Source organism: Rhodopirellula baltica SH 1 (assembly GCF_000196115.1).
GTDB lineage: Bacteria > Planctomycetota > Planctomycetia > Pirellulales > Pirellulaceae > Rhodopirellula > Rhodopirellula baltica.
The window spans coordinates 6348775-7145576 of sequence record NC_005027.1 but is presented as its reverse complement, the minus strand read 5'-3'; the positions used below and the strand labels follow the sequence as shown (position 1 = coordinate 7145576).

The 796802-nt window shown below is 55.9% G+C and carries 599 protein-coding genes, 2 tRNA genes, 1 other RNA gene and 18 pseudogenes (1 of these 620 running past the window's edge); 350 read left to right on the top strand and 270 right to left on the bottom strand.

Annotation, left to right across the window (positions count from 1 at the left end):
• Positions 1–193 precede the first annotated feature (193 nt).
• The 5 genes from RB_RS27650 (at position 194) to RB_RS27620 (ending at position 8404) form a co-directional block, all read left to right on the top strand.
• The gene (locus RB_RS27650) at positions 194–1807 is read left to right on the top strand and encodes a tetratricopeptide repeat protein (protein ID WP_164922636.1); all 1614 of its coding nucleotides are present in this window, start codon (positions 194–196) and stop codon (positions 1805–1807) included.
• Positions 1808–1999: 192 nt separating this feature from the next.
• Positions 2000–3241, top strand: a complete 1242-nt coding sequence (locus RB_RS27645; RefSeq protein ID WP_164922635.1) for a DUF1559 domain-containing protein — start codon at positions 2000–2002, stop codon at positions 3239–3241.
• Positions 3242–4040: 799 nt separating this feature from the next.
• The gene (locus tag RB_RS27635; RefSeq protein WP_164922634.1) at positions 4041–5282 is read left to right on the top strand and encodes a DUF1559 domain-containing protein; all 1242 of its coding nucleotides are present in this window, start codon (positions 4041–4043) and stop codon (positions 5280–5282) included.
• Positions 5283–5442: 160 nt separating this feature from the next.
• Positions 5443–6672: an SGNH/GDSL hydrolase family protein gene (locus RB_RS27630; RefSeq protein ID WP_011124147.1), complete on the top strand. Its 1230-nt coding sequence runs from the start codon at positions 5443–5445 to the stop codon at positions 6670–6672.
• Positions 6673–7162: 490 nt separating this feature from the next.
• Positions 7163–8404 carry a DUF1559 domain-containing protein gene (locus RB_RS27620; protein WP_007329092.1) on the top strand — a complete coding sequence of 414 codons (1242 nt, stop codon included), beginning with the start codon at positions 7163–7165 and terminating at the stop codon, positions 8402–8404.
• Between the two features lie 297 nt (positions 8405–8701).
• Here the strand turns inward: RB_RS27620 and RB_RS27615 are convergent, their stop codons facing one another.
• The 11 genes from RB_RS27615 to RB_RS27560 all read right to left on the bottom strand — a co-directional run bounded on the left by RB_RS27615 (position 8702) and on the right by RB_RS27560 (position 23218).
• The gene (locus RB_RS27615) at positions 8702–10117 is read right to left on the bottom strand and encodes a multiheme c-type cytochrome (protein ID WP_011124143.1); all 1416 of its coding nucleotides are present in this window, start codon (positions 10115–10117) and stop codon (positions 8702–8704) included.
• 179 nt (positions 10118–10296) lie between these two features.
• Entirely contained in the window at positions 10297–11040 is a 744-nt protein-coding gene (locus tag RB_RS27610) for a cysteine hydrolase family protein (protein ID WP_007333956.1), read from the bottom strand.
• A gap of 18 nt (positions 11041–11058) precedes the next feature.
• The gene (locus RB_RS27605) at positions 11059–12297 is read right to left on the bottom strand and encodes a Zn-dependent hydrolase (protein WP_164922632.1); all 1239 of its coding nucleotides are present in this window, start codon (positions 12295–12297) and stop codon (positions 11059–11061) included.
• Positions 12298–12302: 5 nt separating this feature from the next.
• A complete protein-coding gene (gene asnB, locus RB_RS27600; RefSeq protein WP_011124141.1) occupies positions 12303–14222 on the bottom strand; it encodes an asparagine synthase (glutamine-hydrolyzing) in 1920 nt (639 codons plus the stop codon).
• A 68-nt stretch (positions 14223–14290) separates the two neighbouring features.
• Entirely contained in the window at positions 14291–15373 is a 1083-nt protein-coding gene (locus tag RB_RS27595) for an aspartate/ornithine carbamoyltransferase family protein (protein WP_007329097.1), read from the bottom strand.
• A 128-nt stretch (positions 15374–15501) separates the two neighbouring features.
• Positions 15502–16950: a sodium:solute symporter family protein gene (locus tag RB_RS27590; protein WP_011124139.1), complete on the bottom strand. Its 1449-nt coding sequence runs from the start codon at positions 16948–16950 to the stop codon at positions 15502–15504.
• A complete protein-coding gene (locus tag RB_RS27585) occupies positions 16947–17543 on the bottom strand; it encodes a hypothetical protein (protein WP_011124138.1) in 597 nt (198 codons plus the stop codon). The genes RB_RS27590 and RB_RS27585 overlap by 4 nt, the downstream gene beginning before the upstream one ends.
• Before the next feature lie 356 nt (positions 17544–17899).
• Positions 17900–18445 carry a hypothetical protein gene (locus RB_RS27575; protein WP_164922631.1) on the bottom strand — a complete coding sequence of 182 codons (546 nt, stop codon included), beginning with the start codon at positions 18443–18445 and terminating at the stop codon, positions 17900–17902.
• Positions 18445–20913, bottom strand: coding sequence for a type II secretion system protein GspD (locus tag RB_RS27570; RefSeq protein WP_011124136.1), 2469 nt, complete (start codon positions 20911–20913; stop codon positions 18445–18447). Before RB_RS27570 ends, RB_RS27575 begins: the two co-directional genes overlap by 1 nt.
• A 48-nt stretch (positions 20914–20961) precedes the next feature.
• The gene (locus tag RB_RS27565) at positions 20962–21609 is read right to left on the bottom strand and encodes a hypothetical protein (protein WP_011124135.1); all 648 of its coding nucleotides are present in this window, start codon (positions 21607–21609) and stop codon (positions 20962–20964) included.
• Positions 21602–23218, bottom strand: coding sequence for a hypothetical protein (locus RB_RS27560; protein ID WP_011124134.1), 1617 nt, complete (start codon positions 23216–23218; stop codon positions 21602–21604). Before RB_RS27560 ends, RB_RS27565 begins: the two co-directional genes overlap by 8 nt.
• A 317-nt stretch (positions 23219–23535) precedes the next feature.
• Here RB_RS27560 and RB_RS27550 point away from each other — a divergent pair, with 317 nt between their 5' ends.
• The 5 genes from RB_RS27550 (at position 23536) to RB_RS27530 (ending at position 28999) form a co-directional block, all read left to right on the top strand.
• Entirely contained in the window at positions 23536–24990 is a 1455-nt protein-coding gene (locus RB_RS27550) for a hypothetical protein (RefSeq protein ID WP_164923076.1), read from the top strand.
• A 58-nt stretch (positions 24991–25048) separates the two neighbouring features.
• On the top strand, positions 25049–25768 hold the full coding sequence (locus RB_RS27545) for a zinc ribbon domain-containing protein (RefSeq protein WP_011124131.1): 720 nt from the start codon (positions 25049–25051) through the stop codon (positions 25766–25768).
• A gap of 131 nt (positions 25769–25899) precedes the next feature.
• Entirely contained in the window at positions 25900–26961 is a 1062-nt protein-coding gene (locus tag RB_RS27540) for a putative zinc-binding metallopeptidase (protein WP_011124130.1), read from the top strand.
• 57 nt (positions 26962–27018) lie between these two features.
• Positions 27019–28044: a D-alanine--D-alanine ligase family protein gene (locus RB_RS27535; RefSeq protein WP_007327978.1), complete on the top strand. Its 1026-nt coding sequence runs from the start codon at positions 27019–27021 to the stop codon at positions 28042–28044.
• A 235-nt stretch (positions 28045–28279) separates the two neighbouring features.
• Complete coding sequence (locus RB_RS27530) at positions 28280–28999, top strand: hypothetical protein (protein ID WP_011124129.1); 720 nt, start codon at positions 28280–28282, stop codon at positions 28997–28999.
• Positions 29000–29130: 131 nt separating this feature from the next.
• Here the strand turns inward: RB_RS27530 and RB_RS27525 are convergent, their stop codons facing one another.
• Positions 29131–31446, bottom strand: a complete 2316-nt coding sequence (locus tag RB_RS27525) for a serine/threonine protein kinase (RefSeq protein ID WP_164922629.1) — start codon at positions 31444–31446, stop codon at positions 29131–29133.
• A 71-nt stretch (positions 31447–31517) separates the two neighbouring features.
• Complete coding sequence (gene acs / locus RB_RS27520; protein WP_011124127.1) at positions 31518–33533, bottom strand: acetate--CoA ligase; 2016 nt, start codon at positions 33531–33533, stop codon at positions 31518–31520.
• Positions 33534–33690: 157 nt separating this feature from the next.
• On the opposite strand from acs, the gene asnS reads away from it, so the two are divergent.
• Both asnS and gluQRS read left to right on the top strand, forming a co-directional pair.
• Positions 33691–35079 carry an asparagine--tRNA ligase gene (gene asnS, locus RB_RS27515; RefSeq protein ID WP_007337912.1) on the top strand — a complete coding sequence of 463 codons (1389 nt, stop codon included), beginning with the start codon at positions 33691–33693 and terminating at the stop codon, positions 35077–35079.
• Complete coding sequence (gene gluQRS / locus RB_RS27510; protein WP_164922628.1) at positions 35079–36065, top strand: tRNA glutamyl-Q(34) synthetase GluQRS; 987 nt, start codon at positions 35079–35081, stop codon at positions 36063–36065. The genes asnS and gluQRS overlap by 1 nt, the downstream gene beginning before the upstream one ends.
• Before the next feature lie 147 nt (positions 36066–36212).
• Here the strand turns inward: gluQRS and acuI are convergent, their stop codons facing one another.
• On the bottom strand, positions 36213–37193 hold the full coding sequence (gene acuI / locus RB_RS27505; RefSeq protein ID WP_011124125.1) for an acrylyl-CoA reductase (NADPH): 981 nt from the start codon (positions 37191–37193) through the stop codon (positions 36213–36215).
• A 321-nt stretch (positions 37194–37514) separates the two neighbouring features.
• On the opposite strand from acuI, the gene RB_RS27500 reads away from it, so the two are divergent.
• Positions 37515–39116, top strand: coding sequence for a DUF5060 domain-containing protein (locus tag RB_RS27500; RefSeq protein ID WP_164922627.1), 1602 nt, complete (start codon positions 37515–37517; stop codon positions 39114–39116).
• A 10-nt stretch (positions 39117–39126) separates the two neighbouring features.
• Here the strand turns inward: RB_RS27500 and RB_RS27495 are convergent, their stop codons facing one another.
• The 3 genes from RB_RS27495 to RB_RS27485 form a co-directional block, all read right to left on the bottom strand.
• Positions 39127–39987, bottom strand: coding sequence for an alpha/beta fold hydrolase (locus RB_RS27495; RefSeq protein ID WP_011124123.1), 861 nt, complete (start codon positions 39985–39987; stop codon positions 39127–39129).
• A gap of 110 nt (positions 39988–40097) precedes the next feature.
• Entirely contained in the window at positions 40098–40712 is a 615-nt protein-coding gene (locus RB_RS27490; RefSeq protein WP_011124122.1) for a TetR/AcrR family transcriptional regulator, read from the bottom strand.
• Positions 40713–41438: 726 nt separating this feature from the next.
• Entirely contained in the window at positions 41439–41819 is a 381-nt protein-coding gene (locus RB_RS27485) for a GxxExxY protein (RefSeq protein ID WP_231846053.1), read from the bottom strand.
• A 693-nt stretch (positions 41820–42512) separates the two neighbouring features.
• On the opposite strand from RB_RS27485, the gene RB_RS27480 reads away from it, so the two are divergent.
• Together RB_RS27480 and RB_RS27475 are read left to right on the top strand one after the other, a co-directional pair.
• Positions 42513–43016, top strand: a complete 504-nt coding sequence (locus tag RB_RS27480; RefSeq protein WP_011124116.1) for an RNA polymerase sigma factor — start codon at positions 42513–42515, stop codon at positions 43014–43016.
• A complete protein-coding gene (locus tag RB_RS27475) occupies positions 43006–43596 on the top strand; it encodes a hypothetical protein (RefSeq protein ID WP_011124115.1) in 591 nt (196 codons plus the stop codon). Before RB_RS27480 ends, RB_RS27475 begins: the two co-directional genes overlap by 11 nt.
• A 76-nt stretch (positions 43597–43672) precedes the next feature.
• On the opposite strand, the gene RB_RS27470 is transcribed toward RB_RS27475, so the two are convergent.
• The 6 genes from RB_RS27470 to RB_RS27445 all read right to left on the bottom strand — a co-directional run bounded on the left by RB_RS27470 (position 43673) and on the right by RB_RS27445 (position 49049).
• Positions 43673–44167, bottom strand: coding sequence for a TadE/TadG family type IV pilus assembly protein (locus RB_RS27470; protein WP_011124114.1), 495 nt, complete (start codon positions 44165–44167; stop codon positions 43673–43675).
• Between the two features lie 2 nt (positions 44168–44169).
• Positions 44170–45336 (bottom strand): vWA domain-containing protein, encoded by a 1167-nt coding sequence (locus RB_RS27465; RefSeq protein ID WP_011124113.1) that lies wholly within the window; start codon positions 45334–45336, stop codon positions 44170–44172.
• Positions 45337–45339: 3 nt separating this feature from the next.
• Complete coding sequence (locus RB_RS27460) at positions 45340–45744, bottom strand: TadE/TadG family type IV pilus assembly protein (RefSeq protein ID WP_164922624.1); 405 nt, start codon at positions 45742–45744, stop codon at positions 45340–45342.
• A 302-nt stretch (positions 45745–46046) separates the two neighbouring features.
• Positions 46047–47105, bottom strand: coding sequence for a zinc-binding metallopeptidase family protein (locus RB_RS27455; RefSeq protein ID WP_007331752.1), 1059 nt, complete (start codon positions 47103–47105; stop codon positions 46047–46049).
• Between the two features lie 169 nt (positions 47106–47274).
• Entirely contained in the window at positions 47275–47508 is a 234-nt protein-coding gene (locus RB_RS27450) for a hypothetical protein (protein WP_164922623.1), read from the bottom strand.
• Positions 47509–47594: 86 nt separating this feature from the next.
• Positions 47595–49049 (bottom strand): RecQ family ATP-dependent DNA helicase, encoded by a 1455-nt coding sequence (locus RB_RS27445; protein ID WP_164922622.1) that lies wholly within the window; start codon positions 49047–49049, stop codon positions 47595–47597.
• A gap of 257 nt (positions 49050–49306) precedes the next feature.
• On the opposite strand from RB_RS27445, the gene RB_RS27440 reads away from it, so the two are divergent.
• Together RB_RS27440 and RB_RS27435 are read left to right on the top strand one after the other, a co-directional pair.
• Positions 49307–50764 carry an SDR family oxidoreductase gene (locus RB_RS27440; protein ID WP_011124107.1) on the top strand — a complete coding sequence of 486 codons (1458 nt, stop codon included), beginning with the start codon at positions 49307–49309 and terminating at the stop codon, positions 50762–50764.
• A 98-nt stretch (positions 50765–50862) separates the two neighbouring features.
• Entirely contained in the window at positions 50863–51489 is a 627-nt protein-coding gene (locus RB_RS27435; RefSeq protein WP_011124106.1) for an SOUL family heme-binding protein, read from the top strand.
• 101 nt (positions 51490–51590) lie between these two features.
• Here the strand turns inward: RB_RS27435 and RB_RS27430 are convergent, their stop codons facing one another.
• Entirely contained in the window at positions 51591–52550 is a 960-nt protein-coding gene (locus tag RB_RS27430) for a hypothetical protein (protein WP_231846050.1), read from the bottom strand.
• A gap of 157 nt (positions 52551–52707) precedes the next feature.
• Here RB_RS27430 and RB_RS27425 point away from each other — a divergent pair, with 157 nt between their 5' ends.
• The 6 genes from RB_RS27425 to RB_RS27400 all read left to right on the top strand — a co-directional run bounded on the left by RB_RS27425 (position 52708) and on the right by RB_RS27400 (position 58992).
• Positions 52708–53604: a DUF1559 domain-containing protein gene (locus RB_RS27425; protein ID WP_231846049.1), complete on the top strand. Its 897-nt coding sequence runs from the start codon at positions 52708–52710 to the stop codon at positions 53602–53604.
• Positions 53605–53695: 91 nt separating this feature from the next.
• Positions 53696–54079 carry a BlaI/MecI/CopY family transcriptional regulator gene (locus RB_RS27420; RefSeq protein ID WP_007331759.1) on the top strand — a complete coding sequence of 128 codons (384 nt, stop codon included), beginning with the start codon at positions 53696–53698 and terminating at the stop codon, positions 54077–54079.
• Entirely contained in the window at positions 54079–55182 is a 1104-nt protein-coding gene (locus tag RB_RS27415) for a M56 family metallopeptidase (RefSeq protein ID WP_011124103.1), read from the top strand. The genes RB_RS27420 and RB_RS27415 overlap by 1 nt, the downstream gene beginning before the upstream one ends.
• A gap of 195 nt (positions 55183–55377) precedes the next feature.
• A complete protein-coding gene (locus RB_RS27410) occupies positions 55378–57870 on the top strand; it encodes a glycosyltransferase (RefSeq protein WP_011124101.1) in 2493 nt (830 codons plus the stop codon).
• A gap of 205 nt (positions 57871–58075) precedes the next feature.
• On the top strand, positions 58076–58513 hold the full coding sequence (locus RB_RS27405; RefSeq protein ID WP_011124099.1) for an EamA family transporter: 438 nt from the start codon (positions 58076–58078) through the stop codon (positions 58511–58513).
• A 281-nt stretch (positions 58514–58794) separates the two neighbouring features.
• Positions 58795–58992 carry a hypothetical protein gene (locus tag RB_RS27400; RefSeq protein ID WP_164921257.1) on the top strand — a complete coding sequence of 66 codons (198 nt, stop codon included), beginning with the start codon at positions 58795–58797 and terminating at the stop codon, positions 58990–58992.
• Positions 58993–60446: 1454 nt separating this feature from the next.
• Here the strand turns inward: RB_RS27400 and RB_RS27390 are convergent.
• Positions 60447–60608 (bottom strand): hypothetical protein, encoded by a 162-nt coding sequence (locus tag RB_RS27390; protein WP_164922620.1) that lies wholly within the window; start codon positions 60606–60608, stop codon positions 60447–60449.
• Between the two features lie 573 nt (positions 60609–61181).
• Between RB_RS27390 and RB_RS27385 the strand changes: the two genes are divergently transcribed.
• Positions 61182–61901: an AAA family ATPase gene (locus RB_RS27385; RefSeq protein WP_231846048.1), complete on the top strand. Its 720-nt coding sequence runs from the start codon at positions 61182–61184 to the stop codon at positions 61899–61901.
• A gap of 609 nt (positions 61902–62510) precedes the next feature.
• Here RB_RS27385 and RB_RS27380 read toward each other — a convergent pair.
• Complete coding sequence (locus RB_RS27380) at positions 62511–63791, bottom strand: IS701-like element ISRba4 family transposase (RefSeq protein ID WP_076611259.1); 1281 nt, start codon at positions 63789–63791, stop codon at positions 62511–62513.
• Between the two features lie 128 nt (positions 63792–63919).
• Between RB_RS27380 and RB_RS27375 the strand changes: the two genes are divergently transcribed.
• Entirely contained in the window at positions 63920–65935 is a 2016-nt protein-coding gene (locus tag RB_RS27375; protein WP_231846047.1) for a S8 family peptidase, read from the top strand.
• A gap of 408 nt (positions 65936–66343) precedes the next feature.
• Complete coding sequence (locus RB_RS27370; protein ID WP_164922618.1) at positions 66344–66886, top strand: thioredoxin family protein; 543 nt, start codon at positions 66344–66346, stop codon at positions 66884–66886.
• Between the two features lie 226 nt (positions 66887–67112).
• On the opposite strand, the gene RB_RS27365 is transcribed toward RB_RS27370, so the two are convergent.
• The 3 genes from RB_RS27365 to RB_RS27355 are packed head-to-tail and all read right to left on the bottom strand — an operon-like array spanning position 67113 to position 74858.
• A complete protein-coding gene (locus tag RB_RS27365) occupies positions 67113–69974 on the bottom strand; it encodes a PAS domain S-box protein (protein ID WP_011124086.1) in 2862 nt (953 codons plus the stop codon).
• On the bottom strand, positions 69974–71485 hold the full coding sequence (locus RB_RS27360) for an ATPase domain-containing protein (RefSeq protein WP_007334840.1): 1512 nt from the start codon (positions 71483–71485) through the stop codon (positions 69974–69976). Before RB_RS27360 ends, RB_RS27365 begins: the two co-directional genes overlap by 1 nt.
• Before the next feature lie 4 nt (positions 71486–71489).
• Entirely contained in the window at positions 71490–74858 is a 3369-nt protein-coding gene (locus RB_RS27355; RefSeq protein WP_011124084.1) for a PAS domain S-box protein, read from the bottom strand.
• A gap of 944 nt (positions 74859–75802) precedes the next feature.
• On the opposite strand from RB_RS27355, the pseudogene RB_RS27350 reads away from it, so the two are divergent.
• Both RB_RS27350 and RB_RS27345 read left to right on the top strand, forming a co-directional pair.
• Positions 75803–76990: pseudogene (locus tag RB_RS27350) on the top strand (DUF1559 family PulG-like putative transporter); the annotation flags it as partial.
• Positions 76991–77086: 96 nt separating this feature from the next.
• Entirely contained in the window at positions 77087–77272 is a 186-nt protein-coding gene (locus RB_RS27345) for a hypothetical protein (RefSeq protein WP_052028875.1), read from the top strand.
• 4 nt (positions 77273–77276) lie between these two features.
• Here the strand turns inward: RB_RS27345 and RB_RS27340 are convergent, their stop codons facing one another.
• The gene (locus RB_RS27340) at positions 77277–78488 is read right to left on the bottom strand and encodes an AraC family transcriptional regulator (protein WP_011124078.1); all 1212 of its coding nucleotides are present in this window, start codon (positions 78486–78488) and stop codon (positions 77277–77279) included.
• Positions 78489–78695: 207 nt separating this feature from the next.
• On the opposite strand from RB_RS27340, the gene RB_RS27335 reads away from it, so the two are divergent.
• The 10 genes from RB_RS27335 (at position 78696) to RB_RS27290 (ending at position 94339) form a co-directional block, all read left to right on the top strand.
• A complete protein-coding gene (locus RB_RS27335; protein ID WP_164922617.1) occupies positions 78696–80915 on the top strand; it encodes a right-handed parallel beta-helix repeat-containing protein in 2220 nt (739 codons plus the stop codon).
• An 8-nt stretch (positions 80916–80923) separates the two neighbouring features.
• Positions 80924–82456 carry a sulfatase family protein gene (locus tag RB_RS27330; protein ID WP_164922615.1) on the top strand — a complete coding sequence of 511 codons (1533 nt, stop codon included), beginning with the start codon at positions 80924–80926 and terminating at the stop codon, positions 82454–82456.
• A gap of 80 nt (positions 82457–82536) precedes the next feature.
• Positions 82537–83673, top strand: a complete 1137-nt coding sequence (locus RB_RS27325) for an alpha/beta hydrolase fold domain-containing protein (protein ID WP_164923074.1) — start codon at positions 82537–82539, stop codon at positions 83671–83673.
• A 10-nt stretch (positions 83674–83683) separates the two neighbouring features.
• A complete protein-coding gene (locus tag RB_RS27320) occupies positions 83684–85072 on the top strand; it encodes a sulfatase-like hydrolase/transferase (RefSeq protein WP_164922613.1) in 1389 nt (462 codons plus the stop codon).
• A 62-nt stretch (positions 85073–85134) separates the two neighbouring features.
• Positions 85135–86028, top strand: coding sequence for an alpha/beta hydrolase (locus RB_RS27315; RefSeq protein ID WP_011124073.1), 894 nt, complete (start codon positions 85135–85137; stop codon positions 86026–86028).
• The gene (locus RB_RS27310) at positions 86018–87574 is read left to right on the top strand and encodes a sialate O-acetylesterase (protein WP_164922611.1); all 1557 of its coding nucleotides are present in this window, start codon (positions 86018–86020) and stop codon (positions 87572–87574) included. The genes RB_RS27315 and RB_RS27310 overlap by 11 nt, the downstream gene beginning before the upstream one ends.
• The gene (locus RB_RS27305; protein ID WP_011124071.1) at positions 87571–90609 is read left to right on the top strand and encodes a sulfatase-like hydrolase/transferase; all 3039 of its coding nucleotides are present in this window, start codon (positions 87571–87573) and stop codon (positions 90607–90609) included. The genes RB_RS27310 and RB_RS27305 overlap by 4 nt, the downstream gene beginning before the upstream one ends.
• A 9-nt stretch (positions 90610–90618) precedes the next feature.
• The gene (locus RB_RS27300; protein ID WP_011124070.1) at positions 90619–92055 is read left to right on the top strand and encodes a sulfatase family protein; all 1437 of its coding nucleotides are present in this window, start codon (positions 90619–90621) and stop codon (positions 92053–92055) included.
• Between the two features lie 63 nt (positions 92056–92118).
• Complete coding sequence (locus RB_RS27295) at positions 92119–93096, top strand: family 43 glycosylhydrolase (RefSeq protein ID WP_231846045.1); 978 nt, start codon at positions 92119–92121, stop codon at positions 93094–93096.
• 1 nt (position 93097) lies between these two features.
• Positions 93098–94339, top strand: a complete 1242-nt coding sequence (locus RB_RS27290; protein ID WP_164922607.1) for a DUF6786 family protein — start codon at positions 93098–93100, stop codon at positions 94337–94339.
• A 346-nt stretch (positions 94340–94685) separates the two neighbouring features.
• Here the strand turns inward: RB_RS27290 and ltnD are convergent, their stop codons facing one another.
• Positions 94686–95669 carry an L-threonate dehydrogenase gene (gene ltnD, locus RB_RS27285; RefSeq protein WP_011124066.1) on the bottom strand — a complete coding sequence of 328 codons (984 nt, stop codon included), beginning with the start codon at positions 95667–95669 and terminating at the stop codon, positions 94686–94688.
• A 125-nt stretch (positions 95670–95794) separates the two neighbouring features.
• Here ltnD and RB_RS27280 point away from each other — a divergent pair, with 125 nt between their 5' ends.
• From RB_RS27280 to RB_RS27270, 3 genes are all read left to right on the top strand, one after another.
• Positions 95795–96952: an AraC family transcriptional regulator gene (locus RB_RS27280; protein WP_193427756.1), complete on the top strand. Its 1158-nt coding sequence runs from the start codon at positions 95795–95797 to the stop codon at positions 96950–96952.
• Positions 96953–97306: 354 nt separating this feature from the next.
• Positions 97307–99640 carry a DUF1553 domain-containing protein gene (locus RB_RS27275; protein ID WP_231846044.1) on the top strand — a complete coding sequence of 778 codons (2334 nt, stop codon included), beginning with the start codon at positions 97307–97309 and terminating at the stop codon, positions 99638–99640.
• Between the two features lie 99 nt (positions 99641–99739).
• Positions 99740–101179 carry a DUF1501 domain-containing protein gene (locus RB_RS27270; protein WP_011124063.1) on the top strand — a complete coding sequence of 480 codons (1440 nt, stop codon included), beginning with the start codon at positions 99740–99742 and terminating at the stop codon, positions 101177–101179.
• A gap of 161 nt (positions 101180–101340) precedes the next feature.
• Here RB_RS27270 and RB_RS27265 read toward each other — a convergent pair whose 3' ends face one another.
• The gene (locus tag RB_RS27265; protein ID WP_164922605.1) at positions 101341–103107 is read right to left on the bottom strand and encodes an FG-GAP repeat domain-containing protein; all 1767 of its coding nucleotides are present in this window, start codon (positions 103105–103107) and stop codon (positions 101341–101343) included.
• 418 nt (positions 103108–103525) lie between these two features.
• On the opposite strand from RB_RS27265, the gene RB_RS27260 reads away from it, so the two are divergent.
• From RB_RS27260 to RB_RS27250, 3 genes are all read left to right on the top strand, one after another.
• On the top strand, positions 103526–104935 hold the full coding sequence (locus tag RB_RS27260; RefSeq protein ID WP_231846043.1) for a DUF1501 domain-containing protein: 1410 nt from the start codon (positions 103526–103528) through the stop codon (positions 104933–104935).
• A complete protein-coding gene (locus RB_RS27255) occupies positions 104935–106869 on the top strand; it encodes a DUF1549 and DUF1553 domain-containing protein (protein ID WP_193427755.1) in 1935 nt (644 codons plus the stop codon). Before RB_RS27260 ends, RB_RS27255 begins: the two co-directional genes overlap by 1 nt.
• A 256-nt stretch (positions 106870–107125) precedes the next feature.
• Positions 107126–107833 (top strand): hypothetical protein, encoded by a 708-nt coding sequence (locus RB_RS27250; RefSeq protein WP_011124055.1) that lies wholly within the window; start codon positions 107126–107128, stop codon positions 107831–107833.
• 68 nt (positions 107834–107901) lie between these two features.
• Here the strand turns inward: RB_RS27250 and RB_RS27245 are convergent, their stop codons facing one another.
• Together RB_RS27245 and RB_RS27240 are read right to left on the bottom strand one after the other, a co-directional pair.
• Positions 107902–108519, bottom strand: a complete 618-nt coding sequence (locus RB_RS27245) for an ANTAR domain-containing response regulator (RefSeq protein ID WP_007329202.1) — start codon at positions 108517–108519, stop codon at positions 107902–107904.
• Positions 108512–108976: an ANTAR domain-containing response regulator gene (locus tag RB_RS27240; RefSeq protein WP_164922603.1), complete on the bottom strand. Its 465-nt coding sequence runs from the start codon at positions 108974–108976 to the stop codon at positions 108512–108514. The genes RB_RS27245 and RB_RS27240 overlap by 8 nt, the downstream gene beginning before the upstream one ends.
• A gap of 607 nt (positions 108977–109583) precedes the next feature.
• Between RB_RS27240 and RB_RS27235 the strand changes: the two genes are divergently transcribed.
• Positions 109584–111542, top strand: coding sequence for a PAS domain-containing hybrid sensor histidine kinase/response regulator (locus RB_RS27235; RefSeq protein ID WP_193427754.1), 1959 nt, complete (start codon positions 109584–109586; stop codon positions 111540–111542).
• An 85-nt stretch (positions 111543–111627) separates the two neighbouring features.
• On the opposite strand, the gene RB_RS27230 is transcribed toward RB_RS27235, so the two are convergent.
• From RB_RS27230 to RB_RS27200, 6 genes are all read right to left on the bottom strand, one after another.
• Positions 111628–112158 (bottom strand): NUDIX domain-containing protein, encoded by a 531-nt coding sequence (locus RB_RS27230; protein WP_011124048.1) that lies wholly within the window; start codon positions 112156–112158, stop codon positions 111628–111630.
• 3 nt (positions 112159–112161) lie between these two features.
• Positions 112162–113091 carry a metallophosphoesterase gene (locus RB_RS27225; RefSeq protein ID WP_011124047.1) on the bottom strand — a complete coding sequence of 310 codons (930 nt, stop codon included), beginning with the start codon at positions 113089–113091 and terminating at the stop codon, positions 112162–112164.
• 366 nt (positions 113092–113457) lie between these two features.
• A complete protein-coding gene (locus tag RB_RS27215; RefSeq protein WP_231846042.1) occupies positions 113458–114021 on the bottom strand; it encodes a tetratricopeptide repeat protein in 564 nt (187 codons plus the stop codon).
• 161 nt (positions 114022–114182) lie between these two features.
• Positions 114183–114761: a hypothetical protein gene (locus tag RB_RS27210; RefSeq protein WP_011124044.1), complete on the bottom strand. Its 579-nt coding sequence runs from the start codon at positions 114759–114761 to the stop codon at positions 114183–114185.
• The gene (locus RB_RS27205; protein WP_231846041.1) at positions 114751–116778 is read right to left on the bottom strand and encodes a type II and III secretion system protein family protein; all 2028 of its coding nucleotides are present in this window, start codon (positions 116776–116778) and stop codon (positions 114751–114753) included. The genes RB_RS27210 and RB_RS27205 overlap by 11 nt, the downstream gene beginning before the upstream one ends.
• Before the next feature lie 560 nt (positions 116779–117338).
• A complete protein-coding gene (locus RB_RS27200) occupies positions 117339–117770 on the bottom strand; it encodes a Fur family transcriptional regulator (RefSeq protein ID WP_011124041.1) in 432 nt (143 codons plus the stop codon).
• A 367-nt stretch (positions 117771–118137) separates the two neighbouring features.
• Here RB_RS27200 and RB_RS27195 point away from each other — a divergent pair.
• Positions 118138–118674: pseudogene (locus tag RB_RS27195) on the top strand (MerC domain-containing protein); the annotation flags it as partial.
• Positions 118675–118814: 140 nt separating this feature from the next.
• Here RB_RS27195 and RB_RS27190 read toward each other — a convergent pair.
• On the bottom strand, positions 118815–119822 hold the full coding sequence (locus RB_RS27190) for a CobW family GTP-binding protein (RefSeq protein ID WP_007334803.1): 1008 nt from the start codon (positions 119820–119822) through the stop codon (positions 118815–118817).
• A 177-nt stretch (positions 119823–119999) separates the two neighbouring features.
• Here RB_RS27190 and RB_RS27185 point away from each other — a divergent pair, with 177 nt between their 5' ends.
• The 5 genes from RB_RS27185 to RB_RS27165 all read left to right on the top strand — a co-directional run bounded on the left by RB_RS27185 (position 120000) and on the right by RB_RS27165 (position 123900).
• Positions 120000–120476, top strand: coding sequence for a hypothetical protein (locus RB_RS27185; RefSeq protein ID WP_011124036.1), 477 nt, complete (start codon positions 120000–120002; stop codon positions 120474–120476).
• A gap of 166 nt (positions 120477–120642) precedes the next feature.
• On the top strand, positions 120643–121938 hold the full coding sequence (gene zigA / locus RB_RS27180; protein WP_011124034.1) for a zinc metallochaperone GTPase ZigA: 1296 nt from the start codon (positions 120643–120645) through the stop codon (positions 121936–121938).
• On the top strand, positions 121935–123059 hold the full coding sequence (locus RB_RS27175; protein ID WP_011124033.1) for an NAD(P)/FAD-dependent oxidoreductase: 1125 nt from the start codon (positions 121935–121937) through the stop codon (positions 123057–123059). The genes zigA and RB_RS27175 overlap by 4 nt, the downstream gene beginning before the upstream one ends.
• The gene (locus RB_RS27170; RefSeq protein ID WP_231846040.1) at positions 123053–123268 is read left to right on the top strand and encodes a hypothetical protein; all 216 of its coding nucleotides are present in this window, start codon (positions 123053–123055) and stop codon (positions 123266–123268) included. The genes RB_RS27175 and RB_RS27170 overlap by 7 nt, the downstream gene beginning before the upstream one ends.
• Positions 123268–123900, top strand: a complete 633-nt coding sequence (locus RB_RS27165; RefSeq protein WP_011124032.1) for a hypothetical protein — start codon at positions 123268–123270, stop codon at positions 123898–123900. The genes RB_RS27170 and RB_RS27165 overlap by 1 nt, the downstream gene beginning before the upstream one ends.
• Before the next feature lie 303 nt (positions 123901–124203).
• Here RB_RS27165 and RB_RS27160 read toward each other — a convergent pair whose 3' ends face one another.
• The 14 genes from RB_RS27160 to RB_RS27095 form a co-directional block, all read right to left on the bottom strand.
• Entirely contained in the window at positions 124204–124743 is a 540-nt protein-coding gene (locus RB_RS27160) for a Uma2 family endonuclease (protein WP_011124030.1), read from the bottom strand.
• A gap of 178 nt (positions 124744–124921) precedes the next feature.
• A complete protein-coding gene (locus RB_RS27155; RefSeq protein WP_011124028.1) occupies positions 124922–125629 on the bottom strand; it encodes a HoxN/HupN/NixA family nickel/cobalt transporter in 708 nt (235 codons plus the stop codon).
• 11 nt (positions 125630–125640) lie between these two features.
• Positions 125641–126006, bottom strand: a complete 366-nt coding sequence (locus RB_RS27150) for a DUF192 domain-containing protein (RefSeq protein ID WP_164922600.1) — start codon at positions 126004–126006, stop codon at positions 125641–125643.
• Positions 126003–126923: a type II secretion system F family protein gene (locus tag RB_RS27145; protein ID WP_007334794.1), complete on the bottom strand. Its 921-nt coding sequence runs from the start codon at positions 126921–126923 to the stop codon at positions 126003–126005. Before RB_RS27145 ends, RB_RS27150 begins: the two co-directional genes overlap by 4 nt.
• A gap of 311 nt (positions 126924–127234) precedes the next feature.
• A complete protein-coding gene (locus tag RB_RS27140) occupies positions 127235–128128 on the bottom strand; it encodes a type II secretion system F family protein (protein WP_011124026.1) in 894 nt (297 codons plus the stop codon).
• Positions 128125–129525, bottom strand: coding sequence for a CpaF family protein (locus RB_RS27135; RefSeq protein WP_164922599.1), 1401 nt, complete (start codon positions 129523–129525; stop codon positions 128125–128127). The genes RB_RS27140 and RB_RS27135 overlap by 4 nt, the downstream gene beginning before the upstream one ends.
• Positions 129526–129530: 5 nt before the next feature.
• A complete protein-coding gene (locus RB_RS27130) occupies positions 129531–130739 on the bottom strand; it encodes an AAA family ATPase (protein ID WP_011124024.1) in 1209 nt (402 codons plus the stop codon).
• Positions 130736–131944, bottom strand: coding sequence for a TadE/TadG family type IV pilus assembly protein (locus RB_RS27125; protein WP_231846039.1), 1209 nt, complete (start codon positions 131942–131944; stop codon positions 130736–130738). Before RB_RS27125 ends, RB_RS27130 begins: the two co-directional genes overlap by 4 nt.
• A gap of 287 nt (positions 131945–132231) precedes the next feature.
• Positions 132232–134004: a CpaB family protein gene (locus RB_RS27120; RefSeq protein ID WP_011124022.1), complete on the bottom strand. Its 1773-nt coding sequence runs from the start codon at positions 134002–134004 to the stop codon at positions 132232–132234.
• 78 nt (positions 134005–134082) lie between these two features.
• Positions 134083–135168: a TadE/TadG family type IV pilus assembly protein gene (locus tag RB_RS27115; protein WP_164922598.1), complete on the bottom strand. Its 1086-nt coding sequence runs from the start codon at positions 135166–135168 to the stop codon at positions 134083–134085.
• A 39-nt stretch (positions 135169–135207) separates the two neighbouring features.
• Positions 135208–135633: an A24 family peptidase gene (locus RB_RS27110; protein ID WP_011124020.1), complete on the bottom strand. Its 426-nt coding sequence runs from the start codon at positions 135631–135633 to the stop codon at positions 135208–135210.
• Between the two features lie 147 nt (positions 135634–135780).
• Positions 135781–136125: a Flp family type IVb pilin gene (locus RB_RS27105; RefSeq protein WP_011124019.1), complete on the bottom strand. Its 345-nt coding sequence runs from the start codon at positions 136123–136125 to the stop codon at positions 135781–135783.
• A gap of 427 nt (positions 136126–136552) precedes the next feature.
• Positions 136553–136981: a DUF2946 domain-containing protein gene (locus RB_RS27100; protein WP_011124016.1), complete on the bottom strand. Its 429-nt coding sequence runs from the start codon at positions 136979–136981 to the stop codon at positions 136553–136555.
• A gap of 239 nt (positions 136982–137220) precedes the next feature.
• Positions 137221–138243 carry an outer membrane protein assembly factor BamB family protein gene (locus RB_RS27095; RefSeq protein WP_231846038.1) on the bottom strand — a complete coding sequence of 341 codons (1023 nt, stop codon included), beginning with the start codon at positions 138241–138243 and terminating at the stop codon, positions 137221–137223.
• Between the two features lie 1137 nt (positions 138244–139380).
• On the opposite strand from RB_RS27095, the gene RB_RS27090 reads away from it, so the two are divergent.
• From RB_RS27090 to RB_RS27055, 8 genes and pseudogenes are all read left to right on the top strand, one after another.
• Positions 139381–140580 (top strand): DUF58 domain-containing protein, encoded by a 1200-nt coding sequence (locus tag RB_RS27090; protein WP_164923067.1) that lies wholly within the window; start codon positions 139381–139383, stop codon positions 140578–140580.
• Positions 140561–142777 carry a transglutaminase domain-containing protein gene (locus RB_RS27085; protein WP_164922594.1) on the top strand — a complete coding sequence of 739 codons (2217 nt, stop codon included), beginning with the start codon at positions 140561–140563 and terminating at the stop codon, positions 142775–142777. Before RB_RS27090 ends, RB_RS27085 begins: the two co-directional genes overlap by 20 nt.
• On the top strand, positions 142774–143721 hold the full coding sequence (locus RB_RS27080; RefSeq protein ID WP_011124010.1) for an AAA family ATPase: 948 nt from the start codon (positions 142774–142776) through the stop codon (positions 143719–143721). The genes RB_RS27085 and RB_RS27080 overlap by 4 nt, the downstream gene beginning before the upstream one ends.
• A 626-nt stretch (positions 143722–144347) precedes the next feature.
• Complete coding sequence (locus RB_RS27075) at positions 144348–144683, top strand: hypothetical protein (RefSeq protein WP_231846037.1); 336 nt, start codon at positions 144348–144350, stop codon at positions 144681–144683.
• Positions 144680–146311, top strand: a complete 1632-nt coding sequence (locus RB_RS27070; protein ID WP_011124008.1) for a permease — start codon at positions 144680–144682, stop codon at positions 146309–146311. Before RB_RS27075 ends, RB_RS27070 begins: the two co-directional genes overlap by 4 nt.
• 79 nt (positions 146312–146390) lie before the next feature.
• Complete coding sequence (locus RB_RS27065) at positions 146391–147416, top strand: DUF1559 domain-containing protein (protein WP_011124007.1); 1026 nt, start codon at positions 146391–146393, stop codon at positions 147414–147416.
• Complete coding sequence (locus RB_RS27060; RefSeq protein WP_011124006.1) at positions 147413–147817, top strand: carboxypeptidase-like regulatory domain-containing protein; 405 nt, start codon at positions 147413–147415, stop codon at positions 147815–147817. Before RB_RS27065 ends, RB_RS27060 begins: the two co-directional genes overlap by 4 nt.
• 170 nt (positions 147818–147987) lie before the next feature.
• Positions 147988–149139, top strand: a pseudogene (locus RB_RS27055) (FAD-dependent oxidoreductase).
• A 155-nt stretch (positions 149140–149294) separates the two neighbouring features.
• Here RB_RS27055 and RB_RS27050 read toward each other — a convergent pair.
• The 8 genes from RB_RS27050 to RB_RS27010 all read right to left on the bottom strand — a co-directional run bounded on the left by RB_RS27050 (position 149295) and on the right by RB_RS27010 (position 156641).
• Positions 149295–149717, bottom strand: a complete 423-nt coding sequence (locus tag RB_RS27050) for a DUF3750 domain-containing protein (RefSeq protein WP_011124002.1) — start codon at positions 149715–149717, stop codon at positions 149295–149297.
• 21 nt (positions 149718–149738) lie between these two features.
• The gene (locus RB_RS27045; protein WP_231846036.1) at positions 149739–150458 is read right to left on the bottom strand and encodes a leucine-rich repeat domain-containing protein; all 720 of its coding nucleotides are present in this window, start codon (positions 150456–150458) and stop codon (positions 149739–149741) included.
• 180 nt (positions 150459–150638) lie between these two features.
• The gene (locus tag RB_RS27040) at positions 150639–151019 is read right to left on the bottom strand and encodes a hypothetical protein (RefSeq protein ID WP_231846035.1); all 381 of its coding nucleotides are present in this window, start codon (positions 151017–151019) and stop codon (positions 150639–150641) included.
• Between the two features lie 474 nt (positions 151020–151493).
• Positions 151494–152264, bottom strand: coding sequence for a hypothetical protein (locus RB_RS27035; RefSeq protein WP_011123997.1), 771 nt, complete (start codon positions 152262–152264; stop codon positions 151494–151496).
• Positions 152265–153087: 823 nt separating this feature from the next.
• Complete coding sequence (locus RB_RS27025; protein WP_011123994.1) at positions 153088–153567, bottom strand: hypothetical protein; 480 nt, start codon at positions 153565–153567, stop codon at positions 153088–153090.
• 201 nt (positions 153568–153768) lie between these two features.
• Positions 153769–155529, bottom strand: coding sequence for an SEL1-like repeat protein (locus tag RB_RS27020; protein ID WP_231846034.1), 1761 nt, complete (start codon positions 155527–155529; stop codon positions 153769–153771).
• A gap of 185 nt (positions 155530–155714) precedes the next feature.
• Positions 155715–155990 (bottom strand): hypothetical protein, encoded by a 276-nt coding sequence (locus RB_RS27015; RefSeq protein WP_164922591.1) that lies wholly within the window; start codon positions 155988–155990, stop codon positions 155715–155717.
• A gap of 576 nt (positions 155991–156566) precedes the next feature.
• Positions 156567–156641 (bottom strand) — tRNA-Pro (locus RB_RS27010).
• Positions 156642–156699: 58 nt separating this feature from the next.
• Here RB_RS27010 and RB_RS27005 point away from each other — a divergent pair.
• The 7 genes from RB_RS27005 (at position 156700) to RB_RS26975 (ending at position 165520) form a co-directional block, all read left to right on the top strand.
• Positions 156700–157869 (top strand): M20 family metallopeptidase, encoded by a 1170-nt coding sequence (locus tag RB_RS27005; RefSeq protein WP_011123991.1) that lies wholly within the window; start codon positions 156700–156702, stop codon positions 157867–157869.
• 607 nt (positions 157870–158476) lie between these two features.
• Positions 158477–158839 carry a hypothetical protein gene (locus RB_RS27000; protein ID WP_164922589.1) on the top strand — a complete coding sequence of 121 codons (363 nt, stop codon included), beginning with the start codon at positions 158477–158479 and terminating at the stop codon, positions 158837–158839.
• A gap of 134 nt (positions 158840–158973) precedes the next feature.
• Positions 158974–160836 (top strand): cyclic nucleotide-binding domain-containing protein, encoded by a 1863-nt coding sequence (locus RB_RS26995; RefSeq protein ID WP_011123986.1) that lies wholly within the window; start codon positions 158974–158976, stop codon positions 160834–160836.
• Positions 160833–161771: a hypothetical protein gene (locus RB_RS26990; protein ID WP_011123985.1), complete on the top strand. Its 939-nt coding sequence runs from the start codon at positions 160833–160835 to the stop codon at positions 161769–161771. The genes RB_RS26995 and RB_RS26990 overlap by 4 nt, the downstream gene beginning before the upstream one ends.
• 209 nt (positions 161772–161980) lie before the next feature.
• A complete protein-coding gene (locus RB_RS26985; protein WP_164923063.1) occupies positions 161981–164116 on the top strand; it encodes a hypothetical protein in 2136 nt (711 codons plus the stop codon).
• On the top strand, positions 164097–164870 hold the full coding sequence (locus RB_RS26980) for a P-loop NTPase family protein (RefSeq protein WP_011123983.1): 774 nt from the start codon (positions 164097–164099) through the stop codon (positions 164868–164870). The genes RB_RS26985 and RB_RS26980 overlap by 20 nt, the downstream gene beginning before the upstream one ends.
• A gap of 11 nt (positions 164871–164881) precedes the next feature.
• Positions 164882–165520, top strand: coding sequence for a hypothetical protein (locus RB_RS26975; RefSeq protein ID WP_164922587.1), 639 nt, complete (start codon positions 164882–164884; stop codon positions 165518–165520).
• Positions 165521–166438: 918 nt separating this feature from the next.
• On the opposite strand, the gene RB_RS26970 is transcribed toward RB_RS26975, so the two are convergent.
• Positions 166439–168370, bottom strand: a complete 1932-nt coding sequence (locus RB_RS26970; RefSeq protein ID WP_164922585.1) for a DUF3352 domain-containing protein — start codon at positions 168368–168370, stop codon at positions 166439–166441.
• Between the two features lie 159 nt (positions 168371–168529).
• Between RB_RS26970 and RB_RS26965 the strand changes: the two genes are divergently transcribed.
• From RB_RS26965 to RB_RS26945, 4 genes are all read left to right on the top strand, one after another.
• Entirely contained in the window at positions 168530–169201 is a 672-nt protein-coding gene (locus tag RB_RS26965; protein WP_011123976.1) for a BON domain-containing protein, read from the top strand.
• 157 nt (positions 169202–169358) lie between these two features.
• Entirely contained in the window at positions 169359–170456 is a 1098-nt protein-coding gene (gene rlmN, locus RB_RS26960; RefSeq protein ID WP_164922584.1) for a 23S rRNA (adenine(2503)-C(2))-methyltransferase RlmN, read from the top strand.
• Positions 170457–170670: 214 nt separating this feature from the next.
• Positions 170671–171303 carry a hypothetical protein gene (locus RB_RS26955; protein WP_231846030.1) on the top strand — a complete coding sequence of 211 codons (633 nt, stop codon included), beginning with the start codon at positions 170671–170673 and terminating at the stop codon, positions 171301–171303.
• A 675-nt stretch (positions 171304–171978) separates the two neighbouring features.
• Entirely contained in the window at positions 171979–172695 is a 717-nt protein-coding gene (locus RB_RS26945) for a hypothetical protein (protein WP_231846029.1), read from the top strand.
• A 214-nt stretch (positions 172696–172909) separates the two neighbouring features.
• On the opposite strand, the gene RB_RS26940 is transcribed toward RB_RS26945, so the two are convergent.
• The 4 genes from RB_RS26940 to arfB form a co-directional block, all read right to left on the bottom strand.
• Complete coding sequence (locus RB_RS26940) at positions 172910–173575, bottom strand: response regulator transcription factor (RefSeq protein ID WP_007329169.1); 666 nt, start codon at positions 173573–173575, stop codon at positions 172910–172912.
• Between the two features lie 171 nt (positions 173576–173746).
• Positions 173747–175159 (bottom strand): sensor histidine kinase, encoded by a 1413-nt coding sequence (locus tag RB_RS26935; RefSeq protein WP_007329168.1) that lies wholly within the window; start codon positions 175157–175159, stop codon positions 173747–173749.
• A gap of 15 nt (positions 175160–175174) precedes the next feature.
• Positions 175175–175909: a UvrB/UvrC motif-containing protein gene (locus RB_RS26930; protein ID WP_007329167.1), complete on the bottom strand. Its 735-nt coding sequence runs from the start codon at positions 175907–175909 to the stop codon at positions 175175–175177.
• Between the two features lie 107 nt (positions 175910–176016).
• Positions 176017–176445 carry an alternative ribosome rescue aminoacyl-tRNA hydrolase ArfB gene (gene arfB / locus RB_RS26925; protein ID WP_007329166.1) on the bottom strand — a complete coding sequence of 143 codons (429 nt, stop codon included), beginning with the start codon at positions 176443–176445 and terminating at the stop codon, positions 176017–176019.
• 146 nt (positions 176446–176591) lie between these two features.
• On the opposite strand from arfB, the gene RB_RS26920 reads away from it, so the two are divergent.
• Positions 176592–178070 (top strand): outer membrane protein assembly factor BamB family protein, encoded by a 1479-nt coding sequence (locus tag RB_RS26920; protein ID WP_164922581.1) that lies wholly within the window; start codon positions 176592–176594, stop codon positions 178068–178070.
• A gap of 89 nt (positions 178071–178159) precedes the next feature.
• Here RB_RS26920 and RB_RS26915 read toward each other — a convergent pair.
• Positions 178160–179331, bottom strand: a protein-coding gene (locus RB_RS26915; protein WP_164921275.1) for an IS3-like element ISRba6 family transposase whose coding sequence is annotated in 2 segments (ribosomal slippage) — positions 178160–179082 and positions 179082–179331 — 1173 coding nt in all. Because the reading frame shifts where the segments join, the coding sequence is not laid out codon by codon here.
• Between the two features lie 373 nt (positions 179332–179704).
• Between RB_RS26915 and RB_RS26910 the strand changes: the two genes are divergently transcribed.
• Both RB_RS26910 and RB_RS26905 read left to right on the top strand, forming a co-directional pair.
• A complete protein-coding gene (locus tag RB_RS26910) occupies positions 179705–181447 on the top strand; it encodes a vWA domain-containing protein (RefSeq protein ID WP_011123969.1) in 1743 nt (580 codons plus the stop codon).
• Between the two features lie 100 nt (positions 181448–181547).
• Positions 181548–182309, top strand: a complete 762-nt coding sequence (locus tag RB_RS26905; RefSeq protein ID WP_011123968.1) for a YggS family pyridoxal phosphate-dependent enzyme — start codon at positions 181548–181550, stop codon at positions 182307–182309.
• Positions 182310–182849: 540 nt separating this feature from the next.
• On the opposite strand, the gene RB_RS26900 is transcribed toward RB_RS26905, so the two are convergent.
• The gene (locus RB_RS26900; protein WP_231846026.1) at positions 182850–183977 is read right to left on the bottom strand and encodes a serine hydrolase domain-containing protein; all 1128 of its coding nucleotides are present in this window, start codon (positions 183975–183977) and stop codon (positions 182850–182852) included.
• Positions 183978–184043: 66 nt separating this feature from the next.
• Here RB_RS26900 and RB_RS26895 point away from each other — a divergent pair, with 66 nt between their 5' ends.
• Positions 184044–184535 carry a DUF3859 domain-containing protein gene (locus RB_RS26895; RefSeq protein WP_011123965.1) on the top strand — a complete coding sequence of 164 codons (492 nt, stop codon included), beginning with the start codon at positions 184044–184046 and terminating at the stop codon, positions 184533–184535.
• A 280-nt stretch (positions 184536–184815) separates the two neighbouring features.
• Here RB_RS26895 and RB_RS26885 read toward each other — a convergent pair whose 3' ends face one another.
• Complete coding sequence (locus tag RB_RS26885; RefSeq protein WP_007333174.1) at positions 184816–186129, bottom strand: adenylosuccinate synthase; 1314 nt, start codon at positions 186127–186129, stop codon at positions 184816–184818.
• Between the two features lie 200 nt (positions 186130–186329).
• Entirely contained in the window at positions 186330–188381 is a 2052-nt protein-coding gene (gene tkt, locus RB_RS26880; RefSeq protein ID WP_011123963.1) for a transketolase, read from the bottom strand.
• A gap of 193 nt (positions 188382–188574) precedes the next feature.
• On the opposite strand from tkt, the gene RB_RS26875 reads away from it, so the two are divergent.
• A complete protein-coding gene (locus RB_RS26875; RefSeq protein ID WP_164922579.1) occupies positions 188575–189903 on the top strand; it encodes an STN domain-containing protein in 1329 nt (442 codons plus the stop codon).
• 166 nt (positions 189904–190069) lie between these two features.
• Here RB_RS26875 and RB_RS26870 read toward each other — a convergent pair whose 3' ends face one another.
• From RB_RS26870 to RB_RS26860, 3 genes are read right to left on the bottom strand one after another with little or no spacing between them, the layout of a single operon-like run.
• A complete protein-coding gene (locus tag RB_RS26870) occupies positions 190070–191137 on the bottom strand; it encodes a hypothetical protein (RefSeq protein WP_231846023.1) in 1068 nt (355 codons plus the stop codon).
• 51 nt (positions 191138–191188) lie between these two features.
• On the bottom strand, positions 191189–194119 hold the full coding sequence (locus RB_RS26865; protein WP_164922576.1) for a sialidase family protein: 2931 nt from the start codon (positions 194117–194119) through the stop codon (positions 191189–191191).
• Positions 194116–194556 (bottom strand): fluoride efflux transporter FluC, encoded by a 441-nt coding sequence (locus RB_RS26860; protein ID WP_008662100.1) that lies wholly within the window; start codon positions 194554–194556, stop codon positions 194116–194118. Before RB_RS26860 ends, RB_RS26865 begins: the two co-directional genes overlap by 4 nt.
• A 147-nt stretch (positions 194557–194703) precedes the next feature.
• Here RB_RS26860 and ilvB point away from each other — a divergent pair, with 147 nt between their 5' ends.
• From ilvB to RB_RS26835, 5 genes are all read left to right on the top strand, one after another.
• On the top strand, positions 194704–196497 hold the full coding sequence (gene ilvB / locus RB_RS26855) for a biosynthetic-type acetolactate synthase large subunit (RefSeq protein ID WP_007327661.1): 1794 nt from the start codon (positions 194704–194706) through the stop codon (positions 196495–196497).
• Between the two features lie 8 nt (positions 196498–196505).
• Positions 196506–197444 (top strand): acetyl-CoA carboxylase, carboxyltransferase subunit beta, encoded by a 939-nt coding sequence (gene accD / locus RB_RS26850; RefSeq protein ID WP_007327662.1) that lies wholly within the window; start codon positions 196506–196508, stop codon positions 197442–197444.
• A gap of 3 nt (positions 197445–197447) precedes the next feature.
• On the top strand, positions 197448–198365 hold the full coding sequence (locus tag RB_RS26845) for a serine/threonine protein kinase (protein WP_007327663.1): 918 nt from the start codon (positions 197448–197450) through the stop codon (positions 198363–198365).
• Between the two features lie 183 nt (positions 198366–198548).
• The gene (locus RB_RS26840; RefSeq protein ID WP_011123957.1) at positions 198549–199460 is read left to right on the top strand and encodes a sugar phosphate isomerase/epimerase family protein; all 912 of its coding nucleotides are present in this window, start codon (positions 198549–198551) and stop codon (positions 199458–199460) included.
• A gap of 57 nt (positions 199461–199517) precedes the next feature.
• Positions 199518–199817: a hypothetical protein gene (locus RB_RS26835; protein ID WP_193427753.1), complete on the top strand. Its 300-nt coding sequence runs from the start codon at positions 199518–199520 to the stop codon at positions 199815–199817.
• A 572-nt stretch (positions 199818–200389) separates the two neighbouring features.
• Here the strand turns inward: RB_RS26835 and RB_RS26830 are convergent.
• From RB_RS26830 to RB_RS26810, 5 genes are all read right to left on the bottom strand, one after another.
• Positions 200390–201166 (bottom strand): PIG-L deacetylase family protein, encoded by a 777-nt coding sequence (locus tag RB_RS26830; protein ID WP_011123954.1) that lies wholly within the window; start codon positions 201164–201166, stop codon positions 200390–200392.
• Between the two features lie 9 nt (positions 201167–201175).
• A complete protein-coding gene (locus RB_RS26825) occupies positions 201176–201967 on the bottom strand; it encodes a hypothetical protein (RefSeq protein WP_164923062.1) in 792 nt (263 codons plus the stop codon).
• A gap of 226 nt (positions 201968–202193) precedes the next feature.
• Positions 202194–203000 (bottom strand): TerC family protein, encoded by an 807-nt coding sequence (locus tag RB_RS26820; protein ID WP_231846020.1) that lies wholly within the window; start codon positions 202998–203000, stop codon positions 202194–202196.
• 22 nt (positions 203001–203022) lie between these two features.
• Positions 203023–204024: an RluA family pseudouridine synthase gene (locus RB_RS26815; protein ID WP_007327669.1), complete on the bottom strand. Its 1002-nt coding sequence runs from the start codon at positions 204022–204024 to the stop codon at positions 203023–203025.
• Positions 204024–205028, bottom strand: a complete 1005-nt coding sequence (locus RB_RS26810) for a YfgM family protein (RefSeq protein WP_011123950.1) — start codon at positions 205026–205028, stop codon at positions 204024–204026. The genes RB_RS26815 and RB_RS26810 overlap by 1 nt, the downstream gene beginning before the upstream one ends.
• A 113-nt stretch (positions 205029–205141) precedes the next feature.
• Between RB_RS26810 and RB_RS26805 the strand changes: the two genes are divergently transcribed.
• From RB_RS26805 to RB_RS28730, 5 genes are all read left to right on the top strand, one after another.
• On the top strand, positions 205142–205540 hold the full coding sequence (locus RB_RS26805; protein WP_231846018.1) for a response regulator: 399 nt from the start codon (positions 205142–205144) through the stop codon (positions 205538–205540).
• 219 nt (positions 205541–205759) lie between these two features.
• Entirely contained in the window at positions 205760–206041 is a 282-nt protein-coding gene (locus RB_RS28735; RefSeq protein WP_011123947.1) for a DUF1589 domain-containing protein, read from the top strand.
• 16 nt (positions 206042–206057) lie between these two features.
• Positions 206058–206318: a prepilin-type N-terminal cleavage/methylation domain-containing protein gene (locus RB_RS28295; protein WP_231846017.1), complete on the top strand. Its 261-nt coding sequence runs from the start codon at positions 206058–206060 to the stop codon at positions 206316–206318.
• Complete coding sequence (locus tag RB_RS26795) at positions 206210–207226, top strand: DUF1559 domain-containing protein (protein ID WP_231846015.1); 1017 nt, start codon at positions 206210–206212, stop codon at positions 207224–207226. Before RB_RS28295 ends, RB_RS26795 begins: the two co-directional genes overlap by 109 nt.
• Positions 207227–207845: 619 nt before the next feature.
• Entirely contained in the window at positions 207846–208001 is a 156-nt protein-coding gene (locus RB_RS28730; protein WP_164922575.1) for a hypothetical protein, read from the top strand.
• 178 nt (positions 208002–208179) lie between these two features.
• Here RB_RS28730 and RB_RS26780 read toward each other — a convergent pair whose 3' ends face one another.
• A complete protein-coding gene (locus RB_RS26780; RefSeq protein ID WP_164922574.1) occupies positions 208180–209178 on the bottom strand; it encodes a zinc-dependent peptidase in 999 nt (332 codons plus the stop codon).
• Between the two features lie 167 nt (positions 209179–209345).
• On the opposite strand from RB_RS26780, the gene RB_RS26775 reads away from it, so the two are divergent.
• The 11 genes from RB_RS26775 (at position 209346) to RB_RS28725 (ending at position 220450) form a co-directional block, all read left to right on the top strand.
• Complete coding sequence (locus RB_RS26775) at positions 209346–210539, top strand: amino acid aminotransferase (RefSeq protein ID WP_007335565.1); 1194 nt, start codon at positions 209346–209348, stop codon at positions 210537–210539.
• A gap of 144 nt (positions 210540–210683) precedes the next feature.
• The gene (locus RB_RS26770) at positions 210684–212651 is read left to right on the top strand and encodes a peptide ABC transporter substrate-binding protein (protein ID WP_011123940.1); all 1968 of its coding nucleotides are present in this window, start codon (positions 210684–210686) and stop codon (positions 212649–212651) included.
• On the top strand, positions 212648–213577 hold the full coding sequence (locus RB_RS26765) for an ABC transporter permease (protein ID WP_007329701.1): 930 nt from the start codon (positions 212648–212650) through the stop codon (positions 213575–213577). Before RB_RS26770 ends, RB_RS26765 begins: the two co-directional genes overlap by 4 nt.
• Positions 213574–214809 carry an ABC transporter permease gene (locus RB_RS26760; protein WP_007329702.1) on the top strand — a complete coding sequence of 412 codons (1236 nt, stop codon included), beginning with the start codon at positions 213574–213576 and terminating at the stop codon, positions 214807–214809. The genes RB_RS26765 and RB_RS26760 overlap by 4 nt, the downstream gene beginning before the upstream one ends.
• Before the next feature lie 32 nt (positions 214810–214841).
• The gene (locus tag RB_RS26755; protein ID WP_164923061.1) at positions 214842–215891 is read left to right on the top strand and encodes an ABC transporter ATP-binding protein; all 1050 of its coding nucleotides are present in this window, start codon (positions 214842–214844) and stop codon (positions 215889–215891) included.
• Positions 215888–216928 (top strand): ABC transporter ATP-binding protein, encoded by a 1041-nt coding sequence (locus RB_RS26750; protein WP_164922572.1) that lies wholly within the window; start codon positions 215888–215890, stop codon positions 216926–216928. The genes RB_RS26755 and RB_RS26750 overlap by 4 nt, the downstream gene beginning before the upstream one ends.
• Before the next feature lie 56 nt (positions 216929–216984).
• Positions 216985–217590 carry a peptide deformylase gene (def, locus tag RB_RS26745; RefSeq protein ID WP_007324462.1) on the top strand — a complete coding sequence of 202 codons (606 nt, stop codon included), beginning with the start codon at positions 216985–216987 and terminating at the stop codon, positions 217588–217590.
• The gene (gene fmt / locus RB_RS26740) at positions 217568–218575 is read left to right on the top strand and encodes a methionyl-tRNA formyltransferase (RefSeq protein ID WP_011123937.1); all 1008 of its coding nucleotides are present in this window, start codon (positions 217568–217570) and stop codon (positions 218573–218575) included. The genes def and fmt overlap by 23 nt, the downstream gene beginning before the upstream one ends.
• A gap of 161 nt (positions 218576–218736) precedes the next feature.
• On the top strand, positions 218737–219009 hold the full coding sequence (locus RB_RS26735) for a hypothetical protein (RefSeq protein ID WP_164922214.1): 273 nt from the start codon (positions 218737–218739) through the stop codon (positions 219007–219009).
• A 14-nt stretch (positions 219010–219023) separates the two neighbouring features.
• A complete protein-coding gene (locus RB_RS26730) occupies positions 219024–219953 on the top strand; it encodes an ISAzo13 family transposase (protein ID WP_011119850.1) in 930 nt (309 codons plus the stop codon).
• Between the two features lie 107 nt (positions 219954–220060).
• Positions 220061–220450, top strand: coding sequence for a DUF1589 domain-containing protein (locus RB_RS28725; protein ID WP_011123935.1), 390 nt, complete (start codon positions 220061–220063; stop codon positions 220448–220450).
• Between the two features lie 2 nt (positions 220451–220452).
• On the opposite strand, the gene RB_RS26720 is transcribed toward RB_RS28725, so the two are convergent.
• From RB_RS26720 to rplA, 4 genes are all read right to left on the bottom strand, one after another.
• Positions 220453–221397 (bottom strand): sugar phosphate isomerase/epimerase family protein, encoded by a 945-nt coding sequence (locus RB_RS26720; protein WP_007335559.1) that lies wholly within the window; start codon positions 221395–221397, stop codon positions 220453–220455.
• A 356-nt stretch (positions 221398–221753) separates the two neighbouring features.
• Complete coding sequence (rplL, locus tag RB_RS26715) at positions 221754–222170, bottom strand: 50S ribosomal protein L7/L12 (protein ID WP_007324459.1); 417 nt, start codon at positions 222168–222170, stop codon at positions 221754–221756.
• Positions 222171–222267: 97 nt separating this feature from the next.
• Positions 222268–222792, bottom strand: a complete 525-nt coding sequence (gene rplJ, locus RB_RS26710) for a 50S ribosomal protein L10 (protein WP_007324458.1) — start codon at positions 222790–222792, stop codon at positions 222268–222270.
• 173 nt (positions 222793–222965) lie between these two features.
• Positions 222966–223643, bottom strand: a complete 678-nt coding sequence (gene rplA / locus RB_RS26705; protein WP_007324457.1) for a 50S ribosomal protein L1 — start codon at positions 223641–223643, stop codon at positions 222966–222968.
• A 607-nt stretch (positions 223644–224250) separates the two neighbouring features.
• On the opposite strand from rplA, the gene RB_RS26700 reads away from it, so the two are divergent.
• Positions 224251–225045 carry a glycosyltransferase family 2 protein gene (locus RB_RS26700; protein WP_011123928.1) on the top strand — a complete coding sequence of 265 codons (795 nt, stop codon included), beginning with the start codon at positions 224251–224253 and terminating at the stop codon, positions 225043–225045.
• Between the two features lie 239 nt (positions 225046–225284).
• Here RB_RS26700 and RB_RS26695 read toward each other — a convergent pair whose 3' ends face one another.
• Entirely contained in the window at positions 225285–225695 is a 411-nt protein-coding gene (locus RB_RS26695; protein WP_165447228.1) for a hypothetical protein, read from the bottom strand.
• Positions 225696–225847: 152 nt separating this feature from the next.
• Between RB_RS26695 and RB_RS26690 the strand changes: the two genes are divergently transcribed.
• From RB_RS26690 to rplS, 5 genes are all read left to right on the top strand, one after another.
• A complete protein-coding gene (locus tag RB_RS26690) occupies positions 225848–226216 on the top strand; it encodes a hypothetical protein (RefSeq protein ID WP_011123925.1) in 369 nt (122 codons plus the stop codon).
• 51 nt (positions 226217–226267) lie between these two features.
• Positions 226268–227743 carry a signal recognition particle protein gene (ffh, locus tag RB_RS26685; protein WP_007329358.1) on the top strand — a complete coding sequence of 492 codons (1476 nt, stop codon included), beginning with the start codon at positions 226268–226270 and terminating at the stop codon, positions 227741–227743.
• 108 nt (positions 227744–227851) lie between these two features.
• Positions 227852–228274 (top strand): 30S ribosomal protein S16, encoded by a 423-nt coding sequence (rpsP, locus tag RB_RS28370; RefSeq protein WP_315850120.1) that lies wholly within the window; start codon positions 227852–227854, stop codon positions 228272–228274.
• Positions 228271–228999, top strand: coding sequence for a tRNA (guanosine(37)-N1)-methyltransferase TrmD (gene trmD, locus RB_RS26675; RefSeq protein ID WP_011123923.1), 729 nt, complete (start codon positions 228271–228273; stop codon positions 228997–228999). The genes rpsP and trmD overlap by 4 nt, the downstream gene beginning before the upstream one ends.
• Before the next feature lie 19 nt (positions 229000–229018).
• A complete protein-coding gene (gene rplS / locus RB_RS26670) occupies positions 229019–229372 on the top strand; it encodes a 50S ribosomal protein L19 (RefSeq protein ID WP_007329361.1) in 354 nt (117 codons plus the stop codon).
• Between the two features lie 721 nt (positions 229373–230093).
• Here rplS and RB_RS26660 read toward each other — a convergent pair.
• Entirely contained in the window at positions 230094–230867 is a 774-nt protein-coding gene (locus RB_RS26660) for a gamma-glutamyl-gamma-aminobutyrate hydrolase family protein (RefSeq protein WP_007329364.1), read from the bottom strand.
• Between the two features lie 801 nt (positions 230868–231668).
• Here RB_RS26660 and RB_RS26655 point away from each other — a divergent pair.
• Together RB_RS26655 and RB_RS26645 are read left to right on the top strand one after the other, a co-directional pair.
• Positions 231669–232784, top strand: a complete 1116-nt coding sequence (locus RB_RS26655; protein ID WP_164922567.1) for a 3-oxoacyl-ACP synthase III — start codon at positions 231669–231671, stop codon at positions 232782–232784.
• Positions 232785–233304: 520 nt separating this feature from the next.
• A complete protein-coding gene (locus RB_RS26645) occupies positions 233305–234336 on the top strand; it encodes a hypothetical protein (RefSeq protein ID WP_164923059.1) in 1032 nt (343 codons plus the stop codon).
• 622 nt (positions 234337–234958) lie between these two features.
• Here RB_RS26645 and RB_RS26640 read toward each other — a convergent pair.
• Positions 234959–236440, bottom strand: a complete 1482-nt coding sequence (locus RB_RS26640) for a hypothetical protein (protein ID WP_007332518.1) — start codon at positions 236438–236440, stop codon at positions 234959–234961.
• A gap of 742 nt (positions 236441–237182) precedes the next feature.
• Between RB_RS26640 and polA the strand changes: the two genes are divergently transcribed.
• Positions 237183–240398 (top strand): DNA polymerase I, encoded by a 3216-nt coding sequence (gene polA, locus RB_RS26635; protein ID WP_164922564.1) that lies wholly within the window; start codon positions 237183–237185, stop codon positions 240396–240398.
• Positions 240399–240598: 200 nt separating this feature from the next.
• On the opposite strand, the gene RB_RS26630 is transcribed toward polA, so the two are convergent.
• The 14 genes from RB_RS26630 to RB_RS28365 all read right to left on the bottom strand — a co-directional run bounded on the left by RB_RS26630 (position 240599) and on the right by RB_RS28365 (position 269403).
• Complete coding sequence (locus RB_RS26630; RefSeq protein ID WP_007332515.1) at positions 240599–243025, bottom strand: PilW family protein; 2427 nt, start codon at positions 243023–243025, stop codon at positions 240599–240601.
• Between the two features lie 10 nt (positions 243026–243035).
• A complete protein-coding gene (locus RB_RS26625) occupies positions 243036–250151 on the bottom strand; it encodes a hypothetical protein (RefSeq protein ID WP_164922563.1) in 7116 nt (2371 codons plus the stop codon).
• Between the two features lie 71 nt (positions 250152–250222).
• Positions 250223–251740 (bottom strand): hypothetical protein, encoded by a 1518-nt coding sequence (locus tag RB_RS26620; protein ID WP_231846014.1) that lies wholly within the window; start codon positions 251738–251740, stop codon positions 250223–250225.
• A 44-nt stretch (positions 251741–251784) separates the two neighbouring features.
• The gene (locus tag RB_RS26615; RefSeq protein WP_011123905.1) at positions 251785–253026 is read right to left on the bottom strand and encodes a pilus assembly FimT family protein; all 1242 of its coding nucleotides are present in this window, start codon (positions 253024–253026) and stop codon (positions 251785–251787) included.
• Between the two features lie 2 nt (positions 253027–253028).
• A complete protein-coding gene (locus RB_RS26610; protein ID WP_007332511.1) occupies positions 253029–254252 on the bottom strand; it encodes a type II secretion system protein in 1224 nt (407 codons plus the stop codon).
• Between the two features lie 47 nt (positions 254253–254299).
• Positions 254300–255607: a type II secretion system protein gene (locus tag RB_RS26605; protein ID WP_007332510.1), complete on the bottom strand. Its 1308-nt coding sequence runs from the start codon at positions 255605–255607 to the stop codon at positions 254300–254302.
• 147 nt (positions 255608–255754) lie between these two features.
• Positions 255755–257194: a type II secretion system F family protein gene (locus RB_RS26600; RefSeq protein WP_007329380.1), complete on the bottom strand. Its 1440-nt coding sequence runs from the start codon at positions 257192–257194 to the stop codon at positions 255755–255757.
• Between the two features lie 151 nt (positions 257195–257345).
• Positions 257346–257705 carry a four helix bundle protein gene (locus RB_RS26595; protein WP_011123903.1) on the bottom strand — a complete coding sequence of 120 codons (360 nt, stop codon included), beginning with the start codon at positions 257703–257705 and terminating at the stop codon, positions 257346–257348.
• 108 nt (positions 257706–257813) lie between these two features.
• Complete coding sequence (locus tag RB_RS26590) at positions 257814–259529, bottom strand: GspE/PulE family protein (protein WP_007332509.1); 1716 nt, start codon at positions 259527–259529, stop codon at positions 257814–257816.
• Positions 259530–259644: 115 nt separating this feature from the next.
• On the bottom strand, positions 259645–260751 hold the full coding sequence (locus RB_RS26585) for a type IV pilus twitching motility protein PilT (RefSeq protein WP_007329383.1): 1107 nt from the start codon (positions 260749–260751) through the stop codon (positions 259645–259647).
• A gap of 489 nt (positions 260752–261240) precedes the next feature.
• The gene (locus RB_RS26580) at positions 261241–262998 is read right to left on the bottom strand and encodes a GspE/PulE family protein (RefSeq protein ID WP_164922562.1); all 1758 of its coding nucleotides are present in this window, start codon (positions 262996–262998) and stop codon (positions 261241–261243) included.
• A 523-nt stretch (positions 262999–263521) separates the two neighbouring features.
• The gene (locus RB_RS26575) at positions 263522–264637 is read right to left on the bottom strand and encodes an EAL domain-containing protein (RefSeq protein ID WP_007329385.1); all 1116 of its coding nucleotides are present in this window, start codon (positions 264635–264637) and stop codon (positions 263522–263524) included.
• A gap of 609 nt (positions 264638–265246) precedes the next feature.
• Positions 265247–268369, bottom strand: a complete 3123-nt coding sequence (locus RB_RS26570; RefSeq protein ID WP_011123898.1) for a vitamin B12-dependent ribonucleotide reductase — start codon at positions 268367–268369, stop codon at positions 265247–265249.
• Between the two features lie 911 nt (positions 268370–269280).
• A complete protein-coding gene (locus RB_RS28365; RefSeq protein ID WP_261340185.1) occupies positions 269281–269403 on the bottom strand; it encodes a hypothetical protein in 123 nt (40 codons plus the stop codon).
• 566 nt (positions 269404–269969) lie between these two features.
• On the opposite strand from RB_RS28365, the gene RB_RS26565 reads away from it, so the two are divergent.
• The gene (locus RB_RS26565; protein ID WP_164922561.1) at positions 269970–271580 is read left to right on the top strand and encodes a 2-isopropylmalate synthase; all 1611 of its coding nucleotides are present in this window, start codon (positions 269970–269972) and stop codon (positions 271578–271580) included.
• Between the two features lie 473 nt (positions 271581–272053).
• Here the strand turns inward: RB_RS26565 and RB_RS26560 are convergent, their stop codons facing one another.
• The 3 genes from RB_RS26560 to purM form a co-directional block, all read right to left on the bottom strand.
• Entirely contained in the window at positions 272054–273583 is a 1530-nt protein-coding gene (locus RB_RS26560) for a S1C family serine protease (RefSeq protein ID WP_011123891.1), read from the bottom strand.
• 1266 nt (positions 273584–274849) lie between these two features.
• Positions 274850–275635: an Fpg/Nei family DNA glycosylase gene (locus RB_RS26550; protein ID WP_164922560.1), complete on the bottom strand. Its 786-nt coding sequence runs from the start codon at positions 275633–275635 to the stop codon at positions 274850–274852.
• 267 nt (positions 275636–275902) lie between these two features.
• The gene (gene purM, locus RB_RS26540; RefSeq protein ID WP_164922559.1) at positions 275903–276982 is read right to left on the bottom strand and encodes a phosphoribosylformylglycinamidine cyclo-ligase; all 1080 of its coding nucleotides are present in this window, start codon (positions 276980–276982) and stop codon (positions 275903–275905) included.
• A 265-nt stretch (positions 276983–277247) separates the two neighbouring features.
• On the opposite strand from purM, the gene RB_RS26535 reads away from it, so the two are divergent.
• From RB_RS26535 to RB_RS26500, 8 genes are all read left to right on the top strand, one after another.
• A complete protein-coding gene (locus tag RB_RS26535) occupies positions 277248–279965 on the top strand; it encodes a hypothetical protein (RefSeq protein WP_011123883.1) in 2718 nt (905 codons plus the stop codon).
• Between the two features lie 213 nt (positions 279966–280178).
• Positions 280179–281213, top strand: a complete 1035-nt coding sequence (locus RB_RS26530; RefSeq protein ID WP_164922558.1) for an SMP-30/gluconolactonase/LRE family protein — start codon at positions 280179–280181, stop codon at positions 281211–281213.
• Between the two features lie 567 nt (positions 281214–281780).
• On the top strand, positions 281781–283391 hold the full coding sequence (locus RB_RS26525; protein ID WP_164923058.1) for a DUF1549 domain-containing protein: 1611 nt from the start codon (positions 281781–281783) through the stop codon (positions 283389–283391).
• A 117-nt stretch (positions 283392–283508) separates the two neighbouring features.
• On the top strand, positions 283509–284777 hold the full coding sequence (locus RB_RS26520; RefSeq protein ID WP_007340206.1) for a DUF1501 domain-containing protein: 1269 nt from the start codon (positions 283509–283511) through the stop codon (positions 284775–284777).
• A gap of 19 nt (positions 284778–284796) precedes the next feature.
• The gene (locus RB_RS26515; RefSeq protein WP_007328193.1) at positions 284797–285318 is read left to right on the top strand and encodes an RNA polymerase sigma factor; all 522 of its coding nucleotides are present in this window, start codon (positions 284797–284799) and stop codon (positions 285316–285318) included.
• Positions 285315–287318 carry a hypothetical protein gene (locus tag RB_RS26510; protein WP_164922557.1) on the top strand — a complete coding sequence of 668 codons (2004 nt, stop codon included), beginning with the start codon at positions 285315–285317 and terminating at the stop codon, positions 287316–287318. The genes RB_RS26515 and RB_RS26510 overlap by 4 nt, the downstream gene beginning before the upstream one ends.
• 32 nt (positions 287319–287350) lie before the next feature.
• A complete protein-coding gene (locus RB_RS26505; RefSeq protein ID WP_231846010.1) occupies positions 287351–289162 on the top strand; it encodes a DNA methyltransferase in 1812 nt (603 codons plus the stop codon).
• 257 nt (positions 289163–289419) lie between these two features.
• Positions 289420–294957 carry a pre-peptidase C-terminal domain-containing protein gene (locus tag RB_RS26500; protein ID WP_231846008.1) on the top strand — a complete coding sequence of 1846 codons (5538 nt, stop codon included), beginning with the start codon at positions 289420–289422 and terminating at the stop codon, positions 294955–294957.
• 42 nt (positions 294958–294999) lie between these two features.
• Here the strand turns inward: RB_RS26500 and RB_RS26495 are convergent, their stop codons facing one another.
• The 3 genes from RB_RS26495 to RB_RS26485 all read right to left on the bottom strand — a co-directional run bounded on the left by RB_RS26495 (position 295000) and on the right by RB_RS26485 (position 298770).
• Complete coding sequence (locus RB_RS26495; RefSeq protein WP_164922556.1) at positions 295000–296115, bottom strand: HD domain-containing protein; 1116 nt, start codon at positions 296113–296115, stop codon at positions 295000–295002.
• Positions 296116–296488: 373 nt separating this feature from the next.
• Entirely contained in the window at positions 296489–297511 is a 1023-nt protein-coding gene (locus RB_RS26490) for a UbiA family prenyltransferase (RefSeq protein ID WP_231846005.1), read from the bottom strand.
• Between the two features lie 44 nt (positions 297512–297555).
• Positions 297556–298770 carry a hypothetical protein gene (locus RB_RS26485; RefSeq protein WP_011123871.1) on the bottom strand — a complete coding sequence of 405 codons (1215 nt, stop codon included), beginning with the start codon at positions 298768–298770 and terminating at the stop codon, positions 297556–297558.
• Between the two features lie 306 nt (positions 298771–299076).
• Here RB_RS26485 and RB_RS26480 point away from each other — a divergent pair, with 306 nt between their 5' ends.
• The 3 genes from RB_RS26480 to RB_RS26470 all read left to right on the top strand — a co-directional run bounded on the left by RB_RS26480 (position 299077) and on the right by RB_RS26470 (position 302855).
• On the top strand, positions 299077–300432 hold the full coding sequence (locus RB_RS26480; protein ID WP_007328359.1) for a hypothetical protein: 1356 nt from the start codon (positions 299077–299079) through the stop codon (positions 300430–300432).
• Positions 300433–300708: 276 nt separating this feature from the next.
• Positions 300709–301494: a hypothetical protein gene (locus RB_RS26475; RefSeq protein WP_007340214.1), complete on the top strand. Its 786-nt coding sequence runs from the start codon at positions 300709–300711 to the stop codon at positions 301492–301494.
• Positions 301491–302855 (top strand): DUF11 domain-containing protein, encoded by a 1365-nt coding sequence (locus tag RB_RS26470; RefSeq protein WP_164922555.1) that lies wholly within the window; start codon positions 301491–301493, stop codon positions 302853–302855. Before RB_RS26475 ends, RB_RS26470 begins: the two co-directional genes overlap by 4 nt.
• Before the next feature lie 174 nt (positions 302856–303029).
• Here the strand turns inward: RB_RS26470 and RB_RS26465 are convergent, their stop codons facing one another.
• Positions 303030–308141 carry an Ig-like domain-containing protein gene (locus RB_RS26465; RefSeq protein ID WP_011123866.1) on the bottom strand — a complete coding sequence of 1704 codons (5112 nt, stop codon included), beginning with the start codon at positions 308139–308141 and terminating at the stop codon, positions 303030–303032.
• 407 nt (positions 308142–308548) lie between these two features.
• Between RB_RS26465 and RB_RS26460 the strand changes: the two genes are divergently transcribed.
• Positions 308549–309430: a protein kinase family protein gene (locus RB_RS26460; RefSeq protein WP_231846003.1), complete on the top strand. Its 882-nt coding sequence runs from the start codon at positions 308549–308551 to the stop codon at positions 309428–309430.
• 133 nt (positions 309431–309563) lie between these two features.
• Here the strand turns inward: RB_RS26460 and RB_RS26455 are convergent, their stop codons facing one another.
• Positions 309564–311195: a permease gene (locus RB_RS26455; protein ID WP_164923057.1), complete on the bottom strand. Its 1632-nt coding sequence runs from the start codon at positions 311193–311195 to the stop codon at positions 309564–309566.
• 293 nt (positions 311196–311488) lie between these two features.
• Between RB_RS26455 and kdsB the strand changes: the two genes are divergently transcribed.
• Complete coding sequence (kdsB, locus tag RB_RS26450) at positions 311489–312241, top strand: 3-deoxy-manno-octulosonate cytidylyltransferase (RefSeq protein WP_011123860.1); 753 nt, start codon at positions 311489–311491, stop codon at positions 312239–312241.
• An 11-nt stretch (positions 312242–312252) separates the two neighbouring features.
• On the opposite strand, the gene RB_RS26445 is transcribed toward kdsB, so the two are convergent.
• The 18 genes from RB_RS26445 to glmS form a co-directional block, all read right to left on the bottom strand.
• The gene (locus tag RB_RS26445; protein WP_007328368.1) at positions 312253–312564 is read right to left on the bottom strand and encodes a hypothetical protein; all 312 of its coding nucleotides are present in this window, start codon (positions 312562–312564) and stop codon (positions 312253–312255) included.
• A gap of 255 nt (positions 312565–312819) precedes the next feature.
• Positions 312820–313212 carry a cytochrome C oxidase subunit IV family protein gene (locus tag RB_RS26440; RefSeq protein WP_011123858.1) on the bottom strand — a complete coding sequence of 131 codons (393 nt, stop codon included), beginning with the start codon at positions 313210–313212 and terminating at the stop codon, positions 312820–312822.
• Between the two features lie 62 nt (positions 313213–313274).
• Positions 313275–314570, bottom strand: a complete 1296-nt coding sequence (locus tag RB_RS26435; protein WP_011123857.1) for a cytochrome c oxidase subunit 3 — start codon at positions 314568–314570, stop codon at positions 313275–313277.
• A gap of 135 nt (positions 314571–314705) precedes the next feature.
• Complete coding sequence (locus RB_RS26430; RefSeq protein WP_007328372.1) at positions 314706–316448, bottom strand: cytochrome c oxidase subunit I; 1743 nt, start codon at positions 316446–316448, stop codon at positions 314706–314708.
• Between the two features lie 100 nt (positions 316449–316548).
• Positions 316549–317730: a cytochrome c oxidase subunit II gene (locus tag RB_RS26425; protein WP_011123855.1), complete on the bottom strand. Its 1182-nt coding sequence runs from the start codon at positions 317728–317730 to the stop codon at positions 316549–316551.
• 67 nt (positions 317731–317797) lie between these two features.
• Positions 317798–318814 (bottom strand): SCO family protein, encoded by a 1017-nt coding sequence (locus RB_RS26420; protein ID WP_164922554.1) that lies wholly within the window; start codon positions 318812–318814, stop codon positions 317798–317800.
• Between the two features lie 40 nt (positions 318815–318854).
• Positions 318855–319151 carry a hypothetical protein gene (locus RB_RS26415; RefSeq protein WP_007330449.1) on the bottom strand — a complete coding sequence of 99 codons (297 nt, stop codon included), beginning with the start codon at positions 319149–319151 and terminating at the stop codon, positions 318855–318857.
• A gap of 72 nt (positions 319152–319223) precedes the next feature.
• On the bottom strand, positions 319224–320465 hold the full coding sequence (locus RB_RS26410; RefSeq protein WP_164922553.1) for a hypothetical protein: 1242 nt from the start codon (positions 320463–320465) through the stop codon (positions 319224–319226).
• A gap of 121 nt (positions 320466–320586) precedes the next feature.
• Entirely contained in the window at positions 320587–322119 is a 1533-nt protein-coding gene (locus RB_RS26405) for a quinol:electron acceptor oxidoreductase subunit ActD (RefSeq protein ID WP_011123851.1), read from the bottom strand.
• An 84-nt stretch (positions 322120–322203) separates the two neighbouring features.
• Entirely contained in the window at positions 322204–323625 is a 1422-nt protein-coding gene (gene nrfD / locus RB_RS26400; RefSeq protein WP_007328378.1) for an NrfD/PsrC family molybdoenzyme membrane anchor subunit, read from the bottom strand.
• Positions 323626–323686: 61 nt separating this feature from the next.
• Positions 323687–327094: a TAT-variant-translocated molybdopterin oxidoreductase gene (locus RB_RS26395; RefSeq protein ID WP_164922552.1), complete on the bottom strand. Its 3408-nt coding sequence runs from the start codon at positions 327092–327094 to the stop codon at positions 323687–323689.
• A 70-nt stretch (positions 327095–327164) separates the two neighbouring features.
• The gene (locus tag RB_RS26390; RefSeq protein ID WP_011123848.1) at positions 327165–327869 is read right to left on the bottom strand and encodes a cytochrome c3 family protein; all 705 of its coding nucleotides are present in this window, start codon (positions 327867–327869) and stop codon (positions 327165–327167) included.
• Positions 327870–328326: 457 nt separating this feature from the next.
• Entirely contained in the window at positions 328327–329232 is a 906-nt protein-coding gene (gene pyrF / locus RB_RS26385; RefSeq protein ID WP_164922551.1) for an orotidine-5'-phosphate decarboxylase, read from the bottom strand.
• A gap of 109 nt (positions 329233–329341) precedes the next feature.
• Complete coding sequence (locus RB_RS26380; RefSeq protein ID WP_011123844.1) at positions 329342–329947, bottom strand: hypothetical protein; 606 nt, start codon at positions 329945–329947, stop codon at positions 329342–329344.
• 188 nt (positions 329948–330135) lie between these two features.
• The gene (gene leuD / locus RB_RS26375) at positions 330136–330726 is read right to left on the bottom strand and encodes a 3-isopropylmalate dehydratase small subunit (protein ID WP_007330456.1); all 591 of its coding nucleotides are present in this window, start codon (positions 330724–330726) and stop codon (positions 330136–330138) included.
• Between the two features lie 172 nt (positions 330727–330898).
• Positions 330899–332356 (bottom strand): 3-isopropylmalate dehydratase large subunit, encoded by a 1458-nt coding sequence (leuC, locus tag RB_RS26370; RefSeq protein ID WP_007340234.1) that lies wholly within the window; start codon positions 332354–332356, stop codon positions 330899–330901.
• A gap of 204 nt (positions 332357–332560) precedes the next feature.
• Positions 332561–332758 carry a hypothetical protein gene (locus RB_RS26365; RefSeq protein ID WP_007328386.1) on the bottom strand — a complete coding sequence of 66 codons (198 nt, stop codon included), beginning with the start codon at positions 332756–332758 and terminating at the stop codon, positions 332561–332563.
• Positions 332759–332882: 124 nt separating this feature from the next.
• Positions 332883–334736 carry a glutamine--fructose-6-phosphate transaminase (isomerizing) gene (gene glmS / locus RB_RS26360; RefSeq protein WP_007328387.1) on the bottom strand — a complete coding sequence of 618 codons (1854 nt, stop codon included), beginning with the start codon at positions 334734–334736 and terminating at the stop codon, positions 332883–332885.
• Between the two features lie 501 nt (positions 334737–335237).
• Between glmS and RB_RS26350 the strand changes: the two genes are divergently transcribed.
• The 6 genes from RB_RS26350 (at position 335238) to RB_RS26325 (ending at position 342353) form a co-directional block, all read left to right on the top strand.
• Positions 335238–336731: a sensor histidine kinase gene (locus RB_RS26350; protein ID WP_011123838.1), complete on the top strand. Its 1494-nt coding sequence runs from the start codon at positions 335238–335240 to the stop codon at positions 336729–336731.
• Positions 336732–336869: 138 nt separating this feature from the next.
• Positions 336870–337241, top strand: a complete 372-nt coding sequence (locus RB_RS26345) for a DUF3127 domain-containing protein (RefSeq protein ID WP_007330460.1) — start codon at positions 336870–336872, stop codon at positions 337239–337241.
• A 357-nt stretch (positions 337242–337598) separates the two neighbouring features.
• On the top strand, positions 337599–339278 hold the full coding sequence (locus RB_RS26340) for a GH3 auxin-responsive promoter family protein (RefSeq protein WP_011123836.1): 1680 nt from the start codon (positions 337599–337601) through the stop codon (positions 339276–339278).
• Positions 339279–339446: 168 nt separating this feature from the next.
• Positions 339447–340493, top strand: a complete 1047-nt coding sequence (locus RB_RS26335; protein WP_007328393.1) for a ketopantoate reductase family protein — start codon at positions 339447–339449, stop codon at positions 340491–340493.
• Entirely contained in the window at positions 340490–341776 is a 1287-nt protein-coding gene (locus RB_RS26330; RefSeq protein WP_011123834.1) for a carboxylate--amine ligase, read from the top strand. The genes RB_RS26335 and RB_RS26330 overlap by 4 nt, the downstream gene beginning before the upstream one ends.
• Positions 341777–341894: 118 nt before the next feature.
• The gene (locus tag RB_RS26325) at positions 341895–342353 is read left to right on the top strand and encodes a superoxide dismutase, Ni (protein ID WP_231846000.1); all 459 of its coding nucleotides are present in this window, start codon (positions 341895–341897) and stop codon (positions 342351–342353) included.
• Positions 342354–342407: 54 nt separating this feature from the next.
• Here the strand turns inward: RB_RS26325 and RB_RS26320 are convergent, their stop codons facing one another.
• From RB_RS26320 to RB_RS26275, 10 genes are all read right to left on the bottom strand, one after another.
• Entirely contained in the window at positions 342408–343337 is a 930-nt protein-coding gene (locus RB_RS26320; protein ID WP_007340240.1) for a cupin-like domain-containing protein, read from the bottom strand.
• 17 nt (positions 343338–343354) lie between these two features.
• Positions 343355–344662, bottom strand: coding sequence for an amidohydrolase family protein (locus RB_RS26315; RefSeq protein WP_164922549.1), 1308 nt, complete (start codon positions 344660–344662; stop codon positions 343355–343357).
• A 202-nt stretch (positions 344663–344864) separates the two neighbouring features.
• Positions 344865–345890 carry a sialidase family protein gene (locus RB_RS26310; protein WP_231845998.1) on the bottom strand — a complete coding sequence of 342 codons (1026 nt, stop codon included), beginning with the start codon at positions 345888–345890 and terminating at the stop codon, positions 344865–344867.
• A gap of 176 nt (positions 345891–346066) precedes the next feature.
• Entirely contained in the window at positions 346067–346699 is a 633-nt protein-coding gene (locus tag RB_RS26305) for a bL17 family ribosomal protein (protein WP_011123829.1), read from the bottom strand.
• A gap of 85 nt (positions 346700–346784) precedes the next feature.
• Positions 346785–347780 carry a DNA-directed RNA polymerase subunit alpha gene (locus RB_RS26300; protein WP_007328400.1) on the bottom strand — a complete coding sequence of 332 codons (996 nt, stop codon included), beginning with the start codon at positions 347778–347780 and terminating at the stop codon, positions 346785–346787.
• Positions 347781–347839: 59 nt separating this feature from the next.
• Positions 347840–348223, bottom strand: coding sequence for a 30S ribosomal protein S11 (gene rpsK, locus RB_RS26295; protein ID WP_007328401.1), 384 nt, complete (start codon positions 348221–348223; stop codon positions 347840–347842).
• A 66-nt stretch (positions 348224–348289) separates the two neighbouring features.
• A complete protein-coding gene (gene rpsM, locus RB_RS26290; protein ID WP_007328402.1) occupies positions 348290–348661 on the bottom strand; it encodes a 30S ribosomal protein S13 in 372 nt (123 codons plus the stop codon).
• 491 nt (positions 348662–349152) lie between these two features.
• The gene (locus RB_RS26285) at positions 349153–349830 is read right to left on the bottom strand and encodes a dihydrofolate reductase (RefSeq protein ID WP_164922548.1); all 678 of its coding nucleotides are present in this window, start codon (positions 349828–349830) and stop codon (positions 349153–349155) included.
• A 7-nt stretch (positions 349831–349837) separates the two neighbouring features.
• The gene (locus RB_RS26280) at positions 349838–350632 is read right to left on the bottom strand and encodes a thymidylate synthase (protein ID WP_007330472.1); all 795 of its coding nucleotides are present in this window, start codon (positions 350630–350632) and stop codon (positions 349838–349840) included.
• A 153-nt stretch (positions 350633–350785) separates the two neighbouring features.
• Positions 350786–351541, bottom strand: a complete 756-nt coding sequence (locus RB_RS26275) for a class I SAM-dependent methyltransferase (protein WP_007330473.1) — start codon at positions 351539–351541, stop codon at positions 350786–350788.
• Between the two features lie 341 nt (positions 351542–351882).
• Here RB_RS26275 and RB_RS26270 point away from each other — a divergent pair, with 341 nt between their 5' ends.
• The 5 genes from RB_RS26270 to RB_RS26250 all read left to right on the top strand — a co-directional run bounded on the left by RB_RS26270 (position 351883) and on the right by RB_RS26250 (position 358220).
• On the top strand, positions 351883–353649 hold the full coding sequence (locus RB_RS26270; RefSeq protein WP_164922547.1) for a GumC family protein: 1767 nt from the start codon (positions 351883–351885) through the stop codon (positions 353647–353649).
• Between the two features lie 103 nt (positions 353650–353752).
• A complete protein-coding gene (locus RB_RS26265) occupies positions 353753–354997 on the top strand; it encodes a sugar transferase (protein ID WP_164922546.1) in 1245 nt (414 codons plus the stop codon).
• 9 nt (positions 354998–355006) lie between these two features.
• Complete coding sequence (locus tag RB_RS26260; RefSeq protein WP_011123820.1) at positions 355007–356413, top strand: glycosyltransferase family 4 protein; 1407 nt, start codon at positions 355007–355009, stop codon at positions 356411–356413.
• Positions 356410–357390: a polysaccharide deacetylase family protein gene (locus RB_RS26255; protein WP_011123819.1), complete on the top strand. Its 981-nt coding sequence runs from the start codon at positions 356410–356412 to the stop codon at positions 357388–357390. The genes RB_RS26260 and RB_RS26255 overlap by 4 nt, the downstream gene beginning before the upstream one ends.
• A gap of 8 nt (positions 357391–357398) precedes the next feature.
• Positions 357399–358220, top strand: a complete 822-nt coding sequence (locus tag RB_RS26250) for a WecB/TagA/CpsF family glycosyltransferase (protein WP_007340251.1) — start codon at positions 357399–357401, stop codon at positions 358218–358220.
• 155 nt (positions 358221–358375) lie between these two features.
• Here RB_RS26250 and RB_RS26240 read toward each other — a convergent pair whose 3' ends face one another.
• The 3 genes from RB_RS26240 to leuB all read right to left on the bottom strand — a co-directional run bounded on the left by RB_RS26240 (position 358376) and on the right by leuB (position 361101).
• Positions 358376–358909, bottom strand: a complete 534-nt coding sequence (locus RB_RS26240; RefSeq protein ID WP_007328411.1) for an NADPH-dependent FMN reductase — start codon at positions 358907–358909, stop codon at positions 358376–358378.
• A gap of 62 nt (positions 358910–358971) precedes the next feature.
• Positions 358972–359937 (bottom strand): phosphatidate cytidylyltransferase, encoded by a 966-nt coding sequence (locus RB_RS26235; RefSeq protein ID WP_007328412.1) that lies wholly within the window; start codon positions 359935–359937, stop codon positions 358972–358974.
• A gap of 84 nt (positions 359938–360021) precedes the next feature.
• The gene (leuB, locus tag RB_RS26230) at positions 360022–361101 is read right to left on the bottom strand and encodes a 3-isopropylmalate dehydrogenase (protein ID WP_007328413.1); all 1080 of its coding nucleotides are present in this window, start codon (positions 361099–361101) and stop codon (positions 360022–360024) included.
• A 333-nt stretch (positions 361102–361434) separates the two neighbouring features.
• Here leuB and RB_RS26225 point away from each other — a divergent pair, with 333 nt between their 5' ends.
• Together RB_RS26225 and RB_RS26220 are read left to right on the top strand one after the other, a co-directional pair.
• A complete protein-coding gene (locus tag RB_RS26225; RefSeq protein WP_164922545.1) occupies positions 361435–362733 on the top strand; it encodes a glycosyltransferase family 4 protein in 1299 nt (432 codons plus the stop codon).
• Between the two features lie 108 nt (positions 362734–362841).
• Positions 362842–364092, top strand: a complete 1251-nt coding sequence (locus tag RB_RS26220) for a hypothetical protein (RefSeq protein ID WP_011123814.1) — start codon at positions 362842–362844, stop codon at positions 364090–364092.
• Between the two features lie 18 nt (positions 364093–364110).
• Here RB_RS26220 and RB_RS26215 read toward each other — a convergent pair.
• Together RB_RS26215 and RB_RS28285 are read right to left on the bottom strand one after the other, a co-directional pair.
• Positions 364111–364773, bottom strand: a pseudogene (locus RB_RS26215) (DUF4437 domain-containing protein); the annotation flags it as partial.
• A 12-nt stretch (positions 364774–364785) separates the two neighbouring features.
• Entirely contained in the window at positions 364786–364986 is a 201-nt protein-coding gene (locus RB_RS28285; protein ID WP_011123812.1) for a hypothetical protein, read from the bottom strand.
• A 340-nt stretch (positions 364987–365326) separates the two neighbouring features.
• On the opposite strand from RB_RS28285, the gene RB_RS26210 reads away from it, so the two are divergent.
• Positions 365327–365647, top strand: coding sequence for a hypothetical protein (locus tag RB_RS26210; protein WP_164922544.1), 321 nt, complete (start codon positions 365327–365329; stop codon positions 365645–365647).
• A gap of 43 nt (positions 365648–365690) precedes the next feature.
• Here RB_RS26210 and RB_RS26205 read toward each other — a convergent pair whose 3' ends face one another.
• Positions 365691–366254: an elongation factor P gene (locus tag RB_RS26205; protein WP_007340258.1), complete on the bottom strand. Its 564-nt coding sequence runs from the start codon at positions 366252–366254 to the stop codon at positions 365691–365693.
• A gap of 412 nt (positions 366255–366666) precedes the next feature.
• Between RB_RS26205 and RB_RS26195 the strand changes: the two genes are divergently transcribed.
• Positions 366667–369105: a serine/threonine-protein kinase gene (locus RB_RS26195; RefSeq protein ID WP_011123807.1), complete on the top strand. Its 2439-nt coding sequence runs from the start codon at positions 366667–366669 to the stop codon at positions 369103–369105.
• A 41-nt stretch (positions 369106–369146) separates the two neighbouring features.
• Positions 369147–370142 carry a GGDEF domain-containing protein gene (locus RB_RS26190; RefSeq protein ID WP_164923054.1) on the top strand — a complete coding sequence of 332 codons (996 nt, stop codon included), beginning with the start codon at positions 369147–369149 and terminating at the stop codon, positions 370140–370142.
• Here RB_RS26190 and RB_RS26185 read toward each other — a convergent pair.
• On the bottom strand, positions 370127–370696 hold the full coding sequence (locus RB_RS26185; RefSeq protein ID WP_164922543.1) for a hypothetical protein: 570 nt from the start codon (positions 370694–370696) through the stop codon (positions 370127–370129). The two genes, RB_RS26190 and RB_RS26185, sit on opposite strands and share 16 nt — an antisense overlap.
• A gap of 100 nt (positions 370697–370796) precedes the next feature.
• On the opposite strand from RB_RS26185, the gene RB_RS26180 reads away from it, so the two are divergent.
• Together RB_RS26180 and RB_RS26175 are read left to right on the top strand one after the other, a co-directional pair.
• The gene (locus RB_RS26180) at positions 370797–373469 is read left to right on the top strand and encodes a DUF1553 domain-containing protein (protein ID WP_164922542.1); all 2673 of its coding nucleotides are present in this window, start codon (positions 370797–370799) and stop codon (positions 373467–373469) included.
• A 95-nt stretch (positions 373470–373564) separates the two neighbouring features.
• On the top strand, positions 373565–374953 hold the full coding sequence (locus RB_RS26175; RefSeq protein WP_231845996.1) for a DUF1501 domain-containing protein: 1389 nt from the start codon (positions 373565–373567) through the stop codon (positions 374951–374953).
• A gap of 11 nt (positions 374954–374964) precedes the next feature.
• Here the strand turns inward: RB_RS26175 and RB_RS26170 are convergent, their stop codons facing one another.
• Positions 374965–376257, bottom strand: coding sequence for a Gfo/Idh/MocA family protein (locus tag RB_RS26170; RefSeq protein WP_011123802.1), 1293 nt, complete (start codon positions 376255–376257; stop codon positions 374965–374967).
• Between the two features lie 87 nt (positions 376258–376344).
• Positions 376345–377586 (bottom strand): outer membrane protein assembly factor BamB family protein, encoded by a 1242-nt coding sequence (locus RB_RS26165; protein WP_231845995.1) that lies wholly within the window; start codon positions 377584–377586, stop codon positions 376345–376347.
• Between the two features lie 131 nt (positions 377587–377717).
• On the opposite strand from RB_RS26165, the gene nagA reads away from it, so the two are divergent.
• The gene (gene nagA / locus RB_RS26160; protein ID WP_164922541.1) at positions 377718–378917 is read left to right on the top strand and encodes an N-acetylglucosamine-6-phosphate deacetylase; all 1200 of its coding nucleotides are present in this window, start codon (positions 377718–377720) and stop codon (positions 378915–378917) included.
• 55 nt (positions 378918–378972) lie between these two features.
• Here the strand turns inward: nagA and RB_RS26155 are convergent, their stop codons facing one another.
• Positions 378973–379740 carry a hypothetical protein gene (locus RB_RS26155; RefSeq protein WP_011123799.1) on the bottom strand — a complete coding sequence of 256 codons (768 nt, stop codon included), beginning with the start codon at positions 379738–379740 and terminating at the stop codon, positions 378973–378975.
• A 192-nt stretch (positions 379741–379932) separates the two neighbouring features.
• Between RB_RS26155 and RB_RS26150 the strand changes: the two genes are divergently transcribed.
• On the top strand, positions 379933–381114 hold the full coding sequence (locus RB_RS26150; protein WP_011123797.1) for a DUF3500 domain-containing protein: 1182 nt from the start codon (positions 379933–379935) through the stop codon (positions 381112–381114).
• Between the two features lie 555 nt (positions 381115–381669).
• On the opposite strand, the gene RB_RS26145 is transcribed toward RB_RS26150, so the two are convergent.
• Entirely contained in the window at positions 381670–382860 is a 1191-nt protein-coding gene (locus RB_RS26145; RefSeq protein WP_011123795.1) for an acyl-CoA desaturase, read from the bottom strand.
• A gap of 211 nt (positions 382861–383071) precedes the next feature.
• On the opposite strand from RB_RS26145, the gene RB_RS26140 reads away from it, so the two are divergent.
• The 3 genes from RB_RS26140 to RB_RS26130 all read left to right on the top strand — a co-directional run bounded on the left by RB_RS26140 (position 383072) and on the right by RB_RS26130 (position 387058).
• A complete protein-coding gene (locus RB_RS26140; RefSeq protein WP_011123793.1) occupies positions 383072–384427 on the top strand; it encodes a THUMP domain-containing class I SAM-dependent RNA methyltransferase in 1356 nt (451 codons plus the stop codon).
• 187 nt (positions 384428–384614) lie between these two features.
• The gene (locus tag RB_RS26135; protein WP_231845993.1) at positions 384615–386066 is read left to right on the top strand and encodes a hypothetical protein; all 1452 of its coding nucleotides are present in this window, start codon (positions 384615–384617) and stop codon (positions 386064–386066) included.
• Positions 386063–387058, top strand: a complete 996-nt coding sequence (locus tag RB_RS26130) for a hypothetical protein (protein WP_011123791.1) — start codon at positions 386063–386065, stop codon at positions 387056–387058. Before RB_RS26135 ends, RB_RS26130 begins: the two co-directional genes overlap by 4 nt.
• A 104-nt stretch (positions 387059–387162) precedes the next feature.
• Here the strand turns inward: RB_RS26130 and RB_RS26125 are convergent, their stop codons facing one another.
• The 12 genes from RB_RS26125 to RB_RS26070 form a co-directional block, all read right to left on the bottom strand.
• Positions 387163–388638, bottom strand: a complete 1476-nt coding sequence (locus tag RB_RS26125; protein ID WP_011123790.1) for a TlpA family protein disulfide reductase — start codon at positions 388636–388638, stop codon at positions 387163–387165.
• Positions 388639–388818: 180 nt separating this feature from the next.
• Positions 388819–391224 carry an SHD1 domain-containing protein gene (locus RB_RS26120; protein ID WP_011123789.1) on the bottom strand — a complete coding sequence of 802 codons (2406 nt, stop codon included), beginning with the start codon at positions 391222–391224 and terminating at the stop codon, positions 388819–388821.
• A gap of 224 nt (positions 391225–391448) precedes the next feature.
• Positions 391449–393980, bottom strand: a complete 2532-nt coding sequence (locus RB_RS26115) for a DUF1592 domain-containing protein (protein WP_011123787.1) — start codon at positions 393978–393980, stop codon at positions 391449–391451.
• A gap of 2 nt (positions 393981–393982) precedes the next feature.
• A complete protein-coding gene (locus tag RB_RS26110) occupies positions 393983–395278 on the bottom strand; it encodes a DUF1552 domain-containing protein (RefSeq protein ID WP_011123786.1) in 1296 nt (431 codons plus the stop codon).
• A 50-nt stretch (positions 395279–395328) separates the two neighbouring features.
• Positions 395329–396492, bottom strand: coding sequence for a purple acid phosphatase family protein (locus RB_RS26105; protein ID WP_164923052.1), 1164 nt, complete (start codon positions 396490–396492; stop codon positions 395329–395331).
• Positions 396493–396631: 139 nt separating this feature from the next.
• Positions 396632–397546 (bottom strand): hypothetical protein, encoded by a 915-nt coding sequence (locus RB_RS26100; RefSeq protein WP_164922539.1) that lies wholly within the window; start codon positions 397544–397546, stop codon positions 396632–396634.
• 128 nt (positions 397547–397674) lie between these two features.
• On the bottom strand, positions 397675–398445 hold the full coding sequence (locus RB_RS26095) for a rhomboid family intramembrane serine protease (protein ID WP_007324393.1): 771 nt from the start codon (positions 398443–398445) through the stop codon (positions 397675–397677).
• 6 nt (positions 398446–398451) lie between these two features.
• Entirely contained in the window at positions 398452–399021 is a 570-nt protein-coding gene (locus tag RB_RS26090) for a peptide chain release factor family protein (protein ID WP_007340070.1), read from the bottom strand.
• Between the two features lie 96 nt (positions 399022–399117).
• A complete protein-coding gene (locus tag RB_RS26085; RefSeq protein ID WP_231845991.1) occupies positions 399118–401226 on the bottom strand; it encodes an efflux RND transporter periplasmic adaptor subunit in 2109 nt (702 codons plus the stop codon).
• A gap of 20 nt (positions 401227–401246) precedes the next feature.
• Positions 401247–402299 (bottom strand): HlyD family secretion protein, encoded by a 1053-nt coding sequence (locus RB_RS26080; RefSeq protein WP_164922537.1) that lies wholly within the window; start codon positions 402297–402299, stop codon positions 401247–401249.
• Between the two features lie 11 nt (positions 402300–402310).
• Positions 402311–404389, bottom strand: a complete 2079-nt coding sequence (locus tag RB_RS26075; RefSeq protein WP_164922536.1) for an HlyD family efflux transporter periplasmic adaptor subunit — start codon at positions 404387–404389, stop codon at positions 402311–402313.
• A gap of 132 nt (positions 404390–404521) precedes the next feature.
• Positions 404522–405769: a peptidase MA family metallohydrolase gene (locus RB_RS26070; protein WP_164922535.1), complete on the bottom strand. Its 1248-nt coding sequence runs from the start codon at positions 405767–405769 to the stop codon at positions 404522–404524.
• A gap of 223 nt (positions 405770–405992) precedes the next feature.
• Here RB_RS26070 and RB_RS26065 point away from each other — a divergent pair, with 223 nt between their 5' ends.
• The 4 genes from RB_RS26065 to RB_RS26050 all read left to right on the top strand — a co-directional run bounded on the left by RB_RS26065 (position 405993) and on the right by RB_RS26050 (position 411315).
• The gene (locus RB_RS26065) at positions 405993–406454 is read left to right on the top strand and encodes a flagellar hook assembly protein FlgD (RefSeq protein WP_007324399.1); all 462 of its coding nucleotides are present in this window, start codon (positions 405993–405995) and stop codon (positions 406452–406454) included.
• Between the two features lie 80 nt (positions 406455–406534).
• Entirely contained in the window at positions 406535–408970 is a 2436-nt protein-coding gene (locus tag RB_RS26060) for a flagellar hook-basal body complex protein (RefSeq protein WP_007324400.1), read from the top strand.
• Between the two features lie 145 nt (positions 408971–409115).
• Positions 409116–410117, top strand: a complete 1002-nt coding sequence (locus RB_RS26055; RefSeq protein WP_164923051.1) for an antibiotic resistance protein VanZ — start codon at positions 409116–409118, stop codon at positions 410115–410117.
• Between the two features lie 145 nt (positions 410118–410262).
• Positions 410263–411315, top strand: coding sequence for a 3-deoxy-7-phosphoheptulonate synthase (locus RB_RS26050; RefSeq protein WP_007324402.1), 1053 nt, complete (start codon positions 410263–410265; stop codon positions 411313–411315).
• 52 nt (positions 411316–411367) lie between these two features.
• Here RB_RS26050 and RB_RS26045 read toward each other — a convergent pair whose 3' ends face one another.
• Positions 411368–412075 carry a sensor histidine kinase gene (locus tag RB_RS26045; protein ID WP_011123776.1) on the bottom strand — a complete coding sequence of 236 codons (708 nt, stop codon included), beginning with the start codon at positions 412073–412075 and terminating at the stop codon, positions 411368–411370.
• Positions 412072–412446, bottom strand: coding sequence for an STAS domain-containing protein (locus tag RB_RS26040; protein WP_007324404.1), 375 nt, complete (start codon positions 412444–412446; stop codon positions 412072–412074). Before RB_RS26040 ends, RB_RS26045 begins: the two co-directional genes overlap by 4 nt.
• A 286-nt stretch (positions 412447–412732) precedes the next feature.
• Between RB_RS26040 and RB_RS26035 the strand changes: the two genes are divergently transcribed.
• Genes RB_RS26035 through RB_RS26010 form a run of 6 tightly spaced genes read left to right on the top strand, consistent with a single transcriptional unit; the run spans position 412733 to position 419216 of the window.
• Positions 412733–414040, top strand: coding sequence for a hypothetical protein (locus RB_RS26035; RefSeq protein ID WP_011123773.1), 1308 nt, complete (start codon positions 412733–412735; stop codon positions 414038–414040).
• A gap of 1 nt (position 414041) precedes the next feature.
• Positions 414042–414914: a FliH/SctL family protein gene (locus RB_RS26030; RefSeq protein ID WP_011123772.1), complete on the top strand. Its 873-nt coding sequence runs from the start codon at positions 414042–414044 to the stop codon at positions 414912–414914.
• Positions 414911–416314 carry a FliI/YscN family ATPase gene (locus tag RB_RS26025; protein WP_011123771.1) on the top strand — a complete coding sequence of 468 codons (1404 nt, stop codon included), beginning with the start codon at positions 414911–414913 and terminating at the stop codon, positions 416312–416314. The genes RB_RS26030 and RB_RS26025 overlap by 4 nt, the downstream gene beginning before the upstream one ends.
• Before the next feature lie 41 nt (positions 416315–416355).
• A complete protein-coding gene (gene fliJ, locus RB_RS26020; RefSeq protein ID WP_011123770.1) occupies positions 416356–416838 on the top strand; it encodes a flagellar export protein FliJ in 483 nt (160 codons plus the stop codon).
• Positions 416835–417485, top strand: a complete 651-nt coding sequence (locus RB_RS26015; protein WP_007324410.1) for a hypothetical protein — start codon at positions 416835–416837, stop codon at positions 417483–417485. Before fliJ ends, RB_RS26015 begins: the two co-directional genes overlap by 4 nt.
• A 54-nt stretch (positions 417486–417539) precedes the next feature.
• Positions 417540–419216: a flagellar hook-length control protein FliK gene (locus RB_RS26010; RefSeq protein ID WP_164922534.1), complete on the top strand. Its 1677-nt coding sequence runs from the start codon at positions 417540–417542 to the stop codon at positions 419214–419216.
• 432 nt (positions 419217–419648) lie between these two features.
• On the opposite strand, the gene RB_RS26005 is transcribed toward RB_RS26010, so the two are convergent.
• Positions 419649–420656, bottom strand: coding sequence for a DUF1573 domain-containing protein (locus RB_RS26005; RefSeq protein WP_007324413.1), 1008 nt, complete (start codon positions 420654–420656; stop codon positions 419649–419651).
• Positions 420657–421034: 378 nt separating this feature from the next.
• Here RB_RS26005 and RB_RS26000 point away from each other — a divergent pair, with 378 nt between their 5' ends.
• A complete protein-coding gene (locus tag RB_RS26000) occupies positions 421035–422834 on the top strand; it encodes a hypothetical protein (RefSeq protein ID WP_164922533.1) in 1800 nt (599 codons plus the stop codon).
• Here RB_RS26000 and RB_RS25995 read toward each other — a convergent pair.
• Positions 422824–424299 (bottom strand): serine/threonine-protein kinase, encoded by a 1476-nt coding sequence (locus RB_RS25995; protein WP_164922532.1) that lies wholly within the window; start codon positions 424297–424299, stop codon positions 422824–422826. The two genes, RB_RS26000 and RB_RS25995, sit on opposite strands and share 11 nt — an antisense overlap.
• A gap of 315 nt (positions 424300–424614) precedes the next feature.
• Between RB_RS25995 and RB_RS25990 the strand changes: the two genes are divergently transcribed.
• Positions 424615–425499 carry a DMT family transporter gene (locus RB_RS25990; protein ID WP_231845988.1) on the top strand — a complete coding sequence of 295 codons (885 nt, stop codon included), beginning with the start codon at positions 424615–424617 and terminating at the stop codon, positions 425497–425499.
• 41 nt (positions 425500–425540) lie between these two features.
• Here the strand turns inward: RB_RS25990 and RB_RS25985 are convergent, their stop codons facing one another.
• Positions 425541–426671: an alpha/beta hydrolase gene (locus RB_RS25985; protein ID WP_231845987.1), complete on the bottom strand. Its 1131-nt coding sequence runs from the start codon at positions 426669–426671 to the stop codon at positions 425541–425543.
• A 131-nt stretch (positions 426672–426802) separates the two neighbouring features.
• Here RB_RS25985 and ribA point away from each other — a divergent pair, with 131 nt between their 5' ends.
• Both ribA and RB_RS25975 read left to right on the top strand, forming a co-directional pair.
• Complete coding sequence (ribA, locus tag RB_RS25980) at positions 426803–428023, top strand: GTP cyclohydrolase II (RefSeq protein ID WP_011123761.1); 1221 nt, start codon at positions 426803–426805, stop codon at positions 428021–428023.
• A gap of 20 nt (positions 428024–428043) precedes the next feature.
• On the top strand, positions 428044–428592 hold the full coding sequence (locus tag RB_RS25975) for a hypothetical protein (protein ID WP_164922529.1): 549 nt from the start codon (positions 428044–428046) through the stop codon (positions 428590–428592).
• Here RB_RS25975 and RB_RS25970 read toward each other — a convergent pair.
• Both RB_RS25970 and RB_RS25965 read right to left on the bottom strand, forming a co-directional pair.
• Complete coding sequence (locus RB_RS25970) at positions 428505–429569, bottom strand: hypothetical protein (RefSeq protein ID WP_011123759.1); 1065 nt, start codon at positions 429567–429569, stop codon at positions 428505–428507. The genes RB_RS25975 and RB_RS25970 overlap by 88 nt on opposite strands.
• 41 nt (positions 429570–429610) lie before the next feature.
• On the bottom strand, positions 429611–432871 hold the full coding sequence (locus RB_RS25965) for a hypothetical protein (RefSeq protein ID WP_011123758.1): 3261 nt from the start codon (positions 432869–432871) through the stop codon (positions 429611–429613).
• 296 nt (positions 432872–433167) lie between these two features.
• On the opposite strand from RB_RS25965, the gene RB_RS25960 reads away from it, so the two are divergent.
• From RB_RS25960 to RB_RS25905, 11 genes are all read left to right on the top strand, one after another.
• The gene (locus RB_RS25960) at positions 433168–433392 is read left to right on the top strand and encodes a hypothetical protein (protein ID WP_007324422.1); all 225 of its coding nucleotides are present in this window, start codon (positions 433168–433170) and stop codon (positions 433390–433392) included.
• Positions 433393–433407: 15 nt separating this feature from the next.
• Positions 433408–435441 (top strand): DUF4129 domain-containing protein, encoded by a 2034-nt coding sequence (locus RB_RS25955; RefSeq protein ID WP_007334672.1) that lies wholly within the window; start codon positions 433408–433410, stop codon positions 435439–435441.
• Positions 435438–436496, top strand: coding sequence for a potassium channel protein (locus RB_RS25950; RefSeq protein ID WP_164922528.1), 1059 nt, complete (start codon positions 435438–435440; stop codon positions 436494–436496). The genes RB_RS25955 and RB_RS25950 overlap by 4 nt, the downstream gene beginning before the upstream one ends.
• Positions 436497–436583: 87 nt before the next feature.
• Positions 436584–438371 carry a hypothetical protein gene (locus tag RB_RS25945; protein ID WP_164922527.1) on the top strand — a complete coding sequence of 596 codons (1788 nt, stop codon included), beginning with the start codon at positions 436584–436586 and terminating at the stop codon, positions 438369–438371.
• Positions 438372–438502: 131 nt separating this feature from the next.
• Positions 438503–439474: a DUF1571 domain-containing protein gene (locus RB_RS25940; protein ID WP_164922526.1), complete on the top strand. Its 972-nt coding sequence runs from the start codon at positions 438503–438505 to the stop codon at positions 439472–439474.
• Between the two features lie 33 nt (positions 439475–439507).
• Positions 439508–440458, top strand: coding sequence for a mannitol operon repressor (locus tag RB_RS25935; RefSeq protein ID WP_011123752.1), 951 nt, complete (start codon positions 439508–439510; stop codon positions 440456–440458).
• Positions 440459–441338: 880 nt separating this feature from the next.
• Positions 441339–441833 carry a hypothetical protein gene (locus RB_RS25930; RefSeq protein WP_011123749.1) on the top strand — a complete coding sequence of 165 codons (495 nt, stop codon included), beginning with the start codon at positions 441339–441341 and terminating at the stop codon, positions 441831–441833.
• Positions 441834–441929: 96 nt separating this feature from the next.
• A complete protein-coding gene (locus RB_RS25925; protein WP_011123748.1) occupies positions 441930–442529 on the top strand; it encodes a leucine-rich repeat domain-containing protein in 600 nt (199 codons plus the stop codon).
• A 101-nt stretch (positions 442530–442630) separates the two neighbouring features.
• Positions 442631–443092: a DUF7684 family protein gene (locus RB_RS25920; protein ID WP_011123747.1), complete on the top strand. Its 462-nt coding sequence runs from the start codon at positions 442631–442633 to the stop codon at positions 443090–443092.
• Positions 443093–443669: 577 nt separating this feature from the next.
• Complete coding sequence (locus RB_RS28280; RefSeq protein ID WP_231845985.1) at positions 443670–443942, top strand: hypothetical protein; 273 nt, start codon at positions 443670–443672, stop codon at positions 443940–443942.
• A 646-nt stretch (positions 443943–444588) separates the two neighbouring features.
• Positions 444589–444888 carry a hypothetical protein gene (locus RB_RS25905; protein ID WP_231845984.1) on the top strand — a complete coding sequence of 100 codons (300 nt, stop codon included), beginning with the start codon at positions 444589–444591 and terminating at the stop codon, positions 444886–444888.
• Between the two features lie 465 nt (positions 444889–445353).
• Here RB_RS25905 and tmk read toward each other — a convergent pair whose 3' ends face one another.
• Positions 445354–446019 (bottom strand): dTMP kinase, encoded by a 666-nt coding sequence (tmk, locus tag RB_RS25900; protein ID WP_164922524.1) that lies wholly within the window; start codon positions 446017–446019, stop codon positions 445354–445356.
• Complete coding sequence (locus RB_RS25895; RefSeq protein ID WP_011123741.1) at positions 446019–446594, bottom strand: hypothetical protein; 576 nt, start codon at positions 446592–446594, stop codon at positions 446019–446021. Before RB_RS25895 ends, tmk begins: the two co-directional genes overlap by 1 nt.
• A 155-nt stretch (positions 446595–446749) precedes the next feature.
• Here RB_RS25895 and RB_RS25890 point away from each other — a divergent pair, with 155 nt between their 5' ends.
• From RB_RS25890 to RB_RS25845, 9 genes are all read left to right on the top strand, one after another.
• A complete protein-coding gene (locus RB_RS25890) occupies positions 446750–448135 on the top strand; it encodes a transcriptional regulator (protein ID WP_164922523.1) in 1386 nt (461 codons plus the stop codon).
• Complete coding sequence (locus tag RB_RS25885) at positions 448132–448911, top strand: NUDIX hydrolase (protein ID WP_011123739.1); 780 nt, start codon at positions 448132–448134, stop codon at positions 448909–448911. Before RB_RS25890 ends, RB_RS25885 begins: the two co-directional genes overlap by 4 nt.
• A complete protein-coding gene (locus RB_RS25880; protein WP_193427752.1) occupies positions 448908–449978 on the top strand; it encodes a metal ABC transporter solute-binding protein, Zn/Mn family in 1071 nt (356 codons plus the stop codon). Before RB_RS25885 ends, RB_RS25880 begins: the two co-directional genes overlap by 4 nt.
• 309 nt (positions 449979–450287) lie before the next feature.
• Positions 450288–451130 (top strand): metal ABC transporter ATP-binding protein, encoded by an 843-nt coding sequence (locus tag RB_RS25870; protein WP_007325374.1) that lies wholly within the window; start codon positions 450288–450290, stop codon positions 451128–451130.
• Complete coding sequence (locus RB_RS25865) at positions 451130–452464, top strand: metal ABC transporter permease (RefSeq protein WP_011123736.1); 1335 nt, start codon at positions 451130–451132, stop codon at positions 452462–452464. Before RB_RS25870 ends, RB_RS25865 begins: the two co-directional genes overlap by 1 nt.
• On the top strand, positions 452461–453909 hold the full coding sequence (locus tag RB_RS25860) for an iron chelate uptake ABC transporter family permease subunit (RefSeq protein ID WP_011123735.1): 1449 nt from the start codon (positions 452461–452463) through the stop codon (positions 453907–453909). The genes RB_RS25865 and RB_RS25860 overlap by 4 nt, the downstream gene beginning before the upstream one ends.
• Entirely contained in the window at positions 453906–455948 is a 2043-nt protein-coding gene (locus RB_RS25855) for a tetratricopeptide repeat protein (RefSeq protein ID WP_011123734.1), read from the top strand. The genes RB_RS25860 and RB_RS25855 overlap by 4 nt, the downstream gene beginning before the upstream one ends.
• A gap of 102 nt (positions 455949–456050) precedes the next feature.
• On the top strand, positions 456051–457715 hold the full coding sequence (locus tag RB_RS25850) for a sulfatase family protein (protein ID WP_011123733.1): 1665 nt from the start codon (positions 456051–456053) through the stop codon (positions 457713–457715).
• Positions 457716–457770: 55 nt separating this feature from the next.
• Entirely contained in the window at positions 457771–459294 is a 1524-nt protein-coding gene (locus tag RB_RS25845) for a sulfatase-like hydrolase/transferase (RefSeq protein WP_164922522.1), read from the top strand.
• 27 nt (positions 459295–459321) lie between these two features.
• Here the strand turns inward: RB_RS25845 and RB_RS25840 are convergent, their stop codons facing one another.
• Complete coding sequence (locus RB_RS25840) at positions 459322–459903, bottom strand: hypothetical protein (protein WP_007325368.1); 582 nt, start codon at positions 459901–459903, stop codon at positions 459322–459324.
• A 264-nt stretch (positions 459904–460167) separates the two neighbouring features.
• Here RB_RS25840 and RB_RS25835 point away from each other — a divergent pair, with 264 nt between their 5' ends.
• Positions 460168–460959: a tetratricopeptide repeat protein gene (locus RB_RS25835; RefSeq protein ID WP_164922521.1), complete on the top strand. Its 792-nt coding sequence runs from the start codon at positions 460168–460170 to the stop codon at positions 460957–460959.
• Positions 460960–461550: 591 nt separating this feature from the next.
• Here RB_RS25835 and RB_RS25825 read toward each other — a convergent pair.
• The 5 genes from RB_RS25825 to RB_RS25805 form a co-directional block, all read right to left on the bottom strand.
• Complete coding sequence (locus RB_RS25825) at positions 461551–462504, bottom strand: ion transporter (protein ID WP_007325365.1); 954 nt, start codon at positions 462502–462504, stop codon at positions 461551–461553.
• Positions 462501–463073: a DinB family protein gene (locus RB_RS25820; RefSeq protein ID WP_011123727.1), complete on the bottom strand. Its 573-nt coding sequence runs from the start codon at positions 463071–463073 to the stop codon at positions 462501–462503. The genes RB_RS25825 and RB_RS25820 overlap by 4 nt, the downstream gene beginning before the upstream one ends.
• Positions 463073–464401 (bottom strand): leucine-rich repeat domain-containing protein, encoded by a 1329-nt coding sequence (locus tag RB_RS25815; RefSeq protein ID WP_164922520.1) that lies wholly within the window; start codon positions 464399–464401, stop codon positions 463073–463075. Before RB_RS25815 ends, RB_RS25820 begins: the two co-directional genes overlap by 1 nt.
• A 243-nt stretch (positions 464402–464644) precedes the next feature.
• Positions 464645–465124: a tRNA adenosine(34) deaminase TadA gene (gene tadA, locus RB_RS25810; protein ID WP_007325362.1), complete on the bottom strand. Its 480-nt coding sequence runs from the start codon at positions 465122–465124 to the stop codon at positions 464645–464647.
• Positions 465121–465942, bottom strand: a complete 822-nt coding sequence (locus RB_RS25805) for a family 16 glycoside hydrolase (RefSeq protein ID WP_164922519.1) — start codon at positions 465940–465942, stop codon at positions 465121–465123. Before RB_RS25805 ends, tadA begins: the two co-directional genes overlap by 4 nt.
• A 62-nt stretch (positions 465943–466004) precedes the next feature.
• Here RB_RS25805 and RB_RS25800 point away from each other — a divergent pair, with 62 nt between their 5' ends.
• Positions 466005–466427, top strand: a complete 423-nt coding sequence (locus RB_RS25800) for a VanZ family protein (protein WP_007325360.1) — start codon at positions 466005–466007, stop codon at positions 466425–466427.
• Positions 466428–466527: 100 nt separating this feature from the next.
• Here the strand turns inward: RB_RS25800 and RB_RS25795 are convergent, their stop codons facing one another.
• From RB_RS25795 to RB_RS25785, 3 genes are all read right to left on the bottom strand, one after another.
• Positions 466528–466725, bottom strand: coding sequence for a hypothetical protein (locus RB_RS25795; RefSeq protein WP_007325359.1), 198 nt, complete (start codon positions 466723–466725; stop codon positions 466528–466530).
• Complete coding sequence (locus tag RB_RS25790; protein WP_164922518.1) at positions 466722–469766, bottom strand: VWA domain-containing protein; 3045 nt, start codon at positions 469764–469766, stop codon at positions 466722–466724. The genes RB_RS25795 and RB_RS25790 overlap by 4 nt, the downstream gene beginning before the upstream one ends.
• Positions 469767–469989: 223 nt before the next feature.
• Positions 469990–471528, bottom strand: coding sequence for a nucleoside permease (locus tag RB_RS25785; protein ID WP_007339839.1), 1539 nt, complete (start codon positions 471526–471528; stop codon positions 469990–469992).
• A 497-nt stretch (positions 471529–472025) separates the two neighbouring features.
• Here RB_RS25785 and RB_RS25770 point away from each other — a divergent pair, with 497 nt between their 5' ends.
• The 5 genes from RB_RS25770 to RB_RS25750 all read left to right on the top strand — a co-directional run bounded on the left by RB_RS25770 (position 472026) and on the right by RB_RS25750 (position 479672).
• Complete coding sequence (locus RB_RS25770; protein ID WP_011123718.1) at positions 472026–473381, top strand: rhomboid family intramembrane serine protease; 1356 nt, start codon at positions 472026–472028, stop codon at positions 473379–473381.
• Positions 473382–473749: 368 nt separating this feature from the next.
• Positions 473750–474649 carry a hypothetical protein gene (locus RB_RS25765; RefSeq protein WP_231845981.1) on the top strand — a complete coding sequence of 300 codons (900 nt, stop codon included), beginning with the start codon at positions 473750–473752 and terminating at the stop codon, positions 474647–474649.
• Between the two features lie 717 nt (positions 474650–475366).
• Positions 475367–477022, top strand: a complete 1656-nt coding sequence (locus RB_RS25760; protein WP_231845980.1) for a multiheme c-type cytochrome — start codon at positions 475367–475369, stop codon at positions 477020–477022.
• Positions 477023–477384: 362 nt separating this feature from the next.
• Entirely contained in the window at positions 477385–478233 is an 849-nt protein-coding gene (locus RB_RS25755; protein WP_164922516.1) for a hypothetical protein, read from the top strand.
• Positions 478234–478391: 158 nt separating this feature from the next.
• Positions 478392–479672, top strand: a complete 1281-nt coding sequence (locus RB_RS25750) for an IS701-like element ISRba4 family transposase (protein WP_076611259.1) — start codon at positions 478392–478394, stop codon at positions 479670–479672.
• Between the two features lie 234 nt (positions 479673–479906).
• Here RB_RS25750 and RB_RS25745 read toward each other — a convergent pair whose 3' ends face one another.
• Positions 479907–480677: a hypothetical protein gene (locus RB_RS25745; RefSeq protein ID WP_164922515.1), complete on the bottom strand. Its 771-nt coding sequence runs from the start codon at positions 480675–480677 to the stop codon at positions 479907–479909.
• A gap of 132 nt (positions 480678–480809) precedes the next feature.
• Between RB_RS25745 and RB_RS25740 the strand changes: the two genes are divergently transcribed.
• Positions 480810–481076 (top strand): Trm112 family protein, encoded by a 267-nt coding sequence (locus RB_RS25740; protein WP_011123708.1) that lies wholly within the window; start codon positions 480810–480812, stop codon positions 481074–481076.
• Between the two features lie 248 nt (positions 481077–481324).
• Here the strand turns inward: RB_RS25740 and eno are convergent, their stop codons facing one another.
• On the bottom strand, positions 481325–482611 hold the full coding sequence (gene eno / locus RB_RS25735) for a phosphopyruvate hydratase (RefSeq protein WP_011123706.1): 1287 nt from the start codon (positions 482609–482611) through the stop codon (positions 481325–481327).
• A gap of 205 nt (positions 482612–482816) precedes the next feature.
• On the opposite strand from eno, the gene RB_RS25725 reads away from it, so the two are divergent.
• Together RB_RS25725 and rsmA are read left to right on the top strand one after the other, a co-directional pair.
• The gene (locus RB_RS25725; RefSeq protein ID WP_011123705.1) at positions 482817–483491 is read left to right on the top strand and encodes a riboflavin synthase; all 675 of its coding nucleotides are present in this window, start codon (positions 482817–482819) and stop codon (positions 483489–483491) included.
• Entirely contained in the window at positions 483488–484468 is a 981-nt protein-coding gene (gene rsmA / locus RB_RS25720) for a 16S rRNA (adenine(1518)-N(6)/adenine(1519)-N(6))-dimethyltransferase RsmA (protein ID WP_164922514.1), read from the top strand. The genes RB_RS25725 and rsmA overlap by 4 nt, the downstream gene beginning before the upstream one ends.
• A 27-nt stretch (positions 484469–484495) precedes the next feature.
• Here the strand turns inward: rsmA and RB_RS25715 are convergent, their stop codons facing one another.
• Both RB_RS25715 and RB_RS25710 read right to left on the bottom strand, forming a co-directional pair.
• On the bottom strand, positions 484496–485701 hold the full coding sequence (locus RB_RS25715; protein WP_231845979.1) for a hypothetical protein: 1206 nt from the start codon (positions 485699–485701) through the stop codon (positions 484496–484498).
• Positions 485702–486146: 445 nt separating this feature from the next.
• Complete coding sequence (locus tag RB_RS25710) at positions 486147–486842, bottom strand: RNA polymerase sigma factor (protein ID WP_007325344.1); 696 nt, start codon at positions 486840–486842, stop codon at positions 486147–486149.
• A gap of 670 nt (positions 486843–487512) precedes the next feature.
• On the opposite strand from RB_RS25710, the gene RB_RS25705 reads away from it, so the two are divergent.
• The 3 genes from RB_RS25705 to RB_RS25695 all read left to right on the top strand — a co-directional run bounded on the left by RB_RS25705 (position 487513) and on the right by RB_RS25695 (position 492615).
• Complete coding sequence (locus RB_RS25705) at positions 487513–489255, top strand: hypothetical protein (RefSeq protein ID WP_231845978.1); 1743 nt, start codon at positions 487513–487515, stop codon at positions 489253–489255.
• Positions 489256–489374: 119 nt separating this feature from the next.
• Positions 489375–491738, top strand: coding sequence for an ATP-dependent helicase (locus RB_RS25700; protein WP_011123700.1), 2364 nt, complete (start codon positions 489375–489377; stop codon positions 491736–491738).
• Between the two features lie 184 nt (positions 491739–491922).
• Positions 491923–492615 carry a peroxiredoxin-like family protein gene (locus RB_RS25695; RefSeq protein ID WP_164922512.1) on the top strand — a complete coding sequence of 231 codons (693 nt, stop codon included), beginning with the start codon at positions 491923–491925 and terminating at the stop codon, positions 492613–492615.
• A 91-nt stretch (positions 492616–492706) separates the two neighbouring features.
• On the opposite strand, the gene RB_RS25690 is transcribed toward RB_RS25695, so the two are convergent.
• Entirely contained in the window at positions 492707–493702 is a 996-nt protein-coding gene (locus RB_RS25690; protein WP_007339822.1) for an adenosine kinase, read from the bottom strand.
• A gap of 169 nt (positions 493703–493871) precedes the next feature.
• Here RB_RS25690 and RB_RS25685 point away from each other — a divergent pair, with 169 nt between their 5' ends.
• The gene (locus RB_RS25685; RefSeq protein ID WP_164922511.1) at positions 493872–495314 is read left to right on the top strand and encodes a glycoside hydrolase family 32 protein; all 1443 of its coding nucleotides are present in this window, start codon (positions 493872–493874) and stop codon (positions 495312–495314) included.
• A gap of 184 nt (positions 495315–495498) precedes the next feature.
• On the opposite strand, the gene RB_RS25680 is transcribed toward RB_RS25685, so the two are convergent.
• On the bottom strand, positions 495499–495837 hold the full coding sequence (locus RB_RS25680; protein ID WP_007339820.1) for a hypothetical protein: 339 nt from the start codon (positions 495835–495837) through the stop codon (positions 495499–495501).
• Between the two features lie 44 nt (positions 495838–495881).
• Between RB_RS25680 and RB_RS25675 the strand changes: the two genes are divergently transcribed.
• On the top strand, positions 495882–496181 hold the full coding sequence (locus RB_RS25675) for a FliM/FliN family flagellar motor switch protein (protein ID WP_007325337.1): 300 nt from the start codon (positions 495882–495884) through the stop codon (positions 496179–496181).
• Positions 496182–496294: 113 nt separating this feature from the next.
• On the opposite strand, the gene RB_RS25670 is transcribed toward RB_RS25675, so the two are convergent.
• Positions 496295–499978, bottom strand: a complete 3684-nt coding sequence (locus RB_RS25670) for a PVC-type heme-binding CxxCH protein (RefSeq protein ID WP_231845977.1) — start codon at positions 499976–499978, stop codon at positions 496295–496297.
• A gap of 321 nt (positions 499979–500299) precedes the next feature.
• Here RB_RS25670 and RB_RS25665 point away from each other — a divergent pair, with 321 nt between their 5' ends.
• The 11 genes from RB_RS25665 to RB_RS25605 all read left to right on the top strand — a co-directional run bounded on the left by RB_RS25665 (position 500300) and on the right by RB_RS25605 (position 513719).
• A complete protein-coding gene (locus RB_RS25665) occupies positions 500300–500839 on the top strand; it encodes an FxsA family protein (RefSeq protein WP_007339818.1) in 540 nt (179 codons plus the stop codon).
• Positions 500836–501810: an HAD family hydrolase gene (locus RB_RS25660; RefSeq protein WP_007339817.1), complete on the top strand. Its 975-nt coding sequence runs from the start codon at positions 500836–500838 to the stop codon at positions 501808–501810. The genes RB_RS25665 and RB_RS25660 overlap by 4 nt, the downstream gene beginning before the upstream one ends.
• Positions 501811–501867: 57 nt before the next feature.
• Positions 501868–503133 carry a glycosyltransferase family 4 protein gene (locus RB_RS25655; RefSeq protein ID WP_037226281.1) on the top strand — a complete coding sequence of 422 codons (1266 nt, stop codon included), beginning with the start codon at positions 501868–501870 and terminating at the stop codon, positions 503131–503133.
• The gene (locus RB_RS25650) at positions 503130–504845 is read left to right on the top strand and encodes an alpha-amylase family glycosyl hydrolase (protein WP_011123692.1); all 1716 of its coding nucleotides are present in this window, start codon (positions 503130–503132) and stop codon (positions 504843–504845) included. The genes RB_RS25655 and RB_RS25650 overlap by 4 nt, the downstream gene beginning before the upstream one ends.
• Before the next feature lie 10 nt (positions 504846–504855).
• On the top strand, positions 504856–505524 hold the full coding sequence (locus tag RB_RS25645) for a MotA/TolQ/ExbB proton channel family protein (RefSeq protein ID WP_011123691.1): 669 nt from the start codon (positions 504856–504858) through the stop codon (positions 505522–505524).
• Positions 505521–506402 carry a hypothetical protein gene (locus RB_RS25640; protein ID WP_011123690.1) on the top strand — a complete coding sequence of 294 codons (882 nt, stop codon included), beginning with the start codon at positions 505521–505523 and terminating at the stop codon, positions 506400–506402. Before RB_RS25645 ends, RB_RS25640 begins: the two co-directional genes overlap by 4 nt.
• Positions 506395–506928 carry a hypothetical protein gene (locus RB_RS25635; protein WP_011123689.1) on the top strand — a complete coding sequence of 178 codons (534 nt, stop codon included), beginning with the start codon at positions 506395–506397 and terminating at the stop codon, positions 506926–506928. Before RB_RS25640 ends, RB_RS25635 begins: the two co-directional genes overlap by 8 nt.
• A gap of 81 nt (positions 506929–507009) precedes the next feature.
• Positions 507010–509268, top strand: a complete 2259-nt coding sequence (locus RB_RS25630; RefSeq protein ID WP_164922509.1) for a prolyl oligopeptidase family serine peptidase — start codon at positions 507010–507012, stop codon at positions 509266–509268.
• A 152-nt stretch (positions 509269–509420) separates the two neighbouring features.
• A complete protein-coding gene (locus RB_RS25625) occupies positions 509421–510221 on the top strand; it encodes a site-2 protease family protein (RefSeq protein WP_007325327.1) in 801 nt (266 codons plus the stop codon).
• An 822-nt stretch (positions 510222–511043) separates the two neighbouring features.
• Positions 511044–511304 carry a hypothetical protein gene (locus RB_RS25610; protein WP_007339808.1) on the top strand — a complete coding sequence of 87 codons (261 nt, stop codon included), beginning with the start codon at positions 511044–511046 and terminating at the stop codon, positions 511302–511304.
• Between the two features lie 357 nt (positions 511305–511661).
• Complete coding sequence (locus tag RB_RS25605) at positions 511662–513719, top strand: POT family MFS transporter (protein ID WP_164922508.1); 2058 nt, start codon at positions 511662–511664, stop codon at positions 513717–513719.
• Between the two features lie 83 nt (positions 513720–513802).
• Here RB_RS25605 and RB_RS25600 read toward each other — a convergent pair whose 3' ends face one another.
• From RB_RS25600 to RB_RS25580, 5 genes are all read right to left on the bottom strand, one after another.
• A complete protein-coding gene (locus tag RB_RS25600; RefSeq protein WP_011123683.1) occupies positions 513803–515959 on the bottom strand; it encodes a hybrid sensor histidine kinase/response regulator in 2157 nt (718 codons plus the stop codon).
• A gap of 88 nt (positions 515960–516047) precedes the next feature.
• The gene (locus RB_RS25595; protein WP_164922507.1) at positions 516048–517592 is read right to left on the bottom strand and encodes a sulfatase family protein; all 1545 of its coding nucleotides are present in this window, start codon (positions 517590–517592) and stop codon (positions 516048–516050) included.
• Between the two features lie 237 nt (positions 517593–517829).
• Positions 517830–518519 (bottom strand): PRC-barrel domain-containing protein, encoded by a 690-nt coding sequence (locus RB_RS25590; RefSeq protein WP_007333519.1) that lies wholly within the window; start codon positions 518517–518519, stop codon positions 517830–517832.
• Between the two features lie 83 nt (positions 518520–518602).
• Positions 518603–519508, bottom strand: a complete 906-nt coding sequence (locus RB_RS25585; protein WP_011123679.1) for a hypothetical protein — start codon at positions 519506–519508, stop codon at positions 518603–518605.
• A gap of 144 nt (positions 519509–519652) precedes the next feature.
• Positions 519653–520012 carry a hypothetical protein gene (locus RB_RS25580; protein WP_011123678.1) on the bottom strand — a complete coding sequence of 120 codons (360 nt, stop codon included), beginning with the start codon at positions 520010–520012 and terminating at the stop codon, positions 519653–519655.
• 372 nt (positions 520013–520384) lie between these two features.
• On the opposite strand from RB_RS25580, the gene RB_RS25575 reads away from it, so the two are divergent.
• Positions 520385–521218 (top strand): polysaccharide deacetylase family protein, encoded by an 834-nt coding sequence (locus RB_RS25575; protein ID WP_164922506.1) that lies wholly within the window; start codon positions 520385–520387, stop codon positions 521216–521218.
• A 151-nt stretch (positions 521219–521369) separates the two neighbouring features.
• Here RB_RS25575 and RB_RS25570 read toward each other — a convergent pair whose 3' ends face one another.
• Positions 521370–521924 (bottom strand): sugar O-acetyltransferase, encoded by a 555-nt coding sequence (locus tag RB_RS25570; RefSeq protein WP_011123673.1) that lies wholly within the window; start codon positions 521922–521924, stop codon positions 521370–521372.
• Positions 521925–522164: 240 nt separating this feature from the next.
• Between RB_RS25570 and RB_RS25565 the strand changes: the two genes are divergently transcribed.
• The 4 genes from RB_RS25565 (at position 522165) to RB_RS25550 (ending at position 528695) form a co-directional block, all read left to right on the top strand.
• Positions 522165–522731, top strand: coding sequence for an ECF-type sigma factor (locus tag RB_RS25565; RefSeq protein WP_011123671.1), 567 nt, complete (start codon positions 522165–522167; stop codon positions 522729–522731).
• Positions 522732–522858: 127 nt separating this feature from the next.
• Complete coding sequence (locus RB_RS25560) at positions 522859–525123, top strand: serine/threonine protein kinase (RefSeq protein WP_164923048.1); 2265 nt, start codon at positions 522859–522861, stop codon at positions 525121–525123.
• A gap of 206 nt (positions 525124–525329) precedes the next feature.
• Positions 525330–526721, top strand: a complete 1392-nt coding sequence (locus tag RB_RS25555) for a malectin (RefSeq protein ID WP_011123668.1) — start codon at positions 525330–525332, stop codon at positions 526719–526721.
• Positions 526722–526817: 96 nt separating this feature from the next.
• Complete coding sequence (locus RB_RS25550) at positions 526818–528695, top strand: outer membrane protein assembly factor BamB family protein (RefSeq protein WP_011123667.1); 1878 nt, start codon at positions 526818–526820, stop codon at positions 528693–528695.
• A gap of 116 nt (positions 528696–528811) precedes the next feature.
• Here the strand turns inward: RB_RS25550 and RB_RS25545 are convergent, their stop codons facing one another.
• The gene (locus tag RB_RS25545) at positions 528812–529363 is read right to left on the bottom strand and encodes a PRC-barrel domain-containing protein (protein ID WP_011123666.1); all 552 of its coding nucleotides are present in this window, start codon (positions 529361–529363) and stop codon (positions 528812–528814) included.
• A gap of 106 nt (positions 529364–529469) precedes the next feature.
• Positions 529470–529979: a hypothetical protein gene (locus RB_RS25540; RefSeq protein WP_007325306.1), complete on the bottom strand. Its 510-nt coding sequence runs from the start codon at positions 529977–529979 to the stop codon at positions 529470–529472.
• A 175-nt stretch (positions 529980–530154) separates the two neighbouring features.
• Between RB_RS25540 and RB_RS25535 the strand changes: the two genes are divergently transcribed.
• The 4 genes from RB_RS25535 (at position 530155) to RB_RS25520 (ending at position 534363) form a co-directional block, all read left to right on the top strand.
• A complete protein-coding gene (locus tag RB_RS25535; protein ID WP_011123665.1) occupies positions 530155–531174 on the top strand; it encodes an SDR family NAD(P)-dependent oxidoreductase in 1020 nt (339 codons plus the stop codon).
• 361 nt (positions 531175–531535) lie between these two features.
• Positions 531536–532672 (top strand): Re/Si-specific NAD(P)(+) transhydrogenase subunit alpha, encoded by a 1137-nt coding sequence (locus RB_RS25530; protein ID WP_011123663.1) that lies wholly within the window; start codon positions 531536–531538, stop codon positions 532670–532672.
• A gap of 33 nt (positions 532673–532705) precedes the next feature.
• Positions 532706–533005 carry an NAD(P) transhydrogenase subunit alpha gene (locus RB_RS25525; RefSeq protein ID WP_007325302.1) on the top strand — a complete coding sequence of 100 codons (300 nt, stop codon included), beginning with the start codon at positions 532706–532708 and terminating at the stop codon, positions 533003–533005.
• The gene (locus RB_RS25520) at positions 533002–534363 is read left to right on the top strand and encodes an NAD(P)(+) transhydrogenase (Re/Si-specific) subunit beta (RefSeq protein ID WP_007325301.1); all 1362 of its coding nucleotides are present in this window, start codon (positions 533002–533004) and stop codon (positions 534361–534363) included. Before RB_RS25525 ends, RB_RS25520 begins: the two co-directional genes overlap by 4 nt.
• Positions 534364–534466: 103 nt before the next feature.
• Here the strand turns inward: RB_RS25520 and RB_RS25515 are convergent, their stop codons facing one another.
• Positions 534467–535213: a hypothetical protein gene (locus tag RB_RS25515; protein ID WP_011123661.1), complete on the bottom strand. Its 747-nt coding sequence runs from the start codon at positions 535211–535213 to the stop codon at positions 534467–534469.
• A 298-nt stretch (positions 535214–535511) separates the two neighbouring features.
• Positions 535512–536186, bottom strand: a complete 675-nt coding sequence (locus RB_RS25510; RefSeq protein WP_011123659.1) for a class I SAM-dependent methyltransferase — start codon at positions 536184–536186, stop codon at positions 535512–535514.
• 199 nt (positions 536187–536385) lie between these two features.
• On the opposite strand from RB_RS25510, the gene RB_RS25505 reads away from it, so the two are divergent.
• The 4 genes from RB_RS25505 to RB_RS27900 all read left to right on the top strand — a co-directional run bounded on the left by RB_RS25505 (position 536386) and on the right by RB_RS27900 (position 540447).
• Positions 536386–537693 carry an AI-2E family transporter gene (locus tag RB_RS25505; RefSeq protein WP_007339788.1) on the top strand — a complete coding sequence of 436 codons (1308 nt, stop codon included), beginning with the start codon at positions 536386–536388 and terminating at the stop codon, positions 537691–537693.
• A gap of 201 nt (positions 537694–537894) precedes the next feature.
• Positions 537895–539058 carry a B3/4 domain-containing protein gene (locus RB_RS25500; RefSeq protein ID WP_164922505.1) on the top strand — a complete coding sequence of 388 codons (1164 nt, stop codon included), beginning with the start codon at positions 537895–537897 and terminating at the stop codon, positions 539056–539058.
• A 5-nt stretch (positions 539059–539063) separates the two neighbouring features.
• Positions 539064–540032 (top strand): mechanosensitive ion channel family protein, encoded by a 969-nt coding sequence (locus RB_RS25495; RefSeq protein WP_164922504.1) that lies wholly within the window; start codon positions 539064–539066, stop codon positions 540030–540032.
• A gap of 232 nt (positions 540033–540264) precedes the next feature.
• Positions 540265–540447: a hypothetical protein gene (locus tag RB_RS27900; protein WP_007333540.1), complete on the top strand. Its 183-nt coding sequence runs from the start codon at positions 540265–540267 to the stop codon at positions 540445–540447.
• 149 nt (positions 540448–540596) lie between these two features.
• Here RB_RS27900 and RB_RS25485 read toward each other — a convergent pair whose 3' ends face one another.
• The 4 genes from RB_RS25485 to hmpA form a co-directional block, all read right to left on the bottom strand.
• Entirely contained in the window at positions 540597–542336 is a 1740-nt protein-coding gene (locus tag RB_RS25485) for a hypothetical protein (protein ID WP_011123654.1), read from the bottom strand.
• A 289-nt stretch (positions 542337–542625) separates the two neighbouring features.
• Entirely contained in the window at positions 542626–542877 is a 252-nt protein-coding gene (locus RB_RS25480) for a DUF3565 domain-containing protein (RefSeq protein WP_164922503.1), read from the bottom strand.
• 294 nt (positions 542878–543171) lie between these two features.
• The gene (locus tag RB_RS25475; protein WP_011123648.1) at positions 543172–543507 is read right to left on the bottom strand and encodes a cupin domain-containing protein; all 336 of its coding nucleotides are present in this window, start codon (positions 543505–543507) and stop codon (positions 543172–543174) included.
• 106 nt (positions 543508–543613) lie between these two features.
• On the bottom strand, positions 543614–544840 hold the full coding sequence (hmpA, locus tag RB_RS25470; protein ID WP_164922502.1) for an NO-inducible flavohemoprotein: 1227 nt from the start codon (positions 544838–544840) through the stop codon (positions 543614–543616).
• A gap of 334 nt (positions 544841–545174) precedes the next feature.
• On the opposite strand from hmpA, the gene RB_RS25465 reads away from it, so the two are divergent.
• Positions 545175–545921: a phosphatase PAP2 family protein gene (locus tag RB_RS25465; protein ID WP_007333546.1), complete on the top strand. Its 747-nt coding sequence runs from the start codon at positions 545175–545177 to the stop codon at positions 545919–545921.
• Between the two features lie 393 nt (positions 545922–546314).
• Complete coding sequence (locus RB_RS25460) at positions 546315–548018, top strand: RNA polymerase sigma factor (RefSeq protein ID WP_011123644.1); 1704 nt, start codon at positions 546315–546317, stop codon at positions 548016–548018.
• Here RB_RS25460 and RB_RS25455 read toward each other — a convergent pair.
• Entirely contained in the window at positions 548015–548236 is a 222-nt protein-coding gene (locus RB_RS25455; RefSeq protein ID WP_231846523.1) for a TIGR03643 family protein, read from the bottom strand. The genes RB_RS25460 and RB_RS25455 overlap by 4 nt on opposite strands.
• Before the next feature lie 304 nt (positions 548237–548540).
• Here RB_RS25455 and RB_RS25450 point away from each other — a divergent pair, with 304 nt between their 5' ends.
• The 3 genes from RB_RS25450 (at position 548541) to RB_RS25440 (ending at position 550691) form a co-directional block, all read left to right on the top strand.
• Positions 548541–548753: a hypothetical protein gene (locus RB_RS25450; protein ID WP_164922501.1), complete on the top strand. Its 213-nt coding sequence runs from the start codon at positions 548541–548543 to the stop codon at positions 548751–548753.
• On the top strand, positions 548750–549085 hold the full coding sequence (locus tag RB_RS25445; protein ID WP_164922500.1) for a hypothetical protein: 336 nt from the start codon (positions 548750–548752) through the stop codon (positions 549083–549085). Before RB_RS25450 ends, RB_RS25445 begins: the two co-directional genes overlap by 4 nt.
• Positions 549086–549437: 352 nt before the next feature.
• Positions 549438–550691, top strand: coding sequence for a right-handed parallel beta-helix repeat-containing protein (locus RB_RS25440; RefSeq protein ID WP_011123639.1), 1254 nt, complete (start codon positions 549438–549440; stop codon positions 550689–550691).
• A 250-nt stretch (positions 550692–550941) separates the two neighbouring features.
• Here the strand turns inward: RB_RS25440 and RB_RS25435 are convergent, their stop codons facing one another.
• From RB_RS25435 to RB_RS25425, 3 genes are all read right to left on the bottom strand, one after another.
• Positions 550942–552222, bottom strand: coding sequence for an IS701-like element ISRba4 family transposase (locus RB_RS25435; RefSeq protein WP_076611259.1), 1281 nt, complete (start codon positions 552220–552222; stop codon positions 550942–550944).
• Between the two features lie 211 nt (positions 552223–552433).
• Positions 552434–553903 carry a BON domain-containing protein gene (locus tag RB_RS25430; protein WP_164922499.1) on the bottom strand — a complete coding sequence of 490 codons (1470 nt, stop codon included), beginning with the start codon at positions 553901–553903 and terminating at the stop codon, positions 552434–552436.
• Positions 553904–554030: 127 nt separating this feature from the next.
• Positions 554031–554717 (bottom strand): PH domain-containing protein, encoded by a 687-nt coding sequence (locus tag RB_RS25425; RefSeq protein ID WP_007339773.1) that lies wholly within the window; start codon positions 554715–554717, stop codon positions 554031–554033.
• A 1456-nt stretch (positions 554718–556173) separates the two neighbouring features.
• Between RB_RS25425 and RB_RS25420 the strand changes: the two genes are divergently transcribed.
• From RB_RS25420 to RB_RS28415, 14 genes and pseudogenes are all read left to right on the top strand, one after another.
• Entirely contained in the window at positions 556174–556737 is a 564-nt protein-coding gene (locus RB_RS25420; protein ID WP_011123632.1) for a DUF1579 domain-containing protein, read from the top strand.
• Between the two features lie 54 nt (positions 556738–556791).
• Positions 556792–557211: a DoxX family protein gene (locus tag RB_RS25415; RefSeq protein WP_164922498.1), complete on the top strand. Its 420-nt coding sequence runs from the start codon at positions 556792–556794 to the stop codon at positions 557209–557211.
• 208 nt (positions 557212–557419) lie between these two features.
• The gene (locus RB_RS28275) at positions 557420–557848 is read left to right on the top strand and encodes a hypothetical protein (RefSeq protein ID WP_231845975.1); all 429 of its coding nucleotides are present in this window, start codon (positions 557420–557422) and stop codon (positions 557846–557848) included.
• A gap of 701 nt (positions 557849–558549) precedes the next feature.
• Positions 558550–559065 (top strand): hypothetical protein, encoded by a 516-nt coding sequence (locus RB_RS25405; RefSeq protein ID WP_011123628.1) that lies wholly within the window; start codon positions 558550–558552, stop codon positions 559063–559065.
• A gap of 220 nt (positions 559066–559285) precedes the next feature.
• Positions 559286–560584 (top strand): hypothetical protein, encoded by a 1299-nt coding sequence (locus RB_RS25400; protein WP_164922497.1) that lies wholly within the window; start codon positions 559286–559288, stop codon positions 560582–560584.
• A gap of 229 nt (positions 560585–560813) precedes the next feature.
• Positions 560814–561008 (top strand): helix-turn-helix domain-containing protein, encoded by a 195-nt coding sequence (locus tag RB_RS28720; protein WP_390175325.1) that lies wholly within the window; start codon positions 560814–560816, stop codon positions 561006–561008.
• The gene (locus RB_RS25390; RefSeq protein WP_164922496.1) at positions 561005–561475 is read left to right on the top strand and encodes a hypothetical protein; all 471 of its coding nucleotides are present in this window, start codon (positions 561005–561007) and stop codon (positions 561473–561475) included. Before RB_RS28720 ends, RB_RS25390 begins: the two co-directional genes overlap by 4 nt.
• Entirely contained in the window at positions 561459–562034 is a 576-nt protein-coding gene (locus RB_RS25385; RefSeq protein WP_011123624.1) for a hypothetical protein, read from the top strand. The genes RB_RS25390 and RB_RS25385 overlap by 17 nt, the downstream gene beginning before the upstream one ends.
• On the top strand, positions 562034–563002 hold the full coding sequence (locus tag RB_RS25380) for a DNA primase small subunit domain-containing protein (RefSeq protein ID WP_011123623.1): 969 nt from the start codon (positions 562034–562036) through the stop codon (positions 563000–563002). Before RB_RS25385 ends, RB_RS25380 begins: the two co-directional genes overlap by 1 nt.
• Positions 562999–563919, top strand: a complete 921-nt coding sequence (locus RB_RS25375; protein WP_011123622.1) for a DnaB-like helicase C-terminal domain-containing protein — start codon at positions 562999–563001, stop codon at positions 563917–563919. Before RB_RS25380 ends, RB_RS25375 begins: the two co-directional genes overlap by 4 nt.
• On the top strand, positions 563916–564248 hold the full coding sequence (locus tag RB_RS25370) for an HTH domain-containing protein (RefSeq protein WP_011123621.1): 333 nt from the start codon (positions 563916–563918) through the stop codon (positions 564246–564248). The genes RB_RS25375 and RB_RS25370 overlap by 4 nt, the downstream gene beginning before the upstream one ends.
• A 453-nt stretch (positions 564249–564701) precedes the next feature.
• Positions 564702–565352, top strand: a complete 651-nt coding sequence (locus RB_RS25365; protein WP_011123618.1) for a helix-turn-helix domain-containing protein — start codon at positions 564702–564704, stop codon at positions 565350–565352.
• Positions 565353–565443: 91 nt separating this feature from the next.
• Positions 565444–565767, top strand: coding sequence for a hypothetical protein (locus RB_RS25360; RefSeq protein WP_164922495.1), 324 nt, complete (start codon positions 565444–565446; stop codon positions 565765–565767).
• A pseudogene (locus RB_RS28415) lies at positions 565767–567011 on the top strand (tyrosine-type recombinase/integrase); the annotation flags it as partial. The gene RB_RS25360 and the pseudogene RB_RS28415, both read left to right, overlap by 1 nt.
• A 313-nt stretch (positions 567012–567324) precedes the next feature.
• Here RB_RS28415 and RB_RS25350 read toward each other — a convergent pair.
• A tRNA-Val gene (locus RB_RS25350) sits at positions 567325–567398 on the bottom strand.
• A gap of 519 nt (positions 567399–567917) precedes the next feature.
• Between RB_RS25350 and infC the strand changes: the two genes are divergently transcribed.
• The 3 genes from infC (at position 567918) to RB_RS25330 (ending at position 571080) form a co-directional block, all read left to right on the top strand.
• Positions 567918–568448, top strand: coding sequence for a translation initiation factor IF-3 (infC, locus tag RB_RS25340; RefSeq protein WP_007329878.1), 531 nt, complete (start codon positions 567918–567920; stop codon positions 568446–568448).
• A gap of 192 nt (positions 568449–568640) precedes the next feature.
• The gene (locus RB_RS25335; RefSeq protein WP_164922494.1) at positions 568641–569603 is read left to right on the top strand and encodes a phosphoribosylaminoimidazolesuccinocarboxamide synthase; all 963 of its coding nucleotides are present in this window, start codon (positions 568641–568643) and stop codon (positions 569601–569603) included.
• Between the two features lie 103 nt (positions 569604–569706).
• Positions 569707–571080 carry an asparagine synthase-related protein gene (locus tag RB_RS25330; RefSeq protein ID WP_011123609.1) on the top strand — a complete coding sequence of 458 codons (1374 nt, stop codon included), beginning with the start codon at positions 569707–569709 and terminating at the stop codon, positions 571078–571080.
• A gap of 127 nt (positions 571081–571207) precedes the next feature.
• Here RB_RS25330 and RB_RS25325 read toward each other — a convergent pair whose 3' ends face one another.
• On the bottom strand, positions 571208–571507 hold the full coding sequence (locus tag RB_RS25325) for a BON domain-containing protein (RefSeq protein WP_007329884.1): 300 nt from the start codon (positions 571505–571507) through the stop codon (positions 571208–571210).
• Between the two features lie 513 nt (positions 571508–572020).
• Here RB_RS25325 and RB_RS25320 point away from each other — a divergent pair.
• The 11 genes from RB_RS25320 to trxA all read left to right on the top strand — a co-directional run bounded on the left by RB_RS25320 (position 572021) and on the right by trxA (position 582799).
• Positions 572021–573778: a GGDEF domain-containing protein gene (locus RB_RS25320; protein WP_011123605.1), complete on the top strand. Its 1758-nt coding sequence runs from the start codon at positions 572021–572023 to the stop codon at positions 573776–573778.
• Between the two features lie 369 nt (positions 573779–574147).
• Positions 574148–574969, top strand: coding sequence for a flagellar hook-basal body protein (locus RB_RS25315; protein ID WP_007329887.1), 822 nt, complete (start codon positions 574148–574150; stop codon positions 574967–574969).
• Positions 574970–575009: 40 nt separating this feature from the next.
• Entirely contained in the window at positions 575010–575816 is an 807-nt protein-coding gene (flgG, locus tag RB_RS25310) for a flagellar basal-body rod protein FlgG (RefSeq protein ID WP_007329888.1), read from the top strand.
• A gap of 96 nt (positions 575817–575912) precedes the next feature.
• Positions 575913–577253 (top strand): flagellar basal body P-ring formation chaperone FlgA, encoded by a 1341-nt coding sequence (flgA, locus tag RB_RS25305; protein ID WP_231845973.1) that lies wholly within the window; start codon positions 575913–575915, stop codon positions 577251–577253.
• Positions 577250–578140 carry a flagellar basal body L-ring protein FlgH gene (locus tag RB_RS25300; RefSeq protein WP_164923044.1) on the top strand — a complete coding sequence of 297 codons (891 nt, stop codon included), beginning with the start codon at positions 577250–577252 and terminating at the stop codon, positions 578138–578140. The genes flgA and RB_RS25300 overlap by 4 nt, the downstream gene beginning before the upstream one ends.
• Entirely contained in the window at positions 578140–579279 is a 1140-nt protein-coding gene (locus tag RB_RS25295; protein ID WP_011123602.1) for a flagellar basal body P-ring protein FlgI, read from the top strand. The genes RB_RS25300 and RB_RS25295 overlap by 1 nt, the downstream gene beginning before the upstream one ends.
• Before the next feature lie 103 nt (positions 579280–579382).
• Complete coding sequence (locus tag RB_RS25290; RefSeq protein WP_007331516.1) at positions 579383–579748, top strand: rod-binding protein; 366 nt, start codon at positions 579383–579385, stop codon at positions 579746–579748.
• Positions 579749–579852: 104 nt separating this feature from the next.
• The gene (locus RB_RS25285) at positions 579853–580356 is read left to right on the top strand and encodes a hypothetical protein (protein WP_007329893.1); all 504 of its coding nucleotides are present in this window, start codon (positions 579853–579855) and stop codon (positions 580354–580356) included.
• A gap of 139 nt (positions 580357–580495) precedes the next feature.
• Entirely contained in the window at positions 580496–581275 is a 780-nt protein-coding gene (locus RB_RS25280; protein ID WP_007340410.1) for a sugar phosphate isomerase/epimerase family protein, read from the top strand.
• A gap of 116 nt (positions 581276–581391) precedes the next feature.
• Complete coding sequence (locus RB_RS25275) at positions 581392–582225, top strand: NUDIX hydrolase (protein WP_011123600.1); 834 nt, start codon at positions 581392–581394, stop codon at positions 582223–582225.
• 247 nt (positions 582226–582472) lie between these two features.
• Positions 582473–582799 carry a thioredoxin gene (trxA, locus tag RB_RS25270; protein ID WP_007329897.1) on the top strand — a complete coding sequence of 109 codons (327 nt, stop codon included), beginning with the start codon at positions 582473–582475 and terminating at the stop codon, positions 582797–582799.
• Between the two features lie 114 nt (positions 582800–582913).
• On the opposite strand, the gene RB_RS25265 is transcribed toward trxA, so the two are convergent.
• Together RB_RS25265 and RB_RS25260 are read right to left on the bottom strand one after the other, a co-directional pair.
• The gene (locus tag RB_RS25265) at positions 582914–584401 is read right to left on the bottom strand and encodes a DUF1501 domain-containing protein (RefSeq protein ID WP_164922492.1); all 1488 of its coding nucleotides are present in this window, start codon (positions 584399–584401) and stop codon (positions 582914–582916) included.
• The gene (locus RB_RS25260; protein WP_164922491.1) at positions 584398–587580 is read right to left on the bottom strand and encodes a PSD1 and planctomycete cytochrome C domain-containing protein; all 3183 of its coding nucleotides are present in this window, start codon (positions 587578–587580) and stop codon (positions 584398–584400) included. The genes RB_RS25265 and RB_RS25260 overlap by 4 nt, the downstream gene beginning before the upstream one ends.
• Before the next feature lie 409 nt (positions 587581–587989).
• Here RB_RS25260 and RB_RS25250 point away from each other — a divergent pair, with 409 nt between their 5' ends.
• From RB_RS25250 to RB_RS25215, 11 genes and pseudogenes are all read left to right on the top strand, one after another.
• Positions 587990–588526 carry a gamma-glutamylcyclotransferase family protein gene (locus RB_RS25250; RefSeq protein ID WP_011123595.1) on the top strand — a complete coding sequence of 179 codons (537 nt, stop codon included), beginning with the start codon at positions 587990–587992 and terminating at the stop codon, positions 588524–588526.
• Positions 588527–588776: 250 nt separating this feature from the next.
• Positions 588777–590903, top strand: coding sequence for a carboxy terminal-processing peptidase (locus RB_RS25245; protein ID WP_007329904.1), 2127 nt, complete (start codon positions 588777–588779; stop codon positions 590901–590903).
• Positions 590904–590931: 28 nt separating this feature from the next.
• Positions 590932–591336: RNase P RNA component class A (gene rnpB, locus RB_RS25240), an RNA gene on the top strand.
• Between the two features lie 24 nt (positions 591337–591360).
• Positions 591361–592401 carry a ThiF family adenylyltransferase gene (locus RB_RS25235; RefSeq protein WP_164922490.1) on the top strand — a complete coding sequence of 347 codons (1041 nt, stop codon included), beginning with the start codon at positions 591361–591363 and terminating at the stop codon, positions 592399–592401.
• Between the two features lie 4 nt (positions 592402–592405).
• Positions 592406–592495, top strand: a pseudogene (locus tag RB_RS28715) (hypothetical protein); the annotation flags it as partial.
• Positions 592480–592611: pseudogene (locus RB_RS28710) on the top strand (hypothetical protein); the annotation flags it as partial. The pseudogenes RB_RS28715 and RB_RS28710, both read left to right, overlap by 16 nt.
• Positions 592557–592670 (top strand): annotated as a pseudogene (locus RB_RS28705) (hypothetical protein); the annotation flags it as partial. The pseudogenes RB_RS28710 and RB_RS28705, both read left to right, overlap by 55 nt.
• Positions 592655–592786: pseudogene (locus tag RB_RS28700) on the top strand (hypothetical protein); the annotation flags it as partial. The pseudogenes RB_RS28705 and RB_RS28700, both read left to right, overlap by 16 nt.
• Positions 592756–592854 (top strand): annotated as a pseudogene (locus tag RB_RS28695) (hypothetical protein); the annotation flags it as partial. The pseudogenes RB_RS28700 and RB_RS28695, both read left to right, overlap by 31 nt.
• Positions 592830–593033 (top strand): annotated as a pseudogene (locus RB_RS28690) (hypothetical protein); the annotation flags it as partial. The pseudogenes RB_RS28695 and RB_RS28690, both read left to right, overlap by 25 nt.
• A pseudogene (locus RB_RS25215) lies at positions 592966–593199 on the top strand (DUF1589 domain-containing protein); the annotation flags it as partial. The pseudogenes RB_RS28690 and RB_RS25215, both read left to right, overlap by 68 nt.
• A gap of 69 nt (positions 593200–593268) precedes the next feature.
• Here the strand turns inward: RB_RS25215 and RB_RS25210 are convergent.
• The 3 genes from RB_RS25210 to RB_RS25200 are packed head-to-tail and all read right to left on the bottom strand — an operon-like array spanning position 593269 to position 595289.
• Positions 593269–593622, bottom strand: a complete 354-nt coding sequence (locus RB_RS25210) for a nucleotide pyrophosphohydrolase (RefSeq protein ID WP_007329333.1) — start codon at positions 593620–593622, stop codon at positions 593269–593271.
• Positions 593619–594905, bottom strand: a complete 1287-nt coding sequence (gene mtaB / locus RB_RS25205; RefSeq protein ID WP_011123590.1) for a tRNA (N(6)-L-threonylcarbamoyladenosine(37)-C(2))-methylthiotransferase MtaB — start codon at positions 594903–594905, stop codon at positions 593619–593621. The genes RB_RS25210 and mtaB overlap by 4 nt, the downstream gene beginning before the upstream one ends.
• A 33-nt stretch (positions 594906–594938) precedes the next feature.
• Positions 594939–595289 (bottom strand): ATP-dependent Clp protease adaptor ClpS, encoded by a 351-nt coding sequence (locus RB_RS25200; protein ID WP_007329331.1) that lies wholly within the window; start codon positions 595287–595289, stop codon positions 594939–594941.
• Between the two features lie 182 nt (positions 595290–595471).
• On the opposite strand from RB_RS25200, the gene RB_RS25195 reads away from it, so the two are divergent.
• Positions 595472–596878 carry a dipeptidase gene (locus RB_RS25195; protein WP_011123589.1) on the top strand — a complete coding sequence of 469 codons (1407 nt, stop codon included), beginning with the start codon at positions 595472–595474 and terminating at the stop codon, positions 596876–596878.
• Positions 596879–597214: 336 nt separating this feature from the next.
• On the opposite strand, the gene thrS is transcribed toward RB_RS25195, so the two are convergent.
• Positions 597215–599446 carry a threonine--tRNA ligase gene (gene thrS / locus RB_RS25190; RefSeq protein ID WP_007329329.1) on the bottom strand — a complete coding sequence of 744 codons (2232 nt, stop codon included), beginning with the start codon at positions 599444–599446 and terminating at the stop codon, positions 597215–597217.
• Between the two features lie 312 nt (positions 599447–599758).
• Between thrS and RB_RS25185 the strand changes: the two genes are divergently transcribed.
• From RB_RS25185 to RB_RS28685, 8 genes are all read left to right on the top strand, one after another.
• Positions 599759–602263, top strand: a complete 2505-nt coding sequence (locus tag RB_RS25185) for a DUF1553 domain-containing protein (protein WP_164923041.1) — start codon at positions 599759–599761, stop codon at positions 602261–602263.
• A 60-nt stretch (positions 602264–602323) separates the two neighbouring features.
• The gene (locus RB_RS25180; protein WP_011123584.1) at positions 602324–603820 is read left to right on the top strand and encodes a DUF1501 domain-containing protein; all 1497 of its coding nucleotides are present in this window, start codon (positions 602324–602326) and stop codon (positions 603818–603820) included.
• A gap of 408 nt (positions 603821–604228) precedes the next feature.
• Entirely contained in the window at positions 604229–605296 is a 1068-nt protein-coding gene (locus RB_RS25175; protein ID WP_011123582.1) for an exonuclease domain-containing protein, read from the top strand.
• Between the two features lie 238 nt (positions 605297–605534).
• Positions 605535–608786, top strand: a complete 3252-nt coding sequence (carB, locus tag RB_RS25170) for a carbamoyl-phosphate synthase large subunit (protein WP_011123580.1) — start codon at positions 605535–605537, stop codon at positions 608784–608786.
• A gap of 117 nt (positions 608787–608903) precedes the next feature.
• Entirely contained in the window at positions 608904–610637 is a 1734-nt protein-coding gene (locus RB_RS25165) for an SHD1 domain-containing protein (RefSeq protein ID WP_164923040.1), read from the top strand.
• A gap of 433 nt (positions 610638–611070) precedes the next feature.
• On the top strand, positions 611071–612528 hold the full coding sequence (locus RB_RS25160; RefSeq protein WP_011123577.1) for a sigma-54-dependent transcriptional regulator: 1458 nt from the start codon (positions 611071–611073) through the stop codon (positions 612526–612528).
• A gap of 72 nt (positions 612529–612600) precedes the next feature.
• Positions 612601–614106 carry a leucyl aminopeptidase gene (locus RB_RS25155; protein WP_164922489.1) on the top strand — a complete coding sequence of 502 codons (1506 nt, stop codon included), beginning with the start codon at positions 612601–612603 and terminating at the stop codon, positions 614104–614106.
• A 74-nt stretch (positions 614107–614180) separates the two neighbouring features.
• Positions 614181–614621: a DUF1589 domain-containing protein gene (locus RB_RS28685; protein ID WP_390174939.1), complete on the top strand. Its 441-nt coding sequence runs from the start codon at positions 614181–614183 to the stop codon at positions 614619–614621.
• Here the strand turns inward: RB_RS28685 and RB_RS25145 are convergent.
• Entirely contained in the window at positions 614549–615982 is a 1434-nt protein-coding gene (locus tag RB_RS25145) for a DUF1501 domain-containing protein (protein ID WP_011123574.1), read from the bottom strand. The two genes, RB_RS28685 and RB_RS25145, sit on opposite strands and share 73 nt — an antisense overlap.
• 30 nt (positions 615983–616012) lie before the next feature.
• Positions 616013–618859, bottom strand: a complete 2847-nt coding sequence (locus tag RB_RS25140) for a PSD1 and planctomycete cytochrome C domain-containing protein (protein WP_011123573.1) — start codon at positions 618857–618859, stop codon at positions 616013–616015.
• A gap of 266 nt (positions 618860–619125) precedes the next feature.
• On the opposite strand from RB_RS25140, the gene RB_RS25135 reads away from it, so the two are divergent.
• Together RB_RS25135 and RB_RS25130 are read left to right on the top strand one after the other, a co-directional pair.
• Positions 619126–620946, top strand: coding sequence for an arylsulfatase (locus tag RB_RS25135; RefSeq protein ID WP_164923039.1), 1821 nt, complete (start codon positions 619126–619128; stop codon positions 620944–620946).
• Between the two features lie 273 nt (positions 620947–621219).
• Positions 621220–622680: a sulfatase gene (locus RB_RS25130; protein WP_164922487.1), complete on the top strand. Its 1461-nt coding sequence runs from the start codon at positions 621220–621222 to the stop codon at positions 622678–622680.
• Positions 622681–623255: 575 nt separating this feature from the next.
• On the opposite strand, the gene ilvD is transcribed toward RB_RS25130, so the two are convergent.
• Complete coding sequence (gene ilvD / locus RB_RS25125) at positions 623256–624959, bottom strand: dihydroxy-acid dehydratase (protein ID WP_164922486.1); 1704 nt, start codon at positions 624957–624959, stop codon at positions 623256–623258.
• Positions 624960–625147: 188 nt separating this feature from the next.
• On the opposite strand from ilvD, the gene RB_RS25120 reads away from it, so the two are divergent.
• The 6 genes from RB_RS25120 to RB_RS25095 all read left to right on the top strand — a co-directional run bounded on the left by RB_RS25120 (position 625148) and on the right by RB_RS25095 (position 632511).
• Positions 625148–626005, top strand: coding sequence for a 3-keto-disaccharide hydrolase (locus RB_RS25120; RefSeq protein ID WP_011123567.1), 858 nt, complete (start codon positions 625148–625150; stop codon positions 626003–626005).
• Complete coding sequence (locus tag RB_RS25115) at positions 626005–626703, top strand: HAD family hydrolase (RefSeq protein ID WP_164922484.1); 699 nt, start codon at positions 626005–626007, stop codon at positions 626701–626703. Before RB_RS25120 ends, RB_RS25115 begins: the two co-directional genes overlap by 1 nt.
• 17 nt (positions 626704–626720) lie before the next feature.
• Positions 626721–628349: a Ppx/GppA phosphatase family protein gene (locus tag RB_RS25110; protein ID WP_007329914.1), complete on the top strand. Its 1629-nt coding sequence runs from the start codon at positions 626721–626723 to the stop codon at positions 628347–628349.
• A complete protein-coding gene (locus tag RB_RS25105; RefSeq protein WP_390174938.1) occupies positions 628349–629824 on the top strand; it encodes a protein-L-isoaspartate(D-aspartate) O-methyltransferase in 1476 nt (491 codons plus the stop codon). The genes RB_RS25110 and RB_RS25105 overlap by 1 nt, the downstream gene beginning before the upstream one ends.
• Before the next feature lie 277 nt (positions 629825–630101).
• Positions 630102–631406: a TIGR03000 domain-containing protein gene (locus RB_RS25100; protein ID WP_164922483.1), complete on the top strand. Its 1305-nt coding sequence runs from the start codon at positions 630102–630104 to the stop codon at positions 631404–631406.
• Positions 631407–631602: 196 nt separating this feature from the next.
• Positions 631603–632511, top strand: a complete 909-nt coding sequence (locus RB_RS25095) for a hydroxypyruvate isomerase family protein (RefSeq protein ID WP_011123560.1) — start codon at positions 631603–631605, stop codon at positions 632509–632511.
• Between the two features lie 199 nt (positions 632512–632710).
• Here the strand turns inward: RB_RS25095 and RB_RS25090 are convergent, their stop codons facing one another.
• On the bottom strand, positions 632711–633292 hold the full coding sequence (locus tag RB_RS25090) for a hypothetical protein (protein WP_007326164.1): 582 nt from the start codon (positions 633290–633292) through the stop codon (positions 632711–632713).
• Positions 633293–633537: 245 nt separating this feature from the next.
• Here RB_RS25090 and RB_RS25085 point away from each other — a divergent pair, with 245 nt between their 5' ends.
• Entirely contained in the window at positions 633538–634983 is a 1446-nt protein-coding gene (locus RB_RS25085; protein WP_231845969.1) for an outer membrane protein assembly factor BamB family protein, read from the top strand.
• Between the two features lie 39 nt (positions 634984–635022).
• On the opposite strand, the gene RB_RS28265 is transcribed toward RB_RS25085, so the two are convergent.
• Positions 635023–635217 carry a hypothetical protein gene (locus RB_RS28265; protein ID WP_231845968.1) on the bottom strand — a complete coding sequence of 65 codons (195 nt, stop codon included), beginning with the start codon at positions 635215–635217 and terminating at the stop codon, positions 635023–635025.
• Between the two features lie 448 nt (positions 635218–635665).
• Between RB_RS28265 and RB_RS25075 the strand changes: the two genes are divergently transcribed.
• The 7 genes from RB_RS25075 (at position 635666) to RB_RS25045 (ending at position 646124) form a co-directional block, all read left to right on the top strand.
• Entirely contained in the window at positions 635666–636271 is a 606-nt protein-coding gene (locus tag RB_RS25075) for a hypothetical protein (RefSeq protein WP_007331557.1), read from the top strand.
• Between the two features lie 206 nt (positions 636272–636477).
• Positions 636478–638133, top strand: coding sequence for a CTP synthase (locus RB_RS25070; RefSeq protein ID WP_007326169.1), 1656 nt, complete (start codon positions 636478–636480; stop codon positions 638131–638133).
• 38 nt (positions 638134–638171) lie between these two features.
• The gene (locus tag RB_RS25065; protein WP_011123553.1) at positions 638172–638600 is read left to right on the top strand and encodes a DUF1844 domain-containing protein; all 429 of its coding nucleotides are present in this window, start codon (positions 638172–638174) and stop codon (positions 638598–638600) included.
• Positions 638601–638651: 51 nt separating this feature from the next.
• A complete protein-coding gene (locus RB_RS25060; protein ID WP_011123552.1) occupies positions 638652–641993 on the top strand; it encodes a tetratricopeptide repeat protein in 3342 nt (1113 codons plus the stop codon).
• A complete protein-coding gene (locus tag RB_RS25055; protein WP_011123551.1) occupies positions 641990–642949 on the top strand; it encodes a MotA/TolQ/ExbB proton channel family protein in 960 nt (319 codons plus the stop codon). Before RB_RS25060 ends, RB_RS25055 begins: the two co-directional genes overlap by 4 nt.
• Before the next feature lie 6 nt (positions 642950–642955).
• A complete protein-coding gene (locus RB_RS25050; RefSeq protein ID WP_007326173.1) occupies positions 642956–643378 on the top strand; it encodes an ExbD/TolR family protein in 423 nt (140 codons plus the stop codon).
• Positions 643362–646124, top strand: coding sequence for a hypothetical protein (locus RB_RS25045; protein WP_011123549.1), 2763 nt, complete (start codon positions 643362–643364; stop codon positions 646122–646124). Before RB_RS25050 ends, RB_RS25045 begins: the two co-directional genes overlap by 17 nt.
• A 2-nt stretch (positions 646125–646126) precedes the next feature.
• On the opposite strand, the gene RB_RS25040 is transcribed toward RB_RS25045, so the two are convergent.
• From RB_RS25040 to RB_RS25000, 9 genes are all read right to left on the bottom strand, one after another.
• A complete protein-coding gene (locus RB_RS25040; protein WP_164922481.1) occupies positions 646127–647596 on the bottom strand; it encodes a DEAD/DEAH box helicase in 1470 nt (489 codons plus the stop codon).
• Between the two features lie 299 nt (positions 647597–647895).
• Positions 647896–648297, bottom strand: a complete 402-nt coding sequence (locus RB_RS25035; RefSeq protein WP_007331564.1) for a hypothetical protein — start codon at positions 648295–648297, stop codon at positions 647896–647898.
• Between the two features lie 10 nt (positions 648298–648307).
• Complete coding sequence (locus RB_RS25030) at positions 648308–649642, bottom strand: (Fe-S)-binding protein (protein ID WP_011123545.1); 1335 nt, start codon at positions 649640–649642, stop codon at positions 648308–648310.
• The gene (locus tag RB_RS25025) at positions 649639–650871 is read right to left on the bottom strand and encodes an FAD-binding protein (RefSeq protein WP_011123544.1); all 1233 of its coding nucleotides are present in this window, start codon (positions 650869–650871) and stop codon (positions 649639–649641) included. The genes RB_RS25030 and RB_RS25025 overlap by 4 nt, the downstream gene beginning before the upstream one ends.
• Entirely contained in the window at positions 650864–652309 is a 1446-nt protein-coding gene (locus RB_RS25020) for an FAD-binding oxidoreductase (RefSeq protein ID WP_011123543.1), read from the bottom strand. Before RB_RS25020 ends, RB_RS25025 begins: the two co-directional genes overlap by 8 nt.
• Positions 652306–653439 (bottom strand): Gfo/Idh/MocA family protein, encoded by a 1134-nt coding sequence (locus RB_RS25015; RefSeq protein ID WP_007326180.1) that lies wholly within the window; start codon positions 653437–653439, stop codon positions 652306–652308. Before RB_RS25015 ends, RB_RS25020 begins: the two co-directional genes overlap by 4 nt.
• A gap of 116 nt (positions 653440–653555) precedes the next feature.
• Positions 653556–654611 (bottom strand): sugar phosphate isomerase/epimerase family protein, encoded by a 1056-nt coding sequence (locus tag RB_RS25010; RefSeq protein WP_011123542.1) that lies wholly within the window; start codon positions 654609–654611, stop codon positions 653556–653558.
• A gap of 325 nt (positions 654612–654936) precedes the next feature.
• Positions 654937–655206 carry a WXG100 family type VII secretion target gene (locus tag RB_RS25005; RefSeq protein ID WP_007326182.1) on the bottom strand — a complete coding sequence of 90 codons (270 nt, stop codon included), beginning with the start codon at positions 655204–655206 and terminating at the stop codon, positions 654937–654939.
• The gene (locus tag RB_RS25000; RefSeq protein WP_007331569.1) at positions 655203–655907 is read right to left on the bottom strand and encodes a tetratricopeptide repeat protein; all 705 of its coding nucleotides are present in this window, start codon (positions 655905–655907) and stop codon (positions 655203–655205) included. Before RB_RS25000 ends, RB_RS25005 begins: the two co-directional genes overlap by 4 nt.
• Before the next feature lie 240 nt (positions 655908–656147).
• Between RB_RS25000 and RB_RS24995 the strand changes: the two genes are divergently transcribed.
• Together RB_RS24995 and RB_RS24990 are read left to right on the top strand one after the other, a co-directional pair.
• Positions 656148–659243 (top strand): DUF1592 domain-containing protein, encoded by a 3096-nt coding sequence (locus RB_RS24995; protein WP_164923037.1) that lies wholly within the window; start codon positions 656148–656150, stop codon positions 659241–659243.
• Positions 659240–660562: a DUF1552 domain-containing protein gene (locus RB_RS24990; RefSeq protein WP_011123538.1), complete on the top strand. Its 1323-nt coding sequence runs from the start codon at positions 659240–659242 to the stop codon at positions 660560–660562. The genes RB_RS24995 and RB_RS24990 overlap by 4 nt, the downstream gene beginning before the upstream one ends.
• A gap of 416 nt (positions 660563–660978) precedes the next feature.
• Here the strand turns inward: RB_RS24990 and RB_RS24985 are convergent, their stop codons facing one another.
• Complete coding sequence (locus tag RB_RS24985) at positions 660979–661977, bottom strand: aldo/keto reductase (protein ID WP_011123535.1); 999 nt, start codon at positions 661975–661977, stop codon at positions 660979–660981.
• 226 nt (positions 661978–662203) lie between these two features.
• Here RB_RS24985 and RB_RS24975 point away from each other — a divergent pair, with 226 nt between their 5' ends.
• Positions 662204–663154: a glycosyltransferase family 2 protein gene (locus RB_RS24975; protein ID WP_164922480.1), complete on the top strand. Its 951-nt coding sequence runs from the start codon at positions 662204–662206 to the stop codon at positions 663152–663154.
• An 88-nt stretch (positions 663155–663242) separates the two neighbouring features.
• Here the strand turns inward: RB_RS24975 and proB are convergent, their stop codons facing one another.
• Positions 663243–664412 (bottom strand): glutamate 5-kinase, encoded by a 1170-nt coding sequence (gene proB / locus RB_RS24970; protein ID WP_007331575.1) that lies wholly within the window; start codon positions 664410–664412, stop codon positions 663243–663245.
• On the bottom strand, positions 664409–665938 hold the full coding sequence (xylB, locus tag RB_RS24965; protein ID WP_011123533.1) for a xylulokinase: 1530 nt from the start codon (positions 665936–665938) through the stop codon (positions 664409–664411). The genes proB and xylB overlap by 4 nt, the downstream gene beginning before the upstream one ends.
• A 143-nt stretch (positions 665939–666081) precedes the next feature.
• On the opposite strand from xylB, the gene RB_RS24960 reads away from it, so the two are divergent.
• Both RB_RS24960 and RB_RS24955 read left to right on the top strand, forming a co-directional pair.
• On the top strand, positions 666082–667626 hold the full coding sequence (locus tag RB_RS24960) for an ABC transporter substrate-binding protein (RefSeq protein ID WP_011123532.1): 1545 nt from the start codon (positions 666082–666084) through the stop codon (positions 667624–667626).
• Between the two features lie 17 nt (positions 667627–667643).
• A complete protein-coding gene (locus RB_RS24955; protein ID WP_164922479.1) occupies positions 667644–669110 on the top strand; it encodes a DASH family cryptochrome in 1467 nt (488 codons plus the stop codon).
• Positions 669111–669122: 12 nt separating this feature from the next.
• Here RB_RS24955 and RB_RS24950 read toward each other — a convergent pair whose 3' ends face one another.
• Positions 669123–670148, bottom strand: a complete 1026-nt coding sequence (locus tag RB_RS24950; protein WP_011123530.1) for a leucine-rich repeat domain-containing protein — start codon at positions 670146–670148, stop codon at positions 669123–669125.
• 50 nt (positions 670149–670198) lie between these two features.
• Between RB_RS24950 and RB_RS24945 the strand changes: the two genes are divergently transcribed.
• From RB_RS24945 to RB_RS24935, 3 genes are all read left to right on the top strand, one after another.
• Positions 670199–670564 carry a CPXCG motif-containing cysteine-rich protein gene (locus RB_RS24945; RefSeq protein WP_231845965.1) on the top strand — a complete coding sequence of 122 codons (366 nt, stop codon included), beginning with the start codon at positions 670199–670201 and terminating at the stop codon, positions 670562–670564.
• A gap of 53 nt (positions 670565–670617) precedes the next feature.
• A complete protein-coding gene (locus RB_RS24940; protein WP_011123529.1) occupies positions 670618–671424 on the top strand; it encodes a 2-phosphosulfolactate phosphatase in 807 nt (268 codons plus the stop codon).
• Positions 671425–671535: 111 nt separating this feature from the next.
• Complete coding sequence (locus tag RB_RS24935) at positions 671536–672774, top strand: formylglycine-generating enzyme family protein (protein ID WP_011123528.1); 1239 nt, start codon at positions 671536–671538, stop codon at positions 672772–672774.
• A gap of 142 nt (positions 672775–672916) precedes the next feature.
• On the opposite strand, the gene RB_RS24930 is transcribed toward RB_RS24935, so the two are convergent.
• Together RB_RS24930 and RB_RS24925 are read right to left on the bottom strand one after the other, a co-directional pair.
• Positions 672917–675118: an acetylxylan esterase gene (locus tag RB_RS24930; RefSeq protein WP_011123527.1), complete on the bottom strand. Its 2202-nt coding sequence runs from the start codon at positions 675116–675118 to the stop codon at positions 672917–672919.
• Positions 675119–675175: 57 nt separating this feature from the next.
• On the bottom strand, positions 675176–675754 hold the full coding sequence (locus RB_RS24925; protein ID WP_164922478.1) for a hypothetical protein: 579 nt from the start codon (positions 675752–675754) through the stop codon (positions 675176–675178).
• A 148-nt stretch (positions 675755–675902) separates the two neighbouring features.
• Here RB_RS24925 and RB_RS24920 point away from each other — a divergent pair, with 148 nt between their 5' ends.
• From RB_RS24920 to hisI, 6 genes are all read left to right on the top strand, one after another.
• Positions 675903–676760: a histone deacetylase family protein gene (locus RB_RS24920; protein ID WP_231845963.1), complete on the top strand. Its 858-nt coding sequence runs from the start codon at positions 675903–675905 to the stop codon at positions 676758–676760.
• 9 nt (positions 676761–676769) lie between these two features.
• A complete protein-coding gene (locus RB_RS24915; RefSeq protein WP_164922477.1) occupies positions 676770–677417 on the top strand; it encodes an ECF-type sigma factor in 648 nt (215 codons plus the stop codon).
• Positions 677414–680056, top strand: coding sequence for a serine/threonine-protein kinase (locus tag RB_RS24910; RefSeq protein WP_011123523.1), 2643 nt, complete (start codon positions 677414–677416; stop codon positions 680054–680056). Before RB_RS24915 ends, RB_RS24910 begins: the two co-directional genes overlap by 4 nt.
• Before the next feature lie 4 nt (positions 680057–680060).
• Positions 680061–683513 (top strand): hybrid sensor histidine kinase/response regulator, encoded by a 3453-nt coding sequence (locus RB_RS24905; RefSeq protein ID WP_164923036.1) that lies wholly within the window; start codon positions 680061–680063, stop codon positions 683511–683513.
• An 85-nt stretch (positions 683514–683598) separates the two neighbouring features.
• Positions 683599–684597: an NADPH:quinone reductase gene (locus tag RB_RS24900; protein ID WP_007326204.1), complete on the top strand. Its 999-nt coding sequence runs from the start codon at positions 683599–683601 to the stop codon at positions 684595–684597.
• An 8-nt stretch (positions 684598–684605) separates the two neighbouring features.
• Complete coding sequence (gene hisI / locus RB_RS24895; protein ID WP_011123520.1) at positions 684606–684986, top strand: phosphoribosyl-AMP cyclohydrolase; 381 nt, start codon at positions 684606–684608, stop codon at positions 684984–684986.
• A gap of 177 nt (positions 684987–685163) precedes the next feature.
• Here the strand turns inward: hisI and RB_RS24890 are convergent, their stop codons facing one another.
• On the bottom strand, positions 685164–686117 hold the full coding sequence (locus RB_RS24890) for a cobalamin-binding protein (RefSeq protein WP_011123518.1): 954 nt from the start codon (positions 686115–686117) through the stop codon (positions 685164–685166).
• A 271-nt stretch (positions 686118–686388) separates the two neighbouring features.
• On the opposite strand from RB_RS24890, the gene RB_RS24885 reads away from it, so the two are divergent.
• On the top strand, positions 686389–688950 hold the full coding sequence (locus tag RB_RS24885) for an alpha/beta hydrolase-fold protein (protein ID WP_164923035.1): 2562 nt from the start codon (positions 686389–686391) through the stop codon (positions 688948–688950).
• A gap of 78 nt (positions 688951–689028) precedes the next feature.
• On the opposite strand, the gene RB_RS24880 is transcribed toward RB_RS24885, so the two are convergent.
• On the bottom strand, positions 689029–689412 hold the full coding sequence (locus RB_RS24880; protein WP_037199045.1) for a hypothetical protein: 384 nt from the start codon (positions 689410–689412) through the stop codon (positions 689029–689031).
• Positions 689413–689613: 201 nt separating this feature from the next.
• Here RB_RS24880 and RB_RS24875 point away from each other — a divergent pair, with 201 nt between their 5' ends.
• Positions 689614–690294 carry a response regulator transcription factor gene (locus RB_RS24875; RefSeq protein ID WP_007331595.1) on the top strand — a complete coding sequence of 227 codons (681 nt, stop codon included), beginning with the start codon at positions 689614–689616 and terminating at the stop codon, positions 690292–690294.
• Between the two features lie 66 nt (positions 690295–690360).
• On the opposite strand, the gene RB_RS24870 is transcribed toward RB_RS24875, so the two are convergent.
• A complete protein-coding gene (locus tag RB_RS24870; protein ID WP_011123515.1) occupies positions 690361–697776 on the bottom strand; it encodes a type I polyketide synthase in 7416 nt (2471 codons plus the stop codon).
• A gap of 257 nt (positions 697777–698033) precedes the next feature.
• Between RB_RS24870 and RB_RS24865 the strand changes: the two genes are divergently transcribed.
• Positions 698034–698855, top strand: a complete 822-nt coding sequence (locus RB_RS24865; protein ID WP_007331597.1) for a hypothetical protein — start codon at positions 698034–698036, stop codon at positions 698853–698855.
• A 4-nt stretch (positions 698856–698859) separates the two neighbouring features.
• Here RB_RS24865 and RB_RS24860 read toward each other — a convergent pair whose 3' ends face one another.
• From RB_RS24860 to RB_RS24845, 4 genes are all read right to left on the bottom strand, one after another.
• Positions 698860–700005, bottom strand: coding sequence for an ATP-grasp domain-containing protein (locus RB_RS24860; RefSeq protein ID WP_011123514.1), 1146 nt, complete (start codon positions 700003–700005; stop codon positions 698860–698862).
• Between the two features lie 13 nt (positions 700006–700018).
• A complete protein-coding gene (locus tag RB_RS24855) occupies positions 700019–700411 on the bottom strand; it encodes an acyl-CoA thioesterase (RefSeq protein WP_007331599.1) in 393 nt (130 codons plus the stop codon).
• 5 nt (positions 700412–700416) lie between these two features.
• Positions 700417–700737 carry a metal-sulfur cluster assembly factor gene (locus RB_RS24850; RefSeq protein ID WP_007326213.1) on the bottom strand — a complete coding sequence of 107 codons (321 nt, stop codon included), beginning with the start codon at positions 700735–700737 and terminating at the stop codon, positions 700417–700419.
• 61 nt (positions 700738–700798) lie between these two features.
• Positions 700799–701389 carry a ComEA family DNA-binding protein gene (locus RB_RS24845; RefSeq protein WP_164922476.1) on the bottom strand — a complete coding sequence of 197 codons (591 nt, stop codon included), beginning with the start codon at positions 701387–701389 and terminating at the stop codon, positions 700799–700801.
• A gap of 248 nt (positions 701390–701637) precedes the next feature.
• Between RB_RS24845 and dapB the strand changes: the two genes are divergently transcribed.
• The 5 genes from dapB to RB_RS24820 all read left to right on the top strand — a co-directional run bounded on the left by dapB (position 701638) and on the right by RB_RS24820 (position 709825).
• Entirely contained in the window at positions 701638–702480 is an 843-nt protein-coding gene (dapB, locus tag RB_RS24840) for a 4-hydroxy-tetrahydrodipicolinate reductase (RefSeq protein ID WP_011123511.1), read from the top strand.
• A 78-nt stretch (positions 702481–702558) separates the two neighbouring features.
• Positions 702559–703467 carry a 1,4-dihydroxy-6-naphthoate synthase gene (locus tag RB_RS24835; protein WP_011123510.1) on the top strand — a complete coding sequence of 303 codons (909 nt, stop codon included), beginning with the start codon at positions 702559–702561 and terminating at the stop codon, positions 703465–703467.
• 93 nt (positions 703468–703560) lie between these two features.
• Complete coding sequence (locus tag RB_RS24830) at positions 703561–707064, top strand: serine/threonine protein kinase (RefSeq protein ID WP_011123509.1); 3504 nt, start codon at positions 703561–703563, stop codon at positions 707062–707064.
• Positions 707065–707138: 74 nt separating this feature from the next.
• Positions 707139–707534, top strand: coding sequence for a hypothetical protein (locus RB_RS24825; protein WP_007326218.1), 396 nt, complete (start codon positions 707139–707141; stop codon positions 707532–707534).
• A 146-nt stretch (positions 707535–707680) separates the two neighbouring features.
• Complete coding sequence (locus tag RB_RS24820; RefSeq protein ID WP_011123507.1) at positions 707681–709825, top strand: FAD-dependent oxidoreductase; 2145 nt, start codon at positions 707681–707683, stop codon at positions 709823–709825.
• A gap of 21 nt (positions 709826–709846) precedes the next feature.
• Here RB_RS24820 and RB_RS24815 read toward each other — a convergent pair whose 3' ends face one another.
• Together RB_RS24815 and RB_RS24810 are read right to left on the bottom strand one after the other, a co-directional pair.
• The gene (locus RB_RS24815) at positions 709847–710998 is read right to left on the bottom strand and encodes a sigma-54 interaction domain-containing protein (protein WP_164922475.1); all 1152 of its coding nucleotides are present in this window, start codon (positions 710996–710998) and stop codon (positions 709847–709849) included.
• Between the two features lie 4 nt (positions 710999–711002).
• Complete coding sequence (locus tag RB_RS24810) at positions 711003–711608, bottom strand: nitroreductase family protein (protein ID WP_007326221.1); 606 nt, start codon at positions 711606–711608, stop codon at positions 711003–711005.
• Between RB_RS24810 and RB_RS24805 the strand changes: the two genes are divergently transcribed.
• The 4 genes from RB_RS24805 to RB_RS24790 all read left to right on the top strand — a co-directional run bounded on the left by RB_RS24805 (position 711598) and on the right by RB_RS24790 (position 716885).
• A complete protein-coding gene (locus tag RB_RS24805) occupies positions 711598–713136 on the top strand; it encodes an aldehyde dehydrogenase family protein (RefSeq protein WP_164922474.1) in 1539 nt (512 codons plus the stop codon). The two genes, RB_RS24810 and RB_RS24805, sit on opposite strands and share 11 nt — an antisense overlap.
• Before the next feature lie 64 nt (positions 713137–713200).
• A complete protein-coding gene (locus RB_RS24800) occupies positions 713201–714805 on the top strand; it encodes a phytoene desaturase family protein (protein ID WP_011123504.1) in 1605 nt (534 codons plus the stop codon).
• Complete coding sequence (locus tag RB_RS24795) at positions 714802–715653, top strand: lysophospholipid acyltransferase family protein (protein WP_011123503.1); 852 nt, start codon at positions 714802–714804, stop codon at positions 715651–715653. The genes RB_RS24800 and RB_RS24795 overlap by 4 nt, the downstream gene beginning before the upstream one ends.
• The gene (locus RB_RS24790) at positions 715650–716885 is read left to right on the top strand and encodes a glycosyltransferase family 2 protein (RefSeq protein WP_164922473.1); all 1236 of its coding nucleotides are present in this window, start codon (positions 715650–715652) and stop codon (positions 716883–716885) included. The genes RB_RS24795 and RB_RS24790 overlap by 4 nt, the downstream gene beginning before the upstream one ends.
• A gap of 105 nt (positions 716886–716990) precedes the next feature.
• Here RB_RS24790 and RB_RS24785 read toward each other — a convergent pair whose 3' ends face one another.
• Complete coding sequence (locus tag RB_RS24785) at positions 716991–717221, bottom strand: hypothetical protein (protein WP_231845957.1); 231 nt, start codon at positions 717219–717221, stop codon at positions 716991–716993.
• 306 nt (positions 717222–717527) lie between these two features.
• Between RB_RS24785 and RB_RS24780 the strand changes: the two genes are divergently transcribed.
• The 7 genes from RB_RS24780 to RB_RS24755 all read left to right on the top strand — a co-directional run bounded on the left by RB_RS24780 (position 717528) and on the right by RB_RS24755 (position 724395).
• Positions 717528–718844 carry a cytochrome c gene (locus RB_RS24780; RefSeq protein WP_449314179.1) on the top strand — a complete coding sequence of 439 codons (1317 nt, stop codon included), beginning with the start codon at positions 717528–717530 and terminating at the stop codon, positions 718842–718844.
• Positions 718841–719017 (top strand): hypothetical protein, encoded by a 177-nt coding sequence (locus RB_RS27835; protein WP_007326228.1) that lies wholly within the window; start codon positions 718841–718843, stop codon positions 719015–719017. Before RB_RS24780 ends, RB_RS27835 begins: the two co-directional genes overlap by 4 nt.
• Complete coding sequence (locus tag RB_RS24775) at positions 719014–720084, top strand: COX15/CtaA family protein (RefSeq protein WP_011123498.1); 1071 nt, start codon at positions 719014–719016, stop codon at positions 720082–720084. Before RB_RS27835 ends, RB_RS24775 begins: the two co-directional genes overlap by 4 nt.
• Before the next feature lie 13 nt (positions 720085–720097).
• A complete protein-coding gene (gene cyoE / locus RB_RS24770) occupies positions 720098–721267 on the top strand; it encodes a heme o synthase (RefSeq protein WP_011123497.1) in 1170 nt (389 codons plus the stop codon).
• A 10-nt stretch (positions 721268–721277) separates the two neighbouring features.
• Entirely contained in the window at positions 721278–722252 is a 975-nt protein-coding gene (locus RB_RS24765; protein ID WP_011123496.1) for an ABC transporter ATP-binding protein, read from the top strand.
• A gap of 11 nt (positions 722253–722263) precedes the next feature.
• Positions 722264–723130, top strand: coding sequence for an ABC transporter permease (locus RB_RS24760; protein ID WP_164923033.1), 867 nt, complete (start codon positions 722264–722266; stop codon positions 723128–723130).
• A gap of 71 nt (positions 723131–723201) precedes the next feature.
• Positions 723202–724395, top strand: coding sequence for a DUF2786 domain-containing protein (locus RB_RS24755; protein WP_164922472.1), 1194 nt, complete (start codon positions 723202–723204; stop codon positions 724393–724395).
• Positions 724396–724406: 11 nt separating this feature from the next.
• Here the strand turns inward: RB_RS24755 and RB_RS24750 are convergent, their stop codons facing one another.
• Entirely contained in the window at positions 724407–725411 is a 1005-nt protein-coding gene (locus RB_RS24750) for an alpha/beta hydrolase (protein ID WP_164922471.1), read from the bottom strand.
• Between the two features lie 429 nt (positions 725412–725840).
• Here RB_RS24750 and RB_RS24745 point away from each other — a divergent pair, with 429 nt between their 5' ends.
• The 5 genes from RB_RS24745 to RB_RS24720 all read left to right on the top strand — a co-directional run bounded on the left by RB_RS24745 (position 725841) and on the right by RB_RS24720 (position 730280).
• Positions 725841–726536, top strand: coding sequence for an SCO family protein (locus RB_RS24745; RefSeq protein ID WP_011123491.1), 696 nt, complete (start codon positions 725841–725843; stop codon positions 726534–726536).
• Positions 726537–726539: 3 nt separating this feature from the next.
• Complete coding sequence (locus RB_RS24740; RefSeq protein WP_007326238.1) at positions 726540–726992, top strand: DUF420 domain-containing protein; 453 nt, start codon at positions 726540–726542, stop codon at positions 726990–726992.
• 216 nt (positions 726993–727208) lie between these two features.
• Positions 727209–727883 carry a zinc metallopeptidase gene (locus RB_RS24730; RefSeq protein WP_007331623.1) on the top strand — a complete coding sequence of 225 codons (675 nt, stop codon included), beginning with the start codon at positions 727209–727211 and terminating at the stop codon, positions 727881–727883.
• Entirely contained in the window at positions 727864–729879 is a 2016-nt protein-coding gene (locus RB_RS24725; protein ID WP_011123489.1) for a YjhG/YagF family D-xylonate dehydratase, read from the top strand. Before RB_RS24730 ends, RB_RS24725 begins: the two co-directional genes overlap by 20 nt.
• Positions 729876–730280, top strand: coding sequence for a DUF971 domain-containing protein (locus RB_RS24720; RefSeq protein ID WP_011123488.1), 405 nt, complete (start codon positions 729876–729878; stop codon positions 730278–730280). The genes RB_RS24725 and RB_RS24720 overlap by 4 nt, the downstream gene beginning before the upstream one ends.
• Here RB_RS24720 and RB_RS24715 read toward each other — a convergent pair.
• From RB_RS24715 to RB_RS24685, 7 genes are all read right to left on the bottom strand, one after another.
• Positions 730246–732504: a transglutaminase-like domain-containing protein gene (locus RB_RS24715; RefSeq protein WP_011123487.1), complete on the bottom strand. Its 2259-nt coding sequence runs from the start codon at positions 732502–732504 to the stop codon at positions 730246–730248. The genes RB_RS24720 and RB_RS24715 overlap by 35 nt on opposite strands.
• Positions 732501–733832 carry a DUF58 domain-containing protein gene (locus tag RB_RS24710; RefSeq protein WP_164922469.1) on the bottom strand — a complete coding sequence of 444 codons (1332 nt, stop codon included), beginning with the start codon at positions 733830–733832 and terminating at the stop codon, positions 732501–732503. The genes RB_RS24715 and RB_RS24710 overlap by 4 nt, the downstream gene beginning before the upstream one ends.
• Before the next feature lie 10 nt (positions 733833–733842).
• On the bottom strand, positions 733843–734838 hold the full coding sequence (locus RB_RS24705) for an AAA family ATPase (protein ID WP_007335663.1): 996 nt from the start codon (positions 734836–734838) through the stop codon (positions 733843–733845).
• A 75-nt stretch (positions 734839–734913) separates the two neighbouring features.
• Positions 734914–735324, bottom strand: coding sequence for a hypothetical protein (locus RB_RS24700; protein ID WP_007326244.1), 411 nt, complete (start codon positions 735322–735324; stop codon positions 734914–734916).
• A 52-nt stretch (positions 735325–735376) separates the two neighbouring features.
• Positions 735377–735853, bottom strand: a complete 477-nt coding sequence (locus RB_RS24695; RefSeq protein ID WP_007326245.1) for a PNPOx family protein — start codon at positions 735851–735853, stop codon at positions 735377–735379.
• Entirely contained in the window at positions 735840–736280 is a 441-nt protein-coding gene (locus RB_RS24690; protein ID WP_007331629.1) for a GNAT family N-acetyltransferase, read from the bottom strand. The genes RB_RS24695 and RB_RS24690 overlap by 14 nt, the downstream gene beginning before the upstream one ends.
• 121 nt (positions 736281–736401) lie before the next feature.
• Complete coding sequence (locus RB_RS24685; protein ID WP_007331630.1) at positions 736402–737229, bottom strand: hypothetical protein; 828 nt, start codon at positions 737227–737229, stop codon at positions 736402–736404.
• Positions 737230–737664: 435 nt separating this feature from the next.
• Between RB_RS24685 and RB_RS24680 the strand changes: the two genes are divergently transcribed.
• Positions 737665–738030, top strand: a complete 366-nt coding sequence (locus RB_RS24680) for a hypothetical protein (RefSeq protein WP_164922468.1) — start codon at positions 737665–737667, stop codon at positions 738028–738030.
• Here RB_RS24680 and RB_RS24675 read toward each other — a convergent pair.
• Positions 738015–738374 (bottom strand): LapA family protein, encoded by a 360-nt coding sequence (locus RB_RS24675; protein ID WP_007326249.1) that lies wholly within the window; start codon positions 738372–738374, stop codon positions 738015–738017. The genes RB_RS24680 and RB_RS24675 overlap by 16 nt on opposite strands.
• A gap of 98 nt (positions 738375–738472) precedes the next feature.
• Here RB_RS24675 and RB_RS24670 point away from each other — a divergent pair, with 98 nt between their 5' ends.
• The 4 genes from RB_RS24670 to RB_RS24655 all read left to right on the top strand — a co-directional run bounded on the left by RB_RS24670 (position 738473) and on the right by RB_RS24655 (position 746166).
• The gene (locus RB_RS24670) at positions 738473–739858 is read left to right on the top strand and encodes an ImuA family protein (protein WP_011123478.1); all 1386 of its coding nucleotides are present in this window, start codon (positions 738473–738475) and stop codon (positions 739856–739858) included.
• Positions 739859–740186: 328 nt separating this feature from the next.
• The gene (locus RB_RS24665) at positions 740187–741815 is read left to right on the top strand and encodes a Y-family DNA polymerase (protein WP_164923031.1); all 1629 of its coding nucleotides are present in this window, start codon (positions 740187–740189) and stop codon (positions 741813–741815) included.
• A gap of 151 nt (positions 741816–741966) precedes the next feature.
• Positions 741967–744696 (top strand): DUF1592 domain-containing protein, encoded by a 2730-nt coding sequence (locus RB_RS24660; protein WP_164922467.1) that lies wholly within the window; start codon positions 741967–741969, stop codon positions 744694–744696.
• A 66-nt stretch (positions 744697–744762) separates the two neighbouring features.
• A complete protein-coding gene (locus RB_RS24655) occupies positions 744763–746166 on the top strand; it encodes a DUF1552 domain-containing protein (RefSeq protein ID WP_007326881.1) in 1404 nt (467 codons plus the stop codon).
• 243 nt (positions 746167–746409) lie between these two features.
• Here the strand turns inward: RB_RS24655 and RB_RS24650 are convergent, their stop codons facing one another.
• On the bottom strand, positions 746410–746853 hold the full coding sequence (locus tag RB_RS24650; protein ID WP_007326882.1) for a cytidine deaminase: 444 nt from the start codon (positions 746851–746853) through the stop codon (positions 746410–746412).
• A gap of 268 nt (positions 746854–747121) precedes the next feature.
• Between RB_RS24650 and RB_RS24645 the strand changes: the two genes are divergently transcribed.
• Positions 747122–748381 carry a S1C family serine protease gene (locus tag RB_RS24645; protein WP_231845954.1) on the top strand — a complete coding sequence of 420 codons (1260 nt, stop codon included), beginning with the start codon at positions 747122–747124 and terminating at the stop codon, positions 748379–748381.
• Between the two features lie 91 nt (positions 748382–748472).
• Here RB_RS24645 and msrA (RB_RS24640) read toward each other — a convergent pair whose 3' ends face one another.
• The 5 genes from msrA (RB_RS24640) to RB_RS24620 form a co-directional block, all read right to left on the bottom strand.
• A complete protein-coding gene (msrA, locus tag RB_RS24640) occupies positions 748473–748979 on the bottom strand; it encodes a peptide-methionine (S)-S-oxide reductase MsrA (RefSeq protein WP_011123472.1) in 507 nt (168 codons plus the stop codon).
• Positions 748980–749066: 87 nt separating this feature from the next.
• On the bottom strand, positions 749067–750464 hold the full coding sequence (locus RB_RS24635) for a tRNA uridine-5-carboxymethylaminomethyl(34) synthesis GTPase MnmE (protein WP_011123471.1): 1398 nt from the start codon (positions 750462–750464) through the stop codon (positions 749067–749069).
• Complete coding sequence (locus RB_RS24630; protein WP_164923029.1) at positions 750461–753166, bottom strand: protein-disulfide reductase DsbD family protein; 2706 nt, start codon at positions 753164–753166, stop codon at positions 750461–750463. The genes RB_RS24635 and RB_RS24630 overlap by 4 nt, the downstream gene beginning before the upstream one ends.
• 72 nt (positions 753167–753238) lie before the next feature.
• On the bottom strand, positions 753239–754351 hold the full coding sequence (locus RB_RS24625) for a phosphotransferase (RefSeq protein WP_231845953.1): 1113 nt from the start codon (positions 754349–754351) through the stop codon (positions 753239–753241).
• Between the two features lie 183 nt (positions 754352–754534).
• Complete coding sequence (locus RB_RS24620; RefSeq protein ID WP_007326889.1) at positions 754535–755464, bottom strand: HDOD domain-containing protein; 930 nt, start codon at positions 755462–755464, stop codon at positions 754535–754537.
• Between the two features lie 450 nt (positions 755465–755914).
• Between RB_RS24620 and RB_RS24615 the strand changes: the two genes are divergently transcribed.
• The 10 genes and pseudogenes from RB_RS24615 to RB_RS28665 all read left to right on the top strand — a co-directional run bounded on the left by RB_RS24615 (position 755915) and on the right by RB_RS28665 (position 762406).
• Complete coding sequence (locus tag RB_RS24615) at positions 755915–756637, top strand: hypothetical protein (RefSeq protein WP_164922466.1); 723 nt, start codon at positions 755915–755917, stop codon at positions 756635–756637.
• A gap of 401 nt (positions 756638–757038) precedes the next feature.
• The gene (gene recA / locus RB_RS24610; RefSeq protein WP_011123464.1) at positions 757039–758166 is read left to right on the top strand and encodes a recombinase RecA; all 1128 of its coding nucleotides are present in this window, start codon (positions 757039–757041) and stop codon (positions 758164–758166) included.
• 250 nt (positions 758167–758416) lie between these two features.
• Entirely contained in the window at positions 758417–759268 is an 852-nt protein-coding gene (locus RB_RS24605) for an MBL fold metallo-hydrolase (RefSeq protein WP_011123462.1), read from the top strand.
• Positions 759269–759475: 207 nt separating this feature from the next.
• Positions 759476–759781, top strand: coding sequence for a DUF485 domain-containing protein (locus RB_RS24600; RefSeq protein WP_007331648.1), 306 nt, complete (start codon positions 759476–759478; stop codon positions 759779–759781).
• Positions 759778–761712, top strand: a complete 1935-nt coding sequence (locus RB_RS24595; protein ID WP_011123461.1) for a sodium/solute symporter — start codon at positions 759778–759780, stop codon at positions 761710–761712. Before RB_RS24600 ends, RB_RS24595 begins: the two co-directional genes overlap by 4 nt.
• Positions 761713–761716: 4 nt before the next feature.
• Positions 761717–761842 (top strand): annotated as a pseudogene (locus tag RB_RS28410) (DUF1589 domain-containing protein); the annotation flags it as partial.
• Positions 761817–761873: pseudogene (locus RB_RS28680) on the top strand (hypothetical protein); the annotation flags it as partial. The pseudogenes RB_RS28410 and RB_RS28680, both read left to right, overlap by 26 nt.
• Positions 761872–762117 (top strand): hypothetical protein, encoded by a 246-nt coding sequence (locus RB_RS28675; RefSeq protein WP_390175319.1) that lies wholly within the window; start codon positions 761872–761874, stop codon positions 762115–762117. The pseudogene RB_RS28680 and the gene RB_RS28675, both read left to right, overlap by 2 nt.
• Complete coding sequence (locus RB_RS28670; protein ID WP_390175317.1) at positions 762078–762290, top strand: DUF1589 domain-containing protein; 213 nt, start codon at positions 762078–762080, stop codon at positions 762288–762290. The genes RB_RS28675 and RB_RS28670 overlap by 40 nt, the downstream gene beginning before the upstream one ends.
• Positions 762233–762406, top strand: a complete 174-nt coding sequence (locus RB_RS28665; RefSeq protein WP_390175315.1) for a hypothetical protein — start codon at positions 762233–762235, stop codon at positions 762404–762406. The genes RB_RS28670 and RB_RS28665 overlap by 58 nt, the downstream gene beginning before the upstream one ends.
• Here RB_RS28665 and folE read toward each other — a convergent pair.
• The 4 genes from folE to msrA (RB_RS24560) form a co-directional block, all read right to left on the bottom strand.
• Positions 762387–763076, bottom strand: coding sequence for a GTP cyclohydrolase I FolE (gene folE / locus RB_RS24580; protein ID WP_007336701.1), 690 nt, complete (start codon positions 763074–763076; stop codon positions 762387–762389). The two genes, RB_RS28665 and folE, sit on opposite strands and share 20 nt — an antisense overlap.
• Before the next feature lie 45 nt (positions 763077–763121).
• On the bottom strand, positions 763122–764147 hold the full coding sequence (locus RB_RS24575) for a type II secretion system F family protein (protein WP_173401898.1): 1026 nt from the start codon (positions 764145–764147) through the stop codon (positions 763122–763124).
• An 11-nt stretch (positions 764148–764158) separates the two neighbouring features.
• A complete protein-coding gene (locus tag RB_RS24570; RefSeq protein ID WP_231846519.1) occupies positions 764159–765031 on the bottom strand; it encodes a hypothetical protein in 873 nt (290 codons plus the stop codon).
• A gap of 477 nt (positions 765032–765508) precedes the next feature.
• On the bottom strand, positions 765509–766240 hold the full coding sequence (msrA, locus tag RB_RS24560) for a peptide-methionine (S)-S-oxide reductase MsrA (protein WP_011123456.1): 732 nt from the start codon (positions 766238–766240) through the stop codon (positions 765509–765511).
• Positions 766241–766504: 264 nt separating this feature from the next.
• On the opposite strand from msrA (RB_RS24560), the pseudogene RB_RS28250 reads away from it, so the two are divergent.
• The 9 genes and pseudogenes from RB_RS28250 to RB_RS24530 all read left to right on the top strand — a co-directional run.
• A pseudogene (locus RB_RS28250) lies at positions 766505–766678 on the top strand (DUF1589 domain-containing protein); the annotation flags it as partial.
• Positions 766653–766709: pseudogene (locus RB_RS28660) on the top strand (hypothetical protein); the annotation flags it as partial. The pseudogenes RB_RS28250 and RB_RS28660, both read left to right, overlap by 26 nt.
• Positions 766708–766854, top strand: coding sequence for a hypothetical protein (locus tag RB_RS28655; protein WP_390175313.1), 147 nt, complete (start codon positions 766708–766710; stop codon positions 766852–766854). The pseudogene RB_RS28660 and the gene RB_RS28655, both read left to right, overlap by 2 nt.
• Before the next feature lie 157 nt (positions 766855–767011).
• Positions 767012–767068, top strand: a pseudogene (locus tag RB_RS28650) (hypothetical protein); the annotation flags it as partial.
• On the top strand, positions 767067–767309 hold the full coding sequence (locus RB_RS24550) for a hypothetical protein (protein ID WP_390175311.1): 243 nt from the start codon (positions 767067–767069) through the stop codon (positions 767307–767309). The pseudogene RB_RS28650 and the gene RB_RS24550, both read left to right, overlap by 2 nt.
• Positions 767310–767402: 93 nt before the next feature.
• Positions 767403–767855, top strand: coding sequence for an acyl-CoA thioesterase (locus RB_RS24545; RefSeq protein ID WP_164922464.1), 453 nt, complete (start codon positions 767403–767405; stop codon positions 767853–767855).
• Positions 767845–768282, top strand: a complete 438-nt coding sequence (locus RB_RS24540) for a hypothetical protein (protein ID WP_011123450.1) — start codon at positions 767845–767847, stop codon at positions 768280–768282. Before RB_RS24545 ends, RB_RS24540 begins: the two co-directional genes overlap by 11 nt.
• Before the next feature lie 76 nt (positions 768283–768358).
• Complete coding sequence (gene ndk, locus RB_RS24535) at positions 768359–768817, top strand: nucleoside-diphosphate kinase (protein ID WP_011123449.1); 459 nt, start codon at positions 768359–768361, stop codon at positions 768815–768817.
• A 39-nt stretch (positions 768818–768856) separates the two neighbouring features.
• Positions 768857–769729, top strand: a complete 873-nt coding sequence (locus RB_RS24530) for a hypothetical protein (RefSeq protein WP_011123448.1) — start codon at positions 768857–768859, stop codon at positions 769727–769729.
• Positions 769730–769809: 80 nt separating this feature from the next.
• Here the strand turns inward: RB_RS24530 and RB_RS24525 are convergent, their stop codons facing one another.
• From RB_RS24525 to guaB, 3 genes are all read right to left on the bottom strand, one after another.
• Complete coding sequence (locus RB_RS24525) at positions 769810–771750, bottom strand: membrane protein (protein ID WP_011123447.1); 1941 nt, start codon at positions 771748–771750, stop codon at positions 769810–769812.
• Positions 771751–772294: 544 nt separating this feature from the next.
• Positions 772295–774157, bottom strand: a complete 1863-nt coding sequence (locus RB_RS24520; RefSeq protein WP_164922463.1) for a hypothetical protein — start codon at positions 774155–774157, stop codon at positions 772295–772297.
• Complete coding sequence (gene guaB, locus RB_RS24515; RefSeq protein WP_007325011.1) at positions 774132–775616, bottom strand: IMP dehydrogenase; 1485 nt, start codon at positions 775614–775616, stop codon at positions 774132–774134. Before guaB ends, RB_RS24520 begins: the two co-directional genes overlap by 26 nt.
• Positions 775617–776049: 433 nt before the next feature.
• Here guaB and RB_RS24510 point away from each other — a divergent pair, with 433 nt between their 5' ends.
• The 3 genes and pseudogenes from RB_RS24510 (at position 776050) to RB_RS28245 (ending at position 779572) form a co-directional block, all read left to right on the top strand.
• Positions 776050–778863 carry an FtsK/SpoIIIE family DNA translocase gene (locus RB_RS24510; protein ID WP_011123442.1) on the top strand — a complete coding sequence of 938 codons (2814 nt, stop codon included), beginning with the start codon at positions 776050–776052 and terminating at the stop codon, positions 778861–778863.
• A 342-nt stretch (positions 778864–779205) separates the two neighbouring features.
• A pseudogene (locus RB_RS28645) lies at positions 779206–779325 on the top strand (DUF1589 domain-containing protein); the annotation flags it as partial.
• Entirely contained in the window at positions 779267–779572 is a 306-nt protein-coding gene (locus RB_RS28245; protein WP_231845951.1) for a DUF1589 domain-containing protein, read from the top strand. The pseudogene RB_RS28645 and the gene RB_RS28245, both read left to right, overlap by 59 nt.
• Before the next feature lie 121 nt (positions 779573–779693).
• Here RB_RS28245 and RB_RS24500 read toward each other — a convergent pair whose 3' ends face one another.
• The 6 genes from RB_RS24500 to RB_RS24475 form a co-directional block, all read right to left on the bottom strand.
• Positions 779694–780824, bottom strand: coding sequence for a formylglycine-generating enzyme family protein (locus RB_RS24500; protein ID WP_164922462.1), 1131 nt, complete (start codon positions 780822–780824; stop codon positions 779694–779696).
• A gap of 396 nt (positions 780825–781220) precedes the next feature.
• On the bottom strand, positions 781221–781925 hold the full coding sequence (locus RB_RS24495) for a PEP-CTERM sorting domain-containing protein (protein WP_011123436.1): 705 nt from the start codon (positions 781923–781925) through the stop codon (positions 781221–781223).
• Between the two features lie 530 nt (positions 781926–782455).
• Positions 782456–783627, bottom strand: a protein-coding gene (locus RB_RS24490) for an IS3-like element ISRba6 family transposase (RefSeq protein WP_164921275.1) whose coding sequence is annotated in 2 segments (ribosomal slippage) — positions 782456–783378 and positions 783378–783627 — 1173 coding nt in all. Because the reading frame shifts where the segments join, the coding sequence is not laid out codon by codon here.
• Between the two features lie 475 nt (positions 783628–784102).
• Positions 784103–784936: a PEP-CTERM sorting domain-containing protein gene (locus tag RB_RS24485; protein WP_011123432.1), complete on the bottom strand. Its 834-nt coding sequence runs from the start codon at positions 784934–784936 to the stop codon at positions 784103–784105.
• A gap of 384 nt (positions 784937–785320) precedes the next feature.
• Positions 785321–785911 carry a PEP-CTERM sorting domain-containing protein gene (locus RB_RS24480; RefSeq protein ID WP_164922461.1) on the bottom strand — a complete coding sequence of 197 codons (591 nt, stop codon included), beginning with the start codon at positions 785909–785911 and terminating at the stop codon, positions 785321–785323.
• A 138-nt stretch (positions 785912–786049) separates the two neighbouring features.
• Positions 786050–796802 carry the 3' end of a Calx-beta domain-containing protein gene (locus RB_RS24475; RefSeq protein WP_011123429.1) on the bottom strand. The gene runs 13769 nt beyond the window's last position, so 10753 of the gene's 24522 nt are visible here — the last part of the coding sequence; the start codon falls outside the window, past its right edge — the gene reads right to left on this strand; its stop codon occupies positions 786050–786052.

The following is a 796802-nucleotide window of genomic DNA, read 5'->3' as shown; positions in this document are numbered from 1 at the left end:
CGCCGTTTTTGATGGCAGCATGAAAGGCATGGCGTAAATTGTGGTTAGCCGCAAAAAACGAGCAAACTCAGTTGGCCAGACGCCTTCGAATCCTGAGAGTTCTTCTACGAACCCAGCACTGACGGATCGCGTTTCATACGCGATCCTTTTAGCGAGCATTTGTGGGCTCGCTTTTTTTCTGCGCCTCGTCAACGTGCTGCAGACGTTTGAAGTCCCAACGCTGATTCAATTGTTGGGCGATGCCAAAGGGTATTTCGACTGGGCAATCCGTATCAGCGACGGTGACTGGTACGGCTCCGAAACTTTCTACCAGGCGCCGCTGTACCCGTACTTCTTGGCGGTTCTGATCGCCGTTTTCGGCCCGAGCATCACGCTGATCCGAGTCGTTCAGATGCTGCTGGGCGTTGCCGGCGTGGCCTTGATCGGTCTGTCAGGTCGCAAGCTTTTTTCAGAGAAGGTCGGATTGGTTTCGGCACTCATGCTGGCGATCTACCCGCCAGCCATTTACTACGACGGCATCATACAGAAAGCTTCTCTGGCTACTTTCTTGCTGTGCGTGTTGGTTACCGCATGCGTTTACCTTCAATGTGAAATGCGCCGGCGATACGCTGTTTTGGCGGGGATTTCGCTTGGTTTGCTGGTGCTGACGCGAGAAAACTCATTGCTTTGGACGCCGCTCATCCCACTTTGGATTCTGTTTGGAATTGGCGAAACCAAATGGCGCGGATGGATCCTCGTCGCTTGTTTTGCATGCGGACTTGCATCAATCGTTGTGCCCGTCGCGGCGAGAAACGCGTCTCTGGGAGGTGAGTGGTCGCCAACGACATTCCAAGCGGGCCCCAATTTCTACATCGGTAACAACCTGCAAGCCAGCGGCATCTACGTGCCCTTGGTGGCTGGTCATGAAACGCCGATGCACGAACGCGCCGATGCGCAGCGTCTGGCAGAGCAAGCTGTTGGCCGCGAACTCTCCTCTCGCGAAGTTTCGCAATTTTGGATGTCGCGAGCGTGGGAAGAGACTCGGCAGGCGCCCGGTCGCTGGCTGCAATTGATGGTTGCGAAGACATTCATGGTCTTCAATCGCTATGAAGTTCCCGACGTTGAGAGCATGTACGTCTTTCGGGAATACTCTTTTCCGTTGCAACTGAGCCGAATCTGGCACTTTGGCATCCTGTGCCCCTTGGGGATTTGGGGCCTGATCGTCTCCCGAGGCGATTGGCGCAGGCTGTGGCTGCACTACCTGTTGTTGCTTTCGATGATTGCCGCGGTGGTGCTGTTCTTCATCCTGGGAAGATACCGCAATCCGGTGGCGATCCTGTTCGTCCCATTCGCGGCAGCAGGTGCGGTTGACCTGTATCAACGGCTGCGAGAACAACAGTGGCGATCGATCGGCGCTGCCGGGGTGGTTTTGGCGTTATCGGCGGCGTTTTGCAACATTACCGTATACGAAGAGCGGTCCCTCCAGGCCAGTTGCTACATGAACATGGGCATCGCAGCCAGCAAGGCAGGCGACCTTCCGACGGGAATCCGATTGCTGAAAAAAGCAATTGCAGAGTTCCCCGAGATGGCGGAGGGATACGTCAATCTGGGCCGAGCCTACATGATGAGCCAGCAGCCGGGGCGAGCGGCGCAGTGCTTCCAAAACGCCCTGATTCTCGATCCCAGGTTGGTAGGAGTTCACCTGCAGCTGGGGGAAGCTTTTGAGTTGTCCGGCATGCGACAGCAGGCAATCAAGCAATATCAGCGGGCATTGGCATTCGACCCGAATGACCTCCGAGCATCGGAAGCCCTCAACCGGCTTCGCTAAACCTCCACATTGAGCATCTCGCGGTTCGTTCAGAACACGCCTTCTAGAGCTCAACGGAAGTCTATACGCCCTTCAATGGGTAAATTGTGTTATTTCTCCTCCCAATTGTTAAGAACTCATGCTATTCTGAGTGCTCAATTTTAGGGGATCCGTTCCTCATTCGATAACTTGTTTTCTTTAGGAGAATCATCTATGCAAAGAACTCTTCGTTCGCGGTCAGGTTTCACCCTGGTGGAACTGTTGGTCGTCATCGCCATCATTGGCGTCCTCGTCGGCCTCCTCTTGCCGGCTGTTCAAGCCGCTCGTGAGGCAGCACGCCGTATGTCGTGCAGCAATAATTTCAAGCAGATCGGGCTTGCGATTCACAACTACCACAGTGCTTTCAACCAGATCCCAACCAACGGGACGGGTACGAAGCAAGCAACCAGCATGACCGACGCTACCAATCAGAGTAACCGTTTGTTCTTGAGCTGGTTGGTTCCTGTCCTGCCGTATATCGAGCAGCAAGGTTTGTGGGAACAGATCTCGAACCCAAGCACGGAAGTCACACGTGGACAAGCCTTGCCCGGAAGTGTGAATGGTGCATGGCCTGCGATGGGACCGTGCCCATGGCAAACAACGTATGTCCCTTGGGTCACCCAGATCCCAGCATACCGTTGCCCCAGCGACGCGGGAGCAGCCCAAGGCCCCGGTCAACTCGCACGTGCTAACTACGCGTGTTCGGTTGGCGACGCTGTCGACCGTGGCAACAACGGTGGCATCAACGACTACGGCTACTTCGGTAACCAAAACAACCGAGATGAAGACTGGGCTGTGACTCGTGCTCGCGCGGCACAGCGTGGATTCTTCTGGAACCGTAACAAGATCCAGTTCCGAGACGTGCTGGACGGTCTGTCCAACACCATCGCTGCAGGCGAAGTGGTCACGTCCGGTGGCAAGCGAGAAATCAATGCTGACTTCGTTCGGAACATCACCACGATGTTGAATCCAAACGAAACCGTCTTGATCCCCGCTCGCTGCAAAGAAGGCGCGCACATCGATCCAACACGTCCGCAGTTCTATGACCCAAGTGCGAACGTCAGCGGAAGCTTGTCACAAGCCAAGCATGCTCGCTGGGCTGACGCACGTCCTTATTACACCGCGTTCCACACGATCTTGGCACCAAACGGCGCTAACTGTGTGCATGACGGTGGTGACGGAAACCACTCCGGCGTGATCTCGACTGCCGGCAGTCGTCACGCTGGTGGTGCTCACGTGCTGATCGGCGACGGTGCCGTGAAGTTCATCACGGACAGCATCGACACGGGCAACCTTGAAGCGAGCACGGTTGGCCGCGACAGCCCAGCCCTGCCGCCAGGTTCGCAGAGTCCATACGGAGTCTGGGGTGCACTCGGCACACGTGACGTCAAAGAAGTCGTTGACTTCGAACTCTAAGAGTTAGACATCACTCCGACTTTTAATGATCGAAACCTCGTCCGCAATTCGCGGGCGAGGTTTTTTCGTTTCGAGCAAAGGATCAGTCGCCTTATCATCAGGCCATTCCTCATCGGCCCCGACCGTGACGGCTTGCTCCAGTCAGTCGTTCTTTGAAGAAACGACAGCAGGACGACATCAATGCAGCGGATTGGAAAAACAGTATTCAAAGGACTTGGCCAACGATCATTCGTTACTCGTCGCCAATGTCGAATCAATGATCGCTGTCATCTCAACGATTCTGGCCAAGTAGTCTGCATTAAGGACCGTGATCGCGCAGCTTCAAAAGTCATCAGAGCAATGAACAGTTTCTGGGTCACCGTGCCCAATTCGCCCTGGTGTTGTCAAGAATTTTGAACCACAAGATCCCCGCAGGCCGGCTGATTCAGATAGATCGCTACCCACCAATCCTCTGCGAGCCAGACGTCGCAGACAGGTATCTAGCACGGTAGCCACCAGCAGGTTTCATCACGCCATGTGTTAAGTCGCTCACTGATCACACCCCGGCGTCAACCATCGAGCACTGGGAATAACCAGTGCGGCGAATCGATGAGCGACAACTTTAAAACGCTCAGAATGAGCAACCAGACGCTACTTCTGATCAGCTCTGCCACCCTCAAGGGCTACATCAGCAACCTTAAATGGATGCAAATTGAACATAGGACTCCACTAAATAGCATTGAACGGTTATCCTTAGCACTCAATTTTCGGGGGGATATCTTCCCCATTCGTTTCTTTGGTTTCTTTAGGAGCATTATCAATGCAAAGAACTCAATGTTCGCGATCAGGTTTCACGTTGGTGGAACTGTTGGTCGTCATCGCCATCATTGGCGTCCTCGTCGGCCTCCTCTTGCCGGCTGTTCAAGCCGCTCGTGAGGCAGCACGCCGTATGTCGTGCAGCAATAATTTCAAGCAGATCGGGCTTGCAATCCACAACTACCACAGTGCCTTCAACCAGATCCCAACCAACGGAACGGGTACGAAGCGCGAAACCAGCATGACCGACGCTACCAACCAGAGTAACCGTTTGTTCTTGAGCTGGTTGGTTCCTGTCCTGCCGTATATCGAGCAGCAAGGTTTGTGGGAACAAATCTCGAATCCAAGCACGGAAGTCACGCGTGGGCAAACCTTGCCCGGAAGTGTGAATGGTGCTTGGCCTGCGATGGGACCGTGCCCATGGCAAACAACGTATGTCCCTTGGGTCACCCAGATCCCAGCATACCGTTGCCCCAGTGACGCGGGAGCAGCCCAAGGCCCCGGTCAACTCGCACGTGCTAACTACGCGTGTTCGGTTGGCGACGCTGTCGATCGTGGCAACAACGGTGGCGTCAACGACTACGGCTACTTCGGCAACTTCGACAACCGAGATGAAGACTGGGCTGTGACTCGTGCTCGTGCGGCACAGCGTGGATTCTTCTGGAACCGTAACAAGATCCAATTCCGCGACGTGCTGGACGGTCTGTCCAACACCATCGCTGCAGGCGAAGTGGTCACGTCCGGTGGCAAGCGAGAAATCAATGCTGACTTCGTTCGGAACATCACCACGATGTTGAATCCAAACGAAACCATCTTGATCCCCGCTCGCTGCAAAGAAGGCGCGCACATCGATCCAACACGTCCGCAGTTTTATGACCCAAGTGCGAACGTTAGCGGAAGCTTGTCGCAAGCCAAGCATGCTCGCTGGGCTGACTCGCGTCCTTACTACACCGCATTCCATACGATTCTGGCACCAAACGGTGCTAACTGTGTGCATGATGGTGGCGACGGAAACCACTCCGGTGTGATCTCGACTGCCGGCAGTCGTCACGCTGGTGGTGCTCACGTGCTGATGGGTGACGGTGCCGTGAAGTTCATCACCGACAGCATCGACACAGGCAACCTCGAGGCAAGCACCGTTTGCCGTAACGCTCCTGGACTGCCGCCTGGTTCGCAGAGTCCATACGGAGTCTGGGGTGCACTCGGCACACGTGACGTCAAAGAAGTCGTTGACTTCGAACTCTAAGAGTTAGACGTCACTCCGACTTTTCAACGATCGAAACCTCGTCCGCAATTCGCGGGCGAGGTTTTTTCGTTTCGAGCAGAGGTTAGTCGTCATACCGTGAGATTGTTCGTCGTCGGGCTCGTTCGCAACAATTCGCTACAATCAGTCCGTTGGTTCCCATGTGCATCATTGCCGTTCGCCTCACCCCTGTCTGCCATTGCATGCCACGCATGACAACAGCCAAATCATGAATCAAAATCGAGTCCGGCTCAGTCTCAAGAAGCGGATTGCGTTCAGCGCCTTCGTCACCCTGTCTTTCTTCTGCTTCGCTGAAATCGGCTTTCGTGCGATGGAGATTTTTTGGCCTCCGCGCCACGTCGATTTTGGACTTGGGTTCAACGACGACAGCCGTGTTTTTGTCGACTCGAAGCTTCATCCCGGCTACATGGAAACCGATCCGGCCAAGCGAGTCAGCTTTGTGCGACAACAGTTCCTGCGGGAAAAACCGGCGGACGTTTTTCGAATCGTGGCGTTGGGTGGGTCTTCAGTGAATTACCTTGAGCCCGAATTGAAGCAATTGGAGCGCCAACTCAGCAACGATTCCAAGCAGATCGAAATCATCAACTGCGGCGGGCTTGCTTACGGAAGTCATCGGTTGGTGTTGGTCATGCGTGAGATGCTGGAATACGACCCGGATTTGATCCTTCTTTACACCGGGCACAATGAATTCGAGGAGATTGAACAACTCTCTCTTTCCGGATTGGACAATCTGCCATTCGAACGAACAATCAGTCGCTCAGCAATCGTTCGATTTCTTCGCGACCGTCGAGCCGATTACGAAATCAATCGCCTTGAGAAAGAGCACAATCAACGATTGCTCGCCCGCGAAGAACCGGTGAGCGACTCCAACTTTGCCCGAGCTTGGTCACATGATTTTGGTGAGCAAGATGTACAGCAACGCATGCAGAGTTACGAACACAATCTGAGATTGATTCTGACAACAACGAAGAATCAGCAGATTCCTGTCATCATGGGCACCGTCTCATCCAATTTGCTTCAGCCTTACTTACCTCGCGAGGCGGCCGCACGATATCAACAGGTTTACGAACTCTGGAAGAATGGAAAAAAGGACGAAGGTCTTCAGCTTGCGAAACGCATCCTGGCTGAAACGACAGGCCGACATCAATGCAGCGAACTGGAAAACAACATCTTGAGGAAACTAGCTGACGAATACTCGCTGCCAATCGTCGACGTCGAATCAATGATTGCCAACGCCGAGCCCCATGGCATTCCTGGCGAAACCCTCTTTGATGATCACTGCCATCTCAATGATGCGGGCCGAGCTATCTGGATAGAGGGTTATGCTCCTGAAATTCAAAAAGCGATCCAATCGACGTTGGCCAAACCCTGAACCGCATTGTTACGCCAACATGATCCTTGCCACGCACTCCAATCGGAATGCGTTCGCCGTCGGTCTCATCATTTTGGACGTTTCACGTCGGTCGCTTCTTTGAATGCGACCGCTGATACTGCGTTGCTTTTGCATCAATTGCCAAATGCGGAATTCGATCTCTCATTGACAGCCGTCAACGAAGACTCGAAAAGCCGAGCGATGCGTGTCAGCAACCAACGAACAAACGTTGAAATCCTGTTCGTGCGGAACGTCGGCGAACTCGGGTGGCATCGACCCTGAGCCCTGATCGCAAACACGATCAAAACAAACCAACCGCCGCTCACATTGAAAATCTGCGCTTCATATCTAACGGATCGAAACGCAACCTTAAGCGGCTGTAAATTGAACTTCAGGCTCCACTAGCCCACATTCAAATGCTAACCTCAGCTCTCCATTTGGGGGTTTTCATTCCCCGTTCAAGTGCTTGTCTTCCTTAGGAGAGTCTTCCATGCAAAGAACTCATCGCACGCGATCAGGTTTCACACTGGTGGAATTGCTGGTCGTCATCGCCATCATTGGCGTTCTCGTCGGTCTCTTGTTACCCGCGGTTCAAGCCGCTCGAGAGGCAGCGCGACGCATGTCGTGCAGTAATAATTTCAAGCAAATCGGGCTTGCGATTCACAACTACCACAGTGCTTTCAACCAAATTCCGACCAACGGCACCGGATCAGCTCGCCAGATTGGTATGGCGGACGCGACTAACAACAGCAACCGACTGTTCCTCAGCTGGCTTGTTCCTACTTTGCCTTACATCGAACAACAAGGTTTGTGGGAGCAGATCTCAAACCCAAGCACAACCGTCACACCAGGGCAAACCTTGCCGGGCAGCGTGAATGGCGCTTGGCCTGCAATGGGACCTTGCCCATGGCAAACCCGATATGTTCCTTGGATCACTCAAGTGCCCGCGTATCGTTGCCCCAGTGACACCGGTGCGGCCCAAGGTCCTGGTCAACTCGCCCGATCGAACTACGCGTGTTCGGTTGGTGATGCTGTCGACCGAGGCCACAACGGTGGTATCAACGATTACGGCTACTTTGGCAATTTCGACAACCGGGACGAAAACTGGGCTGTGACTCGTGCTCGTGCGGCACAACGTGGTTTCTTTTGGAATCGCAACAAGATTCAATTCCGAGACGTCCTTGATGGTCTGTCGAACACGATCGCCGCCGGTGAAGTTGTCACTTCGGGTGGCAAGCGAGAGATCAATGCGGACTTCGTGCGAAACATCACCGCGATGGCGAATCCAAACAACACGATCCTGATTCCAGCTCGTTGTGCCTCTGGTGCACACATCGATCCGACGCGTCCTCAGTTCTACGATCCAACCGCCACTGTGAGCGGAAGCCTGTCTCAGGCCAAGCACGCTCGCTGGGCTGACTCGCGACCATACTACACGGCGTTCCACACCATCCTGCCACCAAACGGTGCCAACTGCGTTCACTCCAACAACGATGGTAACCACTCTGGTGTCATCTCATCGGCGGGCAGTCGTCACGCCGGGGGTGCTCACGTGCTGATGGGTGACGGTGCCGTGAAGTTCATCACCGACAGCATCGATACTGGCAACCTTGAAGCGAGCACTGTCTGCCGAAACGGACCTGGCCTACCACCGGGATCGCAAAGCCCATACGGAGTCTGGGGTGCACTCGGCACACGTGACGTTAAAGAAGTCGTTGACTTCGAGCTCTAAGAGCTAGACGTCGCACAGACTCATCAACGATCGAAACCTCGTCCGCAATCCGCGGGCGAGGTTTTTTTATGCATTTCCACACCCCAAATCCCCTGCAATTCGTGTTGCAAGCAGAACTTCGTGTCGCGAAGTCAAGCGCTCAACCATTTGACATACTCACCGCAGCGTTTCGGCCGATTGACGCAGCTGGCCCAACTGGATTTCACGCGAGGTACCGTCTGATCGTACCGCGACCAAGAACTCGAGAGGCAGCAAGGACACTACCAACGCCTGCACAATCGCTGTGCCATAGACGGCCTAGTCTTCATCGTCCGAGCCCGCCAGGAATCGCTCGGTCGCCGTTTCATCGACGCGAATGTAGTGGTCGCGAAGTGGAGGAAAGACATCGCCCTGGACGCTCTTCAATCGCAGATCTTCGGTCGCTCGCCGTGGCATGTGACAGTCGATGCAGTTCTCGGCAAAGTTCACACCTTCATGAGGAAAGTAGCCGCAATCGCTTTCGCTCTCGTGACACTTCATGCAACGACTCGAGAACAAGACCTCGTTGCCTCGCTCGTTGTGATGCGGGTCGTGGCAATCAATGCACGTCATCTGCGACTGCAAAAAACATTCGCTTTGAGACAATCGATTCAACTGATTGCTGGTATGGACGCTGTTCTTCGCATCGGCTTCTTCATCGGGCGGATAGTAATGATCCTCCAAAGGATCACCTGGTCGAAAACTGAGTGCGTCGCCCTTCAGTTCGCGAGAACCTCCATGACACTGCCCACAAATGTCCATTTGAAGCTGACGCTCTAGATCAGCAGGATTGGTGATACCGACCGCCTCACGAGCGTCTTGGTTCTCACGATGGAAATCCACATGGTCCTTCGCCGGTCCATGACACCGTTCACAGGTCACCCCCATGATCATCGAACCAGGCGTGTAGCGGTTGGTGTTGCCGCGAAAATCAAAGTACGTCATATGGCAATCAAGGCAACGCTGCGGAATTGGCCTAGCGTAAGCAGCATCCCCGTCAATGTAGCCGGGGCTATTGATCCATTGGTCGCCATCGGTGATGTGCGTCACATTGTGTTGATAAAGACCATCCTTGTGCCAATACAGATACGTCTGAGCCATTTTGGACGATCCCATGATGATTTCCATCGGGACCTCAAAGCTCCAATCAAAAAAGTGGGCTCGCTGCAAAAACTCATCGCCTCGCCGAATCATCTCGAAAGACACATTGGGATCGGATGTTTGAAAGCGATTCCCGCCGGGCTCAAAGATTCCGTCGATGGTTGACTCGTTGACCGGACGACACGTCTTGTAGTGTCCGGTCGAGAGGAACGACTGATATTTCTCGCGATGGCATTCCTGACACTGCTCGGGGCCGACAAACCCGGGATTCTCGTGATGGGGAGTGACGTCGTCCGTTTTCTGCGGAGACTCACCAGGACGAAAAGGAATTTCGACGCCGCCGCCATTCTCAAATTTCCCAACAAACCAAACGTTTCCGGGAATCAAATTCACCACCATGTCATTGGGCGGTGCGGTGACTTTGGTCGTTTCCAAAAGAGCGGATGATTCCGCTTCGCTGCTTTTGCGTTGCTGCTGACTTTTCACCAGGTCACGAAAAAGCTCATCGTCACGTTCTGATTGCGTCATGCTGTAACCGAACCAGCCGACGACCGCGACGATCACGATGAAAGCTAACCCGCGTTTGTAGTTCAAGGCTCATTTCCTGCGGCGAAGTTCTGTCAGCAAAACGCGATTGGATCAAACGAACCCGTGAACGACAAGCGTTCGCATCCATCTCGGTTTGCTACCAGCTTAACTCAGTTCAGATTCGCGTGAGGGCCTATTTCGCCGCGGTCCCAATCACTCGGTCGATCGCCCACAGACGCCAGCAGTCAGCTTTCGGTTTTTGCCGGAATCAGATTCACGACCGTCTGGATGACTTCGCCGATCGTCATGACTCGAGCGTATCGGTCGCGGAGAGTCGCCAATGTCGCGTTGTGCAGTTCCGGCGTCACCGTCGCACAGCAATCCTCGACCACGGTAACCAAATAACCCAAATCGCAAGCGTCGCGAACGGTGGTTTCGACGCATTCGTTGGTATAAACGCCAACCACGAACAAGGCTTCGATGCCCATGTTTTTCAAGACGTAGTGAAGGTTGGTTGAACTGAACACTCCGCTGGCGGTCTTGTTGATGACAATCTCATCGCGATCCGGCTGCGGTGCCACTTCGACCAAGAATTCTGCTTCGTGCGAACCAGGTGCGGCTAGCAAATTCAGCCGTTTGTGCCCTTTGCCACGATCGCGTCCGTCTTGCGTCAAAGACTGAATTCGGGTGTGAATGACTTCCAAATTGCGACGACGAAATGCCTCTTGCAACCGTCGCACGTTTGGCAGCACCGTGTTGCTCAGCCGATCGAAGTAGTACTTCTGACCCTCGGGGGACACGCCGTGGTTGTTTCCTTCCGCAAATACACCACACCCTGGCGCGGCGTCGAGGTATTGCAGATCGATGCACAACAACGCGGTGTGGCGGCCAACGAGGAACTCGCCGTGGGCGGGATTTTCAACAAACGATTCGTGATAAATTTCGCGAAGCGGATCCGGGTGTTCTTCGTGCGGTGCAAAATCGTTCATGGTGAGCCTTCGATGCGATCAATCTGGTTTGCTTGACATTTTGATGAGCGAGTGGAGCAACACGTTGGCTCCCGCCTCGATGTCCTGCCATGCGGTCCATTCCGCCGGCGAGTGACTTTGCCCAGACTTGCTGGGGACAAAGATCATACCGACCGGGATCATTCTTCCCATGATTTGCGCGTCATGGGCAGCCCCACTGGGCATGATTTCATAATCGAGCTGCAACTTTTCGGCTTGCTGCTGGATCGTCTTCACAATCTGGTCACCACACTCGACCGGACTGATCAAACTTTTCTGCTCAAACTCGAACATCAAACTTCGACGACGCGCGATCGCTGAGAGTGCTTTGCGAAACGCATCGGCCAAATCTTCCAGGACGTCCATCGAAGTGTCGCGAACGTCCAATGCAAACTCGACCAAACCAGGAACCGTGTTTGTTGCTCCCGGCAGAATTTGGGCTTTGCCAATGGTCGCACGACTTCGGTCGCTACCGTTCTCTTCCAAAATTCGCGGAACCTCATGAGCAAAATCGGCCAATCCCATGAACGCATCGTGCCGCATGTCCATCGGCGTTGTGCCGGCATGGTTGGCTTCGCCTTTGAGTCGCACCGACCAAGTGAACAACCCCGTGATTTGGTCCACGACCCCAACTGATTTGTGCAAACGGTCCAAGACGGGCCCCTGCTCGATGTGCATTTCCAAATAGCAATGAAGACTTTCAGGATCCCTCGCCGCGTCGAGCGCCGCAACTGGATCGTATCCGTGCCGAGACATTTCTTCCTGCAGTCGAACACCGTTCATGTCCGTCATCGTCGCAATCATCTCGGGATTGATTTGCCCACAGACTGATTGCGAGCCAAACATTCCGCCGAAACGACCTTCCTCATCGCTAAAGGCGACCAATTCGATTGTCCGATCGGGCTGGACTCCAGATTCCTTCAGGCAACGAAGGCATTCCAGTCCCGCGACCACACCAAGCGTTCCGTCGAGTGCACCGGCGCATGGCACCGTGTCGATATGCGATCCGACCAACACTCGAGGCAAATCAGATGTGCCGGTCAGGGTCGCCGAAATATTTGCCGCCCCGTCGATCGAACTGGGGAGACCAGCCGTTTCAATGCGGTCGATCAACCAGCGTTTGCCAGCGATATCCGCGTCGGTGAATGCCATCCGATAAATGCCATGGTCTTCCGAATTGCGGCCGATCTGCGAGAGCTCAAGAATGTCGGCCTTGATTCGTTCCAGATTCACTTGCATGGCAATCAATCCACTGCCGGCAACGGCAGCCCTTCGACGTACTGACCGTGCAGCATGTGCAATTGCAACACGTGGTTCATGACGATGTCGTTTCGACGAGCAATCGTTCCATCGGATTCTTTCCAAGCGTCATCGATGAACTGCATCAACTTATCGTGCTGAAAGAACCCTACCGATTCAACGCGTGATGGCGTCAACCAGTGATCGATCATCTCTTGCACGGCCGCTCGCTTGACCGGATCCGTGTGTGCGGGTGGAGCCATGAAAGCAAACTTTTTGCGTTCATACAGCTCACGCGGCAACACATTGACCATGGCTTCGCGAAGCACCCATTTCTCGACGCCGTTGCGAATGCGAATGTTCGGTGGAATGGTCGTCGCGTACTCGGCAACATGATGGTCGAGGAAAGCGGGACGGGCTTCCATGCTGTTGGCCATGTCCATCCGGTCACCACCCCACGTCAGGATCTGACCTTCCAACATTGTTTTGCTCCACGTGTACTGCGACACGTCCAAGCGATGGCGTCCGCGAACTTGAGCCGGATCGATCGCTCCGGCGACTTCACCAACCGGATCGTATTCTTGCAACAAATCTGTCAACGACGAAGACAAGATCGGTTCGAATCGTTTGAGCACCAACATCCATGGCTGAATCCACGAGGGCGTGAAGCCGCACAGGTCTTGCCAAGCACTGTGTTTCAAATCTTCCTCGGCCAAAATCGCACCGGCAAAGATCCCACCTTCATCATCACGACCGAGCCAATCGCGCTTAAAGAATGGATAACCGCCGAACAGCTCATCGCTGCCTTCACCAGTGATCACGGCTTTGTAATTGCACGCACGCACGCGACGACTCATGTGCCACTTCGCGACCGCGAGCGTGTTGTAGAACGTCCGCTCGGCATGCCAAGTTGCACGCTCGAACGCAGGTCCGTACAGTTCCTTCTCGGTCAGTCGCAGCAACTCCTGCTCGGCTCCGGTACGTTCGGCCATCCGTTTGGCAATGTTTGATTCGTCGTATTCATCACTATCAAACGCAATCGTGAACGCTTTGACCGGAGACTGCTGCAACGTGTTTGCCAGCCCGAGAATGGAACAACTGTCGATCCCGCCGGACAAGTAACAACCAACCGGAACGTCCGCTTCCAAACGTGCCGCGACCGCATCGATCAAGCGATCTTGGACACCTTGGATGAACGGTTCCGGGTCTGCATTCTCGTCGTGCGACTCAGGAAATTCGAAATCCCACCATCGCTTGGTTTGCACTTCCAACGAATCGCCATTTCGCTGGACGACCAACATGTGCCCCGGTAACAACGCATCGACACCTTCAAACGCAGTTGATCCGGGCACCATCACTTGCATCATTTGGTGAACTGCGGCTTTGGGACACAGTCGCGGCTCAACATCGGGATGCTGCAGGATCGATTTGACCTCAGATCCCCAAATGAAACCATTGTCATTGACCGCATAGTAGAGCGGTTTGACACCAAAGCGATCGCGAATCAAAACGAGACGTTCCTTGCGATCATCGTAAAGCACCACGGCGAATTCACCGCGAAGGTGATCAACCATCGCCAAGTCATGCTTCAAGTACAACGGCAGCGTGATCGCGCTGTCGCTCTTTCCGTTGCACTCGTAATTCTCGCAGGCCAATGCAGTGCGAATGCGTTTGTAATCGTACAACTCGCCGTTGACCGTGACCGCGTAGTCCCCGTCATCCGTTTCGATTGGTTGATGTCCACACGCCAGTCCAATGATCGACAATCGCGTGTGCCCCATCGCCAGCCCACGTTCCTGAAAGAAACGGCTGCCGCGTTCATCGGGACCGCGGTGGTCGAGAACATCGAGCATAGGATCGAGCGCAAATCGCAATTCGCGTTCGTTGGTACGAGATGGATTCCAAAATCCGGTGATGCCACACATAAAAGGTGTTGGTATTTCGTAGAAATGGATTGAGAGAGAGGATCAAACGCCGCAGTTAGATTCCGCGGTCAGATACCGCTGATTCGGTCGGTTCGATCCAAAACGGCTGCCAAGAGTGCTTGCCGAACAAATACCGCGCCAGCCGCCTGGGCGAAGTAGAGATTGTGTTCGGTTTCATCCAAGTCCTCGCTCAGCTCCGCATTGCGAGCGAGCGGATGCATGATCACCGCACCGTCTTTGAAAGGACTGCTCGCGTCGAGACTGTAACGCGAGTCCAAATTGCGATAACTGTCGCCTAGAAATGCGATCGAATTCACGTAGACGACATCCAGTTGCGGAAGAACTTCCTGCACATCGTTGGTGATTTCGATCGGAATCGGTGACTGTTCGATCGGTTCCGTCAAATCCAGTCCAACCGGATCAGCCATTTCGCTGACCAATGTGATTTTGCTGACCGCACCGGTGAACATCAGCGACAGACGCAGAAAGCTTTTCACAGCTCGCATCGAACCGGGAGTGCCGATGATTCCAAGATGCACACGTTTTTCAGGCGGGCATTGGTCCGAGTGCAATTCTGGACGCCATTTCAACAACGCGTACCAGTCGATCAATGCCTGGGTGGGGTGATGTCCCGAACCGTTGCCAGCATTGATCAACGGTCGCTGAAGATTCTTTTGAATCTCGTCCATACTGTCCGTGTCGGGGTGTCGCATGATCACGACGTCGCCGTAGGTGTTGAACATCTCCCCGATGTCCGCCAATGATTCGCCTTTGGCAATCCCGGTGACTTGCCCATCGGGCACTGACAGGACTTTTCCATCCAGTCGTTGCACGGCGCTTTCAAACGACAACCGGGTTCGAGTGCTGGGTTCGAAGAAAGCCGTGATGGCGATCTTTCCGTCCAGCGGTTTATCCATTTCGACGTTGCGTGACTCAAGAAGTGCAGCGAGCTGCGCAACAGCCAAAACGGTCCGGCGATCGAATTGCCGCGGGTTCAAGATCGACTGCCCCGCGAGCGCCTTCAGCGCGTCACGATCAATGTTGCCGCTAAATGCATCCAGCAACGACAAAGGAGACAACTTTTGTCCCTTGGAATTTGCCGCGGATGCACTCAACGCTTCCGACACCTGTTGATTGGAAAGTGAATTCATTGGACTACCAGATTTGTTTGTCTCGTAAGTCGATCCATAAAAATCCGATCAGCACCGCTACGCCGATGACACAAAGCACCAGACTGCCAATCACAAGAAATTGTAAGAAGAAAACGGAAAACATGGATTCAGTCGTCCGCTAAAGTTGCGAATTCAAAATCGTCCGGCCAGATTTGGCAACAAACGGCAAATGTGACACCCGAGACAGCTGCACCGATCAAAGATGCGGTGAACCAACCAATTTGGAAATAGGCAACCAAACCGAGAAGGCTCCCCAGAACCATTGAAGCACACGCGGCGATGGGGCTGGCACGTCGAAAGTACAGACCACAAAGAATTGGCCAAATACAGCTGCCGACCATCGGCCCAGCGAAGAAAAGCACCGTGGCCAGGGAGCCAACATTTGGGAACGCAGCGATCCATGCGATCGCTCCGAGGCCCACGATTGCCATCGCAGATAATTTTCGCTTGGACGAGTCACTTGAGTGTCGATTGGTCACGCGTTTCTGAATCGGCTCGGCAATGTCGTTGACAATCAAATCCGACGTCGCGGCAAGCAGACTATCGATGCTGGACGCCAAAGAGCAAAATACAACAACGAAAACCAACAATGCACCGCCGGTCCCCAGCAGGGTTGCGGCCACCAACGGGCCCGCCGTATCGGGCTCACTGATTCCGATACCAAGCGCCGGTGCGGCAAGTCCGAGGAAACCTGCCACGATCGGAACAGGCAACCACAGCACACCGCCCAGAGCATAAGCCTTTGGTCCGACGCCCTCCCGCATCGCAAATGCACGACTCCACCAAACGTTGCTGTGGAAGATTTCACCGAACCCAAACAGCATGTTATTGAACAGAGCCATCAATGCAGCGGGAAAAAATGCGGATAGCAACATCGGTCGCTCGTTCTGCAGTTTCTCGTGCACCTCTTGAATTTCAACCTGAGTCAGAACGGCGATCGCGACAACTACCAAACCCACCAAGATGATCAGACTTTGAATGAAGTCCGTCCCGATCACCGCGTACATTCCACCGAACAACGTGTATGCAACACAGACCAGCACGACCACCGTCATTCCGTACTCGTACGGAATGCCTGACAAGACGTTCAAAAGCTTTCCGCCCGCCATCGACATCGAAACCAACCACGTCACCGCGTAGAACAGTGAAATGATCAGGAACGGAACCGTCCCCAACCAACCGTAGCGGCGGCGAATGAACTCGACGGCGGTGTATCCCTTTGGCATCAACTGGCGAATTCGACCGCTCATCGGAGCGAATGCAAACAACCCAAAGCTCGCCGTAGAATACGCCAGTGCACCCCAAATCCCCAGTTGCAGTGCGTACTGAGGGGCCAACATGGTTGTGTTGGAAGTGATCCAAGTCGCCACAGCAGTCGCCGTGCCCATGGCCAGCCCAACGTTTCGACCGGCAACCGCAAAACCGTCGTACGATTTGGCCTGACGTCCCCACCACCATCCCAACGCAATCCACAAGATGCCGAAGATTGCCAGCAAGATGTATCCGGATTGAGGGCTGAGGATAGCCCCGGTCACAGCCAACAACTCACCACTCATGATCGGCTTCCTTCCGTTGGTTCCTCAGATGACCGATCGTTCGGTTCGACTTCTGCATTCACCAATCGGTGCATCCATGTTCCTCGCACTATCACGATGATGACCGCCAGAAACACGATCGCACCGATGGCTAGCAACAACGTTGCCTGCCACATCGGCCAATGCAGAACCTGAACGGTCGCGGGAACCTCCGACACGGCGATTACACGTCCGTTCGCATCCAATGCTTCCACGTGATAGCGATACGTTCCGTCAGAAAGCCCTGATACGAATGCGGTTGGAAGTGTGCCTTCATAGACCACACGTTCCGCTGCACCTTTCTCGGCTTCCTCCGCGGATGATCCCGTTGCCCGCTGACCATCCAATGAATCTTCGCCGTTGAAATCGATCAATTCCGCAACGCGAAATGATCCATTGAAATCTGGCGTTCCGACTAACTCCCAAGTCAGCTGAAAATACCCTTCGTGAGAGACGATGGGCTCTTTGAGAATCTCTGGTTGAAATGCAACCGACGCGATCGATTCAAAACCATCCGACGGTTCTTGACCGGCAACAGGCGATGCCTGAATCAGAAAGATCCACCCGATGCCCATGAAAAAGGCGGAGAAAAGCGGGCGAAAAAACGAACTGCCTCCAGGGCACCAGATATTTCAATTCCGTCGGGGTGATGCGAGCAGTCCCAAGATGACTCGGCCGGTTCGCGTTGGAATGATTTGCAAACCGAAAGCCTATCAGATGGCTAGAATCGAAGAAACCGCATTGGCGTCCAACTATGCAGTGCCCACAAAAGATTTCACATCAGCCGGCCGAAGTATTCACGTTGCATGCATCCAAGATTTTGAATCACAGCAAAATTTGTCAGCATGAGTCCCGTAAACAAAAAATGGCCCGCATGAATTGCTTCATGCGGGCCAAGGTCGTGACACCAGAGAATGCTCGATAAAAAAACTTATGGCGACTGGAACATGCTGGCCTCCCAAATGAAACTGCCATTCCTCAAACGAACGCGGGGCGGAATGACATCCAGCACCTCGGCGTCACCGATCGTGTCGCCCTTGGAAACAAATTGGGTCTCGTCGCCAAAGCGGATGATCGCGCGCGTTTTCCCCACATCCGCGAATCCGAGCACCAAGTACTCAGAGGCTTTCGTGGGACGCGTCACCGTCGACGGGGCCGCTTGGTCAATGTGAAACGGATCCCTGCGATCCGGAAAAGGTGGTTCGAAAACTCTTGGTGAACTCACCGCCACGGATCCATCTTCGCCGCCACCGATGTTCAAATCGGATTGAGTCTTCCGGTCCTGCATCGCAACACGGCGAATCGTCTCAATCGACTCTGGGTCCACGCCGCAACCTGGCAGCACCACTACTTTCACGAACAGCAACACGAACGCGGCAGTCCACTTCAACCGAGTCGTTGTCGATTTGCTGACACCCTTCGACATGGTTTTGTTGCCGTGATTTCGCGTCCGTCTTGTCAAACGTTGTTCGGACATCACGGTTGCTCCATCTTGCGAACATAGACCGGCGGGTAACCCGCGAATTCTTCCGCATCTCGATGGGACGAGACGTCATTGGACAGCAGGTCGGCTCGCAAAGGTTCGTTGATGAGCGATCGAAATGTTTCCACCTTTGCGGGCATCATCCTGGATGATGCTGGGATTGCCGAAACCGATTCGCTTCGCAACCGAGGCTGAACCTGCGGAGTCCCCTGACTTCGAAGACTGGACGCATTCACGATCGCACTGGATTGGCTTGGACTGGAGAGTCGCCCTTCCATTGCCCGAGAACTGTGGTTCAGCATCGGAGCCGGCAACACGCTGGATGAGCCGTTGGGAATTGGGGTTGGAGTTTCCAGCATCATTGGCTCAGAATCGAGCATGATTGAATCCGAGATCACTCGTTCCGATTCATACAACGGCGAAATTTGGCCTGGAACCACCGGGGCGGGATTCACCAAACCGGGAAACGACAATTCCATCGGTGCGATGCCTTCGCCACCCAGCATTTGCAACTCGTCGGTGCCGCCGTTGACCCGAGGCCTTGGATGGTGATTGGGACAATTTTTGTCGTAGCAATAAGGAGTTTGCGGACAAACCGACGCGTAAGGGATCTCATCAAGTTGCCGGTTTGCAACACACATTGCTTGTCGTGAACGTTCGTTGCCATGGTCATAAGGCGAGATGATCTCGGGTTTTAAAAACACGATCAGTTCGCTTTCGCGGACTTCGGTCGAGTGGCTTCGAAACAACTTCCCGACGTACTTCAGATCACGGAGGTATGGCACACCACTGGTGCCCTCGATGATCCGTTTCTGACGCAAACCACCCAGCGTGAACATATGGCCGTTGGCGACCCGAACTGTGGTCTCTGCCGTCCGACTATCGATCACCGGATTGTTTTCAATCTCGCCAACCTTAACGCTGTATTCGGGTTGAACCTGCAATTCGATGGTGTTGTCGTTGCTGATCCGCGGTGTCACCTTCAGGATGATCCCGGCGTCTTTGAATTCGACTTGAGCGAAAACGACGTTGCTGCCTTCCGCCGGTGATGCAGCGACGATCGGAATTTGCTGAACGATTTTGATCGAGGCTTCGCGACGATCGATTGCGGTGATCGAAGGGTCAGCCAACAACTTTGCTTCATCGCTGCTGTCCAACGCTCGAAGCAAGACACTTGTGTCGAACGTATCCGTCAAGGTGCGAATGCCAAACGAACTCGCCCCGCCCGAACCAAGCGTTCCGAAAGTCACCGCTTTCTCAACGTTGCCCGCCAAGTCAGCGAGAGCCGATTCATCGGTTGTGTCCAAACGGAACCCGCGTCCCCAGTTCACGCCCAACTCTTCGAGCTCTTCCAAGCTGACGTCATAAATCAACGCCGTGATGCGCACCTGAGCACGTGGGACATCAAGTTGTTTGAACGCCTGCGATGCCAACTCCAACTGAGCTCGATTGCCTTTGATCAGAATGCGATTCTCAGCTTCGTAGACGGACACGATCGTGCCTTCTCCCAGCGCACCTTCGAGCGACTCTCTCATTTCCGAGGCTTCGGTGAATTGAGGTGTCAGGTAGATGATCTCGGTCGCCATCGCGTCATAGACGTTTGGTGACGCCGGTCGCTGAAAACCGGGCGACGTGCCATCCGAAGGATTGCTGGTGCTTTGCAGGGTGGCTTCTGGTAGCATGGCGATCAACATTTGCTGAACGCGATCGATGTTGTCTTTGCTGTCGACCACCAAAATCGCGCCACGACCGATCGGTTGAATGCGTCCGCGGTCGGACAACAACAACTGAGCCGCTGCGATTGTCGAACTCATCTCCGCCTCGTCGGCCGCTCGAAACTGCAGCGTTCGCGATTCGAAATCGGGGCTTCCCGTCCCAACTTCGTCCAGCGGCAACACAACCAAACTGTTTCCCGCCGCGATGTAACCATAGCCGGAAGAAGTCAGGATCGCGGACAAGACATCTCGAAGCGGAGCTTCTTTGAAAACGCCGGATACGTTCCCGGTGATCTTCTCGCCCGCGACGATGTTGATGTTCCAAAGATCCGACAGCAAAAACACCACTTCTTGAAGCGATGTTTTGCGGAACGTGATGCTTCCCCGCTGTGAAAGCACTTCGTCGATGGAAAGCGGAGGTCCGTCCAATTGAACTTGTGACTCGGGCCCGACCGCCAACGATGCTCCCGCGGCAGCCTTGGTTTCGACTTCGCCTGGCTTTGAATCAACCGTGATGCTCTGCGAGTCGCTTGAAACTGTGTTCGATTCTGCAGCAACCACAGAGGAACCGCTCCACGTCGTCACAAACAATGCCAACGACACCCCCACTCCGAACGTAGCGGATTGAATCATGGCAGCGAGCGCACGCCGAGCTTTCGAACGACGCGACGTCATCGGACTCACGAGCGAATCGCTCGGAGTGGTTATGACGCGTTCAGCTAGTGACGCGGAGCCTTCCTTGGCCATGCGTTGATTCCTATTGGTGAAAAGTCAGTGACACGACTTGGCGTCGGATCACTTCAGTCGCGTCGATTCAATCGCGGCGACCAGATCATCATCCTCACGAACCGAACGCTGCAGTCCATACAGCGTGATTCGCAGTTCCAACCCAATCCATTTCTCGCTTGATCCTGCAGGCTCCAATCCCAAAGTCTCAACCGTCATCAACCATTGCTGGTTCTTGATTTTCTTCATCACTTCCATGATCGCATCCAATGTCCCATCAGCGACCAGTGTCAACGAGTGCGAATGCAACTCGAAGTCTGACTCTTCGTCCATCTCGGGCAATCGTCGACTGTGTGGATCATCGTTTTGAAATGCCCACCGTCGACGTTGTCCGTCTTCAATTTCCAAACTTCGCAACGTAGCACTGCTTTGCCGAACGATGCCAATCACCGTGTCACGAACTTGCTGAATTTTGTCCGGAGTGGTCGAACGTTCCAACAACTGTTTGCGTTCGTCCTTCAACGTCGTTTCGATTCTCTGCAATCGCACATCGCGGGATTGCAACATATCGAACTCTTCTTCGAGCTTCGATAATTCTCGATGTCCCGCACGTAGCTCGCTGTATTCATCGACCAGTGGTTTTCCGATCACTATCAACACAAGGAAACTTCCAGCGGCGACGATCACCCGGGTTAGCCGGTCATTCGGTTTATTCATGGGAACTGGCCTTTCCCGTTTGCAACTCTGGACGATCCGGACGCATGCCCAATCGAATCTGGAAAACCAAACCGTCGTCATCCGCGCTGGCGTTGGTACCCAACAAAGCGACTTGGTTGATCTCTGGCACACGACGGACGTAACTGATCACGTCGTAGATATCGTTCTCTTGCGCCGTCCAACCTTCCAAGTGGATTTGGTGCTCGGCATCCAACACCATGGATCGCAATCGAGTTTGAGCTGGCAAACACTGCGCCATTTGCGTGACGATCTGATTCACATGCGGTGTGAACGTTTTGGATTCGATGGTCTGCAAATGAGTGACAAACTCTCGCATTTCTTGCACGCCTGACATTCGCACCTGCGTCTGACGCATCTGTGTTTCGACGAAGTCGCGTTGTTGACGTTGTCGTTCCGCTCGCGATCGTTCATTGGCGACCATCGTGAATCCCAACGACAACAGAACCACGGCCGCCGCGGCGGGCCAGAACGTTCCGACCACTCGCCGCACAAACGACTTGCCACGATCACGTCGGATCTCTTGCAACAAGTCAGGCTTGGGCAATTCCGGATTGGCGATCAACGGCAACACAGCCGCCGCGATGGCTACCGTATCGCTTTCAGGAATCGGAACTTCGCAGAAGATTTCGTCAGCACCTTCAATGGCGGTCGACTTGTAACGATCAATCTTCCACGGTGCGGAGTCCAGAGTGATCGCCGAAACGGACAGTTTTGAATCGTTGGCAAAACGCTTGACGACCGGCATCACTTTGTCGGGACCGCCGCCGACAAACAATTGATCCAACTGGTGGTCTGACATCCCGCGGTGACGCTGGCAAAAACGTTGCAAACGTTCCAAGTGGTGATCGATCACATCCGCGAATTCACTGCCGTCTCGGGCCGCCGCCGGACGGTAGTCCAACAGCAAGCGTCCTTCGAACGAGATTCCAACTTCCCACGATCGACCAAACGAATCGGCGATCAACACAGGTGCGTGTCGGTCCAGCCCCAGCCAACCGATCAACCGAGACAGACTGACCAGCGAAGGTTCCACCCAAGCGATCTCGATGTCGCACATGCGGAAGACTTCATAGAGATTCTGCAGACGCACTCGGTTGCCAACCGCCGTCAACGCATGCTCCATCCCCGGCCCGATCGTCTCGCGAGTGTGACCGGTGACTTTACCGCCTGGTCCCAATTGCAAATAACGAGGGATGCGTCCCGCTAACGCAGACAAGTCGCGATCAACGTCTTCGACCGTTCCCACGGAAATGCGAGTGACACAGAAGTCACCACTCAGCGACACAGCAACGGGTGCATCACCAATTTGATGGCGCTGCTTCAACGTGGTCAACGCTTCGACCATTTCAGTCCAGCGCCCACTGTTGATCCAACCGTTTGGATCCGAGCATCGAACCTGATCGACGATCATCTCATCCGCCGGTTCGTTCAATTGAACCGCATCGGTCGACTTGTTCGCAATCGCAAGCAACAACCGGTCGTCTTCGATTCGCAACGCCACGCTGCGCTCGACCGTCGATGCGAACGACGAGCGACCAAGTGGCCACCGAGGGGAACGTTCGTTCATTTTGGTTGCAGAGCGATTCATATGCTCGTGGCAACGGCATTCTTCCCTTTGCTTCTGAGGTCAAAACCCGACCAGGTAGAAAGATTCCACCCACCTTTGGTGGGCTGCCTAGATCTTGGCGGCAATACCAAACGGAACGACGGCGCCGTGTTGGCAAACTGTTACGATGGCATCAATCAATCCAATTGCTCGGCGAGCGTCCTCCAGACAACGCCGAGCACATCTATGACCGGTAAACAGGCGGGCCCCACATGCTCACTTCTCTTCTTCGCGAGTCTGCGTCTCGCCATCGATCTGTCTCTTCACGTCACTCGCGCGTCGGCATCATCGCGATGCTAATGGCGGGAATGGCGTTGAGTTTGTTGACCGCGCCAACCGCCGTCGCACAAAACGGATCGTTTTTAGAAAGCCTGTTTCGTTCGATCGCGGAAAAGAAGCTGCAAGACGAACTTTCTAAACGAGAAACGGATCGTGGCGGTCGGCCGCCTGTGCCAGCACCACGTCCCGGTGATTTTCCCGCAGGTCCGCTCGGTCCGCCGGTTCCAGGCAGTCGTCCACCGATCCAACCGGACCGACCTCGCGACGATCGGCGTCCTGATCGACCTCAAACGATCCGCACAAATTCGCGAGAGGTCGGGCAATTCGCCGAACTGCTGATTCAAATGGACCGCGAACTGGCATCGCTCAAGGACGAACTGCAGGATCTGTCACGGCGTGACGCGGGTATCCGCGCGTTGTTGCCGGAGACCTATCAAGTCCAAGCACTCGCACGCACGGTGCTGCATCAATGCGATGGCGCCAATTCGCTTTCGCCGCTTCGCGATTCGTATCGCAGTTTGGATCAACGTTGGCGAGAGCTTTCGTTTCAAGTTCGATCGGTTCCCAATCGATCCGATAGGCTGCGTTCCATCGTCGCCAACTGTGATCAAACCGGCCGCAAACTTTCGCGTTTGATGAAGATTGAACCTCAATTCGATCGCCATGGTTTGCACGATCAGATGATCATTGCCGCGACTTATATGCAAGCGTTGCTCGACGATGTCGAGACCGCTCGTGTTCCATCCGATCAAGCCCGTGACTTGGTTCATCGAGGCCGGTTGCTGCGGGAGGTCATCTTGGAGGAAGCCGACCGGGTCGAATCAGTTCAGTACGACGAGATTGTCAGCCGCTTCACAGATTTTGTCGCACGTTGGCAAGCCTACGCGAGCGAACTGGCAACACTTCGCGATCCGGTTCTGGATCGTCGACTTGCTCGAATCGCCCAATGCGGTGACCAAACCTATGCGTTGTTGTGGATGCCTCCGCCACCTCGTCCAACGCCGCTTCCTGGTCCCGGCTATCCTTCGCCCGGTTTCCCCGGTCCCATCTATCCAGGCACTGGATTTCCCGGTGGCGGTTCGAATCAAGGTGAGTTGTCACCTCGAACGCGGCAAACGTTGATGTCCGACGCCGCGTCTTTGGAAGGCTCCGCCGAATACTTCCGAGCCGACCTGAAACGATACGCCCGCTACCTGACTCCCGATTCGTATGAACGCGACGTGCTTCGCGGAACCGACCGGTTGTATGAGCTCGCCAAAAAGCTGCACGAGGACCTGGATCGACGTCAGCCGCTGGATCGATTGCAACGCACCGCGGCGGAGTTGGCAGAGGTTTGGGAATCGCTTTCCGACGAGATCGGTCACATTGATTCGCATGGGTTGACCGGTCGCCGAGCAGATTCAATCCAACAACGCTTTGAGCAAATGCTGCCGATGGTGGGCTCCTTGTCCGCTTCGCTGCTACCCACTCGGTAAGTCGCCATCAACCAGCCTCGCCTCTTTCTATCTCGCCAAACAACAGCGCAACTCGCCCATGAGCAATCGTTCCGTCCGCTGCCCGCAGTGCAAAACGACCGCCAGTGTTCCGCCGTCGGTGGTGACCGCTCGATGCCCATCGTGCGGCCATGTTTTCAGTGTGGAGTCGGCTCAAGCCGTGGCGGAACCGCAGGCGACAACGGCGAAATCGCGGAAGAAAAAGTCTTCTTCGCCGGCTGGTGACATCAATGTGCCACTGCTCGCCGGGGTCCTAGTCGGAATTTTGGTTTTCGGGATGATCGGCGTGCTGGCAGTCATGTTCATGGGCGGATCTGATTCTTCCGCGTCATCGGACACCGGCGATGCACTGACATCCGACGTGGCATCTGCGGAAGACGACAAGCCCGTCCTCGTCGTGCTCAGCGAAGAGGAACTTGCGGCGCTGCCGATCGCAAGCGTTCCTGAAAACACGCGTCGTGCGATCTACGACCAAATTCGCGACTCGGCACGAACCACCGTCGAGGCCCCGCTGCTGGTTCCCGATGGCAATTCAATGCGTTCGTCACTGGAAAAAAGCCAGCAAGCCATTCATGACAACTCGATGCGTCAATTGGCGGCTTTACACGATATTTCGATGGACGACATCGCGTTGATCACCGCCGAAGGCGACGCGAAAAACTGGGACCCGAGCCCGCGGAGTCATGCCCGTCGCAATGGCGAGCGACTCTATCCTGAAGAACGCAGTCGCGGTTGGAAGGGCAAGAGCAAAGGCAACTGACAATCGCACCGCTCGTGTTTCACGACTTGTCTTTCACGCCTCTTTGAACTCGCATCTTAAAAGACCGTGAATACACTGAGCGTGGATCGACAGAACGTCATCAGGAAAACGTTTCGGCGGAACGTTCCTGGGTGGCCACTCCCTCAACGGATTCTCAGCACCACGGATTGATGGCCAAACGCAAACCGGATCTCGATTCTCTCTCCGACGAGCAATTGCTCGATCTTCGGATGTGTGACCTGGGTGTCACGATTGCGAATTCGCCGCTGAAGAAGCGCATCGAGCAACTCAATGCCGAGCTCGCCGACCGCGATCTGCGATTCACTCCGCACTGTTGGTTAAGTGAAGATTGGTTTTCACCCGATGAAATCCCTGGGATCGCCATTCCGTTTTATTTGGCACATCCCCGGCTCATGCGACTGGAACGAAAGCAGTTGCTGGAGGTCGAAGGTGGCACTCACGAATGGTGCATGAAGATTTTGCGGCACGAAGCCGGTCATGCAATCGATACCGCGTTTCGATTGCGACGCAAGGCGATCTATCGCAACACATTCGGCAAAACCTCGCTGCCTTACCCAGAATACTATCAGCCCAAGCCGTCCAGCCGCGACTACGTTTTGCACCTCGACATGTGGTACGCTCAAGTCCACCCGCTGGAGGATTTCGCCGAAACATTCGCGGTTTGGTTGCGGCCCGGTTCGCGTTGGCGAACTCGCTACAAAGATTGGCCAGCGATCGAGAAGTTGAAGATGGTGAACGAACTCATGACGTCGCTTCAGGGCAAAAAGCCTCGCGTGCAATGCCGAGCGACCCTGGATCCAATCAGTCGCATTCGCAAGACACTGCGAACGCACTACGAACGCAAACGCCAGCATTACGGGCTGGATCTACCCAGCGTCTACGACAACGATCTGCGTCGATTGTTCTCTTCCGATGACGCCCACCGCCGCAACGTTACCGCGGCCGCCTTCCTCAGCCGCATCCGCACGGAGTTGCGTGGATCAGTCGCCAAATGGACCGGCGAATACGCTTACACGATCGATCAGGTCATCCAGGAAATGATCGAACGTTGTCGCGAATTGCAGCTTCGCCTGGGTGCTTCCCCGGAAGAAACCAAACGCGATGCCATGATCCTGGTCGCCGTCCGCACGACCAACTTCCTTCACGAAGGAGGCCATCGTGCAGCGGTCTAAAGCAACGAACGGGCGACGTGCGACATCCGTTGGCGTCCACCGTGGAGGCAACCAGTCATGAGCAAATTGCGTGTGCTGGTTTTGGTCCGAGAAGGCAACGTTCCACCGGATACCCTGGAAGGATTCACCGACAAAGAATCTGACCCGTGGAAGGCGGAATATGATGTCTGTGAAACCCTTCGCGGACTCGGGCATGAGGTTCTACCGCTGGGGATCTTTGATGACCTGGCTCCCATTCGTGCGGCCCTGCAGAACTTTCAACCCAACATCACCTACATGTTGCTGGAAGAGTTCTACGGTGTGGTCACCTACGATTTCGCGGTGATCAGCTATCTCGAATTGATGCAGCAACCCTACAGCGGATGCAACCCGCGGGGATTGATGCTCAGCAAAGACAAGGCGTTGTCGAAAAAACTGCTGATGTATCACCGAATCGCCACGCCGCGTTTCGCAGTTTTTCCGAATGGCCGCGCGGTGCGTCGTCCGAAAAAACTCGAATTCCCGTTGTTTGTCAAATCAACCATCGAGGACGCTTCGTTCGGTATCGCTCAAGCCTCGATCGTTCACAACGACGAAGCACTCGCCGAACGAGTCACCTTCTTGCACGAGAAGACGGGCGGCGACGTGATTGTCGAGCAATACATCGAGGGTCGCGAATTGTATGTCGGCGTGATGGGCAACACTCGATTGGTGACCTTTCCCGCTTGGGAAATGGACTTTGGCAAAATGCCCGATGAGTCGGCTCGAATCGCGACCAGCCGAGTCAAATGGGACCGCAAATACCAAGAAAAACACGACATCACCTGTCATGCCGCCGAAGGTTTGACCGAGGTCCAGCAAAAGCACATCGCCAAGCTTTGCAAACGGGTGTACCGAGCGCTTCACATGAGTGGCTACGCTCGCATGGATTTGCGGATGACTGCCACGGGCGAAGTTTACGTGATCGAAGCCAATGCGAACCCCAACATCGAATACGGGGAAGACTTCGCTGAATCTGCCGAAGCCGCCGGGATTCCCTACGAATCGTTGATTCAACGCATTCTCAACCTTGGATTGAGCTACCGAGCCGCTTGGATGGGGTGAGCTTCTCAGCTCAATCCATGGGCAATGCGTTCATCAAGAATCGCCCCGAGGCAACCCATCCATCGCCGAACTGGCGATGAATAAATCCCCGGCGATTCTTTCCAATCTTGCCTAACCAGACTCTCGTTTGTGGTGATGAATTTCGGTGCCAATTGTTCCGATGGGAACCATTGGATGGATCGGTCACCGCCAACGCACGTCGCCAGACGAGCCAAGCTAGGAAGGGTCTCAGGCAATGCCTTTGAAGAAGCTGTGGAATTCGCTGCGTGGAGTCACTCCTCAATCAAAGGTGACTCCCGAGGCTGCCCCTGCGACCACGTCGCCGGGTGTTACCCAACCCGAGCCTGTTGCTCGAAAGAAATCGGCCGGCAAACCCGCCGCGAAGGCGACGGTGGCTGCTTCCAAACCAGCCGTCGCGCCGCAGACGAGCGTTCCTGCACCCGTTGCGAAAGCCAAACCGGCCGCACCGGCACGCGGCGTTTTGTCGATGCTGTCGCGAGGCGAGCACGATGCGTTGGTCAAAAGACTAACCAAGCTGCAGCCATCCAGCATCTTAGAAATTGGTGTCGGCGACGGATCGAGAACGCCGGCGGTCGTGCACGCATTGGCCGAAACCAATCCGGCACTCAAGTATGCCGTGATCGATCAATTCGAGATGGTTGGCGGCACAGTCAAACTGCGTGACTTCCACGGCCAATTGGCGGGACTCGCGATTCGTCCTTCCATCGTTCCCGAAACCGCCGCTCGCGGCGTCGTGACGGTGTTGCATCGCTTGGGCATGATGGACGCGATCATTCTCGATCCATCACTTGATGCCGAAACGTTGGCGGAACTCGATAGCGTGCTGAGCAAGGTCTCGTACGCCGACACGATGATCCTGCGTCAAACCAATGGCAAATGGCAATCCACTGCGTCGAACTCAACGACGCTTCGCGCCACTCGCCGAGCCGCCTGATCGGGCCCAGCCCAGGCATTTGACGCACTTCTTCCCCGTACGATGGACTTCCAAGTCCGTCGGCATGATCCCAAAGCGGCAACAACCGCTTTGGCAATGAACGCTGACGAATCGTCTTCACCACGAACCGGTCATCTCGTCAGCGCGGCATCGTCAACGGTTGGGTTCTTGGTCTGGCCTGGTTGCGTTCGAGCGGCCTGGTCAAATTCGTTGGCCCACCATTCGACCGATTTAGCCTGGGTCCATCGCCCCGCTTCTGGCAAGGACTCCAGTGCAGCGGTGCACTCGGCAACCGTTTGAAATCGCTTCGATGCGGAACGATCCAAGCACCGCATCAAGATGTCTTGCAATGCCGCCGGCAATCGCTGTTGCAACCGATCCTCCGGACGTGGTGGGTTTTGCTCGAGCTGTTTCAAACACAGATCGATCACCGAGTCGCCTTCGAAGATCGGGCGCCCCGTCAACAACGCGTATCCGACTGACCCGATCGAATAGATGTCTGCACGAGGTGAAGCGGCCGCGGGATCTCGAATGGTTTCGGGCGCCATGTAAAGCGGTGTTCCCGTCATCGAATCAGCACGCGTCACACCTTCTTGAAGCGTCAGATTCGAGTCACCACCGATGTCTTTGACCAACCCAAAGTCCAGCACCTTGATGTGGTCCCAAAGACCACCGTGGGCACTGACCAAGATGTTGGCCGGCTTGATATCCCGGTGAATCAAACCAGTGCTGTGGGCTTCCGAGATCGACCCGCAAATCTGCAACAAAAAGTGCACGGTACGCTCAGGCGTTTGAGGCCCGTAGTAGTCAATCAATTGCTGAAGCGAGACGCCATCGATGTATTCCATCACATAGTAGAACGTTTCTTCGGGATCCACTTCCTCGCCGAGTCGCGAATTGCCGACTTGCGATTCGCCGGTTGCCGCACTGCACTGACCAAAGTCATAAATTGCGATTGTGTTGGGATGTCTCAGCGTCGACGTCAATTGAACTTCGCGATGAAACCGTGCGACCGATCGTGTTGACAATCGCTCGCCCTCCAGCACCTTGATCGCGACGTCGCGACGCAAGTATTCATGCTGTCCGCGATAGACCGATCCCATTCCACCGACGCCCAGCAATTCCAAAATCCGATATTGGCCAATTCGGCGACCATCGCTTTCTTCTTCCGCCATCCGTTGTTTGCGAATTGCACGGTGTCGCGAATACGCGATCAAACTCAGCGCAATTCCGGATAAAGTCACAACACCGGCGAGAGTCGCAATGAGGACGCGGCGAAGAATGGTTGCCGGTTGATACGCTTCGGCAACGTCGATCTCGGTCGCGACGGCCATGTCGAAATCCGGCAACCACTTCCACGCTCCAACCACCATCGCACCGCGATAGTTGCGATACCCTTCCAACTCCATTCCGTCCGCACGGCGAATCGCCTGGTCGGCCATCCGAGTCAGAGGCAACTCCTGCGATGGAATCGCGATCACTTCATTGGCCAAAATATCGGACCCCGGATCACGCATCTGATAGTTCAGCACGCTGTGTTCGGGAAATCCCTTCTCGGCCAACTGAATCTCAAAACGACTGGTCGACAGCATCCGGCCACGACCATCAATCGCGTACGACTCATCCGTTTCGCCCGACTGCGTGATCTTCAACAAATCGCTGAATCGATCGTCGGCTTCCATCACCCAACCAAACGCGCCGAAGCATTGGTTGCGGTCCATCAAGGGTGTCATCGACACCATGATCACGGTCTCGTTTTCAGTGCCGCTGATACGTTGTGGCATTGCCAGGGTCGATTTTCCGCCGATCAACCGCTCGTGATTGAGTTTCGAATACTCGACCTTCAAACCGATGATCGAATCACGACTGCTGCCCAAGACGAGTCCGTCGCGATTCATGATCAACCACGGAACCGTCCCAATCAATTCGGGAATCATCGCGCGAAGTTCGTGCTGAATCGATTCACGTTCATACGGAGTCGGTTGGTCGTCACCACGCAACAACTGCAAACTGAGTTGTCGGACTCGTTCGTCCCGAGAGTAACGTTCTGATTCGCGTTGCAGATCAGAAAACATCATCTCCAACGAGTGCACGTTGGCCGCCAAAACAGACTGCAATGAATGAGCAACCAAGTTCTCGGTCGCACGTTGAATCGCGGACGCCAAAATTGCCCCCGCCATGCAGGCGGTCACCAAAACCACCAGGACGGAGATTCCTGTCGCCACACGCCGCCGCGTGAACCAGGGAACGGGCCGCATCGAATGCCGCAAACCAGTGTTGGAAAGTCCGCCAGACACGTCATCCGGATCGAGAACGGGAAACAGCCCATCGACTCCGATCGTTTGCGGGTGGCTCATTCTGTTGGCCAAGCGATCATCCGCGTGCCGATCGATCGACGACTTGCCAATCGAATTGGGCGTGTCGGCACGTTGCGGGTCACCTGGCATGGAGCATGCATCGGTTCGCCGGGGAACCGATCTCAACAGATCAAAGAACTAGGGGTCGGGAACCCACCACTCTAGTCTTCCTCACGCAGTTTCGCGAGCGAGGAAAGGTCTTCCAGCGTCGATGTGTCGCCCACCAATTCGCGTCCCGCGGCAACATCTCGCAGCAATCGCCGCATGATTTTGCCACTTCGGGTCTTGGGAAGCGCCGCCGTGAAGCGAATGTCATCGGGCTGAGCCAACGCGCCGATCTGCTTTCGCACGTGCTGCTTCAACTCGTTTCGGAATTCGTCGTCGTGCCCGCGGTCATTGGAAGTGACAAATGCCGCGATGGCTTGTCCCTTCAAATCATGCGGACGTCCCACAACGGCGGCTTCGCATACATCGGGGTGAGAAACCAACGCGGACTCCACCTCGATCGTGCTCAAGCGGTGGCCGGAAACATTGATCACATCGTCGATGCGTCCCATGATCCAGTAATAGCCATCGGTATCGCAGCGAGCGTTGTCACCCGTCAGATACTTGTCCGGCACGTCAGACCAATACTGTTCAACGAAGCGTTCTTCATCGCCGTAGATCCCACGTAACATTCCGGGCCAGGGTTGCGAAATACAAAGTTTTCCGCCGTGCTCACTGTCCACCGAGTTGCCAAGTTCGTCGACAATGCTGGGCACCACGCCAGGCAATGGACGGGTGCAAGATCCCGGTTTCGTAGGCGTGATCCCTGGCAGGGGACTCATCATGATGCCGCCCGTTTCGGTTTGCCACCACGTGTCGACGATCGGACATTTCTCGCCACCGATCTTTTTGTGGTACCACATCCAAGCTTCTGGATTGATGCCTTCGCCGACACTTCCTAGCAATCGCAGACTCGACAAATCATGCTTGTCGACATGTTCGTCGCCCCATTTGATGAACGCTCGAACGGCGGTCGGAGCGGTGTAAAGAATGCTGACCTTGTGACGCTCGACGATGTCCCAAAAACGATCTTCGGCGGGGAAGTTCGGCGCCCCTTCGTACATCAAACACGTCGCGCCAGCCGACAAAGGTCCGTACACAACATAGCTGTGACCGGTGATCCAACCGCAATCTGCCGTGCACCAATAAACATCGCCTTCGCGATGATCGAACACCCACTCAAAGGTCCGTTTAGCCCACAAGTTGTATCCCGCGGTGGTGTGCAGAATGCCCTTTGGTTTGCCGGTGCTGCCGGAGGTGTAGAGGATGAACAACGGCGTTTCACTGTCGAGTGGCTTGGCCGCCATCTCGCCAGGTTGGTTTTCAACGACATCATGCCACCAAACGTCGCGACCTTCCTGCATCGGTGCATCATCCCCGGTTCGGCGAAGCACCAAGCACTTTTCAACCGTTGGTGACTTTTCGAGTGCTTCGTCCACGGTCGCTTTCAACGGCAGCACTTTGCCGCGGCGATACAGACCGTCGGAAGTGATGACCAACTTGGCCGATGCGTCATTGTTCCGCTCCGCAATCGATTCTGCGCTGAATCCCGCGAAAATCACCGAGTGAATCGCACCGATTCGAGCACACGCCAGCATCGCGACGGCGAGTTCAGGTGTCATCGGCATGTAGATGCTCACGACGTCGCCGACACCAATGCCCAACTGCGTCAATCCTTCGGCACACTTGGCGACTTCGGTTTGCAATTCGGCATACGTCAACGTCCGCTGGTCGCGTGGCTGACCGTCTTCGACCGGTTCGCCTTCCCAAATAATCGCGGTCCGATCACCACGACCGGCTGCCACGTGAGCGTCGACGCTGTTGTAGCACGCGTTGGTTTTGCCGTTCACAAACCATTTCGCGTGAGGCGGCTGCCAATCGCATACGGTGCCAAACGGTTCGAACCAATGCAGATGTTCCAGAGCCTCCGCCCGCCAGAACTCATCTGGATTTTCGCGAGCTGCGGTGGCCAGCTTTTCGTACTGTTCTTCCGTCGAGATCACCGCCTTGGACGTAAACTCGGCCGACGGGTGAAACAGACGGTCTTCCACCAACACGTGATCGATTGATCCCGACGCATTTGAGGATTCGGGTTGGTTGGAACTGGATTCAGACGCGGACGCGGTGGGCATGGGTCAGGATGGGGGCAATCGAGGAGCGGGGAGGGAAACACGTCAGCCCTTAGCTTAATGGGAATCGCTTCCGTTGTGGTGGAGGCGATCCAGAACCAATTCGCTACGATACACAGTTCATCCTTTTGCTTCCCTTCAACGCTCGATGATTGCTCCCATGGACTGGACCACGATTGACGCCTGCCGCACCAGCACTGAGTTGCCTCGCCCAGTCGAAATTCGCGGGTGGATTCGAACACGACGTGACAGCAAAGGCGGTTTCAGCTTCCTAGAAGTCAACGACGGCACGTCACTGGGCAACCTGCAAGTGGTCGCCCCGGCAGAGCTGGAAAACTATGCCGAAGAAATTCAAAAATTGACGGCCGGATGCAGCGTCGTTGTTCAAGGCGAACTAGTTGAGTCCCCCGCCAAAGGTCAGTCCACCGAACTTCACGCCAGCTCCGTTCGCGTCATCGGCTGGTGCGATGGAGAAACTTACCCGCTGCAAAAGAAACGACACTCGTTCGAAAAACTTCGCGAATGGTCGCACCTGCGTGCCCGCACCAACACGCTGGGTGCGGTGATGCGAGTTCGCAACCGGATCAGCCAATCCATTCACCGCTTCTTCGACGACGAAGGCTTCAACTACCTGCACACACCGATCATCACGGCCAGTGACTGCGAAGGTGCCGGTGAAATGTTCCGCGTCACGACGCTGAACCTCGAAAAATTGGCGGGTTCGAATCGCCCCTTCGACACCAAACAGGATTTCTTCCAGAAACCAACCCATCTGACCGTCAGCGGTCAATTGGAAGCCGAAACCTATGCGACGGCGCTGTCTCGTGTTTACACCTTCGGGCCGACTTTCCGGGCCGAAAACAGCAACACGTCGCGGCACCTGGCCGAGTTTTGGATGGTTGAACCCGAAGCCGCGTTCTACGACCTCAACGACAACATGCAATTGGCGGAAAGATTCCTCAAACGAGTCTTCTCGGACTGCCTCTCGCATTGCGGTGAAGACATGGATTTCTTCAACGAGCGGATCGAAAAAGGAAAAATCGATCAACTGAAATCCGTGATCGAAAAACCGTTCGAACACATGACCTACACCGACGCGGTCGAGCGATTGCTCGCTTGCGATGAAAAGTTCGAATACCCAGTCAACTGGGGCACGGATCTGCAAGCCGAACACGAACGCTACTTGACCAGCGTCGTTGGCGGCCCAGTCATCCTGACTGACTACCCATCCTCGATCAAACCGTTCTATATGCGAGTCAGTGACGACGGCAAAACGGTCGCCGCGATGGACGTGTTGGTCCCCGGCGTCGGCGAAATCATTGGCGGGTCGCAACGTGAAGAACGCCTCGATGTGCTGCAACGCCGCATGGCCGAAGGCGGCTTGGACGAATCCGAATACTGGTGGTACGTCGACCTGCGTCGCTACGGCACCGTGCCCCACGCGGGATTCGGGTTGGGACTGGAACGAGCCGTCCAGTACGTCACCGGCATGGCCAACATTCGCGACGTGATCCCGTTCCCACGCACACCGGGCAACGCCGAATTTTGATGTCCAGTGCCGTTTGCCGCTTGGCACCTTCCCCGACGGGGGCACAACATCTTGGCAACGCGAGAACGTTTCTGATCGCGTACTGGAGTGCACGAGCACAAAACGCTCGTTTGATCTTGCGAATCGAGGACATCGATTCGCCTCGGATCAAACCTTGGGCGACCGAACAAGCCATCACGGATCTGAGATGGCTCGGCATGGACTGGGACGGTGATCCGATCGTTCAAACCGAACGTTCGCCGCTGTACGACGAAGCACGCAACCAATTGATGGACGCCGATCGCGTGTACCCATGCAGTTGCACGCGGCGTGACATCGAAGCCGCCGCCTCCGCGCCCCACGAAAGCGAAGCGTCCGGATGGACACCCGATGCGCCCGTCTACCCTGGCACCTGTGCAAGCTGGAAGAACGGCGATCCGCTGCCCGAAGACAAACCGTTCTGCTTTCGCTTTCGAATGCAAGCGACACCCGATCGTTTCTTCGATCGAGTTCACGGCGAAGTCGCTTGCAATCCCATCCAAGACATCGGTGACTTTCCCATCACGAGAAAAGCCGAATCAGCAGCAGACTGTTTGGCAGCGTATCAACTGGCGGTCGTCGTCGATGACATTGATGCGGGAGTCACGGAAGTGGTCCGCGGTGATGACTTGATTCTCAGCACCTTCCGGCAACTGCAACTCTACGAAGCCCTGGGACATTCGCCACCCAGCCACGCGCATGTGCCACTGGTCACGGGTACCGACGGACGTCGACTCGCCAAGCGTCACGGCGACACACGCCTCTCGCACTTTCGTGAACAAGGCATGCCGCCCGAAACAATTGTCCGCTGGGCAGCGAAGAGTTCGGGACTGTGCCCCGATTCGGATGCCGCGCTTTCAGAAAGGACGCTCGATCAAATCCACCAGCAAATGATCGATCGATTCGACTGGGTTCGCATCCATCGCCAACCAACCGTCGTCGACGACTTCGGCTCCACAACGGACTGACGAAACACCAGAGCATCTTCCACGATCAACTCACATTGCCCCCGTACGATGGACTTCCAAGTCCGTCGACCCCCGATGCTGCCCAAGCGGTTTTGTAATGGTGAAAACCGCGGCTAACGCCGTTCGGCTTATTTTGTCGGCGACCAACTAACCCTGAACCGACACCACAACTCGTCCACGGTGATCACTCTGCCCCCAATTCTTCGCCGTCTTGATCACATCGTCCAGTTGAATCTCGTTGGTCATCGTTTCCAATTTCGCCAGGTCCAAATCTTCAACCAATCGCTGCCAAGCTTCCGAGCGTCGAGGTTGCTTGCACTGAACACTGTCGATTCCAACCAACGTCACGCCTCGCAGAATGAACGGAGCCACAGTGGCGGGAAATTCCATTCCACCAGCCAACCCGCACGCGGTCACAACGCCGTCGTATTGGGTGGACGCACAAATGTTTGCAAGCGTGTGACTGCCGACCACATCCACCGCCCCCGCCCAACGCTCTTTGCCCAGCGGTTTGCCGGGCTCTGAAAAATCGGATCGCGGCAAGACTTCACGGGCACCAAGTTCTTTCAAATAGTCCTCAGCTTCCGGACGTCCCGAAACGGCTGCGACTTCGTACCCCAGCTTGGAGAGCAAACCGATCGCGACGCTACCGACGCCTCCGCCAGCCCCCGTCACCAAGACCGGGCCTTGCTCAGGCGTGACACCGCCACGTTCCAACGCCATCACACACAACATCGCAGTGAAACCGGCCGTCCCGATCGCCATTGATTGACGCAGCGTCAAACCCTCAGGCAATGGCACCAACCAATCGCCGGGCACACGAGCCAATTCCGCGTACCCGCCCCAGTGAGCCTCACCGATTCCGTAGCCCGTTACCAAAACCTCTTGACCGACTTGATAGCGTTCGTCGTCGCTCGATTCGACCACTCCAGCCAAATCGATTCCGGGCACCATCGGGAACGATCGAATCACCGGCATCTTTCCCGTGATCGCCAGCACGTCTTTGTAGTTGAAGCTCGACCAGTGCACCCGAATGGTGACGTTGCCCTCGGGCAATTGCTGCTCATCGAGTTCTCGTAGTTCAGCTCGAATACCCGAGTCGTCCTTTTCGACCAAGACGCCTTTCATCTGTTTGCTTCCTAAATTGTGGGGATTGGTCAGAGGTTTTCACAATGCATTTTGTTCACCAACATCCGCCGTGATTCCGCTCGATGCAACCAGTGGATGAAGCAAGCTGACGATCCGCCGGCACACGCGCCAGTCGCCTCGAAACGATGCAGCATTCGCCAAGCTTGCTCCATAGAGCCCCCCTGCATCGCTAACGCGATTCGCACTGCAAAACACGCTGTTTTTGAAATTCCTCGGCCATCCAAAATGGAAGCGTCCTGCGAGCTGGAATACGATGCGCTGCCTCTCCCTCCCCACTCCTTCCTCGCTCTGATCAATCTCATGCGTCAGCCAATTCTGCTCCAGTGTTTTCTCATCGGCTATTTGTGGTTCGGACACACCGCGGCTGGAGCGGAAGAAACGCCACAACAGTGGAAGGTTAGCGAGCTTCGATTCCAAGTCGAAACGTTGTCAGACAATCCGGTCGACACACCGTTCTCAGCGACCTTCACCAGCGAAGCCGGCCATTCCATCACAGCCCCCGGTTTCTACGACGGCGACCGAACCTATTGCATCCGCTTCACTCCGTCCGTGTCCGGTCAATGGAACTACACGACGACTTCGACCACCCACGAACTGAACAATCAATCGGGCAAACTGACCGTGTCGCCTGCCACTGATCAGCTTCGCGGCGGAATCGAGCTGGATCCAAACAACGATCGTCAGTTTCGATTTCAAAACGGCGATCGCTATTTCCCGATCGCCTTCGAATGCGATTGGTTGTTCGCACTCGACGCTGAGAACGCGGACGACATCCCCAAGACCCGAAAGTTCGTCGACACGCTGGCAGAAAATGGATTCAACCAAGTCGTCCTGAACGTGTTCGCCTACGACGTCAAATGGGCCAAAGCCGATCGCCTGGACGCCAAGTACGAATACGGCAGCCCCAAGGTCTATCCTTTCGCTGGCGACAACGAATCACCCGATCATTCGAAACTCAACATCGAGTACTTTCAACGCCTCGATCGCGTGATCGAATACCTTGATCAAAAGGGCATCGCCGCTCACCTGATGGTCTACGTTTGGAACAAACGTGTGAACTGGCCGGAAGCCAACTCAGTGGCCGACAACCGCTACTTCGATTACGTCGTCCGTCGCTACCAAGCCTACCCGAACCTGATCTGGGACATCTCCAAAGAAGCTCTCGGGTATGGCCACAACGATGTCAACTACATCCACGGCCGCATCGAACGTTTGCGGGATTTGGATGCCTACAAACGTTTGATCACCGTGCATGATTACAGTTATTGCCGACGCTTCGCTGACAAGATCGATTTTGTTTCGGTCCAGCTTTGGCAATCCGAGCTGTACCACGTGATGCGTGACGTCTGCAAAAACATCCCTGGCAAACCAATCCTCAACATCGAACATGGCGGCTACGAGAAAGGCCCGTACGTGGTCTTCAACGGCAACTACACCTCACCGGAGGTCTGCCTGGAACGAGCCTACCAGTGTGTTTTTGCCGGCACGTTCCCAACCCATTATTGGCAAGGCGCTGCATGGAACGTGATCGTTCCTGACGTCACCGAACTCGCCCCCGAAGACCGTCCGCGACTGGACTACTACCGCCACCTGCAAACCCTGGTCGAAAAGTACGACCTCGGCAATCTGATCGCCGGTGACAAACACAGCAACGCCGGCTTCAGCCTCCACAATGGCAAGGGACAAATTCTCTATTACGTCCCCAAAGAAAACGATTTCTTGGGATTGCGACTGCCCAGCGAAGTCCGTGGTCAAACGATGAGTTTGACTTGGTTCAATCCCTTCGACGGCACGTTCAGTGAAACGACCCAGCAGAAGATTGACCAGTGGCCCGCCGTGAAGGTGCCTGGCGAAGATGGATTCCGCATCCTCATTCTGGATCATCCCGACCCGAACCAGTGAAGCCGTGGCCTCACACCGCAACCGGGATTTTCTGCAGGAACTCCAGTGTCGCACTGGCAAACTCCTCTGGATTGTCTTGCGGCACCCAGTGAGAACAATTCTTCATCGGATGCAGTTCGGCGTTTGGCATGTCCTTGACCAACTGCTCCGCGGTGCTGATCGGTTGCCATTTGTCATCTTCGCCCCACAGCAACAACGTCGGCTGCTGCATCTGTCCCAGACGACTGGTCAGGGGAGTGGTGTGGTTGGTGTTCAAGCTCGCCGCGTTGCGAACCAAACTCACGATCCCGTCGCGTTCTTGATAAGGCGTCACGATGCCTTCCTTGAACTCTTCGGTGAGGCGTTCCGGACGCGACAAACCAAACTGAAAACTCTCGACCAACTTTTCGGTCATCTCTTCGGGTTTCATCTTCGCATTGCGGGGATGCCCCAACGCGAGCATCTCGTCGACGGGCCAACTGTCGTAAGCGACACTGTTGGACAACACCATCGACCGAACCAGTTCCGGTTTTCGGTCTGCCAAGATCAGTGCCACACCGCCACCAATGTCATGAGCGACAAAGTGGGCGCTGTCGACATCCAAGTGTTCGAGGAACCGCTCGACGAAGTCAGCCTGGAATTCAATCGAACGATCAAACTGGTCACGGCGATCAGAGTAGCCATAACCGATCATGTCCGGCGCAATCACTCGGTAATGCTGAGAGAGCGTGTCGATCACGTCATGAAACAAAAACGACCACGTTGGAATGCCATGCAACAACAGAAGTGGTTCGCCTTCGCCCACATCGGTGTAGGCGACATTCAGCGGTTCATTGATCACGCCGTCGAGCGAAAGCGTTTGTTGACGTTTACGAAAGTCTTGAATATTCATCGGAGTCTCCGTGGAAAGGAAATGCATGCAAGTTTTTGAATGCGTGTTCAAAAACAAAATGCACAGCGATGACTCAAGTCCGCCAGACCATCGATCCACTCGTTGCCGCCTCAGTGACGGCGAATCAATTCTGTCAGCGTCGTCAGCGTTTGCTTCGCGGCAACCGCGTCGCCACTGACTCGAGCCTGCAACAGTGCCCCATCGCCCAAGGCGACGGTGAGCCGAGCCAACGATTTCGCGGTTGGCTTGGTCGCGATCACACCTGACCTCATCGCTTGTTGATAAGTCTTTGCAAACTCGTTGACCAAACGTTGGGTCGAGTTTGCCATCCGATCCGCGATGGCCGCATTTTTCGGGCCAATCTCGCCGCCGGTGTTGACCAACAAGCATCCGCGATCATCGGGTGCCTTTGCATCCGCTTCCCACCGAGCCACCACTTTCGCGATTCGGTCCAGAGGCTCCCCTTCGCCACGAAGCAAATCGATCACTTCATTGACGCGGTGATCGATGTAGCACTGAATGGCTTTTTCAAAGATGGATTCCTTGTCCCCAAAGGCGTTCACCAAACTTTGGCGACCTTCCCCCGTGGCGGCTTCCAATTCACGAAAGCTGGTTTGATTGAATCCCAATCGCCAAAAAACATCAACGATCGCCAGCAAAGTCTGCTCACGGTCAAACCGACGAGGCCGCCCAATCCGTCGCGGCGATTCATTTTCAACAGGCATGGAATCGGTCTGACGAAGAGTCGAGCTGGACGCGCGAAGAACACACCATTCGTTCGCTACCTTAACCGAATGAAGCGTTCAACCAAAGAGTCACATGTCGCACAGCAATTCGACAAGCTCACGGGCGACGCAAAAACGTCTCAATTTCATATCGAATAGTACAATCGACACCGGCGAAAACGTATTGGAGCACTCTCCATGAAATTCGTCTGAAACGCGGAGAGGCGGAGGAGCGGAGCTTCGCGGAGAAAGGCCTGCGATCAACTTGGTTTGGGTCCGCAGCATCGCTTGTTTGGGCGATGCTGACCGTCAATCAACTTTGCTTCTTGAAATTAGTGAGCAACCAAACATTCAGATTCATCAGTAGCAGATGAGACGAAGTCGGCGATGAACTTCGATCGATGCACCAACAATCACGGCCGCTACTTGATTTGATTCCATCTCAATCACCACCAGCTCAGCACCCTCTTCCTCCAATCTCCGCGAAGCTCCGCTCCTCCGCCTCTCCGTGTTTCAATCTTCTCATCGATCAACCTCGCCCCGTCCCAATTGATCGGCTGTCAAAGCTTCCAACCCATTCTTCGGAAAGACGGCGATGTTTGAATCGAGGCGACTGGGCCGAAGCGTTATCAACTAACGGTCACGCAATGACCACTTTCCCAACCAGCAGGCAATATCAAACGCGGAGTGGCGGAGGAGCGGAGCTTCGCGGAGAGAGGTCAGCGGTCAACTTGGTTTGGGGCCTCCGTATCGGTTGACGATACGGTGCAGCCCGTCGATCAACTTTGCTTCGTGAAAATTGATGAGCAACCCAACATTCAGATTCATCAAACGCAGATACGACAGAGTCTGCGTTTTGTCGATGGGATGGATTTGAGTCTTCGCTTTCAATTCAACGACCACCAACTCTTCCACCAAGAGATCAGCACGAAAAGCACAAGGTTCGTGCAGATCGTCGTACTCAATCGCGACAGGCTTCTCCTCCACGACCGCCAAACCTCGCTTCCGAAGTTCGTATGCCAGACAACGTCGATAAACATGCTCCAAGAGCCCCGGACCGAGTCGGCGATGAACTTCGATCGCGGCACCAATGATTACATCAGTCACTTCATTCGGTTCCATCTCACTCTCCAACGGCTAAGAAAATTCTTCCCCCCAATCTCCGCGAAGCTCCGCTCCTCCGCCACTCCGCGTTTCAATCTTCGCATCAATCAATCACACCACGTTCCAAACGATTGGCCGTAAAAGATCCCAACCCGCCCGTCGGAAAGACGAAAATGTTTGGACCGGGGCGACTGGGTCCAAGCGTCATTCCCTGGCAGTCAAGCAATGACCACACTCCAAACCAGCGGGCTTTTTAAACGCGGAGAAACGGAGGAGCGGAGTTTCGCGGAGAGAGGTCGGCGATCAACTTGGTTTGGGGCCTCCGTATCGGTTGACGATGCGGTGTAGGCCGTCAATCAATTTCGCTTCGTAAGAATGAAGAGCATGCCAATATTCAAATTCATCAAACACAGGTGAGACGAAGTCGGCGATGAAATGCGATCACTGCACCAATGACCACATCAGTCAACTCCATTTGATTCCATCTCAATTACCACCAGCTCAGCCCCCTCTTCCCCCAACCTCCACGAAGCTCCGCTCCTCCGTCACTCCGCGTTTCAACATTCGCATCGCCGCTGATCTGCAATCCCAAAAACAAAAGCAAATAATCCTGCTCTTCCGTGTAAGAATCCCCGACTCAAAGGCGACTAGTTCATCAGAGTCACCGATTCTTTCACTCGCTTCCCATGATCTCTCATGAATCCACGCCAACAGGAACGACAGCTCCAGGTTTGGCTGGAGAAACATCAAGGCTTGTTGGTCAAAGTCGCTCGTTCTTTCGCTAGCAACCGCCATGATCAAGACGACCTGCTGCAAGAGATTGGACTGCAGCTTTGGCGTTCAATTCCAACCCTGAGCCCCAACGTCGCGGAGTCCACTTGGATCTACCGAGTCGCGTTGTACACGGCAATCAGTTGGACTCGCAAAGATTCCAAGCATCAAAACAAGCGACAAACGCTCGCCGAGGAACCGATCACGAAGCAGGCCACCCCGGACCCACGCGTGGATTGGTTGTACGAAAAGATTGCTGAACTGAATCCCATCGACCGTTCGCTCGCCCTGATGATGCTCGATGGCATCCGGCACCGTGAGATCGCCGAATCACTTGGTCTTTCAGAAAACAACGTTGGCGTTCGACTGCATCGCATCAAGAAGCACCTGTCCTCGCTCCTCCACCAGGAAACCACCGATGAACTTTGATGAAATTCAATCGATCTGGAATTCCCAAGCCACGACCAAAGAAACGGTCGAGCGGGAAAGCATTCTGCTTGCAGTCGTCGAGAAAGAACAATTGCTCCGACGCATCACCACCATCACCGACGGAATCATGATCGCAACGCTTTTGTTCGTCGCCGCCATGTTTTTTCGCGATCCTGTTTTGCAGGGCCATGATTTGATTTTGATACTGCCTGGCACCGTGTGCCTCGTCGCCGCCGGCTGGCTTTTGAAATGGCGAATGGATCGGCAACGTCGCCACCTTGGCTTTGAACAATCCTTGTTGGGATTGATCGACAAATCCATCGACGGTCTCGACGACCGCATCGCACACATGCGCAACTTCGTTTGGTGGTTCGCCGTTCCAAATGCACTAGGACTGGTCATCGCCTTGTTCATCATCGATCCCGCCCGGCGGCACTTGCTTTACCTCGTCTTTGGTCCCGCCTTTGTGATTTGCATGGGACTGGCCATTTGGCAGATCAACCGAGAAATCCGCTCGCGGCTCTTACCTGAAAAACAACGCTTCCAAGAACTGCGAACTCAGTTCACAAAAGAGCAATGAAACTGATTCGTGTTCAATCTCACGCATTCAACAATCACTTTGCGCACGAACGTCGAATCTTGACCGGATCGCTGGCTTAGATCTCAGGCTTCTCACCCTTGAGTTTCGATTTCTTGGCCTTCAACCCAGGAATGCCGGTTAAACGAACAATCGGAGATCTTTCCGTCAGGAGAGTCACCTCACTCGCCACAACAACATCGGTGAACTGGCTGCTCAACATCCAACTGTTGTCATTCGCGGGAACTTCGACTCGCACCGTGATGAAGGCTGTCTCTTCGGTTATCTCTGCGGGGGTAACAGTCACAGCAGTGTTTGTTAGACCCGCCGCTTCGATGAGAGCATAAGCTTCCCATTCGGCTTCGGTCACCGTCGCGCCAGGAACCATCGCGCATCGCGCCGCTTCATAGGCTGCAGTGTCAGCGGTGTGTTGCAGCATCAGAATCCGCGAGATTTCAACCATCGCCGTCAAAAACAACATAATGACAGGCAACACAACTGCGAACTCAACCAATGCAGCTCCCTGCCTTGGTACGCGCCGTTGTGCTTTGATTTGACGAGCCTGGGATGCCATGACTAAAACGTGATCAATGTGGGGAGGCTTTTGGCGATCTTACGAAACGCCTCTGTCAACTGTTGCGAATCCTTGGCGTGAAAATGCTGCCCTCCTCCTGAGACCGCGACCTTTTCCATTTCTTGGACATTCGCTTCATCAGAAAAGGTCACCGTGAAAATCATGATCTTTTCGTTAGCAACCTGCTGGGCAGCAGGAATGGGTTCAATTCCTGTGTTGTGAATCCCATCACTCATCACAATCAGGACCCGCGAAGCCCACGACCTCGCGAGCTTCTTGTCACCGAGCGTCGCTCCGCCCTCAAGAATTCCCGATCCAATATTGGTTGCCCCACCTTTGAATTTGGTGGAGTGTGCGTTCATAGCCGCTCTGATCTCTGTGTAGTCGCCCGTCAACTTCACGTCAGCTTTTGACTTGTCACTGTAGGTACTCAGCGACACTCGCTCGTCGTGGCTGGAATCTTCCATGATGTCTAGGAATCCGTTGACTGCCGCGACGGTGTCGAGCCATCTGGCATTCTCGGGGACCGCATGCCCCATCTTCCACCCGGGCGGCGCCGACGATGGTGAACCGTTCTTTGCCACCTCATCATGCGAAAACGCCATCGATCCGGAACGGTCAAGAACGATCGCGATGTCCAGTTCGACCTGGGTGGCGACCGCTTGCTTGATCGGCCGAAATTCGATCGGTACCCCCATGGTCGGAAACAGCATTGGAACATCATCCGCACCAAAAGCGCGAAGACTGACCGAGTTCACCTTTTTGTCAGGAGTGAACTCGTAACGTCTGTTTTCCTCTGTTCGGTTCGACTTTCCAAAGATGATATCGGCATCTCCAATCGACAACGTTCGATCGAGATAGGGGTTGGCTTCCAACAGTCGCTCTGCCGCTTCAATCGCCTCGGCTTTGTCACCCGTCACAGCGAGAACCCGGCCTGCGGCGCGTGTCGCAAGATCCGTTGAAATCTGCAGTTCCGTCCGCGCCATTTCCATGTAAACGACGTTAATGCAATAAGCCGCCACAGCTAGCATCACCGGCAACAAAATCACGAGCATGACGACCGTCGTGCCGCTTCGACTTCTCAATCTGGCTTTGTCAACAACGTTCAGGGTGAAGCGACCGCCCTGCGATTCATTGCAAGCTGAGTTAGCATCAATATTGGCAAGCATCGATCAATACTCCGCCATGATGGAAACGGATTCTGACAACGTCTTGCCCCGGTAAAACCAAGCTCCAACAATTGCGTTGGACTCTGCTTTCATGCTAACGTTCGTTGTGACCAACTCGCCATAGATTGCGTCTCTTGGATCGGCTGGAGTGCAAGTGAACGTGTAACCTCGGATGCCGCGGCCAAGCAAAAAGACATCGCATTGATCCTGAACCATCTGGCTGTCGACACCAGGAACGATGGCCAACCGTGCGCACTCGTAAGCTGCAAGCTTCAATGACTGACGCAGATAGATCATGCGACAAGTTTCCAACGTCCCCAGTGTGATCACCAGTAGAACTGGCAAGCACATCACGAACTCCATCAACGCGGCCCCGCGTTTGGCTCGAATGATCTGATCATGCTTCATGATGTGGTGCCCAACCAATCAGGAGTTGCTAAGTGCCCGCACAAAGTTGCGGGTTCCTTCGCCACTGAAAAGCTATGTCACGAAGCGATAAAAATGCGGAGAAAGCAGAGGACCAACACAGACACTTTCAAATCGCCACCCAGCTGTATCGATTGCAGCGTCTCCCAATCCCTGTCCGCTCAACATGAGCACGCCCAGTCACACTGAGCGGGTTCGTGTGATGCTCCGAACCCTTCGGTCAGCCGCAAGCAATGCGGTTAAACGCAAACTCGTTGCAACTGAAACTTGGAAACCGTTGCCGCTCAAACACTCGCACCGGTCAGTCGCGTCAAGACTTTGAGTACCGCTTCGACGCTCGACAAATTGGCCGTTTCAGTTTGGGTGTGATAGGACGACGTCGGCAACTGCAGCGTTGTTCCGGTCACGTCACCGCTGGTTGCGTCAATCAATCGTCCGAGTTCTGTTCGGCCGATGGAGCTTTGCTTCTCACGTGTCTTGTTCAGCTCGATCACGTACTCGTCTTTGAATCGATGCGTCACCTTCAATTGATCGCAGACCTCTCTGAGTTCGTCCGTGACGGTGGGTTCAAACTCGGCGACCGAATCGCGATTGCGAAGCACCACTTCTTGAGCGTTCAAATCCTCCTGCGTCGGGAACGGACTGGTGTCCAACACGATCAGTCGTTGTGTCTTCAAATCAAAACGCTGGAACCACTCCGCGACGTATCGATAGCTGCGGCCGCACTCTTCGCCCGCGGTGAAGAATGCCGTTCCGCGAAAACCTCGACGGATCATTTCGATCAAAATGGCGACTGACACGACGTTGTCGAGTTGAGCGGAAATCTGCCCGTCTTCTTCCCGCAGTCGATCCACAAACGAAATCGGTGTTCCCGGTTGCAAGAAGTCGAGCCCGTCGATGTCGAAGATCAAGTTCTTGCGACGCGGACAGATGAACGATTCCGTGATCGTCCCCTGTCCCAAATAGGATCCCGCGTACGGCGTGTGCGCTTGCACGCGTTGTCCACGAAAACGACCAGCGATCAATTCCATGAACTGTTCCGAGATCGAATCCCCGTTCAGCTCCCCACGGTTTCCAGCGATGAATGCCGCGTACTGAAACTCCCGTGGCCCCGTGCACAGCAACCCGTGACGATCGACGTGAGCGGACAGGTAATTGCTTTCTGGTTCGCTGCCTTGAGCGACCAGCAACCCGTGATAACGCGTGATCGTGACCGGGAATTCTTCCAACTCACGCCGCAAGACACGAAAAAAAGCATCTTCCACTCCGACAACCGACGGTTCACGAATGAGAGCCCGTAGCAGATGCAAGAAACCTTGAAGCGAGTCGTTGGAGCGTTTCATGAGGCGAGCTGGTTGGGTGGATGCAGGCCCGGTTCGAAAGCCTGCGAGAACAAGATGTGGGACGATTGGAGGAGGCTATAAGCCGATCCAGCCTGCCGCACAATGGCACCTTTCAAAAAAGAGAAACCGCCCCGCCGCATCCGCTTCGCACCGACTCCGCAAAGCAAGCTCAACGTGCCTCCCACCAATCCGCATAAGGGCTGTTTTGCACCAATTTTCGGTTGTGATCGATGTCATCGCCCCACCACGTCGGTCCTCGCTCACCCAGCTTGATCTTCGCCTTGTTCACTGCGTCGCGAGCCGTTCGCAGCGCGTCGTCATCGCCGGATGCCTTGGCCGCCTTCACGTCTCGCCGAGCTTTCATCAGTTCGCGGACGTGGCGTTGGCGTTCCAGCTCACTCAAGTTCGGATTGGTACATCGCCACAATCGTTGCTGGTGAACAAAGTATCGACCGTCGGGTGTTACTGGATACTTCACAGCGACACCACTCACGCACTCGCGACCACGGCGGCTCCACACTGGTCACACAGACAATCCGAGCTCGTCGTTTCGCTGACGCCAAAGTGCTCACGGAGCAACTCCCAACGACACTTCGATGACTCGGCAAACTCCACCATCTCGCGCAACGCCACCTGACGATCCTCCGATCTCACTCGAGTCGCTTCCTCCAACCGATCCGCGACACGGTGCTCGAGCTCGTCCGCAATCAAACGCCATCGCCCGCGTCCGGCTGGTGCAACGATGCCGCGAGACGACAACAACTGAAAACAGTTCTTCAACGTGACCCGGCCGAGCGGACTGATCGGTGCCAGCTTCGACAAAGCCACCTCGCCATCTTCGCCCAACTCGTGAACCCCGCGAACCAACGTGTGATGCGCCGTCATGATCTTGCTCGCAGCCATCATCCCGCCCGCAAACATCTTCCGCAGGTCCACATCGGACGGATCGTACAGCAGTGTGCAACGCGATCGCTTGCCGTCTCGCCCGGCTCGTCCCATCTCTTGGTAGTACGACTCCAACGATCCAGGCAACTCAACATGGATAACTTGTCGGAGGTCATGTTTGTCGATGCCCAACCCAAACGCATTGGTCGCAAACATCACGCTCGGACGGCCGTTCATGAACTCTTCTTGAGCGGCGGCTCGATCGGCCTTTCGCATTTTGCCGTGGTAGCACAACCCACCGAAGGACTTCGCCAACTGGTCAGCCGTCTTGGTCGTTCCGCAATAAACAATCGCCGGCTCGGTGCGTTCCAGCATGCCTTCGATCTCGAGAGCCCGGTGCAACTGTTTCAGTTTGTCTTCCGCCGAATAGCAACGAACAACTTCGATCCGGAGATTGGGTCGGTCGATTCCAGTTCGCACAATGGTTGGATCATTCAAACGCAGCGAGCATCGGACTTCATCCAAGGTTCGTTCCGATGCGGTTGCGGTGAGAGCAGCCAACGGCGGATTCCCCAAACGTTCGCGAATGGATGGCAGGCACAAATAATCCGGGCGAAAATCGTGCCCCCATTGGCTAACGCAGTGAGCCTCATCGACGACCATCAACCCGACTCCCACACCGGCCAGCAATTCGCAGATATCAGTTTTCTGCAATCGTTCGGGTGTCGTGAGAACGAACTTGACCTTTCCCGCGGCAATCTTCGACCGCGCGGACTCAATTTGCTTCTTTGTACGCGTGCTGTTGAGCACCACGGTTGGCTGACCAGCCTTCTTCAGATGTTCCGCTTGATCTTTGGCAAGCGAAATCAACGGGCTGACGACCAATGTCACTCCATCACGGAGGATGCCAGGCAGCTGATAGCACAGGCTCTTACCGGCCCCGGTTGGCATCAACACGATCGTGTCTTTGCCAGCCACGATCGACTCGCATGCCTCGCGTTGACCGTGACGAAAGGATTGGAACCCGAAGCAACGGTCCAGGTGAGCGAGTAGATCCATCGTAGAACAGTCGTGCGGCGGGCGGCGATTTGAACGCCGACGAGCGGCACGTGATGGGCCAGCATCGCAAAGCTCGTGCCAACCCAGCGGCAGCGGACCGTCCTTTTCTTTGGCTGAACCGCACCGCCGCCTGTTCCTCCCGCTAACCTTTCTGCAGAGCGTTGACGGCAGCGGTAGAACTGCGACGAGAAGAATCGCACGGCAATCGCACAAAACCACAACGCACAAACGACAGTCTCCCCAACCCGGCTCACTTCATGACCGAATCTTCTCCTCGCAGCGAACGCATCTTGGTTTGCGGTGCCACCGGCTATGTCGGCGGACGGCTGGCCAGACGGTTGCTGGAAGAGGGCTACCGGGTGACTTGCCTGGTTCGAAGTCCCGAAAAACTGACCAAGTTTTCGTGGGGTCAACACGAGCGTCTCACGGTTGTAAAAGGCGAACTGGAAGACACCGAGGCCACTCGGCGTGCTCTCGAAAACATCGACTTCGCGTACTACCTCGTGCATTCGATGCAGTCCGCCAAAGGCGAATACGCTCAGCGAGACCGTGAACTGGCGACCGGGTTCCGCGACACCGCCCAAACTTCTTCGTGTCGTCGAATCATCTATCTCGGTGGTCTGGGCGAGTTGGGTGCCGACCTTTCCGAACACCTCGACAGTCGACACGAAGTCGGCGAAATCCTGCAATCCGGCCGCGTCCCCACCACGGTGTTCCGAGCCGCGATGATCATCGGTTCCGGGTCCGCGTCCTTTGAAACGCTGCGTTACCTCGTCGAACGTTTGCCGATCATGGTCACTCCCAAATGGGTCAAAACAGAAACCCAGCCCGTCGCGATTCGAGATGTCTTGCGTTACCTCGTCGCTTGCTTAGGCGTGGAAGAGACCGCCGGCCGCACGTTGGACATTGGTGGCCCCGACGTCATGTCGTATCGCGATGTGATGCAGGTGATGGCAGAAAAACTGAAACTCCGTCGAAGAATCATTTTGCCGGTCCCCGTTCTGACTCCTTACCTCAGCAGTCTGTGGATTGGTTTGGTGACGCCGGTCAGCAGCAGCATCGCCCGACCGCTCTCAGAAGGATTGAAGAATCGCACCGTTTGCCGGAATGACGACGCCGTGCGATTGATGCCTGGTGACTGCCTCGGGATTGAAGCCGCCATCGAAGCAGCGTTGGGTAAAACACAGCAAGGCGATATCGAAACACGCTGGTCGACGGCGGGCAAAATCCCCGGCGATCCGGATTGGTCCGGGGGAACGACGCTGACCGACCGCCGCGAGATCACGGTCCAAGGATCGGTCGAGCAAACCTTCGCGGAAATTCGGTCGATCGGTGGAGCCAATGGTTATTGGGGCGCCGGGTTCCTCTGGCAAGTTCGCGGTTGGATGGATCAAGCAATCGGCGGGCCCGGTCTGCGACGTGGCCGCCGCCATCCGCGTGATTTGCACTACGGCGAAGCGGTCGACTTTTGGCGTGTCACCAAACTGGTTCCCAACGAACGTCTGACATTGCGAGCCGAAATGAAGCTGCCCGGCGAAGCAGAACTCGACTTCCAATTGGAACCGTCTTCTGCCGAAACAACGCAAGTGGTCATGACAGCCAGATTCCGCCCCAAAGGTTTGCTGGGACTGGCGTACTGGTACGCGGTGTTGCCGCTGCACGGTTTGGTCTTCCCCGTCATGCTCCGCGGAATCGCGAAGAACGTTCAGCGGTAGAGTCCTCGCTCCACCTAGCCGGCCATCTATGGTTCCTTGGCAGACAAATCGCTTTCCGATTTGTTGCCATCGATCAATCGCAGAGAAAAGGCTACCTGATGTCCCGTCGAAAAATCATGACTGTCGCGACCATTGCCGCTTTGGTCACCGGCGGAGTCTTCTTGCTGAGCCGAACCACACGAGCGGGTTACGAATCCGCGGAATACAAAGTGGTCGAATCCGACGGTGAGTTCGAAATTCGCGAGTATCCGGATCTGATGCTGGTCGCCACGAAGACCAAAATCGATGCTCAAGGCCGCGACGGTAGCTTCATGAAGCTGTTTCGTTACATCTCAGGAGCCAACGAAGCTGAGCAAAAGATCTCGATGACGACTCCCGTCTTCATGGAAAACGACAAGGCTGATTCGGAAGTCCAGATGGGGTTTGTGATGCCCAAAGAAGTCGCGGTGGAAGGCGTTCCCTCGCCGACCGGCCCCGATGTCGATGTCCGCAAACGAGCCGGTGGACGCTTCGCCGTGATTCGGTTCGCTGGCAAGTTGGACAAAAAGCTCGCGAAGGAATCCGAAGCCAAACTACGAGCCTGGATGGAAACCAAAGGCCTGACCGCCGCAGTCAGCGAAGACACCGAGTCAAGCCAAACCAGCGGAGTCGAAGCGGCATCCTACGATCCCCCCTTCACCCCCGCCCCCCTGCGTCGCAACGAAGTTCTGATTCGGTTGAAGTGAACCTCGTTTGTCTGACCGCGTCTCGATTCGATTGAACATCCGTGCAAGCGAACCTCGACGCAGCAATCGGATCGTTCCAACGCCTCAATCAATCCAAGCGGCTACAGCCGAATCTCAAACATTCCGCCGATGCCTCCGTTCGAATCCATGACCGGAAAGAATCGAACGTTGTGATCGGACGTTTCAGTTCGATCAATCGCCGATGCAGCCACGTACGCCAACCACCATCCAAGAGCAACCTGCGATGGATAGTGTGCCTCGTCGTTGACTCGCGAAAGAGGACCAAGCAGCGATCCCGCATAGAAGCTTGCCTTCAGCACAGGACGGTCTGTCATCTTTGCTGCGTTGATGAACGGAAGCGCTGACATGAATGCATGGCCGCTCACACCGTTGTTGTCTTGGAATGGCAGCCAGCGAGAACCACGGTCCAACTCTCCAGGTCGAGAACCACCGGTCAGTCGCTGAGCAACCATCAACGGTGGAGCACCAACCAGAAACGAACGCATCGATCGTTCTCCCCAACGACCAGTCGTAACCAGCAAGGGCGACTCATCAAAGAATTCGCCCGCTGCCCAAACACTGGCGAAGATCGGCAACGAATAAACACCGTTGCCGAGCTCTTTATCCGCGTGCAGAAACTCTGACCAGTCATCGCTGGTCGCTCCGCGAACGCTGCCTTGAAAGTGTCGATGCAATTCGTCATCGAGTTGCGTGTTGGCAACGGCAGCCCCCAGCAGGAAGCCGCCAGTCAGCAATCCAAACGATTCCAGATCATAAAAATGCTGGTGATCCATTTGGATTCTCTGCCACAACGACTCGCGTTGGAACTCGTCTGCTTCGAGGTGACCCGACCAATCTTCGGTGGCCCCGAACGCCGGATCATCCAACAACAGTGAATCGTCCCAGATCGCCGCGTGCGAAACCAATCGTGTTGGCGGAGATTGCCCGATGAAAAACGGCTCGTCCGCTTGAACCGAAAGCGATCCGAGGGCGGCGACCAGCAAGCTGATGCTCGCCGCAAAACACTTTGGGTTCAGAAGGTCAAAAATGGAACAAATCACCTGAAGCACCTTGAAGGGAAGCGTGTCACAACGCCTCCATTTACGAATCCTTTAGTTTTAAAAACAAGACGAATCCCAATGCGAAACGGGATTGCCAAAAAACTAATTCATTCGTATCTTGTTTCGAATCGCCCCCACACGGATGTGGCCAACCAACATGAATCAAACGACCTCACACCGCTACAAACGATCCACGACTGACCCTCGAGTTGGCTTCACGGTCCTCGAGTTACTTGTCGTCGTGGCGATCATTGGTGTCTTGATCGCTTTACTAATGCCCGCCATCGGCTCCGCTCGAGAGGCGGCTCGACGATTGCAATGCACCAATCATCTGCGTGAGATCGGGCTGGCGATGCAGAACCATCATTCCACCGAGAACAAGCTGCCCGTTGGTTGGAGTTTTTCGCCCGGCAACACATCTGCTTACGGTTGGGTCGTGCCACTGTTGCCGTATATCGAACAAGGTGCATTGGCGGAACAGATTGACAGAAAGCGACCGCTGAACGATCCGCGACATCAACTCGCCCGATCGACATCGTTGGACTGGATGCTCTGTCCGTCCGATATCACCGAACCGTTCTTCACGCTCTACCAAGACGACGAAGAGCACGACGAAGGGGAATCATTCAGCCCCATCGAAAGATCGGTTGCGTTGATGCAATTGCCAACCGCCAACTACGTCGGAATCTTTGGAACCATCGAAGCGGACGATTGCACTCCCGCACCTGTGGGTGACGGAGCCTTCCTGGAAAATCACGCGACGCGTTTCCGCGATTTCCAGCGTGGAACCTCTCACACAATCATCGTTGGTGAGCGAACGATGGCCCAGGTTCCATCCACATGGATCGGCGTCAACTTGGCGGGCGAGGACGCAGCGGCCCGTTTGGTCGGCTCTGCACTGGAAGGCATCAACAATCCCTTGGCCGACGAGTGTGATCACTCCAGCCGTCATCCGGGCGGAGCGAACTTCTTGTGGGGTGATGGTCATGTAACCTTCGTCACCGAAAACGTTGACCTGCACGAGTATCACCGCTGGGCCAAACTTCGAGAGTAGCCATGCATTTCGCTTTGCGACCGGATGTTTTGCCACCACAAGCTGAAAAAACAAAGTCTCCAATCCACGTTCCTCACTGAAATACCAACTGATGCCACGATCGAAAAAGCGAGTTGAGCTGACCAAGTGTGAAGCTGAAGTGATGGACGTTGTCTGGGACAAAGGCAGCGTTACCGTCAACGATGTCGTCGACACCATCGATCGCGAACTCGCCTACACAACGGTGCTGACGACGATGAAGATCTTGGAAGATAAAAAAATCGTCCGCCGAGGAAAGAAAATCGGCCGCGCGTTCACCTACACCCCAAAAGTTTCGCGAGAGCAAGTCCAAGAAGGCATGGTGAAATCGCTCGCCGACCAGTTGTTTGGTGGGTCCATCCGTTCGCTTGTCTTGAATCTACTTGAATCCGACGCCGTCTCGCCGGATGACATCGAAGCGGTCAAAAAAGCCGCCGCGAAACTCGGGGATTCGTGATGGATCTTCGATTTGCATTTGAAGTCGGAAGCACGTTGTGCGTCCAAATCACGATTGTCATTGCGTTGACTGCCGCATTGCAACGCTGGGTCGTGGACGCACGCTGGGGATGCCGACTCTGGACAACTTGCTTCCTTTGCATCATCGGATTGGTCGCCGCAGCACTGCTGCTTCCCCATCGCCGATTGTTTCACTTCCCCTTCACACCCTCGCGTGAAGCGATGCTTGAAATCGTAGTTTGGCAAACCCGAATCGCGATGGGGTTGTTGTTGGTGTGGACGGCGGGCGTCGCCTGGTCCCTCGCGCAGCGGTGCTGGCTATGCGTCCGCTTGCTGCATTTTCTAAATTTCGAATGCGATCGGATCGATGCAGCGGAACTACTCAAAGCAACTGAGGTCTCATCAGACGAGGATCGCGAACTGTCCATTTTTGTCTCTGACAAGATCCAAGGACCATTCTGCTGGCAATTGCACCGCCCCGTCGTTGTGCTGCCATCGTTCATGGTCAGCGAACATCAAACGGGAGACGCAACCCTTCGCCACGTTCTGCTTCACGAACTCGAACACCTCCGTACTCAGCACCCGATGCAGCATTTCCTGCAAGGCATTTGCTCGACGATCTTTTGGTTTCATCCAATGGTTCGGGCTGCGGCATACCATGCTGAATTGACACGCGAATTCCTGTGCGACGAAACTGCGGCCACCACGATCGGAAAGTTCAGTGTCTATCTGAGAACCCTGGCCAAAGTCGCCGAACAATGCCGCCGAGTCTCCTGCGATGGTGCTCCAATGGGAACACTCGCCTTTGGAAACAATGACAGCACTTTGATTCGCCGCAGCAAACGACTGGTGATGCTTGCGGAGAGCAAACCGCGTGAAGCTCATTGGCGGCCTGTCCTTTCACTCTGCATCATCTTGCTCTGCACGACGCTCGTGCAACAACTTTGGTTGCCAACCAACGTGATGGCGTCGCAACGAAGCGATTGGTCCCCGTGGCCAAGATGGACCGCGAAAGCATTGCATCAATTCAATCTGCAGGTCCGAGACTTCGAGTCATTCGAAGATCGCGTGCAGATGCACGAACTGCTGACGGAAGAAGACTGAACGAAAATCGCAACGTCGTGGAACGGTCCACCGACTTTCCTCCCTTCCAATCCCGCACGCTCACTGAGTCCACAACTCCCATGCTTCACAAACCTAACTACTAAACCCTTACGACTTCCGTCTGCAGTCATCGCCACCAAGCAATGACAACCACCTACCGTTAATTACTAAACCACAGTACAAAGGAGTGCACGGATGCACGCTATCGAAACCAGTCATGCGTCAACCGCTGACACAGCCAGGATGATCGCGAAGACTCGCCGGACGCCGTCCATCACCCTGATACTGCCGGCTTACAACGAAGCGGAAGTGATCGCCGACGCAATCATGGAAGCTGATTCGGCGCTTTCGTCAATCACGCATCGATACGAAATCATCGTTGTCGATGACGGAAGTTCTGACGCGACAGCCGAGATTGTTCGCGAGTTCGCAAAGTTCATTCACTCGTTGCGATTGATCCAGCACCCACGCAACCAAGGTTACGGGGCGGCGATTCGCTCCGGTTTCTCCGCGGCACAGTGTGACTTGGTTGCCTTCACCGATGCGGACTGTCAATTCGATCTGACCGAATTGGATCGTTTCGTCTTGCTATCGGAACGCTACGACGTCGTTTGTGGCTATCGCATCGACCGGAAAGATTCGTCGCTAAGGTGCCTTTACTCGAAAGTCTACAACCTGCTCGTTCGAGCGATGCTCAGCCCCGGGGTTCGTGACGTCGATTGCGCTCTCAAGATGTTTGATGTCAACGTCGCCAAGAAGTTGCGGATCACCGGGGACGGCTTCCTTGTCAATTCAGAAATGCTGACCCAGGCAAATCGCCTTGGTCACAGCGTCGTCGAGGTTGGCGTCTCGCACCGACCACGCACGCTTGGCCAAAGCACGGTCTCGATCAAGCACATTCCAAATGTACTCACGTCGCTGGTGCGTTACTGGTGGAACGAAGTCCAGTTCCCGACCCAAACCCTCATGGATCGCCGGAATTCAGAAACAAGATCCTCAGGCTGTTTTGGCCTGAACCCGAGCTGGTTGCAAATTGGACTGATCTTCATTGCGGCAGTGTTCATGTTTGCCAACCTCGAGTACCCGCTCATTGATCGCGACGAAACAAGGTACGCGGAGATCCCTCGGGAAATGATCGCAACCGGCAACTGGGTTTTGCCGCAACTCAATTTCGAGACCTACTACGACAAACCACCCCTGCTGTACTGGCTGTGCGCGATCAGCTTCCAGTTGTTCGGAATCAGTGAAGCATCCGCCCGCTTCGTTCCCGCTCTCGCGGCGATCTGCACTTTGGCCTCCACCATGTTCTTTGGATCGCGGCTCTTCGGACGAACGGTCGGACTATACGCTGGCGTCGTGCTGATGCTTTCGGTCGGTTTCGCATTCACCAGCCGCTACCTTTTGCTCGACGGCGTGTTGGCACTCTTTGTTTCGCTTTCGCTGTTCACCTCGCTGGAGGCGATTCGAAATCCGACTGCGACTGTTGGCAAGGGTTCATTGCACCTCGGGTGGTGGATCCTTTCAGGCGTTTGCATTGGCTTGACATTCTTGACCAAAGGACCGATCGCGATCGTGCTTTGGCTTCCACCCGTGCTGGCAATGACTTGGGTATCCGAAGCTCACGCACGCCCAAGGTGGTGGCACTACGGAGTTCTCGGTGGCGTCGCGTCCATGATCGCTGCACCTTGGTTTCTGATGGTGCACCTCGAAGACCCCGCATTTTTGAACGAGTTCTTCTACCGACACAACATCGCAAGGTTCGCCGGCGAGTTCCATCCCAAGCCCATTTGGTATTTCCTGCCTGTCCTGCTCATCGCCGGTCACCCATGGTCCTTTCTAACAATCCCCTATGCCAAGTTCTTGCTGAGCCGCGACGAAAGGTCTCGCCGCCAACGACCTCCTGCCGTCGGGTATCTGCTGCTGTGGAGTGGTTGGTGCTTCACGTTTTTTTCTCTGTCGAGTTGCAAATTGCCCACCTATCTTTTGCCCGCCGCTCCGGCACTGGCGTTGCTGGTCGGCCATTACCTTCACACCGTACTCGCCGATGCAAGTCATCCTGAACAGCACTTCTTTGCTCGATTCTGGTCCGCACGTTCGGCAACGGCGACCACTTGTTTTGCAGGCGTCGCATTTGTGATCTACGTGATGATCTACACCGACGACGCCACCGTCGTGCTGTTCGCTTGGGCGATGCTGTGGGCCGCTCTGTTGATTTCGTCCTTGGTGCTGATGGCGGATCGACATCAGGTCCGAATCGCTTGGGGAACTTCCTCCGTGGTCGCTTTCCTGTTTGCGGTCATGGTCATGCACCAGATGATTCCCGCGTACAGCCGATCCCAAACACTCTTCGGAGCATCCTCTCCAGTGGCGAAGCAACTCGGGGTCGACGAATCCACACCGATCGCAACCATCGAGCACGAATTCTCCGAAGTGCCCTTTTATCTCAACCGAGCGAACATCGCTCACTTCGCCCGCCTGAGAGACCAAGGCATCAAACGCTTCCTGCTTCGAAACTCGAACTGCATTTTGATTGTTGATTCGCACATCGCCATTGAATCGCTGCGAGATCAACTGCCCGCCAAAAGCAAAATCGTCCCGCTGCTTCAACGTGGCCCAGCAACGCTCTACCGAGTCAGCACCGTCCCGAACGTGGACCAACTCGCTCAACGAGAAACGCGTTCGAGATGAATCGCTTCTTGAAAATGCTCCAGCGCTGCCTTCGACTCAGGCCCATTCAGCCGTGCGCATTTGGCGCCAGCGATCGGTCAGACGTTGCATTGATCATTTCCATGGCAGAGCAACTGGAAGCACAACAACGATAAAACATTCCCAGATCCAGCAGAATCAGTAGGCTGTTAGTCAACGCACAGTCATCAGACACAAGGATCGAAGCATGCAGGTCATCACAACCAGTTGGCAGTTTTGGGCATTCATGTCAGCCTTGGCGGCAGCACTCACCGCCATCTTTGCCAAACTTGGCGTGAAGGGCATTCCACCTGACGTCGCGACCTTTGTGCGAACAATCGTGATCTTGTGTTTCGTTGCCATGATGTTGCTCGCAAGCGGCCAGATCGGCGAAGTGAAAACACTTTCTAAGCGTGCAGTCGGTTTCCTCATTTTGTCTGGGTTGGCGACCGGTTGCAGTTGGATTTGCTACTTCCGAGCGTTGGACATTGGCCAAGCCGCACAGGTCGCCTCCATCGACAAACTAAGTGTGGTCCTGGTCGCTGTGATCGCGGCATTGTTCCTCAGCGAACGCCTTTCATTTGTTGGCTGCTTGGGAGTGGGATTGATCACCGTGGGGGCCATCCTGATGGCAAGCGGCAAGTAAAAAGCACTTGCTTGAGTGAACCATCGCGACAACGCAATTTCTTGCAGGACGGGGCGAGATTTTGCAGTCGATTGGATTCGCCGAACGCGGGCGAGGCTTGGCCAAGTTTGATTCGAACAATTCGCGGGAGATCAAAAACGCCGCAGAAACCGTTGAATCGGAAGTCCCCTGAGAAACTTTGGCAGACCGTCTCGTCGGTTGGTACGACGCGTGCTTTTCCGGGTGCATCCAAGATCACTTCCGATCTTGTTCCGTGTTTCACTCTTACAAAGGAAAAGGCAATGTCCCCACTTGTCCGTCGCATGATTGCAATCGCTTCGCTGGTTGCCGTATTGACTGCAACCGGAGTCGCTTCCGCCAATCCGACCCATTCTGTTATCGACCGTCGCCAACATCCAAACGTTGGCTACTTCGAGCACACCACCACCCATCACCATCATCATGCGTCCGTGCCGTTGCTGCGACGCTTATTTCGTTGAGCTTACGTAGAGGCTTCGGTTTGACGCCCGAGCCATCCGGCGAAACGCTGGTCAAGATCATTGCGAAACGGAATCTTCCGTTTCGCAGCTCGCCTGGAGATCGGAGAATGGCGACTCATTCAATCCAAGCGATTCGAATGAACAACCATCTCACTGCAAGTCGTCCGCGACAATGGAAGCATGCCGTTCAACAATTGCCAGCAGTGTCGTCGTCTCTTTCATTTCCTGGAACCAACGCATCGCATTGAGTCCGCAGGAAATTGGCCGAGTGATTTGGACTCGCTTTGTCCAGAATGTCGACGGATGATCCTCCACAGCCAAGATGGCTCCAAAGCAGCCGAGGACAAACCAGTCGAAGGCCAGTCAGAAGATACAAAACGCTTTGACTGAGAAGAGTGAATAACCGGCCGTGGGTTTCCGCTTGCGATAGCGGTGCCGTACGGAACCGTTCGGAATCAAGTTCGGCTGTAGCGGAGCGGCGCGAACCGCCCGGTGTGTCACCGGAGGGCTCGCGCCCTTCCGCTACCTTTTGAATCCCGAAGTTGTTTCCGAATGGTTCCTAATCGGGAAGAGTTTGACGAATTGTTCGTCAGGTTGGTTCGCCTAACTTCCAGGCGGGAAGATCAGTCGGATCGGTCTGACAAAACAGTTCTTCCGAGGCCCCTTCTCTTCGGCAGCGACCGCGCGAACTGTTTGAGCAGTTCGGCAGGAACGATCGGGCATCACTATGTGATGCCGTTTGGGCGTTAGCTTGGACTGAGCACTGTTTGGTCCTGACAGCGTTTTAAGCTGCGGAGGGTTTGTTCCTCGACTTCGCCCCAACGGGGCAGCCCTACGCCAGCCCAGGGCAACGCCCTGGGTTGTGGCGGGACCAAGAATACAAAGCCCCAACGGGGGCGGTCCTAGCGGGTTTTGGGGAGTCTTTCTTAGGGCCGTCCCGTTGGGACTTGTGTCGGAATCTTCGTCACGAACCCCCAGGCGATGCCTGGGGCTATTTTAGAACTGCCCCGTTGGGGCGGAGGAAAGAGCAGAAACCAACAACGCTTCTTCCGCGTCAACACAAAACACTCAGCACTCCAGCGTTCGCCCCGGTTGGACGTGGAAGCAATCAAGCTTGCCAAGACATTTCAAATGCCGAAAGACTCATGCCGACCTGTTGCGGGTGAAGCAGGCACGCAGAAATGATTGGGTTTCACCTTTTGAGCCGTTTGTGCGTTAGCCCCGATTTTGCGTGGGAACCGCAGCGAACGCCAAACGGCTTACATACCTGATAACACCGGCGTACCTGCTTAAAATAAAATGGCTTTCACCAACATCGGCCATTCGCTCCATCCACCAATGAGTCAGTACCTTGCTAGACGACTCCGATCTTTTCGGCGATGTGAGCGGATCCGACAGTTCCATTGGCTGTGGAGGGCTCATATTCACATTCGTCCTCGCTGCATTCCTGTTCATCATCGTTTCGGTTTGGATGTCGTGAGAGCATTTTCTTCTTGCCAAGTTGCATCGCCCCAGGCGGATTCCAATTCGCCCAGATCCGCGTCGATCAAAAACACCTCCGCACCCAAACCCACGTGATCTCGCACGCAACCGGTGCCGGCCGCCGGAGCAGGCACGCCTGACATCCTAGATGGCTGAGAAAGCGTTCACACAACTTTTTCATTTCAATACGCTCGCCAATCTGCGGGAACTGCCGAATTCGCACCAGAGATCTTCGCCCTATTTGAAATGAGGCATGCCGATCGCAACGCTGTATCGCTGTCATCTCGCCGTTGGCCCGTGAACGGTGCGTTGACGTTGCCTGATCGGCACAAAATTGAGTATCTACCGTTCAGTTCGCGATAGACGCGTTTCCGGCCCAAATCGCACCAAGTAGACTGAAGGGGTCGATTTACTCTCTCTCTTCGTTTCCGTGTTGTTCAGTGGCTACTGCCCAGCAAATCAAATCGCTTGTACGCAGCTTTACCGCAGGTGACGAGGAACACTTCGTTACTGTTGCGTTGCAGATCGCTGCAAACTCGGCAAAGAAGGGCGATGGGAAACTAGCGAAGGAATTGCGGGATCTCGTTGACGAAGTCAAACGGCGTCAAAGTCATGATCGGCAATCGAGTCCCGTTCCGATCGCTCGTCCTTCGGGAGATCTCGCGGGTTTGTTGGCTACCAGCTTTCCCAAGACCCGATTGTCAGAAATGGTGCTGTCGAAGGAAACTGTTACCCCGCTCTCACGTGTCATCCATGAGTACCGCCATCAAGAAAAATTGCGCAGCCATGGGTTATCGGCTCGTAGAAAGTTGCTATTGGTCGGTCCACCGGGGTGTGGGAAAACGATGACCGCATCCGCCATTGCTGGCGAATTGCATCTGCCCTTGTTTTCAGTACAGCTTCACGGGCTGATCACGAAGTTCATGGGGGAAACCTCTGCTAAGTTGCATTTACTCTTCGAAGCGATGCATTGCACACGCGGTGTCTATTTTTTCGATGAATTCGATGCCATTGGAGGTCATCGCGGCGCATCAAACGATGTTGGCGAAGCTCGCCGCATTCTCAACTCCTATTTGCAGTTTTTAGAACAAGACGATTCAGATAGCTTGATTCTGGCGGCAACCAACTTTGCGGGCATGTTAGACGATGCGTTATTTCGCCGTTTCGATGACGTGGTCCGTTACTCGCGGCCATCACAGCAAGAAGCAGAGTCTTTGATCCGCAATCGCCTTCACGCGTTCCTCCCCTCTCGTGTGGGTTGGAACAAGATACAATCTGCGGCAGAGGGGCTTAGTCACGCCGAGATCGCTCGGGCCTGCGACGACGCCGCGAAGCAATGTGTGATCGACGATCGAACGAAAGTGACGACCAGTCAGTTAGCGGCGGTTCTGAACGAACGTCAGTTAGCTCGATCGCCGAATGAATAATCTTCTCGTTGATTGAGTGAGCTGGGGTCAATGGCATCGTTACCGCACCTGTTCCCTAGAGGAACGGTCAAGAGGGAAGACTACGTCTATCCACGCGAGGTTAAAGGTAGCCGCGCCTTCAACGGACCTCCGCGGGACCGCATTCCCCACTCCAAAGACTTGATCCGACAAATCAAATCCATTGAGGCGGCCGGCGAAGAAGTCAACGATAAGCAAAACGTCGACAGGACCGACGCAATCCGTGGGAAAGTTCTCGAGTTCTCCGGAGCTGTAGGATTCGATTTAAAATCGGATAGTCTTGGTTATCGTACGAGCCGCATCGAACTTCGATCCGTCCGACGCGATGAAGACGGAAGGATCCACGCAACGGTATTTGTCCCCGATGGACAAATGGGGTTCTTTATCAAGCGATGCGAACAATATGCGACAGAGTTAGTACTACAGCGCTAAGTTTTGGGCCATCGGCATCGTGTGATGCTTTCGGGGTCGATACCGAGTTCGGCGTATCTGTCGAGCTTCGTTTGCGTATGGCTGATGCGAGCCGCTACGTTGCGTGATTGATGGTAGTTGATCCGTGAGGCGACCTGATCAAGCAACATGCGACGACTCTCACGAGGGAGTGACCAGCTGACAACGATTGCGTCGACCGCGTCGCGAATTTGCTGAATTGTCCACTCCGGATTTTTTTTCCCGCTCCTGCTGGCAGGTTTGCGAAAGAAACAGATAGCTCAACGACGTGATGATCAAGTGGCGTTTCAGACCCAAATATCGGCGCCCCTCGTAACAGTCTAAGCCGACCTCTTGTTTCTGATCCTCGAAACAACGTTCCACTCGCCATCGCTGAAACGCAACCTGTAGCAGCATCGCCATCGAAGCGAACTCGCTCGCGTTGCTGACGAAGAATTTCAGTTCGCCGTCAAGCACGTTTCTCGCGACCACCAACCACAGAGACAGCCCCGGTAGTCCGTCGCTGCCTTTGAGTGTGACGCGAACCCGCTTGGCTTCCCAGATGATGGGACCTTTCTCGCCGTCTTTGACGCGGTAGCGTTTCCAGCGTTTCGCTTTCATCGCTTCGCCGTGCCAGAACACTGTTTCAACACTTCGCGGCGAACTTTCCCCGCTCTTGACGCGGGGTGTCTTGCGACCTCGGCCGCGGCCGCCCTTGCGATAGGGCTGCTCGGTCACTTCGGGATGCTTCTCCCAAACCGAAAACGTTCGCGGCACTTCAAGCACAAACTTCTGATCGCGGTCGGCAAGAGCTTCCAGGAATCCAGGTTTACCGCCGTAGCCTTCGTCAGCGGTTAGCCAAGGATATTCAATCCCCTCCTCCTTACTGCGATCAAGCAATTCCAACGCGATCTGCCACTTGGGGCGATAGACCATCTCATCGGGAATGCCGGCGGCGGCACAACGCTCGCGGTCGTTACTCCAGCTCTCGGGGAGGAACAGTTCACCATCGACCATGCAGTGAAAGTCTTCGTTCGCCGCAGCCAGATGAACCGTGACGATACAGTTCTCCTGCTTGCCGACTTTGCCGCACCACTGTCGTTGCACGCCAGGCGTTTTGTCGCCCTTCTTGACGTCGCTGGTTTCGTCAATGATCGCGACAGTGTTCTTGTTGACATGCTCATCACGGACGATGTGGATCAGCCTCCTGCGAAGTCCATCTTCGTCCCACCGATGCTGGGCGATAAATTCCTGCAAGGTTCGCACCGGTGTACCGGCTTGCAACGCAATCGGCTCCACACTCTTGGCGTCCAGGTCGGAAAGTTGACCACGGACATAGGTCGTCAAATGAGCCCTCGTGTCGCTTCGTCGAAAACAATCGCCAAAGCGAGCCAAGTAAGCATTTAACCGATCTTCGAGTTGTTCCAGTTCAGCGACATCCATGCCAAGCTCTCCGTGCAGCAAACAAAATCTCCAGCTGCTATTCTCAGCGAAAAGCCCGGCCCTCTACAACACCATTTAGCGCTGTAGTATTAGGGTCGGGCAAAAAACCGCGTCCAAGGCATCAAGACTTGATCGAAGGCATCAGCCAGATTCGCCTCGCGTCCTTAAAGTCGTTTTGGAGTGACGCAGGAAGCTTTCCTGCCGAGGAAGATATTGAGTATTGGTGGGAGTTATGGCTTAGCAGCGAGAACGAGCCCGAAGTCGCTAGTCTTTTTCAGGCCGACGCTCAATCCCTCGGGATAACGGTTGCGACCGAAAAGCTCCGTTTTCCCGAACGGATGGTGGTTCTTGCGAGGGCATCCGCCAATCAACTGAAGTCGATTCCGAATCTATTTGAACATCTGGCAGAAGTCCGGCTTGCGAAGCTGTTGTCCAGTGAGCTTCTCGAATTACCGGCAGTCGATCAGGCCGAATACATCGACGAAGCTCTAGAAAGAATCACCGTTGCAGTTCCTGCGTCGCCATCCGTTTGCCATCTAGATACGGGAGTCAATCGCGCGCATCCGCTATTGCAGCAATCGATCGACGAAAACCATGTCTTGACGGTCAATCCCAGTTGGTCGGCTTCTGATCGCGTGGGGCACGGAACGGAAATGGCGGGCATCGCTCTTTATGGCTGCCTAACAGAAGTCTTGAACCAAACACACGTGATCTCTCTTAGCCACCGTATTGAATCCGTTAAAATCATGGGATTGGGTACAACATCCGATCCAGCGTTGTGGGGCGCAATGACACAGCAGGCGGCTAATCGGATTGCCATTGCTTCGCCCGAGAACAACTGCCGTAGCTTCTGCCTAACGGTAACGGCGCAAGCCCGGGATGAGGGCTATCCATCATCGTGGTCCGCTGCGATCGACCAATCTGCTGCAGCGATGGATGAAGAGAGTAGTCATCGGCTCTTCATCATATCGGCAGGGAACTTGTCAATTGAGCAGCGTCGAGAATATCCCGATCGCAATTTTGTCGAGGGAATCGAAGATCCGGGACAAAGCTGGAACGCGATCACGGTCGGTGGCTACACCGAGAAACAGTCGATTCGCCAAAGCGGTCTCGAAGAATGGGAGCGTCTTGCCGTGGGCGGCTCGCTGAGTCCTGCCAGCCGAACGTCTCGAATCTGGGAGGACAAGAGTTGGCCGATCAAGCCTGAGATTGTGATGGAGGCAGGCAACATGCTTCGAAACCCAACCACCGGCGATGCCGACTTTGCCGACGATCTTTCGCTACTAACCACTCGACTTGATCATAACGGAAGCTTGCTAACCACGACGGGTGATACGAGTGCCGCCGCCGCTTTGGCGTCGCGGTTTGCCGCACGATTGTGGGCTGAGTACCCACGCTTATGGCCAGAAACGATTCGTGCGTTGATCGTCCATTCGGCAACTTGGACCGAAGCCATGCACCAGATGGTTCAAGGTACAAGTCGGGAAACGCTCTTGCGAACCTTCGGATACGGGGTTCCCAACTTCGATTCGGCTTCGCGAAGTGCCAATCATTCGGCGACAATGATCATCGAATCACAAATACAACCGTTCGTTAAGACGACCGCGAGGGTCAAAACGAAGGACATGCACTTTCATCGATTGCCATGGCCCAGCGAGGTTTTGGCAGACCTTGGCGAAGCAGAAGTTCGACTGAAGATCACCCTGTCTTATTTCATCCAACCGAGTCCCGGCCGTCGTGGCTGGACCAAGAAACATCGCTACCAATCCCACGGACTGCGTTTCGATGTGAAGCGGCCCGCCGACACTGACGAAGAATTCCGAAAGCGTCTAACAGCGTCCGCTCGCGAAGAGGATGAAGGCTACCAGTCAGATCGGGATGACCGGAAATGGGTGATGGGGCGAAACCTTCGATGCAAAGGCTCGGTGCACAGCGACACGTGGATCGGCACCGCCGCAGATCTCGCAGCCGCCAATCTTGTTGCCGTTGTGCCGGTCACAGGATGGTGGAAAGAACGTCCTCATCTGGGATATCATGACAGCGAGACGCGGTACGCGTTGATCATTTCGATTGAAACCGACGACGTCCAGACAGACCTCTACACGCCGATCGAAAACGCGATTGCCATCTCGACGATCATCTAAAAAAGCGTGACTGATGAGGCAGAGAAAAGTGTGCTGCTACCGAATTGGCAGCTTAGTCAGTTGCCGTGGATGGGCAAGTGTGTTGGGGAAGAAGCGAAAGAGGTGCAGTGAACTCGTCGCCTGCCATTCGAGATGTCAGACTGGCGTGCTCCGTTGGCCGACTTCGGTGTAGCGAGTTGGTGGCAGCCAAGACGGAACGATGCTTCAAGCCTCGTCGCCTGCTTCTGATTCGCCCGCGATTCTCCATCGAAAATGGGCGAGGAGCGGCGAAGCTTTGGTCGCTGAACGGCGGGTAGATCTGAATCAGCATTGCGCGAATGAATTATTTTGAAAATCGGTGTCGGGCAGCGTGGCGAAATGGCGGGTGTCAGGTTGAGGACTTACCCGACCGTCAATCGAGAACCACACATGAAAGATCAAGACTCCGAGCTTCCATCCGATGAGACGATGGATCCAAGCCCCACGCGAAAACCCCGGTTTCATTTCTGGCGCTGCTTCTGGCTGACGTTTCTTGTTGTTTCACTCGGCTATGCTTGGCATTGCTTCTACGTTCCCGCGAACGAGATCGCTTGGGCGAAAGACTACGCTTCGGCGAAGCGGCAAGCAGCTAAGGCCGACAAACCGATCCTTCTCTCTTTCACTGCCAACTGGTGCGTTCCCTGCCGCGTCATGAAGCGTCAAGTTTGGGCTGATCCCCAGGTGATGCAATTGGTCAATGCGGAGTTCGTTCCAGTAGCGATCGACGTGGGCGATCCCAAAAACGCAGAAGTCATGGACGCCTACAACATTCAAGGTCCGCCGGTCACCATCGTTTGCAACTCACAAGGGCAGGCGTTGGATTGGCGAGCAGGAGGCATCAGCCAACCGGTCATCCTCGAATTGCTTGATTCGTCGCATTCGCTGAGCGGTGGTTTCGAAGCCACTCAACATGTAGCCGACTCAGGCCCTTGAGTCGGCCCAACTCGTCGATTAACCAGAACCTCTGGTTCCAAGTCGAATGGGACGACCACGAAGAGGACCACGCCTCTTCTTTGTCGACTGAGGGCCTCAGTCGACCACGCGAGTCGCATCCTCTCGATCTCTGCTCGGAAAGATAGCAAAGCCCAAGCCATCGCGAGATTTTGTCTCTTGAGCAGAATTGGGTTTGGTCGAACCGCCCCGTTCAACGAAGCAGATGCTACGACTTCAGCAACCGATCGATCATCGCGATCAGTTTTTGGCTGTCGAGTGGCTTGGTAGTGTAGTCAGTGCAGCCGGCTGCCAAGCATTCATCACGATCACTCTTCATCGCATTCGCGGTCAACGCAATGACGGGCAGTTCACAACCTCGACGACGCAGCTCGGCCGTGGCATCGTACCCGTCTAAGACCGGCATCTGCATGTCCATCACGATCAAGTCGATCTCAGCCTTCGGCTCGGCAAAGATGGTGTCGATGGCTTCTTGACCATTGGTGGCTGTGACAACGGTCCCGCCGGCTTTCTCGATGAAGTGCTGAGCGAGATAGCGGATATCGCGACGGTCATCGACCACCAAGATATTGGCGGAGAGTCGAATTTCCTCTTTGATCTTTTCAGCCGAAACATCGATCAACAAGTTTGGTTCCACCAGCCGTCCCGACGATACCGCTTCGATCGTTAAAGTGAATTTGCTGCCCTTGCCATAGGTGCTTTCGACCGAGACATCCCCGCCCAACGCGTGTGCTAGACGGCGACAGATTGCCAGTCCCAATCCGGTCCCACCAAAGGATCGCGTCGATGTGCTGTCCGCTTGCACAAACGGTTCAAACAACGACGCTTGATCTTCTGGTTTGATTCCGATTCCGGTGTCGACAATTTGAAAGATCAATCGGCAAGTGCCCGCGACCGGCGATTGCAACTTCGATGGATCTGATTGATCAATCTCTGCAGCACGCTTCCCGGGGCCGTCATAGCCCACCAGAATTTTGACTTCACCTGAGTCCGTGAATTTGATCGCGTTGCCGACCAAGTTCAAAAGGATTTGCCGCAGTCGAACCGCATCGGTTTCGATCAGATCCGGGATCGGACCGTCAAATTCGATCTTCAGTGGCAGATGCTTTTCAGACGCTCGGACATCCATCAACGAGCGGACCTCCGCCAGCAAACCATCGGGCCGAACTCGATCGGTTTCCAGCTGCATCTTGCCCGAATCAATCTTGGACAGATCCAAGATGTCGTTGATGATGTTCAACAAGAAGTTCCCGTTCCGGCGGATCGTTTCGACCACCTGAATGTTGTCGGGATCCCTCAAGTGATCCTTCAGAATATCCGCGTGGCCGAGAATGGCCGCCATCGGAGTTCGAATCTCGTGCGACATGTTGGCCAGAAATTCGCCTCGCGATCGGTTCGCATTCTCCGCAATCACCTTGGCTTGTTCGAGCGACTGCTCAAACGCCTTTCGATCATCCACGTCGATGACGTATCCGGTGTAGCCGACAAAGACACCATCAGAATCGAATCGAGGCCGCCCCACATCGACAGCCCATCGGTAGGTCCCATCGGCCATTCGCAATCGGTACTCCGACAGGACCGCCTGGCGAGCGTTCGCGGCGGTCAAGAATTCCTCGCCGACACGTGCGTGGTCGTCGGGATGAGTCGCATTTGTCCACCCCAGTCCCATGCCCTCTTCTGGAGTCTGTCCGGTCGTGTCGTACCAGTTTTTGGACAGGAACGTGCACATGTGGTTCTCGTCGGTCACCCAAAGCATCGCGGGCGACGCATCCGCAATCTCACGAAAGTACCGCTCACTTTCGCGAAGCAGATCCACCGACAGCTGACGTTGCGTGTTGTTATAGAAATGACAAACCACACCATGACGGTTGTCCGGCAACACGATTCGCTCGATCGACCAATCGTAGGCTTCGGTCTCGTTGGTATCGACTCGCTGTTCCACCAACGGTGGCGCAACGTAGGGCTCGCCGGTTTCGAGCGTGTGACGAAACACTCGAATCGCTTCCTCGGCGAAATCATTGGGCCAAATCGTTCGCATGACATCTTCAAATGGTTTGCCAATCAATGGCTCCGCGTTGACAAACACGCTTCGTGCTCCGGCACTGACGTAACGCATACGAAAATCTGCATCGACAACGTACAAACCTTGCGGGTTGTCAGTGATCAATCGCTGAAACGTTTCATGTGACTGACGCAGTTCCATTTCGGCGGTTTTGCGTTCGGTGATGTCCCACTGCAATCCCGTGTAACGAAGCGTCTTGCCGGATTTCCCCTTGACGGGCTCTCCGACGGCCACCAACCATCGCTCGCCAAGTTTGGGGTGATTGATTCGAAACTCACTTCGGAAAGGAGCGTTCTGCTCGATCGCATCGGACCAGTGATTCGCGATCTGTTCGCGTTCCGATTCCACAATCGATCCGAACATGGCTGACTCACTCGGCTGGACGTTTTTTCCGAACCCATGCAAACGACGAAAAGCTTCGGACCAATAGACGTGCGTCTTGCTCCATTCCCAAGCCGCCATGCCGCCAGCCTGAATCGCCATGTCCAATCGGCGAGCTTCTCGGCGAAGACTCGTCTGAGCTCGATCTTTTTCCAGCAGCAAATCTCGCACTTCGAACTGCCGCATGCGGTCTCGCAATTTGGCCCGTACCGTGTTGATGAAGACCGCGATCCGCAACGGACGATTGATCAACGTGACGTGTTCCAGCGAGAGAACTCGTTTCAATAGTTTTGAATCGGGATCACCGGCTTGAAGAAGCACCAGAATCGGCACCTCGGACCACTTGGGTTGTCGATCAAGCGATGTTTTCAAATACGCGATGGCCGCATCGGTCAGGTGTTCCTGAGCGATCAATGCGATGCCGGCTCCTTCAAGGATTGTGTTGGCGAATCCCTCGATCGTTTCGCAGCAACAAACCGCAACGTCGTTCTCCGCCAGAATCTTGGCACACAGCTTGGCGTCCTGCTGCGTTGGCGCAAACGCGACGACTCGTTGATTGTTGCCGTCTTGATCAGGGTTTGGTTTCCCCAACTCATCCTCAATCGCTGCTTTTCGTAAAGACTCCATCAGCTCGGCCGACCTTCCCTGTCGATCAACGAATCGTTTTCGCCTTTGAACTCAGGAACCCCCGTCAGAATGCCACGGAACTTCGTCAGCGGAGGACCAATCTCGACACCCTGATCACTGAGTTTGAATTCGCGAATCGTGCGTTCATGCCGTCCGGTGCGTTTCTTGATGACCGAGATCGCTTGCCGAATTTGTCCCTCCGCTTCGAAATAGCGAAACAGCACCACGGAATCGGCCAAGTAACTGGTGTCGACCGGCGTTCCCATCGTTTGCCCCAGCATGCCGTGCTGAGCGACAACGACCAACGTGAGAATGCCACGTTTACCGAGGTACTGAAGCATTTCATGCATTTGGATGATGAGAAACTTCTCGTGAGGCATCGCATTCAAGTAACCATTGACGCTGTCAATCGCAACGATCCCGACTCGGCGGCCTTGTTCATCGGGTTGAACCGAGTCGCGTACCAAACAAGCAAACTCACTGGGGGTGATTTCGCCGGGAATCAAGTTGATGATTTGGATCAACCCCTCGTCGACACGCTGTTGCAGATTGAACCCGAGTCCTTTGGCACGAACAAACAACGACTGCGTGCTTTCCTCGAACTGAAACAACACCGCTCGTTCATTTCGATCGGCCGCCGCAATCGCGAATTGCAACGCCATGGATGATTTTCCAACGCCGGCAGGTCCTAGCAACAACGCACTGGTTCCCGCGTTCAATCCGCCACCGAGCAACTCATCAAATTCTTTGTTACCGCTATCCACCAAGTGCGTTTCGACAGTCTCGGTGGGTTGGTCGGATGCTTCTCGCGGAAAGACCTTCAATCCACCACGAACGATCCTTAGGTCATGGGCACCACCGATGAAGCTGGTGCCGCGATGTTTCAAGATCCGCAGCCGACGCCTTTCGCCACCGTAGTCCGACAACAGATGCTCCAGCCGAATGACCCCATGAGCGATGCTTTGCAAATGCTGATCGTCCAGCCCGGAATAGTCGTCCAGCAAAAGGACCGTGCAGCCTCGGCCAACAAAGAATTGCTTGAGGGCAAGAATTTGTCGGCGGTATCGCAATGAACCTTGCGATAACAAACGCATCTCGGACAGTGAGTCAAAAACGACCCGAGTGGGCTGCAACTCTTTGACGCGTTCCAAGACACCGTCGACCGTGGTGCTGAGTTCGATTTCAGATGGCTCGAACATCGTGTACTGCAAACGCGAATCTTCGGTCGCCTTGGTATCGATCAATTCGTAGATGTCAATGTTATCCAAAGACCAACCATGCGACGTCGCGACACCCTCGAGCTCCTGCTTGGTTTCCGAGAGCGTGACATACAGTCCGGTTTCTCCGTTGCGAATACCTTCCAGCAGAAACTGCAATGCAAGTGTCGTCTTGCCGGTGCCTGGCATCCCTTCGACAAGGTACAACCGATCCGCGGTCAGTCCGCCGTGCAGGATATCATCCAGTGGCGGGTTGCCGGTGCTGATTTTCGGTAACGGGTTGTGCATCGTCATGTCGTCAATTGCCTTTGCGTTCAACCGCGTCTGAATTCGACTGTGTGAATTGGGCGATCAATCCAATCATTCGATTCGCGTCGATCGGTTTTGAAAGATAGTCGTTGCATCCCGCTTCCAAGCATTCGTTCATGTCACCCTGCATGGCATCGGCGGTGAGCGCAATGATCCATCCTGAATAACCCATCCTACGAAGCGTCCGAGCGGTTTCGTATCCATCCAGGTTGGGCATTTGCATGTCCAGAAGGATCAAATCCGGACAGTCGTCATTGTTCAGCCGGTCCGTCATGTAATCAACCGCGAGTTGTCCGTCCTCGCACTCGTCAACCGTTGCCCCGGCTTTGGTCAGCAACGCTCGGCTGAGGAAACGGATGTCATGGCGGTCGTCGACAACCAGCACATGGCAACGTAACGGTTTCTCAACGCCCGCCAACCGGTTGACGCCAGTTCCCAGCGATCCATCGGCGTATTTGGACGATGTTTCGTCGTGATCGGCATCAAATGTGTGCGAATAGTCTACCATCGCGACATCGGCCAAATCACCGACCGCGACCGACACGGTGAATGTGCTGCCAACGCCTTCCGTGCTGCTGGCAATGATCGTTCCGCCAAGCATCTCGGTCAGCCGTTTGCTGATCGCCAACCCCAAACCGGTTCCTCCAAAGGTCCGCGTCACACTGGCATCGCCTTGCGAGAACGGTTTGAACAAACGTTTCTGTTGTTCGTCGCTCATCCCAATTCCAGTGTCGACGATGTCGATGTGCAACAACTTGTTGAATCGAACTCGGATTTGCACCCAGCCTTTCTGCGTGAACTTGATCGCATTGCCGACCAAGTTGATCAGGATCTGCTTCAATCGCTTCCCATCGGATTCGATCGTTTTGGGCAGCAAACCGATGTACTGAACGTCCAACGAAAGCCCACCTTCTTTCGCACGCACCTCCATGATGCTGCGGACGTCTTCGATCAAACGGGCGGGCTCGAACTTTTCGTGATTGACTTCTAATTTGCCGGCTTCGATCTTCGACAAATCCAATATGTCGTTGATGATTTCGAGAAGGTAGTCGCCGTTCCGCCGGATCGTCTCCAAATGCTCAATGGCTTGCGGGTCCTCGATCATGTCCCGAACCAAATCGGCATAACCCAAGATCGCCGTCATCGGTGTGCGAATCTCGTGCGACATGTTCGCGACGAATGCACTCTTGGATTGGCTCGCCGCTTCGGCAACCGCGCGGGCTTGTTCGAGTTCGAGCTGCGATTCAGCTCGCTCGATGCGCAGGTAAACCATCTCGGTCAGGTTGTCTAAGAAACGAACCTCATCGTCACGCCATCGATACGGTTTGTCTTTGGTGATGAACAACGTTCGATGCAAAACCTTCGTCGCTTCGAAGGAACCCTGGGTCACCGCCGCGATTCCCAAGTCCGCAAATTGCTGAACTTTTTCCGAGCTTCGACCTGATTGGCTGATGTCATCGATTCGGACCGGTTTGCCCGATTCGATTTCTCGCATCTCATGGTCGTTCAGAAAGTCTCTGATTTGATGAGTCCCGACGATTGGCGATAGATGTTCGTCGTGCGACTCGTGGAACACTTCCGTGGTCTGAGCGTCCAGTCGGATGTAAGCCAAGTAGCAACGTGATGCGGAAAAGTGTTTTCGAATCCGCTGCGTCGCCAGTTGCATGATCGCTTCCGGGTCTGTCAACTCGCTGAGTTGTTCCAACAACTCCGAACGAACTCGTGCTTTGACTTGCCGTCGCAGATCAGCAGTCACGTCCATCGTGACACCGAAGAAGTCCGCGATGCCGCCGTTCCCGTCGGCAACCACTTGTCCGATCGCGCGAATCCAGCGTTGATTCCCAGACGGCAAATCAATCGTGTACTCTTCCCGATAGCTCGAGAAGGTCTTCATCGCATTGGTGATCGATGCAACCACCCGATCGCGATGGTTCGGTGTGATTCGCTGGGCAAAGTCGTCCAGCGTGACATCCTGCTCATCGTCGAAACCCCACATCCGCCTGAGCGGCACGTCGAGAATCAAACGCTGTTCGCTATGGTCCCAACCCCACGCGGCAATGCCAGCGAACGCCAACGACTTGTCCAGCCGAGCAGCAGCACGTTTGAGTTCGACTTCGTGAGCCTTCTGAACCGTTGTGTCGCGAACCTCAATCACCGTCGAGACAGGTTTGCCGTCCTCAAAGATCGGACTCGCCGCACATACAACGGAAAACGAACTGCCATCTTTTCGAAAGAACAGATCTTCATGAGCGCGAACGGAAAAGTCCTCCGGAAGTGCCCGGTCGATCGGACACTCTGACATCGGATATGGACGCCCATCGGGATAGTGATGGTGAATCAAATCGTGAAGCGGCGCCGATCGGATCTCTTCTGAATCGAAACCAGTCATGTCAAGCAACGCCTGGTTGCAATAGATCACATGACCGGTGGCATCCATCATCACCAAACCCTGAGTCGAATTCTCAGCGATCGTGCGAACAAGTCGCTCGCTTTTGCGCAGCTCGACTTCCGCCCGATGACGGTCTCGGATGTCGGTCCCGGATGGGATCAGGAACTCGACTTCACCTTCGTCGTTGATCACCGGTGCGATCATGAAATCGATGCGAACACCTTCCTCGCCGTACGCAAACAACGACACGTCAAACCGAACCACTTCGCCGGCAAACGCTCGCTGCATCGCCTCTCTCACCCGGGCGGCAACCCTCGGGTCATACGTCCACCAAGGCGCTTCGGCAAAGTGTTTTCCAATCACATCTTGGCGAGCAACTTTGGCGATTTCCAAACTTCGGTCATCGACCTCAACAAGTATGCCATCGCGATCGATCACGCCAACCAAACCAAGTTGGTGATTGATGACGCGCCGCAGATGAGCTTCTCGCTCGGCGGCTTCCGATTGTCGAGCCGTTTTCGGCTGACCGGCCGATTCCGACAAACTGGCCTGCTTTGATTGATGCGTCCCGGGGTCATCGATGGCGGAGCTCATCAATACCCAGCAATCAATCGAGCCTTCCGGTTGACGCTGAGGCACACCCTGAACTTGCACACCAATGAACGCCCCATCATGCCGCCGCAGTCGAAACTCGACGGATACACCGCCATCACGACGCGAATCTTTCAGGGCGTCGGCCACTGATCGCTGATCCTCGGGATGCACGGTGTCGAGCCAACGCGTGCTCGCCAACTGGTCGATGGTTTGGCCTGTGAAAGCACGCCAACTGGGCGAATCTTCAATGAACTTGCCATCGCAATCAGCGATCCAAACAATTCGCGATGACGCTTCCGCCAACAACCTGAACGCTTCTTGGCCTGCCACAGACGCTCCCACGCCAACAATCAGAGGAGAATCCGGGTCCGTCATTCGTACAACGCTCGTTCATTTCCGACATTACGCCTGCATAACCGCCTATGCAAAACTTGTTCAGCGTCCATTCATGGTGCGTAAATTGAAGCCGCCCCTCGAGATGACGTCAATGCAATCGCTCGACGATTACGCGATATCCCTGTCGCATTGTAAAGAAACTTTCGCGACGAACGGCATCAGCACCCGCTACCGATGAGCAGACGCTGTTTGAGCGAGCACAATGGATTGCCTCAAAGCGAATCGATGCGTTCTGCGAGCGTACTCGACCAACCTCGGCAACGATTGAGCCGCGTACAAAAGCAAGCCAGCGAGCAGAACTGCGTGCATCCCGCCACTGTTGACGTTTCAGTTGGTGACGTTGGTTGCAATCGAGGTGGATCTCAACAAGTTTTGCCCGGTAATGCGGCTCTTTGTTCAATCGCCACATCAAAACAACAAGGTAACAACGAACGACGCGATGTCCAACTCTATCGGTCACAAGTCGCCCCATAACACCTCAACCATTCAATCTCCATGAGTGCGAATCAAAGAAGAGAGACCGCAACCAATTGGTGTTTTAAGTGTGCAATGTCGGAGATCGACGACGTCAAGTTGTCAGACCACCACAAACGCTCATTCTGAAACCTGCCCGGCAAGCATCGGCGGCCAAACCAACGCTACTTGCCCATACCGCGAAACAACCCACCGCAGCCAGTCGCAAAAGGACATAAGAGGGCCGCGGAACTTCATTGTTTGTCAGTTGGACTATCGATAGCTTTCATTAAGAGTCCTCAGTCATCGGCATCTGTCGAAGGTCATTCGACCTAACAATGGAAGACACGAAAGTTTGCACGGTCTTATCAAGCCCCTCGCTTTTTCCCCCATGCTTATTCGTCGTTCAGAAATTGGATGACTGCTATTCATTGAGCGTATTCAAACAGGGGATCGTTATGACGTACTAAAGGCAACGACGTGGTTTCACATTGGTTGAACTCCTCGTCGTCATCGCAATTATCGGCGTACTCGTCGGATTGCTTCTTCCCGCGGTGCAAGCTGCCCGCGAAGCCGCACGGCGAATGAGTTGCAGCAACAACTTCAAGCAAATGGGTTTGGCGATTCACAATTACCATTCCGCTTTCAACCAAATGCCCACTCATGGTGCTGGAACCAATCCGGAGCCGCCGGACGCCTGGTTCAGAACATCAACCACAGGCAACCGAGTGCGTTTGAGTGCTTTGGTTCCGATGTTGCCTTACATCGAACAGCAAGGTTTGTGGGAACAGATTTCGAACCCCAGCACGCAACGAACCGATGGTGGCGTTCAATCGCCACCGTGGCCAGCAATGGGACCAACCCCAGATCAAATTCAATACACGCCATGGGTCAATGAGATCCCAACCTTCCGTTGCCCGAGTGATCCCGGCCGTGGTTTACCCGCGCTGGGACGAACCAACTACGGTGCGTGCCTGGGTGATTCGATTTGGCAATTGCACTTCGGTCCTTACAACAACAACCGGACAGCAATCACCAACGGTCGCGCACGGCAAGCCCGCGCGGCACACCGTGGGTTCTTCATGCCTTTGCAAGACTCCAAGTTTCGCGACACGCTCGATGGTCTCTCCAATACCATCGCGATGGGCGAGATGATCACGGCTTTGCAAGATGGCGACAAACGAGGCAACAGCGTTGCAACCAATGGCGGCAACTCGGGTCCGTTTGGTTTGGCGGCACTGCGTCGCAATCCCAACATCTGCACGGACAATGGCTACGTCGATCCAGAGCGGCCGCAATTTTGGCTGCCGGAGTGGCAACAACAAAACCGCCGCAACTTTGCACGTGGCCATCGCTGGGCTGACTATTTGCCGCTCATGTCCGGGGTAACGACCATCCTTCCACCCAACCGGGAAGCATGTGGTCGCTTCAACGCCCTGGGAACGACGTTGGTCGCAACGGTCTCCAGCCGGCACCAAGGCGGTGCACATGTTCTGATGGGTGACGGAGCCGTTCGGTTTGTCACCGATTCGATCGAAGCCGGAAATTCCAACGCCGAAAACATTTGGCAAAACAATGTGCCGGGCTCGGCGAGTCCCTACGGGTTGTGGGGTGCTCTCGGAACACGTGCTTCCAAAGAAACAACGGAAGAGTTTTAACAACCGATCGATGTAAACTCGCTTCTGCCCATCAAGATTGAAGTGATGGGCGGAAACATCATTTCTAAAACAACAAACTCAGACGAGAAACCAACGATGACTTCAGTTTTAAAATGCTTTCTTGTGATGATGGTTGCTTGTGTCCTGTCAGGATGCGGCGGGTCGGACCAGAACGCACTCGCCACCGAAGGCGCCACCGCGGACGATCTGGCCAAGTACGAAGCCGAGCTGGCGGCGACCAATTCGGACGCGGGCTACGACGAATCCGTGCCCGCCGAATAGCGAGCTAAGGATCGAGATCATCGTCTGCGATTGATTCCAGACGATGTTTTCGGCGGTAGTGACCTGGAGGAACCCCGGTCAGTTTCTTAAAGAACTTCGCCATGTGCTCGTCATAGTTGAATCCGGTGAGCCTGGCGATTTTCTTCAGCGGTTGAGAAGTGGTCTCGAGCAACTCTTTGATTCGAGCCAAACGAATTGACGCGATCAGATCCGATGGCGATTGATCCAAATAGGTTCTCATCCGACGTTCGAGTGATCGTCTGGACATCGGCACCGCATCGGCAACATCCTGCACCGACACCCCACGGCAAGCGTTTTCGCGAATGAACCGGTAGGCCTTGATGAATTCGGCGTCATCCACCGGTATCGAATCAGTCGAACCACGCACGACGATTCGCCGAGCCGGAACCCAGGTGAGCTCGGCCGGAACGATCTCACCCGACATCATCCGGTCCAGCATCGCTGCCGCTTCGTACCCGATTTTCTGCGTATTAGGTTCGACGCTCGTCAGCGGTGGAGAGCACAAAGGACAAATCACATCGTCATTGTCGACTCCAACCACAGCGATTTCATCGGGAACATGAATATTGCATTCGTGGCACGCATTCAATAACTGCTGCGCTCGGATGTCGTTGCAAGCCAATACGCCAACGGGTTTGGCAAGTGATTTGAGCCATCGTCCCAAACCGACTTCGTCAAGCATCCCGCTTTGCTCGGCATCAAACGTCGTCGCATGAACGGGACCGGGTGACTCATAGGCAACAACATCATGCCCCAGTGAACGGACATACTTTCGCATTTCAGTGAGCCGACGGTCGGAGTAGTTTGCTCCCCCAAAACCGCAGAAACCAAATTGTGTGTACCCACGATCTCGCAGATGGTCGACGGCGAGCCTCACGACCGACGCTGGATCGGTATCAAAGCCAGGAATCTTTCCCGCTGATCGCCAACATCTGAGATCAATGACCGGAAGCCCCAAGTCCTGAATGGCTCGAATCATCTTTGGCGTCTCAGCCCGAACGAGCACACCGTCACCCTGCCACCGCGAAAGCCAAGAAGGTGGATCCGCGTTGATCGTCATTTCCTGGTGTCGGAGCGACCAATCACCCTGGTCCTGCGCGTAAGCAGCAATCCCACGCAAGAGTCCTCGACCATAGGCGCGAGAGGACTCGATGAGCAGTGCGACACACTTCGTATCCGATGCGCCTGTCGCCATGAGTGTCGCACATGTTCCAGTAAAAGACGCAAAGTGAAAGGTACAACGCCACTAACACAGCACTTCGGGCCACTATACTGCCTGTTTGCCGCTGTCGCAAACAATCAGGAGCCTCGAAACCGCTCCCAAAACCGAGATGCAAACCCAAACGATCACGAAGCGTTCCGACGAAGATGGCTTGTCAAAAGTCCAAGAGAAACTGATCCAGTGACCTGCAAAGCAAAGCTGAACTCGTTCCGATTCTGCCTCCTGATCCTGTTGGCGATCTCGATGACAGAGGGTGATTGTTGCGCCGCCGAACCTTCGGCCGATTTCTATGTCTCGCTCGAAGGTCGTGACAACTGGTCCGGCACGCTTGCGGAACCAAACGATTCCCAATCCGACGGACCATTCGCAACACTTACGAGAGCTCGCGACGCGATTCGAAGCTCGGGCGAGAACCGTGCTGGCGATGTCCTTGTCCTGATTCGCGGCGGCACGTATCGACTGGCGAAAACGGTGGACTTCGGACTGGAGGATTCCGGTCACCCTGGTTCGACCGTCACTTATGCGGCTTACCCGGGCGAGACCCCCGTGTTCAGTTCCGGACAAGCAATCACGGATTGGAAACCAGTCACAACGGCCCCACCCGGTCTGCCTGAAAAAGCCTTCGACAAGGTCAAGGTCGCGAATGTCTCCGGCCGATTCCACACACTCTTCGATGCGGAGGGCATGCTGCCGCGAGCCCGATCGCGAGGATTCATTCCTCTGAAAGGTGGCAGTCGCAACGAGCTGCACTTTCCGGCTGGTCGCCTGAAGAACTGGCCCAACGTCGAAGACATCGAAATCGTCGTTCGTCCGCATCATGCGTGGATTGTGAACATCCTGCCGCTGAAGTCAGTGGATGAACAAAAGCAGATCGCCCGAACGTCGATCGACGCGACCTATGCGATGAACCCGCTTCACTTCCTCAAAACAACCAATTCATGCTGGGTAGAAAATGCCCTGGAGGAACTCGATGAGCCAGGCGAATGGGCTCTGAACACCCAAACCGGCAAACTCTATCTTTGGCCGCGAAACGATTCGCCAATCTTGGCACCAACGCTAAAGGAATTAATCCGCATCGAAGGCAAGATTGACAAGGAAGGGCCTCGCGACATTCCAGTGACAAACCTCTGCTTGCGTGGTCTGACTTTCACGCACGGCGAAAGATTCAGCATCGCTCCCGACGACGCGGGATTGCAGCACGACTGGGACATGCACGACAAAGCCAACGCGCTGGTCCGGTTGCGGGGAACAGAACGTTGCACGATCCAGCAGTGCCACTTTGCTCACAGCGGTGGATCCGCGATTCGTGTCGACCTGCATGGGCGATACAACGTGATTGACAGCAACGTGATCGAGCACATGGGAGGTGCTGGCGTTCTATTGTGCGGTTACGGCCCGGGCACCAAAGATGTGAATGGTGGAAACGTCATCTTCAACAACCACATCCACCACACTGGTCGCATCCATTCGCACTCGCCGGGGATCATGCTTTGGCAGAGCAGCGAAAATCGTGTCGCGAACAACCTTGTCCACAACACTCCCTACACCGGAATCATTCTCTCCGGTTGCATGACGGATTTCTTCCGCCGTCAAGGCAGAGAACTCGGACGAACCATTCGCCGGCACGAGATCGGATCCCTGCCGAAGAACCCGAAACAGGAAGACGTGCTTCCCTACCTGCACACGCGCGGCAACCAGATCGAACGCAACGAGATCCACCACGCGATGGAGATGCTCGGCGACGGCAACGCGATCTACATTCGCGGAGCAGGTTCAGGGAACGTGATTCGCCGCAACTACATTCATCACCTCGTTGCTCCGATGATCATGCAAGCCGCGATTCGCACTGACGGCGGACAACGCGACACGCTGATTGCTGAGAACCTGATCTACAAGTGCACGTCCCAAGGCATCCTGATGAAGTTGAACACGCGTGTTGAGAACAACATCGTGGCCGACATCATCGCTCCGCCTCGAGGTTATTACCTCTCGGTTCGCGAAGGCCCGCTCACCGGAGCAACGATCCAGCGGAACATTTTCTACTCCTCGTCAGACGTCTGCACGTTCATCGATGAGTTGCCTCCTGGCAAAGGCAGAACCAGTGAGGATCGGCGAGGCAGGGCCTTGGCTCGATCCAAAGACGCCGACACCGATCACAACATCTACTATTGCGCCAGCGACCCTGCCTTGGGCGAGCAGATGTTAGAAAAGCAAAGGCGAGACGGGGTCGACACGCAAAGCTTGGCCGTCGATCCGTTGTTTGTGGATCCCGCCAATGGCGACTTCCGACTGAGCCTGGATTCCCCGGCACTACGTTTAGGCTTTGCGGGTTGGGACCATACAAAGGCCGGGCTGATCAAAGAAGACTCCTCCGAACATCTCCAAGAACCTCTTCAATGAACCCTCCTATGAATCACTACCTTGCTCTCATCCTCGGCGTCCTGTTCGCTTGCGGAACGTTTGGCATCCCCGCGTCCGCTCAACAAAACGAACGCACCGAGACGAACAACGCCAAAACATCACCCAACATCGTCTTCCTGTTCGCGGACGACCAATCCACCTACTCCGTTGGCTGCTATGGGAACCAAGACGTCCTGACACCCAGCATGGACCAACTCGCTCGCGATGGCGTGCTGTTTGACAAGCACTACAACACCACGGCAATCTGCATGGCCAGCCGGGCCAATGTGTTTACAGGCATGTACGAATACAAAACTGGCTGCAATTTCGAACACGGAAACATGCGTCAAGAAGTTTGGGCCAAGTCATATCCGGTTCTCCTGCGCGAGGCAGGTTATCTCACCGCATTCGCGGGCAAGTTTGGACTGGTCGTGGACGGCAAAGGTTTGTGCGAAGACGACTTTGATTTTTGGGGCGGCGGTCCGGGCCAAACGAACTACGCGACCGCCAAAAATGAGTCGATGCGGAAGTATGCCAAACAGTATCCCCACTCCACGCTTTCTTACGCAGCCTTCGGGAAAGACGTCATCCGCGAAGCGACGAAACAAGACCAACCGTTCTGTTTGTCGATCAGCTTCAAAGCACCCCACAAACCGGCGACGCCGGACCCACGCTTTGATCATGTTTACGCAGGAAAACAATTCACCAAACCGTTGAACTTTGGACGCGAATACAGCAAGCACCTGGCGCCGCAAAGCAAACTCGGTCGGCAATACCCTCGGTTCAGCGAGTGGAAATACGACACCGATTACGACGATGAAATGGCCAAGTACCACCAACAGGTTTACGCGATCGATGTCGCTCTCGGGATGATTCGCGACGAACTGAAAGCCCAAGGCATCTCCGACAACACCGTGGTGATCTACACCAGCGACAACGGGTACATCTGCGGGTCACATGGCTACGGCTCCAAGGTGTTGCCAATGGAAGAGTCGTCTCGCGTGCCGCTGATCATCTACGACCCTCGCAGTCCACTCAACGGCCAGCAACACCGCTGCAACGAGCTGACCGGCAACATCGATTTCGCGCCAACGATTTTGGAATTCGCGGGTCTGCCGGCCCCATCCAACATGGATGGCAAAAGCCTGATCAAACTGCTGCGTTCACCAGAGCAGGACGGACACGAACAAATGTCATTCATCAACGTGTTCGGCCCACTGCCGACTCACAGCCTGACATGTCTGACGAAACGCTACAAATACACGTACTGGTGGTACGGCGACGATCAGATGCAACCCACCGAAGAACTGTTTGACACGCAAAACGACCCACTGGAACTGGTCAATTTGGCCAGCGATTCGGAAAGCTCCGCTGTCTTAGAAACCATGCGGACGCGATACGACGAAGAGGTCGCGAAATGGAAGCAGCAAGCCGTCAATTACAACGACTACCAACGCTACGGCACGCTGTTCGATCGTACGATCTCGATGGATGACAAACAGCCGTTTCTCAAACGACAAGCGAAACGAAAGAGCAAATAGACAAACGTAGGCAGCCCGCTCTTCCCATCACCCCAATGAGATGCCACGCCGTGATTCGACACCAACCCCTTCTCCCGCTCTTGCTCATCGGCAGCTACCTGTTCGTGGCAACGCCGCCTGCAAGTGCCACAACACCGGACGCTGAACAAGCGACCGCATCCGAACCGGACCGCGATCGCGAATCACTTGGTCGTGCGACGCGTTTGCTGCAGAAGTTCGACGAGAACGACAACAGCGTTTGGGACCGAACCGAAAACACACGTGCGTGGAATCGTTATCGCAAACTCGACACGGACCAGAACGGCAAGCTGACGATCGACGAACTCCGGCGTGACCGAACCGGATACCTGGAGACCGGCGGAGAACGCAAACTCGATCTGGTGTACAAGACCGTCGACAAGAAGGAGTTGCTGCTCGACCTCTATTATCCCACTCAACACGATGCCAGTTTCCCTTGCCCATTGATCGTTTACACCCACGGTGGCGGATGGGCCGCGGGCAGCAAACAAGGTGCGGCCAATGGTTCATTCAAAGTTGTGTTCCAGCAACTGCTTGATCACGGGTTCGCCGTGGCTTCGGTGAACTATCGGCTTTGCAAACCAAACACCGGCGTCATGATGCGGGACTGCGTCATCGACTCAAAGGACGCGGCGCGTTATTTGGCCAAGCACAGCGAAACGCTTCGACTGGATGCAACGAAGTTCTTCGTCATGGGCGATTCGGCGGGCGGTCAGATCGCTCAGATGCTGTTGCTGACATCGCCCGAAACGCTGCCAGGCGACAAGGAATTGGCGGCCACGCCTTACACGATGCTGGCAGGGGTTTCGTGGTACGGCCCGAGTGATTTCGAGAAGACCGAACTGTTCAATCACGACGACCGAGCCGACTTCCGCGATCGATTTGGACCTCGCATTCTGGGTTCAAATTCGTCCCCCGCAAACAAACTGGAACTCTACCGAGAGATGAGCCCGGTCAATTACCTGCGAGCGGACAGTCATCCACTTCTGATGATCCAAGGTGACAAGGACACGACCATCCCAGTCAAACACGCTCACCACATGAAACAAAAAGCGGATGCGATCAAAGCCCCCGTCGAAGTCATGATCATTCGAAATGCGGGGCACAATTGGCGGCAAGTCGACGCCGAGATCGATCCATCACGAGATGCCATCGTCGACCGAACCGTGCAGTTTTTCCTCGACAACCTCCCGCACTGATTGCGCCAACATGAAGACGACCTCTGCGATTTCGATAGCTTCATTGTTCGTTTGCATGCTGGCCACGCAGCCATTTGCGATGGCGGATGCGAACGCTGCTGATGCGGCCCGTCCCAACTTTGTGGTGTTCGTCGCCGATGACATGGGCTGGGGTGACTCCCACACCTACGGCCACGAACTGATTCAAACGCCCAATCTGGATCGATTGGCGTCTCAGGGAGTGAAGTTCACCCAGTGTTATTCCGCCTGCGGTGTTTGCTCGCCTTCGCGTTCTGCGATTCTGACGGGACGAACTCCGTATCGAAACGGCGTCTACCGACACTTGTCGGGAAACCACGAAGCACATCTGCGTGCCAGCGAGATCACGTTTCCAGAGTTGTTGAAAGAAGTGGGGTATGAAACATGCCACGTTGGAAAATGGCATTTGCTCTCGAGGCAACAGTTCAACAATCCGGAGTTCCCTCATCCGGGCGAGCACGGATTCGATCACTGGATGTGCACGCAGAACAACGCCAGTCCAAGCCATCAAAACCCAGACAACTTTGTTCGCAACGGCGAACCCGTCGGGCAGCTCGAAGGCTACTCAGCTCAGTTGGTTGCCTCGGAAGCGGCACGCTGGTTGAAAGACATCCATGATCCGTCCAAACCGTTCGCGATGACGGTGTGGGTGCATGAGCCGCATTCACCCATCGCAACCGATTCGCGTTTTCAATCCTTGTACAACGGACACGAAAACAGCAAGTACATGGGCAACATCACCCAAATGGATCACGCGTTGGGCATGGTGATGGATGCCTTGGACGCTCAAGAGGTCACCGACAACACGCTGCTGTTCTTCACTTCCGACAACGGTCCCGTGCCAGCCTTCGGCGGATCGTCAGGCGGACTGCGAGGCAACAAACGCAGCGACCACGAAGGTGGCATCCGCGTCCCGGGTGTCGCTCGTTGGCCAGGGCACATTCAACCCGGAACGATCAGCGACACCCCGGTGATCGGCACCGACGTTTTCGCGACGGTGTTGGACATCGCCGGCATCCCGCTGCCAACGGATCGCACGATCGACGGCGTCAGCATGCTGCCTGCCTTCGAAGGCAAACCCGTTGAACGATCAACGCCGTTGTTTTGGAGAACTCACGTTTCACCTCCCGAGGACCGCGTCGCACTTCGCATCGGGGATTGGAAATTGGTCGGCGACGAAACGCTGACGAAGTTTCAACTGTACGAGATCCAGAAAGACTGGAAGGAAGAACACGACTTGGCAGCCGCCATGCCGGAAAAAACAAAAGAAATGAAAGACCAACTGATGAAGGTCTGGCGAGACATCGAAACTGAGGGTCCCGATCACTGGTGGAAGAACGAACGACAGAAACCGGCTCGCGGTGGAACAGTGAATTATTGAGTCGTCCGAAACATTTATCTCCACAGCCACGCAAGAACAACCACGCAACAAGAAACATCCCCATGAAAGACACACCGAAGTTACCGCTGTTGATCGCGTTCCTTTTGATGGCAACGCCCGCGATGGCAAAGACCGAACAAGTCGCCATGCCCGGCGCCACCGCGGAAATTTACAAGACCGCTTCCGACGACGACTTTTTCATTTACCGGTTTGACCCGGAAGGTCACGATCCAGCCAAAGACAAACGGCCGGCAGTCGTGTTCTTCTTCGGCGGCGGATGGAACGGAGGCAGTGTGGACCAACTGGCACCGCAAAGTCGCTACCTGGCCTCTCGCGGAATCGTCGCGTTCGTGGCTGACTACCGCGTCAAGAGTCGTCAAAAGGTCACGCCCAACGCTTGCGTGGAAGACGGCAAGTCAGCCATTCGCTGGGTTCGTCAAAACTCAAAGCGACTGGGGATCAATCCTGAGCAAATCATCGCGGGAGGCGGATCCGCGGGCGGGCACGTCGCAGCGGCGGCTGGTTTCTGCGAGGGATTTGAAGCCGAGGGAGAAGATCATTCCGTCTCTTCCAAACCGAACGCGTTGATCTTGTTCAACCCGGTTTACGACAACGCAAAAGAGGGTGGTTATGGCTACGACCGGATCAAAGAGTGGTTCCCCGCCATCTCACCCGCCCACAACATCACGCCGGATGATCCACCCGCGATCGTCTTCCTGGGAACAAAAGACCAACACATTCCAGTCGCCACCGCGGAAGCCTTTCGTGACAAGATGATCGCCGCGGGCATCCAAACAGAACTTCACTTGTACAAAGGCCAACCGCACGGGTTCTTCAATCCAAAGCGAGGCGGCTTCAGCGACACGCTGGCAAAGACAGATCAATTCCTGGTCAAACTGGGATACCTCACCGGACCAGTTGACCAGCAACGGATCGAGGCACTCAATGTCAAATGACCAACCCATGCGGCACCGTTCGCCCAGTCAACTGATCCGTCTCGCGTTCATCACTGGATGCGTTCTGGTGTCGTGCCCCGCAACTGCGATGGCCGCGTTGTCGGTCGCGTCGCCGTTCACCGACAACGCGGTGCTGCAACAAAAGACGAAGGTGCCGGTTTGGGGATCGGCTGATCCTGGGACCGCAATCACGGTCGAGTTCGCCGGACAGACGAAGGAAACCATCGCCAATGCGGATGGAAAATGGACGGTCGAGTTGACTCCAATGTCTGCCAGTGCAGACCCGAAAACGCTGCAGGTCTCAAGCCCCGACTCAACCGTTTCCTTCGCCAACGTTGTCGTTGGAGAGGTCTGGATTTGCTCCGGACAATCCAACATGCAGTTCTCAACCGCAGCGGTTCCTGAAATCCAATCCTTGACCGCCACCTCGGAAAACATTCGATGCTTCGAAGTGAAACGAACGGTCGCGATGACCCAACAAGATCGCTTGGAAGGCAAATGGACTGAGCAGCCTCCCAATAGCGCCGTGGCGTTTTCGTTCGCCCACTTCTTAGAACAAGCTGGCGATGTTCCAGTGGGAATCATCCTGACGTGCTGGGGAAGCTCATCGATCGAAGCGTGGATGCCGCGAGAGATGACTGAAACGGTGCCGCACTTCCAAACGATGATGGAGGAATTCGATGCGGACACCGCCACCCAAGACCGGATCGCTTCTATCCTGAATGGCAAAAAGCCGTGGAGCCGAACCGACGATATCTTCCTGCGTCGCCAATCGAACATTCTCTACAACGCGATGATCCATCCGTTGGTGCCTTACGCTTGCCGTGGGCTGGTTTGGTACCAAGGCGAACGGAACACTCAGTCGATGTTTGGCATGCTGAAGGATCCTTGGTTCTCGAGAAACTCGGGCATGCTCAAGTATGGGGACACGCTCGTGGAATGGATCAAGCGGTACCGAAAGGAATGGGGCAACGAGGACATGCACTTCCTGATTGTGATGTTGCCCGGATATTTCAAACCGCTGCCAACCGGTCCTCAAAAGGGAGCCGAACATCCAAGCACTCACTCATGGGCTTGGATGCGAGAGTCGCAGTTGCAATCGCTTGACCTGCCACACACTTCCGTCGTCAACACAATCGACTTGGGCGACATCAAAAACATTCATCCGAAAGACAAACTGCCGATCGGTCAGCGACTGGCATGGCTGGCTTCTCGCGAAACGTTGGGGCACGCCATCGAAGCGGAGGGTCCGAAGATGAAACGCGTCGACGTTTTGGACGACCGATTGGTGGTCCACTTCGAACATGCCGAAGGCCTGCAAACTCTCGATGGAAAAGCACCTTTGGGATTTTGGTTGGCGGATGCTTCCCAGAAATGGGTGCCCGCAGACGCCGAACTGCGTGGTCAAACCGTGATCCTGAGTTCATCTGAACTGCTACACCCTCTCTACGTTCGCTACGCATTCGCGGGAAAACCAAAGGTGAACTTGGTCAACGCTGCGAAACTTCCCGCCTACCCATTCCGCACCGACACCTTCCAACCATGACATCATCCCCGTCCATGCACATGCCTTTCATAAATTCTTCTGCGATGAAACTTTACGCCGTCGCATTGATGATGCTCCTTGGTTGTGGCACGTCCGTCGCGGCGGAACGACCACCCAATGTGGTTCTGATCTTTGTGGACGACCTCGGCTACGGAGACCTGGGTTGCTATGGAGCGACCAAACTTTCGACACCGAACATCGATCGCCTTGCCGCGGAAGGAAGACGGTTCACCGACGCCCACTCCGCCTCCGCCGTCTGCACACCTTCGCGTTATGGGTTGCTGACGGGCCAGTACCCGGTTCGCGCGATGGGCGGCCAGGGAATTTGGGGGCCGCTTCCGACGACCTCCGGTTTGATCATCGACACGAACACGAAAACGATCGGAAAGGTTTTCAAGAACAAAGGTTACGCGACCGCCTGTCTCGGGAAGTGGCATCTTGGATTCAAAGAGGAACCCTGCGACTGGCAGGTCCCGCTGAGGCCGGGACCACAAGACGTTGGGTTTGACCATTACTTTGGCGTGCCATTGGTCAACAGCGGCAGTCCGTACGTCTATGTCAACGATGACAGCATCTTCGGATACGACCCGAGCGATCCGCTGGTGTACGGCGGCAAACCGGTTTCACCCACACCCATGTTTCCGGAAGAGGCATCGGTCAAAAGTCCCAACCGATTCAGCGGTGCTCTCAAAGCACACGAAATCTACGACGACGAGAAAACGGGAACGCTTCTGACAGAGCGTGCAGTGAAGTGGATCACCGAAAAGAAGAACGAACCATTCTTTTTGTATTTTGCCACTCCCAACATTCACCACCCATTCACCCCAGCGCCGCGTTTCAAGGGGACAAGCCAGTGCGGCCTGTACGGCGATTTCGTCCATGAGTTGGATTGGATGGTCGGCGAGATCGTTCAGTCGCTCGAAGACAATGGATTGACGGACAACACGCTTGTCCTTTTCACCAGCGACAACGGCGCCATGCTCAACCGAGCAGGACGCGATGCGATCAAGGCTGGACATCAACCCAACGGCGAATTGCTTGGGTTCAAGTTCGGCGTGTGGGAAGGCGGACACCGCGTTCCCTTGATCGCCAAATGGCCTGGCAAAATCAAAGCGGGGACTCAGTCCGATCAATTGATCAGCCAAGTCGACCTGTTCGCCACGTTCTCTGCACTCACCGAGCAGGAGATGCCATCGTCCGAGCAGAAAGACAGCATCAACATGCTACCTGCATTGCTAGACGACCCGAACGAACCCTTGCGGACGGAGTTGGTCCTTGCCCCACGCCAGCCACGCAATTTGGCGATTCGCAAAGGCAAGTGGTTGTACATCGGAGCCCGTGGCAGCGGCGGATTCAACGGTTCCAAACCGCAGCACCATGCCTGGGGAGGCCCCGCCGCGGTTCAGTTCTCCGGTCAAAAAAACAGCGACATCGTCAACGGTCGCATCAAAAAGAATGCTCCTCCCGCGCAGCTCTACGATCTGGAAAACGACCGGTCACAGACCACCAATGTCTTTCGCGAACATCCCGAAGTCGTGGAAGAGATGAAAGCCATGTTGGAATCCTATCGTCCCAAACAAGGATCCCAAGGCCAGCCGTCAAAGAAACCGACGCCCAAAAAGAAACCACGAGCCGCAAACCAACCTTCATCCCCTACCGCGTCCGTATCGCCTGCCGGTCGCGAGAAAACGGCGGAAACGACCAAGCCCAACTTCATCGTCATTCTCACGGACGACCAAGGTTACGGTGACCTCAGTTGCTTTGGGGCAAAGCATGTCGACACTCCCCGCATCGACCAAATGGCGGCTGAAGGATCCCGGCTGACCAGCTTCTACGTGGCCGCTCCCGTTTGCACGCCATCGCGAGCGGGACTGATGACGGGTTGTTATCCAAAGCGGATCGACATGGCGATGGGATCCAATTTCGGAGTGCTGCTTGCCGGCGATCCGAAAGGTTTGCATCCCGATGAAATCACGATCGCGGAAGTCTTGAAAACAGCGGGCTATCGAACCGGCATGTTTGGCAAATGGCACCTCGGCGATCAACCGGAGTTCCTTCCCACCAAACAAGGCTTTGATGAGTTCTTTGGCATCCCCTACAGCCATGACATCCACCCGTTTCATCCGAGACAAAACCATTATCACTTCCCACCCCTGCCTCTCTTGCAGAATGACACCGTGATTGAGATGGATCCCGACGCGGACTTCCTGACCAAACGCTTGACTGAACAGGCCGTCTCTTTCATCGAGAGAAACAAAGACCAGCCATTCTTTTTGTATTTGCCCCATCCAATCCCCCACGCTCCCCTGCACGCTTCGCCTCCGTTCATGGAAGGCGTTGCCGATGACGTCATCGCTGCGATTGAGAAAGAAGACGGGAACATCGACTACGCGACGCGTGCGAATCTGTTCCGTCAAGCGATCGCCGAAATCGATTGGTCGGTCGGGCAAATCCTCGATGCACTTCGATCCAATGGTCTCGACGAAAAAACCATGGTGTTGTTCACATCCGACAACGGCCCGCCGAAGAACACGCTCTACGCCAGCCCCGGCGAACTGCGTGGCCACAAAGGAACCACATTCGAAGGCGGCATGCGTGAACCCACCGTTGTCCGCTGGCCAGGACAAATTCCCGCGGGACACCAAAACGACGAACTCATGACAGCCATGGATCTGCTCCCCACATTCGCGAAGCTCGCCGGAGCCGCCATCCCAACCGATCGAGTCATCGACGGCAAAGACATCTGGCCCACGCTGAAAGGCGAAACGCAAACACCGCACGATGCCTTCTTCTACCACCGCGGCAACCAATTGGCAGCGGTGAGGTCTGGCAAGTGGAAACTTCATGTGAACAACGGCGTCGCCAAACAGCTTTATGACTTGGAGAATGACCTCGGTGAAAAGGTGAACGTCATCGAAACGAATCCGGAAGTGGTCAAGAAACTGCAACACCAACTGAAAGACTTCGCCGCTGACATTGCCAGCAACAGTCGGCCCGCTGCTTTCAATGCCAACCCAAAGTCACTTTCAAACTGAGAATACACGATGCCCACCTTTGTCCGATCCGGTGTTCCGAACCAGCGGCGCCAAAGCTGTTTTTTGATCTGTCTGCTGATGACCTTTGTCATGTCTTGGCAGGTTGGTTCCTCCATCGCAGCCGCTGACAGACCACCCAACTTCGTCCTCATCTTCGCCGATGATCTCGGTTACGGTGACATCAGTTGCTACGATTCATCGGGCGTGAAAACACCGCACCTCGATCAATTGGCCGCCGAAGGGTTTCGCAGCAAGGACTTCTTCGTCCCTGCGAATGTTTGCAGCCCTTCGCGGGCCGCGTTGTTAACGGGCCGCTACCCGATGCGATGCGGCATGCCGGTCGCCCGAAACGAAAACGTGGCGAAGTACAAAGACTACGGTTTCGCCCCGGACGAAATCACCATCCCCGAACTGCTCGGCCCCGCCGGGTACCGTTCCTTGATGGTCGGCAAGTGGCATCTGGGCATGGAACTCGAAGGCTCCCATCCTCTCGATGCCGGGTTTGATGAATACCTTGGAATCCCCAGCAACTACGAGCCTCGGCGAGGCAAGAATCACAACACGCTTTATCGAGGAAAACAAGTCGAACAGAAGAACGTTGCCTGTGAGGAGCTGACAAAACGCTACACCGATGAAGTGATCGATTTCATCGAGCGTCAGAAAGACGACCCGTTTTTCATTTATGTCTCGCACCACATTGTGCACAATCCGCTCAAACCCAGCCCGGACTTTGTCGGCACATCTGAAAAAGGAAAGTACGGCGACTTCATCAAAGAACTCGATCACAGCACGGGGCGGATCATGCAAACAATCCGTGACGCTGGCCTTGATGAAAACACGCTCGTCATCTTCACATCGGACAACGGCCCCACCCGCAACGGATCCAGCGGCGAACTGAGCGGTGGCAAGTACTGCACGATGGAAGGCGGGCACCGCGTCCCGGGGATGTTCCGCTGGACAAGCAAAATCGCCCCCAACCAAGTCTCCGACGTCACGCTGACGAGCATGGATCTGCTTCCGCTTTTTTGTGAACTCGCTGGAGTCCCGATCCCCGACGATCGCCAGATCGATGGCAAGAGCATTCTCCCGGTGCTCCTTGGCCAGACCTCCGAATCACCCCACCAATTCCTCTACTACTACAACGGAACCAACCTGCAGGCCGTCCGCGAAGGCAAGTGGAAACTGCACTTGCCACGCACGACGGACGACCAACCGTTTTGGTCCAAGAAGCCTGACAAGACGAAGGGCTTCGTGACGCTGAATGAGATGAGGCTGTTCAATCTCGACCGAGACCTGGGCGAGAAGAAGAACGTTGCCGATCGTCATCCCGAAATTGTTGCTCGCTTGAACGAGCAAGCGGAACTCATCCGAACGGAACTCGGCGACGTTCAAACCATCGGAACGGACCAATATCCCATCCGTTTATCGAACCCTCAGGAACGTTGACCCTTTCCATCTCGCTCTCGCAAACCAAAGACGTCTCTCGAAGAAACCATCGTGAAAACCAACATGCAAATACTTCTGTCACTCGCCATCCTCACACTGCTGGCGGTCCCAACCTACGCGGACGATGCCGTCGCTGTACCCACCGTGGTTGTCATGCATTCAGAACTCGAAGGCATTGGTGCCCAGCCCGGTGTCATGCGTCGAGACCCCAGCGACATCATTCGAGTCGGCGATCTCTACTACGTGTGGTATTCGAAAGGAAAGATCTCGCCGGGATACGATGCCACCGTTTGGTACGCGACTTCGAAGGACGGCCACCAGTGGACCGAGAAAGGCATGGCACTGGACAAAGGCGAACCCGGCAGTTGGGAGGGAACCAGCGTCTTCACTCCGAATATCCTGGTCGCTGAAGGACGCTATTGGCTGTTTTACACGGGGACGTCCAAGAAGTACGGCAAGGGGTTTCAACCCGACTCCAAAATCGGCATCGCGGTTTCGGATTCACCCGACGGCCCTTGGGAACGACTGGCCACCAACCCAGCTCTTTCGAACAGCCCCAACGCTGCTGATTTCGACAGCCACCTTGTCGACGACGCTTGCTTGATCGTCCGAGAAGGAAAGATTTGGTTCTACTACAAAGGCCGCCAACTGGGCAAAGGTCCTGGACAAACTCAAATGGGATTGGCGATCGCTGACAAACCAGAGGGCCCCTATGTGCGACATGAGTCGAACCCTGTCATCCCAGGCAACCACGAGGTTTTGGTGTGGCCTCAAGGCAAAGGCGTGGCAGCCATGATCGGCACGACAGGCCCAAAAGCGATCACCAATTCAATCCTGTATGCGGAAGACGGAATCCACTTCACCAAAACTCACAACGTCAAGAACGGCCCCTGGGCTGGCGGTGCGTTTCGGCCAGAGGCATTCACTCAAAGTGGTGAAGGCAAACTCCCGAAGTGGGGTGTCGAAATTGGAACGCCTCAACGCAAGCAAAGCGGTCGGCTGCCTTGCATTCAACGGTTCGATGTCACGGAGAAAGACTGAGATGCAGAAAATCACCTTCACAGTGCTCGCTGGATTGATGGGAACCGTCATGAGTTTGCATTCCGCCCCAGCCGTCGCGGTCGACGGATTCGCCGAAGACTTGGCGTTCATGCAGAATCATACCGACGTCGTTGTGCTGCACCGGGCGGATGCGGCGATCGCTGTCGCACCGGCCTACCAAGCACGCGTGATGACCAGCACGTTTGATCGCAAAGCCGGCCCAAGCTTTGGATGGATCAATCGCCCGGTCATCGAACAAGGCTTCCTTTCCGAAGACGAACGACAGGGCAAACTCGAAGAACACATCTACATCTTCGGCGGCGAAGAACGTTTCTGGCTCGGTCCCGAAGGCGGACAATACGGATTGTTTTTTGAACCAGGCACCCAATTCGAGTTCTCGGACTGGACGACGCCCCCTGCGATCGACACTGAGACCTACGAACTGGTCGAGCAAACAGACGTCTCCGCCAAATTCCAACACTCGGCGAAACTGACCAATCACAGTGGCACCAAGTTCGACATCGGGATCGAGCGCACCATCAAGCTGCTCAGCCCAGAAGAAGCAGCGGATCAGTTGCAGGTCGAGTTTGGTGAGGACCTGCGGGTCGTCGGTTATGAAACCGACAATCGAATCACCAACACCGGCAAGAATCCCTGGAAGAGCGATACCGGTTTGCTCTCGATTTGGATCCTCGGCATGTACAACCCTTCGCCCGAAACAACCGTCGTCATTCCGTTTCGCCCTGGCGATGAAGAATCGCTCGGCCCGAAAGTCAACGACGCGTACTTTGGAGAGGTCCCGCCCGACTACCTGCGCGTGGAAGATCAAGAACTGTTCTTCCGGGGCGATGGAACTCGCCGAGGAAAAATCGGCATCTCCGCGGAACGATCCAAAGGAATCGCCGGCAGTTACGATGCCGCAGGAAAAGTGCTGAACATCGTCACCTACAACGTTCAGGACTCTCCGAATGGATACGTCAATTCCATGTGGGAACTGCAAGACCAACCTTACGCCGGCGATGTCATCAACTCTTACAACGATGGTTCGCCCGAGCCTAACAAGCCGCCGTTGGGTCCGTTCTACGAATTAGAAACATCCTCGCCCGCCGCGGCGTTGCAACCCGGCAGCACGATGAAACACGTGCAGAGAACGTTCCACATTCACGGCACCGAAGCGGAACTCGAGCCACTTGCTCAACAACTGCTTGGCGTGACGCTAAAAGAAATCAAAGCGGCTTTCTAAGCTCACGCGTTTTGAAGTTGCGTTTTTTCGTTGAATGGCCAACGGCCTTCTTCAACATAGCCAGTGGGCAACGCCCCTGGGCTAGAAGAACACGGCCCCATTTTGGCCAACGGCCAAATTCAATCCAAAACGTGTGGGCTGATGTTGGCCGTTGGCCAACTCATTTCCCTTCGCTCTCGATTCCTGGGGCGATGCCCCAGGCTACGATAATGAAGGCCTTTGGCCAACAAAACCGATCCAAAAGCGCAACTTCAAAACTCACGCGTCGGGTTGTGATGGGTGGCCCTGGCCACTCTGACGGGCAAGAGTGCCCATCCTACGCCTTGAAACGGCACAACCGCTTGGGTCATTCCTCGCCCGGCAGGTTAAGGCTCGCGTTGCGAGCGTAGACCTTCGCAACGGCCGCATCGTCTTCACCGCCCAATCCCATTCCTGCGGCGGCCAGGAATTGCTGCAGCGCCGCAGCGGTCAGCGGAGCGGAAAACTTCGCGTCGCGAGCGATGTCCAAAACGATGCCCAGATCCTTGGGCCAAATGTTCACTTGGCTCAGCGGCGTGTAGTCGCCGGCGGCGATGTGCGGGCCACGGTTCTCGAGCATCCAACTGGTCCCAGCGCATTGCGGGATCACTTCCAGGAATTTTTCCGGTGACACGCCCTGGGTCATGCCAAACGTCATCGCTTCGGCCATCACGGCGATGTGCACGCCCGCGAGCAATTGATTGACCGCTTTCATGGCCGATCCAGCACCGACGTCCCCCAACCGAAAGACGATTTCGGCCATCGCGTCGAGCGCCGGACTCGCCACCTCGAACGCCTCATCCGAGCCCGCCGCCATGATCGAAAGTTGTCCCTTGGCCGACTTGGCAGCGCCACCCGAAATCGGAGCATCCAAGTAGTGCAAGCCGCGTTCATTGCACCGGCTGGCCATTTCACGTGCAAAGTCAGGAGCCACGGTCGCGCAGGCGATCACGACGCTGCCCTTCTTCATCGAACATGCGACTCCGTCCGGGCCGAACAACACCGCAGATGTCTGATCCGCATTGAGGACTGAAACAACCACGATGTCCAGCGTCTTCGCGACATCCTGGATATCGCCGGGCTGGCCACCATCGGCGCGAAATCGTTCGACCGGATTTGGAGAAATATCTGCCCCCCACACCTCGTGTCCGGCCCTCAAACAGGACTTGGCCATGCCATAACCCATCGCCCCCAAGCCAATCACAGCAATCTTCGTGGCAGTCGTCATGGATTTCTTTCTCTCGGCGTTGTTTGAGGTTGGGTCCCACCGTGGGCAGGACAACTCTTGGTGAATGATTGATCGAGTGCTCACGCAGCGATACAGCGGACCGGAGTGAATTGTAGATGAGATCCCCTTTCCGCCCCTGCGCAGATACGCACTTCTGCTACGCTAATGCGCATCAAAAAAACCTCGGACCGCCCTTGGGATCTCGCCCCGTGACAACCACTCCACGACCGCGACATGTTGGCATCCTTGTTGAGACCGACGATTCCTGGGGTCGCAATGTTGTCGAAGCCATCTGTCGATTTGGTCACTCGAGCGATTGGACGGTTCTGATTTCACCGCGTGACTCGCAAGGCCGCCTGCGCCTACCAAAAGTCTGGAATGGTGACGGCATCATCGCTTCATTGCGAACCGCCTCTTCGGTCCGCCACGTCAAAAGTCTGAACCTACCGGTGGTAGATGTCGGGATCATGATCCCCAAGTGCGATTGGTTCGCTCGCGTCGCCACCGATGACGCGGCTCGTGCCAAGATGGCCTTTGAACATCTTCGCGAACGAGGCCTGACTCACTTCGCCTGCTACGCGCCTCCGATTGGCCGTTACTCGGACGTTCGATCCGCGGCCTTCGTCCATGCCGTGACTGAGGGCGGGTACGAGTGCGCCATGTACGAAGCACCCCACGACGACAGCGCCGGTTGGTTGACGAACTATTCCAACGTGCGTCGATGGCTGTCCACTCTTCCGCGTCCGCTCGGGATCTTCGCCGCCGATCCTTACCCAGCCAGACAACTGGTCGAAATTTGTTCGGCCGACTCGATCCGAATCCCCGACGAATTGTCGGTGTTGTCTGGGGACGACGATGAACTGCTATGCAATGTCGCCACGCCCCAAATCTCGGCGGTCGAACTGGCCAGCCACCAGATCGGCGAAACGGCTTCACGGATGCTCGCGAAAATGATGAGCGGGAGTGCCACCCCGAAACGCGAAAGGCTGATTCCTCCGCTTCAGGTGCGAGGCCGGCACTCCACCGATATTCTTGCCATACCAGACAACGAAATCGCGGAGATTCTGCGTTACATTCGCGACAAGGCTCGCGATGGCATCACCGTCACTGATTTGCTGAACGAGTTCCCCATTTCTCGGAGACGTCTGGAACAGCGTTTTCGAGCGGAACTGAATCGCAGTCCCGCGGAAGAAATCCGTCGGGTTCGCATGTCTCACGTCGCTCGCCTGCTGCTGGATTCAGACAAACCCATTTCAACAATCGCGTATGAATCCGGCTTCGCGACGGGGGCGTCTTTGTCGCAAGCCTTCCGCCAGCATTTCGGAACCACTCCCGGCGAATACCGACGTCAAAACCACGCGACGTGAGTTTCCGAGAGCGCCCGGCACAACGAAAAATCGAAAGTGATTTGCGCGTCTGCGAATGGTTACGAGATCCCGATCGTTTATCCTTAAACCTCGCACCGGCACCATAACAATCCACCACGGTGGACCAGACCGCCATTGACACTCCACTCGACGCCTAACAGGCTGTTGATTTAGTCGCATACCGAATGACAATCATTAGCCGTTGGGCGTTAGCCCCGGTTGGCGTCTAATCAACCGCCGCTAACGCGGTGCGGCTCAATAAATCAACAGCCTGCTAACGCATTGAGCAGTGATGGCGTGCCAGCTTCCCACCCACCACCTCCCCCTCGGCAAACACGCATGACGGAATATCCGATGATCTTTCCGTTTGGTTTTCGATCTCCTTTTGTCGCATTTTGTTTCTTGCTGCTAGGCAACGTTGGCCTGGCCGACGAAGCGGAATCGCCCCACTCCGATCAGCAACAACGATCCGGCCCCGTCGACTTTGTTCGCGATATTCAACCAATCTTTCGCGACAACTGCTTCGAGTGCCACGCTGGGACAACGGAAGAGGGCGGCCTGAATCTAGGAATCAAAGCCAAGGCGTTCCAAGGAGGAGACAGCGACGAAGTCATTCTCGCGGGCAACAGCCAAGACAGCCTGCTGATCGAATTGGTCTCCGGCGGCAAAGACAACGCGTTGATGCCACCGGAAGGATCCGAACCTTTGACCGACGAACAAGTCGCCCTGCTTCGTGCTTGGATTGATCAAGGCGCGAACTGGCCCGACGACGCCGACGTCATCGATCCCAAAATGGATCGAGCCAAAACGCACTGGGCATTTCAACGACTACAAAATGTCGCTCCGCCTTCACGGTCCTCCGATGACAACTGGTCCCAAACCCCGATCGACTTGTTCATCAAGCATCGATTGGATGAGGCTGGCATCCGTCCTGCGGCCCCCGCCGATGCGAGAACGCTGATTCGGCGATTGTATTTTGACCTCAACGGGCTACCGCCAACCCAAGAACAGATATCGGAGTTTGCTGTAGCCCATTCGGTGAACCCGAAGACGGCTGTCCAAGATTTGGTCGACAAACTTTTGAGCTCGACTCGCTACGGCGAACGTTGGGGAAGGCATTGGTTGGACGTGGCTCGCTACGCGGACAGCGACGGACAAGAAGCCGACCAAGACCGTCCGCATGCATATCACTATCGCGACTTTGTGATTCAAGCCTTCAACGATGACATGCCCTACGAGCAATTCGTACGCTGGCAAATCGCAGGCGACGAGATCGAACCGGACAACGACGCTGCTGTTTCAGCCACCGGTTTCCTGACTGCCGGCACGTCTTTCAAATTGCCTGACTCGTTTCTCGAAAGTGAACGTCTCGCCAACCGCTACAACGAGATGGACGACGTGATCTCGACGTTGGGTGCTGGCATGCTGGGGATCACGGTCGCCTGTGCCCGTTGCCACGACCACAAGTACGACGCCTTCTCAGCGAAAGAGTACTACCAACTGCTGGGCGTTTTCCACAGCGGCGATCGCGTGTCCGACAAGTTGCCAAGCGGGAAAGACGGATTCTTTTTCCGCGACTTTGGCAAGGAACGTCAAACCACTTGGCTGTTCCGACGCAGCGACTTCTATGACCGAGAGATCGAAGTCGACATTGGTTTTCCCGCAATGCTTTCATCCGGAGCAGACGCCCATGACTACTGGGAAAAAGCCCAGGAAGCCTACAACGAAATCGGCGAGCCAAAGAGCACGCTGCAACGCCGTGCATTAGCGGATTGGATCACCGACACCGACCGCGGCGGCGGTGCGTTGCTGGCTCGCGTCATCGTCAATCGGGTTTGGCACCATCACTTTGGAAAGGGCATCGTTCACACGACAAGCGACTTTGGTGTCAACGGCGACGCGCCGTCTCACCCTCCATTGCTGGAGTATTTGACGAAAGCATTTGTTGACAGCGGTTGGAGCCTCAAGACTCTTCACCGTGAGATTCTCAGCAGTGCCGTGTGGCAACAGGCGAGCACCCGCGAAGCATCTGACGAACGAGGACTGGACGTCGACCTCGGCAATGAACTGCTTTGGAAGATGAACCCGCAGCGGTTGGAAGTCGAGGTGTTGCGAGACGCGATGCTCGCCGTCAGCGATACACTCAACCTGCAAGCGGGCGGCCCAGGGTACAAGCCTTACATCGCTCCGGAAGCCAACTTGGCCCGAAACATCCAAGGGGAAGGTTACCCCAAAGACGCCCCCGATGATGCGACCACGCGGCGGCGAAGTGTCTACATGTTCCACAAGCGTCTGATTCCCTATCCGATGTTCCAGGCATTCGACCGTCCGGATTTGATGACCAGTTGCGATCGCCGTCAGAACACCACCGTGGCACCTCAAGCCATGGTGATTCTCAACGATCGCTTCGTTCGCACTGTGGCGAGCGACTTTGCGAATCGCTTGATCAAAAAGCAATCCTGCGAGTTGACATCCGATGATGCAGAACTGAAACCAATCATCGCCGACGCGTTTGAGATGTCCTTTGCACGTCGACCAACGGACGCCGAAGTCGACGCATCCATGCAATTCATCGAAGCACAATCGATCGTGAGAACCGAACGAGACGAGCGTGATCCTCGGATCGAAGCACTGGCCGATTTTTGTCAGTCGCTCTTCGGACTCAATGAATTCATTTACATCGACTGATCACGCGATCGACTCGAAGCCGAACGATACGCTCACATCGCGGTGAAGCAAACCAGCCGCACCGCCTGAAAAAACTCACCGAGTCAAAGGTCAATCAACATGACAAAGAACTCTTTATTGTTTCCCTGCGGTCGTGTCGCGAACATGCTTAGTCGTCGCGAATGGCTGTGCCGCGCCGGTGCCGGGGCGGGAATGCTCGGATTGGCCAACTTGATGGCAGAGCAGAATTTGCTCGGCGCAGCGCCGGCAGAAACGCCATCCGCTCCGGTGACTTCACTCGCGCCACGACCGGGGCATTTTCCCGCGAAAGTGAAGTCGGTCATCTGGTTGTTCATGGAAGGTGCTCCCAGTGCCGTCGACATGTTCGACCGCAAACCAGAACTCGACAAACGAGATGGCGATACGACCGACATTCAAGCGTTCTTTGGAAATCCTGGTCCGCTGATGAAGTCGCCGTTTTCGTTCAAGCAATATGGCGAAAGCGGACAATGGGTTTGCGACCGATACACCAACGTCGCCAAGCACGTCGACAAAATGGCATTCATCAAATCTTGCTACAGCGAATCGAACGACCACGTCCCGGCGATCTACCAAATCAACAGCGGGCTGCCTCGTCCGGGTTTCCCCACCGCCGGAGCCTGGGTGACGTATGGATTGGGCAGCGAAAACCAAAACCTTCCCGGCTACGTCGTGTTGGGCAACACGCAGGGTGCCAAAGGCGGCCCTCACAACTGGGGCGCAGGCTTTCTTCCATCAACCTTTCAAGGAACGCTCTTTCGGTCCCAAGGGGCCCCGGTTCTCAACCTCAACCGACAACCGCAAATCACCAAACAAGACCAAGTCGCACAGCTTGACTTGATGGCGAAGCTGAACGATGAACACATGCGGCGTCACACGCGAGATGCCGAGTTTGCGAACCGAATGCAATCCTTCGAACTCGCGTTTCGAATGCAGAAAGAAGCCACCGAAGTCGTCGACCTTTCGCGTGAGACCAAAGAAACGCAGCAGCTTTATGGGATCGACCAGCCAAGATCGAAGTCGTACGGCTCCAAATGCTTGATGGCACGACGACTCGTCGAGAGCGGCGTTCGGTTTGTGCAGGTTTACAGCGACGGTGAATGGGACGCACACGACAACCTCGAAGAAAACCACACCCATCACTGCGCCGCGACGGATGTGCCCGTGGCGGGTTTGCTTTCTGATTTGGAACAACGTGGGTTGCTCGATTCGACTCTCGTGATTTGGGGTGGCGAATTTGGTCGCATGCCAATCTCACAAAACGGCAAAGGACGCGATCACAATCCCAAAGGCTTCATGCAGTGGATGGCGGGCGCCGGTATCAAAGGAGGCGTCAGCTACGGCGAAACCGACGAGATCGGATACGAAGCGGTCGAAAATCCCGTCAGCGTGAATGACCTGCACGCGACGATCCTTCACCTTCTCGGCCTGGACCACGAACGCCTCACCTACTTCCACAACGGACGCAGTTATCGACTGACGGATGTCGCCGGCAAAGTCATCCAGGAGATTCTCGCCTAGCAGGCTGTTGATTTAGTCGTATACCGAATGACAATCATTAGCCGTTGGGCGTTAGCCCCGGTTGGCGTCTAATCAACCGCCGCTAACGTGGTGCGGCTCAATAAATCAACAGCCTGCTAAGCAACTGCCTCAGACGGGTACGCCGCGACGGCAGCCGACATTCAATCGGCTGTATCAGCGGGAACGATTCGAAGGTAATCCAACGCGAACATGTATGCCCTTTTCGCTTTGGGATTGGATCCCAGCATTTGGACATTCAGCGAATGCCCGGTTCCCTCGACCGTGATCTTCGAAAACGACAAAACTCCCGTTGTCACCACGTTTTTGCTATACAGATCGATCGGCGGGCCGAGCGGTTGATCATCGAGTGTCAATTGCACAATGCCATAGTCGCCCGCGCACGTGAGCACCACTTCCACGTCAACGGTGCCGGTGAACTCTGGCAGTGCGAGTGTCAATGTGTCGGCCGGCTTAGCCCCCGTCCACCAAAGCTGCGATTGGTTACTCCACTGGTCCGATTTGAAACGAGACATATCCTGCGGTTTCGTGGAACCGGCGGTCGCTTTGCCCATCAGTGTTTCGCCTTCGATCGCACCTGGCACCTTTCCTGTCTTTGCGTCAATCGTTGATTTCGGACCACGCAACGCCTGCGCGTCTTTCACCTGCGGCAGCTTCGGACCGTCGTAGATCTTCGGTTGTGCCGTTTGATACTCCGGCTCACTGACTGACTTCACCCGATGTGTCAAAACGTGAGCTCCCAGCATTCCACCGACTACGATGTCGGGAAGTTTGTCGTCGTTGATGTCGACAATTGAAATCTGCCGACCGATCCCGGCTTCGCCATCCGCCTTGTACGGCACCCAGTCCACACCGTCACTGCTGCGAATTAGCTTGAACCAATACACAACCGCACCTGCGTCCCATTGGGGACTTTGGCGGTGATGAGACCAATAAGTCTTTCCGGTAACGATGTCCTTCAACCCATCGCCGTCGATGTCGGCCAACGCCACGGAATGTAATTCGCTGAATGCGATGCCGTATTTGTTTTCCGATGGATGTTCGCCCATGATCAAATGATGCCTGAACTCAGGCGAATCTCCGTCGCCCGGAAGTTGTTCATACCACGCCAAGCCGAAATCATGAGCACGATGACTGGTGATGATATCGTTGTCACCATCGCCGTCGACATCGTACACATACATCTCAGCACCGCCGTATCCTTCGCTCAAAGAAACCGGGTGATGGAACCATCGCGTCGACAACGCTCCCGTCATCGGTTGCTCGAACCAACCCTGTGAATGAATCAAGTCTTGACGTCCATCTCCGTTGACGTCTCCAATCCCCAATCCGTGGCCAAACTTCTTCGATGCGGTCTGTTCCGAGATCGGATGAAAATCCCACGTATCAAAGGGTCGTGCCCAATCAACCGTCGCAAACCCGAAGAAGCCATCTCGGGTGCAGATCAGCTCGGGTCTTTCATCACCAACGATATCCAACCATTGGGGTGACTCATTCGAAACCCAGTCGAACACTTGGTGTTTTGGCCAATGTCGATTCAAGCCGCCTTGGCCGGGGTTTTCATAAACGTAGGCGGGGGTCCCCGGAAATCCCACCACAAAGACATCATTGCGTCCGTCGCCGTTGAAGTCATACAACCAGCTAAAGAAATTGTCCGCATAACGATCCATGTTCTGCGGAACAGGCTGGTAGATCTCATGTTTCGCTGAAAAGCTTGGTCCTTCAAACCAATACGGACCATAAACAACGTCAGCCATTCCGTCTCCATTGATGTCTGCCGCATTCGCACCTTCTGAGAAATAGGTGCCGGTCAACTGTTTTCGTTCGAACGAATGAACGGCATGCTCATCGGCCATTGCCATCACAGGCATGGCGATGCTGACCAACAAAAAAATTCGAGACACAATCATATTGAAAGACCTTGCCGAGGGAGTTGTCCCGCACATAGACGTTGCGCGACGGAGGGGCGAAGTCCGGACTCCGAACTCAGGTGAAACGTGAGTCGGTCAAAACGTCGGACATTCGATCGACACATGATCGCATAAAACCAACCTCGCCGCTGAGTTGACACCAAAGACATTCTGCAATCACACGGTGCAAACGCTTTGCTCAATCGCGTGAAATATGACCTTTCTACATTCATCATGCGTTGAACGATTCAATTCGGTGGGAATCCGCTTGAACCGCCGATAGATCTTTTCGACGCAGCGGCTTCGCGACTTCGTTATAGTGGACCCAAACAGATTCAGGACGACAGACTCAGAACTAGATTGCTCCGTCGGAAACCATCGAGTTCCGGCCGGGACCGCCCCGCTGATGCACGCGGCCATGAACACGCACACTATGAATCAAATCCACATGCAAACTCGGCGAAGCTTCCTTGCCAACGCAGGTGGTGGAATGGGAATGCTGGCTTGTGCTTCACTTGCCCAGGCCGACTCAGGTGCAAACGTTCATCAGCCGCATTTTGCCCCGCGTGCCAAAAGAGTGATTTGGCTTTTCATGCACGGTGGCCCCAGTCACGTGGATCTGTTTGATCCGAAACCCGCGTTGACGAAGTACAGTGGCCAGCCATTGCCGGAAAGCTTTGGCAACGTGATGACGCGTCGCGACGTCAAGAAGAATCCTTTGCTCGCTCCAATCCGTCGCTTTCGACCGCGAGGCCAATCGGGTTTGGAGATCAGTGATTTCCTCCCACATATGTCTGAGCATGCCGACGATCTTTGTGTGATCCGTTCGATGCACGGCGACAGCGTGAACCATCCGCAGTCCGTCTATCAAATGAACACGGGCAGCATCCTGATGGGCAATCCCAGTGTCGGCAGTTGGGTCGCTTATGGATTGGGATCCGAAAACCAGAACATGCCAGCGTTTGTCGTTTTGCCCGATCCAGGCGGAGGACTCAAAGGTGGACCTCCCGCGTGGGGAAACGGCTATCTGCCCGCCTCCTATCAAGGCGTCACCATGCGTCCGGGCAACTCACCGATCCTTGACTTGCAACCACAACCGGGCGTCACCGAAACACAACAACGACTCGACCTTTCCCTGATTCAAAAGCTGAACCAAAGGCACCTCCAACAACGCGACTTCGACGATCGATTGAACGCTCGCGTGAAGGCGTACGAATTAGCGTTTCGAATGCAATCCGAAGCACCGGAATTGGTCGATATTCAGCAGGAGACTCATCAAACGAAACAGATGTACGGCATCGACCAGAAAGAAACTCGCGAATTTGGCGAACGCTGTTTGCTGGCCCGTCGGATGCTTGAAAGCGGTGTGCGTTTTGTCCAGTTGTATTCCGGCGACACCAATGGCTGGGATGCCCATGCAAACGTTGAAAAAAACCACACCGAGTATTGCAAACGAACCGACAAACCGATCGCTGGATTGCTGCAAGATCTCAAACAGCGTGGGCTGATGGAAGACACGTTGGTGATCTGGGGTGGTGAATTCGGACGAATGCCCATGAGCGAACAGGGAAAGGGTCGCGACCACAACCCTTGGGGATACAGCGTCTGGCTCGCTGGTGCCGGAATTCACGGTGGCCGTGCGTTTGGTGCAACCGACGAAATCGGACTGCGAGCAGTGACAGACAAAGTTTCTGTCAACAATTTCCACGCGACGCTGCTGCATTTATTGGGAATGGATCACTACGACCTAACGTACTTTCACAACGGTCTGGACAAGCGGTTGACCGGTCCCGATGAAGCGGAAGCGGTCGAAGGGATCCTTGGTTGATGTGTATTCACCGACGAAAATCGTCGCCGATCACAGACGTGGATTGTCTGTATGCGTTGATCGTGTTGTGTGCCTTTGCAATCAGCACATCGATCTTCAAACGTGGTGTCTTGGCCGACGACGGTGCAGCCGACTACGTCGAGTTGCCCATCGACGAATACGACCGCGATCACTGGGCGTTCCTGCCAATCGAACAAGTTGAGGTGACGCCAACTCTCGACTCAGTCTGGCTCCGAAATCCAATCGATAGTTTTATCCAATTCGAACTGAATCAACGTGGGTTGCATCCACAACCTCAAGCTTCACGGCGAACACTACTCCGGCGACTGAGCTTCGACCTGACCGGATTGCCACCGACGCCAGAACAGATCGCCGAGTTCGAAACGGACAATCGAACCGATGCGTATGAGCGGCTTGTCAATCGCTTGCTTGACTCACCTCAATATGGCGAACGGTGGGCACAGCACTGGCTCGATTTGGCACGTTTTGCAGAGACGGACGGGTTCGAACATGACAAGCTTCGTCCTAATGCGTGGAAGTATCGGGATTGGGTGATCAACGCCCTCAACGCTGACATGCCCTATGACCAATTCATCCGGCATCAAATTGCTGGAGACGAAACAAGCCCGAATGACGAGTCCGCTTCAACAGCAACACGGTTTTGTCTGTCTGGACCGGACATGCCAGACATCAATCTGATCGACGAACGTCGGCACACTGTGTTGAACGAATTGACGTCGACCATCGGCGAGGTATTCCTCGGCTTGCAAGTTGGCTGTGCGCAGTGCCACGACCACAAGTACGACCCGATCAGCCAAGCGGACTTCTACCGACTGCGAGCCATCTTTGAACCATCTGTCCCTCTTAAAAAGAACCGCTCACTCTCAACACTGCGCGAATCGTTCCCATCCCCACACTCCAGCCATCTGATGCTGCGTGGGGATTTCCGCAGTCCAGGTCCTGAACTGAGCCCTGGTGCTATCCGAGTCGTTTCGTCGAAAACGCTTGCTTACTCGCCAAGACCAACAAATCATTCTGCCGGCCTTCGCACAGCCTTGGCTGATTGGTTGGTCGCGACTGAAAACCCGTTGACTGCGAGAGTCATCGTTAATCGCGTCTGGCAACATCATTTCGGTGTTGGACTATCCAGTACGCCCAGCGATTTCGGTGTGATGGGTTCCGAGCCCAGCCATCCCGAACTGCTGGACTGGCTCGCGTCGTCGTTCATGAAGCGAGGATGGAGCCTCAAGTCGCTGCATCGAATGATTGTGACGTCGGCCACCTATCGTCAACGAAGCCGACTCTCGGAAGATGCAACCGACACAGAAAAAAATGTCTGGGCGGACGCACAGAAAGCGGACCCAAATGCCCAACTACTTTCCCGCTACCCGCGTTGGCGTCTCGAAGGCGAAGCGATTCGTGACGCGATGCTGGTTGCCTCGGGACAGGTCAATTGGAAGCCCAGCGGTCCGGGTGTTCGTCCGCCACTTCCTAAAGAATTGGTCGGAACACTGCTCGTCAACCAATGGAACGTCACGGAGGATCGCTCCGAGCATGCTCGTCGCAGCATCTACGTCTTTGCTCGGCGAAACTTGCGATACCCAATCTTCGAAGTCTTCGATCGCCCGAGTGCAAACACCAGTTGTTCCCGACGAGACATCTCGACAACAGCACCACAATCGCTGCATCTTTTGAATTCGCAGTTCTCGCTGAGTCTTTCACGATTAATGGCCACAACGGTCGTCAACGACTATTCGACCGATGCGGAACGCATTGATGCAATCTTCCTTCGCTCATTCAGCCGGCTTCCGGCACCTGAAGAACGGATCGAAGTACAAGACTTCCTAAGTTCAAGCACATCGACCGACACGGAGAAACTGGCTCATTTGTGTTTGGCTCTTTTTAACAGCAACGAATTCGTCACCATCGACTGATCGCGTTGCAGCGATTCCGACGTTCGCAACCGATTCACTCAGATGGGACTGGCAATGTGTCTGCCGTCGCGTTGGCCATCGAAGCGAAGAGTCAGTCAGAGCTTCAATTTCATTTGGCTGGATAATCAGCCGAAATTGGGACGGCAACGAGGCCTGGAATTTCTTCGGAAATCGCGTCGATTTTCGCGAAGCGATCGCGAGTTCCCGGGCTCAGGGTTAGGAGCACCCCGCCCAAACCAACGCCGGAAGACAAATCATGAACGATCAATCCTCCTCCCAGCCAATCCCACTTTGGATCAAGCTCGCGTTCACCGCTTTCGTTGCGGTTCTCACACCGTACTACTGGCGAGAGTATGGCCCGACCAACTTTCTCTATTTTTGTGATGTCGCATTGTTTTTGGCAGTCGCCGCGGTGTGGACACAGCGTCCAATCTTTGCATCGATGGCAGCAGTTGGGATCACCATTCCGCAGTTACTTTGGCAAGTCGACTTCGTTGGGCAATTGTTTGGTGTGCCCGCAACGGGCATGACCGACTACATGTTTGACCCGGGTATCTCACTCTTCGCTCGCGGCCTGTCGTTCTTTCACTTTTGGTTGCCGATCCTGTTGCTCTATCTCGTGTGGCGTCTCGGCTACGACCGCCGAGCATTGCTCGCATGGACCGGTACCGCATGGCTATTGCTGTTGATCTGCTATTTCTTAATGCCACCAGCCGGTGCCACCTTGGACTTCCCAAACCAGCCCCACAACATCAACTACGTCTATGGAATGGATGACACGCAGCCGCAGCAATGGATGCCCCCGCAAGCTTGGCTCGGCATGCTGTTTATTGGACTACCCGCACTGCTTTACTATCCAACTCACTTGGCGTTGAAAACCTTTCTTCCAAACCACTTGCCAAGTAAGTCCCGGAAACCAACCGTAGCCCCCAGTCCAAACGCTGCTCTGTCCAACGCGTCTTGACCGAGCATGGCCAAGCAACATTGGCAAACGTGCATCCGCCATTGTTCACCGATCAAGACCTCACGACATCAACGTTTCGGTTTTGGAACTTCCGAGAACAGATCACCAGTCGCGCAAACGTGCTTTGCAAGATCGATGAGTTTCTGACGACTTCGGGTGGCGGTGTTTTGTAAAAGCCGATGAGCATCGGATTCGCCCAGATCACGAACCTGCATCACGATCCCCTTTGCTCGTTCGATGATTCGTCGATGCTCCAGTTTTTCTTCAAGCTCGGTGACCTGGCGACGCAAGTCCTCGAAGTGTTTGAATCGTCGCTCAGCAAGGAAGATGGCCGGCTGCAAACTCTCCGTCGTCAGCGGTTCAACCAGGTATGCCATCACATGGTCTTCCAATGCTCGTTCGACTTTGTCGAGGTCATCGCTGCGTGCAACGATGATCGCGGGAACCGGGCGTCTCTCACCAATTCGAATCAAAGCTTCAATGCCGTCCATATCGGATAACCGTGGCGCAGCGACGATGATATCCGGTGGACGGTGTACCGAGTGCTCGATCAGACACTTGCCCGATTCTGTGACAACAGGGACTGTATGCCCAAGCGCTTCCAACATCGTCGAGATGACACGACGCGCGCATTCGTCACCGTGAGCCAAGTAGATTGTTCTCGATCGGCCGATGTCATCATTCATGCGAAGCTTCTTCACTTTCGTCGTCGATGTTTTCGAGTGTTTCCTTTAGTTCATCAATCCGTTGCTTCATCAGCGTGGATTGATCAAACCGGCGTCGAGCCAGGTAGATCGCGGTGCGAAGATCACGGTCGTTCACGGGTTGAACCAGGACTCCCATGACTTGGTCCGCCATCAGCCGATGAGAGCGATCGATGTCCTGATGCTCCAAAACCGCAACTGCTGGGCAGACATTGAGCTCGCTCAGCTCATTCAACAATTTGAAACAATCGTCACTCTCAAAACGCGTTCCAACCACTGCGATGTCGGGAGGATTTTCTTGGCATCGCCGGATCATGACTGCTGGTGACGACGTCGACAGTTCAACCTGATGTGTGAGCAATTCCAAGTTGGCCTGCAGCACCTTTCGCTGACCGTCGTCGCCGCTCGCCAAATAGATTTTCAAGTTGCTGTCTTTCATTCTCAAAACGGATCCGCCGGCGGCAGTCTGTGGAACACTTCACCTTGCCACTAAAACGCAAGTATCGTGCCGCCTTTGCTTAGATTGCAATTGCAACATCGTTCCTCCCAACAGCGATTTCGCTCGTAGCGGTTGCGACTCAGCAATGGGAGCAGCAATTCGGCCGACCAAGAAACCGTTCCTCAATCGGTCGTCTGCCATTTTCATGGAAGACCGTCCGTCGCTCCATTAGAAAACCCGCGTTCGATTTTTTGTCGCAAGTTGCTCGCTGATGGTACGACCTGCTCGCTTTCGTGCCGAAACCGAGCTGATCGCCTTCCTTTGCGATAGCATCAAGTCAGAAGACGTAGCAGTTTTCGCAGCGCATCTCGCATTGCATTCCGGGGCCGATCACTCGACACTGTGAATAGCACCGGACGATTCAGATCTCTCAGCTTTCTGTAACCGAACGCTGTTTCGAGCGGCCCAAAGTTTGCTCCTTTCGCTACATTATCCCTTCGCACCGACGCCGTGGCACTGGCATCTTTCCTCTCGATGCATCGACAGTCCAAGACGGATCCCCTTCTTTCGATTTAGTTCCTCCAGAGCGACCCACCGGACCAGATCCTTGAGACGTCAGAGCACGACAGAAGAGCGTTTGCGACTTGCCGTGTCGGTGGCTGAATTCGGGATCATCGAGATCGACTACCTGAGTGGTGTAGCAGTTGCGGACGAGAAAGCCGCCGTGCTGTTTGGTTTGCCAGCCAACCAGGAAGTCACCCGAGAGGAAGTGCATCGCAGATTTCATCCGGATGATGTCTTCGACATTGAACGCAAGGTGAAGCAATCCCTCGAACCCGATGGCACCGGCGAATTCGCCACTCAACACCGAGTGGTTCACCCCAAGGGCGAAGTTCGGTGGGTGAGTGTTCGCAAACGAATTTTCTTTGATGAGGTCGATGGAAAACGCGTGCCCGTTTCTGGCATGGTCGCCGCGATTGATATCACCGAACAGAAAGAAACAGAACACAACATTCGCACGGGTGAGACACGTCTGAAGCTCGCCGCTGAGGTGACCGGCTTCGGCACTTACGATTTGGACATCCGTAGTTCGGACTGCGTTTGGTCCGACGAAATCTATCGTATCTTTGGCATTGAAATCGGAGAGACATTCACGCGAACCGCGATGTTCGATCGAGTGCACCCGGAAGATCGTGCTCGATACCGCCAACTATTTTTGTCGTTGTCCGGCAAAGACGCCAAGCACAGCTTCAAGTTGGAACACCGGATCGTGCGTCCCGATGGCGAAGTCCGCTGGATCATCAATTCAGGGCTGCTTTTGTTCGATGAGCGGCACCCGGGTTCCATCCCCGAACGAGTGATCGGAACGATGCAAGACATCACCGATCGCAAACTCTTTGAGCAATCGCTGCAGGACGCTCGAGACGCGGCCGAAGCAGCAAACCGATCTCGCGGCGAGTTTCTTGCGAACATGTCGCATGAAATTCGCACGCCGATGGCCGCCATCCTGGGGCATGCGGATATTCTTCGCGACCACCTACGGGATCCGGACAATTTGCAAGTCGTTGATACCATCCGTCGCAACGGCAATTTCTTGCTGGGTATCATCAACGACATTTTGGATTTGTCCAAAATCGACGCGGGCAAACTTGAAGTGGCCAAACAACCGGTTCGGCCAGATGCGATCGTGGCAGAAGTGCGATCGCTGATGGACGTGCGTGCGGCGGAAAAGAAGCTGCCACTTCAGATCGAGTTTGACGGTCCGGTTCCCGCGGTCATTCACACCGATGCGATCCGGATTCGACAGATTTTGGTGAACTTGGTCGGCAACGCAATCAAATTCACCGATGAGGGCGTCGTACGACTAACTGTTCGATTCGACGAAGCCAACAGCTGCCTTCAATTTCATGTGATTGACACCGGTATCGGAATCCAATCCGACGAAATCGACAAACTGTTTGATCCTTTCGTGCAAGTCGACAACACCTCGACGCGATCGTTCGGTGGCACGGGGTTGGGGCTCGCCATCTGTCACCGACTCGCTCACGCGTTGAACGGGCAAGTCGATGTTGAGAGCCAGTATGGAGTTGGAAGCCGGTTCACTTTGTCGGTCAAAGTCGACCCTGATGTTCAGCTGGTCAATCCGAACTTGGCCCTTTCGATCTCGGCCGATGTTCCTCACGGGGAAATCCACCTTGACGCAAAAGTGTTGGTCGTTGATGACCGACGAGACATCCGGTACTTAGCCCAGCACTTCATTGAACGTGCCGGCGGTGAAGTGGTCACGGCCACCAACGGAAAGGAAGCGGTCGAGTTCATGGAAACCGGTGATGCCGACGACGTTGACTTGATCGTGATGGACATGCAGATGCCAATCATGGATGGCTATGACGCGACGAGCGAATTGCGAAAACGCGGCTTCGAGCTTCCCATCATCGCATTGACGGCGAATGCCATGAACAGCGATCGCGACGTGTGCCTCAGCGTTGGATGCACGGACTACACCACCAAACCGCTCGATAGCAAACTGCTGATACGGATGATCGACCGTTTGCTGACGGCATAGCGTACGGCTCACATCCTGACGCACCAATCGTCAGCGATTCCGGGTTGCTGTGACATCAGCCCGCAGTACAGGCTACATCAGCATCCTAAAGTTCCATCTGCACCAGCTTCGCGAACAACACTCGTAACAGCTCACGTTTGCGATCCGAATTCCCGGTCATCCGATCTCGAATTTCGGCCATGCTCATCCACTCGTGGCCAGAAACCTCCGCGGGGTTGCATGTGATCAGCGTGTCTTCGGCGACCTTACTCAGCGACCCATAGTAAGCCTTGCCCTGCATCGGTCGGATCGAAAACTCGACGTCGCGACTACCTTGTCGCTCCGGGATCGCTTTGCGTCCCAACCAAACCGAACGCCGGAAATGCATTTGGTTTCGACTGACACCAAGTTCAACGTTCAAACATTGGGACGTCGCTTCTTCGACCGATGCGTTCGGCGGGATGCCTTCTTGCGGTGGCATCCAAGCTCCGCGACCTGCTGCCGGCTGAACAAATAGAAACGCATCTCGTTCGAGCGACTGGATCAAACAAATCACCACCGGCCGGTAACCCAGCAATCGCTCGCGAGTCGGGCGGTCATACGCCAGCTTCCCGGCCACCTTGATCCAATCCAGCATCGGTCACTCCTTTCCAACCCAATGAAACTTCTGCGCTGACAACGCGATTTCGCCATCCCATCGGTACGCCACCAACTTGCCGTTCTTGGCGACGCTGTAATCGGTGCAGGCCACATTGGCCGCCAACGGAACAGGCATGCCCGTCAACCAATAATGGCCCACCAACACCGGTGGAGCATCGAGCGAGTAACCAACCAGTCGCTCAGCGGCAGCAGGATCGATTGCCAGGTCGGGTACGTCGTCTGACCCAAAATGATAGCCGCGGTAGGTACGTCCCGCTGGCTGCTCATACCACTTCACCCGAACCGTGTCTCGCACATGTCCGGACTTGTCCACGATTTCATACCCACTGGGCAACCTCAATTCCGGTCCCTTGAGCACATCTTCGACGGCCGCGTGCAATTCACTGCACGGTCTCGTGGCCTCCGCCAAAAATTCAGGCGTGAAAGGACCGAATGTATCCAACGACCGATTGATTTCGCCGATCCTATCCTCCATCCAAGCCGCATGAACGACGCGGACGCCGTTGAGTTCCAACGCCACCGGTAAAGTTCGAAACCAAGCGATCGCATCGGTCAATTCTCGCGTCGACAACTGATCCAAAGTGGCTTGGTGCTGGTTGCGATTCTTATCAGAGTGCTCGCGATACCATTGCTTTGTGGTCCCTGGCACGGCGGTATGAAAAGCAATCGCATTGAACTCGTGGTTGCCCATCACCACGAGAGCGTCACCGGCATCGACCATCGAACGAACGATCTGGATCACATCCGCGATCGCGGGTCCACGATCGATCAAGTCTCCAACGAAAAGCACCATCCGATCCGCGTGTCGAAAACCGTGGCCGTGTCGCTGGTACTCCAAATCCAACAACAACCGAACCAACTCCTCCGCATGCCCATGAATATCGCCAATGATGTCGTAGTGCTGAGGCAAAATCTGTCATCCTGATTGCTGGGTGGCCCGGTTCCATTCCGGAGCCATCATAGCAATCAATGATGGCTTGCTGGGCGAGCAAGATCATCAAACACCTCGTCGATCCCTAACATCACGCGGCACCGCTGAAACCAAGACCTGCCAGGGTTTGTGCCTCGATGCGGGAGGGCATCCGCCTGTTCAGACGCGTCCCAAGTCCAATCCCATGATTGCGACCATCATTCGTTCAGAACGCGTGTCACATCGCTCGATCATCAACGCTTTCGCGTAGAAATGCAGAGCCGGCCGAGTGGAAGGCCAGAGCGAAAGCCTACTGGAACCTCACTCCAAAAGAACGGCGGAGCCATGGGGCAACTACGTCACCGCTCAGTGTTTTTGCGATGACGTCTCAAAAGCCGCCATCATGACGTTGGCTCGGCTATCCAGTTCGGGATCCTGCTTTGCTTGACGCAGGTGTTCTCTTGCGGAGTCGACGTTTCCGGCATCGATGTCCAGCAATGCGAGATTGTGGTGCGCCGCCGTCTTTCCAATCGCGAGTTCCCAATGCTGGAACGACTTGGCATGGTCGCCATTTCGATAGTGGACCATCGCAAGCGTTGATCTCAGACGTGTGTCCTCCGGAAATTTCTGCACGCCACTGCTTGCTTCCGCGATCGCTTGTTCGAAACGTCCCGCTTCCATCAATGTCCAGGCATAGTTGTTGATCAACTCAGCGTCATCAGGCATCCGCTGAACGCAGAGCTTGTATCGTTCGATGGCAGAATCATGGTCGCGAACTTCCGCATACAAAGGCGCGAGATCGGCATCCAGCGACATGGCGGTCGGATCCAGTTCTTCGGCTCGCTCAAAGAGTTTGAGGGCTTCTTCAGCGTGCCCCTTTTGGGCGACCGTCTTTGCGGTTTCGATGCAAAGAGCACGTTCGCTGGGCATCGGCTGACTCGCCGCCCTGGTACCTGTTGATTCAGTCGATGCGAACGGCTTCAAAAAATCAGACTGGTGATCTTTTTCGATGCTGTTGCAACCAATGGCCAGCGGCAACAACATCAAAAGCAGGATCCGATTTCGTCGACGTGCGATGCGGCAAAGGTGCATCAAAAGATTCCCCCAACCTGGCTGCCAAAGGACTGACCGCCCAAGCCCGAGGGTTGCGAAATTGGTGCCTCCGTTCCAGAGGACGAATTGCGGATGGCTCCGAATCCACTGGCGACTCGCTCCGCCTGAGGACCACGCAACCCCAGTGCAGCAGGCGTGGCAACTTCGACGACCGGTGAAGTGATTCCGAATGATGCCAGTTGGCCGACGACCGCGTTGACTCTCGCGGCGTCCAATTCATGGTTGCCAGATGGCTCGATCAACGACGGCTGAGTGACGGCCAACCCGCTGTTTGCATTGCGAGCCATTCGCTCGGTCGCTCCCGGTGAAAGCTCCGCACTCATGCCGATGAAGTCAGCGTTGTACAGCACCGTTTGATCGGCAACCGCACCGGTGACTTGGGCCGTTTGCCAGTTGCAAACCTTGGAACCAGCAGGCTCTGGGATTGCCCCGGCGGGAATGTCCGCGCATCGATCGACGCCCAAGATTCCGCCTCGAGAAGTGCAACCGACGGTCGTCGCCAAAGCGAACGCCAAACTTGTCGCGGCGAGCCCGATCATCTTTGGTTTATTGAGCATGACTGCCTCGCTGAATCATTTGGCGTAGCGACGAACCTTCCAAGACAGCACCTTGCTGGGCTGGCACCGCAACCGGGAGTGGTTCAGTGGAACCCTTCTCGATGGTGGTCATCGGTTGGTAACTCACCGGTTGGTTTTGAGATCGAATGGCCGTGTGTGGTACGGGTGATGGTCGAGGACAACAGCGATCCGTCGGACCAACCTCGCCAATCATGAAGAGCTCTGGACAGCAATGCTCTGCACGTTTCTGTCTTGCATAGTCCGTCCGAACAGAGGACCGATGGTCTTTGGACCGTCGACTCTCCAAACGATTCGCGATGAAGAACTCAATGTCGCTGGGCTCGTACACGTCGCTGCCCGGTAGAGCGGGAGTTTCGCAAGCATCAACCGGGGCGACCAAATGAGGCGTGACGAGAATGACAAGTTCCTGTTCACCGCTGCTGCTGCGATTGACGCCACCGGTTGCTCCAATGATCGGCAAGTCACCCCAGAACGGCGTCCGATCCGAACTGGCCCCATAGTTCGTCTGCAGCAAACCGGCGACCGCAATCGTTTGGCCACTTCGAAGCTGCACCGTCGTGGAAAAGTTGCGACTGTTCAGGCCCGAGACCTGAGTCCCCCCGCCTCCGCCGCCGATGCTTGTTCCCAACGATTCATCGCGAGTGCTGACTTCGGCGTTCATTTGCAATCGGATCACGTCGCGATCTTGGATGAACGGAGTGAACTGCAATTGCACACCAAAGGGAACAAACGAGACGCCTTGCAGGTTGTTGCCAACACCGCCGCTGCTGATGATCGGAATGGGGAACTGACCGCCGGCTTGGAAATCTGCCGGCTGGCCGTTCATCGCGACCAAGTTGGGCTCGGCCAATGTTCGCGAAAGATTCAATCGTCGGAGTGCTTCGATGGCCAAGCGGACTTGCCCCATGTCCAACGACGCAAGAATGTTGGCGCCGGATTGGCTTTGAGTGCTGGCGAGATTGCCGGTCAATGACTGAAAGACCGTCAAACCGTTGTCGTTGTCGACGCCAAAATTCAACCCGATGCTGCGAGCGGCACTTCGGTTGACTTCCGCAACGGTGACTTTCAACATGACCTGTTGCTCGCCAACGATCTTCATCTGGTTGATGATCCCGGCTTGCGACAATGCGATCGGGTCCAGGTTGCGTCGTCGCTCCGCGGCAGCCTCTTCGCTGGTGAGTGGATCCACCGCTCCGACGAAGTCATAAGCCGCCGCAACGGTGACCGGGTTCGCAGGTCGGGTCAGACCCGCCCGAACTCCGCGTGCACCGGTCAAGATTTGCAAGATTTGTGACATCTCGATCGCATCCGGTGCTTGCCCGCGAACGATCAAACGATCGGCGATTTCGTCGAGTTCAACAAAGCTGTTTGGAAACTTCTCATTCAGTTCCGTTTCCAGGTCGCCAACCGGCTTGGCAAGAATCGGATCCTCGTAAACCCGCACCAAGTAGCTGACCACACTTTGACCGCTCGGCGCACCGCTGTCTTTGAACCACAGCATCAAGGTCGTCGTTCCCGGCTGAACGCCAGTGACGGCCAATTCACGTCCGCTTTCTTGATCGATGATTTCCGTGCGAATGGTGTCCTCATCGGGGACATAAATTCGCGTTGGCGTATCGGCAAGGCGTAGAATCTTGGGACGACCGAGGACCAGCGAAAGTGGTATCTCGGGGTCGATCTCGGATTCAACAAAGCGACTCGCTCGTTGCTTGGCAGCGTCACTGGGCGGCGGCAGGATCAACTCCGCGGGCAACCCCGATTGAATGCGTGAAGGGCCGACATCCGGAATCGGTTGCCATGGGATCGCACGATCATCGCTTGGAAGTTCCAAGTCAGAACGGAGCGGCCGAGGCTCACCGATTTGCAGATTGGTTTCTGGCAATCGGACCGGACCGCGTTCTTGTGCGAACGCTGGCATCGCGATCCACCCCATGAGCAGCGTCGCCAAAACGCGACGCAGCGGAGATCTCAGCGGCATTGCCGACTTAGGGGTCATGAAACGTCTTCCGTGAATGGACTGCAAAAAGACCTGCGCAAAGCGTCGCCGTAATCGACGCAGCACCAGCAGGACGGGTCCGACCACAGGACAACCCTCCCAATCGGCACAATCGGAAGACAACTTGAGCCGCGTTCACATCGTTGGCGGTGTCCCGTCGATCACGCTGGCGATTGCCGCTGGTTATTCACAGCCATGAATTTCGCCAAGAACACGCGTGGTGCTCTTGATCCTGGTACCCCATGCAGCTTCAGCCGGAAGGTCTAAAACGGCCGTGATCGCAGGGTCTATTCACCCTACTGAACGCAGAGGCTGTGCAGTTTTTAAGTGCTGTATTGGCAGGCGGTTATCACCACCCTGCCATTGGGAGGATCGAGCGAAGCGAGGGCTCTGCATTGGATCCAGCGCGTCATCAACAACCCCACGGTCATCTTTACGCCAAAGGCGTTTTAAGAAGGTAGCTGGCGGTCGAGCGTAGCGAATACCGCCGGAAGCTTACGCAACGTTCACATCGACCCCACCGGGAGTCGCAGATCGGACGCGCGGAATGCGGCCCCAACCTATTGGCAGTCGTTGCAATGGCCGCGAAGCAGAATTTCGGTCACTTCGCCAACCTTGCCGCTCTCTCGCTGGCTGCCCGCGGTCAATTTCACGTCGTTCAGGCAAGACACCGTGCCGCAATCGACGCACAGGAAGTGCGGGTGGGCCGATTGGTCGTTCTCCCCCTCCGCGATCGCTTCGAATCGCCAAACGTGATCCCCCAACTCGGTCCGACGCAGCAAACCGGAGTCCGTCATGTCGTTCAAGTTGCGAAACGCAGTCGCTTTGTCCACGCCGCTGGCGGCCAGTTGCTCAGCGACATCCGCGTGGGTCAGAGGTGCCTTCGCCTCTCGAAGCATGACGAGTGTGGCGATTCTCGCAGGGGTTGCTCGCAACCCCGCATCACGAATGGCCTGCTTGATAGCTTCGATTGACTCAGACGACTTGCTCACAGAGGTGACCTAAAAGAAATGAACCTGACCAGGATTCGACGACGATCCTCCAGCATATCAACCTGCAATTCTTTTGCAAATCCACAAAATCGGCAGGCACGATCCTGTGGGGCGTGGATGTCCCCGGAATAGCTGCTTCCCCGAGCTTCCCAGTGACCCATTCGCTCTTTTCCATAGACATCACTTCAGTTGTTTATGCACAAGCGTTGCATTTCAGATTGACAAGCGATCACCCGCATCCTTTAATGCACATAACTTGCATCTGCATGCACGATACCTAGACATGTTTCCCAAAAGCCAATTGCGTGTCTTTTCCTTTACCAGCACTGGGAAAAGAAGCCCCAACGACCATGACGGAGCCTGATCAATGAGCGATGTCCCCTATCAACCCGCCAGTGCTCTGCCGCTCAGCAGTTCCGAGCCCACGAGAATTTCCACTTGGCGCGACTGGGTTGGGATCGTTGCATCGATCGGATGTGCGATTCATTGTGCGGCAATGCCGTTTGTGATCGCATTCTTGCCAGCGCTGGGACTCAGCTTCCTGGCAGACGAATCCTTTCATCAGTGGATGGCGCTGGCTTGCTTCTTGATCGCGATCGCGGCTTTCGTCCCTGGCTTCCGCAAGCATCGCCGGATGACACCGATCGCAATCGCCAGCGTGGGACTGGTCCTGATCACCAGCGCAGCATTTGGCTCGGCCGGCGACTGCTGTGCAGCCTGTGAGACATCCACCATCGCGGCGACCGATGCCGCCGTTTGCACCGACGCATGCTGTGAACATTGCACCGCCGCGGCTGGTGCAGATGCCGGTTCCGATGGTGCGGAATCCACCCTGAGCAGTTTGGCTGCTAGTGGGAGCACCCCGGAGCAATCTGGGTTGCAAGCCTTGGTCGCTCCCTTTGCACTCTGGATCACACCGATCGGCGGACTCCTCCTGGTTTGCGCTCACTTGCTGAATCGACGATACGGATGCCTCTGCGGTTGCTGCGAACCGGAAATGCAAGCTGCCTGATCCGGTGAGCATCACGACGCGACCTCCAATCGCTACTTGCACTTCAGTAGCAGCTGTTCCACTTCGTCCCAGCCCGAGGTCGCTCTGTCAGTGATGACTTCCAATCGGCTGTCGCGACGATACGCCGTGGTGCTGAATGAGGTCTCATTCTTGCTGCGATTGATCACCCACCAATCATCCTGGCACCGAAACACGCCTTTGAGCCGCACGACCGGCTGCAGATAGCCAAGTAGGTCCAGCAACTGATCCCGATCAAAAACTTCATCGACGGAAAAGATCCACCCGCACGCCCACTGCCCGTCGCCCTCGTTTTCAATCCGTTTGGGCTTTCCCAACATCGGCGGGGCCTCAATCGAAGTCAGCCCGCCCGCATCCACATGCCCGGCCGCATAGGAATGATTGTGCGAATGAGCCTCGCCAAACTTGGGTGGGCGGACAACCGTGTTTTGGATATCGAGCCACGCGGGATCGATTCGCCCATGGTCCGTTTCAACAATCAGCATCTTGGGCGGGTCGAATGATTCAATCCATTCACGGCATTGCTGCGTCAACTCGGGGTCTCGCTTGTCGGTGAAGTTGATCGCGACGACATCGGCCATTTGAACCTGGTCATGAAAGACCTCGGAATCCCGCCACTGCGGTTTGCTCCAATCTTCAGGATCAACCAAACAAATTGTTGCCCGAAGATCGATCGCTCGACGAAAGTTCTCGTCCCTCAACTTGTCGATCAAGGCCGCTGGATGCCCCGCGCCGCTGGGTTCCAAGAACAACCGGTCTGGTTTGCTGCGACGAATGAATTGACTGAAGACTGCATCAAAAGCAAACGCGACGGTGCAGCACAAGCAACCGCCACCGAGTTCCTGCACGCTAACCTCCGGTGACTCCGAGTCGATCAGCATCTCGTCCACAGTCACCATGCCGTATTCGTTGACAAAGATCGACCATCGCTCACCGTCAGGTCGATGCGTGAGCAAACGATTGATCGCGGTCGTCTTCCCTGACCCAAGGAACCCGGTGATCAAATTGGTTGGTATTGGCATCGTCAAAATCGAACAGGGCTAACTTGCAGTCTGCGGATTGGCATCCGTTCTCGAGAGTTTAACAGATTTTCGAGAACACTTTCCACATGCATACGTATTGCAGGTGCGTCGTGTTGTCATACACTAAATCGCGTCGTATCGGCTGCTATCGCTTCTTCTCCTTCGAAGGGTTCTTCCATGTTGCTCAAGTTCCGAACACTCTGCTTGATCGTTGCGTTATCCGGTGGTGGGGCCTTCGCGGTCGCCGACCAACCCTCTCTGCAACAGCCCACGGATATTCGCGGCAGCAACGTTGCGAACCGAAGTGCCGAATCGACGACTGAGTCGTCACACCAAAGTGGTCCGATTCTTGTCGTTGCCCACAAGCGATTGCTCGACCAGATATCGACGTGGACCGACGCTCCTGCGGTGTGTCTTTTTGATCGAGAAGACCTACCCGCCAACGACAACCGGCGGACGGTCCCAGCTCTACCCATCGCTCGATTGCTCAACGCGAAGTGCTACCTCTACTGCCCAAGTGAGGAACTGCCAATCGAAGCCATCTATCGAGAGCGTCTGGCAAACCATGGCGTGAAGGTCGTTCCCGTCGCATCACCGTCCCCGCGTCGCAATCAAGAATTGCAGAAGAGTTCGCTGCTGGCCAAGTTGCAGTGAGCAGCAATCGAACCGAACGCATAACACGTGTCCCATTTGCTGTAGCGGAAGCCGCCAAGGCTTTCGGCAATCCCTGCTTCAACCGAAACGCTCCGCACGTTTCGCTACAACAGCAAAGTTTCCCTCCAGCCTAATCCCCCATCCCAACCACCCTCTCGATAATTCAATGAACCAAACCGATTCCAAAACGCCCCAAGCTGAACGTCTTCCTGTTACCGTGCTTTCCGGATTCCTCGGAGCCGGCAAGACGACACTGCTCAACCACATCCTGATCAATCGAGACGGATTGCGAGTCGCGGTGATCGTCAACGACATGAGCGAAGTCAACATCGACGCGGCGCTGGTCAAATCGGGCGACGCGAATCTATCTCGCACCGAGGAACAGCTCGTCGAGATGTCCAACGGCTGCATCTGCTGCACGCTTCGCGAAGACTTGCTCATCGAAGTTCGCCGATTGGCTCGCGATGGCCGCTTTGATTATCTGCTGATCGAATCCACTGGTATCTCCGAACCGATGCCGGTCGCGGAAACCTTCACTTTCGAAGACGAAGAGGGTGATAGTCTGTCGCTGGTCGCGGAACTGGACACGATGGTGACCGTGGTCGACGCGGGAAATTTCATGAAAGACTTCGGCTCCTGGGATGATCTCACCGACCGACGGTTGGGTTTGAGCGAAGAGGACACTCGCAACATTGTGGACTTGTTGGTCGATCAAGTTGAATTCGCCAACGTCATCCTTGTCAACAAAACCGATTTGATCTCGCCGTATGAACTGGAGCAGCTCACACGGATTCTGCGTCAACTCAACGCTGAATCCAAAATTCTGACCACGACGGAAAGCCGTGTTGAGCTATCCGAAATCATGGGCACCGGGCTCTATTCTCTGAGTGAAGCCGAGACGCAGCCAGGGTGGTTGGAGGTGCCTCGTGGGGAAGAGGAAACCGAGACCGAAGAATACGGCATCTCGAATTTCGTTTATCGAGCCCATCGCCCATTCCATCCCAAGCGGTTGACGAACGCTCTGGATGCTGACATGGAAGAAGGCTTGTTCACCGGAGTGCTTCGCAGCAAAGGATTGATGTGGATCGCGTCGCGTCACGACTGGGCCTACGACTGGTCACAAGCCGGTTGCTCGATCCGCATGAACCCAGCCGGTTTCTGGTGGGCGGCCGCACCGGAAAACGAATGGCCGGATGATTCCGAGTCCATTGCAGAGATTCGATCGAAATTCGTCGGCGAACACGGCGATCGCCATCAAGAATTGGTCTTCATCGGAAACGCGATGAGCCAAGAACGAATTACCCAGATTCTCGATGACTGCTTGCTGACTGACATGGAGTTTGCTCAAGGCCCGGAAGCCTGGACGAACATGGAAGATCCATTGCCGCCGATTGAACTGGAAACGGACCTCGACGAAATGCTCGCTTCAGATGAAGCAACTGCACATGAGGTTCTGCAGTGACTCAAGTCGGGCAATATGTCTACGACGTCATTGTCATCGGCGCTGGTGCAGCCGGAATCGGCGTGGCAGTCGCACTCAAACACGCCGGGATTGAGAACTTCCGAATTCTCGACCGGCAGCGGGTGGGTGAGTCCTTCGACCGCTGGCCTGCTGAAACCCGATTCATCACGCCGTCATTTCCGACGAATTCCATCGGCATGTTGGACCTGAACTCCATCGCGATCGGCGTCTCCCCCGGGTACAGCCTTGAAGTGGAACACCCCACAGGCCAGGAGTATGCGTCCCATCTGCGTGGCGTCTCACAGTTCTTTGAATTGCCCGTTCAAGAAGGTGTCGATGTCCAATGCATCGACCAGGCAAAGAGTCTGTTTCAGATCACAACCAGTTCGGAAACCCTTTTCGCCACGCACGTGATTTGGGCAGCCGGTGAATTCCAGTATCCACGAAGGCATGGTTTTCCGGGATGCGAACATTGCATGCACACGGCGACGGTGCCGAGCTTCGCCGAACTGAAGGGAGAGGAATTCATTGTGATTGGCGGTTCGGAAAGCGGCGTGGATGCGGCCTTCCACTTGTCCTCTAACGACAAGTCAGTCCGCCTGTTCGACAACGCTCAACCGTGGGAAGACGAAAGCTCGGATCCTAGTGTTTCCCTTTCGCCCTGCACGCTCGAACGCATGCGTGAAGAGTGGTTCGAAGAGCAAGTCGAGTTGTTACCCAACACGCCCATTGCTTCCGTGGATCGGGTCGACGTTGGCTACGAGGTCAGAGCAGTCGATGGCCGTGTGTTTCGAACCTCCACGCGTCCGCTGTATGCGGGCGGTTTCAGCGGAAGCCATCTTCTGATCGAAAACATGTTTGAGCTTCGCGGGGATGGTTTCCCGCTGCTCACCGAGAATGACGAGTCGTCGCTCGTTCCGGGGATGTTCCTGTGTGGTCCGCTGGTCCGCCATGACCACCATATTTTCTGTTTTATCTACAAGTATCGGCAACGGTTCGCTGTGGTTGCTAAAGCGATCGCCACTTCACTCGGCTTGCCCGCCGAAGAACTGGAAACGTATCGCAGGTGGGGTATGTATCTGGATGATCTTTCGTGTTGTGGTGAGGAGTGCGTGTGTTGAGTACGAAGGCATTGGAGAAAGAGAGCGAATTTCCAAAATCATGGCGAAACGCGCTGACCCTTTCCTGGTTCGGCCAAACAATCGCGAGTGCCTGTTGGATCGCCAGCGTCTTTGCCTATGGCATATCGACGGCGGGTGACAGCATGCAACTGGCTGCGGCATCTGCCTGGATGATCGCCAACCTCGCCGCCCTGCGTGAGTCGACCTGATGTCCGATCGAGATGTGGTATCCGATCGAAAGTGGGCCGCCGGACTGCTCAGTCAACAATGTTGGTGTTGGGGACAGGATGTCGCTTGCCCGGACGGCAATTGGTTGATTCAGAACGGCTTTCACAAACGCTCACCACCACGAGATCGAAAGAACTGTTCCAGCGTTTACACACTGGAACTTTCTCCGAGCTGCAGAATCGTTTTGCGCGGCTTTGGCGTCTACATCGGTGACGACTCCATCGGAGGCTTGTTCATCGAACGTTTCGGCTTCACCCCCAAGTACACCCCGCTGTCGAATCTGAAGTGCCCACCCTGGTCGAACGACGACTTGCCCGAGTTCGCCGATCCACCACCGAAGCGTCAATATGACTGCGTCAGTTTGCTGTTACGGCTATTGGATTGGATCCGTGGCTATGAATCGCGGGTCGCGACCACGCTGGGACTCGGCTATCGCCGCCAAACACTCGTTCAATGGAACAATGGCGAGCGATTGTTCATTCCTGCCGAACAACTTGCCTCGTCATGGCGAAGGCTTTCGCAGACGGTCGCGGCCAATGCTCACACATGGATTCCAATTCGATCTGAGCCGGAATCGGATTTGTTGATGCAAATGGAACCGGACGATGAATGACAGCAGCGTGATTCCCCAAATTACGAGCAGTGGCGTGACTACTTCACCATTCGTTGCGGTCTAACGTTCCTGGATGAATCATGCTTGCCACAGAGACACACAGAGCACAGAGGTTTTGGCTACAAAGTCGATCTTTCTTTGTGGCCTCTGTGCCTTTGTGGCCGAACAAATGCGGTGCAAGACGACAGTTGGCTGAGTTTTGAGGCCCCGCTACCACCGATTGTTCCATCGCGTGTGCGGAAACTAGCGACCGGTCCGACCAAGCCAAGTTGGTAACCGCCATGCGGCGAGACAAATTTTCAATTACCGGAACAGCGTTTCAACCGAGAATTTGATCTCGTAGTCGTCGCAGACACGAAAGGCGACCGAACCGCTCACGTCTTCGGTTTGATAGCCACCATCCTCTTGGCGTCGATCGAGAACGACCGTTTTGTCTTGCGGGTCAACGATGAGATAGGCTTCGATGCCATGCTGATGATAGAGACGCCGCTTGTAACCCAAGTCGTTTTTTCGCGTGGATTCCGAGAGCACTTCGATAGCGACTGCGGGAGCCTTCTCCAGATGCCGTTCGGGTGGATCGCCGCAGACAACCATCACGTCCGGTCGCACAACGGTATCGTCACTGACGATCCAATCGAGCTCCACGACCGCTCTCGCGTCGCAACCCGCATCTTGAATCGCGTTTCGAAGCAATCCTGCAAGTTCGGTCAACGCAAGCTGATGTCGACCAAATGGGCTGGGGCTCATCGCGATCGCAATCCCCTCCCACAATTCCCAGTCACCCTTCCAGTGCTGATAGTCGCTTGCGGTGTAGTGCGGCGAAGACTCGTATGCACTCGACATATTTGATTCCTAGTAAATGCGTCCCCTCAACCGGTCGGCTCTTACGAAGATGGCAAACAAGCAGAGCCGGTCCGACTGCCCACTGAGCCAACTCTCGCATTCTAACAACGATTCCGTTCGAGCGAGAGACGCGAGAAAACACTTGTGATTCTCGCAACCAGTCAATCCCACCAGGCGATCAAGCGGTCAGTGCGAGCCGACTGCAGTAGAAAACGCCAACCGCCAGGATCAATCCGGCACGCAGATACGGCCACGGCAGCTTTCCGATTCGGCTGTCCTTGCGGATCAGACTGCCGCCGAAACGTTGCAACAGAATTCCGACCAGCGTCAGGCTGCTGGCAATCCCAGCGGCGAACAAGCCGATCACGGCGTAGGCTGCGACTGGCGATCCAGTCGACATGCTGGTGAAGTAGGCCGCCAAGGCCGAAGGACAGGGAAGCAGCCCAAACGCAACGCCAAGCAGAGCACTCATCGAGTAGCTCGATCGTTTCGACACCGGCTCAGCATCGCAACTTGTGTGCTGATGCGACTTGCAACCACACGCCATCGGCTTCGCCCGCCAAGCTGACCACAGCATCCAAACCCCGACACACATCACCAACGCCGCGCTGATCCACTGCAGCGATTGCGTGACCACTTCATCGTCGTGATGGTGTGCGCCCGAAACCAGATGATGTGTCAGGTGCACCGCCATCGCGATCGCGATCAACGAAACGGAGTGAGCCAGCCCGCTCGAAATCCCCATCACGATCGGGTGCCAGAAACTTCGACGCTCACCGGATAGATAAACCAACATCGCGGTCTTGCCATGCCCCGGTTCCAAGGCGTGCAACGCACCAAGGAAGAACGCAAGTCCAAGCGTCAGTTCATGAGAATGTGTGTGCATGATTTTCTCGCCTAGTGCTTACAAGGACGTTCTTCGAGACCGCTAACAAGTTGGAGCTTCCGACCGACTTCCCAATCCTTCGAAACCGCCGTCATTTCAACGACCGACTTGGTTCCTGAAACGCAAAGGATGGCTTTCCAAGGACGAACCTGTTTCCGAATTCCAACAACGCATAGTTCTTGGTCCAACATGACCACGTCGATCGGAAACCGCATGAAACAAGTGTGCAGTGACGAACAAGGCGTGATCAACAATCCGGTATCTGCGGGCAACGGCGATCGGAACTGCAAGCCTTTGAATCGCTGCCAGAAGGTGTCGGCGACTTCGACTTTGTTCAACAAAACTTCGTGGGTGGTCGCGTCAATCAAGTGTTTCATCCTCCACCGCCTGTCAACGAATCGACGATTCGCAATAGCTGAGTGAAGAATGGACCGAGGGGCCAAACGAATAGGCCTGGCAAGAAACAAACCACCAGCGGGATGACTCGTTTGGTCGCAAGTGATTGTGCGAACGCCATCGACTTTTCACGACGCTCGGCTCGGACATCTTCGGCTTGCAATCGCAACGTTTCCGAAACGCTGGCTCCCATTTGTTCGGACTGGATCATCGCGGCGGTGAATCGAGTGAGCGGTGGAACGTCCAACCGGCCCGCCAATCTGCGAAACGCAACGCTCCGTCGCATGCCACCCAGCAAGTCGCGTTGAAAACCGCGGCATGCGCTGGCCAGCACTCGGTCGGGACGTTGAGTCCGCTGCCAACGATCCAAGGCCGCATCAAATCCGAGGCCTCCTTCGGAGAGCGTCGCCCAGAGATCCATCGCAAGCGGCAGATCACGCGACACCTGCAACACTCGGGCACGACGTGATGCACGCACCACCAGGATTGGCAAGGAAGCAAGGATGATGGCGATCAACCAAGGCGAAACAATGACCACGGGCGCGAGCATGCCGGACAACCCACCCGGCACGGATTCAATGCCTTCCAGAAAAACTTGCTGCAACCCGGACCAGCGAAACAACAACGCACAGAAGATACCGCTGACCAACATCAGGATCGTCGCGGCAACCAACAGTGTCCCCGCCGCTGGTGTGCTGTATCCGGCCAGCATCATACGACGACGAAGCCAACTGATTTGGCTTTCCTCGACTTCAGATGATTCCGTCCGCGTCACGTCCCGTTGCAAACGGTCCAACGCCTCACCACGCCGTTGGTACCTTCGCCAAACGGAATAGCAAACGAGGATGATGCCCAACCAAAGGGCAACGACGATCGTGACTCGCAACGATACGCTCATGATCGTCCCTCTTCGCCCCCGTTGGGGTCGGGCTCACCGGAACGCTCGTGTACCGAGGGTGCGCTACGCGACCCCCGGCTACCTTCTATCACCGCTTCGCAGTCATGCCGCTGCACCGATCCCGAAGGGATCGAAGACGGTAGCCGTGGGTCGCGGAGCGAACCCACGGTCAACGCGCCCCAAAACGGATTTCGACCCCGGAGGGGTCGTGGATGGTAGCCGTTGGTCGCGAAGCGCACCCACGGATAACGCAGCATCACGGTCGATCGAACATTGGCCCCTCGATGGGCGAGAAGATTTTCATTCATCGCTCACGCCTTTGGCCGACTGATCGCGTTCATCCAAATAATTCCGACGGCCTGCAGCACGATCGTCGCTGCGATGGCGGCCGATCCAAGTGAACTGCTGGCGAACTCCTTCATCCACTCCGGCCGATCCAGCCACAACACCAAAGCAACAAAGTAGATCAGCAACAAAACCGCGATCGTCGAAAATTGGCTTTGTGCGATGTTGCTGCGAATTCGACGAGCCACCTCCTGCCGGTCTCGAGCGACCCGTGCGACGGAAGCCAGCACCGGAGCGAGCGAACCACCTGTCTCCCAGTGAACGCTCATCGTCGTGGAAAACAATTCCATCGCATCAATGGGCATCCGGCGGGCCAGTTCACGGAAGACGCTGCTTCCTGAATCGCCCAATTGGATGCGTCGCACGCACCAATGAATTTGATCTCGCAAAGGCGATGCCGTCACCTCCGATGCAGCCGCCAACGCCGCCGACGCTCCAGCCCCACTGCGCAACATCGGGATCATCATGTCCAGCAGATCAATCAATTGACGTTCGATTCGACTGAGTCGCCAAGCGTACCAACCCGATTCGAGCTGAGCCAACAACAACGCGATGACGACTCCGATCGCCGCCACGATCGACAACGGAATGGAGGTCAACAGGCCAAGCGTCAACGAAACCAACGCGCCAATGACGAAGGGGACAAAACGAAGCGGATGCGAGAGTGGTTGAATGATTTGTCGACGGTCCGCGCGTGCCGAGCTCGCATCGATCGGCAACGGATCGCTTGTTTGAGAAAGCAAAGCGATGCTGTCACCGAGCCGATTGCCTGCCGTCGCACCAGCCAACGAACGACGCAGAGTCAGCGTCGCACCGGCGAGCACGAACGAGGTGACAGCCAGAATGAGGAGGACCGTCATGACGCTGAACCACCCCCGGTCTCAAACCAAGTCGTCGGCACCTCGATCGCGCGAGCGTGCAACTTCTCGACCAAGCGAGGCACCGTGCCCGTCGCAACATGAGTTCCTTGCAAACGTTTGCCTTTCCGGCCCGAAACATTGAACCGAAAGATCTGTTGTAGCTGCGGCGTGTTGCCTTCCAACCCCACCAATTCGTCCACCGATTCGACACGTCGCACCCCGTCCTCGTAGCGACGAACGTGAAAGATCAGGTCAATCGCCGAAACAATCTGCTCGCGAATTGCGGTCGGCGGCAACTCCATGCCGCTCATCAACACCATCGTCGACAAACGTGAGATCGCATCGCGCGGGCTGTTCGCGTGGACCGTTGTCAACGAACCATCGTGCCCCGTGTTCATCGCTTGCAGCATGTCCAGCGTCTCGCCGGCACGAACTTCGCCGACGATGATACGATCGGGTCGCATTCGCAACGCGTTGACGACCAAGTCACGGGCCGCGATCGCTCCTCGCCCTTCGACGTTCGCCGGTCGCGTTTCCATGCGGACAACATGCAATTGATCCAAAACCAATTCCGCCGCGTCTTCGATCGTTACCACGCGTTCGTCGTCTGGAATGCTCTCGCAGATCGCACCCAGAAAGGTACTCTTGCCGCTGCCCGTTCCTCCACTGATCAGGATGTTCAGTCGGGATCGCACTGCGACGGAAAAGAATTCCGCCATCGTTGGATTGAACATCCCCAGTCGCTGCAATTCTTCCGCTCGCAGCCGACGTCGGCCAAAGCGACGAATCGAAAGCGTTGGTCCATCCAAGGTCACCGGAGGCAGTGTTGCGTTGACGCGGCTGCCATCGGGAAGCCGTGCATCCACCATCGGCTGCGACTCATCGATTCGGCGTCCCACGCGAGTCGCGATCCGCTGAATGATTCGCGTCAGGTGATCGTCATCGCGAAACTCAACTTCGGTCAACTCAAGTTTGCCGTAGCGTTCCACAAAAACATGATGCGGACCGTTGACCAAAATGTCGGTGACCGATGGATCGGCCATCAGCGGTGCCAGCGGCCCCAGCCCGAGCGTTTCCTCCAACAAGTCGTCCGCCAGACGTGAACGTTCCGAATCGTTCAGCGGCAACTGCTCGGTCTCGGCAATCTCAGCTACGAACGCATCGACTTCCTCTTTGAGCTGTTCGTTGTTGGCGGTCAACAGACCGCGTCGGTCGAGATCATCGAGCAACTGACCGTGCAATCGTCCCTTGACCGTCACCGCTCGCCCGCGACGTGCCGGGTCGCTGGCTTGCTTCGCCGTGTCTTCGGTGAGTCGTTCTGGTTGCGGTTTGCTGGTCGTCAACCGAGTCGGGCGGCCAACCTTGCCCAGTCGCGATCGTAGATTGGATTCATCCATGGCAGTCACCCCGCCGCTATCGGCGAGGCCTCCTCCTTGGATGAAGTTGAACTTGGCTGGACAACCGTTGGCGTGACGACGGATGTGTCCGTGCCAACACGACGTAGCAATTCATCCGCCAGCTTTCGCATCGCTCCGCCGACACCCCACCAACTACGCGTCGAGACGACCGGTCGGCCCAGGTTCGCGGCTTCCAAAACACGGCGGTCATACTTGATCACCGCAGTGACTGGTTCCCCGAGTTGCTCCGCCACTTCGGCCGCCGACAAACTGCCCGCACAACTTTGGAACCGATTCAGGATCAACGAGCGGCGATCTCGGCGAACGTCCAATTGGTCCAGCGTCTTCAGCATCGCCGCGGTGCCCGTCAGTGTGGGCACGACGTTCTCCGTCACCACCGCAACGTGCTCCGCTCGATCAAAAATCGCGAGCGTTGTGGCATCCAACAAAGGGAACGAATCGACGATCACCAAATCGAACGCCGACTTGGCCACTCCCAAAATGATTGACATGCACGTGTCGTCCACTTCCGACGCGTCCGCCGGTGTCGGAGGTGCACTCAAGACGTGCAAGCCAGACTCATGCCGCGTGGTGACTTCACGCAACATCGTCGCATCCAATCGATCTCGCATCGCAGCCACATCGGCGATCGTCATCTCCGGTGTCAGATCCAACAACGATGCCGCCACTCCCAATTGCAACGAAGCATCGACCAACAGCACTCGTTGATTCGTCGACGCCGCCCAGTGAACGGCGGTGTTGATCGCGATCGTTGATTTCCCAACGCCTCCCTTGGTACTGGCGACCGCCAACAACCTTCCGCGACGTCCTGATTCGGGACGAGATCGAGCGACGCGTCGGATCACACCGGCAAGCTCTCCAGCACTGGCTGGACGCCGCAGGAAATCACGAAACCCAATCCGAACGGCTTCCACCAGCAGTCCATCGCTGGGGTCAGCATCATCATCCAAAATGCCGATGATCGGGCAAGTGATTTGATGCACTTCGATTGCATGTTGCCAGACATCCAGCGACTCACGCGAACCCGACAATTCGACAAGCAACAAGTCCGGTGCATCGTGCCGCATATTGTGGATTGCGGACGAAGGATCGACGCAGAAATCAACTGCATGATCGCCTTCGAGAGCCGAGGTGGCGGCTTCCAATTCAATCTCAAGCGAGTCCGATTGAACAAGAGCAAGGAACTTGGTCATGGCGTGCCTCCGTGAATTTGTTGGCTGCGAACAAGGACGGGAGCGTGCAACAGACGTTTACGAATCAGTGGCGTTGTTGCCAGCGAACGGTTTGTTTCAACGATCTCACGACTCGCGTCCAAAGATCGTGCACGCAACGTGTCCCAAGCAAGCTGTAAGTTTGACGAAGCATTGATGGTCGTCGGATTGATTTCCGCGAGGGAAAGTGGCGTGGCGTTGTTGATGCCATCGAAGCGAATCGTCGTGAACGCTACGACATACCAAGGGCCCGTCGAATCAGGTATCTGTTTTGCGATCGGCAGAAACCAGTCGGTCATCAGTGGATCGCGTACGATCACAGGAGGAGACTCCGTCGCTATCGCTCCGATGTCGAACGGCTCCTCAACGGAAAGCAGTGAATTGAACGGGTAAGTGGGGGAGTCAAGATCTGCGACGCGGACTGCGGCGGTCGTAGCGGTCATGATTCCTTGTTCGCGATCTGTATGCGTGCCAACGTGGACAACAGGCTGTAGTCTTGCAATCGACTCACTACGCACTGCGATACCGCAGCCTTTCAACCCAAAGTCGAGTAGCGAGCCGCGACTCCAAAGATAGGTCAGTCGCTCGGCCGAAGTGCCTCCGGCGAGATCGTCTTCGCCAGTCCGACGGAGACGCACCAAAACCGAATTCGCAACGTCGAAATCGGTTGGCTCAAACATTTTGCCTCGTCCGTATCCAACAGGTTGGCCTGGCAACGGGTTCAACTGAAATTCCTTCCAACATTCAGTGTTTTCACGACAATCACAGTACTTACCGAGCACGATGTCGCCTTCGAGATCGTTGTCGACATTCGGATCCAGCATCGGACGAACCGGATCGCCGAGCGTGTCTCGATTGATCGTTTGGGAACTTTCAGGCTTGCCACTTCCGCCGAGGTTGTAGCCATCTTCGAGTTCGATGCGATGCGGCCCCCAACTCTCCGACATCTCTGCGGCACGGTCGACGACGGCGATACGCGTCGTCGTTTGATTAGCCCCCATCGCCAATTGCCACCCACCTTCCAATGAAGCCGCATCCGAAACCGACTGCATGTGAGCTTGAGTGAGCCGAGCCATTCCGATATCGATCAGCAGCCCCGCAATCGCGAACAACGCAAACAGCAAGATCACGATCAAAATCAACACCGCTCCACCCCGAGTTTCTTTGACCCCTCCAGGGTCAAACACGCGAGTTGGTCGACGTCCCGGGGGTGCGCTACGCGCCCCCCGGCTACCCTCTGTCACCGCTCCGCGGTGGGTTGAACTCGAGCAATGAACCGCTCCGCAGCGCTCCCACCTCAACGATCCCGAAGGGATCAAAGACGGTAGCCGTGGGTCGCGAAGCGCACCCACGGATCGTGCGCCCCCAAACAACGCGCGACCCCGGAGGGGTCGAAGACATCCACCCCTCGCACCCCCGCACGACGACAACCAATTCGCCCCACAACTTCGGATGCATTTACCGCCTTCCCACATCATTCCTGCCCCCGGAACAATTGGGATTGCGACGATCCACCGACATAAATATCGGTTTGCTTCGTGTCCGCGAGCGGATCGAATCGCATCGCGGCCACTCGGCCGGCGGGTTGCCGTTCGGAGACAAGATCCGTTGAATCAACTCGACCTGAACGGACCGTTGCCCTCAAGTTCGATCCCACCGCGACGGCGTATTCCAAATGAGCGACTTGCTCGGGGCGGACCGCAACGATCAACTTCGCCGAGGGAGAATCCTTGGTGTCCTTTGATTTCCCGGCCGTTGGGTTGCCTGGTGATCGAGTCGGCATCATGACGATGACGTCGTCCGCAATCGGTTCCACGCTGGTCCGCTGAGCATCGGTGAGCGTCACATTGGCAAAGCCACCACGACTGCCGCCACGTGGTTCATCGGCCGTCCGGCTCGCTACCAGATCCAGGTGCTGACCGAACTCGAATGCATCACCACCGATGAGCCCCTCGGTATCTAAAAAGAACAAAACCCTTCCAGGAGGCGTTGCACCGGAAAGCCCCGCCATCGTACCGACGGGCATCAAGTCACCTTCTTGGATTGGCACGGTCGCGGGAAGATCGTGACGAGGGATGCGTCCCACCAGCTTCGACAAATCGGTGATCCAATTGGATTGGCTCGCCGTCTCCGCGGGCACTTGAATCGTTCGCACGTAGGCCGTCGCTGGATCTTCAAAACTGGTCGGCCGAATCGTTTGATAGGCCAACAAAGTCTGACCTGGGATCGGAACGGCAACCATGCCTTCGGGAACGTTGTTCGACGGTTCATCCGTGTCCGGTCGTCCGCTGCGGACCAAAACGTTGACCGTTGCTCCCAACTCCAACGCGGACGTCACTGCGGAAACGTCTTCCGCGGCAACGGCCAACACGACTTCTTCGACCGGCACGCTCAACAATCGCTTGCCCTGCGAAAGCGAAGCCGATGTCTCGGTGCTGACGCGTTTGATCACCGGTGTCAGCACAACCGCTTGGCGTGCGACCAACCTGGCCGTTGTCTCTTTGTCTTGATCGCGATTCGAACGCCCTGAATCAGCGATCAACTCCGCACCCGGCAACTGGCTGCCGGTCGAGAACTCAAAGCGGCTGAGTTTTTGCAGCGGGATGTTGGCCACCAGATCGATCTGTTCCCCCATGCTGATGCGATGCACGCCCGCCAGTTGTGCGGCTTCCAACGTCATCGCTCGCATGCCCGGCGGAGTCGCACCGGCCAAACCAGCCGGCGTTCCACGCTCGAAGAAGTTGGCTTCCGCGAATGCGAAGCCCGACGATTTATCGCTCTTGACGACTCGACCGATGATGTCGGTCGCTTGCGTGAACGCACCGCCGACCTTCACCAACTGACGACTGGTGACGACCGATCCATCCTTGAGCTGCAACACAATCGCATCGTCGGTTCGCTGTGCCAGTTGAATTCGTTTTTCGATCAACTCGCCATTGCCATCCACGATCGTTGCATTCATGCCGCCGAGTGACGTCAGTGGGATTTCAATCCCATGGATGCCGCCCGTACGTGGATCGACCAAGTCGCTGCGAGTAACTTTGCTGTAGGCCGGAATCGTTTGCCAATTCATCGGCAACGAAATGGAATCGGGCCGGGTCTCTTCGACACTCCAAAACGCGAGTCGTTCCATGGGGACACCAGATGCCCACAACGAAGCGATCACGCCACCGCCGAGAACCATGACGACCAGCAGCAACGCCAGCAGGATTTTGATTGCCCCGAAGGATGATTTTTGTTTTCGCATGATGGACTGTTGGCTTCACAGTGGGATAGGCTTCCAGCCTGTCAATCGCGAATGACAGGCTGGACGCCTATCCCACATTCATGGAGTCAACGTTTCCTCGGAATCTTCGATGGAGGGTAAAAACACTTCCCTGCGAAAAATGGCGTGCGACACGAGCACTCGTCGGTACGGACGAATTCCGATCGCATCGCCTGTCAATTCGGGGCTGGTCATCGCTCCATGAATGCCAAGCCCATACTTACCCCCGTAAGTTCCTGCGTAGACCGACTCGCCAAGAGAATTCTCAAACACGAGCGGTTTGCTATCGAGCAGCGTGCCCTTCATTGCTTCTGGGTTGAGCGATTCAACCGCGTCGTCGTTGGCTGCATTTGGGTCCCCAGCGTTTAATTCAAACGCACCGCGATCCCGATAGCTGCTCAACCAAGTCGACTGGGCAGGGTAGTGAACACGAAGTGCCACGACGCCCCTGGGTGGTTCTGGATCAAGTGGATCAGCAGGAATCGCCGGTTCATTGGTCAACGAGAATGGATCTGGGTTCGCCCCGGAGTCGTCGCCGGGCAATTCTTCCGTGTCGATTTCCTCGACCACACACACCCAACGAATCCGCTCGGCATCGTCGTCCGCGGCATCTTTTCTCTCGACAACGAGCGGGATCTGAACGACATATTCATCTGCGACATAGTCGGGATACTCGATCCCCGACTCATCGGGATCGCCTTCGGAGCGTTTCAACAACGCACCAGGATATCGCATCAACCGAATTGGCGGAGTGGCTTCGTCGTTGTCGTGATCACATACGTCAAGCGAATAAAGAACCGCTAGCTGCTGATTCAACAGCGGCATACGAGGCACAACGTCTTGGAAAAAATTGTAGTCAGGATCCTCTTCTTCCAGTTCGTCCAGATCGATCACCAACCAGCGATCGTCATAGACTCGCTGGCGGACAATTTTTTGCTCAAGTGCATTTTCAAACGTCTCATCAAATGGCAGCGGCGTTTGTGAAAGCTCACGTGCGCCCACGTTGGCCGCTTGTTGAATCTGTCCCGCTGCGTAAATCCAGATTCCAAACGTGATCGCGCCACCGACGAGCATGTACAGCACCAACGCGACGAGCCCAAACTCGACGAGTGCTTGACCGGATCGATTGTGGCGGCGACTTCGCATCAATTCTCGCTCATCAACATGGAAACGATCATCTTTGAATCAAACGAGGAAGTGAACGAAACCGACGTAGCCCACGAACCCCGCCGCAATGGCCGGCACATAGGCGTAATCACGCTGGCCGCGAAGCATCGCGATGAGCGAGAGCACGCCACCGGTGATGGCCATTCCAAACAAAACAATCAAAATTCCAACGGGCCCGACCAACATGGCGAGCGCGATGATGAGTTTGCCATCGCCACCACCCAGCTTCGCGAATCGAAACAAGGCAGACGCAATCACAAGTCCAACGACTCCGCCGGCCAACACCCAAACGATCGAAAGCCCCAGCCAACCCAGCAAGGAACTGACAATCGCTACGACACCGATCAACACCGAGATCCAATCGGGAATCTCTCGAGTGCGGAGATCATGCAAACTGGCCCAAACCAGCAAGCAAGCGATCATCGATGCGATCAACAAAAACATCCGAAACCACCAAGTGGCATAGGCTTCTAGCCTCTGAGACAGGACACACAGGCTGGAAGCCTATGCACTCAAAAAACAAAGAAACCACTCGCGGTGAGCTAGGCTCGCCGCGAGTGGACGAAGCTTCTGACGAGAAGCTAAATAGACCTACGGTGCTTCAACGACCAATCCGCCGAACCCTTCGGCAGTACCTGCCCCAAGAACGTTATTTCCCAACCGACCGGTACCACTCGCTGCAAGGATTGCATCTGCGTCTAGTTCAATTGCGTCTCCGGCGGCACCTTCGCTAGTTTCGATCAACGCACCGCTAGTGATTGCAGCGTTATCGCCTGCATGAGACCCAGGCAAAACGGCTGCTGTTGCGGAGATCAAATCGCTGGTCTTGTGACCGAACACCGAGATAGCCGCGGCACAAATCAAAGCCACACCGGCGATGATCAAACCATACTCAACCAGGCCTTGACCCTTCTTGTTCTTAAACAACTTACGCATCTTGTTTTCCTTTGAGAAAACGGGTTTCAGAGAAATGTTTTGCCGCCTGACCAAAGGTTCCGCATGACCAATGCAGGCATGTGCGGCGGCGACGAACAATCCGCACACGTTGTTTTGTTAGCGGAACGGCGCGAGCCGTCCGGTGCAGTGACTCTTTCACGGATGGCTTTTGCGTTTCCGCTGCTGAATCGATTTGTCTTGTACAAGGAGCCCCACCGCGCGAAGCACAACCGATCTGGTTTGGTCGGACCGTTTGACCGATCGCACCGCCGCGCGGCGGGACGTATTGGGTCGTGAGTCCAGTTGGATTGACGCGCACCGATCAACGGTGAACACCAAAACAAATGAGGTGGAGAAAAGTTCGAGATGCAAGCTGCCATGCGCGGACGACAGGCTGGAAGCCTATCCCACGGATGGAGTGCAAAACCTAGGCGGAGATCGCCGGTGGCCCGCGAGGCTGCGGGATCGAAAGAAGGGTCGCCAACAAGGGGCGAACAGCCGGGACGCTGGTGAGTTCCGAAACAAACTCAGTTGGAAGAACGACCACCAAGTCCCAAGTCACACCGACAGGGCTCGCCAATGATTGGCAAATCCCGCAGCTATCGTGATCGTGAGGGGTGTTTGAATCTTGCGAGTGAGGAACCGTTTCCGAAGCATCTTTGGTCGATGCGTCTGATTCCGTCACATGGTGATGACACCCATGCGGACAAACAAAAACCGCATCGTTCGCCTTGTCATTCGCATGCGAATGCGATCCGCTATCACAGGTGGCCACATGCAACCAAGCCGGAGCGTGACCGAGAACGATCAGGCTGCAGAGCAGGCTAGCGACGAGGGGCCGGAACAGCGAAGTCATGGAAGCGACGTTCGATTCAGAGAGAGTTTTAGATTGTGGCAAAGTGGTCCGACCAAAGACGATTGCTGCCTAGTACGATGACTACAACCGATTCGTTCGTCAAGTTGAACATCGAAAACTTCGGGATTTCAACATATTTGTCCGACACGATCCTTCGTTATCACATCGGGCCGTCGTCTCGGATCGGACGCTCACCGTTGCTCTCTGCCCTTCCGTCAGTGCTTGGCTGCAACCGGTGATCAATCGCCGATGACAAACAAGCAGTGCAGCACATTGGCCTTGTTCATAAAATACGCGTGCCCATTGGCAACGACGGGGCTGGCGTATTCACAAATCGCTTTGTCAGCACGCCACGCGACATGAGGTTTGCCATTTTCGATTTGCGAAAGATCCAAACAGCAGTTTGACTGCGCGTCGCCATCGCCAGCAAACTCCGGCAAACGAGCACCAATCAGCAGCAAATCACCGGCCAAAGTCGGCGAGGGCACTGAGTTGCCCTCCAAGCCATCGAGCGACCACAACACGTCGCCATTGGATGCGTCATAGCCGGTCACGCTTCCTCCGCTGCTGACTATCAACTGCTCCACGCCGTTGACTTCAGCGACAATGGGTGACGACCAGGACTTCGATGATTCACGCTCGACCGTCCACGACGACTTGCCCGTCCGCTTCTCGATTGCGGTCAAGAAAGACGGTCCACCATGTTCCAAATTGAGAAACAAATGGGTGGCGTTTTGGGCCAGCGAAGCTCCCACACCGTGCGAATTGTCGAACTTGCCAGTCGACTTGGATACATCGCGAGCCCAAAGCAATTTGCCTTGCAAATCGACAGCGAACAAGTCTCCCGTTTCGAAGAAGGCATACACACCTTCATCGTCCACCACCGGCGTAGGTGCGGCGCGAGCGTTCATGTAATTGGATGGATGCCGGTGCGTGGATTCTTTTGTAAAACTCCAACGAAGAACCCCCGTCGCCAGATCGTGACACTGGACCAAGCAGGATTCCGACATCGAGCCTTTGACGCTGGTTGTGTAGACCGCGTCCTCGTGAACGATCGGTGCCGACTGCCCATATCCATCGAGCTCACGCTGCCAAGCGATCCCTGAATCCTCGGACCAATTCGTCGGAAGCGAGGCGGTTCCATGCGAGGAACCACCGCCCCGAAAGGAAGTCCACTCGGCATGCGAATCGCTTGTCAGAACCAAGGTGAATGGCAAAACGCAGAGCGTCACCATCGCGAAAAATGGGTTGGTCCGAATCATTGAAATCCTTTTTGCATCGTTGAAGCTGGGCGGGCAAATCGCACCGCGTGAAAGTTGGTTTGGCGAACGGTGCTGTGCCGCCAGAGGTCTCAACTTCGCGACGCCATCACCTGGCAGCCCGAAACCCGATCCCAACCTTGCCAGGCGTGATTCGCGTTCAGGCGAAAGCCTGCGTGCGAGTCGCTGTGCCGCAAAAAATGCAGAAGAAATGGGTCGGAACATGACAGCCGCAAGAAAGCGAAGAGGTCGACGAAGTCGTGTCAGGTGGTCCGACCAAGGACAAGGCAAGAGTTTCGGTACGATTGCGACCGGAGCGATATTCGTCAACCGTTTCGCCAGAAATTATGTGTCCGGTTTCCCAACCAGGCCCCGTATTTAGCGAGGATCAAAATCAAACGGCCGGAGGCTGCGAACCTTTTCGATTGACAAGCCGTAACGTCGCGAGAACAATTATTGCATCCTTGGTCGGACCGTTGATTCATGCCTGAATCAATCTGCAGTGGATTCAGGCTTCTTCCGCTTTTCAACGTTGGCAACCGACCCTTGGCGTCGTTTCGGATCCTCACCGTCTACCTCACACTGGCTGCCTTGCTGTTTGGCAATGTCGCAGGTTGGGTTCACGTTGGATGCTCGTCGCACCAATCGGGTTGCTGCGTTTCGCACTGCGACTTGTCAGCACGATTGCATGACGAATCGCATGGCCAAACGCACGCCAGCCACACGCACGATCACGGTGAGCACGGCTGTTGCCACCACGCTCACACCAGCGCGGACGAACACGAAACAACCTGTCAAAGCGACGCAAGTTGCGCTTCGACCGAGTCAGAATCGGATCAGCCGTCCGAGCCACATGACTCGAATCGTTGTTCGATTTGCCAGAGTTTCTCTGCGTCGCGTCATGCCGTCTTTCTTTGGGATACCACGGTTCAGCTGGAACCGTTGACCGCCAACCGCGACGTGACGATTGCGGAAAACGCATTTGTCCCGCAAGCGACTTGCCATCTTCATCGGGTACGGGGTCCGCCCAGCGTCTGACGCTGCGCGATTGTTTTCCCTGTTTCGCTTCCGTACCCGAGGCGCGTTTCCATGGCAGTTGTCCATGAAATGCCTAGGTCCGTGAGTTGGTTGTCTCGTGTGATGACAACCGACTTTTGTCCCTGGGCAAATCGTTTTGTTTATTGGCTCAAAGAACCCATCGGTTGGTTCGTTCTCGCAACCGCAATCAGCGTGATCGTTGGTCTGTACCTCAGCCCAATCGGCTGGGTCCTAGCCGCATCGTTGACCGCGATCATCGTTGTCGGCATGGCGTGGCCTTTGGTCGCCGTGTACGTCACCACATGTGAGTTGCGTCCCGAGGCGGACTCCGTTCACGAGGGCGATGCATGCCGAATGCTGGTCGCCGTCCGCCACCGACTTCCCATTCCCGTTTGGGGATTGGCCGTCGAAGGCTACCTGGACTGCGAAGGCGATGAAGCGGTTCCCACCGTTGGACTCGCGTGCGTCGCACCGTTGTGTGTCAGTGAATATGGAATCACCGTCCATCCGTCGCTGCGAGGTCACTACCCCATTCAATTGCCACAAGTGGCTTGTTCCTTTCCATTTGGAATTTGGACGGCGCGTCGCAACTTGACGACGATGAAGTCGCTCACCGTCTGGCCCAAGGTTTATCCGGTGCAGGGCGTGTGCCCCATCATCGGACTGACCAGCACCGATCAGGGCGACGGCAATCGCGGCGGTCGCAGCGGAGACTTCATTGGAGTACGCAACTATCGACGTGGCGACTCAGCGAAACACATCAACTGGGTCGCATCCGCCAAAGTGGACTCATTGGTCGTGACGGAACGTGGTGGCCCGCAGTCGGTTGAACTCGATGTCTTCATCGACACCACGTTGCATCCATCCACCGCGATGTCGCTCTCGTGTGACGAACACGCCGGACCAACTGGACGCGAACTGCTGGCCAATCGAATTCGCATGGCCGCCAGCGTCTTGATCAACCTGCAGCAATCCGGTGTCCCGATGCGAGTGACGATTGGTTCGCAAAGCCTGCGACTGGCGAGAGGCAGCCAAGGCAGGCAGCAAATCCTCAACGCTCTCACCGAGATTCCCGCCGATGGAACCGCCGCTGTCGCCCAGCGGAAACGGACCGGCAAGAACGCAAGGATCGAGTTTTCATCCGATCGTTTCGGCAGCGAAATCGTGCAAGTGATCGATCCTCGCGGCGGACGCCGAGCCGGCGGGCGATCGGTAATGAAACAGATCGAATCGTGCGATGCACTGGCCGACCAGATCTTGTGTTTTTGGACGGAGGTGCGTGATGCAGACTCCGCCGCGTAGACGAAGAGAAACCATCCTGCTAGCGATCCTTGCGATCGCCTCCGTGCTGCCGTTGCGATTCTATGTTGAGTCGCGACCTTGGTTCCTGGCGGAATTCGGAACGCTGCTAGCACTCTTTGTTGCCGTGGAACTCGTCAAGACATTCGGTGCGGAATCCGGTAGATCGAAACTCTTGATGAGTTCCGCGACGACGCTGCTCGCGATTGCTCCCATTCTGTTTGCATTCTTCGCTCGATCGTTCGGTTCACCAATCGCGTTTGAGATGTCGACTCTATCGGCCTTTGGTTCGGTCTCGCTAGCCGTCGCGATCGCAGCCAAGACCGACCGCACTCGAGCCATGTCGTTGGTCGCCAGTGGCTTTCTTGTGTTGTTCGCCACCTCCATCTCCGAACATTCGCAAGCGGTTTGGATCGCGGTTGCTTGGATGAGCGTTTGTGTTTGGCACTTGGTCGCCAATCACTGGGAGAAACTCGGTGTCTGCTTGCCTGACTTCGTTCGCCCCACCGTGGGAGTTCGCCCGGCCAGCGTGCTGATAGCGGTCGTTTTGTGCATCGCCGGCGGACAGGCGGTTCGAAATCATGTCGGTCCCGCCAACCGAATGACCAACGGTGTGATGCCCACCAGTGGCGGATCCAAATGGTCGGATCCCGCGGCACGTTCCGGCGTCGGATCCGGCGACGCAGCCATCGCGGCGAAAGACCATGCGGAGTCCTTTGGAGCAGTCGAGTCTGAGATCTTTTTGGAATCCACCGAGTCGTCACTCTTCGACATGGTCAACGAGATGATCGGTGAACCCAAACAGAAAATGAAGTGGGACCGACGCCAAGCGATGGGGAACGAAAACTTCATCCCCATCCACGATCAAGCCGCCAAAAGTGAAAAAGGAGGCTCTTCATTCAGCACCGATCGCATGCCACCGAAGAAGCATCGACACTTTGAAGATGCGAAAGAAAACGCGGTGATTCAGTGGGCTGGCCCGACTGGCATTCGTCTGGCAATGCAACGTTTTGACACCTTCGATGGCGTCGACTGGACCAATTCCGTCGATCGCTCCAACGACAAACTGAGCCAGCGAGAGATCGACCAAAACGTTTGGTTCTTCGATCCCAAGTTGGAATCCAGAGCACTGAGCGACAGCGATCTGGTGACGGTCAACTTGTTGAAAGTCCTGCGTCTGGATTCGACACGGTTCCCCGCGCCGATGATGACGGCGGGACTCCATATCAAGGACGTGAACCGTCAAGACTTCTTCGGGATCGAACACGATGGTTCTTTATTCATGCCCGAACGAGACAAGATCCCGCCGTTGACGGTGGTGAACTTGGCTTCGATCCAAGTGATGGAAGACGAACTGTGGGATCGGCTTCCCGATTGTCAAACCAAATTGGATGCAAGCGAACAGCCAACATCCGATTCCACCCAACACCCTTACCAACAACTACAGGACATCGTCGCTCAATTGCGAACCGAGTTCACTTTCGATCGCAACACACCAACCCAAACCGACAATCCCGTCGAGGAATTTTTGCAAACACGTCGCGGTAGCGATCATCTGTTCGCAACCGTCGCGGCCTTGAAGGCACGTGAGATCGGACTGCAATCTCGATTGGTGACGGGGTTCTATGTTCCGCCAGACGCCTACGACATCTCGGCGGGGCATGCAAACATCACTCCCGAAGACATCCACTTCTGGGTCGAAATCAAGCTCGATGATGGACGGTGGTTTGAATTGGAACCGACGCCCGGATACCAGCAACCCGTTTACACACCCTCGTTGTGGCTGAGCACCAAACGCTTTGCCGCGGCTCATTGGATGCACGGTCTGCTGATGGTTGCACTGGGCGTGGTGACATTCCTCACACGACTGATCTGGATCGATTGGCTACTGACGGCAGTCTGGTCACTTTCGCTGCTGCTGCCTTCTCGAAAACAGCTCGGAATCGCGATGCGAATTGTGGAAACCCGTGCGAGCTTGATCGGCAAGGCTCGCCCGACCGGGAAACCACAACGCGATTGGCTGGAAGCTCTCGTCGTTCGCGATCTGCAAATGCGTGATCACGTCCAACAATTCTGTGACGTCGCCGACCAAGCCATCTTTGGAAACCCCGCACCGATCGATCGTCGCCGACTCAATTCGCTGGTCCGTGCCTTGAATACAAAACAACTGAAATCGATGACAAACGAGACAATGGCATGAGTGTGGCAACCCAACAAGAAGATCGAACACAAACGGCGTTGCAAGCAATACGCGACCAATTGGGAAGCGTCCTGCTGGGCAAATCTGAGCAGATCGAAATGGTCATCGCCTGCTTGCTCGCACAAGGCCACCTGCTGCTGGATGATTTGCCGGGCACGGGCAAGACAACGCTGGCAAAAGCGCTCGCCGATTGCCTCGGTGGACGATTGGCCCGAATCCAGTGCACGCCGGATTTATTGCCAACCGACGTGACGGGATTCAACTTGTTCAATCAAAAGACCCGCGAGTTCGAGTTCCATCCCGGACCGGTCTTCGCTGATGTGCTGTTGGCGGACGAACTGAATCGCACCACGCCTCGGACTCAAAGCGCGTTGCTGGAGGCGATGGCGGAACGGCAGGTCACGATTGATTCGGTACCGCATTCGTTGTCCGAGACCTTTCTCGTCATCGCGACGCAAAACCCGATTGACTCACACGGTGCTTATCCGCTGCCCGAAGCTCAACTGGATCGCTTCACCATCAAACTTCAGATCGGATACCCCGACCGCGAAGCTCAACTTGGAATTCTTGAAAACGCAGCACGAGCCGACAGCGTCAACGAGCGAGCATGCAACACGTTGTCGTTGACGGAACTGATGCAGATTCAACAGCAAGTGCAAACGACATCGGTTCATCCGAAGGTCCAGGGATACTTGGTCGACTTGGTCGAGGCGACTCGCAACGACCCAGCCATCCAGCTGGGAGTGAGCCCGCGAGGCATGCTGCTGTGGCAACGAATTGCCCAAGCCTGGGCGGTGCTCCAAGGACGCGACTTCGTGACACCCAGTGACGTTGCCAAAGTCGCTCGCCCGGTATTGTCGGTGCGATTGCTAACCATGGCGGACGACTCCGATTCGGTGATCGATCGAATCATGACCCAAGTTCCCGCGCCGGAGTACAAGTGATGACTCAAAAGCCCAAGCCACTGCAACCTCGCCCCCCCCAGAATTCCTGCGGCTCCACTTCACCCTCCCAAAAGTCGTGCGGTTCCACTTCACCCTCCCCTTGGGAGGGTCGGCCCGCTTCGGGCCGGGGAGGGTTACGCGCTGGACTCAGTGCTGAACCCTCCCCTCGCTTCGCTCGACCCTCCCAGGGGGAGGGTGATGGCAGAACTGCGATCCAACCCCTCGCTTGGTTGCACCACTTTCTCACCCTACAAACCAAAGTGCTTCCCAGCTTCTCCCCTCGCTTCGCTCAACCCTCCCAAAAGCCGGGCGGTTCCACTTCACCCTCCCCTTGGGAGGGTCGGCCCGCTTCGGGCCGGGGAGGGTTACGCGCTGGACTCAGTGCTGAACCCTCCCCTCGCTTCGATCGACCCTCCCAGGGGGAGGGTGGTGGCAGAACTGCGCCCCAACCTCTCGCTTGGTTGCACCGCTTTCTCGCCCTACAGACCCAAGTTCTTTCCAGCTTCAATCTCCCTTTGGGAAGACCGAGCATCGCCTCCGCACTCACCCTTTCACTGCTTCTCTTGCTGGCCGGCTGCAGCACGGACGATGCTCCCAAAACATCCAACTTTGAACACGATCACGTCGTGTCATCGCACTGGCCCGAAGACCTTGCTGACTTGTCGAGCAAACTGCGCAGCCGCATCTCCGCGAACAACGATTTCTCCGACGAACAATTGCGTCATGAAATCGAAGACCTCGTCGAATGGGTCGGTGAAGTTGCCGCCGACACAAACCTCTCAGAAGCCGATTGGATTCCGTTGCACGAGAGCAGCCAAGCGGTCTCGGCAAACTTGAAGGCAACGAACGAACCGTTCTCCAACGATGACCTGCAACAAATCGAATCGCTTTGCCAACTGATCGACGAATCGATCTCAAAAATCCCTGACCAACTCGCCAGTTTGAAGGCAACCGGATCATGAGCCAACCCATTTCGATCATGTTGATGGGCGGACTCGTTCGCGTCCTTCGAGGCTTTGCCGCTGCGGCGCCAACTTTCCTGGTGGGCATGCTGATTGCCTCGATCATTCGGTACTACCTGGGCGAAAAAGGCACACGCAGACTGTTCGGAGGCGACACCCTGCGATCGCTGCCGCAATCGTGGTTGGTCGGGATGCTGTTGCCAGTTTGTTCGATTGGCGTGCTGCCGATTTTGCGTGAGATGCGTCGGGCGGGTGTGAAGCCTGGAGCCATGTCAGCATTCGCGTTATCCGCACCGTTGTTCAATCCTCTCTCGCTGCTCTATGGGCTCACGCTCAGCCGTCCGATGGTGATCCTGCTGTTTGCATTTGGCTCGCTGATCATCGTCACTGCATTGGGGTTGTTCTGGGACTCAATCGAAAAATGGTCCAAACGCAAAGCGACAGAAGGTGATCCTACCAGCCAGCATGATTCGCAAACAAACAGCACAAATGACGAACCCAAAGATCGCCTGATCGGCTTGCGACGACTCGCGGCGACGTTCGTTCACTTCTCCCGAGAGCTGACGGGCGTCAATCTCGGGCTGACCATGTTGGCGTTGTCTGGACTCGCGATCCTGGCAGCGGCCCTGCCTTTCGGAGCGATGCAGCATTCGGTTGAACGCGATGATTGGTTCGCCCCTCTCACAATGCTCGGGGTCGCGATTCCGGTTTATGCGACACCGATGTTGGCCATGAGCCAACTCGGCATGATGTTCCAACATGCCAATTCGCCCGGTGCCGCGTTCACGCTGTTGATCTTGGGCACCGGCATGAACTTGGCAACACCGTTTTGGTTCGGAAAGAACTACGGATTCAAAGCCACCGCATGCTGGACCGCTTCGCTGCTGGTGATTGTGTTGGGCATTTCGTACGCGATCAACCGGCCACTCGTTCCACCGGGAGTCGAACCTGCCGGTCACACGCATGCGTTTGACGTCTACGCCAATCCGATGTCGATTCACCACAGCCTCAATGCAAACGCTTTGTATGATTTGGTGGTGAAGGGACTCGACTTCAGCGTCATCGCCGCCCTCTCCGTGCTGGGTGTTCTCAGTCTGATTGGTATCGGATTGCGTTTGATGAAAATCGATGAGGCTTGGTTGGTGAGCACCGCCAAAGCCGACTCGTTTGCCTCCTCTCTTTCCTCGCAAGACACACAAGCTCGCAAGGGACTCGACATCGTTGTCCCGCCGGGCGTCATCGGAGCGACCATGTTGGCAGGGTTGGTCGCGATGAGCGTCGTAGCCTGCTTCGCCTACTACCCATCGGCCGAAGAATGCCTGGATGAAATCAGCATGGCCCGGGCCGAATGTCTCGCAGCCGCCAATAGCGGCCAAGCCGAGCATGCGCTGTACTGGTTGCCCGTCTGGGAGGACTGGAGCCGCCGAATGGAAGTCGGCACCTTCATCCGCACGGGGCAGATCCGGCCCTACCAGCGGATGCAGGGTTACTTGATCCGCAAAAAACTCGAATTGCTTGAGCATGAATTGGAACACGATCCGTTTGAACTGGACGAAACACAACAGGTCGTGAGGAATATTCTGGCTACGAACTCCCGCTGGGTGCGGTCATTTCGGCCCGATCCGTGACAATCGCCATTCAGCGAGACTACAATCGCAAGCGGTCGGACCGGACTGACGCGCCCTCTTTCTGCGGAAGATCCGTTTCATGTTGGTAGTCAAAAAAATCAAACCCCGTGCCTTCACGCTGGTCGAATTGCTGGTGGTCATCTCGATCATTGGCGTTCTGGTGGCGATGTTGCTGCCTGCCGTTCAATCGGCACGCGAAGCCGCTCGCAGCACCGATTGCAAAAACCGCATTCGGCAATTGGCACTGGCCACGCATATGCACCATGACGTGCTCGGCTACTTCCCGCCGGCAAGATATGAATCGCGTCCGGACGCGGATCCCGCCGACCAATGCGGTTTGGAAACACCGACGTGGCTGGCTCGGGTGATGCCGTATATTGAGCAAGCCTCGCTGGGTAGCCAATGGGATTTTTCCAAACCCTGGCATCAACATCCCGAAAATGTCCGGACGGTTGTTCCCGAAATCTTCCTCTGTCCCTCGCGACGCTCAGGAACACAACCGACCGGCACTCGAGAACTCCGCTCAGCAGAATCCGGCGGTGGTGGCCGACTCCCGTGCGGTTGCCCTCTTCCACCACGTCCCACTGATGTATCGTTGAGTGTCGAAGGAGCTCTCTGTGACTATGCCGGCAATCATGGTGACTTAACGCCCGGTGCGACCGGAGCCCCCACTGACTTTTACTTCGGCGAAAATGGAACCGGCGTGATCATCAGCGTGCGACCGGACTGCAGAGCGGGCAAGGCCATCGCACCGTCCGATCGCATTCGCATGGCTTCTGTCACGGATGGAACGTCGAGCACGTTTTTGTTCGGTGAGAAATATATCCCGCTTGATCGCCTTGCTCAATTCCCCGAGGACTCACCCGCCTACGATGGCGATCACCTTCCGGCATCCAGTCGACTGGCGGGTCCCGGACTGCGGTTGGCCAACGGCCCCAGTGATGTCCTGGCTGACATGTTCTCGTTTGGAAGCTGGCATCCCGCCGGAGTCCATTTTGCCTTGGTCGATGGCAGCGTGAGAATGTTCACCCCCTTCACGGACACAAAAGTACTGGGCTCACTTGCCAACCGCCGTGACGCTCGGGTGGTGGAATTGGAACAATGATCGATTTTCGATTTGCGATGCTGTTGTTGGTGGTGACGCTAACAGGGTGCTCGAGCCAACAACCCGCTACGGGAATCGTCGAGTACACCGACGGTGATCCGGTTCAGTCCGGCAGCATCGAATTCCGCTCGCTTGAGACGGGTGCTCGGTATGCCGGACGAATTGCGAGCGATGGAACGTTCGCGTTGCGCGATCAAGACGGGAATGAATCCCTTCCACCGGGCGAATATGAAATGGTCGTCGTACAAATTGTGATGACGGAAGACGTTGCCGCAGCCGATCACGATCATGGCCAAACGGTCCCTCGACGCTACGCTGATTATTACACCAGCGACTTGCGATATTCCAACCAAACCGACCGCACGGACTCCATTCGAGTGGAACTCGATCCCACACCGTAGTCCGTTTGAAAGACGCCCTGAAAAGATAGAGCAATCACGGATGCGCCACCGTCGATGCCCAGAGTCGCCTTCGATCGACCCTACGGTTCCGAGGAGTGGTCGCCAGTCGTCGGCTATCATGCATCACCCTCGACCTACAACCACAGTCACTCAATCGAAAGCAAACCGAGATGAACATTGCGGTCTCGGGATGTGGCATCGCCGGTACCGCGGTCAGTCATCTGCTCGCATCAGCGGGCCATCAAGTCACGATCTTTGAACAAGCGGCCCAGTGCCAAGCGATTGGTGCGGGCATCATGCTCCAACCCAGTGGGCAAGTCGTGTTGGATCGTTTGGGAATCCTTGACACGATTGCTCGTCAGGCGGCCAAACTGGAAGGCATCGAGGCGTTCCTACTCTCCGGCCGACCACTGATTGAATTGAACTACGGCCACCTCGGCGACAACCACTTTGCCTACGGCGTCCATCGCGGGTTGCTCTTTCAGCAATTGATGAATCTATGCAATCAGTCCGACGTCCGTCTGCATACATCGACCCAAATTTGCGACTTTCGCAATGATGGAAACGACGTCTATGTGATCGACCAACATGGCACCCAACACGGCCCCTTTGATTTCCTCGTCGCTGCAGACGGATCTCGATCTCGATTGAGAACCGCGGCGAAACTCGGTTCACGAACCATCAACTAAGACTACGCTGCCATATGGGCGACGGGCCCTTGCTCACAGGTTCACAATCGGTTGCATCAAGTCATTGACGGCACCAACCGGTTGGTCGGATTGCTACCGATTGGCAATGGACAATGCAGCTTCTTCTGGGGACTGCGCACCGATCACTACGAAGGACTAGTCCAACGAGGATTGCCGGCCTGGAAACAGGAGGTCGTTACCATGTGCGAACCCGCCACGGAACTCCTCGATTCCATCAACGAATTCACAGAGATGACGTTCGCCGGCTACCGACACGTCAGCATGCGACAATGGCACACAGACAAGATCGTCTTCCTCGGCGATGCGGCTCACCCGTCGAGTCCCCATTTAGGCCAGGGCGTCAACTTGGCCTTGGAAGACGCAGCCTGTTTTGCGGATGCAATCGCTGACACGGGAACCTTCCAACAAGCAGCTGTCCGCTATCAGACACTTCGGCAACGAAAGGTCCGCTACTACCAATCGCTGACCCGATTGCTGACACCGTTCTTTCAATCCAATGTGCCGCTGTCTGCCACGTGCCGTAACATTGGCCTCCCTTGGTTTCCCAGAGTGCCCTGGGTTCGCCGCCGCATGCTGAAAACCCTGAGCGGCCTACAAAACGGATGGTTCTGAAACCCCAGTCCGTGGTCAGCGAAGCGTCAATAATCGTCATCACAACTCATCGTCAAGCTGACTCCGAGACACACCCGACCAAAGAGCAAAGCTCGGACAGAATGGAACAGTTGCCCTACAAAGTTTGCGTACTGAGGTGGAGCTGTTGAACAGTGTTAAGAGAACGCTTGGCGTGCATAGGCCCTCCCGATTCCACGCCAGCCGAGTTCATGGATACCAGCGAGCACCCATTGTACGAATGTGTTGCTATTGGGGCCAGGAAAAACGCGGTACGTATCAATCCACGGATAGTTCGACGGTGCATTTTCGATGTGTTGAGCCAACTCACAAGCATCAGCACCACTCCACCGCCGAAGCATACGACCAGGGCCGTTGCCAACGCCGGATGTCAGACCAAGCAAATCACAGTGCAAATGACCCCAAGAAACCTCGGACTGGCAGGGAGTCTGCCAAACCTCCCAGCGGCTCGCAGTTCCTGGTCGAGCAACGATGAACCAGTGGTGCTCGGCAATACACGCGAACCCCGGTATCCGCGCGGCCCACAGATCAACCGCGATTGGCGACTCCAAATTATTCATGAGTCGGTCGGAGAATGTGGTTCAAAGCGATAACGCCGACCATTTGACGTTGACGTCCGGTCGAAGCTGCTTGAATCGTTCGCAGTCGTCACTCGAAACCAATGAGCGTTCTATCCGCAGTGTCTTCAGACGGGGCAACGATTGGATGTAGCGAAGCCCGTGACCGGTCACTTTCGTTCGAGTCAGGTTGAGGGTTTCTAGATTGGTCATCTTGGTAAGAGACTTCAGCCCTTCGTCATTCACCCGCGTGCGGGATAAATTTAAGTGAACGAGATCTAGCGACTCGATCGAAGACAGATCCCCTTCGTGAAGACGCGTCATCGACAAGTCGAGCCTGCGTAGATCGCCTAGATGTGACAGGGACGCCAAGGCGGCGTTTTGGATTTCTGTGTGCGTTAAGTACAAAGTTTGAATCGATGGCAAGTCGGGCAGGGCATCGACGATGCTGCTCGGCGCATACTTTTCGCCTCGCTGAAGACTCGGAGCTTCCAGATATCGCGAACGCACCTCGGTCACCGGGAGAATCAAATCAAGATCAACGTACTCGATGGCCGCCATAAGCAATCGTGAACGAATGCTGGACACCGTGTTGAACGAGTCCACCTCGATCGAATAAATGACATTACCACCGTGTTGAGAGATTGCAGCAACCGCGTCCTTCTGTCGCTTGGTAGTGGAAGCAACCCTGGCAAACCAGATGGAACAAAGCGTTACCGCAACCAGAAGCAGTCGAAGACTCACCCGAGGCAATCGCCGTCGACGATGTGGTTCACGCCTAACGGATTCATCAGCCATTGATACTTGCCATTCATCTTCATGGGTCAGCTCGGATGCCGAGCAACATGATCACGTGGTGGTGATCGATGCGCATAAAACGAGAGAGAATGTGCCACTGTTCCATGTGAATGCAATTTGCCCTCGCTAAATCGTTTCAATCCAGAAGCCACACAGTTTCTCCGCATTTGCGCCTTTTGGTGTTGCGAATGAAAGCACCAGCCTCTCTTCGTTTCCACCCAATGGAAGAAGATAGACAACTCGCTTGTACCTGGAATCGCCGACGATTTGAATTGTCCCCAATTCTTTGCCGCAGGGAAGCGAAGATTCAACTTCCAATCGAGACAGAGCAAGCGAATCGTGACCGTTCTCGAACAGGAATGCTCTCAAATCGTCTACCTCGGTGAAGTCGGGCAATGTCAGCTTTTGCGAGCCTCGTTCGCCGAACGCATCTGATGCGAATGTCCCCGCGAGCAACACAGTGACAAGGATCGCCACAGGAGCCATCATTTTGCTGACGTTTTTCATCAGGATCTCCAAATCGAGATCATGGACCAGTTTGAACGGACTCTACCAGCTAGCGAGCCAACAAAGCGACATCAAACCACGCAAAACCAACAGCGTGTCAGTCAATTTGACGTCCATAAAAACTGCCTCGCGGGAACTCCTCTTACCATTCGCAACCGCCCGGCTTCGCATCTTGGGTTCATCGCTTTGCGATTCGCCCGGTTAGACACGAGCGGTCAGGCGGGTTGCCAGTTGTGCTGAAAGACAAAGATGTGCAGAGCGTCAACAGCCAGTGAGCTCAAGAAGATTCCTAGCGTCAAAAAGGCGAACAAGGCATTTCGCACAGGGCGATTCCGTCGTCCCACAGAAAAATAAGATCGCTGATATCAGTACAAAAGATGAAAGCCCAAATCACCCACCAGAACCTGACTCCAGCCGCATGAACAGCCGGTGGGAATTCCCCGCCCGGTAGCGACTGTGATCAACGAAGCTGAGTCACTCTGATACAGCACCATCGTTCGCCGCTTGATTTCTTTCCAGCTTCAGGACCAGTGACGCAGAGATCGCTCGTCCATTCCAAGGCACCTTCAGTTGCTCAACAGGTAGACCGAAATACTCCTCGAGCAAGCTATCTGGAGTCCATCCAACGCCACGTTCATAGTACACACGCAAAGTCAGCTCGCTCGCCTCCGCTGGAAAGACAAGATCGGATGAACCTTCGCCGAAGGTTTCAATGTCAAACATTTCACCCGATTCTGTCATCATGTACGCTCGGCCTGCGCCTCCGCCAAGCAACGGTTCACCAAGATCGATTCGACGATTGATCGCCTCCCCCGGCTTGAGGATAGTGAACCGAGAAGCGGCTTCGGCCTTTGTCGGCTTCGCTCGATCCTGTTCATTCCTGTAGTCGACGCAGCGTGGATCTGGCAACACTCGAATCTGATCGTCAGTCGGTTCAAGGTCAGTACGAAAATGAACATTGAAACCAATGATCAGTTCAGAATCGAGCTGAAGCGGTTGATCGCTGATGTTCTTTGCCGTCAACGAAACGACTGCGGAATCGAATCGATCCGTCGGATGCTTGATAACAGACAAAGTCAGTCGCAATCGGTTTTCTTCGCTCCACGGCTTTGTGGGGTCGTACTTGGGGGCGCCCTCTCGCGGTGTGATCTCATTGTCCGAAAACGGATCGGGTGGCTCGTCGGACATTCCGGGCAATGAAATCACAAACATTGCTGCGACAACGAGACTGGCGATGCTCTTCATAGGATCCACTCCATCCGGGAGACGTTCGGCATGATTGATCAATGAAAAACCAGGGTGACTGGAACGCGATGGTGGGTGTCATCAATCCTCCTGACGCGTGCAATTGCCATTCGTGATATCACATTCGTTCCCCACCAGCTCGCCAGAATGAATCAATCACACCTGGTTGCAATGCAACGGCAAAGGAGACAAGGGCGAGAAAGGTACCGATTGGCCACAGCAAGGACTGCATTGCGAAAACCAAAATGCAAAACCAGCAACCTCGTTGATGGTACATGCAAACGGCTGCCCCCAGGGACAAAAGCGAGAGACTCACGAGCGAAAACATCGACCACCAAACGAAGGTCGCGAACTGGTTCCATCCCAACGACGCAGGGCTAAAAAAGGTCGTAAATGCTTTCAGCTGCACCTGCGAACTGGTGAAGAACCAGACCGATGCAGCCGACATCGCTACCGCCGTGAAGCCCTGGAGCATGCAGATGACTCGCGTCTGAACAAGCGCGGCATCGCACTTGATTCCCACATTGGTACCAGAGCCTTCCGGCGAGACGGGCAGCGAGCCCCTACGAACAGGAGCAGACTGTTTCAGTTCGTGATCAGCAGCAGAACCCCCACGCGGAATTCGGCAAGTCCAACAGATCTGGAATTCATCGTCGGTCTTTCCATTGCAATGCGGGCAAGTCCACATGTTGTCAACAAGTCCGGCTGTGCGAGGCAATTTGAAGCGAAGTGTGTCGCCGTTGAATGGGTTGTTGGTCTGGTCAGCCGAAACACGCTCCAGTCCAGTTCGCATTTGGTGACCATGGGTCAACATCCATGATGATCATCCTGCACAATTCCGCGGGAATCGTCCCCAGCGTGCTTCAGCGTCGTAAGCGTCGACCGGGAAGGAAGGATCGCTGGCAACTCCGGTCCAAAAGTCAGTGTAGGTGAGTGGGGTGTGCAATACAAAGTCGTCGGGAAGGTCATTTTCCCGGAGGTACATTTGATCGTGGAAGAGGAAGCACATCAGCAGGGTGTTCAGGTCGATCGTGATGGGATCGCCATTCAAGCCACCGCCGATGGTGAGGTATCGCCGTTGAAACCAAGGACGATACAGATCTTTGTTATTGAGCTCGCGGAGTTGATTCACGGGAGCGATGAAATGATTCTGCAGCGGCATCCACTCGTCATACGCAGTCGCGGTGAGAGAACGGACCATCCACTCCGGAACGCCGCTTCCGGAAAGGAAACAAACGGCTGATTCATCCACACTCCCCGGTCGTGCGGTTGGGTTGTTCGCAGCAATGAGTTCAGCGATCACAAAGGGCTCGTTCAGCGGGGCAACAGACGGATCACAAGGCGGCGGCTACCGACGAGCTATGATACGAAAATCGCGTCTTCTTCGTGCGGCCGTTGGCCTTCTACCGACGTACAAACGAAACATACGAGCCCGATTCCGCAACCACGATTTTCACACTGCTCGATCTCGTGCTTCGGCGTGCCACATCATGCGAGCAAGCTACTATCCACCCATTCCACTCAACCCGGTCGGCAACGTTTTCATCTTTGGACGTCTCAAGATTCTCGCCATGACGAGAACCAATGCCAGTGATGCTCCGATGGTAGAAACCATTGAAGCAATACGCTTCAGCCGCCGGGATCGATGAAATTCATCGCGCTGAGCGAGTACCGTGATGGCTTCCGCGTCACCGGCCTCAGCAGCTTCTCTAAAAAGCTCAACAGCCAATTCTTCGTCTGCCTCGACGCCCTTGCCATGCAAGTACATGAATCCGAGATTGGATTGGCCGACGGGAAGCTGTTGTTCTGCGGCTTTGCGATACCAATGCACCGCGATCAAATCATCCTGAGCGACGCCCAGTCCCTTCTGGTGAGCTCTGCCCAGGTTGTTTTGTGCGAGGGCGTAGTGTTGCTTGGCGGCTTTTCGATACCACTGGATTGCCTTTGTTTCGTCCGCCTCGACTCCTCGCCCTTCGCTATACATCAGCCCGATCATGTACTGCGCCGCGGGGCTATCTTGTTCTGCGGCCATTCGAAACCATCTGAGCGCGTCGGCGTCGTCTAGCGACACACCCTGGCCCGGATAGTACAGCCTACCAAGCTCGGCTTGAGACCATGAGAGATCTTGCATGGCGGCTTTCTGCACCCAATAGAAAGCAAGTGCTTCATCTGTGGAAACACCACGTCCAACCATGTGCATCCAGGCAAGCTTCTGCTGCGACCACCGCTCTCCCTGCGTCGCAGCAGCGTGGTACCACTCCTGTGCCTCGTGGTAGTCATGCGGCACACCGCGACCATGGAAGTACATGCTCGCCAGCGATTCTTGCGCGAGCGCATACCCTTGCGCTGCAGACTTGCGAAACCATTCCACATCCAATGAGTGATCTTGTGTCACCCCGTCGCCGTCGCGGTACATCATTCCAATCGCTCGCTGGGCCATGACATGGTTCTGATCGGCAGCTTTCTGATACCACGAAGAGGCCTCGACGAAATCTTGTTCCACTCCCAGTCCGACGTCGTACATGTAGCCAAGGTTGTATTGCGCCGAGTCCAAACCCGCGACTGCGGCACGACGGTACCAGTTAACGGAGTCCACATCGTTTCCTGCACCACCTCTCCGTTCGTAGCACATCCACCCAAGATCGAATTGTGCCCATCTATGATCCTGCTCTGCCGCCAGCTTAAGAAAGTGAACCGCCCCAAAATCATCTTGAGGCGTGCCTGTTCCACGGCGGTAGCAAAGTGCAAGGTTGAACTGGGCATCTGACAAACCCTGTTGAGCAGCTCGATGAAACCAACGAAATGCTTGAACATCATCCTGGCGGATTCCACGGCCCTGCTGGTGCATGGAACCGAGCCAATTTTGTGCGACCGCGAAATCTTGCTCGGCAGCACGCTGGAACCAGCGAACCGCTTCAACGTCATTCTGCGGAACGCCAAGCCCCTCCGCGTGCATGCAACCAAGCACAAATTGTGCATGTGCATGCCCAAGGTCTGCGTACTTCTGAATCTGGCCTGCTTCCAGCTCATCCCGGAAGGGCGTCTTGTCGATTTCTCGCAAGCGACCGAGGATCAAAGAACTCCATGCCGTTTTGCCCTGCTGAGGCACATTTTTAGGCATCGAAGGCGTTTGATCGAATGAAGGAGTCTGACTGGGGTCGCTTTCGCCGCGGTCGGTGATGGACTCGTCGACGATTGGTTTTCGACCGGTCTGCTGAGCAACATGAGAGTCGCCGTTTTCCTTTGAGGCGGCGGTCGTCGGCATTGCCTGACAGCCGAAAGCGACTGCTACCGATAGAATCCAGTGTCGACACTGCATGGAGCAAGTCTTTTCGTCTCAGTGGATGAATTGCGCAGCGCAGAATCGCAAAGTCGAAGTCTGAATTGGAAGCTACGTCACGATCCGCATCCGGGGGGCAGAAATCGTGCTCCTTCCCCCAAACCGTCGTTTCACCGGCTGACCGTCGCCGCAGACAACACGACGAAAAATCCAGTCAAGCAGCCAAAGAGCGCAACACCGCCAATCTCATCGATCACCATCGAGCCAAGCAGCATGACGAATGACATTGCAGCCAAAATCCGTACCACATGCCCAGTGATGATTCGCAGCGTGTAAGTTCGCTTCGCCCTGGGAAACTCTTTGGACGCTCGTGGTTCTGCTTCCGGTGGTTGATAGGGATTCAACATCATCGCAGACCGTTTAATTCGCTTGTCGGAATCTTGCATCTTTAGTAATCGCGACGACGCATCCGACTGACAGGTCCCTGTGGATGCCAAGTCCATTCCCATCACTCCTCCACGGCGGAGGATTCCTCGGTGATGTGGAGCCATCGAACAGTGTGACGCGGACGGTTCGCAGTGGACTTGGTGAAGCGACGGGCTAGGCGACTGGGAACTGTCCGACGGAACAGTTGGGGACAACTGTTCTACTCTGGTGCCGTAGATTGCCGGACCGGCGGCTCTCAGGATCCGGCCTAAACCGCGACGACAACACCCGTCCGTGCTTGTGTGGTTCAAAAATCGAAGTTGTTCGCTGACGCCCTATAGCCCACGAGCGAAGTTCGGGCAGAGTCGAACATTTGTCCCCAAATGTTTGCGTGCCAGGGTAGAGCCATGGAACAGCGTGACGCGGACGGTTCGCAGTGGACTTGGCGAGGCGACGGGGCTTGGCGGCTGAGAATTGCCCGACGGAACAGTTGGGGACAACTGTTCTACTCTGGTGCCAGAGATTGCCGGGCTCCAATCGGAGCCGGTGGCAGGGCCGCCTCGGCAGGGGGCGGTGTGCGACACCGCGAAAGAAAGTCGGGATGACAAGATTCGAACTTGCGACCTCTGCACCCCCAGTGCAGCGCTCTAACCAGGCTGAGCCACATCCCGTGAAGGCCAAAACTCTACCGAAGTTGGCTCGAGTTCGCTAGGGTGAACAGCCACTTTCATGAACTCCCCTTTTGAGCGGCTTCCGCAGGAAGATTTGGCGATGGATCTGGCTAGGCAGGCGGCAACAAAAACAACGGATTCTTCCCATCGCCACGCGCGATCCGTGCCCGAGAATCCCTCCCCGTCGAGAACAGAAATGGACTTCGCAACGAACTCCCGCGGTGGGAATTGGCCGCGGCGATTGTTGACGCTCGCGGTCGTCGCCGTCTTCGCATACGTCGGGGTGGCGGTTTGGCAAATGGTCCGCACTCCGGACTCAACGGCGGTCGCTCCCGCCGCTCTCGGCCCCGTCCCAGAACGCTACGACGCGGACCGCGCCTTTGGTTTCTTGGTCGACATCTGTGACCTGGGGCCGCGGCCGTCCGGAAGCCCGGCGATGTTGCAGCAGCAAAAAATGCTGACGGAAGTCTTCGAAGCAAACGGCGGAACGGTCCGTTTGCAACGCGGCGAAATCAGGCACCCGCAGACGGGCGAGAACGTTCCGATCGCGAACTTGATCGCCGCTTGGAATCCTGACGCCCCAACTCGGTTTCTTTTGTGTGCCCACTATGACACTCGGCCCTATCCCGATCGAGATCGTCGCGATCCCAAAGGAGTCTTTGTGGGCGCCAATGATGGGGCCAGCGGTGCTGCAGCCCTGATGGAACTGAGCCACCAATTCCCAACGTTGCCATCAGATATCGGGGTGGATGTGGTGTTGTTTGATGCGGAGGAGTTTGTTTTTGGGGAACAGAGCGGCGAATACTTTCTTGGGTCAACACTGTTTGCCCAGCAATACTTGCTCGAGCCACCCACGGTTCCATATCAAAGCGGCGTGTTGCTGGACATGATCGCGGATCGCGAATTGCAGTTGCTGTATGAACGAAACAGTTTGCGATACGCCCGCGACGTGACCCGATCCATTTGGGCGACCGCCAAACGCTTGGGTGTCAATGCGTTTGTGCCACGGGCTCGCAGCCAAGCGATCCGGGATGATCATCTTCCTCTGAACCAGATCGCAAAAATCCCCACCACGGACTTGATCGATTTCGATTACCCGCGACCGGGATTCAGGGCGCCGCAGTATTGGCACACGACGCAAGACATTCCGGAAAACTGCAGCGGTGAAAGCATCGCTGCGGTGATCTGGGTCGTGCATGAATGGATGCTGGAACAGCGTGGGGGATAGAGTTGGGAAAGGGGCTTAGGTCCAAAGGGGATGGATTGCAAATTGCAAAGTGGACATTGCAAATTTGGAATTGGAGTTGGAGTTAGATGCAGCGTGTGAGCGATGACGGTTGTGGTTTGTTTGGGAGGTGCGACTGTGCAGGGCAACTCGCTTTGGATTCCATTGAAAAAGTGAAATTGACACTTTGAAATGGTTGCGTTTTCAGTGCTCGGCCCTCCCCTCGCTTCGCTCGACCCTCCCGGAGGGAGGGTGAAATAGAAGAGCGGAGTGGGATAACGAGCACGAGCACGAGCACGAGCACGAGCACGAGCACGAGCACGAAGCACGAAGCACGAAGCACGAAGCACGAAGCACGAAGCACGAAGCACGAAGCACGAAGCACGAAGCACGAAGCACGAAGCACGAAGCACGAAGCACGAAGCACGAAGCACGAAGCACGAAGCACGAAGCACGAAGCACGAAGCACGAAGCACGAAGCTAGAAGCTAGAAGCTAGAAGCTAGAAGCTAGAAGCTAGAAGCTAGAAGCTCTCAACCAACGTGCTACGATGATTGGATCCGACGGGTGGGACTCACCGGTTGGTTTGCTTCTCTTTCAAAGGTTCCCTCATGTTCGCCGGTGGTTTGGTCCTCGCCAGCACACTGATCTTTTTCGCTGTTTGGTTGCAGCGTTCCGAACAGGTCGGCTGGTCGCATGAAAGATTCGACGAAGAAATCGATCAGTCCTACATGCAACGCCGACGTCGCTCTCGAAAACGGGTGAACTTCTTGTTCTTGGTTTGTGGCATCTTGGTTTTGGTCGCGACCTTGGCCACTCCCAGAAACCATGCCATATGGCTTTGCTGTTGGATTTCGGTGATGTTGTCGCTGATGACCATTCTGATGCTGGCCGGACTGGATGCTCTGCGAACGATGCGGCACGTTCGCCATCGACTGGATCACCTGCGTCAAAAACGGCGTAAGTCTTCCTAGAAAGGACGAACGCATCGACGCCAAATCGGTTCTCAGCGTGGATGTGGCTGGCGATCGCAACGCCACGATCGGGCGCACGACTATGGCGTGAAACTTGTCTTCGGTGGGTTGTGTCTTGACTTTGAGCCACGGCGATGGCTATCGACCGAGACATGATGACCGATGAATCCATTGCTGTGCGTCGTCCTCGACGATGGGACGAACCGATGGACCCGCACATGACCGATGCGGACGTGGGATGGTTGCGCGAACAGTCCCCCTTTTCGAACCTGGATCCGGCCGCGTTTCCCAAATCGATTCCGCTCGATGGCATCCTTCGGAACGATTGCCGATTGCATCGTTTTGCTCACGGCGAAGTGATCGCTCGCGAGGGTGATTACGCAAACAGTGCGTTCCTATTGGTTGATGGACACGCTGAACTGTTGACTCGCGAATTGCCACCGGAATTGCTCGGTCGTCGTGAAACCGAAAAAGTATCGTGGCCCAAAGCGGTTTGGCAATTGCTCCGACCTTCCGGCGTTCGCGAAGCTCGGCGTCCCGAGGAAGTCGTCCCGAATGTCGACTTGCATGCCTCCACCCATCATGCGGACGATCGTCCTCCGGTTTTACAGTTGCAGGACTTCGATGGGCTGGTGCGAGCCGGCCAAAGTATACGATTGAGTCCGGGTGAATTGTTCGGTGAAGTTGCGGCGATGTATCGGTCGCCGCGATCGGCCACAGTTGTTTCGCAGGGTGATAGCACGTTGCTGGAGATCCGACTGCAGGGTCTGAAGATGCTGCGTCGCGATCCCGCGTTTTCGCAGCGGATGGACGATCACTACCGAGAAAACTGGCTGCCGCTGCATTTGCGTGAGATCCCGTTGTTGCGATTTCTTCCCGAGCAGAATTTGCAGCGAGTGGTTGCGGCGACGGTCCAACGTTCATTCGGTCGATTGGAATGGAATGCGGACTACAAAAAGACTCGCAAGCTTTCTCCCGCCGAGCAAATTGAAAGCGAACCGGTGGTGGCCACCGAGGGTCATCAGGTCACGGATCTGATCATCGTTCGCAGCGGTTTTGGGCGGGTTTGTCAAAGCTACGGTGTGGCTCAACGAACGACCGCGTACCTCGGCAAGGGCCACCTATTCGGTCTGGAAGAGATCGCGTTGGGTGTCACCAATGAAGACGGACCGATCAATTTGCCGCTGCAGCATTCGCTTCGTGCGGTCGGGTTCCTAGACACGTTGCACATCCCGGTCGAATGCTTTGCAACCGACATTTTGCCACACGTTCGCCGCAGCGAATTGCCAGCTTCGGCCGCGAAAGCGTTGTTGCGAATGCCGGCGCCCGAGGAGGCTCGTGAACGACGCAGCGAAAAGCGACCGAAGGTGGATTTGCCGATCGTTTCGACCGCGATGAATCACACCAGCGAAGAAACATGGCAGGATTTGCCGAGTCCAACCGGGACATCCTTTGAGCCCACCGGATTGCTCGAGTTCATCGTTCAGAATCGTTTCAACAACGGTCGCGAAGCGATGATCATTGATTTGCATCGTTGCACCCGTTGCGATGATTGCGTCAAAGCCTGCGCGAGCGTGCATGACGGAAATCCCAAGTTTGCTCGCGTTGGCGTCAACCACGATCGACTGCAATTCGTTCAGGCTTGCATGCACTGCACCGATCCGGTTTGCATGATCGGTTGTCCGACGGGAGCATTGCACCGCGAGGAATCGACCGGCCACGTTCGTGTTTCGGAATCCATTTGCATTGGTTGCGGCACGTGCGCCAAAGGGTGCCCGTACGGCAACATCGAAATGGCGGCGGTGAACGATCCTAAGGGACGTCCCTACACCGACGAAGCGAGCAACCGGCCAATCACCAAAGCGACCAAGTGCGACATGTGCAGTGGACTGCCCAGCGGGCCGGCATGCGCCGCGGCGTGCCCACATGATGCGATCGTTCGAATTGACTTGAGCGAATCGCCGCCGCTGGAAGACTGGTTGAGGAGACGAACATGAGTGTGGCTGAACGCCGCCGTTCTGCGTCGTCGCGACGTTGGCAACAATTCCGCACCGATGCCCTGTCCAAATTCCGTCGCCGAGTGTTTGGCACCGGTCGAGCATGGTCGTTTCGTCGTCGACGAATCGCGAGTTTGATCGTTGTCGCGATTGCGATTGTGTTGACCGCCTGGATATCGCAAACGCTGCATGCGGCGCTCTATCGAAGCAGCGTGATGACCGGCTGGACGCTGCTGAGTTCGATCTTGATTTTGTTTGCGATCGGCATTCGTCGTCGGATTCCGATCTTGCCACTGGGCACGATGAGCACCTGGACTCAGGTTCACATTTTCACCGGTCTATTTGCGTGTGGCGTGTTTGTGATGCACGTGCCCGCGATCGCGACGGGACGATTGATCGCCGATGGTTGGCTGGAAGGAACGCTGAGCGTGTTGTTCATCGGCGTCAGCCTCTCGGGATTCTATGGGATCCTGGCGAGTCGTCGATTGCCGGCTCGTTTGACCGCAATGGGCAGCCAGCCTCGGTACGATCAAATCGATTGGCACCGAGAACAATTGGCGGCACGCGCGACGCAGCGTCTGGACAGTTTGACCAGCGTCGACTCCCAACGCGTCTTGGGCGAGTTTGACGATCAATACCTTCGTCGGTATCTCGAGTCGCCGCTTTCGTGGTCACACCGCTTGTTCGCTCATTCGTTTCGACGTCGCCGTTTGGTGATCGGTTTGAATGAGCTGCATCGGTACTTGGAAGATGACGGCAAAGAAGTTGCCGATGAACTTGCCGGTTTGGTTCGTCGCCGCGATGAACTGGATACACAGCACGCTCTTCAGTGGCGACTGCGGGCTTGGGTGGCGGTTCACGCCGTGATGTCGTTGGGATTGGTGGCGCTCGCCATCATGCACACCATTCATGCATTGCAGTTTGTGGAATCATGAGACGCGACGACTTTCAACTGCCGATACCACCGAGGATCGAACGCCCCGGGCACCCGTACGCATGCGGGCGTTCACCGGGATGCGATCCGTGTCTGCATGGACCGAGCCGCACCGGTGCGTGCCCCTTTGCCGACAGCGATGATTCTGAGAATGAGGCTTGTTCTCCACGACGAACTTGGGCGGGACGTCGACGTCAATTCACAGCCGCAATGCTGGCGATTTTGGCCGCCGCGATGGTCGTTCTCTTCGCGACTCGAGCGACACCCAAAGTCATTCAGCCGGGCAACCTGACAACCGCTCACGCGCAAATCCTGTCGGGCGAATTGGCTCAAGACCGATGTGCGGCGTGTCACCAAAATGCGACCAGCAACCGCTGGCTGACATCCTCCAGCGATCCAACATCGAGCAAGCAGAACGAAGACAAAGGCCTGTTCAGTTTGGCAAGCTGGATCGGTGGCGATGATACGAAACACGCCGACATGCCGACTGTGGCCATGACCGACTTGTGTCTGAACTGCCACGAGCAACAAATGCCTCGCGAGTCGGCTCGATGGGCACACAATTTGTCGCAGGAAGTCCGCGACGAACTGACTTTGGCCGCGATCGAGAAACGCGATGGCAGGCTCCGTAATGACGGGCCCCGTGATAGTAGGCTCGCTGATGATAAATTCGCAAGCAGCCAGCCCACCGATGGTCAGTCCAGTGATCTGGTTGCGATTGCGAAGATTTCCGAAGCTTCCTCAACGGTTCCCACCGTTCAAACGGTCAGCCGGAAGTCATCGCTGCAAAACAACTTGGCCTGCAGCGTTTGCCACCAAGAACACCATGGAGCGGATGCGAACCTCGCCGCCATCACCGATTCGCGTTGCCAAACCTGTCACGTCAATCAATTTGGTTCCTTTGCTGATTCGCATCCCGAGTTTGGCCAGTGGCCGTACGCGCACGCGTCCAACATCAACTTTGATCATGGAAGGCACGCGAAGATTCATTTTCCCAGTGAAGCTGAGAAACGAAACGGTGGAGATTCATCAAGCTCCAACTCCTTTGCGACGTTTGATTGCAAGACATGTCACATTGGACCGAGTTTCTCGAGTTTTGATTTGGACTCGACCGATCCGGTGATGACAACGTTGCCGTACGAGATTGCATGTGCGCAGTGCCATGATGAAGCGTTGCGAGTTCAAGTTGCCGAAGGTCCCGCGTTTTTGCAATTGCCGGTCTTGCCGGACGACATCGCACTGCAAGTCGAAGATTGGCCGACTCTGGCGACGGGTTTTGCCGATGGCACGGTGGATGGCTGGATGGCGTTGATGTTGCGAGAGCAGATCAGCGAGTCGGCTCTGAATCGTTTCCGGCGTGTCGATTCGGCGAACTGGGATTCGCCAATTGTCCAAGTCGAAGCGGTATCGCTGGGCAGGGCGATCACCAAGCTCTCACAAGAGTTGGCGACGACCGGTCAAGATGCACTCATGCAAAGACTGCGAGAAGCTAGGATCGATGAGCAAACCGCTCTGCCGCTCGTCGAATCGTTTCCGCCTCAATTGGTTCGTGACGCGCTGCGGGTTTGGTTTGGTGAAGCTGACACCGCCGCCGAAACCAAGGTCGATTCATCGATGCAGGCTGGTGCGTTCAGCGGATTGCTGGACGATGACGTCGAAAGCGAATTCGACAACGACTTTGGCGGCGGGTTCGGCGGGGCTGATCCGTTGCTTGCCGATGACCCGTTGCTGGCCGACGATCCATTGACCTCTTGGTCCACCACCGAGGAAGAAACGCCCACGCCGGAAAAAGCTGACTGGGCGGCCGAGTTGGCGGCTCGCTACGACGCGGCCAAAACACAATCGTTTGGTGGCTGGTATCGAGACGATGTGACTTTGTCGGTTCGCTACCGAGGCAAAGGTCACTCCGACGCGGTGTTGCGATCGATGATCGAGATCATTCAGCGGTTGCCTCCCGACGACCCGCTCAAACAATCCATGTTGGCTCAGCCAGCAGTTCAAGCCTGCGTGGGGTGTCACCAGGTGCAAACAGATTCGTTGGCCAATGCGTCGCTCGCTTCGATGCGTTGGCAAGCGTTCCGCGGCAAAGAAAACGGCGATCGGCTCACTCATTTCTCACACACACCTCACTTGAACGTGCAGGGATTGCAAGATTGCAAACACTGCCACCAACTTGGAACGACCAATCCGGCCAATGCGGTGCACATGGTTGGTGAGTCGCCGGTCGATGCGTCGCCTGAATTTTTGCCGATGACGAAGGCGAGCTGTTCCAGTTGCCACACCAAGTCGGCGGCGGGGGATCACTGCACACGATGCCATCGCTATCATGTGCACGATGTCCCATGAACTCCGACAGCCGTCTCAACCGACGAATCCATTTTCCAGTCGTCACACGCGGCCGGGTGCGATTCCGTTTCGCTTTGACCTGAACGGAAGCGATCGGGCAGGGCACATCGCGAGAATCCTGGCAGACTTGCGGCAACATCGACTCGGTTTGATCGTTGGAAATCATGGGACTGGCAAGTCGACGCTGTTGCACAACATGGCCCACGCGTTGCAGGAGAAGTTCCCCGGCGGGAAATGGATTCAACTGACCGCCGATCCCAACCGCTCGCCGATCGCTGTCGTCTCCAGCATGCTGCAGAACGACCGAGCCGCGATTGAGACACAGGCAACGGTTTCGCCTGGTGGAGTGTTGGTTATCGACGGGGCGGAACAATTGTCTCCGTGGGGACGCTTTCGAATTCGTCGACGAGCTCAACAAGCGGGCCATTTTTGTTTGGCGACGGCACATCGGGATCTTCGCGGTTTTCACGTGTTGCACCGAACGAAGGTGACCGCCAAGCTGATTGAGGACTTGCTGGCAGAATTGCTGGGAGACCATCCGAACGCCCGAGAAAAGCTGGCGAAGGTCGGGAAGGCGGAATCAATGCCGTCTTTCGCCGATGTCACCGACGTTCGCGAATTATGGTCTCAACTCTATGATGTCGTGGGGCTGTCTTCGGAAACGCCATCATCGGAGATGCCTGAGCCAGGAACGTCCGACAACCGCATCGATCTCCGGCCTGACGCCCACCCCCAAAATTGCCCCGACCTCTGAGTGGATCATCCATGGCTGTACGTTTGAACGTGATCGTGCTTCGTCCCACCGGCGAACATCGCCATTTTGATCCTGCATGTGACGATGCCGTGGGGCAGTTGCTCGGTCGGCCAGGACTCGATCTTGTATTGCTCGATCGCATCCCTGGACCGGACGAGTCCGGCACGGAACGATTGGCAGTGGAATCAATCGCGGGCGATGTCGCTTGCGTTGGTTGGACGGAAGCCGAAAAGGTTTCCGAACCGCTTGGGTTGTTGGGCAAACGGGTCGCTCGTGTGCCGCACCGACGAGACGTGGATGCCGCCCCGGTTCAAGGCGATGAACCGATCGCGAAGCTGTATCACTTTGACATGCGTCGCGAAGGTGCATCGCAGACAATCTTGGCGGACTTGCAAGCGTTGCTGGCGACTCGACAGACTCCGATGTTTCAGATCGGGATGGCTGGTTCAACGTCACCTAAACAGACGAAGGCAACGTCGGCGTCCAAAGCCCAGCCCAACGCCGCCCCCATCCAAAACGTGACGCCGTCTTTGGCCAAGCCACCCGCGTCAGAGGCTTCGCCGTTGGCTTCCGCCACGCCGCCATTGACCAAGAACCAATCCACTGACTTGGACGCATTGGTGGATGAACTGGACGAGTTGGATCTTTGATTCGTGCGAGTGTTCGCAAGTGGACTTGGTTGCGATGCGGTTTGGCGGTTGAAGATTGCCCGACGGAACAGTGGAGGACAACGGTTCTACTCTGGTGCTCACTTTCATTTGGCGTACGCGAAGGTGGGGCTGAGCGTGGATACACCTTGTGCTGCCCCTCTTAACCGATGTAGGCCGGATGAAGGAGGCTTTGCGACGCACATCCGGCAGTGACTGAACTGGCGAGAACAGCTCGTCTGCCGGAGCGGCGCCGAAGCGGCTTGATCCGGCCTACTTCAGGAAGCAATCGCTCGTCGTATCGAGGTTCTCTGGGACAAAATTGCATGCATGGCAAGGCGATTCACTCAATCGGACGAAGCAATGTAGGCCGGACGAAGGAGGCTTTGCGACGCACATCCGGCAGTGACTGAACTAGCGAAAACAGCTCGTCTGCCGGAGCGGCGACGAAGCGGCTTGATCCGGCCTACTTCAGGAAGCAATCGCTCGTTGAATCGATATCCTCCGGAATAACTTGCACACGCGGCAAAGCGATTCACTCAATCGGACGAAGCAACGTAGGCCGGACGAAGGAGGCTTTGCGACGCACATCCGGCAATGACTGAACTGGCGAAAACAGCTCACCTGCCGGAGCGGCGCCGAAGCGGCTTGATCCGGCCTACTTTAGGAGGCGATCGCTCGTTGAATCGAAGTTCTCTGGGACGAACTTGCACGCACGGCAAGGCGATTCACTCCATCGGGCGAAGCAATGTAGGCCGGATGAAGGAGGCTTTGCAACGCACATCCGGCAGCGACTGAACTGGCGAGAACTGCTCATCTGCCGGAGCGGCGCCGAAGCGGATTGATCCGGCCTACTTCAGGAAGCAATCGCTCGTTGAATCGATGGCCTCCGGGACGAACTTGAATGCTCGGCGGGGCGACTCACTCGATCGGGCGAAGATTCATGGAACCGATGTGGATGCTGCCTGGTTCGTCATAGCCGAAGATGCCGCTGACGCTGAAATACTTTTCCAATTCCTCCCACTTCGGCCAATCATCTCGCCGCATCAGTTCGGCAACGCGACGTGCCATGGGATTGTCGCCGCCTCGATTCTCGACCGACTGTGCGGTTTCATCCGAGTTAGCCATTTCGTACAGGATCCGATACGTCTCGGCATCGCGATTGAACTGAAAAAGGAACGGCGTTTCGCCTTCCAACTTGGCCCCAAGTTCACTCGTCAGCAGCACGTAGTCTTCGTCGTCTGCCAAGCGATCAATTTCACCGGCCTCAGCACGCAGCACTTGCTGCAACACTTCGCGACTGTCGCAGAACAGCAACCAATTGCCGAGCAACATCACGCTGTTTTCAGGCACCCGGATGCCAGGTTGATCAAATTGACGTTGTTCAGAGAAGTAAGCCGTTTTGCCGCGAAGAACCTCGGGTTTCATTCGTTGCGGTGGTACTTTGGCTTTGACTCGGTCGAGCAACTTGTCCGCTTCCTTGGCGTCTTTGACTTCGATCGCGATTGCCCGTGCCATCGAATTCCAGTTGGCGGGCAACTGATAGCGTTGGATCGTGACAACGCGACCGGTCATCAAAGGGAGCACCTCTTCTTTGAGCGACAAATCGAAACGCTCCTTCGCTGGCTTCTCGGTGTTTTTCTCGAAACTGCCCTCGCCGGCGAAACGGTTGACGATTTTCCCAACGTTTTCAAACGCGGTTTCGATATCCCAACCCACGCAAGTGAAACTGGCCGCGTCGGCCGGAACCCAAACCGGTGGTGAGACTTCGATGTCTTCCGGACGCAGCACGCCAAAGAAACCATCTCGTGGTGGATCAATCAACACGTGCATGTGACCAATCGACTCAACGATCTCACCGCCGCGGAAAAGGCTGCCACCGATCCCACGAATCTTTTCGATGCCTAGGTCTTGGACAATCGGCGCGATAAAGAACGCCGATCCACTTCTCGCGATGATTCGTTTCGCGATGCCATAAGGATTGACGAAGAATGTGATCTGCGGGATCTCGGCTTCGGCGCCAATCGATCGGCTCATCACGGCAATGAAGTCCGCGTTTTGTGCGAGCGTCTCCGAATCAGCAGAAGTCGTTTTCACGGTGCGTCGTGAACGCCCGGATGACTGGCTGGTATCACGCTGCTCATCATTCATTTTTTTCGCAATCGATTGAGCGATCGTTCGTCCCAATCCAATGACGTAAAAGCCATCTTGTTCAAACCATTCGATGACATCGCCATCACCACGTTGGCGGACCAATCGCGTCAGCTCGATCGAACCAATTTGTTCGTTCTGGATGATCATGCGATTCTTCTCCGCCAGGCCCATCAGGCGTTCAACCAGGGTTTCCATTTCTTTGTTGTTTGGACCAGCATCGATCATGATCGCCAAAGCGAAAGAGTTCTGCTGACGTCGTTTGTTTCGCAAGCGACGTGCAATGGCATCATCGTCTTCTTCCTCATCCGCTTTCTCCTCGTCGGTCTTTTCCTCCGGCGGTGGCCCCTCGAGAAGAGCGATCGCGACCTGACCTTGCGGAAGCGATCGGAGCTCGTCGAGCGTCAGCCCCATTTCTTTGCCGGGCTTTTCAAACAGATCAGTGAGGATTTGATAGATGTCCGAAACGAAGGGACGCATCTTGGGATCGTTCAGCATTTTCCCCAGCGAGGATTCGCCCCAATCTTCGCGAATGTCGTTGACGTCATCGATTCGCAAGTAGGCCAGGGTGCCCGACGGCAATAGCCGCGGCGCAGGCACGGTGGTCCGGCTTTCGTTATCCGTCGCTGAGCTTTGAGCGAAGGCAACCGATGGCGATGACAGCCACGCGGTTGCAACCAAAAGGCACGCGAGGGGCATCATCAACGTTACAACTGGAAACTTCGGTGCAAATGAGCGGCCGAAACGCGGGGATCGAAGGGGATTCATTTTGGACGAGCTCTTGGGGTCTAGCTACAATCAGAGGAGAAGGGTCACACCCCAATCGTATCCGAAACCCAACGTCCACCGAGCGATAGTCGCATGAAACGAACGTCTCAAATTGTAGCGTGCCTGGCCGCTTCCACTCTATGGATCGCTCTGGGCTCGACTGCTATGGCACAGCCGGACGATAGCGGCGGCGGTGCGAACGGTCAGGCGGAAGGAACCATCACCCAAGGTTTGGATCCTGACGCGGTGTTCAGTCAAGGCGTCCAGCGAACCGGAGCCGTCGGTGCCAATACGTCCACTCCTGTCGGTGCATCCGCGGTGTCTCAGGCCGGTGGTGGTGGCGGCGGGGGAGCATTTGGTGGCGGGGGCGGCCTTGGCGGATTTGGTGGCGGCGGACTGGGTGCCGCGTTTGGCAACTTGTTCGGCGGCGGCAACGCGGCTCGTGGCAACACATCGACTCCACCGATTCGAACTCGACTTCGCAGTGCCGTTGAAGTTGCACCGCTCGAGTCGGGTCGCGTGCAGCAGTATGCGTCCTCGCGTTTGCAAGGCACATCGAATCTCACCACGATCAATGGCAACTTGCCCGGCCGTATGAATTCTCAATCCAATCGGTATGATGGAGTGAATGTTCAGGTCCAAGATCGCACAGCAACACTGAGCGGTACGGTCCGCAACGAATCCGATCGTCGGATGACCGAATTGCTGATGCGTTTGGAACCGGGCGTTTCTCGAGTCGTCAACCGTCTGAGCGTCCAACCCTGACGCACCGGTTCAGTTCGCTGGCAATGTTTTTCACCAGCCACAATTGAGTTGGCGGTGAATTCCATTTGCGTTCCCGGCCAGCGAAGCGTCTGATGGGAAAGCCACGACGGATCCACCTCACACCGCCGCTTTCCTCCTTTTGATTTGCTTGACTCCGATGGTCTCACTGCCTCTCGTCACGACCACCGATTCGGAGTCCACCGGCCCCCGCAAAAACCACTTGCTGAATTGGTCGCTCGACCAGCTCAAAGATTGGCTTCAGGAGCAGGGACAAAAGCCTTTTCGGGCCAAGCAAATTCGACGTTGGCTGTTTTCTGGACGAGCCACCTCGTTCGAGGAAATGACGGACTTGCCCGCCAAGCTTCGGGCTCAACTGGAAGAGCATTTTGCGATCTTCAACGCGACCGAAGCCGTCGTGTCAAAGTCCAAAGATGGCACCGAGAAAATTCTGGTCCGGTTGGCGGACGGTGGCGAAGTCGAATGCGTGCTCTTGCGAGACGGTCCGCGACGCAGCATTTGCGTCAGCAGCCAAGTCGGATGCGCGATGGGATGTGTGTTCTGTGCCAGTGGATTGGATGGTGTTGATCGCAATTTGACCGGTGGCGAGATCTTGGAACAAATGCTGCGTCTGCAGCAACGATTGCCCGCCGACGAACGACTCAGTCACATTGTGATGATGGGCATGGGCGAACCGCTGGCAAACTTACCTGGAGTTTTGTCGGCACTCGATGTCGCTCGCAGCGAAGACGGTTTGGGGATCAGTCCGCGACGGATCACGATCAGCACCGTTGGCCTGCCGCCGGCGATCGACAAATTGGCTGCGGCCGGAATCCCTTACAACTTGGCCGTGTCATTGCACGCGCCGAATGATGAACTGCGAAGCGAGCTGGTCCCGGTCAACCGGAAAATTGGCATCGAACCGGTGCTGCAAGCCGCGGATCGCTACTTCCATGCATCGGGTCGTCGACTGACGTTCGAGTACGTGTTGCTGGGCGGTATCAATGATGGCGACGAACACGCGAGGCAGCTGAGCCAGATTCTTCGTGGTCGCAGCGTGATGATGAACGTGATTCCATACAATCCAGTCGCGGGTTTGCCTTACCGGACACCCAGTGGTGCGGCGATCGCACGTTTCCGAGCGATTTTGGAATCGGCCGGGGTGAACGTCAATTTCCGCCAGCGCAAAGGCGACGAAATCAACGCCGCCTGCGGCCAACTGCGTCGCAATCGCGGCGAGGTGAAAGCGACGAAGTAGGCATATTGCACGAGAACAACGCGGTCATTGATTCGCGGTGTCGCAGAATTTGCCTGTCATGACGTGTTGGCGGAATTGATGGAGTGATGCATTGCTCCTTGGCGAATTCCCGCAAACGTGTTGACCCCCGGGGTCTGAATTGACTATTTCACCACCTTGGCGATGAACGCATCGCTGTTTGTGTGTCAGTCATTCAATTCCAGGGATGGAAAATATGTCCGTTTCAGTCATGCGGATCGTTGGTCGTTTTGCTCTTGGTTTCTCTGTCGCCGTCGCGACGATCTCGATGACCGGTTGTGGCTCGTCCACCCCTGAAGCGGTCGCATCCAAATCAACCGCTTCCTCGCCGCAAAACAGCGCCGCGTCTGCAGAAGAAGCCGAATCCGTCGTTGGTCAGTTCCTCGACCGCATCCGCCGTGGTGGTGCAGAAAACACCGCCATGACGCTGCTGACCGAACGCGCTCAGTCGGAATTGGCTCGGATCGGGCACACCGTTCAACCGATCGGTTCGCCAGACGCGGAAGTCACCATCACCCGCAGTGAAGAAGTGGGAATGGAGCATCTGCCAGAAGGCCAAAAGTTCCCGACACGCTTGGTTCACTGCGTTTGGAGCGAACCATCCGCGGCAGACGGAACCAAACAGGAATTCCAAATTGTCCTGCCCGTCGTTCAACAAAGCGAAGGATGGCGAATCTCTGGCATGGTTTTGGGTATCGCAACCGGCGAGCCTGAGTTGATCTTGGACTTCGAGAACGGCGACGAGATGGCTCGCATTCTCAATGCCCAGGATCAAACGCAAACGGCTGCGAATCCAGCCGCAACAGCGACCGATTCGATTCAGCGATAATTGGCCCGGATCGGACCCGAATTCCCCATGGGACCCAAGTCCTGATCGCCTCAAAATAAGCCGCCAAATTGCTTCGGTACCTAGATGGCGGCAAACCGATTCCGATCAGTCGAAACCTTTTTATCATTCGACTCTGCTTGACCAAGACGCCTCGCTCTCCCGAGAAAATGATCCCGGGTGTCATGCGAGGCGTTTTTCGTAGACTAGCAACGAAGGCCAATCATCCTCCACAAACTGAGCACAACGGAACCATCGACGCCCTTCTCGGTTTCCGGCGTTGCCTTTCGGAATTGGCTCCTACGATGCGAGTCGCTCTGGCTCACTTGCGATTTTGCATGAAAACGCTCGTTTGCACGTTGGCTTTTCACGATCGCATCCAAAGCCTGGTTTGAAATCGGCTGGTCACCGCGTGGATTGGGCAACGAGCTGTTTTCCCAAAGTATCGCCTGAACAGGAGTTTGGGCGACCTGGGCAATTGACAACATTTGCTAGCGAGCTACCGTAACGCAAAGTCACTGCAAGCGGTAATGTCACCGCATCTCCCCAGAACCCCCTCTTGTGAGCGGATGACGGCCGGAGTGTAACGCAATCGATCAGGGTGACCGGATGCCACCTCAATTCAAGCGTGCGAACTCGGATCGCACCGAAACCTCCGAACTTACTCTGGAGAAACACATGAATCGGAATTTGGTGAAGGGTACCGCCGTCGTTGCACTGATGTTGGGTGCTTCGTTGGCTTTCAGCAGCAGTGCAAGTGCATTCAAATTCTTGCACTCGAACAAATGCTGCAACTCAGGCGGCTTGTTCAGCGGTTTGAAGGCTCACAAGTGCGGCGGCGGATTGCTGGCCAAACTGAAAGCCAAAGACTGCTGTGCTCCTGAGCCTTGCTGCGAGCCTGCTCCCGCACCTTGCTGTGAGCCAGCCCCAGCACCTTGCTGCGAACCAGCTCCCGCTCCTTGCTGCGAAGCTGCACCTGCTCCAGCACCTTGCTGTGGCGCACCTGCTCCAGCTCCTGTCGTCGAAGCAGCTCCTTGCTGCGGTGGCGAAGTTGCTCCTGTGATGGAAGGTTCCGTCATGCAAAGCAGCGAAGGTTTCGACCTGGCTCCAGGCGAAGCTTTGGTTCCTGGTAGCGTCGTCACCGGCGAAGCTGCTGCTGCAACGGAAGAAGCTGCTCCAGCCGCTCCTGTTGCTGATGCTGCCGCAGACGCTGAAACCACCGACGAAGCTGCTCCTCCAGCTCCAGTTGCTGACGAAGCTCCTGCTGCAGAAGCTCCCGCAGCCGAAGAAGCTGCTCCTGCCGCACCTGCAGCAGAAGAAGTTAAAAGCAGCAGCGACCAAGTGGAAGAAGCTGCTCCTCCAGTACCACAACCCGATGCCAACACCGACATCTAGTCTGTGCTGATTGAGTTTCGACTCAATCCATCGAAGTGAAAATCAAAAACCCCGCATGTGTTCTCACATGCGGGGTTTTGTTTTGGTTGTGGTGGAAAGCTGAGAAGGTTTTGTCGCGGAACGCTGAGGGGCCTCAGCGTTCTACACAGCCAACCTTATACACAGCCAACCTTATACACAGCCAACCTTATACATCTTCAGCGTTCCACAAGAATCAGACCTCATCGTCCTCGAAGACTTCGTCCGCGGCGGGTGTCTTTGGATCCTCGGGAGCACGCTTGCGAAGTTTGCGTTGCAGCGATCGTCGGTGAATGCCCAGTCGGCGGGCGGCTTCGGAGATGTTGTTGCCACAATCCGAAAGCACGCGGTGAATGTGTTCCCACTCGTTGCGAGCCAGCGACGGTGCGGGAAAGGCCAAGCCGCCCTCGGGTACGTTCTGACCTTCGCCACGAATGAACGAGGACAGGATGTCGTCGGTGTCGGCGGGTTTGCTGAGGAAGTTGACCGCACCAGCACGCACCGCGTCAATTGATGCGGGGATGCTTCCAAATCCGGACAACATCAGCACTCGGCAATCCGGTTTGATTTCCAGCAACCGACGCAGCAGATCCAACCCGCTGCGGCCTGGCATTCTCAAGTCCAAGACCGCTAAATCCGTCGGTGACTGACTGAAAACCGCCACGGCTTCGTCGTAGTTGCCAGCGGTCAAAACGCGAAAACCGCGGCTCTGCATCGCCACCGCCATCCGCTCTCGCAGCACAACCGTGTCATCGACCAGCAGAATGCTTTCTGCACCCACGGTTTCGGACGTGCAGACGTCCGATGGACTGGGATAAGGCAGCACACCGTCGTTGCCGCTGTTGGAATCGGAGAAACTCATCGTTGCACCATTGCATCAGTCGGTGGGGGTACGGGCGTTCCAGTATAGCAGTCGAAAGCAACGATTCAGCCCCACGGCCGGTGTGAATGCGGCAAGTCGCCACACCTCAACAACCGTCTGTAACGACCATCACGCCACAGTCAGCATGAGGCCAACCCGAGCGGAGGGAGGTCATTCCTTCGGAAGCGGTAAGCGAACCGTCGCAACGGTTCCCATTCCTGGTGTGCTATCGAATTTCAATGTGCCGCCCAAACGTGTGATCACGTTTCGAGTCAGAAACAATCCCAGCCCGATCCCACGGCCGGGTTCTTTGGTGGTGAAAAACGGGTCACCCGCTCGATCGAGCACCTCATCCGACATGCCCTGCCCCTGGTCACGCACCTGCAGCCGAGCCTCGTCACCATCGACGAGCAGCTCAACCGCAACGGATTCGGACGATTCGCTGGCATCCAATCCATTGTGGATCAGATTGCGGATCGCCTGAGCGACGGCTTCCTCGGGCAACCACATCGGTTGGTCTTCCCATGAGGCATCATCATCTGACTCGATGATTTCGACTCGGTGTGGATCGCGGATGCCTTCCAATGCCGTGTCAATCAAATCGCCCAGCGTGGTCCGGTTCCATCGCTGTGCCGCGGTATCACCCGACGCGGCTCGCATTCGCGAAAGAATTTGCCGGCACATCAACAATTGCCCATCGATCAACGACAGGTCTTCGTCAACCGATTTTGGTTTCGGTATGTCTTCCAAGTGCCGCGTCAATTCGCGGCAGGCCACATCGATCGCGGACAATGGCGACGCCAATTCGTGAGCCGCTCCCGCCGCCAAAGTCGTCAGTCCTTCCAATCGCATCGCGTCGGCTCGTTCGGATTGGCTGCGACGTAAGTCTTGTTCTCGCAAACGCAACTGGCGTGAAATGCGAGTCACAAAATACGCCAGCACCGTCGCGCAGGTCACAAACGCAAACAACAATCCGCAATCTCGCAAATCCAACGTCGCGATCAACCAATCAGGCGTCTCAGCGGGCTGGATCGTCAGCCCCGCAACGGGTCGCGAATCAATCAGCAACGCGACATACCCCAGCATCGCCAGCGCGGTCAGCGTCCAAGTCAACGGCGCGGTCAGGATAACTCCACCAATCGCAATGTTGACAAAGTAAAACAGGCTGAACGGATTGTCGGCTCCGCCTGTCAAATACAACATCGCGGTGAGCGTGATCAGATCCATCGCCATCAACACAAACGCCAATCGCAACGGCGTCTCTGATTTGAATTCGCTCAACAAACTGGCCTGCGAATCCGCGATCGGCGACGTCATTGCGGAACTGAGCCCAGTGGCGGGATCCATCGTGGATTCACCGTTTGATTCCTCGCGGTTGCGTTCGGCTCGAGACAGCCACCAACCGTAGGCACCATTGGTGATCGCGGTGAAAATCACCAACACCAACAACGCGCCAATCGGCAACGACGTGGGCGTGAGCAATCGAGCGAACAGAATCGTGATGAGCTGGCCGACGATCGCGAAAGTACGTAATTGCAACAACCACGTGGACGACCCCAGAGGTGCCGGTGCAATCAGCGGCATGGCAAATTCACCCGATCAGTGGGTTTCGCGGCGAGTCAGCTCATCACGCAGCCTGGCTGCCAACTCGTACTGCTCTTCTTGCACAGCGGCGTCCAAGCGTTCTCGCAACGTTTGGCCGACGGAATATTCGTTCCGAAGCGACTCGCGAAGATCAACCAATCGCACGATCAATTCGTCTTCATCGAAGTGCTCTTCCGCTTCGTGTTTGACGAAGAACTCTCGCAGCGTATCCAGACCGCGGTTGATCGCCTGGATGGCTTCCTCAGGAGTGTTTTCTTCCAGCTCTCCGAGAGCTTCCGCTTGCGTTCGATGAAACAGCACAAAGGGTCGATACTGTTCGTGCGACGAGATCCATTCGGGATCGTCCGACATTTCCTCGCACAAATCCATCAAACGCAGCGTGTGATCGGCGTCCATCACCGCACGGTGATAGAACTGCAGACGCAACCAGCAAATCCGGCGGTGGTAAAACTGCATGAATTCGCGGTCGATTTCGTTGCAGTCTTTTTCGGTCAATTCCGCATCCGCGTTTTCCAACCGAGTCATTTGCAAGTGCTGCAAATACGTTTCGCTGGCTTCGATCAATTCGCCATCGGGGCGACCGGTCGTCTCCAACTGGAGAACGCCCATGTCGACTCGCATCTGGATGACGTCTCGATCATCTTTGCCTTTGATTAGGCGGACGTTGAGCGAACTGGGGTCGAATTCCCAATTGCGAAGAAGATCGTCAAGATGCCGAGCACGCTTCATTGAGCAGGGACGCTAAAAAGATTCGAAGTGGAGGAGATTGTTGGCGAAAATCATTTCATCCGATTCGCGCCCTGTCAGTATAACAAGGGCCCGCCAAACGAGAACCTTCAATCGTCGACACGAGGTTTTCCACGCAGCCGTTTCTTCTCAGATTGCTGTCGCTTTCCTTCCAACCGTCGCCGCTTACTGCCCAGCGTCGGCCGTGTCGCATTTCGCTTTTTGGGGGGCAAACGACATCCCAGCAACATCGAGACCAACCGTTCGCGAGCGTCGGCAAGATTTCGAGATTGGTCCCGAGTCGCCTCGCTATGCAGGACCATTTCGCCTTCTTTGTTGATGCGAGTTCCGAATTGGGTGACGAAACGTTTGCACCAAAATTCGTCAAACCCGGTCTGCGGCTGCGGCTTCCAGCGCAATGTCACCTTGGAATTGACTTTGTTGACGTTTTGTCCGCCCGGACCGCCACTTCGCGACGCCGACCAATTGAGGTCCGCTTCTGAAATGACAAAACGACTTGTTACTGGTAAATCAGCCATAGCCTCAGGTTCTACAATGCATTCTCAGCGGTAGCCACCATTGGCGGCTCCGCTCCCACCGGATCATCCGATTTCGATTTTCGATTTCTCATCCAATCACCGCTTCCAACCCACCACCGTCGATGACCGCTCCAAGAGCCCGCTGCATGATGCCGCGACACCCACATCAAATCAGCTCCATCGCGATTCCGTTTTTGCCGAACTGTGATCGATCGCAAACGACGTGGTTCTGTCTCGTCGGTGCAATCGTCTTGTCATTCGTCGTGGTCTCGACCGGACGAGCCCAGTCGCCGCTGACTCAACCCGACTGGCCACGTTTTCTGAACGACGATTTCAGCGGCAGTGCGAAGTTGGCAAAATCGGCTCCCGACTCCATCGCATCGTTGGATTGGAAGAGCGAACCCAAATTCCATTGGGCTCTGGATGTGGGAGACGGCTACGGCATCGGTGTGGTTCGCGGCGAAAGCTATTTTCACTTCGACGCAACCAACGATTCCGAACGACTTCGCAAGATCGACCTGATCACTGGAGCGGTCAAATGGACTCGTTCGTATCCGCTCGACTACCGAGACATGTACGGGTACGAAACCGGGCCACGATGCAGTCCGACCATCGCCGAATTGAATGATGATTCCGGGGACGCCCAAATTTTTACCTACGGCGTTGCCGGTCAATTGACCGCATGGAGTTGCGACTCAGGCGATCAACTTTGGACGGCTTCATTGAACAAGAAGTTCGACGTCGTTCAGAACTTCTTCGGCGTCGGGTCCGCACCGTTGATCATTGACGACCAAGTCATCGTGATGGTTGGTGGCAGTCCTCACGAGCAACAATCGCTCGCTCCCGGACGACTCGATCGAGTTGTTCCCGAAGGCACACTCATGGTGTCGCTGGATCGATCTACCGGCGAAATCATTTGGACCGGCGGCGATGACTTGGCTAGTTACAGCAGCCCGCGATCAATCCAGATCGGGGGCAAAGAATACTTGCTTATGTTCGCTCGCGATCATTTGTGGGTGTTGGATCCGACCGACGGAAAATCGCTCGGGAAGGTCTATCATCGAGCAGACATCCTGGAGAGCGTCAACGCGATGGTTCCGATCGTTGATGGCAATCGTGTCTTGATCAGCGATTGCTACGACGCAGGTTCAGCTGTTTATGACATCAGCGTGAACGACAACCAAGCGACGTTCGCAACCGTTTGGAAAGATCCCGTGGGTCGACGGCGATCACAATCTTTGCGTTCGCATATGTCGACGCCGATTCTTCACGATGGCTACCTCTACGCATGCAGCGGACGCAATGCACCGGACAGCGATTTTCGATGCATTGATTTCGCCGCCGGGGAGGTGAATTGGACCGCCCTGGATCGGCGGCGCAGCACCGCAACCCGATTGGGCGACGTCTTGCTGGTGTTAAAAGAAACCGGCTCACTTCACATCGTCCGCGCGACGCCAGATCGGTTTGACGAGTTGGCGGTCTGGAATCTGGATGAAAACACTCCGAATCGACCAGCCCTCCAATTCCCCTGCTGGTCCGCTCCCGTTGTGGTGGGTGATCGCATGCTCATCCGCGGCGACCAAACAGTCCTCTGTCTGGCACTGTCAGAGCACAACCCATCCTGATTCACCGCCCCGTACGATGGTTGGAATTGCCCACGAAAAGTTGACAGTGGACCGGTCTTAAGGGAAAGGTAAACGGTGAGTCCTGTGAGTCAGGACTCACTTACGAGTGACGGTTCTTTGATCGCTTGCTCGAAATCGATTGGACTGAGGTAGCCCAGCGACGAGTGCAAGCGATGAGGGTTGTAAAATCGTTCGATGTAGTCAGATACGCCGCGTGTGGCGTGTTCGTGCGTGTCGTAAATCTGCTGTGCTTCCTCGGTTTTGTAACTCTTGAAGAACGATTCCATCGGTGCGTTGTCGTAGCAGTTCCCGCGACGGCTCATGCTTTGAACTAGCCCACTGGCTGCCAGGCGTCTGCGGAAATGATCGCTCGCGAATTGGGAGCCACGATCGCTGTGAACGATCAGGCCCGCGTTTGGCTTGCGAAAAGTAAGTGCTTGATCGAATGCCCCGACCACCAATTCCGAATCCATGTTCCGGCTCGTTTTCCAGCTGACAATCTTGCGGGAATGCAGGTCAACGAATGCACAGAGGTAAGTGGAGCCTTCTTGGGTTGGGATGTAGGTGATGTCCGTTAGCCAGACGCGATTGATTGCCTCGGTCGTGAAGTTTTGGCCAAGCAAATTTGAGGCGATGGGCTGATCATGATTGGAGTCAGTGGTCGATATTCTGAATTTGGTGCGGCGATTGGCTTGTATTCCCGCATGACGCATGCATTTGGCGACGGTATTTCGGCAGCACACCACACCGCGTTTGACTATTGCTCGTTGCATTCGCGGGCTTCCATACGCATCGTGATGTTTTTCCAGTCGGATTTCCTTGACGGCTTGAATGATTTGGGTTTGCTTGATCTCGGTGGCTGTGGGACCGCGACCGGCGAATCGGTAATAAGCGGCGCGAGTGACTTCGAGGGTTCGGCAGAGCACTGCGATCGGCCAGCGATCGCGGCACTCTCCAATGAACTTCAACCTCAGTGACTTTCTTTGGCGAAGAATGCCGTCGCTTTTTTTAAAATGTCGCGTTCCATCTTGAGTTGACGATTCTCTTCGCGAAGTCGTCTCAGCTCGGCTTCAATGGATTGGCTACCAACTACTTCGGCCTGGAATGTTCCGTCTTCGTCAAAAGACTTCTTCCACTTGCGAATCAAGCTGTCCCCGATCCCCAAGTCTTTAGCGACAGCGGTGTACGACAAGCCTTGTTCGATGACTTTCTTGACTGCGGCCAGCTTGTATTCGCGGCTAAATGTTCGACGTTTGTCCATGGATCGGTTCTCCTGTCAGAGAAGTCTGACGTGCGCCGGCCCACTGTCAACTTTTCGTGGGCAATTCCAGGTCTTCCAAGACCGTCGAATTCAACCTTGATGTGCAAGACCAGGATTCAGGCCGGGCTTGGAAGCCCAGCCTACGGCACCAACCTCGCCAAACACCTCGTACGATGGTCTTCCAAGACCGTCGAATTCACCCCCGTCGCACAACTTCGACTGGTTCGTTAGCCCGTCGCCCGCAGCGATTGGGCTCATCCAACGAAGCACTTGCCAGTTTTCTTTGAACGCGTCGCTTTGCAGGCCCGTAAAATGACGTTCCGGTCATCCTCCGGGCACCGCCCCATCGCTTGAACTCTCAACGAAACGATTCATGGACACTTCCAAACCCAATTCTGATTCGCCGTCTCGCGACCGACGCGATCCCGTGGGTGGGGTGATCCATGCCTATCAAAAGTACGACCCTGTCGCTTTCCCGCCACCGAGCCAACCGCCGCCGGACCTGGTTTCGCCTGCGTTTGAACAAGCGTTGATGTACGGCAATTTCCACGAACTGTCCGAAGAAGACTTGGCGAACGCCGTGAAGCTCGATCCGAGCCAAATCGCTGGCTTGGGACCGAGCATCGATTTCCTGAAAGCGTTGCTGGAGGACCGCAAACGCAAGATTTTGGAAACCTACGAAGCTCGGACGGTTCAGAAGAAAGCTCGCAAGGCGTTCCACCAAGCGGCCAAACGAGTGAAACCGCCCGCCAAAATGGAAAAGCTCTTCCAAATGGCGATCAATCAAGAACAACCCTTCATGATTGAACGGTTGTGGTACCAAGCGGGTGACGACAACGGCGACCTCGCCCGCAACTTGCTTGCGACCGGTTCGGCAATGGAAGACAAGCACAACCTCGAAGAACTTGCCACGAAGTATGACTTCATCGGCAATGAATCGATGTCGATCCCCAAGGCACTGGAGATCAAGGAGGAACTTGAAAAGATCGACGAACTGCTGCAGCAATTGGAAGAGGCCGAGAAGTCTGCGCAGATCGGCTTGATTGACATGGAGATGCTCAGCGAATTCGCTCAACCGGGCGACATGGAACAGCTCGAGGACATGCGCCGCCAGGTGGAAAACCTCATGCGTGAACAAGCCGAACGCCAGGGCCTCGAACGCAACAAGGATGGCTCTGGATTTCGCTTGACGCCGCAGGCTTACAAAATGTTTCAAGGTCGATTGCTTGAGCAGATCTTCAGTGAACTTGATCCGTCACGCACCGGACGCCACGAAGGGGACGTGGTCGGCGAAGGTGCCGTGGAGTTGCAGCAGACCAAACCGTATGAGTTCGGCGACAGTGTCGCCAACTTGGATTTGCCGCAGACAATCATCAACGCGTTGCTTCGGCAAAAGGACGAACGTCCGCTGCGATTGCACAGCGATGACATCGTGGTCCACAAAACTCGCAATCACCCGAAAGCCGCCACGGCGGTGATCATGGACATGAGCGGGTCGATGCGGTACGAGGGCCAATACATCAACGTCAAACGCATGGCGTTGGCACTGCAGGGATTGATCAACAGCGAGTACCCCGGTGACCTCTTGAAGTTCATCGAGATGTACACGTTCGCCAAACTTCGAACACCAGGCGAAATCATCGAGTGCATGCCCAAGCAGGTCACGATTCATGACCCTTGGGTTCGCCTGAAGTGTGACATGAGCAACCCGGACATCAGCGAACACGAGATCCACCCGCACTTCACGAACATCCAGCACGCGTTGCAAATGGCGAGGCAAAACCTGGCCACCTGCGACACGCCCAACCGGCAAATTGTGTTGATCACGGATGGGCTGCCAACGGCACACTTCGAAGGCGAGTGGTTGTACATGTTGTATCCGCCCGATCCACAAACCGAAGCCGCCACGATGCGTGAGGCTCAGCTTTGCGCGAAGGAGGGGATCACGATCAACATCTTTTTGATCCCCAGTTGGTCGCAAAGCAAAGAGGACATCCGGTTCGCCTACCGGATGGCTCAATCGACCCGCGGGCGGGTGTTCTTCACCAGCGGCAAGAACCTCGATCGATTTGTGCTGTGGGACTACGTCAAGAATCGACGTAGCATCATCGCTTAAAAGTGGCAGAGGCTCACAGCCTGTGATTCGAACCGACATCCGCGCGACCACAAGTTGGAAGCCTATGCCACTTTGGTTGGTGTTGTGCTAAAACGCCTGCATGGCTGAACCAATCTCGAAACAACAAATGAAGTGCGACGAAGCGACCGCCAAGTCGCTGATCGTGGACAATTGGAACTCCGTCAACAGTTCCGTTTCCGAAACTGCGCAGCGATGTGGTCGTTCGCCCGACAGCGTTCGCGTGGTCGGTGTCACCAAGTACGTTGACGCGGAAATCACCAGTTGGTTGGTCGAAGCGGGATGTCACGATCTGGGCGAGAACCGGCCTCAACTGTTGGAGAGCAAATTCCAAACGCTCGATGATTCCAACATTCGCTGGCACCAAATCGGAAACTTGCAACGCAACAAAGTCCGGCGTCTACTGCCCGCTGAACCTCTCGTCCATGCGATTGCAAGCGAACGGCTGCTCGATGCGTTGCACAACGAGTGCTTGCTTCAGTCACGATCCATCGATGGATTGATCGAAATTAATGTCAGTGAAGAAGAAGCCAAGACCGGATTGCCAATCGATCAGTTGGAACCACTCTTGGTTCACTGGCGTGAACTCGCAGGTTCCTCCAACGCGGGCCTGAACATCAACGGTTTGATGGCGATGGCGGGCTGGGGCACCGATGAGACCGCCGCGGCTCGGCAGTTCGCCAAACTGCGAGAGCTTCGCGACCAAATGGAATCGTCCACAGGAATTTCGCTTCCCGAATTGTCAATGGGAATGAGTGGCGACTATCCCGCCGCGATCGCAGAAGGTGCCACGCTGGTCCGCATCGGCACGCGATTGTTCCAAGGTGTTCTGCCGACGGGTTGATGCCAGTTGTAAGAGGGCTGCTTGGATGCATCGGGACGCTTGGATGCGTGGGGTGCTTGGGTATTGGGTGCAATGGATGCGAGGATCGGCAAATGGCTTGGCGACGGAACGTGTGAGGACGGAACAATTGGGGACAATTGTTCTACTCTGGATCCGACTCGTTGATTGCAAATTGCAAAATGAACATTGCAAATTTGCAATTGCCGATCGTTGCAATCATGTCGGACCAAAAACACTTTGCAATTTGCATTGAACAATTTGCACTTTGCAATCCATCCCACCAAGCAGGCAGACCTCGCCTGGCGATCGCCCTCCGCCGATCGATCCTGCTCTCGCGAAAGCTCGATTCGCTTTAGTCCAAAGCATCGGCGTGGCAGCCATGTGAGACATGGCCTACGAGTGATTGCAAATCGCTTCCTACAAAGCTTGCATCAACGCTTCACCGAAGGCTTGCCGGACCTGGGAGGCGTCCGCATTCGGAAAATTGGCTCGTTGGACCATCAGGATCATCGCCACGCCCTTGTCGGGATCGATCCAAACCTACGTCCCATGGGCACCTCCGTGTCCAAACGTTCCCGGCGTCAGAGCCTTGGTCACACCCTGCGGTTCGCGAATCACGCAGCAACCGATTGCCCATCCGTTGCCAGGAGTGAAACCGGTTTTCAAATCACCGGTGCAGATCGTTCGCATCTGCTGCACAGCGGCCTTGGACAACAGTTGCTCGTCGTCCACCCGGCCGTCTCGCAACAACATCTGGCAGAACTTGGCGTAGTCATCCGCCGTCGAAAACAGCCCACCGTTCGCTGCGGGGAATCGATTGCGATTCATCGCGGTGCCACCGGATAGAACACTGATCGTGGCTTCTTCCAAACGCTTTGGCTTCTCACCATCTCCTTCAACAACGCGGTAGGTTTTCGTCAATCGCTCGTGCTGTTCCGGGGTCAGATAAAACGCCGTGTCCTTCATCCCGAGCGGCTGACAAACACGCTCCTCCACGAAGCGATCAAAGGTCATTCCCGAGACCACTTCGACAATTCGCGCCGCGGTGTTGATGCCGGTTTGGCTGTATCGCCATTCGCTGCCTGGTTCGAACAACACTGGCAGTTCCGCGTAACGTTTCGCAACGGCCTCCAGCGTGGGATCCGTGTAAGCACTCTCACGCGGCAATTCGCTCATCCCGGAAGTGTGCGTCATCAGATGTCGAATCGTGATATTCGCGGGCGTGCCATCGGCCAACTTCAGATGTTTCATCATCGGCAGATGCTTGGAGATCGGATCATCGACCGACAGTTTGCCTTCATCTTGCAGCATCAACACGCAAGCCCCGGTGATGGGCTTGGTCATCGAAGCGATCCAAAACAGAGTGTCTCGTTTCAACGGAGTTGCCTCGGCGACGTCGGCCGTCCCAACCACGCTGACATGCTTCACCGATTCCGGGCCGACCACCAACGTGACCGCTCCCGCGATTTCTTTGTCCGCCACGAACTGTTGCATTGACTGCGTGATCGCCGGGATTTCGAGATCGTCTGCTTGAGCTTGATCGACCGCCATATTTCCGGCTAACAAACTCATCACCAATGCACCCAAAATCCAACGCATGATCTCGCCTTCGCAGTTGCCGAAAAACTTGTGAGCACCGAAATCAAAAATCGATGCCAAACGAAACATTCTATTCGGGTTGACGAACACAATGTTTGCTCAACAACGGCACGGGATTTTCTTCGTCACTGATTTATGGCATGGTGGCAAGCGGCGACGCGGACATGCGCACGCTTGTCGCCTGAACTGAAACGCCCCTCGAATCGAGAACCATCGTTGGCGAAGAAGAAAATCGAAACGCGAATGCGAACGTTCGGAATTCATTCCAAATGGGATGGGGAATCCAAGCAACTTCCCCGATTCATTCGCAGCACCACGATCATCCCAGCCCGCGTCGACGTTGAGTTTGGATTCATCGTCAACATCAAGGGTGCGAAGAACCAAGAGCTGTTCTTTTGCATCGATCATCCTGGCATCAAGGATGACGAGGGTAAAACTCGGCAGCCTTTTGATGGTTCCGTGTACGTCAAAACCAACGATTGGAACTTCTACGTGGGTGACACGATCTGGGACCCGATCGATGACAAACTCGGGCCATGGCAGATGTGGTTGGAGATCGACGGCAACATCATCGCCGAGAAAACCTTTGAGGTTGTCCCGGCATCGGACGTGGCGGAAGCTTCGTAAGGCAAATGGGATAGGCTTCTAGCCTTTTTGTACCCCACATCTTTTGCGAGCCGCTTGCGTTGGGAATACAGGCGTATTGAAGCCAAACATCCTTTGTCCAAAAACCATTAGTGTTCGATCAGCGGAGATTAGTGTTCCCTTGGCCGCTCTGGCGGAACACTAATCCACTCTGATCGGACACTAATCTTTGGTGTTTCGAGATGTGGGGTATAAAAAGGCTTCTAGCCTGTCAATTCAGCGTAACGACAGGCTGGAATCCTTTCCCACACCCACACCGAGCCTACAAACCCATGACCTTGGATTCTTCGGTGAAGATCGTTTGGGCGCGATCTGGACCAACCGACAACACGCCGACTGGAATGCCAACCAACTCTTCAATGCGTTTGACGTAAGCCATCGCGAGCGGTGGGAAGTCATCGACCGAACGAGCATCGTCGACCGGCGTGTTCCAACCTTGGATCGTTTCGTAGATCGGTTTGCAACGGCGAAGCTGTTCCGCATGAGCTGGAACGCGATGGATTTCTTTGCCATCCAGTTCGTAGGCGACGCAGACTTTGAGCTCATCGAAGTGAGCGAGCACGTCCATCATCATCAATGCCAGTCGGGTCACGCCCGACAAGCGAGCGGTGTAGCGAACGGCAACCGCGTCGAACCAACCACAACGACGCGGGCGTCCGGTGGTTGTTCCAAACTCGTTTCCGAGCTTGCGGATCTTCTCGCCTGTCTCGTCTTCCAGTTCGCTCGGGAAGGGACCGCCGCCAACACGAGTGCTGTACGCCTTGCAGACGCCGAGCACTTGATTGATCCACTTCGGTGGCACACCGGCACCGGCACACACGCCCACGCCTGACGAGTTGCTGCTGGTGACGAATGGGTAGGTTCCGTGGTCGATGTCCAGCAAAGCGCCTTGGGCACCTTCGAACAACATCTTTTGGTTGGCTTCCGCGGCATCCAAAACCATGTCGGTCGTGTCCGCGATCATGGGAGCCAAACGTTCCGCCCAGGAAGCCGCCAGAGCGACCATTTTCTCAGGTGCGATCGAATCCAGCTCTTCCTCGGAAGCACCCAAGTTCTTCAGCAAAACTTGCTTTTGTCCGGCGACCGTGGCGATGCGTTCATCGCGTGATCCTTCGATCAAGTCGATCATTCGGATCGCGTGGGTGCGTCCGACTTTGTCTCGGTAACAGGGTCCGATACCACGGTTGGTGGTGCCGATCGACTCACCACGCACGGCGGTCGCGTTGATCGTCGCGTCTTCGATCATGTGCCAAGGCATCACCAAGTGAGCCCGTTCACTGACCTTCAGGTTCTCGAAGACATCGATCCCACGAGCTTGCAAGCCATCGATTTCTTGCAGCATCGTGGTCGGGTTGATCACCACTCCGGGCGTGATGACGTTTTGGACATCGCTGTGCAGAATCCCGGAAGGGATGTGATGCAGCTTGTAGGTTTCATCACCAGCGACAACGGTGTGCCCTGCGTTGGCTCCGCCTTGATAGCGAACGACCCAATCAAAACGTGGTGCCAGCAAGTCGACGAGTTTGCCTTTGGCTTCGTCGCCCCACTGCAGACCAATGACACAAGTTCCGGACAAGGGATTTTCTTTCAGTGATGAAGGGTCGTTGACACGAAAAGGCTATTCGACGAGCGATCCACCCGCGAAAAAATGGCCTTCCGTTCTCGATCAAAGTTGGAAGAAGTCAGCCGAAGGCTGACACAAGATCAGTCTCGCATTTCGCCATGGTCAACTGATTCGCACGGGAGCGAATCAGCGACCAGCAAACACGTTGAGACTCAGGACAGAGCTGCTTTAACAACCGCGTCGGCGTTGATACCGAAGTGCTCATAAACAGCATCAAATGGGCCACTGGCACCAAACGAGTGCATGCCGATGAATTTGCCTTGCGAACCAATCCAGCGATCCCAGCACATTTGGATACCGGCTTCGATGGCAACGCGGTTGGTAACTTCGGGTGGCAAGACTTCGTTGATGTATGAGGCGTCTTGCTGAGCAAAGATGTCCATGCAAGGCATGCTAACGACGCGAACCTTTTTGCCTTGGGCGGTCAGTTGTTCGCCCGCATCAACGGCCATGTACAGTTCGCTGCCGCTGCCCATCAGGATCACGTCGGGCGTGCCTTCGCAGTCGCTGAGGATGTAACCACCGCGAGCACATCCCGAGGCCGCGGCGTACTTGCTGCGGTCCAGGGTGGGCATGTTTTGACGTGACAAGACGAATGCACTGGGGTGATCGTTGATCCCCATCGCGGTGCGATAGCACTCAGCGACTTCGTTGGAATCACCAGGGCGGAAAACGTTCAAACCTGGGATCGCACGGCAAGCGGTCAGGTGTTCGACCGGTTGGTGAGTCGGTCCGTCTTCGCCGACGCCGATCGAATCGTGCGTCAGGATGTACATGGTTGGTTGATGCATGATGCTGGACAACCGCATTCCGCCACGCATGTAATCAGTGAAGACAAAGAACGTCGCGGCGTAACCACGCAAACCGGACAAGCACAAACCGTTGGCGATTCCGGACATCGCGTGCTCGCGAATTCCGAAGTGCAAGTTGCGGCCTTTGTACTGGCGAGGCAGGAATTCGCCGGCACCTTCGAACTTCAAGTCCGACTTGTTCGACGGTGCCAAGTCAGCACTTCCGCCGATCATGAAGGGAACGTTCTTGGCGATCGCGTTGAGGACTTTGCCGCTGCTGTTGCGAGTTGCGTCGCCCTTGGCATCGGCTTCGAAGACAGGGATGTCTTTGTCCCAACCTTCAGGCAATTCGCCAGCGAACATGGCTTTCAATTCAGCAGCCTTGGCTGGCTCGGCAGCTTGGTACTTGGTCCAAACGTCTTCCCATTGGCTCGATGCAGTCGCGCCGCGTTTGCCAACGCCTTCGGCGAAGTGCTTCCGAACACCTTCGGGGACATAGAACTTTTCGTCTTCCGGCAAACCGTAAGACTTCTTGGCCAGAGCAACTTCGTCCCAACCCAGAGGTGCCCCGTGGGCTCCGTGTGTGTTTTGCTTGTTGGGCGCACCGTAGCCGATGATCGACTTGACCACGATCAAAGTGGGTTTGTCGCCGCAGGCTTGGAATTTCGCGATCGCTTTGCCGAGCGCTTCGACGTCGTTGGCATCGTCCACGTGAAGGACGTTCCATCCGAGCCCTTCGAACTTCTTGCCCATGTCTTCGCTGAAGGCCAGTTCGGTGTCGCCTTCGATGGTGATGTTGTTGTCGTCGTACAACCAGCAGAGGTTGTCGAGTTTCAAGTGACCGGCGACGGAGGCAGCTTCGGTCGCGATGCCTTCCATCAAGTCGCCGTCGCTGCAGATGGCGTAGGTGTTGTAGTTGAAGAGCGTCAGATCGTCGGTGTTGTAGTTGGCGGCCAACCATTTTTCGGCCATCGCCATTCCGACGCTGTTGCTGACGCCGGCACCGAGAGGTCCGGTCGTGGTTTCGATCCCGGCGGCTTCGGCGAATTCGGGGTGCCCGGCACAAACGCTGCCGATTTGGCGGAAATTCTTGATGTCTTCCAGCGAGATCGATTCTCCGCCGGTCGGTTTGCCGTAACGGTCCGTCGCTTGGACGCCGATCAAGTGCAGCGTGCTGTAGAGCAGCATGCTGGCGTGACCGCATGACAACACAAATCGATCCCGGCCCGGCCAATGCGGCTTGGCAGGGTCGTAATTCATTGTGTTTTGGAACAATTGATACGCGATGGGGGCCAACGCCATCGGCGTGCCGGGGTGACCACTGTTGGCGGTTTGAACGGCATCCATGCTGAGGCAGCGGATGGTGTCGATGGCGAGGGTTTGATTGTCAGTGGTGGTGGCAGTCATCGGCACGCGCGAGAAGGTTGGAGGAGCGGAATTTCAGACCCGGAAAGCGTACCGGCGAGGCTCCAAACACGAAAGCCCTGAGGCGAAACCGCCCACCAAAACGAGGGGAACCGCCGGACATCCCCGCTGTATACTGGCGATTGAGCCACATTCCAGAACCCCACTTTTTCAGGCGGAGAAGATGAGCCAGAGGAACAAGATGAAGATTGCGTGCACCATCGTGGTTGTCGTTGCGACCTGCAGTTTTGGTGTCTCAAACGCTCAATCGCCGGAATTTCAGGGACCCCGATTCGAAGGTCCTCGACGTCCCAACAACCCTTCTCCCCAAGCCGCTCCGTCCTCGGCACATAACACCCCCAACCCCTATCAAAACGGCTACCCACCGCACTCTTCAGCCACCGGGCCCGGTGGCGGCTACGGACGCGGCCCCATCCCACCACGAACTCGCTCACCACATGACGAACAAGCCCTGGAATGGGCCATGTTTCTGCAGCATCAACTTCATCAGCGAGTGGAACTGGACGCCGAATGCAAACTCAGCGACCTGCCTCGTCTAATCCAAGAGGAAGTCAACCTTCCCTGTACCCTCGACCAAGCCGCCATGCGAATCGCTGGTGTCACCCCAGCCGCCGCGGTGGTCGAACTACAAGCGAGAGAACTTCCGCTACGCGTTGCTTTGAAACGAGCCCTCACTCCACTGAACCTTGCCGCCAAGCTGACTGAGGACGGTTTGGTAGTCACCGCCGATTTCACGGAGCTCGCTCGGGCCGGCATCGCCACGGATCGTTGGGCGGGGATTTCTGCCGAGACTGTTGAGAAAATGGAATCCGACCTGAACCAAACGGTCTCGATTGAGACCGACAACATGCCTCTGAGCGAGGCGGTCGCCTTGCTGCAAGAACACCTTCATCAGCGTATCGTGCTTGACGTTTTTTCGATGGAAGGCGAAGGACTGTCAGCCGACGTCCCTGTGAGCATTCATGCCAAGGAGACGAGCTTCCGTTCGGTCATGAATCGAATGCTTCGCGATCAGAACTTGACCTTCTCATTCGAAGACGACGTTTGGGTCGTGACGACGGTCACCGCTGCCGAGGACCGCCCTCTGAATCGAATCTACTACCTGGAGGCGACTGGGCTGACCCAATCCATTGGCGAAGCCATGCAATTGGTTCAAACCTCCGTTGATCCAGAGAGCTGGGAAGTGCTCGGCGGCATGGGAACCATGGCCCCCTTGCCAACCGGCGGATCCAATCGGCCCGGCATCTTGATATCCACTACGTTCGCAACTCACTTGAAAACCGAAACGCTGTTCGATGCACTTCGAGCCGGAACGGTCGGCGAGGATGTGCCGACCAAGTCGGAGCCGTTTCAAGACCCAATGTCTTCGGGCAGTTTTCACCCGCACGGATACTACTTCCCGGGAAGCGACCCGGCTTTGACGAGTCAAGGAAACTCAAGCAGCTCCAGCCAGAATGCTCCCAACAACTCAGCACCCAACACGCCGCAGCAAACCGGCGGAATGTTCTAAACTACCACGCCAAAAACCTGTCGCGCGGTGGTCCCCACCGTGAGTCCCAGCTCGGCAAAGCAATCGTCCCCTGCATGACAGGTTCGTGCTCGAGGTTCATGCTCGGCTTGCTGGGGGCCCCAGCAAGCTACAGATTGCGGGCTCGGTTCGATGAGACCGTAGCGAGCTACGGGTTTGCATTTGCTTCGCGTTTGACCGATGGGATCTTCAATGATTTCGCCTTCGGCCCATCCCAAACATCCTCCACCTCTTGACCACCTGCGGATTGGCGGAGCAACAAGTACACACCACCAACCAGCGCCCAGCCAACAGTCATTCCGACAATCGTTGGGAATCGAAAAACAAACTCGGTCCAGACTGGATTTCGCATCGTGGATGCCGCCGTCAAACCGACTAAGTGCCAAGCCCCAACGACAATCGCGAGCAGGACCAACGCTGGAACCGCCAACAAAACCAGTTGCGGCAATCGCCGGAACGTGACCTCGTAACCGCGGCTCAAGCAATCCATCGCGTCCACTTTTTCTTGGCTGACCAACGCCGCCAATCCAAACGGAATCGCGGCCTTTGCCCCTGCCAACAACAACCCGACCACCAATCCAGCCGCGATGGCCAGCGGAGCGAAAACATACGACCACTCACTGAAGGCACGCTCGGCGGTTGCGATTCCATCTGCGAACCACAAGAAAAGCAGCAGGGGCAATGCACAGACGGCGGGCAAAACACTGATGACGACCGCTGACTTCAATCGCTTGCCAATGATCTTCCATGTTTCGACAAACCCGGGCAAATCACGACCTGCGGTGAGCAAGACCCCCAAACGCAAAAGAACCATCGCGACGGGAGTCCACACAACAATCGTCCAAAGCGTCGCTTCCCAAAACGGTTGCCGTAGGAACGAACCATCCGGTGCACGAAGTGGATCGAGCAGACTCCACGGTCCCACGGAAACCAAATCGCCCAAAGACGCGGTCGTTCGCCAACCTTCAGTCGCTTCCAACAGTGCGTGATGATGCATGGCTATCCGAGACAGCCCAAACCGCCACACCACATCCACGACCGCAACCAGCAGCAACCAAACCGGCGCACCGGCCAATCTCGCCACGTTGACCAACCGCAGCCATGGCATGACATCAGTCCACGTTCGGACTCGAGCGAACAATGGTTGCTCGGGCGGGCGAGCATACGACTGAACGGGATCGGTGGAGGGATCAGGATCTGGAGCAGTGTCAGACAAAACCGAACTCGAAGGACCGGGGCTTTCGCGTGCCACGACCCGCGAAAACAATCACTCGCTGGGCGTGGGGTAGAAACGCCAGTGTTGCGGATCGGGCAACGCTTGAAAATCAGAGGCCAGCCTTCCTTCGGCTCCAACCGTGCTTTTGTCATCGTGCAAATCATTGGAACCCGGTGCCAAATTCTTCGACGAACGCACGCGGATGGCAAATTGATCTGAAATCCGCGACCAAGACTCGGGGCGAGGCAGAATCTCGGTGATGGGAATCGCGATTTCAGCGAGCACACGAGGGCCAAGATGCGTTGATGCCTCGGCGTCTGCTTCGGATTGGCCCCATCCGCTCAGAGCGGCGTACCAGTTGGGTTGCCAGCGAACGGTTCCGTCCACCGTCGATTCTCGGTTGCCTCGTGAGTCACACCAAAAACAAAACGACGACATCAGGTCTCCGTCGCCATCGACCCACAATTCCAACGCAGTCGGCCGAGTGCCCTCCGGTCGCGTTCCCTCGGAAACGCCGGCATCAACAATTGCAACGTACAAGTATTCTTTGTCGCTCACGCAGGCAAACATCAAATCATCGGTGCGTTGCCATCGCAGGTCGCTCCAACAAGCGTCATCGAGCTCGCAATCCAATCTGGGTCGAGACTCAACATGCGGCATCGCGATCTGCTTTCTCGTCACCGATGGCATGCCACTGTTTTCCTCATCACCCAATGAACCAGCACCCACGCCCGAAATGCGGCGTGCGGCCATCACGACCGGGTGGTACTCCCAATTACTGCGTTGACTCATCGGTGGCAACGTCGGCAGGGAACCATCAAGTGCCCCCGAAGCCAACGAAGCGGAAGCCAACCGTGCCGATGCGCCGGATGCTGACATTCCGCCGACCTGAGCGAACGGTGCCTTTGTTTTGGTCGTCGATTCGTACGTCACTGGCTTGACCGCAAATGGCGACAGCGATTGTGCTTGCCAATGCGTTCCAGGCTGCACCGCGTTTTGCTGCTCGGCCAAATCAGAGCCACCACCCGCATTGCTGACTCCTTCGCGACTCGATGTTCCGCCTCCACTCCATCGCGACTGGGCACCGTTGGGACTGGATGCGATCCAACCGGATTGGGTCTGGGACATTGCAACCAAGGATCGTTCAAAGCTTTCTGAACGAGCTTGCAACATACAATCGGCCCAACGACGCACCGAATCCACCGGTGCGGCGTCAACGATCGTTCGAAGCATGATGTTTTCGCAGGCGACCAATGCCTCGGCATGCATCACATTCTTTGCGACACTTGCATGTTGGGCGGCGGCGCGAGTTTGCGTCCATAACCACCAAAGCAACCGAGTCCGATCTTCCGACGCGGTCCGCGGCAACAAGACGTCCAACGTGTCGGTGAGCTCTTTTGGCCGAAGCCCTGGATCAAAGAGCAGGTCTTTCAGCCGTGTCAGCTGGCTCATTCTCGCAGTTGCGATTTGCAGTCGTCTTCGTGAAGCTTGGTCCGTCGACCCAGAACTCGATTCCTGGCCAGGGGCCAAAACCAGTCCACCGGTCAACGATAAATCTCGCCGAAGTTCGGTGGAGGTTCCCGGCACCGGTGACACGACGACGCTGTCCGGCACCACCATTCCAGGAGCTACCACCATCATCGCATCCGACGCCAAGTCGCCAGCCAAAACAGCTCGTCCCGATAACAACGCATCACTGCGAAGCGCCAAGGCGCGAGAGGAACCGCCGGCGGAATCGAATTGCAACTCGCTGGTGTAAACGCGTCGCGTCTGTTTGCGTATCAATGACGCGGTCAGAGGAAAGTTGGAATCGTCAAGCGTTGCGCTGACCCACGCATCACGCGTCGACGCTGGCAATGCGGCATCCAACACCACCACCGCTGGTTGATGCTCACGCAACAAACCCGCGGATGGATTCTGTTCCGATGTTGCGGTGCTGCACCAATCGGCGCGACCGACTCCCAGTCGCATCGCGGCATGTCGAAGTCGACCAAGCATGCGAACGGCATTTGAACTTGCTGGTTTGGCGGAATCCATCACGACGACAACACGCCGATTCATTTCCAAGGCTTCACGTCCGATCAGCGCCCATGGCACCGAGTGTTCCGACGCCGCCACGAACATCACCGCGGCACCTCGATCGGCACCGCGGACCGGTTGCCACGTTTTGCCGTCGTCGGTGGATCGTTCAATCGAACCATGCGTGCCGACGCGGACTCGCCAACCTTCGCCTTTGGTTTGCCGAGCCGATTGACCAGCCTGGACCAGAACATCCTGACGCAACCAATCTCGCAACTTGTTTTTGGATTCGGCCGATTGCGCAGTGTCTTCCAACCAAGTCAGCCCGCCGTCGAACGAGTGAAATCGGTTCGCGGTGGTTGCCTCGGAATCATCGCCAATGGCTTCGATCGATCCCGCAGGGAGCGGTTCGGCATCAAAACTGTTTCGAATTGCCATGCGGTACAGCTTGGTCGCTCCGGACGAATCCACGCGATGCCAACTTCGGCCCGCATCGTCGCTGGCCAATGCCACGCCACGACTCAGCCCGGTGACCGGTTCATAGCCACCACCGACCGCAACCACACGGGTTTCGGTCAAAAAACGAACATCCCACAACGCGACGTCGACTCCCGAAGTGAAGTTTCGCCATGTCAGCCCAGCGTCTTCGCTGCGGACGATCACGCCCCAATCACCCACCGCGACCAGGACCTTGCCATCTGGCGAGACCGAAACCGCGTGCAACGAGGCGTCATCGGCGAATTGCGAGGCGGATACATAGGTGGCCGGCAAATCGAAACTTTCCGGGGCGGCGGCCACATGACGACTGCGGGTCGTGCCCGTGTTGCCAAACGCTCGATAAAAACCGGGCATGGTTTGGCCGGCGGCAGGAGTGGCGATCCATCCGGCCAGCAGGGCGGCCAGCAGCGGCAGCAACCGAACGCCCCAATTTTGAATGGGAAGCGAAACGACAGAAGCGATCATGAGGTCCAATTCCGAACGACCGCCGCAGCGGCCCAAAAGAGGCACCAACCAGCGATGACATTGATTCCCAGCAGCATCGAACTGGCCAAAATGCGGCCTTGCGAGGCGAACACGGCGGTTTCGCCGATCAGGGTGCTGAATGTCGTCAAACTGCCCAAAACACCGATCCGCACCGCCAACAGTGTGCGGGGGTGTGCCAAAGAGGCGGCCCAGCCCGTTGCGACCCAATCGGACGCCACCAGAGCTTGAGAGAACTGGAATAGCCCCCCCAGGGCGCAGCACCCGAGCAAGTTCGCAAGCGTCGTGCCGACACTGCCATGAAGCGTCAACCAACCACTTAGCGGGGCAGAAACCACCGTCAACGTGATCAAGTAGCGTAGAACAGCCCCAATGGAGCCGCCTAGGGCGATCGCGAACAGGTCTGAAACAAAGGTCATTGAGGACAGTTCCGCGTTTTCACCATTGCCAGTCAGGGCTGAGGAATTTACGTTGGAGGGTCCTAGCTTCGGAAGTTTTTGATGATCGGAGCAAGGTCCATTTCGACTCTTTTCGAATCCCACTCTGTCCCCAGTAGACCACCACCGATGAGTACCGCTTCGAGCTCTTCCAGCGCCAACGCCGCGAAAGGCGATCAGCAACCGATGAATGGAGCCGATGTTCTCGTCAAATCGTTGGTCGATCACGGCGTCGAAGTCTTGTTCGCCTACCCCGGCGGATGCAGCATGCCCATGCACCAGGCTCTGACCCGGTACGGGGACTCGATCCGCACGATTCTGCCACGGCACGAGCAAGGCGGTGCCTTCGCCGCACAAGGCTACTCGCGCAGCACCGGCAAAATTGGCGTGGTGATGGCGACCAGCGGCCCCGGTGCCACCAACTTGGTCACCGCCATCGCGGACGCGAAACTGGACAGCATCCCGATGCTGTGCATCACCGGCCAAGTTCCCACCGGAGCGATCGGAACCGACGCGTTCCAAGAAACTCCGATGGTCGAAATCTGCCGCGGAATCACCAAACACCACTACCTCGTGACGGATTTGGCTGACTTGCCCCGCGTCATGAAGGAAGCCTTCCACATCGCCACCAGCGGTCGCCCCGGCCCCGTTTTGGTCGATATGCCCAAAGACGTGCAGCTGGGCAATTTCCCAATCGACATGGATCCAGAGATGGATCTGCCGGGATACAGCCCCGAGGCTCCTAAAGTCGCTGGCGAAACGATCAAGCAGATGGCAGCGGCCATCAAACTGGCCCGTCGACCTGTCATCTACGCCGGTGGCGGGATCATTTCTGGTGAAGCCAGCGAAGAACTTCGCGAGCTGATCAAGAAAACGGGTATCCCAACGGTCACGACCATCATGGGACTGGGCGCGGTTTCGCCCGATGACCCTCGTTCGCTCGATTGGCTGGGCATGCACGGAGCCGCCTACGCCAACTACGCCGTTCGCGATTGCGATTTATTGATTGCACTGGGCGTGCGTTTTGACGACCGAGTGACCGGCAAAGTGGAAGCGTTCGCGAAAGATGCGAAAATCATCCACGTCGACATCGATTCGTCAGAACTGAACAAGAACAAACAAGCCCACATCCCAGTTCGCGGCGACGTGAAGGATGTGCTCGTCCAGCTGAACAAAATCGTTCAGCCTCCCGAAATCGAAGCTTGGCAGAAAACCTGCACCGACCTGAAAGCCAAATACCCGCTGAAGTACGACAACTCGTTCGACGGCATTTTGCAACAGCACGCGATCGCGACGCTCAGCAAAATCACCGCCGATCGTGAGACCTACGTCAGCGTCGGTGTGGGCCAACACCAAATGTGGGCCGCACAGTTCTTCAAGTTCCGCAACCCTCGGACTTGGATGAGCAGCTCCGGACTGGGCACGATGGGATTCGGATTGCCAGCCGCCATGGGCGTGCAAGCAGCTCACCCGGATGCTCTGGTCATCGACATCGATGGCGACGGCAGCTTCCAAATGAACATCCAAGAACTCGCAACGTGCTTCTGCGAAAAGCTCCCCGTGAAAGTCTTGTTGCTGAACAATCAACACCTGGGAATGGTGGTTCAGTGGGAAGACCGATTCATGGATCGCAACCGCGCTCACACTTACCTCGGCCCCATCGATCACGATGAAGCCAAGGGCAAGAGCACCGCGGATCGCTTCGAATACGCCAGCGACCGTTACCCGAACTTTGTGCAAATCGCCAAGGGCTACGGATGCGGTGCCGCCACGGTCAAAAAGAAAGCGGACCTCGAAGGTGCCTTGCAAGAAATGATCGATCACAAAGGCCCCTTCTTGCTGGACGTCGAAGTGCCCTACCAAGAACACGTGCTGCCAATGATCCCCGGTGGAATGACCGTGGACGACATGCTCTTGGACTGATCCTGAAAGTGGAAATGGATACCGCAGTGGAAAACCCCGCAGTGGAAAAAAACGGGCAACCGACCCCATCATCGACGTCGACCGCAACCGACGCAGCACCAACCCCCAACGCACCCAACCGCCCCGCGCCAAACACGGCCGGGAATCGGAAACGAGGTGTGCCCGAGGGCGTGTGGCGGAAGTGCGACTCGTGCGGCGCCTCGCTGTTCTACAAAGAAGTTCAGCAGCGTCTGAACGTTTGCCCACAGTGCGATCATCACTTTTATGTGAGCGCGTGGGAACGCGTCGCGCAAGTGCTCGATGATGGCACATTCGAACCGATGAACGAACACCTTCGGCCGACCGACCCGTTGGAATTTCGTGATCGTCGTTCCTATGCCGAACGTCTGGTTGGCGAGCAAAAACGCACCGGACTGACCGACGCGGTCCTGACCGGCACCGGCATGATCCGCGCTCGGCGAGTTGCTTTCGCAGTGACCGACAGTGCGTTCATCATGGGCAGCATGGGATCGGTCGTCGGCGAACGCCTGACGCGATTGATTGAACGTGCCACCGAACAAAACCTGGCACTGATCATCATCAGCGCCTCCGGTGGTGGAGCACGCATGCACGAAGGCATCCTGTCGTTGATGCAAATGGCCAAGGTCTCAGCCGCCCTTTCGAGATACCACGCCGCGGGCGGTTTGTTCATCAGCGTGCTAACCAACCCAACCATGGGCGGCGTCGCTGCCAGCTTCGCTTCCCTCGGTGACTTGGTCTTCGCTGAACCCAAAGCGTTGATCGGGTTCGCCGGACCGCGAACGATCAAAGCGACCATCGGAATTGAACTCCCCGAAGGATTCCAAACCAGCGAATTTTTGCTGGAACATGGCTACATCGATCGCATTGTCCATCGAAAATCGTTGAAGACGGAAATCGCGACCGCCATCGACTATTGCGGGAAGTAACCGATGGGGCTGCTTGATTCGATCAAAGGCGCGTTCTCAAAAGGCGGCGGTGGTTCGCTGAAGAGAATTGACGTTGAAAAACGATTCGAGCGTTCACGCACTGCGGCGACGGGAACGATGAGCAACTTCTTCGTTGCTTACGACCTGGAACGCAAAGAGAACGTCGGGGTCAAAATCCTCGACCCTGAAAAGTACGAACTGTTCGAAAGCCGCTTCAAAGGTTTGAACAAACCTTCCGAAGGCGAAATCGCGATGCAGATGAAGCATCCGCTGATCGTCAAAACATTCGAACATGGAATCACCGCAAAGAACCAACGTATCTTGGTGATGGAATACATCGCCGGCGTCGGCATCCAAGACGTCATTGTCCGAAAGAAACGCGAAGTCATCGACGGCAAAGAAATGCTGCTGATGCGAGAGATGGCCGAGTCACTCGCGTACGTTCACGAGCAGGGCTTCATCCACCGCGACGTCTGCCCTCGCAACTTCATTTGCACTCCCCCCAAAGACGGCGAAGAAACCGTCTCCGGCGTGCGACTGATCGACTTTGGCTTGACCGTGCCGGCGACACCGCCGTTCATGGCTCCGGGAAACCGCACCGGGACACCGCTCTACATGTGCCCCGAAATCGTGCGCCGCCGAGCGACCGACAAACGCGTCGATGTGTTCTCGCTCGGCGTGACGTTTTACTGCCTGCTGACATTCCAACACCCATGGCAAGGCGAAATTGTCAGCGGTCGTGCCGCACTGCAACACGATACCGAAACCGCGACGCCAATCCTCGAACGCCGCGATGACATCCACCCCAAGGTGGCTCGCGTGATCATGCGAATGATCGAGCCCAACGTGGACGACCGTTTGTCGTCGATCAAAGAGTTTCTCTCACAAACTCGCGGACTCGAATCCGCTTTCGTCAGCTAGCCAGCGGCGACCTGTTCAGCCGCCAAGTTGCGACCAAATCTCCGCTGACGAACTGTGCCCAGCCATTCGCATCAAAAACGGTTGTGAACGGTTCGGTTAAACTGGGTTCAGCCATCGATTGCCGCCAGGCTTTCCCGGCTCTCGCATCCCACCCCACATCTCACCGTTCTCACGGAACCCATCATGCCCCACCGCCGCGATTTTCTTGCGGGCTCTCTCGCCGCCGCATCACTTGCTTCGCTGTCGACTCGCAGTCTTTTCGCGGCTGAAACTAAAACCGAGAGCCGTTGGCCAATCTGCGTTTTCACCAAACCACTCAACTCGATGTCGTTTGATGAGATGGCCGCGGCACTTGCAAAAGCGGGCTTTGACGGAGTCGAAGCCACCGTCCGAAGAGGTGGCAACGTGGAGCCCGCCGATGCGGCCGAGAAGCTGCCTGAAATGCAACGATCGATGCAAAAACATGGCCTCGAGATCACGCTCATCACAACTGACATCGGTGAGATGGGCGATCCCCATCGAGCCACCGTTCTTGAAACCGCCGCCGACTTGGGCATCTCGCGATTCCGCATGCGGTACGGCAAGTACAACCGCAAGCAGCCAATCAAACACCAACTTGATCACTGGAAGCAACAATTTGGCGAGCTCGCAGATTACTGCGGGAAAATCGGCGTGCAGGCGCTCTATCAAAACCACGCGGGAGAAAATTACCTGGGTGCGTCGCTTTGGGACCTCGATCGAGTTCTTTCTGACATCTCGCCGGATCACATGGGCGTCGTCTACGACATCCGGCACGCACAAGTCGAAGGCGGCATGAGTTGGCCGGTGACTTGGCGAATGATCCAGCCCCGCGTTCGCATGCTGTACGTCAAAGATTTCCAATGGGTCGATGGCCGAGTGACAAACGTACCACTGGGTGACGGGCTGGTCAGCCAGAAGTTCTTCGACGCGGTGAAGGCCAGCGACCTGAACTGCCCGATCTCATTGCACGAAGAATACCTCGACCATCGCGATCCAGCGCTCGTGCCTCAGCACCTCGAGGCCATGACAACCGACCTGAAGACGCTTCAAAAACGCCTGGGAGTCAACGCGTAGCACGTAGGCCAGGTTCCACCTAGCAATGGTTACACGCCGTTGAGCGATGCTCTTGCGATGGCATATCAATTACGCCTCGCTTTCTTCCAAAGCATCGGCACAATCGCCATGTACAACATGGCCTACAGGAGGGATTGCAAAATCGACATTGCAATTTGGCAATTGCCGATCGTCGAACCTGTGCACGTAGGCCAGGTTCCACCTGGCAATGGTTGCATGCCGGTGAGCGACCCTCTTGCGATGGCACACAAATCACGCCTCGCTTTGTACCAAAGCATCGGCAAGAACGCCATGTACAACATGGCCTGCAAGAGATTGCAAAATCGACATTGCAAATTGGCAATTGCTGATCAATGAACCTTAGCACGTAGGCCAAATTCCACCTGGCAATGGTTGCATGCCGGTCAGCGAAGCCCTTGCGATGGCATACAACACGCCTCGCTTTCTTCCAAAGCATCGGCATGAACGCCATGTACAACATGGCCTACAGGAGAGATTGCAAAATCGACATTGAAAATTGACAATTGCTGATCGATGTACCTGTGCACGTAGGCCAGGTTCCACCTGGCGATGGTTGCATGCCGGTGAGAGATGCTCTTGCGATGACATACAAATCACGTCTCGCTTTCTTCCAAAGCATCGGCACGATCGCCATGTACAACATGGCATACAAGGGAAATTGCAAATTGCAAAATCGACATTGCAAATCGACAATTGCTGATTGATGAACCTGTGCACGTAGGCCAGGTTCCACCTGGCAATGGTTGCATGCCGGTGAGAGATGCTCTTGCGATGACATAGAAATCACGCCTCGCTTTGTTCCAAAGCATCGGCGTGAACGCCATGTACAACATGGCCTACAGGGAAGTTGCAAATTTGCGATTCACACTTGGTAACAACCTCACGTGACTCGGTGGGGGACCACCGAGCTACAGGTTTCTGGTTCCTTCTGCGATCCGGTCAGCCAGCGCGACACGCAACGGATCATCGTCTGGCCCACAAAATCCCCAGTGTTCTCGCCGACGCCAACCTTCGGCGTGTTCATACCGGCCGCTCATTTGACCAACCATCCGGGACAGATCCCGCATCGATTCGATGTAGCTGTCCATTCCCTGGCTTTCGTCTAGCCATTGTTTTTGGCTGGCATGACATGCAAGCGATTCCGCTTTCTGCTCAATGACCGCTCCGGTATCCACATAGAAATGCGGCGTCACAAGCTCACCGGTTGGTTGACGACAACCTACGGGCTGAGCGTGGTAAACCGTCACCGGATCCATGTAGACGGGTGCCGGAGGAATGCTCTCAAGGTTCGGCATCCCATGCGCAAACGCGGCACTGACTGCCAACCGACACGCGTTCTCGTGATCTTCCATGTAGTCGATGGGCGAATGCGTTAGCACGATCGAAGCTCTGGACTGACGCACAACTGCGGCGACCTTTTGGACATTCTCAGTCGTGTATGCAACTTCCATGTCCGCACAAATCGGTGGGTAGAACGTCGCATCGAGAACCTTTGCCGCTTGCTTGGCCTCTTCCAAACGAGTCGCCGCGCACTCTTGCGGGCCCATCGTCGTGCTTCCACGAGAACCATCGGCCACGTTCATGTAATGCAAGTCCCAACCTCGTTGGCCAAGCAACAACATCGTCCCCGCGAATAGAAACTCAATGTCATCAGGGTGCGCGGCAACAGCGAGAACGGACGGCATCAGGGACCTCTACTTCGATGAAACGAGACTCAGTTTTTCCAGAGGGACATAATACCGGACGTAACGTTCGCCGTTGCTGAACAACTCGCCTTTGGGATCATTGACCAGCACGGTCGCACGCCGCGTGATGCGATTGACTCGACCAACCACTCGCCGCGTTCCATCCCGAAAGGCAACTTGATCACCAACACGGATATTGAACTTCGTCGCGGCCCGTTCCCGTTGCGTGATCAAGTCATGCTGATAGTCGGTGTGACCAAAAAAACTGCGAGCGATCGACTGAAACCGTTTTTGATTGCAGTTACCCGCGTTCCAAATCAACATCTCGATCAAGTGAGTCATCTCATGCTCGGCGACCCGTTGCATCGCTTCCAAACGGTCTTTGCACTGACGACCAGTTACCGTGACGGGCCGATCAACGTCTTCGAAAGTTTGAAACAACAGCGTAGACGACAAGATCATTTCGAACCGACGCGGCCCGTTGCGTTTTCCGTTTGGATAGTGCGTGACGAGCTTCCCGGCGGCACTGGTCATTCGCGAAGAGAACGAAAACTCCAATCCCTCCGCCTTTGCAACTGGCAAGACGCGTCCCTCGAACAGAGATTCATCAAGCAGATGAATCAAACGGACCAAGTCATCTCGCCCGACTCGCTTGAAGTTCGGCCGGTCGATCGTTCGACTGAGTCCCAATACCTCAGCGTGAATCTCACGCTGCACCACCGGAATCCGCTTGGGGTCAGGCCGTCGCGTTTGCAAAAATTCTGCCAACGCAAACAAAGTGTCTCGATCGCGCGGCGGCACAACACCCGGTGGAGTCGACGGACGCTTGGCAGACTTCTCCGCAGGCGGGCTGGAACCGGAGGGCGGACCGGCACCGGAAGCCACCTTGCCAGCAACAGTCGACTTGGCACGACTCGCGGCCATCTTGGGAGCCTTCGGCGGCGGCACTCGACCGGGTTCCAAGTCCGTGACAGGACGTCGCTCGGGCGCCGGTCGCCGGTGCGGAGTAGCGGACATGCGAACCTCTCTAGGCTTCGACTTTCTTTGGCAGGTGGGCCTTGGCAGCGTCCTGACGTGCCAGCAACGTCTTTTGATATTTAGCCTGAACAATATCGACCACAATCAAAATCGCCAGCACAAAGTAAAACGTGCTCTTCGCCATCGGATGAACCTCGTGGCTAAACAACGCGACATGGGCCAGGTGGCCACCTTCGCTGACCAACATCACCCCAACGATGAACAACACAAACAGCCCCAGGACTTCATACATTCGGTTCTTCTTCAAGAAGTCCGCGACCCGGTCGGCCAAGAAGATCATCATGGCACCGCTGATAACGATCGCTGTCGCCATGATCGCGAAGCTTTTGGTGAGAGCCATCGCACTGAGGATGGAATCGAACGAGAACACCAAGTTCATCATCACGATCAAGCCAATCGTTTTGCCAACACTGGCCGTGGCCGTCTCTTCGGAATGCCCCAGTTCGGGTTCCGCGAGCAAATGATAGATCTCCTTCAGTGCGGTCCAGAGGATGAACGCACCACCAAACAAAACGATCAAGCTGTGGCCTGAGATCGCGGCGTCGATGTAACCATTGTGAAATTCAACGAAAGGCTCTTCCAACAACGCGATCAATCTCACGACCACGAACAGAAGCACGATTCGCAATACAACAGCCAACCCGATGCCGAGCTTCCGAACTTTTGACTGCTGATCCTCCGCGACGCGTTTGCTTTCGATTGAGATGTAAAGCAAGTTGTCGAAGCCCAACACCGCTTGAAGCAGCACGAGCATACCGAGTGTAAACAGACCGGAGATAGAAAAGAGCTCAGCCATAGCGACGGGTTTCCACGAGATTTCAGAGAGAAGAGTCGGATGACAATAGATCAAGAACGGCTTGCAAATCAGGCGGAAGGGGCGCTGTGAGCGTCATTTCCTTCCCGGTTTGCGGGTTGGTAAACGTCAACGCCTTGGCGTGCAACGCTTGGCGAGAAAGCAAAATCTCTTCCCCTTCAGGAGTCGGTTTCACTCCGGGTGTTGCGACTTCCGTGCCAGCCAACCGCCTGATTTGAGAACGCGAAAGTTCGGAATGACCGCCGTACAATCGGTCACACAAAATCGGGCATCCAATGTGTGCCAAGTGCACGCGAATTTGGTGAGTCCGTCCCGTTTTTGGCCGTACGTCAACACGCGTCACTCGACCGTGCCGTTCAACGACTTCGTAAAACGTCGACGCCGTTTTGCTGGTGGCATGCCCTTCGCGAATCGCTTGTTTGTCGCGCTGGTACGGATGACGTCCGATCGACGCGTGAATCCAGTCGCGATCTCGATCGAGTCGACCAAAGGTGATCGCCGTGTATTCCTTTTGCACCAAGCGGTCGTGCCACTGAGCCGCGAGATTCAAATGCACCGCATTGTTTTTCGCGACAACGATGACACCGCTGGTGTCTCGATCGAGACGATGCACGATACCGGGACGGGTTGGACCACCGACATCCGACAACGACTGAAAGCGAAACGCCAACGCACTGGTCAGTGTGCCCGTCCAATTGCCACGCGCGGGGTGCACGACCATTCCCGCGGGCTTGTTGATAACGACCAACCCGTCGTCTTCGTAAAGAATATCCAGCGGGATGTTCTCGGGAACCGTGTCGTCCGAGGCAGGAGGCGGAACACGAAACCGAACCTTTTGCCCAGCTTTCACCTTGTAGCTCGGACGGATGATCCGCCCATCGACTTCCGCACCATCGTTCTGAACCGCGTCCCGAATTTGCGATCGGCTGTAACCATCGCAGGACTGGGTCAGGAACAAATCGATTCGAAACCCATTGGCGGATTCAGGAACGACGAATTCGCGCATCACTCGTCGGATGCGGCAGGTTCATCGGTTGCGGGTGTTTCTTCCACTTCGGGAGCTTTCTCAGCAGCGGCTTCCTTGACTGCTTCCTCAGCCGGAGCCTCTTCTTTCATTTCTTCGGCTGGCTCGGCGGCTTTTTCTTCGGTGGTCTCTTCGGCTGCGGCTTCTTCTGTGGCTGGCTCTTCAGGAGCCTCCGTCTTGGCGGGCTCTTCGGTCATCGCTGGTTCTTCAGCTTCGCCTTCACCCGATTCAGCGGCATCGTTCGTCTCGGCATCCGTTGCGTCTTCTTCGGTCAGATCATCCATTGGCAAATCCAATGGTGGCAGATCCAAGTCTGGCAGGTCAGGCAAGTCGCCAGCACCGGGCAGCGATGGTGGCAAGCTTGGCTCGGCGGGCGAGAAGTCTTGCTCTTGGAACCATGCCAAGAAGTCCTTGGCTTGAGACGAAGACAGCGCGGCAATTCGAGCTTTGGCTTCGTCGACCATCGCGGCCGATTCGCCGACCGCCATGGCTTCTTCGTATTCGCGGATGGCGTCTTCCACGTTGCCGCGGGCTTCCGCAATCTGCGCCAAACCGTAGTGAGCTCGCGACTGGATCATCGCATCGTTGCTCAACTCCATCGCCTGGTTGTAAGCCTCCACTGCATCGTCCAGCAATGTTTCGGCTTCGTCACGACTCGTGTACAACGTTGAGAATCCAATTCCCATTTGCTGACCGCCTTGGTAAAGACGTGCCCAAGCTGCAGCGGAGGTATTCGGGTACTTCGCGGCAATGGTCGCTAGACTCTCGGTGTCTCCGGTGATGGACGCGTCAATCAATTGCAACGTGGCGTCGCTTCGATTGTCCGATTTGGTGCTGGAATAAAACCCATATCCCAACACGGCAACGAAGAACGCTGCGACACCCAAGGCGATTGGCTTGGAATAGGGCTCAATCGAGTGATTGAACTTGTCGAGGGCTCCGGCAAGTTCATTCTCGTTCAGCTGGTGACGTCGCTCGCTGTTCATACGTTCGCAGGGGTGGAGGGATTCGATTCCGTGAGCCCGAAGTATAGAAATCGCCGGAACTTAACGTCAAGACAAGCAAGTACCGAACGCCCCCACGAATGATCGCAAAAAACATGAATGCTCCTGAGAAAAAGCGGGTTTTGATTGCTGAAGACGATCCGGTTCTGCGTCATTTGTTGCAATTCACCCTGGACCGGGCTGGAATGGAAGTCACCGCGGTCGCAGACGGTCAACTTGCGTGGGATGAGATTCAGTCCGGCGAAAAGTTTGATGTCTTGGTGACTGACCACGAAATGCCGGAACTCAGCGGCGTGGACTTGATCGGTCGCGTCGTTGAAACCTCGTCGATCTCGGTGATCGTGCTGTGCACGGCCAAAGGATTCGAAATCGATCCGGACCGGATTGTTGACCGCCCCGGTTTGGTGTCGCTGGTCAGCAAACCGTTCAGCCCCAAACAATTGGTCAGCATCATCGAGGAACGCCTCAAAAAGAACGCCGCCGATGGAGCTTAGCGCCTCCTCATCCGACGTAGGCCAAGTTCCACCTGGCGACCTCGCCAATGCTTGGGAACCAAGCGAGGCGTCCAATCACCCCTTCTCGCAAGCCCAACCTCTGCCGGCCAAGAACCAACGCCAGGTGGAACCTGGCCTACGTTGACTGTAACTCGGTGGTCCCCCACCGAGTCACGCGATTTTGTTCCGAAACGTGAATTGCAAGATACAAATTGACAAATGCAAATCGCAAAGTGTTTCTGCTACGCGGCTGAAGTGACTGCAAACACCAGCAATTCCCCATTTGCAATGTCCATTTTGCAGTTTGCAATCGTCCCGCGTAGGCCATGTTACACATGGCAACCAAGCCGATGCTTTGGAACAAAGCGAGGCGTCCAATCCCCCTTCTCGCAAGCCCAACCCCCGCCGGCCAAGACCCAACGCCAGGTGGAACCTGGCCTACGAACGCCGCTGACGAACTTGGCCTACAATGGACCTGTGACGCTGTTCGAATCCCTCTGAACTGCGAGGTGCGACGATGACAGGCAATCGATCCGGATTGACGCTGCTGGAAGTGGTGGTGGTTTTGTTTTGCATTTTGATTGTGATGGCACTGCTGATCCCAGCAGTCAACAGCCCAGACCGGGAGGCCGCCGCAATCAATGCTCCATCCAACTCAAAAACCTGGGCTTGGCTGCCATCCAGTACTCGGTTGCCAAGGACGAACTGCCGGGATGGGCGATGGAGTTTGGCCACTTTGGCTGGGACCCTGAGACCGAAACGGTCCTTTCGCCTTTGATTGATCCCTCGGCCGATTCGCCCGAAGCGAGCTCGCGAAACCTTTCCCCTCACCGAAAGATCGGACCCTGGGCGGTCGCGTTGCTTCCTTGGCTGGACGCTCAACCGACCTACGAACACTGGACCGAGGACCGCTATCCGATCCTCACTCGGGCCGAAGGTTCCACCACAGGATTCAGCGGGAAAGGCTTTCACCCACTTGCAGCACCGAACCTGGCGATCATGCAGTGCCCAACCGATCCCACCCAAAGTGAAGACGACGGACGCAACAGCTACGTCGCGAACGCGGGTGTGTTCTTCCCACCGCGAGACATGATCACCGGCCAGCATGCGATCTTTCATCCAGGCGGCACAACCAAAACCGTCACGTTTGCCGAATCGATGAGCAATGAGTTCGGAGCTTTCGGGAACCAGCTCTCCGCTCGTTTGGAATCGTCTGCCGAAGACGAACACGTCCCCATTGCGAAGCCAATTCGATTGGAAGATTTTCGCGATGGAGCGGGCAACACGGTTTTGTTCTCAGAATCACTTCATGCGTTGTCGTGGCATCGATCGGGATTTGTCGACGACAAGGATTTGATCTTTGAGAACCATCCCGACGAAGTGCTCTACCCAACGCTCAGTCGGTTCACCAACACGATGGTTTGGCACGGGGTGGACTGGAGCAACGGCAAGCAACCGCGAGAGATCCATCGGATCAACGGCGAACGCACGCTCACCGAAACGATGCAGATGAGTCGCACCAACGTCGCCGATTTGGCTCGCCCGTCATCGGCACATGCGGCCGGAGTGAATGCCGCCATGGCTGACGGCGGCACGCGATTCATTTCCGAAACGATCGACATGCGTGTTTGGCAATCGCTCATGACACCGCGCGGCCACGAACCAATTTCAGATGACGAGATATAGCGTTGAGAGGCGACGCCCATCGGCATGCGACCATCGCCAAGTGGAATCAGAAACCTGTAGCTCGGTGATCCCCCACCGAGTCACGCGACGTTGTTCCGAAACGTGAATTGCAAAGTGCAAATTTGTCATGTCCATTTCGCAATTTGCAATCGCCACTCGTAGGCCATGTTGCACATGGCATCCATGCCGATGCTTTGGAACAAAGCGAGGCGTGATTCATAAGCCATCGCAAGGGGACGTTCACCGGCAAGCGTCCATCGCCAGGTGGAACCTGGCCTACGTTGGAAACGATTGCAAAGTGCATTTCGCAGTTTGCAATCGCCACTCGTAGACCATGTTACACATGGCATCCGCGCCGATGCTTTGGAACAAAGCGAGGCGTGATTTATATGCCATCGCGAGGGAACGTTCACCGGCAAGCAACCATCGCCAGGTGGAACCTGGCCTACGCTGGAAACCATTGCAAAGTGCATTTCGCAGTTTGCAATCGCCACTCGTAGGCCATGTTACACATGGCATCCGCGCCGATGCTTTGGAACAAAGCGAGGCGTGATTTATAAGCCATCGCAAGGGGACGTTCACCGGCAAGCGTCCATCGCCAGGTAGAACCTGGCCTACGTTGGAAACCATTGCAAAGTGCATTTCGCAATTTGCAATCACCGCTCGTAGGCCATGTTACACATGGCAACCAAGCCGATGCTTTGGAACAAAGCGAGGCGTGATTTTCAAGCCATCGCAAGAGGACGTTCATCGGCAAGCAACCATCGCCAGTTGAAACCTGGCCTACGTTGAAAACCATTGCAAAGTGCATTTTGCAGTTTGCGATCGCCACTCGTAGGCCATGTTACACATGGCACCCAAGCCGATGCTTTGGAACAAAGCGAGGCGTGATTCATATGCCATCGCAAATGGCCGTACACCGACGAAGCAACCATCGCCAGGTGGAACCTGGCCTACGAATTGACTGGCAAGCCTTGCATGGTTTTTCGGCGGCAGCAGTGTTTGAACTTATCGCCGCTGCCGCAGGGGCATGGATCATTGCGTTGAACTTTCCCGCGACGTTTGCGACGACCACGAAACAAACGCTTTGGGTCTTGGTGATACATCTTTCGAAGCATCGCGTAGAGCTTTGGATTCTTCGCTTGCAACTGGGCCGGCTTCTCAAAGAAGTATTCCGACAGCACGGCGAAGTACTCCGCCTCATTCGTGTACGCGTAATCGTCGATTCCCGACTGCGTTCCTTCCGATTGCAATTCTTGCCCCACCCACTTCACCCAAGGCTCGGTCACATCCGCGGACGCTGACACGGGGATCCCATCCACCTCACCGTCCGCTTTATCGACCAAGTGAGCGAACTCATGAATACCAACATTGCGTTTGTCACCGGCGTTGGAAAACCCAGCTAGCAACGATGGCTTGGACAAAATCATCACGCCGCTCAGATGATTCACGCCGATCATCCCCAACGTGTTCTTGTCGCCTTCACCTTCGGTTTGATAATCCGCACCAAACGACCCCGGGTAGATCAGCACTTCGCCCAACCCGGAATACTCAAAGTCTTCCAGCCCCATGATTGGGATGACAGCGCTCGCACCGACCAGAGCTCGCGTCGTTTCGTCGACCTCGGTTCGAATCCCGGTCACGGCCACCTCGTCCAAGAAGATCTTCATGCGGTTGCGGAATCCCTCGCGTTGCTCCTCGTCGAGCATGCGGTAGTACACCACGTGCGTTTGCAAAGCGGCATCCCAAACAGCCGGAAAGGGCGACGCCATGACTTTCAATCGACGAACCGTTCGCCGCCGCATCCACCAATGAACGGCCCAGACCAGCGGCAACGCCAGAAGAGCCCAAGGTCGAATCGTCGCCACACCAGCGACCAGCAGGGCCAATGCAACGGAAATGCCAATGGCCCAGTGGCGGTTGGCTTGATCAGATTCAGGTGTGACGAGCATGGGCGTAGCATAGAGCGCAGAGAGCCCACTGGGGACGGATGCCCCGGGTACAAAGCTCGAGCGGTTTCCTGCGTGTAGGCGAAATCCGGCTTGGTAGTTATTCTCGTGGCTCCGTCGGCCCAATGTGACGCCGACACCCCCACCTCCCCGCAGATTTCGGTTTCCCAGTGCACCGATTCGACTCCATCTCCGTTGCCCCGCCCGACGCCATTTTGGGACTGACCGAAGCGTTCAAAGCCGATGAACGCGAAACCAAAATGAATTTGTCCGTGGGCGTGTACCAAGACGCTTCCGGCACCACCCCCGTGCTTCGCTGCGTCAAAGAAGCCGAAAAACGGCTGTTGGATACAGAATCGACCAAGGGATACCTCTCGATCGACGGCCTGCCGGACTACCGCGAAGCCGCCCGCCGATTGATCTTCTCCGACCAAATCGCTGCCGAGCGAGTGGCAGCGGTTCAGACGCCGGGCGGAACCGGAGCCCTCCGTGTGGCGGCAGAATTCCTGGCCACTCAGTGCGGACCGCTACGAATTTTCTTGCCCACGCCAACCTGGGCCAACCACAACGCGATCATGGCCGCGGCCGGACTGCCGGTGGAAACGTATTCCTACCTGGCGTCTGACAAAAAGACGCTGGACTTCGACGCACTCATCGAAGACCTGAAGACCAAACCCAAGGCCGGCGATGCGGTTCTGCTGCATGCGTGCTGCCACAACCCAACCGGAGTCGACCCGACACCGGAACAGTGGGAACAAATCGCGAGCGTGGTCTCCGAAAAGAAACTGATCCCATTGCTGGACTTTGCCTACCAAGGGTTCGGCGAAGGCCTGGACGAAGACGCCATCGGTGTGCGCACGATTCTGCGACAGATGGATGAAGCCATCGTCTGCTCGTCATTCAGCAAAAACTTTGGCCTGTACAGCGAACGAGTTGGAACAGCGTGCTTGGTATCCGGGTCAGCCGAAACGACCAAAGCCGCTCTCAGCCAACTCAAACGAGTCGTCCGAGCCAACTACAGCAACCCACCTCGGCACGGCGGCGCGATCGTGGCCACTGTGTTGGCCGATGAGGGACTGACCCAAATGTGGCACGAAGAGCTCGCCGAAATGCGAACTCGGATCGCCTCCCTACGAAAACAATTCGTTGATGGAATGGCCGCGACGGGAGTCGACCAAGACTTCTCGTTCTTGCTGGACCAAAAAGGCATGTTCTCTTTCAGTGGTTTGTCACCGATGCAGGTCGACCAACTGCGAAGCGAACATGGCGTGTATCTGGTCGGTAGCGGTCGAATCAACGTCGCCGGAATGAACGAATCGAAGATGGAATGGTTGTGCAATGCCGTGGCGGCGGTATTGCGATAGAACAGCAGATGCTTGTTCAATAGGTCATCCTTCAGTCAGCCCGGCGCGCGCCGGATGCTCTGTTGATGGATGACCACCACCGGAATTGATTGCAGACGGAACATGATGCGGACGCCCTGTTTCCCTCCTTCCTGATATGCCGCCATGCCTTTGGAACTTCGTCGAGCGTTTTTGATCCTGGCCGCCATCGTGGTGATGGTGTCCCTGATCTGGGCGTCTCGATTTGATGAGATGCCGCTTGCTGAATTCAGCTTTCAGAATGGCACCGACCCCAAAACGCTCGATCCACACCGAGCGACCGGCCAACCCGAGAGCCGGATTCTGTTCAACATCTTCACCGGGTTGCTGGAAGAGTTGCCCGAAGGCGATCCCGATCCGGAAACCGGCGTCCAACCGATGACACCTCAACCGGGCATCGCGAAGTCTTACGAAGTCTCGCCCGACAACATGACCTACACGTTCCATCTGCGGGACGATGTCACCTGGAGCGACGGGGTGCCAATCACCTCCGCCGATTTTGTCTGGTCATGGACGCGAATGCTGCATCCAGAAACCGCCTGCGAATACAACTTTCAGCTCTTTGGCGTTCAAAACGCCGAGGCCTACGCAACGGGCGAAGTCAAACCGGGCGACAAAGTCGAAGTTGAACTGTGGGACCGTCCAGGTGAGACAATCGACAGCGAACCGGCACCTCAGACTTTCCCGCGTGGCACGATCGTTCACGGAACGCTGAAGGCGCTGGACAAACCGCCCAAGCCCAATGTCCCCGAAGACGCCACGAAGGAAGAGAAGTCCAAAATCACCGCGGACTGGGAAGCCGAATGGCTTTATACAGTCGATCTGGCTCGCAAGGACGGAGACAAAATTCTTTGGGACGACGTCACCGAAACAGTCACCTACACAAAGAACCTGCAAACGCCTCTGGCCAAAGAAGACACGCAGCGGACTCATTACGTTTTAGTCGCCTTCGATCAACTCGGTGGTGTCGAGGCTCCTGACAATTACACGTTGATTGTCCACCTTCGCGACCCGCTTCCGTACTTTCCTTACCTAGCATCCTACTACCCATTGTTCCCGGTGCCGCGCCACTGCATCGAAGAGCATGGCAAACCGATGTGGACGCGGCCCGAGAATATCGTCACGTGCGGCCCCTACAAGATTGGCTTGCGAAAACTGCGCGATCGAGTCCGCTTGGTCAAAGATGAGAAATGGTACGACGCTGACTCCGTGCAAGTCGAAACGATCGACGCTCTTTCGGTTGAAAGCCACAACACGGCGCTGAACATGTACGAAACCGGCGAACTGGATTGGGTCACCGATCCGCCGGTTACCTTGATGGAAGAACTCGTCAAACGAGACGATTATCACGGCGCACCTTATTTGTCGGTGTACTACTACGAACTGAACACCAAACGCCCGCCGCTGGACGACGTGCGAGTTCGCAAAGCACTCTCGATGGCGATCAACCGCGAGCAGATCGTTCGTGAAGTCACCAAAGCTGGACAACAGCCCGCATTCGCGTTGGTACCACCCGGGATCGCTGGCTACACCCAAGTCAAAGGTGATCCAGGATCACTGGAAAAGGCTAAGGAACTGCTCACCGAAGCGGGCTACCCCGGTGGTCGTGGGTTTCCCAAGTTCACGATTCTTTACAACACCAGCGAAAGTCATCGAGCGGTCGCCGAAGTCATCCAGCAACAGTGGCAGAACAACCTGAACGTCAAAGCGGATCTGCAAAACATGGAATGGGGCAGTTTCCTCGACAAACGTCAGCAACAGAAGTACGACATTTCGCGAGCCGCTTGGAACGCTGACTACCCCGACCCGAATACGTTCCTGGATCTCTTTCTCAGCGAAAGCCCTCAGAACAACACGGCTTGGGACAACCCTCGCTACGACGAGTTGCTCTCCGAAGCGGCGTCCGAATCGGACAAAGTCAAACGCATGGAATTGCTGGCCGAAGCTGAAGCAATCTGGGCCGATGAGTTGCCCGCGATCCCAATCTACTACTACGTCGGACGCAATATTTACAAACCCTACGTCAAGGGTTTGTTTCCGACACCGCAAGACACGCACCCGTTTCAAACGATTCGATTGGAACCCACGCCATGAAAGACTTGCTCGGATTCCTCATCCGACGCCTCGGCTGGATGGCCATCACGCTGTGGGCGGTCTACACCGTTTCGTTTGTGCTGATGCGCGCCGCGCCGGGCAGCCCCTTCAGCGCCGAGCGCGCGATGCCTCCCGCGATCGAGCAACAGATGCGAGCTCGGTACAACCTCGATGCACCACCACTGCAGCAATACTGGGATTACATGTGGGGCATCCTCAGCCGAGGTGACCTCAGCTGGTCAATCAAGCTGGAAGACTACAGCGTCAATCAAGTCATCGCGGAAGGCTTCCCGGTCTCCGCATCGCTGGCCATCTTTGCCTTGGTCTTCGCAATCATTCTGGGTGTCTCGGCGGGAGTCATCTCGGCCGTTTATCGAGGCACCGTGGCCGATGTTGCGATGATGGCAACGGCGGTTCTTGGCATCGCGATTCCTAACTTTGTCTTGGCGTCGATCGCGATTCTTTTGTTTGTGTTCTTGATCCCACTGTTCCCTGCGGCGGGTTGGGGAACGCTGCGACAAGTCGCTTTGCCGGCGTTGTGTTTGGGGCTTCCCGTTGCGGCTTACATCGCTCGACTGACCCGAGCTGGGATGCTGGAATCGCTCAGCCGCGAACATGTTCGAACCGCGTTTGCCAAGGGACTGCCCAAACGCACCGTGATCATCAAACACGTACTGCCCGGTGCGTTGCTTCCCGTTGTCAGTTACCTCGGTCCGGCCACGGCGGGTGTCCTGACCGGGTCATTGGTCCTCGAGAAAATCTTTGCGTTACCCGGCATGGGCAGCCACTTCATCTATGCCGCGACCCAGCGTGACACCACGCTGGCAACGGGCATGGTCCTGACCTACACCGTGCTGCTGTTTGTGATGAACACCATCGTTGACTTGGCCTACGCTGTCATTGACCCGCGAGTCGAACTGGAATGAACCTTCCCGATTCACGCAAAAACGAAGAAGCGCTCACGAAGTTGCTGGAGGAATCCCGCAAAATTCGTGGCGTCTCGCTTTGGAAAGATGCATGGCGTCGATTGAGTCGCAATCGTCCCGCCATGGCTTCGCTGGTTTTCTTGATCAGCCTTGGCTTGATTGCCTTTCTCACGCCGATGCTGCCGCTGCAAAGCCCGCTCGACAAAGACCTCAACAACCGACGTTTTCTATCGCCATCGTTTGAACCGATCACGATGGGTTCCCGCGACGGATTGAAATTCGCGGACGGGAAATTGACCAGCCAACTGGCTCTCTTTGAAGCCGAGATCGCGGCGGAGACCGCGGAGGCCTTGGCGACCCAAGATCCGCTCAAACAGGCCGAGCAATTCAAGTCAATCCAAGACCGAATCCGAGTCGAGCATCCGTTCAATCAACTTTGGAACCAACTCGGCAGCGTCTCGTTCAAGATGGTTCAAATTCGCGTCGCGATCTTTGGCGACTACGCGATCCCTTCGATCTTCGGAACGGACAAACTCGGTCGCGACTTGCTCGCACGAGTCTTCTGGGGCGCGCGTGTTTCTTTGGTCGTCGGCTTGGTGGCGACGTTGGTGAGCTTGATGATCGGGGTCAGCTATGGCGCAATCGCCGGCTACTTTGGTGGCTGGATCGACGCGGCCATGATGCGGATCGTCGACATGCTTTACTCGATTCCATTCATCTTCGTCGTCATCTACTTGGTCACGTTCCTGGGCGAAGAGAGCGTGAAGGCTTGGCTGGAAAGCTATGGCATCGACCAAATCATGATCTTTTACATCATCATCGGTGCGATCTATTGGCTGACCATGTCACGCGTCGTTCGTGGACAAGTTCTCTCGCTTCGACAAGAACAATTTGTCGAGTCAGCTCGCACGATTGGTGCATCGCCAATGCGAATCGTGTTTCGACACTTGGTGCCCAACGTGCTCGGTATTGTCATCGTCTATCTGACCTTGACCATCCCCGCGGTGATGCTGTTCGAAGCCTTCCTCTCGTTCCTGGGTTTGGGAGTCGCTCCACCAGATGTGTCGTGGGGTCTGCTGCTCAACGACGGCGTGGAAGCACTCTCCAGCGTCAAACTTTTCTGGTGGGTGGTGATTTTCCCTGGTGCCGCATTGGCCACGACGTTGTTTGCTTTGAACTTCCTCGGCGACGGTTTGCGTGACGCATTGGATCCAAAGATGAAAAACCGATGAACCCAGCCCCCGGATCACAAGCTCACCCCTCAATGACCGCATCGAAAGACGCAGGCGACGCCCCTCGCCAGAGCAGCGAACCGCTCCTCCAAGTTTCAAATCTCAAGGTCAGCTTCAAAACCGATGAGGGGCAGGTCCAAGCCGTCCGCGGTATATCTTTTGATGTCCGGGAAGGAGAAACTGTTGCCATCGTTGGAGAATCTGGCAGTGGAAAGAGCGTCACCAACTTGGCGATGATGGGACTGATCCCACAACCGCCGGGCCAAGTCGATTCCGGAACGGCGCTGTTCCAAGGTCGCGATCTTCTGAAGATGAGTGACCGTGAACTACAAAGCATTCGCGGTCGACACGTCTCGATGATTTTTCAAGATCCGATGACAGCGTTGAATCCTTTGATGACCATCGAGCAGCAAATGACCGAAATGACTCGGTTGCACTTGAGCCTCACGAAGAAAGAAGCGGCCGCTCGCGCGGTGGACATGTTGGGTTTGGTTGGCATCACATCTCCCGAAAAACGTCTTCGCGATTACCCACACCAATTCAGTGGCGGGATGCGTCAACGCGTGATGATCGCGATGGCGCTGTCCTGCGAACCGGAACTTCTCATCGCTGATGAACCGACGACCGCACTCGATGTGACCATCCAAGCCCAGATCATGGACTTGCTCGCCGATCTACAAGAACGCAAGGGCACCGCAATTGTCCTGATCACACACGACTTGGGTGTCGTCGCTGGCGTCGCGGATCGCGTGATGGTGATGTACGCCGGACGCATCGTCGAAAAGGCAAACGTCAACGACTTGTTTGCCTCGCCCAAACACCCTTACACGCTTGGCTTGCTCGGTTCGCTGCCACGGTTCGACACCGATCGCCATGAAAAGTTGCTTGCGATCCCCGGCGGTCCGCCCGACATGTCCGAACCGATTCTTGGTTGTTCGTTTTCTCCCCGATGCAACTTTGTGCAACCAGTCTGCCAGCGTGACGATCCATCGCTTCAGTTGAAAGCAGAACCAACCGGTGCCGCGAACTTGCCCGTTGTGCAACCTCACCTCGCGGCGTGCCACGTGGAGGTCCCTTCATGAATGCGGCCAAAACCACTCACACTGAGATCGAAGGATCCGGCAGCACGACCGCGGAACCACCGTTGTTGCAGGTCAAAGATCTGAAGGTTCATTTTCCCTTTCGACGCGGATCGTTGTTCAATCCTGAACAAGGTTTGATCCGAGCGGTCGATGGCGTGTCGTTTGACATCGCAAAAGGCGAAACACTTGGCTTGGTCGGCGAATCCGGTTGCGGTAAATCGACCACGGCCCGGGCGATCATCAATCTGGTTCATCCAACGTCGGGTGACGTTCTGGTCGATGGCAAATCGATCGCCGGACTGTCCGATAAAGAGATGCTGCCATACCGACGTCGCGTGCAGATGGTTTTCCAAGACCCCTTCGCAAGCCTGAATCCACGGATGACTGTCGGCGGCATCATCGGCGAACCATTGACCGTTCACAAACTCGCCTCCGGCAAAGATCGCCAACTCGAAGTCCTTCGGCTGATGGAATTGGTGGGACTGAACCCTCGGTTCCTGAATCGCTACCCACACGAATTCAGCGGCGGCCAACGCCAACGCATCGGTATCGCTCGCGCCCTCGCGGTGCAACCGGACCTGATCCTTTGCGACGAACCCGTGTCCGCCCTCGACGTCTCGATCCAAGCTCAGATCATCAACCTGATGATGGATCTGCAGCAAAGACTCGGCGTGGCGTACTTGTTCATCGCCCACGACTTGGCCGTCGTTCGCCATATTGCAACGCGAGTCGGGGTGATGTACCTCGGCCGAATCGCCGAACTGGGCACGGCAGAGGAACTTTACGCGGACCCCAAACACCCCTACACCGAGGCTCTGCTGTCCGCCGTTCCGGTGCCCGATCCGTCCATCGCCGCGAATCGCCGACGAATCGTGCTGCAAGGCGAAGTACCGTCGCCGGACAAGCACTACCCCGGTTGCTCGTTCGCCGACCGTTGCCCAATCGTGGTGGACCGATGCCGGACCGATCGCCCTGGATTGCCGGACCGATCGCACGCTGCGGCATGTTGGGAGCGTGATGATCCGCCGGAAGTTTGATAAGCTGCGGGATTGATTGAACTCGTCCGCCGTTTCGTCTTTTTGCCACCTTCATCATGCCGTTGTCGATCATTCATTTCCCGCATCCGACACTCCGACACGTCAGTCGCCCCATCGTGCGTGTGGATGCCAAGCTGAAATCGATGGCCGACGAAATGCTCGACCTCATGTACGAGTTCGACGGCGTGGGATTGGCCGCCAACCAAGTCGACCTGCCGATTCGCATGTTCGTGGCTAACCCGACCGGGAAACGCGACGAGGGCGAATCTTGGGTCATCCTAAATCCTGAAATCGATCGCCCGAAAGGCAATGACACCGCTCAAGAAGGCTGCCTGAGCGTGCCCGGTTTGTACGGTCAAGTCAAACGCCCAAAGACCGTTCGATTGCGTGGGTTCGATTTGCAAGGCAACGAGATCAACCAAGTCCTCGATGGATTCATGGCACGTGTTGTCCAGCACGAAGTCGATCACCTCGACGGCATCATGTTCTTTGATCGCATCGGCGAAGAAGGCCTTCGCGACTTGGAAGGGCACCTGGAAGAATTCAAAACCGATTACGAATCCAAACAAGGCACCGGCTCGATCGCCGACGAAGCCACCCTGGCGCAGCAACGAGCCGAATGGGAAGCCATGTACACCGGTGGAACCACGTCGAATGGCTGATTCCCTGCGATACGTCTTGATGGGCACCGGTCCATTTGCCGTGCCATCGTTCGAAGCGATCCGGCAACAAATGGATTCGACCGGCGATCAAATCGCTCGCGTGTTCGTGCGCCCTTTGCCGCCCGTCAAAAGCCGCGGCGGGCCGCCACCTCAACCCGTTCGGGAGTGGGCCGAATCACACGGCCTTCCGGTGGATGCTCCCGCCAGCATCAATGATCCCGAGACCATCGCGAGCCTTACCGAACTGAATGCGGACCTGTTGGTCGTTTGCGACTACGGTCAAATCCTCAAACCCGATGCCCTTCAATCAGCACGCTTGGGCGGGATCAACTTGCATGGCTCTCTGCTTCCCGCCTACCGCGGTGCCGCACCTGTCCAACGCGCGCTCCTGTCTGGTGATCGCGAGACGGGTGTGTCCGTCATCCACATGACCCCGCGGCTCGACGGCGGTCCAATCGTGGCCTCGCGCACCACACCGATTCGCGACGACGAAACCTCCGGAGAATTGGAAGTTCGCTTGTCAGAGATCGGAGTCGATGCCACGCGGGAAGCCATCGGATTGCTGCGAACCATCGAGTCACTCGACTCGCATGGCCCTCTGGGCGAACCGCAAGATCCTGCCAAGGTTTCCAAGGCTCCGCGACTATCAAAAGCTGAGGCTCAGATTGACTGGTCAGCAACGGGCCGCGAAATCGATTGCCTAGTCCGAGGCATGCAGCCATGGCCAGTCGCGTTCACACACACAGTTGTGAACGAAAACAAACCGCCGCTCCGTGTCGCGATACGCGGTGTCCGCACGGAAACCTACGCCGCCGACGCGAGCAACATCGGCCGAGTGATGGAGCACGAGGGGTTGGCCATCGGATGTGGTGACGGACAAGTCGTCATCGAACGACTGCAACCCGCTGGCAAGAAAGAGATGTCCGGGCTCGATTTCAAACGCGGCCACCGACTGACCGCCGGCCAACAACTCATCGCCCCGTAGGCCATGTTGCACATGGCAACCAAGCCGATGCTTTGGAGGGACGTTCGATTTACAACTTGCGGAACCGCTTTGCTAGCATTGCATTCGGCTGAAATCGCCTGCTCGTTACAATGGGGTTATCGAATGGACTGAAAGGATCTTTGACTTTGAAGGAGTGTGTCATGACACTTGCAATGGAACACCACTTCGACCAAACGGTCGAATCCCAGATGCGAAACTTTTTTCGGACTCTCGGCGAGAAGGATCGTCGACGCTACGCAGCGATCGAAGCCAGGAAGCTTCCTTTCGGAGGCATCCGCTACATCGCCAAAGTACTTGGCTGCTGTGAGAACACGATCGCAAGTGGCATCAAAGAGCTGGAGAGCCTTGCTGATGGTGATCCCCTGGAAGGACGCCAGCGAGTCGAAGGAGGTGGCCGCCCAAAAAAGAACTGAGCTGTCCGTCACTCATGAATGAGTTGCGGGCAGTGATCCAAGACAATACTGCCGGTAGTCCCACCGTGCCTGGCTTGAAGTGGACGCATCTGTCGGTCGCTGAGATTGTCAGAGAATTGTTCCAGCGAGGAATCAAGGTTGCAAACGAAGTGGTTTCTCGTTTGCTCGGCGAGATGGGGTTCAAGACTCGCCAGCAGGTGAAATCAAAAACCAAGGCGCCAAGTCGCGACCGTGACGAGCAGTTTGAAAAGATCGAGAAGTCCATCGAGGACTACAAAAACACGGGAGATCCTGTGTTTAGTATTGATAGCAAACGAAAGGAATCGCTGGGTGAAGTCCACCGTAGCGGCGACGTGATTGCCAATCAGGCAGCGGAAGTTCTCGACCATGATCTACCAGCTTACAGTGATGGCGAAGTCACACCGCATGGGATCTACGACGTGCAAGAAAACACGGGGCACGTGACAGTGACCACAGGTAGCGACACCGGTGAATTCGCGGTGGCATCGTTTCAAAGGTACTGGGAAGAAGTTGGTTCGGTCCAGCACGCCTCGGCCAAGCGAATTCTCCTCTTGTGTGATTGTGGTGGCAGCAACAGCTACCGTTCAAACACGCTCAAGCACCATCTTCAGGAACTGTCCAATGAACTCGGGTTGCCGATTCAGGTGGCCCACTATCCGGTTCATTGCTCGAAATACAATCCGATTGAACGGCGAGAGTTTAGCCACGTCGAACGAGCGTTTTCAGGCCGAATTTTTTCAACAGCCTCGGACGTAGCAGAGGCTGCTGAATCAACATCCACCCAGACCGGGTTGAACGTCACCACAGCAGAACTCCCCGAATTCCAGCCTGTTCGCAAGAGCGGGAAAAGAGTGCCGAAACCACCGAACGTGGAATACGACAAAGATCTCCCCGACTACAACTACACGTTCAACCCACAGTAGTTGAATACGCAAGTTGTAAATCGAACGTCCCAACAAAGCGAGGCGTCCAAACGACATGCCGTCGCGAGAACAAATTTGCTCGGCGGAGAACAATCGCCAGGTGGATCATGAAACCTGTAGCTCGATGGCCCCCACCGAGTCACGCGAGTTTTTTGCGAGATCCGAATTGCAAAGTGCAAATTAACAAATGCAAATTGCAAATTGCTTTCGCTTCAGAAACTGTCGCGACCTCACCGACCAGCAATTGCCAGTTTGCAATGCCCAGTTTGCAATTTGCATTTCTCCCTCGTAGGCCATGTTGCACATGGCAACCAAGCCGATGCTTTGGAACAAAGCGAGGCGTGATTCGTATGCCATCGCAAGCACAGCATTCACCGGCACGCAACCATCGCCAGGTGGAACCTGGCCTACGCCTGTGGCCCTTTCCTACTTCCCCCAACCACGAAAAAAACCCGACGCGGTGCGCCGGGTTTTTCCATTCAAATTGTTGGGAATGAAATCAGGCCTTGGCCAATTCTTCGCGAACGCGTTCGAGCAATTTCTTGCTGGCTTTGATGCCTTCGGCTTCGCTGAGACCGCCACCCTCGTATTCGATCCCGACATAGCCGTTGTAACCAAAGTCGGTGACAATCTTCATCATCTTGAAGTAGTCGGTGTTCTTCTCGTTGCCATCCTCGTCAAAGTCATGCGTCTTTGCACTGACGGCTTTCGCATAAGGCATCAACGCTTGCACGCCGTGGTAACGATCAAACTCGTCCGCATTCTTCCCACGTGAGATGAAGAAGTTGCCAAAGTCAGGCAACGTGCCACAGTTATCCATCCCAACACGCTCCATCACAACAGCCAACCAAGCACCGTTGCTGCTCAGTCCACCGTGGTTTTCGACGATGACATTGATGTCTTGCTTGGCGGCATACTCGCTGAGTTGGCTGAGCCCGTCCGCGGCGTACTCGATTTGCTCGAGATACGATCCACCACTGGCCGCGTTGACACGGATCGAGTGACAACCAAGGAACTTTGCGGCGTCGACCCACTGGTGATGGTTTTCGACCGCCTTCGCGCGAGCCTCTTTGTTTGGATCACCCAAACGGCCTTCGCCGTCAACCATGATGAGCAAGCTCTTCACGCCGTTGTCGCTGCAACGCCCCTTCAAATCCGTCAAATACTTCTCGTCGCGAGCTTTGTCCTTGAAGAATTGATTGACGTACTCAATCGCGTCGATCCCAAACTGTTCCTTCGCAACCTTTGGGAAGTCCAAGTTGGTAATGCCAACGGAGTCATCACGCAGGGTTCGGTGCAGCGACCATTCCGCCAACGAGATTTTGAAAGGAGCGTGATCGTGGTCATGCCCTTCGTGGGCATGAGCCAGCATGCGTGAACCAGCGATTCCGGCAACGGCTGTGGTGGCGGCAAGCGACTGCAAAAAATGACGACGTGGCAACATGGTGGGCTGTTCCTGACGGTTCAGAGGTGGGGCGTGAAAATCATGATGGGGTGAATCAATGGCGGTCACGCCGAGCGACGACAACCACCGGAACAGTGGCGCAGCATCGAAAGGCAGACCGGACCTCCAGTCTAGCTGAAGCGAGATGGACCGTGCTGCAAATCAATTGATTTCAATCGCACAATGCGGCCAACGAAGACGGCCGAATGGGCTAACGAAGCACTGACCGATGTGGAATCGAATCAGACGCGGAACAACAGCTGTCCGCGCAGCAAAATGACCGCGAACTCAAAGATTTGAATTCGCGATCATTGACTGATTTGACCGATTTCCGAACGAACCAATCCGGCTTCGAACTACTTGAGTTCGACCGAGCCGCCAGCTTCTTCGATTTCGGCTTTGACCTTTTCTGCGTCTTCTTTCGAGACGGCTTCTTTCAGGGTTGCTGGGCAACCTTCGACCATCTTCTTGGCGTCCATCAACGATGCGCCAGTGATGTTCTTGACGACCTTGACGACGTTCAGCTTCTTTTCGCCGAAACCGGTCAAGACGACGTCGAATTCGGTTTGCTCGACCTCAGCAGCGCCACCACCGTCACCGGCAGGACCAGCCATCATCACAGCACCACCGCCGGCGGCTGGCTCGATGCCATGCTCATCCTTGAGGTAGTCGCTCAATTCTTTGGCTTGCTTCAGGGTCATGTTGGCGATCTTGTCGCCCAGTTCTTTTGCTTCGGCGCTGTATTCTGCGACAGCGGTTGCTTCATCGGACATAGTCAAACTACCTCAAAAACGAAAAAGGTGATTCGGAAATGGTTCAGGGAAAATGCCGGGGCAAGGACAAAGGCTCCGGCAGGTTGAGCGGAGACGATTATTCGTCGCCTTCGCCCTTGGACTTGATCTGACTGTTGAGTGTCTTGCCAGGACCAAGCATTGCAGCACTGAGTGTTGCACCTGGGCCGAGGATTTGACCAACCAACATAGAAATCTGTTCTTCACGACTGGGCCATTTACTGACCGCTTTGACGCCTTCTGGATCGAGCTTTTCACCGTCCAGAACGCCGCCCGTGGTGACAAACTGTTCGAACTTCTCTTTGTCCTTGTCCAGCCGGACGGCTTCCTTTACCAGACTGACGAAGTCGCTTGAGCCCCAGAGCACGGCGACTTGCCCATTCGTTCCTTCGAACGCGGGGAAGAGAGACGTGCCTTCAGTGGCGCGTCGGGCGAGTGAGTTTTTGACAACCATCATCTGGATGTCTTTTTGGCCCAGTTCGCCACGCAGCTCGTTGGTTGTGTTTGCATCCATTCCGGTGCAGTTAACCAACACGGCATCCTCCACGCCTTCAAGCCGACGCTTGAGATCGCGAGTCACCAGTTCTTTGACGTATTTACTCATCGGATTTTTTCACTCGAAAGAGCCAAACCTTGGCCGCAGTTGGATGTGATCGTTTGGGGTTGGACCAAAAAACATTGATCCACCAACATCAATCTGAAAACCAACGCTTTCGGCCATGATGCTGGTTGATCGGGACGGCCTGACGATCGAAATCATCCGGCCAACCCGTGCAGCTAGGTAGCAACGCGAACACTAGGGGTCATCGTTGCACAGATCGCCACGCCTTTGATGTACGTGCCTTTAATGGACTGTGGCTTCATCGCCGAAATGAAATCGACGAACGACGCGATGTTTTCTTCGAGCTTGTTAGCTTCGAAGCTCATCTTGCCGACCATCGCGTGGACGTTGCCACCCTTGTCGTTTCGGAACTCAACCTTACCGGCCTTGTATTCGCTGACGACTTTACCGACGTCAGGTGTCACAGTTCCAGCACGAGGGCTTGGCATCAAACCACGTGGACCGAGAACTCGGCCCAAAGGTCCAACCAATCCCATCATGTCGGGGGCGGCAATACAGACATCGAAGTCTGTCCAGCCATCTTTGATCTTTTTGGCCAAGTCTTCTTGGCCGACTTCATCCGCACCGGCTTCTTCAGCCGCTTTGGCAGCGTCGCCTTTAGCGAACACGATCACACGCTGTGTCTTGCCAATGCCGTGCGGCAGGACGAGCGAGCCACGGATGATTTGATCAGCCTGGTTTGGATCCACGCCCAAACGCATGTGAACTTCGACCGTTTGGTCGAACTTCGTGGCGTCGTATGTTTTCAATACCTCGACGGCCTTGCCCAATGGAAGCATTTCCTTGGGCTGTTTTTCGAGGGCGGCACGATACCGCTTGGATTTCTTTCCCATTTAGTCACGACTCATTTGTGTCGGGTGGTATGGCGATTCCACGCTGGCCCGAACTCTTTGTTACCAGCCAACTGATACAATCGGCTGAAAGAACGCCCGGCGGCAGAATCTCCCACTTGTTAAACGACCGAACCCAGAAAAAGACTGGGACGCAATCGAAGCGGGGGAGTTTGGCGAAGGCCAGCAGCAGCGTCAACCTCAACTAGCCCAAGCGATTCGGATTTTTTTCTTGGTTTTTTGAAGTGAGGCCTTCACCGGGGCACATCGGTTGCAATCGTGGGATTGTGCAGGAAAAACTGTCACAATCGCCGGCAAATCGAAATGAGTCGCAAAGACGGCGGGGCAAAGTCACCTGTCAACCTGCACTCCGAGAGCCGCCGATCGACATGCGGCCGATCATGCATCGGCTTTCCAAGAGAGAATCCTGCCATGGCGGAACACGACAGTCCCGCAACATTTTGAAGTGGAAGGCTTCGGTCGATTGGCCTTGGCGATCTGCCAGCCAGGTGCTTTTCAAACCAACTCCGCAAGCGACCTAAACGCGAACAAAAATACGCCGTGCCAGCAACTCGCTGGGCACGTGTGAGAATCGAAAGAGAAACGAACCATGAAACCTTGGCTGACCGCACTCCCTGTCTACAACGAAGCTCAATACGTCGACGAAGTCCTTGAGAACGTGCTGAAGTTCACCGATCAAGTGTTGGTCGTTGATGACGGCAGCACAGACGGAACCCAAGAACGCTTGGACGCTTGGGCCAGCCGCTTGCCAGACTCCGTTTCAGTCGTGCATCACCCTGAAAACCGGGGCTACGGCGCCGCATTGCAAACCGTATTCTCCTACGCGATCGAAAATAACTTCGAAGGCGTCGTGACACTGGACTGCGACGGACAACATCAACCCTGCGGAATTCCAGAGTTCATTGCAGCCGGCCGACACGCGGACATTGTTTCCGGAAGCCGTTACCTGAAGGAATTCGAAGGCGACGACGCTCCGCCGCAGGAAAGAATGTTTATCAATCGCCGGATCACGTCGGACATCAACCGCCGACTCGGTTTTTCGCTGACGGATGCGTTTTGTGGCTTCAAAGCCTACCGGACCGAAGCACTGCGTGAGCTGAAGATCACTGACGACGGCTATGCGATGCCGCTCCAATTGTGGGTGGAAGCTGCGGCGGCGGGACTTCACGTCACTGAATTGCCAGTGCCACTGATCTACCTGGACCTCGAACGATCGTTTGGCGGATCTCTGGATCACGCCGAAACTCGGCTGAACTACTACAACCAAGTCTTGGACGACGCGATCGATTCAGCCTGCCGCGAAGGGCGCTTTCGCAAACGAAACGGCGAGAACGATCACGTCAATTCTCCTTGCGGTGAAAAAGGCAAACGAGCTGCCAGCTGAGCCACGAACCGCACGGCGGGAGCATGCCTACTCCGCACGAGCGTCACTGGGCCCAAAAATCCCGCGCACTTTCGAGACTACACAACCTTAAGTGCTGTACCGACCAGCGTTTTCCATCACCCTCCCCCTGGGAGGGTCGAGCGAAGCGAGGGGAGGGCGATCCCTTACGAAAACGCGACCATCGGAAGAGTGATATTGACGATTGCGAACTGCAAACTGGTTGGCTTTCAACCGGCCAATCACCGAGGCAAGCGTTTGGATTCGGCTTCCTGCGGAGTGCTGCAAACAGATTTCCCGACCGCAGCGGTTGCCAGTTGACGCATCGGCCGTGACGCCAAACCGGCGGCCATCATCAGTCGGGCCAGCCCAACCATCGTTTGATGCCACTGATGCACCATGTCCGGCGTTCCGAAACGAGCGGCGTCGACTCGATCAAAGCCTTGTTCGCTGACCCGAATTTCGGTGGCCATGTGCATCAAAGCTTCCAGCATCACGTGGCTGTGCCGGTCCGAATCGGTCAATCCTTCGTCGTCATAAATCCACAAATGCGGTTGCATTGCCAGGTCAACACTGTGCATCGCGGCAGCATCAGCATCCATCGCGTCGACGACCAAAGAGCGGGCACCACACTGAACGTAAAACTTAGCCATGAGATTATTCTTCCGTGAAAAGGCGGTTGCGGGAGTCCGCCGCCGAGTGAACCTCCCGGCGACACACATAGGATCGCAACCGGAGTGACACGTTAGGTCACGGGGAGCTTCTAGCTTCTAGCTTCTAGCTTCTAGCTTCTAGCTTCTAGCTCGTGCTCGTGCTCGTGCTCGTGCTCGTGCTCGTGCTCGTGCTCGTGCTCGTGCTCGTGCTCGTGCTCGTGCTCGTGCTCGTGCTCGTGCTCGTGCTCGTGCTCGTGCTCGTGCTCGTGCTCGTGCTCGTCATCTCCGTACGGTGGGCTTCCAAGCCCGCCGAGACCGCCCCCCAACGCGTCTGCCAGACCCGCACCGCGTCCCCGCTCGGCTTTCGCACCTCACGGCTTGCAATTTCACCTTTTCAATCAATCTCCTCACTCCTCGAGCCCCTGCGTCTCTTTCCCCCAAGCCTCCAACGCCTCACGAAAACGTTTTCCAAGCGGAATTCGGCGTTCTCTCCATTTACAAAACCGCAGCATCCTGGATAAACTGCCGGGCTTTCCTGAAAAAACCGCCAATTCGCCCGCCCCCTCCGCCGCGTGTTCGATTCTCTCTCCGACGGTCTGCAATCCGCTTTCAAAAGTTTGTCTGGCAAAGGCAAACTGACCGAAGGCAATATGCGCGATGGTCTGAAGATCGTGGAGCAATCGCTGCTCGAAGCCGACGTCAGCTACAGCGTCGTCAAAGACTTTATGGGGCATGTTTCCGAGAAAGCCCTCGGGAAACGCGTTCTTTTGTCGCTTCGGCCACAGGAAGAACTGGTTCGGATTGTCTACGACGAGCTGGTGGAAACGCTTGGCCCAGTCGATTCCGCTTTGAATCTCAAAGCCGATGGTCCCACGATCATCATGCTGTGTGGGTTGCAAGGTAGCGGGAAAACGACGACCTGCGGCAAGCTGACCAAGCTGCTGCAAGAACAAAACATCACCCCCCTTCTCGTCGCGGCTGACTTGCAACGCCCCGCCGCCATCGAGCAACTCAAAGTGATCGGTTCGCAACTCGGCGTCCCGGTCCACGCTGAAACCGACCACAAAGACCCCGTCAAAGTTTGCCAAGCCGGCGTCGAGATGGCTCGTCGTGACGGCAACCGCGTCGTGATTCTGGATACGGCCGGGCGTTTGGCGATCGACGCTGAGTTGATGGCCGAGCTGAAGAAGATCGACCGCAAAGTCGGCCCTGACCAGGTTTACCTCGTGGTCGACGGCATGACTGGCCAAGACGCGGTCAACAGTGCGGGTGCGTTCAACGACGCCCTGGAACTGGACGGCGTCGTCATGACCAAGCTGGACGGTGACGCTCGTGGCGGAGCATTGCTGTCGGTCAAACAGGTGACCGGCGTCCCGATCAAGTTCATGGGAACGGGTGAGCACTTTGATGCTCTGGAACCCTTCCGCCCTGAAGGAATGGCCAGCCGCATCCTGCAGATGGGCGACATGGTCGCTGCGGCTCGCGAAGCCCACCGAATCGTCGACGAACAAGAACGAGAAGAGCTGGAGGCCAAAATGGCCAGCGGCGAATTCTCGCTCGACGATTTCAAAAACATGATGCAGAAAGTCGCCCAGCCTGGGTTGATGGGACGCATGATGGGGCTGATGCCTGGCATGGGTCAATTCAAAGAAGCGATGGAATCGGAAGCGGCCGGCGGCCAACTCCGACAAATCATCGGGGCGATCAATTCAATGACCCCCGCCGAACGCAAAAACCCTAAGCTGATCGATGCGACCCGTCGCACCCGAATTGCCAAGGGTGCAGGCGTTCAATCGCCGGTGATCACGCAATTGATCAAACAATTCGACGTGATGAAGCCGATGATGCAAGCCATGTCCGGAAAGGGCAGTGGCGATCGGATGGCGATGATGCGTCAAATTCAGGCCAACGCGATGTCGGGCGACCCCCGCCTGGGCGGCTTGAAAACAAAACAAAGCACGGGAAAACGACTTTCCCCGGCCGAAAAGGCCCAGCAAAAAAAAGAACGCGAAAAGCTAAAACGAAAACTCAAACGTAAAAAACGCTGAGTGAGATGAAGTGGGCCGAGACCAGAGCAGGTACAGCCCTCTGTCTTCAGCCCCCGAAATCAACCTCAATTCCTTGGAGAAACGACCGACATGGCAGTAAGAATTCGCATGAAAAAGATGGGACGTACGCACCGTCCTTTCTTTCGTGTTTGTGCAGTGGATCAACGCAACCCACGTGATGGTCGTGTGATCGAAGAACTCGGCACCTACGATCCAATGTGCCCCGAAACCGATGCACGCACCACGCTGAAAGCCGATCGCGTCGACTACTGGATTGGCGTTGGTGCTCAACCCAGCGACAAAGTGGCTGTGCTGATCAAAAAGTACGGCACTGACGGTTCACACCTCGAAGCCCAAAAGGCTGCTGTGGAGCGTCTCGGACGCCGCAAAGACTACACACCACCACCAGAAGCTCCGGCTCCCAAGGCCGCACCGGTTGCGGAAGCTCCTGCTGAAGAAGCCCCCGCGGAAGAACCAGCTGCCGAAGCTTCCACAGACGACGCTCCTGCTGCAGAAGCCACCACGGAGTGAGATTCGACGTTGTCACCCTGTTCCCAGCGATCTTTGACGGTTATCTGACCCAAAGCTTGCTGGACAAGGCGATTGTTCGAGGTTTGGTTGAGATTCAGCGACACAACCTCCGAGATTGGGCCGAAGACACCCCTCATCGCAAAGTCGATGACCGTCCTTTCGGCGGCGGCCCCGGAATGTTGTTGCAGGTCGAACCGACCGTGACTTGTGTTCGGGACGTGGACGCCATGGCCGATGTCCCGGCTCGAAAGATTTTGTTGACCCCGCAAGGTCGACGGCTCGACCAACGGTTGGCCGAAGACCTCGCCACCAGCGACCGTATCATGTTGATGTGTGGTCGTTACGAAGGATTTGATCAACGCGTGCTGGACATCCTCCAGCCCGAAGAGATCAGCATTGGCGACTTTGTCCTCAACGGAGGCGAAGTGGCCGCGATGACCATCATTGACGCTGTCGTCCGGTTGCTGCCCGGCGTGCTCGGCGATGAACAAAGCAGCCTGGATGATTCGTTCAGCCGAGGAAATCGGATGCTCGAGTTCCCCCAGTACACCCGGCCCCGTGAATTCGAAGGCCACACCGTCCCCGATGTTCTGCTCAGCGGCGATCACGCCGCGATCGCCGCTTGGCGAGCTGAACAAAGCCGGGCGAGAACGATTGACCGTCGCCGCGATTTGCTGCCCGAGCATTCAAAAAACAACCCAGAACAAACCAACAAACTCTCCTGAACATCGAAGAGGTTCTCAAATGAACAACGCCATCATGGACATGGTCGACAAGGCCAACCAAAAAGAAAACGCGCCCCAGTTCGATATTGGCGACACCGTGGACGTGCACTCCAAGATTTTGGAAGGCAACAAAGAGCGGATCCAAGTTTTCACCGGCGTCGTGATCGGCCGCAGTGGCAAAGGTGCTCAAGAGATGTTCACCGTTCGCCGCATCGTGGCTGGTGAAGGGGTGGAACGTAAGTTCCCAGTCCACAGCCCACGCATCGAAAAAGTCGAAGTCAAACGCAGCGGTGTCACCCGTCGCGCCAAGCTGTACTTCCTTCGCGATCGCGTCGGCAAGGCTGTTCGTTTGAAAGAACGTCGCCGCGTTTGATCGCCGCCCGCGACCAACTCAAAACACTCGCCAAGCTGCTCCGGTTCACCTGAGCAGCTTGTTTGCTGCGCGAATATGGAATTCATCGTCCCACCAACGGCGGCGCCCGGCTGACCACAGAATCCGTCTCATCTCGTAACCCGGCGAGGCTCTCGCCGGGCATCAGCAACAAACAACGTGATCCTGTAGCACGGTGGTCTCCACCGTGAATACGAGTGAGATTGCGCTCGACTCGGTGGGGGACCACCGAGCTACAGGTTGTTTCAACACACACGTCGACAGACGAAAACTCGCGATCCGTCCGCGTCACGCAGCACCAGCCCCAAGCCCGCAAACGGCGAAAGATTAAAGTTCCCGATTCCCCAAATTCTCGGCGGGGCCCGCCGAGCGACAAAACCATTGGTCCAAAAACAACCGGGCACGCTCCTTTGGAACGTGCCCGGTTGGACTTGTCAGCCGTGACTTGTTGCGTTGCTGAATCGATTTCCGATCAGGCCAATCCTTGGCCTCCACCAACCTTCTTCCTTGAAGGTGAGGGACTCCTGAGAAGAAGTCCCATTCTCACCGGGTTCGCTGCATCAGGCGATGCTTCCGTGCTGCCAACCCGCCAATCCTTTGGCGGAAAACGGTTCTCGCGGGACAACCGTGGGCAGCGAACCCGGTGGGAAGGGATCAAAACATTCGATTCATCAACATCCTCTCCGTAGTGTGGTTTCGAATCTCAAGCAACCAAACGATAGGCTTCGTCGCCTTCTTTGGCCGGGGCGTCTTGATTGCGGTCGCGAACGGCGTCCACGAACTCTTCGAAGATGCGAATGTCCAAGGCCGATGCGGCTTCGGATTCAGGGTGGAACTGAGTTCCCAAGGCAAACCAATCGATCATTTCACTTTCGATTGCTTCGATCACGCCATCGGGGCAACGGGCGGTGACTCGGAATCCAGGAGCGACTTCATCAATCGCCATGTGGTGACGGCTGGTCACGCGAATTTCGCCATCGCCATAAACTCGGCCGATCAACGAATCACTTTCGACATTGAGAGTGTGTCGGTGGTTGACGTCTTGAGCGTCAAAGTGTGGCACGGCTTCGGGCAAATCTTCTTTGATGTGCAAGAACAAATTGCCGCCTTGTTGGACGTTGATGAGCTGCATGCCAACGCCAATGCCAAAGACAGGCATGCGACGTTCGGCGATTTCCGCCATCAGCATACGGTCGCTGGTTTCGCGGGCAGCATCCATCGGATGAACGCTGGGGTGAAGCATGAATCCGTCGTTGCGGGGATCCAAGTCGCCGCCACCGATGAACAAGAAACCCTCGACAGCGTCCAAAACTCGGCTCACTGATTCTTCGTCAGCTTGCGGAGGAACCAAAACAGGAATCCCGCCTGCGTTAATGATGGCTTGATAGTAACCAGATGCGATGTAGGCGAACGCGGGGGTGCTACGAGCGGCGGCACGGAAGTCGGCGTTCAAACCAATCAGGGGCTTGCGCGTCATGAGAAGATCCTCTTCATATCGGCGTTAGGGGGCCCGCATGGGTCAAGCATTCGATGCAGCAGTCGGTTGCTAAATCAAATCGAGCGAGAAGCAATTCCGCAAGGACTCAGTCGCATGATGCCGCCTGCCAAACCTGCAGGGAAAAGGGCTCTCATGTGAGACACATCCAGCTTGAATCATCTTGAAACAGGCTGGTCGTTTTGCTTCCCGAACTTTTCCAATGAGGGACGTGATAAGCGGCGCGGCGACAGTGTCGCGTCTGATGTGCGGGAGATTAGAGGTCGAGTTTCACATAACCAAGCAAGAACGATATATTGTGAAAAGCCGACCTGGGCACACTACGGGTAGTGCTAGCAAAGGCCTTTTTTGCTAGCAAAACGTGTAATTCAACACACATTTCGGACTTTTTCACGCCCATTTAGTGGCAGACTGAGCCTATTCAGGAAAACGCTGGGACTTCCCGCATCTTAGAAGTGACTTCTCACCCACCAACGCGGATCCCAATCTGTCAAACGCCGCTCACGGATTGCCCCTTGCCGGCTCATTTCTGTCGACTCTCGCACCCTACCGATGGATTGAGTGTGATCTCACTGCCCCTTCAGGAGCCTTGATTTCGATGCGGCCTCTTGCCTCCATCGTTCCACTCGCCGATTCGTCGATCGCAGACAATCTGGTAACCTGTTTCGCGACTCGTTGTTCGACACACACCTTGAAAGCCCCCCTTTTCAAGATTCATTCATAGACGTGCCAAAATCGAAGGCTCGATTTCTCACGGGCTTGGGCACTGGAAGGACCGCAACTGTGCATTTTCCTGACGTCGCGTTGGCATCCATCGGTGTCACCATTCCCCGTGCACAGTGGACCAGCGAACAGATCGAAAAGGATTTGCAACCGCTGTACTCCCGCCTGAAGTTGCCCGAAGGTCGCTTGGCGATGATGAGCGGCATCGACAGCCGGCGCGTTTGGGAACCTGGCACCGTCCCCAGTGGCCCCAGCATCGAGAGCGGACGCAAAGCCTTGGAAGCCGCGTCCGTCGACCCGAATCAGATCGGTGCTCTGATCCATGCCAGCGTCTGTCGCGACTTCCTCGAGCCCGCCACCGCCTCACGAGTGCATCACGAACTCGGGCTCTCGCCAGACTGCTGGGTCTACGACGTTTCGAATGCTTGCTTGGGTGTTCTCAACGGTGCGGTCCAAATCGCTGGCATGATCCAGTCGGGAATGATCTCCGCCGGCATCGTTGTCGGAACCGAGAACAGCCGTCCGTTGATGGAAGCGACCATCGCATCGCTGAATGCCGACGATCAGCTCACACGAAAGACCGTCAAACCCGCCTTCGCATCGTTGACGATCGGCTCGGGCAGCTGTGCTTGGTTGCTGACCCACCGCGACCTCAACCCCGGCGCGACGATCCTGGAACACGCGATCGCGCGAGCCCACACGGCTCATCACCATCTGTGTCGTAGCGATCAGGACACGGCCGGGGCGGGGATGCAACCGTTAATGGAAACGGATTCCGAAACACTGATGGCGGAAGGAATCGCGACCGGCGTGGCGGCACTGAACGAACTGCTGCAACAATCGGGCTGGTCTCGCGACCAGATCGACCGTTCGGTTTGCCATCAAGTTGGTTCACGGCACCGAATCGGCATGTTGGAAGCGATGCAATTGCCAGAAACCAGAGACAGCGTGACCTTCCCGGCTCTTGGCAACACCGGATCAGTCGCTCTGCCATTGACCGTCGCCGCGGCGGCCGCGACCGGAGAATTGTCCGCCGGAGACCGCACCGCGATGCTGGGAATCGGATCAGGAATCAACAGCGTGATGATCGCCGCCAAATGGGGCGAAACCGCAGTCGCCGGCGATTGGGCAGGCTTGCTCGACGAACTGGCTCCGTCTCGACTAGCGAGCTGTTGATTGAATGAGCAGTACCGCGTTCGCGGCGGTAAGTCAGACGCCAATCGGGGCGAATGCGCATCGGCACTTACTTTACAAATTCACCCTCCCCTTGGAAGGGTCGAGCGAAGCGAGGGGAGGGCTACACACCGGGTTTTAGGTTCGCCCTCCCCGGCCCGACCCTCGCTGAGGGAGGGTGAAGCAATTGCCACTGGACGAATGCCCATCGGCTAAGGGTTGCCATTCGGTACACGACTGAATCAACAGGCTGCTAGCCGCTGCGACGTCCTGAGCGATCATCCCCCGAGATGTTTGCATCCCAGCTTGCGCCTTCGAAGGGTCCTTTCCGGGCCTGGAACCATGGGACTTCTGCCCCGAAGCGCATCATTTGCTTGCCGGAAATCGATTCTGGCGCTATGGTGAAAGCAGGCTGCCTCTTTCCTACTGACTTTGAGCGATCTCGATGAAACGCCATTTCCTCCCCCGACTCTCAGCGTGGCGGGTCGCCTTCCAATCCATTTGGCAACGTTTCTTCCACCGAGTGCGAACCAGCGGTTTGGCGATGTGCCTGAGCGCCGCCTTCGGATGTGTCCCCGTCGTTGCCCAAGAGCCTGCGGTTGCGGAAACACAGGTCGCTGAAACACCCGCTCAAGCGGAAACGGAAACGCCACCTCTACAACCGACTGCTGAAACGAAAACGCCTGATACGCCGGCAACAGATACGCCGGCAACAGAAACGCCGAAGACCGCTACCGAATCGGCCGACGAAGCCAAGATTGCCGAAGAACCAGCCTACGTTCGCGTTCACGAAGTCGACGGCAAACCCAATGCGTTGCAAACCGCAACGGTCCAGTTCGTTGGCCAGCCCGGGACACGGTATGACGGGGCGATTGTCGACTTGGTCGGCGTCGTTCACATCGGTCAAGACGAGTACTACACCGAACTGAAAGAACAGCTCTCCAAATACGATTCGGTTCTGTACGAGTTGGTTGCGCCCGACGGAACTCGCATTCGGCCCGAGGACCTTGAGGAACGTCGATCGATCTTGGCTTCGGTTCAAACCGGCATGAAAGACATGTTGAACCTGGAGTATCAACTGGAAAAGATTGACTACATGGCCGAGAACTTTCGTCATGCGGACATGAGCCCCGATGAGTTTGTCGAAGACCTCGAAAAACGCGGCGACAGCGTCTGGAAAATGATCGCGAGAATGCTGGGTGCCGGCATCGCTTCCCAAGCCAAAACGGGCGGCGACGCTGGTTTGTTGATGGCAATGTTCAGCGGGGAAGATCGTCCCAAGAACATGAAACGAGCGATGGCTCGCCAACTCGTCGACATTGAACTGGTGACTGCCGGCATGGACGACGCCAACGGCGAAAACACATTGATCAAAGGTCGCAACCGCAAAGCGTTTGAGATTTTGAAAGAAGAGCTCGACGCCGGCAAGGAAAACATCGCGGTGTTCTACGGTGCTGGTCACTTGCCAGACATGGCCGAACGTTTGGAAAATGACTTTGGAATGAAGGCCGTTCAAACAACTTGGTCCGACGCATGGGACCTCACCCGGAACTAAGCTCTTCACGCAAAACCGAAGCCCGCTGGGGCCCCAGCAGGCATTCACTCGCAACGGGCCTCTAAGCCAAACTCGGTGGAGGACCACCGAGCTACAGTTGCGGGACACTCTGCAAAGAGCGGCAAAAGCAATCAATCCGTAGCCTGCTGGGGCCCCCAGCAGGCATCCCAGCAACGTCACGCAAAGCCAAAACTCGCTTCAAGACAGCAGGCTTACATCAACAACCAGTATCACATTGGTCCCCAACGTGAACACGTGACGGACAGTGCAAAACTCGGTGGAGGACCACCGAGCTACAGTTGTGGGACACTCTGCAAAGAGCAGCAAAAGCAATCGGTCCGTAGCCTGCTGAGGCCTCCAGCAGGCATCCCACCAACGTCGCGCAAAGCCAAAACTCGCTTCAGGACAGCAGGCTTACATCACAACCAGTATCACTTTGGTCCCCAACGTGAACACGTGACGGACAGTGCAAAACTCGGTGGAGGACCACCGAGCTACAGTTGCGGGACACTCTGCAAAGAGCAGGAAAAGCAATCGGTCCGTAGCCTGCTGGGGCCCCCAGCAGGCATCCCAGCACAACTCGCTGGGAGCCCCAGCGAGCAACGTCTAGGTTCGACTCATACTACGGACGCAGGATATCGTTGTTGCGTTGCACGCGTTCTTTCTGCTCGGTGTAAATCTTCGGCAGGCTAGTGGGCAACGACTTCGGAGCCAACGATTTCTCCGGAGCAAAGTCTCGTCCCCGGACGGCTGATCCAAGCGGTGTTGTCAGCGAATCATCGATCGTCTTCAGATAAGCTTGCAACTTCCACGCAGGAATGACTGTCACACCGTTCTCAGTTGCTTCCGCCTTGGCCTTCCCAACCGCAGCAATCTCGCTGGCATTGTCCGCTTGATCGTCCAGTTGTTCCGCTTCGCCGATCACCAGGAAACGAACGCTGCTGTCAAACGTGCCTTCGCGAGTTCCATCGGTACGCAGGATCGCGGCGACTTCAGCACCCGCGGCACGGATCATCGAAGAGATCTCCGTGGTATCAGGTCGGCTGTCGTCGTCGATGTCGATGTTGTCCATCAACGCGATCTTCACGCGACGTCCAGGCGACCAGAACGGTGAGTAGATTTGGTCACCAGGAATGATCGGATAACGGATCTCGGGGAACGCCACCACGCGAGCTTCGGCGCGGTGATCGCCCAACAACTTGGTGACCTGAATCGTCGCTTTGATCTTCGCATCCTGCAGACGCGTTTCATCGCCGTCGATGACACCAAACGTAACACCAGGAGTCAGTTCATCGGCCGATCCCAAATTGATCGTGACGACATTGCCATCGCGATAAACGTAGCTGATCAAACCCTGCGTGCTCTCGAAGTTGGTGCTTCGCAGCCGCACGAGTTCTTGCCGTTGGTTTTCGATCGTGTTGGACAATCGGCTTTCCAACTGCTGCAAATCGTTGATCTCGGCGGTGACTTTGTTTCGGTACGTCGTGAACTCAGCGATCTTCTTTTGCAGGCTGTCGCTGGTTCGTTCCGTCGTCAGCTTCATTTGCTGGCGATCTTCGGCGAACTTGGTTTGTTCGGTTTCCAATTTCTTGTTCGCATCGTCACGGCTTTTCTCTGCCACTTCCTGTGCTTTCAAAGCCACTTCGATGTCGCTGTCGGCCTGCGAACGAATTTGAGTCGCTTCATCACGAGCTTGGCTGTACTGGACGTTGCGGTTGCGAATCGCGTTGACCAAGAAGTCCGGGAGCGCAGGATAGTTGCGGTTTTGCGGATCAACCTCAGGGCCGAACAACGCCATGTCACGAGCAAAGTTCTGCTCGATGATCTCCATTTCAGGATCGTCACCGCTGCTCGACGTCAGCTGGTCGAACTGAGCCTGGCTCAATCCTCCCACGCCCAGCATCGCCTTCATCAAAGTTGCTTCGCTTTGCATTTTCCGCAGCTCGCCGTCTTGAGTCTGCAGCCTTTCCTTGGCACCCGCTGCTGTCTCAGCTTGCGTGTCGCCCCAACTCCAAAAGAAGAAGTTGAGCGCCAAAGAAAGCACCAGGAAAATCAGGCTGGCAATCAAGCTGCCTCGGATCACTGAATCGTCGCGTGCGGCCATGGGGGCGGTGAAGAGTAGGAGGAGATGGAGTGCCCGTGCGAGGGCAGTCGGACCAACTTGGGTCGCATTCGTTGCGTGTTGACTCTACGAACAGGGACCACCGATCAGTTCGGAACGGCGGACCACCTGCCTCTGCAAACAGCGATTGTATTCAGAGATGACCGGAAACGCATCTTTTTGACACACAAATCAGCCTGAAACTGTCCGGGCGATCGCGCAAACCCGCCGGTCTGCTCCGATTTTGACGGCGAAAGGCTCCCCGAACCGGCCGAGGGAACCCCATCCCCCCGAAAACCCACCGCAGAATATCACGGCTCCACCAACAACCTGTAGCACGTTGGCCCCCAATGTGAACACATGACGGACAGAGCGGAACTCGCTGGAGGACCACCGAGCTACAGGTTTCATCCCTCCAGCAAAGCCTGACTAGCTACAAGACTCCGTAGCCTGCTGGGGCCCCCAGCAGGCAATCACGCGCAACATGCTTCCACCCAAAACTCGGTGGAGGACCACCGAGCGACAGATTGCGGCTCGCCCCAGAATCAACTCGCTGGGGGCCCCAGCGAGCGACAGACCGCTTCCGGCAAAGCGCCGTTTGACTGGCACAATCGTTTGCGATTCGCTGCTCAACCCGTCGACTTCGCCCATCCAAACTGCCCGATTTCGATCGATCGCGGTATGCTCTCGGCTGCCCAAGCCCACGTACTCTTCTCGACGCCTCGCCACCTTCTTCGCGATTCCCATGGCCAAATCCCGACCTCGCCCCAAACAGAACGACGACGACCAAATGCTGTTCAGCGGGTTCGACGAGGCCCCCGCTCCCCCGGCCGCCGGCTCATCCGCCGCAAACCAAGTCGCTGAGTCCGCGCCCGCCGTGACATCGTCTGTTCCGACCACTCCCGACGCCGCTGAATCCCAGCCCGCCGCTCAAACGCCCGCGAAAGAACGCGATCCAGACAAACTGTCCGCCACGCGAGGATTCACCCCCAGCCCCAACGCAGCCACCGTCCCATCGGTCGCTGGCACCGGAGTGACGCCACTGCCAACCAGCTCCGCTCAACAACCGCGCGAGTCATCGGCATCCGAAGCCGCCCCCAAAGACGCCACTCAATCCGGCCCACGAGCCGATCGCGAAACGACCGAAGAACGCAAGCAGCGACACGACGCGGTCCGCATCGCGGACGACGCCTTGCCCGCCGTGCTGCAGAAGCCCATCCCGGAACCCACCGACGATCCTATTCCAGACCTGACTGACAAATTGGTCGTCGTCGTTGACGCTCACTCGTTGATCTACCAAGTCTTTCACGCGTTGCCGCCAATGACCAGCACCGGTGGACTGCCTGTGTCGGCCGTCTACGGGTTCGTCGGCGACATGCTGGAATTGCTTTCTCGAAAGAACCCGGACTACTTGATCGCTGCGTTCGACAAAAGCGAAGTCACGTTCCGCAACGAGCTGTATCCCGAATACAAAGCCAACCGGGACTCGATGCCCGACGAACTCCGCCAACAAATCCCGCTGATCCGCCAAGCCATCGACGCGATGGGAATCGGCATCATCGAGCAATCTGGCTTCGAAGCCGACGACCTGCTCGCCACCGTCGCCGCGAAAGTCGAAGAGGCCGGCGGCCGATGCTTGGTCGTGACCAGTGACAAAGATTGCCGGCAACTGATCAGCGACCAAACCAAGATCTACAACATCCGCAAAGATCAAGAGATCGACGCCGCGGAACTGTTCGGGTTGTGGGGCATCCGGCCCGACCAAGTCGTCGACTATCAGGCCCTCGTCGGTGACCCAGTCGACAACGTCCCCGGCATCTCATTGATCGGCCCCAAGATCGCCCAGCAATTGCTCGAAACCCACGACACGCTGGAAGAGATCCTCAACAACGCCGAATCGATCTCGGGAAAGAAACGCAAAGAGAACCTGATGAACGGCCGCGAAGCCGCGATGATGTCGCGCGAGTTGGTCGAACTCAAACGCGATGTCGAATCCCCGATCCCTTGGAACCGATGCGTTCGCTCGGCAGCCGATCTCGAACGAGTCGACGCGTTGTTGCAAGAGTTTGGCTTTCGCCGATTGCGAAGCCGCGCCGCGGAATTGCTGGGCGGCGAAGCACCCGTCGAAGAACCCAAACCGGCTTGGGAATCTCGCTACCAAACGATCACCAACGAAAGCGAACTGAAAGCACTCGCGGTTGAACTCGCCAAACAAACCGTCCTGGCCATCGACACCGAAACAACCAGCACCCACGCGCGCGGATGCGATTTGGTCGGCATCTCCATCGCATGGCAACCAGGCGAAGCCGCCTACATCCCCGTTCGTGCACCCGATGGTGACCCGGCGATCAACGAACTCATCGTCATCGAAATCCTTCGCGATGTTCTGGAATCATCCGCGATCGAAAAAGTCGGGCACAACCTGAAGTTCGACGTCATCGTCTTGCGATCGGCCGGCGTTCAGCTCGGCGGCATCACGATGGACACCATGGTCGCCGACTACTTGCTCAATTCCGGAGGCCGCAACCATGGGCTGGATGATCTCGCCCAACGCAGACTCGACCACACCAACCTGTCGATCAAAGACTTGATCGGAACGGGCAAGAAACAAATCACGATGGACCAAGTCCCCGTCGACGACGTTTCGCCCTACGCCTGCGAAGACGTCGATGTGCCCATTCGGCTTGCACCGACGCTTCGCGATGAACTCAACGAATCCGGTTTGGATGGATTGTTCGATGAAGTTGAAATGCCGCTCACCGAAGTGCTCGCCGAAATGGAATTCAACGGCATCCACGTCAACGCCGACACGTTGGCAAAAATGAGCGAGCGGTTCGACAAAGACATCGCGGACCTGCGAGCGTTGGTGTTTTCCGCTGCCGGACACGAGTTCAACCTGGACAGCCCTAAGCAACTCGGTGTGGTGCTGTTCGAAGAACTCGGGCTGCCGGTGATCAAAAAAACCAAGACAGGTGTCAGCACCGATGCGGATGTTTTGAGCCAATTGGCTGTCAACCATGAAATCGCCGAGCACGTGCTGCAGTATCGCCAAGCCACCAAACTGAAGAACACCTACATCGACGCGCTGCCGCAATTGATCTGCGACAAAACCGGACGTGTCCACACGTCGTTCCGGCAAGACGTCGCGGCAACGGGACGCCTCAGCAGCAGTGAACCCAACCTGCAAAACATCCCCATCCGAACCGAACAAGGCAAAGCGATCCGGGCCGCGTTCACAGCTGGTCGCGAGGGGTGGTCCTTGCTCGGTGCCGACTACTCACAAATCGAACTGCGTGTGCTGGCCCACTACAGCGGTGACGAAGCCCTGATCGGTGCCTATCACGACGACGCCGACATCCACACGCGAGTCGCTGCGGAAGTCAACGGAATCGAAGAATCCGAAGTCACCAGCGATCTGCGACGGATCGCCAAGACGATCAACTTTGGAATTGTGTATGGTCAGAGCCCGTTTGGATTGGCCAAGACGCTCGGCATCAGCAACGACGAAGCCCGCGATTACATCGAGTTGTACTTCCAGCGATACTCGGGCGTCGAAGCGTTCATGATGGACACGTTGGCCCGCTGCCGTAATGAAGGCTACGTGGCAACCATGTTGGGTCGCCGTCGTGAGATCAAGGGTGTTCGAGACCTCGCCAAGCTTCCCGAATCGAAACGCCGCAGCCTCACGGAACCGGAGCGCATTGCGATCAACATGCCCATCCAAGGCACCGCCGCCGACTTGATCAAGCTCGCCATGTTGCGAGTCCACGAGCAACTCAAGCAAAGCGATTTGCAAGCACGTCTACTTTTACAGATCCACGATGAACTGTTGCTTGAGTCACCCGACGAAGAACTCGATGCTTTGTCCGACACGATTCGCGAAGCCATGACCAGCGTCATGGAACTCGACGTGCCCCTGAAAGTCGACGTCGCCCACGGACGAACCTGGGCCGATTGCTAGACCCAGGTGTCTACAAACCTGTAGCACGGTGGTCTCCACCGTGAACGCAGCCCTCTAGCGAACACCTCACCAAGCAAACACCCGCCCAAGTCAGCCGGGTGTTCCGAAATCGTTTGCTGCCGCAACTGCCCCGCAGTCGAATCATAAACCCAATTCAAATCGGCAAACACTCGAACACAATTCGAAGGTGCAGGCGAATGCTATTGAAGCCCTTCCACAATCGTAAACTGAGTGATTTCACCGGTTGGTGGATCCTCTAATCTCACGGTGACACTAATCGCTTGCAAATCGCTCAAGAAGGGCGGTGGGCATTCCTGGAAACTTGAATCGAATCGACCTGAGTCGATGCGCCAGGCCCCCGCCCCGCCACGAGGAGTCTTTGTAAGCCCACTCGCATCGTTTAGAACCCAAGTTGTTCCAGACGGCGTGCCACCGGTCAAACTGAGATCGGATCGTTGAGACTGATCGAACCCGTCTGCCTCGTAACCGTCCGTCCATGTGTCGTACGTCGGCTGGAAGTAGACGATGCTTCCCGCAGTACCTCGGTGCACCAATTTGCCGCTGTATTTCAAACTGTCCAATCCATTGGTTGGAATCGGAAACGCAGAGTAGCTCGAATTCAAGAATGTCGTGTAGTTCCGAGCCACTTCGGCGTCAGCGACGACCGGAATTGGTGGAGTAGATACCTGGCCCGAACTTGCCATCAAGCTTTGCAGAGGTGTTCCATTCAAATAGGGATAGCACAAATCGACGAAGCCGCCCTGTCCGACTAGCGCGGCAAAGTGACCAGGCGATTTGCTGTAAGTATTTGATGGAGCATTGTCACGCAGATCGAGAATATCGAAGCCAGTATCGTTGTTTAAAGTCAGCAACGCGGAGATCCCAATGTCATTGACTGTGATCGTTTCGTCATCGCTTCCAACCGTACCCAGCTCACTCGAGAACTGTAAACCGACTGTATCGGTGTCGTCTGCCGTTCCGGAGAGGTCATCATCAAACCCAGCTACACCAGGCGCTTCATCCATTCCAGCGGTGGCAAAGATCGGCGCTCCTGGATCGAAGCCTCGCAGATCAAACGAAAGAATATTGGATGCAATAACGTCTTCTCCAGTACGATCCCAGCGCGGGTCATTGGTCGAGACGTATTCGCGATGCCAATGCGAGACGGGAACCGCAGGATTCGGACGTGGATTGGGATCACCCAACTCAAACTCAGGAAGCAACCATCCGTTGAACAATCCGAACAGTTCGCCACTAACCGAGTTGAACGTTCGGGAACTAGGATGCGCACTGGGAAACCATCCAGGTGCAGTCGCATTCGGCGGATCCAACCGGGAATCGTCTGCTCCCTGCCACGACGTAAGAGCATCGTTGCCACCGAGTGCTAACAACGGCATCGAGGTTGCGTAATCGCTCCGGTCTTGGAATGCACCCGCTGTCTGACCACGTCCAAAATATCGACCTGGATAGCGAACGTGCCCAAAACGATTATGAGGATAAACCAAATCACTTAGCGAATTGGCAGCAACAAAGTTGGTTGGTTCACCCGTGTCTGGATGAATCACTCGACGCAACGAGATATCGAAATATTGGTGCATTGGAGCCATACCCACCAACCAATTGCTTTGGCGAACTTGAGCTGAGTCGGTGGCGCTGCCAGGAGCAACATAGTTAGGATAAGTGGCCTGCCCGATCGGATAGATCTCTGCGAGCCCGGCCGGAACGGCTCCGGGGTCATTTACGTTCCCGTTCATAGGCCGCAAGTAGGTTGTCTCAAATCCACTACCCGATCGACCGTTCGCTGGCCCACCATCGCGAACAGTCGATGGACCTGTGCCGAAGGGAAATTCGAGCCGGCCCTTAACGTTCAAGTCAGGACGCACCAATAAGATCCGCTGCCGCAAAACAATCCGATCCGGTGCATAGTTCCGATCAACGTCTTCGAACAAGGGCATCTTGCTTGGGCTTGGGAGCCAAGTGGGATCCGATGGAGATGCTGGCGTAGTGGCAATCCGCAACTCATTTTGATTCTTATCAAGATCCCAAACTGGCGAGGCCCAGATAATAATTTCCGCTCTCTTAGAACGTATGATCCGGGGCTCCATCGGATCAGCGGCCGTATCGTCGACTAAATAGGCAGGAACCTTCCCGGTGAACCAATCTTCGCCTTTTGCCTCTGCGGTGAAGGCAATGTAATCATCAAAATCGCCATACCGCGACAATCTTCTGTATGTCGGACCGTTCTCGAGTGCATTGAAACCAGCTGACGAAGGCGTATCGATATCACCGCCAGTCGTCTCCTGAGTCGGTTCAGCACCAAACAAGCCGTAAGTATGTTCGGTCAGCGGACCTTCGTAGTAGGTGAAATAACCTTGACCACCGACCGGGGAAATTGGTGGCCTCGCATCTACAGTTCGTGAGTACAGGTCGTTTCGGATTCGAAAGCTAATACCACGCAACTTACTACTCAAAGAGACCTGACTACGCCCCTCCTTCATCGACCGGCCAATGACCGCGAAGGCTTTACCCAACGCCGCCATCAACAACAACGTCACCGTCATCGCGATCATCAATTCGACCAAGGTAAACGCAAACCTTGCCGGCAATTTCTTCATTTGGCAATTCATGTTTACGTTCCTATTCCAATATCCGTGACAGTTGAATGGTTTCCAGTGCGTTGTTCACTTCACCTGGTCGGTACATGACCGGTTTACTGCGATCAATTACAAAGAAACCCTTCGGACGAGAAACTTCGCCCATTGTTTGGCCAACTTCTTGTCCAACTTCGAGCGTCGCACCATCAACTTCAAAGTAGCCAACAGTTACCCACACAGCGAAAACGTTGGACTGATCCGTCGCCATATTGGAAAGACGTGTCATACCGAGCTGCTGGTGAACAACGCTGCGCTCATGATTCTGAGGTGCGGTCACTGCAGGATCTGTCGATTGTCGTTGGAAGATCGGCTTGCCTTCCTGTACTGCACCGTCTCGAACGAAATCGCGACGCATCAAACCGTTGTCCGATGGCTGCTTTTCCTGACGCACGATAGGTGTGTAGGGTGGACCAGTCGAATCGTGAACCTGGCCGGAAGGCTCCGCTGGGTCAACAGTCTGAGTCCGCATGCTCTCCAGCGGTGCGATTTGCCCGTACATCGCCGAGCGAAAGACACCCGCAAACTGGGTCGGGATGTTCTTGTCAAACGATGGTATCTGGGCTGTCCCTGGATTGTCGTCATGATCGAAAGTTTGTAGAGGTTGCGTCCCTGAAACAAACCAGTTGTTCGCCCGAGCAGGAGCGACACTATCTGGTGTATAGCCTCTTCGATTCCTCAAGAACTCATCCCAGAACGCTCCCTTACCTACGGGTAGGTCGTTGTTCAAAGCGGGGTCCAGTTCGCCAGGCGTAGAGAAGCCTGCCATCAATGACTTGTAGACCTTCACACTCTTAATGGTGTTGAGGTTTATCAGACCATTTCGGTAGAGCTTGCTCTTGAAACCAAACGGCGGCCGAAACCCTTCCGTGAGGATGTCATTGGTCCAGAATCCGTTGTACGCACCATTCGACGCGGGATTGTTTTGCCAAACTCCGGCCCCACGATTCCATCCATACGATGGCGCTGGATTAACAAGGTCCCAACTTCGTGGATCAGCATTCACGACGTTGGCTCCGCTGATCGTACCAAGTGTGCGGAAGTCAATTCTTGGTGAGAACAACGACTGTTCACCCGCAACCTGGACATTGTCTTCCGGCGAAATGAAATCGACATCAAAGTCAAATGGTGGTGGAACCTCGACCCACTCCAACAGTCTCCAAAAGTTCGGCGAAGGCCACTTTTCTGGAATCTCGGGATAGGGCGATGTCATCGCGGGCATGCTGCTCGGCATCCCCACAAAGCCATTGGCAGACGAAGGGTCATTCGGCAACCAAGGATAGTCAGGTTTCGTCGTCCCTCCCGACGTTTCGTAGGTAGCCGGCTCGTATGCAAACACGTTCGATGACGACGAGAAGAAGTTCCACAGATGCGTGAACCTTTGATTGAAGTCGTATCGCGACGGCTGCGTTGGAGTCAGAGGTGCGGGAACGGCAGTTGGAACCGGGGGTGCCACTGGATTTGCGCCACTGATTGGCTCGGTGTTGTAGAGCGACCGATATTGATCGGAGGTCACTGCACCGACCGCCGAACCAAATTCCATTCCCAACCTACCCGGCGAACTAATTGGCACCCACATCAACTCCTCAGCCGATACGAACGGCCGGTTGAGCCAAAGCACGCTTGCCGGGAAACCGTTGTACGGCTGTCCGACAAATGGTGAGAACGTTGACTGGGCCGAGTTGTAAACTGTACCCGGCGCAATCGGCCCCTGGCGCCAACGTGGTCCGTACGAATGATTCAAATAACCAAGAGTGGTTGAATGAGTCGTCCGATCACTAGGATCCGCGTTATAAACCGTCGCAGCATCTCGATTCAGGTTCGCCGCAAAAAACACTGATCCAGCAGTTGCTTCGTCCTGCGGTGTGACAGTCGTCACTTCCGGCGGGTAAGTGTTAACGCTGTGAAGCAGATTTTCGAAGTTAGCTGATGTTGCGTCTTCAATAACGGTCTTCCCGGTCTTGTAACGGCTCGCAAAGTTCTCCTGCGGATCGTTCGTATACGGATCTTCATCAACTGGATCCTTCCAGACCGGATTCCCACCTGTGTCCGTCAGCGAAATCTCATTCTCATCGCTTCCGTTGAACACCGTCAAATCAATAGTGATGTAGTCGACGGTGATGAACGGGTTCATCTCTGCGTGATAGGGCTGCGTTGGGTCTGCCAATCGCTGCAGATAAGCAGTCTTGAAATGCTCACGAGTACCAGTCAATTGCCCGGTCGCACCAAATGCTCGGTACAACTCCGACATCTCAGGGCGATCGTCAAATGGACGGTCTGGGAACAAACCCGTTCCGCTATCAAAGTTTCGATAAGAATCGACAGGGAAGTTCAAATTTGGATTGAGCGATTGGGTAGGCTCCAAATAATACTGTCGACCGACCGGAGGCGTCTCATAAGGCAATGGCTCTGACACGTTGACACCAATCGGCGTCGTAATGTTTGTCCAAGAATCTGGAACATCAGCAGCAGCCTGGATACCGATGACCTGCTGGATAGAAGCATCCTCTTGAGGTGCATTCGGATCGTCATAAATAGGAGTCGTCAGAGTCCCATCGATCTCACGATGCACAACTTGATGTGGAGACAAATCGATTCGTTGGGGCGACTCGTAGTCCGCTCGATCAACGGCGGGGCCGTCCGTAGCCGGATCATGGGTTGGCGTTCCAGCGTGATTCTTTTTCGCTCCGATGTACGTCTGCGGACGAGGACCGATCACCGCGTGTTGGCCACCAGCGAGATAAACACCACCATTGTCGTAGTCTCCATTCACATATCGGTTGTAGAACACCTGACCAGCATCGGAAATATCAGCCAAGGTGGTTGCCATCGCGGAAGGGTCGACGTTGTTCGCGAAGAAGATGACGCGGTCGATCGCGGTCGCAGCCTGATCAGCAGACAACGGATCAAAGAACCGAGGTTGAGCAGGATTCAGTGTCGCGGTGTCGCGATCCATCGCTACTCCAGCAGTAGCTGCTGCAGCGACTGCTCCACTACCGACCGGTTGCAACAACAGATCAGCAGACCCTTCATGATGTGGTGCCGTTGCCGGGTTGGTTCCGCTCGGCGCACGATTCCGCACCGCAGATGTCGAAGACTGAACATCGGAATCAGCTGAGTGGAACTCACTGATGGCCACACGCCATACAGGAACGTCATTGCCCGGTGCCTTTCGGTTCAGATCCAACGCCCACGGGTCCCAGGGCTGCTGAGCACCAAGATGACTGTACAGTTCCGGTGGATACGCCGACGCATTCGCAACCGGATCCACTTCACTGCCCGGTGCGAGTGGCACTTGTGGGCTGCGAGTGTTTCTTAACTCGAGGAACAGCGACCCCTGTGGAATGCGCCATTGATCCAAATCTGCGTCTCCGCGGGTTGCACTCCCATCCGTTCCTTGCAGTGATAAATCGCCACCACCGGTATCAAGATTCGTATCTCTGACTCGACGGTCATGAAACGCGAGCGATTCCTCCAACGACAGCTCGGGACGCTCGAGTCCCCACACCGTCCGGAAGGTCGTGTTGTCCATCAAGTTGACATCCCATCCATCGAATGGATTGGGGTCGTAGTCAAAACGTGTCATCACAGCATCCGCATCTCGGAAATCAGCCACATTAGCTGCCCACTGAGCGATTTTCATCGCACGATACTCTTGATTGAATCGTTCTTGACGTGCAAGCAGATTCTCATCAACTAACGTCATTGTGTCGTCTGTAGGCAGTGGGTCTCTGTAGAACGGCGAATTAAACGTAGACAAATCGGGATAGGAGTGCGGGAAATCAAAATCCACACCTCGATTGGCATCCCGGATCAACATCATCGCCAAGACATAAAGGTGACGCGCGAACTGGGCCCGAGCGGTCACGTTTCGGGGACTAGACGCTGCGTTATTTGTGATCTGCGGGTTCAGCAACTCACCGGCTGCGGCGAGACCACGAGTTGATGAAACTGGAGTCGTCGCTCCTCCGTCGCCCAAATAGTGAGTCTCAATAAACTCAGCGGTTGAGATCGCACCATTGAGAACGCGTCCGTTTTGGTCATCGTCGACGACACCGTCGCCGTCGTCGTCAAAACCATTCCCAAACGGCCGGTTCAAGTTGAATCGGCGACCCGCACGAAGCTCTTCGGGCATCAGCTCCCACATGACCGCATTGCGAGCATGGTCCAACTCCACTGCCGGCGTGGTATGTGGAAAGACAGCAAGCTGCAGCAACTGCTGAGGGCTAGATGCCGAAGTAGCCATCGTTGTGTCTTCGAAAAACTCTGGTGGCAAACTTCCTTTGACCGTCGCGGCGCTAACCGAATGAGTCGTCATGGAGTCAGCCAATGCCTTCCTTAATCCTTGCAGTGACTCATACTCAGCGGTGGTAACGGTACCGTTTCCGTCGAGGTCAGGATTGTTGTGATAATCTTCGATCAACTCAATGATTCGATCTGACAGCATATCACGGTCAAACGAATCAAATCGAAGCAGTGGCTCCAAATCGGCAAAGGTATAGGGCTTATCTGGCTCACTCGAAGCGGTGAGATCCATCTCGTAAGGGTCGTCAAATGAATCACCTGCCGCAGCACCGCCATTGGATACGATCGACGACGTCCCCCCAACAACCAACTCACCGTTCACCCCAAGACCGATCGCACCTCGGCCATAAGCATCGACTGGCAGACCTTGCGGATTGATGACTTGATGAAGGTTTGGACGATTGGGATTCCGAAGCGTACCCAGGAAGTCATTCCCATTTCCAGTTATCGGATCAACGAGATACCCAGGCACTGCAACGACTCGTCCATAACCCGTATCTCCCATATCTGCGTAGGCACGAGCACGACCGACAACGCTGGAGAAAACGCCAAGACGTTCACCGAGCAATCGCTGCGGTCCGCGCATCAAATTGTCAGCGTTGTAACTCGCCAAAGGAGTTCGTTCGGTGACCGAAATCGGAGTCGTACCGATAGGTGTGAACAAGGCTCGGATATCGATCTCAGCTGGACCATAACCCCAGCCGCTTGGGAGACCGGTCTCCAACAGGTAACCGCGGTTCGGCGGTGCGGGAACCTGCGTGTACACCCGGGCGGGCGATTTCACCGCATTGCTCGTAGGCTGCGAAATCGGAGCGAGGTGCTGAACAGCTCCAGCCAAATCATTCGTGATCGCGTTTCTTGCCTGAGCAATGTTCCCCGCCAAATTGACGTTCACTCGTCCGCCGAGGTCTTCAACCAAATAGCTGACCAAAGGCTTGATGAGCTGTCCTTCGCGACTTTGTGTCAGCGGCAGCCCCGCATCGATCCATACTCCATCGACAACACCGTCACCGTTGTTGTCGACATCCCATGAATCAATGACACCGTCGCCATCATCGTCGCGTCCTGCCAATGCACGAGCAATCGCAAGCACTTCGGCAAGACTTGGATTATTGAAATCGATGGGCTGATTCAATCCGGGAGTGTTATTGCTTCCGGTGAACTTCGAGTAATCCAGACGTTTGACCCCCACTCCCCGATCTGCGACAGCAGCAGGAACCATTGGGTCATTTTCAATTGGCAACGGCCGGAGTGTTGATCGCTGCATTGCCACCAACATTCGCTGCAAGCGAACCGTATCCATTGTCCCGTCTTGATTGTTGATGATCCAATTCAACAATCCAGGACGCACGAACGACGGCGCAGCCTCGCCAAGAATCGAATCGGTTGGCATGTAGCTGAGCCACATGTTATTAAAATCGGGCGCATCGTACGGTTCGTCAGTGTCGCCGGGCGGCAAATCCTGGAGAAACGATTCCAAAGGCGTTGTGGCAAACTCATCGCGTGCCAAACGATGAATTGCATAGTGACCTTGCAATGCGACAGGCACATCCGAACCACGGCGAAGTGGCAGTTGCTGCAAACCCAAAGTTGGCCAAGCGATGTCATCATTTGGGTCGAACGGGCCATCGGGAACTTCATAGGGGATGCCTGTCACCGGCATCGCTTCCATGTTGCTCGCAACACCTTTTTCAATCCGAGTAATGTTTAAATCGGTCGAAACGACTTCGTTCAAGTTGAAGGGGCGGAGCGGGTTATTTGTTCCAACGGTGCGTAGGCGGTCCATTCCCATCAGCTGATTGACGCCTCCTAACGGATTGAATTGCCGACGAGGGCGGTCCCACCCAAGCCCAGGCCCATTCAAAATCCGACCATTCATGTAGAAGCGAGCGTAAGGCAACGCTCCGTTCGGCAAAGACGCCAGATTGGAATCGTAGTCATAAAACAAACGATCGACTCGGAATGCCGGGTCAGCCAACCATTCGGCCAGCGACTGTGTTACATCGCCAACGGTAACCGGGGAATTTTTGTGATCACGGATATCGATCACAACTTGGCCGGACAATTGATCTCGGCCGTAAGGTGCACCTCGGTGATCCCCGAAGTACCGGGCGACCGAGAATGTCAAACCTTCGAGAGGCCCACCGAGAAAGGTGAGCAACCGACCATTCAACTCATCATCATGCGGAAAGTTTGGAGTTACATAGTTGGTGGGATCCAAGGGCAACTGCGTGACAGTTCCCCCATAGCCTGGGTAGCGTCTTGTCGGCTCATTGTCATTTCGACGATGCGGATAATCCGACAGATAATCATTGACCCCAGCCACTGTCAGCGGATACGCCGCCGCGGCGCCTGCTTGGTGCGGTGACTCAAGGTAAAGAAGCGTCGGAAAACGTATAAACTGCCCGCCGAGTAGGGAAGCAGGAGCGAGATCATCTCGGCTCGTAGCCGACCGTATATAAGTATCAACGGGTGCGACGCTGGCTTCGATGGCATCTCGCATCCCGTAGAGGTCACCCAGCAGATCGTGCCCCCAAAGAGACGACTCTGGACCTGTAGCACCGACGAGAATTTTCTTAATCGCGTCGTCGACAAACTTCGCACCGTCCAGGTCAGCCGCTTCCGAACGCTGGATGCTGTACGCTGCGCTGCGTTGACGGGATGTAAAAACGAGGTAGCTGACACCGAGAACACTGAAGAGAGTCAGCATCCCAAGGACGACGAGCAACACGATCCCCGAGCGTTGATCCGGTGGGCAAAAGCCGACCGGTGTCGATAGTTTGTTCTTTTGAGTCATGTGTGTACTCCCTGCATTTGGAGGCAGGTCATTACGAATAGAGAAGAGAGAGGGCAGAGGGGTTTCGCGACTCATTCGATTACCACCTCTGATTCGACTACCGACACAGCCCCACTGACAATCGTGCAGTAGGTATCGTCGATGTGAGTTACATTGCCGCTTGATTCATCCTGGAAGGTCCAATCAGGACCGTCCAAAGTCACTGTGCGACGCCAGACTTCTGGGTTCGTGTTGCTGTCTGAATCATTCCAGCCAGCTCCAAAACCTCCACCGTTGATAAAACCATACTGTGGCTCATCAACTCGCAATACTCGATACCACCGATGAACGGCTGGGCCTTGGGCGGACATACCAAGCGTCAATGGACCGCCACCGACTTGGTGTGGCTGACGAGACAGCATCACCCATTCACCCGTGCGGATTTCGGAGTCAACGGAAGCAGAACCATAAAGTTCCACCTCACCGCCGGCACCGCCGACAAAACCAATCCAATTCCCAACCCAAGCGATTCGTTCGCCGCGAGGATTGTCATCCGAATCATCAGCCGCATAACTGCGTTTCTGCAGTGCAAGCGGGTCATCCAGTCGCTGAGGCACTTCAAGGGAACGCTGGCGAACAACAACGATTGATTGGCGATAACTATTGCCACCCAAAAACGGTGGAACCAATGTCGCAAACCAGGTGTACTCGCTTGAATTGGTCGTCCCTGAATCCGTTGTCACACCACTTGTCATCACTGTCTTGGTCAACAGAACCGAAGCTGGATCCGAAGGCTTGCTGCCATCAACCACGGACAGTCCACCTGAACCTCGGAAAACGTGTTCGGCGTAGGCGCGACTGATAATTTGATGACGGTACACGGGAGTTGTTTCAGCAAACATTTCTGATCGCAATGTTGCTCTCCACATTCGCGGCGACATTGGGAACGGCATCTGTGGCCGGTTCGGTGGAACCGGGCCTGATGCGACTGGCCCATTGGACGCCCTGACCGGATCATTTGGAGGCGTGAGAATCTTGTACCGCTCGTTGTAGTAGGGGAATCGGCTGAAGTCATAAGCCGAATCAGTGTTGGCCGTCGCGGCAAAAGGACTTGCTGAAACGTTGTCCGCATAGTTCCCATTCGCTGGAGTGGAGGGGCCAGGAAGCAATGTTCGAAGATCAGGCATCCCCAACGGGTCAATGCAAATCCCGGCCTGAATCCCTGCCTTCGAATCGGGATGACCATAACCAGGCGAGCTCAGCTTTTCCTTTTCCTCGCTTGGAAAACCGCCAACAATCATCGCATCGCGAATCGACAGGACCTGGCCGGTTAGTGTTTCGCCAGGTGCTCCGGGCGAAGTCGAAACGGGTTTGTAATAGATCACCAACTTATCGAGGTCATGGAATTTCTGGGCAGCACCAATTGCTGCTGCCGCTGTCGATTCACTGATACTACGATCCAACTCCATCGCTGACTTAGCATTGTCAGATGCAATCGGAATCAAAGCAGCGAGTCCCAACAGTCCTGTCAGGATGACCCCCATGGCAAACACTGTTTCCATTAGCGTCACGCCACCACGCAAACCACGAATCAAAGTATTTCGGTTCATAAGGTTGCGGCACCGTGTTCGATTTTGATTCAACGAATTCATCATCAGTTCGACCCCAAGTCACGAGCTTCGACCGCAGCCGTGCGAGCGGCTCCGATCACTGACCGAATTCGCAATCGCTGGTTGGCATTGTTGCTAGGCGGTCCCGGCGGGATCATCTGAGCCTGATTCACGAAAGGATTGGTCCAAGACGACGCCACCACTTCACCATTGCGTGACTTAATGGTCACCCAAATACTTTCATCGCTAAGCAACGGCGTCGTTCCGTCATCTGCATCATCCGCAAACGGTGAGCCGTCGGTGTCTTCAAGTTGGTCATTCGGATCCACCTTCAGGTCACCCGAACGGCCCACTAGAAAGTGAATGTCACCCAAGACCGGAAGCTCCTGCAGCAACAGAGCACCACTCACTCGCTGAGTTGCCAGCACTCGACTGACCTCTCCTCGTGCTCCAAACAAAATCCAAATCGAACCATAGTCAACGACTTGTGATCGATTCGTGGCAACGGTGAACGGCAACGCCGTTGAGTCGACATAGTTGCCTTCGATCTCCATTGGCGAAAACTCGTTGCCAAAGCGACCAATCCCGGAACTGGTTAGATCAATCGTTGCCCCCTGTGACAGCTCAGTTGGCATCGCGATCGCAGGCGTAGGCGAACGAAGAATACGGAACGGAACCTCTTGATTGTGAAAACGACGAAAATTGGCGTTTGCCTCAATCCTCTGCAACGTTAATAAGACATCGCTCGTTCCGGTGAGGCCGATACCAGTAATCTGCGCGGGCATACCGTTGTCACCGAGCTGCACAATGTCGCCTGGATTGATGAGCGTCCGCTTGTTCGGATTGACGCTTATGTCTCGTGCAGAACGCAACAACTGAGATGCCTCACCGGGAACCAACATTGTCACCGTGTCAAACTCCACTCCCGCAGGGTCGAATCCGACAGAGATCAAACCTCGAGTTCCTAAGCCTTCACCCGAATAGGGAGCTGGGGTCGTCGCAAAACGCATGCGAATGGCTTGGCTTCGATCGAGAGGGCCTCGCCCACCAATGCGATCAATGATGATGCCACCTCCACCACCTGTCGCAATCGATCTTGCTCGTGCTTCTTCGATCACAGACTGCAACAATGTTGCCGAACGAGACACTTGCTGTTCACGAAGCGTATTCTTGATTGTTGGAAGAGCAATGCTGGTCAACAGGGTGATGATCGCGAGTGCAATCATCAATTCGACAAGCGTAAACCCAGCACGAAGAGCGACTCTTCTCATCTTTGCAATAAACATGATCAGAACCCCAGTACTGGATAAATGTTGTCAGCTGAATTGTCCGTCCTGTCTCCGTTGACATCGGAAACCGCCCCTAGTCGCTGAAGAAGTGGGCGTGGGGAATCCGCCCCAGTCCCCACGACGTTCAAGGTGAAGAACGGATCAGGAAAGAAGACAGCTCGATTGAATTGTCGCACGCTACCATCCCGCGCGTCCGCGACGCGTAGGCTTGCAACGAAGTCGTCCCCAACCGTCTCACGGCCAGTCCCAGGACCTGAGGTTACGAGATCAAACTCACCGTCACTTCCGGCGGACACAATCATCGGTCGCACCGCGTAGGTGAGCTTGTCGACCATGATGCTATTGCTGTTCGTTCTCGGATCGACCAAATCATTGGTCGTCGACGCCAAATCGTAGTCGTACTCTGACCGATAGCGTGGATCCATTCGAAGCAAGTCCAACGGATCATCTCCGCGATTGCGAATGATCGCGGCAAGTTCACCTACGGTTGGCCAAGCGGTTGAATCAGATTCGTCTGCAGCCCAACGGTTCTTCAAATAGAACCCCGTGGGCCAACGCATCCAAAGAAGTGGGACACCCCAGGAATCAACAATTTCAGGCATCCCATCTTCGTCTGTGTCCGCGATATCACGTGTCCTCAACTGCTTCAGCAACGGCTCCCCATCGAGTGTTGAAGAAGCGAAGATCTGATAAAGGCATTCGGCACTTTGATGCTCAGGAGTCCAAAGATCCCAAGCCGCGGCCCATGTCCCGACATTCAATGTTCGCATCACACGTTGACGATAACGCTGAGATGCCAACGCACGGGAATTTTCGGGAGCGACCGCAGGAGCCACCGGCGGTTCAACTGCGTTGGTCCGGTACGGAATAGGCGCAACGTTCGGAGCACCGCTTCGACCTGAACCGACATCCATGTCAGCCTTGTTGTTTGGCAAGATCGCTCGCAGCCAGTCTCGTTTAAAGATCAGCTGAGCATGACTCACCGCCTCACCATCCCGAACATTGCCCGGCATAGCGACGCGCCTTTGAGATTCGTCCTCGTAAAGTCTCAAGATCGAAAGATTCAATCGGTCGATCATTGCCTTCGCACGTGTGTCCTGAGCCTGTCGCTGGGCTCCGGACAAAGCGATCGCCACCATTCCGCTGATGACGCTGATGATCACGAATGACACCAGCACCTCAACCAAGGTGAATGCGTTGCGATTGGAGGTTTTAGAAAACATAAGAAAAGGCTTTGCCGAGTGGCGAATGACTGATGCGATAACAGGTTCTATGGAAGGTCCGAATCGAGTGTCGAAGTCGAGAAGTTAGTGATATTGTCCAGCATTGGCCGGGTGGTGTACGGCGACGACCCGCCCATCTTTTCGTAGGCATAACCGTCCTGATACCTATCAACACTCGACAGGTTTGCTGGCGTCCCGCTGATTGCAGCCGGAAGTCCGAACGGGTTGTAAAACTGACCAGTCGTGAACATTGGTAAGGCCGTGACATACGAACCCGATCCTTGCGGTACAAAGATCCCGCCAAAGTGGTTATCCCTTCCTGCCGATACCAATTGGAAGCGTTTGGGTTCCACGAACTCGTAAGCTCCAGCAGCTACCACAGGCAGTCCAGCAAGCGTTGACTTCGGCGTTGTGTCTTGTTGAGCGGAGACAAAAACCTGAGCTGCGCCCACATCTTGCAAGTCACCCGGTGGCGAATAGACATTCATCAGGTGTTTCGATCCAGCTTGTTGCCAAGCCCAACTTCCTTGAGCGGCACTCCCCAGTGCGTACTGGTAATTGTCCGCAGAAAAGTATGCGACCGGCAGTTCACTCACGCCAGGAAACGCAACGGGAAAGGGATCCGGCAATTGAGCAAATCCCAAAGCATTTGCAACGCTCTCGTCGTCGGAATACGCGTATGGAGCGGCCAGCCCCAGCGGATTGAATGTCCCACTGCCATCGACAACGATGACGCTGTTCCGAGCCGACCCAAAGTCGAAGAAAGCATTGTCACGATCAGAATTAAACTGAAACAACTGGTAGTCAGTGTCTGATGCGGTGGTCGGATAGCTGGCCGAGGCAACCAATGCCAACGGACCACCTTGTCCGGTGAATGGGCGTTTCTTGTCGCTGGAATAACCACCGAGACAAAACACCAATGCCTCCGCGCGATCCATCGCATGGGGATAGTGAGCAAACGCTGAACTAGTTCGCGGATCGGTCACGCCGCTACCACCACAACGCGCCAACGAATCATTCACGTGAGTGAACTGGGCGAGGATCCGCAACTCAGTGTCGTTGATGTCTGGAAATGCTGTTCGAAAGTGTCGCTCAACATCTTTCCACTGATAGAAGTCCGGTGGGTAGTCACCATATTTCAGGTTGTAGGCGGCCAGAGCTTGGTCGATCACATCGACTTCCATTCGGATCGCAGTGTCGCGAGCAGTGCCAATCGCACCGGTGATGGCCGGTATAAGGATCGCCGACAAGATGCCAATGATCCCGATCACCACCAGCATTTCCACCAGGGTGAAGGCGGAGCGGGTGGTGGGTGCCACGCGGGCGGGCTGATGGAGATTGGTTCGAGCGTTCATCGCTACTCTCGGAACGGGGAATGGTGCTGGCGGTTGTCCGTTCCACTCATGGAGCGAAACCGACGCGGTGCGGATGAGGTTGAAAAAGGTTTGTCTCGTCGACCGACCGGCACTCTCGCGCCGGTCGGGCTGTTTCAATTTGGCTGCTTAACTCAAGCCCGAGATCAACTCGACCAATGGCATGAACAAACTGATCACGATGAAACCGACCGCGACCCCGAGGAACACGATCATCAATGGCTCCATCAACGCGGTCAGTGCGTCGGTCATGATCCGGACTTCTTCGTCATAGGTGTCGGCTACCTTGTAAAGCATCGTGTCGAGCTCGCCGGTTTCTTCCCCCACGTCGACCATGTTCACCACGAGGTCATCCACCACGCGGCCTTTGATCTTCGTCAGGTAAAACAAAACACACAGCACGGCTCCACCAATGATCATGTAACTGGACATGAACGTCAGCATCTCAACCATGGTGCCGTCATCCAGCTTGCCGCCCTTTGCGGTCAACGCGACGCTCATGACCATGATGCCGGGGAACGATCCAAACAAAGCCCAGAACACCGCGGTCATCGGGTGGAATCCCAACACCGAGTATTCCTTCAGCGGCTTGCTGATCACTTCCCCCTCGCGGATCTGGTTGCTGACCCCGGTGAACATTCGCTCGAACATGGCGTTGCCCGCCGTCTCTCGCGTGATGTTGAGGGCTTCCAAAATTGGCACACCGGAACTGATCAGTGTCCCCAACGTCCTCGTCGTCCGAGCCAAGATGTTCTTTTCGATCAACGTGCCAAAGATGGGCACGCGGATGATGAACATGTCAAATCCGATCCGCCCCTGTTTGAATTTCCTCATCAACTTGACCAGGATCAACGCACAGATCGGCATCAAGATCAGCAGGAACCAATACCCAGCGATGTAATTGCTCATCGCGATCAACAACACCGTCGGTGCCGGCAGATCCAACCCGAACTCGTCGAACATCTTTTCGAACGTCGGAACGATGAACAACATGATGAACGTCAGAATCAACGTCGCGACCAAGACCACGATGACCGGGTAGATCAACGCACCCTTGACCTTTCGCTTCAACGATTCAGCGGACTCGAGGAAGTCAGCCAACCGGTTGAGAATCGTTTCCAACGCACCGCCGGCCTCACCGGCTTTGATCATGTTGACGTACAGCCGACTGAAGACCTTCGGGCACTTTGCCATTGCCTCGGACAGCGTCGACCCACCTTCGATCTCGTCGCAAACATCCATCAAGGCATTCTTGAGTTTGCCTGGTTTCTGGTTGCCTTCCAAGATCTTCAGGCTGCGCAGAATCGGCAGACCAGCGTCTTGCAAGATCGACAGCTGACGCGTGAACGCGCAGATATGTTTGGTCTTGGCACCGCCCATGGCGAAGGGCCGCTTCTTGCCACCTCCGGCCCCAGCGGAACCGGCCGCTTGTTTCTTGACCGCGATTTTGGTGACGAAGTAGCCCATCTGACGGATGGTGGTTTGGGCTTCGTCCTCGTTGGCCGCATCGATTTCGTCCCGGATCTCTTGTCCGGTCGCGTCCATCGCTTCAAAGGTATAAGTCGGCATGGGATTGCTTCTTCAAGTGAAAAGGGCCACAGGTTCACAGGGCCACAGGCTTGGTTTTTGTAAAGCTACTAGCGGTTAGCTTCTAGCTTCTTCATTTGGAGTTGGGGTCATTGGTTGTTGACGCAAAGCGTCTGATATTTCGTGGTCGCACTCATTGCTTTGTGAGTTGTTGCTGACGGTTGCTAATTAAGGCCTGCAACATTTTCGATATCTGCTTTGTTTCATCGATGAGCGTTTCGGACTGCTGCGTTGACACCAAGTTGATTCGAGTCGAGATATAGAGTTGAGTTCGAAGCTCGGCACAGGAACCTTTGGCAATGATGAGAAATCGAATGAAGTCTTTGGGTGTTCGCTCATAACCTTCTGCGATGTTGGACGGAACGCTGACGGCGCTTCGCTGCATCTGGTCCTTGAGCCCAAAGTCACGGCAATCGGCTAAGAGTTCGTAAACAGAGACGGCCAACCGGCACCCTCGTTTCCAAACTTCCAAATCCTCAAACGTGCTCGCCATTCGCTCCTTAAACTTTGCCTCTCGGATAACTTCTTCGTTCAGTTCTCGTTGATCTGTCTGTGCCCTGAATCACTGTGGTCCTGTGCCTCTGTGCCCCTTTCCACTTCATCAACCATCCACCACCGTCTCCCGGACGATTTCGTCGAGGGTAGTGATTCCGTCGCGAGCCAGGCTCATGCCGAACTCTCGCAGGATCACCATTCCGTCGCTTTGGGCTTGGTCTCGCAGCTCATCCGTGCTGGCGTTGTGCATGATCATTTCGCGAATCGTGTCGTTGAGAATCATCAACTCAAACAACGCGATCCGGCCTTTGTACCCGGTGTTGTTGCACTTCTCGCATCCAACACCTTTGAAGTAATCGGTCGCTTCGATCTCTTCGCGGCTCATGCCGAGTTCCATCAGCAGGTCGCTGCTGACACGTGTCTTTTCGCGACAACCCGTGCAGATCCGGCGAACAAGTCGCTGAGCCAAAATGGCTTCGACGGTCGCGCAAATCATGAAGGGCTGAATCCCCATGTCAGTCAGTCGTGTGACCGTGCTGGGTGAATCGTTCGTGTGCAACGTGCTGAAAACCAAGTGACCCGTCAGCGCCGCCTGGATCGAAATTTCGGCGGTCTCCAAGTCGCGAATCTCGCCAACCAAAATCGTGTCCGGGTCCTGTCGCAGAATCGCTCGCAAACAAGACGCGAAGGTCACGCCCGCATCGGAGTCAATCGGGATTTGGATGATCCCATCGATGTCATATTCCACCGGGTCTTCGGTGGTGATCAGCTTTTCGGAGATCTCATTGAGCTCGGACAAAGTCGAGTACAACGTGGTCGTTTTGCCCGATCCCGTTGGACCGGTGACCAACACGATACCGTTGGGGCGATCGATCGCCGAGCGGAACCGCGACATCATGTCTTCGTCCATCCCGACATTGTCGAGCGACAGGTTCACAACCGAACGGTCGAGCACCCGCATGACCGTCGATTCACCGAAGATCGTCGGCAAAACCGAAACGCGAAGGTCGACGGGGTGACCACCGACCATCAGTTCGATCCGGCCGTCCTGCGGCATCCGACGCTCGGCGATGTCGAGATTGGCCATCACCTTGATTCGAGTCGTGATCGCAAACGCGAGGTGTCGTGGCGGCGGAACCATTTCATAGAGCACGCCTTCGGATTTGATCCGGATGCGGAACTCGTCTTCAAACGGCTCGAAGTGAATGTCTGATGCGTGGTCCTTGATCGCCAGCAACAACACCATGTTGAGCAGTTTGCGGACGGGGGCCGAATCAGCGAGGGCTTCCGCGTCGGTGATGTTGAACTTTTCGTTGTCCAACAAACTCGCGGCGGCCTTGAGCTCTTCATCTTCGGCCAGTTCCGCGACCAACTTCTCGACGCTTTCGGCTTCGCTGTCGTAGTACTTCGTGATCGTTTTGTTGACGTCCGCTTCGGTCGCCACCAAGATTTTGATGTCGTAACCGAGGAACGTCCGCAACTCGTCTTGGATGTTCAGGTTCTGAGGATCACAAGTCGCGATGGTCAGCGTGTTGCCTTCGAACTGGATCGGCACGCAACGATACAGCTGAGCCATCGTTTCGCTGATCTTCTCCATCACCTCCGGTTCCAGTTTCGCGTCTTCCAGCGAAACGGTCTGCATCCCCATTTGCTCGGCGAGCGCCTGAATCAGTTGCTCGTCGGTGACCAACTGCATGTCTTCGGCGACTTTCCCGAACAGCGCACCAGGCTGCTGTTCTTGTTCGTCGAGCACAATTTGCAATTGATCATCGGTGAGGAAACCGAGGTCAACGAGGATCTGTCCGATGCGACGTGGGGCCATGGTTGATGAGCGGGAAAGAGGCACAGGGCCACAGGGCCACAGGAAATGAAAATCAACGTCGAGCCAACGGAACAAAACGCACTGAGTCGCTGTGGTCCTGAGGCCCTTTCAACTTCTAATCTTCCTTAATCGGAATGGGCTCGTCGCCCAGACCTTGTCTTGCTTGAACGATTCGTTTGGCCAAGTCGTCGGGACGGTGGGCTTTTGCCAACACATCTTCCACCGAGACTCGGTCGCCTTTCCAGTGATTGAACAACGCGTCGTCCATCAACTGCATGCCGAACTTGGCACCGGTTTGCATCGATGAGTTGATCCGGAACGTTTTGTTTTCGCGAATCAGGTTGGCGATGCCGGGCGTCACGTTCAGCACTTCGTAAGCGGCACAACGACCGCCACCGATCTTTGGCAACAATGTCTGCGCGACCACACCGATCAGGGTGGATGCGAGCTGCGTCCGAATTTGATCCTGTAGGTTGCCGGGGAACGCGTCGATGATCCGGTTGACCGTGCCCTGAGCACTGTTGGTGTGCAGGGTGCCAAACACGACGTGTCCCGTTTCAGCCGCACTGATGGCGGCTTCGATGGTCTCGAGGTCGCGAAGCTCGCCGACCAGAATCACGTCAGGGTCTTGTCGCAGTGCGCGACGGATCGCTTCGGAGAAACTCGGCACATCGACGCCGACTTCCCGCTGGTTGATCGTCGACTCTTTGTGTTCGTGATAAAACTCGATCGGGTCTTCGATCGTGATGATGTGGTGGTCAATGGTTTCGTTGAGCAAGTTGATCAACGATGCCAGCGTCGTCGATTTCCCTGACCCCGTTGGTCCCGTCACCAGGAACAACCCACGAGGGCGGTGGACCATTTTGACGACAGCCTCGGGCAGGCCGAGTTGCTCGGGCGTCAATTTGTCATTGGGGATCTGACGCAGCACCATCGAAATGAAGCCACGCTGCTTGAAGACAGAGACTCGGAAACGAGCCAAATCGCCGAACGCGAACCCGAAGTCGGTCGAGCCTGTCTCTTGCAGTTCACGCTGACAGCGTTCCGGCGTGATCGATTTCATCAACGCGACAGAATCTTCGCCTTCGAGCGTCTTGGTTTCCAGCTTCCGCATGCGGCCGTGCAATCGAAACACGGGCGGCTGGCCGACAACAATATGGATGTCGCTCACGCCCTGCTTCACAGCAGCTTGCAGCAGTTTGTCGATCAGCACGGTGGCCATGGAAAACGCCTGACAATGAGTGGAAGGGCGTGAAGATGAGAATAGGGGCCTTTTGCCTGACCGGATCCACTGGCGACTCAACCAACCAGCTCGACCGGCGTTCAGACCGGCCGCTCCCCAGGTGATTCGCGAGATAAGACGAGAACGAACCACGCCAGAGCAACCGGCATCCCGCCAGATCGTTCGGCAACGGGACAGTGCGTCCCAGATGAGTCGCCCGACACGTGATTTCCCGTGCCAGACGGTGTCATTATGCGTGAAACAGCGTCAAAGGCAAAGAAAATCGCGTTGCGTCGCCGGAATGCGTACGATGCCGCCCCGTTCAGGCCAAAAGCCTATAGCCCGACAGGGAGCTTCCTGCGTGAAATCAACCGCAGCGGAACTTGCCGCGAGCGGAAGGCCATCCTTCCGCCGCTTAGCCAATAGCAACGCGAGTGAGTTCGCCAACGCAACGAAAACGGCCAAACCGCCGATTGGTGCGGTTCCTGCCTACAGCGACGAAAGCTCTTTCGCGATGTGACTGAGAGCCAGTGCCTCTTGCTCGGTCTTCTTTGCCACGCGATAGACCTCATCAAAGGTCGTGATCCCGCGAATGACCTTGAGCATGCCATCGGCGTAAAGCGTTGACATGCCGTTCTTTATGGCCTCTTCGCGAATCGTTTTTGTGGTGGTTCCTTTGAACATCAGTTCGCGGAGCTTGTTGTTGATCAACATCAACTCGTAAATACCGATCCGGCCGCGATACCCCGTCCGGCCGCAATAGGTGCATCCCTTGCCCTTGCTGAACTCGGCCTGAGCGAGCATCTCCGGCGGGATCTCTGAGTCCTCGATGACGCTCTGCGGTGGCTGGTAACGGACCTTGCAACGCGGGCAAATTGTCCGCACAAGACGCTGTGCCAACACCGCGATGACGGAACTAGCCACCATATAGGATGGTACACCAATGTCCACCATCCGTGATATAGAACTGGGCGCATCGTTCGTATGCAGGGTACTGAAAACCAAGTGTCCAGTCAGTGAGGCCTGGATTCCCATCGATGCGGTCTCATGATCTCGCATTTCCCCGACGAGAATGATGTTGGGTGCTTGCCGCAACATGGCTCGAATGATGCGAGCGAAGTCGAGGCCAATGTTATGTTTCACTTCGACTTGGTTGATGCCGGGCAAGTAGTATTCGACCGGGTCTTCCGCGGTGATGATCTTGCGGTCAGGACGGTTCAACGCATTGAGGGAAGCGTACAGGGTGGTCGTCTTCCCGGACCCGGTCGGGCCCGTCACCAGCACGATCCCGTTGGGACGGCGAATGAGTGAGTTGAAGTTCCGGAAGTCACGCTCGGACAAACCGAGCTGCCGGGTGCCGACTTTGATGTTGTCTTTGTCCAGCAGCCGCATCACACAAGATTGGCCGTGGTTGGTCGGGATGATGCTGACCCGCAAATCGAGCTGCTTGTCGCCGACGGTGATTTTGATCCGTCCGTCGGTGGGTCGCCGCTTCTCGCTGATGTCGATCTTGGACAAGATCTTGATCCGGGCGATGATGGCAGAAAGCATTCGCCTGGGGGCTGCTTCCCGCTCGACACAGACGCCGTCAATTCGATAACGGATTCGAACTCGGTCCTCAAAGGGCTCGACGTGAATGTCACTGGCCCGCAGCTGGACCGCCTCGGCGATCATCAAGTTGACCAGCCGGATGACGGGGGCCGAATTGTCATCGACAGTCTCCTCCCCCCCGCCAGAGTCTGATTCAGTTTCGGTGAAGTCGATGGCCGTGTCGGTGAACTCTTGCAACATCGAGTCAGCCGATTCACCTTCGACCTGACCATAGTATTGGTTGATCGCCCCGTTGATGGCTTCTTTTGGGGCCAGAGCCGTTTCGATTTTCCGGTTGAGAATGAAACGCAGCTTTTCGATCGTTTCGAGGTCAAACGGGTCGGCGATCAGGATGGTCAGGGCGCCGTCTTCTTCTTTGAACGGCAGCACCGTGTTTTCGCGAGCGACCGATTCGGGCACCAATTCGATGACGGTTTCGCTGATCCGCTCGCTGCGAAGGTCGACGAAGGGGATTTTGTGGAATTTTGCCAAGGCCATCCCGACTTCTTCGGGGCTGGCGTATTCCATTTTGATCAAGACATCGCCAATGTCCGCGCCCGTGTTTTTGGCGACTTCTTCGGCTTCGGACAGCTGATCGAGACTGATGACGCCCTGTTGGAGCAGCAAATCGGTGAAATCTTGCATCGTCCGGCTCATGGTGAATTCCTTCGTCGACAGAAAAGCGTTGCCAGCCGGGAACGCGCAAAAGGGCGCCCGGCGACGTGATCTTAGGATATCACGAGGATGCGGGGCAGGTTGTGGAAAACTTCGCTTGCTTCCGACTTCGCGGAGGAGTGTGCGGTAGCAGCCCGTCGTACGGTGGACTTCACCGGGAATGCAAGTGAGGTTGCGCTCGACTCGGTGGGGGACCACCGAGCTACAGAATGGGTTTGGTGTGCTCCATTGAATGGAGTCGATGGGCGACTTTGGGCGCTGGCAGCAGAGTAGAACCATCGTCCCCAATTGTTCCGTCTGGCGGCTCGCCGTCGGGAAGCAGTGTGACATCGATTCAAAGTTCGCACCGTTCGTGCCAGGCTTCTCGGCGACCAGAATTTGGCACGCGAACAGCTGAGGACACTCGTTCGCTTTTCTGTAGCACGGTGGTTTCCACCGTGAGTGCGTGGGAAGTTGCGCTCGGCTCGCTGGATGGCCCCAGCGAGTTACAGCTGAACGGGGGCGATCAGGCGGGGGCGGGGCGGCCGTAGTAGAAACCTTGTGCGAGATCGAAGCCGATTTCTTGACAAGCTTCGGCCTCCTCGATCGTTTCGATTCCTTCCGCCAATGCCGAGATGTTCAGGTCCTGGACCATACTGACGAGCGAACGAAGCATTCGCATGCGGTTGTCGTCGACAACACTCAAACCTCGAATCAACCCAATGTCGAATTTGACGTAGTCGGGTCGAGCTTCGACCAATTCAGCCAAACGGGCTTGCCCGGCGCCAAAGTCGTCGTAGGCCAATCGGATGTCCAATTCCTTCAATGTCGAATGCAAACGCTGCATCTGCTTGGGGTTGGTCACGGCGGACTCGTGAATCTCCAGCACGATCTGGGTATTCGATGCCATCGACCGAACCTTGCACAACGAGTCAATCAACGACTGGCCGTCTTCCATTTCTTTTGGGTGCGTGTTGACGAATAACGTCGGCGAATCTGGAAGTTCGCGGCCGACACGAAGACCTTCCCAACGCAACAATCGACTGAGCTCGACTTCCAGGTTCAATTGCTCGGCAGCCTGGAACATGGCTCCAACTGATTCCAATCCGAAGACGCTGCCGCGACCGAGGATTTCGTATCCAATCATTCGAGCACCTACCAAGGTGACGATGGGTTGGAAGTGCGGACGCACGAGTCGCTGACTCATCAAGCGATCAAACTGCACCAACGCGAGGGCTTGATCACAAACATTCTCTGAAATCGTTCCCGCCGTGACTCCGGTGGGAGATTGGCGTCGCACTCGGAACGGTGCTTCGGCGAAGTGAATCAGGTCTTCATCGCCAACCAAAACGGGTTCGGTGACGCGTTTGCCGTTGAGGTACGTGCCGTTGGTGCTTTCCAGATCGCGCACAATCAGCTTGCTGTCTTCGATCTTCAGTTCAGCGTGGTTCCCACTGACGGTTCGGAACTGCAGCTTCATCGCGACGCCGGATTTCCGGCCCACGATGAACGGTTCTTGATCGATCGGTGTGTGTTGCAGTGTGTCGCCGGGACCCATTGGACCGGACAGAAACCATACGTCCTCGTGGACGGAGGTGCTGCGACGAAGTCGGTCGATGGGAAGGCTATCAACGGAAGCCATGACAACAATTTCGTGGAGGAATGGGGGATGAAAGAGCGATCTCGAAGGGGCAGGACCTCGCTCTGCTGCAAAGCTAGGTTACGACTTGTGAACAAACACATCGTGGTTCTGAATTTCGCTCGATTTCCAACGGATGTATTCACCAGGACGACAGGTCGCACGTCATCGCGTTCTGAGTGCAACGATTGTGCGGGATAGCCGGATGATGCCGCTTCGCGTTTTCGATGCTGGCGGTCGGCAGAAATCTGTCGCACGGTGGTCTCCACCGTGAACACATGCAAGGTTGCGCTCGGCTCGCTGGAGGGCCCCAGCGAGCTACAGGTTGTTGAGATCGCTTGGTGAGGGCGGGTCCCAACAGTTGCGCCACGTTTCTTTCGTGCGTCGCGCAATACCGACTCTTCGCAGCAGAAAGACTCGTGTGACCCAAACCTGTCGCACGGTGGTCTCCACCGTGAACGCATGCAAGGTTGCGCTCGGCTCGCTGGAGGGCCCCAGCGAGCTACAGCTGCAGCGAGCTACAGTGTGTTGTGCATCTATGAAAAAGGGCGGCTTCATTCTTGCGAAAGAAGCCGCCCTTCCAATGTCATTCAGCAATCAGGAACTAACTGCTCAGCTGCAACCCATCGAGTTGCCGCAGTTGTGGCACAGGTAACAGTTGCCATTGCGGACCGTGATGCTGCCACAGTTATCGCAACTGGGAGCGTCAGTCTGGAACCGTGAGAACTGGTCGGCTTGACCGCCCAATCCGTCGACAGCTCGTTCAGCAACCGCACCGTCAGACGACCCACCGGCCGACTGACCATTGGAATGCCCGTTGGTCGCGGAACCATTGCTGACCCCGTTTTGCAAACTGGCCAACAATGTGGCTCGTTCCACCAAAGCGACCGCGGCACCCGCGTCGGCTCGCAACTCAGCCATCACGGGGCTGTTGTTATTCGCCGTTGCTCCGGCAGGCGCGGTAGTCAGGTCAGGACCGTTGCCGCCTGTCTTCGCCGCACCTTCCGCACTGGGGGAATAATCGTTGCCGGACATGAAGGTGATGCCCAACCAACGAGCGATGTAGTCGACGACGCTCTTAGCGATGCGGATGTCCTTGTTGGACGTGTGCCCCATCGGCTCGAAACGAGTGTGACTGAACTTGTTGACAATCACTTCCAAAGGCACGCCGTACTGCATGGCAATCGAAAGTGCGGTGCCGAAGCTGTCCATGATGCCGCCGATCGTCGAACCTTCTTTGGCCATCGTGATGAACATTTCACCGGGACGCCCATCAGGATACAAACCGACGCACAAGTAACCTTCGTGCCCAGCGATGCTGAACTTGTGAGTCAAACTTTGACGTGTGTCAGGCAGACGTTCGCGACGTGGTTTGTAGACAATCTTCTCGACCGTTTCGACCTTTGCCGCTTCGGCTGCGTCAGTCGCTTTCTGCTCGTCGGACTTGGTGTTCAAAGGTTGCGACTGCTTGCTGCCATCACGATAAATCGCGATCGCCTTGAGCCCCAATTCCCATCCCCAGAAGTAAGCGTCCGCGATGTCTTGCGGGGTCACATCGGTGGGCATGTTGACCGTTTTGCTGATCGCACCGGACAAGAACGGCTGAGCCGCGGCCATCATGGTGATGTGAGCACGCCAGCCGATGCTGCGAACACCGTTGGCCGGTTTGAATGCACAATCGAACACGGCCAAGTGCTCGTCCTGCAAACCAGGAGCACCTTCGATGGTGTCGTTGGCATCGACGTACTTGAGGATCTCGTCGATCGTGTCGGCGTCGTAGCCGAGCGTCTTCAAGCCGAGCTTCACGGTTTGGTTGACGATCTTCAACATCCCGCCACCGGCGAGTTGTTTGTACTTCACCAATGCGATGTCAGGCTCGATGCCGGTCGTGTCGCAGTCCATCATGAAGCTGATCGTGCCGGTCGGTGCCAGCACGGTCGCTTGAGCGTTGCGGAAGCCGTACTTTTCGCCGATTTCCAGCACACCGTCCCACAATTCGCGAGCGGCTTCTTTCAATTCGGCTGGGCCGTCATCGTTGATTTGATCGCAAGCATCACGGTGCATTTGCATGACGCGAAGCATTGGGGCTTCGTTTTCAACATAACCGTCAAACGTTCCGACGACGCTGGCCAGTTCAGCACTGGTGCGGTTGGCTTCCCCGTGCAGCAACGCGGTCAACGATCCGCACATGCCGCGAGCGGCGTCGCTGTCGTAAGGCAAACCGGCCGTCATGATGACGCTGCCGAGGTTCGAATAACCAAGCCCCAGCGGACGGAACTTATGGCTGTTGCGAGCGATGGGCTCAGTTGGGTAACTGGCGTGGTCGACCAAAATTTCTTGAGCGATGAAGAACGTGCGGCAAGCGGCACGGAAACGCTCGTGGTCGAACGATCCATCCTGCTGGACGAACTTCATCAAGTTGATGCTGGCCAGGTTACACGCGGTGTCATCCAGGAACATGTATTCCGAGCAAGGGTTCGATGCGTTGATCGCTCCGCTGTTCGGGCACGTGTGCCATTTGTTGATCGTCGTGTCGTACTGCACGCCGGGGTCGCCACAGTGCCAAGCGCACTCGGCCATTTTGTTGAGCAACTCTTTGGCGACGTAACTTGGTGGCTCGGTGGTCGGTTTGTCAGTGATCCAACGAGTTTGGAAGTTTTCGTTCTTGCGAACCGCTTCCATGTAGTCGTCTGTCAAACGAACTGACAGGTTAGCGTTTTGGAAACAAACGCTGGCGTAAGCTTCACCGTTGAAGTTCGAATCGTAGCCTTCGCGAATCAACGCGTGAGCCTTCTTTTCTTCCGCCCATTTGCACTCGATGAACTCGAGAATGTCTGGGTGCCAGACTTTGAGCGATTGCATCTTGGCCGCACGACGAGTCTTGCCGCCGGATTTCACGACGCCAGCGATGGAGTCATAGACTCGCATGAACGACAGCGGGCCCGATGGCGTTCCGCCGCCCGACAATTTTTCGCGTTGGCTGCGGATGGTCGACAAGTCGGTGCCTGTGCCGCTGCCGAATTTGAACAGCATTGCCTCGCTGCACGCCAGACGCATGATGTCTTCCATGTTGTCATCCACGGACTGGATGAAACAGGCTGACCCTTGTGGGTATTCGTACGGGTTGTCGGGCTGGGCCGTGGTGTTTTCGGTGCGATCCCAGTGCCAGTTGCACATGTCGCCTTCGACGTCGTACTGAGCGTGCAGACCAACGTTGAACCAAACGGGACTGTTGAACGCACCATGCTGGTGCAGGGACAACCAAGTCAGGTCGCGGTAGAAACGCTCACCGTCTTCGGGCGTGTCGAAGTAACCGTCGGCCAATCCCCAGTCGCTGATCGTGCGGGTGACGCGGTGGATCAGTTGACGGACGCTGCGTTCACGTTCGTCGGTGTTTTTAGGGTCGCCGTAGAAGTACTTCGAAACGACGACGTTGGTCGCCAATTGGCTCCACGAAGCCGGGACTTCGCAATCGGTTTGTTCGAACAAAGCGTTGCCCGATTCGTCTTTGATCGCGGCCGAACGCAGATCCCAGGCGGTGGTGGCGAACGGGGTGCGCCCGTCGTCAGGGCAGAACTTCGATTCGAATTTCAGACCGGCGCGATCGCCTCGCAGGGCGGTGCCGAACTTCTCGCGTGCGTACTCAACGCCATGCTCGGAATCGACCTTTTCCAAAGCGGGGTCGTTGGCGGGGATGCGGGAGGTCGCGTTCGACTCGGGCAGAACAGTGGACATAGCGCGTCACAAACTCCTTAAAGAGATCGTCCGTGGACGGTGCACCGGCAGTTGCCATTCGCGGTCCTCGCGAAACAACCGATCCCGTCAAATTTGAAATGAGAGCTGGCAGTCGCCACTGAGTGCTGCTTCCGTGAGCGAAACGAGCTACCGCGTGGTCCATGAAGTCGATATCGGATCATTGATCGTCAAAATCGATGCAAAGTGATTTGCTATCACTACCGGTAGTGGTTTCCATGCCGTTGAGGCACTACATGTGGGCGACGGCGGGAATATTAGAGGTTCCCAGGATTGTGTCAATCTCGATTTTCAAACTGTCGTAAACAGCGACCAGCAATTGGTTTGCGCGCCGTTCCCAAATCGAACACCTGGGGTCAACCGCCCCATGACCGCCGACGTAAAGCTCGCTGTGGTGAAGAGTTAGTGAATCTCCTGAGAAGACACCTCGACCTCGTGGAAAACTTGTCGGCAATCAAAATTTTCTTCTCATCACGCACCAACTACCCGGTCACTTGGGGCGATCGCGAGAGCTGGGTAAGAAGTAGTGGAAAGGGGCTCAGGGGAGCAGGACCACAGGGGCTCAGGGGTGGCTTGATTGAAAAAGTGAAATTGAAAATTGCAAATTGTAAAATCGGAGGGGTGGGCTTTGTGTTGGTTGCAGTAGATGGCTCGGACATGGTGCCAGGGCAGGAATTGGCCTGCCACAGACGCTCGCTGAACCAATCGGAAACCAATTTGCAATTTCACTTTTTCAATGATCGCCCTCCGGATCGCGGAGATCGTGGAGTCCTTAAGAGCATCACTGCCAGGCGTTTAACATCACCCTCCCCCTGGGAGGGTCGAGCAAAGCGAGGGGAGGGTCGAGCATTGGATCCAGCGCGTAACCTGCACAAGCCCGCAGCGGGCCGACGCTACCGAAGGGTCGGGATGCGAGCGACGAGCACGAGCACGAGCACGAGCACGAGCACGAGCACGAGCACGAGCACGAGCACGAGCACGAGCACGAGCACGAGCACGAGCACGAGCACGAGCACGAGCTAGAAGCTAGAAGCTAGAAGCTAGAAGCTAGAAGCTAGAAGCTAGAAGCTAGAAGCTAGAAGCTAGAAGCTAGAAGCTAGAAGCTAGAAGCTAGAAGCTAGAAGCTAGAAGCTAGAAGCTAGAAGCTAGAAGCTAGAAGCTAGAAGCTAGAAGCTAGAAGCTAGAAGCTAGAAGCTAGAAGCTAGAAGCTAGAAGCTAGAAGCTAGAAGCTAGAAGCTAGAAGCTAGAAGCTAGCCCCCCCCACTGTGGCCCTGAGCTTCTGCGGCCCTTTCCCACTCCCCCCCCATTCCCACCTTGACCGGCGTGGCGGGATCGGATTATCGTCAGTTCCATGAGCGGACAACTTTGCCTCCTACTGAATCTCGACCTCGGCCTTCTAGCGAACGGCCTGAGCGGATTCGTGGTGGACGCCTGACGGCGGTTGTCTCAATTTTCCATCGAATGAATTTGCCCGGGCCGCACTTGCCGCGACTCGGGTTTTTTTGTGCCCGAATGCATGTGCGGCGGGTGCGATTCCGGGGCTCCGAAGTTTATCTTCTTCCCTTTCCGAGATTGCAGTCCCATGTCTGACCAACCGACACCTGATGCCATGAACCAGTCCGCCGAAGCCCCGTCCTCTGAGAACGTGGCCACTCGCCAAATCCGAATTTTCGACACCACGCTGCGCGACGGCGAGCAATCGCCTGGTGCCAGCATGAACTTGGCGGAGAAACTCGAGGTCGCATCGGCTCTGGTCGATTTGGGTGTCGACATCATCGAAGCCGGTTTCCCAATCGCCTCCCCGGGTGACTTCGAATCGGTCCGGCAAATCGCCACCACGATTCGCGGGGCGACAATCTGCGGGTTGGCTCGTTGTGCCGAAAAGGACATCGATCGAGCCTGGGAAGCGTTGAAGACCGCCCCGCAAGCTCGCATTCACGTGTTCTTGGCCACCAGCGCCATCCACCGCGAATTCAAGTTGCGGATGACGCCCGACGAGATCGTCGAACGGGCGGTCGCCGGGGTTCGCCGTGCCGCTTCGCATTGCGATGACGTGGAGTTCTCACCCGAGGACGCCTGCCGGACCGAACACGATTTCCTGTGCCGCGTGGTCGAAGCCGCGATCGACGCGGGAGCCACCACGATCAACGTTCCTGACACGGTCGGCTACACCACACCCGGTGAGATTTACGATCGATTCAAAATGTTGCGGGACCGTGTTCCCAACATGGACAAAGCCGTCTTGAGCACGCACTGCCACGATGACTTGGGGATGGCGGTCGCCAATTCGCTGGCCGCAGTCGACGCGGGTGCCGGGCAGATCGAATGCACGATCAACGGCATTGGCGAGCGAGCCGGCAATGCGGCCCTCGAGGAATTGGTGATGGCAATGAAGACTCGCCAAGACTTCTATCACTGCCAAACCAACATCAATTCAAAACGCTTGGTCCCCGTCAGTCGATTGGTCAGCAAGACCACTGGCATCAACGTGCAACGCAACAAAGCGATCGTTGGTCGCAACGCGTTCGCACACGAATCCGGCATTCACCAAGACGGGATGTTGAAGGAACGCACCACGTACGAAATCATGTCGCCCGAAGAAGTCGGCTTCACCAAAACCGATTTGGTCCTCGGCAAACACAGCGGACGCGCGGCGTTGGCCGATCGTGCCAAACAATTGGGCATGACGTTGACCGGCGAACAGTTGCAAGAAGTCTTCGAGGCATTCAAAGAACTCGCCGACAAGAAGAAAGAGATCTACGACGGTGACATCGTCGCGTTGGTCCAACAAAAGATCAGCGAGACGGTTGCCCCAGAATGGACACTGGTCGATTACGAAGTCACCAGCGGCAAGAACCAAACGCCAAATGTGCGAGTCACGCTGCGACGCGACGAGCAGGACATCACCGAGCAAGTTGCACAGGGCGATGGACCGATTGATGCCGCGTTTTGGGCGGTCGAGAAGATCACCGGAATCCAAGTGGTCTGCAAAGACTTTCGCGTCCGCAGTGCCACGCTCGGTCGTGACGCGATCGGCGAAGTCAACTTGGAAGTCGAGCACGAGGGCAAGACTTATCGCGGCACCGGGGTGAGCACGGACAGTGTCGAGAGCACGATCTTGGCCATGCTCAACGCGATCAACCGCATCGTTGCTGGCATCGCATCGGATCCCGGCGAACTGCCTCAGCCCTGATCGCGGAGGCAGATCCGCCGCCCCACGATCAACGTTTAACGTCGCTCGCTGGGGCCCCCAGCGAGCCGAGCATGAGTCCAGCACAGTTGTCGCAGATGATGTTTGTAGCGCGCACGAAGTGCGAGCTGGAATGGATGCGACGCTGCTCGGCTTTCGGGAGCTGCTAGACGGAACAATTGGGGACAATTGTTTTACTCTGGAGCGGCATCACCCGTCGCTCGCTGGGGCCCCCAGCGTGCCGTGCATGAGTTCAGCACGGTGTCCACAGTGATGTTCGCAGCGCGGACGATTTGCGAGCTGGAATGGATGCGACGCTGCTCGGCTTTCGGGAGCCGCTAGACGGAACAATTGGGGACAATGGTTCTACTCTGGTGTCGCACTCATCCGTCGCACGCTGGGGCCCTCCAGCGAGCCGAGCGCACACTCACGGTGGGGACCACCGTGCTACAGGTTGGCTGATTGGAACTTGCGTGTTAGCGATCCAGATTATCGGGTCGTTTCTTCAGCCTCACCTCGACGGTCATCGGTTCGCCATCACGGGTCAGCTCAACGTTCAACAACGTTCCCTGCCCGAGATTCGCGATCAGACGCATCAGGTGACCAACGTCGCTGACTCGAACGCCATCGATTTTCAAAAGGATGTCGCCGATTTCCAATCCAGCAATGGCGGCAGGAGAATCTTCCCCCGTCACTCCGGAGATCAACGCGCCTCGGACACGCAGGTCATCGCCACGGTGCATAGAATCAGGAACTTCCGACAACAGCACTCCCAACCATCCTCGTTCGACCTTGCCCGTCTCACGAATGCGGTCGTAGATCTGGCGAGTCACGTTGCTGGGGATCGAAAAGCTGACGCCTTGATACGTGTCACCCACGATCGCGGTGTTGATACCGATCAAGCGTCCGCGGGCGTCGACGAGCGGTCCGCCACTGTTGCCCGGATTGACGGCCACATCACTTTGCATGAAGTCTTGATATCGAGCACTGGAACCATGCTGAACACCAGCCCGCACGACACGGTGCTTGCCACTCAAAATTCCAAACGTGATCGTACGATCCAGACCAAACGGACTGCCGACGGCCCACACGGGTGAACCGACACGCAAAGCATCGCTGTCCCCCCACGCAATTGGGATCAATCCGTCCGCGTCCACTTTCAAAACAGCCAAATCGGTGGGCATATCGCTGCCGACCAAAGCGGCGGGCAGCCGACGACCATCACTGAGCGTCACGCTGATCGCGATACCATCGGCAATCACGTGCCGGTTGGTCAGGATGTAGCCGTCTTTGTCGATCACCACACCGCTGCCTTGATCCGACAACGTGTAGCTATCTTCGCCGAGCAAACGTTGCAGATTGCGATCTTCTTCTGAAACCGAACGTTCCACATCGATGTGGACCACGGTGGGTCCGACCGCGGACGTGACCATTTCGTAAGCTCGGCTGAGCGAATCCAACGAAACATTGCGAAGACCTTCGACGCCGGTTTCGTTTTCCGCTCGCATTTCACCGCGGTGCCAGGCGTAGCGAATCTCTTCGACAATGTGTGGAACGCTGTAACGAGCCAGCAACAACATCAACGCCATCGTGGCCAGCAACGTCAGGCTTTGCAGGATCGGGTGAGGCTGCCCAGCATTCTGGTTGCGATCCGAATCCGAGCACCGGTCCGAAACAGGTGGCTTGGAGATCGGTGGCGGTGGTCCTTCTGGTTTTTCATCCTGACGCAAATTCGCCGACAGCAATTCACGACTGGCCGAGTCCGATCGACTCGAATTCAGAGCCTCATGGTCCTGCGTGTCACGGTTTTCCGAATCACCGTCTTCCGCGGATCCGAACCACTCCGTACCCATTCCATCTTTGGCCGCATTCAGCATGGCGGCCTCGGCGTCTTTGTCAGATGAAAAAACCGAGGGCACGGGGATGGGAGTGATCCCATCGAGCGACATCGGTTCGTCGGAGGGTTTGTCGGTTCGCATGGCCACATTTCCAAAAGGAAGACGCATTCAGCCGAAACCGAAAGCGAGGAGGTGCTGGTCCCCGTGGGAGAGATGCATTCAAGATGGAGATTGATTGTAGCGACCCGACGAAGCGAGACCGTAACAAATTTGCCTCCGCCCCGTTTACAGAGGGGTACGAGGAAGCAAACCAGGGCCGATCACAGCGATTTTCGCGGCTGAAAGGGCACATTTCCGCCCGGAGACGGTCGGGACAATCTTTTCGAAGGCATCCGTGTGTTTTCAAACCTAGACTTGCTGCGCGCGTTCGATGCGCGGTCAAACAAATTCGACCTAAAAAAGGTCCAAGAATTTGTTCTCGATTCGTGCATCCGTTGCTTTGCCGTTAGCCGGAGCAACCCTGCTGTCCCGAACGCGAAAACACCGACTTGCGACCATTGTGGAAAGATTCCACCGCATGGTCTTGTGGAATGTCCGATATCTAGGTGTGTCCCGGACACCGATTGCCTCCCAGCAAGGTTTGCCCAACGCAAACAAGTGGTTCCACGGACGACCAATTTAAAACCAAACCTTCCATGGAGATTCCCTATGAGCCGTTTCCTCGTTCCTGCCGTTTTGGCCTTGGCTGTCGTCGCTTGTAACGTTCAAGAAGCAAGTGCTTTCGGACACCTGAAGTCGTTGTTCGGCGGATGTGACAGTGGCTGCGACGTCGCTTGCGAACCAACTTGCGGTTGCGAGCCAATCTGCGAACCAGTTTGTGGTTGCGAAGTTGTCGAACCTTGCTGTGCACCAAAACAAGGCTTGCTTCAGCGTTTGTTCGCTAAGAAGCACGGTTGCGACGCTTGCTGCGAACCAGTTTGTGAGCCTGTCTGCGGATGTGAGCCAGTTTGCGAACCCGTTTGCGGTTGCGAAGTTGTCGACCCTTGCTGCGACAGCGCACCTTGCTGCGATCGTCCTGTAATGGGCCTGTTCAAGAAGTTGTTCAGCCGCAAGAACGCTTGCTGCGACAGCGGATGTGACATCGTTGAGCCAACTTGCGGTTGCGAGTACGTCGAGCCTTCCTGTGGCTTCGAAGCACCAGCTTGCGGTTGCGGACACTGAGCCGAAGAACCCAACACTGACTCAAATGACTCGGTTCGTGTACGAAGCCACAAACTGAGTCACCCTTGAGATTCCGATTGCCCTCGCGTTTGAAACTTCGGTTTTGAATGCGAGGGTTTTTCTATGCGCGGTCGCAAAAAAACAAAGACGCACACTTCCCCTGCGCACCGCTTGGTCATCCACCGAATCGGACCAACCAAACCGACGAGCGGTTCAGCTCTGACATTCCGGGCACCAATGCATTTTTCGCGATGCGACCGAGTCCACCGCGATGCTGCCTCCGCACTGCGGGCAATCCATTTTGCCGTAGATACGAAAACGCTCGTTGCCAGCCAACTCCTTCAATGGCTTGCCCGCTTCTTTCGCAGTGACGGTGATGATGCGGCCGTGTTTCAGCCCCAATTTCATCATCTTCACCAGCGATTTCCAAAGCCGCGTGAATTGGTCTGGTGAGAGTTTGTTGCCGGGGATGTGGGGATCCAATCCGGTCTCGAACAGGGCTTCGGCTCGAAAGATATTGCCCACACCAGCGACGATGGATTGATCCAGCAGCAAACCGCCGATGGGTTTGCCGCTTGCCGAAATCGCCGACCAAACCTCAGTCTTTTTGCCACCGCTGAGCGGGTCAGGACCCAGGGAATCACAAATCGATTTCTGGACCTCCGAATCAATCAAACGGCACTGACTCGGGCCACGAAGATCCAACGTATGCGTCGGGCTGATCGCTCGCAGGCGGACTTGCCCCTGCGGCGGTTCAGGTGGCGACGTTTGTTCGACATAGCTTCCGTAACGTCCCAAGTGAACGTGAACGATACGGTTCCCCTCAAACTCATAGAACAAGTGTTTGCCAGCAGCTCGCACTGATTCGAGCACACGACCGCTGACGGCGCGGGCTCCATCGCTGAACCGACCCTGCGGACTGGAGACATCCAACCGTTCCCCCGCGTAGCGCTGGTTGTGCTCGCGAGCTAGATAGTGAGTCTTGTGTCCTTCAGGCATGACAGGCTGACGAGGTGATTTGGGCGGGAGAGAACGCTGACGAACGACTTTAGCCAAGCGTCTAGCGGCCTGTTGATTCTGTCGCATCTCAAATGACAACGATCAGCCGGTCGGCGTTAGTAGCCAATGGGCGTCAGCTTCGGTTGGCATCCGGTTAACCGCCGCTAACGCGGTACGGCTGATCAAATCAACAGCTCACTTGCGGTCCACCCGACTCGCGAAGACCGGCCTCGCGAGGTGCCTTATAAGACAGCGAATGACTTTCGCTCAGGCTTCCTTGTAGACCACCTTGGAAGACCCTTCGACGATTCGGCCGATGGGAGAGCATTCGATTCCGGCCTTGGCAACTTGGCTGGCGACACTGGCGGCATAGTACTCGTTGACCACAACGGCCATGCCGATGCCCATGTTGAAGACACGTCGCATTTCCGAGGTTGCCACATCGCCGGTTTGTTGCAGCCACTGGAAAATTGGATTGGGAGTCCAAGCGTTCGGATCGATTTCTGCATTCACGCCCGGCGGCAAGATTCGGTCCAGGTTTTCCTCGATGCCACCGCCGGTGATGTGGGCGATCCCATGCAGGACTTGCTTGACTCGGTAATGCGACTGGATCGACCGGATTGCCGAAACATAAATTTTGGTCGGACGCAGGCAGACTTGTGCCAACGTTTCAGGTGTCTTCGTGTCTTGGTTCAGTTCGTCGATCACATCGCTCCATTGGTGCCCATGATCAGCAATGATTTTTCGAACCAGTGAGAAACCGTTGCTGTGCAATCCGGATGCTTGCAGTCCCAACACAACGTCACCGGGGGCGATCAGATGCCCATCGACCAATCGTTTACGTTCGACGACGCCCACCGCGAATCCGGCCAAGTCATAGTCGTCGGTGCCATACATGTCGGGCATGATCGCGGTTTCGCCACCGAGCAGTGCCAAGTCGCCATCGACGCAACCATCGCTGATGCCTTGAACGATGCGTTCCAAACGTGCGGGATCGTCTCGCCCCATTGCCACGTAATCGAGGAAGAACAGAGGCTCGGCACCGGTACAGATCAAATCGTTGACGCACATCGCGACCAGATCGATGCCAACCGTTTCGTGCTGGTTCATCGTCTGAGCGATTTTCAGCTTGGTCCCAACACCGTCGGTGCCGCTGACCAGAACCGGTTCTTCGTAGTTACGAGCGAACAATTTGCCGGGAAAATCCAAGCGAAACAGTCCGGCGAAACCACCGTCACTGGGCATGACGCGGGGGCTGAACGTACGGTGCATCAGCCGAGGCAAGCGGCTCATCGATTCAGCGTAGACATCCAGATCGACGCCGGCGTCTTTGTAGGTCGAAGCCATGAACGAGAAATTTGACGGGGAGGACGGGCTTGGAAACGCCCAATCATGACCGGCGAACCTCGAAATGACGAGACCGGGCCCCGAAATGGCGTGTCTCGATCGGATTCCTGCCTGATTTTCGGATTTCTCTGCACGGATTTGCTTCCCCGACGTCACTAACAAGGGTGGAGGCCATCCTAATCGCGATGTCTTTCGACGAAATCGATTGTTTTTTTGACTGCTACTGCCGCTCTGCCGGCTCGCTTTTTTTCACCGGAATTGTCCGATGCGTTTGACCCTTCGAACCTTGCTGGCCTACCTCGACGACATGCTCGACGACCAAGATGCGAAGTTATTGAAGCAAAAGATTGACGAAAGCAGCTACGCCACCTCACTGGTCGCTCGAATCCAATCCGCAATGGATCACCCTAGTTTGGGGGCCTTGTCACCAGATGCGGTCGGCCCGTTGGAAAATGCCAACGTCATCAGCGAGTACCTGGACAGCACCCTGTCGGCAGAACAAATCGCGGAGGTCGAACGAGTTTGCTTGGAATCCGACACGACGTTGGCCGAGGCCGCGGCGTGCCACCAAATTCTGACGATGGTGCTGGGCCAACCCGCACGAGTTGGCGATGGATTGAAGGAGCGGATTTATGCGTTGCCCTCCAGCGAAGCGCTTCGCAACATGGAACAACAAATTGAGCGAGCCCCCGACGCGAGTCCATCCAAAACGATCGCAAGTGCGGAAACGGCTTCTTATTCTTCGTTGGACATCCCCGGCGATGAGAAGGGTGCGACGGAAGTCCCCGGCGAAGTGGCTTCCGTCGATGCGGTCACCATCGGACAAGACGACACGCATTCAGGACAACCAATCTCTCCGGTCGGCCCGAGCGATTCCGGTGTGGCCGATGCCCCAACCCGACTCCGAAACCCGGTGGGGCATTCTGCGACGCCATCCTCGTCGCGATCCGAAGCTGAATTGGTTGCTCGGACCACACGAGCGATGATGCGCGAGGATGGCTATGGCGGCATGGTGCGTCCTTCACGAATCACACCTTGGTTGGTTTCGTTAGCTTTGGTTGCCGTCCTGCTCTTTGCACTCGGCAAAATCTTCGCCCCGCTGAGCGACCGTCGCATGGCGGAGCAAGACAAGTTGAACGACGAGACGGTCAACAACACCGAAGTGGACGCCACACCCACTGCTCCAACGCCCGGAACTAAAACCCAACAGTCCACCTCGCCGACCATTTCAGAATCGACAACTCCGAAACCGAGTACGACAAAAGAACCCTATGCAGGTTCTGACAGCACCGACACAGCAGCCTCATCCGATCAAGGCACCTCGCCCAGCGATGCTCCCATCACGGCAATGGACACTCCGGCAACTGACACTCCGGCAGCGACTGACCCCAAGCCCGAGCCCGAGCCCAAAGCAGAACCCGCCGCCCCAGGTTCAAACGAGACATCATCAACTGGAGAAGATGTGGCCGACGCTGCAATCGCGGATATGCCGGAAGCGGTCGATGCGGCACCACCGATTCCACCTGGCATGACACCACCTGAGACCACGCCGACCGATTCGGTCGCAGCCGCCGATGAGATCAGTCAGCCAGAAACACCGACCTCTGAAAGCGTTGCCGATGGAACGCAGGTGGCTTACTTGGTGAACGAGCAATCGGTCGTGTTGGCTCAAGACACGTTCGCCAACTCGACCGAATCCGATGATGAAACCGCTTCGGTCAATACCGCCGGTTGGCGTCGCTTGTGGCCCGCCAAGAACAAGGCCGCCGATGAAAGCGAGGAAGAAAAAGCAGACGCTCCAGCGGACGACCGCCTGCGATTTGTATCGGCCGGCCAAACCATCCTGGCCCCATCGTTGTACCGCCCGATCCTGGCGGGTGATCAAGGTCTCGAATGGACACTCGCCGGACCGACACGATTGTCGATCTCGCAAATGACAACTGCGCAGCCCGCCGCATCGGAAGAAGCGGCCGCAATCGAAGAGGTGGACGAGGACGCGGCTCCTGCAGCACCTGAGCTTGCGAAAACCATCACTCGATTGCATGACGGCCGATTGCTGTTGGCATCGACGCAAGAAAACGTGACGGCGGTTTGGGAATTGGGACCTCGCACAATCGAGATGACCATGCCCGAATCTCAAACGGTTTTGGCAATTGAAGTGACTCACTTTCGACCGTTGGGAATGGACCCACGTGTGCCCGCTAACCGAATGCCTGTTTACCGAGTTATCGCAGTCCAAGGCACCGTCGAACTGAAGGAGCAGCCACTCGAAGAGGACGACGCCGAGGCCGGTCCCGAGACGGTGACGCTTGCGTCCGGACAACAATGGCAAGGACGTGGCAAGTCGGCCGCTGAGGTGAGCGATGTGGAACGATTGCCAAATTGGATCGATCCACCCGAAAAAGCTGACTTGTTGGTCACTTCTGCCCGCGAAGGACTGTTGGAATTCGTCAGCCGTGATGGTTCGTTCGATGACAAAGAACTCGAGAAAGAACTTCGTGAAGCGATGGCGTTTCGACGCGTCGAAGTATCAGCCTTGGCCGCACAAACACTGCTGCTGATCGGTCGAGCGGATGTGTACTTCGGCGCGACAGGGATCCTCAGCACGCCGCGGCACCGGTTGTACTTCACCGAGCACTTTCGACAACTTCGCCAACACATGGCATCGGATGCTCGGGCGGCCAAAGCAATCGACGACGCCATTCAACAAGCCGAACAAGCGGACGATGAAACCTTGTTTGAACTGCTGGTTGGTTACAACAACGACCAACTCGAAGCGGGTGCGGATGCGAAGCTGATCGAATATCTGAATTCGAGCTCGATGTCGGTCCGAGTTCTGGCAATTGAAAACTTGCGAGACATCGTGGGTGAAACGCTGGGGTATCGTCCCGACCAAGAAAATGTGGCTCGTCGAAACAGCGACATCAAAAAGTGGCAAGCCCGATTACGCCGAGGCGACATCCGGTACTCCGCCGAAAAGTGATGCCCTTGAAATCAGGTCACGAAGGTTCAAACCCGGCGTGCTTCGGCCGGGTCGACACCCGTGGAAGACTGCACCGACCAAATTCGCGAGTGCACGATCGATGCCTCGCGTCTGGGGGAACATGACCGCCAAATTTGTGTCGCGCCAGTGTCGTGGATAAGATGCTTCGCCACCCATCCTTCCATCCCCACCCTCCTAATCGAGATCCCCAACATGATGTCTCTTTCCCTTTGTCATCGCCGCGTCGCTTTCATGGCGATTGCTGCTTCCATGATGTCGCTAATGCCTTGCTCCGGAGCGATTGCCCAAACGCCATCGACCATCGGCAAAGTTGAACGTCTGGATGATTCGCTGGATCAATACGTCGCAAAGGGAACCAAGATCGAAGTGCTTGCCGCCGGTTTCACTTGGACCGAAGGCCCCGTTTGGGTTCCCTCAAAAGAGGACGGTGGTGAAGGTTCCTTGTTGTTCAGCGACATTCCTCGCAACAGCATCTTTCGTTGGAGTGAGAGCGAGGGCGTTGAGTTGTTCTTGCAACCCAGCGGTTACACCGGCAACACGTACTATGGTTTGGAACCCGGCAGCAATGGTTTGATGCTGGATGCAAAAGGTCGCTTGGTGATGTGCGAACACGGTGACCGCCGCGTGTCGGTCCTGACCGTCGACGGTGGCAAACGAACGATTGTCGACAACTATCAAGGCAAACGGCTCAACAGCCCCAACGATCTGGTGTTCGACAAAGCCGGCAACTTGTACTTCACCGACCCGCCTTATGGTTTGCCCGAGCGCGCGGAAGACAAGCGACGTGAACTCGATTTCTGTGGTGTGTACCGTGTCACCAAAACAGGCGACATAACACTTCTGACGGATTCAATCGCTCGCCCCAACGGCATCGGATTGTCACCCGATGAGTCGACGTTGTATGTCGCGCAGAGCGATCCTCAAGAGCCGATTTGGATGGCGTTCCCGCTGAAGTCAAACGGAACGCTGGGCCAGCGCCGTGTGCTTGGCAACGCGAGCGACGCGATGAAGGAGTTCCCCGGTCTTCCTGATGGGATGGCGATTCACAGTGACGGAACTTTGTTCGCCAGTGGACCAGGTGGCATTTACGTGATGACTTCGGAAGGCAAATTGCTGGGACGAATCATCACCGGCGGACGCACCAGCAATTGCACTTTCGACAGCGACGAAAATTGGCTGTACATGACCGCCGACGACAAGCTCTGCCGAATTCGCATTTCACACTGAGCGAATCACGACAGCGATCAAGAACTCAGGGCCAATCTTCGCTCACCTAATTCATCAGGATTTCATCTGCGAGCGGAGATTCCCGTCGTGCAAATGCGGAAAGAGGTTGGCGGCGAGGCCATTCGCCACTCCGCCAACGTGGCCATCGCTCCCCCCGGAAAATCGAAACATCCGGCCACGTCGACACGCTCGGAACCGCGTTTTCTCCTGCCCCTAGAGGAGTTCGGTCCGGTTCCCATCCTGCTTGGATTAAGATGAGAGGCGGTCGACACCATGCTCAATGCCGGTGGGTACATCGCTAGAACCCAATCGTTCTATCTTTACTGGCCCAGAACGCGTTGCCGTTTGCAGGACGCAATGAGTCGGTGATTCCACCTGGCGGCATTCAGCAGCGATTGGTGTCTGACCACTCCCCGGTTTGCTTTTTCGGCCGGCAGATGGGTCCAATCTTTTCTTCGATTCCCGAGCGTCTTCATGAAATCACTCGTTCTGCCCTTCAAGTGGCTGCCCTCCAGAGGGTTTTCAAAAGGGTTACTGTTCGCGGGATTCTTCGCGTGTCTATCGGCGATGACGGTTCCGGCCGTGAATGCCGCCGGTCCTGCGGTCCCGCCTCAGGTGGCGATGATCAACGACTCGATTGAACAGGTCTGGCGAGATTTCTCGATCCGTCCTGCCGCGGAAGCTGACGACGCGACTTGGTGCCGCAGAGTGTATTTGGATGTCATCGGGCGAATTCCATCGCTCGAAGAATTGTCCGAATTCATGAGCGATCGCGATTCGAACAAACGAGCCAACTTGGTCGATCGATTACTCAATGACGATCGCTACACCGAAGAGTATGCCAATCATTGGTCCACCGTTTGGACGAACCTATTGATTGGCCGCAGTGGTGGCACGGACCGTCGAGATTTGACGAATCGAACCGGTATGCAGAAGTATCTTCGCGACAGCTTTGCGGGAAACAAAACTTATGACCAAATGACTTATGAATTAGTCACGGCCGAAGGGTCCACGACACCGGGCAACGCCAACTTCAACGGCGCGGTCAACTTCTTGGTCGACAAAGTCAACGCGGAAAAAGGTACGCTCGCAACCAGCAGCGTTTCGCGAATTTTCTTGGGCCAACAAGTCCAGTGCACACAGTGCCACAACCACCCGTTCAACCAGTGGAAACAACAGAAGTTTTGGGAGTTCAACGCGTTCTTCCGCCAAACCCGTGCTCTACGCCGGTTCGTTGATGGAACGCAGGACATCGAGTCCGCTGAATTGGTCAGCCAAGACTTTGCCGGGGAAGCCAACGATCCCGAAGACGCGCTGGTGTTTTACGAACTGCGAAACGGCCTTCAAAAGGTCGCGTACCCAGTCTTCACAGACGGCACCGAAATCGAAAAGAGTGGCTTTGTCGAAGACGTCAATCGCCGAGAAGAACTCGGACGCTTGATGCTGCAAAGCGAGTACTTGGACAAAATGATCGTCAACCGAATGTGGTCGATGTTCCTCGGCTACGGATTCACTCGTCCGATCGATGACCTGGGTCCACACAACCCATCATCGCATCCTGAGTTGCTGGAAAACCTGGGCAAGGAATTCCGAGCGAATAGTTATGACTTGAAGAAGCTGATCACCTGGATCACGCTCAGTCGTCCCTATCAATTGGCATCGACGCTGAGTGCCAGCAACGAGATCGACGATCCAACGATCGGTGAGTCACCCAAATTTTCGCGGTTCTATTTGCGTCAGATGAGCGCTGAACAACTCTACGCGTCGATGGTCACCGCCAGCAACGCTCAATCCAAGGGCAGCTACGAACAACAAGAAGCCGAACGTCGCCGTTGGTTGTCACAGTTCGTTGTCGCTTTTGGAAACGACGAAGGAACCGAAACAACCACCTTCAATGGATCGATTCCACAAGCGTTGATGTTGTTCAACGGTGATCTCACCAAGAACGCGATCAGCCTCGAAGCGGGATCGTTCCTTGATCAACTCAGTCAAACCGGTCGTTCGCCGAAAGATCGTGTGACGCGATTGTTCCTCAGCGGTTTGGCACGTCGTCCGACCAAGAACGAAGTGTCGATCGCCAGCAAACTGTTGGTCGCTCGCAAAGGCGATGAGCCTGAGATGTTGCAAGACATGTGGTGGGCGATTCTGAACAGCAACGAATTCATCATGCAGCACTGACGCCGCATCGAATCGACCTCGAGACCCGCTACCTCAGCGAGTCTTCTATTCAAAACAAATTCGCGGTGGCTCGTCCATCGCCTCCAACCGACCACCTTTTCTTTCCCGGAGTTCACCATGGATCTTTCCACACCAAACGGCATGACGCGTCGTCACTTCATGAGCCACTTGGCTGGGTCATCTGCCGCAGCTGCTGCCGCGTGGACTCTGGGTGGCAACATCGCCGCGCAAGCCGATGAGATGCGACGCAATCGCAAGTCCGCGATTTTGCTTTGGATGGGTGGCGGTCCAGCAACGATCGACATTTGGGATTTGAAACCCGGTGCTCCGACCGGCGGCCCATTCCGTCCGATCTCAACGACCGGTAACGCTCAGATCTGTGAGCACATGCCGATGGTCGCTCAACAAATGAAGCATCTGTCAGTCGTTCGCAGCATGTCGACTCGCGAAGCCGACCACAGTCGCGGCAGCTACTACATGCACACGGGCTACGTTCCCAATCCCAACATCGAACACCCAAGCTACGGCAGCGTGATCGCTCACGAGTTGATTGATCAACGACCCGAGTTGGAGATCCCTCCATTCGTTTCGGTTGGTGGTGCGGGTGCCGGACCTGGTTTCCTGGGGATGGCTTGGTCGCCTTTCTCCGTCACCAGCAACGGTCGTGTTCGCAACTTGAAAATGAACCTGGACGATCAACGTCTGCTGCAACGCATGGCGGCACTGAACATGATCGAAAGTGGGTTTGCCAAGCGGACCCGTGACACGCCCGCTGCTGAACACGCGAAAGTGCTGGGGAAAACGCTGGACCTGATGACCAGTGAGCAGATGGAAGCGTTTCGCGTCGAGAAAGAACCCGATGAAGTCAAAGAACGCTACGGCACCGACAACTTTGGCCAAGGATGCTTGCTGGCCCGTCGTTTGGTCGAAGCCGGAGTGCCGTTCATCGAAGTCGACCTGGGCGGCTGGGACATGCACAACAACATTCACGCGACTCTCAAAGACACCAAGTTGCCAAATTTGGACCGCGCCATGAGTGCTCTGGTCGAGGATTTGGCCCAGCGAGAATTGCTGCAGGACACCGTAGTGATGTGGATGGGTGAATTCGGCCGGACACCTCGAATCAACGCCAACGCCGGTCGAGATCACTTCGCCCGGGCGTGGTCTTGCGTGGTCGGCGGAGCGGGAATCAAGGGCGGTTTGGCCGTCGGAGAGACCAATTCCGACGGAACTGCGGTTGAGACGGAACCCTATAGCAGCGAAGATCTGATGACGACGGTCTGCAAAGGCTTGGGAATTTCAACCGAAACCACCTTCACCAGTAACAACGGACGACCGATGAAAATTGCTGGCGGCGGAAAGCTCATTCGTGAATTGGTGGCCTGAGACCCAGGCCAATGGATGTGTGAGTGAACTTTCACCAGCTGAATTAGTTGTCCGCCACCAAGATGGAATTTGGCGGTATTTGCGACTGCTCGGATGTGACGCCGCCACGGCGGACGATTTGACGCAGGAGACGTTTCTGCGTGTACTTCGACGAGACAACTTCGTTCAACATTCAGACGAAGCCACCTCAGAATACCTGCGACGGACGGCCTACAACCTCCTCGTTTCCTATCACCGAAAGTTTGGACGGATCCACCTTTCTGATTCACCTGAGTTGCTGGACGAGAGTTGGCAACGTTGGGCGGGCAAGGATTTGACGGGCAATGAAACCGTCGAAGCCCTCCGAGAATGCATGGAGAGCCTGACCGAACGTGCTCGTGACGCCTTGGCGATGCGTTTCGTTCACAACACACCGCGAGTGAAAATCGGGGAAAACCTCGGCATCTCCGACCACGGAGCCCGAAACCTGATGCAGCGAGCGAAAGCACAACTTCGAGATTGCGTGGAAGAAAAACTCCGCGCTATAACCCAACCGTCATGAATACCAATCCATCTCCCGCTGAACCACACAACGAAGGACCTGAGAACCAGGGCCCCGATTCGTTGCGTGACGATGCCATGTTGGACCTGCTGCTGCAGGAAGCACTCGGTGGTCCAACACCTCCCGATCAAACCGGACTCATTCTGCAACGACTGGCAGATAAAGAAGAAGGCTCACATACGAAACGCACGGGGTCCAAAACCGGTTCCGTCAGCGAGACTTCGCGATCATCGAAGTACACCTCCAAGCTATCAATCGTCACGCTTCTGATCGGAACCGCCGCCGCGTTGTTGCTGAGCGTCGGAATCGCCTTGGGATTGAAATATCGATCCGACTTGGCTTTGCAAGCTCGAGCCGACGAAGCCGCCCAGAATGCGCCCTCGGTTCCTGGACCGACTGCGATCGTTGAGAACGAGGGCAATGACGCCTCGCCACAACCCAAATCGACTCCGAGACAACGTCCTCAACCAATTGAATTGGCTGGCAATCCATCGAACAACAACGCTGACGAACTTGGCTCGTCGACTAACGCTTCGCCGGAAACCCTGGATCAACTGACGATCCCACGCGATCGTAATTCAGGTTCACCTGCACCGATCACCCTGGTTTCCAAGACGGTTGATTCACGTTGGCAATCGCACTGGAAGCGACTTGGTATCAATCCCACGCCATCGCGTGACAAGGATTCCATCCGGCGAGAGCTATCCGATCGATTGGGAATCGAGGTTCCTGTCGAGGCAATCGGCGACTCCGCAGCGATTCAAGTTGCCCTCCAAAAACCATCCAACCGTCAAGCGATCTCCAACCGTCTGCTTGCGTCGTTCCTTGGTAAGAGCTCACAAAACGAAAACGCCACCAAATCACTCAGCGAAGTGTTGAGATCGGGAACGGGCGCGGACCGGTTGATCGCATCGTGGATGCGTCCTTCGCAAACGACGCCAAAGGCTGGCGATCAAGCATCCGCCTCCAAGACACCCGCTGCGACGCCTTGGATTCGCATGCTGCAACCTGCGGACTTGCACGAAGTCACCGTCAAGACAGCCGCATTGACGAATCACCAAGACTTACGTTGTCAACGTTGCCACGATGTTCCCAACGCGGGTGATGAGGTTCCCTCTCAAGCCGATTACTGGAGCGTTGCTGCTGGTTTGGCACCGCTGTTGAATCCTTCGCGTGCTGGGAAAGATTTGTTTTACGACACGTTGGATGGTCGCCGGCAATTGGCCAGCCCTCCCACCGAAGAACAATCACAGGCCTGGTCTGAGGGCTTGATCGGTTCGCGTGATCTAGCGGAAGGCATTGTGTCCACGTTGTTCACGATGGTCCATGATTCGCCGTCAACGACCAGCCCGTTTGATCTGTCGGTTGCGTCGGCAGCTTCTGTTCCGCCCGAGACGCTACGTCCATTGGTCGATGATTTGATCGCCAGTGATTTTGACGTTCTGCGTTGCCTATCGATCCTGCTGTCCGATGCCGTGATGACTCGCTCGGTACCTGAGGCGATGTCGGCTCAGGGCATCTTGGTCGCTGATGATGAGCAGTGGTCCAACGCCGTTGCCGCGGTCCACGCGATGGCCGCTCGATCGCCGTTCCGCCGGCCTGAATCCGCCCAACGTCGCTTGCAGGTCGCCCAACTGGACGCCAAACCAAATTGGCCCGCCGGCAGCGGTCGAGATGCATTGCTGGCTCAACCACTCGGCAGTGAAATGACCACCGACGGGTCGCCTTCCGACTCGGGTGACCGCCGTCCCGACAAGAACCGGGATCGCAAAACCGTTGTGGCTTCGACCGGCTATCCAATGCGTTCGTCGATGATCGTTCCGGCGTGGATTTCGCGGTTGCCGGACTTCGACAGCCGATTGGACCACGTCGCTCATCTGGCGGGTCAATTGAAACTCAACACCGCCCAGCGTGAATTGGCCCACCAAGCTCTCGCGTCTGGCGACGATGAGGCGTTGATCTTCGAACGCTTATGGTGGATCATCCGGCCCAACAGTTGATTGTTTGTGGCCCGTGAATGGATCCGAATGTTTTGAAGACTCACCCAGCGTTCGGACAAATTCACGTTTCAGATTGCATCGATGGCATGGCTGAATTGCCCGCCGGCTGCATCGATCTTGCGTTCGCCGACCCGCCGTTCAACATCGGCTACACCTACGACGTCTACGACGACTCGTTGGAATCCGATGAATACATCCAGTGGTCCGAGAGCTGGATTCGCGGCGTGCACCGCGTGCTGGCCGATGACGGAGCTTTCTGGTTGGCAATCGGCGACGAGTACGCCGCTGAACTAAAGGTGCTCGCACAGCAGATCGGCTTTCAGTGCCGAAGCTGGGTCATCTGGTACTACACCTTTGGCGTGCACTGCAAATACAAGTTCACGCGATCTCACGCTCACCTGTTTCATTTCGTCAAAGACGAAAAACACTTCAAGTTCAACGCAGACGATCCATCCGTGCGGGTGCCTTCGGCTCGGCAGTTGGTCTACAACGACCGCCGCGCCAACAGCAAAGGCCGGATGCCTGATGACACTTGGATCCTGCGTCCTCAGGATCTGCCCTACGGCTTCACGGCCGACGAAGACATCTGGTACTTCCCCCGAGTCGCAGGCACGTTCAAAGAGCGTGCTGGATTCCACGGCTGCCAAATGCCCGAACAATTGCTCGGCCGCATCATTCGGGCCTGCAGTGATCCCGGTGACAAAGTGCTGGATCCCTTCAGCGGAAGTGCCACCACGGTCGCCGTTGCCAAAAAGCTCGGTCGCGAATTCATCAGCTTTGAGATGAGCGAAGAATACGTTTCCCTCGGAACCGAACGTCTCGAACAAATTCGCGTTGGCGACCCGCTCACTGGTGCCGCAGACCCGCTTCGCAGTGCCCCCGCCACCAACGGAAAGAAGAACGAATCCAAGGCGGAAAAGCTGGCTCGCGAGGAGGAAGAACGACAACGCTGGGCAACCCAACAGGTCGGACCTCAGTTGGAATTCCAGTTTGAAACCATGCGTGCCATGACGGATGGCGAACTGATCAACGCCTTTCGCGAAATTCATGATGGCCACTCCGTCGATCGGGTGCTGCTCGATCCGGTCCTCAGTGATCGTCTGGAATCCGCCTGTCGCCGAATCTCCGAACGCGAGCCCGCTTCGTCCCGACGCCAGCGACTGATCGAACTTCGCGCGTCTGGTGCGTTGACCGCGGAAGGCATTCACACCGAGCGTCCCACGACGATCCCAACGACCACACTGGAACGGTTCAGCTATGCCGCTGAATTGGCGTGGGCGATCCTGGTGCAACGTTATCCCGAACACAGCTTGGACGATATTTTCACCGATCCGAAGTTGCTGGAAGAGTTCGATCGCGAAGCGTTGCTGCATGCGGCGGATGCCGATCCTTTGACTCTTCGTTGGTGTGCGACCCAGCTACGATCGTGGGCGACCACTGCCCGAGAGCACCAACCCGGCGCGGACGAACCCGAGCCATCGACCCCAAAGTTCTCAGCCGCAAAAAACTGGACGACCACATCTGGGCCGACTTCGAAAAGCGGCTCCGCCAAAGGTGGCTTGTACCAGGTGCTCGCCCAAGACGGTTCCGTGTTGTTCGTGGGCGAAACTTCCGACTTCACCGTTCGTTTTGGCGACCACCTCGCCAGCGAATCGGCAGCACGCTTTTGGCGAAACGAGGCCGGCGGCCAACCCAAAATCCGCACTGCGTCGATCCAGGACGCAACCGGCCCCGAACGACGCCTCGCGATGTGCCAATGGCTGCAAGAGAACCCAGCTGCATCACGGAACCTCGTTTCCCTATGGAGCACCGACATTCCACTGGGCGCAAGCACCCCTTCTTAAAACAGACGCTCGGAATGAGCATCCCGAGAAACTACAATAGCTGGAACTGAATATAGATCCAGCATCCATCTCGGTCTATGTGCTGAAGTTTGGCTGACACTGGTTCGACGTCTCCATCGCAGCAAGTTACTCAGGACGAAGGAAGAGCTTTGATTCCCGGTCGAGCCCAAAGGAACCGTCGCGGACGAAGCACTCACCGCAGAAACGCGGCTGCCAATCGCCGTCGCGCGCGGCTGGAGCAATTGGAATCGCGATGGATGCTCGCCGCCGATGCAATCTCGGATATGCCAGAGAGCACGCCGCTCGTGTTTGCGCCCGTCGTGGAAGGGCGAGACTTACAAATTGCACGCTCGACGGGCGATCTGCGTCAGACCAGCAATCGATTCTCGCTTTCGACCGAGGAGCAAACGGAACTTTCGCTCTACGTTAATTCTGGTGGTTTAGCACTCACGTTCAGTGCTACTCTTTTCGACGAAGACGGGAACTATGTCACAAGCAGTGATCCATATGCCCAACACGATCACAAATCGATCCTCGTCCCGGAAGCGGGTGAGTATCTACTTGAAGTCGATCCCTCATTTTCCTCCGACTATGCCAGCGACTATCAGCTGAGGGTACTACAGGGGAGCTTGCCCTTCGAAACCGAATCGCTCGCCCCGCTTCTTTCGAATTTGCAGGGCATCGGAACAGCCAGCGTTGCCGGTGTGATTGCCAGCGGATTGCACGACGAAGACATCGACTCGTACTCGCTCGGATTTTTGGCCGAAGGAACGCGAGTCGATTTGACCGCCAGCATTCCGAGTGGTGGGACCGCCGCACCAATCATCGAGCTTCGCGGCTCACGCGGCATCGTTGTCGATCAGAACCCAGCTCGAGGCAAGGTCGAAGCCGTTGTTCCAAGTGCCGGCACATACGAGGTGCGAGTGCGGCAGGAAACAGTCTTTGGCGATAGCCAATATAAATCTCGAGGTCGGAATACAAAAATAGAAGCCGAACAATTGGCCCACGAAAGTGGCGGACACTTGCTCGCGATCAACAGCGCCGAAGAACAATCGCTTTTTGAACCAATCGAAAGTGAAACCTGGATTGGAATCAGTCTGGGCGAACACGAGTCTGTCGACTCGCTGAGGTGGTCCAGCGGTGAAGAGATTACCTATAACAATTGGCGGGAAGGTGAGCCAGCCTTGCACTCGCATGAATCGCGTGGCGATGGAGTCATGGATCAGTCTGGTAAATGGGCTCTAAAGCAAGTCTTCTCCTACATCAGCAAGACGACCATCATCGAACTTCCACGAAACGAAGATGATCCGGTGTCTTCGTTTGCGGGTCCCGATGCGTTGTATTTGCTAGACGTTGTCGTCACCGACGCGGATGCCCCTCAAGTTGTATCGGTATCGGGAATCCCTACGCACGATATCGTTGCGGATTCGCCGTTGATTGAACTTGGTTTTGAATTCAGTGAGCCCATCCAGGCGACTGGCGACCTGAACCATATCGTTGATCTACGCGAGGCAGGCGTCGACCGCGAATTCTTTACCGATGATGATCGACTCTTCCAAACAACATCCAAACTTGATTCACCGACTGAACTCGTCGTCTGCATCATGGATGGTCCCATCGCGGATGGCCACTATCAGATTTCCATCTCGGATCAACTGACGGACTTGTTCGGAAACCCTTTGGCCGCTGGTGCTGGGTACAGCAAATCTTTCGAGATCGCGATTGACACTAAACGCTTCATTTTTGAAGGAGTCGACAACGACACCATGGAAACGGCGACGCCGATTCCATTGACGCCAGACTTGGGAGGAACAGGACTTTCGCACACGACTCGAACCGGCCTGGGGTTGATAAGCCAATACGGAGATCCGGACTATTGGACGTTTGACGTCGCAGCGGCATCTGAAATTGCGGTCCGTATTACGGGCAGTGGACGAGGACTGACATTGCTGGACGCAGATGAAAATGTGCTGGCACAAGGCAACAATGTGATCAACGCAGTTTCATTGCCAAAAGCAGGCCAGTACTTTGTCCTCCTCTCAGGATCCCTTGGATCAGATGCAAACGCACCGTATCAACTTTCTTTGGATGTCTCCCAATCGATCACGCTGGAAACCAACTCCAGACAATCGAACATCAATCCCACAACCGAGGACATTGAGTTTAACGAAACGACCAATCCGCGACTGGCCACGGTCGCCGGTGCATTGTCCGTCGGCTCGGACTCCCCACAAGACAGATTTTCCCTGGGCACATTGAACGCGGGCTCAACAGTCTCGCTCCGATCAATCCTTCCATACTGGAGCACACTGAAACCTTTTGTTGAACTCTATCGTGGTTATGAAAGAGTTCTTGACACCAATGTTTCAGAAGAAGTCTTTGAAGGCACGAGTGCAACGGACGGAATGTACTATGCCGTTGTACGAGCTGACATTGGATACGGTTTGCATGGCCAGTACATCCTCGACATCGAGATTGATGACGACATCGCTCCGAAACTTCTCGGAACCCCGGGCTTGCCCGCCGCGGACGAAGCAGGCACTGAATTGATCGGTCGCTTCGCCTTGAACTTCAGCGAAGAAGTCTTGCTGGAAAACGACTCGATTGATCTGCGTGAAGCGGGCGACGATGGCCAATTCGATACAGATGACGACCGGTCATTCTATGTCGAATTGACGGGCGATGAAACCAATTCCTATTTCGAGTTCATCGTTAGCGATGGCCCGCTCGACACCGGACAATTCCGTTTGAAGCTAGATGCCGACATCACGGACTTGTCTGGAAACACTTTGGATGGCGACAACGCCGTCACACAATTTTTCCAATTGAATGCCGTCGACAACACAGAAATCTTTGAAGGTTTTGACAACGGCCAGCGCGATCGAGCGACCGTTTTGCCACTCGAATTGGATCCAACCGGAACCGGATTTTCGCGAACGCCTCGATCGGGCGTGGGTCTCATTGAAACCTTCAACGACACCGATTGGTGGAGCTTCGAGGCTGAGGCTTCGCAAACCATTCGCGTCACGCTTACGACGAAAATGATTGAATCCCTGGATCTTACGGTCACGGACTCCGAGGGTCACACAATTGCTGGCACACTGGCAATGCACCAACAAGTCGACAAGTCGACGTTAGTCAATCGTTTCCAGGTTCCGAGCGACGGCGAATACTACATTCAGATTCAAAAGCGACACTTGATCTACAGCGAGCATCAACGCGACTACGAATTGCGAATCGATACTGTTGCAGGCCAAGCGTTGGAGTCGAGAGAACAAGCAAACCAGCACAAAGGACATGGCGACACAATCGTGTTGAACTCGACCCCGGATGGATCGCTGAAGGGATCGATTGCCGGGACACTTCTGCTTGCAGATCGTGATACTTACAAACTGGGCTCTCTCGAACCGAATCTTCAAGTTCGGTTCACCATCGATCGACCTGAGTGGAGTCAAGTCGAACCGGTTATCGGTCTTTACGGTGTGGGCTCAGCGTTCACCGAAATCTCTCCCGACGAAGACGGTAGTTTTCGAGCGTTGACGACCGACCGTGGGGAATATGAAGTGCTTGTCGCGGCCAATCCGAAAGGGAACGGCGCCGGTTTCGATGGACAGTATGTGTTGAACGTGGAAGCCATCGACCCTGTGCCGTTCCAAGTCACCGAAATCCGCGGGCTACCTTCGGACAATAGCGAGACGGACCAGATGCTGTCGGATTTCGAAGTGACCTTCAATCGCAACCTAAGTGAAGGCTCGTTCGAAACATCCAAAGCCTCAATTGTGGAAGCCGGTGCGGACGGTCAGTTCGGCACCTCGGACGATCAATCCTACGCACTCAAGCACGAATTCGCGTTCGCCCATGGAAAAACGCAGTATGACCGTCTCCACTTCTCCGTTGATTCAGGAGTGAACGTTCTGCGTGAGGGCAAGTATCGACTGCACTTGCCCGCTAGCTTCCAATCGCGATATGGCGAACCGCTCGAGGAAGGCGATGGCTATTCAACAGACTTCTCGATCGGAGAATTGCCCGACGGGTATCTTGTCGAAGGTCCCACAAACGATGACCGGACTGGCGCGGTCCATCTTGATCCTGAGGCACCTGGTTCGAATTGGTTGGTCCGCGGCATCGGATCGCTGGAACGAGATGACGACATCGATCACTGGAGCATCGACGCGTCAGCCGGAGATTGGGTCACGGTTTGGACCCCCAATCGATCCAGCTCTTATTTTGCGACGTCAGGCCTTTCGAACGAAGCCGGCCAATACATGACCGCGAGCTCGCGTCATCACCAGTATCCGCAGCAGGGTGCATTCCAGCACTATGTAATCCCCACTGATGGCACGTACTTCGTAGCAGTTGAAGGCAACACAGCCCAACTTCCGAATGACCGGCTGTATGAACTCTGGGTTCACATTGCTCCATTGGCCGATGGTGGAACACCGGTCGAAGGCTATCACCGCGACCATCCCATTTTTCAAACAACAGATCGTGGAGAGACCGCCGTTGTCGCCGACTCCTTCATCAGCGACGAGTCCGGCTCCTTCTACCCCTATCATGAAACAACTTACGACATAGGTCATCTGCCAGAGCACACTGACATTCGGATCGACACCCGTTCGACTACCTGGACGTTCGCAAATCCGTTTCTCCTTCTTGATCCAATTGCAAATCGAAAGTCTCAGCGATTTGTTGTAACAGGAACGATCACGGACCAACTCGGTACCGAACTGACCATCGGCCCATCGAATCTCTACCCGGGACACGTCCCGAACTCTCAGCAACGAGCAGACTATATCGTTGAGATTCAGTCGTTTGACGTGACCGCTCCGAAAATCTCGCTGGATATCGAAACTGATTCAGACACTCACTATGTTCGTGCCTCAGCGAGTGACAGTGACGAACTCGGTCGCCAAGGTTCGGGTGTGGCACAATTGTCACTGTTTTCGATCCATGATGGATTGCTCTCGCATCGACAGGCGGGCACGACTAATCGCATCGAACACACAATCACCTCTGCCCATGCCTCCCATTTCTTTGCGACCGCAACCGACCGTGTCGGGAACCGGTCCATCCTCGACCTAAGCGATCAAGACCTGGGGCCGATATCGATCGACTCGGCCATCGCGGACAATTCTCTTGTGACATGGCCTTCTCAGATTATCGTCGGGTCCGGCACCAGCCTCACTTGGTCGGGACAGTGGGATGTGCTGCTCCCCATCGTCCGCGACAACCGCCTGTACCACCGCGTGACAGCAGGCGATCAGGTCATCGAATTGGAAGCCGTTTCCGAGGATCAAAATCCGGTTCTCGCACACGACGTTGATCGGAGCGGGAGCGTCTCAGCGATCGATGCACTGCTAGTGATCAACCATCTCAATAGCGAACAAGCTCAAACCGGAACATGGTTGAGTCTTGGCGGTCTCTACTTCGACGTCAACGGAGATTCTCGATTCAGCCCACTGGATGCATTGCAAATCATCAACCAATTGCGTTTTGGCCCCACCTCAGGAGAGTCTGAATTCATTCCAATTGAACAAACCGCTCCTCAGACCTTCATCTGTCGATTCGCACCATCGGACGACTCGCACGAAACAATTCACTCGGTGAACGATCCGGCAATCCAGGCACAAGCGACCAACCAATTCATCGATGCGACACCCGCCGTTCCTGCATCGCAATCCTTGTCGGAGCTCGGCACATCAACACGCGATGAGCCACGAATGCCACTCGACCCAACAACCGTCGATGAAGTCCTCACTTCATCGATCAGTTCCGATTTAAAACATTTGGTTTAGGCATAACCATCGTGCAAACGATTCGATGACGAGTCTTGGAAATCAACTCCCAAACATTTCATCGATTTGCTCGATGTAGTCGAGTGCTTCTTCAATGGACTCGACTTCGGCCCCTGGAACACGACCAGCCCGATCGCATTCGCCCAGCACAACCAAATCCTCGTACCATTGATGAGCGACCAAACGTTTTCGACGACGTGCCCCGATCGTGCGATCATGGATCTTGTGAGCTTCCATGTGATTCGCAATCAGCCAGCTCGTTCGGGTTGATACAAACCCTTCGATCGATTCCAACCCTGCCGACACGTGGTCATCCGGATCGATTGCTTTGCCAATGTCATGCAACAACGCTGCGAGCAGAAACTCTTCGTCGTAGGGCATTTGTTCTTTGGCGTGCCCGTAGACTTGCAGACTATGGAACAACACATCGCCTTCGGGATGATAACGCAGATTTTGCTGAACGTTTTCCAAAGGAACCAACAACGACAAGAACACGGCGAACCGATCTGAGCAAGAATCCATTTCTTCCAACCTCGCAGCTTGTTGCTCTGGATCGATGTTGTGTTCCAACACAATCAAACGTTCCAACTGAGACAAGCTTGCCCGTTCGATCGGTTTGTTGGTAATCGAACTTTGAAACCGAAAGCCGAGCAAGGATGGGTGATAGACAGTGAGCTCAATTGGAAATTCATCACGAACATGAATGTGCGTAAAAATTCTCTGCTCACCATCCTTCTTCACGCGTTTGCGTTGAAGCTCATAGTAGACGCCGAACTCGTCTAACTTCATCGTGATGCGATGTGGATTGGATGCAAAGACGTGCACATCCACATCGGATCCTTGCCGGATCGCGCCGCCAAGAACACTGCCGATCAACCGCGGATGGAACTCCTTCAACTGACGCAGCCACCATGCCGCTCGCAATCGCATTTCGAGCAAACGATGCCGTTGGTGATCACTTCCCTCATGCAAACGAGCGAGAACCTGAACTTGCTCGCGAATTTCAGCGTTAGAGGGTAAGTCAGCTGGCTTGACCCATCCTTTGTGAATCCTTCGAGCCGCCTTCTGTTTGGCTTGGTAGTACTCACTGACGTCGCGTGAGTACATCAAACGTGCCGCCTCCCAAGCAATTTGGCGGCGTAGTTTCATCGATGACATGAATGAGGTCTGACGACGCAAACCCAACAAACGAGAAAAGAAAACATCGAGTTGTCGGCCTGTTTTCGCACACCGCGCCGATTTGTCAAATCAAAACAAAAACCGCCTCGCAATCTCTACCGGCAAAAAGGTGTCAGGTACCTTTTTGGAAGAATAGGCAATTTCCTCGCTGGCATCCGCCCGATTTTTGGGTCGGCCGATGTACACGTCCAATTGCTTTCGCCCACCGCCGCAATCTCGTGAGAGTTCGCCTCTTCAAAGCACAAAACGTGACTACTCGAGCAGTTGTTTTCCGTGTTACCGATGCGCGTGGATCAGTGCCCCGAGGCCCGGGGCAAATTGCCTAACCTCTCAAAAAGGTACCTGACACCTTTTAGGTCACTCGGAAGCGGCGGGCGAGCCAGGTTGATGGGATAATGAGGGCGAAGACGCAGAGCGATGGGATGGCTCCGGCACCGAGCATGGTGATCGCGGCCATCAGTGGAATGATGGCCATGATCGCGGACTTGATCGTCAACTGGATGCGTTTGGGCGACGGTGATTGCCAGGCCGTCCAACCTCTCGCCAACGTCGGAACGATCATGAGTGCGATCGTTGCCGGGAAAATAACTGCCGGGTCGATCTGCCAACCCCGCGTCCAATCGACTGGCACGTCAGCACCAGAGAAGACACCTGCGACGCGTGGGGCGAGAGCCAGCACCACACCGCCCAACGTCATTCCAAACCAACCCAATGGCAAATGCATGCTGCGATCACCGATCGCTTCGCGACGCGCAAACGTGGTGACTCCGGTGATGTACAGCCCCATGCCGATTGCAAACGCGAACGTGACGGGTGTGATGTGCATCCAAACGGGTTCGCCTAGCACCGAGACTCGTCCTTGCCACTGCTCACCAGGTATGACCGAATGAGCCGCAGTAGACCCCAACAAGAAACTCAGGACACGACACCCACCCATCAACACCGATGCGATGCGAGTGCGTTTGAATGGACCGTCGTAAGCAACAATGCAAATGCTCAATAGCATTGCAATCACACCAGAAACCACGCCGACCAATGACGCGAGAATGATCCCGATGACAAGCAAGGTCCAACCGACCAATCTCGCATCGGCCAGTCGAAGTTCGCGGCGAGGGAGCGGTCGTTCGCTGCGGGCACGGCGATCGGCTCGGATGTCAAAGACATCGTTGAGCACCATTCCGCCCCAGTACAACGCAATGCCGGATGCAACCACCATGGCCATCGAGGGCCAAACCGAACCGGCCGAGTCATCTCCGGATCGCAACCAACCGCTGGCACCTAGCACCAATAAGAACGAAGCTGACACATCGGCGACGACAGTGAATCCGTTGGGTAGCCGAACGAGCTTCGCCCAAGAGAATAAACGTGAAGTCAATGCTGCATCAGAAGAAGGCGATGTGCGTGGATTGCTGGAGTTCATTAGCGACGAAGCAGTCGACTTTGACGTTCCGTGATCGCAATTCCGTAACGGGAAAGATAGCGATCGGTTTCGTTGGAGAAATCAACGTCGAGGTCTTGGTTTTCAAAACGAAAACGACCGATCGGCGGTGGCGAGATCGGACGCAACGAATACAGCTCAATCAAACTGATCAAGGGACAATTCAGCATTCGCTCTTTTGATGTTCGCGGCTGGGCGGTGGAACCGTCAACCACACTGGTTTCGCTGGCATCAGCGTCGACGGCGCCAGAAGCGTCGATTTCGTCAGATGACTTTGCATCGTTCTCGGCGGTTTGCGGGGCGTCTTGCTGGTCCGCCGTCCGCTGACGCACCGGATCTCCCCAATACTCGATTCTCAAAGGCAAGCCTTTCCCGAACTCGGATTCAGGGTCGTTGCTTCGCGCAATCAAGACGACAACCTGAGTGGGGCAAAGCTCGGGCCAGGTCGTCGTTCCGAACTCTTGTAAACGCTGTGCTCGGACATCGTCTCGCAATGTCCCTTTGACGATCCAAACATCGCGACCTTCGAGCTGACCGGACTGCAACGTCAGATCGTGTTCACTCGCGATCGTGTCCATCATCTCCGTCCAGGCTCCCACACGCACGCTGGGTTTCAGCGTCGCCGGTGAACGGGAATTTTGCGTGCCGCGTCCAAACAGTGATGCGAGTGAGTCGTTGACCCATTGGTCCAAACGTCCGACATCGACGCGGCGAAGGGAGATCTGCTCGCCGATTTGTTCTCTCGTCCAGGCCAGTCGGCCGTCGCTGACTTGTTGCAGAGTGTGTTTACCGTCGCCGTCCAGCATCGTGACTTGCAAATTGAATTGCCCGCTTCCCTGGCCGGCTTGCTCATACGTCCCGACACCCAAGATCTCACGACCGCTGACCCAAACTCTTTGGCGAACCTTCGCGTCAAAAGCGGGGCCCATGGCAATTCGTTGAATCGTTTGCGCGATCAAACGGTCGGCTGGACCATTTGTTTTTGGCTGAATCGAATTTGCCCCGGATGCCTGAATTTCGTCCGACGCGACCTTCGCGAGGCTTCCGGAGAGCGTGCAAATGGCAACGCAAAGAATCAGTTTCCCCAACGTTTTGCGGGGTGAAGTGCGGTGCATGGCCCACCAACGCTGCATCCAGGAACCGCACCGGCCATGCAGGTCCAACCAGTCAAGACAGTCATGCGGGTGAATCTTCATGGGGAGGTTATGACGATTTTGCCAAAGAAATGCCCCCTCACGTGCCGATGAGCTGAGCAGTGACTGATCCTGACCGAACAGTTGCGGGGAAGGACGACCGATCCTAGGTCGTTTTCCCGCTTCGCGTCCAGCCAGATCTGGTCACAACTGAACACCACTGACTTTCCATTTTGATTTGATTCAACGATTGAATCACAACCAGTTCTTGTTCCACGCCGTGTGAAACGCGAACGAGTCGATTGTCGACTTGTCCGATTCATGACGAGTGTTGGGGGAAGAACCCAGCGACCCAAGACGGGGGAAAAGATGAAACGAATCGTCACTCATTTGGCGCTTGCGGCGGCCACGGCGATCCTCGCCACCGGATGTGTGCCGGTTCGCCACAACCTGCCTCCGGAACAACGGATGATGCAACCAGGCCCAGGCGTCGGAGGCCCCGGCCCCGGTGTGTTGGGCCCACAGGCCTACGGCATGATGGGAGCCAACGCTCCAGCTGCCGCAGCAAACACAGAAGGCATGATTACTGAGGGAGCCATCGATGGCGTCCTCGGCGAAGTGCCTTCGAGCATCGTCAAGGCAGGACAGAACAACCCCGAAATTCAGCAAGTCGGTTTCCGTCAACTCGCCGGTGGCGATTGCGGATGCGGCGGCAGCTGCGGTGGCGGCGGATGTCTCAGTGGCGGATCTAACATTCCTCCTGGCGGTGGCGTGGCAATGATGCCACCTCCCGGCATGATGCCTGGGATGGTTTCGACCGCTCAGGTCACGTTTGGCAATCCAGATGGCATGCAAGTTCGCTATGACCAATCCGGTGCCGGCATGTTCGACAGCGAACCCATGGTGGTTCCCGCTCGTCAGAACTTCCCACAAGGCGGTCTGTATCGCTTGAAGTTGACCAACATTCCTAGCCGTCCCGGTGTGGAACTGTACCCAACCGTTGAATTGGCTTACGCCAACCCACGGACCGGTGCTTACTTGGCCCACAACTCGGTGCCGATCCAGTTCACCGAAGAAGACTTCGACCAAGTCTTGACCGGAAACTTCGTTACCAAAGTCATCTACCTACCAGATCCCGAGTTCCAAGGCCCAGCTTTGGCCGGTATCGACACTCTCGTTAGCACTCGCCTCGATCCAGGCATCGACCCAATCGTCGAAGCCGACCGTCGCGGCAGCATCCTGGCAATCATTCGCTTGGGTGACAAAGACATCGAGATGGCTGGCGGAAACGGCGGCATGGCAATGGGCGGCATGATGGGTCCTCCTATCGCTGGCTTGCCTGCTCCTTTCGCTCCTGCGATGACCGATGGTTGCGGTGGACCAAGTGCTGGCAAGTCGGGCACGCCGATGGGACTGCCAGGCATGATCGCTGGTGTCAACGCTCCTCAGTACGGAATGCCACACACCGGCACGCCGATCGGATTGCCTGGACCACCTCACATTCCATTGGGTGCTCCCGCCGGTTTGCAAAAACATGTGATTCGCAACCACACTCACATGAACATTCCACGACCTGTTGAGAAAATGAAAATCGATGTTCGCCAGCAACCTGGCATGAGCTACCCCAACCCGGTCAGCCGTGTTCGGATCACCGAGCAGAACATCAACCCAGGCATTCCAAATGGTCGACCTCACTACGACAAGGCCAGCCAAGGCGTCTACTAATCGGTAACGCTTGATTTGGAAAGTCGGTGACAAACCGAACGCAGTCAGGCTCCCGAGCCTGGCTGCTCTGAACCACGACGCGGTGTTTTGTTTTGGCAAAGCACCGCATCGTCAGTGCCCAGAGCAGATACACAAGCCTGCCCAGAGCAGAGACCAAAATTGCTCAGTGCAAACAATAGGCATCAGTGCAGAAATGAGCTCAAAGCAGAGACACAAACTGCAACGAGCCTGTTCCGCAGCTGCCCGAGAACGAATATCGCAACCGGATTGAGACTCATGGCAATCGCACGCATTACTCCGCCCAGCAATTTGCTGAACGTCGGATGGGCTCTGCCGTCACTCGCGATCGCCTGTGTGTTGGCAACGAGCACCGCATCCACGGCGGCTGACCCGTCACAGTATCTTTCGTCCAACGGACAGCACCGGTTGTTCAACGGTGCAATGCCACCAGGTGCGATCGCTGCGACCCGCCAGATGGCCGGCCCAGGCGGCACGGCAGCAATGGGAGTGCAAGCTCCTTACTATCAACCCGTCCAAATCCGTGGCCCACAAGGTGTACGATTTGCTCTGCCTCAAATGGGCAGCTTTCAGGATCCAGAGCCTGGATTGATGGCAGGTTTGTTGGTCGGCCAGGTTTACCGCTTTCAAATCAGCGGCATTCGCGGGGCAGAGGGAGCCGAGTTGTTTCCGACACTGGAAATGGTCGACCGAACCTATCCACCACCAGGACTGGCGACGCGCTATCCAATCATCGTCACGATCGACGAAGAAGACCTGCAAGCGGCACTTGATGGCCAACTCGTTACACGAGTGATCTACCTCGAAGATCCACAAACCGCTGTACCACTCGCTCAAGAACCCACGACAGACAGCGACACCGGTGGCGAAACACCAATCGATGTGTCGCAGTTCCAAGACCCACTGCAAGTTGCCGATCGCCTTGGCCGAGTCGTCGCGATCCTGCGAATCGGATCGCTCGCTCCGCCGCGTTCTCATGAACTGGCACCACAGTTTTTCTTTGGCTATCCCACGTGGGCCCCTATCTTCAAGCCGGAATCATGATGCAACCTGCTCACCTTTCCGAATTCGCGGTTCAGTCTCAGCCAACGCCCCACGCACGCCTGTGCTTGGCTTGGTTCGCAACTGGATTGGTCGCGCTGTTGATCAGTGGATGTGCGACTCCGGTCGCTTCACCGACCAAGTCGCTCACGTCGAAGCCGGTGCCAACGAACTCGCCCGTTCATCAAATTGCACAGGCACCAACCGGTGCGGCTAAGCCGGCATTGGATGTCGCGTCGCTGTACGGATCAACGTCGGTGACTTCGAATGTTTCTGGTGCAAACGCAACCATCAATCGACCAGCGATCGCACAAGTTGGTTTTCGAGATCGAGCCGCCTGTGATTGCGGAAACACCGCCTGTGCCGGTCAATGCGGTTCGGCGGCGGGCGTGTCCAGCGACTGCGTGGCTTGCCAGCCGATGCCAGCTGCTCCGATGATGCGAGCACCATGGGGTGTGGATCCACAGGAATTCCTTTGCGATGGCGGCGACCACGATCCACACGCCCGGCTAACTCGAGGCGATGTCATCGTAGGCCTTCAGCCTGAGGACACTGTGACGCATTACACAACGGAGGCCGGTGACATCGAATTTTCGGCTTCCAATCGAGTCTGCGTCTACTCGCCCCGATTCGCGTCCGTGCGACGGATCACGGGAGCAATCGAAAACGATCGCTCGATCACCGTGGGCGGCACGTTTCAACCTGTCGGTCCGCTTGGCATTGACCTGGACCAACCCGGGTTGGTCATGACCGACACCACCAAGATCGCCCACAGCGAGTTGACACGACGTGTCGATGCAATGCGGGATCGCAACCGCGGTGTCCCAGTCGAAAACGTACAACAGATCGAAGTCGCCGAAGACGTCCTCGCGTTGCTGACCAACATCCGCCAACTCAGCTTGTCTGAACTGGATGAATCACAGTTGGCTCTCGTCGAACGCTTCGCCAACGCGGCCATCGCTTGGTCGATTGACGAATCCGTGGAAGTCGAGATTCAAGACTTGAAGCCACCAACGTTGACGCGTGACGAGAAAGTCGATGCCGTTGTCGTATATGACTTCCCCGAAGCCGGACGTGTCAACCTGATCAAGCTGGCAGACAAGCAGCACGCTCCGATCGGTGAGACCGTGACATTCGCCTTGCGACTGCAAAACGTGGGTGACTCGCCAGTCAACGGCGTCGTCGTGACAGACAACTTGACCACACGACTGGAATACATCGCTGATTCGGAATCGGCAACGCTGGACGCTGACTTCAGCATTCAACCGAACCAAGCCGGATCAGATCAACTGATCTGGAAACTCACTGAAGAGCTGGGCGTTGGCGAAACGGTGACGATCGAATTCCAATGCAAAGTGCGATAAGTTCGAGCAAGTTGAATGACATCAAGCGGCTCAAGAACTCAGTAGGATGCTGAGTCAGATGGCATCAGCCAAAGCGATCGGGTTCTTGAGATAACGTTGAAACAAAAAAAGAGCGTGACGAAGCATTTGCTTCGCCACGCTCTTTGCATTTCACATTGGAACTTCGAGCTTGAATCAGCCCCAAAGACCGGCGACATCGTCAGCCAGCAAATCGAGCAGATCATCGTCTTCCGAATCGGAGTCCGAGTTGTCGGTAACAACCGCTCCGTTGGAGGATGCATCGGACGAAACAACTGCTCCGCCTTTGACTTTCCCTTCCGCAGCCAAATCACCGATCGCTTGGTCCGACGCGTCACTTGCGAGCGTCTGGATACCATTGGCAAGAGGCTCTCCGGCCGGTGCAGTCGGCTCTCCGGCGGAAGCATCGTTGAGGTAGTTGATCACTCGCAATGCGTCCAGAGCACTCACACGGCGGTCGCCGTTGACATCATGGTAGAACAATGGAGTGTTGGCAGACCCAGGTTCACCAGCAGCAGCGGCGTCCAATCGTGACAATTCATTGATCACCAACAGGGCGTCAATCGCGGTGACGAGGTTGTCACCGTTCACGTCAGGAGGCAGGTTGGTGTTCTGGAGTGGCTCACCATTCCCAGTGATCGTAAACGACAGTGAGTCGTAGATGATCTGCGATGGATCGACTCGCTCGTCACGGTCATCCAACAATGTGTCTTGGAATGGGAAGCGGTCTGCTGGCGAACCAGTGATGGTCGCGGTACCCGGAGCAATTGCTTCGAAGTACAACGTTGCCAACAAAGGACTGACGCCAGACATCGGTTGTCCAGTATCGCTTCGCAGCGTTCCAAATTCGTCAATCAAACCTGCTCGCGTATTGACACCAACAGCCTTTGACTCGTTGAACTCGTCGGCGAATTCAACATCGAAATTGAAACTGTCGTTGGTAATCGTGTTCGATGGGACGATGCGTCCTGCGTCGTACAGAACATCCAAGAAACCGGCAAAGACGGGATAAGGATCGAATTGCGTCAGGTCATCCGCGATAATCCGAACTCCGAAGCGTTGACCAATCGCAACGCTGGAAATTGGATTCCCCGATTCATCAACCAATTCAAAGTCAAATTCAGCCAAGGGGTTTTGGTTGGCTCCGACGACCAAAGTCACTTCTGCGATGCTCGTGACAATCCCAAACGTTGGACTGGACACCGTCGTCACATAAGTGAACGAATCAAAGCCGCTGAAACCGATATCGGCGGTGTATCCGATGTAATCGTCGGACAGATCGTTTGGTGTGCCGTTGTCGCGGACAATCGCGACACCATTCGCGGCACCTTGATTGATCTCAAACGAGATGACTTCGCCACCGCTGCCCAACAAATCATTGTCGAGCACATCCAGTGTCGACTCGCGGTCACTTGTGATCGACAAGCCATTGCTGTCGAGCCCTTGAGGGAACGAATCATCCAATGCGGATGGGAAGTTTGGTCCTGCAGGAGCAATCGCGACTTCAACCGAACCGTATCGAATCTGGCTGAAATTCAGAGCCGTGTCCTCTTCGATGAGGACCGTTTCACTCACAGCGGCGTCAGCTGGATCCGCTTGGAAGATCGCGATTCCGGAACCAATTGCTTGCAGTGTGACAGTGAACAATTCCTCAGGTCCGACGTGCGAAGCAACGTCATTCGGTCCATTGACGGAATCGAGGTTGGCGATGGATTGAGAAGCACCAATCTCATCGAGCAGACCGGGCGTCAATGTGTTTCCAAGCTGGAAACTGGAGGATTCGAATTTAGGTCCGAACGTGATGTCGAAGGGGAACGCGTCGCTGGTGTTGGTGTCGACGGTCGTCACCAGTTCACTGGAGTACAACACATCAAGGAACGCCGAAGCGATGCCCTGTGGTGCCAGGGTGGATAGATTTCGCAAGTCATCGACGCTGACTCGCAATCGGAAAATATCACCTTGTTGCAAAGTTGGGCGTGGCGTGTCATTGACCGCGTCCAAAATTTCCAGGGTAAAGGATGCTTGATCATCAGCATCCGCATCCGGGTTGATCGAAACCGTCACGGTGGCAGTCGAGAAATTGTTCTCGCTGTCTTGGACCGTGTACATGAACTGTTCTGATCCAGTGAAACCAGCGGGCGGCGTGTAACGCACCGATTGGTTGTTCTGGGTCAACACGACCGTTCCGCCGGCCGAGCCGTTGGTGACCGACGCCAACGTCAGTCCACCGGGAGCATCCGAAGCGATGTCGTTGTCCAAAACATTCAGCGGGAATCCACCGCTGCTGTTTGCGTTCGCTGGAATGCGATAGATGTCATCCAGAGCGATTGGGTTTTCCGTTTGGAAGGTCACATTCACGGTGACAGTGGCTGTTGCCACGTTGCCTTGCGTGTCAACGACTCGGTACTGGATGAAATCTTGACCGACAAAGTTGTTTGGCGGTGTGTACAGCAATCGCTGTTGACCGGCGCCGCCCGAACTAATCGTCACGACACCTCGTGTAGCAGCAGTGCCTTGTGTGGTGATGGTCAGCGGGTTAGATGCTGAGTTGAAATCGTTCGCCAACACATCGATTGGGAAACCCTGACTGTTGCGCGGCACCGAGACGCTGTCGTCATTGGCCAAGTCGCCGTTGTTCAAAAGGCGAACGGCATAGTCTTCGACTTCACCCGAATCGACAAAACCGGTTGCTGAGATGTTGAGGTCTTGGCTCAGGCGGAAACGAGCGAACGTGTCCAACAAGCCACTTGCTGGCAAGGTGAAGCTAGGCAGAGTCAATGGGACCGAGTTGACACCAGTCGTGAGGGCTTGGTTTGAGATGAAGCGTTCATCGGAATCGAATGTTCCGTTGCCGTCGACGTCAATCCACCCTTGCAGGTAAGCCTGCCCGCCAGTGGTGTTGTTGACAGTGACTTGGATCGAGCTGGTCGTTCCAGGCACCAATGGTGCAGTGAACTGGATACCATCTTCGTCGGCACCGTCACCGGTGGCATCGGCAGTTGGTTGCCCGTCGCTTTCACGATCCACGGTCGCACCGAGGGTAAACCCACTGAGGATCCCGTGGCTGGCACCGTTGGATGCACTGAGGGTACCGTATGAATCCGGAGCGTCACCAAAGTCGCGTGACGATCGGCCACCGAAGTTGAGACCTTCTGCCGGTCCACTACCAGGTGCAATGATGTATTCGCCAGACAACGGCACGGTTGCTTCGAACCCAGGCTCCGCGACTTCGCGAATCGCGTAGGAGTAACTCACATCTGGCAAATCGAGCGTATACAGACCGTTCTCATCGGTGATCGCGGATGGCTCGCCAAGGTCAGGACGATTATCGCCGTCCAAGTCGGCATAGATGTAAGCACCTGCGACACCAGGTTCGCCTGGGTCATAGACGCCGTTTTCGTTCACGTCTTCAAACTTCCGACCGGTCGCATCTGAAAGCAACTGACGGAAACCAAAGCTTGGCAGCGTGCTGCTACTTCCCAATGTCACCGAACGACTGACAGGAGTCGTCGCGACAAAGTTCGAAGGAGTCATCGCGATGACGTTGTAGGTGCCCGATGCACCGAACAAGCTATAAGTACCGTCCGCAGCAGTGACCGTCGAAGGATCAGATGGGCTCAACACGCCATCGCCATTGACGTCCAAGAACACCGTCACACCGCCGAGACCTGAGTCGCCAGTGAAGGTGCCGTTGCCATTGGCATCGTTGAAGATCCGACCGGTTGCAGTCGAGCCGACCGTACCTGTGGACAATGCGTAGGCCAGCGATTCAGCGGAGAACAGCGTACCGAATGAAACTACTCCAGCTGGATCAACGCGATCCGTCCGGAAAGCCACACGAACATCGTCAGCAGTGCCAAGAATGCCATCCGGTCCAACGCCGAGTCCATTCTGGTTGTTCAGTGCACCACCGCCATCAATCAATGAAGGCGTCAGGTTTGTGCCGTCGGTGTGATAAGCACCAAAAGAGTGTGCAAGCTCGTGAGACGTCGTCGCCGCCAGTTCCAATCCCAGTACATCCAAATCGCTGAAAGCAGACGAACGTGGAATTAGTGGCAACTGAGTGAATTCGATGTCGAGGAAGACGAGAACCACTTCGCTAGTATCGAAGTTGCCAACGTCGATCGATTGGGCAACACCGAGTGGCGGATCAACGAAGTCGGGGAAAGATGCCCCTGATCCGAATACCACACGGGTGACTAGCGGGTCGCTTCCTGGGTCTGGGTGATCTTTGCTATTGAGAATTTCAATTCCAAAGTCGCCAGGATTTCCTGTTTGAGAGTACAAGCCGTTCGAGGCATCGATTCCCAAATCTTCATACTGCGATATCACCGTTTCAACAACCGAATCAATCAACGCGTCATATTCCGCGTTCGATCCGACAACGATGCCTACGTCATTGAGCGTGTCCTGCAACGATGGAACTCGAACGGAACCACCGGTGAACACGCCTGCGGTCAACAGCGAGAGGTTGAACAGGTCTCGTTGGAACGTGCCACCGTTGAAGTCCAAGAAGACCTTTTGGCTCGAACCAACCGGCAGACTTTCAGTCACCGGACGATAGGTTCGCAGTCCGAGCGTGTAGTCGGTCGTTGAACTCTGAGTTGCAACTTCCACGTAGTAAGTTCCATCCTCAGGAACCACCTGGGCCATCGTTGCATTTCCCAGCGTCTGCAGTGGAGACGACGAGGGGTACGCCGAAAAGACGCCCGGAATATTGATGTTCGTATCCTGCCCGATCCAAATGTTTCCATTGGGCAAGAATGTGGTGAAGGACGTCGTTCCGCCCAACGTCGCGATGTCAAGGATGTCCCCCGCTTTCAATTCGAAGCCATAGACATCGACATCGTTCTCAAAGCCACCAAATGATGATGAACGAACGCCAGCCGCACCTGAGACATCAACCGTATTGCGTTGTCCGGGGCCGTTCCCCAACGGAATGATTTGGGCGTCCTGGAAATAATCATTTTCGCCCATGTCGCCCCGGCCTTCCACTTCCGATACCGGAAATGCGGCGACCGCTCCGACATTGCGTGGCCCCTCGTACTCCTGCACGGAAGGGGTACCAGGGATGATGCCGCCCGCGGCCAAGAGTTGGCGTGATTCCAACCCTTCCATCATCAAACGGCGTTTCTGATTTCGTTTACTTCGCCGGTCACTACGGCGTTTCGAGCGTCCTTTGCCCGCATTGGAATCGGAAGGATTTCGCTCCGTAGCGGCTTGAGAAGTCCAATCCGACGACGGTTGAGAAGGCTGACGATGAATCATCGAGGGTCTCTGGCAGGATGGGCCCCTGGGGACCAGAAAAGGGGAAGCAGTGCTGTCACACGTCTGTCGACGTTTCGTGACGATGCGGAAGTGGCCACAAACAGCAAACCGCGACAGCGAGTCTAGTTAGGGGCGATGCGGTGTCAACGAAATGCCTACTTTGTGACGTCAACACGATCGACAAAGTTCCCCGAAGGAATCCTCCACTTCTCATAACCCGCACAACCATCACCCATTGGACCCTCTGAATCACGCCAATGGGGCGTCAGTCATGCCGAATTGGCGGACTTTTCCGGTCGCCGGGAGTCGATTCGACCGGAACCATCGACCTAGTCGATGTCTCTCTCGGTTCCGGACAAATCCGTTCGTCCGCTCCCAGACCTCTTCGCCTCCTGTTTGGATCGCTCATGTTTGGCAAATCCCGTGCGTCATCAAAGCCGACTTCTGCCGCCGAGACGCCCACCTGCTCCATGAACAGCCCGTTTTCTCAACGAATTCTGGGTATTTGGCGAGTTGGACGTTCCATCGCAAAAGGAAATGGGACCGAACTGTTTCTCGCTCAACCCGCCGATGCAGCGGACAGCCCCCGTTGGGACTACGTCCTCAAAACTGTCGCCGCCACCGAAAACCAGAACGTTCCAGCGGTCCAATCCACTCGGCGGTTCAATCAAATCATCGCATCAGCCAGAGTCAAACACCCCAACCTGGTGCCAATCCTGGATGAATCAGCTGGCGGAACCACACCCTACGTCGTGATGCCACGTCTGGACGCCGTGAATCTGAAAAACCGTATTTCACAAATTCAACAATTTGCTTTGCCCGTCGCTCTGTGGTGGACCAGACAACTCGCGCAAGCCACGGAAGCTTTGCACAAAAATGGCTGGATCCATGGCGATATCACGCCCGAGAACATCTTGGTGGATTCGCAAGGTCACGTGACCCTCATCGACATGGGCAACGCCGCACGAATCCATTCACCCATGCCGCCACTTTTTCGCGGCACCGCTGAATACGCGGCACCCGAACTCGCCGCTGGCAACACCGCTGCATTGCCCGCAATGGACATCCATTCGCTCGGTCGCATTCTGCTAGAAACCCTGGCGTCTACTGAACCGACTCATTCCAGCAGTGTTGAGCCGGTCGCGGATTTGATCGAACAGATGATCTCACCCGACCCGCTCGAGCGTCCCAGCACTCGTCAAGTTGTTTCGCGTTTACTCAAACTCGAAATCGACACCCTCGGATGCCACATTGTCCCCGAGGGCCAAACCACTCGTCGCGCTGCCTAACTAGACGCAACTACGTTGCATCAGCTGTTTTGGCATTAGCTAGTGAAAAACGTTTTGATTCTGTGAAGAGCAACAAAACAGCTGGCTGGCCAGACCTCAAACGGATGCGGATCCGGGTTGCGTTTCCGCGGCCTCAATGACCGTTCACTCCGGCAACCTCGTCGTCAGAGACAACCTTCGGCAGGAAGACTGACCACGCTATCAAAAACGCACCGGTAACGGCGTACCCTGCCACGTATTCCATCACGGCGGGAACATACTGAGCCGGCAATCCCAAAGAGCTTGTTTCGTCAAAGAGAAACGGAACAAACAAGCGATTGCCTTCGATCGGTGAATGCATCACTCCAAAGCACGTGAGCATCGCGGCCCCCAGCATCACGACGCCGGCCAAGATCAGCTTGCGATCGATCATCGATGCGAGCATCCACGACCAAAGCAATCCGGTCACGATGAAACCATTGCTAAGCATCCGCAATGTTTGCAAATCGTGCTTCAGCGGCCCGCCTTCAAGCGAAGCCATTGTGTACCCACCTTGGATCATCAAAGAGTCGCCAAAGATGCGGTCAGGCAAACTCATGGCAAGATAAGCCAACGCGGGTAGGCACGCGATCACAACCGCCGCGTAATGCTTTCGAGGTGTCGCCATGAACGTCTGCGAAGTGATTTCCAATCCCACGAAGACTAAAATCGGATAGACCGCTGGCGCTGGAATCCAAGCATTCAACAAAGCAAAGTATCCAACCACTCCGGCGGATCCGACCAACAACGCCGTTGCCAAAGTGTAAGCGGCGCGACCGCCCATGGCCTTGTACGCCGGGTGCCCGATATAGGGCGTTGTTTGAATGACGCCGCCTGACAATCCGGCCAAGAACGTTGCGGCGGCTTCAACGCCCAACACAGTTCTCGCGTCGTACTCGTCACCCGCTGACGCGGCTGATTCGGTGCAGTCAATTCCGCCCACCACCGTTGCCAAAGCAAATGGCAATACAAACGGAAGGAAAGGAACCGCATCGGGAAAAGCTCCCCACCAAGTCCCTTGCCAAGACTCCATCCACTGAGTCGGAAACCATACGGTCGGCTGGGTTGTCGGAAGCTCATAGCCCGCGACACCAATCAGACACAGTAAGTAGTAAACGCCACCAGCAACGATCAATGCACCAAGCGTGCCGGGCGTCCGACCAGGCAATGGAACGTGAGCGATCAGCGTTCCGAGAACCATGACCAGAGCCAACAACCCCGGGAGCGGCGAACCCAATATATGCGTCAGTGGAAAGAAGCTAATCAACACCAACGCAATCGCGGCCAATGAACCGAGAAGGCCTGCCCGTGGAATCGCATCGCGAACGACTTGTCCAAACGGAGCCAAAATCAGTTTCAACACACCGCACATCACCGTGCACCAAATACCGATGTGCCATGTATGACGAGCGGCTTCCAGTTCTGACATTCCACCTGCTCGCGCGGCCAAAAACGCGGGCCCCAACACCAACAATATCATTCCGAAAGTCGAGGGAGTGTCCAACCCCAACGGCATCGCCGTCACATCATCCCGGTTCTGCTGGCGGCCCATTCGTAGAGCGATGAAAAAAAATGCGATATCACCCAACATGACGCCGAGCGCTGTTCCCGGCACCATATGCGTCACGGTGAACTCGGCCGGTAAACCGAACCCGGCCAACAAAGCCGTCATCAGCAACAACCCCGCCACGTTATCGAGCATCAACCCAAAAAAGGCATTGATGTCTCCCGTTGTCGCCCACCACATCCCTCGAGAGTTCTGGCCTGTTGTTTGCTCTGCACCAGACATGAAAAACCTGTTGTTAACGAATGGAGCCGGTTGCCTCGCTGACGGTGCCCTAGTTCTAACCGGATTCCAAACGCCGTGGAGCCATGGTGCGATAATCAACCCCGTGGGTCATTGAATCAATCGTTGTTGCCGATTCAATGGCGTTTGCATCTCAAAAACGCTCCATCTCCACTGTCACGAACCGGGATTGTCTTCCGCCAATTTCGCCGATCAACTGACACCATCCCATCCGACAAGCCACCGGAAGTTCCATGAAGTGCATGATCGTCATTCCCGCTCGCTTGGCCTCCTCTCGCCTCAGTCAAAAACTGTTGCTGCAAGCGGGCGGCAAATCAGTTCTGCAGCACACCTACGAAGCCGCCCTGAAATCGTCCGTCGCAGAGGAAGTGATCGTTGCGGTCGATGACCCGAGACTTGCGGCTGAAGTCGATTCGTTCGGCGGGCAGGCTCGGTTGACCAGCGTTGACTGTCAAAGCGGAACCGATCGAATCGCGGAAGTCGCTCTGATGCACGAAGACATCAACATCTTAATCAATGTCCAAGGCGACGAACCCGAAATCGATCCCAAGACGATCGATGCGGTGGCAAAGCTTTTGATGCAGCATCCCGAAGCTGACATTGCCACCGCGGCTTGTGCCATCAAAGATCGAGAGCGAGTGGAAGACCCAAACTGTGTCAAAGCCGTCTTAGGCGACGACCACCGCGCGATCACCTTCAGTCGCGCTGCCGTTCCGCATCCCCGCGATGGATTAACGGACGCCTTGCTCAATGCGGAACCGCCCAACTACTGGCAGCACATCGGGCTGTATGCCTATCGTCGCGAATTCCTACTTTGGTTCGCGACTCAACCGCCCGGTCGTCTGGAGCAAATTGAAAAACTCGAACAACTCCGAGCCATCGAAGCAGGAAAAACGATTGTTGTCGCCCCCGTCGAAGCATCCGCTCCGGGAATCGACACGCTCGAAGACTTCCGTGCCTTCACAGCGAGAATCGAGTCTCAGTGAACGACCGCGACCTATCGGCGACCGAAAGGAAGAATGCCTCCGGATCCTGACGGTACACCGTCAGTGCCGATCACGACGCGGCGAAGTGGTCGGTATGTCAATGGAGTCTGCTCAGCACTATCAACCCAGCGAACCGTGTTTCCATAAACGTGGAACAAACGTCCGGGACGTTCCGTGATTGGCGTCGCTTGGATCTGAGCCCGATATTCGCCGGTCGGCACAACAACGGGACTCCAATCTTCAGCGGCAACATCGGCGGGACTGCCCACCACGGAGGCTCCAAAACTAACTGCTGCCAACAAAGCCAACACAGAACCGGACATAGAACGCATCGCTGTTTTTCTCCTGAGGGAATGTCTGAACCTGCAAACATACGTCAGAAAAACAGTTTGGGAGGTTTAGGTCAAGCATTCGCGACAAAATCCCGCGTCTGACAATCAGGCATCTCAAAAACTGAGCGAATCCAGCCAACCAGGTTGAGCGGCAACCTCCATCTGGCCAATAAAAAAGCCCGGTATCGGCTACCGGGCGTACTCGTTGTGCGGGGCCGTGTCGGCAACGCAAATGACGTCTATTCGCTACATCTCCGCCGCAGCTGCAGGGGGAGCATCATTTGGATTGTCCTCAAATGAGCCTGAGTTCATGTTTGCGTCGCTCAGCGTGATGATCACAAACAAAGCCACAAAAACAAACGACGACAGAAACACGATCAAGTTAAAAGGTTTGTCGAACGCCAAGTGCATGAAGAACAAACCGACCAAGACCGCTTTGATCGTCGCGATGAACATCACCACCGCGATATCAAAACTTCCCAAGTCGTAGTTGGCTTGAGCGACAGTGACGATCGTCAAAAACACCAAGGCACCGAAAACGCCGAACAACAACGGCAGTGGCAATGGGTGAGCAAAATCGCCCTCTGCATGGCCGTCGTGCAAATCAGCGGTGGCGGTGGAATGTCCGTGGTCAGACATGTTGCAACTTTCGATGGGTCGTTATTTGAGAGTGTGTGCGGAAAAACGGATCGGCGGCTGTATCAGCGAATCAGATACAGAAGCGGAAACAGGTAGATCCAAATCAAGTCAACCAAGTGCCAGTACAAACCGACGTAGTCCACGGGACCAAAGTACTGACGATTGAAATCCTGACGAACCGCACGAACCAAAAGCCAGACCAGAACTCCAATCCCGGCCAAAATGTGAATCGCGTGAACACCGGTCATGCAGTAATAGATGCCGAAGAAAACACCTGCCTGACGAGGTGTATTCACATCGCCTTCGACGGCTGTGATCCCCATGTCGCTGGCCGACGGATCTGTCAGCACTTTTCCTTTGGCGATTGACTGTTGCGTTTGCTCTGCGGCAACCAAGTCCTTCAAACCAGTGTTGGTTTCGTTTTCAGCCAACAGCTTCACCGCGGCGTAGTCATCACCCAGTGGCGACTCCACCATCGTCGCATCGACCTCGTCAGCCGATGCTTCCGAGTGGTCTGCAGCAGCGACTGCGTGGTCAGCATCACCATGATCATCGCCTTCGTGAGCGTGATCGCCATGCTCCGCGTCCGCGTGATCGCCGGCCGCTGCAACGTGCTCGCCGTCGTGGTGCTCACCACCGGATTCCAGGATCATTCCCAATCCAACGCCGCCGAAGAAGCTCAAAGCAACGACCAGCAACGGCTTTGCACAAGCATACTGAAAAGCGTTGCCCGATACTTTGGCCACGATCAGCCATACAAGAACACCGACGACAACCAAAGCGAATGGAGCACAGATGAAGTACAGGCTATTTGTCAGGAAGTACGCCATCGACTCCGAAAAACCATGAATATCGACCAACTGCTGTGCGGTCGGATGTTCGTTGGCGGCACTGTAGAAATACGAACCCGGAGGCAGGAGTCCCATGCCCCATTTGTGCGAGTATTCGATCGACTTCACACCCAAGAAGACCATCGCACAGGAGAGCGTCGTCGCGATCAATGCGACCAACTTTTTGTGTTCTTCCGTTTGCGAGCAACGAACGGCCCAAGCCATTGTCAGCGAACTGAACAACAGAACGCCGGTGTTGATCGCACCAAGCTTGGTGTTCAAAAACTCGCTACATCCGACGAATACATCAGGCCTAAGCATTCGGAAGATAGCGTACGCACAGAACATCCCACTGAAGAACAAAATTTCGGTGACCAGGAACAACCAAATGCCCAGCTTACCGCTGTCAAATTGCTGTTCAGGGGAGTCGAAATGGTGCGCCAACCAAGATGGATGATCGTGATCGTGCCCATGCGAATCATCCGCGTGAGCATCGGTGGTATTGGTTACTGAGTCGATCGTTGCCATGAGCGGTGGGCCGACGTGTGGACTGATTCAAAACGGAAAGCGGCACCAATCGGATGCCGCGGGATTTATAACAACTGCCCCCGAACGTCGCACGATCCAACCAGATGGACAATTCGACGCAGGGCAGACCTAAAACTACTTTTGGCCACCAGCGTGGGCGGGAACTTCCTCGGGCGTCGACTCAGGAACCAGTTTGCGTTCTGGCTCCGTCATGACATAACGCTCGTTCTCAGCGTCCCATTCCAAGCTGTGGAAATCATATGGGTCGCCAACAACTGGCGGACGCTCAAAGTTGTAATACGGTGGAGGGCTGGTGCATTGCCATTCCAGCGTCACGCCTCCCCAAGGGTTGGCGGGAGCACGGCGGCCCTTCACCAGCGAGACCATCAGCACGATGAAAGCGTAAAGCAACCCCATTCCCAGCAGCAACGCACCGAATGTGCTGAGTTGGTGCAGGAATGCGAACTCGGGGTCGTAGGTCGCATATCGACGAGGCATCCCGCGGCTACCCAAGACGAATTGCGGCAAGAACGTGCCATTGAATCCGAGGAATACCAACAGGGATGCGATTCGGCCGTGGGTTTCGTTGTAAAGCTTGCCAACCATCTTCGGCCACCAGTGGAACACACCACCGAGGAAAGCGATCAGCGTTCCACCAACCATCACGTAGTGGAAGTGAGCCACCACGAAGTACGTGTCATGAAGGTGCAAGTCGGTCGCGAGTGTTCCGAGGAACAACCCGGTCAAACCACCGATCGTGAACAGGAAGATGAACGAAATGGCATAGCACATCGGCGTCGTCAGGCTAATCGAGCCCTTGTACATCGTCGCCAACCAGTTAAACACTTTGATCGCCGACGGCACCGACACGGTGAACGTCAAAGCCGAGAACACAATCGTCGTCAGCGAGCTCATGCCCGCGGTGAACATGTGGTGTCCCCAGACCAAAAAGCCCAACAGAGCGATCGCGATCGAGGAATAAGCGATAAAGCGGTAACCGAAGATATGTTTGTGGCTGTGGACGCTGATCAGCTCACTGATGATGCCGAAGGCCGGCAAAATCATGATGTACACAGCAGGGTGGCTGTAGAACCAGAAAAAGTGCTGGTACGTGACCGGGTCACCGTTGAACTCGGGATCAAAAATCCCGATGTGCATCGTACGTTCGGCAATCAACAGCAGCAGTGTGATACCGAGCACTGGCGTTGCCAACACTTGAATGATGCTGGTTGCGTAGGTCGCCCAAAGGAACAAAGGCATCTTGAACCAAGTCATCCCTGGGGGACGCATCGTGTTGATCGTCACGATGAAATTCAATCCGGTAAAGATCGAACTGAAACCTAGAATGAACGCGCCCAAGGTCGCCAAGATCACCGACGTGTCGGTGGTTGTGCTGTATGGCGTGTAGAACGTCCATCCGGTGTCCAATCCGCTGCTGAACAAAGCGGTGACGAAAAACAACGCACCGAACACCCACAAGTAAAAACTACTCAGATTCAGCCTGGGGAAACCAACATCCTTTGCCCCAAGCATCACCGGAACAAGGAAGTTCCCCAGTGCCGCCGGGATACTCGGAATAATGAACAGGAAAACCATGATCGCCCCGTGAAGGGTGAACACCTGGTTGTAGATATTGTTCGCCTCAGCACCGGAGAACATCCAACCATTGGGGTTGAGCAAGTGCAAGCGAATGGCGAGTGCGAGCAAACCACCGACAGCGAACGCGCTCATCACACCGATCAAATACATCAATCCGATGCGTTTGTGATCCAGCGTGAACATCCAGCTGAGGATGCCCGAGGAGTTGGTCAGGTAGTTTTCGCGTTCGGTTGGATAACCGGGGTCGCGAGCGCCCGCTGGGAGTGTAGCGTTGGACATATTGGCGTCCCTTCTGGAGACCGTAAAACGTGTCGGTGATGGGTGTGCTTTGAAAAGGCTATCAGTCAGTTTACCGAATCAGCCTGAATCTCTAAACGAACTATTCCGCAGATTCTTCTTCCGATTCAGCCTCGGCACCCGCCGGTTGCGACGGTGCGTTTGCGCTGATTGACTTCAAGTACGCGATGATCGAGGCGATGTCGTCATCGCTGAGTTGACCCTGGTAACTCGGCATGACCGGCTGATATCCGGCGACCACCTTCGCTTTCGGAGCGATAATCGATTCGCGAACGTAGTTTTCGTCGACGACTTGGTTTTCACCAGTCGTCAAAGCATGCTGGCTGCCGTACAGATCCTTGAACGATGGTCCAACCAATTTCGTTCCATCAACGGAGTGACAACCCGAGCAACCTCGACGGCCGTAGAGCAATTCACCCCACTCTTCCATCGGAATAGGACCGCGGCTGCTGTTCGCTTTGATCCATGCCTCGAGTTCAGCCTGTGTTTCATGAACCACGACAACGGTTTGCATTTCCGAATGGTTCTTGCCGCAGTACTCGGTGCAGTACAAATCGAAGAACGTGTAACCTTCCGGTGTGACTTGCAGTTCTCGCTCGCCATCCTCGGTCTGAATCGTGTGGACTTTGTCGTAATCCCAGGTCGTACCTTCACTTTGCTTCTTAATCTTGGCGAGTGCTTCATCGCTGATCTGCTCGCTTGCAACCGTGGGTTTGAACCACATGTAGTTGTACCGACCCGGCACAATGTCTTTCTTCGCCCGGAACGCAGGCACGAACAAACTGTGAATCACGTCCGTGCTTCGCATCGAAAGCTTGGTCGGCTCATCTTTGACGATGTGCAACTCAGGATGGAACGTTCCGTTCCCGTAATCCATGGTCCAACCCCATTTGAAGGCTTGAACCCCGATGTCGTAGGAACCTTCCGGCGGCGTCCGCATGTCCAAGAACGAGATCGAACCCTGGACAAACATCCAAACCAACAATACCGAAGGACCGATCGACCAAGTCAGCTCCAGCGTGGTGTGGTGCGAAATTTGGCTTTCCGCCTTCGTTCCGCGAGCCTTGATGTATTTAAACAGGCACCAAACCATGAACGCCATCATTGGCACGAAGAATGCCAAACTGATGTACAGGATCAGGTCGTAAACCCAATCAACTTCTTCGGCGAACGATGAACCTTGGATGGGAAACCAAAAGTCCGCGTTCGTGTCAGCCAACAAAGTTGGAAACGTCATAGCGAGCGATTCGATTGCAGGAAACATTTAAGTGAATGATTTTCAGGTCGCAGTGGATTCGGTTGTCTGGGCTCGCGAAATTCGCAAGCGATGGTCAGTCGGCATTTCCGGACAAATGCCACTGCGTTGGTTTCAAAGGTGCTGATCCCGATGTGTTATCGGAACCAGCCGTCGAGTTGACGTTTCCGTCTTGTGTTTCTTCGTCAGCCACATTTGATGGCGAACCTTTCCGGCCCAGCCAATAAGGCAACAACGCGAGTCCCAGCAACGTGATCGTGATCAGGCCGCCGGCTCGCATCATCTTCCAAGCTTGTGGCACATAGCTGTTCTCGTTCGGGTCGTAGCTGTAACACCACAGTACAAACTGATCGACAATGTCACCAACGTTGCCTTGGCCAGCCTCGACCAATGCCAACTTCATTTGGTCCGGTGGGAAAGCGACGCCGAGCGAGTATCGAGTGATCACACCGTCAGGTGAGACAAACGCCAGCATTGCCGGGTGTGCGTATTCTTTCGTGCGAGGGTTGTACTTGTACGAGAAACCAACTTCCTTGGCCAATCGTTCGACATTTGCCTTGGTGGTCCGAGTGAACGACCATCCCTCTTCGGCTTTCGCGTGCGATGGAACCTGTTCGACATAACGCTGCTTGGTATCGCGAAGGCGTTGATCGGTTTCAGTCGGATCAATGCTAACGCTGAGCAACTGGAAGTCCTCACCGATCTTCAAATCGTCCATCTTGTCGAGCGACTGAGCCAATTGATTGAGCTGCACATTGCACAACATCGGGCAATTGCTGTAGTTCAGCGTCAAAATCAACGACCGCTTGCCGTCCAAGTAGTGACTCAGCGTCAACTTACGCCCCATCGAATCGACCAGCTTCATATCGCCGGGCAATTGGTTGCCCAATCGCTGCTCGACCGTCACGTTCTCGACTCCCTTCGGGATACCGTCGTTCAACAGAACATCGGCACCTTGGTCGTCCGCACGTGTGCTGGGTTGAGCCCAGGTTTTCGATTCGCCACCGACGAAAAGCACCAACCATGCAACCACGAACACCCAACTTGCCGCTGGCAAGAGGCTGGTCATTCGGCTGGAGGAGTACGTTTTCATCAAAGTGGTTTTCGTGTGATCAGTGGAAGGTTCGGAAATCTCAGGCTTCGTCGTGTGAGCCAGCTTCCTTCACCATTTTTTTCATTGCGTCTTCAACGGGCACAGTCACATTCCCGGTATCTGGATCCACGCCATAACGCGAAATTTCGTCGGATTGCTCCGCCAGCACCGCATTTTGCCGCGTGTACGAAGCCGATTGAACCTTGCGTCCATCGACAATGTCCGCCATCGCGAAATACAGGACCTGGACCGCTAACACGGTAACCGCAGTGACCAAGATCGAGATCACGCTAATGACCGCGATTCGTTTGACATTGAGGTCGTCGTAGGCTGCCATGAGTAAGGATTCAGTAGAAAGGAGATGGGTGGTGTCCGACCAGCGGCAAATTGCCGCAAAACGCAGAACGGTTTAGAAATTTTCGAATGCCAGCGACTCACCCAATCGAGGGTCGCGAACAGCAACAACACGTGTTCCAGCGGCTAATTTGAGCATCAGGCCCAACATCAATGCGGCCATTCCGATCACGCAGACCAGCGTCGCGATGATCCCGGTGGCTCCACCGAGCCCCATGCCGGCTTCGGGCATGATGATCCAGTACAGGTCAACCAGGTGCAAAACCAGGATGTAGGCGGCCCAGCTTGTGATCAACCAAGGGCGACGACGGACGTGGCGGCTCATCGTGCCTGCGAACGGTAGTCCCCAGTGAAGGACCATCAGCAGGACCGAAACGTTGAACCATCCATCGGTCGAACGGGTGTAGAACCAGTGCGTTTCTTCCGGAATGTTGGCGTACCAGATCAGCATGTATTGGCTGAACGAGATGTATCCCCAGAAGCAAATGAATCCGAAGATGAGTTTGCCCAGGTCGTGGTAGTGCTCGACCGTGACTTCATCTCGCATCGCACCGGCACGCTGCAGCAAAAAGCTGAACAGGCAAATTGCACAGTGAGCGGACAAAATGCTGCCAGTAAAGATGTAAACGCCGAACATGGTCGAGAACCACATTGGTGCGAGGCTCATCACCCAATCGAACGCCGCAAATGACGTGCAGAACGAGAATGCGATGACCGCGGGGCCACTGCGAGCTTGCAGTTTTTCGGTGATCGTGATTTCGCCGGTTTCGTCCTGACGCTGACTACCGCGGTAATACCAGGCCGCGATTCCGCACCAGACAGTCAGGTAAATCAGAGAACGCACGACGAACCAGTTGGGGTTCAACCAAAGTTCTTTTTGTTTCCAGATTGCCGAGGGGATCCCGTGATCAGCTTGGTAGCCTTCGAGCGACCAAACGTACAACGATCCGGTGTAAGCCGAGACCGCGATGGGGATGAAGAGCAGTGCTAGTGGGATGACCATGATCATCATCAGCTCAGCAACTCGTCGAACCACAACGCTCCAACCCGCACGAGTGAGGTGCTGGATCAAGACGAAGAACAGCGACCCAATCGCGAGGGTCAGGCAGTACATGTAAGCCACCAAGTACGATGACATCCCAAATCGGCCGCCAATGGCAGAGTTGGAGAAGAACGCACCGCCGACCAGTGCCACGATGCCACCGATGATCATGGGCAGCGACAACCCGGCCAAAGAGGCGGGAAGTTGGAATGCCGGGTCATCGGCAGGCTTGATAGCGACCGCTTTGTGTGACATGGGAAATGTGAGGGCTGAGACTAAGTGATGAAATGACTGTTTTCGTTGCCGGTTAGTCCGGCGTCGGACGTTCCTAGTTCTCGGCAAGAGCGGTGAACCGCCCGCCGATCACTGGAACGAACTATTCGGCGTTGGCAGCTTCTGCCGCCTTGGCTGCTTCGGCTTCCGCAGCGGCTTTCAATTGAGCCTGAACTTCGGCCTGTTCTTTTTCGATTTTTGAACGCTCGGATCCAGGAACATCTTCCAACGTTGCGTTTTGGCTGGCCTGCAACGCCCGCACGTAGGCGACGATGGCCCAACGATCTTTTGCTTTGATTTGCGACGCGTAACCCGGCATCTTGCGAACACCGTTGGTGATCGTGCTGAACAACTTGCCGTCGGGATAAACGTCCGCGTACAGCGTTGGGTCGTGCATGTTCGATGGTGGTGTCCAGGTCGTCGCCAAGATTTTCTGAGCACGACGATTGACCAATCCGTTTCCGCGACCGTTCATGCCGTGGCAAACCGAGCAGTAAATATTGAATTGTTGTTGGCCGCGAGCCAAAGCTTCTTCGCTCAGCTCAAGCGGGTTCTCGCTCAACCAAGGTGTGTTGTCAGCCGTTTCACTAGCGGCACTCTCTTCAGCGGTAGGCTCAGATGCATCGGCCGCTTCACCGTCTTGGTCTTCTGCTGGTGCATCGACGTCAGCTTCCGAAACCACTTCATCTTCGTCGTCCACGGCAACATCGGATTGCATGGCAACCAACTGAGCCGCGCGAGGAGGATCGATGCTGGCCAGTTCGTCCATGTCGATGCCGGTCTTGAAATTCAAGTCCCAATCCATCTCACCTCGGCGAACCGTTCCTGGAACATCTGGACGCATGGCACGACCATCTGCAAACAATGTCGTCGTTTGCTGTGCGTCTTTCGAAGGAGAGAAGTCCATGTCGGGGAAGATGTGGAAACGAGGCGAACTACTTTTGGTCACTCGCATACGCAACACAGCCAACGCAGGAATCGACGAGAGGCAAATCACAGTTGCCAATGCGATCAACAAACCCTTTGGAATGACCTTGGACGAATCGTCTTCCAACACCGGTTCGACAAATTCACCGCCGAGTTCCCCCAGCAATGCTTTGGCCCCGGCTTCGTCAAATCGCGAATCCTTGGCATCCAGAAACAAGAAGAACGTGTCGTCGGTCACACGATCAAAGCGCGGACTGGTGAACATCGGGTTGCTGAACCGTGGCAAACCGTTCAGAGCCCACATGCCGAAGAACGTTCCGAACGACGCGAGCAAAATCGTCAACTCAAAGGTGACCGGAATGAAGGCCGGCAACGAGATGAAGGGCTTGCCCGAGATGATGTATGGGTACTGAATTCCCTCGAACAAGTCGGTTTGACCGTTCAAGCTGATCTGCATCAAAAGTGCGATCGTGGTTCCGGTCAAACCAGCTGCCAAAGAGATCCATGGCAAAACGGTTGGTTTGATCCCAAGCGCCGTGTCGATCCCGTGAACCGGGAACGGCGTGAACGCATCCGCTTTCGTGTAGCCCGCGTCGCGAACACGACGACATGCTGCCAACAGCGAATCGACATCCGTGAATTCAGCGACGACACCGTGGACCTTTTTGTCGTCGGCGACCGTCTGCGGTATGGGTTGGGATTCAGTCATGGGAAAATTTCAATGAACAGTTTTCAGTGATCAGGATTCAGCACGTCAAAGAGGTGTCAATCGCGAAAGTCGCGACGGACAAACTCAGTGGTCGCCCTCGTGCGAATGGTCGGCGTGAGCCATGTGCAATTCTTTGGCGAGTGTCGCCTTGGTTTCCGCCATGTTGATGATTGGCATCAATCGGCAGAACAACAGGAACAGGGTGAAGAACAATCCAAACGAGCCAATCAACATGCACCAATCGACCCACGTTGGGCTGAAGTACGCCCAAGCACTGGGCAAGTAGTCACGTGAAAGACTGGTGATCGTGATCACGAAGCGTTCGAACCACATTCCGATGTTCACGAAGATCGAGACAACGAACATGATCCAAGGTGTCGTGCGTGCCTTCTTTGACCAGAAGATATTGGGCGAGATCACATTGCAGGTGATCATCGTCCAATACGCCCACCAATACGGACCAAAGGCTCGGTTGACGAACGCGAATTTCTCTTCCGGGACTTGGCCGAACCAAGCGATGAAGAACTCGGTCCCGTATGCCAAACCGACGATCAGACCGGTGGTCAGGATGATCTTGCACATGTTTTCCAAGTGCCGGATCGTGATCAGTTTTTCAATGTTAAAGATCGAGCGAGCGGGGACCATCAGCGTGATCACCATCGCGAAACCGGAGAAAATTGCACCGGCGACAAAGTAAGGAGGGAAGATCGTTGTGTGCCAACCGGGAACCTGCGAAACCGCGAAGTCAAAGGACACGATCGTGTGCACCGACAAAACCAGTGGAGCGGCGAAAGCGGCCAACAATGCGTAAGCCTTTTCGTATCGCATCCAGTGTCGCGACGACCCGCTCCATCCGAGTGCGAGAACACCGTAAGCGGCTCGTCGGAAAGGATTCTTGCTGCGGTCACGGAAGGTCGCCAAGTCGGGAACCATCCCCATGTACCAGAACAACAAAGAAACGGTTGCGTAGGTCGAAACCGCGAAAACGTCCCACAAAAGTGGACTGCGGAATTGAGGCCACATCCAAAGGTTCAAACTGGGGTACGGTGCCAGCCAAAACGCGAGCCAAGCTCGACCGACGTGAATGCCCGGGAACGTCCCCGCACAGACAACGGCGAAAATCGTCATGGCCTCGGCGGTCCGGTTGATACTTGTTCGCCACTCTTGGCGGAACAAATACAAAATCGCACTGATCAGCGTTCCTGCGTGACCAATCCCGACCCAGAACACGAAGTTGACAATCGGCCAACCCCAGAAAATAGGTGCTCGGTTACCCCAAACACCAACCCCGGTGTAGATCAGGTATGCGATGCACAAACCCAACATGGTCGCCAAGTGGACGGATACCAAAAACCCGATCACCCACGCACGAGACGGCGGTTGCTCGGCGATCTTGCAGACCGCTTCGGTGATCGAGTGATAATTCGTATCGCCTAGGACCAGCGGTGCACGCTGACCGGGCCGATCGTTCGAATTATCCAGTCCGTTTGGGATTGCGAGAGACATGGAAAGGGCTGAGAAAGGAGGGTTGATTTCGGAGTAGGAATGCGGGGCAGGGAGTGAATCCCTAGACGATCGGCAACTGGAACGGACGATTCATGTTCCGGGTGTGCTCTTCTTCGCCATGAGCGTGATCGTCGTGACCGTGTTCGCCTTCGCCATGGCCATGATCGTCGCTTCCGTGATCATCGTGACCGTGCTCGCCATGCTCTCCATGGCCGTGATGAGGTTTCTCGAGCGACAAATCATCGATTTGCGAACGAGTCATCAAAGCGAGAGGTGTGTTGCGAATTCGAGCTTTGTAAGTCGTTCGCGGTTTGACGTTGAGCTGGCTCAACATGCCATAGCTGCGAATGTCAGCCTTGGCTTTCGCAACAGCGGATTCGGGATCCGCGATGTTGCCGAACTCGATCGCATTGGTTGGGCAAGCAGCTTGGCAAGCGGTGACGATTTCACCATCGCGAACCGGACGGCCGCCGTCTTTGCGAGCGTCGATCTTGGCGTGCTCGATGCGTTGGACACAGTAGGTGCACTTTTCCATGACCCCACGACCGCGAACGGTGACATCGGGGTTGAGCACCAACTGTTGCAATTTGCGGTTGGCCTTTTCGATCGAACCAGGGTAGGCATCGATGCCGTAGCCGACACCGACTTCTTTGTTGTAATTGAAGTAGTTGAAGCGGCGAACTTTGTAGGGGCAGTTGTTCGCACAGTACCGCGTGCCGATGCAGCGGTTGTAGGTCATCGCGTTGAGACCTTCGTTTGTGTGAACCGTCGCCGCGACGGGGCAAACCTGTTCGCAAGGTGCGGTTTCGCAGTGCATGCAGGTGACCGGTTCCTGAACGATGTCAGCAACGTCTGGATCGCCTTGGAAGTAGCGGTCGATTCGCAACCAATGCATTTCGCGGCTGTTGCCGACCTGTTCTTTGCCGACGATCGGCACGTTGTTTTCGCTTTGACAAGCAATCACGCAGCCGTTGCAACCAAGGCACTTGGTCAAGTCGATCGACATGCCCCACTGAGGCACTTGCTCTTGGGTTTCTTCGATCGAATTGATTGGTTCTTTCCAAAGCGAACCTTCTTCGCCAACCGATGGGACGTGAGGTCCTTTGGCTTCGGTGAACTCAGGCAGCTTGTTGAGCAGTTCCAACGTGCCTTCGCGAATCAGGCTGAAGCTGCGGCTTTCGGCTTCGTCACGTCCGAGTTCATCAATCGCCCAGTGGTCTTGGGTCGTGACCAATTCGTACTCGGTGTAACGCGGACGCGCTTCGACCGGGTGAGCGTACAACATCGAATCCGTGAATCGGACTGGCGACACGTTGACACCGACTGGGTCGACACCCATTTCGGTCGAACCGCCAACCGCACCGACACGAGTTCGGCCGTAGCCGATCTGAGTGGTGATGACGCCGGGTGCACAACCGGGCATCTCGTAAACGGGCAATTCAACCGAAGAATCACCGCGACGAATCGCGACCATCAAACCGTGCTTGATTCCCAATGCTTCCGCGGTGCGAGGGCTCATGACCGCCGCGTTGTCCCAAACCAACTTCGTCAGGGCTTGAGGCAACTCCTGCAACCAACCGTTGTTGGCAAAGCGACCGTCGTAAAGAGCTTCCGATGCGGTGAAGACCACTTCGATGTCATCTTGATCAACGTCCAGCGTGACTTCGGGAAGTTCACCTGGCAGTTCAACGGATGTATCGCCGGCAGAGACTTCTTCGGCCGAAACAACAACGTCTTCGGAGAAACCGTCGTGCAACAACTTTCGCCACTGACGATCGCTGATAGCCGCTCCCGAAACCGAATCCGCGGTGCGGCGGACCAATTTTTCACCATCGGTGACTTCTTGGTCCAACATCAACGCCAGGACTTCTGCGGCGGAGCGACCACCTAGAAGCGGCATGATTTGCGGTTGGCAAACGCCGTAGTGACCATCGATTCCGACGCAGTCCCCCCAGGATTCCAGTGGGTGGCTCATCGGCAACGACCAACCACATTTCTCTGCGGTCTCGTCGTCGTAGATGCCCAAATAAATCGAGTGCTCGACTCGCTCAAGAGCCTTGGTGAAGTTCAAGTCACCAGGTGCGGTATGAACGACGTTCGTGTCAACAAACAAAACCGTGCTTAGATCGCCGCTATTGATTCGAACGAATGCGTCTTTGAGCGAAATCTGATTCTTCAGTTCCGTTCCGGCGATTGGGCGGAAGGTTTGGATTGAACTGAGCGAACCGAGTTTTGAGTTTATGTCGATGCCCGCGACAATCGCGTCGGCACCCAATGTTTCCCCAACAACCACGACTCCCTTGTCGCCAGCGGCGGCCAAGTCAGTTGCGGCGGCGTTCAAGAATCGATCCAATCGAGCTGCGGCTTCGATTTCGTTGTATGCGGCGCCTTTTTCGGGCAGATTTTCAAGGTCGTATTGTTCGCCTAGCGTTTCGCCGGCTTTGACCTTTTCGACACGGCGGCCAAGTTCAGCCAAAACAGCCTTCATTTGGCTGGGGCGAATCGCAATGCGAACGTCGGCGGCGGCTCCGGTGGTCGTGTACCCGCCTTCGGCGACGTACAGACGACTCATTTGGCCCTTTGTTTCTTCCCGCATTGGATCGCGTTTGGCCGCGAACGTGCGTGAGTTGTTTTGACTTCCGGCATCACTGCCCAGGAAATCCGACTGGAAGGAAACAATGACTTCGGCTTCGGTGAAATCAAACTTTTGTGCGGATGGTTTGCCGAAGACACGCTGGGTGGCTTCGTTCATCAAGCCACCATCGATCGAGTCATAAACGCAAACCGATGCGGCGGGCAACTTCTTTTGCAACTCGCCGATCATTCGCAGCGTGGTCGGCGAAGTCGTCGGCGACATCATCACCGCGACCGATTGGCCATCGCCAACCGAACGCAGCAGAGCTTGGCCGTAGTTTGCAAATGATTCCCAATCGGTTTCGATGCGACGTTTTTCGGTTTTGTCGTATTGAATCGGCACACCGGCTTCGCCGCGGGCTCGATCGGGATCGTACAGCCCGAGCACGCAGGCTTGTGCGTAAGTCCCCGCTCCGCCGCCTGCGGGGTGAGTCGTGTTGGGCTCGGCTTTGATCGGACGGCCATCGACGCAAGTAATCAGCAGATGCTGGACTTCACCGGCGAGTTCGAAGTTGGTCGCTGCTTGATAGGTTTCACCCGGCACACGGTCCGCGGGACGAAGCACAAACGGAGCGATCAATTCTTCGGGATAACGACACCCAGCTGCGCCGGCCATGGCCAGCGACGCACCCATGATTTGCATCCATCGACGACGCGACACACCCTCGGGGAATTCCGACGCCGCGACTGGAAATTCGCGATGCAGAAATTCGTTGACGAACGTGTCGTCTTGACGATATTCCGACAAGCTTCGCCAGTACTGCGGTTTGCCTGCAGCGGACGAGGAAGAGGCTTCGGAGGAATCGAAACCGGCGTCTTGGGTCGAAGTGGTCATGGAGGAAAATCTTCTCAGTTCAGTTTGCGGTGAGTCAGCCGAATTCAGCGGGCCAGTTGTTCTCGATGGACTATCGGTGACAAACCGCACAATGGACTTGTGGATTGATGTTGTGTTCTTCTCGATGGGCTTTCGCGAATTCCGCTTGATCAGCGAACTCGCCCCAATCGTGGTCTTCCGCTTTCCAATCGAGCTTGGTGACAAACTCAACCGGGCGAAGGTGTTCGTTCGGGTTGCGGTGACAAGTGATACACCATGCCATCGACAGTTGCTCGTGTTGGTACACGACTTCCATTTGGTCGATGCGTCCGTGGCAGGAAACGCAACTGACGCCGGAATTCACGTGTGCGGCGTGATTGAAGTAAACGAATTCGGGCAAGTTGTGAATTCGCTTCCAGGCAACGCTGCGACCGGTTTTCCAACTCTCGTGGATCGGTGCCAAGCTGGCTTTGTCGGTGTGAACCGCACCCAAAGCCGTTTGACCGTTCTCAGCGGCGGGCGAGTGACAATTCACGCAGGTTGCCGTTGGAGGCACAGCAGCGTGGGCGGCATCAAAAACGGTGTTGTGGCAGTACCGACAATCCATTTTCAACTGTCCCGCGTGAATCGCGTGACTGAATGGGACCGGCTGAGTCGGTTGATAGCCCACGTTGAGAGTCTGAGGGTCCGTGACCAATCCACCCATGGCAGCGGCGTACACGCCTCCGCCAACAATGGCCAGTCCTAGAACGCCCAAGAAGGGATTGACCCAACGTGGAAACAAAAAACGTTTCATGATCGATCCAAATCACACGCCAACGGAAACCAAACCCCAAACCGCATTTCGCACCTGAGGGATCCCCCGAGTGCAACACGACCGAGCAACGTTGACGAGACAAGAAAAAGTAATAGAGCATCCGCGCAACTCTTCCGAGCGCGGGCCGGGATTATCAGTCGGAAACACCTGCGAGGGCAAGGCCAGCGAACGATCAGCGACATTGTGTCGCACAAAAAATCGAACCTCAGTCGACAATACCGGCCCTTGACTGCCCGACTCCCCTGTCTACGCACCTGCGCAGCACTCCCCACCAGCACTCAAACCGAAACATGGGGCAATGGGGTAGGCTCGGAGGTTCGCCGAGCCTGCCGCACTTGGAACGCTAGGTGGCTGCGTGGGGCGACCGCATGACGCACCCCAACCTCCAAAGCGACGATCATTTCTCGCCGAACACGCAACCCGACACACCCCGAGGCTAGCCCTTCAGCTGCTCGTTCATCTGAATGGTCGCCGCCCGAACCGCATCTTGCCAATTGCTCTCATCCGCAGCGACCGAGAACTCTTCACGCTTGTGAGCAAAGACAATATGCCGAGAACTGTTCACGACCGCGCCGGCTCCATTGGCATCCATCGCCGCACGCACATCATCGGCCGATCCGCCCTGAGCCCCAAATCCGGGAACCAACAGAATACTGTGCGGCATCGCCTTCCGCAGTTCAACGAGTTGCTCGGGATAGGTTGCTCCAACCACCGCACCAACCGGCCCGTAGCCATCAGCGTCCAGTCGAGACTTGTTCAGTTCCGTGACCAGCTCCGCCACGGACTGATAGATCGTCTTTCCATCGACACTGAGATCTTGCAGGTAGCCGCCACCGGGATTTGAGGTCTTCACAAGAACAAAGATGCCCGCCGCCCGTCGGTCACAAACCTCCACGAAGGGCTCCAGGCTGTCTCGCCCCAAATAGGGACTGACCGTCAACGCGTCACTTCCCCAGGGCGATCGATCGGGTTCAGCACTTCCCAAATAAGCGTCCGCATAAGCCGTCGCGGTACTGCCAATATCGTTCCGCTTGCCATCGGTGATGACGATCAATCCGGCTTGATTCGCATGAGAAATGACTTCGCCCAGCGAAACCATCCCGGCTGGGCCGAGTTGCTCAAAAAAAGCGGCTTGGGGCTTCACGCAGGGCACCAAACCCGCGACCGCGTCAATGATCTCACAGCAAAATTGCGTGTAAGCGGCCGCAACGGAATCCTTCCGTTTCTCCGAAACACTGTCCCGAAGCGGCTTGGGCAACTGCTCCAATCGCGGGTCCAAACCCACGCAAGTCACCGATCCGGTCCGCAAGATTGCCGCATTGAGCTGCGTGGCAAATGTCATCAATCACACCCCGTTGAAGTCTGAATCCAAACAGTCGGAATGCTATCGGATTTCGGGCAAATTGTCGGCCCAGCTTCCGTGACTTTTCATTGACGGCGGACAAAGTCGATCAAGCGGCCGCTAAACCAGGCTGCTCGGTCGTTCGCAACAGAAGCCGCCCTTCATCCAACCACTCGCTGACGAAGGTCTGGCCCTGCAGAGCCTCCAATTCGACTCGCACTGGCACCAACTCAGGCAACGCATCGCCCGCGGCACACTCTCGTTCGCGAAAACCGCCGCCGATGCTGCCTTCGCATTTGGTTGCCAGTGTCAGCTTCATCCCAGCAGTGGTCAGAGGATCGATGTTTTGCGGAAACAGATCCGCCTCTGGATCGGCGGAGGCCACATCCATCGCGTGCCAACGACCGTCAGTGAACTTCACCCAAACCTTGATTCCCAACAACGCATTGGGCAAGGAACTGTTGTTCACGATCGCCAGGTTCAACCAATACTTCAGCACGATTTCGTTTTCGCCGGGCGCCACCCGCCGATAGGTCGCGGTGTCTTCCATCGCCATCAACATCGTGCCACGCAAACCCGTGACGGTGCACGCGACCAATTTGGCCCGCTCGCGATTGGCACGAACCAACCAAAAATAAAACGTCGACGCGACGGCAAAGAAAGATGCCATCAACGACAAACTTTCACGAGCCATTCCCATGTCATTCCAAGGCATCTGCGTTCTCCAGCGATTCGAACTCTCGACCCCTCCGGTCTACCGAAGCTGAACGAGCGAGCGAAAGAGAGAAACGCACCGAAGACCTGACGCGAGGAAACTCGAATCCGAACAAACTTGGTCATTGCCCGCCGCGAAAAAGGATCACCCTCTCTTTGCGGCGTTGAACCAGCGTCGATGAACGTTGGCTAACCACGGGCTTCTTCAAAAGCCGTGATTTTGTCTTCGTGCAACAAAGTTTGTGCGATGTCATCGAGACCGTGCAGCATGTTGTGACGGCGACTGGCATCCACTTCGAACGAACGCTCAAAGCCCTGGCCGTCTGTGATGACCTGGTTTTCCAAATCGACGGTCAACTGGTAAGGGTTTCCCTTCTCAGCTCGTTGAAACAATTCTTCGACGTCTTCTTCAGACAACGCGATTGGCAGAACGCCGTTCTTGAAGCAGTTGTTGAAAAAGATGTCCGCGAACGAAGGAGCGATCACAGCACGAAAGCCATAATCGTCGAGCGCCCAAACGGCGTGTTCGCGACTGCTGCCGCTACCGAAGTTTTGACGCGTGAGCAAGATCGACGCCCCTTTGACGTTGATTCGGTTGAGCTCAAAGTCAGGGTTCTCGGTCTCGCCGTCTTCCAAGAAACGCCAATCAAAGAACAAGAACTGGCCGAAGCCGGTTCGTTCAATGCGTTTCAGGAATTGCTTGGGGATGATCTGATCCGTGTCAACGTTGGCACGATCCAGCGTTGCCACAACGCCTTGGTGTACGGTGAAGTTTTGCATGGTGGAAGCCTGCGGCTGCAGCTATAAGCGTTTGGCTTCTAGCTGTTAGCTATTGAGGGGTGGTTTATTCGCCGCGGGGTACTCGCCCCGGTTGCCGGCGTGAAGATTGAAACAAAAGGCTAGCAACAAATTGCTAGCCGCTCATGGCCGAGCTGAATCACCGACGGGCAACTCAGCGATAATCCCAATCGCGAATATCGACGAAGTGACCTTTGATCGCGGCTGCTGCAGCCATCGCGGGGCTGACCAAGTGTGTTCGGCCACCTTTACCTTGGCGACCTTCGAAGTTGCGATTGCTAGTGCTGGCACAACGTTCGCCCGGAGCCAGTTTGTCGGGGTTCATCGCCAAACACATGCTGCAACCGGCTTCTCGCCAATCAAACCCAGCGTCGGTGAAGACTTTGTGTAAACCTTCTTCCTCGGCTTGCAACTTCACCTTGCCACTACCGGGCACGATCATCGCATTGACTTTGTCGCTGCAGTGATGCCCTTTGATCACAGCCGCCGCTGCTCGCAAATCTTCGATGCGGGCGTTGGTGCAAGAACCTATGAACACTCGATTGATTTCGATCTCGGTGATCGGAGTGCCGGCCTTCAGGTCCATGTACTGAAGCGCCGAAGCGGTCGACTTTTGCACGTTGACGTCCGTGCTGTCGCCCGGTGATGGCACCACCGAATCGACGCTGCACACCTGACCGGGGTTGGTTCCCCAAGTCACCTGAGGTCGGATGTCCGAGCCCTTGTAGAGGTTGCTTCGGTCGTAAGTCGCACCGGGGTCGGATGGCAGTTTCTTCCAGGCTTCCACCGCGGCATCAAAATCGGCGGGGCATTCTGGACGACCTCGCAAGTAGTCGAACGTCGTTTGATCGGGCGCGATCATTCCGGCACGAGCACCAGCTTCGATCGACATATTGCAGACCGTCATTCGCTCTTCCATCGTCAGGTTGCGAACGGCGTCTCCGGTGAACTCGAGAACGTAGCCAGTTCCACCTGCGGTTCCGATTTGGCCAATCAGATACAGGATCATGTCCTTCGCGGTCACTCCGCGGGCCAGTTCGCCATCGACGCGAAGTTCAAACGTTTTCGGTTTGAACTGCAGAAGCGTTTGCGTCGCCAAGACGTGCTCAACTTCGCTGGTCCCGATGCCAAACGCCAGCGAACCAAAAGCACCGTGCGTCGCGGTGTGGGAGTCGCCACAAACGATGGTCATTCCCGGTTGGGTGTAACCGTTTTCGGGGCCGATCACGTGCACGATTCCCTGACGCACGTCATCGATGTCGAACAGCTGAACACCGAACTCCTTGCAGTTCTCACGCAGCGTTTCGATCTGTTTGCGACTGATCGGATCAGCGATCGGCAAACTGCGATCGGACGTTGGAACGTTGTGATCGGGGGTCGCGATGGTGCGTTCAGGACGACGAACGGGGCGGTTGTTGATCCGCAATCCCTCGAACGCCTGGGGGCTGGTCACTTCATGGACCAGGTGCAGATCAATGTAGATGATCGCGGGCCCAGACTCGGGGGCGTGAACCAGATGCTGGTCCCAAATTTTGTCCAGCAACGTTCGGCTGCCGGTGGATTGAGAAGTGGCTCCCGCTTGGCTGGGAGCGGTCGAAGAAGCGTCAGACATGGATCGTGAGACGAGCGTGGGTGGGGAAAACTGGGATTTCAATCCCGGGAACCCGACACTGTCGACACTGAGGGGCAACCTGTCAACTCAAAGCAGAGACAGAAGTTGTGATCCCAGGCCACCACCCACCTTGACCAGGTTCAGCCACGCTACGGTGACCGATCCTTAATGTGGACCGCTCCTTGAAGTGGACCGATCTTCGAATCAGACAGGTTCTTCGATGAATTCTTGGACCGGTTGCTGGCCAGGAACGATTCGTGTGATGCTGACCTTTGTTCGGCGAAGTTCATCCACCTCTTCCAAAAGATTATTGATCAAATCCGCGATCTCGGCTCCCGCCGTTTCGCCAATGTGGACCATGAGTGCTTTGCGTGAGTTGTAGCTCAAACCCCGATCGTTCATCTCAGGAGAACTCCGCTGCAAGTGTTGAAAGGAATGAATTCAGAACCGCCCTCTGACGAGACTAAGAGCAATGTTCCGATTAGTGAAACCCTAGTTGGGATCTGAAATCGCTCGACCGTGAAATTTACTCAACCGTCACACTTTTCGCCAAGTTACGGGGCTTATCAACGTCACAACCCCTCAAAACGGCAATATGGTAGGACAGCAACTGAAGGGGAATGGCCGAGACAATTGGCTGCAAAAATTCAGGGACTTCCGGAATCATGATGACCTCGTCGGCGATCCGGCGAATCTGAGCCTCTTCGTGGCTGGCGACGGCAATCACGGGGCCTCCGCGAGCCTTGACCTCTTCCATGTTCGACATGACTTTGTCGTAGGTCGTTCCGCGTGGCATGATGAAAACACTGGGGGTGTGCTTGTCCACCAGCGCAATCGGGCCGTGCTTCATCTCCGCCGCCGGGTAGCCTTCGGCGTGGATATAGCTGATTTCTTTTAGCTTCAGAGCCCCCTCGAGGGCCGTCGGGAAGTTGTAGCGACGCCCGAGATACAAAACATTGGAAGCTTCCGCGTACTTCGATGCGATCCGGCGAACTTCAGAATCGCACGTCAATGCTTGCTCGACCGCCGCTGGCAAACGTCGCAGCTCTTCGATGATTCGGCCGCCTGATTCGAAACTCATGTGCCGCATGCGGCCAAAGTAAAGCGACAACATTGCAAGCACACAGCACTGGCTGGAATAAGCCTTGGTGCTGGCCACGCCAATCTCCGGCCCGGCATGCAGGTAGATTCCGCCGTCCGCAGCCTGGGCGATCGAACTGCCAACCACGTTGCAAAGCGCCAGCGTTCGATGCCCCTTGCGTTTGGTCTCATTGAGTGCCGCGAGCGTGTCAGCCGTCTCGCCGCTTTGTGTGATCCCAAAAACCAAAGTGTTGTTCTCGATCGGCGGGTTCCGGTACCGAAGCTCGCTGGCGTATTCCACGCAAACGGGAATTCTCGCGAACTCTTCGATCATGTATTCGCCGACCAGAGCCGAGTGCCAACTGGTTCCGCAACCGGTCAAGATGATCCGCTCAACGCCCCGTAGTTGCTGAGGCGTCAGGTTCAAACCACCAAAGACCGCCGTCGCATCTTCGTCGTTCAAACGGCCCCGCATCGCATTGCGAAGCGAATCAGGTTGTTCGTGAATTTCTTTGAGCATGTAATGCTCATAGCCATTCATGCTGACTTCGCCGGTGTCCTCAGCCAACGGCTGAATGTTCACTCGCACCTTGCCGCTATCGCGATGAAGCACCGTGAATCCATCCGCGGTCAACACTGCGATCTGATGATCTGCGAGATAAACGATGCGGTCCGTTCGGCCGGCAATCGGCGATGCATCACTGGCTACGAAATACTCGCCACGACCAACGCCCAATACCAACGGGCTGCCGAACCGAGCCGCGATCAACAACCCAGGTTTCTCGCGAAAAGCGACGGCCAAACCATAGGTGCCGCGAAGCTGAGCGATCGCCCACTGCACCGCGGTGACGTATCGCATGTTCGGCTGAGTCGGATCGGCCGGGGTGCTCTTCAAGCCTTCCGCGACCAAGTGTGCAATCACTTCGCTATCGGTCGCCGATTTGAATTGGTAACCCTTCGCGATCAACTCATCTTTCAGAACCTGAAAGTTCTCGATGACACCATTGTGGGCCAACACAACTTCGCCTGTTCCGCCGATGTGCGGGTGAGCGTTCTCTTCGGTGGCTGGACCGTGCGTGGCCCATCGAGTGTGACCCAGCCCCAAGGTGCCTTCTGTTGGCGTCCCCAAACGATCGGCCAACGCCTGAATCCGACCGACCGATCGTGTGATTGCGATGTCGCTGCCGCCGTGAATGGCGACCCCCGCACTGTCGTAGCCCCGGTATTCCAACCGCCGAAGTCCATCGATCAGGAACTCAGCTGCTTGGTCCGCACCGACGTATCCAACAATTCCACACATGACTCTTGCCGCTACCGAATGACAGAAAAGGGGCCCACGATTCTTGTTGTGTCCCGCGCAACCGTGGCCGACGTCAAGAGACGACCTGCCGCATCCGAGTTGCCCGCCAAGGACGGAACCTCTTGTTTGGCCAGAATTCACCGGCCTTATGCCTGTATTCGGCTTTTACAGCACATTCGATCCAACCCTTTGGCTCCTAGCGATTTGGATGATTCCGTCGAACGCGAACAATCCGATCGATCGCTTTATCTTGCCAAATCCCCCGGACCAATGCGGCTGACAGAACAGCGTTTTCCCAGGTAAAGCCACTTTCGGGAACAACGCATCGCGATGGTGTAATCCACTCAGCAAACTGCCTCACACGGCAACTTGGTGTCAATTTGACGAACCAGCCGGGAAATTCTGTCGATTTGAAAGGAGCCACTGCCCTCACTGCCCCACAGCGAGATACGCCTAGTAGCAAACGCACGCCTGCCCCGCCGTGAACAAAAGACCGCCACCATGCCCCAATCCAGCAAATCACGCCCGACTGCCGACCGGTCCCAGCGATCCACTCGTCGTCCTCAGTGCAGAGTTCCCGCAAGCGGGATAGATTCGCCTGCCGACCCACTTGGTGCCGCGGTCCGATTGCTAAGCGAAACGGCACACGATTTAAAATCCCCCTTGGCTGGCATCGCTGCCACGATGGAAGTCATTCGCGACGGCATCCTTGGCGACGTGACACCGTCTCAGGCGGAGTTCCTGCAAGCCGCCATGACTCAGTGCGAATACATCGATTCGTTGATTGGCGAATTGTCTCGAGCCGAACGTCTGCGATCCGGCACACCTCGCGTCCGTCGCGTTGCCACCAAGCGAACCGCCATTCGCGATGCAGTGGATTTGTCCACGCGCTCGCTGCTCAGCAACAAACAAATTGATCTGCACTGGGACGGTGCCGAGCCGAACTCAATCGACACATTGGTCGACTCAACGATCCTTTCGCGTCTGCTGACCAACCTGATCATCAATGCGGAACGCGCCAGCAAGTCTGGATCGCCGATCCTGATTCGAGTGGAAGACGATCTGAATCGCGGAGTCGCGGTCTGGTCAGTGATTGATCGCGGTCGAGGGATCTCGCCGCAACGATTGCAACAACTCAGCGGTACGCAGAGGATCGCGTCGGATCTGGGCGGCGAAGGTCTTGGATTGCTGATCTCGCGACAAATGGCATCGCTTCATTACTCCACGCTGACCTTGCGAAGCCGACTGGGAAGCGGAACCGACGCAGTGTTTGAAACGCCGCTGGCCACCCCGGCGGGAATCGCCACCACGTTCGCTCGCTTCCGAGCTGAAAGGCGAGGAACTCGTTCGCGCCCACAAACCATTCAACAATGGAAGTCCGACGAATCCAAAGCGTTCGAACGGGAACTGCGTGGCGGCAATCGCGTACGCATCGAAAGCATGGCAAACTCTTCCTCGTGGCACGAGATCCAATTGCAATCCGACGACATCCGTCCCGTCCGTGCCGATCGCCTGGCACTGGGACGAGTGACCGCGGATGTCGAGTGCACGATGGAGATGGCTGATCGTTTCGACGAAACGCTGCAGTACAACCTCAGCCCGTTTGAGTTGGCCTACCGAACCTCTCGAAGGAGCTGGGTTTGCGCACTGGATGCTGACCACCACAGCATGCCGACTCGGATGCAGCAAATCGAGATGATTTCGCGACGTGTCACCCCGGCGATGCAATTGCAATGGAGCGAACCGTCGATCGTGCCGGTCCAAGAACGCAGCCTTCAGTGTTTGTTAATCGACGCAATGACGACCCGCTCACTCGCCGAAGCCGCCGGAACCATCCCCGATGTCGACTCCGTTCGCTTGGGAACCCCCGAAATCTCGTTTTCGCCCGTCGCATCCGCTCGACTCGACGAAGAACTTCGCCGAATGAGCGAGAGAATGAAGTCGCAATCCGATCGACTTCGAAGCCAATCCGCCGCTCTTCGCCCTCGGGTTTGACCGCCCTCGTGAAGGAAGGTGACGGTTTAGGACCTTTAGTCGTTTGCCGTCAACGTTTACACTTCGCCGCTGTGATTGCTTCCGGCACTTTTGGACGGAGCAGACGATTTTGCGAGAAACATGCGGGCGAGTAGCTAGATGAGTGATTCAACAGTTCGAGGCGTGGTGAACGTGATCGAAGAAACCAAGACCTACGGTCAAAAAGGGTTTCGCAAACGAATGGTGGTTCTCGAACAAGACAAAGGTAGCTTCAGCAACTACATCCCCATCGAATTCACCCGCGATGCTTGCGACAGCGTCGACGAAATGAACATGGGCGACGAAATCGAAGTTGCGTACCGATTGAACGGCCGAAAATGGCAGCGGGATCCGCAAAGCGAAGTCAAATACTTCGTTAGCGTCGAAGCTTTGTCGTACAAAGTCGTCGGTGCTTCCGGCGGAAACGCGGGTGCGGGTGCGGACGCTGCCAACGATGCCTTCAACGAAGTCGACGACGAAGCTCCGTTCTGAACCCATTGCAGGTTCACGACTGATAGAACATCCAAAAAGCCCGCAAATCCATCGTGTTTGCGGGCTTTTTGCGTCCGTTGTCGCTCGCGATCTGAATGCGAGCATCCCCGCGATTGCGTACAAATCGAATCGACTGCGGTGTAATCAACTTGGCACCGGTCATCTGGGGGACTAAAAACAGTCTCCAGACGACTCAGTTTGCCTATTCGTGCCCGCAGATCGCAGCAACCAAGTCCGGCCCGTTCCCCCGCGATGGAACCACCGTCGGCATTGAGCTCTTCGTGCCGAACGAATGATGGATGCCCGAGGTTCCTCTGAGTCGCCTGATTCAACTCGACCGCAGGGAACCCAATCATCATGTCACCTCATCCAATGACGCTGCTGCGGCGTTCGATGCTGCGATACAAGATTGGACGACTGCAACGGTATCTCGCTGATGCGGAACGGGCTCGCGATATTCAGCGCGAAAACTTGCTGCATCGCATTCACCAGAACGCGGACACCGCCTTCGGACGCGACCACGGCTTTTCCGAAATCCGAACACTCGAAGACTTCCGCCGTCGCGTTCCAATCGCGGGCTACGAAGCAGCCCGCCCCTATGTCGACCGAGTCATTCAAGGCGAGACGACGGCGCTGTTCCCAGAGAACACCAAAGTCGTCATGTTCGCGACAACGTCTGGGACGACCGATCATCCAAAGATGATTCCGGTGACGGAGGATTTCTATCGACAATACAAAGCCGGCTGGCAGTACTGGGGCACAGGCGTCTACCGCGACTATCCCCATTTGCTGCAGATGAAATCGCTGCAGTTTTCGAGCCACTGGAACGTTACGCAAACGCCGTCGGGCGCCCCCTGTGGCAACATCAGCGGGTTGGCTGCGGAAACCCGGCCGTTTTATATCGGGTCGCTGTTCGTGCTGCCCGCCTGCGTCATCCAAATCACCGAACACCTGGCCAAACACTACACCGCGTTGCGACTAAGCCTCGCCTGCGATCGAGTCGGTAAAATCGTGACGGCCAACCCCAGCACCTTGGTGGAAGTTGCCAAGTTCGCGGACACGATGAAAGAGACTTTGATTCGTGATATCCATGACGGAACGCTCACCGGCGACCAACCCATCCCAGACGCGATTCGCCAACAACTTCGATCGCGGTTGCGTCCCAATCCTCGCCGCGCCCGACAACTTCAACAAATCGTCGACCGCACCGGGCATCTCTATCCCAAAGACGCCTGGCCGGACCTCACGCTACTCGCTGTTTGGACCGGAGGCTCAGTCGGACTTTATCTAAACCAGCTGCCAGAATATTACGGCGACGCCGCCATTCGTGATCACGGACTCTCGGCCAGCGAAGGTCGCATGACCGTTCCGCTGCAAAATGGCTCCCCCTCAGGCATGCTTGACTACAGCAGCCACCACTTCGAATTCATTCCTGAATCAGAACGAGATAGCAAAACACCGCACGTTTTGGAAGCTTGGGAACTTACCGAGGGCGAGAATTATTTCATCGTGTTGACGACGGCCAGTGGCCTGTATCGGTATGACATCCATGACTTGGTTCGCTGCGATGGTTTCTGTGGTCAAACCCCCATGCTCTCGTTCCTTAACAAAGGCAAGAACTTTTGCAGCTTCACCGGTGAAAAGCTGAGCGAACACCAAGTCATGCAGGCGATGCAGCAAACCCTGCAATCGATCAACGCTCCGTCTTGCACTTTCACGCTCGCACCTACACTCGGCGAACGCCCTCGATATCACTTGGTGCTCGACGACTCTTCTTTGCCAAATCTTTGCGAACGAATTGGCCAGGAACTGCAAAACCAATTGGCTCAAGTCAATTGCGAATACGCCGACAAGTGTGCCAGCGGACGTATCGAACCGATCCAAGTCACTCGCGTTCCCGCGGGAACGTGGGAGAAACTGAGGGCCAGCAAAACATCCAAACGGGGCAACTTCGAGGAATACAAACACCCGTGCCTGACGAACGACCCAAACTTTTTGCAAAACCTTAGCAAGCTGGATTCGGCATCACCCAGCTGATCGCTGAAGTCAAGTAAGAAAGCCGAACTCACACATCGCGACACCTCCATTGCAGCTGCAGACTTCGGTTCTGCGAGCGTCACTTAAAGAGCCGTCGCCCGGTCGTTATGATGTTGCATCCGTCCTATTGCGACGGACGATTCCACCCCTCATGACCGACATCGTGCTATGAAAATCAGTGTTCTCGGAGCCGGCGCGATCGGCACCATGCTTGGCGGTTTGATCCGCGACAACGATCCGACTTGCGACGTCGTCTTGCTCGGCCGCGGAGGCCACATCCAAACAATCCGTGACTCCGGCCGCGTCCGACTGCAAGGACCTTGGCCTGAACGGAACGTCCAAGTCATCGGCACGGATGATCCAGCAGACATTGCCGGCTCGGACATGGTGTTGGTAACCGTCAAATCTCAAGCCACCGCGGAAGCCATCTCAGCCGCGGCACCTTACCTCGGTGCCGCAATCGTTGTCTCAGTTCAAAACGGATTCAACGACGATGCCTTGTTGCAACACGTCAACGAAGAACGCTTGGTCATGGGAATCACCGCGACCAACGTAACCGTCCCTGAACCTGGCACCGCCAGCCTTCAATTCAATGGCACAATCGTTCTCGGACCAAATGCTCAGGGAACCAATGCCGCATCCGCCACCGCGGCAACAAAAACACTTGAGAAAACCGGTTTTCGTGTATTCGAAGAAGCGAACGTGGAAGGCGTTCGGTACAACAAGCTCGCGATCAACTCTCCCGGTTACGCCGCTTCGCTATCGCAATCCAATTTCATCACCGAAGCCGTTTGCCATCGTGGGTGGAGAAGCGCCGTTGGCAAACCTTTGGCCGATGAATGCTTGCGAGTCTTCGACTCCGCAGGCGTCAAACTAGCCCGGATCCCAAAGCTTCCCGACATCCGAAAGTTGCGAGGCTTCTTTGGAAAACTCGACTCGCCTTTGCTTGGACCAATTGTCGGAACCGGCGCAAAATTGATCTTCAACCGACGCCCTATTCAGTTTTCGCTTTACCAAGATTTGCTGAAAGGCAAAGGCACCGAAGTCGACCACACGCTCGGTGAGATCGTCCGCTTGGCTGAACGGAATGGCACCACGGCTCCTTACAACCAAATGGTCATCGATTTGGCCCGAGAGATTGAAAACCGTGGGGCTGGCAAGTTCTTCACCCGCGAAGAAGTCATCGATCGCTTCCGACAAATCGAATCGCGATGAACGACTCGCGGCGCATCCTATTGACGGAAGGATCCAGCACCTCCGCTCGCCAAACGCTGCATTGCTTGGGCGGTCGACACACGATCGACGTCATGGATTCGGCCGCACTTAGCCAAGGTCGCTTCAGCACGTTTGTCCGGCACTGGCACCGATGCCCGCTTTCTTCGGCCGACCCAGTCGCCTATTTGCGACGGCTGAAAGAACTGATCGACAAGCACGACTACGATGTTGTGATCGCCACGCACGAACAAGCCTATTTGCTCAGTCGTGTTCGAGATCAACTTCAAAACCATGTTGCAGTTGCGTTGCCAACGTTCGTCGCAATTGATCGTTTGCAAAACAAAGCCAACTTCGCACGAGTGATGGAAGAGTTGGGCTTGCCCCAGCCTCACACTCGCATTGTCGACGGGACATCCATCCAATCACTGCAAGAAGGTTGCTCAGCACAAACCGAGTACCCATGTTTTCTTAAGACGGCTCATGGAACCGCGGGCAGGGGAGTGATTGCCATTCATGACTCTACGGAGATGCGTGAATGGATCAAAGAACAAACCGCAAGCGACGCGTCTTTACCCAACCAAGAGATCGTTCTGCAGGCTGCTGCACCAGGTGAACTTTCAATTCTGCAAGCAATCTTCGATCGCGGACGCTTGGTTGCCTGGCACGACGCGATGGGACTGCGCCGCGGAGTCGGAGGTGCACCAATCGTTCGCGTCAGCACCCATCGCGAAAACGTTGCGGATGATGTTCGTCGCTTGGGTGAGTCCCTTCAATGGCACGGGGCCCTTTTCGTCGAATACTTCTACGACAATTCGACCGGGCAGCACCAATTCATCGAAGCCAACCCGCGAATCGGTGAAACCGTCAATGCGATGTTGGCTGGCGTCAATCTTTGCCAATTGTTGGTCGAGGTTTCTCTTCGCAAGATCCCCGACTCGGCACCGGTTGCCTCGGGCGTTGCCGGCGTTCGATCTCACCAATTCCTCACCGCATTGCTCGACCAGGCCATGCAAACCGGGTCTCGTGCAAAGGTTTTGAAAGAGATAATCAACCGAGTCCGGCATCAAGATGGCTACCGCGATTCACAACCGGAAATGATGCGGCTCAAACAGGATCCGCTCAGCGGGATCCCGCCACTGGCCGTCGCAATCGAATTATTGCTATCGCCCAAACGCTCGCACAAAATGGTGCGATCCACGGTCGCAAACTACGGTCTGAACGCGGACGCGGTCGCCAGAATTGCCAGCCTGCCTGTCGAGGAACTCTCAGCAATTTTCGAGTGATACAAAGCTTGTACCGCGCTGAAACGATAAGTCTGTACAATTTGCAGGCGGTGCGAGTCGACTTGCGCCCATTGGATAGTCACGCTCTTTCGCTCCAATCCCCGAAATGGATCACAACATGAATCGCTTTTTTGCCTCGACCGTCCTGACTCTCGCATTTGCCACCATCGCCTCGGCACACTGCCAAGTCCCGTGCGGCATCTATGGCGACCAACGTCGCTTCGAGGAGATGCTGGAAGATGAACACACAATCTCAAAGGCTCAGATCGAAATCAATTCGCTCGCGGGCAAAACCGACGCACAATCTGTCAACCAAGCCGTTCGCTGGGTGACGACGAAAGAAGACCACGCGACTCGCATTCAGAACACCATTGCCGCCTACTTCATGGCGCAACGGATCAAGACTGACGATTCCGCTTACGGAAAAAAGCTGATGGCCGCTCACAAGGTCATGGTCAACGCGATGAAGGCGAAGCAGTCCGCAGATCCCGCGACTGCGAAAGCTCTGGAAGAATCGATCTTTGCTTTCTACGAAGCCTACGAAGGCAAAAAGCCTGACTTCGATCACGAGCATTGATCCATCGGCTGAATGCCCGATCCGTTCAGTTCAACCCACCACCGAATCTTAACATCAGGCCGCCTTCTGGGCGGCCTGACTCGTTTGAAGTAAACCGCTGAGAATTTTCTTTCCCTTCATCACGGTTTTGGCTTTTCGAATCAGTGTCGGAATTGCCAGAATCACCATTGGACTTCGGATCACTTCCTTTGCCACGCGACTCATCCCGCGTCCGAGCGTCACGTCTTTCGTCAAAGTCTTCAGCGCCGGTTCTCCCGCGCCCGCAAAGTTGTCGAGCATCCACTTAACGCCCGACGGCATCGCGAATCGACTCTTGTCCAACAACCAAAGAATCTCTGATTCACGAGCCGCGATTTTGGTGGCCGCTGGCTGTTGCTTTGGCATCAACACCCAGTTCACGTTGACATTCAATTCGCCGACCGAATGAACGTGGTGAAACCAATACCGCGGCAGAAACACCATGTCGCCCTCGCACAAATCGAACTCGTAAACCCGTTTGCCCTTCAGCGAGTTGTCCTCGAACAAACAAGTCTTCGAGAATGGCATGTTGGGAAGCGGCGTCTCTGGCGCGACAATCGTCCAACGTTTCTTGCCTTTGAGTTGCAAGTTAAAAACGTGCAACGAGTGACCGTCGTAATGCCAAGGTGTGGTATGACCACCTGAGTTGAACCAGACTCGAACGCAGTTGTCCCTCAAAAATGCTGTGTCCGGATTCATCGATTCCGTCACAACGGGCGGTGTCGTACAAACATCGTCAATCATCTCTTGTCGCACGTCGTACCACAGCAAACGTTCGGTTACCGATGCATCGACCGCGATCTTGTCACACAACGCACGACAAACCTCCTCCGCCCCACCGTCCGCGTGGGTCACTCCCCGAAAAATGACGGGCTGCTCAGTCGCGTAGTAATCGCGAAAAAATGTCTCGGCATCGTAGGCATCCAACGACGGAATTTCGCGAGAGGCCGGGGTGGACGTGGTCATGGTGCTATCTTGTGGGGTCAATCCAAGGGATGCTGTTTCGCAAACGCTTCGGCACGCTCGCGAACGCCGGGGATCAGTTTGACGGCATTCTCATAATACAATTTGCGGAGCACCTTGGGAGGAAGGTCCACTCCGTCGATTTGCCACAATCCTTGCGGTGGAGGCTCCTTTTCGCTGTAAGGGAACGCCTCATCATCGGTCTCGAAGAACCGCCAATAATAACGCAAACGCTGCTCCGGCCATGGACCGTCGGTCCCAAACAGCAACCGATCCTGGTACCGAATCAAAAATTCGCGGGCGGCTCGAGGTTGTCTTCCCAACTCATTGATTCGCGAGGCGGGCTCCACCCACAGGTTCGGATACTGATCCATCCATTCACTGACCATCGCGAGGTCCTCTGGATTGTTGGCAATGTGTGCCCCGATGAACTGCGTATTGGGATGCTTCGCGATCATACGATTTCGGGCGGCAAAGAGCTTCTCTCGGGAAGGAAACTCCTCCCCATGAAAACTCCAATCAGGATGCCGTGAAAGCTCTTCCCATCGCTCGTTGCGTTCGTCAATCGGATCAAAGAACGCTGCCGGGTCAGCGGTGTGGATGATGATTGGAATTTGAAGTTCACCACACGCGGCCCAAATCGGATCCCAACGCGGATCATCGATTTTCATCAACGATCCATCCGGATTCCGGTACCCCAAACCGAAACGCTTGAACAACTTCAAGCCGGAAGCACCTTGCTTGACCGCCTCTCGCAATTGCTCAACTGTCCGCTCGGCAAAACCGGGCCGATAACACGCCCAAGTCGCGGGGTCGTCACTCGCACCGTCTCCGCGCCAATCGACGTTGGCAAACAATACAAACCGACCGCGATGCTCCTTCCACAGATATTCCTTCTGCTCTTGGAACTGAGTCCCCAGCTTTCCATCGAGTGAGACGCAGACGGCAATGCGGTTGCGATCCATTGCCCCGACGAAATCTTCCAACGCCTCCCGATTGAGCCGCAGCCGATAGAAGAAATGCGTGTGCACATTGACCACTGGAAACGCGGCATGTGTGATCTCGGTGACCTTCGTCTTTAACTGAGACATCGGGTTGTAATGATGCACCGACAAATCGCGGCCTTCACGACCATCCAGGGGATTCTCATCGGCTTGATGAGTTTCAACATTCGTCGAACTGTCGTCGCGAGCCTTCGAGATAGACTTCGCAGCGCCTCGTGTCTTCACCACGGCATGAAGCTCACCGGGCTTTTGGGCGGTTGCACCTTGTGTCAGTAAAAACGCACTCAGCCAGGCAAAAAGAAACAACAAGCGTCGAAAGGTCATGGAGTATGCAAAGATCGGGGATGTATTTTTTCGCGAATTGTAGCGTCCTGCCAGCCATACTCGATTGAAGATTCGATGAGGAAAGCCGGTTTCGAATCGTAAGAGTTTCCCGACTGACCAGGTGCCCCCCGCAAAACAGAGGCCAACACAGATCATCAAATGAGCGATGGCGATGCAGGAACGTGCGATCCGGAACGCAGCGTCAGTCCAATTTGACTTGAGCGAGGTAAATCGCCGTGGTGAAGTCTGTCTCCACCTCTTCATCAAGCGACTCATGCTGAGAGTAATAGCTCACCCAAAGCTTGTCGTCATGGAACACCAAGCCGGCGTAGCTCGTGTCCCCACCGGACGGTAAAGCAAGGAACTCATCCAACTCTCCCGTTTTGGGATCCACCCAACACAGCGACGTTCGGACCTTCTGATCATACAGCCGGACTGCGGCAACGAACCGGCCATCAGGCAGACGAATCATGTGCGGGCCGCCAATTCGAACGCCCATGTCATTCCACGCCCAATCCGTGTAAGGCGGCTTCGCCACACCCCACATCCCGGTCTTGCTGCCCGCATCTCGCCGAAGCATGCAGTATGCCGTGTCATCGCCCAAGAACAGGATCGAAGACTCATTCGGATAGCCGTCGATCCCTAAATCATCGACCAGCACATCAAAACGCTTTCCATCATCGCTTTTGTACAACCGCACACGACGGTCCGATGGGTCACCGGTGTGGTAGGCAACACTGTATGCCGTTCCCTCGTTGGACCACGATGTCCGCCACAACCAATCACTTCGTTTGCCAGCGTCAACGGCGTCGCTCCAAGTTACGCCGTCGTCAGAAAACCAGTTGTACGACTGATGACTGCCTTCGCTTGGGTCATGCAACGCACCGGCCCCGCTCAGCATCAATTTGCCATCAGGAGTCACCGATAGCTTTGCATCACGCAGATCCGAATCATCGCTGGTAATCAGAGCGACCGACTCCCACTTCAAACCATCCTCGCTGCGGAGCACGCGCAACGCACCGTCATCAGAAACGTGACGCGTGCCTTCCCGGAAAACGCAAAACCAGTGACCTTTGAAACGTGCCAGGTCAGTGAATGCGTTGTGATGAGCTTGATCCCAAATCCGATCGACTCGCACAAGCTCTGCCGCCATTCCAGAACCGGCCTGCTGCATCGTTGCAACTAAGAATGACGTCAACAGACAAAACCCAATCGAACATCGTTTCATTGCCTGCATGCGTTCACCTCAAGGGACCAAATCGGCATCGAGAATGGACAAGCCGCTCAGATCGCGCCCGCCCAACCCTCGGAGAATAATCCCTCCTGAGCTCGCACCCAAGTGAACGCGCATAAAAAAAGGCAGTCCAAAACTGGACTGCCTTCTTTGTTCCGTTCGCCGCTGGCTCAGTTAGCCGATGCGGTTTCTTCTTCAGTCTTGGCTTCCGCTTCCGGAGCCGAATCAGATTCGGGAGCATCTTGTTCAAATGCAGGGCGTTGAGCCGAACGAGTGACGCGGTCGTTCTTGCCGACCAATTCGAGAATCGCTCGAGTACCACCATCGCCCAGGCGAGGTTTTGCCAAACGCATGATCCGGGTGTATCCACCGGGACGATCCGTGAAGCGTTCTGCAATCGTATCAAACAAAACCGCAACGGCTTCGCGATCACCGATCAGCTGCAAAACACGACGTTGAGCGTTGACATAAGGAGCACGAGCGTCGGCCCATTGGGTCCACTGTTCGCTCTTACGCCATTTTTTGTATTCGTCCGACCCACGTTCAGCCGAGGTTTCGTACTTCTTGGCTTCTTCGAGAGCGGGCAGGGCACGCTTTGCGAGCGTGATGCACTTCTCAACCAATGGACGAACTTCCTTGGCCTTTTCCAAAGTCGTGATGATACGACCCGGGACCTTCGGAGCATTTTCATCCAAGCTGGCGTCACGTTCGGTCAAGAACAGGGCGCTGGACAGGTTCCGCATCAATGCTTTGCGGTGAGCTGGAGAGCGGCCGAGAACGCGGCCTTTGCGGCGGTGACGCATGACGCGAATCCGTCAAATTGAATGGGAGTGAAATGAAAGTGAATAGAAGTCGTTGGCATGCATCGCTGACGCAATGCGTTGCTGACTAGAACAGGGGTTGATTCGGCACTCGCATGCCGAGGTGCAATCCGTACTGCGATAGCTTTTCACGAACTTCGTTGAGAGTTGTGTCGCCAAAGTTGCGAACTTCCAACAATGAATCTTCGGTTCGCTGCACAAGGTCGCGAACCGTCATGATGTTTTCGCTTTCCAAGCAATTGTTCGCTCGAACGGACAATCGCAGATCCGCAAGAGTCATGTTCAGCTTTGCTTCGAGCTGAGCTTCGGGCGAACCAGCTCCACCGCGGGCGGCGGAGAATATGCTTGGTCCCAATTCGCGATACTGCACGAATGGGTTGAGGTGTTTACGGAGAATCTTGGCCGCTTCGGTCAACGCCATTTCGGGGTTGATCGTTCCGTCGGTCCAGATTTCGAGGTTCAAACGATCGTAGTTGGTCTTTTGACCGACACGAGTCGCTTCGACTTCGTAACGAACACGAACGATGGGGCTGAAGACCGCATCGATCGGGATGATTCCGATCTCGTGGTCAACACTGCTGTGTTCGGTGCTTGGAACGTATCCACGACCGGTTTCGACAACCATTTCCATCATGAATGGAACGTCATCGGTTAGCGTGCAGATCACGTGATCTTTGTTGATGATCTCAACGTCCGCGTCGGTTTGCACATCAGCACCGGTCACAACACCAGCGGTGTTGCGTTCGACAGTGATCACGCGAGTCGAGTCAGTGTTGCTGTTGACGATCAACGACTTCACGTTCAGGACGATGTCGGTGACATCTTCGAGAACACCTGGAATCGTCGTGAACTCGTGCTGAGCGCCACGGATTTTGATTTGGGTAACGGCACTACCCACCAAACTGCTCAACAGCACGCGACGCATGCTGTTACCAATGCTGGCACCAAAACCACGCTCGAATGGCTCGGCAGAAAATTTGCCGTAGGTTTGGGTCAGCGAGTCACGATCGACTTCAAGCGAACTGGGCAGTTCCATGCCGCGCCAGCGGATGTGCATGGTCATGTTGGGCCTTTGATGGATGCGGAATGGGGTTGATCAGAAACGAAGCGGCGTCAGCGGGATTAGACGCGGCGTTTCTTGCGAGGACGGCAACCGTTGTGCGGGATGGGGGTCACTTCCTCGATCAATTTCACGTTCAAGCCAGCAGCTTGCAGCGCGGTGATGGCACTTTCGCGACCGGACCCAGGTCCTTTGACGCGAACTTCGACGTCACGCATACCAAACTTGGTTGCTTTTTCAGCAGCCTGTTGAGCAGCACACTGACCAGCGAAAGGCGTGCTTTTACGGCTGCCCTTGAATCCACTGGTTCCTGCACTGGCCCAGCACAACGTGTCACCCTTGGCGTCCGTGATGGTCACCGTGGTGTTGTTGAAAGTCGCGTGAACGTGAGCAACACCGTTGCTTACGTTTCTGCGGATGCGTTTTTTCTTGTTGGTCTTTGCCACCGAAACTTCTCAAACAGATCAATGAATGGGGGAAGGAAGGAAATTGGAATCAAGGCAAACCTGCGACTATCGCAGATCCTTGACGCCCTTCTTACCAGCGACCGTCTTACGAGGCCCTTTGCGGGTCCGTGCATTGGTCTTGGTGCGTTGCCCACGAACAGGCAAGCTGACACGGTGCCGGATGCCGCGATAGGATTTGATCTCCCGCATGCGGCTGATGTTTTGAGTCACTTGACGACGCAGCGGACCTTCGACGAGATAATCTCGTTCAAGAAGGGCGGCGATGCGACCTACATCTTCATCGCTGATGTCGCTGGCGGGTGAAGTTGGGTCAATGCCCAATTTTTCACACACCTCACGAGCCCGGTACAGCCCAAGGCCGTACAGGTACGTCAGCGAATATTGAATCTGTTTGTCGTTGGGGATGTCGACGCCCATCAGACGGGGCATGGCGATACTCCGAGAGCAGCTGCGAAGGATGTTAGATTATCTGTGCGTTATCGCGCTTCAGAAGCGCTGGATGGCGATGGAACGCAAGAGCGTCTTCGCCAGCGGATCGCGGACTATAGCAGTCGGCCCCCTTTTTGCTCAAGTGGAAGCGACAAAAGCAATCCGGAATTTTTTTCGGAGATGTCTTCATCTTTTAACATCACCACATCAACGTTTGCCCGAAACTACCAGCAGAGCCCGGAATCAACGTTGAATTGGATGCATCGGCGACACCCGAACCCGATCTGCAATCTCATCTGAGTTTTCTTTCGAACCGGTCGCTTTCACCGCCGAGAAACGTCCGTTTGCTCCGCTAGACACATTGCCTGCTCCCTTTTTGGACCCAATCTTGCTCTGTGGAACACAAAAGTCCGCTGCTGAAAACCGGAAAAACAATCGCCCGATACAGCCTGATTATTTCGATCAGGTGGTTGTTTCGATCAGCTGGGCAGACTGGATCTGGGCACCCGACGACGCATCCGCAACCAATCGGTTGGATAGTCGTCCTTCGCGGTCACGGGAAACGAGGTTTGAGAGACCAATTCAAACTCATCCAACGGCAGATCGACTCGCGTGTCGCCCGATACGTTCGCCCAAACGCGAGTCCACCACAATTCGGTGCACAGCGGAAACCATTGCTGGTAGATCTGGCCTCCACCGACAACAAAGATCCTTCGATCGGCGGCCAATGCGATCGCCTCCGATTTTCCCGAAGCGGTTTGCGTGCCTGGGAATTGCCAATGGCCCTGCCGTGTCAACACAATCGTTTGCCGGCCCGGCAACACTCGGCCGATCGATTCGAATGTTTTGCGACCCATGATCAAGGCGCCGCCCATCGTTGCCTTCTTGAACCGCTTCAGATCAGAGGACAGTCGCCAAGGCATGTCCTGGTCGTCTCCGATCACTCCATTGGGGGTTGCCGCAACAACGGCAGTGATGCTGCATCCGACGCCGTGATCGGCAGGCAACAGGTCCCGACTCCGCAATGAACGCGCGATCTCGCTCGGCGAATCTCCAGCGGACGGCATTTCACCGACCTGGCTGGCTGATGGAAGGTCCGGCGTCTGACCGGATGACTCGGGCAGGCTGGAATCGGGGCGGGAGCTAAATTCACTCATACCGCGTTTAAACTGCCACCGGAGCCTTGATGTGGGGATGGGGGTCGTAGTTTGTCAGCTCGAAATCATCGAACTGGAAATCCGTGACCGATGCGACGTCTCGCTTGATATGAAACGTCGGCAACGGCCGAGGCGTTCGGCTGAGTTGTTCGCGAGCTTGGTCGAAGTGGTTGCTATAGAGATGAACGTCGCCAAGCGTGTGAACAAATTCGCCCGGCTTCAGACCCGTGACATGGGCCATCATCGACGTCAACATCGCGTAGCTGGCGATATTGAACGGCACTCCCAAAAACAAATCCGCGCTGCGTTGATACAACTGACAAGACAGCCGTCCGCCAGAAACATAAAACTGAAACAGCAAATGACACGGCGGCAAAGCCATCTTCGGCACATCGGCCACGTTCCAAGCCGAAACGACCAAACGGCGTGATCTCGGGTTGGTGCGAATTTCGTTTTCGACCCAAGCGATTTGGTCGACCGTGTCGCCGTTGGCACCTTCCCAGCTTCGCCATTGGTGACCGTAGACCGGGCCCAGATCGCCGGCCTCATCGGCCCACTCGTCCCAAATCGAAACCTTGTTCTCTTTTAGGTAACCGATGTTGGTGTCCCCGCGAAGGAACCACAGCAATTCGTGCAAAATCGACCGGATATGCAGCTTCTTAGTCGTCAACAGAGGAAAACCCTCCGCCAAATCAAACCGCATTTGGCGTCCAAACAGACTGCGAGTGCCGACGCCCGTCCGGTCGTCTCGATCAATCCCGTCATGCAGGACTTCGTCTAATAGTTGCAAATAGCCTTGCATGAGCGTCTCGCGTCGATCCGAAATGGCTGGCGAATTTCTTTCGCCGGTGATTCTGAATGGTAACAGCCAACGCCGCTATCGAGGATCCGACTTTTGAAAGTTCGAGGGCAACGCGATCCAAGGAACGCCTCACACCCGCCTCGTTCAGTTTTCTCAACCGATGGAATCCGATCCATTGCCCGGTGAGGTCCAATCAAGCGTCCAATGTCGATCACTCGTCATTTGAACTGCTTCCCCTGGAATCCCAACGGCTGAAACCATTTCGCGAGCCTCCTCCAACGTCAACGATGCCAGCAATGACTGCCGTAGCAGCTGCGAAGGCGCATATTCCGGGGCGACATCGACTTCCACGTCAGTATCGGTGTGCTCCTCCACCAACCGCTCCACCTCGTCTTCACTGCCAGGCCGAAACAAATCGCGAATGAAGATCCGCCCGCCGGGCATGAGTGCCCGCATCGCAACCTGAATCCCGGTGATTGGATCAGGCAGATGATGAAAAACCGTGTTGCTGATGATGGTTTGAGCCAAATCCTCCTGCAGGCTCTCGGGGTCGGTCAGATCGATTTGCTGAAGCCAAACCAAATCCTGCATCCCGTTGAGCTCAATTTCGAAGCTCGCTAGTTCCAGCATGTCGACGCTGAAATCGACCGCCATGATCTGCAATTGCCCCTCGGCAAAGCTGGATTGCGACAAACCACCTGCATCTTCGAGTTCCCGCCAGCGTTCACCCAACATCAACGCGATGCCGGCGGGGCCACACCCCAAATCGATCACTCGCGGGCCAACGCCCCCTCCAGAAAGCAGATCGTTGACAAAGGTGGTGTTCACCTGTCGATGATCCATGGCTTGATAGGCGGCCGCATCAGCGGCGGAATCGTCCGGGATGGGTTCCAGTACACGAGCGAACATGCGTTCAGGACACTTTTGGGAGAAAACGGCTTGAAAAAACCAAAAGACAGTTGGGTGAAAATCGACGCCCAAAGTCGTTCACTGGGGGATTCCGCCCAGACTTTGCGCGATTTTGGCTAAATTCCACCCCACATAATTCCAGTGGGCAACTACAACTTGAACAAGATACCCGACCAAAACAAAGGACTGCGCGTGCTGAAGGGAATCGGGGGTTTGCGCTGGTTGTGGGTAAATTGACTGTTGGGCGGACTGCAACGATCGCCCATTGCCCCTGATGTGCCTGGAGCCGCCCGGTGAGCCGATCTCAACCAGACCCCAACTCGACCAGTTCAGCAAGTCGCATGAACGGAAGTTCGTCTCATTTTCCCTCTGGCAACTGGTCGCCTTCGGCCCCCACTGAATCGTGGGCGATGGTCACTCCCGGCGAGGTGCTTCGATCGTTTCGTCGCCGCTTGCCATCGATCGTGTTCACCACTGTGCTGGTGACCATCGCGGTCATCGCGCTTTTGATCGTCTGGCCGAACCAGTACCGAAGCGAAGGCCTGATGTACGTCCGCCTGGGTCGCGGCGCGCTCGCTGTTGATCCAACCACAAAGGCAACTCAATCGGTCTCGATGCAAGAGAGCCGAACCGCAGAAGTTGTCAGCATCGGCGAGATGATTGGCAGTCGCGAAATCGCTGAACGAGCGGTGGAGCGCATCGGCGTCGAAAACATCAATCAACCACGAACCTGGATCGATCAGGGCCTCAAAGACATCGAGTCCTTTCTCCAATCAGACCACCAGTTGGTTGCTTGGTTGCCTAAGTCCGACGGTAAAACGGTCGGCGAAATGTCGCCTGAACAATACAAGGGCCAATTGGATCGCGAACAAGCGATCAAGAAAGTCTCTAAAGCGATCAACGTCCAAATCGCGAAAAATGGCTACACCGTTGCGGTTGCCGGCAAAGGCGACGATCCGTTGCTGGTGCAATCCATCGTGCAAGCCGTGATGGACGAATACGGTCGCTATCACGTGGAAGCTCACAGTGTGGACGGCTCGGAATCCTTCTTCGAAAAACGCGCCAAGCAAAGTCGCGACACTGCTTTGGCAACTCGCCGAGCCTTGCAAGAAACACGCAACGAGATGGGCTGGCTTAGCGCCGCCTCCGCAGAAGAAACCCTGCGTGAACGAATCATCGATTTGGAAATGAAGCTGAACACGGCCGACAGCGAACTCGCCGAAGCGATCAGCCAAGCCGAAGAGCTTCGTCGTCAACTCGACGGAACCAAAGAATGGGTTCCTGTCGAGGTCACGCTAGGCATCGCCAACGCAGCCGGTGATCAAATGCGAAGCCAACTGTATGACGTGCAAATCCAAGACGGAGAAGAACTGGCACGCGTCAGCCCCAATCACCCACGCTACAAATTGTTGCAAGAGAAAATGCAGCAGAGCGCTCAACTTGCTGACGCCGAACGCGAAGATCGCGAAGAACGCCGTGAAGCGATCAATCCGGTCTATCAAGAACTCGAAACTCAGTTTCAAACCGTCCGCGCCAAAGCCGTTGGCTTGAAGAGTCGCCGCGATGCAGTGAATGAGCGTTTGGCAGCAACGCAGTTGGACCTGCAACGTCTCAACGGAGACGCGACCCGGTTGGCTGAACTGACCTGGGAAGCCGAATTGGCGGAAGAAACCTATCGCGAACACGCTCGATCATTGGAAGAAGCTCGCGTGAATACCGCTCTGGATGATTTGCAGATGTCCGATGTCAGCGTCATTCAAGACGCGACGTTGAACTTAAAGCAGTCTGGCCCAATGCGAGGCTTGCTCGCGGTGGTCGGTTTGCTGCTCGGGCTGAGCCTTGGATTGCTACAAGCGATCCTGCGAGATTCGCCGGTCGCTTCAACCGGCGGGTCCCGTGGAGAGATTTCGCGTAACAAAGCGGCCAAATCTCGTCGACGCACAAAGTCCGCCGATGTTGCGACCAGTACGGACTCGGACCTGGACGATGTGATGCACGAACAAGAAGACATTCGATCGAACGAGACGGTGACTGCCGGCGTGCCCACAGGCAACACGGTTGCCATGAACGAAACGTCCGGCACGTTCAACGCCCCCATGCCTCGCTAGTCGCGATTGATTTGGATGCGATGCAGGACTGCATTGCAGAGACCAAGACAACCTTTCACGGATGACTCGACGGGGCAAAAAAACGCACCTAGGAACAACAACTTTGTTTTCATTTTTCAAGAAAGAACGACGCGAAAGCCTGCTGCGGTGGAAGGACGAAGCCTCGCTTGGTCGACGCCGCGTGCTGCTGCTGTCGTCTCGCCAGTTCGACCGCGAGCTGAATCGCGAACGACTGCGTGCCACTCGCCGCTCAATTCCTTTCTGTCTGCTGACCGTCGAACTGCTCACCAAGGCGGGATCGACTCGCCGCAGCACCAACAAACAAAACCGCCAACTCGTCGACTTGCTGCTTCGCAACCTTCGCGTCACGGACGAAAAGGGAATCCTTGCAACGTTTCGTTATGGTGTGCTGCTGGTCGACACTCCCGAAATGGGCGGCCGTGCCGTACTGGACCGTTTGGCTCGTCTGACATCCGCCGCGGGCTTGGAAGTCCGGCTGAATCTTCAGGTGCACGATCCGAACGGCTTCGGCGAAGACCAAGAAAACAATCAGGATGCGTCGGGGGACCGCCGAGCCGACGATCGCCGCAGAGACGACCCTGCGGATTCGGAAGAAGCCTGGGTCCGCTTGGCATCCACCGCCGCCGAATCACCTGCTCCCACCGAGCCGACGACGTTGTCCCACAACCGCGTGCAGTCCTCGATCGACGACATCACTCTTGCCGGGTCACAACAACAAAGCAGCCAAGCCGGGTTGTGGCTCAAACGCGGAATCGACGTTGTCGGAGCCGGCATCGGATTGGTGTTGGCCGGCCCTGCAATCTTGGGTGCCATGGCGGCAATCAAGCTGACCGACGGCGGCCCAGTGTTCTTTCGCCAAACCCGAGAAGGACAAAATGGCCGCCCGTTCACAATCCTGAAACTTCGCACGATGATCGTCGACGCGGAAAAATTCCAGGCGGAATTGCGTGCTGAAAGCCACCGCGACGGGCCCGCTTTCAAGATTTCTCGCGACCCCAGAGTGACCAAAGTTGGGCACTTTTTGCGTGCGACTTGTTTGGACGAACTGCCCCAACTGATTAATGTGTTGACTGGCGACATGTCATTGGTCGGACCTCGTCCACTACCATGGCATGAGAGCCGAGCCTGCGAACGTTGGCACCGACGACGACTCGACGTTCGCCCTGGACTGACCTGCACTTGGCAAGTCAACAAGGCCAAGGCTGTGACGTTCGATGATTGGATGCGGATGGATCTTCGTTACATCGACCAATTGGGTTTGTTCCAAGATCTAAGACTCATCGCTCAAACTGTCGTTGTGCCCGTGACGGGGCGTGGCGGCGAATAGACTTCCAACATGTCCGCCGTTTTGCCCGCGAATCCCGAATCCAACGAATCGTCGCAAGCTAGCCCGTTGATCGGTTCCTCTGGGGACGACTCAACGGCACGCGATGGGTCTGTCGTCACCGAAACAAAAGGGAAATCGATCGGGGACGGTTCGCCGCTCGATGCCAAAGTCGTCTTCCTGACGCACTACATTCCGCTCTACCAAGTCCGTGTGCTGCAAGAAATCACGAAGCGAATTCGCGATTTCCAAATCCTGCTCAGCACTCCGATCGAACCGAATCGCAACTTCCGATTGGATTGGTCAGGACTCAACGTGGAAGTCCAAAAGACGGTCACGCTGAGACGCCGATGGCGACATGCCAAAGCAGGCTTTGACGACCAGCTATTCGTGCACGTTCCATACGACACGCTCAAGCAACTCAAACGCATTCGGCCTGATGTCGTCGTCTCGCACGAACTCGGTGCACGTTCATTGGCCGCGGCTCGCTATTGCCGCCGCTCGGGCGCACGCTTGGTCCTCGCGACCTTCATGAGTGAACACACTGAACAAGGACGCGGGCGACTTCGCAACTGGGCTCGTCGCCGCTTGATCCGTTCCGCCGATGCGATCACCTACAACGGTCCCTCATGCCGCGAAGTCTTGCTGTCGTTGGGTGCCAAAGAAGAACAGCTGTTCCATTTGCCGTATGCTGCGGATGATCGGACGACCTCTCGCGAAACAAAACGGCCACCGGAGTCCGAGGTTCGTCGACGCTTGCTTTGCATCGGTCAGCTCTCTCAACGCAAAGGTGTCCTGCCGTTGATTCGCCAAGCCAGCGACTTCTGCGCCGCCAACAACGAAGCACTGGAAATCACTTTTGTAGGCGATGGACCTTGCCGCAGCGAACTGGAAACACTGGCATCCGGTGGTAGCACCGATGAACACGGCTCCATCGATTCGCGGCTGAAGATCCACTTGCTTGGGAACCGCCCCGCGGCCGAACTGCCTGAACTGATGCGTGATCACGGTGCGATCGTGGCACCAACCTTGGCTGACGAGTGGCTGCTGGTCACCAACGAAGGCATGCACGCCGGAATGCCAATCATCGGTAGCATCTACGCTCAATCCGTGACGACGTTGATCAAGAATGGACGCAACGGTTGGCAGTACGATCCACTGTCCCACGGGGCTCCAAACATGGAGCCGAATTCGTGTGAAAGCGGCTCCTCCGATTCGCCGCAAACCACACTGGACCTTTCCGGCGCACTTCGTGGTTACCTTGCCGCCGACAACAAGACAATCGCTGAGATGCGTGAGAACGCCAGACACGACATTCAAGACTACACGCCGGCACGATCAGCGAACGGAGCAATTGAAGCGATCCGATCCGCGCTGAACCAACGCGACGCTGGTCCGACGGGGAAAACGGCACGATGAGTCAACCGTTGATCGGCAGCTTGTCCATGGACCTGGACAACAAGTGGGCCTACCTCCGCGCCGCTGGGCATGAGAACTGGGAGTCCTCGTCGAGCTACTTCGACATCGCGGTACCGCGAATCGTTGAATTGCTTGGCGAGCTGGACCTCCCGCTGACAGTGTTCTTGGTCGGCCGCGACTTGGATGTCGACGAAGATGTTCGGACCATCCGAATGTTTGATCAACTCCCTAGCTGGGAGGCCTCCAACCATTCGCTCAATCATCTGCCCTGGATGCATACGATGAGCGATTCGGAAATTGAATCCGAGATCATGATAACTCATGATCGCATTGTTTCGACCATCGGCACGCGTCCGGTCGGTTTCCGTGGTCCTGGATTCAGTTGCCCGGCTGAAGTCCTGCGTGTGCTGATTAAAAACCAGTACACCTATGACGCCTCTATCTTTCCGACCTCGATGGCACCAATCGCTCGCGCCGTATTTCTGGCTCGCACGAATTTGAAAGGCGAGCAGCGCGAGAAGGCCAAGAAGCTCTACGGCGGTTTTGCATCGATGCGAAACCCCAATCGACCGTTCATGCGTCACGAAGAAGTCGACGGTGAGACTTTTCCTCTACAGGAAATCCCAGTCACCACGCTTCCGTTTCTTCGAACGCCAATTCACTTTAGCTACGTCACCTTTCTGGCCAGTTTCAGCGTGACGGTTGCGAAGATGTATTTTTCGATGTCACTGAACCTGTGCCGAATGACAGGCACATCACCATCCTTGTTGCTTCACCCTCCTGACTTCCTCGGGTGTGAAGACGATTCCGACATGGCTTACTTCCCCGGCATGAAACTGAAACGCGAAGAGAAACTTTCGTTCATGCGATGGGCTCTCGGAAAGTTCGCTCGCGAATTTGAGGTGCGGACCATGCTGGATCAAACCCAAACACTCGCGACAGCGGACGGCTTCGTCCCTCAACCTGCAACCACTTGAACAAAACCATGTTGGACTACGGACAGCACAATGTCTTGGGCATTGGCGTCAATGCGATCGACTACGAGGCTGCTGTTGATCGCATCATCACCGCTGCCAAAAATCATTCGCCGATGGCGGTCACCGCATTGGCCGTTCATGGTGTGATGACCGGCGTGCTGGACCGAGAACACCACTATCGACTCAATCAGTTCGACTTGGTTTGCCCTGACGGACAACCGGTTCGATGGGCGTTGAATCGTTTGCATCGCGGAGCCTTTGATGGACCGCCGCTTTCCGATCGCGTTTATGGTCCTGAGCTAACGCTACGCTTGTGTGCCCAAGCTGCAAAAGATGATGTGCCGATCTTTCTGTTTGGAGCAACGGAGGAAATGCTTCAGCAGTTTGCGGATCGATTGTGCGAACGTTTTGAGGGTCTTCGCATCGTCGGCAAACGAGCATCGGCGTTTCGACAAATCTCAGCTGAAGAACGCGAAGAATTGGCTGAAGAAATCCGAGCGAGCGGGGCGGAAATGTGCTTCGTCGGCCTGGGCTGCCCTCGTCAAGAAATCTTTGCCTACGAGATGAAAGAGCATCTTTCGATGCCGTTGATCGCCGTAGGTGCCGCGTTCGCTTTCCATGCGGGGATGCTGGAACAGGCCCCGCCATGGATGCAAAAAAACGGGCTGGAATGGTTCTTCCGTCTGACCCGTGAACCCGGCCGATTGTGGCGACGATATCTGTATCTCAACCCTGCCTATGTGTCGTTACTGACGCTGCAGAAACTTGGAATCTACCGTCGAAAATGCGACGGCGGGCAATCCCCCAGCAAAGAACTGATGTTTGGCTGATCCGTCACTTGGGGTCGCCCAATCGACGCCCGCGTGAATTCACTTAGCAACGCGTGAACAACAAGTGACGATGTTAGCGGTATGGCGCAAGCCGCCCGGTGAGGAACCGGAGGGCTCGCGCCCTTCCGCTACGTCACTTGTTGTTCACGTGGTCCTTAAGCATTGAGTGCGTCGCTGAGACGGAGCGTTTCTTCAACCAATGTGTCCACGCGGCGACCGATTTCTTCGTCGGCCAACGAATCGCCTTCGAACGATTCTCCTGTCGCATAAACAAACCGCGGCACGATCACGCAGCGGAAGTCCAACATCAGACTGTTGGCCAACCCCATCGCAGACATGTAGCTGCCTTGGCCCCCCGCTGCCAACAACAACGACACCGTCTTCCCCGTCCAAGCTTTCCCGGTCAGCTCCACCGCGTTTTTGATCGCGGCATTCACGTCGTAGTTGTAAACCGGCGATGCAATGTAGATCGCTTCTGCCGCACGAACCAACTCGCCGAGTGCGATCACTTCTTCGTTGCCATAGGCCGTCGCGCCATCACAAGGTGGCAACGTTCGTTGAGATAAATCAAAAACTTCGACTTCCCGTTCCTGCGAGCGCAGTCGCTCGGCAACCGCACGAGCCAGAATGCGACTGCGACTGGTCGGGTGAAGACTGGAACTGATGACGAGGTGCATGCCTTGGCTCATACAAAAGTAATTCGGCTTGGGTGAGGCGAAGCTCGACGAAGGGGGAACTCCGCCGGCGGAGCCTACGTGAAGAAGAAACGTGTGACGTGATAGAAGATCGGTGCAGCAAAGCAGATGTTGTCGATCTGGTCGAGGATGCCAGCGTGTCCTTGGACCAACGTGCCTGTATCGGTCACACCACGATCACGTTTGATCGCACTCATTGTCAGCGTGCCCATGCTGGCCATCGCGGTCACAACCACGCCCATCAACAACGCTTCCCACCAAAAGAATGGTGTGGCCCACCGAAGCAAAGCCGCGATCACACCGGTCGACATCATCGCCCCGAGCACGCCTTCCCAGGTTCGAGATGCATTGATATCCGGAGCGATCACGTGGCGCCCGGCCAACTTGCTCCAGACGCGTTCCAAAGTCAGCGACAACTGAGCGATCAAGACAAAGAACATCAGCAGATTGACGTTGCTGCCCGTCCAAGGTTCGCCGCCGGTCCGAACCAATTGAAGATCCAACAACGCCGGTGCGTGTGACAGAGAGTAAACGCAGACTAGCAACCCAGCCTGGATCTTCGCACAACGCTCCAGAAACCGCTTCGCATCGCCCGCGATGGCCGCACGAGCCGGAATGAACAGGCTCGCGTAGACCGGAATCATGATGCTGTAAAACGGATAATACTCATCGCCCAAACCGATCAGGATGTACTGCAACGGCGTGAAGATGAAAAAGATCCAAAACAACGTCCGGTGATCACCCCGCCGGGTCGGAGTCATCGAGATAAACTCCCGCAGCGCCCAGAACGACACCATCGAAAACAATACCACCAACCCGATCCAGTGAATCAAGGATCCGATCACAAAGATCGCCACCATCGTCCACCACACGCGCAGCTTGGCGCGAAATCGCTTGACGACCGCGGCGTCGACCGCGATCGAATCGTTGCGACCGAGCAAGAACGCGACCAAAGTCGCGATGCCCAGTGCCGCGAGGATGACCGCGATCAAGATGAAAGTGGTGGTATCAGTATCAGGCAAGGTGTTCTTCGATTGGAGGGGAACCTGCTGTCGACTTCGTTTCAGGGAAGCATCCAGAATACAGCAGAAAGCCGAGCGTCATGCCTAGCTGGCAAGTTTAGCGACCACGGCGGCGCCCATTTCTTCGGTCGAGACGCTCTTAGATTGATCGCCACGAGCCAAGTCAGGTGTTCGCAAACCATCGGTGATCACGCCGGCGACGGCCTTTTCGATCGCCTCGGCTTCGTCGGTCAGTCCCAACGAGTGACGCAGCATCATCGCTGCTGCCAAGATGGTCGCCAACGGATTGGCGACGCTTTTGCCGGCGATGTCCGGAGCCGATCCGTGAATGGGCTCGTACAGTCCAGGACCACCATCGCCCAAGGAGGCACTTGGCAACATGCCGAGCGAACCGGGCAACATGGACGCCTCGTCGGTCAAGATGTCGCCGAACATGTTGCCGGTGACAACCACATCGAACTCCGATGGTCGGTTGATCAAGTGCATCGCCATCGAATCCACCAACACGACGTCGTATTGGACATCGGGGAACTCGTTGGCCATGACTTCCGCAGCCACTCGACGCCACAACCGACTTGGCTCCAAAACGTTCGCTTTGTCGACGCTGGTCAATCGGTTCGAACGACCGCGAGCCGCTTGGGCAGCCATGCGGACAATTCGTTTGACTTCGCCAACCGAGTAGGTCATCGACTGGAATGCGGTCTCCTCTTCGCCGCTGCCGGATGTGCCTGATTCACCAAAGTAAATCCCGCCAGTCAATTCGCGGAAAAACAAGATGTCGGTGCCTTTGACGATGTCGGCTCGCAACGGTGATGCGTCGGCCAATTCGTCGAACAGTTTGATCGGTCGCAGATTGGCAAACAGCCCCAACTCCTTGCGAATTTTCAGCAGACCAGCCTCGGGGCGCGTCTTGGCCGAAGGATCGTCCCATTTCGGCCCACCAACGGCTCCCAAAAGAATCGCGGCAGCGTTGCGGCAGGCATCAATGGTTGGCTGAGGAAGAGGATCACCGGTTTCGTCGATCGCGATCCCACCGATTTGGTGTGAACTGAAATCAAAGGTGTGCCCGAAACGCTCCGCGACCTTCACGAGGACCAAACGGGCTTGTTCGACGATTTCAGGTCCGATCCCGTCACCGGGCAACAAAACGATGGAGGAATTCATAGGTCTAACGGGGACTAAGTGAGCGTGGGGAGGGCGGGTGAAAGACACATTTTTGAGACACAGAACTTAGCGGACTTCGGCTGTTTCCCCCAGGGTCCTGCGTACTCAATCGTCATAACTGGCACGACCGTCCAAGTCCCCTGCAATGCGGATGATCCCGCACAACTGGTCGTCACACGGGCGTCATCTTTAGCCCAAAGTTAAAGAGCGTTGCCTCCCGCGACCGCCAGTTTCGCGACAAATCGATCACGCCAATCGCCAGCCGACGCTCTGTCATCTCGAACAGAATCCTTCGGCTCGGCAATCACGCCCGACACCTCAGCACGCCCCGCTATGCAATCGACCACCAATTCGAATTTCCCAAGCGTCGCAAACGCCTCCGTGACGCCCGTCGTCACGCCCGCCGGTGATGCGTCCACCGACGTCACCGAAGGATTGTCATTTTCGCCCGCCAGCCATCCGTCGGCTCTGAATGTCCCTCGCGAGATTCGGGTACTGCACGTCGTCAACGGAGAACATTTCTCCGGCGCGGAACGTGTGCAATCTCACCTCGGCCGGTGCCTGCCAGACCTCCATGTCACCGCCGACTTTGCTTGTGTCAAACCGGGGCGATTCGCCGACATGCTGGAAGAGCACCAATCCGGCATGGCGGGAGAAAACTGGGGACAGTGTCATCGTGTTCCAATGCGCCACCGCCTGGACTGGACCGCCGTCAAACGACTCGCACGAGTCATGGCGGAAGGCGAATACGAACTGCTGCACGCTCATACTCCGCGAACCGCGATGCTCGCCTCGGCCGTTTCGAAATGGTCCGGTCGGCCTTGGGTCTACCACGTCCACAGCCCGGCTGGCCGTGATTGCGAACGAGCTTGGTCGAACCGAATCAATGCCTGGATCGAACGGCGTTCGCTGGCAAATTGCTCTCACCTGATCACCGTTTCGAACAGTCTTCGGGAAGACACGATCCAACAAGGTTTTCCCGCAGAAAAAGTCACCGTGGTTCACAATGGTGTTCCCGCGATTCGCCCAGCTCGCAAAAGCAAACCCACCATCGGTGGCCGCTGGACAATTGGCATGGTCGCTCTGATGCGAGCTCGCAAAGGGTTGGAAGTGGTTCTGGATGCACTGGCGATCCTCAACAATGTCGGCACCGAGGTCACGCTTCGCTGCATCGGTCCTTTCGAAACCGAAGCCTATCGTCAACAAATCGACGCTCAAATCAGCGACCTCGGAATCGGACACCTGATCGATTGGGTTGGATTCACCCAGGACGTGCCCGGCGAACTCGCTCGTTTGGATGCGATGGTTTTGCCAAGTCTTTACGGCGAAGGGCTGCCCATGGTGGTTCTAGAATCAATGGCTGCAGGCACACCAGTCATCGCAACTTCGGTTGAAGGCACGCCGGAAGCGATCCGGCACGGCATCGAAGGTGTCCTCGCTGAGCCTCGCGATGCAGAATCTTTGGCTGAGCAAATCCAAGCCATGGTTTCGGGACAATATGATTGGCAATCGATGTCTGACTTCGCCGTCACGCGTCACCACCAATGTTTTAGCGATCACACGATGGCTCATGGCGTTGCCAAAGTCTACCGTCGCATTTTGGACCCAATGGGTCATTCAACCGTCGGTTGATCCGCTGCAAATTTCTGCCCCGCAACACCCCGCCAGCTTGGTACGATGAATCAAGCGGCGAGAATACCGCGTTTCTGATCCCAGCTTTCTGAATCAGCGGAAAAAACGATGCGAAGCTTCAAAGGATGGGCCCCCGTTTTTGAACCAAACGGGCTCGCAATCACCCGCCTCGTGCTGATCGGATTGCTGCTGGCATGGATCCCGACCACTCTGCACGCTCAACCTCCCTTTCGCAGCGACGATCGCTCTTTCCCTGACCGCCGCCATTCAGGAATGGATCATCGACGCGGCGGTCCATCCGGCGAGTTCGATTTGGTGGAACCCTCCGGTGTGGTGACGGGCCGCATCTCCTTGCGTCGCGGAAATTTGATCTACCGCCACGGTGATGGTCGTCAAGTTGTCTACTCTCGCGATCGACGCTTTGACACTCCGGACGGACAGTTCCAGGGTTACTACAACACGCTGCTTGCGAGAGTGCTGAAGTTTCCACGAAGTGGCTTTGGCAACTTCCTCTACATGGACCTCGACAACTTCAATCCGTTCCCTCAAGCATCCTATCGATTGGTGCGTCCCGTTGGCGTGGGACCGATCGGTGGCCCCGTGTTTGGCCCTTTGGCGGGCGGATACGTCGAATACGGTGCTCCGATCTACGGCGGATTCGGTCTGCCTTGGCTCACTCCCGCACCCGCGTTTGGATGGGGCATCAACGACATTCCAATTGGCCCGGTGGCGATCAGTCCGATCCCACTGAACCCCGGTCCGGTTCCAATCGACACTAGCCGAGTTGCATTGCCTGATTTGCCGCCCGCGAAAATTCGATTCACCAACAGCAGCCAAAGGGATGTCAACGTCACGCTGACCGATTCACGGCAGGCGGGTCTGTCGAAGACGTTCCGATTGGCGCCGGGTGAATTCGAAGACATGAAACTACGTCGCGACGCCGGTCATGAATGGGTCGAAACCTTCGAATTGTTATCGCCCGGCGGCCAGTGGATTACACGTGAAGTTCGACATCAGATCCCACCGCAGTCTCGCTACGAAATAGTGGTTCACGAATGGAGAGTTCAATCCGTCGCGATCGACCGCACCGCGAGAGGCAACAACCGTATCGAAGACATCAACATGCAAGGCAAAGGCATCGGTCGCTTCCTTCTGCCACCCGGCCCTGAACTCGTCGACCAAACGATTGATGTGTTTCAATCGGCTCGGGCGATGCAAAACCAAGGCACCGTGACACCGATCATTCCCGACGAACAACTTCAAGAACAATTCCGTCCCAGCGACCGCGTCTCACCATTCGAACGCGCCATCCTGGAACAGCAACGCGCGATGCAGCGAGCCAGAGAGGGGCAACGCTGAGTTCACCCGGTCGCTTCACTATTTCGCCTCAACCCGATACGTCCCCTCGGTTCGGACGTAGACGATGGTCTCTTCATCCGTCGCGATCGCATGCGTTGCCTCGCCTTCGGAACCGAAGTAACTCCCCGGCACGAGTGCGGCGATCTTATCTTTGCCTTCCAGATGAAGATGCAGTTGGCCGCGAATGACGACCGCTCGGAAGGTGGACGCCGCGGTCATGAATTTACCGGTAAACCCGGCGGGTAATTTGACCAGTGTCCCACTGACCTGATCGGCTGCGGGTTGGCCCCAAAGAAACGCAATCTCCGGCTCAATGCCACCCGAGGACTCGGTCGCTTCGATCCAACTGGTGTCCGATTCATTCAACCAAACAAGGTTGGAAGCATCAATGTTCACCGGACGTTCTCCGGTATCGAACGCTTCGCTCGGTGGCTGCACAAGGTACGGACCTTCCTGAATTTCCACGTACGCGACACTGTCTCCACGAACCGCGGTGACGTGAACTTCACCTGACGGCTGAGTCCAATAGGATCCCACGGGCATCCACATGGGCTCCGCGTCTGGATCGTCATTGTGCAAACCTCCCGCGATCACGACTCCTCGATAGGTGATGTTGTGAATGTGAGGCGGCGACGAAAACCCATCGACGAACTTGACCAAGAAACCCGATTCCCCGTCTTCGGTTTGGTCCCCCTAAAGCGTTCCCGCTTTGGGTGCGGCGTCTCCGCGATTGGGATTGAGAGATTGCCACTGAACGTCCGACGCCATGACCACATGCGTGTTCTCGCTAGACGGATCTTCCGCAAGCAGGTCTCGTGTGGCCCCACCGACTGACACTGTCGTGGCGAGGAACAGTAAACCAGCTAAGCTTCGTTCAGAAAGTCCGAGTGTCATATTCTCTTTTCCAGTTGCTTGGCGGGTTGCTACGATCCATCCAAATCACGTCGCAACCAGCCTCTGATTGGGTCATCAAAGCCGCCAGCATAAACGAAGGAGTCCTCTGTTTCCGATCGAAAGTTGCCGAGTCGGTAGAGCGTCCGGTTTTCCCCAAAACAACAGTCACCAGATGCTCCCCAGCCTCAGAGATCGCGAGCACGAGGCTTGAATTTTGGATACTCGACGAGCAAAATGCTGACGACCTCCAAACTTCTCTGACTCTTCTCTTATCCACTTATCCGTCACGTCAGAATCGTGACGAAGCCACCGAGATCTTCGGTGTGAAAGGGCAAACCGAATGCGACTTGAATGGATTGGATGCTTCTTCGTTGCCTACTGCGCAATCACTGGATGCGCGGAACCGCAGCCCGAACCCTCTCCTCAAAACATCGTGGAGAATGAAAGCGAACTCGCGATCCAGAATTACATGGACGCCCAAGACGAAAATTCGCGACGGATGGCGGAACAGTATCTAGAACGAGAAAGCTACGAGAACCCAGGCGACAACCAACCGCTGATCGATAGACCGGCGGAAGTCGAACGGATGGTTACCCCTTCCGATTTCGCGCCCAGTCCATTGTCCGAACAAGCTCTCACGGCCGATCCAAACGTGCTCTGAGTCAGAGATCAATTGGCGACCGCACAAACTGTCTCGCCGGTGCTCAAGCACGAGACAGAAACTGACCGGTTCGCGAATCGATCTTCAAAACCTCGTCTTCCTTGATGTACTCGGGGACTTGAACGACCAAGCCCGTTTCCATCGTTGCTGGTTTGGTGCGTGACGTGGCTGAGTTGCCCTTCACGCCCGGATCGCATTGAGCGATCTTCAGCTCGACCGTCGCCGGCACTTCGATCCCGACGCAAGCGTCGTTGTAAATCAGCGCCCGCATGCCTTCCAAGCCTTCGGTGATGTAAGGCAACTGTTCTTCCGCGTCTTCCAACGGAATCTCGTATTGCTGGTAGTCCTCTTTGTCCATCACGTGCAAGTGCTCCGTGTCGGTGTACATCATTTGCACATCGCGACGGGAGAAATCGGCTTCTTGCAGGACGTCGGTTCCCTTCAGTGTGATGTCGACTTTGTTTCGAGTGACAACGTGCCGAGCCCGAAATTTGTAGAGCGTTGCCGCACCGCGAGCTGACGGCGATTGCACCGAAATCCCAACGATCATCACTGGATTGCCGTCATGAACCACAACGGTGCCGGTTTTCACTTCTTTTGCGAGCATGATTGGTAACAAAATTGGAGAGGAGGATTTTTGAGAAACGTACTGCTCGCTCAAACGAAAGAAAAGCCCGGATGGGCAGGAAGAAAGACAGAACAACGCGGCCCGTCGAATCCCTTCAAACCTCACAATCGTCAGCCCCCAACGATAGGAGTCGCACCTGGGATTGCTTTCCTTCCCCGTGAAAGGCGTACCGCAACATAGCACGACCTAGATTTGCTCGAAGCAGAGCGTGTCTTTCTTTCGGCAGAAGAGCCGTTTTTGCGTTCGCCACGGTTCCTCGTTGCAACCGGGACGAGCGTCTCGCGATCCAGCCGACATCCCCAATTCTTCCCGCCGACTTGCTTCGCAACGAATCGGTTGGTCACGCATTGAGATCAACACGTCACCGTGAGATCTCGAAACCACCTTCGTCATGACCGATCCCAACGCATTCTTTTCCGAACCGACCAATCGCTTCGGAATCCCAGCGGTCGCCCCGATTCAACGTCCGAGCAATTGCCAAGAGCAATTGCGTGATCCGACCACTCCGGTTTCCTTTGAGGAAGCCACTGGCCATTCCGACTGCCCGGCTCCGTCCCCCGCTCGCGATCTCTCTTCCGCAAAAAACTTCGCGGCGCAGGGACCGTCCCAAGGGAACGCCCGGCGTTACGAAAGCCTGACCGAAGTGGGACGCGGCGGTTGGGGGATCGTGGAAAAAGCAGTCGACCGGCATCTGGAACGCGAAGTCGCGATCAAACGCTTCAGCGACTGCGACCAAGTGACAGAGCAGGAACGACAACGGTTCTTGCATGAAGCGAAAGTCACCAGCCAACTGCAGCACCCAGGGATCGTGCCTGTCCACGAAATGGGAGACGAACACGACACGTTCTATGTCATGAAATTGCTCGATGGAATCACTCTCAGTGAATTCATCCAACAACACCATCAAAGCCCTCGTGTTCGTCAGGCGAAGACGCCATTCCAATTTGGCGAATCACTCGAACCGTTGCTGCAGCGTTTCGTCGACATTTGCAACGCAGTCGCCTATGCACACCAACAAGGGATCGTTCATCGCGATTTAAAACCTTGCAACGTGATGATCAGTGGTTTTGGCGAAACCGTGGTGCTCGATTGGGGCTTGGCTCACTCGGCTCAGCAACCCGAGGCACCATCGCCTTTGGAACCCAACGGGACGGTGTTGGGCACGCCAGCCTACATGTCACCGGAGCAAGCCCGCGGAGAAACCAACCGGATCAATTCTTCTTCGGATTTGTATTCGTTGGGTGTGGTTCTCTACACCATCATCGCCGGCCACCATCCTTATCATAGCCAACCCGTCGCACGCATACTCCAACAAGTTCGCAAACCATCCTGCCCTGACCTACGAACGTCCCAGCCTCTGGTCCCCAAACCACTGCTTTCGATTGTCCGAAAAGCGATCGCATCCTCGCAGCATGATCGATATGCCAGCGTCGAGGACTTGGGCAACGACGTGCGTCGCTTCATCGCTGGCAGTTCCGTTTCGGTCCATCGCGAAAACATGATCGAGAAAGGCATGCGTTGGTGCCGGCATCACCAAGGCATTGCCGCCGCGACCGCCCTGACAATCAGTGGATTGCTGATCGCCGCGATCTTCTTCGGACTCGTCATCCATCAATCCCATCGCGCAGAACGCCTGGCCCGCATCGAAGCCCAACGTGCACATCGCGAAGCCATCGTGAATCTGGGAGAAGCTCTCGACGCCACCGATTCCTGGCTGGACGAACTCAGTGGCTCCCTTCAGTTCTACCCCGGCATGAGTGCAATCCGCTCGGATCTTCTCGAGCGAGCTCTCCGGCAATACGACCGGATCGCAAAACAAAACCCCGAGATCACGTCGTCAATCCTCTCCTCCAACGAGTTGGAGGAATTTGATCTTCTCAAGTCTCGGAAGCAAACGGCTCAACTGGCGTTGCTGCAACGCGTCAAAACTCAACTGCGTTTGGCAGACCTTCATCGAATCATCGGCCAAACCGAACAAGCACGGCAGGTGTACGCATTCGCGGAATCCCTGCTGCGAACTCACGATCTCGACCACCAATCGTCCGCCGACCTGGTCTCCACTCGCAATTCCCAAAACGCTTTCGAAGTCCCGTTCGAACTGGAACGAATCCATTGCCTGACAGGGCAGTTGCTCCTGCAAGATTCCTCCACACGCCCTTCCATCGAACGCGTTTTGTCCGCTCGCCAATGGCTGACCCAACACCTGGGAACATTTGCCGGTCCATCCGAAGAACAACAGAATGCCGAATTGGATCCGATCACAGTGAAAGTGGCAGCGACTTACGCTCAACTGGAACTTACCATTCAAACCCAATCAGATCCGACCATTCTTCGCCGCCTCGGGAACACCACTTCCTTCCAACATGCAATCGACGTCGCTCGGCGTCTCGCCAACCTTCGGGGCAATGTGGGAGATCGTCGCTTAGCGGAGAACATTCAGACGCATTTTTGCTGTCAATGGATGCAAGCCGAGGCGTATGCCAAAGCAGAATCCGGATGGTCGCAGTTGATCGCTGATCTTCACCGGTGGATTGATTCATCGCCCGACCGCATCGACCTCCTGCAATCGTACGCCCATGCGTTACACCAGCGAGGCAACTGCCAAGCGAAACAAAACAAGCAGACCGAAGCGATCGCCGATCTCCAATCGTCACTCCAGGTGCTCAAACAAGCTCAACGAATGACAGAGATGACGCCTGACCAAACACAACGGTTGCAACAGACCCAACAAGACTTTGACGAACTTCGACAGGCAACCACCACGACCACAACGATTGGCACGATCAACAACACCGTCTCAGTGGACACTGATTTCGACGAGTCGGAATGAATTCCCTGCACGCTGTCCTCCTGATGACCACAGCGTATCCCATGGTTGCCTGGCAAACCCGATCTCTCGCTCTTGCCGCGTTGCCGATCCATGAGCCTCGAAATGGAACCAAACCAATGACAACCGTCACATCCCAACCCACTGCCGCACAAATCGATGTTTCCGAAGCGACACTCCGGCAACAACCTACGGTTCCCCCCTGCAACTCCAGCAACGAGTGCTGCTTGGTACAAATTTACCCGCCGGATGTTGTTGAGGGCATGCAGCTTTTGGAACAGGAGGAGTTCCAGATCGGCCGTTCACCCGATTCCGATCTGCCGCTTTTTGACGGCAGCGTTTCTCGCCAGCACGCCAAACTGATTCGCGGGCAGGACGGCTACTTGATCCGCGACCTCGGCAGCACCAACGGAACAATGGTCAATGAAACCACCATCCAGTCGGATCACATGCTGGAAAGTGGCGACACTGTTCGGATTGGCAGCTTTCTGTTTCGTTTCTTGTCCGCCGACAGCATCGAAACACAATATCACGAAACGGTCTACAACGCGTTGACCCGAGACGCGCTCACTGGCGCGTTGAACAAACGCTTCTTGATGGAAGCCATCGATCGAGAACTTTCACGATCGACGCGGGCCAAGCTCGAATTGGCCGTCATCATGCTAGACATTGATCACTTCAAATCCGTCAACGATACCCACGGCCACTTGGTAGGCGACGATGTCCTGCGAACCTTCGGGAAACGCATCCAAGCACTCTGCCGAACCGACGACTTGTTGGCTCGCTACGGCGGTGAAGAATTCTGCCTGTTGCTCGCCGCGACAGGACACCATGACGCGATGGAAATTGCGGAACGTTGCCGAGCGACGATCGCCGGCACGCCGTTTCAAACCTCCATTGGACCGCTTGAGATCACCGCCAGCTTCGGCGTTTCCGTCATGGATCCCGATCAACCTTCGACCGTCAGAGCGTTGCTCCAAGATGCCGACCAACACCTCTATGACGCAAAGAATGCTGGCCGAAATCAGGTTCGTGGGTGATCGCTTGCCGCCACGAGCCTTTGCAACGCCCACCATGGTGGCAAAAACGTCCCGGCGAGCACAGACATCCAAAATGCGACCTGCCAAGGAGGAGGATCGCTGACTGATTTGTTTGCATCCATCGGCTCACTTCCGCTACCAACTCCAGCAAGGAACAGAACCAACGCGATCGCGATCGCGACGAGGGTAAAGGATCCAATCAGCCGCGCGATCACATTCGCGAAATGAAAGCGGAACAACACCAGAATGCCCAACGTCGCAAGCCAACATGGCGACCAGACAATCGAGGCAAAGCTGTCCACTCCGCCCATAAAGTTCGCAACGAAGAAGTGAATCATCCCGGCGACGATCAGCCACCACCCAGCAAATAAATGAAATCGCGGGTCCGTTTCAGACGAAGCATCAGGCGAAACAGAGGTGGATGGCTCATAGGGGTTCATGGATGCAGCGAATGCGATGTCATGGAAACTTTGGGCCGATCCATTCGTTTGACACGCCTGCGTGAGTGAGCCGAATTCGCGACGGAGTCTCAAACGTTTGCTTTGCAACTTCATACTGCATCGAAACGTCGGAGTAAACAAAATACTGGACCGGCGCCATGGGTTGGGGTTACGCTGGGGGCCTCCTACCTCCCGCGAAGCAGATGTCCCACCTATGTCGCGAACCATCCTTGCCGTGCTGGCGATCGTTCTCGTTGGCTCCAATTTGCGAGCCGATGTGGATTACGATGCAGATATCAAACCTCTCTTCCAAGAGAAATGCGGCGCCTGTCACGGCGTCCTCAGGCAAGAAGGTGGGCTGCGACTGGACGCCGGGTCCTTGATCCGTGGCGATGAAAGCCCAAACGGCCTGCTGGACTTCGATCAGCCTCCCAGCAGCGAGCTGATTCGACGAGTCGCGACTTCGGATCCTGACGAACGAATGCCACCCGAAGGAGAAGGCACGCCGCTATCTGCTCAGCAGATCGAACTGCTGACTCAGTGGATCGAACTCGGCGCACCAAGCCCACCTAACGAAGAGATCATCGAGTCCCCATCGCAACACTGGGCCTACCAAACTCCAACTCGCCCCGAACTGGCGGATGACATTCCAGAACCGTGGTCGTCGAACCCGATCGACGCACTGATGTTCGATCAGTGGCGACAAAGCCAACTGACGCCGGTTCCGCCCGCCGATCCCAAGATTGCTTTGCGACGTCTTCACTTGGATGTGATCGGGTTGTCCCCATCTGGTGAGGCCCAATCCGAATTCGCGGCCGACACATCATCGGATGCCTGGAATCAAAGCGTCGACCGCTTACTCGACGATCCCGCTTACGGCGAAAAGTGGGGACGGCAATGGATGGATGTTTGGCGATACAGCGACTGGGATGGCTACAAAAATGAACTCCGCGGCAGCCAGCGACACATCTGGCATTGGCGTGACTGGATCATCAAATCGCTGAATGCGGACAAAGGCTACGACAGGATGATCCACGAGATGTTGGCGGGCGATGAGATCGCAGCCGAAGATCTCGACACGCTCCGAGCAACCGGATTCCTGGTTCGCAACTTTCACAAAAGCAATCGCGACATCTGGTTGGACGCAACCGTTGAACACACCGCGAAAGCTTTCCTTGGGATGACGATCGCGTGCGCACGTTGTCACGACCACAAATACGACCCGATTTCACAGCAAGAGTACTACGCGTTTCGGGCGATCTTCCAACCACACCAAGTCCGAACGGAACGACTACCCGGAGAACCCGATACCGGAAAGCTTGGTCTGCCGCGAGCCTACGATGCGGACCTGAACGCTCCGACTTACTTGTACGTGCAGGGCAATGAAAAGAATCCCGACAAAGACCATCCGATTGCCCCGTCGGTGCCTGAGATCGTCGAAGTCCCCTTCGCGATTCAGCCCGTTGAACTGTCGAATCTCGCCGCCAAACCTTTCCTGCGGGACTACATCGAAGCTGAAGAGATTTCCGCCGCAGAGAAGAAACTCAACTCCGCCCAAAAGTCACTTCGCGAGTCCCAAGCCAAGGACGATGCGATCGCTCGTCAACAGGTCACCGTCGCCGAAGCAAACCTGAAATCTGTTCGACAACGTTGGGCCGCCACCAAAGCCAAAATCGTTGGCTCGAACTCAAACAATGTCGAACCGGCTACCGATCAAACTGCCCCCGCTGACCTGGCCATCCAGGCCGCAAAGTCCGAGCGGTCACTGCGGTTTCAACAAGCACTACTCGATGTCTTGCAGCAACAAAAAGCGGTCGCATCAGCAAAAGAATCCAAGGAAACAGACGAAGCCACAAAGAAGTCTGCCATCGATGCGGCCAACAAGAAACTGGCTGAGGTAGAGAAAAAGTTGGTGGATGCGTCCGTTCAATTGGTCGCCAACAACGTGAAGTTCACTCCCGTCGGCAAGAGCTACCCATCAACCAGCAGCGGACGACGGACCGCACTGGCCGAATGGATCACCGACTCCGCCAATCCTCTGACCGCTCGTGTTGCCGTCAACCACATTTGGACGCGTTACTTCGGACAGCCCCTCGTCCCCAGCGTTGACGACTTTGGGCTGCGTTCACCTCCCCCGGTTCACCAAGACCTGTTGGATTGGCTGGCGATTGAGTTGATTGAAAACGGCTGGAGCATGAAGCACATTCATCGTTTGATCCTTCAATCGAAAACCTATCAACTCGCATCATCCGCGACGGTGGAGTCTCAAGACACTTTCGCGAAGAACTCTGAAATCGATCCAGACAACTTGTTCTTCTGGCGCGCCAATGTTCGTCGACTGGAAGCCGAATTGGTTCGCGATAATCTGCTCGCGATTGCCGGGACGCTGGACGCAACCATGGGCGGACCAGATATCGATTTCCACCAGGGCGAAACGATACCACGTCGCAGCGTTTACTTTCGCCACGCCTACGAAAAGCAAATGCCAATGCTGGTCGTTTTTGATGCGGCCAACCCAACCGACTGCTACCGGCGGTCAGAAAGCATCGTTCCACAGCAAGCACTCGCACTTGCAAACAGTCCGTTGGCGATCGATCAATCTCGCCAGACCGCATCTCGCCTCAGTGCCGAAGCCAGCGATGATCCGGCATTCGTCACAGAAGCCTATGCGGCAATCTTGGGACGCGAACCAACCGACAGTGAACGTTCCGCCTGCGAATCATTCCTGAACCACCAAGCGACCTTGTTGTCGGACCCCGAGAAGCTTTCCGCTTCACCAGGTGCAGCCAAAACCTCCGTTTCTCCAGCGACCGATGCCAAACTTCGCGCACGCGAAAATTTGGTTCACGTCTTGTTCAACCACAACGACTTTGTGACGGTGCGATGACCATGCAATTTGGAAACAACCGACCACATCTGTTTTCGGAACGAAACCGGCGGGGCTTCTTACAGGATCTCGGCCTCGGATTCGGAAGCATCGCTTTGTCCAGCCTGCTGCAAGGTGACTCGACCGCACGCGCAGACGCGATCGCGGAAAGCGAATTGAAGAAGATCGCTCCGAAAGCGAAGAGCGTGATCTGGCTGTTCATGATTGGCGGCGCAAGCCACATGGAAACCTTCGATCCTAAACCGCAACTGAACAAACTGGCCGGCAAAACAATCAAAGAGACACCGTACGCCAAAGTCCTTGAGTCACCTTACCTAGCCAACGAACGCGTGGTCGCGTTTGATCCCAACAACGGATTCATTCGAAACGAAATCTATCCCTTGCAAGTCGGGTTTGCCCCACGAGGCGAAAGCGGAATTGAGATCAGCGATTGGTTCCCGCATGTTGGCGAGTGTGCCGACGATCTCTGCGTGATCCGGTCAATGTGGACCGAAGACAGCAATCACGGCGCTCAATTGCAATTTCATACCGGTCGCCATCGCGTCGATGGTTTCTTTCCGACCGTCGGGTCGTGGGCGACTTATGGGCTGGGGTCACTCAACGACAACCTGCCTCAATTTGTTGTGATGGGAACTCCCGTCGCGGATTGCTGCGGCGGCCGTGAATGTCACCGTGCGAACTACTTGGGGCCTCAATACGATGGCATTCCACTGGACATTGATTCGGACATCCCGCTGCCCTATGCGGCACCACCCTCGGGTGTCTTCCAGGAAGAACAAGCAGGTGAGTTTGAACTGCTGAGACAACTGAATCAAATCTCATCGGAACAGTTCCCAAACGACGAAGCGTTGCGGGCTCGAGTCCGCTCGTATGAGCTAGCATTTCGAATGCAAACCGCGGTTCCTGACGTGGTGCGTCTGGAGGACGAAACTGCGCTGACTCAGCGAGAATACGGGCTGGACCAGCCCGAGACCAAGGTGTTCGGACGTCAAATGCTGACGGCCCGCCGATTGGTCGAACGCGGCGTTCGGTTCGTTCAGGTCTACCACGGCAGCAACGGCGGGGCAGGGCAGTGGGACAACCACAAAGGCCTGAAAGCCGGGCACACCAAACTTTGTAAACAGACCGACCAGCCCATCGGTGCTCTGCTCAAAGATCTGAAACAACGCGGACTGTTGGATGAAACGCTGGTCGTTTGGGCGACCGAGTTTGGACGGACCCCAGGAGCCCAATCATCCAACGGTCGCGACCATCACCCATACGGATTCAGCGTTTGGATGGCAGGCGGCGGTGTGAAAGGAGGCATGACACACGGTGCCACCGACGAAATCGGATTCCATGCGGTCGAGGATCGTCACTACGTGACTGACATCCACGCGACGATCCTGCATCAACTGGGACTGAACCCGCACGAGTTGGTCGTTCCCGGTCGCCAACGTTTGGAACGGGATTTCGGTCACGTCATTCACGACGTGATTGCGTAGCAAGGCTTTCTTCAGGTCCAGTCTCGCTTCGCCCGACTGCGCAAACGATTCGCCTCGTCGTCTTCGACAAACGTTTCCGTAGCAGGATCAATCGTGAGTGTTCGATTCAAAATCCAAGACAGAGCTGCGGCGTGACAGGCAACATGTGACCGACGCATGACCGTTGAATTGCAAGTTGTTTGTTCTCGACTCTTGATGCAATCAAAGAAGTTCCGCGCGTGAGCGGTAACGTCCAAACCTCGAACACGCTGGATGCTTGACAGTTCTTTTTGCAGGGCAGGTGAGGACGCAACAATTTCGCCTTCGTCGCCCGTTTCAATCGAGCCATCCTCCCCGATGAACCGAACCGGGCAAGTTCCCAACCGGGTCAACCAACGCGGGCTTCGATCGCCAAACGGTTCTTCCAAGAAATCCACTTTCAAGCGAACACCGTTGGCATAAGTGCACATGATCGCGGTCTGCGAAGGCTCGTACTTCACGGGCATCGTGTCGTCGGCACTTGCTGCCCATTGGCAAAGATCCAACGTGTGAGCTCCCCAATCCAGCAACCTTGCACCGCTGTCAAAGTCATATTGCCCACGCCAACGACCGTTGACGTACTCCTGGTTGAACGGACGCCACGGGGCGGGGCCCAACCACATGTTCCAATTGCATACCTCGTTCTTTGGAGTCGGCTGAGCGGGCAACCAAGTGTTGTCCAATGTCGGCAAATACGCGGTGGCCTGCAGTTCCTTGAGTGGACCGAGCTTTCCCGACTGAGCCACTTGAACGGCCTGGATGAAGTTCGGCACACTGCGTCGCTGCGTGCCGGCCTGAAAAATCCGCCCCGATCTCTGGAACGTCTCATCAAGCAATTGGCAATCACCGATCGTGATCCCACATGGCTTTTCGCTGTAAACGTCCTTGCCAGCCTCTGCCGCCAAGATCGACGCGGCGGCATGCCAACGATCACCGGTAGCGATCAACACCGCATCGATGTCATCTCGCGCGAGCAACTCACGAAAGTCCTGATAAAGCTCGCAGTCTTGATTGCCATAATGACCATCGACCAATTTCTTGCCCGCGTCACGCCGCGACTGCTGAACATCCGCGATGGCAACACACTGCACATCCTTGAGCTTCAAGATGGCTTTCAAGTCATACGTGCAACGAGGTCCAATCCCGATCACCCCCAGCGTGATGCGTTCCGATGGCGCAACCGAATCGCCAGCTCCCAATGCCTTGGAGGAAGCAAAATAGGGTGCCGCGAATGTCGCCGCACCGGCGGCCAACGTGGTGGACAAAAAGTTGCGTCGGTGGGTCATGACTTTGCGTGGGGAGAGCGTAGCCGGAAGGAATTATCCGGGCACCGAGTCGTGACACGGCACCCTGTTTCGCCCCATTCTAATGCCTCAACGCAGCTTGATGCACACGACTTCTTGGTTGTCGCGGATGTATCCCAACCCACCGGCAATCGAAAGCGATTGACGTGTTCTGCCAAACAATTTGGCTCTCCCCAACTCTTGGTATCCGTCGGGAGTGACCTTCACCAGCACCAACTCGCCATCCATCGTTGTGATCCACAGTTTTCCGTCGGCGTAGACGAGGTTGCCTTTGCCAAAACGAGTCTTCCGCCAAACGGTTTCGCCGGTTTCCGCATCAATGCACGTCAGGTGCGTCGTCGGACCGGCTGCACCGACATTGTCAAAACCGTACAGATAGCCATCGATCAAAACCGATGTCTGCCATTCGTTACGCATCACGCTTTTGGAATTAACGCTGGCCCAGTGTTCCTTGGCCTCAAACTTGCCACCGTTTTGTTCAACGTCGATGAACACACAACCATGATTTTCGCCGGCCGAAATGAACACGTCGCCGTCGACCGAAACCGGATTCGCGGTGTTGCACGCATAAGGGGTTGGAAAGTCGTACGTCCACAACACAGCCCCGTCGTTCGGGTCGATGCCCAACACCTTGTCACCGGTCATGCTGACGATCTGTTGTTTACCAGCCACCGTCATCAGCGTTGGTGATGAGTAACCGGCTGGTCCGCTTCCGGCCGACCACTGAAGCTGACCGTTGCTGGTTCCGAACGCCGCCACGGAGGTGCCGCTGCCGCCCACGTGCACAATGACCGATTGGCCGACAACCAGCGGAGAAGATGACATCCCGTATTCCGATTCGCTGGCGCGACACAGCTGCACTGCATCGGTCCGCCAAACCAACTCGCCCGTCTTCTGATCAACAGCGCACAAGACGCCGTCGCCCGTGAACGCATAGACAACTCCACCTGATACCGCCGCGGTCGCGCGAGGCCCATCGCCTTGACCGTTTTTGTACTCTGCTGCCAAACCGGTTTGCCAAGCACGTTCGCCGGTTTTGGCATCGAAAGCAACGAGCCACTGTTTGCCAGAGTCATTGAGCGTGGTGATCGCCAAACCGTCTGCAATCGTCACCGCCGACATTCCCACGCCACCCGGAACCCGCCAAACGACTTCGGGACCGCCTGCGGGAAACGCATCGAGCAACCCGGTCTCTTGGGAAGTGCCATTTCTATCTTCTCCCAAAAACTGCGGCCAATCGGCCTGGGCAGAACAACAGCCAATCAACATCACGATGAGGACATGAATACTTGGGTGCATCAGGGATCGCATGTTTGATCTCGGCCAGAACAATCGAGGGAAAGGTTAGCCCAACATGATAGCGCAAGCGGGCCCATCAAACACAACTCATCAGCGGTATACTTCCCGCTGCTTCCCCAACGTTCTTGCTTCGAAGGAATCCCGTGCCCCAACTTTGCATTCTTAATGGCACCGCCATCTTGCCCGACCGGTTGCTTTCCGATGCGGTTGTTGTCTGCCGAGACGATCGAATCACCTACGTCGGAACCGCACAATCTCGAATTCCGGCCTCGGCCGAGATCGTTGACGCGAAAGGCGGCTACATCACCCCAGGCTTTGTCGACATCCACATCCATGGTGGCGGTGGTGCTGACGTGATGGATGGCAGTGCAGACGCGGTCAAGACCGTGTGCCAATCCCATGCTCGCCACGGGACAACGACCATGTTCCCCACAACCAGCACCGGAACCGACGACCAAATTCACGCGATGCTGGCGGCATGCGGCGAAGTCCGTGACACTTGGAACATCGAATCCGGCAGCAAGATCGCCGGCGTGCATCTCTACGGCCCGTACTTCGCCGAAGGCAAAACGGGGTGTCACGACGAGTCCGTTTGCCGGGCTCCCGAGGCGGCCGAGTATCGTCGCTACTTTGAATCCGGCATCGTTGGAATCGCGACTTGCGCAGCAGAACTTCCCGGAGCAGCGGCGTTTTACCGACACGCGACCAAACGCGGTTGTCTGGTGACCTGCGGTCATTCCAATTCCAGTTGGAACGAGATGGAAACTGCCTTTCAAAATGGCATGCGACACGTCGATCACTTTTGGTGTGCGATGAGTAACGTGTCTTCGGTTCGCAAACGTCTCGGCGTACCAATGCAAGGCAGCATGCTGGAATACGTGTTGTCCAATCCTGAAATGAGCACCGAGGTCATCGCCGATGGGATGCACTTGGCACCGGAACTTCTGAGTTTTGCCTGGCGGATGAAACGCAGTGAGCGATTGTGTTTGGTCACCGACTGCAATCGGGCCCTCGACATGCCTCCTGGAAAATATCGATTTGGTCCTGAAGAGGACGGTTCCTGGTTCACCAGCGACGGCAAAGTCGGCTGGGCGTCACCGGGCTCTTTGGCCAGTTCCGTGATGGGGATGGACCACATGGTCCGCACGATGCACAAGCTCGGAAACGTCCCGCTGCAAGACGCCGTTCGCATGGCCACCCTGACTCCCGCCGAGCGAACCGGCATCGATCAACAAGTCGGCAGCCTCACCGCCGGCAAACAAGCCGACATCCTTGTGCTCAGCAAGACACTGAAGGTGAAGCAGGTCCACATCAGCGGGGAGCGTTGGGCACAAAGTCGTTGAGACCGAAGAAATTCGCACTGCCCCAAAATGCACGAAGACGATTTTCTCAGATGCTTTAACGGCGTGTTAAACGATAAGTGAATGCTCCCAACAAATCACCCGATTCCGCGGCATGACACTCCATGCACTCGTCGCTTGCCCGAATGGCACCAAACAAAAGCATTTGAGACGCAGTTTGCCTTTCAATCAGTTCTGCCCCCGCTTGCAATCGTCCAATCGCATCGACTTCGAACTCCGTGAGCGAACGAGTCGGAACTTGATGGCTCTGCAATTGATGCATCCGGGGAAGTTCGCTCTCGTCGTAGGCAACCGGTGGGTCGAACTGTTGCAAGCTTACCAACTGAACGAAATCAAGCTTCCATTCAGGCGTTTGAGCTGCCACCCATTGAGCGTCGGACAACTCTGACGGCTCAGGATGGTCGCCAGTTTTGCTGCGTGTCCCCAACGAACCCCACAAACCATAGTTGGCTTCCCCGTGCTGATCACTGGATGCAACCCCGGTGGCTATCTGACCTTCGATGAAACGAACGGCTCCATCGTCCAACAAGACATGGGTTCCACCGCGGGAGATACCAAAACCGTCGGCATTGCGAAAACCTTCTGTATTCAACTGATGCAAATCTTCCGGGGTGATCCCCAAAGGCGGTTTGAAAGCCTCTTCCACATCCACGCGAGATCTGGCTACCGCCAACGACGTGTTCGGCTTTCGCACGACACCTGAAACGGCCAGTTCATCAGTGACACTTCCGTTCCATGTCCCTCCGCTCAACGCTCCAATTGAGAGGATCGACAACACACCGAGTAGGACGAGAATCAACCGCATTGAAAAACCTTCTCCGATTGAGAAATGGTTTACTGAACTGGCAACAGGATGAATGCAGCCTCATCATAGCCTAGATCAAAACCCAACCACAAAACATTCTCATATCGCATTGTTACAAAGTGCTTGGCCCTCCAATGAGCACATTGGGTATAAAATCCCTAGAACCCAGTCACCCTGAATCCTCAATCGCAATTGAAAAACATGAATCGACCGCCACATCTCCCCCGTTGGGTCGCAGTCGCCGCCGCTTTGGTTTTCTGCTCAACCGTCCTTTCGAGCGTCCATGCTCAACGCCCAGGCGGACGCAGGGGTGCTCCCACTGTCGACGAACCTTTCGTTGGCATCACGACATCGGATGGCAAGCAGAAAGGATTGTTCACAATCGAGTCCACCGGCGTCTCCACCGAACCCGTCCGCGTTGCAGCCGATGCATTCCTCGCTGGACTGACCGATCAGCAACGCCAGCGAACGGTTTTCCCGGTTGACGACACGGAGTGGAGAAAGTGGGACAACCGACACAGCCCCAAACGCCAGGGCGTGGGTTTCGACGAAATGACCCAAGACCAACGAACGCTTGCCTTCGAAATGCTTCAGCAAAGTCTGAGTGCCAAGGGGCTGAAGAAAACCAAGGACATCATGAAGCTGAACGGGACGCTCGGTGAATTGGCGAAGAAGCCCCAAGAGTACAACGAATGGCTGTACTGGATCACTGTCATGGGGAAACCCTCCGAATCAGAACCCTGGGGATGGCAACTCGATGGCCATCACGTCGTCATCAACTACTTCGTTCTTGGGGACCAAGTCGTGATGAGCCCCGTCTTCATGGGCTCGGAACCTGTCGAGGCCAAACAAGGAAAATTCGCAGGAACGATCGTGATGCAGGACGAACAGGACAAAGGTCTGAAGTTGATCCAAATGCTGAACGACGAACAGCGTTCCGAAGCTGTGATCATGAATCGCAAAGATGGCAACAATAATCTGACAGAAGCCTACAAGGACAACGTCAAGTTGGACTACGCAGGACTGATCGGATCAAAACTGGATGACGCCCAAAAAGAAGCGTTGCTGCAATTGATCGCAGAGTACGTCGGCAACATGCGAGAAGGCCATGCAAAGGTTCGCATGTCGGAAGTCGAAAAGCACCTCGACGAAACCTACTTCGCTTGGATTGGCGGGACCACGGATCAAAGCGTGTATTACTACCGCGTCCACAGCCCAGTGATCTTGATCGAGTTCGACCACCAACGCCGAGTCGCTCCGTTCCGGACTTCAGAACCGACACGCGATCACATTCACACCGTCGTCCGTACGCCAAACGGCAACGACTACGGCAAAGACATCTTACGTCAGCACTACGAATCGCATTCGCACTGAACGCGAGAGTTGCTTGAGCGAGCCGGCAGGAATGATCCGACATCAGCATGTGATGCCGATTGGGTTTTAGCCTGGACTGCTGAATCATTGGGGTTGTGGCGGCCATGCGTTTGCGCAAGATTTCATCCCGGTAGGGATTTCAGATGGTAGCCGTCGGTAAGCGATAGCGCCACCGATGGACACGCCGCCCACGCCGCCACTCTCCATCCCGCCATGGCCTTTGGCCACGGCGGGATGGAGAGTTTTATGGGAGCTCGTTTTCCGGGGGTACGCTGCGACGCAGCAACCCCCGGCTACCATCTGAAATCCCTACCGGGATGAAGAAAGACAGAGGCCGGTAGAAAAATTGCATTCGCTATCAGAACGCCAATTGCAAACATCTCGCTGCCCAGCGTTAGCCGGACGGTGAAAAACCTGAGAGTCGACACCGTTCTGGACTGCGAACGTTCTGTTCCTCGACTTCGCCCCAACGGGCAACGCCTTTCGACAGTCCTGGGTTGCGGCAACAACGCTTCCCAAAACGGATCCAATGCCGAGAGACTCCTGCCGGCCGGCTTAGCTTTCCGCTCCGCTCTTTCGCACGTGGCGAGGGCGGATGATGTGGGTAGCCAAACCCAAGACTCCGAACAATCGGATCACGTAATAATTGGGATCGATCTCCCACCAGCGGTGCTGGACCGAAGCGCTGGCCGGATCCGCGTGATGGTTGTTGTGCCAACCTTCGCCGGCGGTCAGCAAGCTGACAAACCAGTTGTTGCGACTGTCGTCGGTCGTTTGATAGTTTCGGTATCCAAACACGTGGGTGATCGAATTGACCGACCAAGTGATGTGCCAAACCCAAACAGTTCGTGCAATCACTCCCCAAACGAAGACACTCGCTGCCATCTGATAGGCATCGGCGTTGTTGCCGTAAACAAGCCCCGAAATCCCGACGGCCAACAACGCATACACAAACGCGTGTGCGAGATAGAACATTCCCGCTGGGCTGGGTAGTTTTTCGATCCATCGGTAATAAGGGTCCGACAGAATGTCTCGGGCGTACTTTTCGTACATCGAAAAAGTCGCCATCCGCGTCCGACTCTCATGCACCAACCATCGCACGTGAGCCCACATGAAGCTGATGCGTGGCGAATGCGGATCCTCAGCATGGTCGGAATGACTATGGTGCATCCGATGCCAAGCCACCCAGTGTGCGGGCGTCTCCTGGGCGGTGCACATGGCCAACGTCACCAGGGTCCGCTCGAACCACTTGGGTGATCGAAAACTGCGGTGCGACAACATGCGGTGGTAACCGATTGGAATCGCCATTTGCCCAAAGACAATGACACCAACCACAAACGCAGCAACGCCAGCCCAAGAAAAGAAATAGGGAAGCAACACCAACAGCGTCAACAAGTGCAGCGACACAAAAAAGATCGTGTAGTCCCAACGGATCGAACGCTTGGTTGGATCGCTGTAGGAACTCGCCCCTGCATCAGGATAGCTTGACGTGGGCGTGTCAGGCTGGATTGGCGATAGGACATCAGCCTCTAAGTTGGCTTGGCTAGGCCGAACTGGGATCGTTGCCGCCTCGGTGGTCATCATGAAACCTGGGATGAGTTCGCGGCAAAGTGAATTCACTCGATCGGCACCCGCCGTCTCTCCGATCATGCCGCAGCATATCGTATCGAAGGTAGAAAGGAAGAACGATTCACGCAGTCCCCCGAACGCGTCTCTATAAACGAACGCTTCGCGAGGATGACACAAACTTTCCGGTCTAGGTTTGGTGAGATGTTTGCGATTCCATCCGCGACGATCGTGTCAGTATCCAACCACAAAACCGCCTCATTCCGTCAAGCCTGCGAGTCCAATTCCAGAATCAATCGGCTATGGTGTTCCAAGTCGATGCAGCGAAACCACGCATCTACTTTGACGACACAACTAGCCTGAGCCACCCTTTGTCCCTGTCTGACCACTGATGGAATCCAACCCCAGCGACTCAATCGCACCCTCCAACCCCGCTTCACAACCTTTTGATCTGATCGTCCCCTGTGCGTTCGGATTGGAAGCCATCGTCAAACGAGAATTGAAAGGGTTGGGCATCGAAGCCAGCATCAGCGATTCTGGACGGGTCTCTTTTCGAGGTTCGCACGAATCGATTTGCCGAGCCAATTTGTGGCTCCGTACCGCCGACCGGATCCTGATTCGTGTTGCGGAATTTCCCGCCGGCGATTTCGATGCGTTATTCGACACGACGCGTGATCTTCCTTGGGGAAACTTGCTGCCCGCGGATGCCGCTTTCCCAGTCACGGGCCGTTCGATCAAATCGACTCTGACCAGCGTTCCGGCATGTCAACGCAGTGTCAAGAAAGCCATCGTCGAAGCGATGATGCGAGATCACAGAACCAGCGAACTGCCTGAAACGGGTCCGCTCTACAAAGTCGATGTGGCAATCGTGAAAGACGTCGCGACGCTGACCATCGACACGACGGGGCGCAGCTTGCACCGACGTGGATACCGCACACATATCTCTGCCGCGCCACTGAAAGAAACTCTGGCCTCGGCGATGGTCATGCTGACTTATTGGAGAGCCGGTCGTCCGATGATCGACCCGTTCTGCGGCAGCGGCACGATCCCAATCGAAGCCGCCCGGATTGGTCGCAACATAGCACCGGGCCTCGAACGCGAATTTGCCTGCCAGGCGTGGCCTGATTTCTCGGCCGAACTTTGGTCGGACGCACGTTCCACCGCGGCCAACCAAAGTCTTCCACCGTTGGAGGAGAAGATTTTGGCCAGCGACATCGATGGTCGCGTCCTGACCGCCGCTCGAGACAACGCGATTCGTGCCGGAGTACAAGATGACATTCACTTCCAAGCCATGCCAGTTCACGAGATCAGCAGCAAGAAGAACTTTGGCTGTGTGATCGCCAACCCGCCTTATGGCCAGCGGATTGGTTCGGGCCAATCCTCACGTTTCGATGCCGAAGACCAAAACGGCGATGGCCCGGAGGATTGGGAACTTGACGAATTGTATGAATCGTTGCCCGCCATCTTCGAGCGGCTACCGACTTGGTCGCGTTACATCTTGACCGCCTACTCCAATTTGGAGCATGCGATGGGTCGTGCCGCAGACCGACGCAGGAAGCTTTATAATGGCCGCATCGAATGCACCTACTATCAATACCACGGTCCAAAACCTCCTCCGGCTGCCAGAGTCAACAAGTCATCGCCGCCAAAAGAAACTGAAGCAAGCGAAACCACCAAGCCAGAACCATCCGCGCCGGAACCATCCAAACCCAAGTCACCTTGGCCTCAGACACCACCCAAGTCCTGAACGCAACTGTTGCCATTGAAAGCAGCACCTCGTTCGCATTCACGATTCCCCACAGTGGTGAGTTCACATGGCCTCCCATACCGCAACCCGAACAGTGAGAGACATGATGTTGCGCCGAACGAATCAATCAATGCGGCTCTGCCGGGAACTTCAATCTGCAGAATTTCATCGCCTTACCAAACCAGTCTTGGCAACCACCGCCTGGATCGTCTTGGTGTTATGCCAGACCAACTTGGCAATGGCGACGGATACTAAAAAGGTGTTCCGCGCCGGTGCATTCGCGATCGACATCACCCCTCAAAAATTCCCGGTCAGCTCTTCAGGCAGCATGACACACCGCGTGGCGAAACAAGCCCACGATCCGCTTCATGCTCGCTGCTTGGTGCTCGACAACGGAGCAACCACCATCGCGTTGGTTACCTGTGACAGTTGCATGATTCCTCGTGAAATCTACGACGCGGCTAAACAGAAAGTCTCCCAGGCCATCGGCATCGACACCGATCACATTCTTTGCTCCGCCACACACACCCACACTGCGGTCTCAGTCGGTCACACCTTTCAAAGTTTGGTTGAAGAGGACTACATCCCGTTTCTGGTTGAGCGAATCGCGGAAGGAATCATCCAGGCGCACTCGCAATTAGAACCAGCACGAATCGGTTGGGCGGTGGGGAACAATCCCCATCACGTTTTCAATCGCCGATGGTTCCTGCGTCCAGGCGTCGCGATCGATGACCCGTTCGATTCCGGAACCGATCGCGTGCGGATGAACCCGCCTGCGAACAGCCCGGCGTTGCTTCAACCAGCCGGCCCCGTCGATCCTGAAATTCCCGTCCTTGCCGTTCAAGCCATCGACGGCCGGCCGATCGCAATGTGGGCAAACTACTCGTTGCACTATGTCGGTGGGGTCCCACCTGATTCACTTTCCGCGGACTACTTCGGCGAGTTTGCTCGCCAGTTCACAAAAATGATCGTGGCCACTCAAAGCAAGCCACCGTTTGTTGCGGCGATGACCAATGGCACCAGCGGTGACATCAACAAAGTCAATTTTTTTGAGGGTCGCGCCAGCCAACCCCCGTTCGAGCAAATTCGATTGGTGGCCAACGATGTGGCCGCGTCGGCGGCGGTTGCCTACCAACGCATCCAATTCGAAGACTGGGTACCGTTGGCAATGCGTGAAACCGAGATCGAACTGGGCGTTCGACGTCCCAATGCCGATGACATTGACCGAGCCAAGCAACTTCTCGCCGATGCCGGTTCAGGTACCAAGAATGATCGCCGCCTGATCTACGCCGGTGAGACATTGGATCTGGCTGAGTACCCTCCCACCGTGAAGGTGAAGCTTCAAGCGATCCGAATCGGGGGACTCGCCATCGTCAGCAGCCCTTGCGAAACGTTCGTGGACACCGGACTGGCGATCAAGAAATTTAGCCCTTTCAAACCCACGTTCACAATCGAACTCGCCAACGGGTACAACGGCTACCTGCCAACACCTGAGCAACATGCATTGGGCGGCTACGAAACTTGGCGGGCCAAATCGAGTTATCTTTCGGTTGACGCCGAACCCAAAATTCGTCAGACGCTTCTCGATTTGCTGGATGAACTAAGCGAGTCACAACCAGAGTTGAATGTGGCTCAATGAGTTCGAAATCCTGGTGGCCAAAGCCCACGTTGATTTGGGCCGTTCTTGTCCTAGCTGGTGTCGCTCTATCGCTGAACGCGTTGCCATTGGCTTGGTCGAGCGTCCACTGGATGATGCATCCGGATACCGCCGATTCGCTGCAGTGGTGGACATCTCACGCCAACGCAGTTTTGTACTGCGTGACAGCCATTTTCTTTGCCTATGGCCCGCCGGTTCGAGCAACGGTGGCCAGAACCATCGCACGACTTATCACGATCTTCTTCGTGATTGTTGTCTTTCCATTTGTCGCGAGTTCGATCCAAAAATTTTGGCATGTCCGCCCCGATTCATGGGATCTATTGCTTTGGCGACTGGACGATGATTGGAACGAAGGACGCGTCTTCGAATTCCTAGGCGAATCCATCGCGTGGCTGATCGCTATCGGTTCTTTATGGCTGATATCGGGATGGCGAAATGTCGCCCTGAAATCAAGAACCGCTGACGAGGAAATCGTTCTCGAAAAGAACTCACGCCCCGTCACGATTCAACGCTTGATGGCACTGACGGCGATGGCGGCAAGCTTCGCGGCAATCCTGCGTTGGCTGCAATGGTCAGCATCATCGCAGGACTTGGTTCGCATCGCATCTACCGCGGCTATCGCGTTGTCCATTGCCAGCGTGGGCGAATTCACAATGCGTCCAGGTCAGCGAAATCGTTTTTGGGCGTGGTTTCTCGGCGCGTTCCTAATATTGCTGACTTGGACCACTTGGTTCGCGCATCGATTTTTCTCTGATTGGTATGTCGGTTCGCAATTTCCAATCTCGTCCGATCTATCGGACCGAATGCAGAGCATTCTTTTTTCGCGATACATGAAAATCGCCGACAGCAGCACCACTTCCTCGATCAGCCATGCGTTGATCGGTTGGGCGATTTTCGTTGCACTGGGGTATCGCTTGGAGCGAACGCTCCCCGACCCGTCCAGTGTTGAATCCAGCGAACCGCCACCTCGCTGATCCACACGCAGCGTGCCTTCGAGTGCCCGCTCGGGCGAAGGCTGCATTGCAATCCCTTGCAATTGCAGCGGTTCAGTCGTTCAATCAGCCATCATGCTTTCGGCTCAGGACGCTTCACCCAACAGTTCTTTGATCTTGGCGTGCAGAGCGTCGGCGTTGGCTTGGCCGCTGCCGACCTTGATCATCTGCACGTTGCCTTCGCGATCGACCAACACAGCGTGTGGAATACCGGTCACGCCGTAGTTGGATTGCAACTCGGTTTCTTTTGGCGTGACGATGGTTGGATGCTTCATGTCCTTGGATTGCAAGAACTTTGCAATTGCCTCGCGTTCCTCTTCGGGCGTTGGATCATCCGAACCATTCACGGCCTTCCCGCTTTCTTCGTCCCACGTGTAACCGTAGTAGCGAGTGATGCCGACCACTTCAAAACCTTGCTCACCAAACTCTTCCCGAAATTCGCGAAGATGGGGGAAGGTTGCGATGCAAGGCCCACACCAAATCGCCCAGAAATCGTACAGAACGACTTTGCCTTCCAAGTCCTCCACGCTGATTCCATCGGCGTTGGCCCATCCGTCAATGTCCAACGGCGGAGCCGGCTGACCGATCATTTCCAATTGCTTTCGGGTCGACTCGATCCGACTTTCCAACGACTTGATTCGGCGGAGTGTCAATTCAACACTCCGGTTTTCTTCAAAAGGCGTCAACTTCGCAACGGCTGCTTCCATCCGCTCGATCGCATCGTCAGGATTGACTCGCGCCAGTCCACTAATCACAGAGTATTCGTTGCTTGCGTACTGAGCGATCAAGACTGTCGATTCGGGATAGGCTTCCAACGCTACTTCGAAAGCGGATGCGACACGGTCTTGTCCATCCTCGTCCTCGAAAAGACGAGCCTGAGCAGTTAAGAGATTGATCAACTCGACATAGGTTTTCTCAGATCGATCCTCGGTTGCATTGATGTCTTCCAACTTCGCAACCTGCTTTGCCAGCATTTCTTTCGCGGCTTCTTCATCGTCGCGAGCAAGCATCGATGCGCGAACTTGGATCAGTCGAGAGAGAGGCCTTTGAATTTCGATTGGATGCTCCGCTTCGAGTGCCCGCACCTTTTCGATGGCTTTGTCGGACCACTCGGCAGCCAATTCCGGTTGGGCCGCATGGAGCCCATAGACACTGACTTGTCGTATTAAACTGGAAAGCTGCTCTGCGGCGGCGGGTGAATCTGTCCGAGCCAGTTCGAATTCAACCGCAGCGCCAAACTGTTCCATCGCCTTGTCGTATTGGCGTGCACGAACAAACCCAGTCGCGATCGTTTGATGGAACGGCTTGAGCGCTTCCGCGACAGCATCGGATTGCATCGCTGCCTCAAGAACCTCCGCCGCCTCGGCTGGCTTCCCCTCTTTGAGCAACTGACGAATCTCATCGGGAACGGCCAGCACCTCGGGTTCCACTTCCGCGACGTCTTCGGCGGTCGTGTCCGGGACGTCGGTCGCTTCTTGCCCGTACGACGCTGAGGGGAAGACAAACACGGGGCTCAACGGTGCCGTCAGCAAACCGATGGCCAGGAACATTCGCAAACGCATCTGAGTTTTCCTTGGTAGATGATCGAATCAAACCTTTCCGCCTCTTGCTGATCCTAACCTCTCTCTGATGCGGGCTGTTGTCTGCAGTTGAAACCGAGTGAGCTATCCACCCAAAACGGATTCGGATGGCGGATTCCGACCCGCTAACAGATATTCATTGGCCCGGTGTATCGCTATCTCTCACAGAACAGGCTCGTCGATGAAACCGTTCGGTGTGAGCGACGTCGTGCCGAATCCGTTCGTCCACTTGGCCGCCATGACTTTGTCTGGAAGTTCAAAGTTTTGAAACAGGGAATAGTCTTCCCGCTCGCATTTCTGAACTTCCGCTTGCAACGACTCGCCTTCGCGGACGGACAAGAAGCCAGGGATCCCGCCCTGTCCTGTGCTCCACAATCTCTGCTGCCCCAGCTTCACTGTAATGGCCTGTATCCAGGGTGCTGCTGAGATTGTTTGAGTCTCACTGCTTCCACGGGAACGGCCGAAACCGGCGAAGCGTGATTCGCTGTAGGTTTGCGTTTCTCTTTTCCCACGGTAAGCCGAGGCTTCGATCACAATTTCCGCACTCGGATCTTGCTGATATCCGGCGACAGCGATGGCTCGCTCGACTCCACTGCGAATTCGCGGATCACTGACCGCAGAGTCAATCCGCACCCGAACACCGGGACGCAGAACATACAGTTCTTCTTCCGTAATCGTTGATATCCGCTGAACTGCCGTTGGATTGACCGCATCGTTGACCCCGATGACCAATTCAATGCCATCGACTCCGGCACTCTGACCAACAGACAAAATCTTGTCGCCGATGACGTGCCGCATCACTGGCTCCAGATCTTGATAACCTTCTGTCCAGATCAACCAGCCTCGATCCAAATCAAACAATCGATTTCCCGTCGACAACCAACGTTGATCGATGACGGAAGGATCGGTCTCTTCGCTTGTCTTATTGGCTCGAAACCCGCTCGTGATTGATCGCGACTTTCCTGTTTGCAAATCCAAGAGAGATTCACTGAAATTTCCACTCCCAACAAGATGATTTCCATCTTGAGCGAAGCTGACAGTGGAGAGTTTCTTCACATCGGCAACCGGTTTCCCCGACTCCGTTTCGATGATGACAGCGTGTGAATACTGATTGGTAATGAAGTGACGTTGATCGGGGCTGAAATTCATTTCCGATTTTTTCGACGGGATCACATACTCGGCCGTCTTGGTGGCCATGTTCCACATCGTAAGTGTGCCGCCATAGCCAACTAGGATTCGGTCCTCACCGACAAACGAAGCGTTCATTTGGTCTCGATAAGAATAGAACCGGACTTTGGGCACCGACCATTTCCATTCCGGTGTCGCGGTGTCGGACCCCGGCTCTAATCGATATGTACAAAAACGACTTGCCGATCCGCGGACATCCAACCCTTCCGCGGTCAGCAGTCGTCGTTGTTCGGCGGAATAGCCGATGATCACTTCACCTTCGAAGAAGTTGGGGCCGGGCAACCGAGCCTGCGACATCAGGTTGACCCACTGCATTGAAACCGGATGGCTGGCGTCAATTGTTTCTGGCGTGATGCCAAATGCGATCCAACCATCTGATCCATCCACCAAAATTGCGGCATCGATCTTCCCGCTCGTTTCCAACGGAACGCGGAAGTAACCGTTGCTCAGACTTGGTCGCGAATCCGATGCCGGACCGCCTGCCACACCTATGTCGGGTGCAGGTGCATCGGTGCCATAGCTAATCCACGGCGGCAGGTTGTCGAAATCCACTCCGGAAACGTCAAAGTCCACCTCGTCAGGACGCCTTGCGACGATCGCTCGAAGCGCTAGTTGCTCTTCGATCTCAGCGGCCAACTTGGATCGCTCCAACCGGATTCGTTTATCACCTTGTAGCAGCAAGTCGACGTGCGTCGCATCGTGCGTCAGGTAACGTGCTTTGACTTTGTGCTTGCCCGAGATATCCGTCCAGTCCGCCCATGGCCCCTCGTTGTTGGGATAACGCATGTCCTCATACTTCGCATCCGCTTCGCGTTTGTCTTTGGCACTGCCGTACTCATATTCCACCTTTGCTCCATCGGGCAGCAGAGCTTTGACAGTTGCGGGGTACCAAGTGCTGTACTTCTTCAGCTCGACTTGGTCCCCAACGCGAACCAATGCAGCGTCTACAAATTCCTTTTCAGCCTTCGCAATCTTGCTGAGTTGCTGTTGAAGGTTGGCGGCCAATTTGTCAATCGAAACTTCCACCGTCGCCCCGTCTTCCTTCAACAGTTTGACCTTGGTCGGAGTTCGCTCGAGCAACCGAGCAGGGATCAGGAACTTCCCAGAAGCGTCCTTCCAGATCATCCAGTTCCCCTCATTGTTGGGAAACCGCATGTCCGCCAGTTTGAAGATCCCTTCGTGTTCTTGAATGAATGTGTACCGAACGCGGGCTTGTCCTTTCTGATATTCAAGCACTTCCCCCGGTCGCCAAGACCCTAAGTGCTTCACCTCGATCTGGTCACCTGGACGAACAGGATCGATTGCCAAAGCAGTTGTCGGAAACATCAAAAGAAGCAACAACAACCATCGCATCCGACGGCAAATTTCCAGATGAAACATAAGATCGATCCAGGGGGATGGAGATCGCAGCGAGAGTCAAATCAACGCTCCTAGCGCGCAGCGTTCGGAACCTTCAATGACTGTTTCGTGTCGAGTGGAAGACGCCCGCGCTGCTGAGCGGTGAGTAGGAAACGAAGACGCGTGTGTCTGAGCCCGTTCATTTTGACGGATGACACCGCCAGAAAAAAGCATAGAACACGACCGAACAACGGCCGAATCGAAATTCAACGAGACCGGAACAGACTGCTGGTGAGGACATCTGTTACCATCGTCCGCAACCCGTTGTTGTCAGCTTGGACGCGTACCAAAATGTCATCGATCTCAAATTGATCAGCACGCTCCATGTGCCGGCCTGTCGAATAAGCCAGCAGCTTTTCGATCAGACTCCGAGTGAACTGTTCGCGACGGCTTTCCAGTAGCTTCTGCTTGAAATCGCCGAAATTCGTAAACTCTTCGCCCGATGGAAATTTGCCAGTCGCATCTACCTTGGCCGCCGTGCCTTTTCCCTTGGCCTTGGGATATTTATCCCGCCATCGCCCAATCGGGTCAAAGGTTTCCAATGCATAGCCGAGCGGGTCAATGCTGCGGTGGCACACAGCACAAGTTTGGTCTTGGCTGTGCTTTGACAATCGTTCCCGAATCGTCGTTGATCCACTGACATTGGCGTCAATGGTTGGCACCTCATCCGGTGGTGGAGGTGGCGGTGTTCCGAGAATGTTCTCGAGCACCCAAACACCACGTGTCACCGGGGATGTGTCGACACCATTCGCGCTGACGGTCAGCACCCCGGCCATTCCCAGGACTCCGCCACGCTGCCGATTGTCCGACAAACTGACACGTTGGAATCCGTCGGCCAAACGCATCTTGTCTTTTTCCGGTAACCCGTAGAGCTTCGCCAACTTTTTATCCACGAAGGAATAGTCAGCGTCCAGCAAGTCCGTCACCGATCCGTTCTCATCCAGCAAATGCCGAAAGAACAAACGAGCCTCCTGCTTCATCGACTCAGGAAGATTCTCAGCGTAGTAATCGGGAACATCTTTTCGCGGCGGGGGCAAATTTCCAATGTCACGAAGGTTCAGCCAACTATCGAGAAAGCCATTCACGAATTCGTTGGAACGTTCTGATCGCAGCATTCGCTGGATCTGGTTCTTCAAAACCTCTGAATCGGTCAGTCTGCCTGCTTTGGCTTCCTCGAATAGTTCCTCATCCGGCGGTGCCGCCCACAATGCATAGGACAGACGCGATGCCAGGTCGAAAGGTCGCAGCAAAGTCTCGTCTTCCGGCGTGATCTCGCTGAGGTAGAGAAACGACGGCGAACACAAAATCATCTTGAGCGTATCGAGTGCGGCTTGTCGAGGCGTCGCGTCTTCCGACAAGCGTTTCGTGTAGATCGATTCAATCCGATCACGATCCGCCGGTTCGAGCGTGCGGCGATAGGCACGCTGGGCAAACGCGAATAGCTGGTCGAGCGCGCGATCTTCCTGGAATCCTTCGCTTCCAAAAACGGCAATCTCTTCCCGAGTTCCGTTGGACTCTTCGACCGGACCACGCACCTTGATCTCACCGATGCGAATGTGCGGCAACTTCCCTTCACGAAGAAGCGTTGTGCGGCTAACACCTTCCTTTGGATTCTTGAACTCGTCTTTGTACCGGCGATTGGTTTCGATCACTGATGCCCGTGACTCATAAGGGCCGTTGGGGAATATGAACCGTGGTGTCTGCCCGGCTTCGAGCCACACACGAAACGACAACCACTCGGGCTGTTCATCAGGAACGATGGCACTTCCTAAAATGGGCTCGATCGCTTGTGGGTAATGGATGTGCCCCTTCGTCGCATCGCCGGGTACCACCGCAATTTGGAACGGTTCAGAGAAGTCGATTCGAAAGATTTTTGGATCGTAATGTGTATCCCGATGCATCGCTTGGGCATTCACCTCGATGTCGTAAAGTCCCGAGACCGGGACGCCCTCGAGGAAGTCTTCGATGTGCCCGTAGCCACCTTGTCGTGTGTCGGTGTTGGGTTGCTCGTACAAACACAAGTATTCAAACTTGAAAACGCTGCGGTGTGCCCCCGACAATTCTTCGTACTGTTGAAAGTTGTCGGTGAAATGCCAGGACTTGGGTTCCATGGACGGCTTGCCGAGACGCGTTTCAACCAATCGCGAGGCAGCTTGGAAATATTGGTCCAGCAGAAATCCCGATGTGACCAGCGATTCGCCAATCGTGTCGATGTGCTGACTCGTCTTTTCCTTTGGGAAGTCGGCGGTCAGTCCCAACGTATCGACACGACGACCGAACAACGTCGCCAAGGTCACCTCGTATTCACGATTGGACAGTCGACGCATCACGGTGCGTCCCGTGGATTCTTCGAATAAATCGCGAGCTTCGGCAATGCTGCTCCGCAACTCCTGAAGCAACGCCAGACGTTCCTGGTCAGTTGGCTGCTCGGACTCCTCCGGCGGCATTGTCTTCAGCGTCACCTGATCAATGATCTCATCCGTCGTGATCAGTTGCTGCTCGGAAGCGATTGGAAGCTGGAACGACTCGAATTCACGCTCACCCTCGGCGGATGCGCTGCCGTGGCATTCCAGGCAATACTTCCCCAAAAAATCTGCGACGACCGATGGAGCATCAACGTTCGGCTTCGAGTCCGATTCATCCGCGAAGGATTCGGACGAATGCAACAGGCACAGTACGATCAAGATCGCGAAGCGCAAATTTGAAAACAACGATCGGCTCAGATGTATCTGGTCCACGGTTATGAGAAGCTCCCGGTGCTGGTGCCAAACGACTCCGTTTGGACGCCCATTTTTTGAGCGATGTCCACATACAAGTTGCACAGTGGAACTTGATTGCGGTTGCCGGAACCCACCTTCTTAAACTCACCACGACCGTAGCCGCCACCGGCCAACACGATTGGTAAGTCAGAGTTCGTATGAGAGCTACCGTTGCCCATGCCGCTGCCAAACAGCACCGCGGTTGAGTCCAGCAACGTCTGCTCGCCATCTTGAATTGCCATCAGTCGCGTCAGGAACTTTCCAAACTGTTCCAATTGGTACGTCTCCAAGGTGATCAGATGTGCGATCGTCTCTTCGTCGTTCCCGTGATGCGAAAGGCTGTGATAAGACTTGTCGATTCCAAGATTCTGAGGCAAAAAACTGCCGCCGATTTCCAGCGTCGCGATCCGAGTCGAGTCCGTTTGCAAGGCCAATGCAATCAGCTCATACAGCATCGGAAGGTCGTCCACCGTGTTCGTGTTCGCTGGCTTCTCAAACGGAGCTTCCGGTTTCGGTTGATCGGCCCAACGTCGGCGGACTTCCAGCTGCTTTTCCACTTCGCGAATCGAGCTGAAGTACTCATCCAATTTGGATCGATCTTCTTGATTGACTCGTTTCGAAAGCGAACCAGCTTCTTCCGTGATTGAATCCAGGATCGATGCTTGCAACGCATTCTCGTTGATCATTTGAGAACGTCGTTGCTGCGACTCTGTCATGAACAACCGGTCGAACAATTCGGCTGGGCCTGTGATCGGAGGCACGCGGACGCCCGACTTGGTCCATGACATTTGGCAACCGCCGTGAATGCCTCCTTCCGATCCAACGGTCAACGACGCAAACCGTGTTTGCTTGCCGATTTCATCCGCAAGGAATTGGTCGATTGTCACATTGCCATCACGGCGATTTTTTGACTCGTGATGCAGCACACCCGAAAGGAACGTGTGCACAGCAAAATGCCCGCCGCGAATCCCGTGATCCAATCCACGATAGATGTTGATGTGTTCGCGGTTTTCAGCCAATGGTTTCAGCAACGTTGTTTCTTCGAATTCTCGACCGGGTGTTTCCGGAAAGAAATGCTTTTGTTGGAAGCCAAGCAAGTTGCCAACCGCAACGAACCGACGAGCACCCGTCCCCGCACCACGAGTTGACTGGACCGGTGAGTTGTGATCCACCGTGTCGGCCATCAACGACGGCAAACCAGGCAACGCGAGCGACCCGGCGAGAGAACGAAGAACAAAGCGACGACGACCGGGATTCTTTGGTTTGGACATGCTCATATTCTACTCGTTTCGGAAAGACAATTTGCTGCGGTAAAGAACGTAACCGGCTACTTGCGAACGGGGCGTGTGAACTGGTCGCGGATGGTGCCGTCCAGTAGCAGGCAAGTCCCATGCAACGCTTCCTTGGTAAATTTCAATACGAATACGTGATGGCCCTGGTCAGCCATGCCGGGTGACTCCAAGAACCATCGGTCGGTCTTGGGGGTCCGTTGCGGCACACCTAAACCACCCTCGCCGATGTAGACCACTCCGGTTTCATCCGATTTTCCATCACGGATCGGCACGGTGCGTTTGATATTGTGGCCGTCGGCTTCGCAGACCAAGTCGACGTTGTACTGTTCGAACAAGGGAACCCAGCTCACCAAACCAGCCCCGGGTGTTTTGACCGCTGGATAAACCGGGCGATGGTACTGAGTGAGCAACCAACGATTGGAGTCTCGAGACGCTTTCAATTCCGCCTTCAACCATTGTGCCTGATCGCCCGCCGTGCTGGTTTCTGAATTCAGAGTGGTGAAGCGGACCTGGGGACTGAGATTGATCCCGTAGTAGTTCAAATCATCTTCAGCAAAACCAAACACTTCGTTGAACGGTTTTCCTTTGTCATGATTGCCTCGCGCGGGAATGATTGGCAACAAACGTCCGTCCGATGAAGTCGTCAATTCGTGGTCCGACAACCACATCGACCAAAGCTCCATCTTCTTTCCCGTGACGATGTAGTCGCCGCCGTGGGCAAGTGCCAAGATGTCATCCGACAAATCATCATTGTCGTAAGAAGACTCGACCAACTCGGCGATCATCTTGTTAATCCGTCGACGTGCATCTTGATCTGACCGAGAATCACCTCCGTGCAGAATGCTGAAGTCGCGGTCGGTCGCCGGTGCGGTCACAAAGTAGAAGACCGGTGACTCATTGGCATCGCTGACCATTTGCACCTCGTACGCTGTTCCAGGCTGCAGATCGGTCAAACGTGCGTGGTGATAATATGACTCGAACTCGCCACCGGTGTACCGTCCGGACTCAGCCAACTGTTCGGCCAAACGGTCATCACTGTCTTTGACTCGGAAACGAACCGAGTGCGAACTCCCTGCTTCCTTGGTACTCCAAGAAATGGTGGCTTTGGTTGCCGGGTCCGCGGTCCAAATGACTCGCCACTGAGCAGGTTGGGTGCCATTCAAAGGAGCATCGGCCTGTGCGGTGGCGCTGCCCATCATCAGACAGCAAAGAATGCCGAGAATCAGCGAGCGCGTACGTTTCCTGGATTTCATCAGCGAGTCAATTCGATGGTGGGAGGGGTGCGTGCAATGCCGTGTGTGATGGCAAACGCGGTGGGAGGTGGGGTGGGAGTCGAGGCTATTTTCGCTTCGTCGTCCAGTGGATCAAGATTACCAGTGGAACACCACCGTTTGCGATCCGGATCAACGTCTCAGGCCAAGCCTCCATCCCGAGAGCAGTCATTCTACTCGCTGCGGTCACCAAACCCCAAACGACCATGTAAAACGCCGCGATTCGGGAGCGAAAAGCCAGCAAGACCAAGGCGACGAGGATATCAGCAATTCCGATCGCAACCAACAATTTCTCGGCCGTCGCTTGAGTGAATCCCGCATTTGTCCACTGCATATCGGACAACAAAATCAAATCAATGAAAGGAGCGTAACACTGGTAGGCCTTGTACCCGTGCGCCGCGAATGTGCAGGAGGCCGCGACAGCCAACATGATCACCGCGATTCGAGTCCGGGCCGAAGACACGCACGACGCGACACCAACACCGCCGCAAACAGCCAACGCCAATGGAGCGATGTAGCGGACCGCGTGTTCAGGAAGCGACAATTCCGCGAAAACCGCCGCTCGCATCATGTGGGCGGCGGCGATCAACAACATCCAAATCGCGATCCAAACCGCGGCCGTCCGATCCAACCAGCCAACGACACGACTCCAAGAAGAATCACCCATCGGTTTTTGTATTAGCAATCCATTCAGACACAAAACCCCACCGGCAAATAGAGTCGTCAGAGCTCCCATGTTGTCGATCAACTGAGCGATTGATTCCGACCAATGACAATCGAAATACAGCCATCCATAAACGTCGCTTTCGGTTTCCAACGAAGCAAACAAATAGCGGCCTCCCAAGCCGAAACACTGCACAACCACCACGATGCGCAAGCACACCGCCATCGCCAAAGAATGTGAGATTCGCTCCGCCTCGGGTGCTTGCCCGATTGCGGTGTCGTCAGTTGAGGCGGGTGGGAGCGAGGTGGGAGTGTTCATGGGCGAAGCATGATACTCCAGGAAACGCGAGCATGTGGCGGTGTGTGTTGCTCGATGTGCTTTCTCTGTTTTCAGCTCACCCGGTGACAGCCTTCTCCAAAATGCCGCCAGCAATAGTGCTGTCGGACTCAGAACCGCCGGTCTTTGACAGCCTCGTGTCCCAACGGGGATCGGCCGATCAGCAGTGCCGCCACGGCCCCGGCAATGAATCCACCCGCGTGAGCCCACCAAGCAACGCCTCCGGCTTCACCACCGGCGAGCGACCCAAGACTGTTGACGAGCTGAATCACAAACCAAATCCCAAGAAAAACTGGGCCGGGCAATACAAACGTTGGAAAGACAAACATCAACGGCAAAACCGCCAATACTCGAGCGTGCGGGTAAAGAAAAGCATACGCACCCATCACACCAGCAATCGCACCGCTGGCGCCGAGAGTCGGCACGGGACTGCCGGGATCGCTGAGCAAATGAGCCAGCCCAGCCAAAACCCCCGTCCCGATATAAAGCAATGCATACCCAAAGTGCCCCAGTCGGTCTTCGACGTTGTCACCAAAGATATACAAGAACCACATGTTGCCCAGGAAATGCATCCATCCCCCGTGCAGGAACATGCATGTGATCAAGGTCGCCCATGCGGGCACCGCCGGAGGACCAATCTCTTGGCGGATTTCCTGAATCTCGACACCACGTGGGGTTTGTACCGCAACGCGGTGCTGCATCACCGGCGTGGCATCTGGGTCAGTCAATCGCAGCGGCACCATTGCGAATCCACTGATGATCCCTTCGCTTTGGTCCGACGAAGCTTGCTGTGCCAAAAATGCCAATGCGCACAAGCCGATCACCAAGTAGTTGATCACTGGAGTGGTGCGACTAGGAATGTCATCGCGGAGAGGAATCATTGAATATCACCGCAAAGGTGGTCGTGAGTGATGCTTTCGAATTTGATTGACCAAACGCAACGCCGGAGCGTGCGATCGGACGAGGTTCACCAATTTGCTGGTCGATGTCTTCCAGTGAGGAGCGATCAAGCTGGGTTGACCGCCCGCACACCAAAGATCATTCAATACCAACGTCAACAAACCGGGTTTTGCAACATTGTCTTCGTTCAGCTTCATAGGTGAACCGCGATAGCGATCACGCAACTCTGATTCCTCTTCTGAAAATACAACGTCGGTGTCTTTGAGTTGCGGATGAAGAGACGAATCGGAACGCAGCGTGACCGCGAGCAGATATCGCATGCGTGCCAAAGCCATCGAGCGATTGCGTCCTTGCTGTCGCTGTTCTGTCGCCTCCGCGGTGATCGGCCCCATTTCGGCGACTCCTGAATCGAACGTCAGAAACGCGCCCGACGCAGTTCGGTTTCGATGCTGTCCGCCCGGACCGCTCCGAGACTGTGTCCGTAGCTGGCAGCGTTTTTCCAACTGTTCCGCAGTCCAGAGACAGGGATGGACGCCTTCCGCAATCGGAAGCGACATGCGTTCGCCCAGCGACGGCCACGTGGGCGCGGAATCCGGAGATGGCGAGGAGGAATCAGACACAGCGAAGGCAACAAATCAGTTTGAACGGCGGACTCAGATGCCCATCAACCGTTCGATTGTATGCTTTGCATCTTTCCACAATGGTTGAGGCGGCAATCGCAGCACCGCTTGGCAAGTAGCTCCGTCCCAGCGTAGCAACACGTCCAGGTCTCGATCAGTGGTCGACAGATCGTGGATCACCTGACCGCCGGTTTCTTCGCAGATGCTTTCCATGGGAAAGTCGCATACCGCTTCAAAGGCACGCTCTTCTTCTGCCTTGGGTGCGGAAACGGACTGACCAGCCATCTCCAACGGCGACACACCACGAACGCTGGTTGCCAACCTACATCCCGGCATCGTCGGCGCGGTCAATCGTACCGGCGAGCCTTCCGCGATGCGATCTCGATCCTTCGCGTCAATCTTCAAGACGACTTCCAGTTGAGCTTTGGAGGCGACGCGACACCACTCGACGCGATCTTCCGTGGTTTGCCCGACGGTCGGACGAAGCGTGAACGGATCGCTCATTCTCCAGTCGCGTTTCTGCGTGGATCCAGCTTTCGATTTTGAGGCGGGAAGAATTAAACCGGTCTTGGGGCTAAGCAAACGCAGAGCATCGATCCGTTTTTGCAACTGCATTTGGTTCGATGCCAGCGAGGCGGAAGCCGCCTCCAACGTCTGCCAGTCTCTTCTGGATGTTCCGGTTCGCAACGAAGCCAGTCGCGTCGAATGAACGCGTTCTTGAATTACGGATTGTTGCCCGCGTGTCTTTTCGAACTTCAACGCCAATGCGGGATCGAAAACCTCCGCCAACCGCTGCCCGACTTCCACGCGATCCCCCACGCGAACGTCGACCGCCTGGATCACACCACCCCGAGGCAGGTAGACCGACGCGGCATCTTGCACACGAACGACTCCTGTGATCTGACGATATCGAGGAAAGGGAACCGTCAGAATCGAGACTCCGACGATACAAAAACCGATTGCCAGTCCGACTCGTCGTCCACCGGGAACTCCCGTCCAACCACCGCCTCCGCGGATCATGCGAAAAAGCGATCGAACACCGGACAACGCATAGCGAACCACTGCAAATGCAACGATGAGCATTGCGATTCGCCAAAGTCCCCATCCAGCGGCCCACTGCAGGACAAACGTTGCGATCGCGATGCTGATGGAGATTCGGTACAGCTTGGATGCCAAGTGATAACCCGCCATGGCCCAGACGCGTTTGCCAAATCGAGTCCACCGAGCGAGAGGCGAGACGAGGATCAATCGCAATCCGCGTCGAGCTTCCTCTCGCAAATTCGCGGTGTCCAACAAATCGCTGAGGATGAAGTAGCCGTCGTATCGCATCAGCGGGTTGGCATTAAATAAAACGGTACTGACCCCACAAACCAAAACCACATTCATCGCGGTCATGCGCACGTCATGAGACGACGCCAACCACCAAACCCACAACGCCACCATCGCGATGATCCACTCAACCCAAATCCCCGCTGCCATGACCGCGCCACGTCTGGTGGCATTGGGTTGTCGCCATACATCCGTGACATCGACATAGGGACATGGCATGAAGCACAACCACCAAATGCCAATCACACCACAGCGCGATCCAAATCGTCGGCAAAGAACGGCATGTCCCAGTTCGTGAGCGGTCTTGGTCAATACAAACGTTGCCGCAATGGTGATTGGTTGCAGTGATGTCAGGTAGTTATGCAGCGAAGGAACCGCACCCGCCCACTGTTGCCATCGCACCATCCAAAACAACAGTGAAATCATCCCAGCGATGCTGAACAGAACAACCGCCATCGGAGAAAACACGAGCCCGCTGATAGGAACCAAGCGTCGAGCCACCGGATCAATCGATGCCAGTGGAATGCGAAACGACAAGGGTGACTGAAGCCACCGCGACCGGACGTTGACCGCTTCGGTGCTGTTACGTTTCAGCCAGCCCGCTGCTTTTGCCTGTGCCCAAAAGGTTGCCTCGGTAGGCGATGTTGGCTCGAGCCCTCGAGACGCGGAACCGACAAGTGATTGCCAAATGCGTTTGGTCGTGCGAGCGAAGCGGCCTCCAATGTCATCGACGATGACCAATCCGCGACCATCGGGCAATGGCAACGCGTGCAAGTCTTGCCGCAAAGCCGACGTATCACGGACGGAATTCATGGTGGATTCCGAACCGTTCATCACCGCACTTTCCCGCGAAATGATTGAGGTTGATCGAGTTTCATCCGCCACGCCATTTCATCGCGTGATCGATAGATGCGCATCGTGACTTGGGCCCCCGGTAACAATTGCCAATGTTGGTCGACGCTGTGCCCTGAACCAGGAACGATTGCGGTTCGCGGTGGAATCGAACCATCGTGTGTTTGCCGGCGATTTTGAACTTCTGCGTGCAGACGGAAGCGGTTTCCAGGCAAGCGAGTCGGATCGACCGACGTGATCTTACCCGCCAACATTTTCGCGGTCCCATCGGCTTCGTTGCCCCAATGCACACTGACGTCTAATCCAACGCACGTTGCCGGAGATAGTTCATCGGCATCGACCAGAGCATGCAACGTCAACTCGCCGGCGGTGGCGACGGTCACCCAAGGTTGCCCTTTGGCGATCCACTCACCCGTCTCACGATGCACCGCCAAAACGACTCCATCAATCGGACTGACGCATTCCAATTGTGCCAGTTCGTCATCGATCAACGCCAAGTCCGCGGCGGCGAGTTGCGTGTCGATCTCGGCTTGGCGAATTTGCTTTTTGGTACGAGCGACTTCTAAACGAGCGCGTTCGACCGCCAATCGCATTCGTCTCAACTGATTGGACGACACCGCACCGTTGAATTTTTGCTCGGTCGCGTTGCTGGCGTCGAGTTCCGCCTCCGCTTCGGCGAGCGAAGTTTCCGCGAATTGCATTTCAAGGTCGTCACTGGTAATCAGCTTGGCCGACTCATACTGCAGCGAGGCCGCTCGACGTCGAATGATCAGCGACTGCGAATCCAATTTGCCCAACACATCCTTTTGCCGAACAAATTGGTTGGGACGCACACTCGTTTCCGCGACCGCACCGCTTTGTAGAGCTGGCACGTCGATCTGTTGTTTAAAGTCGACGACAACATCGCGAACCTCGACAACATTGGTTTCGACCTGATGGCGTTCAACCGGATCAGCGGCGTCAACCGATGCGAGGCACCAACCAGTGGCCGCAATCAAGCACGCGATGGTTTTTGTCAAATGACACATCTTCATTGCACGACACATTAAAAATAGCCTCCCCATTGGACTTGGCACCAATGCACAACGTCCTGGACGAAGAACCATCCCACGGGGGTGTGCCCGCAATGCAGGGTGACACGAGCGGGCATCTCAGCGAGCGGTTGATCACCTAGCTTGGGTGGTTGGTCCAAACTCAATCGCATCACCACCGATGGCGTCCCATCCGTTGGATCGGGCACGATGGGACCAAAACGCTCCGCGGTGGCGACGAGATTCATCTTACTGGACCAAGCCGTTCCGACATCGGCGGTCAATGTCTCGGACTGCAATGCATTGTCGACCGTCTGCAATCGGGTTTGTGGAACGCGAGCATCCACGACCCAGGCCGTGTCTTCCGCAATCACACTCAGGACATCATCCCCACGACGTAGCGGACGATTGGCCAAACGTTCCTGCAATCGCCACGCATCCACACGCCCGTCGCGAAGGGCTCGCAAGACCAGGCGATCCTTGGATTCGCGAATGATTTCGAGTTGCCGGCGGATCGATTCGATTTCTTCTTCGACTTCGCGGCCGTCATGAATCGATTCTGAATTGGATTGAGCGGACGGACGTGACATCAACGTTTGGTTGACTTGTTCTTGCTGTCGCATCAACACGGCTTGCCGGCCGAGCAAACTGGTTTCCTGCTCTTGCAAGTCCGATGACGTCAGCGTCGCCAAAAGATCGCCTCGACGTACCATCTGGCCATGATCCACATGCAATGAATCCACGACCGCGTCGCTGGCGGCGTGATACGTGTCCAACTCAACTGGGCGAATCACTCCGGTGACCGGCACCAAGCTTGGCATCGGCAGGCAAACCAAAATGCCGATGACAACCATCGCAGCAAACCAAGTGGCAGCTTTTCGAATGCGAGAACGATTCGCACGCCGACGCCGAATGCGAGATGAGACGCTGACGTTTCGAACCGCATCAGTGGATGTGGAATCGGGCTCAACGAGCAAGCGTGAGAACCATCGTCCACCCGGAACGGATTCGATGCGGCGTGCGGCCGTCCACGCGGAAGCCCCTCCGACGAGCAAACGATTCAACGTGCCCCAGTAGACTTCTTCGGACAAGTGCTCCGTTTCATCCGACGTGAATCCAACCAGTCGCCAATGCGAATCGGGATGAGCCGCAACCACCCAAGATGGTTCGCTGGCGGAACGCACCGTTTCTGAATCAGCCGGCGTAGATTCCGCGTCGTCCGAATCCGACGGTGAGGGTGCATCTTGGCAATCGGCAAACCACAACCCATGTTGCGGAAGCAAACTGTGCCCCGTTGCCAATCGGATTGCTTTGGCAGCTTCGCTGTGTTGATCAATGCGGTCAACGTGACTGACCGCAACGATTCGTGGCTGCGTCGTATCAACTCGGCACAAGGCAACACGAGGCAGTCGCAACAACTCGGCCGCGGCATCGACCCAAGCGGCCTGGATCATCGCCGTTGAGGTCATTCGATGCAAACGCTCAACGGCGGCATCGACACGGTCGGTTGCATCGAGCAACTGGCTGAGCTTTTTCAGCCGACGCATCCGCAGGAACTCACCCGCTAGATCCGACATTTGAGCAAGAAAGCGAAGAGCGCCGCGTTGACTTGCCGCGGTTCCGCCTTCGTCCAGGAAGACTTCAATCAGCCCTTCCGGTAACGATGTCGACGGGTCGATTCGAATTGGAACAATTGCCGCTGGGTAGGGCATTGGATTGGCGGGAACGTCGATCTGGTCCGCTCCCGGTGTGGGCGGCACCACAACGGGGACGCCTTCGGTCGCAACTTCCGCCAACAAACATTGGTGAACCAGTTCCGCCTCATCCACCAATGCAGAATCAGTCACACGACCGAGACGATGCTCGACCACATAGTCCCCGGCGGTGGAGTCTCCTTGCAATGGACGGGTCCAAATGACCACGCCATGACCTGCCATCGCACGTAGAACGCGATCGGCAAGAAACCGAAAGTACTCGGCTCGTTTGCGAGGTTCGTGCGACGCCGCAGCGACCTCGCGAACAATCTGTGTGATTTCCTGTCGGGCTTGGTCGACCAGCGATTGAGATGACGGATTGCCTGTCGCGGAATTCATGGGACCGCGCGTGGAAGAGCCGTTTCCAGCAGATCCAGACGGAGCGGACCCACTGGGTGCAAAGACAAACGGCTCGCTGGACGCGGTCGACGTCATCAATTTCCCATGAGATGCGTGATTTCAATGGACGGATCAACGCCAACGGTTTCCACCAAACGATCCACTGCTTTCGCCTTGCGGAGTCGACACCGAGTAACGACCGCTGGATTTAACCGAAGGCGGCATCCAACGAGACTTCGATGCATCCTCGTTCAAACGATCTGGATTGACTCGTGCGATCGGGGTGCGATCACCGGCGGGAATCGGTTCGACATTTGAACGATCTTCTTCGCGATTGAGTTGGCGGACATACCATGATGACGAACCATTGCTTGCCGCCGGTGCTGGACCAGTCGCTGCAACTTGTCCGGTCGCATTCCAACCAGACGACGAACGAGCTGAGTCACGCTGCATCGTGCCGACTGCTGCAAGTGCGGTCGCAGGTGCAACTTGCGAATGGTTTGCCGAGTTCGTCGGTCCGGTGGCACTTGCCAATGCGATGTCGCCGGTGGAACCAGGCTGGCTGCCGCGAGGCGTGCGTTTGGCAAATTGAGCGACCGGACCGCTGCCAGCTTCGACCCATGCCAACCAATACTCTTGCAGTTCAGCCAACGAGTCATAGCCGTAGTGTTTCTGAACGTTGTTGGTCCACGATCCGCGTTGCATGTATTCGCCCAAGAAATCGATGAACGTTTCAGGGCCCTGTTGCTCGATCAAAAATCGGCACACCGAGTAACCTTGGGCGTACATCGGCAACACATCCGATGGGTACTCGGTCAACAAGAACAACTGATTCATCGCGATGCCGCGACGCGTTGATAGGAACTCACGCAGCTTGGCTTCGTGTTTGGCTTTTTCCGAATCGTGTTCGACCGTGGTGCAGATGCCCTCATCCGCCCAACGTGGCAAAGGACGACCAAAGTGCGTCGCCAAAACCGTGTGGGTGACTTCGTGAGGCAACACGCTGTCGAGAATTCGCTCGGGAGTTCCGACGACTTCCATTTGGAAATCACGAACGGGAGCGGGGTTGTAAGTGGTCACACCTTGAGCAGGCAAATTGCCAGCGACAACGCGAACGGGGCAGGGCGTCGGCCAAGGAGGCAAAGGCCGGCCAGTCCAATAGCTCGCCAGATCGTCGCGATACTTTTCTGCGGCATCCCCGACGGCTTTTGCTAGCTGGTCGTTGGGAGCTTGGACGATGAAGTTGCGGGTTCGATAGTTTGCCGCGTCGGCTTGGTCGGCCAAGCACGCCAAGACCGCAAAACAGGCCACAACGGTGCTCAGCCATCTCTGAACATCGAGACGTGCAGATACGAATTGGCGGATGTTTTTGGCTTCCATGCCGAAGGACTCCGTTCCGGTGGCTGTGCGTCGAAAGGGCGGACCTCGAATCATTCTCGGTCGCGTTCGGGCGAGTCTAGAGAAAGCGGCCGGTTCGCCGATAGGCAGAAATGGACGGGCCCAAAGAAATGGACTCGCGTCAGAATCCCCGGAATTGCTATGCAAACGATCTCCGCCACGCTGATTTCGCGTGAGTGGATCTTCCCATCTTGGAAACGCGAATATGTCTGCTGCTAGTACCGGTACCAGCACCTCCGCCGCCGCGGGTTTCACCTCCAGCGAACGGTCCGCCCAAATCAGCGAAAGTGCCAACGAGGGCTACAACTCGTTGGATGTCGACAGTTTCTTGAAGTTGCTGATCAACGAATTGCAGAACCAGGACCCGCTGGATCCGGTCGACAACGCCCAAATGGTCCAACAAATCGGCCAGATTCGCGAAATCGGGGCGACGGATCAATTGACCAACACCTTGAGCGATCTGTCCAACAGCCAACAACTGGTGACCGCCAGCGGGCTGATCGGACGCACCGTTTCAGGACTGGCGGACGATCAGTCCAACACAACGGGTGTGGTCGACAAGATCACGGTTGAAACAAATGACGACAACCAAGCACGTTCGGTCAAAGTTCACGTGGGTCAGAAGACGATGGAGATAGAGAATATCCGTCAAATTCAAACTGAGTAAAGTTTACCGATTAGATCGGTCGATCTTCAGTTTTGAGTTTGCGTTGTAAGACCTACTGAAAACTGTGGAGACGTTCGCCGATGGGACTTCAATCAGCCCTGACGACTGCCCTGACCGGACTGAGTGCTGCTGAAACACAGATCGATGTGATCGGCAACAACTTGGCCAACGCGCAGACGGTCGGTTTCAAATCGTCCGACGCGGTCTTCGCCACACAGTTCCTTCAAACGCTGTCGCTCGGTGCTGGCCCCTCGGCCAACAACGGTGGTACCAACCCTCGACAGATCGGTTTGGGTGTTCAAGTCGCGGAAATCGCGGCCAACCACAACCAGGGCACGATCGAGATCAGCAGCAGCAGCAGCGACCTCGCGATCCAAGGCGATGGATTCTTCCAAGTGCAGGCCGCCGACGGCGAAAAACTGTACACACGAAACGGTATCTTCAAGCTCAACAGTGACGCGGAACTCGTCAATGCGACGGGGCAGCGATTGCTCGGCTACGGCATCGACGAACAATTCCGTCTGCAAACTGATTCGCTGGTCCCATTGTCGGTTCCCCTGGGAACCAAAACGGTTGCCAAGGCGACCGAAAACGTTTCCTTCGAAGGCACGCTGACTCCCGAAGGCGATGTCGCGACCGCAGGACAGGTCATCGAAAGTCTTCACCTGGGTGACAGCCAAGTCCCACGTCCCGACGCCAGTGGTGTGTCCATTGAATCGTCTCCGATCGCCGATCATACGTCGGTCACGGGAACCGTCGGTGCCGGTTCGCTGCCGGCGGGAACGTACCAGTACAAGTTTGCTTTGGTCGATGCGAGCGGCAACGAATCCGCACCGAGTGCCGCGCGAGCATTCACGGTGGGTGCCAATGGCAACGTCGATCTGGGCAACCTGCCTCAGGACCCGTTGGGTGGCGATTTCCCAACCGTCAACATCTACCGCACAGGCCCCAACGGAACCGAGTTTGAATACCTCGCTTCAGCAGCTGCCGGCGGCACGTTCAACGATGATGGCTCGACGGCTCTATCCGGTACACCGATCAACGAAGACACGTTGACGGGTAACTACACCTACATGGTGACCTACTACAGCTCCGGCGACCCGGAAAGCCGTCCGAGTTCGTTCTTGGGTCCAAAGAGTGTCGTCGATGGTCGTATCACGCTCAGCGATTTCCCGACCCCTCCGACGCCTCCGGCCGGTGGTGGTTTTCCCGCGTATGATTCGATTCGAATTTATCGCAACCTTGCTGGTGACCAGAACAACTTCTATCTCGTCGGCGAAGTGGCACCCGGTGATACCTTCACCGACTCGGCAACGGACGCAGAAATTTCGGATCTGACCGATCCTGGCAATCAACTGCTGGACATGGATGGCCCCGCCGTCAATTCCAACACTTTGCTGACGGACGTGCTGCGTCGCGATGGCTTGACTTACGAACAAGTCTTCAGCGAGGGCACGTTGAGCTACACCGGGCGAAAAGGTGGTGCCAACCTGGGAACCAAGGAACTGGAGATCACCTCAACCAGCACCATGCAAGACTTGCTGGACTTCATCTCCGATGCCTCCGGGATTCAAACTCTACAGGTCGATTCGTCCAACCCGATCCCTCGTTCTGATAACAACATCACGGGCGAATCCGGCGACTTGGTGGCGGGTGCTTACATCCAAGACGGCAAGATTCGATTGGTATCCAACAACGGTGAGGCCAACGCGGTTGATATTGAACTCTCGGCGTTCCGCTTGACAGACGAACTGGGTCAGATTTCGACTCCCAACTTGGCCTTTGGAACGCTGCAAGAAGCGATCGGACAAAGTGCATCGAGTGACTTCGTCGTTTACGATTCACTCGGCGTGCCGATCAATGTTCGTGTATCAGCGACGCTGGAAAGCCGCACCGACCAAGCCACCATCTATCGTTGGTATGCCGATAGCCCTGACAACTCAGTCTCAGGCAGCACCGACATCACGGTGGGCACAGGCTTGATTCAGTTCGATGGAAATGGCAACTTCGTGACCGCGACGGAAGAAACGATTTCGATCAACCGTCAGGGCTTGCCCAGCGTTTCGCCGATGCAGTTTGAGATGGACTTCTCGCTCGTTTCCGGTTTGGCGACCGATGAAGCGACACTGGCGGCAACTCAGCAAGACGGTAGTGAACCCGGCGTGTTGAACAGCTTCATCGTCGGTGAAGACGGAACGATTCGCGGTGTCTTCAGCAACGGTATTTCGCGCGACTTGGGTCAATTGCAATTGGCTCGTTTCGCAAACCCCGCCGGTTTGGAAGCTCGGGGTTTGAACCTGTACGCCGAAGGCGTGAACACCGGTTTGCCCGTCACCGGTCAGCCTGGCGAAAACGGCATCGGCACGGTGATTGGCGGTGCACTGGAATTGTCCAACACGGACATCGGCAAGGACTTGGTCGAACTCGTTCTCGCCAGTACACAGTACCGAGGAAACAGCCGAGTGATCACGACCACCCAGCAGCTCATCGACGAACTGCTCAACCTGCGACGATAGTGATCGAGAGCCAACGACCATCGTGACTCAAAGCCGATCCTCTCGATTGATTTGGCTGGCGCTGCCGGGATGTTTCTTGGTCGCGCTGGTTGGGTTGCTGGTTCCCATGCCCGTTTCAGGTCGCATGGCCGGGTCGATCGGAAACATGGTTCACGCCCCACTTTTCGCGGGCCTGACCATGCTGACGCTGGTCCTTCTGCAAATCATGCGTCCGCAACCGTTTGGTTCATCCGTATGGATCAAGAGGTTGCTTTTCATTGCCGCAACTTTGTTTGTCGCGGGAATCTTGGTCGAGCTACTGCAAGGCACGATCGGTCGGTCCGCCTCGGTTCACGATGCCATCGCCAATGGTCTTGGGATCCTGGCGGCTTCGGCTTGGTTCGTGGCCAGTGGAATGTCATCCTCCGTTGGAAGACGGTCGCTGCAACTGTTGGGTGCCATCTTCATCGGGCTGACATGGTGGGGCCCGCTCGAAATCATTCGCGACTGTTTGAAAGTCGAATCCGACTTCCCTCGCATCGCATCGTTTGAAACGCCGGTTGAAATCACTCGCTGGCATTTCAATCGCGGACGACGGGGACGAACCACCTCCAACGTGACCGATGGCGAGTTCGCATTGAGGTGGTCGCCGAAGGACGCACCGCACCCCGCGATGACGTTGTTAGAGGTCGCCTCGGATTGGTCGGATGTCGAAACATTGGAGCTGGACATCGTCCTGATCACGAAAGTGACCGCGACCGATGCCGATCAGCAGGTGGCCTCCGATCCGGTGGCATCTGGGCCGGTGGCATCTGGACCGGTTGGGGACGATCCGGCACCGTCTGATCCTATTGCCGCGGATCCAGCAACCTCGAGTCCGGCAGCACCCGATCGAACTTGGGAAGTGATCGTAAAAGTCATCGATGAAGGTCATGAAGACTACCACGATGATGTTGCAAAACACTATGTGACGCTCCGATCAGGCGAACCTCAGCACGTGATCTTCCCTCGTCAATCCATGATCGACGGACCGAAACATCGTCAGCTGGACATGACACGTATCAAAATGGTGAGCCTGTTGATCTCCGAGCCCGGTCCTGGGGTCGAACTCAACGTGGATCACCTGCACGCGACCTTGAAACCGTCCGGCGATCAACCAACACCATAAAACCAAATCCGATTGCAACGTTCCCTCAGCCGACCACCCGTCCTTGTGAACGCTCGGTGGCCGAATGGATGGCTCGTTCCAATCTTTTGGAATTGAACTACGATACGCTATCCCCGCATTTTCCTTCTGAACCCACCACAAGCTCATGATCCGCACCGATGACCTTCGTATCGGCGCCATCAAAAATCTGATGTCCCCCAGTGAATTGCTATCCGAAATTCCGGCCAGCGATGCGATTTCACAGACGGTCGCTGACGGTCGAACCGCGATCCAAAACGTGCTTCAGCAGAAGGACGACCGTTTGCTCGTCGTCGTCGGGCCGTGTTCGATTCACGATCCGGATTCCGCTCGTCAGTACGCGGAGAAGTTGGCGGTCGAGCAAAAAAAGCACGCCGATGAGCTGTTGATCGTCATGCGGGTTTACTTCGAAAAACCTCGAACAACGGTTGGCTGGAAGGGTCTGATCAACGACCCCAAACTTGACGACAGCTTCGAAATCAATCACGGATTGCGAACCGCTCGGCGTTTGCTCAGCGACATCAACGCGATGGGACTGCCGACCGGAACCGAGTTTTTGGATTTGATCAGCCCGCAGTATGTGGCTGACTTGGTCGGGTGGGGTGCCATCGGAGCACGCACGACCGAAAGCCAAGGTCACCGCGAATTGGCGTCGGGGCTGTCTTGCCCGGTCGGCTTCAAAAATGGAACCAGCGGCAACGTTCAGATCGCTGTCGATGCGATTTGCTCCGCACGTCGACCACACCACTTCCTATCCGTCACGAAGGAAGGAACCTCGGCGATCTTCGCAACAACCGGAAACCCGGACTGCCACATCATTCTGCGTGGCGGAAAGCACACCAACTACGATGCCGCCAGCATCGATATGGCATCGGGATTGCTCGAGAAAGCGGACCTGCCAGCACGAATCATGATCGATTGCAGCCACGCGAACAGCCGCAAGATTTTCAAACGTCAATCGTACGTTTGCCGGGACATCTGTGCCCAAGTATCCGATGGCGACCAACGCATCATGGGCGTGATGATCGAAAGCAATCTGCTCGAGGGCAACCAAAAACTCAGCGATTCGCCGCTTGTTCAGGGTCTCAGCGTCACCGATGCGTGTATCGGTTGGGAAACCACCGAGCAACTCTTCAGCGACCTGGGAAAATCCGTCGCCGCACGCCGTAAAGTCGGCTGAGCAACGTCACACCGGATTCACGTGAACGATGGTTCCGACCTGTTTAAATGTTTCACTCAGGTTGGGACGCCATGGTCACTTGCCCCACCGTCACCTCGGTACCCTCCGTCTGACCGGCACCGATTTGCAAACGCAATCCCGCAGCAGCCGCACGTTCGCGCATCAGCGTGATGCCGTGCGATGATTTGGCAACAGTTTGCCAATCCAATCCAACACCGTTGTCATGGATGGAAACGGTCCAACCGTTCTCGTTCGTTTGCCAACTCACGACCAACTCGGTTGCACCCGCGTGTCGTACGACGTTGCGAACCGCCTCACAAACAATCCGGTAGACCGCGATTGTTTGTGTCTCTTGCCAATCAAAATCGGCACTGGCGTCCAGGTTCACCCACTGGACCGACAACTTGGCATCGTTGGATTTTAGCACCACCGATTCGAGAAACTCTTTCGCGGCGACCAACGGGCCTGATGAAAAATCGCTCGGCAATGCGGCTCCGCTCATGATCCGACGAGCGATTTCGCGAGCTTGGTCGATCCACTGAGCCGGCTGAACAAGCTTTGATTCCAGCTCTGGATGTTGCCGCTGAAGCGACGCGAGCGAACCTGCAGCGGCAAACAAGTACGGCAACAAATCGTCGTGCAATTCACCAACGATTGTCTGGCGTTCAGCCTCGAACGCCCTCATTCGTTGCAAATCATCGGGTTCTGCTCCGAGTCGTTCCGGAGCCTGGTCAGACGCGAAATCGCCGTTGGGCGTCATTTCTTGCCGCCGAACCAGCCCTTTTTGTCAAAGCTCGCCACGGCAACTTCTTGATCGCCTTGGATGTCGATCAATTTGCCCAGGTTCACAATGCGGAAGACTTCCATCACCAAGGGCGACACGTTGCAAAACTTCAGTGCGACGCCTTGGGCTTTGCAACTTTTGTTCAGCAAAATCAATTTGTTGATCATCGCCGACGACATGAAAGCCAACCCGGAGAAATCGATCAGCATTTTTTTGTGAATCGCCTGGGGCACGATTTCTTGCATTTCGCGGCCGACAACCTCAATCCGTTGGGCGTCGCGAAGGGCATTGTCGGTGAATCCAACGATCAATACTTCACCCTGCATTTGCTCGGTGATGGCTGACATGTGAGTTTGCTCAGAACGACAGGAGGAAATACAGGAAGCGTTTGGGCAACGATTGCCACCCACTTGGTGTCCGGGTCACCGCCAACACCTGCCATGGGAGTTCCGATTCGATACGAATCGTTGAGCAGGGTTGGTCGACGGGTGCAAGTTTAGCGGGCTGGGGGGATCGAGACAATTCGGGCTTCACTTGGGACCCCGTGTTTCACTATGACCGAACTGGGCAGGATCGCATCCATCGCTCGCACATTTTCTGCCCAGTTTTTTCACCCGCAATCCAGGTGTCCTCGTGACTGCCGCTTCTCCTCGCTATGACGATGACGCTCGACGCGCCGCTTCGTTGCGACGTGTGGCAATCGTTCTGAAAAATTTGCCACGACCTGTTGCCGCGAAATTATTGGGCGAATTGCCGGTCGAATCGCAGCAACGCCTGCAATACGAAGTCGCCTCGCTCGACGAAATCGACCCACTCGAACACAAACGAGCCCTGGAATCCTTCGCTGGCTCGATGCGACAGAGCCGACCGGCCGCAACCAATCGCGGAAACACCGGCAATCCCGTCGATGAAATCGTGTTGAGCCGAACCGCGTCGGATCGAACCAATCAAACGCCATCGCGTTCCCCGGCTGAAAGCCACTCAAAGGGGCCGTCGCACGCATCACCATCGGGTTCGACGAACCAGTCATTCGACTTCATGGACAAACTGTCCAACGATGACGTCCGAGGCCTGCTGCAGAGCGAACACCCTCAAACGATCGCCGTCGTGATGGCATCGATCGATCCGCGAAAAGCTGCTGCGATTTTGCCTCAGTTTCCCCCGCGACAACGACAGGACATTCTCAGCCGAATCGGTCGCCTGCAAGAATTCCCGGACTCGATGATCGAAGACTTGGCGAGCACCTTTCGAACCAAAGCCGAAGCCCTGATCGCTCGTTCGCAAACCAATCCGTTGCAAGACCTGATCAACGCGTACGCGCCGACCGAAGGTTGGGATCCGGCACAGGCGGCTCGCCATGTTCCAACCGAAGCCGCCGCAGTGTCGCCTCGCTTGAAAGCCATCCTGTCCGAGATGACTCCCACGCACGAGCCATCTTCGCCAATCGCTGGCAATCAATCGCACACCGGCAATCATTCGCTCCCGCCAACAACGACAAACCAGCAGACTCGTCCGGAGAACACTCCGATTGTTGCTGGTTCGACGATGCAGGCTGATTCGGATCGTCCAGCACCGACGTTGCGAGTTCATTCACCCGATGAGACACCGCGTAGCGCAAGTCACGATCGCTCAAACGCCGCAGCTTCTCCGGTGTCAGGCCTCGCCACCGACGAGATTCACCAACGGCTCATCAAGATGAAACCGCGATTGTTGTGTGAAGCACTTGGACGCGTCCCGACTCGAACCGCGATGCTGTGTTTGTGCGGACTGCCCAACAAAACCGCGGACTCCGCTATCAGCGTTTTGCCGCGACAACAAGCCAACCAGGTTCGCAATCAGCTGGCCAACGTCGGATCCATGGAACTGCGAGAAATTGACGAAGCCAAAGAAGCGGTCTTGGTCGCTTCGACCGAACAATCCAGCACAGTGATGGCGGCATAGCATGGCTTGGATTCTGAAACACAACGCTGATTCAAAGAAAGACCCCGCCGCTGCCCGTCCTGACTTATCGAATCTGGCCGCGACCGATTCACAATCCGTCACACGGGCCGGTGTTTCAACACGAGTCCCCGCGGACCAAGTCGATCGAGTTCAAGTGACCAGCGCCGATCTTGTCGGCAAACAACCCGGCGGCATGTCAGGTTTGGCTGGATTCAACCTCAGCGATCTTGCGGAAAAAGGCCGTGAAGAACTCCGTCAGGCCCGCGAACAAGTCGCTCAGTTGTTGGCCGATGCGGAAAAACAAGCGGCCGAAATGAAGCAGGCTGCGGAAGCTCGCGGATATGAAGACGGCGTCAAAAAGGCGTCCGAAGACATCGAAAAGAAGATCACGCAATTAGCGGAGGCCAAAACCAAATCGCAACTGCAGGCTCTTCAACTGGCCAGCACCAAAATGCATGCCCAGTATGATCAGTGGATGCAACAGTACGCCGAAGTGCTGACTGAAACCGCGATCGCGGCGACCGAGCGAATGGTACGAGCCAACTTGAACGAGTTGCCCGTCCCAGCGTCTCTCGCCGAAGCCGGTTACAACGAAAGCCCCCATCAACAACATCTCTTGGTTCGTTGGGCCAGCGAAGCGTTGCACAGCACTCGTTCGGCGGGGCGATTGGTTCTAGCCGTTCACCCGGACATGTTGGCGGAACTCGGACAACGGTTTGACGAGCTATTGGCCAGCCCTGATCTGCCGGAAGAATCCTGCGTGATCCCGGATGAAACGCTTCCCGTTGGCGAAGTCGTTGTCCGGCAAGAGGGCGGTGAGATCCGCGCCGGACTGCAATCTCAACTCGAACGACTGCGTGAGGAGATTCTATGAACCTCCCCGCGGTTCCTCAGTTGCATCCGCCGCGTTTGCCCAATCCGGAAACGATTCGGCAATCACTCGGTTCATTGGTCCTTTCGCAGATCCGCGGACGCGTCGCTTCGGTGACCGGCGATGCGGTGACGGTGCAAGGCATGACGGCTCCGCTGGGAGCTATCTGCGAATTGATGCCACCGGATGCCAAGCCAACTCTCGCGCGAGTCATCGGCTTTGATGACACGCGACCAATCCTCGCGCCGATGGAAGCCATCTCAGCGCTGGCCGCCGGTGATCGAGTTCGACTGGTTTCGCGATCATTGACACTTCGGGTCGGTGACTCGCTTTGCGGACGGGTCATTGATGCCTTCGGACGCCCCATCGATGGCAAACCACTCAGCGACGACCTCGTTCGCGTCAGTGCCTCGAGAGCGGCACCGGATTCGTTGGACCGACCACCAATTGATGAACCGCTTCAAACCGGTGTTCGAGCCATCGATGCGATGCTGACATGCGGCGTCGGTCAACGACTTGGTATTTTTGCCGGTTCCGGCGTCGGCAAAAGCACGCTGCTTGGCATGCTGACTCGCGGAACAACCGCGGATCGAATTGTGATCGCAATGGTGGGTGAGCGAGGCCGCGAAGTTCAAGAATTCATGCAGCGGGCTCTCGGTGCCGCGGGTCTGAAACGCAGCGTCGTCGTGGTGGCAACCAGCGACAAACCGGCCGCTCAACGGCTCTCTGCTGCTTGGACCGCAACCGCGATTGCCGAAAAATTTCGCGACGAAGGACACCGAGTTCTGTTGCTCGTCGACAGCGTCACGCGTTTCGCGATGGCCCAGCGTGAACTAGGGCTGGCCGCCGGTGAACCACCAACGACACGCGGCTATCCGCCCAGCGTTTTCAACATGTTGCCGCAATTGGTTGAACGTGCTGGCCGAACCACAAAGGGATCCATCACCGCGTTTTACACCGTGCTGGTGGAAGGTGACGACAACAACGAACCCATCTCGGACACCGTCCGTGGCCTTCTGGACGGACACATCGTCTTGAATCGAAAGCTCGCTCACCGAGGTCACTACCCACCAATTGATATCCCCGAGAGCATCAGCCGGGTTGCGAACCATTTGGTGACGCCGGAGACCTATCAGGCCACCTTGGGAATTCGCGAACACATGGTCCAGTACCAAACCAGCGAGGACCTGATCTCAATCGGTGCCTATCGCAGCGGCAGCGACCCACGTGTCGACACCGCCATCGCGATGCGAGATCCAATCAACGACTTGCTGCGACAAGATGCCAACGAAATCACGCCCATCGCGGATTCCCAGGCTCGCGTCCAAAAGCTACATCAAGCCGCCTCGGCCGCATTGGCGCAACTAAATCAACCGCAGGCACCTGCCCCTAAGCCCGCGTGACGCCCAATTCGCACTCCAATCTCTGCACCCGCTAACTCTCCATGCCTCCCTTCCGATTCCGATTCGATTCTCTGATGGACTTACGCGGCCGCGAGCGAGATGAGGCGGGCGCCGAAGTCGGGAAGGCTCTCGAAGCAATTCAGCGCATCAACGATCAGATCCAAGAGATCGACTCCCAAAGAGAGATGATCCGCACTGCCAAAAACCACACATTGCAACAAGCCAGCGTTTCGGTTGACCAAATGTTGCACCAGGGGCGTTACGACGTTCAATTGCACGCCGACCAGATTTCGCTTCGGCAAACGCTTGCACAGTTGAACCAGGAACTCGAAAGACGACGCGAGAAATTGGTCACCGCGGAGGCGGAAGTGAAACGCCTCGAGCGATTGCGTGAAACACAATTGGCCGAACATCGCTCACTGGAAGCCAAACAAGAACAAGCCGAAGCCGATGACCTGACGTCCGCTCGCGTCCTGATGCGGCGTCGTGCCATGGCTGCCCAATCCAAGGAGACTCGACGATGAGATTCTTGATGCGATCCGTCGCGATGATTAGTACCGCGACCTGTTTGACCATTGTCATTTTGCTGGGTTACTTCGCCTCGCGAGGAACGCTCAACATGGCCACGTTGACCAAAGTCATCGCGCTTTTCAACGGGATCGATATCACCGGCAATCAGCTGCGGCAAATCATGCAGGAAAGCGAAGACCGTGAACAACCGGACTTCGACGAAATCCTTGACGCTCGTCGGCGGGACGGTTTGGACAGCGACATTCGCATGCGAAGCCTCAAAGAAGCCAAGAACGACATCGCTCTTCAAATGGCTGAACTAAAATTGCAACGCGAACGTTTTGATGAACGCCGGACGTCGTTTGACCGCAGTTTGGAAGAAATTCGCAAAGGGGCTCAAGACGAAGGACTGCAAGAAGTGCAGCGCACACTCCAGGCACTTGAGGCAGAACAGGCAAAAGAGCAGCTTTTGCGCATGTACGATGACGAAGAAATCGATGACGTTGTCAGTATCATTCAAGCCATGCCCATCGATAAACGAAAAGATATCTTGGCAGAGTTTGCAACGCCCGAAGAAATGGACAAGCTCTACGAGATCCTACGCCGTATTGGCGAGGGCATGCCGACGACCGGACTCATCGACGAAGCTCGCGGTGGGTGATTGAGGTCAAGGTATTCCCACCAGGATCCCGATGATCACGGTGGGGGGACCGCGATGACAACGACAAAACCAGTCCAATCAAGGACAGAGACCACGGTCTCAACGTCTACAACCAACAAACGCGCCGAAAATGCGTTTGCTGCGTTGGGCAATTCCGCGTCCGCTCGTGCGGCAGGTCTGATTGAACCGACCTCGGGATTGGGCGATCCGTTCGCCGAAATCTTCGCGAGGATCGCAACATCAGAAACGGTCAGTCCATCGGAACCAGCTCCGGCACCGCAAGAATCAATCGCGACCGAGACCGATGATCGCGACGAATCAAACGATGACGACGTCGAAGCGAGCGATGACAGCACGCCCGCCGCCGCGGTGACAACGGCCAATCCCCTGGTCGAAGAAACATCGGAAACGGATTCCGCTGAAAAGACCGTCGCAACATCTAACGAAGAAGACGAGTCGTCGGAACGCCCCGAAGATGTTGCTTGGGCTCAAAAGACGGACTCATCCGAAGAAGGCGAGACGATTGGCACCGAACAGGCAACCGGTGAGGCAGAAGCCCTGGTCGATCCAAACGCGGAAAAGGATTTGGAAGAATCCGCCACCGAAGGCGTCCTTTCCGAAGAAGTGGCGGTCTCGGTCAACAGTGATCCAGAGCGACGTTCCAGCGATCAGACCTCGGACGCTTCTGCAGAAGAGGCAACATTGAAGACCGATCAGGTTGACGCATCCGAGGATACAACTGGCAAGGATCACGGAACCAGCGAGACCAACGAGTCTTCGCTGAGCGACGAACAATCAAACGGTCAATCGTCACAAGACTCACGCCGAACCGAACGTCGTCGCTATTCTCGTGAAGACGGTGGAAACGCTCAGAACGCGGCCACTGCTTCGGCTAGCGCCGGCTCAGCCGAAGGCGGTATTGAAATCGATCCTTCGCTGACAGCTTCGGGTGCAGACTCCGAAGTCAGTGAAACACAACTGAATCAAATGGCCGAACAGGCCGCAGCAAAAACGTCGACACCGACCTCGACGGTGGCCCCCGTGACCGCGACGACGGCGGCCGTCGCAACCGCGGCACGTTCTGCGGCAAGTGGAACGAGCGCGATCAGTTCGTCCAACTCCGCGGCATCAACGACGTCCAGCAACAACGATCCCACAAACCCGATCAACAACGCCACGCCTTCGGCCGAAAAAGCCGAGAGCAAAGCCAAAGCCGGTCTTCAAGCATCCGGTGTCGATCAAACATCAGCCGTCGCACGTGCCAAATTGGTGCAACGCGTCAGCCGGGGCTTTCAAACGCTCGGCCCTAATGGCGGACACATTCGCATGCGGCTCTCACCCGTCGAACTGGGTTCGGTTCAATTGGAAGTCCACATCCAAGAGAACAATCTTCGTGGACGAATGGTGACCGAGTCAGAAGCGGCCAGCCAATTGCTGCGAGAACATCTGCCTCAATTGCGTTCGCAACTGGAGTCGCAAGGCATGCGGTTGGAATCAATTGAAATCACGACGGATCCCAACGGTGCCTCGGAGTTTGATCAAACTCAAAACTCACTGGGCGATCGTGACCACGCGGACCGGGATACAAGATCCGACCAAGAACGATATCGTAACCGCGGCAACACCAGCGGCTCGCAACCAATCGATTCAAAACCGGACAGCCCAACCATCTCAGCGGCAACGCCTGCTTCCTGGATGACGCCGGCAACCGGAGTCGACCTGCAGGTCTAGCCGCTAGCCGCTAGCCGCTAGCTTCTAGCTTCTAGCTTCTAGCTTCTAGCTTCTAGCTTCTAGCTTCTAGCTTCTAGCTTCTAGCTTCTAGCTCGTGCTCGTGCTCGTGCTCGTGCTCGTGCTCGTGCTCGTGCTCGCCGTACGATGGGTTTCCAAACCCGTCGAAACGACAACCGCTTGGAGAACGATCGGAACACAACTGCCACGTTTCAATTCCAAGTCCCCAAATCGGGACGCTACCGAGTGCAGATGGCCCGCTCGGCTCACAACAGCAAAGCGAAAAATCTCCAACGGAGACCCAAACGAGTCGTTCGCTAAATGCATCAAAAAAGCCTGCGATCGAGACTTCTCGATCGCAGGCTTTTTTCGTTTTGCATTGGAACAGGTCTGGTCGAATTTGACCGAACTCAGGCCTCAACCGGACTCATACTTTTACTGAGCCTGGGCGACTTGCTCTGCAGCGATGTTCGCCGTCACGATTGCTTTTGCGGTCACGGCGTTTTCGCCACGAGTGCGGATCACCATGGGAACGCGTTGATTCCCTCGAGCGGTGTCAGCGGTCAACGTCAGGTCAACCATGTGGATCATTCGCTCGTCTTCACTGGCCGAGAAATCCACTTTCCAACCTTCGCATTCAATTGACTCGATCGCGAAAGGCTTGCGACCTCGGATGGCCAAACGTTGCGAGACGCTGTCTCCCTGTTTGATTGTTCCGACGGCGATGGATTGCGGGGCGATCGACAGGGCGGATTCAACCGTGCCGATCACTCGCAATGGAACGTTGGGCATGCTGCGGTCGTTGGTTTGGATGATCAATTCGTCTTGGAAGTAGCCTTCAGGAGCGTCTTCGCGAACCTGGACGGACAGTTCGTAGTTGGCTTTGCCAGCACCGCGTTCGGTTTGCTTGAAGGATGGAACCAACCATGGTGTATTCGATCGGACGTCAACGACCTGCCAATCGCTCCGACCGGCGTAAAACAGCTTGGTCGATCCGGATTTCGGTTCGCCTTGGTTGATGTTTCCCAGTTCGATTGCGCCGGGATGGAAAACCATGTCGCTGCGGATGTAACCATCCACTCGCAACTGGATTTCGCTGTAGAAGGGTTTGTCGATCACGACCGTCAACGTGGCGCCTTTTTTGCCGCGAAACGTTGGGGTGTTGAACCGAGCCAGGATGGAACCGGATTGCCCAGGAGCGATCGTTGCGGTTTCGATGATCGCCGTGGTGCAACCACAGCTTTCACGAACCGACCGGATGTGCAGGTCCGAAGTGAACGTGTTGACGACTGGGAATCGAAATTCCGTCTTCGACGCTACCGCGACGGTCCCAAAGTCATGAGTTTTCACTGGAAATACAGTCTGGGTCCAATCCGCTCTCGCAGACGAACCGAGCGCTGCACCCAAAAAGACAAACGCTACCAACAACACTCGACTGTTCATTCGATCCCCTCCTGAGGGGAGCAGCAAGGAAACATGTTCACGTGAAATGCTCATCCATCATGCCCATCCGTCGGCATAGGCTCCGACGTTGACCATTTGCTAGCAACAACGCGAGGGTCGGGTGCGTCCACAATCGATCAACGATCTTCGCTGAATCCTACCGACATGCCCCAAATGGACAAGCTCGATTGGGGGGAGATTTCAGGGAATCGCTGGATTTTCAAGGAATCACCGAAGAATTGCTAATTCAAATTGACGTTGTTCCCGACAGCGATCATTTCGTAGCGTCTGGCCGGTCGATTGTCCCCCGCCTCCGCTGCCAGGTTCGTCATGTCCTCGCCACGTCTCCTCCTCCCGCACTCGTTCACGGAATGGTCCATGCGACCATCGTCGCTGACACGCTCGGGATTGGCTGTCGCCTTGCTGGCCACCGGACTCACCAGCCTGGGGTGCCATCGTTCGCGATTGTTCTCACCGCTCAACGGCAGGTCCAGTCTCGAAAGACACGCCAATCAGGGACCAACGGACATTTTCATCTCGGGCGAAGACGCGACACCCGAGACGCTTTTGGAGGAGGTTCCGCAACGACTCGCAACCGCGAAGACTCCGATCTCGCGAAAAGACTCGGGATCGACATCCACGTCGAACGCCAACACCGCACAACCTGAATCCTCGCAAACGACCGCCCCGGCCCCCGAATCGGATGACTTGTCATTGAGTCAATTCGGTGCCGCAACTCGGCAGGTCAGCTACGTCAGCGATTCACCGGCGATGGCCAACACAGGCCGCGTCTCCCAACCGAACAACGAACCAAGCCCGAAAGAAGGCACCTCACCGGACACTTATGCGGGCGTCGACGTCAGCATGATCCAAGACGCGCTGAAGAATCATCCTCCTGAAGTGCAGCGAGAAGCGATCCGCCGACTGATGGCGATGTCTTACAAGAAGGCAAAACCGACCAGCCAACCTGCCAGCATTGACGACATTTTGAAAGCGTCGTTGGATACGCTGCCAGCACTTCCCGACGAAGTGGTCGACCGTGGTCTGACACCACAGCGAATCGCGGCGGAGTACCATCCCAAGGTTTCCACCGACGCGGTATCCGACGCAATTGCAGCAACCGAATCCGATGCACTCGCATCACCGCTGGAACCGGCGACCAACAACGTGGCCCAGTCAGCTCAGCCAATTTCTGAGTTCAACTTCACCGACCAAGTTCTCGAAGACGTTTTCGACGAAGAGTCGTTCCACATGAACGATTCCGATAGCTCATCGTCACCGTCCGAGGCACCCGCATCGTGGAACTTCTCCGACAAGACCGCCTCCACATCGGAACCCACACACAGCTTGTCGGATCACACGTCAACAACGACCGACGACAAAGACACCACCAATGTCCAACAAGTCTCGGCAACCGAGGTGCCCAAAGCGTCCGGTGTTGCTCCAGCGGTGAACATCGAATCGCTCAGCGACACGGAACTGTACGACGCTCTGCTCAAACGATTGGGACAAGCTGAACCAAATGAATCAGACGATCAAAAACAACGTCGCCAAATCATCAAACGACACTTGATGGTTCTGTCAGGTGACCCGGATCGTGCGGTCGACAAACTGGAAGGCTTGACCACGCAAGAACAAGAGTACCTGCGACATCAACTGCTGGGCCTTTGGACCATCATTGATCCAAATGGACATCCTGTTTCTTCCCGACGATTTAGCACGGCACTTCCGCAAATTCGTCAAGCGACTGAGTTCCTCGCGGCGGCCACCGATTCACTTGATGTTCGCGCTCTGGAATTTTGCACCGAAATCGAAGCGTACGGCCAAGTCAAACCGTTTCCGAAACGGCAATTTGATCCCGGCCAACAAGTCATCTTGTACTGCGAGATTGAGAACTTTGTGGCCAAGCGGATCAGCGATGCCGGCAAAGAAGGTTTCGAAACCATGTTGCAGGGCAGCTACGATCTACTGGACGATTCAGGACGCCGAGTCGCCAGCCAATCGTTGCCCGTCGACAAACAGGTTTCTAAGAACAAGCTGCGTGACTACTTCATCGCCTACCAAATGTATTTGCCAGAGTCTTTGGAACCGGGTAGCTATCGGTTGCGTTTGACGATGGAAGACGTTCATGGCAAGAAGTATGGCCAGAGCGAAATCGCGTTTGACATCAAACGCTAGCTCGACTTCGACGCCAAGCGGTCCATGCGCCCGCCGCCAGCATGCAGCTTTGTGCCAGAAACGCGGGCGCAATCACCAGGAACACGAGGGTCGTTGCCACCACACGCCCCTCGTAGAGTTTCAACGTGGTCCCATTGCTGAACAAATTGGTCGCCTGAATCACTGACCAAACCAACGAGACGGCGCTCATGAACGCCAGCCACCGATAATTTCTGGTGTTGCGAATCATCATGTACCCGGCATGCGAGCCGAGTAAATGGAAAGGCATAACCACCACCAAGACAAAAAAGATGAACTCAGGCAGAGACTCTGCCAGACCGGGAACATCAAAATGTCGTTGCCAAACCAACAGCGCGCCAATCGCGGCCCAAGCCCAGATGAAGAAGTTGATGCCGATGACGGACCATCCAAAAACCTTCGCGAGGGATCCGTGATACAGCTCATACCCGAAACGTTCCATCAGACCGGGACTCTTTGCCTCGATCGGTTCACCTTCAATCAACCGTTGCAAATCAGCTGCCAAGGCCGAAGCTGATTCGTATCGTAGATCCGGATCGCGTCTTAAACACTTCAAGCAAATCGCCTGCATCGCATCGGACAATTCGGGTCGATGTTTTTGCGGACCATCGATCGATGCGTGATGCAACATCAGGACGGCTTCGGCAAAATTTTCGGGTGCCAAAGGTGTGGTCCCCGTCAACATCTGGTACAGCATCACGCCGAGCGAATAGATATCGCTCTTGGGCGTGATCTGACGATCGCCAAACATGGCCTGTTCAGGTGCGATGTATCGGGGCGTTCCTGCGATTCGAGTTGTCGTGGCAACGGTTGAATCCGTGTGCGCACACAACCCAAAATCCAACACCACCGGCTTTCGCAACTCGCCGCTGGTTGTTTGTTGCATCAGGATATTTTGCGGCTTCAGATCTCGGTGAATGATCCCTGACTCATGACCATACTGAACCGCGCCGGCAATCTGAATCATCAATTCGGCTGCTTGCAATTCAGACATCGGCGCGGACAGCCCAGCCAACCAATCGCCCAAATGTTGCCCGGTCAAATAAGGCATCACGTAGTAGTGCAAATCATCCTGCACGCCACAGTCATAGATTGAAATGATACCGGGATGATCCAAGCGGGCAGCGGATTGAGCTTCGTCTTGAAATCGCCGAACCGCGACCTTGTCACTGACGACTTCGGGACGAGCAATCTTGATCGCCACATCTCGTTTGAGTTTTTGATCGTGTGCCAGGTAGACAATTCCAAACCCGCCACGACCAATTTCTTTCACCAACTCGTAGCCGCCAACATGCCCCTGAATCTGACGAGCGGACCAAATTTGAGGTGCGTCAATCGCGTTCAGTAGAAACGATGACTCACCAGCAGAAACGGTCGCTTCCGAATCCGCACCGGTATCATCGCGTGTGAGTTGATCGTCGCTAGTCAGATCGGTTTTCTTTTCCATGCCGAGTGTTTGAACAGAACTGAAAACAAGAAAAGTCGCATCGAGCGAGGGAGAAACTTCATTCCGCTTCGCAGCAACCATCCATCATCGTGCGATTATCACGCCAAAAATCGCATGAGCGGACGGGCATCCCCCCTGAATTCTCTTTGGGAAGATTGAAAGCACAAGATCGCGAGCAAAATTCACCCTGCGTAAAAGCTCACAAAACCACACGTCAGCGATACCGTGATCTGCCGCATCCATGGCAACCAAGCCAAGAGAGCAGCACCGCGCTTCAACTATCGCATCAGGACGGTGAGCGGTATCGTTTCCCGCATGCATCTCCTACTTCCTTTGTTGGCCAGCATCCTGTTCGTGTGCGGCCTGATCTTTGTCAAACGAGTCAGTCGATCCGACGTCCGCCCCAACGGCGTGGGCCAAGTCGCGTTGTTGTTCTGCGTGAACATGGGCAGCGCCGGTTTGATGTCATTGCTGTGGTTGTTTGACGGCCCAGAGACTTATTGGCTGAATCTGTGGCAACCCGCCATCGTTGCAGTGCTGTTCATGATGGGTTTGCTGTTGACGTTCACCGCTGTGGAAGTCGGGGACGTGTCGATCGCAACGCCGGTGTTCGGTGTGAAGGTCGTCTTCGTCACCTGTCTGCTTGCGTTGTCATCCGCCAACGGAGTCCCCAATGCGATATGGGGTGCGGCGTTGCTGGCTGCGACCGGCATCGCTCTGATCCAGTGGACCGGCCAGCATCACCCGAGACGAATTGGACTGACGATTCTGCTCGCTCTTTCAGCGGCGTGTTGCTACGCGACGTTTGACATCTTGGTCCAACGTTGGTCTCCCGACTGGGGATCGACACGATTCTTGCCCGCGGTGTTTGTGATCGTCGCGGGTTTGTCGTTGCTGGCTTTGCCATGGGTGCGTTGGAAACCAGTCGTTTCCAACGGCAACTGGAAGTTGATGGTCCCGGCCGTCATTTTGCTTGCCAGCCAAGCGTTCTGCATCACGATCGCGGTCTCGCTGTTCGGCGATGCGGCGAGACTCAATGTTGTCTATTCGCTTCGTGGTCTATGGGGTGTGCTGCTCGCCTATGCGGCCGCGAAAATATGGGGCGGTGACGAAGCCAACCTCAGCGGCAAACTGCTGCTGACGCGTTTGTCTGGCGCGGCTTTGTTGACACTGGCGGTTGCCCTGGCCGTCTTAGGCTAAACACAACCAACTCACAGACGACGTCTCTGACGATTGGCAAACTACTGTTGCAGAAGTTGTTTGATAAAGAAGTCTTTGATTTGTTGCTTCGTCTTCGGATGAAACAACGTCATCATGTGACCTTGATTCTCGACCACCGTCAAAGAAACCGCGACGCCAGCATCCATCAACGCGGCAGCGAATTTTTCGCTGTTCTCGATTGGCACCAACAAATCCTTTTCGCCGTGAATCAACTGCATCGGTGGATCCCCGGGTGACACGTGCGCAGTTGGAGAAGCTCCCAAGTAGTTGTTGGGAACCTCCCGCGGTGTTCCTCCTAAAAAGTAACTCAACCCCGCGTTGTCATCGGGAACGATTCGGAAGTCACACGGAGGGCCACCAGCACAAACGGCGGCGATGGGCGGCAGAAGTTCCCAGCGTGGGTCGTCCCGCCGCCACTCACTGGCCAGCATTTGCGTCGAGCGTTCTTCGTTTCCCAACACTCCGATCAACGCGGACAGGTGGCCTCCCGCGGAGTAACCAAACATGCCAACGCGGCTCAAATCGATCTTCCAATCGTCGGAATGCTCCACCAATTGAAGCAGGACTTGCCGAACATCGTCGACCTGTCGAGGGAATTGATGTTGCGGTGCCAATCGATAGTTCATGTTGACCACGACAAAGCCCAACTGAGCCAGCCGATCGCAATACGTTCGCAAGGTCCACTTGTCACCAATCGCCCAACCTCCGCCGTGAATCATCAGAACCGCTGGTCGAGGATCACCCTCCACGATGATGTCGCCGGCATCGTTGGCCGAGATCGTGTGCCGCTCGGAAACCGGAAAGTGCAAGTCAAATAACCCAGCGGTGCCGTCTGCATCACTGTATCGGAGATCGAGAAATTGCCGCACTTCAACCGACGGAGCCGCGCCTTCGACGGTGGCGTTGGTTTGATCAGCGGGCACCGAGTCAGTGGTGTTCGCCTCGGTGGCGGCTTCAGTCACCCGATCCGCATTTCCACCATCCGCGGACCAAGCCAGCGTTGATGCAAAAACCAATCCCCAAACCACGATGCCACCCCAGATAGCGAAGCCACCCAGTCGAGCCACCAACAGGTTCCGAATCGAACACTCCGTCGGGGCAGCCCCTTGCAAATGCACGAATGAGGTCGAGCGACGGATCGAAGAAGGCATCTGCGTCATATTTGGGTCCGTAGGCGAGGTTTGCACAACACGTATAATAGGGCCAGGTCCATTGCCGAGTCATTGCCATTTCGACGCAGTGGCTTCCACCTTCCCCCCATCGCCGACCTGATCTGCCCAATATGTCATCCTCGATTGAGTTGAACACGATTCCCGAAGCCGTCGAAGCCATCGCGCGAGGCGAAGTCATCATCGTGATCGACGCGGAAGACCGTGAAAACGAAGGTGACTTCATTTGTGCAGGCGAAAAAGCCACGCCTGAGTTAATCAATTTCATCCTGGGCGGGCGTGGACAGTTGTGTGTTTCGGTTCTGCCGGAAGTCTGCAAACGCTTGGAATTGACCCCGGTTGTGCCGCAAAACAATGCCCCGCTGCAGACGGCATTCATGACTCCAATCGACATCGCAACCGCGAAAACGGGGATCACCGCGGCCGAACGTAGCGAAACGATTCGTCGGTTGACCGACTTGGAAGCCACCCAAGAAGACTTCGTGCGTCCCGGTCACGTGTACCCGTTATTGGCCAAAGAAGGCGGCGTGCTGCGGCGGGCCGGCCACACCGAAGCCGCAATCGACCTGTCTCGCATGGCCGGGTTGGCTCCCGTCGGTGTTCTGTGCGAGGTCTTGAACGAAACCGGCGACCGCGCCTCCCGCGACGATCTGGCTCGACTGGCCAAACAACACGATTTGAAAATCATCAGCATCGAACACTTGATCGCACATCGGCGAGTTAGCGAAAAACTCGTCAGCCGCGCCGCCACGTCAAAACTGCCGACCCGATATGGCGACTTTGAAGTCATCGTTTACGAAGTCAACTACGAAGCTCAAGAACCGATCGCGTTGGTGTACGGCGACCTGACCGCACCCGGCACACCACCGCTGGTTCGAATGCACAGCAGTTGCTTCACCGGCGATTTAATCCAATCCCTGCGTTGCGATTGCGGCGACCAGCTTCACATGGCACTGGACATGATCAGTCGCGAAGGCCGTGGTGCGTTGATCTACTTGCCTCAAGAAGGTCGCGGCATTGGTTTGGCGCAAAAGATTCGTGCGTATGCATTGCAAGACAAAGGCATGGACACCGTCGAAGCCAACCACGCTCTTGGATTCAAAGCCGATATGCGTGACTACGGTGTGGGTCTTCAGATCCTCAAAGACCTTGGTTTGTCAGAAGTCCGTCTGCTCACCAACAATCCAAAGAAAACGAAGGCATTCAACCTCCGTGGCTTTGACCTGAAAGTTGTCGACCAAGTGCCGATCGTTCCACCAACCAACGAACACAATGTTCGCTATTTGGAAACGAAACGTGAAAAAATGGGTCACCAGTTGCCTCCGTTGTCGTGAGCTCCTCGACGGACAGCTCAATGCTTTCGGACACGACCGTTCCGCTGCGGTTTGTCGTGCTGCATCACCGTGTTCCGAAACTCTCTGACGAACATCCATCAACAAGTGACACCGTCTGCCGCGGTGACCACTTGGACTGGATGTTTGAGGTAGCAAGCGGCAGCGAGCTATGGACGTTCGCCACTCCGGTCATCAACCTGAACTCTACGATCCTGGAATCCACGAGCCCGCGAACGGATCACAAGATCCCCACGACTCGGTTGCCTGACCATCGCCGCGAATACTTGCACTACGAAGGTCCCATTTCGAACAATCGAGGCAATGTCACTCAGATCGCTTGCGGAACGCATCAAGCGATTCAGGCTGCATGGGAACCCGACTCGGACGAGAATGTGTTCCGAACGAATGTCGTAATGGAACGGATCGTCGATCTAAAATCGCCAAACGAGTTGCAGAAGTTTCAACTCGTTTTCCAGCGTGGTCACTGGTACTGCGATAGCGATTCGTCTGAACGAGTCCGCAAGATGGCGGGCGTCGTTTGGGACGGCTTTCTGACCATCCAACGTTGACCGGATGCCTTCGTTCCTGAGGCACCGGAATCGGCGCGACGTTGATCAAATCCCCGATCACTTGTCATGAGTTGTTCGTCCGAGCTTTGTTCGAGATCAACATCCACCGACGCTGAGCGACCATCCGTCGGCTTGCTCTGCGACTTTGTGGTTTCACTCTCTGGTTCGCTCGAAGGTTGTTGTGCCTGTTTACGAAACGACACGAACCGATGCAGTGGACCACGAGGCGAGTAGTAATCCTGCGCCAATTGGCCTGCTTGTCCAGACAAACGCAAGCGACCGGCGGTCAAACTCACTAGCTCGATGACCAAGGGTGCGAAGGCATAGTGTGGATCTTCTTGTGGGATATGTACCAAAGCGATCGGTCCGTCATCCGTGAAGTCCCACCGGATATCCAAGTCGCCCAGAGCGGCCTCACGACTGATACGACGGACAAACGGCTCAAGCGGCAACGGCAATGCGCCGGCTTTGAGATCCGACAAGTGAATGGCAAGCAGGTTGGGTTCCTCGGTCATCTCCACCGACAACCGGCAAGACACCACCGTGTCCCAACGTGATGATTGATAACGAACGGCTGCGAGAATTTGCCCGTCTTCGATCGCAATGGCTGGTTCGCGAACGCCACGTTTTGACAGACGATCAAAACGTTCCGGCAATTGATCGGACAACCAAGCGTTGATTTCGTCTTCGCTGAACGAAGCGTTCCAAGAACCACGCCGCGAAAGATCGGATTGCAATTGTTTAACGTCGAACTGCAACTGATTCCTGGCAACCTGCATCGCTTGATCAGATTGATTGAATGCCCGTTTGTAGAAATCCGGCACCTGCCGCGATTGCCACACGGCCCAATAACTCACCATCCCGCCAACGACCAAGGTCACGGCTAACACCACGGCGACGAGTCGCCCCCAAAAACGAAGGGATGACCGACTGCTTTTCTTTGCGTTCGCAGTATCTGATCGATGCGATTGGGACATAAGCCAAACCTTGGAAAGGCGTTCGACTGATCAAGTAGGACTCAAAATCTTAACGACTGCGGTAACCAGTTGCGAATTCTGTCGGTCACACCAGTGTTCTGCATGGGCGAATCCACCACAGGTTGTGAATTCGTCGGTTTAGCGGAGGGACGTTCACCATCCGGTTTTTGGACCGGAACGTTGTTGAACAATGGTGAAGTCGCCGACAAACCCGCTGTGTTGACCGCCGCCAAAGGTGCTGCCCTGTCGGCGGTTCCGAACGTGCGGGGGGTGACCGAAACCGTTGTGGCGGTCGCACCGCCAAAAGCCGGCTCAACCAAAGGTCGGTTCAATTCAGCTCGTCGCGGATCCATCGATCGTCGCTTTGCAAATTGCAGCAGCTGCTTGGCCCAAAACTGATTCAATAGCTGGGCTGGAGCCTTGATGTCATCACGCTGCAATCCTTGAACGGCCAAATAAGCCAAGCTTTGAATCTCAGCCCGTTCGGAACGACTGGCGAACCAGTCCGTGACAAAAACATCGTCCACCCAAATGACGCCGTCCGACAGATTGTCGATCGTCACTCGCAAGTCCTTCGTGTTTTCAACATCGATATCCAACCATTCCAAGACCACGGTTGAGTCTTGCCACTTGCCATCAACCGGTACCTCGACCTCTCGCGAATGACGGCACGGTTGTCCGTCGAGAGAGCCTTCCATGGCGACCCGCAACGTTAGCGTATTGGACTGTTTCTCGATTGAATTTGTGCGTGCGGAACTGCCGGTTCCTGATTGATTTGCTTGAGTCCATGCTGGGTTCCGTGACACCGGGTTACCAAGGGGCAATGTGCTCTCGTTCGGTTTGGAAACCTCTTTGCTCGGCTCGCGAAAACCTCTCAGTGCCATGGAGATCGCGACACGTCCTGCGTCGGGCGTGGCAATGTTTTTACTGATCAACCAAGCCTGAGTTCCGCTCGAATCACGCGCGGCCAACCGAACGCTTTGGTCACCACGGAACGCTGATCGAGGATCGAGTTTGACCGCATCAGTGGGATGCTGAGCGTGCATCCAATTGGGAATTCCCAAACGAGCACTCGCGTCAGGCAGGCTCTTTTGTTCGAAACCACCGTTGGTGAGCAATGACTCGGGCGTCTTGGGTTTGGATTGCGGTGTTGATGGCTTGGGTGATCGCAGCAAAGTTGTGCTGGCTTGAATCACCCGACCAGGATTCCACCGATCGATCGAAGATCTCGCAGGCGCCGCCTGAGTCTCGATTGTTCCGGTTGTTGCGTCCAACGCTCGCGGCAAGCGATCCAGTTCACTCAGCAGACCAACATGCTCGACCACCATCGTGACTTGTTCCGTGATTCGCGGAATCATCGTGACGGGATCAGAGACATAACCCGTCCATGCCAAATTCCGAGGCAGCGGCGATTCGCTCCGACAAATCACGATCTGACCTGGTGGCAATTTCAATCGGGCACCCAGCGGTGTTTGTTCAGGCATCGCCAAAGTCAAATGCTCGGCATCTGCGCCCGCGTCCGTTGACCAAGTCGTTGTTTCCGTGGTGGTAAGCGTGATGCTCATCGACCACGGAGCACGGTTGACCAGGATCAACGACTGACTGGCAGGATGCACTGCGACCGTTACCAAACCATCAATCGATTTCTGTTTGCCAGCGGACGTTTCGCTCGACACCAACGACAGCTCATCGTTCCAGTTTTTCCATGCGTGACATGCGGCGACTCCGCTGGACGTGTCGAGCATTCCCAGATCCGCCAGCACAAATCGTGATGCTGACAAAGCATTGGCTTGTTTGACCGAAGCTGAAACTTCGTCCCACCATCGAATCCATTGCTCATCCATTTCTTCCGACAAAACCGCATCGTGACGAACGGAGGAAGACAGCTCTGACGGTCCCGATTTCCGGTGCCCCAACCAAACAGCATCTGCCGGGCCGAACGCGCCACCATCGACGACTTGGAAGTGACTGCTCAAATGCGGTGGCGGTTGCCGTCGCTGATCTCGGAGAAGCCAAACTTGTCCGATCGCCCGTTCCGATTTGGAACTGCGGATTTCAGCGAGTGCTTGTTGCAACGAGGGAAGTTCCGCGGCGATTCGAGTTGCGTCCTCAGCCGAAGATGAATCTGCGCTCGCATTCTCGACCAAGATCAAATGTTGATCATTCAAGTCGGCGATGATCGGCAGCAAAGCATCGGTTCCATGATGGTGCCCGCACTGTCGACAATGAATTGTGTCCGATTGCCAACGCACAACAAATCCGGTGGCTCGACCATCACCCCAAAATTGATTCCAAATTCCCACCAACTCGTCGACCGGTGCACCGCACGGCAAACGTGGTGGTTCCAGCCAAACTTGGCCGTCCGCCCGGACCATTTCTTCCGCGGCCAAACGAACCAGCAACGCATCGTCCATCGGATGAAAGTCGTTTGTCCCTGATTCTGATTCGTCGCTGGGTACTGCGGTCACGATTGGCAACACAATCCCATCCACGCCTCGTTCACGGATGGATTTGATTTCGCGTTTCACACATTTCAAACGTGCTTGCCAGACCATCGCGTCTTGTGACAGTGGTGCACCTTCACTTCGCCATTTCCAATTCAACAGCGAGCGATCTTCTTCGGACGCTTCCGCGGTCGCGTTTGCGCACCACGTTCGCAATGTGGGCACATCAATCGGCGTCATCACCTGACGCGACGGAATCTTCTTTGCGGCGAAGTTACCAGCGTTGTTCTTCTTTGATGTTGATTGAGTGGGTTTGTTCTCGGGCAAGGCAACGACTGTCCAGCTGCGAACGACATCTGTCGCGTCGCTTTCGGTCAGCGAATCCAATCGCAACCAACGTTGCCAACCGGAATGATCTCGCGGGACGCGCATTTGCACGTCGTAGATTCCCGGTTGAGTGATCGAGATCGGTTCAGAAACCGTGTCGGGCGAAATGGCAACTTGCCCGATCAATGCATTTGTGTCGGCGGACCGGATGTCCAATCGTCCCGACAAAGTCAATTGACCCGCGGGGGTTTCGATTGAGGTGGATTCGTTGTTTGCTGAGTCGGCTTCACCTTCGATTCGAAAACGAATGACCGACTCATTCAATTCGCACGAGGGAGTGCCTAAACGCGGCAAAACGACGATTTTTTCGCTGGTTTGCGCGAGGGCGTTTGTCACGCCAAAACTGCAAACCAAGAAACCAACCAAACATCGCCAAACCGCGATTGCGAAAGGATCGTAGAAAGGTCGCCATACGTCGCGACCAAAGTCGTTCCGCAATGTCGTTCGAGCGTTCGTTTCGCCTTGCCCCATCACTTAAAAAACCAGTTTTCGTGAAAACCACCACCAATTTGAGTGGTTGATTCGGCGGGTATCAACGGCATCCACCTTGGACCGTCCATCGCCAAAGTACTGGTTTCATCACCGTCATCACAAGACGATTTTCGGGGGCGGGTTGCACGCAAAAATCGCCCCCATAGAGGCACACTCACCACCCTTGACGCGCAAGAATCACCCCGAAATTAGCTGTGATCGATGTGACAAAATCACTAAGATAAAGGTAGTTCCGCAACCCAGTGGAGGAGCATATGAGTGCCCAATGGTATTACATGAGCCACGGATGGTTTCATACGACAAAACGGATCGGTCCTATTAGCGAACCCGAGTTGTTACTCCGCATCGACCGGGGGAAAATCTCTCCCGAAACGCTGGTGCAGAGCTCGAAGACTCGGCAGCGTTGGGTTCCAATGAGTACGATTGAACCTGCCATGCGGCGATGGAAACAATCGCATCCCAACGAAGCCGGTGACGCCGCGCACGGGCAGGCCAGCTAGCAAAACGGCATCTTCTTGAGCCGACTGCATCACACCGCCGCCGACTACGCCGCCATCGCGATTGCGCCGGTGCTGATCTTCGTGATGCTGTTCAGCCTGGCGAGCTTCTTGTGCATTGTCCTGTATTCGGGTGGATACTCGGGTGCGTTGGTGTGGACCATGCTCATGTACTCGATGGGAGCCACCGCAGTCGCTCGGATCACGATCGAGAATGATCGTCAATACTCGTCCCTGTACGCGATCGCGCTCGGTATCGCGACGGTCTACGTCTTGGTTGCGTACGTCGGCGACCCCATCTTCTCAATTGGAATTGTTTGGATCGTCGGGTATTTGGCCGACAAGATCGTTCATGATTGCACGATCGTGGATGATTCCATCGACAGCAGTGGCCAAGGTTTGGTCGATAGCGGTTTGTCGTTCCTCAAACTTCGGCGGCAGCAACACCAAACCGCGCTCTCGCCATCCACATCGGAAGCGGACGACGCGGATGCGTCGTCTAAGTCGAAACGGCCACGCAAGAATCCCGCCGCCGGTCATCAACCTGGTCGAACGGTGCTGTGGTTAGCACTCGGCGCGTTGCCGTTGTTTGGTTTGGGCCAGTTTTTTCTTGGCGGTGATTCCAAATCGTGGAACCTCGCCAGAATCCTTCTGACGCTGTATTTGTTCTCCGCGTTGTCGCTGCTGGTCGTGACCTCGTTTTTGAACCTTCGCCGTTATCTGCGACAACGGCAAACGGAGATGCCTCTGGATGCGACCATCGCTTGGCTCGCCGGCGGCATCGTCATCATCGGGCTGATTCTGATGATCGCCTACATCGCTCCGCTTCCGGGCAAAGCGGTTGCGTCGATGAAAGCTCCTGAATTTCTCACCAACCGATCGCCAATGTCCGCCAGTGAATATGGCTGGGGCGATGAAGGAGCGGAGATCAGTGACGAGAACGACGCTCGGTCATCCGAGACCGGCCCGGACGGGTCGCCCAGTGGCGAAACTCAATCCGGTGCAAAAGCGGGCGGGCAAAAAGGCAATCGCGAAGATGGACCGGCGGGAAGTGATCCCGGCGGAAAGAAGCAAGGCAAAGGACAAGACCCTGGCGGTGATCAACCTGCTGGCGGTGAAAAGAACAAGTCATCCGAAAATCAGTCGACGTCTGGTGACTCGAAAAGCTCAGGCAATCAACAACAAACGAACACCGAACAGAACAACCAACCGTCGCAAAACCAATCTCAGCAAAACCAGTCCTCTCAATCGGCGAACGAGTCATCTTCCGATTCCAGTCCACCAAGCGAATCAAAATCAGAAGCATCCAACTCCTCGGATGATGGTTCGAAAAGCAGCGAACAAGACTCCTCGAAAGCGGAATCCGACTCAGCAAACGAATCTGAATCGCCCAAGAACGAATCCGCTGACCAATCCAAACAAAACTCGGACCAATCCAAACCAAACAACGAGCAGTCCCGGCCACAATCTGAAAACCAAAATCAAAACGCGAATCAGCAAGAGGAACCACTCTCTGCTCGCACCAAACCTCCACCGAATCGTTCGCCTCCGCTCAGTGGCGTGTTCAGCGTGATCGCGGGGATGTTGAAGTGGCTGATCTTCCTTGGTTTGTTTGCATTCATCGCGATTTTCATCTTTCGCAATTTAGACGCCATCATGGCGTGGTGGGACAGCCTGTTTGCGGAGGAAGACCGAGAAACGACTTCGCAACTACCCTCCGCGAAAAAACTGAAACCCGAGACACCGCCACGTCCGTTCTCATCGTTTCGCAATCCAGTGGGCGATCCCGATCCGCGGAAAGTGGTGGTGGTGACGTTCCAAGCGTTGGAAGCTTGGTGCCGCGAACAAGGCGTCGAGCGATCGCCAGACGAAACGCCGTCCGAATTCGTTCGACGAGTCGCGGTGCAGTTTCCATCGCTGGGTCAATCTGCGATCCAGGTCGTCGATGCTTACAACCGAATCGTTTATGGTCGTGCAGCGGCCGCGAAAGATGATGTCGAGGCCGCCAGTTCCGTATGGCAAGTCTTCGCTGGTGGCATCCGCACTTCATGACCTCGCATTTGCACTCCCCCATTCACACCAAAATCGCACGCATCACGGCGCCGTGGATGTTTGCGATTTCCGTGTGGTTCTTGGTGTGCCAAGCGATCTTGATTGTGATGTGGGTCGATGTCCCCAATCTTCGCGAATCGACCACCCAAGCCCAGCCGGAAGAATACGTCATCCGGGTTGACTCCACGTACTTGGGAATGTGGTTCGAACAGCTCGCGATTCTTTCGATGGTTGTCATCTGGCCGATCGTGATCATCGAATCCGTCTATCACTGGATCATCCGGCCGAAGTCTCGCTCGATGCGATGGTTTCACTTTTTCACGTTGATGTTTTGCATTTGCCCGTCGCTGCGGATGTGTGCCCGCAGCTACGAAATGCACGGTCAGCTTTGGTTGCCGGTCATGTCATGGCAACGCACCAACAAGCGACTTCGTCGCCGTTTGGCACAACACTTCAGCGTGCCCATGATCGGCATCGCGTTGCTGATCTTGCCCGTGTTGGTCACGGAGTTCTTTCTCAAAGAACAAGTCGCTCAGCATCAATGGCTGCGAATTGCGTTGCATGTTGGTACCGGAGTGATCTGGTTCGCGTTCGCGGCGGAATTCATTTTGATGGTTTCCATTGCCGAGAAGAAGATCCAGTACATCCGCCAAAACTGGGTCGATCTCGCGATCATCTTGTTGCCGTTTTTCTCGTTCTTGCGGTCGATGCAAGCGGTTCGCGGAACCCGGTTGGCGAAGCTCGCGAAAATCCCGCAAATTGCAAAGCTCGCGCGGGCTTATCGCTTGCGAGGCACCGCTCTGAAAGGCTTTCGGGCCTTGGTGATCTTGGGTGTCGCAACGCGGCTGTTTAAAACAGACAAGAAACGCCAAATCGAACGGCTGCAGGCTGAATTGGCGGTCGCTCGTCGGGAAACGCGATTGATCCGGCTCGCGATCGCCCGCTTGGAGCGGGAAATTCAGGAGGAAGTCGACGACGAAGCCGAGGCCGCGGCGGGTATCGACGATCCAGGCAGCCACAGCGACGCGAAAATATCCGGAAAGAATCTCGCCTAAATTGCCAACATTGCTGAAACTTCGGCGAATCCGCCTGGGTACCTTTCTTCGTAGGCGCCCTGTTCTTGAGATGACACGGCCTTACAGTTGAAGCTCTTGCCTTTCAATTTCCAATTTGATCCGACAAAGGACGCACCCGTGAGATTGTCGTACGCCCGTATCCAACCCGCCCGCCCAGGCGTTTCCCGAGTCGCCACGTTCGCGTTGGCCGCTCTGGTCGCTATTGCGGGTATCGCATCACCGCTCACTTCGGTGACGGCTCAAGAAAAACTGATTCCCGGTGGCGGCAGTGCCGTTGCGGGACAATCCACTGAACCAGTTGTCGTGGTCACGCTGGGCAGCATTGATCAATTGACTCGCGACCTGAACTACTTCAGTGGTGCGATCGGCCAACCACAATTGGGCGGTATGTTCGCCATGATGGCCGGAACGTTCACTCAAGGTCTCGATACATCCCAGCCCGTTGGCATTGTCGTGCCATTGATTGACGGTGCCCCCGAACCCATCGCGTTGTTGCCAACATCGAATGTCAAAACCGTGCTCAAACGCATGGAAGCTCAAGTCGGTCCTGCCGATGAGCTGGACGACGGCACAATGGTGATCGCCATCGGTGCCAACACGGTGTTCATTCGCCAGGTTGGTAACTGGGCAGTCCTGGCTCGCAACCGCGCCGTTTTGGACCGTGCTCCCGCCGACCCATCGGCCCTGATCAGCGAGATGGGAACCGAATATGACATCGCCGTTCGATTGGACGTGCAACAAGTCCCACCGCCAATGCGTGATGCCTTGATTGGACAAATCCGCCAAGGATTTGACCAGGCGATGAAGCAACAGCAGAACGGCGACGAAGCCGCAATGGAATACGCCGCTCAATCGATCGAGCAACTCGAACAAGTCATCGATCAAACCAAAGAACTGATGATTGGAATCGACATCGATTCCGCCAATCGTCGCGTGTTGTTGGAAACCGAATTCACAGCCGTCCCAGGTTCCAAGCTGGCTCGCATCTACGATGGACAAAAGCCAATTCCATCGGCTTACAGCAGCGTCATTCGCGACGATGCAGCTGGTTATGTTCACTTTGCCAGCTCGATCGGCCCCGAAGCTCTTGAACAAGCACAAACCAGCGTCGACGGCGCGATGCAAATGTTGGGTTCGGCTTTGAGCCAAACCGACAAGCTGAGCGAATCGGAGCAAGCCGAAGCGACGGACATGATCCGCCGTGTGGTTGAACTGATGATGGACTCGGCCAAAGAAGGCAAATCGGACTTCGGTGCTTTGTTGTTGACCGACGCTAACAAACTGCAGTTCGCTCTGGGTGCGTTTGTATCCGATGGCGGAGAAGCAGCTAGCATCGTCAAAGACGTCGCTGCGAAAGTCCAAGGCCGTGGCGACGCACCTCGCTTCGAGTTCGACGTCAACAACTACAAAGGCGTCAACATGCACTTGGTGGAAGCCGACGTGCCCGCTGACGAAGACGAAGTTCGCAAGATCTTTGGCGAACAAGTTCGCGTTCACATCGGCACCGGCCCCAAAGCCATCTACGTCGCATTGGGTGACGACAGCCTGCCGTTGATGAAACAATTGATCGATTCAGAGGCCACTCCAGTGGCTCCATCGGGCAACACATTGATGCAGGTTCAAGTCAACCTGATGCCGATCCTTCAGTTCGCTCAATCGATCGAAAACAACGATGCAATTGCCGCCATGATCGACGCGCTTTCGCGAGCCGATGACGCGGGTGAACTGCGAATTGTTTCCGAAGCCATCGCAAACGGTCAGATCAGCCGCTTCATCATCGGTGATGGCATGCTGCAAGCCATCGGTGCGGCAGCTCGACAAGCCCAGCAAGCCAAGATGAACCAAGGCTTCTGAGTGATTTTTGTTTCGATCGCCTGCACGCCAGATGATTGAAATCGACACTGCTTTCGAACCTCTCTGGGCCGCCCCGTTTACCGGGTGGGTCCAGGGAGGTTTTTTCTTGCCCTCCACAGGTTCCTGATTTCATGGTCACCGAATCTTCGCCGAACTCTTCCGCATCTACCAACTCCGAAGCCAACGTTCCTTCTCGCGGCAGAAGCCGATCGTTTTGGGTGGGATTGTTGTGTTTGGTAATCGGAATCGGATTGGGATGGATACTCAGAGGCAAGCAATCACCGTCCTCCGTGGCAACTCCACCGACCGTCGTCGGAGCCAATTCAACGGCTTCTGGTGACACGTCCGACGGCCAAACGAACATCGTTTCTTCGGAGGTCCCGATGGAGGATGTCTTGAAGCTAGCGGAGGAATCACTACAGCACTTGATCGACCATGTCGACGGCTACACGACGCGAATGATCAAACACGAACAAGACCGCAATGGCGTTCTTCAAGAACCATCGGAGATGTTCATGAAGATCCGAACGAGACACGTTGGCGGCGAGCCCGGCCAAGGCCTGCGTGCTTATCTGCGGTTCGAAACACCTGAGTCCGCGAAAGGGCGGGAGGTGATTTGGATCGAAGATCAAAACGATGGACAATTGCTGGTTCGCGAGGCGGGATTCATCGGCAGCATGATGACCGCGAAACTGGAACCAACCAACTTTCTGGCGATGCGAGGTCAGCGTTACCCAATCACTGAACTCGGGCTGACCAATTTGGTCCGCAAACTGATCGAACGTGGCTCACGCGACATCGACAATCCCGACGTTCGCGTGACTCGCACGGAAGGGCATGACTTCGACGGTAAATCGCTGACCCTGCTTCAAATCCAACGCTCGCAACCCACCGATCAACCCGATGACTTTTCCTTGGCCGAAGTCGTGATCGACGAAGAGCAGAAACTCATCGTCAGCTTCCGCAGCTTTGGTTGGCCAGATTCGGAAGGCGAAACGCCGCCCCTGATCGAATCGTACGAGTACCACGATCTGGTCATCAATCCGGCGTTGACCGATCTCGATTTCGACCCCACCAACCCCGACTACACGTTTCCTGAGTGAGGCGATTGATCACGATACGCTTGGCCCGATGAAGTGGATGAACTTGGCCTTTGGCCGAAGCGTGCAGATGGCGTGACACAAGACCAGGGGCCCGCACCCAACAACTCGCCAAGCCGGCTGCACATTTTTCCTACCCGCTTGTCCCAGCCGAATCGAGAACCATTTCTAGGCGGGCAAAGGTTGCGTTCAGCCCAGCGCCCCCTAGTTCCTCGACGCACAAAAAGCTTGACATCGGCGTGCTGCACCACCACGTTAGGAGAGGGCAGCGTAGCCAGCGATAAGCCCGAGCATGTCATCTTGAGACTGGACAACGCGACCAGCGAGAACACCGCTCACACGCCCTTCTCTCCGGACCAACCGGAGATAAATACATTGTTATTTGTACAAACCATGGACGATATCGACGTCTCGCAATTTGATGGGTTTCCTCAACACTTCCAAGAGGTCATGGAGTTTCGTTTCTCGCTGAATAGTGAGACTGATCGCGGATGTGCGTTGATGGTTGCATCTTTCCTCGATCACAAACTGGGGAAACTCCTTGAGGCTATGTTTGTTGACGATAGCAAAGTTGTCTCCGAACTATTTTCTCACTCGGGGACGCTTGGAACATTTTCATCTCGAATCGACACTGCCTATGCGTTGGGGCTGATTGGCCCAAACACCCGACGAGACATCAATCTGATTCGCAAAATTCGCAATGAATTTGGTCACTCCCATTATACGCTGAAATTCACTGACGACAGGATACGAAGCCGGTGCAAAGAACTTTTCCACTTCAACAACATTGAATCAACTGACGACCCCAGAAAGATGTTTGTCAAGACGGCGATTTCTATTCTGGCGTTGATTAACTCTGACCTGCGAAGAACAGAGCATCGGACGGTCGCTAAAGATCTGTATCTCGACGCAACGGAGCGAAAAAACATCAGGAACGCATTCAGATGCTTGCCACATCGCTCGATGCGGAAACGAAAGACTCGCTAGAACAACTTTTGCAGTTGTTGAACAACCCCGACAAAGACGGCAAATAGCAAAGCCAATCGGGATAGGGGCCCGGTTGCCCGGGACCCCTCCCACACCACCTAGCATGCGGGACCGCACTAGGCGGTTGAGCACGAGTTTCAAATCAGCGCGTCGCCGCGATGACCCAAGCCATTGGACCGACAGCTTCGCCGCTAGGAGATTGCCATACGGCGACGGCTCCTTCGCGAGATGAAGTCGATACGTGCTTGCTCGTTCCCTTCAGGCCTTCGCGTCGCCGTTGGTTTCGGCGGATCGCTACTATGCCCTCTGCTGACTTCTCTTTGCACGGGCATACGTTGCCGCATTCCGCCCCGCCTTTCGGGCAAGCCCTACTCACGGGTACGCATCGAGATCTCCCCAAATAAGGGACGTCCTTGATCGCTCAAGGACACGTGATCTGTCCCCGCCCAAGTGCTTGATCTACCTACGCTCTTTCTTCCGGTTCGGCTTCTTGGTCAGCAGCCCAATCGCCTGGAGTCGTCGGCCTCGTATCAAGTTTCTGTTCGTCACCTGGCGGGTCTTGGCGAGAAGATGTCCAGCGACGATTCTTTGCTGGCTTACCGATCATCTTCGCAGGCTTCCTCCCCACGGTTTGTCACCTCCCCGCAGTTGCCCTCGCCTCGTACTGTCTTCTTACGAGCTATCCATCTGGTATGATGACTCCCTCTTCGAAGAAACCGGAACTAAGTACAGGGGACTGGCTTCCCGAAGGAAGCGGCACCCCACAAGATCACGCCCATGTTGGGCGTACTGCACGCCGAGCACGCGATCGGCCGTTTTTGACATGGTGGCTTTACTCGCGCGTGCCGGGTGATGGCCAACGTTACCCGACTGAAGAAACATGCCTCCAGCTTCACGCGATGATTGGAACACGCTTGAGCCACCGGAGGTTCGTGAGCCGCTCGACTACTCCGCGTCCTTTGACATCCGCCGCGAACGTCAATTGTCCGCTGGGCTTATCCCAGAATGCATGGAGGACAAATGGTTCATCTACCGCGATGGTGACTGGCTATACTTCCACCGCAGTTGGACGGGGGCGTTGATCTACTGGCTGAAACTTGACTTCGACGCGCAATCCGTTTTCGTCACTGAATCGTGGGTCAACCGCGAATCTGAGCAGTACTCCTCGACCGACACTGCGTACGATCGGGCCTTAGTCGACTACCTGATTCGTGGATTGCTGCTCAAGGAACAGGTTCCATTTCCAAGGCCGAAGATGCCGGGAATCCGCGGATTGCTTTTCAAGCTCGCTGGGAAGGCTATGATGTTTCAGCATTCGATCGTGGGGTCTAGCAACGTCCCGACTCGTACGGTCGATGACTCAAACGGCGGGTAACCAGGCGATGATACGGAGCGGCGGTGGCCGCCGTTTTTGGAGTCCTTGAGTCGCTCGCCGCCGCCCGCATATCGCTACCGTTACCGCAGTTGAATATTGCTCAACAAGCCAGCACAGCGTCATCACAAGTCTTCCGACTTCGATCCGCACCCCGGAGACCGTGAAGGCGTTCGGGCGTTGGCCAACCGCTGTCGCTTCCAGCTCGATGGCCGTGGGCGCGTATGGGGTGTGTGGATTCACGTCGAATTTAGTGACAGTGAAGTCGAACACTTGCTTCAGCTTCCAAGGTTGATTTCCGTGAGCTTTGGCGCGTCCATCAGACACACGCCTGCTCTGACCGAACATGGTTTTGCCCAGCTTGCAAAACATCGACTGCTAAGTGGCTTCTTCTTCCAGGGCAATATCCAGCTCAACGATTCCGCAATTGCAACCATTCGGGATTTCCCTCGACTTGCTCATTTGATGCTACCATTCTGCGGTGTTACTGACGCAGGTGTACGCAACCTCGCGATTGCTGATCGTTTCTTCACCCTGAGCCTAGTTGGGAATTCCATAACTGACGATTCGGTACCACATTTGTGTCGTCTGAAATCGCTTCGACGGCTGTGGGTTGGGAAAACCTCTATCTCATCTTTCGGGTATGATGAACTGAAGGCGGCATTACCCAGATGCCGCACCCTGAACGACGTTTTGTAGAAGCGGTAGCCACGCGGTGAGCACGGATCCGTAGAGTCGAGTTTTATTGAAATGGATAATCGTCCGCCGCGGCCCAGTCATCGCAACTGTTCACACCAGAAATGAGACTCATCGCACAACAAGGCGATCGAAGGTTCTGGTTTTTGCGATTGAAACCTCCCTACGACACGGCGATCCCTGACTTTGGAACGCCATTCGTCGCGATTGTCCTGGCGTGCGATCCAACGATAGCGCCGGACATTCAAGCCGCCATCAGCGCCGAACTTGTTGCAAAAGACTGTCGGTACGTACTGGCTTGGGGCGTTGACTCATCATCCTGGGATGATTCGGTTGATTGGGCGTTTATAGCCACTGACCCAGAGTTCAACCCGCCAAACGACCGCATGGTGATGACGACGTGTCACGACAATGAGACAATCGATGATGTCATCTGTTTTGCACTGAGGAGCACAAACTTCGGCCTTCACAAATCCCACGACTATTTGGCACTGATGATTGGCAATAGTTCGGAAATCGAATCCGACGTACTTTCCGCCATCCGAAGCAAACTCATCACGCCATAAGAGTGCGAACCATCACATGCACAGGAGCGGCGTTGGCCAGCCGATTTCGGAATCAACATCACTCTCGCCGCCCCGTGATACGGCACGTTCGTGCTTTTGTCCTATGAATTTCCCTCCCCTCGTCACGTCGGTTGCTGTTCTATTCGCTACAGCAACACCCGTCTTTGCAGAGGATACTGGCTTCACGGTGTCACTGACCGGAAGGGTGGCGGAGTATCTAACCGACGCAACCGTAGTCACCTTCACCGCGGCACAGACGCCCCCGAAGAAAGGATTTGTCGGAGTCTACGCAACAGCAAATCAGTTTCCGCTGGAGCTTCCCGGCGAACATTTCCGAGACCGACATGTGCGTGTCTCTTTCAGTGACACTACCAGTGGGCGCCAGCTCTTCTCGCTTCGCTTGCATCGCTCGCTGATGAACGAACCTCGCCCGATCACTATTCCGTTGACAGCTCCAAAGCCGCTGCTTCGGACAGTTTGGTCGTCATCGGAGGTTCGCTACGTTGGAAGATCCACTCAGCGGATAGCTTATCAAGACCTTCCCTTCCTCGATTCATCCACTGGCCGGCTGGCCCCAATGCTCACTGAACTATCCGTATCCCGGATGGTTGGTGAAGATCCAGCAGAGCAAGAGACGCTAGAACCTGGATGCATGGGCTGCCATTGGGAGGCACGATTTGAACCACTGTCTCCCGACAGGCAGGCAGCCGTCAACTACGAAGTTCGATATGATTCCGGCGGACTGTTTCCTCCGATCCGAGCTCCGTTTCAATTTGACTATCGCCCTAAGTTGCAACTCGCCGACGGACAACGGATCGACGCACCGAAGCAACACAGCCATGCCCAGTGATGTCTGACTTTCCTCGAACAGAGACGTTTGCGAACACATCAAGATTCACCGTTCATTACGCAGATCGCTATCAATGCCGAACCACACCATTTCTATACTTTCCGGATTGCTCGTTCTTGCATCCGTTTCTTGCTCGTCCACCACATATGCTGACGAGCTAAGTGCTGCGATCGATCCTCATCCAAGTGAGGAAGTCATTCGCTTCGAGTTTTCGGGATCGTACAAGGTGGTCATCGACGGTACGGCCGTAGCGACGGGACAGGGCACGACTACGGTCGAGCTGAGTCAATCATTTGCGTTCCGATTGTTTCATGATTTTCAGAAAACGCTGCGCGACGCGGACATCGTTGGAGACGACGTAGCCAAAGAAATCTCGTCACTTCCATCGACCATTCGTTCAGCAAACGAGACACTCAAATTGTTATCGGATCCCGAAACGCAAGAAGCGCTCAGGCAGGTCGAGTCGATGCTTCGTTTGCTCCCAAGAACGACTGCCCCAAAGGAAATGCCGACCGACTCTGATTCTGACGAAAATTGAGCTGCGCGAGATCGAAGGGGACCGGACCTTTATGTTTTCGATTGGCTCACTTATGCCCCGCTCCATTTTGATTGCTCCAAATCATTTTCACCGCCAATGAACGTCCAAATGACTGATCGACGCAAACTCGTTCTCACTGTTGCCGCCAGCTTCATTTGCGGTTTTGTAGCGTGTGGCTTGTGCTGGATGTGGTTGCCGCTGGCCAACGGCCAGATCTTTCGCGATGCAACCATCGAGTACACGGTCGAAGATGGGCTTGGTGGTGTTTCGACGACCAGTGACCTGGAGGTGGAGTCAGCTGTCCTTGGCTCGGACTATCTCATCATCAGGCGGGTTGGCGGCCGCGTCGAAGTCATTCCCATCGAGCGAGTCGTCCGCTTCAGTTGCCAGCCCACTGGGCCGAGATGAGACCGCCGATTGAGATCAGAGGGGACGAAGGTCATTGTTATCTGCGATCGCCTTTTTACGCCCTGATGCCCTTCGATTGCTCGAGACTGAGCTGTTTCCCCGGTGTCAAACGAATTCGTTCCGAACTTGTTCTCTCAACAGCTCAAGACTTCCGTTCTGCTGACACTCTGGACCGCGAAAACATTCGAGCGGAGATTTTGTGAGCAGCGTTGCGGTTGACGCGGAAAGGGGTGGGCGAGTTCGCGGTTGGTTGGAAGGTTGGCCTGGCTTGAATTTTGGCGAGATAACCGGGCCTAACGGCCTTCGGCTGAAGTGACCTTGGTTTTGTGAGCCGGCGTCTTCGGCAAATCGGAAAACAGTCTGTAACGTCCTAGCCACATTCTGAAATGCTCCGTCGCCCGGCGGCTGCCACTGCAACGATCGATGTCGTCCAGGTGTGCGGGAAGTAGAGACCTACAGGCTGAATCAGAACAGCTCGATCGCTGCGATGGTTTCGGCGACTTCTTCGATCGTTCCCGATGCATCGATGACGTGTGTGCGACCACCGGCGTTGGGCAATTCGTCCAAGAAGGCTTGCCGAACTTTGGCCATGTAATCGACGCCTCGCGATTCCATTCGATCGGCTTCGCCACCGACTCGCTGCATCGAAATCTCAGCGGGCAAATCCAGCAACAGCGTCACGTCCGGCTGAACTCCGCCGCACGCGAGTCGTCCAAGTTGCCACAACGTCTGCGCGTCGACTTCTCCGCCGACGCTTTGATAGACCACGTTGGCCAGCAAGAATCGGTCGCTGATCACCGTCACTCCATCAGCGAGCGCCGATCGCAAAGTGGATTCGATCATCTCGCAGCGACTGGCCATGAACAGCATAGCCTCCGTTCGACGATGCATTTCCAAATCGCTGTCCAGCAACATCGCTCGCAGCTTCGTGCCCAGATCGGTCGAACCGGGATCTCGCACGCAGAGAACGTTGCGGCCTTCGGATCGTAGACGCTCAGCCAAGATTTCGATCTGGGATGATTTCCCAACACCGTCGATTCCATCCAACGTGATCAATCGCCCCGGATACGGGTGAGCGATCGGCGACGATTTTGTTTGCGGCATGTCTGTATTGCCAGGACCGGGCGACATTAAAACGTCCCCGTCGAGTAGGCGTCGGGTTTGCCGATGACAGGCATATGAGCGTATTCCGACACCAGCCACCCACCATGGGCTGCATTGGGGTCGCCGCTTTTCTCAAATGTCAGCATTAGACGTCGCGGAATCGATACGTTCTTGATGGACCCGCGTTTTTCGCTGACGGTTACCTTCACCGTCATGTCCACGTTCGCTTGTGGCGGCACCGATCCCTGAACCATTTTGATGGAACGAATGTTGCCGACCTTGGCGACTTCAAATTCGTAGCGTTGAAGTTCGTTTCCGGCTTGTGATTTGGTTTGGTCAGCACCAATCAGCTCCACCACATCGTCATACCGTTCCTCTTCGACGGCTTTGGCGACGTCGTAAATCAATGTCTCGATCCGTTCCTCATCGGTTACCCAATTCCCAGCGATGACCCAAGCGACAGGAATCAATGCCGCGCAAATCAAACCGGCGATGACCAATGCCTTTTTGCCAGTTTGCAACCAACTAAAAATCAGTGCCGCGGCCAAAACCCCCAGCATGATCGAAACCACGAGCGGTTGTTCAGCAAGGAGTTGAGTCATCGCAATTGCCAGAAAAGAGGAGGAGAGCTGCTTGGTTGCGATCCGCTGGGGTCTCCCAAGGAACCGCGATTCGATACGATAACCGCATTCGATCTCAGCGCCGCGTGGTCGCTTTCATCCAATCGGTCATCCCGTTCATTTTAGTCACTTGTTCCATGAAACGTGTTTCGTTGCCAGTCGTCTCAGCCCAGGATTACCGCGGGGCTGTCGAAGGCGAATTGTGGGAGTTGAGACCTGCCGCGGTGGCGGGGTCGTTCTCGGCTCGCTCACAACCTGTCAATGGTTCGCCTGAGGCGATCGCGAAACTGGCTGAGAGCATGTTGCAAACGCCGGTGGATTTCCCAACCGTTGTCGAAGCCATCGTTCCCGGTGACCATGTGGCTTTGGCGGTCGATCCCAACGTGCCGCGGGTCTCGGACGTCTTGCAAGGCGTGCTTTCGACGCTTGTCAAAGCCAACGCGGGAAAGGTCAGCGTGGTGCTATGGCATGAAGCCGACGAATCTTTGACGGCGCGGCTGCAAGAGGAACTCGAGGCAGTGCAGGCCGGCCAGGAAACGCTCAAGCCAATGAAGGTGGAAGTCGTTCGCCATGAACCGCATCGCCGCGAAAGCCTGCGTTACATCGTTGCCGACGAAAACGCCGAAGCGGTCTACTTAGCGAAGGACTTGGTCGACGCCGATTTCACGTTGCCGATCCTTTCGGCACGAGCTCGCGACGCGATCAACAACATTGATCCCACTGGCATCTTCCCGCTGTTTGCCGATGCGGCGACCCAACACCGCTATCAAACGGGTGTGACAACCGAACCATCCGAAGCGGCGTGGTTGTTGGGTGTGCAAGTCATGATGCTGGTTTCCGCTGATGCAGCCGGCGAACTCGGTCGATTGATCGCGGGAACCCCCGATGCGTTGCGTCATGAATTGACCAACCTTTACGCCAGTGGCGAAACGGCCGACCAAGAATCTTGGGACAGCGAAGAATCCGCGAGCACTTCGGCCGCCATCAGTGAAACCGTGCCCACTGCCGAAATGGTGGTCGCCGCTCTCGACGGAGACGAAGCGTCGCAGACTTGGGCGAACCTGGCTCGCGCCGCGATCGCTGCCGGACGTCACGTCACCCTGGGCGGAACGATTGTGATTTGGTCGCAGGTCAAGACCTCCCCCAGCCCAGTCTGGTTGCGTGAACTTGGTCAGCCACCGATTGGAATCGAATCCAATGCGGAGGCAGCAGAACTGGATGATGCAGATTCGCAACCAAACGGATCCGACGATTTGGATCAAGACACAGCATTCAAGAACTGGGATGCGGAAACGCCATTGGCACGCCAGTGGAATCAATTGATTGCCGATGGACACGTGCTGTTGCACTGCCAGTTGGATGACGACATGGTCGAATCACTCGGGATGGGTGTGATTCATTCGATCGAAGAGCTCCGAACTTTGGGAGCACGTCTGAGCGGTGCCGGGGTTTTGCGGGCGGCGCATTACCACACCGAATCCATCGTTGCCTTCTCCATGACCGATGAGGAGGTCGAACCATGAAGAAAAAACCCAGCGCTGCAACTGTCAAAAAATTGACCAAGAAGTCCGCTTCGCGAAAATCGGCGAAGAAGTCTTCTCGCAAATCAACTCGCTCCTCTCATCCCGCGGCACACCCGACGAGCAAGAGTAGCGTTGGGAGATCGACCACCAAAAAGCCGAAGAAATCGACGAAGAAGACGGCGAAGAAATCTGCCGTCAAGAGCGTTCGCAAAAAGAGCTCCGCACCACCAAAGCGTTCTCAAGAACCGATTGAAAAAGCGTTTCGGTATTGTCCGTCGTGCCAAACGCCCAACGACAACCCCGGTGAAATTCCATTTCGGTGCCATGAATGCGGTTTCGCGTTCTTCTTCGGTCCCGTTGCCGCAGTCGGTGGATTGATCGTCAACGAAGACCAAGAACTGTTGCTCGTCCGTCGAGCACGCGACCCAGGTAAAGGTCAGTGGGGATTGCCGGGCGGCTTTGTCGATCGAGGCGAGTCCATTGAAGAAGCATTGCGTCGTGAAGTCACCGAAGAAACACAACTCAAAGTGACCGAACTGTCGCTATTGACCACCGGCCCGAACAATTACACCTACGCTGGCGTGACCGCTGATGTGATTGATTTGTTCTTTGTTTGCAAAGTGCACGCAAATGCGAAAATCCAATTGGAACCGAGTGAACTGACTGAATTCAAATGGTGCGTTCCGACCAAACGTGAACTGAACAACATGGCATTCCCATCCAATCGAATCGCGGTGGAACAATGGCTTCAAGAACGAAAGAAGACCTCCAAATGAATTCTGCGATTCCCACCGAGCCTTCAGCGCACGCGCCCGCCCGATCAACAGCGTCTCGCTGGGCGGTCGTGCTGATGGCCGGAGCAATGTTGATTTTCGGTTTTGCGGCAACCAAAGGATGCACCAACTCCGCCGGCAAAACGAAGAGCAACAAGCTGCAAGTTCTCGCGACGACGGCCATGGTGGGCGACGTCGTCAAAGCCGTCGGCGGTGACCAAATCGAAGTCACCGTGTTGCTTGGGCCCGGCGTTGACCCACACCTCTACAGGCCGACTCGAGACGACATGGCTCAAATCAAAGAGGCGGACGTGGTGTTCTATTCGGGATTGATGCTCGAGGGCAAAATGTCCTTCACGCTTGAGAAGGTTGGAAAGTCGAAACAAGTGATCGCGGTGACCGAACACTTGGACAAGGACAAACTCCTTTCAGATTCTGAACGATCAGGTCATGCCGATCCGCATGTTTGGTTCGACGTCGAACTATGGTCGCTCACGGCCGACAAAGTCGCGACTGTTTTGGGGGAGGAATTGCCTGATTATCAAGGTACCTTCCAAGCCAATTCGGAGAAGTATCAAGCAGAGCTGCAGTTGCTGGCTGACGATGCCAAAGCCGCCCTCGCGACCATCCCGGAAGACCAACGAATCTTGATCACCTCACACGATGCGTTCGGCTACCTTGGACGAGCGTACGGGATTGATGTGATGGGCGTGCAGGGCATTTCAACTGATTCAGAAGCTGGTTTGCAACGCATCAATGAGCTGGTCGACTTGATTGTCGAAAAGAAGGTTCCGGCTGTCTTCGTCGAAACAAGCGTCAACGGCAAGAGCATCCAAGCTTTGATCGATGGCGCCAATTCGCGTGGGCACTCCGTCACGATTGGCGGCGAACTGTTTTCGGATGCTGCCGGTGAAGAGGGAACATACGAAGGCACCTACCTGGGCATGATTGATCACAATGTGACCTTGATCACTCGAGCTCTGGGAGGCGAAGCCCCGGAAAATGGATTGCGAGGCAAACTGAGCATGGACGCGGATACGATCAACGAATCGTCCAACGCCCCAAACTAGATTTCGTCCTAGCAGCCTGTTGATTGAATGAGCCGCACCGCGTTAGCGGCGGTTAACAAGAAGCCAACCAGGGCTAACGCCCAATGGCACTTACTTTACGAATTCACCCTCCCCCTGGGAGGGTCGAGCGAAGCAAGGGGAGGGTTACACACCTGGTTTTAGGTTCGCCCTCCCCGGCCCGAAGCGGGCCGACCCTCCCTGAGGGAGGGTGAAGTAAGTGTCATTCGGCCAACGCCCATCGGCTAATTGTTGTCATTCGGTATACAACTAAATCAACAGACCGCTATTCCAGCCCCTCAGTGTTAGTCCATGAGTTCGTCCGTCCCCCCCGCCGATTCCTTTGTTTCGAACAAACCCGCCGGATCAACCGGCGACGGGGAAGGGTCGTCGTCCATTGCGTTGAAGGTTGACGATTTGACGGTGGCGTATCACCGCAAACCGGTCATTTGGGATGTCGAACTGGAGATTCCGGCTGGCAATTTGGTCGGCATTGTTGGTCCCAACGGCGCCGGCAAGAGCACGCTTCTCAAAGCCGCCATGGACTTGATTCCGCGAGCATCGGGGCGAGTCGAGGTCTTTGGCCAACCCTACGCCAAATCCCGCGGCCGAGTCGGCTACGTCCCGCAACGCGAGAGCGTGGACTGGGACTTTCCGGTGGATGCACTCGATGTGGTGACGATGGGTTTGTATCGACGCTTGGGTTGGTGCATGCCGGTTCGCAAAAAGCATCGCGACTTGGCTCGTGAAGCACTGGCGAGAGTCGGCATCGCGGACTTGGCTCACCGTCAAATCAGCCAACTGTCCGGTGGGCAACAACAACGCACCTTCTTGGCGCGAGCACTCGTCCAAAACGCGGATTTGTATTTAATGGATGAACCGCTCGCCGCCGTTGACGCGGCAACGGAAGCGGCGATCATCGATCTGCTGCGTCAGATGCGTGCCGATGGCAAAACCGCCGTCGTCATTCACCACGATTTGCAATCGGTGCCTGACTACTTTGACTACGTCGTGTTGCTGAACATGCGAGTCGTTGCGTCGGGCAAAACCGAGGATGTCTTCACCAGCGAAAACTTGCAGAAGACATACGGGGGCCGTTTGACATTGTTGGACGAAGCCACCGAAGCCATGCGTCGTCGGGAACGTTCGATCTGATGACCGAGCAACTTTGGCGGGTGATCAGTCTGCAAGATCACAACACGCGAGTCGTGATATTTGGGGCCGCGATGCTGGGGCTCGCCGCTGGACTGGTCGGCTGCTTCACGTTGCTTCGTCGCCGAGCGTTGGTGGGCGATGCTCTCGCGCACGCTGCGCTGCCCGGTATTGCGATCGCATTCCTTTGGGTGACCGCGATGGGTGGCGATGGCCGTTCATTGCCGGTTTTGCTGGCCGGTGCCACCGCTTCGGGAATGTTTGGAATCGCTTCCATTCTGATCATCCGACGTGGCACTCGTATTAAAGAGGATGCTGCGTTGGGCATCGTGCTGAGTGTCTTTTTCGGACTCGGTCTGGAACTGCTCGGCATCGCCCAACAGATGAAAAACGGCAACAAGGCAGGACTGGAATCATTCATCTACGGCAAAACCGCATCGATGGTCGCGAGCGACGCGTGGTTGATCGCGATCGCATCGTTGATCTGCGTGGTGATCTGCGTGGGGCTGTTCAAGGAATTCAAGCTGCTTTGTTTTGACGAAGCCTTTGCCGGCTCGCGAGGCTACCCGGTCGTGTTGCTCGATGCGGCATTGATGAGCGTCGTGGTGGTGATCACGATCATCGGCCTGCAGGCGGTTGGCCTCGTATTGGTGATCGCGCTTTTGGTCATCCCCGCCGCTTCGGCTCGGTTTTGGACGGACCGTTTGGTTTGGATGATGGTGCTCTCGTCAGCGATCGGAATGGTGGGGTGTTTGGTGGGAGCCGCCGCCAGCGCGATGCTGCCGCGACTGCCCAGCGGTGCGATGATCGTGCTGACAACCGGAGTGGGTTTTCTCATCAGTTTCTTTGTCGGTGCCCGCCGCGGTTTGCTGATTCGGATGTGGCGTCGTCGGTCCCTCAACGCCAGCATCGATCGTCAGCACCTGCTGCGAGAACTCTACGAATTGTTCGAAACCGACCCGAGCCGGCTGTCCGTTTCTTGGGAAGAATTGGTGCAAGCCCGCAGTTGGTCGAACAAACGATTGCGTAAAATTTTGGAACAGGCATCCAGCGATGGATGGATCAGCGAGAACATTACAAAGATGGAATTCGCCCTCACCAAACGAGGTGAATCGGAGGCTCGCCGGCTGACACGGCGTCACCGATTGTGGGAACTGTATTTGATTCACCATGCCGACATCGCTCCTCAACGAGTCGACCGGGATGCCGATGCGATTGAACACGTGCTCGAACCCGAAACGGTTGCAGAACTCGAATCGCTGCTCAACGCAGAACTGGGTGAACGTCGTATGCCAACCGACCCGCACGCTTCCTCCACCGAAGGAGTCGAAGCATGATCGGACAGGCTGACACCGAACCATTTTGGATGGTGGAATGGAATTGGGCGTTGGACGGTTGGATCGTCGCGGCGGGGATGCTGTGCGCGGTCGCCTCGTCGCTGCTCGGTTGCTTTTTGGTACTTCGCCGCATGAGCCTGCTTGGTGATGCGATCAGCCACGCGGTGTTGCCCGGTTTGGCCGCGGCTTTTCTCATCTCGGGCAGCCGAAGCAGCGGCTGGATGTTCCTTGGTGCGGTGATCGTGGGTGTTCTCACCGCACTCCTATCAGACTGGATTCACGTTCGTGGTGAAGTCGACGAAGGTGCCTCCATGGGCGTCGTCTTCACCACGTTGTTTGCCGCCGGCTTGGTGATGATTGTGTTGGCCGCCGACCGAGTGGATCTCGATCCCGGATGCGTGCTCTACGGTGCGATTGAATCCACGCCACTGGATACGTGGACGGTTCCCATACCGATTCTCGGTTCCACCGAAATCCCTCGCGTGGTCGTGGTTCTGTCGATCGTGACTTTCATCAACGCGGCATTTGTCATCTTGTTCTTCAAGGAACTGAAGATGGCAACCTTTGACGCTGAACTGGCCACCTCCAGCGGGTTCTCGGCCAAAGCGATTCACTATGTACTGATGACTTTGGTCGCCGTGACGGCCGTTGCCTGTTTCGAAAGCGTGGGCAATATCTTGGTCGTTGCCATGCTGGTCGTGCCCGCCGCGACCGCCTATTTGCTGACCGATCGGTTGGGCATGATGATCGTGCTGGCTTGCTTGATAGGTGCCGTCTGCGCATGGGCCGGACATGTCGCCGCCGTCGAAATCCCAACTTGGTTCGGTTTCCGTAGCACGACCACCGCCGGCATGATGGCAGTTGCCACCGGTTTCGCATTCACTCTGGCCGTTGTCGGTTCACCTCGTCGTGGACTGATTCCACAGTGGTTCCGCAAACAATGGCTGCGGTGGACCATTTTGACCGACGACGTGCTAGCGTTACTTTATCGAATGGAAGAAAAGACGCTGGACGAACGGCCAATCGCTGACGCGATGGCAATGCAAGCCGACCTGGATGCTTGGATGGCCGATGTGTTGCTGACCAACCGTTTCGCAATCAAGTCAGCGGTGAAGTATCACGCATGGCGAGGTCGCATCGAAACGGCTCAAGCGGATGCTTCGACCAGCACGGCCAATGACAAAGACCATTCCGAAGTGTTTGTTCCAAAGCTGACCGACGTTGGCCGAACCGAGGCGGAATCATTGGTTCGCTCGCACCGGTTGTGGGAACAGTACTTGGTCACGCGGGTGGATTTAGAAGGCAGTCGAATTCACCAGAAAGCCCACCAACTCGAGCACTTCACGGATCGACAACTGCAGGACCAACTCGATCACCAAACCGATTCGCCAGAGAAAGACCCGCACGGCAGCCCCATCCCCTCGGCAAGTGACAAACAATCATGAGCGCCAGCCTGGAATCGAATCTTGCCGCGGCAGACGAGCCATCTCGCAGCACCAACTCGCTTGTGACTGCGATGTTAGCTGCGGCACTCTTCGCATTGACCATGATCGCCTACCTGCCTGCAATCCAAGGTGGTTTCATTTGGGATGACGACGACTACGTCACCGAGAATCCGACGCTCCACACGATCAACGGTCTGATTGCGATCTGGACGGATCCGTCAGCGACGCCGCAGTACTATCCCATCGTTCACAGTTCGTTCTGGATTGAGAATCATCTGTGGGGCCTGAATCCGATGGGTTATCACTTGGTCAACGTGATTGTCCACTGCATCAGTGCGTTGCTGCTTTGGCGTGTGCTGTCACGTTTCTCAGTGCCGGGTGCCTACGTCGCGGCGTTGCTCTTTGCAGTTCACCCGATGCACGTCGAATCCGTCGCATGGATCACCGAACGAAAGAACGTTCTATCCGGGTTGTTCACATTGCTGACGATTCTTTGTTGGCTGAGGTACTGGGACTTCACTCAACCCGAGATCGCAGATGAGTCCGCGCCCCGGAACCGACGTTGGTACGCACTGGCACTGCTGTGCTTCATTGCAGCTTTGTTGAGCAAGACCGTCGCGTCCACGCTGCCTGCCGCGTTGATTGTGATGATCTGGTGGAAACGTGGCACGGTTCGTCTGCGAGACGTTGCCGTCCTGGCTCCATTCTTCGTGATCGGGATCGGAATGGGATTGCTGACCGTTTGGTTGGAAAAGTTTCAGGTGGGCGCTAGCGGCATCGACTGGGAACTATCCCCATGGCAGCGAGTCTTGATCGCGGGCAGAGCCCTTTGGTTTTACGCGGGAAAACTGGTTTGGCCGACCGAGTTGATCTTCACCTACCCGCGATGGGAAATTGACGTCACGTCATGGTCCCAAAACGCATTCCCGATCGCAGCCGTTGCCGTCATGGTCACGTTGTTTTTGATGCGTCATCGGCTGGGACGTGGCCCAATCGCAGCGGTTTGCTTGTATGCCGGAACGCTGTTTCCCGCTTTGGGTTTCTTTGATGTTTACCCCATGCGTTTCTCTTTTGTCGCCGACCACTTTGCTTACATGGCCAGTGTTCCATTGATCGCATTGATCGTTGGCGTGGTGGCAACTTGGCTTCAATCCAAAGAACAGGACGACGAAGAAGAATATGGGCTGGGCCGACACCTTCCCAAGTTGATGGCAGGCGGCGCAGCGTTGCTGTTGGCCACGGTGGCGTTTAGCCAAGCGACGATTTACAGCGGACTGGAAGTCCTTTGGCGAGACACCCTGGAGAAGAACCCGAACTCGTTCATGGCTCACAACAATTTGGGTGCCTTGCTGAACCGACGTGGCGACTACCTCGAGGCCGAAACACACCTGCGTCGCTCGTTGGAAATCAAACCGAACTTCGCCGACTCAGTCATCAACTTGGCTCAAGCACGTCAAAACCTGGGTGACCTGGAGGAAGCATTGTCACTCTACACCCGTGCCACCGAACTGAACCCTGGACTCGCCGAAGCTTACAACGGATTGGGCGCGACCCAGGGAATGATGGGTGACTTTGAAGCGTCCGAGGCGACACTGAAACAAGCCATTGAAATTGATCCGAACTACGCCAACTCATACGGGAATCTAGCGACGCTTCGTTCGGCGCAAGGACGCAACGAGGAGGCGATCGAATTGTTTCAGAAGGCGGTGCAACTCGCTCCCGAGCGAATGGATCATCGCACCAACCTTGGTCGAGTGTTGATGTCGGCCCAGCGGTGGGAAGACGCTAGCAAGGTGTGGCAGAGCGTCCTGGACGAATCCCCGGAAGACGTCAGCGCACTTTTGAACTTGGGCGTGATCGCGGCAAATCAACAACGGACCGAAGACGCCATCGGCTACTTCGAGCGCGTGCTAGAAATCGTCCCCAATCACCTGAGTGCAACCTACAACCTTGGCGCGATGCACGATGCACTGGGGAATACGAGCGAAGCTGAGCAGTACTTTCGACGAGCCGAGCGTCTTCAACCTCAGCAACAGTAGATCATCGCTGGGCGAAAAATGACCGTGTGATACGAAAGCGATTCGGGATTGGAATACAATCCATCCTGGTAACTTCGCTTCCCAAGCATCGCCGGCTTCAACATGCGCTCGGATTCAACCTGGATTTCACTTCACTCGCGACTTCGGTTGTCCCAATCGAATCTTAGCCTTCGCGCAATCGCGATTCTGGCCGTTGGTTTGGTTTGCTTGTCTGTCTCGACTCGCAGGGCGGTCGCTCAGCAAAACCCGGTGATCGGTTCGACCGACACTCGTCCCAATGTGATCATCGTCTACACCGATGACCAGGGTTTCGGGGATGTCAGCAGCATGAACCCCGATGCAAAATTCGAGACGCCCAATATGGACCGCCTCGCAAAAGAAGGGCTGACGTTTACAAACGCTCATTCCAGCGACAGTGTTTGCACCCCTTCTCGCTACGGATTGCTGACCGGCCGCTACAGTTGGCGAACAACGCTCAAACGTGGCGTGATGAATGCCGAAGGAAAGTGTTTGATCGCGGACGATCGGATGACTCTTGCGTCGTTTCTTCGCGACGAAGGGTATCAGACCGGCATGGTCGGTAAATGGCATCTTGGAATGCAGTTTCCTGGCTCACCCAAAAAGCGAGACTGGTCGCAACCCGTTCGCGACATGCCACTCGACAAAGGCTTTGATCACTTCTTTGGAATCCCCGCCTCATTGAACTACGGAGTGCTGGCGTGGTTTGACGGTCGCCACGCAGCGGTTCCTCCAAAGTCTTGGACCGGAAAAAAGCCAAACAAACGGCACGTCGATTATCGCATCATGCCTCCCTACCAGGAGACGGAGACCGAAGCTCGAAAGCGTTTCAAGAACACCACCATCGAGGTCGCAGATGACTTTGTCGACAATCAATGCTTGACTCGTTTCACCGACGAAGCCATTGAGTGGATCACGGAAGCAACCGCCACACCGGGCAACGAATCAGCGTCGAACGCACCGCCATTTTTCCTGTACCTGCCACTGACTTCGCCGCACTATCCAGTGTGCCCACTGCCCGAGTATTGGGGGCAGGGGGATTGTGGCGGCTATGGCGAGTTCATGATCGAAACGGACCACCACCTTGGACGCTTGCTCAAACACTTGGAAGCCAACGGATTGACCGACAACACGCTCGTCATTCTGACCAGCGACAACGGTCCCGAAAAATCATGGAAGCAACGCATCGATGACTTCGGTCATCACAGCAATGGTTCTTATCGAGGGGGCAAACGCGATATCTACGAAGGCGGCCACCGTGTCCCCATGCTCGCCCGGTGGCCCAACGGCATCAAGCAACCCGGCCGAATCAGTGATGCGTTGGTCGGACAAGTCGACTTATTGGCGACCGTGGCCGAACTGCTTGGCCGACCGTTGCCCGACGAAGCTGCTGAAGACAGCCACAGCTTTGCATCAATTTTGCTCGACCCGTCCTACGAACATCACCGAGTTCCGTTGATCAACCATGGCGTACGAGGCGAATTCGCAATCACCGCGGGCGACTGGAAATGGATCGCACCAAGGCGAGACAACGATGAAGGAGAACTCTACAACCTCGCCAACGACCCATCGGAATCCCAAGACATCTCATCGGATCACCCAACGGTTGTTCGCCGCTTGCGAAATGCTCTCACAAAGATCGTTGTGAACGGGCGAAGCACTTCCGGCGATCCTCAACCAAACGACACCGGTCACTGGGAGGATCTTCGTTGGATGGAACCTTCGGAGTACACCAACACCCAACCCTGATCTCGTGAATTACCCACCGAGTCGCACCCCCGCATTCATCCCCCAAGAGATCCCGATGCGTCCACTCAGCCCCGTCCTCCGATGGCTTCCTTTGACTGCGTTGCTCACCCTCGCATGCGTTTCGTCAGCCACCGCTAATGAACGCCCCAACTTTCTAGTGATCGTGGTCGATGATCAATCGCCACTGGACCTGAAAATTTACAACCCGGATTCGCCGCTCGACACACCCAACATCGATCGTTTGGCTGCGTCAGGGATGGTGTTCGATGGCGCCCATCATATGGGTGCATGGTCAGGTGCCGTCTGCACTCCGTCACGCCACATGATCATGACGGGACGAACCGTTTGGCACCTTCCGCAACGACGCCCCAAAAACGCGAAGCAACGCAATCAAAACCAAAGCGTCCGCTACCCCGACGAAAAGCTGGCTCCGGAAGACCTGCCCGAATACACCATGGCAGCGATCTTCAATCGGGCGGGTTACGACACCATGCGAACCTGCAAAAAGGGCAACAGCTACCCGGCAGCCAACGAAAAATTCACCGTCGTGCATGATGCAACCAAGCGTAGCGGAACCGAGGAATCAGGCAGCGCATGGCATGGCAAACAAGTTTTGGAATACCTCGACAAGCGCGATGCGGCTGCGGACGAAGATCCGTTCTTGATCTACTTTGGTTTCTCGCATCCTCACGACACGCGAGACGGAACCCCTGAATTGCTGGCCAAGTATGGAGCCACCAATCATACCGATCGCGATACGCTGCCTCCCGCGAATCCGAAGCAACCACCGTTGCCACCGAACCATTTGGAAGCTCACCCGTTTCATCATGGACACCCCAATCTTCGCGATGAAGTCAGTGTGAAAGGCGTGTGGGATCGTCGCGACGAACGAACGATTCGCAACGAGCTCGGTCGAGAATTTGCTTGCAGTGAAAACATCGATATTCAAATTGGGAAGGTGCTTCGTCGGCTCGAAGAGATGGGCGAACTAGACAACACCTACATCGTTTACACGTCCGATCATGGGATGGCGATTGGGCGTCATGGCCTGCAAGGGAAACAGAATCTCTACGAACACACTTGGCGAGTTCCGTTCATCATCCAGGGGCCTGGCATTCCCAAGGGGAAACGTGCCATTGGCAATTTGTACCTGCTCGATTTATTGCCTACTTTGGTTGATCTCGCGAAAATTGATCCGCCTGAGACACTGGAAGGGCAATCTCTGCAACCGGTCCTCCGCGGCGAAAAAGACGTCCTTCGCGATGTCCTCTATGGCGTCTACTGCGGCGGAACCAAACCGGGCATGCGAAGCGTGAAGAAGGGCGACTGGAAACTGATCAAGTACGACGCGTTAGACGGCAAAGTCCGCGAAACCCAATTGTTCAATTTGGCTGCCAACCCACTGGAATATCTGCCCGAACACAAACGAGAGTCGGAACTCGAAACGGACTTAGCAGAAGATCCAGCTTACGCTGAGAAACGCCAGGAACTGGAGGCGTTGTTGCTGTCGGAGATGCAGCGTTTGGACGACCCGTATCGTCTTTGGGACCAACCCCAAGACACATCGATCAATCCCTGAGCTATTTGTCCAGGACTGACGGTTGCGTCACTTTCGAAAGAATGCCAGTCCACCGCCGATGATCCAGGCATCAGAATCCCGGCCTGCCGTTGTGACCCAATAACGTCCAAACCCGGTCAACCGTGCATGTGGGGTCCACCAAAAGTGGGCGCCCACTTCGGGATAAACGGATGCCAGCGCCAGATCGTATTCTGTGTCTTCTTCACCGAGTTCATCGGTGGATCCGTCGTCGTCGTTGTCAACTCCGTCGTTGTCCGCATCAACCGTCTCCCAGTTCATCCCCAGGTAGCCACCCACTCCCACAAAGGGCGCCAGCCGAGTTGGAGTTTGAAGACGCAAACCGGTGTCGAGACCAATCGAAGCTTGATCCCACCCGGCGGCTCCAGAGATTGAGAGTCTCTGCGTGAGATAAGACGTCAAGTAATTCTCATTGCCCACGTCCGCGACAAAACCGCCACCTGAATTGGACCGATACACTCCACCGGCGGAAACGTAAGTACCGGAGGCACCGTTCAAAAACCGTGCGTCGCTGGCTTGTTTCACTTTCCCAATCGGATCCGACTTGGGAACGCCATCGGCATATTTCTTGGCGTATTCTGGATGCTCCATTGCCCATCGTGAGTGCGTCAAACCGGTTGGCAACCGACATCCCGACGATACTAGCAGCGCACCGCCAGTCATCAGCCACACGAAAGAATGAAGAATGAGTTTCACAAGATCGTCGTCATTTGCTCGGTAAACTTTTTGTCGCCAGGATGGTTCACCCTCCGCGTTATCAAAGCCTCACCCCCCAATGCAACCCGAGTCATGTGGCACAGTTTCCGGCATGTGTGCCTCGATTGTGCATCGTTCTCCTCACATGCATGGAAGACCATGCCACTTTCCAATCAGCCAATCCAATCCGAAACAATGACCATGATCACTCGTCCTCGTCAAACGCTCAGCACACTCCTGATTTGCTTTCTCTCGCTATCATGCTTGGTCAGTCCCATCGCGGTTGCACAATCGCCCAGCATGGATCACTCGGACCGTCATAAGCAATCGATCGAACGAGCGCAATCTAGTTTGCGAGCTGATACCCCCGGGTCCGCGAATCGGGAGGTCGCATTGGCGGATGCGTTGCTTCGCGGTGGCAAAGTGGACGAGTCCATTCCTCACTATGAAAGCGCGATCAAGCAATCTCCGGAATTGCGGCCATACCTTTGGCAGTACGGAATCGCTCTGTTCTTCACCGGACGTTTTGATGATGGACGGGAATTGTTCGAGGCTCATCGACGCGTGAACCCCAACGACGTCGAAAATGCAGCATGGCAATTTCTTTGCGAAGCCAAAGCCAACGACATTGAGTCGGCTCGCAAACTGTTGTTGCCTGCCCCAGGCGACAGAAGAGTTCCGATGTCAGAGATCCTTGATCGCCTGCCAGGTGGCGATGGGACACAAATCGAAGCCGCGGTGGAAGCAATCGATCATCCGACGTCCAGGCAGTCCGCTCGTTTCTACGCCGATTTGTACCTGGGGCTGATTGCGGATGCGGAGAACAAACCGGAAGAAGCTCAGCGGTTCATGAGGCGGGCGGCCGAGACACCTATGACCCACTACATGGCCGACGTGGCTCGTGTTTATGCCGATCACCTGCAATGTTCGTCCAAACCTGTAGAACGCTAGAAGTCTCGTCAATTCATGGTCGCCGTCGTCGTCCGATACTGGTCCGTGGCCGGGGAAATATCCGGCGTCACTCGGTGGTGGCGAGCAATATGATACGAAAACGAAGTCAGCCTCCACACCCACAACGGGCAATTGAGATTTGACTTCACCCAGCGTCAGCCCTCCAAGCGTTCAGATAGGCCCCGCATGGATCACGTAGCTTCGGAAACACTTCACAGACCAGATAAACAGGGGCAAATAGAACGACCGTTGCAACAAATATTGGTGTCTGCTTAGCAGGCATGGGGCCTGCCGGCAGAAGCCAAGAGACTGGTCCGAGCATCGCCACGTAAAACATGAAGAAGAGGATCACGAACAATGGAACTCGTACAGGAAGTGAGCTGATTATTCGCGTTTGCAACAGGATCTTTCGGTTCCACAATGCGATCAAAAGTGGCACCGTCAACACAACGAACGTTCCCGCGACGAAGGAGACGCGAAGCACTGCAAGCCAGACCGCGATAGCGAGTGTCGCGTATAGCATGTTGCCGAGCGACATCTGTAGTGGCTTTGATTTCATCTTGCTCTAACAACCTTCTTGTTACGGCGGTGCTATGTCGGCGTCGCTTCGGGGGCCGGTTCTGGAAGGATCGCTTCATCCAATCGATGCCCGCAACGATCGCAGTGAACCGCTCCGGATCGATGGTTTGGCAAACCACACTGCGGGCACGGATGGTGCTCCGCCGCGCCAGCAATCTTGCTGGTCAATTCCGCACTGACAAATCCGGTTGGAACGATGATTAACGAGTAACCAAGCAGAATCAGAGCGGCTGAAATGATCTTGCCGATCGTGGTGTGCGGGACAACGTCTCCATAACCAACCGTGGTCATGGTCACGATCGCCCAGTACATCGACTGCGGAATCGAGGTGAAATCGCTGTCGTGGTACTGGCCCATCAACACCGTTTCGATCTGGTACATCAACGTGCCGCTGATGGTGACGGCGACCAACACCACCGCCAAAAAGACAATGATCTTTTCTCGTGATTTCCAAACCGCATCTGCCAACTCATCGGCTTGGCTCATCATTCGCCAAAGCTTCAACACTCGAAAGACTCGCAGCAACCTGACGCTGCGGAGGATGACAAACGACTTAGCTGAATACTGGACAAAAATCGCCAAATAATTTGGCAGGATACTCAGCAAGTCCACGATCCCCCAAAAACTGAAGGCGTACTTCAGCGGATGACGTACGCAGTACAGACGGAGCACATATTCAATCGTGAACAGAATGGTGAGAAACCATTCCAACACCCAAAACCATATCGCCAGAGAACTGACCGGAACCTCAGAGTTCGGATCACGTTGCAGTCCATACTCGGGCACGGTCTCGAGCGACACCAGCACAATGCTGGCGATGATGGCGACCAACAACCCGATATCGAAACCTCGACCGAGTGGTGAATCAGCCTCGAAGATCACGTCGTAGAGCGTCTGCCGCAAACCGGACTCCGCGGGACGCTGGATCAATCGACGCCGCAACACTTTCTCGGTCGCGGTACTCATATCATTTGAGGACCACGAGAAACGTGAACATCACATCGCTGTTCAATGATTTCCAAGTGATGCAGCAAGTGCCCGGCGGTCACCCAAGCCATCCCGCGGACACTGATGCGATTGCCATCGACCGTGCCGACATTGTCCCAAGCTCGCGGATTGATTCGCCGCAGCAACGTGGTGTTGGCTTGCCGGCAGAACCCGAGTTCAGAAATCAGCTCTCGCATGTTTCCCAACCCGAAGCGTGCCGCGGCGTAAGCGTTCTCATCCCACGCGGGTTGGTTGCCCTGATCTCCCGCCGCAATCCGCAACATTCGATCACCACCAATTCGCTCCGCATCAACGCAGTGCTCGACCACCTGACGAATCGTCCAAGTGTAAGGCTTGTGAACCTTATCGATCTGCTCTGCCGAGAGACTACCGGCCAACTCGCAAACCCAATGCAGTTGGTCGTCCATGGCCTGCAGGACGCACTGGCCAGGAACACGACTGACTAGTTCACGGTGATAGTCGAGCGATAGTTCGTCGTCGCCTGGGCGGCGACTTTTGGAACGACTCGCGGTAACGCTTGCTTGCATCAGTTTTCAAACTCAATGACTTGGAGGTCGGGATGATTCTCAGCCAACGTGTCGATGACATCGAATCCGATGCTGGTGTTGGCAACGTTCATGCTCTTCAGATTAGGAAGCTTTGCCAACTCAAGGAAACTGTCGTCACCGAGTTGCGTTCCAGCAACATTCAACGTTTTCAACTTGGTCATCTTCATTAGCACGGGCAAAGATTCATCGGTCACCGCGGTGGACTTCAGATTCAACTCTTCCAAATTGACCAAGTCGCCAAATCCGGCCAAGGTCTCATCGTTGGTTTTGGTTTCCCAGAGCCCAAGGTAAGTCAAACCGGTCAATTTGCCCAACTGAGCGATGCCTTCGGGAGATGCCAAACGGCATTCCGAAATATCGACGTGCGTCACGGCAGGCAATTGCGAGATGACTTTCAAACCATCGTCATCGACCGAGGAATCGCGAAGTTCGAATCGTGCGAGAGCCTTGTTGCCGGCGATGTGTTGGATGCCTTCCCCGGTCACATCACAGCCGCGAATCCGCAGTCGTTTGAGTTTGGAAAGCCCTTTGAGTTCAGCCATCGATTCGTCATTGATTTTGGAATAGTCCCCCTGCAGATTCTCGAGTGTCGGAGTCTGACCCAGCATTTTCATCGTCGGCCCATTGATCGTCGTGCAGTAGTTGAAGTTGATGGACTTCAGTGGCAACGGAGCGAGTTTGACCAAACCTTCGTCGGTCACCTTTGACTTTTCCAACTTCACATCGATCAATGTTTTGATCTTGGCGAGCGAATCCATGCCGGCATCACCGATGTTCGTGTTCCGCAAATCGATTGCTCGCAATTTGCTCAATCCAGTGAGCAACTCCAAACCCTCATCCGTGACTCCGGTGCGTCGCAGAAACAATGCATCCAGCGAGGTCATCTCGCCCACAGTTTTAAGTGTCTGGTCCGTGATTGCGGTGTCCGCCAGCGTTAAGCGTTTCAGATTGGCAAGCGATTTCAAATTTTCCATTCCCGCGTCATCAATGCCGGGACCGTTAAACGTTGCCTCCGTGGTGTTCGGAATGCCACGGAGGTGTTGCAGGGATTCCTCAATGCCACCTTTTTGATTGGCGATGGAAAACTCCACCACGTTGCCGTCGTCGTTTTTCGTCAGGATGTAACCGGCTTCGGTCAGAGCGGCCACCGCTTCGGGATCGTCTGGCGTCGCTTGCACGGGAACATTGACCACTGTTTCATCAACTTCCGGCGTTTTCGGTTCCGCGTCGGAGTTGGAGCGGGAACAACCGGTCAGAGTCAAACCACCGAGAAGCAGTCCGGTCAAATACAAACGATGAAAGGTCATGACTCGTGGACTTGGGCAAGAGAGCAAATTCAGTTTCATTTTGGCGCGAGGCGATTGGCCTCGGGATAGGTGGGAGGGTTTGGGAACGGTCGAGAAATGAGTGACAGGTACCTTTTGCCGGAACGGCCCTTGGGTGCTTCGCACAAAAAGGTACCTGACACTCATTTCCCGCTCATTGCTTGACAGTCGACAGCGACTGGGGAGGCCCTGCATTCTAGCGTCAATTGACTTCCACTTCTTCCCCTACTTTTTCCCCAATGCACGCTTGGCAGAGAAGAACTCGGTTAATAAATGGCCGCACTGTTCCGCCATCACGCCATGCGTGATTTCGCAACGATGGTTGAGACGAGAATCCGTCAGCACTTCATACAAACTGGTCACCGCCCCCGCCTTGGGATCGCTGGCGCCAAACACCACCCGGGGCACGCGAGCTTGCAGGATTGCACCTGCGCACATCAAGCACGGTTCGAGCGTCACATACAACGTGGTTTGTTCCAGCCGCCAATTTTCGATCGACGCGGCCGCTTGGGTGATGGCGATCATTTCCGCGTGAGCGGTTGGATCATGCAAGGCTTCTCGTTGATTCGCCGCGGCGGCAATCGCCGTTCCCGACCGCACGATGATGGCTCCGACCGGAACCTCGTCTTCCAACGCGGCAGACTGAGCCATCTCGATCGCCCGCTGCATCCAGTGACGATCGATATCCAGAGGATCCAAACTCATGGGTTGCCCGCCGCTTTCGCCTCGGTGGTTCCTTTCGCGGACGCATCGTCACGCGTGGCGCTGGCTAGACTGCGAATCTCGATCCCTCGCACTTCGCTCTCGCACTGAAAATTGGCGATCCCCACCGGCAGGCATGGATCCATTTCGATGCGAATATCGAACGTGTGCTCGGATCGGTTCACGCTACTCCATTCGGAGTCATCAATCCAGACCGTCACGTTCTCTTCGTCGACGCGCATTCGAATGTTGTACCACTGCTTGTTTTTGAAGTCTTTGTAGCCGGTCGTTTCATTGCTTGATGCATCGTTGCCGTCGATGCTGCTGATTCCAACAACGCCACCGCCCCAGCCACCCAGCACAAAGCTGCAGTGTTCTTTGCCAACGGGAAATGTCACCGCGGCAAAGAAGTCGAATCCATCGGTCCGACGGGCTTGCAGCCGCAGTTCGTAGTTTTCTTTCGGAAACTCACCCGCCCAACGGATTCCAGTCAGCGGGTCGCCCATCCCCAAACGGAAAAGTCTTCCGTCTCCGGGACGCTTCTCGGCCGTGCCCTCGGGTTTCTTCTTCCAATTTTCTCGAGTGACTTCGCCGTCGCCACCAAAGTGGGCATCCTCCCATTTCTCCGACAGGGGACGCCATTTCACGTCCGAATGCCCAGCTTTTTCCGCAGCCGGGGCACCCTTGGCGGCAGTTGGGGGAGTTTCCGCGGACTGGCAAAATGCGGAAGATGGGACAAGTGCGAGCACGAGCGCCGCGAAGAATGCCCGCGACGCTGGAATCGAAGCCAGATTGATCGAAGGAGTGGATTGCCGACGCACGATAGAAACCTTTAGCAAATGAATTGTCGTAGACGCCCATTGTCCTCGCGAGAGCACCGCTGATGCAACCGGTCACCAAACTTCGACTGCTCGGCTTTCGATTGGCTGTGATCGCGTTGGCCGCCTACTGGACCGCCATCTTCATCGGCACTCATCTACCAAAGATGCCAAAGGCGTTGCCGTCGGTGAACGACAAAGTGATGCACTTCACGGCCTTCTTTGGGCTGGCGATGTTGCTCTGCTATTGCACGACCTCCACACGGGTGTGGCGTCGGTTTCCGATCATTGTGGCGATGTGCTTGGTGTACGCCTGCGTCGACGAATTGACACAATCGCTCGTGCGTGGCCGACATTCCGATGTGATGGATTTCCTAGCCGACGCTGCGGGAACGCTGACGGCCGTGATCCTGTACGCGACGGTCCGCTGGGCTTGGCTCAGCCATCGCGAATCGTCCGATCCAGTCCGCTCGCCGTCGGCGACTTGAGATCTCATCAGCGACTTAGGACCTCGCCCTCGGCGTTTGGACCCAATGACAGCGCAACACGGGACAACGCATCACGCGAGCCCATCTTAGCTTTCGTACGCTAGCTGTAGATCGCGAACAGAATCGGGAACCCGATTCCGACGATAGTGTGCAGTGTGATTGCGAACCAATACGGGCCAGGCGACTTCTCTCGCTCGACAACCATCTTGTCCGCCGCCCAACCCAACATGGCGCAGCCGGTGAACAGTTCCAGCCCGATCAGCAGCACCGCGAAAGCGGCGAAGACCAGCATCATCATTTCTTCTTCGCCCGCCGTTTGGCTTCCAACAATCGCTCGGTGTAACTGGTCGGAGACGACTCATCGTTGCCACTCGACGTCGACGCGGGCCGCGATGCATTCGGAGTATTTTCGGATCGTCCCGGCGATGAATCCAAGCCACCGATGTCGGATTGCTTCGAACCACCGATATCAATCGACTCCGGTTCGAAACGTGGGCTGGCTCTTCGCTGCTTGTTGACGTCTTCTTTGGTTTGACGCAATTGATCCAATCTCGCAACCGTTGCCGTTTCAGGCTGGGCTTCGCCGATCATTCGCTTCCACCAAGACTTCAAAAAACCAAATCGAATTGCAACGCGTCGAACCAACACATCGGTGAAGAACAACACGCAAGCCGCCAGCACAAACCAAGGCCACGCATCACGAATGCGACGTGCCAATGGCAAGCCACCTCGGAATGTGTCACGCGACAGCAACGCGTCATCGAGGATCGCTTCCAACGGCTCGGTCACCAAACCAGCTTCGCCGCCGTCAGGTCTCATCGAAGCCAACTGCGCGATCAATGTTTCATTCGTTTGGCGATACCGGAATTCCTCGCTGTACGGCACCGTGACTCCCGTCGACAAAGGTGCATTGCCTTGGCCGGGGATAACGTTGACGAAATACGTTCCCGCTCGATCGATCGGGAACGAACCCTCATATCGCCCCGGTGCGGTTTGCTCCATTTCCAACATCAATGGTTGCAGTTCGGGATCCAGAACCGAGCCGCCGACTTCCAAGAAGTTGAGGAAGGAATCGTCTTCGCCGAGTGCGGTCACGATCACATCAACCATGTTGTCTTTCACCTGCGTTGCCAACGAGAATTGGCCGGTGTCACCGGTGGGTCGCATCAACCAACGCACCAACTGCGAATGCAATTTTTCGTATCCGGGCCACCCCGTCCACGCATTGGTCCATCGTGCCCCCGCGTCGGTTGTGAGCACGGCGGAACGCCCCAGACCATACGTCCAAGTCGCCAAGATTGTCGCATTTTCCGGTGTGCTGGGTTTGGGCGACTGAGCGATCACCTGAACCAGCGGACTGTCTTTGACCTGAGTCATGACAAAACCGGTGATGGGTGGCAACGAGTCCACGCCATCGACCACCGGGTGCGGAAAAATGATCTGTGGCATGACGCCACCCGGTGGCTCATAGATCAACGGGCGAGTCACCCGGCGAGCTTCGCGTTGGAAGATCCCCGGCAATGCACGCCCTGATTTGACGGCGTAGTATTTCCCACCGGTCGCTCGTGCGATGTCTTGCAAACGCCTGCTGTCGGACAGTCCGTGTGATTCGACCGCCACGGTGCTGATCGTGATGCTATTGTCCTTGAACGCTTGGATGACACTGTTGCTAGGCGGTCCCGGGTCACCGTCGCTGATGATGATCAAGTGTTTGACGGATGCATCGGTGCGAACCAATCCGGTCACCGCCATTCGCATCGCCGGATCAAACTCGGGCATGTCACCCGGCGTCATCCGACCGACCGCTGCCAACATGGCGCGACGATTGGGGCCGACTTCCAACATCCCCTTGGATCCGCCCCACAACCACTTGTCGCCGTTCATGGTCCAGTGAACCACACCCGCTTTATCGGCACTGCCGAGTTGCTCGATCGCGGCAATTGAAATCTGCTTTTGCCAATAATTCCCCTGCGCCATTTCGCTGGCGTGCATGATCAGAGCCAACGCCCCAACACCTTGCACCTTGGTGTTCTTGATTTGGAAATCAACCGGCATCGCCTTTTCAAGCTCCGTGCCGGTCCAGCCACCCGCACCCAGCGAATCCGGCCCGCCAATCATCAGCAACCCAGCCCCGAGTTGCTGAGTATTGCGGACCAACATTTCAATTTGGTCATCACTAAACGAGGTAATCGTTTGTGTTGTGTCGCCCGACACTCTGGCCACGCCAGCCAAGATCACCGCGTCGTAAGGCTGCAACTCCGCCAGCGAACCGAAGAGTTGCGTGGTCGGCATCGGCGTCACTTCGATGTTGGAATCACGCAGCGTCGCGATCAGCAATTCGAAGTCGCCAATGTCTTCCGGTCCGTGAATCAAAAGCACACGACCTTTGCCACGGACGTACGTGTACCCGGTCGCGCTGTTGTTCTGCGTCAGCGAGTCGTCTTCATCTTCATCCGCGATGAACTCGGCTTCATAGGTGTAGGCTGCTGGTTGGTCAATTTTGTGCTGCAGCGGAAACACATTCTTGCCCGGTTGCAGCTCGACCGTCTGCTCCAGCAACAATGCTTCTTCGCCGGCAACTTTTTGCTTGACCCTTAGTCGCCCCGTCACGGGTTTGTCTGAGTCGGTCGGCATTGCGCCTTGGCGGTCAACCACGATGCGAGCTTCAAAAGGTTGGCCTTTGCGAATATTACTCGGCAAATCGATCTTCTCAACCAATACCTCTCCGCCGGCCTCTTTCAACACCGGAACCACATCAATCCCGATTCCTGCGTCGACAATGCGACTTCCGATCCGGCGGGCTTCGCCCATGTTCTCGTTACCGTCGGTCACGATCACGATGCGTCGAGACGTGTCCTCGGGCATGGACGCCTGAGCGAGATTGAGTGCCGTTTCCAGGTTGGTCGCGTCAGTACGTTCGAGCAAACTTTCCAGACGACGAATCGGTGGCACGTTGTCGTCGTATGGCGGAATCTCGATCATCGCGTCTCGACCGAAAACGATGATGCCCGCACGGTCACCTCGCGTTGCATTGCGGTGCCGACGAACCGATTCGATCACGTAGTCCAACATCGCCGTCCGTTTTGACGACGGTATGCTCTCGCTTTGATCCAGCACGTACATGACCGTGACCCGATCGCTGGTCCAAACCAGTTGAACTCCGGCCAGTGCCGCAACGATCGCGGTCCAAACAACGGTCCGCACGACCAAAGCAAACACGCGTCGCCATGCACCCAGGACTCGCAAATGCGACCATCCCATCCACCACAGCAATGGCAACGCTATCAACCACCAAAGGTAGTCGGGCGATTCAAAACCGAGGCGAAAAGGAAATGTCACGTCAGAGCCCTGTATGGCTGAAAAAGCGATATGGCTGAATAAGCGATCGTCCACCCGAAATGCCGCGGCTCAGCCAACCGGCTGGCCGTCACATCCCTCGCTCCATCATAACGCAGGATCCAACCGCGGGGTTCCGCGGTTTCGACACGTGTTCGCCAAGCCTGCTCGTCGAGCAATCAGTTTCGCTCTGGCCTCCGCTGGCAAACGTTCGAACGCTAAGTGATCAGACAGCAGGATCAGTAGGAACGGGCTCAGCGGTCGCTGCTTCGGCCGTTTCGGGGTCCGTCTCGGTTCGGTCCCAAAACGTCAGGGCAAAGATGACGAAGATGATCGCTGCCATGATCGCCGGCGACAACCAAAAGTCTTTCCATTGTTCCATCGTTTCCGCCAAGATCCCCGCATCGAGCCCTTCCGGCAACGCTCGCGAAAACATCTGCGTGAAGGATTCCAGGAACGTCAGCGACTCGGATTCGCCGCGAGCGTCAGCCAAAGCTTCCACGTAGGTCGGCGATGACGTGACCTTTTGGCCATAACGTCCAAACGTCAGATTCAACGGAATGAAACCAAACAAGTTTCCGCCCGCCATGATGCGATAACCGAAGAACATCCCGACACCTTGGGTCAAAAACACCAACAACCCTTGAGCTTGACCACGAATGCCGAGTGGAGCCTTTTGGTCGGTGTACATGAACCCGGTCACGAAAAAGAAGTCGTAGCAAATGCCGTGCAGTGCTACCGCAGCCAGCAACATCCAAGTCGTTTGGTCAGGAGCTCCATAGGCGAACAAGGCATAACGCAGCACCCAGCAAGCCATCCCGACGAGGATCATGACTTTCACGCCCAAGCGACGGAAGAAAAACGGGATCAGCAACATGAAGATGATCTCGGACATCTGACCGATCGTCATCGTCGCTGCCGGTTCAGCGAATCCGGTTTGGTTCAAATACGTCGCGGTCATGCCGTAGTAGTAGGCCAACGGAATGCAAATCAGCGTCGAGCAAATCGCGAAGATCGAAAAGTTCCAATCCTTCAGCAACGCAAAGGCATCGACCATGAACAGCGATCGCATGTCCATCGGCTCACCCTTGAGCGGCGGCGGGGTATGCGGCAAAAAGAAACACAACACTCCCAAAGCCAGCGAACTGAATGCACCCAACCAGAAAATGTCGTAGGAAGACGACCAGCCAAAGATTCCGACGGTCAAACCGGCCGCGATCCATCCAATGGTGCCCCACACGCGAATTTTCGGGAAATCGTTTTGACTGGGAATGTTCGAAAACGCGATCGTGTTTCCTAGTCCAAGCGTCGGCATGTAGCACAACAAGTAAGCAAGGATCATCCACACCAACGTTTTGCCGGCGGTGTTCTCTTCGGCTTGGGAAGCGCTGAATGCTTCCGCTTCATAAGTGCCCGCTGCTCGCATCGCATCCGCGGTCTCATTGGCAAACGCCGTTGCACTTTCGGCCATCCCCGGAATCAACAACATGATGCCGCCGCCCACCAACATCAGCACTCCCATCACGCGTTCACTGGCAAAGAAGCGATCGGCGACCAGACCCAGAAACAACGGTGCAAAGATGGCGGCGATGGGAGCAGCTTCGTACGCCCCACCGATGAATGCTCCCAGCAAATTCGAATCCATCGCGGCGGACAAACTCGCAAACCAAGCTCCCCACGCAAAGAATTGCAGGAACATCATCAACGACAACAAAGGAACGATCCAACCGGCGGCGGATTTGGAATTGGATTCTGCGTCTTGCATAGGAGTCGGCACTGGGAAACGAGGCAGGTGGTTTCGAGGTGGGCTGTCCGGCCGCAATCGTCACGTCGACTAGGGAGAAAACGCACCGTGACGACCGCGGATCGGCACATCTTAAGTCAATTCGCCCGAGCCGTGTTTTCACACAGCAGCACTTTATTGGCCGCCGAACCGATGAATTCGACCATCCCATCGCCTGAACTCTTGGAGTGTCTCGGACGCAGAGCAGATTCATCGGCACAGCGGATCCGTACCAACCCAACTTGCAAGCGAGCGGCGATTCTGAGTCCCTTGCCAAAGCACCCCGAGCGTGCAATGGGCTAGTGCAATTCGCGACGCGATGACGCTACTGGCAAACATATTTTTTGGCGAACGGATTGCGACGAACCAAAACACTCGCCCCACACCAGGTGGTTTGTTGCCACCACATGCGTCGGTCGCATTAAACTACGATCGCGATTGTTGCAGTCCCCCTTCTTCTTCCGCCTAGGAACCGCGTCGTGTTGTTTGTCCCCATCTCAACCGACGCCCCCATTTATCACTGGCCGATCGCCACTGTCAGCTTGATCGTTGCCAACGTACTCGCCTTTGCTGTCTGCGTGTGGGGGCTGGTTACCGGAAACATTGAACTCGAGACACTCGAGAGCTTCGCACTGTCCTACGAGACAATCAATCCGATCCAGTGGGTCACCAGTGCCTTTTTGCACGCTGGCCCATTTCACCTGATGGGCAACATGTTCTTTCTGTGGGCATTCGGTTTGATCGTCGAAGGCAAGGTCGGTGCATGGAAGTTTTTGCTGATCTATTTGGGGATCGCTGTCGGCGAATGCGTTGTCGAACAGCTGATGATGCTGGTCCTCGTCGGCGAAGGCTATTCGCTCGGTGCCTCCTCCGCCGTATTCGGCTTGATGACGATTGCCTTGATTTGGGCACCGGAAAACGATGTCGAGTGCGTGCTGATCTTCGGTCTGTTCCTTCTCATCCGAGCACTGGCTTTCGAGCTCAAAGTCGTCACCCTGGCGATGCTGTTTTTGTTCCTGCAAGTCGTCGAGATGTTCTTCGCAGGTTTCTCGGTCTCGTCCGGCTTACTCCATATGCTCGGTGCATTCGTTGGTGCACCCATTGGGCTCTGGATGCTGCACACTGGTCGAGTTGACTGCGAGAACTGGGATGTCATCTCTCGCAACGAATGGCTGCAAGAATACGAGTGGCTGTGTCCGCCTTCGCGTCGTGAAGCCATCCAGCGCGAAGCAGCCATCGCCTACGATCCGGTGGCGGCGGCGTTGGCGAGCAAGCATTCCCAGGTCGACGCAAATTCTGCTTACGCTCAACGCCAATCCCCATCATCCAAGCAACCCAAAACCAAACGTGGATTCCTTGGCAAGAGAAAGCGTGGCGTCAATGATGCCGCAGCTGCGGCGCAGGCTGCCATGACTGCGTCACAGTCACACCCTGAGTTCAACCGATTGTCGATGCTGCTACGACAAGCCATCGCGAGCGGTAGCTTGAGCGTTGCGAATTCGCATTTCGCTCGCTTGGACCAGCTGTCGATCGCGAGAGGATTGTCAGACAAAACCCTCTTTGATCTAGCAAAGCTTTACGCCGCCGCCAAACAATTCGTTCCCGCGGTGGGTCCACTGCAAATCATCGCAGACCGTGACGGAGCGTTCGCAAACGAGGCACGACTGCGTTTGGCTCAAATTCAATTGAAAGTCCTGAGAAGAGCCGATCTCGCAATCGATTCTTTGAATCAAATCCATGTTGACGAGAAAAGGCCGAGCGAGTCTCACCAAAAGATTGTCGCCCGCAGAGACCAATTGCTTGCGATGTGCCGGGCAGCAGCCACTCCACAGTGACGTTTTACCGAGACCCAGATGGGCCCCGCATTGCAAACCGGGTTTCACCCAGAATTCGCTTGGCACATCCAATCGAAGCTGTGAGCAACCGGTGATGCCGGACTGTCCTCAGCCGCACCAGCAATTCGAGCTGAACGATTCGCTGCAATTGATTGCGGTCAACTCCGTTTCACGGAATGCCGATGACAACCAAAGGCCGGTTGCAACGACGAGGTGGAGTTTGCCGTTGGCACGGACAGGACGTAGTGGGCTGGGACGAGCCTAACCATCTCATGCACAGACTGCCCAACTTCACTGCGTCACGGGTGGAAGCAGGATCGCTGGCCACAGACGAGTTTCACAAACATCACTTCGAATGGATTCGGACCATGCCACCCAAAGAACTGATGGACCTATTGAACAGTCACCGCAAGCAAAACCTGCGGAACCTGTTTCATAGTGCTGAAATCCGTTTCAAATCGGGCATATCCACTGCAGAAACAACAAGGCTTCAACTCGAGAGCCGAGATATCCGGCGTAACGCCGAACGAACGTCCGGGCGAGGCTCGCATGATTCCCAGGAAAAACATGGGTTTGTTGTTCGCATGCTTGAGACCGCCACCGGTGTGGGGGCGTCAGACCTGAAGGCTATTCTACCCAGCGTGCTGGACCCAAGCATCCTTTCCAACATCGCCCCGTTCGTTGGGATCGTCCGCGCGGGCGAGCGACTGATCCAACACATTCGCGATTTCTACGGAACGGCCTTGCAGCGGTACAGATCCATTCGCGCTGTTGCGGCACTTCATGGTGGCGACGCACGAGCGGCCGGGGAGGCGGTCAAGAAGATGCTGCAGAAAGCGCTCGTTGCAAGCGCACTTGATATTGGCAGAACGGCCAGCCAGTTCACTGTTGGTCTTGCATCGGCTTGCATCGACGGCGGAATGGTGGTGAATTTGATTGCCAGTGTGCAGAAGCTGATCCAACGGCTTGTCTTGATCGGTTTGGACATCTCCGAAAGAGATGCGGCGATGACTTACCTGAGAAACGGCCAGTTTGACCGGGGGGTTTTTGAAAAGTCACCTTTGTTGGGGTGTTACTACCTGACCTGTTCCAACACGTCGGACATCGTTGGTCTGCTGGCCGCACCCGGTGGCGACGAAGACTGGATGAGTAAGGTCGAAAAGTCCAAGAAATACATCGACCCTCTGCTCGCGTCAGCTCGCGAACAAATCCAGAAATCCAGACTTGAGGTCGTCGGCATTCCGTGCGGCCTCGTCAAAGCCGCTTAGCCAGCCAACACGGAGCGGACGCCGAGCGTTCTTGCAGCGGTATCATCCATCGCTCGGGTGAGCCCACAAATGGACCGCGTCGGAGTTCGTTCCTTCTTCAATAGGGCACCTTTGTGCTTCGGCTTATCAGTCAAGCCGACCTTCCAAATCGCTCATGACGTTCGCCCAGACTTCATCCTGCTGATGCAAGCATTTCGTTGCAATCGGCCGATGACCAGGACATACTTTTAAAAGACAAACTGTCATTTGAGCGCCGGCTGGTAAGGAACCGGACTCAAGTCGAATGTCGGGCGAAACGCGTCTTCAAATGCTTGCTAGCCGCGTTCCAATCGGCAACAGCGGATGCATCCTCTTGAGCATGCGGGCATGAATGGAACAGTCATCGGTTTTAGCGTCGTTCTCGGGCTAGTTGCTGGCGGGTTGGTTTGGTGGATCAAACGTTCTATTGCAGGAGCGCTGGTGGTCCCCGTTTTCGCAGTGGCCTTTGTTGTCCTGGCTCTGCCGCCTACGCCTACGCCCACGACGATTGGACCACCACGAAGCTTTTCTAGGCCAGAGCGGGTGTCACCGGAAATTCAGGACAACTCACCGGCGATGGCTCAGCTGTCCGCCTTTCGCCCGATCGAAGTTGCTGACAAAGGCTATGTTGCATCAGACGCATGCAGGGAATGCCATCCACAGAATCATGCGACCTGGTTCGATTCATACCATCGCACGATGACTCAAGTCGCCGATCCTGAAGTGCTGTTGGGCGACTTCGATGGTGTGAAGCTGTCAGAAAATGGGCGAGACTATTACCTGACAGAAGGCCGCGACGTTTGTTGGGTCGAAATGCTGGATCCGGCTGCCATACCAGGGACGGTTGCGGCATCCCAACGCGTTCGAAGTCCCATCGTATTGGCGACCGGTTCACACCACATGCAGGCCTATTGGTTTCCGATGGGCGTGCAGCGTACTTTGGGCATCCTACCCTTTGTCTTTCTGAACGAGACGCAAGAATGGGTCCCGAGATCGGCTGCGTTTTTGCAACCAGCTGACCATGGCGTTTCACACGAGATTGGACGTTGGAATTCCGCCTGTAGCCAATGTCATTCCACGCACCCTCAAAAACGCGAAATGAGCGTCGGCGAGTGGGATACCCGAGTGGCTGAGTTTGGAATCAGTTGCGAGGCTTGTCACGGACCTGGACAACAACACATCGCCCACCATCGAGAGTTGATTGGTGAGCAAGCCGAGGACGTCGTCTTATCAAACGATCCCATCGTCAATCCCGATACTTTGTCACACGTCCGGTCGTCCCAAGTGTGTGGACAGTGCCATTCGGTGATGACACTCAAGGGCGACCCGAACCGAATCAACATCCACGGCGTCTCTTACCCACCGGGATCTGACCTGCGTGAGTCATTCGATGTATGGCATCTTCACAGCCTCGAGATGAAGGAACTGCTAAAGAATGAAGCCATTCGCGACCGCGTCGTCCGCACCAATGAAGGAACGTTCTACTCCGACGGAATGGTCCGAGTCTCAGGACGGGAATACACGTCGCTGGAACAATCAGGTTGCTTCCAACGCGGTGAGATGGGCTGCCTGTCGTGCCACCAACTCCATCAATTCCCCGACGACACACGCAGTCGCACAAAGTGGGCCAACGACCAATTGAAGCCCAGTGCGATCGGAAACGATGCCTGCCTACAGTGCCATGATCAACAGCAGTACTCGACATCTCATACGCATCACGCGGCGGATTCAACAGGATCGAATTGCTACAACTGCCACATGCCACACACCGCATATGGACTACTTAAAGCAATCCGCAATCACACGATTAGCATTCCCGACTTGAAGCAAGACTTGGCTGCCAAACGCCCCAACGCGTGCAACCAATGTCATTTAGACAAGACGATGAAATGGACAGCAACTCATCTGAGCGACTGGTATTCGATCGATGCACCGGAACTGGACGCTGACCAATCGGAAGTCGCGGCTTCCATTTTGTGGCTGCTGAAAGGCGATGCCGCCAACCGGGCGCTCGCGGCATGGACGATGGGCTGGACGGACGCGCAAGCTACGTCAGGCAACGATTGGCAATCGATCTACCTCGCTCAACTCTTAAACGATCCTTATCGTGCGATTCGACTGATCGCCCGACGTTCGTTGCAAACGCTACCGCGTCTCGCTGAACTGGAAATGATGCCGCCCGGATCGGATACCGAACGTGGCGAGGCGATCCGTTCCATCATCGCGGCTTGGGACCAGAATCAGCACTCGGCCAATCCAGCACTGTTGCTCGGCCCCCAAAACACCGTCCAAACGAAGCAGATTGATTCGCTGATAAAACAGCGGGACAACACACCAATGACGCTGACCGAATAGCGGAAGGCGCATTGAACCATCGCTTGAACGGAGTCGCTATGAACTCTGTGTCATCGTCGAAAAAACCAGAAGATGGCTGCATCTCGAGACCACATCGCACGCTCCCCAAAGACAGCTAGCGAGTGACGCCCTAACGGCGCGACCGGGGTGCCTTCAATAGCAGCCGCAATGTGTGCTGCACTTTTTCTCGATGCAGTGCGTCGCCGTATGTTTGGCGGCCTGCCTTGGTCGCCAAGCACGGATGAATCACGAGACGAAGTTGCGTTGCATTTCTCGACGGAACAGTTGAGACAACTGTTCTACTCTGGCGCAATCAATTGGACACCCTCTAGTAATCGTCGTCATAGCGAACACAGACCCCCATGGATTCTGAGCAGCTCGACTTTCGCATTTTCAAGCAACAGGACACAGGAAAGAATGAGTCCGCTGCTTGGCACCTCACCGATCGAATTTTCTACAGGTCAATGCGTTACGAGCGGCGGAGCTCACTCTTGCTCGGCTCGCGTTTTCAAACTCCTGTCCATAATTTCAGCCCGCGGTCTTTTGGCATGAAGTTCACTTCTTTCTTGGTCTGTTCGCTCTTACTTGTTTCACTTCAGAACGCGTCGCGAGCGGCCGTTGTTTTCACTGACGATTTCAGTTCGGATCCAGCTACCAACGGTTGGACAGAACTAAGTTCAGCAGCCGATACCGCCACTGGACTAATTGAGTCGGACGGTAGCTCGGCAGTACTTCGGAAAACCGGAGGCTCGAGCCGGATCACGTTGACGATCAGTCGAACCATCAGCTCGGTTGGCTTCGAAGACATACTTGTTGACTTCACTGCCTTTCAATCGCTGACCGGCTATGAGAATGATGACTTCATACGCATTGAATATAATAGTGGATCGGGTTTTGTGACGCTGCTACAGGACAATGAGGTTTGGACCGGCGTAAACAACATTTCCGGTGATGGAACGTCTGGTAATGACGGAAATGTTACACCAACCTCGATTTCGACAATCGCGCTGGGTGCAGATGCCAACGAAAACGTGTCTTTGCAATTCAGACTAACAGCTGACCTCAATGCGACGACTGAAGACGTTTTTTTCGATAGTTTTACTGTTAGCGGTACCGCTACAGCGGTTCCCGAACCGAGTTCGTTGGCATTTCTAAGTATTCTAGGATTGGGAATCGCGAAGACCAATTTCCGCGTGAGACGCTTCATTTAAGTTGACATTTCGATGCCAACGAAATGAACGCATTACCACAACGCGGAGCGTTGCACTCCGCCTACCTAGTACTACAGCGCTAACTGGTGTTGTAGAGGGCCGGGCTTTTCGCTGAGAATAGCAGCTGGAGATTTTGTTTGCTGCACGGAGAGCTTGGCATGGATGTCGCTGAACTGGAACAACTCGAAGATCGGTTAAATGCTTACTTGGCTCGCTTTGGCGATTGTTTTCGACGAAGCGACACGAGGGCTCATTTGACGACCTATGTCCGTGGTCAACTTTCCGACCTGGACGCCAAGAGTGTGGAGCCGATTGCGTTGCAAGCCGGTACACCGGTGCGAACCTTGCAGGAATTTATCGCCCAGCATCGGTGGGACGAAGATGGACTTCGCAGGAGGCTGATCCACATCGTCCGTGATGAGCATGTCAACAAGAACACTGTCGCGATCATTGACGAAACCAGCGACGTCAAGAAGGGCGACAAAACGCCTGGCGTGCAACGACAGTGGTGCGGCAAAGTCGGCAAGCAGGAGAACTGTATCGTCACGGTTCATCTGGCTGCGGCGAACGAAGACTTTCACTGCATGGTCGATGGTGAACTGTTCCTCCCCGAGAGCTGGAGTAACGACCGCGAGCGTTGTGCCGCCGCCGGCATTCCCGATGAGATGGTCTATCGCCCCAAGTGGCAGATCGCGTTGGAATTGCTTGATCGCAGTAAGGAGGAGGGGATTGAATATCCTTGGCTAACCGCTGACGAAGGCTACGGCGGTAAACCTGGATTCCTGGAAGCTCTTGCCGACCGCGATCAGAAGTTTGTGCTTGAAGTGCCGCGAACGTTTTCGGTTTGGGAGAAGCATCCCGAAGTGACCGAGCAGCCCTATCGCAAGGGCGGCCGCGGCCGAGGTCGCAAGACACCCCGCGTCAAGAGCGGGGAAAGTTCGCCGCGAAGTGTTGAAACAGTGTTCTGGCACGGCGAAGCGATGAAAGCGAAACGCTGGAAACGCTACCGCGTCAAAGACGGCGAGAAAGGTCCCATCATCTGGGAAGCCAAGCGGGTTCGCGTCACACTCAAAGGCAGCGACGGACTACCGGGGCTGTCTCTGTGGTTGGTGGTCGCGAGAAACGTGCTTGACGGCGAACTGAAATTCTTCGTCAGCAACGCGAGCGAGTTCGCTTCGATGGCGATGCTGCTACAGGTTGCGTTTCAGCGATGGCGAGTGGAACGTTGTTTCGAGGATCAGAAACAAGAGGTCGGCTTAGACTGTTACGAGGGGCGCCGATATTTGGGTCTGAAACGCCACTTGATCATCACGTCGTTGAGCTATCTGTTTCTTTCGCAAACCTGCCAGCAGGAGCGGGAAAAAAAATCCGGAGTGGACAATTCAGCAAATTCGCGACGCGGTCGACGCAATCGTTGTCAGCTGGTCACTCCCTCGTGAGAGTCGTCGCATGTTGCTTGATCAGGTCGCCTCACGGATCAACTACCATCAATCACGCAACGTAGCGGCTCGCATCAGCCATACGCAAACGAAGCTCGACAGATACGCCGAACTCGGTATCGACCCCGAAAGCATCACACGATGCCGATGGCCCAAAACTTAGCGCTGTAGTATTAGTAGTTGATCTGAGCCCCGGAAGAATCAGGCCACTCTTGAGACGTGCTGACCTTCTTCTCAACGCCAGACGCTAATGACTGGCAAGCCTGCTACGGTGGTGCCCGTGGTGGGTGGGCCGTAGATGGTTGGGTTGGATGGGGCTAGTTCGGTGGCCCGCATTCCTGATTGCAGTGATGAACGTGGACGTTCTCTGGTTGCCAAGGTCGCTGCGGCGATTTGGTCAGCTCCAGTGGTGATCGGCTGAATCGGCGCGTTGGAGTCGATCGGACGCAGACGCGATGCGATTTCTGGACGGATGTTGGAGGTCGACGCCAGCGATTGTGCTTGAGGTGCCAACTGGCCGACTGGTTCGTACTGGACGACTTGGTCGTTCTGCATCCGCAACGTTCGCTCGGGAACTTGAACGAGCTTCGTCTCTGGTTCCCATTTCACGCGAGTTTCGGTTTGATGAACAACCTCCGAGCGTGCTTCCCAACGGGTTTCGGGTACGTGCCGGTAGGCCACGGTTGGCTGACGGAACGGATTCCAACGACCTTCCAAATGCGGACGCAGCATCATTGTGGTCACGGGGACGTAGGATGTGCGAGCAACGGGTTTGGTTTCGACAACCGCTTTGGGTGTGTAAACCGTTTGCTCGCGAGTCTTCATTTGGACTTCGCTGACCGGACGCTGGACCTGACGAATTTGCTTCCGGTACACAATTCCGGTCGCTGGATCGGCGTGCAATTCACCGCCTTCCTGAGCGGTGACCGACGTGGTCAGGGACATCAATGCCCCCGCGACCAAAACGCCAACAATGAACTGGTTCGTCCGATTGGAATTCCGCATGACAATCCTTCGTCTGCAGGTGGGATCGGGCATGGCAAGGCCGCCCCAAGAAAAGTAGTTTGCCGAAATTAGAATTCGGTGACACGCTCACCGCCCTTGCAGTCAAACTTTTGAAACCCCAAGAAGCCCTCCATGATCACCCCGGATATCTTGCCTATCTTGCGCTGTCCCTCAAACGGCGGTCAGCTCACACTGGCGGACGAATCCCTCATCCAGAGGGTCAATCAAGCGATCCGCGACGGCAACGCGCGTGATCAATTGGATGAACGCGTGACGGATCCAATCGAAGGCGGTTTGATCAACTCACCAGCCGATCGACTATATCCCATTCGTGGCGGAATCCCGACATTGATCGTCGATGAGGCGATTGGGCTGACGGGAATCAGCGAAGCGGAGTGAAGGACGGAGCGGCGTTTGGAGCTTTGGAGCTCAGAGAAAAAGACGCGAGGGCATTCAACATTAGCCGCAGTGCGTCAGCACCGGCTTCTACAACGCAACCGGTCCGAACGGATACCGACTCGGCATCGACGGACTTGGAAGTCCATCGTACGGTCACGTCACCTCGGACCAGTTTGTAACCGATCTAATAAAAAAGCGGAGCCGCTTGGGCTCCGCTTGCTGAATCATTTCCAACCTGAATTCGGCGATCAGCCGGTGATTCGCTTGGCGAACAAAGGACCGCCGTACTGAGCGGCGTCGCCCAACAATTCTTCGATGCGAAGCAATTGGTTGTATTTGGCCATCCGGTCACTACGACTTGCCGACCCAGTCTTGATCTGACCAGTCGACATGGCAACGGCCAAGTCAGCGATGGTCGAATCTTCTGTTTCACCACTGCGGTGGCTGCTGATGGAGGTGTAACCGTTGCGATGAGCGAGCTGGATCGCGTCGATGGTTTCGGTCATCGTTCCGATTTGGTTGACCTTGATCAAGATGCTGTTGGCGATCCCTTCGTCGATACCGCGTTGCAAACGTTCGACGTTGGTTACGAACAAGTCGTCGCCAACCAGTTGAACCTTGTCGCCGATCTTGGTGGTCAGTTTCTTCCAAGTTTCCCAGTCGTCTTCATCGCATCCGTCTTCGATGCTGCAGATCGGGTACTTGTCGCACCAACCGGCCAAGAAGTCGACCATTTCATCGCCGGACATTTGGTTGTTGTCCAACGAGTACTTGCCGGATGACTTGTCGTAGAACTCAGTCGAAGCCGCGTCCAAGGCGATCCAGACTTGTTCGCCAGCTTTGTAGCCAGCCTTGTCGATCGCGGTCATGATCACATCGAGAGCTTCTTGGTTGCTCTTCAAGTCAGGTGCGAAACCGCCTTCATCGCCAACCGCGGTGCTGTAACCCTTGTCCGACAGAACCTTCTTCAGGTTGTGGAAGATTTCAGTTCCGCAACGCAGAGCATCGCTGAAGCGTTCAAAGCCCAATGGCATGACCATGAACTCTTGGATGTCGACGCCGTTATCAGCGTGCTCACCACCGTTGATGATGTTCATCATCGGGGCAGGCAACATGCGAGCGCCAGCACCACCGAGGTAGCGGAACAAGGGCTGGTTGGTCGAAGCGGCCGCTGCGTGAGCGACGGCCAACGAAACGCCGAGAATGGCGTTAGCACCAAGTTCTTTTTTGTTAGGTGTGCCATCCAGTTCAATCATCGCTTGGTCAACCGCAGCTTGATCGGTTGCGTCCATGCCTTCCAAGGCATCGGCGATTTTTGTGTTGACGTTCTTGACAGCGGTTGTGACGCCTTTGCCCATGAAGACGGACTTGTCACCGTCTCGCAGTTCCCAGGCTTCGTGCATCCCGGTGCTGGCTCCGCTGGGCACGGCAGCGCGACCGGCGGCACCGTCCATCAATGTGACTTCGCACTCGACGGTGGGGTTGCCGCGGCTGTCCAAGATTTGCCGAGCGTGAATCGATTCGATCAGTGTCATGGGTTCACTATGAGATTGAGGGGGAACGAAATTCGGCTCAATAGAGGGCCGCAAAATTTGATTTGGAAAAGGCGGACGTTGTCCGATCGGGCGGTATTCTGTCCAATGCCCCGGAAACTGACCACCCGGCACCGATTCCCTGCGTTTTTCACCGGTTTTGAGCCGTCTTTCCCGCCTTCTTCCTCCATCTTCTTTTTTCGCTGTCATGTTCACCGGTCTCGTCGAATCCGTTGGTCAACTTTCTGCTGTCGTGGAACAACCGCCCGGCAGACGTCTGGTGATCACCGCCCCCTCCTTCCGTGACGACGATCCGGCTCGCGACGTGAAGCTCGGCGACAGCATCGCGATCAACGGTTGTTGCCTGACCGTTGTCGAAATTGACGGCGACAAGCTGTCCTTCGAAGCTGGCGAAGAAACGCTCAGCCGAACCAATCTCGGCGAACTGACGGCCGAGTCCACCGTCAACCTCGAACGATCGCTTGCGGTCGGAGATCGAATGGGCGGCCACTACGTCACCGGTCACGTCGATTGCGTCGGTCAGCTGATCGAACGAATCGATGATCCACCGTGGGCAAACTTGAAATTCTCGGTTCCCGCCCCGTACCCGCGACAGATTGTTGCCAAGGGAAGCATCACGGTTGATGGGATCAGTCTCACGGTCGTCGATGTCGGGGAAGACTATTTTACGGTTGCCTTGATCCCTCACACTCTCGACGCAACCACCTTGGGACGTCGCCGAGTCGGCGACCACATCAATTTAGAAACTGACTTGTTAGCCAAATACGTGCAACGAACTTTGCAATTTGGAAACGCAAGCGACCCACCGAGTGCCGGCAAAGCTGGGTCATCCCCAAACACACCTTGGAGTCCACAATCATGAGTGAAGCGTCCGACCCCAATCGCCCCAACGCTCGACCGAATCCGCCCGCTCGCCCGAGCAATGTCTCTCGTGGTTCACGGCAAACGGCCACCTACCTTTCCAAGCGACTGACCGCCGCTGGATTGCGTCCGGTATCGAAGTACGGCCAGAACTTTTTGATTGACTTGAATCTGGTCGAGCTGATCGCCCGTTCCGCAGAAATTGGTCCGAGCGATATTGTTCTTGAAATCGGCACAGGTGTTGGCTCACTGACGTCGATCATGGCATCGCAAGCTGGTGCGATCCTGACGGTTGAGATTGATCAGAACCTCTTCCAACTCGCGTCCGAGGAACTGGCTCCGTTCCCACACGTGAAAATGATCCAGGGCGACGCGCTGAAAAATAAGAGCACGTTCCGTGATGACATCATGGAATCGATCCGCGAAGCCAAGTCGCGTTTGCCCGATGACAGCAAGTTCATGTTGGTCGCGAACTTGCCGTACAACGTCGCGACTCCAATCGTCAGCAATCTGCTGCACCAAGATCCGCCGCCAGATCGCATTGTGGTCACGATCCAAAAGGAGCTTGGCGAACGCATGGTCGCCGGTCCAGGATCGAAGGACTACGGCGCGCTCAGCATCTGGATCCAAGCCACCTGCCGTGCCGAGATCGTCCGCATACTCCCGCCGACCGTGTTCTGGCCCCGGCCCAAAGTTGACTCGGCAATCGTGCGACTCGACGTCGATCACGAACGGGGAAATGCAATTCCGGATCTCAAGTATTTCCATCAAACCGTTCGGGCGTTGTTCTTCCACCGTCGCAAATTCTTGCGAAGCGTTGTGATCAGCGCAATGAAGGGACGCCTCGACAAACCTGCAATCGACGAGATCCTCGGACGGCTTGGCCACGGCGAAACCGCTCGCGCCGAGGAACTGAACCTGGAACAAATTTCCGATTTGGTGGAAGCGCTTCGTCAGGCGGAATTGGCGAACGAATGAGATCGTAGGAACCGAATTCGCGTTCAATCAGCGCTGCCGAGCGTGGACGAACGGTGCTTGCCAACTCGGTGCGAGCGAGGCGTCGTCGATGTTCACGCCTGCTTCCGGGCGACCGTCATGATTGACCAACGGATGGTCCACCAGTTGGTTCAAAGACTCACCCGGGATGAAGCGAACGCGGCCATCTTCGTAGAGAACGTTGATCCCGCGGCCGCCGTGGCTGATCAATCCGTCCTGCGACGGCGAAGCAGCTCGAGCCCAACCTTCTTCGTCGACCACACGATCCACAACCTTCATCACCGCCGCGTCACTCATCACAGCAAATGATGAACGCCCCTGGAAACGTGGAGATGCAAACTCTTCGCCATCACGAACGCCGAGTGTGTAGGCGTAGTGTCCACCAGCGGTTTGTTGAAGCCACTGCAAACGCGCGATCGCTCGCTGCCATGCCGCTTGCTCTTCGACAGTGGTCGCGCCGGCGGCAGCGAAATGATTCAAATCACGAGCGGCTTCGTCGAGCATTCGAAGCGTAACCATCGTGGGCACTTCTTCCGCGGCACGTTCGGATACGAAGTTGCCGTCTTCTGGGTGCAATCCGCCAGCGGACCAAAAATCGGTGGAACGAATCGAAGGGCAAAGTGTTGACCGCGAATCCATCATCAATCCGGCCGCATGCAACCGTGGTGCGTAGACACCCGCAAATGCTTGATACCCGGTCGATTCGACGGAAGGCAAACGTGCCTCCGCGTTGCGAGTGACGTACTGAGTCATCGCCATACCAAGTTGCCGCAAATTGTCCTGACAAGCGTTTTTGCGAGCCATGAAGCGACCTTCCACCATCGACGGCAATGCGATCGCCAACAGGATGCAAGCGGCTGTGGCCGACCCCACCCAATCTCGCCAGGTCCACGCAAGAGAATCAGATCCTTCCAAAACCGGTGACATTTTCGACGCCACTGGCGCGGACACTTTGGATTCCGCAGGTGTGCTCGCCTGATCAGGTTCGGTGCCGGGCATCGGCGGGAGTGGCGGCAGCGCGTCGAGCGTTCGAGCAACCAAGTCGGAGGGCGGCGGTTCGACGATTTCACAATCGTCATGAAGTGGCCCAAGTTTGCGTTCTAAATCCGCCAGCATTTCTCTGGCTTCAGGACTTTCCCGCAACAGTTTCTCGACCCGCTGCATTTCGTCCGCTTCAAGCGCGCCTAGCAGATATCCAAGAAGATCTTCTTGCATCACAAAGGACGTTGCGTAAGCGGAAAAAGAAACGCGAGAAATGGAGGCTGACTTGGAACCGATCCAAGATGCATAGCCTGGACGGCATCGGCCGCGGCTTGCGTCGTAACAACCAAGGCAAACGCCATTGGCCATCGCTGGTGCGCCAGACCGAGCACATCACCCGGTGGCTATCTGACGAGACAGTTCTCGGATCGGTTCAAAATATGATTACGCCCGCGACGGGGCGAGTGTTCGGGCAGGTCCGGTGCGAACAGCTTCGCACTCCATGCTCGTGGAAAACAAACTGTCCACTCGCGACCGGTCCAATACCTAATCAGTCAGACGAAAGGATTCCTTCCATGGTTCACACGAACCTTGCGGCCGGCGCAGAAAAAAAGCGGCCCCGAGGCGCCGCTTGTGTCCAATCCGCAGCCAAAACGCCGCGAAAGATGAGTTTTCGCGATCAGACGCCCGGTTGTTCTTCCGCGTCGCGTTCACCGTCGTGACTGTCGTCCCAAAGGCCGCTCAAGCGATTGACGGCGGCGTGCAAACGACTTTTGACGGTCCCAACGGGAATCCCCAAAATCTCAGCTGCTTCGCGATATTTCAGGCCTTGGTAGTAGACCAATTCGACCACTTGTTGCATTGGCTCGCCGAGCGATTCGACGGCGTGATGCACCCAGCGCCCGTTTTCTTCCTTCGATGCAGCAGCCAACGGATCCGTGATCGCCCCTTCGAGCTTTTCGGACCAGCTACCGCCACGATCATCTTCTTGACCGTTCGCGGGGCGGTCCAAACTGACCATTCGGTGCCGCTTGTTACGACGCTGCACATCGATCGCTTGGTTGGTAGCGATCGCATACAGCCAAGGTCGAAAACGGCGGGTCAAATCAAACTGGTTGCACTTCAGGTGAACCTGCAGAAAAGTACCCTGGAAGGCATCTTCAGCCATTTCAGCGTTGCCGATGTAGCGACGCAGATACGCGTAGATCTCGCGTTCATATCGCCGCATCAGGGCTTCGTAAATATCGCGACGACCGCTGGTGCGATATTTCGCAACCAATTGCTCGTCGGTTTGATCAGCGATGGATTCGCTGGTGAAAACGTTTCCCGAATCCACCTTCGAATCAGCGACCGCTGCGGAAGTTGAAAAGTTCATGGGGGATCGATCACAAAGGAGTATGAGTAGCACCCAGTCTACTTAGAAATGCGTTGCGTCAGGCGATGAACCGCCAAAACAAACTCACATTCACAGAGACGAGTGATGATGAGGGCAACCGCCAAGGCAACTTCAAACGCCCTTAAAAGGCATCAAGGGAAACCTGCACCACGTGCGTATTATCGCGGTTTCGCCCGATTTGTCAAAGTCATCTTCGCGTTGAATTCACATCCTGCCTCTTTGGCAGGGAGCGAATCCAGGGCTCTATAGGGGCAATTCGTGTTCCAGTCCACTTGGAATCGTTGTGTCAATCGCTCGGGTTGGTCCGATTGTTCCGGAATTACCGAATGTTTGCTGGAAGTTGTGCCGATAACTCCGCCTGGAACGGTTTCTTCGTTCGAGTTTGAACTCCTTTTCCGCGGTGTTGCCCCCAATTTGGCGGCAGGCTTCCCCGGAAACGCTTTCAACCTCGGTCCACGGCGGAACGGTCCACAACGGCGGGGTCGCCGGATGCGAAATCCTTTGGAGCATTCAGCAACCCAACAGCCACAGGACATTTTATGGCTGGGCGTTCTCGCGTGAGCGGGACCCCCGGGGGGATTTTGGGGTCTTTGTGACCGCGGAGACGATTGCAATGCGACGAATTGCCAGGCAAAGAAACGAGCAACCCATGATGGCCCAGACCCCCGATCCCCAAATCAAACCCGGACCCAACCAAAGAACCGGACTGCGTGTGACCCTTGAGGACAATGGGATGACGGAATCATTCAGCGAAAGCGTGACGGTTAAATTACGAAAGCTTCGTGACCTGGTCTGTGGTGGCTTGATTGCCGTCGCAGTTGCCACGCCAGTCGCTGCAGCACCACCCACCGCGGGTGATGAAATGGACTACGAGGCGAGTGGCTTCATGCTACCGCCCGGTGTTCAACCAGCAGGGATGGTCGACGGCATGCCTGCCATGTCGATGCCACCAGGCTCCATGCCGGGTGCACAATCGATCGCCACGACCTTGCCATCGGCTCCGCTGATGATGCCGGGTGGATATGGCTCTGCTGGTTACGCTCCAGGCGGTTACCCGCAAGCCGCCTACGCACCTGCTGGCGTCATGCCAGTTGGTTACCAAGGCGGTGGTTTCCTCGGCGGTGGCTACGCAGCCGGATGCGACACGATGAGCTGCGGATGCGGCGACTCGGGTTGCACCAGTGGAGAATGCGGCAGCAACTTCCGCGGCCTATTGCCTGCTGTGATGGGCGATTGCTGTGGATCATGCGGCGGTGGCGGATGCGGTGCCTGCGGTGGATTGGGCTCGTGCCTGACCAACGGCTCACTCGGCCAGGGCGGATTGCTTGGAAGCCTCAATGAGTGCGGCCCCGGCAGCACCGACTTCGGCATCCTGGCAGCACACATCGGCGGCGGCTTGGCCGGTCTAGCCGAAGCTCTGCGACCTTATTCTGAAGCCGGTAAATCAGCCCAACGCTGGTACGACGTATCGGTCGAAGGATTGTTCCTGACACAGGAGCTCGATGGGTTCGCCGATGGTCGTGTCTTGACCAACGACGGGACCACCGGAACGCCAAATGTTGCTGACAATCCAGTGCTGACCCAGGATGACTTGGGCGACGATGACCTGGAAGCCGGAGCTCGCATCTCGTTCGCACTGATCTTCGGTGCCGGCTCGAATGTCGAGTTCACCTTCATGGGCGGCCAAGAATGGGGCGGCTCCGCCTCGGCATCTGACCCAGGCGGAAACTTGACTTCGGTTTATTCCGGTTTCGGCACCACGCCGGCAGGCGGATACGCCAACCTGTCAAACTTCCAATCGATCACTTCCGAAGCGGAATTCGACAGTTACGAAATCAACTACCGTCGTCGAACCGTCGGACCGTACGGACGATTCCAAGGCTCTTGGTTGCTCGGCCTCCGACACGTGGTTTTCGACAACCGATACGCTTTCAACGGCTCCGAAACCTCCAGCACCATCGCTGACTTCCAACAAAGCTTCGACATTGAAAACCGATACTTTGGTCCTCAAGCCGGCGTCGACCTTTGGTGGAACGCTCGCCCCGGAATTCAACTGGGTGCCGAAGTCAAAGGGGCATGGGTTCAGAACGACTTCGGTCAAACCTCGTCGATCGGAATCACCCCCGGTGCATTGAACACGTTTGAATCGGGCGGACAAGACGGTGCCTTCATCTTGGATTTCCAAGCAACCGGTATCTACCGATTCTCGCACTCGTTGTCGCTGCGTGGTTCGTATCACCTGCTGACAATCGATGACGTCTACGCCGCTCCGCTGGACAACAGCTTCATCGACGACTTCGCAACCAACGGGGCCGGTGTCTCAGCACCAAGCACCTCGGAAACGTCGCTGACACTGAACGGTTTCGCAGCAGGTTTTGAATACATGTGGTGATCCGTTCGGCGGTCAATCGCCAAACAATCACTCTCTGAAAATCTCACACAGGGGATCGGCCATCGGGTCGGTCCCCTGTTTGCGTTGCCCAGTTTCCCTGGGAACGCTAATCTTGCGTCATGGATGCCATCACAAAAGATCTGACCGCCGCACAAGCCGAAGCGGTCCAGCACATCGACGGACCTCTGCTGATTATCGCCGGCCCCGGTAGCGGTAAGACACGCGTCGTCACCCACCGCATCGCGTACATGCTGCAAAGCGGGATTCGCCCGTGGCAAATCGCGGCTCTGACGTTCACCAATAAAGCCGCCGATGAAATGCGGTCGCGAGTCAATTTGCTCGCCCCCAACCAACCGGTTTGGATGGGAACGTTTCACCGTTTCTGTGCGCAGCAACTTCGGCGTTACGCACCAATGGTCGGACTGGCCGAGAACTACTCGATTTACGATTCGTCCGATTCCAAATCCGCGATGAAACGCGCGATCACAGCGGCGGGCGTTTCAACAAGCCACACATCGCCCGAGCAAATCGCATCGGCGATTTCCAATGCCAAGAACCGGCTGATCACTCCCGAGATCATGGCCCAGCAAACGGGTCGCGCCGGTGACACCGTCGCGGCAAAGGTTTACCCGGTCTATCAACAGCAACTGCTGACCGCCAACGCGGTTGACTTCGATGACTTGCTTTTCCACTTCGCTCGGTTGCTGCGGGAGAACCCCGAGGTGCGATCGAACCTCGATGAGAAACTCAAGTACATCATGGTTGACGAGTACCAAGACACGAACTTGGCTCAGTACGCCATTGTCCGCGCGCTCTCGGTCGACCACCCCAACCTCGCCGTGACGGGTGACCCCGACCAATCGGTCTACGGATGGCGAGGCGCCGACCTCAACAACATTTTAGATTTCGAAAAGGATTACCCGGCGGTCAAAACGGTTCGGCTGGAACAAAACTATCGCAGCACACCCGAAATCCTTCGCGTCGCCGATCAACTGATTCGGCACAATCGACGTCGCAAACAAAAGAACCTGTTCACCGACAACCCGACCGGCGAAGCAGTCACGCTGCGACAGTACGAGGACGGTTACAAAGAAGCCGACGGCATTGCCGATGAGATCGCCAACCAAATGATCGCCGGCAACGCCGAACCTCGCGACTTTGCGATCATGTGCCGGATGAACGCACTGACTCGGTCGATCGAACATGCCCTGCGGAATCGCGGCATCCCGTATCAAATCGTCAACGGTCTGGAGTTCTATCAACGGAAAGAGATCAAGGATCTGCTGGCCTATCTGCACCTGATCAACAACCCTCGTCACGATGTCGCGTTCCAACGTGTGATCAACACGCCCACGAGAGGCATCGGCGCCAAGACGCTGGAGCGAATCCAACGCTTTGCCGACGATCATCGAATTCCAATGCTGGAAGCCGCCCGACGTGTTGACGAGATTGACACGCTTTCCAAACGCGCCAAAACGTTGGTGACGTCCTTCATTCGTCTGTACGATCGTTTGTGCATCAAAGCGACCGCGACGCTGGAGGATCTGCTCCGGTTCTTGATCGAAGAAATCAAATTCGTTGCCTACCTCGAACGAACCACCCCGGAACAACAAGACAACAATCCGATCGCCAACGTCGACGAGTTCATTTCCGCGGCCGTTGAATTCGATCAAATGCATCCGGAAGACGGATCCTTGGAAGCGTTCCTCGAACAGGTCGCGTTGGTCTCGGACACCGACGCGTTCGAGGATTCCAACAACCGCGTGACCTTGATGACGTTGCACGCGGCGAAAGGTTTGGAATTCCCTCGCGTCTTCATCATCGCGGTGGAAGACAACCTGCTGCCTCACCGCCGCAGCAAAGAAGACGAAACACAACTCGAAGAGGAACGTCGCTTACTGTTCGTGGGAGTCACACGAGCCGAACAGTGGTTGCAGATCAGTTACGCAAAACTGCGAAGCTTCCGTGGCGAAAACCAACCTGCGATCCCCAGCATGTTCTTGGGCGAACTGCCTCGTGATGAGATGCAAGTCGTCGAAGTCAAAGGCAGTCGCAACTTCTTTGACGATGCCTATGACGACGAGTACCCGGACTCATGGGACCTGGTCCAAGAACCCGCTGCGGTCACCGACACCGGTCCGGCTGGCCAAACGGACGTCGCTGATGGACCACGAATTCTTCCGATGACGGACCAATCCGCGATTCCGGATGTGTACCACGATGATGTGCCGCCGCCGAAGAAAAAGAAGCCCAGGGTTTCCATCCAAGCCGAACTCAAGACGGCGAGTGATCTGCTGCAATCCGGCGTGACTCCACTGGGTGCCTACCGCGAAGGAAGCACGGTCCGCCACAGCGAGTATGGCGAAGGGACCATCGTCGCTCTAACAGGCAAAGGCCCCAAGCGGACCGCCAAGATTCAGTTTGAAGAAACCGAGGAAACCTTCCGATTGGCATTCGCGAAAATCGAATTGGTGGAACGCTGATTCGTGGCTTTGACGCCAATCAATCGCGGCGGCGTGGGCGGGGCGTCCGAGTTTGAATTGGCGGATTGACCGTGGCAGCGGACATCATGCCTCAGTTGACACCTTCTCTTCACTCAAGACCAAGCGTTGTGAATCCATGAGGCTTTCTCTCCTTTTCTGCGCGGCGTTTCTGCCTGCATTTGCCATGTCCCCATTTGCATCCGCCGACGAATCATCGACCTCCAGCTTATCAGCCCAACTCAAAGAGACAGCCGACAATTCGTCCAAACGATATCCGGCCGAAGTGCTGCAAACTTTTCAACGTGGCGTCGAGCAAGTGCGTGCGACTGGCATCGAAGAATCGGCCAAGAAAGTCGGTGACGAAGCAATTGACGCGACACTGAAAGGGTGGGACCAAAACGAAGTCACACTCAGCGACGTTTGGTCCGAAGGCCCCGTCATTCTGATGTGGTATCGCGGCGGATGGTGCCCGTACTGCAACCTGCAATTGCGAGCCATGCAGAAACAACTTTCGGCCATCGAAGGCGCTGGTGCAAAGCTCGTCGTCTTGACCCCCGAAGTGCCTGAGAAAGCCAAAGAAACGGCGGAAGCCAACGACCTGGAAATGCTCGTCTTGCACGATCGCAAAAGCGAAGTCGCACGAAAGTACGGCATCGTGTTCGACTTGCCTGAATCAATCCTTCCGGTGTACCGCGACAAATTCCAACTTGCCAAGCGTAATGACAACGGCGCGATGGAACTGCCTCTTGCAGCGACCTACGTGATCGATACCAATGGAAAGATCACCTACGCATTTGTTGATGCGGACTACAAGAAACGCGCCGAACCCGCCGACGTCGTCGCCGCGGTGAAAAAGCTTCAGTATTTGAATCATTGACGCTCAAAAAAGAACGCACCGGTGATTGCATCGCCGGTGCGTTTTTTCGTTGGATGATCGAGCCTACCTGTGACTTTGACTGACGTTTCGCTCAGACAGTCAGATCGGTCAGCTGCTTGACTTCGTCTTCGGTGAATGGCTTCTGCAACCGAGCGCCCATTTGAGCCACCACCCGGGCGGCGGCGTGCGAAGCCAAGTGGCCTGACTGACGCCAATCCAAACCGTTGGTGATGCCGTACAAAATGCCGCCGGCATACATGTCACCCGCTCCCGTCGTGTCGATCGCTTTGACCTTCACGCCTTCCACGGGAATCGCTTCGCCGCCGTGCATCAAGATCGAACCGTTCGGCCCCAGAGTCATCGCAACGTTCTCGGCTGACTCGTGAATCTTGTTCGCACAAGCGATCGGGTCTTCCAGTCCGGTCAAACTCTTGGCCTCTTCTTCATTGCAGAAGAACAAATCGACGGGGCCTCGAATCAAATCCCACATTTCATCCTTCATCATGTTGACGAGGAAAGGATCCGAGGCGGTGAACGCGACTTTGACATCGTTCTTTTTCGCTAGCTCGATCGCCTTGTAAGCGGCCGCTTTGGTTTGTTCGCCGGTGAACAAGTAGCCTTCGATGTAGACGTACTTGCTCGCCGCGATGACGGCTTCGTCGATGTCGGCTTCGGACAACGCGGTCGATGCGGCCAAGTTCGTCAGCATGGTTCGCTGAGCGTCTTCGGTGATCAAAACCGCACATGTTCCGCTTGGTGTCCCAGGCTGAGGATCCACGTCAATGGTGACACCGAGAGCACGCAAGTCCTTCAAGAAGAACTGCCCGGTTTCGTCGTCACCAATTTTGCCGACGAAAGCAGCTTTGCCACCAAAATCCGCGACCGCGGCGATGGTGTTTGCGGCCGAACCGCCTGCACAGCGAGACAGCGACGGCAGGTCAAATCGACTCAGCACAGTCGCTTGTTTCTCGTCATCGACCAGCGTCATGATGCCTTTGTCGAGCTTCAGTTCGGACAACAGGTCATCGGCAACCATTGTCTGAATGTCAACGAGAGCATTGCCAACCGCGTAAACATCATGCGTCATCAAATTCAACCAGAGTGAGAGAAACAGACTCGTCCTTGCCCGCGAATTGGCCTGGACCAAAGCAGCCTCGCATCCGCTGGGCGGGTCCGCAGTGTACTCGCGAGAGACGACTCCGCCAGCCAGCTATACTGACGCGGTTGACCATCGCACCCCACGCCCCCCACCATCCATGACCACCTCACACCACATTCTATTTGTCGCCACGACGGTTCTCGCTTGCGTGCTACCGGCTTCTCCCGTCCAGTCTCAATACGACCCGCACCCTGCTGGAATCGACTACCGAGAAGACTACCGCAATCAGTTTCACTTCAGCCCAAAATCGGAGTGGATGAACGACATCAACGCGTTGATCTACGCCGACGGCAAATACCACATGCTGTATCAATGGGGCAAAGCGATTCGCCACGGTGGCTATGCGACCAGCCCCGATTTGCTGCACTGGAAAGACGAAGGCGTCGCGCTCATCCCACAAGAATCATTTTTGCCCGCCGAAGCCAAACGCAATGTCAGCGGAGCACAGGTCTACTCCGGTAGCGGCGTCTTGATTTCAGGAGAAACCGCCGAGAAGATCACCGGCTCAACCAAAGAAGCCATGGTGATGATCTACACCGGAACCAAGGCAGGGACCTGCTTGGCGTGGAGCAACGATGGCGGCACCACATGGCATGACTACTCCGGCAATCCGGTTGCTAACCAAACTGAGGGAGCCGACCCCCGCGATCCGTGCGTGTTCTTCCACGAACCAACCGGCAAGTGGATCCTCGCACTGTACGAGAACGGAACGACGCTCTACGGGTCGGACGATTTGGTCGAGTGGAAACAACTCAGTAACATCGACTTTGGTTACGAGTGCCCGGACATGTTTGAATTGCCACTTGACGGCAACACAGAGAACATGAAGTGGGTTCTTCACGACGCAAATGGTTCCTACTTGGTTGGCCAGTTTGACGGAGTTCGCTTCACACCGGAACAAGAAACTTTGGTGATGGATGTTGGACCCGACTTTTATGCCGGGCAAACCTTCTTTCGGCCCAACCTTCCGTCAGGCGATGTGATTCAAATCGCATGGAACGATCATTGGAACGGAGGCATCGGTGAAAGCCCCTGGGAACGCAACGCAACGTTCCCGGTGAAAATTGGCTTGGTCACTCACGACGGAAAGATGAAAGTCACCCGCACACCAATACAAGCGATCACGACGATCTACGATGACACTACGAATTGGACAAACGAGACAATCACCCCCGAGGATGAAAACGGCGGGCTACTGAAAGACGTTCGCGCCGAGGCATTCGACTTGACCGCGACGTTCGACTTGAGCGACTCCACCGCCGGTCAAATTGTCTTCCGGATCGCAAACAAAGAGATTGTTTACGACATCGAAAAGCAACTGTTGCTAGGAAAGTCACTCAAGCCTGACCACGACAAAAAGCTGACCATCCGCATGTTGGTCGATTGGAGCTCGCTCGAAGTCTTCTCGGCCGGAGGCGTGTTCTCCTACAGCGAGCAGTTTGCTTTCACACCCGACGATGAGTCCGTCCGTTTGTTCACGCGAGGCGGAAACGTTGCCCTGGAAAAGCTGCAGCTCAACCGAGTCAAAAGCATCTGGTGAAACCGAGTCGATGACACTGGGCGAATTCAGCGTGTTGAGTTGCAAGCTCGATCGCATTGCCGCCTCGGCATTCGCCACGGTTGCTTCCTCGCGAACCGGGGCATAGGCCCAAACGGCCAATCCAAGGTCGCATTCAATCGAATGAGTCGTCTTCGCCAACCACTCATCCTGGCGGTCAGTCACCTCAGTCTGCAAACATCGACGACAATCCGGCGTCGAACTGGCCCCGTGTCAGCACTGTTGGCACGCCCGCCTCTCGCGCCCCTTTCAAGCGGGCGACTTGCACGTGCGGTCCATAAGCGACCACGCGAGCTTCGGGACACACCCGTGAAACTGTCGGCATCAGCTCCGCGACGACTCCGTTGCGAGTCGACAGGTCAACAATGACCCATCCCACATCTTCGTTGAGTTCTTCCGGCAATCGCCCGGCGAGTGAAAACGTTTTGTCCGCCGATTCGCAGGCGGCACGAACTCGCGAGGCAAAAATCAAATCGCCAGAGAGGAATAAAACGGTTGATTTCATGGAGGATTCCGGTCGATAAACGATGTGTCAGGATACAAGGAAGAATGAGCGAGAACGCAACCGAAGACAAGCCGACCGAACCCAGTCCTCCGACATCGTCGATGTACAAGGAGAAGGTTCTGAAGATCCGCACCACCGTCAACGTCACGTTGGCGGAGAAAAAGGAGCCGCTTCGCAAGATTCTGGCTTTGGTGCCCGGCTCGATGCTCACCTTCGACGTGCATTGCGACCGACCGCTGACGCTGCGTGCGGGTGGTCACCCAATCGCCACCGGCGAAACAGTCAAAATTGGCGACAAGTTCGGTTTGCGAGTCCGCGAAATCGGCGTTCCCAAAGAAGACTGAGACGCGGAAAGAACCAACCGTGAATACAAAAAGGCCCGTCTGAAATCGTCGAACTGATTTCAAACGGGCCTTTTTCGTTTCATTGCTAAAGGATCACGACGTCAACGTGTGGATTACTTTCCCTTTGCCGGACGGCCGAAGAAGACCGCGCGATCGATGTGAAAGATGCCAGTTCCTTCCAAGCCAATTTTGATGTATTTGGCGACCGTGCCCTCGGGAAGTTCAACCTTCCATTCGGCCTGCGGCGACTCGCTCTTCCAGACACGGGTCCAATCCTTTCCATCATTGGAAGTCCAAACGGCCAATCCCTTTGCTCGGTCGTGGAACTCCTCGTCTCGACGGTTCGTGATCGTGCCGCGTACCAATTCGGCCGGGTTTGCCAACCGAAGGATCACCGCAGGATCGGTTGCGGGCTGCTTCGAGTGCACCGCGAAACGATCTTTTCGCACGCCTTCTCCGCTGAACAAGTGCTCCGCTTCGCGGTTCCAAACGGCCGGCCAATCGCCAGGCACACTGATCATTGAATCACGAGTCACCTCGATCAGATTCCCATCTTTGCGAAGCGGGTAATCGGTGTTCGGGTTTGTCGCGATCCACTCACCGCCCAAGAACGCCAACAGATCCAAAAACTCACTCGGAGCAACTGTTTCGGTCAAACCTTCGGGCATGCTGCTAGCCTTCATCGGTTTGCGAATTTCGATCTCTTCCTTATCGATCACTTTGGTTTTACCGTCGGCGATCCCCAACGAGATCGTTTCTTCGTCTTCCTTCAAAATAAAGCCGCCAATGGCTTCGCCGTCATAGGTCAAAATCATGACCGTTTCGTACCCCTTGGCGATTTCTTCGTTTGGCCAAACGATCGACCGAATGATGTGTTCCTTCGTCATCCGTTCTCCGATGTCCGTCAGCTCAGGACCAAACGCCTTGCCAAGTTTGCCGTGCAAGTGACAAGCTGAACAAACACGTTCGAACACTTTGGCTCCCGTCTCTGCATTCCCACGAGATGCGGCGACCACTTGTTGCAACGCGACCAATTGGTCTTCTTGCTTTGCATCGACATCGGCCAAGATTTTCAAAGGACGATAGACTTCCGCGCCCGGGCCGGTCGCGATCTTGTATTCCTTCAAATACTCAGCCGCTTTGGCTGGCAACGATGCGATCAGTTCCTGAATTTCGACTGAGTCACCGTCCCAGTGCTTCGACAACGCCGACATCGTGTGTTCCAAGACATATTGAATCCACTTGTCAGCAGGTCGATCGATCCCGGCCAAAGCCACACGAACTCCGACGGGATGATCCATCAGGCTAGCAGCACGAAGCGATTCAAGTCGCACGCGAGCATGATCATCTCGACCGGCTTCCAAGAGGAACTGCACAAACGGAAGGTCGACCGACAATTCGATTTGATCCGATGAGTTGGCTTGCTCGTTGCCGGACAGAAAACGCCATTCGTTGCCAACGACATGAGTCGCGGCGGCACGTTGCTGAAAATTGCCCTCCGCTAAAACCTTTCGGGCAAGATCCAAGTCGACGTTGTGAAATGCTTCTTGTACCCAAAGGATCTCAAGAGCAGCTTCAGCAGCCGGATTGTCCTGCAACCATAGCTTCGATGCCGCAACCACTTCCTCGGCGGGACGACTGAGCAGTGCTCGCCGAGCACGGTATCGGGTTCGAGTCTCGAATGCCAACAGTTGGTCCATCACCTCGATCGTCGGCAGATCCGACTGCGTCACAACGTCGAGCAAAGGACGTTCTTTGTGACGCATCCGGTAGATCCGGCCGTGTTCGTGATCGCGGTTTGGATCTCGCTGCGAGTACTGCATATGACCGATCAGGGCGTTGCACCAATCGCCGAACCACAACGCGCCATCCGGCCCAATCTTTGGATCGACGGGTCGGAAGAACATGTCCGTGCTGACCAACAAGTCATCCGTTCGCTCACCGGTCAAACCTGCTTCGTCATCTTGGTCGCGAATTTCGAACGCTGGCATCCCGTGCATGTTGATCACACACGCGTAGATCAAACGGTTGCGAAACTCTTCTGGGAACTGACGTGAGTGCAGGATCTCGTTGCCTGCCGCCGGACGGATTCCGTGGTTGTTGAAAATCGGCTCCAACGTTTTTCGCGAACGGACATCACCACCCGACAATGCGTTCGTCCAGTGGTGCTGGGCATTGGTCCCGTCACCAATGATTCCATTGCCGTGTTGATCAAAGACTAAACACCATGGGTTGTATTGACCGGGCGTGCGGAAGTGTGTCAGTCGCAGGCTTTCCAAATCCCAAACGTAACTGCCCGATGCGCCCGCTTCTCGAACAGGTCCCCAAGGTGTTTCAACGGTCGTCGACATCGCGATGCCTTCCTGCATGTGCAGGCGGCCGCCATTGGAATATTCCCAAGCGCCCATCGCATGGTGAGTGTCGTCGGTTCCGATTCCGTCCAACACGTGTGTCACTTCATCGGCGACATCGTCTCCATCGGTGTCTCGCAAAAACAAGATGTGCGGTTCGTCGATGACCAACACGCCGTCTTTGTAAAACTCAAATCCGGTTGGACAAATCAATTTGTCATAAAACGGTTTGCACTTGTCCGCTTTGCCGTCGCCGTCGGTGTCTTCAAAGATCAGCAATCGATCACTCGGGCGACTGCTGCCCGGCAACCACTGCGGGTAGTTGACCATGCACGACACCCACAACCGACCGCGTTGATCGAATGCGATCTGCGTTGGGTTGGCAAGTTCCGGAAACTCTTTTTCGCTGGCGAAACACTCCACTTCGAAGCCGTCGGGAATCTCCATTTGCGAGATGGATTGTTCCGGTGTCGGATACTCCAACGTCTTAGGTTCACGCATTTCGCGGAACGAATCATCGCGAGAACCAAACATGGTTTCGGGAATGAAGACCTCACCGGTTTTTGAATCGTCCACTTCGTCCGGCACGTCGCGACCGGCAGACATGTCCCACAGATGTTGATCGCGAACGGCGACCATCTTGCGAATCTTTTGAAACTCACCGGGAAAGGTTTCTGTGTCCCAGGTGCGACGTCCACCGTAGACATACCATCCGTTCAACATTCGGTAGTCTTGCTGGTGCAACCAGGCCTTGTCGTTGACGACTTGGCGCATCGCTTCAAAGCGTTCTGCACCGACCGCCGGTCCCGCGCCGTCAAACAACGCCGCATCGATCAGCAACGAAACAGCTTCGTCCCCCGCTTCGTTTAAATGCATGCCGTTGGTTGTGAATTGGCAGCCAATTTGTTGTTGAAACAATTCAGCGGTCGGTGTGAAAACATCCACGACCGTTAGCTCACGCTGTTTGCCGACTCGTTTGACCGCATCGGCATAAGCGGTCAAGTAACGATTGTGAAGCGAACCATCGGGTTGCAACGGATTGCCGCTGGGTTCAAAGGCGATCGGCGTGACCAAAGCGAACTGGACCGGCCGTCCATCACTCCCAAACTGCTTTGCCAATTCATCCAAGTACGCGTGGTAGTCCGCCTCAAATTTTGCGATTTGTTCCATGTCGTCTCCCGCGAACGATTCATTCATGCCGAAGAAGCACAGGAACGCTTGCGGTGCGAAGACTTTGAATGGATCGTCGATGACCGTGTAGTTGCCAGGGCGTTGTTGCTTGGAAACTTCATCGGTCGGCCAACCAAAGTTTCGAACGACCAGTGGATTGTCACTGGTTCGCAAATGCAGCATGGTTTCCAAATGCCCGTACAGGCTCATCCGCTGCGCCGTTCCATTGCCGACCAACGCCAAACGAGTTTTTGCAGGCAGTTTGGATGGGTCCATGGCCGCCACGTTCAAGCCGGCCAGCGTCAAAGAAAACGCGACAAAACTTAAAAGTAGAACGCCCCGAGGCGGTACCATTTGGGCCTGGGAGGCAACCGACTGCTCGGTCGGAACCAACTTGGCCTGGCGGGTGGAACGAGACCGCGGAAACGCGAAAGATTTCATAAAACGCATGCAAAAAGCGAGAAAGAATGGGGGGATCGAGGCGGGAGAAGTCAGTTTGCGGAACGAGAATCGCAATGCCTTCGTATCGTACAGAATCTTAACCGATTCTCTTGCCAAGTTGGCAGTGGATTCATTCCTTCGTCTGAGCCCCAATTGATGTTCTTTCGACTTCTTGCACTCTTGATCGTCGTCCCTTTCATCGAGCTGATTTTGCTTCTGCGTTTGGCAGATGCGACCAGCTGGTTGACCACGTTGTTGATTGTGGTCATCACCGGGATCATTGGATCATTCTTGGCTCGCCGTGAAGGTTTGGCGACTTGGTTTCGGTTTCAATCGGCCATGTCGCAAGGAAAGATGCCCAGCCGCGAAATTCAAGATGGGTTGATGATCGCGTTCGCGGCCGCGTTGTTGCTGACACCAGGTTTGCTGACCGATGCACTCGGATTCACCCTGTTGACCCCTCCTGGTCGCAGGTTGATCGGCGGATGGTTGCGTCATCGATTCGCGGGAAGTTTTCAAATGCGAACGTTCGGTGGTGACGGATCCGGCTCATCAACCGGCCCATCGATGCAAGATGGATTCGGTCAGCGTGGTTTTAATCAGAACGGTTCCGATTCATCGGGGCAGCGTTCCGGCGGAGCGGGCGATACGATTGACTCGCCTCACTTCGAACCCAAACAATCGCCTTCGCCGTGAACTCATCCAACGACCGTGACACCGGACTGACGGACCTTCTCTTTTCTTCGACGCCGCTTCATCCAACTCCGATCTCGGTCGATTCGGCACACATTCCGCTGACGCATCACAAGCCATTTGATCTTCGCGAGATCCGGGTCATTTTGCTGGACGTCTATGGAACGTTGGTGATCAGCGGCAGCGGCGACGTCGGAACAGCTGACGACGCTAAACACGACGCGGCCAATCAATGGATTCGCGATGCCGCCGTGGCAGCCGGAGTGGACGACCTGAGCGACATCCCAACTTCCGACCAGTTGCGAAATCAGATCATTGCAACGAATGAGGCGGCTCGTTTCGAGACGAACCCGAAGCCGGAAGTCGACATTCTGGAGATCTGGCGGCGGGTGCTGCACGCCAACGGACGCTCGGATTTGGAAACGAATTCAAAAATTTTGGTGAATTGGATTTGCGGTGTCGAAGGGCGTTCCAACCCGGTTTGGCCGATGCCCGGTGCTCACGATGCTCTGATGACGATGAAGGAAAAGGGTCGCCGTTTGGGGATCGTCAGCAACGCTCAGTTTTACACTCCGATGATCGTTCGGTCATTGATGTCGATCCGGCCCCAGGACGCGAAACGTGACCCGTCAAGCGATTCGGCCGAAAGAACGATTGCGGGCGATCTGTCATCCGTGTTCGATCTCAACGCGTGTCATTTTTCCTATCGCTATCGAGCGGCCAAGCCTGGGCCGTTGTTGTTTGATCGTGCGATGCGTCATCTTGGTTCCCTCGGAATTTCGTCCGATCAGGTGCTCTACGTTGGCAACGACATGCTCAACGATGTCTGGGCGGCGAAGCAGTTTGGGCTGCGTACGGCGTTGTTCGCCGGGGACGGTCGCAGCCTGCGATTGCGCACCGATGACGCCCGTTGTCAAAATTGTTTACCTGACATGGTGCTGACACACTGGGAACAGATAGTAGAGTGTCTGTGAGCGAACGTTTACTTGACGTTCTACTGCTAGACGACACACGCATGAGTGGCATCAACGATGGGCGTCCAAATCGGCTTTGTGGGAACACGTTTCGCCGGCACCGATGGGGTGTCGCTCGAGAGCGCGAAATGGGCTCAGGTTCTCTGGGACAATGGCCATGTGAGCCACTGGTACTCGGGACAGAGTGACCGTGACAAAGCAACGTCGATGGTTGTTCCTCACGCTTACTTTGGCCATCCAGACATCGAATGGATCAACCGCAGGGCCTTTGGCACGCGGACTCGAACGCCCGATGTGACCCAGCGGATCTACACGCTGGCGGACTATCTGAAGAAAACGCTGTACGAGTTCACTCGGCGTTTCGATCTCGATCTGCTGATCGTTCAAAACGCGTTGTGCATTCCGATGAACTTGCCGCTCGGCGTCGCGCTGACGAACTTCATCGCCGAAACCGGTTTTCCGACGATCGCCCACCACCACGATTTCTACTGGGAACGAGATCGTTTCAGCGTCTCGGCCGTGACCGACATGCTTTGGATGGCGTTTCCGCCGGCACTGCCACAAATTCAAAACGTGACGATCAACTCGTTCGCACAAGAAGACTTGTCGCACCGCCGCGGTGTTTCGTCGATCTTGGTGCCCAACGTGTTGGACTTCGAAAACGAACCACCACAAGCCGACGAGTACTCGTCTCACTTCCGCAAAGACATTGGGTTGGAAGAAGACGACATTCTGTTCTTGCAGCCAACCCGCGTCGTGCCTCGCAAGGGGATCGAGCATGCCATCGCGTTGGTTGCCGCCTTGAAAAACGACAAGTGCAAACTGGTGATTTCGCACGCCAGCGGCGATGAAGGCAACGAGTACCTTCAAGTCTTGATGGACTTGGCCGAAAGCAGTGGCGTCGATTTGCGTTTGTGTGATCATCAAGTCGGTGACAAACGAGCCCTCGATGCCGATGGCAATCGCATTTACACGTTGGCAGATGCTTACTCGCAAGCCGACTTCATCACGTACCCAAGTATCTACGAAGGGTTCGGCAACGCTTTGTTAGAAGCGTTCTATTACCGCAAACCGTTGTTGGTGAATCGTTACTCGATCTACGTCGCCGACATCGAGCCCAAAGGGGCAAAGGTCATCTCAATGGATGGCTATCTGACCAAGGACGTTGTGTCGAAGGTGGAGCGGATCATCCGCGACAAAGCGTTCCGAGATGAGATGGTTGATTTCAATTATGAAATCGGCCGTGCTTTCTTTTCCTACGGGGTGCTGCGACGCAAACTGCGAGCCCTCGTGACCAACTTCACCGGACAGGACAACTTGTGAGCTCAACCATCGACGACGTCACTCGGTCACGGATCACCGATGTGTATGGGCACGTTCCCGACGTGCTCGCCGACGGCTTGAAACGATGCTTTGACCAATCCAATCCCCCCTCAACTCCCGACGAATTGTGGGATCATCGCGACGTTGTGATGATCACCTACGCCGATCAAATTCGCGAACCGGGCAAGTCGCCGCTCGATGCTCAGCGACAATTCTTACTGGATCACAACCTTGACGAACTGATCCGCTGCGTTCACTTGCTACCCTTTTGCCCGTCAACCAGCGACGATGGATTCTCCGTCGCGGATTACTTGGCCGTCGATCCCGAATCAGGCGACTGGGATGACATCAAACGGTTGGGCGAAAACTTTGACTTGATGTACGACCTTGTGCTCAATCATTCGTCGCAGCACCATCGTTGGTTCCAAGGTTTCTTGAACGACGAACCCGAGTACAAAGACTTCTACGCCACCGCCGATCCATCCGAAGATCTTTCGGAAGTCGTTCGCCCGCGAAGTTTGCCCCTGCTGACGGAATTCGACTCGGCATCGGGCAAGCGTCACGTTTGGACCACGTTCAGCGCCGATCAAGTCGACCTGAATTACGCCAACCCACACGTCATGCTGGCGATGCTGGAAACGCTGGTCGAATACGCTTGCCGAGGTGCACGCATCATTCGGCTCGATGCAATCGCGTTTTTGTGGAAAGAGATCGGCACGTCGTGTTTGCACCTGCCGCAAACGCACGCCGCGGTCCGACTGATGCGACACGTGCTGGATGTTGCCGCACCCGGAACCATCGTGTTGACGGAAACCAACGTGCCCCACGCCGAAAACATCTCGTACTTTGGCGACGGCACCGATGAAGCCCACATGGTGTACCAGTTCAGCCTGCCGCCGTTGTTGCTCGATGCGATTCACAGCGGTGACACCGGCGTGCTTCAGGGTTGGATGCGATCGCTGGATCTGCCCACTGATCAAGTCACGTATTTCAATTTCACGGCGTCGCATGACGGCATCGGAGTGCGGCCTGCCGAAGGCATTCTGCCACAGGAACGAGTCGATGCACTTGTCGAAATTGCAAAGGCTCACGGTGGTCGAATTGGAATGCGGACCAAGCCCGATGGTTCGCAAAGCCCTTACGAGCTGAACATCACATACTTGGAAGCCGTCGCCGATCGTGCAACGGTCCCCGCGGAGGAGCATGCCCAACGGTTCTTGGCCACGCAAGCGATCATGTTGTCGATGGCTGGTGTTCCCGCGGTTTACTTCCACTCGCTGGTGGGGTCGCCCAACGATATCGCCGGCGTCGAATCATCGGGCATCCCTCGCCGAATCAATCGCCATAAATACGAGCGAGCTGAATTGGAAGCGGCGTTGTCCGAAACCGGATCGTTGCAGCAACTCGTCGCCAATGGCTATCGCCACTTGTTGCGAGTGCGAAAGCAGCAGACTCAGTTCCATCCCAACGCGTCGCAGACCGTTTTGAATTTGCCAACCGATGGGCTTCTTGGGTTCGTGAGGCGACACGATGACCAGCCGGCGTTGTGCGTGCTGGCCAACCTGTCCGGCGAAACTCGTGCGGTCGATCCGGCTGACATGCCCGGCAAATTGGACCTCGACGTTCTGTCGGATGAATCGTTGGATCAGAATGCCCCCATCGCGATGGCTCCGTATCAGGTACGCTGGTTGAAGTCATCTTCCACCGCCTGAACGACTGGCCATGCTAGAGCTGATCTCGTCCTACTCGACCGTTGCGATCGTGGTTGCCGCGTTGGCGCACCTGCTGTTCTTTTTCGTGCTGGCGCTGTGGGCGAGGGGGGATCGTAAAAAGATCGTGCAAACGCTCCAGCGTTTCACGGACTCGTTGCCCAATCGCAGCCGCATGGACTACGACGCTCACCCGTCGGACCAAATCGAAGCCTGCCTGGCGGACATCCACGATGTCTTGGTCGAACCTTCGGGCTCTCCCCATCGTGTCGCGCTCAGTCAACGAATGCGAATTCTCGATGAACGTCGCGACTACTTGCATTCACTTCGTTTTGAGACGGCTTGGAACGTCGCCCGAACGATGATCGAGGCCTACCCGCTGGCCGGTGTCCTGGGCACGATCCTCGCGATCGGTGCTGCCCTTGCTTCGGATGATCAAGCCTCCGTTGGTGTGATCGTGACACGCTTCGGAGATGCTATCTGGTCGACGTTTGCGGGGTTGGCTGCGGCGATCACATTGATGTTGATCAACAGCTTTTTCGAACCAGGGTTTGCCAAGCTTTCAGAAAACCGTTTGCACGTTCGCGAAACGGCATCGAAAGCCAAACGAGAATTGGGACCGGCCGATCGAGTCGATCCCAATGCGATGTCGACCACGCCGGCAACGGAAGCGACAACGTGAGCGAACCGGTGTCTCTTTCCAACGAAACCTCAGCCAACACATCCGGCGTCCTTCGTCGACGAACTCGGTTTCAGTTGACACCGTTAATGGATCTGCTGCTGATCATTGTGTTTGCACAATTTTTGGAAATGCGTGAAACGTCGCAGGAACAAACGCAAGAGATCGAACAAGAACGCCAAGCATTGCTGGACGAGCAAACGATGTGGCGAGCCGAGCGTGACCAAGCGGTCGCGGATCGCAACATGGCTTTGGCAACGCAGCAAGCCAACACGCAAGATGTCAGTCGTGCCTTGGAGATGCTTCGTGGGTGGCTGAACCTGGATGCGGAATCCTCTGAACAAGCCAACTTGCGATCCAGTGCTGATTCAGGAGACGTCATCGCACGAGCGATCGAAAGATCACGGCAACTCGCTTCCGCCGACCCCAACACGCTGATCCGATTTTTGGTCGGACACGATGAATTGCTCAAGCGAGCCGAAGTGTGGACAGTCCACGCTCGTGAAACGGGCGACGTAGTCTTTGATGCTTCCGGATACACCGAAACGTTTCGTCTCGAAAGTCGCCGACAAGCTCAACGCACCGAAGAAATCGCTGACCGGCTGTTTGCTGCTTACAAACAATCACCACAACCCAAGGGGTTGATCGTTGTGCTGGTGTCATACGCACCGCGAAGCGTTGCCGGGGTTTACCAGCCGTTGATTGATGCCATGCCCGCTACACTGGAACGATTGCGAGCGGACACACCGACCAGCCGTTTCGAGTACACGATTCTCGGTGCGGCTCAGGCCCCCGAACAAGCAAACAATGTGGACAACGCGGAAGCGTCCACCGAACCCGAAAACCTCACCCCACTTCAGGGAAACCCAGACGATGCGTAAACGAATCCCGTTGGCTGTTGGCGGTGGAATCGCTTTGTTGATCGCCAGTCAGTTTCTCGACTTTGGCCTGGGGTTTCGAAGCGGTGAATCACCGTCCGTTTCCACCAACCCCGATGGCTCTTCCGCCATCCTTGATGCGATCGTCGCTTCGGAAGAAGACACCTCTGAGGAAACCGAGACCAAATCAGACACGGAAACTCCGCTGCCGGTGGTGACGCCCGAGATTGTCGATGTTTTGATCGAGGGCGAAAGCTACCTCGTCGTCACCAATTCGAATCAGCCGGAGCAACGACAGGCATTGGCACTGGAAGCATTGTTGTCGGCCGTCCAAGCCGCACCGGGCGATTCCAGTGGCATCAAGGTTCGGATCAGTCGCACTCCATCCGCGATCGCAATGGCCGAAGAGTTCCTGCTCGAACAACTTCGGCAATCTGGAGTGGATGAGGACGAAATTGACCGACGCCGACAACTGGTTGAACGACCGTTCGACGAAACTGGCAGCGCGACAACGGAATCGACGCTCTAGGTTCTCGCAAACAAAACATCCCCGCCCGCTGAAACACACAGTGTCGTTTCGGCAACGTTTTTGGTTACGCCGCGTTCCACGATGTACGACGAGATTTTCAACATGACCGTTTCCCTACGCAACGACCGCCTTCGAAAGACGTTGGCGGCGTTTTCCGCCAGCGTCATCGCCGGACTTTGCATCAGTTCCCTGTTCCATCCCGCCGCGAAGGCGGACGAACCCACCGCCTCGAGTTCACGCATGAAATTGGAGTATCCCGTCAGCCGTCGTGACGAAGTCGTTGACGATTACCACGGTCGCGAAGTGGCGGATCCGTATCGCTGGTTGGAAGATGTCGAAAGCGATGAAACGGCGGCTTGGGTCGAAGCTCAAAACGAGGTCACGCAGAGCTACTTGCAATCTTTGCCGCAACGCGAATCGATGCGAGCACGCTTGGAAGCTTTGTGGGACTATTCGCGAACCGGTTTGCCCGCCAAACGAGGTGAAACGTACTTCTACACTTTCAATGATGGACTGCAGAACCAAAGCGTTCTGTATCGCACCCCCGTCGATGTGCCTCCGTCCCAGTGGGAAGCCAACCGCGAAGTCTTGCTGGATCCCAACAAGCTGAGCGAAGACGGCACGATGTCGCTCGCATCTTGGGTGCCCAGCGAAGACGGCAAGTACCTCGCCTATGCCATCGCCGATGGTGGCAGCGATTGGCGAACTTGGCGTGTCCGCGAAGTGGCGACCGGCAAAGACACCGATGATTTGATTCAGTGGTCCAAGTTCAGCGGCATCGCGTGGACGCCCGACGGCGACGGGTTCTACTACTCCCGTTATGCCGAACCCGCCGAAGGCGAAGAGCTGACCGGGACGAACGACAACCAAATGATGTACTTGCATGAACTGGGCACACCCCAGTCCGAAGACAAACTGGTCATGAAACGTCCCGACCATCCCAAGTGGGGCTTTGGTGCATCGGTCACCGACGACGGCCGCTATTTGGTGATTTCCAATTGGAAAGGCACTGAACCAAAGACTCAGGTGTTCATTCAAGACCTGACGATCGAAGACGCGCCCGTTCGCGGATTGATCATGGGCTTCGACGCCGACTACAGCTTCGTCGGCTCGGTAGGCTCCACGTTGTACTTCCTAACCGACCACGAGGCCCCACGTCGCCGCGTGATCAGCTTGGACGTGGCCGAACACGCCAAACGCACCGACGACAACGTTGATGAACCCGCCGATCGAGCAGGCTGGGAAGAGGTCATCCCCCAAAGCGAACACGTTCTGGAGCATGTCTCGTTGCTCAGCGGGGTGTTCTTTGCCAACTACTTGGCCGACGCTCTGAACCAAGTCGAACGGTTCTCGCTCGACGGATCTCCAATGGGACCGCTGGAATTGCCCGGCAAGGGCTCCGTGGGCGGCCTGGGAGGCCGACAAGATGCCAAGGAGACGTTCTTTTCGTTCACCAATTATGTCACGCCACCGAGCATCCACCGCGTTGACGTGGCCACGGGCAAATCCGAGCTGGCAATCATGCCCGAAGTCGCCTTTGACGTCAGCCAATACGTCACCGAACAAGTCTTCTGCACCAGCAAAGACGGCACCAAGGTTCCGATCCTGATCACGCGTCACAAAGACGCGCCCATGGACGGCAGCAACCGCACGTTGCTGTACGCTTACGGTGGGTTCAACATCTCGCTGACACCGTCGTATTCGCCGGGCATCGCAGGTTGGTTGGACGCCGGTGGCGTGTACGCCGTGGCAAACCTGCGAGGTGGTGGCGAGTACGGTCGCGAATGGCACGAAGCCGGCATGCAATTGAAGAAACAAAACGTCTTCGACGACTTCATCGCAGCAGCTGAACACCTGATCGACATGGGGCTGACCAGCCGCGAGCGACTGGGCGTGCGTGGCGGCAGCAACGGTGGTTTGCTGATCGGTGCGGTGATGACTCAGCGCCCCGACCTGTTCGGTGCATGCTTGCCCGCGGTCGGTGTGATGGACATGTTGCGTTACCACAAATTCACGATCGGCTGGGCTTGGGTCAGTGAGTTTGGAAGCAGCGACGATGAGACACAAATCGACAACCTGTTGTCGTACAGCCCGTTGCACAATTTGAAACCTGGGACATGCTACCCAGCCACGATGGTGACCACGGCGGATCGAGACGACCGCGTCGTTCCGGGGCACAGTTTCAAATTCGCCGCGGCACTGCAAGCGGCTCAATCGTGCGACAACCCAACGTTGATTCGGATTGAAACACGTGCCGGTCACGGTGCGGGTACTCCGACCAGCAAAAAGATCGACGAGTACGCTGACCTTTGGTCTTTCTTGCTCGAAAACTTGAAGTGATCTTGGTTGTTCAGCAGCCTCATCCGAAGATGAACACTGCTTGAACCAATTCATCCAATGAAATCATCGCACGCGGATGGGAACGCCCCACCGCGTGCGTTGTTTCATCAAGCTCAACACACTTCCCCCAATCTCACCTGCCCACCAATCCGATGCTGCTTCAACAACCCGACGAAAGTCCTTACGACGTGAACTTCCAGTTGTTTGGATTTCCGATCCGAATCGCCTGGACGTTCTGGCTGGGTGCGGCGGTGTTTGGTTGGAGCTTGGTGCAATTCTTCGACAGGATGGAGGGCAGCCCCGGGCGTCTCCCGTTGTTGTTGCTGTGGGCACTTTGCATGCTGTTTTCGATCCTGATTCACGAACTCGGACACGCATTCGCGTTTCGTCAATTTGGTGTCGAATCGTCGGTGGTTTTGTATCACTTCGGCGGTCTCGCGGTACCTCGAACCACCAACAACTACGGTGGTTTCGCCTCGTCATTTGCTCCACCGCGACTCAGTCCCGCCGCGGAACTCTGGATCGCACTGGCAGGCCCGCTTGCCCAGTTGGCATCGGCCGCTGTGATGGTCGCTGTTGTCAAAGCGATGGGGTACAGCGTCATGGCCTTCGCGTTGATGCCGTATCCGTTGAGTTCCATCCCCGGCATCCTGGAAGGGAATGACTTCGAGAGCGTCGGACTATTCGCGTTGGTCACGTTTTACGTGTGGCCAAGCGTGATTTGGGCGGTGTTGAATTTGATCCCAGTCTTCCCGCTCGATGGAGGCCGAATCATGCGGTCGTTGGTGATGATGGGCGGCGGTCAAACGGACACATGGCTGTGGATCAGCATGATCGTCGGTGGTGCTTGCACGGCGTACGGTTTTTCGTCGGGAAACATGTTCCTTGGCATCCTTTTCTTGTCTTTGGCGGTGGGCAACTACCAAATGCTGCAAGGCCCGACGCGTTACTAGCATGCACTCGCTTGTGTCTCACGCGTGCAGCGTGTCTGCATGGTGCTTCACTTCACCACCACCATCTCGATGTTGGTGACATGCAATCAACGATCGCGTGAGCACCGATCGATGCAACGGTAAACATCCGCAGGTGTCATTGAAGACACTTCGCAAGACGTGTTGCACTGCGCAAACATGTGCGTGTCGAACGCTTCAACACGTCGCTTCGTGCGCAACTTTTGTCTTCAACTCGACGTTGATTGACCGTTTTGAGCGATCAACGCGTTGTTTTTTTCAAACTTTTTTTGTGCTGTTCAAACGCGTGTTCGTTGCATGATTTAGCGTCGTGTAAACATGTCGCGCCGCCTGCTTGTTTGCGTTGCGATAACAACACGTTGCACGCGTGTTACTGCAAAAACATTGAAAAAGCCAAGTGTTACCGCACTTGTTTGCAATCGACGTTGCAACGTTGACTTGATCGTTGATGGCAACAACACATGCGCATCATCACGAACGAAGTGAAACAACATGCAAAAAATGCGTTTGCCGTAGCAAATTTTGTTGGCGACGCAAGCGGTTTTTTCACGAAAACATGTTGCGGAATCCAGCGAAGCGCGTACAGTTACGCGCACGTACTAACGATCGTTTTTGTTTGCAAGGTCGATGAGGATCATCGAAGCGGATGGAATCGATCACCATTGATTGTTGTTGAGCCGTGGCCGGTGACTTGCAATCAACTTTGACGACGAAGATGTCGACGCAATCGCGCTGACCGAATCGATGTCACAGCTCGCAAGTCACAATGACTCAGCAACAGTTCCTTTCTCGCGGAGGAAGAACGTGGCCAAGAAAAAAGCAACCAAGAAGACCGTCAAACGCGCTGCTAAAAAGAGCGTGAAGGCAGCCAAGAAGACCGCTCGCAAGGCAGTCAAGAAGAAAGCCGTTAAGAAGAAGGCTGCGAAGAAGGGCGTCAAGAAAACCGCTCGCAAGGCAACCAAGAAGAAGGCTGTAAAGAAGAAAGCCGTCAAGAAAGCAACCAAGAAGAAGGTCGCCAAAAAGAAGGCAACCAAGAAGAAAGTTGCGAAGAAGAAACGACGCTAAGCCGATCGAATCCGGCGACCAATCAGGTTCGTCGACCATTCGTGAATCAAATTAGACAAGCCACGTTGAGCTCCAAGTTGGAGAACGTGGCTTTTTTTATGCCCTGGCTCAATCGAGGGAGTGGAGAACGAGAGGGCGCTACCAACCACCGTGTCGCGACGCTTGGCGTGCAATTGAGCCCCAAAATCTCGCTTCGCCTGAAACGTTGATTTCCAGGGCCATTTAATCGCCGCGGGGACTGGTTTGGCCGCCTCGAGCGGCTTAATTTGGCCTCTGTCAGCTCCTCCATCACCCCTTCCTCGCTGACGTCCACAGGGCCTGTTCGCCCATCCGTGCCAATCCAACGGAACCTGCTTGATGTCGACACCCGATACGTCACCTTCCGCCTACAACGATCGCCCCCAAGCGACCACGGGCATGCCGCCCGGCATCCCTTACATCATCGGCAACGAAGCGGCTGAACGTTTCAGCTTCTATGGCATGAAAGCCATCCTGACCGTGTTCATGGTCGACTACCTGCACTGGATGAGCAGCGCGGCCACGAACCAAGGCATGAGCAACGCCGAGGCGACAGAGCACTACCACACGTTCACCGCCGCGGCGTACTTCTTTCCCGTGATCGGTGCGTTGCTGTCGGACATCTTCCTGGGGAAGTATCGAACGATCCTTTACCTCTCGATCGTCTACTGCATCGGCCACGGTGCTCTCGCATTGATGGGCTCGCCACCGATGTCCGCGGGCATGTGGCTGTTCGCCGGCTTGCTGCTGATATCAATCGGCTCGGGCGGAATCAAACCTTGCGTCTCAGCTCACGTCGGGGATCAGTTCGGCAAATCGAACTCGCACATGCTGACGAAGGTGTACCAGTGGTTTTACTTCAGCATCAACTTCGGCTCGTTCATCTCGACGTTGCTGACACCTTGGGTCCTCGAACACTACGGACCGCACTGGGCCTTCGGGATCCCCGGCGTGTTGATGGCAATCGCGACGCTGTTGTTCTGGATGGGACGGCACAAATTTGTTCACATCCGGCCCGGTGGCTATCGCTTCTTGCAGGAACTTCTCTCCTGGGAAAAGTTCTCCTCGATCCCCAAACTGATGATCATCTTCTCATTCGTCGCCGTGTTCTGGGCGTTGTTTGATCAAACCGGTTCGTCTTGGGTTCTACAAGCCAAAAACTTGAATCGAGAATGGCTCGGCTACACCTGGTTGGAGTCGCAAATCCAGGCGATCAATCCAATCCTGGTCCTCACGTTGATCCCGTTGTTCCAATTCCTGATCTATCCCACGATCGACCGCGTCTTTCCACTCACCCCCATCCGCAAAATCAGTCTTGGCCTGTTCGTCATGATTGGCGGATTCGCGATCGTCGCGTTGCTTCAAGAACGCGTTGACGCTGGCAGCCAACCCTCCATCGGTTGGCAATTCCTCGCCTACGCCGTGCTCACCGCGTCTGAGGTGATGGTCTCGATCACCTGTCTGGAATTCGCTTACACGCAAGCCCCAAAAACGATGAAGTCCATCGTGATGGCGGTGTTCCTGTTCTCGGTATCGATGGGCAATGTCTTCACCGCCACGGTTAACCGTTACATCCAAACCCCCGCTGCGGCATCTCTTGCCGCTGACATCGACCTCGAAGAGGATGCCAAGGAACCAATGGACAACGGAAGCTTCGTTGGCGAACTGAAGCTCGATGATCCAGCCGCCCCAAAACTGACCCTGCTAGGCCCTGACAACACTCTGGGAACACCGGACGACGCGACCCTTCTGCTGAACAAGGAAGGCAAGCTGGATTCGATCGAAAACGCATCCCTGACGAGCTTCAACGCCGTCGCGGAGAAGATCGAAGCCTACTTCCTGGATCAAACCGGGGACGACTCCACCAGAGCCTTCCCGAGCGTTGAGGAAGCTCAACCGCTGGTTGCCGGGGCTGAGGACGCATTTGGCAATCCGATCACCTACAAATTGCTCTCGCGAGACCAGTACCAACTCGTCTCAGCGGGTGCGGATGGTGAAAACGATACCCAGTGGGACGAAACCCTGACCGGCACCGTGGACCGAGCCAACACGTCGGACACAGTGAACACCGACGCCCCAACCTTCAACTGGCTCGAACGCCAAAAGATCGCCATCGAATCCGAAGGCGATCCCAACAAAGCGGAAACCGTCAAAAGCAAGTTGATCAGCGAGCGTGGAGGCGGTGACGAGACCAAACTCTCACGCGACTACGCAATCGGCGGTCGCACGCTCCTCGAAGGTGCCGCTTACTTCTGGTTCTGGACCACGTGCATCTTCGTCACCGCCATCTTGTTCGTCCCCGTCGGTTATCTCTACAAAGAGAAGACCTACATCCAAGACGAAGAAGACGCTGAACACGAAGCCGAAGCTCTCGCCGACGAAGCCATCTCAACTTGAGGTTGCTGTCCGAGCGACGTCATCGATGAACAGCATTCGCCACGGTTTGAATCAATGAACCGTGGCGAAGAGTTGTTCGGTGATCACTTCATCTCGCGACGTGATTCCAGCTCTTGAAAGATCTCGCGTAAACGCTGGACCGAAGCGGGTTTTGTGACGTGCCTGTCAAAGCCCGCTTCCATGGCCATCCGAATGTCTTCGGGTTGTCCGTTGCCGGTCATCGCGATCAGCATGCTGGAATCCAATTCCGACAAGCTACGGAACTGTCGTGCTAGCTCGTAACCGTCCATGTCCGGCATGCAGATGTCAGAAAAGACAATGTCGGGCCGCAACTCGCGAGCGAGCTCAATGCCTTCGGGTGCACTGGGGGCTGAATGCACCTCGTGCCCCATCGCACCAACCAACATCGTGAACATTTTCGCGATCGCGGGGACATCATCGACCACCAACACCCGAAAACGTCGCGTCGGCCTGTCTTCTTCGACGATCGTTTTTGGCTCGTTCGGTTTGGCATCCAAACACGGCAAGTGAATCCGAAACTCGCTTCCGGTCGACGTGTCGTCGCTGTCCACCAACGAAACCCTCCCACCGTGCAGCTCGACCAATTGCTTGACTAAGGTCAGGCCAATCCCCAGCCCGCCGCGACTGTCCTTCAACGTCTCATCCACCTGAGTGAACATCTCAAAGATGCCCTTGCGGTGTTCCGGTGGGATGCCAACCCCGTTGTCCTTGACCGCGATTTCCACCTGGCCGTCGACCTGTCCGCATGAGATCTCAATGCGACCGCTCGGCGGTGTGTACTTGCACGCGTTGTTCAGCAAATTGGTCACCACCTGAGTCAATCGCACGTAGTCGCCATGCACGTGGAGAGATTGCTCTGGATCGGTTCGTCGAATCAGTTCATGTCCCATCTCGTTGCACAACGATTCCACCGCTCGGCAAGAATTGGCAACGATGTCGTGAATCGAAACCGTTTCCCGCTGCAAATCGATGCGTCCCCGTGTGATCCGCGAAACGTCCATCAAGTCATCGATCAATCGCACCAACTGGTGGACTTGGCTCTCGAGAACGGTGCTGATCTCGTTGACTTGGTTCGGATCCTTTGCCGCGAAACGCAGCAGATCGACGGCATTGCCGATCGGCGTCAACGGGTTGCGCAGTTCGTGAGCCAACAGAGCGAGGAAACGATTCTTGCGTTCGTCCATCTCACTGAGCAACGCCTTCTCTTTCTGCAATTCACGAAACAGTCGCTCGCGTTCGAGCGTGTCCGCGTGTGACTGCGTGACGTCATCGATGATCAGCAGAATTCGATCCGAGTGCCCGTCGTACCGGTGCAACGAAACGGCGGAAACATTGACGTGCACCGTTCGCCTTTCACCATTGGCATCCTCGCCCTTGGCACGGTATGTGTCCACGCAGCGGAACACGCTCCCGTCGCCCACCGCGTCTCGAATTCGCTGGCACTCGTCCAGCTTGTGATCGGGAATGATCGGCAACGGATACCCAAGCACCTCGGCACTGGTCCAACCGAAGATGGCTTCGGATGCTTCATTCCAAAGTTCCACGCGTCCATCGTAGTCCATGACGATGACCGACAGCGGCGATGCTTGGATCATCGTTTGGAACATGCGAGCGTGATCGCGTTCCCGCTCCGCCGCGGCGATCAATTCGATCTCTGACTCGACCGATGCCGACAGCTCTCGCAGCGTCTCCAGCTCGTCTTCGGTCCATTCACGTGGAACGATATCGACGACGCAAAGCGTACCGAGCACTTCCCCCGATCGCGTTCGAATGGGAAATCCGGCGTAAGAAACGATCCCGTACTCTTCGATCGCCGGATGGGCAACGACACGAGGATCGACGCGAGCGTCTTCGATCAAGAAACGCTCGCCTGCGCGCACCGTCAACTTGCAAAACGAGTGACTCAGCGGCGATCCACGTAGCGTCGCAAGCGGTTCCGGCAAACCAACACAGCTTTTGAAGAACTGCCGATCTTCCTCGATCAAGGTGACCACCGAGGCGGGGCATTTCAGCAAGCGGGCCGCCAACCGAGTGATCCGATCGAACGACTCTTCGGCGGGACTGTCCACCAACGACAGACTTCGCAGGGCCTTCAGCCTCAGTGGATCTGTGATCGGGTCAGCGGATCGATTCATCGATGCTTTCGTCGGAATTCGCAGTCTCGTTTGACAAAAAAAGGGGGACGGTTCCAAGAAACGTCCCCCAAACTCATACCGCATCGATCTTAACTGTGTCCCTTCACTTTGTCGCGGGGCAAACCGAGGCTCCCCCGCGTGGCGAACGATTCAGCCGATTCCGGTGTGCCTCCTATGGACTCGGCAACGAAACACCGGCGGGCAAGAACGTGACCTCGCGATCATTGGCAACCTTTGGCCCCTCCGTGCTGCGTCCCGTTTCGACGTATTCGTTGAGCAAAAGCAACAACGAATCGACGACTTCTGGATTCTCCTTCGCGACGCTGTTCTTCTCGGCGGGGTCCGTCTCCAGGTCAAACAACTGCATCGGAGGAAGCCCTTGAAGCTTTGCCTTGGGCTCCCGAGGATTGCTCCAGCCACCGCTGCCGTGCGACAAGCACAGCTTCCAACTGTCACGACGAATGGCGAACGAACCACCGATGCTGTGGCTGACCAAAGCTTCGCGATCCGATGAATCGTCACCGCCAAACACATCAGTCAGATCAAACCCGTCTTCACCGCCAGTCGCTTCCCGTGGTTGATCCGTGATCGACTGCAATGTCGCGTACACATCTGTCAAACAGGTAAGCGCATTGGTCGTCTTGCCCGCGACGACCTTTCCCGGCCATCGAACGATAAAAGGCACGCGGTGACCGCCTTCGTAGATGTCCGCTTTGTGCCCGCGATACTTGCCACTCGGATCATGGCCATGTTTCGCGAGTTCACCAAAGTTGGCTTCCGGTGAGCAACCGTTGTCACTGGTGAAAATCACCAATGTGTTTTCGTCGATGCCTGCTTTGGAAATCGCATCAAGCAGTTGGCCCATGTGATGATCCATCTGCATCACAAAATCCGCGTACGGATTCATGCCGCTGGCATCTTTGAACGGCGGTACCGGAACGATCGGTGTGTGCGGGGCCGGAAGCGGCAAATACAAAAAGAACGGCTTGTCTTCTTTCACACGTTCTTCCACGTAAGCGATCGACTTGTCGAACAAGTGCGGCAACACCTGCTCGATCTCAAAGTCATCTCCAATCGGACCGTTGCGATACCAACCGTAGGGATTTTGTTTCTTCGTCACGCCTTCTTTTCGAGTCGGCACACTGGTCGGCGTGCCGGTGTCGACCCAAACGTAGGGTGGCATGTCCAGCGATCCGCAGTGACCGTAATACTGGTCGAAGCCGTTGTTGTCGGGTCCATTCAAAACCGGCTTCGAGAAATCAATCTCTTTGCCATTTTTATGCCAATCCCATCCGAGGTGCCACTTGCCAATCATCGCCGTGTGGTAGCCGGCACCTTGAAGCAAGTGTCCCAAGGTCGCTCGGTCACCGGGGATCAAGTGCTCACTGGTTCCGCTCAAGACACCCTTGGCCAATCGCGAACGCCAGTTGTAACGACCGGTCAACAATCCATAGCGAGTTGGGGTGCACACGGAACTGGGCGTGTGGGCATCCAAGAACGTCAACCCTTCGTCAGCCATTTGCTGCAACCGAGGCGTCTTGATCTTGCAATCCGGATTGGTCGGCGAGACATCACCGATACCCAGGTCATCCGCCATCACCAAAATGATGTTCGGACGTGACGCGACATCATCCGCGTGAACTCGCGACGCTCCCACATCGATCAGACAGGGCAGAGCAACAACCGCGGAAACAACAAACCATCGCAACCAATTCATCAGTAGCCAATCAATCAGAGTGGGGAGGGGAGAGAGGGATCCCACATTCTAGATACGAAGCTCGCTGATGCACAAAGCTTTCGGTGAGATCCCGCGAGGTCCCACAAACTACCAAAGAATGGAAGCGTCTTTTCAGAAAGGACGCGCAAACTCGCGACCAAACATCACTTCGCCCGCGAATGCGACAGCCGCAAAACAAATTGCGACAACCTGAATCACGCTGTGGTCAGATTCCACTCACGAGGTCGGTTCAAACAGTTGCGAACCCTTGATTTGCTCCTGCGTCAAACCGACTGAGACGGTCGCTTCCGCCCAAGAAATCTCTCGGATCAGTTCACGACTGATCAACACCTTTTTGCCCGGCCACCAATTCCGAGTGTCCACGATCAATTTTTGAATGGACCAATTCTCGTCGTCGACCAACAACCCTTCGACGTGTCCAACATGGTCATCGGTGCCCTGGATGGTGTAGCCGGAAACTTCGTTCACGCTGCGAAGATGATTGCGTTTGACGTCGTCCGTGTCGACTTGGTCCATCGGCACCAATCCCGCTGCCAGCGGCATCGGCGTGTAACCGCTACCTGCCAACGTTGCTCCAGCCGGTCCCCAGTAGTACGGCACATCAAAGTGCTGATAGAGCTCGATCTCCATCTGTCGCGAAACCGGGCGATCGGACTCAACCGATGGGCTGTCGCTGACCTGTTGACTGGTCAACGGAACGGCGGCACTCGCGGCATTCCAATCCGCGTTTTGGACCACACCCGGTGGCAACAACACTTGTCGTCCCGGCAACCAGTGCCCCGTGTCAACGACCAGATGCCTGACAACCCAAGTCTCGTCATCAAACAACAGGTCACAAATCGATCCCACACTCCGATCGGATCCAAGCAATTCGGTACCCAAGATGGTCTCGGTAGAAATCAGCATGACATGGTTCCTCTCAATAGGCGGATGGGTTGCGCAGTGAACATCGTATGCAAACAATGTTCCGAAACCGATTGCTAGATCGCCTAGCGATACCGCTGCGAGACAACTCGAAATTCGTACCCGCCACTTTTCGAAACGCAGTCGAAGACAGTCCGCGCGATCTCCTCCACCGAGTCATGTCCCTTTGAGACCGCATGACGAAGTTCCACCGTTGCCAGTTGCGCTTCCAATGCCTCTGGAATCAACTTGAGGATCTGACGATCGCGAGTGGAGATTCCTGCCTGCATCAGCAAACGTTCTTCAAATCGCTGCAGTGGACTGGGGCGAGTCCAAAGGAAATACAAGCGTTTCTCTTCGCTGGGATCATCCAGATAGCGAACCTGAGGATTCGATGCGAACTGATTGACCAAATCAACTCCCGGTCGCGCTCCCCCGAAAACGCCCAACTCGATCCCAAAGTGGTCCAACTGCGCGGCGTATTCATTCAAATCGTTGGCCTTCCATTCTATCTGCCATCGTTTGAATCTCGGGATGATGTCGGCATCGGAATCTCCGGTTTCGTCCGGACCGCTTCTGCCAATCGTTCCGGATTCAGTGTCTCCCGATGGAACCATGGAATTCATAGCTGACTCGGTCAATGTCACCTGTTCGGCAGCCGACACAAGTGACTGAACCGATGTCGTCAAATCAGTGGTGCGGAAGTCCACCGTTTCCTGATCCGTCGGAACAACAAACGGCGATTCAACGGTCGCGGTCCCACCTGCCGAGACGCGAGTGATCTCCGCCACCGGTTCGTTCAAGACGATCTCATCCTCCGGCAGCAGCACCCAAAGCAGAAACAGCACGCCGACCAAGCTGGTCAGCATCAGCAAGACCGCCATCAACAATGAAGTCACCGCATCAAACCAACTGGTTTGCATTGAGGACGCCCCACGTTCGGATGACGACTTCAATTTCCGGCCGGCGAACTTCCACGCATTTTGATTCATCGGACCACTCGCAGAGAGAAGGAAGGGCGACTGCCCAAGAGAAGCTCCGCGAGTTTAACCGTTCACCGAAACCAACACCAACTTTTCAATGAAGTTGGTCAAACAACGTTGGCCTCTCTATCCTTGACGGCGAGGATCGAACAATCATCTGCCCGGACGCTGCTTGTCGAGAAACGCCTTGATTTCTTGATGCATTTTCTCCGACGCCCGAATGACCAATGCGCCCTCCTGAGGATAGGGAGCCATCGTGGCGTTTCCACCGCGAGCTTCCCAGTGCTTTGGCAAGACCTGATCTTGCACTGTTTGCATGATCAAGTCAGGTCGAAAGGTTCCGTCTTTGGACCACGCCGGCAAATCATGAAGCCGATAGACATTGGCAAAGGTTGTTCCTGGATCGACCAGGACCTCTCCATCCGCTGCATCCGCCGACACTCGCGAATTGGTTGTCACTGCCATTCCGGCCAACATCAAACCCAGCAACAGGGCACCGCACTTCAGACGCATTGTTCAATCCTTTTAAGTTGCGTTTGTCTCTTGCTAAATGCAAGAACGTGATATCGAGTGTTATTCTACCGCGATCCGGGGGATCCTCAAATACCAATCCAGATCGAATGGATCCGACTCATCTAAGAACGACAAATGGATCGTGCCTCTTCTACATCAGAGGGTAGCCGTCGGTAAGCGATAGCGTCACCGACGAACATGTGCCCCGACACCACCGAGTCTCACCGAGTGAGTCGCACTGCAACTTACTCTGATTTGATCGACTTCCGTACGCGTCCGCACTAACATACGTGCGCTGCATCATTGTGGCGAATGCCGTGATTGCCGGCATTGATTCTGCCCCACCACCTTCGATTGGGTCCAGCTCGTTTTATGTTCTCCTCGAACCAACTTCATTGCCTTTTGCTTTTGGCCGCCGCCGTTGCAGTTCCATCGTCAACCGTTGCGGAAGAAGGTTACTGGCCCGACGGAAAAACTTATTGCGTCACTCTGACCTATGACGACGGAATCCCAAGCCAGATCACTCATGCCTTGCCGCAGTTGAAAGCAGCGAACCTCAAAGGCACGTTTTTCTCGCCTGGCGGCGTCACCTATCGTTGGTCGCAAGAAGACCTTGACCAGGTTCGTGAGGAAGGGCATGAATTGGCCGGGCACACCATCCTCCATCCTTGCGCTCGCAAAAACGATTGGGTGAAGCCGGGCAACGCTTCAGAAGATTATGACGATGCTCGCATGGCAAAAGAACTCGATGAGAACCTTGCGAACCTCATCAAAAATGGCGTCAAACGAGAACTCGCCACATTCGCCTACCCGTGTGGCAGCACATCCATCGGAGAGGACAACCACAGCTATGTTCCTCTGGTCAAAGAACGATTCTTTGCCGCCCGTGGCACCCAGTTTGGGTTCGAAATACCCAGCCAAGGTGAAATCGATCTGTTTGAGGTCAAGACCGTGGCCGGTCACGAACGAGACCTGGCGTTTCAGCTTGATCAAATTCGCAACGCTCGCGAGAAACAGGGTTGGTTGGTGTTCATGTTCCATGGCGTGGGAGGCGACCATCTGGTGATCAGCACAGACGACCATAAAGAAATGCTTCGCTTTCTACAAAACGATGACTCGGTTTGGGTGGCAACCTTTCAGGAAGCAGCGGCCTGGGTGAAGAGCAAACAATCAACGGCACCATCCGTCACGAGTATCCCTGAATAAGCCATTCGAAGTGACCTGTTTGAGTGCCAACCGCAGGCTTCATTGCTCATCTGCTCGCTCGTTTCGCCTGTTGCAACCACGTTCAAAACGAGATGCGAGAGAAGCGTCTACGAAGAAGGCCTTTGTCGTTTTGAAGACATGACGCGGGCTTTCAGTCAATTCGGCGAATCAGTTTCGCGGGATTGCCGGCCACCACCACTCCATCGGGAACGTCTTTTGTAACCACGCTTCCAGCGCCAATCACGCTGCGTTGCCCGATCGAAACGCCCGGGCAGATCACGGCTTTGCCACCGATCCAAACATCGCTGCCGATCGTGACTGGTTTGCCGAATTCCTGCGTCCGCCGTGGGCCTGCATCCAAAGGATGCGAAGCTGTGTAGACATGAACGCCAGGTCCAAAAAACACAAAATCACCGATCCGAACTTCGCAGACATCCAAAACCACACAGTCGAAATTGAAATACACGTTTTGGCCGAGGTGAATGTTCGTCCCATAGTCGCATCGAAACGGTGACTCCAACTGAACCGAGTCTCCACCGCTGGCGAATAGTTTCCTCGTCAGCACGCGCCGAAACGCTTCGTCGCGAGGCAAGCTCGCGTTGATCTGCTGACAACGCTCTCGAGCGATGATCCGCGCCTCGACCAACTCCGCGTCTCCCGCGTCGTACAACTCACCGGCCAACATTCTTTCTCGTTCGGTAACCATCCAAGCCCACCTCGTCCCTTAGAAATTGTTGAAGAAGTCCTGATTGCCAAAGTTGTGTCGATTTGGCCATCCATGGCCTTTCGACTTGGGGTATTCGGGCAACAACCACCGATCACGCCATTCCATCTTTTTCGCTCGGCTGGACGACACACCACTGGTATCGTCTATGGTCGAGGACGTCGGTCATAGCAACGCCAATCGCATCCGCACGACGAACATGATCAGGGGAGGTTCAACCGAGTGGCCAAAGTAACGCAAATTATAAATCAGATACAATCTGGTAACGCCGCCGCATCAGATCTCTTGCCGCTCGTGTATGAAGAGATGCGGCGTTTAGCACGCCACAAAATGCAAAACGAGGCCGTCGGACAGACACTTCAACCCACCGCACTCGTTCACGAAGCCTACATGCGTCTTGTGGGAACGGAGGACCATCCGCAATGGGATAGTCGCGGCCACTTCTTCACCGCTGCCGCGGAGGCGATGCGGCGGATACTGATTGAGAACGCCCGTCGGCGTCAGAGCCTCAAACGCGGCGGCGATCGCAAGCGGTTTGAAATCGCCGAAGACGACGCGATCATCCATTTCGACAACGCGGAAGAACTACTCGACTTGAACGACGCACTTACCAAGTTCGAACGGAGCGAACCTGAAATCGCAAAGCTGGTCGAATTGCGGTACTTCGCCGGCCTGTCGGTGGACGAGTCTGCCGAGGCACTCGGCATCTCACCTCGAACGGTCAAACGAAACTGGGCGTTTGCTCGTGCGTGGCTCGGACGAGAACTGAATGTGGACAAAGATCTCTAAATCGAATGGCCCCGGAAAGCCTTCGATTTCGCATTGCACTCTGTGGGATCAAAGGTGTGATCCCGTTGGTTGAACTGACTGACCGAATCAGTGACGCTTCCAATTCCAACTGGACATGTCGGCTTCGATGACTGTTGCATCTGAAAAGACCATTTTCTTCCACGCACTTGAGATCGATTCTCTCGAGCAACGGACAGAATACGTCCGGCAAGCATGCAAGAACAACACACAACTACTTTCAGCGGTCTCTGCCTTGCTGCGAGAAAACGATCGGGAAGTGAATCCAATCGACCGTCCTGTCGCTGCGGAAATGCTCCCGACGATGATGTCAGGCGAACTCACGGACCCTCGTTTCTCCCCCGGTGCGATGGTCGGCCCTTATCAATTGATGGAACGAATTGGTGAAGGAGGATTTGGATGGGTGTTCGTGGCTCAACAACGGTCTCCAGTCCAGCGTCGTGCCGCTCTCAAGATCATCAAACCGGGAATGGAATCTCGCGAAGTCATCGCCCGATTTGAAGCGGAGCGACAGGCGATTGCGTTAATGGACCACCCGAACATCGCGAGAGTATTCGATGCCGGCGTGACCGAAACCGCTCAACCCTACTTTGTGATGGAATTGGTTCGGGGCGTTCCCCTCACTGATTTCTGCAACAGCAATCGACTGCGCATTTCAGATCGACTGCAACTCTTTGTGACGATTTGTCATGCAGTTCAGCATGCTCACCAAAAAGGAATCATTCATCGAGACCTCAAGCCATCCAACATTCTTGTGACACTCCAGGATGGTCGTCCGCTCGCGAAAGTCATCGATTTTGGAGTCGCAAAGGCGATCGGGCAAAGCCTCACTGTCAAAACGATCTACACCCGATTCACATCGATGGTCGGGACTCCGGCGTACATGAGTCCCGAGCAAGCGGCTATGAGCACCGATGACGTGGACACCCGGAGTGACATCTATTCGCTGGGCGTGTTGCTGTATGAACTGTTGACCGGATCCACACCATTTGCACCGGACCGCCTTCAAACCGCTGGCTTCGACGAATTGCGTCGGATCATTCGTGAAGAAGAACCGCCTCGTCCGAGCACGCGTCTGAGCACTCTCAACTCTGAAGAATCTAGAACCAGCGACGTCGAACGTCTGGGACCACCGACCACGCCATCCACTGCGATGAAACGCGATCTCGACTGGATCGTGATGAAGGCACTGCACAAAGATCGCAACCGACGCTATTCGACGGCGGGTGCACTGGCGGAAGACATCTTGCGTTTCCTGCAAGACCAACCTGTTGAGGCTCGTCCGCCATCGAGTTGGTATCGATTCACGACTTTTGCACGACGAAACAAAGTTGCCATCTCGACATTCTCTCTCGTTGCGATCGCATTGATTATTGGAACCGCAACCAGTCTTTGGCAGGCTCGCGAAGCCATCCGGGAACGCGACGAGAAAGAGTTGGCTCTTGCCGAAGCACGCGAAGCAGAAGTTGCCGCAAACGCAGCGAGATCGGAACTGGAGAACTTCAATGACCGACTCAATTCAACCACCGTTTTGCTGGCCGCCGGACGCGCCAATGCGGATGCTCAAAGATGGCCGGACGCCTACGAGGCCTATTCAGAAGCAACTCAAGTCTTGCCGAAGTCCTTTTTAGTCTGGCTGGAACGAGGAGGGCTGAACGCGAAACTAGGCCGCTGGGAATCATCCGCGAACGACTTTGTCAAAGCAGTCGAAATTGGCTTTCCAATTGAACAAGCTGAGCTAAATGGGGTCCCTCAGATTTTGCTTTATGCCGGACGATCCGACGCTTACGAAACCCTGCTGCAGGAACTCCGGCAATCGGACACCGAGGTTCCATTCGCGGTTTCAGCTCGAGGGCAACTGGTCGGTTCTCTCTCACCGAATCGTGCAGCGGAATTAGCAGACCAAATGGAACAAATGCTTTCGAAGACGTTTGATTCAGACGTAAGCTCGGGGCCGCTAAACAAGCGTCAACGATACGCCAAAATTTACTACGGCGTGAATCTCTATGTTGCTGGCTTGGCTCACCTGAAAGCGGGCGACTATCAACAAGCACTTCACCGATTGGAAGAAACCAATCACGCGAATTGGTTTGGACGTGGGATCGCTAAGCCACTCATTGCGATTGCTCATCACAGAATGGGCAATGCCGACGACGCCGTTCAATCCTTCGAAGAGTCGCAAGTCTTCCTGGATCGAATGCTGGATGAAAGTATCGAGCGATCAAAGGGTTCGCCGTCCATGCCATGGATCGACTGGATCGAGTTTTTGATCCACCACCGCGAAGCCAGCATCGTCGTAAAAGGGCACACACCGGCCGCAGACCCGCGGTTCCAGCAACTCCAAGTCTTCGCGGACGCAGCCATCGACGGGTGATTCTTTCTCGAAGCACACTTTGTTTCTGGGCCTTCCCACGTTTCTGGGCCTTCCCATTAACGAGACGAATTTCTCTGGCCCCGATTACAAACAGATTTCGCATTGCCCAATGGAACATTCCACGAAACAAGACGGCCGCGTACCAATCGCTGAACGAATGTCTGTCAACGGCCGCCAAAAATCGGACAAACTCATTGGAGTTGAAAATGAAGCCATCCTGTTTGTGCCTTTGCATCATTCTGATCGCCACACCCGCAATCCGTGGACAGGACATCCCATTGAACGTCGCGGAGCAGCCAGATACTCAAGACAAATCACAGCTCACTGGCTTGGACACCGACAAGGAATTGGACTCGACAGCAACACTCGATGAATTCCTTGTCAACAGCGAGCATTGGGGAATGCGATCATTCGCTCAGGACGTTGCGGACGGCGACTACTTGGTGAACCTCTACTTCGCCGAGACGTTCCCTCGAATAACTGGCCCCGGCCAACGAGTCTTCTCGTTTCGAGTCAACGGAATCGAATTCGATGAATTTGATATCTGGCAGAAAGCCGGCGGAAGCAATCGCGTCTACGTCGAATCCGTTCCGGTAAAAATCAATTCCGGCATCCTCTGGGTAACCTTTTCATCCGAGATGGATTACCCCACGATCAAGGCGATTGAAATCATTCCACAAAAAGAAACGGCATCCGTCGAAGAGATCATCCGAATCAACGCAGGCGGGCAAGCAACTGCGATTGACTCGTCCGGACGGAAATGGCTGGCGGATCAAGGTTTCATGGGCGGTCGGACCATTTCAGGAAACCGATTCTTTGGCAACGGTGGTTTCCGCTGGGCTCCCACTCAATCGACGTTGGTATTCATGAATCATGACGAGGACGTGAACCTCCGCTTGGAAGAAGCAGAATTGCCAGCGGCACTTCGGTTCGTCCATCCGAGGCTCGATGAAGATCAAAACGGCGTCGCTTCGGTCGTTGAAGTGGCTCGGTTCGACGCATTCATACTTCGCCATCCACAAGGCAGTGAACTGAAGGCTGCGCTCACGGAAGACACGGCTCCGACCGAACAAACCATCGCTCGCCTCCGAGAGACTCTGGACGCCTTCGAATCGGAGGCGGCCAGACTCGATGCAGATGTCGTCGTGCAACTTTCGACTGCCAAGCAGGCCGAGTGGGGCTCGTATCTGTTCACCGTGGTCGCCATGATGCTTGCTGCTCTCAGCTTTGGCCATCTGTTGACGGCAAATCCACCACGTCGCCAACGATGGACACAAATCGACGCGTCACCAATTGCAACACGGACGGTCATTGAATCGCTCGTGCTGATAGGTTTACTTTCCTGCGTCGATCTGCTTTGGACGACCACGATGTCAACCGAAATTCATTTCCAAGAGATGAATCCGGTGGGAAATCATTTCTTGCTCGAAGGCACTTCCTTGACGGCTTTCAAGGTGGTCAGTTTGGCGTCCGCGCTCGCGTTGCTGTTCTTCCTTCGAAAGTTCAAGGGAGCCCAAATGGCGTCTTGGTGGACATGCATGGTCTGCACTTTGGTTACTTTCCGTTGGATCGTCTTAGATTCGACGATGCTCAGTTGAGTCTGCTTTCAACACAAATTCTTTCGCTCAACCCGCCGAAGTTCACGTTTCGGCCGTCACAATCTCCGCCCCATCCCCGATATCGGAAACAACCAAATGAAATGTTCCTTGATAGGTACGTTGATCATCGCGTCCGCTGGAATCGCGTGCGCCTCTGATTGGCCTCAGTGGCAAGGCCCGGAACGAAACGCCCAATCTGCCGAAACGGGACTGCTGCAACAATGGCCCGAAGCCGGACCTCCATTGGCTTGGCGAGTCGATGGTCTCGGGGGCGGCGACAGTGCCCCCGCCGTTGCCGCAGGCAAGCTCTTTGGAATGAGCAATCGCGATGGCCAAGAGATCGTTTGGGCACGCTCGGAAGACAACGGCGGCGAGATTTGGGTTACGTCGCTGGGTGAGGCAGCGGACCAACGGGTACCACAATCCAAAGAAGGTCCCGGTTGCACTCCGTCATTTAATGACGATCAGCTTTACGTGATTGGAATGAGCGGACGCATCGCATGCCTGGACGCGAGCGATGGACGAATCATTTGGCAGCGAAGTTTGGTCGACGATTTTGGCGGTGTCGCTCCGATGTGGAGCTTTCGAGAATCGCCGCTCGTTGATGGCGACCAAGTCATCTGCACTCCCGGTGCGGCCGATGCGCTGATGGTCGCACTGGACAAACGCACTGGCGAAACCATTTGGAAAACCAAACCACCAACCGCCGCTTCCGCCCCCGGAGACACAGCACCTGGCCGTTCTGGCGACGAACCACGCCGGCAACCGCCACCACGAGCGTCCAGCGAGGGATCGACACCAACAATCACAGGCTCGAAAAATCCTGAATTGTTTGTCAGCGAACATTGGGGAATGACCGCATTCTCGTACGTAGTTCCCAATGGAAAATACCTGGTCAAACTGTACTTCGCCGAAACCTACAACGGCATCACCGATGAAGGTCAACGGGTTTTCACCTTCGATGTGGAGGGTCACGAAACAACCGATTTCGACATTTGGAAGAAGGCAGGCGGTCCACGCAAAGCAATCGTCGAATCAGTTCCCGCCGTGGTCGATGATGGCGAGCTGAACATCACCTTTAAACAACAAGTCCAAAGCCCCGCCATCAAAGCCATCGAGATCATTCCCCAGGGCGATGATGCGGACCAATCCAGCATCGTCCGAGTCAAAGCGGGAGAGTCAAATCCCTTCAAAGACTCCGATGGAAACACCTGGTTGGCAGACCAAGGATTCACCGGCGGAGGAACCAGCCCCGGGTTCATCAACCGTTCCGGCGGAAGTCCAGGTAGATCGGGCGGACGTGGGCGATTCGGCGGCTTCGGTGGCCCTCGTCCAGGTGCGGCTTACTCCTCCGCGATTGCGATCGAATGGGAAGGTATTCGCCAATACGTGCAATTCACCGCCAATGCCTTGGTCGGTGTCTCAACCACCGATGGTGAAATCCTTTGGCAATACTCCGCCCCCGCCAACGCGATGGGAATCAACTGCTCCACACCCATCTTTCAAGACGGTCTGCTGTTCGCTGCCTCGGCGTATGGAACCGGAGGTGGTGCGGTGAAACTCACAAAGGATCCCAACGGAAAAATCAATGCCGAGGAAGCCTATTTCACATCTCGCATGCAGAATCACCACGGCGGAATGATTGTGGTCGACGGTTGCCTTTACGGAGCCAACGGTGGAAACGGCGGTGGGATCATGACCTGCATGGATTTCCAAACCGGCGAGACGCTGTGGCGAGATCGCGAAGGGCCGAAGGGATCCTTGCTACTCGCCGATGGTCGACTGTACCTTCGCGGCGAAGAGGGTGAGATCCTCCTGCTGGAACCATCATCGGATCAGTTCATCGAGCGAGGTCGCTTCGATCAACCCGATCGCTCCGACGTTCCCGCCTGGGCACACCCGATTGTCGCGAATGGAAAGCTGTACATCCGCGACCAAGGCTTGCTGCTCTGCTATGACGTGAGCAAGAAATAGTCCGATAAGAGACGGCGTTCGCCCCATGCCTCGCGACATGAGCGAACACTTCAAAACACAAACCGCCGCGAACATGAAGTTTGCGGCGGTTCGTCGTCAATTGTGCTCGTCAAAGACTATTGGTCGTTGTTGCGACGCAAACGATTCGCGTTTCTACGTTCAACGTTGTATCGCTTGTCCAAGTCAGCCGCCCATTGTTTGTCAGCCATATTCGGCCAATTGTCTTCGTCAAAGCCTTCCTGGCCTTCGAGTTGTTCCTGAGTGACGTCGAGAACCATCACGTAATCGTCTTCGTCGATGTCATCGTCGCCAACTTCGTCCGGGTCGACCTGCGTTTTCAAGGCCTCAAACGGGACGGCGAAAAGTTTGTTGCCCATGCCCAAGAACCCGCCGTACGTCACCACGGCGTAACGAACCTTGCCGGTCTTTGCGTTGAGCACGATGTCCTTGATTTCGCCAACACTCTCGCCTTGAGAATTTTGCAAATTGAGTCCCATCAACTGGCTGACGCGGACGTTGGAGTGGCTCATTTTCGCGTCGAGTCGACTGGCGTCGGCCTGCCGCGAACGTGTGTCGAATTGTTCTGATGTGGTTTGAGCCGAGACCAATGGCAGGCTGAGACAAGCGGTCAAGGCAACTAGGAAACTGGTTTGAATTGTGCGTACCATGTTGGTACTCCGATTTAGAAAGGGATGGGGATGCGGCTGGCGACACCGATGATCGGTTTCGTCAGACGAATGAATGGTCGAGAACTTGATCGACGGGGACTCCGAATCAGCGAGGCTTGCTGGTCCGGTTTTGCACGCGGGTGTAGGCGTCCAACGCGGCCGGGCGAGCATCTTCCCAAGTCATGTGCTCTCCACCGCCCGCATCTTCCCATTGCTTCCGAGCGATCGCTTCTCGTGTGTTCCAATCGTCATTGGCATCGGCATCAAACGCTTCCCAGCCAGATTGATACGCCGGCCGGTACTGATCGAAGCCGTACGATTTGTTGTAGTACGGACGGTTGGCATGCTCCTCTTCCCAATAAGCCGATTCGACTGTGGGATCAATGTTTTCTGCGACGGCTTTCCCCGCATAACCACCTGCGACACCGCCAACGATCGCGCCGGCAACAGTTCCGATGGGGCCTGCTACCGTTCCTGCGGCAGCCCCCGCCGCGGCACCACCCAGCGCGGCACCGACTCCGGTCCCTACCGGATGAGACCCCGGTTCGCCGGTAATCGCATCTTCATTTCGCAATTCTTCACGCGTTTCGTCTTCGTTTGTTCTCTTCACTGACATGGTGTTTTCCTTCGTAAGAAGTGATGGCCGCGATCGCCAAAAAGCGTCACTAGCCGCCTGAAAGGGCAGACCACATCACAGGCATTTCCTGTGCCGCCGCTCGAGTGTCACTGAGAAAACAGCGGCGCGAGAATTGCGGTTTCGTCAGTGATCCCATTCAAAGAGGAAATCAATCATGTCAACGCTTCGCAAATTCGCGACGGCAGCTGCTGCTGGATACGCAGGAATTGTCGTGACACGTGCCATCGTTCGCCGCAAACGCACTTTCGACTGGCAAAACAAACGCGTGGTTATCACGGGCGGATCACGTGGTTTAGGGTTGGTGATCGCCCGGCAGTTGGCCGACCAAGGTGCGCGGATCGCAATCACAGCACGCACGGAAGAAGACTTGTGTGCGGCTGCCGCGGAACTGCGTCGACGTGGAGCAGAAGTCATCGCACATCCCTGTGATGTCCGCGACCGAGAACAAGTCGCCACTTTCATCGATCGAGTGACCAACCAATTCGACGGCATTGACGTGCTATTGAACGTCGCGGGAATCATCACCGTCGGTCCCTTTGAATCCATGACGATGGAAGACTTCCAATCCGCGATGCAAACGAATTGCTGGGGAGCATTGCATGTTGCGATGGAAGTTCTACCTCACATGCGTGCCGCCGGCTGGGGACGCATCGTCAACATCGCTTCCCTGGGAGGAAAACGAGCGGTTCCACACATGCTGCCATACGCTGCTAGCAAATTCGCGTTGGTGGGTCTGTCCAATGGGATGCGTGCTGAACTCAAAGCAGACAACATCTTTGTCACCACCGCGTGCCCTAGCTTGATGCGAACCGGAAGCCCTCGAAATGCAATCTTCAAAGGCCAACACCGCGACGAGTACGCTTGGTTCAGCATCGGCGACTCATTGCCAGGACTGTCCATGAACGCGGAAGCCGCGGCCGAACAAATATTGACGGCTTGCCAGCACGGACGTGGCGAAGTCTTCATTCGCAGTCCCCTCAACGTGACGATCGCACTGCAAAACCTTTTCCCTGAATTGACTCAAGAGATTTTGGCGTTGGCAGCAAGCGTGTTGCCAAAAATGGGCGGCATTGGTCGAACCGCTGCCAAAGGCCATCAAAGCCAATCGGAATGGTCCCCATCGGTTTTAACGACGCTCACTGAGCAAGCTGCGATCAGGAACAATCAAATCTGAGTTCCTTGCAGGGCGAGAATCCACACTGGTTGCCCGCATCCGATCGAGCCGAGTGGGAACGGCGAAGCCATGTGCCCCGGTAATCATTTCGATTGCCCCGTGACCGTTTCGATTCATGAACAGATTCAGGCTGACAGTCTTCGGTCCCGGTTCACCGCAAAGCATTTCATCGCAAGTGCAAGCTGCCGTTTGCAGAAGTAGCGAGATCGGCACCGTTTTAAACTTCGCCGTTCCATCGTCGTTTCAGTTGCGACGGCACGCACGCGGGTGTGTCAGATGGTTACGATAGAACCAGAACGCTGTGCCAGTGCGATGATCCTACGACTCGAACCGCTGGCTGATTCAACACACCAGGAGCGAAGTGATGCAGATTGGCGTCCCACGCGAACGTTGGCCAGGCGAGGCGAGAGTGGCTCTCGTTCCGGCAAGCGTCAAGAAGTTGATTCAGGTTGGCTTTTCGGTTGGGATCGAATCCGGTGCGGGCTTGGCGTCAGGATTTCCTGATGAGGCATACACTGATGTCGGTGCCGCTGTGCAAGTCGACAGGGCCACCGTTCTTTCAGGCTCTGACATCGTGCTGCGAGTCCGTCGCCCCGAACTTGACGAGGTGTCAACACTTCGCCCCGAAGCCATTCACATCAGTTTCCTCGACCCATTCAATGAAAAAGAATTGGTCAGCGAGATGGCAAAGTCGGGTGTGACGTCGGTTTCGATGGAGATGATCCCACGGTCCACACGCGCTCAGAAGATGGACGCTTTGTCGTCTCAAGCCAACCTCGCCGGTTACGTCACGGTGATTCAGGCCGCTTATCACAGCAAAAAGATTTTCCCGATGATGATGACTCCATCGGGAACAATTCGCCCCGCTCGAGTGTTTGTGATTGGTGCGGGCGTAGCAGGCCTACAAGCGATCGCCACGGCAAAACGACTCGGTGCCCGAGTCGATGCATTCGACACCCGACCTGTCGTCGCTGAACAAGTGCGATCGCTCGGTGCCAAGTTCGTCGAAATTGATTTGGGCGAAGTCGGACAAACGGAGCAAGGCTACGCCAAGGCTCTGACACCAGAACAAATTGAACTTCAAAAGGAAGGACAAAAGAAGGTCATCGCGGCGTCCGATGTCGTCATCACCACCGCGCAATTGTTTGGCCGACCGGCACCCCGCATTGTCACTCGCGACATGGTGCTAGGTATGCAAACTGGCAGCGTCGTCGTCGACATGGCGGTGGAAACGGGCGGCAACGTCGAAGGCTCCGTGCTGAACGAAATCGTCGATGTGGAAGGCGTCAAAATCATCGGCCAGGGCAACTTACCTTCCGAGGTTAGCCGCAACGCGAGCGAAATGTACTCCAACAACTTGACGGCATTGATTGACGAGTTTTGGGACGCCGAATCCAAACGCCTTGAGTTCAATCCCGAGGACGAAATTGTTCAAGCCGCCGTCATCACTCGCGGTGGCAAGATCGTCAACGACACCATCGCCCAGCTTCATTCGTAGACCGCACTTCACTCTTTCAAATCGAGGGTTCCCGTGGAAGCCGTCCTGCTCGCCTTCATTTTGACGCTGTCCGTGTTCTTGGGGTTCGAATTGATCGCCAAAGTTCCGGCGACACTTCACACACCCCTGATGTCCGGTGCCAACGCGATTTCTGGCATCACTGTCGTTGGTGCGATCATCGCCGCGGGCGCTGACTTGGGCCCTTGGTCAACTTGGCTGGGAGCGTTGGCGGTGTTCTTTGCGACCGTCAACGTGGTCGGCGGCTACATGGTGACCGATCGCATGCTGAGCATGTTCAAGAAAAAAGACAGCCCATCGGGAGGTGACTCATGAGCATTGAAGTTCTGGGTTCGGTCTACATTATCTCGGCAATTCTGTTTGTCTTTGGGCTCAAACTGATGAGTTCTCCGGCGACCGCCGTACGCGGTAATTTGCTTTCGTCGGTTGGAATGCTGATGGCCGTCTTGATCACCCTCACGTCGAAGGAAATCCTCGACTATCGCTACCTGGCTGGTGCCGCGATTCTTGGTGCGGTCGTCGGCGTGATCGCAGCGCAACGTGTTGCCATGACGGGAATGCCCGAGATGGTTGCACTGTTCAATGGTTCGGGCGGTATCGCGAGTCTGCTGGTTGGTTGGGCCGCCCTTTACGGGCAGGAATCATCGTCCTTCACGCTGATCACCATCCTGCTATCCATCTTGATCGGTGGCGTGACCTTCTCGGGTTCCCTGGTCGCCTGGGCAAAGCTTTCAGAAACCATCGGCAGCGGAGCGATGACGTTCTCCGGCCAACGTGTCGTCAACATACTGTTGTTGCTGGCGTTGCTGGCTTGTTCGGTAACGATGGTCGTCGATCCCGGCCTGACGTTTCCACTCGTCTTCGTTGTGATCGGGTTGTCAATATTGCTCGGTGTGATGGCAGTCATCCCAATCGGTGGCGCTGACATGCCGGTTGTGATTTCGTTGCTGAATAGCTACTCGGGACTCGCCGCGTGTGCCGCCGGATTTGCGATCAACAACACGATTCTGATCGTCGCCGGTTCGTTGGTTGGTGCGGCGGGGCTGATTTTGACCAACATCATGTGCAAAGCGATGAATCGATCGCTCAGCAACGTGCTGTTCTCAGGTTTCGCGGCAACTACAAAAGCCACCAAGGTCGAAGGCGAAGTCAAACCAATCACCGCCGACGACGCCTACCTGATCCTCGAGGCAGCCTCGTCGGTCGTGATGGTGCCCGGCTACGGCATGGCGGTCGCCCAAGCCCAACACGTGGTGCGTGAACTGGGTGAACTACTGGAAGCCAACGGAGCCGACGTCAGCTACGCAATTCATCCGGTCGCCGGTCGGATGCCGGGGCACATGAATGTCTTGCTAGCCGAGGCGAATGTGCCGTACGACCAATTGATTGAAATGGACGAAATTAATCCGCGAATGGAAAATATCGACGTCGCGATCGTGATCGGAGCCAACGACGTGGTGAACCCTGCCGCACGAGAAGACGAGAACAGCCCGATCTATGGGATGCCGATCATCAACGTCGATTACGCGAGAACCGTGTTCGTTCTGAAAAGATCAATGGCATCGGGGTTCTCTGGCGTCGACAACCCATTGTTCTTTGGCGAGAACACACGAATGCTGTTCGGTGACGCCAAGCAATCTCTCAGCAGCGTGATCGCCGAATTCAAATCTTAAAAAAGCGTCGTCACGTGAAGACGCCGAGGCCTGCTCAGCGAATCTCACCCAACCTGGCTGGCAAGACCATCGATCACTCGTTGCGTTTCAAACGCGAGCTGGCTCAGTTGCTTTTGATCAACTCAGGAAATGTGAACTGAAGAACTTGCTTGGACACATCGTGGACGCGATGTTCCAAGCCCTCGACGAACGGCAGACGCTCGTCGCCGTAAGCACGTTCTGCGTACTGGCAGCAAATCATATTTTCACCGTCGGTCGAACGGTGGTAGACAAAGACATTCAATTCCGCCACGTCGCCTTCCACGACGGCGAAGTCAACACCACAGCTTTCGCCATCATCGCTAGGCCAAATTGTGAACGGTGTGTCAGCGTTTTGCTCTTGCAAGTACTCCACGACACCACGGGCCGCTTCGATTGGCTCGATCGCGATGGGTTGTCGACGGACAGCTATCATCTTGGTCCAGTTCTCCAACGTCTCTCCAACGAGTATGTATTCGTTGAGCTCACCCGAATCATCGCTACTCCCCACATATTTCAGCACAAAGGGCTGACCTTGGTAGGTGATTGTGGGTCCTTGCGCTGATGCTTGCGGAAGGGGTTGATAAGAAACCCGACTCACATCCGTGGATTGTTCTATGCCACCGTCGGCTTGATATTCGTCTTGAGCCGTCGAGCCCATTGCAGCGACACAGGCGAGCAAAACAACGATGCCAACCATGGTCACAATGGGACCAATCACTACGATCCCCAAGATGATCGATAGCCAACTGCGTTTTGGTTTCGCCATCGCAGGTGCAACCGCAGTCGCGTAGGGAATCGATTCGGCGTCGACGGTTGGCTGATTGCTCATAACAAAACGTTATTGACACGTAGGATGTGGCTGAGAGAGTGGCGAACATCTCAAGCGAGAAAGCCACACCATGAGGAACCCTAGGTCAAAACGGAGACCAGTCAAACTCGTTCGCGATTCTGATGGAATTTCGATTTCACAATCCGGTTCGATCTGCAAACCATGCGGGTATCAGCACCAACAACCATTGTCGCTTCGGCAGTTCAAACGTGTGAATGTCGACACTTGCTGCCTGGCCAATTGACTTGGCTCACTACGCGGATGACTCAGTTCCTGCACCTCAGCCACTCGTTGCGACTTATGCACATTGGTCATGAACGATTTCGTTTTGGCCGCGACGATCGGCGGCGTCCTGTTGAGCGACACACACTTTGGTCCATGTGTACAAGGTCAACGGCGGAAAGTTCATGGGAATGGCTTCCGTCTCAGCAGGCCCGAACAACGGACGTGCGAACTCGTTGACGTGGTCGCGAATCTGGTAGGCAACAAACACACCACCAGGCCGCAAGACTTGATGGATCGACTGAGCGATGGTTTTCGCAACAGCCGGCGGCATGCTGCTAAACGGTATCCCCGAGACGACCGCGTCGACCAATCCAAATTGGTGTTTCGCAGCAATCTCGGCGAGTGCACAAGCGTCATCCATCGCCACTTCCAGTCGTGGATCATGGATCGCATGGAGCGGCTCGGAAAACACCGTCGATTTCTCAACCGCCAGAAGCTTTGCGTCAGGCCGCATGTATTCGAGCAACGCCTGAGTCGTACCACCGGCTCCCGGTCCCAATTCGATCACACAGCGTGCGTTCTTCACACAGTCGCGGTTCGCAAGCTTTCGTGTCAGATAAGGCGAACTCGGGCAAAGGGTCGCGACATCCATGGGAGCCTGCAGCCACGCCTTCAATACATAGAACGCACGCTTGGCAAACGTTGGCCGGGCACCCGCTTCACTAGGCCCTGCAGTGATCGCATGCATTTTGCTTCAACCTCAATGGAATTCGACTGGTTTGATGCCTGAGAACCGCGAATGCTGCCGCTCATTCTGCAGGGTGATATGCAGCCGACCATCGACCGCATTTGCATCACAAAGCAATCCACATGCCATGTCGGTACGAAGATTGCATGATCTTTGATGATCTCCGAACATTGAACCGCAATCGTAGGGACCACGGACGATGAAGAACGCTCACGATGATCGAGAAACCTCCACCACGAGCGTTCTAGCGATCGACCGCCGAATCGATCCTGGTTCCGATCCGGAAGCAGCCGCCCCGCGACCGGCCAGCCATCCATCAACTCAACCATCAACGACCCAACCGCCTCGCGAATTGTCGTCACGATCTTCAGGGCTACTTGAGCGGAACGATCGCTGGATGCGAGGCATGGTCACGGCGATTGCGGCCATCCTGACATTGGGCATGCTTTACATCGCCAGCGATCTGTTGGTCCCAATCGCGATCGCAGCGCTCGCATATCTGTCGCTGCGACCGATCGAAGCCAAAATCTGTCGATGGGGTGTTCCGCAGGCCGCCGCTAGCGCAATGCTGATCGCCGGACTGTTCTCTTCGCTCGCCCTGATCATTGCATTGCTTTACTCACCGGCTCAGCAGTGGTTGACCTCGGCACCCGAAAGCCTCGCAGCGATCCGAGGCAAATTTCAGTCGGTCGCGGAACCACTAACCGCCGTCGATCGAGCGGGCACCGCCGTGGACGATGCAACCATTCCATTGAAAGAGGATGAACCACGAATCGAAGTGGCTTACCAAAAGCCGTCCATCGTCGACGAAACCGTTCTGATCAATCAGACCGGTCAAATGCTCGCATTCGTTGCTGCGATCGCGGTGCTGACATTTTTCATGTTGTCGACGGGCGATGATCTGTTGAACCGAACGCTCGGAGTCCTGCCAAATTCTCGCTCACGTGGTGAGGTCTTGAAGAAGATCGGCGACATTCAACAAAGCGTCGGCCGCTACCTCGCACAGATCACCTGCATCAACATCGGATTGGGCGTGGCGGTTACCTTTGTGATGTGGTTGGTCGGGATGCCGACGCCGGTTCTGTGGGGAGTCATGGCCGCATTGTTCAATTTCATCCCATACGTCGGCCCGTTGGCTGCCACATCCATTGTCTTCTTAGCGGCGGCCAGTTCGTTCGACACGATGAGCCGTGCCTGCCTAACAGCGTTCGCGTTTTGGTTGACCACCGCGGTCGAAGGCCAATTCGTTACCCCGACCATTTTGGGCAAGACATTGAAAGTTGGACCAGTCGTGGTGCTTATCGCAGTTGCCTTCTGGGGCTTCCTTTGGGGATTGTCCGGTGTGTTTCTTGCGGTGCCATTGCTGATCGTCCAGCGAAAAATCTTCGCGAGCTTTGAAGCGACCTATCCGCTTGCTGTGGTGCTCGGTGAAGATGCGTGCGAACCCGGCGAAGAATGCGATCCGATCAAAGATCACAAACCAATCGCAGAAGCTTCTCCGGTCTAAGTCTTCTCCAGTGCGAGTACGACGTACTTCCAAATGCAACGATGGAGACGCCAAACGGCTCACTTGGTTCAGCTCAATCGGCCCTGCGCACCTGCTTAACGACCGGCTATTCCCACAAACCGACCACCCTCTCGCAGATCCTGTTTGTCCGGGAACTATACTGGCACCAAATCTATTACCAGCCTCACATCCGAGCAAAACATGAACCGACCATCCGAGGTGTTGACGTTTCAACCGCTCGGAGAGTTCACGCTTCCACCGACCCCCGCGGATGAGACGATCCGGCGGTTTGCAGAGAACATTTGGAGGACACTCCGTCGTGAAAAGGAGGATCCATTCATCTCCGATGATTCGCTTCGAATTGCGACGACGCGGAAGCTCAACAAGATTGTACCGCCGCCTTCCTGCGGGCCACTGCTCGCGGAGATGAAAGAAACGTTCTCGGATTGGACGCAAGATCCAGAGCCCGCACATTGGATGCAACTTGTCGTCTTACCACCGTGTGACCACAGCAACGTTGTGCGATCGTGGGCAACCGAGGGTGATCACGTCATCATCGAACCGCCGGATCGCCAATCCATTCTCAACGGCACGGCCGATGTCAGCTTGCCGGAATCAACAGGCGAGGGTGTGATCGTCATTCCTCGTTTGGAAGAGTGGTTCATCCGACATCGAAATGGGCTGAAACTGTTGCGCCGCCTGCTGGACCATTTGGCCATGATGCAGCGACATTGTGTGATCGGATGCAACAGTTGGGCGTGGGGCTTCTTCGAAAAAACCGTTGGGGCGGATTTGGTATTGCCCATCGGAGTCACCTTGCATGCTTTTGATGCAGATCGTCTTCACGCTTGGTTCAGCAACTTGGTTGAATCGGGCGAAGCCGAAGGAAAAGTCTTTCGCCTCAACAAGAATGGCGAAGACATCTTTCAACTCAACGGTGAAGAAGGATCACCCAAATCAGACTATCTGATGACCTTGGCCGCACGTAGCTTGGGGATCCCTTGGGTCGCATGGCATTTGTGGCGAAGCAGCTTGCGACTTGCCCCCAAAGACAACAATCGAATTGCGGATCAGTTCCCCGGTGAACAGGCATTGTGGGTGGCAGAGCTGGATGATTTTCATTTGCCAAAGAACCACGTCTCGACCGCACTGCTCGCGTTGCACGCTTTACTGCTGCATCACTCATTGACCGCTGAAGAATTGAGCCTCGTGCTCCCCAGCGTCGATGAATCCAACTTGCTGGTGGCATTGCTAGAAGCTGAGTTTGTCCAACGCGATGGTGACAACTACTACTGCTGTCCCACGGCATACCCAACGATTCGGCAGTGTTTGAACGACGCCGGCTTTCCTCTCGACCGTTTGTAGGACCGATGCAAAACGACGCTCCCAATTCAGCAATCGAGCAGGACGCATCCGAAACAGCAATAGATCTCGCTGCGGAGACTGCGACGCAGGCAGCCGTCGCTGGCGAAGCGGCGGCCGACAAGATCGACAAACCGGCCCAAGAAGCATCCGATCAAGCGGTCCAGCTGATCAACGATTGGCAAGACATCAGCCTGCTGCAAATCGCCGGCATCGCATTCGCGGTTTGGCTCACGATCGCAATCGTACGGAGGTTGCTACCGTTTCTAGCGGAGCGCGGCCCCAGCCAATTGCGGTTGTATTTGCTCGCCGCCGTGCCGATCATTCGGTTGCTCTTGATGACGTTGGCGGTGCTTTGGATCATTCCGATCATCTTCAACGTCACTTTCGAGAACTTCTTGGTGATCGCTGGTGGTGCCAGCGTCGCGATTGGTTTCGCATTCAAAGACTACGTCAGCAGTCTGATTGCCGGCGTCGTCGCGGTGTTCGAACGACCGTATCGCCCGGGTGACTGGGTGGAAATCAATGACGATTATGGAGAGGTGCAGTCCGTCGGACTGCGTGCGATTCGTCTGAAGACCGCTGCGGACGACATCATCACCGTTCCGCATCTGGTCAGCTGGCAAGGCAACATCAGTAACAGCAACGACGGAGCACACACGTTGATGTGCATCGCCGATTTCTATTTGGTCCCGGATCACAACGCGTCGGAAGTCAGAGGTGCCTTGCGAGACGTGGCTATGACGAGCGCCTACCTTGAGTATGACAAACCGGTGCTGGTGGTGATGAGTGAGAAACCATGGGGGACTCACTACCAAGTGAAAGCCTACCCGTTCGATCTGCGCGATCAATTCGTCTTCATCACAGATCTATCCGTCCGCGGCAAAGAAGCGATTGCGGAATTGGGAGCGACCCAGGTGACATCACCGTACGTGCCAGCCGACAAGAAAGCCCCGCAACCTGTGGTGACGTTTTAGTAGCAACGAACGGCAACACCGCAATTCACGGCATACAAAAAGCGAACGCCGAGATACCGTGATCCCGGCGTCGATGTAACTTTATCGAACAAGCTGGCGATTATGCGGCCATCGACGAACAACTTTGTTCGCATGTGCGACAGCACTCGACGCACTTTTCCATTCCACCAACCTTTTCACAACTCTCCGCACACGCCTTGCAGATTTCAGCACATGCGCGGCAGTAGAGCGAATGATTTTCACTGTTGCGGCTCATGAAATCGATGCACGCACCACATGCGGCGATGCAATCGAGCATTCGTTTGACATGAGTTTGCTCGACATGGTCACCGCCTTCGACGAGGCAATGGCTGGTCAACATATCGGCACAAATCGTTTGGCATTCTTGGCAGTTTTGGATGCATTCCTGCATTGATGCGGTTGCGGTACTCATTCAGTTTTCTCCGTTGGAGTAGTCGATGCGGCCCCGTTGCCGTGAATAGGCAGAGTTGCAACCTGCATGCCACGTGGCCGTTGCGAATGTATGATTGAGTGAAACCCGCAATCCACTGCCGATGGTTTCCGTCACCACAAACCTGCTTCGGGATCGTATTTCGCGAGTCGTCGACTCACCTGGTCTCTCATCTTTGCGATCGCAGGTTCTTTCCAACTCGGCGGGTGAGGAAGCTCCTCGATCGACAGCCCCATCCGAGCCATAGCGATCCGCCACGCCAGTGCATCGCCGGCACTGTTGGTAATCGGACAACGTTGCTGTTCGAACGAAGACCTTATCATTGGCAAGGCTTCGTTGGCGTCCGGCCCCAATCTCGCCAGCCCGCGGCACACAGCCTGAACCACCGGCTTTCGTTGATGCCACTTGGGCATCGTTTGCACCGCATGCTGCAAAATTTCCAGCATCGGCTGAACTCCAGGCTTCCTTAAATCGGCCAACCGCTCGATGAAGGCCGCCGAGTCGCCCCGCAGAGATGGATCGTTGATGACTTGCCATTCTTCCGCCGTCATGTCTGCAAACGTGCCCGGCGGCATCTTGCTCAACAGCGAGGCAAAATAGGTCCGATCTTCCGCATGGGTCTGCTGAGCAATGATCCGCTGCACCAAAATGGAGCGGTAACGCAGCGGAATCGTTTTCGGATAAATGCGACGCAGAGCTTCACCGACATCGGGAACTCGAAGATTAGCGACGATGCGATGAACAATTTCAGCATCTTTGTCGGACGGCGTTTGATAGCCCAACCCGACGATCCACGGCACAGCCAGTTCGAGACCATCCGAGTCGCTCGCAACATTGCCCAGGGCTTCAACGAGACGCTGCTTTACCAAACGAGGTGCATCTTCAGACGGTGTCTGGCGGAGGCCTTCGACGTTCTCTATCAACTCAGCGATCGGATCGAATCGTTCGCGTCGACTACCGGTCGAATACTTCGTCCGACCAATTGCGAATCGAGAGTTGCTCATGCTCGGATGAAACGCAATGTACGGCGGCGAGTTGACAACCGAATGCTCCACCAACGATCGACGGAACAGCGTGCGGCCTGATTGCCCCAACACTTCGATACGTTCAACCGCGGGTTTGGAATCCTGCTTCGAGCGAGTGATGACGATGGTTGTGTGTGGGGCCACCGCCACGTCTCTGGCAACCAAAGTCTGTCGCGTCGCCAGCCGAAGGTTCCATTCGGCCGCGAGCTGTTCCCTTCTCGCTTGATGAAACTCGTGGATCCGCGTTCCGCCGAGTCGATCAGCGTCCTCTTCGGCGGGATAGTGCTGGAAAATTTGTTCCGGGTCGATTGGCTTGAGTCTCGTGTTTGGAACACTGCCTCGCGGCACCAGTTTCCACGTGGTCTCGTGCTGACAATCGATGCCATTGGCCAGCGTGACACTCTTGACGCCCGGCACGAGCAACAACGCCGCACACAATTCATCACACTGTTCGGTCTGCCCTCGCTTCCAGTGCAAAACATCGCGACGTTCCAGTCGAATGTTCCCCTCCAATTTCAATGGTGAGGCACAAACGACGTCTTCCTGGATCGAAGCTCGGTACTCGCGTTCACCGATCCAGCGAAATGGATACGCAACCAGGGCAGCAAACACACCAGCGGTACAGAACGCAAGCACGGTGGCCTTGACTCCGGTACGTGCCGGAAGCAGCCAACGAATGGCAGTCGCGGACGCCATGTACAGAAACGCGGTCGGAGCAACCATGAGAATGATGCCCGGCACAATCAGAAACAAGCCGAGCAAAACCAAATCCGGCATGGCCAAAGCGATCAAGGCAATGAAGCCCATAATGACAGTCAAGATGATCATGCAGGATTCCCACGGATGAATGCAAACGGTGGGAAGAAAGCACTAGACGCCCCGTTCGAGAGGCGTGCCCCGAGCCGTTTGAGAGGAACGCACTCGGCATGGTGTTTCCGACCAATCCCAAAGGAAATCTAGATCTCATTTCCCAGAGAGCTGGACAAAACGAGTCAATTGATGGCCAAAGACAAAGCTCTTGATCAATTCCATCACAGAACCATTTCAGATCTGCGGGTTGTAGGCTTTGAGACGCCCGCTAAAAGCCGACGAGCCACGAAGCACAGCCAGGACCGCTTCACTGATCATTTCCAGGAATGAACGGTCGATCGTCGGCGGGTGCTCCTTCAGCGCATTTCTTACATGCGAGCTGAAAGCCCAGCATTGATTCGCGACCAGCGGATGTTGTTACCCACTCTCGCCGTACCATAGGTGGGTCATGGCGGACATGCTGGTTGTGCCCACACGCCAATTGCGCAACCCAGTGTCTCTCGTCATCGAGGTGATAACCGATGATCGGTTGCTGGACGCCGCTGTTTGCTTTCGTCATCAACGGATACCCTCAAACGCGAGAAAGATGGTGCGAACTGATTAGCCCCAAACGAGAATCGACGATCCCACAAAACCGCTTCCGCCATCTGAGCCGTTCGGGTGTTAGCAGGCTGTTGATTTAGTCGCATACCGAATGACAATCATTAGCCGTTGGGCGTTGGCCCCGGTTGGCGTCTAATCAACCGCCGCTAACGCGGTGCGGCTCAATAAATCAACAGCCTGTTAGCCCCGGTTCCCACGGAACGAACCCGAGCAGACCTCCAAGCGAGCAAAACAAGATGACGCTGCCCAGCTAGCCATTCGGCTTCGCTCCCTTTAGAAGCATCAACAACATTTTGGTGGGCTTGTTTGCGGTGATGCTGTGCGGCAACTTCGCTGTCATGTGAACGAACGTGTTTGCCGCAGCGTCAATCGTTTTCTCACCCAACGTCACGGTTGCATCTCCATCCAAGAATTGCAGCATCGCAGGAACTGCCGCGGTGTGTTCGGACAACTCTTGGCCGGCGTCGAAACCAAACAAAACGACTTTCAATGAATCGTCCTGGTAAAGGGTCTTGCTGATCGTTCCGTCTTTTTGAATTTCGATCTCAGCGTCCAAATCCGCATAGGCTGTCAATAAGTCGCTCATAAAATCACTTTCAACATAGATAGAAACAATTGGCTGTCATAGCAGCACAGGATCGGCGCGAACTTGCCCACAACGCTGAAGCCAAAACCGAATGTTCACGCTCGCTTCACACCGCGACCAATTCTTCTTTGGGTCCAAAGAACTCGTACCGAACGCGGTGCTCGTCGACACCAAGCTCCCGCAAGCAGGAATGGACATTTTTCATGAACGGCTTGGGACCGCAAAAGTAAAAGTCCGCGTCGGTAAAAGGCGTCGACTCTCGTATTTGATTTTCCGTGACAAATCCGGCCTCATCGCACTTGCCTTCTTCCACGTCTCCTGGAAGCGGCGAGTCATAGATGACCTTGGTGTGAACATTGGGTCCGGCTTGTGCCAGACGGCGAAGTTCATCGGCGAATGCGTGCACCTTGCTGTTCCGAGCCGCTTGAATGAAGTGCAGCTCCGCGTTGGGATTGGCATGAACGATTGATTTCGCCATCGACAATAGTGGCGTCACACCAATGCCGCCCGCGATCAGCACGATCGGTTTTGCAATCGTTGCTGGATCGACCGTGAACTCACCACACGGTGGGCCAAGTTCGATGCGGTGTCCCTCTTCGATGCCATCATGCAAATGATTGGAAATCAAACCGTCGGGCGCATCCGGGACGAGTCGCTCTTCACGTTTGACGCTGATTCGATAGTGCGGTTGGCTGGCACAATCCGAAAGGCTGTAGTTGCGTGGGGAAGTTGGCGTGTGCGGGTGATCCATGTGGACCGTGATGTATTGCCCCGGTTTGAACGGTGGCAGCGGGCCTTCGTCTTCGGGTTTGAGATAGAACGATGTGACGATCTCGCTTTCACGAACTTTCTTCGTCACAACAAATGTTCGCGTCCCATTCCATCCGCCCGGCATGGAAGCTTGTTCCTCATAGATCGCACCTTCGCGGCCGATGAAGATATCCGCCAAAAACCCGTAGGCTTCCGAAACGGCTTCGACGATTTCCGGTGTCGCGGCATCCCCCATGACGTCACCAATCGCGGCCAGCAAGTTGCTGCCGACGATCGGGTAGTGTTCTGGCTTGATGCCCAATGAAACATGCTTTTGTGCGATCAATTCAACAGCCGGCATCAACACGGCGGGATTGTCGATGTGGGTGAAGTAGGCACAGATCGCACCGGCGAGAGCTTTCTGTTGACCGCCGGAATGCTGGTGAGCTTGATTGAAAAACGCCTTCACCTCGGGATTGGCTTCGAACATCCGTTCGTAAAATCTGCGAGTGATCGTTTCCGCGTTCGCAGCGACCAAAGGTGTGATTTCCTTGACGATTCGAATCGTTTTTTCGCTCAGCATGGGCGGGGCCTTCGTAGAGGAACGCAAGCGGTGGGGAATACTTGGACGACATCAAAAACGTCGCCCTGATACAATCACCCAAAGGTACACATTTAAACATCCACGTCAAGGTGCACGTTTTACGGCCGCCGTAATTTCCTTAATCACACTTTCGAGTTGCGTCCGTGATCGCCACTCGGAGAACATCAACGCCGTCATCGAATGACTCACCGATGTCTTTCGATGACAGGACTTGGTTGCGGAGACAATGTGCTGCAAAGTATGAATCTTACCGCGCGAGCGATTCAAACTTGCTCGGCGACGCGACACACATCCCACCTGCAAAAGATTCGTCATGAAGACAGCTCGAACGAAAGCCTACACGACGTTGTCGCGGTGGCTTCGTTGGCTACGCGGACGTGAACCGATTCTGTTGGTCGTCGTGTTGCTGGTCGTGGGTGGCATCTGGACGTTCGCTCAAATCGCGGGTGAGGTGATCGAAGGCGAAACAAAAGCATTCGATGAATGGGCGGTGCGAGCGATGCGACAACCGGACAACCCGGCTCAACCCATCGGGCCGCCGTTCTTGCAAGAGATGGGACGTGACGCGACCGCTTTGGGTGGCATCGGTGCGCTGTCTCTCTTTACCATCGTCATCGCCGGCTACCTTTGGCTCGATCGCAAGCGACACATGACGGTCTTTCTGATCGCATCCACTTTGGGAGGCTTGGTCATTAGCCTCTCGCTGAAACATCTGTTTGATCGCCCCCGTCCGGACATGGTTCCCCATCTGTCGATTGTCCACACAAGCAGCTTTCCCAGCGGACACTCCATGCTATCCGCGGTCGTTTACCTCACGCTCGGTTCTTTGCTTGCCAGTGTTCTGCCTCGCCAGACTTTACGAATCTACACGCTCGCGGTTGCCTGCGTTCTGACGTTGATCGTCGGTGTCAGCCGAGTCTACCTGGGTGTCCACTATCCAACGGATGTTCTGGCTGGATGGATTGCAGGTTTGACCTGGGCGCTTTCATGTTGGTTGCTCGCGCGGCGATTTCAACGAAGTGGTCAGATTGAAACGGAGCAAGACGCCCCCGACAATTGAGGAATGCAAAACGCTTGAACCGTCGCCAACGAACCAGCCGTTGACTTGTTTCCTCCTCCACTTGCAGTCATACGGTTCGGCCCGGACTGACGCGGCATTGCTGTGCCAAACTCGAAGCGGAAGCAAACTCCTAAGCAGGTACGCAGGAATGATTGGGTTTCACTATGTGAGCCGTTTGGGCGTTAGCCCCGGTTTTGCGTTGGAACCGTGGCTAACGCCAAACGGCTCACATACCCGATGACACCTGCCTACCTGCTTAGCGTCGATTTGCTGGGCGAATCCATGCAACAAAAAAAGTTTTGAACGCAGAGTGAAAATGTCGTCACAGAAGCGCACCTCGACTCGACCAATTGATAGTCAGTTCGGCTTCATATCACTTCGAGGAAAAAATTCGTGACACCAACCGTCAAAAATGTGGAAGTTCATGAATTAGTGGGGCTCGCTTTAAGCGGCGATCAAGCGGCGTTTGGACAACTCGTTGGACACTACAGCGGAATGGTCACCGGTGTCGCGTACAGCGTGCTTGGGGATTTCGCCCGCAGTGAAGACGCTGGCCAAGAAGCATTTTTGGAGGCGTGGAAGAAGCGGGACACGCTCCGTGATCCGGCAAAATTTGCAAGCTGGGTGTGCTCGATCGCTCGTCACCGGGCACTCGACATTGTACGGAAAAGCAAACGACTTGAAGAACATTTTGACGCAACACACGATACGGAAGGGACTGACACCGATCCGCTGCCGGTGGACGCATTGGCACAAGAAGAAGAGCGTCAACTCGTCTGGGCCACGCTGGATGGCTTGCCGGAGAAATACCGCGAGACGATGGTGCTGTACTATCGTGGCGAACAATCTGTTGCGATGGTGGCGGAATCGATTGGTGAATCGGAAGCGACCGTTCGCCAGCGTTTGACTCGCGGTCGTCAGATGCTGAGAAACGAGGTGCAGAGACTGGTTGAATCAACGCTCAAGGGGACCGCTCCGACGGCGGCATTCACCGCGTGCGTCATGGGTGCGATGCCAGGCAACGCGAGCGCGGCAATCGCAGCAACCGCCGCCATATCCAGCACCAAAACTTCCGGGGCCGCGACGGTGGGAAAGCTGGCTGGCGGTGCCGCAGCCGCCGGATTGTCGGGAGCCGTCCTAGGCACGCTGGGCGGGTTGCTTGGTGGTGGCATTGGCACCTACTTCACTCATCGCAACGCACCCTACGCCTCACAGAAACGATCGATCGTGCGTTGGACCATCGTCACGTTGTTGTTGATCGGAGGATTCATTGCGGCGCTATCGTACCTTGTCGCGATTCAAACCTCTGATTCGCCGTTTGCTGGCACCACCTACGCCCTGTTTTTGCTGAGCCTCATCGTTGGCTTTCAATTGTTACTGATGGGAGTCGTGATCTTAATGATGCGTCAGTACCGGCGATTAGGAGAAGCCGCCAAGCTCGCTGGCGATGAGCTCGAACCCAGAGCAGCAGCGTTTCAACAATCGCAATCATGCTGCGGACGGTCATGGACCAGTGGACGCAGGTTGCTTGGTCGGCCGTTGCTGGACATCCAGTTCAGCCCCCGCGACGCAGGTGGAATCGCTCTTCGCCCCGGCGTGGCAAGAGGCTGGATTGCCATCGGCGACGTTGCCTACGGATGGTTCTTCGCAATGGGGGACAAATCAATTGCCGCGATCGCGATGGGAAGTCGCCCAATCGGAATTGTCTCTGTCGGTGCGATGAGTATCGGTGTCATCTCGATGGGTGGCCTATCCATTGGCCTGATCAGCCTTGGTGGACTCGCAGTGGGATGGTGGTCGCTCGGAGGACTCGCTCTCGGCGGTCATGCGGTTGGTGGTGCGGCATTCGGAATCAAAATGGCAGCGGGCGGCGTCGCAGCGTCCATGGGTTCCGCAAAGGGAGCCACCGTCTTCTCAGGCGATACAAGCGAGGCTGCGGTTGCAACGATCAACCAGCACTGGTTGACCAAGATCGCCGAGGGCTACACGCCAGACTTCGCCTTTCAAATCAATGTCCTTGTGATAATCATCTTGGTTGTTATCGCGGTGGTCACGCGAATCACTATTTCCAAACTACAAACGCCCTCTGATCGCTAACCTCGTTGCGACTTGGCACGAAAGCGTCGACAACGATTTTCACCGTGCTGACTTGAGAACGTCGCCTCATGTTTCGTTGCCCGCCCCGCAGTCCGCTTTCGCCACATGCGAAACGAACGAGGCTTCATCTCTTGACGCATCAATCGAATGACATCGCCATGAGAAAGAGAAAACTGTGTTTGAATGGCGTCGAAGCTCGTCCGATCCTCCCAAGCCATCATGATGACACGATCGATTTCGGCTCGCGACAATTCCTTCGGGTCGCGTCTCACGTCCGTATTCTTCTTCACGAGTTTGCTGAGCAGAGTCAAGCTTCGGAACGTCGAAGCGCATACAGAAAAAGTTTAGCCGTGGACAACGAAGCCATAAGCCTTCTTATCGCGTGAAGACATTGCAACCGGGTGTCGCCATTGTCGCAGGGTACGAGATTGCAAAGCCCTACCACCGCAGCCTGCAGCTTGCCGCCATTCTAAAGTTCGTCGGCTTAGAAATCACCACACTCAACAAACGATGAGGAATGCAATGACTGACAAACAAGGAACACACACTTGGCCGGAGTTGGCGGTCGGACTTTATGACGCCTTGACCGGTCGGAATGCAGAGATCTCCTACGACTTTGAAAACATGGAAGTCTTTGTGCCCGCAAAAACCGGCAACGACAGCGTGGAACACGCACACTGGAAGCTCAACGGTGTCCTGAAGGTTCGCACCCGCGACCTGTCAGGCAGCAAATGACTCGTAAGTCAGGTCAAAGCGTATCGATCGAAGCCGACTTGAAGCTGGAACGTTTCGATCAATCCCACGTCGTTCAAGTCGTGGAGATGTTCACGACGGATGGCGACACAATTTTGATCGAGTCCAGCGGGTCTCTTCCCCGAGTCTCGCTGAAAAATGCCCGAACCTCCAAATTCGGGCTCGTTGCGATAGCAGACGCAACTCGGCAAAACATCATTGTCAAACACAACGACCATGTCATCACAAGAGTTTCCAACGCAGGTAACCTGCCGGCCAAACTCTCGATTCACTGGTGGAACTTGCTGAAGCAATACATTCTCAAACGAACCTAAATTGTTCGTCGAACGCGTCTGGGTCGCGTGCGGAAACACGACCTGCAGAACGTTTGATTTCACCATATTCAAACGAACATCTTGCTTCCTTGATCGTTCGTAGACGAGGCCTGCACGCACGCGACTTGTTTCGCTCCAGCACGCTCGACGTTGAGTCGGATGCCAAGGATCACAACCACCCTGGCCGGCAACGCCGCAGTGATGATCAACTGGATATAGTATCCAGCACGCGACACGTCGTGGCGTTCAACCGAGGCGACGCTTCCGGATGCCGATTCGAATGTCGTCCTTGATCGAAGCCGGATTGCTATGGACCAAAGATATGCGTGGCGTTCCTAGGAGTTGAAACCGCATGCGAAGTCTGACAACGATACCGAGCGATAGAGTGCTTTCAGTGCTAGCCGCATTGCTGCTGATGGTTTGGTCTTCAATGCCGGTCTCTGCCGAACACTTCCGCATCGGTCCCGAAAAAGATTGGTTTGAACTGCTAAGCGGTGATGCTTTGCGACCCGGGGACGTTGTGACTTTGGTCGATGGCACCTACACCGATTCACGACGATTGGTGATGTCGCATCGTGGAACCGCGGAGCAACCCATTTTGATCCGTGCGGAAGACGAAGCCAAAGTGATCTTTCACCGGCCCGACGCAAAACAGAACACGATCAACTTGGAAGGAGCGCAGAATCTGAAGTTGGAAGGTTTGGAAATCACGGGCGGAGCGACGGCGATCCGAATCCAAAGCTCCGACTCGCACCGTGCGGAATCGATCGCGATCGAAAGTCTTCACATTCACCATATCGGTGGCGTCGCGGTTACCTGCAACCATCCTGGAGATGATTACCGTGGGATGATTTTTCGCTTCAACCACATCCATCACACCAGCGGCCATGGCGAAGCGTTCTATTTGGGAGCGAACAACGGCGGGGCTGTCTTTCATCATTCAGAAGTGACAGACAACTACATCCACCATCTGAACGGCCCAGATATCAGTCAGGGCGATGGCATCGAGATCAAGCAGGGCAGCTATGGCAACTTGATCGCACGCAACGTCATCCATCACACCAACTATCCGGCGATCACCATCTACGGTACTGCCGGACAACCGGTCAATCACGTCGAATCGAATATTGTCTGGGACTCCAACGACTGTACGATGCAAGTCGCGGCTGATTGCATCGTGCGAAACAATTGGATCGCAAGCACTGCAAACTGTTTTTACAGCCGAAACCATCAAGAAGCCGTCATTGGCAATCTGGAAATAACGAGCAACGTTCTTTTGGCTCTCGGGAAGGCCGCACCGATACGGATCATCCACCCTCGCGAAAGCTCCGGTGCGAATCAAATCAGCGGTCCGATTCGAATCCAGCACAATGTGATGGTTGCCGGCGACGGTGCGTTGGCAGCTCGCATCCCAGTCGACGCACTTGTGCAGTTCAGCAACAACCGTGGCAAAGGAAGGGTAGGCGGAGTTCAGCAAACGCTAAACGACTCCATTGACCTTGCCGAACTGTTCAAACGTTTCCCAAGCCTCGACCAACGACATCCGGTTTGGAGACACCTGAACCGCGATCAATTGCTCGCCGCATTCAACGGCATCGCCGAATAGCGACTCGATGCCAACTAACCGAAGCCGGCCGAACGCAAGATCGAAGTCCACCGGTTTCATTCCCGCCGCTTAGCTAATACTACAGCGCTAAGTTTTGGGCCATCGGCATCGTGTGATGCTTTCGGGGTCGATACCGAGTTCGGCGTATCTGTCGAGCTTCGTTTGCGTATGGCTGATGCGAGCCGCTACGTTGCGTGATTGATGGTAGTTGATCCGTGAGGCGACCTGATCAAGCAACATGCGACGACTCTCACGAGGGAGTGACCAGCTGACAACGATTGCGTCGACCGCGTCGCGAATTTGCTGAATTGTCCACTCCGGATTTTTTTTCCCGCTCCTGCTGGCAGGTTTGCGAAAGAAACAGATAGCTCAACGACGTGATGATCAAGTGGCGTTTCAGACCCAAATATCGGCGCCCCTCGTAACAGTCTAAGCCGACCTCTTGTTTCTGATCCTCGAAACAACGTTCCACTCGCCATCGCTGAAACGCAACCTGTAGCAGCATCGCCATCGAAGCGAACTCGCTCGCGTTGCTGACGAAGAATTTCAGTTCGCCGTCAAGCACGTTTCTCGCGACCACCAACCACAGAGACAGCCCCGGTAGTCCGTCGCTGCCTTTGAGTGTGACGCGAACCCGCTTGGCTTCCCAGATGATGGGACCTTTCTCGCCGTCTTTGACGCGGTAGCGTTTCCAGCGTTTCGCTTTCATCGCTTCGCCGTGCCAGAACACTGTTTCAACACTTCGCGGCGAACTTTCCCCGCTCTTGACGCGGGGTGTCTTGCGACCTCGGCCGCGGCCGCCCTTGCGATAGGGCTGCTCGGTCACTTCGGGATGCTTCTCCCAAACCGAAAACGTTCGCGGCACTTCAAGCACAAACTTCTGATCGCGGTCGGCAAGAGCTTCCAGGAATCCAGGTTTACCGCCGTAGCCTTCGTCAGCGGTTAGCCAAGGATATTCAATCCCCTCCTCCTTACTGCGATCAAGCAATTCCAACGCGATCTGCCACTTGGGGCGATAGACCATCTCATCGGGAATGCCGGCGGCGGCACAACGCTCGCGGTCGTTACTCCAGCTCTCGGGGAGGAACAGTTCACCATCGACCATGCAGTGAAAGTCTTCGTTCGCCGCAGCCAGATGAACCGTGACGATACAGTTCTCCTGCTTGCCGACTTTGCCGCACCACTGTCGTTGCACGCCAGGCGTTTTGTCGCCCTTCTTGACGTCGCTGGTTTCGTCAATGATCGCGACAGTGTTCTTGTTGACATGCTCATCACGGACGATGTGGATCAGCCTCCTGCGAAGTCCATCTTCGTCCCACCGATGCTGGGCGATAAATTCCTGCAAGGTTCGCACCGGTGTACCGGCTTGCAACGCAATCGGCTCCACACTCTTGGCGTCCAGGTCGGAAAGTTGACCACGGACATAGGTCGTCAAATGAGCCCTCGTGTCGCTTCGTCGAAAACAATCGCCAAAGCGAGCCAAGTAAGCATTTAACCGATCTTCGAGTTGTTCCAGTTCAGCGACATCCATGCCAAGCTCTCCGTGCAGCAAACAAAATCTCCAGCTGCTATTCTCAGCGAAAAGCCCGGCCCTCTACAACACCATTTAGCGCTGTAGTACTAAGCAGCGTGGATATTAATAAAATTCACCGCCAACCACGGCGTACCTCATCAGCCGTTTTGACTTTGGCCACGATTCCCTCCGACTAAAAATGTCGGCAAGCTTCAACGAAAAGCGAAGCTCACTGAGGAATGAAGTACCGCATGCCAGAATGGGGCGGGTGATAGCGAACTCGGATCATGTTGTGAGGATGATGAGCTCCCGCCTCGACGGTCAAGTCCATCGCAGTCTGCCACTGCAACCACGTGTCGACATGGCCTCGCAAGATGGCGACGCCGTCTTCTACAACAACATCAATTTGGTCGCTTCGGTCCAACAAAGCGTACTTGAGCTTGCGGTTGAGATCTTTCTCGATCTGCTGATCGCTCTTGCCGGATGGTTCGGCTTCGACCGCAAGTGAATTGTTGACGTGAACGACACCTGCTACTCCGTCCGCGATCGAGTGAGCCACACGCTTCTCCAACTCGGAATCCACCAAACCATACAGGCTCACGTGTGCGCGGTCACAATGGACCCGAATCTCGCGACGATCGAGATGACCGCTGCGTGCAAGAGCTTGTTGCGTTTCTTCAATGATAGTCTCGTCGGATGGTTTCTCTTCCGGATATTCAACTTCCAACTGGTTGGCAATGCGACGAACGCCAACGACGCCATGAACCAATTGACCAGCACGCGTTCGAATGAAGCTGCGATCCACGGTGCCGCTCAACTCCACCTTGGCTTGGTCAACAACAATTTCGATCCCCGTCGCGCGTGAGAAGAGATACGGATCCGCTTCAAATGAGCGGCGAACCGCATCAGTGATACTCTTGTCGCTGACGTCGGCATAGCGTTGCTTGCGTAGTGAATCGTCGAGCTTATCAGGGTCAACCTCAACGCCACTGACATCAACGGCAGCGACACCCCAAATTTCAGCAACTTGCTCCAACCGTTCCTTTGCCGTGACCGAGCCTACCGCACCGCTCAGCTTTGCAACATGGTCTTCGACCTGAACGTCAATATTGGCATTGTCGAAGTAGACCGACTGAACGATCAGCGCGCTGATCTCCGCTCGCAATTCTTCATCAGACCGATCGCTAGACATTCGAACGGTGATCTGATTGTCGACCTCGGAAACGCCTCGAACACCAGCGGCGGCGAACTCGGCAATCCGCTTCTGCGACAACGAATCAACCTTGCCAAGAAGTCCTACTGTGCCGCCGGAGACTTCCGTTGTGATCGGAGGATGCTCAACACTTTGGTTGATCAGCAACACTTTCTGCACGTCGGATTGAATTTCGGAGTCGGATCTCGCAGATCGCTCGACGAGGATGCGGTTCTGGACCGCCTCGACGCCGCGAGTTCGCTTTGCGATTGAGGAGGCGATTTGGCGGTCTTGAAGACTGACGACGGTACCGATCAGCGTGATGATGCCCGACTCAACCGCCACCTCGATCTTGTTCTCGCTGAGTCGCCCAGCGTCTTTCAGATCGGCCTTGATGGCAGAACGAATTTCGGCGGCAGTCGGCGATGACGATTCGGCGATCGTTGGAGAGCAAATCAGAAACACGGCGATGAGAGATGCCGCGAGACTTTGTTTGGGCAAGATCATGCTAGGCCTGTGTGCGAGCAATCGGAAATCCAGCTCATCTCTGGCCGCAAACGGTGCGCCGTTGCTTCTGAAAGTGCCGACTAGAAACCAACCACTGCACCGGAGCGATGAACTCCACCACGACAACTCAATCTTGATTTTCGCGAATGAGATCAATGATTTGCTTTGGGTGCGGAAGCCCTTTGGCGACGACTTCCAAGTCATCTTGGCCGGAACTGGAAATGCCAATGCCACCCACATTGAGCAACCGCTGCATAAACGTTTGATCGAGTTGAATGTTGCGAACATCATCGTGCTGCACTTCCGAAGTGTCTCGTGAGACGATGCCTTCGCGATAGATCGTGCGGTCGTCGGTGACGGTTAACGTTGTAAAACGGCTCAATAGCGTCCAGTAGCCAACCATGCCCGCAATCACCAGCAATGCGGCCGCGCCCAACCAAACCACGATGGATGCGGGACCGAGCACCGTTGTTTCCTCGAACGAATAGCCGGCCAGTGACATGCCGGTGACTGACAAGATGATCAGTGCGGCCGCAGCAATGCCGACGACGAAAAACAAGATTGACGCAATGGGGCGGGCTCGAAAGACAACCGGATGAACTTCGACCAGAGTGCGTTCTGCCGGCTCAGATGCCATTTTGGTATGGCGTGCCGTTTTTCCATCGATCTCGTGAACCGAAGTGACCACGGCCGTCGGCATTTCCATCTCGAACGGTTTCTCGCAACTTGGGCACACCACCGGTCCATCGAGATGTTCGATCGTGCTATCAACTTCGTGCTGGCAATACGGGCACTGGGCGGTCAGGACTTGCATGAATCAATATTCCGAGACGGATGGAAGTTGCGACAGCCAACACCCATGCACATCACATACCGAAAAGCAAACCCGCCGCCATGCATCAACGGCTGCTTCCAGCATTCATGGATCCCGATCAATATCCACGCAGTCAGGACGTCACACAGCCTGTGACGCCTACTCCATCGCGACCACCCCATCAGCCGCAACGCGTTAGCGTCCGGTTGTCAGCAACCATGAATCCCGATCAATGCCAGACAACCAAGCTGTCACAGAGCCTGTGACGGCTACATCTCGATTGACCGCGTTAGCAAGGCGACCTCCACTCACCGGTCGCTTCTCAAACTGTATCGTTCGAAATACCCGATCATCGATTGATTGATCGTGCTGCCTCCCTTTCCATCTCTCGCTCATAGGCCTCAATGGGAGGGCCATTCTGATGCATTCCACTTGGCTCGAAAGGCCGATGCGATCGAGTCCAAGACGAATAAAATATCCACAACAAAAGTGCAGCCAGGAAGATGGACGCGACAGACAAACATCCTGAACGACGTCCGGAGAACTTCAGTCTTCGGAAGCCTTTGTACGTGACAAACATGAACAAGCCAACGAGGATCGCAACGACCACCATCCCCGCGAGGATGAGATAGAAGAACGAGCTCGGGAGATACACCTGCGCCAAAGCATGCAACAGACCGGATCGATCGGGAGAAAGCATCAAACGCCTCCCGGAGGTTTGTTCATCATTTTGAACGGATGTGTCATATGAGCCACTTGTTGTTTTCTTCTGATGATACCACGCACCGAGAATCGGAACGCAAAATCACCCCTTTGCACTTCACTTGCGACACGCATTGGTCCGGTTCCAGTCGTACCTCCTTTCCCATGCCTTTGGCGGGGGTAGAGGGTTCGGTTGTGGGCCAACACCTTATCAGCCGCAACACGCTAGCGTCCGGTCGTTAGCAATCATGGATCCGGGTCAACCCCTATACACCCAGGCCGTCACAGAGCCTGTGACGGCTACAGCATCGCAACCACCTCATCAGCCGCAACGCGTTAGCGTCCGGTTCTTAAACTCTCAAATCCCAACCAAATCCTGGCAACCACAACGTCACACAGTTCTGCGATGCCTACATCATCACAACCCGCTGCGTTAGCAAGGCAATCAGTACAGCCACTCGGCTATCATGGCCAACACTCGTCCATCCCAACGCGTTTCGTTCGAGACGAGAAACCGTGCAACAGGCGCGTTAATTTCATTTTGCTTTTCAATCCGGTCGGTTGCTTCCTTCATTCCCTTCCTACTTGCTCGTCCAGACACACACATGCAACATTTCGGTTGCACAGCAGAGCGATCACTCTCCATGATCAAGTCAAACTGGAAAACTTTTCGACGTTTTGTCGATCCAGGCTGTTCGCTTTCGACAAGAATGAAACCGAACCACCAAAACCTTTCACGGACAAGGAACCGAACATGCCAAATCCACTCCCGTTGCTGTCACTGACGTTCGCATTGCTGTTCGTCGGCGACGCGGTAGCACAAGAGCAACCGACGATGCCCGAGCCGACACCGGAGCATCAATGGTTACAACAGTTCTCGGGCAACTGGACGACCAAGTCAGAATCGAGCATGGGGCCGGATCAACCGCCCGTCCAATGCGAAGGCATCATGACATCTCGCATGCTCGGCGGGTTTTGGTTGATTAACAACATGAAAGGAGACTACGCCGGAACGCCCATGAATGGCATACAAACGATCGGATTCGATGAATCCAGAAAGAAGTATGTGGGCACTTGGATCGATTCAGTGACCTCCTTCATGTGGCACTATGAAGGTCACGTCGATTCCACTGGCAAAGTCCTCACGTTGGAGGCGGAGGGTCCCAATTTCATGTCGGATGGAAAGACAACGAAGTTCGAAGACATCTACGAATTCAAATCAGAGAATGAACTTTCTATCCAATCTCGAATCCTCGCCGACGATGGCCAGTGGATCACATTTGTGAGTGGCACGGCGAACCGAAGCAAATCCGAGTGAATCGATTACTCAACCAACCATGCAACCCTTCCCTTGGACCCAAACCACCTGAAGATGAACTCGAACAAAAAGTTGACAATCGCCGGCTGGATCTTGAGCGGCCTCCTGGCCCTGATGCTGATCGGAGCAAGTGCTTCAGGGAAGCTCACTAGCTGGGAAGGCAAATCCGAAATGTTTGCCAAGATGGGATGGAGCGAAGACGTGATGTTCTGGATCGGCATCGTCGAAGTGACCGTCACAGTCCTGTTTTTGATACCACGAACATCGTTCATCGGAGCCATCTTGTTGGCGGCCTACTTGGGCGGTGCAACGGCAACACATGTTCGAATGGAGGAACCATTCTTCATCCCAATCATCGTTGGGATCGTTGTTTGGGTCGCCCTCGGACTTCGCAACCCCGCCGTGTTCCGTCTCGCCTTCGCACCTCAATCGGTTTCGAATACGGCGGACCCTGTCGACCGTTCTGAAGCGTAACCAAAGGGCATCCCGCCCCCTCGGCCGCCACGCGTTAGCGTCGGTTCCCAACACCAAGCCCCCGACCGAAACGCCCGAGCAGTCAGGCCGTCACAGGACCAGTGACGGCTACAGCAATCACACCCCGCCGCGTCATCAAAGCCGTTCGCGTACTCGGCCTCTTCCAAATCCGACGACAATTTCACAACCAACGAACAAGACGCCTTCGATGTCCCGCGGCTCAGCGGTTGCACCAACGGTTGCACCCAATTCAGTCCAGGAAAGCAATTTGAGTCCTTCTGAGTCCCTTTCTGACCAAACCGACGACGACGCTGAAAACGACGCGGACACGAAAAAACCCCGCAAAACACTAGTTTTAACGGGGTTCTTGGGAGTGGGCGATACAGAACTCGAATCTGTGACCTCCACGATGTCAACGTCCGAGCACGTTGCGAAGAAACCCCAAAAAACCATAGCGAAACGCGGCGATGCGGAACGCTTGCACCAATGCTTGCACCAAATTGAAAAGTGCGACGATCGTTCGGTCGCTTCGGTGTTGGTCGATGCCGTGGCTAGTGCGTTGGGTCCGGATGCGGTCGAACGGTTGCTGACGGTGCTGAATGAACAAACCGAAGCGGTCGCCAAACGGGGGCAATGAAACAGGCGGAACGTACGAACTCTCTCTCGACACTCTGGGCTGCTGAATCGCGGTGCTGAGCCACGAACGCTGGGAAGGACCCAAAGGGCATAGGTACTACTTGTGCAAGCCGACACGGCGATGCCAAAGGGAACCGCCGCGATGCGGAACAGATTGGACAGACACCGCTGCGGGTCCTTCCCTGGATGAATTGTGAAGGCATCGACCGCTGTGCTGCTGAATTCTCGCACAGCCACGGAGCAAACAGGCACCACCACCACCCCCTGCCGTCATTGGGTCCCTCTGAGCGTATCGATTCGATTGCGGTAGAATTCAGCCCAGGGACCGTTGAACACAGTCCGTCCGGTCGATGTTTACGGGGGTCAGGGGGTCGATGCGCGGTCGCGGGTCCTTCCGAACGCATTTGCGCCGCGGGTAGCTTGTCCGCAAGCATTCTCTAATCACAAAACCTGAAAACTGACTTCCCTTCGCTGTTCCGGTCCTAGTGGGGCGGGGTGGACGAAAACTACGGCCGATGCTGTTCGTCTGCCGCTTCCATAGGCGTGCGCGTTTCATGGCAAAATGCAAGGTTTCAGCGACCAATCGGATGCAGGGGGGGGCCGCTGTTTTCTGACGCTGGTTTCCCGGCGACCGATCGTTGCCCAAATTACGCTGAGCATGCAGCAAAATGATTTTTCCAACGACTCACAACTGAGCAAACTATGGAACTTTGGACCTGGCAGTCGAATGGATTCGATATCAGCAAGGACAATGTGAACTTGTCCCTATCGAAGTATCAGATTGGCAACCAAGCATACATTCCGGCAGTCCAACAGCTCTGCCACGAACTGGGGATGCAGCAGGTGATTTGGTGCTACACCAACCCAGATGACCGCATTGCCACACAGAAAAACCAGGACGAACTGGGGTACAAAATCACCCTCCCTGTGAACGCAATTTTCGCTGTGCTCGACAGTGCAGTTTGGTGCCACATTATCGGAAATCCAACATTCCCCCGTTCGACATTGGTGGAATGGCAACATCAAGCGATAGAGCTGGGAGTTGACCTGGAAGAGCACGAAGAACAGCAGAAAAGTCTCTTTCGATCCAAATACCCAGCACCCGCTGATCTTTGGAAGGACTTATTTGTGGCTCCGGCGTTAGTGAACCCAACCAGCGACAAGCATCAAGTCGTGGTGCCAGCCCCGATCCATCCCGATTGGGTGACACCGTTGTGACTGACTGCGCCGACGACGGGTAAAACAAGGATTGCCAAACCCACTAAACACGCCAAAATCTCGCCTGTTGGACTAACCACCCAACAACGCGAAGTCGCGGTTGGTCCCGCGATTCATCGACAGGCAAGCGGATAGCGTCCGCTGTTGGTTCAGCCGATGTCACGATTCCTATCCCGTGGCACGGTTGAACCAGCCTGGCAAACGGATAGGAAAACCGAGAATGAGTCTTGAAGTCGTTCACAACTGCCATGATGTCCCCTTTGAACAACGCACCTTCGCCGACCTACTGCTCGCAACGAAAGTAGTCGAAGCAGGAGAGGACCGGGCAAGGGCCGCATATGAACAAGCAGAGCGAAATCCCGATACGCCTACCCGACGCGGCTTTGCAGAAAACGCGACTCGACGGGCAATCCACGAATCACAAATAGCTAGCAAGCTGCGAGGCGACTACCTCTCATGGCCGTACGTTGATCGCATTCAACTCGAACTCGAAGCAGATGGGAAGCAAATCACTTCCGGCAATTTGACCCAATGGCGGGCGAGGGAATGCAAGCGGCTTGGCATTCCCATAAGTGCGTTCAACGACAGAAAACTTCGCGACATTGCGTCACAACTCGATGCAAACGCGAACAGTGAGCCGCAAGACCAGCAAACTGCACCACCTACATCATCAGACCCATTGGTTCAACAGTTTGTTGTGGTCGCTACTGAGATGATTGAGCGAATAGACGAGTGCGAGACTGAAGATTGGACAAAAGGCCTTGGACAACTTGCAAAACGTCTCACGGAGTTACAGCGAATGCTCAACTGGGGTGAAAGCCCCGCATTCTCGATTGTCGAATTTGTTAGAGATGACAACACAGAAGAATTCTGGTCTGGTCAGTTGGCATCTAGCAAACCGGCGGCTGAACGGTGGGCCAAAGACGCAACATACCTACTGTTCTTCGAATGGACTGAACCGAGCTACGCCCACGGCCTATCGAGCCCATCTGGATCTGAGGGAATTCTCTATAAACGTTTTGCAGATGGGACTGTCATTGATTCGCGAAAGAAAAGATCAGCAGACGCTACGCAAATACTGAGACGGTGGATTCGTTTTGCGAAGAACTGGCAATTCATTAGTCCCACGACAGCAACGCCGCTGCTCTCAAAGCCAACCGCCCCAGCTGACCAAATTGGCGAAAACAACACCACAAGCGTTCAAAAGTCGCCGGAAACAGAGGTCCCGAGAATACAGCAGTACGACGAAGCTATATCCAACTACGGACCAGGCGACTGGGCCAAAGATAGCGAGTCTGCGGACGGCCTTGACATCTCCAATAAAGCGTGGCGACTAAGAAGCGGCAATCAAAAGAAAGGCGAATTATTCGGGGAGATGCTGGTAGATGAGCGGGGATGGTACAAGCCGAAAAGCTCAACGGAAATCGTTTTCAAGCTTATCAATGAACAATGGTTCTATCTCACTGCATCTCACAACAAGAGTTTGAAAGATTTTTTCTCGAAATTTAATTCGAAGTAAGCAGAACGAATTCTATCAATATAACGAAACCGATTTTCAAACAGCGTCTCACATCGGCGTGTGAGATGCTGTGAGAAGCTTCACAAAGCTTTTGGACACGGCATGATTCTGCTGTTCACCAAGGACGTTCCTTGGACACGAATGGAACAGAATCACGCATTTCAAAAGGTAAGACGTGAACACTTCTCAAACGGTCGCTTCCGCCATCCAGGACGGCAAGCGACGGGCGATGATGTCGGTCGACGATGTCGCGAATGAACTCGGTTGTTCATCCCGACACGTCCGAAGGTTGATTGACCGCGGAAAACTTCCGCGCCCCATTCGGCTCGGGTCATTGGTCCGCATTCTTCGAGCTGACTTTGACCACTGGTTGAATGCAGGTTGCCCCAATCTCGGTTCTGCATCGAGGGGGCGACGGTCATGATTCAGCAAGAACTATTTGATGCGGGAGTGTCGGTTTGCTCTCTCTTTGTTGGCTCCCCCTTTGAGATGCGGAGCATTGCCGACCGCAACCGCGCCGCACAGTTGGCGCTACTGACGGTGCTGCTGAAAAGCCGAAGCGGCCAAGCCACCACCGACGACATCGTTCGGGACCGGAACAAACGCTACGACGGCGACGGCAAGTGGCTCGGACCGAAGATCAGCGAATTGTCCCGCGATGGATTGATTCGACAGTGTGGTGCCAAACGCAGCGACCGCAAATCGCGAAAAGGCGGTTCGGTTTGGACCTGGGAAATTGTCGACCGCCAAGCGGTCATTCTGAAAGTGAAGCGGCTGCGTCGGTCGCTCTCATTCCATCAAAAAACCGATTCAACCGCGGCAACGGCTGAACCGGCATCGAAAACGTCAACCACAAAGCAAGGGGAAACAAGCAATGGGCAAACTGTCTGACATTCTACGCGAACAGGGTTCGCTCGACACGATTAAATCGGCCTGGGATTCGACCGCCGCGGCGGGGGACTTTGATTGCTTGCCGAAAGGCGAGTACATCGCGGACATCGTGAAAGGCGATGCAATCGAATCGAGAACGAAAGGGACCCCAGGTTATCGACTGACGTTCGAAGTCGCGGAAGGGGACCACGCTGGTTCACGGTTCTGGCATGAATGCTGGTTCACCGAAGCGGCGATGTCTCGCACTAAACGCGATTTAGAAAAGCTGGGCGTCTCGGACTTGCAACAATTGGAACGACCGTTGCCGGCGGTGTTCCGTTGCAACGTCAAACTGAGCATCCGCCGCGATGACGACGGCAACGAATCCAACCGGGTGCGGCGGTTCGATGTCATGGAAGTGATTCAACCGACACCGGACGCATTCGCGCCGAATTCCGAGCCGATGACCGCCGCGGCGGGTGATTCGGGGAACGGTGACGATGGCGGCACGACGGTGAATGATTTGTTCGACGATGCCGCGAACGATGACGACGACCAAAGCGAAAGGGAGTCGGCATAGTGAACGCTGCGATGCCATTCGGGTATCGCATTGTCGGACCGTGTAGCCTCGAACGCAAAGTCGTCCAGTACGACCGAGCGTTCGCGGCCTACGCGGCCTGCGATGACCTGGCACAAATTGATTCGGAAGGGTTCCTATCGCCTTTCCAATACGACAACGAATTTTTGACCCGTCGCATTGACGCGGCGGGAACCTTGGATGTCCGCGGTTTTGATGGCCGATGCTGGTCGCGGTTCATTTGGTTCGACATCGACCGCGAAGGCGACATTGATTCGGCAACACAGGATGCGCGGCGACTGGCGATGATGCTGGTCGAACGCTATCGCATCGACGAATCCGAACTGTTGCTGTTCTTCTCGGGATCCAAAGGGTTCCACATTGGTTTGCCGACATCGTTGTTCGATGTGGAACCGTCCATCGAATTCGGCTCGGTTGTTCGGAAGTTGGCGGAAGGTTTGACCGCTTCGGTTCGTGTCGTCATTGACCCGTCCGTCTACGGCAAGGTTCAACCGCTTCGGGCACCGAACAGCCGACACGGCAAGACAGGGCGTCACAAACGCATCCTGACATTCGACGAATTGATGCATCGCAAACCGAGCTCCATCGTGACGGCATCGGCTGAGCCGCTGGAATTCGATTTGCCAACTGAACCGGGCATCGACCAACGAGCGGTTGACGACTGGCACGCCGCGGTCGCAGCGATGAAACGCAAAGCCGAAGCGGTGAAAGTCATCGCGGCGGACCGTTCGGAACTGAACCGCTCGACGTTGGAATTCATCCAAGACGGCGCGGAGCAAGGCGACCGGCATCGGTTGCTGTATTCCGCCGCGGCCAATCTTGGCGAATTCGGTTGTCCATCGCGATTGGCTCATGCGTTGTTGACCGAGGCGGCATTGGATAGCGGGCTGACGCCAACCGATGTTCGTCGTGCAATCGACAACGCATTGTCGAAAGGCGGTGCGGTATGACGGGGCAACAACCATTTGTCCGGTGCGACCGATTGTTCGATGACTGGCACGATGATGTCTTGCACGGCAAACCGCCGCGGCGATTCCACATCGGCGAGGGGTTGGACCACATCCGATTCGGTCCTGGGATGGTCGCATTGCTGGGCGGTTCGCCTGGGATGGGAAAGACGGCATTCGTCATGCAGTCCGTGGTCACGGCGATGTCTGCTGACGATTCGTTGCGGGTTTGCGTGGCGAATGTCGAGATGCCACCGGAACGGCTGTTAGAACGTCAACTGAGCCGCCTGAGCGATGTTTCATTGACTGACATTCAGGACCGGACGTTGAACGACCGACAGCGCGAACGCTTGTCGGATGCATTCGACACGCTGGACGACATCGCGGACCGTTTGGTGTTTGTTCGTTCGCCGATGTCGCTCGAAAACGTGGCGGACGCTGCGGATTCCATCGACGCGGATTTGATCGTGTTGGACTACATCCAACGGATTCGGCCTGTCGGCAAGCATGACGACAAACGAGGGTCGGTCGATGCGACGATGGATTCGATTCGTCGGTTTGCCAATGCGGGGTGCTGCGTCATTGCGTTGTCTGCGGTGGGGCGTTCGAAGGATGCCAAAGGACGTTCCAGCTACTCGGGCGACGGTTTGTCGCTGGCATCGTTTCGGGAGTCATCCGAACTCGAATACGGCGCGGACGATGCCTATTTGATTGTTCCCGCGAAGAACTCGGACGATGACGCAGACGATGGCGTGGTGGACGTTGAACTACGTCAACTGAAATCACGCTACGGCAAGCCGACCGACATCGAACTGACGTTCGACCGAACACGGCAACGGTTCGAACTGACCGAGCCGCCGATGTCAGAAGAACACCAACGACTGCGTGATTCCATCGCAGGATTGTGGGGTGACCAATGACACGGAAGCAACGCAAGCCGAAGCGACAAACGGCTGACCGCTTCGCGGTGTTGAATGCGTTCGTCGACTTCTCACTGCGTGAACTGACGCGGCCTGATTTGGCGGTTTGGATGGTGCTGTATCGCGACACCCGAAACGGAGTCGCCAAGACAGGTCAGACCGACATCGCCAAGCGAGCAGGAATCAGCGAACGAACCGTTCGTCGTTCCATCAAACGGCTGAGCGATATCGGGCTGCTGCTGGTTGTTCATCGCGGCGGGATTCGCTCGGGACCATCGTCCTATCGAGTGTTTCCGATGTCACAGGCTCGGTTCGAGTCACTTCCCTAACCGGACGCTGCGGGTCGGTTGCTGCGGTCACAGCTATGTCCGCATTAACCGGACGCTGCGGGTCAAAACAAGCGGACACAGCTATGTCCTCTATCCCATAAAGGGACCATAAGGGTTTGCCCCTTTTGGTCCGCTGGACAGGGGCAAACCAACAACGAACGGCGGACACGATGACGAACGCACCCACCACCACCGATTTGCAATCGCTCTGGATGCAACCAGCGACGATGCAATTCCAACGAGACACCGACGAACGCAAGCGGCGATGCAATCACGCTGACCGCTCTGCGTGGATTGATTCGAAGGACGGTTCGCGGCACGGGTGGATCCGGACGACGTGTTCGAGATGCGGCGGGTTTGTCGGCTATCGACGAACGGCACAAAAAAGCATATTCTAAAACGGATTGCTTTTCACTTGACGCATACCTTTACCGATGCAATGTTGATTGACCCATGAAACCTCTGAGCCAACAAGTCCGCGAAATTGTTCAACAGTCGCAGACATCGCCGTCCGCCATTGCGAAAGCTGCTGGCATCAACCAGTCGGCGATGTCCAGGTTCATGAATGACGGAAGCCTGACGATGGAAAAGCTGGATCGCCTAGCGAAGGTGCTGGGCGTCTCCGTAACCACCGATGTTTCACTTATTCCGCGGCCTCCTGAGAAAGGCAGGCCAGCAAAATCAACTGAAAAGAGAACCAAGATGAACAAGAAGCAAGCCAAATCACTGGCAGACCGGTACGCACAGGACGCCTTCGAGAACAATTTTTCCAGTCGTCGAGGAATTTGGCACATCGTGCAAGTCGACTGCCTCCTCTACTACAACAACAACCCATACGCGATTGACGACACCGTTCGCTCCGGTGAATTAAACCGGATTGAAAAGCAATTGAAAGCGGTTGGAATCAAAGTCCTTGCAAGAGGTGAGGGGGGCGACGCACTACGAAGCAAAATCGACGCATTTTACACAGCCACGATGCTGATTGACTGTAGCGTCGACCGGCAACCTGAAGTCGTGAAAATCATCGAAGAAGAGACTAGTAGGAGCGACCAAGAGGTAAACGAGCTGGTGGCAATAAAGCGACAACGCAATCTTGCTGACTGAAAGCCATGCTTTCAAACATCGCTACCACATCACGAAACAATAATCAAATTAACTGGGCCATTTGATGACAGTGAGAAACGAAGTCTTCGGCATGTTTGTGATTTGCAGAGAAGAGCCGGCCGATTACGAATTTTTTGGAAAATCACTAGAAGAGCAGTGTGGTCACATAACTGTGCTACCTGCGATGAGCGGAGGAACCAGACGCAATCCAAGCAAGGGAAGTGCTAAGCACGATCAAATACGAATCTGTCTGACATGGGATCAAGTTACCAGCTCTGAAAAAAAGCATTCCGGAAAGATTACTGTTTCCTTAGACGAAGCGATTGAGCTTGCAAACGAACTTTTGAGCTCCGTCTTGGAAGCCAAACAAGCTCGCAGCGAGCTCGATCGAGCGTCAATGGGAGGGAATTCTTAATGGCAACGCTTTTCAAGAAGCAATACACGAAACCAATTCCCGACGGCGCACAAATCATCGCTCGGACGGTGAAAGGTGAATCCAAGCAATTCGCACAATGGACCGACCGCCGCGGCAAGAAACGAACCGCGGAACTGACCGCAAACGGCAAACGCATCAAAGCCGAAGCGACAACCTGGACGGCCAAGTACCGAGACGGGGAAGGCATGGTTTGCGAAGTTGCGACGGGATGTCGGCAGAAGGACGCAGCAAACGCTGTGTTGTCCGATTTGCTGAAACGAGCCGAACACGTCAAGTCGAACATTCTGTCCCCTGAACAGGACCGCATCGCGGATCATGCTGCGGTCCCGATCACGGACCACATCGAGGCGTTTTTGGAATACCAACGACGCAAGGGAACGCATCCCGACCGCGTCCAGCACTACGACACGAAGCTGAACGAAACCGCGGCAACCTGCCATTTCAGAACGTTGCGTGATTTGTCGGTCGACCGCTTGGAAAGCTGGCTGGGCGAACAACGCACCAGCGAACGCAAGATGGGGGCCGCGGTTTACAACGGCTATCGTGAATCCTGGCTCGCATTCGGCAATTGGTGCATCGGCAAACGAGTCAACGGAAAGCAGACGCATTTCAACGGTGAAAAGCGTCTGCTGACCAATCCGTTCGATGGAATGGCAAAGCTGGACGAAGAATCGGAACGACGACGACGAGCACGGGCGTTGACCGACGCCGAACTGACGCGGCTGCTGGACGCGGCGCGACGCCGACCGCTGGAACATGCGATGACGGTGTACCGCGGACCGAACAAAGGCAAGCTACTGGCAAAGGTTCCCGACGAACGAAAGGCAAAGCTGATTGCGTTGGGGAACGAAAGGGCGTTGATTTACAAAACCGCCGTCCTGACGGGTTTGCGACTGAATGAACTGCGAACACTCGAATGCCGCGATTTGTCGCTGGGTGATTTGGGGTTCATCCGGCTGCGACATTCGAACGAGAAAAGCCGCAAAGGTTCGACGCTGCCGCTGCGGTCTGATTTGGTGACGGAACTGCGGGAGTGGATTGCGGACAAGCAACCCGGCGACCGAGTGTTCGTTGTTCCCGATGGCCTGCTGCGGATCATGGACCGCGATTTGAAAGCGGCGGGCATCCCCAAGAAGGACGCTGACGGCTGCGTGGTTCACGTTCATGCCTTGCGACATTCGTTCGCCTCGCACCTGTCGAAAGCGGGCGTTGCCCCTCGCATCGCACAGGCCGCAATGCGGCACAGCAACATTCGCTTGACGATGGGGACCTACACCGACGAACGATTGCTCGACACAGCCGAAGCAATCGAGACGCTCTCGATGTTCCGTTCGGCTGCTATTCCCAACGAATCAGAGGATTCGGACGACGAAACCAAGCCGCGAAAGCTTGCACCAATGCTTGCACCAAATTCAGTCCAGGACAGCAAAAATAGTCAATCTGAGTCCTTTTCTGACCAAACCGACGACGATGCTGAAAACGATGCGAACACGAAAAAACCCCACAAAACACTAGGCATTGCGGGGTTTTTGGGAGTGGGCGATACAGAACTCGAATCTGTGACCTCCACGATGTCAACGTGGCGCTCTAACCAACTGAGCTAATCGCCCGTCGGGGTCTGGTCTGGATGATATCCAGGGTTCAACCCGAGGGTTTCCGCTTCATTTGCGGGTGCTTTGGTAGGAAATCGGCTGGCTGGGGGACAAGATCCAGTGCCGGCGTTTCCAAAGCGGTCGCACAGTTTGCGATGACCCTGACGGTTCGTCAAGCCACCCCGATCACGCATTTTTCGATCCCCACCGGATTGCGAGCTCGCGGACTGTTCCGGGCCCCATGACGCCCATGAAATGCATCCAAATCACTCACAGATCCGCGAAAACGCAAAGAATTCACCAATTCGCTGTTGACGGCTGCGGACCCACCCCCGGATACTTCAGAAAATTGGGGTTGACGCGGTTGGAGCGAATTTCAGGAATTCCTCCCCACTAGTCAGGCTGACTATCCTATTGTTTAGGAAGCGGTTTTTGACTGGACGACACGTCCGCCCGCTGCGATGGCAACACGTTCGTTTCCATCGATTTGATTTCCACTTGCGCCGGAACGCCCCCCGGCCGGAGTAGATTGCTTTAGTGGCATTGGCACGCAGAAACGTACAACCGGAAAATCGCGATTCAACTCGCATCAACGCCCAAATCCGCATCACGCCCGTGCGTGTTGTCAGTGAAGAGGGGGAACAACTCGGAATCATCCCAACCGAACAGGCTCTCGAGCGTGCTCGCGATGCAGGGTTGGATTTGGTCGAAGTGGCCCCTGGAGAGCGTCCGCCGGTTTGCCGAATCATGGATTACGGCAAATTCAAGTACGACAAAAACAAGAAAAAGAACAGCGGTTCGTCTCACACCAAGACCAAAGAAATCCGTTTGCGACCTAAGACCGGTGACGAAGACATTCGCACCAAGGTTCGCCAAGCTGAAAAGTTCTTGGAACACAAAGACAAGGTCCAAGTCAGCGTGCTGTTCCGTGGTCGTGAAATGGCCCACATCGAAGAAGGCCGCAAAGTGATGGAACAGGTCATCGAGATCCTCAGCGAAGTGGGCAAGGTCGAAACCAAGCCCCAACAGCACGGGCGACGAATGATCTGCATGATCGCACCGAAGTAACTTCGGTCGCGGGTCGCTTTCTCTTTTATCCACGCCGATTCTGTTCGGCGTTGGCTGGTGCTGGCGCGGTCCCAGGAAGCACGTTTGGACTTGCCGAAAGTCTTGGCGACATCCGCTACGGATGGAACCCGAAAGCGAAGCTGCAGTGGGTGATGCTTGTCGACCGCGGGTCGGTGTGCGACCATTTGCGGCATGAATGACACGTACCAATTTGATGCCGCCGGCGCATTGCTGAGCACCCAACTGCCGTTTCCACGCCGCCAAGGTAAAGTCCGCGATGTGTACGACTTGGGCGACCGGCTGCTGATTGTCAGCAGCGATCGGATTAGCGCGTTCGACTACATTTTGCCCACCGGCATCCCCGACAAGGGACGCTTGCTGACCGCGATGAGCCGGTTCTGGTTTGAGCAAATGGATGCAGGGCGAATCGGCCAAAACGTTGGCTCGGCTGGCGGCGACGGTTCAAGCAACCCGCGATCGATTTCCCATCATTTGATCAGCACCGACGTCCCAGAAGACGTTGCCGCCGTCGTTGATCCAAAGCCGCTCGAAGGTCGCGTGATGGTGACTCGGAAAGCTTCGGTCGTTCCGTTTGAATGCGTTGTTCGAGGTTACCTTGAAGGCAGCGGTTGGAAGGAATACCAAGCCACCGGTGAAGTCTGCGGCGTTTCGTTGCCCGCGGGGCTGAAGCAATGCGACCAACTCAGCGAAGCGATTTTCACTCCGGCAACCAAAGCCGAGGAGGGGCACGACGAAAACGTCTCGTACGAAGTCATGAGTCAATCGCTTGGCGAAGAACAGTCGAGCCAACTGCGGCGAATGAGTTTGGCGATCTATCAAGACGCGTCGAAGATCGCGGCTGAGCGTGGCTTGTTGATCGCGGATACCAAGTTTGAGTTTGGTGTCGTTGATGGTGAGCTGATGCTGATCGATGAAGTGCTGACGCCCGACAGCTCTCGTTTTTGGGCAGCGGACGAATACGAACCGGGGCACTCACAACGGTCCTTCGACAAGCAATTCGTTCGAGAGTATTTGCAAGAGTCGGACTGGGACCGCAACAGCCCTCCGCCACCTCTGCCGGAATCGATCGCTCATCAAACCGCGGATCGCTATCGAGAAGGCTACGAGCGGTTGGTCGGTAAAGCCTTCGCGTGATCGCATTGATCGCGATCGCATCAAGCGGTTACGTAACGAAGAACACTGGCGACCATCATCCTTCCCTGAATCTCCATTCATATCCTTCATCAGGAACATTGCCATGAACGCGTCTCCGGTTATCGAACGCATCGTGAACTTGTTGGATCCCAGCGGCGACATCCTATTGGGAACCACTCGCGAAGCAGCGGAAGCAGCCGTGCGAAGCGGAGATGCGGAAGCGGTCGGAAAAATCCGTGGGCAGTTCGCGATTTTGCAAGCGGAAGGCAAGACGGTGCACATGGCTCGATCAATCGGGCGGCCGATGCGCTACTTCCTGGCCAAGCGAGCCGCGGGTCCGTGCTTGATTGTCGCCGAACGGATCGACGAGATCTTCGAACAACTGCGAGCGGAAGGTTTGGAAGATCAGTTTCATCCTTCCTACACTCGGATGGTGCCGGCGCATCACGTCATGAAGCTGCAACTGACCGGTTGTCCCGATCCCAACCCAACACTGCACCGATTCTTTGATCCACGATCCAACACGTTGCCGGCCAGCATCGAAGCGATCGGCACTCGATACATCGAACGACTCGTCGGCGCGTGTTCCGATTGGATCGACACGATCGAAAAGGACGCACCGATCGGCGTGATGTTCAGCGGCGGCATCGACAGCGGTGCGGTGTTGATCGCGATGATTCACGCTTTGAAACAACGTGGTCAGACACCGCAACGTTTGAAAGCGTTTGTGTTGTCGGTGAAGGAGAATGCACACTCTCGCGAAACCGATTTTGCGCAGGCGAGTGATTTCTTGGAAGCGATCAGGATGCCGATGTTGTTGGAAGTCATCTCGGTTGAGAAGTCTCACATCGATTGGCGATCCGCAATTGAAGTCACCGAGGACTACAAACCACTGGACATCCAGAGTGCCACCATGGGATTGGCCCTGTGCCAAGGCATTCGCGATCAATATCCAGATTGGAAGTACTTGGTCGACGGAGATGGTGGCGACGAAAACTTCAAGGACTATCCGATTGAAGAAAATCCCGAATTGACCATTCGAAGCGTTCTAAACAACCAAATGCTCTACCAAGAAGGTTGGGGTGTGGACGCGGTGAAGCATTCGCTCGTTTACAGCGGCGGCCAAAGCCGCGGGCATGTCCGGACGAGTGCACCGGCTCGTCGGTTGGGATTTCACGGTTTCAGCCCGATGGCGTTGCCCGAGGTGATCGAGGTTGCTGAGGGAACCCCATTCATCGAGATGACCGATTGGGACCACGAGAAGCTTTACGCACTGAAAGGCCAAATCGTTGGTGCGGGCATTCAAGCGGTGACCGGCGTGAAGATGCCAGTCAATCCGAAGCGTCGATTCCAACACGGTGCTGGCGGCAAGGATGCGTTTGACGCTCTGTTTCCGTTAAAAGAAACCGAATATCGCCAGTACTTCAGCGATGCGTTTTCAACGAGCAAGCTGGCCGAGCGTCTTCCCGCTGAGTAGCACACGGGACGCATTGAATGAATGCGTTAACGATGATTCACCGGATTTGGAAGCCCAGCGTGATTTGGAAGCCCGGCATAGAAGCCAGGTTCGGGCGCGGTCACCGGTCACTCAGCGGAGCAGCGAATCAGGAGCTGATGCAGACGTCGACGCGGTTAACGACTTGGCGTCCTGCGGCGACGGGGCGGATCGCTTCTTGAGCGAGCTGCTTGTGATAGAAGCTGCGAACCCGGCCGGTCAGGCAGATTTCGTTTTCGCTCTCGTCCACCCGCAAAAACCGCAATTCAGCGACGTTGCTGTCGGCTAAAGCTCGGATAGCGGCGGTGGAACGGAGTTCCGAAACGCGAAGATCGGCAGGATCGGCAAAACCGATCGGTGCACCGGAGAGGGTGGAAGCAGTGTCGTTTGGCTGAGTGGTCGAATGCATATATGTCCCAATTCCTTTCAGGAAGTCGTGAAGGGGCCGAACAGGTTTGTCCTGCGCAAACTCCGTCCTTACTAATATTTCCGATGTTCGCGATTCAGGCCACGGCAATTCTTCGATTTTGTTGCGATGAGCAAACCCGCGCCTGTCAAACCAGGAAAGCTCGGGGCAATAGGTCGCGACCGCAAAAAAACACACTCGTTCGGATCAAATTCCCTCAAGTCGAGTGCAGGTGAAGAGTTGTCGCGACATGTCGTCGACTTGATCGCTTTCAAATGGCGGAGTTTCGCCGATCTCCAAAAGAGGGGCATGAGAGGGGAAGTTTTTTCCGTTCGCCGCAAACTGTGACGTAGTGTTGTGTCTCGCAGACGGCATTCGGGTGGGTCGGTAAATCTTTGATCCACCACGTCGCTGGCGAGAACATTCGATGGAGAGATACCAGCGACACGTCTCGTTGGCCTCCATTGCCCACTCTTCATCCAATTGAACTTCAAGATCCTTTGCGGGGACTGACACGTGCTTCTCGATATCATCATTGCAGCCAGTAGCGGTGGCGCCGGAATGACTTGTGGCTGGGTGATGCATGCTCTTTACAACCAAGGGCAAGTATCTGACTCTCCATCGCAAAAGGTCCCAACGTCGTCGGCGCCTCCGCAATCGTCGGAAGGTGTTTCGTTGGCTGATGGAAGCCTTGAATCGATCGAAGATTCCCCAGATGCTGAAAAAGTGATGGCAGTTGCCGATCGCGTTCGGCAATACACCCAATCCATCGCAGCCGATGTCGATGCACACCAAAGTCGCGTCGAAAACTTGAGCACGACGCTGCACGAAAGCGACTTGTCCAATTCGCCGCCCGCGATTGTGGACGCCGTCGATCAAATGATCGCGGCCAACGAAGTCATGCGATCACAACTGGCCGAAGCTCAAGCTCAAATCCGTGAGCAATCGCAACAACTTCAATCGGCCGAGCAAAAGGCTCAGACCGATGCACTGACACAAATTTTCAATCGTGGTGCATTCGACGAGCATTTGCTTCGTCGTCATGCCCTCGGTCCAACTCGTGCTGGCGTGTTGGCTGTTCTCGATGTTGATCACTTCAAGAAGTTCAACGACACCCATGGTCACCGTGCTGGTGATGAAGTCTTGCGAGTCGTTTCGCAGTTGCTGGACGCTCGCTTGCAGCCGCACGGGATGGTCGCACGTTTCGGTGGCGAAGAGTTCGTGATGTTGTTGCACGACAAGACTTTGGCCGAGGCAGTGGAACTGATTGAACAAACTCGAGTTGCCATCGGAACACGCGAAGTTCGATTCGAAGGCAAATGCTTGAAGGTCAAAGCCAGCGTTGGCATCGGGGCACTCGAGCCGCAACAATCGCCTCAAGAGTGGCTGCAACGAGTCGACGAAGCTCTCTACCGATCCAAAGAAGTCGGCCGCGACTGTGCCCACTACATCGATCAACAACGATTCGTTCGAGCTGGCGAACTACCAAGTGAAACTTCGGCCGAAGAACCAACCGCCGAGGCTGCTTCGAAAGTCGTCACGCCGATCAAACCGATTTCATCCAGTTCAAATCTGATTGAAGAACCGACCATCGCACCTCGTGCCCAAGAAGAAGAATTGGCTACGGAAGTGGAAGAGTTGGCTCGCGACACACGTTCATCGATCGAATTGGAACAGGCTCCCGAGCCGCGAACTGTGGTGACCGAAGAAGTCAAAGCTGCACCCGAGGTGGTGGAAGAAATCCAAGAAACGTTGGAAGAACCAGCCGGTGAACGTCCCAAGGCACTGAGCTATCTTCCGGACATGGCGACGATGGTCGACTACGTGGAAGAGATGCAAACGTCGCCCAATCGAGGCAAGGCATCCAACCAATTGATGAGCGTTCGATTGTCGGGCAAACCCAGCGGAGCGACCATGCGATCCTTGCTGCAATTGGTCCGTGCCGCCACACGAAACCAAGACCACATCGGTTGCCTCGATCAATCAACGTTGGTGATCTGCATGCCTCACCTGGAAGCAGACGATGCGATGGAACGAGCCCACCAAATTTGCGGTGCGGCAGGTTCGATTGGTGTGACACTGGCAGCTGCTGAGAAAGCAAACGAAGGCGAACGGCTGTCGATCGGCATCCTGCAAATCGCTCCTTCAGTGAAATCGATGTCGGCCTATGAGAAGTCGCTAAAACAAGTCTGTGCAATCGCGGGATTGGCGGCTCGTCAAAGCGGCCAAGACAACCAGATGCCGGTGTTGTCGCATCAAATGGCAACCGCATAACACGGTTCGCAACGGCACCAAAATTGGCTCAGATGTGAAGCACGGAGCGGACAATGGTCACCGCTCCGTCATTGCGATTGCCGATATCGAACGGCCACCGACCATCATCGGGACATTTCTATCGACGGAACATTCCTGATGTTCCCGGCATCGCTGTATTCGCGGTGCCTCAGGCTTCGCAACGTTCCTCGCGTGCAACCGAAATCGTCCGGTCAATCTTGCGTTTGTCAGGCGGAATGCGAGTCTCATCGAGGCAGGTTGACTCGAGCTTTCAGAGCGATTCCGGCGTGGAAGCCATCCTCGCAGGAACAAATTCCGAGATTCGACAAACTTTCGCTCAAGAATTGACCTTGAGGTTCGTGCCTCCGATTGCGTACCCCCAAAGGAACGTCGAACGGTTCGGCGGAACCGGAGTCACGCGATCCAAGCGAGCGATCCATGCCCTACGGAGTTTATTTGTCAGCAGCGGGTGCCCAGGCACAAAACCACCGACTGCAACAGATCAGCCACAACCTTGCCAACGTCGATACGCCGGGCTTCAAACCCAGCCAAACGATTTTACAGGCTCGGTTCTCGGAACTGATCGAAGAAGGCATGGTTCCCCCCGGACTCGGTGGTGCCGACGATATCGGCGGTGGCGTGACCATCCAGCCCGAACAGACTCAATTTGGTGTTGGAGCGATTCGGACGACCGGTCGTGAAACCGACTTTGCATTGCACGACAAAAAGAGCTTCTTTGTTCTGCAACGCGGTGACGAACAGCTGCTCACCCGAGCCGGCGATTTCATGTTCGATTCCACCGGCACGATGGTCAATTCCGGTGGTGATCCGGTGCTTGGAAAAGGCGGCCGGCCGATTCAAATCGACCCGCGACGTCCGTTCACCGTCGGCTCAGAAGGCACGATCACTCAGGCCGGCGAAACCCAACAACTGATGCTTGCTCAACCGGCCAGCTACGGCGACCTCGCCAACGTTGGCGGCAACTTATTCAGACCCTTGGCCGAGTTCAGCTTGGTCCCCGACAGCGACCGCAACGTGGTTGCCGGTTCGTTGGAACAATCCGCTGTCAGTCCAACGGGCACGATGATGGAGATGATTGAAACATCTCGTGCTTACGAAGCCAACATCCAAATGATCAAGAACCAAGACAGTGTTCTTGGTTCCCTGATCGGTCGCGTCCTACAGAGCTAACCGCGATGCAGTCGTCGCTCTCTCACAAGGAAAATTTCGCATGAGTGTTCAAACGCTGTACACCGCCGCCACCGGTATGGAGGCGATGCAGACCAAACTGGACGTGATCGCCAACAACCTGGCCAACATCAACACGACTGGTTTCAAAAAAGATCGCGCCAACTTCGAAGACCTTTTGTATCGAACCGAAGTCTATCCCGGCGTACAAGACTCAACGCAAACTCCCACTGCCGTCGGCACTCAAGTCGGCTTGGGCGTTCGAGTGACCAGCACCCAAACCGATCAACGACAAGGAACGCTGCAGCAAACCGGTCGAGACTTGGACGTCGCCATCCAAGGCGGCGGCTATTTCCGCGTCGTTGACCCGTCAAGCCAAGACACGATGTACACCCGAGCGGGCAACCTGGACATCAACGCCAACGGCGAGTTGGTCATGGGATCGGCGCAAGTCGGTCGATTGCTCGATCCACCAATCACCATCCCACCGGATGCCACCGCGGTTGTCATCAACAGCAACGGCGAAGTCATGGTCCGACAACCAGGGCAAACCGAACTAACCAACCAAGGCCAAATCCAACTCGCTCAATTCATCAACCCCGACGGATTGTTGAAAAACGGTGAAAACCTGTACTCAGAAACCGATGCATCCGGTCCCGAGCAAATCAACAATCCGGGAACAGACGGCATGGGTGTGCTTCGCCAAGGCAACTTGGAAGCATCCAACGTCGAACCGGTCCAGGAACTGATTGACCTAATCACGACCCAGCGGGCATTCGAACTGAACAGCCAAGCGGTCCAAGCGGGCGATCAAGTCATGCAAAACATCTCTCAACTTCGACGGTTCTAAACCTTGATGGTTCCGAAATCGAAAACGTCTTTGCGATCCGCCTTCACCAGAGGGTGGATCATCGCATGCGCGACGACGTGCTCGATTCTCGTTTCGTTGAATCTGTTCGCACAAACACCAAACGACGCCAACGATATCGCTGGTGCCGGCATGCGAACACCGTTTTATGGCGTCGATCCAAAGTTCAATCGGAATCCCACCCCGCGAGTTTCCGCCGCATCGATGCGAACCTCGGGTCAGTCGATGCAATCCAAAGGCCCGCGCAGTCAGACAATCGACGCTGACACTCGTTGGCAATTCACCGCGATCGAAAACGCCAGCACCAGTTCACCGATCATTCGGCTTCGCGATGTGGTCCGTCCCTTGCAAGCCAACTTTGCAGCGTGGCCGCGATTGGCCGACGCGACTGTGGGTCTGATGCCGCTTGATGGTTCTGCGGCCAAGATCTCACGCGACCGATTGGCAGATTTAATTGTCGGCGGCCAAGCCACCGCGGGGCGAATCAAAATCTACGGCGACGAAACCATCGTGGTCCACGCGCTCAAGGAATCAAGTGGCGGGGCGAGTGCCAATGTCCAGTTGGCACATAGTCAGTCCAATTCAACTCACACGCACCCCAGCCAATTCAGCCAAGCTCAATCCGTTTCAACGCAAACCGATTCGGTCGACGCGACGTACGTTGCCCACGCCATGCTGGATCAACCGGTTCGAGAAGACGACCTGGATGTCGAAACGCGAGAACGTCTTTCTCATTGGGTTCACCTTGGTCTTCAAAATCAGTACCGCGATTTGGCGGACGCGTTCGACTACGAATCCTCGTTCGTTTCGCACGAGTTGGGTTCGTTGGCCGAAATGCAAGGCGTACGAGACATTCGCTTCCTCGATCCAATGCCTCACTGGTCAGCGGAAGATGCCAAACCGATTACCTGTCGCATCAAAATCGATGCGAGATCTCGCACGGATCAGTGCGAAGGCATTGTGCGAGTGACGTTCACTCCCAAAACCGCAGTCGTCGTTGCCAGACGCCCGTTGCAACGAGGCCATCGTGTTGGCCCAGGCGATGTTCACTTCCAACCTTCACCGGTCAATGAACTATCCGGCGACCGCGTCATGGATGTCGACGAAGTGATGGGGATGGAAGTCGTTGGCCTGATTCGATCCGGCGTGCCACTACGGCCCAGCGACTTTGCGGCACCACGATTGGTTCGTCGAGGTGACTTGGTCGAGGTACAAGTTTCTGGTGGCGGCATCCGTGTGACGACCACCGCGAAAGCTTTGGGGGATGGTGCCCACAACGAATTGATTGAAATCGAAACTCTGTCGCCCAAACGTCGTTTGTTGGCCAAAGTTGTGGAGCCATCGGTCGTTGAAATTGTGACACAACCCAACCGCGTTCTCGCGAACAAGCCCACTCGCAAATGGCAACCGCAACCATGACATCCATGCCTCGTTTGTTTGCCACCATCGCCGTCTCGTTGATGCTTTCAGGAAGTGTTGCCAGCGCGCAAAACTCGTCGTTGCTGCACGCCACTCCTCCATGGATGCCCAACGCACCCGCCAGGCCAACCGGCGCGGTGGTTCCTGCCAGCAACCTTCAACAACGTTCGGTTCCCGGGGTCGGCCCCGACGCCGCCGTCATGCCGCCGGAGTTCCTGCCGCCGGGCATGGCAGAGCGAGTTCCCACGGGAACGTATCCCAACGACGCCTACAATCCCAACAACATCCCGAACCAGCCCGCACCGTCTTACGACAACTCGCAGCCTCCCGCTGTAGGTTTGGCGGGGGTGAGTTGGACCTATCAGCCTGCTCCACCAATGCGAGCGTTTCGCGTTCAAGACATCGTCACCATTCGCGTCGATGAGATTGCCAGGATGATGGCCGAGGGCGACACGGAAAAACGGCGAGTGTCGTTGTTCCAAGCCACGCTTTCGGAATGGATCAAACTTGGAAGCGGCGGATTGATTCCCGATCCGCAGGCGGAAGGCGATCCCACCGTCGACGCCCAAACCACGGCCAATTCGCGAGCCGAAGCTTCCGTCGAGTCTCGCGAATCGATGTCGTTCAACATCGCCGCCCGAATCGTCGACATTCGTCCCAACGGCAACTTGGTCGTCGAGGCTCGTAAGCAATATCGCGTCAACGACAACCTTTGGGAAACGTCGCTGTCGGGCATCTGCCGAGCTCAAGACATCGGGCCCGACAACGTCGTGCTCAGTCGCGACTTGATCGACCTCGAAATCAACAAACAAGACCAGGGCCAATTGCGAGACGGCTATCGTCGCGGATGGTTCCAACGTGCCTTTGATCGTTTGAAACCATTCTGATGAACAACCAACACATGCTTCGAACGACCGTTTTCATCACCGCATTCTTGTGGGCCGCCGCTTCGTGCGGATCGCCATCGGCGATGGCCGGTGGGTTGAAACTCGGCGACCTTTGTCGCTTGAAAGGTCAGGAAACCAACACCTTGCAAGGCCTCGGATTGGTTGTGGGTCTGCAAGGAACCGGTGACGGTGACGCGGCTCCCAAAGGACGCGCGCTGGCTCGAATGATGCAATTGATGGGCGGTCCGATGGCAGTTGACGCAGCCGGACGATTGAACATCGAAGACGTCGGCGATGCCAAGAACGTCGCCATGGTCTTTGTGAGTGCCACGATTCCAACCGTCGGTGCGCAGCAAGGCGATGTATTGGATGTGACGATCAACGCGATCAGTGCCAAAAGCCTTGATGGCGGCTATTTGATGCTCACACCGATGCTCGGTCCACGAGCGGACAACCCAACGGTCTACGGCATGGCGGAAGGACGGATCTCGGTGTCCGCCGACTCACCTCCCACGTCGGCGACCATCCAAGGTGGACTGAAGATGGAAACATCGGTCCGAGCTTCCTACGTCCATGACAATCGCATCACGTTGGTCATTGATCGAGACTTCGCCGACTTCAGTACAGCGCATATGATCGAAGAAGAAGTCAACAGTTTGACATCATTCACAATTGGCGACCGCAATGTGTCACGGTTGGCCAGCCCCAACCATCAGGGAACTGGCCAGGATGGCAACATTGCCCTTGCTCGCGCGATCGATCAATTGCATGTTGAAGTCGTCATTCCACCGACCTATCGCGATAACCCAATCAAATTCATCGCATTTCTCCTCGATATCGTTATCCCCCTATCCAATCGTGGCAAACGAGTCGTGATCAACGAAGCCGATGGCGTGGTCGTCATTGGCGAAGACGTCGAGATCGCGCCCGTGCTGGTCACTCATCGAAACTTGCGGATCGAAGCGGGAGGAGGCGGCCGTTTTGTCGAGGTCGGTCCCGATGGAACTCCGGCGGCGGCCAAGCTCAAAAGTTTGGCGGACGCCCTCGGCGCATTGGACGTCCCGACGGAAGACTTGATCGCCATTATCAAAACCTTGAAAGCGAAAGGTGACTTGTACGGCGAAGTCATTTTTCGGTAGAGATCATTCATCGGCAACGAAAACTGAGACATCACGTTTGCCGACGATTGGTATCCAAACCGCCCTCCCATCGCCGACTCTCGATCCTGAGGTCGAACCCGCCATGACACCGCTTTCGTCATCCCGCCTGTCGTCATTGCAAGCAACCTCGTTGCCGATGCCACACAGCGGCGAAGCCAGAGCCAATCTGGACGCGCTTTCCAATTCCAAAACAATCGGTACGGACGGCAAGGAAGAAGAGCCGCTGAAGGAAGCCTTTGGTGACTTCGTCGGACAGACGTTGTTTGGCAGCATGTTGTCGACGATGCGTGAATCGGTCGGCAAACCCGCCTACTTCCATGGCGGACGGACGGAGGAAGTTTTCCAACAACAGATGGATCAGCACCTCGTCGAAGCCATGTCGGACGCGTCATCGGAAACGATCGCCGAACCGATGTATCAACTCTTTCAAATGCAACGCCGAGCATGACCGAGTGAGCCACAACGTTCACCGGTGAAGCTCACCCGTTTCTCTCGTTCCATATCCACCGAATCCTTTCCCGACCGCCCTTCTATTGAACGATGACCAACTCTATGTCTGCTCATGAATCATGGACTCAACGGGTCTCCGATTATGTCGACGATCTGGTTCAAATCACCGAGGCGATGGACCTGATCCTGGACGAGACTCGCGTCCGCACCATCAATCTTCGCCCCAACGAAGTCGACGAATCCACCGCCAAATTGGCCGAAACGATTTCGCAACTGGAGGCCATGGTGGAACGTCGCGACGTATTGCTTCGCGATGAGGATGCACCCACCAGCGGAATCAGTTTGTCCGAAAAGCTGCTGTCATCCCGACGCATCGAAGACGCCCGACTGGCGAAACGATGCGGCGAAGCGGCCGAGCAAATCAAAACCACGCACCAACGTGCCAACGCATTGTTCGTCTGTCAGTATCACCTGACGCAGTTCCAATCCGAGATGCTCGACCGGTTGGCCGGCGTCGCCGCACCGCCCACTTATGGCAAGCCCAGTGCCAAAAGTAGTCAAAAACAGAATCGTGGCGGTGGCGAGCTGTTCAACGAAGCAGCCTAAAGAAGCCGCTCAAAACGAATTGACATGGAGACTCTGCGGAGACTACACCAGTAACGCAGACTTTCCTAAATAGGTAAACTTGATGCGGCCCCACAATGCGGTCGCTGATTCATTGATTTTTTGTTGAAAGGATTCCCGCGTGTTTGTTGCTGCTTCGACCCGATGCTGGCCAGACCTTGAATTGCAGGCCTCGATCGAACTGCTTCAGGATCTGGATTTCACTGCGATTGAGATCGCGATCCATGAGTCGTCCACCCACTGCCGTCCCAGCGATGTGCTGAGCGATGAGGACCGTGGCATTCAATTGCTACGTCATACCCACCGTTTGGAAATCAGTGGTTACAGCGTCGAATTGGGATCAACCGGCGAACAACACTACACCGATTTCGAAGGCATCTGTCGCATCGCGAAAGCGACCAAGGTTGTGAACATCGCGGTTCCATCCAGCGAAAAAGGCACTCCCTTCAACGAAGAAGTCGAACACCTGCGACGTTTGGTCGCCATCGCGGAAGGCGAAGGCGTTCGCGTCAACGTGCGTTCAATGCTGGGTTGCCTCAGCGAAGATCCCGACACGCTGCTGGTGCTTTGCAACAACGTCGATGGATTGGGCGTGACGCTCGACCCCAGCGTGCCATTGGTAGCCGCTCATGAAAATCCAACCGCTGGCAAGACCATGGCCGGTGGCAAGGGATTCGATCAAATCTTGAAATTCGTCCACAACGTTCACCTTCGCGACACTCGCAAAGACGCATTTCAGGTCAGCGTGGGCCAGGGCGAAGTTGACTACGGCAAACTGGTCACCCAATTGGAACGTGAAAAGTACACACGTGCTTTGACCGTCGACATGACTCCGATGGACGAATACGACCACCGAGTCGAACTCCGCAAACTGCGACGTTTGCTTGAGACGTTGATCTAATTCAGTTGATCGAAACATACAGTGGCTGAAACCACTGTGCCCAAACAGAACGGTGTTGCAAACGTGCTGTCGAAACAAAAGATCAGTTCGCTCAGCGATCTGATCGTAACCTCCCAATGAAGCCTTCGGTGTTGAGCCCGCGATCCATGTCACCGGCAACCCACACATCCACGGCGGTCCCACTGACGAGCGATCTGCCAAAAGATGTAAATCAGCTGGCCGATGAACTGACGCAGCAACTGCTGCCGAGCGATTCGACACCGTCGACGGTCCAAGCTCTGCCGCCGTGGTCGCTGAACCGAGACTTCGGTTGCGAGATGGCTCCGCATCTGGCCTACGGTCGCCATCGTGGACCACACCGATGTTCTTCACGTCATGCTGCCGTGGCAGTTTGCTTGTTTCGAGACCCTGCCAGCGGCGAATGGACCATTCCGTTGACCCGGCGTCCCACGACGTTGCGACATCACGGAGGCCAGATCTGTTTTCCCGGCGGCCGCATCGAACGCGGCGAAACACCACCGCGTGCCGCGCTGCGAGAATTCGAAGAAGAACTCGGCGGTTCAGCCCACGTGCATCGGTGCTGTGGCAATTTGCCTCGCCAATATGTCTACGCCAGCGACAATTTGGTCACACCGATCGTATTCGTGATCGATCCGCCCAATCAAGATTGGCAGCCCGATCCTGGTGAAGTCGATGAGGTAATTGATTTCCCAATTCAGGCGGTCCTGCAACAAACTCCCGTCGCGACGTCTCGGCAGTTGGAGGCTGATAAAGCATGTCAAATTGACATGATCCAGCAAACCAAATCGCTTCGATCCGCGACTCAACCCGACACTGTCGCCGGTCAATTGACTTTCGCGGCACCCGCGTTTCACCATGGTTCGGTGCACGTCTGGGGCGCGACCGCGATCATTCTCGGGCAGTTGGCGCAGGCTTTGCATTCCATTTAGCTTGCAAAGCACCGTTTTACGGGCCCGCAAAAACCGATTTGGCGAGCCTTCATCAAAAATGGGCATTTCATATCTAGGACGCTCCCACCCGAATCGACGCGTTTCACTTCGTAGATCACGGCTGAAATCGCTCCCAGCGGCTGGTTGTCCCAGAGACCCTAAAACACCCGGTAGGCAAATTGACAGTTTGCCAACGGGTTCTAAAATCACTCCTCCAACAACACCGTTACGTTCAAGGACCTTAGCCATGGCCTCAGAAGCAGTCAAAGAATTCAACGACGACAATTTCGATTCCGAAGTCCTCAAAAGCGACAGCCCTGTGCTGGTTGACTTTTGGGCTCCATGGTGTGGTCCTTGCCGTCAAATTGCACCCATGATCGACGAACTGGCTTCGGAAAATCCTGGCGTCAAGATTGGCAAAGTCAACATCGACGATAACCCAGGTGCCGCTCAAAAGTTCGGCATCAACAGCATCCCAACATTGTTGCTGTTCAAGAACGGCGAGATCGCTGACACCTTCGTTGGTGTTCGCCCGAAAGCCGCTTTGCAAGACGCCCTGACTTCGGTCAGCTGAATTCGCTCCGACGAATCCAACCAACCTCGCGTTTCAAAGAACCGCGAGGTTTTTTCATGCGCCCGCCGAACTTAGCGTCACACTTGGATTCTCTCGTTCATGCGAAGATCTGGATCACGCCAAGATGTCGTGAACCAACTCACCGTGCACATCGGTCAGGCGGTAGTCACGACCTTGAAAACGATAAGTCAGTTGTTTGTGGTCGAACCCCAGCAAGTGCAAAATGGTTGCGTGCAAATCATGAACGTGAACCGGGTTCTCTGCGACATCAAACCCAAGTTCATCAGTTTGCCCGTAAGCCAAACCGGGTTTCAATCCGCCGCCGGCCATCCACATGCTGAACGAATTGGGATGGTGATCGCGACCGTCGTTGCCGCCTTGGACCATGGGGGTGCGGCCAAACTCACCACCCCAAATCACCAGCGTTTCATCCAGCATGCCTTGTTGCTTCAGGTCCTTCACCAAAGCGGCGCACGCCTGATCGGTGTCACCGCAATTCTGCTTCAAGCCTCCCGTCAAACCACCGTGCTGGTCCCATGACTCATGGAACAACTGCACAAAGCGGACGCCTCGTTGGACCAAACGTCGAGCCAACAAACAATTGTTTGCGAACGACATCTTGCCTGGCTCTGCACCGTATAACTTCAACATGTGTTCCGGCTCATCGGACAGAGCCATCGCTTCGGGCGCACTCGATTGCATCCGATACGCCATCTCATAGCCGTTGATCCGAGTGGCAATTTCCGGATCACCCACGACGTCCAAGCGGCGCCGGTTCAGTTCGTTGACGGTCTGCAAAGATTGACGCTGTGACCAATCGCTCATGCCGGGTGGGTTGGACAGATACAGTACCGGGTCACCGCTGCTCCGGAACTCCACCCCGGAGTGCAACGATGGCAAGAAGCCCGAATTCCAGTTCCCCGATCCGGCACTGGGCCCCTTTTTACCGCTGTTGAACACGACATAAGCCGGCAAATCGCGAGACTCGCTGCCGAGCCCATAGGTGGTCCAGGATCCCATGCTCGGACGACCAAATTGCTGCGAGCCAGTGCTCATCATCAATTGCGCCGGAGCATGATTGAACGCGTCGGTCTTCATGGACCGAATCAAACAAATGTCATCCAGCACACCGGCGGTATGAGGCAGCAATTCGCTGATGTGCGTGCCAGCTGAGCCCTTCTTTTCAAACTTGAACTTGGGTCCCAACAACTTGGAGTTGGGATTGATGAACGCGGCACGGTAACCATCCAGCAACTCCGCTGGAGGCAGGGTTCCATCGAGTCGTTCTAATTCCGGTTTGTAGTCGAACATCTCGAACTGACTGGGTCCGCCGCCCATGAATAACAAAATGACGTTCTTGATTTTCGCGGGAAAATGCGGCGACTTCGGTGCCATGGGATTCACCGACGATCGATCCGGACCTGCCAATTCCAAATCCCCAGCCTCGGCCATCAAGGTCGTCAGGGCGATGTGCCCCAAACCAAGTCCGCACTGCTGCAAGAACCATCGCCGACGCATCAAATCCAAACCCTTCGCGAAGCGAGACGGGTCGGCAGAGGTTAGGCCAGTCGATTGAGCGTAAGACATGTTGAGAGAATTCATGATTTGGTGATCGTTTCGTCCAAGTTCAAAATCGTGCGACTGACCGTCAGCCATGCCGCCAACTCAGTTGCCTCGAAACCGGTCAACTGATGGCACAAACCTTCGGGCACGCCCAGCAACTCTTGTAGATTCAAGTTTCCATCGGCGATGTGTTCACGCTGCTCTTGTAGCATGCGAAGCAAGATTTGAACTTCCTCGTGTTCGGGCACGCGGCTGGTACACAATCGAAACGCTAACCGTATTCGTTGCGCATCATCGTCTGGCGATTCGCGAAGAATACGAGCGGCGAAGGCCCGTGCGGCGTCAACAAATTGCGGTTCATTCATCAGCACTAACGACTGAAGTGGCGTGTTGCTCTGTTCGCGGCGTACACAAGCCGCATCGCCTTTGGGTGCGTCGAAAACTTGCAGCGGCGGATAGGGGATACTGCGGTACTGATGCACGTACAAACTGCGACGGTATTGGTCGGTACCCGTCGACGTGTTCCAAATTTTGGGTCCGTAGCTGGTGGGTGGCTCAAACAGGAAGGCTGGTGCCGGAGGATAAATGCTCGGTCCCCCAACGGATTCGTTCAACAATCCACTGACCGACAACGCCAAGTCACGAACCATCTCGGCCTCCACGCGGTGTCGTGGCCCACGTGCGAGCAACTCATTGTCTGGATCATCTCGCCAAGCATTCGCGGGAGCGATGGATGATTGACGATAGGTCGCCGACTCGACGATCAATCGATGAATGTGCTTGAGTCGCCAACCGTTTTGCATCAATTCCGTCGCCAAGTAATCCAGCAACTCCGGATGGCTCGGAGCGGACGATTGAAATCCAAAATCTTCCGGCGTTGATACCAGACCGCGGCCAAAGTACGCCTGCCACATTCGATTGACGATCACTCGTGCCGTGGTCGGCGAATCGTTGGCCACTAACCATTTCGCGAATCGCAGCCGGTCCGGTGCGTCTTCGTTTGGCATCGCATGCAAGAAGTCGGGGGCGTTGGGCTCGACCGCATCCGTCGGGCTCAAGAAATCGCCGCGTGAGAACACAAACGTTTCGCGAGGACGCTGAGCGGCCTGCGCGACCAGTTGCGTGGTTGTCTCTGGGAACTGCTCCCAAAGCGATTCGATCTCAGAATCCAAACTCAACAAATCGTTTTCGATCGCCGAGCGGGTTTCATCAATAAATGCTGGTTCACCCAATGCGATCTCACGATGCCAAGCGGCCAAGGCCAATTCCGCCTGCGAGTCAGTCCAATCATCCGGGTTCATCACCAAAACGGATTCAGCTTCGGTGAGAACCGCTTGGGTCGGCAAATCAGCCGCATCGGTGATACTGACGCGATAACGACCGATCAAGAAGTTTTGGTTGTCGTCGCTGTTCCAACCGCCGTGCTTTTGCACCAAAGTGAAAGTGACCTCCGCGTCGTCATCGATCACGACTGGAGTCTCAGGCACAAACACAATGTGACGAGATTGATTGCTGCGTCCGGGGCCGATGTCGGTGGTCCAAGCCGTTGCCTCATCGCCATCGATCGCGTATTGCGGCGGCCCAACCACTCGCTCGTCTTTGTCTGCATCACGATTGCGGTACTGTGGTTTCAATGTGCGACGATGCGGGTTGGCATCGCTGTAGGCTCGAACGAACTTCACCGACACCGCCGGTTTGCGATCGCCGTTTTCATTCTTTGAGAGCGGAGCGATATTGAGTTTGAATTCGGTCAACGCTCCCGTACCATCGATACTGCGTCCGGGTCCGCCACGAGGCAATTGAGGATGCGTCAAAGCATCCAAACGAACCGCGGTGATCGTGCCCACGTGCGTGGTCAGCGTGAAGTCGTTGCTGGCTTTCGTCGGTGCATAGCTTTCGCTCACGATGGAACCATCTTCCAACACATTGAACTTTTGCCCTTCGAATGGAACCGTCGTGGGATGCAGCGTTGTCCACGCAGTGTTGCGTCCCGCACGGGTGCGAGCCCACTGCGCAACCAGACTTCGCCAATCGGCGTGTTCGCGTTGAAACTGTTTTGTCGCAGAATCAATTGAGGACAACACTTCATCACGCTGCTCGGCTTGCTCAGGCGTGAAGACAGTGATGCAAGCTTCGTGAAAATCATTCAGCGCCGCGAACATCTCATAGTATTCGTGGTGGCTGATCGGATCGTATTTGTGGGTGTGGCACTGAGCACACTGCGTGGTAATACCGAGAACCGATTTGCCAATCGCATCCATCCGATCAAACATGCCTTCGATGCGAAACTGCTCGGGGTCGGCACCGCCTTCTTCGTTGGTCATTGAGTTTCGCAAGAACCCGGTCGCAACCCGCTGACTTTGTGTCGCACCGGGCAACAAATCACCCGCGATTTGCTCGACGATGAATTGGTCGTACGGCATGTCACGTTGCATCGCATCGATCACCCAGTCTCGATAGAACCAAACATTGCGCTGCATGTCTTTTTCGTAGCCCGCCGAATCCGCGTACCGAGCCGCGTCGAGCCACCAACGGGCCCAGCGTTCGCCAAAGGAAACCGACTCGAGCATTGCATCGATTTGCTGCTGGACCAACGCATCGGGATCATCCGACGTTGCGAATTCATCCAACGATTCGAGTGTGGGTGGCAATCCGGTCAGATCCAAATTCAAACGTCGCAGCAACGTTGCTCGGTCCGCGGGCGGATTGGGTGATCGACCTTCGGATTCCAATCTCGCCAACACAAATCGATCAATGTCATTGCGACACCACGTCGAATTGGAGACGCTGGGGATCTCCGGGATTCGCGGCGGGACGTAGGCCCAGTGTTCTTCATAGGTCGCACCTTGATCGATCCATCGCTCGATCGCGATGCGTTCGGCCTCGGTGATCGATTTGCCGGTGCTGGGCGGTGGCATGACCAAATCGGCATCGTCGCTGGTGATGCGAGCCAACAATTCGCTGGCCTTGGCATCACCCGGAACAATCGCGCCCCCGTCGACCGCTTCGGATCGAATGTCCAAACGCAAATCAGCCTCGCGGGTCGATTCGTCCGGTCCGTGGCAAAGAAAGCATTTGTCCGACAACACACTGCGAATGTCTTGATTGAACGAGACTTCTTCCGCAGACGCCGTTCGAACCCCGGTGCCAAGCAACGCAGAAACTCCCATCGCCAATGCGAGGAACGATGAACGAGTGCGGGTCAATAGAGCAGCCATTGGCTTCATTCAGGTTTCTCGGCGGATCCGATGAAATTTTGGTCGCTGCGATCTTGTCTCAATCGATGCTCGAAGGCAGCGTTGAGAACCTGTCTCCGCGAACACCAGTTCGTCGGCAACGAAGTCGTCAGCGTGAGTGGGTTGGTGGGAAAGTGCGATGTTTCAGCGTGCATTGCTGAAGCAGCGTTTGCTTTGCTGAGCGGCGGAGGGCAGGGCAGCTCAGGACATCACACTGCAGTGCGTCACCATTGTATCAACGATGATTCCGACACGCCAAAATGATTCCCTTCCTTTTCAAAGGACTCGTCCCGACGACAATGCATCGCGAGCCTATCTGAAAATTTCACGGCGTTTTGTTGCCTTGTCGGCTTTTGTCCTGCTCTCGTTCAACCATGCGAGTTCGAACTGAATGAATTCCGTTTCTTACTCCAGCATGATCCCCGGAAAAGCGGATGATGTGGTCGTCTACTTTGTCTATGGAACGTTGTGCCTTGGCCAATGCCGTGAAAAGTGTTGGCCGCTTACGCCGCTGAGCGTCCATCCGGCCTGGGTCGAAGGCACGCTTTTTGGACGCGAGGACTACCCGGCGTTGCGACCAGGAAACCAGCGAGTGGGCGGCGAATGCTGGTTCTTTGCGAAACGAGATACTGAACGTGTCACCACGGTTCTCGACGAGATTGAGGTCACCAATCAACCGGGACACCCTAATTTGTACGATCGCGTGGAATTGCGAGCCAACCTGATCGTGTCGTCCGACCTGACCTCGTCAGCCGATCTGAAACCGCAAAACACAGCCGATCCGCGGATATCGTGGACGGCATCCGCCTATCACTACGCGACCGATCCGCTGCTCGACGGCTTCAATCGTTTGACCGAACAGGAAACTGCTTTCGGGAAATTTTCCGTTTGGCCAGCGGAAAAATGGCGATCGACGTCAGTCCTGTGAACCGCGGCCGGGGTTCAACCGAAGTATCAAGGTGAATTCAACCATACCCAACCAGTATCCGTCGGTCGTTTGGCACGCCACAAGCGGATCCAGCTCCTCTGGGGACATTGGGAAATCAAGGTTGCCGTTTTTTCGCCACACTCCTAACATCGAACTGGACGGACGCGCGCAGTCTGCCTGAATGCCCTATTTTGGTAGGCACGCATTCCTCCTAACTCTGTCGGTTTTTCCTTTCACCCGATCGTGATCTATGTCGTTTCGTCAAATCCTTCCCGTCGCGTTGCTCGCGGTGGGGTGCATTGGTTCCACACTGATTCAACTTCCCGCCACCGCGCAGGAACGAACCGTCGAACGGGCTGCACCGGAACAAGCTGCTCCGCCCCAGCCCTCGCCTCAGGACAAAGTGATCGCGAAGCTGATCGCCCAACTGATGCCCAGCAATCACGTTTCTGGCAAAGATCTCAACGATGAAATCAGTCGTCGAGCTTTGGATTTGTTTCTCGAATCCTTCGACCCGATGAAGCTGTACTTCCTTCAGAGCGATGTTGACGAATTCAATCGCTACTCCGAAGTGGTTGATGACCAAGTTCGCTTGGGCGACCTCAGCTTGGCTTACTACATCTACGGACGATTCACTCAGCGTGTCGATGAACGTGTAGCCGTGGTGATGGAATTGCTCGATGGCGATTTCGATTTCACCCGTGACGAACAAATCATTATCGATCGCGACGCCACCCAATTTGCTCGCGACGCAGACGAAGCTCGCGACCGTTGGCGCCGTCAGATTAAGCTAGCATTGCTCGACTTGCGAAACGAAAAAACAGACGACTCAGAATCCGACGAACCTGAGATGTCGAAAGACGAAATCATGGCTGACGCCAAGGATCAGCTGCGTCGCCGCTACGCTCGATACGCTCGCCGTTGGAAACAAACCAGCTCCGATGATTTGCTGGAACTGTTCCTGTCGTCGGTAACCAACGGCTACGACCCTCACTCGACTTACATGTCGCCAGCAACGCTGGAAGATTTCGCGATCAGCATGCGTCTGAACCTGGACGGCATCGGTGCGTCCTTGGGCGAGAAAGATGGCACCACGGTTGTGCGTCAAGTCATTCCTGGTGGAGCGGCTGATTCACACGGCAAGCTGAAACCAGATGACGTGATCGTTGCCGTCGGCCAAGACGCCGAAGGCCCCATGGTCGATATCGTTGAAATGCCTCTCAAAGAAGTCGTCAAACTCATCCGTGGCCGTGCGGGCAGCGTTGTTCGCTTGGCCGTGCGTCCTGGTGGAACCGGCAACGAAGAAATCTTCAAAATCGTTCGTGCTCGCATCGAACTCGAAGACTCGGCCGCTCGCGGTGAAGTCATCGACCACGAGATGCCAGGGCAGGGCAAAGTCAAATTGGGCTACATCAATCTGCCCAGCTTCTACATGGACATGGAAGCCGCTCGTCGAAACGAAACGGACTATCGCAGCAGCACACGCGACGTCGAACGAATCCTGCGAGACTTCAAGTCGCAAAACGTCGGCGGCGTCGTCCTCGACCTGACTCGCAATGGCGGAGGTAGCTTGACCGAAGCGATCAGCCTGACTGGATTGTTCATTGATCGTGGGCCAGTGGTTCAAGTCAAGAACTCGGATGGATCGGTTCAACAGTACTCGGACGATCAAAGCGGCACCGTCTGGGACGGCCCATTGGTTGTTGTGACCAGCAAACTGAGTGCGAGTGCCAGCGAGATTTTCGCCGGTGCAATCAAAGACTATCACCGCGGCATCGTGGTCGGTGACCCAGCCACGCACGGCAAGGGCACTGTCCAAACGCTCATGGACATCGGACAAAGCCTGTTCCGCAACAACAACGCCAACTACGGCGCATTGAAAGTTACATTGCAACAGTTTTATCTGCCCGACGGCGAGAGCACTCAGCTCAAAGGCGTCGAAGCTGACTTGGTACTTCCAAGCATGACCAGCAAGCTGCCAGTTGCCGAAGGTGACCTCGAATACGCATTGGAATTCGACAAGGTGCCGTTGGCGAAACACAGCCTGTACGCGATGACGCCGGACAGCCTGCTCAACTCGCTTCGCATCAACTCCGCCAACCGAGTCCAGCAGGACAAGGAATTCAGCGAACTGATGCGTCGTATCGAGCTGTACGTTCGCGAAAAAGACCAGAAAAGCATTTCGCTCAACGAAGAAGAATTCCTGCGACGTCGCGCCGAACGCAAAGCTCAAACGGAAGCCGAAGAGGAGGAACTCGATGAGGTCCTCAACAACGACGAGATTTTCCGTGACACGTATTACAACAAAGAGGTCATGAACGTGGCCCACGAATACGTGACTGGACTGCGTTCTCAGAACTTGGCTGTTGCAAAATAGCCCGCATGCTATCCTGGTCGTTGCAAGACGAGTGGGCGGGGTGACCGCTGGCACGGTTCGCGGTTCCCGCGTTTCCGGCTGGAGGAAAGTCCGGGCTCCGAAGGGCAGGATGGTCGATAACGTCGACCGGTCGTGAGGCCAGGGAAAGTGCAGCAGAGAGCAGACCGCCGAACGGTGACGCCGCTTGCGGTGTCATGCGTGGTGAGGGTGAAACGGTGCGGTAAGAGCGCACCAGCGATCAGGGTGACTTGATCGGCTCGGTAAACCCCATCCGGAGCTAGACCAAACAGGGTGCATCATCGAGGCGGCCCGCCTCGTTATCGACATCCGGGTAGGTCGCAGTGGAGGCGACGAGCAATCGTCGTGCACAGATAAATGGTCACCGTCGATGCTCGCATCGGCACAGAACCCGGCTTACAAGCCCACTCGTTTTGCTTTTCTTTGTGCCCTGAGACTCATGGCGATCTCCGACCCGAACGATCGATACGTCCGCCAAGCACAGTTTGCCCCAATTGGTGAAGCGGGCCAAGCACAAATTGAATCCGCACGTGTCGCGATCCTGGGCTGCGGTGCCCTCGGTTCTGTCGCGTCGGAATTGCTCGTACGCGCGGGAGTTGGGCACATCCGTCTGATCGATCGTGACCTGATTGAATGGAGCAACTTGCAACGGCAAAGTCTCTACGTTGAATCCGATGCGGAGCAAGCCCTCGCGAAAGCCGAGGCTGCTGCAGGTCATCTGCGTCGTATCAATTCCAGCGTGGTGATCGAGGTAGTCGTCGCGGACATTCACCCCGGCAACATCGCCGAGAACCTTCTTGACGTCGACTTGGTGATCGACGCAGCCGACAACTTCACCCTGCGATTGCTGCTCAATGACTGGTCGCTTTCGACAAGCACTCCATGGGTGCACGGTGGTTGTGTCGGTGCCAATGGACAAGTCCGTTTCTTTGCGGGCGTGTCTCCTTGTTTTCGGTGCCTCGTCCCGGAGGTGCCCGACCCTGGAGAAGTGGCGACTTGCGATACCGCAGGAGTGATCGGCCCGGCGACACATTTGATCGCCAGCCTACAATCCTCCGAAGCCCTGAAATTCCTTTCAGGCAACACATCTGCAATCAACCCACGAGTGCTGTCGATCGATCTTTGGCGAAATCAAATTCGCGAGGTCGCCATCGACGAAAATTTGTCGAGCCAATGCCCGGCTTGCTCGGGTGGCCAACGCGAATTCCTTGATGCGGCGGAAGCGGGCGTCTCGCAAGCGGAAACACTTTGCGGTCGCAACGCGGTGCAGATTCCCGGTGGAACTCGCCGCGTTGACTTGAGCAAGATTGCCGAGCGTTGGAACAGCGTCGCAACGGTCCAAGCGACACGCTTCTTTACGCGTCTTCAGCTACCGGACGATCAAACACTGACTCTCTTTCGGGACGGTCGAGCGGTGATCAGCGGAGTCCGCGACATCCCTCACGCCAGATCCATTTACGACCGCTACGTGGGCTCGTAGCCGGATTCGCCAGAATTCGGTTCACAATCCCGTAGGCCATGTTCCACATGGCGCACACGCCGATGCTTTGGAACAAAGCGAGGCGTCATCCAATCGCTTTCGCAAGAGCAACCTCCACCGGCCAACAACCATCGCCAGGTACAACCTGGCCTACGATCGCCGCACCAACTCGTAGCCGGATTCACCAGAATTCGGTTCACGCTCCCGTAGGCCATGTTCCACATGGCGCACACGCCGATGCTTTGGAACAAAGCGAGGCGTCATCCAAACGCTCTCGCGAGAGCAACCTCCACCGGCAAGGAACCATCGCCAGGTACAACCTGGCCTACAACCGCCGCTCCGACTCGTAGCCGGATTCGCCAGAATTCGGTTCACAATCCTGTAGGCCATGTTCCACATGGCGACCACGCCGATGCTTTGGAACAAAGCGAGACGTCATCGAAACGCTTTCGCGAGAGCAACGTTCACCGGCCAAGCACCATCGCCAGGTACAACCTGGCCTACAACCGCCACCCCGACTCGTAGCCGGATTCGCCAGAATTCGGTTCGCAATCCACGTAGGCCATGTTCCACATGGCATCCACGCCGATGCTTTGGAACAAAGTGAGGCGTCATCCAAACGCTTTCGCGAGAGCAACCTTCACCGGCCAACAACCATCGCCAGGTACAACCTGGCCTACAGCAGCCACCCCGACTCGTAGCCGAATTCGCCAGAATGCGGTTCGCAATCCTCGTAGGCCATGTTCAACATGGCGCCCACGCCGATGCTTTGGAACAAAGCGAGGCGTCATCAAAACGCTTTCGCGAGAGCAACGTTCACCAGCCAAGTGCCATCGCCAGGTGGAACCTGGCCTACGATCGCCGCGTCTATTCGTCTTTCGGAACCGGGTATTTGATCGCGTTGCGGATCATCTTGGCCCGCAATGTGGTCGACAAATCAATGTCCAATTTGTTCGCGATCGCGAGCAGGTATGCCAAGCAATCCGCAACCTCTTCCCCGACATCATGAAGCTTCTGCTCGTCGTCCTTCACCCGGGCGGATTCTTCCGGCGTGAGCCACTGGAAATGCTCCATCAGCTCCGCGGTTTCAATCGCCAGCGACATCACCAAATTTTTGGGCTGGTGGAACTCATGCCAATTCCGTTCATCAACAAACTGATGCACGATCGCTTTCAATTCATCGACGGTGGCAACGTCGTCTTTGCGAGGCGGTGAGGTCACGCCAATTCCAATCGATCGTCTTGAACGCTGACCACACGTGCCGTGATCAGATCGTTTTCACGAAGAGCATCCGCTTCGCTCGCGTTTTCAGGACGCTCGATCGATCCCAACGCGTAACGACATGTGGTTCCCTGCAAACGCCCGTCAGGTGTCACCTCTTCAACCAGCAATTCCAAATTGGAACCGACCAACGTTTTGTAGTACTGTTGCCGTAGCTCAGCTTCGACCTCACCCAACCGATCGACTCGTTCGGAGATCAACCCTTTGTCGAGTTGGTCGTCACGTTCGGCAGCCGGCGTGCCTCGACGAGCAGAATAGGGGAACGCGTGAATCTTTGAAAATCCAGCTTCGCGGCAGGTCCGCAACGTTTGCTCGAATTCCTCCTCGGTCTCGCCCGGGAATCCGGCAATGATGTCGGTCGTGATCGCTGGTCGGTCCAATGATTCACGAAGCAGACGGCAGCGATCGAGAAACATCTTCGTGCCCCAGCGTCGACGCATACGACGCAGAACCGAATCGCTTCCTGATTGCAAGCACAGGTGCAGGTGCGGGACGACCTTCTCAGGGAACTCGGCCATCACGCCAATCAGTTCCCGAGTGACTTCGGTCGCCTCAATGCTGCTCATTCGAATTCGAAACTGGCCGGGGATCTGACACAGATCCTTGACCAAGTGAGCCAACCGCACCCATTCCTCGCGAGGTTTGTTGCGGTTCCAGTCGACTCCGTAGTGGCCCAAATGGATGCCGGTCAGGATGACTTCGCGGTGCCCGGCGTCGACCAGGCGAGTGACCTCGTCAACGATTTCTTGGCTGGGCCGTGAATGCAGTTTGGGACGCACCATCGGGATGATGCAGTAACTGCAACGAAGCAAGCAACCATCTTGGACTTTGACATACGCCCGTTTGCGGCCTGCGAACCCGGACAAACCGGTGGGCACATCGATGACGCCAAAGCGGCCCATCAAATCGCCGAGTTCTCGCTTGTCGGTCAGAACTTCGACAACGCCTGGCAGGGCACTGACTTCCTCAGGAGCTCGCGTGGCGTAGCAACCCATCACCACGATCCGGGCGTCTGGATTTTCGCGATTCAGACGCCGGACAACCTGCCGACTTTTCGCGTCACCGGTTTCGGTGACCGTGCACGTGTTGACGATGCACAAGTCAGCCGATTCGCCATCGCTGGCGTCTTCGTACCCGATCGTTTGCAGGCCCTGCCGCACCAGTTCGGTTTCGTACTGGTTGACTTTGCAGCCCAGTGTGCGGGTTCGAAGTTTCGCCGTCATCAGAAAAGAATGCTCGTTCAGCCTCGGGCCCGCTCAGCCGCGAGCAGGTTCAATGGTGGCAGACATGCTGCCTTTGCAACGGTCCAGTCGTTCGTCTTTGCCGAACGCATGAATTTGATCGCGTTTGAGTTCCGCCAGTTCCAATGTTGTGGTCATGCAAATCGCGCGGCCGCTTTTGTCGACCTCTTTCGCGACCTGATAGCCTTTTTCGATGGGCATGCGGAACAAACGCTTCATCATCGAAATCACGTAGTCATAGCTGTGGTCGGTATCGTCCCACAAAATGACATGGTAGGGCGGTTGTCGTTTCGGTTTACGATCGCTGCGTTGTTCTTCTTCCGTGACCACATCGGGCTCGGCAACGGCGGCGGAATGATCGGACATGCTTCCAACAACTCCTGGTGAAATTTGGGGCAACAGCGGCGTCTCATCCTGCCGCTTGGTGGTCCTGTTTTGGTTCGTGAAGTGCTATTGTAAAGACGTCCAGATGGACCTGTTAGTCCTCAAATACGGATTTTTCCGCATTCGACGGCACGCTGCTCGATTCTCTTTCGCAATGCAATTTGATGTCCCAACCCGAACAATCTTCCTCATCCGCGTCTCAGTTGCCCGCCGAAGTTCAGTCGCGATTGGACGACGGCAAACAGCGTCACGAAGCCGAATTGATTGAGTGGTTGAAAATCCCAAGCATCAGCAGCGATTCGACCCGCCGCGACGACGTTCACCAGGCCGCCACTTGGTTGCTTGAAAAGATGAACGCGGCCGGCCTGCAAACCGAATCCATCTCCACCAACGGATTCCCGCTGCTGGTTGCCTCCACCCCGCCAGTCCCCGGTGCCCCCGTGGCCCTGGTTTACGGGCACTATGACGTCCAGCCACCTGAGCCGCTGGATCTTTGGACCAGCCCACCGTTCGAACCCGTTGTCCGCGACGGCAAGGTCTTTGCCCGCGGTGCAACGGACGACAAAGGCCAAGTCCTGACGCACATTCACAGCGTTTGCGATTGGCTCGCCAGCGGACAACCCTTGCCGCTGCAAATCAAATTTTTGATCGAGGGCGAAGAGGAAGTCGGCAGCCAAAACCTGGACGATTGGTTGCCCGAGCTCGCTGAAAAGTTGGCCTGCGACGTGGTCGTGGTCAGCGACAGCAGCCAGTACGCACCGGGTCGGCCCGCCGTGACGTGCGGCCTGCGAGGCATTGCAACGTACGAATTGTTCGTCGACGGACCGAGCCACGACCTGCACAGCGGCAGCTTCGGTGGTGCGGTCGCCAACCCCGCCATGGCTCTGTGTCAGTTGCTAGCCAGCATGAAAGACGCGAACGGGAAAATCGCAATCGAGGGCCTGTATGACGATGTCGCCCCGATTACCGACATTGAACGCGAGGCTTGGAAGAAACTCGGTGCCGACGACGCCGAATTCGCGAGCAGCGTCGGTGCGTCCGAACTGCACGGCGAAGCGGGTTACACAACCGATGAACGACGCTGGGCGCGTCCCTCGCTCGACATCAACGGTTTGACCTCCGGACATCAAGGCGAAGGCGTCAAAACGGTTTTGCCTGCCAAAGCGTCCGCGAAGTTCAGCTTCCGATTGGTGCCCAACCAAGACCCGAAACGTCTGACCGGGTTGATCGAATCTCACCTCGAGCGTCATTGCCCGCCGGGTATCCGCTGGACGCTAAAACCCGATCACGGTGCCGGTGCGATGTTGGCGGATGCCAACAGCCGCTACGCCAAGGCAGCCAGCGTCGCGATCGAGAAAGCGTTCGGAACACCACCCGTGATGATTCGCGAAGGCGGCTCGATCCCAATCCTGGCTCGGTTCCAAGAAGTCCTGGATTGCGATTGCTTGCTTCTCGGTTGGGGCCAAAACGACGATGCCGCTCACAGCCCCAACGAAAAGTTCTCACTCGAAGATTTCCACCGAGGCATCCAAGCCTCCGCCTCGCTCTGGCAAGCCATCGCATCCGCGTGAGGTGGGACGTGGCATTCGCGGTTCAGTCCCCCGCACAACCAGTCGCGGATCGATCGGTCGCGATCAGATCAGGCACGAACGAATCCGGCAGAACCAGTCGCGGAGCGACGACAGCCAATAGCCTTGGGTTTCAACCCAAGGTTTTTTGACGCCACCCGCGCCACCCAAGTCACGGAGCGACGGCAGCCGGAAACACCTCGCAACCACCTGTCGCCACTCCGCGGCTTGCCGGCATTCGTGCTGCCACTCCAAACCTCGGGTTGAAACCCGAGGCTGACAAATTTCACCGCTCCGCGGTTGCATTCGCGGAGACCGCCGGCGACGGAAAACCCGCGATCAATAATCGGTCGCGGCACCGCCGGTTTCGGCGATCGACACCGTGCTGCCTTTGACCGCTTGGCGGACCTGACGCGTCTCGACTTCTTTTTGCAGACGCGCGATCGCTTCTTTGATCGGCATCGATCCGAGGTCGCCTTCGATTCGGTCACGCAGCGCGACCTGTCCTGACTCAGCTTCCTTTGGCCCCACAACGGCCATGTAGTTGACCAAGTCAATCTGGGCGTTGCGAATCTTGGCTTGGACCTTTCCATCGGATGCATCGACGGTGACTTTGAACCCGGCTTCGTCGAGTTGCTTGGCCACCGCGGTCGCGTATTCGACGGACTTGTCCGACAACGGCAACACACGAATCTGCTCGGGCGACAACCACATCGGGAACGCACCAGCAAAATGCTCGATCAGCATCCCGGTGAATCGTTCCAGCGAACCAAACGGTGCGCGGTGGATCATCACGGGGCGGTGAGTCGCATTGTCGTTGCCTTTGTATTCCAGCTTGAAGCGTTCGGGCAGGTTGTAATCCAACTGCACCGTTCCCAACTGCCACGAACGACCGATGCAGTCACGAACCATGAAGTCCGCTTTGGGACCGTAGAACGCTGCCTCACCGGGCTCTTCGTTGAACGACAAACCGGACTGTTCCAGCACACCTCGCAGAGCACCTTCGGCGTGATCCCAGTTCTCTTCGCTGCCGACGTACTTGCTGCTGTCCGGATCCCGCAGCGACAACTGCACGCGGTAATCATCCAGCCCAACGGACTCGAGCACGAACTTGGTCAACTCGATCGTTGCACGGAATTCTTCTTCGACTTGATCGGCGGTGCAGAAGATGTGCGCGTCGTCTTGCGTCAGACCACGCACCCGCATCATCCCGTTCAGTTCGCCGGTTTGCTCGTGACGGTAAACGGTTCCGAACTCAAACAACCGCAGCGGCAACTGACGATACGATCGCGGCTGGGCACCAAAGATTTGACAGTGGTGAGGGCAGTTCATTGGCTTGAGCAGATAACGCTCGTGATTCAATTGCCAGCGATGCAGCACATCCTTTTTCGCGTCGTTGGACGCCGACGGTTTGTAATCGGGCAGTTTGACGCCAAACACTTCCGCCGCCGCGATCAACTTGTCTTCGTCGTCCTTGGACAAATCATCTTTGTCGAGCCGAGTGCTCCACGCGTCCAACAATCCACCGACTTCGCTGCCGAACAACGGAGCAAACTGGCTGTCGCGGTAGTAAGGGAAGTGGCCGCTGGTTTCGTACATTTCCACGCGACCGATGTGCGGGCTGTACACCGGATCGTAACCACGCGAAAGCAATTCGCGACGCAAGAAGTCTTCCAACGTGACGCGAACGCGAGCTCCCTTGGGCAACCACAAGCACAAACCTTGCCCGACTTCAGGATTGATCGCGAACAGACCGTGCTGTTTGCCCAGCACGCGGTGGTCACGGCGTTTGGCTTCTTCGATCTGCTCGAGGTAGCTGGCCAACTCTTTCTTATCAAAGAAAGCGGTTCCGTAGACGCGTTGCAACTGACGTCCCGAAGCGTCGCCTTTCCAGTACGCGCCCGCAACGCTCAGCAGTTTGATCGCTTTGATCATGCCGGCGTGAGGAATGTGAGGTCCGCGACAAAGGTCGACGAACTCGCCCTGACGATAGAAGCTGACCGTGGCCTGATCGCCCAAACCGGTTTCGATGTGTTCAACCTTCAAGTCTTGATCGAGGTCATCGCAAAGTTTGCGGGCTTCGTCACGTTCGAGCACAAAACGTTCGAACGGTTCCTTGGCTTTGATGATCTTTTTGATTTCCGCTTCGATCTTTGGAAAATCGTCTTCGCTGATTTTCTCTGGCATGTCGAAATCGTAATAAAAACCACCCGAGGTGGTCGGACCGAACGCCAGCGAAACGCCTTTGTAGATTCGCATGATGGCGCGAGCCATCACGTGAGCGGCCGAGTGACGCAGCACATCGAGAGCCGATTCATCACGCGTGGTCAGCAAACGAAGCGGAACCACATTTTCATCGTCAGCGATTTCGCCGAGAGGACGGAATGAATCAACAATGGTGCCGTCGACTTCGGCGGCCACGACGCTGCGGGCAAGACCTTCGCTGATCTCTTTCGCGACATCCATCGCGGTGGCGTCAGCGGGTTGGGTTTTCAGCGAGCCGTCCGGCAGTCGGACTTGAACTTCGGCGGCCTGGGAAGAAGCGGGGGACGAAGGGGAATCAGCGGACATCAGACAATTTTCTTTCTGAACAAGGATGGGTCGCGAGATACGAAGTCGCGAATCGACTGCCAAGAATAGCGGTTCAGGGGGGGACAGCAGAAGTTCAGTTCGAGTTCGCCTTGGGTTTCCACGGCCCTTTCGGCGACAAAACCACCCCTGGCATGACTCGACAAAGCAAAGTCGCGACATTCCTCCGCACTTCGCGACGCAGACAGCTCTATTCAGTTGCGATGACTCCGGAGGTGGACCAAAATGGAACTTGCCCTCCAAATTCGCTCCTCACCCACCCCCGCCTCGCGAATGCCTGTGTCTTTTTCCCCCGTGGTTTCCGCCGCGGCGAGTCCGATTTCGCTCGGTTTCAGCGTCCTCACGCTCCTTCTCGCCTCGGTCTTGCCGGCAAACGCGGATGAGGTCTCTTTCCAAGAAGACGTGCGGCCGATTCTTTCGAACCATTGTTTCGCCTGTCACGGCCCCGACGAAAACAACAATGCAGCGGGATTCCGGCTGGATATCGAGGGCGAAGCCGATCTGGACGAGGTGCTGGTCCGGATCGAATCGGAAGATCCCGATTCGATCATGCCGCCGCCGGACATGCACAAGCCACTGAAGCCCGAGCAGATCACGATTCTGAAACAGTGGATCGAGCAAGGTGCTCCCTATGAAACGCACTGGGCATTTGTCTCGCCGAGCAAACCGCCATTGCCCGATCTGGTGCACGATGAGTGGGATGCCCCGATCGATCGCTTTGTGAGTTCCAAGATGGAATCCAAAGGACTCACCCCGCGTCCCCGAGCCGATCGACGAACATTGATCCGCCGTCTGTCACTGGACCTGACCGGATTGCCGCCGACCGCCGAAGAGATCGATGCGTTCCTGAACGACGATTCCGAAACCGCTTATCAAGACTTAGTGGATCGCATCATCGCGAAACCTGCGTTTGGCGAGCACATGGCGAGGTACTGGTTGGACCTCGTCCGGTTCGCTGACACCAACGGGATGCATCACGATCACTACCGGGAGATGACACCTTATCGCGATTGGGTGATTCGTGCATTCAACGAGAACCTGCCGTTTGACCAGTTCATTGTCGATCAAATCGCCGGCGATCTGCATCCCGATCCCAGCGTCGATCAATTGACCGCGTCAGGGTTCAACCGGTTGCACCTGATCATCGATCGCGGGACAGCCTTGCCCGAAGAGAGCTTCGTCAAGAATGTCGTCGATCGAGTATCTGCGGTCGGCACGGCGTTCATGGGTCTGACCCTGCAGTGTGCTGTTTGCCACGACCACAAATACGATCCGATCTCGCAGAAGGATTTCTATTCGCTGTACGCGTTCTTCAACAACTTCGACGGTGGTCCCGAAACCGGAGGCCGTCGCGGCACCGATTTTCAACGCGGGCTGCAACCGCCATACATCGAATTCCCGACGGAAGAACAATCCCAAACGCTGACACGCCTCAGCGCCGAGATCGCTCGCCTGCAAACGGAAGCGAAAGACCTGCAACCCAAACCGGAACCAGACAAACAAGCTCCCGACGCTTCCAAACTTCACCCTCCCTCTGAGAGGGTCGAGCGAAGCGAGGGGAGGGCCGAGCCCCAAACATCACCAGAACAGCGCAAGCAAAAACTGCAACAGGTTCAAGCCGCGATCGCGAAGCTGAACCAAGAACGCGACAGCGTTCTAGTGAACGTCCCCGCGACGCTCGTGATGAAAGAGCGAGCTGAAATTCGTCCCGCTCACATCCTGATCCGCGGTGCCTACGATGCCCCCGGTGAAGTCGTCACTCGCGACACGCCTTCGTTCCTACCACCGCTACCAGGTGCCGACGATCCCGACACGCCGAAAACACGCATGGATTTGGCGCAGTGGATGGTGGATCCAACCAACCCGCTGACCGCCCGCGTCGCTGTCAATCGTTTCTGGCAGCAACTGTTTGGCGTCGGACTGGTCAAAACATCCGAAGACTTTGGCGCCCAAGGCCAACTGCCGTCGCATCCCCAATTGCTCGATCACCTTGCCATCGAATTCATCGATTCTGGCTGGGATGTGCAGGGTTTGATGCGTTCGATCGTCAACACAGAAACTTATCAGCAGTCATCGATCGCCCCTCCAGAATCCTTTGTCGCCGACCCGCAGAACCGATTGCTCGCTCGCGGTTCTCGCTATCGTCTCGACGCAGAAGTGATTCGCGACCAAGTGCTCTCCGTTTGCGGTCTGCTCAGCCCGACGATGTACGGAAAAAGTGTCAAACCACCACAACCGGAAGGATTGTGGAAGATCGTTGCGATGCCAACTTCGTACCCCAACAGCTACGTCCCCGACTCGGGTGAGAAAGCCGTTCGTCGAAGCGTCTACACGTTCTGGAAACGCGGTTTGCCACCGCCGCAGATGACCATCTTTGACGCACCCAACCGCGACAGTTGCATTGCCAGACGCGAACGAACCAACACGCCGCTGCAGGCCCTCATGCTGATGAATGAACCTCAGTTCTTCAGTGCATCGACGACGCTGGCCAAACGATTGCTCGATGATGAAACGTTGAATGCCGAAGACGGCGGCCATCAAAAACGTTTGGCCGTTGCCTACGAAACCATCACTTCGCGACCGCCAACCGATGCGGCTCTCGAATCGTTGTCGCGATCGCTCGAGACCTTTCAATCGCTGTATGAATCTCAACCGGGCCAAGCCACCGCACTCGTGCAACGATGCACGGATCCGGTTGTCCAGTCCGTGACATCCGCGCCCGACCAGGTTCGTTTGGCCGCATGGACTATGGTGATTCACTCCATCTTGAATTTGGATTGTGTTCGAACGCGGGAATGACGCCACTTTCCCGACTGCAAACCGCCAACGAATCCGAACCATTCTTTCACAGACCTCGCCATGAACACTTCGCAAAACGCCGCTTTCCAAACGCTGGCCAACCTATCGGGTCGACGTCAGTTCTTGCAGCAATCCGGCATGGGACTCGGAGCAACCGCGTTGGGATCAATCGTCGCTCGTGCTAACGCCAACGAAGCCAAATCGATTGACAAGCAAGCAACGGACTTGAAGGCCGGTGAGTTGGAAGGTCTGCATTTTCCCGCCAAAGCCAAGCGGGTGATCTTTCTGTTCATGGCGGGTGCCCCCAGCCAAATGGATTTGTTCGATTACAAACCCGAGCTCGCCAAGCAGTTCAAGCAACCGCTGCCGCCCAGCGTCAGCAACGGGCAACGAGTCACCGCGATGACTCGCGGCACGAAACAAATCATCGCGCCATCGATGTTCGAATTTTCGCGGCATGGCGAAAACGGGATCCATCTCAGCGAACTGTTGCCTCACCTCGGAACCGTGATCGATGACATTTGCTTGATTCGATCCACGCACACGGACGCGATCAATCACGACCCGGGCAAAACGCTGTTCTGCACCGGATCGGAAATCCCCGGCAAAGCGAGCTTGGGTTCTTGGCTGAGCTACGGCCTGGGTCGGATGAACGAAAACCTGCCCGACTTCATCGTGCTTAACTCCGCCTTCTGGAGCGGCGACAAAGCCAACATCCAAGCTCTCTACAGTCGATTGTGGGGATCCGGTTATCTGCCGTCCAAACACCAAGGCGTCTCGTTCCAACCTTCCGGTGATCCGGTTTTGTTCCTTTCCAATCCGGAAGGTGTGAACCGCGAAAGCCGACAAAAGATGCTGGACTTGGTCACGGATTTGAATCGCCAACACATGCAGCAAATCGGTGACCCAGAAATCCTGACGACCATCGCTCAACAAGAGATGGCGTTTCGAATGCAAGCCTCGGTGCCGGAACTGACCGACTTGAGCCAAGAGACCGAAGACACGTTGGCGATGTACGGCCCGGAAGTCCACAAGAGCGGCTCGTTCGCTCGCAACTGCTTGATGGCACGCCGAATGGTCGAACGCGACGTTCGATTTGTGCAACTGTTTCACCGCGGATGGGATCACCATTCACACTTGCCGAAGAAGATTCGTGGCCAAGCTTACGATGTTGATCAACCATGTGCCGCCTTGATTCGCGATTTGCGGCAACGCGGAATGCTCGATGACACCCTGGTCGTTTTCGCGGGAGAATTTGGACGCACGACGTATTGCCAGGGCAAACTGACGCACAAGGATTATGGACGCGATCACCATCCACGTTGCTTCACGACTTGGATGGCCGGCGGTGGTGTCAAAGGCGGCATCACGCACGGCGTCACCGATGACTTCAGTTACAACGTCGTTGAAAACCCAGTCCACGTGCGAGATTTCAACGCAACGATTTTGCACCAATTGGGAATCGATCACGAACGGTTGACGTTCCCGTTCCTCGGCCTCGATCAACGATTGACTGGCGTGGAAGAAGCCCACGTCATCCACGACATCCTGGCTTGATGAATTCGGTTCTTTCGAGAGTGTTGATTGATTGAGCCGTCAAGGCGTTCGCCTGGACTACGAAATGTTTGGGCTTGTGGTGGCCATGCGTTTGCGCAGGTTTTCATCCCGGTAGGGATGCCGGATGGTAGCCGTCGGTAAGCGATAGCGCCACCGATGGACACGCCCCCACGCCGCCACTCTCCATCCCGCCGTGGCCTTTGGCCACGGCGGGATGGAGAGTTTTTCTGGGGCTCGTTTTCCAGGGGTACGCTGCTACGCAGCAACCCCCGGCTACCATCTGAAATCCCTACCGGGATGAAGAAAGACAGAAACCGGAAGAAAAATTGCATTCGCTATCAGAACGCCAATAGCAAACGTTTCGCACAGGGTTTGACAAGTCAAAGCGAGCCGACTTAGAAATGCGTCATGGATTTCACCGCGATCGATTTTGAAACGGCGACGCGTCGCTCAGACAGTGCCTGTCAATTGGCGGCGGTTCGCGTTCGCGGCGGAGAGATCGTTGATTCGGCGTGCTGGCTGATTCGCCCGCGACCGTTTGTGTTTTCACCCGCCAACATTCAGATCCACGGCATCACTCCCGGGATGGTGCGGGAGGAACCCGAGTTCGGCGAGTTGTGGCCGGAGATCCAATCCACGCTCGGCGATGATTGCTTGATCGCTCACAACGCCAGCTTTGACCTCGGCGTGTTGATGGCTTGTTTGGAATCGCACGACCATCCTGTTCCCGACATGCAATACAGTTGCACGCGAGCGATCGCCCGTCGGACTTGGCCCCAGCAACCTCGCTTTGGGTTGAAACCACTGTCGGATTGGTTGGGCATTCGGTTCCGCCACCACGATGCTCTGGAAGATTCGATCGCTTGTGCCAAGATCGCTTTGGCCGCGGCGGAAGACTCGGGGGCGACCAGCCTGGAGACTTTGGAATCGAAGCTTTCCTTGTCTCGGGGCAGTGCAGGTGCTTGGGGAAAGAAAGGGCCAACGTCCAGGCGTGCATCGACCCGACGAAAATCTTCCCCGCGTCGCTCGCCGTCACGGGCTCCCGAAGTCGCGATCGCTGGATCGACGATGACTAGTTCCACCATTTCGAACTCGACGGCCGGATCCGCCTCGTTCGCCATCGAGCCGCCCCGTCCCTGCGGGATCAGCGACAGCGGCGTGGATTTGCAGCGATTGATGATTCGTGCCGACTTCATTCGACCGCTCGAGGGACGCAAAGTGGTCTTCACCGGGGTGCTTCAAAAGCTGCAGCGGGAGGAAGCTGAAATGCTGACATCTCGTTGCGGAGGAAAGTGCCAATCCAGCGTTTCGCGAAAAACGGACTTGGTCGTCGTCGGTGACCCCGATTCGCGAACGGTTCAGGCAAGTCGCACGATGAGCGTCAAAGAGGCGACCGCTCGACAGCTGGCAGCCGAAGGAGCCCCCCTGAGAATCATGACGGAACACGAGTTTCTGGAAATGATCATCGCGATGTGAACATTCGTCCTACCGACGAATTTGCCGCCAATCTGGGGCTGCAAGGTGGATCCTACCAAGAGTTCTCGGCGAATCGATTTTGATCCGATCCCCGGTCCTCTGCGCCGAGGGCAAACCGTGTTATCCTTCCCGAAATTTTCACGGCAGGCGTCGTCGAACCTGAGCCCCCACAGCCGGTGGGCTCTCGACCAAATCGTCAGCCATTCGAGCCCCTCCGCCCTCTTTTGGGATCGTTTCCGTGCCGCGTCGCGACGACATCAAGAAGATTCTGCTCATTGGCAGTGGCCCGATTGTTATCGGCCAAGCTTGCGAATTCGACTACTCAGGAACCCAAGCCTGCAAAGCGTTGCGTGAAGAAGGTTATGAGGTCGTGCTGGTCAATAGCAATCCAGCGACGATCATGACCGACCCGGCCACCGCCGACGCAACGTACATCGAACCGTTGACTTGGCAGATCGTCGAAAAGGTCATCGCCAAAGAACGCCCCGATGCATTGCTGCCGACCCTGGGTGGCCAAACTGGCCTGAACGTCGCGATGGACCTCGACGCCAACGGCGTGCTCGAAAAATACGGCGTCGAAATGATCGCCGCCAACGCCAAGGTCATCGCCAAAGCGGAAGAACGCGAACAGTTCAAACAAGCGATGGACAAAATCGGCCTGGATGTCTGCAAAGGCTTCACCGTCCGAACGCTCGCCGATGCACGCAAAGCCCTCGCCGAAGTTGGCTTGCCCGCCGTCGTTCGACCATCCTTCACGATGGGCGGCAGTGGTTCTGCGATTGCCTACAACAAAGACGACTTCGATTCGCTGGTCCAAAACGGACTGGATCAATCGCCCGTCACCGAAGTCTTGATCGAAGAATCGATCATCGGCTGGAAAGAGTACGAGATGGAAGTCATGCGTGATTGCGACGACAACGTCGTGATCATTTGTGCCATCGAAAACTTCGACCCAATGGGTGTCCACACGGGCGACTCCATCACCGTCGCCCCCGCCCAAACGTTGAGCGACAAAGAATACCAACGGATGCGTGACGCTTCGCTGGCTGTCATTCGCGAAATCGGTGTCGAGACCGGCGGCAGCAACATCCAATTCGCGATCGAGCCTGACACGGGCCGAATGATCGTGATTGAAATGAATCCGCGAGTCAGTCGAAGCTCGGCGTTGGCCAGCAAAGCAACCGGTTTCCCGATCGCAAAGATCGCTGCGAAATTGGCCGTGGGATATCGTTTGTGGGAATTGCCCAACGACATCACGCAAAAAACCAAAGCCTGCTTCGAACCGACGATCGACTACGTCGTCACCAAGATGCCTCGATTCGCGTTCGAGAAATTCCCCGAAGCCGACGCGACACTGACGACTCAAATGAAGTCGGTCGGCGAAACCATGTCGATCGGACGAACGTTCCAAGAGTCGTTCCAAAAAGCCCTGCGTGGCTTGGAAGTCGGCGCATTCGGATTTGGCAGTGACCCGAAGGATCTCTGGGGAACCGAAGATCAACCAAGCCGCGACGAAATCCGTGCGAAGTTGTCGACTCCCGGTTCCGAGCGAGTTTTCTACATCCGCTATGCATTCAAGGACGGAATGACGGCGGCGGAAATTCATTCGCTGACCAACATCGACCCATGGTTCCTCGATCACCTGCAACAACTGATCGAAACCGAAGACAACCTACGCGCGATCGGAAAGCTGGACGCGATCGATGTAGACACAATGCGAGACGCCAAACGTCGCGGATTCTCGGATCGTCAAATCGCGACGATCACGTCGAAAACGGAATCCCAAGTCCGAGCGAAACGTTTGGAAATGGGCATTCGACCGGTCTACAAAAGTGTCGACACCTGTGCGGCTGAATTTGAAGCTTTCACGCCGTACTACTACAGCACCTACGAATCCGAAACCGAAGTGCCAGCCAAGGGCGACAAGAAACGTGTCGTGATCTTGGGTGGTGGCCCCAACCGAATCGGTCAGGGCATCGAGTTCGATTACTGCTGCTGCCACGCTTCGTTTGCCCTGCAAGAGATGGGCATCGAATCGATCATGGTCAACAGCAACCCAGAAACAGTCAGCACCGACTACGACACATCGGACATCTTGTTCTTCGAACCCTTGACGATCGAAGACGTCCTGAACATCTGCGACGCGATGCAGCCTGATGGTGTGATCGTTCAGTTCGGTGGCCAAACGCCGCTCAACTTGGCTCGTGGATTGGAACAGGCCGGCGTGCCGATCATCGGCACCAGCGTCGACACGATCGACACCGCCGAAGACCGTGAATTGTTCAGCAGCCTGATCGACGAACTCGGCCTGCGGCAACCGCCATCGGGCATCGCTCGCAACATGGACGAAGCGCGAGTCGAAGCCAAACGCATTGGCTATCCGGCGCTTGTTCGCCCCAGCTTTGTGCTCGGCGGCCGTGCGATGGAGATCTGCTACGACCACTCCCAGTTCGCTCGCTACGTTGCCGAGGCATTCATCGTCGCCGATGGACAGCCTGTTCTGATCGACCGGTTCCTCGAAGACGCTACCGAAGTCGATGTCGACGCGATCAGCGATGGCAACGATTGCGTGATCATGGGGATCATGGAACATATCGAAGAAGCTGGTGTTCACTCGGGTGACTCGGCTTGCTGCATCCCACCGTTCAGCCTGACTCAACCGGTCCTGGCCGAAATTCGCGATGCGACGAGAAAGCTGGCCGCACGCCTGAACGTGGTTGGGCTGATGAACATTCAGTTCGCCGTCAAAATGGAAGGCACGCAGCCAACGCTTTACATTTTGGAAGTGAACCCGCGTGCCAGCCGCACCGTGCCGTTCGTTGCCAAAGCGACCGGAGTTCCTGTCGCAAACTTGGCGACCAAAGTCATGGCCGGCAAGACGTTGAAAGAACTGAACGTCACGGAAGAACCCATTCCACGCCACGTTTCGATCAAAGAAAGCGTGTTGCCATTCCGGAAATTTGCCGGCGTCGACATTGTGCTCGGCCCCGAGATGCGAAGCACCGGCGAAGTCATGGGTGTCAGCGAATTGTTCTCGATCGCGTTTGCCAAAAGCCAACTCGCTGCGGGGACCGTGCTGCCAGAATCTGGCAAGATCTTCTTGTCGCTCTCTGCCAACCACAAAGAAGCCGCCGAGTCACTCGGCAAGTCTTTGATCGAGTTGGGTTTTGAACTTTTGGCGACCGAAGGAACCGCGGTTCGTTTGGAAGCCAACGGAATCGCTGTGACCCGGGTCAAGAAGCTCTCCGAAGGTCACCCCAACCTGATCGACTACCTGAAAAACGACGACGTTCAGTTGATTCTGAACACTCCGTCAGGCAAGGGAGCTCGGACTGACGAAGGCAAGATCCGAGCTGCCGGCGTGCAACATGGCGTGCCGTGCATCACCACTCTGGCCGCCGCGGAAGCCGCCGTGCGAGCGATGGTTGCCATGCGTGACACTCCGATGGAAGTCGAATCGCTGCAACGTCGGTACGCACAGAACGTCTGATTGCATTGTGAACGTTTCAAGAAACAGCCGCCTTTGAGCGGCTGTTTCCGTTCACAGAGGATGCGTCGAGTCATTAACATGGGGGTCCTCCATCCCATTTCATCAGGCGACGACGACATGACTCATCGATTGAATGGTTCGTTGACCTTCCTGGTCGGCATGCTGTTATTTGGCGTGGCGGTCCCCGGCTCGTTGCTGGTTTCGGCTTCTGCCTCAGCCGCTGAACCGGTTCGTTTCAGCTCGAAGGTTGGCGAAACGGTCACCTACAAGATCAACATTCAGATCGGGATCGGTAAAGACGCGGGCAAATACCCTGGCACGTTGACTTATCAAGTCAAATCCGCCACGCCGGAATTGATTCAGCTGAACGTGACCGGCCATCTAGAAGGCACGTACTCTCGCTCGTCATCCTTCTTCCGCAGCAGCAACGATTCGCCTTTGCCAACGCTGGAATCGGTGTCTTGCCGAGGGGCGTTGCTGGGAATCACACCGCTCGGAAGCGTCGAGGTCGCGCAGCGGGATGAGATGATGGGATTGCTGCTCGGCACGCTCGGCCAACTTGCCATCGTTCCACTCCCTCCGGCCAATGCGATCCCCGTCAATCAACGAGCGGCGGACAATGGTGCCGATGTCGCAGTGACCTGGAACGAATCTGACACAACCACCATCGCCCGGGTCAGCAGCCCCTTTGGAATGACGCCTTTGTTTGCCAGCCACGCGGGCCTGAACAATAAAAAACTTTCCATCGCAACCGAGAAATGGAAGTACGTTGCTCATCCAGCGGTTCGAAACCGGATGAAGATTGACCATCAATACGAGTTGTCCGCTCCCGAATCCGACCCACCACTGAAGATGCAAGGTGAAGGCATCGCGTTCTTCAACTTAGACGATGGCTTCTATGAACAACTGCAAATCAATCGAGTGATCTTCCAAGTCGACGATGGCGTGGAAATCAAAGTTCCCGTGTCGATCTCTTTGGTTCGCGAGACTCAGCAGGAACGCAACGCCAAAATCGCTGCGGCAAAGGAGGCTGAACTCAAACGCACACGCCCCTTCACCGATGCTGAACGCAAAGAATGGATCAAGGCTCTCGGTCCCGAATCTTCCTTCACGATCGCTCATCGCGCGATGATGGAGCTCAACTCGAGGAATCAACGCCAAGATCCCGAACTCGCGCAGGCACTTCTGCAGCGAGCCGAGATGTCCAAGGATAATCGGAAATCCTCCTTTTATTCGGCTGCGGCCCGCTACGACGAATCGCTCAAGCAGATGGCAGAGGATCGTCGCGACTACAGCCGCGGGATTGGGACGGTGAAGCGGACCGGTGGGCCAGTCACAACGGCCAGCCGTTTGGTTGTCGGTCAGATTCTGGCCAAATCACGAGAACGATTCAGCGGCTACGAAGCGGTCGAAGTCAAAGAAATCCATGCTCGCAACGAAGTCTCGGTGCAGTCCGTCGGTGGTCATGGTCGAGTCGAACGCGTCAATGTATCGATGTTGCGTTACCCACCCGATACGGTTCAGCAACCTGTCGACACGCGGCCCGCACCGCGAACTCGGCGTGTGGCTCCAAAACCCAAGGTGGCGATCGATGAACCGGATGAGATGGACGACGAAGATCCCCAAGCTGAAATGGATGTCATCCGGACCTGGACGGACAAAACCGGGAAATTCAAAATCGAGGCATCGTTCCTGGCGGTGAAGGATGGCAAGCTTCGCCTGAAGTCCGCCGACAACAAAACGATCGAAGTCCCGGTGACAGCACTCTCAAAGAAGGACGCCGACCTGGCGGAACGATTCCAAAAGGAATCCGAAGCCGCCGCCAATCCATTCCAAGTCGTAACGGAATAGCGATCAGCCTCAGGACGCCGGGTTGCCCCTCACCTAGCGTGCTGCCTCGGTCTACCCAACCGCGGAGCGGTGGCATTTGTCAGCCTCGGGTTTCAACCCGAGGTTCCCGGCAGGTGCGTCCAATGAAAAGCCGCGGAGTGGCGACAGGTGGGATCATCATGTCCCCGGCTGTCGTCGCTCCGCGACTTGCTCACCATCGAGATTCAACCCAACCTTGGGTTGAAACCCAAGGCTGCCAGATTCCGTCGCTCCGCGACTGATTGCGTGCGAGCCGGCGTCACCTGCACCGCTTCCCCCGACAACTTCCGAGGGCCCTGAGAACCGGTTTCGGAGACATGGTTCCCAGGAACCTGGACTGGCTTAGAATCAAGGGCTCACGACCACGAAATGGGGTCGATTTTCGCCAGCCCTTCTCGTCATCCGTCTGATTTGAATGACTTCCGATCTCACTGCCGCCCCCGATTCCACCGCCGAACCGCCGGATCGTTCGAAGTACCGTCTGCTGGTGGTCGACAATGAGGCTGCCCACGCGCGGGCGATGACGGAGAGCCTGGAAAAGGTTGGCTACGTTTGCGAGGTCGCGACCAGCGGCCCCGACGCCGCCGCACTGATCCAGCGAGAAACGTTCGACATCATCATCACCGACATGGTGATGAACGATGTCGACGGAATGAAAATCCTGGCTCTGGCAAAAGAACGATTGCCCGAATGCGAAGTCGTCATGGTGACCGGGCACGCGACGGTGCCGATCGCTGTCGAAGCGATGCAGCAGGGCGCGTTCAATTTTCTCGAGAAACCGATCACCCCCAGTCGCTTGCGAGCCATCGTCGAGAAGGCGGCCGAGAACGTCGAACTCCGACGGACAAACACCGAGTTGATGCAGCGGCTCGACGAGCGTTTTGGCTTCGAAGGCATCATCTACACCAGCAAAAAGATGCAAACGGTCATCGACCGTTTGCGACGCATTGCCGCCACCGACGCGACGGTGCTTATCACCGGTGAATCCGGAACCGGAAAAGAAATGGTGGCGCAGGCCATCCATCAAAACAGCCCCCGCAAAAACAAACGCATCGTTGCACTCAACACGCGAGCTGTTTCTGAGAACTTGGTCGAGAGCGAACTGTTCGGCCATGTCAAAGGTTCGTTCACCGACGCGGTCTCCGACCGGGAAGGTGCGTTTGAATACGCCAATGGCGGGACGCTGTTCCTGGACGAAGTCGGCGACATGCCGATGAGCACCCAGATCAAATTGTTGCGAGTGCTGGAGGAAAGCCAGATCACTCGCGTCGGTGGGAACAAGTCGATCAAGGTCAACGTTCGTTTGATCTCAGCGACCAACCGACCACTCGAAGAAATGATCGATGCAGGAACATTCCGAAACGATCTCTACTTCCGTTTGAAAGTCGTGACGATCGAGTTGCCGCCACTCCGAGAGCGACGCGATGATGTGATCGCTCTCATGGACCATTTCCGAAAAATGTTCTTGCGGCGACATGGCAAATCGTCTGCCCATTTCACTCCCGCAGTGACCAAGAAATTCTTCGCGTACGACTGGCCCGGCAACATCCGCCAGCTTCGAAACTTCGTCGAAACCATGGTGGTGCTGGACACCGATGGGTCACTCGACGAAGACGACTTGCCGCCGGAACTGATCGACGAGACACCTCAAGAGGGCGAAGAATCTCAAGGCCCCGCTTTGATCGAAGGCAACATGAGTTTCGTCGGCAGACCACTCGCTGAAATCGAACGCTGGGCGATCGAAGAGACGCTGAAACTGACCGGCAACAATCGAGAAGAGGCGGCAAAGATCCTGCAAATCGGTGCCCGAACTCTTTACCGTCGACTCGACCAATACAAAAAAGATGAAGACGAAGCAGCAGCTCAATCGTAGACCTTCACCTCGGTAACACAGCGCTTTTCCACTCGCAAGTTTCGACCCTTTCAATTGCCACCGGATTTAAGAATGCAACCTTTGCCTTTTCCCATGATGACGCTGACCTCCGAAACCAAACTTGACCTCGAGAAAGCAGGTGTGTTGGTCCTCGGAGTTGAACCGTCTGCTGATTCAGGGGAATCTTCCGACGGCAAAACGACCGCCAACTGCATCGCCGTTTCTTCGTTGCCAGAATCGCTCGCCGCGACGGTAAAGAACGCGTGCAGTTCCGGCGAAGTGACCGGCAAACCTGGTGAGCTGACCAGCTTCGCCACTGGCAATGCTCAAACACCTTGGATCGTGCTTGCGGGGTTGGGCGCAAGCGACAAACGAACTCGCGGGTCTGCGATTGAACTCGGTGCCGCGGTGGTTCGCAGCTTGGCCAGCAAGCCACGCCAGCAGATCACTTTCGCGTTGGGCGATGGCGTCGCCACCGAAAACCACGATGCCGTCGTCGCCGGTGCGGTCTCCGGATGCGAAGGCCAACATCTGTATCAACGTGAACCTTCCATCTCGGTTCCCGAAGCAATCGCGTTTGTTGGTTACTCAGCCGAATCCGTTTCACGTGGTGAAAAGCTCGGCCAATCGATCAATCACACTCGGCGTCTGGTCAACGAGCCACCGTCGATCATGAACCCAACCGGCTTCGCTCAATACGCTGAGAAAATCGCCAGCGACTGCGGACTCACGTGTGAAGTCTGGGACGAGAAAAAACTGGAAGCTGAAAACTGCCGAGCGATCTTGGCCGTCGGTCGAGCATCAACCAGCCCACCGCGTTTGGTGATGCTGCGTCACGATGGCGGTGGCGACGAAGCCCCGCTTGTCGTCGTCGGCAAAGGCGTCACGTTCGACTCCGGCGGTTTGTCACTCAAACCCAGCGATGGCATGGTCGACATGAAATGCGACATGGCTGGCGCGGCAACTGTTGTTGGCGTGATGAACGCACTGGCGAAACTGAAGGTGCCACGCAACGTCATCGGATTGTGTGGGCTGGCTGAAAACATGGTCAGCGGCGACAGCTACAAACTGGGCGACGTGATCGAAACCCGCAGCGGTAAAACAATCGAGATTCTCAACACCGACGCCGAAGGCCGCGTCGTGTTGGCCGACACCCTGGACGTCGCCGTGCAACAAAAGCCTCAAGCGATCGTCGACTTGGCCACGCTCACCGGTGCTTGCATGGTGGCCCTCGGAATCGACGTCGCCGGATTGATGACCAACAACCAAGCCCTCTGCGACGCAGTTCAAAGTGCGGCGGAATCTGAGTGCGAACCCGTTTGGCAATTGCCGATGTTCTCGCTGTACGACGACAAAGTCAAAAGCAAAGTGGCTGACATCAAGAACGTCGGCGAAGGTCGTTGGGGCGGCGCGATCACCGCCGCGAAATTCCTGGAGAACTTTGTCGCCGACGTGCCATGGGTTCACATCGACATCGCTGGCCCCGCCTTCGTTGACTCCCCCAAACCTCATCGCGACGCAGGTGCCACCGGCGTCATGGTACGAAGCCTCGTCCGCTGGATCGAAAACGCTTCGTAACCAAAGGTCTCCAAGTCGTTCGGATAATCCCCGCAGCCGGATTCGCCAGAATTCGGTTCACGATCCCGTAGGCCATGTTCCACATGGCATCTGCGCCGATGCTTTGGAACAAAGCGAGGCGTCACCAAATCGCTTTCGCGAGAGCAATATTCACCGGCCAAGCACCATCGCCAGGTACAACCTGGCCTACAGCAGCCACCCCGACTCGTAGCCGGATTCGCCAGAATTCGGTTCACAATCCCCGTAGGCCATGTTCCACATGGCGACCGCGCCGATGCTTTGGAACAAAGCGAGGCGTCATCCAAACACATTCGCGAGAGCAACCTCCACCGGCCAAGCACCATCGCCAGGTAGAACCTGGCCTACAACCGCCGCTCCGACTCGTAGCCGGATTCGCCAGAATTCGGTTCGCGCGGCGGCGTCTGAACTCTGGCGAGTCCAGCTACGAAGCTTTGATCAACGGCTCGATCACTTTGCCGCCGAACTGGCTGAGCTGCTTGAATCGGCCGGCGTGATAGTACGTCAGCTTGTTGTCATCGAGCCCCAGCAATCGCAACAACGTGACGTGGAAGTCACGAACCGGCCGCACCTCTTCGACCGCCGTCATCCCAGTCTCATCGGTCGCCCCGATCGTGTGCCCCGCGTTGACGCCTCCGCCAGCCATCCAAATCGTCATCGCGTTGGCGTTGTGATCGCGTCCGTACGCGGTTCCGCCTCGAACGCCGTTGTCGGGTGAGCGTCCGAATTCGCCGCACCACACGACCAAGGTGCTCTCGAGCAATCCGCGTTGCTTCAAGTCTTGGATCAATGCCGCGATGGGTTGGTCGACACCTCGCACCAAGTTCCCGTGCGCCCGTTCGATGTAGTCGTGACTGTCCCAAGTTCCGTTGTACAACTGAACGAAACGCACGCCCTTCTCGACCATCTTGCGAGCCAACAAACACTTGCGCCCAAAAGCATCGGTGGCATCGTTCCCGATCCCATACAGAGCGAACGTTTCTTTCGTCTCGCCGGAAAGGTCCATCGCTTCGGGAACTTCGGTCTGCATCCGAAACGCCAACTCGTAACTCACCAAACGCGCGGACAACTCATCATGTCCAGGATGCTTGGCCGCATGTCGCTGGTTCATCCGCGAGAGCAGATCCAGATTCAGGCGCTGCCGTGCTCGGCTGATTCCGGCCGGAGGTTGCAGATCCAGAATCGGCGACCCTTTGGCTCGCAGGGGAGTACCCTGATAGAACGCCGGCAGATAACCGTTGCTCCAATTCGCCGCTCCGCCTTGCGGGTACGACACCTCTGGCAACACGATGAACCCGGGCAGACTTTGATTTTCGGAACCGAGTCCATAAGTCACCCAAGCCCCGATGCCGGGATCACCACCGAAGCGATTGCCGCAGTTCATTTGATACATCGCGGTGGGATGATTGACGCTATCGACCTGACACCCTCGGTAGAAACAAAGCTCGTCCGCGACCTTCGGCAGATGCGTCCAGTTGTCTGCCATCGGCGCACCGCTCTCACCATGCCGCGAAAACGAAAAAGGGCTTCGGACGAAGTAACGTTTGCCGCTCTCCATCGCGGATTTCTGTTGGCCTTGGCGAACAAACTCCTGCAAGTGCAACTGGTTGAGTTTGGGTTTGGGATCGAACGTGTCGATGTGCGACGGCCCACCTTCCATCATCAAGAAAATGCAGTTCTTCGCCTTGGCCGGGACATGCCCAGACTTGGGCTGCATCGGCGCGGCTTCGCTGTTTTCGGCACGACTGTCTTCAGCAGATGCTTCGTCCGCCAACATCGACGCCAGCGCAATCCCGCCCAACGATGTTCCCATCCGAAACAAACTTTCGCGTCGTGGGATCACAAACATTGCATCCACCTCGATAGGAACAAACGGAGCCGGATGAATTCAATACACATAAACAAACTCATTGCAATTCAGCAGCACCAAACAAACATCCGCCAACGCCCAGGTCCGCCGATCCACATCGGCGGGTTGCAAATCAGGTTGAAAGTCCACATTGGCGTGCAAGCGTTCGACAAACTCAAACTTTTCGCCCGTGTTCTCTTCCACCGCTTTGCGTACCACTTCCAAAGGCGGCCGGTCACGTTCAGGTGGCGACGCCGGAAGGATTTCATTCACGCGCGACCAATGCGTCAGCATTTCCTCCACCTCTTCGCTCGAGGGCGATCGTGACAACACCAGTTCGAAACACCGGGCGATCGCTTCCTCGTCCGAGTGCGTTTCCCGGCGGACTCGATCGGCCAATGCCAAAGCACGAGCGTGCGTGCTTTGCCCATTGAAGAGGCTGAAGACCTGAGGCGTGACCGTGGATGCGGATCTTCGCTCACATGAGAAATCGGGCGATGGCAGGTTGAAGACTTCCAAGAACGGATCAATCAATCCACGAAGTTTCAACACGTAGATGGATCGCCGATGACGCTCTTTCGGTTTTGGGTTGGGGACCCAAGCGGCCGCGAATGTTCCCATGACCTGTCGAGGCTGCAACGCAACCTCCTGATTGATCTCGGGCCGACATGGGATCCCACCCCGAACCAGGTTAAGCTCTCCAGTCACGGCCAACATCGAATCCCGCAGTTCTTCAGCACTCAACCGACGAGGTTGAAATCCCAGAGACGGCTGAGCAGATGCACTGGAAGTGGAACGACAATAAACATCTGAATTCATGATCTGTCGATGCATCGCTTTGATCGACCAGTTCTCTTCCACCAACGTGGCCGCCAACCAATCCAGCAACTCCGGGTGCGTCGGCGGCTTTCCGGTTGCACCAAAGTTGTTGGCGTTGCCCGCGATAGCATCTCCGAAATGCCATTGCCATAAACGGTTGACGATCACGCGAGACGTCAAAGGGTTCTCTGGGGCCGCCACCCAATTCGCGAATGCGGCCCGGCGCCCTTCGATGGCAACCGGAATGTCCGCCGCGACCTGATTCTCTATCACGCTGAGCACGCCAGGGGAGACCGCTTCTCCGGCAGAAAAGGGATCGCCACCGGTCAAGATCACGCTGGATTCCAGCTCTCCCTTCTTCAACCGATCCTGCGGCATTCGAATCGGACTCATGACCGACGTTCGCGAAACGGTTCGTCCGCTGTAGACCGCCAAAGCATACGGTTGGTAACGATCTTGTTCCCAGCGTAAACGTTGCAATCCCTTTCGCGCGACGCGTTCCTTCCCAAATTGCTCCGGCGTGAACCCGACCAACTTTGGCGGGTAGTCGCTCTCCGGAACTCCCGCCGCGCGCATCGCATTGCGAGCGGAGGTGAACAGCGACTTCGTTTTCCCGTCGGATCGCAACCGCTTCAGTTCCTTGTTCCACGCAGCCGGATCCTTGCCGTTTTCCGCAAACCAAATTTGTGAGTTTTTCAACAGCACTTGTTCGATCTCTTCGAGCGTCCGTTCGTGAATTTGCTTCGAACGATCGAGATAACGTTTTTCATCAAAGCCAGCCTGGTTCTCATCGTCTAAGAATTCCGCCTTCCGCTCGGCGAGCTGTGTCGTCGCGAAAACAGCTTGAACGGAGTAATAATCTCGCGTGGGAATCGGATCGAACTTGTGATCATGACAGCGGGCACACTGCAACGAATGCCCCAAGAACGTTTCACCGACACTGTTGGTCACATCGTCAAGGAACCGTTGACGAGCCACCTTGGCGACCTCCATCGAGGTCAACTCCCAAGGTCCCATCCGCAAAAAACCAGTCGCGATCAAACACTCTGGATCGCTGGGATCGATCTCATCGCCCGCGATCTGTTCTCGGATGAATTGGTCGTACGGTTTGTCTTCGTTGAAGGAGCGAATGACGTAATCGCGATACCGCCACGCGTTCCCTCGTTCAAAATCATTCGCGAATCCGGAGGAGTCAGCGTAGCGAACCACATCCAACCAATGCTGAGCCATCCGCTCGCCGTAATGAGGCGACTGCAGCAACCGCTCGACCAACTTTTCGTATGCTGCATGATCGTCGGCGGGGTCTTGGAGAAAGCGTTTCACATCTGAGGGAGTTGGCGGCAATCCGGTCAGGTCGTAAGTGGCTCGGCGAATCAATGTTCGGCGATCGGCTCGCGGTGCCACATCGTTCGCATCAGTCCAGTCGGCTTCGATCAAGACGTCGATCGGATTTCGATCCGTCTTCCGCTCGGGCTTCTGCACCGGTTGATAGGCCCACAATCCGGCTGGGTCATACTTCCGGTTTGTCCAATGTTCATCGAGCCCACCGGAGGTTGCGACGGTGATGCCATCTTCGGCGGACCACTCGTCTTCATAGAAAGTTTGGATCTCGGCCACGCGTCCCTTGTCCGGCCAAACCGCACCGGAGGCAATCCAATCTCGCAGCCAATCCAGTTGCTGCTTGGAAAGTTGCTCGGATTCCTTGGGTGGCATCTCCGACCAATCATCGCTGGTTCTTGTCGATGCCAGATACAGTGGGCTGAGTTCAGGCTCACCAGGAACAACCGCAGCTTCCCCGCTGTCGCCGCCAACTTCCAGGCCAGCGAACGATCGCAGATCCAACGAACCTTCGATCAAATCAGGATCCTGCCCGTGACATCCCAGACACTTTTCGCGAAGCAGCGGCGTCACCCGGCGAACGAACAACGATTCCGATTCCGACACGCTGAACGATTCTGCGATGTCATCGGCAAACAGTTGGCCATTCATCAAGATCGCCAGCAACAATAGCGTCAGCGGTTTCCTGATGGTCGTCAGAATGCGAACTCGCATGCGATGGTGGGTCAAGGGAAAGGAATCCTTCGCGTCCTGCCAGACGCATCGGGCTTGCTGTTTTAAAAGTCAACCGAACCCAACCAGGGTAACCCATGCTGACATGTGGTGCTCTATGGAGCCTCATTCAGCCGACGAAAAGGTCGCCGAAAAACTGACCCTGACCGACGCTTCGTAAGTTCTTTCCAACACACACGATCGGTCAATCGCGCAAACTGCTTTCGTGTTTCCAGCGCCACGCGGCATCTCGTTTGAACGACAAGCCTGCCTCGGGGAATACGATAGTTGACCTCGATTGCAATTGTCCCCACACCATTCCGATCATCGACCACTCCATGCACCATCGAATTTGGATCCTACTCGCCGCCTGCCTGACGACTTGCTCTCCCGCCTGGGCTCAAACCGCGAGCGAGTCCCGTCCCAACGTGATCTTGGTGGTGACCGACGACCAGGGTTACGGCGACATGTCTTGCCACGGCAACCCTTGGCTCAACACACCCAACTTGGACCGCCTCGCGACGCAAAGCGTGCGGCTGGAAAACTTTCACGTCGATCCGTTTTGCACGCCCACCCGAGCCGCATTGATGACGGGCCGTTACTGCACACGTGTGGGTGCTTGGGCGGTCACCGAAGGTCGCCAGTTGCTCGATCCCGACGAAACAACCATGGCCGAAACTTTCCGCGAATCGGGCTATCGCACTGGCATGTTTGGCAAGTGGCACCTGGGTGACCCGCCGCCGTTTGCACCTCGCGAGCGAGGGCTTGAAACCGTGGTCCGGCACATGGCGGGCGGGGCAGACGAGATTGGAAACCCGACCGGCAATGACTACTTCGATGACACCTACTACCGAAACGGAACACCTGAATCGTTCGACGGATACTGCACCGATATCTGGTTCGAAGAAGCGATTGATTTCATCCAGAAGGAATCGGAACAACCATTTTTCGCTTACATCCCCACCAACGCGATGCACAGCCCGTACTTGGTTGCCGATCGTTATTCCGATCCGTTCAAGCGGCAAGGTATCGAACCCCAACGAGCCGCCTTCTATGGAATGATTCAAAACTTTGACGAGAACCTTGGCCGACTCCTGAAGAGGCTCGACCAAGACAACCTGCGTGACAACACGATGCTGATTTTCATGAGCGACAATGGCACAGCGCAAGGAGCCAGCGAACAAAATCGCAAGGTCGGATTCAACGCGGGCATGCGAGGCAAGAAGGGCTCAGTCTACGAAGGAGGTCACCGTGTTCCCTGTTTCGCAAGCTGGCCGGCGAAGTGGGATGGCAATCGTCCAGTCGACCAATTGACTTGTCATCGCGATTGGTTGCCGACCCTGATCGAGCTTTGTGATTTGAAGCGACCAGCCGACGTGACTTTCGACGGGCGTTCGATGGCGGGACTGCTCAGTCATTCCTCGCAGCAGTGGCCTGAACGAACCCTGGTCATTGAACGCCAACCGGACAACGTCGTCTCGGCAACGAAGACGCAGGGCAGGGCACAACCGCCGTTTGTCGTGCTGACAGACCGCTGGCGATTGGTCCGCGACGAACTGTACGACATCCAAAACGATCCGGGGCAGATCAAGAACATCGCCGCCGAGTATCCCGAGGTCGTGCGTGAACTGCGTGCTGAATACGACGCCTACTTTGAGGACGTTCACGGGAGCCGCAAGGACGTGATTCGATTCGTCGTCGGAAAGGACACCACGCCCATGCTGATCACCGTCCGAGACTGGCACCCGACCGAAGGCCGAGTGATTTGGAAACCGTCTCAGTTGCCGGACAGCAGTTTGCTGATCAACGGTTTCTGGGAGATCGAAGTGGCGGAAGCGGGACGATACGCAATCAAACTGCAACGTTTCCCCGGCGACGCATTGGCTCCGATCCAAGCCGACCAGGCTCGCCTTCGCGTGGGCTCGATCGAGCAAACCCGAACGCTGAAGCCGGAAGATCCATCCGTCACGTTCGAGATCGATCTTCCCGCTGGTCCGCATCGATTGCAGACCTGGTTGCGTGACGCGGCCAGCCAGAAGACTCGCGGTGCCTACTTCGTGGAATTCACCAAGGTCGGGCCGAGCGAAGCATCTTCGCGCCGATGAACGCGAGGTGGGGCGGGATCGTGTGTTCGATTTCGCCGGGCTTGGAAGCCCAGCGTACTGTTCCTGATTTCGCCGGGCATGGCAGCCCAGCGTACTATTCTTGATTTCGCCGGGCTTGGAAGCCCAGCGTACAATGGACTTCCTAGTCCGTTGAACCGACCAGCGCAAATCACTCCTCTGCTGTGCCGCTCCCCTCCCCACTTCCTCGCGTGACTCATGCACCTGGCCCCCTCTCTCGCATCACCTTCCATCCACAACCCAAGCCGCCTGTGGATGCTCGCCACACTCATCGCGTGCATTGCCAATCACGCGACCCCGGCAAACGCGGAAACGCAATCCAATCCCTCCAAACCCAACGTGCTGTTCATCGCCGTCGACGACCTAGCATCGGCATTGGGGTGCTACGGCGATGTGGTTGCCAAGACACCCAACATCGATCGCTTGGCAGCGACGGGAGTCTGTTTCCGCCGAGCGTACAACCAACTGCCACTGTGCAATCCGACTCGCGCGTCCGTGATGACGGGTCTGCGTCCCGATCAAATCAAAGTCTACGACCTCGATCGACATTTTCGTGACGAAGTGCCAAACGTCATCACGTTGTCGCAAGCGTTTCAACAGGCCGGCTACTTTGCAGCTCGAGTTGGCAAGATCTATCACTACAACGTGCCAGCGTCGATCGGAACGGATGGCTTTGACGATCCACCCTCGTGGAACCAAACGGTCAATCCAAAGGGACGTGACAAAGACGACGAGCATCTCATTTTCAATGCCGAACCGCATCGCAAGATCAGTGGCGCACTCAGTTGGTTGGCTGCCGACGGGGAGGACGAAGAACAGACCGATGGCATGATCGCGACGGAAGCCATCCGAATCATGCGAGAGAAGAAAGATGAACCATTCTTTTTGGGTGTCGGTTTCTTTCGACCACACACACCTTATGTCGCACCGAAGAAATACTTCGACATGTACCCGCTGGAGTCACTGCGATTGCCCTTCGCTCCCGCCGGTGATCGCGAGGACATTCCCACGGCGGCGTTCGCTCACAATTGCCCGGTTCCCAATTATGGACTCGATGAAACAACGCTGTTGAAAGCGACTCAGGCTTACTACGCGTGCGTGTCGTTTATCGACGCTCAAGTCGGACGCTTGCTCGATGCACTGGAAGAACAGGGACTGGCCGACAACACGATCGTGGTGTTCTGGAGCGATCACGGTTACCACCTCGGCGAACACAATGGTGTTTGGCAGAAGCGAACGCTGTTCGAAGAAGGAGCCAAAGCGCCGCTGATCATTCGCGATCCATCGCAGTTGGGACTTGGTTCCTGCAATCGCATCGTCGAGTTCGTTGACATCTATCCAACGCTCACGGATGTGGCTGGGATTGAATCACCGAGCGGATTGGCAGGTCGCAGCTTGAAGCCTTTGCTGAACGATCCGGTTGCCAACTGGAACGGCACGGCAATCACGCAAGTCTTGCGTCCCGCGGACGATCGGTTGCCCGAGCAAGTGATGGGATGCAGCATTCGCACGCATCGCTATCGATACACCGAATGGGCCGAAGGTCGGCACGGGGTCGAGTTGTACGACCACCAAAGCGACCCGAATGAATTCCACAACTTGGCCTTGGATCCGGATGAGCGGGCGGTTGCCGTCATCCGTCGATTGCGTCCGTTACTGCGAGCGAAAGCGTCGGGTGAGACCCCGACGGTGCCGGTCAATCCGGCTCGGTTGTAAGCAGGTACGCAGGAATGATTGGATTGAATCCCGTGAGCCGTTCAGGCGTTAGCCTGGACTGCTGCACACGGGGTGTTGTGAAGCCGATTCGCTTGCGCAAGTTCATCTTCAAATTGCCCTGACTCCCCTTGCTTCGAGGTCGTGCAGTTTTACTTCACCCTCCCTTGGGACATTCGCAAAACAAATGGTCGCTGGCGTCTGGGTTTCGCCCCGGATGGGGCCGGCGTGCGAGCTAGGGGCGTCCCTCGCTCAACGGCGATTTGGAGTTGTGCTTTTCCTCGAATGGCCAACGGCCTCGTTCAACCTAGCCAGGGGCATCGCCCCTGGAGCAGAAAACACGACCCCATTTTGGCCAACGGCCGAATTCAATTCAAAACATGTGGGTTGATGTTGGCCGTTGGCCAACTCATTTCCCTTCGTTCTCGATCCCTGGGGCGATGCCCCAGGCTACGATGACGAAGGCCGTTGGCCATTCAACGAAAAAGCGCAACTTCAAAACTCACGCGTCGGGTTGTGATGGGTACTCTGACGAGCAGGAGTGCCCATCCTACGTGCGTTGAAACGTCGTTGACGACTCACTCGTCGGTGACGCAGCCTTCGCTGGCGCTCTTCACGCACTTGATGTACTTGTAGAGCGTTCCGCGGGTGGCTTTCAGTGGCGGTGCGGTCCACTTGGATCGGCGGGCTTCCAATTCAGCCGCATCGACTTCTAAGTCCAACGAGTTGGTTTCGGCATCAATCGTGATCGTGTCTCCATCTTCGATCAATGCGATCGGACCACCAACTTGTGCTTCGGGAGTGATGTGCCCCACGATGAACCCGTGACTACCGCCGCTGAAACGGCCGTCAGTCAGCATCGCGACGTCGCTTCCCAAACCAGCACCCATGATGGCACTGGTTGGAGTCAACATCTCAGGCATGCCGGGTCCGCCCTTGGGACCTTCGTAGCGGATCACAACGACGTCACCCTTTTGAATCTGCTTTTGTTCCAAAGCGGCGAGCATCAATTCCTCATTGTCATAGACACGAGCCGGTCCGCTGAACTGCAGACCTTCTTTGCCAGTGATTTTCGCGACCGCGCCTTCCGTGGCCAGTGATCCTTTCAGGATTCGAATGTGACCCGATTTTTTGATCGGCTCTTCGACCGTCGACACGATCTTTTGGCCGGTCTTCAAACCAGGCAAATCGGCCAGGTTCTCCGCGAGAGTCTTGCCGGTGACGGTCATGTGCTCGCCTTTGATCATGCCCTTTTCGAGCAAGTACTTCATCACCGCGGGCGTGCCACCGACGCTGTGCAGGTCTTCTTGAACGAACTTGCCGCTGGGTTTCAGGTCGGCCAAGAAAGGTGTGCGGTCGCTGACCGATTGGAAGTCTTCAATCGTCAGTGGCACATCGACGCTGCGAGCCATCGCGATCAAGTGAAGCACCGCGTTGGTGCTGCCGCCCAGTGCCATCAATGTCACCATCGCGTCTTCGAATGCACCGCGAGTCATGATGTCGCGAGGCTTGATGTCCTTCTTCAACAGTTCGAGGATGGCCAAACCGGCACGTTTGCATTCCTCTTTCTTTTCTGGATGCTCTGCAGGGATGCTGGCGGAGTAGGGCAGGGCCATGCCCAAGGCTTCGATTGCGGTGGCCATCGTGTTGGCGGTGTACATGCCGCCGCATGCTCCCGCACCTGGGCAACTGCGGCGAACGATTTCACTGCGTTCTTCTTCGCTGATTTGTCCCGCGATGAACTGGCCGTAGCACTGGAACGCGCTGACGATGTCCAGCTTCTCGTCGCGGTAGCTGCCAGGTTTAATCGTTCCACCGTAGACCATGATGGAAGGACGGTTCAGACGTCCCATCGCCATCAAACAGCCGGGCATGTTCTTGTCGCAGCCGGGCAGGGTGATCAACGCGTCGTACCACTGCGCCCCCATGATCGTCTCGATCGAGTCGGCGATCAGGTCGCGACTTTGCAGTGAGAAGCTCATCCCGTCGGTCCCCATCGAGATGCCGTCCGAGACACCGATGGTGTTGAAACGCATTCCGACCATTCCGGCGTCGGTGACTCCAGCTTTAACATCCGCTGCGAGATCGAGCAGGTGCATGTTGCAGCTGTTGCCCTCGTACCACATGCTGCCGATGCCGACTTGAGGCTTGTTCATATCCTCCGAGGACATGCCGGTGGCGTAAAGCATCGCCTGCGACGCACCCTGGCTTTTCGGCTGGGTGATCTTGCTGCTGTACTTGTTCAGTGCATTGGAATCGGATTCAGGCTGAGACGCGGTCATGAGATCGTTTTGGCAGGGGAAAGCGGCCGAAGATGGGTGGCAACACCTTGAAAGGGTCAAAGAGTATGATCGGTGACATGAAAACTACAAAGACGGGGCAGTTCATCTCACGAACAACCCTGACAAAGTTCCCATCTCCACCGTTCGGAATTGAGACCGGTTTCAATTCAAAAAAGCGAATTTCGACCATGAGCACACCCGTTTTGTCGTCCGCGAAAGCCCCTTCAGCTCATGTCACCGCGGCGTTGATGCTGGCGGTCGTCTGGGTGACGATGGGGCAGGGCACTCAAGCCCAAGACCAGCCCAAATTGGCGACGACGGTGGCAGAACCGGTCGAAGATCTCGGTGTCAGCGACGAAGAATTCAAGACTCGAAGTCGTTCGTTGTTCGACGGGCAAATCCTGGCGGGATTCGAAGGGGATGCTTCGTGGTTCCGGATCGAGGACGAATCGATCGTCGCGGGCCGGTTGGACCAACCGATCCCAAAGAACCAGTTCTTGGCCACGACCGAGAAGTTTGACAATTTCGAATTTCGAGCTGAGATCCGAATGCGCGGTGAAGGCCGCAACGCCGGGATCCAGTTCCGGTCTCGACGTCCGACCAAACGCGACGAAGTGCCATCCCATGAGATGATTGGCTACCAAGCCGACGCAGGCTATTCCGCCGAGCGATCCATTTGGGGCGCGTTGTATGACGAATCACGACGTCGTCGGATGCTGCAATTGCCCGAACCACCATTCGAAGTCGAGTGGAAGCAACCGGCAGCAGGGCAGGGCACCGCAACCAAAACATCCGAACAAGCCGACCAGGACTCACAACCAGCGACACCGGAACAAACCGACCGGCCCGAACAAACCGACTGGGTCGAGATGCGGATCGTGTGCCATGGACCTCGAATTCAGATCAGCCTCAACGGTATTCAGACGGTTGACTACATTGAAACCGAAGAAGGCATTCCTCAGGTCGGCGTGATCGCATTGCAAATTCATTCCGGAAAACCCGCGGAAGCTTGGTATCGAAATCTTCGCATTCTCGGACTGGACTGATGACGCCCGACATTCGATTTGTTTACTTCGACCTCGGGAACATCCTGGTCTCGTTCGATCGCAATCTTGCCAGCGACAACGTGGCGGACTTGTTCGGTGGAACCCGCGAAGCGTCCGATGAAATTCTTCACACGGGCGGATTGCAGAATCAGCTGGAAACCGGCCTGATCTCGGAAGATGAATTCGCGCAAGCGGTTCGCGATGCTTACGCGACGTTGGTGCAACCTAATGGGATGGTCGCAACAGGCGACATCATGCGGGCGATCAGTGACATGTTCACACCGATCGAGTCGATGGTTGCCGTTCTGCAATCATTGCGTGCGGCGAAGGTTCCGATCGGAATCCTCAGCAACACGTGTGCGGCTCATTGGAACTGGGTCAACGGCCGTGACTGGGAAATCATGAGCGGTCCGTTTGACGTGCAAGTCGTCAGCTACGAGACCCGGAGCATGAAACCGGACCGCGTCATTTATGAAACGGCGATGAAGTTGGCCAGCGAGTGCTTGGCAATGCGACCGGACGAAGGCGACAATGCTGAATTGCGACCGGAAGAAATTCTCTTCGTCGACGATCGCGAGGAAAACGTGGAAGCCGCACTCGCTCACGGATGGAAGGCGGAAGTGTGTTTGGGCGGTGAACAAGCAATCGATGTTTTGCGACGACACGGATTTGATGTCCCTCTCGCATCCACCGCATAGGAAACCGAGTGAATCACATGGACAATCCACTCTCACCGCGAAGTACAGCGACCGCGCCGCACATCAACACGGCGACCTCGCACATCGCGACGCCGCCGCTGGATAGTTCGCCAAGAACCGTTGCCGCGATTGACATTGGTGCGACTAGCATTCGAATGGCCATCGCTGAGATTCTGCACGACGGAAGTGTGCGAACCCTCGAATCACTGCTGCAACCGGTCGACCTCGGTCGCGATGCGTTCGAAACACGCCGTCTGTCTCGCAAGGGCATCGAACGAGCCGCCGCGGTGTTAAGACGTTTCCGCCGAGTCCTGCGGGAATACGGCATCGACTCAACCAACGACATTCGCGTTGTTGCCACCAGCGCCGTTCGCGAAGCCAGCAACCGCGTGGCGTTCATCGACCGAGTTTATGTGGCAACCGGTTTGGATGTCGAACCGATCGACGAAGCCGAAGTGAATCGCATCACTTACATGGGCATCACGCCGCAACTGATGGCTTTGGCGGAAACCGCCGAGAGCAAATCATTGGTGGTGGAAGTCGGTGGAGGCAGCACCGAGTTGCTCGTCATCCGCGGCGGCAACGTGTTGCATAGCGAGTCATTTCGTTTGGGGTCGCTGCGACTGCTGCAAACGCTCGATGCATCCGGTGCTCGCGGCGTCCGCTGGCGGGAGTTGTTGGAAACTCACATTCGCCGAATTTTGGTTCGGATCGGTGATCAAGTTCGCACGGACACGCAATTGCACTTGGTCGCGATCGGTGGCGACATCCGATTTGCCGCTCACCGATTGATCGAAGATTGGGACGAAACCAATCTGGCTCGTGTTCCCGTCGACAAGCTTGAAGAACTGACCAAGCAAATCCTCGAAATGGGCGAAGACGCGGTCGTCAAAAAATTTGGGGCGACCTTTGTCGAGGCGGAAACGCTCGCTCCAGCACTGCTGGCTTACACGATGTTGGCTCGGCACTTTGACCTAAAGCACATTCTGGTCAGCGATATCAATTTGCGGGATGGTTTGCTGGCCGACATCGTGCAGGGCGGCAATTGGACCAGCGAATTCCGTCAACAGATCATTCGCTCGGCAGTATCACTCGGACGCAAATACCAAATCGACGAGATCCATTCACGGGCCGTCGCGGAGCTGGCTCGCCGTTTGTTCGAAGAGCTTGCCAAAGAACATCAGCTGGACGCTCGTTACGAAGTGTTGCTGTACGTGTCGGCGTTGCTACATGAAGTCGGCTTATACATCAGCCTGCACAGCAACCACAAACACGCTTACTACATCATCCGTAACAGCGAACTGTTTGGGCTGTCTCAGCAAGAGTTGATGCTGGTGGCGTTGGTCGCTCGGTATCACCGCAGGGCTTCACCCCAAAGCAACCATGAAGGATACGGATCACTGGACCGACACGACCGAGTGGCGGTGGCCAAGATGGCAGCAATCTTGCGATTGGCGATCGCGTTGGATGACACACGCAGCGGACGAATTCGCGAAATCAATGTGACGCAAGAAGGCAAGCGTTTGGTCATCTCGGCACCGGGGGTCGACGATGTCTCGCTGGAACAAATCGCGATGCGAAGCCATTCCGGATTGTTCCAAGACATCTTCGGCAAACCCGTCCTACTGAGACCCGAGGTGAAGTGATGCCGAAGCGTAAAGTGATTCCGAAGCAGCAACCGCTCGCAAGCAACGCACTCTCTCCAACAGCCGTGACTTTGCCCTCCAGCATCTCGTGCGGTGTGGGGTTGGTCCATTCTCGGTTGGGACGGGCTCGCTCGGGATGGGCCCGCTTTGGGTGGATCTGCGTGTTGATCTCAATTGTGACGCCCGTGTGGTCGCAGTCGCCTCGCTCATCAAGATCTCATTTCAATCCATCTCCATTGACCAGCGGCAGTTCCTTGGCTCAGCCTCCTCATTTAATTTTGGGCCAAACCGGTTCGTCGCGATCCGCCGTCGACGATCGCTACGCGGCCGCACGACGCAAGCTCGTTGAAACTCGAATCCGAACCGCTGGCGTGACCAACGAAGCGGTTCTGAAATCGATTGAGACCACGCCTCGACACGAGTTCGTTCCCGCGGCGGTGCGAGACAAGGCGTACTTTGACATGGCCTTGCCTATCGGCTCGGCACAAACCATCAGCAGTCCGTTCATCGTCGCGTCGATGACGGAGACGCTTGATCCCAAACCGACCGACAAAGTGTTGGAAATCGGCACCGGCAGCGGTTACCAAGCCGCCGTGCTCAGTCCCTTGGTCGCGGAAGTTTATTCGATTGAAATTGTCGACGAACTCGGCACGCGTGCGGCCGGAGTGCTCAGCAAGCTGGGTTATGAAAACGTCCACACTCGCATCGGCGATGGTTTCCTTGGTTGGCCGGAAGCCTCTCCTTTCGACAAAATCATCGTGACGTGCAGCCCCGAGTCGGTGCCGGTTCCGCTAGTGCAACAACTTCGCGAAGGCGGGTCGATGATCATTCCCGTCGGCGAACGCTATCAACAAACGCTGTACCGGATGACCAAACGTGATGGCGAGCTGGTTCGCGAACCACTCCGGCCGACGCTGTTTGTCCCCATGACTGGCACGGCGGAGGACGCTCGTCAAACGCTTCCCGATCCCGCCAACCCCAAAGTCGTCAACCAGGATTTCTCCGATCCGCCCGGAGCCGACGATCCAGAGGGTTTTGTGCCCGGATGGTATTACGGTCGGCAAGTCGAGCAAGTCGCGTTACAGGCAGACGGAGCCGAAGGTGCGAAAGATTCCGGGTTGGTTCGGTTTGAAAACGAGACCCCCGGTTTGGGATCGCACTTGTTGCAAGGCATTGCAATCGACGGAACCAAAGTCTCTTTGATTCGTCTGTCTGCTCGACTTCGAACCGACAAGGTTGTGAAGGGGCCCGATGCGGATGCGTGGCCAATGGTCGCAATCAGTTTCTACGACGAGCTAAGGCGTGACCTGGGAACATTTTCGATGGGTCCATATCGAGGAACTCGTCCGTGGCGTGATGACAGCCGTTTGGTACGGGTCCCGCGAGCCGCACGTGAGGGAATTGTGCGGATTGGATTGTTCGGAGCGACCGGGACAGTTGAGTTTGACCACGTATCGATCGAGAAGATTGACTGAATGTCCAACGGATAAAGCATTCATCTGTGAGCAAAGTCGCTCTCGGAAATGGCTGTTTCGAGCTTTCGACCGCCACAACGCAACCCAATTATTTTACCCAGTCTTCTTGATCGGCAACGCCGGTCCGCTATCCTGGCGACGGTGACGGGCCCCCAAATTTGATGGCCCGCATCTTCAATGTGCAATTCAAGCCGTTAAGTCGCTCACATTTGTGGTGGCGACCGATCGGCATCAGCAAGAGTCGCGTCAAAAGGATGGAGAATCGTTTATGAGGTGCATGCATTTGTTGGCATGCCTCACGTTGGCGCTCAGCATGAGCGTCACGGCAGAGGCGGGTGGCTCCTACGGGAGTTACGGCAGTAGCGGTGGCAGTGGCCTGGTCTACGGCAGCAGTGGCGGTAGCAGCGGCGGCGGGTTGCTTGCTGGCCTGCGTGCTCGCATTGCGGCTCGCCATTCCGGTTCCTCGGGAGGCTCGGTCGGAGCTGCCTCGGGCGGTTCATCCGGTGGATACACCGCCGCGTACGCTTCTTCAGGTGGCTCGTCGGGAGGTTCTTCCGGTGGATCGTCAGGTGGATACTCGCGCGGATCATCCGGCGGCGGCCTGGCAGGTCACTTGCGTCAAAAAATCGCTCGCATCAAAGCTCGCCGTCATGGCAGCAGCGGCGGTTACGTTGTCAAAGCGAACTACAGCAGCGGTGGCACGTCCTACAGCAGCGGCGGACGTTCGTCCGGCGGCAGCAGTGGCGGCTACTACGCTCCTTCGGTTTCGTATTCGTCCGCTTACTCAGGCGGCAGCAGCGGTGGCAGCTCCGGCGGAGTCAGCTATGCAGCTCCGATGAGCTACGCACCAGCGATTTCGCACAGCGTTCCAATGATCGAATCGGCTCCGATTTACTCGGCCCCCATCCAAGGCGAAACCATCATCGATGGTGGAGTTCCCATGGGTGAGACCATCATCGACGGCTCGATCATCGACAGCGGTGCTTCTTACGAAACCCGCAAGCCAACCCTGGATGACGACGCTGCTTTGTTGACCGTCGCCGTTCCTGTGGAATCGGCTCGTGTGACCGTCAATGGACACGAAACAACCAGCGATGGCATGGTTCGTCAATTCATGTCGCGTGGTCTCAAAGACGGCTACCTCTACACCTACGAAGTTGTCGTGACCTACGACGTCGAAGGTGAAGAACGCACCGACAAACGAACCATCAAACTTCGCCCCGGCGACATGGAACGTTTGGTGTTCAACCAAACCGAAGCCGTCTCGGATGAAGAAGGCGACGAAGAAGAAGACCAGTTCAGCGCAGTTGAAACAACTCAACCAGAAACGGTTGTTCAACTTCACGTTCCTGCCGAAGCGAAAGTCGTTTTGGCTGGTAACGAAACCAATGGCTTCGGAACGGTTCGCACCTTCCGCACCACTCAATTGGCCGCCGGTGAAAACTGGGAAAACTACACCGTTCGCGTGATGTTGGATTCCAACGGTCGCCAACTGAGCCAAGAACGCACGATCAATGTTGCCGCTGGTGACACCGTCGAACTCAACTTCGAATTCGACGACCAAGCCATCGCGATGCGATAGTCACGCTGTCGCCTGATCGAAAATTTTGATTCAGCACGAAGCCGCGTCGAGGCAAACCGCTTCGACGCGGCTTTTTCATGCGCCATCGCCCCAAGGCTTCCGCTCGCCATCCACAGGGTGGTTTGAAGACATCGTTTGTCACAGAAGTTAAACTATTGATTGAATCAACTCGCCTCCACACATCCGATCGCCCACCATGCCAAACAATCAATCCGACTCATCACTGAACCGTCGAGGAATGCTCACCCGAGCGGCAGCTGTTGCGGCTGGCACCGCCGCCATCTCCGCCGCCGCTTCTCATGCCCAGGACACAACAGGTGCGGTCGACGCCACCGGTGCTGTTGATGCAAAGCAGGGCCGATTGAATCAATCGGTTTGCAAGTGGTGCTTCCCCAAGATCTCACTGGAAGACATGGCGAAAGAAGCCGCCTCGCTAGGCATGGTTGGGATCGACTTGCTGGACCCGAAGGACTTTCCGACGCTGAAGAAGCACGGTTTGGTCTGCACGATGGTCCAGTCGCATTCGCTGGGCAACGGTTTGTGCGACCCCAAATTCCACGATGAGTGTTTGGAAAAGATGAACGTCGCCATCGAAGCAACGGCGGCGGAAGGATGGAAGAACGTGATCTGCTTCAGTGGCAACGCTCGAGGGATCGATCGCGAAACCGGCATGAAGAACTGCGTCGACGCACTGAAGAAAATCACGCCGGTGGCTGAGAAAGCTGGCGTGACGCTCCAAATGGAATTGCTCAACAGCAAAGTCGATCACGCGGACTACATGTGCGACAACAGCACCTGGGGTGTCGAGCTCGTCAAACGAGTCGGTAGCGACAACTTCAAGTTGTTGTACGACATCTATCACATGCAAATCATGGAAGGTGACATCATTCGCACCATCCAAAACAACCATCAATACTTTGGGCACTACCACACCGCGGGCAACCCCGGTCGCCATGAACTCGACGACAACCAAGAGTTGCTGTACCCGCCAATTGCAAAAGCGATTGCGGACACCGGATACGATGGCTACTTCGCTCACGAATTCTTGCCCGTTCGCGACCCCATCGCGGGTCTTCGAGACGCAGTCGCCCAGTGCATCGTTTGATCGATGCCGAGCAAGAGCACGCGTTTTCGCTGAGAGTTCAGATCAAACTCTCAGCGGCCATAGCGTTGGACTGCTGAGCAGGTACGCAGGTGTCATTGGGAATGTGAGCCGTTGGCGTTAGCCACGGTTTTCACGCGCAACTGGAGCAAGCGTCCAAGCGGCTCACATGGTTGTGCCCGAACACTCCTGCCGTCGTGCTTCAAAACGGCGGGGCGACCAACGGCGACGACGCGGTCATCCCTCGCGTCATCGCGGGGGCTTTGACCGAACGAGCCGGCGAGTCTTTGCGAGTGTAGTTTTCCTTGACCGGTGCTGGCCTGGAAGCGGCTGGCTTTTTGGCCTGTTGCTTCAGCACACGACTTTCGTCGGGAATGATCCGCAACTCCAAACCGGCCAAGTCTTTTTCCTGCATCGCTTTCACCTCACGGGCGAGAGCGATTCGATCTCGCCGGGTGGCTTCAAAGGATCGCGAAACGATCTTCTTTGGCGACGTGCCGCCTTTCTCATACAAAGCGATTCGCAATCGCCCATCGGTCAAGAACTCTTTGCTGGACCCGACATAAAACTGCCGCCAAGATTTCGATTCTTTGTCGTAAGCGGTCAGCAAATAGCGTGAACGCTGAGTCAGCGGACGACGCAGGTATTCTTCGGGCGTGATCGGGTCCGCAATCAAATCGCGAACCTCGCGAATTTGAAGGTATCGACGACGGAACGTTGTGTTGGATTCGACCAACGTCGAATCGGGATAGGTCAGCTCGATTTCTGTATCTGGTTTGAACATGATTTGTCTCCTTCGGGACCGAGGAAGCATTGGCTCAGAAACATTGGCCTCTCAGTGCGCCTTGCATTGCATTGTTCGCGAGTGCCCGGACACGTTTGGTCAAAATGCTGGAATTTGAACGATTCACTTGCTCACCTAGCGATTTCCGGTCCGGTTTGTTCCGCTCACGGAAACTTTGCGGCACCTCGCCAAACGCGTTTGCTAGAATGGGCACATCCCGCCTACTCCCCCGCCTGAGTTCACCCATGATTCGCATCTTCCGTCATACCGGTTTGTCACGTCCGTCAAAATGGATGTGCGGATTCGCCCGCACCAAGCAGGGCCGCGACGATCAGCACCGCATCACCCAAAGCGACACCCACCAAAACCGATCGCTTCTGTGCGGATTCTTGATTGTGACGATGGCAATCCCAACGATTGGGCTGGCTGAATCATGGCCGCAATTCCGAGGGCCACGTGGCGACGGTATCGTCACCAAAGGCAATCCACCGGTTCAGTTCGGCGAAGACAAAAACCTCACCTGGAAGACCGATCTGGATGGAAAGGCTTGGTCCTCACCCGTCATCGCTGACGGAACGATTTGGTTGACTTCCGCTGTGGAGATTGTTCCCACGGAAGACGAACGAGTGGACTTGTTAAGAAAAACCGATAATGAAGAACGACAGTTCAAACAACTCGCGATCGCGAAAGCCATCGAACTGAAAGTCTTCGCGGTTGATCTTGAAACTGGGCAATTGAAACAAACGATTGAGCTGACCACCGTTGAACAGCCCGATGCAATTCATTCACTCAACAGCTACGCATCGCCGACACCGGTGATCGATGGCAATCGCCTTCTTTGCCACTTCGGAACCTTTGGAACGTTCTGCCTTGATCGGACCGACGGCAAATTGATCTGGGAGCGGACGTTGCCGCTGAAGCACGCCGTGGGCCCGGGCAGCTCGCCCATCGTTCACGATGGGAAAGTGATCCTGATTCAGGACGGACTGGAGCGGCAATATGTGATCGCCCTGAACGCGGAAACTGGTTCGACGGAATGGGAAACCGATCGCCCGCCAATGGACGCACCCACCGGTGATCAGAAGAAAGCCTACTGCACCCCCATTGTCGTTACCGACTCAAACGGTCGTGAGCAATTGCTTTGCATGGGTTCGCAGTGGATGGTTTCGTACAACGCAAAAACGGGCGAAGAGTTTTGGCGTCTCTATCATGGCAAAGGATTCTCTGTTGTTCCTCGCCCCATCTTCGATGGCAATGCGGTCTACTTCTCGACCGGGTTTGGCAAACCACAACTCTGGGCGGCAAAGGTCGATGGTTCCGGTGACGTCACCGACTCTCATGTGCTGTGGACGGTGAAGAAGAGCATCCCAGCGAAGCCGTCACCAATCGCCGTCGATGGATTGCTATTCGTGGTCGACGACAACGGAGTCGCATCCTGCATCGACAGCGAGGACGGCACCAACGTTTGGTCGAAACGCTTGGGCGGAAAGTTTTCTGCCTCACCGATAATGGCAAACGGCCGAATGTACTTTTGCAATCATGACGGCGAGGTATTTGTCATCAAACCCGGCAGGGAGTGTGACATCGAAGTGACCAATCAAATCGACGGACAAATCATGGCATCCCCCGCCGTGATTGACGATGCTTTGATTTTGCGAACCGCGACGTCGCTTTACCGATTCGATCGGTAAAGAGAGCGAAGAAAGAATCAGATCAATGAGCTGGTCAGCTCAGTTTGGCTTGGCGACAGGGGTGACTCGTTTCGCCTTGCAATTGTTTTCTTCCAGGCGACGGGCCGTTTCTTCGCGATAAAGCTGGGTCGTCGTTTCGTGAGCTTCGCCTGACTCTTGCTTGCGGTTGAGCAGTTTGCTCGCGATGACGGGGTGTGTGAAACCGTGAACAGTTTGGATGAATGCAGGATTCATTGGATCGAAATCTAAATTTGCTTTGAGACTGAAGTGAATGTTTGCCGAGAGTGTTTGTTCTCTCAGCGGTGACAATGCCTGTAAAAAGATGCACGTCGCGTGCCGAAGACGAACAAAACTGCATCGGATACGTGACAACGAGTGTGCCGCGGCCAGATCACCAGCATTGCCATCCGGTGGATCGGGCAAAGATCCAGAGCCCAGAGGGCGCACAATGTTTCGGTTGTATCGATCAGATGAGACAAAACGGGCAAGAAGCTGCCCGGTCCTCGGATCGCATCAAAATGACTCTCGGATCGCTTCGAACAAGGGTTCTACGGCCTAGGAATGAGAACCGATCACGCAAACAGCCATGTTTTCGTGATCAAGTTCCTTTGCCCCATGACCCTCTAAACTTTGAATCGCGATATGAAGACGGGTTTGTTTTCATCGCGTCGATTTCAAAGGAATGCGTTCCAAATGGATGGATGAACCATCACGCCAGGATTCGTTCGCCGAGCGTTCCCTCACTCTGCTCGGTTCATTTGAGTACCAAGTGCTTCAATTGCGAACGATGAGCGATCCTCTGGATGCCACTTTTCTAGGCAGGGCTCTCACCGTGATTCAGTCCATTCGCATGGACGCTGCCGATTTGGAATTGGTGACGATCGCGGCGAACGCTCGCGACATTCAAACATCGTTGCAGCAGATCGCCGAACGGGAACAGTCGCCCGGAACGGAAGCGGTCGGAAAAATTCTGCGGAAAACACATCGTCTGCGGCAATTGATCGAAGCAAGCACCGACGATTCGAATTTGCCGGATGCCCGCAAAACCACCCAGAACGCGGGAATGGATAAAACACCAGCCCCAAAACGACTCCGCCCCCAATTCACGGTTCCGCCCGCGGCCAAGCGACTCGAAGATCTGATGGGCGAAATCTTGCTCCGCCTCGATGACTGCTTGGCGGTGGAACCGAAGTCACCCGACGATACCGCACCCACCGGAGTCTCCGATTTGACATCACCCGGCGATGAAGAATCAGAGATTCCAAACGATGATGTGATCGAAAGGTGAAAATCGTGGACGAATGGAGGCTCGGCCTTGTCTCCTCCTCCGAATCGCCCAGCCCTGTTTTTGTGGGGATTTGTGGACGGAACAGGCGTCTGGAATTGCATCCCAACACCCTCTAGCGGGTCTTCTCGCGACAATCCCCCGCAATCGAACGATCGGGTCGTCAACGCCGCTTCCGAAAACATTCCATCACGGTATGATTTTCGGACATGACTAAACACATTTTTGTTACCGGCGGCGTTGTCAGTTCTCTCGGCAAAGGCCTGACCAGTGCATCCATAGGCATGGTTCTCGAACGCCGCGGACTGCGGGTTCGAATGCAGAAACTGGATCCGTACATCAACGTTGATCCGGGGACGATGAGTCCCTACCAACACGGCGAGGTTTACGTTTTGGACGATGGGTCCGAAACCGATCTCGACCTCGGCCACTATGAACGATTCACGTCGGGCAAGCTGAATCGCGATTGCAATTACACCACCGGACAGATTTATCTTTCGGTGATCGAAAAAGAGCGACGAGGCCAGTTCCTCGGCAAAACCGTTCAGGTCATCCCGCACGTCACCAACGAAATCAAACGCGTCATCAAACGCATGGGCGGCGATGACGTCGACGTTGTGATCACCGAGATTGGTGGCACGGTCGGTGACATCGAGAGCCTCCCTTTTCTCGAAGCGATTCGTCAATTCTCACTCGATGCCGGTCGCGAAAATTGCTTGTACATGCACCTGACATTGGTGCCATACCTGAAGGCCGCTGACGAACTGAAAACCAAACCGACTCAACACTCGGTCGGTCAACTGCGTGAAATCGGAATTCAACCGGACGTATTGGTTTGCCGCTGCGAACAATCGATCAGCCGTGATGACCGAGACAAGATTGCTTTGTTCTGCAACGTGGAACCGGAAGCGGTCATCGAAGAAAAGGACAAAGACTTTTCGATCTACGAAGTTCCATTGTCGCTCGTCGACAACAAACTCGACGAGTTGATCGTCAAGAAACTCGGGCTGACTTCAGCAGGCAGTTTGGACATGACCCCGTGGAATGACTTGCTGCATCGATTGCGCAATCCACGGCACGAAATTTCGATCGCGGTCGTCGGTAAATACGCCGAGCACAAAGACGCATACAAATCGATCTACGAATCACTCGATCACGCGGGCATGCACCATGACGCGCAGATCCGAATCGGACGCATTCAAAGCAGCGACATTGAACGCGAAGGTGCTGAGCGATTGCTGAGTGGATTCCACGGCATCCTTGTTCCGGGTGGCTTTGGCGAACGAGGCGTTGAGGGCAAGGTCCAAGCGATCCAGTTTGCTCGCGAGAGAAACGTGCCGTTCTTTGGCATTTGCTTGGGCATGCAAACGGCAGTCATCGAATACGGCCGCAATGTGCTGGGACTGGAAAAAGCTCACTCGACCGAATTTGACAAAGACACACCTCATCCGGTCATTTGTTTGTTGGACGAACAACAAAACGTGATCGACTTGGGCGGCACGATGCGTTTGGGAAGCCAGCCGTCTCGATTGGTCGCCGACTCAAAAGCCATCCAGGCGTACGGTCGCGAAGAGATCGACGAACGACACCGACACCGTTACGAATTCAACAATGAGTATCGCAAGGCTTTCGAAGACGCTGGCATGCGTTTCACTGGATTGAGCCCCGACGGTGGGTTGGTTGAAATCGTCGAAATCGATTCCCACCCGTGGTTCGTGGCGGCTCAATTCCACCCCGAATTCAAGAGCAAGCCGTTGAAATCGCATCCGTTGTTCACCGATTTTATCGAAGCAGCGATCAACCGTCGCAAACAACGCGTAACCGAAGAAATTGCCTCGGAGACAGAGAAGCCAACCGCTTCCTGAACCGATACAGTCTCCTCCCCCTCTTTACCTGATTTGCCATGACAAACTCTGATCCAAAAGAAAACGAAACAGACGAGTCGCCTCAAATCGTGGTGGACTCGGATTGGAAAGAACAAGTCGCCAAAGAGAAAGAAACTCTGGCCAACCAAACCGAAATTGAGTCCAGCAGCGATTCTGTGGCTGAAACCAAAGAAGCCTCCGCTGAATCCGCGGGATCCAAGCTCCCACCGGCCAGTTTCGAAGTTTTGGTGTCAATGTTGTTCACACAGGGAATGAGCTCACTGGGCCAGATCCCCATGCCGGGCCAAGAAGAAGGCCGTGTCGACAAACCGATGGCGAAACACTCCATCGACACGCTCGAAGTGTTGTCGGAAAAGACCAAAGGCAACTTGTCCGACGACGAATCGAAGATGTTGACCGAAGCCACGCACGCGTTGAGGATGGCCTACGTCAGCACACGCGGTTAGAGTGAAACGCTGGTTTCTCGGATTCGCTTCTCGCACTCGCTATCTGCTGCCATGCCATCCACCGATCGAACACCGTTGTTCGGCCAATCGCGTTTCTTCCGCGTCGCTGGTTTGTTGCTAGCGATCATCGCGGCCTCGAACTGGCCGGCGCATCGCCTGGTTGCTCAGGATGAGCCTGTCGAAGATTCCGCGGCTGTTGCTCTGTATGCGGACGCGGCGAACTTCCAAACCAACGGTGCGATCGGATTGGCGGTCGATACGTGGAGGAAATTCCTGAAGGAATACCCGAGCAGCCCGCTGGCGTCCAAAGCATCGCACTACCTGGGCGTTTGCTACATGCAACAGGACACGCCCGATCTGAAAGCTGCTGCCGAAGCTTTCAAAACCGCGCTCGAAGACACCAAATACGACCTTCGCGAAGAAAGCTTGTCCAACCGAGGTTGGTGCCTTTACGCCGCTGCCGGAACAGGCGAAGAAGCGGATCCAAAATTGCTCCGCGAATCAATCGCGACCTACGACACGCTGATCAAAGAAATCCCTGATTCGCGATTGCTCGACCGAGCGTACTTCTATCGAGGTGAAGCCCAGTACGCACTCGGTGAATTGGACAAGGCCATCGAGTCCTACAACGCGATGATGAAGCTCGATGACATCGCGAGTTCCGCGCTGCGGTGCGATGCTCTCTACGCTCGAGGCGTCGCGTTGGAGGAACAAAAAAACTACGACCAAGCCCAATCGTCCTACCAACAATTGCTCCAGGCATGCGCCGACTCGGACTTGGTAGTCGATGTCGAGATCCGCATGGGCGACATGCATTTGTTGCAGGGCGAAATGCAAAAAGCCGTCGAGCGTTTCGACTCGGTCGTAACCAATGCAGACGCTACCGCGGAAGACAAGGCTTACTCTTTTTTCCGCCAAGGCTACGCCTACGCCCAAGACGGTGATCCAACGAAAGCGTCCGCGTCATACGAAAAGCTTCTGACACAATTCCCTCAATCGCCTTACGCTGCCGCGGCCACCTTGGCTTCCGCTCAAACGCTCTATCAAGCGGGAGACCTCTCGGGCGCCGCTTCGCGATTCCGCGACGTCCTCCAAGGGACGGACCCTGTCGCCGCAACCGAATCGGCACACTGGCTGGCCCGAATTGATTTGGGCATCGCCAACCGCGATCCATCCAGGACAGCAGAAGCGGCCAAATCGGCCTACGATGTCGCATCAGAATTGATTGCCAAAGGTCCTCAGGGCAGCTTTGCTGTCGCTCTCAAGCTGGATGCGGCGGAAGCATTGTCATTGCAGCCAGACCGATTGAACGATGCTTTTGAACAATACCAATCCATCGCAAGCGAACATTCGGACCATCCCCTCGCACCACGCGCTCTCTACAACGCGGCATTCGTTGCTCTTCAACTTGGGAACACCGAACAAGCCGTGAAGCTGGCTGATTCGTTCGAATCGAAGTTCTCGAGTGATCCGCTCGCACCGGATGCTTCGTTCGTCGGTGCGGAGGCTTTACTCGCGTCCGGCGATGCATCGTCCGCGGCGGAGCGTTACCAAACACTGATTGATGACGCCAAACACCGCGATCACCCGCAACTCGCGACGTGGATTTTGCGTGGGGCAACAGCCTGGAAAGCAGCCGGCGAACCTACAAAGACCGCCAAGTTGGTTCGTGAAAATTTGGAGGCGATGAATACGCCGGAGCAGAAGGCCGAGGCATTGCTGCTGGCTGGCCAAGCAGAACTGTCCAGTGGCGATGCAGCTCAAGCCGCCAAAACATTTCAGGCCAGCCGAGAGGCTGCGCCACAGTGGGCTCGTTCGGACGAAGCTTTCCTGATGGCCGGTCAATCGCAATTGACCGCAGGAAATCGCGAGGCCGCGGAGGGCATTTGGAAAGAACTCATTCGCAGCAATGGCGAAAGCCGCATGGCTGACCAAGCCCGATACAAACTGGGGCAATTGGCCAACGGCGAACAGCAATACGCTGCCGCAATCGAATACTTTGAACCGATTCTGGCATCCAAGCGGGATGCTGGTTTGTTGCCTTTTGCTCGCTATGCCAAAGGCATGGCCGAACTGCAATCACAACAACACGAGCGTGCCGCCGAGTCTTTCTCAGAGCTGATCGACCAGAACCCCGATCACACGTTGAGCGACGATGCGCTGCTATCGCGAGGGATTGCTTACCGACATCTGAATCGCGAGGCCGATTCGCGAAACGACTTGAACGCGTACTTGGATTCGAAGCCAACCGGCAACAACCTTGGACATGCCTTGTACGAACTGGCGTTGTTGGACCAAAACGCATCGCAAACGGTTCAAGCGGCCGAATCCTTGCAACGGATCGTCGACGAAGTCCCTGACTATCCCGACATGGACAAGGTGCTTTACGAACTCGGTTGGTCACTCCGCGAAAGCGGAAAGGATGATCAAGCCCTTACCAAGTTTGAACAACTGATCGCGAAATACCCGGACAACGCCTTGGTCGCCGACGCGGCCTACTTTGTCGGACAAGATCACTATCGCAATTCGAAATGGGGCGACGCGGCAGCAGCATTTCAGATCGCAGCCGACAAATCCAATGATTTGGACCTGAAAGAAAAATCGCTGTATCGGTTGGGGTGGTGCTTTTACAAGCAACAAAAGTACGCCGAAGCGGAAGCCGCCTTCAAACGTCAATACGTCGAAGTCCAGCAGGGCGGTTTGCTGCTGGATTCGATGATGATGATTGGCGAATCTCGCTTCAAACAGGAACAGTACGAAACGGCTCTGCGGGCCTACACCAAGGCACGCGAGAAGATTGAAGCCGACAATGATTCCGCGAAAACGGTCCGTGACAAAGCCGAACGGCAGGTTCGCGAATTGATCCTGCTGCACGGTGGGCAAAGTGCAGCCCAATTGGGTCAATATGAGGACGCGATTGGATGGTACGACGCTCTCCGAGAAAGATTCCCGGCCACAACCTATCTTCCCCAAGTGTTCTATGAGATCGGATTCGCCGCCCAGAACGCGGGAGACGACGAAAAGGCATTGAAATTCTATTCCGAGGTCGCGGACAATTTCCGAAGCGAAATTGCTGCTCGGGCTCGGTTCATGATGGGTGAAATTCACTTCGCGAACAAAACGTTCGACAAAGCGATTCCAGAATTTCAGCGAGTCATGTTTGGATTTGGGGCGGACAAGGCGGACCCAGTCATCAAGAATTGGCAAGCCAAGAGCGGGTTTGAAGCGGGTCGGTGTGCGGAACTGCTCCAGCAGTCAGCGCAAACGGATGCTGCCAAAGCAAAGGCAGCCAAGTTCGCCAAGGATTTTTACCAGTACGTGATCGATCAACACCCCGGGCACGAATTGGCCGCCAAGGCCAAGCAGCGGGCGGAGGCACTGAAAGCACCGTGAGATTTCTTTCCAACGACCGCCGACGACAGCGCACGACATTAGTCATCGCTGTCTTGTGGGCCGCATTGTTGATCACCGCAGTACCGGGACAGTTCTTGTCGCAATCCGTGTCGGCTCAGGACGCTGCGGAACCGGCGGGTGCAACCGAGGGCATCGTCGATGCTTCTGACATCCAGTCGGTCATGAACGATGAACCGATTCAACAACCAGGATCTGACCAACCATCGGGAATCGATTTGCTGTCGTTGATCGCTCGCGGCGGTCGCTTCATGATTCCGATCGGATTGATGAGCATGTTGGTTGTGACGTTGTCAGTTGAGCGAACCCTGTCGCTTCGCACTGAAAAGATCCTGCCACGGTCGCTCGTCAATCAGATCAGCGATTTGGCTGCGACGCACGAAACGTTTCCACCCAGCACCGCACAAGAGATTTGTGTTGAAAACCCTTCGCCGGCCGCTCGTGTGATATCGGCGATGCTGATGCGAACCGGTCAACCACTCGGCGATATTGAACGGACCGCCAGCGATGCCCTGCAACGCGAAGCGGATCGTTACGCCGGCCCCGTTCGTTGGCTGACACTCGCCGCGGCCGCGACACCGTTGATGGGGCTGCTCGGAACGGTGTGGGGCATGATCGTTGCCTTCCATGAATCGAGCACACTGACGGCAGATCGCAGCCGCAGCGAACAATTGTCAGAAGGGATTTACACCGCACTGGTGACCACCCTGGCTGGACTGGCCGTTGCCATTCCTGCCGCTATTTTGGCTCAGTATCTCGAGAACCGCATTGCAAAATTGTTCCATCGTATTGAGGAGATGGCATTCGTCATCGCTCCGGGATTGGTGCGGTTCGTCGGTCGATCTCGAATGGATGCCGAAGGACAACTGCGTCCACTTGATAATGGTGCGCCACCGCCGATGGCCATTCATTCGCCGCCTCCCGTCACCACTTCGTGATCGATCATGGCTGTTCAACTCAAACGATCCAACGTCGCCGGGACACTCAGTCTGACCCCGTTGATTGACGTGGTTTTCCTGTTGCTGATTTTCTTTCTGGTCACCAGCGAATTTGAAGACGAGGAACGTCAGCTCGACATTGTGCTGCCATCGGCAACCAGCGCCGTGCCAATGACCAGTAAACCTCGCGAGGTCGTCGTTGATATCGACGCTGATGGAACGGTCTTCCTCCGCGGGAAAGCTACCCCGCTGAAAGAGCTCGAACTACTGCTGCAAAAAGCGGTCGCGAGCAACCCGACCAACCAAACGGTCGTGATCCGCGCCGACCAGAACACCAGCTTTCAGCCGGTCGTGAATGTGATGGATGTGTGCAATCGCACCGGTGTGAGCGACTACTCGGTTTCCACCAAAGATGGGCCGGCAGGCTGATCAATTGAGTAAAGACCCTAACCTATTTGACGAGATCTCAGATCCCGATGACGAGCGCATGTGGCCGCTCGACGTCGCGTTGATTTCGTTGACCGGTCTGATCCTTTACATCATCTTGGGTTATCTGTCGTTTGATGACCCACGTCCGATGTACAACGCGTGGACCTACGTGATTGCGGTGCCTTTGATTGGTGCTGTGTCCGCATTCACGCTGCACCAGATCGCGTCAAAATACGTTCAGAAGTCGTTTCAGCTCGGTTTCCTCTTCAGCATCTTCGTGCACTTGTTGTTGGTCGTATTGGCGGTGCAGTGGATGATCTTTCCACACTACTTCCCCGAGGCATTTGCCGGAGTGAAGCCGGACCGATCTCCGATCCGCAAAACGGTTCCTGAATACCTGTTTCAAAAGCCAGACGAATCCAACGCGGTGACTCCGGATTGGTCGCAACCCGTCGACGCAGAAACAACGTCGCAGGTCATCCCTCTCGAACAACGACAGATGCCGCCGGTGAAACGTTCAGCACCTCGACTGGAAGTTCCGCGTCCCAACGCAGAGCAACCGCGAGAACCAGAAAAGTTTTTGATGGAACGCGTGCAGCCAGAAATGGCAAAGCCACAACCATCCGACTCGCCTTCCCGGTTGGCTCGACGTCGCCAACCAACCGAGCCTGCTCCTCAATCGCAATCGGCACCGCAAGCACCCGAGATTGATACGTCGGTGGCACCATCGGCGGATCAATCGCCGACAGAGAAATCAACGTCCGCGGCGGCAAAACGACAGCGTAGCGGAGCGTCCATCGCCATGTCGGCCGATATGGCGCCGACACCCAGCCGCGATCCGGCGCCGGCGCCCGTGCCGACAATGCGTGCGATGGCGGAATCGTTGCCGACGGTTGGATCGGCAGGGATTGCCCGCGAACGAAGCCAACGCCAAAGACCGACCAGGCAATCCGCGGCGGGAGCCGCTCCAACTCCGCCGACCGTTTCGATCGCGAAGATCGAGGTCGACGCCGAGCGGATGCTTACACCAGAACTCGCACCTGTTCAGCGAACCAGCCAAGCGGTGGGCGCAAACGTGACACTGTCACCGGGTGAATCCGCCATGGCGGCACTTAACAATGCTCCGACGACGGGGCAGGGCGATCTACCACAAGCTGCGCGCTTGGCCACGATGGCGGGAATCCCGGACGCCACCAATCAAGCACTCAGCCGGCCTCGATCAGCCAAACGACGAAGCGTTGGACAACGAAGCGGTTCGACGGGACCGGGGCCCGATTCGGGGGCGATCGCAGCGATGCTGGCCGATGCATCGACTGACAACACTGATCCAGAAGCATCCGACGCAGCCGCGGATCGCGACCTCATCGACGACACTCGCTCACGCGACTCAGCCCGCGACTCAGAGTCTTCACTGAACGAATTGGCGATGACCGCGGATCCGGTCTTCGACCTGAACGCCCCGGAAGGTCCCGCCGGGCTATCCGTTGAACGAGCCGAAAAGGCCGGTATTGTCCCATCCGATGAACCGGTGGAAATCGCGGCTTTGGACCTCACCCGTGGCCCACGCCAACGACGTGATGTCGGGGGCCCGGTCACACCGGCGGGATTGTCAATCGCAGCCGTGGAGCAATTCAGCCGGCGAGTCCAACGCACCAACGGTGGCGCCGCACCAGCTCCCGCCGGGATGGTCGGCCCGGCCACGGAAGAAGCCATCGAGCTTGGCCTCGCCTATCTCGCTTCCTTGCAAAACGAAGACGGCAGCTGGTCCCTCCAAGGGCACGGCGAAGCGGTGATGCTGCAATCTGACACCGCCGCAACTGGCATGTGCTTGTTGGCGTATCAAGGTGCTGGCTACACACACCGCCAACATCAATACGCACCGGTTGTCGCCAAAGGACTGAAATTCCTGATCGATAACCAACGCACTAATGGTGATTTGTATCGCCGAGAGAACCCGTTGAGCGATCAAAACGTCGCGTTCTATTCGCACGGCATTGCATCGTTGGCGATGTGCGAAGCGTACGGCATGACACAAGACAGCGAACTGCGTGAACCGGCTCAGATGTGCCTCAACTACATCGAAGCAACACAGCATAAACAACGCGGTGGATGGCGATACACACCGCAAGTCAGCAGTGATACGAGCGTCACCGGTTGGATGATGATGGCACTCAAAAGCGGCGAGCTGTCTGGCCTGGATGTTGAACCGGACACCTATGCCGGAATCAATCGCTGGTTGGAACTGGCCAAAGCCAGCCCCACGGAACGCGACCGATACCGATACAACCCGTTCGCTCCCAACACTCCCGCACAAGCGCACGGACGACGCCCATCGCCCACAATGACTGCGGTCGGAATTTTGATGCGAATGTACTCGGGTTGGAGCCGGGAGAATGAAGACATGCAGTCAGCAGCCGACTACATCGCTAAGTTCCCGCCCAGCATCGGAACGAATCGGGCGCCACAACGAGACACCTATTACTGGTACTACGCCACTCAGGTCATGTTCCACATGGGCGGCGAGCACTGGGACAACTGGAATCAATACCTCAATCCAGTCCTGATCGACAGCCAGATCAAACGAGGACCGGAAGCGGGCAGTTGGGATCCTGAATTGCCCGTGCCGGATCGATGGAGTGCACATGGCGGACGCTTGTACGTCACCGCCATGAACCTACTGAATCTGGAAGTCTACTACCGGCATTTGCCGATCTACGAAGAAACCGGCGCTCAACCAGAGTTCTAACTTCAGCGTGATGCGGGTCGTCCGCCACGTCCGCGATTGTTCTTCGAACCGCCGGACTTGCCAGCTTCGCTGCCGGCTGACTTGCGTCCCACCGTGCTTCCGCGGCCACTGACGCTGCCTTCGGCTCGCCCGCGACGGCGACGACCACCGGGCTTGGATCCTCCACCCGTACCACCTTGAGCTCCCGAGCCAGAACGCGAGCGACCACCGCCGCTTTGTCCGCCGCCGCCAGAGCGACCTCCAGAACGCGAGCTTGCTTTGTCGCCGGATTCCGGATCTTGCAACGGCCGTGGTTGGCAACCGGGCAACCCCGTCGCGACGGGAATTTGCAGTTTGATCTCTCGCTCAATCGCGATGAAGAACTTGGTCTCATGACCACCACAGAACATCACCGTCTCGCCTTCGCGTCCCGCCCGCCCCGTCCGGCCAATCCGGTGAACATAGGCTTCGGGAGTGTTGGGCGTGTCGTAGTTGATCACGGTTTGGATGCCATCGATGTCGATCCCGCGAGCGGCCACATCGGTTGCCACCAAAACATCGAGTTCATCGTTTTTGAACTTGTTCAGCGTCCGAACACGGTTGGCTTGAGTCTTGTTGCCGTGAATCGCCGCGGCTTTCACACCGGCTTTAACCAATCGCCTAGCAACCGCATCGGCACCGTGCTTGGTGCGAGTGAAAACCAACGTTGAACCGGTGGCCTTCGTTTCGATGAAGTGATTGAGCAATCGCGGCTTGTCGGCTTGAGCGACAAAACAAATCGATTGTTCAATTCGTTCGACCGTGGGCTTCTGCGGTGCGATTTGAATGGTGACTGGATCGACCAAAATTTCGTCGGCCAGTTTACGAATGGGTCCCGGCATGGTCGCCGAGAACAGCAGATTCTGTCGATCGCGAGGCAGAAACTTCAGGATGCGTTTGACGTCGGGCAGAAACCCCATGTCGAGCATGTGATCAGCTTCGTCGAGAACCAGGATTTCAACGTCCTTCAAATCGATGAAACCTTGGTTGACCAAATCCAACAATCGACCGGGCGTGGCAACCAGCGTGTCGACGCCAGATTGCAATTCACGAACTTGCGGGTTTTGGTTGACACCTCCGAAAATGACCGTGCTGCGTAGCCGGGTCTTTTTGCCGTAGATTCGAAAATTTGCTTCGATTTGGGCGGACAACTCACGAGTTGGCGAAAGCACCAACGTGCGGATGGGTCGTCGCCCGGGACGTCCACCACGACGCTTGGATGGCTCACGGCGTTCCTGGTCGTCCTCCCACATGATCTGCAGGATCGGTAAAGCAAACGCGGCCGTTTTGCCAGTGCCGGTTTGAGCGGCACCGAGAACATCGTTGCCGTCGAGGATTTCGGGGATGGATTGAGCTTGGATGGGGGTCGGAGTTTCGTAGCCGGCTTGCTCGAGGCCTTGCAGCAAAGGGCCAGTCAGCCCCAGATCTTCAAATTTGTTCAAAACAGGGTCCAAGGTGGGAATCGAATCACGCGGAGCGTGAGCCGTGCAATCAGCGAGCCCGTTGAACCACTTCCTGGTCGCTCTAGAACTCGCCCCAGGACCAAGATGGTGTTCCCCTCGTTCACAACCATGTGAGCGATACAGGGACCCAATGAACCCGGATGCGTTGACCGCCAAGTCGCGAAAAAAATCGTCGCGGGCGGTTTGTTGCAAAAGACTAGCTATCCGCCCTCAAAAGTCCATTGCAAATCGGCTTTCACACGCTGGAATGCGAGTTTCTGCCCCCCAGCAATCCGATGACGGAGATTCTGTCACTTCCCCAATCGTCCAAGGACCGATCGAGCCCGTTTGGCGGCCGACGCGAGTGCGTCGGCACTGGTGTCGGCGAGTTCTTGAAGGACTTTGGCAGTGGACGCATCGATCTGAGGCAATCGCCCGAGCATTGTAGCGGTCCAGTAAAGCTGATCAGACGCCAGAGGACTCCAGCTTTCACCGTCCTCGCCTTCGTACAACACCGTCTCCAACAATCCGGCCATCTCTTCTTCCTCATCTGCGGTCGGCTCAACTGATCCCGACAAAACCTCCGCTGCCCAAGTCCGAACCTCTTCGTCGTCCGATTGCAAAGCGAGTAGACAATCGACAGTCTTTCCATGGACGTTTTCTTGACGAGCCAATGACTCCAGCTCGCTCAGGGACAATTCATTCTCGCTCATCAAGGTCGCTTCAGTTCAAGATTGGATTGGGTGAAGGGGATTCATTCAGACAAGCACTGAGAAACTCCATCGTGTGCATGACCCGCGGGGCCGGATGGGCTTCGGTCGCCATCGAATTCAGATGTGTCTGCAACTGCGTCAAACAACCGATGTTGCCGCTGACCACAATCGGGGCTCCCGTTGCCATCACGGCCTTGGCTTTCCGACGCCCAAGTTCATCCGCGGTTTCGGGTTGATCCAAGTTGTAAGTTCCGGCTGAGCCGCAACACAAGTGCGCCTCCGCCACATCCACCAGCTCCACGTCCGGCACCCGGCGAAGCAACTCACGCGGTTGCACTCGCACGCCTTGGGCGTTGGCCAAATGGCAGGCGTCGTGGTAGGCCACTCGCACAATGGCCTCGCCCTCGTGGACCAAGGCAGGTCGCTTCAGCCGAAGCCGATCGGCGTGTTCGCAGACCACCACCGACACGTCCTTGACCTTGCCGGCCAGATCACTGGCCTGTGACTCGATGTCGGTGCCACGCAAGATCATGCCGTACTCTTGCATGCCCGATCCGCAACCGGCCGCGTTGGTCACAACGGCATCGAATGACGATTGATCACCCGCAAACACTCGCACGTTGTTGCGAGCGAACTTGGCCGCCCGGTCACCATCTCCGACGTGCCAGGCAAGCGACCCACAGCAACTCTGTTGGGTCGGCACGACCACTTCCAAACCAATGTGCCGCAGCACATGAATTGTGGCTTCATTGATTTGAGGTGCCAGGACTTGTTGAGCACACCCGGCCAGCAACGCGACCCGGCCGACCTGGTCTCCCATCGGTGCGTAGCGCGGCTGCAGCTCTTTCGCGGCCGGCAAGGTTTCCGGCAACAACTCCAACATCGGCCGCAACACCGGTGGCACCAAGGCGGAGAGTTTCTTGCCGATCATTCCCATCCGCGCGGCGAATCGAAATCGTTTGGGATACGGCAGCGTTTGAGCGGTCAACCAACGTTGCAACCTTTGTGGCCAAGCCACGGTGGTACGTTCTCGAACAAGCGATCGATACGGACTGAGCAGATGTCGGTACGAAACACCCGATGGGCAAGCGGGCTCGCACGCCAAACAACCCAAGCACGCGTCCAAGTGTGGTGCCGCTTTGTCGGCCGGCATCGCCCCTTCCAACACTTCCTTCATCAAAATGATGCGACCGCGCGGCGAATCGGACTCTCGCTGCAACACGTCATAGGTCGGGCAGGCTGACAAACAAAAGCCACAACGAATGCAAGTGCTGACAGCTTCCGCCATCGCATCCGCATTAGGACCAGAACTTTCCAAGGGAATGTCATGCTGCATGGCGATCAAGCCTCCCGGCGTTTTGTGTGCGATCGCTCGCCGAACTGAAACGGTGCAAAGCGTCCACGCGGATCGATCGCCTTGGCCACTCGCATGACCACTTCGTCATGCCGCCACATCCCCATTTGTGTTCCGTGCGTCGAAGAATCACTTGCGTTGAGCACCAAACCGGCCAGTCCATGCTCGATCAACCATGAGTCCAAAACTTGTAGGTCGCCGGAACCTGAAACGAACAGGACATTGCCGGCCAAGCCGAAGTGCATCCTCCAACCACGCTCAGTCAACTCACCTGGAAACGTCTGAACGACGGTTTCAATTTGTCGCGGAGTCATCGGAATTCGAACCGCGACATCTCCTTCGACATGCAACAGTTTCGACCACGACTTTTCGGCATGCTCTTCGGACAGCCTTCGCGTATCCGCCTCGCCGACATTGCATTGAACGCGATCCATGATGGACTCTGCCACCGCCTGCGGTCCTGGCACTTTCAAAACGATGGACCAATCATCCGGATCAGTCATTCCTGGTTGGCACAACTCAATCGCATCCAATTCCACCGGCAGGCGGGTCAGCGTTTGCATGTGCATGGTTGCGGACGCAAGGTCGCCGCATCTGACGACCCAAGTTTGCGGCTCGACGGATTGAGGAAAGACCTTGAAGGTCAATCGAGTCAACACTCCCAATCGGCCAAGACTTCCGACCATCAGTTTCGGAAAATCAAACCCAGCCGCGTTCTTGACCACCGGCGCGCCGGTATGCACTTCGTTGCCCAAACCATCCAGGAAGGATGCGGCGAGAATGAAGTCGCGTAGTCCGCCGTATCTCCATCGACCAGGGCCGCTCCATCCCGAGGCAACGCAGCCACCAATGGTTGCACCCAATTTGGCTCGCGGTGGATCAAAGGGCAGAGCCTGACCATTTGCCGAAAGCGCAGCCATGATCTCTTCCAATGGCGTTCCTGAGGCGACCGAGATGGTGAACTCGGACGGGTCGTACTGGAGGATGCCCGAAAGCTTCCGCGTGGAATAACGCCGCACTGCGATGCTTGCTGATTCAGTTTTCTCAGTGTGGTTCACACGAGACAAACCTGGCTTGCTGCATCGCCCCACAGGGATCAGATGATCGCTGCCCGAGGAAGCGTTCCAATCGCGAATCAAATCGGCCCAGTGCCGTACTGATTCGGGAGCCTCGATGTTGTCCGTCGTTGCAGACGCAGGATTGGATTCCATGTCACTCACGGAAGATCACTCCCGCTTTTTCCAACGGATGCAATCCAGACGTGGCCAGGGCAGGGGACTCCGCATCGGGAAACATCTTGCCGCGATTGCAAATTTCATGCGGGTCCATTTCCGCTCGCACGCGGTGCATCAAATTGATCGTGGGTTCGTCAAACATCTCAGCAAAAACGCCACGTTTCTCAATCCCCACCCCGTGTTCGCCGGTGATGGAACCGCCCATCTCGATGCACAACCGAAGGATCGAATGAGCGAAGTCGTTGGCCTTGTCAAAGGCCCCTGGGATCTTTCCGTCGTACATGATCAATGGGTGCAAGTTGCCGTCGCCAGCATGAAAGACGTTCGCGACCGGCACGCCACACTCGCGACTCATCGCTTCGATCCGTTCGAGAGCTTCGCCCAAGCAACGCCGGGGAACGACACCGTCCTGCACGATGAAGTCTGGGCTGAGCCGTCCCGCCGCTGAGAACACGGATTTGCGGCCTTTCCAAATCGCCAATCGTTCGGCATCGTTGGCAGCAATCTCGACCGCCGAGGGATGGGTGCTGGCGATCACTTCGGCCAAGATTTCCTTTTCCATCGCAACGCGTTCGGCGGAACCTTCCAGTTCGACAATCAACACGCTGTTGGCATTCTTGGGATAGCCACAGGCCACGGCGGCTTCGGCGGCGCGAATCGACATCGCGTCCATGATCTCCATCGCTCCCGGCAACAAATTCGCGGCGATGATCGCACCAACCGCATTCCCGGCCGCGCGAATGTCGTCGTAACCCACCAAGACGGTATGAAAGACTTCTGGCAAAGGCAGCAATCGCAATGTGGCCTGCAACGCGATCCCCAACATGCCTTCGTTGCCACAAATGAAACCGGTGGAATCCGGCCCGGCATGCTCCAACGAAGATCCACCGATGCTGGTCACGGTCCCATCGCCCAGAACCACATCCATCGCCAACGTGTGCCCGGCGGTCATGCCGTATTTCAAGCAGTGAGCCCCACCGGAATTGAACGCGATGTTGCCACCAATCGTGCACACCGATTGGCTGGACGGATCCGGTGCGAAGTACAACCCGTGTGGGCGAGCAGCCTTAGAAACGGCGAGGTTCACCACCCCGCACTGGACCGTCGCGGTTCGCTCAACGGGATCAACGTGCAAGATTCGGTTCAGCCGATTCAGCGCGATCACAATCCCATCGCGATGTGGCATCGCGCCACCGGACAACCCCGTGCCGCTGCCTCGAGCGACCACCGGCACGTGATGTTCGTAACACCACCGTACCGCAGACACGACCTCGTCGGCGGTCTCGGGAAAGACCACCCCGCGAGGTCGAGCGGTGTACGCGAGCAACCCGTCTGATTCAAAAGCAGCCTGGGCTGCCGGATCGGTTCGAAACCGATCGGCAGGAAACAGCTCTGCCAAACCAGTCAGGTCGCTGGGATTCACTTCACGTCTTTCCAGCTGCGTGTTGCGGCACTGTCTAGCACAGCATCGCAGACACGTTGGGTTTCCAGTGCATCACGGAAAGTCGGTGCAGCGGGCTGGTCTGATTCCAGCGACTTCAAGAAGTCAGCGACTTGGTGCACGAAGGTGTGCTCATAGCCGATCTGCAATCCGGGAACCCACCAATTCGCCATGTAAGGCTGATCGCCATCGCTGACGTGGATGCTGCGCCATCCGCGGACGATGCTGTCGTCGTTGTGGTCGAAGAATTCGAGGCGATGCAGATCGTGCAAATCCCAACGAAGCGAACCGTTCTCGCCGTTGATTTCCAGCGTGTACAACGCCTTGTGACCGCGGGCGTATCGGGTCGACTCGAACAAGCCGAGCGAACCGTTGCCGAAGTGGCAATGGAACGCACAAGCGTCATCGATTTTGACGGGAGTCTTTTCACCGGTTTCGGAGTGCACACGTTCTTTGACAAACGTTTCCGTCACCGCCGAAACATCTTGAATGCTGCCGTTGAGCCACAGTGCGGTGTCGATGCAGTGAGCGAGCAAGTCACCAGTCACGCCGCTGCCGGCGGCTTCCGCATCCAAACGCCACGTTGCCGCACCGCCTTGAGGAACGTCCGCGTTGATCGTCCAGTCCTGCAGGAAGTTGGCGCGGTAGTGGAAGATCTTTCCGAGCCGACCTTCGTCGATCAATTGTTTCGCCAACGTCACCGCGGGGACGCGACGGTAGTTGTACCAAACCATGTTGCGAACTCCGGCCTTTTCAACCGCTTCGCACATTTCGATGCCTTCAGCGGTGTTCATCGCCAAAGGCTTTTCGCACAAAACCATCTTGCCAGCTTCTGCGGCGGCGATCGAGATTTCTTTGTGCAAGTTGTTAGGCGTGCAAACGTCGACGGCATCAATGTCATCGCGTTCGAGCAGCTTCCGCCAATCGGTTTCGACCGACTCGTAACCTTGTTGCTCAGCGAAGGCTTTGGCCTTTTCTTCGTTGCGAGCGCAAACCGCTTTCAAGACGGGATGGTATTCCAGGTCAAAGAAGCGAGGTGCCTGGCGATATCCGTTGGTGTGCGTTCGGCCCATGAAGCCGTAGCCGATCAGGCCAATGTTCAGAGGTTTCATTCGTCGATTTGGGGGAGAGTAGGAGAATGGAATGTTATTGGAGAGCAGGTGCTCGTCAGCCGGAACGTTTCAGTGCGTCGCAACCTGCAACGCTGGTTCGTTCGAAAGCGAAAGAATCACTCGTTCCAACCATGGGCATCTTGAACGCTTAGCATCGCTGCCAAGATATCGTTCCAGGTTTCAGGTTTGTGCATCACATCGTTGGGGAACATGCATCCGTCCCAGCAGATGTGTTTGCAGGTTTGCAACACATCGCCATGCTCATCACGCAGCCAGTAACCAGCGTCTTTGGCGATGTCCAACTTTCCGTTGGGATCATTGGGCAAGCAGTGGCGTCCGGTCTTGTCGTGGCTGCCCGTGCCGTGCACGGTTGCATCGTTCTGTGCAACGTGGAAGTCGATCGTCCAAGGCCGCAGGGCATGGGTCAACTCTTTCAACGCCGCCGCTTTTTTCGCTTCGTCGGACCAATCAAAGTCCTGAGGCAAAATCGCATCTTCGGGAGCGTTGTAGCCGAGCAAGTACAACAACGTGTGTGCCATGTCGGCTTGGAACCCGAATCGCTCGGGATGGCCAACGCGTTCCAGCAGATCAACCATTTTTCGCCAGGACTGCATGCCGCCCCAGCAGATCTCGCCTTCGGCGGCGAGGCGTTCGTCGTACTCTTCAGCGATGTCCGACGCGGCTTTGAACGTGTCGGCGATCTTGCTTTGGTTGGCTTCGGGATCTTTGACCCAATCGGCCACTCCCATCGCACTGTCCAAACGAATGCATCCGTAGGGACGCACGCCGAGTTCACGCAGCTTCTTGCCGATCTCGCAGCCCTTGCGGACTTGTTTCAAGAACGCATCGACTTCTTCGGGACTGCCGCCCGCACTGCCGCCACCGGTGGGTTCCCAGACGGGAGCGACAACGGTTCCGATATTCAGCGATCGGCTGCGAACCTTTTCGGCCAAAGCTTCCAGTTCCTCGTCATCGGCGTCGATGGAAACGTGAGGCGAAAACAAAAACAAATCGACGCCATCAAATTTCCGCCCATCCACTTCCGCCGCAGCGGTCAGGTCAAGCATTTCATCCAAAGGAATGATGGGGTTGGCATCGTCGTCGCCCTTGCCGACCACTCCGGGCCAAGCAGCGTTGTGCAATTTTGGAAACGAGTTCGGGTGCTGGCTCATCGTCGGGAAGTGCCTTTGAACAGAGTGGGGTCGCGGTCAGGTTGAATCGCAAGTTTAGACGGGAAGTATCGGCCAGATCACCGAAGTGCCTGAAGCGGCATTTGAGTGAATGGGGCGTCGGATTTTTTCGTTCCCGCGTCACTAGCGTGGACATTGCGACCGCTCGTTGCAAGAACCCCTCGGCGATCCCGTGATGTTAACGACGTGGTACGCCATCCAATCTGAGAAGATTCGTCATGAAGCGGATGGCATTGAAAGCGGTTTCAACGTATTTGGGCGTCGCCGCTCAGACGGAAAGCATTGGCCTGACGCCTCTCAGCAACGATCAACGTCCGAGATAAGCGTCCAATTGGTCGGCTTTTCGCATCAAGTACGGCACGTGCTCGTCGGTGGCCTGCACGAGACGCTGCAACTGCCGCAGTTGATCCTGGAATTCTTGATTGAATTTTCTTTGCTGATCATCCCGCCAGCTCTGTTCCAGTTGGTTCATCTGCGCCGACAACCCTGTTCCGCGCTGCCGCAGTTCTTCCGCAAACCGAGCCAACTGCGATGCAAATTGGCGAATTTGATCCGGATCACCGATAGCTTGATTCATGAAATCGCCTGAAGAGATTGTTGATAGAACTGCAAACTCGCACTGAGCCCATGACGGTCGGCCAAGTCGATCAGCAACTTCAAGGCAGCCGAGCGAGTTTTTGCGGGACCAATGACCGCGCGGCGAATCGACGCTTGACGCAGCGACTTCATCGCCGCCATGTCTTGGCTGAGCAACAATTGGCAGCGACCGGTGAGCAGGTAAGCTCCCGGCGAATGGGTTTCTGAATCCAGCAGAGGTTCCAACTCATCGATCGCTTCGTCGTATCGTTCCAGGTCATAGAGAGCTTCTCCCAAAACCATCCGCAGATAGGTCAGCGATGGATCTCGGGCCAACCGGGCACGGCAAACTTTCAGCCGGCAATTCCCCCAATCCGCGGTCGCACGTTCAAGTTCGTGATCCGCGGATGAATTGCCCAATCGAGTCGCCAAGTCACGGACTTCGACCAATTGCTGCACCGATCGAGCCAACTGGGCTTCTTCAAGTTCCCAAAGCAATGAGGAGTCATCCGGAAACGTTTCATGGGCCTGACTCAGAATTTTGGCTGCCTGCAACGGCCGATTTTCTTCGCGATATATCGAGGCCAGTTCCAGATACCCATCACGATCCGTCGGGCACGTCTTCAGATGATGTTCCAGTTGCTGACGCCGCGTCGGCCCAGCGGTCGCCTCGCTTCCTTCGTTGGTGGGAACAGCGGTCATAAGAAACGCTCTCGAGATGAGAATCATGTAGCAGGGCATTGGCCAGCGAACCGGAACTGAACCGAGACTGACGTTGCCAGAAGAGACCACTTAGTATGGATGACGCGAGCCCGGATTGCAAAATTGCTGCCCCCCAGTTTGGTTTACCGGTCCGTTCTCGTTGGGAATGGGCTATCATGACAAACCCGTTCGATGGTTCTCTCGACCTCGATCGTACCCGCCGCGGTCCTCCCGCACCCTATGCCCCGATTCGCGTTCCCTCCTAACAACAACGCGGCCATGCATTCCATGCGACTCATACTGATCCTTTTTGTTAGCTGTTGCTGCGCCACCGCTCAAGGATCGGACGCCCTTCAAACCGCTTTTCAAGATACGGTTCAGCCGTTCCTGCAACAGAATTGTTTGCAGTGCCATGACGACGAAACCGCCGAAGGGGATCTCGATCTCAGTGCTGACCGAAACATCGACGATGTCGTAAAACGGTTTCGTCACTGGGCGGTTGTCTTGGACCGTTTGGAAGTCGGTGATATGCCACCGGAAGATTCCGACGTCCAGCCTTCCGCGGAACAACGCGACGCTGTGATCGCTTGGATCGAGTCCCTCAAAGCGGCGGAAGCAAAACGGACCAGCGGTGATCCCGGGTTGGTTCTCGCCCGTCGGCTCAGCAGTGCCGAATACGACCGCACGATTCGTGATCTGACCGGCGTCGACATTCGCCCCGCAGCGGACTTTCCCATCGACCCAGCCAACGAAGCCGGCTTCGACAATTCCGGTGAATCGTTGACGATGTCTCCCGCATTGCTCAAGAAGTACCTTCAGGCAGCTCGCCGTGTTGGCGAGCACATGGCGATCACACCCTCCGGGCTGGCGTTCTCACCTCACCCGGTGATCACGCCCACCGATCGCGACAAATTTTGCGTCAACCGCATCATCGATTTTTATCGGCAACAAAACACTGAGATCTCGGACCATCTGTTCGTTGTCTGGAAGAATCAGCAGTCCTCATCCGCTACTCCGCTCGACCAACGATGTCGACAACATGGAGTCAGCGCAAAGTACTGCCGCGTTCTGAACGAGTTGCTCGAGAACAAACGCGACGATGATGATCAACCGACCATCGGTCCCATTGCCGCGTTGAAACAAATGTGGAACGACGTCACTCAAAAGGACCTCACGGATACCGAAGCTCGAGAACACTGCGACACCATTGCAAATTTCATCGAGTCGCTGCGAGAATCATTAATTCCTGATGTCCCCAATCTGACCGCACCGGACATGAACCCGGGCTCCCAATCGCTGGTGCTTTGGAAGAACCGGCAATTTGTCGCGAATCGTCGGCGATTCGCGAAAGATCAATTGCCTCCACTGTCGGATCTGATGAAGAGTTTCGATCCCAGTCGATTCGAGATCCCAGCACAAGACGCCGTCGTCACGGCCATGACCGTGCCCGAATCAGAGACCGACCTGGAGGCTTTCTCGCATGAACTGGATCGTTTTTGCAGCGTCTTTCCGGACCAGTTCCTGGTCTCAGAACGTGCTCGCGTGTACCTGGACCAAAAGAAGGAGAAGAATCTCAAGGGCCGCTTCTTGAGTGCCGGTTTCCATAGCCAAATGGGATACTTCCGCGACGACGCTCCCCTTTGCGACTTGATGTTGACTGACGACAAACGCGAGACGCTGGATCGCCTTTGGCTGGAACTCGATTTCGTGACTTCCGCTCCCATGCGTCAATACGCTGGCTTCATTTGGTTCGACCGAACCGACTCGAAGTTCATGCGTGATCGCGTGTTCGATCGATACCGCGCGGAGGACAAGGACTGCATTGCGGAAGAGAAGGTCCGTGGTTTGTGCGATGCCTACACGGCAAAAGCCGAACGCGTGGGAGCGAGCCCGAAAGCCCTCGCGGCGATCCGGCGCTATTTCGACGACATGTCAAAAACCTTTCGCTCACTCGAAAAAATCCGCAAACAATCCGAACCCGTTCAACTCGAAGCGATGCTGCAGTTTGCCGAGCGAGCCTACCGCCGTCCGCTCAAACAAACTGACAAAGATTCCCTGCTCGCGTTCTATCAATACTTGCGAACCGAAGGCGAACTCGATCACGAAGAATCCATTCGCGACTGCGTCGTGCGGATCTTGATGTCACCTCATTTTTGCTACCGCGTCGACCCTACCAATCAACTGGCCGACTCCGACGCGAATGCCTCGAAGTTGCCGTCCGGTGTCGAACCACTGGACTCGCATTCGTTGGCCAACCGTTTGAGCTACTTCGTTTGGTCGAGCATGCCGGATGAACAACTGATGGAACTCGCGGCACAGGATCGACTGCAAGAACCTAAAGTCCTCGCCGAGCAGACGCATCGGATGCTGAGTGACATTCGCAGCCAAGGCTTCGTCCGCGAATTCATGGGCAACTGGTTGAACTTTCGACGCTTTGATCAACACAAAGGAGTCGACCGAGAAAAGTTCCCGACGTTCACGGATGACCTTCGGCAGTCGATGCTGGAAGAACCACTCAGATTCTTTGCCGATTTCATTCAACGTGACGGTTCCGTGCTCGATCTGCTGTACGCGAATCACACTTTCGTCAATCGAGAACTGGCATCGCACTATGGCATCGACGAGCAAAGTTTTAACTCGCTGATGGAAGCGTCGGACTCCGATGACGATTGGGTCCAACTACCCAATGCCAACCAGTACGGACGAGGCGGTTTGTTGCCGATGGGTGTCTTCTTGACTCGCAATTCGCCGGGACTGAGAACCAGCCCCGTGCAGCGAGGCAATTGGGTTGTCCAGCGAGTCCTCGGCGAGCACGTTCCGGCACCTCCCGCCGAAGTTCCGGAATTGCCTGAAGACGAATCCAAACTAGGTGACCTGACCATTCGCGAAGCTCTCGCTCGCCACCGGGAGCACCCCAGTTGTGCGGGATGCCACGAGAGAATCGACTCGATGGGATTGGTTTTCGAAGGCTACGGTCCCGTCGGTGAAATGCGAGACGCGGACCTGGGTGGACGCTTGATCGACGCCAGCGTGGTGTTCCCCGATGGCGGCCAGGGCGACGGCATCGAGGGCCTGAAAGATTACATTCGCCGCGACCGTGAGAAGGACTTCGTCGAACATCTGTGTCGCAAGCTTTTAGCCTTCGCACTAGGACGTTCCTTGCAGCTATCAGATGAATCCTTGATCGCTGAGATGCAGTCCAACTTAGAAGCCAATGAATACCGTTTTCAATCCATGATCGAAACGATCGTGACCAGCCCCGCGTTTCGCAACAAACGCGTTCAACTCGCCTCCGTCGACAACGCTCCTCATTCAGAAACGGAACCTTCTCCATGAATCCTGCTGTCAATCGACGAACATTGCTGCGCGGCGCCGGTGTAGCCATGGCTTTACCTTGGTTGGAATCGATCCCAGTTTGGGGCCGCGAAACGATGGTCGGGCATGATGCCGCCGAAACCCCACAACGCTTTGCCGCGTTGTTCATGGGTTGCGGGATCAATGCCGATCACTGGTGGGCCAAAGGATCTGGCAAAGACATGGAACTGGGTAAAAGCTTGGCTCCCATGGAACCGCTCAAGCACAAACTGAACTTCATCACCGGGCTGTTCAACGAGAACGCCACCGGAGTCGGCATCCACCCGGGGCAGACAGGCAACATTCTTTCAGGTGCGTCGCTTAAGAAGGGTTCGGAACTTCGCGGCGGCATCAGCATGGACCAAGTTCTCGCGAATCATTTCCAAAACCAAACGGCGGTTCCGAGTTTGGTTCTCGGATGTGAGCAACCGGTCACGGGATACCACGAGACCAATTTCTCGATGGCGTACAGCTCACATATCTCGTGGCAAAACGCGACTTCGCCAGTGCCAATGGAGGTCTACCCATCGCTCGCTTTCGACGCGCTGTTTGACAACCAAGGCAGCCGCCGCAACGAGAGTATTCTGGACCGAGTAGGTGAGGACGCGGCGTCCCTGCGACGACAAGTCAGCGTGTCCGACCGAGCCAAGTTAGAAGAATTTCTTAGTAGCGTCCGTGAGGTCGAGAAACGAGCGGCGTCAATGCGGGCTGCACATGCGAAAGCGAGCGACCGAGCGAAAGACCAAGGCAAACCGATTCATGCAATGAAACGTCCCGACGACGGATTGCCGGAAGACATCCGAGAGCACATGCGATTGATGTGTGACATCGTTGCCTTGGGATTCCAAACCGACAAAGCTCGTGTGGCGACACTGTTGCTCAACCGCGATTTGTCAGGATTGTTCTATCCGTTCCTGGACGTCCAATCGACGCACCACTCCGCTTCGCACAGCGATCGTTCGGATGCCTACGAACGAATCTCGCGATACTACTGCAGCCAGTACGCGTATTTGGCCGGCAAGCTTGACGCGATGGCGGAAGGCGACGGCACGGTCTTGGATCATTCATGTTTGCTGTTCCTGTCCAGCATGTGGTCAGGCAACGCTCATGATTCGAGCAAGCTGCCCGTGCTACTGACCGGTGGTTTGTCGGGAAGCCTAGAATCCGGACGCGTTTTGGATTACCTCGAAGAGTCCGACGAGGACCGAAAACTGTGCAGCATGTACCTGTCGATCATGGATCGCATGGGAGTCGAACTCGACGAATTCGGTGACGCCGAAAAACGGCTCGCCGGACTGTGATCGGTCTCGAAGCCTCCGCCCCAATCCGCGTACGATGGGCTTCCAAGCCCGTCGAAATGAAACCTCGAAGGGTCAGCACGCCCCACACCAGCTACATGCGGCACGATGAGTGCCGCCGCCTGTCTTCTTCGGTTAGCGCCCCAGCCACCCAGATTTTACAATTTGCAATTTACAATTTCACTTTTTCAATCAATCCGTCCTCTCACCTGTGGCCGCTCCGCGGCTTGCCGAGTCGAAGGGGGTGACGCTCGAGACCTCGGGTTGAAAACCCGAGGCTGACAACTGCCACCGCTCCGCGGTTGTTCAATCACCCGAACACACCCAGTCGCGGAGCGACGACAGGTGACGATCGACGGGCTTGGAAGCCCATCGTACAGCGTTATCGGGGTTCACTCGATGAAAGGTTTGAACTCAGATCACTTGCCGCTGTACCAAACGCCGCGACGCCATTGATGCAATTGCAAACGACGAAGGAATTCCTCAGGCAATGCCGGCAAGGCTTCCGTCGCCACGTTCAATGCGACCTGTTCGACATTTCGCATGCCGACGATCACGGTTTGAACCGCGGTGGGCGACATGGCAAACTGAATTGCGGTAGCGGCCAGTGAATAATGCTCGTCCAATCCGAACTCTTTCAAATCATCACCAATGGCATCGACTCGTTTTGTTGTCCGTTGCATGCGATCGCCCGCGAAGTAACCGGATCGAAAGTCGTCTTCCGGAAACTGGTGGTCGGCTGAGTACTTGCCGGTCAGAGCACCTTCGTCCAATGAAACGCGAACAATGACACCAGTGCCCGTTTCTTCCGCAACCGGCAACAACTGGGCCGCGGGCTCTTGTTCAAAGATATTGAACACGACCTGAACCACGTCGACCAATCCATCTCGCATCAACTGAATCACGCAGTTCTGATCTTGCTCGGGGGTGCACAAACCAATGCGATTGATTTTGCCTTCCTGACGAAGCTTTTGCAGCACGAGCAATGGCTGCGGATCGTCGTTCCAAGCCGATGTCCATGAGTGCAGCTGCAACAGATCGAGGCATTCGACACCGAGGTTTCGCAAACGCTCTTCGACGTTAGCACGGATGTAGGCCGCACCGTAACGGTCCTGCCAACGGCAATATGGGCTGGGTGGCCAAGGGCCTTCCGAAGGTGGCGTTTTGGTCGCCACGTGAATCTTTTCGCGGATCGAGGCGGGCAGCTGTTTCAGAAACTGACCGATGACTTGTTCACTGCGACCGTCCCCATAACCCGGCGCCGTATCAATGAATGTGATCCCATGTTCGATGGCATGCTGCAGTGCAGCGAGAGAAGCCTCGTCGTCTTGAGCGCCCCATTGTCCACCAAGAGCCCACCCCCCGAATCCGAGTCTCGAAACGGGAAAACCATCATGACCAAGGGAGACTTGTTTCATAGCAAACGTTTCACGTGGTGAGATTCGCGGGTGGAAATGGAACGGGTCTGGAAAGCGATGACGATTATCGGGTCGGTCCGTCTGCCTCAAAAGGAACTTGCCGGCTTTCGAGATGAACCGGACCGATCGTCTCAACTGGAATCACGGTTGCGTCCGAAATCCTTTCTCAGCGGCGAACCGAGGGTCTCGGTCGGCCCGGTAAGCAGAATCCTTGGCAGGTGCAGTGGTGCGAAATTTGTCTAACATCCCGCGTTTGTCGATCGTCGTCCCTCATGGTGGTGATGGCGCGGCTTTCGAATCCTCGCTCGCAAGCGTATTGCAGCATCGCCCAGATGGGTGCGAGGTGATTGTGCCTCATGACGGGACCTATGACGACCCGTTTGATTTGGGCGACGAAGTTCGTTTTGTCGACAGTGGTTCGACCAGCGTCCTGCGCCAGATTTCCGAAGCCGCTGAATTGGCGATGGGCCGATTTGTTCACGTCGTCGCGGATGGCCACGTTGCGACGGAAAACTGGACCGACGCAGCTCTCGCACAATTCGAAGGCCACGAAACCGGTGTGGTCGTGCCCGTGGTCCGTGACTCGGAAACGCAACGCATCGAGCACGCTGGATGGCGAACCACCGCCTCATCCGCCTGCGGCCCAATCGGATTTGGCGAAAAACAAGTCGCTCGCAAAGCCGCTGCTCGCGTCGAAGGTGCCTTCCTGGCTGCATCGTTCTGGCGTCGTGATTTGCTTCGCAGCTTGTCGATCAGCTATCGCGGCACCGATACGATCGAAGCATCGCTCACTTATGGTCACTTGACCACGCAAGCCGGCTGGCGATGCGTCGTTGCCGAAGACAGCGTGATGAGTGTCGACTTCGAAACCGAAGTGCTCGACTACGACCTTCGCATCCACCAAAACCACCGCCGACTGCAAGCCCTCTCGGATCACCTCCGGAGTGGTGGATCAGCTGGATGGGGTCGCGGAGTGCAGCGTTTGCTCACAACCACACTGGCAGGCGGTATGCGTCCATCCAGTTTGGTCTCGGGCCTTCGACGCATGACCGCTCCGCTGGCCGGAAACGCAATTTCACGTTCCGTGCAAACGGCTGGCGTCCTGTCGGTGGACGACAATCCTGAAACGCTGCCGATGACCTCAGTGCATCGCGAACCGCTTCGGCGTGCGGCTTAACCAGACGATTTGCGCACCAGTTCAGCCGACACCCCGTACGATGGTCTTCCAAGACCATCGCTCAGTGCTCGGAAGCCCAGCCGACGACTCACTCGGGAACAATACGCAACACCAAGTTGTTGCGGTGGATGACGTTCTCGTAAGGGCGATGCCCGAGGATCCATTCGATTTGCTCGCTGGGTTTACCAGCGATTCGGGCCACTTCGTGGCTGCGATAGTTCGATAGTCCACGCCCGAACTCTTCGCCGTTGGGACCGACCAAGCGGACCACGTTCCCGTGGGCAAACGTCCCTTCCACACGCTGGATTCCAATCGCCAACAGGCTTCGGCCGTGCTTTTGGATGGCATCGACTGCGCCTTGGTCGAGGAACAACGTCCCGGCGACATTGGCGGAACTGCCAATCCAACGTCGACGTCCTTTGAGCGAACGCTTCGGAGGCACAAACAGTGTTCCGACGGCGTCACCCGCGAAAATTCGGTCGAGAACAAATTCCTCGGTACCTGATCCAATGATGGTGGGATGCCCGTGCGAGTTGGCCAGCTTGGAAGCTCGAAGCTTTCCGCCCATGCCACCTTTACTGACGGTCGAAACTTGATCGTCAACCAACGCCATCACACCATCGTCCACATCGTGAACCATGTGGATCGGCTGGCTGTCTTTTTCGTCGGGGTGACCGTCGTACAGTGCGGAAACATCCGTCAGCAAAATCAGCATCACGTCGTTGAATAGCCCCGCGACTTGCGCGGCCAAACGATCGTTGTCGCCGAAGGTCGTCTTCAGTTCCGAAACGGCGACCGAGTCGTTTTCGTTGACGACCGCGATCGCTCCCAACTCATCGATTCCGTTGAGCGCGTTTCGCACGTGTAAGTAACCGCTGCGACGACGAAGGTCATTTCGGGTCAGCAAAACCTGAGCGGCATGTCGACCTCGCTTCTGCAACGACTTTTCGTACGCGCCGATCAAATCGGCTTGTCCGATCGCGGCAATCGCCTGCAAAGATTTCAGGTCGGTGGGACGCTGCGGCAAACCCAGTTTGGCAACGCCGGCACCAACGGCACCGCTACTGACCATGATGGTTTGACGTCCGGTGTCGGCGATGCGGCAAAGCTGTTCCGCCAGTCGATCCACACGTTCGAGATCGAGTTTGCCGTCCGATGTCGTGAGAACTCGCGTGCCGACCTTGACCACCACGCATTTGGTTTCGTCGATGATCTGACGCCGAATGGCGAGATCGTTTGCTTCTGAAGATTCGTTCAATTTGTTGATTGCAATTCAGCCAGTTGGTGCATGTCGTCTTTCAAACTGCCGTACAGAGATCGGTAGACAGGAAAGAGCTTGTTGTAAGTGAGTTTCGCGGAACGATCCGCTTTGGTTTCGGCAGCCACTTCGATGGTCGCTTGGCACGCCTGTGCGATGTGCTTGTAAGCACCATCGCCGACTGCGGCGAGCAAGGCGACACCGAAGGCTGGTCCCTGCTCGACCTTCAAGGTCGTGATCTTTTTGCCGAACACATCGGCTTGCATCTGACGCCAAAAAACGTTCTTGCTGCCGCCACCGCTGGCGCGGATTTGGCGAACAGGAACACCGAGCGACTCGATGATTTCGAGGCTGTCACGCAGTGCAAATGTGATGCCTTCCATCACCGCTCGAGTCATTGCCGCTCGATCATGGGTGAGATTCATACCAACGAACGCACCGCGAGCGTTTGGATCCGCGTGTGGTGTTCGTTCACCGTTCAAGTAGGGCAAAAACAGCATCCCGCCACTGCCGGCGATTGCCTTTTCGGCTTCCGCCGTGGCGGCTTCGAACCGCTTCGCTGCGGGAACGCCCGCCAAACCTTGCACGACTTGATCTACCCACCATTGCAGCGAACCACCGCTGGTCAAGTTCACACCCATCATGTGCCACTTTCCGCGGACGGCGTGACAGAACGTGTGGAGTCGCCCGGAGGCATCAACGTTGGGTTCGTCACTGTGAACGAACATCACACCGCTGGTTCCGATCGACGTGCTCAGCAAACCTGATTTTACGATGCCGTTGCCGATCGCGCCAGCGGCACAATCGCCCGCACCCCCGACAACCTTGCACTGCGTCGTCAGCCCGAGAACCTTCGCGGCTTCCTTGGTCAGCGTGCCGGTGACGTCTTCGGACTCGACCACACGAGGCAAGAGGTCAGTCGACAAATCGAGCTTGCCGAGCAACTCCTTCGACCAATCGCGTTTCTTCACGTCCAAAAACAACGTGCCGCTGGCATCGCTGACTTCAGTGACATAATCGCCTGTCAGTCGCCGGCGGATGTCGTCCTTAGGCAACAACACTTTCGCGAGTTTGTCGAAGTTACGCTTCTCGTTGTCTCGCAACCAAAGCACTTTTGGTGCCTGGAATCCGGTCAGGGCCGGGTTGGCGACCATGCCGATCAGCTTTTCACGCGACCCAGCGGCGGACGTGATTTGATCACACTGATCTGCCGTGCGTTGATCATTCCACAACAATGCCGGACGAATCACATTGTCATCGCGGTCCAGGAAAACCGACCCGTGCATTTGTCCCGACAAGCCAATCGCTTTCACGTCGGCCTTGTCGACCCCCGACTTTTTCATCATCGCTTTAACGGTCTTTTTCGTCGCTGCCCACCAGTGCTCAGGGTCCTGTTGGGTCCAACCCGGTTTGGGTTGTTCCATGGGATATTCAGCATTCGCCTCGGCAACCACATGGCCGGTTTCGTCGATCAGCAGGGTCTTCGTGCCGCTGGTGCCAATGTCGATGCCGAGATAATGAGCCATATTGCGCTGCTTCAGTACAGTGAGATCAAAGACGAGGGGGATGAGAGCCGCTCCGATAAAGCGAACTGGCAGGCAGTATAACGCGTACTTGCGTTTTCAACCACGCAACCAACATTCAGAACGACGTCCCACGAGCCCCCACGATGTCTGCGAAAACTCGCCTCGCGAAGATTGAATCTGCCGATCGGGATGCGTCCCCAACCACCTCGTTCGCCGCGGGCGGTCCGAACCGGGGTGGCGACAATTTGCCTTCCAACCAAGCTCACGAGCCTGAATGCGCCCAGCCTTCTGTGTGGCGACGACGGCAGTGGTTGGCTTGGACGTCGGCCGCCGGAGTCGCCGTGTTGGCCGGTTGCCGCGAAACTTCCGTGAGCGACAAATCCGAATCGACTCCCGCCGTTCGCACCGACGTTCCGCTGCGTGTGGTTTGGACAGGAACCGATGCCGACGCCGACACACTGCGCCGAACGTGGCAATCGATCAGTGAGCAACCGCTGAAGATCACCGTCATCCCACCGCCAAGCGATTCGAATACCGGCGAATCGTCAGAACCATCGGGCGACAAACCGTCGATCTGGGCCGCCGCGGCGAAGGCGGATGTGATCGCCTATCCACTCAGCCAGCTCGGCGAAATGGTGTCGCGTGACCTCGTCATGCCACCGCTGAAAGCCGACACCGGCTCAAACGACGACACCGATTTCAGCGCAAACAAAGTGGATCCGCCCGCGGTCCGCGTGGCGACGACATACGGGCGAGAATTACAAGCCAAGTGCTTGGGTGGATCATTGCCCGCGATGCTGGTCGGCGAAAAAGCAACGAGCAAGGTATCGTCTTCATCGACCATCACTTGGCAAGCATTCGAGCAACTCGCCTCGGAATTCCCCGGTCAGGTCGCAGAGCCCACTGCGGAAGGCTGGGCCGGTGTTTCTTACTTGTGGCGGTTGGCGTCGGTCCTAACTGCCACTTGGTTGTTCGATCGCAACACGCTGGAACCGTTGCTGACGCAACCGGAATACGTCGATGTGCTGCGTCAAATGGTAGCCACCGCCGAACATGGCCCTGAGTCACCGATGACTCCCGGTGAAGTCTTCCGCAATGTCGGCTCCGGCAAACTGGTCGCTGGCATCGGGTTTCCACAAAACAAAACCGAACGGACCGACGCGGACGACGAAGCCGCTGCGACCAGCAATGTTCAAGTCGCCGCGTTCCCGATCGTCGAGTCCGACGTGGTCGATGCCGACGGGGTGAAGCTGGAACGAACCGGACGCGTCGTGTTTGCACCGCAAACCATCGTTGGATCTCTCGCCGCATCCTGCCGACAAACCGCGGCGGCCAATCAATTTTTGAAATGGCTGGCGGGAGGCGAAGGCAGCGAACCGTTGTACCGCTCGATTCCTGGATTACAGCATCCGACGTCCAGCTCATCCATCGATGACGCAGCCGGTGGGAACTATCAGCCATGGCTTCGATCGGCTTGGCAAAACCCAAACGTGATGCCGCCACTCAACCTGGTCGGCGGCGATCGATACCTCGCGACCTTGGACACCGAAGTACGCAAATGCTTGACAGGCGGCCAAACTCCTGAGGACGCTTGCGCCGCGATTTCCAAATCCTGGTCCGAACTGCACAAAGAGTACGGCGTGACCAAACAAAAGCGTTCATGGCAGCGGGCCCTCGGACTTCTTTGACAACCGATTGGCATGTTATGGCGAACGCACTGGTTTGGTTTCGAAACGACCTTCGAACCATTGACCACGAACCTTTCCTCCGCGCCTCGACTGCCGACCGTTGCTTTGCTGTTCACTGCATCGACCCGCGGCAGTTTGAAACAACCGAACTGGGATTCCAACGCACCGGACCATTCCGTGCCCGATTTCTGATCGAAAACCTTACGGACCTTCGTTCGCGGTTGCGTTCGCTCGGCGGGGAATTGATCGTGCGAGTCGGCCGTCCCGAAACGGTCTTGCAGCATCTTCTGCCTTCACTGGCAATCGACGCGGTTCATTTTCATCATGAACCCAGAACCGAAGAAGCCGACACGGCCGAGTCCGTCCAGCAACTTTGCGACCAGCATGGCATCGCGACTCACGTTGCCTATGGCGACACCCTGATCCATCCCGATGAATTGCCATTTGAGATTGCGGACACCCCCGAGCTTTTCACCGACTTTCGCAAGGAAATTGAAAAACAGTGTGAGGCTCGATCACCGCTCGAAGAACCAATTCGAATCCACGGTACGTTGCCGGAGGAAGTGAACGCCGGGGACATTCCAACGCTGGAATCACTTGGGCTATCGACACCGCCACTGGATGATCGTTGTCTGAATCAATTCACCGGTGGTCAAAACGCGGCGCAGCAACGGATGGAGGAATACATCTGGAATGAAGACCGCTTGCGAGTCTACAAAGAAACTCGCAATGGGATGCTGCATCCAAACGACTCCTCGAAGTTCTCACCTTGGCTCGCTCAAGGTTGCCTTTCACCGCGAATGATTGCAGATCACGTTCGTCGGTACGAAGAAGAACGCGTCAAAAACAAATCCACCTATTGGATGATCTTCGAGCTTCTTTGGCGTGATTACTTTCGTTGGATCTCTCGCAAACACGGCGCAACACTTTTTCGCGCCGGCGGTCTACGCGGGGTGAATGTCGATTGGAAATCTGATCGAGAATTGTTTCGCCGTTGGCAAGACGGAACGACCGGCTACCCGCTGGTCGACGCGAACATGCGAGAGCTGAGAACGACCGGATACATGTCCAATCGTGGCCGGCAAAACGTCGCCAGTTTTCTGACGAAGAACCTTGGGATTGATTGGCGGTGGGGTGCTCGTTGGTTTGAATCTCAACTGGTCGACTACGACGTCGCCAGCAACTACGGCAATTGGAACTATGCCGCGGGTGTTGGCAATGACGCACGCGGATTTCGATTCTTCAACATCACCAAGCAGTCCCGAGACTATGACAGCCAAGGCGAATACGCCAAACATTGGCTGCCCGAACTTCGCGACCTCGACGTGACCGAGATTCACGAACCGTGGAAGATGTCACCGGAGCGCCAACAGGAAGTCGGAGCCACGCTCGGAAAGGAGTACCCGCATCCGATCGTCGACCTGTTTGACTCCGCGAAGGAAAACGAAACCATCTACATGCGAGCCAAAGCCGCCAGCCACTGACTGACTAACGACTCAATACTCAAAACGCTTGAGATTTGGAAACATTGCTTCGAGTTCTTTAGCAGGCTCCTCTTCCAAACCGAGATTGGTAACGAACAACGTTTCCAATTCTTGCAGTGGTTTCAGTTGAGGCAGAGCGTCGGGTGAAACGCTTGTCTTGCCCAAGTGCAGCAACTTTAAATGAGGCAGCGAGACAATCACCGGGATCGCTTCTTCAGTGATGGCGGGGCAGTTGTCGACGTTCAAAACAGTGAGCGATGTCTTCCCTTCGAATGCTTTAAGCGACTCATTGTCGATCTTGGTGAGCCAAAGATTGATTTTCTCCAACCCCTCGATGTTCGCGATTGCGGGCATGCCTTCGGGACCAAAATCAGTTTCTGCCAACTCCAGACTTTCGAGCGGCAACTTTGATATTGGCTCAAATGCCTCGCCCGTGATCTTGGTGCCACGCAGATTGAGTTTCGTCAATTTGGGCAACGTCGAAATGGATGTGAGCGTTTTGTCCGTCACCGGTGATTTCATCAACGAGACATCTTGTAACTCGTTCAACTCAGCAAGCACACTTGCACCATCGTCGGTGACCGAAGTGTCCTGGAACGTGACCGCGACCAAGGCTGGCAAACCGGAAATCGATTTCGCTTTCGCGTCATCGAACGCCTTGCCATAAACTCGCAAACGTTTCAGATTAGGCAAGGCGGCTAATCGCAAAACCGTTCCGTCGGACCATGCCGCAGCGGGCATAAACAACTCGCTGACCGTGCTGGTATTGGAAAGCAGCTTCACCGCGCCGTCCAAATCCGACTCGGCAACTTCCCGAAGATCAACGACCACGACGTCGTCGCCTCGCAACTTCGTCTTGGCACCCGCGATATCATCCCAGGCCGTCGCCAAGTTTGCTTCCGCCAAATCATCCGCAGCGGATTGCTCGGCAGGTGGAAGCGGAATGGTTTTGGTGCTGCTGACTCCGCAACCGAGCGTTCCAATGAACAGGCTGCCGACCAGCAAGCTTTGTGCGAGCCGAACTTGTGTGAAATTCATCGGAACTCCGGTGAGTGAACTGTGAAATGTAAATGGAAGTTGTTGAAATCATGAACCACCACGACTCGGATGATCTCGACGATGCGAGCCAAACGCGACGCGACAAACGGATCGGCGAGGAATCACCCAGCGATCTGGTACCGGAGTGGCAGCGGTTGCTCAACGACGACCCGTTGCCGCAGGATGACAACTGGGACTCGCCCGACCCCACCGCCACGGACGCGGCACTGGATGGCACTTATGTCTGCGACAATTGTGGGGAGGAGATCGTGATTCCGCTCGACATCGCCGCTGGACGCGACCAACAGTATGTCGAAGATTGTCCGGTCTGTTGTAGCCCCAGCGTGATTCATGTCCATTTTGACGATTCCGATCACGCCGACGTGTGGGCGGAAGCCGAACAAGATCGCTATTGATCACCGTGCCCGCCTCTCACGCCATTTGACATCATCCCCCAATCCCAAACACCATGAAAATCGAAACCTGGCTAACGCCCAATGCCGCTGGTCAATCCGAACGAGCCCCCGCTTCGGTCGCCGTGGTCATCGATGTTTTGCGGGCGACCACCGTTGCAACGACCGCGTTGTCCGCTGGAGCCAAATCGATCACGACCTGCGGCGAGATTGAAGAGGCTTTCGCGATGAAAACCGCTGCGGATCCAGAAAACAAGCCATTGCTGTGTGGCGAACGGGGCTGCCAACCGATCGTGGGATTCGACTACGGAAATTCCCCAGGCGAGTATTCTCCCGCCGGTATCGGTGACCGCGATTTGGTGCTGACAACGACCAACGGAACCGCCGCGATTCAGGCTGCCCAAGAATGCGAACAGATGTGGCTGGCCTGCTTTGCGAACTTGTCCGCCGTCATTGATCGATTGGTGAAATGGCATGCGGCCAACCCCAACGAAGCAAGTTTCGCCAGGATTGTCTGTGCGGGGACAAACGGATGTGTGACCACGGAAGACGTGCTTTTGGCCGGGGCAATCATTGCGATGTGCCACCAACGACTGGCAGATTCGCCGCGTTTTTACGACGGTCCCATCGAGCTTTTGAACGATTCGGGCGCGATCGCACTCTCAGCATGGCAGCACTGCATCACGCACGATGGCGTGAACAGTTCCGAAACGCTGGCCGAACGGTTGAAACTGACCCAAGGTGGCAAAAACCTGATTGCCGCCAACTACGCCGGTGATTTGGTCGATTGCGGAAGCATTGACGTCTTTGAACTGGTTCCAACCAGGGACCAACGCTCCCCCGCCCGGTTCGTGGCAGGCTGATCCAAGACCACATTCGCTTCGAAAACGCATTCAGTTTGCCGGTTTTTTCGACTAAACTCAATCGTTGCGAAAACGACTTCCGATCCACTCACTTGTTCAATTTGTCACACTATGACGTTTGATTTGAAACGCTCTCTCCGCCCACTCGGCATCGCTGCCGTCTGCTCGATGGCAGCTGGGTCGATCCTCCCTTCCGGTGCCCCAATTACGGCGCATGCCCAAGACACCGCTGTCCATTCCAGCCAGGCGTCGACGGTTGGCATCGCGAGCGAAAAACCTGCCGAAGGTCCATCGGTTGATCTGGGCGATGGTCGGTTCATGGTTCCCTACACGGAAAAAATCCCGGGCACCGACATCACGTTCGAAATGATCCCGGTTCCCGGTGGCAAGTTCACGATGGGCAGCCCCGAGGATGAGGATCCACGTGGGGACGACGAAGGGCCAACCGTTGAGATCAACGTCTCGCCGATGTGGGTCGCAAAGACTGAAACGACTTGGGCGATGTACAAGGAATACATGCGAATGTACGCCGTGTTCAAATCGTTCGAAGCCGACGGTATCCGCACCGTCGACGAATCGAACCAGGCTGACTCGATCACGGCACCGACCGAGTTGTACGACCCATCGTTTACCTACGAATACGGCGAAGAACCGGAACAACCTGCCGTGACGATGACCCAGTACGCTGCCCAGCAATTCACAAAATGGCTGAGCCTGATCACGGACAATCAATACCGTTTGCCAACCGAAGCTGAATGGGAATACGCCGCTCGCGGTGGAACCCAGACCGCATACAGTTGGGGCGATAGCGCCGACGACATCGAAGAATACGCTTGGTACTTCGACAATTCGTATGAGGGCCCGGCTCACGTCGGAACCAAAAAGCCCAACCCGTTTGGCTTGCACGATATGCACGGCAATGCCGCTGAGTGGACCGTCAATGAGTATTCCGAAGAAGGCTACCAGTGGTTGAAGGAATCACCGGTCGACAATGCAATCGACGCGGTTCGTTGGCCTGAAAATCCTTGGCCATGCGTCGCTCGCGGTGGCAGCTGGGAAAGTGATCCACCGGAACTTCGCAGTGCCGCTCGATTGGCATCCGATGATGACGAGTGGAAGAACGAAGATCCAAACTTCCCTAAAAGCCCTTGGTGGTTCACCGACGATCCTTCTCGTGGAGTCGGCTTCCGTTTGTTCCGTTCACTGGAACCACTTGATCGCGAAGCCCTCAAGAACTTCTGGGAACCAACCGCTCTCGAAACCGTTGACGATGTCGAGAGCCGTATCTCCGGCGGTCGTGGCGGATGGGGCTTGGTCGACAAAGACCTTCCCGAAGCAGCCAAAGAATGATTCGGTAACAAAGGCACTTTGCACGGCGTGAATCTCATGTCGTGCGGCACAAGGCCCGAGTCCCCTCGGGCCTTTTTCATGCGCGCAGTGGTTTTTCTTTCCGAGCGTCATGGCGGAAAGTCTCCGCCACATTGGCCCAGACTCAACGATTCACTTGCCACTGGACTTGGTCCGACGCGTCACGCGCGTCGTAGATCGCTTTTGTCGTCGGCCATTCGGCTTCCTCTGAATCCTGAATCGTCAACGCATACGGAGCACGCCAAGCGGCCAACGCATCGACGTCACCGTACTTCACGATTCCGGGCACGAAGTGCTGATCATCCTGATGCTGCAGGTCCGCGAAACGGAATCCATTGACAGCGATCGTCGCATCAGCAAGGAACGGGCCGGCGATTGCCGCCGCTGGCAAGGCATAAGCAGCGGAACCTTCGGGTGCCACCAAGCTCACACCTCCCGGCGGGTCTTGGAAGGCAGCGATGACAGCCAAAACATCGCCGCATCGAGTGGCGGCTAACGGTCGATTGTAGCCGTAGGTGAATGCCGCCGACGCACGCCGCGGTTGTGGATTCGTTCGCTGCTTTCCTTCGGGAGCGTCCGTGGGCATTGCCGCAATGTCGATCACAATGACGGCTTTCGATTGCCGCAACTGAGCCGAAAATGCGTCCGACCACTCTGGAGTGTCCGTGGTCTCGTCAGCCGCCGAGTGCACCCAAAGAACCGTTCCACCGGAGGAGGCTTTGTCGCCTGATTGTGAGACCCACTTTCGAATTGGGATCTCACGCCGGCGAGCCTCATCGGTCACGACTCCAGAAACCAACGTCGCTCCGGAATCATGCTCGATGGGATCCGAGTATGACACTGACACACTCGAAGTCTCGGGGATAGGTAAATCGAACAGCGTTGCCAGAGCAGGGCGGACCGTTTGATCAAAACCGTTCTCAGTTGCCGACAGCCCAAGACAATCTTCGAGCAATTGCTGACTCTGGTTGTTCCACCAACCCAACACCGTTTGTTCGTGCTTCGGACCTCGCTGGGTTGGCGCAGGATGGTCGTCATTCCAAACCGCACCTTCGTCGTCAGTGATCGCAGGAAAATCAGTTTCGACGACGGGAGTCTCCAACCCCAAATTCAGATGTTCGTTCATCCATCCATACATGATCCGGCGAGTCACATAGTTGTAATTGTGTTTGAACTGCACCAATGATTCACACAAGACATGATCAGGATGATTCATCATCCCGTACAGTTGCTTCAGTTCGGGATACCCATCCGACATCATCTCGATGGTCCAGTCGTCCGCCGCCGTCATTCCCATCGGTTTGGGTGCCATCAACGCAGCCAATTCCACATTACCCGTGCCGATCCGAAGCAAGCAAGCGTTCTCGCAGGCACAACCGCCTTGCATGGATGTCGAGACCATTCCGTTGGGAAAGCTTGCCGCGATTCGAGGTTCCAATGCATCCAAAAGAATCGTTTGAGTCCCACCGCCACTGCCGCCAGTGACCGCCAAGCGATCCGGATCGACCTCGTCGAGGGATGCCAGAAAGTCGAAGGAACGCAACGCGTTGTAGGTCTGCAGGCCAAGAATGGATTGCAATCGAGCTTCGGCTGGTGTGCTGAAAAACAATTCAGGATCAGAACCGGCCGGAACATTTTCCTCGGGCCGAGTCGCGTGTCGACGATGAGCGAACTCGTAGCTGAGTTGCACGGAATCGGCATATCCAACCATGTCAAAGATGAACGACACACACCCCATTCGGGCCAACGTCGCGCAGCGAGCCAGCTTGGGATGACTGCCCGACTCCATGTACATCTCGTCGCCGCTTTCAATCAGCTGCTTCATCTTGTCAGCATTGTTGCGCATCATCCGACCACCGTGCCCGTGCGGGCAAAGCACTCCAGGTCGTTTTCCGTCCGAGTTCAATCCGCGGGCAACGCTGTCACCTGTCGGACGGAACAACAACCCAGTCACGAAGTGCCCGGGCAGACTTTCGAAGTAAACCTTTTCGATTTGGAAACCATCTCGTTTCACCACGGAATGGATGGTCGCCTTGATCGGTGGTCGTGGCAGCATTGGATGCAGCCCCGTTGCCATCGCAACTCGCGTTCGCAGTTGTTCCGCCCGTGATTCCCATTGCTCGAGCGTTTCAGGAACCTCAAACGGAAAATGCCCATCGAGCGTCTTCAGTTCGGGCAACGATTCGGAATTGACAGGTGCATCTGTGGCCGTTTCTTCGGCTCGCACGGCAGCGACGGGTAGCAACACGAATGTCACCAGCAGCGTGGCGACCCCGCCTCGAAACACCGGATGTAAAACGAGTTTCTTCGTCCGTAGAATTTTCATGTGGGATTCATCGGTAGGAGGGGTGCTGAACAGCGGAGGGAAGTCTGTGCATTGAGTTTAGGCTTCCAAAGCCGAAGCGATGCGATTTCGCATCCGCCCGACCGTTGGAAACATGGCCACCACGCCCAGCAAAGCGAACAGGGCGCACAACAAATTGACTGGCGATCGAGTCAAAAACATCATCACAAAGTTGATCGCCGCGGTGCCTTCCATGACCGCCTGCCCGATCAACCGAGCCGTTTGATCGGTCTGGCAAAAACGACTCAGAGGCAGTGGCATGGGTTCCCGTTCAGGCCATTGGGCCCAAGTGCGAGCGGAGGCGACTGCTCCATCGGCCGATTTCAATTCCGTCGCCGCCGCAGATCGCAACATGGCCGGTACCAGAAACGCGACCACCGTATTGGCAACCAAGGCCACCACGCCAATCAAAACAAAGATCGTTTGGTTCTCTTCCGGTGGTTCGTCTGCCCCGATCATCCAAAGGATCACGCCCATGAACACACACCCCATCGTCAATCCAAACGTGATCACCATTCCTTGGAACGCCCAACCGGCCAAGGTCGTGCCACTTGAATCCCTTGAATCGCTCAAGTCAGAATGCTGCATGTTCGGAGTGGAAGAAGGATCTGAATTCATTCGTCTTGTCGGGTGCGATAAGGTGTTGCAATGGATCATGATGTCGAGGACACAACACCAAGTCTAACCCTCAGCCAACTCGCCTGCATTGCGTCTGTACTACACCGATCATTTTGACCTGCCATTGCCCGAGGGGCACAGGTTTCCGATGTCCAAGTACCGTCTGTTGAGACAGCGGGTCGTCGAATCTGAACACCACCGAGACGACACGTTGATCGTCCCTCAAGCGGCAACTGACGAGCAACTTCTTCATTGTCACACACCGGACTATGTCCAGCGGGTTCAGTCGGGAACATTGACCAAGCAAGAAATCCGGCGCATCGGATTTCCGTGGTCCGCGAAAATGGTGGAACGTTCACGCCGAAGCACCGGTGCCACGATCTCAGCCGCTCGGGCTGCCCTCGATGAAGGAATTTCCGCCAACCTCGCCGGTGGCACTCACCATGCTTTCGCCGGCGAAGGCGAAGGTTACTGCGTGTTCAACGATGCCGCGGTTGCTATCCGGACGCTTCAGTCCGAGGGGCTGATTCAGCGAGCCGCGATCATCGATCTGGACGTCCATCAGGGCAACGGCACAGCGTCGATCTTGAAGGACGTGCCCAGCGTTTTCACTTGTTCGGTGCACGGGGTCAAAAACTTTCCCCTGCGGAAAATGCCCAGCGATCTGGATGTCAGTCTTCCCGACGGAACGGGAGACGACGACTACTGCGACGCGTTGCGATCCGTCCTCGCAAAACTGGAGAAACATCAAAGTGAATCAGGTCAATTTGACTTGGTCATCTACCTCGCCGGTGCCGATCCGTACAAGAACGACCGGCTGGGGCGACTGTCGCTGACGATGGACGGATTGCGACGAAGAGACGAGTTGGTGCTCCAGTGGTGTCATCACAACGATTTGCCGGTGGCAATCGCCATGGCTGGGGGTTACTCTGTAGAAGTCAAAGAGATCGTTGACATTCACTCCCAAACCTTACATATCGCCAAAGTTTGGTCACTGTCCCGTTGAGCTTCGTTGATGTCGTCGATCACGCAAATCTTGCAAAGTAGTCAAAACGGCGACGCTGCCAAAACCGACCAGATGTTCTCGTTTCTATACGACGATCTGCGTCGGATGGCGGGCCGGTTCCTTCAATCTGAGCCGCGGCGGGAGCGACTGAGCAGCTCGTCCCTGGTCCACCAAGCCTATGTGCGAATGGTCGACCAAGACCATGTTGATTGGCAGGGCAAGACGCACTTTTTTGCAATCGGTGCGACCGTGATGCGGCGAATTCTGGTCGATCACGCTCGGCGGACCCAAGCCCAAAAGCGTGGTGGAGGCTGGATTCGGCGTCAGCTGGACGACGAAGTCACTTTTTTGTTGGACCAGGACGATGACGTTGTAGCGTTGGATGAACTGCTGCTGCAGTTGGCGAGCTTAAGTCCACGCCAAGCCCGAGTGGTCGAACTTCGATTCTTTGGTGGCCTGGGGATGAAGGAGATTGCTGCGGAACTCAACCTTGGACTTCGCACTGTCGAAAAAGAATGGGCGATGGCTCGTGCCTGGATGCGACGCGAACTTCGCGACCCAGATGAAGAGGGTTCAGAAGAGGTCCGCTCAGAAGCAGAAGGCTCAGAACCCAAGGCCGATGACCTGCCCACCGACGATCCATCGTCCACCTCATGATGGATGCGGATCGTTACCAACGTGTCCGCGACCTGTTCTGGGAAGCCGAAGAGATCGAAGAGGTCGCGAGAGAAAAGTTCATTCGCGACCAAGCGGCGGGCGATGAAGAACTGATTCGCGAGGTCCTTTCGCTTCTCGCCGAACATGATCCCAACGCAGCTCGTGTGGAAGGCGCAGCAACGCGGCCAAGACCCGGCAACGGATCGGTGCCCTTTGGACAAGGCCTACCAACGCCCCGTGAAACGACTGAATCGGAAGTGATCAGAGCCATCCGGTCCATGTCGGAAACCGCCTCCGATGCGAAGCCCGAATCCAATGGAGAGACCGTTCCCGGCTCCATTCCTGGCAACGCAAGTGCGGGACACACTGTGCACGCTGCGCAGCGAACCCATGCGATGCCGCGTCACGATGCAAACCGCCCGCAACCGTCTCGCAGCCGACAACGAAAAACGCTGACCTCGATTGGTCCAATCAATCGGGCAAAGCAATACAACTGGGTCGTTTGGCTACTCACCGCCGTCACGATCACTTGCATCTGGGTGGTTGCCGCATGGGTAGACCGCCGACTGCAACGGCAAGCCGACTTGTCCATCCAACGGTCACTCTCGCTGGCACTGGATCTGTCCACAATCAAAGTGGAACAACTGCTGAACCGCGACAAACAATTCGCGATCGATTTGGCTCGTCAGCCAGAAGTTCGAAATGCGATTCGTTCACGGTCTAAAAATTTGTCGTCCGCTGAACTCGCCGACTCGATTGAAAATCAAACACTGCTATTCACCCAAGCCGTTCGCAACGTGAATGCCGATCGACCCGAATTCGAATCGCATGACCTTCCGGCGTTCCAGCCGCCTGATGTCATCTTCTTCAGTCGAGACCTTCAACCACTGACGATTGTCTTCGGCAACGATCGTGGCCGCTCGATGACCGATGAAGCCAATGTCCAACTCCCACCCGACGGGGCCGCTGATTTGGCCCGAGCACTCAGTGGGCGGACCGTGCTCCATGCTCCATCACCACTAGCAACCTTGCTAGGAAAAACACTCGCCGACGAGTTGGATCATGCGGTGTCCAATCCATTGGCGTGGATCGTTCCCGTTCACGAACAATCGTCTGCCGAAACCGAAGAACCGGATTCGCTTCGATCAGATGTCCTCGGTGCGGCAGTCATCATTCCGCCGAACACCAGCCGCTGGTTGAACGAAACCCTCGCACTGATCAGCCACGCGAATTCGGTCGATGCGTACTTGGTTGACCGCGACGGATTCATGCAAACTCGCAGCTTGAATTTGCCCGAACAGATCACTCAGTCATTGGGAGCCAGATTTCGCGTCACGGAAATTGCCAACCCTTCCGAAGCGGAAGAACGTCTGAACCAATTGGTCGCCCAGCTCGACCGCCTGACCGAATCAGCAATGCTGAATCCAAACAGCGAATCATCGATCGGTCGCACGATTCATCCACTGACAATCGCCGCAGCCTCGGTTTCGCACAGCCCCGAACCACAGGTGCATGGTCAGACTTACCGCACCTACACCGGCAAGGACTGCGTCGGTGTATGGCAGTGGCTGCCAGAGTTTGGAATGGGACTGATCATCGAGAGCGATTCCCATCAACTGACCTATCCGCTGGCCTCCACTTGGCCATGGGCGTTGCTGCTTTCGATCGCATCCATCCTTCCGATCCTGGTTGCCAAACGGCTTTTAAAAGGCCCCGCACCATCGGCTTTGAAACAACCACTTGGACGCTATCACATTCACGAGGAACTCGGTGCCGGTGGAATGGGAGTCGTTTATCGAGCCAGCCACACGGAACTGGGACGCGAAATCGCGTTGAAAGTTCTGCGGGTCGACCGCCAAGACGACGATGATCATCGCCGGTTTGACCGCGAAGCGCGTTTGGCAGCCAGTTTGTGCAGTCCTCATAGCGTGACGATTTACGATTACGGACACAATGAACACGGCGAAGCTTTTTGCGTCATGCAACTGCTCGACGGTCTAACGTTGTCTGAAATCGTTGCTCGAAGCGGTCACCAAGAACCGGCTCGAGCAATATGGATCATGCGTCAGGTCTGCCAAGCGGTCCTGGAGGCTCATTCCCAAGGCCTGATGCATCGCGACCTCAAACCGCAAAACATCATGCTTAGCTTTGACACCATCGTGGGTGACTGGGCAGTGGTATTTGACTTCGGGTTGGCCAAACCACTCGAGCCCAACCAAGGCGTTTTCCAAACCGCCGAGACCGTTTGGGCGGGAACGCCGATGTACATGGCACCTGAACGATTCCGTGCCCCCTCGGTGATGGACCCGCGAAGCGATGTCTATTCCCTCGGTTGTGTCTTATACTTTTTGTTGTCGGGTCGTCCGCCGTTTGCCGAATGCGATCCCGAGTCCATGTTCGCGTTGATTTTGACGCAACAACCGCTCGAGATTGAAACGCATCGCGGCGAGCCGGTCGAAGCCGAACTGAATGCGCTGGTGCAAGCCTGCATGGCCAAGGACAAACACGACCGTGTGGGCTCCGTCGCGGATCTGATTCAGCGTTTGGATGCACTCGCTCCGCGGTATCCTTGGACACAAGAGGACGCACGCCATTGGTGGCAACGTCACGCCGATGAAGAACTCGCCAAAAAGCTTTGAAATCATGCGACGATGGTGGACACAACTTTGGCGACGTCCACGATCTTGGGTGATCCTTGTTCTCTTCGTTGCTATTGCCGATGCGATGACGCCACCGGACTGGGCGGTCGTGGTTGCTCATCTAATCTTCTTGCCGTTGGCTTGGCGAGTGCTACACCGTCGCTTCATCACCTGGATGACAGCGATTCAAAGCGTCGCCGTTGCCGCGGTGGGTTTGCTTCATGTCTTTGGCCCGATCGCCCAACGGTTCGCCGGAGCGGCCGGTGCGGAACCGTTTGCCTGGATCGAACCAGTTCGACTGTGGACATTCTTTGCGTTGATGGCGACAGGCTATTTCCACATCTACTTACAAGGCCGTTTGCGCACACGCCTGAAACATCAGCGAACGCTTCAGCACCGAGTGCATCGACGATCGTTGCAAATTCGGCGAGTCAACCGAGCGTTGCGGAACGAAGTTACACGACGTCAAGAAACTCAACATCGACTGGATCAAAGCGAAACGACTTTCCAATCGCTGATCGATCGCATGCACCTGCAGGTCGCACGCAAAAGTGCCGAAGGTGTGTTCACCTACGCCAACGAACAGTTCTGCGCAGACATCGGAATGACCCCCGTCGATGTGATCGGCAGTACCGATGCGGAACTCTTTGGTGATTCAATCGGTGCCAAGTATCGCGCAGATGACTTGTCGGTGATGTCGACCGGACAAGCGGTCGACAAGGTGGAGGTGCATCCGGGTCCCGATGGTCGCATTGGATTCGCTCAAGTCTTCAAAGCACCGGAGTACGATCAAAATGGACAATGCGTTGGCGTTCAGATCATTTTTTGGGACATCACCGAAAAACATCGAAACGAGATTGCCCTTCGAGACAGCGAGGCTCGCAAACGAGCGTTATTTGATGCCGCCGGTGACGCGGTCCTATTGATCGATGACCAACGTGCGATCGTGGAAGCCAACCCATCGGCCAGCGAACTTTTGCAAGCCGGTGGCGGACGCTTGGTTGGGCGTCCGTTGAACGATTTGATTTCACCGGTGTCCAATCAATGGGGTGGATTGCCACTGGCAGAACGCCATCAATTGCGACTCCGCCGTGGTGATGGCAGTTCATTTGAGAGCGAAGTTTCCATCCACCATATTCCGGTCGGTGATGCGACCGGGCAAGCCGTCATCATTCGCGACGTCACATTGCAACGGGCTGCGTTTGAAGCAATGCGGGAAGCGAAAGCAGCGGCCGAACAAGCCAACCGCACGAAGACGCAATTCATGGCCGGCATTTCACACGAATTGCGAACACCACTGGGAGGCATCCGAGGACTGACTGATCTATTGGGTCAGCAAACCCTGCCCACGGCAGCGCGTCGTTACGTCAACCTCATCGCTCAAAACACCGAGTTGCTTCGTGATGTCATCGAAGACATCCTTGACTTCGCCGCCATCGAAGCCGGTCGAGTCGCCATCGATCCGGTCCCAGTTGATTTGCACGAGGTCGTCGGTGATGCCTTTGGTTGCCTCGCCGTTCGAGTGGCCGACAAACCGGTTCGTTTATGTTTGTCGATTGCTCCCGATACCCCTAGACGAGTGATTGCCGATCCAAAACGAATTCGCCAAATCGTGATCAACTTGGCGGGCAACGCGATCAAATTCACCAATCGAGGTGAAGTCAGTTTGCGATTGGGCCCCATCGGTGACGCCCCGCCATCACACGGCAACGATGCCAACTCACCTGAAATCACAACCAACGGATCAACAGACGACACCCCGATGGCGTGGTTTGAACTGACCGTTTCCGACACCGGCATCGGCATCGCTCCCGAAAATCAATCGCGAATCTTTGATGCGTTTGAACAAGCTGATCGTGGCACCAACAAACAGTTCGGCGGAACCGGACTGGGCTTGGCAATCGCTCGCGGTTTGGCTCAACGAATGGGCGGCGACATCACCGTGACCAGCCAAGTGGATTTGGGCAGTCAATTCCAGTGTGCGCTTGCATTGCCTCTGGATACAAATCAGAAACGTGCTGAAAAGAAACCAGTCGTGTCGGCACCCGAAGGCGCCACCGCGGTGGTCTCGGTTGGCAACACCACGATGCAAGATGCGATCGCGGAAACGTTGTTGCATTGTCGCTGGCCGATCCGCACGCCATCGATGTTGGAAGCTGAATGCGTTCACCTGCACTGGATCCTGACGGACCAAACCGCCGATGCCGCCTTCCGCATCCGGGCTCGCAAATCGAGCGACCGAGTCCTCTGGGTCACCAGAGCGGGTGAGCCTACGCCCAGGCGTGCCAAACGCGAAGACGCGGTGGTGATCGAACCACTGCATCCCGATGAACTTCGGCGTTGGTTGGCTGGAAAACCATTGTTGCAATCAAGCCGTGGACAACGCAAACGACGCCGAGGAACCAAACTGGAAACAACGACCAAGAGCGATTCCAACCCTTCGAAATCACAGGCTCCCGGCACCGCGTTGCTCACCAATTCACAATCTGCAAATGAACACGTCAACGCATCACCGACCGACGCCATTCAGGGTTACAAGTTGCTGGTCGTCGATGACAGTGCAACGAATCGCTTGGTGATTCACGACCAATTGGTGGCTTCGGGTCATCGTGTACAAACCGCGGACTCAGGAGAAGCCGCCGTCGAGCGATTGGCATCCAATACCTTCGACTGCGTCCTCATGGACCTGCAAATGCCGAACATGGATGGAACCGAAGCGACTCGCATCATCCATCAACATGCCTTGAAAGCGGGCAAGACTCCGCCTCCGATCATCGCACTGACCGCGCATGTCACCGACCAGCATCGTCAGCTTTGCCGCGAAGCGGGAATGGACGGCTACATCACCAAACCGGTCGACCTCGATCTACTGCTGACGGAAATCGAACGCGTTCTAGGCGTTTCTCAGTCCGCGGAAACGGATGCAATGCTGCCTCCGCCACTCTCGGAAGACAAAACTTCGCCAACGCCACCCGACCTGAACACCACGAACTCACTTCCTAACGATTCATCGTCTTCCACCGAAGCGGCACCCGACGAAACAAGTGTCGAGGCAGAGGACAACCAGCACTGGGATTGGCGTTCGCAATTGTCAAAGCATTGCGGCGGTGACTCCGAGACAATGGACTCTGTTTGCGATGCATTCTTGATGGAAGTCCCTTCATTGCTGACCAATCTTAAACAGGGTGCAAAACAAGGGGACGCGAACAAACTGAGATCGGCATCCCATACGCTGAAATCATGTTTGCGATACTTCGCGCCGAAAGAGGACGTCGCCATGGCCGCTGAAGTCGAATCCGCCATCCAGGATTCCGAGTGGGTGGAACGTCTGAAAGATGTCACCAACGATCCCAACGCCGACGATGCCGAATCACCTGAATCCAAAGCCATCGCGGACCTTCAAAGCAAAGCCACCGACTGGGTCTCTCGCATTCGCGAATCGGTCAAGCAACGCTAAAATGTCCGCTTCCAACGCGACGTTGATCGCCCTCAACGATCTGAACTTCCCTTTTGACGAATGACTTTTTCAGCGAGTGCACCCCATGAAAGCCGCCTTCATCACCGAAACCGGACCTGCCGACGCTCTTCAAGTTGGTGAGCTACCTGACCCCACACCGGGTCCCGGCCAAGTTGTGATTCGAGTGTATGCTTCCGCGATCAATCCGATCGACACGTACATCCGGAACGGCACCATCGCGATGGAATTGCCTCTACCGTTTGTTCCCGGATGCGATGCCGCTGGCGTGGTCGAAAGCGTCGGGCCGGGTGTCAAGCGATTGTCCATCGGTGATCGGGTTTGGTGCACCAACCAAGGCTTGCTTGGACGGCAGGGTACGTTGTCCGAATTGATCGCGGTCGATGAGCACTGGACATTCAAACTACCTGAACCGGTGCCGTACGAAGACGCTGCCGCATGTGCATTGGTTGGAGTCACCGCTCACCTAGGCCTCTTTCGCGAAGCCCAATTGGAACCAGGCGAAACGATCCTGGTCATCGGTGGCAGTGGCGGCGTGGGGTCCATGGTCGTGCAAATGGCCGCTGCAACTGGTGCGCGCGTGATCACGACTGCCGGCAGCGAAGCGAAGGCACAAGTCTGCCGCGATCTCGGTGCGGAAGAAGTAATCTTGTACAAAGATGAATCCATCGCAGATCGCACCAAAGCATTTGCTCCCGACGGAGTCAATGTGCTTTGGGAGACACGACGCGAACCAGACTTTGACATGGCGATCGATCTAATGGCCGGTCGGGGACGCATGGTCTTGATGGCGGGACGAGATGCCAAACCCGCGTTCCCAGTTGGTCCGTTCTATGTCAAAGAATGTTCGTTGCATGGTTTTGTAATGTTCAAAGCCACGCCGATGGAAATGAAAAACGCCGCCGAAGACATCTCCCAGTGGTTGGCGTCTGGCAAATTGTCCGCGAACATCAGTGCTCGGTTCAGTTTGGACGAAGCCGCCCAAGCACACGCCTTGCAAGAATCCGCAACGCTCGAAGACAGCAGTCAGCTGGCGGGCAAAATCATTGTCACACTCAACACCTGATCATCTTCATGTCATCCCACGTGCCCAACTTTGACGCCGGAGTTCCGTGTCCCAAGACCGGTCAACCGTTGCTGCCCGCCATCGCCCAAGACGCCACCACCGGGCGGGTGTTGATGCTGGCGTGGATGAACCGCGAAGCTTGGGACGAAACCATCTCGGGCAATCGAGCGGTCTACTTCAGCCGTTCGAGAGGCAAACTTTGGCGGAAGGGTGACACCAGCGGCCACGCTCAGGTCGTACGGGAAATCCGAGTGGACTGCGACGCCGACACGATCCTTTTGTCCGTCGAACAAACCGGAGCTGCCTGCCACGAAAACTACGAAAGCTGTTTCTTCCGCCGCGTCGATCCCGACGGCACCACCCACATCACCGAAGAACGCATCGCCTAAAAAGGTGTCAGGTACCTTTTTGAAAAGATAGGCAATTTCGAGTTTCTTTGTCCGCTGAACGCGTTTCGATACCGATCAGAAACGGATGGTCAACAGTCGCGTGAAAGCCAGATACTTCGGTCACCAATCTGTCGGCTGGAAGACCATTCACACGACATCCAACAACAGAAAAACCACCTATTCCCCCAAAAAGGTACCTGACACCTTTTTGAGGTGCGTGGCGGGTGGTAGGCCATCTGGGAGTGGGTGGATTTCAGGGTGGAGGGTATTGGCGAGGATTTCGAGGCTGTCGATCAATCGTGGTCCCGGCCGACTGAAGTAGGCGGAACCGTCGCCCACGTAGACGCGATCTTCGCGAACACATTTCATGTCGGACCATCCGGGATAGCCACACAAAATTGGCACGTCTTCCAGGGTTCGCGACACGCTGAAACCACAACATGCGATGAACAGCACATCTGGATCCGCTTCTCGAATGCGATCCCAAGACGTCGTCACGGAACGCTCACCGGCCTCGCCCACACATTCGTTGCCGCCCGCTAATCGCACCAACTCCGGACTCCAGTGACCAGCACTGAACGGAGGATCGATCCACTCCAATAACATCACGCTCGGCACTTTCGCCCCCGTCCGTGCTAACCAATCCTCTGAACGTTTTCGTACTCGAGCGACTCGCGATTTCAGTTGTTCAATCAGAGTTGCCGCTCGGTCCGGGCAATTGGCTGCTTTACCAACCAACGTGATGCAATCAAACATCTCCGACAAAGAGGTCGGTTCCAGGTTCACCACGCGAGGCTTTCCGGGCAAGGAGCACGCCGCCGCATTGACTTCCGATTCCGCCACCGCGCACACGTCGCACAACGCTTGAGTCACGATCAGATCCGGCGCCAATGATTCCACCACCGGCATCTTCAGTGAGTACAAGGCTCGCTCGGTTTGCAGTCGCTCTCGGACCATCGTGTCAATCTCGCCGCTGGTCGCATCATGTGGGATCAACGTCTGAGTGACTTTCGCGAGGCGATCGACACCGGATGGGTAATCGCACTCGTGTGTAACACCCACGAGTTGGTCCCGCAGTCCCAACGCACAAATGATTTCGGTCGCACTGGGCAGAAGTGAAATGATGTTCATGAAAGGTTTGCTGAGGCGGAGATGGCTTTGAAAGAACCTTATCAGGCCGGAGCAATCTTCCCACCCGGGATGTTCACCCGGTTGCCGGACTTGCTTGCCAACTCACCAGCAACGATGATCAGAGCCCCCTCACGCGAACTCACGCGGCAGGATCCCACCCCAACATCATCCCACCGAGCGAATCACCATGCTTCACCCCTTCGATCCAATAACTTTCGTTCCCGCGAAAAAGCAATTTGCTTCGTGGATCCGGTCGTGCTCCTGCCTTTGGATACTCGCCGCGGTTTTCGTTCTATCGACTGGTCTAAACGCAGATGACGAATCGCTGCGAACGGTTCAGGATGGCGTGCCACAAGGCGAAATCACGAAGGGAGTGTTCGATACCAGCGAGATCTATCCAGGGACTCGGCGAGACTACGCCGTCTATGTTCCATCGCAATACGATCCTGAATCACCAGCCAACTTGATGGTGTTCATGGATGGAATGAACTACGCAAAACCAAACGGTTCCTTCCGCGTCCCGATCGTCCTGGACAACTTGATTGCCAAGGGTTCCTTGCCACCGACCATCGCGGTCTTCGTTAATCCAGGTACCATCCCGGCCACCAAGCCCGATGCCAAGAGCCGTAGCAACCGCTCGTTTGAATACGACTCATTGGGTGATCGCTATGCGAACTTCCTGATCAATGAATTCCTTCCAGTAGCATTGAAGGACCTGAAAGTATCGACCAATCCTAAACGCCGCGCTGTCGCGGGCATTTCTTCCGGTGGAATCTGCGCCTTCACCGTGGCGTGGGAACGACCGGACCAATTCGGCAAGGTGCTCAGCCACATTGGAAGCTTCACCAACATTCGTGGTGGCTGGGCCTATCCCAGCTTGATTCGCAAAACTAAATCGGATCCCAAGCCAATCCAGGTCTATTTGCAAGAAGGTCGCGATGACCTGAGCAACCTGCATGGCAACTGGCCATTGGCAAACCGCGACATGGCCGCCGCACTCCAGTTCGCGGGCTACCAGTACAAATTCGTGATGACCGAAGGCGGACACAGCGGTCAGTGGGGCGGAAAAGAACTGCCCAGCGCCTTGCAGTGGCTGTGGAACGATGACGCGGAATCGACCGTCACACCTCCAGCATCCACCAAACCAGGATGGGGACCACACCCGCTCGCGGTCGTCAATAAAAACGTTCCACAAGGCAAGGTGGAATCAATGCCGCCTTGGCATTCAGAAATTTTTGGCAACACCGTTCGTGACTGGTCGATCTACGTTCCGGCACAATACGATGCGAGCAAACCAGCGGCTTTGATGGTGTTCCAGGATGGAGAGCGGATGCGTGATAAGAAAGGTCGCTGGCGCATCCCAACCGTGTTTGACAACTTAATCGCGAGCGGCGACATGCCGCCGACAATTGCAGTGTTTCTTGATCCGGGACACGACAAATCCAAACCACGAAAGGGCCGCAAGTCTTCCAACCGAGGCTTCGAATACGACAGTCTAGGTGATCGGTACAGTCGATTCTTATTGGAAGAGATCCTTCCCGAGGTCGAGAAAAAATACAACCTTTCTGACGATCCCGACATGCGTGCGATTGGCGGATCCAGTTCCGGCGCGATCTGTGCCTTCACCGTTGCGTGGGAACGCCCCGACCAATTCCGCAAGGTTTACTCCAATGTTGGCAGTTTCGTGAATTTGCGTGGCGGAGATCTCTATTCATCCTTGATCCGCAAAACCGAACCCAAACCCATTCGCGTCTATATGTCGGATACCAGCGGCGACAACGACAACCCGTTTGGGCACTGGCCGATCGCCAATCAACGCATGGAGTCATCGCTGTCCTACATGGGATACGACGTTCGCCTGGATTGGGCCGTAGGTTACGGGCACAACGCCGATTTCGGCAGCATGCAGTTTCCCGAGGCAATGAGGTGGCTCTGGCGCAACGAGACACACACACCATCCATCGACACCTCCGATGATCTTCGTGGCGACCTGACACTCTTGAATTTGCTTGTCCCTGGTAAGTCATGGGAAGTCGTCGCCGATGACCTTGGATTCTCGGATGCTCCCTGCAGCGACGCAGAAGGCAATTTTTACTACTGCGACATGCGTGCTCCAGCGGTGGTCCGAGTCGACGCGAAAAATCAAAGTAAAACGGTCATCGCAAAGGAAGCCGTTAGCGGAATGATGTTTGGCCCAGGTGATCTGATTTACGCCTGCCAAGGATCAAAGAAGCGAGTGATCTCGATTGATCCAAAATCAGGTGACGTGAACACGATTGCAGAGAATGTGACACCGAACGATCTTGCCGTTTCCGACGAAGGCTATTTGTTCATCACCGAGACCAGAGCTCACCAAGTCACTCGAATCAATATCGAGACTGGTGAGGTGACTGCGGTCGACGTAGGCATCACCCGCCCCAACGGCATCGTACTGTCCAACGACGGTGGCACGCTTCTGGTTTCAGACCATGGTGGCCCATCGACATGGACATTCCGTGTCAACAAGAACGGTGTACTCGACGCAAAGATGCCGACCATGCCGATGCGATTGCCGATCGATCCCAAGGGCGAATTCAATTTCAATGAACCACCCCCATACATTCAAGCATCCAAGGGAGATGGCTCTGCGGTCGACAAGATTGGTCGCTTCTATGTCACCAGCGAACTGGGCGTGCAGATCTTTGACCCAACAGGTCGCCCGTGCGGAGTGCTTCCCAAACCGAACGTGGATCAACCTTTGACAAGCTGCGTGCTAGCTGGTCCAGAGCACTCTCATTTGTATGTCACCAACGGATCGACCATCTATCGACGGGAACTGACAGTCGAGAAGTGATCTTTATTTGATCGCATTCCTTCAAGGCATCCATGCAGGATTCCTTGAAGGAATATTGTTGGCGAGTTGTTCGTCCGTTCAGGCGGACAAATTCTTGGGAAGCAGTGCTCGCAAAAACTGAGGCATCATGCCCATGTAGCAAGCACACTTCGGACAGACCGTGGACTGATCGCTCACCAAATATTCGCACCGCGGGCATGGCCGGTGTGATTCCGGGTTTGCTTGCGGGGCGTCCGTTTTGGTCTCGGCAGCGGGAGCCACCGCTGGTTCCCCCAAAATTCTCATCACACCGGTATCCGACAGCGTATCGCGTACGGGGGGTTCTTCAGGAACCGTGAAAGCTTCTTCCCACGGAATGGTGACCGCTACGCCGCATCGAGGGCAGGGCAGAGTTTTGCCGGCCAGCGCCCCGGCGGCTCGCAAGTGGTGCCCATTGCTGCAAGTGATTGATTTTCGATTCATTTTTTCCTCCTGTTGGTGAAACCGTGTGAGTCTCCACTCACGGCAAGGCTTCAATGCCGATACGGGTGTGAGGTTCCGCCAAATTGAGTCGAAAAGTGGTTTCACGTCGGTTTCATCGCCGCGTGCCTTTTCCGCCGGAACCTTTGGCCAGGACTGGGGTTTCAGTCGGTGAACGTTCATGTCCGAGAAGGAAAAGATGTAATGCAAGATCGACTGCTATTGGTCGAAGACGACACCCATTTGGCAGCGATGGTGAGTGACTTTCTTCATGAAAATGGATTTCATGTAGAAATCGAAAACGATGGCAAACTCGCCGCCCAAAGAATTGTTCACGACCGATTTGATGCGATTGTTTTGGACATTGGACTGCCCAGCATGAACGGGATCGATGTGTGTCGATCGGTGCGCAATCAGTTCTCGGGCCCAATCATCGTCCTGACCGCACGCGGCGAAGAGATTGATGAGGTTGTCGCTCTAGAAGTTGGTGCGGATGACTTCATGAGCAAACCGGTTCGGCCGCGGGCGTTGCTGGCTCGGTTAAAAAACCATCTCAGAAAGTCTGACGCCCAACTGACCGACGAAGATCGAATCATCGTTGGCGATTTGGTTGTGACGCCCGCCCGACGTCAGGTCACCATTGCAGGCGACCCGGTCGACATGACCACCGCGGAGTTTGACTTGATCGAATACTTGGCACTTCGTGCGGGATCGGTGGTTGCTCGCAAAGACATCTATGTCGATTTACTGGGCCTTCCCTACGACGGACTAGACCGATCGATCGACCTGCGCGTCTCGCGAGTTCGACGCAAACTCGGTGATGACCCCAATCAACCCACGCGAATCAAATCGGTCCGCGGGGTTGGGTACCTGATGGCAAAGTAGAGTGCTTTGACAAGCCATTCAGGCTTCGCCTAGAACGACCAAGCGACATTATTTTTCGCCGGCTCGTCACTTCGCCGCCGCGTGTTGCTCCATTCGCTTGGCCAATTCTTTCGCCTGCTCACCCAGAAGCATCGTGAAGTGGTCTCCGTCGGTTTGCTCAACAATCACTTCGCTATCCAGATGTGATGCCCAATCCAGGTGATCGGTCCAACGTTCCCCTGAAGAACCTTCCAGGGCGGTCGTCTTCACCGGCAAGATCAACTGCACACTTGGACTGGTCGGGTCGATTTCATACGACTTAATGAACAGCACGTGTTGCCGACTGGTATCGATCAACTTGCGAACCATATCGGGCGATGCAGATTGGCTGAGAACCCCTGCGCGTTGGGCTTCTTCCAGAACACGTTGCCAAATCTGATCCGTCCCACGAGCGTCTTCCAACTCTTCCGCTGACAAATACATGTCCGTCCCGGAGAAAGCATTGGAAAACTGAACCAGATCGGCGACGAACTGCACATCGTCATTCGGATCCACGTTGCGGTAGATCGATGGAAGAGGCGTATCCAACAACGTCACCGCAACATTGCTGCGGCCTTCGTTTTCTAAACGGCGAGCGAGTTCCAGGGCAAAGACACCTCCCGCGGACCAACCAATCAAACGCAATTCGTCATCGCCAAACTGTGCTTGCACGAGTTCAACATACTCTTCCATCATGGCATCCAGCGATGTCGGTGGTTCGCTGACGCCATCGGAACCGCCACCGACCAAAGCGTACACCGGTTGATCGTCGTCAACCTGTTGTGAAAACTCTGAATAGCAAGCGGTCGATCCTCCCAGTGGATGGATACACAACCAAGGTGAACGAGCACCATCAGCTTTCAAAGGCACGATCAACGCGGTTCGGTCGCCACCAGGTTCCTCTGACTTCTCCGACGCCTTCTTCATCTCGCCGTCTTCATCGGCAAACTGAGAAACCACATGGCCGACCAAACTGTTGATCGATGGCGACTCGACAAGTGCTGACATCGGAATGGTGATCGCCAAGCGTTGCTCGAGATTATTCTTCAGTTCCATCGCGATCAGCGAGTCCATTCCCAATTCACTGAGTTTTTGCTTCACGTCGATCTGCTCCGCTTCCCAACCCATCAGTCGAGCCAGTTCGGAAGCGAAGTACCGGCGCAAACGTTCGGTGCGTTCACTTTCGGGAACTTCCGACAATTGGGCACGGAATTCGTGATCGACTTGATCGACGCTTGCCTTGCCATCGACTTGTGAGCGATCCGCAAACTCGGCGAAGAAGGGTCGACTGCGTCGCATGCTTTTGGTCATCGCTGGCCAATCCACATCCATCACGGCGACGTATTGATCGCCGGCATCGATAAGTTGCTGCATCGTCTGAAGACAAGCAATGGCGGGAAGCAACCGCATACCTCGTGATTCAAGTTGCGACGACCGATCTTCGGTGGCCGCCATCCCCGACTCCGCCCAGGGGCCCCAAGCGATGCTGGTTGCCGGCAAACCTTTTTCACGGCGATATTCAGACAAGGCATCCAAAAAGCCATTGGCCGCCGCGTAGTTGGCTTGTCCAGGCGATCCCAAACAAGCGGCGATTGACGAGAACAGCACGAACGTTTCGATTGGTAGATCCTTCGTTGCAACGTGCAAGTTCCAACCACCTTGAATCTTGGACCCCATCGGAACACGTAGTTGTTCTTCGGTCATATCCATCAACAATCCATCCTGCAGAACGCCAGCTGCGTGATAGACGTGCCGGATTGGTGGCAGACTGCCTGGAAGCTGTTTGAGCGCCGAACGCAACGAATCAAGTTCGCCCACGTCACCTTGCAACACAGTCACTTGGACCGAATCAGCGTCCTGTTTCAACGCGTCGATTTTCGCGGCGACGTCACCAACCGGTTGTCGACGAGAAAGCAAGGCGATGCTGGTTGCGCCGTCCTTGATCAAATGCTTCGCAAGTTTCAAACCAATCGCACCGGTGCCTCCGGTAATCAACACGGTCGATTCGGATGCCTCTTCTTGCGGCACCGCATCAGTCGTCGCAATCGTCGACATTCTTGTGATGACTTTGCCAATGTTCTTTCGCTGCGCCATGTAGCGGAACGTTTCGACCATTTCAGTTTGATCAAATTCCGTGCAAGCGATTGGTTGCAAGTCGCCAGCCTCAAATCGCTCAGCAAGCTCCGCCCATAGCTTCTCAATCTTCGCGGGACGCTGTCGCAACACTCGATCCAAATCGATCGCGTGGTAGGACAGGTTGTCTTGGAATGGCAACAAGCCAACCTTGCGATCTTGGTAGATATCAGTCTTGCCAATTTCCAGAAAGCGACCGTACGCATTGAGCACACCGAGGCTTTTCGGGATGGCCTCGCCAGGAAGCGAATTCAAAACCACGTCGACGCCTTCACCGGAGAATGCGCGACGAATGTCATCGGCGAACTCGGTGGTCCGAGAGTTGAAGACATGCTTCACGCCACATTCACGCAGAAATTCGCGTTTCTCGTCGCTGCCAGCAGTCGCAATGATTTCGGCACCGAGATATTGAGCAATTTGAGTTGCCGCCAATCCGACGCCACCCGCACCCGCATGAATCAGTACACGTTCGCCGGGCTGGACATCAGCCAAATGCACCAATCCATACCAAGCGGTCAGGAAAGCGATGGGAATTGTCGCGGCCTCGACGTCATCCATTCCGGCCGGGCGTTTGACCAAGGTGTATTCGGGCGTTTTCGCGTGCGAACCAAAGCTGAACGGAGCGACCCCCATCACTTGATCACCAACTTGAAATCGTTTCGCGTCTTTGCCAACCGCGGTCACGACACCGGAACATTCAATTCCCAGTGGCACCACTTTGTCGGTGATCCCTGGATACAGCCCCATGACTTTCAAAACGTCGCTGAAGTTCAATCCCGCCGCATTCACCCGCAGTTCCACCTCGCTTCCCTGAGGCGTCTCGCGCTCCATCGGTTCGAAGTACAACGAATCGAAACTGCCGGTTTGCCGAAAGCGCAGCCGGTGTGGTTGCGATGGAATCGTGACTGACGTGTCGTTGCCCGACTCGGCTGGGGCACGTCGCTTCACCAACCGTCCCAAGTGACGCGTGCCATCTCGGTAGGCAACGTGATCTTCGTCGTCCGCAGCAATCACCTCCGCCGCAATAACCAGTCCATTGGATTGATCGGAAGCGGACGGATCCGTCTCTAACAAAGAGGGTTTGAGATCGGCCAACTCCATCATCGCGACGCGAATCATTCCCCACAAAGGTGCGTGAACCAAGTCGATAGACGACTCGGATTCCGAGACCGGTTGCGTCCCCGTTGTGACATGCCACCAACCGCGAAAATGTTTGCTCACCGGAACGTGTGTGATTGCCGATCGGATCTGTTTGAGGGCCGACTGACAAACCGCCACCGCATCATCGGCTGGATTGCTCGACTTTCCGCTCGGGTCCCAAAGCGTGATGAGTGCCGCAAGTGGTAGGGTCGATTCGGATTTCTCGGCGAGGGTTTTCAGATCTTCGTCCAAGTCTCCTTCGACGACTTCGGCCCCAAAACCAATCAGTTGCTTGGCCAAAGAATCCCGACGTGATCCCGGATCCCCCAACAACCAAACTTGCTTTCCCTCCAAGTCACTTGCAGCGGGCAACGACTCGGTGGCTTGCCAATCGATTTGGTAGAGCGAATCGTCAAGCGATTCCGACTTTCCACCACCAACGCGTCCGACCCGGGTGACGCGAACACCGGTCCATTCTGCAACGACTTCATCACGCTCGTTGACCAACCAAACGTCGCCTTCGACGAACTCGGGGTCCAAGACATCGCCCGACGATGAACGTCGACCATAGGTGCGAAGCGTCCCTTCGGGTCGCTGGTACACAACTGCCCGCGAGACTTTCGTCGGCATGTACGTCGCTTCGCTGAACGTGTCGTGATCAGGTCGCGGCACCAAAGCCGAGAACGTTTGCATCAGCGCATCGCCCAGGACGGGATGCAGAATGTAATCATCCAATTCGGCACAAGTGGCGTCATCGCATTGGACTTGTCCCAACGCTTCGTCAATCGAGTAGTCGATGCGATGCAACATTCGGAAACGGGGCCCGTACTCCAATCGACGATGCGACATCAGGTCATAAAACTCATCGTGATCCTTGCCACCCACGAATCGCTGAGCGACGGTCGCCAAACCCGGTGGAGGCGGCACGACTTCCACATCGACCGAATCGCCTACTTGCTCGGCTGGAACCAGTGACGCGGACATATGCCGTTGCCATGAATCGTTCGCATCGACGCGATCACGAGAATAAACCTCCAGCGAAAGACTCTCATCGACGATCGTCTGGAACGTTTTCCAGCGATCTTCACTGACGAACATGGCTTGTTCGATGTTGGCATCCGTTACCGCATGTTTTCCTGGACCAAAACGGTCTCTCGCTGCTGCGAAGGCGACCTCAACAAAAGCGGCTCCGGGCAAATTGACTGAACCTTGTACCGCGTGATCGGCCAAGAACTCCGGCGACCGGGCTGACAATGCGTTCTCGTACAAACGACTTCGCAGTGCTGATGGTTGAAATCGCCCCAACATTGGGTGCAGCAACTCGCCCGTTCCAGTGCGATTGCGAGATGGATCCTCGACGATTTCATCGGATGGATCCAACCAGTATCGTTGTCGATCAAACGGGTAGGTGGGCAAGACCAAACGCTGCCGCTTCCACGGCTGATCAAACGCTTTCCAATCAATTTTTCCGCCGCGAGCGTGCACGTCGCCCACCGCTTCGAACAACGTTGTTTCGTCGTCCTTGCCTGACCGCAGCGAGGTTGCCCAGGTGGCGGATGATTCCGGCAAACAACGCTTGCCCATACCGCTCAAAATCGGCGATGGTCCCACTTCCAACATGACGTCGATATCCATCTCTGCCAATGCTCGCATACTTGGTTCAAAACGGACCGCGTTGCGGATGTGGTCGCACAGATAGTCTGCGTCCCAAGCCTTCGTCCATTGCTCACCGGTTAGGTTGCTGATCAAAGGGATACGAGGTGATTTGAATTCGCACTGTGCGGCGATTTGCCGGAACTCATCCAACATCGGTTCCATCAATTGCGAATGGAACGCATGCGATACCTGCAAAGCCTTCGAAGCGATGCCAGCTTCATCACAGTGTTTTGCAAACGCATCCAAATCCGATTGCGGACCGGAGACGACAGTGTTCTGCGGCCCATTTTCGGCGGCGATTGATAATGATCCGCTGACGGACGATTCGAATTCGCCAAGTCGATCGGTGATGACTTCCGCCGATTCAAACATCGCTGTCATTCCGCCACCGGCCGGCAACTCGCCCATCAATCGCCCGCGGTGTGCGATCAAGCTCAACGCGTCCTCCAGCGATACGACGCCGGCAACACATGCCGCCGCGAATTCGCCGACGCTGTGGCCGAGAACGACGTTCGGCTTCACCCCCCACGACAACCACAACTGTGCCAGCGAATACTCAATCGCGAAAAGTGCGGGTTGGGTGTATCGCGTTTGGTGAACCAGCTCAATGTCGGAACCTTCACCGTACAAAACATCAAGCAATCGTTTCGGCAGAACCTTTGCCAAGAGTTCGTCACAACGCTTCATCGACTTTCGAAACACCGGTTGCGTTTCGAACAAGCCACGCCCCATCCCCGGAGCCTGTGAACCTTGGCCGGTAAACAAGAACGCGGTTCGAGTCGCCCGACTGGTCACCGTTTGCCCGCTTCGAATGCCGGGACCTTTTTTGCCTTCGCTTAACTGAGTCAGCTGACGGTGAAGTTGCTTCGCGTCTTCGAAAACCACAGCGGTTCGGTGCGTGTGATGAACGCGGCCGACGTTCATCGTGTGTGCCACATCCGCCATATGATCGTTGGTGCGATCGAGATGCTGTATCAATCGCGAAGCGACCTCCGCGATGGCGGCGTCGCTTTTGCCGCTCAGACTCAACACGTGCTGCGTTCGATCCTTCGTGTCGGATTGCTTCGACGCGGAAGGCTCGACCGTTTGCTTCGCCAGGTACTGTTGCATCACGAGGTGAGTGTTGGCCCCACCAAATCCAAACGAGCTGACTCCCGCCACCAACGGCTCATCATCGACCGGCCACGGTGGCGACTGAGCAGGTATGACGATGCGTGACCGCTTCAGCGACATTCGCGGGTTGAGCTTGTTCAGATGAAGCTGACCTGGAATCGTTTGGTGGCGCATCATCAACAACAACTTGATGATGCCGGCCACACCCGAAACGGTTTCCATGTGACCCACGTTGGCTTTCACGCTGGTCACATAGCAAGGCGGATCGACGCCAGGCTTACCGGAGAACACTTGCGTCAACGCATCGACTTCGATCGGATCACCTAGCGGCGTCCCGGTGCCGTGTGCTTCGATGTAGTTGACTCGTGAGGCAGGCAAGCCTGCTTCCCCAAGAGCGGTTCGAATGACCGCTTGCTGCGACACACCGTTGGGTGCGGTGATGCCACTGGTTCGGCCGTCTTGATTGGTCGCGCTGGCCAGGATGGTTCCCCAGATGCGATCACCGTCTCGTTCGGCGTCACTCAACCGTTTCAGCAACAGCATGCCGCAACCTTCACCACGGACGTAGCCGTTGGCATCGGCATCGAATGGCCGGCACTGACCATCCGGCGACAACATCCGCGCTTTTGAAAACGCGATGGTTGTTTCGGGGGTCAAGATTGCATTGACGCCACCGGCCAGTGCAGCATCGCACTCGCCAGCGCGTAGACTCTGCACGGCCAAGTGAATCGCCATCGTCGAAGACGAACACGCGGTATCAATCGCCATGCTGGGACCGCGAAGGTCCATGATGTAAGACAATCGATTGGCCGCGATCGAAAGCGCGTTGCCGGTCCCAACATGCGCGTCGATGTACTGGTAGTAACCATCGTAGGTCGAAGGGACTTTGGAATAATCGGTGCCGCCAATTCCAACGTAAGCACCAACTGGCGTTCCCGCCAAACTGGTCACCGGGATGCCGGCGATCTCAAACGCTTCCCAACTGACTTCCAACAACAGTCGTTGCTGAGGATCCATCCGCGCCGCTTCGCGAGGCGAGATGCCGAAGAACTTCGGATCGAACTGGTCAATGTTGTCGACCATACCCGCGCGACGGACCGACATGCGGCCCGCTTTCTGGCCAGTCGGGTCGTAAAGAGAATCCACATCCCAGCGTTCCGGTGGGATCTCCGCGGTTGCATCGATGCCTTCGGAGATGACCTTCCAATACGCATCCAAATCGGGCGCACCGGGAAAGCGGCATGAGACACCCACAATCGCGATTGGCTCGACGGCGGCTTTGGATTGGCCGGAATCGGCGCGCTGGGTGGCGGGAGCAGACGTCGAAGATGACGAACGGGCCAAGCGTTTTCGCAGTGCCGCTCTCTGTTCTGGAGAGAGCTTCGCGAGACGTTCGGAAAGATCACGTTCGGGTGAATTCACGATGCAGTGTTCAGGTTAGACGTTCAGGCGGAGGGCGAACCGATTCGCGGAGCCGAGGATCCATCACAAGTTTGCTTAAGCGACCAAGAATTACTAGCACGGAGGTGACTTATCAAAGCCTCGATTGTGAGTCGTCGTTTCGGCGATTTGCATCTATACTAACGCCGAAACCGCCTCACCAATTGGCCCGCATCTCGCCGGAGCGGCCCACCAGGTTTCGTGAGACCTCCTCCTTTCCTTTTGCCAACGATTTCTAGATGCCGATTCGCTTGCAATGCTCCTGTGGCAAACAACTCAGCGTCCGCGATGAATTTGCCGGAAAAGCGGTGAAATGCCCGGGCTGCAGCAAGGGAATTCGCGTGCCTGCGGCAGGTGGGGGGGGTAAAACAGCCACAGCGAAAACAGCAAAACCCAAAACGGCCGCCGCTCGTCCCGCTGCGGCTCGACCAGCACCCGCGGCACCACAATCAGACTCTCTGGACGATTTGTTCGCCGAAGAAGGTTTTGACCGCCAAGTTTTCGCGGTTTGCCCGTCCTGCAAATCCGAGATGGCAGCCGGGGCCGTTTTGTGCACCAAATGTGGCTACAACAAAGAAACCGGTACCAGTTTGGAGAGCCACAAGGTTGCTGGCGTCGATATCGACATGGGCACCCTGGCGCTCATGAAAGCGGAACAGGACATGGTCCGCGATGTGGCCTTGCAAGAAAAAATGCACAAAGGTGCAGGCATGCCCCCGTGGATGCTGGCCCTGATTCTCTTCATCCTCGGCAGTGCCGTCACGATCGCGGTTTTGGCCGTGAACGCTTCCCGCCGAGTCGAACAATTGCAGTTCAAACCACTGCAGATGTTCTGCAACCTGGGTGGCGCCGCGTTTGCGATGGTCGCCATCGGTGCGGTGCTGACACTGATTGCTCGCGCATTCAAAGTCAGCCGCAACGAGGGTTTGTTGTCGCTGACAATTCTCTACGTCCCCGTCTTTGTGATCCGGCATTTCCGCGACAATTGGAAAGCGGCAATGACGGCGATCATCTGTGGCGGTTGTGCTGGCGGCTTCTTCGCCGCTGCTTCTCGCATGTGATGAATCAGGAGTCGCCATCCAGTGGCGGCTCGATTTGAACATCGCCTTCGGACGTCCAACGAATTTGATTTGTTCTAACTCGAAGTTGACGGCCAGTGATCCGTCGCTCGCCGCTCGTATCTGAATTCCGAACTGCTGACGGATTCCAAATCGAAGTCAAATTTTCGTTGATCATTTGCCGGATACCGATGTAAGACGTCGTCAGTCGCGGATTGATTTCAATCACGCAGTCGTCTTCCATTCGGTCCCCCAAGACAACATCGATCCCCAGGAAACCACGCAATGGTTCCGGCAGAGCACGCGTGACTTGCTCGGCAAGCGAGACGACTCGCGATTGCAGTTCGGTTTCAATCGGTCCACTGCCGCCGGTGTAGCAGACAGTGCAAACATCGGTTTGAATCGCATTGCCGGAATCATCTTCTCGCAACCGACAGTGCTGCCAAACCGCGGGACAGATGACTAGATCCGAAACTTCTATCGCTCCGCCCAACACCAACACAGATGCGGGCCGCCCCTCGATCCATGCTTGAACGAGATTGTTGCTTGGCATCGTTGAGCAAGCCGACTTCCAATCGTCGAAAACAACAATGGAATCGGAACCGCACCCGTCACGTGGCTTTCGCACCCAACGTTTCGCGTCCAAACCAATGGGACCAATTCCGTTTGATCGGCGTGCTTCACTCGCGGTGAGATTCGATTCCATCGCCCAGGTCTGCGGCGTTGGGATGGCATGTTCCATCAACCATTTCGCGGTGAACCATTTGTCACTGGCCATGCGAAGTGTTGCCAGGTCAGTGGCCAAAACATCGACTCCCGCCTCACGAAAAGTTTGAATCATCCCGCCGAGTTCATCATCGGTTTCGGGTGCAACAACGAGGGCGATGTCACAGGATTTGGCGATGGTCAACCATTGCTCTCGGACGTTTTCGCCGGATCGGAGCGGAATGCAAACAACCGAATCAGGCATTCGATCGACTCGCAAATTCAACCTGGGATCGATCGGCGTGACCACTTGGGCCCATTCGGCGAAATCGGTGACCAGTGCTCGCCACATCGCGAGACCTTCGCGGAGCAGCGAAGAAGAGATTTGATCCTCGTGCGTGGACGCCATCCCACCACCACACAGAAATTCGCCAACAAAGACTCGCATGCGGAGATCGCCGTCAGCGACTTTCCAGATTTGGCAAACGAGCCAGTTTGCCGGTTCGATCGACGCACGCGATTACCGAATCCGCTTCGACGATCAATTGGTCGCCACGATGAATCTGGTAAAGATGTCGCATTCGAACTTTGCGAATTTCGACCACGGTGGTCGTCAACTCCAACCAATCATCGAACTCGGCGGGAGCGAAATACTTCACGTTCATTTCGGCGACAACCAACATTCGGCCATCGTCTTCGATCGCTTTGTAGTTGTGCCCGAGATCGCGCAGCATCTCGACACGACCACGCTCGAAGTAATTCAGGTAGTTGGCATGGTGGACTCGACGTTGCCCATCGGTTTCCTGATAGGCCACGCGAAATCCGTACTTATGCGTGGGTAGCGAATCAGTCACCGCGGCTAAAAGATGCCGAGGTGATCGCGAGCTTCATCGGTCATGCAATCTGGAGTCCATGCTGGCTCCATGACGACCTTCACGTCACAAGTGTCGACCTCTTCGAGTGACTCAGCGGCGTTTTTGGTTCCTGCGACCAACTGAGGACCAGCTGGACACATGGGACTGGTCATCGTCATCTCAACATTGACGTCGTGACGGCCGTCCTCTTTTTCCTCACCGACTTGAACGACATACACCAATCCCAGGTCAACAATGTTGACGTACAACTCGGGATCGATGACCTCTTTGAGGGCTTCGCGGACTTTGTCTTCGGCCAGAGCCATTGGAATGCTCGTTGAATCACGTGGTTGGGAATCGTTTGCCGACGTCGACGTGTAGACGTGGTCAGTCAGAAAGTCGGCCGGAGGCGACTCTCGCGAGATGTTCATCATGGCTGCCAGCCCCGAAATCGTCAAACCGATCGGTCGGCGGATTGGCGATCGGGGGTGGATCAACGCTTCGCCCGTGCTTGGCTGAAGTCACCCTCAATCTCCGCTGATCAGATTGCTCCAATTGCTCCGCCGACACCGGCGCGGATCGCGTGACGTGAACCCATGGTCGCAGCGAATGCAATAATTTCGGCCCGACGCCGTGAACTGCCAACAAATCCTCGACCGATGCAAAAGGGCCATGAGATTCGCGATGCCGGACAACCCGATCGGCCAAATTAGGACCAATTCCTGGCAACAATGACAATTCACGAGCGTCAGACGAGTTCAGTCCGATGCTCAATTTGGCAGACGCTTCCGGCGATCGACCACCGGTTTCGCCCCCCGATCGCAACAAGGTCCTTTGCATCCAAGCGACCGCTGCGATCAAAACCAAGACGCTCATTCCCAACTGCAATCCGGAATGAGTCAGAACGCACGTTGTCCGATCAGCGTGCCCCGCGTCAGCAGCAGTCTGGTTCTGGCCTTCAGTGGCGAGTATCGACATTCCTGATCGAGCGTCCTTTGGTGGAAATCTTCTGCGAGCGTCTCGTCGCTGCGAGCTCATTCTGGAATCGAGGCAGGGCGTGACAACGCGTAAGAGTCGCACCGCTCGAATCAAAGGCAGATCACGACAACCAACACAACTCCGCAGGCGGCCAATCGTCCGACCTGTTGGTTCGATTGTGGGGGCGTTAGATTGAAGCTTTTGCAGCGTAATCGCAGTTCATTTCCTCTCACAGACGGTTCCATTCGGTGGCAGATTCAACAGGCCCGATTTCCCTCACAGTTCATGGTGCAGCCGGTCGCATGGGACGCCGCGTAGTGGCACTCGGTTTGGCGGACCCTAACTTCCAATTGGTTGGTGCCATCGATCACGCCAAGTCGGATCACCTCGGCCAAGATTCAGGTGCCGTGGCCGGCGAAGCTCCCTCGGGCATTGAAATTTCTTCGCATTGGCCGGTGCTCGACGATGCAGCCACCAACCAAGCCGTGATCGATTTCTCGCTTCCCGAAGCCATCGACGGATGCGTCGAACACTGCGTCAAAGTTGGCTCACCGTTGGTCGTTGCGACGACAGGTTTGTCCGACGAACAAAAGCAAAACCTGTCCGAAGCTGCTGCGTCGATTCCAGTCGTCTGGGCACCGAGCATGTCTTTGGCGGTCAATTTGTCGATGAAGATCGCCGAACAGATCACCGCCGCATTGAAGGATGTCGCCGGCGGTTTGGACGTTGAGATTCTGGAGCGACACCACCGATTCAAAGCAGACGCACCGAGCGGCACTGCTCTGAAGTTTGGTGAACTGATTGCTGGACAGTTGGGTGAATCCACCTCGCATGTTCACGGTCGAGAAGGTCACACGGGTGCTCGAACCCGCGAAGAAATTGGCTATCACGCCATTCGCGTGGGCGACAATCCGGGCGAACACACGATCGTGTTTGGCATGCTAGGCGAAAAAATCGAGCTCAACGTCGCCGCCAGTAATCGTGATTGCTATGCGTCCGGTGCGTTGGCTGCGGCCAAATGGCTGATTCACCAGAAAAAGGGCCCAGGCCTGTACAGCATGTTCGATGTGCTGGGCATGTCCGACAATTGAGCCCATCACAGTCCCAGGGCCCGGCCCTCAACAACGCACGCCCCTCAATAACGCGCGGACCCAAGACGCACGGAATCAGTGAACTCCATCCAATCTGCCCCGCACGAACTGCGAATCGGCGAAGGTCCTGAACTGCACCTGGGAATCTCCACGTGCCCCAACGACACCTTTGCCTTTTCGCGATTGTTGGATGCGGCGGTGGCCCCCGGTGAGTCGTCGTTTGATACTGGCGGGTTCACATGGCGAATCGAGTTGCTGGACATCGATGAGCTGAACCAAAGACTACTGGCCGGCGAATTTGACTTGGCAAAGACCAGTTTTCACGCGGCTTTGCTGATGGCTGATGAGACTCAGGTTCTACCGGTGGGATCGGCACTTGGATTCGGTGTTGGCCCATTGCTTCTGTCTGCCGAAAACGACGCCAAGCCACAAACCAGGAATCAAATCACGCTGTGCCCCGGTGAACACACGACCGCTCATTTGTTGTTTCGGTTGTTTTATCCAGACTCCACTTCGGTGCGTCAGGTCGTTTTTTCGGAGATCATGCCGGCGCTTCAGCGGTCCGAGGCGGATTTCGGCGTTTGTATCCACGAGGGACGTTTTACTTACGCGGAATCGGGCCTGCACTTGGCTGCTGACCTGGGAAATCTCTGGGAAAACGCGACCCAACGTCCTTTGCCACTGGGCGGATTGGTGATGCGAGACCGCCATGCCCCCGCCACGATGGGGGCGGCCTGCGAAGTGATTCGCCGATCGCTGCAATCTGCTCGGCTGGATCCAGACTCCGCGCTGCCCGCGATGCGTCGATACGCCCAGGAAATGGACGATTCGGTGCTGATGCAGCACGTGGACCTGTACGTCAACGACTGGACCGTGGACCTCGGATCGGTGGGTCAAGACGCTTTGACGACACTCTCGGAAATGGCTCAAGAAGTGGGCTTGGGATCAGCGAAGCTCCGTTTTTTCTGCGGCGAAACCAGTCTCTAGCGGTTGAGATTGTTTGCCCGAACCGGGTGAAAGAACTATCCTGGAAGTGAATGGACTGCCTCTTCTCTTCTGTCTTTTCCGCCGCTGCGTCGCATGGATTCCCGGTCGCTCTCATCTTCCGATTCCTCGCATCCGGACCGTTCTGCGGTTTTGCCGGAGGGATCCACGGTGCATCGCCCCAAACCTGCACCGGCAGACCAAGAGGGCTCGCCGCGAGAATCATCCGACCCTTCATTGGTCGAACCGATCGTTGATGCGGATGACGAATCGTTTCAGGACGGCCAGCGGTCATCCGGTGGGTCAAAGCCATCTCGTTCGAATCAGCCCTATCCTATCGATGAGGTGATCGAGGGTGCTGACACGGTGATCCGGGCCGGATCGAGTCGATCGAACATTTCAGCCACTCGATCGCACCGCATGACGGGCGAGCCATTTCGGCTCCGCGACTCTTCCCACGCATCGCATCGACACAACACCCCGGCGTCGATCACACGAGACCTGGGCGGCCAACGTCTGAATCACTTTTTGCTGCTCGATCAAATCGGCGGCGGCGGGATGGGTGCCGTCTTCCGAGCCCGCGATGAACAATTGGGTCGGACCGTGGCGGTGAAGGTCATCCCGTTCGCGGCCGACGACCCCGACTTGCAAAGACGTTTTCGCAACGAAGCCCAAAGTGCGGCAAAGCTGGATCACCCGTTGATCGCACGCGTGTTCGACGTCGGCAACGATGGCCCGTGGCACTACATCGTTTTCGAATACATCGACGGTGCCAATGTTCGCGACATGGTGGCCAATGGTGGACCGCTGTCGCTCGATGACGCGTTGTTCTTTACAACCCAAGTCGCCGAAGCAATCGGACACGCATCGCGTCGGGGCATCGTTCACCGAGACATCAAACCGTCCAATGTCATCGTGACGACCGAAGGTGAAGTCAAGCTCGTCGATATGGGGTTGGCTCGGTCGGACAACTTTGACACCAGCGAAGACATGACGGCCAGCGGCGTTACGCTGGGAACGTTTGATTACATCTCGCCCGAACAAGCCCGCGATCCAAGATTGGCCGACATCCGCAGCGACTTGTATTCGCTGGGATGCACGCTGTTTTACATGCTGACCGGATCGCCACCGTTCCCTGGCGGAACGATGCTGCAGAAGTTGCTCAGCCATGGCAACGCCGCGATTCCGGATATCCGCGAACACCGCGAAGATGTTCCGGCGGAGATGACGGCGATCCTGAACAAGATGCTCGCGAAACTTCCCGAGGAACGCTATCAACGCAGCGAAACGCTGATCGCGGATCTGCGAGAACTGGCCTCGCGAGAGAATTTGCCACGCAGTCGTGGCGTCACCGTTCCGACTGTGGAAGACCACGATCACCGCGAATCGATGCGGCGGTTGCGTCGCCATTTGCCATGGATGATCGCCGCTGGAATTCTGCTTTTCAGCGCACTCGCGGTGGAATTACTTTCGATGCCATCGCGACGGGACTTCAGTCTCGCGATTGACAACTCAGTCTCGCCCGATGCAACTGAATCCGTCGCACCGCGATCGACTGAAAACCTGCAAAACGTCATCGGTTCAAACGATTTGGAGACATCGCGTCCGTTTTCGCAGGGAACATCAATTCCATCATCGACGAGCTCTCCCGCCGCCGGAACCGCTAACGCAATGGATCCGCAAAACGGGACATCGGGCGGCCAGGGTGCATTGCTGCCTCCGGGCCAATTGCCGGAGACATCGGTTGACGATCGGCTGCCCAGCGGAACATCCGCGACCGGAACGACAGTGGAACAATCACGCCCCGGCGGTACCGAACCTTTGACGGCGATCGATCAAATTGCTGAAGGCGGCATGACGGGACGAAACGCGACGCAACAGGATCCATCGATCCCGCCGTCGATTGATCCTGACTCTGTCATTTCAGCCTCAACACCACTCGGCGGCGGAATCACGATCAATGATTCCGCGTCACCCACTGCCGCGAGCGGCAACGGGTCACCTTCCATTGCAATTGATCCACCTCGTATCAGCGGCCTGCCTCTTCCACCTGGAATGACGGGCGAGCCTTATCAAACACTGCCGCTGGCCCCCACCGTTCCCAGCGTTGTCAATCGCGAAGGAGTCTCTGGCAGCAGCCCGATCTACACCGCCACGCCGATGAATGGCGGACCGATGATCGGGCCCGTCAACGCGAATCCGCTGACAGGCGAATCGGTTGGTTCGGCGACCACGTCAGATTCCATCGCAGCCAACATGCTGAACCCGAACTCCACAAGTTCAGTGAGACCGCTCGCCGGCGGCGAATCGACCGACGATTCAACATCTGCCGCAGAATCCGATACCAATTTGCCAGTGGCAACGACGCCGCCCGAACCCATTCGGGTTCAGATCGTTTCGACCGAAGCACTCAGAGTTCCCCAGCTTCGAGAAGAAGCCGCTCGGGCTGGCGTGCAACTTGCCACCACTTTGTCCGATGCATTGCAACTGGCCGACGAACTGGAAATTGATCGCATCGACATTGCGACTCCACAGCTTGTGTCCGCACCGGTGACGATCCCACGCAGTGATTTGATTCTCTCATCCAGCCTGCCTGGTGGGACTGAGATCTTGTTCCGTTCGACCGAGAACGTGGACATGCAACGCAGCGAGATGATGACGATTGGTTCACACCGAATTGAAATGTCAGGGCTGCATTTTTTCTGGACCGTTCCAGCAACGGAGACGGACGGCGGCGCCCTATTCGCGATCAACGACAACCGCCGCGTCCGCCTACGTGATTGCACGGTGACGATCGACAACGCTTCGCGTCGGGATGATGTACAAGCCTTCAGCATCGTTACCGATCCGGAACGACTGCCTTATGACCGAGTTGAAAGCGGCGGTATTTCAGATACCAGCGGAGCGCTGCCGCTGGTTTCCATCGAACTGTCCAACGTGATCGTCCGCGGCCAAATCACGATGTTGCGGATGGACGTCGCCGCCGAGCTTCAGTTGCTCTGGGAAAACGGACTGTTGGCGGTTTCACGCCGAATGATCGAAATGGGCGGCGCGCTTCAACCACCTCATCCTTCTTCCGGATCCGTGCGATTGTCGCTGGAGCAACTGACCGCGATCACGCCCAAAGGACTATTGCAAATGCGAATGGGCGTCAGTGCGCCCTACCCGGTCGAAATCGAGCGACGAGCCGAGGAATGCGTGTTTGTCGTCGACACGGGAATTCCTCACATTGAATTAACGGGAATCCCACGTGTCGACCGAGATGAAATTTGGGTGCGTCTTCGTGGCTCAGGCAACGCCTACGACACAGACACCGCGTTGGACGACCCGATGCTGCTGATTCGTGACGAATTGGGTCAAACCAGGATCACAACGATGAGCGACATCCTGGAAATCCTTGAAAATCCGCCACCTTGGATGAACGAACGCCAACCACGATGGACCGTCCGTTGGACCGAGCAACTGCCCGAATCCACCCCCTCTAGCCGGTGGTCACCGCGAGACTTTAGGCAAGATGGATCAGTTGTGGGTGGATTCCAGGAACGGACTCTACCTAGAATGCCGATGGAACGTACATTTGACTTTCCCCCCACACCGTGACTTTAATGGTGCGTCGACGGCCTCGTCGGCTCCCGCCTAAAACCCACCTGATCTTTACTTGAGGAACCTGCTTGATGAAACGCTTGGCTCTTGTTCTGGGCATCGCTGCCTGCTTTTCCACCCCATCGTTCGCCATCAGCGAATTTGGCAAACAGTGGAAAGCTGACTACATCACTGAAGAAACCGACGCCGATTTCGTGAAAGCGACTCGCAAAGCCGGTTGCAATCTCTGCCACGTTAAAGGTGCACCAGAAAAGAAAGAAGCTCGTAACGAGTACGGACGTGCCTTGCACAAACTGCTCGACAAGAAGGACTTCCCCAAGGAATACTTCAAAGAGCATCCAGAAGAAGCTGCCGCTAAGATCTCGGCCGCCTTCAAGAAGGTTGCTGAAGAGAAGAGCAAAGACGGCAAGACCTTCGGCGAAAAAATCAAAGCGAACGAATTGCCAGCGACCGACGCTGGTCTTTGATCGCCTCGGACCGTCGTCTGGGTTCCACTGAACCCCATGATGCACGTTGAGTTCGACTAAACTGCGAAGCCCGATGAGTGTCTCACTCATCGGGCTTTCTTTTTGAACCTGCCCCGCCATCCCTTCCCCATCCGGACCCCACCCCCATGCGTTCCGCTTCTTGGCGCCATCGTTTGTCGATGTGCTCGATGATTCTTGCCACGTTGTTGCTCTTCCCCAAGTCACCCACAAACGCTGAAACGTCCCACGATGTTGTCGTTTATGGTGGAACCGCAGCAGCCGCTACCGCGGCGATACAATCTGCTCGCATGGGCCAGTCGGTCATCATGGTTTCGCCCGACAAACATTTGGGTGGTTTAACCAGCGGCGGACTGGGTTGGACTGACACCGGCAACAAAGGTGTGATTGGTGGCCTCGCAAAGGACTTCTACCACCGCGTCTACAAACACTACCAAGACGACTCGTCATGGAAATTTCAAACGCGAGAGAAATATGGCAACCGGGCGCAAGGTCACCGAGCCAGTGACGATGATCAAGCAACGATGTGGGTTTTCGAACCGCATGTCGCCGAAAACATTCTCGATGAGATGTTGGCCGAACACGATATCACGGTCGTTCGCGACGCATGGCTGGATCGGGAAAAGGGCGTGAAGAAGCAGGATGGCCGCATCAAGTCCATCCAAACACTGGACGGTAAAACCTATCCGGGAAAGATGTTCATTGATGCTACCTACGAAGGCGACTTGATCGCCGCGGCGGGAGTCCAAACGGCTCACGGCCGTGAAGGGATCAAAGACTACAACGAACCTCATGCCGGAGTTCAAACCGGTGTCCTGCATCACTCGCACCACTTTGATGTGCTGCCCAAACGAGTTGATCCGTATGTCGTCCCAGGCGACCCGAGCAGCGGCGTGATCCCGTTGGTCAGCGCTGATCCACCGGGCGAGTTTGGATCCGCTGACGATCATGTTCAGGCCTATTGCTTCCGCACGTGCATGACCAATCACGCGGAAAACCGCGTCGCGTGGAAACGTCCGGAAGGCTATGACCCCGCGACGTATGAAATCATGGCTCGCACTTTCGAAGCTGGTTGGCGAGATGTGTTTAAGAAATTCGATCCATTACCGAACCATAAAACGGACACTAACAATCACGGACCAGTCAGCTTCGACAACATTGGCGGTAACTACGATTACCCCGAAGCCACCTACGAGCGTCGCCAGGAAATCATCCAGCAACACGAGAATTACCAACGCGGCTTGCTGTACTTCATCGCCACCGACCCGAGAGTGCCGAAGGAAGTCCAAGACGAAATCAATGAATGGGGATTGTCGGCGGATGAGTTCACCGACAACGATCACTGGCCACACCAAATCTACGTTCGCGAAGCCCGGCGGATGGTTGGCCAATTCGTGATGACCGAAAACCATTTGCGAAAAGATTTGCCCACCCCCGACTCCGTTGGCATGGGTTCTTACGGGATCGACTCGCACAACACTCAGCGATACATCACCCCGGAAGGCTACGTGCAAAACGAGGGCGACCTGGGCGTCTCCACTCGCGGACCCTACAAAATTGCGATGGGTGCACTGCTTCCGAAACGCGACGAGTGCGAAAACCTGCTTTCACCAGTTTGTGTATCCGCCACGCATGTCGCCTTCGGTTCGATCCGCATGGAACCGGTCTTCATGATCCTTGGCCAATCCGCGGCAACGATCGCCGCGCTGGCCAACCAATCCGATGCGGCCGTTCAAGACGTGCCCTACGCGGATCTTCGCAAGCGTCTGCTTGATGACAATCAAATCCTGGAAACACCAGCGGGCGTTGCGAAATCCAACCATCCTGAATCGCTGGATCTCAAAACGGTCGAAGGCGTTAGCGTCGATGACACGCAAGCCCAACGCATCGGCGGTTGGATCCACAGCCATGCTTCGGGCAACTTCTACGGTTCAGGCTATCACCACGATGGGAAAGTCACCGATCGCGTCAAGCAAGCGATTTACCAAGCGGATCTGCCGAAGTCGGGTCAGTACGAAGTGCGTCTGAGTTTTCCCACCAACTCCAACCGATCCAAACAAACTCGCGTCGATGTCCATCACGGAGCGGGCACGACGACGCATCGAATCGATCAAACGCAAATCGAATCCGATTCCAAGTCAAGCAAACTACTGTCGCTGGGCAAGTATGCATTCGACAAGTCGCAACCGGCAAAGGTTGTTATCTCGAACGAAGATGCAAATGGCTACGTCGTGATTGACTTAGTCAATTGGCTGCCACTCGATTCTGAGTGAACCAGCCCAGAAAGCTCGCGATCAATCGTCCAGGTTCAGACCGTAGTCTTTCATCTTTTTGGACAACGTGTTCCGGTTCATCCCGAGACGCGACGCGGTTTTGGTCTGCACTCCACCGCAACGCAGCAGCAACTGCGAAATCAATTCGCGTTCAACTTGGTCGACGACGACCGAGTGTAAATCTTCGGCGTCGTCGGCTTCGTCCAAACCACGCTGAACGACAATTCGAGCGAGTGTTTTCAGATCCATTCGATTGATGTCGAGTGCCGCGTTTGCACCAGCGGGTGCTCCGGGTGCGACGTCGCTCGGACGCACTTCATTCATCCCGTTGGAAACCGGCGGTGCCTGCAACACGCCTGCGGCGCTGTTCAATTCGCGAACCGGTGCACTGTGGTGAGGATCGCGAACACACAACGGCAATGCGTCCAGCACCAATTCGTCGGTGTCGCTCATCACCACCGCTCGCTCAACATAGTTTTGAAGTTCGCGAACGTTCCCCGGCCAGTGGTAATCCTGCAATGCACGCATCACGCCCGGACCCAAGTGCGATACATATCGGTCGTTGACTTCGTTGTAGTGATCCAAGAAAAACGCCACGAGCGCCGGAATATCTTCGCGACGGTGCCGCAATGCAGGTAGCTCGATCGGCACCACGTTCAGACGCCAATAAAGGTCTTCCCGAAACTCTTCCAGTTGCACCTGACGCATCAAGTCGCGGTTGCTGGCCGCGATGATTCTCGCGTCGGTGCGATGACTCGACGTGTCTCCAACTCGTTCGAACTCTTTTTCCTGCAGTACTCGCAGAAGCTTGACCTGCAACGTCAACGTGGTGGAGTTGATCTCATCGAGAAAGATGCTGCCCCCGTCGGCGGCTTCAAAACGACCGGCTCGGTTGGCGACGGCGCCGGTGAAGGCACCTCGCACGTGCCCGAACAATTCGCTTTCCAGCAGACTCTCGCTCAGGGCACCGCAGTTGACTTTGACGAACGGGCCACCACTACGGTGACTCAATCGGTGCACCGCTGAAGCGATCAGTTCTTTGCCCGTTCCGGTTTCTCCAAGGATCAGCACCGACGCATTGCTCACCGCGACCTTTCGCGTCACGCGATCAACTTCACGCATCGCGGGCGAATGGCCGATAACGCCAGGCAGGAGCTGTCCTCGAGAACTCACGAAATCACAACCAAGGTGCAGATTGCCCGAATGCATCCATGAAGACTTGATTCTTCAATGGAGTTCTTTCCCGGACGCCGCTTTGACGGTCTTCCAAGACTTGTTCGGCGTCGGTGTTGGGTTCACGTTCGTCGGCATACCCGATGGCAATCGCGGTGGCCGGTTCATAACCTTCGGGAAGCTGGTATTGGCCTCGAACTTGGCTCAAATTGACACCGGCCATTTGATGCACCTGCAAACCCATCGAGGTCGCTTGCAGTGACATCTGAGCAGCCGCCGCACCAAGGTCATGCAAAGCGACACGGTTCGGTTTTTGGTTGTACGAAAAATTGGTGCGAATGACGGTGCAAATCAACACTCCGGCTCGCGACGCCCAATCACGGTTGGCTTCTAATAGACACTGCAACATTGCCTCGAACGCTTCACCGTCTTGGCGACGTGCGACAATCCATGACCAAGGCTGATCATTGAAACTGCTGGCGGCCCAACGAGCGGCTTCCAAGCACCGACGCAACTTGTCATCTTCGACTTCACGCCCGTCAAATCGATACGGGCTCCATCGATCAGCGATGACGGGCAATACTTCCAGATCCGTTTCGTTGACTGCCATCTTCCATCCAACGCTTTACAAGATTGTTTTGAACAACGCACCCCAGGTCGCCACGTCAGAAAACGCGAACTCAAACCGTCCTGGTGCGGAGCGGATAGGTTATCACGGCGGTTCAAACTGGGCTACGTGGTCGATTCGCAAGCGATGTCAAATTGTGGGTCGAGCACGCGACGAAATCGCATCACGAGTCGATCAGTTGACACGCTTGAGTCGAAGCGAACAACGCACCGATGACGCAGAAACGGTGGCGTCGGAATTGATCCCCTTGTGCGACGCATTGCGGTGGATCGGCAAGCACGGCAGGAAAACGCTCGCACCCCGAAAGGTCGGTTTGACGGGTCGTCCGGTGTGGATGTGGGGTGTCCGCAGCGTTGTCCAGCGAGTCCCGCTGGGGCGCGTTCTGATCCTCGGAACGTGGAATTACCCGTTGCTTTTGCCGGGAGTGCAAATGGCCCAGGCCCTGGCCGCCGGCAATCACGTTTGGCTCAAACCGGCTCCCGGATCGGAAGCCGTCTCCGCGGAACTGGTCGCCGCATTTGTCGCGGCGGGTGTTCCGGAGTCCGCCGTCACCTCGCTGGGCTCCTCCACCGAGGCGGCAATCGAAGCGCAATCCAAGGGCGTTGGCTTGGTCGTCCTGACTGGATCAGCGCAAACTGGAAAACGGGTCCTTAGACAATCGGCTGAAACACTCACTCCATCGATCGTGGAATTGTCGGGCGTCGACGCGGCGATTGCTCTGCCCGGTGCAGATGTGAATCGCGTGATTGATTCCTTGGCGTTTGGGTTGCTGTTCAACAGCGGAGCGACCTGCATCGGCCCGCGACGATTGATCATTCTCAATCATCCAACGACGTCGGAAATCACACACCGACTCATCAATCGCCTGCGAGATGCGACCGAAGTGTCCGTTCACCCGGCAGCACGTTCCGGCGTTGCCGACCTAATCGACAACGCTCTTGAAAACGGTGCTGAAGATAGCCTCGGTCAATACAACGCGGGAAGACTTCGCAACACGGGCAAGATGCATCCGGTGGTGCTTCAAAACGTGCCGGACGATCACGCAATTTTGCAAAGCGATGTGTTCGCGCCGGTCATCTCGATCATACCGGTTCAAAAAATCGAACAAGCTATCCGGATGGTCAACGAATGCCCTTACCGTTTGGCAGCCTCCGTTTTTGGTCCGGTGTCCGAGGCACGCGAGTGTGCGGAACGTCTGGATGTGGGCGTGGTCACGATCAACGATATGGTCGCACCAACGGCCGATCCGCGTTTACCCTTTGGCGGACGTGGGCAAAGTGGCTTTGGAGTGACCCGAGGCCCGGAAGGGTTGCTCGCGATGACGGGGTGTCGAGTCATCGCGACTCGGCGCGGTCGCGTGGCAATGCACTTGTCACCTCGAAACGATGCAGACGCCGAGTTGTTGTCCGGCGTGCTGCAATTGTCCCACAGCGAGGGCTGGGGGCGGCGAATTGCAGCTCTCCGCCGCGTCACCACTGCCGCCTCCCGGTGGCGTGCATTAAAAAAGTAGGGCGTTTCGAATTGAAGCCGCCCACATTTGCCCGGAACGTTTCCCCACGGATCGAAAGCCCCAGATGATCGCCACCCAATCCGCCGCAAATGAACCCTTCGCCCCAGCCGAGAAAACCTCCAATCCGCAACACGTGGTTGTCGTTGGCGGTGGGTTGGCCGGATTGTCATCCGCCTGCGTGTTGGCCGCGCGCGGTCACAAAGTCACTCTGTGCGACAAAAATGATTGGGTCGGTGGCAAAGCGGCCGTGCACCAGACCAAGGGCTACCGGTTTGATATGGGGCCGACAATCTTAACGCTGCCCAGCGTTCTCAAGCGAGTTTTCACCGAAGCTGGCCGGAAGATGGAGGACTACCTGGAACTTGTCGCGTTGGATCCACAGTGGCGGTGCTTTTTCGAAGCCACCCCGCAATCCGGCACCACCGAGAACACGGTGCTGGATTTGGTCGCCGACGTCGATCAGATGAAACGCCACCTGCGTGACTTCACCGGTGGTGAGTCGACCGGTCAAGGCTACGAATCGTTCATCGAACGAAGCAAACAACTTCACGGCGTCTCCGATCGTTTCTTCTTTTGGCGATCGATCGGTGGTTTGGCGGACACGATGGAAGTCGGTGGTGCTTTCTCCGCCGCGGTTCTGAAGGATGTTCTTTCACTAAAAATGGGACGCAGTGTTGCTTCCATCGTCCGGTCACACGTTCCGGAACATCGCGTGTCACAGATGATGGATCACTTCACTCAGTACGTTGGGTCATCGCCCTACGCATCGCCGGCCGTGTTGTGCAGCATCGCTCACATGCAAACCGAAGAAGGCATCTGGTATCCGATCGGCGGCACGCGAGCGGTCCCCGAAGCCTTGTCAAAACTCGCTGGTGAACTCGGCGTCGACATTCGAACCGGAACCGACATCCTTCGGATCGAAACCGGCGGTGGATCCGTCAGCGGCGTGACCACCGCGGGTGGCGAAACGATTGCCTGCGATGCCGTGGTGAGTAACTGCGACGCCGTTCGTACCTATCGCGAATTACTCAGCGGTACACCGGAGTCGACCAAGTTTGAAAAGTCCAATCGCTACGAAGCCGCCTGCAGCGGCGTTGTCCTGTATTTGGGACTGAACCGGCGTTACGAACAATTGCTGCATCACAACTTTGTGTTCTCCAAAGATCCCGAAGAAGAATTCGATTACATCTACAAAAAAGGGCAACCGGCACCCGATCCAACCGCATATGTGTGTGCTCCCGCGATCAGCGAACCCGATGTGGCACCGGACGGTTGTGAATCGCTGTACATCTTGGTTCACACTCCGTACCTGCGTCCCGGTCATGATTGGAAAGCGATGCTGCCGGGTTACCGCGACGTGATTTTGGACAAATTGGAACGGACCGCCGGGATGGAGGGCCTTCGTGATGCGATCGTCACAGAAGATTCGCTGACCCCCGAGGGCATCCACAACCGTTACCGCGTTCTCAACGGCGCCATTTATGGTTTGGCCAGCCATGGAAAATTCACCGGTGCGTTTAAACCTGGCAACCGCCGCAAAGATCTGCATGGCCTGTACTTGGCCGGCGGTGCGGCACACCCCGGACCTGGCATGCCAATGGTTCTAATGAGCGGCTGGATCGCTGCGGACTCGTTGGACCAAGACGTCACCAACGGAAAATTCGCGTGACGTCTGAGTCGGATGTCATTGCGAAACCAGCGGATTGGTTTCAGAACGGATTCCATCGATTCCTACACTCTTACCTCCGTCGCAACTTTCATGCGATCGCGTTCGCTCGTGAGACAGGACTGAGGTCTCAATTCGAATCGATGGCAACCCCGTTGCCAGAACAGACGCAGCGTTCACCGCTGGATGACGGCAGCGTTCCGCTGATCGTTTACAGCAACCATGCCTCGTGGTGGGATCCGCTGCTGGCACACTTCATCAACGAACGACTGCTCGCGCCTCGACAGTTTTACGCGCCAATCGATGCGGAAGCCTTGGAGCAATACAAGGTGTTTGAAAAACTCGGTTTCTTTGGCGTGCAATCAGATTCGAATCGCGGGGCAGCCCAATTCCTGAAGACCACGGCGGCATTGTTCCGGCGAGATCACAGCGCGCTATGGGTCACACCGGAAGGTCGCTTCGCTGACGTTCGCGATCACGAGGCCGAATTGATGCCCGGTCTATCACATGTGTGCTCGAAACTCGATCGGGGCTGGGTCGTGCCTTTGGCGATGGAGTATGTGTTCTGGGACGATCGATTGCCGTTGGTCCTGTTTCGCTTTGGCGATGTGATCTCAATCCCCACCGCGAACGATTGGGACAAACAACATTGGACAGACGAACTCACCGAGCGTCTTCGATTCAGTCAGTCGCGACTGGCAAAACTTTGCATTGATCGATCCAGCGAACCATTTGAAAATCTATTGCGAGGCAAACGTGGGGCCTCCGGAATGTATGACACGGCGAGACGCTTGAAGTCTTGGATGACCGGTCAATCATTCCAAGCCGGCCATGGAGATCAATTTCAATGATCGCTTGGCTTCAATGGCTCATCGTCGCCGTCTTACCATTCGTCTCGCTGGCACTGGCCACTTTGGCAGCTGGGATGTTCGTTTCCAACCTATCCCTTTTCATGGATGGCGAGACTGCGGACGCGAGCAAGGCGAACGAACCTGACGAGGCCAGTCAAACTAACGAGGCTAGTCCACCTGGCGTATCGGTGTTGATCCCAGCGAGAAACGAAGAGGGTTCGATCCGCGATTGCGTTGAATCCATTTTGCAGTCCGTGCAAGTCACCCTCGAAGTCATCGTGCTCGACGATGGCTCGACTGATCAAACAGGCGCGATCGTCCGCGAACTGATGCAACAAGATCGGCGTGTCGAGTTGATCGAGGGCATCGACTTGCCGGAAGGTTGGAACGGAAAGCAACATGCTTGTTACCGATTGGCTCAGCATGCCAAATTCGAGCACTTGTTGTTTTTGGATGCCGACGTGCGACTGGAACCAACCGCTATCATCGGTCTTTGCCAACGACGAAGGGTTCTACACGATGGCGGCCACATCGGCTTGCTCAGTGCATTCCCTCGGCAAGTGACCGGCACGCTCGCGGAGAAATTGCTGATCCCGATGATGCATTTCATTTTGCTTTCTTACTTGCCATTCGCTCGCATGCGAGGCAGCAACCATCCCGCGTACGCATCCGGATGTGGACAGCTGTTCTTCACGACACAAGATGCCTATCAAGCGGCGGGAACCCACGCTGCGATTCGATCCAGCCGCCACGATGGGCTGAAGTTACCCAAAGCGTATCGCGAAAATGGAATGCTGACGGACTGCGTGGATGGATCGCGTTGGGCCAAGTGCCGGATGTACACAACGACTGGCGAGGTCGTGCAGGGACTGCTCAAGAATGCTCACGAGGGCATCGCGAATTCACGGTTGTTGATTCCGTTCACGATTCTTTTAGGCGGAGCCAATCTGTTGCCTTGGATCACGCTGGCAATCGCATTTGCGGAACGATCGAGCTTGATCGCGGAAGGTTTGCCGGTTCCAACATCGATCGTGATTGGAATCTTGGTCAGCTGGATCGCGATTTTGGTGAGTTACGTACCTCGACTGATCGCCGCATTCCGTTTGCGTCAAAGCATTGCCGGAGCGATCCTCCATCCGATCGCCATCCTCGGCTTCCTACTGATCCAGTGGTGGGCGTTCTGGAATCACCTCCGAGGTCGCCAAGTCACCTGGCGCGGCCGACTGGGCTGACGCTCGTTGCTTCTCAGCGAGCATCAGCGTCCATCGCATTTTTGCACTGCGTCGTATTCGTCGGTGATTGCTTATAATGAGATCGTTGTTCGGACGGGCGTTCGATTAGACGGCTTTTCGGTCGGCATGGGCAGTCTGGTCGCTGGCAATCGCCAACATGAATGACTGCATGGCAATCGGGGCGGCCTGCTGGTAGTGCAAGAGTGTCAGCCAATTCGTGGAATCACCTTTCGCTGCAATTCGCTTTGCTTGTTCCGTCGTCTCGTTGGCGGAGATCGTTTTCCGCTGGTCGAGAGCTTTCGCAGCCTGCGTTTCGATCGAAACTTTGGTTTGCAACCTCCTGTTTGCACCATGTCGGTCGAGCCGATCATTGCGATTTGCATTACATATCACACGCTCAGAACTTCGAGCATGCGGTGGCAGGTTCGCTCTGCGGAGAATCATGAAGATGAACGGATTGACGCACCCCGTTTCCCTGCGTCTTTTTTTCCGGTTGGCTCCTCGGGGCAAATGTGCTCCGATTAGGTGTTCGACTCGTTTTCTAGTGCAAGGATTTCTTCGTTGTTTGGGCCCCACTCACGTCTTTGGTTGCTGGCCGCCGCGTGCTGCCTTCCCGTCGGGTTCGGCTGCAGCGACAGCACAATGGAGTTTGAATCCAATCGCGTTCATGCGATGGCACTTGAACGCTCTCGCGATGTTCCCACCGATGCGGCTCTCGCCGATGTGGAATTAGTGATTGCCGAATTGTTCGGAACGCCGGAAGAGCCCACTTGGCCGTCAGATCATCTCACCGGAGAACAACTTGAACTGGTGTCGCTGGAACGGTTGCAACAAGCCTCGGGATCTGTCGAAAGTGACGCGGAGAACGTGCACCGCGGTCTGTACACCGAACACTGCGTCATCTGCCACGGAGTTTCGGGCAGCGGAACCGGTCCTGCATCGATGTATCAATGGCCTTACCCACGTGATTTCCGAGCCGGTGTATTCAAGTGGAAATCGAGCGAGCGAGATGCCAAACCGACTCGCGATGACCTGAGACGGTTGCTGGAAAACGGGATTCCCGGATCGCCCATGCCTTCGTTTGCCACCGTCGCACCCGAGGACCGCGAAGCATTGATCGACTATTTGATCTACCTCTCCATTCGTGGCGAAGTCGAACGTCAGCTGTTGGCAGTCGCGATCGATGATCTTGGATACGAGGAAACGCCGCCAAACGATGACTTGCGGTTGCGATTAGCGAGCAGCAAAGAGAGCGATCCGGGCAAAGATGAGGCTGGGAATATCATTTTCACGGACCTGAATCAGTCCAGTCGTGACGAACCGCAGGTGGATGAATCGGATTCGGTCGAAATTGATGTCGTCTCAACCGAAGGGGAACTCATCGCAATTTCTGTTTTGCAAAGTGTTGTGGGGGAGTGGATCGAGACAACCGTTGCTCCCGTCCCTACTGAACCGATTCCCGGTGCTGCCGATGAATTGCACGCCTCAATCGCTCGCGGTGCGAAGTTGTTCGGTGGGCAGATCGCGAATTGTGCAGGTTGCCATGGACCGGAGGGGCAGGGTGGTATGCCGCTGAACGATTTGGATGATTGGACCAAAGAGTTCACGACGCGGATTGGAATCACGCCGACCGATGCCGATGCGGTCAAACCCTTCCGCAAGGCGGGTGCGTTGCCACCGCGAATCATCCAACCCCGGCGATTGTCCGGCGGGGTGCTGCGTGGCGGCGATGAACCCGAGACGATTTTCCGCCGAATTCAGCACGGAATCGCGGGCACACCGATGCCGGGCGTCGATTTGAGCGAGTCGGCGGCGGGCACAACCGGTTTGACCCCTGGAGACGTTTGGGACTTGGTTCATTACGTTCAGTCGTTGGTCCAGCCCACGCCCAAACCGTCCGTGCGTGTGGCGGATGACAAAAATCCCCTTGCCGCCGCAGAAACAGGTGTTTCCTCATGAGTCGCGACAATTATCGAACGATCGGTGCGATCTTGGGTTTGGCCGTGGGCATTGGCGTCATGTTCTTGTTTGGAATGTCGGGAATTGTCGCCGGAGCTGGATTTGGTGCGGGCGGATGCGTGATCGGCGGAATCGCGGGAGAACAGATTTTTGACCGACGAGGACAGCGATGAGCGAAGTTGCTGATTCCGAAAACAGAACTTTGCCGCACGTGCCTGAGACACCGGCCGATTCGCACGGCGAAGACGCCTCGAACGAGCCAACCGCTCAATCGGTCCCGAAATGGCCGTTCCGGCTCACTCGCGTGATGGTTTGTTTGACCTGGCCATTGATTTGGGTCGGCGGTTTGGTGACGACCTACGACGCCGGGATGTCGGTGCCGGATTGGCCTGGGACATACGGGTACAACCTGCTTCTGTATCCGCTCTCGACTTGGTTGTTTGGACCATTTGATCTGTTCATCGAGCACGGTCACCGGCTGCTGGCCGCGTTGGTCGGATTCATCGCGATCGGATTGGTGATCGCCTCGCTCAACACGGAAAAACGCCGCTGGGCAATTGGCCTGTCGGTGCTGGTTCTGGCGGCCGTGATTGGGCAGGGTGTTCTGGGCGGTTTACGGGTGACGCTGAGTGCCCGGACACTGGCGATGATCCACGGTTGCGTCGGCCCCGCGTTTTTTGTGTTGTGCGTGATCGCCGCCTGCGTCACCGGCAGGAGATGGTTGGCTGATTCGGTGCGACAATCCGCCGAGGGAACTTCCGAGCGGACACCGATGGCATTTTGGCCGATTTCGCTGTTGGTTTTGGCCTACATGCAGCTGGTTTTGGGCGCGATGATGCGTCATGCCTTGCCCGGATTCAGCCCGGTTGGGTTCGCTCATATCGTCAAGACGCACATCACGATCGCCTTTATTTTGTGGCTGACGACCGGCGTGGCTTACTGGCGAATGCGACGCTGCGGCGATTTGACGCTGTCGCGACCGGCGGGTGCCTTGATATGCTTTGTGGCCATTCAAATCGGCTTGGGGTTCGCGACCTGGATCGTTAACTACGGCTACCCACAGATGCTGGCTTCGCTTTCAGTTGCTGACTCGTATCTCCTGCACAGCAAGAACGTGTTGGACGCGTGGATTGTGACGGGGCACGTCGCGACGGGGTCGCTGATTTTGGCGGTTTCATCGCTCCTTTTAGTCCGGTTGCTACGCCGCCGCCGCGTTTTATCCTTTTCTGTCTCATCCTGAATCCGGAACGATCATGGCATCTGATTGCCGCGAAACGCTCGAGATTGTCGCCGGGAGCGGTCTGTCCCTTGATGACCGGTCTCTCCAAAACTTGGGCTCGCTTCCACGCAGCGTTTCTGCGAGCGGATCGACCGCCGTGCTGGAACCGACGCCGCGGATGAAAACTGTTTCCCGCCCGCGTCCCTCGACCGATCGAGCCAGCACGTTGAATGATGAAATTCCCGTGCAAGAAACCAACTCGAACGCCGAATCCCTGAACGCTGGCGCAGAAGCGAAAACCGATGTCGCCGCTGGTGTCAATCGCAGTGTCTTCACGGATGTGATTGAGCTGACCAAACCTCGCATCGTCACGATGATCCTGGTCACGACCGTGGCATCAGCTTTGATCGCTGGCAGCGCGACACTGACGTTGATCGATTGGTTCTGGTTGATGATCGGAACCGCTTTGATCGCGGGCAGTGCGGGTGCGGCCAACCAAGTTTGGGAATGCCGAATCGACCGAAACATGCCGCGAACCGCAAACCGCCCCGTCCCTGGTGGCCGGATGAGCTACGCCGTCGCGGTTGCTTTGACCGCCTCCAGCGGAATCGCTGGATCAATCATTCTGTGGTTGGGCAACGGCCTGGTCCCCGCGTGCGTTGGCATCGCAACCTGGCTCATTTACGTGTTGGTTTACACTCCGATGAAAACCCGCACCGCTTGGAACACGACCGTCGGCGCGATTGCCGGGGCTCTTCCGGTGTTCATCGGTTACACCGCCGCCGGCGGCACCTTGACCGAATTGCCCGGATGGATGTTGTTCGGCGTGCTGGCTTGTTGGCAGTACCCACACTTCATGGCCATCGCTTGGTTGTACCGAACGCAATACGCCGAGGCGGGTTTCTGCATGACGACGACCGTTGAACCCACCGGGCGACATGCGGCATGGCAAAGCATTCTGGGCAGCGTCGCTCTCGCAACTTGTGGCGTGGTCCTGGCTTGGTTTCCTGATGGGCAATGGGTCGCATCGGCCGCCAGCGTCTTGGCAACGGTTTTGATCCTGGCCGCTTCTTGGCCTCTCCTGCGAGCCTCCCTGAATTTCCGTGCAAACCCCAACGACAAAACCGCTCGCAAGATGCTGCGTTGGTCGCTGGTCGTTCTGCCCGCCGTTCTCTTGGTGATGACTCTTCGAGCTTCACTGTAAATAATCATTCATGACAACGACTTCGACTGCTACCAGTCCCATCGACGCGCCGAATGAGTCCGCGTCAGCGTTGGGCGATGTCCTCTGTGACATTCGCGATTTGCATCACCGCTATGGCGATAACGTCGCCGTCGACGGAATCGACCTCTCGGTTCGGGCGGGTGAAATCGTTGTCGTGCTCGGCAAGAACGGCAGCGGAAAGACGACGCTGTTTCGAGTCCTCAGCACATTGCTGCCAATTCAACGCGGCAGTGTCACCATCGATGGGCTGAACATTGCCGAACACGTGGACGCCGTTCGCAGCCGCATCGGAATCATTTTTCAGTCACCCAGTTTGGACATCAAACTGACGGTCGATGAAAACCTTCGCTGCCAAGGCGCGTTGTACGGTTTGTCGGGACGCGAATTGTCCAAACGCTGCGATGCTCTGCTGGAACAATTCTCGTTGACCGATCGACGGCGAGATCTTTGCCAAACACTTTCGGGCGGATTGAAACGTCGTGTGGAACTGGCAAAAGGCTTGCTGCACCGACCACGGGTCATGCTGCTCGATGAACCCAGCACGGGACTCGACCCGGGAGCTCGCCTGTCGCTGTGGGACGCACTGCAACAATTGGCCAACGACGGTGTGGCGGTTTTACTAACAACTCATTTGATGGAAGAGGCCGCCAAGGCCAACCGCGTAATCCTGCTAGACCAAGGCAAGAAGATTGCCGACGACGCCCCTTCGCGATTGCGAGCCGACCTGGGTGGCGGCGTACTGACCATCGTCCCGGACGATCTGGCTGACGCAAAAGCAATTCTGAAGCGGGAGCTGAATTTGGAAACTCAAATTGTCGGCGAGACTCTTCGCATGCCATGCGATGCACCGGAGATAGTTGCCAAAGTTTCGGAAACGCTGGGTGATGCCGTCCAGTCGATAAGCATCGGACGCCCAAATCTTGAAGATGTCTTCGTCGCTCGAACGGGGAAACAATTCCAATGAGTTCTCCTGCGATGACTGACTCAGGCATGACCACCTCCGCTCGCATGGGCGCCGCGTGGATGCTGGCGAGACGCGAATGGACGCGGTTCTTTCGCCAACGAAACCGGGTGACCGCCGCGATCGTGCAACCGCTTTTGTTTTGGTTGCTGTTTGGAACTGGGCTGCGTGGTTCGTTCGAATCAGCCGGAGGCGAAAGCTTCTCGCAATTCTTTCTGCCGGGCACGATTGGGCTGATTGTTCTCTTCACCGCTATTTTCGCGACGATCTCGGTAATCGAAGATCGCCGAGAAGGTTTCATGCAATCGGTGCTGGTTTCTCCCGCGGGACGTTTTCCCGTTCTGGTCGGCAAAGTGCTGGGCGGCGCCGCCATCGCCTGGGCACAAGCGTTGATCTTTTTGTTGCTGGTGTACTTGGTCGGTGCAGCTTCGATCGCATGGACGTTTCCGTGGCTGTTGCTCTTGCTGGCAATCATCGCGATTGCGATGTGCGCACTTGGCATGATCGTCGCGTGGCCGATGGAAAGCACACAAGGCTTTCACGCCATCATGATGCTGGGCCTGATGCCGATGTGGTTGTTGGCCGGGACCTTCTTTCCGATTCCCGCATGGAGCCTTTCTGGACCGGTCATCGAATCGGGGGCGGCAACAATGGGCGATTGGGGCGGCTGGGTACTCGCGGGCATCATGCAACTGAACCCTTTGAGTTATTCGATGCTGGAACTACGTCGACTGTTGAATCCTACGTTGGATTTGTCATCGGCTGGATTTGCTCCTTCTTCAACGACGTGTTGGACCGTGACCGTGATCGCCACGATCGTTGTTGTTGTGATCGCTTGGCGTCTTATGCGAGGAAGCCGCAAAGCCGATACAATGGTTTGATCCATCGACGTTGATGTCGATCCTGACTCACATTGACCCGCGTCCTTTTTAAATATTTTCGCGACACCGCAATGGAATTTATCTGGAACGACGGCGGACGATCCTCGGCAGGATTCGTTGGTCTAGCGGGAGATTGTGTGACCCGGGCAATCGCGATCGCAACGGGAACGAGCTATCGCGACGTTTACCAATCACTGGGCAAATCCGCGAACAAAACCGTTCGCAACGGAGTCTGCAGCTCGGTGGGGGATGAATACCTTCGTGCCAATCAATGGCGCCGACATCACGGCAACGGACTCAGCTTCCACGCCGAGCATTTGCCTCGCGGTGTCGTCGTTGCGCATCTTGAGAAACACAACACGCGGCGTGGCGGTCACTTTTGCTGCCTCATCGACCACGAGATTCATGACACGTGGAATCCAATGGACGATGACGACTATGCCATCGTGAACTACTGGACATTCGCGGGTGCTCCGTCTGATTCAACGTTGCCGGCCATCGGGCCTCAACGACCGCAGGACAGCGAGCAACTGCTGACTCAGAACGAATTCGAAAAGATCCTTCGCCGTTTGCGTGCTCTGGACACAACCGCCAGCAATCATGCCAGCACCGAGGGTGAAAAACGAAACGCTTTGCGAATGATGCAAAGTCTGATGCTGCGTCACAACTTGTCACGCGAAGACATCACCGAAGACGACAACATCGAAAGTGTTTCTTATACGAGGATGGCTTGCCCGGTGAACGGACGCCGAGCCTGCGCGTGGGAAAAGTCGCTGGCAGCGTATGTCAGCGAGGAGATCTTTCCGATGGTGCAATGGTACTACGGCCGCAAACAGAACCGAACGTTGTTTTGGTTCTATGGTCCTGTCGACGATGTCAAGAATTGCATCCTGCTATATCGCGAGTTGTTGCTGACCATCGCGACCGCAGCTCAGTTGCAATACGGCGGTCATTCTCGCGGCAGTGGAGCGTCGTACGCGGAAGGCTATGTGGGCGGAATGCCCAAGCAAGTTTCGCAAACACCAAATGCCATGGCTGAAGATCAAGCCTTCAGTCAATCGGCATTGATCCACGCTCGCACACTCGCGGTCAAACAGGCCGCATTGGATTGGCTCAAGCTCGAGTGTGGCATCTCGCTGGTGATGTCCAGGGGCAGCGGCCGAGACCAACATGATCCAGATGCTGCGAATCGCGGGCAACGCCACGGTTCAAAACACGATCTATCCACCGTCACCGGTCGAAAACGAATTGGCAACTCAAAGTAGCCAATGAGTCCTCACTGAAGCAATGATCGAATGAATTCGATGGCGATGTCATTGTAAATCGTTTCATCAAATTTCTCGTCGCCATGACGAGCCCCTTCAACCTCGACCAACCGGCTCTCGACACCGTTGACTCTCAACATGGAATCCAAGTAGATGCTCTGCATCATCGGCACGCGTGAATCGAGGTCACCGTGAAAGATCAAGAACGGTGGTGAGTTCACGCTGACATAGGTGACCGGCGAGGCGGCTCGGGCGAGATCAGGACGCATCAACGGTGAATGCCCTAGGAATCGAGCTTCAGGTGAGGGATCGTTTTGGAAGTCGATTTCACCACGTTTGGACTGCAACATGACCAAGTCCGTTGGTCCGTAAAAGTCAACAACGCCTCGAATTTTGGCCATCGGCTGAGATGGATCGCTGATGAACCGGGTGTGATCACTGGTGAGATTGGTTCCGATCAAAGATGCCAAGTGACCGCCGGCGGAACTGCCGAGAACGATCGTGCGATCCGTGTCCAAACCATACTTTTCACGATTGCGACTTAAAAAGGCGAGTGCGTCGGTGCAATCGAGAACAGGCTCGGGAAACGAGGCTTGATCGGACAGGCGATACTCGATCGACACCAATGCCACACCTTCCTGCAATATTCGTGACGCCAACTGATCAAAACGGTGGAAGTCGCGAGCCTTGTTGCCTCGCGTCCACGCGCCGCCGTGGATCCACACCGCGGTCGGCAAGTGTGCGTCGGTTCGTTTCTCCGGCAACAACAAGTCAAGCTTCAGCTCCAGCCCGTCAACTTCTTTGAAGACGACATCGCTGATGTACTCAGTGCCACTCGGTAATTTGTTTTCGATGAATGCCGTGTCGAGCACGGGAGGTTTCTTCACGTTCGCGACACTGCCGAATCGTTCCCCATCAACTCGCTGACCAATGCCATCACCACCCTGCTCGTTCTTGCGAACGTGCGGTTCCGACGCTTCGATGTCTGGCGCAGCAGATTTCGGTAGGTGCGCCATGCAGATGCTCGCGCAGCACAAGATCGAGATGCAGGCAAAGCAACAAAAACGCAGAGACGGAAAAGTTCGGGAAGTGGAAATCATAAAATTGTGGGGCACACGCTCTTCGGTGGATTCCAGGCAAATGGCTTCCCTGGAAGCTTTGTCTTCAACTGCGACAAAATGGCTGGCGATTTCCAACCTCGGAAGACTAGCCCACCAGATGGGGTAAAAACGCAATTTGATGTTATTTCACCCCCCTGATTCGAGGAACTGTGGCTGGCCGAGGATCGTACGATCTGACTGACCGGTACACGCCTCCTCATCCGCAAATGGGAAACGACGGTTAAGAATCCCGCGGTGTGGCACTACAATGCAGAGCGTCGATCATCGACTGCTCGGTTCGAAAGCACTCACGAGCAAACCCAACTCCTGTCCGGGCAATTCGCCATGAAAATAGTCACTCACGTCGCACTGATCCTCGTTGCCGGGGTTGCCCTTGGACTGATCGGTCGGCAAATGCGTCACTCGACCGCTCCCTCCGACGGCCCGGGGCCGGACGAAGTGATTTACGGCAACGACAACGCGGTGGTGGACAACGCGACGCTTCGCCCCGAGGACGTTGCCAACGACACTCCGTCCAAACCACCTGAAGATGCCGAATGGCTCAGCGAATTCGAGTTGCTTGAACGCAGTGGCGAAATGGTTTCGACCGCTGATCTGAAGGGGGCACCGTATGTGGTCAGTTTCTTCTTCAGCACTTGCCCGAGCATTTGTGTGTCTCAGAATCAAAAACTGAAAGAACTGCAGGACGAGTTTGAAGGTCAGGGCGTTCGCTTTGTCGCGATCTCGGTCGATCCTGAGAACGACACCCCCGAGGTCCTCCGCGAGTACGCCGCACGATTTGGAGCCGATCCAGACCAATGGTTGTTCTTGACTGGTGAGCTGAATTACATCCGCCGAATCGGTGCGGAGATCTTCCAGCAACCCGTCAACAAACAATTTCACACCGAGCGATTTGTCTTGGTCGATCCGGATGGAAAGATCGAGGGCTTCTACAACTGGCCTGAAAAACGTCAACTGGAAGCACTGAAAGAGAGCATCGAATCGATGCTCCAGGAAGAAGCCTCCTCGAAGAAGTCTTGATTCATGTGGGATACTCTGGCGGCCAATTTGCCGCACCTCAACGCGGCTCTGAATTTGATCGCAACGATCTTGCTCGCCCTTGGCTTGTACTACATCAAGAATGGCCGAGCGAAGATTCACAAACAGATGATGCTGCGTGCGTTTGGCGTCAGCATTTTGTTCTTGCTGTGCTATCTGTTCCATAAATTCGCGTTGTATCAATCGACGGGTGAGTTCAACCGTCGATTTCCGACGGACGCGCCCGATGCCGCTCGATACACGTATTTGTCGATCTTGATCCCACACATTCTGCTTGCCATCGCGGTGCCGTTCCTTGCGTTGCGAGCGATTTACCTGGCCAAGAACGGTCGCATTGTGGCTCACAAAAAGCTGGTCCGAATTGCCTATCCCATTTGGATGTACGTTTCGGTCACGGGCGTTTTGGTCTATCTGATGCTCTACCAACTGTACGCGTGACAAATTGAAACAATGGATTGCCGCGAACGTTGGTGCGGCAATTGCGTAATGAAGGCTGTGGCGCAGCGAGTGCCTGCCCAATTGGCGATCTGCCGCTGAAAATGCACATTTTCGGCTGTCAGAACGGCTGATTCTCGGCGTTTGGCGACCTTTTCCGAAAGGCTTCCCAGACGACCGATCGCGTTTGCTATCGATGTTTTAGGGAACATTCCTTCGATGGGTATCTACTTCCTTTTTGTTTTGCCTCCGTTTTTGCTGGGCCTGTATGCGCAGTGGAAGGTGAAATCGTCGTTCGCAGCGATGGCAGAGGTGCCGGCACGAATGTCGGGTGCCGAAGCCGCTCGTCGCATGCTGGACCGTGCCGGCTTGCAATCCGTTGGAATCGAACGGATCGCTGGTCAATTGTCGGACCACTACGACCCGCGATCCAAAGTGCTGCGACTCAGCGAAGACGTTTACTCAGGGCGTTCGATGGCTGCACTCGGTGTGGCTTGCCACGAAGCCGGGCACGCATTCCAGGACGCGCAGCACTACGCTCCGTTGGTCGTCCGCAACTTTGCCGTTCCGGCCGCGAATTTCGGCAGTGGGATCGGTGCGACGCTGCTTTTCGTTGGTGCGATCATGTCGTTCGCACCATTGATGTGGATTGGGGTCATCCTGTTCTCGGCTGTGGTGTTTTTCCAAGTCGTCAATTTGCCGGTGGAATTCAATGCATCCAGTCGTGCTCGAGAGCACTTGGTCGAGTATGGTTTGATCACGGCGCAGGAAGAACAGTATGTCGCAAAGGTTCTGAATGCTGCCGCGTTGACTTACGTTGCCGCGACATTGCAATCGATCATGACGCTGGCATATTACCTCCTGATTCTCACCAGTGGCCGACGTAGTGATTGACCCTTCTGATTACTTTGCTGCTTTGGATGCCCCCGAGACTTTGGCAACCAAAGCGGATGGGCCCGATGGCAAACTTCCGCTTTCCGACGAGATCCTTCGTTCCTGGACCAGCGGTGACCTGTTTGGGCTCACGCAAAGTGTCGGAATGGGATTCGACCCTCGTCGAGTCCTCGGCGATCAGTACTTGATCCTCAGCACTCAGGGCGGAGTGCGCAACCCCGATGGCACACCGCAAGCTCTCGGTTACCACACCGGGCACTGGGAAGTCGGTCTGCTGGGACAAGCCGCCGCCGAGCAAATTGAACGCGACGGCGGAGTTCCATTCGCCGCGTTTGTGAGCGACCCGTGCGATGGTCGCACGCAGGGCACCCACGGCATGTTTGACTCGTTGCCGTACCGGAACGACGCCGCGATTGTCATGCGACGACTGATCCGATCGCTTCCGCGTCGCAAAGGGGTGATCGGCATCGCGACGTGCGACAAAGGGCTGCCCGCCATGATGATGGCTCTCGCCGGCACTGGTCACCTCGCGAATGTTTTGGTTCCCGGCGGAGTGACATTGCCGCCAACGGTCGGCGAAGACGCGGGCAAAGTTCAAACGATCGGGGCTCGCTATAGCCGCGGCGAAATGACTCTGGAAGAAGCATCGGTTGCAGGTTGCAAAGCCTGCGGCACTCCCGGTGGAGGATGCCAGTTTCTCGGTACAGCAGCCACCAGCCAAGTGATCGCGGAAGCCCTCGGGATGACCGTCCCTCATGCGGCACTGGCTCCCAGCGGACAACCGATCTGGACTCGACTAGCTCGTGACGCAGCAGCGACGGCCGCGGCGATGCATGCCTCCGGATTATCACTCCATGAGGTGCTGACTGACAAAGCGTTTGAAAATGCAATGTTGATGCACGCAGCGGTGGGCGGAAGCACCAACCTATTGCTACACATTCCCGCGGTGGCGGCAGCCGCCGGACGACGACGACCAACCGCGGATGACTTCCGACGTATCAATCAATCCGTTCCACGGTTTGTGGATTGTTTGCCCAATGGACCAGTCGGCCATCCAACCGTTCGGCTGTTCTTGGCCGGCGGGGTCCCAGAAGTCGCTTGGCACCTTCGCGAAGCGGGCCTGTGGAACTCGGACGAAAAAACAGTCACCGGAATGACTTGGAATGAATTGCTGGATAAATGGCAGAACTCGGAACGCCGCGAAGTTTGCCGCGAACGATTGCGTGCCGCAGACGGAGTCGATCCAGATGAAGTTATCTTGCCGCCTGCGATCGCCAAGGAACGCGGTCTGACAAGCACGGTTTGCTTCCCATCAGGCAACCTGTGCCCGGAAGGTTCGGTCATCAAGGCCACCTCGATTGACCCAACCGTGATTGATGCGGATGGCGTGTATCGCAAACGCGGACGAGCCCGAGTTTTCTCAAAAGAAAGCGATGCGATTGCGGCGGTGAAGGGGCAAACGGAAAAACCAATCGAAGCCGGGGACGTGATTGTCTTGATCGGCCGTGGCCCGATTGGATGCGGAATGGAAGAGACCTACCAGATCACATCCGCACTGAAGTACTTGTCGTTCGGAAAGCATGTCGCACTCGTCACAGACGCGAGGTTCTCCGGCGTCAGCACGGGTGCATGCGTTGGCCACGTTGGCCCCGAAGCTCTCGCGGGCGGTCCAATCGGTCGAGTGCGTGACGGTGACACGGTCGAGATCATCATCGATCGCAACACTTTGGATGGACGAGTGGACTTGGTTGCCACGATCGACGGCACCGATCCCATCAAAGCTTTGCAAACCCGCCCGATTGCGGAAGGATTGGATCGAGATGAGAACATCCCCGAAGACACGAGATTGTGGGCGGCACTTCAACAAGTCGGTGGTGGCTCGTGGGGTGGATGCACCTATGACGTGGACAAAATCATCGAGACATTGAATGCTGGTCAAGCTGCACTTGCAGCACGAAACTCAGAGATGTCTCACCAGCAGGCCAGTGCCCGATGAATGCTCCCAAACGCAACATTCAAGATCCGGTCGAATATTCTCCCACCGCCATAGAGCGTGAAGGCGAACGCGGGATCCGCATTCTTTGGAACGATGGCCAATCGTCATCCTGGACCGCTCGGGAACTGCGCGACGCTTGCCCATGTGCGACCTGTCGCGAAAAACGGGGCGAAACTGGCGGGCACGAAGCGGTCACGTTGACGGATAAGAATTCAGACGCGGCAAACGGCAACAAACCTCCGCAATCGCTGGGGTTGCCCGTCTTGAGCGCGGCGGAGGCTCGTCCGCTGACCATCGAATCGATGCGTCCGGTGGGAACCTATGCGTACAACATCGGCTTCAGCGACGGACATTCGTCAGGCTTGTTCACGTTTGAACGACTGAGACGTCCTGCCGAGTGAGCGGTGTTGTCATCGGAACACCGCGGTAACACTCCACCGCGTGTTCGCGATACCAGTTCGCGGCTTTCAAAAGCTCTTCTCCGGCTGGACTTGCGATCGCTTCGAATTCCAACCGGCTGGCAAACGTGTGCAGGGTTTCACTCGGCCGTCGCACCCAACCGAGCCGACGAATGCGCCGGTCCATCCGGCGACGTTCGGCAGCCAACTGGACACTGCGTTGGTCACCAGGCTTGGTTCGGTTTCGTCGCCACAACACCGTGACCAGGAAAATCAACAAAGGCACCTGCAACCAACGGAACAACGTGACCAGAGTATCGGTCGCTCGCATGGACGCCCACCAACTCAAGATGGGAGCAAACCAACTTCGTGTAACGTCCTCGGTTTGCTCATTGCTTCCGCCGCCACCGGCACCCGGCAGCGACACTTCCTGGTGCTGCATGGAGAGATAAGAACGCCCCGGCGTCGACTCGACCGGCAACCATCGTGATGCGTCCTCGTCGTAGTACTCTACCCAAGCGTGCGCGTCTCGGTTACGAGCCAGATACGCCTCCCCCGCATCGTCCAGTTCGTCCATGACGTAGCCCGTCACGTAACGAGTTGGAACACCTACCGTCCGCAACATCAACGCGGTCGCGCTGGCAAACAACTCGCAGTGAGCCGGATGCCGACTTTGAATGAAGTGAGTCAACGGATCGACCTTCGGTGGAACGGTGATCGGATCAAGTGAGTACTCGTAGTTCCGTTTGAAGAACTGAGCGACCCGATCCGCACGTTCGGCGTTGGTCTTCACACCATCCATCAAACCTTCGGTCAACATTTTGAGTTGCGACTGAAACTCAGATTCCACACGCAACAAAGCTTCGCGATCCTCCTCACCCAACACTTCGGCCGGAGGATTTTCTTGAACTCCAGCCACCCAAGGCCAACGAACATCCACTCCGTACCCCAGCAATCCATGCGGCGTGATTCCGACGCCTTCACCCGCCAACTCAATCCACCGAGTCGCCGCGGGCAAGAACACTTTTTGTCCTTTGCTCGGTTCACCGTGAATCTCAACGGTCCCGACAAAGCGTCCGCCGGCAATGTCTGTTGACTCAACACCGTTCCAGTTCATCAACTCGATCGATGGATCGACTTCGTCTTCAACCGATCCAATTCGCATGGAATAACGTTGGCGAAAATGATCATCCGTGTTTTGAAGCGACATCGTCGCAACCCCATCGGGACGCAGAAAGCGAGCTTCCGCAACACGCCGGACACCACTGCCGGGAGGTGACTGAAAGATCCACTTGCGAGACGTTCGCCAACGTCCGTTGCTGTAGGAATCGTAAACATTCCCGCGAAGGTAACCGGGTTTTGTCTCGGCGAAACCTTTTAAAGCGAGTGCTGCTGGGTCGCTAAGAATCGACTCGCGAACGTTGCCCAAACGTGACCCGGTGACATAGCGATCCGTTCCGCCCCAACCTCGACTCGAAGTCGCTTCCAAACGATCGTTTAGTTGGGCCATCACGCCCGCTTGAACATCCGGCAGGAACCATATCGTGGCATGGGTGGTTGCGGACGCGGCGATTAACATCGCGAACAATGCCATGAACCGATACAGCGCCCCGCCAATTCGCTTGGGGGCTTCCTCATACGAATGTGGTCCGGCGGCTGCCTGTTCCTTTGACAAACCACTGTTCATCGCCCGAGTCGCCAACACAAAGCCGATGCACACGGTCAAACCCAACGCGGATTGTGCCGTGACGGTTGTACTGAGTCCGCCACCAGCGACCGACATCAACACCACGGTCATCCCTAACACCAACATCATGACGTGGCCACGACGAGGCCAATGCATCCACAACACGCACATCAGCATGAAAGCCGCATGGCCAATCGAATCGACCGCAACCAACAACACGTTGGGCGTGCCTTGCAACGCGGGATAGAAACGCCATGCAAAGACGATCAGAATCGAACCGATCATTGCTGAAAACAACACGCCACCGCGAGCCGCTCGCATTTTCCAACTGGCGTTCGATAAGATTGGTTCCGGCCAACGAAGGCGGACAAAGACCACAACAACCAAGCTGATTGTGGCGACCAAGATACATGCGGGCGAAGTCACAAATGTGCCGCCCAAGAACCAAGCCAAACCAATCGTCAACGCACCCAGCACAACGCGATCGTCCGACAACCAATCACGCCACTCCATCGGTTCTTCGTGCATCAAAGATGTCATGCCAGCACCTTCGCCGGGTCGTTATCGATCGTTGAAACGGCCGTGCCACCAAAGCCTTCCCGCGAATCCTCGTTGATGTTCAACCACATCAAATCTGGCAAATGCGACAGATCAGCCGCCTCTCTTTCGCGACGCGAAAACACGACCCCGTGGAATGCGCCGCCCGCCTGCGGCATCGCATGCAAGACGTCTTGTGCCATGCTAGCATCAACCGGCTCCGCCTCGGCCAATGCCATCAGCAGTGGCGTCGGGTCGGAAGCTCCCTCGCACAACACCGAACGCAACTTTCCATTCCGCTCTTGGCTTTGAATCACCGAGGGTGCCTGCCATGGGACAACCAAACGCACTTGCACGTTCGCGCCGACCAGAGTCTCCAGTCCTGCTGAAGCGATCGACAACAAACGCTCCAGCGAGGCGTCTTCGTCATCCGTGTATCGACGCCATCGTGAGATCGGCGTGACCGCAACTTCCGATTCAACGGGCGTGGTGTCGATGAATACCGTGACGGTCTGCTTTGCCGCGGAATTGAACTCTCGCAAGATCGGTTTGCCTAGGCGAGCCCACGATGCGAAATCCCACCGACGCACGGGCATGCCAGCGCGATATTCGCGGCTGCCGACATAGTGCTGGTGGTCACCTTGCGACAAACCAACGGCCAATCCACGCAGGCTCGCGTGAATCATTTGCCAAGCCATTTCGCTGTCCCAATCCAGTCGTCGCGGCGTGATGACCATCGACTCGCCACTGTCGAGCCACTGGGTCGATCGGAACAAGTGAAAAGGAAACAAAGACTCGACTCGGACCGGAGGCATTTCATGGACACCTCGCCTGAGAAACGTCAACGATTGCTCAATCGTCGATGTTGCTCCCGGAGCAATGTCAGGAATCCATTGCATCGCAGACGCATCCAACGGCATCTCGATGTCTCGTCGCCCATGCTTGCGGCGACTGTGATCCAGCCCCGCGCACAGACTCATCGCTGGCAAGCGACCTTCGTGGATCAATGAGATACGGGCCACAAAGCTTTCACCGGCTCGCACCGCCAATGGCACATCCAAAGTCACTTTCAAACGAGGCGACATGAGTCGGTTGACGATCCAACCCACCACAAACATTGCAAAGCAACTGGCGAACATGCCCATCCAGGGATACCCCCAAACGATGTTCAGCGACACGATGCCCATCAACAACAACGTCACCGAGCCGCCAGTCATGCTTCGCCGCAACGCCAGCCACCACACGATGGGGTTGCACCATCGAAGAGCTTTTAAAACCAAGCGACGTCGTGACCAATGCGTTTTTCGCGATGCGGAGGCGTCCCGTTTCATTGATCGTCTTTCAAACTGGAACCGGAACTTGATCCACAATGGACGCGACGATTTGGCGACTCTCGTTCGATGTCGCGGTTCCGTGGCGAGTGCTCACACGGTGAGCCAACACCGCCGTTCCCAATTGTTGAACATCATCGGGCAAAACAAAGTCTCGGCCCATCAACACGGCGCGAGCCTGCGATGCTCGCATCAACATTTTGCTGCCCCGCGGACTGCATCCAACCCGCAAACGAGAATCTTGTCGCGTGGCTGTGGCCAATGCGACCACGTAAGCGGCAACCTTTCGATCGGTTCGAATTTGACGCACCCAGGTTTGCAACAAAGTCAATTCTTCGGCCTGCATCACGGGTTGCAAAGCGGCTACCGGTTCCGCTTCGGACTGATCCAGCAACAGATCGATCTCGCTTTCGGTGTCGGGATAATCCATCGACAAACGAAACAAGAACCGGTCCAGCTGTGACTCGGGCAACGGAAACGTGCCTTCGAATCCCGCCGGGTTTTGAGTCGCGATCACCATGAACGGATGCTTCAGATCGTAACGTTCACCGTCAATCGTGACTTGCGATTCCGCCATCGCCTCCAGCAGTGCGCTTTGCGTTCGTGGTGAGGCTCGGTTGACTTCATCGGCAACCAACAGATTGCAGAACACCGGTCCCGGACGGAACTCAAACTCACCTTTGGACTGCAAGTAGATCGGCCCACCCAAAATGTCTGCGGGCAACAAATCGGGCGTGCACTGAATGCGTTGATATTCCAGATCAATCAAACGCGAAACAGATTTCGCCAGCGTTGTCTTACCAACACCGGGAACGTCTTCGAGCAACACGGACCCTTCGGCGAGCAAGGCGATCAAGACCGCTTCGATGACATCGTCCTTCCCGCGGATCACTTGCCGCAGCCGAGTGGACACCTCTTGCAGATGACGCCACGGGAGCTGCAACTCATCCGGCAACGTGGACTTGGGATTTTGGGCCACCGTCAACGCTTCCGCGGCGGGCGTCACATGTTGAGTAGGAGAATACAAAACGAATCACGCAGGATGAGAGGACGAGTGAAATGCAAAAGAATTCGGAGTGGATCAATTCGTTTGAGACGATGCGTCTTCGTCGGCGCTTGGCTGTTCCATTGCCGCCTTCGTTTTCACCAAGCAATGAAAACCATAGCAACGTTCTTCGTCTTCGCGTTCTTCCACCGACGTTTGCAGGATTTCTTGGACCTGATTCATGCGGTCAGCATCGAGTGCCATCGACAACACTCGCTGTTGACCATCGGGTCCCAAAACAGCCGTGGTCAGCACCGCGACGGTTCCAGGATGCTTCAACGCCTCAATGATATTCTCTCCGACCTGCTGTTCCGCGTTCTTGATTGTGGTCACAAATTGAGTCAATTGGGCGGAATCAGGTGGGTTCGCCACGCGAAAGTTGGACATGTCCTCGGGTCCAGGCTGCTTCTCCGCGGCATCATCAGAAGGAAGAGACGACGAATTCATGAACAATTGACCAATTACTGAGATGAGCAAAAACAGGAACGAGGTGGGTCCGTCAAACCCGTAGACAAGAAGACGAGAGGGTTTCAATTCGCCCAAACCCTGCGATCACATGGCATTCTTCGATGTGCATCACGTGAAAGAAGAAATCCCCGAACCCCGCCACCATTCGCGAATTCGGGTGCTTCTGCAAGAAGGCGTCCCGAACATTCATATCATCTTCATGCGGCAAGCGAACAATTTGACCCATCAATGTGGCACGCGGAGCGGCCATTGGATCGGAATCAGGAGAAGTCTCTTCGCAAAGTAGGAGCGACACGGCGGGGCACTTCGCCAGGTTCTGAGTGTGTTTTGCCAGACCGCTCAGCAGCATCGCCATCGAAGTTTCACCGACTCGAGCCACCGTGACAAGCGACACATATGGTCGTGGCGATGCATCGGAATCCGCCATCTGTGTTGCCAGCGAACCGACGGTGCATTGATTCATCAGGCCCGAAACGATGTCGGCGGTGGAGGGTTCAGACGTCGACATGCGGCTTCACCATCTTGCGATGCGGCAGAGAAATTTCAGTGAAGGTTTCTCCCACAGCGGTGTAGCCCGCCTTTTCATAGAAACCAATCGCAGTTTCTCGAGCGTTCAGTTGGAATTGCGAGTAGCCCTTTTTCTCCAATGCCGACTCGACCTCTCCAAGCAATTTCGCGCCGAGTCCCTCGCCTTGTTTTTCCGGATCAACCGCCATTTGACGCAATTTGACAGCACTGGATGTCAGAGGTTTTGCTGACAAAACGGCCACCAGGTTTTCAGATCCATTTCGCAATCCGAAGTGCAAATCCGCGTATTCGCCATCCAATTCCTCGGCCGTCAGACGGAGCCCCAAAGGTTCGCGCAGCACCCGATGCCTCAGATCCAATGCCTCCTGGTACAGCGGCGTGCACCATTCGATTTCGAGGAATTCCAATCGTCTGCCTCCCGGTCTCGTCAAACGTCGAGTTGATCGCCTCTTGGCAATGACGGGGACGATTGTAGCCGAATCAGCAGGTTTTCACCCGTGTGCGTCTTTTTGACCGACCGGCGATCAGTCACTCGTACTCATCGAATTCGTCTGGACCGCCACAAATGGGATCGAGAACCAAACCGCTCCAGTTCACCATTCGCACCGCGGTCGGCCACAAACTGAAAATGCAGGCAATGGCGATCACGGTCCCCAATTCATCCAATGCCCATGGCAGTTCGACTCGCGCGACCAAGCAACCGGCGGCGGTGAAGCATGCGGCGGAAATCAGGATGCCGGCGCGATATGCCCATGCGACTCGGCGGCTGACTCGGCATGCCGTGTAGATTTCTCGAGTTGGGTTGTCCCACTGAGCGATGAAACTGCGAAGCGCAACGCCGCGAGAATAGTGCCGAAGTCCATTGAGAAGCGAATCGAAACGACACTTCAAATAAATTTTGGGCAATCGAAAATGAATCACCGCCCCGACGATCATCATCACAACGGCCAATATCAAGAACGACCAAGCCGGCACGAGTGGCGTGGGTGAGTCCCCGCGAGTGGCTCGCAACATGACCGAATGAGCCAAACTCGTTTGCAATGGAAATGCAGCCAAGACAATCAAACACCCGCGAAGCGCACGTCGCTCAGTCGCCAGGTCCGACAACCGCAATTTGCGACGAGTCAGCAGGGGAAACCAATGCTTGACCCGCACACCAAAGGCTCGCGACAAGATCGGAAACACATACGCGGTCGTTGCCATAAACAACAACAACGCCAATCCCCAATTCGTCCAAACGATTGTGTCACGACCGATCGATGACAAAACCAACATCAGTTGAGTGGTTTCGGTGGCGACACATGCCAATGACGTGGCCAATGCGATCGCCCCCACGGCAGCCAATGAGATTGCCACCGAACGTGTCGATTGTTTGACAGCAGAAAGAGGTGCAGGTTTCCAGAGCAAAGGAACGCCAGTTGTGCAGCGCTCACGCACCAGATCGCTCGTCCACGGCAGCGAAAACTGTCGACGAGCTGACTAACTGGGGTGGCAGGGTTGGGGATAAGTGAGATGCCAGCGGCCATGTCCACCGTGCAAATGCGATGCACCGGTAGCCAGAGCGGCCAATAAAGCATGGGTCACATTAGTTCCCCAAGTCGTTAGAGGCAAACGTTTTACGAACGACCGGGGAGATCGAACACCCCCTGGAAGTGCGATCCTCACAACCGTCACATTCGAACGCTCTTCCCGCGTGACCAAACGTGTCACGGACCTTGCGAACAATCTTTTCAGTGAGACGTGACCCACACGTCACTCCGGCCTCCCGCCCCACTGACGAAGGTTTTTCGAATGACTCAGCTTTCTCTCTTCGACGCCATCGCACCGGTTTCCCCCGTGATCGCATCGGTCTCCGCAACCGCGGCACCGGCAACTCACACCGCACCGGCAACTCAATCATCCGTGATGCCAATCATCGCGGCATCGAAGTCCAATGGGTCGGACAACACTTTGTTGGCTCTCGCCGAATTGATCCGCGAAGGCCGGGAGCAGCTCAAAGCTCAGCAGGCGTCGACCGAACGCCCCATCCAGCGAATCGGCGATCTTGCTCAAGCCGTTTTGCGTCGCCACGATTTGGTGGCCCGTCGCCGTGCCGCGTCGCAGCAGAAGGCCAGCGACTTTGACGCTGCCGACGACAACGTTCAGGTCGCTTCCTGATCCAAGCCGATGGAAGCTTCGGCTGACTCGTTGCCCGCGACACTTTTCTTCTTCGTGGAAGACGTCTCTTTCGCAGTAGCTTCCGCTTTTTTGGCTTCGGATCCCTTTTTGGCCTCGGATTCCCGGGCGATTTGAGCCTTGTGGCGACTGCGGATTCTCCACGCGGTCATCAAACACCCGAGTACAAAGCTGACGCCGGAACTGCCCAGCAGCAGCAACGTCAGTGGGTATTCGCCACTGAAAAACAGAATGGTTAGCGGCACCGCGTCTTGGTTTTGAAACGCCACGATGACGACGACCAAGACGGCCGCCAACGACAAAAACCAGCGGATTTTCTGGAGCATGTGAAATCGGCGAGGGTGATTTCTCGCGAAAAAAGGGATTTGCTAGCAAATGTTTGCTAGGATCAATGGACTGACCAAACGAGGCAGGCAGCAAGACGATGCCAAACAGCATTTCCACCAAAAGTATCTCCGTTCCACGCCGATTGACCGCGTCCACCGGCGTGTTGGAACAGGCTCCCGAACAGCAAACCTTTGCTTTCTGGGAGGAATCAGTGGCTCCTTCCACTGTAACCTCAATCACCAAGCGTCGTCACGCAGCCCCCCCGCTCCCCTCCAAACCAGCCAAGCAAAGCAACAACCAAGCTCTCGTTCCTTCTGGACGGGCCAAGCAAAGCGTCTCCCTCTCCGCACTTCACACATCCTCTGGGAAAGCCGAGCAAAGCGTCTCTCCCTCCACACTTCACCCTCCCTCTGGGAGGGTCGAGCGAAGCGAGGGGAGGGCCGAGCCAAACGAGGGTAAAGCCGAACACGCCCCCACCACTCGCGAGGCGTTGCTGCAAAAACTGCGTCGCCAAACCGAAGCGATCTCAGACCCGCTCGTCGCGACCGATTCCACCCCGCGTTTTTCGACTGGGTCTTCGGCGTTGGATTCTTGGTTACCCGGCGGCGGAATGAGACGCGGCACGATCAGCGAATGGATCGCGGAAACCGAAGGCGGCGGCGCGGGCACACTTTCCTTGCTCGCCGCGGCCCAGATTTTGGGAACGGCCAACCAACCTCATCCACCGGCGCATGCTCACCACGACGGTCCCGTCATCGTCGTCGACCCCGGTGGCCATTTCTATGCTCCCGCCGCGATCGCTTGCGGCATCCCTGCCGAACGAATCGTTTGGTGTCGAGTCACCAACCGCCGCGACGCGGTGTGGACGCTCGACCAAGCCCTCCGGTGCGGTTCCGTCGCCGCGGTGTGGTCGATGTTGCCTTGGAATCTGAACGATCGCGACGCACGACGGTTGCAACTCGCCGCTGAAACCGGCCAAACTCCAGGTCTGCTTGTGCGAACCGCGTCGGCGGGGCGCCGGCCCTCGTTTGCTTCGGTTCGCTGGCACGTCCGGTCGGTGCCTGCTCAGCCCGAACAAATCGTTCCGCTTCCTCGGTCCCGTTCCGCCTTGCCACCCACCAACCTTCGTCGCTATCGCGATCTCCGGGTCGCTCATGTGACGATGCCCCGAGCCAAAACCAACGCGGCCCGCCAAGCTTTCCTGGCGATCACCCCCGACGCGATGCTGCATGATTTGGATTCGCGGCCCTTCCTCGCTGCTCATTCGAACTCTGTTTCCCACTCGAACCCGGTTGGTGACACCGCAACCGCTGACACATCCACGGCAAACACTCATGAAAAGGCTGCTGTGCATTTGGCTGCCCAACTGGCCCGTCCAACGTCGACGCGCCGAGAGCCTCCTCAGCGCCAACCCGAATCACAGCGACCCAGGGATCAGCGACCCAGCGACCAACGACAAAACAACCGCCGAGCCGCGGGATAGCACAAGCAAAACTTCGCCACTTCACCCTCTCTCCAAAAGAGCCGAGCGAAGCATCTCCACCTCCGCTATTCACACGTCCTCCGGGAAGGCCGAGCAAAGCGTCTCCCCCTCCACACTTCACCCTCCTCCTGGGAAAGCAGAGCGAAGCATCTCTTCCTCCGCACTTCACCCTCCCTCTGGGAGGGTCGAGCGAAGCGAGGGGAGGGCCGAACCTGAACTTCCCACTCACCCGTCCGCCCCCCAAGCCGCCACCGCGCCGCTGATCCTTTGGCATGCCGACCCGCGTCGCGGAAGAATCGTGGCGGCGAGTTGTCAACGTGCCGCGGCCATGGGCGTGCGATTGGGCATGCCGATCGCGCAAGCCGTCGACATCACTACCACGCTGGCCGACCAGCACAACTCCGGCCGAAACGTCGCGAATCAAAGCGTCCCGCCAATCCCCACCGCGATCATTGACGAACATGATCGTGTCGCCGATCGACGAGCGTTGCATTCGTTGGCGACCGAACTGCAAAGCCATCTGTGTCCGCAGATCGCATTGGAAACACTCGACCGATTCAAATGGGCCGGACGCTTTCGACATGATCCCGAAGCACTTGTCGCGGAGATCGACGGCGTCACACATTTGTTCGATGACGAACCAGGCTTGCTCGCTGCCGCGGCCACTATTCTGAAACGCCGTCACCTGAACGCCCGCCTGGCAATCGCCAGCACTCTCGGGGCAGCTTGGGCACTCGCCACCCATGCGCCCTCTCAAACGCGAACCAAAGATCCAGCCAAGAACCACTTCGACTTCTTCTTGGCCCCCGCCAATCGCACCCGCGATGCACTGCAAACGTTGCCGCCATCCGCATTGCGTTTAAATCCAACGGATGTGGAAACCTTGCAACGATTGGGAATCGAAACCATCGGCTCGCTCTTGCAATTGCCTCGCAGCGGATTGGCCACTCGCATCGGTCACGGTTTGTGCAACCGTATCGCTCAAGCACTGGGAGAAGTCGACGAACCCATTCTCGCGATCGACATTCCCACCGAACACACCGCGTCCTTGGAACTGGAATATCCAACCGACGCGGTTGACTTGATTCGCGACCGGATCATTCGTTTGATCGAATCCGCCACCGCATCCTTGCGTCCACTAGGAAGAGGCGTGCTGCGTTTGCGATGCCAAATCGACTTCACCGAGTCGCCATCCGTGACGCTCGAATCCGGACTGTTCTCGCCAACGTTGGACCTGAATCACCTCAGCAACTTGATGATTGGCGCATTTGAATCGCATGCTTGTCAGTCCAAGGTTTCGCATCTTCGATTGGACGTACTACAAGACGCGATCCTCGCCAGCACTCAACCGTCGATCTTCGGCCCCGGCTTTGAAAGCGACACGCAAACCGATTGGACGCGTCAAACCGACATCGCTCGATTGATCGATTCGTTGAGCGGTCGCTTGGGAGAAGAATCCGTGCGAGGCGTCCGCATCAATCGCGATCCGTTGCCCGAAGACACTGTCACGGATTTCCCGCTGACCCAATCAAGTGGTCGCAAACTTGCCACCACCCGGCCGCGGCGACGCCCCAAATCCAAAGCATCCTCGGCCGCGGAATCGCGTGACGAATCTCATGGTCGTCATGGCGGTGGAACTCGCAACGGAGTGCCAACGCCCCATGATGCCGGACGCCGGCCGCTTCAACTGCATTCATCACCTCAGCGACTCACGCCACTGGGACATGGCCAAGCCCCACCCGGTGAAAATCAGTTCCCCCCCAAATTTCGTTTTCGCGGAAGAGTGTGGAACGTGCATCAACATTGGGGCCCCGAACGGATCGAAACACGATGGTGGCAAGGCCCAATGGTTCGCCGCGATTACTTCCGTGTGGAACTGGACGATGGAGCACGATGGTGGATTTTTCGCGATCTCAATCATCCGACCGATTGGCAACTTCATGGTTGGTTCGATTGATAAATCTTGCCTAACGGTGCATAATGAAGCTCCACTGGATCGAGCGTAGAAAGTCCCCACCTTTTGCTTTTACTCCACGTTGGCAACCGTCATCGCGTTGACGCGCCGCCCTCCTGGACGCTCCTCCCTCCCGCCTTCCGAACTCCCGCCCATGTTCGCCCAACCGTTCCGTGCGAATGCGCGTGCACTGTTCGCAATATTTTGCTGGGCATGCCTTCCAGGAACCTGCTTGATCGCGGAAGAGCGTTTGAATGCTCCCGCCCCTTCGCTGTCCTTGGAAGAAACCAAGCGGCACGGCGCGAGTCGTTCGAAATATCTCGAGCCCACCACTCAACCGAACGAAACGAAAACGCCACAAGCCGACCTACAAACCTTTCGCGATGTCATCGCACCCATCCTGGAAGAGTCCTGCGTCGACTGCCACGGCCCCGACAACGAAGAGGGCAACATCCGAGTCGACACGCTCGATCCAAACTTGATGCAGGGTGACGACGTTCAATGGTGGGTCGAAGTCTTAGCGGTTCTCAACAACGGCGAGATGCCACCGCCGGACGAAGTCGAGATGGACGACGACGATCGAAGCACCGTGGTGGAATGGTTGTCAGGCGAAATCCAAACCGCATCTTCGGTTCGGCGAGCGACCGGTGGCCACTCATCGTTTCGTCGCCTGACACGTTACGAAACCAACCACGCGTTGCAAGATTTGCTCGGCCTGCCATACGAATTCGCGAAAGATCTTCCGCCCGAAGCTCATTCGGATGATGGCTTTCAAAACAGCTCCGAAATGCTGCACATGACGGTCAAGCAGTTGGACACCTATCGCCAACTCGCTCGACAAGCACTTGATCGCGCCATCGTGCTGGAAGAACAACCCGCTCCGATGTACTGGAGCATCAGCATGAAGCAGAACAGCAAGATCGACCGTCACCAACAACAATCCAAACTCGACCAAGTTGCCGAGAAACACAAAGACGATCCCGCCAAACAAAAACAAGAAGTCGATGCCCTTCGCGAGACATTCCAGGACATCCCGCGAGACACCCATTATCGCGACCTCACCAACGGCCAAAAGGTCTCGGCAAGCTGGGCCTATCAAGGTGCACGTTATGCGATGGCTCCGGAAGATGCGCCGCGAGTCATGCCGCCGACCTTCGATCACGTGGCGGTGTTGCCTGGCGGTCGCAATCAAAAACTGATCATTGAACTGGGGGATCAACTTCCAGATCAGGGAATCATGCGGGTTCGCGTTCGAGCGTCCTGGTTGAAAGACGACGAATCGACCGGCAAACAAACGCAGCCACCCAGCCTTCAACTGGAATTTGGTTGGCGGGCCAGCAATGAAGGCCGTGCGGACATGCGAGTCAGCGTCGCTGACACTCTTGTGGAAGCGTCACCTGACGAACCACAGATCTATGAATGGGACGTTCCATTGGGCGATATCTATCCACGAAATTCCGTCCGTGGAACATCAAGAATGGGTGTGACGCCCAGCCCATCAGAATACATTCGGTTCATCAACAGCTCCGTATCGAAGGCTGCCATCCAAATCGACCATGTTGAAGTGGTGGCTCCCGTGAACGATCAATGGCCACCCGAATCACACCAGCAGATTTTCATCGCCAGCGAGCATCGTGACGATGAGCCTCGGTACGCCAAGGAAGTTCTGGCCGCATTCATGCATCGGGCTTGGCGACGACCGCCGACCGAAGCCGAACTGGAACGCAAACTCAAGTTATTCGACGCGATTCGCGGACAATGCGATTCGATGGAAGAAGCCATTTCAGAAGTCCTCGCATCCGTCCTTTCATCACCCAATTTTCTGTACGTGGTTCGCTCGGCTGAAACGAACGATGCAGAAACGTCGATTGATCGATTGTCGCCGAACGAGTTGGCAACACGACTGGCATTGTTCTTGTGGTGTAGCGTCCCGGACTCCGAACTGCTCGAACTCGCAAGCGAAAATCAGTTGTCATCGGCCGAGCACCTCAAGACGCAAGTTCGTCGCATACTGGCTGACCCGAAGGCGGAACGCTTCAGCAAGCATTTCGTCCATCAATGGCTCGACCTTCAGTTGTTGGACTTTCTCAACGTCAACGAAACCAAACCCAAACTCAGCCCGTTGTTGAAGGAAGCGATGCAGCGTGAACCGATCGCGTTCTTCCACGAACTACTGCATGAAGACGAAAGCGTCCTTCAATTCATCCACGCTGATTTCGCGATGGTCAACGAACGATTGGCCCGTCACTATCAAATCCCCAATGTCTATGGCAATCATTTTCGCCGCGTTCGACTGAACTCTGATCCCCGGCGAGGCGGTTTGCTGACCCAAGCTGGTTTGTTGGCGATGAACTCGGATGGAACCGACTCGCATCCGCTCAAACGTGGCGTTTGGTTGCTGGAGAGCATTCTCAACGACCCGCCACCACCGCCGCCGCCCGCGGTGCCTGAGATTGATTTGGCCGATCCCGAAATCGCGAAGATGACGCTGATCGAACGCATGGCCAATCACCGCAATCACCCCGCATGCATGTCGTGTCATTCCAAGATCGATCCTTGGGGAATCGCCTTTGAAAACTACGACGCGGTTGGTCGCTGGCGTGATTCCATCAACGGCAAACCCGTCGTCGCATCGGCCACGTTGTTCAATCAACAAGAACTTGCCGGCGTCGAAGGTCTCAAACGATACCTGCTGGAACATCGCCAGGATCAATTTGTCCGTGGGATGGTCCATAAACTGGCAACTTACGCGTTGGGGCGTCCGCTCACATTTTCGGACCACTCCAGCATCGACGAAATCACCGCCGAAGTCCGCCAACGCGGCGATGGCCTCGCGACGATGATCGAGCAATTGGTCACCAGCGACCTGTTTCAATCCAAGTAGCACTCGTCTCTTTTTGTTTTCGAACAACTAGCTCCCGCCAAGATCGCAGTCCTGAAGGAACCTTTGATGACACTGAATCTAAACGGCTTGGACCGACGTCGCTTTCTTCGCGGAACCGGAGTCGCGTTGGCACTGCCACTGCTTGAATCCGTCGCGATGGCTGGCCCCCGATCATCTGAACCGCCTCAGGACCCAAAGCGTTTGGCATGTTTCTACTTCCCCGATGGCGTGCCCATGCCGCTGGTGGAAGATCCGGCCTACAAGGATTGGTCTTGGTTCCCCCATGGCACGGGAGATGATTTCAAGTTCACCAAAGCATTGTCACCGCTGGAGCCACTACGAGATGAGATCAGTGTCCTTTCCGGATTTTCGCATCCGAAATCCCGAAGCGTCCACGGGCACTCCAATGCCGATCAATTTTTGACCGCCGCCGACACCGGATCCAACGGTCCCTACAAGAATTCCATTTCGCTGGACCAGATCTACGCAGAGCACATCGGCAACCAAACCCGGTATTCTTCGTTGGTGATGTCGACCGATGGTGGCACCGGCACGCCACGTGGAACCCACACGCTTTCGTTCAATCGAAATGGACGAGCGATCCCGGCGGAGAATCGCCCCAAACGCATCTTCGACATGCTGTTTGTCAAAAGCGATGAGGACGCCGCCCGTCGATTGGCGATCAGCCAAAGTGCGTTGGACGACTTGCTGGCCGATGCGAGGTCACTTCGCAAAACGCTTTCGTCGAACGATCAATCCAGTTTGGATGAGTACCTTGATTCCGTCCGTGAAGCGGAGATCAAAGTCGAAAAAGCAAAGCACTGGCTCAAAACACCTCTGCCAACCGTCAGCGCTGATCATCTGAACCTCAACCTGACGCCCGATGAACCGCGTCAGTACCTGCAGACAATGTTCGAAATGATTTTCTTAGCGTTCAAAACCGATTCGACTCGTGTTGCGACCTATCAAATCGGTCGAGAAAACGGTGTGGGGATCAGCGATCACTTGGCCCGTGCTGTTGGTTTCAGCCTGGCTCACCAACTGTCACACGAGACGAAGAACCCCGGCGGGTGGAAGAACTTTGCGATCTATTGCCAGTTTCTCAATGAGGAATTTGGCCGCTTCGTCGGCAAGCTGAAATCAACTGAGGAACCTGCCGGTCGTGGGTCGATGCTGGACAACACGCTGCTGTTGTTTGGCTCGGCGTCCAGTGCCTTTCACCTATCTCGTAACTACCCGCTGATTTTGGCCGGTGGCAAGAACATGGGATTCAAGCATGGCAAGTATCTCAACAATGCGGGCTCGAACCCGCAGGGTGGTGCTTGGGATGGCGGCCGGGAACCTTGGCAGCAAGAGATCTCACACGAAGATCGCCCGCTCTCGAATCTGTTCGTCACCATGCTTCAGCAGCTCGATGTTCCTGCCGAATCGTTTGCCGACAGCGATGGAAAAGTCACGGAACTGATCTGAGTCCCTGCGGGACACTTGGTCGCCAAACCACAGATCAAAGCTCCCCAGCCGTATGCCGGCAACCTCCCGTAGCCGGATTCGCTAGCCACCCCGCCAGGCACAGCCTGGCCTACGTCCGTCGCAACCCGCCGCGTTAGCAAGGGCGTCCCTCCATAGCCGGATTCGCCAGAATTCGGACTCCAACCAACGCAAGCATCTGAATTTTGGCGAATCCGGCTACCAAGACGTAGTAGTGTCGGCAGCTCACCGTTTGGGAATATCTGACGTCGAAAAGGCGTCAGGCAACAGCTCAGAAAGACGTCGCATTTGTTGGTCACCGTCGATGACATCGATGGTGTAGACGTAGAGGTCGGATCCGAATTCTGCCAGCACTTGCCGGCACGCCCCACAAGGCATCGCTCCGCCAATACTGGCGATCGCAACCGCATGGAACATTCGGTATCCACCAGCGACAGCGGTACAAACGGCTGTGCGTTCGGCGCACTGTGTCAACGAATAACTTGCGTTTTCAACGTTGCATCCTTCCACGATACGTCCATCGTGCGTCAGCAGAGCCGCACCGACATAGAAGTGGCTGTGCGGGGCGTAGGCATGATCGCGAGCCGAAATAGCCGCCTGGATCAAACGTTGGACATCTTCGTCGCTGGGAGGATCAATTTCGGATGCGTGACTGTGTACGTCGGTCATGGCAGGATAGAGAGACAAGGAAGTAGACTCGCCGAAGTGAGGTGCAGATTCCGCCATCAGATGCCAATAGAGTACCCGCCTACATCCGTAAAGCAATGCGACAATATACGTCGAAAACACCTCCGCCGAGATTGACCCCCGAAACCTCGACGTGATGCCTTCATTTTACCACAACACATCCAGCGTTCCGTCCGTCCGAAATCGCTTCAGGTGCGTTAACATGTTAGGCCCACCTTCAATATCTCCATTGGTTCCAAGTGTTCCTGAAATGCCTTTGAATTTCGCCTCTCTTCGCATGGCACCCCGACTCACACCCATCCGACCGAACCGTTTGCTGAATCGCCTTCCGTTGATGCTGGTGGCCCTCGCAGTCGCAGTCGTCTTCAGTTCGTTCGAGGCACGCGCCGACGAAACCGCCCAAGACAGCGCTCGATCACTTTCGCGAGCCTTCCGCGACGCCGCTCGCGAAGCCAACCCTTCGGTCGTGACGGTGTTTTCCTACGGGCAAAATCAAACACTCTCCGGGGAAACTCAGGACGAGCCCAAGGAAGAAACGGACGAGGAATCACCCGACGAATCGGTCGGCCCAATGCCACCTAAACAATCCGAGGACGGCGAATTTGAACTCAGCGGTCTGGGGTCGGGTGTGATCATCAATCCCTTTGTCGATGCGACCGATCACGACGAAGAAAAGGACGAATCGATCTATTGGGTGATGACCAACAACCACGTCATCACCAATGCAAAGAAGGTTGTCGTTCAACTGCCAAACGAAACCGAACTGGTGGCGAAGAAGGTGCATGGAGACTCGGCCAGTGACATTGCCGTGCTGCAAATCACATCGGACGAACCGCTCAAGATCGCTCAATATGGCGACTCCAAGAGTCTAGACATTGGCGACTGGGTACTCGCAATTGGCAGTCCTTTCAAACTGGAAGCAACCGTCAGTGCCGGCATCATCAGCGCAAAGAATCGAAGGCTCGACCGCATCCGTCGCAGTCGTCTTCTGCAAACTGACGCGGCGATCAACCCTGGCAATTCCGGTGGCCCACTGGTCGACTTGGATGGCAACGTGATCGCAATCAACACGGCGATTGCCACTCGCAGCGGCAGCTACCAAGGGATCGGTTTCGCCGTGCCGATTGATCAGGCCAAATGGATCGCTCGTGAATTGGCTTCTTTCGGAACCGTCCGTCGATCAACCATGGGAATCACCACCGTGGAACTCAACGCAAAGATGTCCAAGATGTTCAAACTGCAGGAGGGAATGGGTGTGCTCGTTTATGAAATCATCCGCGATAGCCCCGCCGATCGAGCAGGTCTAAAAAAGCTCGATGTGATCACCGAGTTCGCGGGACAGGAATTTCGCAAAGCAATTGATCTTCGCGAAGCAATCGAACGAGAACCCGTTGGTTCAACCCAAACATTGAAAGTGATTCGCAAAGGCGAAGAGATCGAGCTCGAAGCCATCCTGGCTCCGGTCGATGATCCAACCGCTACGCCAGATGACGAAGCCGAAGAAGAATGATCGAACACACGTCGGTCGGTGCACTTCAACGAGGCTCGCGCTGAATTTGACGCAAGCCTCTCGTACAAACATCGTGAAGCGTGCGCATCCTTCACTCCGTGGCAGCTCGCTTCGGCAGCACCCAATTCGGACGAGGGAAATGGCACGTGTAGCCATTTGGCACTTTCTCGAGGTAGTCCTGGTGCTCCGGCTCGGCTTCCCAAAAATCGCTGACCGGTTCGACTTCGGTCACCACTTTGCCCGGCCATAAACCCGAGGCGTTCACATCTGCGATCGTGTCCAACGCGATTTGCTTCTGCTCCTCATCGACATAGTAAATTGCGGAACGGTATGACGGACCGCGATCATTGCCCTGACGGTTGGGCGTGGTTGGGTCATGGATCTGAAAAAAGAACTCCAGTAACTGACGATAACTCGTCTTCTCCGGATCAAACAGAATCTCGATGCCCTCGGCGTGATTGCCATGATTGCGGTACGTCGCGTTGGGGACTTCGCCGCCGGTGTATCCCACCCGGGTGGACTCAATGCCAGGCAGCTTGCGAATCAAGTCCTGCATGCCCCAGAAACATCCGCCTGCTAACACCGCTCGCTCTGTCATGACTTATCTCCATTGAATTTGATCGGATAATGCATCGTCTTCCAGCCCGCGTGGATTACTCCACAGGTTGGAAGACGATGCCATGTTCTATTTGCCAATGCAAAACCGGCCGAACACACGGTCCAGAATATCATCCGTGTAGACCTGACCGGTCACTTCACCGATCGCCTCAACAGCGAGACGCATCTCAGCGGCAACCAGTTCGTGTCCCGCGGCTTGCTCCGTCCACTGTATCGCTTGGGCCAGATGCTCTATCGCGGCGGCCAAAGAATCTTGGCATCGAGCCGCTGTGCCGATCACGCTGCCCGTCTCGCCAGCATCACGCTGCTCCGCGAATTGGACAAGTCGCTCGATCAAGGAATCAACACCGGTACCCGACTCACTGCTCACAGCCAAATCAGCTCGCATCGATTCGCCGTTCCAATCCGTCGGCATCAAGTCACGTTTGGTTGCCACACAAATCAGTTGCGCCGATCGCTTCGCTTCAGCTAAAACTGCATTGGGGCTTTTTAGAGATTCAAAACCATCCCCGCCGGTCGCATCAATGCACCAAACATGCACGTCGGCTCCCCGCGCTGCCTCAGCGGCTTGCAGTTGAGCTTCTTGAGAGATCGGTGCCTCCGGGTCGGACTCCTCTCTGGATTCCGATCCCGCCGTGTCGATCAATTGAAACGAGTGGCCGCCCCAACTCGACTCGACAGTCACCAAATCCCGAGTCGTCCCGGCTTGATCTGTCACGATGGCCGACTCGGTTCGAGACAACACATTCAGCAACCGGCTCTTCCCGGCATTCGGCAACCCTCGCAAGACAACACGAATCGTTGACGATGCACCGCCGCGATCGCTCAGTTGAGAACGGGTCTGCAGAAGCAGCGAGCGAAGTTCGTCGAGCCTTTGAATCAGGGCTTCGTCTGAAATGAACTCGATGTCTTCGTCGACGAAATCCAATCCAGCCTCGACATCGGCCAACAAGTCCAACAGTGTTGAACGTGCCGCTTGCAGTGGCCGCGAAAGGTTACCGGCTAATTGTGAAAGAGCCTGATCGAGCGTGCCGCGGTCTTCCGCTTCGATGACACCGAGCACGGCTTCGGCTTGCGTCAGATCCAATCGCCCGGCGAGAAACGAACGCATCGTAAATTCGCCAGGTCGAGCTGCTCTAGCTCCCGCACGAATTGCCGCGTCCAAGCTGGACTGCAGCAGCGGTGCGGAACCGATCAGATGCAACTCAGCCGACGGTTGGCCCGTGTAACTGCGTTGCGTGGGCCAAACCATCACATCGACCTCGATCGCACCGAGTGGCTCTCCGAGAGAGAGCGTTTTCGAGCTTCGAAAAGGACGTCGACCGCTGGCTTCGTCCGTGTCCAACACCTTCATCCGACACAGCACATCGATACAGTCGTGGCCCGATAACCGAACGATCCCGCGAGGAGCGGGAGTCATCGGCGATGCAATGGCGGCGATGGTGTCGTCCGCTTCTGATGTCACCGTGCTGCCACACCCGCGGCATCGGGTGCCAAACTCCGATCACCCGCATTCACATCGGGGCGAACACGATTGGCAATGTTTGCCGCACTGCCCGACACACTCGGCCCAGCGTCCTCCAACGCGTCCAAGACCATCTGCTGAGAAACCAAATCACGAAGCACGATCGGTTCGGCAGGAGACTTCCCTGGGTAAATCGCCAGCACTGGAATCGATCGGCTCTGCAGTTCCTTCAACTTCGCTTCGATCTCCGCGTCTTGATCCGTCCAATCAGCCAGCATTGGCACCGCATCCAACTCTTCGATCAATTGACGGGTTGGTTCGGTATTGAGCGCGACGTTGTAGTTCACGATGCAGTTCACACACCACTTGGCGGTGAAGTCGATCATGACCGTGCGGCCTTCGGCTTGATATTGTTTCAGCTTGGCTTCGTCATAAGGCTGCCACGCGATTGTCTTCACACCTTCGGCAGGCTCAGGTGCAGGGCCTAACCAGTGGAAAGCAGCGACACCGATGACAACGGCCGACGCGATTCCACCCGACCAAGCATACATGCGTGATTGCAGGCTGCTCCAACTAGGAACTTTGCCGATGATCCAGCAACCAAACCAAACACCGATCAAGGCCACAAACACGGGCAGCTTGTCACCGTCGCTGAATTGGTTGAAGAAAAATGCAACAGTTCCCAGGAACAAGAACGCGAGGAACTCTTTCAGTGTTTCCATCCAAGTGCCGGGCTTGGGCAACCACGCCACCAATGACGGCCAAATGCCGATCATCAAATAAGGCAATGCCATGCCGACTCCCACAATCATGATGACCGCGATGGTTTGCAGACTGGTCAACGCGAATGTCAGCCCCAAAATCCCGCCCAGCAACGGACCACTGCAGGGTGTTGCCAAGACAGTCGCGAACACACCTTTGAAGAACGCACCGGTGTAGCCTTCGCGTTGCTGCAAAGCCTGCGAAGTCTTGCCCGCCGCCATCCCGGGAACCGGAATTTCCCAAACGCCGAGATAGCTCAGTGCCATCGCGAACATCAACAGCGTCAGACCGAGACGCACTGGGAAGTAGGTGAACTGTTGGCCCCAATTGAATGACAACAAAACCGCGAGAGCGGTGAGGACCGCGAAGACAGACAGAATGCCAACTGCGTACACGACGTTGAGAAAGAAAATTCGCTTGCGATCTTCGCCGGCTTGCTGAACAAAGCTCATCACCTTCAAACCGACCACCGGCAACACACACGGCATGAAGTTCAAGATGACTCCGCCGATGAATGCAAACAGCAACGTTGTGCCAAAGGGTGTGCCCGCTTTCTCGGTCGCACCCGATGCTTCTTCGGTCGTCGTCTCACCGGCAACTCCATGAACGTCCGCAGACGCACCGGCGGATGAGCGATTGGTCGCCGAAGCATCCGCCATCACAATTTGCGGTTCGCGATCGGCCTCAGGTTCCGTGCTGGCATTCAACGCGGGTGAGATGTCGGTATCGACCCAATCGAGTGTCGCCGCATCGTCCAAAATCAGCATGCGTTTCTTCGCAGCAACATTCATGGACTTCGGTTGGGAATCCACCGGTGCCGAGTCCACCACATTGACGACGGTTTGAAACTCGATCGCCTTTGGCTGTTGGCAACTGTCATCCGTGCAAGCTTGATACGCGATCCCGCCCACGATTTTATGTTCGCCGGTCGAGGCATCTTTTGGGATCGAGATTGGCAACGTCCATGTCACGTTGCCTTTGTGATAGGTCACGCCGGGCAACAGGTCGTAATCCACCGGCGGAGATTTAGTTTGAGGTGCCCCGACTTTCAGATCTGATTTTTCGCTGACCACAAAGTTGGTCTTTGATTGCTCGTCGTTCACCGACGATGTGTAAACGTGATATCCCGAATCGGGGATTGCGGTGAATCGGAGCGTTCCTGTTTGTCCGGGTTCCAGTTCCGGGGTCAGGTTGATCGCTTCCCAACGCACGACGTAATCTTGGTCGCGAAAGGTTTGCTTCAGGTCAACGGGATGACTCTTCAAACCCGCGGGATCATTCGACGACGTTGACGCCATCGTTTGTTTGGCTGGTTTTGAAATCGTTGACGGAACATCGCCGCTCAGCTTCGCCGTCAATGTCTCGTTCACCGGCATGCAAGCACCGCCGGTCAAACACGCCAGTGCATCCAGGCGAATCTTCAATGCACCAAGCTGCGAGATCGCTTCGTTGCCGCCCGCGACTTTCGCTTGAGCGGTGAAGGTGACTTCGTCTTCAAACTCTTCAACCGTGATTCCACCAAAGTCTTCTGAGACACTTCGAAGCGGTTCACGGTCGCTCTTCCAAGCACCTGAAAGCTTGACGGCATCGGCTTTGACCAGACTCAATTTGGTCGGTTTGGGCCCACCTTTAGGCTGGGTCGTCGAATACAGGTGCCACTTCGGCTGCAGCCTCACCTGGACCTGGATTTCGATCTCACCGTCGCCCACAACCGAATAGAACGCAGTGGCCTCGGCGGGCTCGTCAGTTTGCAACGCCGCGTTTCCGTCGACGGCAAAATCGTCGAGCGAATACTGGGTGAACAGACCGGCTGCGTCGGGCCTATCAGCACGAACGGGCATCGCCACAGCCAAGGTGAACAACACCGCCAGCAGTGCGGCACCAAAGGCGGGCAATTTCCGAGCGAACCCGGGTTGGTAACAGCGATCCATCGAAAGCATCCTCCGACGAGATAATTCAATGAGACGAAAAGACATCGAACCCCATCGTTCGACCGAAATGAGTCCCGTAGCTTAGCAAAAGTGGCAAACTGAATCGATCAAGCCGGAAATTCGGCTCGAGAGACGTTCCGGTGACGAGAAAAACACTCGTCGCCTCAGTCCAATCCAATCCACCCAATTCGCCATACCCACCCACGCGTTCAAGCGTAGAAGAGTCGCTCCCAGAGCAAGCTCTTCTGGTGTTGGGCTCTTTACTAGGAATGAGCGAGCTTGACCACCGTCCGCCAATTCCACCCCGCAATTTGCTGACGAAATCCGGTTGTATCCCTCCACCGCCAATTCCAACCGACTCGCCGAAAGCAGTCCTTCCAGTTGCACGGGGAAACTGCCGGCCCAACGGGCCAAGTCCACCACCGGGCAATCCCAATCCATCGCGTCGTGATCGATGATTCCGTTCACCGTCTCACGAGATTCGTCAAACAAAATGTGCTCTCGGTGGACGTCGCGAAGCACCCAATTCTGGCGCCAACCCTGAGGCGAACTCTCCAGTCGTTCTGCCAGCTCCGCAATCAGCTTTGACTGAACGGAGGTGCCTTGTTCGACCAACAACTCGGTTGCTGCCATCAAACGATGAGCAAGCTCTTGATAGGCCGGCAACTCATCGTTCGCTCGATCGATCGTTCGTTGCCCCACTCCGTCCACACTGACGCAGCGTTCCAACAACGCTCGCCACTGCAAAGCCGTCCCGGGCAATCGTTCTCGCAACAGACTTCCCGATGACAACCACGGGTTCAATTCGTGTAAACGTCTCATCCGTTCACGAAAACAACGTGGTAAGTGATCCGCAGACGCAAACTCGCTTGGCGTTCGATCAATGACGGGCGAGGGCAGGGCGGCCAACCTTGAGTGAACTTTCGCGATCGCTTCCCCGCCCAGCAGCAATGCTCGCGCGGCAGCATCGCTGTCCATCGCTTCGGAATCATCACACGCTTTGCCGTCAACCCAAGCGGTGCATTGCCATTGGCGACCTTGGTCCAAAACGATCCATCGACCATCTGCGGTCGGAAGCGGAGCGGCCAAGAGCGCCGAATCCGAGCCCACGTTTTGATTGGACCAGTTCGGATCAAGCAACCCAGTGTAAGAGACGTCTGGCTGCGTCATCGCGTTGGCCAGTTCGTTTGCCACGCGGTGCCATCGTGCAATCGGCTCACCAGAGGCCGAACACTTCAGCACATAAGACGACGGGTTCGCGGCGGGGCGAATTCGATAGACCCGCCCGCCGCTCAGCCCTGGGTTCCACGAATCGATACCGACCGACGCTGCGTCTGGAAACCAGAGTCGTGCGATTCGTGAAACATCCAAAAGCGATTACTTTTCAGCCAAGAAAGACATGATCGACTGCTCCGGCACCGGCAACTTCAGCAACGGTGCGAACTCAGCGGTTTGTTCGTCGACATCTTTCAAGCATTCAAACAAATCTTCCTTCGACATGCCAGAGAGTCGCTGGCATGCTCGGGCAAACTTTCCTTTCTCGTGCCATTCGTTTTCGCTGCACGAGGGCAGCAACGATGCCAACGCGACGCAAGCCGCACCGCGGGCCGAGTCACCCATTTCAAGCAACTGTTCAATCTCAGTATGTTGAGCGATCAATTCAACAAACTCTTCGGGCAGGTTCCAACGCGTGGCCAGAACCGCGGCAGCGTCCGCGTGATTCCAACCAAACATTTCTTTTTCCAAACCGCTCAGACGCTTGCCCTCGGAAGCTCGTTTCTCAACCAACTCTTCGTATTCGGTTGGCAATTCTTTCAGCAGCAGTGGGATCGCCATGTCCTGCAACAAAGCTCCCGCGAACAAGTCCTCGGCGGCTTCCAGCTTCAGAACCCGGCCGACTTTGCGAGCGAAGATGGCGCGACGCAGCGAGTCTTGCCAAAGAGCTTTCAAATCAAAGGGACCAAACTTCGGATTAGGAATCACGCTGAAGACAGCGTTCCACAATGCAAAGTTCACGATCGCTCGCGAGCCGACCAGTGTGATGGCCTGCGGGATACTCATGATTTCACGACTGAATCCAAAGTACGACGAGTTCACAAAGCGAAGTACTTGCCCCATCAATCCCGGATCAGCCTCGATTGGCTTGGCAAAGTCATTCGGCCCAGCGGATTCCTTTTGCGACAACTGCAACAGGCTGATCGCACTGTGCGGCAAAGCAGGCAGGATGTCGACATGAAAAACATCTTCCAAGTTGGTGCTTTCTGCGACGTTCGTCATCGATTTCAGCTCGTTTGTTATTTTGTGCATTGTTCGCCACGCGATGTGCCTCACGCGGTCTTCATTCTTAAGCGGTGAGCGAGAAAGAAGTGCCAGGAACCGCTTGTGCAAAGCACCCCACCGGCCGTGCTGGCAAAAAGTGTCTGACACTTGTTTCCCGACCATTTCTTCGCTGATAGAACCCTACGCCAAGATTTCGCAGAAGCACGTCGCAGGCTCATCCGAAGACGCGCGGATTCGGGATGATTAGCCCCAGTTGGAAACCTTTGTCGGTCGCACCGTTTGTAGTGACGCGATTTTGATACGTTTCGCCAAGACATCAAACGTCGCTCAGACACATCATTGGTTGAATTCATGCATCAACCATGTGTCACGAATCAACTCCGACACTTCGACGTAAGCCGTTGACTGACAGGACGTTGAACGTCGAACCAACTCAGCGAGGCGGCTCCGGTCCGGGACGTGCAACCGTGTGGCCTCATGGCACTTGTACGAACTCCGTCGCTCGGCAACAGCCGATTCTTCTCGCAACTCGCAGCTCATCACCTGGGAAACAACTCTCAGGTCGAAGCGTCTTTCTATTGGAAGCGACTGCGAAGGACGGGCGTCCTCGCGATTTTGTTGGGTGTAGTGAACGTTCTTAGTGGAGCGTCTGGCTCCATGAAAGCGTCGACCAACTCATCTCGGCCAGATTCGCAGCCCCACGTTGTGCATCGGCACGCTGACCCCAGCGACCAAATTGGCATCCACCCAGATCCCAGCTCAACTCTGCCGGTTGCAAATCACCTGTCAGCCTCCGTGGCGACGACGCTGGAACGCAAGACGTCCAATCCGGATGAGTCAGTCGATCCAGATCGACTAACCGATGAAGCGTTGATCTCCAGCGGCCCTCGGGCAGTACCGCCGGTTGGTTGGCGTCGCACTTCCAATGGATGGGAAAACGTCGCGGAATGGCCCAGTGCGAACAACCAGACAGGGGGGATCCCTGCCCAAGTGTCCCTCTCGGATCAGATCCTTTTGCAGGAGAAACGGGAACCCGCAGTCTTGCGAAGCTCCATGGACAAGCTGAGAAGCACCCATCCGGCGATCATTGCCTCCATCCAAATTGTCAGTGTCCTGATCTTGTTCGCGACCTGGGTGGTGCTTCGTGAAAAGCCGTTTCGGCGTACCGAAGGCCAGACTCCCAATCGGCTCGCTTCCTAGCCATTCGGCGGTCGTTTTCACGAAACATTCCTGATCAGTGCGGCGCATATCTGATCCGTGGCTCGGCCACCGGCTTCCCGGGAGTCTGTCTTGGATGGCAACGACATCTCTCACCCGTGACCAAACGTGTCACACCCCTGACGAATACTAAGGGTGTGAAGAGGAGGCAGCTCACCGCGGTCTTCTCTGTAAACCAACCGTCGACCGGTCGTCACATCAACTGGCCGAACTCACTTCGGTGGAAAAGCTGTCGGGCTTTCATTGTCTCGGGCACCTTCCTCGATAGGATCGACCTTGCGACTTCGCAGGGATCGCCATGTCTGACCACCGTTGGTTTGGACATCGGTTGGGTTTGAATTGGAAACAAGAAAAGTTTGTTCAGGGAATAAAGGAATCAGGACATGGTAAAGAAACCACGCATGGCAACGCCCGCAGCATCCAAGGGCGTCAAGCTGGATCCAGGGATGAAGACCATTCTGGAAAAAGAACCCGGTCTGAAGACGACGCTTCAACAGATCGAAAAATCGTTTGGCGACGGTGCGATCATGCCGCTGGGAGCATCCCAAAAGCTGACCATCGATTGTATCTCCACAGGCAGCCTCAGCCTCGACATGGCTCTGGGTGGAAAGGGCATCCCGCGAGGCCGAATCATCGAAGTCTTCGGACCGGAATCTTCCGGTAAGACGACGTTGGCTCTGCACATCGGTGCCGAAGCTCAAAAGTCTGGCGGGATCGCGGCAATCATCGATGCCGAGCATGCCTTTGACCCCAGTTGGGCCAAGAAGCTGGGCGTTGAACTGGACAGCCTGCTGGTCAGCCAACCCAGCAGCGGTGAAGAGGCGATGCAGATCTGCGAGATGCTAGTCAAATCCAACGCTGTCGACGTCATCATCATCGACTCCGTCGCGGCCTTGGTGCCCAAGGCGGAACTCGAAGGCGAGATTGGCGACAGCCACGTGGGCCTGCAAGCTCGTTTGATGAGCCAGTCGATGCGGAAGCTGACCGGTGCGATCGCCAAAAGCAAATCGGCCGTCGTCTTCATCAACCAGATCCGCGAAAAGGTCGGCGTGATGTTCGGCAGTCCCGAAACCACACCCGGCGGTCGTGCCCTCAAATTCTATTGCTCGTGCCGAATCGATGTTCGTCGGATTGGCAGCCTGAAGGACGGCGAAGAGCAAGTCGGTCAACGCGTCAAAGCCAAGATCGTCAAGAACAAGGTCGCACCTCCGTTCCGCATCGCTGAATTTGACATGATGCACTCCAATGGCATCAGTTTCGAAGGAGATTTGCTGGATCTGGGAACCGAGAACAAGGTCGTCAACCGCAGCGGTTCCTGGTTCAAGTACGGCGACACTTATCTGGGACAAGGCAAAGAGAAGGCTCGCAACTTCTTGATCGAGAACCCCGACGTCTCCGATGAGATCAAGCAAAAGGTCTTGGCAGCCGGCGGCTTTGTCGCGCCGCTTGAAGTGGACGCCGACGAGAGTGAAGAAGCAGTCGAAGACGGAGAAGCCGTCGCCAACAGCTGACCCGCGCATCGGGTTGGTCGTGAAGTCAGCTGACCGCGAATCGAACGGATCGTCCCGGGGAAACCTGGGTCGGTCCGTTTTTTATGCCGCCGCAACTGAAACACTCGTCTCACTTCACAACGGCCCTCGCTTCGCGATTGTTGCCTCCCGCTGCTGCAACGACGCCCCTGCACACCCCGGCAAACGTTCAACGGTTCTCCGCTCAACACCTCACCTGCACGAGGCTGCTCACCCGCGATAACATCGCGGCATGACCGCATCCGATCCTGCTCCAGCCGACTCGTCCGCGACCAATCCAACTTCCCCGGCCCCGACTCCCGAGGTGATCTTTTTGGGAACCGGGACCAGCGTCGGTGTTCCCGCCATAGGATGCGAGTGTGATGTTTGCCAAAGCACCGACCCGCACAACAACCGAACCCGTTGCTCGATCCTGATCCGCTTGCCCGAGGGCAATCTGCTGATCGACACACCGCCCGATTTGCGAACGCAGTTGCTTCGCGAAAAGGTCAAGCTCGTGCACGCGGTGCTGTTCACGCACGAACACGCCGATCACATTTACGGGCTGGATGACTTGCGGTTGTTTCCGTTTCGGCTCGGTCGTCCCGTTCCGCTGTACTGCCGTGCGGACGTCGAAGCTCGAATTCGAACGTCCTACGACTACGCGTTTTCACAGCGTGAACAAACCCACGCGGGATCACGGCCGCAACTCGAAATCCTCTCGATCAACAACGATGATCCGTTTGAGGTTCTCGGCGTTCGCGTCACCCCCGTTCCACTGAAGCACGGACCGCACTTCGAGGTGCTGGGTTTCCGCATGGGCGACTTCGCCTATTGCACGGACACCAATCACATCTCCGAGACGTCCATGGATCGGCTGCGAGGTCTCGACACGCTCGTCTTGGATGCATTGCGATTCACGCCGCACCCAACTCACTTCAACATCGACGAAGCCCTCGAAGTGATCGAAGAGCTGAAACCACGCCAAGCCTTCTTGACTCATCTTGGCCACGACATCGATCACGGCCCGGTGGAAGCCTCGCTGCCCGATCACGTCCACTTGGCCTACGACGGATTGCGTCTGCCAATGCCATCCATCGCGTAGCCGGATTCGTTCGTAATAACCCGCCGCGTTAGCAAGGCCACCCCAGCCGTAGCCGGATTCGCCAGAATTCGGACCTCACCAACTCAACCCTCCGAATTCTTGGCGAATCCGGCTACAACGCCTCCAACCACAACACCCTCATCGATTCGGATAGACTGCGTCGTTCGATGATCGCCGTCTCGTCCCCTCGTAGCAAAAGTCCCCGCCTTGTCCGCCTCCGATCCCGCCCCCGAACCTGATGCATCGGTCACCTCCGACGCACCCACGCCAACTCCCGCCACCGTCAAAGCCTCCCGGTTGGGCCTGGTTTTGTTCGTCATCTACCTGTTGCTCTACGGCGGGTTTGTGCTGCTGAACGCCTTTCGAGCCGAGACGATGGACACCATCGTTTTCGCGGGTTTGAACTTGGCGATCGTCTACGGATTCGCGCTGATTTTGGTCGCAATTGGCATGGCACTGATCTACGGAATGAAGACCCCGGATGAGCCTCAAGCGTCGGAGGCATCGGAATGATTTACGAACCTTCCATGACGGCCGTCGTCGTCTTCTTCGCCTTCGTCGGCTTCACGATCGGCCTGAGTTTTTATCTGGGTGGCAAAGCCAAATCGTCGGCGGGCTACTTCGCCGCCCATGGCCAAATCCCTTGGTTCATCAACGGGATCGCGTTCGCGGGAGACTACCTGTCCGCGGCATCGTTCCTGGGCATTTGCGGGATGATCGCCGCCTACGGCTACGACGGTTTCCTGTATTCGATTGGTTACTTGGCGGGCTGGATCGTGGCCTTGTTCGTGATCGCCGAACCGATGAAACGACTCGGCAAATTCACCTTCGCCGATGCACTCGACGCCAAGTTCGATTCCAGAGGGATCAAGGCCGCAGCGGGGATCAGCACACTGATCGTCAGCGTGTTTTATCTGATCCCGCAAATGGTCGGCGCCGGGGTTCTGATTCAACCCTTGCTGGGTTTCCCACACTGGGTCGGCGTGCTGCTGGTCGGCGCCGTCGTGATCACGATCGTGGTCACCGCCGGCATGGTCTCGACCACTTGGGTCCAGTTCCTCAAAGGATCGTTGCTGGTTGTCTTCAGTGCGATCTTGGTCGTGATGGTGCTGCAACAAGGATTCAAAGTCGATAACGAGTCCTTTCCATCTCGCAGCCTCTCGATCGGCGAGTTTGATCGCCAAGCCATCGCGGAGGCCATGAACCGTGAACTGGTCGAGACATCGAATTGGGCCGACAATGATCAATACCTTCAGTTCACTCGCGAGGACGGCGACGGCTACGACGTGTACCGCGCTGACATCCAAGAAAACGGGACGATGATCGTTGCGGAAGCCCAGTCGATCACGACGATGCCCAACGGCGACTCTTTGATCGGTGGACTCCCCAAAGGCGACCAGCCTGGCGAAGGCCACCTGCGTCCAGTCGGTCGAATCAAGGTGCTGCCGAACGAGTACATCGGGCAAGCCGAAACTGGACCACTCGGTCCGCTCGAGTTCTTCGACGTTCTCAATCGCAGCACAGTGGTGCTGTGGGGCAACGAGACCTTGAAGAACGAAGATGGCTCGACTACCAAAGTCTTCTATCAAAAGCCAACCAGTGGTTCGCAAGTCCTTCGGCCCGGCGAGCATCCACGGTTCGCTGGCATTCGCAGCGATAGCTGGACGGGCAAGTTCAACTTCCTGTCGTTGATGCTGGCGTTGTTCTGCGGCACCGCATCGTTGCCGCACATCTTGATTCGCTACTACACGGTCAAGGACGCCGCTGCGGCTCGCAAGAGCACGATCGTTGGCATCACCAGCATTGGGTTCTTCTACGTCCTGACGCTGTACCTGGGCCTTGGTGCGATGACCAGCGGAACGCTGGACGTCACGAACAGCAACATGGCCGCGCCGTTGCTGGCTCGCGGGATGAGTGGGCTGCTGTTTGCCATCATTTCCGCGATCGCTTTCACGACGGTTCTGGGAACGGTCAGCGGCTTGATTCTGGCCAGCAGTGGAGCCGTCGCCCACGACTTGCTGAGTGGTGTGATGGGGATGGAGTTCAGTGAAAACAGCCAGGTTCGAATCGCGAAGCTCGCCGCCGTGGTGGTGGGAGCCATCGCGATCGTGCTGGGGATCCTGTTCCGCAATCTGAACGTCAGCTACTTGGTGGGTTGGGCCTTCAGCATCGCAGCCAGTGCGAACTTACCCGCGCTGATCATGCTGTTGTTTTGGAAACGCACGACCGCTCAAGGCATCATCGCCAGCGTCATCGTCGGCATGTTCAGTTCGCTGGGATGGATTTTGTTGTCCGCAGACACCTTCGAAAAGGTTTACGGCATCGATCCATTGAGCAGCCCCGTGCCGTTCAGCCAACCCGGTATCGTGACGATCCCGTTGGCGCTGGTCACCTTGGTCGTGGTGTCCCTGATGACGCAAAACGGCAAGGCCACCACAACGTAGCCAAATTCGCCAGAATTCGGATTTCACCACGTCAACACATCTGAATTCTGGCGAATCCAGCGACACCCGTAGGCCAGGTTATCACCTGGCATCCAGCCGATGCTTTGGAACAAAGCGAGGCGTCCAACCACACCCGCAAGACCCAGCGACGTCCGTCCAATCACCCCGCCAGGTACAACCTGGCCTACAACGCCCCCGTCACAACCCGCCGCGTTAGCAAGGCCACCCGCAATCTTATCCTGCCACAGAGAACACCGAGTTCACAGAGAACCGCACAAACTCAAGCCACATCCATCACACCCGCAACACAACCTCCGTGCTCTCTGTGACCTCCGTGGCAAAATCCCCGCACCAACCGTAGCCGGATTCGCCAGAATTCGGATCTCACCACGTCGACACATCTGAATTCTCGCGAATCCAGCCACACCCGTAGGCCAGGTTTCACCTGGCACCCCAACCGATGCTTTGGAACAAAGCGAGGCGTCCAACCACACCCGCAAGACCCAACGCGGTCCGTCCAATCACCCCGCCAGGTACGACCTGGCCTACGACGCCCCCGTCACAACCCGCCGCGTTAGCAAGGCCGCCCCACCGCACGAATTCTTGGCGAATTCGGTTACGAAATCCCAACCCGACGCGTCAGCGAGGGACCACACTGAATCCAGGCCAATCCCCTACGACGCCGCGCGGTTGATCAACCCCAAGACTTCGGCGCGTGACTTCGGATCCGTCTTGAAAGCACCTCGCATGGCACTGGTCAGGCACAAGCTGCCGGGTTTGCGAATGCCTCGCATCGTCATGCAACTGTGAGTCGACTCAACCACCACGGCAACACCTCGCGCCGACAATCGATCCTCGATCAAGTTGGCAACCGTGTGGGTCAATCGCTCTTGAACCTGAGGACGACGAGCGACTTCCTCGACCACGCGAGCCAACTTGCTCAGGCCCACGACTTTGCCGCTCGGCAAATAAGCGATGTGGGCCTTGCCCGTGAACGGTAGCAAGTGATGTTCGCACATGCTGCAAAAACTGATGTCTCGCACCAACACAATTTCGTCGTAGTCCTCCGCAAACACTTTCGCGAGGTGACGGCCGGGATCGGATTTCAAACCCGCGAACATTTCGGCGTACATCCGCGCGACACGTTCTGGTGTTTCCAACAACCCATCGCGATCGGGATCCTCACCGACGGCTTCCAAAATCTCACGCACGGCCGATTCGATTCGAGCGAAGTCGACTTCGTTGTGAGGCGCGTTCTTGTCGACAAAAAAGGGCGTTCGTTCGGCTGGTTGTTCTTTGTCGACCACGGGCTTGTTTAAATCCTGGTTTGATGGAGCAATCGTGTTGTCTGATTCGCGAAACAACTCACGACTATAAACGAGTGGCTAGCGTTGCGAAGACGCCTCCCGCTAAATCGGCTCGAAACCCTGCTGATAGAAGCCCATGATGTTCCCGAAGATGCGAAAAATCATGAAGATCAAGAACATCGAGACCCCCATCCAAATCACAGCAGACGCCACTCCCGCGATGGTTTGCATGGCCCCTTTGGCTCGTTCGTCGTAGTCCCGAGCCAATCGGTCGATGGACTCAGCGTCCGTTCCCGATAACTCCGCGATTTCGATTTGGGTGATGAATTCTTCGGGGAACAAATGAGTTTCATTTAGCGCCTCGCTCAAAGTTGCCCCGCCGCGGATTGCCTCTTCGGCTGGTTTCGCTCCGCTTCGATAATACGAACTGTCAGTCGCATCCAACGACAATCTCGTCGAATCAATCGGATTGATCCCCGCATCCAACGAGAGCGACAACGTCCAAGCAAACCGGGCCAACGTGATCGTTTGAATCGCACTACCAATCTTTGGAATTTGATACACCAGCGGCACTACATTTTGGATCCCGCCAACATTCTTGCGAACCGCAAAGTAGATCCCTCCAAACACCGCAACCACGACAGCGATGTAAGACCAGAATATCAGAACTCCTTTGGGCCCACGCAACCCAAACCCAAGCATGTCCGTCATCTGACCGCCGGTCGGAGCGGTCAGCACACCCATGATCCAAATCATCAGCGATACCACGCCGATACCAATCAACAACTGAAGTCCGGGCCAAGCGATTGCGCGGAGGAAGTTTTGACGCAGCGTGTATTGCTGGGCGTAGTGCTCGGACAGCGCCAACATGGTCCGCTCGAGTTTACCAGTCGTTTCACCGACCCGCGTCATCACCACCATCAAGGGCGGAAAGAAAGGCTTCTGATGCCGCATCATCTCACTGATCGCGTGACCGTCTTTGGCCCCCTCCCGGATCTTGGTCATCGCAACGCGTTGTTGTGCCGATCCGTGCTTGGCCTCGCTCTCCAATAGCTTCAACAAGTCCGCTCCGGCACCCAATCCAACTCCAAACCTTCGACAAAAATCGCGGCAGGAACGTACGCCCATCTGTCGTGAAATCACCGCGTCACCTCAGCAATCCGTTGCACGCTGCCCGAACTGTAAGCCGAGCGGCGCAAGCCGCCCGGTGCGTGACCAGAGGGCTCGCGCCCTGCCCCTTCGATGCGAGATGTCGAATTGCGATCAGCCGGTACCCACGTGGGAAGCTCACCAAAATGCTGTGCGTACTCACGACTGGCATAGGCCAACATGTAATTTGGATTGGAGGATTCCGCCGCCATAACATGACCCGATGAAGTTTGCGAAGGCGGACTTTGTTTTGACAAACGGACCAATCGATGAAGTGCTAATTCATAAGTACCTTGGGCTCGCAAACGATCGCCGGTCTTCAACAACCGCCTCGCGTTTTGTACCAACGCCTTCACGTCCGCGATTGTCTCTTGCTCCGCAGTTCGCTTTGCCAATTGCCGCGGATCGGCGTTCCCCAATAGTTGCCGATCGATCTGATCGTGGGCAATGATTGTCACCGAGACCGACGCATTGCCAGACCGGGTGGCTCCGCCTTGTGTTCCGCCTTGTGTTCCGCCTTGTGTTCCGCCTTGTGTTCCGCCTTGTGTTCCGCCTTGTGTTCCGCCTTGTGTTCCGCCTGGCGAAAACCGGCCGCGTGAAGAACGACCGCTTTGGTATGACGAAACGCCACCCATCGATCCCGTCCCACGATCGGGAATCAACATGCTGCTGGTGGAAGAGAATCGACGAACGCTGGGAAGCTGAACGACTTGTGCTGACAACGTTTCCGCCCCCACGATGAACAGCAACGATGCCGTGACGACTCGGGCTAGGGCGAGACTCTTAGCGGAGCGGCGCGAGCCGCCCGGTGTGCGACCGGAGGGCTCGCGCCCTGCCGCTAATTTCGCGAACACCCAATTCATTTCCATTGGGCTCTCGCCTCTCCTACCGGGAAATCGTGCCGTTTGTAAATGCTGTGCCAGCAGCGTCTTGAGAACCCCGCCCGTGCAGCGGGAGGGGTCGGAAAGCGAGCGTTCAGCGAGATTTCCGGGGGAGGGCAATCCGCGCCGCTTCCCATGCTCGGCCCCCTCCCTCGCGTACGCCTGAACGGCCTCGCTCGACCTCCCCCAAAACGTCGTTTCGGGAGAGGTGCTCAAATGCTGAAACTCGCTAAAACGCGGCCTCGATAAACTGCACGACCTCGTTTCGGGAGAGGTGCACGATGCAACCCCCAACTGAAAAGCGGCATCGACCAACTGCGACGCCTCTCCAATAAGAGAACGAAGTTGTGAGACGGTCGTCGACGAGGAGCTGGGTTCAAACATGCCCCCAATGTAACGCATCGCCGCAGAAACACAGCGACAGGAGCTTCTCGGCGTGCAACGAAACAGGCCGCGATTCTACTTCCCTGAACCTTTGATCTTGTCGCCAAAGTTCCGGTTGAACTTGCGGACCTTGGCGGCAACCACGGCTTGGCAGTAGCCCGCGTTTGGATTCCTTCGGTAGTAATCCTGGTGATACTCTTCAGCGACATAGAACTTGGTCGCTGGCTCGATCAAAGTCACGATCGGATCGCGGTATTCTTCGCCCAACTTTTCCATGGTCTTCTTGGCGATCTCACGCTGTTCGTCATTGTGAACAAAGATACTGCTTCGGTACTGCGGTCCGCCGTCAGCTCCCTGACGGTTCAGCGTTGTTGGATCGTGCGTCTTAAAGAACACCTTGAGCAGCTCTTCAAAGTTTGTCTTGCTCGGGTCGTAGTAGATCTGAACCGCTTCGGCGTGCCCCGTCATCTTGCCGCAAACTTGCTTGTAATTGGGATTCTTGATTTTCCCCCCGATATAGCCGGATACGACATCATTGACACCTTCCATCCGCTCAAAGACGGCTTCGGTGCACCAGAAGCAACCGCCCGCCAATGTCGCCACTTCTTCACCAGGACGAGTTTTGACTTCGACAATTTCGGAATCAAAAGGCAAGCCATTGAAATTTGGATTCGCATTCGGATCATCCGAATTTGCGCTGACGGGCGGAGCGGCCTGAACGCAGGAAGTTAAAACAGTCAACAAACCGACCGCCGCGAGGGGTGCCAACAAACGTGACGACGAGGCGAAAAGGGAGGGCACTGGCATCAGAAACTCCTGCGTGGGATCGGAAATTCAGCGGTCAGGGGCGGGAAATGGCAGTCAAAACTGCGCACTGAACCAATTCTTACGCACTGGAAACCTTGGTGGGTCGGCGGCCACCGCGGCGGTTTTCAGTTTTTTGCCAATCGTGAACCTCACCAACGCGGCCGGTCGTGGCATTCGCAATCTTCACCTGCCACAGAGAGCACCGAGTTCACAGAGAACTGCACGAACTCAAGCCACTTCCATCACACCCGAAACACAACCTCTGTGCTCTCAGTGACCTCCGTGGCAAAATCCCCGCCTCAACGTAGCCGGATTCGCCAAGAATTCGGATCTCACCACCTCAACCATCTGAATTCTGGCGAATCCAGCGACAACCGTAGGCCAGGTTATTACCTGGCACCCAGCCGATGCTTTGAAACAAAGCGAGGCGTCCAACCACACCCGCAAGACCCAACGCGGTCCGTCCAATCACCCCGCCAGGTACAACCTGGCCTACGACGCCCCCGTCACAACCCGCCGCGTTAGCAAGGCCACCCGCAATCTTATCCTGCCACAGAGAGCACCGAGTTCACAGAGAACAGCACGAACTTAAGCCACATCCACCGCCCCCATAACACAACCTCCGTGCTCTCAGTGACCTCCGTGGCAAAATCCCCCCTCAACGTAGCCGGATTCGCCAAGAATTCGGATCTCACCACCTCAACCATCTGAATTCTGGCGAATCCAGCTACACCCGTAGGCCAGGTTATTACCTGGCACCCAGCCGATGCTTTGAAACAAAGCGAGGCGTCCAACCACACCCGCAAGACCCAACGCGGTCCGTCCAATCACCCCGCCAGGTACAACCTGGCCTACGACGCCCCCGTCACAACCCGCCGCGTCAGCAAGGCCACCCGCAATCTTCTCCCACCACAGAGAACACCGAGTTCACAGAGAACTGCACCAACTCAAGCGACATCCATCACACCCGAAACACAACCTCTGTGCTCTCAGTGGCCTCCGTGGCAAATCCCCGCCTCAACGTAGCCGGATTCGTCAGAATTCGGATCTCTCCACGTCAACCATCTGAATTCTGGCGAATCCAGCTACAACGCTTCTGTGACGCTGCGATAGGATGACTTTGCCAACCCTCCGCTCGCCGATTTGCAAACGAATCCCACGTATGCCTCACGCTTTCTTCGACCTGCACCACACCGTCGCCGACGACGAAATCGATGCCCAGCAACACGTCCACAACCTCCGCTATTTGCAGTGGACGTTGTGGGCCGCCCGCGACCACAGTGCCGCCGAGGGCTGGGACGCGGCCGCCGCACTGAAAGACGGTTTGGGCTGGGTCGTTCGAGGACACGACATCACGTACCGAGCCGCAGCGCTCGCGGGCGATGAGCTGATCATTCGGACGTGGATCCCAAGCTGGAACCGATATTCCTGCCAACGCCATTACTGGGTGACTCGTCCGGCCGATCAAACCGTCTTGGCCAAAGTCCAAACACGTTGGGTCTTCGTCGATTTGAATCGGCACCGAGCGATCGAGATCCCTCCGGCCGCAGTTTCCGCGATCCAGGTCTGCGAAACGCCACCGCCAGCCCCATGGGCCGACTCCGATGACACCTGATCAACGACTGAAATGGTTTTTGCGGGTCATCGGCGCGTCCGCTCTGCTGGCCTTCGCCGCCGCGATCATGCCCGAAAAATGGATGATCGAGATCGCTCAGGAATTCGGCATCGATCCGTTTCCGGAATCGCCGTTGACGTTCTACCTGGCTCGCAATTTGTCGCTGCTGTACGGGTTTGTGGGGGCGTTGCTGTGCATTCTTTCCACCGACTTGCCACGTTATCGCGACCTGATCCGCTGGTCGGCTCTCGGAACGATCGCGTTTGGCGTGCTGCATTGGGTCGTCGATGCGATGTCAGGATCACCAGGATGGTGGACGATCGGGGAGGGCGGCTCGACATTGGCCGGTGGACTACTTTTGCGGTGGCTGGAACGAACCGCCAGAGCGGACTCGTCCGTGACGGGTTCCGACGAAACGCTGCGTTGACTATTTTTCTGCTCCGCCGAGTCTGTTTGGCGAACTTTCCGATTTTCAAAACCTTTCGAACCCTTGTGTTTCTGTCATGCAACGCACCCTCGTCTTGCTCAAACCTGATTGTGTCCAACGCCGCCTGATCGGTGACGTGCTGTCCCGATTCGAAGCCAAGGGATTGCACATCGTTGCCATGAAGTTGCTGCAAGTGACGCCTGAGTTGTCCAAGCAACACTACGCCGAACACGTCGAAAAACCGTTTTACCCCTCGCTGGAAGAGTTCATCACCTCGGCTCCTGTCGTGGCGATCGCTCTGGAAGGCCTGGAAGTCATTCGCGTCGTCCGCGACATGCTCGGCGCCACCAACGGTTTGCAAGCCGCGCCTGGCACCCTGCGAGGTGACTACAGCAGCAGCCGTCAAATGAACTTGGTTCACGCCAGCGACAGTGAAGAATCAGCCCAGCGAGAACTGGACCTGTACTTTAACGCCGACGAATTCTGCGACTACTCGCTCGTCCTGACGCCTTTCATGCGTGCCGACGACGAATAGTTATAATTTGGGTTCCCTCCTTCCCACCTGAGGCAACCCATGTCGCTGCTTGAGATCATCGCTGCTTCCCGACCGGCCGTTCAACGAATCGTTGGCGGCCTGGTGGTCTTCTTCGGATTGCTACTCATCACGCCTGCGGACTCGTCAGCACAAGGATTTGGCAACAGGCCCGCTCTCGATGCAGCCAGCGAGATCACCTCATTCAAAGGAAAATTGGTCGCTTCTCGCGGCATGATTCTGACAATCGAACGGGAAGACGGCACCGAAGTGATGGTGCAAACTCCCGATTCGGTCTCGCAGCTGACCTTCACCGCGAAAGCCTTGCCAGCCTATTTGCGTCCCGGCATGCTAGTTCGCTTCAAAGCCAACCTCGGACCGAACGGTGCTCCGATGGAGCCGGTTAGCAAGCTTGAGCTTTTCGCGCCGGTCAATGCGAAGCTACTCAAAGGCCGTGAGCGAGAAAACTATCAGCCTGGCGTTCATCCAAGCAAACCACCGCAACGTGGCAACGCGGGACCTCCAACCGGCCCCGTGACCGTGGTTGGCAACCTGATGGCACTCACCCCGCAAGGCGTCGCCCTTCGCGCCGGCAATGTTCCCGTCCAAACAATGACTTCGCCGGACTTGGAACTGCAAATTCGAGTTAACAACTTGTCGCTGGCCCAACCTGGTGACGCTGTGCAAGTGCGAGGCTTCTATCAGCCGCCGGACGAAACCAAAGTCAAAGCGGAATCGATTCAGATCACCACCGACCGCGTCTATGGCGAAACACCTCCACCGAACGAACGTCGTTCACGACGCAGCAAACGAGGCGATCGCGACAAAGACGAAGCCATCGAATCTGAAGATGCCGACAATGCCAATTCAGACGAAGGCAAATCCCTCGGGGCTCCAGAGGCCGAATCCGAGTGATTGCCCGTAGCCGGATTCGCCGGAATTCGGATCCCACCAACTTCAACCATCTGAATTCTGGCGAATCCAGCTACCAAGACTTAGCCATCGGTCGACGTCAGTCGCAAAATCGGCTGTTCATCGTCGGGCCAAGAAACAAACAACTCGGCTTCGAGATTCGCTTGCCCCGCCAGCATCGCGATCAACTGATCCAGCTCTGCCAAGCGTTCAGCAAACATCTTCAAGCTCTTCTGCTGACTCTCAAGTTGGTCCAACTGTTGATCCAAGCGAGCCTCCAAACGCCGCGCCCGTGCACTTTCGGCTCGTGAGACGGCGGCTTCCAACTCAGCGTGCCTCAGGTCCGCCAATTCCATCTGGCGCGTCACCACGGCCAACGTTTGCGAGACATCCTCGCGGTCCGTCCATTGCCATGGCATCGATGGATCCAACCTCGCGCCAAACCGGACGCGGACCGTCATCATCCGCGTCGTTTGGACGTCGACACGAACCACCACCGCTACCGATTCAGAATCTTGCTGGCTTAATACCGCGATGCCTCGCACCTTCCGAGGCGATTCATTTTCGATGGGCTCGACCCAGCCCACATCGACTTCGTCCGGAACTTGCAACTCCATCGTGATTCGAGCCTGCTTCGGCACCGGCGGCGCCGAAAGATCCCATTTCATCTTCACATCACGCTCCGCCAAATCGATGGCAATCGCATCACTTTGCAAACTCGGACGCATGTAAACACGACGTCCCGCAGCGACCTCCATCCGGCCATGAATCAACGAACTCCGATCCGCGTTCCGGGAAGCCGACAACCATTTGAATCGCGAGGCCTGTTCTTTGACATCCACACGAACTTCGGCGATTGCAGTCTCATCCGATTGCCTGATGATGGAAACAACCTCGAGCCGTGCCTCCGCGATTTTGAACTCAGTGACTCGATTTGGAAATCTCAACGCAGCGTCTTGCAACGACAACAACGGCCAAGAACTGCTGTCGGCATCCGAAACATCACCGGACGGAATCGGCGGCAACGAAACGAACAAATCATTTGAATCGCCAACGCTGGATTCCTCCGTGGATGCGGTCACCGCATCCACTTCCATCCCAGCTTGGTCGCCGTCACTCATCACATCCGCTTCCTCGCCACCACCAAACGAGGTTCGGTCTGCATCACCCGCCGCGATCATCGCAGCACCGGAAGATTCGTCGACATCGCTTGCGACTTTGCCGATCGATCGCGAAACCTCACCGTCGGTTGATGTCGTCGCCGCAGCCTGCGATGGAATCAACGCATCCAGCGAAAACGCCGACGTCGTCATCTCGGTTGCCTGGCCCGTCGAAGGACTCGCATCCGCTTTGGTGCCCACAATCTCAGAAGCGTCCAGATCGAAGCTTGTCGTATCGACATTGGTTGCCCCTGATGGTTGTGACGAGACCGTCTCCATCAAATTGCTCAACTCCATCGCCGAGTCATCATCTGTCTCAATGAACCCCGCCGAGAACACATCTGCGTCTTGTCTATGTTGCTGAACTAGCCCTTCAGGTGCGTCCGAAGACATTGCAACTTGCGGATTCGATCTTGGCCACCAGTACAACGCCGCGCCAACGAAGGCCACCCCGGCAACAACGCCGATCCAGATCAATTTGCGATTGGATGGCTTGTTCGACTTTGATCCTGAACCCGCTAGCTCAACTGGATCGCTCAACCGGAGTCCCTCCGACTCGCCATCATCAGCAACCTCCAATCCGCGTTCGCTCTCAATTGCCAGCGAACCGCTCACGGAGTCTTCAACATCGAGGCGCGCGAGTTGCCCACGATAATTGATGCCATGCGTTTGCCAAAAGAGATGGCTTGCCGAGCGAAGCGATACAGCATCCGCATCCGGCGAACCAGAATTGCTAGACCGCTTTTCCGCGTCATCGACCAAGCGGTCCCAAATGTCCGCCGGAGGCTCGCCGAGCCGCTCGATCATGTCAGCCACCGACTCCGTCAAAGTCGGCTCTGAATCGCTCTTGGACGTGGTGTTCATTCGCTACGTTATAGCGAACTGCACCTCGATTTTCCGTGATAGGTGAGGTTGCATTTGCCGCACATATGACCGACGAAATTCGAGTCCGACCGTTCAAATGTCCCGGCAGATTGCGTCAACCAATCATTGATCCAGGAGAAATCTGCCACCGAGCACACTGAGTAGCTGAATTCGCCAGAATTCAGACGTTCGACTCAGCAGGCAATCTGAATTCTGGCGAATCTGGCTACGGAGATATCTGGTTGCCTGCCACAGAGGAATCAGAGTTCATCGAACACAACTTGGAACTGATCCATTGAGCAACCACCACAGCGACACCTCCGTGTCCTCGGTGACCTCTGTGGCTGACTTGCATCCGAAAAGAACCGGTTTGATGGCGAGTTCCAGTGGCCTTGCTAACGCGGCGGATTACGACGAAAGCGAAGTAGCTGGATTCGCCAGAATTCAGATGCACGAATTGGTTGGCGTCCGAATTCTGGCGAATCCGGCTACGACATTTTTGCCTCAACCGGCCGCGTGGTGAGACCACGCGGCTAGGTCAGTATCAGGGAACCAAGAGTGCTGTGCCGGTGACCGCAGCGGCCTGGTACCAAGCACCCTTCAGGCTCAACGGCACTGGTGGGATGATCCAAGGAGCACAGTTGCCAGGACGGTAGTAGCCCAATGCATACTGGCATTCATGCGGCGAGTGCACACCCATCTTGTACGGCAGCACGGCAATGTTCGCGAAGAAGTGTGCCGACGACAGAACCGGTTGCAACACGGGTCCCGCGGTGTGACCGTAACGTTCCAAGTTGACTTCTTCGAAGTACAACGGTTTGTGGCACAAGTTCGACGCAGCCCAGACCACAGTCGTCGGTTTCCAACGACGCGGAGTGAAGGCGACTTGTTCCAGCAAACACTCCGTTGGCAATCCCCAGTTCTCGGAGATGAACCCCAGATCTGCTTCGCTCAGCCGATTGATCGGCAACTCTTCACGAGCCCCGAACTCGGTCACGATCACAGCCTTCTCATAGGCCAGATCAACCAACCGGCCGGTGCCCATCGGACGCCCATCAATGCTTCGCCAAGTCCTGGATTCTTGACGCTCGTCAAAGCGTTCTTTCAGCTTCACGTATTCGTCTTCGTCAATCACATCGGGACGATACGGTGGGCTGATATCCAGCGACACTTGATCGATCGTTTGTGCTGCGATACGAGAGCGGAAGTCGTCGCATGACAACCCGCTGGCTCGGCGGCTTGGGCCATCGTCGTCGCCCATGATCGCAGCGTCGTCGCGATCAGCTTGTGGACGCAAACGGCCTCCGTCTTGAGCTTCCAATTCCATCCGATCCAACTCGTCACGGTTTCGCTGCTCTTCATTGCGGCGATCAAACGGGTTGGACTCAAAGCGGTCCGAAGGCGACGGCTGAGTTTCCAGATCCGATCGCTGCGGTTGCTTTGGCAGATTGGATTCGTCTTGAAGCATGTCGCGAATCGACGAGCCCGAATCAGGTTGCCCCAATGCATCCGGTTGGCCGAATGAATCGGGAGTCATGTCGGGTGAATCCAACCCAGGAACTGGCAGTTCTTCCAATCCCGGTGGAACCATCTCAACGGGTGAGTTGAGTCCGTTGCTGGGTACTGCGTTCGGATTGGCACCCGCTTCATCGCGGAATGGATTGGCGTTCCAATTGGGTCGGTTGCCGCTGCCACTGGCAGGCCCACTATCGCTGGGCATGCCGAATCCGCCCGACGATGGAGGCGAAATGGGTTGTGCGTCGGCGGGCGGTGCAGCATCAAACTCAGGCAGGCCAAAGCCAGATCCGGGTTGCTGCAGGAATGCAGCCGGATGAATTGAATCGGTGGCTGCGTCTTGGTTACGTCGGCTGGTTCCCGACACAACAATCACTGCCGAGCCAGCTTGATCCGCATGACCGTCCGCTGCTTGGTGCATCGGCTGGGCGTGAGCGACCGATTGCTGGAACGATGTTTCGTGTTGCTGAGGAGCTGGCCCTTGGAATGCCGCGTTGCTGATCCGAGCCGCTTCTTCGGATGCAATCTGAGGGCTCTTTCGCCATTGCAAATCCCAACCGGGACGACGCATGGGCGAGTCTTGCGAGGCAGCGGGCTGGCTCGGTTGAGCCTGCAGCAAATCCGCGGTACGCATCCGCGGGATCGGTTGACCAACCGGTTGCACCGGAGCCGGCGAAGTGGTCGCCGTGAGAGGATGCGTGGGTGAGTTCACGCGGGTGGGGCCAAAGCTGTCTTGGGCCATGACCGCCGAACTGGCGGAAAGAGCACCGACGCTGAAGCCGGCCGCGATGCAAGCGGCCAACCATCGTCGGCGGACCAACCTGCCTGGCAATGAACTCAGGCGGCTGGTCGTCGGAACGTTTGCCTCAACCGGCGTCGCCCGAGTGAACATCGGGACTGTAGTTGGGCGCTTCTTGTGTGATCGCAATGTCATGCGGGTGGTTCTCCCTCACCGTAGCGGCCGACACGCGAATGAATTTCGCGTCCCGGCGGAGTTCTTCGATCGTCCGTGTACCGACATATCCCATGCCCGCACGCAAACCACCGACCAACTGGTAGGCGTAATCACTGAGCGGGCCTTTGAACGGCACGCGTCCTTCGACACCTTCGGGGACAAGCTTGCCCGCCTCGGTGCCTTTTTGGCGATACCGATCACTGCTTCCCTTCACCATCGCACCCATCGATCCCATCCCACGGTACGCCTTGAAGGTACGACCTTGGTACAAAATCATCTTGCCAGGACTTTCCGCCAAACCGGCAAACAAACTGCCGATCATCACGGTGCTCGCCCCAGCGGCGATTGCTTTGGTGATGTCACCGCTAAAACGGATTCCTCCGTCCGCAATGACAGGAATGTTCTTCTCTTGAGCGACCTTCACCGCACTTAAAATCGCGGTGACCTGAGGCACTCCAATGCCACTGATCACCCGTGTGGTGCAAATCGATCCCGGACCGATGCCAACCTTCACCGCGTCAGCTCCGGCCGCAATCAAATCTGCTGCGCCCTCGGCCGTTGCGACGTTCCCCGCTACGACATCAATGTCCCATGACTTGTTCTGCTTAATCTCTCGAACGGTTTCAATCACATTGCGGCTGTGTCCATGAGCCGAGTCGACCACCAGCACGTCGACACCTTTGCCGATCAAGCTTTCCGCTCGTTCATAGTCACCCACGCCAATCGCGGCTCCGACCCGAAGACGTCCCTGCGGATCTTTGCAGGCCCGCGGGTAACGCTTCATCATGTCGATGTCGCGAATCGTGATTAACCCCGTCAGTTTTCTTTCTTCGTCAATCAGGAGAAGTTTCTCGACCCTTTTTTCCGTTAAAATCTTCTCAGCTTGCGCAAGCGTTACATTCCCAACCGCCGTGACCAAGTTTTCACGTGTCATTACCTGGGAAATGGGCATGTCGGGGTCTTCCAAGAACCTCAGATCACGCCGCGTCAAAATTCCCGCCAGAGTGCGATCATCCTCGACAATCGGGATCCCGGAGACGTTTGCCCGGTCCATCAACTCCGCCGCCGCACTGACTTTTTGAGCGGGATTCAATGTCACCGGATTGACGATGATCCCGTTGGCCGAGCGTTTGACCTTCAGGACCTCTTCAGTCTGTCGTCGAACCGACAAATTCTTGTGCACAATGCCCAAACCGCCCTCTTTCGCCAGGGCAATCGCCATTTCGGACTCGGTCACCGTGTCCATCGGAGACGAGATCAGCGGGATCTGCAGCCGAATTCGCTGGGTCATCTGGCTGCTGACGTCCACCTCGCTAGGCACGACCTCGCTGTATCGAGGTTGCAACAGGACATCGTCGAAGGTTACTCCGAGGTCGCCGATTTTGTCGTCAAACATGCCGTTTTCGTTCCCACGAGGTCGTGGGCATCCAAATGTGATGCGATGGGGAAAACGAGCGATTATGACGCTCGCCGCGGTCGAGTTGTAGGGCACCTTGCCAGACTGTCGACGAAAGCGGGTAGATGCGCCCAAGTTGTCGGCTCGCGTCGCCGAATTCGGACCTCAGACGAACGCAAATCTCTGAATTCTGGCGAATCCAGCCACCAGCGACCAAGAACACATCACCCTCCCCCTGGGAGGGTCGAGCGAGGCGAGGGGAGGGCACACGCGTTGGATTCAATCCCTGCCTCCCGCACCAATCCCATCGCCGAATTCATCCAGCAATCAGCCGCCCCACCATCACAACCCGCCGCGTCAGCAAGGCCCCCAGCCCCAACCGCGCCCCCACAACTCGCTTCATTTCACACTCCGGCCTTTCCAACTCAACGCCATGTCCACGACGACAGCCAATGCTGACGCCGACGATTCCGCCCCGCCACGCGCGGTGGACATTCGGCGCGATATCCCAGCACTCCTGCTGGTCGCGTTGACTGCGTTAACGTTGGTTTCCGTTTTGACGCACGACCCCGCTGATCCGGTCCCCACACCGTTTTGGCCCCTGAATCAATTCTTCACACCTGATCTGGCTGTCTATCCCGCCAACGATGTCGTCCAAAACGCATGCGGTTCGCTCGGCGCGTTGATTTCCTCGATGCTGCTCAGCGCCGTCGGCATTGGATCGTCCCTGGTAATCTCGGCCGGCGGAGGCATCGCGACCGCCTTGTTGATTCGCGGTCACATGAACGCGCCCGTTCTGCGTTCGCTCGGTGGCTGCATCACCTTGCTGGCCGTGACCACCGCCGCCGCGATGACCGACATCGAACTGAACGGCATGCCCGTCGTCGGCAACGGTGGCTACCTCGGTGCAATGACCTCGACGTTCCTGCTGCAACACTTCCACCCCGTCGGCTCTTGGATTCTCACACTGACGGTGCTGTCAGTCGGCTTGTTGCTGACAACGGATTACATGTTGGTCTACGCCGGACGAACCGTGCTGTTTGGCGGTGCCAAAGTTTCACGCCGCGGCTTCGCCAAAGCCGCCAAGGCGATGCCGGTCACGCTTCGACGCAGACGGCAACCATTCAGCGACCTCGATGGCCCCATCTTGATCGATGGTGATGAATCCGATGCATCATTGGATCCCAACGGTGGCCGCATCGATCCGCCTGAACCAGCCGAGAGCGGGCCTACAATCAAGCTTCGCAATCCCAAAGAACGCGAAGCAGCCGCAGAAGACGAAACCGAAGAAGCGGAAGAAGCAACACCCGCCAATGGGCTTGCGAAAGTCGCCAAGCTCGGTGCTGCCGGTTTAGCTGCCGCGGCGGGAATCGGCACCAGCCTCAAGAAGTCGAAGGAAGCTCCCGAGGAACTCGAAGAAGAATACGAGTACGAGGAATGGGAAGAGGAGGAAGAAGAAGCTCCCACGCGTGACTTGGAAGTCGAAGGCGAACCGACGACGCTGCGCAACGACTCTGCGCACGACGAAAGCCCATCGCCGACGATCAAGATGCCTAAGAAGAAAGACGCCAAACAAGAGCTCTATGACTCGGTCCAAGAAGGCGCCCCCGAAGGCATCTCGCAGTATCACTTGCCCAGTCTCGAACTGCTCGAAGGCAGCGACGGGTTTGACTACGAAGAACAACACGCCGAAGCATTGCAGAAGAGCGCGATGCTGCAACAAACCATTCGCAGCTTTGGCTTCAACGTCACCGTCACCAACGTCGAAATCGGTCCGGTCATCGCGCAGTACGAATTGGAACTTGAACGCGGCCTGCGTCTGAACAAGATCACCGCGCTCGCCGATGACCTCGCCATCGCCCTGCGAGTCCCCAGCGTTCGCGTCGTTGCACCGATCCCCGGCAAGAACACCGTCGGCATTGAAGTCCCCAACGAGATCCGACAAGTCGTCCGGCTTCGCGATGTCATCGAAGAATCCGATTCGCGGATCTCGAAGATGAACATCCCGGTCTTCCTAGGCAAAGACGTCTCGGGCGAACCGATGCCGGTCGACTTGGCCAAGATGCCTCACCTGTTGATCGCAGGTCGAACCGGTACCGGTAAATCGGTGTGTCTCAACGCGATCATCACCAGCATCCTGATGTGCTGCCGGCCCGACGAAGTCCGCTTGTTGATGATTGACCCCAAGATGGTCGAACTGTCTGGCTATGGCCGGCTGCCTCACCTGATGCACCCCGTCATCACGGACATGAAGAAAGCCGAAGCGATCCTTGGCTGGGCCGTTGAAAAGATGGAAGAGCGCTACTCACTGCTCGCCAAAGCCGGTGTGCGTCACATCAACAGCTTCAATGACCTCGGCCGCGATGAAGTCCTGCGTCGTTTGGAAGTCGATGAAGACGACGAGAACACGGACGTGCCAGACAAGCTTCCCTTCATCGTCATCATCGCCGACGAAATGGCCGACTTGATGATGACGGCGGGCAAAGACGTCGAGCAACACATCATCCGTTTGGCTCAAAAGAGTCGGGCGGTTGGAATTCACTTGATCTTGGCAACGCAAAAGCCAACCGTGGACGTCATCACGGGTCTGATCAAATCGAACTTGCCCGCACGTCTGAGTTTCCAGGTCGCCAGTAAAACGGACAGCCGCGTTGTGCTCGATGAGAACGGAGCGGACAAGCTGCTCGGCAACGGTGACATGTTGTTCCTGTGGCCCGGCACCAGCACGCTGATTCGAGGGCAGGGGACTTACCTGTCTGACGCTGAGATCGATCGTGTCTGTGACCACTGCAGCAGTGGCGGCGAACAGCAATTCGTCGGCGAGCTGATGAACTTGAAGATCAACGACGAAGAAGGCGACGCATCCGAGATGGACGTCGACAAGCTTCGCAAGCGAGATGAGTTGTACGAATCCGCCATCGAAGTCGTGATTCGCGAAGGCCGCGGGTCGTTGTCGCTGATTCAGCGTTGCCTAGGGATCGGCTATGGACGAGCCGCACGATTGGTCGACTACATGGCCGAAGACGGCATCGTCGGCCAGTACAACGGGTCCAAGTCACGCGAAGTCTTGCTGACAATGGAACAGTGGAACGCGATGCAAGGCATCACCGACGACTCCGGCGGAACCACCGCCACCCCCAAAGCCTCCTCGCAAACCGAAGCCGAAGAAGAGTACGAAGACGAGGAAGAGGAAGAAGAGTACTACGACGAAGAAGAATACGAGGACGACGACTACGAAGACGTCTGACAACGCCCCCATCCCGCCGTAACCGGATTCGCTAGAATTCGGACCAGCCTCCCAAAATCACAACGCGCCGCGTTAGCAAGCCAGCACCAACTCCCAACGCAGCCGTAGGCCATGTTCCACATGGCATCCCAACCGATGCTTCACCAGAAGCGAGCCGTCCTCCCCACGCCCAACCCCATCCTTGCACCACGCACCACCGTCACAACCCGCCGCGTCAGCAAGACCGCCCACACTCGTAGCCGGATTCGCCAGAATTCGGACCTCACCACGTCAACCATCTGAATTCTCGCGAATCCAGCTACCAACATCACAACCCGACGCGTGAGCGAGGGACCAAACTGAATTCTGGCGAATCCAGCGACAGACGTAGGCCAGGTTATCACCTGGCACCCCAGCCGATGCTTTGGAACAAAGCGAGGCGTCCAGCCGATCCCGCAAGCCCCAGCGACGTCCGTCCAGCCACCCCGCCAGGTACAACCTGGCCTACGACGCCCCCGTCACAACCCGCCACGTCAGCAAGGGCCCCACACGCTCGCATCTGGATTCGCGTAGACAAGCCTTTGGTGTCTGGACACACCTCACTTGCAACATTGAATTCACCCTCCTGAACGCAGTTGGGGAGGGTCGGAATGCGAGCGTCCAGCGAGAATTCCGGGGAGGGCCAAACGCGTATTTCCCCAGGCTGAGCCTCACTCACGTATCGGGTTAGGAAAGGTGACTTGCTCGCGCCCGATCTCTGCGTGCGCAGCAAGCGAGAGTCACAACCCGCCGCGTCAGCGAGGGACCGCCCACCCACTCACCCATCCGAATTCTTGGCGAATCCGGCCACCTCATCGCTTCCCACGCGCACTGTTCCAATACGCATCCATCTCCTCCAGCGTCGGAATCTCCACCGGCCGCACCACGCGGAACCCAACCCACGACGCGTCCGTGTGATACCACAGACTCTTGGGCAATTGCGGATCCTGTTGCTTCCAATCTTCGGAGCTACCCAGCCGCGCCGCTGACCGCAGCCGATCCGGGTCATCGAACCAACTGCCGCCACGAACCACTCGCGGATACAACCGCTCCGGCACCGTCCAAGGGTTGATCAACACACCGCCCTCTTCGGGCACCGGATATGACTCCCCATAAGCGTCCGCGGTCCACTCCGACACATTGCCGTGCATGTCATGCAGCCCCCACGGGTTCGGCTTCTTCGTGCCGACCTTCTGATACTTGTCATTGCTGTTGTCGTAGTACCAACCGTGCTCATCCAGGTCGCCCTCGCCGAATGAGTACGCGGACGTCGTCCCAGCCCGGCAGGCATACTCCCACTCAGCTTCCGTTGGCAGCCGATAGAAGTGTCCCGTTTGCGCACTCAGCCACTGGCAATACTTGTTGGCCGCGTGCTGAGTCATGCAGATGGCGGGATAGCCCGATTGTCCCATCCCAAAGCTCATCTCGGTGTAGGGCGGCGTCGGCTGACTGACCCCATCGACCGCATCGTGGGTCGCCGGGTCAAAGTCCGTCCATCCACCATGCTTTTCGCGGCGGACCTCGGTCATCATGAACGGCTCGTACTCATCCCAAGTCACCTCGTGTTTGCCCATCCAAAACGGCGAGACCTTCACCTTCCTCCGCGGCCCTTCATCCTCCAACCGATCGGCTTCATCCTCCGGGCTGCCCATCAAAAACTCACCACCCGGGATCGCGATCAAATCAAACTCCACCCCCGACTTCGGAATTGTCTCCTTATAGTTCTGCGTCGTCCCCGCGGCGATCCCATCTTCCGCCGATGTCTCCTTCGCAAGAATCCCTTCACGAATCCGCTTCAGCAAAGCCGCATCATCCAATGAAACCTCCGGAGTCACCTTCACCGGCGCAGTTGCATCTTGCGCAGAAGCTTCCCATGCATTTCCAGCACCGACCACGCACAACAAACCCACCAAGCCAAACCAAACCCAACCGCCAAAACGCATCACAAGACAATCCCATCAAGAGGCAAGAATCCCCCGCATTCTAGCTCAACGAAGCCGCGAACGCGGCTTGCTGTTGGCCACGCCCTCAAGCTTGCACAGCAAGCGAGCGTCATACCCCGCCGCGTCAGCAAGGCCACCCCGCATCCGTTTTAGCCACAGAGAGCACCGAGTTCACAGAGAACCAACCGAACTCAATCAGAAATTCACCATCAACCAAGAACATCTCCGTGCTCTCGGCAGCTCGATTCCAGACTGCACCGAATTCTTGGAGATCTGGCGACGAATTTCCCAGCCTCACTCACGTGTCGGGTTATGACTGGTGGCGTCACCACGCCCGATCTCTGCAGCCATCGCAAGCAGGCTTTCCAACCCGCCGCGTCAGCAAGGCCTCTCCAATCACTTCACCGCGCGAGATCCACGTCGCCGCCACCCCATGCCAGCGGCCAGCCCTGCCACCAGCATTCCAGCCGCTCCGGGCTCGGGAACTGCGGACGCCTGGATCAGATACGGTGTCACTTGAATGAATCTTGAGCCATCCAGATCCGCTTGCACAAACCGACTTTCAAAGATGGTTTCGACCTCGCCCGCCGTCAACGTGGTGTCGTTGTTCAGCCGCGGTCCCATCAAACCCTCGCCACCCGTGTGCCCCAGATTGAGGTTATGGCCGATCTCATGAGCAATCAACTCGGCTCCGAACGCTCCCGCAGCAAAGTCCGATTCGACAATCAAGACCGGACCATTGACCGCCCCACAACCCACCGCCGCTGGGATATCACCGCCACACCAAGAGATTTGGTCGGTGTAGAAAACATTCAAATGCGAATTGAGATCGCCCACGGTATCGCGAGCGTAATCGAACAGCGAAAAGTAATCCGCTTCCGAATCAAAGTTCAGCAACCCCGAATCCGCGATCGTCACGATCTCGCCAAACCGAATGTCGATCGGGCTGCTCCCGAAAGACTCTTGGCGGAAGATCAAATCCACCCCAGCCTCCTGAGTCGTCACCACCGCGGCGGATGCTTCCGTCGCAGTCCAGAATGCTTGGCTCGCGCCGAAACAAACCGCCAACCAACCAATCAACAGCATTGACCAACGATTCATTCCACCATCCCTGTAAAACCCCTAAACAAGATCGAACCAAGCAACAATCCTACCAGGCCGTCACTCACTCCATCCACCGTCATCGGAATCAACTCCGTTCGCCTCACTCACGTCTTGCGTGATGACAGCTGCGTTCACCCACTCCCGACCTCCGCTTGCGCAGCAAGCAGACGTCCCAATCCGCAGCGTGAGCAAGGCCACTCCAACTCACGACGCAGCCGGACTCATCTGAATTCGGACTTCAGCCCTATTCATCCCCGATTTGCCGAATCAGCAAAGAACACTCCGCACGTAGCCTCACTGACGTTTCGGGTGATGACAGATGACTTGCACACGCCCGAACGCTGCTTGCCCAACAAGCGAGAGTCATCACCCGCCGCGCGCACCGCGTGTAGGCCACCTTCCACGTGGCACCCCAATCGATGCTTCACAAGAAGCGAGTCGTCCCGTCCACAACCCCAGTGGAATTGCCCACGAAAAGTTGACAGTGGACCGGTCTTAAGGGAAAGGTAAACGGTGAGTCCTGTGAGTCAGGACTCACTTACGAGTGACGGTTCTTTGATCGCTTGCTCGAAATCGATTGGACTGAGGTAGCCCAGCGACGAGTGCAAGCGATGAGGGTTGTAAAATCGTTCGATGTAGTCAGATACGCCGCGTGTGGCGTGTTCGTGCGTGTCGTAAATCTGCTGTGCTTCCTCGGTTTTGTAACTCTTGAAGAACGATTCCATCGGTGCGTTGTCGTAGCAGTTCCCGCGACGGCTCATGCTTTGAACTAGCCCACTGGCTGCCAGGCGTCTGCGGAAATGATCGCTCGCGAATTGGGAGCCACGATCGCTGTGAACGATCAGGCCCGCGTTTGGCTTGCGAAAAGTAAGTGCTTGATCGAATGCCCCGACCACCAATTCCGAATCCATGTTCCGGCTCGTTTTCCAGCTGACAATCTTGCGGGAATGCAGGTCAACGAATGCACAGAGGTAAGTGGAGCCTTCTTGGGTTGGGATGTAGGTGATGTCCGTTAGCCAGACGCGATTGATTGCCTCGGTCGTGAAGTTTTGGCCAAGCAAATTTGAGGCGATGGGCTGATCATGATTGGAGTCAGTGGTCGATATTCTGAATTTGGTGCGGCGATTGGCTTGTATTCCCGCATGACGCATGCATTTGGCGACGGTATTTCGGCAGCACACCACACCGCGTTTGACTATTGCTCGTTGCATTCGCGGGCTTCCATACGCATCGTGATGTTTTTCCAGTCGGATTTCCTTGACGGCTTGAATGATTTGGGTTTGCTTGATCTCGGTGGCTGTGGGACCGCGACCGGCGAATCGGTAATAAGCGGCGCGAGTGACTTCGAGGGTTCGGCAGAGCACTGCGATCGGCCAGCGATCGCGGCACTCTCCAATGAACTTCAACCTCAGTGACTTTCTTTGGCGAAGAATGCCGTCGCTTTTTTTAAAATGTCGCGTTCCATCTTGAGTTGACGATTCTCTTCGCGAAGTCGTCTCAGCTCGGCTTCAATGGATTGGCTACCAACTACTTCGGCCTGGAATGTTCCGTCTTCGTCAAAAGACTTCTTCCACTTGCGAATCAAGCTGTCCCCGATCCCCAAGTCTTTAGCGACAGCGGTGTACGACAAGCCTTGTTCGATGACTTTCTTGACTGCGGCCAGCTTGTATTCGCGGCTAAATGTTCGACGTTTGTCCATGGATCGGTTCTCCTGTCAGAGAAGTCTGACGTGCGCCGGCCCACTGTCAACTTTTCGTGGGCAATTCCACAGCGTTGGCAAGGCCGCACCACCGTAGCCGGACTCGCCAGAATTCGGATCTCACCAACTCGCGCATCTGAATTCTGGCGAATCCAGCTACAACAGCCTCATCGTCCAGCAAGGACCAGTCCGCACGGAGCCTCACTCACGTTTCGGGTTAGGACTGCCCAACCGTGCGTTTCACAACCCGCAGCATCAGCAAGGATCTTACCCCGAACCACAACCCGCAGCGTTAGCAAGGCCACGCCCCAATCTGACTCACATCCGAGCCCGAAACGCAAGCGAGCGGCCGGTTTTTCGTCTCGGGCGGGCAACCTCTTCGTCACAACGGAAAAGCCGATCCCATCGCCGGATTCGCCAGAATCCGAACCGAACATCCGCTTTCCAACCCGCCGCGTCAGCAAGGCCTCTCCAATCACATCACCGCGCGAGACCGACGTCGCCGCCACCCCATCCCAGCGGCAAGTCCGGCGATTAGCATCCCCCCCGTTCCCGGTTCTGGGACGGCGGTGGCACTCGCTGTCGTGAACCCGATGTCCCGGAAGGAGGCCAGAGTCAATTCACTGATGAACGAGTTCGGGTTCAACCACCCCGTCATCAGCTCATCCCGCATGTCGCGTCCCAGTGAATCCGTGATCCCGGTCAAACCTGATCCATCGAGATTCTCATTCCAGTGACCACCTGCCGTTCCAGGCCCACCTTCGGTCTCAATATCAGGAGTTCCCGATTGTCCAAACTCCGACTGCCAAATCGCAGTGGCCTCCGCCCCAATGAATTCGTCACCGGTGAGATTGGTGACTCCATTGAACCCCCACAACGTGCCAAAGCCGAGAGAATGACCCAACTCATGTAGAATCAGGGAATCCAATGAACCATTGTTGAAGAGAACGTCAATGTCATCGGAATCAAACGTCATGTCACTGTCGGTCGCCAACCAGAAGCCCGATTCATCGAGTGCGAATGCGGTCGGCCCCGCCGACCCGAGGGTTCCGCCAACACCATCGTCCACAGCAAGATTTGCCGTCACGAAAACTGTCGAGACGGTTTGTCCCACGCTGTAGCTGCTGCCTAAAGGGGCCTGCACGACTCCATCCTGATATCCGACCAGAAGGGATTCCCAAGTGTTCGCAGCATTGGTGAATGCAGATTGATACTGCGCCGGGCCGGTGTAATCGATGTCAATGACAAGGGCCGCTGAGGCGGAGCTCGTTGTCCAAAGCAGCAAGGCAATCGCGTACAAGACTCGCATGTCGATGAATCACCTGAAGAAAAGAAAGGAATCGCGGAACAATCCCATGCGAATCATGTCCTCGTCAGATCGTAGTTGATCCCGCCAGGGTTCAGAATCGCCTTGGAACACGTCCGCAAACAAGTTGCCTCGTTAGCGGAACGGCGCAAGCCGTCCGGTGCTTCGAAACCGGAGGGCTAGCGCCCTGCCGCTACAAAGCAATGAGGTGACCTATTTGCGAACGAGTCCGTACCCGTTGCCGGCCCAGCGACAAACAGGTCACGAAGGGATACGGGCACACTCCCAGCCTAATCCACCGACACGATCCTGCCTGCTCGCGCATGAAAAAACCGCGTGCAAAGTTGCACGCGGTTTCAATTTCAAGTCAAGACCGCTGGAAATCGATCAAACAGCCTGCGACTTGTTCTTCTTCGACTTGCGACGCCGGCGTGCTGCCACGCCAGCACAAACCAAACCGCAAATCGCGAATGAAGTCGGCTCCGGGACGGCTGTCACCGTTATTTGGCCACCAGTGACGGAGAGTGCTCCACCGGGTGCAGTGAAGGAACCCGCAGTAGGCGAGTCAACATTGAACTGAACAGGAAAGTTTCCGAAAGTGAACGACAATGGAACCGGTCCCGTGAATGTCCCATCAGTCGTCACAAGAATATTGAAAAGTGTTCGCGAGTCACTGATCGTTCCACCAGTAACATCATTGGCGATCCCGTCGTAGTTCTGGGTAAACGGCGGTGAAGCCAGAGGTCCCGTACCACTCAGAGTGACCGTATTGATCGGATTCACGTCGACGAAAGAAAAGCCAGTCACTCCCGTTGGAAGGTTATAGCCATCATTGCCAATGTCCAATGGCAAATTGTATGAATCTAGCGTGTCTCCATCGGTCAACGTCACCGTCACTGCCAAAACCGCCGTTTCGCCCGGTGTGATGTCATCATCAACAATGTCGAAGACGATAGCTGCCTGCGTAGAACACGGCATCAGGCAAACCGCCAATAGTCCAACCCAAAAAACTCGCATCTCAAATATCCCGCAAAGTAAAGAAAGAGGTTTCAATCGAATGGAAAGATGCCCAGGCCAGAACACCCAGCCTGGGACGGTAAGGTCAGCTCAATCTGCTTATTCAGTCAGCTCGAGTGCAAGTTCTTCAAACACCGCATCTACCCCGGTAGAGTAGTCACTGCCACCCTCTTCATCAACCAATAGCTCCATAATTTCATCGGCTGTTTCGGAGACAGAATCCGATGTGCCAAAGCTGGAAATCTTGGACTCAACGGTGCCCATTGGCGAGAAAACCTCGTCAGCAGCTGTCTCACTGCTGGTCGATGAATCATCCGCAAGGACAGCTGACATCGCGGGTGAAGGTGCCGGCAAAAAGACGAATGAGGCCTGTCGGTTCCGCACAATCGTGCCGTCGGGGCCTTGAACCTGACCATTGCCGTCCAAGTCAGCCCGAATATCGTAATCGAAATACCCTGTATCCGTGGCGTTATTGCCCGGCCCATCAAACAGGAACCCGCTTTGTTTGGAGACCACAAAGCCAGCGTCGTTGTTGTTGACGATCAAGACGTTTCCGCCTGGATTGGTAGCACGAACATCGACTGAGTCACCTGGCAACACAAGGAACTGGAATGACTGATCGCCACCAGCAAGCGAGCCGCCGGAGCCATCGTCGATGTCAGCTGCCAGTACGGTCAGCGTGAACTGGTTGGGTCCCATTCCCTGGTCGAGTTGCAGGGTCGCAATGTTGGTACTCGTATCGAAAGCAACCGGTCCGACGATCATTGGAACGACGCCCGCTGCGAAATTCGAATCGAAACCATTCATGCCGCTCAACACGAAGTCATTGGCATCAAGCGACGCACCGACATTCGCACTGAACTGAACCTTGATTTGATTCAAGTTCACCCAAGGCAGTGATTCACCACCGGTGATTCGATAGCCCTCGGCAATCCCATCGGCGGACACACCCATTGATGGCCCATCGTTGAAACCACCGTCGACAAAGTCGCGGAAGATCGGCGTCCAACCAGTGATACTAGCACCCGCATCAGCGACCGAGTTCACTATCAAGCCACCGACCGTGATCGCGCCTTCGACCACATCTGTCAGGTTGATCGTGACGGTGCCGGTGCCGGTGTTTCCACCGCTGTCGGTGACCGTGATGTCCAACGTGAAGCTGGTGGTCGTTTCGAAGTCCAAGGCAGCGGGGTTGGTGACTGTCACCGCTCCCGTGGCTGGATCGACCGCGAAGACCGAAGCCCCCGTGCCACCCGTGACACTGAACGTCAACGTGTCGCCTGGCAAGTCAGCGTCCGCTGCAACCACGGGTCCCAGACCCGGCACCGCACCCGCAGGGCTGTTCTCAGGAATCGTGAACGCTTGAGCGGCAATCGTTGGTGCCGAATCGTTGTCGAACACGTTGGAAGTCGCCGAGAGGGCGGTGCCCAGTGCGAATCCTGGCGGTGTCACGACCAATCCGGTCGCGGTCAACGTCACGGTCTCGGTCCCTTCCGCGAGGGCGTCATCGATCACCGTGAACGAGACGTCTTCGGTGGGCGAACCAATTGCGATGGTGGCCGTTCCAGCGATCGTGCCGCGATCGCCGTTGGCGACCGTCGCTGTTCCACCGGTCTGAATCTGGACCGTGATCGCTGTGGTACTTGTCAGTGGGACACCCGTGCCATCCGGCAACGAGTTGAGCGAGATGACAAACTGACCAGGTGTCGGCCCATCTTCTGAACCGTTCGTCACGTCGGCTTGGCGAACCACGATGTAACCGAAGTCGTCACTTTGAATCGTGACTGTCGCGGTCTGAGGGGTCACCGTCACGTTCGACGAGTTCGGGTTGACCGTCACCGTGCTTCCGGTGAGGTCCACCGTCACCGTTTCGTTTGGTTCGATGACCGCATCATTCAGCACATCGACGGTCACTTCAACGAACGTGTCACCCGCGTCAATCGTTGCCGTTCCCGACAAGGCGGTGTAATCGCTGCCCGATGTGGCAGTGCTGCCGCTATCGATCAAGTACGTGAACGTGGTGTCCTCGGACGACTTGTTGGTCAACTCGAACCGGAAGACACCCGTTTCGCCGAACCCAGTCGTCCCCGTCTCACTTGGAGTCGAAGATGCCGCCGGTGCCGTCACCGACAGCACGGTTGTGTCCGTGTTGGTGATCGTTCCGGTTCCCGTTGCCGCCGAGCCGATCGACGCCATCGGCGCGATCGTCGTGCTGATGCTGTCAATCCCCAAGGTGAACGTCTCATCGCCTTCCACCACGCTGTCATTGTCAATGTTGACGGTGACGGTTTGCGGGCCGGAGGTGTTGTTCAGCGTCACTTGAGCACCGGAGACAGGCGTGTAATCGAGTTCCCCGTTGACCGAGAGTCCCGAAGTGATTGCGGTCCCGTCAGCAGTCGACAAATCGACCGTCACATCACCCGCGATCGAGCCCACCAGACTGACGTCGAAGGTGATCGTGCCATTTTCTTCGTCTTCGATGGGGTTGCTGATTGCGATCGAAGCCGAGTCATCGTTGGTGACCGTTGCCGAAGCAGTGTCGTTGACCAGGTCAACGGTTCCATCGTTGGGAGCATCCGCATCGACGTTGGCCGGGTTGGACAACGTGACGGTGAAACTCTCATCGGTTTCGACCATTCCGTCACCAATCACTTCCACGGTGATGGTTTCGCTCAACGAACCGGGCCCGAAGGTCAATGTTCCTGTCATCGAACCGACGATGTCGGCCGCGTCGATGTCACCGGACAAAGTCCAATCCACCGTCGTGTCTTCGGTCGATCCCGTGATGAATCCATCGCGAGTGACCTCGAAGGTGTACAGGGTCGTCGCAGGCGAGTCACCTTCGGCTTGGGTCGGCGTGGTGGTGGCCAACAATTCAAGATCAATGTCGTCATTCTCGATCGTGACGTTGCCTTCGTCAGTGATGTCGATTGGCGAGGCACCCGTGGTCGGCGAGCCGGTGTAGCTGGCGACCGCAGAGTTCGGCCCCGTGCCGGCCACAATCGAGATCGGGCCGCTGTTCGTGCTATCGCTGAAGTTCACCAGCAACGTGGCACCGATCAGATCACTGGCGGAGACGATACCGTCAACGCCCATTGCATCGACGTCGACTTGGAAGCTAAACACTTCGCCACTGTCAAAGTCGGTGAACGAGAGCGTCAATGAGTTGTCGCCATCCGCAATCATCGGAGCGGCAAGTCCGGTATCTGTCCCGCTGGTTCCCAGCGCGGAGAACGGCAAGCTGATCGTACCGCCGGTGGTGCCGTCGATATCGAAATCGTGTGCCGTCGCCAACGTGCTGAGGTCCAGTGTGACGCCGGTGATATCGACGCCGCCGGTGGAAGTGTTGGTGACCACAAACGGTGCGGCCGTTGGTGCGGCGGCCGGTGATCCCAGGCTACCGGCTCGCAAGAAGACCGCCGAATCGTTGGCAGTCGGATCCGATGCTGTGCCGGGAACGATCACCAAACGAATTTGATGAGGGGCCGCAGACAAGCCCGGTTTTGTGAACGTGATGACGTTCGTGAACCGGTCATACTCCATCAAATGACTACCAGATGGGGTGACGTTGGAAACGCTGGCGTCCAACGCTGACAACTCATACTCCTTCACGCCATCAATGAAAATTTGGAACAAGTCGTCGTTTTGCGCCGGAACCGCGGCGGTCTGCTCTTCCGTCGCGAAGACGAAATCAAGACTCAAGTCACCGCCGGCCCAATTGATATCAAATTCCAGCTTGGTATCGGCAGGTGTTCCACCTGCCCCCGATGAAGTGGATCCCGAACTGTTTGGTCCGACCGCTGCACCAGCGACACGGTTGGCCAGAATGACGCCTTCGGCGATGCCCATAGCATTGAAGCCTTGATTAAACAATCCACCAGCATGGTCGAGTCCTGCCAAACTAGGTTCGCTGAAAGTGGGCATTCCCGTCAGGGTAGCTCCGGTACCGAGCAACGCACCCGTCAAATCTGCTGCAACATCAGTAACCACCGGAACCTGTAAGTTGCCAGCGGCCGGAGGCGTGGTCGGCGAATCGGTGAACGTGTCACCAACAATCGAGAAATCGAAGCCCGGAGTTGTCGTGACAACCCCCAGACCTGGTGCATTCAGATTGCTCAGCACGACTTTGAAGGCTTCGTCCAATTCGACGTCGCTGTCGCCGTTGACAGTGATCGAAATCGTTTTGGCTTCGCCCGCTGTGCCGGCAAAATTCAAGGTGCCGGAATCGGCGACGTAGTCGCTGGTGTCTACCGCCGTGCCATCAACCGTTGCGTAGTCCACGGTGAATGCACCTTGAACATCATTGACCAAGGTCACCACCACTTCGGCGACAGTTGTGCCCGAAGAAGTTTCGCGAATGACAGGATCGCTGACCGTCAAGCTGGTCGTGTCGTCATTGACGATCGTGGCCGTTTGAACATTGTTGACCAGGTTCAACGCATCCGCAGCCGTCCCACCGCCACTCGGCGGTGCGTAAGTCGGGTTTGAAAGTGTGAAGACAAAGTCTTCATCCGGTTCAACGGTGGTGTCTTCGGCGAGCCGCACTGTGATGGTTGCTGTCGTCTGACCGTCGGCGAACACCACGGTTCCCATTGGGAATTGGCCGCTCTCGAAGTCGCTGCCGTCCACGTCCCCAGAAATCACGTAATCCAAGGTGGACGACCCAGCGGTCAAACCACTTCGGGTGATCGTGAATTCGAATTCGGTCATGTCACCGACCACGTTGCCTTCCGGCTGGCTGGCCGGGCTGGCCGAACTGAGCGTGAAGTCCACGTCGTTGTCGGTGATCGTCACAACAGCGGGTGAACCGAGCGTGACTCCACCGGCAAGTGTGCCGGTGACACTGTCCAACGTCACGTCAATCGTCTCGTCCCCTTCGACGACTCCATCGACGACCGTGGCGATCGTGAACGTCTGAGTTTCACCCGCGGTCAAGCCAGAGAATGTCACCGAGCCAGACGCGTCAGCGAAGTCGTCCACAACAGTCGCTGAACCACCTGCGGTGGTGTAGTTGACCGTGATGCCGCCTGCGACCGGTTGGTCAAGGGTCAAGGTCACCGTCGCGGTGCCGCCTTCGTCCACACTGACGTCAGCGACCGAAACGGTCGCTCCGTCATCGTTTGTGATCGTTCCAACAGCCACACCATTGTTGATCTGAATCGTATCGGCGTCGGCACCCAGTCCAGTGTCACTCGCGTTACTGAGAGTGACGGTGAACTCTTCGTCGCCTTCCAGATCCAAGTCGCCAACAACATCCACTGTGATCGTGGCGGTATTGACGGTCGGCGCGAAGGTGACACTGCCGGTCAGCGAACTGCTGATGTCTCCGGCCTCCGCCGGATCAGCACCGGTGAGCGTCACCGCCCAGTCGGCCGTTGACGTACCAGTGTCCAACCCGGTTCGGGTAACCGTGAAAGTGTAACTCGTCGTCCCACTGTTGCCCTCCGGTTGTGCAATCGTCGCCGGAGTCAGGTCCAAATCGATGTCATCATTGGTGATCGTGACTTCCGCCGTGTCGCCGCTGGTGATGCTGGCGACCGGAGCCGTTGGAGTGACCGCGGTCACAGCACCCAGCGTCACATTGATCACGTCATCGCCTTCGACCACGTCGTTGTTGATGATCGGAATTGTGAACGTTTGGGTTTCCAAGGCGGTGCCACCGACGAAGGTCAGTTCGCCCGATGCCGCCGTGTAGTCGTTGTCGGCGATCGTCGCGGTGCCATCGCTGGTGCTGTAGGCCACCTTGAAGCTGCCTTGAACGGCCTTGTCCACTGTCACGGTGACCGTCGCGGTGCCGTCGTCTTCGTTGACGGTCACATCGCCAACGGTCACCGTTGCGGGACCGTCGTTGTCAGTGATCGTCACCATCGCAGGCGTGGCCGCGGCGGTGACCGTTGCCGGTGCCCCCGTGATCGCACCGAGCGCCAGAGTGAACGTTTCGCTACCTTCCACAACCAGGTCGTCGGTGATCGGAATGACGATGTCGACGGTTTCTGTTGCCGATCCGCCTGCGAACGTTGCCGTGCCCGAGACGCCGACGTTGGTGTAGTCGCTGCCCAAGTTGGCGGTGCCGTCGGCCAGCGTGTAAGCCACGCTGAACGGTCCAGCCACCGGTGCACTGATCTGCAATGTGATTGTCGCCGTACCAGCGGCTTCATCCACCGTGACGGTCGGCGTGAAGAAGCTAATCATCGCTCCACCATCGTTGTCGAGGATGTCGAGCGTCGCAGTGTTGCCAGGAACAGCAGGCGTTCCGACGTTGGGAGCAATCGAAATTTCAGGATCGACTGGAGTTCCGAGCGAAGTCAACTTGATGACCACGTTCTCGGTGCCTTCGACCAACGAATCATCAATCGTCGCAATCGTGATTTGCTTCTTCGACTGACCAGCACTGATCGTCAGGATACCACTGGTTGAGTTGAAGTCAGGCGCCAATCCGCTCTCATCTGCGGTGCCAGTGACGTCGTAACTGACCACCACATCGGTCGAGGCGGTGACCAAGACTCCGGTCACCGGGTGGACCAACTGAACCTCGAACAGGCCGTTGATCGGTCCTTGCTCGTTGCCATCCTGCAGTCGGACGATGCGAACCACTGCCGAGTCATTGTCGACGATATTCAGCGACGCGTTGCCCGATGCGGTGATGTTGCTGTTGTCGGTGCTTACCAGCGCGATCTTGACGGCTTCGGAATACTCGACGATCGAGTCCGGCAGAACGGTGACCACCAATTGGCCGGTCGTCTGTCCAGCGGGGATGACCAGCGATCCGATGGTGTAGTCCACACCGTTTGTTGCGGTCAGAGCGGGAATGCCCGACGCATCGATCAAGAAGCTCACGGTGGTCGCAGTGGAACTCGGAGCCGACATGGTGGCATTGAAAATGCCGTTGACCGGTCCTGCTTCGTTGCCATCCACCGTTGACGTGATCGTCACATTGGCCGAGTCATCGTTGGTGATCGTGCCGGTGCCAGTTGCGGCACTTGCCGTGACCGAACGTCCGCCGTCAACCACGTTGGCCAAACTGACCGTGAAGTTTTCATCAGGTTCCACCGTGCTATCAGGCGTTGGGGTAACTTGGAACGTTTGGGTTGTGACACCCGCTGCGAAGTTCAACACCAAGCCGGAAACTTGACCGTAGTCGCTGTCGAGCAAGGTGGCCGTCCCGTCTGCGGTCGAAACTTCGACGCTGGTGGCCACATCGACCGCGTCGGACAGGGTCACGGTGAAGGTCAACGGTCCGCCGTTTTCGGCACCCGATGCATTTCCAACCGTGAACTCAGCACTGTCGTCATTGGTGATCGTGCCCGTGCCTGCAGTGGCACTTGCGGTTACCGCGCGTCCGCCATCGACAAGACCGGACAAGCTGACGGTAAACGTTTCGTCGAGCTCGACGGTGCTGTCCGCGGTCGGGGTGACGGTGAACGTTTGCGTGGTCACACCCGCAGCAAAGTTCAGTGTCAGGCCCGAAACCTGGGTATAGTCCCCGTCGGCCAGCGTTGCCGATCCATCATTGGTCGAAACGTCGACACTGGTGGCAACGTCAACGGCGTTGGACAGTGTCACGGTGAAGGTGACCGGTCCGCCGTCTTCGGCACCCGTTTCACTGCTGACGGTGAACTCGGCCGCATCATCGTCGGTGATCGTACCGATTCCGTTGGTGCTGCTGGCGGTGACCGCACGACCCCCATCCACCACGTTGTCCAACAGGATTCCGAACGTCTCATCCAGTTCGACTTGATTGTCCGCGGTCGGTGTGACCGTGAACGTTGCCGTGGTTGCCCCGGCCGCGAACGTCAGTGTTTGCGACGTGACCGCACCGTAATCCGAATCGCTGATCAAAGCGGTGCCGTCAACTGTTGAAACATCCACCTTGGTTTCCACATCAACCGGATTGGACAGCGTCACAGTGAACGTCATCGGTCCGCCGTCTTCGACACCCGTTTCACTGCTAACAGTGAACTCTGCTGAATCGTCATTGGTAATCGTGCCTTCACCCTGACCGTCAACAATGATGACACGGGAAGGGTCGGTCGCACCGTTAAACTGTGGATCGCTCAAGTCAACGGTGAACAATTCGTCGAGTTCGACCTGCACATCGCCGTTGATTGTGACAACCACCGGTTGGCTGGTCACACCTGGAGCGAAGGTCAACGTGCCAGCGTTGCTGACATAGTCACCATCCGCCGTCGTAGCCGTGCCGTCGGTCGTCGTGTAAGCCACCGTGATTTCCTCGCTGGCCGGTTCGCTCAGCGTGACCGTGAAGGTCGCAGTGGTCGTACCGGCATTGGTTTCCAAAACGGCTTGGTCGTTGATCGTGACGACGGTCAAGTCGTCGTTTGTGATCGTGCCTTCGCCTTCGGCATCGGCAATCGTCAAACGAGTCGTATCCGAGACTCCATTGTAGAGCTCGTTACTAAGGTCGATGAAGAAGTTTTCATCAAGTTCCACTTGCGAATCACCGTTGATCACGACGGTGATCGTCTGAGTCGTGACACCCGCGGCAAAGTTGAGCGTGCCGCTGTTGAGGACATAGTCATTGTCGCCCGTGGTGGCCGAGCCATCGCGGGTGGTGTAATCGACGCTAACGGGGTCGCTGGCAGGAGCACTCAAGAGGACTGTGAAGGTCGCCGTCGTCGTGCCACTATTGGTTTCCAACTCAACCACGTCGTCGATGCTAAGTGTGGCCGCATCGTCGTTGACAATCGTCACCGTTCCGGTGTTGGTCGCATCAATATCAGCTGCGTCCACGCCTGCATCCGATGGAACAACGTTGCTGAGCGTCACGCTGAAATTCTCGTCCGGTTCAACGGTCGAATCGACAGTGATCGGAATGGTGATCGTTTGAGTCTCGTTTGCACCACCAACGAATGTCAGCGTGCCGCCGGTGGTTGTGTAGTCCGTCGCATCCGCGGTGCCAGTAGGCAACGAGTAGTCGACCATGAACCCACTTTGAACAGCCTTATCAAGGGTGACGGTGACGTCGACCGTCCCGAGGTCTTCGTTGACCGTCGTGCTAGTAACCGTCAACACAGCTTGATCGTCGTTGACGATCGTTACCGTGCCAGTACTGGTCGCGTCGATGTCATTGGCATCCACCAGGGCATCGCCAGGAACGACGTTGCTGAGTGTCACACTGAACACCTCATCCGCTTCCACGATTGCGTCAATCGCAATTGGAATCGTGATCGTTTGCGTTTCGTTGGCACTGCCGACGAATGTCAACGTCCCGCCGGTGGTCGTGTAGTCGGCGGAATCCGCCGTACCAACTGGCAGCAAGTAGTCCACGGTGAATCCGCCTTGGACGGCCTGATCCAAGGTGACCGTCACGTCCACGGTGCCGAGGTCTTCGTTGACCGTGGTGCTGGTTACCGTCAACACAGCGTCGTCATCGTTGACAATCGTTACTTCGGTGGAACCACTGGCTGTGATCGAAGCGACCGGCGCCGACACCGGTGTGATCGCACCCAAGTTGACGATAAACGTTTCGTCGCCTTCCACAATCGCGTCAACCGTGACTGGAATCGTGATCGTCTGGGTTTCACCGTTCGTTCCGGCGAAAGTCAACGTCCCGGCGGTGTTGTCGTAATCCGTGCCACCGACTGCGTTTCCATCGGTAAAGCTGTAGGCAACATCGAAGCCGTCTTGAACGTCACCCGATAGTGAGACGACAACATCAACTGTTCCCAAATCTTCATTCACAGTGACCGATGCGACGTTCAACGAAACTGCCGCTGCGTCATCATCCTCGATCGTCACCGTGCCACCGGCGGCTGTCACATTCAGTGATCCAGGAATCGTCGTGATTCCGGTCGGAAGGATCTCTAAGTTCACCGTTTCATCGGCTTCGACGATCGTGTCCGCTTTGGTATTCAACGTCACATTTTTGGTGACGACGTTGGTTGTAAGTGGACTGTCTGCCGCGGTAAACACGACATTCTGAGCCACGAAGGTGTCGTAATCGTCACCGCTGGTTGCGGTGCCATCGCCCTTGTCGTCAACGGCAGCAATGATCATCACGCCGGGGGCGATCATGACAGGGCCGGAGCCCGTTCCGTTGATTGTTAGTGTGACCGGTACGTTTTCGGTACCGGGAGCTGCACTCTCCAGAACGGTAGTATCAACAATTTGAATCACGGCACTTTCGTCATCCGCAATCGTGTGCGCCGCGTTGAACTGATTGAAGCTGTTCTGGTTGACGTCGCCACCTTGGAATGTGGTTCCCAAGCCGAGACCACCGATATTGAGTGTTTCAGGTCCTTCCAAAATGTTGTCGTTGAGGATTTCCAAGACTGGAGGCAGACCGCTGGTCGCGACCAGATCGCCGTTCATGTCGTAGAGCGTCAGGTCGAATTCACCGTTGCTACCGCTGTAATCACCTTCCGGAATCACGATGCTACCAGTGAAGTTGTAGTCGATTCCCAAAGTGGCCGTTCCACCCGTGATACTGAAGGTCACCGTTCGCGAAGCGACCGACGTTCCCGTGATGTCACCGGTCACGATCAGGACGGGCCCACTGCCGGTGGTTCCATCTTCATTGCTGAGCGAACCGATCGTGATGCCCGGTTGATCGAATTCAATCAACGCATCGTCGTTGTTGATCGTTCCGATTGCCGTTGCATCGGTGTCTACGCCAATCGCTGGAGGAGCACCTGCCGGAGTGAGACTCACTTGAGGAGCACCCACATTCCCGTCGTAAGCCGCATCCGTCAAATTCACCAAGAAGGTTTCGTCCAGCTCGACGTTGAGGTCACGCGTGATGTCGACGGTGAATGTTTTGGACATCTGACCGGGAGCGAACACGACGGTCTCGGTCTTGGCGGTGTAATCATTGTCAGCGACCGTAGCCGTTCCG

Bases quoted from the DNA above. Each gene is read 5' to 3' on its own strand.
- RB_RS27645 (WP_164922635.1), top strand. From the start codon at position 2,000: ATGCAAAGAACTCTTCGTTCGCGGTCAGGTTTCACCCTGGTGGAACTG.
- RB_RS27635 (WP_164922634.1), top strand. From the start codon at position 4,041: ATGCAAAGAACTCAATGTTCGCGATCAGGTTTCACGTTGGTGGAACTG.
- RB_RS27620 (WP_007329092.1), top strand. From the start codon at position 7,163: ATGCAAAGAACTCATCGCACGCGATCAGGTTTCACACTGGTGGAATTG.
- RB_RS27610 (WP_007333956.1), bottom strand. From the start codon at position 11,040: ATGAACGATTTTGCACCGCACGAAGAACACCCGGATCCGCTTCGCGAA.
- RB_RS27605 (WP_164922632.1), bottom strand. From the start codon at position 12,297: ATGCAAGTGAATCTGGAACGAATCAAGGCCGACATTCTTGAGCTCTCG.
- asnB (WP_011124141.1), bottom strand. From the start codon at position 14,222: ATGTGTGGCATCACCGGATTTTGGAATCCATCTCGTACCAACGAACGC.
- RB_RS27595 (WP_007329097.1), bottom strand. From the start codon at position 15,373: ATGAATTCACTTTCCAATCAACAGGTGTCGGAAGCGTTGAGTGCATCC.
- RB_RS27590 (WP_011124139.1), bottom strand. From the start codon at position 16,950: ATGAGTGGTGAGTTGTTGGCTGTGACCGGGGCTATCCTCAGCCCTCAA.
- RB_RS27585 (WP_011124138.1), bottom strand. From the start codon at position 17,543: ATGGGCATCGGGTGGATCTTTCTGATTCAGGCATCGCCTGTTGCCGGT.
- RB_RS27575 (WP_164922631.1), bottom strand. From the start codon at position 18,445: ATGTCCGAACAACGTTTGACAAGACGGACGCGAAATCACGGCAACAAA.
- RB_RS27570 (WP_011124136.1), bottom strand. From the start codon at position 20,913: ATGGCCAAGGAAGGCTCCGCGTCACTAGCTGAACGCGTCATAACCACT.
- RB_RS27565 (WP_011124135.1), bottom strand. From the start codon at position 21,609: ATGAATAAACCGAATGACCGGCTAACCCGGGTGATCGTCGCCGCTGGA.
- RB_RS27560 (WP_011124134.1), bottom strand. From the start codon at position 23,218: ATGAATCGCTCTGCAACCAAAATGAACGAACGTTCCCCTCGGTGGCCA.
- RB_RS27550 (WP_164923076.1), top strand. From the start codon at position 23,536: ATGGCGGGAATGGCGTTGAGTTTGTTGACCGCGCCAACCGCCGTCGCA.
- RB_RS27545 (WP_011124131.1), top strand. From the start codon at position 25,049: ATGAGCAATCGTTCCGTCCGCTGCCCGCAGTGCAAAACGACCGCCAGT.
- RB_RS27535 (WP_007327978.1), top strand. From the start codon at position 27,019: ATGAGCAAATTGCGTGTGCTGGTTTTGGTCCGAGAAGGCAACGTTCCA.
- RB_RS27530 (WP_011124129.1), top strand. From the start codon at position 28,280: ATGCCTTTGAAGAAGCTGTGGAATTCGCTGCGTGGAGTCACTCCTCAA.
- RB_RS27525 (WP_164922629.1), bottom strand. From the start codon at position 31,446: ATGCCAGGTGACCCGCAACGTGCCGACACGCCCAATTCGATTGGCAAG.
- acs (WP_011124127.1), bottom strand. From the start codon at position 33,533: ATGCCCACCGCGTCCGCGTCTGAATCCAGTTCCAACCAACCCGAATCC.
- asnS (WP_007337912.1), top strand. From the start codon at position 33,691: ATGGACTGGACCACGATTGACGCCTGCCGCACCAGCACTGAGTTGCCT.
- gluQRS (WP_164922628.1), top strand. From the start codon at position 35,079: ATGTCCAGTGCCGTTTGCCGCTTGGCACCTTCCCCGACGGGGGCACAA.
- acuI (WP_011124125.1), bottom strand. From the start codon at position 37,193: ATGAAAGGCGTCTTGGTCGAAAAGGACGACTCGGGTATTCGAGCTGAA.
- RB_RS27500 (WP_164922627.1), top strand. From the start codon at position 37,515: ATGCGTCAGCCAATTCTGCTCCAGTGTTTTCTCATCGGCTATTTGTGG.
- RB_RS27495 (WP_011124123.1), bottom strand. From the start codon at position 39,987: ATGAATATTCAAGACTTTCGTAAACGTCAACAAACGCTTTCGCTCGAC.
- RB_RS27490 (WP_011124122.1), bottom strand. From the start codon at position 40,712: ATGCCTGTTGAAAATGAATCGCCGCGACGGATTGGGCGGCCTCGTCGG.
- RB_RS27480 (WP_011124116.1), top strand. From the start codon at position 42,513: ATGAATCCACGCCAACAGGAACGACAGCTCCAGGTTTGGCTGGAGAAA.
- RB_RS27475 (WP_011124115.1), top strand. From the start codon at position 43,006: ATGAACTTTGATGAAATTCAATCGATCTGGAATTCCCAAGCCACGACC.
- RB_RS27470 (WP_011124114.1), bottom strand. From the start codon at position 44,167: ATGGCATCCCAGGCTCGTCAAATCAAAGCACAACGGCGCGTACCAAGG.
- RB_RS27465 (WP_011124113.1), bottom strand. From the start codon at position 45,336: ATGCTTGCCAATATTGATGCTAACTCAGCTTGCAATGAATCGCAGGGC.
- RB_RS27460 (WP_164922624.1), bottom strand. From the start codon at position 45,744: ATGAAGCATGATCAGATCATTCGAGCCAAACGCGGGGCCGCGTTGATG.
- RB_RS27455 (WP_007331752.1), bottom strand. From the start codon at position 47,105: ATGAAACGCTCCAACGACTCGCTTCAAGGTTTCTTGCATCTGCTACGG.
- RB_RS27445 (WP_164922622.1), bottom strand. From the start codon at position 49,049: ATGGATCTACTCGCTCACCTGGACCGTTGCTTCGGGTTCCAATCCTTT.
- RB_RS27440 (WP_011124107.1), top strand. From the start codon at position 49,307: ATGACCGAATCTTCTCCTCGCAGCGAACGCATCTTGGTTTGCGGTGCC.
- RB_RS27435 (WP_011124106.1), top strand. From the start codon at position 50,863: ATGTCCCGTCGAAAAATCATGACTGTCGCGACCATTGCCGCTTTGGTC.
- RB_RS27425 (WP_231846049.1), top strand. From the start codon at position 52,708: ATGAATCAAACGACCTCACACCGCTACAAACGATCCACGACTGACCCT.
- RB_RS27420 (WP_007331759.1), top strand. From the start codon at position 53,696: ATGCCACGATCGAAAAAGCGAGTTGAGCTGACCAAGTGTGAAGCTGAA.
- RB_RS27415 (WP_011124103.1), top strand. From the start codon at position 54,079: ATGGATCTTCGATTTGCATTTGAAGTCGGAAGCACGTTGTGCGTCCAA.
- RB_RS27410 (WP_011124101.1), top strand. From the start codon at position 55,378: ATGCACGCTATCGAAACCAGTCATGCGTCAACCGCTGACACAGCCAGG.
- RB_RS27405 (WP_011124099.1), top strand. From the start codon at position 58,076: ATGCAGGTCATCACAACCAGTTGGCAGTTTTGGGCATTCATGTCAGCC.
- RB_RS27400 (WP_164921257.1), top strand. From the start codon at position 58,795: ATGTCCCCACTTGTCCGTCGCATGATTGCAATCGCTTCGCTGGTTGCC.
- RB_RS27385 (WP_231846048.1), top strand. From the start codon at position 61,182: ATGGTGCTGTCGAAGGAAACTGTTACCCCGCTCTCACGTGTCATCCAT.
- RB_RS27380 (WP_076611259.1), bottom strand. From the start codon at position 63,791: ATGGATGTCGCTGAACTGGAACAACTCGAAGATCGGTTAAATGCTTAC.
- RB_RS27370 (WP_164922618.1), top strand. From the start codon at position 66,344: ATGAAAGATCAAGACTCCGAGCTTCCATCCGATGAGACGATGGATCCA.
- RB_RS27365 (WP_011124086.1), bottom strand. From the start codon at position 69,974: ATGGAGTCTTTACGAAAAGCAGCGATTGAGGATGAGTTGGGGAAACCA.
- RB_RS27360 (WP_007334840.1), bottom strand. From the start codon at position 71,485: ATGACGATGCACAACCCGTTACCGAAAATCAGCACCGGCAACCCGCCA.
- RB_RS27355 (WP_011124084.1), bottom strand. From the start codon at position 74,858: ATGACGGACCCGGATTCTCCTCTGATTGTTGGCGTGGGAGCGTCTGTG.
- RB_RS27345 (WP_052028875.1), top strand. From the start codon at position 77,087: ATGACTTCAGTTTTAAAATGCTTTCTTGTGATGATGGTTGCTTGTGTC.
- RB_RS27340 (WP_011124078.1), bottom strand. From the start codon at position 78,488: ATGGCGACAGGCGCATCGGATACGAAGTGTGTCGCACTGCTCATCGAG.
- RB_RS27330 (WP_164922615.1), top strand. From the start codon at position 80,924: ATGAATCACTACCTTGCTCTCATCCTCGGCGTCCTGTTCGCTTGCGGA.
- RB_RS27320 (WP_164922613.1), top strand. From the start codon at position 83,684: ATGAAGACGACCTCTGCGATTTCGATAGCTTCATTGTTCGTTTGCATG.
- RB_RS27315 (WP_011124073.1), top strand. From the start codon at position 85,135: ATGAAAGACACACCGAAGTTACCGCTGTTGATCGCGTTCCTTTTGATG.
- RB_RS27310 (WP_164922611.1), top strand. From the start codon at position 86,018: ATGTCAAATGACCAACCCATGCGGCACCGTTCGCCCAGTCAACTGATC.
- RB_RS27305 (WP_011124071.1), top strand. From the start codon at position 87,571: ATGACATCATCCCCGTCCATGCACATGCCTTTCATAAATTCTTCTGCG.
- RB_RS27300 (WP_011124070.1), top strand. From the start codon at position 90,619: ATGCCCACCTTTGTCCGATCCGGTGTTCCGAACCAGCGGCGCCAAAGC.
- RB_RS27295 (WP_231846045.1), top strand. From the start codon at position 92,119: ATGCAAATACTTCTGTCACTCGCCATCCTCACACTGCTGGCGGTCCCA.
- RB_RS27290 (WP_164922607.1), top strand. From the start codon at position 93,098: ATGCAGAAAATCACCTTCACAGTGCTCGCTGGATTGATGGGAACCGTC.
- RB_RS27275 (WP_231846044.1), top strand. From the start codon at position 97,307: ATGATCTTTCCGTTTGGTTTTCGATCTCCTTTTGTCGCATTTTGTTTC.
- RB_RS27270 (WP_011124063.1), top strand. From the start codon at position 99,740: ATGACAAAGAACTCTTTATTGTTTCCCTGCGGTCGTGTCGCGAACATG.
- RB_RS27265 (WP_164922605.1), bottom strand. From the start codon at position 103,107: ATGATTGTGTCTCGAATTTTTTTGTTGGTCAGCATCGCCATGCCTGTG.
- RB_RS27260 (WP_231846043.1), top strand. From the start codon at position 103,526: ATGAACACGCACACTATGAATCAAATCCACATGCAAACTCGGCGAAGC.
- RB_RS27255 (WP_193427755.1), top strand. From the start codon at position 104,935: ATGTGTATTCACCGACGAAAATCGTCGCCGATCACAGACGTGGATTGT.
- RB_RS27250 (WP_011124055.1), top strand. From the start codon at position 107,126: ATGAACGATCAATCCTCCTCCCAGCCAATCCCACTTTGGATCAAGCTC.
- RB_RS27245 (WP_007329202.1), bottom strand. From the start codon at position 108,519: ATGAATGATGACATCGGCCGATCGAGAACAATCTACTTGGCTCACGGT.
- RB_RS27240 (WP_164922603.1), bottom strand. From the start codon at position 108,976: ATGAAAGACAGCAACTTGAAAATCTATTTGGCGAGCGGCGACGACGGT.
- RB_RS27230 (WP_011124048.1), bottom strand. From the start codon at position 112,158: ATGCTGGATTGGATCAAGGTGGCCGGGAAGCTGGCGTATGACCGCCCG.
- RB_RS27215 (WP_231846042.1), bottom strand. From the start codon at position 114,021: ATGCCCAGCGAACGTGCTCTTTGCATCGAAACCGCAAAGACGGTCGCC.
- RB_RS27210 (WP_011124044.1), bottom strand. From the start codon at position 114,761: ATGCTCAATAAACCAAAGATGATCGGGCTCGCCGCGACAAGTTTGGCG.
- RB_RS27205 (WP_231846041.1), bottom strand. From the start codon at position 116,778: ATGACCCCTAAGTCGGCAATGCCGCTGAGATCTCCGCTGCGTCGCGTT.
- RB_RS27190 (WP_007334803.1), bottom strand. From the start codon at position 119,822: ATGCCAATACCAACCAATTTGATCACCGGGTTCCTTGGGTCAGGGAAG.
- RB_RS27185 (WP_011124036.1), top strand. From the start codon at position 120,000: ATGTTGCTCAAGTTCCGAACACTCTGCTTGATCGTTGCGTTATCCGGT.
- zigA (WP_011124034.1), top strand. From the start codon at position 120,643: ATGAACCAAACCGATTCCAAAACGCCCCAAGCTGAACGTCTTCCTGTT.
- RB_RS27165 (WP_011124032.1), top strand. From the start codon at position 123,268: ATGTCCGATCGAGATGTGGTATCCGATCGAAAGTGGGCCGCCGGACTG.
- RB_RS27160 (WP_011124030.1), bottom strand. From the start codon at position 124,743: ATGTCGAGTGCATACGAGTCTTCGCCGCACTACACCGCAAGCGACTAT.
- RB_RS27155 (WP_011124028.1), bottom strand. From the start codon at position 125,629: ATGCACACACATTCTCATGAACTGACGCTTGGACTTGCGTTCTTCCTT.
- RB_RS27150 (WP_164922600.1), bottom strand. From the start codon at position 126,006: ATGAAACACTTGATTGACGCGACCACCCACGAAGTTTTGTTGAACAAA.
- RB_RS27145 (WP_007334794.1), bottom strand. From the start codon at position 126,923: ATGAGCGTATCGTTGCGAGTCACGATCGTCGTTGCCCTTTGGTTGGGC.
- RB_RS27140 (WP_011124026.1), bottom strand. From the start codon at position 128,128: ATGACGGTCCTCCTCATTCTGGCTGTCACCTCGTTCGTGCTCGCCGGT.
- RB_RS27135 (WP_164922599.1), bottom strand. From the start codon at position 129,525: ATGGATGAATCCAATCTACGATCGCGACTGGGCAAGGTTGGCCGCCCG.
- RB_RS27130 (WP_011124024.1), bottom strand. From the start codon at position 130,739: ATGACCAAGTTCCTTGCTCTTGTTCAATCGGACTCGCTTGAGATTGAA.
- RB_RS27120 (WP_011124022.1), bottom strand. From the start codon at position 134,004: ATGCGAAAACAAAAATCATCCTTCGGGGCAATCAAAATCCTGCTGGCG.
- RB_RS27115 (WP_164922598.1), bottom strand. From the start codon at position 135,168: ATGCGAAGTCGCCGCCACAATCGATCCGGTCAAGCACTCGTCGAGTTT.
- RB_RS27110 (WP_011124020.1), bottom strand. From the start codon at position 135,633: ATGTTTTTGTTGATCGCATCGATGATCGCTTGCTTGCTGGTTTGGGCC.
- RB_RS27105 (WP_011124019.1), bottom strand. From the start codon at position 136,125: ATGCGTAAGTTGTTTAAGAACAAGAAGGGTCAAGGCCTGGTTGAGTAT.
- RB_RS27100 (WP_011124016.1), bottom strand. From the start codon at position 136,981: ATGACTTCGCTGTTCCGGCCCCTCGTCGCTAGCCTGCTCTGCAGCCTG.
- RB_RS27095 (WP_231846038.1), bottom strand. From the start codon at position 138,243: ATGATTCGGACCAACCCATTTTTCGCGATGGTGACGCTCTGCGTTTTG.
- RB_RS27090 (WP_164923067.1), top strand. From the start codon at position 139,381: ATGACAACCGACTTTTGTCCCTGGGCAAATCGTTTTGTTTATTGGCTC.
- RB_RS27085 (WP_164922594.1), top strand. From the start codon at position 140,561: ATGCAGACTCCGCCGCGTAGACGAAGAGAAACCATCCTGCTAGCGATC.
- RB_RS27080 (WP_011124010.1), top strand. From the start codon at position 142,774: ATGAGTGTGGCAACCCAACAAGAAGATCGAACACAAACGGCGTTGCAA.
- RB_RS27070 (WP_011124008.1), top strand. From the start codon at position 144,680: ATGAGCCAACCCATTTCGATCATGTTGATGGGCGGACTCGTTCGCGTC.
- RB_RS27065 (WP_011124007.1), top strand. From the start codon at position 146,391: ATGTTGGTAGTCAAAAAAATCAAACCCCGTGCCTTCACGCTGGTCGAA.
- RB_RS27060 (WP_011124006.1), top strand. From the start codon at position 147,413: ATGATCGATTTTCGATTTGCGATGCTGTTGTTGGTGGTGACGCTAACA.
- RB_RS27050 (WP_011124002.1), bottom strand. From the start codon at position 149,717: ATGAATAATTTGGAGTCGCCAATCGCGGTTGATCTGTGGGCCGCGCGG.
- RB_RS27040 (WP_231846035.1), bottom strand. From the start codon at position 151,019: ATGAAAAACGTCAGCAAAATGATGGCTCCTGTGGCGATCCTTGTCACT.
- RB_RS27035 (WP_011123997.1), bottom strand. From the start codon at position 152,264: ATGAAGAGCATCGCCAGTCTCGTTGTCGCAGCAATGTTTGTGATTTCA.
- RB_RS27020 (WP_231846034.1), bottom strand. From the start codon at position 155,529: ATGCCGACGACCGCCGCCTCAAAGGAAAACGGCGACTCTCATGTTGCT.
- RB_RS27015 (WP_164922591.1), bottom strand. From the start codon at position 155,990: ATGCAAGATTCCGACAAGCGAATTAAACGGTCTGCGATGATGTTGAAT.
- RB_RS27005 (WP_011123991.1), top strand. From the start codon at position 156,700: ATGAACTCCCCTTTTGAGCGGCTTCCGCAGGAAGATTTGGCGATGGAT.
- RB_RS27000 (WP_164922589.1), top strand. From the start codon at position 158,477: ATGTTCGCCGGTGGTTTGGTCCTCGCCAGCACACTGATCTTTTTCGCT.
- RB_RS26995 (WP_011123986.1), top strand. From the start codon at position 158,974: ATGGCTATCGACCGAGACATGATGACCGATGAATCCATTGCTGTGCGT.
- RB_RS26990 (WP_011123985.1), top strand. From the start codon at position 160,833: ATGAGTGTGGCTGAACGCCGCCGTTCTGCGTCGTCGCGACGTTGGCAA.
- RB_RS26985 (WP_164923063.1), top strand. From the start codon at position 161,981: ATGCTGGCGATTTTGGCCGCCGCGATGGTCGTTCTCTTCGCGACTCGA.
- RB_RS26980 (WP_011123983.1), top strand. From the start codon at position 164,097: ATGTGCACGATGTCCCATGAACTCCGACAGCCGTCTCAACCGACGAAT.
- RB_RS26975 (WP_164922587.1), top strand. From the start codon at position 164,882: ATGGCTGTACGTTTGAACGTGATCGTGCTTCGTCCCACCGGCGAACAT.
- RB_RS26970 (WP_164922585.1), bottom strand. From the start codon at position 168,370: ATGATGCCCCTCGCGTGCCTTTTGGTTGCAACCGCGTGGCTGTCATCG.
- RB_RS26965 (WP_011123976.1), top strand. From the start codon at position 168,530: ATGAAACGAACGTCTCAAATTGTAGCGTGCCTGGCCGCTTCCACTCTA.
- rlmN (WP_164922584.1), top strand. From the start codon at position 169,359: ATGGTCTCACTGCCTCTCGTCACGACCACCGATTCGGAGTCCACCGGC.
- RB_RS26955 (WP_231846030.1), top strand. From the start codon at position 170,671: ATGTCCGTTTCAGTCATGCGGATCGTTGGTCGTTTTGCTCTTGGTTTC.
- RB_RS26945 (WP_231846029.1), top strand. From the start codon at position 171,979: ATGAATCGGAATTTGGTGAAGGGTACCGCCGTCGTTGCACTGATGTTG.
- RB_RS26940 (WP_007329169.1), bottom strand. From the start codon at position 173,575: ATGAGTTTCTCCGATTCCAACAGCGGCAACGACGGTGTGCTGCCTTAT.
- RB_RS26935 (WP_007329168.1), bottom strand. From the start codon at position 175,159: ATGCCGCTGATTGCACCGGCACCTCTGGGGTCGTCCACGTGGTTGTTG.
- RB_RS26930 (WP_007329167.1), bottom strand. From the start codon at position 175,909: ATGAAGCGTGCTCGGCATCTTGACGATCTTCTTCGCAATTGGGAATTC.
- arfB (WP_007329166.1), bottom strand. From the start codon at position 176,445: ATGGCTGATTTACCAGTAACAAGTCGTTTTGTCATTTCAGAAGCGGAC.
- RB_RS26920 (WP_164922581.1), top strand. From the start codon at position 176,592: ATGATGCCGCGACACCCACATCAAATCAGCTCCATCGCGATTCCGTTT.
- RB_RS26910 (WP_011123969.1), top strand. From the start codon at position 179,705: ATGGACACTTCCAAACCCAATTCTGATTCGCCGTCTCGCGACCGACGC.
- RB_RS26905 (WP_011123968.1), top strand. From the start codon at position 181,548: ATGGCTGAACCAATCTCGAAACAACAAATGAAGTGCGACGAAGCGACC.
- RB_RS26900 (WP_231846026.1), bottom strand. From the start codon at position 183,977: ATGTTTCGTTTGGCATCGATTTTTGATTTCGGTGCTCACAAGTTTTTC.
- RB_RS26895 (WP_011123965.1), top strand. From the start codon at position 184,044: ATGGCATGGTGGCAAGCGGCGACGCGGACATGCGCACGCTTGTCGCCT.
- RB_RS26875 (WP_164922579.1), top strand. From the start codon at position 188,575: ATGAAGATTGCGTGCACCATCGTGGTTGTCGTTGCGACCTGCAGTTTT.
- RB_RS26865 (WP_164922576.1), bottom strand. From the start codon at position 194,119: ATGATCGCTTCTGTCGTTTCGCTTCCCATTCAAAATTGGGGCGTTCGG.
- RB_RS26860 (WP_008662100.1), bottom strand. From the start codon at position 194,556: ATGACCTTTGTTTCAGACCTGTTCGCGATCGCCCTAGGCGGCTCCATT.
- ilvB (WP_007327661.1), top strand. From the start codon at position 194,704: ATGAGTACCGCTTCGAGCTCTTCCAGCGCCAACGCCGCGAAAGGCGAT.
- RB_RS26845 (WP_007327663.1), top strand. From the start codon at position 197,448: ATGGGGCTGCTTGATTCGATCAAAGGCGCGTTCTCAAAAGGCGGCGGT.
- RB_RS26840 (WP_011123957.1), top strand. From the start codon at position 198,549: ATGCCCCACCGCCGCGATTTTCTTGCGGGCTCTCTCGCCGCCGCATCA.
- RB_RS26835 (WP_193427753.1), top strand. From the start codon at position 199,518: ATGGCATATCAATTACGCCTCGCTTTCTTCCAAAGCATCGGCACAATC.
- RB_RS26830 (WP_011123954.1), bottom strand. From the start codon at position 201,166: ATGCCGTCCGTTCTCGCTGTTGCCGCGCACCCTGATGACATTGAGTTT.
- RB_RS26820 (WP_231846020.1), bottom strand. From the start codon at position 203,000: ATGGCTGAGCTCTTTTCTATCTCCGGTCTGTTTACACTCGGTATGCTC.
- RB_RS26815 (WP_007327669.1), bottom strand. From the start codon at position 204,024: ATGCGCGAATTCGTCGTTCCTGAATCCGCCAATGGGTTTCGAATCGAT.
- RB_RS26810 (WP_011123950.1), bottom strand. From the start codon at position 205,028: ATGAACAGCGAGCGACGTCACCAGCTGAACGAGAATGAACTTGCCGGA.
- RB_RS26805 (WP_231846018.1), top strand. From the start codon at position 205,142: ATGAATGCTCCTGAGAAAAAGCGGGTTTTGATTGCTGAAGACGATCCG.
- RB_RS28735 (WP_011123947.1), top strand. From the start codon at position 205,760: ATGCAAATCGCAAAGTGTTTCTGCTACGCGGCTGAAGTGACTGCAAAC.
- RB_RS28295 (WP_231846017.1), top strand. From the start codon at position 206,058: ATGACAGGCAATCGATCCGGATTGACGCTGCTGGAAGTGGTGGTGGTT.
- RB_RS26780 (WP_164922574.1), bottom strand. From the start codon at position 209,178: ATGCTCGTCACACCTGAATCTGATCAAGCCAACCGCCACTGGGCCATT.
- RB_RS26770 (WP_011123940.1), top strand. From the start codon at position 210,684: ATGCCTTTGGAACTTCGTCGAGCGTTTTTGATCCTGGCCGCCATCGTG.
- RB_RS26765 (WP_007329701.1), top strand. From the start codon at position 212,648: ATGAAAGACTTGCTCGGATTCCTCATCCGACGCCTCGGCTGGATGGCC.
- RB_RS26760 (WP_007329702.1), top strand. From the start codon at position 213,574: ATGAACCTTCCCGATTCACGCAAAAACGAAGAAGCGCTCACGAAGTTG.
- RB_RS26755 (WP_164923061.1), top strand. From the start codon at position 214,842: ATGACCGCATCGAAAGACGCAGGCGACGCCCCTCGCCAGAGCAGCGAA.
- RB_RS26750 (WP_164922572.1), top strand. From the start codon at position 215,888: ATGAATGCGGCCAAAACCACTCACACTGAGATCGAAGGATCCGGCAGC.
- def (WP_007324462.1), top strand. From the start codon at position 216,985: ATGCCGTTGTCGATCATTCATTTCCCGCATCCGACACTCCGACACGTC.
- RB_RS26735 (WP_164922214.1), top strand. From the start codon at position 218,737: ATGACACTTGCAATGGAACACCACTTCGACCAAACGGTCGAATCCCAG.
- RB_RS26730 (WP_011119850.1), top strand. From the start codon at position 219,024: ATGAATGAGTTGCGGGCAGTGATCCAAGACAATACTGCCGGTAGTCCC.
- RB_RS28725 (WP_011123935.1), top strand. From the start codon at position 220,061: ATGAAACCTGTAGCTCGATGGCCCCCACCGAGTCACGCGAGTTTTTTG.
- RB_RS26720 (WP_007335559.1), bottom strand. From the start codon at position 221,397: ATGTTGCCACGTCGTCATTTTTTGCAGTCGCTTGCCGCCACCACAGCC.
- rplL (WP_007324459.1), bottom strand. From the start codon at position 222,170: ATGTCCGATGAAGCAACCGCTGTCGCAGAATACAGCGCCGAAGCAAAA.
- rplJ (WP_007324458.1), bottom strand. From the start codon at position 222,792: ATGAGTAAATACGTCAAAGAACTGGTGACTCGCGATCTCAAGCGTCGG.
- rplA (WP_007324457.1), bottom strand. From the start codon at position 223,643: ATGGGAAAGAAATCCAAGCGGTATCGTGCCGCCCTCGAAAAACAGCCC.
- RB_RS26700 (WP_011123928.1), top strand. From the start codon at position 224,251: ATGAAACCTTGGCTGACCGCACTCCCTGTCTACAACGAAGCTCAATAC.
- RB_RS26695 (WP_165447228.1), bottom strand. From the start codon at position 225,695: ATGGCTAAGTTTTACGTTCAGTGTGGTGCCCGCTCTTTGGTCGTCGAC.
- rpsP (WP_315850120.1), top strand. From the start codon at position 227,852: ATGAAAAAGATGGGACGTACGCACCGTCCTTTCTTTCGTGTTTGTGCA.
- rplS (WP_007329361.1), top strand. From the start codon at position 229,019: ATGAACAACGCCATCATGGACATGGTCGACAAGGCCAACCAAAAAGAA.
- RB_RS26660 (WP_007329364.1), bottom strand. From the start codon at position 230,867: ATGACGCGCAAGCCCCTGATTGGTTTGAACGCCGACTTCCGTGCCGCC.
- RB_RS26640 (WP_007332518.1), bottom strand. From the start codon at position 236,440: ATGGCCGCACGCGACGATTCAGTGATCCGAGGCAGCTTGATTGCCAGC.
- polA (WP_164922564.1), top strand. From the start codon at position 237,183: ATGGCCAAATCCCGACCTCGCCCCAAACAGAACGACGACGACCAAATG.
- RB_RS26630 (WP_007332515.1), bottom strand. From the start codon at position 243,025: ATGAATTGCCAAATGAAGAAATTGCCGGCAAGGTTTGCGTTTACCTTG.
- RB_RS26625 (WP_164922563.1), bottom strand. From the start codon at position 250,151: ATGACTCAAAAGAACAAACTATCGACACCGGTCGGCTTTTGCCCACCG.
- RB_RS26620 (WP_231846014.1), bottom strand. From the start codon at position 251,740: ATGAACCGAAATACTTTGATTCGTGGTTTGCGTGGTGGCGTGACGCTA.
- RB_RS26615 (WP_011123905.1), bottom strand. From the start codon at position 253,026: ATGTTTATTGCAAAGATGAGAAGAGTCGCTCTTCGTGCTGGGTTTACG.
- RB_RS26610 (WP_007332511.1), bottom strand. From the start codon at position 254,252: ATGTTTTCTAAAACCTCCAATCGCAACGCATTCACCTTGGTTGAGGTG.
- RB_RS26605 (WP_007332510.1), bottom strand. From the start codon at position 255,607: ATGAACGCTCGAACCAATCTCCATCAGCCCGCCCGCGTGGCACCCACC.
- RB_RS26600 (WP_007329380.1), bottom strand. From the start codon at position 257,194: ATGCCGACTTATACCTTTGAAGCGATGGACGCGACCGGACAAGAGATC.
- RB_RS26595 (WP_011123903.1), bottom strand. From the start codon at position 257,705: ATGGCGAGCACGTTTGAGGATTTGGAAGTTTGGAAACGAGGGTGCCGG.
- RB_RS26590 (WP_007332509.1), bottom strand. From the start codon at position 259,529: ATGGCCCCACGTCGCATCGGACAGATCCTCGTTGACCTCGGTTTCCTC.
- RB_RS26585 (WP_007329383.1), bottom strand. From the start codon at position 260,751: ATGGCCACCGTGCTGATCGACAAACTGCTGCAAGCTGCTGTGAAGCAG.
- RB_RS26580 (WP_164922562.1), bottom strand. From the start codon at position 262,998: ATGAGCCGGACGATGCAAGATTTCACCGATTTGCTGCTCCAACAGGGC.
- RB_RS26575 (WP_007329385.1), bottom strand. From the start codon at position 264,637: ATGGCTTCCGTTGATAGCCTTCCCATCGACCGACTTCGTCGCAGCACC.
- RB_RS26570 (WP_011123898.1), bottom strand. From the start codon at position 268,369: ATGTCCACTGTTCTGCCCGAGTCGAACGCGACCTCCCGCATCCCCGCC.
- RB_RS26565 (WP_164922561.1), top strand. From the start codon at position 269,970: ATGTCTGACCAACCGACACCTGATGCCATGAACCAGTCCGCCGAAGCC.
- RB_RS26560 (WP_011123891.1), bottom strand. From the start codon at position 273,583: ATGCGTCTTCCTTTTGGAAATGTGGCCATGCGAACCGACAAACCCTCC.
- RB_RS26550 (WP_164922560.1), bottom strand. From the start codon at position 275,635: ATGCCTGAAGGACACAAGACTCACTATCTAGCTCGCGAGCACAACCAG.
- purM (WP_164922559.1), bottom strand. From the start codon at position 276,982: ATGGCTTCGACCTACAAAGACGCCGGCGTCGATCTGGATGTCTACGCT.
- RB_RS26535 (WP_011123883.1), top strand. From the start codon at position 277,248: ATGCGTTTGACCCTTCGAACCTTGCTGGCCTACCTCGACGACATGCTC.
- RB_RS26530 (WP_164922558.1), top strand. From the start codon at position 280,179: ATGATGTCTCTTTCCCTTTGTCATCGCCGCGTCGCTTTCATGGCGATT.
- RB_RS26525 (WP_164923058.1), top strand. From the start codon at position 281,781: ATGACGGTTCCGGCCGTGAATGCCGCCGGTCCTGCGGTCCCGCCTCAG.
- RB_RS26520 (WP_007340206.1), top strand. From the start codon at position 283,509: ATGGATCTTTCCACACCAAACGGCATGACGCGTCGTCACTTCATGAGC.
- RB_RS26510 (WP_164922557.1), top strand. From the start codon at position 285,315: ATGAATACCAATCCATCTCCCGCTGAACCACACAACGAAGGACCTGAG.
- RB_RS26500 (WP_231846008.1), top strand. From the start codon at position 289,420: ATGCTCGCCGCCGATGCAATCTCGGATATGCCAGAGAGCACGCCGCTC.
- RB_RS26495 (WP_164922556.1), bottom strand. From the start codon at position 296,115: ATGTCATCGATGAAACTACGCCGCCAAATTGCTTGGGAGGCGGCACGT.
- RB_RS26485 (WP_011123871.1), bottom strand. From the start codon at position 298,770: ATGAAGATTCACCCGCATGACTGTCTTGACTGGTTGGACCTGCATGGC.
- RB_RS26480 (WP_007328359.1), top strand. From the start codon at position 299,077: ATGAAACGAATCGTCACTCATTTGGCGCTTGCGGCGGCCACGGCGATC.
- RB_RS26475 (WP_007340214.1), top strand. From the start codon at position 300,709: ATGGCAATCGCACGCATTACTCCGCCCAGCAATTTGCTGAACGTCGGA.
- RB_RS26470 (WP_164922555.1), top strand. From the start codon at position 301,491: ATGATGCAACCTGCTCACCTTTCCGAATTCGCGGTTCAGTCTCAGCCA.
- RB_RS26465 (WP_011123866.1), bottom strand. From the start codon at position 308,141: ATGATTCATCGTCAGCCTTCTCAACCGTCGTCGGATTGGACTTCTCAA.
- RB_RS26460 (WP_231846003.1), top strand. From the start codon at position 308,549: ATGTTTGGCAAATCCCGTGCGTCATCAAAGCCGACTTCTGCCGCCGAG.
- RB_RS26455 (WP_164923057.1), bottom strand. From the start codon at position 311,195: ATGTGGTGGGCGACAACGGGAGACATCAATGCCTTTTTTGGGTTGATG.
- kdsB (WP_011123860.1), top strand. From the start codon at position 311,489: ATGAAGTGCATGATCGTCATTCCCGCTCGCTTGGCCTCCTCTCGCCTC.
- RB_RS26445 (WP_007328368.1), bottom strand. From the start codon at position 312,564: ATGTCCGGTTCTGTGTTGGCTTTGTTGGCAGCAGTTAGTTTTGGAGCC.
- RB_RS26440 (WP_011123858.1), bottom strand. From the start codon at position 313,212: ATGTCTGACCACGGACATTCCACCGCCACCGCTGATTTGCACGACGGC.
- RB_RS26435 (WP_011123857.1), bottom strand. From the start codon at position 314,570: ATGGCAACGATCGACTCAGTAACCAATACCACCGATGCTCACGCGGAT.
- RB_RS26430 (WP_007328372.1), bottom strand. From the start codon at position 316,448: ATGTCCAACGCTACACTCCCAGCGGGCGCTCGCGACCCCGGTTATCCA.
- RB_RS26425 (WP_011123855.1), bottom strand. From the start codon at position 317,730: ATGTTTCCTGCAATCGAATCGCTCGCTATGACGTTTCCAACTTTGTTG.
- RB_RS26420 (WP_164922554.1), bottom strand. From the start codon at position 318,814: ATGAAAACGTACTCCTCCAGCCGAATGACCAGCCTCTTGCCAGCGGCA.
- RB_RS26415 (WP_007330449.1), bottom strand. From the start codon at position 319,151: ATGGCAGCCTACGACGACCTCAATGTCAAACGAATCGCGGTCATTAGC.
- RB_RS26410 (WP_164922553.1), bottom strand. From the start codon at position 320,465: ATGTCACACAAAGCGGTCGCTATCAAGCCTGCCGATGACCCGGCATTC.
- RB_RS26405 (WP_011123851.1), bottom strand. From the start codon at position 322,119: ATGACTGAATCCCAACCCATACCGCAGACGGTCGCCGACGACAAAAAG.
- nrfD (WP_007328378.1), bottom strand. From the start codon at position 323,625: ATGTCTCTCGCAATCCCAAACGGACTGGATAATTCGAACGATCGGCCC.
- RB_RS26395 (WP_164922552.1), bottom strand. From the start codon at position 327,094: ATGACCACTTCGACCCAAGACGCCGGTTTCGATTCCTCCGAAGCCTCT.
- RB_RS26390 (WP_011123848.1), bottom strand. From the start codon at position 327,869: ATGAAACGTTTTTTGTTTCCACGTTGGGTCAATCCCTTCTTGGGCGTT.
- pyrF (WP_164922551.1), bottom strand. From the start codon at position 329,232: ATGACATTTGCCACGCAGCTCAATGCGGCAATCTTGCGGACCGGATCG.
- RB_RS26380 (WP_011123844.1), bottom strand. From the start codon at position 329,947: ATGCCTTGGAATGACATGGGAATGGCTCGTGAAAGTTTGTCGTTGATG.
- leuD (WP_007330456.1), bottom strand. From the start codon at position 330,726: ATGCAAAACTTCACCGTACACCAAGGCGTTGTGGCAACGCTGGATCGT.
- leuC (WP_007340234.1), bottom strand. From the start codon at position 332,356: ATGTCTGACGCTTCTTCGACCGCTCCCAGCCAAGCGGGAGCCACTTCT.
- RB_RS26365 (WP_007328386.1), bottom strand. From the start codon at position 332,758: ATGAACGATCGGGGTTTGAGCTACAACTCACGCAAAGCACTCATGGTC.
- glmS (WP_007328387.1), bottom strand. From the start codon at position 334,736: ATGTGTGGAATTGTTGGATACGTCGGTGCGGACCAAGCAGCTGAGTTC.
- RB_RS26350 (WP_011123838.1), top strand. From the start codon at position 335,238: ATGCCCCAATCCAGCAAATCACGCCCGACTGCCGACCGGTCCCAGCGA.
- RB_RS26345 (WP_007330460.1), top strand. From the start codon at position 336,870: ATGAGTGATTCAACAGTTCGAGGCGTGGTGAACGTGATCGAAGAAACC.
- RB_RS26340 (WP_011123836.1), top strand. From the start codon at position 337,599: ATGTCACCTCATCCAATGACGCTGCTGCGGCGTTCGATGCTGCGATAC.
- RB_RS26335 (WP_007328393.1), top strand. From the start codon at position 339,447: ATGAAAATCAGTGTTCTCGGAGCCGGCGCGATCGGCACCATGCTTGGC.
- RB_RS26330 (WP_011123834.1), top strand. From the start codon at position 340,490: ATGAACGACTCGCGGCGCATCCTATTGACGGAAGGATCCAGCACCTCC.
- RB_RS26325 (WP_231846000.1), top strand. From the start codon at position 341,895: ATGAATCGCTTTTTTGCCTCGACCGTCCTGACTCTCGCATTTGCCACC.
- RB_RS26320 (WP_007340240.1), bottom strand. From the start codon at position 343,337: ATGACCACGTCCACCCCGGCCTCTCGCGAAATTCCGTCGTTGGATGCC.
- RB_RS26315 (WP_164922549.1), bottom strand. From the start codon at position 344,662: ATGACCTTTCGACGCTTGTTGTTTCTTTTTGCCTGGCTGAGTGCGTTT.
- RB_RS26310 (WP_231845998.1), bottom strand. From the start codon at position 345,890: ATGAAACGATGTTCGATTGGGTTTTGTCTGTTGACGTCATTCTTAGTT.
- RB_RS26305 (WP_011123829.1), bottom strand. From the start codon at position 346,699: ATGCGTCACCGCCGCAAAGGCCGCGTTCTCGGCCGCTCTCCAGCTCAC.
- RB_RS26300 (WP_007328400.1), bottom strand. From the start codon at position 347,780: ATGACCATGCACATCCGCTGGCGCGGCATGGAACTGCCCAGTTCGCTT.
- rpsM (WP_007328402.1), bottom strand. From the start codon at position 348,661: ATGGGCGTCGACATCCCCAACGACAAACAGATTCAATATTCGCTGACG.
- RB_RS26285 (WP_164922548.1), bottom strand. From the start codon at position 349,830: ATGAGTGAATTTAGCTCCCGCCCCGATTCCAGCCTGCCCGAGTCATCC.
- RB_RS26280 (WP_007330472.1), bottom strand. From the start codon at position 350,632: ATGCAAGGCTATTTGCAACTATTAGACGAAGTCCTGCATGACGGGATT.
- RB_RS26275 (WP_007330473.1), bottom strand. From the start codon at position 351,541: ATGTTCGCTCGTGTACTGGAACCCATCCCGGACGATTCCGCCGCTGAT.
- RB_RS26270 (WP_164922547.1), top strand. From the start codon at position 351,883: ATGAACGGAAGTTCGTCTCATTTTCCCTCTGGCAACTGGTCGCCTTCG.
- RB_RS26260 (WP_011123820.1), top strand. From the start codon at position 355,007: ATGTCCGCCGTTTTGCCCGCGAATCCCGAATCCAACGAATCGTCGCAA.
- RB_RS26255 (WP_011123819.1), top strand. From the start codon at position 356,410: ATGAGTCAACCGTTGATCGGCAGCTTGTCCATGGACCTGGACAACAAG.
- RB_RS26250 (WP_007340251.1), top strand. From the start codon at position 357,399: ATGTTGGACTACGGACAGCACAATGTCTTGGGCATTGGCGTCAATGCG.
- RB_RS26240 (WP_007328411.1), bottom strand. From the start codon at position 358,909: ATGAGCCAAGGCATGCACCTCGTCATCAGTTCCAGTCTTCACCCGACC.
- leuB (WP_007328413.1), bottom strand. From the start codon at position 361,101: ATGAATTCCTCCATCGTTTTGTTGCCCGGTGACGGGATCGGACCTGAA.
- RB_RS26225 (WP_164922545.1), top strand. From the start codon at position 361,435: ATGCAATCGACCACCAATTCGAATTTCCCAAGCGTCGCAAACGCCTCC.
- RB_RS26220 (WP_011123814.1), top strand. From the start codon at position 362,842: ATGCGAAGCTTCAAAGGATGGGCCCCCGTTTTTGAACCAAACGGGCTC.
- RB_RS28285 (WP_011123812.1), bottom strand. From the start codon at position 364,986: ATGACACTCGGACTTTCTGAACGAAGCTTAGCTGGTTTACTGTTCCTC.
- RB_RS26210 (WP_164922544.1), top strand. From the start codon at position 365,327: ATGCGACTTGAATGGATTGGATGCTTCTTCGTTGCCTACTGCGCAATC.
- RB_RS26205 (WP_007340258.1), bottom strand. From the start codon at position 366,254: ATGCTCGCAAAAGAAGTGAAAACCGGCACCGTTGTGGTTCATGACGGC.
- RB_RS26195 (WP_011123807.1), top strand. From the start codon at position 366,667: ATGACCGATCCCAACGCATTCTTTTCCGAACCGACCAATCGCTTCGGA.
- RB_RS26190 (WP_164923054.1), top strand. From the start codon at position 369,147: ATGGTTGCCTGGCAAACCCGATCTCTCGCTCTTGCCGCGTTGCCGATC.
- RB_RS26185 (WP_164922543.1), bottom strand. From the start codon at position 370,696: ATGAAGTTGCAAAGCAAACGTTTGAGACTCCGTCGCGAATTCGGCTCA.
- RB_RS26180 (WP_164922542.1), top strand. From the start codon at position 370,797: ATGTCGCGAACCATCCTTGCCGTGCTGGCGATCGTTCTCGTTGGCTCC.
- RB_RS26170 (WP_011123802.1), bottom strand. From the start codon at position 376,257: ATGACCCACCGACGCAACTTTTTGTCCACCACGTTGGCCGCCGGTGCG.
- RB_RS26165 (WP_231845995.1), bottom strand. From the start codon at position 377,586: ATGCGATCCCTGATGCACCCAAGTATTCATGTCCTCATCGTGATGTTG.
- RB_RS26155 (WP_011123799.1), bottom strand. From the start codon at position 379,740: ATGCGGTTGATTCTCGTCCTACTCGGTGTGTTGTCGATCCTCTCAATT.
- RB_RS26140 (WP_011123793.1), top strand. From the start codon at position 383,072: ATGGAATCCAACCCCAGCGACTCAATCGCACCCTCCAACCCCGCTTCA.
- RB_RS26130 (WP_011123791.1), top strand. From the start codon at position 386,063: ATGAGTTCGAAATCCTGGTGGCCAAAGCCCACGTTGATTTGGGCCGTT.
- RB_RS26125 (WP_011123790.1), bottom strand. From the start codon at position 388,638: ATGCGTTTGCGAATGTTCCTGGCCATCGGTTTGCTGACGGCACCGTTG.
- RB_RS26120 (WP_011123789.1), bottom strand. From the start codon at position 391,224: ATGTTTCATCTGGAAATTTGCCGTCGGATGCGATGGTTGTTGTTGCTT.
- RB_RS26110 (WP_011123786.1), bottom strand. From the start codon at position 395,278: ATGAGCATGTCCAAACCAAAGAATCCCGGTCGTCGTCGCTTTGTTCTT.
- RB_RS26105 (WP_164923052.1), bottom strand. From the start codon at position 396,492: ATGATGGGCAGCGCCACCGCACAGGCCGATGCTCCTTTGAATGGCACC.
- RB_RS26100 (WP_164922539.1), bottom strand. From the start codon at position 397,546: ATGAACACTCCCACCTCGCTCCCACCCGCCTCAACTGACGACACCGCA.
- RB_RS26095 (WP_007324393.1), bottom strand. From the start codon at position 398,445: ATGATTCCTCTCCGCGATGACATTCCTAGTCGCACCACTCCAGTGATC.
- RB_RS26090 (WP_007340070.1), bottom strand. From the start codon at position 399,021: ATGTCGCTTCCGATTGCGGAAGGCGTCCATCCCTGTCTCTGGACTGCG.
- RB_RS26085 (WP_231845991.1), bottom strand. From the start codon at position 401,226: ATGAATTCCGTCCGTGATACGTCGGCTTTGCGGCAAGACTTGCACGCG.
- RB_RS26080 (WP_164922537.1), bottom strand. From the start codon at position 402,299: ATGAAGATGTGTCATTTGACAAAAACCATCGCGTGCTTGATTGCGGCC.
- RB_RS26075 (WP_164922536.1), bottom strand. From the start codon at position 404,389: ATGAATTCCGCGACAGGCAATCCGTCATCTCAATCGCTGGTCGACCAA.
- RB_RS26070 (WP_164922535.1), bottom strand. From the start codon at position 405,769: ATGGAAGCCAAAAACATCCGCCAATTCGTATCTGCACGTCTCGATGTT.
- RB_RS26065 (WP_007324399.1), top strand. From the start codon at position 405,993: ATGTCTGCTGCTAGTACCGGTACCAGCACCTCCGCCGCCGCGGGTTTC.
- RB_RS26060 (WP_007324400.1), top strand. From the start codon at position 406,535: ATGGGACTTCAATCAGCCCTGACGACTGCCCTGACCGGACTGAGTGCT.
- RB_RS26055 (WP_164923051.1), top strand. From the start codon at position 409,116: ATGGTTCACGCCCCACTTTTCGCGGGCCTGACCATGCTGACGCTGGTC.
- RB_RS26050 (WP_007324402.1), top strand. From the start codon at position 410,263: ATGATCCGCACCGATGACCTTCGTATCGGCGCCATCAAAAATCTGATG.
- RB_RS26045 (WP_011123776.1), bottom strand. From the start codon at position 412,075: ATGACGCCCAACGGCGATTTCGCGTCTGACCAGGCTCCGGAACGACTC.
- RB_RS26040 (WP_007324404.1), bottom strand. From the start codon at position 412,446: ATGTCAGCCATCACCGAGCAAATGCAGGGTGAAGTATTGATCGTTGGA.
- RB_RS26030 (WP_011123772.1), top strand. From the start codon at position 414,042: ATGGCTTGGATTCTGAAACACAACGCTGATTCAAAGAAAGACCCCGCC.
- RB_RS26025 (WP_011123771.1), top strand. From the start codon at position 414,911: ATGAACCTCCCCGCGGTTCCTCAGTTGCATCCGCCGCGTTTGCCCAAT.
- fliJ (WP_011123770.1), top strand. From the start codon at position 416,356: ATGCCTCCCTTCCGATTCCGATTCGATTCTCTGATGGACTTACGCGGC.
- RB_RS26015 (WP_007324410.1), top strand. From the start codon at position 416,835: ATGAGATTCTTGATGCGATCCGTCGCGATGATTAGTACCGCGACCTGT.
- RB_RS26010 (WP_164922534.1), top strand. From the start codon at position 417,540: ATGACAACGACAAAACCAGTCCAATCAAGGACAGAGACCACGGTCTCA.
- RB_RS26005 (WP_007324413.1), bottom strand. From the start codon at position 420,656: ATGAACAGTCGAGTGTTGTTGGTAGCGTTTGTCTTTTTGGGTGCAGCG.
- RB_RS26000 (WP_164922533.1), top strand. From the start codon at position 421,035: ATGCGACCATCGTCGCTGACACGCTCGGGATTGGCTGTCGCCTTGCTG.
- RB_RS25995 (WP_164922532.1), bottom strand. From the start codon at position 424,299: ATGGAAAAGAAAACCGATCTGACTAGCGACGATCAACTCACACGCGAT.
- RB_RS25990 (WP_231845988.1), top strand. From the start codon at position 424,615: ATGCATCTCCTACTTCCTTTGTTGGCCAGCATCCTGTTCGTGTGCGGC.
- RB_RS25985 (WP_231845987.1), bottom strand. From the start codon at position 426,671: ATGCCTTCTTCGATCCGTCGCTCGACCTCATTCGTGCATTTGCAAGGG.
- ribA (WP_011123761.1), top strand. From the start codon at position 426,803: ATGTCATCCTCGATTGAGTTGAACACGATTCCCGAAGCCGTCGAAGCC.
- RB_RS25975 (WP_164922529.1), top strand. From the start codon at position 428,044: ATGCTTTCGGACACGACCGTTCCGCTGCGGTTTGTCGTGCTGCATCAC.
- RB_RS25970 (WP_011123759.1), bottom strand. From the start codon at position 429,569: ATGTCCCAATCGCATCGATCAGATACTGCGAACGCAAAGAAAAGCAGT.
- RB_RS25965 (WP_011123758.1), bottom strand. From the start codon at position 432,871: ATGGGGCAAGGCGAAACGAACGCTCGAACGACATTGCGGAACGACTTT.
- RB_RS25960 (WP_007324422.1), top strand. From the start codon at position 433,168: ATGAGCCACGGATGGTTTCATACGACAAAACGGATCGGTCCTATTAGC.
- RB_RS25950 (WP_164922528.1), top strand. From the start codon at position 435,438: ATGACCTCGCATTTGCACTCCCCCATTCACACCAAAATCGCACGCATC.
- RB_RS25940 (WP_164922526.1), top strand. From the start codon at position 438,503: ATGGTCACCGAATCTTCGCCGAACTCTTCCGCATCTACCAACTCCGAA.
- RB_RS25930 (WP_011123749.1), top strand. From the start codon at position 441,339: ATGCCTCCAGCTTCACGCGATGATTGGAACACGCTTGAGCCACCGGAG.
- RB_RS25920 (WP_011123747.1), top strand. From the start codon at position 442,631: ATGAGACTCATCGCACAACAAGGCGATCGAAGGTTCTGGTTTTTGCGA.
- RB_RS28280 (WP_231845985.1), top strand. From the start codon at position 443,670: ATGCTCACTGAACTATCCGTATCCCGGATGGTTGGTGAAGATCCAGCA.
- RB_RS25905 (WP_231845984.1), top strand. From the start codon at position 444,589: ATGACTGATCGACGCAAACTCGTTCTCACTGTTGCCGCCAGCTTCATT.
- tmk (WP_164922524.1), bottom strand. From the start codon at position 446,019: ATGTCGCCCGGTCCTGGCAATACAGACATGCCGCAAACAAAATCGTCG.
- RB_RS25895 (WP_011123741.1), bottom strand. From the start codon at position 446,594: ATGACTCAACTCCTTGCTGAACAACCGCTCGTGGTTTCGATCATGCTG.
- RB_RS25890 (WP_164922523.1), top strand. From the start codon at position 446,750: ATGAAACGTGTTTCGTTGCCAGTCGTCTCAGCCCAGGATTACCGCGGG.
- RB_RS25885 (WP_011123739.1), top strand. From the start codon at position 448,132: ATGAAGAAAAAACCCAGCGCTGCAACTGTCAAAAAATTGACCAAGAAG.
- RB_RS25880 (WP_193427752.1), top strand. From the start codon at position 448,908: ATGAATTCTGCGATTCCCACCGAGCCTTCAGCGCACGCGCCCGCCCGA.
- RB_RS25870 (WP_007325374.1), top strand. From the start codon at position 450,288: ATGAGTTCGTCCGTCCCCCCCGCCGATTCCTTTGTTTCGAACAAACCC.
- RB_RS25865 (WP_011123736.1), top strand. From the start codon at position 451,130: ATGACCGAGCAACTTTGGCGGGTGATCAGTCTGCAAGATCACAACACG.
- RB_RS25860 (WP_011123735.1), top strand. From the start codon at position 452,461: ATGATCGGACAGGCTGACACCGAACCATTTTGGATGGTGGAATGGAAT.
- RB_RS25855 (WP_011123734.1), top strand. From the start codon at position 453,906: ATGAGCGCCAGCCTGGAATCGAATCTTGCCGCGGCAGACGAGCCATCT.
- RB_RS25850 (WP_011123733.1), top strand. From the start codon at position 456,051: ATGCGCTCGGATTCAACCTGGATTTCACTTCACTCGCGACTTCGGTTG.
- RB_RS25845 (WP_164922522.1), top strand. From the start codon at position 457,771: ATGCGTCCACTCAGCCCCGTCCTCCGATGGCTTCCTTTGACTGCGTTG.
- RB_RS25840 (WP_007325368.1), bottom strand. From the start codon at position 459,903: ATGGAGCATCCAGAATACGCCAAGAAATATGCCGATGGCGTTCCCAAG.
- RB_RS25835 (WP_164922521.1), top strand. From the start codon at position 460,168: ATGCCACTTTCCAATCAGCCAATCCAATCCGAAACAATGACCATGATC.
- RB_RS25825 (WP_007325365.1), bottom strand. From the start codon at position 462,504: ATGAGTACCGCGACCGAGAAAGTGTTGCGGCGTCGATTGATCCAGCGT.
- RB_RS25820 (WP_011123727.1), bottom strand. From the start codon at position 463,073: ATGCAAGCAAGCGTTACCGCGAGTCGTTCCAAAAGTCGCCGCCCAGGC.
- RB_RS25815 (WP_164922520.1), bottom strand. From the start codon at position 464,401: ATGACCTTTCATCGTTTGTATTTGACCGGACTGCTTCTCGGTGGTTTG.
- tadA (WP_007325362.1), bottom strand. From the start codon at position 465,124: ATGAGTTTGGATCCTCTGGATATCGATCGTCACTGGATGCAGCGGGCG.
- RB_RS25800 (WP_007325360.1), top strand. From the start codon at position 466,005: ATGCAACCGGTCACCAAACTTCGACTGCTCGGCTTTCGATTGGCTGTG.
- RB_RS25795 (WP_007325359.1), bottom strand. From the start codon at position 466,725: ATGATGATGCTGGTCTTCGCCGCTTTCGCGGTGCTGCTGATCGGGCTG.
- RB_RS25785 (WP_007339839.1), bottom strand. From the start codon at position 471,528: ATGCAAGACGCAGAATCCAATTCCAAATCCGCCGCCGGTTGGATCGTT.
- RB_RS25765 (WP_231845981.1), top strand. From the start codon at position 473,750: ATGCCACCCAAAGAACTGATGGACCTATTGAACAGTCACCGCAAGCAA.
- RB_RS25760 (WP_231845980.1), top strand. From the start codon at position 475,367: ATGACTCAAGTCGCCGATCCTGAAGTGCTGTTGGGCGACTTCGATGGT.
- RB_RS25755 (WP_164922516.1), top strand. From the start codon at position 477,385: ATGGATTCTGAGCAGCTCGACTTTCGCATTTTCAAGCAACAGGACACA.
- RB_RS25750 (WP_076611259.1), top strand. From the start codon at position 478,392: ATGGATGTCGCTGAACTGGAACAACTCGAAGATCGGTTAAATGCTTAC.
- RB_RS25745 (WP_164922515.1), bottom strand. From the start codon at position 480,677: ATGCGGAATTCCAATCGGACGAACCAGTTCATTGTTGGCGTTTTGGTC.
- RB_RS25740 (WP_011123708.1), top strand. From the start codon at position 480,810: ATGATCACCCCGGATATCTTGCCTATCTTGCGCTGTCCCTCAAACGGC.
- eno (WP_011123706.1), bottom strand. From the start codon at position 482,611: ATGACACTGATCGAATCGATTCACGCTCGGCAAATCTTGGACAGCCGC.
- RB_RS25725 (WP_011123705.1), top strand. From the start codon at position 482,817: ATGTTCACCGGTCTCGTCGAATCCGTTGGTCAACTTTCTGCTGTCGTG.
- rsmA (WP_164922514.1), top strand. From the start codon at position 483,488: ATGAGTGAAGCGTCCGACCCCAATCGCCCCAACGCTCGACCGAATCCG.
- RB_RS25715 (WP_231845979.1), bottom strand. From the start codon at position 485,701: ATGCAAGAAGATCTTCTTGGATATCTGCTAGGCGCGCTTGAAGCGGAC.
- RB_RS25710 (WP_007325344.1), bottom strand. From the start codon at position 486,842: ATGAACTTTTCAACTTCCGCAGCGGTCGCTGATTCGAAGGTGGATTCG.
- RB_RS25705 (WP_231845978.1), top strand. From the start codon at position 487,513: ATGATGGCCCAGACCCCCGATCCCCAAATCAAACCCGGACCCAACCAA.
- RB_RS25700 (WP_011123700.1), top strand. From the start codon at position 489,375: ATGGATGCCATCACAAAAGATCTGACCGCCGCACAAGCCGAAGCGGTC.
- RB_RS25695 (WP_164922512.1), top strand. From the start codon at position 491,923: ATGTCCCCATTTGCATCCGCCGACGAATCATCGACCTCCAGCTTATCA.
- RB_RS25690 (WP_007339822.1), bottom strand. From the start codon at position 493,702: ATGACGCATGATGTTTACGCGGTTGGCAATGCTCTCGTTGACATTCAG.
- RB_RS25685 (WP_164922511.1), top strand. From the start codon at position 493,872: ATGACCACCTCACACCACATTCTATTTGTCGCCACGACGGTTCTCGCT.
- RB_RS25680 (WP_007339820.1), bottom strand. From the start codon at position 495,837: ATGAAATCAACCGTTTTATTCCTCTCTGGCGATTTGATTTTTGCCTCG.
- RB_RS25675 (WP_007325337.1), top strand. From the start codon at position 495,882: ATGAGCGAGAACGCAACCGAAGACAAGCCGACCGAACCCAGTCCTCCG.
- RB_RS25670 (WP_231845977.1), bottom strand. From the start codon at position 499,978: ATGGACCCATCCAAACTGCCTGCAAAAACTCGTTTGGCGTTGGTCGGC.
- RB_RS25665 (WP_007339818.1), top strand. From the start codon at position 500,300: ATGTTCTTTCGACTTCTTGCACTCTTGATCGTCGTCCCTTTCATCGAG.
- RB_RS25655 (WP_037226281.1), top strand. From the start codon at position 501,868: ATGGGCGTCCAAATCGGCTTTGTGGGAACACGTTTCGCCGGCACCGAT.
- RB_RS25645 (WP_011123691.1), top strand. From the start codon at position 504,856: ATGCTAGAGCTGATCTCGTCCTACTCGACCGTTGCGATCGTGGTTGCC.
- RB_RS25635 (WP_011123689.1), top strand. From the start codon at position 506,395: ATGCGTAAACGAATCCCGTTGGCTGTTGGCGGTGGAATCGCTTTGTTG.
- RB_RS25630 (WP_164922509.1), top strand. From the start codon at position 507,010: ATGTACGACGAGATTTTCAACATGACCGTTTCCCTACGCAACGACCGC.
- RB_RS25625 (WP_007325327.1), top strand. From the start codon at position 509,421: ATGCTGCTTCAACAACCCGACGAAAGTCCTTACGACGTGAACTTCCAG.
- RB_RS25605 (WP_164922508.1), top strand. From the start codon at position 511,662: ATGTCGACACCCGATACGTCACCTTCCGCCTACAACGATCGCCCCCAA.
- RB_RS25600 (WP_011123683.1), bottom strand. From the start codon at position 515,959: ATGCGGTATGAGTTTGGGGGACGTTTCTTGGAACCGTCCCCCTTTTTT.
- RB_RS25595 (WP_164922507.1), bottom strand. From the start codon at position 517,592: ATGAATTGGTTGCGATGGTTTGTTGTTTCCGCGGTTGTTGCTCTGCCC.
- RB_RS25590 (WP_007333519.1), bottom strand. From the start codon at position 518,519: ATGCTGATTTCTACCGAGACCATCTTGGGTACCGAATTGCTTGGATCC.
- RB_RS25585 (WP_011123679.1), bottom strand. From the start codon at position 519,508: ATGAATCAAAATGCGTGGAAGTTCGCCGGCCGGAAATTGAAGTCGTCA.
- RB_RS25580 (WP_011123678.1), bottom strand. From the start codon at position 520,012: ATGCGTCTGAAGTGCGGTGCCCTGTTGCTGGGTTTGATGTTGGCCGGA.
- RB_RS25575 (WP_164922506.1), top strand. From the start codon at position 520,385: ATGTTCTCCTCGAACCAACTTCATTGCCTTTTGCTTTTGGCCGCCGCC.
- RB_RS25570 (WP_011123673.1), bottom strand. From the start codon at position 521,924: ATGGTTACCGAACGAGAAAGAATGTTGGCCGGTGAGTTGTACGACGCG.
- RB_RS25560 (WP_164923048.1), top strand. From the start codon at position 522,859: ATGACTGTTGCATCTGAAAAGACCATTTTCTTCCACGCACTTGAGATC.
- RB_RS25555 (WP_011123668.1), top strand. From the start codon at position 525,330: ATGAAGCCATCCTGTTTGTGCCTTTGCATCATTCTGATCGCCACACCC.
- RB_RS25550 (WP_011123667.1), top strand. From the start codon at position 526,818: ATGAAATGTTCCTTGATAGGTACGTTGATCATCGCGTCCGCTGGAATC.
- RB_RS25545 (WP_011123666.1), bottom strand. From the start codon at position 529,363: ATGGTACGCACAATTCAAACCAGTTTCCTAGTTGCCTTGACCGCTTGT.
- RB_RS25540 (WP_007325306.1), bottom strand. From the start codon at position 529,979: ATGTCAGTGAAGAGAACAAACGAAGACGAAACGCGTGAAGAATTGCGA.
- RB_RS25535 (WP_011123665.1), top strand. From the start codon at position 530,155: ATGTCAACGCTTCGCAAATTCGCGACGGCAGCTGCTGCTGGATACGCA.
- RB_RS25520 (WP_007325301.1), top strand. From the start codon at position 533,002: ATGAGCATTGAAGTTCTGGGTTCGGTCTACATTATCTCGGCAATTCTG.
- RB_RS25515 (WP_011123661.1), bottom strand. From the start codon at position 535,213: ATGAGCAATCAGCCAACCGTCGACGCCGAATCGATTCCCTACGCGACT.
- RB_RS25510 (WP_011123659.1), bottom strand. From the start codon at position 536,186: ATGCATGCGATCACTGCAGGGCCTAGTGAAGCGGGTGCCCGGCCAACG.
- RB_RS25505 (WP_007339788.1), top strand. From the start codon at position 536,386: ATGAAGAACGCTCACGATGATCGAGAAACCTCCACCACGAGCGTTCTA.
- RB_RS25500 (WP_164922505.1), top strand. From the start codon at position 537,895: ATGAACCGACCATCCGAGGTGTTGACGTTTCAACCGCTCGGAGAGTTC.
- RB_RS25495 (WP_164922504.1), top strand. From the start codon at position 539,064: ATGCAAAACGACGCTCCCAATTCAGCAATCGAGCAGGACGCATCCGAA.
- RB_RS27900 (WP_007333540.1), top strand. From the start codon at position 540,265: ATGATTTTCACTGTTGCGGCTCATGAAATCGATGCACGCACCACATGC.
- RB_RS25485 (WP_011123654.1), bottom strand. From the start codon at position 542,336: ATGATCATCTTGACTGTCATTATGGGCTTCATTGCCTTGATCGCTTTG.
- RB_RS25480 (WP_164922503.1), bottom strand. From the start codon at position 542,877: ATGACGAAAGCAAACAGCGGCGTCCAGCAACCGATCATCGGTTATCAC.
- RB_RS25475 (WP_011123648.1), bottom strand. From the start codon at position 543,507: ATGAGCGACTTATTGACAGCCTATGCGGATTTGGACGCTGAGATCGAA.
- hmpA (WP_164922502.1), bottom strand. From the start codon at position 544,840: ATGCTGAGCGAAAAAACGATTCGAATCGTCAAGGAAATCACACCTTTG.
- RB_RS25465 (WP_007333546.1), top strand. From the start codon at position 545,175: ATGAAGACAGCTCGAACGAAAGCCTACACGACGTTGTCGCGGTGGCTT.
- RB_RS25455 (WP_231846523.1), bottom strand. From the start codon at position 548,236: ATGGCTTGGGAGGATCGGACGAGCTTCGACGCCATTCAAACACAGTTT.
- RB_RS25450 (WP_164922501.1), top strand. From the start codon at position 548,541: ATGACTGACAAACAAGGAACACACACTTGGCCGGAGTTGGCGGTCGGA.
- RB_RS25445 (WP_164922500.1), top strand. From the start codon at position 548,750: ATGACTCGTAAGTCAGGTCAAAGCGTATCGATCGAAGCCGACTTGAAG.
- RB_RS25440 (WP_011123639.1), top strand. From the start codon at position 549,438: ATGCGAAGTCTGACAACGATACCGAGCGATAGAGTGCTTTCAGTGCTA.
- RB_RS25435 (WP_076611259.1), bottom strand. From the start codon at position 552,222: ATGGATGTCGCTGAACTGGAACAACTCGAAGATCGGTTAAATGCTTAC.
- RB_RS25430 (WP_164922499.1), bottom strand. From the start codon at position 553,903: ATGATCTTGCCCAAACAAAGTCTCGCGGCATCTCTCATCGCCGTGTTT.
- RB_RS25425 (WP_007339773.1), bottom strand. From the start codon at position 554,717: ATGCAAGTCCTGACCGCCCAGTGCCCGTATTGCCAGCACGAAGTTGAT.
- RB_RS25420 (WP_011123632.1), top strand. From the start codon at position 556,174: ATGCCAAATCCACTCCCGTTGCTGTCACTGACGTTCGCATTGCTGTTC.
- RB_RS25415 (WP_164922498.1), top strand. From the start codon at position 556,792: ATGAACTCGAACAAAAAGTTGACAATCGCCGGCTGGATCTTGAGCGGC.
- RB_RS28275 (WP_231845975.1), top strand. From the start codon at position 557,420: ATGTCCCGCGGCTCAGCGGTTGCACCAACGGTTGCACCCAATTCAGTC.
- RB_RS25405 (WP_011123628.1), top strand. From the start codon at position 558,550: ATGGAACTTTGGACCTGGCAGTCGAATGGATTCGATATCAGCAAGGAC.
- RB_RS25400 (WP_164922497.1), top strand. From the start codon at position 559,286: ATGAGTCTTGAAGTCGTTCACAACTGCCATGATGTCCCCTTTGAACAA.
- RB_RS28720 (WP_390175325.1), top strand. From the start codon at position 560,814: ATGATGTCGGTCGACGATGTCGCGAATGAACTCGGTTGTTCATCCCGA.
- RB_RS25390 (WP_164922496.1), top strand. From the start codon at position 561,005: ATGATTCAGCAAGAACTATTTGATGCGGGAGTGTCGGTTTGCTCTCTC.
- RB_RS25385 (WP_011123624.1), top strand. From the start codon at position 561,459: ATGGGCAAACTGTCTGACATTCTACGCGAACAGGGTTCGCTCGACACG.
- RB_RS25375 (WP_011123622.1), top strand. From the start codon at position 562,999: ATGACGGGGCAACAACCATTTGTCCGGTGCGACCGATTGTTCGATGAC.
- RB_RS25370 (WP_011123621.1), top strand. From the start codon at position 563,916: ATGACACGGAAGCAACGCAAGCCGAAGCGACAAACGGCTGACCGCTTC.
- RB_RS25365 (WP_011123618.1), top strand. From the start codon at position 564,702: ATGAAACCTCTGAGCCAACAAGTCCGCGAAATTGTTCAACAGTCGCAG.
- RB_RS25360 (WP_164922495.1), top strand. From the start codon at position 565,444: ATGTTTGTGATTTGCAGAGAAGAGCCGGCCGATTACGAATTTTTTGGA.
- RB_RS25335 (WP_164922494.1), top strand. From the start codon at position 568,641: ATGAATGACACGTACCAATTTGATGCCGCCGGCGCATTGCTGAGCACC.
- RB_RS25330 (WP_011123609.1), top strand. From the start codon at position 569,707: ATGAACGCGTCTCCGGTTATCGAACGCATCGTGAACTTGTTGGATCCC.
- RB_RS25325 (WP_007329884.1), bottom strand. From the start codon at position 571,507: ATGCATTCGACCACTCAGCCAAACGACACTGCTTCCACCCTCTCCGGT.
- flgG (WP_007329888.1), top strand. From the start codon at position 575,010: ATGAGTGTTCAAACGCTGTACACCGCCGCCACCGGTATGGAGGCGATG.
- RB_RS25300 (WP_164923044.1), top strand. From the start codon at position 577,250: ATGACATCCATGCCTCGTTTGTTTGCCACCATCGCCGTCTCGTTGATG.
- RB_RS25295 (WP_011123602.1), top strand. From the start codon at position 578,140: ATGAACAACCAACACATGCTTCGAACGACCGTTTTCATCACCGCATTC.
- RB_RS25290 (WP_007331516.1), top strand. From the start codon at position 579,383: ATGACACCGCTTTCGTCATCCCGCCTGTCGTCATTGCAAGCAACCTCG.
- RB_RS25285 (WP_007329893.1), top strand. From the start codon at position 579,853: ATGTCTGCTCATGAATCATGGACTCAACGGGTCTCCGATTATGTCGAC.
- RB_RS25275 (WP_011123600.1), top strand. From the start codon at position 581,392: ATGAAGCCTTCGGTGTTGAGCCCGCGATCCATGTCACCGGCAACCCAC.
- trxA (WP_007329897.1), top strand. From the start codon at position 582,473: ATGGCCTCAGAAGCAGTCAAAGAATTCAACGACGACAATTTCGATTCC.
- RB_RS25265 (WP_164922492.1), bottom strand. From the start codon at position 584,401: ATGAATTCTCTCAACATGTCTTACGCTCAATCGACTGGCCTAACCTCT.
- RB_RS25260 (WP_164922491.1), bottom strand. From the start codon at position 587,580: ATGGCTGCTCTATTGACCCGCACTCGTTCATCGTTCCTCGCATTGGCG.
- RB_RS25250 (WP_011123595.1), top strand. From the start codon at position 587,990: ATGAATTCCGTTTCTTACTCCAGCATGATCCCCGGAAAAGCGGATGAT.
- RB_RS25245 (WP_007329904.1), top strand. From the start codon at position 588,777: ATGTCGTTTCGTCAAATCCTTCCCGTCGCGTTGCTCGCGGTGGGGTGC.
- RB_RS25235 (WP_164922490.1), top strand. From the start codon at position 591,361: ATGGCGATCTCCGACCCGAACGATCGATACGTCCGCCAAGCACAGTTT.
- mtaB (WP_011123590.1), bottom strand. From the start codon at position 594,905: ATGACGGCGAAACTTCGAACCCGCACACTGGGCTGCAAAGTCAACCAG.
- RB_RS25200 (WP_007329331.1), bottom strand. From the start codon at position 595,289: ATGTCCGATCATTCCGCCGCCGTTGCCGAGCCCGATGTGGTCACGGAA.
- RB_RS25195 (WP_011123589.1), top strand. From the start codon at position 595,472: ATGTCCCAACCCGAACAATCTTCCTCATCCGCGTCTCAGTTGCCCGCC.
- thrS (WP_007329329.1), bottom strand. From the start codon at position 599,446: ATGTCCGCTGATTCCCCTTCGTCCCCCGCTTCTTCCCAGGCCGCCGAA.
- RB_RS25180 (WP_011123584.1), top strand. From the start codon at position 602,324: ATGAACACTTCGCAAAACGCCGCTTTCCAAACGCTGGCCAACCTATCG.
- RB_RS25175 (WP_011123582.1), top strand. From the start codon at position 604,229: ATGGATTTCACCGCGATCGATTTTGAAACGGCGACGCGTCGCTCAGAC.
- RB_RS25165 (WP_164923040.1), top strand. From the start codon at position 608,904: ATGACTCATCGATTGAATGGTTCGTTGACCTTCCTGGTCGGCATGCTG.
- RB_RS25160 (WP_011123577.1), top strand. From the start codon at position 611,071: ATGACTTCCGATCTCACTGCCGCCCCCGATTCCACCGCCGAACCGCCG.
- RB_RS25155 (WP_164922489.1), top strand. From the start codon at position 612,601: ATGCAACCTTTGCCTTTTCCCATGATGACGCTGACCTCCGAAACCAAA.
- RB_RS28685 (WP_390174939.1), top strand. From the start codon at position 614,181: ATGTTCCACATGGCATCTGCGCCGATGCTTTGGAACAAAGCGAGGCGT.
- RB_RS25130 (WP_164922487.1), top strand. From the start codon at position 621,220: ATGCTCGCCACACTCATCGCGTGCATTGCCAATCACGCGACCCCGGCA.
- ilvD (WP_164922486.1), bottom strand. From the start codon at position 624,959: ATGACCGCGTCTCAGCCTGAATCCGATTCCAATGCACTGAACAAGTAC.
- RB_RS25120 (WP_011123567.1), top strand. From the start codon at position 625,148: ATGAGCACACCCGTTTTGTCGTCCGCGAAAGCCCCTTCAGCTCATGTC.
- RB_RS25115 (WP_164922484.1), top strand. From the start codon at position 626,005: ATGACGCCCGACATTCGATTTGTTTACTTCGACCTCGGGAACATCCTG.
- RB_RS25110 (WP_007329914.1), top strand. From the start codon at position 626,721: ATGGACAATCCACTCTCACCGCGAAGTACAGCGACCGCGCCGCACATC.
- RB_RS25105 (WP_390174938.1), top strand. From the start codon at position 628,349: ATGCCGAAGCGTAAAGTGATTCCGAAGCAGCAACCGCTCGCAAGCAAC.
- RB_RS25100 (WP_164922483.1), top strand. From the start codon at position 630,102: ATGCATTTGTTGGCATGCCTCACGTTGGCGCTCAGCATGAGCGTCACG.
- RB_RS25095 (WP_011123560.1), top strand. From the start codon at position 631,603: ATGCCAAACAATCAATCCGACTCATCACTGAACCGTCGAGGAATGCTC.
- RB_RS25090 (WP_007326164.1), bottom strand. From the start codon at position 633,292: ATGTTCAAACCAGATACAGAAATCGAGCTGACCTATCCCGATTCGACG.
- RB_RS25085 (WP_231845969.1), top strand. From the start codon at position 633,538: ATGATTCGCATCTTCCGTCATACCGGTTTGTCACGTCCGTCAAAATGG.
- RB_RS28265 (WP_231845968.1), bottom strand. From the start codon at position 635,217: ATGAATCCTGCATTCATCCAAACTGTTCACGGTTTCACACACCCCGTC.
- RB_RS25075 (WP_007331557.1), top strand. From the start codon at position 635,666: ATGCGTTCCAAATGGATGGATGAACCATCACGCCAGGATTCGTTCGCC.
- RB_RS25070 (WP_007326169.1), top strand. From the start codon at position 636,478: ATGACTAAACACATTTTTGTTACCGGCGGCGTTGTCAGTTCTCTCGGC.
- RB_RS25065 (WP_011123553.1), top strand. From the start codon at position 638,172: ATGACAAACTCTGATCCAAAAGAAAACGAAACAGACGAGTCGCCTCAA.
- RB_RS25060 (WP_011123552.1), top strand. From the start codon at position 638,652: ATGCCATCCACCGATCGAACACCGTTGTTCGGCCAATCGCGTTTCTTC.
- RB_RS25050 (WP_007326173.1), top strand. From the start codon at position 642,956: ATGGCTGTTCAACTCAAACGATCCAACGTCGCCGGGACACTCAGTCTG.
- RB_RS25045 (WP_011123549.1), top strand. From the start codon at position 643,362: ATGGGCCGGCAGGCTGATCAATTGAGTAAAGACCCTAACCTATTTGAC.
- RB_RS25035 (WP_007331564.1), bottom strand. From the start codon at position 648,297: ATGAGCGAGAATGAATTGTCCCTGAGCGAGCTGGAGTCATTGGCTCGT.
- RB_RS25015 (WP_007326180.1), bottom strand. From the start codon at position 653,439: ATGAAACCTCTGAACATTGGCCTGATCGGCTACGGCTTCATGGGCCGA.
- RB_RS25010 (WP_011123542.1), bottom strand. From the start codon at position 654,611: ATGAGCCAGCACCCGAACTCGTTTCCAAAATTGCACAACGCTGCTTGG.
- RB_RS25005 (WP_007326182.1), bottom strand. From the start codon at position 655,206: ATGAATCAAGCTATCGGTGATCCGGATCAAATTCGCCAATTTGCATCG.
- RB_RS25000 (WP_007331569.1), bottom strand. From the start codon at position 655,907: ATGACCGCTGTTCCCACCAACGAAGGAAGCGAGGCGACCGCTGGGCCG.
- RB_RS24995 (WP_164923037.1), top strand. From the start codon at position 656,148: ATGCCCCGATTCGCGTTCCCTCCTAACAACAACGCGGCCATGCATTCC.
- RB_RS24990 (WP_011123538.1), top strand. From the start codon at position 659,240: ATGAATCCTGCTGTCAATCGACGAACATTGCTGCGCGGCGCCGGTGTA.
- RB_RS24985 (WP_011123535.1), bottom strand. From the start codon at position 661,977: ATGAAACAAGTCTCCCTTGGTCATGATGGTTTTCCCGTTTCGAGACTC.
- xylB (WP_011123533.1), bottom strand. From the start codon at position 665,938: ATGGCTCATTATCTCGGCATCGACATTGGCACCAGCGGCACGAAGACC.
- RB_RS24960 (WP_011123532.1), top strand. From the start codon at position 666,082: ATGTCTGCGAAAACTCGCCTCGCGAAGATTGAATCTGCCGATCGGGAT.
- RB_RS24955 (WP_164922479.1), top strand. From the start codon at position 667,644: ATGGCGAACGCACTGGTTTGGTTTCGAAACGACCTTCGAACCATTGAC.
- RB_RS24950 (WP_011123530.1), bottom strand. From the start codon at position 670,148: ATGAATTTCACACAAGTTCGGCTCGCACAAAGCTTGCTGGTCGGCAGC.
- RB_RS24945 (WP_231845965.1), top strand. From the start codon at position 670,199: ATGAACCACCACGACTCGGATGATCTCGACGATGCGAGCCAAACGCGA.
- RB_RS24940 (WP_011123529.1), top strand. From the start codon at position 670,618: ATGAAAATCGAAACCTGGCTAACGCCCAATGCCGCTGGTCAATCCGAA.
- RB_RS24935 (WP_011123528.1), top strand. From the start codon at position 671,536: ATGACGTTTGATTTGAAACGCTCTCTCCGCCCACTCGGCATCGCTGCC.
- RB_RS24930 (WP_011123527.1), bottom strand. From the start codon at position 675,118: ATGAAAATTCTACGGACGAAGAAACTCGTTTTACATCCGGTGTTTCGA.
- RB_RS24925 (WP_164922478.1), bottom strand. From the start codon at position 675,754: ATGAATTCAGATCCTTCTTCCACTCCGAACATGCAGCATTCTGACTTG.
- RB_RS24920 (WP_231845963.1), top strand. From the start codon at position 675,903: ATGTCCAAGTACCGTCTGTTGAGACAGCGGGTCGTCGAATCTGAACAC.
- RB_RS24915 (WP_164922477.1), top strand. From the start codon at position 676,770: ATGTCGTCGATCACGCAAATCTTGCAAAGTAGTCAAAACGGCGACGCT.
- RB_RS24910 (WP_011123523.1), top strand. From the start codon at position 677,414: ATGATGGATGCGGATCGTTACCAACGTGTCCGCGACCTGTTCTGGGAA.
- RB_RS24905 (WP_164923036.1), top strand. From the start codon at position 680,061: ATGCGACGATGGTGGACACAACTTTGGCGACGTCCACGATCTTGGGTG.
- RB_RS24900 (WP_007326204.1), top strand. From the start codon at position 683,599: ATGAAAGCCGCCTTCATCACCGAAACCGGACCTGCCGACGCTCTTCAA.
- hisI (WP_011123520.1), top strand. From the start codon at position 684,606: ATGTCATCCCACGTGCCCAACTTTGACGCCGGAGTTCCGTGTCCCAAG.
- RB_RS24890 (WP_011123518.1), bottom strand. From the start codon at position 686,117: ATGAACATCATTTCACTTCTGCCCAGTGCGACCGAAATCATTTGTGCG.
- RB_RS24880 (WP_037199045.1), bottom strand. From the start codon at position 689,412: ATGAATCGAAAATCAATCACTTGCAGCAATGGGCACCACTTGCGAGCC.
- RB_RS24875 (WP_007331595.1), top strand. From the start codon at position 689,614: ATGCAAGATCGACTGCTATTGGTCGAAGACGACACCCATTTGGCAGCG.
- RB_RS24865 (WP_007331597.1), top strand. From the start codon at position 698,034: ATGCCGATTCGCTTGCAATGCTCCTGTGGCAAACAACTCAGCGTCCGC.
- RB_RS24860 (WP_011123514.1), bottom strand. From the start codon at position 700,005: ATGCGAGTCTTTGTTGGCGAATTTCTGTGTGGTGGTGGGATGGCGTCC.
- RB_RS24850 (WP_007326213.1), bottom strand. From the start codon at position 700,737: ATGGCTCTGGCCGAAGACAAAGTCCGCGAAGCCCTCAAAGAGGTCATC.
- RB_RS24845 (WP_164922476.1), bottom strand. From the start codon at position 701,389: ATGTCGATACTCGCCACTGAAGGCCAGAACCAGACTGCTGCTGACGCG.
- RB_RS24830 (WP_011123509.1), top strand. From the start codon at position 703,561: ATGGATTCCCGGTCGCTCTCATCTTCCGATTCCTCGCATCCGGACCGT.
- RB_RS24825 (WP_007326218.1), top strand. From the start codon at position 707,139: ATGAAACGCTTGGCTCTTGTTCTGGGCATCGCTGCCTGCTTTTCCACC.
- RB_RS24820 (WP_011123507.1), top strand. From the start codon at position 707,681: ATGCGTTCCGCTTCTTGGCGCCATCGTTTGTCGATGTGCTCGATGATT.
- RB_RS24810 (WP_007326221.1), bottom strand. From the start codon at position 711,608: ATGGCAGTCAACGAAACGGATCTGGAAGTATTGCCCGTCATCGCTGAT.
- RB_RS24800 (WP_011123504.1), top strand. From the start codon at position 713,201: ATGATCGCCACCCAATCCGCCGCAAATGAACCCTTCGCCCCAGCCGAG.
- RB_RS24790 (WP_164922473.1), top strand. From the start codon at position 715,650: ATGATCGCTTGGCTTCAATGGCTCATCGTCGCCGTCTTACCATTCGTC.
- RB_RS24780 (WP_449314179.1), top strand. From the start codon at position 717,528: ATGGAGTTTGAATCCAATCGCGTTCATGCGATGGCACTTGAACGCTCT.
- RB_RS27835 (WP_007326228.1), top strand. From the start codon at position 718,841: ATGAGTCGCGACAATTATCGAACGATCGGTGCGATCTTGGGTTTGGCC.
- RB_RS24775 (WP_011123498.1), top strand. From the start codon at position 719,014: ATGAGCGAAGTTGCTGATTCCGAAAACAGAACTTTGCCGCACGTGCCT.
- cyoE (WP_011123497.1), top strand. From the start codon at position 720,098: ATGGCATCTGATTGCCGCGAAACGCTCGAGATTGTCGCCGGGAGCGGT.
- RB_RS24765 (WP_011123496.1), top strand. From the start codon at position 721,278: ATGACAACGACTTCGACTGCTACCAGTCCCATCGACGCGCCGAATGAG.
- RB_RS24760 (WP_164923033.1), top strand. From the start codon at position 722,264: ATGACTGACTCAGGCATGACCACCTCCGCTCGCATGGGCGCCGCGTGG.
- RB_RS24755 (WP_164922472.1), top strand. From the start codon at position 723,202: ATGGAATTTATCTGGAACGACGGCGGACGATCCTCGGCAGGATTCGTT.
- RB_RS24750 (WP_164922471.1), bottom strand. From the start codon at position 725,411: ATGGCGCACCTACCGAAATCTGCTGCGCCAGACATCGAAGCGTCGGAA.
- RB_RS24745 (WP_011123491.1), top strand. From the start codon at position 725,841: ATGAAAATAGTCACTCACGTCGCACTGATCCTCGTTGCCGGGGTTGCC.
- RB_RS24740 (WP_007326238.1), top strand. From the start codon at position 726,540: ATGTGGGATACTCTGGCGGCCAATTTGCCGCACCTCAACGCGGCTCTG.
- RB_RS24730 (WP_007331623.1), top strand. From the start codon at position 727,209: ATGGGTATCTACTTCCTTTTTGTTTTGCCTCCGTTTTTGCTGGGCCTG.
- RB_RS24720 (WP_011123488.1), top strand. From the start codon at position 729,876: ATGAATGCTCCCAAACGCAACATTCAAGATCCGGTCGAATATTCTCCC.
- RB_RS24715 (WP_011123487.1), bottom strand. From the start codon at position 732,504: ATGACATCTTTGATGCACGAAGAACCGATGGAGTGGCGTGATTGGTTG.
- RB_RS24710 (WP_164922469.1), bottom strand. From the start codon at position 733,832: ATGAAACGGGACGCCTCCGCATCGCGAAAAACGCATTGGTCACGACGT.
- RB_RS24700 (WP_007326244.1), bottom strand. From the start codon at position 735,324: ATGAATTCGTCGTCTCTTCCTTCTGATGATGCCGCGGAGAAGCAGCCT.
- RB_RS24695 (WP_007326245.1), bottom strand. From the start codon at position 735,853: ATGTCGACGTCTGAACCCTCCACCGCCGACATCGTTTCGGGCCTGATG.
- RB_RS24680 (WP_164922468.1), top strand. From the start codon at position 737,665: ATGACTCAGCTTTCTCTCTTCGACGCCATCGCACCGGTTTCCCCCGTG.
- RB_RS24675 (WP_007326249.1), bottom strand. From the start codon at position 738,374: ATGCTCCAGAAAATCCGCTGGTTTTTGTCGTTGGCGGCCGTCTTGGTC.
- RB_RS24670 (WP_011123478.1), top strand. From the start codon at position 738,473: ATGCCAAACAGCATTTCCACCAAAAGTATCTCCGTTCCACGCCGATTG.
- RB_RS24665 (WP_164923031.1), top strand. From the start codon at position 740,187: ATGGGCGTGCGATTGGGCATGCCGATCGCGCAAGCCGTCGACATCACT.
- RB_RS24660 (WP_164922467.1), top strand. From the start codon at position 741,967: ATGTTCGCCCAACCGTTCCGTGCGAATGCGCGTGCACTGTTCGCAATA.
- RB_RS24655 (WP_007326881.1), top strand. From the start codon at position 744,763: ATGACACTGAATCTAAACGGCTTGGACCGACGTCGCTTTCTTCGCGGA.
- RB_RS24650 (WP_007326882.1), bottom strand. From the start codon at position 746,853: ATGACCGACGTACACAGTCACGCATCCGAAATTGATCCTCCCAGCGAC.
- RB_RS24645 (WP_231845954.1), top strand. From the start codon at position 747,122: ATGCCTTTGAATTTCGCCTCTCTTCGCATGGCACCCCGACTCACACCC.
- msrA (WP_011123472.1), bottom strand. From the start codon at position 748,979: ATGACAGAGCGAGCGGTGTTAGCAGGCGGATGTTTCTGGGGCATGCAG.
- RB_RS24630 (WP_164923029.1), bottom strand. From the start codon at position 753,166: ATGCTTTCGATGGATCGCTGTTACCAACCCGGGTTCGCTCGGAAATTG.
- RB_RS24620 (WP_007326889.1), bottom strand. From the start codon at position 755,464: ATGCACAAAATAACAAACGAGCTGAAATCGATGACGAACGTCGCAGAA.
- RB_RS24615 (WP_164922466.1), top strand. From the start codon at position 755,915: ATGGCACTTGTACGAACTCCGTCGCTCGGCAACAGCCGATTCTTCTCG.
- recA (WP_011123464.1), top strand. From the start codon at position 757,039: ATGGTAAAGAAACCACGCATGGCAACGCCCGCAGCATCCAAGGGCGTC.
- RB_RS24605 (WP_011123462.1), top strand. From the start codon at position 758,417: ATGACCGCATCCGATCCTGCTCCAGCCGACTCGTCCGCGACCAATCCA.
- RB_RS24595 (WP_011123461.1), top strand. From the start codon at position 759,778: ATGATTTACGAACCTTCCATGACGGCCGTCGTCGTCTTCTTCGCCTTC.
- RB_RS24575 (WP_173401898.1), bottom strand. From the start codon at position 764,147: ATGGGCGTACGTTCCTGCCGCGATTTTTGTCGAAGGTTTGGAGTTGGA.
- RB_RS24570 (WP_231846519.1), bottom strand. From the start codon at position 765,031: ATGAATTGGGTGTTCGCGAAATTAGCGGCAGGGCGCGAGCCCTCCGGT.
- msrA (WP_011123456.1), bottom strand. From the start codon at position 766,240: ATGCCAGTGCCCTCCCTTTTCGCCTCGTCGTCACGTTTGTTGGCACCC.
- RB_RS24545 (WP_164922464.1), top strand. From the start codon at position 767,403: ATGCCTCACGCTTTCTTCGACCTGCACCACACCGTCGCCGACGACGAA.
- RB_RS24540 (WP_011123450.1), top strand. From the start codon at position 767,845: ATGACACCTGATCAACGACTGAAATGGTTTTTGCGGGTCATCGGCGCG.
- ndk (WP_011123449.1), top strand. From the start codon at position 768,359: ATGCAACGCACCCTCGTCTTGCTCAAACCTGATTGTGTCCAACGCCGC.
- RB_RS24530 (WP_011123448.1), top strand. From the start codon at position 768,857: ATGTCGCTGCTTGAGATCATCGCTGCTTCCCGACCGGCCGTTCAACGA.
- RB_RS24525 (WP_011123447.1), bottom strand. From the start codon at position 771,750: ATGAACACCACGTCCAAGAGCGATTCAGAGCCGACTTTGACGGAGTCG.
- RB_RS24520 (WP_164922463.1), bottom strand. From the start codon at position 774,157: ATGTTCACTCGGGCGACGCCGGTTGAGGCAAACGTTCCGACGACCAGC.
- guaB (WP_007325011.1), bottom strand. From the start codon at position 775,616: ATGTTTGACGACAAAATCGGCGACCTCGGAGTAACCTTCGACGATGTC.
- RB_RS24510 (WP_011123442.1), top strand. From the start codon at position 776,050: ATGTCCACGACGACAGCCAATGCTGACGCCGACGATTCCGCCCCGCCA.
- RB_RS24500 (WP_164922462.1), bottom strand. From the start codon at position 780,824: ATGCGTTTTGGCGGTTGGGTTTGGTTTGGCTTGGTGGGTTTGTTGTGC.
- RB_RS24495 (WP_011123436.1), bottom strand. From the start codon at position 781,925: ATGAATCGTTGGTCAATGCTGTTGATTGGTTGGTTGGCGGTTTGTTTC.
- RB_RS24485 (WP_011123432.1), bottom strand. From the start codon at position 784,936: ATGCGAGTCTTGTACGCGATTGCCTTGCTGCTTTGGACAACGAGCTCC.
- RB_RS24480 (WP_164922461.1), bottom strand. From the start codon at position 785,911: ATGCCGTGTTCTACGCAGGCAGCTATCGTCTTCGACATTGTTGATGAT.